At 64.9% G+C, this 895,576-nt stretch carries 831 protein-coding genes, 20 tRNA genes, 2 other RNA genes, 11 pseudogenes and 3 riboswitches (2 of these 867 running past the window's edge); of the genes and pseudogenes, 486 read left to right on the forward strand and 378 right to left on the reverse strand.

From position 1 onward, the window contains the following. Nucleotides 1–248, reverse strand: partial view of a helix-turn-helix domain-containing protein gene (locus PWP93_RS01040; protein ID WP_421043145.1) — the beginning only. It extends 802 nt beyond the left edge of the window; the window shows 248 of its 1,050 coding nt (coding positions 1–248); the start codon lies at nucleotides 246–248; its stop codon lies off the left edge, out of view. Between the two features lie 225 nt (nucleotides 249–473). Between PWP93_RS01040 and PWP93_RS01045 the strand changes: the two genes are divergently transcribed. Beyond that, entirely contained in the window at nucleotides 474–1,109 is a 636-nt protein-coding gene (locus tag PWP93_RS01045; protein WP_421043146.1) for a cysteine hydrolase family protein, read from the forward strand. Nucleotides 1,110–1,196: 87 nt separating this feature from the next. Here PWP93_RS01045 and PWP93_RS01050 read toward each other — a convergent pair whose 3' ends face one another. Beyond that, nucleotides 1,197–1,847: a TetR family transcriptional regulator gene (locus PWP93_RS01050; RefSeq protein ID WP_421043147.1), complete on the reverse strand. Its 651-nt coding sequence runs from the start codon at nucleotides 1,845–1,847 to the stop codon at nucleotides 1,197–1,199. 438 nt (nucleotides 1,848–2,285) lie between these two features. Between PWP93_RS01050 and PWP93_RS01055 the strand changes: the two genes are divergently transcribed. From PWP93_RS01055 to PWP93_RS01065, 3 genes are read left to right on the forward strand one after another with little or no spacing between them, the layout of a single operon-like run. Continuing rightward, on the forward strand, nucleotides 2,286–3,566 hold the full coding sequence (locus tag PWP93_RS01055) for an efflux RND transporter periplasmic adaptor subunit (protein WP_421043148.1): 1,281 nt from the start codon (nucleotides 2,286–2,288) through the stop codon (nucleotides 3,564–3,566). 15 nt (nucleotides 3,567–3,581) lie between these two features. Then, the gene (locus PWP93_RS01060) at nucleotides 3,582–6,845 is read left to right on the forward strand and encodes an efflux RND transporter permease subunit (protein WP_421043149.1); all 3,264 of its coding nucleotides are present in this window, start codon (nucleotides 3,582–3,584) and stop codon (nucleotides 6,843–6,845) included. Nucleotide 6,846: 1 nt separating this feature from the next. Beyond that, a complete protein-coding gene (locus PWP93_RS01065) occupies nucleotides 6,847–8,388 on the forward strand; it encodes an efflux transporter outer membrane subunit (protein ID WP_421043150.1) in 1,542 nt (513 codons plus the stop codon). 308 nt (nucleotides 8,389–8,696) lie between these two features. Here PWP93_RS01065 and PWP93_RS01070 read toward each other — a convergent pair whose 3' ends face one another. Then, nucleotides 8,697–10,145, reverse strand: a complete 1,449-nt coding sequence (locus tag PWP93_RS01070) for a nucleobase:cation symporter-2 family protein (protein WP_421043151.1) — start codon at nucleotides 10,143–10,145, stop codon at nucleotides 8,697–8,699. Between the two features lie 670 nt (nucleotides 10,146–10,815). Between PWP93_RS01070 and PWP93_RS01075 the strand changes: the two genes are divergently transcribed. Further along, nucleotides 10,816–12,336: an FGGY family carbohydrate kinase gene (locus PWP93_RS01075; RefSeq protein ID WP_421043152.1), complete on the forward strand. Its 1,521-nt coding sequence runs from the start codon at nucleotides 10,816–10,818 to the stop codon at nucleotides 12,334–12,336. A gap of 118 nt (nucleotides 12,337–12,454) precedes the next feature. Continuing rightward, entirely contained in the window at nucleotides 12,455–13,300 is an 846-nt protein-coding gene (gene fghA / locus PWP93_RS01080) for an S-formylglutathione hydrolase (RefSeq protein ID WP_421043153.1), read from the forward strand. A 110-nt stretch (nucleotides 13,301–13,410) separates the two neighbouring features. Here the strand turns inward: fghA and PWP93_RS01085 are convergent, their stop codons facing one another. The 3 genes from PWP93_RS01085 to PWP93_RS01095 form a co-directional block, all read right to left on the reverse strand. Beyond that, nucleotides 13,411–14,193: a metal ABC transporter permease gene (locus tag PWP93_RS01085; protein ID WP_421043154.1), complete on the reverse strand. Its 783-nt coding sequence runs from the start codon at nucleotides 14,191–14,193 to the stop codon at nucleotides 13,411–13,413. Continuing rightward, complete coding sequence (locus PWP93_RS01090; protein WP_421043155.1) at nucleotides 14,186–15,175, reverse strand: ABC transporter ATP-binding protein; 990 nt, start codon at nucleotides 15,173–15,175, stop codon at nucleotides 14,186–14,188. The genes PWP93_RS01085 and PWP93_RS01090 overlap by 8 nt, the downstream gene beginning before the upstream one ends. A 107-nt stretch (nucleotides 15,176–15,282) precedes the next feature. Next, on the reverse strand, nucleotides 15,283–16,173 hold the full coding sequence (locus PWP93_RS01095; protein ID WP_421044975.1) for a metal ABC transporter solute-binding protein: 891 nt from the start codon (nucleotides 16,171–16,173) through the stop codon (nucleotides 15,283–15,285). A 463-nt stretch (nucleotides 16,174–16,636) separates the two neighbouring features. On the opposite strand from PWP93_RS01095, the gene PWP93_RS01100 reads away from it, so the two are divergent. The 6 genes and pseudogenes from PWP93_RS01100 to PWP93_RS01125 all read left to right on the forward strand — a co-directional run bounded on the left by PWP93_RS01100 (nucleotide 16,637) and on the right by PWP93_RS01125 (nucleotide 22,755). Then, on the forward strand, nucleotides 16,637–17,440 hold the full coding sequence (locus PWP93_RS01100; RefSeq protein ID WP_421043156.1) for an L-iditol 2-dehydrogenase: 804 nt from the start codon (nucleotides 16,637–16,639) through the stop codon (nucleotides 17,438–17,440). A gap of 90 nt (nucleotides 17,441–17,530) precedes the next feature. Continuing rightward, nucleotides 17,531–18,865, forward strand: a complete 1,335-nt coding sequence (locus PWP93_RS01105; protein ID WP_421043157.1) for an ABC transporter substrate-binding protein — start codon at nucleotides 17,531–17,533, stop codon at nucleotides 18,863–18,865. A 233-nt stretch (nucleotides 18,866–19,098) separates the two neighbouring features. Then, nucleotides 19,099–19,956, forward strand: a pseudogene (locus PWP93_RS01110) (carbohydrate ABC transporter permease); the annotation flags it as partial. Continuing rightward, complete coding sequence (locus tag PWP93_RS01115) at nucleotides 19,953–20,831, forward strand: carbohydrate ABC transporter permease (protein WP_421043158.1); 879 nt, start codon at nucleotides 19,953–19,955, stop codon at nucleotides 20,829–20,831. The pseudogene PWP93_RS01110 and the gene PWP93_RS01115, both read left to right, overlap by 4 nt. A gap of 58 nt (nucleotides 20,832–20,889) precedes the next feature. Then, complete coding sequence (locus tag PWP93_RS01120; protein ID WP_421043159.1) at nucleotides 20,890–21,576, forward strand: HAD family hydrolase; 687 nt, start codon at nucleotides 20,890–20,892, stop codon at nucleotides 21,574–21,576. Between the two features lie 60 nt (nucleotides 21,577–21,636). Next, nucleotides 21,637–22,755, forward strand: coding sequence for an ABC transporter ATP-binding protein (locus PWP93_RS01125; protein WP_421043160.1), 1,119 nt, complete (start codon nucleotides 21,637–21,639; stop codon nucleotides 22,753–22,755). Between the two features lie 459 nt (nucleotides 22,756–23,214). On the opposite strand, the gene PWP93_RS01130 is transcribed toward PWP93_RS01125, so the two are convergent. From PWP93_RS01130 to mutL, 6 genes are all read right to left on the reverse strand, one after another. Continuing rightward, nucleotides 23,215–23,499: a DUF6402 family protein gene (locus PWP93_RS01130; protein ID WP_421044976.1), complete on the reverse strand. Its 285-nt coding sequence runs from the start codon at nucleotides 23,497–23,499 to the stop codon at nucleotides 23,215–23,217. A gap of 101 nt (nucleotides 23,500–23,600) precedes the next feature. Then, nucleotides 23,601–24,554 carry a sugar-binding transcriptional regulator gene (locus PWP93_RS01135; protein WP_421043161.1) on the reverse strand — a complete coding sequence of 318 codons (954 nt, stop codon included), beginning with the start codon at nucleotides 24,552–24,554 and terminating at the stop codon, nucleotides 23,601–23,603. Between the two features lie 85 nt (nucleotides 24,555–24,639). Beyond that, nucleotides 24,640–26,121, reverse strand: coding sequence for a xylulokinase (gene xylB / locus PWP93_RS01140; protein ID WP_421043162.1), 1,482 nt, complete (start codon nucleotides 26,119–26,121; stop codon nucleotides 24,640–24,642). Nucleotides 26,122–26,214: 93 nt separating this feature from the next. After that, the gene (dalD, locus tag PWP93_RS01145; protein WP_421043163.1) at nucleotides 26,215–27,633 is read right to left on the reverse strand and encodes a D-arabinitol 4-dehydrogenase; all 1,419 of its coding nucleotides are present in this window, start codon (nucleotides 27,631–27,633) and stop codon (nucleotides 26,215–26,217) included. 281 nt (nucleotides 27,634–27,914) lie between these two features. Then, a complete protein-coding gene (gene miaA, locus PWP93_RS01150; RefSeq protein ID WP_421043164.1) occupies nucleotides 27,915–28,916 on the reverse strand; it encodes a tRNA (adenosine(37)-N6)-dimethylallyltransferase MiaA in 1,002 nt (333 codons plus the stop codon). A 10-nt stretch (nucleotides 28,917–28,926) separates the two neighbouring features. Beyond that, nucleotides 28,927–31,215: a DNA mismatch repair endonuclease MutL gene (mutL, locus tag PWP93_RS01155; RefSeq protein WP_421043165.1), complete on the reverse strand. Its 2,289-nt coding sequence runs from the start codon at nucleotides 31,213–31,215 to the stop codon at nucleotides 28,927–28,929. A 244-nt stretch (nucleotides 31,216–31,459) separates the two neighbouring features. Between mutL and PWP93_RS01160 the strand changes: the two genes are divergently transcribed. Further along, nucleotides 31,460–32,152 (forward strand): DedA family protein, encoded by a 693-nt coding sequence (locus PWP93_RS01160; RefSeq protein ID WP_421024649.1) that lies wholly within the window; start codon nucleotides 31,460–31,462, stop codon nucleotides 32,150–32,152. A 127-nt stretch (nucleotides 32,153–32,279) separates the two neighbouring features. Here PWP93_RS01160 and PWP93_RS01165 read toward each other — a convergent pair whose 3' ends face one another. The 3 genes from PWP93_RS01165 to PWP93_RS01175 all read right to left on the reverse strand — a co-directional run bounded on the left by PWP93_RS01165 (nucleotide 32,280) and on the right by PWP93_RS01175 (nucleotide 34,828). Beyond that, nucleotides 32,280–33,092, reverse strand: a complete 813-nt coding sequence (locus PWP93_RS01165; protein WP_421024648.1) for a mechanosensitive ion channel family protein — start codon at nucleotides 33,090–33,092, stop codon at nucleotides 32,280–32,282. A 265-nt stretch (nucleotides 33,093–33,357) separates the two neighbouring features. Next, complete coding sequence (locus PWP93_RS01170) at nucleotides 33,358–33,732, reverse strand: hypothetical protein (protein ID WP_421024647.1); 375 nt, start codon at nucleotides 33,730–33,732, stop codon at nucleotides 33,358–33,360. A gap of 178 nt (nucleotides 33,733–33,910) precedes the next feature. Beyond that, entirely contained in the window at nucleotides 33,911–34,828 is a 918-nt protein-coding gene (locus PWP93_RS01175) for a LysR family transcriptional regulator (RefSeq protein ID WP_421043166.1), read from the reverse strand. Nucleotides 34,829–34,945: 117 nt separating this feature from the next. Here PWP93_RS01175 and PWP93_RS01180 point away from each other — a divergent pair, with 117 nt between their 5' ends. The 3 genes from PWP93_RS01180 (at nucleotide 34,946) to PWP93_RS01190 (ending at nucleotide 36,853) form a co-directional block, all read left to right on the forward strand. Next, complete coding sequence (locus PWP93_RS01180; protein ID WP_421025260.1) at nucleotides 34,946–35,530, forward strand: cytochrome b; 585 nt, start codon at nucleotides 34,946–34,948, stop codon at nucleotides 35,528–35,530. A gap of 66 nt (nucleotides 35,531–35,596) precedes the next feature. Then, the gene (locus tag PWP93_RS01185) at nucleotides 35,597–36,184 is read left to right on the forward strand and encodes a YceI family protein (protein WP_421043167.1); all 588 of its coding nucleotides are present in this window, start codon (nucleotides 35,597–35,599) and stop codon (nucleotides 36,182–36,184) included. Nucleotides 36,185–36,271: 87 nt separating this feature from the next. After that, complete coding sequence (locus PWP93_RS01190) at nucleotides 36,272–36,853, forward strand: YceI family protein (protein ID WP_421043168.1); 582 nt, start codon at nucleotides 36,272–36,274, stop codon at nucleotides 36,851–36,853. A 92-nt stretch (nucleotides 36,854–36,945) separates the two neighbouring features. Here the strand turns inward: PWP93_RS01190 and PWP93_RS01195 are convergent, their stop codons facing one another. The 10 genes from PWP93_RS01195 to ydfG form a co-directional block, all read right to left on the reverse strand. Next, on the reverse strand, nucleotides 36,946–37,389 hold the full coding sequence (locus tag PWP93_RS01195; protein ID WP_421043169.1) for a BspC domain-containing protein: 444 nt from the start codon (nucleotides 37,387–37,389) through the stop codon (nucleotides 36,946–36,948). Nucleotides 37,390–37,482: 93 nt separating this feature from the next. Continuing rightward, nucleotides 37,483–37,558: transfer RNA gene (locus PWP93_RS01200), tRNA-Lys, on the reverse strand. Nucleotides 37,559–37,622: 64 nt separating this feature from the next. Further along, a complete protein-coding gene (gene ybgF / locus PWP93_RS01205; protein ID WP_421043170.1) occupies nucleotides 37,623–38,372 on the reverse strand; it encodes a tol-pal system protein YbgF in 750 nt (249 codons plus the stop codon). Nucleotides 38,373–38,395: 23 nt separating this feature from the next. Then, nucleotides 38,396–38,902 (reverse strand): peptidoglycan-associated lipoprotein Pal, encoded by a 507-nt coding sequence (pal, locus tag PWP93_RS01210; protein ID WP_421024641.1) that lies wholly within the window; start codon nucleotides 38,900–38,902, stop codon nucleotides 38,396–38,398. Nucleotides 38,903–38,920: 18 nt separating this feature from the next. After that, entirely contained in the window at nucleotides 38,921–40,213 is a 1,293-nt protein-coding gene (gene tolB, locus PWP93_RS01215) for a Tol-Pal system beta propeller repeat protein TolB (RefSeq protein WP_421024640.1), read from the reverse strand. 125 nt (nucleotides 40,214–40,338) lie between these two features. Then, nucleotides 40,339–41,340: a cell envelope integrity protein TolA gene (gene tolA / locus PWP93_RS01220; RefSeq protein ID WP_421043171.1), complete on the reverse strand. Its 1,002-nt coding sequence runs from the start codon at nucleotides 41,338–41,340 to the stop codon at nucleotides 40,339–40,341. Continuing rightward, nucleotides 41,337–41,783 carry a protein TolR gene (tolR, locus tag PWP93_RS01225; protein ID WP_129562710.1) on the reverse strand — a complete coding sequence of 149 codons (447 nt, stop codon included), beginning with the start codon at nucleotides 41,781–41,783 and terminating at the stop codon, nucleotides 41,337–41,339. Before tolR ends, tolA begins: the two co-directional genes overlap by 4 nt. A gap of 28 nt (nucleotides 41,784–41,811) precedes the next feature. Then, entirely contained in the window at nucleotides 41,812–42,489 is a 678-nt protein-coding gene (gene tolQ / locus PWP93_RS01230) for a protein TolQ (RefSeq protein WP_213299831.1), read from the reverse strand. A 153-nt stretch (nucleotides 42,490–42,642) separates the two neighbouring features. After that, on the reverse strand, nucleotides 42,643–43,137 hold the full coding sequence (gene ybgC, locus PWP93_RS01235) for a tol-pal system-associated acyl-CoA thioesterase (RefSeq protein ID WP_421043172.1): 495 nt from the start codon (nucleotides 43,135–43,137) through the stop codon (nucleotides 42,643–42,645). 63 nt (nucleotides 43,138–43,200) lie between these two features. Further along, nucleotides 43,201–43,947, reverse strand: a complete 747-nt coding sequence (ydfG, locus tag PWP93_RS01240) for a bifunctional NADP-dependent 3-hydroxy acid dehydrogenase/3-hydroxypropionate dehydrogenase YdfG (protein ID WP_421043173.1) — start codon at nucleotides 43,945–43,947, stop codon at nucleotides 43,201–43,203. A gap of 209 nt (nucleotides 43,948–44,156) precedes the next feature. Continuing rightward, nucleotides 44,157–44,333: riboswitch (ZMP/ZTP riboswitch) on the forward strand. Nucleotides 44,334–44,508: 175 nt separating this feature from the next. Between ydfG and glyA the strand changes: the two genes are divergently transcribed. The 7 genes from glyA to PWP93_RS01275 all read left to right on the forward strand — a co-directional run bounded on the left by glyA (nucleotide 44,509) and on the right by PWP93_RS01275 (nucleotide 49,223). Beyond that, a complete protein-coding gene (glyA, locus tag PWP93_RS01245) occupies nucleotides 44,509–45,756 on the forward strand; it encodes a serine hydroxymethyltransferase (protein WP_421024635.1) in 1,248 nt (415 codons plus the stop codon). A gap of 18 nt (nucleotides 45,757–45,774) precedes the next feature. Continuing rightward, nucleotides 45,775–46,257 (forward strand): transcriptional regulator NrdR, encoded by a 483-nt coding sequence (gene nrdR / locus PWP93_RS01250; RefSeq protein ID WP_035522065.1) that lies wholly within the window; start codon nucleotides 45,775–45,777, stop codon nucleotides 46,255–46,257. 210 nt (nucleotides 46,258–46,467) lie between these two features. Beyond that, complete coding sequence (locus PWP93_RS01255) at nucleotides 46,468–47,004, forward strand: GspH/FimT family pseudopilin (protein WP_421043174.1); 537 nt, start codon at nucleotides 46,468–46,470, stop codon at nucleotides 47,002–47,004. Between the two features lie 47 nt (nucleotides 47,005–47,051). Next, nucleotides 47,052–47,447, forward strand: a complete 396-nt coding sequence (locus PWP93_RS01260) for a hypothetical protein (protein ID WP_421043175.1) — start codon at nucleotides 47,052–47,054, stop codon at nucleotides 47,445–47,447. Then, on the forward strand, nucleotides 47,444–48,241 hold the full coding sequence (locus PWP93_RS01265; RefSeq protein WP_421043176.1) for a PilW family protein: 798 nt from the start codon (nucleotides 47,444–47,446) through the stop codon (nucleotides 48,239–48,241). The genes PWP93_RS01260 and PWP93_RS01265 overlap by 4 nt, the downstream gene beginning before the upstream one ends. Beyond that, nucleotides 48,238–48,762, forward strand: coding sequence for a pilus assembly PilX family protein (locus PWP93_RS01270; RefSeq protein WP_421043177.1), 525 nt, complete (start codon nucleotides 48,238–48,240; stop codon nucleotides 48,760–48,762). Before PWP93_RS01265 ends, PWP93_RS01270 begins: the two co-directional genes overlap by 4 nt. 20 nt (nucleotides 48,763–48,782) lie before the next feature. Then, nucleotides 48,783–49,223 carry a type IV pilin protein gene (locus tag PWP93_RS01275; protein WP_421043178.1) on the forward strand — a complete coding sequence of 147 codons (441 nt, stop codon included), beginning with the start codon at nucleotides 48,783–48,785 and terminating at the stop codon, nucleotides 49,221–49,223. An 8-nt stretch (nucleotides 49,224–49,231) separates the two neighbouring features. Here the strand turns inward: PWP93_RS01275 and PWP93_RS01280 are convergent, their stop codons facing one another. From PWP93_RS01280 to PWP93_RS01290, 3 genes are all read right to left on the reverse strand, one after another. Then, nucleotides 49,232–49,702 carry a DUF3318 domain-containing protein gene (locus tag PWP93_RS01280; RefSeq protein ID WP_421043179.1) on the reverse strand — a complete coding sequence of 157 codons (471 nt, stop codon included), beginning with the start codon at nucleotides 49,700–49,702 and terminating at the stop codon, nucleotides 49,232–49,234. Nucleotides 49,703–49,738: 36 nt separating this feature from the next. Next, on the reverse strand, nucleotides 49,739–50,125 hold the full coding sequence (locus PWP93_RS01285; protein ID WP_421043180.1) for a phage holin family protein: 387 nt from the start codon (nucleotides 50,123–50,125) through the stop codon (nucleotides 49,739–49,741). Nucleotides 50,126–50,283: 158 nt separating this feature from the next. Then, nucleotides 50,284–50,586, reverse strand: a complete 303-nt coding sequence (locus PWP93_RS01290) for a DUF883 family protein (protein ID WP_028220165.1) — start codon at nucleotides 50,584–50,586, stop codon at nucleotides 50,284–50,286. 349 nt (nucleotides 50,587–50,935) lie between these two features. Here PWP93_RS01290 and PWP93_RS01295 point away from each other — a divergent pair, with 349 nt between their 5' ends. Beyond that, nucleotides 50,936–51,574, forward strand: a complete 639-nt coding sequence (locus PWP93_RS01295; RefSeq protein WP_421043181.1) for a peroxiredoxin — start codon at nucleotides 50,936–50,938, stop codon at nucleotides 51,572–51,574. A gap of 116 nt (nucleotides 51,575–51,690) precedes the next feature. Here the strand turns inward: PWP93_RS01295 and PWP93_RS01300 are convergent, their stop codons facing one another. After that, a complete protein-coding gene (locus PWP93_RS01300; protein WP_421024626.1) occupies nucleotides 51,691–52,881 on the reverse strand; it encodes an acyl-CoA dehydrogenase in 1,191 nt (396 codons plus the stop codon). Nucleotides 52,882–52,985: 104 nt separating this feature from the next. On the opposite strand from PWP93_RS01300, the gene PWP93_RS01305 reads away from it, so the two are divergent. Continuing rightward, complete coding sequence (locus tag PWP93_RS01305) at nucleotides 52,986–53,801, forward strand: IclR family transcriptional regulator (protein WP_421043182.1); 816 nt, start codon at nucleotides 52,986–52,988, stop codon at nucleotides 53,799–53,801. A 67-nt stretch (nucleotides 53,802–53,868) separates the two neighbouring features. Here PWP93_RS01305 and argF read toward each other — a convergent pair whose 3' ends face one another. Beyond that, nucleotides 53,869–54,798, reverse strand: a complete 930-nt coding sequence (gene argF, locus PWP93_RS01310) for an ornithine carbamoyltransferase (RefSeq protein ID WP_421043183.1) — start codon at nucleotides 54,796–54,798, stop codon at nucleotides 53,869–53,871. Nucleotides 54,799–55,334: 536 nt separating this feature from the next. Here argF and PWP93_RS01315 point away from each other — a divergent pair. Further along, nucleotides 55,335–55,682 carry a DUF3579 domain-containing protein gene (locus tag PWP93_RS01315; RefSeq protein ID WP_421024623.1) on the forward strand — a complete coding sequence of 116 codons (348 nt, stop codon included), beginning with the start codon at nucleotides 55,335–55,337 and terminating at the stop codon, nucleotides 55,680–55,682. Between the two features lie 164 nt (nucleotides 55,683–55,846). On the opposite strand, the gene rpsT is transcribed toward PWP93_RS01315, so the two are convergent. Further along, nucleotides 55,847–56,119: a 30S ribosomal protein S20 gene (gene rpsT, locus PWP93_RS01320; RefSeq protein WP_035522092.1), complete on the reverse strand. Its 273-nt coding sequence runs from the start codon at nucleotides 56,117–56,119 to the stop codon at nucleotides 55,847–55,849. A 365-nt stretch (nucleotides 56,120–56,484) separates the two neighbouring features. On the opposite strand from rpsT, the gene murJ reads away from it, so the two are divergent. Both murJ and PWP93_RS01330 read left to right on the forward strand, forming a co-directional pair. Continuing rightward, on the forward strand, nucleotides 56,485–58,035 hold the full coding sequence (murJ, locus tag PWP93_RS01325; protein ID WP_421024622.1) for a murein biosynthesis integral membrane protein MurJ: 1,551 nt from the start codon (nucleotides 56,485–56,487) through the stop codon (nucleotides 58,033–58,035). Nucleotides 58,036–58,040: 5 nt separating this feature from the next. Further along, complete coding sequence (locus PWP93_RS01330) at nucleotides 58,041–58,880, forward strand: SirB1 family protein (protein WP_421044977.1); 840 nt, start codon at nucleotides 58,041–58,043, stop codon at nucleotides 58,878–58,880. 96 nt (nucleotides 58,881–58,976) lie between these two features. On the opposite strand, the gene PWP93_RS01335 is transcribed toward PWP93_RS01330, so the two are convergent. The 5 genes from PWP93_RS01335 to lpxK form a co-directional block, all read right to left on the reverse strand. Beyond that, entirely contained in the window at nucleotides 58,977–59,735 is a 759-nt protein-coding gene (locus PWP93_RS01335) for a 3-hydroxyacyl-CoA dehydrogenase (protein WP_421043184.1), read from the reverse strand. A gap of 164 nt (nucleotides 59,736–59,899) precedes the next feature. Continuing rightward, on the reverse strand, nucleotides 59,900–60,562 hold the full coding sequence (gene adk, locus PWP93_RS01340; RefSeq protein WP_421043185.1) for an adenylate kinase: 663 nt from the start codon (nucleotides 60,560–60,562) through the stop codon (nucleotides 59,900–59,902). A gap of 180 nt (nucleotides 60,563–60,742) precedes the next feature. Next, a complete protein-coding gene (kdsB, locus tag PWP93_RS01345) occupies nucleotides 60,743–61,546 on the reverse strand; it encodes a 3-deoxy-manno-octulosonate cytidylyltransferase (protein ID WP_421043186.1) in 804 nt (267 codons plus the stop codon). Nucleotides 61,547–61,548: 2 nt separating this feature from the next. Continuing rightward, the gene (locus PWP93_RS01350) at nucleotides 61,549–61,779 is read right to left on the reverse strand and encodes a Trm112 family protein (RefSeq protein WP_421043187.1); all 231 of its coding nucleotides are present in this window, start codon (nucleotides 61,777–61,779) and stop codon (nucleotides 61,549–61,551) included. Continuing rightward, nucleotides 61,760–62,830, reverse strand: coding sequence for a tetraacyldisaccharide 4'-kinase (gene lpxK, locus PWP93_RS01355; protein WP_421043188.1), 1,071 nt, complete (start codon nucleotides 62,828–62,830; stop codon nucleotides 61,760–61,762). Before lpxK ends, PWP93_RS01350 begins: the two co-directional genes overlap by 20 nt. A 601-nt stretch (nucleotides 62,831–63,431) precedes the next feature. Between lpxK and xseA the strand changes: the two genes are divergently transcribed. The 3 genes from xseA (at nucleotide 63,432) to PWP93_RS01370 (ending at nucleotide 65,932) form a co-directional block, all read left to right on the forward strand. Beyond that, nucleotides 63,432–64,802, forward strand: a complete 1,371-nt coding sequence (gene xseA, locus PWP93_RS01360) for an exodeoxyribonuclease VII large subunit (protein WP_421043189.1) — start codon at nucleotides 63,432–63,434, stop codon at nucleotides 64,800–64,802. 275 nt (nucleotides 64,803–65,077) lie between these two features. Beyond that, a complete protein-coding gene (gene sodB / locus PWP93_RS01365) occupies nucleotides 65,078–65,656 on the forward strand; it encodes a superoxide dismutase [Fe] (protein ID WP_035522111.1) in 579 nt (192 codons plus the stop codon). Nucleotides 65,657–65,701: 45 nt separating this feature from the next. Beyond that, entirely contained in the window at nucleotides 65,702–65,932 is a 231-nt protein-coding gene (locus PWP93_RS01370) for a hypothetical protein (RefSeq protein ID WP_421043190.1), read from the forward strand. 19 nt (nucleotides 65,933–65,951) lie between these two features. Here the strand turns inward: PWP93_RS01370 and clpP are convergent, their stop codons facing one another. Further along, entirely contained in the window at nucleotides 65,952–66,596 is a 645-nt protein-coding gene (gene clpP, locus PWP93_RS01375) for an ATP-dependent Clp endopeptidase proteolytic subunit ClpP (protein WP_421043191.1), read from the reverse strand. 205 nt (nucleotides 66,597–66,801) lie between these two features. On the opposite strand from clpP, the gene PWP93_RS01380 reads away from it, so the two are divergent. Further along, nucleotides 66,802–67,902 carry a sigma-70 family RNA polymerase sigma factor gene (locus PWP93_RS01380; RefSeq protein WP_421043192.1) on the forward strand — a complete coding sequence of 367 codons (1,101 nt, stop codon included), beginning with the start codon at nucleotides 66,802–66,804 and terminating at the stop codon, nucleotides 67,900–67,902. 39 nt (nucleotides 67,903–67,941) lie between these two features. Here PWP93_RS01380 and PWP93_RS01385 read toward each other — a convergent pair whose 3' ends face one another. The 3 genes from PWP93_RS01385 to PWP93_RS01395 all read right to left on the reverse strand — a co-directional run bounded on the left by PWP93_RS01385 (nucleotide 67,942) and on the right by PWP93_RS01395 (nucleotide 72,533). Beyond that, entirely contained in the window at nucleotides 67,942–69,210 is a 1,269-nt protein-coding gene (locus PWP93_RS01385) for an EAL domain-containing protein (RefSeq protein ID WP_421024613.1), read from the reverse strand. Nucleotides 69,211–69,499: 289 nt separating this feature from the next. Then, nucleotides 69,500–70,948, reverse strand: a complete 1,449-nt coding sequence (gene mdtD, locus PWP93_RS01390; RefSeq protein ID WP_421024612.1) for a multidrug transporter subunit MdtD — start codon at nucleotides 70,946–70,948, stop codon at nucleotides 69,500–69,502. A 130-nt stretch (nucleotides 70,949–71,078) separates the two neighbouring features. After that, entirely contained in the window at nucleotides 71,079–72,533 is a 1,455-nt protein-coding gene (locus PWP93_RS01395; protein WP_421024611.1) for a PLP-dependent aminotransferase family protein, read from the reverse strand. A 257-nt stretch (nucleotides 72,534–72,790) separates the two neighbouring features. On the opposite strand from PWP93_RS01395, the gene PWP93_RS01400 reads away from it, so the two are divergent. Continuing rightward, a complete protein-coding gene (locus PWP93_RS01400) occupies nucleotides 72,791–73,168 on the forward strand; it encodes a DUF2917 domain-containing protein (protein ID WP_421043193.1) in 378 nt (125 codons plus the stop codon). Between the two features lie 7 nt (nucleotides 73,169–73,175). Here PWP93_RS01400 and PWP93_RS01405 read toward each other — a convergent pair whose 3' ends face one another. After that, nucleotides 73,176–74,441: a citrate synthase gene (locus PWP93_RS01405; RefSeq protein ID WP_421043194.1), complete on the reverse strand. Its 1,266-nt coding sequence runs from the start codon at nucleotides 74,439–74,441 to the stop codon at nucleotides 73,176–73,178. A 124-nt stretch (nucleotides 74,442–74,565) separates the two neighbouring features. Here PWP93_RS01405 and PWP93_RS01410 point away from each other — a divergent pair, with 124 nt between their 5' ends. After that, on the forward strand, nucleotides 74,566–76,080 hold the full coding sequence (locus PWP93_RS01410) for a CoA transferase (protein ID WP_421043195.1): 1,515 nt from the start codon (nucleotides 74,566–74,568) through the stop codon (nucleotides 76,078–76,080). Nucleotides 76,081–76,094: 14 nt separating this feature from the next. Here the strand turns inward: PWP93_RS01410 and PWP93_RS01415 are convergent, their stop codons facing one another. After that, on the reverse strand, nucleotides 76,095–76,841 hold the full coding sequence (locus PWP93_RS01415) for a GntR family transcriptional regulator (protein ID WP_213299888.1): 747 nt from the start codon (nucleotides 76,839–76,841) through the stop codon (nucleotides 76,095–76,097). Between the two features lie 278 nt (nucleotides 76,842–77,119). Here PWP93_RS01415 and PWP93_RS01420 point away from each other — a divergent pair, with 278 nt between their 5' ends. Then, the gene (locus PWP93_RS01420) at nucleotides 77,120–77,977 is read left to right on the forward strand and encodes an aldo/keto reductase (protein ID WP_421043196.1); all 858 of its coding nucleotides are present in this window, start codon (nucleotides 77,120–77,122) and stop codon (nucleotides 77,975–77,977) included. A 168-nt stretch (nucleotides 77,978–78,145) separates the two neighbouring features. Here the strand turns inward: PWP93_RS01420 and PWP93_RS01425 are convergent, their stop codons facing one another. The 11 genes from PWP93_RS01425 to PWP93_RS01475 all read right to left on the reverse strand — a co-directional run bounded on the left by PWP93_RS01425 (nucleotide 78,146) and on the right by PWP93_RS01475 (nucleotide 91,938). Further along, complete coding sequence (locus tag PWP93_RS01425; protein ID WP_421043197.1) at nucleotides 78,146–79,099, reverse strand: hypothetical protein; 954 nt, start codon at nucleotides 79,097–79,099, stop codon at nucleotides 78,146–78,148. Nucleotides 79,100–79,669: 570 nt separating this feature from the next. After that, nucleotides 79,670–81,940 carry a dipeptide ABC transporter ATP-binding protein gene (locus PWP93_RS01430; protein WP_421043198.1) on the reverse strand — a complete coding sequence of 757 codons (2,271 nt, stop codon included), beginning with the start codon at nucleotides 81,938–81,940 and terminating at the stop codon, nucleotides 79,670–79,672. After that, nucleotides 81,937–82,827 (reverse strand): ABC transporter permease, encoded by an 891-nt coding sequence (locus tag PWP93_RS01435; protein ID WP_421043199.1) that lies wholly within the window; start codon nucleotides 82,825–82,827, stop codon nucleotides 81,937–81,939. The genes PWP93_RS01430 and PWP93_RS01435 overlap by 4 nt, the downstream gene beginning before the upstream one ends. A 19-nt stretch (nucleotides 82,828–82,846) precedes the next feature. Further along, nucleotides 82,847–83,824, reverse strand: a complete 978-nt coding sequence (locus PWP93_RS01440; RefSeq protein ID WP_421044978.1) for an ABC transporter permease — start codon at nucleotides 83,822–83,824, stop codon at nucleotides 82,847–82,849. A gap of 102 nt (nucleotides 83,825–83,926) precedes the next feature. Next, the gene (locus PWP93_RS01445) at nucleotides 83,927–85,696 is read right to left on the reverse strand and encodes an ABC transporter substrate-binding protein (protein WP_421043200.1); all 1,770 of its coding nucleotides are present in this window, start codon (nucleotides 85,694–85,696) and stop codon (nucleotides 83,927–83,929) included. 100 nt (nucleotides 85,697–85,796) lie between these two features. Then, complete coding sequence (locus tag PWP93_RS01450) at nucleotides 85,797–86,906, reverse strand: HoxN/HupN/NixA family nickel/cobalt transporter (RefSeq protein ID WP_421043201.1); 1,110 nt, start codon at nucleotides 86,904–86,906, stop codon at nucleotides 85,797–85,799. Between the two features lie 50 nt (nucleotides 86,907–86,956). Continuing rightward, nucleotides 86,957–87,442 (reverse strand): cupin domain-containing protein, encoded by a 486-nt coding sequence (locus tag PWP93_RS01455; RefSeq protein ID WP_421043202.1) that lies wholly within the window; start codon nucleotides 87,440–87,442, stop codon nucleotides 86,957–86,959. A gap of 91 nt (nucleotides 87,443–87,533) precedes the next feature. Further along, a complete protein-coding gene (gene fusA / locus PWP93_RS01460) occupies nucleotides 87,534–89,642 on the reverse strand; it encodes an elongation factor G (protein ID WP_421043203.1) in 2,109 nt (702 codons plus the stop codon). Nucleotides 89,643–90,054: 412 nt separating this feature from the next. Then, nucleotides 90,055–90,585 (reverse strand): DUF192 domain-containing protein, encoded by a 531-nt coding sequence (locus PWP93_RS01465; RefSeq protein ID WP_421024599.1) that lies wholly within the window; start codon nucleotides 90,583–90,585, stop codon nucleotides 90,055–90,057. Between the two features lie 195 nt (nucleotides 90,586–90,780). Further along, nucleotides 90,781–90,996 carry a hypothetical protein gene (locus PWP93_RS01470; RefSeq protein ID WP_421024598.1) on the reverse strand — a complete coding sequence of 72 codons (216 nt, stop codon included), beginning with the start codon at nucleotides 90,994–90,996 and terminating at the stop codon, nucleotides 90,781–90,783. Between the two features lie 345 nt (nucleotides 90,997–91,341). Beyond that, a complete protein-coding gene (locus PWP93_RS01475; protein ID WP_421043204.1) occupies nucleotides 91,342–91,938 on the reverse strand; it encodes a pseudouridine synthase in 597 nt (198 codons plus the stop codon). Nucleotides 91,939–92,238: 300 nt separating this feature from the next. Between PWP93_RS01475 and icd the strand changes: the two genes are divergently transcribed. Further along, nucleotides 92,239–93,495 carry an NADP-dependent isocitrate dehydrogenase gene (gene icd, locus PWP93_RS01480; RefSeq protein ID WP_421043205.1) on the forward strand — a complete coding sequence of 419 codons (1,257 nt, stop codon included), beginning with the start codon at nucleotides 92,239–92,241 and terminating at the stop codon, nucleotides 93,493–93,495. A 137-nt stretch (nucleotides 93,496–93,632) separates the two neighbouring features. Here the strand turns inward: icd and PWP93_RS01485 are convergent, their stop codons facing one another. Further along, nucleotides 93,633–94,214 (reverse strand): YSC84-related protein, encoded by a 582-nt coding sequence (locus PWP93_RS01485; RefSeq protein WP_421043206.1) that lies wholly within the window; start codon nucleotides 94,212–94,214, stop codon nucleotides 93,633–93,635. Nucleotides 94,215–94,931: 717 nt separating this feature from the next. Here PWP93_RS01485 and PWP93_RS01490 point away from each other — a divergent pair. Then, the gene (locus tag PWP93_RS01490; protein WP_421043207.1) at nucleotides 94,932–96,539 is read left to right on the forward strand and encodes a multicopper oxidase family protein; all 1,608 of its coding nucleotides are present in this window, start codon (nucleotides 94,932–94,934) and stop codon (nucleotides 96,537–96,539) included. A 68-nt stretch (nucleotides 96,540–96,607) separates the two neighbouring features. Here the strand turns inward: PWP93_RS01490 and cspD are convergent, their stop codons facing one another. Further along, a complete protein-coding gene (gene cspD / locus PWP93_RS01495; RefSeq protein ID WP_017776809.1) occupies nucleotides 96,608–96,814 on the reverse strand; it encodes a cold shock domain-containing protein CspD in 207 nt (68 codons plus the stop codon). Nucleotides 96,815–97,474: 660 nt separating this feature from the next. Here cspD and clpS point away from each other — a divergent pair. The 3 genes from clpS (at nucleotide 97,475) to PWP93_RS01510 (ending at nucleotide 101,664) form a co-directional block, all read left to right on the forward strand. Then, nucleotides 97,475–97,789 (forward strand): ATP-dependent Clp protease adapter ClpS, encoded by a 315-nt coding sequence (gene clpS / locus PWP93_RS01500; RefSeq protein ID WP_028205276.1) that lies wholly within the window; start codon nucleotides 97,475–97,477, stop codon nucleotides 97,787–97,789. After that, nucleotides 97,786–100,077: an ATP-dependent Clp protease ATP-binding subunit ClpA gene (gene clpA, locus PWP93_RS01505; protein WP_421024593.1), complete on the forward strand. Its 2,292-nt coding sequence runs from the start codon at nucleotides 97,786–97,788 to the stop codon at nucleotides 100,075–100,077. Before clpS ends, clpA begins: the two co-directional genes overlap by 4 nt. Nucleotides 100,078–100,251: 174 nt before the next feature. Beyond that, entirely contained in the window at nucleotides 100,252–101,664 is a 1,413-nt protein-coding gene (locus PWP93_RS01510) for an amino acid permease (protein WP_421043208.1), read from the forward strand. An 89-nt stretch (nucleotides 101,665–101,753) separates the two neighbouring features. Here the strand turns inward: PWP93_RS01510 and dut are convergent, their stop codons facing one another. The 6 genes from dut to PWP93_RS01540 form a co-directional block, all read right to left on the reverse strand. Continuing rightward, a complete protein-coding gene (gene dut / locus PWP93_RS01515; RefSeq protein WP_413187094.1) occupies nucleotides 101,754–102,200 on the reverse strand; it encodes a dUTP diphosphatase in 447 nt (148 codons plus the stop codon). Between the two features lie 21 nt (nucleotides 102,201–102,221). Then, nucleotides 102,222–103,259 (reverse strand): LLM class flavin-dependent oxidoreductase, encoded by a 1,038-nt coding sequence (locus tag PWP93_RS01520; RefSeq protein ID WP_421043209.1) that lies wholly within the window; start codon nucleotides 103,257–103,259, stop codon nucleotides 102,222–102,224. 67 nt (nucleotides 103,260–103,326) lie between these two features. Beyond that, on the reverse strand, nucleotides 103,327–104,538 hold the full coding sequence (gene coaBC / locus PWP93_RS01525; RefSeq protein ID WP_421044979.1) for a bifunctional phosphopantothenoylcysteine decarboxylase/phosphopantothenate--cysteine ligase CoaBC: 1,212 nt from the start codon (nucleotides 104,536–104,538) through the stop codon (nucleotides 103,327–103,329). A gap of 47 nt (nucleotides 104,539–104,585) precedes the next feature. Then, on the reverse strand, nucleotides 104,586–105,104 hold the full coding sequence (lspA, locus tag PWP93_RS01530) for a signal peptidase II (RefSeq protein WP_421024588.1): 519 nt from the start codon (nucleotides 105,102–105,104) through the stop codon (nucleotides 104,586–104,588). Continuing rightward, entirely contained in the window at nucleotides 105,104–107,956 is a 2,853-nt protein-coding gene (ileS, locus tag PWP93_RS01535; RefSeq protein WP_421043210.1) for an isoleucine--tRNA ligase, read from the reverse strand. Before ileS ends, lspA begins: the two co-directional genes overlap by 1 nt. A 170-nt stretch (nucleotides 107,957–108,126) precedes the next feature. Further along, nucleotides 108,127–109,122, reverse strand: a complete 996-nt coding sequence (locus PWP93_RS01540; protein ID WP_421043211.1) for a bifunctional riboflavin kinase/FAD synthetase — start codon at nucleotides 109,120–109,122, stop codon at nucleotides 108,127–108,129. Nucleotides 109,123–109,298: 176 nt separating this feature from the next. Here PWP93_RS01540 and purN point away from each other — a divergent pair, with 176 nt between their 5' ends. The 6 genes from purN (at nucleotide 109,299) to nadC (ending at nucleotide 116,651) form a co-directional block, all read left to right on the forward strand. Then, entirely contained in the window at nucleotides 109,299–110,012 is a 714-nt protein-coding gene (purN, locus tag PWP93_RS01545) for a phosphoribosylglycinamide formyltransferase (RefSeq protein WP_421043212.1), read from the forward strand. After that, nucleotides 110,009–111,400 (forward strand): RsmB/NOP family class I SAM-dependent RNA methyltransferase, encoded by a 1,392-nt coding sequence (locus tag PWP93_RS01550; protein WP_421024584.1) that lies wholly within the window; start codon nucleotides 110,009–110,011, stop codon nucleotides 111,398–111,400. The genes purN and PWP93_RS01550 overlap by 4 nt, the downstream gene beginning before the upstream one ends. A 36-nt stretch (nucleotides 111,401–111,436) precedes the next feature. Continuing rightward, complete coding sequence (locus PWP93_RS01555) at nucleotides 111,437–112,879, forward strand: mechanosensitive ion channel family protein (RefSeq protein WP_421043213.1); 1,443 nt, start codon at nucleotides 111,437–111,439, stop codon at nucleotides 112,877–112,879. Between the two features lie 304 nt (nucleotides 112,880–113,183). Further along, complete coding sequence (locus PWP93_RS01560; RefSeq protein ID WP_421043214.1) at nucleotides 113,184–114,380, forward strand: DesA family fatty acid desaturase; 1,197 nt, start codon at nucleotides 113,184–113,186, stop codon at nucleotides 114,378–114,380. 226 nt (nucleotides 114,381–114,606) lie between these two features. Further along, a complete protein-coding gene (nadA, locus tag PWP93_RS01565) occupies nucleotides 114,607–115,737 on the forward strand; it encodes a quinolinate synthase NadA (RefSeq protein ID WP_421043215.1) in 1,131 nt (376 codons plus the stop codon). Then, nucleotides 115,737–116,651 carry a carboxylating nicotinate-nucleotide diphosphorylase gene (nadC, locus tag PWP93_RS01570; RefSeq protein WP_421044980.1) on the forward strand — a complete coding sequence of 305 codons (915 nt, stop codon included), beginning with the start codon at nucleotides 115,737–115,739 and terminating at the stop codon, nucleotides 116,649–116,651. Before nadA ends, nadC begins: the two co-directional genes overlap by 1 nt. A gap of 94 nt (nucleotides 116,652–116,745) precedes the next feature. On the opposite strand, the gene nadB is transcribed toward nadC, so the two are convergent. From nadB to radC, 4 genes are all read right to left on the reverse strand, one after another. Beyond that, nucleotides 116,746–118,347 carry an L-aspartate oxidase gene (gene nadB / locus PWP93_RS01575; RefSeq protein ID WP_421043216.1) on the reverse strand — a complete coding sequence of 534 codons (1,602 nt, stop codon included), beginning with the start codon at nucleotides 118,345–118,347 and terminating at the stop codon, nucleotides 116,746–116,748. Nucleotides 118,348–118,563: 216 nt separating this feature from the next. Further along, nucleotides 118,564–118,731, reverse strand: coding sequence for a 50S ribosomal protein L33 (rpmG, locus tag PWP93_RS01580; protein ID WP_027817504.1), 168 nt, complete (start codon nucleotides 118,729–118,731; stop codon nucleotides 118,564–118,566). A 10-nt stretch (nucleotides 118,732–118,741) separates the two neighbouring features. Continuing rightward, a complete protein-coding gene (rpmB, locus tag PWP93_RS01585; RefSeq protein WP_027794135.1) occupies nucleotides 118,742–118,975 on the reverse strand; it encodes a 50S ribosomal protein L28 in 234 nt (77 codons plus the stop codon). Between the two features lie 274 nt (nucleotides 118,976–119,249). Further along, nucleotides 119,250–120,047, reverse strand: coding sequence for a RadC family protein (gene radC / locus PWP93_RS01590; protein ID WP_421043217.1), 798 nt, complete (start codon nucleotides 120,045–120,047; stop codon nucleotides 119,250–119,252). A 160-nt stretch (nucleotides 120,048–120,207) separates the two neighbouring features. Between radC and PWP93_RS01595 the strand changes: the two genes are divergently transcribed. The 8 genes from PWP93_RS01595 (at nucleotide 120,208) to PWP93_RS01630 (ending at nucleotide 126,232) form a co-directional block, all read left to right on the forward strand. Beyond that, nucleotides 120,208–120,663, forward strand: coding sequence for an FKBP-type peptidyl-prolyl cis-trans isomerase (locus PWP93_RS01595; RefSeq protein WP_421043218.1), 456 nt, complete (start codon nucleotides 120,208–120,210; stop codon nucleotides 120,661–120,663). Between the two features lie 5 nt (nucleotides 120,664–120,668). After that, on the forward strand, nucleotides 120,669–121,628 hold the full coding sequence (gene ispH, locus PWP93_RS01600; RefSeq protein ID WP_421043219.1) for a 4-hydroxy-3-methylbut-2-enyl diphosphate reductase: 960 nt from the start codon (nucleotides 120,669–120,671) through the stop codon (nucleotides 121,626–121,628). Between the two features lie 227 nt (nucleotides 121,629–121,855). Further along, on the forward strand, nucleotides 121,856–122,086 hold the full coding sequence (locus tag PWP93_RS01605) for a hypothetical protein (protein ID WP_421043220.1): 231 nt from the start codon (nucleotides 121,856–121,858) through the stop codon (nucleotides 122,084–122,086). An 87-nt stretch (nucleotides 122,087–122,173) separates the two neighbouring features. Beyond that, the gene (locus PWP93_RS01610; RefSeq protein WP_421043221.1) at nucleotides 122,174–122,377 is read left to right on the forward strand and encodes a hypothetical protein; all 204 of its coding nucleotides are present in this window, start codon (nucleotides 122,174–122,176) and stop codon (nucleotides 122,375–122,377) included. Between the two features lie 211 nt (nucleotides 122,378–122,588). Then, nucleotides 122,589–123,539, forward strand: coding sequence for a branched-chain amino acid ABC transporter permease (locus PWP93_RS01615; protein WP_421024573.1), 951 nt, complete (start codon nucleotides 122,589–122,591; stop codon nucleotides 123,537–123,539). Nucleotides 123,540–123,554: 15 nt separating this feature from the next. Then, nucleotides 123,555–124,724, forward strand: a complete 1,170-nt coding sequence (locus tag PWP93_RS01620) for an ABC transporter permease subunit (RefSeq protein ID WP_421024572.1) — start codon at nucleotides 123,555–123,557, stop codon at nucleotides 124,722–124,724. Between the two features lie 15 nt (nucleotides 124,725–124,739). Continuing rightward, nucleotides 124,740–125,516, forward strand: coding sequence for an ABC transporter ATP-binding protein (locus PWP93_RS01625; protein ID WP_421024571.1), 777 nt, complete (start codon nucleotides 124,740–124,742; stop codon nucleotides 125,514–125,516). Further along, nucleotides 125,516–126,232, forward strand: a complete 717-nt coding sequence (locus tag PWP93_RS01630) for an ABC transporter ATP-binding protein (protein WP_421024570.1) — start codon at nucleotides 125,516–125,518, stop codon at nucleotides 126,230–126,232. The genes PWP93_RS01625 and PWP93_RS01630 overlap by 1 nt, the downstream gene beginning before the upstream one ends. 118 nt (nucleotides 126,233–126,350) lie before the next feature. On the opposite strand, the gene PWP93_RS01635 is transcribed toward PWP93_RS01630, so the two are convergent. Both PWP93_RS01635 and PWP93_RS01640 read right to left on the reverse strand, forming a co-directional pair. Next, nucleotides 126,351–127,535, reverse strand: a complete 1,185-nt coding sequence (locus PWP93_RS01635; RefSeq protein ID WP_421043222.1) for an acetylornithine transaminase — start codon at nucleotides 127,533–127,535, stop codon at nucleotides 126,351–126,353. A gap of 342 nt (nucleotides 127,536–127,877) precedes the next feature. Continuing rightward, nucleotides 127,878–128,909 (reverse strand): CDP-6-deoxy-delta-3,4-glucoseen reductase, encoded by a 1,032-nt coding sequence (locus tag PWP93_RS01640; protein ID WP_421043223.1) that lies wholly within the window; start codon nucleotides 128,907–128,909, stop codon nucleotides 127,878–127,880. Between the two features lie 114 nt (nucleotides 128,910–129,023). Here PWP93_RS01640 and PWP93_RS01645 point away from each other — a divergent pair, with 114 nt between their 5' ends. Then, nucleotides 129,024–130,106: an NAD-dependent epimerase/dehydratase family protein gene (locus PWP93_RS01645; RefSeq protein ID WP_421043224.1), complete on the forward strand. Its 1,083-nt coding sequence runs from the start codon at nucleotides 129,024–129,026 to the stop codon at nucleotides 130,104–130,106. Nucleotides 130,107–130,139: 33 nt separating this feature from the next. On the opposite strand, the gene PWP93_RS01650 is transcribed toward PWP93_RS01645, so the two are convergent. Together PWP93_RS01650 and PWP93_RS01655 are read right to left on the reverse strand one after the other, a co-directional pair. Continuing rightward, nucleotides 130,140–130,328, reverse strand: coding sequence for a hypothetical protein (locus PWP93_RS01650; RefSeq protein ID WP_413187071.1), 189 nt, complete (start codon nucleotides 130,326–130,328; stop codon nucleotides 130,140–130,142). A gap of 154 nt (nucleotides 130,329–130,482) precedes the next feature. After that, nucleotides 130,483–131,190 carry a pseudouridine synthase gene (locus PWP93_RS01655; RefSeq protein WP_421043225.1) on the reverse strand — a complete coding sequence of 236 codons (708 nt, stop codon included), beginning with the start codon at nucleotides 131,188–131,190 and terminating at the stop codon, nucleotides 130,483–130,485. A gap of 255 nt (nucleotides 131,191–131,445) precedes the next feature. Here PWP93_RS01655 and poxB point away from each other — a divergent pair, with 255 nt between their 5' ends. Further along, on the forward strand, nucleotides 131,446–133,164 hold the full coding sequence (gene poxB, locus PWP93_RS01660) for a ubiquinone-dependent pyruvate dehydrogenase (protein ID WP_421043226.1): 1,719 nt from the start codon (nucleotides 131,446–131,448) through the stop codon (nucleotides 133,162–133,164). A 101-nt stretch (nucleotides 133,165–133,265) separates the two neighbouring features. Here the strand turns inward: poxB and PWP93_RS01665 are convergent. Both PWP93_RS01665 and hemN read right to left on the reverse strand, forming a co-directional pair. Next, nucleotides 133,266–133,350 (reverse strand) — tRNA-Leu (locus PWP93_RS01665). A gap of 118 nt (nucleotides 133,351–133,468) precedes the next feature. Continuing rightward, a complete protein-coding gene (gene hemN, locus PWP93_RS01670) occupies nucleotides 133,469–134,854 on the reverse strand; it encodes an oxygen-independent coproporphyrinogen III oxidase (RefSeq protein ID WP_421043227.1) in 1,386 nt (461 codons plus the stop codon). Nucleotides 134,855–135,088: 234 nt separating this feature from the next. On the opposite strand from hemN, the gene PWP93_RS01675 reads away from it, so the two are divergent. From PWP93_RS01675 to PWP93_RS01685, 3 genes are all read left to right on the forward strand, one after another. Further along, on the forward strand, nucleotides 135,089–135,376 hold the full coding sequence (locus tag PWP93_RS01675; RefSeq protein WP_421043228.1) for a YkgJ family cysteine cluster protein: 288 nt from the start codon (nucleotides 135,089–135,091) through the stop codon (nucleotides 135,374–135,376). 68 nt (nucleotides 135,377–135,444) lie between these two features. Continuing rightward, nucleotides 135,445–136,068 (forward strand): DUF1439 domain-containing protein, encoded by a 624-nt coding sequence (locus PWP93_RS01680; protein ID WP_421024542.1) that lies wholly within the window; start codon nucleotides 135,445–135,447, stop codon nucleotides 136,066–136,068. A gap of 93 nt (nucleotides 136,069–136,161) precedes the next feature. Then, nucleotides 136,162–137,016: an undecaprenyl-diphosphate phosphatase gene (locus PWP93_RS01685; protein ID WP_421024541.1), complete on the forward strand. Its 855-nt coding sequence runs from the start codon at nucleotides 136,162–136,164 to the stop codon at nucleotides 137,014–137,016. Between the two features lie 92 nt (nucleotides 137,017–137,108). On the opposite strand, the gene trmB is transcribed toward PWP93_RS01685, so the two are convergent. From trmB to PWP93_RS01705, 4 genes are all read right to left on the reverse strand, one after another. Continuing rightward, a complete protein-coding gene (gene trmB / locus PWP93_RS01690) occupies nucleotides 137,109–137,852 on the reverse strand; it encodes a tRNA (guanosine(46)-N7)-methyltransferase TrmB (RefSeq protein WP_421043229.1) in 744 nt (247 codons plus the stop codon). 324 nt (nucleotides 137,853–138,176) lie between these two features. Then, nucleotides 138,177–138,251: transfer RNA gene (locus PWP93_RS01695), tRNA-Gly, on the reverse strand. 82 nt (nucleotides 138,252–138,333) lie between these two features. Beyond that, nucleotides 138,334–138,897 (reverse strand): YggT family protein, encoded by a 564-nt coding sequence (locus PWP93_RS01700; RefSeq protein WP_421024539.1) that lies wholly within the window; start codon nucleotides 138,895–138,897, stop codon nucleotides 138,334–138,336. Nucleotides 138,898–138,969: 72 nt separating this feature from the next. Next, a complete protein-coding gene (locus PWP93_RS01705) occupies nucleotides 138,970–139,290 on the reverse strand; it encodes an EthD family reductase (protein WP_421025253.1) in 321 nt (106 codons plus the stop codon). Nucleotides 139,291–139,759: 469 nt separating this feature from the next. Here PWP93_RS01705 and PWP93_RS01710 point away from each other — a divergent pair, with 469 nt between their 5' ends. Together PWP93_RS01710 and PWP93_RS01715 are read left to right on the forward strand one after the other, a co-directional pair. Next, nucleotides 139,760–139,921 carry a hypothetical protein gene (locus PWP93_RS01710; RefSeq protein WP_174220060.1) on the forward strand — a complete coding sequence of 54 codons (162 nt, stop codon included), beginning with the start codon at nucleotides 139,760–139,762 and terminating at the stop codon, nucleotides 139,919–139,921. Nucleotides 139,922–140,306: 385 nt separating this feature from the next. Continuing rightward, nucleotides 140,307–140,615, forward strand: coding sequence for a hypothetical protein (locus PWP93_RS01715; RefSeq protein WP_421043230.1), 309 nt, complete (start codon nucleotides 140,307–140,309; stop codon nucleotides 140,613–140,615). A gap of 132 nt (nucleotides 140,616–140,747) precedes the next feature. Here the strand turns inward: PWP93_RS01715 and PWP93_RS01720 are convergent, their stop codons facing one another. Continuing rightward, on the reverse strand, nucleotides 140,748–142,220 hold the full coding sequence (locus tag PWP93_RS01720) for an NAD-dependent succinate-semialdehyde dehydrogenase (protein ID WP_421043231.1): 1,473 nt from the start codon (nucleotides 142,218–142,220) through the stop codon (nucleotides 140,748–140,750). A gap of 154 nt (nucleotides 142,221–142,374) precedes the next feature. After that, on the reverse strand, nucleotides 142,375–143,964 hold the full coding sequence (locus PWP93_RS01725; RefSeq protein WP_421043232.1) for a UbiD family decarboxylase: 1,590 nt from the start codon (nucleotides 143,962–143,964) through the stop codon (nucleotides 142,375–142,377). Nucleotides 143,965–144,521: 557 nt separating this feature from the next. On the opposite strand from PWP93_RS01725, the gene PWP93_RS01730 reads away from it, so the two are divergent. Then, nucleotides 144,522–145,730, forward strand: coding sequence for a transglycosylase SLT domain-containing protein (locus PWP93_RS01730; protein WP_421043233.1), 1,209 nt, complete (start codon nucleotides 144,522–144,524; stop codon nucleotides 145,728–145,730). A 135-nt stretch (nucleotides 145,731–145,865) separates the two neighbouring features. Here the strand turns inward: PWP93_RS01730 and PWP93_RS01735 are convergent, their stop codons facing one another. The 8 genes from PWP93_RS01735 to hemL all read right to left on the reverse strand — a co-directional run bounded on the left by PWP93_RS01735 (nucleotide 145,866) and on the right by hemL (nucleotide 155,178). Continuing rightward, a complete protein-coding gene (locus tag PWP93_RS01735) occupies nucleotides 145,866–147,059 on the reverse strand; it encodes a pyridoxal phosphate-dependent aminotransferase (protein WP_421043234.1) in 1,194 nt (397 codons plus the stop codon). Between the two features lie 100 nt (nucleotides 147,060–147,159). Further along, nucleotides 147,160–147,594 (reverse strand): transcription antitermination factor NusB, encoded by a 435-nt coding sequence (nusB, locus tag PWP93_RS01740; protein WP_035522241.1) that lies wholly within the window; start codon nucleotides 147,592–147,594, stop codon nucleotides 147,160–147,162. Continuing rightward, entirely contained in the window at nucleotides 147,591–148,103 is a 513-nt protein-coding gene (gene ribH, locus PWP93_RS01745) for a 6,7-dimethyl-8-ribityllumazine synthase (protein ID WP_129562624.1), read from the reverse strand. The genes nusB and ribH overlap by 4 nt, the downstream gene beginning before the upstream one ends. Before the next feature lie 54 nt (nucleotides 148,104–148,157). After that, nucleotides 148,158–149,318: a bifunctional 3,4-dihydroxy-2-butanone-4-phosphate synthase/GTP cyclohydrolase II gene (gene ribBA, locus PWP93_RS01750; protein ID WP_421043235.1), complete on the reverse strand. Its 1,161-nt coding sequence runs from the start codon at nucleotides 149,316–149,318 to the stop codon at nucleotides 148,158–148,160. Between the two features lie 226 nt (nucleotides 149,319–149,544). Continuing rightward, the gene (locus tag PWP93_RS01755; RefSeq protein WP_421043236.1) at nucleotides 149,545–151,374 is read right to left on the reverse strand and encodes an ABC transporter ATP-binding protein; all 1,830 of its coding nucleotides are present in this window, start codon (nucleotides 151,372–151,374) and stop codon (nucleotides 149,545–149,547) included. Nucleotides 151,375–151,949: 575 nt separating this feature from the next. After that, nucleotides 151,950–152,585 (reverse strand): riboflavin synthase, encoded by a 636-nt coding sequence (locus PWP93_RS01760; RefSeq protein WP_421044981.1) that lies wholly within the window; start codon nucleotides 152,583–152,585, stop codon nucleotides 151,950–151,952. Nucleotides 152,586–152,629: 44 nt separating this feature from the next. Continuing rightward, complete coding sequence (ribD, locus tag PWP93_RS01765) at nucleotides 152,630–153,790, reverse strand: bifunctional diaminohydroxyphosphoribosylaminopyrimidine deaminase/5-amino-6-(5-phosphoribosylamino)uracil reductase RibD (RefSeq protein WP_421043237.1); 1,161 nt, start codon at nucleotides 153,788–153,790, stop codon at nucleotides 152,630–152,632. A gap of 98 nt (nucleotides 153,791–153,888) precedes the next feature. After that, nucleotides 153,889–155,178: a glutamate-1-semialdehyde 2,1-aminomutase gene (hemL, locus tag PWP93_RS01770; protein ID WP_421024530.1), complete on the reverse strand. Its 1,290-nt coding sequence runs from the start codon at nucleotides 155,176–155,178 to the stop codon at nucleotides 153,889–153,891. Between the two features lie 638 nt (nucleotides 155,179–155,816). On the opposite strand from hemL, the gene PWP93_RS01775 reads away from it, so the two are divergent. Next, nucleotides 155,817–157,052, forward strand: a complete 1,236-nt coding sequence (locus PWP93_RS01775) for a Bcr/CflA family multidrug efflux MFS transporter (protein ID WP_421043238.1) — start codon at nucleotides 155,817–155,819, stop codon at nucleotides 157,050–157,052. 114 nt (nucleotides 157,053–157,166) lie between these two features. On the opposite strand, the gene PWP93_RS01780 is transcribed toward PWP93_RS01775, so the two are convergent. The 3 genes from PWP93_RS01780 to zwf all read right to left on the reverse strand — a co-directional run bounded on the left by PWP93_RS01780 (nucleotide 157,167) and on the right by zwf (nucleotide 161,302). Further along, entirely contained in the window at nucleotides 157,167–159,089 is a 1,923-nt protein-coding gene (locus tag PWP93_RS01780) for a bifunctional transcriptional regulator/glucokinase (RefSeq protein ID WP_421043239.1), read from the reverse strand. Continuing rightward, nucleotides 159,070–159,771, reverse strand: a complete 702-nt coding sequence (pgl, locus tag PWP93_RS01785; RefSeq protein WP_421024526.1) for a 6-phosphogluconolactonase — start codon at nucleotides 159,769–159,771, stop codon at nucleotides 159,070–159,072. Before pgl ends, PWP93_RS01780 begins: the two co-directional genes overlap by 20 nt. Nucleotides 159,772–159,835: 64 nt before the next feature. Further along, nucleotides 159,836–161,302, reverse strand: a complete 1,467-nt coding sequence (zwf, locus tag PWP93_RS01790; protein ID WP_421024525.1) for a glucose-6-phosphate dehydrogenase — start codon at nucleotides 161,300–161,302, stop codon at nucleotides 159,836–159,838. Between the two features lie 619 nt (nucleotides 161,303–161,921). Here zwf and PWP93_RS01795 point away from each other — a divergent pair. The 4 genes from PWP93_RS01795 to PWP93_RS01810 all read left to right on the forward strand — a co-directional run bounded on the left by PWP93_RS01795 (nucleotide 161,922) and on the right by PWP93_RS01810 (nucleotide 166,245). Then, nucleotides 161,922–163,169 carry an ABC transporter substrate-binding protein gene (locus PWP93_RS01795; protein WP_421043240.1) on the forward strand — a complete coding sequence of 416 codons (1,248 nt, stop codon included), beginning with the start codon at nucleotides 161,922–161,924 and terminating at the stop codon, nucleotides 163,167–163,169. A 138-nt stretch (nucleotides 163,170–163,307) separates the two neighbouring features. Then, nucleotides 163,308–164,249 (forward strand): carbohydrate ABC transporter permease, encoded by a 942-nt coding sequence (locus tag PWP93_RS01800; protein WP_421043241.1) that lies wholly within the window; start codon nucleotides 163,308–163,310, stop codon nucleotides 164,247–164,249. Continuing rightward, nucleotides 164,239–165,096: a carbohydrate ABC transporter permease gene (locus PWP93_RS01805; RefSeq protein WP_213293438.1), complete on the forward strand. Its 858-nt coding sequence runs from the start codon at nucleotides 164,239–164,241 to the stop codon at nucleotides 165,094–165,096. The genes PWP93_RS01800 and PWP93_RS01805 overlap by 11 nt, the downstream gene beginning before the upstream one ends. Before the next feature lie 30 nt (nucleotides 165,097–165,126). Then, complete coding sequence (locus PWP93_RS01810) at nucleotides 165,127–166,245, forward strand: ABC transporter ATP-binding protein (protein ID WP_421024522.1); 1,119 nt, start codon at nucleotides 165,127–165,129, stop codon at nucleotides 166,243–166,245. Nucleotides 166,246–166,356: 111 nt separating this feature from the next. Here PWP93_RS01810 and PWP93_RS01815 read toward each other — a convergent pair whose 3' ends face one another. Together PWP93_RS01815 and trxB are read right to left on the reverse strand one after the other, a co-directional pair. Further along, nucleotides 166,357–167,127: a Smr/MutS family protein gene (locus tag PWP93_RS01815; protein WP_421043242.1), complete on the reverse strand. Its 771-nt coding sequence runs from the start codon at nucleotides 167,125–167,127 to the stop codon at nucleotides 166,357–166,359. Nucleotides 167,128–167,306: 179 nt separating this feature from the next. After that, nucleotides 167,307–168,299: a thioredoxin-disulfide reductase gene (gene trxB / locus PWP93_RS01820; RefSeq protein ID WP_421024520.1), complete on the reverse strand. Its 993-nt coding sequence runs from the start codon at nucleotides 168,297–168,299 to the stop codon at nucleotides 167,307–167,309. Nucleotides 168,300–168,665: 366 nt separating this feature from the next. Here trxB and PWP93_RS01825 point away from each other — a divergent pair, with 366 nt between their 5' ends. Together PWP93_RS01825 and lolA are read left to right on the forward strand one after the other, a co-directional pair. After that, nucleotides 168,666–170,981 carry a DNA translocase FtsK gene (locus PWP93_RS01825; RefSeq protein WP_421043243.1) on the forward strand — a complete coding sequence of 772 codons (2,316 nt, stop codon included), beginning with the start codon at nucleotides 168,666–168,668 and terminating at the stop codon, nucleotides 170,979–170,981. Between the two features lie 74 nt (nucleotides 170,982–171,055). Next, nucleotides 171,056–171,766, forward strand: a complete 711-nt coding sequence (gene lolA / locus PWP93_RS01830) for an outer membrane lipoprotein chaperone LolA (RefSeq protein WP_421024518.1) — start codon at nucleotides 171,056–171,058, stop codon at nucleotides 171,764–171,766. Nucleotides 171,767–171,853: 87 nt separating this feature from the next. Here the strand turns inward: lolA and PWP93_RS01835 are convergent, their stop codons facing one another. After that, the gene (locus tag PWP93_RS01835) at nucleotides 171,854–172,924 is read right to left on the reverse strand and encodes an MBL fold metallo-hydrolase (protein WP_421043244.1); all 1,071 of its coding nucleotides are present in this window, start codon (nucleotides 172,922–172,924) and stop codon (nucleotides 171,854–171,856) included. Nucleotides 172,925–173,149: 225 nt separating this feature from the next. Between PWP93_RS01835 and PWP93_RS01840 the strand changes: the two genes are divergently transcribed. From PWP93_RS01840 to bioB, 10 genes are all read left to right on the forward strand, one after another. Continuing rightward, nucleotides 173,150–173,575 (forward strand): MerR family transcriptional regulator, encoded by a 426-nt coding sequence (locus PWP93_RS01840; RefSeq protein WP_421024516.1) that lies wholly within the window; start codon nucleotides 173,150–173,152, stop codon nucleotides 173,573–173,575. A 71-nt stretch (nucleotides 173,576–173,646) separates the two neighbouring features. Beyond that, nucleotides 173,647–175,464 (forward strand): bifunctional isocitrate dehydrogenase kinase/phosphatase, encoded by a 1,818-nt coding sequence (aceK, locus tag PWP93_RS01845; protein WP_421043245.1) that lies wholly within the window; start codon nucleotides 173,647–173,649, stop codon nucleotides 175,462–175,464. A 15-nt stretch (nucleotides 175,465–175,479) separates the two neighbouring features. After that, on the forward strand, nucleotides 175,480–176,673 hold the full coding sequence (locus PWP93_RS01850; RefSeq protein WP_421043246.1) for an acetyl-CoA C-acetyltransferase: 1,194 nt from the start codon (nucleotides 175,480–175,482) through the stop codon (nucleotides 176,671–176,673). A gap of 90 nt (nucleotides 176,674–176,763) precedes the next feature. Continuing rightward, entirely contained in the window at nucleotides 176,764–177,441 is a 678-nt protein-coding gene (locus tag PWP93_RS01855) for an SDR family oxidoreductase (RefSeq protein ID WP_421043247.1), read from the forward strand. Nucleotides 177,442–177,574: 133 nt separating this feature from the next. Beyond that, nucleotides 177,575–178,027, forward strand: coding sequence for a YchJ family protein (locus PWP93_RS01860; protein WP_421043248.1), 453 nt, complete (start codon nucleotides 177,575–177,577; stop codon nucleotides 178,025–178,027). Nucleotides 178,028–178,555: 528 nt separating this feature from the next. Beyond that, nucleotides 178,556–179,962, forward strand: coding sequence for a dienelactone hydrolase family protein (locus PWP93_RS01865; protein ID WP_421043249.1), 1,407 nt, complete (start codon nucleotides 178,556–178,558; stop codon nucleotides 179,960–179,962). 370 nt (nucleotides 179,963–180,332) lie between these two features. Beyond that, nucleotides 180,333–181,688 carry an adenosylmethionine--8-amino-7-oxononanoate transaminase gene (bioA, locus tag PWP93_RS01870; RefSeq protein ID WP_421043250.1) on the forward strand — a complete coding sequence of 452 codons (1,356 nt, stop codon included), beginning with the start codon at nucleotides 180,333–180,335 and terminating at the stop codon, nucleotides 181,686–181,688. Further along, nucleotides 181,688–182,908 carry an 8-amino-7-oxononanoate synthase gene (gene bioF / locus PWP93_RS01875; protein ID WP_421043251.1) on the forward strand — a complete coding sequence of 407 codons (1,221 nt, stop codon included), beginning with the start codon at nucleotides 181,688–181,690 and terminating at the stop codon, nucleotides 182,906–182,908. The genes bioA and bioF overlap by 1 nt, the downstream gene beginning before the upstream one ends. Next, on the forward strand, nucleotides 182,905–183,663 hold the full coding sequence (bioD, locus tag PWP93_RS01880; RefSeq protein ID WP_421043252.1) for a dethiobiotin synthase: 759 nt from the start codon (nucleotides 182,905–182,907) through the stop codon (nucleotides 183,661–183,663). The genes bioF and bioD overlap by 4 nt, the downstream gene beginning before the upstream one ends. A 17-nt stretch (nucleotides 183,664–183,680) precedes the next feature. Further along, a complete protein-coding gene (gene bioB / locus PWP93_RS01885; protein WP_421024507.1) occupies nucleotides 183,681–184,760 on the forward strand; it encodes a biotin synthase BioB in 1,080 nt (359 codons plus the stop codon). An 87-nt stretch (nucleotides 184,761–184,847) separates the two neighbouring features. On the opposite strand, the gene cytX is transcribed toward bioB, so the two are convergent. Next, a complete protein-coding gene (gene cytX / locus PWP93_RS01890; protein ID WP_421043253.1) occupies nucleotides 184,848–186,179 on the reverse strand; it encodes a putative hydroxymethylpyrimidine transporter CytX in 1,332 nt (443 codons plus the stop codon). 242 nt (nucleotides 186,180–186,421) lie between these two features. Between cytX and PWP93_RS01895 the strand changes: the two genes are divergently transcribed. The 3 genes from PWP93_RS01895 (at nucleotide 186,422) to PWP93_RS01905 (ending at nucleotide 189,318) form a co-directional block, all read left to right on the forward strand. Then, on the forward strand, nucleotides 186,422–187,753 hold the full coding sequence (locus PWP93_RS01895; RefSeq protein ID WP_421024505.1) for a replication-associated recombination protein A: 1,332 nt from the start codon (nucleotides 186,422–186,424) through the stop codon (nucleotides 187,751–187,753). Between the two features lie 58 nt (nucleotides 187,754–187,811). Next, the gene (serS, locus tag PWP93_RS01900) at nucleotides 187,812–189,104 is read left to right on the forward strand and encodes a serine--tRNA ligase (RefSeq protein ID WP_421024504.1); all 1,293 of its coding nucleotides are present in this window, start codon (nucleotides 187,812–187,814) and stop codon (nucleotides 189,102–189,104) included. A 123-nt stretch (nucleotides 189,105–189,227) separates the two neighbouring features. Then, a tRNA-Ser gene (locus tag PWP93_RS01905) sits at nucleotides 189,228–189,318 on the forward strand. 69 nt (nucleotides 189,319–189,387) lie between these two features. Here the strand turns inward: PWP93_RS01905 and PWP93_RS01910 are convergent. Then, nucleotides 189,388–190,131 carry a glycosyltransferase family 2 protein gene (locus PWP93_RS01910; protein ID WP_421043254.1) on the reverse strand — a complete coding sequence of 248 codons (744 nt, stop codon included), beginning with the start codon at nucleotides 190,129–190,131 and terminating at the stop codon, nucleotides 189,388–189,390. Between the two features lie 273 nt (nucleotides 190,132–190,404). On the opposite strand from PWP93_RS01910, the gene map reads away from it, so the two are divergent. The 6 genes from map to PWP93_RS01940 all read left to right on the forward strand — a co-directional run bounded on the left by map (nucleotide 190,405) and on the right by PWP93_RS01940 (nucleotide 194,733). After that, entirely contained in the window at nucleotides 190,405–191,190 is a 786-nt protein-coding gene (gene map / locus PWP93_RS01915; protein ID WP_421024502.1) for a type I methionyl aminopeptidase, read from the forward strand. Between the two features lie 152 nt (nucleotides 191,191–191,342). Further along, the gene (locus PWP93_RS01920) at nucleotides 191,343–191,879 is read left to right on the forward strand and encodes a GNAT family N-acetyltransferase (RefSeq protein ID WP_421024501.1); all 537 of its coding nucleotides are present in this window, start codon (nucleotides 191,343–191,345) and stop codon (nucleotides 191,877–191,879) included. A 180-nt stretch (nucleotides 191,880–192,059) separates the two neighbouring features. Continuing rightward, a complete protein-coding gene (gene minC, locus PWP93_RS01925; RefSeq protein WP_421043255.1) occupies nucleotides 192,060–192,971 on the forward strand; it encodes a septum site-determining protein MinC in 912 nt (303 codons plus the stop codon). 92 nt (nucleotides 192,972–193,063) lie between these two features. Beyond that, entirely contained in the window at nucleotides 193,064–193,879 is an 816-nt protein-coding gene (gene minD, locus PWP93_RS01930) for a septum site-determining protein MinD (protein WP_421024499.1), read from the forward strand. Nucleotides 193,880–193,893: 14 nt separating this feature from the next. Then, nucleotides 193,894–194,148: a cell division topological specificity factor MinE gene (minE, locus tag PWP93_RS01935; RefSeq protein ID WP_322056710.1), complete on the forward strand. Its 255-nt coding sequence runs from the start codon at nucleotides 193,894–193,896 to the stop codon at nucleotides 194,146–194,148. A 267-nt stretch (nucleotides 194,149–194,415) separates the two neighbouring features. Continuing rightward, a complete protein-coding gene (locus tag PWP93_RS01940; RefSeq protein ID WP_421024498.1) occupies nucleotides 194,416–194,733 on the forward strand; it encodes a hypothetical protein in 318 nt (105 codons plus the stop codon). Nucleotides 194,734–194,941: 208 nt separating this feature from the next. Here the strand turns inward: PWP93_RS01940 and PWP93_RS01945 are convergent, their stop codons facing one another. Next, on the reverse strand, nucleotides 194,942–196,321 hold the full coding sequence (locus PWP93_RS01945) for a chloride channel protein (RefSeq protein ID WP_421043256.1): 1,380 nt from the start codon (nucleotides 196,319–196,321) through the stop codon (nucleotides 194,942–194,944). Between the two features lie 238 nt (nucleotides 196,322–196,559). On the opposite strand from PWP93_RS01945, the gene waaC reads away from it, so the two are divergent. Both waaC and PWP93_RS01955 read left to right on the forward strand, forming a co-directional pair. After that, nucleotides 196,560–197,567, forward strand: a complete 1,008-nt coding sequence (gene waaC, locus PWP93_RS01950; RefSeq protein ID WP_213293527.1) for a lipopolysaccharide heptosyltransferase I — start codon at nucleotides 196,560–196,562, stop codon at nucleotides 197,565–197,567. Between the two features lie 273 nt (nucleotides 197,568–197,840). Beyond that, on the forward strand, nucleotides 197,841–197,966 hold the full coding sequence (locus PWP93_RS01955) for a hypothetical protein (protein ID WP_269151836.1): 126 nt from the start codon (nucleotides 197,841–197,843) through the stop codon (nucleotides 197,964–197,966). 26 nt (nucleotides 197,967–197,992) lie between these two features. Here the strand turns inward: PWP93_RS01955 and PWP93_RS01960 are convergent, their stop codons facing one another. The 6 genes from PWP93_RS01960 to PWP93_RS01985 form a co-directional block, all read right to left on the reverse strand. After that, entirely contained in the window at nucleotides 197,993–198,172 is a 180-nt protein-coding gene (locus tag PWP93_RS01960) for a hypothetical protein (RefSeq protein ID WP_035522328.1), read from the reverse strand. A gap of 182 nt (nucleotides 198,173–198,354) precedes the next feature. After that, the gene (locus tag PWP93_RS01965; protein ID WP_421043257.1) at nucleotides 198,355–199,671 is read right to left on the reverse strand and encodes an MFS transporter; all 1,317 of its coding nucleotides are present in this window, start codon (nucleotides 199,669–199,671) and stop codon (nucleotides 198,355–198,357) included. A gap of 440 nt (nucleotides 199,672–200,111) precedes the next feature. After that, complete coding sequence (locus PWP93_RS01970; RefSeq protein ID WP_421043258.1) at nucleotides 200,112–200,648, reverse strand: TonB C-terminal domain-containing protein; 537 nt, start codon at nucleotides 200,646–200,648, stop codon at nucleotides 200,112–200,114. Between the two features lie 155 nt (nucleotides 200,649–200,803). Then, nucleotides 200,804–201,016 carry a hypothetical protein gene (locus PWP93_RS01975; protein WP_421024493.1) on the reverse strand — a complete coding sequence of 71 codons (213 nt, stop codon included), beginning with the start codon at nucleotides 201,014–201,016 and terminating at the stop codon, nucleotides 200,804–200,806. A gap of 647 nt (nucleotides 201,017–201,663) precedes the next feature. Then, nucleotides 201,664–202,239, reverse strand: coding sequence for a recombinase family protein (locus PWP93_RS01980; protein WP_421043259.1), 576 nt, complete (start codon nucleotides 202,237–202,239; stop codon nucleotides 201,664–201,666). A 144-nt stretch (nucleotides 202,240–202,383) separates the two neighbouring features. After that, nucleotides 202,384–202,584, reverse strand: a complete 201-nt coding sequence (locus PWP93_RS01985; protein WP_421043260.1) for a hypothetical protein — start codon at nucleotides 202,582–202,584, stop codon at nucleotides 202,384–202,386. Between the two features lie 149 nt (nucleotides 202,585–202,733). On the opposite strand from PWP93_RS01985, the gene PWP93_RS01990 reads away from it, so the two are divergent. The 8 genes from PWP93_RS01990 (at nucleotide 202,734) to PWP93_RS02025 (ending at nucleotide 206,904) form a co-directional block, all read left to right on the forward strand. Then, a complete protein-coding gene (locus tag PWP93_RS01990) occupies nucleotides 202,734–203,378 on the forward strand; it encodes a hypothetical protein (RefSeq protein WP_421043261.1) in 645 nt (214 codons plus the stop codon). Between the two features lie 376 nt (nucleotides 203,379–203,754). Then, a complete protein-coding gene (locus PWP93_RS01995; protein WP_421043262.1) occupies nucleotides 203,755–203,931 on the forward strand; it encodes a hypothetical protein in 177 nt (58 codons plus the stop codon). Beyond that, nucleotides 203,924–204,142 (forward strand): hypothetical protein, encoded by a 219-nt coding sequence (locus PWP93_RS02000; RefSeq protein WP_421043263.1) that lies wholly within the window; start codon nucleotides 203,924–203,926, stop codon nucleotides 204,140–204,142. Before PWP93_RS01995 ends, PWP93_RS02000 begins: the two co-directional genes overlap by 8 nt. Beyond that, on the forward strand, nucleotides 204,135–204,359 hold the full coding sequence (locus tag PWP93_RS02005; protein WP_421043264.1) for a hypothetical protein: 225 nt from the start codon (nucleotides 204,135–204,137) through the stop codon (nucleotides 204,357–204,359). The genes PWP93_RS02000 and PWP93_RS02005 overlap by 8 nt, the downstream gene beginning before the upstream one ends. Next, entirely contained in the window at nucleotides 204,352–204,591 is a 240-nt protein-coding gene (locus PWP93_RS02010) for a hypothetical protein (protein ID WP_421043265.1), read from the forward strand. The genes PWP93_RS02005 and PWP93_RS02010 overlap by 8 nt, the downstream gene beginning before the upstream one ends. Next, on the forward strand, nucleotides 204,584–204,853 hold the full coding sequence (locus PWP93_RS02015; protein WP_421043266.1) for a hypothetical protein: 270 nt from the start codon (nucleotides 204,584–204,586) through the stop codon (nucleotides 204,851–204,853). Before PWP93_RS02010 ends, PWP93_RS02015 begins: the two co-directional genes overlap by 8 nt. Before the next feature lie 56 nt (nucleotides 204,854–204,909). Further along, nucleotides 204,910–205,239, forward strand: coding sequence for a hypothetical protein (locus PWP93_RS02020; RefSeq protein ID WP_421043267.1), 330 nt, complete (start codon nucleotides 204,910–204,912; stop codon nucleotides 205,237–205,239). A gap of 21 nt (nucleotides 205,240–205,260) precedes the next feature. Next, complete coding sequence (locus PWP93_RS02025; protein ID WP_421044982.1) at nucleotides 205,261–206,904, forward strand: DUF927 domain-containing protein; 1,644 nt, start codon at nucleotides 205,261–205,263, stop codon at nucleotides 206,902–206,904. 561 nt (nucleotides 206,905–207,465) lie between these two features. On the opposite strand, the gene PWP93_RS02030 is transcribed toward PWP93_RS02025, so the two are convergent. The 5 genes from PWP93_RS02030 to rph form a co-directional block, all read right to left on the reverse strand. Beyond that, nucleotides 207,466–208,689 (reverse strand): tyrosine-type recombinase/integrase, encoded by a 1,224-nt coding sequence (locus PWP93_RS02030; protein WP_421043268.1) that lies wholly within the window; start codon nucleotides 208,687–208,689, stop codon nucleotides 207,466–207,468. A gap of 153 nt (nucleotides 208,690–208,842) precedes the next feature. Further along, nucleotides 208,843–208,932: transfer RNA gene (locus PWP93_RS02035), tRNA-Ser, on the reverse strand. Nucleotides 208,933–208,998: 66 nt separating this feature from the next. Continuing rightward, nucleotides 208,999–210,168: a radical SAM family heme chaperone HemW gene (hemW, locus tag PWP93_RS02040; RefSeq protein ID WP_421025251.1), complete on the reverse strand. Its 1,170-nt coding sequence runs from the start codon at nucleotides 210,166–210,168 to the stop codon at nucleotides 208,999–209,001. A gap of 44 nt (nucleotides 210,169–210,212) precedes the next feature. Beyond that, a complete protein-coding gene (rdgB, locus tag PWP93_RS02045) occupies nucleotides 210,213–210,854 on the reverse strand; it encodes an RdgB/HAM1 family non-canonical purine NTP pyrophosphatase (protein ID WP_421043269.1) in 642 nt (213 codons plus the stop codon). Further along, nucleotides 210,847–211,587: a ribonuclease PH gene (gene rph, locus PWP93_RS02050; RefSeq protein WP_421043270.1), complete on the reverse strand. Its 741-nt coding sequence runs from the start codon at nucleotides 211,585–211,587 to the stop codon at nucleotides 210,847–210,849. The genes rdgB and rph overlap by 8 nt, the downstream gene beginning before the upstream one ends. A 273-nt stretch (nucleotides 211,588–211,860) precedes the next feature. On the opposite strand from rph, the gene PWP93_RS02055 reads away from it, so the two are divergent. The 5 genes from PWP93_RS02055 to PWP93_RS02075 all read left to right on the forward strand — a co-directional run bounded on the left by PWP93_RS02055 (nucleotide 211,861) and on the right by PWP93_RS02075 (nucleotide 216,931). Then, nucleotides 211,861–212,799 carry a YicC/YloC family endoribonuclease gene (locus PWP93_RS02055; protein ID WP_421043271.1) on the forward strand — a complete coding sequence of 313 codons (939 nt, stop codon included), beginning with the start codon at nucleotides 211,861–211,863 and terminating at the stop codon, nucleotides 212,797–212,799. An 82-nt stretch (nucleotides 212,800–212,881) separates the two neighbouring features. After that, nucleotides 212,882–213,595, forward strand: coding sequence for a guanylate kinase (gene gmk / locus PWP93_RS02060; protein WP_421024490.1), 714 nt, complete (start codon nucleotides 212,882–212,884; stop codon nucleotides 213,593–213,595). Between the two features lie 39 nt (nucleotides 213,596–213,634). Continuing rightward, nucleotides 213,635–213,838 carry a DNA-directed RNA polymerase subunit omega gene (gene rpoZ / locus PWP93_RS02065; RefSeq protein WP_006400783.1) on the forward strand — a complete coding sequence of 68 codons (204 nt, stop codon included), beginning with the start codon at nucleotides 213,635–213,637 and terminating at the stop codon, nucleotides 213,836–213,838. 121 nt (nucleotides 213,839–213,959) lie between these two features. Further along, the gene (locus PWP93_RS02070) at nucleotides 213,960–216,326 is read left to right on the forward strand and encodes a RelA/SpoT family protein (RefSeq protein ID WP_421043272.1); all 2,367 of its coding nucleotides are present in this window, start codon (nucleotides 213,960–213,962) and stop codon (nucleotides 216,324–216,326) included. A gap of 101 nt (nucleotides 216,327–216,427) precedes the next feature. Continuing rightward, nucleotides 216,428–216,931, forward strand: a complete 504-nt coding sequence (locus tag PWP93_RS02075; RefSeq protein ID WP_421043273.1) for a phage protein NinX family protein — start codon at nucleotides 216,428–216,430, stop codon at nucleotides 216,929–216,931. An 84-nt stretch (nucleotides 216,932–217,015) separates the two neighbouring features. Here the strand turns inward: PWP93_RS02075 and PWP93_RS02080 are convergent. Both PWP93_RS02080 and PWP93_RS02085 read right to left on the reverse strand, forming a co-directional pair. After that, nucleotides 217,016–217,092: transfer RNA gene (locus tag PWP93_RS02080), tRNA-Arg, on the reverse strand. Between the two features lie 78 nt (nucleotides 217,093–217,170). Beyond that, nucleotides 217,171–217,247, reverse strand: a tRNA-Arg gene (locus PWP93_RS02085). Nucleotides 217,248–217,422: 175 nt separating this feature from the next. On the opposite strand from PWP93_RS02085, the gene greB reads away from it, so the two are divergent. Further along, nucleotides 217,423–217,983 (forward strand): transcription elongation factor GreB, encoded by a 561-nt coding sequence (greB, locus tag PWP93_RS02090; protein WP_421043274.1) that lies wholly within the window; start codon nucleotides 217,423–217,425, stop codon nucleotides 217,981–217,983. Between the two features lie 84 nt (nucleotides 217,984–218,067). On the opposite strand, the gene PWP93_RS02095 is transcribed toward greB, so the two are convergent. Together PWP93_RS02095 and PWP93_RS02100 are read right to left on the reverse strand one after the other, a co-directional pair. After that, nucleotides 218,068–219,216: a porin gene (locus PWP93_RS02095; protein ID WP_421024486.1), complete on the reverse strand. Its 1,149-nt coding sequence runs from the start codon at nucleotides 219,214–219,216 to the stop codon at nucleotides 218,068–218,070. Nucleotides 219,217–219,761: 545 nt separating this feature from the next. Continuing rightward, on the reverse strand, nucleotides 219,762–219,971 hold the full coding sequence (locus PWP93_RS02100; protein WP_421043275.1) for a hypothetical protein: 210 nt from the start codon (nucleotides 219,969–219,971) through the stop codon (nucleotides 219,762–219,764). A 399-nt stretch (nucleotides 219,972–220,370) separates the two neighbouring features. Here PWP93_RS02100 and PWP93_RS02105 point away from each other — a divergent pair, with 399 nt between their 5' ends. After that, a complete protein-coding gene (locus PWP93_RS02105) occupies nucleotides 220,371–220,574 on the forward strand; it encodes a cold-shock protein (protein ID WP_035522383.1) in 204 nt (67 codons plus the stop codon). Nucleotides 220,575–220,704: 130 nt separating this feature from the next. Here PWP93_RS02105 and PWP93_RS02110 read toward each other — a convergent pair whose 3' ends face one another. Then, complete coding sequence (locus PWP93_RS02110) at nucleotides 220,705–220,842, reverse strand: hypothetical protein (RefSeq protein ID WP_421043276.1); 138 nt, start codon at nucleotides 220,840–220,842, stop codon at nucleotides 220,705–220,707. Between PWP93_RS02110 and PWP93_RS02115 the strand changes: the two genes are divergently transcribed. Next, nucleotides 220,841–222,004: an exonuclease domain-containing protein gene (locus PWP93_RS02115; RefSeq protein ID WP_421043277.1), complete on the forward strand. Its 1,164-nt coding sequence runs from the start codon at nucleotides 220,841–220,843 to the stop codon at nucleotides 222,002–222,004. The two genes, PWP93_RS02110 and PWP93_RS02115, sit on opposite strands and share 2 nt — an antisense overlap. A gap of 27 nt (nucleotides 222,005–222,031) precedes the next feature. On the opposite strand, the gene PWP93_RS02120 is transcribed toward PWP93_RS02115, so the two are convergent. Together PWP93_RS02120 and PWP93_RS02125 are read right to left on the reverse strand one after the other, a co-directional pair. Beyond that, on the reverse strand, nucleotides 222,032–222,622 hold the full coding sequence (locus PWP93_RS02120) for a chorismate mutase (protein ID WP_421043278.1): 591 nt from the start codon (nucleotides 222,620–222,622) through the stop codon (nucleotides 222,032–222,034). 286 nt (nucleotides 222,623–222,908) lie between these two features. Continuing rightward, nucleotides 222,909–223,058 (reverse strand): hypothetical protein, encoded by a 150-nt coding sequence (locus tag PWP93_RS02125; RefSeq protein WP_027795377.1) that lies wholly within the window; start codon nucleotides 223,056–223,058, stop codon nucleotides 222,909–222,911. Between the two features lie 690 nt (nucleotides 223,059–223,748). Between PWP93_RS02125 and PWP93_RS02130 the strand changes: the two genes are divergently transcribed. Further along, nucleotides 223,749–225,581 carry a tetratricopeptide repeat protein gene (locus PWP93_RS02130; protein WP_421043279.1) on the forward strand — a complete coding sequence of 611 codons (1,833 nt, stop codon included), beginning with the start codon at nucleotides 223,749–223,751 and terminating at the stop codon, nucleotides 225,579–225,581. Nucleotides 225,582–226,064: 483 nt separating this feature from the next. On the opposite strand, the gene PWP93_RS02135 is transcribed toward PWP93_RS02130, so the two are convergent. Further along, on the reverse strand, nucleotides 226,065–226,646 hold the full coding sequence (locus tag PWP93_RS02135) for a recombinase family protein (protein WP_421043280.1): 582 nt from the start codon (nucleotides 226,644–226,646) through the stop codon (nucleotides 226,065–226,067). A gap of 197 nt (nucleotides 226,647–226,843) precedes the next feature. Here PWP93_RS02135 and PWP93_RS02140 point away from each other — a divergent pair, with 197 nt between their 5' ends. From PWP93_RS02140 to PWP93_RS02185, 10 genes are all read left to right on the forward strand, one after another. Continuing rightward, a complete protein-coding gene (locus PWP93_RS02140; RefSeq protein ID WP_421043281.1) occupies nucleotides 226,844–227,674 on the forward strand; it encodes a hypothetical protein in 831 nt (276 codons plus the stop codon). A gap of 106 nt (nucleotides 227,675–227,780) precedes the next feature. Next, complete coding sequence (locus PWP93_RS02145; protein ID WP_421043282.1) at nucleotides 227,781–227,999, forward strand: helix-turn-helix transcriptional regulator; 219 nt, start codon at nucleotides 227,781–227,783, stop codon at nucleotides 227,997–227,999. After that, nucleotides 227,999–228,298: a hypothetical protein gene (locus PWP93_RS02150; protein WP_421043283.1), complete on the forward strand. Its 300-nt coding sequence runs from the start codon at nucleotides 227,999–228,001 to the stop codon at nucleotides 228,296–228,298. The genes PWP93_RS02145 and PWP93_RS02150 overlap by 1 nt, the downstream gene beginning before the upstream one ends. A gap of 787 nt (nucleotides 228,299–229,085) precedes the next feature. Further along, a complete protein-coding gene (locus PWP93_RS02155) occupies nucleotides 229,086–229,256 on the forward strand; it encodes a hypothetical protein (RefSeq protein WP_421043284.1) in 171 nt (56 codons plus the stop codon). Then, nucleotides 229,249–229,467 carry a hypothetical protein gene (locus PWP93_RS02160; RefSeq protein ID WP_421043285.1) on the forward strand — a complete coding sequence of 73 codons (219 nt, stop codon included), beginning with the start codon at nucleotides 229,249–229,251 and terminating at the stop codon, nucleotides 229,465–229,467. Before PWP93_RS02155 ends, PWP93_RS02160 begins: the two co-directional genes overlap by 8 nt. Then, the gene (locus tag PWP93_RS02165) at nucleotides 229,460–229,684 is read left to right on the forward strand and encodes a hypothetical protein (RefSeq protein WP_421043286.1); all 225 of its coding nucleotides are present in this window, start codon (nucleotides 229,460–229,462) and stop codon (nucleotides 229,682–229,684) included. Before PWP93_RS02160 ends, PWP93_RS02165 begins: the two co-directional genes overlap by 8 nt. After that, on the forward strand, nucleotides 229,677–229,916 hold the full coding sequence (locus PWP93_RS02170) for a hypothetical protein (protein WP_421043265.1): 240 nt from the start codon (nucleotides 229,677–229,679) through the stop codon (nucleotides 229,914–229,916). Before PWP93_RS02165 ends, PWP93_RS02170 begins: the two co-directional genes overlap by 8 nt. Then, nucleotides 229,909–230,178, forward strand: a complete 270-nt coding sequence (locus tag PWP93_RS02175; RefSeq protein WP_421043266.1) for a hypothetical protein — start codon at nucleotides 229,909–229,911, stop codon at nucleotides 230,176–230,178. The genes PWP93_RS02170 and PWP93_RS02175 overlap by 8 nt, the downstream gene beginning before the upstream one ends. Nucleotides 230,179–230,234: 56 nt before the next feature. Further along, the gene (locus tag PWP93_RS02180) at nucleotides 230,235–230,564 is read left to right on the forward strand and encodes a hypothetical protein (protein ID WP_421043267.1); all 330 of its coding nucleotides are present in this window, start codon (nucleotides 230,235–230,237) and stop codon (nucleotides 230,562–230,564) included. A gap of 21 nt (nucleotides 230,565–230,585) precedes the next feature. Continuing rightward, nucleotides 230,586–233,456, forward strand: a complete 2,871-nt coding sequence (locus tag PWP93_RS02185) for a DUF927 domain-containing protein (RefSeq protein ID WP_421043287.1) — start codon at nucleotides 230,586–230,588, stop codon at nucleotides 233,454–233,456. Between the two features lie 613 nt (nucleotides 233,457–234,069). On the opposite strand, the gene PWP93_RS02190 is transcribed toward PWP93_RS02185, so the two are convergent. The 4 genes from PWP93_RS02190 to pepN form a co-directional block, all read right to left on the reverse strand. Next, nucleotides 234,070–235,362 carry a tyrosine-type recombinase/integrase gene (locus PWP93_RS02190; protein ID WP_421043288.1) on the reverse strand — a complete coding sequence of 431 codons (1,293 nt, stop codon included), beginning with the start codon at nucleotides 235,360–235,362 and terminating at the stop codon, nucleotides 234,070–234,072. Between the two features lie 173 nt (nucleotides 235,363–235,535). Next, a tRNA-Thr gene (locus PWP93_RS02195) sits at nucleotides 235,536–235,611 on the reverse strand. A 67-nt stretch (nucleotides 235,612–235,678) separates the two neighbouring features. Then, nucleotides 235,679–236,695 (reverse strand): class 1 fructose-bisphosphatase, encoded by a 1,017-nt coding sequence (locus tag PWP93_RS02200; RefSeq protein ID WP_421043289.1) that lies wholly within the window; start codon nucleotides 236,693–236,695, stop codon nucleotides 235,679–235,681. Between the two features lie 254 nt (nucleotides 236,696–236,949). Continuing rightward, nucleotides 236,950–239,649 (reverse strand): aminopeptidase N, encoded by a 2,700-nt coding sequence (pepN, locus tag PWP93_RS02205; RefSeq protein ID WP_421043290.1) that lies wholly within the window; start codon nucleotides 239,647–239,649, stop codon nucleotides 236,950–236,952. A gap of 259 nt (nucleotides 239,650–239,908) precedes the next feature. On the opposite strand from pepN, the gene PWP93_RS02210 reads away from it, so the two are divergent. Beyond that, nucleotides 239,909–240,592 carry a DUF4136 domain-containing protein gene (locus PWP93_RS02210; RefSeq protein WP_421043291.1) on the forward strand — a complete coding sequence of 228 codons (684 nt, stop codon included), beginning with the start codon at nucleotides 239,909–239,911 and terminating at the stop codon, nucleotides 240,590–240,592. A gap of 40 nt (nucleotides 240,593–240,632) precedes the next feature. Here PWP93_RS02210 and PWP93_RS02215 read toward each other — a convergent pair whose 3' ends face one another. From PWP93_RS02215 to PWP93_RS02250, 8 genes and pseudogenes are all read right to left on the reverse strand, one after another. Next, nucleotides 240,633–241,205 carry a TMEM165/GDT1 family protein gene (locus tag PWP93_RS02215; RefSeq protein WP_421043292.1) on the reverse strand — a complete coding sequence of 191 codons (573 nt, stop codon included), beginning with the start codon at nucleotides 241,203–241,205 and terminating at the stop codon, nucleotides 240,633–240,635. Between the two features lie 92 nt (nucleotides 241,206–241,297). Further along, nucleotides 241,298–241,457, reverse strand: a riboswitch (yybP-ykoY riboswitch). Nucleotides 241,458–241,514: 57 nt separating this feature from the next. Further along, a complete protein-coding gene (gene guaD, locus PWP93_RS02220; RefSeq protein ID WP_421043293.1) occupies nucleotides 241,515–242,822 on the reverse strand; it encodes a guanine deaminase in 1,308 nt (435 codons plus the stop codon). 150 nt (nucleotides 242,823–242,972) lie between these two features. Further along, the gene (locus tag PWP93_RS02225; RefSeq protein WP_421043294.1) at nucleotides 242,973–244,025 is read right to left on the reverse strand and encodes an adenosine deaminase; all 1,053 of its coding nucleotides are present in this window, start codon (nucleotides 244,023–244,025) and stop codon (nucleotides 242,973–242,975) included. Between the two features lie 34 nt (nucleotides 244,026–244,059). Further along, nucleotides 244,060–245,202 carry a xanthine dehydrogenase accessory protein XdhC gene (xdhC, locus tag PWP93_RS02230; protein WP_421043295.1) on the reverse strand — a complete coding sequence of 381 codons (1,143 nt, stop codon included), beginning with the start codon at nucleotides 245,200–245,202 and terminating at the stop codon, nucleotides 244,060–244,062. Between the two features lie 12 nt (nucleotides 245,203–245,214). Beyond that, nucleotides 245,215–247,632: a xanthine dehydrogenase molybdopterin binding subunit gene (gene xdhB / locus PWP93_RS02235; protein WP_421043296.1), complete on the reverse strand. Its 2,418-nt coding sequence runs from the start codon at nucleotides 247,630–247,632 to the stop codon at nucleotides 245,215–245,217. Next, a complete protein-coding gene (gene xdhA / locus PWP93_RS02240; protein ID WP_421043297.1) occupies nucleotides 247,629–249,203 on the reverse strand; it encodes a xanthine dehydrogenase small subunit in 1,575 nt (524 codons plus the stop codon). Before xdhA ends, xdhB begins: the two co-directional genes overlap by 4 nt. Nucleotides 249,204–249,534: 331 nt before the next feature. Next, a complete protein-coding gene (locus tag PWP93_RS02245) occupies nucleotides 249,535–250,065 on the reverse strand; it encodes a disulfide bond formation protein B (protein ID WP_213293727.1) in 531 nt (176 codons plus the stop codon). Between the two features lie 224 nt (nucleotides 250,066–250,289). Continuing rightward, nucleotides 250,290–251,677: pseudogene (locus PWP93_RS02250) on the reverse strand (amidase). A gap of 192 nt (nucleotides 251,678–251,869) precedes the next feature. On the opposite strand from PWP93_RS02250, the gene PWP93_RS02255 reads away from it, so the two are divergent. The 3 genes from PWP93_RS02255 (at nucleotide 251,870) to PWP93_RS02265 (ending at nucleotide 256,033) form a co-directional block, all read left to right on the forward strand. Next, nucleotides 251,870–253,636 (forward strand): cation:proton antiporter, encoded by a 1,767-nt coding sequence (locus PWP93_RS02255; RefSeq protein WP_421043298.1) that lies wholly within the window; start codon nucleotides 251,870–251,872, stop codon nucleotides 253,634–253,636. 138 nt (nucleotides 253,637–253,774) lie between these two features. Further along, nucleotides 253,775–255,055, forward strand: a complete 1,281-nt coding sequence (locus PWP93_RS02260; protein ID WP_421043299.1) for a gamma-glutamyl-gamma-aminobutyrate hydrolase family protein — start codon at nucleotides 253,775–253,777, stop codon at nucleotides 255,053–255,055. 219 nt (nucleotides 255,056–255,274) lie between these two features. Continuing rightward, nucleotides 255,275–256,033 (forward strand): DUF2968 domain-containing protein, encoded by a 759-nt coding sequence (locus PWP93_RS02265; RefSeq protein ID WP_421043300.1) that lies wholly within the window; start codon nucleotides 255,275–255,277, stop codon nucleotides 256,031–256,033. A 147-nt stretch (nucleotides 256,034–256,180) separates the two neighbouring features. Here PWP93_RS02265 and PWP93_RS02270 read toward each other — a convergent pair whose 3' ends face one another. From PWP93_RS02270 to PWP93_RS02280, 3 genes are all read right to left on the reverse strand, one after another. After that, nucleotides 256,181–257,251 (reverse strand): hypothetical protein, encoded by a 1,071-nt coding sequence (locus PWP93_RS02270; protein WP_421043301.1) that lies wholly within the window; start codon nucleotides 257,249–257,251, stop codon nucleotides 256,181–256,183. Nucleotides 257,252–257,577: 326 nt separating this feature from the next. Next, nucleotides 257,578–258,120: a GNAT family N-acetyltransferase gene (locus PWP93_RS02275; protein WP_421044983.1), complete on the reverse strand. Its 543-nt coding sequence runs from the start codon at nucleotides 258,118–258,120 to the stop codon at nucleotides 257,578–257,580. A gap of 29 nt (nucleotides 258,121–258,149) precedes the next feature. Continuing rightward, complete coding sequence (locus PWP93_RS02280) at nucleotides 258,150–260,102, reverse strand: tetratricopeptide repeat protein (protein ID WP_421043302.1); 1,953 nt, start codon at nucleotides 260,100–260,102, stop codon at nucleotides 258,150–258,152. 131 nt (nucleotides 260,103–260,233) lie between these two features. Here PWP93_RS02280 and PWP93_RS02285 point away from each other — a divergent pair, with 131 nt between their 5' ends. From PWP93_RS02285 to PWP93_RS02295, 3 genes are all read left to right on the forward strand, one after another. Then, the gene (locus PWP93_RS02285) at nucleotides 260,234–260,581 is read left to right on the forward strand and encodes an ArsR/SmtB family transcription factor (RefSeq protein WP_421044984.1); all 348 of its coding nucleotides are present in this window, start codon (nucleotides 260,234–260,236) and stop codon (nucleotides 260,579–260,581) included. Then, on the forward strand, nucleotides 260,578–261,624 hold the full coding sequence (locus tag PWP93_RS02290) for a cation diffusion facilitator family transporter (protein WP_421043303.1): 1,047 nt from the start codon (nucleotides 260,578–260,580) through the stop codon (nucleotides 261,622–261,624). Before PWP93_RS02285 ends, PWP93_RS02290 begins: the two co-directional genes overlap by 4 nt. A 114-nt stretch (nucleotides 261,625–261,738) precedes the next feature. Continuing rightward, nucleotides 261,739–263,481, forward strand: a complete 1,743-nt coding sequence (locus PWP93_RS02295; protein ID WP_421043304.1) for an FAD-dependent monooxygenase — start codon at nucleotides 261,739–261,741, stop codon at nucleotides 263,479–263,481. 93 nt (nucleotides 263,482–263,574) lie between these two features. On the opposite strand, the gene PWP93_RS02300 is transcribed toward PWP93_RS02295, so the two are convergent. Genes PWP93_RS02300 through PWP93_RS02315 form a run of 4 tightly spaced genes read right to left on the reverse strand, consistent with a single transcriptional unit; the run spans nucleotide 263,575 to nucleotide 268,873 of the window. Beyond that, nucleotides 263,575–263,832, reverse strand: a complete 258-nt coding sequence (locus PWP93_RS02300; RefSeq protein WP_421024462.1) for a formate dehydrogenase subunit delta — start codon at nucleotides 263,830–263,832, stop codon at nucleotides 263,575–263,577. Between the two features lie 4 nt (nucleotides 263,833–263,836). After that, nucleotides 263,837–266,773 (reverse strand): formate dehydrogenase subunit alpha, encoded by a 2,937-nt coding sequence (gene fdhF, locus PWP93_RS02305; RefSeq protein WP_421043305.1) that lies wholly within the window; start codon nucleotides 266,771–266,773, stop codon nucleotides 263,837–263,839. Between the two features lie 16 nt (nucleotides 266,774–266,789). Continuing rightward, entirely contained in the window at nucleotides 266,790–268,355 is a 1,566-nt protein-coding gene (locus PWP93_RS02310; protein WP_421043306.1) for a formate dehydrogenase beta subunit, read from the reverse strand. After that, on the reverse strand, nucleotides 268,352–268,873 hold the full coding sequence (locus tag PWP93_RS02315) for an NAD(P)H-dependent oxidoreductase subunit E (RefSeq protein ID WP_421043307.1): 522 nt from the start codon (nucleotides 268,871–268,873) through the stop codon (nucleotides 268,352–268,354). The genes PWP93_RS02310 and PWP93_RS02315 overlap by 4 nt, the downstream gene beginning before the upstream one ends. Before the next feature lie 131 nt (nucleotides 268,874–269,004). Between PWP93_RS02315 and PWP93_RS02320 the strand changes: the two genes are divergently transcribed. The 7 genes from PWP93_RS02320 to PWP93_RS02350 all read left to right on the forward strand — a co-directional run bounded on the left by PWP93_RS02320 (nucleotide 269,005) and on the right by PWP93_RS02350 (nucleotide 275,266). Continuing rightward, the gene (locus tag PWP93_RS02320; RefSeq protein WP_421043308.1) at nucleotides 269,005–270,084 is read left to right on the forward strand and encodes a substrate-binding domain-containing protein; all 1,080 of its coding nucleotides are present in this window, start codon (nucleotides 269,005–269,007) and stop codon (nucleotides 270,082–270,084) included. A gap of 125 nt (nucleotides 270,085–270,209) precedes the next feature. Further along, a complete protein-coding gene (locus tag PWP93_RS02325) occupies nucleotides 270,210–270,476 on the forward strand; it encodes a hypothetical protein (protein ID WP_421043309.1) in 267 nt (88 codons plus the stop codon). A 431-nt stretch (nucleotides 270,477–270,907) separates the two neighbouring features. Continuing rightward, on the forward strand, nucleotides 270,908–271,216 hold the full coding sequence (locus PWP93_RS02330; protein WP_421043310.1) for a helix-turn-helix transcriptional regulator: 309 nt from the start codon (nucleotides 270,908–270,910) through the stop codon (nucleotides 271,214–271,216). Nucleotides 271,217–271,351: 135 nt separating this feature from the next. Beyond that, the gene (locus PWP93_RS02335) at nucleotides 271,352–271,798 is read left to right on the forward strand and encodes a hypothetical protein (RefSeq protein ID WP_421043311.1); all 447 of its coding nucleotides are present in this window, start codon (nucleotides 271,352–271,354) and stop codon (nucleotides 271,796–271,798) included. A 125-nt stretch (nucleotides 271,799–271,923) separates the two neighbouring features. Next, the gene (locus PWP93_RS02340) at nucleotides 271,924–273,489 is read left to right on the forward strand and encodes a recombinase family protein (RefSeq protein ID WP_421044985.1); all 1,566 of its coding nucleotides are present in this window, start codon (nucleotides 271,924–271,926) and stop codon (nucleotides 273,487–273,489) included. After that, nucleotides 273,486–274,388, forward strand: a complete 903-nt coding sequence (locus PWP93_RS02345; RefSeq protein ID WP_421043312.1) for a plasmid partitioning protein RepB C-terminal domain-containing protein — start codon at nucleotides 273,486–273,488, stop codon at nucleotides 274,386–274,388. The genes PWP93_RS02340 and PWP93_RS02345 overlap by 4 nt, the downstream gene beginning before the upstream one ends. Next, on the forward strand, nucleotides 274,385–275,266 hold the full coding sequence (locus PWP93_RS02350; RefSeq protein WP_421043313.1) for a plasmid partitioning protein RepB C-terminal domain-containing protein: 882 nt from the start codon (nucleotides 274,385–274,387) through the stop codon (nucleotides 275,264–275,266). Before PWP93_RS02345 ends, PWP93_RS02350 begins: the two co-directional genes overlap by 4 nt. A 65-nt stretch (nucleotides 275,267–275,331) precedes the next feature. Here the strand turns inward: PWP93_RS02350 and PWP93_RS02355 are convergent, their stop codons facing one another. From PWP93_RS02355 to PWP93_RS02370, 4 genes are all read right to left on the reverse strand, one after another. Next, on the reverse strand, nucleotides 275,332–276,339 hold the full coding sequence (locus PWP93_RS02355) for a hypothetical protein (protein ID WP_421043314.1): 1,008 nt from the start codon (nucleotides 276,337–276,339) through the stop codon (nucleotides 275,332–275,334). A gap of 79 nt (nucleotides 276,340–276,418) precedes the next feature. Further along, nucleotides 276,419–277,000, reverse strand: coding sequence for a TY-Chap domain-containing protein (locus tag PWP93_RS02360; RefSeq protein WP_421043315.1), 582 nt, complete (start codon nucleotides 276,998–277,000; stop codon nucleotides 276,419–276,421). Between the two features lie 148 nt (nucleotides 277,001–277,148). Next, nucleotides 277,149–278,078, reverse strand: a complete 930-nt coding sequence (locus tag PWP93_RS02365; protein ID WP_421043316.1) for a metallophosphoesterase — start codon at nucleotides 278,076–278,078, stop codon at nucleotides 277,149–277,151. A 27-nt stretch (nucleotides 278,079–278,105) separates the two neighbouring features. Beyond that, nucleotides 278,106–278,534: a DUF3293 domain-containing protein gene (locus tag PWP93_RS02370; protein WP_421043317.1), complete on the reverse strand. Its 429-nt coding sequence runs from the start codon at nucleotides 278,532–278,534 to the stop codon at nucleotides 278,106–278,108. Nucleotides 278,535–278,562: 28 nt separating this feature from the next. After that, a riboswitch (SAM-I-IV-variant riboswitch) is annotated at nucleotides 278,563–278,668 on the reverse strand. Nucleotides 278,669–279,141: 473 nt separating this feature from the next. Here PWP93_RS02370 and PWP93_RS02375 point away from each other — a divergent pair. Continuing rightward, nucleotides 279,142–280,044 (forward strand): DNA adenine methylase, encoded by a 903-nt coding sequence (locus tag PWP93_RS02375; protein WP_421043318.1) that lies wholly within the window; start codon nucleotides 279,142–279,144, stop codon nucleotides 280,042–280,044. Here PWP93_RS02375 and PWP93_RS02380 read toward each other — a convergent pair. Next, nucleotides 280,033–280,752, reverse strand: coding sequence for a hypothetical protein (locus PWP93_RS02380; protein WP_421043319.1), 720 nt, complete (start codon nucleotides 280,750–280,752; stop codon nucleotides 280,033–280,035). The two genes, PWP93_RS02375 and PWP93_RS02380, sit on opposite strands and share 12 nt — an antisense overlap. 59 nt (nucleotides 280,753–280,811) lie before the next feature. On the opposite strand from PWP93_RS02380, the gene PWP93_RS02385 reads away from it, so the two are divergent. Further along, a complete protein-coding gene (locus tag PWP93_RS02385; RefSeq protein ID WP_421044986.1) occupies nucleotides 280,812–281,054 on the forward strand; it encodes a winged helix-turn-helix domain-containing protein in 243 nt (80 codons plus the stop codon). A 46-nt stretch (nucleotides 281,055–281,100) separates the two neighbouring features. Here PWP93_RS02385 and PWP93_RS02390 read toward each other — a convergent pair whose 3' ends face one another. Continuing rightward, nucleotides 281,101–281,481 carry a hypothetical protein gene (locus tag PWP93_RS02390; protein ID WP_421043320.1) on the reverse strand — a complete coding sequence of 127 codons (381 nt, stop codon included), beginning with the start codon at nucleotides 281,479–281,481 and terminating at the stop codon, nucleotides 281,101–281,103. Between the two features lie 155 nt (nucleotides 281,482–281,636). Here PWP93_RS02390 and PWP93_RS02395 point away from each other — a divergent pair, with 155 nt between their 5' ends. The 3 genes from PWP93_RS02395 to PWP93_RS02405 are packed head-to-tail and all read left to right on the forward strand — an operon-like array spanning nucleotide 281,637 to nucleotide 282,611. Then, nucleotides 281,637–282,065: a helix-turn-helix domain-containing protein gene (locus tag PWP93_RS02395; RefSeq protein WP_421043321.1), complete on the forward strand. Its 429-nt coding sequence runs from the start codon at nucleotides 281,637–281,639 to the stop codon at nucleotides 282,063–282,065. Then, the gene (locus PWP93_RS02400) at nucleotides 282,062–282,433 is read left to right on the forward strand and encodes a hypothetical protein (protein WP_421045097.1); all 372 of its coding nucleotides are present in this window, start codon (nucleotides 282,062–282,064) and stop codon (nucleotides 282,431–282,433) included. The genes PWP93_RS02395 and PWP93_RS02400 overlap by 4 nt, the downstream gene beginning before the upstream one ends. After that, nucleotides 282,363–282,611 carry a transposase gene (locus PWP93_RS02405; RefSeq protein ID WP_421043322.1) on the forward strand — a complete coding sequence of 83 codons (249 nt, stop codon included), beginning with the start codon at nucleotides 282,363–282,365 and terminating at the stop codon, nucleotides 282,609–282,611. Before PWP93_RS02400 ends, PWP93_RS02405 begins: the two co-directional genes overlap by 71 nt. Nucleotides 282,612–282,650: 39 nt before the next feature. On the opposite strand, the gene PWP93_RS02410 is transcribed toward PWP93_RS02405, so the two are convergent. The 13 genes from PWP93_RS02410 to PWP93_RS02470 form a co-directional block, all read right to left on the reverse strand. After that, nucleotides 282,651–283,118, reverse strand: a complete 468-nt coding sequence (locus tag PWP93_RS02410) for a hypothetical protein (RefSeq protein WP_421043323.1) — start codon at nucleotides 283,116–283,118, stop codon at nucleotides 282,651–282,653. A gap of 57 nt (nucleotides 283,119–283,175) precedes the next feature. After that, on the reverse strand, nucleotides 283,176–283,463 hold the full coding sequence (locus PWP93_RS02415; protein ID WP_421043324.1) for a hypothetical protein: 288 nt from the start codon (nucleotides 283,461–283,463) through the stop codon (nucleotides 283,176–283,178). A 38-nt stretch (nucleotides 283,464–283,501) separates the two neighbouring features. Next, nucleotides 283,502–284,005 carry a lysozyme gene (locus PWP93_RS02420; protein WP_421043325.1) on the reverse strand — a complete coding sequence of 168 codons (504 nt, stop codon included), beginning with the start codon at nucleotides 284,003–284,005 and terminating at the stop codon, nucleotides 283,502–283,504. A 2-nt stretch (nucleotides 284,006–284,007) separates the two neighbouring features. Beyond that, nucleotides 284,008–284,214, reverse strand: coding sequence for a hypothetical protein (locus PWP93_RS02425; RefSeq protein ID WP_421043326.1), 207 nt, complete (start codon nucleotides 284,212–284,214; stop codon nucleotides 284,008–284,010). Between the two features lie 68 nt (nucleotides 284,215–284,282). After that, nucleotides 284,283–285,665: a hypothetical protein gene (locus tag PWP93_RS02430; protein WP_421043327.1), complete on the reverse strand. Its 1,383-nt coding sequence runs from the start codon at nucleotides 285,663–285,665 to the stop codon at nucleotides 284,283–284,285. A 3-nt stretch (nucleotides 285,666–285,668) separates the two neighbouring features. After that, nucleotides 285,669–287,057: a hypothetical protein gene (locus PWP93_RS02435; RefSeq protein ID WP_421043328.1), complete on the reverse strand. Its 1,389-nt coding sequence runs from the start codon at nucleotides 287,055–287,057 to the stop codon at nucleotides 285,669–285,671. Between the two features lie 4 nt (nucleotides 287,058–287,061). Further along, nucleotides 287,062–290,205: a phage tail protein gene (locus PWP93_RS02440; protein WP_421043329.1), complete on the reverse strand. Its 3,144-nt coding sequence runs from the start codon at nucleotides 290,203–290,205 to the stop codon at nucleotides 287,062–287,064. After that, nucleotides 290,206–290,637, reverse strand: coding sequence for an NlpC/P60 family protein (locus PWP93_RS02445; RefSeq protein ID WP_421043330.1), 432 nt, complete (start codon nucleotides 290,635–290,637; stop codon nucleotides 290,206–290,208). After that, a complete protein-coding gene (locus PWP93_RS02450; protein ID WP_421043331.1) occupies nucleotides 290,638–291,720 on the reverse strand; it encodes a DUF2163 domain-containing protein in 1,083 nt (360 codons plus the stop codon). It abuts the gene before it with no gap. 12 nt (nucleotides 291,721–291,732) lie between these two features. Next, entirely contained in the window at nucleotides 291,733–292,356 is a 624-nt protein-coding gene (locus PWP93_RS02455; protein ID WP_421043332.1) for a DUF2460 domain-containing protein, read from the reverse strand. Between the two features lie 7 nt (nucleotides 292,357–292,363). Beyond that, on the reverse strand, nucleotides 292,364–295,180 hold the full coding sequence (locus PWP93_RS02460) for a phage tail length tape measure family protein (protein WP_421043333.1): 2,817 nt from the start codon (nucleotides 295,178–295,180) through the stop codon (nucleotides 292,364–292,366). Nucleotides 295,181–295,187: 7 nt separating this feature from the next. Beyond that, nucleotides 295,188–295,466 (reverse strand): phage tail assembly protein T, encoded by a 279-nt coding sequence (locus PWP93_RS02465; protein WP_421043334.1) that lies wholly within the window; start codon nucleotides 295,464–295,466, stop codon nucleotides 295,188–295,190. Next, nucleotides 295,463–295,879 carry a hypothetical protein gene (locus PWP93_RS02470; RefSeq protein WP_421043335.1) on the reverse strand — a complete coding sequence of 139 codons (417 nt, stop codon included), beginning with the start codon at nucleotides 295,877–295,879 and terminating at the stop codon, nucleotides 295,463–295,465. The genes PWP93_RS02465 and PWP93_RS02470 overlap by 4 nt, the downstream gene beginning before the upstream one ends. Before the next feature lie 293 nt (nucleotides 295,880–296,172). Here PWP93_RS02470 and PWP93_RS02475 point away from each other — a divergent pair, with 293 nt between their 5' ends. After that, nucleotides 296,173–297,939, forward strand: a complete 1,767-nt coding sequence (locus tag PWP93_RS02475) for a DUF262 domain-containing protein (RefSeq protein WP_421043336.1) — start codon at nucleotides 296,173–296,175, stop codon at nucleotides 297,937–297,939. Nucleotides 297,940–298,095: 156 nt separating this feature from the next. Here PWP93_RS02475 and PWP93_RS02480 read toward each other — a convergent pair whose 3' ends face one another. From PWP93_RS02480 to PWP93_RS02510, 7 genes are read right to left on the reverse strand one after another with little or no spacing between them, the layout of a single operon-like run. Continuing rightward, nucleotides 298,096–298,731: a phage tail tube protein gene (locus PWP93_RS02480; protein WP_421043337.1), complete on the reverse strand. Its 636-nt coding sequence runs from the start codon at nucleotides 298,729–298,731 to the stop codon at nucleotides 298,096–298,098. Nucleotides 298,732–298,776: 45 nt separating this feature from the next. After that, nucleotides 298,777–299,130, reverse strand: coding sequence for a tail completion protein gp17 (gene gp17, locus PWP93_RS02485; protein ID WP_421043338.1), 354 nt, complete (start codon nucleotides 299,128–299,130; stop codon nucleotides 298,777–298,779). 9 nt (nucleotides 299,131–299,139) lie between these two features. Continuing rightward, nucleotides 299,140–299,700, reverse strand: a complete 561-nt coding sequence (locus tag PWP93_RS02490; RefSeq protein WP_421043339.1) for an HK97-gp10 family putative phage morphogenesis protein — start codon at nucleotides 299,698–299,700, stop codon at nucleotides 299,140–299,142. Beyond that, entirely contained in the window at nucleotides 299,693–300,046 is a 354-nt protein-coding gene (locus PWP93_RS02495) for a phage head closure protein (RefSeq protein ID WP_421043340.1), read from the reverse strand. The genes PWP93_RS02490 and PWP93_RS02495 overlap by 8 nt, the downstream gene beginning before the upstream one ends. A 10-nt stretch (nucleotides 300,047–300,056) precedes the next feature. Next, nucleotides 300,057–300,926, reverse strand: a complete 870-nt coding sequence (locus PWP93_RS02500) for a head-tail connector protein (protein WP_421043341.1) — start codon at nucleotides 300,924–300,926, stop codon at nucleotides 300,057–300,059. A gap of 23 nt (nucleotides 300,927–300,949) precedes the next feature. After that, nucleotides 300,950–301,420 carry a hypothetical protein gene (locus tag PWP93_RS02505; protein WP_421043342.1) on the reverse strand — a complete coding sequence of 157 codons (471 nt, stop codon included), beginning with the start codon at nucleotides 301,418–301,420 and terminating at the stop codon, nucleotides 300,950–300,952. Nucleotides 301,421–301,438: 18 nt separating this feature from the next. Further along, nucleotides 301,439–302,728 (reverse strand): phage major capsid protein, encoded by a 1,290-nt coding sequence (locus PWP93_RS02510; RefSeq protein ID WP_421043343.1) that lies wholly within the window; start codon nucleotides 302,726–302,728, stop codon nucleotides 301,439–301,441. 163 nt (nucleotides 302,729–302,891) lie between these two features. On the opposite strand from PWP93_RS02510, the gene PWP93_RS02515 reads away from it, so the two are divergent. After that, nucleotides 302,892–303,443 (forward strand): HNH endonuclease, encoded by a 552-nt coding sequence (locus tag PWP93_RS02515; RefSeq protein ID WP_421043344.1) that lies wholly within the window; start codon nucleotides 302,892–302,894, stop codon nucleotides 303,441–303,443. Here PWP93_RS02515 and PWP93_RS02520 read toward each other — a convergent pair. The 5 genes from PWP93_RS02520 to PWP93_RS02540 are packed head-to-tail and all read right to left on the reverse strand — an operon-like array spanning nucleotide 303,438 to nucleotide 308,006. Further along, on the reverse strand, nucleotides 303,438–304,433 hold the full coding sequence (locus PWP93_RS02520; RefSeq protein ID WP_421043345.1) for a S49 family peptidase: 996 nt from the start codon (nucleotides 304,431–304,433) through the stop codon (nucleotides 303,438–303,440). The two genes, PWP93_RS02515 and PWP93_RS02520, sit on opposite strands and share 6 nt — an antisense overlap. Next, nucleotides 304,430–305,671, reverse strand: a complete 1,242-nt coding sequence (locus PWP93_RS02525) for a phage portal protein (protein WP_421044987.1) — start codon at nucleotides 305,669–305,671, stop codon at nucleotides 304,430–304,432. The genes PWP93_RS02520 and PWP93_RS02525 overlap by 4 nt, the downstream gene beginning before the upstream one ends. Nucleotides 305,672–305,686: 15 nt before the next feature. Next, nucleotides 305,687–305,839 (reverse strand): hypothetical protein, encoded by a 153-nt coding sequence (locus tag PWP93_RS02530; protein WP_421043346.1) that lies wholly within the window; start codon nucleotides 305,837–305,839, stop codon nucleotides 305,687–305,689. Next, nucleotides 305,836–307,569, reverse strand: coding sequence for a terminase large subunit (locus tag PWP93_RS02535; protein WP_421043347.1), 1,734 nt, complete (start codon nucleotides 307,567–307,569; stop codon nucleotides 305,836–305,838). The genes PWP93_RS02530 and PWP93_RS02535 overlap by 4 nt, the downstream gene beginning before the upstream one ends. Continuing rightward, complete coding sequence (locus PWP93_RS02540; protein WP_082758265.1) at nucleotides 307,548–308,006, reverse strand: phage terminase small subunit P27 family; 459 nt, start codon at nucleotides 308,004–308,006, stop codon at nucleotides 307,548–307,550. Before PWP93_RS02540 ends, PWP93_RS02535 begins: the two co-directional genes overlap by 22 nt. A 173-nt stretch (nucleotides 308,007–308,179) precedes the next feature. On the opposite strand from PWP93_RS02540, the gene PWP93_RS02545 reads away from it, so the two are divergent. Beyond that, complete coding sequence (locus PWP93_RS02545) at nucleotides 308,180–308,308, forward strand: hypothetical protein (RefSeq protein ID WP_269435335.1); 129 nt, start codon at nucleotides 308,180–308,182, stop codon at nucleotides 308,306–308,308. A gap of 4 nt (nucleotides 308,309–308,312) precedes the next feature. On the opposite strand, the gene PWP93_RS02550 is transcribed toward PWP93_RS02545, so the two are convergent. Further along, complete coding sequence (locus PWP93_RS02550; protein WP_421043348.1) at nucleotides 308,313–309,254, reverse strand: hypothetical protein; 942 nt, start codon at nucleotides 309,252–309,254, stop codon at nucleotides 308,313–308,315. Between the two features lie 465 nt (nucleotides 309,255–309,719). Next, nucleotides 309,720–310,055, reverse strand: coding sequence for an HNH endonuclease (locus PWP93_RS02555; RefSeq protein WP_197422261.1), 336 nt, complete (start codon nucleotides 310,053–310,055; stop codon nucleotides 309,720–309,722). A 122-nt stretch (nucleotides 310,056–310,177) separates the two neighbouring features. On the opposite strand from PWP93_RS02555, the gene PWP93_RS02560 reads away from it, so the two are divergent. Next, a complete protein-coding gene (locus tag PWP93_RS02560; RefSeq protein ID WP_421043349.1) occupies nucleotides 310,178–310,681 on the forward strand; it encodes a DUF3489 domain-containing protein in 504 nt (167 codons plus the stop codon). Between the two features lie 15 nt (nucleotides 310,682–310,696). Here PWP93_RS02560 and PWP93_RS02565 read toward each other — a convergent pair whose 3' ends face one another. The 15 genes from PWP93_RS02565 to PWP93_RS02635 all read right to left on the reverse strand — a co-directional run bounded on the left by PWP93_RS02565 (nucleotide 310,697) and on the right by PWP93_RS02635 (nucleotide 323,553). Further along, nucleotides 310,697–311,953: a site-specific DNA-methyltransferase gene (locus tag PWP93_RS02565; protein ID WP_421043350.1), complete on the reverse strand. Its 1,257-nt coding sequence runs from the start codon at nucleotides 311,951–311,953 to the stop codon at nucleotides 310,697–310,699. Further along, nucleotides 311,946–313,334, reverse strand: coding sequence for a site-specific DNA-methyltransferase (locus PWP93_RS02570; RefSeq protein ID WP_421044988.1), 1,389 nt, complete (start codon nucleotides 313,332–313,334; stop codon nucleotides 311,946–311,948). The genes PWP93_RS02565 and PWP93_RS02570 overlap by 8 nt, the downstream gene beginning before the upstream one ends. A gap of 194 nt (nucleotides 313,335–313,528) precedes the next feature. Then, nucleotides 313,529–313,912, reverse strand: a complete 384-nt coding sequence (locus PWP93_RS02575; protein WP_421043351.1) for a DUF6362 family protein — start codon at nucleotides 313,910–313,912, stop codon at nucleotides 313,529–313,531. Further along, nucleotides 313,905–314,120, reverse strand: coding sequence for a hypothetical protein (locus PWP93_RS02580; protein ID WP_421043352.1), 216 nt, complete (start codon nucleotides 314,118–314,120; stop codon nucleotides 313,905–313,907). The genes PWP93_RS02575 and PWP93_RS02580 overlap by 8 nt, the downstream gene beginning before the upstream one ends. 1 nt (nucleotide 314,121) lies before the next feature. Next, nucleotides 314,122–314,586, reverse strand: coding sequence for a crossover junction endodeoxyribonuclease RuvC (locus tag PWP93_RS02585; protein ID WP_421043353.1), 465 nt, complete (start codon nucleotides 314,584–314,586; stop codon nucleotides 314,122–314,124). 142 nt (nucleotides 314,587–314,728) lie between these two features. Then, nucleotides 314,729–317,005, reverse strand: a complete 2,277-nt coding sequence (locus tag PWP93_RS02590) for a phage/plasmid primase, P4 family (protein WP_421043354.1) — start codon at nucleotides 317,003–317,005, stop codon at nucleotides 314,729–314,731. A gap of 22 nt (nucleotides 317,006–317,027) precedes the next feature. After that, the gene (locus PWP93_RS02595) at nucleotides 317,028–317,765 is read right to left on the reverse strand and encodes a hypothetical protein (protein ID WP_059538815.1); all 738 of its coding nucleotides are present in this window, start codon (nucleotides 317,763–317,765) and stop codon (nucleotides 317,028–317,030) included. Beyond that, nucleotides 317,762–318,226 (reverse strand): DUF6511 domain-containing protein, encoded by a 465-nt coding sequence (locus PWP93_RS02600; RefSeq protein ID WP_421043355.1) that lies wholly within the window; start codon nucleotides 318,224–318,226, stop codon nucleotides 317,762–317,764. The genes PWP93_RS02595 and PWP93_RS02600 overlap by 4 nt, the downstream gene beginning before the upstream one ends. A gap of 14 nt (nucleotides 318,227–318,240) precedes the next feature. Beyond that, nucleotides 318,241–318,867 (reverse strand): hypothetical protein, encoded by a 627-nt coding sequence (locus PWP93_RS02605; RefSeq protein WP_421043356.1) that lies wholly within the window; start codon nucleotides 318,865–318,867, stop codon nucleotides 318,241–318,243. Nucleotides 318,868–318,869: 2 nt separating this feature from the next. Further along, on the reverse strand, nucleotides 318,870–319,691 hold the full coding sequence (locus tag PWP93_RS02610; protein ID WP_059538813.1) for an ATP-binding protein: 822 nt from the start codon (nucleotides 319,689–319,691) through the stop codon (nucleotides 318,870–318,872). After that, nucleotides 319,691–320,440: a Bro-N domain-containing protein gene (locus tag PWP93_RS02615; protein ID WP_421043357.1), complete on the reverse strand. Its 750-nt coding sequence runs from the start codon at nucleotides 320,438–320,440 to the stop codon at nucleotides 319,691–319,693. The genes PWP93_RS02610 and PWP93_RS02615 overlap by 1 nt, the downstream gene beginning before the upstream one ends. 2 nt (nucleotides 320,441–320,442) lie before the next feature. Continuing rightward, nucleotides 320,443–320,928, reverse strand: a complete 486-nt coding sequence (locus tag PWP93_RS02620; protein WP_421043358.1) for a hypothetical protein — start codon at nucleotides 320,926–320,928, stop codon at nucleotides 320,443–320,445. A gap of 11 nt (nucleotides 320,929–320,939) precedes the next feature. After that, on the reverse strand, nucleotides 320,940–321,176 hold the full coding sequence (locus PWP93_RS02625; protein WP_421043359.1) for a helix-turn-helix domain-containing protein: 237 nt from the start codon (nucleotides 321,174–321,176) through the stop codon (nucleotides 320,940–320,942). A gap of 183 nt (nucleotides 321,177–321,359) precedes the next feature. Next, entirely contained in the window at nucleotides 321,360–322,361 is a 1,002-nt protein-coding gene (locus PWP93_RS02630; protein WP_421043360.1) for a hypothetical protein, read from the reverse strand. After that, the gene (locus tag PWP93_RS02635; protein WP_421043361.1) at nucleotides 322,324–323,553 is read right to left on the reverse strand and encodes a hypothetical protein; all 1,230 of its coding nucleotides are present in this window, start codon (nucleotides 323,551–323,553) and stop codon (nucleotides 322,324–322,326) included. The genes PWP93_RS02630 and PWP93_RS02635 overlap by 38 nt, the downstream gene beginning before the upstream one ends. A gap of 202 nt (nucleotides 323,554–323,755) precedes the next feature. Between PWP93_RS02635 and PWP93_RS02640 the strand changes: the two genes are divergently transcribed. From PWP93_RS02640 to PWP93_RS02675, 8 genes are all read left to right on the forward strand, one after another. Beyond that, the gene (locus PWP93_RS02640; protein WP_059538925.1) at nucleotides 323,756–324,076 is read left to right on the forward strand and encodes a helix-turn-helix domain-containing protein; all 321 of its coding nucleotides are present in this window, start codon (nucleotides 323,756–323,758) and stop codon (nucleotides 324,074–324,076) included. After that, nucleotides 324,073–324,984, forward strand: a complete 912-nt coding sequence (locus tag PWP93_RS02645; RefSeq protein WP_421043362.1) for an ImmA/IrrE family metallo-endopeptidase — start codon at nucleotides 324,073–324,075, stop codon at nucleotides 324,982–324,984. The genes PWP93_RS02640 and PWP93_RS02645 overlap by 4 nt, the downstream gene beginning before the upstream one ends. A gap of 3 nt (nucleotides 324,985–324,987) precedes the next feature. Continuing rightward, a complete protein-coding gene (locus PWP93_RS02650; RefSeq protein WP_421043363.1) occupies nucleotides 324,988–326,202 on the forward strand; it encodes a hypothetical protein in 1,215 nt (404 codons plus the stop codon). Between the two features lie 126 nt (nucleotides 326,203–326,328). Continuing rightward, the gene (locus PWP93_RS02655; RefSeq protein ID WP_421043364.1) at nucleotides 326,329–326,547 is read left to right on the forward strand and encodes a hypothetical protein; all 219 of its coding nucleotides are present in this window, start codon (nucleotides 326,329–326,331) and stop codon (nucleotides 326,545–326,547) included. Continuing rightward, nucleotides 326,544–327,041 (forward strand): DUF2924 domain-containing protein, encoded by a 498-nt coding sequence (locus PWP93_RS02660; protein ID WP_421043365.1) that lies wholly within the window; start codon nucleotides 326,544–326,546, stop codon nucleotides 327,039–327,041. Before PWP93_RS02655 ends, PWP93_RS02660 begins: the two co-directional genes overlap by 4 nt. Then, entirely contained in the window at nucleotides 327,038–328,402 is a 1,365-nt protein-coding gene (locus PWP93_RS02665) for a recombinase family protein (protein ID WP_421043366.1), read from the forward strand. Before PWP93_RS02660 ends, PWP93_RS02665 begins: the two co-directional genes overlap by 4 nt. After that, nucleotides 328,399–328,839, forward strand: a complete 441-nt coding sequence (locus PWP93_RS02670) for a LacI family transcriptional regulator (protein ID WP_421043367.1) — start codon at nucleotides 328,399–328,401, stop codon at nucleotides 328,837–328,839. Before PWP93_RS02665 ends, PWP93_RS02670 begins: the two co-directional genes overlap by 4 nt. A 93-nt stretch (nucleotides 328,840–328,932) precedes the next feature. After that, on the forward strand, nucleotides 328,933–329,835 hold the full coding sequence (locus tag PWP93_RS02675) for a hypothetical protein (RefSeq protein WP_421043368.1): 903 nt from the start codon (nucleotides 328,933–328,935) through the stop codon (nucleotides 329,833–329,835). A 302-nt stretch (nucleotides 329,836–330,137) separates the two neighbouring features. Here the strand turns inward: PWP93_RS02675 and ssrA are convergent. The 4 genes from ssrA to ompA all read right to left on the reverse strand — a co-directional run bounded on the left by ssrA (nucleotide 330,138) and on the right by ompA (nucleotide 332,855). Continuing rightward, nucleotides 330,138–330,507, reverse strand: a transfer-messenger RNA (tmRNA) gene (gene ssrA / locus PWP93_RS02680). A gap of 76 nt (nucleotides 330,508–330,583) precedes the next feature. Beyond that, a complete protein-coding gene (locus PWP93_RS02685) occupies nucleotides 330,584–331,306 on the reverse strand; it encodes an HAD-IA family hydrolase (RefSeq protein ID WP_421043369.1) in 723 nt (240 codons plus the stop codon). A 24-nt stretch (nucleotides 331,307–331,330) separates the two neighbouring features. Further along, nucleotides 331,331–332,029, reverse strand: coding sequence for a bifunctional 2-polyprenyl-6-hydroxyphenol methylase/3-demethylubiquinol 3-O-methyltransferase UbiG (gene ubiG, locus PWP93_RS02690; protein ID WP_238467477.1), 699 nt, complete (start codon nucleotides 332,027–332,029; stop codon nucleotides 331,331–331,333). 181 nt (nucleotides 332,030–332,210) lie between these two features. Beyond that, the gene (gene ompA, locus PWP93_RS02695) at nucleotides 332,211–332,855 is read right to left on the reverse strand and encodes an outer membrane protein OmpA (protein ID WP_213293794.1); all 645 of its coding nucleotides are present in this window, start codon (nucleotides 332,853–332,855) and stop codon (nucleotides 332,211–332,213) included. Between the two features lie 588 nt (nucleotides 332,856–333,443). Here ompA and gyrA point away from each other — a divergent pair. From gyrA to cysM, 17 genes are all read left to right on the forward strand, one after another. Further along, entirely contained in the window at nucleotides 333,444–336,047 is a 2,604-nt protein-coding gene (gyrA, locus tag PWP93_RS02700; RefSeq protein WP_421043370.1) for a DNA gyrase subunit A, read from the forward strand. Between the two features lie 207 nt (nucleotides 336,048–336,254). Continuing rightward, nucleotides 336,255–336,863 (forward strand): DUF2059 domain-containing protein, encoded by a 609-nt coding sequence (locus PWP93_RS02705; RefSeq protein WP_421025249.1) that lies wholly within the window; start codon nucleotides 336,255–336,257, stop codon nucleotides 336,861–336,863. Nucleotides 336,864–337,015: 152 nt separating this feature from the next. Further along, on the forward strand, nucleotides 337,016–338,098 hold the full coding sequence (gene serC, locus PWP93_RS02710) for a 3-phosphoserine/phosphohydroxythreonine transaminase (protein ID WP_421024454.1): 1,083 nt from the start codon (nucleotides 337,016–337,018) through the stop codon (nucleotides 338,096–338,098). 62 nt (nucleotides 338,099–338,160) lie between these two features. After that, the gene (gene pheA / locus PWP93_RS02715; protein WP_421043371.1) at nucleotides 338,161–339,243 is read left to right on the forward strand and encodes a prephenate dehydratase; all 1,083 of its coding nucleotides are present in this window, start codon (nucleotides 338,161–338,163) and stop codon (nucleotides 339,241–339,243) included. A gap of 127 nt (nucleotides 339,244–339,370) precedes the next feature. Continuing rightward, nucleotides 339,371–340,477: a histidinol-phosphate transaminase gene (gene hisC / locus PWP93_RS02720; protein ID WP_421043372.1), complete on the forward strand. Its 1,107-nt coding sequence runs from the start codon at nucleotides 339,371–339,373 to the stop codon at nucleotides 340,475–340,477. Nucleotides 340,478–340,515: 38 nt separating this feature from the next. Next, nucleotides 340,516–341,505, forward strand: a complete 990-nt coding sequence (locus tag PWP93_RS02725; RefSeq protein WP_421043373.1) for a prephenate dehydrogenase — start codon at nucleotides 340,516–340,518, stop codon at nucleotides 341,503–341,505. Nucleotides 341,506–341,586: 81 nt separating this feature from the next. Next, nucleotides 341,587–342,891, forward strand: a complete 1,305-nt coding sequence (aroA, locus tag PWP93_RS02730; RefSeq protein ID WP_421043374.1) for a 3-phosphoshikimate 1-carboxyvinyltransferase — start codon at nucleotides 341,587–341,589, stop codon at nucleotides 342,889–342,891. Between the two features lie 27 nt (nucleotides 342,892–342,918). Further along, nucleotides 342,919–343,653, forward strand: a complete 735-nt coding sequence (gene cmk, locus PWP93_RS02735; RefSeq protein WP_421043375.1) for a (d)CMP kinase — start codon at nucleotides 342,919–342,921, stop codon at nucleotides 343,651–343,653. Nucleotides 343,654–343,791: 138 nt separating this feature from the next. Beyond that, a complete protein-coding gene (rpsA, locus tag PWP93_RS02740) occupies nucleotides 343,792–345,522 on the forward strand; it encodes a 30S ribosomal protein S1 (protein WP_213293869.1) in 1,731 nt (576 codons plus the stop codon). Nucleotides 345,523–345,547: 25 nt separating this feature from the next. Then, nucleotides 345,548–345,871, forward strand: coding sequence for an integration host factor subunit beta (locus PWP93_RS02745; protein WP_035522478.1), 324 nt, complete (start codon nucleotides 345,548–345,550; stop codon nucleotides 345,869–345,871). 260 nt (nucleotides 345,872–346,131) lie between these two features. Next, nucleotides 346,132–346,425, forward strand: coding sequence for a lipopolysaccharide assembly protein LapA domain-containing protein (locus tag PWP93_RS02750; protein ID WP_129562524.1), 294 nt, complete (start codon nucleotides 346,132–346,134; stop codon nucleotides 346,423–346,425). Nucleotides 346,426–346,530: 105 nt separating this feature from the next. Next, nucleotides 346,531–347,706, forward strand: coding sequence for a lipopolysaccharide assembly protein LapB (lapB, locus tag PWP93_RS02755; RefSeq protein ID WP_421043376.1), 1,176 nt, complete (start codon nucleotides 346,531–346,533; stop codon nucleotides 347,704–347,706). A gap of 55 nt (nucleotides 347,707–347,761) precedes the next feature. Beyond that, nucleotides 347,762–349,162, forward strand: a complete 1,401-nt coding sequence (locus PWP93_RS02760) for a UDP-glucose dehydrogenase family protein (protein WP_421043377.1) — start codon at nucleotides 347,762–347,764, stop codon at nucleotides 349,160–349,162. After that, nucleotides 349,131–350,117: a D-glycero-beta-D-manno-heptose-7-phosphate kinase gene (gene rfaE1, locus PWP93_RS02765; RefSeq protein ID WP_421024445.1), complete on the forward strand. Its 987-nt coding sequence runs from the start codon at nucleotides 349,131–349,133 to the stop codon at nucleotides 350,115–350,117. Before PWP93_RS02760 ends, rfaE1 begins: the two co-directional genes overlap by 32 nt. Nucleotides 350,118–350,236: 119 nt before the next feature. Continuing rightward, entirely contained in the window at nucleotides 350,237–351,229 is a 993-nt protein-coding gene (gene rfaD, locus PWP93_RS02770) for an ADP-glyceromanno-heptose 6-epimerase (protein WP_421043378.1), read from the forward strand. Nucleotides 351,230–351,305: 76 nt separating this feature from the next. Further along, nucleotides 351,306–351,677, forward strand: a complete 372-nt coding sequence (locus PWP93_RS02775) for a ComEA family DNA-binding protein (RefSeq protein ID WP_421043379.1) — start codon at nucleotides 351,306–351,308, stop codon at nucleotides 351,675–351,677. A 218-nt stretch (nucleotides 351,678–351,895) separates the two neighbouring features. After that, complete coding sequence (cysM, locus tag PWP93_RS02780; RefSeq protein WP_421043380.1) at nucleotides 351,896–352,798, forward strand: cysteine synthase CysM; 903 nt, start codon at nucleotides 351,896–351,898, stop codon at nucleotides 352,796–352,798. 111 nt (nucleotides 352,799–352,909) lie between these two features. On the opposite strand, the gene mltB is transcribed toward cysM, so the two are convergent. Next, entirely contained in the window at nucleotides 352,910–354,172 is a 1,263-nt protein-coding gene (gene mltB / locus PWP93_RS02785) for a lytic murein transglycosylase B (RefSeq protein WP_421043381.1), read from the reverse strand. Between the two features lie 264 nt (nucleotides 354,173–354,436). Here mltB and PWP93_RS02790 point away from each other — a divergent pair, with 264 nt between their 5' ends. Both PWP93_RS02790 and PWP93_RS02795 read left to right on the forward strand, forming a co-directional pair. Then, on the forward strand, nucleotides 354,437–355,363 hold the full coding sequence (locus PWP93_RS02790) for a histone deacetylase family protein (RefSeq protein ID WP_421043382.1): 927 nt from the start codon (nucleotides 354,437–354,439) through the stop codon (nucleotides 355,361–355,363). A gap of 76 nt (nucleotides 355,364–355,439) precedes the next feature. After that, complete coding sequence (locus PWP93_RS02795; RefSeq protein ID WP_421043383.1) at nucleotides 355,440–356,258, forward strand: enoyl-CoA hydratase; 819 nt, start codon at nucleotides 355,440–355,442, stop codon at nucleotides 356,256–356,258. 43 nt (nucleotides 356,259–356,301) lie between these two features. Here the strand turns inward: PWP93_RS02795 and PWP93_RS02800 are convergent, their stop codons facing one another. Together PWP93_RS02800 and PWP93_RS02805 are read right to left on the reverse strand one after the other, a co-directional pair. Then, nucleotides 356,302–357,216, reverse strand: a complete 915-nt coding sequence (locus tag PWP93_RS02800; protein ID WP_421043384.1) for a lysophospholipase — start codon at nucleotides 357,214–357,216, stop codon at nucleotides 356,302–356,304. Nucleotides 357,217–357,317: 101 nt separating this feature from the next. Continuing rightward, on the reverse strand, nucleotides 357,318–357,515 hold the full coding sequence (locus PWP93_RS02805; protein ID WP_421024439.1) for a hypothetical protein: 198 nt from the start codon (nucleotides 357,513–357,515) through the stop codon (nucleotides 357,318–357,320). Between PWP93_RS02805 and PWP93_RS02810 the strand changes: the two genes are divergently transcribed. The 5 genes from PWP93_RS02810 to PWP93_RS02830 all read left to right on the forward strand — a co-directional run bounded on the left by PWP93_RS02810 (nucleotide 357,514) and on the right by PWP93_RS02830 (nucleotide 362,043). Then, nucleotides 357,514–358,548: a methionine ABC transporter ATP-binding protein gene (locus tag PWP93_RS02810; RefSeq protein ID WP_421043385.1), complete on the forward strand. Its 1,035-nt coding sequence runs from the start codon at nucleotides 357,514–357,516 to the stop codon at nucleotides 358,546–358,548. The two genes, PWP93_RS02805 and PWP93_RS02810, sit on opposite strands and share 2 nt — an antisense overlap. Beyond that, the gene (locus PWP93_RS02815; protein WP_421043386.1) at nucleotides 358,538–359,191 is read left to right on the forward strand and encodes a methionine ABC transporter permease; all 654 of its coding nucleotides are present in this window, start codon (nucleotides 358,538–358,540) and stop codon (nucleotides 359,189–359,191) included. Before PWP93_RS02810 ends, PWP93_RS02815 begins: the two co-directional genes overlap by 11 nt. 42 nt (nucleotides 359,192–359,233) lie before the next feature. Continuing rightward, a complete protein-coding gene (locus PWP93_RS02820) occupies nucleotides 359,234–360,043 on the forward strand; it encodes a MetQ/NlpA family ABC transporter substrate-binding protein (RefSeq protein ID WP_421043387.1) in 810 nt (269 codons plus the stop codon). 300 nt (nucleotides 360,044–360,343) lie between these two features. After that, the gene (locus tag PWP93_RS02825) at nucleotides 360,344–361,093 is read left to right on the forward strand and encodes an electron transfer flavoprotein subunit beta/FixA family protein (RefSeq protein ID WP_421043388.1); all 750 of its coding nucleotides are present in this window, start codon (nucleotides 360,344–360,346) and stop codon (nucleotides 361,091–361,093) included. 14 nt (nucleotides 361,094–361,107) lie between these two features. Next, a complete protein-coding gene (locus PWP93_RS02830) occupies nucleotides 361,108–362,043 on the forward strand; it encodes an electron transfer flavoprotein subunit alpha/FixB family protein (RefSeq protein WP_421043389.1) in 936 nt (311 codons plus the stop codon). A gap of 77 nt (nucleotides 362,044–362,120) precedes the next feature. On the opposite strand, the gene PWP93_RS02835 is transcribed toward PWP93_RS02830, so the two are convergent. Next, on the reverse strand, nucleotides 362,121–363,407 hold the full coding sequence (locus PWP93_RS02835) for a D-amino acid dehydrogenase (protein WP_421043390.1): 1,287 nt from the start codon (nucleotides 363,405–363,407) through the stop codon (nucleotides 362,121–362,123). A 178-nt stretch (nucleotides 363,408–363,585) separates the two neighbouring features. Between PWP93_RS02835 and PWP93_RS02840 the strand changes: the two genes are divergently transcribed. Beyond that, the gene (locus tag PWP93_RS02840) at nucleotides 363,586–364,074 is read left to right on the forward strand and encodes an Lrp/AsnC ligand binding domain-containing protein (protein WP_028215922.1); all 489 of its coding nucleotides are present in this window, start codon (nucleotides 363,586–363,588) and stop codon (nucleotides 364,072–364,074) included. A gap of 112 nt (nucleotides 364,075–364,186) precedes the next feature. Continuing rightward, nucleotides 364,187–365,332 (forward strand): PA0069 family radical SAM protein, encoded by a 1,146-nt coding sequence (locus PWP93_RS02845; RefSeq protein ID WP_421044989.1) that lies wholly within the window; start codon nucleotides 364,187–364,189, stop codon nucleotides 365,330–365,332. Between the two features lie 30 nt (nucleotides 365,333–365,362). On the opposite strand, the gene PWP93_RS02850 is transcribed toward PWP93_RS02845, so the two are convergent. Continuing rightward, the gene (locus tag PWP93_RS02850; protein WP_421043391.1) at nucleotides 365,363–365,833 is read right to left on the reverse strand and encodes an NINE protein; all 471 of its coding nucleotides are present in this window, start codon (nucleotides 365,831–365,833) and stop codon (nucleotides 365,363–365,365) included. Nucleotides 365,834–366,021: 188 nt separating this feature from the next. Continuing rightward, nucleotides 366,022–367,143: a PQQ-dependent sugar dehydrogenase gene (locus PWP93_RS02855; RefSeq protein ID WP_421044990.1), complete on the reverse strand. Its 1,122-nt coding sequence runs from the start codon at nucleotides 367,141–367,143 to the stop codon at nucleotides 366,022–366,024. 395 nt (nucleotides 367,144–367,538) lie between these two features. On the opposite strand from PWP93_RS02855, the gene rpsP reads away from it, so the two are divergent. From rpsP to PWP93_RS02885, 6 genes are all read left to right on the forward strand, one after another. Next, a complete protein-coding gene (rpsP, locus tag PWP93_RS02860; protein WP_035522523.1) occupies nucleotides 367,539–367,802 on the forward strand; it encodes a 30S ribosomal protein S16 in 264 nt (87 codons plus the stop codon). A gap of 76 nt (nucleotides 367,803–367,878) precedes the next feature. Continuing rightward, entirely contained in the window at nucleotides 367,879–368,598 is a 720-nt protein-coding gene (rimM, locus tag PWP93_RS02865) for a ribosome maturation factor RimM (protein ID WP_421043392.1), read from the forward strand. A 34-nt stretch (nucleotides 368,599–368,632) separates the two neighbouring features. Then, the gene (gene trmD / locus PWP93_RS02870) at nucleotides 368,633–369,400 is read left to right on the forward strand and encodes a tRNA (guanosine(37)-N1)-methyltransferase TrmD (RefSeq protein WP_421024429.1); all 768 of its coding nucleotides are present in this window, start codon (nucleotides 368,633–368,635) and stop codon (nucleotides 369,398–369,400) included. Between the two features lie 150 nt (nucleotides 369,401–369,550). After that, the gene (gene rplS / locus PWP93_RS02875; protein ID WP_035522529.1) at nucleotides 369,551–369,946 is read left to right on the forward strand and encodes a 50S ribosomal protein L19; all 396 of its coding nucleotides are present in this window, start codon (nucleotides 369,551–369,553) and stop codon (nucleotides 369,944–369,946) included. An 85-nt stretch (nucleotides 369,947–370,031) separates the two neighbouring features. Further along, on the forward strand, nucleotides 370,032–370,718 hold the full coding sequence (locus PWP93_RS02880; protein ID WP_421043393.1) for a CoA pyrophosphatase: 687 nt from the start codon (nucleotides 370,032–370,034) through the stop codon (nucleotides 370,716–370,718). Between the two features lie 192 nt (nucleotides 370,719–370,910). Beyond that, nucleotides 370,911–371,849 carry a CobD/CbiB family protein gene (locus PWP93_RS02885; RefSeq protein ID WP_421043394.1) on the forward strand — a complete coding sequence of 313 codons (939 nt, stop codon included), beginning with the start codon at nucleotides 370,911–370,913 and terminating at the stop codon, nucleotides 371,847–371,849. 74 nt (nucleotides 371,850–371,923) lie between these two features. Here the strand turns inward: PWP93_RS02885 and PWP93_RS02890 are convergent, their stop codons facing one another. The 3 genes from PWP93_RS02890 to PWP93_RS02900 are packed head-to-tail and all read right to left on the reverse strand — an operon-like array spanning nucleotide 371,924 to nucleotide 374,504. Beyond that, entirely contained in the window at nucleotides 371,924–372,244 is a 321-nt protein-coding gene (locus PWP93_RS02890) for a DUF2007 domain-containing protein (protein WP_421044991.1), read from the reverse strand. Nucleotides 372,245–372,267: 23 nt separating this feature from the next. Then, the gene (gene rsgA, locus PWP93_RS02895) at nucleotides 372,268–373,224 is read right to left on the reverse strand and encodes a ribosome small subunit-dependent GTPase A (protein ID WP_421043395.1); all 957 of its coding nucleotides are present in this window, start codon (nucleotides 373,222–373,224) and stop codon (nucleotides 372,268–372,270) included. After that, nucleotides 373,221–374,504 (reverse strand): M48 family metallopeptidase, encoded by a 1,284-nt coding sequence (locus PWP93_RS02900; RefSeq protein ID WP_421043396.1) that lies wholly within the window; start codon nucleotides 374,502–374,504, stop codon nucleotides 373,221–373,223. Before PWP93_RS02900 ends, rsgA begins: the two co-directional genes overlap by 4 nt. Nucleotides 374,505–374,693: 189 nt before the next feature. On the opposite strand from PWP93_RS02900, the gene orn reads away from it, so the two are divergent. Further along, nucleotides 374,694–375,335 carry an oligoribonuclease gene (orn, locus tag PWP93_RS02905; protein WP_421043397.1) on the forward strand — a complete coding sequence of 214 codons (642 nt, stop codon included), beginning with the start codon at nucleotides 374,694–374,696 and terminating at the stop codon, nucleotides 375,333–375,335. 67 nt (nucleotides 375,336–375,402) lie between these two features. Here orn and mog read toward each other — a convergent pair whose 3' ends face one another. Together mog and yjgA are read right to left on the reverse strand one after the other, a co-directional pair. Next, the gene (gene mog, locus PWP93_RS02910; protein ID WP_421024423.1) at nucleotides 375,403–376,038 is read right to left on the reverse strand and encodes a molybdopterin adenylyltransferase; all 636 of its coding nucleotides are present in this window, start codon (nucleotides 376,036–376,038) and stop codon (nucleotides 375,403–375,405) included. After that, entirely contained in the window at nucleotides 376,025–376,642 is a 618-nt protein-coding gene (gene yjgA / locus PWP93_RS02915) for a ribosome biogenesis factor YjgA (protein WP_421024422.1), read from the reverse strand. Before yjgA ends, mog begins: the two co-directional genes overlap by 14 nt. Nucleotides 376,643–376,854: 212 nt before the next feature. Between yjgA and pmbA the strand changes: the two genes are divergently transcribed. After that, nucleotides 376,855–378,225, forward strand: coding sequence for a metalloprotease PmbA (pmbA, locus tag PWP93_RS02920; RefSeq protein WP_421043398.1), 1,371 nt, complete (start codon nucleotides 376,855–376,857; stop codon nucleotides 378,223–378,225). A gap of 85 nt (nucleotides 378,226–378,310) precedes the next feature. On the opposite strand, the gene PWP93_RS02925 is transcribed toward pmbA, so the two are convergent. The 9 genes from PWP93_RS02925 to PWP93_RS02965 form a co-directional block, all read right to left on the reverse strand. Further along, nucleotides 378,311–378,814, reverse strand: coding sequence for a dihydrofolate reductase (locus tag PWP93_RS02925; RefSeq protein ID WP_421043399.1), 504 nt, complete (start codon nucleotides 378,812–378,814; stop codon nucleotides 378,311–378,313). An 83-nt stretch (nucleotides 378,815–378,897) separates the two neighbouring features. After that, complete coding sequence (locus PWP93_RS02930; RefSeq protein ID WP_421044992.1) at nucleotides 378,898–380,427, reverse strand: sigma 54-interacting transcriptional regulator; 1,530 nt, start codon at nucleotides 380,425–380,427, stop codon at nucleotides 378,898–378,900. 83 nt (nucleotides 380,428–380,510) lie between these two features. Further along, nucleotides 380,511–382,010, reverse strand: a complete 1,500-nt coding sequence (locus PWP93_RS02935) for a hypothetical protein (RefSeq protein WP_421043400.1) — start codon at nucleotides 382,008–382,010, stop codon at nucleotides 380,511–380,513. Nucleotides 382,011–382,201: 191 nt separating this feature from the next. Continuing rightward, complete coding sequence (locus PWP93_RS02940; RefSeq protein ID WP_421043401.1) at nucleotides 382,202–383,044, reverse strand: peptidase C39; 843 nt, start codon at nucleotides 383,042–383,044, stop codon at nucleotides 382,202–382,204. A 14-nt stretch (nucleotides 383,045–383,058) separates the two neighbouring features. Beyond that, nucleotides 383,059–383,778 (reverse strand): C39 family peptidase, encoded by a 720-nt coding sequence (locus PWP93_RS02945; RefSeq protein ID WP_421043402.1) that lies wholly within the window; start codon nucleotides 383,776–383,778, stop codon nucleotides 383,059–383,061. A gap of 116 nt (nucleotides 383,779–383,894) precedes the next feature. Next, a complete protein-coding gene (locus PWP93_RS02950) occupies nucleotides 383,895–385,478 on the reverse strand; it encodes a cell wall anchor protein (protein ID WP_421043403.1) in 1,584 nt (527 codons plus the stop codon). 25 nt (nucleotides 385,479–385,503) lie between these two features. Beyond that, a complete protein-coding gene (locus PWP93_RS02955; RefSeq protein ID WP_421043404.1) occupies nucleotides 385,504–386,133 on the reverse strand; it encodes a hypothetical protein in 630 nt (209 codons plus the stop codon). Then, nucleotides 386,130–386,639, reverse strand: a complete 510-nt coding sequence (locus tag PWP93_RS02960) for a hypothetical protein (RefSeq protein ID WP_421043405.1) — start codon at nucleotides 386,637–386,639, stop codon at nucleotides 386,130–386,132. Before PWP93_RS02960 ends, PWP93_RS02955 begins: the two co-directional genes overlap by 4 nt. A 129-nt stretch (nucleotides 386,640–386,768) precedes the next feature. After that, the gene (locus PWP93_RS02965; RefSeq protein WP_421043406.1) at nucleotides 386,769–387,296 is read right to left on the reverse strand and encodes a hypothetical protein; all 528 of its coding nucleotides are present in this window, start codon (nucleotides 387,294–387,296) and stop codon (nucleotides 386,769–386,771) included. A gap of 577 nt (nucleotides 387,297–387,873) precedes the next feature. On the opposite strand from PWP93_RS02965, the gene PWP93_RS02970 reads away from it, so the two are divergent. Both PWP93_RS02970 and PWP93_RS02975 read left to right on the forward strand, forming a co-directional pair. Next, nucleotides 387,874–389,265 (forward strand): sigma 54-interacting transcriptional regulator, encoded by a 1,392-nt coding sequence (locus PWP93_RS02970; protein WP_421043407.1) that lies wholly within the window; start codon nucleotides 387,874–387,876, stop codon nucleotides 389,263–389,265. Nucleotides 389,266–389,875: 610 nt separating this feature from the next. Next, nucleotides 389,876–390,847 (forward strand): thymidylate synthase, encoded by a 972-nt coding sequence (locus PWP93_RS02975; RefSeq protein WP_421024410.1) that lies wholly within the window; start codon nucleotides 389,876–389,878, stop codon nucleotides 390,845–390,847. Nucleotides 390,848–390,961: 114 nt separating this feature from the next. On the opposite strand, the gene PWP93_RS02980 is transcribed toward PWP93_RS02975, so the two are convergent. Then, complete coding sequence (locus PWP93_RS02980; protein WP_421043408.1) at nucleotides 390,962–393,742, reverse strand: DUF6600 domain-containing protein; 2,781 nt, start codon at nucleotides 393,740–393,742, stop codon at nucleotides 390,962–390,964. 195 nt (nucleotides 393,743–393,937) lie between these two features. Then, on the reverse strand, nucleotides 393,938–394,651 hold the full coding sequence (locus PWP93_RS02985; RefSeq protein ID WP_421043409.1) for an ArsR/SmtB family transcription factor: 714 nt from the start codon (nucleotides 394,649–394,651) through the stop codon (nucleotides 393,938–393,940). A gap of 247 nt (nucleotides 394,652–394,898) precedes the next feature. Between PWP93_RS02985 and PWP93_RS02990 the strand changes: the two genes are divergently transcribed. The 3 genes from PWP93_RS02990 to PWP93_RS03000 all read left to right on the forward strand — a co-directional run bounded on the left by PWP93_RS02990 (nucleotide 394,899) and on the right by PWP93_RS03000 (nucleotide 396,850). Further along, nucleotides 394,899–395,033: a hypothetical protein gene (locus tag PWP93_RS02990; RefSeq protein ID WP_421043410.1), complete on the forward strand. Its 135-nt coding sequence runs from the start codon at nucleotides 394,899–394,901 to the stop codon at nucleotides 395,031–395,033. A gap of 155 nt (nucleotides 395,034–395,188) precedes the next feature. Next, nucleotides 395,189–396,199, forward strand: coding sequence for a GlxA family transcriptional regulator (locus PWP93_RS02995; RefSeq protein WP_421043411.1), 1,011 nt, complete (start codon nucleotides 395,189–395,191; stop codon nucleotides 396,197–396,199). Nucleotides 396,200–396,346: 147 nt separating this feature from the next. Beyond that, nucleotides 396,347–396,850: an acyl-CoA thioesterase gene (locus PWP93_RS03000; protein WP_421024405.1), complete on the forward strand. Its 504-nt coding sequence runs from the start codon at nucleotides 396,347–396,349 to the stop codon at nucleotides 396,848–396,850. Nucleotides 396,851–396,860: 10 nt separating this feature from the next. On the opposite strand, the gene fumC is transcribed toward PWP93_RS03000, so the two are convergent. The 5 genes from fumC to PWP93_RS03025 form a co-directional block, all read right to left on the reverse strand. Next, entirely contained in the window at nucleotides 396,861–398,270 is a 1,410-nt protein-coding gene (fumC, locus tag PWP93_RS03005; RefSeq protein ID WP_421043412.1) for a class II fumarate hydratase, read from the reverse strand. Between the two features lie 89 nt (nucleotides 398,271–398,359). Then, the gene (locus tag PWP93_RS03010) at nucleotides 398,360–400,093 is read right to left on the reverse strand and encodes a phospholipase D family protein (RefSeq protein WP_421043413.1); all 1,734 of its coding nucleotides are present in this window, start codon (nucleotides 400,091–400,093) and stop codon (nucleotides 398,360–398,362) included. 220 nt (nucleotides 400,094–400,313) lie between these two features. Continuing rightward, on the reverse strand, nucleotides 400,314–401,291 hold the full coding sequence (gene panS / locus PWP93_RS03015) for a ketopantoate/pantoate/pantothenate transporter PanS (protein WP_421043414.1): 978 nt from the start codon (nucleotides 401,289–401,291) through the stop codon (nucleotides 400,314–400,316). 179 nt (nucleotides 401,292–401,470) lie between these two features. Continuing rightward, a complete protein-coding gene (locus PWP93_RS03020) occupies nucleotides 401,471–402,883 on the reverse strand; it encodes an MATE family efflux transporter (RefSeq protein ID WP_421043415.1) in 1,413 nt (470 codons plus the stop codon). Nucleotides 402,884–403,051: 168 nt separating this feature from the next. Further along, nucleotides 403,052–403,273: an RNA-binding S4 domain-containing protein gene (locus PWP93_RS03025; RefSeq protein WP_028215955.1), complete on the reverse strand. Its 222-nt coding sequence runs from the start codon at nucleotides 403,271–403,273 to the stop codon at nucleotides 403,052–403,054. Nucleotides 403,274–403,449: 176 nt separating this feature from the next. On the opposite strand from PWP93_RS03025, the gene PWP93_RS03030 reads away from it, so the two are divergent. Then, a complete protein-coding gene (locus PWP93_RS03030; protein ID WP_421043416.1) occupies nucleotides 403,450–405,690 on the forward strand; it encodes an ATP-dependent helicase in 2,241 nt (746 codons plus the stop codon). Between the two features lie 15 nt (nucleotides 405,691–405,705). Here PWP93_RS03030 and PWP93_RS03035 read toward each other — a convergent pair whose 3' ends face one another. From PWP93_RS03035 to fdxA, 8 genes are all read right to left on the reverse strand, one after another. Beyond that, nucleotides 405,706–406,458 (reverse strand): DUF4088 family protein, encoded by a 753-nt coding sequence (locus PWP93_RS03035; RefSeq protein WP_421024401.1) that lies wholly within the window; start codon nucleotides 406,456–406,458, stop codon nucleotides 405,706–405,708. Between the two features lie 145 nt (nucleotides 406,459–406,603). After that, on the reverse strand, nucleotides 406,604–406,927 hold the full coding sequence (locus PWP93_RS03040; protein ID WP_421043417.1) for an AzlD domain-containing protein: 324 nt from the start codon (nucleotides 406,925–406,927) through the stop codon (nucleotides 406,604–406,606). Beyond that, entirely contained in the window at nucleotides 406,924–407,616 is a 693-nt protein-coding gene (locus PWP93_RS03045) for an AzlC family ABC transporter permease (RefSeq protein WP_421025244.1), read from the reverse strand. The genes PWP93_RS03040 and PWP93_RS03045 overlap by 4 nt, the downstream gene beginning before the upstream one ends. A 190-nt stretch (nucleotides 407,617–407,806) precedes the next feature. Further along, on the reverse strand, nucleotides 407,807–408,709 hold the full coding sequence (locus PWP93_RS03050) for an AraC family transcriptional regulator (RefSeq protein ID WP_421043418.1): 903 nt from the start codon (nucleotides 408,707–408,709) through the stop codon (nucleotides 407,807–407,809). 26 nt (nucleotides 408,710–408,735) lie between these two features. Next, nucleotides 408,736–409,227 carry a CreA family protein gene (locus PWP93_RS03055; protein WP_421043419.1) on the reverse strand — a complete coding sequence of 164 codons (492 nt, stop codon included), beginning with the start codon at nucleotides 409,225–409,227 and terminating at the stop codon, nucleotides 408,736–408,738. A gap of 188 nt (nucleotides 409,228–409,415) precedes the next feature. Then, nucleotides 409,416–409,491: transfer RNA gene (locus tag PWP93_RS03060), tRNA-Asn, on the reverse strand. A 69-nt stretch (nucleotides 409,492–409,560) separates the two neighbouring features. Then, nucleotides 409,561–409,636, reverse strand: a tRNA-Asn gene (locus PWP93_RS03065). 134 nt (nucleotides 409,637–409,770) lie between these two features. After that, the gene (gene fdxA / locus PWP93_RS03070) at nucleotides 409,771–410,094 is read right to left on the reverse strand and encodes a ferredoxin FdxA (protein WP_035522616.1); all 324 of its coding nucleotides are present in this window, start codon (nucleotides 410,092–410,094) and stop codon (nucleotides 409,771–409,773) included. A 280-nt stretch (nucleotides 410,095–410,374) separates the two neighbouring features. Between fdxA and pncB the strand changes: the two genes are divergently transcribed. The 5 genes from pncB (at nucleotide 410,375) to PWP93_RS03095 (ending at nucleotide 416,251) form a co-directional block, all read left to right on the forward strand. Continuing rightward, entirely contained in the window at nucleotides 410,375–411,577 is a 1,203-nt protein-coding gene (gene pncB / locus PWP93_RS03075) for a nicotinate phosphoribosyltransferase (protein WP_421025243.1), read from the forward strand. 81 nt (nucleotides 411,578–411,658) lie between these two features. After that, nucleotides 411,659–412,333, forward strand: coding sequence for a LutC/YkgG family protein (locus PWP93_RS03080; protein ID WP_421043420.1), 675 nt, complete (start codon nucleotides 411,659–411,661; stop codon nucleotides 412,331–412,333). Then, the gene (locus tag PWP93_RS03085) at nucleotides 412,330–413,697 is read left to right on the forward strand and encodes a sodium:proton antiporter (protein ID WP_421043421.1); all 1,368 of its coding nucleotides are present in this window, start codon (nucleotides 412,330–412,332) and stop codon (nucleotides 413,695–413,697) included. The genes PWP93_RS03080 and PWP93_RS03085 overlap by 4 nt, the downstream gene beginning before the upstream one ends. Before the next feature lie 62 nt (nucleotides 413,698–413,759). Beyond that, nucleotides 413,760–414,749: a 2-hydroxyacid dehydrogenase gene (locus PWP93_RS03090; protein ID WP_421043422.1), complete on the forward strand. Its 990-nt coding sequence runs from the start codon at nucleotides 413,760–413,762 to the stop codon at nucleotides 414,747–414,749. Continuing rightward, on the forward strand, nucleotides 414,746–416,251 hold the full coding sequence (locus PWP93_RS03095; protein ID WP_421024394.1) for a DNA recombination protein RmuC: 1,506 nt from the start codon (nucleotides 414,746–414,748) through the stop codon (nucleotides 416,249–416,251). Before PWP93_RS03090 ends, PWP93_RS03095 begins: the two co-directional genes overlap by 4 nt. 95 nt (nucleotides 416,252–416,346) lie before the next feature. On the opposite strand, the gene PWP93_RS03100 is transcribed toward PWP93_RS03095, so the two are convergent. From PWP93_RS03100 to PWP93_RS03125, 6 genes are all read right to left on the reverse strand, one after another. Next, nucleotides 416,347–416,844 (reverse strand): GNAT family N-acetyltransferase, encoded by a 498-nt coding sequence (locus PWP93_RS03100; protein ID WP_421024393.1) that lies wholly within the window; start codon nucleotides 416,842–416,844, stop codon nucleotides 416,347–416,349. Continuing rightward, nucleotides 416,844–417,119 carry a hypothetical protein gene (locus PWP93_RS03105; RefSeq protein WP_035522630.1) on the reverse strand — a complete coding sequence of 92 codons (276 nt, stop codon included), beginning with the start codon at nucleotides 417,117–417,119 and terminating at the stop codon, nucleotides 416,844–416,846. The genes PWP93_RS03100 and PWP93_RS03105 overlap by 1 nt, the downstream gene beginning before the upstream one ends. Nucleotides 417,120–417,204: 85 nt before the next feature. Further along, nucleotides 417,205–418,563: a gephyrin-like molybdotransferase Glp gene (gene glp / locus PWP93_RS03110; protein ID WP_421043423.1), complete on the reverse strand. Its 1,359-nt coding sequence runs from the start codon at nucleotides 418,561–418,563 to the stop codon at nucleotides 417,205–417,207. Between the two features lie 103 nt (nucleotides 418,564–418,666). Further along, nucleotides 418,667–419,296: a molybdenum cofactor guanylyltransferase MobA gene (gene mobA, locus PWP93_RS03115; RefSeq protein WP_421043424.1), complete on the reverse strand. Its 630-nt coding sequence runs from the start codon at nucleotides 419,294–419,296 to the stop codon at nucleotides 418,667–418,669. Nucleotides 419,297–419,311: 15 nt separating this feature from the next. Further along, nucleotides 419,312–420,424, reverse strand: coding sequence for a GTP 3',8-cyclase MoaA (moaA, locus tag PWP93_RS03120; RefSeq protein WP_421043425.1), 1,113 nt, complete (start codon nucleotides 420,422–420,424; stop codon nucleotides 419,312–419,314). 190 nt (nucleotides 420,425–420,614) lie between these two features. After that, a complete protein-coding gene (locus PWP93_RS03125; protein WP_421043426.1) occupies nucleotides 420,615–423,863 on the reverse strand; it encodes an Rne/Rng family ribonuclease in 3,249 nt (1,082 codons plus the stop codon). Between the two features lie 930 nt (nucleotides 423,864–424,793). Here PWP93_RS03125 and PWP93_RS03130 point away from each other — a divergent pair. The 4 genes from PWP93_RS03130 (at nucleotide 424,794) to PWP93_RS03145 (ending at nucleotide 427,969) form a co-directional block, all read left to right on the forward strand. After that, a complete protein-coding gene (locus PWP93_RS03130; RefSeq protein WP_421043427.1) occupies nucleotides 424,794–425,825 on the forward strand; it encodes an RluA family pseudouridine synthase in 1,032 nt (343 codons plus the stop codon). Nucleotides 425,826–425,905: 80 nt separating this feature from the next. After that, complete coding sequence (locus PWP93_RS03135; RefSeq protein WP_421024387.1) at nucleotides 425,906–426,565, forward strand: HAD-IIIA family hydrolase; 660 nt, start codon at nucleotides 425,906–425,908, stop codon at nucleotides 426,563–426,565. Next, entirely contained in the window at nucleotides 426,562–426,981 is a 420-nt protein-coding gene (locus PWP93_RS03140) for a Rieske (2Fe-2S) protein (protein ID WP_421043428.1), read from the forward strand. The genes PWP93_RS03135 and PWP93_RS03140 overlap by 4 nt, the downstream gene beginning before the upstream one ends. Nucleotides 426,982–426,994: 13 nt before the next feature. Further along, nucleotides 426,995–427,969 carry a S49 family peptidase gene (locus PWP93_RS03145; protein ID WP_421043429.1) on the forward strand — a complete coding sequence of 325 codons (975 nt, stop codon included), beginning with the start codon at nucleotides 426,995–426,997 and terminating at the stop codon, nucleotides 427,967–427,969. Between the two features lie 95 nt (nucleotides 427,970–428,064). Here the strand turns inward: PWP93_RS03145 and PWP93_RS03150 are convergent, their stop codons facing one another. Both PWP93_RS03150 and PWP93_RS03155 read right to left on the reverse strand, forming a co-directional pair. After that, a complete protein-coding gene (locus PWP93_RS03150) occupies nucleotides 428,065–428,787 on the reverse strand; it encodes an SAM-dependent methyltransferase (RefSeq protein WP_421043430.1) in 723 nt (240 codons plus the stop codon). Further along, entirely contained in the window at nucleotides 428,784–429,443 is a 660-nt protein-coding gene (locus PWP93_RS03155) for a Maf-like protein (protein ID WP_421044993.1), read from the reverse strand. The genes PWP93_RS03150 and PWP93_RS03155 overlap by 4 nt, the downstream gene beginning before the upstream one ends. 362 nt (nucleotides 429,444–429,805) lie before the next feature. On the opposite strand from PWP93_RS03155, the gene PWP93_RS03160 reads away from it, so the two are divergent. The 22 genes from PWP93_RS03160 (at nucleotide 429,806) to nagZ (ending at nucleotide 450,423) form a co-directional block, all read left to right on the forward strand. Then, nucleotides 429,806–430,483, forward strand: coding sequence for a DUF177 domain-containing protein (locus PWP93_RS03160; RefSeq protein ID WP_421043431.1), 678 nt, complete (start codon nucleotides 429,806–429,808; stop codon nucleotides 430,481–430,483). 130 nt (nucleotides 430,484–430,613) lie between these two features. Further along, on the forward strand, nucleotides 430,614–430,793 hold the full coding sequence (gene rpmF / locus PWP93_RS03165; RefSeq protein WP_018441573.1) for a 50S ribosomal protein L32: 180 nt from the start codon (nucleotides 430,614–430,616) through the stop codon (nucleotides 430,791–430,793). Between the two features lie 144 nt (nucleotides 430,794–430,937). Then, nucleotides 430,938–432,095, forward strand: a complete 1,158-nt coding sequence (gene plsX / locus PWP93_RS03170; protein ID WP_421043432.1) for a phosphate acyltransferase PlsX — start codon at nucleotides 430,938–430,940, stop codon at nucleotides 432,093–432,095. Beyond that, nucleotides 432,095–433,084, forward strand: coding sequence for a beta-ketoacyl-ACP synthase III (locus PWP93_RS03175; RefSeq protein ID WP_421024380.1), 990 nt, complete (start codon nucleotides 432,095–432,097; stop codon nucleotides 433,082–433,084). Before plsX ends, PWP93_RS03175 begins: the two co-directional genes overlap by 1 nt. Nucleotides 433,085–433,194: 110 nt before the next feature. Next, nucleotides 433,195–434,133, forward strand: coding sequence for an ACP S-malonyltransferase (gene fabD / locus PWP93_RS03180; RefSeq protein ID WP_421043433.1), 939 nt, complete (start codon nucleotides 433,195–433,197; stop codon nucleotides 434,131–434,133). A gap of 41 nt (nucleotides 434,134–434,174) precedes the next feature. Next, nucleotides 434,175–434,924, forward strand: a complete 750-nt coding sequence (gene fabG, locus PWP93_RS03185; protein WP_129562453.1) for a 3-oxoacyl-ACP reductase FabG — start codon at nucleotides 434,175–434,177, stop codon at nucleotides 434,922–434,924. Between the two features lie 162 nt (nucleotides 434,925–435,086). Then, complete coding sequence (gene acpP / locus PWP93_RS03190; RefSeq protein WP_004197638.1) at nucleotides 435,087–435,326, forward strand: acyl carrier protein; 240 nt, start codon at nucleotides 435,087–435,089, stop codon at nucleotides 435,324–435,326. 198 nt (nucleotides 435,327–435,524) lie between these two features. After that, entirely contained in the window at nucleotides 435,525–436,766 is a 1,242-nt protein-coding gene (gene fabF / locus PWP93_RS03195; RefSeq protein ID WP_421024378.1) for a beta-ketoacyl-ACP synthase II, read from the forward strand. 31 nt (nucleotides 436,767–436,797) lie between these two features. Further along, nucleotides 436,798–437,301 carry a protein YgfX gene (locus PWP93_RS03200; RefSeq protein WP_421043434.1) on the forward strand — a complete coding sequence of 168 codons (504 nt, stop codon included), beginning with the start codon at nucleotides 436,798–436,800 and terminating at the stop codon, nucleotides 437,299–437,301. Nucleotides 437,302–437,537: 236 nt separating this feature from the next. Beyond that, the gene (rpoE, locus tag PWP93_RS03205; protein WP_035522669.1) at nucleotides 437,538–438,137 is read left to right on the forward strand and encodes an RNA polymerase sigma factor RpoE; all 600 of its coding nucleotides are present in this window, start codon (nucleotides 437,538–437,540) and stop codon (nucleotides 438,135–438,137) included. A gap of 87 nt (nucleotides 438,138–438,224) precedes the next feature. Next, a complete protein-coding gene (locus PWP93_RS03210) occupies nucleotides 438,225–438,878 on the forward strand; it encodes a sigma-E factor negative regulatory protein (protein ID WP_421043435.1) in 654 nt (217 codons plus the stop codon). Nucleotides 438,879–438,884: 6 nt separating this feature from the next. After that, complete coding sequence (locus PWP93_RS03215) at nucleotides 438,885–439,955, forward strand: MucB/RseB C-terminal domain-containing protein (protein ID WP_421043436.1); 1,071 nt, start codon at nucleotides 438,885–438,887, stop codon at nucleotides 439,953–439,955. A gap of 20 nt (nucleotides 439,956–439,975) precedes the next feature. Further along, nucleotides 439,976–441,487, forward strand: coding sequence for a DegQ family serine endoprotease (locus PWP93_RS03220; protein ID WP_421043437.1), 1,512 nt, complete (start codon nucleotides 439,976–439,978; stop codon nucleotides 441,485–441,487). 3 nt (nucleotides 441,488–441,490) lie between these two features. Beyond that, the gene (locus PWP93_RS03225) at nucleotides 441,491–441,817 is read left to right on the forward strand and encodes a glutaredoxin family protein (protein ID WP_421043438.1); all 327 of its coding nucleotides are present in this window, start codon (nucleotides 441,491–441,493) and stop codon (nucleotides 441,815–441,817) included. 129 nt (nucleotides 441,818–441,946) lie between these two features. Beyond that, the gene (gene lepA, locus PWP93_RS03230; RefSeq protein ID WP_421024372.1) at nucleotides 441,947–443,740 is read left to right on the forward strand and encodes a translation elongation factor 4; all 1,794 of its coding nucleotides are present in this window, start codon (nucleotides 441,947–441,949) and stop codon (nucleotides 443,738–443,740) included. A 33-nt stretch (nucleotides 443,741–443,773) separates the two neighbouring features. Next, entirely contained in the window at nucleotides 443,774–444,667 is an 894-nt protein-coding gene (gene lepB / locus PWP93_RS03235) for a signal peptidase I (RefSeq protein WP_421043439.1), read from the forward strand. 170 nt (nucleotides 444,668–444,837) lie between these two features. Next, nucleotides 444,838–446,073 carry a ribonuclease III gene (gene rnc, locus PWP93_RS03240; protein ID WP_421043440.1) on the forward strand — a complete coding sequence of 412 codons (1,236 nt, stop codon included), beginning with the start codon at nucleotides 444,838–444,840 and terminating at the stop codon, nucleotides 446,071–446,073. Nucleotides 446,074–446,154: 81 nt separating this feature from the next. After that, the gene (gene era, locus PWP93_RS03245; RefSeq protein WP_035523058.1) at nucleotides 446,155–447,060 is read left to right on the forward strand and encodes a GTPase Era; all 906 of its coding nucleotides are present in this window, start codon (nucleotides 446,155–446,157) and stop codon (nucleotides 447,058–447,060) included. A 31-nt stretch (nucleotides 447,061–447,091) separates the two neighbouring features. Then, nucleotides 447,092–448,078, forward strand: a complete 987-nt coding sequence (recO, locus tag PWP93_RS03250; protein WP_421043441.1) for a DNA repair protein RecO — start codon at nucleotides 447,092–447,094, stop codon at nucleotides 448,076–448,078. Beyond that, nucleotides 448,075–448,842 (forward strand): pyridoxine 5'-phosphate synthase, encoded by a 768-nt coding sequence (pdxJ, locus tag PWP93_RS03255; RefSeq protein WP_421024368.1) that lies wholly within the window; start codon nucleotides 448,075–448,077, stop codon nucleotides 448,840–448,842. Before recO ends, pdxJ begins: the two co-directional genes overlap by 4 nt. 49 nt (nucleotides 448,843–448,891) lie before the next feature. Then, nucleotides 448,892–449,311 carry a holo-ACP synthase gene (gene acpS / locus PWP93_RS03260; RefSeq protein WP_421024367.1) on the forward strand — a complete coding sequence of 140 codons (420 nt, stop codon included), beginning with the start codon at nucleotides 448,892–448,894 and terminating at the stop codon, nucleotides 449,309–449,311. A 71-nt stretch (nucleotides 449,312–449,382) separates the two neighbouring features. Then, complete coding sequence (gene nagZ / locus PWP93_RS03265; RefSeq protein ID WP_421043442.1) at nucleotides 449,383–450,423, forward strand: beta-N-acetylhexosaminidase; 1,041 nt, start codon at nucleotides 449,383–449,385, stop codon at nucleotides 450,421–450,423. 146 nt (nucleotides 450,424–450,569) lie between these two features. Here the strand turns inward: nagZ and PWP93_RS03270 are convergent, their stop codons facing one another. The 3 genes from PWP93_RS03270 to earP form a co-directional block, all read right to left on the reverse strand. After that, a complete protein-coding gene (locus PWP93_RS03270) occupies nucleotides 450,570–451,955 on the reverse strand; it encodes a sigma-54-dependent transcriptional regulator (RefSeq protein ID WP_421043443.1) in 1,386 nt (461 codons plus the stop codon). A gap of 753 nt (nucleotides 451,956–452,708) precedes the next feature. Then, a complete protein-coding gene (gene efp, locus PWP93_RS03275; protein WP_421024363.1) occupies nucleotides 452,709–453,266 on the reverse strand; it encodes an elongation factor P in 558 nt (185 codons plus the stop codon). A gap of 142 nt (nucleotides 453,267–453,408) precedes the next feature. Continuing rightward, entirely contained in the window at nucleotides 453,409–454,713 is a 1,305-nt protein-coding gene (gene earP, locus PWP93_RS03280) for an elongation factor P maturation arginine rhamnosyltransferase EarP (protein ID WP_421043444.1), read from the reverse strand. 184 nt (nucleotides 454,714–454,897) lie between these two features. Between earP and uvrC the strand changes: the two genes are divergently transcribed. The 7 genes from uvrC to PWP93_RS03315 all read left to right on the forward strand — a co-directional run bounded on the left by uvrC (nucleotide 454,898) and on the right by PWP93_RS03315 (nucleotide 459,552). Continuing rightward, nucleotides 454,898–457,165 (forward strand): excinuclease ABC subunit UvrC, encoded by a 2,268-nt coding sequence (gene uvrC, locus PWP93_RS03285; protein ID WP_421043445.1) that lies wholly within the window; start codon nucleotides 454,898–454,900, stop codon nucleotides 457,163–457,165. A 176-nt stretch (nucleotides 457,166–457,341) separates the two neighbouring features. Next, on the forward strand, nucleotides 457,342–457,932 hold the full coding sequence (gene pgsA, locus PWP93_RS03290) for a CDP-diacylglycerol--glycerol-3-phosphate 3-phosphatidyltransferase (protein WP_421043446.1): 591 nt from the start codon (nucleotides 457,342–457,344) through the stop codon (nucleotides 457,930–457,932). 176 nt (nucleotides 457,933–458,108) lie between these two features. Then, nucleotides 458,109–458,184 (forward strand) — tRNA-Gly (locus tag PWP93_RS03295). 86 nt (nucleotides 458,185–458,270) lie between these two features. Next, nucleotides 458,271–458,346 (forward strand) — tRNA-Gly (locus tag PWP93_RS03300). 133 nt (nucleotides 458,347–458,479) lie between these two features. Next, a tRNA-Cys gene (locus PWP93_RS03305) sits at nucleotides 458,480–458,553 on the forward strand. Between the two features lie 132 nt (nucleotides 458,554–458,685). After that, nucleotides 458,686–458,958, forward strand: coding sequence for a DUF2164 domain-containing protein (locus PWP93_RS03310; RefSeq protein ID WP_421043447.1), 273 nt, complete (start codon nucleotides 458,686–458,688; stop codon nucleotides 458,956–458,958). A 93-nt stretch (nucleotides 458,959–459,051) separates the two neighbouring features. Beyond that, entirely contained in the window at nucleotides 459,052–459,552 is a 501-nt protein-coding gene (locus PWP93_RS03315) for a GNAT family N-acetyltransferase (protein WP_421043448.1), read from the forward strand. 39 nt (nucleotides 459,553–459,591) lie between these two features. On the opposite strand, the gene PWP93_RS03320 is transcribed toward PWP93_RS03315, so the two are convergent. From PWP93_RS03320 to PWP93_RS03330, 3 genes are all read right to left on the reverse strand, one after another. Then, nucleotides 459,592–460,461, reverse strand: a complete 870-nt coding sequence (locus PWP93_RS03320; RefSeq protein ID WP_421043449.1) for a cytochrome c oxidase assembly protein — start codon at nucleotides 460,459–460,461, stop codon at nucleotides 459,592–459,594. Nucleotides 460,462–460,506: 45 nt separating this feature from the next. After that, complete coding sequence (locus tag PWP93_RS03325; RefSeq protein WP_421044994.1) at nucleotides 460,507–460,965, reverse strand: copper chaperone PCu(A)C; 459 nt, start codon at nucleotides 460,963–460,965, stop codon at nucleotides 460,507–460,509. Between the two features lie 89 nt (nucleotides 460,966–461,054). Further along, nucleotides 461,055–461,675, reverse strand: a complete 621-nt coding sequence (locus PWP93_RS03330; protein WP_421044995.1) for an SCO family protein — start codon at nucleotides 461,673–461,675, stop codon at nucleotides 461,055–461,057. A gap of 455 nt (nucleotides 461,676–462,130) precedes the next feature. Between PWP93_RS03330 and otsB the strand changes: the two genes are divergently transcribed. Then, nucleotides 462,131–462,880 carry a trehalose-phosphatase gene (gene otsB / locus PWP93_RS03335; RefSeq protein WP_421043450.1) on the forward strand — a complete coding sequence of 250 codons (750 nt, stop codon included), beginning with the start codon at nucleotides 462,131–462,133 and terminating at the stop codon, nucleotides 462,878–462,880. A 77-nt stretch (nucleotides 462,881–462,957) separates the two neighbouring features. Further along, entirely contained in the window at nucleotides 462,958–464,391 is a 1,434-nt protein-coding gene (gene otsA, locus PWP93_RS03340) for an alpha,alpha-trehalose-phosphate synthase (UDP-forming) (RefSeq protein ID WP_421043451.1), read from the forward strand. 127 nt (nucleotides 464,392–464,518) lie between these two features. On the opposite strand, the gene PWP93_RS03345 is transcribed toward otsA, so the two are convergent. Beyond that, nucleotides 464,519–466,366, reverse strand: a complete 1,848-nt coding sequence (locus tag PWP93_RS03345) for an ABC transporter ATP-binding protein (protein ID WP_421044996.1) — start codon at nucleotides 466,364–466,366, stop codon at nucleotides 464,519–464,521. A 743-nt stretch (nucleotides 466,367–467,109) separates the two neighbouring features. Here PWP93_RS03345 and PWP93_RS03350 point away from each other — a divergent pair. The 3 genes from PWP93_RS03350 to PWP93_RS03360 all read left to right on the forward strand — a co-directional run bounded on the left by PWP93_RS03350 (nucleotide 467,110) and on the right by PWP93_RS03360 (nucleotide 469,898). Further along, on the forward strand, nucleotides 467,110–468,174 hold the full coding sequence (locus PWP93_RS03350) for a glycosyltransferase family 4 protein (RefSeq protein ID WP_421024354.1): 1,065 nt from the start codon (nucleotides 467,110–467,112) through the stop codon (nucleotides 468,172–468,174). 291 nt (nucleotides 468,175–468,465) lie between these two features. Beyond that, nucleotides 468,466–469,329, forward strand: coding sequence for a hypothetical protein (locus PWP93_RS03355; protein WP_421043452.1), 864 nt, complete (start codon nucleotides 468,466–468,468; stop codon nucleotides 469,327–469,329). Between the two features lie 104 nt (nucleotides 469,330–469,433). Further along, nucleotides 469,434–469,898, forward strand: a complete 465-nt coding sequence (locus tag PWP93_RS03360) for a DUF2214 family protein (protein WP_421043453.1) — start codon at nucleotides 469,434–469,436, stop codon at nucleotides 469,896–469,898. A gap of 154 nt (nucleotides 469,899–470,052) precedes the next feature. Here the strand turns inward: PWP93_RS03360 and PWP93_RS03365 are convergent. The 4 genes from PWP93_RS03365 to PWP93_RS03380 form a co-directional block, all read right to left on the reverse strand. Further along, a tRNA-Val gene (locus PWP93_RS03365) sits at nucleotides 470,053–470,127 on the reverse strand. 48 nt (nucleotides 470,128–470,175) lie between these two features. Continuing rightward, nucleotides 470,176–470,922 (reverse strand): DNA polymerase III subunit epsilon, encoded by a 747-nt coding sequence (gene dnaQ / locus PWP93_RS03370; protein ID WP_421043454.1) that lies wholly within the window; start codon nucleotides 470,920–470,922, stop codon nucleotides 470,176–470,178. A gap of 77 nt (nucleotides 470,923–470,999) precedes the next feature. Continuing rightward, nucleotides 471,000–471,449: a ribonuclease HI gene (gene rnhA, locus PWP93_RS03375; RefSeq protein WP_421043455.1), complete on the reverse strand. Its 450-nt coding sequence runs from the start codon at nucleotides 471,447–471,449 to the stop codon at nucleotides 471,000–471,002. Next, a complete protein-coding gene (locus PWP93_RS03380; RefSeq protein ID WP_421043456.1) occupies nucleotides 471,446–472,279 on the reverse strand; it encodes a class I SAM-dependent methyltransferase in 834 nt (277 codons plus the stop codon). Before PWP93_RS03380 ends, rnhA begins: the two co-directional genes overlap by 4 nt. Nucleotides 472,280–472,298: 19 nt before the next feature. Between PWP93_RS03380 and gloB the strand changes: the two genes are divergently transcribed. The 6 genes from gloB to PWP93_RS03410 all read left to right on the forward strand — a co-directional run bounded on the left by gloB (nucleotide 472,299) and on the right by PWP93_RS03410 (nucleotide 481,311). Continuing rightward, nucleotides 472,299–473,144 carry a hydroxyacylglutathione hydrolase gene (gene gloB / locus PWP93_RS03385; protein WP_421043457.1) on the forward strand — a complete coding sequence of 282 codons (846 nt, stop codon included), beginning with the start codon at nucleotides 472,299–472,301 and terminating at the stop codon, nucleotides 473,142–473,144. 154 nt (nucleotides 473,145–473,298) lie between these two features. After that, complete coding sequence (locus PWP93_RS03390) at nucleotides 473,299–474,942, forward strand: transglycosylase SLT domain-containing protein (RefSeq protein WP_421024348.1); 1,644 nt, start codon at nucleotides 473,299–473,301, stop codon at nucleotides 474,940–474,942. A gap of 597 nt (nucleotides 474,943–475,539) precedes the next feature. Then, nucleotides 475,540–476,676: a glutamine-hydrolyzing carbamoyl-phosphate synthase small subunit gene (gene carA, locus PWP93_RS03395; RefSeq protein ID WP_421043458.1), complete on the forward strand. Its 1,137-nt coding sequence runs from the start codon at nucleotides 475,540–475,542 to the stop codon at nucleotides 476,674–476,676. Nucleotides 476,677–476,816: 140 nt separating this feature from the next. Next, nucleotides 476,817–480,071, forward strand: coding sequence for a carbamoyl-phosphate synthase large subunit (gene carB, locus PWP93_RS03400; protein ID WP_421024346.1), 3,255 nt, complete (start codon nucleotides 476,817–476,819; stop codon nucleotides 480,069–480,071). 220 nt (nucleotides 480,072–480,291) lie between these two features. Further along, nucleotides 480,292–480,768, forward strand: a complete 477-nt coding sequence (gene greA / locus PWP93_RS03405) for a transcription elongation factor GreA (protein ID WP_421024345.1) — start codon at nucleotides 480,292–480,294, stop codon at nucleotides 480,766–480,768. Between the two features lie 69 nt (nucleotides 480,769–480,837). Further along, nucleotides 480,838–481,311, forward strand: coding sequence for a DUF4149 domain-containing protein (locus PWP93_RS03410; protein WP_421044997.1), 474 nt, complete (start codon nucleotides 480,838–480,840; stop codon nucleotides 481,309–481,311). Between the two features lie 86 nt (nucleotides 481,312–481,397). Here the strand turns inward: PWP93_RS03410 and PWP93_RS03415 are convergent, their stop codons facing one another. Next, entirely contained in the window at nucleotides 481,398–481,940 is a 543-nt protein-coding gene (locus tag PWP93_RS03415) for a YhbY family RNA-binding protein (RefSeq protein WP_421043459.1), read from the reverse strand. A 265-nt stretch (nucleotides 481,941–482,205) separates the two neighbouring features. Between PWP93_RS03415 and PWP93_RS03420 the strand changes: the two genes are divergently transcribed. The 11 genes from PWP93_RS03420 to phoR all read left to right on the forward strand — a co-directional run bounded on the left by PWP93_RS03420 (nucleotide 482,206) and on the right by phoR (nucleotide 494,865). Next, the gene (locus tag PWP93_RS03420) at nucleotides 482,206–482,868 is read left to right on the forward strand and encodes an RlmE family RNA methyltransferase (protein ID WP_421025238.1); all 663 of its coding nucleotides are present in this window, start codon (nucleotides 482,206–482,208) and stop codon (nucleotides 482,866–482,868) included. 229 nt (nucleotides 482,869–483,097) lie between these two features. Further along, nucleotides 483,098–484,987: an ATP-dependent zinc metalloprotease FtsH gene (ftsH, locus tag PWP93_RS03425; protein WP_421024343.1), complete on the forward strand. Its 1,890-nt coding sequence runs from the start codon at nucleotides 483,098–483,100 to the stop codon at nucleotides 484,985–484,987. Between the two features lie 253 nt (nucleotides 484,988–485,240). Then, on the forward strand, nucleotides 485,241–486,062 hold the full coding sequence (gene folP / locus PWP93_RS03430; protein ID WP_421044998.1) for a dihydropteroate synthase: 822 nt from the start codon (nucleotides 485,241–485,243) through the stop codon (nucleotides 486,060–486,062). Between the two features lie 62 nt (nucleotides 486,063–486,124). After that, nucleotides 486,125–487,477 (forward strand): phosphoglucosamine mutase, encoded by a 1,353-nt coding sequence (gene glmM, locus PWP93_RS03435; protein WP_421024342.1) that lies wholly within the window; start codon nucleotides 486,125–486,127, stop codon nucleotides 487,475–487,477. 376 nt (nucleotides 487,478–487,853) lie between these two features. Beyond that, nucleotides 487,854–488,885 (forward strand): phosphate ABC transporter substrate-binding protein PstS, encoded by a 1,032-nt coding sequence (pstS, locus tag PWP93_RS03440; protein WP_421043460.1) that lies wholly within the window; start codon nucleotides 487,854–487,856, stop codon nucleotides 488,883–488,885. 267 nt (nucleotides 488,886–489,152) lie between these two features. After that, nucleotides 489,153–490,139, forward strand: a complete 987-nt coding sequence (gene pstC / locus PWP93_RS03445; RefSeq protein ID WP_421024340.1) for a phosphate ABC transporter permease PstC — start codon at nucleotides 489,153–489,155, stop codon at nucleotides 490,137–490,139. Between the two features lie 8 nt (nucleotides 490,140–490,147). After that, complete coding sequence (pstA, locus tag PWP93_RS03450; protein WP_421025236.1) at nucleotides 490,148–491,032, forward strand: phosphate ABC transporter permease PstA; 885 nt, start codon at nucleotides 490,148–490,150, stop codon at nucleotides 491,030–491,032. A gap of 15 nt (nucleotides 491,033–491,047) precedes the next feature. Further along, the gene (pstB, locus tag PWP93_RS03455; protein ID WP_421043461.1) at nucleotides 491,048–491,884 is read left to right on the forward strand and encodes a phosphate ABC transporter ATP-binding protein PstB; all 837 of its coding nucleotides are present in this window, start codon (nucleotides 491,048–491,050) and stop codon (nucleotides 491,882–491,884) included. A 26-nt stretch (nucleotides 491,885–491,910) separates the two neighbouring features. Further along, the gene (gene phoU / locus PWP93_RS03460; RefSeq protein WP_421024338.1) at nucleotides 491,911–492,615 is read left to right on the forward strand and encodes a phosphate signaling complex protein PhoU; all 705 of its coding nucleotides are present in this window, start codon (nucleotides 491,911–491,913) and stop codon (nucleotides 492,613–492,615) included. Between the two features lie 72 nt (nucleotides 492,616–492,687). Continuing rightward, entirely contained in the window at nucleotides 492,688–493,389 is a 702-nt protein-coding gene (gene phoB / locus PWP93_RS03465) for a phosphate regulon transcriptional regulator PhoB (RefSeq protein WP_035522777.1), read from the forward strand. Nucleotides 493,390–493,551: 162 nt separating this feature from the next. Beyond that, nucleotides 493,552–494,865: a phosphate regulon sensor histidine kinase PhoR gene (phoR, locus tag PWP93_RS03470; RefSeq protein ID WP_421024337.1), complete on the forward strand. Its 1,314-nt coding sequence runs from the start codon at nucleotides 493,552–493,554 to the stop codon at nucleotides 494,863–494,865. Between the two features lie 114 nt (nucleotides 494,866–494,979). Here the strand turns inward: phoR and ppk1 are convergent, their stop codons facing one another. Further along, nucleotides 494,980–497,043, reverse strand: coding sequence for a polyphosphate kinase 1 (gene ppk1 / locus PWP93_RS03475; RefSeq protein WP_421024336.1), 2,064 nt, complete (start codon nucleotides 497,041–497,043; stop codon nucleotides 494,980–494,982). 228 nt (nucleotides 497,044–497,271) lie between these two features. On the opposite strand from ppk1, the gene ppx reads away from it, so the two are divergent. Then, complete coding sequence (gene ppx / locus PWP93_RS03480) at nucleotides 497,272–498,861, forward strand: exopolyphosphatase (protein WP_421043462.1); 1,590 nt, start codon at nucleotides 497,272–497,274, stop codon at nucleotides 498,859–498,861. A 72-nt stretch (nucleotides 498,862–498,933) separates the two neighbouring features. On the opposite strand, the gene PWP93_RS03485 is transcribed toward ppx, so the two are convergent. Continuing rightward, nucleotides 498,934–499,752, reverse strand: coding sequence for a GNAT family N-acetyltransferase (locus PWP93_RS03485; protein WP_421043463.1), 819 nt, complete (start codon nucleotides 499,750–499,752; stop codon nucleotides 498,934–498,936). Nucleotides 499,753–499,897: 145 nt separating this feature from the next. After that, nucleotides 499,898–500,362 (reverse strand): phosphohistidine phosphatase SixA, encoded by a 465-nt coding sequence (gene sixA / locus PWP93_RS03490; RefSeq protein WP_421024333.1) that lies wholly within the window; start codon nucleotides 500,360–500,362, stop codon nucleotides 499,898–499,900. A 155-nt stretch (nucleotides 500,363–500,517) separates the two neighbouring features. On the opposite strand from sixA, the gene PWP93_RS03495 reads away from it, so the two are divergent. Beyond that, nucleotides 500,518–500,594 (forward strand) — tRNA-Pro (locus PWP93_RS03495). Between the two features lie 69 nt (nucleotides 500,595–500,663). Here PWP93_RS03495 and PWP93_RS03500 read toward each other — a convergent pair. Next, entirely contained in the window at nucleotides 500,664–501,347 is a 684-nt protein-coding gene (locus tag PWP93_RS03500; protein WP_421043464.1) for a response regulator, read from the reverse strand. A 543-nt stretch (nucleotides 501,348–501,890) separates the two neighbouring features. Between PWP93_RS03500 and imuA the strand changes: the two genes are divergently transcribed. The 3 genes from imuA to PWP93_RS03515 are packed head-to-tail and all read left to right on the forward strand — an operon-like array spanning nucleotide 501,891 to nucleotide 507,819. After that, entirely contained in the window at nucleotides 501,891–502,745 is an 855-nt protein-coding gene (gene imuA / locus PWP93_RS03505; protein ID WP_421043465.1) for a translesion DNA synthesis-associated protein ImuA, read from the forward strand. Next, on the forward strand, nucleotides 502,630–504,267 hold the full coding sequence (locus tag PWP93_RS03510; RefSeq protein WP_421043466.1) for a Y-family DNA polymerase: 1,638 nt from the start codon (nucleotides 502,630–502,632) through the stop codon (nucleotides 504,265–504,267). Before imuA ends, PWP93_RS03510 begins: the two co-directional genes overlap by 116 nt. 21 nt (nucleotides 504,268–504,288) lie before the next feature. After that, the gene (locus tag PWP93_RS03515) at nucleotides 504,289–507,819 is read left to right on the forward strand and encodes an error-prone DNA polymerase (RefSeq protein ID WP_421043468.1); all 3,531 of its coding nucleotides are present in this window, start codon (nucleotides 504,289–504,291) and stop codon (nucleotides 507,817–507,819) included. A gap of 61 nt (nucleotides 507,820–507,880) precedes the next feature. Here PWP93_RS03515 and PWP93_RS03520 read toward each other — a convergent pair whose 3' ends face one another. Continuing rightward, nucleotides 507,881–508,825 carry a dTDP-4-dehydrorhamnose reductase family protein gene (locus tag PWP93_RS03520; protein WP_421043469.1) on the reverse strand — a complete coding sequence of 315 codons (945 nt, stop codon included), beginning with the start codon at nucleotides 508,823–508,825 and terminating at the stop codon, nucleotides 507,881–507,883. 13 nt (nucleotides 508,826–508,838) lie between these two features. After that, a complete protein-coding gene (locus PWP93_RS03525; RefSeq protein WP_421043470.1) occupies nucleotides 508,839–509,045 on the reverse strand; it encodes a heavy-metal-associated domain-containing protein in 207 nt (68 codons plus the stop codon). 173 nt (nucleotides 509,046–509,218) lie between these two features. Here PWP93_RS03525 and cueR point away from each other — a divergent pair, with 173 nt between their 5' ends. The 3 genes from cueR to PWP93_RS03540 all read left to right on the forward strand — a co-directional run bounded on the left by cueR (nucleotide 509,219) and on the right by PWP93_RS03540 (nucleotide 510,634). After that, complete coding sequence (cueR, locus tag PWP93_RS03530) at nucleotides 509,219–509,635, forward strand: Cu(I)-responsive transcriptional regulator (protein WP_421043471.1); 417 nt, start codon at nucleotides 509,219–509,221, stop codon at nucleotides 509,633–509,635. Between the two features lie 325 nt (nucleotides 509,636–509,960). Beyond that, entirely contained in the window at nucleotides 509,961–510,107 is a 147-nt protein-coding gene (locus PWP93_RS03535; protein WP_129562385.1) for a DUF3563 family protein, read from the forward strand. A 239-nt stretch (nucleotides 510,108–510,346) separates the two neighbouring features. Further along, nucleotides 510,347–510,634, forward strand: coding sequence for a hypothetical protein (locus PWP93_RS03540; protein WP_421043472.1), 288 nt, complete (start codon nucleotides 510,347–510,349; stop codon nucleotides 510,632–510,634). A gap of 56 nt (nucleotides 510,635–510,690) precedes the next feature. Here PWP93_RS03540 and PWP93_RS03545 read toward each other — a convergent pair whose 3' ends face one another. Together PWP93_RS03545 and PWP93_RS03550 are read right to left on the reverse strand one after the other, a co-directional pair. Further along, nucleotides 510,691–511,536, reverse strand: coding sequence for a 23S rRNA (adenine(2030)-N(6))-methyltransferase RlmJ (locus PWP93_RS03545; protein ID WP_421043473.1), 846 nt, complete (start codon nucleotides 511,534–511,536; stop codon nucleotides 510,691–510,693). A 168-nt stretch (nucleotides 511,537–511,704) separates the two neighbouring features. Further along, a complete protein-coding gene (locus tag PWP93_RS03550) occupies nucleotides 511,705–512,676 on the reverse strand; it encodes a potassium channel beta subunit family protein (protein WP_421043475.1) in 972 nt (323 codons plus the stop codon). A 237-nt stretch (nucleotides 512,677–512,913) separates the two neighbouring features. On the opposite strand from PWP93_RS03550, the gene PWP93_RS03555 reads away from it, so the two are divergent. Beyond that, a complete protein-coding gene (locus PWP93_RS03555) occupies nucleotides 512,914–513,717 on the forward strand; it encodes a 3-hydroxybutyrate dehydrogenase (protein ID WP_129562382.1) in 804 nt (267 codons plus the stop codon). A gap of 15 nt (nucleotides 513,718–513,732) precedes the next feature. Then, nucleotides 513,733–515,088, forward strand: a complete 1,356-nt coding sequence (locus tag PWP93_RS03560; protein WP_421024323.1) for a DUF3734 domain-containing protein — start codon at nucleotides 513,733–513,735, stop codon at nucleotides 515,086–515,088. Nucleotides 515,089–515,183: 95 nt separating this feature from the next. Here the strand turns inward: PWP93_RS03560 and PWP93_RS03565 are convergent, their stop codons facing one another. Beyond that, entirely contained in the window at nucleotides 515,184–516,383 is a 1,200-nt protein-coding gene (locus PWP93_RS03565; protein ID WP_421043476.1) for an amino acid aminotransferase, read from the reverse strand. A gap of 259 nt (nucleotides 516,384–516,642) precedes the next feature. Here PWP93_RS03565 and uvrB point away from each other — a divergent pair, with 259 nt between their 5' ends. The 6 genes from uvrB (at nucleotide 516,643) to PWP93_RS03595 (ending at nucleotide 522,853) form a co-directional block, all read left to right on the forward strand. Continuing rightward, entirely contained in the window at nucleotides 516,643–518,724 is a 2,082-nt protein-coding gene (gene uvrB, locus PWP93_RS03570; RefSeq protein WP_421043477.1) for an excinuclease ABC subunit UvrB, read from the forward strand. A gap of 259 nt (nucleotides 518,725–518,983) precedes the next feature. After that, nucleotides 518,984–519,532, forward strand: a complete 549-nt coding sequence (locus PWP93_RS03575; RefSeq protein ID WP_421043478.1) for an iron transporter — start codon at nucleotides 518,984–518,986, stop codon at nucleotides 519,530–519,532. A gap of 60 nt (nucleotides 519,533–519,592) precedes the next feature. After that, nucleotides 519,593–519,946 (forward strand): cupredoxin domain-containing protein, encoded by a 354-nt coding sequence (locus PWP93_RS03580; protein WP_421043479.1) that lies wholly within the window; start codon nucleotides 519,593–519,595, stop codon nucleotides 519,944–519,946. A gap of 81 nt (nucleotides 519,947–520,027) precedes the next feature. Beyond that, nucleotides 520,028–520,873, forward strand: a complete 846-nt coding sequence (locus PWP93_RS03585) for an FTR1 family iron permease (RefSeq protein ID WP_421024318.1) — start codon at nucleotides 520,028–520,030, stop codon at nucleotides 520,871–520,873. After that, nucleotides 520,870–522,300: a 4Fe-4S binding protein gene (locus PWP93_RS03590; RefSeq protein WP_421043480.1), complete on the forward strand. Its 1,431-nt coding sequence runs from the start codon at nucleotides 520,870–520,872 to the stop codon at nucleotides 522,298–522,300. The genes PWP93_RS03585 and PWP93_RS03590 overlap by 4 nt, the downstream gene beginning before the upstream one ends. A 145-nt stretch (nucleotides 522,301–522,445) precedes the next feature. Further along, complete coding sequence (locus PWP93_RS03595) at nucleotides 522,446–522,853, forward strand: GlcG/HbpS family heme-binding protein (protein WP_421024316.1); 408 nt, start codon at nucleotides 522,446–522,448, stop codon at nucleotides 522,851–522,853. 293 nt (nucleotides 522,854–523,146) lie between these two features. On the opposite strand, the gene hemP is transcribed toward PWP93_RS03595, so the two are convergent. The 4 genes from hemP to PWP93_RS03615 all read right to left on the reverse strand — a co-directional run bounded on the left by hemP (nucleotide 523,147) and on the right by PWP93_RS03615 (nucleotide 525,561). Beyond that, entirely contained in the window at nucleotides 523,147–523,401 is a 255-nt protein-coding gene (gene hemP / locus PWP93_RS03600) for a hemin uptake protein HemP (RefSeq protein WP_421043482.1), read from the reverse strand. A gap of 202 nt (nucleotides 523,402–523,603) precedes the next feature. After that, a complete protein-coding gene (locus PWP93_RS03605) occupies nucleotides 523,604–524,089 on the reverse strand; it encodes an SRPBCC family protein (protein WP_035523086.1) in 486 nt (161 codons plus the stop codon). A gap of 38 nt (nucleotides 524,090–524,127) precedes the next feature. After that, complete coding sequence (locus tag PWP93_RS03610) at nucleotides 524,128–524,526, reverse strand: OsmC family protein (RefSeq protein WP_421024314.1); 399 nt, start codon at nucleotides 524,524–524,526, stop codon at nucleotides 524,128–524,130. Between the two features lie 156 nt (nucleotides 524,527–524,682). Continuing rightward, the gene (locus PWP93_RS03615; protein ID WP_421043483.1) at nucleotides 524,683–525,561 is read right to left on the reverse strand and encodes a pirin family protein; all 879 of its coding nucleotides are present in this window, start codon (nucleotides 525,559–525,561) and stop codon (nucleotides 524,683–524,685) included. Nucleotides 525,562–525,683: 122 nt separating this feature from the next. Here PWP93_RS03615 and PWP93_RS03620 point away from each other — a divergent pair, with 122 nt between their 5' ends. Next, entirely contained in the window at nucleotides 525,684–526,703 is a 1,020-nt protein-coding gene (locus PWP93_RS03620) for a LysR family transcriptional regulator (RefSeq protein ID WP_421043484.1), read from the forward strand. A gap of 481 nt (nucleotides 526,704–527,184) precedes the next feature. Here PWP93_RS03620 and PWP93_RS03625 read toward each other — a convergent pair whose 3' ends face one another. The 9 genes from PWP93_RS03625 to PWP93_RS03665 form a co-directional block, all read right to left on the reverse strand. Next, nucleotides 527,185–527,604, reverse strand: coding sequence for an ExbD/TolR family protein (locus PWP93_RS03625; RefSeq protein WP_421043486.1), 420 nt, complete (start codon nucleotides 527,602–527,604; stop codon nucleotides 527,185–527,187). A 19-nt stretch (nucleotides 527,605–527,623) separates the two neighbouring features. Beyond that, complete coding sequence (locus tag PWP93_RS03630) at nucleotides 527,624–528,349, reverse strand: MotA/TolQ/ExbB proton channel family protein (RefSeq protein ID WP_421024310.1); 726 nt, start codon at nucleotides 528,347–528,349, stop codon at nucleotides 527,624–527,626. A 66-nt stretch (nucleotides 528,350–528,415) separates the two neighbouring features. Then, nucleotides 528,416–529,198 carry a TonB family protein gene (locus tag PWP93_RS03635; protein WP_421043488.1) on the reverse strand — a complete coding sequence of 261 codons (783 nt, stop codon included), beginning with the start codon at nucleotides 529,196–529,198 and terminating at the stop codon, nucleotides 528,416–528,418. Nucleotides 529,199–529,492: 294 nt separating this feature from the next. Beyond that, nucleotides 529,493–529,744 carry a (2Fe-2S)-binding protein gene (locus tag PWP93_RS03640; RefSeq protein WP_421043489.1) on the reverse strand — a complete coding sequence of 84 codons (252 nt, stop codon included), beginning with the start codon at nucleotides 529,742–529,744 and terminating at the stop codon, nucleotides 529,493–529,495. Nucleotides 529,745–529,975: 231 nt separating this feature from the next. After that, a complete protein-coding gene (murI, locus tag PWP93_RS03645; RefSeq protein ID WP_421043491.1) occupies nucleotides 529,976–530,848 on the reverse strand; it encodes a glutamate racemase in 873 nt (290 codons plus the stop codon). An 8-nt stretch (nucleotides 530,849–530,856) separates the two neighbouring features. Next, the gene (bfr, locus tag PWP93_RS03650; protein WP_421024306.1) at nucleotides 530,857–531,336 is read right to left on the reverse strand and encodes a bacterioferritin; all 480 of its coding nucleotides are present in this window, start codon (nucleotides 531,334–531,336) and stop codon (nucleotides 530,857–530,859) included. 212 nt (nucleotides 531,337–531,548) lie between these two features. Further along, the gene (locus PWP93_RS03655) at nucleotides 531,549–533,072 is read right to left on the reverse strand and encodes a fumarate hydratase (protein ID WP_421024305.1); all 1,524 of its coding nucleotides are present in this window, start codon (nucleotides 533,070–533,072) and stop codon (nucleotides 531,549–531,551) included. Nucleotides 533,073–533,146: 74 nt separating this feature from the next. Beyond that, on the reverse strand, nucleotides 533,147–533,764 hold the full coding sequence (locus PWP93_RS03660; RefSeq protein ID WP_421024304.1) for a TIGR00645 family protein: 618 nt from the start codon (nucleotides 533,762–533,764) through the stop codon (nucleotides 533,147–533,149). A 123-nt stretch (nucleotides 533,765–533,887) separates the two neighbouring features. Further along, a complete protein-coding gene (locus PWP93_RS03665; RefSeq protein WP_421043492.1) occupies nucleotides 533,888–534,805 on the reverse strand; it encodes a DMT family transporter in 918 nt (305 codons plus the stop codon). Nucleotides 534,806–535,124: 319 nt separating this feature from the next. Here PWP93_RS03665 and acs point away from each other — a divergent pair, with 319 nt between their 5' ends. The 3 genes from acs (at nucleotide 535,125) to PWP93_RS03680 (ending at nucleotide 539,591) form a co-directional block, all read left to right on the forward strand. Further along, complete coding sequence (gene acs / locus PWP93_RS03670; RefSeq protein ID WP_421043493.1) at nucleotides 535,125–537,107, forward strand: acetate--CoA ligase; 1,983 nt, start codon at nucleotides 535,125–535,127, stop codon at nucleotides 537,105–537,107. Nucleotides 537,108–537,270: 163 nt separating this feature from the next. Then, complete coding sequence (locus PWP93_RS03675) at nucleotides 537,271–537,576, forward strand: DUF4212 domain-containing protein (RefSeq protein ID WP_421042308.1); 306 nt, start codon at nucleotides 537,271–537,273, stop codon at nucleotides 537,574–537,576. After that, complete coding sequence (locus PWP93_RS03680; RefSeq protein ID WP_421043494.1) at nucleotides 537,573–539,591, forward strand: sodium:solute symporter family protein; 2,019 nt, start codon at nucleotides 537,573–537,575, stop codon at nucleotides 539,589–539,591. The genes PWP93_RS03675 and PWP93_RS03680 overlap by 4 nt, the downstream gene beginning before the upstream one ends. Before the next feature lie 98 nt (nucleotides 539,592–539,689). On the opposite strand, the gene PWP93_RS03685 is transcribed toward PWP93_RS03680, so the two are convergent. Then, a tRNA-Ser gene (locus PWP93_RS03685) sits at nucleotides 539,690–539,780 on the reverse strand. Nucleotides 539,781–539,855: 75 nt separating this feature from the next. Continuing rightward, nucleotides 539,856–540,272 (reverse strand): HIT family protein, encoded by a 417-nt coding sequence (locus tag PWP93_RS03690; protein WP_421024299.1) that lies wholly within the window; start codon nucleotides 540,270–540,272, stop codon nucleotides 539,856–539,858. A 266-nt stretch (nucleotides 540,273–540,538) separates the two neighbouring features. Between PWP93_RS03690 and cfa the strand changes: the two genes are divergently transcribed. Then, nucleotides 540,539–541,777: a cyclopropane fatty acyl phospholipid synthase gene (cfa, locus tag PWP93_RS03695; protein WP_421043495.1), complete on the forward strand. Its 1,239-nt coding sequence runs from the start codon at nucleotides 540,539–540,541 to the stop codon at nucleotides 541,775–541,777. An 11-nt stretch (nucleotides 541,778–541,788) separates the two neighbouring features. Here the strand turns inward: cfa and crcB are convergent, their stop codons facing one another. From crcB to PWP93_RS03715, 4 genes are all read right to left on the reverse strand, one after another. Beyond that, entirely contained in the window at nucleotides 541,789–542,169 is a 381-nt protein-coding gene (gene crcB, locus PWP93_RS03700) for a fluoride efflux transporter CrcB (RefSeq protein ID WP_421043496.1), read from the reverse strand. Nucleotides 542,170–542,350: 181 nt separating this feature from the next. Next, complete coding sequence (gene styD / locus PWP93_RS03705; RefSeq protein WP_421043497.1) at nucleotides 542,351–543,829, reverse strand: phenylacetaldehyde dehydrogenase StyD; 1,479 nt, start codon at nucleotides 543,827–543,829, stop codon at nucleotides 542,351–542,353. Between the two features lie 33 nt (nucleotides 543,830–543,862). Then, nucleotides 543,863–544,912: a hypothetical protein gene (locus PWP93_RS03710; RefSeq protein WP_421043498.1), complete on the reverse strand. Its 1,050-nt coding sequence runs from the start codon at nucleotides 544,910–544,912 to the stop codon at nucleotides 543,863–543,865. Between the two features lie 20 nt (nucleotides 544,913–544,932). Next, nucleotides 544,933–546,930, reverse strand: coding sequence for a primary-amine oxidase (locus PWP93_RS03715; RefSeq protein WP_421043499.1), 1,998 nt, complete (start codon nucleotides 546,928–546,930; stop codon nucleotides 544,933–544,935). Nucleotides 546,931–547,168: 238 nt separating this feature from the next. On the opposite strand from PWP93_RS03715, the gene PWP93_RS03720 reads away from it, so the two are divergent. The 8 genes and pseudogenes from PWP93_RS03720 to PWP93_RS03755 form a co-directional block, all read left to right on the forward strand. Beyond that, nucleotides 547,169–548,170 carry an AraC family transcriptional regulator gene (locus tag PWP93_RS03720; protein WP_421043500.1) on the forward strand — a complete coding sequence of 334 codons (1,002 nt, stop codon included), beginning with the start codon at nucleotides 547,169–547,171 and terminating at the stop codon, nucleotides 548,168–548,170. 385 nt (nucleotides 548,171–548,555) lie between these two features. Further along, on the forward strand, nucleotides 548,556–550,025 hold the full coding sequence (locus PWP93_RS03725; protein WP_421043501.1) for an APC family permease: 1,470 nt from the start codon (nucleotides 548,556–548,558) through the stop codon (nucleotides 550,023–550,025). Between the two features lie 53 nt (nucleotides 550,026–550,078). Next, nucleotides 550,079–551,302, forward strand: coding sequence for a porin (locus PWP93_RS03730; RefSeq protein ID WP_421043502.1), 1,224 nt, complete (start codon nucleotides 550,079–550,081; stop codon nucleotides 551,300–551,302). Nucleotides 551,303–551,383: 81 nt separating this feature from the next. After that, nucleotides 551,384–552,127: a (Fe-S)-binding protein gene (locus tag PWP93_RS03735; protein ID WP_421043503.1), complete on the forward strand. Its 744-nt coding sequence runs from the start codon at nucleotides 551,384–551,386 to the stop codon at nucleotides 552,125–552,127. Then, on the forward strand, nucleotides 552,124–553,557 hold the full coding sequence (locus PWP93_RS03740; RefSeq protein WP_421043504.1) for a lactate utilization protein B: 1,434 nt from the start codon (nucleotides 552,124–552,126) through the stop codon (nucleotides 553,555–553,557). The genes PWP93_RS03735 and PWP93_RS03740 overlap by 4 nt, the downstream gene beginning before the upstream one ends. Beyond that, nucleotides 553,544–554,143, forward strand: coding sequence for a LutC/YkgG family protein (locus PWP93_RS03745; protein ID WP_421043505.1), 600 nt, complete (start codon nucleotides 553,544–553,546; stop codon nucleotides 554,141–554,143). Before PWP93_RS03740 ends, PWP93_RS03745 begins: the two co-directional genes overlap by 14 nt. A gap of 37 nt (nucleotides 554,144–554,180) precedes the next feature. Further along, on the forward strand, nucleotides 554,181–554,324 hold the full coding sequence (locus PWP93_RS03750; protein WP_421043506.1) for a hypothetical protein: 144 nt from the start codon (nucleotides 554,181–554,183) through the stop codon (nucleotides 554,322–554,324). Between the two features lie 38 nt (nucleotides 554,325–554,362). After that, nucleotides 554,363–554,653: pseudogene (locus tag PWP93_RS03755) on the forward strand (hypothetical protein); the annotation flags it as partial. A 250-nt stretch (nucleotides 554,654–554,903) separates the two neighbouring features. On the opposite strand, the gene PWP93_RS03760 reads toward PWP93_RS03755, so the two are convergent. After that, on the reverse strand, nucleotides 554,904–556,445 hold the full coding sequence (locus PWP93_RS03760; RefSeq protein WP_421043507.1) for an NYN domain-containing protein: 1,542 nt from the start codon (nucleotides 556,443–556,445) through the stop codon (nucleotides 554,904–554,906). A gap of 352 nt (nucleotides 556,446–556,797) precedes the next feature. Here PWP93_RS03760 and PWP93_RS03765 point away from each other — a divergent pair, with 352 nt between their 5' ends. The 5 genes from PWP93_RS03765 to PWP93_RS03785 all read left to right on the forward strand — a co-directional run bounded on the left by PWP93_RS03765 (nucleotide 556,798) and on the right by PWP93_RS03785 (nucleotide 564,792). After that, the gene (locus PWP93_RS03765; RefSeq protein WP_421043508.1) at nucleotides 556,798–558,081 is read left to right on the forward strand and encodes an alkaline phosphatase family protein; all 1,284 of its coding nucleotides are present in this window, start codon (nucleotides 556,798–556,800) and stop codon (nucleotides 558,079–558,081) included. A 2-nt stretch (nucleotides 558,082–558,083) separates the two neighbouring features. Further along, the gene (locus PWP93_RS03770) at nucleotides 558,084–559,370 is read left to right on the forward strand and encodes a cytochrome-c peroxidase (protein ID WP_421043509.1); all 1,287 of its coding nucleotides are present in this window, start codon (nucleotides 558,084–558,086) and stop codon (nucleotides 559,368–559,370) included. Nucleotides 559,371–559,499: 129 nt separating this feature from the next. Beyond that, nucleotides 559,500–561,818, forward strand: a complete 2,319-nt coding sequence (locus tag PWP93_RS03775) for a cytochrome P450/oxidoreductase (protein WP_421043510.1) — start codon at nucleotides 559,500–559,502, stop codon at nucleotides 561,816–561,818. Nucleotides 561,819–562,026: 208 nt separating this feature from the next. Next, a complete protein-coding gene (locus PWP93_RS03780; protein ID WP_421044999.1) occupies nucleotides 562,027–563,556 on the forward strand; it encodes a class I adenylate-forming enzyme family protein in 1,530 nt (509 codons plus the stop codon). A gap of 78 nt (nucleotides 563,557–563,634) precedes the next feature. After that, nucleotides 563,635–564,792, forward strand: coding sequence for an acyl-CoA dehydrogenase family protein (locus PWP93_RS03785; RefSeq protein ID WP_421043511.1), 1,158 nt, complete (start codon nucleotides 563,635–563,637; stop codon nucleotides 564,790–564,792). Between the two features lie 44 nt (nucleotides 564,793–564,836). Here the strand turns inward: PWP93_RS03785 and PWP93_RS03790 are convergent, their stop codons facing one another. Next, on the reverse strand, nucleotides 564,837–565,739 hold the full coding sequence (locus PWP93_RS03790; protein ID WP_421043513.1) for a LysR substrate-binding domain-containing protein: 903 nt from the start codon (nucleotides 565,737–565,739) through the stop codon (nucleotides 564,837–564,839). Between the two features lie 358 nt (nucleotides 565,740–566,097). On the opposite strand from PWP93_RS03790, the gene PWP93_RS03795 reads away from it, so the two are divergent. The 7 genes from PWP93_RS03795 to PWP93_RS03825 all read left to right on the forward strand — a co-directional run bounded on the left by PWP93_RS03795 (nucleotide 566,098) and on the right by PWP93_RS03825 (nucleotide 573,475). Beyond that, nucleotides 566,098–567,003: an SDR family NAD(P)-dependent oxidoreductase gene (locus PWP93_RS03795; protein WP_421045000.1), complete on the forward strand. Its 906-nt coding sequence runs from the start codon at nucleotides 566,098–566,100 to the stop codon at nucleotides 567,001–567,003. A 56-nt stretch (nucleotides 567,004–567,059) separates the two neighbouring features. Next, a complete protein-coding gene (locus PWP93_RS03800) occupies nucleotides 567,060–568,238 on the forward strand; it encodes a phenylacetate--CoA ligase family protein (RefSeq protein ID WP_421043514.1) in 1,179 nt (392 codons plus the stop codon). Further along, complete coding sequence (locus PWP93_RS03805; protein WP_421043515.1) at nucleotides 568,235–569,389, forward strand: lipoate--protein ligase family protein; 1,155 nt, start codon at nucleotides 568,235–568,237, stop codon at nucleotides 569,387–569,389. Before PWP93_RS03800 ends, PWP93_RS03805 begins: the two co-directional genes overlap by 4 nt. Before the next feature lie 7 nt (nucleotides 569,390–569,396). Further along, nucleotides 569,397–570,266 carry a MaoC/PaaZ C-terminal domain-containing protein gene (locus tag PWP93_RS03810; RefSeq protein ID WP_421043516.1) on the forward strand — a complete coding sequence of 290 codons (870 nt, stop codon included), beginning with the start codon at nucleotides 569,397–569,399 and terminating at the stop codon, nucleotides 570,264–570,266. A 65-nt stretch (nucleotides 570,267–570,331) separates the two neighbouring features. Next, a complete protein-coding gene (locus PWP93_RS03815) occupies nucleotides 570,332–571,120 on the forward strand; it encodes a citryl-CoA lyase (RefSeq protein WP_421043517.1) in 789 nt (262 codons plus the stop codon). Between the two features lie 30 nt (nucleotides 571,121–571,150). Further along, nucleotides 571,151–572,011, forward strand: coding sequence for an FAS1-like dehydratase domain-containing protein (locus tag PWP93_RS03820; RefSeq protein ID WP_421024278.1), 861 nt, complete (start codon nucleotides 571,151–571,153; stop codon nucleotides 572,009–572,011). 75 nt (nucleotides 572,012–572,086) lie between these two features. Then, nucleotides 572,087–573,475 carry an MmgE/PrpD family protein gene (locus PWP93_RS03825; protein ID WP_421043518.1) on the forward strand — a complete coding sequence of 463 codons (1,389 nt, stop codon included), beginning with the start codon at nucleotides 572,087–572,089 and terminating at the stop codon, nucleotides 573,473–573,475. A gap of 91 nt (nucleotides 573,476–573,566) precedes the next feature. Here the strand turns inward: PWP93_RS03825 and PWP93_RS03830 are convergent, their stop codons facing one another. Continuing rightward, nucleotides 573,567–574,571, reverse strand: a complete 1,005-nt coding sequence (locus tag PWP93_RS03830; protein WP_421043519.1) for a ferritin-like domain-containing protein — start codon at nucleotides 574,569–574,571, stop codon at nucleotides 573,567–573,569. 82 nt (nucleotides 574,572–574,653) lie between these two features. After that, nucleotides 574,654–575,760, reverse strand: a complete 1,107-nt coding sequence (locus tag PWP93_RS03835) for a hypothetical protein (protein WP_421043520.1) — start codon at nucleotides 575,758–575,760, stop codon at nucleotides 574,654–574,656. Nucleotides 575,761–576,118: 358 nt separating this feature from the next. Here PWP93_RS03835 and wecB point away from each other — a divergent pair, with 358 nt between their 5' ends. The 5 genes from wecB to PWP93_RS03860 all read left to right on the forward strand — a co-directional run bounded on the left by wecB (nucleotide 576,119) and on the right by PWP93_RS03860 (nucleotide 585,527). Continuing rightward, nucleotides 576,119–577,315, forward strand: coding sequence for a non-hydrolyzing UDP-N-acetylglucosamine 2-epimerase (wecB, locus tag PWP93_RS03840; protein WP_421043521.1), 1,197 nt, complete (start codon nucleotides 576,119–576,121; stop codon nucleotides 577,313–577,315). A 67-nt stretch (nucleotides 577,316–577,382) separates the two neighbouring features. Beyond that, nucleotides 577,383–579,788 (forward strand): cellulose biosynthesis cyclic di-GMP-binding regulatory protein BcsB, encoded by a 2,406-nt coding sequence (locus PWP93_RS03845; protein ID WP_421043522.1) that lies wholly within the window; start codon nucleotides 577,383–577,385, stop codon nucleotides 579,786–579,788. 2 nt (nucleotides 579,789–579,790) lie between these two features. Continuing rightward, complete coding sequence (locus PWP93_RS03850) at nucleotides 579,791–581,989, forward strand: glycosyl transferase family protein (RefSeq protein ID WP_421043523.1); 2,199 nt, start codon at nucleotides 579,791–579,793, stop codon at nucleotides 581,987–581,989. Beyond that, a complete protein-coding gene (locus tag PWP93_RS03855) occupies nucleotides 581,986–584,571 on the forward strand; it encodes an NfrA family protein (RefSeq protein WP_421043524.1) in 2,586 nt (861 codons plus the stop codon). Before PWP93_RS03850 ends, PWP93_RS03855 begins: the two co-directional genes overlap by 4 nt. Before the next feature lie 62 nt (nucleotides 584,572–584,633). After that, on the forward strand, nucleotides 584,634–585,527 hold the full coding sequence (locus tag PWP93_RS03860) for a hypothetical protein (RefSeq protein ID WP_421043525.1): 894 nt from the start codon (nucleotides 584,634–584,636) through the stop codon (nucleotides 585,525–585,527). 27 nt (nucleotides 585,528–585,554) lie between these two features. Here PWP93_RS03860 and PWP93_RS03865 read toward each other — a convergent pair whose 3' ends face one another. Next, nucleotides 585,555–586,172 carry a LysE/ArgO family amino acid transporter gene (locus PWP93_RS03865; RefSeq protein WP_421043526.1) on the reverse strand — a complete coding sequence of 206 codons (618 nt, stop codon included), beginning with the start codon at nucleotides 586,170–586,172 and terminating at the stop codon, nucleotides 585,555–585,557. A gap of 157 nt (nucleotides 586,173–586,329) precedes the next feature. On the opposite strand from PWP93_RS03865, the gene PWP93_RS03870 reads away from it, so the two are divergent. Both PWP93_RS03870 and PWP93_RS03875 read left to right on the forward strand, forming a co-directional pair. Continuing rightward, complete coding sequence (locus PWP93_RS03870; protein WP_421043527.1) at nucleotides 586,330–587,238, forward strand: LysR family transcriptional regulator ArgP; 909 nt, start codon at nucleotides 586,330–586,332, stop codon at nucleotides 587,236–587,238. Between the two features lie 757 nt (nucleotides 587,239–587,995). Next, complete coding sequence (locus tag PWP93_RS03875) at nucleotides 587,996–588,469, forward strand: DUF3331 domain-containing protein (protein WP_413188530.1); 474 nt, start codon at nucleotides 587,996–587,998, stop codon at nucleotides 588,467–588,469. A 298-nt stretch (nucleotides 588,470–588,767) separates the two neighbouring features. On the opposite strand, the gene PWP93_RS03880 is transcribed toward PWP93_RS03875, so the two are convergent. Beyond that, the gene (locus PWP93_RS03880) at nucleotides 588,768–590,045 is read right to left on the reverse strand and encodes an MFS transporter (protein WP_421043528.1); all 1,278 of its coding nucleotides are present in this window, start codon (nucleotides 590,043–590,045) and stop codon (nucleotides 588,768–588,770) included. Then, nucleotides 590,042–591,021: pseudogene (locus PWP93_RS03885) on the reverse strand (PRC-barrel domain containing protein). The gene PWP93_RS03880 and the pseudogene PWP93_RS03885 overlap by 4 nt, the downstream one beginning before the upstream one ends. A gap of 487 nt (nucleotides 591,022–591,508) precedes the next feature. Here PWP93_RS03885 and PWP93_RS03890 point away from each other — a divergent pair. Then, entirely contained in the window at nucleotides 591,509–592,918 is a 1,410-nt protein-coding gene (locus PWP93_RS03890) for an NCS2 family permease (RefSeq protein ID WP_421043529.1), read from the forward strand. Nucleotides 592,919–593,093: 175 nt separating this feature from the next. Here the strand turns inward: PWP93_RS03890 and PWP93_RS03895 are convergent, their stop codons facing one another. After that, nucleotides 593,094–593,507, reverse strand: a complete 414-nt coding sequence (locus PWP93_RS03895; RefSeq protein WP_421043530.1) for a hypothetical protein — start codon at nucleotides 593,505–593,507, stop codon at nucleotides 593,094–593,096. 135 nt (nucleotides 593,508–593,642) lie between these two features. Here PWP93_RS03895 and PWP93_RS03900 point away from each other — a divergent pair, with 135 nt between their 5' ends. After that, nucleotides 593,643–594,128 (forward strand): ArsR/SmtB family transcription factor, encoded by a 486-nt coding sequence (locus tag PWP93_RS03900; RefSeq protein ID WP_421043531.1) that lies wholly within the window; start codon nucleotides 593,643–593,645, stop codon nucleotides 594,126–594,128. Beyond that, nucleotides 594,074–594,466, forward strand: coding sequence for an SRPBCC family protein (locus tag PWP93_RS03905; RefSeq protein ID WP_421045001.1), 393 nt, complete (start codon nucleotides 594,074–594,076; stop codon nucleotides 594,464–594,466). The genes PWP93_RS03900 and PWP93_RS03905 overlap by 55 nt, the downstream gene beginning before the upstream one ends. Nucleotides 594,467–594,578: 112 nt before the next feature. Here the strand turns inward: PWP93_RS03905 and PWP93_RS03910 are convergent, their stop codons facing one another. Continuing rightward, nucleotides 594,579–594,761, reverse strand: a complete 183-nt coding sequence (locus PWP93_RS03910; RefSeq protein ID WP_028221745.1) for a hypothetical protein — start codon at nucleotides 594,759–594,761, stop codon at nucleotides 594,579–594,581. Between the two features lie 170 nt (nucleotides 594,762–594,931). Between PWP93_RS03910 and PWP93_RS03915 the strand changes: the two genes are divergently transcribed. The 4 genes from PWP93_RS03915 to PWP93_RS03930 all read left to right on the forward strand — a co-directional run bounded on the left by PWP93_RS03915 (nucleotide 594,932) and on the right by PWP93_RS03930 (nucleotide 599,133). After that, nucleotides 594,932–595,867: a LysR substrate-binding domain-containing protein gene (locus PWP93_RS03915; protein WP_421043532.1), complete on the forward strand. Its 936-nt coding sequence runs from the start codon at nucleotides 594,932–594,934 to the stop codon at nucleotides 595,865–595,867. 133 nt (nucleotides 595,868–596,000) lie between these two features. Then, nucleotides 596,001–597,539: a histidine ammonia-lyase gene (hutH, locus tag PWP93_RS03920; RefSeq protein WP_421045002.1), complete on the forward strand. Its 1,539-nt coding sequence runs from the start codon at nucleotides 596,001–596,003 to the stop codon at nucleotides 597,537–597,539. A 91-nt stretch (nucleotides 597,540–597,630) separates the two neighbouring features. Then, nucleotides 597,631–598,326 carry a histidine utilization repressor gene (gene hutC, locus PWP93_RS03925; protein ID WP_421024264.1) on the forward strand — a complete coding sequence of 232 codons (696 nt, stop codon included), beginning with the start codon at nucleotides 597,631–597,633 and terminating at the stop codon, nucleotides 598,324–598,326. 150 nt (nucleotides 598,327–598,476) lie between these two features. After that, the gene (locus tag PWP93_RS03930; RefSeq protein WP_421043533.1) at nucleotides 598,477–599,133 is read left to right on the forward strand and encodes a hypothetical protein; all 657 of its coding nucleotides are present in this window, start codon (nucleotides 598,477–598,479) and stop codon (nucleotides 599,131–599,133) included. Nucleotides 599,134–599,196: 63 nt separating this feature from the next. On the opposite strand, the gene PWP93_RS03935 is transcribed toward PWP93_RS03930, so the two are convergent. After that, nucleotides 599,197–600,066: a LysR substrate-binding domain-containing protein gene (locus tag PWP93_RS03935; RefSeq protein WP_421043534.1), complete on the reverse strand. Its 870-nt coding sequence runs from the start codon at nucleotides 600,064–600,066 to the stop codon at nucleotides 599,197–599,199. Nucleotides 600,067–600,271: 205 nt separating this feature from the next. Between PWP93_RS03935 and PWP93_RS03940 the strand changes: the two genes are divergently transcribed. Together PWP93_RS03940 and PWP93_RS03945 are read left to right on the forward strand one after the other, a co-directional pair. Further along, nucleotides 600,272–601,342, forward strand: a complete 1,071-nt coding sequence (locus PWP93_RS03940; RefSeq protein WP_421043535.1) for a helix-turn-helix transcriptional regulator — start codon at nucleotides 600,272–600,274, stop codon at nucleotides 601,340–601,342. Further along, nucleotides 601,339–603,297, forward strand: a complete 1,959-nt coding sequence (locus tag PWP93_RS03945; RefSeq protein ID WP_421024260.1) for a DUF3857 domain-containing transglutaminase family protein — start codon at nucleotides 601,339–601,341, stop codon at nucleotides 603,295–603,297. Before PWP93_RS03940 ends, PWP93_RS03945 begins: the two co-directional genes overlap by 4 nt. Here PWP93_RS03945 and PWP93_RS03950 read toward each other — a convergent pair. The 5 genes from PWP93_RS03950 to glgC all read right to left on the reverse strand — a co-directional run bounded on the left by PWP93_RS03950 (nucleotide 603,294) and on the right by glgC (nucleotide 608,988). Continuing rightward, entirely contained in the window at nucleotides 603,294–604,427 is a 1,134-nt protein-coding gene (locus PWP93_RS03950) for a branched-chain amino acid ABC transporter substrate-binding protein (RefSeq protein ID WP_421045003.1), read from the reverse strand. The two genes, PWP93_RS03945 and PWP93_RS03950, sit on opposite strands and share 4 nt — an antisense overlap. A 200-nt stretch (nucleotides 604,428–604,627) precedes the next feature. Then, complete coding sequence (locus PWP93_RS03955) at nucleotides 604,628–605,089, reverse strand: hypothetical protein (RefSeq protein WP_421043536.1); 462 nt, start codon at nucleotides 605,087–605,089, stop codon at nucleotides 604,628–604,630. A 62-nt stretch (nucleotides 605,090–605,151) separates the two neighbouring features. Next, complete coding sequence (gene pdxY / locus PWP93_RS03960) at nucleotides 605,152–606,027, reverse strand: pyridoxal kinase PdxY (RefSeq protein ID WP_421043537.1); 876 nt, start codon at nucleotides 606,025–606,027, stop codon at nucleotides 605,152–605,154. Between the two features lie 159 nt (nucleotides 606,028–606,186). Then, nucleotides 606,187–607,647, reverse strand: a complete 1,461-nt coding sequence (gene glgA, locus PWP93_RS03965; protein WP_421043538.1) for a glycogen synthase GlgA — start codon at nucleotides 607,645–607,647, stop codon at nucleotides 606,187–606,189. A 69-nt stretch (nucleotides 607,648–607,716) separates the two neighbouring features. Continuing rightward, a complete protein-coding gene (gene glgC / locus PWP93_RS03970) occupies nucleotides 607,717–608,988 on the reverse strand; it encodes a glucose-1-phosphate adenylyltransferase (protein ID WP_421043539.1) in 1,272 nt (423 codons plus the stop codon). Between the two features lie 276 nt (nucleotides 608,989–609,264). Here glgC and PWP93_RS03975 point away from each other — a divergent pair, with 276 nt between their 5' ends. Further along, nucleotides 609,265–610,356, forward strand: coding sequence for an alpha/beta fold hydrolase (locus PWP93_RS03975; protein ID WP_421043540.1), 1,092 nt, complete (start codon nucleotides 609,265–609,267; stop codon nucleotides 610,354–610,356). Nucleotides 610,357–610,381: 25 nt separating this feature from the next. On the opposite strand, the gene PWP93_RS03980 is transcribed toward PWP93_RS03975, so the two are convergent. Next, entirely contained in the window at nucleotides 610,382–611,377 is a 996-nt protein-coding gene (locus tag PWP93_RS03980; protein WP_421043541.1) for an LLM class flavin-dependent oxidoreductase, read from the reverse strand. 726 nt (nucleotides 611,378–612,103) lie between these two features. Between PWP93_RS03980 and hpnI the strand changes: the two genes are divergently transcribed. The 19 genes and pseudogenes from hpnI to PWP93_RS04075 all read left to right on the forward strand — a co-directional run bounded on the left by hpnI (nucleotide 612,104) and on the right by PWP93_RS04075 (nucleotide 633,045). Beyond that, entirely contained in the window at nucleotides 612,104–613,411 is a 1,308-nt protein-coding gene (gene hpnI, locus PWP93_RS03985; RefSeq protein WP_421043542.1) for a bacteriohopanetetrol glucosamine biosynthesis glycosyltransferase HpnI, read from the forward strand. Between the two features lie 229 nt (nucleotides 613,412–613,640). Next, complete coding sequence (hpnJ, locus tag PWP93_RS03990) at nucleotides 613,641–615,062, forward strand: hopanoid biosynthesis associated radical SAM protein HpnJ (RefSeq protein ID WP_421043543.1); 1,422 nt, start codon at nucleotides 613,641–613,643, stop codon at nucleotides 615,060–615,062. Continuing rightward, nucleotides 615,062–616,015, forward strand: coding sequence for a hopanoid biosynthesis-associated protein HpnK (gene hpnK, locus PWP93_RS03995; protein WP_421045004.1), 954 nt, complete (start codon nucleotides 615,062–615,064; stop codon nucleotides 616,013–616,015). Before hpnJ ends, hpnK begins: the two co-directional genes overlap by 1 nt. Then, on the forward strand, nucleotides 616,012–617,154 hold the full coding sequence (locus PWP93_RS04000; protein WP_421043544.1) for a lysylphosphatidylglycerol synthase domain-containing protein: 1,143 nt from the start codon (nucleotides 616,012–616,014) through the stop codon (nucleotides 617,152–617,154). The genes hpnK and PWP93_RS04000 overlap by 4 nt, the downstream gene beginning before the upstream one ends. 93 nt (nucleotides 617,155–617,247) lie before the next feature. After that, complete coding sequence (locus PWP93_RS04005; RefSeq protein ID WP_421043545.1) at nucleotides 617,248–617,829, forward strand: hypothetical protein; 582 nt, start codon at nucleotides 617,248–617,250, stop codon at nucleotides 617,827–617,829. A gap of 153 nt (nucleotides 617,830–617,982) precedes the next feature. Beyond that, nucleotides 617,983–619,083 (forward strand): patatin-like phospholipase family protein, encoded by a 1,101-nt coding sequence (locus PWP93_RS04010; protein ID WP_421045005.1) that lies wholly within the window; start codon nucleotides 617,983–617,985, stop codon nucleotides 619,081–619,083. A gap of 275 nt (nucleotides 619,084–619,358) precedes the next feature. After that, the gene (locus PWP93_RS04015) at nucleotides 619,359–620,048 is read left to right on the forward strand and encodes an ABC transporter permease (protein ID WP_421043546.1); all 690 of its coding nucleotides are present in this window, start codon (nucleotides 619,359–619,361) and stop codon (nucleotides 620,046–620,048) included. A gap of 18 nt (nucleotides 620,049–620,066) precedes the next feature. Further along, complete coding sequence (locus tag PWP93_RS04020) at nucleotides 620,067–620,780, forward strand: ABC transporter permease (RefSeq protein WP_421024251.1); 714 nt, start codon at nucleotides 620,067–620,069, stop codon at nucleotides 620,778–620,780. A 61-nt stretch (nucleotides 620,781–620,841) separates the two neighbouring features. Further along, complete coding sequence (locus tag PWP93_RS04025; protein WP_421043547.1) at nucleotides 620,842–621,636, forward strand: ABC transporter ATP-binding protein; 795 nt, start codon at nucleotides 620,842–620,844, stop codon at nucleotides 621,634–621,636. A 75-nt stretch (nucleotides 621,637–621,711) separates the two neighbouring features. Beyond that, nucleotides 621,712–622,695: a GlxA family transcriptional regulator gene (locus tag PWP93_RS04030; RefSeq protein WP_421045006.1), complete on the forward strand. Its 984-nt coding sequence runs from the start codon at nucleotides 621,712–621,714 to the stop codon at nucleotides 622,693–622,695. Between the two features lie 188 nt (nucleotides 622,696–622,883). Beyond that, the gene (locus tag PWP93_RS04035; RefSeq protein WP_421043548.1) at nucleotides 622,884–624,101 is read left to right on the forward strand and encodes an aspartate aminotransferase family protein; all 1,218 of its coding nucleotides are present in this window, start codon (nucleotides 622,884–622,886) and stop codon (nucleotides 624,099–624,101) included. Between the two features lie 35 nt (nucleotides 624,102–624,136). Further along, a complete protein-coding gene (gene aruF, locus PWP93_RS04040; RefSeq protein WP_421043549.1) occupies nucleotides 624,137–625,240 on the forward strand; it encodes an arginine/ornithine succinyltransferase subunit alpha in 1,104 nt (367 codons plus the stop codon). Further along, a complete protein-coding gene (gene astA, locus PWP93_RS04045) occupies nucleotides 625,237–626,286 on the forward strand; it encodes an arginine N-succinyltransferase (RefSeq protein WP_421043550.1) in 1,050 nt (349 codons plus the stop codon). Before aruF ends, astA begins: the two co-directional genes overlap by 4 nt. Nucleotides 626,287–626,328: 42 nt before the next feature. Next, nucleotides 626,329–627,792, forward strand: a complete 1,464-nt coding sequence (gene astD, locus PWP93_RS04050; protein WP_421043551.1) for a succinylglutamate-semialdehyde dehydrogenase — start codon at nucleotides 626,329–626,331, stop codon at nucleotides 627,790–627,792. 9 nt (nucleotides 627,793–627,801) lie between these two features. Next, a complete protein-coding gene (gene astB / locus PWP93_RS04055; protein WP_421043552.1) occupies nucleotides 627,802–629,166 on the forward strand; it encodes an N-succinylarginine dihydrolase in 1,365 nt (454 codons plus the stop codon). After that, nucleotides 629,150–630,241: a succinylglutamate desuccinylase gene (gene astE / locus PWP93_RS04060; RefSeq protein ID WP_421043553.1), complete on the forward strand. Its 1,092-nt coding sequence runs from the start codon at nucleotides 629,150–629,152 to the stop codon at nucleotides 630,239–630,241. The genes astB and astE overlap by 17 nt, the downstream gene beginning before the upstream one ends. A gap of 208 nt (nucleotides 630,242–630,449) precedes the next feature. Next, nucleotides 630,450–631,244: an ABC transporter substrate-binding protein gene (locus tag PWP93_RS04065; protein ID WP_421024243.1), complete on the forward strand. Its 795-nt coding sequence runs from the start codon at nucleotides 630,450–630,452 to the stop codon at nucleotides 631,242–631,244. A 90-nt stretch (nucleotides 631,245–631,334) separates the two neighbouring features. Further along, nucleotides 631,335–631,466: pseudogene (locus tag PWP93_RS04070) on the forward strand (helix-turn-helix domain-containing protein); the annotation flags it as partial. 217 nt (nucleotides 631,467–631,683) lie between these two features. Continuing rightward, nucleotides 631,684–633,045 (forward strand): EAL and HDOD domain-containing protein, encoded by a 1,362-nt coding sequence (locus PWP93_RS04075; RefSeq protein WP_421043554.1) that lies wholly within the window; start codon nucleotides 631,684–631,686, stop codon nucleotides 633,043–633,045. Nucleotides 633,046–633,085: 40 nt separating this feature from the next. Here the strand turns inward: PWP93_RS04075 and PWP93_RS04080 are convergent, their stop codons facing one another. Both PWP93_RS04080 and PWP93_RS04085 read right to left on the reverse strand, forming a co-directional pair. Further along, the gene (locus PWP93_RS04080; protein ID WP_421045007.1) at nucleotides 633,086–634,528 is read right to left on the reverse strand and encodes an HDOD domain-containing protein; all 1,443 of its coding nucleotides are present in this window, start codon (nucleotides 634,526–634,528) and stop codon (nucleotides 633,086–633,088) included. Between the two features lie 48 nt (nucleotides 634,529–634,576). After that, nucleotides 634,577–636,529: a putative bifunctional diguanylate cyclase/phosphodiesterase gene (locus PWP93_RS04085; RefSeq protein ID WP_421043555.1), complete on the reverse strand. Its 1,953-nt coding sequence runs from the start codon at nucleotides 636,527–636,529 to the stop codon at nucleotides 634,577–634,579. A gap of 348 nt (nucleotides 636,530–636,877) precedes the next feature. Between PWP93_RS04085 and PWP93_RS04090 the strand changes: the two genes are divergently transcribed. The 3 genes from PWP93_RS04090 to bamE all read left to right on the forward strand — a co-directional run bounded on the left by PWP93_RS04090 (nucleotide 636,878) and on the right by bamE (nucleotide 638,710). Continuing rightward, nucleotides 636,878–637,441, forward strand: coding sequence for a peroxiredoxin (locus PWP93_RS04090; protein WP_421024240.1), 564 nt, complete (start codon nucleotides 636,878–636,880; stop codon nucleotides 637,439–637,441). A 196-nt stretch (nucleotides 637,442–637,637) separates the two neighbouring features. Continuing rightward, complete coding sequence (locus tag PWP93_RS04095) at nucleotides 637,638–638,105, forward strand: hypothetical protein (protein ID WP_421043556.1); 468 nt, start codon at nucleotides 637,638–637,640, stop codon at nucleotides 638,103–638,105. A 50-nt stretch (nucleotides 638,106–638,155) separates the two neighbouring features. Continuing rightward, entirely contained in the window at nucleotides 638,156–638,710 is a 555-nt protein-coding gene (gene bamE, locus PWP93_RS04100) for an outer membrane protein assembly factor BamE domain-containing protein (protein WP_421043557.1), read from the forward strand. Between the two features lie 69 nt (nucleotides 638,711–638,779). On the opposite strand, the gene PWP93_RS04105 is transcribed toward bamE, so the two are convergent. The 3 genes from PWP93_RS04105 to PWP93_RS04115 are packed head-to-tail and all read right to left on the reverse strand — an operon-like array spanning nucleotide 638,780 to nucleotide 646,639. Further along, a complete protein-coding gene (locus PWP93_RS04105; protein ID WP_421043558.1) occupies nucleotides 638,780–642,100 on the reverse strand; it encodes an efflux RND transporter permease subunit in 3,321 nt (1,106 codons plus the stop codon). 4 nt (nucleotides 642,101–642,104) lie between these two features. Next, on the reverse strand, nucleotides 642,105–645,245 hold the full coding sequence (locus PWP93_RS04110; protein ID WP_421043559.1) for an MdtB/MuxB family multidrug efflux RND transporter permease subunit: 3,141 nt from the start codon (nucleotides 645,243–645,245) through the stop codon (nucleotides 642,105–642,107). Between the two features lie 5 nt (nucleotides 645,246–645,250). Beyond that, a complete protein-coding gene (locus tag PWP93_RS04115; RefSeq protein ID WP_421043560.1) occupies nucleotides 645,251–646,639 on the reverse strand; it encodes an MdtA/MuxA family multidrug efflux RND transporter periplasmic adaptor subunit in 1,389 nt (462 codons plus the stop codon). Nucleotides 646,640–647,520: 881 nt separating this feature from the next. Between PWP93_RS04115 and napE the strand changes: the two genes are divergently transcribed. The 14 genes from napE to ccmI all read left to right on the forward strand — a co-directional run bounded on the left by napE (nucleotide 647,521) and on the right by ccmI (nucleotide 658,401). After that, on the forward strand, nucleotides 647,521–647,676 hold the full coding sequence (gene napE, locus PWP93_RS04120; protein WP_421043561.1) for a periplasmic nitrate reductase, NapE protein: 156 nt from the start codon (nucleotides 647,521–647,523) through the stop codon (nucleotides 647,674–647,676). Between the two features lie 44 nt (nucleotides 647,677–647,720). Beyond that, on the forward strand, nucleotides 647,721–648,017 hold the full coding sequence (locus PWP93_RS04125; RefSeq protein WP_421043562.1) for a chaperone NapD: 297 nt from the start codon (nucleotides 647,721–647,723) through the stop codon (nucleotides 648,015–648,017). 13 nt (nucleotides 648,018–648,030) lie between these two features. Continuing rightward, a complete protein-coding gene (gene napA, locus PWP93_RS04130; RefSeq protein ID WP_421043563.1) occupies nucleotides 648,031–650,514 on the forward strand; it encodes a periplasmic nitrate reductase subunit alpha in 2,484 nt (827 codons plus the stop codon). Nucleotides 650,515–650,526: 12 nt separating this feature from the next. Beyond that, the gene (locus PWP93_RS04135) at nucleotides 650,527–651,009 is read left to right on the forward strand and encodes a nitrate reductase cytochrome c-type subunit (protein WP_421043564.1); all 483 of its coding nucleotides are present in this window, start codon (nucleotides 650,527–650,529) and stop codon (nucleotides 651,007–651,009) included. Nucleotides 651,010–651,018: 9 nt separating this feature from the next. Then, nucleotides 651,019–651,636, forward strand: coding sequence for a NapC/NirT family cytochrome c (locus PWP93_RS04140; RefSeq protein WP_421043565.1), 618 nt, complete (start codon nucleotides 651,019–651,021; stop codon nucleotides 651,634–651,636). Nucleotides 651,637–651,716: 80 nt separating this feature from the next. Continuing rightward, complete coding sequence (gene ccmA / locus PWP93_RS04145; protein ID WP_421043566.1) at nucleotides 651,717–652,385, forward strand: heme ABC exporter ATP-binding protein CcmA; 669 nt, start codon at nucleotides 651,717–651,719, stop codon at nucleotides 652,383–652,385. Next, nucleotides 652,373–653,041 (forward strand): heme exporter protein CcmB, encoded by a 669-nt coding sequence (gene ccmB, locus PWP93_RS04150; protein WP_421043567.1) that lies wholly within the window; start codon nucleotides 652,373–652,375, stop codon nucleotides 653,039–653,041. Before ccmA ends, ccmB begins: the two co-directional genes overlap by 13 nt. A 5-nt stretch (nucleotides 653,042–653,046) precedes the next feature. Further along, a complete protein-coding gene (gene ccmC, locus PWP93_RS04155) occupies nucleotides 653,047–653,790 on the forward strand; it encodes a heme ABC transporter permease CcmC (protein ID WP_421043568.1) in 744 nt (247 codons plus the stop codon). Continuing rightward, the gene (locus tag PWP93_RS04160; protein WP_421043569.1) at nucleotides 653,787–653,939 is read left to right on the forward strand and encodes a hypothetical protein; all 153 of its coding nucleotides are present in this window, start codon (nucleotides 653,787–653,789) and stop codon (nucleotides 653,937–653,939) included. The genes ccmC and PWP93_RS04160 overlap by 4 nt, the downstream gene beginning before the upstream one ends. After that, a complete protein-coding gene (gene ccmE, locus PWP93_RS04165) occupies nucleotides 653,936–654,457 on the forward strand; it encodes a cytochrome c maturation protein CcmE (protein ID WP_421043570.1) in 522 nt (173 codons plus the stop codon). Before PWP93_RS04160 ends, ccmE begins: the two co-directional genes overlap by 4 nt. After that, nucleotides 654,454–656,520: a heme lyase CcmF/NrfE family subunit gene (locus PWP93_RS04170; RefSeq protein WP_421043571.1), complete on the forward strand. Its 2,067-nt coding sequence runs from the start codon at nucleotides 654,454–654,456 to the stop codon at nucleotides 656,518–656,520. Before ccmE ends, PWP93_RS04170 begins: the two co-directional genes overlap by 4 nt. Continuing rightward, entirely contained in the window at nucleotides 656,517–657,053 is a 537-nt protein-coding gene (locus tag PWP93_RS04175) for a DsbE family thiol:disulfide interchange protein (RefSeq protein WP_421043572.1), read from the forward strand. Before PWP93_RS04170 ends, PWP93_RS04175 begins: the two co-directional genes overlap by 4 nt. Beyond that, nucleotides 657,050–657,532, forward strand: coding sequence for a cytochrome c-type biogenesis protein (locus PWP93_RS04180; protein ID WP_421043573.1), 483 nt, complete (start codon nucleotides 657,050–657,052; stop codon nucleotides 657,530–657,532). The genes PWP93_RS04175 and PWP93_RS04180 overlap by 4 nt, the downstream gene beginning before the upstream one ends. Continuing rightward, complete coding sequence (ccmI, locus tag PWP93_RS04185) at nucleotides 657,529–658,401, forward strand: c-type cytochrome biogenesis protein CcmI (RefSeq protein WP_421043574.1); 873 nt, start codon at nucleotides 657,529–657,531, stop codon at nucleotides 658,399–658,401. Before PWP93_RS04180 ends, ccmI begins: the two co-directional genes overlap by 4 nt. A 54-nt stretch (nucleotides 658,402–658,455) precedes the next feature. Here ccmI and PWP93_RS04190 read toward each other — a convergent pair whose 3' ends face one another. After that, entirely contained in the window at nucleotides 658,456–659,688 is a 1,233-nt protein-coding gene (locus tag PWP93_RS04190; RefSeq protein WP_421043575.1) for a glycosyltransferase, read from the reverse strand. Between the two features lie 76 nt (nucleotides 659,689–659,764). Continuing rightward, nucleotides 659,765–660,967, reverse strand: coding sequence for an ammonium transporter (locus tag PWP93_RS04195; protein WP_421043576.1), 1,203 nt, complete (start codon nucleotides 660,965–660,967; stop codon nucleotides 659,765–659,767). A 431-nt stretch (nucleotides 660,968–661,398) separates the two neighbouring features. Between PWP93_RS04195 and PWP93_RS04200 the strand changes: the two genes are divergently transcribed. Further along, nucleotides 661,399–663,393, forward strand: coding sequence for a sensor histidine kinase (locus PWP93_RS04200; RefSeq protein ID WP_421043577.1), 1,995 nt, complete (start codon nucleotides 661,399–661,401; stop codon nucleotides 663,391–663,393). 322 nt (nucleotides 663,394–663,715) lie between these two features. Here PWP93_RS04200 and PWP93_RS04205 read toward each other — a convergent pair whose 3' ends face one another. Then, nucleotides 663,716–664,297, reverse strand: a complete 582-nt coding sequence (locus tag PWP93_RS04205) for a DJ-1/PfpI family protein (RefSeq protein ID WP_421043578.1) — start codon at nucleotides 664,295–664,297, stop codon at nucleotides 663,716–663,718. Nucleotides 664,298–664,387: 90 nt separating this feature from the next. Between PWP93_RS04205 and PWP93_RS04210 the strand changes: the two genes are divergently transcribed. The 4 genes from PWP93_RS04210 (at nucleotide 664,388) to PWP93_RS04225 (ending at nucleotide 666,766) form a co-directional block, all read left to right on the forward strand. Further along, nucleotides 664,388–664,936, forward strand: coding sequence for a GNAT family N-acetyltransferase (locus tag PWP93_RS04210; RefSeq protein WP_421024216.1), 549 nt, complete (start codon nucleotides 664,388–664,390; stop codon nucleotides 664,934–664,936). A gap of 2 nt (nucleotides 664,937–664,938) precedes the next feature. Then, on the forward strand, nucleotides 664,939–665,457 hold the full coding sequence (locus tag PWP93_RS04215) for a hypothetical protein (RefSeq protein WP_421043579.1): 519 nt from the start codon (nucleotides 664,939–664,941) through the stop codon (nucleotides 665,455–665,457). A gap of 87 nt (nucleotides 665,458–665,544) precedes the next feature. Beyond that, on the forward strand, nucleotides 665,545–665,994 hold the full coding sequence (locus PWP93_RS04220) for an Rrf2 family transcriptional regulator (RefSeq protein WP_421043580.1): 450 nt from the start codon (nucleotides 665,545–665,547) through the stop codon (nucleotides 665,992–665,994). Between the two features lie 127 nt (nucleotides 665,995–666,121). Further along, complete coding sequence (locus PWP93_RS04225) at nucleotides 666,122–666,766, forward strand: NAD(P)-dependent oxidoreductase (protein WP_421043581.1); 645 nt, start codon at nucleotides 666,122–666,124, stop codon at nucleotides 666,764–666,766. A 64-nt stretch (nucleotides 666,767–666,830) separates the two neighbouring features. Here the strand turns inward: PWP93_RS04225 and PWP93_RS04230 are convergent, their stop codons facing one another. Then, nucleotides 666,831–667,514 carry a cysteine dioxygenase gene (locus PWP93_RS04230; RefSeq protein ID WP_421043582.1) on the reverse strand — a complete coding sequence of 228 codons (684 nt, stop codon included), beginning with the start codon at nucleotides 667,512–667,514 and terminating at the stop codon, nucleotides 666,831–666,833. Between the two features lie 126 nt (nucleotides 667,515–667,640). On the opposite strand from PWP93_RS04230, the gene PWP93_RS04235 reads away from it, so the two are divergent. Continuing rightward, nucleotides 667,641–668,099, forward strand: a complete 459-nt coding sequence (locus PWP93_RS04235; protein ID WP_421024211.1) for an Lrp/AsnC family transcriptional regulator — start codon at nucleotides 667,641–667,643, stop codon at nucleotides 668,097–668,099. Between the two features lie 113 nt (nucleotides 668,100–668,212). Then, nucleotides 668,213–668,407, forward strand: coding sequence for a hypothetical protein (locus PWP93_RS04240; RefSeq protein WP_421024210.1), 195 nt, complete (start codon nucleotides 668,213–668,215; stop codon nucleotides 668,405–668,407). A gap of 82 nt (nucleotides 668,408–668,489) precedes the next feature. On the opposite strand, the gene PWP93_RS04245 is transcribed toward PWP93_RS04240, so the two are convergent. Both PWP93_RS04245 and PWP93_RS04250 read right to left on the reverse strand, forming a co-directional pair. Continuing rightward, entirely contained in the window at nucleotides 668,490–671,003 is a 2,514-nt protein-coding gene (locus PWP93_RS04245; protein WP_421043583.1) for an FUSC family membrane protein, read from the reverse strand. A gap of 130 nt (nucleotides 671,004–671,133) precedes the next feature. After that, nucleotides 671,134–671,787 (reverse strand): VC0807 family protein, encoded by a 654-nt coding sequence (locus PWP93_RS04250; RefSeq protein ID WP_421043584.1) that lies wholly within the window; start codon nucleotides 671,785–671,787, stop codon nucleotides 671,134–671,136. A 274-nt stretch (nucleotides 671,788–672,061) separates the two neighbouring features. Between PWP93_RS04250 and arfB the strand changes: the two genes are divergently transcribed. After that, entirely contained in the window at nucleotides 672,062–672,466 is a 405-nt protein-coding gene (arfB, locus tag PWP93_RS04255) for an alternative ribosome rescue aminoacyl-tRNA hydrolase ArfB (protein WP_421024207.1), read from the forward strand. Nucleotides 672,467–672,502: 36 nt separating this feature from the next. Here the strand turns inward: arfB and PWP93_RS04260 are convergent, their stop codons facing one another. The 4 genes from PWP93_RS04260 to PWP93_RS04275 all read right to left on the reverse strand — a co-directional run bounded on the left by PWP93_RS04260 (nucleotide 672,503) and on the right by PWP93_RS04275 (nucleotide 675,716). Then, a complete protein-coding gene (locus PWP93_RS04260; protein ID WP_421043585.1) occupies nucleotides 672,503–673,789 on the reverse strand; it encodes an EAL domain-containing protein in 1,287 nt (428 codons plus the stop codon). Between the two features lie 248 nt (nucleotides 673,790–674,037). Then, nucleotides 674,038–674,298 carry a hypothetical protein gene (locus tag PWP93_RS04265; protein ID WP_035525906.1) on the reverse strand — a complete coding sequence of 87 codons (261 nt, stop codon included), beginning with the start codon at nucleotides 674,296–674,298 and terminating at the stop codon, nucleotides 674,038–674,040. Between the two features lie 297 nt (nucleotides 674,299–674,595). Next, nucleotides 674,596–674,838, reverse strand: coding sequence for a hypothetical protein (locus PWP93_RS04270; RefSeq protein ID WP_421024205.1), 243 nt, complete (start codon nucleotides 674,836–674,838; stop codon nucleotides 674,596–674,598). Between the two features lie 179 nt (nucleotides 674,839–675,017). After that, entirely contained in the window at nucleotides 675,018–675,716 is a 699-nt protein-coding gene (locus PWP93_RS04275) for a YdcF family protein (RefSeq protein WP_421043586.1), read from the reverse strand. A 256-nt stretch (nucleotides 675,717–675,972) separates the two neighbouring features. On the opposite strand from PWP93_RS04275, the gene PWP93_RS04280 reads away from it, so the two are divergent. Next, the gene (locus PWP93_RS04280; protein WP_421024203.1) at nucleotides 675,973–676,293 is read left to right on the forward strand and encodes a hypothetical protein; all 321 of its coding nucleotides are present in this window, start codon (nucleotides 675,973–675,975) and stop codon (nucleotides 676,291–676,293) included. Between the two features lie 177 nt (nucleotides 676,294–676,470). Here PWP93_RS04280 and PWP93_RS04285 read toward each other — a convergent pair whose 3' ends face one another. Next, complete coding sequence (locus tag PWP93_RS04285) at nucleotides 676,471–676,788, reverse strand: hypothetical protein (protein WP_421043587.1); 318 nt, start codon at nucleotides 676,786–676,788, stop codon at nucleotides 676,471–676,473. A gap of 342 nt (nucleotides 676,789–677,130) precedes the next feature. Continuing rightward, nucleotides 677,131–677,526, reverse strand: a pseudogene (locus PWP93_RS04290) (transposase); the annotation flags it as partial. A gap of 446 nt (nucleotides 677,527–677,972) precedes the next feature. Between PWP93_RS04290 and PWP93_RS04295 the strand changes: the two are divergent. From PWP93_RS04295 to truB, 9 genes and pseudogenes are all read left to right on the forward strand, one after another. Then, nucleotides 677,973–678,881, forward strand: a complete 909-nt coding sequence (locus PWP93_RS04295; RefSeq protein ID WP_421043588.1) for a LysR family transcriptional regulator — start codon at nucleotides 677,973–677,975, stop codon at nucleotides 678,879–678,881. 227 nt (nucleotides 678,882–679,108) lie between these two features. Further along, a complete protein-coding gene (locus tag PWP93_RS04300) occupies nucleotides 679,109–680,275 on the forward strand; it encodes a pyridoxal phosphate-dependent aminotransferase (protein ID WP_421045008.1) in 1,167 nt (388 codons plus the stop codon). Between the two features lie 361 nt (nucleotides 680,276–680,636). Next, nucleotides 680,637–681,207: pseudogene (scpB, locus tag PWP93_RS04305) on the forward strand (SMC-Scp complex subunit ScpB); the annotation flags it as partial. A 382-nt stretch (nucleotides 681,208–681,589) separates the two neighbouring features. Then, a complete protein-coding gene (gene rluB, locus PWP93_RS04310) occupies nucleotides 681,590–683,440 on the forward strand; it encodes a 23S rRNA pseudouridine(2605) synthase RluB (RefSeq protein ID WP_421043589.1) in 1,851 nt (616 codons plus the stop codon). A gap of 394 nt (nucleotides 683,441–683,834) precedes the next feature. After that, nucleotides 683,835–684,293 carry a ribosome maturation factor RimP gene (gene rimP / locus PWP93_RS04315; RefSeq protein WP_035525925.1) on the forward strand — a complete coding sequence of 153 codons (459 nt, stop codon included), beginning with the start codon at nucleotides 683,835–683,837 and terminating at the stop codon, nucleotides 684,291–684,293. Continuing rightward, nucleotides 684,290–685,765 carry a transcription termination factor NusA gene (gene nusA / locus PWP93_RS04320; protein WP_421024199.1) on the forward strand — a complete coding sequence of 492 codons (1,476 nt, stop codon included), beginning with the start codon at nucleotides 684,290–684,292 and terminating at the stop codon, nucleotides 685,763–685,765. Before rimP ends, nusA begins: the two co-directional genes overlap by 4 nt. A gap of 153 nt (nucleotides 685,766–685,918) precedes the next feature. Beyond that, entirely contained in the window at nucleotides 685,919–688,876 is a 2,958-nt protein-coding gene (gene infB / locus PWP93_RS04325) for a translation initiation factor IF-2 (RefSeq protein ID WP_421043590.1), read from the forward strand. Nucleotides 688,877–688,948: 72 nt separating this feature from the next. Beyond that, on the forward strand, nucleotides 688,949–689,314 hold the full coding sequence (gene rbfA / locus PWP93_RS04330) for a 30S ribosome-binding factor RbfA (RefSeq protein WP_035525933.1): 366 nt from the start codon (nucleotides 688,949–688,951) through the stop codon (nucleotides 689,312–689,314). An 11-nt stretch (nucleotides 689,315–689,325) separates the two neighbouring features. After that, a complete protein-coding gene (gene truB, locus PWP93_RS04335; RefSeq protein ID WP_421043591.1) occupies nucleotides 689,326–690,294 on the forward strand; it encodes a tRNA pseudouridine(55) synthase TruB in 969 nt (322 codons plus the stop codon). A 139-nt stretch (nucleotides 690,295–690,433) separates the two neighbouring features. Here the strand turns inward: truB and PWP93_RS04340 are convergent, their stop codons facing one another. The 4 genes from PWP93_RS04340 to PWP93_RS04355 all read right to left on the reverse strand — a co-directional run bounded on the left by PWP93_RS04340 (nucleotide 690,434) and on the right by PWP93_RS04355 (nucleotide 695,532). Continuing rightward, nucleotides 690,434–691,999: a DHA2 family efflux MFS transporter permease subunit gene (locus PWP93_RS04340; RefSeq protein ID WP_421043592.1), complete on the reverse strand. Its 1,566-nt coding sequence runs from the start codon at nucleotides 691,997–691,999 to the stop codon at nucleotides 690,434–690,436. Between the two features lie 46 nt (nucleotides 692,000–692,045). Then, nucleotides 692,046–693,293, reverse strand: a complete 1,248-nt coding sequence (locus PWP93_RS04345; RefSeq protein ID WP_421043593.1) for an EmrA/EmrK family multidrug efflux transporter periplasmic adaptor subunit — start codon at nucleotides 693,291–693,293, stop codon at nucleotides 692,046–692,048. A gap of 47 nt (nucleotides 693,294–693,340) precedes the next feature. Next, nucleotides 693,341–694,933 (reverse strand): efflux transporter outer membrane subunit, encoded by a 1,593-nt coding sequence (locus PWP93_RS04350; protein WP_421043594.1) that lies wholly within the window; start codon nucleotides 694,931–694,933, stop codon nucleotides 693,341–693,343. 92 nt (nucleotides 694,934–695,025) lie between these two features. Continuing rightward, on the reverse strand, nucleotides 695,026–695,532 hold the full coding sequence (locus PWP93_RS04355) for a MarR family winged helix-turn-helix transcriptional regulator (RefSeq protein WP_413188606.1): 507 nt from the start codon (nucleotides 695,530–695,532) through the stop codon (nucleotides 695,026–695,028). Between the two features lie 327 nt (nucleotides 695,533–695,859). Here PWP93_RS04355 and typA point away from each other — a divergent pair, with 327 nt between their 5' ends. From typA to PWP93_RS04385, 6 genes are all read left to right on the forward strand, one after another. Further along, nucleotides 695,860–697,686, forward strand: coding sequence for a translational GTPase TypA (gene typA, locus PWP93_RS04360; RefSeq protein WP_421043595.1), 1,827 nt, complete (start codon nucleotides 695,860–695,862; stop codon nucleotides 697,684–697,686). A gap of 337 nt (nucleotides 697,687–698,023) precedes the next feature. After that, nucleotides 698,024–700,888, forward strand: coding sequence for a 2-oxoglutarate dehydrogenase E1 component (locus PWP93_RS04365; protein ID WP_421043596.1), 2,865 nt, complete (start codon nucleotides 698,024–698,026; stop codon nucleotides 700,886–700,888). A 124-nt stretch (nucleotides 700,889–701,012) separates the two neighbouring features. Further along, nucleotides 701,013–702,287: a 2-oxoglutarate dehydrogenase complex dihydrolipoyllysine-residue succinyltransferase gene (odhB, locus tag PWP93_RS04370; RefSeq protein ID WP_421043597.1), complete on the forward strand. Its 1,275-nt coding sequence runs from the start codon at nucleotides 701,013–701,015 to the stop codon at nucleotides 702,285–702,287. Nucleotides 702,288–702,386: 99 nt separating this feature from the next. Continuing rightward, nucleotides 702,387–703,817, forward strand: a complete 1,431-nt coding sequence (lpdA, locus tag PWP93_RS04375) for a dihydrolipoyl dehydrogenase (protein WP_421043598.1) — start codon at nucleotides 702,387–702,389, stop codon at nucleotides 703,815–703,817. 124 nt (nucleotides 703,818–703,941) lie between these two features. Further along, nucleotides 703,942–705,039, forward strand: coding sequence for a cell division protein ZapE (gene zapE, locus PWP93_RS04380; protein WP_421043599.1), 1,098 nt, complete (start codon nucleotides 703,942–703,944; stop codon nucleotides 705,037–705,039). Between the two features lie 148 nt (nucleotides 705,040–705,187). After that, nucleotides 705,188–705,649: a transposase gene (locus tag PWP93_RS04385; protein WP_421043600.1), complete on the forward strand. Its 462-nt coding sequence runs from the start codon at nucleotides 705,188–705,190 to the stop codon at nucleotides 705,647–705,649. Nucleotides 705,650–705,811: 162 nt separating this feature from the next. Here the strand turns inward: PWP93_RS04385 and PWP93_RS04390 are convergent, their stop codons facing one another. From PWP93_RS04390 to PWP93_RS04405, 4 genes and pseudogenes are all read right to left on the reverse strand, one after another. Next, nucleotides 705,812–706,297, reverse strand: coding sequence for a DUF2147 domain-containing protein (locus PWP93_RS04390; RefSeq protein ID WP_421043601.1), 486 nt, complete (start codon nucleotides 706,295–706,297; stop codon nucleotides 705,812–705,814). Nucleotides 706,298–706,520: 223 nt separating this feature from the next. After that, a pseudogene (locus PWP93_RS04395) lies at nucleotides 706,521–708,222 on the reverse strand (ShlB/FhaC/HecB family hemolysin secretion/activation protein). 250 nt (nucleotides 708,223–708,472) lie between these two features. Further along, a complete protein-coding gene (locus PWP93_RS04400; protein WP_421043602.1) occupies nucleotides 708,473–709,981 on the reverse strand; it encodes a collagen-like triple helix repeat-containing protein in 1,509 nt (502 codons plus the stop codon). Between the two features lie 66 nt (nucleotides 709,982–710,047). Beyond that, nucleotides 710,048–711,658, reverse strand: coding sequence for a collagen-like triple helix repeat-containing protein (locus PWP93_RS04405; protein ID WP_421043603.1), 1,611 nt, complete (start codon nucleotides 711,656–711,658; stop codon nucleotides 710,048–710,050). A gap of 675 nt (nucleotides 711,659–712,333) precedes the next feature. On the opposite strand from PWP93_RS04405, the gene PWP93_RS04410 reads away from it, so the two are divergent. The 14 genes from PWP93_RS04410 to PWP93_RS04475 all read left to right on the forward strand — a co-directional run bounded on the left by PWP93_RS04410 (nucleotide 712,334) and on the right by PWP93_RS04475 (nucleotide 726,540). Then, entirely contained in the window at nucleotides 712,334–712,516 is a 183-nt protein-coding gene (locus tag PWP93_RS04410) for a Flp family type IVb pilin (RefSeq protein WP_421024182.1), read from the forward strand. 133 nt (nucleotides 712,517–712,649) lie between these two features. Then, nucleotides 712,650–713,126, forward strand: coding sequence for an A24 family peptidase (locus tag PWP93_RS04415; protein WP_421043604.1), 477 nt, complete (start codon nucleotides 712,650–712,652; stop codon nucleotides 713,124–713,126). Continuing rightward, nucleotides 713,123–713,626 (forward strand): TadE/TadG family type IV pilus assembly protein, encoded by a 504-nt coding sequence (locus PWP93_RS04420; RefSeq protein WP_421043605.1) that lies wholly within the window; start codon nucleotides 713,123–713,125, stop codon nucleotides 713,624–713,626. Before PWP93_RS04415 ends, PWP93_RS04420 begins: the two co-directional genes overlap by 4 nt. An 88-nt stretch (nucleotides 713,627–713,714) precedes the next feature. Then, nucleotides 713,715–714,656 (forward strand): Flp pilus assembly protein CpaB, encoded by a 942-nt coding sequence (cpaB, locus tag PWP93_RS04425; protein WP_421043606.1) that lies wholly within the window; start codon nucleotides 713,715–713,717, stop codon nucleotides 714,654–714,656. Nucleotides 714,657–714,752: 96 nt separating this feature from the next. Next, nucleotides 714,753–716,246 (forward strand): type II and III secretion system protein family protein, encoded by a 1,494-nt coding sequence (locus tag PWP93_RS04430; protein WP_421043607.1) that lies wholly within the window; start codon nucleotides 714,753–714,755, stop codon nucleotides 716,244–716,246. Between the two features lie 91 nt (nucleotides 716,247–716,337). After that, the gene (locus PWP93_RS04435; protein WP_421043608.1) at nucleotides 716,338–717,597 is read left to right on the forward strand and encodes a fimbrial protein; all 1,260 of its coding nucleotides are present in this window, start codon (nucleotides 716,338–716,340) and stop codon (nucleotides 717,595–717,597) included. Nucleotides 717,598–717,600: 3 nt separating this feature from the next. Beyond that, entirely contained in the window at nucleotides 717,601–718,941 is a 1,341-nt protein-coding gene (locus PWP93_RS04440) for a CpaF family protein (protein ID WP_421024176.1), read from the forward strand. Beyond that, nucleotides 718,934–719,980 carry a type II secretion system F family protein gene (locus tag PWP93_RS04445; protein ID WP_421043609.1) on the forward strand — a complete coding sequence of 349 codons (1,047 nt, stop codon included), beginning with the start codon at nucleotides 718,934–718,936 and terminating at the stop codon, nucleotides 719,978–719,980. The genes PWP93_RS04440 and PWP93_RS04445 overlap by 8 nt, the downstream gene beginning before the upstream one ends. Next, entirely contained in the window at nucleotides 719,977–721,002 is a 1,026-nt protein-coding gene (locus PWP93_RS04450) for a type II secretion system F family protein (protein ID WP_421043610.1), read from the forward strand. The genes PWP93_RS04445 and PWP93_RS04450 overlap by 4 nt, the downstream gene beginning before the upstream one ends. A 19-nt stretch (nucleotides 721,003–721,021) precedes the next feature. Continuing rightward, nucleotides 721,022–721,963 carry a pilus assembly protein gene (locus PWP93_RS04455; protein WP_421043611.1) on the forward strand — a complete coding sequence of 314 codons (942 nt, stop codon included), beginning with the start codon at nucleotides 721,022–721,024 and terminating at the stop codon, nucleotides 721,961–721,963. Nucleotides 721,964–721,997: 34 nt separating this feature from the next. Next, nucleotides 721,998–722,429, forward strand: a complete 432-nt coding sequence (locus PWP93_RS04460) for a DUF3613 domain-containing protein (protein WP_421043612.1) — start codon at nucleotides 721,998–722,000, stop codon at nucleotides 722,427–722,429. A 1-nt stretch (nucleotide 722,430) separates the two neighbouring features. Beyond that, nucleotides 722,431–724,305, forward strand: coding sequence for a TadG family pilus assembly protein (locus tag PWP93_RS04465; RefSeq protein WP_421043613.1), 1,875 nt, complete (start codon nucleotides 722,431–722,433; stop codon nucleotides 724,303–724,305). 12 nt (nucleotides 724,306–724,317) lie between these two features. Next, nucleotides 724,318–725,709 (forward strand): sigma 54-interacting transcriptional regulator, encoded by a 1,392-nt coding sequence (locus tag PWP93_RS04470; protein WP_421043614.1) that lies wholly within the window; start codon nucleotides 724,318–724,320, stop codon nucleotides 725,707–725,709. Nucleotides 725,710–725,763: 54 nt separating this feature from the next. Next, nucleotides 725,764–726,540, forward strand: a complete 777-nt coding sequence (locus PWP93_RS04475) for a DUF2968 domain-containing protein (RefSeq protein ID WP_421043615.1) — start codon at nucleotides 725,764–725,766, stop codon at nucleotides 726,538–726,540. Nucleotides 726,541–726,737: 197 nt separating this feature from the next. Here PWP93_RS04475 and PWP93_RS04480 read toward each other — a convergent pair whose 3' ends face one another. Together PWP93_RS04480 and hfq are read right to left on the reverse strand one after the other, a co-directional pair. Next, nucleotides 726,738–726,917 (reverse strand): hypothetical protein, encoded by a 180-nt coding sequence (locus PWP93_RS04480; RefSeq protein ID WP_421024168.1) that lies wholly within the window; start codon nucleotides 726,915–726,917, stop codon nucleotides 726,738–726,740. Nucleotides 726,918–727,056: 139 nt separating this feature from the next. Further along, nucleotides 727,057–727,554 (reverse strand): RNA chaperone Hfq, encoded by a 498-nt coding sequence (gene hfq, locus PWP93_RS04485; RefSeq protein WP_421043616.1) that lies wholly within the window; start codon nucleotides 727,552–727,554, stop codon nucleotides 727,057–727,059. 476 nt (nucleotides 727,555–728,030) lie between these two features. On the opposite strand from hfq, the gene PWP93_RS04490 reads away from it, so the two are divergent. The 5 genes from PWP93_RS04490 (at nucleotide 728,031) to PWP93_RS04510 (ending at nucleotide 731,729) form a co-directional block, all read left to right on the forward strand. Then, the gene (locus PWP93_RS04490) at nucleotides 728,031–728,180 is read left to right on the forward strand and encodes a hypothetical protein (protein ID WP_421024166.1); all 150 of its coding nucleotides are present in this window, start codon (nucleotides 728,031–728,033) and stop codon (nucleotides 728,178–728,180) included. A gap of 35 nt (nucleotides 728,181–728,215) precedes the next feature. Then, complete coding sequence (locus PWP93_RS04495; RefSeq protein ID WP_421043617.1) at nucleotides 728,216–728,767, forward strand: sigma-70 family RNA polymerase sigma factor; 552 nt, start codon at nucleotides 728,216–728,218, stop codon at nucleotides 728,765–728,767. Between the two features lie 116 nt (nucleotides 728,768–728,883). Continuing rightward, on the forward strand, nucleotides 728,884–729,699 hold the full coding sequence (locus PWP93_RS04500) for an anti-sigma factor family protein (protein ID WP_421045009.1): 816 nt from the start codon (nucleotides 728,884–728,886) through the stop codon (nucleotides 729,697–729,699). Between the two features lie 10 nt (nucleotides 729,700–729,709). Next, nucleotides 729,710–731,323 carry an FAD-binding protein gene (locus PWP93_RS04505; RefSeq protein WP_421043618.1) on the forward strand — a complete coding sequence of 538 codons (1,614 nt, stop codon included), beginning with the start codon at nucleotides 729,710–729,712 and terminating at the stop codon, nucleotides 731,321–731,323. A 46-nt stretch (nucleotides 731,324–731,369) separates the two neighbouring features. Continuing rightward, on the forward strand, nucleotides 731,370–731,729 hold the full coding sequence (locus tag PWP93_RS04510; RefSeq protein ID WP_421043619.1) for a hypothetical protein: 360 nt from the start codon (nucleotides 731,370–731,372) through the stop codon (nucleotides 731,727–731,729). Here PWP93_RS04510 and PWP93_RS04515 read toward each other — a convergent pair. From PWP93_RS04515 to PWP93_RS04525, 3 genes are all read right to left on the reverse strand, one after another. Continuing rightward, the gene (locus PWP93_RS04515; protein ID WP_421043620.1) at nucleotides 731,726–733,504 is read right to left on the reverse strand and encodes an AMP-binding protein; all 1,779 of its coding nucleotides are present in this window, start codon (nucleotides 733,502–733,504) and stop codon (nucleotides 731,726–731,728) included. The genes PWP93_RS04510 and PWP93_RS04515 overlap by 4 nt on opposite strands. A 68-nt stretch (nucleotides 733,505–733,572) precedes the next feature. Beyond that, the gene (locus tag PWP93_RS04520) at nucleotides 733,573–734,787 is read right to left on the reverse strand and encodes an MFS transporter (protein ID WP_421024161.1); all 1,215 of its coding nucleotides are present in this window, start codon (nucleotides 734,785–734,787) and stop codon (nucleotides 733,573–733,575) included. A gap of 308 nt (nucleotides 734,788–735,095) precedes the next feature. Beyond that, the gene (locus PWP93_RS04525) at nucleotides 735,096–736,625 is read right to left on the reverse strand and encodes a hypothetical protein (RefSeq protein ID WP_421043621.1); all 1,530 of its coding nucleotides are present in this window, start codon (nucleotides 736,623–736,625) and stop codon (nucleotides 735,096–735,098) included. A gap of 139 nt (nucleotides 736,626–736,764) precedes the next feature. Between PWP93_RS04525 and PWP93_RS04530 the strand changes: the two genes are divergently transcribed. Further along, the gene (locus PWP93_RS04530) at nucleotides 736,765–737,538 is read left to right on the forward strand and encodes an SDR family oxidoreductase (RefSeq protein ID WP_421043622.1); all 774 of its coding nucleotides are present in this window, start codon (nucleotides 736,765–736,767) and stop codon (nucleotides 737,536–737,538) included. Nucleotides 737,539–737,596: 58 nt separating this feature from the next. Continuing rightward, entirely contained in the window at nucleotides 737,597–739,288 is a 1,692-nt protein-coding gene (locus PWP93_RS04535; protein WP_421043623.1) for a long-chain fatty acid--CoA ligase, read from the forward strand. A gap of 46 nt (nucleotides 739,289–739,334) precedes the next feature. Here the strand turns inward: PWP93_RS04535 and PWP93_RS04540 are convergent, their stop codons facing one another. Further along, nucleotides 739,335–739,718, reverse strand: a complete 384-nt coding sequence (locus PWP93_RS04540; RefSeq protein ID WP_421043624.1) for a hypothetical protein — start codon at nucleotides 739,716–739,718, stop codon at nucleotides 739,335–739,337. A 241-nt stretch (nucleotides 739,719–739,959) separates the two neighbouring features. On the opposite strand from PWP93_RS04540, the gene PWP93_RS04545 reads away from it, so the two are divergent. The 8 genes from PWP93_RS04545 (at nucleotide 739,960) to oxlT (ending at nucleotide 749,460) form a co-directional block, all read left to right on the forward strand. Next, nucleotides 739,960–740,679, forward strand: coding sequence for a GntR family transcriptional regulator (locus PWP93_RS04545; RefSeq protein WP_421024157.1), 720 nt, complete (start codon nucleotides 739,960–739,962; stop codon nucleotides 740,677–740,679). A gap of 199 nt (nucleotides 740,680–740,878) precedes the next feature. Next, nucleotides 740,879–742,624: an oxalyl-CoA decarboxylase gene (gene oxc / locus PWP93_RS04550; protein WP_421024156.1), complete on the forward strand. Its 1,746-nt coding sequence runs from the start codon at nucleotides 740,879–740,881 to the stop codon at nucleotides 742,622–742,624. A gap of 50 nt (nucleotides 742,625–742,674) precedes the next feature. Further along, on the forward strand, nucleotides 742,675–743,925 hold the full coding sequence (gene frc / locus PWP93_RS04555) for a formyl-CoA transferase (protein ID WP_421024155.1): 1,251 nt from the start codon (nucleotides 742,675–742,677) through the stop codon (nucleotides 743,923–743,925). Between the two features lie 112 nt (nucleotides 743,926–744,037). Continuing rightward, on the forward strand, nucleotides 744,038–744,484 hold the full coding sequence (locus tag PWP93_RS04560) for a PAS domain-containing protein (protein WP_421043625.1): 447 nt from the start codon (nucleotides 744,038–744,040) through the stop codon (nucleotides 744,482–744,484). Between the two features lie 66 nt (nucleotides 744,485–744,550). Further along, nucleotides 744,551–744,811, forward strand: coding sequence for a hypothetical protein (locus PWP93_RS04565; protein WP_421043626.1), 261 nt, complete (start codon nucleotides 744,551–744,553; stop codon nucleotides 744,809–744,811). 212 nt (nucleotides 744,812–745,023) lie between these two features. Continuing rightward, nucleotides 745,024–746,613: a Re/Si-specific NAD(P)(+) transhydrogenase subunit alpha gene (locus PWP93_RS04570; RefSeq protein ID WP_421043627.1), complete on the forward strand. Its 1,590-nt coding sequence runs from the start codon at nucleotides 745,024–745,026 to the stop codon at nucleotides 746,611–746,613. A 12-nt stretch (nucleotides 746,614–746,625) separates the two neighbouring features. Further along, nucleotides 746,626–748,020 carry an NAD(P)(+) transhydrogenase (Re/Si-specific) subunit beta gene (locus PWP93_RS04575; protein WP_421043628.1) on the forward strand — a complete coding sequence of 465 codons (1,395 nt, stop codon included), beginning with the start codon at nucleotides 746,626–746,628 and terminating at the stop codon, nucleotides 748,018–748,020. 114 nt (nucleotides 748,021–748,134) lie between these two features. Beyond that, nucleotides 748,135–749,460 (forward strand): oxalate/formate MFS antiporter, encoded by a 1,326-nt coding sequence (oxlT, locus tag PWP93_RS04580; RefSeq protein WP_421043629.1) that lies wholly within the window; start codon nucleotides 748,135–748,137, stop codon nucleotides 749,458–749,460. A gap of 8 nt (nucleotides 749,461–749,468) precedes the next feature. Here oxlT and PWP93_RS04585 read toward each other — a convergent pair whose 3' ends face one another. Next, nucleotides 749,469–749,795 carry a hypothetical protein gene (locus tag PWP93_RS04585; protein ID WP_421043630.1) on the reverse strand — a complete coding sequence of 109 codons (327 nt, stop codon included), beginning with the start codon at nucleotides 749,793–749,795 and terminating at the stop codon, nucleotides 749,469–749,471. 226 nt (nucleotides 749,796–750,021) lie between these two features. Here PWP93_RS04585 and PWP93_RS04590 point away from each other — a divergent pair, with 226 nt between their 5' ends. Both PWP93_RS04590 and PWP93_RS04595 read left to right on the forward strand, forming a co-directional pair. Continuing rightward, complete coding sequence (locus tag PWP93_RS04590) at nucleotides 750,022–751,119, forward strand: type IV toxin-antitoxin system AbiEi family antitoxin (RefSeq protein WP_421043631.1); 1,098 nt, start codon at nucleotides 750,022–750,024, stop codon at nucleotides 751,117–751,119. Then, complete coding sequence (locus tag PWP93_RS04595) at nucleotides 751,100–751,963, forward strand: nucleotidyl transferase AbiEii/AbiGii toxin family protein (protein WP_421043632.1); 864 nt, start codon at nucleotides 751,100–751,102, stop codon at nucleotides 751,961–751,963. The genes PWP93_RS04590 and PWP93_RS04595 overlap by 20 nt, the downstream gene beginning before the upstream one ends. 107 nt (nucleotides 751,964–752,070) lie before the next feature. Here PWP93_RS04595 and PWP93_RS04600 read toward each other — a convergent pair. Then, nucleotides 752,071–752,157: transfer RNA gene (locus PWP93_RS04600), tRNA-Leu, on the reverse strand. 199 nt (nucleotides 752,158–752,356) lie between these two features. After that, a tRNA-Leu gene (locus PWP93_RS04605) sits at nucleotides 752,357–752,443 on the reverse strand. A 235-nt stretch (nucleotides 752,444–752,678) separates the two neighbouring features. On the opposite strand from PWP93_RS04605, the gene rnr reads away from it, so the two are divergent. From rnr to rpiA, 4 genes are all read left to right on the forward strand, one after another. Beyond that, nucleotides 752,679–755,246, forward strand: a complete 2,568-nt coding sequence (gene rnr / locus PWP93_RS04610) for a ribonuclease R (protein ID WP_421043633.1) — start codon at nucleotides 752,679–752,681, stop codon at nucleotides 755,244–755,246. A gap of 271 nt (nucleotides 755,247–755,517) precedes the next feature. Beyond that, a complete protein-coding gene (gene rlmB / locus PWP93_RS04615; RefSeq protein WP_421043634.1) occupies nucleotides 755,518–756,261 on the forward strand; it encodes a 23S rRNA (guanosine(2251)-2'-O)-methyltransferase RlmB in 744 nt (247 codons plus the stop codon). Between the two features lie 12 nt (nucleotides 756,262–756,273). Next, on the forward strand, nucleotides 756,274–757,191 hold the full coding sequence (locus PWP93_RS04620; RefSeq protein ID WP_421043635.1) for an N-acetylmuramoyl-L-alanine amidase: 918 nt from the start codon (nucleotides 756,274–756,276) through the stop codon (nucleotides 757,189–757,191). A gap of 137 nt (nucleotides 757,192–757,328) precedes the next feature. Continuing rightward, a complete protein-coding gene (rpiA, locus tag PWP93_RS04625; RefSeq protein WP_421043636.1) occupies nucleotides 757,329–758,024 on the forward strand; it encodes a ribose-5-phosphate isomerase RpiA in 696 nt (231 codons plus the stop codon). A gap of 180 nt (nucleotides 758,025–758,204) precedes the next feature. Here the strand turns inward: rpiA and PWP93_RS04630 are convergent, their stop codons facing one another. Beyond that, a complete protein-coding gene (locus PWP93_RS04630; RefSeq protein WP_421024141.1) occupies nucleotides 758,205–758,939 on the reverse strand; it encodes a Crp/Fnr family transcriptional regulator in 735 nt (244 codons plus the stop codon). 734 nt (nucleotides 758,940–759,673) lie between these two features. Here PWP93_RS04630 and PWP93_RS04635 point away from each other — a divergent pair. The 3 genes from PWP93_RS04635 to PWP93_RS04645 all read left to right on the forward strand — a co-directional run bounded on the left by PWP93_RS04635 (nucleotide 759,674) and on the right by PWP93_RS04645 (nucleotide 763,516). Further along, complete coding sequence (locus PWP93_RS04635; protein ID WP_421024140.1) at nucleotides 759,674–761,287, forward strand: mannose-1-phosphate guanylyltransferase/mannose-6-phosphate isomerase; 1,614 nt, start codon at nucleotides 759,674–759,676, stop codon at nucleotides 761,285–761,287. Nucleotides 761,288–761,572: 285 nt separating this feature from the next. Next, nucleotides 761,573–762,292, forward strand: coding sequence for a FadR/GntR family transcriptional regulator (locus tag PWP93_RS04640; RefSeq protein WP_421043637.1), 720 nt, complete (start codon nucleotides 761,573–761,575; stop codon nucleotides 762,290–762,292). 210 nt (nucleotides 762,293–762,502) lie between these two features. Further along, nucleotides 762,503–763,516, forward strand: coding sequence for a Gfo/Idh/MocA family protein (locus PWP93_RS04645; protein WP_421043638.1), 1,014 nt, complete (start codon nucleotides 762,503–762,505; stop codon nucleotides 763,514–763,516). Between the two features lie 12 nt (nucleotides 763,517–763,528). On the opposite strand, the gene PWP93_RS04650 is transcribed toward PWP93_RS04645, so the two are convergent. The 9 genes from PWP93_RS04650 to PWP93_RS04690 form a co-directional block, all read right to left on the reverse strand. Further along, nucleotides 763,529–764,188, reverse strand: a complete 660-nt coding sequence (locus tag PWP93_RS04650; RefSeq protein WP_421043639.1) for an amino acid ABC transporter permease — start codon at nucleotides 764,186–764,188, stop codon at nucleotides 763,529–763,531. A gap of 88 nt (nucleotides 764,189–764,276) precedes the next feature. Next, nucleotides 764,277–765,074, reverse strand: coding sequence for a cystine ABC transporter substrate-binding protein (locus tag PWP93_RS04655; protein ID WP_421043640.1), 798 nt, complete (start codon nucleotides 765,072–765,074; stop codon nucleotides 764,277–764,279). 125 nt (nucleotides 765,075–765,199) lie between these two features. Beyond that, complete coding sequence (locus PWP93_RS04660) at nucleotides 765,200–766,234, reverse strand: quinone-dependent dihydroorotate dehydrogenase (protein WP_421043641.1); 1,035 nt, start codon at nucleotides 766,232–766,234, stop codon at nucleotides 765,200–765,202. Between the two features lie 144 nt (nucleotides 766,235–766,378). Beyond that, nucleotides 766,379–767,158 carry an arginyltransferase gene (locus PWP93_RS04665; protein WP_421043642.1) on the reverse strand — a complete coding sequence of 260 codons (780 nt, stop codon included), beginning with the start codon at nucleotides 767,156–767,158 and terminating at the stop codon, nucleotides 766,379–766,381. A gap of 159 nt (nucleotides 767,159–767,317) precedes the next feature. Continuing rightward, the gene (gene aat / locus PWP93_RS04670) at nucleotides 767,318–768,082 is read right to left on the reverse strand and encodes a leucyl/phenylalanyl-tRNA--protein transferase (RefSeq protein ID WP_421043643.1); all 765 of its coding nucleotides are present in this window, start codon (nucleotides 768,080–768,082) and stop codon (nucleotides 767,318–767,320) included. 14 nt (nucleotides 768,083–768,096) lie between these two features. After that, complete coding sequence (locus tag PWP93_RS04675; RefSeq protein WP_421024132.1) at nucleotides 768,097–768,642, reverse strand: NUDIX hydrolase; 546 nt, start codon at nucleotides 768,640–768,642, stop codon at nucleotides 768,097–768,099. Between the two features lie 133 nt (nucleotides 768,643–768,775). Further along, nucleotides 768,776–769,267: a hypothetical protein gene (locus PWP93_RS04680; protein WP_421043644.1), complete on the reverse strand. Its 492-nt coding sequence runs from the start codon at nucleotides 769,265–769,267 to the stop codon at nucleotides 768,776–768,778. Between the two features lie 478 nt (nucleotides 769,268–769,745). After that, nucleotides 769,746–770,027 (reverse strand): hypothetical protein, encoded by a 282-nt coding sequence (locus tag PWP93_RS04685; RefSeq protein ID WP_421024130.1) that lies wholly within the window; start codon nucleotides 770,025–770,027, stop codon nucleotides 769,746–769,748. Between the two features lie 114 nt (nucleotides 770,028–770,141). Beyond that, a tRNA-Met gene (locus PWP93_RS04690) sits at nucleotides 770,142–770,218 on the reverse strand. 218 nt (nucleotides 770,219–770,436) lie between these two features. Here PWP93_RS04690 and PWP93_RS04695 point away from each other — a divergent pair. Further along, nucleotides 770,437–770,934 (forward strand): heme-degrading domain-containing protein, encoded by a 498-nt coding sequence (locus PWP93_RS04695; RefSeq protein ID WP_421043645.1) that lies wholly within the window; start codon nucleotides 770,437–770,439, stop codon nucleotides 770,932–770,934. Between the two features lie 10 nt (nucleotides 770,935–770,944). Beyond that, nucleotides 770,945–771,277: a DMT family transporter gene (locus tag PWP93_RS04700; RefSeq protein WP_421024128.1), complete on the forward strand. Its 333-nt coding sequence runs from the start codon at nucleotides 770,945–770,947 to the stop codon at nucleotides 771,275–771,277. 28 nt (nucleotides 771,278–771,305) lie between these two features. Here PWP93_RS04700 and PWP93_RS04705 read toward each other — a convergent pair whose 3' ends face one another. Further along, entirely contained in the window at nucleotides 771,306–771,518 is a 213-nt protein-coding gene (locus PWP93_RS04705) for a hypothetical protein (RefSeq protein ID WP_421024127.1), read from the reverse strand. 307 nt (nucleotides 771,519–771,825) lie between these two features. Between PWP93_RS04705 and PWP93_RS04710 the strand changes: the two genes are divergently transcribed. From PWP93_RS04710 to PWP93_RS04720, 3 genes are all read left to right on the forward strand, one after another. Then, on the forward strand, nucleotides 771,826–772,110 hold the full coding sequence (locus PWP93_RS04710) for a DUF1488 domain-containing protein (RefSeq protein WP_421025220.1): 285 nt from the start codon (nucleotides 771,826–771,828) through the stop codon (nucleotides 772,108–772,110). Between the two features lie 68 nt (nucleotides 772,111–772,178). Beyond that, on the forward strand, nucleotides 772,179–772,910 hold the full coding sequence (locus PWP93_RS04715; protein WP_421043646.1) for a TetR/AcrR family transcriptional regulator: 732 nt from the start codon (nucleotides 772,179–772,181) through the stop codon (nucleotides 772,908–772,910). A 100-nt stretch (nucleotides 772,911–773,010) separates the two neighbouring features. Next, nucleotides 773,011–774,168, forward strand: a complete 1,158-nt coding sequence (locus PWP93_RS04720) for an enoyl-CoA hydratase/isomerase family protein (RefSeq protein ID WP_421043647.1) — start codon at nucleotides 773,011–773,013, stop codon at nucleotides 774,166–774,168. A gap of 60 nt (nucleotides 774,169–774,228) precedes the next feature. Here PWP93_RS04720 and PWP93_RS04725 read toward each other — a convergent pair whose 3' ends face one another. Together PWP93_RS04725 and PWP93_RS04730 are read right to left on the reverse strand one after the other, a co-directional pair. Further along, on the reverse strand, nucleotides 774,229–774,654 hold the full coding sequence (locus tag PWP93_RS04725) for a hypothetical protein (protein ID WP_421043648.1): 426 nt from the start codon (nucleotides 774,652–774,654) through the stop codon (nucleotides 774,229–774,231). Between the two features lie 352 nt (nucleotides 774,655–775,006). After that, nucleotides 775,007–776,104, reverse strand: coding sequence for an IS5 family transposase (locus PWP93_RS04730; protein WP_421043649.1), 1,098 nt, complete (start codon nucleotides 776,102–776,104; stop codon nucleotides 775,007–775,009). A 253-nt stretch (nucleotides 776,105–776,357) separates the two neighbouring features. Between PWP93_RS04730 and ssuD the strand changes: the two genes are divergently transcribed. The 5 genes and pseudogenes from ssuD to PWP93_RS04755 all read left to right on the forward strand — a co-directional run bounded on the left by ssuD (nucleotide 776,358) and on the right by PWP93_RS04755 (nucleotide 779,812). Next, nucleotides 776,358–777,515, forward strand: coding sequence for an FMNH2-dependent alkanesulfonate monooxygenase (gene ssuD, locus PWP93_RS04735; protein WP_421043650.1), 1,158 nt, complete (start codon nucleotides 776,358–776,360; stop codon nucleotides 777,513–777,515). Nucleotides 777,516–777,607: 92 nt separating this feature from the next. After that, complete coding sequence (gene ssuC / locus PWP93_RS04740) at nucleotides 777,608–778,456, forward strand: aliphatic sulfonate ABC transporter permease SsuC (RefSeq protein ID WP_421043651.1); 849 nt, start codon at nucleotides 777,608–777,610, stop codon at nucleotides 778,454–778,456. Then, nucleotides 778,453–779,412, forward strand: coding sequence for an ATP-binding cassette domain-containing protein (locus PWP93_RS04745; RefSeq protein ID WP_421043652.1), 960 nt, complete (start codon nucleotides 778,453–778,455; stop codon nucleotides 779,410–779,412). The genes ssuC and PWP93_RS04745 overlap by 4 nt, the downstream gene beginning before the upstream one ends. Continuing rightward, nucleotides 779,370–779,471 (forward strand): annotated as a pseudogene (locus PWP93_RS04750) (TOBE domain-containing protein); the annotation flags it as partial. The gene PWP93_RS04745 and the pseudogene PWP93_RS04750, both read left to right, overlap by 43 nt. A 98-nt stretch (nucleotides 779,472–779,569) precedes the next feature. Continuing rightward, a complete protein-coding gene (locus PWP93_RS04755; protein WP_421043653.1) occupies nucleotides 779,570–779,812 on the forward strand; it encodes a DUF6566 family protein in 243 nt (80 codons plus the stop codon). Nucleotides 779,813–779,857: 45 nt separating this feature from the next. Here the strand turns inward: PWP93_RS04755 and PWP93_RS04760 are convergent, their stop codons facing one another. After that, nucleotides 779,858–780,229 (reverse strand): DUF805 domain-containing protein, encoded by a 372-nt coding sequence (locus PWP93_RS04760; RefSeq protein ID WP_421043654.1) that lies wholly within the window; start codon nucleotides 780,227–780,229, stop codon nucleotides 779,858–779,860. A 580-nt stretch (nucleotides 780,230–780,809) separates the two neighbouring features. Here PWP93_RS04760 and PWP93_RS04765 point away from each other — a divergent pair. The 14 genes from PWP93_RS04765 (at nucleotide 780,810) to PWP93_RS04830 (ending at nucleotide 791,024) form a co-directional block, all read left to right on the forward strand. Continuing rightward, nucleotides 780,810–782,180 carry a tyrosine-type recombinase/integrase gene (locus PWP93_RS04765; RefSeq protein ID WP_421043655.1) on the forward strand — a complete coding sequence of 457 codons (1,371 nt, stop codon included), beginning with the start codon at nucleotides 780,810–780,812 and terminating at the stop codon, nucleotides 782,178–782,180. A 31-nt stretch (nucleotides 782,181–782,211) separates the two neighbouring features. Further along, nucleotides 782,212–782,529, forward strand: a complete 318-nt coding sequence (locus PWP93_RS04770; RefSeq protein ID WP_421043656.1) for a type II toxin-antitoxin system RelE/ParE family toxin — start codon at nucleotides 782,212–782,214, stop codon at nucleotides 782,527–782,529. A gap of 3 nt (nucleotides 782,530–782,532) precedes the next feature. After that, nucleotides 782,533–782,814, forward strand: a complete 282-nt coding sequence (locus tag PWP93_RS04775; protein WP_421043657.1) for a helix-turn-helix domain-containing protein — start codon at nucleotides 782,533–782,535, stop codon at nucleotides 782,812–782,814. A gap of 100 nt (nucleotides 782,815–782,914) precedes the next feature. Then, nucleotides 782,915–783,346: a hypothetical protein gene (locus PWP93_RS04780; RefSeq protein WP_421043658.1), complete on the forward strand. Its 432-nt coding sequence runs from the start codon at nucleotides 782,915–782,917 to the stop codon at nucleotides 783,344–783,346. Next, nucleotides 783,339–783,674, forward strand: a complete 336-nt coding sequence (locus PWP93_RS04785; protein WP_421043659.1) for a hypothetical protein — start codon at nucleotides 783,339–783,341, stop codon at nucleotides 783,672–783,674. The genes PWP93_RS04780 and PWP93_RS04785 overlap by 8 nt, the downstream gene beginning before the upstream one ends. A 303-nt stretch (nucleotides 783,675–783,977) precedes the next feature. Then, the gene (locus PWP93_RS04790; protein WP_421043660.1) at nucleotides 783,978–784,379 is read left to right on the forward strand and encodes a hypothetical protein; all 402 of its coding nucleotides are present in this window, start codon (nucleotides 783,978–783,980) and stop codon (nucleotides 784,377–784,379) included. Between the two features lie 122 nt (nucleotides 784,380–784,501). After that, complete coding sequence (locus PWP93_RS04795; protein WP_421043661.1) at nucleotides 784,502–785,971, forward strand: hypothetical protein; 1,470 nt, start codon at nucleotides 784,502–784,504, stop codon at nucleotides 785,969–785,971. A gap of 139 nt (nucleotides 785,972–786,110) precedes the next feature. Then, entirely contained in the window at nucleotides 786,111–786,329 is a 219-nt protein-coding gene (locus tag PWP93_RS04800) for a helix-turn-helix domain-containing protein (protein WP_421043662.1), read from the forward strand. Further along, nucleotides 786,330–786,773: a helix-turn-helix domain-containing protein gene (locus PWP93_RS04805; protein WP_421043663.1), complete on the forward strand. Its 444-nt coding sequence runs from the start codon at nucleotides 786,330–786,332 to the stop codon at nucleotides 786,771–786,773. It begins immediately after the preceding gene. After that, on the forward strand, nucleotides 786,767–788,746 hold the full coding sequence (locus PWP93_RS04810) for an AAA family ATPase (protein ID WP_421043664.1): 1,980 nt from the start codon (nucleotides 786,767–786,769) through the stop codon (nucleotides 788,744–788,746). The genes PWP93_RS04805 and PWP93_RS04810 overlap by 7 nt, the downstream gene beginning before the upstream one ends. Before the next feature lie 146 nt (nucleotides 788,747–788,892). Continuing rightward, the gene (locus PWP93_RS04815) at nucleotides 788,893–789,300 is read left to right on the forward strand and encodes a putative PDDEXK endonuclease (RefSeq protein WP_421043665.1); all 408 of its coding nucleotides are present in this window, start codon (nucleotides 788,893–788,895) and stop codon (nucleotides 789,298–789,300) included. Next, on the forward strand, nucleotides 789,293–789,709 hold the full coding sequence (locus PWP93_RS04820) for a single-stranded DNA-binding protein (protein ID WP_421043666.1): 417 nt from the start codon (nucleotides 789,293–789,295) through the stop codon (nucleotides 789,707–789,709). Before PWP93_RS04815 ends, PWP93_RS04820 begins: the two co-directional genes overlap by 8 nt. Continuing rightward, nucleotides 789,672–790,376, forward strand: coding sequence for a hypothetical protein (locus PWP93_RS04825; RefSeq protein ID WP_421043667.1), 705 nt, complete (start codon nucleotides 789,672–789,674; stop codon nucleotides 790,374–790,376). Before PWP93_RS04820 ends, PWP93_RS04825 begins: the two co-directional genes overlap by 38 nt. 165 nt (nucleotides 790,377–790,541) lie before the next feature. After that, the gene (locus PWP93_RS04830; protein WP_421043668.1) at nucleotides 790,542–791,024 is read left to right on the forward strand and encodes a hypothetical protein; all 483 of its coding nucleotides are present in this window, start codon (nucleotides 790,542–790,544) and stop codon (nucleotides 791,022–791,024) included. 143 nt (nucleotides 791,025–791,167) lie between these two features. On the opposite strand, the gene PWP93_RS04835 is transcribed toward PWP93_RS04830, so the two are convergent. The 5 genes from PWP93_RS04835 to dusA all read right to left on the reverse strand — a co-directional run bounded on the left by PWP93_RS04835 (nucleotide 791,168) and on the right by dusA (nucleotide 794,003). Further along, entirely contained in the window at nucleotides 791,168–791,659 is a 492-nt protein-coding gene (locus PWP93_RS04835) for a hypothetical protein (RefSeq protein ID WP_421043669.1), read from the reverse strand. Between the two features lie 83 nt (nucleotides 791,660–791,742). Then, nucleotides 791,743–792,147 carry a hypothetical protein gene (locus tag PWP93_RS04840; RefSeq protein ID WP_421043670.1) on the reverse strand — a complete coding sequence of 135 codons (405 nt, stop codon included), beginning with the start codon at nucleotides 792,145–792,147 and terminating at the stop codon, nucleotides 791,743–791,745. Nucleotides 792,148–792,289: 142 nt separating this feature from the next. Then, on the reverse strand, nucleotides 792,290–792,616 hold the full coding sequence (locus PWP93_RS04845; protein WP_421043671.1) for a hypothetical protein: 327 nt from the start codon (nucleotides 792,614–792,616) through the stop codon (nucleotides 792,290–792,292). A 191-nt stretch (nucleotides 792,617–792,807) separates the two neighbouring features. Then, nucleotides 792,808–792,883: transfer RNA gene (locus tag PWP93_RS04850), tRNA-His, on the reverse strand. Between the two features lie 94 nt (nucleotides 792,884–792,977). Next, the gene (dusA, locus tag PWP93_RS04855) at nucleotides 792,978–794,003 is read right to left on the reverse strand and encodes a tRNA dihydrouridine(20/20a) synthase DusA (RefSeq protein WP_421043672.1); all 1,026 of its coding nucleotides are present in this window, start codon (nucleotides 794,001–794,003) and stop codon (nucleotides 792,978–792,980) included. Nucleotides 794,004–794,454: 451 nt separating this feature from the next. On the opposite strand from dusA, the gene PWP93_RS04860 reads away from it, so the two are divergent. The 4 genes from PWP93_RS04860 (at nucleotide 794,455) to PWP93_RS04875 (ending at nucleotide 797,733) form a co-directional block, all read left to right on the forward strand. Beyond that, complete coding sequence (locus PWP93_RS04860) at nucleotides 794,455–794,730, forward strand: hypothetical protein (RefSeq protein ID WP_421024118.1); 276 nt, start codon at nucleotides 794,455–794,457, stop codon at nucleotides 794,728–794,730. 168 nt (nucleotides 794,731–794,898) lie between these two features. Next, nucleotides 794,899–795,951: an NADP(H)-dependent aldo-keto reductase gene (locus PWP93_RS04865; RefSeq protein ID WP_421043673.1), complete on the forward strand. Its 1,053-nt coding sequence runs from the start codon at nucleotides 794,899–794,901 to the stop codon at nucleotides 795,949–795,951. Nucleotides 795,952–796,086: 135 nt separating this feature from the next. Continuing rightward, nucleotides 796,087–797,157: a permease gene (locus PWP93_RS04870; protein ID WP_421043674.1), complete on the forward strand. Its 1,071-nt coding sequence runs from the start codon at nucleotides 796,087–796,089 to the stop codon at nucleotides 797,155–797,157. A gap of 153 nt (nucleotides 797,158–797,310) precedes the next feature. After that, complete coding sequence (locus PWP93_RS04875; RefSeq protein ID WP_421043675.1) at nucleotides 797,311–797,733, forward strand: hypothetical protein; 423 nt, start codon at nucleotides 797,311–797,313, stop codon at nucleotides 797,731–797,733. Between the two features lie 21 nt (nucleotides 797,734–797,754). Here the strand turns inward: PWP93_RS04875 and PWP93_RS04880 are convergent, their stop codons facing one another. Further along, nucleotides 797,755–798,591, reverse strand: coding sequence for an ABC transporter permease (locus PWP93_RS04880; RefSeq protein ID WP_421043676.1), 837 nt, complete (start codon nucleotides 798,589–798,591; stop codon nucleotides 797,755–797,757). Nucleotides 798,592–798,601: 10 nt separating this feature from the next. Then, nucleotides 798,602–799,510: a nodulation factor ABC transporter ATP-binding protein NodI gene (gene nodI, locus PWP93_RS04885; RefSeq protein ID WP_421024114.1), complete on the reverse strand. Its 909-nt coding sequence runs from the start codon at nucleotides 799,508–799,510 to the stop codon at nucleotides 798,602–798,604. Between the two features lie 176 nt (nucleotides 799,511–799,686). On the opposite strand from nodI, the gene PWP93_RS04890 reads away from it, so the two are divergent. Then, complete coding sequence (locus PWP93_RS04890) at nucleotides 799,687–800,160, forward strand: universal stress protein (protein ID WP_035526110.1); 474 nt, start codon at nucleotides 799,687–799,689, stop codon at nucleotides 800,158–800,160. 117 nt (nucleotides 800,161–800,277) lie between these two features. On the opposite strand, the gene PWP93_RS04895 is transcribed toward PWP93_RS04890, so the two are convergent. From PWP93_RS04895 to lexA, 3 genes are all read right to left on the reverse strand, one after another. Next, nucleotides 800,278–800,994, reverse strand: coding sequence for a DUF2939 domain-containing protein (locus tag PWP93_RS04895; RefSeq protein ID WP_421043677.1), 717 nt, complete (start codon nucleotides 800,992–800,994; stop codon nucleotides 800,278–800,280). Between the two features lie 74 nt (nucleotides 800,995–801,068). Next, a complete protein-coding gene (locus tag PWP93_RS04900) occupies nucleotides 801,069–801,455 on the reverse strand; it encodes a hypothetical protein (protein WP_421024112.1) in 387 nt (128 codons plus the stop codon). A gap of 54 nt (nucleotides 801,456–801,509) precedes the next feature. Beyond that, nucleotides 801,510–802,160, reverse strand: a complete 651-nt coding sequence (gene lexA, locus PWP93_RS04905) for a transcriptional repressor LexA (protein WP_035526115.1) — start codon at nucleotides 802,158–802,160, stop codon at nucleotides 801,510–801,512. A gap of 313 nt (nucleotides 802,161–802,473) precedes the next feature. Between lexA and PWP93_RS04910 the strand changes: the two genes are divergently transcribed. From PWP93_RS04910 to PWP93_RS04935, 6 genes are all read left to right on the forward strand, one after another. After that, on the forward strand, nucleotides 802,474–803,517 hold the full coding sequence (locus PWP93_RS04910; RefSeq protein ID WP_421043678.1) for a sulfate ABC transporter substrate-binding protein: 1,044 nt from the start codon (nucleotides 802,474–802,476) through the stop codon (nucleotides 803,515–803,517). Between the two features lie 147 nt (nucleotides 803,518–803,664). Next, nucleotides 803,665–804,573: a sulfate ABC transporter permease subunit CysT gene (gene cysT / locus PWP93_RS04915; protein WP_421043679.1), complete on the forward strand. Its 909-nt coding sequence runs from the start codon at nucleotides 803,665–803,667 to the stop codon at nucleotides 804,571–804,573. After that, nucleotides 804,570–805,580, forward strand: coding sequence for a sulfate ABC transporter permease subunit CysW (gene cysW / locus PWP93_RS04920; RefSeq protein ID WP_421043680.1), 1,011 nt, complete (start codon nucleotides 804,570–804,572; stop codon nucleotides 805,578–805,580). The genes cysT and cysW overlap by 4 nt, the downstream gene beginning before the upstream one ends. Before the next feature lie 2 nt (nucleotides 805,581–805,582). Further along, nucleotides 805,583–806,638 carry a sulfate/molybdate ABC transporter ATP-binding protein gene (locus PWP93_RS04925; protein ID WP_421043681.1) on the forward strand — a complete coding sequence of 352 codons (1,056 nt, stop codon included), beginning with the start codon at nucleotides 805,583–805,585 and terminating at the stop codon, nucleotides 806,636–806,638. Nucleotides 806,639–806,733: 95 nt separating this feature from the next. After that, nucleotides 806,734–807,660, forward strand: a complete 927-nt coding sequence (locus PWP93_RS04930) for a CysB family HTH-type transcriptional regulator (RefSeq protein ID WP_421043682.1) — start codon at nucleotides 806,734–806,736, stop codon at nucleotides 807,658–807,660. Nucleotides 807,661–807,751: 91 nt separating this feature from the next. Next, entirely contained in the window at nucleotides 807,752–808,783 is a 1,032-nt protein-coding gene (locus PWP93_RS04935; protein ID WP_421043683.1) for an asparaginase, read from the forward strand. An 83-nt stretch (nucleotides 808,784–808,866) separates the two neighbouring features. Here the strand turns inward: PWP93_RS04935 and lysM are convergent, their stop codons facing one another. From lysM to gcl, 4 genes are all read right to left on the reverse strand, one after another. After that, a complete protein-coding gene (gene lysM, locus PWP93_RS04940) occupies nucleotides 808,867–809,367 on the reverse strand; it encodes a peptidoglycan-binding protein LysM (protein ID WP_421043684.1) in 501 nt (166 codons plus the stop codon). Nucleotides 809,368–809,998: 631 nt separating this feature from the next. Further along, nucleotides 809,999–810,892: a 2-hydroxy-3-oxopropionate reductase gene (locus PWP93_RS04945; protein ID WP_421024105.1), complete on the reverse strand. Its 894-nt coding sequence runs from the start codon at nucleotides 810,890–810,892 to the stop codon at nucleotides 809,999–810,001. Between the two features lie 54 nt (nucleotides 810,893–810,946). After that, nucleotides 810,947–811,744: a hydroxypyruvate isomerase gene (gene hyi, locus PWP93_RS04950; protein WP_421043685.1), complete on the reverse strand. Its 798-nt coding sequence runs from the start codon at nucleotides 811,742–811,744 to the stop codon at nucleotides 810,947–810,949. Between the two features lie 106 nt (nucleotides 811,745–811,850). Continuing rightward, the gene (gene gcl / locus PWP93_RS04955) at nucleotides 811,851–813,635 is read right to left on the reverse strand and encodes a glyoxylate carboligase (RefSeq protein WP_421024103.1); all 1,785 of its coding nucleotides are present in this window, start codon (nucleotides 813,633–813,635) and stop codon (nucleotides 811,851–811,853) included. 200 nt (nucleotides 813,636–813,835) lie between these two features. On the opposite strand from gcl, the gene PWP93_RS04960 reads away from it, so the two are divergent. From PWP93_RS04960 to PWP93_RS05005, 10 genes are all read left to right on the forward strand, one after another. Continuing rightward, nucleotides 813,836–814,741: a LysR family transcriptional regulator gene (locus PWP93_RS04960; RefSeq protein WP_421043686.1), complete on the forward strand. Its 906-nt coding sequence runs from the start codon at nucleotides 813,836–813,838 to the stop codon at nucleotides 814,739–814,741. A 219-nt stretch (nucleotides 814,742–814,960) separates the two neighbouring features. Then, on the forward strand, nucleotides 814,961–815,749 hold the full coding sequence (locus tag PWP93_RS04965; protein WP_421045010.1) for an RNA polymerase sigma factor: 789 nt from the start codon (nucleotides 814,961–814,963) through the stop codon (nucleotides 815,747–815,749). Further along, a complete protein-coding gene (locus PWP93_RS04970; RefSeq protein ID WP_421043687.1) occupies nucleotides 815,739–816,656 on the forward strand; it encodes an anti-sigma factor family protein in 918 nt (305 codons plus the stop codon). Before PWP93_RS04965 ends, PWP93_RS04970 begins: the two co-directional genes overlap by 11 nt. Before the next feature lie 171 nt (nucleotides 816,657–816,827). Beyond that, a complete protein-coding gene (gene rpsF, locus PWP93_RS04975) occupies nucleotides 816,828–817,199 on the forward strand; it encodes a 30S ribosomal protein S6 (protein ID WP_027818337.1) in 372 nt (123 codons plus the stop codon). 59 nt (nucleotides 817,200–817,258) lie between these two features. Then, nucleotides 817,259–817,558 (forward strand): primosomal replication protein N, encoded by a 300-nt coding sequence (gene priB / locus PWP93_RS04980; protein ID WP_028216786.1) that lies wholly within the window; start codon nucleotides 817,259–817,261, stop codon nucleotides 817,556–817,558. Nucleotides 817,559–817,560: 2 nt separating this feature from the next. Beyond that, a complete protein-coding gene (rpsR, locus tag PWP93_RS04985; RefSeq protein WP_035526157.1) occupies nucleotides 817,561–817,836 on the forward strand; it encodes a 30S ribosomal protein S18 in 276 nt (91 codons plus the stop codon). A 27-nt stretch (nucleotides 817,837–817,863) separates the two neighbouring features. Then, nucleotides 817,864–818,316 carry a 50S ribosomal protein L9 gene (rplI, locus tag PWP93_RS04990; protein WP_421024100.1) on the forward strand — a complete coding sequence of 151 codons (453 nt, stop codon included), beginning with the start codon at nucleotides 817,864–817,866 and terminating at the stop codon, nucleotides 818,314–818,316. 202 nt (nucleotides 818,317–818,518) lie between these two features. Beyond that, nucleotides 818,519–819,901: a replicative DNA helicase gene (locus tag PWP93_RS04995; protein ID WP_035526163.1), complete on the forward strand. Its 1,383-nt coding sequence runs from the start codon at nucleotides 818,519–818,521 to the stop codon at nucleotides 819,899–819,901. A 182-nt stretch (nucleotides 819,902–820,083) separates the two neighbouring features. Continuing rightward, on the forward strand, nucleotides 820,084–820,710 hold the full coding sequence (locus PWP93_RS05000; protein WP_035526166.1) for a DUF47 domain-containing protein: 627 nt from the start codon (nucleotides 820,084–820,086) through the stop codon (nucleotides 820,708–820,710). Nucleotides 820,711–820,720: 10 nt separating this feature from the next. After that, the gene (locus tag PWP93_RS05005) at nucleotides 820,721–821,731 is read left to right on the forward strand and encodes an inorganic phosphate transporter (protein WP_213295212.1); all 1,011 of its coding nucleotides are present in this window, start codon (nucleotides 820,721–820,723) and stop codon (nucleotides 821,729–821,731) included. Between the two features lie 90 nt (nucleotides 821,732–821,821). On the opposite strand, the gene PWP93_RS05010 is transcribed toward PWP93_RS05005, so the two are convergent. The 12 genes from PWP93_RS05010 to PWP93_RS05065 all read right to left on the reverse strand — a co-directional run bounded on the left by PWP93_RS05010 (nucleotide 821,822) and on the right by PWP93_RS05065 (nucleotide 834,741). Further along, on the reverse strand, nucleotides 821,822–822,628 hold the full coding sequence (locus tag PWP93_RS05010) for an SDR family oxidoreductase (protein WP_421043688.1): 807 nt from the start codon (nucleotides 822,626–822,628) through the stop codon (nucleotides 821,822–821,824). A gap of 169 nt (nucleotides 822,629–822,797) precedes the next feature. Then, nucleotides 822,798–823,958 carry a C40 family peptidase gene (locus PWP93_RS05015; RefSeq protein WP_421043689.1) on the reverse strand — a complete coding sequence of 387 codons (1,161 nt, stop codon included), beginning with the start codon at nucleotides 823,956–823,958 and terminating at the stop codon, nucleotides 822,798–822,800. Nucleotides 823,959–824,212: 254 nt separating this feature from the next. Beyond that, nucleotides 824,213–826,054: a PhoH family protein gene (locus tag PWP93_RS05020; protein ID WP_421043690.1), complete on the reverse strand. Its 1,842-nt coding sequence runs from the start codon at nucleotides 826,052–826,054 to the stop codon at nucleotides 824,213–824,215. Between the two features lie 127 nt (nucleotides 826,055–826,181). Then, the gene (locus PWP93_RS05025) at nucleotides 826,182–826,379 is read right to left on the reverse strand and encodes a hypothetical protein (RefSeq protein ID WP_421043691.1); all 198 of its coding nucleotides are present in this window, start codon (nucleotides 826,377–826,379) and stop codon (nucleotides 826,182–826,184) included. Between the two features lie 84 nt (nucleotides 826,380–826,463). Further along, nucleotides 826,464–826,925, reverse strand: a complete 462-nt coding sequence (locus tag PWP93_RS05030) for a peroxiredoxin (protein WP_421045011.1) — start codon at nucleotides 826,923–826,925, stop codon at nucleotides 826,464–826,466. A gap of 116 nt (nucleotides 826,926–827,041) precedes the next feature. Then, nucleotides 827,042–827,938, reverse strand: a complete 897-nt coding sequence (locus PWP93_RS05035) for a polysaccharide deacetylase family protein (RefSeq protein ID WP_421024094.1) — start codon at nucleotides 827,936–827,938, stop codon at nucleotides 827,042–827,044. Nucleotides 827,939–827,954: 16 nt separating this feature from the next. Then, nucleotides 827,955–829,001 carry a bifunctional UDP-4-keto-pentose/UDP-xylose synthase gene (locus tag PWP93_RS05040; RefSeq protein ID WP_213295231.1) on the reverse strand — a complete coding sequence of 349 codons (1,047 nt, stop codon included), beginning with the start codon at nucleotides 828,999–829,001 and terminating at the stop codon, nucleotides 827,955–827,957. Continuing rightward, nucleotides 828,998–829,945, reverse strand: a complete 948-nt coding sequence (locus PWP93_RS05045) for a formyltransferase (protein ID WP_421043692.1) — start codon at nucleotides 829,943–829,945, stop codon at nucleotides 828,998–829,000. Before PWP93_RS05045 ends, PWP93_RS05040 begins: the two co-directional genes overlap by 4 nt. After that, a complete protein-coding gene (locus tag PWP93_RS05050) occupies nucleotides 829,942–831,027 on the reverse strand; it encodes a glycosyltransferase (RefSeq protein WP_421024092.1) in 1,086 nt (361 codons plus the stop codon). Before PWP93_RS05050 ends, PWP93_RS05045 begins: the two co-directional genes overlap by 4 nt. 141 nt (nucleotides 831,028–831,168) lie before the next feature. Further along, on the reverse strand, nucleotides 831,169–832,344 hold the full coding sequence (locus tag PWP93_RS05055; RefSeq protein ID WP_421043693.1) for a DegT/DnrJ/EryC1/StrS family aminotransferase: 1,176 nt from the start codon (nucleotides 832,342–832,344) through the stop codon (nucleotides 831,169–831,171). Between the two features lie 112 nt (nucleotides 832,345–832,456). Next, on the reverse strand, nucleotides 832,457–832,828 hold the full coding sequence (locus PWP93_RS05060) for an SMR family transporter (protein ID WP_421024090.1): 372 nt from the start codon (nucleotides 832,826–832,828) through the stop codon (nucleotides 832,457–832,459). A 221-nt stretch (nucleotides 832,829–833,049) separates the two neighbouring features. Further along, nucleotides 833,050–834,741, reverse strand: a complete 1,692-nt coding sequence (locus PWP93_RS05065; protein ID WP_421043694.1) for a glycosyltransferase family 39 protein — start codon at nucleotides 834,739–834,741, stop codon at nucleotides 833,050–833,052. On the opposite strand from PWP93_RS05065, the gene PWP93_RS05070 reads away from it, so the two are divergent. Continuing rightward, the gene (locus PWP93_RS05070) at nucleotides 834,740–834,934 is read left to right on the forward strand and encodes a hypothetical protein (RefSeq protein ID WP_421043695.1); all 195 of its coding nucleotides are present in this window, start codon (nucleotides 834,740–834,742) and stop codon (nucleotides 834,932–834,934) included. The two genes, PWP93_RS05065 and PWP93_RS05070, sit on opposite strands and share 2 nt — an antisense overlap. Before the next feature lies 1 nt (nucleotide 834,935). Here PWP93_RS05070 and PWP93_RS05075 read toward each other — a convergent pair whose 3' ends face one another. Then, the gene (locus tag PWP93_RS05075) at nucleotides 834,936–835,310 is read right to left on the reverse strand and encodes an Mth938-like domain-containing protein (protein ID WP_421043696.1); all 375 of its coding nucleotides are present in this window, start codon (nucleotides 835,308–835,310) and stop codon (nucleotides 834,936–834,938) included. Between the two features lie 462 nt (nucleotides 835,311–835,772). Between PWP93_RS05075 and PWP93_RS05080 the strand changes: the two genes are divergently transcribed. From PWP93_RS05080 to PWP93_RS05105, 6 genes are all read left to right on the forward strand, one after another. Further along, the gene (locus tag PWP93_RS05080) at nucleotides 835,773–837,011 is read left to right on the forward strand and encodes a pyridoxal phosphate-dependent aminotransferase (RefSeq protein WP_421024087.1); all 1,239 of its coding nucleotides are present in this window, start codon (nucleotides 835,773–835,775) and stop codon (nucleotides 837,009–837,011) included. 97 nt (nucleotides 837,012–837,108) lie between these two features. Further along, the gene (locus PWP93_RS05085) at nucleotides 837,109–838,440 is read left to right on the forward strand and encodes a homoserine dehydrogenase (RefSeq protein WP_421043697.1); all 1,332 of its coding nucleotides are present in this window, start codon (nucleotides 837,109–837,111) and stop codon (nucleotides 838,438–838,440) included. Nucleotides 838,441–838,462: 22 nt separating this feature from the next. After that, nucleotides 838,463–839,914 carry a threonine synthase gene (gene thrC / locus PWP93_RS05090; protein ID WP_421043698.1) on the forward strand — a complete coding sequence of 484 codons (1,452 nt, stop codon included), beginning with the start codon at nucleotides 838,463–838,465 and terminating at the stop codon, nucleotides 839,912–839,914. Between the two features lie 238 nt (nucleotides 839,915–840,152). Then, nucleotides 840,153–841,397 (forward strand): gephyrin-like molybdotransferase Glp, encoded by a 1,245-nt coding sequence (gene glp / locus PWP93_RS05095; RefSeq protein WP_421045012.1) that lies wholly within the window; start codon nucleotides 840,153–840,155, stop codon nucleotides 841,395–841,397. Nucleotides 841,398–841,412: 15 nt separating this feature from the next. Next, nucleotides 841,413–841,670 (forward strand): molybdopterin converting factor subunit 1, encoded by a 258-nt coding sequence (gene moaD, locus PWP93_RS05100; protein ID WP_421043699.1) that lies wholly within the window; start codon nucleotides 841,413–841,415, stop codon nucleotides 841,668–841,670. 36 nt (nucleotides 841,671–841,706) lie between these two features. Next, a complete protein-coding gene (locus tag PWP93_RS05105) occupies nucleotides 841,707–842,186 on the forward strand; it encodes a molybdenum cofactor biosynthesis protein MoaE (protein ID WP_421043700.1) in 480 nt (159 codons plus the stop codon). 51 nt (nucleotides 842,187–842,237) lie between these two features. Here PWP93_RS05105 and PWP93_RS05110 read toward each other — a convergent pair whose 3' ends face one another. Next, nucleotides 842,238–842,798 (reverse strand): group III truncated hemoglobin, encoded by a 561-nt coding sequence (locus PWP93_RS05110; protein WP_421043701.1) that lies wholly within the window; start codon nucleotides 842,796–842,798, stop codon nucleotides 842,238–842,240. Between the two features lie 162 nt (nucleotides 842,799–842,960). Here PWP93_RS05110 and PWP93_RS05115 point away from each other — a divergent pair, with 162 nt between their 5' ends. Next, complete coding sequence (locus PWP93_RS05115; RefSeq protein ID WP_421024080.1) at nucleotides 842,961–843,461, forward strand: Rrf2 family transcriptional regulator; 501 nt, start codon at nucleotides 842,961–842,963, stop codon at nucleotides 843,459–843,461. Between the two features lie 276 nt (nucleotides 843,462–843,737). Next, entirely contained in the window at nucleotides 843,738–846,335 is a 2,598-nt protein-coding gene (clpB, locus tag PWP93_RS05120) for an ATP-dependent chaperone ClpB (RefSeq protein ID WP_421024079.1), read from the forward strand. 110 nt (nucleotides 846,336–846,445) lie between these two features. Here clpB and PWP93_RS05125 read toward each other — a convergent pair whose 3' ends face one another. The 3 genes from PWP93_RS05125 to PWP93_RS05135 all read right to left on the reverse strand — a co-directional run bounded on the left by PWP93_RS05125 (nucleotide 846,446) and on the right by PWP93_RS05135 (nucleotide 849,794). Further along, complete coding sequence (locus PWP93_RS05125; protein WP_421043702.1) at nucleotides 846,446–846,889, reverse strand: YidB family protein; 444 nt, start codon at nucleotides 846,887–846,889, stop codon at nucleotides 846,446–846,448. 79 nt (nucleotides 846,890–846,968) lie between these two features. Further along, the gene (locus PWP93_RS05130; protein WP_421043703.1) at nucleotides 846,969–847,565 is read right to left on the reverse strand and encodes a ComEA family DNA-binding protein; all 597 of its coding nucleotides are present in this window, start codon (nucleotides 847,563–847,565) and stop codon (nucleotides 846,969–846,971) included. Nucleotides 847,566–847,778: 213 nt separating this feature from the next. Continuing rightward, complete coding sequence (locus PWP93_RS05135) at nucleotides 847,779–849,794, reverse strand: sigma-54-dependent Fis family transcriptional regulator (RefSeq protein WP_421043704.1); 2,016 nt, start codon at nucleotides 849,792–849,794, stop codon at nucleotides 847,779–847,781. Nucleotides 849,795–850,223: 429 nt separating this feature from the next. Between PWP93_RS05135 and PWP93_RS05140 the strand changes: the two genes are divergently transcribed. The 5 genes from PWP93_RS05140 (at nucleotide 850,224) to lipA (ending at nucleotide 855,597) form a co-directional block, all read left to right on the forward strand. Further along, nucleotides 850,224–851,285 carry an ATP-NAD kinase family protein gene (locus tag PWP93_RS05140; protein WP_421043705.1) on the forward strand — a complete coding sequence of 354 codons (1,062 nt, stop codon included), beginning with the start codon at nucleotides 850,224–850,226 and terminating at the stop codon, nucleotides 851,283–851,285. A gap of 120 nt (nucleotides 851,286–851,405) precedes the next feature. Next, entirely contained in the window at nucleotides 851,406–852,383 is a 978-nt protein-coding gene (locus tag PWP93_RS05145; protein ID WP_421024074.1) for a thiamine pyrophosphate-dependent dehydrogenase E1 component subunit alpha, read from the forward strand. Nucleotides 852,384–852,429: 46 nt separating this feature from the next. Then, nucleotides 852,430–853,434, forward strand: coding sequence for an alpha-ketoacid dehydrogenase subunit beta (locus PWP93_RS05150; RefSeq protein ID WP_421043706.1), 1,005 nt, complete (start codon nucleotides 852,430–852,432; stop codon nucleotides 853,432–853,434). Nucleotides 853,435–853,438: 4 nt separating this feature from the next. Then, the gene (locus PWP93_RS05155; RefSeq protein WP_421043707.1) at nucleotides 853,439–854,560 is read left to right on the forward strand and encodes an acetoin dehydrogenase dihydrolipoyllysine-residue acetyltransferase subunit; all 1,122 of its coding nucleotides are present in this window, start codon (nucleotides 853,439–853,441) and stop codon (nucleotides 854,558–854,560) included. A gap of 2 nt (nucleotides 854,561–854,562) precedes the next feature. Further along, nucleotides 854,563–855,597 (forward strand): lipoyl synthase, encoded by a 1,035-nt coding sequence (lipA, locus tag PWP93_RS05160; RefSeq protein ID WP_421043708.1) that lies wholly within the window; start codon nucleotides 854,563–854,565, stop codon nucleotides 855,595–855,597. Nucleotides 855,598–855,654: 57 nt separating this feature from the next. On the opposite strand, the gene PWP93_RS05165 is transcribed toward lipA, so the two are convergent. The 8 genes and pseudogenes from PWP93_RS05165 to trxA all read right to left on the reverse strand — a co-directional run bounded on the left by PWP93_RS05165 (nucleotide 855,655) and on the right by trxA (nucleotide 864,615). Next, nucleotides 855,655–857,022, reverse strand: coding sequence for an MATE family efflux transporter (locus PWP93_RS05165; RefSeq protein WP_421043709.1), 1,368 nt, complete (start codon nucleotides 857,020–857,022; stop codon nucleotides 855,655–855,657). 7 nt (nucleotides 857,023–857,029) lie between these two features. Next, nucleotides 857,030–858,784 carry an ArnT family glycosyltransferase gene (locus tag PWP93_RS05170; protein ID WP_421043710.1) on the reverse strand — a complete coding sequence of 585 codons (1,755 nt, stop codon included), beginning with the start codon at nucleotides 858,782–858,784 and terminating at the stop codon, nucleotides 857,030–857,032. Between the two features lie 278 nt (nucleotides 858,785–859,062). Further along, nucleotides 859,063–859,326, reverse strand: coding sequence for a type B 50S ribosomal protein L31 (locus PWP93_RS05175; RefSeq protein ID WP_035526223.1), 264 nt, complete (start codon nucleotides 859,324–859,326; stop codon nucleotides 859,063–859,065). 169 nt (nucleotides 859,327–859,495) lie between these two features. Beyond that, entirely contained in the window at nucleotides 859,496–860,341 is an 846-nt protein-coding gene (locus PWP93_RS05180) for a M90 family metallopeptidase (protein ID WP_421043711.1), read from the reverse strand. 51 nt (nucleotides 860,342–860,392) lie between these two features. After that, on the reverse strand, nucleotides 860,393–861,949 hold the full coding sequence (locus tag PWP93_RS05185; RefSeq protein ID WP_421043712.1) for an MFS transporter: 1,557 nt from the start codon (nucleotides 861,947–861,949) through the stop codon (nucleotides 860,393–860,395). A 143-nt stretch (nucleotides 861,950–862,092) separates the two neighbouring features. Continuing rightward, nucleotides 862,093–862,584 (reverse strand): annotated as a pseudogene (locus PWP93_RS05190) (MerR family transcriptional regulator); the annotation flags it as partial. Nucleotides 862,585–862,745: 161 nt separating this feature from the next. Further along, nucleotides 862,746–864,008, reverse strand: a complete 1,263-nt coding sequence (gene rho / locus PWP93_RS05195) for a transcription termination factor Rho (RefSeq protein ID WP_027797263.1) — start codon at nucleotides 864,006–864,008, stop codon at nucleotides 862,746–862,748. A 280-nt stretch (nucleotides 864,009–864,288) separates the two neighbouring features. Beyond that, on the reverse strand, nucleotides 864,289–864,615 hold the full coding sequence (gene trxA, locus PWP93_RS05200; protein ID WP_027797264.1) for a thioredoxin TrxA: 327 nt from the start codon (nucleotides 864,613–864,615) through the stop codon (nucleotides 864,289–864,291). Nucleotides 864,616–865,038: 423 nt separating this feature from the next. Between trxA and ffs the strand changes: the two genes are divergently transcribed. From ffs to PWP93_RS05225, 5 genes are all read left to right on the forward strand, one after another. Then, an RNA gene (ffs, locus tag PWP93_RS05205) (signal recognition particle sRNA small type) lies at nucleotides 865,039–865,137 on the forward strand. Nucleotides 865,138–865,403: 266 nt separating this feature from the next. Next, nucleotides 865,404–867,878: a DNA polymerase III subunit gamma/tau gene (locus PWP93_RS05210; protein WP_421043713.1), complete on the forward strand. Its 2,475-nt coding sequence runs from the start codon at nucleotides 865,404–865,406 to the stop codon at nucleotides 867,876–867,878. A gap of 60 nt (nucleotides 867,879–867,938) precedes the next feature. Further along, the gene (locus PWP93_RS05215; RefSeq protein ID WP_028204938.1) at nucleotides 867,939–868,265 is read left to right on the forward strand and encodes a YbaB/EbfC family nucleoid-associated protein; all 327 of its coding nucleotides are present in this window, start codon (nucleotides 867,939–867,941) and stop codon (nucleotides 868,263–868,265) included. A 99-nt stretch (nucleotides 868,266–868,364) separates the two neighbouring features. Next, on the forward strand, nucleotides 868,365–868,961 hold the full coding sequence (recR, locus tag PWP93_RS05220; RefSeq protein ID WP_421043714.1) for a recombination mediator RecR: 597 nt from the start codon (nucleotides 868,365–868,367) through the stop codon (nucleotides 868,959–868,961). Between the two features lie 32 nt (nucleotides 868,962–868,993). Continuing rightward, the gene (locus PWP93_RS05225; RefSeq protein ID WP_421043715.1) at nucleotides 868,994–870,247 is read left to right on the forward strand and encodes a CaiB/BaiF CoA transferase family protein; all 1,254 of its coding nucleotides are present in this window, start codon (nucleotides 868,994–868,996) and stop codon (nucleotides 870,245–870,247) included. A gap of 87 nt (nucleotides 870,248–870,334) precedes the next feature. Here the strand turns inward: PWP93_RS05225 and PWP93_RS05230 are convergent, their stop codons facing one another. Next, nucleotides 870,335–871,306 carry an NADPH:quinone oxidoreductase family protein gene (locus tag PWP93_RS05230; RefSeq protein WP_421043716.1) on the reverse strand — a complete coding sequence of 324 codons (972 nt, stop codon included), beginning with the start codon at nucleotides 871,304–871,306 and terminating at the stop codon, nucleotides 870,335–870,337. 298 nt (nucleotides 871,307–871,604) lie between these two features. On the opposite strand from PWP93_RS05230, the gene surE reads away from it, so the two are divergent. The 5 genes from surE to PWP93_RS05255 are packed head-to-tail and all read left to right on the forward strand — an operon-like array spanning nucleotide 871,605 to nucleotide 876,259. Next, nucleotides 871,605–872,366: a 5'/3'-nucleotidase SurE gene (gene surE / locus PWP93_RS05235; RefSeq protein ID WP_421043717.1), complete on the forward strand. Its 762-nt coding sequence runs from the start codon at nucleotides 871,605–871,607 to the stop codon at nucleotides 872,364–872,366. Beyond that, nucleotides 872,363–873,481, forward strand: coding sequence for a protein-L-isoaspartate(D-aspartate) O-methyltransferase (locus PWP93_RS05240; protein WP_421043718.1), 1,119 nt, complete (start codon nucleotides 872,363–872,365; stop codon nucleotides 873,479–873,481). The genes surE and PWP93_RS05240 overlap by 4 nt, the downstream gene beginning before the upstream one ends. A 5-nt stretch (nucleotides 873,482–873,486) precedes the next feature. Further along, nucleotides 873,487–874,359 carry a peptidoglycan DD-metalloendopeptidase family protein gene (locus tag PWP93_RS05245; RefSeq protein WP_421024060.1) on the forward strand — a complete coding sequence of 291 codons (873 nt, stop codon included), beginning with the start codon at nucleotides 873,487–873,489 and terminating at the stop codon, nucleotides 874,357–874,359. 12 nt (nucleotides 874,360–874,371) lie between these two features. Continuing rightward, nucleotides 874,372–875,448 (forward strand): RNA polymerase sigma factor RpoS, encoded by a 1,077-nt coding sequence (gene rpoS / locus PWP93_RS05250; RefSeq protein ID WP_421024059.1) that lies wholly within the window; start codon nucleotides 874,372–874,374, stop codon nucleotides 875,446–875,448. 31 nt (nucleotides 875,449–875,479) lie between these two features. Then, a complete protein-coding gene (locus tag PWP93_RS05255; RefSeq protein WP_421043719.1) occupies nucleotides 875,480–876,259 on the forward strand; it encodes a 3'-5' exonuclease in 780 nt (259 codons plus the stop codon). 42 nt (nucleotides 876,260–876,301) lie between these two features. Here PWP93_RS05255 and PWP93_RS05260 read toward each other — a convergent pair whose 3' ends face one another. From PWP93_RS05260 to PWP93_RS05270, 3 genes are all read right to left on the reverse strand, one after another. Beyond that, nucleotides 876,302–877,201: an endonuclease/exonuclease/phosphatase family protein gene (locus tag PWP93_RS05260; RefSeq protein WP_421043720.1), complete on the reverse strand. Its 900-nt coding sequence runs from the start codon at nucleotides 877,199–877,201 to the stop codon at nucleotides 876,302–876,304. Between the two features lie 68 nt (nucleotides 877,202–877,269). Further along, nucleotides 877,270–877,617, reverse strand: a complete 348-nt coding sequence (locus PWP93_RS05265; RefSeq protein WP_421043721.1) for a hypothetical protein — start codon at nucleotides 877,615–877,617, stop codon at nucleotides 877,270–877,272. Nucleotides 877,618–877,752: 135 nt separating this feature from the next. Then, on the reverse strand, nucleotides 877,753–877,959 hold the full coding sequence (locus PWP93_RS05270; RefSeq protein ID WP_421043722.1) for a hypothetical protein: 207 nt from the start codon (nucleotides 877,957–877,959) through the stop codon (nucleotides 877,753–877,755). A gap of 346 nt (nucleotides 877,960–878,305) precedes the next feature. Here PWP93_RS05270 and rlmD point away from each other — a divergent pair, with 346 nt between their 5' ends. Then, nucleotides 878,306–879,661, forward strand: coding sequence for a 23S rRNA (uracil(1939)-C(5))-methyltransferase RlmD (gene rlmD / locus PWP93_RS05275; protein WP_421045013.1), 1,356 nt, complete (start codon nucleotides 878,306–878,308; stop codon nucleotides 879,659–879,661). A 115-nt stretch (nucleotides 879,662–879,776) separates the two neighbouring features. On the opposite strand, the gene PWP93_RS05280 is transcribed toward rlmD, so the two are convergent. Further along, nucleotides 879,777–880,673, reverse strand: a complete 897-nt coding sequence (locus tag PWP93_RS05280; protein WP_421024054.1) for an outer membrane protein assembly factor BamD — start codon at nucleotides 880,671–880,673, stop codon at nucleotides 879,777–879,779. A gap of 41 nt (nucleotides 880,674–880,714) precedes the next feature. Between PWP93_RS05280 and PWP93_RS05285 the strand changes: the two genes are divergently transcribed. Both PWP93_RS05285 and pgeF read left to right on the forward strand, forming a co-directional pair. Further along, nucleotides 880,715–881,983, forward strand: a complete 1,269-nt coding sequence (locus PWP93_RS05285; RefSeq protein ID WP_421024053.1) for an RluA family pseudouridine synthase — start codon at nucleotides 880,715–880,717, stop codon at nucleotides 881,981–881,983. After that, the gene (gene pgeF / locus PWP93_RS05290) at nucleotides 881,980–882,873 is read left to right on the forward strand and encodes a peptidoglycan editing factor PgeF (RefSeq protein WP_421043723.1); all 894 of its coding nucleotides are present in this window, start codon (nucleotides 881,980–881,982) and stop codon (nucleotides 882,871–882,873) included. The genes PWP93_RS05285 and pgeF overlap by 4 nt, the downstream gene beginning before the upstream one ends. Nucleotides 882,874–882,902: 29 nt before the next feature. On the opposite strand, the gene PWP93_RS05295 is transcribed toward pgeF, so the two are convergent. Further along, nucleotides 882,903–883,076, reverse strand: a complete 174-nt coding sequence (locus PWP93_RS05295; protein WP_421043724.1) for a hypothetical protein — start codon at nucleotides 883,074–883,076, stop codon at nucleotides 882,903–882,905. Nucleotides 883,077–883,319: 243 nt separating this feature from the next. On the opposite strand from PWP93_RS05295, the gene phaC reads away from it, so the two are divergent. The 4 genes from phaC (at nucleotide 883,320) to phaR (ending at nucleotide 888,193) form a co-directional block, all read left to right on the forward strand. After that, the gene (gene phaC, locus PWP93_RS05300) at nucleotides 883,320–885,257 is read left to right on the forward strand and encodes a class I poly(R)-hydroxyalkanoic acid synthase (RefSeq protein WP_421043725.1); all 1,938 of its coding nucleotides are present in this window, start codon (nucleotides 883,320–883,322) and stop codon (nucleotides 885,255–885,257) included. A gap of 129 nt (nucleotides 885,258–885,386) precedes the next feature. Continuing rightward, complete coding sequence (locus tag PWP93_RS05305) at nucleotides 885,387–886,568, forward strand: acetyl-CoA C-acetyltransferase (protein WP_421024050.1); 1,182 nt, start codon at nucleotides 885,387–885,389, stop codon at nucleotides 886,566–886,568. A 117-nt stretch (nucleotides 886,569–886,685) separates the two neighbouring features. Then, nucleotides 886,686–887,426 (forward strand): 3-ketoacyl-ACP reductase, encoded by a 741-nt coding sequence (locus PWP93_RS05310; protein WP_413185929.1) that lies wholly within the window; start codon nucleotides 886,686–886,688, stop codon nucleotides 887,424–887,426. A gap of 164 nt (nucleotides 887,427–887,590) precedes the next feature. Continuing rightward, nucleotides 887,591–888,193, forward strand: a complete 603-nt coding sequence (phaR, locus tag PWP93_RS05315; RefSeq protein ID WP_421024049.1) for a polyhydroxyalkanoate synthesis repressor PhaR — start codon at nucleotides 887,591–887,593, stop codon at nucleotides 888,191–888,193. Nucleotides 888,194–888,195: 2 nt separating this feature from the next. Here the strand turns inward: phaR and PWP93_RS05320 are convergent. After that, nucleotides 888,196–888,291 (reverse strand): annotated as a pseudogene (locus PWP93_RS05320) (transcriptional regulator); the annotation flags it as partial. Between the two features lie 211 nt (nucleotides 888,292–888,502). Between PWP93_RS05320 and rimO the strand changes: the two are divergent. The 4 genes from rimO to PWP93_RS05340 all read left to right on the forward strand — a co-directional run bounded on the left by rimO (nucleotide 888,503) and on the right by PWP93_RS05340 (nucleotide 892,794). Further along, the gene (gene rimO / locus PWP93_RS05325; protein WP_421043726.1) at nucleotides 888,503–889,840 is read left to right on the forward strand and encodes a 30S ribosomal protein S12 methylthiotransferase RimO; all 1,338 of its coding nucleotides are present in this window, start codon (nucleotides 888,503–888,505) and stop codon (nucleotides 889,838–889,840) included. A 5-nt stretch (nucleotides 889,841–889,845) separates the two neighbouring features. Further along, the gene (locus PWP93_RS05330) at nucleotides 889,846–890,784 is read left to right on the forward strand and encodes a sugar kinase (RefSeq protein ID WP_421043727.1); all 939 of its coding nucleotides are present in this window, start codon (nucleotides 889,846–889,848) and stop codon (nucleotides 890,782–890,784) included. Beyond that, nucleotides 890,784–891,374 (forward strand): hypothetical protein, encoded by a 591-nt coding sequence (locus PWP93_RS05335; protein WP_421043728.1) that lies wholly within the window; start codon nucleotides 890,784–890,786, stop codon nucleotides 891,372–891,374. Before PWP93_RS05330 ends, PWP93_RS05335 begins: the two co-directional genes overlap by 1 nt. 205 nt (nucleotides 891,375–891,579) lie before the next feature. Beyond that, the gene (locus PWP93_RS05340; protein WP_421043729.1) at nucleotides 891,580–892,794 is read left to right on the forward strand and encodes a cystathionine beta-lyase; all 1,215 of its coding nucleotides are present in this window, start codon (nucleotides 891,580–891,582) and stop codon (nucleotides 892,792–892,794) included. A gap of 111 nt (nucleotides 892,795–892,905) precedes the next feature. On the opposite strand, the gene serB is transcribed toward PWP93_RS05340, so the two are convergent. Beyond that, nucleotides 892,906–893,745, reverse strand: coding sequence for a phosphoserine phosphatase SerB (gene serB, locus PWP93_RS05345; protein ID WP_421043730.1), 840 nt, complete (start codon nucleotides 893,743–893,745; stop codon nucleotides 892,906–892,908). A 316-nt stretch (nucleotides 893,746–894,061) separates the two neighbouring features. On the opposite strand from serB, the gene ligD reads away from it, so the two are divergent. Together ligD and PWP93_RS05355 are read left to right on the forward strand one after the other, a co-directional pair. Then, nucleotides 894,062–895,147, forward strand: coding sequence for a non-homologous end-joining DNA ligase (gene ligD, locus PWP93_RS05350; RefSeq protein ID WP_421043731.1), 1,086 nt, complete (start codon nucleotides 894,062–894,064; stop codon nucleotides 895,145–895,147). Nucleotides 895,148–895,371: 224 nt separating this feature from the next. After that, on the forward strand, nucleotides 895,372–895,576 hold the start of the coding sequence (locus tag PWP93_RS05355) for a DUF6013 family protein (protein WP_421024042.1). 353 nt of this gene lie beyond the right edge of the window; the window shows 205 of its 558 coding nt (coding positions 1–205); its start codon is at nucleotides 895,372–895,374; its stop codon lies off the right edge, out of view.

The raw sequence follows: 895,576 nt of genomic DNA on the forward strand, positions 1-895,576 counted from the left end.
GTCGCGAGCGGCCCCGGTTCCGCGGCGCAGACGATCAGCTCGAACGGCGGCACGCCGCCTTCGGGGCGCGGTTCGCCAAACACGATGCACGGCACCGAGAGATGAAACGGGATGATGCGATCGAACGCGAGCACGGTAATGCGGCGCGCGGCCGGCGCTGCTGCGGGCGTTGGGGTTGTCGTTGACGCTGTCGCGGTGGGTGCGGTGGGTGCGGTGGCCGGCGTCGGGGTACGGGGAGCGGTGGGCATCGATCGCTTGCGAGTCGGGTGGGGGAGTGAGCACGTATCATTCGCCCACGTTTGGCCCAATTCTATCGAAAGTTGTCATTTGGGCCACTGTGCGCGTCCGATGCGCCACCCGAGAATGCCTCCATCGCAGCCGGGTTGCCTGGCCGGCCGCGGATTCCATCGAGTTTCCACCCGGATTTCCCCCGGTTTTCTCGCCAGGCTCATATCGAAGAAGGAGGTATCGCCATGTCCGCAACTCCCCGCCGTGCGCTGATCATCATCGACGTGCAAAACGAATACATCACCGGCGACCTGCCGATCGAATACCCGGACGTGCAGACGTCGCTCGCCAACGTGGGCCGCGCGATCGACGCCGCACGCGCCGCTGGCGTGCCGGTCGTGGTGGTGCAGAACTTCGCGCCCGTCGGGTCGCCGCTGTTCGCGCGCGGCAGCGTCGGCGCCGAGCTGCACCCCGTGGTGGCTTCGCGCCAGCGCGATCATTACGTGGAAAAGGCGTTGCCGAGCGCCTTCGCGGGCACCGATCTCGCCGCATGGCTCGCCGCGCACCACATCGACACGCTGGCCGTTGCCGGCTACATGACGCACAACTGCGACGCGTCCACGGTGTTCGATGCGACGCATGCGGGCCTCGCGGTCGAGTTCCTCGAGGACGCCTCGGGCTCGGTGCCCTACGAAAACGCGGCGGGCGCGGCGAGTGCCGAGGAGATCCATCGCGTGTTCAAGGTCGTGATGCACTCGCGCTTCGCGGCGGTCGCGAGCACCGATGCCTGGATTGCCGCGCTCGAAACGGGCGTGCCGCTGGAGCGCGACAACATTTACGCCTCGAATCAGCGCGCGCGGGCCAGCCAGGTGGCGGCTTGATATGGCAGTGATGCCGGATTGATGCCGGACTGATCCCGGCAGGCGGAGGCAGAGCGTCCTCGCGGGCCGCCGCACCCGGGCGGGCCGCTATTCCTTCGCCGCCGGAGCGATGCGCAGCGCCGGGCTGTAGCGCAGCGCGTCGAGCATGGCCTCGACGTGCCGCTCCGCGTTGTGCGCCACGTCGAACATATCGGGCAGGATCGCCATGTCGCGCAGCGCGCCGGTGATGAACGAGTGCAGCACGCGCGTCGCGCGCGGGGCGTCGAGATCGGCGGGCAACTGCCCCTTGGACATCGCGTTGCGCAAGCCTTCCTCGATGCGCACGAGGCCCTCGCGCATATTGCCCTGATGGCGCGCCATGACCGGGCCCATTTCCTCCACGAACTCGCACTTCAGAAACAGGATCTCGAACACGCGCCGGCGCTTCGCGTCGGTGGCGGTGTCGCGCAGGCACAGCACGCACAGGTCCTTGATGCGCCCGAGCGGGTTGGGCTCGTCCGGGTCGACCGTGGCCGCCTTCATCTCGTCGAGCGGCAGCACCACGCGGTCGAACATGGCGGTAAAGAGGTCGCCCTTGTTCTCGAAATGCCAGTAGATCGCCCCGCGCGTGACGCCGGCGGCCTGGGCGATGTCGGCGAGCGAACTGCGCGATACGCCTTTTTCGAAAAAGACGTGCTCTGCGGCATCGAGAATGCGGTTGCGCGTCTCCAGCGCTTCCTCTTTCGTGCGTCGGACCATGGAGGTTACTGCTCAATATGTGGGTTATCGGGGAAAGAAAGCATATAAGAGTCGGATCAGCAATGTATTAATTTGTAATACACACGTCGTGTGCCGAACGCTCTTGTGCAGCCTCGGAATCGGAACGATTTGTTCTTATACATTCATTCGCGAATGTATCTATAATACCACCCCACCACCTGGATGCCTCAAGAATTGATGTCCGGTTAATATCCGTCACTGGCCACTAGTCGTAGAAACCCCAGTGCGCGCCGTTTGCTTACGTTGTGCGCCAAAACGAAGTCGCTCGGACGGATGTTGTGCAAACCGGTATCGCGCCATTCCTGAAGCACCGGGTTATCCGTCAGTTATTGCAGATGCTGGCGTGTGCCGCCGTTCTTCCTCACGAAGGAAGAACGCCGCACGCTTTTATTGTCAGTTATAGACAGAGGTTGCTCCATGCGCGTCGAACGGGTTCCATTCCGCCTAATCACCTTCGCGACGGCTGCCGTAGTGCTCGCAGCGTGCGGGCAAAAAAACACCGCTCCGCCGCCGCAAACCCCCGAAGTCGGCGTGATCGCCGTCCAGCCCACGTCCGTGCCGGTCGTGACCGAACTGCCGGGCCGCACCAATGCCTTCCTCGTCGCGCAGGTGCGCGCGCGGGTCGACGGCATCGTGCTGCGCCGCGAATTCACCGAGGGTTCAGTCGTGAAGGCGGGCCAGCGTTTGTACAAGATCGACCCGGCGCCGTACATCGCCATCCTCAATAACGCCAAGGCCTCGCTCGCGAAGGCGAAGGCGAATCTCGTCACGCAGAACGCGCTCGTCGCGCGCTACAAGGTGCTCGTCGCGGCCAACGCGGTCAGCAAGCAGGACTACGACAACGCCGTGGCCGCGCAAGGCCAGGCACAGGCCGATGTCGATGCGGGCAAGGCCGCGGTCGACACCGCGCAGATCAACCTTGGCTACACCGACGTGGTCTCGCCGATCACCGGCAAGGTCGGTATTTCGCAGGTCACGCCGGGCGCCTACGTGCAGGCGAGCCAGGCGACGCTGATGTCCACCGTGCAGCAAATGGACCCGGTATACGTGGACCTCACGCAGTCGAGCCTCGACGGCCTGAAGCTGCGCCGCGCCGTCGAAGCGGGGCGCCTGAAGACCAATGGGCCCGACGCGGCCAAGGTCTCACTCGTGCTCGAAGACGGCCGCACCTACTCGCAGCAGGGCAAGCTCCAGTTCACCGACGTCACGGTCGACCAGACCACCGGCTCGGTCACGATTCGCGCGCTATTCCCGAACCCCGACCGCGTGCTGCTGCCCGGCATGTTCGTGCGCGCGCGCATCGACGAAGGCACCAACGAGCACGCGTTCCTCGTGCCGCAGGTGGGCGTGCAGCACGACCAGAAGGGCCAGGCCACGGTGCTGCTCGTCGACAAGGACAACAAGGTCGTGCCGCACGTCATTGTCACGTCGGGCACGCAGGGCCAGGACTGGATCGTCGAAAGCGGCCTGAACGCGGGCGACCGCGTGATCGTGCAGGGCACCGAGAAGGTTCGCCCGGGCGCAACGGTGAAGGCGGTCGATGCGCATCTGCCGCCGCCGCCGCCGCCAGGCGCGCCTTCGGCGGACCAGGCGACGGCTGCGGGTCTCGCGGGCGCGAGCGGCGCTTCGGGGGCATCCGGAGCCGGCGCATCGGCGGCTCACGCTGCCTCCGCACCCGCTGCTTCCGCTGCGCAATAACAGGGAGCCTGCTTCATGGCAAAGTTCTTTATCGATCGCCCGATTTTTGCATGGGTGATCGCCATCATCCTGATGCTGGCGGGCGTGGCGTCGGTGTTCACGCTGCCGGTCGCGCAGTATCCGACCATCGCGCCGCCCTCCATTCAGATCAGCGCGAATTATCCCGGCGCATCGGCCAAGACGGTGGAAGACACGGTCACCCAGGTGATCGAGCAGCAGATGAGCGGTCTCGACCACTTGCTGTATCTTTCGTCCACTTCCGATGACTCGGGCACGGCCACTATCACGCTGACCTTCGCCGCCGGCACCAATCCGGACATCGCGCAGGTGCAGGTGCAGAACAAGCTGCAGCTCGCCACGCCGGTCCTGCCGCAGGTGGTGCAGCAGCTCGGCATCAGCGTCACGAAGTCGAGCAGCAGCTTCCTGCTCGTGCTCGCGTTCGTGTCGCAAGACGGCAGCATGAGCAAGTATGACCTCGCGAACTACGTGGCGTCGAACGTGAAGGACCCGATCAGCCGTATCGACGGCGTGGGCACGGTGACGCTGTTCGGCTCGCAGTACGCGATGCGCATCTGGCTCGATCCGAACAAGCTCACGAACTACAACCTCACGCCATCGGACGTCTCGGCCGCGATCAGCGCGCAGAACGTGCAGATCGCGGGCGGCCAGCTGGGCGGCACGCCGTCGGTGGCGGGGCAGGCGTTCCAGGCGACCATCACCGAATCGACGCTGCTGCGCACGCCCGAGCAGTTCGGCAACATCCTGCTGAAGGTGAACCAGGACGGCTCGCAGGTGCGCTTGAAGGACGTGGCGCGAATTGCGCTCGGCGGCGAAACGTATAACTTCGATACGAAGTACAGCGGCGCGCCTACTGCGGGCCTCGGCATTCAGCTCGCGACGGGCGCCAACGCGCTGCAGACCGCGAAGCTCGTGCGCCAGAAGATCGACAGCCTCTCGAAGTACTTCCCGCACGGTCTGGTCGTGCAGTACCCGTACGACACCACGCCGTTCGTGCGCCTGTCGATCGAGGAAGTGATCAAGACGCTGCTCGAAGGTATCGTGCTGGTGTTCCTCGTGATGTACCTGTTCCTGCAGAACCTGCGCGCCACGCTGATTCCGACCATCGCGGTGCCGGTGGTGCTGCTGGGCACGTTCGCGATCATGGGGATGGTGGGCTTCTCCATCAATACGCTCTCGATGTTCGGCCTCGTGCTCGCCATCGGCCTGCTCGTGGACGACGCCATCGTGGTGGTGGAGAACGTCGAGCGGGTGATGGTGGAAGAGGGCCTGGGGCCGAAGGAAGCGACCAGGAAGGCGATGGGCCAGATCACCGGCGCACTCGTGGGCGTGGCGCTCGTGCTCTCCGCGGTGTTCGTGCCGGTGGCGTTCTCGGGCGGCTCGGTGGGCGCCATCTACCGGCAGTTCTCGCTCACGATCGTGGCGGCGATGGTGCTGTCCGTGCTCGTCGCGCTGATTCTCACGCCGGCGCTGTGCGCGACCATTCTCAAGCCGATCCCGAAGGGCCACCACGAAGAGAAGAAGGGCTTCTTCGGCTGGTTCAACCGCACCTTCGAGACGAGTCGCGACAAGTATCACAGCGGCGTGTATCACGTCATCAAGCGCTCGGGCCGCTGGCTCATCATCTATCTCGCGCTGATCGTCGCGGTCGGGCTGCTGTTCGTGCGCCTGCCGAAGTCGTTCCTGCCCGATGAAGACCAGGGCACGATGTTCGTGATCGTGCAGACGCCCTCGGGCTCGACCCAGGAAACCACGGCGCGCACGCTCGCCAACATCACGGATTACCTGCTCAAGGACGAAGGCAGCATCGTCGAGTCGGTGTTCACGGTGAACGGCTTCAGCTTCGCGGGCCGCGGCCAGAACTCGGGCCTCGCGTTCGTGAGGCTCAAGGACTACAAGGAGCGCCAGCACGCGGACCAGAAGGTGCAGGCGCTGGTGCACCGCATGTTCGCGCACTACGCGGGCTACAAGGACGCGATGGTGTTCCCGGTGAATCCGCCTTCGATTCCTGAACTGGGCACGGCCTCGGGCTTCGACTTCGAGTTGCAGGACCGCGGCGGTCTCGGCCACGAGAAGCTGATGGAAGCGCGCAACATGCTGCTCGGCATGGCGGCGAAGGATCCGTCGCTCGCGGTCGTGCGCCCGAACGGCCTGAACGACACGCCGCAGTACAAGGTGGACATCGACCGCGAGAAGGCGAATGCGCTCGGCGTGACGTCGGCTGCGATCGACCAGACCTTCTCGATCGCGTGGGCGTCGCAGTACGTGAACAACTTCCTCGATACGGACGGCCGTATCAAGAAGGTGTACGTGCAGTCCGACGCACCGTTCCGCATGACGCCAGACGATATGAACATCTGGTACGTGCGCAACGGCTCGGGCGGGATGGTGCCGTTCAGCGCGTTCGCGAGCGGCCACTGGACGTATGGGTCGCCCAAGCTCGAGCGCTATAACGGCATCTCGGCGATGGAAATCCAGGGTCAGGCGGCCCCGGGCAAGTCGACGGGCCAGGCCATGACGGCCATGGAGCAGATCGCGGCGAAGCTGCCCGCGGGCATCGGCTACGAGTGGACGGGCCTGTCGTTCCAGGAAATTCAGTCGGGTTCGCAGGCGCCGATTCTCTACGGCATCTCGATCCTCGTCGTGTTCCTGTGTCTCGCGGCGCTCTACGAGAGCTGGTCGATTCCGTTCGCGGTCATCATGGTGGTGCCGCTCGGCGTGCTCGGCGCGCTGCTCGCGGTGACGCTGCGCGGCCTCGAAAACGACGTGTTCTTCCAGGTGGGGCTCTTAACCACCGTCGGTCTCTCGGCGAAGAACGCGATTCTGATTGTGGAGTTCGCGCGAGATTTGCAGGCCGACGGGAAGATCGGACCGATCGAAGCGGCGCTCGAAGCTTCTCGACTGCGTCTGCGGCCGATTCTGATGACCTCGATGGCGTTCATTCTCGGCGTGCTGCCGCTCGCGATCAGTAACGGCGCGGGCTCGGCATCGCAGCACGCGATCGGCACGGGCGTGATCGGCGGGATGATCACCGCGACGTTCCTCGCGATCTTCATGATCCCGATGTTCTTCGTGGTGATCCGCGCGAAGTTCGCCGGCGAGAAGGAAGACGCCGACACGGCGCTTGCGCATTACGAAGAGCACCACGCGCACGACCATGACGACGAGAACGGCGCCAATGATGGCAAGGGCGGCGCGAATGGTGGTGGCAATGGCGGCGGCGGCAACAGCGGCAACGGCCAGGGCAAGGAAGGACATTGAGATGCATAAACTATCCGTAATTGCAGTGGCCGCCGCAGTGGCCACCGCTGTTCTCGCGGGTTGCACGATGGAGCCGCACTATCAGCGGCCGGACGCGCCGGTGTCGCAGGACTTCCCGCAGGGCGGCGTCTACGCGACGCAGCCCGGCGTGACTGGCGACAGCGGCCAGCCCGGGCGCAGCGCCAACGGCGTCGCGGCCGCCGACATCGGCTGGCGCGACTTCTTCGTCGATCCGCGCCTGCAGCAGCTGGTCGAGATCGCGCTGAAGAACAATCGCGACCTGCGCGTCTCGGTGCTCAACGTCGAGGCGGCGCGCGCGCAGTATCAGATCACGCGCTCCGCGCTGTTCCCGGCCATCGATGGCGTGGCCACCGAGAAGCGCTCGCGCGTGCCGAACGATCTGCTGTCCTCGCCGCTGCAACCGAATCCGTCCAGCGTCTACAACGTGGGCTTGCAGGCATCCTGGGAAATCGACTTCTGGGGGCGCATCCGCAGCCTGAAGGACCAGGCGCTCGCGCAATACCTGTCAACGGCGCAGGCGCGCAAGGCGGCGGAGATCTCGCTCGTTTCGCAGGTCGCCGACCAGTACCTGGCGATGCTCGCCGACGACGACTTGCTGAAGGTCACGCAGGACACTCTCAAGACGGCGCAGGATTCGTACAACATCGCGAAGGCGCAGTTCGACACCGGCACCGGCACCGAACTCGATCTGCGCCAGGCGCAGACCGTCGTGGAAAACGCGCAGGCCAACCTGCAGGCGCAACTGCGCGCCCGCGCGCAGGCCGAGAACGCGCTCGTGCTGCTGATTGGCGAGCCGCTGCCGGCCGATCTCGCGCAGGGCCTGCCGCTCGGCAGCCAGAACCTGCTGACCGATATCCCGGCGGGGTTGCCTTCGGACCTGCTTACGCGGCGTCCGGACATCATGGAGGCCGAGCAGAACCTGCTCGCGGCGAACGCCAATATTGGCGCGGCGCGCGCAGCGTTCTTCCCGAAGGTCTCGCTCACGGCGGCGTTCGGCACCGAAAGCCTCTCGCTCGGGGGGCTCTTCAAGGCGGGCACGGCGGCGTGGAGCTTCGCGCCGCAGATCACGATGCCGATCTTCGAAGGCGGCGCGAACATCGCGAATCTCGATCTCGCGCACGTCGAGAAGCGCATCGAAATCGCCAACTACGAGAAGGCAATCCAGTCGGCGTTCCGCGAAGTGGCCGATGGGCTCGCGGCGCGCGGCACCTACGATCAGCAGATCGGGGCGCTCCAGCGCAGCACCTTCGCAAACCAGCGCACGCTCGATCTCTCGGAACTACGCTACAAGAACGGCGTGGACAGCTATTTGCCGGTGCTGGCCGCGCAGACCAGCCTGTACCAGTCGCAGCAGGCACTCGTCACGGCGCGGCTCGCGCGGCTGACCAACCTCGTCGATCTGTATCGCGCGCTGGGCGGCGGCTGGATCGAGCACGCGGGCGAGGCGCCGCGTCCGGCCGATGCGCCGGTCGATTACGGCGCAGCCAGCGCACCGGCGGCGGCTTCGGCGCCGGCGGGTTGAGCCATGTGAGCACGGACCGCGTTTTACGTGGTACGAACGATAAAAGCCACGGGAGACCGTGGCTTTTTTTTTCGAGTGCATTCGGGAAGCCCGGGCAGGCAACTCCGAGCACTCGGCAGCGGGCATTGGGCAGTAAATTGCATGCGGCAGGGCGGGGCGTCTTCGATGCCGCCTGGCCGCTGCTCCGCGCATCGGGCGATAACGCCGCCCAAAAACAAAAAAGGCGTCACGGTTTCCCGTGACGCCAAACCAGCAAAAGGCCCCGGCGCGCATGTCTATCATCCGGCCGGGGCGCCTCTCGCGTCGACTCAGTGTGCTGCCGTGCGCGGCATGCCTTGTCCTGCTTCCGTCGAGCCATGCTCGCTTTCGTTCGACTGGGTGCCGTCGAAGTCGTGGCCGACCTGGTGGATGTCGTGTTCTGCGGCTGCTTCGCTCTTTGCGCCGTTGAAAATCAGGTTCAGGACCACGGCCGAAACCGAGGCCAGCAGAATGCCGCTATGCAGCAGCGGCGAGAGCGCCGGCGGCAGTTGCGAGAAGAACTTCGGCGAGACCACCGGCACGAGACCGAAGCCCACGCTCACGGCGACGATGAACAGGTTGTGATGGTTCTTCACGAAGTCGACCTTCGAGAGCACCTTGATGCCGTTCGCAGCCACCATGCCGAACATCACGAGGCCCGCGCCGCCCAGCACGAACGGGGGCACTGAAGCAACAACCTGAGCCATCTTCGGGAACAGGCCGAGCGCCACCAGAATCACGCCGCCCGTTGCGCACACAAAGCGGCTCTTCACGCCCGTCACGCCGATGAGGCCGACGTTCTGCGAGAACGAGGTATGCGGGAACGAGTTGAAGATGCCGCCGATCATCGTGCCCAGACCGTCGACGCGCAGACCGCGCACCAGCGTTGCCTGGTCGACCGGACGATCCACCATGTCGCCTACGGCGAGGAACATGCCCGTCGACTCGATGAAGGTCACGAACATCACGATCACCATCGTTGCGATCGGCAGGATGTGGAATTTCGGCAGGCCGAAGTGGAACGGCATCACGAAGCCCATCCACTGTGCGTGCGACACGCCATCGAGGTTCACGCGGCCAAGCGCCATCGCGATCGCGAAGCCCGCCACGATGCCGAGCAGAACCGAGATGTTGGCGATGAAGCCGCGGCCGAACTTGTTGATCAGGAGAATCAGCATCAGCACGACGAGCGACAGGCCGAGATAGACCGGATCACCGTAGTTCGGGTTGCCTACGCCGCCAGCTGCCCAGTTGATGCCCACTTCCATGAGCGAGAGGCCGATCACCGCGATCACCGTGCCCACCACGACAGGCGGGAAGAAGCGCAGCAGCTTGCCGATCATCGGTGAGATCACGATGCCTATCGCACCGGCGGCGATGGTCGAGCCGAAGATGTCGAGAATGCCCAGCGAGGGGTTCGTGCCGATGGCGATCATCGGGCCGACCGAGGCAAACGTACAGCCCATGATGACGGGCAGGCGGATACCGAAGATCCAGAGGCCGAGCGTCTGGATCAGTGTTGCAATGCCGCAGGCGAACAGGTCGGCGCTGATGAGGAACGCCACTTGATCCTTCGGCAGTCCCACGGCGCCCCCGACGATGAGCGGCACGGCCACCGCACCCGCATACATCACGAGAACGTGCTGGATTCCGAGCGTGAGAAGCTGGCCGAACGGCAGGCGCTCGTCTACCGGGTGAACCTGGCTCCGAGCCTGGGTTTGGATACCCTGGGATTGCATGTCGTCTCTCTCCGTCTTTGGTTTCAAAATATGGCCTCCAAGGTATTCGCGACGAAAAGAAGCAGCAAGACCACTGGGGACTATTCCGTGCTTTCCGGGGGCGATATGCGCGTGGGGCGCGCGGATCCCCCTATCAGGGTGCGATCAGACTATGCGGAGGACGGTGTTAGCCCGTATGGCGATGCTGCGGCGCATCGTATGAGTACACATGCGACGTTCTGACGCAGCGTTGGGGCCGGTTTTCAGGTGGTTTCAGGCGTTAGTCGCTATTGCGTCGCTTCGGCTGTGATGAGTACGGGGCTCAGGTAGTCGCACATGAAGGGAGCGATGTCGGGGGAAACCAGATGTCAGTCGCCCCGGAAATATATGGGAGATTCATTATGATCTATATTTCGCTTTCCGCATGTACCACATTTTGCATGTCGCAAAAGTCCCTCGGGTTAACCCGCGAATACCTGTAAACGGGATCATTTCGAGGCGCCCGCGGGACCCTCCGCGAGACCACCGGTTATCCTCTCCAGCGCCGTTCTCGACCCCGTCTCCGACCATGAATTTCGCGCTGTCATCATGCGCTTTTTTATCGTCTTTTACTGCTGCCGCGGCTTGTCGCGTTCGATGAGCGGCGCGCGCCAATCTTGATTATGTTTCCGGGCTATTTCGTATGAATGCAATGCCGTCCCGCTTTCTCGGTATCGACCTCGGCACCGGTTCGCTCAAAGTCGCCATTGTCGATGAAGCGGGGGCCGAGCGTGCCGCGGCCAGCGCCGCGTATGCGCTGGAGACGCCGCAGCCCGGCTGGGCCGAGATCGACGTCGAGCGCTGGTGGGACGCGCTCGTGCTGGCGTGCGGGCGTCTGCCCGGGGCCGAGCGCGCGAGGGTGCGCGCAATCGGCTTCTCCGGCCAGATGCATGGCGTCGTGCCGGTCGATGCAGCGGGCCATGCCCTGCGTCGCGCCATGCTGTGGCCCGACACGCGGGCGCGCGCGTTGCTCGAGGCGTGGCCCGGCTCTTCGCACGATAACGTGGAGCATCCGCAGCCGAATCCGGTCGCGCCCGGCATGGCGGGACCATTGCTCTATTGGCTGACGCTGCACGAGCCCGCGATAGCCGACGCCACGCGCTGGGCGTTGCAGCCGAAGGACTGGCTGCGCGTGCGGCTTGCGGGTTCGGCGCGGGAGGCCTTCGTGGCCGATCCGTCCGATGCCTGCGCGACTGCGCTTGCCGCGCCCGGCGGTGCGTGGGACTTCGCGCTGATCGAGCGGCTCGGCTTGCCGGCGCGCTGGTTCGCGCCGCTCGCGCCATCGGCGGCGGCTAGCGGCACGCTGTGCGCAGACGCTGCGCGCGCCCTCGGCCTGCCTGCGGGCATCGTGCTTGCCACAGGCGCCGGCGACACGCCGTGCGCGGCGCTCGGCAGTGGCCTGCGCGAAGACGGCGATGCGCTGCTGACCACCGGCACGGGTGGCCAGATCGTCGTCACATCGAGCGTTGAGCCGCCTGCCCGGCGCGGCCTGCATCGCTATCGGTCGGCGAGCGGCGGCTGGTATGCAATGGCCGCGATGCAGAACGTGGGTGTGGCGCTCGAAGCAGCGCGCGGCTGGCTGTCCTGCGATTGGGCCGAGGCTTATGCAGAGGCCTTTGCCGCGCCACCGTCGCAGACGCTCGCCTTTTTGCCGTACCTGAGCGGCGAGCGCTCGCCGTGGCTCGATCCCGAGGCGCGCGGCGGCTGGCTCGGCGCGGGCCTCGGTGACACGCGCGGCGTGCTCATGCGCGCCGCGTTCGAAGGCGTGGCGTTTGCGTTGCGCGCGGGGCTCGACGCGTTGCGTGGCGCGCCGCAGGACGGGGCTGACGCGAGCCGTGCGAGCCATGTCGATGGCGCGGGTTCGCCGCCAGCGCCGATCACCGTGCTCAAGCTCGCGGGCGGCGGTTCCGTCGATGCGCGCTGGCGTCAATTGCTCGCCGACGTGCTGGGCGCGCGGCTCGATGCGATCGATTGCCCGAATGCGGCTGCGCGTGGTGCGGCGCTGCTGGGCGGCGTCGCCTGCGGCCATTGGCGCATGGACGAACTCGCGACGCTCGCGCCCGCCGCGACCTGTGTGGCGCAGCCGCACGCCGACGCCGCGCTCGCGCAGCGCTACGCGCGCTTCATCGATTTGTATGGCCGCGTGCGCACATGGTTCGCGCCGATGCCGTAACGGGCCGCGCGGTTCCCTTCGTGCCGGATCTCACGGCAAAGGTAAGATCGGCATCGACCTGTTGAAGAAGGGCGAATCGATTCGCCCGGTTGTCCAATCCCAATAGCGAGGGCTAGAGATGCTGGACCAGATTGAAGAGCACGCTTGTTATGGCGGCGTGCAGCGCATCTACAAACACGACTCGAAAACGATCGGCCTGCCGATGCGCTTTTCGGTGTACCTGCCGCCCCAGGCGCGCGAGCGCAAGGTGCCGGGACTGTTTTATCTGGCGGGTCTGACCTGCACCGAAGAGACTTTCCCGATCAAGGCGGGCGCGCAGCGCTTCGCCGCGCAGCACGGCATCGCGCTGATCGCGCCCGACACGAGCCCGCGCGGCGCGAACGTGCCCGGCGAAGCCGAGGCCTGGGACTTCGGCGTGGGCGCGGGCTTCTACGTCGACGCCACGCGCGAGCCGTGGTCGAAGCATTGGCGCATGTACTCGTACGTGCGTGACGAACTGCGCGAGGCCGTGACGGAGAACCTGCCCGTGGACGGCGCGCGGCTCGGCATCTTCGGTCATTCGATGGGCGGGCATGGCGCGTTGATGCTCGCGCTGCGCAACCCCGATATCTATCGCTCGGTGTCGGCATTCGCACCGATCGCGGCGCCCACGCGCTGCCCGTGGGGCGAGAAAGCGTTCTCCGGCTATCTGGGCGACGACCGCGAAGCGTGGAAGCAATACGACGCAAGCGAACTGGTGGGCAAGGCCGCGCGCAAGTTCGAAGCCGGCATCCTCGTCGATCAGGGCATGGCCGACTCGTTCTTGCCGAACCAGTTGAACCCGGATGTGTTCGAAGCCGCGTGCAAGGCGGCGGGGCAGCCGCTCACGCTGCGCCGTCACGAAGGCTACGATCACGGCTACTTCTTCATCCAGAGCTTTATCGAGGACCATCTGGCGCATCACGCGCGGGTGCTCGCGAAGTAACTCACCCCGCGTGGCAAGGGCCTCCACGCTGCGCGTCGAGGCCCTTTTTCTTGGTTCATCGCAGGAAACCGTGGAGCTTTAGGGAGCGATTGCGTAATCTGAGCCTGCGCTCAGCGCCGGCCCATCAGGCTCGCGCCGTAGACGAGCGCCGCGAGCGCGGTGATCCAGAAGCTCGTCGGCCAATCGGTGTAGTAGGCGAGCGTCACGCCGATCCACGCCTGCGCGAGCGCGAGCAGCGCGGCGAGCGCGAGGCCCGCCGAAAGGCGCGTGGTGAGATTCTGCGCGGCGGCGGCGGGCCCCACCATCAGCGTGAAGACGAGCAGCACGCCCACGATCTGCGTGCACGCGGCCACGGCCAGCGCCGCGATGGCGAGGAACAGCACCGAGACGAGACGCAGCGATACGCCCTTGGCCTCGGCCAGCTCCGGCTGCAGCGAGGCGAACAGCAGCGGCCGCATGATGGCCGCGAGCGCGGCGAGACTCGCCACGGCCAGCGTGGCGAGCACGCCGAGCGTATCGCGGCCCACGCCGAGCACGTTGCCGAACAAGAGCGCCGTGACCTGGGTGGCAAACGACGTGAAGTAATGCAGGAACAGCAGGCCGAAGCCGAGCGCGAGCGACAGGACCACGCCGATGGCCACATCGCGGCCCGCGAGTTTTTCGCCGAGCGCGCCCATCGACACGCCTGCGGCGAGCGTGAAGCCCACCATCCCCCAGATCGGCGAGATGCCGAGCAGCACGGCGCCCGTGGCGCCCGTGAAGCCGACGTGCGAGAGCGCATGGCCCGCAAAGGTCTGCCCGCGCATCACCAGAAAGTAGCCGACGATGCCCGCGAGCACCGCGACAATGCCCGATGCCGCGAAGGCGTTCACCATGAAATCGTATTCAAGCATCGTGGGTATGGCCGTGGGCGTTGTTGTCGTCGTTGTCGTGATCGGGGTGAGCGTGATGGCCGTGTGCGTGGCCATGGCCATGCGCGTGGTCGTGGTCGTGCTCATGCTCGTGGTCGTGCTTCTCGACCTCGACGTCGCCCGACATCACGAAGATGCGGCCCTTCATGCGCATCACTTCGATAGGCGAGCCATAGAGCCGCGAGAGCACCGGCGCGGTGATCACTTCGTCCACGCTGCCGAGCGCCGCCACGCCGTTGCCGAGATAGAGCACGCGGTCGAGCGAGTTCAGCAGCGGATTGAGTTCGTGGGCCGAGAACAGCACCGCGATGCCGAGTTCGCGCTGCACGCGGCGCACGAGTTCGACCACGCCGCGCTGGTGGTGCGGGTCGAGACTGATGAGCGGCTCGTCGAGCAGCAGCAGCTTCGGGTCGCCGAGCAGGCATTGCGCGAGCATCAGGCGCTGGCGCTCGCCGCCGGACAGCTCCGAGAGCGGCCGGTCGGCGAGTTTTTCGGCGCCCACCAGTTCGAGCACGCGCGCGACGTCGGCGCGCGTGGCGGCGCTGGCGCGCGGCAGGCCCCAGCGATGGCCATCGGCGGCCATCGCCACGAAATCGCGTCCGCGCACGCGGCGGCTGGCCAGCGCGGTGCGCGTTTGCGGCATGTAGCCGATCTTCGGATTACCGCGCGCCACGGGTTCGCCTAGCACGCGAATCGCGCCGTGCGCGGCGGGCACGAGGCCGAGGATCGCCCGCATCATCGTGGTCTTGCCGGCGCCGTTCGGCCCGAGCACGCCGATGAATTCGCCCTGGCTCACCGCGAAGTTGGCGTCGCGCAGGATCGTGCGCTCGCCGAGCGTGAGCGTCACGCCCGCGAGCGTGAGCACCGGCTGCGCCGCACGGTGTCCGTGGTGCGCGTGATGCCCGGCGGCGGGCGCTGGGTGCGTCGACGCATGTACGTGAGGGGAGGGCGCGGCCTCGGTCATCGCTTGTGTTCCCTGCTGTCGATTGCGTTATGGGGATCGTTGCCAGTATGGCCTGTGCTTCGTCGCTGCCGTGTTACGGCAGAAGCGTCACGGTCATGGCGACAGTCTTACTTTTGCGCAAGGGCCTTCGCCAGCGCGTCGAGTTGCCCGAGCATCCATTGCTGGAAGTTCACGCCCGCGGGTTGAGTCTCGGTCACGCTCAGCGCCGGCACCTTCGCTTGCTGCGCGATGTCCAGCATGCGCCGCGTGAGCGCTTCCGTCGCCTGGCTGTTGTAGACCAGCACGCGCACGCGCCGCTCGCGCAGGTCGCGCTCGAAGGCCGCGATATCCGATGCGCTGGCCTCGGTATCGTTCATCGCCGCCATCTGGAAGCGCAGGTTGCGCATGTCGAGGCCGATGGCGTCCGACATGTAGCCGAACACTGGCTCGGTCGCCGTCACCGGCTGGCCTTTGTACTGCGCGCGCAGCGTCGCGACCTTGTCGTCGATCGGCTTGAGCGAGCCGAGAAAAGCCGCAAGATTGGCATCGTACATGCTCTTGTGCGCGGGATCCGCCGCGCCGAGTGCGGCGCTCACGGCGCGCGCGACGGCGGGCATCGTGCGCGGGTCGTACCAGAGATGCGGATTGTCGCCGGCCTTCTTGCCGACCAGATCCGCCGCCACGATGATCGCGCGCTGGCCGCTCGCGCTGCTGGAGGCGGCGGAGAGCAGTTTGGGCATCCACGGATCGTAGTCGGCGCCGTTGTAGACCACGAGGCGCGCGCGCTGCAGCGCGCGCGCGGTTTTCGGGCTTGCCTCGAAGAGGTGGGGATCCTGATCCGGGTTGCTCAGGATGCTCGTCACGCTCACGTATGCGCCGCCGATCTGCTTGACGACATCGCCGTAGAAGTTCTCCGCCGTCACGACGGGCAGCGCCGCGCCCGGAGCGTCCGCCGCCTGGGCGGCGGCGCACGGACCAGGCAGCGCACCGAGCGCGAGGCATGCCGCCACGGCCGGCATGACGGCGCGCCTGAGCGCGGCAGCGGCCTGGGCGAGCCGGCCGGGCAGGCGCACGGCGAGCCCGATGCGCTTGCTTATGCGGGCTGCGGAGGTGACAGCGGACATGGTCCTATCCTTGAACGAGGCGTGAGAACGTGGCTAGAGCGGTGTTCGAGCGAAATCGCGGCGCGACCGGAAGATGCAAGTTTTCGTTAAGGCGCGATGATATAACGTATCACATTGGTTGGCGAGACAGCTACCCAGCCACGCACCCATTCCTTGTCCCACCGGACAGGCGCGCCAAATGCGCGCGCACTGAGCCGCCCGTTGCGCGCCGCACCATCGAAATCTGTCGTGAATCGCGTATGTCTGCCTTGACATGCACGCGTCCGTCGCCGATCATTCGATCACAAGCAGAGCAAATGCTCATGTGTCGGGCGATAGTTCGCGCGTCGGCTCGACGGACACAAATGGAGACAACCCTGTGGCACATTCCGCGCACCCGGCGGCAGGACGTTTGCAGGACAAAGTGGCTGTGCTTACCGGCGCGGCGAGCGGCATTGGCGAGGCGGTCGCGCGGCGCTATCTGGACGAGGGCGCGCGTTGCGTGCTGGTCGACGTGAAGCCCGTCGACGCCATCGCGCCCGCGCTGGCCGCCAGGTTTGCCGAACGCGTGCTCGCCCTCACCGCTGACGTCACGCGCCGCGAGGACATCGAGCGCATCGTCGCGGGCGCGCTCGGGCGCTTCGGCCGCATCGACATCCTCTTCAACAATGCGGCGCTGTTCGACATGCGCCCGCTGCTCGACGAATCCTGGGACATCTACGATCAGCTCTTCGCCGTGAACGTGAAGGGCATGTTCTTTCTGATGCAGGCAGTGGCGCGCCGCATGGTCGAGCAGGGGCAGGGCGGCAAGATCATCAACATGTCGTCGCAAGCGGGCCGGCGCGGTGAGGCACTCGTTTCGCACTACTGCGCAACCAAGGCGGCGGTGCTGAGCTACACGCAGTCGGCGGCGCTCGCGCTTGCGCCACACAGGATCAACGTGAACGGCATTGCGCCGGGCGTGGTCGACACGCCGATGTGGGATCAGGTGGACGCGCTCTTCGCTCGCTACGAGAACCGGCCACTGGGCGAGAAGAGGCGGCTGGTGGGCGAGGAAGTGCCGCTCGGCCGCATGGGCGTGCCCGGCGATCTCACGGGCGCCGCGCTTTTCCTCGCCTCGGCCGACGCCGATTACATCACCGCCCAGACGCTCAATGTGGACGGCGGAAACTGGATGAGCTGAGCGGCTCCGGTGTGTTCCGGCGGCTTCAATTCATGCAGCACGACCTGCGGTTTCGAACATAACGCAGCCAACAAGGAAGGAGACAACGTCATGAAACCAGCTATACGGCACGCCGCCTGGCGCCTCGCGCGCGCGACGAGCGCGCTCGCCCTCGTCGCCGCGGCGGGCGCTGCGCACGCGCAGACCGTCACGATCGCGATGTTGAACAACCCGGACATGCTCGAGCTGAAGAAGCTCTCGCCGGCCTTCGAGAAGGCCAATCCGGGCATCAAGCTGAACTGGGTGATCCTCGAAGAAAACGTGCTGCGCCAGCGCGCCACGACCGACATCACGACCAATAGCGGCCAGTTCGACGTGATGATGATCGGCACCTACGAGGCGCCGCAGTGGGGCAAGCGGGGCTGGCTCGCGCCCATGACGAACCTGCCCGCCGACTATGACCTGAACGATGTGGTGAAGACGGCGCGCGACGGTCTCTCGTATAACGGCACGCTGTACGCGCTGCCCTTCTACGTCGAAAGCTCGATGACGTACTACCGCAAAGACTTGTTCGCGGCGAAGGGCCTGACGATGCCCGAGCAGCCGACCTACGATCAAATCAAGACTTTCGCCGACAAGCTGAACGACCCGTCCAAGGGCACCTACGGCATCTGTCTGCGCGGCAAGGCGGGCTGGGGCGAGAACATGGCTTACGTGACCACGGTGGTGAACACCTTCGGTGGCCGCTGGTTCGACGAAAAATGGCACGCGCAGCTGACCTCGCCAGAGTGGAAGAAGGCAGTCGGCTTCTACGTCGATCTGCTGAAGAAGGACGGCCCGCCGGGGGCGAGCTCGAACGGCTTCAACGAGAACCTCACGCTGATGTCGTCGGGCAAGTGCGCCATGTGGATCGATGCCACGGTCGCAGCCGGGATCCTCTATAACAAGCAGCAGTCGCAGGTGGCCGACAAGATCGGCTTCGCGGCGGCGCCGACCCAGGTCACGCCGAACGGCTCGCACTGGCTGTGGTCGTGGGCGCTGGCGGTGCCGAAATCGTCGAAGTCGCAGGACGCCGCGAAGAAGTTCATCGAGTGGTCCACCTCGAAGCAATATATCGAGCTGGTCGCGAAGGACGAGGGCTGGGCCTCGGTGCCGTCGGGCACACGCGTATCGACTTATCAGCGCGCCGAGTACAAGCAGGCCGCGCCGTTCTCGGACTTCGTGCTGAAGGCGATCCAGAGCGCCGACCCGACTCACCCGGGCGCCAAGCCAGTGCCGTACACGGGAGTCCAGTTCGTTGGGATTCCTGAGTTCCAGTCGTTCGGAACGGTCGTGGGTCAGAGCATCGCGGGCGCCGTGGCGGGCCAGATGAGCGTCGATCAGGCGCTCGCCGCCGGCAACGCCGCCGCCGACCGCGCCGTGAAGCAGGCCGGTTACCAGAAGTAAGCGCAGAAGTCGGCGTAGAAGTCAGCGCCGCTATCAGCAGCGCGGTAGAAGCGAAGGGCGCGTCGAGCCACGCGGCACGAAGCGTCCTTCGCGAAGCCCATGCGGCGTCGTGCCCTGAGCCGCCGCGCAACGAAAGAAGGGTGGTCCTCATGCGTCATCTCCATCTTCCCATGCCCATGTTCAATCGAGCGCGCGTACCCCAGCCGCAACATGCGCAGACGCGCCGTTCGGCGTCACGCTGGCTGGTTTCGCCTTCCGTCGCTGTACTGCTGTTGTGGATGACGATTCCGCTCGCGATGACGATCTGGTATTCGTTCACGCGCTATAACCTGCTCAATCCCGATCTCAAGGGCTTCGCCGGCGTCGACAACTACACGTTTCTCGTCACCGACCCGTCGTTCTGGCCGTCGATCCTGCACACGGTCGAATTGATCGTGTCAGTGCTCGTGATCACCGTGGTCGGCGGCGTGCTGATGGCGGTGCTGTTCGACCGCAAGTTCCTGGGGCAAGGCGTGGCGCGCCTCTTTGCCATCGCGCCGTTCTTCGTGATGCCGACGGTTTCCGCGCTGATCTGGAAGAACATGATCCTGCATCCCGTGTATGGTCTCGTGGCCATCGCGATGCGCGCGCTCGGCATGACACCGATCGACTGGTTTGCCGACTATCCGCTCACCGCGGTCATCATCATCGTGGCGTGGCAATGGCTGCCGTTTGCGTTCCTCATTCTCTTCACCGCGATCCAGTCGCTCGACCAGGAGCAGAAGGAGGCCGCGCGCATCGACGGCGCGGGCGCCATCGCGATGTTCTTCTACATCACGCTGCCGCACCTGCGCCGCGCAATAGCCGTGGTGGTGATGATGGAAAGCATCTTCCTGCTCTCGATTTTCGCGGAGATCTACACGACCACGAGCGGCGGTCCCGGCAACGCAACCACCAACCTCACTTACCTGATCTACTCGATGGGCCTGCAGCAGTTCGACGTGGGCATTGCGTCCGCGGGCGGCATTCTTGCCGTCGTGCTCGCAAACATCGTGTCGTTCTTCCTCGTGCGCATGCTCGCGCGCAACCTCAAAGGGGAGTACGAAAAATGAGCCAAGTCACTGCCTCGCCCGTTCATGCACCCGAGTCGCCGCATGCCGTCAAGCGCTCATCCCCGCTCCGGTTCATCGGCCGCGTGGTGCCCGGGTTGCTCGCGTGGATCATCGCGCTCGCGCTGTTCTTCCCGATCTTCTGGATGACGATCACGGCGTTCAAGACCGAGCAGCAAGCGTATATCCCGTCGCTGTTCTTCACGCCGACGTTCGACAGCTTCCGCGAGGTCTTCGCGCGCAGCAACTACTTCGCGTTCGCCTGGAATTCGGTGTTGATCTCGGCGGGCGTCACGATTGTCTGCCTGATTCTTGCCGTGCCGGCCGCCTACGCGATGGCGTTCTTCCCGAACCGGCGCACCCAGGGGATTCTGCTGTGGATGCTGTCCACCAAGATGATGCCCTCGGTGGGTGTGCTCGTGCCGATCTACCTGCTGTGGAAAAACTCCGGGCTGCTCGACACCGTGAGCGGGCTCGTGATCGTCTACACGCTCATCAATTTGCCGATCGCGGTGTGGATGGCCTATACGTACTTCAACGAGATTCCCAAGGACATTCTCGAGGCCGGGCGCATGGACGGCGCGGCCACCTGGCAGGAGATCGTTTATCTGCTCATGCCGATGTCGGTGCCGGGGCTTGCGTCCACCGCGCTTCTTTTGATCATTCTTTCGTGGAACGAAGCATTCTGGAGCATCAATCTGTCGAGTTCGAACGCGGCGCCGCTTACCGTGTTCATCGCCTCGTATTCGAGTCCGGAGGGCTTGTTCTGGGCGAAGCTCTCGGCGGCTTCGCTGCTGGCGGTGGCGCCCGTGCTAATCGTCGGCTGGCTTTCGCAGAAGCAGCTCGTGCGCGGCCTTACGTTCGGCGCGGTCAAGTAGTGACGCAGGCAAGCGACGCAAACAATCGAAGCAAACAGGCAAAACAAGGACTCGACTCATGCCCATTCAGGCTCTGATCTGCGACTGCGACGGCGTGCTAATCGACAGCGAAGCCGTGGCCGCGCGCGTGCTCGTGCGCGAGCTCGAAACGCGCTGGCCAGGCGCTGCGGTGGCGCCCGTGCTGATGCCGCTGCTCGGGCAGCGCATCGAGCGTGTGCTCGGCGGCGTGAGCGAGGCGCTTGGCCGGCGGCTGACGCCCGCGGACGTCGACGCGATCCGCGCCGCGGCTGAAGCCGAGGCCGTCGAAGCGCCGCTCTTTCCCGGCGTGAGCGCGGCACTGGCGGCCATTGCGCTTGCCAAGGCCTGCGCGAGCAACAGTTACGCGGCGGTGGTGCGCCGCGTGCTGGAGCGCAACGGCCTCGCGTGTTTTTTTGGCGAGCGCATCTATTGCGCCGACATGGTGGCAAGGCCGAAGCCCGCGCCGGACGTTTATCTCGCGGCGGCGCAGGGGTTGGGCCTGGCGCCCGATGGATGCCTCGTGGTGGAGGACAGCGTGGCGGGCGTGAGCGCGGCGCGCGCGGCGGGCATGACGGTGCTCGGCTTCGTGGGCGGCGCGCATGTGGGCGGCGACGCGCACGCGCTCGAATTGCGCGAAGTGGGCGCGCAGGAGATTTTCGACGACATGCGCGCGTTGCCCGCGCTCGTGGCGGACTGGATACAGAAGGCGGATGCTCGCGCGCACTGAGCGCAGCTTGCGGGCAAATTTCGCAGCGAGACGATTCATGATCGAACGGAGACTGACATCATGGCAAGCGTGACACTGAGAGACGTACTCAAGCGCTACGACGAAACGGAAGTGCTGCGTGACGTGAACCTCGATATCGCAGACGGTGAGTTCGTCGTGTTCGTGGGCCCGAGCGGCTGCGGCAAGACCACGCTCATGCGGATGATCGCGGGACTCGAAGACATCAGCGGCGGCGACCTGATGATCGACGGCGCGCGCATGAACGACGTGCCGCCGGCCAAGCGCGGCATCGCGATGGTATTCCAGTCGTACGCGCTCTATCCGCACATGACGCTCTACGACAACATGGCGTTCGGGCTCAAGCTCGCGGGCACGAAGAAGGCCGAGATCGATGCGGCGGTGAGGAACGCCGCGAAGATCCTCCATATCGACCATCTGCTCGACCGCAAGCCCAAGCAGCTATCCGGCGGCCAGCGCCAGCGCGTGGCGATTGGGCGCGCGATCACGCGCAAGCCCAAGGTGTTCCTGTTCGACGAGCCGCTTTCGAATCTCGACGCCGCGCTGCGCGTGAAGATGCGCCTCGAGTTCGCGCGCCTGCACGACGAGCTGAAAACGACGATGATCTACGTGACGCACGACCAGGTCGAGGCGATGACGCTCGCGGACAAGATCGTCGTACTTTCGGCGGGCAACGTGGAGCAAGTGGGGAGTCCGAACCGTCTCTATCATGCGCCGGCGAACCGCTTCGTGGCGGGCTTCATCGGCTCGCCGAAGATGAACTTTCTCGATGGCGTCGTGCAGCAGGTCGCGAGCGACGGGGTCGTCGTGCGCTACGAAACGGGCGAGACGCAGAAGGTGGCGGTGGAGCCGAATACGGCATCAGGCGCGCGCGAAGGCGACAAGGTGACGGTGGGCATCCGCCCCGAGCATATGCATGTCGCCACGGGCGAATACGGCGTGAGTGCGAAGGCCAATACGGTGGAGTCGCTCGGCGATGCGGCGTATCTCTATGCGGAGTCGCCCGTTGCCCCGGATGGCCTGATTGCGCGCATTCCGCCGCTGGAGCAGCACGAGCGCGGCGAGGTGATGAAGCTGGGTGCGTCGCCCGATCATTGCCACCTGTTCGATGCCGACGGCATGGCGTTCGAGCGCCGCTTCGCGCAGCAGATGGCGGCTTGAGAGACAGGCGCCGTTTCGGGAGCGAGGCGGCGCCGCGATGATTGTCGCAGAGGGGGCCTGAATCAAGGCCTTGTATGCCCGCTTTCGAGCGGGTTTTTTTGTGCCAGGGCCAACCGCCAGTAGGCAGCATTGATGCGGTCATAGAGTGAGAGCGGGAAGACTACAAAATCGTCGTCACCTCCGCCGCTCGAAAACAGAAGGTGGTTGCCTGCCCAGGTTATCTCTGGGGAAGGTGTATGGAACGATCGTCGAAGGATCAGCTTTCCAGAGGTATCGTAGACACGGCCGACATATTTCGGGTTGTCACCATGGTCGCAATCAAGCGTGCACTCCTCGGCGACATAGCGACCATCAGGGGACGCGCGGCGAACGCAGTCATACGCGCTGGAGTCTGAACGATGTAGAGTAGAAGCAGGCTGACGCGATGGCGATCTTTTTCATAGCTTGATCCGGATCGGTTCACGTAGTCGAACACGTTTGCGGTCGGAGAAAATGATGAAATCGCCCCCCCCTTTGGTGCTTCATGGCCCACTGCCGGAAATCCTTATTGTGCACCGGGTAATAGACATTCCCCTTTACCCTCATGTCGCCGCGCGCGACTGGATAGGGTAGATACAGGGACGGGGCATTGAGCTGGCCCACGAGGCCATCATAGGGAACGACGATGACGCCCTTGCTACTCCAGTGACCGAGATACTGCGAAACGTCGCCGCGCTTGTCGGTAAAGTCGTAGCATCTTTCGATGCTATAAGGAGCAAGAACGAGTTCATCTCATAAAAGAAGTCCGCTGTGATCATCGGTGCAAGTACCATCGCGCCATGGCGCATGGCAAGGCTTCGATACGCTCAGCCCCCATCCGCCAACGCTGCCCGCGCGCATTCCTCATCGGTCACGAGCCCCGAGAGCCAGCCGCCCTTGAGCACCGCGATCACCGCCTCGCGCTTGCGCGCGCCGCCTGCGAAGCCGATGGTGGGGCGCCTGGGCGGCGCATCCAGATGCAGGCTCGTCACGCGCCGTCCGGTGGGCGAATCCACGCGCTTGCCGCGCGCATCGATCGGCAGGCCGAGCATTTCCGCAATCGCCCCCAGGCGCATCAATTCATGCACTTCGTCGGTGGTGAGGAAGCCATCCTCATGCAGCGGGCAATGCTCGCCGATATTGCCGATGCCGACGAACGCCACATCGGCCTCGCCCGACAGCGACTCGACGATGCGGTAGAGCCGGTGATTGCACCATTGCGCGCGCTCCGCCTCGTTGTCGGCGATGAGCGGCGCGGGCAGCAGAAAATGCTTGCCGCCGGTTTTCTCGGAGATATGCAGCGCCACGTCGTAGCGGTTCGACGAACCGTCCTGCGCGATCGCGCCCACCATCGAGACTAGGCGGTGCTGCGGCCGCTCGAGCTGTGCGATCTGATCGACGGCGGCCTTGAGCGTTCGCCCGCTGCTCACCGCCACGACCATCGGCCGCTCCTCGCCCAGATAGCGCTCCATGACCTGCGCGCCGGCTACCGCGAGCTTGCGGTCGATGGCTTCCTGGGTGTCGCCGTCCACGGGCACGACTTCGCACATTGCGAGGCCGTAGCGCTTCATGAGCCGGTCCGCAAGCGCGAGGCAGTCGGCCAGCCGATGATCGACGCGCACGCGAATCAGATTCTTCTCGACCGCGAACGCGACGAGGCGCTGTGCAACCGGGCGCGACACCTGGAGCTTTTCGGCGATCTCGTTCTGGGTGTTGCCGGCCACGTAGTAGAGCCAGGCGGCGCGAGTGGCGAGATCGAGTTTTTCTGTGGACTTGGGCACGGTGTTGATCGGAGCGGGCTTCGCGGCGAATGCGTGAGCGGGTTGTCTGGTGCGAGGCGGAGTGTACTGGAAACCTTCGGTGCGCTCAGGCGAGCCTTTCTCGCGCGGGATCGAACAGAGGCCGCACGTGCCGATACAGCGAGCGATACGCTTCGAGCCGCTCGCGCAGCGCCGCGTGGCGCGCCGCGTCGGGCGTGTATTCGGCGGCCACGGGTGCCTTCGCCAGCACCTCGTCGAATGCGCCGCCCGCCGCCAGCCAGCCGAGGCGCGCCGCGCCCAGCGCCGCGCCCGTTTCGCCGCCGCCGTGCTGGCGCGTGGGGGTGTCGAACGCGTCGGCCGCAAGCTGTGCCCAATACGCGCTGCGCGCGCCGCCGCCGAGCATCGAGAGCGGGCCCACCTCAGTGCCCGCCGCGCGCAGCGCGTCGAGGCCGTCGGTGAGCGCGAGCGTCACGCCTTCGAGCACCGCGTAGCCGAGCAGCGCGCGGTCGGTCGCGTGCGTCATGCCGAAGAACACGCCCTGCGCATAGGGGTCGTTGTGCGGCGTGCGCTCTCCCGAGAGATAGGGCAAAAAGAGCGGCGCTTGCGCGAGCGTTTGCGGCGCGAGACGCTCGACTTCGGCGAGCAGCGTGGGCTCGTCGGTGCTGGTGAGCTTGCAGACCCAGCGCAGGCAGCTGGCTGCCGAGAGCACGACGCTCATCTGATGCCAGCGCTCGGGAATCGCGTGGCAGAACGCATGCACGGCCGAGGCCGGATTCGGCCGGAAACGATCGCCGATCACGCACAGCACGCCCGAGGTGCCGAGCGAGACGAAGCCGTCGCCAGGCTGCACGGCGCCGATGCCGATCGCGCTCGTGGCGTTGTCGCCGCCACCGGCCGCGACCACCACGTCCTCGCGCAGGCCGAACTCGCGCGCGAGCGCCGGCAGCAGTGTGCCCGAAGGCGCGCTGCCTTCGGCGAGCGCGGGCATCTGCGCACGTGTCATGTTGCAGGCGTCGAGGAGCGCGTCGGACCAGTCGCGTTTCGCGACATCGAGCCATAGCGTGCCCGCCGCATCGGAAGGATCGGAGACCTTGCCGCCCGTGAGCTTCAGGCGCAGCCAGTCCTTGGGCAGCAGCACGCAGGCCATCCTGCGAAAGTGTTCGGGCTCGTTGCGCGCGACCCACAGCAGCTTGGGCGCGGTGAAGCCCGGCATCGCCAGATTGCCGGCCACGCGATGCAGTTGCGGTGCGCGCGCGGTGAGCTCGGCGCATTCGTCGACGGCACGCATGTCGTTCCAGAGGATCGCGGGACGCAGCACGGTGTCGTCTTTATCGAGCAGCACCGCGCCGTGCATCTGCCCCGAGAGGCCGATGCCGCGCACCTCGGCGAATTCGCGCGGATGCTTCTCGCGCAGCGCGGCGAGCGCGCGGCGCGTGCCGTCCCACCAGTCGGCGGGATCCTGTTCGGCCCAGCGCGGTTGTGGGCGCGATACCGTGAACGGCGAGCCCGCGGTGCCGATCACGCGGCTGTCGGGGGAGAGCAGCAGGACTTTTACTTCGGAGGTGCCGAGGTCGATGCCGAGATACATGGGCGCGCGCGAAAGTCGTGAGAGTGGAGGAGCTACTTTAGCCGCGCGCGCCGGGCTGCGCCATGCGCGCCGACCCAGGGGCGCGGCGCGTGCTCAGACGCTGCATCCGCGCTTTGCGAGCCATGCATCCACGCGCGCGAGCGCGTCGCGCAGGGCGCTTTCGAGCGGCGCGCTGCCTGCGAGGCTGCCCCAGAGCAGCTTGTCGGCGCAGAACATGGCGAGCGGGTCGCTTGCTTCGAACATTTTCGTCACGGCCTGGCCGTCCATCACGCCGTCCTGATACGCGTACGGCAGCGTGCCTTTGCTCCAGCGCTGCAGGAAGCGCAGGAACAGCGCGGGCAGGATGGCCGTGGCGGCCGGCACGGCGCCAGCCGCGACGCGCTGCGCGATGGTTGGCGCGATGAAGCCAGGAATCTTCGAAAATCCATCGGCGGCCACGCGCTGATTCGTGTCCTGGATGTACGGATTGCTGAAGCGCTCGAGCACGACGTCGCGGTACTTCGCGAGATCGAGCGGGCTGGGCGTGAGGCAGGGGATCACGTCCTCGCTCACGTACTCGCGCGCGAAAGTGCGGATGTCCGCGTCGTTCGTGCCTTCGTGAATGTAGTCGAGCCCGACGAGCGTGCCCGCCCACGCGATGCAGCTATGCGTCGCGTTGAGGATGCGGATCTTGGCCTCTTCGTAAGGCATCACCGATTCGACCAGCTCCGCGCCCGCGCGCTCCCACGCGGGGCGCCCCGCACAAAAGTGATCCTCGATCACCCATTGGATGAAGGCCTCGCCCATCACGGGGCAGGCGTCGTCGATGCCGGTCGCGGCCTTCACGCGTTCGCGCACGTCGGGCGTGGGGCGCGGCGTGATGCGGTCGACCATCGAATCGGGGCAGGCGGTGTGGCCATCGAACCAGTCGCGCAGCGCCATTGCGCCGCGCAGCGCGAGGAATTCGCGCATGCCCGCGTGAAAGCGCTTGCCGTTGCTGCGCAGGTTATCGCAGGTCTGGAGCGTGACCGCGCTGTTGCCATGCGCCCCGCCGCGCGTCATGCGCGCTTCGAGAATCGCAGCCAGCGCGCCGTAGATCGTGCTGCGCGCGCCGTTGAGATCGGCGGCGAGATCGGGATTCGCGGTGTCGAGGCGGTCGTGCTCGTCGAGGTAATAGCCGCCCTCGGTCACCGTGAAGGCGATGATCTTGCACGCGGGATCCGCGCCCGCCGCGATCAACGCCGCCAGGTCGGCGGACCATGGCAGCACGCGCGTGATCGAGCGGATCGTCTCATAGGCGCGCTCGCCCTGTGGCGTGACCGTTTCGAGCGTGTAGACGCCGTGCTGCGCGGCGAGCGCATCCATGACGGCGTTCATGTCAGCGCGGATGTTGCCGACGGCGAGGGACCAGACCGGCTCGTCCGGCTTGCGCGCGAGATTCGCGCGATGCAGATACCACGCCTGATGCGCGCGATGAAACGATCCGGCGCCAATGTGCAGGATCACGTTCGCGTTGCTGCGTTCGCTGTCCATCTGTGTGTCTCCTCAGATAGCGTCATGCGCGCCCTGTGCGCGTCCATGCGCTGCCCGGTGATATCGAGCAATTGATCTATTGATGAACGAATGATCGTATCCGGTCGTGCGAAAGTCAAGACGGCTTCTGCGGGTTTTTATCGGCGTGCTGCGGGTGCTTTTGGCGCACAGGCGCGTGCGCAGGCGCAGCGGGAGAAAATGTGCGGCGACAATGTTGTGATGCACAAACGCGGCACGGCCCCCGAAGAGCGCGGGCAGGCGCGGCGCTCGCGCTCGTGGGCTCAGTCCTGCGCGTGCGTCACCGCCGAGATGGCGGCGACGGCCTGAGCGGTCGCATTGGCGGCGCAGCAGTCGACGACGATGCGCTCGGGCATCGCGCGCAACCACGTGAGCTGGCGCTTGCAGAGCTGGCGCGTGGCGAACACGCCCTTGTCGCGCATCGTGGCGTAGTCGATCGTGCCGTCGAGGTATTCCCAGGCCTGGCGATAGCCCACGCAGCGCATCGAAGGCAGGTTCGGATCGAGATCGCCACGCGCGCGCAGCGCCTTCACCTCGTCGATAAAGCCGGCGGCGAGCATGGCGTCGAAGCGCTGCTCGATGCGCTGGTGCAGCACGCCGCGATCCGACGGCTCGAGCGCAATCGGCACGAAACGGTAGCGCGCCGCTTCATCCTCGCGCGTGGCGTTCGTGCGCGGCGCGGCGAGCAGCGCCGACATCGGCTGGCCTGCGAGCATGAAGATTTCGAGCGCGCGCTGGATGCGCTGCGAGTCGTTGGGCGCGAGGCGCGCGGCCGTGGCCGGATCGACTTGTGCCAGACGCGCGTGAAGCGCGGGCCAGCCATCGCGCGCGGCTTCGGCGTCGAGTTGCGCGCGCACGGCGGGGTCCGCGCCGGGCAGATCGTTGAGTCCTTGCGTGAGCGCCTTGTAGTAGAGCATCGTGCCGCCCACGAGCAAGGGAATGTTACCGCGCGCGACGATTTCGCCGGTCACGCGCAGCGCATCGGCGCGAAAGTTGGCGGCGGAGTACGCCTCGGCGGGATCGACGATGTCGATCAGGTGATGCGCGGCCGCCGCGCGCTCCTCAGCGCTGGGCTTGGCCGTGCCGATGTCCATGCCGCGATACACGAGCGCCGAATCGACGCTGACGATCTCGACCGTGCGAGCTTGGGTCGCGTTGGCTGCCTTTGCGTGCTGCGCGGCATACGTGAGCGCGGCCGCCGTCTTGCCCGAGGCCGTGGGCCCGAGCAGACACGCGATGGGCAGTGCTTCGCTGGATGGCTTCATGAGTGTCGCTTCACTGGCCGCGCATGAAGAGCCGGTCGAGATCGGCGAGCGTGAGCTGATACCACGTGGGCCGGCCGTGATTGCACTGGTCGGCGCGCTCGGTGGCTTCCATCTGGCGCAGGAGCGCGTTCATCTCGTCGAGCGTGAGGCGCCGGTTCGCGCGCACCGCGTGGTGGCAGGCGAGCGTGCCGAGCATCTCGTGCTGGCGCTCGGTCAGCACGCGCGAGCCGCCAAAGGCGTGCAGATCGGCGAGCACCGCGCGCGCGAGGGCTTGCAGGTCCGCGTCCTTCAGGAGCGCGGGCACCGCACGAATGGCGATCGACGTGGGCGAGAGCACGGCGAGATCGAAGCCGAGCGCTTCGAGCGTGGCTTTTTCTTCCTCGACGGTGCCGGTTTCCACCGGGTCGGCTGTCATGGAGACAGGGATCAGCAGCGGCTGGACCGCGAGCGAGCGCTCGGCGAGCGCCTGCTTGAACTGCTCGTAGAGGATGCGTTCGTGCGCGGCGTGCATGTCGACGATCACGAGGCCGCGCGCGTTTTGCGCGAGCACGTAGATGCCGTGCACCTGACCGAGGGCGAAGCCGAGCGGATGGTCGTCGCGGGCGTCGAAGGCGGGCTGGGAGCCTTGTGTGGCGAAGGACGCGTCCGCCGCCTGGCCGGTCTGCGGCAAGGTCGCGCCTTGTGCCGTGCCGGCGCCGACGTCCTTGCGGCCGAACAGGGCGTCGTAGAGCGCGAGCGGCTGTGCGACGGGCAGGCTGCCTTGCGTCATGCGCGACTGGCGCAGCCAGGTGTTGCCGCTGGCGCCGGAGCCACCGCCCGAGCTGCCGCTTGAACCGCTTGAACCGCTTGAACCGCTGGAGCCGCTGGAGCCGCCAGAACCGAACCCCGAAGCGCGGCCTCCGGCGCCACCGGAGAAGCCGCTTCCAGCGCCGCCGAAGCTGCTCGCGACGCTGGCCGTGCCGAACTTGCCAGGCGCGCCGAAGCCCGCGGGCGGCGCGCCGGCAGCGCCGGTCGCGCCAATGCCGCCGGCGTTGCCCGGCCCACCCGCAGCCAGCCCGGCTGACCCGCCCAGCACGCCGGCGCCCGGTGCGGGCCGCGGCTCGATCAGCGCGGCGTGGCCGCCCGCCGTGGTTTCGGGCGATGCGCCCGCATGGCGCGCGAGCGCGCGCTGGACCGCGTGGAACACGAACTGGTGAATCGAGCGCGAGTCGCGAAAGCGCACCTCGATCTTCGACGGATGCACGTTCACGTCGACCGCTTCGGGCGGCAGGTCGAGAAACAGCACATACGACGGATAGCGGTCGCCGTGAAGAACATCTTCATAGGCGGCGCGCACGGCATGCGTGAGCAGCTTGTCGCGCACGAAACGGCCGTTCACGAAGAAGTATTGCTGGTCGGCGCGATTGCGGCTCGCGGTAGGCAGGCCCGCGCAGCCGTAGACGGCGAGCGGCCCGGCGCGCTCGTCGAGCGGCAGATGCGCGGTGGCGAAGGTCTCGCCGAGGATCTTCGAGACGCGCGTGGCCGGATCACTGGCGTTCCAGTGCTCCACGGCGCGGCCGTTGTGCAGCACCGAGATCGCCACGTCGGGCCGCGCGAGCGCGCTGCGGCGGATCATCTCGAGACAGTGGCCGAGCTCGGTCTGCTCACTCTTCAGAAACTTGCGGCGCGCGGGCGTGTTGAAGTACAGCTCGCGCACTTCGATGGTGGTGCCCTGGCCGCCCGCGGCGGGCGAGAGCGCGCCGGTGTGCGCATCGATCTTCACCGCGTGCGCGGCGCTGGCGGGGCGGCTCGTGATCGACATCTCGGCCACCGAGGCGATCGAGGCCAGCGCTTCGCCGCGAAACCCGAGCGTCGCGACGCTTTCGAGTTCGGTGAGCGAGCGGATCTTGCTGGTCGCGTGGCGCATCAGTGCGAGCGGCAACTCGGCTTCGGGGATGCCGCAGCCGTCGTCGGCGATCGAGATGCGCTTCACGCCGCCTTCGTCGAGCAGAATGCGCAGCGTGGACGCGCCCGCGTCGAGCGCGTTCTCGAGCAGTTCCTTCACGACCGAGGCCGGGCGCTCGACCACTTCGCCCGCCGCGATCTGGCTGATCAGCTGGTCGGGCAGCGCCTGGATCGCGCGTGCGGGCTGCGCGGCGCGCGAGGTGTGTGCGGGGTCCGCCGCTGCAGCAGTTGCGGTGGCGGCTGCGGTCGCATGCGCGGCTGCGCCATCGGCAGAGTCGGGCGCATTGACGGATGCACCGTCTGGTGCACTGCCGGGAATTGCGCCAGCGCCGGCAAGATCGGAATTCGAAGACATGCGCGCAATTATAGCGATTCGGCGCGGGCCTCCCCGGGCTGCCCCAGCGTGCGCCTACGGGCCCGGTTTTGGCGAAGTTCGAGACGCTTTCGGGGCACTTTCGATGGATTTTTGCGGATTTTCGCGGGAATTTTTCGTGACGAGGGGCACTTTCGGTATCATGGCGCGGTCAATTTTGCTTCTCGCGCAACACCGGCTTCGCGCGCCTCGAAGGGCACCGGGCCTCGACCAATAAGGGATACATTTGGATACGCTGCTGCATTTCGCCACTTTGGTCCTGCACATTGACCAGTTTCTAGGGGACTTCATCCACCAGTATGGCGCCTGGGTTTATGCGGTTCTGTTCCTGATCGTGTTTTGCGAAACCGGGCTTGTGGTGCTGCCATTCCTGCCCGGCGATTCGCTGCTGTTCATCGGCGGCGCGTTCGCGGCCTCGCACGAGATGAACCTCGGCCTGCTGATTGTCTTGCTGGTCGTGGCGGCGGTCTCCGGCAACACGGTCAACTATCTGATCGGCCATGCCATCGGTCCGAAGGTGTTCAATACGCGCATTCCCGTGCTCGAACGTTTTCTCGATCGCGCGGCACTGCAAAAGACCCACGACTTCTACGAACGCCACGGCGGCAAGACCATCGTGCTCGCTCGCTTCATTCCGGTCGTGCGCACCTTCGCGCCGTTCGTCGCGGGCGTCTCGCAGATGAGCATGCGACGCTTCCAGTTCTTCAACATTGCGGGGGCGCTGTTCTGGGTGCTGCTGCTCGTGCTGCTCGGCTTCTTCTTCGGCAACATTCCGTTCATTCGCCAGTATCTGAACGTGATCGTGCTCGTGGGCATTGGCGCGGCCATCGTACCGGTTCTCATCGGCGGGCTGTGGAAGATGATGCGCAAGAGCGGGCGCGACAGCGCCATGCGCGGGCCGAACGGCAACCGCAACTAACCGCGGCGGCGCGTCGGCGCAGCGCGGTCGAGCGTGACGGTGGCCCGGCGGCCGCCGCTCCAACAAAAAAACGGCATCGCCCGCGAGGACGATGCCGTTTGTTCTTGCGCGCCGTGGCGCGGTGCGCTTAACCCACGTGGCGAATGATCGACGGCGTTTCCGGCGTCGGATAGCCCGCGCCCCGGAAGGCCTCGACAATCGCGCGGTTGGTGTCGAAGTACACCTGCCAGTAGTGGTCGTTGTTCGTATAAGGCCGCACGCACAGGAGCGGACCTTCGGGCGTGAACGACAGCACCTCGACGTCAGGCGCCGGATCCTGCGCGACGTTGGGAATTGCCGCGATCACGGTGCGCAGCCGGTTGGCGGCATCGACGGGGTCGACGCCGTTGGCGATCTTCGCGGTGAGCTCGACACGGCGCACCGGCGTGGCGCTGAAGTTCGAGATGGTGTCCGAAAAGATCTTGTTGTTGCCGACGATGTTCACGACGTTGTCCGGCGAGATGATGGTCGTGCCGAAGATGCCGAGTTCCTTTACGGTGCCCGTCACGCCGCCGGCCGTCACGAAGTCGCCGACCTTGAACGGGCGCAGCACCTGCATGAAGACGCCCGCCGCGAAGTGCGCAAGCAGGCCGCCCCAGGCCGTGCCGATGGCGAGGCCGAGGCCCGCGAGCAGCGCCGCGAACGAAGTAGTCTGCACTCCGAACACCTGGAGAATCGCGAGGACCAGAAGCAGGTTCAGCAAGCCGCCGAGGATGGAGCCGAGGTAATGCGCGAGCGTGGGATCGACGCGCTGGTTGCGCGAGAGCACGCGGCGCAGCAAGCCGGTGATCAGGTGGATGACCCAGCGCCCGATGATCCACAGAACGATCGCCGCGACGACCTTGGTCCCGAAGTCGATGCCCCGGGTCATGACGAATGTGCGAATGGTTTCGAGATCCAAGATGTCCTCGCTTGAGACGTTGTTGATATGGTTATTGAGCCAGGAAAAAGAGGCGCTAATGGCCCCGCGCTGAGTTGCGGCGCTTTGTCGCACGTGCGCAGGTGCATTTATAGGTCAAGCGGCGAGGGCGTGCACCGAACGTGCCCGGGGCGCTGAGGGTTGACACCGGGCAGCGGGGGAGGGACGTGATGCTGCGCTAGTTCCGGTTCATGTGCAATGCATGATCGCCCGGCAAGAAGTAGAAAGTCTGGGTGTGACGGCGTGCTTACATCGGCAGCGTTGACTTGCTGTACGGCGACGTTTCGATCACGAGCGCGCCAGGCGGCGCTTTGCGCCGTGCGCTGCGCCGGCGCCAGACGCGCGCAAGGACGAACGCCAGCACGATCGCGAGCAGATAGGCGGCTGCGCGCGCAACGAACGTTTCGGCCGGCTTTTGGGCGCGCCACGGGCCGCCCGCATCGGCGAACACGAGAAACGTGAGCGCGGCGTCGAACACGAACGCAATGGCGATGATGCCGATGAACACGCGCGTGCCGCGCAGGTGCAGTTCAGGGCGCACGGCGCGGGCGATCGCGCATGCCAGTTGCACGGCGGCAAGCAGGGCGAGATTGGAGAGCAGGCAGCAGACGAAGATGTACATGAGACGTACCGGACAACGCACAAAAAGCGGCCGAAGTCCTGGTCGACGGCTCGCAAGCGGCGCGATCATGGCACGACGATGTTTCTCGAAAAATGGGCGCCGCGCGAGGGTTGTATCGGCGCAACGGGGTGCGAAACCCAGGGGCCGTGGCACAGGGGCTCGAGCGGCCGAAGCGCGTTCAGTACGCGTCGGCGACCAGCGTGCCGGGCGGCGTGCCGCTCGCGAGATAGTGGCTGAGCCACTGGCAGGCGGGTCCGGTGGCGGCGTCCGTGCGGTGGATCAGCGAGATGTTGTAGTTCACCGAGCCGCGATCCGCGAGCGTGATGCGCACGAGACGCCCCGCTTCGAGATCGGCCTCGACGAGATGGCGCGGCATCGACCCCCAGCCCAGCCCGGCGAGCAACAGGCGGTGCTTCGCGCCCAAGTCGCCTAGCTTCCACGCGCGGTTGCTGTAGACGCCGAAAGTCTGGCCGAGCGTGAGCCGGCTGCGGTCGGTCAGCACGAGCTGGGTGTGCTCGCGCGCGTCGGAGATCCGCACGGGCTGTGTGGCCTGCGCGAGCGGATGAATCGGCGCCGCCACCAGCACGAGCTCGACGGAGCCGATTGCGCGCGCCTCGATCACGTGAGGCCAGTTCTGGTTCGGCCCGCTGATGCCGATGGCACAATCGCCGTCGAGCACGAGCTTGAGCACGCCGCCGAGCGCCTCCATGGTGAGGTTCAGCGCCACGGTCGGAAAGGCCAGCGCGAACGCCTGCAAGGCCTCCACGAGCCGAGGCGATGGAAACATCACGTCCACGGCCACCGAAACCTCGCCTTCGAGCCCGCGCTGCAGGCCGGCCGCCTTGGCGTTAAGCTGACCCATCAGCAGATCGAGACGGCGCGCATCGGCGAGAATCGCCCGCCCCGCGGCCGTGAGTTCGGGCTTGCGCTTGCCGCGCACGAACAGGGCGACGCCGAGCAGCGCCTCCAGATTGGCGATCGTGTAGCTCACCACCGACTGCGCGCGGTCGAGCTGACGCGCCGCCGCCGAAAAGCTGCCGGTTTCCGCCACGGCAATCAGCGCGCGCAGTTGTTCGAGACTCGGCGAACGGTCCATGGACGCTCCAGGATCGACCTATCAAGAAAATGGATGGTAACGATCCATTTTAGACGATTGTTTGAATAGCTTACGCCAGTTAAAGTGCGCCCTTCCTTGTTGAGTATGTCCATGCCGATGAATCGCTCCGTCAAGTCCACTGGCCGCTACAGCGGCGTTGCCATGCTGCTGCACTGGCTGGTCGCCGCGCTGATCGTCTGGGGCTTCGCACTCGGATGGATCATGACCGATATCCCCGGCATCACGCCCACCAAGTTGCGCTACTTCTCGTGGCACAAGTGGATTGGCGTGACCGTGCTCGCGCTCGTGCTGGTACGCCTCCTGTGGCGCGCGACGCATCGCGCGCCCGCGTTGCCCGGCTCCATGCACGGCTGGGAGCGCGGCGCGGCGCACGCGGGCCACTTCGCGCTTTACGTGCTGATGATCGCGATTCCCGTGACCGGCTATCTCTATAGCTCGGCGGCGGGCATCCAGGTCGTGTACCTGGGCATCTGGCCGCTGCCCACGATCATCGGCCCCGATACGGCGCTCAAGGGCACGCTGCGGATCGTTCACGTCGCGCTCAACTACACGTTGCTCGCGGTGGTCGTGCTGCACGTGCTGGCGGTCATGAAGCATCAATGGCTCGATCGCCAGAATATCCTCGCGCGCATGCTGCCTTCGTTCGGCAAACCCGACAAACCCGGCACGCCGCGCGGCTAAGCGCGGCGTGCAGCTTCATCGTCGCTTTATCGACTTTTCACCGCTCACAGCGAACCGACTCTGCCCATGATCCAACGTCTCGCCTCCAAAGTTTCCATCGTCGCGCTCGGCGTGGCGCTTGCCGCCGGCGCGGCTTTCACCGCTTCGTTCGCCACCAGCGCGGATGCCGCTGCAGAAGCCGCGAAAAGCTCCGTCTCGGCCGTGTTCAAGCAGATGAACGTGCCGGTGGAAGGGCGTTTCAGCCGCTTTAACGCCGACGTGCATTTCGACCCGGCCAACGCCGCGGCATCGAGCGCGAAGCTCGACGTCGAGGTGGCGAGCTTCGACCTCGGCTCGCCCGACTACAACAAGGAAGTCGCCGGCGACGAATGGTTCGATGCCGCGCATTTCCCGCGCGCCACGTTCGTTTCAACGCAGATCAAGGCGGGCGCGAACGGCGCCTTCACGGCCGCGGGCAAGCTCACGATCCGGGGCAAGACGGCCGACGTTGTCGTGCCGGTGACGTACCACAAGGACGGCGCGAACCAGGTGTTCGACGGCGCACTGCCCATCAAGCGTCTCGCCTACGGCGTCGGCACGGGCGAGTGGAAGGACACGTCGATCGTCGCCGACGACGTGCAGATCAAGTTTCACATCGTGACCGCCGCGCACTGACGCGCGCCGGTTGTTCGTTTCAACCATTTCATCCGGCGTCTATTAGTACCGTATTCGCCGACTCATTCGTATCAGGACCACGCTTTCATGAAGACCACTCTTTTTGCCGCCGCTGCGCTGGCCGCCGCCATCGCCACGCCCGCGTTCGCAACGCCCACGACGTACAACCTCGACCCGTCGCACACGTTCCCGAGCTTCGAAGCCGACCACTTCGGCGGCGTCTCGGTCTGGCGCGGCAAGTTCACGAAGAGCTCGGGCACCGTCGTGCTCGACCGCGCGGCGAAGACCGGCACGGTCGATGTGACCATCGACGCTTCGTCCATCGAGACCGGCAACCCGGCGCTCGACAAGCACGTGAGCTCGGCGGAAATGCTCGACGCGGCCAAGTACCCCACCGCCGTCTACAAGGGCACGTCGGTCAAGTTCGACGGCGACAAGCCGGTCGAAGTGATCGGCACGTTCACGCTGCACGGCGTCACGAAGCCGCTGAACCTCAAGATCGATTCGTTCAAATGCTTCCAGAACCCGATGCTCAAGCGTGAAGTGTGCGGCGCCGACGCCAGCGCGGAATTCGATCGCGCCGACTACGGCGTGAGCTACGGCAAGGCCTACGGCTTCAAGATGGCCACGACGCTGCAGATCCAGGTTGAAGGCATCAAGGCGGAATAAGCGCGCCGCAAAGGTGCGCTAAAGCGAAAGCCCGTGCGTGTCATGCGCACGGGCTTTTTTCATGCGCGCGTGCAATGCCGGTGCAATCGGACTTACTGGATGGCTGCACCGGCGTGTGCTGGTCGCGGCTTCAACACGACATCGACGATGTGCGAATGCCATACGCCGCAGGTTGCCTTCACGGGCACCCAGGCGTACTTGCCGCGCACCTTGGCGAAGCCGCGCAGATGAACGAGCGTGTCGATGGGCGAGGCTTGCGCCATGGCCGAAGACGATACGCGTGTGATGGCGCCATCGGGCGTGGGCGTTTCGATATGCGCGGTGAGCGCACGGCGGTCCGGCACGAGCAGCGAATCGTAGCGCTGGCCCTGGCGCACCCACTCGTCGAGGGCGGCGACGCAGTTGATGACGACATCGGGCACGCTAAGGCGGCGCAGGTATTCGTAGTCTTCGGGCTGGGCTTGCATTTGCGCCTGGACGCGCAGACTGATCAGAAACAGCGCGAGCAGGGCGCAGGCGAGAGTCGAGAACTTCATGATCACATGGCCTGTGCGACGGGGAAGGGAACTGCGAAAAGCGGCACATCAAAGCAAAAAGCCCAGTCACGAGGACTAGGCTTTTTTATTCTTTGGTAGGCCGTACTGGATTCGAACCAGTGACCAACGGATTAAAAGTCCGCTGCTCTACCAGCTGAGCTAACGACCCAAAAGAGAAGCGGGAGTATAGCGAGCCTTTCCGCTTGTGTCAACCAGCGCTCGCGCAGTGGCGCTTACTTGAGCTGTGACAGCTTGCTCTGTGCCGTCTGCGCCACCTCCGAGCCGCTGTACTGCGAAACGATCTGCTCGAGCGTGCGCCTGGCGGCAGCCTTTTGCCCCTGCTCGATCTGATTGTTCGCAATCGCCAGCAGCGCATCCGGTGCGCGCGGATGTTGCGGATAATTCTTGACCACGTTCTGCCACGTCGCGGTCGACCCCTTGTAGTCCTTCAACGCGTAGAGCGCATTGCCGAGCCAATATTGCGCGGTCGGCTGATAGGGGCTTTGCGGATACTTCGAGATGAAGCTGCGGAACGCCGATGCAGCCTGCTTGAAGTCGCCGTTGCGAAACTGCTGCGAAGCGGCGTTGAACGCTTCCGTCTCACCGGGTTGCACGGTGCCCTGCATGCCATCCACGGTTTGCTGCTGCGGCTCGAACTTCTTGAGACGCGTATCCAGGTCCGTGTAGTAGTCCTTCTGTTGCTTCTGCAGGGTGGCCAGCTGGTTCGCCATGTCCTCGTTCTGTCCGCGCAACGTCGCGACCTGCTGGTTGAGCTGGTCGAGGTGGTTGGACTGATCGAGGATCGTGCGCTGGGCAGCGGACAGCTGGCTAGACAGATTGTCCGTTTTCGCGCGCAGGTCGAGAATCGCCTGGCGCGCCTGATCGTCATCGAAGAGACCCGCGTGAGCCGGCAGCGACGCGAACGCGCTTCCGGCTACGCAGGCGGCTGCGGCTACCCGCAGTAGGGAGAAACGGTGCGACATACGCCCCTTCATCCAATGCTCAATTACTGTTGGTACACGAGGTCAGCACGGCGGTTCTGCGACCACGATGCTTCGTCGTGGCCTGCCGCGACCGGCTTTTCCTTGCCGAGGCTCACAGCTTCCATTTGCGAATCGCCCACGCCGTCGAGCGCGAGGACCTTGCGGACAGCTTCAGCACGCTTTTGGCCCAGCGCCAGGTTGTACTCGCTCGAGCCGCGCTCGTCGGTGTTGCCCTGGATCAGGACGTGACGCTGCGGATGCGTCTTCAGGTACTGAGCGTGAGCTTGCAGCAGCGACTGGTAGTCGTCCTTGACGCTGTAGCTGTCGAAGTCGAAGTACACGCTGCGCTTGGCGAGCGGGCTGTTCGGGTTGTTCAGCTCGTCGACGTTCACCTGGGCAACGGCGTTCGGGTTCGGCTGGGTGTTCATTGCGCCGGCGTTTTCGTTGTCGGTCTTGACGCCCGACTTACATGCGGCCAGCGCACCGACCATCATGACGGCCAGGGCCAGGCGGACTTTATTCGACTTCATTTTTTCTCTCCTGAAGTGTTATTGCATAAAAGGACCCCAGGACGGCTCGCGTACGACGCCGCCCTGAACGGACAGAACTTGCCGCGTCCGACCATCGGTCGATACAGCAGCCAGCACGCCACGGCCGTTCACCTGAGTGGCGTAAAGAATGTACTGACCGTTCGCCGCGAAGCTTGGCGATTCGTCATGTGTCGTGTCAGTGAGCGCCGTGGAGACGCCCGACTGCAGATCTTGAATGTACAGCTTAAACCCGCCGCCCGTGCGCGAGATGTATGCCAGCTCCTTGCCGTCCGGGCTGACCTTCGGGCTCGTGTTGTAGTTGCCGGTGAACGTCACGCGTTGTGCCGCGCCCGCGCTTTCGCCCTGGGCCGGCATCTTGTAGATCTGCGGCTGGCCACCGCGGTCGCTCGTGAAGTAAATCCAGCGTCCGTCAGGAGAGAAGGTGGGTTCGGTATCGATCGTCGTGCCTTGCGTGAGGCGGCGCAGGCCGGAACCGTCGGCGTTGACGGCGAAGATCTGCGTGTTGCCCGTGCGCGACAGTGCGACGGCGAGCGTGCGGCCGTCCGGCGACCAGGCCGGCGCCGAGTTGTTGCCCTTCTGGTCGGAGATCATGACGCGCCGCCCCGTGGGCAGGTCATGTACGTAGACGATGGGCTTTTTCTTTTCGAATGAAACGTAGGCGACCCGGGTGCCGTCAGGCGACCAGGCCGGAGAAATGATGGGCTCGGGGCTCGAGAGCGCGATGTGCGCATCTTGTCCGTCGGAGTCCGAAATCTGCAGCTGGTAGCGGTTACCCGTCTTGATCACATAGGACAGGCGCGTGGCGAACACGCCGCGGTCGCCGAACAGCTTTTGATAGATATAGTCCGCAACCTTGTGCGCGCTCATGCGCAGGCCGCTGGGTGGGCTTTGCAGCACGAGGCCGCCGAGGCTGTCGCCTTTCACCGTGTCATACAGCTTGAAGCGCACTTCGTACTGGCCGTTCGCGAGCTTGTTGACGCTGCCCGCCACGAACGCGTTAGCGCCCTTGGCCTTCCAGCTGCCGAGGTCGACCGAGTCGCTTTCCGAGACCGGGGCGCTGCCTGCGTCGATGTTGGTGAATTTGCCGCTGCGAGCGAGGTCGGCGCGCACGATGGCGGCGACTTGCTGCGGGGAGTTCGCTTCGCCGGCGAAATTTGCCGTGGCGATGGGGAACTGGGTGGAGCCCACGCCGGTGACGAGGACGTTGAGTTGTGCGTTCGCTGCGCCGCCGACTGCAATCAGGCAAGACGCGACGAGAGTTCGCAGGCCAAGCTTCGTCATCAAACTCATGCTGTGCTGTTTCCTGAAAAAGCGATTTTTGTCACACCGTGCAACAGCAGACAGACCGGGAAACGTTCGAATCGTTCCTTGATCCGCTGCCGTGCGACGGCTTCCTTGTGCCCCGATGGGCGCCCTTAACTTGCCGGGCGCAAGGTAATTTTAAAGTTCGACGGCGTTTTGCCATCCGTGTCGACCGGCATGGGATCCGAGCGCTGCACGGCGCGCAACGCCGCGTCGTCCCACTGCGAATTGCCACTGCTGCGCGAGATGGTGGCCGAAAGCAGCGTGCCGCTTGGCGAGCAGTGCACCGAAATTTCGGTTTCCAGGCCTGCTGTCTCGCCGGCCCAGATGATGTTCGGACGCACACGACGCCGCACCTTGTCCGCATAACCCGGCGAAGCCGCGTTGCCGCCCGAGCCGCTGCCGGTGCCGCTTTTCGCGAGACCGTTGCCGCTCGTGCCCGCGCCGCCGCCCATCGAGCCTTGCATCTGCGCGATGCGCGCGCGCCGCTCGGCGTCGAGCTTTTTCGCCTGTGCATCGGCTTGCGCCTTGGCCTTGGCGGCCTTTTCGGCGTCGGCCTTCTTCTGCGCGTCGAGCTTCGCCTGCTTTTGCGCCTCTTCCTGCGCCTGCTTCTTCAGCGCTTCCTGTTGCTTGAGCTTTTCGACGGCGGCTTGCTGTTGCTGTTGCTGTTGCTGTTGCTGTTGCTTGAGCTTCGCTTGCTTCTGCTGCAGGGCGAGCTGTGCGGCCTGCTGGGCCGCGAGCTGCTGCTGGCGCTTTGCCTCTGCTTCCTGCTGCGCCTTCAGGCGCTTCTGCTCGGCCAGTTGAGCTTCGCGCGCCGCTTCTTGCTGCTGCTTACGCTTTAACTGTTGCAGCGCGATGTCGGCCTCTTCCGTTTGCGGCGGAGGCGGGGCAGGGGCGACCGGTGCGGGCGGCGGCAGAGGCCGCGGCGTCGACAGGTCGGGCACCTCGGTCCAGAGTTCCGCCTCTTCACCCGCCGGTGTGCTGTTCTGCCAGCGGATGCCGTGGTAGAGGAACAAGCCGAGCAGCACGTGCATGACCACGGCGAGCGCGAGCGCACGTCCCGTGCCTCGCTCGCGCGGAGGCTGCAGCGGATACGTATCTTTGTTCCGGATCATTGCGATTTGACGAGCAGTCCGACACGTTTGACGCCGCGCGACTTCAGGTCGGACATCACGTTCATCACCGTCTCATACTTGACGGACTTGTCGGCTGCGATCACGACGGGCTGGTCCGGATGGCTTTGCTCGCGCTCCATGACGAAGCCGTTGAGGTCGGCGCGCGACATGTTTTGCTGCTGCGTGGCGCCGGAGTCATCCTTGTAGCGTACGCTCAGATTGCCGTCGGGGCGAATATTGACCACGACGGGCGGCGTCTGCTGCTGCTGGCTTGCGCCGCCAACAGTGGGCAGATTGACGATGGACGGCGCGACCAGCGGCGCCGTCACCATGAAAATTACGAGCAGCACCAGCATCACGTCGATATACGGCACGACGTTGATGTCGGCCATCGCGCGGCGCGAGCGGCTGCCTCGCATGCTCGAACGAACTGAGCCTCCCATCTTCGACTCCTTGGCTAGCTGGTGAAGATTAGTGGGCCTGACGTTGCAGGATGTTCGAAAATTCTTCGATGAACGTTTCGAAGCGGATCGCGAGGCGGTCGATGTCGTGCGCGTAGCTGTTGTACGCGACCACTGCCGGGATGGCGGCGAACAGACCGATCGCGGTGGCCGTCAGCGCTTCGGCAATGCCGGGCGCGACGTTCGCGAGCGTGGCCTGCTGCACGTTCGCGAGGCCGCGAAATGCGTTCATGATCCCCCAGACCGTGCCGAACAGACCAATGTACGGGCTCACCGAGCCCACCGACGCGAGAAACGAGAGGTTGGCCTCGAGCGCGTCCATTTCGCGCTGGAAGGCTGCGCGCATGGCGCGACGCGCGCCGTCGAGCACGAGGCTCGGATCGTTCAGGCGCTTCTCCTTGGCCTTGAGGAATTCACGCATGCCGGACTCGAAGATACGCTCGAGTGCGCCGATCGTGTGACGGTTGTTCGCCGCGCTCTGGTAGAGCGCCTGCAGGTCGCCGCCCGACCAGAATTCGCGCTCGAACAGCTCGGTCTGCGTGCGCGCGCGACGGATGGCAAACCACTTGCGGAAGATGAAGGTCCAGGAAATCAGGGACAGCAACAGGAGCAGTCCCATCACCGCCTGTGCCAGTACGCTCGCATTAAGAACGAGAGAAAGGATCGACAGATCTTGTGTAGTGTTCATAGAGGTTTTTGATTACGTCCCGGAAGGGGCGAGCGGCTGCAAGGCAACGCAAATCTTTCCGAAAGGTCAAGGAAAGACGCCGCGCCCCGCAGCCAAACCCAGTCAGGTCTTGAATCGACCGACGCGAGTTCACTGGCGTCGTATCAACGACAATTACCGCGGCGCCGTTGACACAGCCGGCAAGACTTTCTTCATACCACGCTCCAAAGCTTCAAAAACGTGGTCAGGAATGGCTGCAGGGCGCATTTCTGCACCATTCACGCAGGCAACGCGAATCTTTCCGCTGACTAACAACGTGTCGCCGCGCCACGCGGTCTGCATGAAATCGACCGAGACGCGGCCCAGCTTGGCCACCCGGGTCACGATCGTCACGACGTCGTCGAGGCGGGCAGGCGACTTGTAGTCGAGCGTGGTGTTGCACACGACGAACAGTTCGCCCGACTCCTCGGCGAGCTTGCGCTGGTCGACGCCGCACGCGCGCAGCCATTCGGTGCGCGCGCGTTCGAAGAACTTCAGGTAGTTCGCATAAAACACGATGCCGCCTGCGTCAGTGTCTTCGTAATAGACGCGTACCGGCCAGGTAAAACCGGCTGCGGCCTGTGATGGGGTCGCATCCGGAGTGCGGGTAGATCTTTCCATGCCGCGCATTCTACCGGAACGCGCTGCGCTTACGCCGTTCGTACGACTGATGGCGAAGCGCAAACGCAGGGTTCAGCCGCGGTGGACGCTGAGGCCGGCAAAGGACTGCGCGACCGGCATCAGTTCGATCCTGTTGATGTTTACGTGCGCGGGGCGCGTGGCGACCCAGTAGATGGAATCGGCGATGTCCTCGGGGGTGAGCGGTTGCACGTCCTTATACATATTGGCGGCTTTTGTCTCGTCCCCACGAAAGCGCACGTTGGAGAACTCCGTGCCGCCGCACAGGCCCGGCTCTATATCGGTCACGCGCAGCGCGGTGCCGGCGAGGTCCGCACGCAGATTGAGGCTGAATTGGTGCACGAAGGCCTTGCTCGCGCCGTACACGTTGCCGCCCGCATACGGCCAGTTGCCTGCAGTCGAGCCCAGATTGACGATGTGGCCTCGGTTGCGCGCCACCATGCCGGGCAGGAACGCGCGCGTCACCCGCACCAGACCGGTGCAGTTGGTGTCGATCATGGTCTCCCAGTCGCCGAGATCGGCTTTGTGCGCGGGTTCGACGCCCAACGCGAGGCCGGCGTTGTTGACGAGCACATCGACGTCGGCGAATTCGGGCGGCAGCGCGGCGGGCGCGGCCTCGACGGCGGCGCGGTCGCGCACGTCGAGCTCGACCGGCAGGAGGGCGTCTCCCAGTTCCGTGGCGAGGGCGTCGAGTCGGTCCTTGCGGCGTGCCGTGGCGACGACGCGGTGCCCGCCCTTGACAAAGGCTCGGGCGATGGCGGCGCCGAATCCTGCGGATGCGCCGGTGACGAAGACGATCATGATTGCTCCCTGGTCGGTGGAACGCGAAGAAAGGGGAGAGCCTACTTGTAATGCGGTGCTGCGGCAAGGAAGCGTCAGAACACCGGCGAGCCGGGCGGCGGCGGGCTTTGGGGAGGACGCGCGCAGGCCCGTCGGGCGCGACAGGCGGCGCGCGCCGCAGCGGCCCGCCAGGTTGCCTATTCCGGGCGCATCCAATACACTAACGCGCTCAATCCCTGCGTGACTGGCGATAGGGTCCCCAAATGGCAATTGCTGTAATAATTGCCCTTTAAGCTGCTTGTGTTGGACACGGCGTCTGGCGCGGCGCGGCTCGAACGGGGGCTCAAGGTGGAACGACCCACCGTGAAGCGCAGGGTGCCGTTTTGCCGTTCGCCTGGGCAGCCAGAAATCGTGCGCTTCTTCAAGCGCTGCTAGGCCTTTATCGGCCGTGGCTGTCCTGCCTCGCGTGTGCGGCACCTTCTTCCGCCACGTCAAGGCTGGCCTTTTCGCCAGCAGCGCCGCGTACCCGCTACGCGTTCCGCGCGAGACCCGGTCAACCTGAACACACTTAACGGAACCCGTATGTTTGACAGAGCCGAAAGCACCATCGCCAACGTCGATCCCGAACTCTTCAAGGCGATCGAACTCGAGAACCGCCGCCAGGAAGAGCACATCGAGCTCATCGCGTCGGAGAACTACACGTCGCCCGCGGTCATGGCCGCGCAGGGTTCGCAGCTCACCAACAAGTATGCCGAAGGCTATCCCGGCAAGCGCTACTACGGTGGCTGCGAGTACGTGGATGTGGTCGAGCAGCTCGCGATCGACCGTGTGAAGGAACTGTTTGGCGCCGAAGCCGCCAACGTCCAGCCGAACTCGGGCTCGCAGGCCAACCAGGGCGTGTTCTTCGCCATGCTCAAGCCCGGCGACACCATCATGGGCATGAGCCTCGCGCACGGCGGCCACCTCACGCACGGCTCGCCCGTGAACATGTCGGGCAAGTGGTTCAACGTCGTGAGCTACGGCCTGAACGAAGCCGAAGACATCGATTACGACGCCGCCGAAAAGCTCGCGCAAGAGCACAAGCCGAAGCTGATCGTGGCGGGTGCATCGGCATTCGCACTGCGCATCGACTTCGAGCGTCTGGCGAAGATCGCCAAGTCGGTTGGCGCATACCTGATGGTCGACATGGCTCACTATGCGGGCCTGATCGCTGCGGGCGTCTACCCGAACCCGGTGCCGTTCGCCGACTTCGTCACCACGACCACGCACAAGAGCCTGCGCGGCCCGCGCGGCGGCGTGATCCTGATGAAGGCCGAATTCGAGAAGCAGATCAACTCGGCGATCTTCCCGGGCATCCAGGGCGGCCCGCTCATGCACGTGATCGCGGGCAAGGCGGTGGCGTTCAAGGAAGCGCTCTCGCCGGCGTTCAAGGAATACCAGCAGCAGGTGGTCGAGAATGCGCGCGTGCTGGCCGAAACGCTGGTCAAGCGCGGCCTGCGCATTGTCTCGGGCCGCACGGAAAGCCACGTGATGCTGGTGGACCTGCGCGCGAAGAAGATCACCGGCAAGGCTGCTGAAGCCGCGCTGGGCGCCGCGCACATCACGGTGAACAAAAACGCGATCCCGAACGACCCGGAAAAGCCGTTCGTGACGAGCGGCATCCGCCTGGGCTCGCCGGCCATGACCACGCGCGGCTTCGGCGTGAAGGAAGCCGAGCAGGTGGGCAACCTGATTGCCGACGTGCTGGACAACCCGGAAGACGCCGCAACCATCGAACGCGTGAAGGCGCAGGTGGCCGAGCTGACGAAGCGCTTCCCGGTCTATCGCTGATCCGGACACCCACGCATCATGCGCTGCCCTTTTTGCCGGCACGAAGACACGCAAGTCGTTGATTCGCGCGTGTCCGAGGACGGTGCCGCAATCCGGCGCCGCCGCCGCTGCCCGGCCTGCGACAAGCGTTTCACGACGTACGAGCGGGTCGAGCTGGCGATGCCGGCCGTCGTCAAGAAGGATGGCAGCCGCACGGAATTCGACCGCCGCAAGATCATGGCGAGCATGCAATTGGCGCTGCGCAAGCGGCCCGTTGCTGCCGACGCGATCGACGCGGCGGTCGCCCGCATCGAGTATCAGCTGCTCGGCAGCGGCGAGCGCGAGGTGCGCAGCGAGCGCCTTGGCGAGCTCGTCATGGCGGAGCTGCGCGAGCTCGACACGGTTGCGTTCGTGCGTTTTGCCTCCGTGTACCGGCGCTTCGAGGATGTTTCCGAGTTCGAGGACGTCATCGAAGAGTTTCGTCGCGCAAGCGGCGCTGCCACGCCCCCCAAAAAGCGCTGAGCGCCCGCACGATTCCTCTGAACGCTTGCGCGTTGCCTTCGAGCGCTTGCGCGTTTTCCTTCCTCGCATTTCCTCCTCTCCCTGCCGTTGCCTGTGACCGTTGTAGTGTCGCGTGAAGGCCGTGCGCACATAAGCTGGCCGTTCGGCTAATTGTTCCGTTTCCTGTGCTTCCGTAGAGTGACTGCAATTCCTCGACGATAAGGATTGCAGATGAAATACGCCGGCTTCACGCTGATCGAAACAATGGTCGTCATCGTCCTGCTCGCCGTGTGCGCCACCGCAAGCGCGCCCGTGTTCGTAGCGTGGCGCGTGCGCGATCAGGTCGACGCGCGTGCGAACGCATTGCTCGGCACGCTCTCTTATGCGCGCAGCGAGGCGATCCGGCGCAAGGTGCGCGTGAGCGTGTGCCGGATCGACGCCGCCCGGCACTGTCTTGCAGCCGGGAAGAACTGCCCGTCCGGGCGTGCCGATTGGTCGTGCGGCTGGGCCGTGATGGCCGAGCGCGCGGGTATGTCGTTGTTGCTGCGTGCGCAGCCGGCACTCGATGAGATCGCTGTGGCGTCAGGCCTGACGGCGCTCACATTCACGCCTCCCGCGGGGCAGACGATCGGCAGTTTGCGCAATTTCGAGATCGCGCCGCGCGCCGCCGCGCCTTCCATGCGTGGCACCGGATGGCGGCGCTGCATCCGCGTGGCGGCGGGCGGGCGTGCGCGCGTGAGCGACGGGGCATGCGGGGCGGCGTCATGAGCGCGCGGAGCAAGGGTTTTAGGCGTGGTCCGCGTATCGGGCGCGGTGTGGCTTTGCTCGAAGTCGCGCTGGCGATGGCGCTCATGTCGATGTGCGGACTCGGCCTTCTGGGCGCGCAGCTCGGTCTTGCGCGGCATGCGGTAGTCGCTGCGGCGCGGGCGCGAGCCGCATTCGCCGTCGACGCGATCGCCGAGGCTGCGCTGGCAGGCACCGCGCCTCGCGATCAATGGAAGGCGCGTGCTGCTATCGTCGTGCCCGAGGGGCGCGCAACCGTGGCCAGCGCGGCGGACACGGCCTCGCTCGTGGTGCTGACATGGGCCGCCTTGCGCGATGAGGCCGCGCCACGCGCGCAGCCATCCGCTGATGGGTGCGAAAACGCCCAATCCGGCGGCGCCGGGCTGGCACAGGGGCGAGCCTGCATCGCGCTCGCGTTCGTCCAATGAGGCGCGTTTCCTTGCGCTTGCGCGCCGGTGCCGGGCACACCCTGCTCGAATTCACGATCGCCGTGGCGCTCGGCCTCGTTGTGATCGCGGGCGCGCTGGCCGCATATCGTTCGCAGCGCCAGGCGTTCGCGGCCGCAATCGACGCTGCCCGCATCCATGACGCAGGCGTGAACGCGCTGATCCTCATGGGCGAGCAGATCCAGATGGCCGGGTTCGTGGGCGCCGACGGTCGAGAGGGGCTCGGTGGCCCACCGATCTTTGGCTGCACTGCTGGGCGTCCTGCCGGCACACATGCGAGTTTGACGTGCGAGGCGCTCCCGAATCGCTCGGATGGCTTCGAAGTGCGCTATCGAGGCGACGGCGAGTCCACCTGGCCTGCCGCGAATGGTCAGGTCACCGACTGCCTGGGGCAGGCGGTCGGACCGCCCCCGACCGAGGTGCTCAACCGCTTTCATGCAAAGACGAGTGGCTCGACCGGCGAGCCTGAACTCTACTGCGAGGGCTCAGGTAAAGCCGGCACGGCGCAGCCGCTCGTGGAAGGCGTCGAGCGCATGCGCGTGCGCTACTGGCTGGCCGGCGCCGCGCAAGCCCTGGATGCTGCTGCCATTTCGCACGATCAGTGGGCCTCGGTCGTCGCCGTCGATCTATGCGTGCTCGTGCGCGGGGCGCCGTTCGCGCAGCGCGTGCGCTACGTCGATTGCGAAGGCGTATCGGCCGGCGCCGTCGACGGTCGCGCGCGGCAGGCGTTCTGGCGTCACGTTGTGCTGCGCAATGTGCTCGCGGCCGGCTCATGATCTGCGCGGCGCGGCGTTCGCAGGGTGGGCGTCAGGGGCAGCGGGGCACCGCGTTGCCGGTCGTTTTGCTGATCGTTTCGATGATGCTCGCCACCTCCGCAGCGTGGTTCGAGGGAGTGCTATTCGCGGCTCGCAACACCAGCGCCGTCATCGACCAGATGCAGTCGTTCCGCGCCGCCGACGCAGCGCTTGTTCTGTGTTCACGCGCACTGGTCGACGGCGCGACGATAGCGCTCCCCACTCCGGCGCAGTCGGGCGAGCCGCAGGACTGGCGACGCCAGCAGGCGTTCGAAGCGCGGGCCACGACACCCGTGAGATCGTGGCCCGGTTCCGCGAGGCCACCGCAGTGCCTCGTTGAGGCGTGGCGTATCGAGGCGCGGCCGACGGTGCGAGCGTTTCTTGTCACGGCGCGCGGGTTCGGCGCTACCGACGATGCGCAAAGCTGGTTGCAAATGCAGCTTGTCGTGGAGGGCATGCGCATCGAGCGCCATTGGCGGCGTGTCGTTGCCCAGCCGTTTTGAGGGCGATAAAGGGGAGAAAGATGTCGCGCCGTGAGCGTGCTTTTACCTTGCTGGAACTGGTCATTGCGCTGGCCGCAGTGGCCATCGTGGCGGCTTTCGCGTTGCCAGGCTGGCGCAGTCAGCTCGCGCGCGGGCATCGGATTGACGCCGTCGCGGCGCTCTATCGCGCCGCGCAATACATCGAAGCGCAAAGCCCATTGCCGGCTTCATTGCCCGCGGGTATGGATCAGGCGCCGCCAGCGGGAGCGGCGGTTTATCGGCTGAAACTTTCGGCGGCGGACGAAATGAACGGCGGTTACACCATTGTGGCCGCGCCTGTGCCGGGCGGCCCGATGCGCGATGACCCGTGTGGGGCGTTCGTGCTCGATGCAAATGGCTCGCGCGGCAATCAGATGCCGGGTGCGGATGCGGCCGCGCTTGCGGCGGCTCCCGGTGCGCGCGATTGCTGGAGCGGGCGTTGAGCGGCGCCTCAGCCGGTGATGTCGTCTTCTTCGGACGCGTAGCGTCGTGCGCTGCCGGCTGGCGCGCCGCGCTGGCGACGCACCTGTTGCCAGATACGCCAGGCCTCCCACGCCGTGAGCGCCAGGCCGCCCCATTTCACGACCGGCCTGGCGGCCGAGGCGACGCTATCGCGCAGCGGCTTGGCCAGCACGAGCGAGGCGAGAGAGCTCAAGAGCGGATACTGCTTGAGCAGATTGCCGAATCCGGCGCCCGCGCGACTCGCGCCAACGTTGCCGAAACCCGGCACGAGAAAGCGCAGCCAGCTAAAGTGCGTGATGGTTTCGCGCAATTCGACAACCGAAGCAGCCATTTCGGCGCGCTCGACGCTCGCGCGCACGATCAGCAGCTCCTTGCGCAAGGCTCGCAGCTGCGGTGTCGAAAGATCGCGGCTACGCGTGCGAGAAGGGCGAAAGGCATTGTCCGATCGGGGTTGGCTCATGGTGTCGACTCGCGGCAGGCGGTTGGCGGGCGGGGGCTAGGGCTTGCGAAGGATTTCACGATCCTTTTCGAATTCTTCGAGCGTCGCTTGGAATACCGGCGGCGCGTTGCGCAGGACATTGCGCGCCTTCAGCCCGCAGAAGAGCGCACCGAGCGCATAGACGGCCGTGATCCCGGCGAGCGCCTGCCAGCGCCAGGTGTCCCAGAAAGCGATCGCGACGAGCGCGGTCAGCGCGATCAGCGCCATGGTCCCCAGCAGCATCGCCGCGAGTCCGAGGAGGAGCATGCCGAGCAGGCGTTCCTTCTCCTCTGCCAGTTCGATGCCGATCAGCTCGAGCCGCGTATGAAGCATCGCGAACGCGGAGCTGAGAAGGCGGCGCGCCGCTCCATGTTCGTGTCGCTGCGATTGGGTGTCTGTCGTCATGGCGAATGCGGTTGGCGCCCACGCGCGTGCGCGAGGCGAATGCGCGAAAAAAAGCGCCCAGAAAAGACAGGCCGGTGCAGCGCACCGGCCTGCCAGCTTGTGGTTTGGCGTGGGGTGCGGCCTTGCGTGGGCCGCCCGCTGCGGCTATGCGCCGCGTCTTACTTGCGGTTGATCAGCAGGCCCACGAGCACGCCCACGCCGGCGGCGATGCCGATCGACGTCCACGGGTGTTCGTGCACGTAATCGTCAGTGGCGCGCGCCGCTTTCTTGCCTTTCTCCACCACAACGACCTGAACGTCGGCCGCCTTTTCCTTGGCTTGCTTCAGGCGCGTGAGGGCCGTTTCGCGAAGCTCGGAAGCGCGTTCGCCGGTGGCGCTCGCCGCTTGCTTGAGCAAGTCCTCCGCATCCGCGAGGACGGTTTTGATATCCGACATCAGCCTCTCCTTATTGACCTCTGACATTGACTAACTCCCATCGTGTCATACCACGCGTGAATCGTAACAAAGATACGCGCGCTGGCAAGCGTGGCCGGCCGCCGCCCGCTAGGTCGCGCACGATTTATTCCTGAGGAAGGAGCGTAACAGCCGCCACGATAAGACAAATATGGAGTTGATCTGGAACGTAAAGTTTCCGCGATGTTGCCACGATCATGGCCAAAATTACCAAAACTCATACCGGTCTGACCCGATGTTCGTTCGCCGGGCATGAGCGTGCCCTGTATGCTTCTATCTTGTAAATGTTCACTGGATCAACGGGCGATGCGCCGATGCAGGTAACGGACCGCCCACCTCGTTCAAAGGAAACCGCACCATGAGTCTGCGTCTTGGCGATATTGCACCCGACTTCGAGCAGGATTCGAGCGTTGGCCGCATCAAGTTTCATAACTGGCTCGGCAACAGCTGGGGCGTGCTGTTCTCGCATCCGGCCGATTTCACGCCGGTCTGCACAACCGAGCTGGGCCTGACCGCGAAGCTCAAGGACGAGTTCGAGAAGCGCAACGTCAAGACGATCGCGCTTTCGGTCGATAGCGCGGAATCGCACAACGAGTGGATCAAGGACATCAACGAGACGCAGGCGGTGAGCGTCGGCTTTCCGATTCTCGCCGACGGCGACCGCAAGGTGTCCACGCTGTACGACATGATCCATCCGAACGCGAACGAGACGCTCACGGTGCGCTCGCTCTTCGTGATCGATCCGAACAAGAAAGTGCGCCTCATCATCACGTATCCGGCGAGCACGGGCCGCAATTTCGACGAAGTGCTGCGCGTGATCGATTCGCTTCAGCTCACGGACAACTATCAGGTCGCGACGCCCGGCAACTGGAAGCACGGCGACGATGTCGTGATCGTCCCGTCGCTGAAGGACGAAGAGGTGCTCAAGCAGAAGTTTCCGAAGGGCTACAAGGCGCTGCGTCCTTATCTGCGCCTGACGCCGCAACCGAACAAGTAACGTACAGGCTGGGCCGCGCCGATCACGAAACGCGCGGCACCAAAATGAAAAAGCGCCGCGCGAGTCGATTCGCGCGGCGCTTTTTTCATACGCCAACGGCTGCGGGGAGGGGCGTTTTAGAAGAACGCCTGAATGCCCGTTTGCGCGCGGCCCAGGATCAGAGCGTGGATGTCGTGCGTACCTTCGTAGGTGTTCACCACCTCGAGGTTCACGAGATGGCGCGCCACTCCGAACTCGTCGGAGATGCCGTTGCCGCCCAACATGTCGCGCGCGAGGCGCGCGATGTCGAGCGACTTGCCGCACGAGTTGCGCTTCATGATCGAGGTGATCTCGACCGCCGCCGTGCCCTCGTCCTTCATGCGTCCGAGGCGCAGGCAGCCTTGCAGGCCGAGCGTGATTTCGGTCTGCATGTCGGCGAGCTTTTTCTGGATCAGCTGGTTGGCCGCGAGCGGGCGGCCGAACTGCTTGCGGTCGAGCACGTACTGGCGCGCCGTGTGCCAGCAGGCCTCAGCCGCGCCGAGCGCGCCCCAGGCGATGCCGTAACGGGCCGAATTCAGGCACGTGAACGGTCCACGCAGGCCCTTCACGCCGGGCATGATGTTCTCTTCCGGCACGAACACCTCGTCGAGCACGATTTCACCGGTGATCGACGCGCGCAGGCCCACCTTGCCGTGGATCGCCGGCGCCGAGAGGCCCTTCCAGCCTTTCTCGAGGATGAAGCCGCGGATCTCGTCCTTGCCGTCTTCTTCGAGCTTTGCCCAGACGACGAACACATCGGCGATGGGCGAATTCGTGATCCACATCTTGGCGCCCGAGAGCGAGTAGCCGCCGTTCACCTTCTTCGCGCGCGTGACCATGCTGCCCGGATCGGAGCCGTGATTCGGCTCGGTCAAGCCGAAGCAGCCGATCCACTCGCCGCTCGCGAGCTTCGGCAGGTACTTCTGCTTTTGCGCTTCCGAGCCGAATTCGTGGATCGGCACCATCACGAGCGACGACTGAACTGACATCATCGAGCGATAGCCCGAGTCGACACGCTCCACTTCGCGTGCGATCAGGCCGTAAGCCACATAGTTCAAGCCCGGGCCGCCGTATTGCTCGGGGATGGTCGGACCGAGCAGGCCGACTTCGCCCATTTCGCGGAAGATCGAAGCGTCGGTCTTTTCGTGGCGGAACGCTTCCAACACGCGCGGCGCGAGCTTGTCCTGCGCGTAGGCAGCGGCGGCGTCGCGCACCATGCGCTCGTCTTCGGTGAGCTGCTGGTCGAGCAGCAGAGGATCTTCCCAATGAAACTGGGCATGTGCGGCCATGGTGTCTCTCCAAAATCTCGAAATGGACAATTTGCGCTTGACTGAAGTTCCGCTATGCGGAACAATGTTTTGCAAATTTACCTTAGTGTATCACCAGCTCGCTCATGTCTGCATCTGAAATGAACACGTCTTCATCGCTTTCTTCCGCGCTGGCGGAGGGCCCGATCGACGAGCGCAAATTCGTCGTGGCGCTCGCGCGCGGGCTCGAACTGCTGCGTGCTTTCCGGCCCGGTGAAACGCTGCTCGGCAACCGCGATTTCGTCGAGCGCACTGGCTTGCCGAAGGCAACCGTCAACCGGCTCGCCTATACACTTACGGTGCTCGGCTATTTGCGCTTCGACGAATTGCTCGGCAAATATGCGCTCGACGCCGGCGTGCTGTCGCTTGGGTTTGCGTTGCTTTCCGGCACGGATACGCTCGAACTCGCGCGCCCGCATATGCGCGTGTTCGCGCGCGAGGTGGGGGCGGCGGTGTCGCTAGGATGTCGCGACGGCCTCGACGTGATCTATCTGGACACGATCCGCAGCGAGACGGCGCTTACGCTGGGTCTTGCATCGGGCTCGCGCCTGTCGATGCTGACGAGCTCCATGGGGCGCGCATATCTGGCGGTGCAGCCGCCCGAGGTGCGCACGGCGCTGTTCGCGGAACTGGAAAAGGCTGCGGGTGCTGACGGCCCCGCGCAGGTTGCGGCGGCGAAGCGGGAGATCGAGGTTTTCGCGAAGGAGGGCGTCTGCTATTCGTTTCGCGACTGGCACGACGATGTCAACGCCGTAGCAGTGCCGTTTCGCGAGCCGCGCGAGCGGCGCTGGCTGGTGCTCAGTTGCAGCGGGCCCGCTTCGTCGATGGGGCCGGAAGTGTTTCGCGAGCGCGTGGCGCCGCTGCTGAAGTTGCTGGCGCGCAGGCTCGGCGAGACGGTCTGACGCGCGCCGCCATGGACGAAAAAAAGCCGACCCGAGGGTCGGCTTTTTACATGAAGCGGGGGGCCGGCTAGTGATTCAAGCGGCCGAGCAGCAAGAACTCCATCAGCGCCTTCTGGACGTGCAGGCGGTTTTCCGCCTCTTCCCAGACCACGCTTTGCGGGCCGTCGATCACCTCGGCGCTCACTTCCTCGCCGCGGTGTGCGGGCAGGCAGTGCATGAACAGGGCGTCGGGGTTGGCGCGCGCCATCATTTCTGCATCCACGCACCAGTCGGCGAAGGCCTTCATGCGCGCCTCGTTTTCCGCTTCGAAGCCCATGCTGGTCCAGACGTCCGTGGTGACGAGGTCGGCGCCCGCGCAGGCCTCGTTCGGGTCGTCGAAGACCGCGTAGTACGGCGCGCTTTCCGGCGCGACCAGAGCAGGATCGAGCGGGTAGCCCGGCGGCGTGGAGATGCGCAGCTTGAAGTCCAGGATCTGCGCGGCTTCGATCCACGTGTAGAGCATGTTGTTGGCGTCGCCCACCCACGCCACGGTCTTGCCGCGGATCGGGCCACGATGCTCGTAGTACGTAAAGATGTCGGCCAGCACCTGGCAGGGGTGGTACTCGTTCGTGAGACCGTTGATGACCGGCACGCGCGAACTTTCGGCAAAGCGACGGATGATGTCCTGGCCGAACGTGCGGATCATGATGATGTCCACCATGCGCGAGATCACCTGCGCCGAATCCTCGATGGGCTCGCCGCGGCCGAGCTGCGTGTCGCGCGTGTTCATGAACACGGCGTGACCGCCAAGCTGGAAGATGCCGGCTTCGAAAGACAGACGCGTGCGCGTGGAGCTCTTCTCGAAGATCATCGCGAGCGTGCGGTCGTGCAGCGGATGATAGGTCTCGTAGTTCTTGAACTTGCGCTTCAGGATGCGCGCGCGCTCCAGCACATATTCATAATCGTCAAGGGAGAAATCCTTGAACTGCAGGTAATGGCGAATGGTCCGGGAGGTCATGAAACGAAAACGGCGCCTGATCCGGCCTCGAACTGCAGGTTGGAGCCGGCGACGCCGCTGCGGTTGGTGGTAAGTCAATGCAGCATAAAGGATTTTGCGGACTTTGACGAGTCGGCCGGAAGGCGGGGGCGGGGCCAGGCGGACTTCGGCGCCATGGGCGAAAGCCAGGGCAATGCGCAAACGCGGCCCCCGGCCCGCTGTCCTATGTGCAGTGCGTCAAAAGTGCTGCTGCGCTATAATCTCAACGATTTTTCAGGCACGACAGCGGGCTCGACGCGCAAGACGCGGGGCTCGCGGGAGCGGCCTGTGCGCTGGCCGGAAAGCGCGCTGCACATGCGATGCGGCGCCGCGCCGGTCGGGGTGCGCGACCGGCTTCTCCCCTCTCCATCGGACTGTATTTGCACGCGGCTATCGGGCGAACCGCCCGCGGCTGGCGCTCTGCGGCACAAGCGCGGAGCGGCGTGCTCGTGCTCTCGTTTCAGCCGCATAAGCGCACCGCGTTACCGCGGCTCCGCGCAGTCATACAGGTACCCTACATGGCCGACGACGCTCCAACCGAATACTTTATTCAAGGCATCACCAGTACGGGGAAGAAGTTTCGCCCGAGCGACTGGTCCGAGCGCCTGGCGGGGGTGATGTCGAGTTTTGGCCCGAAGGCGCCCGCCAATGCGCGCGGGCCGAACGCTTATCTGCGCTATTCGCTGTACGTGCGGCCGACCATGATCGGCGACCTCAAGGTCGTGGTGCTGGATTCGCGCTTGAAGGACGTCGAGCCGATGGCTTTCAACTTCGTGATGAATTTCGCCAAGGACAACGATCTGGTGGTGACCGAGGCCTGCGAGTTGCCGCAGGATCACGCGACACAACAGGGTGGCAGCCGCTGAATCGCACCCACCCGCTGCGGCGGGTTTTTTTGCGCCTGCGCCGCGCGAGTGGCGCAGGCGTCGCCGGAATTGCAGCAATAAAAAAACCCGCCGAAGCGGGTTTTTTTGTGCAGCGGAATCAGAAAGCGCCCGCCGTGGCGGACGGTCCGACTCTTGTCTGCTCTTTATTGCGCAGCTTGCATTGCCTTGACGGCAGCTGCGAGGCGGCTCTTATGGCGAGCAGCCTTGTTCTTGTGAACGATCTTCTTGTCCGAGATGATGTCGAGCGTCTTTGCCGAGGCCTTCAGGACTTCTGCAGCCTTTGCCTTGTCGCCAGCGTCGATCGCCTTGCGGACAGCCTTGATAGCGGTGCGGAACTTCGAGCGCAGCGCCGAGTTGTGCGAGTTTGCCTTGGCGGCCTGACGGGCGCGCTTGCGTGCTTGTGCGGAATTTGCCATGTTGGTTCCTTATGTTTCGAGAGCTTCAGCTCGCCGACTCCGGGTCGGGCAGAGCGACGCTCCTTGCCTGGATTTGAACTTCCGGGTGATTGCCCGAAAGCACAAAACGGTATTTGCCGGCATTGATCCAGCTTGCCAGCCGCGTCTTTTGTGCCAAAGCGCAAAGACGGCCTGAAACGCAGACCGCTCAACGCTCCCTTTCCAAGACGCGATTCTCGAGTGCCAGTGAAACTCGAAACCGCGAATTATAGCAATGAAATCATGGGCGTGGCAACGGCGATGCGCCTGGCGTGCCATCCCTTATCGGGAACGAAGCAGGAACGAAGCGGCGACGGACCAGGCGGCACCCGTATAATAAGCGCCCCATGAATCTATTCCGAGCCCTGCTGACGGTCAGCGGCTTCACGCTGCTATCGCGCGTGACCGGACTGGCCCGTGAAACGCTGATTGCCCGCGCATTCGGCGCGAGCCAGTACACCGACGCCTTCTACGTCGCGTTTCGCATCCCCAACCTGCTGCGCCGCATTTCGGCGGAAGGCGCGTTTTCGCAGGCTTTCGTGCCGATTCTCGCGGAGTTCAAGAGCCAGAAGGGGCACGACGCCACCCGCGATCTCGTCGATGCGACTTCGACGGTGCTCGCGTGGGCGCTCGCCATTCTTTCGGTGCTGGGCATCGTCGGGGCGTCGTTCGTCGTGACGGTGGTGGCCACGGGCCTGAAGAACGACGGCCAGGCGTATCAACTTGCCGTCGCGATGACGCGCATCATGTTCCCGTACATCGTGTTCATCTCGCTCACGTCGCTCGCGTCCGGGGTGCTCAACACGTACAAGCAGTTCTCGCTGCCCGCGTTCGCGCCGGTGCTGCTCAACGTGGCGTTCATCACGGCGGCGGTGGCGTTCGCGCCACACATGAAGCAGCCGGTCTTTGCGCTCGCGTGGGCCGTGATCGTCGGCGGCGTGCTGCAGTTCGTCGTGCAGCTGCCGGGGCTGAAGAAGATCGACATGATGCCGCGCATCGGCCTCAATCCGCTCAAGGCGCTCGCGCATCGCGGCGTCAAGCGCGTGCTCGCGAAAATGGTGCCGGCCATGTTCGCGGTGTCGGTCGCGCAGATCAGCCTCATCATCAATACGAACATTGCGTCGCGTCTGGGCGCGGGCGCGGTCTCGTGGATCAATTACGCCGACCGTCTGATGGAGTTCCCCACCGCGCTGCTGGGCGTGGCGCTCGGCACGATCCTGCTGCCTAGCCTGTCGAAAGCGCACGTCGATGCCGATCCGCACGAATATTCGGCGCTGCTCGACTGGGGCCTGCGCGTGACCTTCCTGCTCGCGGCGCCTTCGGCGGTTGCGCTGTTCTTCTTCTCCGAGCCGCTCACGGCCACGCTGTTCCACTACGGCAAGTTCGACGCGAATTCGGTCGTCATGACAGCCCGCGCGCTCACCGCTTATGGTGTGGGGCTCATCGGGCTCATTCTCATCAAGATTCTCGCGCCCGGTTTTTATGCGCGCCAAGACATCAAGACGCCCGTGAAGATCGGCGTGGGCGTGCTGGTCGCCACGCAGATCGGCAACTATGTCTTCGTGCCGATCTTCGCGCACGCGGGCCTCACGCTCTCGGTCGGGCTCGGCGCCTGCATCAACGCGCTGCTGCTGTTCATCGGCTTGCGCCGCCGCGGCATCTATATGCCGTCGTCGGGCTGGACCCGGTTCTTCGTACAGCTGCTCGGGGCATGCCTCGTGCTTTCCGGTGCGATGCACTGGTGTGCGATCAGCTACGACTGGATCGGCTTGCATCATGAGCCGCTTGCGCGCATGGCGCTGCTCGCCGCCTGCCTCGTGCTGTTCGCCACGCTATATTTCGGTATGCTTTGGTTGATGGGCTTCAAATACGCATACTTCAAGAGGCGCGCGAAGTGATCACGATGAACACGCGGGTGCTCGATTATTTCAGTGCACTCGTGGCCGACGACGACAGCCTGCCGCTCACCGAAGCGGCGCTCGCAATCGCGCAGGACGCCTACCCCGACCTCGACGTGCAAGGCACGCTCGCGGAAATCGACGAGTTGGCGCTGCGCGTGAAAAAGCGCATGCCCGAGGGCATCGACATGCGCCAGCAGATCACGTTTCTGAACCGCGTGTTCTTTCGCGAGATGGGCTTCGGCGCCAATCTCAACGACTTTTTCGATCCCGATAACAGTCATCTGAATGTCGTGCTCAAGCGTCGGCGCGGCATCCCCATTTCGCTCGCGGTGCTCTACCTGGAGATTGCGGGGCAACTCGGGCTGCCGGTGCAGGGCGTGTCGTTTCCGGGGCACTTCCTGCTGCGCGTTTCGCTGCCCGAAGGCGACGCCATGCTCGATCCCACCACCGGTCGCACGCTCACCGAATCCGACATGGTCGAGATGCTCGAGCCCTATGTGACGAGTGCGGGCGACTCCGTCGCGCGGGCGCTGCGCATGCTGCTCGAACCGGCCACGCGGCGAGAGATCGTCGCGCGCATGCTGCGCAACCTGAAATCGGTGTACTTGCAGACCGAGCGCTGGGAGCGCCTGCTCGGCATCCAGCAGCGGCTGGTGATTCTGTTGCCGGAGAGCATCGAGGAGGTGCGCGATCGCGGCTTTGCGTATGCGCGCCTGGATTACCTGCGGCCCGCGCTGGAGGATCTCGAGCATTATCTCGACGAGCGCCCCGACGCCGAGGACGCCATGGTGGTCGAGTCGCAATTGCAGGAACTGCGCCAGCGCACGCTCGATAACGATTGATCGGCGCGCCGCGCTGGCGCGGCTTGTGTAAATTCTGCAAACAAAAAACCCGCGAATTTTCGTTCGCGGGTTTTTTTACGCCGGATGCGAGCTTGCTTACTTCGGCTGCATGCGGATCGCGCCGTCGAGGCGGATCACCTCGCCGTTGAGCATCGGGTTCTCGACGATCTGCTTGACGAGCATCGCGTACTCGCTGGGTTTGCCGAGGCGCGGCGGGAACGGCACCATGGCGCCGAGCGCGTCCTGCACTTCCTTGGGCATGCCGAGCAGCATCGGCGTTTCGAACAGGCCCGGCGCGATCGTCATCACGCGGATGCCGTTGCGCGAGAGGTCGCGCGCGATCGGCAGCGTCATCGCCACGACGCCGCCCTTGGAGGCCGCATAGGCCGCCTGGCCGATCTGGCCGTCGTACGCGGCCACCGATGCCGTGTTGATGATCACGCCGCGCTCGCCGCCCTCGTTGGGCGCGGTCTGCGCGATTGCCGCCGCCGCGAGGCGGATCATGTTGAAAGTGCCGATCAGATTGACCGAAATGGTCTTGCTGAACGCGTCGAGCGGGTGCGGGCCGTCCTTGCCGACAGTCTTCACCGCGGGCGCGATGCCCGCGCAGTTCACGAGGCCGCGCAAGGTGCCTGCCGCAGTGGAGGCGGCCACGGCGAGCGCGCCGTCTTCCTCGCTTGCGACGTTGCACTTCACGAAGGTGCCGCCGAGTTCTTGCGCGAGCGCATGGCCCGCTTCCTCGTTGAGGTCGGCGAGCACGACCTTGCCGCCTTCGGCCGCGATGAGCCGCGCGCTGGCCGCGCCAAGGCCCGACGCGCCGCCGGTGATCAGAAATACGTTGTCGCGGATTTGCATCTGTCTTCCTCCTTGCTGCTCGATGGGTAATTTCTTGCGGCGTGACCCCGCAACGGGTCAGCCCGCGACTCCACGGCTAAGAGGAGCAGAAGGACGAGGACCGGCCGGAACGGGGAGGCCGGCGTCACGCCGGGGATCGCCCGGCGCGGCCGGCAAAAGACGTTTTACTTGAGCGCTTCGAACGCGCGGTTGCGGATTTCCTCGACGCTGCCGAGACCCGCGATGGCGCGGTACTGCGGCGCCTTCATGCCGTTTTCCTCGCCGCGCTGGGCCCAGTCGCTGTAGTAGGCGATGAGCGGCTTCGTTTGCGCGACATACACGTCGAGACGCTTGCGCACGGTCTCTTCCTTGTCGTCGTCGCGCTGGACCAGCGGCTCGCCCGTCACGTCGTCGACCATGTCCTGTTTGGGCGGGTTGAACTTGACGTGATAGGTGCGGCCCGACGCCGGGTGCACGCGGCGGCCGCTCATGCGCACGATGATCTCGTCGAACGGCACGTCGATCTCGAGCACGTAATCGATGGCCACGCCGGCCTGCTTCATGGCTTCGGCCTGCGGCAGGGTGCGCGGGAAGCCGTCGAACAGGTAGCCGTTCTTGCAGTCGGGTTCCTGCAGGCGTTCCTTCACGAGGTTGATGATCAGCGCATCGGGCACGAGTTCGCCCGCGTCCATGTAGCGCTTGGCCTCGACGCCGAGCGGCGTGCCGGCCTTGACGGCCGCGCGCAGCATGTCGCCCGTCGAGATTTGCGGAATGCCGAACTTCTCCTTGATGAAGTTTGCCTGGGTTCCCTTGCCCGCGCCGGGGGCGCCCAACAGGATCAAACGCATTTGAACTTTCTCCGATCTATGTGAATTCTTGCGGCGCGGCGGCGGCCCTCGTGGGCGGCATCGGCGGCGTCGTGCGTCTCCTCTTCGGCAGGCCTTGTCGGGGAACCCCCACGCACAAAGGCTTCGACGGCTCGCGCAAACAACCGATTATGCCATGGGATTTTCGGCCCACGACCCCTCTTAAGGACGGAATAGCGCCTGCACGCGGGCGAGGTCGGCGGGCGTGTCCACGCCGGGCGCCGGCGCCTCGGCTGTGACGAGCACCGCGATGCGCTCGCCGTGCCACATAGCGCGCAGCTGCTCGAGAGCTTCGGCCTGCTCGATCGGCGAGTGCGCGAGCGAGGGGTAGCTGCGCAGGAATTTCGCCCGATACGCATACAGGCCGATATGCCGATAAACGGTCGCCGGAGCCGGTGGGGCGGGCATGGCGGCCAGATCGAGGCGGGCCGGCGACCAGTGCGGCTGCCAGGCGTCGCGCGCCCACGGAATGGGGGCGCGCGAGAAGTAGAGCGCCACGCCGCGCGCATCGAGCACGACCTTCACCACGTTCGGGTTCAGGATCTCGCCGGGGGCGGTGATGGGGTGCGCCGCCGTGGCGATCGCGCACTCCGGGTGCGCGGCGAGGTGCGACGCCACGTCGCACACCAAAGCGGGGTCGATTAGCGGTTCATCGCCCTGAACGTTGACCACAATTAAGTCGTCGCTCCAGCCAAAGTGCTCTGCGACTTCGGCCAGGCGGTCGGTGCCCGAGGGGTGATCGGCGCGCGTCATGACCGCGTCGAAGCCGTGCTCGCGCGCGGCGTCGAGCACGCTCTGCGCGTCCGAGGCGATCAGCACCTGCTGCGCGCCCGAGGCGCGGGCGCGCTCGGCGACCCGCACGACCATTGGCTTGCCGCCGATGTCGGCAAGCGGCTTGTCAGGCAGCCGGGTCGAGGCGAGGCGCGCCGGTACGACGGCGATGAAGGGTTGCGCGGGCACGGTCATGCTCAGGCGTCGCTTGAGCTGCTTGAGCCGCTTGAACCGGAGGGGCCGGCCGGATCGACCGGCGTGCCTTCGACGGTCTGGCGCGCCTCGTCGACGAGCATGACGGGAATGCCGTCGCGAATCGGATAGGCGAGCTTGTCGGCGTTGCAGATCAATTCCTGCGCGGCGCGGTCGTAGCTGAGCGGGCCCTTGCAGATCGGGCAGACCAGGATTTCAAGCAGACGGGCGTCCACGGAGTTTCTCCACAACCAGGGTAATGAGGCGATGATCGAGCGCGGCTTCAACGGGGACGACCCAGATGCGCGCGTCGTTCCAGGCCGCTAATTTTACGGCATCTTTTTCGGTGACCAGAATGGCGTCGGCCGCGACCTCGCTGAACGGGTTCGTCGCGTAGTCGTAATGGTCGGGCAGCGCGAGCGTTTGCGGCGCGAGGCCCGCCGCACGCAGGGTCGCGAAAAAACGCTCCGGCGAACCGATGCCGGCGGCCGCCACGATGCGCTGCGGCGGCTGGCTGGGTGCGCCGGACGCGCTCGCTGCGCCTTGCGCTGCGAATTGCGCGAGCGGCCGGCGCAGGGCGGGGTTCGCGAGATGCCAGGCCTCGCCGGGCTCGAGCTTGAGCGCGAAGGTGTTCGGCCAGTCGGGCAGCGCGCGCTCGAACGGATTGTTGACAAGCGTGGCGTCGCGCTGGCGCGAGAGCGGCTCGCGCAGCGGCCCGGCGGGCAGCAGAAAACCATTGCCGCCCAGCCGGTGATCGAAGACCAGCAGCTCGAAGTCGCGCGCGAGACGGTAGTGCTGCAGGCCGTCGTCGCTCACGATTGCGTCGACGTCGCGGTGCGCCGCGCACAATGCCTGCGCCGCCGCGACGCGATCGGGCGAGACCCAGACCGGCACGCCGGTGCGGCGCGCGATCAGTAACGGCTCGTCTCCGCATGCGCGGGCGGACGTGTCCGCCGCCACCGGCGTGGGGCGCGGCACCTTCGCGCCGTAGCCGCGCGAAACGACGCCGGGCGTGAAGCCGGCGGCGCGCAGTGCCTCGACGAGCGCGATTACCGTGGGCGTCTTGCCGGTGCCGCCCACGGTCACGTTCCCGACCACCACGACCGGCGCGCCCACGCGCACCGATTTGAGCCAGCCCCCCGCATAGGCCGCGCGCCGCGCGCCGCTCACGGCGGCGAACACGACGGAAAGCGGCGCGAGCGCCCAGGCGAGTGCGCCGCGCTGCTGCCACTGGCGCGCGAGGCCGGCTTCGGCGCGCGCCTTGAGATCGGCAACGAGACTGCTCATCGGCGTGTGCGGCATGCGGGCCTTGCGTACGAAAGGCACCGGAGGCTGACGGGCAGAACGGACATCGGAGCGGTTCTCCAGTTCAAAGCGGGCGCGGGAGCCAGAAGCAAAAAGCGCCGCAGGGAAAGCAGGGACGGCTCGCTGTCGTGTCATATCGCGTCGCGAAAGGGCCGTCGTGAACCCGGCACTCTAGCGCGGGTGAGCGGCGGGCGGCAAGCTGCATGGCCAAGCGGTGGCGTGAATCCGGCGGCGCCAGCACGGCTCGCCGATGCGTAGCACGTCTGTGGATAACTTTGTGGAAAAGTAAGGCGCGGGTGAGCGCAAAAGCCCGCTCGTGGCCCATCTCATCGGTGTAACTCTTTGTTAGCGAGATAAAAACTCTATGTAAATCAATGGGATGGGGTATTTTTTCAGCGTTTTTTACGTATTTGCGGCAACTATGTCACATGACGGAGTCGATGTGGACACCTCGTAGCCCTTGTTTCATGGGAGCGCTTCCCGCTGGACTGCCGTACCCCGAACGGTCTATCGTCTGTCCGGGCTATTTTCCGGGTTGGGTTTCGACCTTGCTTTCAACCCACTGTTCATTCACGTCTTGCTCATGAATTCCGACCGCTTTTCTTCTGCGCCCGGCGGCGATGTCGTTGTTCCGGTTTCGGCGCTCAATCGCGCGATCGCTTCCATGCTCGAACGTTCGTTCCCGCTCACGTGGATCTCGGGTGAAGTCTCGAACTTCACGCGCGCCGCGAGCGGGCACTGGTACTTCTCGATCAAGGACGCGCAGGCGCAAATGCGCTGCGTGATGTTTCGCGGCCGCGCGCAATACGCCGAATTCACGCCGCGCGAGGGCGACCGCATCGAGGTGCGTGCGCTCGTGACGATGTACGAGCCGCGCGGCGAGGTGCAGCTGAACGTCGAGGCGATCCGGCGCACGGGGCAGGGGCGTCTTTTCGAAGCGTTCTTGCGTCTGAAGGCGCAACTGGAGGCCGAAGGGCTGTTCGACGCCGGGCGCAAGCGCACGTTGCCCACCCATCCGCGCGCGATCGGCGTGATTACGTCGATGCAGGCGGCTGCGCTGCGCGACGTGCTCACGACGCTCGCGCGCCGCGCGCCGCACGTTCCCGTGATCGTGTATCCGGCGCCGGTGCAGGGTGCGGGTTCGGCGGAAAAACTCACGGCCATGCTCGACGCCGCGAACGCGCGTGCGGAAGTGGACGTGATCGTGCTGTGCCGGGGTGGCGGCTCGATCGAGGACCTCTGGTCGTTCAACGACGAAACGCTCGCGCGCGCCATTGCAGCAAGCGCGATTCCCGTGGTGAGCGGCGTGGGCCACGAAACCGATTTCACGATCGCCGATTTCGCCGCCGATGTGCGCGCGCCCACGCCCACCGCCGCCGCCGAGCTCGTGAGCCCGCAGCGCGTGCTGCTGCTGCGCGAGCTGGACCAGCGCCATGCCGCGCTCGCGCGGGGCTTCGGCAGGCTGATGGAGCGCCGCGCGCAACAGCTCGACTGGCTCGCGCGCCGCCTGGTTTCGCCGGGCGAACGGCTGGCGCAGCAGCGCGCGCATTTGCGCCAGTTGGCGATCCGGCTTGCTTCGGCGGGCTCGCGCACGACGGCGCAGGCGCGCGCGCAATTCAATATCGCGCAGATGCGCTGGCGGCGCATGCGCCCCGACGCCTCGGCGCAGCGCGTGCAGGTGGAGTCGCTCGCGCGGCGTCTCGACAGCGCGTTCGCGCGGGGGCGCGAGCGCGAAACGACGCGCGTGGCGGGGCTCGCGGCGCGCCTCGAGGTGCTGAGCCCGCAGCGCACCTTCGAGCGCGGTTACGCGGCGCTGCTGGATGCGCAAAGCGGCGCGGCCGTGCGCTCACCGGGCGCGCTCAAGCCGGGCAAGCGCCTGACCGTGCATCTCGCCCAGGGCAGCGCCGATGTCGCGCTCGCCGACGTGCAGCCAAGACTTTCCGAAGACTTTTGAAACGAGCGCAGCAGCGGGCGCGGCGTTTGCTGGAATGCGGGCACGATAGCCACAGGAGAGCCACATCACCGCCACGCCATCGCATTACAAGCGACACAAAAGCGACGCGAAATCGCCATGAAATCGCGCCGCAAAAGCGCTGCATAACCGATGATCGGCATAATGTCCGAGCGTTTGCGGGGTTATTCCAACTCGCCTACAATCGAGTGCTCCATGCCGGCGAATTTGCAGAACTCTACGCAGAACTCCCCATAACACGACGAAGGAACCGCATCATGTCATTTACGCTCCCGCCGCTGCCGTTCGCGAAGAACGCTCTTGCTCCGACCATGTCGGAAGAAACGCTCGAGTTCCACTACGGCAAGCACCACCAGGCCTACGTCACGAATCTGAACAACCTGATTCCGGGCACCGAGTTCGAAAACCTCTCGCTCGAAGAGATCGTCAAGAAGTCGTCGGGTGGCGTGTTCAACAACGCGGCCCAGATCTGGAATCACACGTTCTTCTGGAACAGCCTCTCGCCGCAAGGCGGCGGCGCTCCGTCGGGCGCGCTCGGCGACGCGATCAACGCAAAGTGGGGCTCCTTCGACGCGTTCAAGGAAGCCTTCACGAAGGCTGCAGTCGGCAACTTCGGTTCGGGCTGGACGTGGCTCGTGAAGAAGGCAGACGGCTCGCTCGACATCGTGTCGACCAGCAACGCCGCCACGCCGCTCACGACCGACGCCAAGCCGCTCCTCACGATCGACGTGTGGGAACACGCTTACTACATCGACTACCGCAACGCGCGTCCGAAGTTCGTCGAAGCGTTCTGGAACATCGCAAACTGGGAATTCGCTGCGAAGAACTTCGCGTAAAGCGCAGTAGTCCGACCAGTTTCGCTTGTGCGCCGTTCGATTCGAATGGCGCAGAAAAAGCAGCCCTCGATTCGCACCGAGGGCTTTTTTGTTTGCAGCGCCGTCGCGACGCGCTTCGACATTCTTCGACGCGTTAGTTACGCGAGCGCGTCGAGCGCTTCCTGCGTCGAGCGCACCTGTCCCATGTGGCGGCACCGCTTTTCGAGCGATGCATTGCATCGTTCAGTTCAGTACAAGGGCGTGCTTGCAGCCTGGCTCGCAGTGTCGCTCGCGTGAAGACCGGACGTCTCATTCCCTAGCGCAGCACCGCATCGCCGCGCGACGTGAGCACGCGGTCGATCAACCCGTATTCGGCCGCCGCCGCCGCCGACATGAAGTGATCGCGATCGGTGTCGCGCCCGATCTGCGCGATGTCGCGGCCCGTATGCGCGGCGAGCATCGTGTTCAGGCGCTCGCGCAGATAGAGCACCTCGCGCGCCTGAAGCTCGACATCGGCGGCGGTGCCCTGGCTGCCGCCCGAGGGCTGGTGGATCATGATGCGTGCGTTCGGGAGTGCGAAGCGTTTGCCAGGTGCGCCGGCGGCTAGCAGAAATGAGCCCATGCTCGCCGCGAAGCCGGTGCATAGCGTGGCGACGTCAGGCTTCACGAACCGCATCGTGTCGTGGATCGCGAGGCCGTCGTACACGGAGCCTCCCGGCGAGTTGATGTAGAGGCTGATGTCCTTTTCAGGATTCTCGGCTTCGAGAAACAGCAACTGCGCGACGACGACGCTCGCCGTCTGCTCGGTCACCGGCCCGACCAGGAACACGATGCGCTCGCGCAAGAGGCGCGAGTAGATGTCGTAGGCGCGCTCGCCGCGCCCCGAGGTTTCGATGACGGTCGGCACGAGGTTGAGCGCGCGCGGCGCAAAGGTTGCGTGATGCTGGACGGTCGGATGCATGAAATTCCTCGCCTTGGGGTAAGTGGGTGGAAGGGAGCGGCGCGGTGGCGCGGTTCCTTCCCCAAGACGCCCGGCGCGCGTTGCGTGTGACGAAAATTTTTTTGCGCGAGACTGTCACATCGGCGCGCTCGCGGTCGTCTTGCGGGCGAGAGCGCACGTAGCGCGGGCGAAGCAGTACAAGGCGGTGCAACAAGGAGCGAAGCGAATGACCCAGGTGATCGACGAAGTTGGCGTGCGGGATCTGCGCGACGCGCGCGAGCCCCTTCGGGGCGAGGTGGGGTTCGACGCGCCGTCCGGCATGCAAGGCGGCGCATGGAGCGAGGGTCGCCGCGCTGCCGTCTTCGACCAGGAGCGCGCGCGGCTGCTGGCGTTGGCCATGCGCGTGCTGGGCGGCCGCGCCGAGGCGGAAGACGTCGTGCAGGACGCGTGGTTCCGTTGGCGCGAGGCGGATGCTCAGGCGGTGCGCGTGCCGCAGGCGTGGCTTGCAACGGCCACGGTGCGTCTCGCGATCGATCGCCTGCGCAAGCAGCGCCGTGAGCGCGCGGGCGAGCGCCAAGCGCCCGGCGCTGCGCCGTGGCTCGACGCCGCCGCGCCTTCGGCGGAGGAAGCGGGCCTGCGTGCCGCGCGTCTCGCGGATGGGCTGCTGATGCTGCTGGAGCGGCTCGGGCCGCTGGAGCAGGCCGTTTTCGTGCTGCGCGAGGCGTTCGACTGCGACTATGCCGAGATCGCCGCGCTCACGGGCTGCACCCCCGTGCATTGCCGACAGATCGTGCGCCGTGCGCGGGTGCGGCTGGTGCGCGAGCAGGCGGCCAGGCCCTTGGCGCCCGCCGACGCGGCGCAGCACGCGCTCACCGTCGAGCGGCTGCGCGAAGTGCTCCACGCGCAGGACCGCGTGGGCCTGATGGATCTGCTGGGCGTGACCGCGACGGCGCTGGCGGTGGCGGGCGCGACGATGAGTGCGGCGGCGAGTGCGGCGGCGAGTGCGGCGATGAATGCAGCATCAGGCTCGATGGTGCCGCGCGCCGGCGCTGAGGTAGAGGCTGGAATCGCGGGCACGCCGCTACGCGGCCTGCGCGCGGAGACGCTCTCGCTCGACGGCGAGCCTGGCGTCGTGCTGGTGGCGGAGGACGGGGAATTGGTCGCGTGGCTGCACATCGGCTTGGCCGACGATGGGCGCGCCGCTCCTGTGGTCTGCGTGGCCGCGACGGCGGGCGGGAGCGCCTTGCGGGCGGCCAACCGGGCGTTCGGAGGGGCGGCGGTGGGCGCACTGCTCGACGGGATCGCCCGATCGCTCGCGCCAGCCTGAGCTGAGTGCGCAGGATTTGCGCAAGGTTACCGCGCGAGGCTACCGGGAAGCGGCGTCCCAGTTGATGTCGACGCACAGCACCTGCAGGCCATGCGCCGTCTGGGCGGCGACTGAGGCGGTCACGCACAGGTGGGCTTCGTTGATCGAGAGATAGGGCGGCGTGAACTGCACGCTGCCGGGCGCCTTCATGGCCCCGATGAAATAGGGCCGGCGCTCCCAGCTCGCGCCTTCGGAATGCAGGAGCGGCCTGAAGCGCTTGGCGCGAGGCGTCGCACGCACGTCGGGCAGCACGTTGTCGCCAATCTGGCGGCCCGAGGCGTCCAGCAAGAAGCTGCGTGCGGTGTCTGCGAGACCGAGCAGCGGCTGCGAGACATCGGCCATGCTCGCGCCCGCAGCGAGCTGCGCTGCCGCCGCTTCGAGCGCCTTCACATAGGGCGCGAGGCGCGCGCACTGGGTCTTCTCGCGCGCGCTCACACGCTCGCGCAGGCGCGCGGAGAGATCGTCCATCAGGCGCGCGGCGGTGGCGGGCGGCACGGGCTCGACCTCGGGGCGCGCGAAGTACGCGCCCTGCACGAAGTCGGCGTTGCTTTCGAGTGCGATCAACGCGTCGCGCTCGGTCGAGAGGCCGCCCACCAGCACCAGCTGGCCGGACTCGTGCAGCATCGAGACGAGTCCCGGCAGCACGCGCTCGATATGCGCATGGCGGCTCGCCTGGGCGAGCAGGCTGCGATCGAGCGTGACGATATCGGGCCGTAGCTGCCACACGCGGTCGATGTTCGAATGCTTGGCGCCGAAGCCGTCGAGCGCGATCACGAAGCCCGACTTGCGCAATGTGTCGATGATCTCCGCGAAGCGCGAATTCTCGCCGCCCGCCTGCTCCGAAACTTCCAGCACCACGCGCTGGGGCTGCAGCCCCAGCGCCTTGATGCCCGCGAGCAGTGCGTCGCCATAGCTCGTGTCCATCAGCGCGGCGGGGTGCAGGCTCAGGAAGAGCCATTCGTCGTGCGAGTCGAAGGCGTTGAAGTTGCCCAGATGCAGCGATTCCGCGAGCCGGCCGAGTTCGAGCAGATCGCCGCGGCGCGCGGCCTGCGTGAATACCTCCTGCGACGGCACCTGGCCGCCATGCTCATCGTGCGCGCGCAGCGAAGCGTGGTAACCGATCGCGCGGCGGTGGGCGACCGAGAATACCGGCTGGAATACGCTGAACACGGTGTAGCCGCCGTAGAGCACGGTGCGTCGCGCGCCTTCTTCGCCCGCGACGGGGCGCGACTGAAAGCCGGGAGGATCGAGGTCGATCATGCTGGTCATGGAACTGGGTGGTGCGCGCGACAGGTCGCGCGCGAATCTCGAGTTTACATTACAAGATAACAGTGCAAAAAGTATGCTCATTCCGACACATGGCGGCTCGGGCCATGCAGGCGGGATATCGGCTATGTCGAGATGCGCTTCGACGCCCCTTCGACGCCCCGTTTCGACGCGGTGCGCGAGGCGGCTTCGCACTCGCGCGGCGCGTGTGCACCGCTGCGGTGCGCAGCGGGCATTGAACGGGAAGACGGCGCGCCGCGGCGTCCCGGTGTTATCAGGCGCGTTGGTGTTATCAGGCGCGTTCTGATGGGTCGGTCTTTTTTGCCGTGCGGCGCACGTCGTCGGAGAGCTGCGCGAAGATCCACGACGAGGCTGCCGTGATGATCCCCACGCACACGAAAGTCGCGTGGAATGCCGGAATCACGTTCGAGCCGCTCGCATGGCGGATCAGGCCGGTGAAGGTCGTGAGCAGCGCGCCCGCCACTGTCACGCCGAGGCTCATCGAAAGCATCTGCACGAGCGAAAAGAGGCTGTTGCCGCTGCTCGCGCCACCCATGCCGAGGTCCTTGAGCGTGAGCGTGTTCATCGCCGTGAACTGCATGGAGTTCACGCTGCCGAACACGGCCAGCTGCACGATGCGCAGCCACAGCGGCTCGGCCGGCGTGGCGAGCGTGAAGCTCGCCATCATCAGGCCCACCAGCACGGTATTGGTCACGAGCACGCGCCGGTAGCCATGGCGCGTGATGAGATACGTGACGAGGCGCTTGGAGAACATGCCCGCTGCGGCCACCGGCAGCATCATGAGGCCTGCTTCGAACGGCGTGTAGCCGAGCGCGACCTGCAGCAGCAGCGGGATCAAGTACGGCATCGCGCCGCTGCCGATGCGCGCGAACAGGTTGCCGAGCAGCCCCACGCTGAAAGTGTGGATCTTGAAGAGCTCGAGCGAGAAGATCGGCCGCGGCGTACGCCCCGCGTGCAGCCCGTACGCCACGAATGCCGCGAGCGAGACGATCAGCATCACCAGTACGATCGCCTGCGGGATGCCCAGCTCGGCGCGGCCGTCGAGCGCGACCGAGATCGTCACCATGCCCGTGACGAGCAACAGGTAGCCCGGCACGTCGAATTTCGGCGTGTCGGGATTGCGGCTGTCGGGCATGAAGATGAACGTGGCAATGCAGCCGGCCACGCCCACCGGCACGTTGATGAGAAAAATCCAGTGCCACGAGGCGATTTGCACGAGCCAGCCGCCGAGCGTCGGGCCGATCAGCGGGCCGATCAGGCCCGGGATCGCCACGAACGAGAGCGCGGGCAGATAACGTTCCGCCGGAAACGTGCGCAGCACGGCGAGGCGTCCCACGGGCAGCAGCATCGCGCCGCCCACGCCCTGCACGATGCGCGCGAGCACGAGCTGGTTCAGCGTGTGCGCGCTCGCGCACAGCAGCGAGCCGATCGTGAAAACGAGGATCGCGCCGAGAAACACGCGCCGCGTGCCAAGCTTGTCGGCGAGCCAGCCGGAGACCGGGATCATCACGGCCATCGTCAGCGAATACGCGATCACGACCGATTGCATGCGCAACGGCAATTCGCCGAGGCTCGCGGCCATCGCGGGCAGCGCCGTGTTTACGATGGTCGAATCGAGCGTCTGCATGAAGAAGCCCGTGGCGACGAGCCACAGCATCACGGACAACTTGCGGGCGGACGGCGTAGAGGTGGGGCTGGACGGGGCGGCGGATTCGGGCATGGGAGAACGCGGGCGCGCAGGCGGTGGCTGGCAGCCGCCATTGTAGTGAACCCGGCGTCGCGGCGGCGTGCTGCTGCCGTTGCGCGATACGGCAAACGCGGCACGGCCGGGGCCTGGTGAGCGGGGCAAATTACCCTGGAACGCGCGCGGCCGCCGCGAAAAACGCCTGCGCGCGCGGGTCCAGCGCGAACGCCACGTTGATGCGCAGCCAGGGGCTCGGCTCGCCGTGGGGCCGGAAGTGGCTGCCTGGCGACGCGCTCACGCCGAACGGCTCGCCGCAGGGCACGAGCCGGGCCGAGTCGTCCACGTGGGGCACGCGCGCCCAGATGAACTTGCCGCCGCTCTGTGCATAAGCGCGAGCGCCGCCTGGCGCCCCGGCGGATCCGGCGAGCGGCCCCGCGAACAATGCCCAGCCGTGGTCTTCCAGCGTGCGCGAGGCGGTGCCGAGCGCTTCGGCCAGACGGCGGCGCAGCCGCTCCAGGTGCTTGCGGTACGCGCCGCGCTCGAGCAGCGTGGCCACCACGGCCTGGGTGAAGCGCGAGCCGCCGAGGCTCGTGAGCGCCTTGATCGAGGCGAGGTCGCGCACGATCGCCGGATTCGCGACCACATAGCCGATGCGCAGCGACGAGGAGAGCGTCTTCGAGAGCCCGCCCACGTAGATCACGTGCTCGAACTGGTCGAGCGCGGCGAGCCGGTCGCTGGGCTCGGCCTGGAAGTCGGCGTAGATGTCGTCCTCGACGATGGTGAAGCCGTGCTCGCGCGCGAGCTGCAGCAGGCGGAACGCGACCGGCGGCGAGACGATGGTGCCGGTCGGGTTGTGGAACACCGTGTTGATGAAAAACGCGCGCGGGCGATGCTGGGCGAGCAGCGCATGCAGATGCTCGAGATCGGGCCCGCTCGTCGTGCGCGTGACGCCGACGATCCGCACGCCGTGAAGCTTCAGCAGTCCGTACAAATTGAAGTAGCCCGGATCTTCCACGAACACGGTGTCGCCGGGCTTGAGCATGTAGCGCATCAGGAGGTCGATGCCCTCGCTCGCGCCTTCGGTGATGAGGATCTGCTGGGCGTCGGCGGCAATGCCGAGCGGCGCGAGCCGGTTGCGCAGATGCTCGCGCAGCGTGGCGTCGCCCAGCGGCGAGCCGTAGTCGACGAGACTCGACGGGTTGGTGCGCGAGACGTGACGGATCGCCTGGCCGAGCGCGTCGATATCGCGCCACGCCTGCGGGATCGAGCCGCTGTCGAGCTGCAGCGTCTCGCCGGGCCGGTTGAGCTGGGTGAGCAGGTGGCCCGATTCGTCGGCGGCGTTCGAGAGGTCGCAGGTGCCCATGCCGGACAGCCCGAGCCGCGCGTGCTCGCTCACGTAGAAGCCCGAGCCGTGCCGCGAGTCGAGATAACCAAGCGAGACCAGCCGGTCGTAGGCCTCGATCACCGGAAAGCGGCTGATGCGGTAATCGGCGGCGAACTGGCGGATCGAGGGCAGACGTGCGCCCGGGTGCGCGCCGCGCGAGCGGATCCAGGTCTGCACGCCGGCGACAATCTGGTCGGTGAGCGGGACGCCGCTGGCGCGGTCGAGTTCGAGTTTCATGCGGGCCTCGCTGGGAGCGGCCGGGGTTGCCCGGGCGTTGAGTGAAGACGGCTGGGGGACGAGCTGGGGGACGATCGAGTGTTCGGTTTTTCGGCTGCACAGTTCCGGGTGAACTGTTCGGAACTGTGCATGGGATTGCCCCGCGCTGACCGCAATAATGCTCCAACCGGGAAGGCCCTTCAAGCCGCCGTTACAGGCGATCCGTCGCGCGTCGGCGGCGGGCGCCGGCCCGCGAGTTATCGTCAAGGAGCACGGCAATGCGCGAAATCCGAATTTTCGAACTGGAACACGGCGAGCCCGCCGAGACCTGGCGGCTCGCGCAGGCAATGCAACTGCATGTGAGCGAGGGCGAACTCTGGCTCACGCTTGGCGGCGACGCGGGCGATTACTGGCTGCGTGCCGGCGAGTCGATTCGCCTTCCTGCCGGCGCGCGCGCATGCTTGAGCGCGGGGCGTGCAGGGGCGCGCTTCATGCTCGCACTCGGCGGGGCGTCGGCAAACGAGGCGCGCGATATGCGGGCGGCGCCGGCTGCGTTGCCGCACGGGCAAGGTGCGCGCGGGTTTGCGGGATGGCTGGCCCAGGCGCTGCGCGAGCGCTCGACGCGGTTGCAGTGGGGCGCGCGCGCCGCCGGCTGAGCGCGCATCAACGCTCGTCGCCGAATTTGCCTATATAGCGGGCGCGTGGCCGGATCAGCCGGCCATCGGCGTTCTGCTCCAGCGCGTGGGCGATCCAGCCCGTCACGCGCGCCGCCGCGAACAGCGTGAACGCCGCGCCGCGCGGCAGCGCGAGCACGCGCTCGATGGCTGCCAGCGCGTAGTCGAGCGTGGGTCGCGCACCGGTGGTCTCCGCCACGGCGTGTGCGAGCGCGTCGACTTCGTCCATCGGCGAGCGGGCGCTCGCATGCTGCGCGAGCATGTCGAGCAGCAGCCGGGCGCGCGGATCGCCGTCGGGGTAGAGCGGATGCACGAAGCCCGGCAGCTTCGGCGTCGCGCCGAACTCGTCCGCCGCGAGCCGCTGCGCGAGATAGCGGTGCAGATCGTCGGCGTGGGCGGCTTCGTCGAAGAGCGCCGCCACGCGCGTGGTCTCGCCGCCGTGGCTCGGGCCGCCGAGCGCGGCAAGTCCGCCCGCCGCCGCGCCGAATAGATGCATGCCCGTCGAGGTGATGCAGCGCACCGTGAATGCCGAGGCGTTGAGCTCATGGTCGGCACACAGCACGAGCGCGGCGCGCAGCAGTTCCGCCTGCGCGCGCGAGCGCACGGCCCATGCATGCGCAAGCTGGCGGTGCAGCGGTTCGCTGGACGGGGCCGCGCAGACTAGCGCGGCGGCCAGCAAGCGCATCAGTTGCGTGCCCGTTTCGAGTTGCGCGTCGCGGCCTTGGACCCAGATGCGCGGCATTTGCGTGGCGGCGGACGGCAGCAGCACCAGCGCGCGTTCAAGCGGCGAATGCGCGCTCCAGAGCTTGAGCCACGCCGACCATTGCGCGACGGCGATCGGCGCCGCGTTCGCTTCGAGCACGCGGCGCGGCGAGCATTCCCAGAGCAGCGCCGCGACCTCTTCGAGCGAGGCATGGCGCGCGAGCGCGATGGCGTCCTGGCCGCGATAAAACAGCCTGCCGTCCGCGATCAGCGTGATCGACGATTCGAGCACCGGCACGCCCCAATCGAGCACCTTCTGCGCGACCTTGCCCGCGCGCTTGCCGTCGGCCTTGCGGCGCGCGAGGCCACGAACTTCGGCGGCGGCGTAGCGGCGCGATTGGGGCTGGCTTGGACGTTCGTGCGGGTGCGCGCTGCCGTTGGCATCGTCGGCGGGTACGGAGGTGAGCATGCCGCGGCTCACATAGGCATAGAGCGTGGCCCGGCTGATGCCGAGCGCAGCGGCGGCTTCGGCCGCGGTCATATAGCTGGACATGGTGGCGCGCCTCGCGAAACCGGAAAAATCGATCTATGTTGATCATCATAATCAAGATTGATTCGATGACGAGCGCGCACTTACCCTTGGTCCATCTTCTCCTGACCCATACAGGACGCAAGCCATGACACCCCGCGACGCGCTCGAGCACCTCTGGATGCTGGCCCATCCTCACGACAGCGCCGCAGCGCACCAGGCTGCGCTCGACACGGTCGACATCGAAGGCGACGATCCCGGCCTGCCTTCGGTGTTTCGCGTCGGCACCCTGGCGGCGGCGAGCATCGGCGCGGCGGGGCTGGCGGCCGCGCGCTTTCACCAGCTGCGCGGCGGCCCCGGGCAGCGCGTCGGCATCGATGTGCGCCGTGCGCTCGCGGCGTTTCGCAGCGAGCGCTATCTGAGCGTCGATGGCGGCGCGCCGTTCGAATTGCGCCATCCGGTCACCGGCTATTTCGAAACGCGCGATGGCCGCTGGATCCAGTTGCATGCGAACTTCGCGCACCATCTGCAGGGCATCCTGCGCGTGCTCGGCTGTGGCGAGCGCCGCGACGACGTCGCGCACGCGATCCGCACGCACTGGGACGGCGCCGCGCTGGACGAAGCGCTCGCGCAGGCGGGCTTGTGCGCAGCGCTCGTGCGCACGCCGCGCGAATGGGCCGCGCTCGAACAGGCGCAGGCCGTGGCGCGCCTGCCGCTCATTGAAATCGAGCGCATCGGCGATGGTGATGGTCGCGGCGATGGTGGCGCGCTCACGCAGCGGCCCGGTGCGCGTCCGCTCGAAGGCGTGCGCGTGCTCGACCTCACGCGCATCATCGCGGGGCCGGTGGCGGGGCGCGTGCTCGCGCATCACGGTGCCGACGTGCTGCTCGTCAACGGAGCACATCTGCCCAATATCGCGCCGCTCGTGATCGACAACGGGCGCGGCAAGCGCTCGGCCACGCTCGACTTGCGCGAGGCCCGGGACCGCGCGCAACTGCACGCGCTAGTGCGCGACGCCGATGTGTTCCTGCAAGGCTACCGGCCCGGCGCGCTGGCAGCGCTCGGTTTTGCGCCCGAGATGCTGGCGCGCGAGCGGCCAGGCATCGTGTGCGTATCGATTAGCGCGTACTCGCATCGCGGACCGTGGCGCGAGCGGCGCGGCTTCGACAGCCTCGTGCAGTCGGCGAGCGGGATCGTCTGGACCGAGAGCGTGGCGGCCGCGCACGGCGGCGTCATGCCGGGCGCGCAGATTGATGCGTCGGCCGGGGCATCGCTCGATAAGCGGTTCGATAAGCCGTTCGATAAGCCGTTCGATGCGCCACGCCCGCTGCCTTGCCAGGCGCTCGATCACGCGACCGGCTATCTCGCCGCCTTCGGGGCGATGGTCGCACTCGCGCGGCGCGCGCAGGAAGGCGGAAGCTGGCACGTGCGCGTCTCGCTCGCGCAGACGGGCCGCTGGCTTCAGACGATGGGCATGCTCGAGCAAGGCCAGCGCGTGCCCGACCTGCGCGCACAGGACCTCGCGGATTGCTTCGAGGAGATGGATACGCCGTTCGGACGCGTGCGCGCGGTGGCCAGTGCCGAGCGGCTCGAACGCACGCCGGCGTTCTACGCGCGCCCGAGCGTGCCGATCGGGACCGATGCGCCGCAGTGGGCCGCGTGAGGTCGCTTCGCGCCTTACTTGCGCAATTCCGCGACGAAGTCGTAGTAGTCGTTGCGACAGTACGTGTCGGTGAGCTCGATGGCGCGCTGATCGGCGGTATAGCCCACGCGCGTGATGAGCAGCAGCGCTTCGTTGGGCGCGATGCTCATCTGCTGCGCAATTTCCTCGCTTGCGTTGACCGCGCGAAAGTGCTGCAGCGCGCGCACGATCGCGAGGCCGCGCTGTTCGAGAAAGCTGTAGAGCGAGTCGCCGATGGCGCTCGGGTCGGGGATCAGCGCGGCGGGAAAGGTCGAGTTCTCGACGGCCATGACGATGCCGTCGGCCAGACGCAGACGCTTCAGGCGCGTCACGGCGGCGGCGGGCGAGAGGCCGAGCTGGATCACCTCGTCGCGGCTCGCGGGCTGGATCTCGCGCGAGAGCCAGCGCGAACTCGGCGTGAAGCCGCGCTGGCGCAGCATCTCGCTGAAGCTCGTGAGACGCGAGAGCGGATCTTCATAGCGCGGCGTGATGAAGCTGCCCGCGCCCTGGGTGCGGCGGATCATGCCTTGCTCGACCAGCAGCGCGATGGCCTTGCGCGCGGTGATGCGCGAGACGCCGAGCGCGTCGGCGAGCACGCGCTCGGAGGGCAGCGCCTCGCCGGCTGACCAGCGGTTCTCGTGAATGGCATCGGTCAGCTTGCGGGCGAGCTGCAGATAGAGCGGCGTGTCGTTGTCCGGGTCCGGGCGCAGGCCGCGCCAGCGGTCTTCCGTGGAGGCGTTCATGGGAGGCAGGCGTGAGAAGCGAACGGCAATTTTATGTCATAGGCGGCGCGGCGAGGAAATGATGGACTTACTCGTCGGCACATGGCCCGGGGCCACGCGAGGCGATACACTGGCCGTTTGCTGCAAGCGCAGATTCGCATGAGGCCGGGAACAAGGGCCTGGCTTGCGAGCTTTGCATGGGGCAGGAGAGCTCTGCATGAGACCGGAGCAAGCGCCAAAGCGCTAATTCCGGATCGCAAAGTGCTGAAGCACCAACGCCTGCCGACACAGGAGACTACATGACAACGGATATCGCCAGTATCGCGCTGCCTGGCGGCGAACGCATCGCAAAGCTCGGGCAGGGCACGTGGGAAATGGGTGAGCGGGGGGGCGACCACAACTCGCGCCGCGCCGACGAAATTGCCGCGCTGCGCGAGGGCGTCGCGCTCGGCATGACGCTCATCGACACTGCCGAAATGTACGGCGACGGCGCGACCGAAACGCTCGTCGGCGAAGCGCTGCAAGGGCTGCGCGAGGACGTATTTCTCGTCAGCAAGGTGTATCCGCACAATGCGAGCCGGCGCGGCGTCGAGCGCGCCTGCGAGGCGAGCCTGAGGCGCCTGAACACCGACAGGCTCGATCTGTATCTGCTGCACTGGCGCGGCGGCGTGCCGCTCGAAGAAACGGTGCAAGGGTTCGAAGCGCTGGTGCGCGCAGGCAAGATCCGCTACTGGGGCGTGAGCAACTTCGACACCGAGGACATGGAGGAGCTCTTCGAGGTCCCCGGCGGCGACGCTTGCGCAATCAACCAGATTCTCTACAACGTCGCGCGGCGTGGCCCCGAGTACGATCTGCTGCCCTGGGGCGCTGCGCACGGCATGCCGCTGATGGCGTATAGCCCCGTCGATCATGCGCGGCTGCCGAGGCGCTCGCCGCTCGACGACATCGCGTCCCGGCATGGCGTGTCGATTTATCAGGTTGCGCTTGCGTGGGTGCTGCGTCAGCCGAACGTCTGCGCGATTCCGAAGGCGGGACGCGTCGATCACATGCGCGACAATCGCGCCGCGCTCGACCTCGTGCTGAGCGCCGAGGACCACGCGATGCTGGACGCTTACTTCAAGCCGCCGCGCAGCAAGCGGCCGCTGGAGATGCTTTAGCGCGGTAGAGGTCAGGACAGGCCGCAAGAGTGCGGAGGCTTCCGGCCACCGGCGGCGGCGCCCGGCCGGGGGACCAGGAGACCGCCGCCGTGATGCCTGGAATGACGCGACCGGCCGTCGCGCCAATTCGGAGTGGTTGCGTTGGCATGCTCGCACCGCCGTGCGAACTCAGTGACTGCCGCCGCCTTTGCCGCCACCGGAGCCGCCGCCGTACCCGCCGCCCGGGCCGCCCGACGGTCCCCCCTTGCCGAATCCTCCACCGAAGCCGCCTCCGAAGCCACCGCCGAAGCCACCGCCGAAGCCACCGCCGAAACCGCCTGAGGGGCCTCCTGAAGGTCCGCCCGACGGGCCGCCGTGAGCGCCGCCGCAACCGCATCCGCTCGATCCGCCGCCGCCGTTACTTCCACCGCCGCCGTTGCTTCCGCCGCCGCCGTTGCTTCCGCCGCCGCCGTTGCTTCCACCGCCGCCGTTGCTTCCACCGCCGCCGTTGCTTCCGCCGCCGCCGTTGCTTCCACCGCCGCCGCCCGAGTTGCTGGAGCCGCTGGTCGCGCCGCCGACGCCTGAACTGCCGCGGCCAGAGCCGGATCCCGAACCCGAGCCGGAACCCGAGCCGGAACCCGAGCCGGAACCCGAGCCGGAACCCGAGCCCGAGCCCGAACTGCCTCCGGAGCCGGGGCCTCCCGCGCCTCCGGCGCTCGCTGAACTCGAAGTGGGTCCGTTGCCGCTACCGCCGCGCCCGCAGTTGCCGCTGGTGGCCGCGTAGCAGTTCCTCGGCTCGAAGACAAAGGCGGCGTCGGCTGCTGCGCTTGCCTGGTCGGCGGCAGCGGTATCCGCGCCCGGGGCATGGCCGGTGGCGTCCGACGTAGCTGACTTGAGCGCGAGATTGCCCGGCGACGTGTCCTCGACCGGCAAGCCGGCGCCCATCGTGCCGGCCGCGCCGCTCGCAGGCAGCGCGGCTTCGGCGACGATCACCCAGCTTGGAGCCGTTGCGTTGTCGGCGGCATGGGCATCGACGGCCGGCAGGAACACGCACGCGCCAGCAGCGCCGATTGCGCTGATTGCACCGACTGCGAGTCCCCGACTGATCCCGTAGTAATGCTGATTAAAAATTGTTTTGTTCATTACTTTCTCCCCGGAAGCGATAGCGTGTACCAGCTTCGCTTCTCTTACGCCTTGCGTCCGGCGCTGCATCGCTGATGCGCAGACGCCGTTCCCCGTCAGGCCAGCAGCGCTTGGTGCCGACACCGCGCCGACGCGCGCTTCATGCCGTGCGCTGTTGGCACAGCCTCGCCGGCGCGGGCGGTAAGAGTGGCACCCGGATGCGTTTGCACCGGACGACCGATTCAGTCAGGAATCCTTGCTGAGTGCCGCGGACTGTTACGGAGGCGGCGCAAAGCAGGTGTGCCGTGCTGCCGGCCATCCGTTCGCCCGGCGCGAGAAACCGCGCGCCTCATCCCCATTCCATCTGGATTTCACGCCGCTGGGCGCAGGCCGGATGCCTGGTGCCGATTTAGCGAGTTCTGTGCCATCAGTCCAGCAAGTCCGCGTGACGAGGACTTAACACTTTCTCTATGGCTATGGGACGGAAAAATTCACGGAAAACGTTTCGACGATGAAACGCGTGCGGAGTGCCTGGCGATTCGCGTTGCAAAACTGGACAACGCAACGACCTTCGTCTGACCTTCGCGCGGCTCAGGAGTGGGGTTGTGCCGAGGCCGTTTCGGCTTGGAGCGTGCGCAGCTGCTCGGCCGGAATGTGGCAGCGGATGCAATGGCCGTGGGCATCCGCGTCGAAGGGCGGCGCGGCTTCGTCGCAGATCGCGCCGAGCTTGCGTGGGCAACGCGCGCTGAAGACACAGCCTGTCGTGCCGCCGGTGGCGTTGTGCGGTATGTCGCCGGTGGGCGTGCCGGCGAGGGTATGGCTCGTGGATGTTTCGCGCGTGAGCATGCCGGGATTGAGCAGCGTTTCGGTATACGGATGGCACGGGCCGCTGAGCACGGCGCTCGCGGGGCCGCTCTCCAGCACGCGGCCCGCGTAGAGCACCATGACGCGGTCCGCGAGATAACGCACTACGTCGAGGTCGTGTGAGATGAACAGATAGCTCACGCCGTGCTCGCGCTGCAGGCGCGCCAGCAGATTCAGGATGGCGGCCTGCACCGAGACATCCAGCGCCGAGGTCGGCTCGTCGCAGATCACCACACGCGGTTCGCCCGCGAACGCCTGAGCGATTGCCACGCGCTGCTTGAGGCCGCCCGAAAGTTGCCGCGCGCGGGCTGCGAGGTAGCGCACCGGCACGCGCACCGCTTCGAGCAGCGCGGCAATGCGCGCCGCGTTGCGGGCTTCGGCGCTTTGGTCTGCAGTCCCGCCTGCAGTTTCGTCCGCGGGCTCCTCTGCCGCTTCGCGCGATCGCGCGCTCGATGCATCGCCCGCGCCTGCGCGCCGTGCCTGGGCGAGCGCGCGGCCCACCAGCCGCCTCACTGGCAGTGCACGATTGAGCGAGGCGTCAGGATGCTGGAACACGATGCGCAACGCCTGCAGCTGCCTGGCGTCGCGCTGCGCGAGACGCTCCGCGAGGGGCTGTGCGTCGAGTTCGAGGGTGCCGCCCGGGTCGGCGGCATGGAGCCCGAGCAGAAGCTTCGCGAGTGTCGTCTTGCCGCTGCCCGATTCGCCGACGAGGCCGAGCGTTTCCCCCGCGCGCAACTCGAGCGAGACGTCGGCGAGCACGCGCTGCGCGTGCTCGCCGCGGCCGAAGGTGCGCGAAACATTGGCCGCGCGCAGGACCACTTTCGCCTCGTGTGCGCGCGGTGCGCACAGCGTTTCCTCAGCCGGTTCGTTTGTCTGCGGATTCGACTGTCCGGTTGATGGAGCAATGGTCTGTGCACCGGTGCGCATATCGGCGACGTTCGCGTGGTCCGCACCCTCGGCGACCGGCAGCTCGATGGCCCGCTCGTGATAGTGGCAGCGCGACATCTGCTCGCCGTGCGCCGCTTCCATGCGATGCGGCGGCGGCGCGTGCTCGCGGCAACGCCCGTCAGCGAGACGGCAGCGCGGAGCATAGACGCAGCCATACGTGAGCGTGCCAGGGGCCGGCAGCTCTCCGGGAATCGTGTCCAGCGCGCCATGCGCCTTGTTGCGGCCCGGCGCCGGCAGGCAGCGCAGGAGCCCAACCGTGTACGGATGGCGCGCCCGCGCGAACACGTCGCGCGTTGCGCCTTCCTCCACGAGGCGTCCCGCGTAGAGCACGCCCATGCGCTCGCACATCCCGCGGATCACGGCCAGGTCGTGGCTGATGAGCAACACCGCCATGCCGAGCTCCGCGCGCAGTTGCGCGATGAGCGCGAGCACCTCGGCCTCGACGGTGGCGTCGAGGCCCGTGGTGGGTTCGTCGAGGATCAGGAGCGCCGGGTTCGACGCGAGCGCCATCGCGATCACCACACGCTGCTGCATGCCGCCGGAGAGCTGATGCGGCCAGCTCGCCATCACGCGCGCGGGGTCGGCGATGCGCACGCGCTCGAGCATCGCATGCGACTGCGCGAGCGCGTCGGCGGGGTGTGCCCCGGCGGCTTCGAAAGTCTCGCTCAGCTGGCGGGCGATCGTGAGCGTCGGGTTCAGCGCGCTGGCCGGATCTTGATAGACCATCGACACCTTGTGGGCGCGCAGCATGCGCAGACCTTCGCGATCGAGCGAGAGCACGTCCTCGCCAGCGATGGCGATGCGCCCCGCCTTCACGCGGCCGTTATGTGCGAGATAGCGCAGCACGGCGAGCGCGACCGTCGATTTGCCGCAGCCCGATTCGCCCACGAGGCCATACGCTTCGCCACGCCTGATGCGCAGCGACACGTCGGTGAGCACGTCGCGGTCCTTGCCGCGCACGCGGTAGGCCACCGTGAGGCCGACCAGCGCGAGCGCATCGTCCGCGCGCGGTGCGTGGAAGGTGGCGAGGGCGGGGCGCACGGCATTCATGAGTCGAGCACCTCGCGCAGGCTGTCGGCGATCAGGTTGACCGCCACCACGAGCGATGCGATCGCGAGTGCATCGAAGGCGACGGTCCACCACGCGCCGCCCGCGAGCAGCGCGTACGACTCGGCGAGCGCGAGGCCCCAGTCGGCCGAAGGCGGCTGGATGCCGAAGCCGAGAAACGAAAGCGTCGCCACCGCGAAGATCGCGTAGCCGAGGCGTACCGTTGCTTCAACAACGATCGGCGGCCAGACGTTCGGCAAGATCTCTGCAAACATCACGTAGTGCGCGCGCTCGCCGCGCAGCCGTGCGGCGGCCACGTAGTCGAGATGGCGCTCGGCGAGCACGGCCGCGCGCACGGTGCGTGCGACGAGCGGCGCGAAGGTGATGCCGATCACCAGCACGACGGCGAGGTTCGAGGCGCCCACGGCCGCGAGCACGAGCAGCGCGACGATCACGAGGGGCAGCGCGAGCACGGCGTCGAGCGCGCGCGCGACGAGCGTGCCCGCCCAACCTTCGACATAGCCGGTCAGGAGGCCGAGCGCCGTGCCCGCGAGCGTGCCGGTCAAGGTGGCGAGCGGTGCGATCGTAAGAATGTCGCGCGCGCCCACGATCACGCGCGAGCAGATGTCGCGGCCGAGCTGGTCGGTGCCGCACCAGTGCGTGCGCTCGGGCGGCAGCAGCGAGCTGAGCGGGTCGGACGCATAGGCGTCGTAAGGCGCGATCCTGGCGCCCGCGAGGGCGCAGACGATCCATGCGAGCAGAATCAGCGCGCCCAGCACGAACGCGGGCGAGCGCAGCAAAAGACGCAACGGGGCCACGAAGCGCGGCGCGCCGGCTTCGGCCTCGTGCGAGGTCGCATCGTTAATCGATTCGGATACCGTATCGTTCATGCGTATCCCTGTTAGCCCGTCAAGAACCCGTTTGCGCGCGCAGCCGCGGATCGAACAGCGCGTGCAACAGGTCGGCGCCGAGATTCGCGAGCGTGTAGACGAGGCCTACGGTGAGCACGCCCGCTTCGAGCAACGGAAAGTCCTTCGCCTTCGCTGCGTTGTAGATGAGCGAGCCGATGCCCGGATAGCGAAACAGCGACTCGACCACCACGAGTCCGCCGATCAGATAGCCGAGCTGGGTGGCCGCCACGGTCGCGCTCGGCAGCAGTGCGTTGCGCAGCACGTGGCGCACGATCACGACGCGGCGCGGCAGGCCCTTGAGGACTGCGGTGCGCGTGTAGTCGGCTTCGAGCGCGTCGAGCATGCCCGCGCGCGCGATGCGCGCAAGATAGCCGAAGAACACCAGCACGAGCGGCAGCACCGGCAGCACGAGGTGGCGCAGCGTGTCGAGCACGCCCGCATCCGCTGGCGCGACGGCCTCGATCGGCAGCCAGCGCAGCCAGACACCGAACACGAGGATGAGCGCGATCGATGAGACGAATTCCGGCACCGCGCTCGCGCACAGCCCCAGCGTGCTGATGAGCCGGTCGAGCCAGCGTCCGCCGTGCAGCGCGGCCCATACGCCGCCGCCGATGCCGAGCGGCACGACTACCACGAACGCGAGCAGCCCGAGCTTCGCCGATTGCAGGAGCGCATCGCCCACCAGCGGCGCGACGGGCTGGTGGAAGGTCCACGAGGTGCCGAGGTCGCCGCGCAATGCATGGCCGATCCATCTTGCGTATTGGTCGAGCAGCGGGCGGTCCGCGCCGAGCGCGTGGTTGAGCGCTGCTACGGCGCGCGCGTCGGCGAGCGGGCCGAGCACCGCGCGTCCAACGTCGCCCGGCAGCAGTTGGCCGCCCGCGAACACCAGCACGGAAAGCAGCCAGAGCGTGAAAAGCGCCCATGCGGCGCGCTGCGCGAGAAAACGCGCGACGCCCTTGCCGCGCACCCCGCGCATGGGGTGTGCGCCGAGCGGCTCGCGAGGGTTCAATTCGGGCGGTCTCGTCAGCGGTGTAGCCATCGGACTCCAGATGCGCGCATGGCAGGCGTTGCGCGACGCTCACGCCGCGAGCGTCGCGCGGTCGAAGTAGAGTTGTGCGAGCGCGGTGAAATGCACGCCCGAAAGCGCGGTGCGTTGCGCGATCAATTGATCGTAGAAGTACGGGATGATCACCGGCGTTTCATCGAGCAGCAGCGTCTGGATCTGCGCGGCCACTTGCTTCTGCGCGGCCACGTCGAGCGTCGCCGCGAATTGCGCGACCAGCTTGTCGTACTGCGCATTGCGAAAGTGTGCAGCATTCCACGTGCCGCCGCTCGTGAACGGCGCGTTGAGGAACACGTTCGGCACGCCGCGATGGCCGTAATCCGTGATGCCGAGCGGCGCGTCGAGCCAGTCCGATTTGCCATACGTGCCCGCGCCGTAGTATTGCGACTGGCTCTCCACCTTCAGCGCGATGCGCACGCCGATCGCCTTCGCCGCGTTCTGCACGACCACGGCGAGATCGGGAATCTCCATGTACTTCTCGGTCGTGAGCGTGATGTCGAAGCCATTGGCGACGCCCGCCTGCGCGAGCAACTGGCGCGCCTTCGCAACATCGATCTTGCGCTGGGGCACCGTGCCGGCCGTCGACGGGAAGATCGGCGCGAACGGGCTGTCGTTGCCCACCACGGCGCGGCCCTTGAAGAGCCCGCGCACCATCACGTCGCGATCGAGCGCGAGTGCGAGCGCCTGGCGCGCGCGTTTGTCCTTGAACGTGGGCACGTCGTTGCGCATGTGGATCTGCCGGTGCGCGCTCGAACGCACGCCGATCACCTTGAAGTCGGGATTGTTCAGGATGCCGATGCCGCCCTGCACGGTGAAGGTGCCCATGACATCGGCCTGATGGCCCTGCAGCGCGAGAATCTGCGCCTGCTCGTCGGCGTAGAACGCAAACTCCACGCGTTCGGGCAGCGCTTTCTCGCCCCAGTAAGCGTCGTTGCGCACGAAGCTCGCGCCGCGCCGTGTTTCGTAGCGCTCGAGCTTGAACGGCCCGGTGCCGATGAAGCTCTTTTCGTAATTGCCCGCGTAATTCGCGGGCAGCAGCACGGCGTTGTAGTTGTCCGAAGAAACGTAGTAGGGGAAGTTGCCGTTGGGCGCGTCGAGATGGAACGCGACGGTGTGCTCGTCGACCATCTTCGTGCCGCCCTTCGAGAGCACGCCCTTGAGCACCGAGAGCGCCGCCGAGCCGCTCGCGGGGTCGGCGAGGCGATCGAACGTGGCGACCACGTCCTTCGCGCCGAATGGCTGGCCGTCGTGGAATTTCACGCCGGGGCGCAGCTTGAAGGTCCAGACGCCGGCGCTCGCGTTGGGCTGCCACGAGAGCGCGAGCGCCGGTTGCAGATGGCCGTCGGCGTCGTCGTTGGCGAGGAATTCGCCGGTCTGGTTCAGGAGGCAGAGCGCACCCGCGTCGGTCACCGTGAGCGGGTCGACCGCGCCCGCCGGCATCAGGTGGGCAACGCGGATGGTCTGATTTCCCGGCTTGCCGCGCGTGGCCTGGGCGCGCGCGCTGCGCGGCGCGACGAGGCCGCTGCCCGCCAACGCGAGGCTCGACAGCCCGAGCGCGCCGGCATAGCGCAGCAACTCGCGGCGCGTGAGCCGGCCGGCGAGGAACTCGTCGATGGCGTGGTTGCCGTATGCGCCTGCACGGGCGCGCAATGCGTCGAAGGAAGCGGCCGCAGTCGAGCACAACCCTTGCGCTGGTTCGCGCGAGTCAGGCGGGGGGGACTCTTGCGGTAAAGCGGGCTTCGAGAGCGAGAGGCGGCGGGGCGGCTTGGACTGCTGACGTTTCATCGGCGCGGGTTTCCGGTGCGGTTCCGTGGAAGGGCGCGGCCGCGATGGAAGCGGCCGCGACGGCGGCATGCGGTACGGCAGACGACGAATAGTGCTTAGTTTAGGCGTTTTCGGCCATGCCCGCTGATACGGGCGTAGCCGGGGTTGTACCGGATTGCGTAGCCAGTTCAACGAGGCCGGGCCGGCGCCAGCGGTGGAACAGCACCGAGCCGATCCAGCACGCGATGAAGAGCGCGACGAACGCGTAGCCGATCTCGCCGAAGTGCGCATTCACGCCGGCGGCGGCCGACCACAGGCCGCCGCTCGCGCCGAGCTGCGCGCCGATAAGCCCCGCCGCTTCCACGCCGCCGATCATGACAGCCAGCAGCGCCGAGACGAGCGTGATGCTCGCGTTGTAGTAGAGCTTGCGCTTCGGATCGTCCATCGCCCAACCGTAGGCGTGAACCATCAGCACGTTATCGGTGGAGTCGACGAGCGTCATGCCGGCGGTGAAAAGCGCCGGGAACACGAGGATCGAGACCATCGGCAAGCCCTTGCCCGCTTGCGCGGCGGCGATGGCGAGCAGGCCGATCTCGGTGGCGGTATCGAAGCCGAGGCCGAACAGCAGGCCCACGGGATACATGTGCCAGCTCTTGCTCACGAGCGCGAAAAGCGGCCGCAGCGCGCGCGCGAGGAGCCCGGCGGGGGCCATCGGTTCAGCGCTCGCCACGGCTGCTTCGGCTGTTTCGGCGTCGTCCCGATGCGCGCGGCGATAGCGGCGCCAGACGTCGCGCAGGATCACGAGGTTCATGCCCGCGATCACGAGCAGGAAGCCCGACGACACCAGCGTGCCGATAGTCGCGCCGATCTCGTGCCACTGCTCGAAGCGCCCCTGCAGCGTGAGCGCCGAGAGCGCGATGCCGAGCGTGGCCGCGATCACGATGCTCGAATGTCCGAGCGAGAACGCGAGGCCCACGCCAAGCGGCCGTTCGCCGCGCTGCATGAGCTTGCGCGTGACGGCGTCGATGGCGGCGATGTGGTCGGCGTCCACGGCGTGGCGCAGGCCGAAGCCGTAGGCGATGACGGCGGTGCCAATAAGCAGCGGATAGTGGCGCAACGCGATCAGCGCCCACGCCCACGCCGCGATGTTGGCCCCGAGCAGGGCTGCGTAAAGCGCAATGAGGCGCGGACGCAGCGATTTGGCTGCAGCGGGCGGGGCGGACAATGTCATGCGCTATGAGGTTTCAATGCGAGGTTTCAATGCGAGGTTTCAATGCGGTCTCAAGGTTCGTGCGGATGGCGATGAATCGGATCGACCCAATAGACCGTTTCCGGCGCTTCGACGGCGTCGATGTTCAGATTCACGACCACGGCCTCGTTGTCGCTGCGCACGAGCACGCATTCGAGCGGATCGTCGGTGCTCGCGTTGATCTCCTGATGCGGCACGTAGGGCGGCACGAAGATGAAGTCGCCCGGGCCCGCTTCGGCGGTGAATTCGAGGTGCTCGCCCCAGCGCATGCGCGCCTGGCCGCGCAGCACGTAGATCACGCTTTCGAGCGCGCCGTGATGATGCGCGCCCGTCTTCGCGTTCGGATGGATCGTCACCGTGCCGGCCCAGATTTTCTGTGCGCCCACGCGCGCCGCATTGATTGCGGCAGCGCGGTTCATGCCGGGCGTTTGCGCCGTGTTCGTGTCGAGCTGGTCGCCGCGTATCACCTTGACGCCGTTCTCGCGCCAGTCGGGCGCGTGCTCATGGTCGTGATTCATGGTCGTGTCTCCTTACTCCGGCCCCATGCAAAGCTGTGAAAAAGCCCGCCCCTTGCGGGACGGGCTTCGAGTCATGCGCTTCGCGCACGCCTTATTGCTTCTTCGCGTTGATGACCGCTTCGGCCACGTTCTGCGGCGTTTCGGCGTAATGCTTGAACTCCATCGTGTAGGTGGCGCGCCCCTGCGTGAGCGAGCGCAGCGACGTGGAGTAGCCGAACATCTCCGAAAGCGGCACTTCGGCGCGCACGATCTTGCCGCCGCCGCCCGCGATGTCCTCCATGCCCTGCACGATGCCGCGCCGGCTGGAGAGGTCGCCCATCACGTTGCCCATGAAGTCCTCGGGCGTTTCCACTTCCACCGCCATCATCGGCTCGAGCAGAACCGGCTTCGCTTTGCGCATCGCTTCCTTGAAGGCCATCGAGCCGGCCATGCGGAACGCGTTTTCGTTCGAGTCCACATCGTGGTACGAGCCGAACGTGAGCGTCACCTTGGTGTCGACCACCGGATAGCCCGCGAGCACGCCCGCCTTGAGCGTTTCCTGGATGCCCTTGTCGACGGCCGGAATGAACTCGCGCGGAATCACGCCGCCCTTGATGGCGTCGACGAACTCGTAGCCCTTGCCCGGCGGCTGCGGCTCGAGCGTGATGACCGCGTGACCGTACTGGCCGCGCCCGCCCGATTGCTTGACGAACTTGCCTTCGACATCTTCGACCTTGTTCTTCACGGTCTCGCGATACGCGACCTGCGGCTTGCCGACGGTGGCCTCCACGCCGAACTCGCGCTTCATGCGGTCGACGAGAATTTCGAGGTGCAGCTCGCCCATGCCCGAGATGATGGTCTGGCCGGATTCCTCGTCGGTCTGCACGCGGAACGACGGGTCTTCCTGCGCGAGACGATTGAGCGCGATGCCCATCTTTTCCTGGTCGGCCTTGGTCTTCGGCTCGACGGCCTGCGAGATCACGGGCTCGGGGAAGATCATCTTTTCGAGCACGATTGCATGCGCCGGATCGCACAGCGTGTCGCCCGTGGTGGCCTCCTTCAGACCCACCGCCGCCGCGATGTCACCCGCACGGACCTCCTTGATTTCCTTGCGCTCGTTCGCGTGCATTTGCAGGATGCGGCCAAGGCGCTCCTTCTTGTCCTTCGTCGCGTTGAGCACCGTGTCGCCCGAATTCACCACGCCCGAATAGACGCGGAAGAAGATCAGCTGGCCGACGAACGGGTCGGTCATGATCTTGAACGCGAGTGCGGAGAACGGCTCGTCGTCGTTCGGATGGCGCTCGATCTCTCTGTCCTGGAGGTCGTGGCCGAGAATCGCAGGCACGTCCACGGGCGAGGGCAGATAGTCGATCACGGCGTCGAGCATCGCCTGCACGCCCTTGTTCTTGAACGCGCTGCCGCACAGCATCGGCACGATCTCGTTGGCGATCGTGCGCTTGCGCAGCGCGCCCTTGATTTCCTCTTCGGTGAGGCTCTCGTGGTCGTGCAGATATTTATCGAGCAGCACTTCGTCGGCCTCGGCGGCGGCCTCGACCATCTTTTCGCGCCACTCGTGCGCGAGATCGACGAGGTTTGCGGGGATCTCCTCGTATTCGAACTTCACGCCCTGGCTCTCGTCGTCCCAGACGATCGCCTTCATCTTCACGAGATCGACCACGCCCTGGAAGTGGTCTTCGGCGCCCACGGGAATCTGGATGGGCACGGCCACACCCTTCAGGCGCTCGCCGATCTGCCGCTGCACGCGGAAGAAGTCTGCGCCCACGCGGTCCATCTTGTTGACGAACGCGATGCGCGGCACCTTGTACTTGTTCGCCTGGCGCCACACGGTTTCCGATTGCGGCTGCACGCCGCCCACGGAGTCGTACACCATGCACGCGCCGTCGAGCACGCGCATGGAACGCTCGACTTCGATGGTGAAGTCGACGTGCCCCGGGGTATCGATGATGTTGATGCGATGCTCGGGGTAATTGCCGGCCATGCCCTTCCAGAACGCGGTGGTCGCGGCCGAAGTGATGGTGATGCCGCGCTCCTGTTCCTGCTCCATCCAGTCCATGGTCGCCGCGCCGTCGTGAACCTCACCCAGCTTGTGATTCACGCCGGTGTAGAAAAGGATGCGCTCGGTCGTCGTGGTTTTGCCGGCATCGATGTGAGCGCTAATCCCGATGTTGCGATAGCGCTCGATGGGAGTCTTGCGAGGCACGGTGATCTCCTTGGAATAACGCGCCATGGAAAGTGCCGGGCGGCGCGCGGCGCGGCCTGCGCGCGGCCCGGCGGTCCGCGCGGCGGCGTGCCCGGGAGCGTTTCAGCGTGCTTCAAGGTGCTTAAACGTGCATCGGGCAGATGCGCGCCGCGCGGCGGATTACTAGGATAGCGCTTGCGCGGCGCTTTTGCTGAAAGGGCGTCAGAGCCCGAGAAGGCGTCTTGTGGAGGGCGTCGCGGCGCGGCCTGGCGGGTGGGGCGCGAGAGTCAGGCGCGCACAAGCGGCGCACGCCACGCGCGCAAAAAAGCCGGCGCCGCGAACTGCGGAAGCCGGCTCATGCGCCTCGGAGGGCGGCGGGGCGGCGCAATATCGGCGCCGGGACGCCCGGGGCGGGCCAAAGTTGCCCGGGTGCTTACTGCAGCCGCGGCAGGCCGTCGATCTTCATGCCGGGCTTGATGCCTTTCGCCGTGAACCAGCCCTTGCTCATTTCGAGCGCGTAGACGCCGTTATTGCGCGGGCAGTGGTTGTTGGTGGTTTCGGCCTGCATTTCGTCGATGTCGGTGATCGTGCCGTCGGCGCGCATGAACGCGATCGACAGCGGAATCAGCGTGTTCTTCATCCAGAAGCAGTGCACGGCGTTCTCGCCGAACACGAACAGCATGCCTTCGTTCGGCGCGAGCTGCGTGCGATACATGAGGCCTTGCTCGCGGTCCGCGTCATTGGCGGCCACGGCGGCATCGATCACGAACATGCCTGCGGTGAGCTTCGTGTGCGGAAAATCGCCGGGCTGCTTGGCGCCGGGCGGCATCTGCTGTGCGTGCGCCGCGCTGCTGGTGGCGGTCGCGGTGAGCGTAAGGGCCGCAAAGGTGCCGAGCGTGGCGGCGAGCGGAAAAGCGACGGCGAGCGCGCAACGCGCGATGAGCGGGCGCAGGGAAAATCGCACGAGTGAGCTCCTTGCTTGGGAATAATCCGCGCATGTTACGCGAGTCCGCGAACGCGGGTCAAAACATGCAGCCGTAGTGGGACGATACGCGGACGATGCATAAACAAAAAGGCAGAGTGCCTTGCGACACTCTGCCTTTCGAACGCGGTGAAGAACGGCACGAAGCGCCGCTCTTCTAGGCGTCTTTCAGCGAGCTTACTCCGAAGCTGCCGAAGCGGCTTCAGCCTTAGCTGCCTTCTTGTGCGACGACTTCTTGTGCGTCGACTTCTTGTGCGTCGACGACTTGTGAGCCGTCGAAGCAGCAGCAGCCGGAGCTGCCGATGCCGGAGCAGCAGCTTCCGGAGCCGAAGCTTGTGCGAATGCAGCCGTTGCGAAGAGGCCAGCGACCAGAGCGGCGATCAGTTTGTTCATGTTGTGAATCCTCAGCTTGAGTTGATTAACCAAGTGACCCGGTTATTGGAGTCAGGTCGGTAAACGTGCCATCCACCTTTCGGTTGACAGTCGTGAGCGACAAATTCGGAACGAATTGACGAACGCGTCTGCCAGCGGTCGGGACCGTGCATTGCTGCGCTGGGCCCGTAAGGCTGAATGCCGGATAGCTTCGGGGCGGCATCTGCGTGAAATAACGCATGGTTTCGCGTACCGGTTGACGCGAATTCCTCATTTGTTTTTCTTCGCGCGAAATTCGTAAGGCAACGCGCCGATGCACGGCGCACGCGGCAAGCCGTAAATGACGGAAAAGTGCTTACGCAACAGTCACTTGTGTGCCGTGCGCGTGGGTGTCGCGCGGCGCCAGGGCGCATCGGTGGGTACTTCGACACTCGCACCGGGGGGGAGGCCCAGCGAAAAAATATCGAGCGAGCCGATTGCCACGCGCACGAGACGCAGCGTCGGAAAGCCCACCGCCGCCGTCATGCGCCGCACCTGGCGGTTCTTGCCTTCGCTGATGGCGAGTTCGATCCATGTGGTGGGAATCGCCGCGCGATAGCGAATGGGCGGCGTGCGCGGCCACAGGAGATCGGCGTCGTCATCGGAGATTTTTTTTGCGCGGCACGGCTGCGTCACGAAATCGACAAGATCGACGCCGCGCTCGAGCGCCGCGAGCGCGTCCTCGCCGGGCGCGCCTTCGACCTGCGCCCAATAGCGCTTCACGAGCTTGCGCTTCGGTTCGGCTATGCGGGCTTGCAGTGCGCCGTCGTCGGTGAGCAGCAGCAGACCTTCGCTGTCCGCATCGAGACGGCCAGCAGGATAGACGCCCGGCGTCTTGACCCAATCCGCAAGCGACTGGCGTGTTTCGTGCGGCGAAAACTGGCAAATCGTGCCGAACGGCTTATTGAGGGCGATCAAGCGCATAGGGAATAGGGCGAGCGTGCCAATGAGGAATGGGAGTCTTCTGGAATCAGGGCGCGCCGCGATATTAATGCATATTGGGCCGCATCGAATAACGGGTCCTATATAAGACATCGGACATTCTCGATGGGCGATGGCGCCGCGCAGCATAAATGCAGGAATGACCTGCGGGGCGGGCAATGGGGCCGTGGGCTAGAATAACGACCAGACCCTGGCGCCGCGCACGGCCGCCTTGCAATCGGGCACATCCCGTTTTCGAAACTGTTCGCGGTCGACAGACCGATTCCCCTACTGGAGTTGATCATGCCGTATCAGCACATTAAGGTCCCGGCTAGCGGTGAGAGGATCACCGTCAATCCGGATTTCTCGCTCAATGTCTCCGATCAGCCGATCATTCCTTACATCGAGGGCGACGGCACGGGCGTCGACATCACGCCGGTCATGCTCAAGGTGGTCGACGCGGCGGTCCAGAAAGCCTACGCGGGCAAGCGCAAGATCCACTGGATGGAGATCTACGCAGGCGAGAAGGCCACGCGCGTGTATGGCCCCGACGTATGGCTGCCCGACGAGACGCTCGACGCCGTGAAGGAATATGTCGTGTCGATCAAGGGTCCGCTCACGACGCCAGTGGGCGGCGGCATCCGTTCGCTGAACGTGGCGATGCGCCAGCAGCTCGACCTCTATGTATGCCTGCGTCCCGTGCAGTACTTCAAGGGCGTGCCGTCGCCCGTGCGCGCGCCGGAGAAGGTCAACATGGTGATCTTCCGCGAGAATTCGGAAGACATTTACGCGGGTATCGAGTGGCCTGCCGAGTCGGAAGGCGCGAAGAAGCTCATCAAGTTCCTGCGCGAGGAAATGGGCGTTTCCAAGATCCGCTTCCCGGACAGCTCGGGTCTCGGCATCAAGCCGGTTTCGCGGGAAGGCACGGAGCGTCTCGTGCGCAAGGCGATCCAGTACGCGATCGACAACGAGCGCCGTTCAGTGACGCTCGTGCACAAGGGCAACATCATGAAGTTCACCGAAGGCGCATTCCGCGACTACGGCTATGCGCTCGCGCAGAAGGAATTCGGGGCGGAACTCATCGACGGTGGTCCGTGGATGAAGGTCAAGAACCCGAAGACGGGCGGCGACATCGTGATCAAGGACGTGATCGCCGACGCGTTCCTCCAGCAGATTCTGCTGCGCCCGGCCGAGTACGACGTGATCGCCACGCTGAATCTGAACGGCGACTACATCTCGGACGCACTGGCTGCGCAGGTGGGCGGCATCGGCATTGCGCCCGGCGCCAACCTGTCGGACTCGGTGGCAATGTTCGAGGCGACGCACGGCACGGCGCCGAAGTACGCGGGCAAGGATTACGTGAATCCGGGCTCGGAGATTCTTTCGGCGGAAATGATGCTGCGCCACCTCGGCTGGACTGAGGCGGCGGATCTCATCATCGCTTCGATGGAGAAGTCGATTCTGCAAAAGCGTGTGACGTACGACTTCGCGCGGCTCATGGAGGGCGCGACGCAGGTGTCGTGCTCCGCATTCGGGCAGGTGATGATCGACAATATGTAGGCGTAGTCCAGCAGGTTCGCGCAGCAACGTAAAAACCCCGACGGGCCCGTAAAGGCCATCGGGGTTTTTTGCATTGACCTGCCGGAAAATTATTCCGATTGATTCGATATGCGAATTGATGCGGAGAGTGACATCCGCTACTCGCTCAGGCGCGTAATTTTCTGCCCTTGTACGCCGAGTCCGGCCATCAGACCGGACTGGCCGTAAATGAACGCGTAAATATCGGAGCGCCCGGTGGTGGTGGTGAGGTCCTTGGCCATGCCGGAATCGGCGACCACGACGCTCGGCCCCACGCCGACCGACCAGCCATCGGAGCTATCGAGATACTGCATCGACTCGCGCGTCATCATGAACATGGCTTCGGAGAAGTTCTGGGCGCCGGCCTGCAGACCCCACGAGACCGCGCTGGAGTTGTAGTAACCCAGCACCTTGCCTTCCGCCGAGAACAGCACGCCGTTGCCGCTCGATCCGCCGACCAGCAAGCCCGCCTTCAGCACCTGCGGAAAGACCAGAATGCCGGCGGACTTCGAGCCCAGCGCCCGTGCGCCCGGTGTTGTCTCGTAAAGCGTATGCAAGGCCTGGCGCGCGGACTGCTCGAGTTGCGCGCGCGACGACGCTTCGCTGACTGCGGACGTGGGTGCGGCGGTCAGTGTGGTCGAACAGGCGGCGATGAGCAGGGGCGAAAGCAGGGCCGCGACGCGTACGGATTTCAATGACATGGTGAGTGATGCTCCGTTTTCTTTTGTGGGAAGCGTTCATCGGCGCATTGCGCTTGCGCAGTGCCGGCGAAGCTGCAGCGATCTTATCGAGCACTCCTACCTGTTTCTTTGTCGTACTCATGGCATGCCGTGTGATGTGGTGCGCGCAGCGACGACGACTGTGCGTTATCATGACGCCCATCAATTCAGTTCATTCGCCGTCTCGTTTCGCATGACTTTTCTGTGTCGCTTCCTCGTCGCTGGTCTGCTCGCGCTTCTTGCCATGAGCGGCGCCAGCGCGTGCGAGCCCATGCAGCGAGACGCGAACTCATCGCCGGTTTCGCATGTTGCGCATCGGGCTGCTGCGGCGGACGATCATTGCGGCGTCGCAGAGCCGCCAAGCACGCATGGCCGCTGCGCCGGCCATGCGAGCGATTGCGCTGCGAGCTGCTGTGGACATTGCGCCGCGCCGCCTCTCGGCGCGCGCATCGGTACGGGCGTGCCCGAGCGCTCCCCACGCTCTGCGCCTGCCGCTGCACTGCGCGCGGGCATCACCCACGCGCCGCTGTTGCCGCCTCCCATCGTCTGAACGCGGGCGCTTCGCCTCATGGGCGGAAGCGGCCCGATGCAGGTCCGAGAGGATTCGTCGTGCGGTGAGCGCACGCGAAGCCCATGACCACATGCGCGGCGCGCTGTCATTGCGCGTCGCGTCGTCAGGTGTGTTTGAGGAATTCATCGATGAAACGCAGAACTTTTTTGTCCGGCGCATTGAGCGCGGCCACGGCGTCGCTGTTTGCGCGCGTGGCGCTGGCCCAGCAGAGCGGCCATGCGATGTCCGGCATGTCCGGCATGAGCGGGATGTCCGGCGCGATAATGCACGCGCCGACGCCGCTCGCGGCAGCCGATGCGTTGCCCGCCGGCGCGCCGCTGGCGACGTTGCGAACGCTGGCGAACGAGAGCCGCGAAGCAGGCCATTTTCGTGCGACGCTGATCGCGAGGCCCGTGACGCGGCCCTTGCTCGCTGGGCAGCCGGCTACCACTTTCTGGCAATACGATCCGGGGAATCAGACCGATAAGGCCGATGACGCCGGCCCCGGCGTCGGTCCGTTGATCGAGGTGCAGGAAGGCGACACCGTCGAGATCGGCTTCGTCAACCGGTTGCCGCAGCCGTCCACGATTCATTGGCACGGTTTGCCCGTGCCGCCCGATCAGGACGGCAACCCCATGAACCTCGTGGCGCCAGGCGACGAACGCGTCTACCGGTTCACGCTGCCCAAGGGGAGCGCCGGCACCTACTGGTATCACCCGCATCCGCACATGCACACGGCCGAGCAGGTGTTTCGCGGGCTCGCGGGTCCCATCGTCGTGCGCGCCGCGAGCGATCCGCTTGCGGCTTGGCCGGAGCGCCATCTGTTCGTATCCGACCTCAAGCTTGCTGCTGACGGCACGATTTCCGAGAACGGCATGATGGACTGGATGAACGGTCGGGAAGGCCAGTTCGTGCTCGTGAACGGCGCGCGTGAGCCGCGCATCGACGTGGTGCGCGACGAGCGCTGGCGTGTCTGGAACGGCTGCAGCGCGCGCTATCTGCTGCTGGCGTTCGATGATGGCCGTGCGTTCGCGCAGGTCGGCACCGACGGCGGCCTGCTTGCCGCGCCGCGCGAGGGCGTGACTTCGCTGCTGCTCGCGCCGGGTGAGCGCGCGGAACTGATCGTGCGCGCGGGCGAGGGCGCGTCACGCGCGCGCTTGATGGCCGCGCAGTACGACCGGCGCAAGATGGCGATGTCGCACGGCAGCCTGCCGCCCACGCCATCGGCCGTATTGGCCCAGGTGCAATTCGCGCCGCATGGCGCGGCGGCGGCATTGCCTGCGCAGTTGCGCACGATCGAACCGTTGGCGCCGCGCGGCAAGACCACGGCTGCGCTCACGCAAAAATCCGTGGTGCTCAGCGAAGTCATGGACATGCATGCGATGCACCAGCCGGGGGCGTCAAAATCGGGCATGCCGCGCGGTATGCAATTCATGATCAACGGCACAACCTACGATCCCGAGCGCATCACGCTTACGAGCCGCCGCGGCGAAGTCGAGCATTGGACGATTGCGAATCGCACGGACATGGATCATCCGTTCCATCTGCACGGTACGCAGTTCCAGGTAATGTCGCGCGAGACGGGCGCCAAGCGCGTGGACGAGCCGTATCTCGCATGGCGCGACACGGTCAACGTGAAACCCGGGGAAAGCGTGCATTTTGCGACCGTGCAGGACGTCGCGGGCGAGCGCATGTTCCATTGCCATATCCTCGAGCATGAGGACCTCGGCATGATGGGCACGCTGCGCGTGGTCTAGCGAAAAATCGTCCGCCCAAAAAGAAACCCGGCCGAAGCCGGGTTTCTCAGGTACAGATACCGAACAGGTCAGGCAGCTGCCTGAATGTTCGATGCCTGCTTACCCTTCGGGCCTTGCACGACCTCGAAGCTCACCTTCTGACCTTCTTTGAGGGTCTTGAAGCCATTCATCTGGATGGCCGAAAAGTGAGCGAACAGATCCTCGCCGCCTTCGTCCGGCGTGATGAATCCGAAACCCTTCGCGTCGTTGAACCACTTAACCGTACCGGTTGCCATACCAACTTCCCCTGTAACTCATGTCACTACCACGAGCAGTTCGAAAAGCTAAACGATCGCAGAGTGCGAACGCCCCCTCTCACAAGCTCACCAACGGCATTTTTTCGAAAATATAGGCGGTTGAAAAAAGTGCCAGCTTGATTGTTGGGGCTCTTTATTCTGCTGTCAAGAATATTTTGAGACGTTATCTGACGCGTTGTAAAGAGCACATTCCAGGGTTTTTCCGGCTTTTCTTGCGACTCTGTCTGGCCGAAATCGTAGGCAGTTGTCGATGCACTCATCCGGTTCGTTTTTTATCCAGTCGGAGTTGCGCGAGCTGTCTTGAAAAGTCGCATAATCGACTCACATGGGATGCACCGCAGCACGAAACCTGCGGACGTGCGTGCGCAGGCCTACAGTGGCTGCCCACGTGGGCACGCAGGTTGTGCGATACTCGATTCGACGGTGGCCCGAAAGCTGCTGGCAGAATGGTTCGAACCGGCCCCGCAGCCGGGCGCCCGCGAAAGTACGGCTTGAGGTACGGATTGGGCGAGGCTGATCGAGTCCGGGAAAACGGGGCTGCGCCGGGATTGTCCGCACGGCGCCGCAGCCCGGTTCACCGGACGGCCGGTCGGGTTTCGGCAGGATTGCGGGCCTGTCCGAGTTGTTTAGAATGGGTGTATGGCGATTATCCCGGACAAGCAGGATTCAACCGTAGTGGAGCGGCAGGAGCAAAAGGTCAAACCGCCCTCCATGTACAAGGTCGTGCTGATGAACGACGACTACACGCCGATGGAATTCGTCGTGATGGTCGTGCAGGAATATTTCAATAAGGACCGCGAGACCGCAACACAAATCATGTTGAAGGTGCATCGCGAGGGCAGGGGCGTTTGTGGGGTCTATACGCGGGACATCGCGTCGACCAAGGTCGAGCAAGTCGTTACCCACGCGCGGCAAGCGGGGCACCCGCTGCAGTGTGTGATGGAGGAAGCATGATTGCCCAGGAACTGGAAGTCAGCCTGCACATGGCGTTCATGGAAGCACGTCAGGCGCGGCATGAGTTCATTACGGTCGAGCATCTTTTGCTCGCGCTGCTGGATAACCCAACAGCTGCGGAAGTGCTGCGAGCGTGCGCTGCGAATATCGAAGACCTGCGACAGAACCTGCGCAACTTTATTCACGACAACACTCCTACGGTTCCCGGCACGGATGACGTCGATACGCAGCCGACGCTCGGGTTCCAGCGCGTGATCCAGCGCGCGATCATGCACGTCCAGTCCACCTCCAACGGCAAGAAGGAAGTGACGGGCGCGAACGTGCTGGTCGCGATCTTCGGCGAGAAGGATTCGCACGCGGTGTACTACCTGCAACAGCAGGGCGTCACGCGTCTGGACGTGGTGAATTTCATTTCGCACGGCATCGCGAAGACCGGCAGCGGCGAAGCCGCCAAGGCCAGCGAGGCGAACGCCGAAGCCGAAGACGCGGCAGGCCAGAAGGAAACCCCGCTCGCCCAGTTCACGCAGAACCTGAACCAGATGGCGAAGGATGGCCGCATCGATCCGCTGATCGGGCGCGAGCTCGAAGTCGAGCGCGTGGTGCAGGTGCTGTGCCGCCGCCGCAAGAACAATCCGCTGCTCGTGGGCGAAGCGGGCGTGGGCAAGACTGCCATCGCCGAAGGCCTCGCCTGGCGCATCACGCGCGGCGAAGTGCCGGACATTCTCGCGGACGCACAGGTCTACTCGCTGGACATGGGCGCGCTGCTGGCGGGCACCAAATATCGCGGCGACTTTGAGCAGCGTCTGAAGACCGTGCTCAAGGAACTCAAGGAGCGTCCGCACGCGATTCTCTTCATCGACGAGATCCATACGCTGATTGGCGCGGGCGCCGCGTCGGGCGGCACGCTCGATGCTTCGAACCTGCTCAAGCCGGCGCTTTCGTCGGGCACGCTCAAGTGCATCGGCGCGACCACCTTCACGGAATATCGTGGCATCTTCGAGAAAGACGCGGCGCTGTCGCGGCGTTTCCAGAAGGTGGACGTGGTCGAGCCGACCGTGGAGCAGACGGTTGCCATCCTGCGCGGGCTCAAGTCGCGTTTCGAGGAGCACCATGGCGTGAAGTATTCGTCGGGCGCTTTGAACGCAGCGGCCGAGTTGTCGGCGCGCTTCATCACCGACCGTCATTTGCCTGACAAGGCAATCGACGTGATCGACGAAGCGGGCGCGGCGCAGCGCATCCTGCCGAAGTCGAAGCAGAAGAAGACCATCGGCAAGAGCGAGATCGAGGAGATCATCTCGAAGATCGCGCGCGTGCCGGCGCAAAGCGTCTCGCAAGACGATCGCTCGAAGCTGCAAACGCTCGACCGCGATCTGAAGGCGGTGGTGTTCGGACAGGACCCGGCTATCGACGCGCTTTCGGCCTCGATCAAGATGGCGCGCGCGGGTCTGGGCAAGACCGACAAGCCGATCGGCTCGTTCCTGTTCTCCGGCCCCACGGGTGTCGGCAAGACCGAAGTGGCGCGCCAACTGGCGTTCACGCTCGGCATCGAGCTGATCCGCTTCGACATGTCGGAGTACATGGAGCGCCATGCGGTGAGCCGCCTGATCGGCGCGCCGCCGGGCTACGTAGGGTTTGATCAGGGCGGTCTGCTCACCGAAGCCGTCACGAAGAAGCCGCACTGCGTGCTGCTGCTCGACGAAATCGAGAAAGCGCACCCGGACATCTTCAACGTGCTGCTGCAGGTGATGGACCACGGCACGCTGACCGACAACAACGGCCGCAAGGCAGACTTCCGCAACGTCATCATCATCATGACGACGAATGCGGGCGCCGACACGATGAACAAGTCGACGATCGGTTTCACGACCCGGCGCGAGCAGGGCGACGAAATGGCCGACATCAAGCGGCTGTTCACGCCCGAGTTCCGCAACCGGCTCGATGCGACGATCAGCTTCCGTGCGCTCGATGAGGAAATCATCATGCGCGTGGTCGACAAGTTCCTCATGCAACTGGAAGACCAACTGCATGAGAAGAAGGTCGACGCGCTCTTCACCGATGCGCTGCGCAAGCATCTGGCCAAGCATGGCTTCGACCCGCTGATGGGGGCGCGGCCGATGCAGCGCCTGATCCAGGACACGATCCGCCGTGCGCTCGCCGACGAACTGCTGTTCGGCAAGCTCATGAATGGTGGCCGCGTGACCGTGGATGTCGACGCCGAGGACAAGATCCAGCTCACGTTCGACGCGCAACCCGCACCGCGCAATCCGGAAGCCGTGGAAGTCGAATAAGCACTGCTTGCCGCTAACGCACGACGGCGTAGCCCTTTACGGGTTACGCCGTTTTATTTCGAGACCAAAGAATCAGGAATCCGAAATGATTTATGCGGTCTTCGAGGTGCGTGCAACGCCACAAAGTAAAATAGGCGTTCATTCACAGCGTCAGCGCAAAGCAGGGGTGCAATAGTGGTACCACGTAAATCGGGCGCGTTCGACTCCATCGTCGAGCGCGAGCAGGGGCTGCGCCAGGGCTTGTCCGCGGGCCAGATGACGATGATCGCCATCGGCGGAGCGGTGGGCACCGGGCTCTTTCTCGGCAGCGGCTTCGCCATCGGCTTTGCCGGGCCGGGCGTGCTCGTGTCCTATGCGATTGGCGCGCTGATCGCGCTGTTGCTGATGGGCGCGCTGGCCGAGATGACCGTCGCGCACCCGACCTCCGGTTCGTTCGGCGCCTATGCGGAGCACTATATCGGCCCGCTGGCCGGCTTCGTCGTGCGCTACGCGTACTGGTCCGCCTACGTGCTGGCCGTGGGCACTGAAGTCGCGGCCATCGCCATCTACATGAAGTTCTGGCTGCCGCACGTGCCGGGGCTCTACTGGATTGTCGGCTTCTCGGCGGCGTTGATCGCCGTGAACGCCATGAGCGTGCGGGCCTACGGCACCATCGAGTATCTCTTTTCCAGTCTCAAGATCGCGGCGATCGTCGCGTTCATCGTGCTCGGCGCGTGGTTCGTGTGGCGCGCGCCCGCCAGTTCGGGCGTGGGGTTCTCGAACTATACGTCGCACGGCGGGCTGCTGCCCAAGGGCTGGTGGGGCGTGTGGGTGGGCACGATCGTTTCGCTTTTCAGCTACCTCGGCGTGGAAACCATCGCGGTTGCCGCAGCGGAGGCCAAAGACCCGGCGCGTGCCGTCACCCGGGCGTTCCGCGCGACGGTGCTGCGCCTCGTGCTGTTCTATCTGCTCACGCTCGCGCTGATGCTCGCCATCGTCCCCTGGACCGAGGCGGGCGGCAACGAGAGCCCGTTCGTGAAGGTGATAGCCGAAACCGGCGTGCCGTACGCGGCCGGGGCGATCAACTTTATCGTGCTTGTGGCCGCGCTCTCGGCCATGAACAGCCAGCTTTACATCACCACGCGCATGATGTTCAGTCTCTCGCGTGCGGGCTACGCACCTGCGGTGTTCGGGCGCCTCACGCCCAATGGCGTACCGACCGCGGCGCTCTCGCTGTCGACCATCGGCATCGCCGTGGCGGCCGTGCTCAACGCGCTTTGGCCGCAGGCGGCGTTCACGCTGATGATGTCGATCGCGATGTTCGGCGCAATGTTTACGTGGTTCATGATCTTCGTGACGCAAATTTTCTTCCGCGTGCGTCGCGCGCGCGACGGGAGCTCGCCGCTCGCATTCCGCATGTGGGGCTTTCCGTTCACGAGCGTGCTGGGAGCGCTGCTGATGCTCGGCATTCTGGTCGGCACGGCGTTCACGCGCGAATTCCGCATGACGCTCGCATATGGGCTCGGGTTTCTCGCGGTGCTCGTGGCGGCATATGCGCTATGGTATCGCCGCAGGCAGCCCGCCGCACGGGCTCAGGAGTCGCTGTGAACGCAAAAAAAGCACGCCGTGAGCGTGCTTTTTTGTTGCTGAGGGGCGCACCGGATTGGGGCCAGGCGCGTTTGGGCGGCGCTCAGAGCTTAGTGCTTGCCCGTGCTGCCGAAGCCGCCTGCGCCGCGCTCGCTTTGCTCGAAGTCGTCGACGATATTGAACTGCGCCTGCACCACCGGCACGATCACGAGTTGCGCGAGACGCTCCATCGGATTGAGCGTGAAAGTGGTGTGGCCGCGGTTCCAGGTGGAGATCATCAGCTCGCCCTGGTAGTCGGAGTCGATCAGACCAACGAGATTGCCGAGCACGATGCCGTGCTTGTGGCCGAGACCCGAGCGCGGCAGGATCAGCGCCGCGTATCCGGGGTCGGCCAGGTGGATCGCGAGACCGGTCGGCACGAGCTTCGTTTCGCCGGGTTCGAGCGTGATTGGCGTGTCGAGGCAGGCGCGCAGGTCGAGGCCGGCGCTGCCCGGCGTGGCGTAGTGGGGCAGTTGGTCGCGCATGCGTTCGTTCAGGATCTTGATGTCGATTTTCATGAGGCTCCGATTCGATCGGGGTCAGGGTTGGGTCGGCGTTGAGTCCGGGTTGGATCGGTTCCGAGGCAACTGGAAGGCCTCGGCGAGAAGTTCGTAGGAGCGCAGGCGCGCCTCGTAGCTGCCCGCGACGGTCAGCACGACGAGTTCATCGGCGCGAAAGCTGTCCTTGAGCGCGTGCAGGCGCTCGGTGACGCGTTCGGGCGTGCCGATGATGCTGCGCGGCTTTTCGCGGTCGATCACGATCTGTTCGCGTTCGCCGTATTCCTGCGCGCGGCCCTGCTCGAGACTCGGAATGGGCGCGTTCAGGCCGTAGGCCATCTGCACGCGGCGCAGGTCGACGGCCTTTTCGAGGTCGGCGGCTTCGGCATCGGTGTCGGCGCAGATGACGAATACCGCGCACGCGAGATACGGCTTTGGTTCGTGGCCGGGCTGGAAGCTGTCGCGGTAGGCGTTGGCCACCAGGTGCCCGAAGTGCGCGTTGATGAAATGCGCGAACGAGAAACGCAGCCCGAGCTGCGCAGCCAGCGCGCCGCCGAAGTCGCTCGAACCCAGCACCCAGAGCTGCGGCCGCGTGGCGATTTGCGGCTGCAGCGCCACGCCGTGCGCGAGGTGGTCGGCGGCGAGCGTGCCGTCCATCAGGCCGACGAGATCCTGCACCTGCTGCGTAAACTGATCGCCGCGATTGTAGGCACCTGCTGCAACGGCCTGAGCGGTGCGCATGTCGCCACCGGGCGCACGGCCCACGCCCAGATCGACCCGCCCCGGGAACAGCGCTTCGAGCATCATGAACTGCTCGGCGACCTTGAACGGGCTGTAGTAGGGCAGCATGATGCCGCCCGAGCCGATGCGGATGCGTTGGGTCACGCTGCCCAGGCGCGCGAGCATGACTTCGGGGGCGGGGTTGCATACACCCAGCAGGCCATGGTGCTCGGCGCACCAGTAACGCGTGTAGCCGAGGTCGTCGGCGAGTTGCGCGAGTTCGACGGTGGCGGCGATGGCGTCCGCCGCGGTGTGCCCGGCAATCACGGGCGACTGGTCCAGCACGGAAAGCAGTGTCATGGCAGTACTGCTCCTTCACTTCGTTCGCGGCGCGGCGCGTCAGCGCCCGAGGGCGCCGGCGTGCGCGTCACGAGATGATGCTCGGGTCCGGCAGACGCCGCGCGATTTCGGCGATCAGCGTCTGCGCGAGCGCCTGCTTGGCCGCGCGCGGCAGCGGCGTGCGGCCGGCGGCTTCGAACAGCACGACTTCGTTCTCGTCCTGGCCGAAGGTCAGCGGGCCGAGGTTGCCGATCAGGAGCGGCACGTTCTTGCGCGCGCGCTTTTCTGCGCCGTGCACCTCGAGGTCGCCGCTTTCGGCCGCGAAGCCCACGCAGTACGGCGGATTCGGCATGGCCGCGACCGACGCCAGAATGTCGGGGTTCTCGACGAAACTGAACGTCGGCATGCGGTGCTCGGCCGTCTTCTTGATCTTGTGCGCGGCAACGCGATCGACGCGCCAGTCGGCCACCGCGGCCACGCCGATGAAGACATCGGCATCGCTTGCTTCGCGCATCACGGCGTCGTACATCTGCTGCGCGGTCTGCACGTCTTCGCGCCGGACGCCCCACGGCGTGGGCAGCGCAACGGGGCCCGCGACCAGATGCACTTCGGCGCCGGCTTGCTGCGCCGCGCGCGCGAGCGCGAAGCCCATCTTGCCGCTCGAGCGGTTCGTGATGCCGCGCACCGGGTCGAGCGGCTCGAAGGTCGGTCCGGCCGTGATCAGCAGCTTGCGGCCTGCCAGCACCTTGGGCGCGAAGAAGGCGACGATGGCCTCGTAAATGGCTTCCGGCTCCAGCATGCGCCCGTCGCCGACCTCGCCGCAAGCCTGCGGGCCGGAGTCGGGGCCGAGCGTTTCCACGCCGTCCGCGCGCAGTTGCGCGACGTTGCGTTGCGTGGCCGGCTTGTTCCACATCTGCCGGTTCATGGCCGGCACGACCAGCAGCGGGCAGTCGCGCGCGACGCACAGCGTGGCGAGCAGGTCGTCGGCGAAACCGTTGGCGAGTTTGGCGATGAAGTCGGTGGAGGCGGGCGCGATGACGATGGCGTCCGCTTCGCGCGAGAGGTCGATGTGCGCCATGTTGTTGGGCACGCGGCCGTCCCACTGGCTCGTGTAGACGGGGCGGCCAGAGAGCGCCTGCATCGTGACCGGCGTGATGAACTGGGTGGCCGCCTCGGTCATCACGACCTGCACGTTCGCGCCGGCCTTGGTCAGGAGGCGCGTGAGCTCGGCGATCTTGTAGCAGGCGATGCCGCCTGTCATGCCGAGCACGAGGTGGCGGCCGGCCAGCTCGCCTTCGATTGCAGCGGAGGTGTTCAAATCAAGTCTCCAGTCTCGGGCTGGCGCGCTCAATGCGACTTGCGCACGCGCCGCAATTCGTCGAACACCAGCAAGATGGCGCCCACGGTGATCGCGCTGTCGGCAACGTTGAACGCCGGCCAGTGCGACGAGCCCAGATGGAAGTCGAGGAAGTCGATCACATGGCCGTACATCAGGCGGTCGATCACATTGCCTAACGCGCCGCCGAGTATTAGCGCGAGCGCGGTGCAAAAGAGGCGCTGCCCCGCGTGGCGCTTGAGCAGGTAGCCGATCACGATGGCCGCGACCACGCCGAGCGCCGTGAATGCCCAGCGCTGCCAGCCGCCCGCCGCCGCAAGGAAGCTGAACGCGGCGCCCTTGTTGTAGACCAGCACGAGATTGAAGAAGGGCGTGACCACGCGGCCTTCTCCATAGCTGAACATCCGCGAGATGGCGATCTTCGTGAGCTGGTCGGCGAGGATCACGATCACCGCGATGCCGAGCCACGGCGCAAGCATGCCGCGCGCGCCGCTCGACTTCGACTGTTTCGGCAGGGTCGTTTTGGCCATTATGCCGCGCTCCGCGCTTCGCCGTTGCCGAACAGATTGGCCACGCAGCGCCCGCACAGGCCCGGGTGCCCGGCGTTCGCGCCGACGTCCTCGCAGTAGTGCCAGCAGCGCTCGCACTTGAGGTACTTCGAGGTGACGACTTCGACGCCTTCGTCGGCTTCGCTCTCGACCTTCACGACTTCGGCCGCCGAGGTGATCAGCACGAACTTGAGGTCTTCGCCCAGCGAGGCGAGTGCATCGTAACGCGCGCCGCTCGCCAGAATGCGCACCTCAGCCTGCAGCGACGAGCCGATCTGGTTCGCCACGCGCGCCTCTTCGAGCGCCTTCGTCACGTTGCCGCGCACTTCGCGCAGGAGCGTCCACTTGGCGATCAGCTCAGGCGCCTCTCCGATATCCGGGAACGCGTGGAACGTCTCGGTGAAGATGGTCGTGCTTTGCGGCTGGAACACCTTCCAGGCTTCCTCGGCCGTGAACGAGAGGAACGGCGCGAGGATGCGCAGGAGGCTGTGCGTGATGTGGTGCAGCGCGGTCTGCGCGGCGCGGCGCGCGGCCGAATCGGGCGCGCTGGTGTACAGGCGGTCCTTGAGCACGTCCAGATAGAAGCCGCCCATGTCTTCCGAGCAGAACGTCTGCAGCTTTGCCACGACCGGGTGGAACTCGTAGCGGTCGTAGTGCGCGAGCACGTCGTTTTGCAGCGTGTGCGTGAGCGCCACGGCGTAACGGTCGATTTCGAGCCACTGGTCGGCGGGTAGCGCATGCTTTTCGAAGTCGAAGTCCGACAGGTTCGAGAGCAGGAAGCGCAGCGTGTTGCGGATGCGGCGATAGCCTTCCGTCACGCGCTTGAGAATCTCTTCGGAGATCGCCAGCTCGCCCGAATAGTCGGTCGAGGCAATCCACAGGCGGATGATTTCCGCGCCCAGGCGGTTCGCGACCTCATGCGGGTCGACGCCGTTGCCGAGCGACTTCGACATCTTGCGGCCTTCGCCGTCGACCGTGAAGCCGTGCGTGAGCAGCGCGTTGTAAGGCGGGCGGCCATCGAGCATCGAAGCCGTGAGCAGCGACGAGTGGAACCAGCCGCGGTGCTGATCCGAGCCTTCGAGATACAGGTCGGCCGGGAACTGGAGCTCGTCCTTGTGCGAGCCGCGCAGCACGTGCCAGTGCGTCGTGCCCGAGTCGAACCACACGTCGAGCGTGTCGCGGTTCTTTTCGTACATATTGGCGTCGTCGCCGATCAGCTCGCGCGCGTCGAGCGTCTGCCAGGCTTCGATGCCTTCCTTCTCCACGCGCTTCGCGACTTCTTCGAGCAGCTCCAGCGTGCGCGGATGCAGCTCGCCGGTTTCCTTGTGCACGAAGAACGCCATCGGCACGCCCCATTGGCGCTGGCGCGAGAGCGTCCAGTCGGGGCGGTTCGCGATCATCGAGTAGAGGCGCTGCTTGCCCCACGACGGGTAGAACGCGGTCGCCTCGATGCCTTCGAGCGCCGTCTCGCGCAGGGTCTTGCCGCCGTCCTTCGGGGTGACGTCCATGCCCGCGAACCACTGCGAGGTGGCGCGGTAGATGATGGGCGTCTTGTGGCGCCAGCAGTGCATGTAGCTGTGCACGTACTTCTCGCTGCGCAGCAGGGTGCCGGCGGCGTCGAGCGCGTCGACGATCTTCGGGTTCGCGGCCCAGATGGTGAGCCCGCCGAACAGCGGCAGCGATTCGATATAGCGGCCATCGCCCATCACCGGGCTGATGATGTCCGAGTCGGCCATGTTGTGCGCCTTGCACGACACGAAGTCTTCCACGCCGTAAGCGGGCGCCGAGTGCACGATGCCCGTGCCGGTGTCGGTCGTGACGTAATCGCCGAGATAGATCGGCGAAGTGCGCTTGTAGCCCGGATGTGCCGAAGCGAGCGGGTGGTTGAATCGCAGGAGCGAGAGCTTCTCGCCCTTCGTCGTGGCGACGATCTTGCCGGTCAGGCCGAAGTCCTTCATGCAGGCTTCGACGCGCTCGACAGCCAGGATCAGCAGGCCGCGCTCGGTGTCGACGAGCGCGTAGTCGATCTCCGGATGCACGTTGAGCGCCTGGTTCGACGGAATGGTCCACGGCGTGGTGGTCCAGATCACGATGCCGCCTTCCTCGCGCGGCAGGGCCGCGAGGCCGAACACGGCTGCCGTCTGCTCGGGTTGCGCGAACGGGAACAGCACGTCGATGGTCGGATCGGTCTTGTCCTTGTACTCGACCTCGGCCTCGGCGAGGGCCGAGCCGCAGTCGAAGCACCAGTTCACGGGCTTCAGGCCCCGGAACACGTAGCCTTTCTCGATGATCTTCGCGAGCGCACGGATCTCGTTCGCCTCGTTCACGAAGTTCATGGTCTTGTACGGGTTGTCCCAGTCGCCGAGGACGCCCAGGCGCTTGAAGCCGGCCTTCTGCGTCTCGATCTGGCCGGCCGCGTACTCGCGCGCCTTCTTCATCACTTCCTGGGCCGGCAGCGACTTGCCGAACTGCTTCTCGATCTGGATTTCGATCGGCATGCCGTGGCAGTCCCAGCCCGGCACGTAGACGGCGTCGTAGCCGGCGAGATTACGCGCCTTGACGATCATGTCCTTGAGGATCTTGTTGACCGCGTGGCCCAGGTGGATGTCGCCGTTCGCATACGGCGGACCGTCGTGCAGGATGAACTTCTTGCGGCCCTTCGAGGCCTCGCGGATCTGCTTGTAGATGCCTTTTTCTTCCCACTCCTTGACCCATTGCGGCTCGCGCTTGGGCAGGTCGCCGCGCATCGGGAACGGGGTGTCCAGAAGATTGACGGGGTACTTCGATTCGGACTTCTGCGCGGCTTTGCCGGAGGATGCTTTCTTGTCGCTCATGGTGAGATCACGTGGAATTCGGGGGATGCCTGGCGTCAGCATTGCGGTGGTGCCGCGCAACTGTCGCCTTGGGCGCCGCTTACCGCCGAGGCGGCGGCGCCGTGGGGGGGAGCGGCCCGCGCGCGCCGCGGTCTAGCCTTGCTGGACGAGACGCGCGCGCGGGCCGCGGCTTACCTAATTCGGTCGGTGGCCGAGGTGGCGAAGCCGGTGGAGCGGCTGCCGGCCACGCTGGCGCCCGCGGCGGCGAACCACGCGCGGGTGTTCGCCACGTCGCGTGCAATCGCGGCGGTGAGCGTTTCGAGGTCGGCGAACTTCTCCTCGTCGCGCAGCTTCTTGAGGAACTCGACGCGCACGAGCTTGCCGTAGGCGTCGCCATGCCAGTCGAGCAGATGCACTTCGAGCAGCACGCGGCCCGTGTCGTCGACGGTCGGGCGCACGCCGAGGCTCGCGACGCCAGGCAGCGGCTCGTCGGCGATGCCGTGCACCTGCACGACGAAGATGCCCTTGAGCGCCGGGCGCTTATGGCCGATCGGCAGGTTCAGCGTGGGAAAGCCGAGATCGCGGCCGAGCTTCAGGCCGTGCGTGACGTGCCCGCTGATCGCGTAGCCACAGCCGAGCGACGCGCGTGCGGCGTCCAGGTCGCCCGCCGCGAGCTGGGCGCGCACGGCGGAGCTGGAGATGCGCACGCCCGAGGGGTCGGCCACGGTGGCCATCTGCTCGACTTCGAAGCCGTGCTGCGCGCCGGCGGCCTGGAGCGCGGCGAAGTCGCCCGCGCGCTTCGCGCCGTAGCGGAAGTCGTCGCCGATCATCATCCAGCGCGCGTGCAGGCCGCCGACGATGATGCGCTCAACGAACGTCTCGGGCGACTGGCTCGCGAATGTGTGGTTGAAATGCTCGACCACGACGCGGTCCACGCCGTTCTCGCGCAGCGCTTCGAGCTTGTCGCGCAGCATGGCAATGCGCGGCGGGGCGCCGGCCGGATTGAAGAACTCGCGTGGATGCGGCTCGAAGGTCATCACGCAGACGGGCAGGCCGCGCGCGTTGGCGGCCTCGCGCACGCGCGCAAGCAACGCTTGATGTCCGCGGTGGACACCGTCGAAGTTGCCGATGGTAAGCGCGCAGGGCGCGCGACTTTCAGCGTTGGGAAGACCGCGGAAGACTCTCACGATAGCGGAACCTGGAGGAACCCGAAGGAACCTGGAAAAGTGCGCGCGGGCCATGCGCGCCGATCAATACCGGTGATGCGGCCATGGCCGCGACTAAACAGGAGATTATAAACGCACGGGGCGACGATCGCCGCCGCGCGAGCGTCGGATGCCCGCCCCGATGATAAAATCCGCGGATGAAAAATCTCGTCATCCTGATTTCCGGGCGGGGCAGCAACATGGAGGCTATCGTGCGCGCGTGCGCAAACGAAGCCTGGCCGGCGCGCATCGCCGCCGTGGTTGCCAACCGCCCCGACGCCGCGGGCCTTGCGTTCGCCGCGTCGCACGGCATTGCCACGGCGGTCGTCGACCACTGCCAGTACCCCGACCGCGCCTCGTTCGACACGGCGCTCGCTCAGGTCATCGACAGCCACGCGCCGGACCTCGTCGTGCTCGCGGGCTTCATGCGCGTGCTCACCGAGGGCTTCGTGCAGCGTTATTCGGGTCGCATGCTCAATATTCATCCCTCGCTGCTGCCGAGCTTTCCGGGCTTGAAGACGCACGAGAAGGCGATTGACGCGGGCTGCCGCGTGCATGGCGCCACGGTCCATTTCGTCACGCCCACGCTCGACCATGGTCCGATCGTGATGCAGTCGGCCGTGCCGGTGCGCACGGGCGACGACGCCGCGGCGCTCGCCGCGCGCGTGCTCAAGACCGAGCACGTGATTTATCCGCGTGCGGTGCGCTGGTTCGTCGAAGGGCGCCTCGCGCTCGATGGCGAGCGCGTGACGCTCACGCCGCCCGAGGCGCAATGGCTCTTCCTTGACGAGACCAGCGTGGAAGAAAACGCAAAAACAGGCGCACAAGCCGTAAAAGCAGGCGCACCAACACACGCCGGGGAGGGCGCATGAGATTGCATGGTTTCCTGATCGGACAGACCGAGACGTTGCTGGCCGACGTGCTCAAGTTCACGGGTCCCGCTGATGCCGTGACGAGCCGCTTCTTTCGCGAGCACCCGAAGCTCGGCCATGCCGAGCGCGGCGTGATCGCCGAGGCGGTGTTCGCCGTGCTGCGCCGGCGCATGGAGTTCGCGCATCTGGCAGAGAGCGGCACCGGCAGCCCGACGCGGCGCCTTGCGCTGCTCGGCCTGATGGCGACGGCCGGGCGCTCGGCGATTCGCCCGTTCGTGTCCGACGCCGAGGCAAGCTGGCTCGAGCACGTCGCGAAGATCGACCCGGCGAGCCTGCCGCAGCGCGTGCAGCTCAATTTGCCCGAGTGGATCATGAAAGCGCTGGAAACGCGCTTTGACCCGGCCGAGCTCGCGCAACTGGCAGCCGCGCTGAATTATCCGGCGCCGCTCGATCTGCGCGCGAACCCCATCAAGGCGAACCGCGACGAGCTGCTGCGCGCGCTGGCCGCGGCCGGCATCGAGGCCGGCGAGACGCCGTTCGCGCCGTTCGGCGTGCGCGTGACGGGCAAGCCTGCGCTGGCGAAGCTCGACGCGTTCAAGGAAGGCTGGTTCGAGGTGCAGGACGAGGGCAGCCAGCTGCTGTGCTCGCTCGTGGCGCCCCGCCGTGGCGAGATGGTGGTGGACTTCTGCGCGGGTGCGGGTGGCAAGACACTCGCGCTGGGCGCGATGATGCGCTCGACGGGCCGCCTCTATGCGTTCGACATTTCCGAACGGCGCCTCGCGAAGCTCAAGCCGCGCCTCGCGCGCAGCGGCTTGTCGAACGTGAATCCGGTGCTGATCGACAGCGAGCACGACGCCAAGATCAAGCGGCTCATCGGCAAGATCGACCGCGTGCTCGTGGATGCACCGTGCTCGGGTCTCGGCACCCTGCGCCGCAATCCCGACCTCAAGTGGCGCCAGTCGCCGGAGTCGATCGCCGAGCTCGCGCCCAAGCAGCTTTCGATTCTCACGAGCGCGGCGCGGCTGCTCAAGCGCGGCGGCCGCCTCGTCTATGCGACCTGCAGCATTCTCGAAGCCGAGAACGAAGCGGTCGTGAAGCAGTTCCTGGAAGCCCATCCCGACTTCGTGCTGGTAAGCGCGCGCGACGTGCTCGCGGACCAGCGCGTGGGCCTCGACACCGGCGAATATCTCTCGATGTGGCCGCACCGCCATGCGACGGACGGTTTCTTTGCGGCCGTGCTGGAGCGCCGCGGCGAAGCGCAGCCGAAGACGAAGCAGGCCGGCGCCGCCACGACGCCGGACGAGGCTGCCGCCGTGACCGAAGCCGCCGACGCTATCGCGAAGGCGCAGCAGTCGGAAGCCGACGAGCCGGACGCGGCGCTGAAGTAAGCGAACGGTTAGAGGCAGATCGCGCGGGGCCGTCCGGTGGAGCTGGACGGCCCCGCGTCATTTCAGGCTCTTTTTGCGGCTTTCCTTGAGCGGCATGCATGGCGACGCGCAGCGCCGAGGGGTTACGATCAGCGCCTCTTTTGCACATTGTTGCACCGCATGAACAGCAGCCTTTCGTCACTGATCAATCGCGCCGCCTCGCTCTTCGTGCTGCCGCAAACGCGCTGGCAACTCCTGATCCTTGCTGGCTTGCTCGTGGTTGCCTGGACGCTTGCCTTGCTGGCGCGGCGGTTTTTCCAGCGGCGGGCGCCTGGGCAGCGAGACGGGCGGCACTTTGGAATGGAAAGCCTTTACCGGGCCATTTTCTGGCTGTGCGCTGCCGCGCTGATCGTGCCGGTCCGGCAGCTCGCGCGGCCCTTCATGTCGACGGCGCTGCTCGATCTCGCACTGGTTCCCTTGGTCGGTATCGGCCTGATCTATCTGGCTTTCTTTCTCCTGCGACGGGTGTTCGGGCGCGACCGGCGCACGCGCAGGCTGCTCGTGGTGAGCGAAGGCATCACAACCATCGTCGTGTGGGTCGGCGTGCTGTTGCGCGTGCTGGGCCTCGACGACGACGTCCTGCGCTGGTCATCCAACGTGCGGATCGCGGTCGGCCAGACGCATTTCACGTTGCTGGCAGTCGCACAGGCCATGCTCTCCGTGAGCGTGATGCTCGTTCTGGCGCTGTGGATCGGGATTGCCTTCGAGGACCGCATCATGCGCTCGCCGAAGCTCGACGCGAATCTGAAGGTTTTTTCGGTTCGCGTGGGGCGCGGGGCATTCGTACTGACGGCGATCGTGATGAGCCTGTCGATGGTCGGCATCGACCTGACCGTGCTGGGCGTATTCAGCGGGGCGCTCGGCGTGGGTCTTGGCTTCGGGTTGCAGAAAATCGCCAGCAACTATGTATCGGGCTTCATTGTGCTGGCGGACCGGTCGTTGCGTATTGGCGACACCATCAGCGTGGGTGGAATTCAGGGCCGGGTCACGCAGATCCGCCGCCGTTACACGGTCGTGCGCAGCCTCGACGGCATCGAGACGCTGATCCCCAACGAAAAGCTGATTACCGACGTGGTGCAGAATCACTCGTCTTATTTGACTCGGGGCTATGCGAAATTGTCCGTTCGGGTGGCGTACACATCGAACCTGGAACTGGCGCTGCAATTGCTCGCCCTTGCCGGGCAAGGCGTCAAACGAGTCTGCGCCGATCCGGTGCCGACGGCCGCTCTGGTCGAGTTCGGAAGCGACGGGGCGTTGCTGGAACTGGCGTTCTGGATCGAGGATGCGGCGATCGGTACGACCGGCGTGCGTTCGGATGTGAACCGCAACGTGTGGCGGCTATTCGGTGAGCACGGGATCGCCATTCCGCCGGCGCAGCGTGATGTGCGCCTTGTCCATCGGCCGATGCCCGCGCCGGGTAACGTCGCCCTGGCCACTTGAGGTTACTTGCGGCAACTTAAGGCCAGGTTAAGGCGCAGCTGCGATCCTGTGGCTGCCAGACGCGGCGGCAAACGATGAAATGGGGTTCGAAGGCTGGGGAAAGTCTCGGACAGGTGTGACAAACAGCCTCAAATGTGTGTCCGGCAATTGACGTCGCGGCCATTTGGGAAAAAAATCTCTATTTGTTACAAACACTTGGAACGGTTCTAGTAGAATGCCGTCCAACCCCTCCTGGCCGCTTTCATTTTCTTGACATCGGCGCGGGCCTGAAAGGCCGGTGCGCTTCGTTTCACGGGTAAAAACCTTGTTGAATTCCCTGCTTGATTTCCTTGCCCACGGGATGCTGCATTTCTCGTGGTGGCAGATCCTGCTGTTCGTGGCTGTGGTCACCCACATCACGATCATTGGCGTGACGGTGTATCTGCACCGCTGCCAGGCGCACCGCGCGCTCGACCTGCACCCCATTGCCAGCCACTTCTTCCGTTTCTGGCTGTGGATGACCACGGGCATGCTCACGGGGCAGTGGGCGGCCATCCATCGCAAGCACCACGCCAAGTGCGAGACCGAAGAGGATCCGCACAGCCCGCAAACGCGCGGCCTCTGGAAGGTGCTGCTCGAAGGCGCCGAACTCTATCGCGCCGAAGCGAAAAACGAAGAAACGCTGCGCCGCTTCAGCCACGGCACGCCCAACGACTGGATGGAGCGCAACGTCTACACGCGCTTCCCGATCCTCGGCGTGAGCATCATGATGGTGATCGACGTTGCGCTGTTCGGCGTGGTCGGTCTTACGGTGTGGGCCGTGCAGATGGCCTGGATCCCGTTCTGGGCCGCCGGCGTCGTGAACGGCCTTGGCCACTTCTGGGGCTATCGCAACTTCAATTCGTCGGATGCGAGCACGAACCTGCTGCCGATCGGCATCATCATCGGCGGCGAGGAACTGCATAACAACCACCACACCTTTGCGACCTCCGCGAAGCTCTCGAACAAGTGGTACGAGTTCGACATCGGCTGGATGTACATCCGCATGATGCAGGCAGTCGGTCTTGCCAAGGTCAAGAAGGTCGCGCCCACGCCGCGCCTCACCAAGGGCAAGCTCGTGGCCGACCACGAGACGCTCCAGGCCGTGCTTTCGAACCGCTACGAAGTGATGGCGCGTTACGCGAAGGCCGTGAAGCTGGCGTATCGCCAGGAGCTCGCGCACCTGAAGGAGGTGGGCGAGCGCGAGAAGTACAAGCTCATGCGCGGCGCGCGCAACTGGTTCGACAAGGAGGAGTCCAGCCTGAACGAACCGCAGAAGCGTCAATTGCCGCAGATCTTCGCGAATAGCCAGAAGCTGCGCACGTACATCGAACTGCGCAACGAACTATCGGCCATTTGGGAGCGCTCGAGCGCCTCGCGCGAGCAACTGCTGACGCAGCTCCAGGATTGGTGCCACCGCGCCGAGCAAAGCGGTATCAAGGCGCTTCAGGAGTTTGCGTCGCGTCTGCGCCGCTACGCCTGATTTCTCGCTGGTTTTTTCGGCCACTGCGTCCTGCGTGAGTCTCGAAAAAATCCATTAGAATTCAGGTACGTCACAAAACCCCGCGCTGGCGGGGTTTTTCTTTTGGGGCTGCGGAAAAAAGCCGGTGTCTTGCACCGGCCTGGGACTGCAGCGATCGGCAGGACCGTAACATGTGCATGGGGCCGGAGTAAGCGCTTTGCTCCCACTTTGGCCGACAGAGGAGATCATGAGTCAGGCAATCAGGAAGGTCGAGTACGACCGGCCGCAGGGTGCCGTCTGCGGCGTCGGGCAGGCGTGGGCGAAGGTGCCCGACGCACCCGGCGCAGCGGAGCGCGTTGCATTGAAGGAGCGCATTCGCGCATTGCTCAAGCGCGAAAAAGCGGTGCTCGTCGCGCACTATTATGTCGATCCTGAATTGCAGGAGCTGGCGGATGAAACGGGCGGCTGCGTAGCCGATTCGCTCGAGATGGCGCGTTTCGGCCGCGATCACGAGGCGCAGACACTTGTGGTGGCGGGCGTGCGCTTCATGGGAGAGACCGCGAAGATTCTGAGTCCCAACAAGCGCATCCTGATGCCGGACCTCGACGCGACTTGCTCGCTCGACCTCGGCTGCCCCGTCGATGAATTTTCCGCGTTCTGCGACGCGCATCCCGATCGCACCGTGGTGGTCTATGCAAACACCAGCGCGGCTGTGAAGGCTCGCGCGGACTGGATGGTGACTTCCTCGATCGGCCTGGAGATCGTCGCTCATCTGCACGCGAAGGGCGAGAAGATCCTTTGGGCCCCTGATCGCCATCTGGGCAACTACATCCAGAAGAAGACCGGCGCCGACATGCTGCTGTGGCAGGGCTCGTGTCTCGTGCACGACGAATTCAAGGGCATTGAGCTCGATTTGCTGCGCGCCGAATATCCCGATGCCAAGGTGCTCGTGCACCCCGAATCGCCTGGGGCGGTTGTTGCGCTGGCGGACGTGGTCGGCTCGACCACGCAATTGATCGACGCTGCGGTGAAGCTCGATGCGCAGCGTTTCATCGTCGCGACCGATCTCGGCATCCTGCACAAGATGCGGCTCGCGGCGCCGGGCAAGATCTTCATCGAGGCGCCCACGGCCGGCAACAGCGCGACCTGCAAGAGCTGCGCGCATTGCCCGTGGATGGCCATGAACGGTCTCTCGAATCTCGCCGACGTGCTCGAGCGCGGCCACAACGAGATTTTCGTGGATGCTGCGATTGGCGAGCGGGCGCGCCTGCCGATCGACCGCATGCTCGCGTTCGCCGCCGAACACAAGCGCCGCGTGCAGGCGAGCGGCGACCTCGCGCGCGATACCGCACTGTTCTCGCAGGTGGGGGCGGCGTGATGACGAATTTGAAGGAAGGCGCGCGCGAATTGCGCGCAGCGGACGCCGTCGCGCCCGTGCTCGGCGAAGTCCGCGCGCAGTACGGCGCGGCGTTCGACGCCGCGATTGCGCGAAATGTGGCGGATGCGCTCGAGGAAGACGTCGGCCCGCTCGACCAGACGGGCCGTCTCGTGCCCGCGGACGAAGTGCGCGATGCGCGCATCATCGTGCGCGAGGACGCGGTGCTGTGCGGCGTGCTGTGGTTCGATGGCGTGGTGAAGCGCGTCGACCCGCGCATCGAGGTGCGCTGGCACTATCGCGAGGGCGAGCGCATGACGGCGGACAGCATTGTCTGCTCGTTGCGCGGCCCGGCGCGTGAGCTTCTCACGGCCGAGCGCAACGCGTTGAATTTCCTGCAACTGCTCTCGGGCGTGGCGACCGTGACCCGCCGCTACGTCGATATGATCGCGCACACGCAAACGCGCATTCTCGACACGCGCAAGACGCTGCCGGGCCTGCGCCTCGCGCAGAAGTACGCGGTGCGCGTGGGCGGCGGCGTGAACCAGCGCCTCGCGCTTTACGATGGCATTCTGATCAAGGAAAACCATATCGCGGCGGCCGGCGGTGTCGGCGCGGCGATGGACGCGGCGATCGCCCTGAATGCCGGCGTGCCGATCCAGATCGAAGTCGAGACGCTCGAACAGCTCGATGCGGCGCTCGCGCATGGCGCAAAGTCGGTGCTGCTCGACAACTTCTCGTTCGAGATGATGCGCGAGGCGGTCACGCGCACGGCGGGGCGCGCGGTGCTCGAAGTCTCGGGCGGCGTGAACTTCGATACGGTGCGCACGATTGCGGAGACGGGCGTGGATCGCGTTTCGATCGGCGCATTGACCAAGGACGTGCGGGCCACGGACTATTCGATGCGTATCGTCTGAGCGCGCTGCGTTCCACCAGTGCGGAACGAAAAAGGCCGCCTCGCGAGAGGCGGCCTTTTTGCTGGGCCGAAGGCTCTGTCGAGCCTTCGCTGCTTTACGACACGGTGCGATTGCGCACGCGCTCCGGCGAGAGTACGGTCGGCAGCGCCTTGGGCAGCGTGCCCGGCCAGTCGCGGCTGTAGTGCAGGCCGCGGCTCTCGCGGCGCGAGCGCGCGCTTTCGACGATCAGCGACGCCACGTCGACCAGATTGCGCAGCTCCAGCAGATCCCGCGTCACGCGGAAGTTCGCGTAGTACTCGAGGATCTCGTCGCGCAGGAGGGCGATGCGGTGCTGCGCGCGCTCGAGGCGCTTGTCGGTGCGCACGATGCCCACGTAGTTCCACATGAGGCGGCGCAGCTCGTCCCAGTTGTGAGCAACCACGACTTCCTCGTCGGAATCGGAGACGCGGCTTTCGTCCCAGTCGGGCAGCGGGGCGTGCGCGCCCGCGCTGAAGCCTTCGGCTTCGATCGCCTCGGCAGCCGAACGGCCGATCACGAGGCATTCGAGCAGCGAGTTGCTGGCGAGCCGGTTGGCGCCGTGCAGGCCCGTGTACGACGTCTCGCCAACCGCATAGAGCCCTGCGAGGTCGGTGCGCCCGGCCAGGTCGGTGACGACGCCGCCGCAGGTGTAGTGCGCAGCGGGCACGACCGGGATGGGCTCTTTGGCGATGTCGATGCCGAACTCGCGGCAGCGCGCGAGGATCGTCGGAAAGTGCTCTTCGAGGAACGCCAGCGGCTGATGGCTGATATCCAGATGCACGCAGTCGATGCCGTGTTTCTTGATCTCGAAGTCGATCGCGCGCGCGACGATATCGCGCGGCGCGAGCTCCGCGCGCGCGTCGTGCGCGGGCATGAAGCGCGTGCCGTCGGGCAGGCGCAGCACGCCGCCTTCGCCGCGTACGGCCTCGGAAATCAGGAAGGACTTGGCGTGTGGGTGGAACAGGCAAGTGGGGTGGAACTGGATGAACTCCATGTTCGCGACCCGGCAACCCGCGCGCCACGCCATGGCGATGCCGTCCCCGGTGGCCGTGTCGGGGTTGGTCGTGTAGAGGTAAACCTTGCCCGCGCCGCCCGTGGCCAGCACCGTATGCGGTGCCTGGATCGTCACCGTGCGGTCGTTCTGCAGATCGAGCGCGTAGAGTCCGTGGCAGCGGCGGCCCGGCAGGCCGAGGCGATCGGACGTGATGACGTCGATCGCCTGGTGATCTTCGAGGATTGTGATGTTCGGGTGCTGGCGGGCGCGTTCGAGCAGCGTTTGCACGACGGCATGGCCGGTGGCATCGGCGGCGTGAATGATGCGCCGGTGGCTATGGCCACCTTCGCGCGTGAGATGGAAGCCGAGTTCGGCGGCGGCGTCCTTGGTGAACGGCACCTCCTGGCCAATCAGCCACTCGATGGCCTCGCGGCCATGCTCGACGATATAGCGCGTGGCGGCTTCCTCGCACAGACCGCCGCCGGCGACGAGCGTGTCGTCGACGTGGTTTTCCACGCTGTCGGCCGAGTCGAGCACTGCGGCGATGCCGCCCTGCGCGCGGTCGCTTGCGCCCTCGGTCATGGCGCGCTTGGCGATCAATACCACGCGGCGCGAATCCGCGAGGTTCAGCGCAACACTTAGTCCCGCCAGTCCGCTGCCGACGATCGCTACATCGAAATTCATGGTCCTGCCTCTCCGTCTCTCGTGTTCTGCTCTGTCTGGTACCGCCCGAAGCCGCGCGGGAGCCGACTTTTGAAGATGGCGCGCCCGTGGGCGGCCGGTAAAGCGGGAAGCATACTCCGATAGGGGAGCGGACGAAAAGCACACATGTGGCGCAAAAAGAAAAACCCCGCCAGAAGGCGGGGTTTTCTGTCTTCGTCAGGCTCGAAACCCGATCAATTACTTGATCTTGGTTTCCTTGTACTCGACGTGCTTGCGAACAACCGGGTCGAACTTCTTGATCGACATTTTTTCCGGCATGTTGCGCTTGTTCTTGGTGGTCGTGTAGAAGTGACCCGTACCTGCGGTCGACTCGAGCTTGATCTTGTCGCGGATGCCCTTGGCCATGATTTACTCCTTACAGTTCGCCGCGTGCGCGCAGGTCTGCGAGCACGGAGTCGATGCCGTTCTTGTCGATCAGGCGCAGGCCTGCGTTCGAGATGCGCAGACGCACCCAACGGTTTTCGCTTTCAACCCAGAAACGGCGGTTTTGCAGATTCGGGAGGAAACGGCGCTTGGTTTTGTTGTTTGCGTGGGAAACGTTGTTGCCGCTCATCGGCGCTTTCCCAGTGACTTGGCATACACGTGCCATGAGTGCACTCCTACGGAAATTCTGAGTTCGAGAGCCGCTTAAGTTTCCCAGGCGAGAAATGGCCGGAATAAGAGCGCGCTCACGTATGGATGAGAGACAACCTCGAACCCAGGCCGTATTTCCCCTGGAATGCCGCGACGGGCTTCGGAACAGGGTTGGAAATAGGCAAACCAGAATTCTAGCAGGAAAACGCCTGGAAAATCAAACGCGATTTGCAAATACTGCTGCGGCGTCGCTCAACACCGGCTCCGGAAATGATTGGGATGCCGCTGGGTCAATCGAGGCCGTGCTGCGCAAACGAAAACGTTTCCTGCGTGCCGATGATCAAATGGTCCACGAGCTGCACTTCCACGAGTGCGAGGGTCTCGCGCAGCACCCGCGTGAGGCGCCGGTCGCTGGCGCTCGGCTGCACCGCGCCCGACGGATGATTATGCGCGACGATCAGGCTTGCCGCATTGAGCATCAAGGCGCGCCGCACGATCTCGCGCGGGTACACCGCCATGCGGGTGAGCGAGCCGCGCGTGCTTTCTTCAGTGCGGATCAGCCGGTGCCGTACGTCGAGAAATAGGCACACGAACACTTCGTAGCCTCGCCCGCCGATCAGCAGGCGCAGATAGTCTTCTACCGCGCCCGGTGAATCGATCAACGGCTTGTCTTCCAGTTGCTCGGCGAGCGCGCGGCGGGCAAGTTCGAGCACCGCCACGAGCTTCGAGGCCTTGGCCGGCCCGATGCCGTGCAAGCCTTCAAATTCCTCGCGCTGCGCGTCGAGCATGGCGCGCAGCGATCCGAAATGCACCAGCAACGATCTGGCCACGTCGAACACATTGTGACCTCGCAGACCCGAGCCAAGCACGAGCGCGACCAGTTCGAGGTTGGAGAGCGCGGCCGGGCCCGATTCGCGCAGGCGCTCGCGCGGCATTGCGCGGCGCTGCGCCGCAGTGTGCTCGCTGCCCGTGACCAAAGCGGCCGGCGGGGTTCGCGCCACGTCGCACGCAAGGGCGGGCGGCGCGCCGCCGGCGCCGGAAGCGGCCCTGTCGCGCCAAAGCGGCTTGTTGCAGGCGATTTCGAACATAGGATCTCCTCGCGCCGGGCGGCGCTTGCGCCCGCCGCCCGGCAATCATGTGGCTTACAATACGGGTTTTCCGACCGCAGGAAGGCGGCCGGACCGGCCCCTCGAGGGCGCCTTCCGCACGCACGCGTGGCGCTCGCGACCAGACGAAAATGAGTACCGCATGAGCATCATCGACATCTCCGAGGTGAAACCCGGTTCCCACGTCACGCTGAACTACCGGCTTTCGCTTGCCGATGGCACCGAGATCGTCAATACGTTTGCCGATCGCCCCGCCACGCTGCTGCTGGGCGTCGGGCAGCTTTCGCCGCCCCTGGAGAACATTCTGATCGGTCTGAAAGTGGGGCACCACTCCACCTTTCAGCTAGAACCCGGCGTTGCTTTCGGTCAGCGCAATCCCGATCTGATCCAGCGCATCTCGCTCAAGACGCTGCGCGACAACGCGATGATCGGCGAGTCGTTCAACCCCGGCGACCTCGTCGAGTTCAACGCCCCCGACGGCGGCCGCTACGCCGGCGTGCTCAAGGAGGTGAACGACAGCTCCGCGCTGTTCGATTTCAACCATCCGCTCGCTGGCCAGGCGGTTGCGTTCGAAGTGCAAATCATCGGAATCCTCTAAAGCCCATGACCACGGACACGTCCCAACTCGCCGACGCAGAAATTCTGCTCGCCCAGCCGCGCGGGTTTTGCGCCGGCGTCGACCGCGCCATCGAGATCGTCGAGCGGGCCATTCAACTGCACGGCGCGCCCATTTATGTGCGCCACGAGATCGTCCATAACGCCTACGTGGTCGAAGACCTGCGCAAGAAGGGGGCGATCTTCATCGAGCAGCTCGACGAAGTGCCGCCGGGCAACACCGTCATTTTCAGCGCCCACGGCGTGTCCAAGGCCGTGCGCGCCGATGCCGAGGCTCGCGGTTTGCGCGTCTACGACGCCACTTGCCCGCTCGTGACCAAGGTGCACGTCGAAGTGGCGAAGATGCGCGAGGAAGGCCTCGACATCGTGATGATCGGCCACAAGGGACATCCGGAAGTCGAAGGCACCATGGGCCAGGTGGGCGAGGGCATGTATCTGGTCGAGGATATCGCCGACGTGGGCGCGCTCACCCTGCGCGATCCGCAGCGCGTGGCGTTCGTCACGCAGACCACGCTCTCCGTTGACGATGCCGCCGATATCATCGCCGCGCTCAAGCAGCGCTTTCCCGATATTCGCGAGCCCAAGAAGCAGGACATCTGCTACGCCACGCAGAACCGCCAGGACGCGGTCAAGTTCATGGCGCCGCAGTGCGACGTCGTGATCGTGGTGGGCAGCCCGAACAGTTCCAATTCGAACCGTCTGCGCGAAGTTGCGGAAAAGCGCGGCATTCCCGCCTATATGGTGGATGCGCCGGACCAGATCGATCCTCGCTGGCTCGAAGGCAAGCGCCGCATCGGCCTGACCGCGGGTGCATCGGCGCCCGAGGCGCTCGCGCAGCAGATCATCGAGCGTTTGCGCGAACTGGGCGTGAGCAATGTTCGCGCGCTCGAGGGCATCGAAGAAAGCATTGCATTTCCGCTGCCGCGGGGTCTCGGGCAGTCCGCCTGAATCGGGCCTCGACTCCGGCTTCAGAAGAAAGCGCACCGACGGTGCGCTTTTTTTTATTGTTGCTGAAATCATTAAATAGGGCGGTATCGTGAGAAATGTGAGGTAAACCGCCTTGTTTCAGCCTGGTCGTATTAGTGTTTTCGCTAGAGGGCAGGGTTCAATTCAGTGGTGTGACCCCGTTTTTTGAGAGGCTGAGACAGTCCTGATCACCTGTGCACTGATTTGGTGTGGAATCCCAGCATCTACTTAAATCCGCAAAACGATGTGAGCGAGGCCCGCCTGGTAAAGCATCGCGCAAAGGCGAAACAACACTTGATGCATACGTGGGAGATTTTGGTGCAACTGATGCACTGAAATATGGCGCAACCATGGGTGCAACCTCAGTGGCCTTCTCATTTCAAAAAGAGGTTGCAATGCAGGAAAACCCTGTCGGTTCAATAATATTGCCTGCCGCATAATTGGCGTTACAATGCGCGCGTTCTGGGGGGAATGTCCTTGTGAGGCCCTCCAGGCAAGCATTTCGGAAGGCGCAGGAGACCTGATTAATGCAAGTCGAGTTTGCTTTTGCCGCGCCTTCGGCGGCTGCGGTTGCAACGCACCAGACGTGGTTCGTCCGCAGTGTCGAAGCGGGCACGAGCGCAATCTCGATCATTGCGCCCAAGCAGGGAGTCATGACGTACAACGTATGCAAGGCTGGCCGCAAGGTCCGCGGCGCAGGCGTTGCTGCGAATGTGACAGGCAGTTGTTGAACCCGACGGCACCGAACCATCCGACGGTGCCGTTTTTGCATCCGCTTCCGGCGAGCCTGCCGCTGCAACACAGCAGCAAAGCGAACTGGGTGTGGCCAACCTTTACCGGTCTTTTACTTCAGTACCCGAGAGTGTCGTTGTGGTTCCGTAAAACATCGCCCACCGGCCGATGACGAGCGCGAATCCGGTCGCACGGGCAAAGGAGCATTAAATGGATATTTTCATCCAGCAGATCCTGAACGGGCTGGTGCTTGGCAGCATCTACGCCATCATCGCGCTGGGCTATACGATGGTGTACGGGATTCTGGGCATCATCAACTTCGCGCACGGCGACGTGCTCATGGTCGGCGCCATGGTCGCACTCTCCGCGATCAACGTGCTGCAGAACCACTTCCCGGGCCTCGGGCACATCCCCACGCTGATCATTGCGCTCGCGATCGCCGCGGTGGTCTGCGCGTTCGTCGGGTACACCATCGAAAAAGTCGCGTACCGGCCGTTGCGCCGCGCGCCGCGTCTCGCCCCGCTGATTACCGCGATCGGCGTGTCGATTCTGCTGCAGACGCTCGCGATGATGATCTGGTCGCGCAACCCGCTGGCCTTCCCGCAGCTGATTTCTACCGATCCGATCAATGTGATCAAGGCCACCGACACGACCGTCGGCGCCGTGATCTCGCCGACCGAGATCGTGATCATCGTCGTCGCGTTCCTCGTGATGGCGGGCCTGCTACTCCTCGTGCACAAGACCAAGCTCGGCCGCGCGATGCGCGCCATCGCCGAAAATCCCGGCGTCGCGAGCCTGATGGGCGTGAATCCGAACTTCGTGATTTCGGCCACCTTCATGATCGGCTCGGCGCTTGCTGCGCTGGCTGGCGTGATGATCGCGTCCGAATACGGCAACGCCCACTTCTATATGGGCTTCATCCCGGGCATGAAGGCGTTCACCGCGGCGGTGCTGGGCGGTATCGGCAACCTGGGCGGCGCGATGGTGGGCGGCGTGCTGCTGGGCCTCATCGAGCAGCTTGGCGCCGGCTACATCGGCAGCCTTACGGGCGGCGTGTTCGGCAGTAACTATCAGGACGTGTTCGCGTTCATCGTGCTGATCGTCGTGCTCGTGTTCCGTCCGTCGGGGCTGTTGGGCGAACGTGTCGCGGACCGCGCATAAAGAGGGGAACACAACATGACATCCATTCAACCGATCGAGCCGTCGACGACGCTCATCCCCGAAAAGAACACCGCGAAAACGCTCACGGTGGGCATCGTGACCGCCATCGTCGTGGCCTCGCTTCCGTTCGTGGTGGGCGCCGCGGGCGGCAACTACTGGGTCCGCGTGCTGGACTTCGCGATGCTGTATGTGATGCTCGCGCTGGGCCTCAATGTGGTGGTGGGCTTCGCCGGCCTGCTCGACCTGGGCTACATCGCGTTCTACGCGGTGGGCGCCTATACCGCTGCGCTGCTCACCTCGCCGCACCTCACGACCCAGTTCGCGTGGATCGCCGGCATGTTCCCGGGCGGCCTGCATACGCCGTACTGGATCGTCGTGCCGGCGGCCATGGGGCTCGCTGCGCTCGCCGGCGTCCTGCTAGGCGCACCGACACTGCGTCTGCGCGGCGACTACCTCGCGATCGTGACCCTCGGCTTCGGGGAAATCGTCCGCATCTTCATGAACAACCTCGACCGGCCGGTGAATATCACCAACGGGCCGCAGGGCATCACGGGCGTGGCGCCGCTGCACGTGGCGGGCATGGATCTGTCGCAGCCGCATACGGTGTTCGGCTTCACGTTCACGTCGGTGTACTGCTACTACTACGTGTTCGTGCTCTGCGCGCTGCTTGTGATCTGGGTGTGCACCCGACTGCAGCACTCGCGCATCGGCCGCGCATGGGCCGCGATCCGCGAAGACGAAATCGCCGCCAAGGCCATGGGCATCAACACCCGTAACGTGAAGCTGCTGGCGTTCGCGATGGGCGCGTCGTTCGGCGGCCTCTCGGGTGCGATGTTCGGCGCGTTCCAGGGCTTCGTCTCGCCGGAATCGTTCACGTTCTGGGAATCGGTCGTGGTGCTCGCCTGCGTGGTGCTGGGCGGCATGGGCCACATTCCGGGCGTGATTCTCGGCGCGGTGCTGCTCGCCATCTTCCCCGAGTTCCTGCGCTCGACCATGGGCCCGCTGCAGCACGCGCTGTTCGGTCATGAAATCGTCGATACCGAAGTCATTCGTCAACTGCTCTACGGCCTCGCGATGGTCGTCATCATGCTCTACCGCTCGGAAGGCTTGTGGCCTGCCGCGAAGCACGAAGACAAGATCGCGAAGATCGCAAAACGTACGAGCAAGAAGCCGGTGCGCGCGTAAGGGGAGACACACAATATGAGCAACAATCAGATTCGCTTGTCCGTGAAGGGCGTGAACAAACGCTTCGGCGGCCTGCAGGCGCTCTCCGATGTGGGCCTGCAGATCGAGGCAGGCACCATCTACGGCCTGATCGGCCCGAACGGCGCGGGCAAGACCACGTTCTTCAACGTGATCACGGGCCTCTACACGCCGGATTCGGGCGAATTCCGGCTCGACGGCGACACCTATACGCCGACCGCCGTGTACCAGGTGGCGAAGGCAGGCATCGCGCGCACGTTCCAGAACATCCGCCTGTTCGGCGGCATGACCGCGTTGGAAAACGTGATGGTGGGCCGCCACGTGCGCACGAAGCATGGCCTCCTGGGCGCCGTGTTCCAGACGCCGGCCGAGCGCAAGGAAGAGCGCGAGATCAAGGAGCGTGCGCTGGAATTGCTCGAATATGTGGGCATTGCGCAGTACGCCGACTACACCTCGCGCAATCTCTCGTACGGCCACCAGCGGCGCCTGGAAATTGCGCGCGCGCTGGCGACCGATCCGAAGCTGCTCGCGCTCGACGAGCCGGCGGCCGGCATGAACGCGACCGAGAAGGTCGAACTCACGCGCCTGCTCGACAAGATCCGCGCCGATGGCAAGACCATCCTGCTGATCGAGCACGACGTGAAACTGGTGATGGGCCTGTGCAACCGCATGACAGTGCTCGACTATGGAAAGGTGATTGCCGAGGGTCTGCCGCAAGACGTGCAGAAGAACCCGAAGGTGATCGAGGCATATCTGGGCGCGGGAGTTCACTGATGGCTACACCGGTTCTGAAAATCAAGGGCCTGCAGGTCAACTACGGCGGCATTCAGGCGGTCAAGGGCGTGGACATGGAGGTCCAGCAGGGCGAGCTCGTCACGCTGATCGGCGCGAACGGCGCGGGCAAGACCACCACCATGAAGGCGATCACGGGCCTGAAGCCATACTCGGCGGGCGACATCGAATACATGGGCCAGTCGATCAAGGGCGTGCCGGCGCACGAGCTTCTGAAGCGAGGTCTGGCGATGGTGCCGGAAGGTCGAGGCATCTTCGCGCGCATGTCGATCGTCGAGAACATGCAGATGGGCGCGTACCTGCGCAACGACAAGGACGGCATCCAGAAGGACGTCGACCGGATGTTCGGCTTCTTCCCGCGCCTGAAGGAGCGTGCGTCGCAGCTCGCGGGCACGCTCTCGGGCGGCGAGCAGCAGATGCTGGCGATGGCGCGCGCGATCATCAGCAAGCCGAAGCTTTTGTTGCTCGACGAGCCGTCGATGGGTCTGTCGCCGATCATGGTGGAGAAGATCTTCGAGGTGGTGCGCACGATCTCGGGCGAGGGCATCACGGTGCTGCTGGTGGAGCAGAACGCGCGGCTCGCGCTGCAGGCGGCGAACCGCGGTTACGTGATGGACTCGGGACTCGTGACGATGGAAGGCGACGCGAAGCAGATGCTCGACGATCCGAAGGTGCGCGCGGCGTATCTGGGCGAGTGAGCGGGTGAGCGACGCAAGGCGGTCTGCATGACCGCCAGAAGCACGAAAGCCGCATGGACGTGAAGTCCATGCGGCTTTTTTCATGATGCGGCGCATCGCGTGCCGCGATGTTACGCGCTTACAGCGAATCGAGCACCGTGCGCAGCATCGCCATCATCTGGTCGATCTCTTCGTTCGTCACGTTGAGCGCGGGCATGAAACGCAGCAGATTCGGGCGCGCCGCGTTGAGCAGCAGGCCGTCTGGTTGCATGAGGCGCGCCTTCTCGACGATTTCCGGACCGATGTCCTTGCCAAGCAGCAGCGCGCGCAGCAGACCTTCGCCGCGCTCGCCCTGGAAGCCGCGCTCCTCCGACAGTTCCAGCAGCTTCTCGCGCAGATACTGGCCACGCGCGCGCACGCCTTCGAGAAAACCCGGTGCGACCAGTTGCGAGATCACCGAATAGCCTACGGCTGTCATCAGCGGATTGCCGTTGTACGTGCCGCCCTGGTCGCCGGCCTCGAACACGGTGATTTCTTTCTTCGCGAGCAGCGCCGCGAGCGGCACGCCGCCGCCGATGCCCTTGCCGAGCGTCATGATGTCCGGCTCGATGCCCGAGAGCTCGTAGGCGAACAGGGTGCCCGCGCGGCCGCAGCCGCTTTGCACTTCATCGACGATCAAGAGAATGCCGTGCTTCTTCGTGAGCGCACGCAGCGCCTGCATGAATTCGCGCGTGGCGGGAATCACGCCGCCTTCACCCTGGATCGGCTCGAGCATCACGGCGACGGTCTTGCCCGTGATGAGCTTTTCGACCGACGCGATGTCGTTGAGATCGGCCTTCGGGAAGCCCGGCACCTGCGGTGCGTAGATGGTGTCCCAGCCCGGCTTGCCGCTTGCCGACATCGTCGCGAGCGTGCGGCCGTGGAAGCTGTGGTCGAAGGTGATGATCTCGTAGGCGCCGTCGCGATACTTCTTGCCCCACTTGCGCGCGAGCTTGATCGCGCCTTCGTTGGCTTCCGCGCCGCTGTTGGCGAAGAACACCTTGTCGTAGCAGCTGTGCTCGGTGAGGAGGCCGGCGAGCTTCGCCATCGGCTCGTTATAGAACGCCGGCGACGGGTTGATGAGCAGGCGCGCCTGTTTCTCCAAGGCCTCGATCATGCCTTCGTTGCAGTGTCCGAGGCTGTTCACGGCCCAGCCCTGGATGAAGTCCAGATATCGCTTGCCTTCGTTGTCGTACAGCCACGACCCCTTGCCATGCGTGAAAACGATTTCGGGCCGGTTGGTGATGTACATCAGCGACTCGATCGGGTACTCGGAAAAATTCATGGCAACGGGCTCCGCGCTGGGACTGCAATGAGGATTGGAAAGAAGCCGTCAAAACCGGCAGACAAACAAAAAGCCACGGGCTGGCCGTGGCTTTCGCAATTCGAACTACATCTGCGTTGGGGTTCAACCCGTGTGCAACGCGCGTCCTCGAACTAAGCCAGGCCCAGGGAATGGGGCGAGCGGCGACGTCGAAGGGCGGACAGGATGCAGTTCATGGGCGCAAGAATACGACAAGGGCGGCGGCGCTGTAAACCGTCAATGTGGCGAATGGCTTTGAATAGTTTCAGCCGGCCGACGAAATTTTTGTGACGGCCGGCCAGCCCATTCGCCAGCGGGCGCTGCTTAGACGGGATTCGCCAGGTCCGCGGCGCTCGTGAACGAGTCCGCATAGAACTCGTCTTCGGGCAGGCCGTGGTGTTGCGAGAAGTCGCGCTGCGCCGACTCCACCATCACCGGCGCGCCGCAGGCGTAGACCTGGTAGCCGGAGAGATCGGGCAGGTCCTCGATCACGGCGCGGTGCACGAAGCCCGTGCGGCCGGTCCAGTTGTCGCCGGCGGCGGGCTCGGATAGCACCGGCACGAAGCGGAAGTTCGGGATGTCCTTCGCCCATTGTTCGGCGAGGTCCATCAGGTACAGGTCCTTCTTCTGGCGCGCGCCCCAGTAGAGCGTCATCGGGCGGTCCAGCTTCTGGTGGATCGAGTGCTCGACGATCGCCTTGAGCGGCGCGAAGCCGGTGCCCGAGGCGAGCAGCACGATGGGCTTGTCCGAGTCTTCGCGCAGAAAGAAGGTGCCGAGCGGCGCCTCGAAGCGCAGGATGTCGCGCTCCTTCATCTGCGAGAAGACGTGGTCGGTGAACTTGCCGCCCGGCATGTGGCGGATGTGCAACTCGAGCGGGCCTTCCTCGTGCGGCGCGGTGGCCATCGAATAGCTGCGGCGCGTGCCGTCCTTGAGGATGAATTCCAGGTACTGGCCGGCGAGATATTGCAGGCGCTCGTTGGCGGGCAACTGCAACTTCAGGACGATGACGTCGTCGGCCTTGCGCTCGATTGCGGCAATGCGCGTGGGCAGCTTGCGCACCTGCATGTCGCCCACGCCCGCCACTTCGCGGACGTCGATTTCGAGGTCGGTCTGCGCCGTCGCGCAGCAGAAGAGGGCCATGCCGCGCGTCTTCTCGTCATTCGAGAGCGCCGAAGCGGCATGTGCGCGCTGCTCGACCTCGCCGCTGCATACTGTGCCCTTGCAGGAGCCGCACGCGCCGTTCTTGCAGCCGTACGGCAGGCCGATGCCCTGGCGCAGAGCCGCGTTGAGGATGGGTTCGTCGGGTTCGACCTGGAACTGTCGGCCACTTTGCTTGAGTGTTACGTTGAAGACCATATTCGAGAAAGCAAGTCTGTAATCTGTAATCCGGGGGATCGAGCCGGGTTGCGTCTCGTCTGGCCGATGCCCGGCCCTGCTTGGGCCGTCGCCGGCGGCTAAAATGGGTCCACCATGCTTGCTACACGAACCTTGCGCCGCGCGCGCATCCTTATTGTCGGTTGCGGCGACGTCGGCCTGCGTTGCGTTGCTCAATTGCAGGCGCGGCGCGGCCGACCGCGCATCTTCGCGCTCACGCGCCGCCCGGAACAGGCCGGGACGCTGCGCGCCGCGGGTGCGGTGCCGGTCGCTGGCGATCTCGACGTGCGCACGCGTCTTGCACGCCTCGCCGGGCTCGCGAGCATCGTGCTGCACCTCGCGCCGCCCGCGAGAGACTGCGATGACGACCTGCGCACACGCAGGCTGATTGCGGCGCTCAAGGCGCGTCGGCGCTCTGCGGCGCGGCCGGCCCAAAGCGGGGCATCGGGCCGCCCGGCCGCAAGCGCGCGCGCCGGTGTGGCAGGGGCCGCATTGCAGCCGGCATCGACGCGTCCAGCACGTCTTAAAGCGTCTTCCATTGTACCCGAGCGTACCCGCCTCGCCGCTCGCGCCCACCTGACTGATCCGGCCCATCCGACGCTCGTCTACGCGAGCACCACCGGTGTCTATGGAGACTGCGGCGGTGCGCGCATCGATGAAACCCGTCCGGTGCGGCCTGCCAACGCTCGAGCGATACGGCGCGTGGCGGCCGAGCGGCAACTGCGGCGCGCGACGGCGCGCGGCGCGCTCAAGGCGAGCATCGCGCGGATTCCGGGCATCTACGCCGCGAACCGCTTGCCGCTCGCGCGGCTGGAAAAGGGCACGCCGGCGCTGGTCGAACCGGACGACGTCTACACGAGCCACATCCACGCCGATGACCTCGCCGCTATTCTGCTGTGGCTGACCACGCGCGGGCGCCCGGCGCGCGTCATTCACGCCAGCGACGACAGCGAATTGAAGATGGGAGCCTATTTCGACCGCGTGGCGGATGCGTTCGGTCTCGCGCGCGCCCCGCGCATCGAGCGCGCCCAGGCTGAGCTAGAACTCGATCCGACACTGCTTTCGTTCATGCGGGAATCGCGCCGGCTCGCGAACACGCGACTCAAGCGCGAACTGCGCATGCGCCTGCGCTATCCCGATGTGGATGCTTTTTTGCGCACGCTGCCGCCGCACCCGTGAGCCCGGGCCGGCGGCACGGCGCAAGCGTGCCGTTCACGTGATTGCCGGCAGCGCTTCGAGCAAGAGGAAGCAGAACAGGGCCCCGATGAGCGCCCCGATCAGATTGGGATGGTATTGATGCCGCAAATGCATCGACGCCAGCAAGCCGCCGATCAGAATCGCTCCCAGCGCCATGAAAGCCATCAACACGAAGGAGATCTCGAATGTCCCGTTGATGATCATGATGCCCCTCCTTGCAACTTGTAATCGTTGTTGAATCGAGTATAGGGCGGAACATCGGGAAGGGCATGCTGCGACGCGGCGCAGACAGGGGCAATCGGGCGCGTCTGGTGCGCGAGCGCACACAGGACCGGCCATGGGCCGCGCTCGCCGTGGTTCACCCCGTGTTGCGCAGCGCGTCGAGGGCGGCCTCGTCTAGCCATTGCCATGCGCCTGGGACGAGATCCGCGGGCAACGCGAAGCCGCCGATGCGCTCGCGATGCAGCGCCTCCACGCGGTTGCCCGCGGCGGCAACCATGCGCTTGACCTGGTGGTACTTGCCTTCCAGTACGCTCAGTTCGAGCTCGTGCTCGCGACGCGCATGCGCGGCCACGGCAGTGCTGGGCTCGCGCTCGCCGTGCAGCAGGACGCCTTCGCGCAGCGAGCGCAACTGTGCTTCATCGAGCGCATGGCGCGTGGTGGCCAGGTAGACCTTGGGGACCTTGCGCTTGGGCGAAGTGAAGGCGTGCACGAACTGACCGTCGTCGGAGAGCAGCAGCAGCCCGGTCGTGTCCTGATCCAGGCGGCCCACGCATTGCACATTGCGCGCGGCGAACTGCGGCGGCAGCAGATGAAACACGCTCAGATGGTGCTGCGGATCGCGCGAGCACTCGTAGCCCGCGGGTTTGTTCAGCGCCAGGTAGGCGCGGGCGTGAAACGGCCAGGGCGTCCCGTCGACGCTAAACACGAGGTCTTCGGTATCGAAGGTGGCGAGCGGATCCGTGCAGGGCACACCCGCGATGGCCACCCGCGCTTCGAGGATCAAGCCGCGGCACTGGCGGCGCGTACCGAAGCCCTGGGAGAAGAGAATGCTTTCGAGATTCATGGCGGAACGCCGACTGCTATAAACCACAGCATTTTAGCGAATGCCGGCGGGCCGCCGATGCAGCACACGCGCGGCGTGAGCGCGTCTTTCCGCGCGGGTCGTCGCGATGCCTGATGAGCGATCGTGCCCCTATATGCGTTAGGGTTGCGATACTTCACGGCGTGCCTGATGCGGATGGCGTAACGTAATGCGACCCACCGGCCGCCGCACGCATCGCGCGCAGCGCCTGGCACTATCCAAGGCAAGGAGAACAGCATGGCGAAGACGATCGCGGACTTTCTGGCCAAGACGCTCGAAGCGGTGGGCGTCGAGCGTATCTGGGGCGTGACCGGAGACAGCCTGAACGGACTTTCCGCGAGCCTGCGCAAGCTTGGCACGATCCGCTGGATGCATACGCGGCACGAGGAAGTCGCTGCGTTCGCGGCAGGCGCCGAAGCCGCTGCAACGGGCCGGCTCGCCGTATGCGCGGGCAGTTGCGGCCCCGGCAATTTGCATCTCATCAACGGCCTGTACGACTGCCATCGCAATCACGCGCCGGTGCTGGCCATCGCCGCGCACATTCCGTCGACTGAGATCGGCCTCGGCTACTTTCAGGAAACTCATCCAACCGAGATCTTTCGCGAGTGCGCTCATTACGTTGAACTCGTGACCAATGCTGCGCAATTTCCGCGCGTTCTCGCAACGGCGCTGCGCACCGCCATCGATCAGAAGGGTGTGGCCGTGATCGTCCTGCCGGGCGACGTGGCGCTGCTCGACGGACCGGAGGAAGAGCCGGTCTGGGTGCAGCACGCCCGGCCCGCGACGCTGCCGGCTTCGGCGGACATCGACCGGCTGGCGGACCTGCTCAACCTCTCGGAGGCCGTGACGCTGCTGTGCGGCAGCGGCTGCAAGGGCGCGCACGACGAAGTGGTGGCGCTCGCCGACGCCCTTGGCGCACCGGTCGTGCACGCGCTGCGGGGCAAGCAATATGTCGAATGGGATAACCCGTACGACGTGGGCATGACAGGGCTGATCGGCTTCAGCTCGGGCTATCACGCCATGATGTCGTGCGATACGCTCGTGATGCTCGGCACCGATTTTCCTTATCGCAACTTCTACCCCGAGAACGCGAACATCGTGCAAATCGACCGCCATGCGGCGGCGCTGGGCAAGCGCGCGCCGCTCACGCTCGGGTTGATCGGCGACGTGCGCGAGACCGTGCGCGCACTCACGCCGCGGCTCACGCGCAAGACCGAACGCGAGTTCATCAAACGCGCGCGCGAGCACTACGCGAATGCGCGCAAGGGACTGGACGACCTTGCGCGCCCGGCGGCAGCGGGCAAGCCGCTGCATCCGCAATACGTGACCTCGCGCCTCGACGCGCTGGCGGCCGACGATGCCATTTTCGCGGTCGACGTCGGCACGCCTACGCTCTGGGCCGCGCGTTACCTGACGATGAATGGGCGCCGCCGCCTGCACGGCTCGTTCAACCACGGCTCGATGGCGAACGCGATGCCCCAGGCACTGGGCGCTCAGGCCGCGCATGTTGGGCGCCAGGTGATTTCGCTGTCCGGCGATGGCGGTCTTTCGATGCTGCTCGGCGACATTCTCACGGCGCGCCAGCTCGATTTGCCGATCAAGATCGTCGTCCTGAACAATGGGGCGCTGGGTTTCGTCGCGATGGAGATGAAGGCGGGCGGCTACGTCGAGACAGGCACCGATCTCGTGGCGACCAATTTCGCCGATATCGCGAAAGGCGCGGGACTCTTCAGCGTGCGTGTGGAGACCTCGGAAGCGCTCGACGATGCGTTGCGCGAAGCGTTTGCTCATGACGGCCCGGCGCTCGTTGATGTGGTGACGACGAGGCATGAGCTGGCCATGCCGCCGAAACTCCAGTGGGCGCAGGCGAAGGGGTTCAGCCTCTATATGCTGCGCGCGGTGTTGAGCGGACGAGGCGACGAAGTGGTGGAACTCGCGCAGACGAATTTGCGCTGACTGTCTGGATTGCGGATTCAGCGCGCTTGAAGCAAAAAACCCCGCGAGACTATATCTGGCGGGGTTTCGTGGTCAAACGTTGGGAACGTTTGGAGAGTATCTGGTGCCTCGGGCCGGAATCGAACCGGCACTCCTTTCGGAACCGGATTTTGAGTCCGGCGCGTCTACCAATTTCACCACCGAGGCAAGTTCGCCGCCTGCTTTTACAACAGGCGCTCGAAGTAGCCAGAAATTATGGCGCAAATTCATGGCTTCGGCAACTCCTGGTGCCCATGAGCACCTGCGGGGGCACCGGTGGCTGCGCTCAGACCGTGCGAGAAAACCGCTCGATCGTTTGAGCCCCGAGGTACCTGTCGAATACCATCGCAATATTGCGCACGAACATGCGCCCAGCAGGCAGCACTTCGATCCGGTCGGAGCGGCACGTCACGAGGCCGTCGGCTTCGAAGGCGCGCAGGCGCTCCAGTTCAGGCGCGAATTCGGCCAGGAAGCGCACGCCATAGGCGGCTTCGAATTCATCGAAGCGCAGCTCCAGATTGCACATCAGCTCTGTGATGATGTCGCGGCGCAGGCGGTCGTCGGCCGTGAGGCGCACGCCGCGTGTCACGGCGAGTTGCGCGGCGTCGATGGCCGCGCCGTAGCTCGCCAGGTCCTTGGCGTTCTGCGCGTAGACATCGCCGACCTTGCCGATCGACGAGGCGCCGAAGCCGATCAGATCGCACTCCGCACGTGTGCTATACCCCTGGAAATTGCGATGCAGCGTGCGTTGCGCCTGGGCGCGCGCAAGCTCGTCGGTGGGCAGCGCGAAGTGATCCATGCCGATATAGACGTAGCCGGCCTCGGTCAGCTGCTCGACCACGAGTTGCAGCAGCGCGAGCCGCGTGGCCGGCGAGGGCAGCGTGGCGGGGTCCATCTGCCGCTGCATCTTGAAGAGTTGCGGCATGTGCGCGTAGCCGAATACCGAAATGCGCTCGGGTGCGAGCAGCAGAATCGTGTAGAGCGTGCGCTGAAAGCTGCTGACACTCTGGTGCGGCAAACCGTAAATCAGATCGACGCTGATTGACTCGAAGCCGTTCGCGCGCGCCGTGTTCATGACGTCGACCGTGAGTTCGAGCGGCTGGATGCGGTTGATTGCGCGCTGCACGACGGGATCGAAGTCCTGCACGCCGAGGCTCAGCCGGTTGAAGCCGAGCGTGCGCAGATGCGCGATGGTTTGCGCCGATGCCTCGCGCGGATCGATCTCGATCGAGTATTCGCCCTCGCTGTCGGGACGCAGCGCGAAGTGCTCGCGCGTGGCGGCCATCAGCGTGCTCATTTCCTCCAGCGAGAGAAAGGTGGGCGTGCCGCCGCCCCAATGCAACTGCGAGACTGGCCGCGTTGTATCGAAAAGCGCCGCCTGCAGTTCGATTTCGCGCACGAGTTGTTGCACGTAGGGTTTCGAGCGCTTGCGGTTTTTTGTCGCGACCTTGTTGCAGCCGCAATAAAAGCAGACGGTGTCGCAGAAGGGGATATGGAAATACAGCGAGAGGTCGGTTTCCGCCGCGCCAGGGTCGGACGCGGCGCGCCGGTAGTGATCGAGGTCGAAATCTTCGCGGAACTGCAGTGCGGTGGGATAAGACGTATAGCGCGGGCCGTTCGTGCCGTATTTGGCAAGCAGATCGGGGCGAAAGAGTAAGTCGGTGTCGCTCATGCGGGCTCTCAGGTGGGCGGCGCGGCACCCGCGATGCGCCACATGGCATCCAGAGCGGGGCGTTCCAGGGCGCCTGACTAACTGAGTGTAAGAGTCGATTGGCCGAGTTGTTTGTGTAAAAAGGTCGCAGCGTGCGATGGCACAATGCCAACAGCCTTTTGCCTTGCCTGCACATGTGCTGGTTCGGCGACGGGTTTTTTCGAATCCGTAACAGTTTTGCTTCGGGAAGTCGTCGTGAGTGCAGGTTTCCTTCTTTCCGCGTCTGGCCACGCATGCCGCCCCGGTTGCGGCGCGTGCTGTATCGCGCCGTCCATTTCGAGTCCGATTCCTGGCATGCCGCACGGCAAACCCGCGGGCGTGCGCTGTGTGCAGCTCGACGAGGACTTGCAGTGCAAAATATTCGGTTCGCTGTTGCGTCCCGCCTGTTGCTCGGGTCTTCAGCCGCAGGCTGAGATGTGCGGCGAGACGCGCGAGCAGGCGCTTGTCTGGATCGAGCGCCTCGAAGCGGCCACCAGTCCGTAGGCGCTCGCTGGAGCCCGTTGTACTTCGCAACGCCGTTGTCCCGCCGTTGTTCATTAAGGAGATTTCGCATGATCCGACGCGCGCTGCGCGCCTTTTCCCCTTCGCGCAACCCGGGCACGCCTCGCGCCACCCGAAGGGCTTTCGTGCTCTCCGCCTGCGCGGCGGCCTGCGCGGCCATGTCGCTGGGCGCTTGTGCGTCGGGCATCTTTCCCTTTATTCCCGATCACTACACCTTCTCGCAGCAGCAGGTGCAGGACGCGGTGCAGCGCAAATTCCCGTATCACCGCTCGGTGCAGCAGCTTTTCGACGTCGAGCTCACGAACCCGGTCGTTACCCTGCTTCCGGATCGCAATCGCGTGGCGGTGCGCGTCGACGCGCATCTCGAAAGTCCGCTGATGCAGGAACCGGTGAGCGGCGCGTTCACGCTCTCGAGCGAGCTGGCCTACGATGCACCGAGCCGCGCGGTCATTCTGAAGTCGCCTACTGTGGACAGCGTCGATATGGCGGGCAGCGCCGCCGTCTACGCGCCGCAAGTGAACGCCGTTGCCGCGATGGCGGCTACCCAGCTGTTGGCCAACTATCCCATTTACACGTTCAAGCCGGATCAGCTTCAGTTTGCCGGGGTGAACTACGAACCCGGTACAATCACCATCCTTACAAACGGCATACGCGTGCAGATCGTCGAGAAATAAGCGACGGGAAGCTCGCCGCGTGCAGCCGTCGGCGGGCGTGCACGCGAGCGGCGCACGATCCCTCCGGCGCATATTTTCCGCAAGGGAGTGGGGATGGACTGGATTGTGGCGGGCAAGGCCCTGATTCTGGGCATTGTCGAGGGGCTGACGGAATTTCTGCCGATTTCGAGCACTGGACACCTGATCGTGGCGGGGAGCGCGCTCGGTTTCGACGGCGAGTTCGAAAAAACCTTCGACGTGGTGATCCAGTTAGGCGCCATCCTTGCCGTGTGCTGGGAGTTCCGCCGCAAGATCGGCACTGTGGCGATGGGGCTGCCCACGCGGCCCGAGGCGCGGCGCTTCGCGCTCAACATCGCCATTGCGACGATTCCTGCCGTGGTGCTGGGACTGCTGTTCGAGAAGGCGATCAAGTCGGCGTTGTTCTCGCCGGTTCCGGTTGCATTCGCACTTGTCGTGGGCGGCCTGATCATCTTGTGGGTGGAGGGGCGCCGGCGCGCCGGCCCGGGGACGGGGGCCGACAAGGCGCCGCCGCCCGCGCGCGTGAATTCGCTGGACGACATCTCGCTGCTCGACGCCTTCAAGGTGGGCCTGGCGCAATGCTGTGCGCTGATTCCCGGCATGTCGCGCTCGGGGTCGACCATCATCGGCGCGATGCTGTTCGGCGTCGAGCGGCGCGTCGCTACCGAGTTTTCGTTCTTCCTCGCGATTCCGATCATCTTCGGCGCGACGGTCTATGAAATGCACAAGGCCTGGCAGACGCTCTCGGCCGATTGGCTCGGGCTGTTCGGCGCGGGCTTCGTTGCTGCGTTTGTCAGCGCGTTTGTCTGCGTGCGTTGGCTGTTGCGCTATATCGCGTCGCACGATTTCACGGCATTCGCGTGGTATCGCATCGCGTTTGGCCTTGTGATTCTTCTGTTCGGCTATGGCGACGGGCTCGACTGGCAGTAACGCTGTGAAGCGGCTCGCATCGCCGTCGGAACCGGCGGCGTCGGATTGCAAAACGGGCGCCGCGGCGCCCGGTTGTCTTTGCTGGTGACGCGTTAGCCTGCGCGGCGCTTGAACACCAGATCCCATACGCCGTGACCGAGCCGCAGACCGCGACGCTCGAACTTGGTCACCGGGCGATAGGCAGGGCGCGGCGCGTAGTCGGCGGCCGTGTTTTCGAGCGCGGGCTCGGCGCCCAGCACCTCGAGCATTTGTTCCGCGTAGTTCTGCCAGTCGGTTGCACAGTGCAGGTAGGCGCCAGGCTTCATGCGCGAGACGAGCAACTGCACGAACTTCGGCTGGATCAGCCGGCGCTTGTGGTGACGCGCCTTGTGCCACGGGTCGGGAAAGAAGATGTGCACGCCGTCGAGGCTCGCGGGAGCGATCATCTGCTCGAGCACTTCGACCGCATCGTGCTGAATGATGCGGATGTTCGTGAGATTCTGCTCGCTGATCAGCTTGAGCAGTGCGCCCACGCCGGGCTCATGGACCTCGACGCCGAGAAAGTCGTCTTCGGGGCGTAGCGCGGCGATCTCCGCGGTGCTCGCGCCCATGCCGAAGCCGATCTCCAGCACGCGCGGCGCGCGCCGGCCGAACACGGCGTCCCAGTTGGTGTTTTGATCGGCGGCGTCGGATGCGTAGGGTGCATACGGCACCACGAAGCGCGGGCCGAGTTCGTCGAGCGCGCGGCGCTGGCCGGTCGAGACGCGCCCCGCGCGCGTCACGAAGCTGCGGATGCGGCGGTGGTGCAGGGCGTGATCGGTGCTTGCCTGCGCGGCTTCGGCCGAAGTATCGGGCATGGCCGTTTCCCGCGACGGGTTCGCGGCGGGGTTGTCCGCTGTGGCGGGCGGCGTGCAGTCAGTACGGGCTGCGTCGTTCGGATCGTGATTCATCTTCGAGGACGGGAGGTGAGAGCGGCGGGCTTCGCGGTCCTGTCTGCAGGGCGAGCCGTGTCGCCGGGACGGCGGCGTTCGGGGCTTGCGGGTTGCGTCGGGACAAAGTCCGCGCATGGACGCTGGAGCGCTGCGAGGCGCATTACCGCAGATCGCAGCCGCTCGAAGCGGGCCGGCTGGAGAGATGCCACTGCGCCTTGCATGAATGCGCGAGACAGCGCGGCGAATTCGTGGAGCGGGCGATGGGAATCGAACCCACGTCTCCAGCTTGGGAAGCTGGGGTAATAGCCATTATACGACGCCCGCAGAGCGCGCTATTTTACGCGGATTTCACCGGGTTGCGCAATCGCGCCGCGCCTCCCGGGACGCGGCGCAAATCAGATTCCAATCAGATTCCAAACAGCGTGAGCGAGACTGCGGCGCGCGTGACCACCATCAGCAACACCTGGACGATCACGAACAGCAGAATGGGCGAGAGGTCGAGCCCGCCGAAGTTCGGCAGAATGCGCCGAATGGGATTCAGGAACGGCGCCGTAAGCTGAAGCAGCACGGGCATTGCCGCCGAGTGCGGGTTCAGCCACGAGAGCAGCGCCATCAGGATCGTCAGCCAGAGGAGCAGGTTGAGCGCCCATTTCACGACCGTCAGTACCGCGACGATCAACAGCGTAGGCAAGAAACCGAGCGGGTCGACGCCCGCGAGCCATACCATCAACAGCACATAAGCCACGGCGGCGATCAGCGCCGCCACGACGCTCGCGAGGTCGATGCCGCGCAGGCCGGGAATCACGCGGCGCAGCGGCAGCACGAGCCAGTTGGTTGCCTGCTGGATGGCATGCGTTACGGGGTTGTACGGCGGAACGCGGACGAACTGCAGCCAGACGCGCAGCAGCAGGGCGGCGCCGAACAACGTGAAAATCGTGTTGAGCAGAAAGCGGGCGATATCGCCGAACATCGGTGTTGTTTCCTTCTTGTAGTGAGTGACGGTGTGTGGCGGCAGAATTCGGGCGTGTGCGCTGCTGGCGGGTCAGACGGACACCTTGACCTCGCTGACCAGGATCGTGCCATTGCCGCCGTCGGTGTAGTTGGGAATATCGTCGACGAGCGTCTTCTGATGAGGCTTGAACACGGCGTAAAAATCATCCAGCGTTTCGAACAGGAAATGCCCTGCCGCAACGTACGGGGGCGGCGTGCCCGGCGGCCCGGCGTTGATGCCGATATCGATCGACCAGCCCTTGAGCTTGTCGCCGAAAAGTTGCGCGGCGAGCGGCATATGCCGCGTGGCGTAGTACTCGGTGTCGAATCGACCGTTTTCGCGGTACGGATAAAGGATGCTGATCTTGATCATTGGGCGTTCCCGTTGATGAATCCCGATGCGCATGCGCACTGCCGGCGTGCGCCGTTGCCACATTACCACGGCTTATGCTTTGCCAGTGATGGTGCGAAACGTCGGATGCGAAGAGGTCGCGTAGGGGATTTCGGACGCTTTTGGGGCAAACGGTTAAAGTGAGCCAAAGCGCTCGTGCAGGGTCCCACGCCGCGAAATGTTCGTTGTCGTACCGATGCAATAGGCAAGCTCCAATTAAAAAGCATGTAAGGAGCGGCGACGATGATGTGTGCAGCCTGTTCGCCTTCGCGCAGCACGGGGACCTGGCAACTAACAGGTCCCGAGCTATCTGTCACGCATCTGCGGCTATCTCGCAACACTGCGTTTGTCGGTTCGCAAACCTGCGCACAATGGTTCTATGGCTCCGGTTTCGTTGTTGCTGTTTGCAATTGGGCTGTTTCCTGTCGGTGGTCCGATTTGGGAGGTCACGATGAGCATCTTCGCTTACCGAAAGCATCTGCGGTTTCTCACGCCCCATCAGCGTCGCCGTTGGTGGGATCAGAAGAAGCGTCTCACGCCGCGCGTGCGGATTAGCGGCGCCTATGTCCCGCCCAGCGTTACGCGCGAGTTCACCTACGTGAAAGTCGGATAGCGCCGCCACTTGCGCTCTGCCATTGCATTTCGACGATGCCCGGTCCGTGAACCGGGCATTGTCGTTTCAGGCCCGCCCGGATGCCTCGGGTTGGCCAATTTGTAATGAAACATTACCTGCTCGTTTGGCGGTGTTCCCAATATTTCCGGTAAAAATGACTGGGTGGCGGCGAGGAGCGTTTGGAAGGCGCGATACGTCGAGGTTTGGGCCTTGCGTCATTAGATATTTGTGGCATTGCCTTGATTCAACGTCAGGAAGCCCGCATCGGCGATTGCAATTTGCAACAAATGGCTACCTTTGACGGCCTCCGTTTTCGATAGAGTGCATGTGTGGGCTTTGCCCGTCATGTGGAGCGACGCCGTCGTCGGTCGCCAGGAGAAGAGAAGTGAAAAAGACCGTTTCGTTTATCGTTGCCGCTGTGCTGGGTGTGGGGCTCGTCAGCGCAGCCGAGGCGCACGTTTCGGTGGGTATCGGTATTGGCATTCCTGTCGCACCGGCGTATCCGGTTTACGCTGCGCCGGTCTACGCGCCGCCGCCTGTCGTCTATGCCCCGCCGCCGCCGGTGGTGTATGCGCCGCCGCCCGCAGTTGTCGTGGGTGGTTACGGCGGCTATGGTTACTATGGCCGTCCGTACTGGCGCCATGGTTACTACCGCGGCTATCGTGGTTACCACGGTGGCTGGGACCGCCACTAAGCTCGACGGATGATACCGGGTGGCTTGGCGCCACTCGCCTGAAGTTCTCCGCCACGGCGCAACGCCGGCTCATGCCGCGTTGCGCCGTTTGCTTTTCAGGCGCCAGTTGCCAGGCGCGGGTGCGCTGTGCGGTCAGACGCCCATGCAGAGGTACTTGAGCTCGACATATTCGTCGATGCCGTATTTCGAGCCTTCGCGCCCGAGCCCCGACTGCTTGACGCCGCCAAACGGCGCAACTTCGTTCGAAATGAGCCCGGTGTTGATGCCGACCATGCCGTACTCGAGCGCCTCGGCAACGCGCCACACGCGGCCGATGTCACGGCTATAGAAATAGGAGGCGAGGCCGAACTCGGTGTCGTTCGCGAGACCGATGACCTCGGCTTCGTCGCGGAAGCGGAACACCGCGGCAACCGGCCCGAAGGTTTCCTCGCGCGCGATCAGCATTTCGCGCGTGACTTCAGCAAGCACGGTGGGCTCGACGTAGCGGCCTTCCAGCACCTGGCCGCCGGTGACGAGCTTGGCGCCCTTCGACGTCGCGTCGCCGATGTGCTGCGTCACCTTTGCAACCGCAGCGTCGTCGATCAGCGGGCCCTGGTTGACGCCGGGCTCGAAGCCGTTGCCGACCTTGATCTTGCGCGACGTGGCGGCGAGCTTTTCGACGAACGTGTCGTAGACCTTGTCGTGCACGTAGAAGCGATTGGTGCACACACAAGTCTGGCCCGCGTTGCGGTATTTCGAGATCATGGCGCCTTCCACGGCGGCATCGATATCGGCATCGTCGAATACGATGAAGGGGGCGTGGCCGCCCAGCTCCAGCGCAATTTTCTTGACCGTCGGCGCGCATTGCTGCATGAGAATGCGGCCCACCGGCGTCGAGCCTGTGAACGAGAGGTGGCGCACGACGTCGCTTTCGCAGAGCGCTTTGCCCACTTCGATCGAATTGGCCGAGTCGGCGGTGATGACGTTGAACACGCCCTTGGGCACGCCAGCGCGCTGTGCGAGCTCGGCGAGCGCGAGGGCGCACAGCGGCGTTTGTTCGGCCGGCTTCACGACGATCGTGCAACCCGCTGCAATGGCGGGCGCGACTTTGCGAGTGATCATGGCGATCGGGAAATTCCAGGGCGTGATCGATGCGCACACACCAATCGGCTGCTTGAGCACGACGAGCTTGCGGTCGCTCGCCGGGCTCGCGAGCACGTCGCCGTTCACGCGTTTCGCTTCTTCGGCAAACCATTCAAGAAACGAGGCGCCATAGAGCACTTCGCCACGCGCCTCCGCGAGCGGTTTGCCTTGCTCGGCGGTCATGATTGCGGCGAGGTCATCGGCGTGCTCGATCACGAGGTCGTACCAGCGGCGCAGTATGATGGCGCGTTCCTTGCCGGTCTTTGCGCGCCAGGCAGGCAGTGCCACATGCGCGGCGGCAATGGCGCGGTGCGCCTCGGCGGGGCCAAAATCGGGCACGCGGGCGATTTCCGCGTTGTCGGCGGGGTCGAGCACGGCGAAGGTCGCGGCGCCGCCGCTCCACTCGCCGTCGATCCAGGCGCGTGTCTTGAAGAGTGCGGGATCCTGCAACTGCGTCAGGCGTTCCGATGCGGACAAGCTCATCTTCGTGTCTCCTCGATGCGTGTGCGGCGCGGCCCGAAGCGGGCCGTATCGCGGTGAGCGAGCGCGGCGTCGCGAAGGCGTCGCGGTGTGCAACGAATATGCAGCGCTCGGGCTACGGCTCGACGTTAAGGCTGCGGGCCGGCGCCCGCAACCCTCAAGTGCGCCCGAGCCCGAGTTCCTCGTAAAGGCGGTCGACACGCACCTTTACGTCCTGAGTCATCTCGATGGCGCGGCCCCATTCGCGGTCCGTTTCGCCGGGCCACTTGTTAGTGGCGTCGAGGCCCATCTTCGAGCCGAGGCCCGCAATCGGGGACGCAAAATCGAGATAGTCGATCGGCGTATTTTCGACGAGCACGGTGTCGCGTGCGGGATCGATGCGCGTGGTGACCGCCCAGATCACTTCTTTCCAGTCGCGAATATTCACATCATCGTCGACTACGACGATGAACTTCGTATACATAAACTGCCGCAGGAAGCTCCAGACGCCAAACATGACGCGTTTTGCGTGCCCGGGGTAGCTTTTCTTCATCTGCACGATGGCCATGCGGTAGCTGCAGCCTTCGGGCGGCAGATAGAAGTCGGTGATTTCCGGGAATTGCTTCTGCAGCAGCGGAACGAACACTTCATTCAGCGCGACGCCGAGCACAGCCGGCTCGTCGGGCGGCTTACCTGTATACGTAGAGTGATAGATCGCGTCGCGCCGCATGGTGATGCGCTCGACCGTGAAGACGGGGAACCACTCCTGCTCGTTGTAATAGCCGGTGTGGTCGCCATAGGGTCCCTCGAGCGCGTGCTCGTAGGCGGCGCTCGCGCCTTTCGTCGGGCGCGGCGGTGCGCCCGACGGCGCAGGAGGCTGGGCACTGCCGTTCGCGCGATCATGGGGGTAGATGAACCCCTCGAGCACGATTTCCGCGCGTGCGGGAACCTGGAGTGTGTCCACACCGGGCGTGATGCACTTTGCTAGCTCGGTGCGCCCGCCGCGCAAGAGACCTGCGAACTGATATTCCGAAAGCGTATCGGGCACCGGCGTAACGGCGCCGAGGATGGTGGCCGGGTCGGCGCCGAGCACGACCGCCACCGGATAAGGTTTGCCAGGGTTCTGCAGCGCGAATTCGCGGAAGTCGAGCGCGCCGCCGCGATGCGCGAGCCAGCGCATGATGAGTTTGTTGCGCCCGATGAGTTGCTGGCGGTAGATGCCGAGGTTCTGGCGCGTCTTGTTGGGCCCTCGCGTGACCGTGAGGCCCCAGGTGATGAGCGGGCCGGCGTCGCCGGGCCAGCAGGTCTGGATCGGCAGTTTCGCGAGATCGACGTCGTTATCTTCCCAGACGATCTCCTGGCAGGGCGGCGCACTCACGGTCTTCGGCGCCATGTCCCAGACGGCTTTGGCAAGCGTGAGCAGCTTGCCGGCGTCCTTCAGGCCGCGCGGCGGCTCGGGTTCCTTCAGCGCTGAGAGCAGCCGCCCCACGTCGCGCAGCGACTCGAGCGCTGCGCCGTCGCCGGCGCTCTCAGGTGCATCGATGCCCATGCCGAGTGCGACGCGCCGCGGCGTGCCAAAGAGGTTGCCCAGCACGGGGAACGCATGGGTCGCGCGGCTCTCGAATAACAGGGCGGGACCGGCGGCGCGCAATACGCGGTCGCAGAGTTCGGTCATTTCCAGCACCGGAGAGACAGCTTGTGGAACGCGGCGCAACTCGCCGAGCGTCTCCAGGCGACCGACGAAGTCGCGCAAGTCTTTGTATTTCATCAGGATAGGAGCGGAGCCGCAGCGTGCGGCGAGGGCAGAGGCGAAACGTTTGTCGATTTTACCTGTGTTACTTGACGCACGCTGTCAGCCAGATTGGCTAACCGGCCGCAGACGCTCACAGAATGGGGGGTTGCCCGGATTGAACGGTGTTCATTATTACAAATAGTTATAAATTTGACATTCTATAGTGTTGACCATCTATTAAAGCCTGCTAGAATCCGTCCACACTGGTTGCAGGGCTTGCAATTTCTAACCACCATCCCGGTCCTTTCAGACGCAACGCGTCACCGTTTAGCCGACTCCCTGCACGGCTCTTCACGGTCTAGATTGGTTGTCTTAGCCGGCGCCTCTTTGCGCCGGCTGTTTGCGTGAGAACCCCTCATGCACGCCCAAGGCGTGCCCGGTAGTCAGGAAGGGGTTCCACTTACGGCGTTCCTGCCGTTTTCCCGACACCGTTGCCGCACCAGCCAGGGCGCACGGTGTCTTGATCCTGCGATTGGCATTTGGCCTCGTGTCAGCTTCGGTCGCCGGATCATGCAACATGGGAGATCCGTTAGATGAATACCTGGTTATCGTGGTGGCGCGCCGATGAGCGTTTCGCTTCGGGGTTGCGTGCGCTACTGCGACGTGGCACGCGTTTGAGCCACCATCTGTTCAGCATCGTGGGCGGTTGCGCCGTCCTTGTTGCGCTCGCTATCTGGTTGCTGCCCTCGTGGCGCGGCGCGGTGGCGGCGCGCATGATGCCTTTTGTTTCCGCAGCCGTGCAGGCGGGCCCCGCGCGTCTGCTGCAGGGCAATCCGCTGCCTGCGGTCCTGCCGCCGCCCAGCGTGATGGCGAACGAAGACAGCAAGGCTGGCGCTGTGGCATTTCTTCCCGATGCCGGTGCGCCCGCGGCTAACGTGGCGCCCGGCGGTTCCAACGGCGTGGTGGATCGCGTCGCAACCAGCGTTTCCAAAGGCGGCATGGCCACGCTCGACGCGGTCACGCTCAATGGTCTCGACCCGCGTTCGCTGCCGAGCGTCGGCACGCTGGCGCGCATGATCCCGTCGCAGCGCATCACGCCCGATGCCCGCGACGACCGCGTGCTGGTTTCGGCGCGCGAACAGGCGATGGTTGCGACCTATATCGCGCGCCGCTATCGCGTGGCGCAGGAGCCGGTCGGCGAACTCGTCAAGGCTGCCTTCGACACCGGCCGTGAAGTGGGGCTCGATCCTCTGCTGCTGCTCGCGGTCATGGCGATCGAGTCGGGCTTCAACCCGTACGCCGAAAGTGGCGTGGGCGCACAAGGTCTCATGCAGGTCATGTCGAAGGTTCACTCGGACAAATTCCGGTACTTCGGCGGCCAGAGCGCTGCGCTTGATCCGCTCGCGAACATCAAGGTCGGCGCGCTGGTCCTGAAGGACTGTATCGCGCGCGGCGGTTCGCTGCCGGGCGGTCTGCGCCTGTACGTGGGCTCGACCTCGCCCGACGACGGTGGCTACGGCGCCAAGGTCATGGCCGAGCGTGGGCGTCTGCGCGACGTGGCTCGTGGCCGCAACGTGCCGATCAACGCGCCTCAGGCGCCTGTGACGACCACGGCCAGCACGTCGTCGGTGCAGAAAGTGGCGAACACCAGCGGCGAGAAGCGTGTGCACGTGACGCTCGACAACGCGCATGCGCTGGTGGAGAAGCCCGCGGCCGAGAAGACCGCACCTGAACAGGACGACGCCAACAACGGCGCCAGCACGGCGGCCCAGAAGCACAGCCAGTCCGAGTTCGGCGCGTAACAAGGTATCGAAAGGCATCGAGATCGGACTCCGGCCAGCAGGACATGCCGGGGAATACGAAAAACGAAAAAGGCACCCTCGGGTGCCTTTTTTCATGTCTGCCGGCTTGGCGGCAGCAACGGAATCGCTGGGGGATCAGCGATTGAACAAGGTTCGCAGCCGCCCGACCGCCTCTTCGAGCCGCTCGTAAGCCGTGGCATATGAGAGCCGTACATATTGGTGCGGCGCCGCCGCGCCGAAGTCCATGCCCGGAACCATCACCGTGCCTGCATCGTGCAGCATGGCGCGCGTGAGCGCGTCGCTGTCGCCGGCCGCCGGGTGATTGACGTTCGTGCAGTCGGCGTAGACATAGAACGCGCCGTCGGGCATCACCGGCACGGTGAAGCCGAGCGACTCGAGCGCAGGCGCGATGAAGTCGCGGCGGCGCTTGAACTCCAGCCGGCGTGCTTCGTAGATGTCCAGCGTCTGCGGCTCGAAACAGGCGAGCGCCGCATGTTGCGCGAGCGCCGACGCGCAGATGAACAGGTTCTGCGCGAGCTTTTCGAACGCGCCGACCAGCACGGGCGGCACCACGAGCCAGCCCAGCCGCCAACCGGTCATGTTGAAGTACTTCGAGAAGCTGTTGACGGTCACCACGTCGTCGCCGAACGAGAGGGCGGAGACGGGGCACGCGTCGTAGCTCAAGCCCTGATAGATCTCGTCGACGATCGTGAAGCCGCCGCGTGCGCGCACGGCCTTCACGATGCGTGCGAGCTCGTCGGGCTCGATCGAGGTGCCGGTGGGGTTCGACGGTGAGGCGAGCAGCACGCCTCGCGTGCGCGCCGTCCACAGACGCTCGACGTCGTCGGCGGTGAGCTGGAAGCGCGCCTCCGGGCCGCTCGGCACGAGCACCGGCTTGCCTTCCGCGGCGGCCACGAAGTGCCGGTTGCACGGATAGCACGGGTCGGGCATGAGCACTTCGTCGTCGCGGTCGACGAGCGCAGTGCAGGCGAGCAGCAACGCTGCCGAGGCGCCGGCCGTCACGACGATGCGTGCCGGATCGACCTTTAGGCCGTAGGCGTGTTCGTAGTGTGCTGCGATCGCCTCGCGCAGCGTGTGGAGGCCGAGCGCATTCGTATATTGCGTGACGCCACGGCGCAGCGCCGCGGCGGCGGCCTCGACGACGGGCTCGGGCGCCGTGAAGTCCGGCTCGCCGATGCCCATATGGATGATGTCGCGACCGGCGCGTTCGAGCTTCGCGGCCTCCTTCGCCAGTTCCATGACGTAGAAAGGCTGGATCTCGTCGACGCGCGCGGCAAGCCGCAGCAGCGGTTCGGCAACAGTGTTCATGCGGGTGTTTCCAGTACTTGCGGGCGATGGAGCGCGCGAGAGGCCGAGGGCTCGATGCCCCGGCCCCGCGCGCTTCATGCCATTACAACCCTTACCGCCATTACGACCGGCGGGCGGCCTGGGCTTCGGTGGCGCGCAATTGCGCCGCGAGCTTGTCGAGCACGCCGTTCACGTACTTGTAGCCGTCAGAGCCGCCGAAGGTTTTCGTGAGCTCGACCGCCTCGTTGATGACGACGCGATACGGAATGTCGACGTGGTGCTTGAACTCGTAGGTCGCCACGAGCAGCACCGCGCGCTCGACGGGCGAGAGCTGCTCGATCGGACGGTCCAGGCACGGCACGATGGCGGCGGAGAGCTCCTCCGATTCGCGGATCACGCCGTGCAGAAGGGCGTCCAGGTGCTCGTGGTCGGCCTTGTCGTAGCCCTGCGAACCGCGCAGCTGCGCGTCGATCTCGCCGGCGGGCACACCCGACAGCAGCCACTGATACAAGCCCTGCGTGGCCAGTTCGCGGGAGCGGCGGCGCGCACTCTTCATTGCTGTTCCTCTTCGTCTTCCTCGTCTTCGTCGTCGTCGCCACCGTCGAGCTGCTCCAGCGCGACCGTGAGGTTCGCCATTTCGACGGCGACGCGCGCGGCGTCACGACCCTTCTCGGTCATGCGCGCGATGGCCTGCTCATCGTTCTCGGTCGTGAGGACCGCATTCGCGACCGGCACGCCGAAGTCGAGCGCGATGCGCGAGATGCCCGCGCCGCTTTCGTTCGAGACGAGCTCGAAGTGGTACGTCTCGCCGCGCACGACCGCGCCGAGCGCGATCAGGGCGTCGAACTGGCCGCTTTCGGCGAGCTTTTGCAGGGCGAGCGGAATTTCCAGCGCGCCCGGCACGGTGACGAGCAGCACGTCTTCGCCCGTGACGCCGAGGCGTTCGAGCTCTTCGATGCAGGCGTCGACGAGGCCGTTGCAGACGGGTTCGTTAAAGCGCGACTGGACGATGCCGATGCGCAGTCCATCGCCGTCGAGATTCGGTTGGTATTGTCCGATTTCCATGTGATATCCGTAGGTTCGGTTGAGCGTGGTGACGCGTGAAGTGGGGCCTGCGGCTTAATGTGCCGGGCGGTCGGCGGCTTCCGGCGGGCAGGGCGCTTCTGCGTCGCTGCCCGGCATTGGCACGAAGCCGGTGACTTCGAGGCCATAGCCCGACATGCTGCCGAGGCGGCGCGGCTTGGAGAGCACCTGCATGCGGCCCACGCCGAGTTCGCGCAGGATCTGCGCGCCGATGCCGTATGTCTTGAAGTCCACCGGCCGGCGCGCGAGCGCCTCTGCGCGCTCCTTCTGGTCGAACGCCTTGAAGACGTCGATCAGATGTTCCTTGGTGTCGCCGCAGTTGAGCATGACGATCACGCCGAGATCGCGCTCGGCGATTTCGCGCATGGCCGCGTCGAGCGTCCACGAGTGCGTGGAGGAGCCCGTTTCCAGCAGATCCAGCACCGAAAGCGGCTCGTGCACGCGCACCGGCGTGTCCTCGCCGGGCTTGGGCGTGCCGCGCACGAGCGCGATGTGCGGCGTGCGGGTGGGCTGGTCGATGTACATGACCGCGCGGAACGTGCCGTGGGCGGTGTGCATGGTGCGCTCGGCCACGCGTTCGACGATCGATTCGGTGCGGCTGCGGTAGTGGATCAGGTCGGCGATGGTGCCGATCTTGATGTCGTGCTCCTTGGCGAACTCGATCAGATCGGGCAGGCGCGCCATCGTGCCGTCGTCCTTGATGATCTCGCAGATCACCGCCGCCGGCGTGAGGCCCGCAAGCGCCGTGAAGTCGCAACCGGCCTCGGTGTGGCCCGCGCGCACGAGCACGCCGCCGGGCTGCGCCATGATCGGGAACACGTGGCCCGGCTGCACGATATGCTCGGCGCGCGCGTCATGTGCCACGGCGGTCTGGATCGTGCGTGCGCGGTCGGCGGCGGAGATGCCGGTGGTCACGCCTTCGGCCGCCTCGATGCTGACCGTGAACGCCGTGCCGTACTGCGTGCCGTTGCGATAAGTCATGAGCGGCAGGTTGAGCAGCTTGCAGCGCTCCTGCGTGAGCGTGAGGCAGACCAGGCCGCGGCCGTACTTCGCCATGAAGTTGATGGCTTCGGGCGTGACGAACTCCGCTGCGATGACGAGGTCGCCCTCGTTTTCCCGGTCTTCTTCGTCGACGAGGATCACCATCTTGCCGGCTTTGAGCTCGGCGATGATTTCAAGGGTGGAGGCGAGCGTCATGGTGGAATTTTGGCTGGAAAGCGCACATTTTACGCCACGCGGGCGGGCGCGTCGCCCAGAACGAAGGGTGGCGGAGGGATTTGGGTCTGGCGTGTGCGTGAGCGGGCTTGCAGGCGTTGGGCGTTCGCCTCGCCGGATGCGCATCGGGCGTATGCAAGGGTTGGCCGAACGTCCCGCACGCCCCCCGAGTGGCGCTTTCGCGACAATGAAGCTGTTCAGTCGCCGTTTATCGCAGCACGACATCGTCGGCGAGTCCCTTCGTGAGCTCCAGCGCCTGGCGCTCGAACAGGCGGCGGTACAGCCCGTTCTCGCGGCGCACGAGTTCGTCGTGCGTGCCTTCCTCCGCGACGCGCCCGCGCTCGAGCACCAGCAGGCGGTCGAGCGCGCGCACGGTCGAAAGCCGGTGCGCGACCACGACCGTCGTGCGGCCCTCCATCAGCCGCTCCATCGCCTGCTGGATCAGCACTTCGCTTTCGCTGTCGAGACTGGAGGTCGCTTCGTCGAAGATCAGGATCGGTGCGTTTGCAAGGAACGCGCGCGCGATCGCCACGCGCTGGCGCTCGCCGCCCGAGAGCTTGACGCCGCGCTCGCCCACGAGCGTTTCATAGCCGCGCGGCAGCGCCATGATGAAGTCGTGCGCGCTCGCGAGTTTCGCCGCCCGCACGATCTCGTCGTGGGTCGCGCCGGGCCGCGCATAAGCAATGTTCTCGGCAAGCGAGCGGTGGAACAGCACCGGCTCTTGCTGCACGATGGCGATCTGCGAGCGCAGCGACGCCTGCTGCACCTGCGCGATGTCCTGGTCGTCAATCGTGATGCGGCCGTCGGTGACATCGTAGAGGCGCTGGATCAGCTTGATGAGCGTGGTCTTGCCGGAGCCCGAATGGCCGACCAGGCCCACGCGTTCGCCCGGCTCGATGCGCAGTGAAAGATTCGCGTAGAGCGGCCGCTCGTGCGCGCCGTAACGGAACGTCATGTTCTCGAAGCGGATGTCGCCACGGTCGATCACGATCGGTGGCGCTCCCGCTTCATCTTCGATGCCGAGCGGCTGGGCTTCGAGCATCACCAGCTCTTCCATGTCGTTGACCGAGCGTTGCAGGTTGCGCACGTGCATGCCCACGTCGCGCAGATAACCCTTGAGCAGGAAAAACAGCGTGAGCGCGAAGGTGATGTCGCCCACGCTCGCGAGCCCGCGCGCCCACAGCAGGAGCGCCGCGCCGAGTATGGCGGCCTGCATCGCAACCAGCAGCGCGCCCTGTACGCCGCCGTTGAAGGTGCCGCGCCGCCAGGTGCGGCGCGTGCGGCTGTCCCATTTGTCGATCACGCGCGCGAGCCGTGCCTCTTCGCGCGTTTCCGCGCCGAAGGCCTTGACGACCGCGTTGCACGAAATGGCGTCGGCGAGCGCGCCGCCCATCTTCGTGTCCCACTGGTTCGCGAGGCGCGCGGAGGGCGCGACGTAGAACAGCGACAGCGACACGGTGATGGCGAGATAAAGCACCGAGCCGATACCGACCACGAGGCCCATGACGGGCCACTGCAGCGCGAGCAGGGCGGTCGAGCCGACCAGCATCACGAGCGACGGAAAGAGCGCCACGAGCAGCGTGTCGTTGAGCAGGTCGAGCGCCCACATGCCGCGCGTGATCTTGCGCACGGTCGAGCCGGCGAAGCTGTTCGCGTGCCAGTCGGTGGAGAAGCGCTGCACGCGGTGAAAGGCGTGCGTGGCGATCTCGCTCATCATCTTCAGCGTGAGCACGATGATGTTCTGGAATGCGGCCTGGCGCATCAGCGTGCCGGTGAGCCCGAGCGCCGTCAGTGCCCCGAACGCCGTGACGGCGGCGTGCCAGGCGGCGGCATTGCCGCTCGCGGCGTCGTGCGCGAGCGCGTCGACGAGCTGGCCCGCATAGTGCGGCGTGAGCACGTCGGCGAGCGCGCCCAGTAGCGCGGCGAGGGCCACCGCGCCTGCGCGGCGCGGCTGGCGCGACCACTGCCGGAACGTGAAGCCGAGAACATTGCGGAACGTTTGTCCGCCGGAAGCAGGGTTTTTGTCTTGCTCTGCCATGGACAGATGCTTCGGGCCAAAGGCCTGAAGACTCTTCAGAAATGCGATGAGCGGAAAACGGGGTTCGCTCGTTCAGGCACCGGATGCCGAACGTCAATCCTCGAAATCGTGGGAAAGCGGCGTGGCGGCCAGATCGCCGCCACGGGCGCACCGCCCGAGACGCGCCGTCGTGGACGCAGTCAGCGCGCCGGAAGCAGGGCGTGCGCGATATGTGGCATCACCCGAACCGGCGGCATGACGGCGGCCTTCTTGACTACTGCCATCTTTGCCTCCTTCGTGGTGTTCGGGTGGGGAACGCGCGGCGCGTCAAAAAGGCGGCCGCGAGGGAATTCGGACGGATTTTATCAGTGATGCTGCAGTTGCGCTTGCGCGGTGCCCGGGGATACAGAGTCAGGGCCGTTTTGAATCGGAAATTTTGACCCTGTTGAATGGGCGAAGAGCCGAATTTTGGAGACCTGACGATAATACGAACCGTAGGTAAGGGTCGTGCACATTCGGAATCACCGCCGCCATCCAATCGCGAATTCGGCCAGATCGGGGGAGGCAGCGGCAAACCGTGGATTTCAAAATTCGGATTATTTCAACGGTTTAGGGTTGTTCTGAGACGCACCGAGCATCCGCTCCACATACCGCGCAATCAAATCGATCTCGAGATTCACCTTCGCGCCGGCCACGAGGTGCTTGAGCGTGGTCACTTCAACGGTGTGCGGGATCAGGTTGATCGAGAATTCGCAGCCGTCCGCGCGGTCGTCCACCGAGTTTACGGTCAGGCTCACGCCGTTGACCGTGACCGAGCCTTTATAGGCGAGATAGCGGCCGATATCCGCGGGTGCGAGCACGCGCAGCTCGTGCGACTCGCCGACGGGCGCAAAGCGCGTGACAGTGCCAAGGCCGTCCACGTGGCCCGAGACGATATGGCCTCCCAGACGGTCGTGCGCGCGCAGCGCTTTTTCCAGATTCACTTCGCCCGTGTCGGCGAGGCCCACGGTGCGGTTCAGGCTTTCGCGCGAGACGTCCACGTCGAAGCGGGTCGCAGATTTTTCGATGACGGTCATGCACGCGCCCTGAATGGCGATGCTGTCGCCGAGCTGCACGTCGTCGAGGTCGAGGCCGCCCGCGTCGACGGTGAGGCGCACGCCCGCATCAGCGTCGCTGCCGAGCGGCTTGATCGATTCGATGCGGCCCACGGCCGCGACGATTCCGGTAAACATCTGGCTGTCCTTTGTGTTCAGTGCGTTCAGTTCGTCAGAAACAATCATGATGCGTCTCCATGCGCGTGCGTATCCGCGTCGAGATTCGCATTCGAGTCATCGGGCACGAGGCGCGCGAGGATGCGCAGATCCTCGGCGACGCGCTCGACCGAGTGGAACGCGAGGCGCGTGCGCGCATCGAGCGTCGCGGGCGCGGCAAGATTGAACATGCCGAGCGCGTCCGTGCCGAGCAGCGAGGGCGCGAGATAGACGAGCAGCTCGTCCACGCAGCCTTCGCGCAGCAGCGATCCATTGAGCTTGTAGCCGGCTTCCACGTGCAGTTCGTTCACGCCGCGCGCGGCCAGCTCCGTGAGCACGGCGGGCAGATCCACCTTGCCGCCCGCGTTGCCGAGCGCGACGATTTCGGCGCCGCGCGCGCGCAGCGCATCGGCGCGTTCCTCGTTGGTGGCGTCGAGCGCGGCGCAAAACACCAGCGTGGGCGCGCCAACGAAGATCTGTGAGAGCGGCGAGGCGTCGAGACGGCTGTCGATGAGAATGCGCTTGGGCTGGCGCGGCGTGTCGATCGCGCGCACGGTCATGCGCGGGTCATCTTCCTTCACAGTGCCGATGCCCGTGAGGATGGCCGAGGCGCGTGCACGCCACGCGTGGCCGTCGGCGCGCGCGGCTTCGCCCGTGATCCACTGGCTTTCGCCCGAAGGCAGGCCAGTGCGGCCGTCGAGCGATGCCGCCACCTTCATGCGCACCCAGGGGCGCTTTCTCGTCATGCGCGAGACGAAGCCGATATTCAGTTCGCGCGCTTCGTTGGCGAGCAGGCCGCAGCGCACTTCGATGCCCGCGTCGCGCAGTATCGCGAGGCCGCGCCCCGAAACGAGCGGGTTGGGGTCCTCCATCGCCGCGATCACGCGCGCGACCTTCGCTTCGATCAGTGCATTCGCGCAGGGCGGCGTGCGGCCGAAATGGCTGCACGGTTCGAGCGTCACGTAGGCAGTGGCGCCGCGCACTTCGTGGCCGCGCGCACGCGCGTCCCTCAACGCCTGGATTTCGGCGTGGTCGTGGCCAGCGGGCTGCGTGAAGCCCTCGCCGATCACCACGCCGTCCTTCACCAGCACGCAGCCGACGCGCGGGTTCGGATCGGTCGTGTACAGACCGCGCACCGCGAGGGCGAGCGCGCGCTCCATGTAGGTGAAATCGGCTTGCGAAAACATGTCGTGCGGGCTCCGGGGCGTTGCGGGTGAGGGGCGGGGCGTGCGCCCCGCGTTCGGCTGATGCTCGGCGCGCCTTGTTGCGCGCCTTACGGTGTGCCTTACTGCGCGGCGAACGCGTGGCGCGCGGCGGCGATCGTTTCGTCGATGAGGGCGTCGTCGTGCGCGCTCGACACGAAGCCCGCCTCGTAAGCCGACGGAGCGAAGTACACGCCCGCGTCCAGCATCTGATGGAAGAAGCGGTTAAAGCGCGTCACGTCGCTCTTCGTGACTTCCGCGAAGCTGCCCGGAACCTTGTCCGCGAAATAGAGACCGAACATGCCGCCCACCGAATCGGCGACGAACGGCACGTTCGCTTCGCGTGCGGCCTGCGAGAGGCCTTGCGCGAGCCGCGCGGTCTGCGCTGTGAGCCGGTCGTAGAAGCCCGGCGCCTGAATGAGTTGCAGCGTCTTCAGGCCCGCGGCCACGGCGATCGGGTTGCCCGAGAGCGTGCCCGCCTGGTACACGCCGCCGTTGGGGGCGAGGTGGTCCATGATCTCGCGGCGGCCGCCGAACGCCGCCGCCGGCATGCCGCCGCCGATCACCTTGCCCAGACAAACGAGATCGGCCTGCATGCCGTAGAGCGCCTGCGCGCCGCGCAGGCCGACGCGGAAGCCGCACATCACCTCGTCGAAGATCAGCACGCTGCCGTGCTTCGCCGTTAGGCTGCGCAGCGCGCCAATGAATTCGGGCGTGGCCTTCACGAGATTCATGTTGCCCGCGACGGGCTCGACGATCACGGCGGCGATCTCGTCGCCGAACGCCTTGAACGCTTCTTCGAGCGCCGCGACGTTGTTGTACTCGAGCACCGTGGTGTGCTTCGCGATGTCCACCGGCACGCCCGCCGATGTGGGGTTGCCGAACGTGAGCAGACCCGAGCCGGCCTTCACGAGCAGGCTGTCGGCGTGGCCGTGATAGCAGCCTTCGAACTTCACGATGCGGTCGCGCTTCGTGTAGCCGCGTGCGAGCCGCAGCGCGCTCATGGTGGCTTCGGTGCCGCTCGAAACCATGCGCACCTGCTCCATCGACGGCACGATCTTGCAGATTTCCTCGGCGATCTCGATTTCTGCTTCGGTGGGCGCGCCGAACGAGAAGCCGTTGACGAGCACGCGCTGCACGGCTTCGAGCACCTCGGGGTGGACATGGCCGACGATCATCGGGCCCCACGAGCCGATGTAGTCGATATAGCGCTTGCCTTCGGCGTCCCAGAAGTACGCACCTTGTGCGCGCTCGATGAAGCGCGGCGTGCCGCCGACCGAGCGGAACGCGCGCACGGGCGAATTGACGCCGCCCGGAATGGTGCGCTGGGCGCGTTCGAAGAGGGCCTGGTTCGTGGACGAGCTGTTGGACATGGGTGCTGGGCCTGCGAGAGTGGTTGGTGCGGTGGCTGCAGTGGTGTGATCAGGCGCGCGGCAGGCGGGGCCTTGGCGCGCCGACGCTCGGACCCCATGCGGCTCGGGGCCGGCCAGACGAGGTGCCGGGCCGGGCGCCAGCGAAGGGGCGGCAATGGCGAAATTGTACCGGACTCACGCCGAATGGGCCGGGGGCCGCTACGGACGGCGCGCGGTCCGCGCAAGCGCGTCATGCGCCGCAACCGCCGCAACCGCGGCGGCCGGCATGGGCCGCTTGCCGGTCAGCTCGGCCCAGCGTTTCTCCAGCGCGCCCTCGGCGATCGGCTTGATGACCGTGCCCGAAGAACGAAGCTCGCGCCGTGCGGCGCATTGAAGAACGGGAAAGGGCGCAGCTTAACGCAAAGCGTGGGCGCAGCCCGGCCTGGCCTCGCCTGGCCTTGCGCGATGCCGAAAGCGGAATTTAAGCGTCGGGTACAATGCCCCCGCTACGTAGCCGCTTTTTGCGTCACCCGCGTCGCACTTGCATCGCAATCGAGATGCGGAGGAAAGACGCGGATGAGACCCCAACCGGGTCATGCCGAAGCGGCCCAGAACACCGGGACCGCGCCCTCGGCGACGGTCCGCTCCTGGTCGATCCCATGCCCCATTCCCCGCGACGCCGGCCCGATGGCCGGCTGATCCTGTTGCTCGGCGCGCTCGCCGCCTGCGGCCCGCTCGCCACCGACATGTACCTGCCGAGCCTGCCCGCCATCGCCCAGTCGTTCGGCGTGAGCACGGCTGCGGCCGCGCTCACGCTCACGAGTTTCATGGCCGGCTTCTCGATCGGCATGCTGCTCTACGGCCCGCTCTCCGATGCCTACGGCCGTCGCCCCGTGCTGCTGGGCGGCATCGCGCTTTTCACGCTCGCGAGCATCGCATGCTGGTTCTCGTACTCGGTGGGCGAGCTCACGGTCGTGCGCTTTCTGCAGGCGCTCGGCGCGGGCGCGGCCTCCGTTCTCGCGCGGGCGATCGCGCGCGACGCGCACGAGCCGTCCGACGCCGCCAAGGTGCTGTCGATGGTCGCCATCGTCACCTCGATCGGGCCGCTGCTCGCGCCGCTCATCGGCGGGCAGTTGCTGCTGCTCGGCGGCTGGCGCGTGGTGTTCGTCGCACTCACACTGTTCGGCCTCGCGTGCGCTGCGACCGCCTGGCTGCGCGTGCCCGAGACCTGGCCCGCCGAGAAGCGTGAGAGCGGTGCCGTGCTGCGCTCGTTCATGGCGTACGAGCGGTTGCTGCGCGACCCGCTCGTCTGGGGCCACATGCTGTGCGGCGGCATGGCGTTCGCGGCCATGTTCACCTATATCTCGGCCACGCCGTTCGTCTATATCGAGTACTTCCACGTCTCGCCCCAGCACTACGGGCTGTTCTTCGGCGCGAACGTTTTCGGCATCATGCTCGGCAATTTCCTCAACACGCGCTTCATCGGGCGCATGGGCACGCTGCGCATGGTGTCGATGGCCTCCACGGTGAGCATCGCCGCGTCGTTCTTTGTTGCGCTCGTGTGCGTGACGGGGTGGGGCGGGCTGTGGTCGATCGTGGCAGGGCTGTTCTTCGTGGTGGGCGTGGTGGGGCTGCTGAGCGCGAACTGCGCGACCGATCTGATGTACCGCTACCCGAAGAACGCCGGCGCGGCCGCTGCGGTGTTCGGCGCGACGCAGCTCGCGCTGGGCGCGTTCGCGAGCGTCGTGGTCGGCTGGTTCCCGGGTGTCTCGCCGCTCGGCATGGGCTGCACGATCGGCGCGTGCGGCGCGCTCACCTGGGTTGGCCGCCGTATCGTCGTGAAGTGGCATGGCCGGCCCGCGCCGGGCGTGAGCCAGACGGCGTCGAACGCGTAAGCGCGCACCATGAACAACGGGACGCCGAGGCGTCCCGTTGTTCATTTCATCGCACGTTCGCGTCGCGCATTTGCGTCATGCGTTTGCGTCATGCGTTTGCGTCACGCATTGACATCAATCGCTCGCGCGCGCCGACGATGACGCGCCGTGGCTCAGCCAGTCGAGCACGGCGGAGGCGTCGTCGTCGGCCTGCTCGCGGGCCGTTTCGACGGCGTGGCTCATGTCGCCCTCGGGCGACGCGCGGCGGATCGCGACGCCCACGGCGAGAATGTCGATCATCAGCAAGTGCAGGATGCGCGAGATCATCGAAAGCTGCGACTCGCGCATCTCGATGTGATCGGTTTCGAGCGCCACGGTCGCGCGCTTGGCGAGCGGCGTGTTGCTCGACGTGATCGCAATCACTTTCGCGCCGGCCTGCATGGCAACGTCGAGCACGCGCAAGAGCTCGGGCGCGCGGCCCGACTTCGAGACCGCCACGATCACGTCGCCCTTGCCGAGCAGCGCGGCGGACGCCGCCTGCATGTACAGGTCGCCATACGCGATAGTCGGGATGCCGAAGCGAAAGAACTTGTAGTGCGCGTCTTGCGCGACGATATGCGAGTTGCCGAGCCCATAGAACTCGATGCGCCGCGCGCCGTTGAGCAGTGTGATGGCCTGCTCGACCTGCTCGAAGTTCAGGTGCTCGCGCAGCTGCAGGATGGCCGAAACCGTGTTGTCGAGCACCTTCGCGCCGAAGTCGGTCGCGGTGTCGCCCAGATGCACCTGGCTGTGGCTCACGGGGATCGTGCCCGTCAAGCCGGTGGCGAGCTTGAGCTTGAAGTCGGAGAGCCCCTGGCAGCCGAGCGAGCGGCAAAAGCGGATCACCGTGGGCTGGCTCACGTCGGCCTTGCGCGCGATATCGACGATGGGGTCGTTGATGATCGAGCGCGGATGGTTGAGCGCGAGGTCGGCCACGCGCCGCTCGGCGGGCGTGAGCGCATCGCGCATCTGGCGGATGCGCTCGAACACCGCCGACGATCCGCCGCCCGCGCGGTTCGAGAGCTGTTCCGCGAGGATGGCCGAGACGCCGAGAAACGCCGGGTATTCGGCGGTAATGACGTAGGTGGGCACGTTAGCGAGATAGGCGTCGAAGCGGCCCTTGGCCTCGAAGCGCTGGCGAAACGACGAGCGCATGAATAGCTCGCCCAGACGCGGCACCACGCCGCCGCCGATATAAATGCCGCCGAGCGAGCCGAGCGTCATCGCGATGTTGCCCGCGAAGCTGCCGAGAATGCCGCAGAAGCATTCGATGGTTTCCGCCGCGAGCGCGTCGCCGTCGTGCGCGCGCTTGACGATCTCGGCCGTGTTGATGTCCGCGCCCACCTTCTTCTTGTCGCGCGCGGCAAGCGCCCCATAGATCAGCTCGATGCCGGGCCCCGCGCAGACGCGCTCGAACGACACGTGCGGCCACTTCCTGCGCACGTGCTGGAGCACGAGATCTTCGCGCTCGTCCTGCGGCGCGAAGCTGGCGTGGCCGCCTTCGCTGCCGAGCGCGATCCAGCGGTCGTCGGCGGGAATCAGGCCCGAGACGCCGAGGCCCGTGCCCGGCCCGAGCAGGCCGATCACGCTGTTCTGGCGGCGCTGGCCGCCGCCCACCTGGGTGCGCTGCGCGTCGGTCAGGCCCGGCAAGGCCATGGCGAGCGCGGTGAAGTCGTTCACGACCAGCAGCGTGTCGAAGCCGAGCGCGCGGCGCGTGGCTTCGATCGAGAAGGTCCAGTCGTGATTGGTCATGCGCACCTGGTCGCCGTCGACCGGGTTCGCAATGGCGATCGCGGCGTGGTTCACGCGGCCGATCTTCGTGTCCTTCAGATACTGCTGGATCACGTCCGCGACGCCCGGATAGTCGGCGCATGGGTAGACGCGCACCTGGCCGATCTCGCCCGCGCGCGTCTCCAGCGCGAAGCGCGCGTTGGTTCCGCCGATGTCGGCGAGCAGCCTCGGTCCGTCGGCGTGCTGGCCCGCGCCAGGGGCGGATTTGTTAGGCGCACCAGTAGACATCGAGTCTCACTCCCTTGTCGTTCGCCAGCTTCGAGATGGCGTTGTTCTGTTCCGCGGCAGCGGCTTGTTGCAGCACGTCGAGCTTGCGCTGGCCCGCGATCAGCAGGAACAGGCGATCGACCTGGCGCAGCGCCTGCATCGACCACGAGACGCGCGCGTGCGGCGCGGCCTGCGGATGCACGGCCACGAACGGGCGCGCCGTGGTGATGGCTTCGTGCCACTCGGGCGCGTCGGCGAAGATCGACGCGGTGTGGCCGTCTTCGCCCATGCCGAGCACCGCGACGTTGGGCAGGCGGCGCTGCGGGTCGGCGTTGAGCGCGGCCACGTGCGCATCCAGTTCCTGCGTGACGTCGACGAGCGGCAGGAAACGCGCCTGCGCCGCCTCGTGCTTCAGCAGGGTCTCGTGCGCGAGGCGTGCGTTGCTGGCCGGATCGGTCTCGGGCACCCAGCGGTCGTCCACCAGGGTGATGTCGGTGTGCGCCCAGTCGAAGCGGTGCGTCGACAGGGTCTCGAGAAACGGACGCGGGCTCGTGCCGCCGGAAACCGCGAGCGTTGCACGGCGCGCGCCGGTGCCGGGCGCGGCAGCAAGAGCGGCGAGCGACGCATGTAGTGCGTCGCCCACGGCTCGCGCCAGCGCGTCCGATTGGACGCGCGGGTCGTCGAATACGTGAAGCTCGATCACTTCTCCTCCAGGCTGCTTTTTTGTCGATCCGCGGGGATGTTCGCGGGGGTGTTCATCGGTCCGGTCAATTCTCTTCTTCGAGCCAGCAGGTGCCGTGCTGCGCCAGCATCGCGCTCGACGCTGCCGGTCCCCAGGTGCCCGCGGCATAAGGCTTGGGCGGGCGGGGCGACACGGCCCATTCGTTGAGGATGGGCTCGACCCATTTCCACGCGGCTTCCTGCTCGTCGCGGCGCACGAAGAGCGCGAGGCGCCCGTTGATCACGTCGAGCAAGAGACGCTGGTACGCCTCCATCTGGCCTTCGCGGAAGAACTGGTCGAACGCGAGGTCGAGATGCACGCTTGAGAGATTCATGCCTTCGCCAGGTTGCTTGGCTAGGCAGTACAGACGAATATTTTCGTTCGGCTGCAGGCGGATGACTAGACGGTTGGAGCCCGCGCGCAGCGCCGTGGGGCCCAGCGCCGAATGCGGCACGGGGCGGAAGTTCACCACGATTTCCGCGACGCGGTCGGCCAGACGCTTGCCCGTGCGCAGGAAAAAAGGCACGCCCGCCCAGCGCCAGTTCTCGATCTCGACGTTCAGGGCGACGAAGGTTTCGGTGCGGCTATCGGGCTTCACGCCGTGCTCGGTCGCGTAGCCCGGCACCTGCTGGCCGCGGATCACGCCCGCATGGTATTGGCCGCGCACGGCGACCTTGCTGATATCGGCGGGATTGATGGGCTTGAGCGCGCGCAGCACGCGCAGCTTTTCGTCGCGCACCGAGTCCGAATCCATTGAATGCGGCGGCTCCATGGCGACGATCGAGAGCAATTGAAGCAAGTGGTTCTGCACCATGTCGCGCAGCGCGCCGGTGTTGTCGTAGAAGTCGCCGCGCGCTTCCACGCCCAGCTCTTCCGCAATGGTGATCTGGATGCTTTCGACCCATTCGCGGCGCCACAGCGGCTCGAACAGCGCATTGCCGAAGCGCAGCGCGAGCAGGTTCTGCACCGGCTCCTTGCCGAGATAGTGGTCGATCCGGTAGATCTGCTCTTCGGCGAAGATTTCGCCGACCGCGTCGTTGATCGCATTGGACGACTCGAGGTCGTAGCCGAGCGGCTTTTCCAGCACGATGCGCGCGTTCTGGTTCAGGCCGACCGAGGCGAGCGCGCGGCAGATCGGCACGAACAGGGACGGGCCCGTGGCCAGGTAAAACACGCGGATGCCGGGCAGCGCCTCGATGCCGTCGCGCAGCGTGGTGAAGTCCTCGGCGCGCGAGAGGTCGAGCTTCACATAGACGATGCGCTCGAGAAAGCTCGCCCACGCGGCTTCGTCGAGACCGTTCTTCGAGACGTGCGGCTTGACGTGCTCGTTGACCCACTGGAGGTATTGGTCGCGAGTGTCCTCGTGGCGTGCAACGCCCACGATTTTCCCGGACGCGGCGAGCATGCCCGAGCGGTGCGCCTCGAACAGGGCCGGCAGGATCTTGCGCATCGACAGGTCGCCGGTGGCGCCGAAGAGCACGAACGTGAAACCAGAATCGTTAGGGCTTTGCATAGTCTCCGTCACAGTCCAGAAATGCCGCGGGAACAAGTTCCGGCGGGGCCGCGGCGGTATGCCGATCGTGCTGCGCCAGGCGGCCGTAGTCCGATAAAATTTTTTTTGACACTGAATTGTAGTTTAACTACAATCCAAATCAAGAGGTAACGTTCATTCGATGAAAAAAGCGTAGGCAAGCGCGGCGCAGCATGGGTTTTGCAGCAATCGTGCACGGGTTTTCGCGCGCTTTTTCGGATGGGCGGAACGTCCCACATGTTAACGGACAATGGAGCCGTTCATGGGCCTGCCGGGCGCCGGAGGTGGGGATGTTCGGCCGCCGCGCTGCATGAGCATGGCACGCGCCTCGACTGGCTGCGCATCGCGCTTGCGAACGCGGCCGGAGAAAATCAAAAGAGGAGACAGTCTTTGTATTCCGAACCACTCATCTCTTGAGCGTCCAGCGGCCGGACACCGGCCCGCGGCCCGCGCGCATCGATTGACCTTCACGCGCGCGGCACTCCGGCGCCCGTCCGTCCAGTGTTTTGCCTGTTTTTGTGCCTGTATTAACCACACCGCACCCTGGGTACATCAGGGGCCAACTCGTTTTTACTGATCAGGTGTCTGGAGGAGATAAGCAATGAAATTCCGAGCGATCATGGGCGCCCTGTGCGCCGCAGGTCTCATGGCCGGCGTCGCGACTGCGCAGGCAGCCGAATCCCTCGAAGTGCTGCACTGGTGGACTTCGGGCGGCGAATCGAAGGCGGTCGGCGTGCTCAAGGACGACATGCAGAAGCAGGGCTACGTGTGGAAGGACTTCGCGGTCGCCGGCGGCGCGGGCGCGGCGGCCATGACGGCACTGAAGACCCAGGTGATCTCGGGCAACGCACCCACGGCAGCGCAGATCAAGGGCCCGCTGATCCAGGAATGGGCGCAGCAGGGCGTGCTGGTGCCGATCGATTCGGCCGCCGGCGACTGGAAGGCCAACTTGCCGCCGCAAATCGACAAGATCATGCGCGCGGACGGCCATTACGTCGGCGCGCCGTTTTCGGTGCACCGCGTGAACTGGCTGTGGATCAACAAGGCCGCGCTCGACAAGGTGGGCGGCAAGGCGCCGACCACGTGGCCGGAGTTCTTCGCGCTGGCCGACAAGCTCAAGGCCGCGGGCTACCAGCCGGTTGCGGCGGGCGGCCAGCCGTGGCAAGACCTGACGCTGTGGGAAGACGTGGTGCTCTCGCAGGGCGCGGACTTCTACAAGAAGGCGATTGTCGATCTTGACCAGAAGACCCTGACCTCGCAGCAGATGGTGGGTGTGTTCGACACAGTTCGCAAGATTCAGTCGTATATGGATAACGCGCGCACGGGCCGCGACTGGAACCTCGCCACGGCCATGGTCATCAACGGCAAGGCGGGCATGCAGTTCATGGGTGACTGGGCCAAGGGCGAGTTCGAAAACGCCAAGAAGCAGCCGGGCAAGGACTACGTCTGCGCGCCGGTGCCGGGCACCTCGAAGGCCTACACGTTCAACGTCGACTCGTTCGTGTTCTTCCAGCAGAAGGACCAGAAGGCGGCCACGCCGGGTCAGATCGCGCTGGCGAAGACGATCATGAGCCCCGCTTTCCAGGAACAGTTCAGCCTGTACAAGGGCTCGATCCCGGTGCGCCTTGGCGTGGACATGAGCAAGTTCGATGCGTGCGGCAAGCAGTCATACGCGGATGAGCAGGCCGCGATCAAGGCGGGCGGCTATGTGCCGTCGCTCGCACACGGCATGGCTCAGGCAGACGCCACGGCCGGTGCGATCACCGACGTCGTCACGAAGTTCATGAACTCGACCCAGGATTCGAAGAGCGCGGTGGAAGCGCTCGCGAAGGCTGCCAAGACCAAGTAAGCGAAGCGGGTTTTTGAAGTCGTTGCAATGAAACAGGCGGAGTGCGCCGTGCGCGGCGCACTCCGGGCATGACGGGTCAAACCTAACCCTTTATCGTGCGGAGTCCGTAATGTTCCACACCGTACCAGGAGTCGCGCAGTGACTGCTTCTCTTAGCGGCAACGGCAAGGCGGCCACGCCTGCCACAGGCCGCGCGTCGCCCATGGCGGCGCTCGCAGACCGCTGGATTCCGAAGCTGGTGCTTTCGCCCAGCATTCTGATCAGCCTCGTGTTTGTCTACGGCTTCATCATCATCACCGGCTATCTGTCGCTGTCGAATTCGCGGTTGATGCCGCGCTACGAATTCGCGGGCTTCGACCGCTACAGCGAGCTCTTCAGCAACGACGTCTGGTGGACCTCGGCGCAGAACCTCGCATGGTTCGGCATTCCGTTCATCGCCGTTTGCGTGGCGCTCGGGCTGTTTCTCGCGATCCTGCTCGATCAGCAGATTCGCCAGGAAGGCGCGCTGCGCGCGGTGTTTCTCTATCCGATGGCGCTCTCGTACATCGTCACGGGCACGGCGTGGCAGTGGATCTTCAACCCCGATCTCGGTATCCAGCAGGTGCTGCACGACTGGGGCTGGACGAGCTTCCAGCTCGACTGGCTCAACGACCCGGACAAGGCGATTTTCTGTATCGTGGTTGCCGCCGTCTGGCAGTCCACCGGCTTTTGCATGGCGCTGTTCCTCGCCGGCCTGCGCGGCGTCGACAGCGAAATCTTCAAGGCGGCCCAGGTGGATGGCGCGACACTGCCCACGATCTACCGCAAGATCGTGATTCCGAGCATGCGTCCGGTGTTTTTCTCGGTGCTGCTGATCCTGTGCCACATCACGATCAAGACCTTCGACCTCGTCGTCGCGCTCACCGCGGGTGGCCCCGGCACGTCGTCGTCGCTGCCGGCCATCTTCATGTACACGTTTTCGTTCAACCGCGGGCAGCTCGGTGTCGGCGCAGCTTCGTCGATGATGATGCTCGCGACAGTGGTGGCCGTGCTCGTGCCGCTCATGTACCTGGAATCGAGGAGCACGCGCAATGCAGCCTAAGATGAAGGTGAGCCGCGTGTTCGTCTATGCGGCGCTGATCCTGTTCGCCCTGTACTTCCTGTTCCCGCTCTACGTGATGCTGTCGACGTCGTTCAAGACGCTCGACGAGCTTCACACGGGCAACATGCTCACGCTGCCCGCGAGCCCGAGCTTCGCGCCGTGGGTGAAGGCGTGGGCGCATGCCTGCACCGGCGTGCGCTGCGACGGCATGCAGCCGTTCTTCATGAACTCGGTGAAGATGGTGATCCCGGCCGTGCTGATCTCGTCGATCATCGGCGCGTTCAATGGCTACGTGCTCACGCACTGGCGCTTTCGCGGCGCCGATGCGCTCTTCACGATGCTGCTGGTGGGCTGCTTCATCCCGTTTCAGGCGATCCTCTTGCCGATGGCGCGTCTCGAAGGCTTCTTCGGCCTTTCGAACACGATTGGCGGGCTGGTTCTGGTGCACGTGGTGTACGGCATCGCGTTCACGACGATGTTCTTCCGCAACTTCTACGTGAGCGTGCCGGCGGAACTCGTAAAGGCTGCGCGCATCGACGGCGCCGGCTTCTTCATGATCTTCACGCGCATCATGCTGCCGATCTCGCTGCCGATTTTCATGGTGTGCTTGATCTGGCAATTCACGCAGATCTGGAATGACTTCCTGTTCGGCATCGTGTTCTCGGGTGTCGATTCGATGCCGATCACGGTGGCGCTGAACAATCTCGTGAACACCTCCACGGGCGTGAAGGAATACAACGTCGACATGGCCGGCGCGATCATCGCCGCGCTGCCCACGCTGCTCGTCTACGTGATCGCCGGCCGCTACTTCGTGCGCGGCCTCACGGCGGGCGCGGTGAAGGGCTAAGAAGCTCTATTCGATTAAAGGATTCATAGCATGGCAAGCCTTTCCATTCGCGACGTCTACAAGACCTACCCCAACGGGGTGCCCGTCCTCAAGGGCGTCAACATCGACATCGAAGACGGCCAGTTCCTGATTCTGGTCGGCGGCTCGGGCTGCGGGAAGTCGACGCTGCTCAACATGATCGCGGGTCTCGAAACTGTCACCAAGGGTGAGATCATGATGGACGGCAAGGTGGTGAACAACCTCTCGCCGAAGGATCGCGACATCGCGATGGTGTTCCAGTCGTACGCGCTCTATCCGTCGATGACCGTGCGCGAGAACATCTCGTTCGGCCTGAACATCCGCAAGGTGCCGAAGGCCGAGCAGACGCAGATCGTCGACCGCGTGTCGAGCATGCTGCAGATTCAGCATCTGCTCGACCGCAAGCCCGGCCAGCTTTCGGGCGGCCAGCGCCAGCGCGTCGCGATGGGCCGCGCGCTCGCACGCGACCCGATCATGTTCCTGTTCGACGAGCCGCTCTCGAACCTCGACGCCAAGCTGCGCATCGAGATGCGCTCGGAAATCAAGCTGCTGCACCAGCGCGTGGGCAAGACGATCGTCTACGTGACGCACGACCAGATCGAGGCGATGACGCTCGGCGACCGCATCGCCGTGATGAAGGACGGCATCGTGCAGCAGTTCGGCGCGCCGCAGGAGATCTACGATTCGCCGTCGAATCTCTTCGTGGCGGGCTTCATCGGCGCGCCGCCGATGAACTTCATCAACGGCAAGCTGGTGGAGCAGGGCTCGGGCATCGGCATCGAGCTCGACACGGGCGTCGCGCGCAGCGTGCTGAACCTGCCGTTCGAGGCCAGCAAGCTGCGCGGCCGTGTCGGCCAGGAGGTGGTGCTCGGCCTGCGCCCGGAGCGCATCACCGACGCGCGCAGTTCGCACGACGGCCACGGCCACGAACTGCAGCGCCACACCGTGAAGGTCGACGTGATCGAGCCGACCGGCCCGGACACGCTCGTGTTCGCGCAGGTCAACGGCAAGCGCATCGTGAGCCGCGTGCACCCGGGCGCGAATCCGCAGCCGCTCAATAGCATGGAGCTGCTATTCGACGTGTCGAAGGCTGTGCTGTTCGATCCGAAAACCGAAGAGCGCATCGCTTGAGCGGTCCCGATCGATTCGCGCCAGGTTTTGCTGGTGTGCTTCTGGTGTGGTACGCGATAAAAAACCCCGCCGCTGCGTGAGCAGCCGCGGGGTTTTTGCTGAAGGCTTCGCTCAGCGTGCGTGCGAGTGATGCTGTCCGTGCCCGTGCGTATGCGGCTGCAGCAGCACGAGCACCGCACCGGCGCCGCCGTCATGCGGCCGCGCCTGGCAGAACGCGATCACTTCTTCCTTCTGCACGAGCCACGCACGCACCTTGCCCTTGAGCACGGGCTCCTTGCCCACGGAGCCGAGCCCCTTGCCGTGAATCACGCGCACGCAGCGCAGCCCGCGCTTGCCCGCCTCGCGGATGAAGGTTTGCAGTGACTCGCGCGCTTCCTCGCGGCGCATGCCGTGCAGGTCGAGCTGCGCTTGCACGATCCACGCACCGCGCCGCAGCTTCTTGACGACTTCCTCGCTCACGCCGGGACGGTGGTAATAGAGCGAGTCGTCGGTATCGAGCAGGGCTTCGGGGTCGAAGTCGTCGGAAATCGCTTCGTGCAGGACCGCCTGCTCGTCGAGACGCGTTTGCAGTGGCAGCGGCACGGGTGCTTCGCGGCGCGGCTGCGCGCGCGGCGGCTGCTTGAGCGGCGCGATCTGGCCGATTTCGCGGCGGAACAGGTCGCTGTCGGCGGCGGCTTCCACGCGCGCCGCCTGGGCGGCCGCGCGTTCACGCTCGCGCTGGCGCGTTTGTGTTTTGAGCGCTTCGCGCAGGCTGCCGAGGCCGGCGAAGCCCGTGGCGGCCTTGCCGGGTTCGGGGGCGGGCTCGGGCGCGATGCTTGGCGCGGCAGGGCGCGTGGGGGCGGGGCGCTTGGGCTCGCCCGGATGGGGCACGTTCTTGGGCATGGCGAAAGACGCTGGATGAATCTCAGTGGCGTGCGTTCAGCGCGGCACGCGAAAAACGCTGCAAAAAAGACGGCAAAAAAACGCTGTAAAAGCAAAGGGCCGCCGGCTGGCTGGCCGCGGCCCTCTTTCGGTGCGCCGTCTGGTTTAACGACGCTATTTTAACGGCTCGCGCGGATCGATCAGCGCTCGGCTTCGGCGCTCATCACGTGCGCCCCGATCTCGCTGACGGTTTCCAGATAGCGCTGCGCGTCGAGCGCGGCCATGCAGCCCGTGCCGGCGCTCGTGATGGCCTGGCGATAGACGTGGTCCTGCACGTCGCCGGCCGCGAACACGCCCGGCACGCTCGTGCCCGTGGCGTTGCCGTTCAGGCCGCCGTTCGTGATGATGTAGCCGTTCTTCATCTCCAGCTGGCCTTCGAAGATGTCGGTGTTCGGCTTGTGGCCGATCGCGACGAACACACCCTGGAGATCGAGGTCGGTGGTTTCGCCCGTCTTCGTGTTCTTGATGCGCAGGCCGTTCACGCCGCCCTCGTTGCCCTTGACTTCGTCGAGCACGTGATCCCACTTGATCTCGACGACGCCTTCCTTTTCCTTTTCCAGCAGGCGGTCGATCAGGATCGGCTCGGCGCGGAACTTGTCGCGGCGGTGGATGACCGTGACCTTCTTCGCGATGCCGGCGAGATAAAGCGCTTCCTCGACCGCCGTGTTGCCGCCGCCGATCACCGCGACGTGCTGGTTGCGGTAGAAGAAGCCGTCGCAGGTCGCGCAGGCGGAGACGCCGCGGCCCATGAAGAGCTCTTCGCTCGGCAGGCCGAGGTATTGCGCCGATGCGCCCGTCGCAATGATGAGCGAATCGCAGGTGTACTCGCCCGAGTCGCCGATCAGGCGGATGGGCTTCTCATCGAGTTTGGCCGTGTGAATGTGATCGAACACGATTTCCGTGTTGAAGCGCTCGGCATGCTCGAGAAAACGCTGCATCAGTTCCGGGCCCTGCACGCCGTTCGGGTCGGCGGGCCAGTTTTCCACATCCGTCGTGGTCATGAGCTGGCCGCCTTGGGCGAGCCCGGTGACGAGCAGCGGCGAAAGGTTCGCGCGCGCCGCATAGACGGCTGCCGTGTAGCCGGCGGGGCCGGAACCGAGAATCAGGACTTTGGCGTGTTTGGTTGCGGACATGATCGAATTCCGTAGAAGGCGCTGCGTGGCGCGGGTTGCCGGGGCCGGCGGCCTGGTGCAGTTAGCTGAATCCCCAGGCGGCCGCCGGTGAGTGCGGCGGGGCACACGCAGGTAGTTGGGCATCAGCCCGCAATTATAAAGGCCGGGAGCTTTCGCCGCGCTATCAAGGTTTTTCATCGGCGCGATAGCCTGGGTTCGGCGCCGGCGGCGCCGTTGCCAGTTACCCTCATTTACAGCGTTGAGGCAGCCGGGGTCTAAACAACGCGTTTACAATAGGCCGGATCAGACGTCGGCGGCCGCGCCGGTCTGCCGGAGCCCCCGGCAGTGCGCCCGGACCGCGCAAGCATCAAGAATCACCAGGATTCAATGGCCAAAGCTCCTTTTTCCGCGCAGGCGCAGGCATTGCCTAATCGCATGTCGCGTCTTTTCACCGAAATCCGCTGGATCCTGCAGGTCGCGCTCGGCGTGTTCCTGCTGATGGCGCTCATCAGCTACAGCCGCCGCGACCCGAGCTGGACCCACGCCGCTCAGGTCGACCATATCTCGAACTGGGCAGGGCGCGTCGGCGCATGGACCTCGGACATCCTGCTGCTGCTGTTCGGCCTGTCCGCCTATTGGTGGGTCGTGCTGCTCGCGCGCCACATTTCGAAGAATTACCAGCGCATCACGCGCCACGAAGCGCTCCCCGAGGACGACGACGAGAAACCGCGCGACCACGGCTGGATCGCCGAAGGCTTCGCATTCGTGCTCGTGCTGCTCGCCTGCGACGGCATCGAGGCGCTGCGCATGTGGTCGCTCAAGGTGCAGTTGCCGCGTGCGCCGGGCGGCGTGGTGGGCGAGGCAGTGGCGCGCGGCGTCTCCAGCGCGCTGGGCTTTACGGGCGGCACGCTCGCGCTGTTGCTGGCGCTTGCGATCGGTTTGTCGCTGTATTTCCGTTTTTCGTGGCTGAGCGTGGCCGAAAAGGTCGGCGAGTCGATCATCAATGCCGTGACGATGGCGCAACTGCGCCGCGAAGCGGGCCGCGACCGCAAGCTCGGCGAGGCCGCCGCGGTCAAGCGCGAAGGCAAGGTCGAGCGCGGCCGCGTGAAGATCGAGGAGCACGAGCCGGTCACGATCGTGCCGCCCGTGGTCACGCCGCAGCGCTCCGAGCGCGTGGAGAAGGAGCGCCAGGTGCCGCTCTTCACCGATCTGCCGGGCGACTCCACCTTGCCGCCGATCTCGCTGCTCGACCCCGCGCCCAAGACTCAGGAAACGATCTCCGACGATACGCTCGAGTTCACCTCGCGCCTGATCGAGAAGAAGCTCAAGGACTTCGGCGTGGACGTGGCCGTGGTGGCTGCGTATCCGGGCCCGGTCGTCACGCGCTACGAGATCGAGCCCGCCACCGGCGTGAAGGGCAGCCAGATCGTGGGCCTCGCGAAGGACCTCGCGCGCTCGCTTTCGCTCGTTTCGATCCGCGTGGTGGAGACGATTCCGGGCAAGAACTACATGGCGCTCGAGTTGCCGAACCAGCGCCGCCAGACCGTGCGCCTGTCCGAAATCCTCGGCTCGGCCGTTTATGCGGACGCGCCTTCGGCGCTCACCATGGGTCTGGGCAAGGACATCGGCGGCAAGCCGGTTTGCGCCGATCTCGCGAAGATGCCGCACCTGCTCGTGGCCGGCACGACCGGCTCGGGCAAGTCGGTGGGCATCAACGCGATGATCCTCTCGCTGCTTTACAAGGCGAGCGCCGAGCAGGTGCGCATGATCCTCATCGATCCGAAGATGCTCGAAATGAGCGTGTACGAGGGCATTCCGCATCTGCTGTGTCCGGTCGTGACCGACATGCGCCAGGCCGGCAACGCGCTGAACTGGACCGTCGCCGAAATGGAGCGCCGCTACAAGCTCATGAGCAAGCTGGGCGTGCGCAATCTCGCGGGCTACAACAACAAGATCGAGGAAGCGAACAAGCGCGAAGAAAAGATTCCGAATCCGTTCAGCCTCACGCCCGACGATCCGGAGCCGCTGCAAAAGCTGCCGCACATCGTCGTGGTGATCGACGAACTGGCCGACCTCATGATGGTGGTCGGCAAGAAGGTCGAAGAGCTGATCGCGCGCATTGCGCAGAAGGCGCGCGCCGCCGGCATTCACCTGATCCTCGCGACGCAGCGGCCTTCGGTGGACGTGATCACCGGCCTCATCAAGGCCAACGTGCCGACGCGCATCGCGTTCCAGGTGTCGTCGAAGATCGACTCGCGCACGATTCTCGACCAGATGGGCGCCGAGTCGCTGCTCGGCATGGGCGACATGCTCTATCTGCCGCCCGGCACGGGGCTGCCTGTGCGCGTGCACGGCGCATTCGTGGCCGACGACGAGGTGCACCGCGTCGTCGACAAGCTCAAGGAGCAGGGCGAGCCGAACTATATCGAAGGCATTCTCGAAGGCGGCACGGCGGGCGAGGGCGACGAAGGCTCGGCGAGCGCTTCCGGAACCGGCGACGAGTCCGACCCGCTCTACGATCAGGCCGTCGAGGTGGTCATCAAGAACCGGCGCGCGTCGATCTCGCTCGTGCAGCGGCATCTGCGCATCGGCTACAACCGCGCGGCGCGCCTGCTCGAACAGATGGAGCAATCGGGACTCGTTTCGGCGATGTCTTCGAGCGGCAACCGCGAGATTCTCGCGCCCACGCGCGAGGTCGATTGAGTCTGCCTTGAGTCCGCGCGCATGACGGCGCGAGCACTCAGGGTGGTCGCATGGTAGTTTTTGGAGAACGACAGATGCAGTTTCCGGTTGGACAACAGACCCGTTTGACGCTGGGCCGCGCGGGCCGCGCAATCTTCGTCGCGCTTGGCGCGTCGCTCGTGATGGCGTCGCACGCCTGGGCGAGTGGCACCGATCAACTGAAGCAGTTCGTCTCGCAAGTGCACGCCGCGCGCGGCAACTTCGTGCAGCGCGAGCTCAAGACGCCCACCAACGCGAAGAACGCGAGCGATGCCATTGCCACGGCCACGGCGAACGCCAAGACGTCGAGCGGCACCTTCGTGTTCTCGCGTCCCGGCAAGTTCATCTGGACCTATGAGAAGCCGTATCAGCAACTGCTGCAATCCGATGGCGACAATCTCTATGTCTACGACAAGGACCTGAACCAGGTCACCGAGCGCAAGCTCGGCGGCGCGCTTGGCGCGAGCCCGGCGGCCATCCTGTTCGGCAGCAACGATCTGGACAAAAACTTCACGCTCTCCGACGCGGGTGTGAAGAACGGCATCGACTGGCTGCAATTGGTGCCGAAGTCGAAGGACACGCAGTTCAAGAGCGTGGGCATCGGCTTTCGTGACGGCAACCTTGAAGCGATGGAACTGCACGACGTGTTCGGCAACGTGACGCTGCTCACGTTCTCCAACATCGAGAAGAATCCGTCGCTGCCGGCGTCGGCGTTCAAGTTCGTGCGGCCCAAGGGCGCCGACCTGATTACGGGTGGCGGGAACTGATTTTCGCGGCGTGATGTGATGCGGCAAAGAAGAGGGGGCGGCTCGATTGAGCCGCCCCCTTTTGTTTCTTGTTATCTGCTTACGCAATCAGGCCGAAAAGCGCACCACGCCTTTCTCGTCGATCGTGCGCTTGAGCTTGCCCGCGAACCACAGCAGATGCAGATGCGCGAGCGCTTCGCCCATCGCGAACGTCAGCTGATGCATGTCGAGCGCGCGCTTGAACATGAGCGGCACGATGTCGGCGGCGCTTTTTGGCGTGTGCGCACAGGCTTCCATGACTTCGGCGAGCCGCGCGTCGTGGTGCGCGCGCAGTTGGCCGATGCGCGTGCGCACGCCGCGAAACGGCTTGCCGTGCGAGGGCAGCACGAGCGTGTCTTCGGGCATGGCCTCGTAGCGACCGAGCGATTCGAGGTACAGGCCGAGCGGGTTGCCTTCCGGCTCCATGTCGAACACCGATACGTTGGTCGAGATGCGCGGCAGCACCATGTCGCCCGAGATCAGCACGCCAAGCGATTCGCACAGCAGCGCGCAATGTTCGGGCGAATGGCCGTAACCCGTAACGACGCGCCAGTCACGGCCGCCGATCGTGACCGTGTCGGCCTCGCGCAGGCGGTGGTATTGCCCCGGCAGCGCAGGTACGAGATTGGAGTAGTAATTGCGGCGGTTGCGCAGTTGCTCGAGCGAGGCTTCGTCGCTCACGCCGTGGCGCTCGAAATGGCGCGCCGCGCCTTCGCCGCCCGCGTTCGAGCCGTTGCCCGAGGCCAGCACGCACGCGCTCATGTATTCGCCGAGCGTCGTCCACAGGCGCACGTCCCAGCGCTTCTTCTCGCCGCCCGCGCAAATCCAGTGCGCAAGGCCGATATGGTCCGGATGGCAGTGCGTGACGAGCACGCGCAGCACCGGCAAGCCTTCGAGCTGGGTTTCGAACACCTGCTCCCAGCGCGCCTTGATCGTATCGTCGGTGATGCCGCAGTCCACCACGGTCCAGCCTTGCTGGCCATCGATCTCGTCGCGCAGCAGCCAGAGGTTGATGTGATCGAGCACGAAGGGCAGCGGCATGCGCAGCCATTTCACGCCGGGCGCGACTTCGAAGGCGAGGCCGGGCTCGGGCAGGGTATCGGCGAAAGGATAGTCGAGCTGGTGTTCGAGGGCGTTCATTGGAGAGTCGTCTCGCGTCGTTATGGTGGACTGTGGGCGGCTGGCGCCTCATTGTCGCTGCATTGCGCCATTCCTGCAGGCAGTTCGGGAGAGTGTTCCGATACGCGGAACAAACCGGCTGTTGCGCAACCCTTGAGTTGACGATAACGTAAACGTCGACTCCAACGATAGCACTTCTGCCCGGTCGAGCCCGAACCCGGCTTGCGCGAGGCGCGCTTTTTCTACATGACCCAGTACACGATTACCGAGCTTGCCCGCGAATTCGACGTGACGCCGCGTGCGATCCGCTTCTACGAGGATCAGGGCCTGCTCGCGCCGAGCCGCGAAGGTGCGAGCGGACTCAAGCGCGTGTTTTCGGGGCGCGACCGCACGCGGCTGAAGCTCACGCTGCGCGGCAAGCGCCTCGGCTTCACGCTCAACGAGATCCGCGCGCTGCTCGATCTCTACGACTCGCCCACCGATACGCAGCCGCAGCTCCAGGCGTTTCTCGCCACCGTCGTGCGCCACCGCGAGCTACTGGAGCGCCAGCGCGCCGACCTCGACGCCACGCTCGAAGACCTCGCGCAGTACGAGTCGCAGGCGCGTGCGCTGCTCGCGAAGAATGGTGCCGGCGAGCGGATCGCGCCGCACACCTTGCCCGACGATCAGTAGCCGGCGCTGGCCCGTCATTGCCCATTTCTGCCCGTTCCTGCACCAAGCCGCCGAGCCGAGGTGAATGCGTCATGAGACATTTCCCGAAACTGCTTTCATCGCAGATCGGCTTCGACGTTGCGCAGACGATGCTCGAGGGCTTCGACCATCATTACCGCAACTTCTGCGCGGTGGCCGTGCGGGCGCGCGAATGCTTCGAGGCGCGCGACTGGCACGGCCTGCAGCAACTCGCGCGCGAGCGCATCGCCTCTTATGACGAGCGCGTGCGCGAGTGCGTGGTGGCGCTTGAAGACGAGTACGACGCGGAAAACATCGACGACGAGGTCTGGGAGCAGATCAAGCTTCATTATATCGGCCTGCTGACGACGCACCGGCAGCCCGAGTGCGCCGAGACGTTCTTCAACTCGGTGTGCTGCAAGATCCTGCATCGCTCGTATTTCAACAACGATTTCATTTTCGTGCGGCCCGCGATCTCAACCGAGTACATCGAGAACGACGAGCCCGCGGCCAAGCCCACCTATCGCGCGTACTATCCGGCCAGGGACGGGCTGGCGGCCACGCTCGCGCGCATCGTCACGAATTTTCAGCTCGAAACGCCGTTCGAGGACCTCGCGCGCGATGTGGACTGCGTGATGCGCGCGATGCTCGACACCTTCGGCGTGGTCGAGCCCAAGCCCAACTTCCAGATTCACGCGCTCGCTTCGCTGTTCTTTCGCAATCAGTCGGCGTACATCGTCGGGCGCATCATCAACGGCGATCTGCTCGCGCCGTTCGTAGTGCCGATCCGTCATGCGCCAGGCGGCAAGCTCGTGCTCGACACTGTGCTGCTGCGTACCGATCAGTTGCTGATCATGTTCAGCTTCTCGCACTCGTATTTCCTCGTGGATATGGGCGTGCCGTCCGCCTACGTGGAGTTTCTGCGCACAATCATGCCGCGTAAGGCGAAGGGCGAGATCTACACGTCGCTCGGGCTGCAGAAGCAGGGCAAGAACCTGTTTTATCGCGATCTGCTGCACCATCTCTCGCATTCGAGCGATCAGTTCGTCGCCGCACCCGGCATTCGCGGCATGGTGATGATCGTGTTCACGCTGCCATCGTTTCCGTACGTGTTCAAGGTGATCAAGGACAGCTTTCCCGCGCCGAAGGAGACCACGCGTGAGCAGGTGGAGGCGAAGTATCAGCTCGTGAAGCGTCACGACCGGCTCGGGCGTCTGGCCGATACGCTCGAATATTCCAGCGTCGCGCTGCCCGTTGCGCGCCTCTCCGAGGCGCTCGTGCGCGAACTCGAAACGCTTGCGCCTTCGATGATCGAGTACGAGGGCGACAATCTCGTGATTCGCCACCTCTACATCGAGCGCCGCATGGTGCCGCTCAACATCTGGCTGCAAAACGGCAGCGACGAAGAGGTCGAGCACGGCATCCGCGAATACGGCAACGCGGTGAAGGACCTGATGCGCGCGAATATCTTTCCGGGCGACATGCTCTACAAGAATTTCGGCGTGACGCGCCACGGCCGCGTGGTGTTCTACGACTACGACGAAATCGAGTATCTGACCGAATGCAACGTGCGCGCGGTGCCCGCGCCAGTTCATGAGGAAGACGAACTATCGAGCGAGCCATGGTACGGAGTCGGTCCGCGCGATATTTTTCCGGAGACGTACCGCACGTTCCTGCTCGGCGATACGCGCGTGCGGCGCTATTTCCTCGAGCATCACGCGGACTTCTTCGACCCCGCGCTATGGCAGCAGAGCCAGGCGCGCCTGCTGGCGGGCGAGGTGCCCGACTGCCTGCCATATGACGCGGCGGTGCGTTTTCGCACGCGCTATCCCGAGCGCTTCGCGCCGCACGAACAACGTACAGACTCGAATTTCGCATCGTCGATTGATTGAAAAAGGAGAGAGAGCATGAGTGAGACGCAGATGGATCCAGTGGTGATCGTGGCGGCGGCGCGCACGCCGATGGCGGGCTTTCAGGGCGATTTCGCCGCATTGAGCGCGCCGCAACTGGGCGCGGCGGCGATTGCGGCCGCGCTCGAGCGCGCGGGCCTGAAGCCCGAGCAGATTGACGAAGTGGTGATGGGCTGCGTGTTGCCTGCCGGCCTGGGCCAGGCGCCCGCACGGCAGGCGGCGCTTGGCGCGGGCCTGCCGCTCGCGGCGGGCGCGACCACGGTGAACAAGATGTGCGGCTCGGGCATGCGCGCGGCGATGTTCGCGCACGACATGCTGCTGGCGGGCTCGGCCGAAGCGATCGTCGCGGGCGGCATGGAGAGCATGTCGAACGCGCCGTATTTGCTGCCCAAGGCACGCGCGGGCATGCGCATGGGGCACGGCCAGGTGCTCGATCACATGTTCCTCGACGGACTCGAGGACGCCTACGACAAGGGCCGCCTCATGGGGACGTTTGCGGAGGAGTGCGCGGGCGAATTCGCTTTTTCGCGCGAGAGCCAGGACGCCTTTGCGATCGAGTCGCTCAAGCGCGCGAAACGCGCCAACGAGGACGGCTCGTTCGCCTGGGAGATCGCGCCGGTCAAGGTGGCCACGCGTGCGGGCGAGACCATGATCGAGCGCGACGAACAGCCGTTCAAGGCCAATCTCGACAAGATCCCGACGCTCAAGCCCGCCTTCAGCAAGACCGGCACGGTGACGGCCGCGAATTCCTCGTCGATCTCGGACGGTGCGGCGGCGCTTGTGATGATGCGCGAGTCCAGGGCGAAGCGCCTCGGTGTCACGCCGCTCGCGCGCGTGACGGGCCATTCGACTTTCGCGCAGCAGCCCGCGAAATTCACGACCGCGCCGGTGGGCGCGATCGCGAAGCTCTTCGAGAAGACCGGCTGGAAGGCCGCCGACGTCGATCTCTACGAGATCAACGAGGCGTTTGCCGTGGTCACCATGGCCGCGATGAAGGAGCACGATCTGCCGCATGAGAAGGTCAATGTGAACGGCGGCGCGTGCGCGCTGGGCCATCCGATCGGCGCATCGGGCGCGCGCATTCTCGTTACGCTGATCGGCGCGCTGCGCGCGCGCGGTCTGAAGCGCGGCGTGGCGACCCTGTGCATCGGCGGTGGCGAAGCAACCGCAATGGGCGTCGAACTCATGTAGGCTTGCGAGTGACGGGCGCCGCACGCAGCGGCGCCTCCCATCGCTGGCACGCGGCGCTGCATAGCCGCGGCACCCAGAAAAGGCGGCGACATGAAAACAGCGTTGATTGTGGGCGCGTCGCGAGGCCTCGGCCTCGAGTTCGCGCGCCAGTATGCGAAGGCCGGCTGGCGCGTGCTGGCCACGGCGCGCTCCGAGGCGGCGCGCACGGCGCTCAACGCGCTGGGCGCGCAGGCGTTCGCGCTCGACATCGCGCGGCCCGAGGACATTGCCGCGCTCGGCGCGAAGCTCGAGGGCGAGCGGCTCAACGTGGCGCTCATCGTTTCCGGCGTCTACGGCCCGCGCACCGAGGGCGTCGAAGCCATCAGCGCCGAAGACTTCGAGTACGTGATGAACACCAACGTGCGCGGCCCGATGCAGCTCATCCCGATTCTGCTGCCGCTCGTCGACGCGGCGTTCGGCGTGCTCGGCGTGCTGTCGAGCCGCATGGGCAGCATCACGCAGACAACCGGCACGACGGGCTGGCTCTATCGCGCGAGCAAGGCGGCCTTGAACGACGTCATCAAGATCACGTCGCTGGAGACGCGCCGGGCGACTTGCATCGCGCTGCATCCGGGGTGGGTGCGCACGGAGATGGGCGGCGCGCAGGCGGCCATCGACGTGACAGCGAGCGTCGCCGGCATGCGCGAAGTGGTGGCGGAAGCCGCGGCGGCACGCGAGGTCTTCAACGGACGCTTTTTCCAGTACGACGGGACCGAGCTCGACTGGTGAGCGCCCGATCCACGCAATATCCGCGCAATAATTGCGCAGCCATTGCACGTAGGGGCCGCAGCGCTGGCGCGAGCGGCCCTTGTTTTTTGTTCTGCTGAAAGCGCACGAAGTGCGTGAGAAGGATCGATATTGAATGTCTGCTCAATCCACGCGCGCGAAGCGCCTGCTCGAATGTCCTTGCGGCGGCGCCGCCCCCAACCTGAAATCGGGCGCCAAGCCCCCGCGCTTCGCCGATTGCTGCGGCCGCTTTATCGACGGCGGCGCGCTGCCCGCCACGGCGCTCGAACTGATGCGCTCGCGCTACACGGCCTATGTGCTTGGCGAAGCCGGCTACCTGCGCGCGACCTGGGCCGCCGAGACGTGTCCCGCCGATCTCGACGTCGACCCCGAAGCACCCGGCGCGCCGCGCTGGCTCGGGCTTGCCGTCAAGCGCCACGAGCCCATCGACGAGACGCATGCGCGCGTCGAGTTCGTCGCGCGCCACAAGAGCGGCGGGCGCGCCTTTCGTCTGCACGAACTGAGCCGCTTCACGCGCGGCGGCGACGGCCGCTGGCGCTACGTCGACGGCGACATCCTCGAAGGCTGAAGGCAGTCCTTGCGCCGCTGCCGTGGCGGCTAAAACAACGCCTTTATAAACAAGCACATAATGAAAAAAACGGGGCCGTTAGCGAGCGGCGACATATGACTGTGTGAATGATCGTTATTTCGCCGCGGCTCACGACCGCCACGAAATGCCGCTATGCGCCGCGCGTCAAGGTATACGAGGAACTGGCCCTTCGTTGGCACGCCTTATGCCGGGTTACCCCTGAATTGCGCAACAAATAATTGTCGTGCGACGATGCAATCACGGTGCTCGTCACGCCACGTAAGCAAGTGTTGAAAAGACATTTCTCGCGGCGATCACAAGACGGGTGCTGGCGGCGGATCTGAAAGTTTGCAGATCGGCGCCGCACAGGTGTTCCGATCCGTGTTCTCCCCCGCAGCATCGGTTGCGACCACGCCAGACCTCCCGGCCAGGCGCGCCGTGTGCTGTTGTGCCCGCTGGGCAGGGGACGTTCGCGCAGTGGTTCGGTACGCAGATTGACGGCGGTTTTTTCGCAGGCGGGTGTTGCGCATGGCGTTCAGGAAGCTTCTTACCGGATGGGCGATGGCCGGCACGGCGTGTGTGCTGTCGGTTGCTCATGCAGCGTCGCTTTCCGACCCGGCTGCCGCCGCCAGCGCTCAGGCAGCGCTGATGTCGACGCCGTCCGCCACGCATTCGAACGCGCATCGCGACGCCTCGCAAGGCGCGGCTGCGTCGTTCGCCAACGGCCCGCTCGGCAGTGCGAACGTGCCGCGCATCGCATTCGGCGACACGTATCTGCCCGTCGTGCGCGCCGACATGAATCAGCAGGTCATTCACATTCCCGTGGCCGGCGACCCGAGCGTTACGCTCGAAACCACGGTCTACCGTCCCGACGGTCCTGGCCCGTTCCCGATGGTGGTGTTCAATCACGGCAAGATTCAGGGCGACCCGCGCATGCAGCCGCGCAGCGACCCGACATCGTTCGCGCGCGAATTCGTGCGCCGCGGCTACGTGGTCGTCGCGCCGAACCGCCGGGGTTTCGCCGGCTCGGGCGGCGACTATCAGCAAGACGGCTGCGATGTCGCGAGCAACGGCCTGGGCCAGGCCGCCGACGTGGCCACCACGGTCGACTACATGGCGAAGCAGCCGTACGTGGACGCGAGCCATATCGTCGTCGCCGGCACCTCGCATGGCGGTCTCGCGACCATGGCCTACGGCACCGAAGCCGCGCACGGCGTGCGCGCGCTCATCAACTTCTCGGGCGGCCTGCGCCAGGACGCTTGCAACGGCTGGCAGAACAACCTGACCGAAGCCTTCGGCGATTACGGCGCGAAGGCCCGCGTAGCCTCGCTCTGGCTCTACGGCGACAACGATTCGGTGTGGACGTCCGATCTCGTCACGCGGATGTTCGCGGCGTTTCGTTCCGCGCAGCTGGGCGAGGCGCAGCCGGGCGCGGGCGCGCAACTCGTCGATTTCGGCTCGTACAAGAACGATGCACATCGCCTCGTGGGCGACCGCGACGGCGTGCAGGTCTGGTGGCCCAAGGTCGAGGCGTTCCTGGCGAACCAGGGTATGCCCACGGCCGTGGAATATCGCGTAGCGACGCAAGCCGCGCCGCGCGCCACGGGCTACGCATCGATCGATTCGGTGAGCGCGGTGCCGTTCCTCGATCAGGCGGGCCGTGACGGCTATCGCAACTTCCTCAAGCAGTACCCGAGCCGTGCTTTTGCCGTGTCCGATTCGGGCGCGTGGTCGTGGGCCGAGGGCGGCGACAATCCGATGGCTGTCGCCGTTGCGAACTGCCAGAAGCACAGTTCGGACCCGTGCCGCCTCTACGCGGTGAACAGCCATGTCGTGTGGTCTAACGACACCGCCACGGCGCAAAACGACAACACCGACGACGGCAATGCCGTTGCCGCCGATGCGGATACCGCACACGCACTCGCGAGCCGTTAAGCGCGCCTGACGCATCGCTGGCGCGCGCATCGTCGCGCTGCCACCGCTCCCTCGTTTTTCGCACTATTTTCTCACCGCTGTTGCGCTCCTGCCTTCGCGCTCGAGTTCGACCGCGGCGTACGCGCTCGTCTTTTTCGGCGTGCGGCCGCAGATTTTTTTGCACAAGCGCGCTTCACTTTGCCGTCGTCATCTGCGGGCATTTCGGGTCTTCGCAAAAGAACTGTGCGCAGCTGTTCCGAACCGCGCCGAACCTCGTGCGAGCGGGCCTTTCAAGGCCATTTCGGGGGTAGTGCATTGCGGAATTGAACGCGTTAATCTCGGGCCCGTTGCCTGGCAGGACACCAGCAGGACACACCAGCAGGAGCCGTATTTGAACTCGCATTCCTACCCCGCCAACGACGCCTGGATCGCGCGCAGCCTGCGCGCCGTCTGGCATCCTTGTACCCAGATGAAGCACCACGAGCGCTTGCCGCTCGTCGCCGTCGCGCGTGGCGAAGGGCCGTGGTTGTACGACCATGAAGACCGGCGCTACCTCGACGCCGTTAGCTCGTGGTGGGTCAATCTGTTTGGCCACGCCAATCCTGTGATCAATGCCGCGCTCAAGGCGCAGCTCGACACGCTCGAGCACGTGATGCTCGCGGGCTGCACGCACGAGCCCGCAGTCGAACTCGCCGAGCGCCTGAGCGCGCTCACCGGCGGCACGCTCGGCCATGCGTTTTTTGCGTCCGATGGCGCCTCGGCGGTCGAGATCGCGCTGAAGATGAGCTTTCACGCGTGGCGCAATCAGGGTGCGAGCGACAAGCGCGAATTCGTGTGCCTGGCCAACAGTTATCACGGCGAGACCATCGGCGCGCTTGGCGTGACGGATGTGAAGCTATTCAGGGATGCTTACGATCCCCTTTTGACTCACGCGCACGTGGTCGCGTCGCCCGATGCGCGCACGGCGCGCGAAGGCGAGAGCGCCGCTGACGTGGCGCACCGCGCGCTCGCGGACGTCGAGCGTGTGTTCGCCGAGCGCGAAGGGCGCATCGCGGCGCTGATCGTCGAGCCGCTCGTGCAGTGCGCGGCAGGCATGGCGATGCACGATCCCGCGTATCTCCGGGGCCTGCGCGCGCTGTGCGAGCGCTACCAGGTGCATCTGATCGCCGACGAAATCGCCGTGGGCTGCGGGCGCACGGGCACGTTCTTCGCATGCGAGCAGGCTGGCATCTGGCCCGATCTGCTCACGCTCTCGAAGGGCATCAGCGGCGGCTACCTGCCGCTGTCGATCGTGCTTTCGCGCGACGAAATCTACGCGGCCTTCTACGACGACGACACCGCGCGCGGCTTCCTCCATTCGCATTCGTACACGGGCAATCCGCTCGCCTGCCGCGCGGCGCTTGCAACGCTCGATCTCTTCGAGCGCGATGGCGTGCTGGCCGCGAACGCCCAAAAATCGAAGCAATTGCGCGAAGCGTTTGCACCGCTCGAGCAGCATCCGCTCGTGCGCGACCTGCGCCAGTGCGGCACGATTCTCGCGTTCGACGTGGCGATCGACGACGCCGAGCGCGCGCGCACGTTCTCGCGCCGGTTCTTCGAAAACGCGCTGCAGCGCGAGCTGCTGCTGCGCCCGATCGGCACGACGGTCTACGTAATGCCGCCATACATTCTCGACGCCGGAACGCAAGCGCATCTGGCCGCGCGCACGCGCGAGACATTCGACGCGACTGTCGCGGAGGACCTCTGATGCACTTGCTGCACACACTCGAACAAAACCTGCGCGAACTCGATGCGCAAGGCCTGCGCCGCCGCCGCCGCACCATCGATTCGCCGTGCAGCGCCCATATGGTTGTCGATGGCCGCGAGAGCATCGGCTTCGCGAGCAACGACTACCTCGGGCTGGCTGCGCATCCGCGGCTCGTCGCGGCGCTGGCCGAGGGCGCGCAGCGCTACGGCGCGGGCAGCGGCGGCTCGCATCTGCTGGGTGGCCATTCGCGCGCCCACGCGCAACTCGAGGACGATCTCGCGGCGTTCGCCGGCACCTTTGTGGATGCGCCGCGCGCGCTGTACTTCAGCACCGGCTACATGGCGAATCTGGCTGTGCTCACCGCGCTCGCGGGGCAGGGCACGACGCTCTTTTCCGATGCGCTCAATCACGCTTCGCTGATCGACGGCGCGCGGCTCTCGCGGGCCGAGATCCGGATCTATCCGCACGCGGACATGGACGCCTTGAGCACGATGCTCGAAGCGTCGGACGCGCGCGCGAAGGTGATCGTGAGCGACACGGTGTTCAGCATGGACGGCGATGTCGCGCCGCTCGCGCGTCTGGTCGAACTTGCCGAAAAGCATGGCGCATGGCTCGTGGTCGACGACGCGCACGGGCTTGGCGTGCTCGGCCCGCAAGGGCGCGGCGCGCTGGCCGCAGCCGCGCTGCGCTCGCCGAACCTCGTGATGGTCGGCACGCTCGGCAAGGCGGCGGGCGTTTCGGGCGCGTTCATCTGCGCTCACGACACGGTGATCGAGTGGCACGTGCAGCGCGCCCGTCCGTACATCTTCACGACGGCGTCGTCGCCGGCGGTCGCGCACGCGGTCTCCGCGAGCCTGCAACTGATTGCAGGCGAGGAGGGTGACGCGCGGCGCGCTCATCTGAATCATCTGATCGGGCGCACGCGCTCGATGCTCAAGGAAACTTGCTGGCAGCCCGTCGATTCGCACACGGCAGTGCAGCCGCTCGTGGTCGGCGCCAACGAGGCCACGCTTGCGCTGCAAGGCGCGCTCGAGCGCGATGGTCTGTGGGTGCCGGCGATTCGTCCGCCGACGGTGCCCGCCGGCACCTCGCGGCTGCGCATTTCGCTCTCGGCTGCGCATTCGGACGCCGACCTCGACCGTCTGAACGCGGCGCTGCAACGCGCGAGCCTTGAAGAGCAACGGCAAGCGCAACAGCAGACGCAAGAGGGCGCGCGATGAGCACTGCAAAGTATTCGCTTTTTGTCACCGGCACCGATACCGAAATCGGCAAGACTTTCGTGAGCGCGGCGCTCTTGCGCGGCATGGCGCGAGCGGGCCTGCGCGCGGCGGCGATGAAGCCCATCGCTGCGGGTGCATACGAGCGCGAAGGCGTCTGGCACAACGAAGATGCCGACCAGCTCGACGCTGCCGCGAGCGTGCTGCTTCCTGCGGAAATGCGCACGCCGTTTTTGCTCAGGGAGCCGGCCGCGCCGCACATTGCCGCCGCGCTCGAAGGCGTGACGCTGGACATGGCGCGCGTCGTGCAATGTTTCGGCGAGGCACGCGAGCGCGCGGACGCCGTGGTGGTGGAAGGCGTGGGCGGCTTTCGCGTGCCGCTCACGGCGACGCAGGACACCGCGGATCTCGCGGTTGCGCTGAATCTGCCGGTGGTGCTCGTCGTGGGCATGCGACTGGGCTGCATCAGCCATGCGCTTCTCACCGCCGAGGCGATCGCCGCACGCGGCCTCACGATCGCGGGCTGGGTCGCGAACCGCATCGACCCGGCTATGACCTTCCCGCAAGAAAACATCGACGCGCTGCGTGAGCGCCTGGCCGCGCAGTTCGGCGCGCCGCTCATCGGCGTCGTGCCCCGTATGCCCGGCGCTCATACGGCTGCGTTGGCCGAGCTCGCCGCAGAACACCTGAACATCGACGCGTTGCTCGCGCGGCTCGACACTCTCGCGCCTGCATCCGAATCCCTGTCGCCTCTGTAAAGAAGGACCCCTACACCATGACCGAAGCTCATATCGACATTACCGCGCTCAAGAAAAGCGCGCCGCACGCGCCAGCACAAGACGAAGCCGCCGCGCGCTGGCGCGTCGCCGACGTCGCCGCACTCTACGAACTGCCGTTCAACGATCTGATGTTCCGCGCGCAGCAGGTGCATCGCGAGCATTTCGACGCGAATGCAGTGCAGCTTTCCACGCTCCTGTCGATCAAGACCGGCGGCTGCGAGGAGGATTGCGCATATTGCCCGCAGTCGTCGCATCACGATACCGGGCTCGACGCGAGCAAGCTCATGGACGTGGACGCCGTGCTCGACGCCGCGCGTGTGGCGAAGGCGAACGGCGCGACGCGCTTTTGCATGGGCGCGGCATGGCGCAATCCGAAGGACCGCCATCTCGAGCCGATCAAGGACATGATTCGCGGCGTGAAGTCGATGGGGCTCGAAACCTGCGTCACGCTCGGCATGCTCGAAGCGCATCAGGCCAAGGCGCTCGCCGACGCGGGCCTCGATTACTACAACCACAACCTCGACACCTCACCCGAGTTCTACGGCCAGATCATCTCGACGCGCACCTACGAGGACCGCCTCGAAACGCTCGAGCGCGTGCGCGACGCGGGCATCAACGTGTGCTGCGGCGGTATCGTCGGCATGGGCGAGTCGCGCCGCGAGCGCGCGGGCCTGATCGCGCAGCTCGCGAACATGGAGCCGTATCCGGAATCGGTGCCCATCAACAATCTCGTGCAGGTGAGCGGCACGCCGCTCGAAGGCACCGAGCCGCTCGATCCGTTCGAGTTCGTGCGCACGATCGCGGTCGCGCGCATCACCATGCCCAAGGCGATGGTGCGTCTCTCGGCGGGCCGCGAGCAGATGGACGACGCGCTTCAGGCGCTGTGCTTCATGGCGGGCGCGAATTCGATTTTCTATGGCGATCAGTTGCTCACGACGGGCAACCCGCAAGCCGAAGCCGATCGCCAGCTGTTGCAGCGTCTGGGCATCAGCGCGCAGACGGCGCAGGCATTGCCGGCGGATGTGCATGAGCACCATGACCATCATGCGCACGGCGGCTGCGGCCACTGCGAATAAGTCTGTCGAAGCGCGCCGCTGAAAAGACAAACGCCACGCGATGAAGCGTGGCGTTGTCGTTTGGAGCACTATCGATGCAGGCGCGGTTTAAGCGTAAGCTGCGCGCCGACGCGCCGCGAGCACGACATAGCACAGCGCACCGGTCACGAGCGCGGGCAGCGTCGCACCGAGATTCGGCAGCCACTGGTTGAGCGCCTGGTACGCGCCAAAGCCGATGCCCCACGCGACAAACGCGCTCACGTGCCAGCCGCCCGAGTAACCGTAGATGCCGCTCAGATCGGCCGGTGCATGGGCGTCGATGCGCCGGCGGCGCACGATGAAGTGATCGGCGAGCACGACGCCGAAGAGCGGTGCGAACACCGAGCCGATGAAGAGCAGGAAGTTCTCATAGCGCGCCATTGGCACGACGAGGCCGATCAGCGTGCACAACGCGCCGAACGCCGCCGAGAGCCACGGCACGCTGCCGCGCGTCCAGAACGTGCCCGTGGATACCGCGGCCGAGTGAATATCGGCGAAGGCGTTGTCGATTTCGTCGATCAGCACGAGCAACAGCGCAAGGCCGCCACCGGCTTTCGCGAGCGCCGTGGTGAGGAGCGCGTCGCCGCCGCCCGCCGCGAGTCCGTAGATCGCGCCGAGCGCGTAGAACCACAGGTTCGCGATGCCATAGCCGAGCAGCGTGCCGCGGAACGTCTCGCCCGCGCGGCGGCCGAAGCGCGTGTAGTCGGCGATGAGCGGCAGCCACGACAGCGGCATCGCGACCACGAGGTCGATCGCGCTGCCGAACGGCATCTCGCCGGTGCCGGGGCGGCGCATGAGCGCGCCGATGTCGTGCTGCACGAGCAGACTCCACGTGAGCCAGGCGGCACCCGCGAGCAGAAGCCAGATGCCCCAGGTGCGCAGGAAGCGGCGCACGAACGAGAGCGGGCCGCTCACGGCGAGCAGCGTGGCCAGCAAGCCGAAGATCACCGTCCACACGAGCGGCATCGACAGGCCGAAGGCTTGCTTGGCGAGCGCATCGGCGGAATCGCGCATCACGATGATCTCGAACGAGCCCCAGCCCACGAGCTGCACCATGTTGATGACCGCCGGCACCGACGCGCCGCGAATGCCGAGCGTCGGGCGCAGCGACGACATGGCGGCAAGGCCCGTGTCGGTGCCGATCACGCCCGCGAGCGCGAGGAGCACGACGCCGATCACGCTGCCGATGCCGATCGCGGCGAGCGCATGGGGCAGCGAAAGCCCCGGCACCAGCAGGGCGCCCGCCTGGGCGACCAGCAGGCCGATGCCGAGCGAGAACCAGAGCGCGAAGGCGTCGCCGGTGCGGAACTGGCGGCGCGCGTCGGGCACGGGCACGTTGGGCGCGTAGGTCGAGCCGGCTTCGCCGGAGCTGGCCGCGCCGGCCTGCGAGTCTAGAGTCATCGGTAAAACGGTCCTCTGTGTCGTTTGTCTTATCTGATGCTTGGCGGGGCCGGCCATCCGGGCAGCCACCGAAGGCGGGCATCGGTCGCATATCGGCAGCAGCCAGGCACGGCATCTCGCGCAACCGCCCAGGCTGTCATAATGCACGACTGCATCCGTCATGGCAGGCCGTTTTCGGGGGCGCGAACAGCGCCTCGGCAATGGCCCAGCCCCGGCAAAGCCGACATTATCGCGAAAACGTCATGTTTGAAGAAACCCGTGCCAACGTCCCGCTCGCCGAGCGGTTGCGCCCGCGCTCGATCGACGAAGTCATCGGCCAGAAGCATCTGCTTGGGGCCAACAAGCCGCTGCGCGTCGCCTTCGAGTCGGGCGAAGCGCATTCGATGATCCTCTGGGGGCCGCCCGGGGTCGGCAAGACCACGCTCGCGCGCCTGATGGCCGATGCCTTCCACGCGCAGTTCATCGCGCTCTCGGCGGTGCTCTCGGGCGTGAAGGATATCCGCGAGGCCGTCGAGACGGCGCAGATGCACCGCGCGCATGGCCATCAGACGCTCGTGTTCGTCGATGAAGTCCATCGCTTCAACAAGAGCCAGCAGGACGCCTTCCTGCCTCACGTGGAGTCGGGCCTGTTCGTATTCATCGGTGCGACGACCGAGAATCCGTCGTTCGAGGTGAATAGCGCGTTGCTTTCGCGCGCGGCGGTCTACGTGCTCAAGAGCCTCGACGAAGACGAGCAGGGCGAGCTGCTTGCGCGCGCGAGCGCGGAGCTGGGCGGCCTCACTTTCACGGAGGAAGCACAAAAGGCGCTGATCGGTTCGGCCGACGGCGACGGGCGCAAGCTGCTGAACAACCTCGAAATCGTCGCGCGGGCGGCCGCGCAGCAGAAGAAGCGCGAGATCGACGGCGAACTGCTCGGCAGCGCGCTCGCCGAAAACCTGCGCCGCTTCGACAAGGGTGGCGACGCGTTCTACGATCAGATCAGCGCGCTGCACAAGTCGGTGCGCGGCAGCAATCCGGACGGCGCGCTCTACTGGTTCTGCCGCATGCTCGACGGCGGCGCCGATCCGCGTTATCTGGCACGACGCATCGTGCGCATGGCGTGGGAGGATATCGGCCTCGCCGACCCGCGCGCGGCGCGCATCACGCTCGACGCCTCGGAGACCTACGAGCGGTTGGGCTCGCCCGAGGGCGAGCTGGCGCTCGCGCAGGCCGTCATCTACCTCGCGGTCGCGCCGAAATCGAACGCGGGCTACATGGCGTACAACGAGGCGCGCCGCTTCGTTGGCAAGGACCAATCGCGCGCGGTGCCCGTCCACTTGCGCAATGCGCCCACCAAGCTCATGAAAGAGCTGGGCTACGGCCATGAATACCGCTACGCGCACGACGAACCCGATGCCTACGCGGCCGGCGAGACCTATCTGCCCGACGGCATGCGCGAGCCGCGCTGGTATCAGCCCACGCCGCGCGGGCTCGAAGGCAAGATCGGCGAGAAGCTCGCGCGCCTCGCCGACCTCGACGCGCAATGGCGCGACGAGCATCGTGACGAAATCCGCGAGCGCAAGCGCAAGGGCTAGCCCCCGCCGGTGCGCTAAAATCGACGCTTCACACAACGACACTGCGTCTCACAATCCCATGCTCGACATCCAGTTGCTGCGCAAAGACCTCGACGGCGTCGCCAAGCGCCTCGCCGACCGCGGCTATACCCTCGACGTCGCGGCGTTTTCCGCGCTCGAAGCGGAACGCCGCGCCATCCAGACCCGCACCGAAGAACTGCAGGCGCGCCGCAACAGCCTGTCGAAGCAGATTGGCGCGATGAAGGGCCGCGGCGAGGATACCTCGGCGGTCATGGCCGAAGTGGGCGGCATCGGCGACGAAATGAAGGCCTCGGCTGCGAAGCTCGACGAAATCCAGACGAAGCTTTCCGACCTGCTGCTCGGCGTGCCGAACCTGCCGCACGAGAGCGTGCCCGTGGGCCGCGACGAAGCCGACAACGTGGAAGTGCGCCGCTGGGGCACGCCGCGCCAGTTCAGCTTCGAAGTGAAGGATCACGTCGACGTGGGCGGGCCGCTGGGTCTCGACTTCGAGACCGGCGCGAAGCTCTCGGGCGCGCGCTTCACGCTGCTGCGCGGCCAGATCGCGCGCCTGCATCGCGCGCTCGCGCAGTTCATGATCGACACGCACACGATGCAGCACGGCTATACGGAGACGTACACGCCCTACATCGTGAATCCGGAAATCCTTTACGGCACGGGCCAGTTGCCCAAGTTCGCCGAGGACATGTTCCGCGTGGAGAAGGGCGGCGCCGAGAACACGGTCACGCAGTACCTGATTTCCACCTCGGAAATCTCGCTCACGAACACGGTGCGCGAGAGCATCGTCGAAGGCAGCGCGCTGCCCATCAAGCTCACCGCGCATTCGCCGTGCTTCCGTTCGGAGGCCGGTTCGTATGGCCGCGACACGCGCGGCATGATTCGCCAGCATCAGTTCGACAAGGTCGAGATGGTGCAGATCGTGGCGCCGGAAACGTCATACGACGCACTGGAGCAAATGGTCGTGCATGCGGAGACCATCCTGCAAAAGCTCGGCCTGCCGTACCGCGTGATCACGCTGTGCACCGGCGACATGGGTTTCTCGGCCACCAAGACCTACGATCTCGAAGTGTGGCTGCCGGCGCAGAACACGTATCGCGAAATTTCGAGCTGCTCGAACACCGAGGCGTTCCAGGCGCGCCGCATGCAGGCGCGCTACCGCAATGCCCAGGGCAAGCCGGAGCTCGTGCATACGCTCAACGGTTCGGGTCTCGCGGTGGGCCGCACGCTTGTCGCTGTGCTCGAGAACTATCAGGAAGCGGACGGCTCGGTCACCGTGCCGGAGGTGCTGCGTCCGTACATGGGCGGGGTTGCCCGGCTTGAAATGCAGGGCTAAATGCTCTCTTCGAGATTTTTCTCAAAGAGCCCTTGCAAAAGCCAAAATTTGTTCTATAATCCTCGCTTCTCTGGTCGCCGACCAAGGCCAGAGAAGCAGTAAAGCAATGCCGGCAGTACCCCCGGAGAGGTGGCAGAGTGGTCGAATGTACCTGACTCGAAATCAGGCGTACGGTTTCCCCGTACCGTGGGTTCGAATCCCACCCTCTCCGCCAAATTCAGAAAACCCCCGCATGCCTGACGGCTGCGGGGGTTTTTGCTTTGTGGCCGCTTTTTTCGGCGGCTTATTTCTTCATGTGCCCGCGTTGCTCCAGCGAGCGCAGGAAGGTGCCCGAGATCGCCGAGCCGCCGTGGTGCACGATCTTCTCGTCGATGAGCGCCCAAACCGACATCCCGGCGGCGCGCACGCGCTGGCAGAACGACAGGTCTTCCGAGAGGTAGACGCCTTTTTCACCGATCGTATCGAAGAACGCGTAGAAGCGGCCATCAGGCAGGTAGGGCGCGTATTGCGAGGGCGGCCGGTAGAGCTGCGTGAGCGGCGCGAGCGCAACGAGCGCATCGCGGCGGATAAGGAAGATGCCCGTGCCGATGTGGTTGACCTCGACCCAGCCGTTGCTGACCGTGCTGCTGCCTTGTTCGTCTGCGCGGATCGCCGTGTTGTACTCCACGGTTTTTTCCTGCCATTCGCGCAGCGAGAGGCCCACGTCGTCGCTCGTGATCTTCTTTTCCACATCGAAGAACCGGTACGGGCATGCGATGCCCGCTACCGGCTTGTTGCCGGCGAGGAGGCGCGGAACCGCTTCGCGCGAGAAGTCCATGTCCGTATCGAGGAACAGGACGTGCGTGAATTCGGGGTGGCTCAGGAAATAGCTTGCGAAGAAGTTGCGCGCGCGGATGATGTGCGACGAAGCCGTGTGGATGTACTCGAAGCGCACGCCGCGCTCCTTGAAGGTTTCCATCAGGCGGGCCAGCGCGATCGCGAAGTCGAAATGCACCGAGTTGTCGTAGGTGGGCAGGGCGATCAGCACGTTGAGCGGGGCGTCCGATTGTGCGCCGGGCGTGGCGCTTGTCGTGGGGGCGGGAGTCAGGCTGGGTCATGGTCGGGCGTTCGGCTCACGTCGTTGTAAGATATTTCTTATTTTTAAGGGTGGCTTGTGCGCGGACAATCGGACGTATCCGAATCGGCGTCGGCCGGATGGGGGTGACGCCCCGGTACAATGGCGCTTTCTGCGCGGCTGCCCCGAATTTGCTGCGAGGCGCCTTGCGCCGCCGCGCTCACTACCCGTTCACAGCGTTCACAGATGGCCATCACTTACAAATCTGCCGACGACGTCGCGCGTCTGCGCATTTCCGGCCGGCTTGCCGCCGACGTGCTCGCCATGATTGGCGAACACGTCAAGCCCGGCGTCTCCACCGACGACCTCGACGCGATCTGCAACGACTATATCGTCAACACGCTCAAGGCGGTGCCGGCCAACGTCGGCTACCTCGGCTTTCCGAAAACGATCTGCACCTCGGTCAACTCGGTGGTCTGCCACGGCATTCCGAGCCGCAACGAGGTCCTCAAGGACGGCGACATCATCAATATCGACGTGGCCGTGATCAAGGACGGCTATTTCGGCGATACGAGCCGCATGTACACCGTGGGCACGCCGAGCACGGTCGGTCGCCAGCTCATCGACACGACTTACGAGGCAATGCTCGCGGGCATCCGCGAGGTCAAGCCCGGCGCGACGCTCGGCGACGTGGGTCACGCGATTCAGCGTCGCGCCCAGGCCGACGGTTTCTCGATCGTGCGCGAATACTGCGGTCACGGCATCGGCAAGGTCTATCACGAAGAGCCGCAGGTGCTGCATTACGGCCAGCCCGGCCAGGGCGTGCGCTTGAAGCCGGGCATGGTCTTCACGATCGAGCCGATGGTCAATGCAGGCCGCGCCGGCACGGCGGTGCAGCGCGACGGCTGGACGGTGGTGACAAAGGATCGTTCGCTCTCCGCGCAATGGGAGCACATGGTGGCGGTTACTGACGAGGGCTACGAGCTTCTCACGCCCTGGCCGGACGGCACGGGCGCGTACGAAGCCCCTTGAGCCGCAGTGCATATGCCTGTGGGGCCCCTGGGCTGGTCTGTCAAGTTCCGCGTCGGCGGTGTGCGCCGGGCAAATTTGTTAAATAAGGATTTGACTCTCCGCCCAGTTCGGTTAAAGCTACGCGTTAGTGCTTTATTGGGGTTTACGACTGCATGAGTCCGTCACTGACCGTTCGCCGTATCGCTGCCGATCAGGGTGCCGTGCTCCGCGAGCTTCGAACTGCTTCGCTGCGCGACGCGCCTTATGCGTTCGGCGACTCGCTTGAAGACGCGCTGTCCGCCGATGTCGCCGTTTTCGACGCTGCGGCGGCCCGTCACGCGAACTCGCATACTGCCACATCGTTCATCCTCTATACCGAGGGGCATCCGGCCGGCCTGATCGGCGCGAATTTCGAAAGTGCGCCGGCGCGCCGCGCGTTCGTGTTCGCATTGTGGGTGGCGCCGGCCGTGCGGCATCTGCGCGGCGGCGAGCTGCTCGTCAATGCCGCCATCGACTGGCTCTTGAGCGAAGGCGCTGCGCAAGTCTTCGCCTGGGTGACCGACAACAACATCACCGCCATGCGCTTCTACGAGCGGCTCGGCTTCGTCGCCACGGGCGACCACGCTCGCAGCACCCAAACGCCCGAGCAGTGGGAGACGCTCCTCGTGCGCGACGTCGCGCTCGCGCAGAAGAGCATGTCGGCCCAGTAACGGAGTGTCTGCCCAGCAGCTTTTCTCTTGTTCTTAGCCATGGCGTGCGTCCGGCACGTCATGCGCCGGTATCTCCCGCCGTTGTGCATTGCTCCCTGTGTCGCAGCATCTTGAGCCATTAAAAATAATGGCCGTGCGCGTCGACGCCTGTAAAATACGCAAAAATTTTCGCCGAACGCCATGTCGTCCAGGAAATCGCCCTATTTTGAACTGAAGAGCGGCTCAGTCGATACGCTTTTATTTGTGGTCAAAACGACTGAGCTCGATGCGATGCGCGCCGAACTGACCCGGCGCTTCGAGGCGACGCCGGAATTCTTCGCCAACGATACGGTCGCCATCGACTTGCGGCGCCTCGCAGAGGGTGAGCAAATCGCGCTTGCCGACATCGCGCGCCTGCTCGAAAGCGTGCGCATGCGCCCGGTGGGCGTGGTCGCGCTGCCCGCGCAGCATGGCTGGGCCGCCGAGGCGGGCCTGCCGTTCCTCGAAGCGCGCGACAAGCGCGTCGCAGGCAGCGCAGTCGGCTTGGCCGGCGACGTGCCCGCCACTCAGGCCTCGGCCGTTGTGCAGGCCGCCGGCGCTGAAGCTGGCTCTGCAGTCACAACCGGTGCTGCGAACGGCACGCCGGTGCAGTCCGCCGATGCTGCCGCCAGCGCGCCAGCCGTGTCCGCCGTGCAGCCGGAACTCTTCCCTCCGGAGGCTCCCGAAGCGGACGCAGGATCCGATGCAGCCGTTTCCGTGGCGCGCTCGACGAGCGCTGAGCCGACGCTCGTGATCGACCGTCCGCTGCGCTCGGGCCAGCGCATCTACGCGAAGGGCGACCTCGTCGTGCTGGGCGCGGTGTCGAACGGGGCGGAAGTGATCGCCGAAGGCAACATCCATATTTACGCGCCGTTGCGTGGCCGCGCGCTCGCGGGCGTGCACGGCAACCACGACGCACGTATTTTCTGCACGAGCCTCGAGGCGGAGCTCATTTCGATCGCGGGTATCTACCGCACCGCTGAAGTTCCGCTTGCCGCCGAGGTGAAGGGCAAGCCCGCGCAAATCCGGCTCGACGAAGAACGGATCTTGATCGAGCCGTTGCGGCTCTCCTGAGCCGCCTGTCGGGCGCGAGCAACACGCGGGCGCGAGCGGCGCAAGACCGCGACGAGACCAAATTGGGAAACTGACGAACGCAAGGTAAGGGAATGGCAAAAATCATTGTGGTGACTTCGGGCAAGGGTGGCGTTGGCAAAACGACCACGAGCGCGAGTTTCGCATCGGGCCTCGCGTTGCGTGGCCATAAAACCGCGGTCATCGATTTCGACGTCGGCCTGCGCAATCTCGACCTCATCATGGGGTGCGAGCGCCGCGTCGTGTACGACCTGATCAATGTGATCCAGGGTGAGGCGAACCTCAATCAGGCGCTCATCAAGGACAAGAAGTGCGAGAACCTCTTCATCCTGCCGGCCTCGCAGACGCGCGACAAGGACGCGCTCACGAAGGAAGGCGTGGAGAAGGTGATCGAAGATCTGCGCAAGATGGACTTCGAGTACATCATCTGCGATTCGCCGGCCGGCATCGAGTCGGGCGCGCTGCTCGCGATGCACTTCGCCGACGAAGCGCTGATCGTGACGAACCCGGAAGTGTCGTCCGTACGCGATTCGGACCGCATCCTCGGCATGCTGTCGTCGAAGACCAAGCGCGCGATCGAAGGCAAGGATCCGATCAAGGAGCACCTGCTGATCACGCGCTATAACCCCAAGCGCGTGAGCGAAGGCGAAATGCTGTCGCTTTCGGATATTTCGGAGATCCTGCGCATCGAGCTGATCGGCGTGATTCCGGAATCGGAAGCGGTGCTGCACGCATCGAACCAGGGCCTGCCTGCAGTCCATCTCGACGGCACCGATGTCGCGGAGTCGTACAAGGACGTGGTAGCGCGCTTTCTCGGCGAAGACAAGACGCTTCGTTTCACCGATTACCAGAAGCCGGGGCTCTTGCAGCGCCTCTTCGGTAGCAAGTAAGGGAGGCGCACGTCATGTCGTTTCTTTCGTTTTTTCTCGGCGAGAAGAAGAAGTCCGCCTCGGTAGCGAAGGAACGCCTGCAGCTCATCATCGCTCACGAGCGCGCAGGCGGCCATCCCCCCGCCGATTATCTGCCGGCCCTGCAACGCGAGCTGGTCGCGGTGATCTCGAAGTACATCAAGATCTCCGACGACGACATTCGCGTGAGCCTCGAACGCCAGGACGATCTCGAAGTGCTCGAGGTCAAGATCGAGATTCCGCAGGCCTGATGCACGCGATGCGCGCGGAGCGGCTGTGCGCCGCGCGCATCTCAATATTGTCGCCGTAACGCCATCGCTTTTCGCGCATGCGCGTGGTTTGCGTTTGCGCCTTCTTTGCGCGCCTTCCGCCGGCGCGTTTCATCGCTGCCTTCCTTACCGAAATATTCGGTTTCACTTCACCCCTCGTGGTAACACCGCCGTTGTCAGCGCAGGCGCGTGCTCGCGCATTGATCGGGTAACGCCACTTTCGGCGTACACCTCGAAGGGGAGCTTCATATGAACCATTCCATCCGCCTGCTGGTTGCCAAGGCTGCCATTGTTGCCGCGGGCGCTTGCGCCGTCGCGGCCCCTGCGTTTGCGGAACAAATTGTCGTCATCGCGCCGAGCGCACCGCCGCCCGCGCGCGTCGAAGTCGTGCCCGCGCCGCGTGTCGGCTATGTATGGGATCGGGGCCATTGGCGCTGGAATCGCGGCCACTACGTGTGGATCGCGGGCCACTGGCAGGCCGAGCGTGTCGGCTATCACTGGGTGCCGGGCCACTGGGTCGCGCACGGCCCGAACTGGCGCTGGGTCGAAGGTCGCTGGGTAGCTTGAGAGGCGCGCTTGATTGACGCGAAAAAAGCGCTAACCCTGATCGACAGATAAAACACCATGAGCAAAAGACTGCTTGCCGCTGCGGCGCTTACGATCATGCTGGCCGGTTGCATCGTTGTTCCGGCCCGGCCCATGTATATGCGGCCCGCGCCCGTCGTGATTTATTGACGCCACCTGTCATGCAATGGCACGGCAAGCCCGGCGCACCTCAGCGGGTTGTGGTTTCGTCCGCTGCGGTGTAGCCGGGCTTGGCGCTTTCGGGCGCGGCTTTCGGTGCAGCCAACGCCATCGCCGGGTGCGTGTAGCGCAACGAGAGCGTTTCGTAGAGTGGTGGCGCAAAGATGCGCGAGACGCGGCTCGCGATCAGCGCAGTGGCCATCAGCGAGATCACGAGCGCATGGCCGTCAATCATCTCCATGACGATCACGAACGAAGTGATGGGCGACTGCGTGACCGCCGCGAGATAGCCGACCATGGCGAGCGCGATGAGCATCGGCAGCTGCATGTCGTTGAAGATCATGTGCAGCACGTTGCCGAAGCCTGCGCCGATCGACAGCGAAGGGGCGAAGATGCCGCCCGGAATCCCCGGCAGGTAGGAGCCGACCATCGAGGCCATCTTGAGGAACGGATAGGCGATCGACAGATGCTCGCGGCCGTCGAGCAGGCCACGCGCTTCGGCGTAGCCGCTGCCGAACGTCGTGCCGCCCGAGACAAGTCCGATCACCGCGATGACAAGCCCGCAGAGCGCGGCGAATGCGATGGGACGTTCGGCATGCAGCTTGCGCAACGGCGCGGGAATCCACCGCTGCGTGTTGAGCAGCAGCCAGCAGAAGATGCCGCCCGCGATGCCGGTGACGATCGCAGTAATGAGCACGGCCACGGCGAGCAGGTTGGGGAAGTGCGCGCCGATCTGGATCCTGCCGAAATACGTGTAGTTGCCGTTCAGGCCGAGCGCGATCACACCGGCGATGATGATCGATGTGATGACCACGCCGCTTGCGCGCGCCTCGAAGCTGCGCGTGAGTTCTTCGATGGCGAACACGATGCCCGCGAGCGGCGTGTTGAACGCCGCGGACAGGCCCGCAGCCGCGCCGGCGAGCACGAGCTTGCGCTCGATGAGCGCGTTCGAGCGCGGGTAGAAGCGGCGCATGTTGAACATCAGCGCCGCGCCCACCTGCACCGTGGGCCCCTCGCGGCCAATCGTAAAGCCGCCGAGAATGGCGAGAAACGAGACGAGGATCTTGCCCGCGAGAATGCGCAACGTGAGCAGGCGCGTCCCCGCTTTACCGGTCTTCGTGTGCAGCGTGGCGATCACCTGCGGAATCCCGCTGCCTTCTGCGCCGCGAAAGAACGTGCGGGTGAGCCATACGGCGAGCGCAGCAACGGCGGGTGTGACGACGAGCGGCAGCCAGACGTGATCATGCTGCACGCGCAGAAAGGCGTTGTAGCCCCAATCGATCAGGCGCGCGTAGAACACCGCGACGAGACCGACCGCGATCGCGCCGAGCCAGAGCACGCCGTATTGCCGCCACAGGCGCCGCGCGCGTCGCTCGAGCAGCGCAGGAAGGTTCGGGTTCACCGGGCGCATGGTTTTTATTCGAGACGCAAAGCACTGATTGTAACGGCCTGAGGTCGGGCGCTGTGTTCGTCTACGCAACGGGGCAGGCTGCTCTGACCGGGCCCAGGCGCCGGAATGCATGAAAGAAGGGTCCGATGAACACCGGATGAACTCATAGATTTGTCCGTGGGCGCGGTCCCGCTCCGTTAAAATCTCGGGAAAAATTCAGGCAAATCATCGAAATCGGACCTCGCAGGTTCGCAGCACAATGAAACGAGTCTTGATTGTCAAAGTGACTTCGCTCGGCGATATCGTCGAGGCGCTTCCGGTCGTAGCCGACGTGCAACGCGCATTCCCCGGCGTGAAGGTCGACTGGGCCTCCGACGAGGCATTCGCCGATATCGTGCGCTGGAACGCCGGTGTCGACCGCGTGTTCTGCGCCCCGCTGCGCCGCTTCAAGAAATCGCGCCGCTGGAGCGACTTGAAAGCGATCTGGGAGTCGATCGCCGAGTTGCGCGCCGAGCGCTACGACGCAATCATCGATATTCACGGTGTCTATAAGAGCGCGATCATCTCTTTTATTGCGCGCGGTCGGCGGCGCTTCGGCTATCTCGCCCAGGATCTCGGCGAGCGCGGCGCGGCCTTCGCCTACAACGGCCGCTTCGGCCCGCGCCCGAAATGCGACGCGTGGCTGGGCATGCGCATCAGCACGGGCGAGGCGCTGGGCTACAAAATCGACACGCCGCCCGATTTCCAGATGCGCATCCCCCGCGACGGCACGGCGCTTCCCGCACCCGATGCGCCCACCGCGCTGATCTTCCACGCCACTTCGAAAGAAGAGAAGAAGTGGCCCGTCGAGCATTGGGGCGAGCTGTGCCACGCATTGATTGCGCGCGGTCTGCGCATCGAGTTGCCGTGGGGTTCGGATGCCGAGCACGCCACCGCGCGCGAGATCGCCGCGCTCGTGCCGGGTGCCACGGTGCTGCCGCGCCTCACGGTTTCGCAAGTCGCGCAGCGTATCGAAGACTGCTCGCTCGTGGTCGGCACCGACACGGGCTTCGTGCATCTCGGCCACGCGCTGCTCAAGCCGACTGTCATGATCTTCGTTGCGACCGACGCCGAGCATCTTGGTGTGCGTGCGCCCAACCGTTCGATCTCGGTCGGCGACGGACATCACGTGCCGCCGGTCGCGGTTGCGCTAGATGCTGTCGATCGCGTTTATCCTGCGCGTAACGGCGGCGATGCATCGAAGGGGCCACTCGCAACCGCGGCCTGAACAACACGCACGGCGTCGCGTTCTGCGGCGCCGATTCTCTGCCGCTTCTGCGCTGTTTCTCATTACATAGTTGTTAAAAGTGTCGCCGTTGCCTGCCGTGCGCTGCGCTGGCGGCGCATGCGTCCGCGAGACATTGCGCGGGCTGTAACATCCGCCACACTGCTTCTTACAAATTGCAACGCCTCAGACGTTCGCCGTCGTGTTCAATCGAAAGCGTCCGCAGCCCGCAAGGGCCGTGCGGGACAACTGACATTGACTCGATGGGAGAACGAAGTGAAACGATTGACGCGTACCCTGATTGCAGGTGCATTGCTCGCGGCGGCGCTGGGCGGGTGCGTCGTGGTGCCGGCGGGTGGCTATTACGGCGGCGGCTACCACCACGGCTATTACTATCGATGAGGCTCGCGCGGAGTATGGCGGTGCGCTCAGGCGAGCAGCAGCTCGACCGCAACCACTGCCGCGATTGCCGCGGCATTGGCAACCAGCGCTTCCAGCACGACTGAACGCCAGGTCGCCGTGCGCAGGCGGAAGGCCAGGACGAGCGAGATACCTAGAGCGAGTGCGATCATCAGCACGATATCGGCGTTGCTCAGATGCAGGTTCATGGTTGATCTCCCCCCGCAGACGTACGCGGACCTCGTTTAATCGAGTATAGGCACGCCAGTGTCGCTGGCGAATAAAAAAGCGGAATCCGCGTTTGCGGGGACTCCGCTTTTTTTTGCCGGTGTGCTGTGAATCAGGGTTGTGAATCAGGACCGTGAATCGGGACCGTGAATCAGGCCGTGAATCAAGTCAGCGACCTGTGACGCGTTTCGCGCATGCACAACACGCCGAACAGGCTCACGCATGCCGCGATCGAGACATAGGCGCCAACCCACGAGAGGCCGCCGCGCGCGGCGAGCACCTGCGCAATATACGGCGCCACTGACGCGCCCAGGATGCCGCCCAGGTTGTACGCGACGCCCGCGCCCGTGTAGCGCACGCTGGTGGGGAAGAGCTCGGGCAGAAGCGCGCCCATCGGTGCGAAGGTGGCGCCCATCAGGAACAGCTCGATCACGAGGAACAGCAGCACGAGCGGCAGCGAGCCGCTGCCGAGCAGCGGCTGCATCGTGAAGCCCGAAAGGATCGCGGCGATGCAGCCGACGATCAGCACCGGCTTGCGGCCGAAGCGGTCGGACAGCCAGGCCGAGATCGGCGTGGCGATGCCCATGAACACCACCGCGATGCACAGCATGCCGAGGAAGGTCGGGCGCGGGATATGCAGGGCGCTCACGCCATGTGAAAGCGAGAACACGGTGGCGTTGTAGAACAGCGTGTAGCAGACCACCATCGCGAGTGCGCCGAGCAGCGTCGGCCACCAGTGCTTCGAAAGCAGCGTGGCGACCGGCACGCGCACGCGCTCCTCGCGCTCGATGGCGGTCTTGAACGCCGGCGTTTCGGCAATCTTCAGGCGCACATAGAGCCCCAGCGCGACGAGCACCGCCGAGACGATGAACGGCACGCGCCAGCCCCAGTCACGGAACTGTTGGTCGGAGAGCGTGGAGGCGAGGCCGAAGAAGAGGCCGTTCGATGCCAGAAAGCCTACCGAGGGCCCGAGTTGCGGGAACATACCGAACCAGCCGCGCTTGCCCTCTGGCGCGTATTCGGTCGCGAGTAGCGCCGCGCCGCCCCATTCGCCGCCAAGGCCGATGCCTTGGCCGAAGCGCAGCACGCACAGCAGGATTGGGGCCAGGCTGCCGATCGAGTCGTAGCCGGGCACGAAGCCGATCAGCGTGGTGGACAGGCCCATCACGAGCAACGAAGCGACGAGTGTCGATTTGCGGCCGATACGGTCGCCGAAGTGGCCGAAGATGAACGAGCCGATCGGCCGTGCAACGAACGCGATGCCGAATGTCACGAATGCGGAGAGCGCCTGGGCCGTGGCTGAGCCATGCGGGAAGAATACGGGGCCTATTACGAGCGCGGCGGCCGTTGCGTACACATAGAAATCGTAGAACTCGATCGCGGTGCCAATGAAGCTCGCGAAGATCACGCGCGCGGCGCTTTGCTGCTTCGCTGCGTCTGGCTGATCGGCGCGCGCGGGCGAAATGGGAGAGGTGGACATCGATGGGTCTCCAGTCGTTGTGCTGTCAGTGTGAAGCGCGCTTTGCGCGTTCCGGCGCGCGAAGCGCAAGGCGCGGCGCAGGCGTCTTTTATTCAGGGTTCGAAGCTGGCAGGCTGGCGGCGCGGCGGAGTGGTCTCAAGGCGGCAGCGCTTCGCCTTGGCGCAGGCGTTGGGGCCATCCTTGCGCAGGCAACGATCTAGCAGTATGCATCGTGCGGGGCCGGGTGTGTGCACGAAACGGGAACCTGCCGGGTGCGCGTGGATAAGCGCAATGGGCACGCGACCTGGCCGCGCGGCGGCCGGGGCGCGCATTGGCGCGGCGCGGGTGGCGCCAGACCATGCGCCTGGCCGGGCAAATGCCGGTAGGGGATAGCGAAAAATTATAACGACCGTTCGCAAGGCGCAGCAAGGCACCCGCAAGGTGAGTGGCGCCCGCGGGGGTCAGTTGAAGTTCTGTGCCTGCGGCGAGGCGAGCGTGCGTAACTGGAATTTGCCGTCGTCATTGAACAGCCAGTCTTCGAATAGTTCGAGCTGGCCGATCGAGTTGAGCAGGTGCGCCGGCGGCGGTGGCAACGGCGCCGAGTGGCGCAGCGTGACGAGCGCGGTAGCTTCGGAATCGTAGTCGCCATTGGTGCGGTAGACCGACGACTTCACGATCTGTCCGTCGCGATTGACCGTGAACGAGACGACCACGAGCGAGCGCAGCATTGCCTGAGGCGTGCCACGCAGCACATGGGACGGATTGCGCTCGACGATGCGCTTCGCCACGGCGGCGCGATACTCGTCGAGCGCCGCGCTGTTGATCGCCTGGGGTGGGATGACCAGTGTCGGGCGGGTCGCGGGTGTGATCGTGCAGGCACTCGCGAGGGCGAGCAGCAAGGACGAGCCGAGATAACGCAGCAGGCAGGTGCAGGCGAGCCTGTGGCTAGTGGCGCTCACGGCTGCAAGGCCGTTGCGCGGGCGGGCGCGGATGAGCATGGCGAGCAGGCTCGGATGCGAAACCAGATTTGAGCTTAGTCGAAACGAGCGGGGTTTCAATCCGCAGTCACCCGCGTGGCGTATCGGGGTGTGCGTTCAAGGCCGCCTTGAGCAAGGCGGCGCGAGGCAAACAGCGGGAAAGACGTGTTGAACGCTTATTCGATGGGGAACTGTGCGCACGGATCGCCGGACACGGTGGCGCAGGCGTACGAGTACTGGCCGCTCTTCAGGAAGAGCTCTTTGCCGACCTCAAGGTTGGCGCGCAGATCCGGCGAGCTTTCCCAGGCGATGTAGCTCGAGCAGATCACGGCAGACAGGACGACGATCGAAAATGCGAATTTTTCAAGCAGTTGGAAACGGTGCGGCATGATTAATCCTCTCAATGAGCAGGATTGTACAGCACTACTAGGGTTTTCACCTAGATATCTGCCATATAGATGGCATGGTATGTGGCAGCGATATACGCATGCGACCCTTAAGTTTAATCAAATCGCTTCCGGCTGCAGGCGCGATGTGCCGTCAAGACGTGCTTGTGGCATGGGCCTGTGGTCCCGGATGGGGCAGTTCAGGGGAGAGAAAGTAAGGCGGGAAGGGGCGGGAAAATCTGCTGGCGGAGGCGGTGTCTTTCTTTGATCCTTGATGGATGAGCTTTGCTGGCTATATGCCGTAAAAGTACCCGACGAAGTACCCGGATTTGGGCGGCTTCGCACTGGGCGCTGACGGGCCGTGTGCGAAGTCCGGCAAGCAAAAACGCTTGGAGACGTGGAGACATTATGTGTGTCTCTTCTAGAACCCATATTCCATAAGGCTTTTGCCCGTCTCCAGATTGTCTCCAAAGTGTCTCCAACGATATGGCACTTTGGAGACAGAGGAAAGCGGGCAATCAGGGCAGACAGCGGCAAAGTACCCGCCTCTGGAACGCTTCGCGCAAAACAAACCCCGCGCCGCCGCCTCTCACGGCGCAACGAAAAACGGGCCTTGCGGCCCGTCGAAAGTGAGGTTGGAGGTAGCGGTGTCAGGCCGTCGCGCGGACGCGCATGATGGTTTGGCGGCTCGTGCCGTATTGACGCGCGAGCGCCGCCACACTCTTACCGCCCGCCAGCTCGCGCAACACTTCGGTTCGCTGTTGCTCCGAGAGGGCGGCGGGGCGGCCCATCGCCTTACCTTCTGCCTTGGCTCGCGCGATGCCCGCGTTCGTGCGCTCGATGAGTAGATCGCGCTCGAACTCCGCCACGGCGTTTAGGACTTGCATTGTCATGCGACCGGCCGCGCTGGTCAGATCGACGCCACCCAGGGCGAGGCAGTGAACGCGCACGCCGCGTTCCGCCAGCTCTTCGACGGTCGCGCGCACGTCCATAGCATTGCGGCCGAGGCGGTCTAGTTTCGTCACGATCAGCACGTCACCTTCCTCCATGCGGTCAATCAGCTTGGCGAAGCCTGGCCGCTGCTCGGCGCTCACGCTGCCGCTGATGCTCTCCGACACTACACGGCGCTTATCGACCGCGAAGCCCGCCGCCTCGATCTCGCGGAGCTGGTTTGCAGTGGTTTGGTCGGACGTGCTGACGCGGACATAAGCGAAGGTGCGGGACATATCGGCTCCATGGTTGGTGTACGAAAGGCATGTCCGAATCATAAGGTGTGTACGGAATAACTCCACCCTTATTTTCGTACACCTTGATCTAGGTATGTCTAAAAGGGAACGGTTTTGGACATGCCGCCCTTGCCGCAAGTAGGACTACTTCGTGGGCCGTACACGGTGCGGTGCCCATTCGTGCCAGTGAGGCCCCTTCGTCTCAATCCACTGGCGGGCCTCGGCTTCATTCGCAAATTCATTTACCTGCGACTCATAGCCGTCTGGCCACGTGACGCGCACGAAGTAGCCGGAGCCGTCTTTCAGTTGGACGGCTTCGAAGGTTGGCTGTTGGGCGTCGCTCATATCGGCTCTCCAGTTGATGAATCGAAACGATGATACGCGCCTAGCGATGCCATACGGCGCGCCAAAGTACGCGGCGGATCGGTGCGAGACGTATGGAACGTTGCGGGATAAAATAAGCAACGCTAAATGTGCCGATGAGGGTTCCAGCGATGACTGAAAATTCCGGCCTTGAGGAGCTGCGCCAACAAGCGTTAGCCGTTGCTGACTTCGCGGGCGTGCGCGTGTCTGCTGAGTTTTTCAAGCGAGCGTTGGTTGACGAATGCCAGTCTCGGGAAGCCCATTGGCAGATCGAGGCGCATCAACGAACACAGGAAATCATCAAGTCGTTGATGGCTACATCGGCCGCTGAGGCGCTGGTGGGCAAGGTGGACACGGGGCATCTGTTCACTTCGTATAAGGCGCAGGACTGGCTGGGCGGCGCTGACATTCTTCAGGCGCGCATTGTGGGCTGGGAGAGCGACCGTACAGCGCGCGATGGGTTTGCAGATAGCGCGGGGAAACGTTGGCTGGATTGGTTCTCTCGCTGGCGCAATCGACCGGAGATACGGCGCGTGCTGGCGGCGATGGATCGGCTAGGGCTTACGAGGCTCGCCACCACACGATACGTTGAACAGGTGGCGGCGCTGTCGGCCTTGTCCCGCCAGCCTGCTACAGACGGTGAGGCGCTCTCAATGTTTGCGGTGCATTGGAGTATCTTCGAGCGCGACGCGAGGCACTTCCCGTCACGCATCAGGAAGGCCATCGCGCAAATGGAGCTGGCGATATTCATGCTGGCGGGTAAGGTGCGGCCGTGAAACCGCAGGGAGCAGCGGCCTGTTGGGTGCTGGCGTTGTGGCCCTTCGCTGGTACGGTACGGCGGGCAGTGGCTGAAACCCGGTTTCGGTGCGCGCGGCCGTCGCTTGGACCGGGCGGCGGCGCGGGGTATACTGGAAACTCGCTGAGACAACAGCGAGCCGGTTTGGCGACCGGAACCCCCAAGGCGGACGAGCCGCCAGCAATGCGGCTATTTTTTCGTCAGTGCGCCTTCGCACGCCTTCAATGGTCGGGCCTTGGTGGGGAGACCTTCGGGTCTGCCGGTTTCCTTGGGGCCGGTTCGCCAACCCTGCCTTGTGCCCGGCCACCCCGTTTGGCGACGGCGGCCGGGTCTCCCACACCTAAGGAGGCCGCGCCATGCGTCCAGTGTTTCCGCACGCCCATATCGGGCAATCGCAATCCCCCCTCGAAATCATCCGTGCTGCGCTCCGCGCCGCCGCGCTCGCGCCTAGCGATTCCGCTGCGCTCGATGCAACTGGCGACGCCTTGCGCCGTCTTGCCGAGCTGGCCCGCGTGGAGGTGTGCCATGCATGACACGTCCAAGCTCCACGCGGCCCGCGAGCGCGCAATCGAACGCCTCGGCTACTCACTGGCGAAACAGGTTCCCGACATGGAGTGCGGCTTCACGATCCAGACGAGCTACGGCGATCTGCGCATCGAAGCGGAAGACGCTCCGCGCTTCGTTGCGCTCGCCCGCGCAATTCTGCAAAAGCAACTCAAGCGGGTGGAGGTGCAGCATGGATAACCGCCAGCACGCTATCCCGGCCGCCAGCATCGACGCGGCTGTAATCCACCTTGGTGAGCTGGTGGCCTTCGCAAACCTGCTTTCGAACGAGGACGCGGCGGCGGCTTTCGGCCAGCTCGACTTAACCGAGCAGGTGTCGATCTTCGGCGCGTTCGAAGGCATGGCGAACGCCGCGCGGGCGGCGCTCACACATGACGCGGCGGTGTCGCATGGGTAAGCGCGAAGCATTGCCCGGAACGCCCAGCGTGCGCGAGGCCGCTCTTTACTTCGATGATTGCGCGCGCAAGCTGTACCAGCTCGGGGCGTTGTTCGATGCCGTCTCGCAAATGAGCGACGAATTCACCACGGTTCGCGGGCTGGCCGATGTTGGCGTGCGCCTTGCCGAAGAATGGGCCTCCTCTATGGAGGGCGCGCGTGAGGAATACAGGCTGGAGGTGTCCCATGCGTGAGCTGACAACGCTGGTCCGTGCGCTTGATGCCGCCAACAATGCGACCGGCCGTGCGCTCGAAGGTATGGAGCGGGCCAGTGTCCTTTTTCACGCGCTAGAGCGTCTGGCATCAGCCGGTGGCGATAGCTTGCTGGCGGGACTTGCGCATGAGGGCTTCACGCTGCTGGACGAATACATCGAAACGGCGGCGGAAGATGTTGGGACGTTCGACGGCGCGTGGAAACGGGCGCTGGGCGGCGCGGCCGAGAGGGCGAAAACCTAAGCGGCGCACTTGTTCAACAAGGGCGGCAAACTACGCCGCCCGTTGAGGATTCCTACATGAAAACCGAATTTTGCATCATTCATTTTCCCGGCGATGAAGCGCTCTCATTCGAGACACGCGTTCCAGTGATTCACGAACTCAGCGTGAAGGCCGGGGCAATCGCGGCCGATGAAACGCTCGACGTGCTTGGCAAGGTCGATCTGGCGTCCGAGATGATGCGCGCCTCGAACGCCTATCTCGCGGCCATTGCGCTCCACATGGAGCCGTCCGGGCGAGGCGCGCAGGTGGTGGCGCTGTTCGACGTGCAAGCCGCGTTTCTGGCCGGGTTTGTGGGCCGCGTACAGCAGCTCATGATGCACGCGGGCATTGGCGTAACGAAGCATTGAGGGCGAGCCGTGGCGGATACCGTGCATGATGAGTTTGAGCGTGCCCGCATCGCATTGGGCTACATACCGCCCGATGATCGCGAGACGTGGCGCAAGGCCGGGATGGCGCTCAAGGCCGGGTTTGGTGACGAAGCATTCTCCCTCTGGGACGAATGGAGCCGGAACGCACAGAGCTATAACGCCAAGGCCGCGCGGGATTCGTGGAAGTCGTTCAAGGGCGGCGGGATAACGATCAATACGCTGTTCCATATCGCGAAGGAGCACGGCTTCGATCCGCGTGCACACAAGGCCAAGCCGGTCCCGCCAGCAGAGCGCAAGCGACGCGATGCGGAGCGTGCGCAGCGTGAGGCGCGCGAGCTGGCGGAGGCGGCAGAGCGGCATGAGGCGGTGGCCGTCGAGGCCGCGCGCATCTGGGAAGCGGCCGGGGCGGCTCCGGCCGATCATCCCTACCTCAAGCGCAAGGCGATCCAACCGGGCGAGCTGCGCCTCTATCGCGGCCCGCTGCGCTTCGGTACAGCCGTTTGCGACGGCGCTTTGATCGTTCCAGCGTGCGATGCGGCGGGCAAGGTCTGGACCGTCGAGCTGATCCTTGTGGACGGCCAGAAGCGCTACCTCAAGGACGGCCAGAAGTCAGGGCACTTCGCCATCGTCGGCGGCCCGGTAGGTGACACGCTGCTGATTGCGGAAGGCTACGCGACGGCCAGCACGCTCGCGGCCGCTACGGGGCTGCCGTGTGCCGTGGCGTTCGACGTAGGGAACCTGCTGGCGGTTGCCAAGGCGCTGCGCGGCCAGCATCGTGATGCGCGCATTGTCCTCTGTGCCGATGATGATTACCGCACAAAGGGCAATCCGGGCGTGACGAACGCGAAGGCCGCCGCCGCCGCTGTCGGTGGCATGGTGGCCGTGCCTGACTTCGGAGACAAGCGCCCCGCCTCTGGAACGGACTTCAATGACATGGCCGCACATCGGGGCGTGCAAGCGGTAGCCGCTGCCGTGCGCTCCGCGCTCGCTACGCGCCGCCCGGACGGTGCGGGCAATGCCGATGCACCCACAACGAACGCGAGGCCCGCCAAGGCCCGGAAAACGGCCCGCGCGCTCGATGGGAAATCCCGCTTCGAGGTTGACGATACGGGCGTCTGGTATCACGGTTTCAACAGTCAAGGCGAGGCGCTGCCGCCGCATTGGATCAGCACGCGGGTGGACGTGACGGCAGAGACGCGCAACGAAGCGAACAGCGAATGGGGCTACCTGCTCGAATTCACAGACCGCGACGGCGTGACGAAGCGTTGGGCCGCGCCCGCTGCGCTGTTCGCCGGTGACGGGACCGAGTTGCGCCGCGAGCTGCTGGCGATGGGTGTCAAGATCGGCCATACGCAGACCGCCCGCCAGCAGATCGCAAACTACATTCAAATGTCGCGGCCGGATGCGCGTTACCGCTGCGTGCCCCGTATCGGCTGGCATCAAGGCGCGTTCGTGCTGCCGGATCGCGTGATAGGCGAAGGCCGGGAGCCGATGATTTACCAATCGGACGCACCGATACAAAGTCAGTTTCGCGAGAGCGGCACTCTGGACGATTGGCGGCGCGAGGTGGCTGCGCATTGCGTTGGCAATAGCCGCTTGGCGGTACGGGTAGTGCGGACCATTCGGCAATGTTGCGTCAGGTGAAGTGGTTCTTTGAGGCGCATGGCGCAGCACGGTTTGAATTGCTCCATCGCATGCAGGACGATCACCGCGCCAACGTCATGCATCGGGCCGGGTTCAAGAAGCTGATGAGGCATGATGCGGACGGTAGTACGGTAGCAGCGTTTTACCGGGGGGGTAGGCGCTTGCGGCTGGCGGAGAACCATTGCGCTATCCGTAACAGTGCCCGCCGCCGTGGGTCCTTCCCGGCAATCGGCGCATGAGGGTAATTCGAACCTCGTCACGCGCGACGCTCTCCATAATTTTCAGGGTAGCCAGGGTGGTCGGTGGTCAGGTGGTCGGCTGCGGTTCCCGGCCGTGCCGTGCCGCTCCATACCATCGCGCTCAGTCAGATTTTTATGCGCGCAAGTTTTGGAGGGGGGGGAGGGTCAAGCCTTGGCCGTCTGGTGCCGCTGGTTTCGGCTTGCGTGCGGTTGGGGCTTCGCCGTGGCTCGCCAGAGCGATGGCGGCGCGCAAAGCGGCCCCGCCGCGCCTCCCTCCCGGCTTGGGAGGAAACCCAAGCGCCGCCGCGCTGGAAATGCCGTCTTATTGGGCCTTGGCGGCCTTCCTCACTTCGGCCTTGATGTGCTTCGCCCAGGCTTCCATCAGCTCGCGCCGCTTGTCGAACAGATCGCCGCGCCGGTAGGCGCTCTCGGTCTTGTCGCGGATCGCGTGCGCCAGCGCCATCTCCACCACCTCATTGGGAAACGGCGTGCATTCGGCCGCCCAGTCGCGGAACGTCGAGCGGAAGCCGTGAACGGTCAGCTCGCCCCGGCCCATGCGTTCAAGTAGCTGCAACATCGCCATGTTCGAGAGCGGCCGGCCTTCGCGCCGCCCCTCGAAGATCGGGCCGTCAACGGACATTGACGGGAGCGCCCGCAGCAAGGCGAGCGCGTCCGACGATAGCGGGACGCGGTGCGGCCGCTTCGCTTTCATCCTCTCCGCTGGAACAGTCCAGAGCTGTGCGGACAGGTCGAACTCTCCCGGCCGTGCGCCGATCACTTCGCCTGTCCGCATGGCCGTGAGAATCGCGAACTCCAGAGCCCGCGCCGCCGTTCCCACCATACGGCGCAGCTCTATCACGAACGCCCCGATATCGGCGAAGGGCAGCGCCGCGTGGTGGTTTGGCTTCTGCACCTTCGACGGTGCCGCCAGCAATTGATCGAGGTGGCCGTTCCAGCGTGCGGGATTCTCGCCTTCGCGCAGGCCGCGCACCTTCGCCCAGTCAAGGATGTTTTCGAGCCGTCCGCGAAGGCGCGAGGCCGTCTCGTTCTTGGTGAGCCAGATCGGCTCAAGCACGCGCCGTATCAGGTCCGTGTCGATATCGACGGGCCGCAATGCCCCGATGATCGGGTAAGCGTAGGTGGTGAGCGTGTTTGTCCATTGCTGGGTGTGCTTCGGGTTCACCCATTCGGCGCTGCGCGCGTCAATGTAGGCCGCCGCGCATTGCTTGAACGTCAGGGAGCGGGCCGCGTCGATCTTGCGGCGGGCCTTGTCCTGCTTGCGCAGCACGGCCGGATCGTCGCCGCCGGATACCGCCGCGCGGTGTTGGTTGCGCGCAGCTCGCGCCGCGTCGAGCGTGACGCGCGGATACGGGCCGATCTGTATCAGCCCTTCGCGGCCGTCCGGTTTCATGTACCGGAACTGCCAGTATTTCAGGCCGTTGGCCTTGATCTGGAGGAACAGGCCGCCGCCATCGCGCAGTCGGTAGGCGCTCGCGCGTGGCTTCGCATTGCGGCATTGCAGGTCGCGTAGAAGGCTTTCGGGCATGGCTGGAAACCCTGAAAAAGTACCCGGAAAAGTACCCGCCAAAAACGGGGATTTTGCGGTATTTTACGGTACTTCTCGGAACTGGGGTTTTGCCGGAAAGCCTTGTGTATCAAGGGTTGGCGGGGTTTTGTGGGGCTGCCTGAAACGTCGTTCTGGCGGAGGCGGTGAGATTCGAACTCACGGAAGGGTTACCCCTTCGCCGGTTTTCAAGACCGGTGCATTCAACCACTCTGCCACACCTCCGGAGCCGCGCATTGTAACCCGAAACACCGGCACGCCGGCAGTCCCCCAGCCATCTCGATTTGAGCCTCAGGCAGGCTCTTTGAGAAACAGCTCCTGAAGATCGTTGAGAAACCGCTGACCCAGCTCAGTGGGCACGATCTTCTCGTAGTCGCGCAGGATCAGGCCGCGCTTTTCTGCCTCTTGCAGCGCGGGCTCGATCGTCGTGATCGGCAGTCCGGTGCGTTCCAGGAAGCGATGCACCGGGAAGCCCTCTACGAGCCGCAGCGCATTGAGCATGAACTCGAACGGCAGATCGCGCGCGCTTACTTCGTGCTCTTCCTGGATCGGCTTGCCCGCGCGCGCTTCTTCGATGAACGTGGCCGGATGCTTGTAGCGCACTTGCCGCACGATGCGGTTCGGGAACGAGAGCTTCGAGTGCGCGCCCGCACCAATGCCCAGGTAATCGCCGAAACGCCAGTAGTTGAGGTTGTGGCGGCTCTGCCGGCTCGGCTGCGCATAGGCCGATACTTCGTAGCGACCATAGCCGGCCTCGGCCGTGCGCGCGTGGATCCACTCCTGCATGTCGGCCGACAGATCGTCGTCGGGCACTTCGGGCGGGAACTTCGCGAACAGCGTGTTCGGTTCGAGCGTGAGGTGATAGAGCGACAAATGCGGCGGCGCGAACGAAAGCGCCGTTTCGATATCGGCCTGGCATTCGGCCAGCGTCTGCCGTGGCAGCGCGAACATCAGGTCCAGATTGAAATTGTCGAACGTGTTTGCCGCAACCTCCACGGCATGACGCGCCTGCGCGGCGTCGTGAATGCGCCCGAGCGCTTTCAGATGCGCTTCGTTGAAGCTCTGGATGCCCACCGAAAGGCGGTTCACGCCGCTCGCGCGAAACTGCGCGAACTTCGCGGCTTCGAAGGTGCCGGGGTTCGCTTCGAGCGTGATTTCGGCATCGGCGTCGAGCGGCAGCAGCGCGCGCACGTCGGAGAGCAGGCGATCGAGCCCCGCCGCCGAGAGCAAACTGGGCGTGCCTCCGCCGATGAACACCGTGTGCACCTGGCGGCCCCAAACGAGCGGCAACGCCTGCTCGAGGTCGGCGCGCAGCGCGTCGAGGTAGTCGTCTTCGGGAAAGCGCTCGCCTTTCCATTCGTGCGAGTTGAAATCGCAGTAGGGGCATTTGCGCACGCACCACGGGAAATGCACGTAAAGCGATAGCGGCGGCAGCGAAGTCAGGCGGATGCTGCCAGGCATCGTGAACGACTGGATCACGTCGATGCCGGTGCGATGCTGCTGGCTCACGCTAGCTCCTCCAGCCGCGCGAGCAGTTGCCGCAAGGCGATGGCTCGATGGCTCGATGCGTTCTTCAGCGCCGGATCGAGTTCGGCTGCCGTGGCTTCGAGACCCGGAAGGTAGAAGTACGGGTCGTAGCCGAAGCCGTTCTCGCCACGCGGTGCGTCGATCACGACGCCGTGCCAGCGGCCTTCCGCGATCAGCGGTTCCGGATCGTCGGCGTGGCGCACGAGTGCCAGCACGCAGTAGTAGTAGGCGCGGTGATCGGCATGTGGCATGAGGTTTTCGACTAGCAGTTCGTTGTTTGCTGCGTCGCTCTTCTCGCCGCCTGCAAGCTGCGCGTAGCGCGCCGAATAGACGCCCGGCGCGCCGCGCAATGCGGGCACGCACAGGCCCGAGTCGTCGGCGAGGGCGGGCAGGCCCGTGAGCTTTGCCGCATGGCGTGCCTTGGCGAGCGCGTTCTCGACGAACGTGACGTGCGGTTCTTCGGCTTCGGGCACGTTCAGCGCGCCTTGCGGCACGAGTTCGATGCCCGCGGCGCCCAGCAGCGCCGCGAACTCGCGCAGCTTGCCCGCGTTGTTCGAGGCGAGCACGACGCGCGAAAAGCGCGTGACGTCCGGCGCAGCCGTATCCGGCGAATTAGCCATGCGCGATCTCCAGCGCGGCTTTCTGCTTGTCGATCAGCGAGGCAATGCCGCTTTGCGCGAGATCCAGCAGCGCGTTCAATTCGGCGCGCGAGAACGCTGCGCCCTCGGCGGTGCCTTGCACTTCGACCATCCCGCCGGAGCCCGTCATCACGACGTTCATGTCGGTGTCGCACTGGGAGTCTTCGTCATAGTCGAGGTCGAGCACCGGCACGCCTTTGTACATGCCCACGGAAATAGCCGCCACGTAGTCGGTGATCGGCGAACGCTCGATGCGGCCCGTCGCGAGCAGTTTCGTGACGGCGTCATGCGCCGCCACGAACGCGCCCGTGATGCTGGCCGTGCGCGTGCCGCCATCGGCTTGCAGGACGTCGCAGTCGAGATTGATGCTGCGCGCGCCGAGCAATTCGAGGTCGAACACGGCGCGCATCGCACGGCCGATCAGGCGCTGGATTTCCTGGGTGCGGCCAGTCTGCTTGCCGCGCGCGGCTTCGCGATCGCTGCGCGTATGCGTGGCGCGCGGCAGCATGCCGTATTCGGCGGTGAGCCAGCCCTGGCCCTTGTCGCGCAGGAACGGCGGCACGCTTTCGGAGACGCTCGCGGTGCACAGCACCTTGGTGTCGCCGAACTCGACCAGGACCGAACCTTCGGCGTGCTTCGTGTAATGGCGGGTGATGCGGACGTTGCGAAGCTGGTCGGCGGTGCGGCCGGAGGGGCGCTGGATGGATTGGGTCATCGTCGGGCGTGCGCGAGGGCACGAACAGGAAGGGGAAAGCGCAATTTTACCGCCTTCGCACGGTGGGCGATGGGCGCACACCAGCGGCCGGGCGTGGTGCCTGCTGCGTGCGGCGGCGGCGTTGTCAAAAATGGGATAATAGGGGTTCTCCGCCCCGCGCGTTATTGCCAGCACGACAGCCAGCACGAAACCACGCCGGGCGCATCGATTCCTCTTGTCGTGACCCGCGCTTTTCATGAGGCGCGCGGCCATGGCTTTATCGCGAGACGAACCATGATTTACAGCATGACCGGCTATGCCAGCGCCACGCGCGAACTCGTAGCGGCATCGGGCACGGGCGGCGCCAGTGTTTCCATCGAACTGCGCACCGTGAATTCGCGGTTTCTCGACCTGAACTTTCGCATGCCCGAAGATGTGCGCGTGTGCGAGCCCACGCTGCGCGAAATGCTGATGACGAAGCTCTCGCGCGGCAAGGTCGATATCCGCATCAACATCCAGCGCAGCGAACAGGCCGCCAGCGCGGGTGCGCTCAACCGCGACGCGCTCGAACAACTCGCGACGCTCGAGCGCGCCGTGCTCGAAGCGTTTCCCGAGTCGGGCCGCCTGCGCACCGGTGAGATCCTGCGCTGGCCGGGCGTGCTCGCAGAAAGCGGCGTGGCGCCCGAGGTGCTGCGCGATGCGGTGCTCGGCTGCGGCAAGCAGGCCATCGCCGATTTGATCGATGTGCGTGCGCGCGAAGGCGCGCAACTCGCCAACATGCTGCTCGCGAACGTCACGGAAATGGAGTCGATTGTGGCGAAGATCACGCCGCTCGTCCCGGACTTGATCGTCAAGCATCAGCAGAAGATCGTCGAGCGCTTGCAGGAAGCGCTCGGCATTGCCGCGCCGGAAAGCGCGAACGGCAACGGCACGATCGGCAATGTCACGCGCGAGGAAATCTCCGAGCGCATCCGCCAGGAAGTGACGATGTACGGCATCCGCATCGACATCGCCGAGGAGCTCTCGCGCCTCACCGCGCATCTGGGCGAAACGCGTCATGTGATCGAGAAGGGCGGCCGCGTGGGCAAGCGTCTGGACTTCATGATGCAGGAGCTCAATCGCGAAGCGAATACGCTCGGCTCGAAGGCGGCTGCGAAGGAACTCGCCGATGCCTCGATGACGCTCAAGCTCCTCATCGAGCAGATGCGCGAGCAGGTGCAGAACCTCGAATAAACATGGCGCGCCGCGCGTTTATAGACACTCAAGGCAACGCGGCAAAGGTAGCAACTCAACAGCCATTCAGGAAGCAACGAACATGACCGACCAGTCCAGCAGCCATAGCGGCGGCAAGGCCGAAACGAAACCGCGCAATCCGTACGCGGGCGTTTATCCGGGCAATCTTTTCATGGTGGTGGCGCCGTCGGGCGCGGGCAAGTCCACGCTCGTGAACGCACTGCTCGCCGAAGACAGCGCGATCCGTTTGTCGATCTCGTACACCACGCGCGCACCGCGCTCGAAGGAGCGCGACGGCGAGCACTATCACTTCACGACCGTCGACGATTTTCTCTCGCGTCATGCCGAAGACGAATTTCTCGAAAGCGCGGAAGTGCATGGCAACTACTACGCCACGTCGCGCGTGTGGATCGAAGAGCAGATGAAAATCGGCCATGACGTGCTGCTCGAAATCGACTGGCAAGGCGCGCAACAGGTGAAGAAGCGGTTCCGCAATGCAGTGGAAATTTTCATCCTGCCGCCGTCGCTCGACGCGCTTGCCGAGCGCCTGAGAAAGCGTGGCGAAGACGAGCCCAATGTCATCACGCGACGCCTGCTTGCAGCGGGTAGCGAGATGGCGCACGCGAGCGAAGCAGAGTATGTCGTGATCAACGAGAACTTCGATCGTGCGCTGCAGGAGTTGCGCAATATCGTGAGCGCAACGCGTCTGCGCTTCACGTCGCAATACGCGCGGCATACCGAGCTCTTCGTGCAGCTCGGTATCCACCAGCCGCAGCCCGGCGCGTCGGGCACATAAGGTAGAATAAGAACCTGCTGAAATGGGAAGGAACCCGACATGGCCCGCATCACCGTCGAAGACTGTCTGAAACAAATTCCGAATCGCTTCGAACTGGCGCTCGCTGCAACGTATCGCGCACGCCAGCTCGCCCAAGGCCACACGCCGAAGATCGAAAGCCGCGACAAACCTACCGTCGTCGCGCTGCGCGAGATCGCGGCTGGCCAGGTCGGTCTGGAAATGCTGAAGAAGGTGCCCGTCTAACGGCGCGCCGTTGTACTACGCTGTACCTTGCAGTACCCATTCGTCATGTAATTCGCGCCGGGCGTCGCACGTCGGGCACCGCGCACAAATCGTCAACGCCAGACCTGATACGGAGGGGAACATGAGCACCACGCCCTCGCCGGCCACCGAGGTGGACCAGGAAGCCGAGACTGCCAGCCCTGCGCGCAATTACATCGACGCCGTCCTCGAACAGTCGTTTCGTCATCTGTTCGGGCCGACCGCCACACCGGAGCAGCCTCGCAAGCACGGTGTCGTTTCCATCGCCAATCTGACCGCAGCGCTTTCCGGTTACCTCACGCCCGAGGAAATCAAGGAAGTCAAATCGGCGTTTCACTTCAGCGATGAAGCCCACCTCGGGCAATATCGTCAGAGTGGCGAACCCTATATCACCCATCCCGTTGCCGTTGCAGAAATCTGCGCCGGCTGGAAGCTCGACGCCCAGTCGATCCAGGCAGCGCTGCTGCACGATGTGATGGAAGACCAGGGCGTGACCAAGGCCGAACTCGCCGAGCGTTTCGGTCCGAAGGTCGCGGAACTGGTCGACGGTCTGTCGAAACTCGACAAGATGGAGTTTCGCAATCGCGAGGAAGCGCAGGCCGAGAACTTCCGCAAGATGCTGCTCGCGATGGCGCGCGACGTGCGCGTGATTCTCGTTAAGCTCGCCGACCGCCTGCACAATATGCGCACGCTCGGTGCGGTGCCGCCCGAGAAGCGCCGCCGCGTGGCGCGCGAGACCATCGACATTTACGCGCCCATCGCGCACCGCCTCGGTCTGAACAACACCTATCGCGAGCTGCAGGACCTGAGCTTCGCGAACTTCAATCCGAATCGCTACGCCACGCTCGAGAAAGCGGTGAAGGCCGCGCGCGGCAATCGCCGCGAGGTGGTGAGCAAGATTCTGGAATCGGTGCAGCGCGCGATCGCCGATGCGAAGATCGACGCCGAAGTCACCGGCCGCGAGAAGACCATCTTCAGCATCTACAAGAAGATGCGCGACAAGCAACTGTCGTTCTCGCAGGTACTCGACGTCTACGGTTTTCGCGTGGTGGTGGAGTCGCCGCTCGAGTGCTACACCTGCATCGGCGCGCTGCACGCGCTCTATAAGCCCGTGCCGGGCAAGTTCAAGGACTACATCGCCATTCCGAAAGTGAACGGCTATCAGTCCTTGCACACCACGCTGGTGGGCCCGTTCGGCGCGCCCATCGAGTTCCAGGTGCGCACGCGCAAGATGCACGAGGTCGCCGAAGCAGGCGTGGCGGCGCACTGGCTCTACAAGAACGGCAGCGCAGATCTCAACGACGTCCAGAAGCGCGCGCACCAGTGGCTCAAGTCGCTGCTCGACATCCAGAGCGAGGTGGGCGACTCCAGCGAGTTCCTCGAGCACGTCAAGATCGACCTGTTCCCGGACGCTGTCTATGTCTTCACACCGAAGTCGAAAATCATGGCGTTGCCGCGCGGCGCCACGGCGCTCGACTTCGCGTATTCGATCCACAGCGACCTGGGTAACCAGTGCGTCGCCGTGAAGATCAATAACGAACTGCTGCCGCTGCGCACGGAATTGAAGAGCGGCGACATCGTCGAAGTGATCACCGCGCCGTATTCGAAGCCGAATCCCGCGTGGCTCGGTTTCGTGCGCACCGGCAAGGCGCGCTCGGCCATTCGTCACTATCTGAAGACGATGCGGCTCACCGAGTCGGTGCAGCTTGGCGAGCGTCTCGTCGACCAGGCGCTCAAGGGTTACGGCTACCAGCTTGCGGATGTCACACCGGAGGTTTGGGAGAAACTGGTCCTGTGGACCGGTAACAAGAACCGCCAGGAAATCTTCGCGGACATCGGCCTCGGCCGGCGCGTGGCGGCGGTCATGGCCAAGCGCATCGAAGTGCTGATCAGCGGCCAGGACGCAGACGACGACGATCACCAGCATCCGCAGCGCGACGCCAGCGCTCCGCAGGCGCCGCCCGTGGTCATCACCGGCACCGAGGGCATGTCGGTGCAGCTTTCGGCTTGTTGCCGCCCGATTCCGGGCGACGACATCATGGGCTATATCGGCATCGGCCTCGGCATGGCGATTCACACCACCGATTGCCGCGTGGCGCAGCGCATTCACCGGCGCGATCCGGGCCGCTGGATCGACGTGGCGTGGGCGCCGCAGCCGGGCCGTCTGTTCGATGTCGCCGTGAAGGTGCTCGTGAAGAACACGAAGGGCGTATTCGCCCGCGTGGCCGCCGACATCACGTCCGCCGACGCCAATATCGTGCATATCGCCATGGACGACGATCTCGCGCAGGAGTCGAACTTGCTGCGTTTCGTGATCCAGGTGAGCGATCGCGTGCATCTCGCGAACGTCATGCGCCGCGTGCGCACGAATCCGGACGTCATGCGCATCACGCGCGAGCGTCCCAGCGATGAAGGGCACCATCGCCACGAGGGTGGCATGCGCATCGAGCGCGAGCGCGCCGATTATTGACGGCGCTGGCGGCCCTCGAGCGGGTCGTTGCCTGCATTACACCTCGTGCCTGACGCGGCCCGCGCCGCGGGCGCTGTTTCAACCGGAAACGAGGCAAAGCAATGAACGTAGCTGACTTGACTGGCCTCGCGCTCGATTACTGGGTGGCGCGCAGCCTGCCGGACTTCGTGCGGGAGATCTATTTCACGGATAGCGGCGAGACCGTCGCGGTGCGCGGCAGCGACCGAGGCCGGCCATGGGACGGGCGTTTCGAGCCATCCACGTCGTGGGAGGCCGCTGGCGTGGTGCTTGATCGCGCCAGGTGCTTCGAGTTGAGCGAATCGAGCGAACCCCAGACCGATGAGCCGGCGCGCTGCGTGGCGCAGTTCGAGGGCAGTCATCGCAAAGGCAAAGTCGAAGCGCGCGGCGCCACGACGCGTGAGGCCCTGCTACGCGCATTCGTGAAGAGCCGTTTTGGCGACACGGTGGAGGAGGTGCTGCGACGGCCACAGGCTGTGCTGGGCACGGGTATGGCGCCAGTGGGGGCGCCGAGTGCGATTGGCGACGTGGAGGACTTGCCGCGCCCGGATGCGCAGATAGGCGATATTGGCACGGCCCCGCGCTGAACGGACGCCGCAAAGGCACCTAAAGGCAAAGGGCAACGCGCAAAAACAAAGGGCCTTCCTGAATCAGGAAGGCCCTTCGAGAAGTGGCGCGGCTGGCAGGATTCGAACCCACGACCCCTTGGTTCGTAGCCAAGTACTCTATCCAACTGAGCTACAGCCGCACGCTAAAAACGATACTACTTACTGCAGTGTACTGCTTGAGATTTGCACCGGTCAGACTTGGGCAAACTCGGAAAAAGTGGCGCGGCTGGCAGGATTCGAACCCACGACCCCTTGGTTCGTAGCCAAGTACTCTATCCAACTGAGCTACAGCCGCACGCAGAAGTGAGATTATAGCAACCTTTTTAAAAAAGGGAAGGCCCTTATCGCGATTTGTCAGTGGGCGCGCTTCGTGTAACCTGAGAGGAAGGGCGCAGGTCCGAAGTGGGGTCCTCGTTTGAGTTCGCGGTTGGGCCCGAAGCCGCTAGCAACGTGTAGTGAACCGAACCATCATGAACAAGGCATTTGTCAAAGAATCGACTGACAACGACGACGATCTCGAAGCCGGCCATCCCGAAATTCCTGCCGGGACCAAGAACTACATCACGCCCGCCGGCTATGAGCGCATGCGCAGCGAACTGCTGCATCTAATCGACGAGGCACGGCCCGAAGTGGTCAAGCTCGTGTCGTGGGCCGCTTCGAACGGCGACCGCTCCGAGAACGGCGATTACATCTACGGCAAGCGCAGGCTGCGCGAAATCGACCGGCGCATTCGCTTTTTGACCAAGCGGCTCGATCTGGCCGAGGTCGTGGACAGCAGCCGCCAGGAAAGCGTGGATCAGGTGTTCTTTGGTGCGACCGTCGATTACGGTACCGAGGATGGCGAATCTCATACGGTCACGATCGTGGGCATCGACGAGGTCAATCTAGACCATGGCCACGTGAGCTGGGTTTCGCCGATTGCGCGCGCGCTCCTGAAGGCGCGGATTGGCGACCAGGTGACGCTGCATACACCTGCCGGGCCTGAGCCGGTCGACGTGCTGGACGTGCGCTATCCCGCGCCGGGATCGTAAAGCCTCGCGCAGAAATGAAAAAAGGCGCCGCAAGCGGCGCCTTTTCAGCTGCACAGCAGGCCGGTAAGGCCTGCGCGGTGCTGCTTAGAAGCGGTGACGCATACCAACCGTCACAGCGACCTGGTCTTGACGGGTCGAAGCCGAACCCAGACCGTTCAGGTAAGCGCCGATGTGGTCCTGGTTCGACGACACGTGCTGCCAGTCGCCTTGCAGGTAGACGTCGGTGCGCTTCGACAGTGCGTAGTCCGACTGCAGTGCGACCGTGTTGTAGTTCGGGTTCACGCCGCCGCCGAAGTTCGCGCGGGTGTACGTGTACGCGCCAGCCAGGCTCAGGGCCGGGGTCAGAGCGTAACGGATGTTGCCTTCGAAGTTCTGGAAGCGTGCGCTGCCCGAGTTGAAGGCGAGGCCGCCGTTGACGCCCGACTTCGAACCCGAGATGCCGAGTGCGTTGCCCAGTTGCGTCTGCGTGTAGACGAAGCCAGCCGTTGCCGGGCCGAACGTGTAGTTCACGCCGCCGCCGAACGTGCTTTGACGGCCTGCTGCGAACGTCCATTCACCCGTTTGCGCGCCCGAGTTGCCAACACCCAGTTGCAGGTTGTTGATGTCGTTGTTCATGTGCAGGTAGCCAGCCGCAACGTTCAGGCCTGCCCAGTTGTACGATGCGCCAACGCTGTATGCGCGGTTGTTTGCGAATTCGCTGCTGTTCGAGAACGAGTACGTGCCGCCGAACTTGAAGCCAGCGTAGTTCACGCTCGAGTACTTGATCGTGTTGTTCAGACGAACCGAGTTGTTCAGGTTGTCGTTGTCATACGGGTGCGCTGCGATCGTGCCGCCGTATTGCGTGCCGGTGTTCGACAGCGGAGCAAGGTAGTCGACCACGGAGTCGTACTGGCGGCCCAGGGTGACCGCGCCGAACTGGTCGCTTGCCAGACCGACGAACGCTTGACGACCGAACATGCGGCCCGACTGAGCAGCCGTGCCGTTCATGATGCTGAAGCCGTTTTCCAACGTGAAGATAGCCTTCAGACCGCCACCGAGGTCTTCAGCACCGCGCAGGCCCCAACGGCTGCCGTTGACCGTGCCGCTCGTTGCTTGCCAGGCGCTGTGGCCACCCTGGTTGTTCGTGTAGGTGATGCCGGCGTCGATCAGGCCGTACAGCGTAACGCTGCTTTGCGCGTGCGCAGCCGTTGCAAAAACGCCCGTGAGGGCAGCGACCATGAGAGTCTTTTTCATCTTTGTAAACTCCGAGAACAGAGATGGGTTTCGTTGAACCCTGTTTGGGAAACCGTCCACGCGATGAGCAGCGAGAGGCAATACTCGCGTGGCGCGTTAATCCGTCGAAGTCGGTTTCCGGACAGGCAGAGTGTAGAGAGGGTGTTCGGAAAGGGGGCGTTCCGATTCGCGCAATAAAGTATTGCGAAATCTGAAATGATATTAGGGATCGCGTTAAGCCTTGCTGGTTGGGGCTTTCAGCGGGATTCGGGTTGGCGGGGGGGGAGTGTCAACCAAGCGGCGTTGTGCGATCGCTACACCAATTGATCGTGAAAAACAACGCAAATCCGGTCAGTCGCGATTATTGCTACCTGCGTAACAGATGATTGTGTGCCGCAGCGTTAATGACCCCACAGTAGAGTGGCTATACTCTAATGGCTGCTTTTCGAAGCAGCCTTTTTCGTTGACGAAAAAGATCTCCAAACCTTTGTCGGCGCGGCTCATTGCCGCGCTCTTTTTTTGCGCCACTCTTCAAGCGTCATTTTGCATGTGGCCCCGTTGAATCCCTATCTGGTGGGTTCTTCAGTCGGGTCTGACTGCAAGCTCCAGTCTTCCATTACATAGTGCCGGGCGTCCATAGGGGAACACAGCAGGTTGTGCCAATGGTCGCCGTGCCACGAACCGTACGCCTCGAACTCGCCCGTCGCCCCGTTTTCCGGATCGGCGCCGTCGATCTGTACGAGCCAATGAAACCACCGATGCAGTAACGTCAGCATGGTCGCCTCCCGTTGCACGCTAACTATACTCATCATGGATTGAATGTATTACTCGAACAACCGGTAAAAACACTTACGTTTGACACGAATTGTTACATCCGAGGTAGCTTTTCCCGATTCGGTGCTGATCTTCCATTAAGAAGTAAAAAGTCAGTGCTCAAGATAATTCATTTCTTATGCATATATATCTGCAGGCTTTTTGATGCTTGCTGGTTTATCGCTGAAATGAAATTGCTGTTATAAAAAATTCGCTTGACGGTCGATTGACGTTCCCCGTATAACGACCATTCTGAATTTCCTTTCAGCTTCAAATCCATTGCGGAATGCAGAGAGGCAAGTCAGTTGACGTTCGGCGCGTGGATATTGTCCGCGTCATTTTATTTTTAGGGAAACTGAAAGATGGAAACCGGTATTGTCAAATGGTTCAATGATGCGAAGGGCTTTGGCTTCATCACGTCCGACGCCGGCGGCGACGACCTGTTCGCGCACTTCTCGGAGATCCGTGCGGACGGCTTCAAGTCGCTGAAGGAGAATCAGCGCGTCTCCTTTGAAGTCAAGGTCGGCCCGAAGGGCAAGCAGGCGGCAAACATCCAGCCTCTGTAAGCGCGGCACGCGAGCGGGACTGCGCGCCTGCTCCCCGCGACAGACAGCCCTGGTGCTCCCGGGGCTTTTTTATTTTTGGCGGGTAAAGAGCGCGCAATAAATAGCGGGTGCGTTTATGGTGCTCATGAGTTTAGCGGGAAAACCCCAATTCAAAAATTCCGCCAATAGTGGAATTAACGCATGCCGCCGCGCCGTAAACTCCCTGCGCACTTTGCCCAAACAGTGCATACTTGGGCGATTTTTCCATCTCGTCCTGCTGCTTCACCATGTCCGACACCCTTTTGCGCGCCGATCTCCCGTCTGGCAATGTCCCGCTGGTTTTCGTGGATCTTGAAACGACAGGCGGTTCGGTGGGAGAACACCGCATCACCGAAATCGGGGTCGTTGAGGTGAGGGATGGGCAGGTCACGCGATGGAGTTCGCTGGTCGATCCGCAGCAAGCGATCCCACCCTTTATTCAGCAGCTTACTGGCATCACGGACGCCATGGTCCGCGGAGCGCCGACGTTCGCCGAACTTGCGCCCGCGCTGTTCGAGCGGCTCTCAGGCCGGCTTTTTGTCGCGCACAACGCGAGTTTCGATCGTGGCTTTCTGCGTGCGGAGTTCGAGCGCGCCGGCTTTACGTTCAATCCTGATGTGCTGTGTACTGTGCGCCTGTCGCGTGCGCTGTTTCCGGCCGAGAAGCGCCACGGCCTCGATGCGCTAGTGGAGCGCCATGCGCTCGTGCCGGCCGACCGCCATCGCGCGCTCGCCGACGCCGATCTGCTCTGGCAGTTCTGGCAGCGGTTGCCGGGGCTCGTGCCCGGGGAGATGCTCGCTGCCCAGGTGGAGCGGCTGACGCGCCGGCATCGTCTCGCGGGCGATATCACCGACGATCTCCTCGATACTGCGCCGGCGGGCCATGGCGTCTACGCATTTTTTGGCGACAACGACGTGCCGCTTTATGTCGGCCGCAGTGTTCGTGTGCGGCAGCGCGTGCGCTCGCATTTGTCGGGCGAACGGCGCTCGGCGCGCGAGCAGCGCATGGCTCAGCAGATCCGTCGGGTGGAATGGCACGCGACCGGCGGGGAACTGGGCGCGCTCTTTGTCGAAGCGCGATGGATCGCACAGTTGCGGCCGTCGTTCAATCGCATGCCGCGTATCTCGAAGCAAGATCCGGAGGGGGTGCCCTGGCCGTTCGACGGTGCCGTGCTGATCGAGGAGCGCGATGCCACGCATGGCCAGCCCGTTTTGCAGGTCATCGATCGCTGGTGCTATCTCGGTGCGGTGGCGAGCGCGACGCAGGCGAGAAGTCTCGTGGCGACGTCGGCCGCTGCCGATGCGCCATTCGAACTTTCGACGTGGCGCATTTTGCAGAGCCGTCTCGAGAAGGGCTTGCGCGTGTTGCCTTTGCAGGACTCGGTGGCCGAGGGGATGACGAACGCAGTCTGAGTGGCTTGAGCGCGGGCGTCGGAAGCCTTAAGCCATGCCGCCTATGCCACCGCTCTCGCAGACATGGCCGAGCGCCCGTGTCATGGCTGCGGCGCGCGTAGAGTCGTAACGCGTCAATTCCTTCCAGTGTGCGACTGCGCGCGCGACGCGCGCAGGGCAGTCGTCCGCGGCGCGTGTGGGCTGCATGCGCGCGAGCGCGCCGATGAGCTGCGCCGTAAGGCGATCGAGTTGCGGACGTGTGACGGTCGCGAGATCCGGTGCCGGACCGGCGGGCGCTTGCGACGATTGCCAGCTCGTGAAAAGTGCTTGCTGTACCTGCGTGCTTGCATCGATCTGGTCGCGGAAGAACGCGCGGGCGAACGCCGGATCGACGCCTGCGGCCGCAGCGCGTTTCTGGACGTCAGCAAGCAGCGCGTTCTCGCGCGGCGTATCCGTGATCGGCTTATGGTTGAGCCATTTCCAGTGTGCGACGGGCTCGGCCAGCGAGAGGCGCTGTGAGACGAGCGCGACGAGGTTGGTGAGCGCCGTATCGTCGCCGTCGGCGCGTGCCGAGGCAGCCGGCAACATGATGAGAACTGCGGCGACACAGGACGCGAATGCGCGAAAAGCGGAGTTCATTGCAAGAGGGCGGCCCGGCCGGACGAAGAGGAAAAAACGAAGGATAGCCGGTTATGAGGCGCCTGTTGGCCGCCGTTGCCGCAAACCGTTTTCAACGCGGCAGAAAATAATCTCGATTGTCCGTGCGATAGCGCACAAACGGCGCGCAATATGGATCACGCGCGCGTTGCATCGAACGCGCGCACCATCATTTCGATGGTGCGATCGAGAGTGCGCAAAAACCCGCGGCAATGCCTGCACCGGCCCGCCGTTCGCTTTGCACGTCTAGCGCCAATGCGCTGCCCCGTCACTTCTGTTCGTGTGCCTTGCGTTGCTCGTCGAGAAATGCGCGCACATGAGCGGGCAATTCATCGCCGAGAAACTCAACGGCCACCGGTTCCGGATCCGGGCTGAATACTTGGTCCGGGGTCGGAATCCTTGGTGGTTTGGCGTCCATGATCTTTCTCCTATGTAAGGCAATTATCTGGCTCCGCCCTTCAATCGCGCTAGTGCCAGCCAACGCAAAGGAGCTTTTCCGGCGTGCGTGTTGCTTTATTCGCACATCGGGACAACTTATTAACTACTCAGGAATATAATCATTCGGATACGCGCCATCGATGTTCGAGCGCCGTCTGAATTAGCGGCTCACGAGCGTGTCCATCCAGTCGCTGCTGTCCCGGCGCGCGACCGTTCTCCTTGCGTGATCATTCCCTGAACTCCCCTGGCCCCGGCTGTACAAGCGGCGGCGTTCCTCCATGGGAGAGCGGCAAGCATTCGTGTGCGTTGCCGCCGCCCTTGTATCCGTGTGTTCGATCGAATCCGTTTCCTGTCTATATCGGCTGATTATCGGCCGAGCTTGACCCCCGAGCGTTAAACAGAATTAAAACGGTGTAAGCGTTCGTTTCTGGCGAGTGCATCCAGTCTCATTTGTATTTTTGCGGCGGCTTATTGTCAAAATTCACCGTTACCAGGCTCGCTGGCGTGCCGTCAGGATTGCACCGGCGCCGGAACCTGTTTTACGTGGGCATGGCTCGCCGGCGCAGCGCGAACGTTTCTGCGCGAGAAACGCGGGATTGCCTGAGGTACGGCGGAGTTTTCAGCATCGTCTGATTTCGACCCTCGGACGACCTCCGCTATCTTCAAAACCATGACCCATCAAAACCGCCCCGAACCGGCTCATGTTGCGGCCGACGATTCGGCGGCCGACGCATCGGGCCAGCAAGCAGCGCTTGCGCTTGCCGATCACCATTTCGACAACGGCCGAACGGCCGACGCGCTGCGCGCCTATCAGGACGTGCTCGCTGTGCAACCGCGCCATGTGCATGCATTGCATCGCACCGCGCTCGCGCATTTTCGAGGTGATGAGCGCTCGCTCGCGCGCGACTTTCTCGAGCGCGCCTTGAACGTCGCGCCGGAACGCGCCGAGTTGTGGGAGCATCGCGGGTTGATCGCCGCGCTGGCGGGCGAGCATGTCATGGCCGAGGCCTGTTATCACCGGGCCATTGCCCTAAGCGGCGGCGCAGCCAGTCTGCATCGCAACCTGGGCGACGTGCTGAAACTTGCCGGGCGTCGGGGCGAGGCGTGCGCGCATTATGAAAAGGCGCTTGGATTCGATCCGGCGCTTCATCATGCCGTGCAGCGTCTCGGCACGCTGAGTCTCGAAGACGGCCGCCCCGAAGAGGCCGTGAACTATCTGCGCCGCGCTTGGACGCTGGGTGCCGCACGTCTTGTCGATGGCATCGCATTGATCAACGTGCTGTCGCAACTTGGGCACATCCAAGAAGCGGATGCCCAGATCGCGCTCATGCGCACGACCTTCGCGGCGGATCCTCGTGCGCTCGACGCGCTCGCATTCTGTCTGAACGAACTGCATCGCTACGAAAAAGCCCGCGAAGTGGCCATGCAGGGGCTGGCGGTGGACGCCGGGAGTGCCGGTTTGCATCACAACGCCGCTTACGCATCGAACATGCTTGGCGATCATGTGCGCATGCGGCAGCACAGCTTTGAGGCTGCGCGCCTGAAGCCCGACGACGCCCATCTGCAATTCAATGTTGCGGTGTCGCTGCTGCGCGATGGCGAGTTCGAGGACGGTTGGCGGCACTACCGTTGGCACGAGCGTCTGCCGCAGAACAGCACGCTGGCGCAGCCCGGCTTTCCGGAGTGGTCCGGCGAGCCTGTAGGTGGACAACGCTTTCTGCTGCTCGGCGAGCAGGGGCTCGGCGATCAGATCCAGTCTCTGCGCTACGCCGACTGGTTGCAGTGTCAGGGTGCGACGGTCGATGTCTGGGTCGGCGAGGCGCTGGCCGGTGTGGCCGCGTGCGCGAGCGGGGTAGTCCGGGTCTGGACTACGCTGCCGCCTGGTCCCTACGACTATTGGTGTCGCATGTTTCGTTTTCCTGATCATATGCGGCTGGCAACGAGCATGTTGCCGCTTGCGATGCCGTACCTCGGCGCGCCTTCCCAGGTCATTGAGCGTTGGCGCGAGCGGATCGTCGGCTTGACAGGTGCGAACTCGCGCAAGCGCTGCGTGGGTCTGGTGTGGGCCGGCAATCCCGATTACGAATTCGACCGCTATCGCTCCATTGCCTTGAGCGCGTTGCATCCGCTGCTCGCGCGCAGCGAAGTGGCGTGGTTTGCGCTGCAAAAGGGCGCTGCGCAAACCGACATCGAGACCTTGCCGTCCGGCATCGATATGACGCCGCTTGGACCTGAGATCGCGAACTTCACCGACACGCTGGCGATCGTGCAGTCGCTCGACCTCGTGATTACCGTGGATACGTCGGTTGCGCACCTCGCGGGGGCGGCGGGCGTGCCAGTGTGGATCTTGCTGCCGACCTGCACCGACTGGCGCTGGATGACGGGCCACAGCGATACGCCCTGGTATCCATCGGCGCGGCTTTTCAGACAGCGCGAACTGGGGCGCTGGGATGATGTGATCGAGGAGGTGGGCGAGGCACTGGATGAGGTGCGGCTGCCGTAGTGCAGTAGAAGAGGGCGGCGGCGCAAAACAAAAAGCCCAGCCGGTTAAGGCTGGGCTTTTTGTTTGAAGCTTTTGGTGCGGAAAGAGGATCGGGAAAATCTCCGCTCTGAATTGAATTAAAAGGCTATGGGAGCGGCGGTCTGGACATCGAACCCCCAAGCATACCCCCAAACGGACGTGGCCCGTTTGAGCGGTCGGCTTTGCGGCCAGAGGCTACAAAATGTCTGGAGACGTGGAGGCAATATGTGTGTCTCTCCTAGAACCCTTATTCCATAAGGCTTTTGCCCGTCTCCAGATTGTCTCCAAAGTGTCTCCAACGATATGGCACTTTGGAGACAAAGGATAGCGGCCAATCACGGCAGACGTGGCAAAGTACCCGCCTCTGGAACGCTCCGCGCAAAAGGAACCCCGCGCCGCCGTCCCTCACGGCGCAACGAGAAACGGGCCTTGCGGCCCGTCGAAAGTGAGTTTGGATGGTGGGTGTTACGCGGCGTTGTGCAGTGCCTTGAGGATCGTCGGATGCGAGACGCCGTACTCGGCCGCCAGCCCCCGCGCCGTCGCGTCGCCGGTTGCCATTCGCGCACGTATCGCCGCTTTCTGTTCATCGGTCAGGCTCGCCTTGCGGCCGAGCTTCCGGCCTTCCTCTTTCGCCCGCGCGAGGCCCGCGTGCGTGCGCTCAATCAACAGGTCACGCTCGAACTGTGCGACGGCCGCCAGCACGGTCATATGCAGCCGCCCGCTCGCGCTGGTGAGGTCCACGCCCTTGAGGGCGAGGCAATGAACATGCACGCCCATAGCGGCAAGCGTTTCGACGGTGGCAAGCACGTCCGTGGTGTTGCGCCCCAGACGGTCGAGCTTGGTCACGACAAGGGTGTCACCTTCGTCCAGCTTGTCGAGCAGCTTCGAAAAGCCGGGGCGCTCCGCTGCCGGGACGCTGCCCGATACCGTCTCGGTGATCGTGTGGCGGGGTTGCACGGTGAAACCGGCCGCGCGCACTTCGAGCAATTGGTTATCGGTGGTTTGCTCGGCGGTCGAGACGCGGGCGTAAAGGAAGGTGCGGGCCATGTCGTTTCTTGGTAATCAATCGTGGTAACAATCATGGTTGGTAATCAATGTGTTTTCAAGGGATTGATTACCGCTTTGGAGGCCCGAAAGTTTGCGGTAGTTAAACGCCCGTTTGTTTACCAATGCGTGCGCTGGTTTTCGTAAGTGGAACGGTACGGGACGCGCGGAGCGTAGCGGGATAAAATCAGCATCGCCAAATGTCCCTGTTCGAGGTGCGTGCGATGTTTGATGACTCCAGCCGGATTGACTTCTGTAGGCGCTCGGCCGTGGACGTTTTCGATTTGACCGGTGCTCGCGCGTCGTTGGACGCCTTCAGGCATTTGGCGGCCGCTGACGCTCGAGTGATGACAGCCTCCCTTGGCATCATGGAATCGCACCGCCAAACACAAGCGATCATCAAGACGCTAACGGACAGTCAGGCGAGGATTCAGGCTTCGGCAGGGGCTGTTACGCCTTTGTATGCGCGGGCCGTAGCAGCCCGTCCCGACGTGTCATCGCTCGTGGGCCGAGCTGGAGAAACGTGGCTAAACGCCTTCGCCCGCTGGCGCGGTCGGCCGGAAATCAAGCGTGTGTTGGACGTGATGGAACAGCTCGGCGTTACGAAAGTTGCGACTACGCGTTACGTGAACCAGATTGCGCGCCTTTTCGACTTGTCGCGGTCAGGCGCGATGAACGGGGATTTGATGCTGGCCTATGCGGAATTGTGGCCCACTGACGCCGATGTACCGGGGTGGGTCACGCATAGCGTTCTGCGGGCCTTGGACGCGGTGTGTTTGCCGCGACGAACATGCACGCCAGAAGAACAGACGCGACCCGCGCGACGGGCGCGCGGGCAAAGCAAAGATGCAAAGCTCACCCGTATCAGGTCCGATCACGAGCGCGGCATCAAGATCATGGATCCGGACTATGTCGCTAGGCTAGCCGGGGAACTCGGTGTGACGCCCAGTTATGTCCGCATACTTCGAAGTAGCTATCTCAGCTCGATAAACGCAATTACTGTTCTCAGTAGTTGCGTTACGAGTACCTGAAACGCAACTACTGTTTTTCGCCTTTGCAGTAGTTGCGTTTCGGTATCTAGCATTTGCTCCAGCGTCCCGCTCCATCCATGCGGGCGCAACAGTTACAGGAGCGAACATGCCGACACCCAGCAAAGCTACATCTCCCGCCCCGCGCCGCATCATTCGTATGCGTGCGCTCTCCCAGCGTATCGGTCTGAGCAAGACCGAAATTTACCGCCGCCTTCAATCCGGCTCGTTCGTCACGCCGCTCAAGCTCGGTGAGCGTTCGATCGGTTTCGATGAGGCCGAGGTAGACGCATGGTTGGCGGCGCTGCCGCGCGTGGAGGGCAAGTAATGACCGCCTCGACGTTCGACACGCTGGCGGAAGCCAAGGCCCGGATTGCATCGGAAAAGAAAGCGACACGCGCGGCCCAAGCCGCGCTCTACGCCGCGAGACTGGACGCGCTCCGCGAGCGATACCGCGATGCATTCGGGCAGTGCGCGGACGGTGAGCGAACGGCGTGTGCGCGTCATCTGTTCGCGGCGGCGGCCATCTTCGAGCGCGATGCGCGGCACTTCCCGTCACGCATCAGGAAGGCCATCGCGCAAATGGAGCTGGCGGTGTTCATGCTGGCGGGTAAGGTGCGGCCGTGAAACCGCGAGGGACGGTCAATCGGGCGCGGGCGTTGTGGCCCTTCGCTGGAGCAATTCGGCGGGGGGCGGCCGAAACCCGATTTCGGTGCGCGCGGCCGTCGCTTGGACCGGGCGATAGGGCGGGGTATACTGGCCTTGTCGCCGTGAGAACGGCGGCAAACTGGATTGGCGTCCAGACTTGTCACAGGCGGGCAACCGCCGCCAGGCGGTTTTTTTACGCCCGCACACTAAGCGCCTTTAATGGTCGGGCCTTGGTGGGGGTGCGCTTGCGCACGCCGGTTCCCTGTGACGCCGGTACGCCAACTCCGCTTTGTGCCCGGCCACCCCGATTGGCGTCGGGGGCCGGGTTAGATAGCCCGTCACAGGAGGTCGCACTATGCGCCTTTTCTCCGCTCGCCCCGAGCAACCGCAATCCCCCCTCGAAATCATCCGTGCTGCGCTCCGCGCCGCCGCGTTTGCGGAGGTGCGCCATGAATAACTTCGCTCAGTCTGGTGCGACCCTTTGGCTCAGGTTGACCGGTCGATCGATATGCGGCTATGCTGGGCGTGTCGCTGCGGTTTGGGCGATCCGGGGTGAGAGCCGGAAATGTCAACGGCGGGCAACCGCCTTTAGGCGGTTTTTTTACGCCCGTACACTAAGCGCCTTCTATGGTCGGGCCTTGGTGGGGGTGCGTTCGCGCACGCCGGTTTCCGTTGACGCCGGTCTCTCAACCTCATCTCGTGCCCGGCCACCCCGTTTGAGAGCGGGGCGTGTCGGGTTGTGGAACCCGTCAACGGAGGCCGCCCCATGCGCCTTATCTCCGCTCGCCCCGAGCAACCACAATCTCCCCTCGAAATCATCCGTGCTGCGCTCCGCGCCGCCGCGCTCGCGCCTAGCGATTCCGCTGCGCTCGATGCAACTGGCGACGCCTTGCGCCGTCTTGCCGAGCTGGCCCGCGTGGAGGTGTGCCATGCATGACACGTCCAAGCTCCACGCGGCCCGCGAGCGCGCAATCGAACGCCTCCGCTATTCACTGGCGAAACAGGTTCCCGACATGGAGTGCGGCTTCACGATCCAGACGAGCTACGGCGATTTGCGCATCGAAGCGGAAGACGCTCCGCGCTTCGTCGCACTCGCCCGCGCAATTCTGCAAAAGCAACTCAAGCGGGTGGAGGTGCAGCATGGATAACCGCCAGCACGCTATCCCGGCCGCCAGCATCGACGCGGCTGTAATCCGCCTTGGTGAGCTGGCGGCCTTCGCAAACCTGCTTTCGAACGAGGACGCGGCGGCGGCTTTCGGCCAGCTCGACTTAACCGAGCAGGTGTCGATCTTCGGCGCGTTCGAAGGCATGGCGAACGCCGCGCGGGCGGCGCTCACACATGACGCGGAGGTGTCGCATGGGTAAGCGCGAAGCATTGCCCGGAACGCCCAGCGTGCGCGAGGCCGCTCTTTACTTCGATGATTGCGCGCGCAAGCTGTACCAGCTCGGGGCGTTGTTCGATGCCGTCTCGCAAATGAGCGACGAATTCACCACGGTTCGCGGGCTGGCCGATGTTGGCGTGCGCCTTGCCGAAGAATGGGCCTCCTCTATGGAGGGCGCGCGTGAGGAATACAGGCTGGAGGTGTCCCATGCGTGAGCTGACAACGCTGGTCCGTGCGCTTGATGCCGCCAACAATGCGACCGGCCGTGCGCTCGAAGGTATGGAGCGGGCCAGTGTCCTTTTTCACGCGCTAGAGCGTCTGGCATCAGCCGGTGGCGATAGCTTGCTGGCGGGACTTGCGCATGAGGGCTTCACGCTGCTGGACGAATACATCGAAACGGCGGCGGAAGATGTTGGGACGTTCGACGGCGCGTGGAAACGGGCGCTGGGCGGCGCGGCCGAGAGGGCGAAAACCTAAGCGGCGCACTTGTTCAACAAGGGCGGCAAACTATGCCGCCCGTTGAGGATTCCTACATGAAAACCGAATTTTGCATCATTCATTTTCCCGGCGATGAAGCGCTCTCATTCGAGACACGCGTTCCAGTGATTCACGAACTCAGCGTGAAGGCCGGGGCAATCGCGGCCGATGAAACGCTCGACGTGCTTGGCAAGGTCGATCTGGCGTCCGAGATGATGCGCGCCTCGAACGCCTATCTCGCGGCCATTGCGCTCCACATGGAGCCGTCCGGGCGAGGCGCGCAGGTGGTGGCGCTGTTCGACGTGCAAGCCGCGTTTCTGGCCGGGTTTGTGGGCCGCGTACAGCAGCTCATGATGCACGCGGGCATTGGCGTAACGAAGCATTGAGGGCGAGCCGTGGCGGATACCGTGCATGATGAGTTTGAGCGTGCCCGCATCGCATTGGGCTACATACCGCCCGATGATCGCGAGACGTGGCGCAAGGCCGGGATGGCGCTCAAGGCCGGGTTTGGTGACGAAGCATTCTCCCTCTGGGACGAATGGAGCCGGAACGCACAGAGCTATAACGCCAAGGCCGCGCGGGATTCGTGGAAGTCGTTCAAGGGCGGCGGGATAACGATCAATACGCTGTTCCATATCGCGAAGGAGCACGGCTTCGATCCGCGTGCACACAAGGCCAAGCCGGTCCCGCCAGCAGAGCGCAAGCGACGCGATGCGGAGCGTGCGCAGCGTGAGGCGCGCGAGCTGGCGGAGGCGGCGGAGCGGCATGAGGCGGTGGCCGTCGAGGCCGCGCGCATCTGGGAAGCGGCCGGGGCGGCTCCGGCCGATCATCCCTACCTCAAGCGCAAGGCGATCCAACCGGGCGAGCTGCGCCTCTATCGCGGCCCGCTGCGCTTCGGTACAGCCGTTTGCGACGGCGCTTTGATCGTTCCAGCGTGCGATGCGGCGGGCAAGGTCTGGACCGTCGAGCTGATCCTTGTGGACGGCCAGAAGCGCTACCTCAAGGACGGCCAGAAGTCAGGGCACTTCGCCATCGTCGGCGGCCCGGTAGGTGACACGCTGCTGATTGCCGAAGGCTACGCGACGGCCAGCACGCTCGCGGCCGCTACGGGGCTGCCGTGTGCCGTGGCGTTCGACGTAGGGAACCTGCTGGCGGTTGCCAAGGCGCTGCGCGGCCAGCATCGTGACGCGCGCATTGTCCTCTGTGCCGATGATGATTACCGCACAAAGGGCAATCCGGGCGTGACGAACGCGAAGGCCGCCGCCGCCGCTGTCGGTGGCATGGTGGCCGTGCCTGACTTCGGAGACAAGCGCCCCGCCTCTGGAACGGACTTCAATGACATGGCCGCACATCGGGGCGTGCAAGCGGTAGCCGCTGCCGTGCGCTCCGCGCTCGCTACGCGCCGCCCGGACGGTGCGGGCAATGCCGATGCACCCACAACGAACGCGAGGCCCGCCAAGGCCCGGAAAACGGCCCGCGCGCTCGATGGGAAATCCCGCTTCGAGGTTGACGATACGGGCGTCTGGTATCACGGTTTCAACAGTCAAGGCGAGGCGCTGCCGCCGCATTGGATCAGCACGCGGGTGGACGTGACGGCAGAGACGCGCAACGAAGCGAACAGCGAATGGGGCTACCTGCTCGAATTCACAGACCGCGACGGCGTGACGAAGCGTTGGGCCGCGCCCGCTGCGCTGTTCGCCGGTGACGGGACCGAGTTGCGCCGCGAGCTGCTGGCGATGGGTGTCAAGATCGGCCATACGCAGACCGCCCGCCAGCAGATCGCAAACTACATTCAAATGTCGCGGCCGGATGCGCGTTACCGCTGCGTGCCCCGTATCGGCTGGCATCAAGGCGCGTTCGTGCTGCCGGATCGCGTGATAGGCGAAGGCCGGGAGCCGATGATTTACCAATCGGACGCACCGATACAAAGTCAGTTTCGCGAGAGCGGCACTCTGGACGATTGGCGGCGCGAGGTGGCTGCGCATTGCGTTGGCAATAGCCGCTTGCTGTTCTGCGTATCGGTGGCGCTGGCGGGGCCGCTACTGCACTTCGCAGGGCTGCAATCGGGCGGGTTTCACCTGCTTGGCTCAACGTCTGAGGGCAAGTCAACGGGCGGCGCGGTGGCCGCGTCCGTGTACGGCTCAAAGGACTATGTACGCGGCTGGCGGGCGACGGATAACGCGCTGGAGGCCGTGGCCGCGCAGCACGCGGACGCGGTGCTGATACTCGACGAAATCGGGCAGGTAGAGCCGCGCATCGTGGGCGATGTAGTCTACATGCTCGCGAACGAGGCGGGGAAATCGCGCGGGGCGCGTGCTGGCGGCGCAAAGCCGGTGTTGAGCTGGCGGCTGCTGTTCCTCTCGAACGGAGAAAAGAGCATTGACGCGCTGATGGCCGAGGGCGGGCGACCCATGAAGGGCGGCATTGAGGCGCGATTGCCAGCCATACCGGCCGATGCGGGCCGGGGCATGGGCGCGATTGAGGCGCTTCACGGCTTCGATTCGTCGCGCGCCTTGGTGGAACATCTGAAACACGCCGCCAGCCGCTTCTATGGCACGGCAGGACCGGCAATGATCGAGTGCGCGTCAACGCTTGCGGACGAATTGCCCGACGCGTTGCGCGCGGCGGTATCGGAGCTGGTGGACAAATGGATCCCGCGCGATGCCAACGCTGCTGTTGCGCGCGTGGCGGAGCGCTTCGCGTTGGTTGGAGCGGCGGGTGAACTGGCGACGGCCAACGGCATTACCGGATGGCCGAAGGGCGAAGCGGAGGCGGCCGCGCGGGCGTGTCTCGATGCCTGGATCAAGGCGCGTGGCGGTACGGGTAGTGCGGACCATTCGGCAATGTTGCGTCAGGTGAAGTGGTTCTTTGAGGCGCATGGCGCAGCACGGTTTGAATTGCTCCATCGCATGCAGGACGATCACCGCGCCAACGTCATGCATCGGGCCGGGTTCAAGAAGCTGATGAGGCATGATGCGGACGGTAGTACGGTAGCGGTGGAGACCAACGAAGCGTGGGTTGCGGAATACGGCACTGGAAAGGAAATGAGTGCCACAGACGCCAAAGAAAGCGAAACGGAGTATTGGGTGCTGACGGAGGTTTTCCGCAATGAGGTCTGCAAGGGATACGACTACAGGCTGATTGAGCGCCTGTTGATTGAGCGCGAAGTCTTGAAGCCGCGAGCGGACGGCCACGCTACGCGCCGTGAGCGCGTGCCAACAGTCGGGCATGTACAGGTGTATCGCATCATGCCGTCGATTCATTCATTGATAACTTGATCAAATGACCCGCGCCGGGAGGGCGGCGGCGTGGCGGTTTCTCTTTGCGCGCAAACTGAGTTTCGAGAGCGCACCAGCCGGGATATATCCCGCACATTCGGGTTATTAAATCAAAATTGGTAACAATCGCGCGATTGTGTGTCCATGTCTCCAGATTTGCTGTGCCCGTCTCCAAGGTGATTGGAGACGCTGAAAGCCTTGTCCAGTAAGGCTTTCAGCCACATTTTGGGGCGCGTCTCCACGTCTCCAGTGATTTTGATAGAAAGGTGGGAGCGCGACCGACGCCAACCTTACAGCGCCTTGCGCATGGCAAGCCTTGTACGGCGGAGGTTTGCTGGCTGAAAGCGGTCAAAGATGGCTGTAATCACAGGGGGGGTAGCAGCGTTTTACCGGGGGGTAGGCGCTTGCGGCTGGCGGAGAACCATTGCGCTATCCGTAACAGTGCCCGCCGCCGTGGGTCCTTTCCGGCAACCGGCGCATGAGGGTAATTCGAACCCCACGGCGGCCAGCGTGAGCGGCAGTTTTCAGGGTAGCCAGCAAGGGTAGCCATTCGCGGGTAGCCAGCCGGGGGGAGGCCGAAAAGGTTGGCTTGCGCCCGGCCAGTACCGCTCGTTCAATCAGATTTTTGTGTGCGCGAGTTTTGGAGGGGGGGGTGTCCTCGTGCCTTGTCATTCAATGGTATGACATTCGCGCCGCTCTTCTGGTCGATGTAGTCCGCCCACCACTGCATCAGCCGGTGCCGCTCGTCCATGTGTTCGGCGTGGTTGTATGCACGCCGTACCTTATTCCCCACGACATGCGAGAGCTGGCAACTGATCGCGTCAGGATTGAAACCGCTGCGCTCGTTCATGAGCGTGGAGGCGAGGCCCCGGAATCCGTGGCCGGTTTGCTTTCCTTCGAAGCCGAGGCTCTTCAGGGCCTTGTTGATTGTCTCGGCGGACATTGGCTGCACCTTCTTGTTTTTCGTGCCGGGGAATACAAGGTCGTATTGGCCGGTCAATGGTCGCAGGCTTTCCAGAAGCTCGACGGTCTGGCGCGCAAGTGGCACGACATGGGGAATGCCGGAAGCCTTCTGATGGGGCCTGCCTTTCATCCGCCCGGACGGCACTCGCCATTCGCGGGCGTCGAGGTCGAACTCGTCCCACCGCGCCCACCGCAACTCATTGGTCCGCACGAAGGTCAGGGTCATGAGCTTGATGGCGACGCGGGTTTGCAGTGTCCCGGAATAGCCATCGATGCGTTCCAGCAGCTCGGGGAGTTCCGCTTCGCTGACGTGCGGGTGGTGCTTGACGGGCGGGCGGGGCGCGAGGGCGGCTCTCAGTCCGTCTGCAGGGTTCCGGTCGCAAGCGCCTGTTGCGCCCGCGTGCCGGAAAACGCCTGTGCAGGCTTCAAGCGCCTTCGCCGCCATCTCATGCGCGCCGCGATGCTCGATCTTGCGGAGAACCGCCAGCACAACCGGACCGGTAATGCTGTTGATTGGCCGCTTGCCGATCTGCGGGTAGACGTCCTTTTCGAGGATGCCCGTCATGCGCTTGTCGTGGCTCGCGCTCCAGCCACGGCGCTTGATTGCGAGCCAGTCTTCTGCGACGGACTGGAAGGTGGTGCTGGCCGCGAGCGCGGCCGTCTGCCGGTCGATATCCCGCTGCAACGCCGGGTCCGTCCCGCCCGCCAGCAGTCGCTTTGCGGCCTCTCGACGCTCGCGCGCTTCTGCCAGCGTGACGCTGGGGTAGTCGCCAAACGTCAGCAGGTTTTCCTTGCCGTTGAACCGGTACTTGAGCCGCCACTTCTTTGTCCCGGCGGGCCGTAGTTCGAGGAACAGGCCGCCGCCGTCGAAGAGCTTGTTGCCGCCAATTGGGTTGAATCGCGCGTTGCGGCATCGGGCGTCTGTGAGGGGCGTGGTTTTCATGGGGCGTGGGGTAAGGTCGCTTACCCCCAAGGGGGACGGGTGTACCCCCAATACTACCCCCAAAAATCTGGGATGCCCCGGTTCTGTGCGGACCACATGGAAACAAAAAACCCGCGCAATCCGTTGATTGGCGCGGGTTTTGGTCTGTTGCGGTACTGCTTGGGAAACCTTGTTGGTGCCGGAAAGAGGAATCGAACCCCCGACCTTCGCATTACGAATGCGCTGCTCTACCGTCTGAGCTATTCCGGCCGCACATCAGAGAAGGGAGATTATAGGAGAGAATCTCGGGCTATGCAAGCCCTTTTCTCCAACCTTTTTATTTCTTCGCTTCCTGATGGTATCGGGTCACGCGCTCGACCTCGTTTTTCGAGCCGAGGAACACGGCCACGCGCTCGTGCAGGCTCGTCGGCTGGATGTCGAGGATGCGCTGCTCGCCGTTGGTCGCCATGCCGCCCGCCTGCTCGACGATGAACGACATCGGGTTCGCTTCGTACATCAGGCGCAGCTTGCCGGGCTTCGAGGGATCGCGGCGGTCGGCCGGATACATGAAGATGCCCCCGCGGCTCAGGATACGGTGCACGTCGGCGACCATCGAGGCGATCCAGCGCATGTTGAAGTTCTCGCCGCGCGGACCGTCCTTGCCCGCATTCAGCTCGCCAACGTACTGCTGCACCGGCTCATACCAGTGGCGCGCGTTCGATGCGTTGATCGCGTATTCGCGCGTGTCCTCGGGAATGCGCATGTTGCTCTGCGTGAGCACCCACGAGCCGAGTTCGCGGTCAAGCGTGAAGCAGTTCACGCCATTGCCGGTCGTGAGCACGAGCACGGTTTGCGGGCCGTAGACGGCGTAGCCCGCCGCGACTTGCTGCACGCCGGGCTGCAGGAACGAGGCTTCGGTGGCCTGCTGGCCGTCCGGGCAGCGCAGCACCGAGAAGATCGTGCCGATCGAGACGTTCACGTCGATGTTCGACGAGCCGTCGAGCGGGTCGAACACGAGCAGATATTCGCCCTTCGGATAATTGGCCGGGATCGGGAAGAAGGTTTCCATTTCCTCGGACGCCATGGCCGCGAGGTTGCCGCCCCATTCGTTGGCGTCGAGCAGGATTTCGTTCGACAAAATGTCGAGGTTCTTCTGCACTTCGCCCTGAACATTTTCGCTGCCTGCGGTGCCGAGCGCGTCGCCGAGGGCGCCCTTGCTGACGTTGTAGCTGATCGCCTTGCACGCGCGCGCGACAACTTCGATCAGCAGACGCAGATCGGCCGGCAGGTTGCGATGCTCGCGCTGCTGCTCGATCAGGTATTTCGTGAGGGTGGTACGACGGTGCAAAGCCATTGCAGGACTCCAGATGCGCTTGGGAATAGCGCAATTCTACCTGCTGGACGAGGCTCGGCCTGTTTGGTCAATCCTGAAAATAAGCGCGATCGGCTCGGGCACGCATCGGACGGAAATTCGGCCGGGAAATCGAGCGGAAAAATAATGCAGAAAAAATGCGCACAAAAATGCCGGCCGCGAGGGCCGGCAGCGTGCATGACCGGTGTGAGGACGAGGCTGTGCGCGGCGCTGTGCAACGGCGCCGCGCGCGAGGCCTACGCCAGCGCCTTTTCCACGATCTCACGGACGTCGCGCGATTTCGCCTGCGCGGCGACCTGTTCGAGCGCGGCGCGCATCGCGTCGCGCAGCGCTGGAGTGAAGCGGCGCCACAGTTCGAGATTGCGTGCGAGGCGTGCGGCAACCTGTGGGTTGATGGCGTCGAGCGCGAGGACTTGTTCGGCCCAGAACGCGTAGCCCGAGCCGTCCGCCGCGTGGAACTGAGCGGGATTCGCCGCGCAGAAGCTGAAGATCAGCGAGCGTGCGCGGTTCGGATTCTTCAGATTGAAGGCCGGGTGGCGCATCAGCGCACGCACGGTCTCGATCGTCGGGCGCTGGGCCGTGCCGCGTTGCGTCGCCTGCAGGGAGAACCACTTGTCGATGACGAGCGGTTCCTTCTCGAAGCGTGCGTAGAAGTCCTCGAGCGCCTGCTTCGCCTGGTCGCCGCCTGTGCCTGCCGCCGCGTTCATCAGCGCCGACAGCGCGGCTGCGCGGTCGGTCATGTTGTTCGCGGCGTGGTATTGCGCGATGGCGAGTCGCACGGCGTCGGCGGGGTCGTCGAGTTCCGAGAGATACGAAAGCGCGAGATTCTTCAGGCCCCGGTGGCCAGCGGCTTCCGGCGTGGGCTCATAGGCGCCCGGCGTGAGGTTGGCGTCGTAGGCCGCAAGCCATGCGTTCTTGAGCGCCGCGGCCAGGCCCTTGCGCACGAACTGGCGCGCGGCGTGCACGGCGGCGGGATTCGACTCCGCCATCTGCTCCGCGAGATAGGTCTCCGAGGGCAGCATCAGCGCGAGTTCGCGGAACGACGGCGACAGCGAAGCGTCGTTGAGCACGCGGCCAAACGCGTCGATGAGCGCATCGTTCATCGCGAGCGGCTGACGCGTGGCGGCGCGTGCGGCCAGCGCGAGCAGCTCGCGCGTGGCAAGGCGCTGGCCCGCTTCCCAGCGGTTGAACGGATCGCTATCGTGCGCGAGCAGGAACGCGAGTTCGTCGTTGCCATAGTCGTATTCCACGATCACCGGCGCCGAGAAGTTGCGCAGCAGCGAGGGCAGGGGCTTGTGGGCGATGTCGACGAAGGTGAAGGTCTGCTGCGCCTCGGTGAGTTCGAGTACGCGCGTCGTGCTTGCTGTCATGCTGAAGCTGGATTCGCCTTCGAGCTTGAGCGGCAGGTCCACGCCATCGGGGCCGATCAGGCCGATCGCGAACGGGATCAGGAGCGGTCCCTTCTGCGTGTCGCGCGCGGCCGGCGAGCCGTTCGCATAGCCCTGCGCGAGCGTGACGCTATAGCGCTTCGCGGCTTCGTCGTAACGCGTCGTGACCGTGACGCGCGGCGTGCCCGCCTGGCTGTACCAGCGCTCGAACTGCGCGAGGTCGCGGCCATTGGCGTCGGCCATGGCGTGGCGGAAGTCGTCGCAGGTCACCGCCTGGCCGTCGTGGCGCTGGAAGTAGAGGTCCATGCCCTTGCGAAAGCCGTCGCGGCCGAACAGCGTCTGATACATCCGCACGACTTCCGCGCCTTTCTCGTAGACCGTCATCGTGTAGAAGTTGTTGATCTCGACGTAGCTTTCAGGACGCACCGGATGCGCCATCGGGCCTGCATCCTCGGCGAACTGCATCTGGCGCAGCACGCGCACGTCCTCGATGCGCTTGGTCGCGCGGGCGGCTTCGTTCTCGTCGCCTCCCGACATTGCCGCCGAGAATTCCTGGTCGCGGAACACAGTGAGGCCTTCCTTGAGGCTCAGCTGGAACCAGTCGCGGCAGGTCACGCGGTTGCCGGTCCAGTTGTGGAAGTATTCGTGGCCGACCACGGCCTCGATGTTGGCGAAATCGACGTCGGTGGCCGTTTCCGGATTCGCCAGCACGTACTTCGTATTGAAGATGTTGAGCCCCTTGTTCTCCATCGCGCCCATGTTGAAGTCGCTCACGGCGACGATCATGAAGCGGTCGAGATCCAGTTCGAGGCCGAAGCGCCGCTCGTCCCAGCGGATCGAGTGGATCAGCGAGTCCATCGCATGGCGCGTCTTGTCGAGATCGTGCGGCTCGACCCACACCTGCAGCAGCTTCTCCTTGCCCGAGCCGGTCTTGATGCGCTCTTCGAGCGCCACGAGCTTGCCGGCCACCAGCGCGAACAGGTAGCTCGGCTTGCGGAACGGGTCTTCCCACTTCGCATAATGGCGGCCGTCGGGCAGTTCGCCTGCTTCGATGAGATTGCCGTTCGAGAGCAGCACCGGGCACGCGGTCTTGTCGGCGCGCAGCGTGACGGTGTAGGTCGACATGACATCGGGGCGGTCGAGGAACCAGGTGATGCGGCGAAAGCCTTCAGCTTCGCATTGCGTGAAGAAGTTGCCGCTCGATACGTAGAGCCCCGAGAGCGTGGTGTTGGCTTCCGGGTCGTTGGCGCCCGTGAGCGTGAGCGTGAACGCGTCGGGCACGTTCTCGATCGTCAGGCCATGTTCGTGCGCACGCACGTTTTCGCAGGCATTACCGTCGATTTGCGCGCCGATGAATTCGAGCTGTTCACCCATCAATTCGAGGTGCGGCGCGGACTTGGCAGCGGGATTGCGGCGCACGCGCAGCGTGCTCTTGACGACGGTGTGTCCGGGCGCGAGGTCGAATTCGAGGTCGACGGTGTCGATCAGGAAGGCGGGCGGCGCGTAGTCTTCGCGGTGGATCACAGTAGGCGTGGCGGTATCGGACATGGTCTCGTGCGGGGAAGCTTCGGGTCGGATAGCGGTATAGGGAGGCCGAGCCTTGCGTACGATGACGCGGCCGCTCGCCCCATTGTACAAAGGCTCGCGCAGCTTGTCCGAGATGGCCCGCAGGCGTGCCCCGCGCAGCGGGCCCGAACTTTCCCGCTGGGGCGCGAGTCAGTATGATCGAGGCCTGCGGTGTCGACCACCGCAAGCTTGCCGCGCGCCGACGAACTGTCGTCACTGCCACGACTGCAACGAGAAGACCATGATGCCCGACCGATGGACCCGCCGCGCGCTGCTGTTGCTGGCGGCGCTTGCCGTGACGCTGTCCGGCTGCACGACCTATGTGACGAGCCAGGTGACCGCGTTCTCCGCGTGGGGAGGCGGCAGCGATGCCACGCGCACTTACGCGTTCACGCGCAATCCCGACCAGCAGCACAGCATCGAGCAATCGACCTACGAGAGCCTCGTTGCCGACGGGCTCTCTTCGTACGCATTCCGCCAGGTGCCCGAGCGGCAGGCTCGCTATCTCGTGGGCCTCGCCTACGGCAGCCGCATGGACACGGTCACGGTGGCGCAGCCCGTGTTCTACAACCCGTGGCCGGGTCCGTACTGGGGACCGTTCAATCCGTGGGGGCCTTGGGGTCCCTGGGGCCCCGCTTATGTGAACCAGAGCTATCCGGTGTACTCGCATGCACTCGGCATCCGCATCACGGAGCAGGCGGGCGGGAAGGAAGTCTATAACGTCACCGCGCGCACCTCGGGCGACGATCCCTCGCTCGTGCACATCATGCCGTTTCTGGTGCGCAGCGCGCTGTCGAACTTCCCGCTGCAGAACGGCTCGGTGCAGCAGGTGAAACTGCCCGTGGACAAGACCACGGGCGCGCCGGCCGAAGTCCCGGCGGCGGCGCCAGGAACCGCACCGGCAGCGGCCGCTCCGGCAAAGTAGACGGAGCCAGCGTCAGTGGCGGCTCAAGCGTTACAGACGATCAAACGCCCACGCCCATGATGGCGAGCACGCCAAGCACCACGAACAGCACGGCGGCGATGCCGTGCACCAGGCCCGTCGGCAGCTTGTGGGCGAAGCGGTCGCCCAGCAGGATCGCAGGCACATTGGCAATCATCATGCCGAGCGTCGTGCCGGCCACCACCCCGAAGAAGTCGTGAAAGCGCGCGGCGAGTGCGACGGTTGCGATCTGCGTCTTGTCGCCCATCTCGGCGAGAAAGAAGGTGACGACGGTGGCGCCGAACACGCCGAGACGCGTGCGATTGACGTTGGCTTCGCCCTCGTCGAGCTTGTCGGGCACGAGTATCCACAATCCCATGGCGACGAAGGAGACGGCGAGCGCCCAGCGCATCACCGAGGGCGTGACGAGCGAGCCGAGCCACGCGCCGAGCGCGCCCGCGCCCGAGTGATTGACGAGCGTGGCGGCCAGTACGCCGAGAATGATCGGCATGGGCTTGCGATAGCGCGCTGCGAGCACGAGCGAAAGCAGTTGCGTCTTGTCGCCGATTTCGGCGAGCGCGACTGCGCCGGTCGAGACGAGAAAGGAGTGATTCACGTGTTGGTGATCCTCGGGCCGAGATAAATGCGAGCGACGACTCACGGCCCGCTGGGCCCTGTTGCGGCGGGCATGAGTCATCGGTCTCGCCAGGCCTGAGTACTAAGGCTGCGTCCGCCATGGCCGCGCGGGCCAAGTCTGTTGACGGATGCTCCCGCTGCGCATGCGCGGCGCGCGCCAAGGCCCGAAGGCTAGCCGGGCGGCACGGAGCGGGGCGGCTACTCCCCAATGAACGGCGAATTATAGCATTGGGGTTTTCCGACACCCGGCTTCGCCGGGGCCGTTGGAATGGGGATTTGCCGTGGGATTTTAACGCTTTGCCGTATCGCGGCTGTGCACGCGCGCACCGGCTGCGTAGGTCTCGAACACGGCGCGGTCGTCGCCGAGCAGCGCGAACGCGAATAGCAGTTCTTCGAGCGATTCGGCGCGCGCGGTGCGGCGCTTGAGCAGCGGCGTGGCCTGCGGGTCGAGCACGACGAAGTCGGCTTCGCTTTGCGGCGCGAGCGTGCCGATCTTGTCGGCGAGATCGAGCGCGGCTGCCGCGCCGGCCGTGGCGAGCCAGAACATGCGCGTGGCCGTCAGGTGATGGCCGCCCATGCGCGCGACCTTGTGCGCTTCGTTCATGGTTTGCAGCATCGAGAACGACGTGCCGCCGCCCACGTCTGTCGCGAGTGTGACGGGCATCTCGGTGGCCTGGGCCTTGTCGAAGTCGAACAGGCCGCTGCCGAGGAACAGGTTCGAGGTCGGGCAGTGCGCCGCGACCGTGCCGGTTTGCGCCATGCGGCGGCGGTCCTCGTCGTCGAGCCAGATGCAGTGGCCGTATACGGCGCGGCGGCGCAGGAGCCCGTAATGGTCGTAGATGTCGAGATAGCTGCGCTGGCGCGGGAACAGCTCCTTCACCCACTTCACTTCGTCGAGATTCTCGGCGACGTGGCTCTGAATGAAGATGTCGCCGTGCGCCTTCGCGAGCGCTTCGCACGCTTCGAGCTGCGCTTCGGTCGAGGTGGGTGCGAAGCGCGGCGTGAGCGCGTACATCTGGCGGCCGTTGTTGTGCCAGCGCGAGATGAGTTCGGCGCTGTCGTCGTAGCCGGTCTGGGGCGTGTCGCGCAGGAACTCGGGGCAGTTGCGGTCCATCAGCACCTTGCCCGCGATCATGCGCATGTTCTTCGCCTCGCTCGCCGTGAACAGCGCATCGGCCGATTGCTTGTGCACCGAGCAGTAGACGAGCGCGGTGGTCGTGCCGCACGAAAGCAGTTCGTCGACGAAAAAGCGCGCGGTCTCGAATGCCACGTTTTCATTGGCGAAGCCGCGCTCGGTCGGGAACGTGTAAGTCTCGAGCCACGGCAGCAGGCCCGGCGCCGGCGAGGCGATCATGTCGGTCTGCGGGTAGTGGATGTGCGTGTCGATGAAGCCCGGCACGATCAGCTTGTCGCGCAGGTTGTGCACCGTCGCGCCTTCGGCCACGCGAGCGCTCAGCTCGGACCAGGCGCCCGATGCGACCACGCGGCCGTTCTCGACGATCACCACGCCGTCTTCGTGGAAGACGGCAGCGTCGGGCGACTGCGCGGGGTCGCCGGTGAACGTCAACAGTTTTGCGCGATAAGCCGATTGAGTCATGGGAACTTCGTCTCCGTAAAATTCAGGTGTTCATGAGCCGTATGGATGCGCACCGCTCCTGAAAACGCGGCGCGCAAAAGCCCTGGGGCCGGCGCTCGCGCGCCGGTCCTCGTCAAGGGTGAAGCTTTAAATTGGGGGAGCTGCGCGGGATCAGGCCACGGCGCCGCTCCAGTACCGATCGAGCTTCGCAATCAGCGCGGCGCGTTCCTCGGGCGTCACGAAGGACGCCTCGAAGCTGTTGCGCAGGATCGTGTACACCTCTTGGTCGTCGAGCTTCAGCGCCGCGATGATGGCGCTGAAGTTCTCGTTCACGTAGCCGCCGAAGTACGCGGGATCGTCGGAATTGACAGTCACCGCGACGCCTTCGTCGAGCAGCTTTTTGAGCGTGTGCTTCGTCATGTCGTCGAACACGCAGAGCTTCAGGTTCGAGAGCGGGCAGACGGTGAGCGCGACGCGCGTGTCGGCGAGGCGCGTGACGAGCGCCTTGTCCTCGATGCTGCGCACGCCGTGGTCGACGCGGTCGACCTTGAGCAGATCGAGCGCCTCGTAGATATAGGCGGGCGGGCCTTCCTCTCCGGCATGCGCGACGAGCTTCAGCCCTTGCGAGCGCGCCTTCGCGAACACGCGCTCGAATTTCGAGGGCGGATGGCCGCGCTCCGACGAATCGAGACCCACGCCGATCATGCGCGGATAGCGCGCGAACAGCGGCAGCGCGGCGTCGAAGGTGGCGAGCGCGTCGGCTTCGCTCAGATGGCGCAGGAAGCAGAGGATCAGCTTGCTCGTGAGGCCGCGTTTTTCGGCGTCGGCGAGCGCGCGGTCGATGCCCTCGACCACCGTTTCGATCGGCACGCCGCGTTCGGTGTGCGTTTGCGGATCGAAGAATATTTCGGTGTGCACGACGTTGTCCGCGAGCGCGCGCTCGCAGTAGGCCATCGTCATGTCGTAGAAGTCCTGCTCTTTGAGCAGCACGCTCGCGCCTGCGTAATAGATGTCGAGGAACGACTGCAGGTCGGTGAACGCGTAGGCCGCGCGCAGCGCTTCGATCGACTCGTAAGCGAGCTCGACGTGGTTGCGCTGCGCGAGCGCGAAGATCAGCTCGGGTTCGAGCGAGCCTTCGATGTGGATATGCAGCTCGGCCTTCGGCGCGCGCGCCGCTTTTTGTACGAGCGCTGCGAACGGGTTGACGGTGGGCGTGATGGTCATGGTTGGATCAATCGGTTGCGTTCAGTGGTTGACATCACGCGGAATGGATCGTGCCGGTAGCGGACGTGCCGGTAACCGCAACGGCTGCATGCCCAGGCATGCCCGCGGCCGCCGACGACGCCTCGATCGCCTGCAGCAATTGCGCGGCGGCCGAGATCGCGATGACTTCGGGCGACTTGTCGACGATGCCGTCCACGCCGAGCGGGCAGTGCATGCGCGCGATCTGCAGCGGATCGATGCCGCGCGCGGCGAGCCGGTGCTCGAACTGCTTGCGCTTCGTGTGCGAGCCGATCATGCCGAAGAACAGGAAGTCGCCGCGACGCAGGATGCGCTCGGCAAGATCGAGGTCACGCGAATGATCGTGCGTCATCACGATGAAGCTCGTGCCCGGCGGGGCAGCGTCGATGGCTTCGTCAGGTGCGTCGTTGGCATCGATCGTGACGTTGGGCGCATTGAGCGCCGCGAACGCTTCCGGCGAGGGAAACGCGGCGTCGCGCTCGTCCACCCAGCGCACCCGGCAGGGCAGCGTGCCGAGCACGCGCACGAGCGCCGCGCCCACATGGCCCGCGCCGAACAGCACGACGGGCCGCTCGTTGGGCGCGATCGTTTCGGTGAGCAGCATCGTGCCGTCGCCGTGATGGTTACCATCGCCCGGCGCGCCCGTGTCCCACAGCAGGCAATCGGGCGATTCCACGCCGGGCTCGGGTTCGGAAAGCAAAACTGTATCGGCCGCCGCGGCATCCGTCAGGTCGGTTTCTGCGCCGGAAGGCGCTCCATTCCGCGACGAGCGGAATGATACGCTACGAACCGTCGAGGCGCCCGCCGCGAGCCGGCGGGCGAGCGTGGCGAGCCAGCCGAGGTCGGAGACGTCGAGCCGCTCGAACGCAAGGACGACTGCTCCGCCGCAGCACTGGCCGAGGCTCGGCCCGAGCGCGAATCGCTCGAGGCGGCGCGCATGCGGCGTGCGCATGCCGTCGCGCAATACCTGGCGCGCGGTCTCGATGGCCTTCCATTCGAGATGGCCGCCGCCGATCGTATGACGGGCCGCTTCGCGCGTGACGATCATTTTCGTGCCGGCTTCGCGCGGCACCGAGCCTTCGGCGTGCGCGACGGTCACGAGCACGGCGGCATCGCCGTGCGCTAGCAGGTGTTGAAGGTCGGTGACCCAGGCTTGCATCGGGCGGTTCTCCTACTTGACGACAGCTTCTGTTGGGGCGGCGGCCGGCACGCTTGCCGCGTGCTCGCGCAGGGCGTCGAGCGCCCCGATTGCATGAAGGATCGCCTCGGGCGTGGCGGGCGCATTGAGCGGCGCGGCTTCGCGGGCCTCGGGCACGGCCGCGCCGATTGCCTCGCGGATCGCGAGCAGCACCGAGAACGGCAGCAGCAAGGGCGGCTCGCCCACGGCCTTCGAACGGAACACAGTGGGCTCGGCGTTTTCGTTGCGATAGAGCTGGACGTGAAACGCCGCGGGCGTATCGCTGATCGCCGGAATCTTATAGGTGGAGGGCGCGTGCGTCATGAGCTTGCCGTCGCGGTTCCACCACAGCTCCTCGCTCGTGAGCCAGCCCATGCCCTGGATGAACCCGCCTTCCACCTGGCCGATGTCGATGGCCGGGTTGATCGACTGGCCCGCGTCGTGCAGCAGGTCGGCGCGCACGAGCTTCCATTCGCCCGTGAGCGTGTCGACGACCACTTCCGACACCGCCGCGCCATAGGCAAAGTAATAGAACGGATGGCCGGTGAGCGTGCGCGCGTCCCAATGGACCTTGGGCGTGGCGTAAAAGCCATCGGACCACAGTTGCACGCGCTTCAGATACGCGGTTTCCACGAACTCGGCGAAGGCGATCGCCTTGCCGTTCACTCGCACCAGGCCATCTTCGAACGCGACGTTTTCGGGCGCGCCGCCGTACTGCGTGGCGGCGAGCGTGGCGAGGCGCGCGCGGATCGCGAGCGCCGCGTCTTCGGCGGCCTTGCCGTTCAGGTCGCTGCCGGTCGAGGCGGCGGTGGCGGACGTGTTCGCCACCTTCGACGTGTCGGTGGCGCTCGCGCGCACCTGCGCGAGCGGCAGTCCGAATACGCCCGCGACCACCTGCGCGACCTTCGTGTTGAGCCCCTGGCCCATTTCGGTGCCGCCGTGGTTCACGAGCACGGAGCCGTCGCGATAGACGTGCACGAGCGCGCCCGCCTGGTTCAGATGCGGGACGTTGAACGAGATGCCGAACTTCACCGGCGTGAGCGCGATGCCGCGCTTGAGCACGGGGCTCGTGCGGTTGAACGCGGCGAGCGCGGCGCGGCGCGCGGCGTACTGGCTCGACGCGAGCAACTGCTCGGTGAGCGGCGCGAGCACGTTGTCCGCGACGCGCTGCCCGTAGGGCGTGACGTCCCGTTCGCCGATGCCGTAGTAGTTCGCGCGGCGCACGTCGAGCGGATCGCGGTCGAGCGCGCGGGCGATGCCGTCGAGCATCACCTCCATCACGAGTGCGCCCTGCGGGCCGCCGAAGCCGCGGAAAGCCGTGTTCGACTGCGTGTTGGTCTTGCAGCAGAGCGCGACGATTTCGACGTCCGAAAGATAGTAGGCGTTGTCGAAATGGCAGACCGCGCGCGTGGCGACCGCGCCCGAGAGATCGGCGGAATAGCCCGCGCGCAGCGCGATTTCCACGCGCGCGCCGAGCAGGCGTCCTGCGTCGTCGTAGCCGGCTTCATATTCGTAGAGCGCGTCGTGGCGCTTGCCGGTGATGAGGAAATCGTCGTCGCGGTCGGCGCGCAGCTTCACGGGGCGGCGCAGCTTGTACGCGGCCAGCGCCGCCACGCAGGCGAACAGCGCCGATTGCGATTCCTTGCCGCCGAAGCCGCCGCCCATGCGCCGGCATTCGCACATTACGCGGTGCGCGGGCCAGCCGAGCAGATGCGCGATCAACTGCTGCATCTCGCTCGGGTGCTGCGTCGAGCTGTAGACGAGCATGCCGTCCTGTTCCTCGGGCAGCGCATAGGCGACCTGACCTTCGAGATAGAACTGCTCCTGGCCGCCTACGGCAAACGTGCCGGCGATGCGGTGGGGCGCTGCCGCGATGCGCGCCGCCGGCTCGCCGCGCGTGAGGCGCAGCGGCGGCAGGACGTACTGCTGGCGCGCTTTCGCTTCGGCGATGTCGAGCACCGCTTCGAGCGGCGCGTAGCGCACCACGTCGTCGCTGGCGGCGAGCGCGGCCGCGCGGCGGGCAAGTTGATGGCTCGTCGCGATTACGGCGAAAACGGGCTGACCGAGATACTGCACTTCATCTTGCGCCAGCACCGGGTCGTCGTGCAGGACCGGGCCGCAGTTGTTCTCGCCGGGAATATCGGCGGCGCTCAGGACCGCGACGACGCCGGGCATGGCGCGCACGCGCGCGAGATCGAGCGCCACGATGCGCGCATGTGCGTGGCGCGACAGGCCGAGCGCGGCGTGGAGCGTGCCGTGCAGTTCGGGGATGTCGTCGGTGTAGCGCGCTTCACCGCTCACGTGCAGGTCTGCGGACTCGTGTGGCAATGGCGCGCCGAGCGCCGCTTGCGTTGACTGCGCAGCGGTTTGTGCGGCGGTTTGCACGATAAGCGGATCGGACTGGCGGTTCATGATGCGTCTCCCGCAAGCGTTGCGCCCGGGCCTACGCCGGTTTCGTCGACGACTTCCGCCTCGGAGGCAAACACGAAGGCGTTCACGTCACACAGTGCGAGCGGCGCGTCGTCGCGCGTTTCCAGCCAGCAGCGCCAGAGCAGATTGCGCGCGACCTTCAGGCGATACGCGGCGCTCGCGCGCATGTCGGTGAGCGGCTGATAGTCGGCGTCGAGCACGGCCATGGCGCGCTGCGCGGCCGCTTCGTTCCACTGTGCGCCCGCGAGCGCTGCTTCGGCGTGGGCGGCGCGCTGCGGTATCGCGGCCATGCCGCCATACGCGATGCGCGCGTTCGCGATTGCTCCGTCCTCGCCGGTCTCGAGCGCAAACGCCGCGCAAACCGCCGAGATATCCTGGTCGTAGCGCTTCGACACCTTGTAGGTGCGAAACCGCAGTGTCGGCGCGGGGCGCGGCACGCGGATCGCTTCAACGAACTCGCCCGCTTCGAGCACGTTCTTCTGATAGCCCGTGTAGAACGCCGCGAGCGGCAGCGTGCGCACACGCGCAGCGCGGCGCAGGATCACCTCGGCGTCGAGCGCGAGCAACGCCGGCATCGAGTCGCCAATCGGCGAGCCGTTCGCCACGTTGCCGCCCAGCGTACCCGCGTTGCGGATAGGCAGCGAGGCAAAGCGCGCCCACAGTTCCGCGAGTTCGGGGTAGTCGACGGCGAGCGCCGCGTAGGCCTCTTCGAGCGGCACAGCCGCGCCGATCGTGAGCGTCTGCGCGTCGCGCTCGACACGTTTCAGCTCGGCGACCTGCCCGGTATAGAGCACCTCGCCCAGATCGCGAAGCTGCTTGGTGACCCACAGGCCGACGTCGGTGCCGCCCGCGAGCACGCGCGCCTGCGGATGCTCGGCGCGCAGCGTGGCGAATGCTTCGAGCGTGCGCGGTGCGAAAAACGTGGCGTGGCCGTGCGCGGCGCTGCGGGCGTCGGGGCCCCGATAGTCGAAGGTGTCGCTGCGCGCGATCGAGCGCAGCGCGGCTTCGAGCGGCTCGCGCGCGAGTGCGACGCGCGGATAGCTCGTCGTGTCGAACATGCGCTGTGCTGCGTCGATGATCGGCCGGTAGCCGGTGCAGCGGCACAGATTGCCGGAGAGCGCCTGATCGATTTCGTCGCGCGCGGGCAGGCCGGCATCGGCGCCCTGGCGCTCGTAGAGCGCCCACATCGACATGACGAAGCCGGGCGTGCAGAAGCCGCACTGCGAACCGTGGCAGTCGACCATCGCTTGCTGGACGGGGTGCAGCGTGCCGTCGGGCGCGCGCAGGTCTTCGACCGTGAAGAGCGCGCGGCCATCGAGTGTTGGAAGAAACTGAATGCAGGCGTTGACCGCCTTGAGCGCGAGACGACCTTCCTCGTCGAGTTCGCCGAGCACCACCGTGCAGGCGCCACAATCGCCTTCCGCGCAACCTTCCTTGGTGCCGCAGGCATGCAAGTCCTCGCGCAGGTGTTGCAGCACGGTGCGCGTGATCGGCGCGTCATGCACTTCGTGCACGGCGCCACGATGGACGAAGCGGATGGTTTGCGTTGTCATCTGAAAAACCCGGGAGACATTGCGGATCAGGCGCGCGTTACGCAGGGAACCGGGGCGCCTCGACTGTCAGTCCGGCCTCGCGCACGTAGATCGCCATCCAATCCCGAATTTAGCACCGACAGGGGCCGGAAAGTATCCTTTCTGGAAGATGGGGGTTATGCGACGGCGGCAATGAGCGTGCGCGACGTGATCCGGCCCTTCGGGGCGGTCAAACGGAGGAGGGAGAGGCAGCCGGGCCAGCCGCGGTGGGGAGGGAGAGGGCGCCGCCAGCGCCCGAGACATGAGGCCGGGCGCGGCGCGCGAGGAGGCCGGAAACCCGGAGGCTGGGGGCTTAACGGCGGATGCCGGGCCATGCCACCTGGCGGCGGCGGTTGCGCCACAGGCTTGCGACCACCGCGAGGAACATGACCGCGAATGCGAGCACCGACCAGAGCGGCAACGTGAGGCCGAGGATGGGCGGGTAGGTGGTCTCGCACAGGCCCTGGACCTTGAAGACGCCGGGCAGCCAGTGCGCGGGCGGCAGGGCGTCGACGATGGGCTGGAGCGTGTCGAAGCCGCAACTGAAGTTCGGGACCGCCTGCACCCAGGCGAGTCGCGCGGAGGCGACAATGCCGCCCGCCGCCGAAAGGGCGACGAGCGCCTCGAGGGTGCGCACGGCGCGCCAACTGGCGAAGCGGGCGCCGAGGAATGCGAAGATCGCAATCAGGATGAAAAAGTAGCGCGTGAGGATGCACAGCGGGCACGGGTCCTGATGCTCGGCGTACTGGAAATACAGGGCGCCGCCCAGCAGCGCGAGACAGATCAGGCCGAGGAGGACCAGCAGGCCGCGCTCGCGGCGCAGCAGCGCGTTATCGTCGTTCATGTAGCTTGTTTGTTCGGCTCGTTTATTCGGGTTGGATCGCACAGCCGGTGTCAAGCAAATCCAGACCGGTGCGCCTGCAACGGCGTTTCGGGATTCTAGCGCGAAGGGGATGCAGCGCGGGATGCAGCGCGGGATGCAGCGCGGGATGCAGCGCGAGCGGGCGCTTTTGACCGCGCTCAGGCTGCGTCCGCGTGCCCGCCGAACTACGGCCGCGCCCCATTTCGTTACCGCAGTGGTGCGAGCACCGCTTCCACGCCGCGGCCGATCGCGAGGATTGCATCATCGGCGTAGGGCGCGCCGGCCAGCATCAGTCCCACCGGCGCCTCATCGGGATGGTGGATCGGCAGCGAGAGCGCGCAGGCGTCGAGGAAGTTGAAGGCGCTCGGGTTGCGCAGCACGAGTGCGTTGGTGCGCGTGAACGCTTCGTCGTCGGCGACGAGCGGGGCGAGCGCAGGCGGCGCGATCGGCACGGTCGGAGCGATCACGGCGTCGAAGCGCGACCAGAGCGTCGCTTGCGCCTCGTCCATCATGGCGGCGCGCGCGGCGATCAGATCGAGATAGTCGGCGGCGCTAGCGGGCTTGCCCTTGAGGATGCGCACGAGCACGCGCGGGTCGTACTGATCGCTGTGCTGGGCGAGCAGCGGCCGGTGCCACGCGTAAGCCTCGATCGGCGAGAAGCCGAAGCGGTTGATTTCGGCCATGCGCTCGAATGCCGAAAAACGCACCTCGTTCACGATCGCGCCCGCTGCGTCGAGGTGCTTGAGCGCGGTGTCGAGCGCTTGCGCCACGTGGGGCTCGATGCCGTCCGTCACATAGTTCGTGAGCACGCCGATGCGCACGCCGTCGAGGTGGCGTGCCGCGCTCACGTGCGGCGGCAGTCCGGCGAGGATGCGGTCCACGAGCGCGCAGCACGCCACCGTATTGCCGATCGGGCCGAACGAGTCGAGCGTGGGCGAGAGCGGCACGCCGCCCGCTTTCGGGATGCGTGCAGCCGTGGGCTTGAAGCCGGTGAGGCCGCAGAACGCCGCCGGAATGCGGATCGAGCCGCCCGTATCGGTGCCGAGCGCGACGGCGGCCATGCCATCGGCGACCGAGGCCGCCGCGCCCGACGACGAGCCGCCCGCGACGCGCTCGCCGCCCGCCACGCCGCGCTGGTAAGGCGAGAGCGGCGTGCCGTAGTGCGGGTTCAGACCCAGCCCCGAAAACGCGAATTCGCTCATGTTGGTGCGGCCGACGAGCACCGCACCCGCGTGGCGCAGGCGCTCGACCGCTACGGCATCGGCGCTCGCGGGCGCCGCGTTCGCGAGCGCCGTGGAGCCGGCGCGCGTGACTTCGCCTTGCACGTCGAACAGGTCCTTCACCGAGACGGGAATGCCGGCGAGCGGCGACAGCACGGTGCCCGCCGCGCGCAGTCGGTCGTGCGCATCGGCTGCGGCGCGCACGCGCTGGGCGTCGACGTGCGTGAATACGGCGGCGCCTGGCCGCCCGGCGCGGCGATGCGCTCGAGCGCGGCTTCGGCGAGCGCGCGGCTCGTGGTGCGGCCCGCGGCGAGGTCGGCGGCCAGTTGGGCGAGCGGCGGGAACGGCGCGAAGGGGGATGAGGTGGAAGTCATGGCGGCGGGGAGCATCGATGGCAACATTGACGGAGGCGCCGCGGACGGATGGCGCCTGGACATTGCGGCCATGCGCTGCGGCAAGGGACACATCATTGTAGAACGCGAATTTTTCCCAAGGGCCGATTTGGCGCGTCGCGCTCATCAGGTAACATGCACTTTTAGACAGGATTTTGTAAGGATATTCCGAGCATGCATCAGGGAATCGGCTTCATTCAGGATCTGGCAGTCGTGATGGCGATCGCGGGGATCGTCACCGTGCTGTTTCATCGCCTGAAGCAGCCGGTGGTGCTCGGCTATATCGCGGCGGGCGTGATCATCGGGCCGTACACGCCGCCGTTCCAGTTGATTCACGATGAGCAGACAATCCAGACGATGGGCGAGCTCGGCGTGGTGTTCCTGATGTTTTCGCTAGGCCTCGAATTCAGTCTGCGCAAGCTGTTTCAGGTGGGCGCGACCGCGATCGTCGCGGCGCTCTCCGAAATCGTGGTGATGCTGTGGATCGGCTACCAGATCGGCCGCGCGTTCGGCTGGGCCCCGATGGACTCGCTATTTCTCGGCGCGATCCTCGCGATTTCGTCGACCACCATCATCGTCAAGGCGCTCGCCGACCTCGGCGTGAAGCGCGAGCGGTTCGCGCAGCTCGTGTTCGGCATCCTGATCGTCGAGGACATTCTCGGCATCGCCATGCTCGTGCTGCTCGGCGGCATTGCGCAGACAGGCGAGCTCTCGCCGGGCATCGCGTTCGTCACGCTCGGCAAGCTGCTGCTGTTCATGACGGTTTCGCTGCTCGCGGGCATCCTCGTCGTGCCGCGCGTGCTCGGCTACGTGGCGCGCGTGGGCAGCGACGAGATGCTGCTCGTCTCGGTGCTGGGCTTTTGCTTCGGCTTTTGCCTGCTGGTCGTGAAGCTCGATTACTCGATTGCGCTCGGTGCCTTTCTGATCGGCGCGATCATGGCCGAATCGCGCCATCTGCCGCGCATCGAGCATCTGGTCGCGCCGCTGCGCGATGCGTTCTCGGCCATCTTCTTCGTAACGATCGGCCTGATGCTCAATCCGCTCGTGCTGGTCGATTACGCGTGGCCGATCGCGGTGATTTCGTTCGCGGTGGTGTTCGGCAAGCTCGTCTCGTGCGGGCTCGGCACCTTCCTCGCCGGTCACGACGGCCGCACGGCGATGCGCGTCGGCATGACCGTCTCGCAGATCGGCGAGTTCTCGTTCATCATCGCCTCGCTCGGCCTCACGCTGAAGGTGACGAGCGGTTTTCTCTATCCGATCGTGGTGACCGTCTCGGCGATCACGACGCTCACCACGCCGTATCTGATCCGCTTCGCCGATCCGCTCTCGCAGCGGCTCGCGCGCGCGATGCCGCCCGCGATGTCGAATGTCTTCGGCATGTATAGCCAATGGCTGCGCTGCCTGATGCCGCGACCGACGGGAGCGCAAGGTCCGACGCTGTTCTCGCTCACGAAGCGCATTATCGCGCAGGTCGCGGTGAATCTCGCGCTGGTGTCGGCGATTTTCATCGGCGCCTCGTATGGCGCGCGCTACGCGCTGCCGCTGCTCGCGAACTGGGTACCGGACGAGCGCATCCAGCGCGTGGTGCTGTGGAGCGCCGCGCTGCTGCTCGCGATTCCGTTTCTGGTGGCGGTGTGGCGCAAGACCAAGACGCTGGCGCTCCTGCTTGCCGAAGTGAGCGTGCAGCCCGAAAAGGCGGGGCGCTTCACGCGAGCGTTGCGGCATGCGATTGCCGAACTCGTGCCGGCGGTTTCGATGATCGGCGTGTTCGTGCTGGTCGCTGCGCTGTCGGGGACGATCCTGCCGCCCACGGGTTTTCTGGTTGGCGTACTGGTATGCGCGGCGGTGCTCACGATGCTGCTGTGGCGCTGGTGCGTGAAGATTCACGCGAGCATGCAGATTGCGCTGCGCGAAACTTTCGACGAGCAGCCGGATCCGTAAGGTTGGGGCGCGCTCAATCGCAACGGATTGCAACAGAGTGCGAGCGATTGTGCACGGAGGTGGCGGCAACAGGCCGTGCGACGCATAATCGGAACCCTGTTCATTCGTTCGCGCGTCCGGCGCGCCTGACCCTACGTCATGAGCGAAAACAAATCCGAACACTCCGAGGTTCCTGACGGCGATGACCGTCCTGTCAATACTGGTGCGCCCGGTGCTCCAGGCGTCTCCAGCGCGTCCACTCCTTCTGGCGCAACACCGTCTGGCGAGGCCGCGCAGCGCGCGTCGACCGACTCGCCCGCGAGCGCATCGGCGGTAACGCCGGAAGCAGCCGGCGCGCCGCGCATTCCAATCGAGGTGGTGGGCGAAGCGGGTAAAGAGGCGCCCGCACCCACTGGGACCACGGCGCAGGCCGCCGCCCAGCCCGCGCCGCCGCAGGCCGCGGCCGGCACACGGCCGGGCGCCGCACCGGCGGGATTCGGCCAGGCGCCCGACTTCACCGCGCAGCATCCGCCGCCGCCGGGCTCCATTCCGTCCGATCCGCCACGCTATTTGCGGCCGAGCGACTCGGCGTGGTCGGTGTTCGGCCGCATCGTCGCCGCGCGCGCCCGGCAACTGTTCGACCGCGCCGGTCAGCGCATCACGCAGCGGACGTTGCGCATCGGCGTGTCGGCGCGCATCTTTCACCCGGAGCCTGGCGCCCAGGGCCTGCGCGGCAAGACGCTGCAATATCTCGAAGAGTCGATTGCGCATTGGGTCATGTCGCGCGACGTGATCGTCTTCATGATTCCGACGGTCGGTCATCAGGGCATGCTGCACCCGAGCAACATCCGGCTGCGAGACTATGCGAAGCATCTCGACGGCCTCCTGCTGCAAGGCGGCGCCGACGTCTCGCCGCAAACCTATGCGGAGACCGCGCCACGTCCCGAATGGCCCGGCGACCGCGTGCGGGACATGTACGAACTGGAACTGCTGCACGAATTCATCGAGTCGGGCAAGCCGGTGCTGGGCGTATGCCGCGGTTGTCAGCTTATCAACGTCGCGTTCGGAGGCTCGCTTTATCAGGACATTGCCACCGACGTTCCCACGGCGGGCGTGCACGTGAGCGAGCATTACGATCAGCACCGTCACGCGGTCACCTTTCCCGAAGGCTCCTCGCTGGCCAGCATGTTCCCGGGGCGGCGCGAGGCCATCGTCAACTCGATCCACCATCAGGCGGTCAAGAGCCTCGGCCGCGATCTGACGGTCGAGGCCGTTTCATCGGGTGACGGCCTGATCGAAGCGGTACGCTACCGGCGCTCGCCGTTCGTCGTCGGCGTGCAATGGCACCCGGAGTTCCACCGCGCGGGCGGCCCGGAACTGCTCGACTGCACCCCGCTTCTCGACACGTTTCTGCGCGCCGCGCGCGAGACGCGCTTCTGACGGAAAGGGGGCGGAACGAGGGCAAGAAGGGAGGCGAAAGCCTCCCTGCTGACGTTTACCGGCATCGCTTGGTATGCGTCCAATATTCCGATGGATGAGTAGGTGATTTCGGACAAGCAATTGGTCATTCCTTCGGTTATCCGAAATTAATCGACGTTTATGAGATTTGCTGGCGGCGATAATAAGCGGTTAATCGGAATCCTGAACGGACAGGCAGTCATGAAGCAATCAACCCCGCTGCGTCGCGCCTTGCTGGGCGCCGCGGTTTTTACGCTCTTGCAGCACGGCGCAGCCGCATGGGCCGGCGCAGCCGCATGGGCCGGCGCACCCGCCAGCGATGTCGCTCCAGTGGCGGGCAACCGGCCGTCGCTCGGCAGCTTGACGCCGCAGCCGGCGAATACGCCGCCGCTCGCAGACATCGTGGACGATCAGGCGACCGCGGGGGCCACGCAGGGTGACGTCGGCACGCTCATGCAGCTCATCCATGATTCGCAGCTGGTCGAGTTGCGAACGACGTACAACGCCAGCTATGGCGCGAGCCTGTTCTTCTATCCGCCTGAAATGACCTACTACGTCGTGTTATTCCAGGACAAGCATTTTTGGAGAGTGATTCGCTCGCAGGAAGACGCGCGCGCGGAAGCCATCTACGCGAATTTCGTGCAGCAGACCCAGCGTCTCGCCGAGATCGAAATTCGCCGGACCCAGATTGAGGCGCAAAAGGCGTTCATCGATCGGGTAATCGCGCTCAATGAGGATCGCGCACGCCGGCTGCAGGCGGATCTCGACGTCGCGCGCACGCAACAGGCCCGCGTCGACGACTACCAACGCCAGATGCAGGGCAATACGCGGGCGCTCAATGCCGAGAAGATCCAGGCGCAGGCCCAGTTGCGCGATCTCCAGAATCAGGTGGAGCAATTGCAGCGCGCGACGGAGGCGGGTTTGCCAGGCTCCCGGCGCCAGGATGCTGTCAGGAACTAGCCTGGATCGTGTCGTGCCGTTGCAATGTGGCGGCGGCACGACATGCCAGGACTGGCAGAGAAGCAGAACATGCAAAAAGCCCGACGCAGTGACTGCGCCGGGCTTTTTGCTGTGTTGCTGTTTCTGCTTCGGGACTTGCCCAGAGGTCTACTTCGCGAAGTGGTCGGGCACTTCGGTCACGCGGCGTTGCGAAACGTGATTCACCCAATCCGTGTTGTCGACGTTCACGGTTGCGCTGCTTGTCGGACGCGGTGCCGCGCGCGTGCCTGCGTATGTCGACAGCGATGAGTAGTCGCTACTTGACATGCCACCTGGCTGGAAGGGCGAGTAGTCGGAGGCTTCCGAATACGCGCCCTGGGTGCGCTGGGTGGTCACGAGCGGCGCGCTGCGATGCGGTGTGAAGTCGTGTGCCGGATGGCGACGGCTTTCACCGTGCGCGGAGCGCGTTCCGGTTTCGACGGCCTCGCGGCCCTTCGTGGCGTTGGCCGTTGCGCCATTCGTGCGCGTTGCCTTGGAGGTCAATGTGCCGCGTAGCGGGGCGCCTGGGTTCGTGCGTGCCGCGAAATCCGGCCGCTCGGCCTTTGCCGTACCTGCGGCCGTGGAGGTTGCGGGGCCACGGGCGACTGCCGGGGCAGGCGCTGTACCGGGCGTGACGATGATGGGCGACGATGCCGGGCTTTGACGCCGCGTGGCGTTGGCCGCTGCCGTTTGCATGGCCGTGCTTCGTGCCGCCGTGGCAGGTGTGCTCGCCGGTGCGTACTGATCGGCACGGGGGCCGGCGGACGTGGCGAGGTCGTGTCGCGCACGTTCGTCGGAAAGGCGTGCCGATGCGCTTTCGTCGTGGTTCGAAGCGGGGGGCGTCGGCGTGTGCAGAACCGCATTGTTTTTGCCGTCGCCGAATGGCGCATGGCTTGCCACGATCCATGTGAGCAGCACTGCGCCACCAATGGCAACCGCTGTGGCTGTCAGCTTGTGTGAGGGCGGCGGAATGCGCTCGACGCGCCGGGCAGGTCGTGCGCCGGCCGCCTGCTGGGCCTGCGCGGCGTTGAGCGGGCTGCCTACGGGTGCCGCAGCGGGACGCGGCGGTTCAGGCGTGAAGCGGCGCTGCAGGTCCCAGCGACAGACTTTGCGAAACGCTTCCGCGCTCAGGCACACCGTGCGCAGGAGGGCCGCATAGAACGCCTGAAGTTCGGTGCGCAGGCTGAAGTGGGGGGGCATGAGCGCCCACTCGCGACCAAATGGCGGCGGGACGCGGTTGAGTGGACGCATGCGCGGCATCGCGAGTGCGCCTTCCACCTGAACTAACGGATAAGTTGACATGGATTTCTCGCTGCCTTGGCGGGATGGGCACCAGAACACGGTGGAACCCGAAAGACGCGCGGTTTGCCAGCGCTGTCGTGCTTTGTACGTCTGTACGGGTCAATCGTTTGGATTCGAATGATGCAAGCGAGACTTAGGGCAATCTATCGGAAACGTCTGAAAACCGGACGAAAACTGCCGTCGATACGTGTTCCGGGCTGTGCCAATCGCTATCTCATTTTTTGTTATGCGGCGTCGAGCCGATAGACGTAACGCAGCGCGGTAATGTCGATGCCGCCCATATGGTCGGGCTCCGCCCCCGAATATTGCCAGCCTTGCCGCTCATAGAATTCGATGGCGGGCGTATTGCCTTCGAGCACGTAGAGATAGAGCCGGGATTCGCCTTGGGCGCGCGCCCACGCCTGGGCGGCCTGCATGAGCCGCTTGCCCACGCCGATGCCCTGATGCCCCGGCAGGGCGTGCAGATTGTCGAGCAACGCGCCCCAGGGCGAGCCGGGCTGACGCTCGGCGCAGACGAAGCCGACCGGCGTGCGGCTTTCCGGTTGTTCCCCGAGTTCGGCGATCAGCACGAGGCGGCGGTCCTCGCCGGGCGCCTCCATGGGCGCGCGCCAGTATGCGGCGCGTTCGGTATCGACTTCCCGTTCGAGGAATGCGGCGGGCAGCAGATCGCGATACGTGGCTTGCCAACTCGCGGCATGCATGGCGGCGAGCAGCGGGGCGTCGGCAGTCGTGGCCGGGCGCAGTGTGAGGGCAGGGGCGGTGGGCATGCTGGGCATTGGATATCTGCTGTCGGGCCTCAGGCCTCGCGCAGCGCAGCGGCGACGCGTGCGACCACCTCGTCCCATGCGCCGGGCCGCAGCTGGCGCACGAGGTGCGCGCGTGGATACCAGGGGCTCGCGTCGGTGCCGGTGAACCAGCGCCAGTCGGCGGCGAACGGCAGCATCAGCCAGAGCTTGGCGCCGAGCGCGCCCGCGAGGTGGGCAATCGACGTGTCGATGGAGACCACGGCGTCGAGGCGTTCGATGACGGCAGCGGTGTCCGCGAAATCCTCCAGCCTGCCATCCAGCCGGTGGATGGTGCGCGCACGCGGATGCGCATCGAGCGCCGCGTGCTCAGCCTCGCTCAGGTTCGGCTGGAGCACGATCCAGTCGATGCCTTCGAGCGCGAACAGCGGCTCTAGCGCGGCGAGCGGCAGCGAGCGGTTTTCGTGCTTCATGATGCGGCCCGACCAGGCAAGGCCGATTTTGCGCTTGGCTTGCCCGCCGAGCGAGCCGCGCCATTTGCGCCGATAGGCGGGCGGGGCCGCAAGATAGGGCATGGGCGCAGGCACGGTTTCGTAAGTCGTGCCGAGCGCAAGCGGCAGCGAGAGCAGGGGGCAGTGCAGGTCGACGGTCGGTCGCGGCGCGCCTTGTTCGATCAACGTAATGCGCGCGACGTGGGCAGCCGGTGCGATGAGCGGCACGAGCGGCGCCTGGACTTCGAGCACGATGCGCGCGCCGCTGTGTGCTAGTGCCACGACGTTCGGCACGAAGCGCACGAACTGGAGCGTGTCGCCGAAGCCTTGCTCAGCGTGGATGAGTAGTGTGCGGCCGGCAAGCGGCTCGCCGCGCCAGCGGGGCACGGCGGCGAGTGCGGTTGCGGCGGCATCGCGATTCACGGGCGGCGCGGTGATCATCATGATGTCGGCGGCGTGCGCGCCATTCGCGACGCCCGTGACGCCACCGACGCTTTCGCGGGCGGCCGGGTCGAGCCGCCACTCGTAGGCGGCAAGGCCGCGCTGGAAATCGCCGAGCGTCAGCAATATCAGTGCGCGATTCAGATGCGCGGCCGCGAGATCGGGCCGTACGCGCAGCGCCTCGTCGAAGGCGCGCAGCGCGGCGGCGTGGCGCCCGAGCGCGTGCTGCGCCGAGCCGAGCGCGAGCCACGCGAGCGCGAACTTCGGATCGAGGCCGATCGCGCGCTCGTACGGGCCGAGCGCCTCTTCGTGCCGCCCGAGCGCCGCCAGCGCATTGCCGAGTCCGAACAGCGCGGGCGGGAATTGCGGCTGCAGCGCGAGGGCGGTTTCGAAGCCCGCGACGGCTTGCGCGTGATAGCCGGTGGCGTCGAGCGTGTTGGCCAGGTTGAAATGCGCGGCGACGAAACGCGGCTGGAAGCGCAGTGCCTTCTGGAACTGCTCGACGGCGCCCGCGCAGTCGCCGAGCGCGTTGAGCGCCATGCCGAGATTGTTGTGCGCGCCGGCATGGCCCGGACGGATCTTGAGCGCGCGGCGGAACGCCTCGGCGGCGTCGGCATGGCGGCCGAGCGCGTGCAGGGCGTTGCCGAGATTGTTATGCGATGAGGCGTCGCCGGGCTGCAGGCGCACCGCGTGGCCGAACGCGTACATCGCGTCCTCGTGGCGGCCGACCGCCGCGTAGGCGTTGCCGAGGTTGTAGTGCGCGAGCGCGAACGCGGGCGCCAGCGTGAGCGCATTGCGAAAGCGCTCGATCGCGCCCTCAAGTTCGCCGAGCGCCTTCAACGCATTGCCGAGATTCAGCTGGAGCGCGGCGTCGTCGGGCCGCAGCGAGACCGCGCGGCGCACGAGGTCCGCGGCTTCGGCGTGCTGGCCCTGCTGATGCCGCAGCACGCCGAGCATGTGCAGCGCATCGACGTGCACGGGATCGGCGGCGAGCGTCGCGCGGTAGCCGCGCTCGGCGTCGTCCAGCCGGCCGTCGCGATGTGCGGCGTACGCGCGGACAAAAACCTGTTCCATGACTGAAAGACAAATACGGGGAGTGACGAAGGCGGCATTTTCCCACACTCGGATGGGTGCTCCCCGAACCTCGCGTGCGCGGCCTTCCAGCGCGGCTTGACCTGTTGCCGTACCGCAACTAACATTTGAACATCTGTTCATATGTTTGGGTCGTCGCCGTGTTGTCGTATCCCGAAGACGAGCGCGTCGCGCCGCTCGCCGACCTGTTCCGCCTGCTCGGCGATCCCACCCGCCTGCGCATCGTGCTGGCCTGCGTGCAGAGCCGTCGCGCGGTGGGCGCGCTTGCCGATGCGCTGGGTTTGTCGTCGTCGCTCGTGAGCCATCATCTGCGCCTGCTGCGCGCCGCGCGCATCGTGCGGGCCGAGCGCGAAGGCAAACAGGTGTTTTACGCCGGCGCTGACGCGCATATCAGCGCGATGCTCGCGGGGATGCTGGAGCACGTGGCCGAGCCGGTCTCCACCTGGCAGGAGCTCACGTGACGCGCGCGGATTCCGGGCATGCAGGCGAGGGCGCCGCGCCACGGCATGGGCATGGCGCTCACGACCACGGCTACGACCATCCCGGTCACGTACACGCCGACCACGCCGACCACCACGACCACGGCGCACACGGCCACCATCATCACCATCACGCGCCGGCCTCGGGCCATGGCCGTGCGTTCGCGTTGGCTGTCGCGCTGAACATCGTGATCGTGGTGGCGCAGACGGTGTATGGCGTGATCGCACATTCCACCGCGCTGCTCGCCGACGCCGGCCACAACTTCTCCGACGTTCTCGGCCTGCTGCTCGCCTGGGGCGCCGCATGGCTCGCCACGCGCCGGCCTTCGGCGCGCTATACGTTCGGCTTCGGCAGTTCGTCGATCCTTGCTTCGCTCGCGAACGCGGCGCTGCTGCTCGTCGCCTGCGGTGCGATTCTTGCCGAGGCGATCGGCCGTCTGCTGTATCCCGCGCCCGTGGCCGGACTCGACGTGTTCATCGTCGCCACGCTTGGCCTGGTGATCAACGGCTTCTCGGCGTGGCTCTTCATGCGCGGCCAGAAGGACGATCTCAACATTCGCGGCGCCTTCCTGCACATGGCCGCCGACGCGGGCGTCTCGGCGGCGGTTGCCGTGAGCGGCCTCGTGATCCTGGCGACGGGCTGGAGCTGGGTCGATCCGGCGATGAGCATCGTCGTCGTGCTCGTGATCGTGCACGGCACTTGGGGGCTGTTGCGCGAGTCGGTGCGGCTTGCGCTCGCAGCGGTGCCCGAAGGTGTCGATATCGAGCGCATCCGCGGCTTTCTTGCTCAGCAGCAGGGCGTGACCGATGTGCACGATCTGCACGTCTGGGCGCTCTCCACCACGGGTAACGCGCTTTCCGCGCATCTCGTGATGCCGGCCGGCCATCCCGGCGATGCCGTGCTCGACGGTATCGTGAGCGCGCTCGGTACGCAATTCCGCGTGAAGCATGTGACCTTGCAGGTGGATTTGGGCACGAGCGCGCATCGCTGCTCGCTCGACGGCGCGCCGCATCTTCATCCCTGAGTCATTCCTGAGCGCGCGCGAGCGCTGCCGGGACTCCGCTGGCCGCATCGGGGCGCTCAACGGGGCCAGGAGCGGGCGTACACTACGTCTCATGTCGATCGCATGGAGGTCTGCATGACCGTGGCTTTTTCCCAGCCGTCCGTGCTCATCGTCGGCGCGGGGCCGACCGGTCTCGCCGCCGCCTTGAGTCTTGCCCGCGCGCGCATTCCGGTCCGCCTGATCGATCGCGCGCGAGAGCCCGGGCGTCACACGCGCGCGATTGGCATTCAGGCGCGCACGCTCGAACTCTTCGAGCAGCATCGGATTATCGAGCCCTTTCTCGAGCGTGGTCATCGCGCGCACGTCGCCAATCTCTATTCGAACGGCCAGCGCCGCGCGCGCCTCGACTTCGATCCATTGTTCACGCGCTATCCGTACTTGCTGTTCATCGATCAGAGCGAGACCGAGCGCATTCTCGCGGCGCAGCTCGCGACGCTTGGCGTCGAGGTCGAGCGCGGCGTCGAGCTGATCGAATTCAATCAAGGTTCCGCCAGCGTGAGCGCCGATGTGCGTCTTGCCAACGGCCGCACCGAAGCGTTGCGCTGCGCCTGGATGATCGCCGCCGATGGCGCGCACAGCACGGTGCGTCACCACCTGGGCATGAAGTTCGATGGCGAGTCGAGCGAGCAATCGTTCTTGCTCGCCGATATCGCCGCGAGCACGCCGTGGCCCGAAGACGAGTTCCACGTGTTCGCATCGGGCGACGGGCTTGCCGCGATCTTTCCGTATGGGCGCGGGCGCTATCGTCTGATGGCCGATCACAAGGCGATGCTGCCGGCCCCGCCCGAAGGCGCGCCGCCCGTGCCGACGCTTGAAGAATGCCGCTCGATCGTCGAGCGCCGCATCCACCATCTCGTCTCGGTCGCCGACATGACCTGGGCGTCGTATTTTCACGTGAATAGCCGCATGGTGCGCTTTCTGCGCGCGGAGCGCGTCTTTCTCGCCGGAGATGCCGCGCACGTGCACAGCCCCGCAGGCGCGCAGGGCATGAACACGGGCATTCAGGAGGCGTTCAATCTGGGCTGGAAGCTCGCGCGCGCATTGGGCGGCGCGCCGGACCGGCTGCTCGATACGTACCACGCCGAGCGTTATCCGATCGAGCGCATCGTGCTGCGGCAGACGAGCTTCATGACGCAACTGGTCGAAGCCGATCACGGACCGCTCAAACTATTGCGCGAGCGCGTGATGCCGGCGCTGGTCGCGCTCGGTCCGCTGCGCGATGCGGCGCGCGAGGCGTTGAGCGAGTTGTCGATCCAATACCGGCGTAGCGCGCTCACGCTCGAGCGCGTGCTCGACGGCGGACCGCGCGCGGGCGAGCGCGCGCCCGACGCCCTCGTGCGGGTGGTCGACGGGCCGCTTGGCAAGGCGCCAGGCAAGGGCCGCATCTTCGATCTGCACGATCCGGCGAGCTTCTCGCTGTTCCTGCTGGTGGACGACGACGCGGTGCGCGCCGTGGAAGCCGCCGAACATGCGCAGCCGGATGGCACGGCGAGCGTCGCGAGCGTTCTGGGCGCGACCGGCACAGCAAACGCGGTTGCCGCGCTCAGGCCGTTTGCCGAGGCGGTCGAACGGGTGTTGCCGCAGGCGGTGCGGGTCTGGTGGGTGGCGGATCTGCCGGACAGCGAGGCGCCGTTGGCGGGCGAGGGCGCGCCCTCGCTCAGCGATGCCTATGGGCGCACGCGGCCTGCGTTCTATTTCGTGAGACCGGATGGCTACATCTGCGCGCGCGGCCGAACGGGATCGGACCTGCACGGCTTGCTGCGCCATTGCGAGACGTGGTTTACGCCTGCGTCCGCGCCCCGGCCCGCGGCGCAGTAGGTCGATTGCGTTGAGGCAGGGCAGTGCTCGTGCGAAGCGGGGCGAAGGCGCACGGTGTGCGCGCTTCGCCCCGCTCTTCATACAGCGCTGCGATCAAGCCGCCGCTGCGGGCGTGAGCGAGTCGCGATGCCGCGTGAGCGCGGCGGCCACGATCTCGGTGAAGCCGGCTTCCCGGGCCCCCGCATCGGCGGCCGTGCCGTCGAGCGCCGCCAGCAGCGTGCGGCGCATGCGCGGCTCCCAGAACTTGCGGATGTGCTCGGCGATGCCCGTGAGCGCTTCATCGCGATCGGGCAGCGAGTCGAAGAAACTGCCGATCTGGTTCGCCATTTCGATCAGGTGGTCTGCTTTCATCGCCTTATTTCCCTGAAGTGGCCAGCGGTTCGCGCTTGCTCAGCAACTCGAGCTGGGTCGTGTTGAAGCGCGAGTACTCGCGCTGCCATTCCGACGGCTGCTGCACGTGGCTCACCTGCACGGCGGTCACCTTGTACTCGGGACAGTTCGTGGCCCAGTCCGAGGCGTCCGTGGTGATCACGTTCGCGCCCGATTCGGGGAAGTGGAAAGTCGTGTAGACCACACCCGGCTGCATGCGCGTGCTTACCTTCGCGCGCAGCACGGTATGCCCCGCGCGCGATTCGATGCCCACCCAGTCGCCGTCGCGAATGCCGCGGTCGTCGGCATCGACCGGATGAATCTCCAGCCGGTCCTCCTCGTGCCAGCGCGAGTTCTCGGTACGGCGCGTCTGCGCGCCCACGTTGTACTGCGAGAGGATGCGGCCCGTCGTGAGCAGCAGCGGGAAGCGCCGCGTGACCTTTTCCGGCGAGGCGATGAACTTCGTGATCACGAACTTGCCCTTGCCGCGCACGAACTCTTCGATGTGCATGATCGGCGTGCCTTCGGGCGCTTCTTCATTGCAGGGCCACTGGATGCTGCCCATTTCGTCGAGCTTCTTGTACGAGACGCCGTGGAAGGTCGGCGTGAGACGCGCGATCTCGTCCATGATCTGCGCCGGGTGCGTGTAGTCCATCTCGTAGCCGAGTGCGCGGGAGAGCAGGATCGTCACTTCCCAGTCCGCGTAGCCGGCCACCGGCGGCATCACCTTGCGCACGCGCGAGATGCGGCGCTCGGCGTTGGTGAAGGTGCCGTCCTTTTCGAGGAACGACGAGCCCGGCAGCAGCACGTGCGCGTATTTTGCGGTTTCGTTCAGGAAGATGTCCTGCACGACGATGCATTCCATCGACGACAGCGCCGCCGCCACGTGCTGGGTGTTCGGATCCGACTGGACGATGTCCTCGCCCTGGCAGTAGAGGCCCATGAAGGTGCCGTCCATCGCCGCGTCGAACATGTTCGGAATGCGCAGGCCCGGCTCGCTTTGCAGCGCGACGTTCCAGGCGCTCTCGAACTCGTTGCGCACTACCGTGTCGCTCACGTGGCGGTAGCCCGGCAGCTCGTGCGGGAACGAACCCATGTCGCACGAACCCTGCACGTTGTTCTGGCCGCGCAGCGGATTCACGCCCACCCCTTCGCGGCCGATGTTGCCCGTCGCCATCGCGAGGTTCGCGATGCCCATCACCATGGTCGAGCCCTGCGCATGTTCGGTCACGCCGAGGCCGTAGTAGATCGCAGAGTTGCCTTTGCGTGCGTAGAGGCGGGCGGCGGCGCGCACTTGCTCGGCCGGCACGCCGGTGACTTCGGCCACGGCTTCCGGCGAGTTCTCGGGCAGCGCGACGAAATCGCGCCACTGCTCGAACGCGCGCGTCTCGCAGCGCTCGGCCACGAACGCCTCGTCCACGAGGCCTTCGGTGACGATCACGTGCGCGAGCGCATTGACGATCGCGACATTGGTGCCCGGGCGCAGTTGCAGATGATGCTCGGCCCTCACGTGCGCGGTATCGACGATGTCGATCTGGCGCGGATCGACGACGATCAGCTTCGCGCCCTGGCGCACGCGGCGCTTCAGGCGTGAGCCGAACACCGGGTGGCCGTCGGTCGGGTTCGCGCCGATCACCATGATCACGTCCGAGTAATCGACCGACGCGAAAGTCTGCGTGCCCGCCGACTCGCCAAGCGTGGTCTTCAGGCCGTAGCCGGTGGGCGAGTGGCACACGCGTGCGCAGGTGTCGACGTTGTTGTTGCCGAACGCGGCGCGCACGAGTTTCTGCACGAGATAGGTTTCTTCATTCGTGCAGCGCGACGACGTGATGCCGCCGATCGAATCGCGCCCGTACTTGTCCTGGATGCGGCGGAACTCGCTCGCGGCGTATTTGATCGCTTCGTCCCAGCTCACTTCGCGCCACGGATCGGTGATCTTCGCGCGAATCATCGGCTTCTTGATGCGGTCCTTGTGGGTGGCATAGCCCCACGCGAAGCGGCCCTTCACGCAGGCGTGGCCTTCGTTCGCCTGGCCGTTCTTGTGCGGCACCATGCGCACCACTTCGTTGCCCTTCATTTCGGCCTTGAACGAGCAGCCCACGCCGCAATACGCGCAGGTCGTCACGACCGAGTGCTCGGCCTGGCCGAGCATGACGATCGACTTCTCCTGCAGCGTCGCGGTCGGGCAGGCGGCCACGCAGGCGCCGCACGAAACGCACTCCGAATCCATGAACGATTCGCTCGCACCCGCGGCGACGCGCGATTCGAAGCCGCGTCCGGAAATGGTCAGCGCGAACGTGCCCTGGGTTTCTTCGCACGCACGCACGCAGCGATTGCAGACGATGCACTTCGACGGATCGTAGGTGAAGTACGGATTCGATTCGTCCTTCTTGTCCTTGAGGTGGTTCGCGCCGTCAAAGCCGTAGCGCACTTCGCGCAGGCCCGTGACGCCCGCCATGTCCTGCAGTTCGCAATTGCCGTTGGCGGGGCAGGTGAGACAGTCGAGCGGGTGATCGGAGATGTAAAGCTCCATCACGTTGCGGCGCAGCTTGTGCAGCGGGTCGCTTTGCGTGCGCACCTTCATGCCGGCTTCCACCGGTGTCGTGCACGAAGCGGGATAGCCGCGCCGGCCTTCGATTTCGACGAGGCACAGGCGGCACGAGCCGAACGGTTCGAGCGAGTCGGTAGCGCACAGCTTGGGCACGTTGATGCCCGCTTCTACCGCGGCGCGCATGACGGAGGTGCCTGCGGGCACCGTCACGGACTGGCCGTCGATTTCGAGCGTGACGTCCACATCGGCGTGGCGCAGCGGCGTGCCGAAATCGGTGTCGTCGAAGGGCGAGCGTTGCTTCATCGCTGCCGATTTGCAGGCGCAGTTGCCGGAGCCGCAGCCGCCGGCTTGGGGCATGAGCGTGTCGGACATGGTGGTGGCTCCTCGTTCAGGCGGCCGCCGCGCTGGCGGCTGGCTGGACAGGTTCAAGACCGAAATCTTCGGGGAAAAAGTTGAGCGCGGAAATCACGGGGTAGGGCGTCATGCCGCCCATCGCGCAAAGCGACCCGGACACCATCGTGTCGCACAGATCGCGCAGCAGCGTGACTTGCTTCCCGGAGGTGTCGCCATTGCGGATCTTCGCGATTACCTCGACGCCGCGCGTCGAGCCGATGCGGCACGGCGTGCACTTTCCGCACGATTCGAGCGCGCAGAACTCCATCGCGTACTGGGCGAGCCCAGCGAGGTTGGCGGTGTCGTCGTGCACGACGAGCCCGCCGTGACCGACCACCGCGCCAACTGCCGCATACGCTTCGTAGTCCATGGGAATATCCCATTGGCTCTCGGGCAAATAGGTGCCGAGCGGGCCGCCCACCTGCACGGCGCGCGCGGGGCGGCCGCTGGCGGTGCCGCCGCCGTAGTCAACCATCAGCTCGCGCAGCGTCACGCCGAACGCGAGCTCCACGAGCCCGCCGCGCGCGATATTGCCCGCGAGCTGGAACGGCAGGGTGCCGCGCGAGCGGCCCATGCCGAAGTCCTTGTAGTACGCCGCGCCCTTCGCGAAGATGATCGGCACCGTGGCGAGCGTGATGACGTTGTTGATGACCGTCGGCTTGCCGTGGAGGCCGGCGAGCGCGGGCAGCGGCGGCTTCGCGCGCACGATGCCGCGCTTGCCTTCGAGCGATTCGAGCAGCGCGGTTTCCTCGCCGCAGACGTAGGCGCCAGCGCCCTTCGCGACGAACAGGTCGAAGCGCTTGCCGCTGCCGAGCACGTCGTCGCCGAGCCAGCCCTTGGCGCGTGCGCGGGCGATCGCTTCTTCGAGCGCGGCGATCGAATGCGGATACTCGCTGCGCACGTAGATATGGCCGACGGTGGCGCCCACGGCGATCCCGGCGATCGTCATGCCTTCGATCAGCACGTACGGGTCGCTTTCCATCACGAGGCGGTCGGAGAACGTGCCCGAGTCGCCTTCGTCTGCATTGCAGACGATGTACTTCTGGTCCGCCTGGGCCTGGGCGACGGTGCGCCACTTGATGCCGGCGGGGAATGCCGCGCCGCCACGTCCGCGCAGACCCGATTCGATCAGTGCTGCGCAGACGTCGGCGCCGCTCATCGTGAGCGCCTGGCGCAGGCCTTCGAGCCCGCCATGCGCGACGTAATCGTCAGTCGAGAGCGGATCGGTGATGCCGATGCGGGCGAAGGTGAGGCGCTGCTGCTTGCGCAGATACGGAATCTGCTCGACGAGGCCGACCGAGCGCGCATGTTGCGCGCCTTGCAGGAAGCCCGCGTCGAAGAGGCTTGCGACGTCGTCTTCTTCGACGTTCGCATAGCCGACGCGCCCATCGGGCGTTTCGACCTCGACGAGCGGTTCGAGATACAGCAGGCCGCGCGAGCCGTTGCGCACGAGCTCGATGGCCGCGCCGCGTGCAGCGGCTTCGCGCTGGATGGCGGCGGCGATCTCATCGGCGCCGAGCGCGAGCGCCGACGAATCGCGGGGAACATAGATGCGCGTCATACGGCCTCCTCGGTATGGGCGACGGCGGCCACCGCTTTTGCCAGCAACGCGTCGAACTTCTGCGGGGTCACGCGTGCATGCAGCGTGCCGTTGATCATCATGGCGGGCGAGAGCGCGCACTGGCCGAGGCAGTAGACCGACTCCAATTCCACTTCGCCGGCGGGCGTATGGTCGTGCGCGTGATCGCTGGTGTGGCCGTGCTGCTTGAAGCGGCAGCCGGTATGCGACTCGGCGTGCTGCGCGAGCGCTTCGCTGCCCATGCTGCGGCATGCCTCGGCACGACACAGCTGCACAACCACGGGCGCGGGCGGCGCGGTGCGGAAGTGGTGGTAATAGGTGATGACGCCGTGCACTTCGGCGCGCGAAAGGTTCAGCACCTTCGCGAGCGGGGCGACCGTGGCGGACGGCACGAAGCCGGCTTCGTCCTGGATCGCATGGAGAATTGCGAGCAGGGTGCGGCCCGGTTGGGCATGGCGCTGCACGAGGGCGTCGGGCGCGCTTGCGGTTGTCTCGTCCACTGTAGAGCTCCTGTGGAGGCATATATGCGCTTGCTATTCATAAAGTGCGCATCTATGCTGGGGTTGTTTTCTTGTATGGACGAACAATAGGCCCGTAAGAAGGGCGGCGCAATAGGAAATTGGATTTCATAATGATCAAGGTCGAATGTCAGGCGCAACTGGTAGTGCGCGACGTACAGGGCCGGGAGGCCAGTCTGACGGACGTGGTGCCGCTCCTCGCGCTTGTCGCTGAAGAGGGCAGCATTGCGCAGGCCGCGCAGCGTAAGGGTTTGTCCTATCGTCACGCGTGGGGACTGCTGCGCGATCTGGAGGAGCGCCTGGGCGGTGCGCTGATCGCCAAGGCGCGCGGGCGCGGCTCCGTGCTTTCGGAACTGGGCGAAGCGGTGCTGCGCTCGCAGCGTCTGTGCACGGAGCGCCTGTCCGGCAACCTTCAGGCGCTCGCGAGCGAAGTGGCGAGCGATCTGAACCGCTGGCTCGCGCCCGACGCGCAGGACCTGCGTATCCACGCCTCGCATGGCTACGCGGTGGCGGCGCTGGTCACGGCGCTCGTCGCCGACCAGGTGCCCGTGGAGATCAAATATCGCGACAGCGCCGACGCCATCACGGCGCTCGCGCGCGGCGAATGCGATCTGGCCGGCTTTCATCTTCCGCGCAGCGATTTTCGCGAAGCCTGCGCCGACGCCTACCGCAACTGGCTCGATCCGCAGCGCCATGTGCTGATCCACCTCACGCGCCGCAAGCAGGGCCTCTTCGTCGGTCGCGGCAACCCGCGCGGCATCGCCGGCCTCGCCGACCTGTCGCGTGGCGACATTCGCTTCGTGAACCGGCAGCCGGGCTCGGGCACGCGTTTGTTGATCGATCTGCTGCTCACGCGCGTGGGCGTCGACCCGGAGCGCGTGAACGGCTATGCGTCAGCGGAACTCACCCATTCGGCGATTGCGGCGTTTGTCGCGAGCGGCATGGCCGACGTGGGTTTCGGCGTGGAGCCGGCGGCGCACCACTTCGGCCTCGATTTCATCCCGATCGCCGACGAAGACTACTATTTCGCGTGCGAGCGCGCCCAACTGGAGCGTGAGCCATTGGCGAGCGTGCTGCAGTTGTTGCGCAGCGCGCCGTTTCGCCAGTCCGTGGCGCAGCTGGAGGGCTACGATCCGGGAGAATGTGGAGCGATCGTGCCGCTTGGGGTGGGCTGGTCGGGGCGGGTTTTGTAATACGAAGCAACATCGCGGTCGATTGGCGCTGCAGAGTCCGCCGCTTTTTGTGATACTTTGGACCGCTATTGCACCACTGTTTTTAACGCGCCGTTTTTGATGCGCTTTGTCCGTACTGATCGACCATGAAATTCCTGCTTAATGTTTGTATCGCTGCCGCAGCAGCGGGAGCGCTACTTGCAACCGCCGATATCGCTTTCGCGCAGAATTCGCCAGGCGTGCCGGGCGGCATCCTATCTGACGGATTCAAGCTCAACGAGCATCCGCAAATGCCGTTCGCGGCATCGGCACCTTCGGACAAGTATCAGCACGGCAAGCCGTCGGCGGCGCGCAGAAAGGGCGATATGGGTGACCCGAGCGGCTGTAACCTGCAGTGCCCTCAGGATAATTAAGCGGCGGGATGGCTGGCGGCGCGAAGGCGCCGCAACGGCGGCTGCCGTAGCCACTGCCGCGCCGTTAAAAAGCGGGCGTTGGAAACAAAAACTCGCGAAGCTGTTGGGCTGCCGCGAGTTTTTGTTTGATATCTGGTGGTGGGGTCGCACCCTGCCATGAACTGCCGGGCGACGCGCACCAAACCGAACTTCCGGCAAGTTGCCAAGTGCTGCGAACTGTCTCTAAAAGTGGGGTTGACACGTCAAATCCACGAGTCACGAAATGTGCCATCGTCTGGACCGACGCGCTGGGAACGGTGCTTTAGATCCGCATCGGGAGCCAGTTCGATTCCGAAGTGGGGAATCGAACCGATGTCCTTAATCCAGACTTGGCTTGCGAACGAAAGTGCGCCTTCATGGACTCCCGCCAACACATTCGAAGGGAGTCCAAGATGGAAGTCGTTCACCTTAATCAAAAGCAGCTCGCGGCCCGTTGGGGCGTCGCCGAAGCCACTCTCGAACGCTGGCGCTCGGAGGGGGACGGACCGAAATACCTGAAACTGCGCGGCCGGGTAGCGTACCGCCTCGTGGACGTCGAAAGCTTCGAGGAGTCATGTCTCATGACACCGACGCCGAATAAAGCAAAAACTCCTGCGCCTGGCACTTCGGCGGGGCAGCCTTTGCCCGTTCGCAAGGTCGAGGCGGCGGCACCGAGTGGGCATGTACCACGCTGGTACAAAGTCGTTCGGGCACAGGACTGAGCCCGGCGCCCGGTGGCAGAGAATTCGAGTGCACTCGTGCTAACTGGCGGCGAGGGTATCTCGGACTCCAATCTCGGCAAGTAAGCCATCACTGTGGACAATTCCCCCGATTGCGTTCCGCTCGGGGGATTCTCGATGGCACACAAACTTTGCGCCTGCTGTGGCGATTTGTTCGAGCCGCGTCCGCAGACGCCCCATCAAGCCTACTGCTCGTCGCCCGCTTGCCAGCGCGCCCGCAAGCGTCAGTGGCAGCGCGAGAAACTCCGTACCGACTCCGACTACCGTGACAACCAGCGTGATGCGCAGCGCGCGTGGTTGAGCCGTAACCCGGATTACTGGCGTCAGTACCGGCGTGACTATTCGGATTATGTGACCAGCGGCCGCGCCCGGCAACGGAGCCAGCCATCCGCGGCCTTTGCCAGCGTTGTCAAGATGGACGTGTGCATCGCGCCGTCCGGCATGTACCGGATCACGCCAGTTTCTCCGCCAACAGGAGCTTCGACGGATTCCTGGCTAGTCGAAATCACGCCAGTGTGTGAAACATGTCCGCGCAAGATGGACGTGTGCAAAGAGAGGACGTGATCGACACAAAAAAGCTCGCCACTTACCGTTTCCCGGAGACCGTGACGGGGCTGGATCGCCTGTCACGCCGGCCCCCGGCGGGATGTCCGGGAACAGCAACCCCCTCGATCAGGCGACCGGTCACCATGTGGCAGGAAAATCCCCCCGATGAAGCTTCGCGGCCGACGGTTATCTACCGGGCAGCGGAATATGTCCGGATGTCCACCGAGCACCAGCAATACTCGACAGAGAATCAGGCGGATAAGATCCGGGAATACGCCGAGCTTCGCGGCATCCAGATCGTCCGGACCTACGCCGATGAAGGCAAAAGCGGCCTGAGCATTGACGGACGACAGGCTTTGCAGCGGCTGATCCGCGATGTTGAGTCCGGTAATGCTGACTTCGAGATGATTCTCGTCTACGACGTCAGCCGATGGGGCCGGTTCCAGGATGCCGACGAGAGTGCTTATTACGAATATATTTGCCGGCGTGCAGGCATCCAGGTTACGTACTGTGCGGAGCAGTTCGAGAACGATGGTTCGCCGGTCTCGACGATCGTCAAAGGCGTCAAGCGCGCAATGGCCGGCGAATACAGCCGGGAACTGTCGGCCAAGGTGTTCGCAGGGCAGTGTCGGTTGATCGAGCTCGGGTATCGTCAGGGTGGTCCGGCCGGCTACGGCTTGAGGCGTGTGCTCGTCGACCAGACCGGCACGTTCAAGAGCGAACTGGCGCGTGGCGAGCACAAGAGCCTTCAGACCGATCGCGTGATCCTGATGCCGGGGCCCGAGCAGGAGGTCGCAACGGTTAACCAGATCTACCGATGGTTCGTCGACGACGGGCTCACCGAATCGGAAATCGCGCTGCGGCTGAACGCTGGATGTGTTCCCACGGATCTCGGGAGAGAGTGGACGAGGGCGACCGTGCGGCAGGTGCTCAGCAATGAGAAATACATTGGCAACAACATCTACAACCGGATCTCATTCAAGCTCAAGAAGCACCGCGTGGTCAACGAGCCGGAGATGTGGATCCGAAAGGACGGCGCGTTCGAGGCGATCGTTCCGCCCGACATTTTCTACACCGCGCAAGGCATCCTCCGGGCGAGATCGCACAGGTATAGCAACGAAGAATTGCTCGAGAAGCTGCGAAATCTGTTCAGGCAGCGCGGCGTCTTATCGGGGCTCATTATTGACGAGGCCGAGGGCATGCCGTCGACGGCAGCATACATCCACCGTTTTGGCAGCCTGTTGCGCGCCTATGAGGCGGTCGGATTCACGCCTGACCGCGACTACCGGTTCCTCGAGGTCAATCAGTTCCTACGCCGGCTGCATCCGGAAATCATCAGTCAGACCGAGCGCATGATCCTTGACCTGGGCGGCTCGGTCCAGCGGGATCTCGCTACCGACCTGCTCGATGTAAACCGTGAATTCACCGTGTCGATGGTGCTTGCGCGCTGCCTTGTTCTGGACAACGGCCGGCGGCGCTGGAAGGTGCGCTTCGATGCGAGCCTGTTGCCTGACATCACGGTCGCAGTTCGGCTCGACGAATCCAACGAGAACCCACTGGATTATTACTTACTGCCTCGCCTCGACTTCGGGCAGCCCGGAATATCGCTTGCCGATCACAACCGCATCGAGTACGAGAGCTACCGCTTCGAGAACCTGGACTACCTATATGGCATGGCCGAACGCTATCGCCTCCGGAGAGCCGCATGAACAAGGAACATTCCGCGATCGACCTCCAGATGATCCCGGTCGACCTGATCGACGTGCTCAATCCGCGCGAGCGCAATAGCAGGGTGTTCAATGAAATCGTCGCGAACATTCGGGCCGTTGGCTTGAAAAAACCAATCCGAGTGGCGCCACGCAACGGTCCGGGTGGGGCACGGCGCTACCTGCTGGTCTGCGGAGAGGGACGTCTCAAGGCATTCCAGGTGCTTGGTGAGTCGCACATTCCGGCGATTATCGAGGATGTGGACGACGAGCAGGCGTTCATCATGAGTCTGTCGGAGAACATCGCGCGCCGCCAGTATCAGCCGCTTGAGCTACTTTGTGGCATCGAACGCCTGCGAGATCTGGGATACGACAAGAAGGCTATTGCCGAAAAAACCGGCCTGAGCGTTGAATACATCCAGGGGATCCTGTACCTGCTCAAGAATGGCGAGGAGCGTCTGTTGGCTGCAGTCCAACGTGGGCGTATTCCGCTCAATGCCGCTATGACCATCGCGGGTGCCGGCAACGACGATAAGGCCATTCAAGCCGCGTTGCAAGACGCCTATGAGGCTGGAACATTGCGCGGCAGTCAGTTGATTCAGGCTCGGCGCGTTATTGAGCGGCGGCGGACGCAAGGCCGGTCACTCGCGCGGGGCGCCTCGCGCAAAAAAACCGAGGTGACGCCATCGAGCTTGGTGCGAAACTATCAGAATGAGGTCGAGCGTCAGCGACTGATGATCCGGAAGGCTGAAATGACCCAACAGCGGCTGCTATTCATCGTTGAAGCCTTGCGTCAGTTACTTGAAGATGAAAATTTCACCAATCTTCTGCGTGCAGAAGGTCTGGAGACGCTGCCGAAATATTTGGCTGAGCGGGTCTGGGAAGGGAGTCACGTCGTATGAGCCAGCCGCCCCTTGGATTTATTCCCGAGCCCGTCGTCGTCACTCTCGACCGGATCCTGCCATCGCGCAAAACGCCTGATGGCGTTCTCGAGTCGAAGAAATTCAAAACGATTGTGTCGTCGATCGAGGAGGTCGGCCTGATCGAACCGCTTACCATCAGCAAGCCGGATCCGAAAACAGGTCAGCATGTTTTGCTCGATGGGCATATCCGGATGCTCGCGCTCCGGCAACTCGAATTCGTCGATGCGCCGTGTTTCGTCGCAATCGATGACGAGAGCTACACCTATAACAATCGGATCAACCGCTTGTCCACGATCCAGGAGCACTTCATGATCCGGCGTGCGGTCGATCGGGGTGTAACGCCCGAGCGCCTGGCCCGTGCCCTGAGCGTTGACATCAGCCACATCATCAAGAAAATGCATCTGCTTGACGGGCTTTGCCAGGAGGCCGCCGAGTTGCTGAAGGACCAGCAGTTTTCGGCAAACCTCGGCGCCGTGCTGCGTAAGATGAAGCCAACGCGGCAGATCGAGGCTGTGGAGCTGATGCTCGCGGCAAACAATATTACGGTAGCGTATTGCCAGGCGCTGCTCGCGGCGACACCGCCGGAGATGCTTATAGGAGAGGCGAAAACGAAGAAGATGGCGGGCGTAACGGCCGATCAGATGGCTCGCATGGAACGCGAGATGGGCAACGTCCACGGCCAGTTCAAGCTGATCGAGCAAACGTACGGGCAGGACGTTCTCAACCTCGTACTCGCCAAGGGCTATATCGCCAAGCTCCTCGACAACGACGCCGTCGTTCGTTTTCTGACGAAGTATCAGCCGGACATGTTTGCCGAATTCGAGGACATCGTACGGACCGTGTCGCTAGAGAAGTAAATGAATGTGGTGAGATCCCATGTCGGATATGCGGCAAGCCGTAGCGCGCGGATTTGACGGTTCTTCTAACGTCCGGCGTTGATCGCAGCCGCCAATTCCACGAGATCCTGCGATACCTGGCCGTAGCAAACCACGGCGACGTCCAGGGAGTGATGGCGTACGTGATGCAACGCACGTCGCAGTGCTTGCAGGATCCAGCTGCGTTCGTTACCAAAAGCACCGCCTCCCACCGTGGTCAGATAGACCTTGGGGTTGTCAGTCTGACGGTGGTTGAGCACGGCGGCCAACAACGTCGCTTCATAGCTGGCTTCCAGTACTAGGGAGGCAAATGGTGCCCAATCCGAACGCGGCGCACGGTTGTAGGCGACGGGCAACGCCGAGCAAAAGGCTTGAGTCACGCGTTGCAGGGGAGGGGCGTCGACTGCCGTGACCTCGGTATTGCAGTGCAAACCAATACGCAACTGTTGGCGCAACTCATCACGCCCAGCCTCGTCGAGGTCCTGAATGTGCTGGCCGATTGCTCGAACGGTTTCAGCATCGAGCATCGCATAGCCGTTCCGCATTTGAATGCCCGGAATGCCAATAGCATGGTCGAGATCTTTAAAGGTATTTATCTGACGCGTCGCAGTCTGCCCGCTCTGGCCTTCCACCGACACTAGGTAATTGCGGAAAACTGTGCCAGGCGCGCAAGCCTTGGCGCAGGCGGGACCCTGCGTATGATCATGCTGATAGTTCGTGATTCCATGTTCTGGTGTGACGCCGGGTCCCGGCATCTCCAACAAGTTGAACTGACTGGCCACTTGGATCAGCGCCCCATTGGCTTCGGGCCAGCTATGCAAGGCATATGCGTCGGCGCTAATCGCGCGCAGCGCTAAGCGCGTTCCGCTGAGCGGCGTAAGAGCGCCAACCTGTGTTCGTAGCTCGCCCACGCTCGGCGTATTTAACGTGCCGACATGAAAACTCCGAGGTGGCTGCGTATCCGTATGGAGTTTCTCTGACTCGACGCGAAACCGCTTCTGCGTTTCTGCATAAGTCCCTTCGGAAAAGCCGAAAATCTGTTTAAACCATGTCATGCCGATACCTCAGTCAGAAAGTAGATCTGGCCCGCTCAGTACGGCGGTCCGACAGCCGTTCAAAGATGTACCTGTCTGCCTATGGGCGTTCCCGGGCAATCCGCAGCGTCGGCAAACGAATCGAATCCGCCTTGTCGCCGAAGCTGCGGTATTTCAGTTCACCGGGATGCCCGACGCGGAAAACGAAGCGCAAGGTGACGACTGCGAGTGATGCGATTGCCTCATACGGGACGGGCGAGGCAGCATCGATAAAAAAATTCGGTGAGCCATCGGAAGTATGTCCTTCCGGATCCGCCCTCGCTGGCAATTTTGTTGGGCTATTCCAGCCTAGATCGTGCATAACTACGCGTGCGTCATGCGGTAGGGTTTCGTCATCGACATAGTTGTTCGAGACCGCTTCTGCTCGCATGCCGAACTTGCCTTGCGCGGCGAATTGAACGTAGAGGCCGGTCTTCTTCGTGGAAATGATCAGAAATTCATCCTCGTCGAGGTCGGACAATATCAATGCCAGATCTGCGGAAAATCGTGCCCAATCTTCGTCGACGTTAGATTGCGTCGTAAACGTGATGGGTGGTGCTGGTATCTTCATCAGGCCGGCTATACCGGTTGCAAACGGAGATGTTTTTGCCTTGCCGTTTGGATTCGCTTTTTCGTTGGCCATCGCACACCTTCTTTCCAAGGTTTTCGCGCATCGCTCACGTCGTCACCGCTGCGGGATATCTTGCTCATGGCGAGTTGCGCGTCACTCGCCCGATTGGGCGCATGTCAGCATGAACAGCGCACGACACCGCACGACACCGCACGTTACTTCAATCTGAATTCACGAAATGCTGATCATTCAAAGTCAACTCGCCGTCCCACCGATAGGCGACAAGTGGTCCGCCTTTACCTGCGCTGTAGTCGACGCAAGCAACATTGGGTGCCAAAACCCGTGGCGTGCCGGTCATCCAGTAATGCCCAAAAAAGAGCGGCTTATCGCCGGTATAGCCGATCGAAATCGGTGGTGTGATGGGCGTGTCAGGCAGATCCTTGGACATTTTCGATGGCAGGATGGCAGCAGCGCGGAATGTGGTGGCCTCGGGGTCCCACCAACGCACACGGACCTCTTTGCGCTCGGTGCCATCCTTGTCGCGGAAAATAATCCCGGGCGGCAGCGAAATCTCGAGGCCCTTGGTAAGGGTTTCGACAGCCTGATATTCGGCGGAATGTTTGCGACTGGCCGCGACGATCAGATGTCGGTCGAGTCGTCCATTCTTGAGAATGGGTTTCAGCCTTGCCATGTAGTCCGGATGCCAGCAGGCGTGGATAACGCGCAGTTCCGGCAGGTCCAGCCAAAGAGGGAGCGTCAGGAACCACTGCACGATTTCTTCGTGCGTGGCCGGATCGTGCTGAACTTCATTGAGAAAAGCGCAATGTTGCTTGAAGTTGCTCTCGCCTTTGTCGCCGACACGCGTGCGTAGATAATGCCCGGGGCGAGCGGGATCCTTCGTATGCCAGGCGATGGCATTGAACTCGTGGTTACCGAGCACGGCCAAGGCGTGCTGATGGGCAACCATCTCGCGAACGATCTTCAGCGTCTCAAGCTGATGAGGGCCACGGTCGATCAAGTCCCCGACGAAGATTGCCTTGCGGTGAGGGTGGTGCCAGACAGTGCCGAGCTGCGTATAGCCCAACTTGGTCAGCAGGAGGCGGAGCTTGTTCGCCTGACCATGGATATCCCCAATAACGTCGTAGCCCATGACACATCCTCATTCCGATTGCAGAATTCATCGCAAGAGAATCAGTTGCGGCGTCACATCCGCCCCCGACCAGACAATCGCGTTTTGTTCAAACTTCGTGCCGAGCGTCTTTGCGGCTTCCAGCGAGAGGCCAAGCACCAGATAGCTTGCTTCCCCAGACCACTGGTTTGAAGGGTGCTGCCCCACGCCGTCAATGAAGATTAGGCTTCGGTGCCTTAGTTCTCGCGCGAACACCTCTTGTCGGCTAGCATTGGATGCACCGTCGCCAATCTGACTGAAGGGATTGCAGGCGGTAATGAACGCACTGCAGGCAACGTGATTTGCTTTGTGCAGCGCCGCCAGCGTCCGATTGGTCTCGCCGACTTTCAAAATCGTGGGCGTGTCGCCGTGGATGCAATAGTGAGTTTCCAGGTAAGCCTCGATGGTTTCGCGAGGAATGCCGGAATCTGAAAACAAAAAACCCTCCAGACAAGGAGGGTCGACGCGTTACCCGCTTGGTTGCCCTGTTCAGAGCCACATCCGCTTTCGCGATCCACCTTGCCCGGGGAGGCAGGTTGGCATGGGCGTCGACCCAATTCAAGATGCACTTTTATTCAATCACGCTCCGGCTGTTTTTGTCAAGTGTTGTCGTGCAGGCGTCGTCGATGTCGATGTTACACCCGCGCGGTTCGACCGTGCCCTGAGCCTTCATGAACGCCCGTAAACCTATCCAGAGGGTCAGCATGGAAGTCGCAGCTCTCGCCCGGAAAGCACATACAAGTGCCAGAACGCGAGGCCACGCTCGCGGCGACTGAATGAGCTCCGCTGTCGTGGCACGAGGCTGCATCTGGCAGCCACTCTCATGAGTGTGCGCGCTGGCCGAGCACAGCCCGTCGTTGGAAACCTCAGGATAGTACGTTACATTTGCTCTGCGAATCCGTTGTAGCCTCACCACGACAAGATTTGGTGACATTCCAGTTGAGGAGCAGCCAGAATCTTCGGCGACTTGAAAGATTTTTGGGTATATTGCAGCCTCTCTTGAGGCAACGCGCGATCTGCGCTGCAGACACAAAGCGAGACATGAATGGGTAGAAAACTTCCACATCCAATTCCTTATCAGGGCAGCAAGCGCAAGCTAGCGCCGATGATACATCCTGTCCTACCTGCGGAAATTGAGACATTCTATGAGCCCTTTGCGGGGTCTGCAGCTATGACACTCTATGCAGCGCACCACCGATTAGCGCGGCACTTTGTCATCGGCGATTGTCTCGAGGCAATCATCGAACTATGGCGCTCGATCATCGATGCCCCAGAGCAAACGGCCAACCGATACGCAGAGATCTGGAAGGGGCAGCGCGAGGACAACCTCGATTATTTCAACAGCGTGCGTGATCGATACAACAACGAGCACGATCCAGTGGATCTGCTTTATCTGATTTGTCGCTGTGTCAAGAACGCCGTGCGCTTCAACGCCAAGGGCATGTTTACCCAGTCAGTTGACAAGCGGCGACTCGGCATGGCGCCAGAAAAAATGGCGGACGCCATTGAGGGCGCATCCTTTCTTCTGAAAGGGAAAACCGAGCTACGCAAGGGCGACTGGCTGTCGACAACAAGCGACGCAAACCCGGAAGACTTCGTGTACATGGATCCACCCTATCTCGGCACTACGGTTGGCCGAGATAAGCGCTATCACCAACAACTAGAACAAGACCGACTGATTGCTGGCCTGAAGTCCTTAAATCAGCGTGATATTCGTTTTGCGTTGTCTTACGATGGGATGACAGGCGAGAAAGAATACGGTCCTCCGTTACCTGATCACTTGTCAATGACTCGCCTACTACTCCATGCAGGCAGGTCTAGCCAAGCGACGCTGCAAGGTAAGGCCGACGAAACAATCGAAAGCCTTTACCTTTCGGGAAACTTGCAGGCGCCTGAGAAAACAGTTTTTGAACAGCCCAAGAGTCTTCAGCAAGCTCTAGCCTTGTAGCTTTCGTTTGATGAGGGCGCTCACCGAGATGCCCTCTCGCTTCGCTTCATCTGCTAGACGGTCAAATAGCTTAACTTCCTCTGCGTCCCACTGGAGATCCGCACGTCGGACCTCGATCATCGCCACATGGGTGTAGCTTTCAGGGAAAGCCCAATAGCAGGTGCGGCAGGTATTTTCTTCGAGAAGCTCCGTCCAATTTTGGCAATGCTCGCAGGACCAAGACTTCGCTCGCTGACTTGAGGCATCAAGTAGCATGTACGCATCAAGATTATCTTCATCGTGCTCCCCGTCACCTGCTACCTCATAGGGAACCCGGTGATCAATTTGAAGATATCTTCCTTCGACCCGCTGAGCAGTAAGTGCATCAAACTCCCCATACCGCTCAATCAAAGCGTCTTTGAATGCCTTGGAGAAAGCCTTGCGCCCTCCAATGCGACCTCGTTTGATCTTTGCTGGGTCAGCAAACCTGTAGGCACCAATCTTTCGACCTGTCCGATTGCTCTCGATCCGGAATGTCTCTAACGGAACCCCCTCCTCCCGCACGTCGCGTGCAGCACGCGGTGGGTGGTCGTAACTGTACGTTTCCTGAAGCTCTTCAGTCGTGATGTATCCGTGCTTCAGGATATGATCAATCACGGTCTTGGGACGCTTCTTGGTCACCTTCTCGCAGAGAGCGAGTATGCGCGGGTCAACATTCTTCTTTTCCATGCGCGCATGCTACGCATGGTATGATGTGTTTGTCTACAAAGAATAATCTGGAGTTTGAGATGGTGAGGCGAACAGGAAACGGCTTCCTCCCCGCGGCAGAAGCGGTCTTGAAGCGTGCTGGTAAACCGCTGTCCTGTCGTGAGATTATCGAACGCGCAATTGCGGCGGGGTTGCTAGAAAGTTCCGGGAAAACTCCGACTAAGACTCTGTACGCTTTGTTTGAGCGGCACATATCGGCCGAAGGTAACCACTGCAAATTCAAAAAAACCCAGCCTGGACTTTACGAACTCAGGAAAATTTAACGTCTGTAAAGACTCAAAATTACGAAGCTGAAACGACCCGTAAGTTTTACCCACAATTCATGGCGTCAGAGCAGGCGCTTATAAAAATCTCCAATTCCAATCGCGAAACAGATGGCGGCAACGCTAATAAATCCGTCTGAACATCAAGCGACACATAGATAATTTCAATTGATAGCGCACCGTCTCGCACGCCGTTTCGCCGCACCTCGCTTATGCTTTCCCATGGTATCGTTTTAAAAACCCCTCGCGTTTTATGTGTGCAACAGAATAAAAGCGATTGGTCAGTTGCCACGAGCCAAATAAAAGGAATTGTGTCGTTCGGTTTAAAATCAGTTTTAATGACCGCGCGAATCCCCTCGGACATCCCTCTATTATTCAGATTATTACGTATTTTGTCCGGCAGGGCAGCTGCAGTCTTCGTCACCATCTCGCTCTCCTCGCGATATAAATGTTGAGATCAATTTTACTCACATTTGAGAGTTAAGTCTTCCTGGTAAAAACATTTGAACCCGACTAACCTGGTGGCCTCCGAGATGCCGAGGGTGGCCAATGAGGTGTGCGGTAGAACTTAGCGAAGCCGAGATGCTGACCTTGCAGCAAATGTCGATCAATCACAAGCATCGGGACACACGCACGCGGGCAGCGGGCCTGCTGCTGCTCGGGCGCGGATTCAAACCCAAAGCCATCGCCTTGCAGCTCGACGTGAGCTGGCAGTCTGTCTACAACTGGCAGCACGCATGGCGCGCCGGCGGCGTATGCGGCCTGATGGGCGGCCATAACGGTGGCCGCCGGCCAGCACTTTCCGATGACATGGTCGCCACAGCACTGAATATCGCGCGGGAAGAACCGATGACCCTGGCACAGATAGCTCAACGTGTTGAGCTGACGCACGGTCAACCGCTGCCCTGCAAGAAAGAAACGCTGGGGGAAGCCCTCCAGCGCGCGGGCTTCACTTTCAAGCGCAACCGCTTCTCGCTCAAAAAAAGCGCGACGATGAAGCATTCTCCATGAAACAGGCCACGCTCGAGAAGCTCCGGCATGCCGCGCGCGAGGACGCCGTGCGGCTGTTGTATCTCGACGAGGCGGGCTTCCATGGATCGCCGCCGGTTCAGCGTAGCTGGTCACCACGAGGCTTGCCTCATCAGGTCGAGCCCAACCATCACTGCCGCCGCAGCGTGATCGGTGTACTGGACTTCGGCAGGAACACGTTGATCCACGCCGCGCATACCGGCACCATCAAAGCCCCGGACGTCGAGCGCTTCATCTACAGTGTGCTCGCCAGCAGAAGCGGTCTGCCCACGGTTGATCGTGCTGGACAATGCCAGCGTCCATCACGCTATCAGCGAAGCGACGCGCCAACGTTGGTTGCTCGAACATAAAGCTATCCTGTTTTACCTGCCAGCCTACAGTCCCGAGCTAAACAAGATCGAGATCGTCTGGCGGCAACTGAAATACCGATGGCGCCGAGCTCTCACCTGGACGCGCGATACCATCGATGCCGAACTTGCTGCATTGCTAAGCAAATACGGCTCCGAATTTCAAACGAATTTTTCGTGAACACTTAGTAGCCGGAGTGATACGGGTCCGCAGAGCAAATCAGATTGCGGTCTCATAGGAAGTGCGGTAAATATCCCGGACCGAATCTGCTGTCGGTATCGCGAGAGCCGCAGACAGCGCACTCTGAAACACGATCAAACTAGCCTGCACGGCAAGCCGCGCCTGATCATCAAGCGGCAGATCATTGACAACAGTGAGCACCGCCGGAATCGAGGTATTGACGAGCGACTGCACCGATGCGGTATCGACACTGGCGGCGGTTTGGCAGACGGTCATGCTGTCGGTCGCGAGTGAGCCCAGCGCCGACGCCTGCGAGGCAAGCAGTGCGTTTCCGCGCGAGGCAAGCGCCGCCAGACTCTTCAATTCCGGTTGGACCACGGCACAGGCCTGTTTGACGCGAGTCTGAAACATGTTCGCAACCGTCGTCGCCATGTGCCGCTGCACCGTTGTGCAGGCAGCGAATGCAATAGGCGCAGCAAGACCCGCCGCGAGAAGCAGCTTCTTCATGATGGGCACCTTCGTGTAGATTGCCGCGAATGCAGCGGGAGGAGAGCAGCGGGGGAGTTACGCTTGCGTGGTCGCGGTTGGGGGCGCCACCGCCGGAGCAGCGGCCTGAGCCGGATCAACGGCAGGATCTGCCGCAGGTGCAGTCGCATCGGCTTTCACAGCCGGGCGGCTCACCCACCAGTTCCCGACCGCGTGCGCGCCGGTCACGATCAATGCCGCAACCAGATACGGCAGGCCCTCTGGAATGGGCAACGGACATCCGGCCAGCAGCCACTGCAGCATGGGCGCGATCGTGGCGGCCGTGATGGTCGTGCCGCCGGTGACGAGGGACGAGACTTGATTCATGGTCGACTCCTTGGTCCTAGTGGTAAAAATCGAACGCATCACGCGAGGCTGGTTGCCCCGCGCAGAATTGCGCCACCCGCATTCACGTAGGCGGTCTGCAATGCGGCGATCGTGTTAACGTGCTGCCCGTAGTCGTTGCCGGGCAGGCTGGCCCAGATGCCAGAGCAGAGTTGGACCGCCTTCGTGAAATTGCCAATGTCGATGAAAGCCAACGCGCCTTTCTCGCGAATCTGCTGCAGCGCGATCCGGTCTTGCGAGAACGGCGAAAAATCCGGCAACTTCAACTGCTGCCGATACGCGAGCCAGTAGCGATAGAGCAGCTGGTACCGGCCGGCGGCGGTCGAATTGAACGTGGAGTTGAGGATGTCGGGGTGCGTCGCGTAGCTGGAAAACGTCAGCGGCTTGCCCGGCGTCGCGCCGACGAGCACGCGATAGCCGTCGTCGGATTCGGGGATGCGCGAGGTTCCTTCGCTCCATGCAATCATGTCGAGAAACGCGGTCCGGTTGGGGCCACCGGCCTGCTGTGCGGTGATGACGGGCATGGTCAATCCTCCGTGCTTGTGCGGCGGCGAAAAACCTTGTCGCGCGCCAGGATGAAAATCTGCAGAACCGTGTAGACGAGCGTGGCCGACAGCACCACGTTCGAGAGCGTCAGGTACGCCGCGACCTTGGCCAGCAGCGTGCCGATCAGGCCGCCAACCCATGCGATCGACACCTTGATGGATTCCATGACGTGGTCATTGCTGTCCATGGGCGTGCTCCAGAAATGAAAAACCGCCCCGGAGGGCGGCGATGGATGTCTGAGAGGCCAGGTTCAACCTAAGCGCCGCAGTAGTAGGAAAAGACAGCTAACGCGAGATCGGGGGCCACCTGCGGCTGGAATGCATAGAGCCCGCACGAATCGGGCGTGAGAAATGAGTTGATCGCCTCGCTGAAAAGCGTTTGCCACGATGAACCGTCGCCCGACACCTCGTAATACCAGTTCGTCGCGTCGCTACGGATTCGCATCCATTCCGGAGCGGCACCGAGATTCGTCGAGAAAGCGTTCCCGCCCCACGACGAGAAATTACTGAAGTTGCCGACCCAGTAGCCGAGCTGGTTCTGATACGCGAGCTCAAAAAGCTTCAGCTTTCCGCTCGCGCTGTCATATAGGCAAGGCCCAACGCAACCGTAGTTTGCATTCAAGGGAGCGGCACGCAAGCGCATGGTTACCTGAAATGCGCCCGATGGAATCGGCTGCGTGAGGACAAATGCCTGCGCGCTGCTTGAATGCGGTGCGACAATGCCAATGCCCCACGGATATTGAGTGGCGATGGCGCCTGACGCCCCCTGATTACGCAGCGTGAAACCGGATAATTGCGGCACCGTGTCGGTCACACCATGCGATGAATTCGGTGTGATCGTCGCGCCTGAACCTGCGGCCGTCACATTCGCGTTCGAGAAATTCAGCGACCCTGGCGCCACAGCCTTTATGATGCCGCCCTGTTCAACCGCGCTGAGCGTGCCGACAAGAGACAACCCTGCTCCGAGCTTGCCGCCTTCGATCACCTGCAGGTTCGCGCCGCCCGAGAGTGACTTGAAGACGAGTAATTGTGCGGTCGAATTCGCTGCGTCGAGAATCGGAGCGCCACTGCCTTCATTCGATGCCCCCGAAACCGTGCCACCGGGACAGGTCAGCACCAGACTTCCTGCGCCGTTGTCCGTGATCGAGAAATTCCCACCTGCGGCCAGCGTTTTCACGACGAGATTCGCGGCCGTGGATGACGATGTATCGATCAGGCCGGCGCCAGCCCCTTCATTCACGGCAGCGCGCAGCGATCCGCTGATCGCATTGGGTTGATAACTTCGCACGTCGGTGTAGCTCGATGCCGTCAATGTGCCGGTCACGACCTGGTATAGGGGGAACGAGGTGGGCGGAAAGCCTGACGTGTTGCTGCTGACCACGCCCGTCACCGGATCCGCGAAAATATAGTTCGTCGCGCTCGCGGCCAGCGTCAGGGTACCGTCTGGAACCGACTGCACCATGCCCTCGGGGTTCATATACGTGCCGCCGTAGTAGCCCCAGACGAGGCCGCCCGTCGTTGCCGCGCGTCGGCCCCACAACATCAGTGGGCTGGCGGCATCAAACAGCGCGTTGAGCGTCGCCTCCTTTGTCGAGGAAGTCGCGGAAAGCATATCGAGCAGGGTTGAACTGTTCGACATGGCCTACGCTCCGGCGTACCAGGAAAACACCGAAAGGCCGACGGCCTGCCCGTTCGGATCGGCGAAGAATCCCACCTGGTCCGGCGTGAGAAACGTCGTGCGCGAGAACGAATACATGTTGACCCACGTGACGCCATCCGGCGAGACGTCGTAATACCGGTTCGTCCCGTCGTCACGGATCCGGTGCCAGTCTGGCCAGAAGGTCATCGCGTACTGCGAGCCCTGAAAACCGTTCCACGAGGTCGGACTGTTGAAGTTGCCTATGCCGTACTGAAATCCGCTCTGATACAGCAGGCCTGCGACCTGCAGCAGTCCGCTTGAACTGTTGCGCCAGAGGAGCCCGCACTTCATATAGCTCGAGCTGGCCGGAAACGCGCGCATCCGGGCGACGACCTGATAGGGCGTCGCGGGCGCGGCAATCACGAGGCACGCGCAGTTCTCACCGCCCGCTTTCGGCGTGGACAGGCTGATGCCCCAAGGTTCCTGCAGCGCGGTGGCGCTGCCCTGGTTGACCCACGTGAAATTCGGCAGGTTCGGCGGTTGATCGGGCGTGCCGAAACCCGAGAACAGCGCGATCTGCGCCTGCGATCCGCCCGGATTCGTGACCTGCGCCCCCTGGAAATTGAGCTGCGTCGCCGCGCTGACGACAGTCGTCCCGTTCTGCTGGATCGCTGGCGCGACGGCAGCGGCCGCGTTTGCGCCGATTGCGATGCCGGCGGATCCATTGTCGGTGATCGTGATGCCGCCGCCGGCGACCAGTGTCTTGAGCGCGAGGTTGCTCGACGTAGTCGATGCAGTGTCGAGCACGCCGACCCCACTGCCTTCGTTACTGCCGCCCGTGACGGTGCCGCTCGTACCGCTCGTGCTGATCGTGAGCCCGTTCGGTCCACCGTCCGCGACTGTGACACCGGCGCCGCCGATCAGCGACTTGAACGCGAGCGTCTGTGCCGTCGAATTCGCCGCATCCAGTACGGGGATTCCGCTGCCCTCGCTCGTTGCGCTGCGGACGGTGCCCGCGATCACGCTCGGCTGGTAGCTGCGGCAGTCCGCGTAGCTGGAGACACCGGTCGAGCCGGTCACGATCTGGTAGAGCGGAATCGACCCGGCGGGGAAACCCGTGGTGTTGACCGACACGGCGCCAGTCGTGGCGCTCGCATACACGTAGTTGGTCGTGCTCGCGGTGAGCGCGACGGTGCCGTTCGCGATCGCATTGGCGGTGGCGCCTACCATATACGTGCCGCCATAGTAGCCCCAGGTCAGGCTGCTCGTCGTGCTCGCGCGCCGGCCCCAGATCATCGCGGGACTCGCTGCATCGAAGAGGGCATTGGCGATCACTTCCTTGGCCGCCTGATTCGTCGCGATGGTGTCGAGCAGCGTCGTGCTGTTGGACATCGTGTTACCTCGTGATGGTTGTCGTGGCAGATGCGCCCAGCACGCCCTGATCGCTGTTCTGCTGCACGCGGAAGGTGATCGTCGCGCCCGTTGAGAAACCGTCCGCCGTGATGTTGGCTGCGGTATATGTCCAGGTGCCGCCGGCGCCATTTCCGGCAACCGTGACGGTTCGAACTGTGGTCGAGCCGGTCAGGATCGTGAGTGTGTAGTTCTCGGTCGACTCATCGAGCGGGATATCGGCGCCGTCGAGCCACTGGGCGCGCACGCGGGCGCGTCGGATCCATGACAGCGAGATGTCGGAGGTGCTCGACGCGCTGCCGTGGGCGGCCATGAAATACACTGGCGAGAGTGGCGTGACCCGGCCGTTCTTGGGCGTGAGGCTCACCTGCGCGCCGGGCGAACCCGAGAACAGATTGAGCAGGAATGTCTCGAAATACAGGGTTGAGCCGAAATCGGTCGTCTGGATCGGCATCGACACGATCGCAGCAGGATCGAGCAGCACGAACCGCTCGCCGGCGGCGTGGGTTGTCATGGCGGCTTCCGTGCCACCGCGCCCTCGCAGCAGGCCGGACAACGTCCAGGTGTTGGCCGCCGTCTGCGTCGCGTTGCGGAAAAACAGGATTTCGCCGCCCAGCCACGCCGCATTGGCGCCGGCGAGGAAATCCGCATAGCTGCACGAGGCGAGTGCTCCTTCATAGAGGACGATGTTGACTGTATTGGTCTCGTCGGGGAGATTGCCACCGCCGAACGATGAGAGGGCGCCCGCCGCGTAGCCCATGACGGACGCATGGGTGATTTGTGCGAACTGTGTGAACGTCACGTCATCGCGCGACAGGTCGATCGCCGCACCGGGCCACGACGAAGCCATCCCGCACGCGCCAATGTAGACGCCCGGTGTGCTGTCCGCATCGCGCAGCGGCGGAATGTCGAGCACAGAGAGGATGGTCGGGCCGCTGTAATCGATCTGCTGGCTGGCAAATCCGAGCGCAGTGCCGCCCTGCGTCGTGTATGAGGTGCCCGGATAAATATCGGGCTCCTCGAGCGCGGCGGCCCAGAGGAGCGACCCCTGGCCGTCATACTGGCAGCGCGTGATCCGGACGATCCAGCTCTCGCCGTTCGCACCCTGCAACGTCATCACGTCGCCCGGCTCGTACTGCAGATAGGCGAGGCCTGTCGTGAACTGGAAAGTCTTGCGGCCGACCCATGCCGACCACAACATCGCCTGGGTACGCGCGAGCGCATCGGAACCCGCGAGCACGATCGGCACCTGCATGACGGTGTCGCGATTCGAGTTCGTGTATGCGCGCATCGCGCGCTGTGTGTTCGGGTTGTAGTCGTCTCCGAGTTCCGGGTAAGTCAGCTGCATCGAGCGCGGCAGATCGACCTCCTGCGCGATCGTCTCGGTGACCGGTGTCGTGTTCGCTGTGTCCGCCAGATTTGGCGATGCACCGAGATCGGCGTACAGGAAGGTCCCGGCCGGTTGCGCACCGCGCTTCACGAACCGGATCACACCGCCCGAATCGCACGCATCGAAGAAGTACGTGGACATCAGCGGGCCCAGATTGCTGCGCGTGGTCGAATGGTTCGTCACGCAGTAACCGTTCAGCACGTCGGCGAGCTGCGAGACATCGATCTGCGCGGCGGACAGGCCCGCACGGCTGCACAGGTCGGCCACGACATTGCCGACCGTCGTGAAGGTCTGGCCCTGCGAGATCCACATATAGCCAAGCGAGATGCTGTTGAGATTCGCGCCCGAGGCGAACACGAAGAAATTCTCGTTGATGGCTACCATCGTCGAGACGCCGAACGGGGCGTAGCCGAGCACCGTGTACGTGTTCTGAGATGGCCGGAAAAAGGACACGGCCAGGTTGTCGCCGACCGTGTAGATGTAGTCGTCTGTAAGCACATACCCGGTGTTCGCATTGAAATTGATGCCGGTATACGTCGCGGTGACGGCTAGCGTATCGCGGTCGAACTGGAACAGATGGCCGGTCAGGTCGTCGAATGCATAGACATGCGTGGCCGAGCCACCGAGGATGTGCCATTCGCCCAGCTGGGTACTCTGCGCGACGATCAACCCCTGTTGCGACAGGTCGCACCGGTAAATCGGGCGGCCGCTCGTCGTATAGAACGAGCTCAGGAAGAGGTCGGTACCGTTGCGCCAGAAGCAGGCCTCATCGCCGCCAAACCCGAGGTCCATGCTGCCGGTCAGACTCATGTCATCGTAAGTGCCGTCTGGATGCAGCCACCCGGGCCAGGTATAGATGCCCGGCACGTCGCTGTAGCCGAGCGGCATGTTGATGCCCCCCCGGTTGCCGCTCCAGGGAATCAGCTGCGTCTGGACGGCACCATAGGCGCTCAGATTCGCAACCGTCACGCCGTTGTAGCCGAAGTAGTACCCGTAGCCCATCGCGATGCCGCCCGAGGCCGACAGGCATGGCGCCATGAAGAACGTTCCGAGCGAGGTCGGGTACGTGTACGTCGAGGCCGAGTTGGAAGTGGCGAGCGCGGCCGTTGTAGTGATGACCTCAAATGAGAGCGACGGCAGATAGTTTCCCCACCGCGAGAGATCCAGCTCATTGAACACGACATACGCCAGTCCCCGGTAGGCGGGCGTGTTGTTCACGCCGAGCGCGGCCTGTATCACGGGATCCGGCAGCTGGTTTTCATCGCCGGGGTAGACGGTGAAATTTGTCACCATCTGGTTCGAGCCGCTGATCGCCTGGAAATTTGACGGATTGGACACGTCGTAGATCAGCTTGCCGTTGGCCCAGATGCGCCGCACAGCGGTAATTGGACCCGCGCACAGGCCGACGGCGAACGACATCGATACCTTTTGCTGCTGCGGCCCCTTGCCACCAGCCCCTTTACCGCTGCCGCTGGCGACGTAAGGCTGGCCGGCCCAGATGATGTTCCCGGCAATCCGGTAGATGCCGTAGGCGAGCGGAACCGGCTTGCCGTATGCGCTGTCCTGGATGCGGATGTCGGCGGGCTGCGGGCCCTTCTGGCGGAACAGCAGGCCACCGGCGATTCCGCCCGCCATCCAGCCGAGTTCTGCACCTTCTGCGATACCGGCAGGGCCGCCGATCAGGAAGCCGGCCGCACCGCCGACCACGGCCCCGGCGGCAGACAGGACAAGCTGGCCCATTCAGACGACTCCAGGGATGCGATAGGCTGCCACGACGTGGCGCCGGGTTTTCTCATCGAGGCGCGATTCGACCACGCGCCGGTTCGGCAGATAGCCGTGGATGAAGTGATCGGCATCGGTCAGGATCGCCACGTGGATCGGCGTGGCGTGCCACGCGAACAGCAACACATCGCCGCCTTGGGCATCTGCAAGCGGAACTCGTATCAGGTGAGCTTCTAGTGCGCCGCGCAGCCGGCCATCCGGGCGGCGCCCGTAATCGGGCGCATCAGGCACGTCGAGGCCGACTGCGCGCGACACGCCGATTACGAGCCCGATGCAGTCGCAGGCGGTGCCCTTCAAGCGTCCTTGATGCTGGTACGGCGTGCCGAGCCAGTCGCGGGCTTCGGCGACGAACTGCTCGCGCATGATGGTCACCACGGCATGATCTTCCATTCAGTTCCCCTGAGGTGAGAGCAGGAGGTCGGGGCCGGGGATATACGGCTCGCCACGGAAATGGACGATGTTGTTGTAACGCGCGTAGCAGGTGCCAAGCTGCTTGTCGCAGCCGGCCGTGATCGTGTACGTGTCGCCGACCGCGACCGGATACGGCATCGCCATCGCAAGCGTCACGACGCCCGGCGCGAACGCCTTGACCTCCATGACGAAGCCCGCGTTCTGGCCGGTCAGCCACTTGACCTTGCCGAACGCGAAATACCCGACCGTGTAGTTGTAGCTGATGAAGATCTCACCGCCGGCCTGTGCGCTGTTGAAGGTGTAGAGACCCGTGGTCGAGACCGTGTACTGCCCGGATCCGGTCCCGACACCGTAGGTGGTGCCATAAGAATCGACGACCGAGATCGTCGAAACGAACGCACCACCGTTGGGCGGCACGACCTGGACCGTGAACGGCGAGCGCGTCGGGATCTTGTGGCCGGTCGTATCGGTGTAGGCGACGACCGGCCCGGTCTGCGTGAGGCCGGGATCGTTCCAGCTGGTCGCGCTGTTCACGCTTGAGACCGTCCCGTTGAAGGTGAGCGACGTCACATCGACCGTGCATTTCGCGTCGCCAAGCTGCGCGCGGCAGGTCGGGCTGTACACGTCCCCCTGTTCCTGCTGCATCAGCTGCGCCACGCCGCGCATTTCGACCTGATAGGCGCCGTTCGTGATCGTCACCTGACCGAGTGTGCCGCTTGCCAGTGTCACGGCACCCGCCGACGGGTTCGTGTAGTCGACCAGCATGCAGGCCACCTGCGCGAAATCCCACTGTCCGGACTCGAGCGAGGCCTGCGTGATGGTCGAACTGTCGAACACGGCCTGTACCTCGAGGTTCGAGGTGGAAAGGTCACTCGTGCTGTCGATCTGCGAATGGGTGTAGCCGCCTGCCGCCTGATACGTCAGGCCACCGTACGTGACAGGCTGGTCGAGGTCCGTGAACGCGAACACCTGCCCATCGGTGCGGGTGATCTTCCAGAGCGTGCAGACGGTCTGGACCTCGGCCTGGAGCGTGGCGAGGAGGGCGGTGGGAATCGAACGCATGAAGATGGCGAATTACGGGCGGATCTCTATCAGGGGGATTGAGCCCCAGTCGACCAGCAGGTCGCCGACCGCACCATTGCGGTCCATGATCTGCTTCTTCATCTGGTCGACATCGAAGCGCACGGGCACATCGAACTGCCCGCTCCACGTGAGCATGGGCGAGCCTGTCGGCGCTGGCGTGATCGTCACAAGGCCCGTGGTCGTGTCGAGCGTGACGCCCGTCGTGAGGGGCACGCCGGATTTGATAATCTGCACGCTGCGCGCAACCGGTTTCTGGATCAGCCGCGATTCAGTGAGCGCGCCGTTCGCATACAGCTTCGTCATCTGGTAGACGCCACTCGTTGCGGTCGCAATCAGTACGCCTGCGCCGCCGTCGGAGTAATCGGTCCAGTCCTTGATACGAAAACCATATGCGCGTCCCTTGACCGTGCGAAAGAAGGCATCGACCGTTGCGGTGTCTGCTGCGTTCATCGCCCGGCGCCCGACCTCGAACTGGATGCGCGCCTGCGTCCAGGCGGGGATGCGCGCGTCGCGCCCGCTATAGACCTGGTTGACGACGGTCAGGTACGTTGGGCCGACCGTGGCACCGAACGCTATGTTGTCCGGAAAGCGGGGCGATTCGAGAAACGTGGTCATCGCGTAATCAACCGTTCCTTGCTACCGCGATGTTCGCCTGCCGCATGATGGCCTGCGCTTGCTGCTGCGCGCTCTGCCGGGTCGCGCCGGGCGGCACCGCAATATTCAGGTTGAACGTGTGGCCACCGCGCGCGGGACCGGAAGAACCACCCGGGGTAACCGTACCGCCCTGGTTGCCCATCATGAGGAACGTGCGATTCGCGACGGTCAGCAGCTCCGGTCCTTTTTCGTTGACCTCGTACAGGCCACCGGGCGACGTATCGCCGCCGGATGCCAGATGAAACGGATAGGTCAGCATACTGCCGATATCGTCCGCCGCGACACTGAAATCAGGTGTCAGCCCCATCAGGCCCGAGGACATGACATCGGTCGAAAAAGACATTGCACTGCCACCCGTCAGCCCAAGCAGCCCCATACCCCAGCTGAACAGCTGTCCAAGCCACCCCCCCGAACTGCTGCCGGAACCCGATCCCGAGCCAATCCCGAACAACTGGTTCGTCAGGTCCTGCGCAATGATCCGCGTGATGGCCTGCTCGATGCTGTTTGCCATATCGAGGAACTCCTGCCGCAGCGTCTTCGTGCGGGTAATCGTGTTGTCGAGCATGCTCGCGAACGAATGGGCGAAGACGTCGGAGATAGATTTGCCGAGCACGTTGCTCGAGGCGGACAGTTGCTGGACTTGCAGGCCGAACTGCTGCGCCTGAAGATCGAGTTGCGGCAGTCCCGAGTTCGATGCGATGCCCTGCATCTGCTGCTGGATCTGCGCAAGCTGCTGCGCGGCCTGCTGGCGAAGGTGGCCGAGTTCGACCATGCCGGCCACAGCACCTTTCTCGCCTGTCTCCTGTGCGACGGCCAGTTCCTTCTCCGCGAGGGTAAGCCGTTGGGTGATCTGCTCGGCTTCCTGCTTCAGCGAATTCATCTGCGCCTGTGCGACAGCGGCATTGCGTGCCTGTGCTAGCGTGGTAAGCGTATCGGTGTCGCCGCTCAATGTGGCCTGCCGCTGCAGATGACCGTGCTCGCGATCAAAATCCGCGCCCGCCGTGCGCCCCGGATCACGGTCGAGCTTGCCGAGTTCCGAGTTCAGCTTCTCGACCTCGTCCCGGTATTTACGCGTATCCTCGGTCTGCTTCTCGGTCAGTTCTGACAATCGCTCCGACGACTGCAGTAGCGCCTGCTGTTCGTCGTTGCGCAGCGCGTTCGCCCGGCTCGTCAGCGTGACGCGGGTCCGGGCATCGGCCGCGCGCTTTGCCGCGCCTTCGACGATCGTGATCTGCTGATCGTAGAGTGTGCGGATCTGAGAGTTGTACTGCTCGATCGCGGCCTTCGACTGGTCGTAGTACGCCTGCTCGCTGATGTGGTCATCGCGATACGCGAGTTCCAGCTGTTTCTGCCGATCCTGCAGCAACCGGGACTGCGAGGTGATCTGTTCCTGGATCGGCTGGGTCTGCGCGTCGAGATTCGCGCGATCGAGTCCCGCGCCACTCCCATGGCTGTATTCCTTGCGAATACGCTCCTGCATCGCGGCGATGTCGGTGGGTGAGGCGCCCGCCTGCTGGCCGACACGAGCGGCTTCGTCGAGTTCTTCCTTCAGGCGTTCCGCGCCGACCTTGTGCGCCTTCGCGAGCTCGTCCCAGCGCGTCTTCGCCGCGACGACCATCTCATCGGTGTGCGCCTTATAGGCCGCCAGTGACACCGCATCCTGCTGGCGACGCGCGAGTGATGTGGCTGCCGACTGCTGGCGAGTCAGGTCGTCGTAACTCCCGCCTGCTTCAAGTCCGCCGAGTCCCTCGCCAACGCCAAGTGCATAGGATGTGTCGGTCTGCCCCGAGCGCCTGGCGGCAAGCGTGCGGTTGATGCGGGCGGCCGTTTCTGCCGCCGTCTCGGCGCGGCCAACCGACATCAGCGCGTCGGCAGCATCGCTGATTGCGGACTTCACTCCGCGCCAGGCGCGCTCGATGTAGCCGAGGTTCTCCGTCGCTGCGTTGCCAAGGTGCTGGTAGAGCGCCGTTGAGGCAACCTCCATCGCCTTTTCCTGCTGTCCGGCCTGCTCGAGCGCCTTGATGTGGTCGTACAGCGCGCCGTCGACGAAGTGATACTGCCTGTTCGCATCGAGTGCCCATTTCAGCACGCCGTCCGACATGCCGGCGAACTGGCGCACGATTTCCTGCGCATTCTGGCCGGTGGCGACCTGCAGTCGGGTGGCGGCAAGTGCGACGGATTCGAGCGCCCCTGAACTGATGCGCCCGGACGAGATCAGTGCCTGCGTGATCTCGCGCGCATTGCCGATCGTGGCACCCGTGGCATCGGCGACACTGCGTGACAGTCGGTTATAGCTCGCTTCGGTCTGGCCGGCGTAGTTGCTGGTCAGCATGATCGAGCGTGCGAACTGGGCGGACTCCATCGCGCCCTTGATTACCATTGCGGCAAAGCCGGCAACTGCTGTGGTAAGCCCTGCGATCGCAATGCCTGCCGGGGATGCGAGCTTCGACATGATGTCGATACGCTCGCCCAGCACCATGAGCGATCCTGCCGCGCGCTTGAAGTTGCCGGTGGCCAGTTCATGGGCGAGCACCAGCATCTCGCGCCGCGCACCGACCGATGCGTGGCCGACCCGTTCGATGCTGGCTGCGGCTTCCTCGGCGCCCTGTACGCGCTGGATCGCACGCCCGGCCGTGGCGACGCCCTGGATGTTGTCGGATGTACGGGAGGCGGCCGCATCCATGCGGCGCATCGCAGACTCGACGATCTGCTGCAGGCGCCCCATATCTTCCTGCGTGCGGGCGACGTTGCCCTGCAGTTCGAGAACGAGGGAACCGAGCGACATGGGGCGATTACGTGCGATTGAAGACCAGTTTCAGGATCGTGGCGGACTGCTGCTCGGGGTCGTCGAAGAAGATCGGTTTCTCCTCGACGCGCGGCAGGTAGGGCATGAAGTCACTCGCACGGTAGGGCTTGGGCAAGGTACGGTTGCCGTGATTGCCGATGGCCGCAGCGATGATGCCGGCGCGCAGGTCGGCGCGTGCTTCACCAATCGCCTCGATGCGCTCGAAAGCCATCCATTCGGTCAGTTCACTGCTGTCGAGATTGGCCAGCAGTTGCCGGACCGTCATGCCGAGGGCTGCGGCGAGCCGGAAGCAGAAGCGTCGGGCTGGCCGCTCACGGAGTTTTTTTCTGCGTCCGCCACGGCGTCCTTCGACAGGCCGTTGATGCGCTGCGCGGCGACGAACAGTCGCTCGATCACACCCGCGTTCTTGCCCGCAAGCGCTGGCAGGTCATCCGGCGTGAAGAGCGGCGTGCCGGTTTCATCGACCGCCGTGAAGATCACGAGCTTCGCACGCATGTTCTCGGTATCGATCGTGTACCGACCCGAGACATCCTTCGTCATCAGGCTCGTTTCATAGGCGTCGCGTTGCGCGCCCGTCATCGAACGGATGATGACGGCGCCGCCCCATTCGGGCACGTCGACGGTAACGGTTGCGAGGTCATTGGCGGCGAGGATTTGGGCTTTCGACAAAGCGGTCATGGAATTGCCTTATTGGTAGAAAGGGAGCGGGACATTTCGAAGCGGGGGAACATCGACGACCGACGCGACGATGCGTCGACGAATTGCCTCGCAGGTTAGATAGAAGCTGCAGCCGTAGCCGGCCGTTCTTGGTTATTCCGTCTCTACAAAAAATCCATGCGACACGATTGGAATTCTTCCGGTGGAGGACTTTGGGTATTATGTGGGCCGGTTTATTCGATTGACATTTAGTTAAAGGTCGTTGACCTCGTGCTTAAACATGCCAAGGCGCGCTGTCTGGCTTGGAAGGCTGCATGACCCAACGCTACTGCCTTTTCGGCAGTGTTCTCTCCACAATAGAAGAAGCGAAAAGCACAATGGCTATCTGGTCCCCCCATCGACTGGCTGACATCTTGACCGACATTGAGGAGGGGCGATACGTGCTCCCTGTCATCCAGCGACCGCTGGTCTGGAAGGAAGACAAGATGGAGCTTCTTTTTGACACCCTGCTTAAGGGAGACAGCTTTGGCGGCGTCATCGTTATCGAGGCAGAAAGGAACACCAAGCCGTTGTTCAACTACCGTCCGTTCACTCGTGATGGCGAGTTCATCCCCTCGGTTAACGTCGACGTGCTGCCGCAGCAGCAGTTCTTCGTAATCGACGGGCAGCAACGTCTACAGACGTTCTACATCGGACTCAAGGGAAGCATTAACGGGAAAGTCCTCTACTTCGATCTGTTCAGCGACTTCAACACCGAGTTCGAATTCAAGTTCGAGAACGATGCGCAGAAGCTCGACAGGCAGCCCAAGGACAACCCGGATCGGCCCATCCCGGAACACAACTGGTACCTCGCAAGTGCCCTGATGCAACGTCTGAGAGACACGGACGACGACGATCAAGTGGCGGATGAGATTATTCGGGATCAGGCTATCACGGAAGATGCCAAAAAAACTCATGTGGCCAAGAACGTCAAGGCCTTCTACAAAAATGCAGTCACTGCCTCGACGCTGGGAGTTTCCCGGGTCATCATCAACCGGTCATTCGACGAAACCACTAACCGACAGCGTATCGTCGAACTCTTCCGTCGTCTGAACGATGGCGGTACCAAACTCTCCTCCTTTGACCTTGTCGCATCCATTCTTAAGGGCTTTTCCTGGGAGATGGAAGGCTTCCTCCGGGAGGTCATCGAAGATTATGAGGAAATTGGTTTGTCGCAGGACAACCTTCTTAAGCTTATCTTCATTCTCCAGGACAACCCGTACAAGGAGATGGCGTCCATCGAGGAAGCTGATGCGACTTTCGCCATCAAGAACAAAGAACGTATTAAGGCTACGCTCAAGTGCCTGAGCAAGTTTCTTGACTACGCCAAACTACAGGACTACTACAAGGGCGGAACCCGTTCGTTCATTCCGCTCTTCTTCATCGCGTACCACATCTTTCATAAGAACCTCGATAACCAGGATCTTCTTCGCTTTTTCGACAACTACGACACTGGAAACAAGGACTTCCCGCTTATCAGAAGGTGGCTGTATCACTCGCTGGTCAACGGTGTTTTTAGAAGCCGTGGGGCAGGGTGGATCCCCTACAAGACAGGTATCAAGAAGTTGCTGGATGCCATCAAGACCCACAAGGATGCGGCCTTCCCAATCGGGGAGCTTTTTGATGTTTACACGAATCATCCCGTAACATTCAAGACAACGTATGACGTGAACAGCCTAGATCAGCTGGAAAGCTCGTTCGTGTATTACCTGATGTACGACATGGCCCGGACAGTTCGTACCAACGATATTGACCACATCATGCCGAAGTCCATCCTGGAGAACTTGGGTTGCGACGTGGCAAAGATAAATAGCATCAGAAACTTCCAATTTCTTGATTATGGGACGAATCGCGGCGAAAAGAATGGTAAGGCTTTTGCTGCCTGGGTCGGGAATTCGGAGTACGTGTCAGACCAAGCCGCCTACCTCAAGCTGCACCTGATTCCAACTGATTCTGCTCTATGGAATGAGGCCAAATTTGAAGAATTCAGCGAAGCTCGCGGTCAGCTCATCTTGGCTAAACTCGCCCGACACATTAGTTAGCCGTGTCGTCTCCGGAACCGGTGTTGACTATGGCTGATTGCATTTCTCGATAAGGGTAAGTCTCCAAAAACCTATTCCGTTCGACTGAATGTACGGCTCTCGTGACCAACGGACGCGGCGTGTTGGACATCTCCTGAGCAATGCCTATTTATCAACCTACGCATACGTCACGGGCCCAGTGATGATCAGGTTGACGGTGGCGGTCAGCAGCTTGTCGACACCGCCATCCCAGGGGAACGATTCGACGAACGCGGTGAAGGTGGCGGTATGGCCGTTGGGCAGCGTGAGCCGGTAATTCGCGAGCGCGCTGCTCGCCTTGAGCGTCTGTAGCGCAAGCTGGCCAGCATCGGCGAGGTCGATGTCGACGTCGAAGCTGAAATTGCCCGGATCCTGCAGGCCCGCGCGATATTCCTTCGCGAGCGACGCGAGGTTCGTCGCGTCGAGCTTCGAGGTCTTGCCGTCGAAGCCCTTGATGGTCTTGAAGTTGCCGATCGGCGTCCAGGCAACGGGTGTGGCCGTGCCCCCTGAGGTCCACGATGCTCCGCCCGTCGAGTTGTAGTTGACGGCGAACGTATTCGGCGTCACGTTGGTCACGACGAGTGACTGGCCGTTGAGACCCGTCTCGCCGCCGACGCCGGCGAACGATACCACGTCGCCGTTCGTGAAACCGTGCGCGGTCGCCTCAATGATGGTGGGGTAGCCGAGAATGATTCCGGTGATACTGACGGCGGCGCCGGTGCCGCCCGACACGGCAAACGACGAGCCCTGCGACGAAATGGCAGTCGAGGTCATGGATGTGACTCCAGAGAGAAGGAAAACAGAGGAAGCAGAAGCAGGTCAGTCGTGCCAGACGGAAAACGTCTGCACGACACGGAAAGCCTTGACGTCGGATTCGTACAGGTCCTGCTCATGCTGCAGAACGTTCTGGATGGTCCACGACTGGAACGCAGCGGCCACGGCCGAAGCGGTCGCTACGGCATCGGCATACGTGTAGCCCCAGGAGGAGATCTCGAAGAGCGTGTTGTTGATCGGTGGTGAGCCGTTGCCGGAAAGCGTGTTGCAGACCGGACTCGCGAGGCGCCGGTAGACGATGTACGGGTAGGTGTTGTCCTGCAGTTGCACCTGGGGTGAGGCTCCACCGACGGAAAGGGGTTGCAGCAGTGCCGCGAGCTGCTTCTGGATCGTGGTCATTTCACGCAGTTACTTCATCAACAGACCGAGGTTTGCCGCTTCCTTTGGAATGCGAGTCTCGAGGTAGTCGATCATGGCTTGAATCGCCTGGTCCTTCGCGATGGCGAACGCCGGCCGCATGAACGAGCGGGGCTCGACCCAGATTGCGCCGGGTGCTGCCTTCATGGCCGTCCGATGTGCCTTCAGCGTCATGCCCTTCGGGCGCGGCGGAACATACGCGTGGCCGAACTCGAGCCACGTCCAGTAGTAGGCGTCGAGATTCGTGACCCGCCCGCGCACAACCTTGACCTGGTTCTTCCGGCCGCGCCGCACGCCGACGTAGAACACCTGCAACAGCTCGTTCGAGCGCTCGGGGATCTGCTTCTGGTAGATCGCGCGCCGGATGCGTCCGGGATCCTGACGCGGGTCGTCACCCTCGTAGACCGGCGCAAACACGACTGCCTGCTGGCGCAGCACGGTGGCGCCTGCATTGACCGCGCCGCGTAGCACGTTGCGACCGATATTGCGGGGCAGCTGCTCGAGCGCCTTGGCAAACTCGTCCAGGCCCTTGATGCAGCGGAGTTCAGCCATCAGTCAACCCTTCGCTTGCGAGCAATTCGATGGTCCGGTTAGATTCGTCGACGTTGAGCGCTGCGTTGATGTCGAAGATGCGGGCGCCGTAGACAACGCGATACGTCGCCACGAGGCGCGGATCGGCAAAGATCGCGTCGTACCGGACCGTGAAACGGTGGGAGACATCCGTAGAGATCGATTGCGCAGCAGCACGCTCGCTACCGCTCAAAGCTTCGATATACGCGTAGACCGGCTTGATCGTCGTCCACGTCTCGACCTGCTGACCAAAACCGTCCCGGGCCGTGCTGCGTTGCTGGACGGCCACCAGGCGGTTCAGCTCCCCCGCACGCATCTGAGTGGTCACGGCAGCCTCATCATGGCAACGACATCCGGTAGGGATCGAGGAGGCCCGCTACAAACGGCAGTTCCTCGACCTTGCCCCGGTTCAGGATGGCCACTTCTTCGCGGTTCTCGTACAGCGAGCCGGTGCGCAGCAGGATCCAGTTGCGGATGCCCTCGGGCACCGGCTCCGCACCACCGTAGACATAGCTCGTGCCGCTGCCTGCGTCCGATAGGGTGACCGCGTTGCCGATGGGATCCTGCAGGTCATAGAGGCCCGCGTTCGCAGCCGTCACCGTGTACGGGACGTCAACCTGCAATGGCGTCGGTAACGCTCCGCCCGAATTGAAGAACCGGACGGTATTGCCGACGGCGCACGTGACTGGGCCGCGCACCTGAATCTGCGTCGACGGTAGACTGCCCGGGACTGTGCACACCGACATGTAGCCGGCGTCATACGTCACGGTGACCGCGCCGATCTGTGGCAGGGGGATCGGCCAGATTTTTCCGAATCCGGGCGTAATGATCGCGGGCATCAGCGCCGCGTTGGCGACGTAGTCGGCCGGATCCATCGTCTGCGGCGTGCCGTTCATGTCGAGATAATCGATCGAGACAACATCGACGAGCGGCGCGTGAGGGAGCACGATCGCAAAGGCCGGATAGTTGATCACGTGCTCGAACGGCAACGGCGTGCCGATCCCAGACATCGGGAACCGGTCCAGCACGAGCTGATAGCGCGCGTGGAGCAGCTGCTGGCGCGTGATCGTCTCAGCGGCTATCCGGGCGGTGGTTACGAGCGAGGTGATCAGCGTGTCCTGCGCGTCGTCAGTCACGCGCAGGTGCAGTTTCGCCTCGTTGAGATTCACGGGCTCGCCGGCAGGCCGCTGCAGTAGGATTTCCGGCATGGGTCAGTCCGGCAACGATGGACTCAGACGATCTGGACGACGCTCGCGTCGCCGAGATTGACCGGAATCGGCGCCGACGCATCCACCGGCGGATCGAAGCGGCCTCCGACACCAAACAGGTATGCGGCAACAAACGAGGCTGCTGTGCCGACCGTGAGCGAGAGCTGCACGAACGCGTAGCCGTTGTTCGTATCGACGTCGCCGCTGCGGAAATTGACGAGTGCCTGCACGTTGGCGCCACTGGCCGCCTGGATCGTCGTGATCGCCTTGTTGGGCAAGTCCTTGGCACCGGTGCCAGTTGCATCCTGCGCTTGCCGGACCTTAGCGTCGAGCGTGGCGTTTGTGCCCATCACGCCGGTACCGATCAATGCGAGGAACGTATGGAAATTCTGCACCGGCACCCACGCAGTGGTAACGGTGCCGGCAGGCTGGTTGGCGGGATCGATCGAGGTCAGCAAAGCCTCGAAATCGGTGGGTTTCAGACTCGGAAACATAATGGGATCCTCCCGGGATCAGCGCGCCGCGAGCTGGATGAACGGCGACAGGTTGTTGGTGCCGTTGGCCGGCTTGATCGGGTTGGTGATGGCGGGCTGCCCGTCCAGACGGAACACTGTCCGGAACGCCATCGCGTCGGCGTCGAAATACAGGTGCATGGACGTCGCCGTCTCGATGCCCGAGGCCTTCTTGATGGTGCGGTAGTACGACATGTCGAGCAGGATCACGTCGCCCTGCGACGAGAAGCTCTTCGCGTGCTGCGACACGAACACTGGGCGGCCAAGAAGCATCCCGTACGGGGACTCCTGAGCACCAGCCGAGATCGGCAGGTAGATCGGGTAGTTGCCGAGCGTGAGCGTGAAGAGCGCAGGCAGCACATCATTGTTCACGAGCCAGATAGCGCGACCGAACGATCCCGGTGGCAAGCGCGAGATCATCTTCGAGAGGTTCGAGATGGTCAGCGTCTGCGTGGCCTGACCGGAATCCTTCGAGACCACGATCGCGGCATTAGCCTGCAGTGCGCCAATTGGCATGCCGTTGCCGGCACCGAAGAGCAGCGACTCATTGGTCTTCCAGCGGATCGAGTCGCCGATCTTGCGGTTCAGGTATTGACCAAGCGCCGGACCATCGGCGATCAGTTCATCCGTGAGCGGCACGAGCGCCATCATCTTGTGCAGGTACTGCGTCGTGGCCGACAGCTTGGGCTTGGTCGCCGTGCCAGTATTGGCTTCGGCCTGCCAGTACGCGCGGATCCCGTCGGTGCCCCACGGCGTTGTCTCGTCCTTCGGGAACACCATCGAGTTGCCCTCGATGTCGTAGTCGTCGGTGTAGGGCAACAGCGCATCCTCGCCGAGCGAGAGCGTGAAGATGTCGCGCGAGAACTCCGGCGGAATCAGGAAGCCTCCATCCGGACCAGAGCCTTCGCCGCCGTATGTGCCGGGCGCGACCGCACCATAACGCAACCGGTCGTCGGCGCGCATCGGGTTGACTGTGGCAGTGTGCACCGAGCGGGCGAATTCGCCGAGCGTCTGGAAGCCGCGCCTCGGATCCTGTTCGATGTTTGCCGACACGCTGATCCGTGCACCGTCGGGAATCGTTACGCCGGCCGTGCGTTCGGCCTCGATTAGCGCTTCCTCCCGTTCGATCTGGCGCTGCGTGGCCTGGATCGATGCCATTAGCGAGTCGTACTGCGTTGCCTCGGTTCCGTTCAGGTCACGGTCTTCGGCGTGGGCAGCATCGACTAGCTTGCGCGCGTCAGCAACCTGTGTCGCCTTGCGCTGCTGGAGGGTGCGGAGGGTTTTGCTCATATCAAGCTCCAGAAATAAAAAAACCGCACGAGGCGGGTTCAAGGTTTGATGCATGGGTACCGTTTGTCTGTGCGGCCTCGCTGAGGTCGACCGCTGCTATGCTGACGCGCGAGAAGTCGACAATTCGCCTGAGGCAGGAACTGTTCATTAGAGGACACCTGTTATGACGCCGCGCAGCATCCAGTCCCACCTGAAACCGTATTCGATCCTCGCTAGCCGGCGCACAACGATTGCCCATGCGTTTGCATCGGCGCTGGCGCCGTTTGACCCATATATCGAATCCGATGTGATTAACGCGCTGATCGCATTGGGGCAAACCGATCTGCCGCACTTGGTGTGTGTCTATTGCTCGTTGCCTGCCACCACCTGGGACCATCTGGTGGGCTTGGTGAAGGACGGCCAGCTCAACGGGTATGGGCACCAGATCGGCAATCTCGTTCCATGCTGTGGCCCGTGCAACTTCCGAAAAGGCGGCAAGGATTTCCACGAGTTCGTGAGGGCAGGCAAAGGCACGGATGAGGAGAAAACGGACCTCATTAGGAAACTTGACGCTCATCTACAACGTGCAACTAGGGTTTCGGCTCCCGCCGTCGGATCGCAAGCTGCGGCCGCTAAAAGGAAATTCGACGACCTGCAAAGGCAGATTCTCGACTTGATGAAGCAAGCCGATGAACAGGCCGCGATCGTGCGCCAGCTGATCCGAGTTGACTTATAGGCTCGCGAGATCAAGTGCCCGGCGACGCAGTTCAAGCCGGTGGCCGGACGTGGGTTGCGGCACTTGGGCTTCCGTGGTCGCGCGCGCTGAGATCGAATCGTTCGGCGCGTGGGCGTGTGCGCGACTTTTCGTAGACTTCGCCAGATTGGCCAGTACTTGACCGAAGGTGCGGATGTCATCGATCATCCCGGCTTCCTTCGCGGCCTGTGCGCCGAGCACACGCCCTTGGCCCATGCCATCACGCACCGTGGCAACCGGCACGCCCCGATTACGCGCGACCGCCTTCGTGAAGGCACCGTAGTAATCGTCGACACGGCTTTGCATGAAGGCCTGCGCATCTGCGGAAAGCGGGCCGTATGGGTTGCCTTCAGTCTTGTACTTGCCGGCCGAAATTAGCGTGGTCGTGACACCGGCATCGGCCAGCGCCTTCGACCAGTCCTCGTGCGCCGACCACACGCCGATCGAGCCGACTTCGCCACCGGGCGTCACATAAAACTCGCTCGCGGCGCTGCCGAGCCAGTACGCGGCGCTGGCCGCCAGGCTGTTCGCGATCGTGACGACCGGTTTCTGGCCACGCGCCTGGTAGATCTCGTCGGCCAGTTCCTGCACGCCGTAGACGCTGCCACCGGGCGAGTCAATGTCGATCAGGACGGCATCGACCGAGTCGTCAGCCAGCGCGGAGCGGAGCGCCTGCGCGAACATCTGCGTGCTCATGGATCCGGGGCCGGAAATATCATCCGCCATGTTGCCACGCTGCGTGACGACACCGTACATCGGCAGTACGGCGATCGAGCCGTTGCCTGCTCGCGCGCTTGCCCCTCGTCGGGCTGCCACGGTTGCTGAGTCGGTTTGGACCGCACTCATCGTATCTGCATCGGCGACGGCACCAAGCGACCAGCGCGCGATCACCCCGGCGAAGGCCGACAGCCGCTCGGGCATGATGGCCCACGGGGTCGAGAGGAATTCAGAGATCAGGAGTGCGTGTTTCATTCAGTATTCCTGGCATCGTCGGACGTTTCATCGGACTCGTCGGGTGCGAGTTGCGTGGTTGCAGGGGCACTCGCTGCATCACTTTCCTCGATCATGTTGAGTGGCCGTAGCGGTTCGTCGAGCCCGTCGAGCGGATCGAGCGATTCCATGCGGCGCGCCTCGTTACGCGTGAGCCAGCCATCGAGAATCCCGTTGTGGTAGTACATCGCCCGGGCCTGCGCATCGCCGCGCAACAGCGCCGTGACCGGAAACTCGACGTTCATGGCATCGTCCGTAGCGAGGAAGTGGTAGCGGATCGCTTCCTCCCAGCGCACGAGCCACGGACGCAGGGTATGGATCACGAACTCGAGCGACTGCTGCTCAATGTTCGAGAAGGTCGCCTTGTCCAGGTCACCGATCATGTGCGGCGGGATCCGGAACAGCCGTGCGATCTCAGACACGGAGAACTTACGCGTCTCGATGAACTGGATGTCCTCGTTCTTTAAGCCCAGCTCGTGATACTTCATCCCGAACTCGAGGATGGCCGTCTTGTGCCGGTTGCGACCGGTCTGCTGCCGCTGCCATGCCTCGCGGAATTCACGGCGCTTCTCGTCGGACGGGAACGCATTCGGCATTTCGATCCAGCCACCCGGCGTCGCGTCGTTCATGAAAAAACGCATCCCGTAGTCCTGCGCGGCGAGTCCACCGGCAACAGCCTCGCGTGCGGCCGTAATCGGGTTGTAGCCGACGATGCCGTCCGGCGACAGGCCGCGCAGGTGGAACACTTCGCTTCGTGCGAGCACGATCTCGCTGCCGTCACGGCGCGTATACCGGTAGCGCCACTGCGTATCGGACAGCAGTTCGATCGTCACACGATCCGGATGCAGCGGCAGCAGGTCCGTCACTTCGCCCCGGCTGTTCGAGACGATCTGCGCGAACGCATTGCCGCGCAGTGTGCAGTGTCCCTGCAGCATCTCCCGGAATTCCAGCGGATTCTGGAAATCATTGGGCCTTATGGCGAGCAGCCGGTAAAGCCAGTGGTTGCGCAACGGCGTCTTCCGTCCATCATGCCGCTCGCGGTACAGCATGAACGGCAGTGTTGAGACGGATTCGGCGAGCACGCGCACGCAGGCGAATACGGCCGTGAGCCGCATTGCCGCATCGGCGTTGACCGAGTGCGGCGTGCCCCGAAACGGCACCGGCGAGAACCAGAAATCGCCCCACGGAGACCGGTCACCGGTGTCCGCGTTCAGGCGCATCGATAGCAGCACGGATCACTTCCTCGCGACGAGCGCGCCGAACACTGTGAAAGCGAGCACAAGCGAGCCAACCGCTACCAGTGCCGCTGGAATGCTGATAAGCGCGACGCCCGAGCCGATCAGGGAAATACCGGTCAGCAGGGAAGCGTTGTAGGTCAGCGGGCTCATACGATCATCAAGGAATAGTCGTCGGGCATCTTCGGGGTGCCGTCACCGACGAGCGCGCGCGACAGCGCCATGATCAGCGCGACAATGCCGTCGATCTTGTTCTCCGGGCGCTCCTTGCGCGGGTAGATATTGTCCTTCGCGTCGAGGTGAGCGACCACGTTGCTCACCATCCAGCCCAATACCGGATCGCCGTCGTGGATCAGCCGGCGCTGCAGCACGAGCGCTTCGAGTGCCTTCATCGGTTCCGAGAAATTCAGCACGGTCGGGCGCACCTCGATCATCGGGAGGCCTTCGGCGAGCATCCGGGTCGACAATTGCGTCGCCTGGAAGGGATCGAACGCCACGCCCTGTACCTGAAAGCGGCTCGACATTTCGATCAGGTCGGCCTCGATCCACCCGAAATCGATCACGTTGCCAGGCGTGACGGTGAGCCGGCCATTGCGCATCCAGCCCGCGTACTGGCTGTTGCTGGTCGCCATCACGGTGTCCTCGGGCAGGTAGTAACGACCGAAGATGGCATATCCGCCTTCGATCTCGGGATGCGCGAACAGCAGCATCAGCGCGGCGATATCCGTTTTGCTCGCGAGGTCGAGTCCGATCCAGCAGGACTGTCCCGCAAACGTATCGAGATCGAGCGCAGCATCGGCGCACCGGTCCCACGCCCGCATATCCATCCACGCGGTGTCGGCGTTGACCCACTCGTTGAGGTGCTTGGTCTTGAAGTTGTTGACCGCGCTCGGCAACTGCATGGCCTTGGCCTGCAGGGGCACCAGTACCTCGGGCTGGGCCGAGATGCCCCAGTTCGGATTCGCCTTGATCAGCGCTTCCTCAGTCGTCCAGTCGTCACCGTCGTCGAGGCCGTACACGATGCCGAACTGACTGTCGTCCTCGAACACGCCCTCAAGCAGCTTCGTGACGAAGGTGCGGATCTCGTAGCAGATCCCGGCCCGGTTGCTGCCCGCCGTCGTGATCACCCACAGCAGCGAGTTGTTCCGTTTGCCGGTTCCCGTTTCGACCACGTCGTAGACGGTGCGCGTCTTGTGGGCGTGCAGTTCATCGACGCAGCCGAAGTGGATGTTCAGGCCGTCGAGCGTGGAGCCCTCGGCGGAAAGCGCTTCGAACTTGGAGCCGGACGCCAGCACATTCATGTTGTGCGCTCCGACGGCGACACCAAAGCGCGAGCGGAATCCGGCGCTGCGCCGGGCCATCGTCTGTGCGTCGCCAAACACGATGCGCGCCTGGTCGCGTGTCGTCGCCAGCGAATACACCTCTGCGCCGCCTTCACCGTCGGCCGCGAGCATGTACAGGCCCACTGCGGACGACAGCGTCGATTTGGCGTTGCCGCGCGGCACTTCAATGTATGAGCGCCGGAAACGGCGCCGGCCATCAGCCTGCACCCAGCCGAACACGGTGGTCAGGATGAACACCTGCCACGGCTCGAGCGTGATTGACTCACCGGCCAGCGGCCCCTTGACGTGGGGCAGCCGCTCGATGAACGCGCACAGGTTGTCCGCGGGCGCAAACGGCTTGCCGGACTTGTCCGCGAGCTTCGGATTGAACCGATACGGACTGCTCTTGCCCTTGAAGCGGGCGAGATCATTCAGTTGTCGCTGGCAGGCGAGCTTGACCCAGCGGCAGGCGGTAATTTCGCCTGCGACCACTGCCTCGGCGTAACGTTTCGCCGTGGCACCGTAGCGGCTGGCGGCCATCAGCCGGCAATCTCCGACCATGGATCGAGCTCGTCTGCCGCTTCGACCGGTAGCGTGACGCGCGAGCGCGACGCCGGTGTGAATCCCATCTCGGTGGCCGCCTTGGTCATGATCTGCGCCTGCTTGTTGACAATCGCGAGGTACGGCGACTGCATTGGTACGCCAGTGTTCGGTGCCTTGATCAGCAAACCGGTCTTGGCGAGGCCTGCCTGCGCTTTGCGATACAGATCGGCGGCACACGCCCAGACCTCGAGGACGGACATATCGAGCCGTTTGAGCAGATGCGCCGGCGCGTTTTCGATCGCGTAGCGCCAGGCGTCCTTTGCCCCTTCGCTCATGTACTCGGGCGGGTCGACCAGATCGCCTGGCGGCTGTGGCTCGCGCGAATTGGTCCGGCATTTCTGCAGCGTGCCCTTGATCTTCTTGACGGTGGTGGGGAGGGGTTTTCGGCCAGCCATAGCTGTCGGTTAGATGACGTTTGGCAGCAACGGGGATTGCCGCGCGAGCGGTGGTGTTCAACGACCACGCTCATTTCGTCAAAAAAACGGGATTAATTTCTTCGTGGTCAACCGGACAATGGTTTTGGTTTCACCCACGGCGGGTGGCCACATTAACCTTCAGTGGAGTCAACATGGAAAAGCACGATCTCGACAATCACGCCAATCAACTCAACCCCGAAAACGATGCGTATTGGCAATCTCGCGGGGAAGACGAGCGGCCCGATGACTGGCAAGACCGACTGCAAGACGAGGAGCAGTAAATAGTCATCCTAGAATCTTCGGCCACGGGCGGGTACCAGGTTTGGCGCCCGCCTCAATCACGGCATCCCGATGGCTTTTCCACATCGTCCGATATCGATCCTCATTCACGGTTACGATTTGCGCAATGTGGCCTGGTCGGTGTTGGCGTACAAGCAGCACCGTGAAGGCGTGCGCCGCGACGAACAAGGGAATAGGTGGACCGATGTTCGGATCCGTGTCGCGCACGATGGCTGTTTCCCACAAGCTACAGAAACGCCGAAGCGTAAGTTTGCGCTCGCCGGTTCGTACGTTCGCGAGCCATTGCGGCTCGACCCGCGCCCACGCGGCGAAGGTTTTGAGTAACGGTTTCTTTTTCGGGATCGAGCGATTCCGCACGCCACTCACCAACACTGAGGTGACGTCGATAAGACGGTCAATCGGCAGTCGATACCAGTTGCGTTTTTTATCGAGCGTCGCCGTCTCCTGCTCCAGGATCTCCGCAGATACTGACGGCGTGACAAGGGTGAAAAGCGGGTTCGGAATTCGATTGGGAATCCAATCCATGCAAAACTCAAGGTCCCAACAGGCCAGCCAGTCGAGCAGCGCATTCCAGATGAACGCATGCAGCGACTCACGTGCATCCTCCCAGCTTTGCGCCGCATGAAATTCAGACCAAAGCCGGGGCGCATCGAAGTCGCGTTCATTCAGGTCCGCAAAGAACTCAGGCTTTCCATGGCCGGTGGCGAGTAGATATTCACGAAATTTTGTGAATCCCTCCTCGGTCGAGCGCAGCTGCATGTAGTGCCTGGAATACTCGTCCAATTCTTGGGCTAGTCTCAATGAGCGGGCGTAGTTCTTGCGGCTCTGATCAAATCTCGGGCTGATTGCAACGTAGTCAGCTAAGGGGGATGGCCTCTGTTCGCGAACGCTTGGCAGATGAGCGAAAACTTGAATAGCCTCATCCATCGAGCACTCGTTCACACGTGCAAACTGCGCTACGACAGAGCGACGAATCCGCGTGTCTCCTTCGGGGAACTTTGACAACCGTTCCCCCGCCCGTATCGACATTCCGGTCATTTCCGTAAATAGCGGCCCAAGCTTCTTTCCGGTTATAGATAGAGCCAGCTGTAGCGTGAATTGGTCAAACATGGAGCAATCGGGCAGTGATTTGACCCGCACAGGATAGCAAGACCGAGCCGAACTCATGTTCGAGTCTTAAGCTAGAGGACTGTAATCCCCCCCTGTTTCATTTTGCACGCGCAAAAATTCAGGCACGCGCACGATCCCGGGGCCGACGGCCTCAGAGATTCGATCCCCCCTCGGGGTCCATCGATGCCGCTGCGGGCGCCCACGTGGCCACATGTCGCGCCCCGTTTGCGCTGACGCGGCAGTTTCGTTCAGGCGCGCAGCGAGGCGCACACAGCGCGTTTGTCAGCGAGCCAGCCGACGGAGAGCGCGCTGCGCTGTTTCCGTGGCGGTCTTGCGGTTGTGGCACGGCGTGCACAGCGACTGCAGGTTGATCCAGTCGAAGCGCGCACCGCCATCCTTGATCGGCACGACGTGGTCAACGACCCTGGCGGTAACGGTCTGACCGCGTCTCGCGCAATGCGCGCACAGCGGATGTGCCCGCAGATACGCAGCACGACATTGCTGCCAGGCCATCGACTTGTAGAAGCCAAGCTCCGCGTCAAACGTCCGCCGTGCGCGACCGTAATCGCGATGCTCCCATCCACGGTGCGCCGCGCAATAGCCGGGTGAAGCTAGCACCGCCGCGCATCCAGGAAACCGACAGGGTGTCGGCGCTCGACGCGGCATTAGCAATTCAGCTTGGCTTTGCGATTGAACAGCGTGTTCATGGAGTCGTCATCCACCACGAGAGGAGTACGACCATGAGCACCATCGAACTGACGCCCGCCCAACACGCGATCCTCACGTACGCGATCAACCACACCAGCGGCAAGATCGACTGGTTTCCCGACAACATAAAGGGCGGCGCTCGCAAGAAGGTGATCGATGGCCTGTCGAACCGCGCCCTGATCACCACCGACGGCACCGATTGGTTTGTGGCTGCCGAGGGTTACGATGCGCTGGGTGTACCGCGCCCTGAACTGGTCGCATCCGTCGATCCTGAGATGGAGGTTGCAGTCGAAACCGCCGAAGCAAACCTCGGGATCAAGGCACCACGCCGCGCGCGCGAGAACAGCAAGCAGGCACTGGTGATCACAATGCTGCGCCGACCGGAAGGCGCCACGATCGCGCAGATCTGCGAGGCGACCAGCTGGCAAAGCCACACGGTGCGAGGCACGCTGGCCGGCGCTCTGAAGAAGAAACTCGGACTCAACGTCACATCCGACAAACAGGGCGAGGAACGCATCTACCGGATCGTCGACTGACGCCCCCGAAAATCCTCACTGAGGCTCCTGCAAAGTCTCACCGAAGCGCGCCCCATCGTGGGCGCGTATTGCTTCGGCGCCCGTGTAATCCTGCCATCGGCGCACGATCACGTCGACGTACTTCGGATCGAGTTCGATCAATCGCGCGCGTCGTCCCGATTTCTCGCTGGCGATCAGCGTCGTGCCCGAGCCACCGAACGGATCCAGCACGATGTCGCGCGTCTTGCTGCTGTTGCGCACCGCACGTTCAACGAGCTCGACCGGCTTCATCGTCGGATGCAGGTCGTTCTTCGCGGGCTTTTTGATCTGCCAGACATCGCCCTGATCGCGTGCGCCGCACCAGAAGTGATCGGCACCGTCGCGCCAGCCGTAGAGGATCGGCTCGTACTGCCGTTGGTAATCGGCGCGGCCGAGCGTGAAGGTGTTCTTGGCCCAGATGATGAACGTCGACCAGCGACCGCCAGCGACACGGAACGCCGACTGCAGCGTATCGAGCTCGCTCGACGACATGGCGATGTACACGGCGCCCTTGGTGACTGTCAGGATGTTCTGACAGGCTGCGGTCAGAAACGCCTCGAAACCTTCGCCGAGATTGTCGTTCAGGATCGGGCGATTCTTGCCGCGCAGCTTGTCCTTCGCAGTGTTCGCGTAGTTGACGTTGTACGGCGGATCCGTGAACACCATGTCGGCCAGCTCATCGCCGAGCAGCGTCTTGTACGATTCGGCCTTCGTTGCATCGCCACACAACAGCCGATGCTCGCCGAGCAGCCAGACATCACCAGAACGTGACACCGGGATCTCATCGACCTCCGGGACGGCATCTTCGTCGGTTTGCCCGCCGTGATCCGGTTCGTCGCCGGCGATCAGCGCATCCCATTCGTCGGTGCTGAAGCCGGTGAGCGCGAGATCGATGCCAGCGTCCTTCAGCTCGGCCAGCTCGAGGCCTAGCAGCTTATCGTCCCACGATGCGTTCTCGCCGATCTTGTTGTCGGCCAGGATCAGCGCGCGACGCTGGATGTCGGTCAGGTGCGTCATCGGCACCACCGGCACTTCGGTGAGTCCGAGCTTGCGCGCCGCGAGCAGACGACCATGGCCGGCGATGACGTTGTTCTGGCCATCGACCAGGATCGGCGCACCCCAGCCAAACTCGATGATGCTCGAGGCGATCTGCGCCACCTGTGCATCGGAATGCTGCTTGGCGTTCCGCGCATACGGGATCAGCACGTCGACCGGTCGCAACTCGATTTTGACGTTAGTGACCGGATTACGCATGGGCGACCTCGTCGATGGCGACACGTTCAGCTCCGACCTGCTCGAAGGACCGTCCGGAGCTCGCCAGTGTCACCTCGGCGTCCGGGTAGTGCTGCAGGAAGCGGCGGATCGCGACATCCACGTATTCGGGTGCGATCTCGACTGCACGGCAGCGACGGCGCGTGCGTTCCGCCGCGAGCAGTGACGTGCCGGAGCCATTAAACGGCTCGAACACTACGTCACTCGCATCGGAGAACGCCAGCATCACGTGCTCAGGAAGTGCGACCGGAAATACCGCCGGGTGATCGATGCCTTCTCCGATCGTGCCCTTGTGGCGCATGATCCGGATCACGCTGTCGGGGATGCGGGTGTCCTGCGTTGGCGTGCCGGCGTGCGACCAGCCGCCGACCTCGCCATCCTTCTTGCGCATTGCGGTCGACGAGCCATCGGCACGCAGATGCGATTCCTGACCGGCGTGCTTGCACGGCACGATCTTGTTCGGACGCCGCGCTTCGCGGTTGAAATGGAAAACGAACTCGAAGCTCGGCGCGAGGCGGCCGTTCCAGTCACCGGGCATTCCCGGGCCCTGATCCCACACATACCAGCCGAAGCGCCGCCAGCCGGACGCGTGCATCCACTGCAGCCAGCCGTCCCAGTAGGGGATGACTTCATTGTCGCGATGGATCAGCCCGAGATTGACGAGCACCTGGCCGTCTGTGGCCATCGGCAGTGCGGCAAACACGCCGCGCATCAAGCCGTCCCAATCGACGATCGTGTTTGTGTAGTCGCGCTGGCTGCCGTAGGGCGGGCTGGTGAAGCACAACGATGCGCGATCCTCGCCCATCAGCGTCGCGATGACCGTCGGATCGGCAGCATCACCGCAGATGAGCCGATGCGTGCCAATCTGCCACACATCACCGGCCCGAGCGACCGGCGTGGTCGGTGCCTCCGGCACATCGTCAGCGGCGTCGTCGCCATCGACCGACTCGGATTCATTGTCGCCGAGCAGCTCCGCAATCTCGTTGTCATCGAAGCCGGTCAGATCAAGGTCGAACCCGGCCGCCTGCAGATCGGCCAGCTCGAGCGACAGCAGCTCACCATCCCAGCCCGCGCGTTCCGTGAGTTTGTTCTCCGCGAGGATGAACGCGCGCTTCTGCGTCTCGGACAGGTGCGCGAGTTCGATCACGGGCACCTCGGTCATCGCAAGCTGGCGCGCAGCGAGGAGGCGACCGTGACCAGCGATGACGCCGCGGTGACCATCGACCAGCACCGGGTTGTTGAAGCCAAATTCCCGGATACTCGCCGCAATCTGGGCGATCTGCTCATCGCTGTGCGTGCGCGCGTTACGGGCGTACGGGATCAGCGACTCGATCGGACGATAGTCGATTTGAAGGGCCGGCATCGGCAGCGGAAATAAAAAACCCGCGCGAGCGAGGCTCATCGCGGGCAAGAGAGGAGGGGGCGGTGCGAGATCCACCTCTCGCAACCATAGCCGGAATCTTAGCGAAATTTCCTCAAAATGCGACACCCTGGAAATCGTGGGATCTTGGTATGGTTCTGCATATGCTTGAAGGATCCCTTAACGACCCGCAACGTCTATTGATTCCCGGTGTCGAGTTGCTGGACGATGTGCTGCATGGCGCTATCCCACCGGCGCTGGGCAGTCCGCGCGACGCAGCCGAAACGCTTCGCGATGTCTTCCCAACGATGCCGTTCGGCACGCATCCAGACAAGATGCCGCTGTTCCTCTTCGAGCCACTGCACCCAGCGCATCGTTTCCAGCATCCGGTCGACCGCAGATGGTGACGGCGGCAACGGACGGCACTCGCGATCCTCGTTCGCAAGTGCTTCCCATTCGCGGCGCACGAATTCCGGCCAGACGTTGAAGTAGCCCTGAACACGCACGGGCGGCAGACGGTGGCTGGTTTCTGCTGCCTCGACAAAGCGTGCTGCCACAGTATCGACGCTCCACTCAGCCATGGCGACCTCCGTGGCCGGGCGGGCCATAGAGCCGGTTGCCGATCCGGCGCACGAATTCACGCTCGATGAAATCCAGCCGCTCGTCATGCTCGGCGATGACGAGGATACGTTGCTGCTGCCAGCCATCGCGCTTGGTCGCTTCCAGATCCACGGTCACGGGCTGATGGCGGGCAAGCGAGGACGGGGAGTGCGGAGCCGGGATCTTCATCTCACTCCCCCTGCGTGTCAGCGGCCCAGTGGAGCAGCGCCAGCGCGTCGGCTTCGTTGTCGTCGGCCACGGCATGTCCGAGCGCGCGCATCGCGGCGATGACTTCATCCTTGCTCGCATTGCCCCGGCCAGTCGCGTGCTTCTTGATCGTGCCCACCGGCACACCCTGGTAGGGGATACGGTGGTGCTCGCACCATGCCGAGAGCGTGGCGAGGAATCCGCCATACGCATGTGCTGCGTCGACACCGGCATGACGGCGCACTTCCTCGAAGTACACAGCGTGAATATCCCCGGCGCTGCCGCGCAGTTCCGAGAGCGAGCGACGAAAGCGCAGAAAGCGCATGCCACCGCCTTCGAAACGCTGCGGCCGGAAGTGCTGCGCGCCGCTCGTGATACCGCCATCACTCCGCCGCAGCGCCCAGCCGGTGGTCGTGCCCAGATCAAGGGCGAGAATCGTCGTGATCATGATTGCAGTCGTTCCTGTTGGGGAGGAACGGCGCAGCCGGCAGAGCAAAACGTAATACCCTTGTGTGCGCGCGCACGCGCACGCGTATAAGAGTTACGTTGTAATGCGCCGGCTGCGCCGTTCGGCATGTTTGAATGGCGACTCAGTTGTCGGCGTATGGGGTGTATGCGGGCGTATGCGGGTGCTTGAGGTCGATGCCCCTGAAACCGCGCAGACCTGCGGTGTTTTTCCATTGCTCGCATCCACGCGTGATGAGCAGATCGGAAAACCGCCGTTGTGATCCAACAAACTCCCCGGCGGATTCGGCCCATTGCTTCCAGTCGTTGAACAATTCCGCAGTCAGCGACTTCGCGTTGGCCTCGCGTACACAGCGTTCGTCGAGCCAGCGGCCCAGCGCATCCTCGGCCTCGAAATACTCGTCGGTCGCGTCCTTCACCTGTTGCGGTGGATCAAGCCGCCCGAGACGTTGCCAGTCGAGGCAGCCCTGAACTGCCCAGGCCAGAATGCCGTCGCGCTCGGCCAGGAGCTTCTGCTGGAGCAGCTTGTCGCGGCGCTCGGGCGGTATGGTGATCGTGAACGGGATCAGGTGCAGACGCCGCTTCATCGCTTCGTCGATGTTGCGGATCGCAGGCTTGTGGTTACCGGCAACGAACAACTTGAACTGCGGGAGAAACTCGAAGAAGTCCTGCCGCATGAAGCGCGCGGAGATCTTGTCGCCACCCGTGAGGTTTTTGATCTTTGACTCGGCCCAGCGCCGTCCCTGTTCGGTTTCGATGGCCGACACGAAGCGCGCGCCACGCAGGCTAGCCATGTCGGTCGGGTGCCTGTCGTTGCGCGTTTCCATGAATGTGTCCATCGGCGCGTTAGTGGCGTAGTCGCCGAGGATCGTTGCCAGCGTGTTGACGAATACCGACTTGCCGTTCGCGCCCGTGCCGTAGAGGAAGAACAGCGCGTGCTCCTGCGTCGAACCGGTGAGCGCGTAGCCCGCCGTCCGTTGCAGATAGGCCTGTAGCTCGATATCCCCGCCCGTGACCTCGGTGAGGAACTGCCGCCAGATAGGACAGTTGCCACTTTGGGTCGCTGTGGTGACCCGAGTCATCCGGTCGGTACGGTCGTGCGCACGTTGCCTGCCAGTCGTGAGATCGACCACGCCACCCGGCGTGTTGAGCAGCCACGGGTCGGCGTCCCATTCGGCGGTGGTGGCCGCATGTCGGCGATCCGATCGAGCCAGCCGTTCGACACCAGCGACCGTGCCAGAACTGGCGAGCCTGGCGGCAATCTTCGGGTTTTCTGCACGCACGGCCGTGTGACGGCACACGCTACGGATCAGGTCGGTAGCGGCCAGGGTGTCTTCGGAGCGCCAGCGATGGCCATCCCACATCATCCAGCGCCCCCATGCGGACACGTAGCGCCAGTCGCGGTAGTAACGGCGGGTGAAGGCCAGCGCCAGCGCGTCTTCCGTGCCCCACACGGATTCGTCGCTGCCGACGGCGGGTTCCTGTTCGACGTCGACGTTGTAGATCTGGGCACGCGGGGCGTGGGCGAGAAAGGCTGCGAGATCGAAACCCTCAGCCATTGCATCCGCTGCATCCCATCCTTCTGATGCTTCCTCGGGCGGATACAGGATGTGGCAGGATTTTGCGCCTGCCGTGAGGATGGCCTGTGCTGCCTGCGTGGCGTATTCCCAGCCGGGTTTGTCGCGGTCGGGCCAGATGAGCACGGCCTTCTCCGCGAGTGGAGACCAGTCGGTCTTCTCGACGGGCGCGTTCGCACCGTGCATCGCCGTGGTAGCGACGATGCCTGCGTTGATCAGCGTCTGCGCGCATTTCTCGCCCTCGACCAGGACCACCTGCGAGGCGTCGACCATGCCCGGCTGGTTGTAGAGAGGGCGCGGATTGGGCGGGGCCATCTTGCGGCGCTTCGCATCCCACGGCCGGAATTCCTTCTTCCGGCCCGGTGGATCGTAGCGGTAGACGACAGCGATCAGCTGGCCACTAGCATCAAGGTAGTCCCACTTCGCCGTGGCCGGGCCAAGATCGTCGATCGGCGCTTCCTTTTTCGTGCGTCGTTTCGGCGTGAGGGCGCTCTGTCCAATCAGCTCGCGTGCCTCCTGCAGCACGCGCGGGAAATCGACGTGAGCGTTGACACCGAGCCATGCCGCGATCAGATCGAAGATGTCGCCGCCGTCACCGGTAGCGCGGTCGGTCCACAATCCGGCCTTCTCTCCGGCGAGCACTATTTCCAGGCTGTCGCCCGGGCTACCCAATACGTCACCGACAAGGAACAGACCCCGGCGCTGCTTGCCTGCGGGGTACAGGACGGTGAGGACCGATTCGATATGGGCAATCAATGTCGCGCGGATCTCGTCACGGTTCGTGTCCTCATGTACGGAGGACGGGATGTCGTTGAAATCGATCATTTTGAGTTCTCCCCGATTGCGGTTATGGCCGTGTGTTCCAGCAGCGGTCCTGCCACGCGCACATCCGGCATTCGAAGTGAGTGGGATCGTTGAATGCGCGTGGCAGTCGCTCGCCGGTGTCGCTCGCGCTGATCACCGTCACAGCACGGTCGGACATGCGTTGCGCAAGCACTGCATCGAACGGAACCAGCTCGATGTACAGATCCATCGTGTCGGCGTTGATTGCGGTGAACACGGCAGGATGCTCGTGCAGACCGAGATAGGCCTGATAGAGCGCGACCTGTGCGGCATAGATGGGTTTGGCGACGGCGAGCCGGTGCTTGAGCAATTCACGCCACGACTTGCCACCGAGGCACTTGTTCTCCCAGAGCGCCGGATAGCTGACGTCGTCGGGACCACCGACGAGCACACCGTCGATATGCCCCTGCAACCGGCCGTCGAGTGCCGAGAAGCCGAACTGCTCGCCGTCGGCCTTGCGCGTGCGCAGATCGAATCCGGCATCACGCAGCCACGCGACCATGCAGTCCTCCATGACATGGCCACGCTCGAAGATGCGCAGCATGCGGCCCGGAACGTCGCGACCGTGATCGACAGCAGTGCGTTCGTACTCGTACTGCAATGCACGTTCGCACGCGGCTCCCAGACGCGAGGCACCGAGATATGTGCGACTGCCCTCACGCTTGCTCGTGCGCTGCATGCCGGCATCGATCAACGTGGTAATTCGTTCCGACAGCGTGGACGAAGAATTGAAATCCATCATTGCGCGACCTCCCACGGCAGGTCGTCTGCCATATCGGCAAACGGATCGCGCGGTGGCGTCGTTCCGCGCACGGTGGACTGGCGCGTCGCCTCGTGGTGCGAGACCATCTGTTCCGTCCAGCAGGTGACGATCGCCTCAATCACACGCAGGGCTTCTTCCTCGGCATACGCGCCGAGGGGCTTGTCGAAACCAATCTCGCCAGCGGCTTCGCCGAAGGCCTTGAGGCACCGCTTCATTGCGGCGCATTCGACTTCAGTCGGATCAATCATCGTGTTCTCCGCAAGGGTTGCGCCGCCGTCCAGGGCACGAAGCCTGGTGCCGTACAACGCATGGAAGGCGTCCTGGCAGCGTCGCGAGCAGAACGCCCAGTCAATCGGGTAGCGCCGGGGATTGCCGATACCGTGACGGGTATCGGCATGCGTGAGTCCCCGGGCCTGACGGGTGCAGACCCAGCATTTCATTGGGGATCTCCGCGTCAGGCCCAGGCAGGTTTGCCCGCCGGTGCCGGTCGGGTCGTGGTCGGCGCAGGACGGAAAGTTGGCGGGGTCTGTGCCGGAGCACCCGACTGGCCGCCGGAGCCCGAAGGCTTCGCGGCACTGCCCATGAATGCGGGGTAGTCGGCGTGATCCGGTTCGACCGCCATGCGCACGACGTTGCGGTCATCGCCGCGCGCATCCTTCTCGATGTCCACGCGCACGAGGAACTCGATGCCATCGAGATCGGCGAAGCTCTCGATGCGGCGGGCAGCCGATGCCTGCGGACTGTTGTCCTGCGGAGGGACGTGACGAGCGCTGTTGAGAATTGCGCGGATGAAGCTGCGCCCCATCTGCCCCCAGGTCGGCCCCTTGCGGGAGTGGAGGCCAATGTTCGTCCACATCTTGCGTTTGGCATACGGGCCGTCGGTCACGACAAATTCACAGGCCAGATAGACCGAGCCCGTCTCGAACGATTCGGTCGCGTACCCGCCAGTCCAGCCCTGCTCGGGATCGTCATGGCCGCCGGGTTTGATGGTCATGCGAACCGGTACGACGGTGCCCTTCGGGATCAGCTCAAAACCAGCGTGCTGGGCATCGGCATCGTTGAAGTCGTTCCATTGGGACATGATCAGTTCCTCGTCGTCGGGGATTGGGTCGCTGCGGCTGCGCATTTACGGATCAGCGCGTGGAGATCGGGCGGCTCGAGCAGGTCGAGCTGACCAGAGCGATCCTTGGCCGGATAGCCGTAGGGGTTGAGCGTGTGGGTGACGAACGCGCGATAGGATGTGCCGTCGTCGGCCTTGATCTCGGCGAGTGTGACGACCTCGTCGACGATGCCAGGCAGCTCGGCGGCAGTCTTCGAGCCTTCGATCTGCGGGGTGAACACCTTGCGGTTGAAATCGTCGACACGCTCGTCGAGAATCGCGACGAACACGACGTTCTTGCCGCGCGCATGCTGCAGATGGGTCAGTGCCGCGAGCATTTCCGTGCCAAGCAGGCCATAGGCACCGCGCATGTCGGGCTTGCCCGTGCGATCGGACACGGCCTGCGGCTGGGTTCTGGCCCAGATCAGTGCCAGACGCGCGAGCACGGTGATGCTGTCGACGAAGTACGTGTCGTAGCGGACCAGCTGCGCCGGATCGCCGAAGCGTTCGCATACGTGGTGGAAATGCGCGTCCGAGAACGGCACCTCCGGTGGCAGGGCCGGGTTGGGGCCTGCGAGGAACACGACGAGATCGCGGAATTCCGGCCAGGTAGCCGGGCGCATGCAGTCGCCTTGCCAGTCGCGCACTGCGAGGTCACCCGCCTCGAGATCGACGAACAGGGTGGTGGCCTCGGGCAACGTCCGGAGCAGGCTGGTCTTGCCGATACCGCTCTTGCCGAGCACGGCGATCTTGACGCCTTGGCGCTCGGCTAGCCGCTGGTCAGCGGTGATGATGGGCAGAGCCATTACGCGGCCTCCTTCAGCAGCTCGGCGACTGCCGGATTCCAGAGAATCTGGTAGCCCGAGTGACCGTTGCGTGAGTACGGCATGGCCTCGGCCCACGCTTCGCCAGCCGAGGTGAGCTCCCACTCGTCGCGGTCGTTGCGCATCTGCAGGCCGTGACGCGCAAGACGCTGGTTTGCGGCTTTCGCCGAGATGCTCAGAAGCTGGCCAACCTGCGTGGCGTTGAGCGAGCAGATGGGTGCATCCGTCGCGGGCAACGCGCGGCGCAGCGTTTCGACGGCGATACCGGTGTTCTCGTGGATACAGGTCAGCGTTGCAGCCATCGCAATGCCGGCCTTGACGCCAGGGACCTTCGCCACGGCCTCGCCGATCAGGAGGATCGACGACACGCGGTCCTGGGTCGGTGCGTGCAGGCTGGCGACGGCGTTGTAGCTGCCGGTCTTGCGAATGGCGGGCAGCACTTCGCTCGTGACCCAGCGCTTGAAGCGTTTTGCCGCGTCCTTGGTGCTGCCGAGGATCAGGGCATACAACCCCGATTCGTTGACGTGGTTCTGGCGCTGACGGCCGCCTGGCGTAAGGGTGTCCAACTTCTGGACATCCTCGTCATCGACATGCGATTCGACGGCCTGGCGCGGATTACCGAACTCGAGCACAGTGCACACGTCATTGGCGTTGAACCACGGCTGGCCAGCGTCATCGACATGGACGCGCACTGCGTGGGCTTCGAATTCGAACGGAAGGATATTCGTCATGATCAGGCTCCCATGTCGTTGAGGAGGGCCAGCCGGAAAGTCGGCTTACCGGGTTTGGTGGTACGAGCCGGCGCAAACTGCTCGCGCAATGCCGGCGCCCAGTTCGAGAAGCGTGATTCGGGAATCGACAGCTCAACGTCCACGTAGTCCTCTGCTCGCTCACCGGCAGCCGTGATGCGTGCGGCCATCTTGGACAGGCCTTCCTGGTCCCAGGACACGCGGCGCGGCAGTTCGAACGTGATGCGCAGCGTGCCGTCGGACACGTGTGTAGTGCCGAAGTCGCGACCGGAGTCACGCAGAGCTGCGCGAGCCTGTTCGCCGTAAGCGGCATCGAGCGCCGCGTCGAACTTCGCGCGGGCCGATTTCAGCCATTCGCTGGCTTCGGCGAGGTTGCGGTGGATTTCGGCTTTCTGGGCCGCAGGAAGAGCCGCGAGCTCGGCCACGGACATGGCCGCGAGGTCGGCGGGGAAAATCGTCATATCGGTCATGGCGATTCCCCTTACTGGTTCATCGAAGCGTGGACGGCTGCAGTCGCTTTCCCTTCGAAGGGTTCGGACGTGCTTCGGCGCAGGCTTTCCGTTTCGTAGGCTTCGACATCCTCGAGGCGGTACAGGACGCGCCCTTGCAGTTTCATGAAGACGGGGCCGATGCCATCGGAGCGCCAGCGTTCGAGGGTGGCCTCGCTGATGTCCCAGCGTTCAGCCAGATCGCGTTGATTGAGGTGTTTGACGGTCACGTTTTTCTCCTTTCGAGTGGTTGCGAAAACGTGAGGTCATGTTCGAATTCGGGATGTACGGGCGTCAGCCAACGCCATGTACGGGCTGATGTACGGGCTCAGACGGAGCCAGAAAAATCCGGGCCCTGAAAGCAAAAAACCGCCCGAAGGCGGTTGTACGTGAAGCCGAATGTCGGCGCAGGTCTACTCCAGCTTGATGCCATATCCGGCGTCGTCATGTGTGATGTAGTCGAGCCACTGGCCGTTGCTGCTAAAAATGCTCGGCACGCGCTTGCCGCGTGCTGCCTCCTTTGAGCCGTGAGCAGCAACCAGAATGTCACCGGCAGAAACGCGGGTGCGGCCGTTTTCGAACTGTTCGACTAGATACTTCACCACGGCGATCTGCTTGGCACCCTTGATGGTCCATGGCTTGTCCGCCCTGGTGGCGATGACAAGTGTATTGCTGTACGGGTCGAAGCGAACTGGGAGCGATTTTTCCTCCTTGCTACCCGCCGGTGCTACCAGCAGGCGATGGAGCAGGTCGGTGTCGGCCTGCGGCCTGACCACGTAGTCCAGCAGGATGCTGGAGATCGGAACGATGCGGTAGCTCCGGGGTGGCAGCACGATGTCGGGCAAGGCTTGGCCTGTTGTGAAGATCAAGCCCTGTTCGGGTAGTGACGCAGCACGGAAGTGGTCGAAGACCCGGTCGATGGATGACGACAGTCCTCGCACCAACCATACATCGACCTGCGCGTCGGCGATGCGCATCTTGCCGAGGTTCCACAGCGTGCTACCAATGGCCGGCATCGTGATGCCACGGCGATGAGCCTGTGGAATTTCGAGCAGGTCCGCTAGGTAGTTCAACAGCCTGGTGTCCGAGACAGCATGAACTGCCACGAGATCAGCCGGCACGTATTTGGAGCGGAAGGTTTCAGGACAGCGGTAGCGATACCGTCCGGATTCATCTTCCTCGAGATCGACCATGACCGTTTCATCGCCGCAAGGGGCAGGGTAGCCACCTGCGTATCCGATGCATTCCGTCCATGTGTCGAGATCGCGCCGGGACAGGGCCGTCGTGCGCGACAGGCTCCACCCGGGCACGCCCAGCAGACGTTGCCCGTCCGCATCGGGGATCGGCTGGTTCGATTGTTCGAACAGTGCGAGCAGCTCAAGCAGCGAGCGCGTCGACAGGGGTATCGTCTGCACTGCCGATCTCCTTCACCAGATTCCACCTTGCCAGCAGGCGGTCGCACATTGCTCGATCTCTTTCGCGCTTGGTCTTGATGTTGCAGCGATTTTCGTCGCGCAGAATGATGGTGATCGTGCGTGCGCGATCCGTGCCGACTTTCTTGACGCGAATGGAAAGCTTCGCGTAATTGAGATGATGGTGGCGGAAATCGAAGGTTAGCGAGATCAGGGAGCGTGCAGCCGTGTAGATGTCGTCGGTGTCCTTGGCCCAGATTTTAACCAGCAGCGATCGATGGTTTTCGGATGCATAGCCGAGCTCGATCACCTTGACCGATGCGACGTTCTCACCGGAGATATCGAAATTCCGGGGTGCTGCGAGGCTCTGATAATCGTATTGCTTGAGCGGAACCTTCTCGCCGGTGATCGGCGACTGCAGCAACGAGTCTGCCGCGATGCGCGCCAGTGCTTCACGTCCGTCAGTGTCTTTCGACAGGACTTCCAGATGACCGTTGGCTGGCTCGTAGGTGACATGCGAGGACACGGCACGCACGACCTCTTGCGGCACCAGCTCACTATCCTGGACGCAATCGACGATTTCGGGCGGACGGTTATGGTGGACACTGATTTGATACAGCTCGACGTCCTCGCCGGTCTGCGTGTCCGGGCGCAGTCGCTTGAACACCTGCACAGCGACGTCTGTCGCTGCACAGCCAAGCTGTTCGGCCACGGAAATGTGGAAGGACTGACGCGCCTCCACGTCATCCAGCACCGCGAGATTTTTGGGTGCCACGTACCCTGAATAGCAGGTAGCATTTTGGCGGAATACGTCCGCCTGCCGGGAATTCAGGGCATCATCGAATTGCGACGGCGCATGGCGATACAGCCAGATGGCGCGTTCATACTGGTTACGAATCGCGGAAAACGTCGCCAGATCCTGCTCGTCGAAGAAGTCCTGGCAGACGCCGTCGATGGCGTCTTGACCTGGACCGTCGGACAGCAAAACGATGCGTTCGGCAACTTCCTCGATCTGCTGCCGTTCTCCGACATCGAGGCTTGCCAGTTCTGCTGCCATCGCCGCCCGCTGGTCCCTCTTGGTCTGGTCGTCGTCCAGATCCACCAAATCCAGGCTGAATTTATCGACCATGAATTCGTGGAATACGGCCGGCGTCACGTGGCCGAGCAATTTCGACAGATTCTCTGCATCGTTCATCGCTACCCCTTTCTCAACGTGTGGATCAGGCTGGCTTTGGTCTGTGGCCCTATTTTTTATCGAGGTGTACAGACCGATGTCGTTCGGTTTACCGAACAGATACGATTATTTCGGGACAGTGATGGGTTTGTCAAGCAGTTACGAATTCGTTCGGTCGAGTGGTATCATTTTCTGGGTGAACCGGAACGATCAGGAGATTTCAGTGCCATCCTCTCTGGGTGACAAGATCCGTGCGCGGCGCAAGGAAAAGAAGCTCAGCCTCGAGCAGTTGGCCGAACTCACCGACTCAAGCAAGAGCTATATCTGGGAGTTGGAAAACAAGGACGACCCGAAGCCGTCGGCTGAGAAGATCGGGAAGATCGCTGCCGTCCTCGATGTGACGACGGAATTTCTGCTGAACGAGTCCACGACGACTCCCGACGAGGAAGTGGTCGACGAGGCTTTCTTCCGCAAGTACAAGAGCATGTCCGAGCCGGACAAGAAAAAGATCCGCAAGATCCTGGATGCCTGGGAGGACGAATGACGGCTGTGAAAAAGCCGCAGGCTGCAGCTAATCAGATTTCGTCGATGCTGAACGCCGTGCTCGGCGTGGACCGTTTTCCGGTCAAGGTCGATGAACTGGCGCTGGAGTATTCACGGCAGTGCTTCGCGGATTCGCCGATCGACAAGGTGGTCGGCGAGGACATGGATGATTTTGAAGGCATGCTGGCTGCGAACAAGGCACGGTCGAAATGGCTTATCGTTTATAACAGCGCCGTGCGGTCGGAAGGGCGCAAGCGCTTCACCGTCGCTCACGAATTTGCCCACTACCTGATGCATCGCCATCAGCAGGACCGTTTTGAGTGCGGCACCGATGACATTGAGACGGGCGACAACAATGGGCGCGATATCGAGGCTGAGGCGGATGTCTTCGCCTCGACCCTGCTGATGCCGCTGGATGATTTCCGGCGACAGGTGGACGGACAGCCGGTCAGCTTTGATCTGCTCGGTCACTGCGCCGATCGCTACGGTGTTTCTCTGACAGCGGCAGCTTTGCGCTGGACCGAAATCGCGCCGAAGCGTGTCGTGCTGGTGGCCAGTCGCGACGACCATATGCTGTGGGCGAAATCGAACGATGCGGCGTTCAAATCGGGGGCATATTTTGCGACGCGCAGGAACACCATCGAGTTGCCTCGCCAGGCGCTTGCCCACAGCGATAATGGCTGGAGTGCAGGCGATCAGCAGACGGGCCGAGCGCAGCATTGGTTTCCACATGAACCTGCCAGCATGCCCGTTACCGAAATGACCCGGGTGGCAGGGCAGTACGACTATACGTTGACGCTGCTGTCGTTGCCCGACGCGGAATGGCAACGGCCCCGGCATGATGATGAAGAGGCCGAGGAGGACAGCTTCGACCGGTTCGTCCGCAACGGACAACACCCGGTGCGGTAGCTCATGAGCGCGTACAAGTGGCAGTTCAGTTCCCGTTTCCGCCGCAACGCCTTCGGCTGGCGATCCGCCACGCCGATTCAGCGTATCAAGGAAGCGCTTTCAGAAATCAAGGCGGTCGCACGCAAGGAGCCAGTGGTTGCGGCCGAGGGGGCGGTGCTGCTCCTCGAAAAGCTGTCTCCCTCTCTCGAGCAGGTCGATAGCTCCTCGGGTGCCTTGGGGGCGGCGGTCAACAAGGCCATCGAAACACTGGTGCCAATCATTGCGAAGGCGGATGTCGACGCGAGCGCTCGGCAGCGTTGGCTTGAACGCCTGTGGCGGGCTTTGCAGGACGATGAGATGCCCTACATCGAATCTCTCGGCGAGCACTGGGGCGAACTGTGCGTTACCCCGGAGATTGCTGCCCGGTGGGTCGATGAGTTCTTGCCGCTGGTCGAACATGTCTGGGGTTCCCAATCCTCCGGTCATGGTTTTTTCAAGGGGACGGGTGCATGCCTTGCTTCGTTGTACGCCGCCGGTCGCCATGAACAACTGCTCGCGTTGCTGGAGCGAGCGCCGTTCCAATGGTGGTATTACCGCCAGTGGGGCGCAAAGGCGCTCGAAGCGATGGGGAAGAAGGCGGAGGCGATTCGATATGCAGAACAGTCGCGCGGCTTGAACGACCCTGGCTGGCAGATTGCAGAGGCCTGCGAAGCCATCCTGTTATCGTCGGGCATGGCGGAGGATGCATATCGACGCTATGCGATCGAAGCCAATCAAGGCACGACCAATCTCGCCACCTTTCGCGCCATCGCCAAAAAATATCCGAACATTACGCCGGAGCAGATTCTGCGCGACCTGGTTGCCAGCACGCCCGGTGCTGAAGGCAAATGGTTCGCCGCCGCGAAGGATGCTGGCCTGTTCGACTTTGCCATCGAGCTGGTCACGCGCAGCCCGACCGACCCGCGCACACTGGCGCGCGCAGCAAGAGATTTTGCCGAGCGTCAGCCTGGGTTCGCGGTCGCTGCCGGCCTTGCTTCATTGCGGTGGATTTCGCTCGGCCATGGTTATGAAATCACGGGTACCGATGTGCTCGATGCCTATTCTGCCGTGTTGAAGGCGGCGTCAACGGAAGGCATGGATATTCAGTGGGTCAAGAGCCAGGTCAGGGATATGCTGGCCTCGACGCCCGCAGGCAATCAGCTCATGAAGACCGTTCTCGCCCATCATCTGGCGGTCTGATTCAGTCGCGTTTTTGCGATAGCCTGCATCGGTATGCGGGCATACGAAACTCCCTCATGGTGTCGGTGACGGTTCGGCTGGAGAATTTCGCTTTCAAGGCGAGTTTGACGGAGAGGATCGATACCGATGCACGAGACAAACCAGATTTCCCCAGAACGGATGACCCCGGAGCAGCGCCGGCTCGAAGTCGCGTCGCTGCTGGCCAACGGGCTCGTGCGCCTGCGCATCAGCCACTTTCCACAGTCCACAAAGCGCCTGCCGGAGGGTGAGTTTGAGCTTGCCTTATCTGGACGCCAGCGCGTTCATAAAGACCCCGTCAACAACAAAAATACGGAGTCCAGATGACTACGTGCCCGCGCGAATACACAACACCAGCGTCGGTTGCTGCGCAAATCGCCCGATTGCCTGATTTGCCAATGACAGAGATCAAGGCGCTTTGGCGCAGGCTGATCGGGGGCGATACGCCCACGCACAACCGGCAGTTTCTCGAGCGTCGCATTGCATACCGACTGCAGGAAGTCGAGTTTCGCAAGGTCGATCCAAACCTGCTTGAGAGGAACAAGCGCCGCATTGCCAATCTGATAGAAACGGGCAAGCTCACGAAGAAGGCGCGATCGTACCGTCCGCCAGCGGGGACGGTGCTGACCCGCGAATACCAGAAGGTCGAGTATCGCGTGACGGTCATTGCGGACGACCGATATGAGTTCGAAGGTCGGCGATACCCGAGCCTGTCGATGATTGCTCGCGAAATTACCGGGACGCGTTGGTCAGGTCCCGTGTTTTTCGGTCTCACGGAGTCGGGAAAGCGGAAGGTTGAAAAACAGCGGGGGCGGAAATGAGCGATTCACTGACCCGGCGCTTGCGCTGCGCCGTCTACACGCGTAAATCCACCGACGAGGGACTGGACCAGGAGTACAACTCGATCGATGCGCAGCGCGATGCGGGGCATGCGTACATCGCGAGCCAGCGTGCCGAGGGCTGGATTCCGGTCGCCGACGACTACGACGATCCGGCATACTCGGGCGGGAACATGGACCGTCCCGCGATCAAACGCCTGATGGCAGATATCGAGGCGGGCAAGATTGACATCGTGGTGATCTACAAAATCGACCGGCTGACGCGCAGCCTGACAGACTTCGCCCGCATGGTTGATGTGTTCGAGCGCCACGGCGTGTCGTTCGTCTCGGTTACCCAGCAGTTCAACACCACAACCTCGATGGGCCGACTGATGCTGAACATCCTGCTGTCCTTCGCCCAGTTCGAGCGCGAGGTCACCGGGGAGCGCATTCGCGACAAAATCGCTGCCAGCAAACGCAAGGGCATGTGGATGGGCGGTATTCCGCCCATCGGGTACGACGTGGTGAATCGACGACTGGTTTTGAATGACGGCGAGGCAAAACTCGTGCGCCACATCTTTCGGCGTTTCGTCGAAATCGGATCGAGCACCCTCTTGGTCAAGGAGCTGAGACTCGATGGCGTGACGTCGAAGGCCTGGACCACGCAGGATGGCAAAGTCCGTAAGGGGCGGCCGATCGACAAGGCGCTGATCTACAAACTGCTGCACAACCGTACCTACCTCGGGGAATTGCGCCATCGGGACCAATGGTATCCGGGAGAGCATCCGTCGATCATCGATAGCGAGCTGTGGGACCGAGTTCATGCAATCCTGTCCACCAATGGTCGTGCGCGCGCGAGCGCCACACGGGCGAAGGTGGCGAAGGTGCATTGTCTGCTCAGGGGTATGGTGTTCGGAAGCGACGGCCGGGCGCTGTCACCAATTTCCACGGTGAAGAAAGACGGGCGTCGATACCGCTACTACGTCCCTCAGCGTGAGAAAAAGGAGCATGCCGGTGCGTCGGGTCTGCCTACCTTGCCAGCGGCCGAGCTCGAGGCAGCGGTGCTGGATCAACTGCGGGCGATCCTTCGGTCACCGGGGCTGATCGGGGATATGCTGCCTCGTGCTATCGCACTCGACCCCAGCCTGGACGAGGCCATGGTCACTGTGGCGATGACCCGTCTCGATGCGATCTGGGACCAGCTGTTCCCGGCCGAGCAGACCAGGATCGTCAATTTGCTGGTCGAGAAGGTGATCGTGTCGCCCGATGATCTGGAAGTGCGGTTGCGCGCGAACGGCATCGAGCGTCTGGTCCTTGAATTGCGACCGGCGACCGATGGTGGGGCCGAGGAGGTCATGGCATGAGTAAGATGTCGATCCAGCAGTCAGGGAAGTTAAATGTCGTCGAAGCAAGCGACGGCCGCCTGACGCTGTATGTACCGATCAGGATCAAGCGGCGTGGCGGCCGCAAATTGGTCACGCTGCCCAGCGGTGAAGCCATGAAACCTCGACCTTGGGACAACAATACCGCCACGCCGCTCCAGTTGGCGTTGGCCCGAGGTCATCGCTGGCTGGGGATGCTGACGTCGGGGGAAGTGCAGTCGCTCAAGGAAATTGCTGCCCGCGAAAACGTTGACCCCAGCTATGTAAGCCGCATGGTCAATCTGACCTCGCTGGCACCCGACATCGTGGCTGCGATTCTAGACGATGCGCTGCCGGATCACATCACGCTGTTCGATCTCGCGGTTGATCCGCCGGCGCTGTGGGAGCAGCAGCGTGTGCGGCTCCGACCGGAGGATTGACAGTGGGGGCTTTCGCTGGCGATTGCGTTGTGCCGATACCTCGCTAAACTCTTGGTGGTCGTGGCTTTGGCCGTCAACTGTGGAGCTTGATGATTGAGCGCAATCCAAAAGATCAACCCCGAAAACCGCTTGGTGGTGGCGAAGATGCTGCCAGACGGGCGCATCGATCATTCCTCGGTCCAAGCTTTACAGCAGTGGCAGCGCGGTCCTCGCAATCTTGAGCTTGTCAGGCACGGTTATGGTTCAGACATGCTTGACATCCTTACCCACGAACTGGGCCTTGTATCTGTCGATGAGGAGGGCCTGCTGCGGTCTAAGATTATCGTCGTTCGATCGGAAGAGGACGCGAAGGGCGCTGTAATGCGTCTACTCGGAAAAATTGCAGAGGCTCTGGTAGTCCGTGCTTGTAACGCGGATTTGTGGGCGAACCGTCGGTGGGGCCAAGTTGGGCGCAGAGGGCGGTACGTTCATCAAACTCTTGACGACTACATTGCCGTTGGTACGGGTCTTGAAACGACGCGTCATCGATACGCGCAGAAGTATCGCCCCAATGATCCGCACCGCGACGTCATCTGGATAAACAAGAGCAACACGGTGAGCGAGTTGCAAATGCTTGATCAGGGGCGCCCAGCTGGTATTTCGGCGGGACTTCAGCTCAAGGTCAGCATGGACGGCTTCAGCTACATCTATAAGACCGACATTGCCCGCGCGAAGTATGAAGTTCCGCTTGTCTATTTCGACCTCTGTAACGACTACTACAGGTTGACCGACGCGATATACGCGGAAGAACGTGATGTCGCCATAGGGGTGGATATCGTTCGCGGGATGGACGTTGATCCGGCCCTCCACGATGAGCTTTGTTCGCATTGGTGGCTCGCGGACAACTTGATACGTGGGCGCATGGCCCTTGACGACCTAGTGAAGAACGACCTCCTTTTTGATGCATTCAAGAAGGATTTGCTCGAACACGACAGTGCGACGGTGATCACCATCTAGGCATGCTTCCGGGCGCGGATTCTTTCGATTGCCAATGCTGGATATTAACCACCCGATTCGTCCGCGCGTAACACATTGATTTTTAAAAGCGGTGGCCTGTGGCCTGTGTGGACTTCGGGCGGGCCGGGGAGAGTGAGGTCGGAGAGAGAAATGGCCGGGAGAGAGGAGAAGATGGCCCGAAAGGGGTTGGACCGCCGAGCGGCGAAGTCCACATGCGTTCGCAGCAACTTCCGCGTGTACGCGGGAACCGGCGCGATCAGGCAAGAAAAAACCCCAACCGAGAGCGGTTGAGGTTCGGATATTGGTGGAGCCGGCGGGAATCGAACCCGCGTCCAGAAGCAGTCCATAACCAGTTCTACATGCGTAGTTCTGTCATTTGATTTAACCGCAGCGACGCGGACGAACACGCTGCGCTACGGCGATTCACTGGATTTTCGACTCTGGCGTCGTGACGCCGACAGAGCTTAACTGACGTATATGACCTCTGGCGGTATTGCTACCGGTCTTGCGACGCTAGCCCGTCAGTGAGCCAGGCAGAGGACGGCGGCCCTTAGGCTGCCAGTGCGAACGTATCGTCGTTTGCAGTTACGTTTTTCCCATTGATTAACGAGGTGACGGGTCCTCGGCATGCCCTGATTACTTCATAACCCCTGTCGAAACCAGGTCGGCCCCGGGGAACTACAATTATCACATAGTTCGGAAGATGAGGCTAACCGCCCCTGAATCAAGGGCACGTGCGTCAATCTTCTTATCCTCGGCCCACGTTCTGAAGCAGTGAGAGGAGCGCCGCAGCGGTGTCGGCCAGGTAGTCGGCATTCCATTGCGCCGGTGGTTCGACGTTGCCGCAGTAGCCGTAGGCCGCCGCGATCGTCGCCATGCCGGCCGCGTGGCCCGCCTGCACGTCGCGCAGGTCGTCGCCGACATAGACTACCCGCCTTGCATCGACGCCTAGCGCCTGCGCCGCATGCAGGAGCGGGGCGGGGTGAGGCTTCGAGTAGGGGGTGGTGTCGCCGCTCACTACGCAGGCTGCGCGCGTGTCGAGATGCATCAGCTTGACGAGCGGGTCGGTGAGCCGCGCGACCTTGTTGGTGACGATGCCCCACCGCACGCCACGCGCGTCGAGGTCGTCGAGCACTGCGTCGATGCCCGCAAAGAGCGCCGTCTCGACGCGCAAATTGGCCGCGTAGTTGGCGAGGAACTCTTCGCGCATTGCCGCGAACTCGCCGTCGTCCGGGCCGATGCCGAACGCTCCGCCAATCAGGCCACGCGCGCCCGCCGAGGCGAGCGGCCGCAGTTTCTCGTAGGGTGCGCTCGCCAGGCCGCGCGCGTGGCGCATCTGGTTGACGGCGGCGGCGAGGTCGGGCGCTGTGTCGGCTAGCGTGCCGTCGAAGTCGAACAGCACGGCGTCGCATGTGTCCAGCGTCGCACGGGAGTCCGGCGCAGGCGTACTTTCAAGCTGAGTCTGAGTCATGTCGGAAGGAGGCGGGCAATGGCTTCAGGCGTCACGCCGGCAGGCAATCATATAGTTGACGCTCGAGTCGTTCGACAGCGCGAAACGTCGCGTGAGCGGGTTGTAGGTGATGCCCTTGATCTCGGCCGGGCGCAGGCCGGCTTCGCGCACAAAGCCCGCGAGCTCCGACGGGCGAATGAAGCGCGCGTAGTCGTGCGTACCCTTGGGTAGCATCTGCGCGATGTATTCTGCGCCGATCACGGCAAGCAGATACGACTTCACGTTGCGGTTGAGCGTCGAGAAGAACACCCAGCCGCCCGGCTTCACGAGCGTCGCGCAGGCCTTGACCACGCTCAGGGGCTCTGGCACGTGCTCGAGCATCTCCATGCAGGTGACCACGTCGAACGAAGCGGGTTCGCGCGCCGCAATCGCTTCCGCCGCGATTTCCTCGTATTCCACCGTGATGCCACTTTCCAGGCTGTGCAGGTCCGCCACGCCCAGCGCTTCGCTGGAGAGGTCGATGCCCTTTACATTTGCGCCGAGACCCGCCATCGACTCTGACAGAATGCCGCCGCCGCAGCCGATATCGAGGACGCGCTTTGCAGGCAAATGCGCATGGCTGTCGATCCAGCCAAGGCGGATAGGGTTCAGCTCGTGCAGCGGCTTGAATTCGGCGTTCGGGTCCCACCAGCGATGAGCAAGATCGCTGAACTTCTGCAACTCGTGGGGATCGGCATTGGTCATGTCGGAGAGGCCGCTGGTGCGCCAGGGCGGGGGAGAATAGGTAAGCCCCGAGTATATAGGCGGGGGGCTGTGGCGGCAAAATGGGCTGCCATGCCTGGGTCGCTCATATCCGGAAAGACGGTGAAAATAAAAAAGCCCCGCCGAAGCGGGGCTTTGAGACTTGCTTGTCGCAGCTCGCAGATTACTGTTGCTTCTGCGTGCCGACAACTTCGACTTCCACGCGGCGATCCGGTGCGAGGCAGGCGACGAGTTGCTTGTGGTTCTTCTGGTTGCAACCAGTCGTAACCGGGTTGCGCTTGCCCTTGCCTTCCGTGTAGATGCGGTCGGCCGGAACGCCCTTGCTGACCAGGTACGACTTGACGGCTTGCGCACGGCGCAGCGACAGACGGTCGTTGTAAGCAGCCGAGCCGATGCGGTCGGTGTAACCCGTTGCAACGATGACTTCGAGGTTCAGGGCCTGGGTCTTGCTTGCCAGATCGTCCAGCTTTTCCTTGCCAGCCGGCTTCAGGACAGCCTTGTCGAAGTCGAACAGGGCGTCAGCTTGGTACGTGATCTTCTGGCTCGTGATGGCCGGCGGCGGAGCGACCGGCGGCTGCGGTGCCTGGGCGACCAGGGCGCCATCGCACTTTGCGTTGGCGGTGGCCGGCGTCCAGAATGCATCGCGCCAGCAAAGCTCGTTCGTGCCGTTCATCCACACGTATTCGCCGGTACCATTCACCCAGTTGTCATTGACGGCTTGTCGCGACGCCGGCACCGATTGTGCTTGGGCGGATGCAGCCATAACTGCGGTAGCTGCAATGAACGCGAGCTTTGAAAGTTTATTCATATTTCTCCTCTCGAAATTGAGATTACCGCAGGTTTACTGCGAGCCATATGACGAAGACTAGTCATACATTGCTCGAAGTATAACATTGGCGAGTTGTGAGACACGTCTTGTGTAGACTTCGAGCGGTGTCTAACTTTGTGCGTTGGCATTTTGCCATATCGTTCCCGTCCGACGATAAAAAAAATCCGCCCCCTTCATCAGGGCTTGTCGAATGTGGTACACCCGCAACAAAAAGTTCCCGCTCGATCTCCTGGTAGTGTGCCTGGTTGGTGGAGGAGTGCAAGGTGCCTGATTCAGGGCGCTGCGCTTTATCACACGAACAGGGGGCGAATCTCATTCGCGCATGATATTTGCCAGCGCGACACGACGCGTTTGAATCGCTGTGCGCCGTTTTGAGCCGCTCGGGCTCGCCCCCACTAATAGGTATACGTAGATAGTCCCCGGGCGGCGGGCAGGGGGCTCGCGCATGATAGAATCATAAGATTGCGCTGCGTCTGCGGCGTCCATGCGACAGCAGGGCGCGTTGCGCGGTTTGTCTGGCAGGCAGGCTTGCCCGGCAGCCCCGTGCGCCCGATAACGACATCGATAATGGATCAATTCGCCAAAGAGACTCTGCCTATCTCCCTCGAGGAGGAAATGCGCCGCTCGTATCTCGACTACGCGATGAGCGTGATCGTCGGGCGGGCGCTGCCGGATGTGCGTGATGGCCTGAAGCCCGTGCACCGGCGCGTGCTGTACGCGATGCACGAGTTGAACAACGACTGGAACCGCGCTTACAAGAAGTCGGCGCGTATCGTCGGCGACGTGATCGGTAAATACCACCCGCACGGCGACACGGCTGTCTATGACACCATCGTCCGGATGGCGCAGGACTTCTCGCTGCGCTACATGCTGGTCGACGGCCAGGGCAACTTCGGCTCGATCGACGGCGATAACGCCGCGGCCATGCGTTACACCGAAATCCGCATGGCGAAGATCGGCCACGAACTGCTCGCCGACATCGACAAGGAAACCGTCGATTTCGGGCCGAACTACGACGGCAGTGAAAACGAGCCGCAGATTCTGCCCGCGCGCATCCCGAACCTGCTTATCAACGGTTCGTCGGGCATCGCGGTTGGCATGGCCACGAATATTCCGCCGCACAATCTCAACGAAGTGGTCGATGCTTGCCAGCATCTGCTGAGGAATCCGCAGACCACGATCGATGAGTTGATCGAAATCATTCCGGCACCGGATTTCCCGACCGCCGGCATCATCTACGGCGTCGCCGGCGTGCGCGACGGCTATCGCACCGGGCGCGGGCGCGTCGTGATGCGCGCGGCCACGCACTTCGAAGAGATCGACCGCGGCCAGCGCATGGCGATCATCGTCGACGAGCTGCCGTATCAGGTGAACAAGCGTTCGTTGCTGGAGCGCATTGCCGAGCTCGTCAACGAAAAGAAGCTCGAAGGCATTTCCGACATCCGCGACGAGTCGGACAAGAGCGGCATGCGCGTCGTGATCGAGCTCAAGCGCGGCGAAGTACCCGAGGTCATCCTCAACAATCTGTATAAGGCGACGCAGCTGCAGGACACGTTCGGCATGAACATGGTCGCGCTGGTGGACAACCAGCCGAAGCTGCTGAACCTGAAAGAAATGCTCGAGCATTTCCTGTCGCACCGTCGCGAAGTGCTCACGCGGCGCACGGTATACGAACTGCGCAAGGCGCGCGAACGCGGCCACGTGCTCGAAGGCCTCGCAGTTGCGCTTGCGAACATCGACGAGTTCATCGCCATCATCAAGGCTGCGCCCACGCCGCCGATCGCGAAGCAGGAGTTGATGAACCGTCCGTGGGACTCGTCGCTCGTGCGCGAGATGCTCACGCGCGCGGAGCAGGAAAACGCGTCGGCGGGCGGCCGCGACGCATATCGCCCCGAAGGTCTGAACCCGCAGTACGGCATGCAGACCGACGGCCTCTATCGTCTGTCCGATACGCAGGCGCAGGAAATTCTGCAAATGCGGCTGCAGCGCCTCACGGGTCTGGAGCAGGACAAGATCATCGGCGAGTACCGAGAAGTGATGGCGCAAATCGCCGACCTGCTCGACATCCTCGCGCGTCCCGAGCGCGTAACGGTCATGATCTCCGACGAACTCGCCGCGATCAAGAGCGAATTCGGCGACGCCCGCCGCTCGAAGATCGAGATGAACGCGACCGAGCTGAACACCGAGGATCTGATCACGCCCCAGGACATGGTGGTCACCATGTCGCATGCGGGCTACGTGAAATCGCAGCCGTTGTCCGAATATCGCGCCCAAAAGCGCGGAGGTCGCGGCAAGCAGGCCACGTCGATGAAGGAAGACGACTGGATCGACACGCTCTTCATCGCCAATACGCACGACCACATCCTGTGCTTCTCGAATCGGGGCCGCGTGTACTGGGTCAAGGTGTACGAAGTGCCGCAGGGCTCGCGCAACTCGCGCGGCCGTCCGATTGTCAACATGTTCCCGCTTCAGGACGGCGAGAAGATCACGGTCGTGTTGCCGGTGAAGGAGTTCTCGGCGGACAAGTTCGTGTTTATGGCGACTGCACTCGGTACGGTCAAGAAGACACCGCTCGAGGCATTCAGCCGCCCGCTGCGCAAGGGTATTATTGCGGTCGGCCTGGATGAGGGCGACTACCTGATCGGCGCAGCCATCACCGATGGCGCGCACGACGTGATGCTGTTCTCGGACGCCGGCAAGGCAGTGCGCTTCGACGAAAACGACGTGCGGCCGATGGGCCGCGAAGCGCGCGGTGTGCGCGGCATGCAGCTCGAGGAGTCTCAGCAGGTCATCGCGCTCCTCGTGGCGGAAGACGAGCACCAGTCGGTGCTCACGGCAACCGAGAACGGCTACGGCAAACGCACGCCGATCACCGAATACACACGCCACGGCCGCGGCACGAAGGGCATGATCGCGATCCAGACGTCGGAGCGCAACGGCAAGGTGGTGGCGGCTACGCTCGTGGACCCGGAAGCCCAGATCATGCTGATCACGACCACGGGTGTGTTGATCCGCACGCGCGTCTCGGAGATCCGTGAAATGGGCCGTGCGACGCAAGGTGTTACACTCATCAGCCTTGACGAAGGCACGAAGCTTTCTGGCCTGCAGCAGATCGCGGAGGCCGATGCCGAAGGCGACATCGCTGACGGCGAGGATGAAAGCGACGAGTAAGTTTCGCGTGCAGGTTGATGTGGCCAGGCGGCCCGCGCGAGCGGGCCTCTTCATATCAGGATGCCGTCGGTGTTTTGAGTGGCCAACGGTGCTGAATGGTGCCGGGTGAATCGCAGGATCGGGCGGCGGGCGCGCAAAGCACGCTCCGGAGCGCCCCCCGCAGTTTGCGCGGCAGGCAGTTCGATTATTTTCTCAGAGGGAGTAATGATGCAAAAACGATTCAAGCAGGTAATGTTGCTGGCCGCTCTCGTGCCGACGTTCGCCATGGCGCAAGCGCTTCAGAACCAGGCGCCCGCTCCGGCGGCACCGGCTGCTGCCGCAGCACCGATCGATCCGGCCAAGCAAGCCGCGATCAAGGACCTGCTGGACGCGATCGATGCGCAGAAGCTCGTCGGCGCAATCGGCAACAGCGCGCAAATGCAGGCAAAGCAGCTCGTCCCGGCAATCCTGTCGGACGCGCTGTCGGAAAACAAGACGATGACGGACAAGCAGAAGCAAGCTTCCGTCCCGACGCTGCAGAAGAACGCAGTGCCGAAGCTGGTTGACTCGGCAGGCCAGGTCTTCGCCACGGAGTCATTCAAGCAGGACGCGATGCAAGCTCAGTACGACGCTTATGCCAAGTACTACAGCACGTCGGAAATCAAGGACCTGACCACCTTCTACAAGAGCCCGACCGGCCGCAAGTTCATCCAGGTTCAAGACCAGGTGGGCCGCGACGTCGTCAACGGTCTGATGCAGAAGTACATGCCGCAGTCGATCAAGGCCACGCGCGACCAGGCCGACAAGGAAGTCGCTTCGGTCAAGCCGGCCAAGTAAGCATCGCCTGTCGCACTTGCCCGGGAGGCCCGCGTTGGCGGGTTCCCGGCGACAATGCGATAATGGCCGTTTGTGCGATAAGCACAAGCGGCCATTATTTTTTTGGCGCACCGGCCTGGGGCCGTGGCGTCTGCCTCGGGGATCCCCATACGATGCGCGTCTTCAACTTCTCCGCCGGACCGGCTGCATTGCCCGAAGAGGTGCTCCGCCAGGCCGCCGACGAAATGCTCGATTGGCACGGCAGTGGCATGAGCGTGATGGAAATGAGCCATCGCGGCCCGGAATTCATGCAAATTCACGGCGAGGCGCTGCTCGATCTGCGTGAACTCATGCAGGTGCCGGCAAGCCACCAGATCCTGTTTCTGCAAGGCGGCGGCATCGGCGAGAACGCGATCGTTCCGCTGAACCTGTTCGGTGCGAAGCCGCGCGCCGACTTCGTGATCACGGGCTCGTGGTCGCAGAAGTCGCAGAAGGAAGCGCTCAAGTATGGCGCGGCGCACATCGCAGCAACGGGCCGCACCGAAGCGGGCTTCACGCACGCGCCGGCGATGAGCGAGTGGAAGCTCTCCAACGATCCCGCCTACGTGCATCTGTGCACGAACGAGACGATCGACGGCGTGGAGACCTTCGAGATTCCTGATCTGGGCGATATTCCGCTCGTGGCCGACGCCTCGTCGCATATCCTTTCGCGCCCGATGGACCTCGCCAAATACGGCGTGCTCTACGGCGGTGCGCAGAAGAACATCGGCATGGCGGGCGTGACGGTCGTGATCGTGCGCGAAGACCTGCTGGACCGCGCAATGCCCATTTGCCCGTCGGCGTTCGAGTGGAAGACCGTTGCTGCGAACAACTCCATGTTCAACACGCCCCCCACTTACGCGATTTACATCGCGGGCCTCGTATTCAAGTGGCTCAAGCGCCAGGGCGGCCTCACGGCCATCGAGGCGCGCAATATCGAAAAAGCGCAGCTGCTCTACGACACGATCGACGCGAGCAGCTTCTACATCAACAAGGTGGAGCGTCGCGCGCGCTCGCGGATGAACGTCCCGTTCTTCCTCGCAGATGAAACACGTAACGATGATTTCCTGGCCGGCGCGAAGGCGCGCGGGCTTCTGCAGCTGAAGGGCCACAAGTCCGTCGGCGGCATGCGGGCGTCGATTTACAACGCGGTGCCCCTTGAAGCAGTGAAGGCACTGGTCGAGTACATGAAGGAATTCGAGGCGAAGCACGCCTGACGGGGTTTCACGCCCCGCAAGCGCGTTCTCGCGCATCTCCTTTCAGATTGCCGGTTTCACGCATGGACGACGAACTCAACACACAACTCAAGCCGTTGCGCGAGCGCATCGATGCGATCGATGCCCAGCTCATCACGCTCCTGAACCAACGCGCGGCGGTGGCGCTCGAAGTGGGCGAGGTCAAGAAGCACTTCAATGCGCCCGTATTCCGCCCGGAGCGCGAGCTCCAGGTGATCGAGCGCCTGCAGGGCATGAGCGAAGGTCCGCTCGGCAACGATCACATCAGCGCGATCTGGCGCGAGATCATGGCCGCGAGCCGCTCGCTCGAAAAGACCATTTCGGTGGCATATCTCGGCCCGGTCGGCACCTATTCCGAGCAGGCGACGTTCGCGTACTTCGGTCAGTCGATCGAGGGCATGCCGTGCCCGTCCATCGACGAAGTCTTTCGCTCGGTCGAGTCGGGCGCCGCGGAATTCGGCGTCGCGCCGGTCGAGAATTCGACCGAAGGCGCGGTGTCGCGCACGCTCGATCTGCTTCTGCAGACGCAACTCGTGATCGGCGGGGAAATCGCGCTGCCGATCCAGCACAACCTGATGACGCAAAGCGGCACGCTCGACGGCGTGACGCGCGTGTGCGCGCACCCGCAGGCGCTGGCGCAGTGCCAGCGCTGGCTCACGGTCAACGCGCCGCAGCTGGAGCGCCAGGCCGTATCGAGCAACGCCGAGGCCGCGCGCCTCGCGGCGCAGGATCCGACCATCGCGGCCATCGCCGGCGAACGCGCGGCCACGCACTATGGCCTCGCGATCGCCAATGCGCTGATCCAGGACGACCCGCATAACCGCACGCGCTTCGTGATGATCGGCAAGCAGCCGGCGGGCGTGTCGGGCCACGACCAGACCTCGATGATCGTCTCGGTGAAGAACGAGCCGGGCGCCGTCTACAAGCTGCTCGAACCGCTCGCGCGCCACGGCGTGTCGATGACGCGCTTCGAGTCGCGCCCGGCGCGCGTCGGTACGTGGGAGTACTACTTCTACATCGACTTCGAAGGCCATCGCGACGAGCCGGCCGTAGCTGCGGCGCTCGAAGAGTTGGGCAAGAAAGCCGCATTCCTGAAGATTCTCGGCTCGTATCCGCGTTCGCGCTAAGTTCGTTTTTGCCCCGGTTTCGCCCGCAGTTGTGCCTCCGCGGCGCGGCGGCCGAAGCCGCCAGCGATCCTGCATGGGGCGCAGCGACGGCGTCACGCGGACCTTCGCCGATACTGGAGAAACACGCATGACCACGCAATTCGGCCCAACATACGTGCGCGCGATCGCGCCGTATGTTGCCGGCAAGCCGATTTCCGAAGTTGCCCGCGAGTTCGGCCTCGACGAGGCGTGCATCGTGAAGCTCGCGTCGAATGAGAATCCGCTCGGCATGCCCGAGTCGGCGCAGCGCGCGATTTCACTGGCTGCGAGCGAGTTGGGCCGGTATCCGGATTCGAACGCCTTCGAACTGAAGGCCGCGCTGGCCGCGTGCTACGACGTGCCGCCCGAGTGGATTACGCTAGGCAACGGCAGCAACGACATCCTCGAAATGGCCGCGCACGCATGCGTCGAGCGCGGCCAGTCGATCGTCTATTCGCAATATTCGTTCGCGGTCTATGCGCTTGCGACCCAAGGGCTCGGCGCGCGCCATCTCGTGGCGCCCGCCGTACAGTACGGCCACGATCTGGATGCGATGCTCGCGGCCATTGCCGACGATACGCGTCTGCTTTTCGTTGCGAACCCGAACAATCCAACGGGCACGTTCATCGACGGCGCCACGCTCGAAGCGTTCATCGCCAGGGTGCCGGGCCACATTGCCGTGGTGCTCGACGAGGCCTACACCGAGTATCTTGCGGCGGACAAGCGCTACGACTCGATCGCGTGGGTGCGCCGCTATCCGAACCTGCTGGTTTCGCGTACGTTCTCGAAGGCTTACGGGCTCGCGGGCCTGCGCATCGGCTTCGCGATCGCGCAGCCCGAGCTCACCGATCTGCTCAACCGGCTGCGCCAGCCGTTCAACGTGAACACGCTCGCGCAGGCTGCGGCTATTGCGGCGCTCGGCGACGCGGCGTTCCTCGACAAGAGCGCTGCATTGAACGCCGAAGGCTATCGCACGCTGACCGCCGCGTTCGAGCGCATGGGGCTCGAGTACGTGCCGTCGGACGGTAACTTCGTGCTCGTGCGCGTGGGCAACGACGATCAGGCCGGCGATCGCGTCAATCTCGCGCTGCTCAAGCAGGGCGTGATCGTGCGCCCGGTCGGCGGCTATGGCCTGCCGCAGTGGTTGCGCGTGACGATCGGCTTGCCCGAGGAGAACGCGGCATTCCTCGCGGCGCTCGAACGCGCGCTCGCATAGCATGCGCGCGCAATTTTTCTTTTTATTCCGGTGATGGTGTGAGCGCGTTTTCCTTCAACAAACTGGTGATTTTCGGTGTCGGCCTGATCGGCGGGTCGCTCGCGCGCGCTTTGCGCGAGCGTGGCGACACCCGGCGCAGCGGCGCCACGGGCCAGGTGATTGGCGTGGGCCGCCGTGCCCATTCGGTCGCGCGCGCGCTCGAATTGGGCGTGATCGACGCGGCTGTGACGCTCGATGACGAAGCGGCGCTGGCCGCCGCGCTCGACGGCGCGGACCTCGTGCTGATCGCGGCGCCTGTGGCACAGACGCAGGCGCTGCTCGAACGCGTCGCGCCGCATCTGCAGTCGCACACCATCGTCACCGACGCTGGCAGCACCAAGGGCGACGTGATCGCCGCCGCGCGCGCTGCGCTCGGCGAACGCATCGGCCAGTTCGTGCCGGGGCATCCGATCGCGGGCCGCGAATCGAGCGGCGTCGAAGCGGCGTTGCCGGATTTGTACGTCGGCCGCAACGTCGTGCTGTGTCCGCTCGAGGAAAACTCGCCCGAGGCAGTCGAGCGCATCGCCGCGATGTGGCGTGCAACGGGCGCGGTCATCGGCCAGATGCCGGCTGCGCAGCACGACCGCGTATTCGCTTCGGTGAGCCATTTGCCGCACGTGCTTTCCTTCGCGCTCGTCGACCAGATTCTGGCCACGCCCGACGCCGAGTTGAAATTCTCGTTCGCCGCGGGCGGGTTCCGCGACTTCACACGCATTGCCGCGTCGAGCCCCGAAATGTGGCGTGACGTCTGTCTCGCGAACCGCACTGCGCTGCTCGCGGAACTCGACGCCTACACTAATGTGCTGGCGAGGCTGCGCGCGGCCATCGACGCGGGCGACGGCGCGGCGCTCGAAGCCGTGTTCGCGCGCTCGCGCGCGGCGCGCGACGCATGGCAGGAACGCGGCGGCAAGCGCGCGAATGGCGAAGGCGGCGCAGCGGCGGAGGGCTCCCAAGCTGCGCCCGGCGCTACCGACGCCGCTGCCAAATAGGCGGTCCCCGGCAATCAGGCAACAGTCATGCGGCGCGGCGCATCGTTTTGAAGCCCGCCACGGCAATATCAGGACAAGCTCATGGAACACCTCAATCTCGGACCGTTCACCCGTGCATCCGGCACGGTACGCCTGCCTGGCTCGAAGAGCATCTCGAATCGCGTGCTGCTGCTTGCGGCGCTCGCCGAAGGTGAAACGACGATCACGAACCTGCTCGACTCCGACGACACCCGCGTGATGCTCGATGCGCTCGCGAAGCTCGGCGTGAAGCTCACGCGCGAAGGCGACACCTGCGTCGTGCAGGGTACGCGCGGCGCGTTCACGGCGAAGCAGGCGGACCTGTTCCTCGGCAACGCGGGCACGGCGGTGCGTCCCCTTACGGCGGCGCTCGCCGTGAATGGCGGCGACTATCGCATCCACGGCGTGCCGCGCATGCACGAGCGGCCCATCGGCGACCTCGTCGACGGCCTGCGCCAGATCGGCGCGAAGATCGACTACGAACAGAACGACGGCTACCCGCCGCTGCGCATCCGCCCGGCGCACATTAGCGTCGACGCGCCCATCCGCGTGCGCGGCGACGTGTCGAGCCAGTTCCTCACCGCGCTGCTCATGACGCTGCCGCTCGTGCGCGCCCAAGGCGGCGTGACGATCGTGGAAGTGGACGGTGAGTTGATCTCGAAGCCCTACATCGATATCACCATCAAGCTGATGGAGCGTTTCGGCGTGAAGGTCGAGCGTCACGGCTGGCAGCGCTTCGAGGTGCCGGCGGGCGTGCGCTATCAGTCGCCGGGCAAGATCATGGTCGAGGGCGACGCTTCGTCGGCGTCGTACTTTCTCGCGGCGGGTGCCATCGGCGGCGGCCCGCTGCGCGTGGAGGGCGTGGGCCGCGCGAGCATTCAGGGCGACGTCGACTTCGCCGCCGCGCTCATGCGCATGGGCGCGAACGTGACGGTGGCCGACGACTGGATCGAAGTGCGCGGCATCGGCAACGATCATGGCAAGCTCGATCCCATCGACATGGATTTCAACCTGATTCCGGACGCGGCGATGACGATCGCCGTGGCGGCGCTCTTTGCCGGTGGCGCGACTACGCTGCGCAATATCGCGAGCTGGCGCGTGAAGGAGACCGACCGCATCGCGGCGATGGCGACCGAATTGCGCAAGGTCGGCGCCGACGTGGAAGAGGGCCCCGACTACCTGATCGTGCGTCCGCCCGAAAAGCTCGTGCCGAACGCCGCGATCGACACCTACGACGATCACCGCATGGCGATGTGCTTCTCGCTCGTGAGCCTCGGCGGCGTGCCGGTGCGCATCAACGACCCGAAGTGCGTCGGCAAGACGTTCCCCGATTATTTCGAGCGCTTTCTGGCGCTCGCGCAATCCTGATTCCACCGCAGCCGACCCCCTCGCCGCATGAAACAGATTCGTCCCTTTTATCCGACGCCCCTGATCGCGATCGACGGCCCGACTGCCTCCGGCAAGGGCACGGTGGCCACGCTGGTTGCCGCGCACCTCGGCTTTCACTTGCTCGACAGCGGGGCGTTGTACCGGCTCGCCGCGCTCGCGAGCATGCGCTACGCGATTGCGGCCGATGACGCCGACGGGCTTGCAAAGCTGATCGACGATCTCCACATCACGTTCCGCGAAGGGCTCGCGCAACTCGATGGCGTTGACGTTTCGAACGAAATCCGCGCGGAGGAAGTCGGCAACCGGGCCTCCATGATTGCCGCGCATCCGTCCGTGCGCGCCGCGCTGGTGGCCCGCCAACGGGCGTTCCGCAAGCTTCCGGGCCTCGTCGCCGATGGCCGCGATATGGGCACGGTAATCTTCCCGGACGCCGACCTGAAGGTGTTCCTGACGGCCAGCGTGGAGGCTCGCGCGGCCCGCCGGTATAAGCAATTGATCCAAAAAGGTTTTTCTGCTAATATGGATGACTTGCTCCGGGATTTGCGTGAACGCGACGCGCGCGACAGCAATCGCGCGGCCGCGCCGCTCAAGCCCGCAGCGGATGCGAAGCTGTTGGATACCTCGGCGCTGTCCATCGACCAGGCGGTCGAACAGGTCGTGCAGTGGTACCAGGAGTCGAGCCAGCGATCCGTGCGCCATCCCGATGGCCACGGCAAGTCGCAGAGTAAAGAGCAGTCGTAGCAAGTAGTGGTGCCCTGCTGGGAAGCAGGGCGTTTGTTAAACCCTTTAACCCCGTATGGCTTTTGCATCTGCGCCGCGAACGTAAGCGCTCCGGCCTCAACGCCGACAGTCAAAACTGACTGACGTGCAGCAAAAACCATGCAAATCCAGATTTTTATGTCCGACCTGCAAACCTCCACCCCGAATACCGAATCTTTCGCGGCTCTGTTCGAAGAGTCGCTGACCCGCCAGGACATGCGCGCCGGCGAAGTCATCTCCGCTGAAGTCGTGCGCGTCGACCACAACTTCGTGGTCGTCAACGCTGGCCTGAAGTCCGAGGCTTACATTCCCATCGAGGAATTCCTGAACGACCAGGGCGAAGTGGAGGTTCAGGCGGGCGATTTCGTTTCCGTCGCGATCGACGCGCTGGAAAACGGCTACGGCGACACCATCCTGTCGCGCGACAAGGCGAAGCGTCTCGCTTCGTGGCTGTCGCTGGAAAAGGCTCTCGACAACAACGAACTCGTGACCGGCACGATCACGGGCAAGGTCAAGGGCGGCATGACCGTGATGGTCAACGGCATCCGCGCGTTCCTGCCGGGTTCGCTCGTCGACACGCGTCCGGTCAAGGACACGACGCCGTACGAAGGCAAGACGCTCGAATTCCGCGTCATCAAACTCGACCGCAAGCGTAACAACGTCGTGCTGTCGCGCCGCGCAGTGATCGAAGCCACGCAGGGCGAAGAGCGCGCAAAGCTGCTCGAAACGCTCAAGGAAGGCGCGATCGTCAACGGCGTGGTCAAGAACATCACCGACTACGGCGCGTTCGTGGACCTCGGCGGCATCGACGGCCTGCTGCACATCACCGACATCGCATGGCGCCGCGTGCGTCACCCGTCGGAAGTCCTGTCGGTTGGCCAGGAAGTCACCGCCAAGATCCTCAAGTTCGACCAGGAAAAGAACCGCGTTTCGCTCGGTATCAAGCAACTGGGCGACGATCCGTGGGAAGGCATCTCGCGCCGCTACCCGTCGGGCACGCGCCTGTTCGGCAAGGTCACGAACATCACCGACTACGGCGCGTTCGTCGAAGTCGAATCGGGCATCGAAGGCCTGGTTCACGTGTCGGAAATGGACTGGACCAACAAGAACGTTGCTCCGTCGAAGGTTGTCCAGCTGGGCGACGAAGTCGAAGTCATGGTCCTCGAGATCGACGAAGACCGCCGCCGTATCAGCCTCGGCATGAAGCAGTGCAAGGCCAACCCGTGGGATGACTTCAGCCGCAACTTCAAGAAGGGCGACAAGCTGCAAGGCGCGATCAAGTCGATCACCGACTTCGGCGTGTTTATCGGCCTGCCCGGCGGCATCGACGGCCTGGTTCACCTCTCCGACCTGTCGTGGAGCGAAACCGGCGAAGAAGCTGTCCGCAAGTACAAGAAGGGCGACGAAGTCGAGGCCGTGGTTCTGGGCATCGACGTCGAGAAGGAACGCATCTCGCTCGGCATCAAGCAGCTCGAAGGCGACCCGTTCAGCAACTTCGTTGCTGTCAACGACAAGGGCTCGATCGTCGACGGCGTGGTCAAGTCGGTCGACGCCAAGGGCGCTGTCGTGACGCTGAACGCAGACGTCGAAGGTTACCTGCGTGCTTCGGAAATCGCGCAAGACCGCGTGGAAGATGCTCGCAACGTGCTGAAGGAAGGCGACAAGGTCAACGCGATGATCATCAACATCGATCGCAAGTCGCGTGGCATCAACCTGTCGATCAAGGCGAAGGATTCGGCCGAGACGCAGGAAGCGCTGCGCAGCATGTCGGCTGATTCAGGTCAGGCTGCCACCGGCACGACCAACCTCGGCGCGCTGCTCAAGGCCAAGCTCGACGGCCAGAACCAGTAAGCCTCAAACGGGGGCAAGCTGAAGTATGACCAAATCTGAATTGGTCGCGCAGCTGGCTACGCGATTTCCGCAACTTGTTCTGAAGGATGCGGATTTCGCGGTCAAGACGATGCTCGATGCGATGTCCGAGGCGCTTGCCAAGGGTCATCGCATCGAAATTCGTGGCTTTGGCAGTTTCGGCCTGAATCGCCGGCCGTCGCGCGTCGGACGCAATCCCAAGTCGGGTGAGAAGGTGCTGGTGCCTGAGAAGTTCGTGCCGCATTTCAAGCCTGGCAAAGAGTTGCGCGAGCGCGTCGACCGTCATTCGGGCGAGCCGCTGAAGGCAGACGAGCCGGACGACGATCTGTAAGCGCCGCAGGGTATTCGCAGCGGTTGCAGCCGTTGGCGGTCAATGCCAGATGGCCAGTGCATGGACCGAAAAAAGCGCAGGGTTTTTCGAAACCCGGCGCTTTTTTTTCGTCCACGTTTTTGCCGGTGCGGCTTGCGGCTTTGCGCACGTGCCGGCTCGCGAGCCGTTCCATTACAATACGGGACACTTCGGCGCCCCTTTGCTGCGGCGCAGCAAAGGGGCGGTGCGGTGCATTCCCGCAACTGCCAAGAGAATCCTTCATGAGATTTATCGCCTGGGTGATCCGTGTACTGGTGTTCGTGTTATTGCTCGTGCTTGCACTGGAAAACACGGATCCTGCGACACTGCACGTCCTGGCCGGCTATTCGTGGCAGGCTCCGCTGATTCTGATCGGGCTGGCGTTCTTCGTTGTGGGGCTGCTGGCCGGTCTGCTTTCGGCGCTGCCCGCGATGTTCCGGCTGCGCATGGAGAACGGACGCCTGAAGCGCGACCTTCGCACCGCGAAGGAAGCGCCCGCAACGCCCGCGGAGCCGCCGCTGCCGCCGCTTATCTGACTTGACTTGCCGTGCCGCGCGCCGCCGATGCCACAAAGGTGCTTTACAGGTGCTTGAAGGGTGTCCGCAGCACGCGGCCTGATTACCGTTCCTACCATCGCTCGCATGGATCTCGATTTTTGGTGGCTGCTCGTCATTCCCGTCGCATTTGCGCTCGGCTGGATGGCGTCGCGCTATGACCTGAAGGCGTTGCTGTCCGAAAGCGCCAATCTGCCGCGTTCGTATTTCCGCGGTCTGAATTTCCTGCTCAACGAGCAGCCCGACAAGGCCATCGACGCGTTCATCGAGGTTGCCAAGCTCGATCCCGAAACAGTCGAACTGCACTTCGCGCTTGGCAACCTGTTTCGCCGCCGCGGTGAAACCGATCGCGCGATCCGTGTGCACCAGAATCTGCTGTCGCGCTCGGACCTGCCCGTGAACGAGCGCGATCACGCGCTCTATGAACTCGGCCAGGACTTCCTGAAAGCCGGCATGCTCGATCGCGCGGAAGAGACGTTCAGCATGCTCAAGTCGGGCGACTATGCGCATGGCGCGCAGCGCGCGCTGCTCACGATCTATGAGATCGAAAAGGACTGGAACCGCTCGATCGAGACGGCGCGGTTGCTCGAAACCATGGGAGCGGAGCCGCTCGGCCTCGAAATCGCCCAGTTCCACTGCGAGCTTTCGCAGGAAGCGCTGCAGCGCAAAAACCCGGACGAGGCGCGGCGCCAGCTTGTGCTCGCGCTCAAGGCCAATGAGCAGAGCGTGCGCGCGACGATTCTCGGCGGCGACGTCGACGCTGCGAGCGGTGACTGGCAGGCTGCGCTCGCGCAGTGGAAGCGCGTCGAAGCCCAGAACCCCGCCTATCTGCCGCTGGTGGCCGAGAAGATCATGAAAGGCTACGAGGCGCTGGGCCGCACGCAAGAAGGGGCGCAACTGCTCACCGGGTGGGTCGATCGCTATTCATCGAACGATCTACTCGATGTCGCCTATAGATACGTGGCCGAGCTGAGCGGCACCGACGCGGCCCACGCGCTCGCCCGCGCGCAAATGCAGAAGTCGCCGAATCTCGCCGGCATGACGCGCCTGCTCGAAGCTCAGCAGGCGAACGCCGAAGAGCCGCGGCGCGGCGAGCTCGAACTCATGAGCAAGCTGATCCAGCAGCGCACCAAGAATCTGCCGCGTTACACGTGCCAGAATTGTGGCTTCCGGGCGCGCCTTTTCTACTGGCAGTGTCCCGGTTGCAGCGGCTGGGAAACGTATGCGCCGCGCCGCGTAGAGCCCATCCCCGCACCAGGTTGATGCGCGCATCGGCGCATAAGCCACATCCATTTCCGAATTTGTCACCGGAGCGCGTATGAAAATCACCATTATCGGTACCGGCTATGTCGGTCTCGTCACCGGGGCGTGCCTTGCCGAAATCGGTCACGACGTGTTCTGCCTCGACGTCGATCCGCGCAAGATCGATATCCTGAACGGCGGCGGCGTGCCGATCCATGAGCCGGGTTTGCTCGAACTCATCGAGCGCAACCGCAAGGCCCGCCGCATCACGTTTTCCACCGACGTTGCTGCAAGCGTCGCGCACGGCGAGGTCCAGTTCATCGCCGTGGGCACGCCGCCCGACGAAGACGGCTCGGCGGACCTGCAGTACGTGCTCGAAGCTGCGCGCAGCATCGGCCGCTACATGAACGGCTTCAAGGTGATCGTCGACAAGTCGACGGTGCCGGTAGGCACCGCCCAGCGCGTGCAGGCTGTGATCGCCGAAGAGCTTTCGAAGCGCGGCCTCGACGGCAGCGGCCAGCACCGCTTCTCGGTGGTCTCGAACCCCGAGTTCCTGAAGGAGGGCGCAGCGGTCGATGACTTCATGCGCCCCGACCGCATCATCGTCGGCATCGACGACGACGCGAACGGCGAGGTCGCGCGCGAGAAGATCAAGCGCCTCTATGCTCCGTTCAACCGCAACCACGAACGCACGATCTACATGGACGTGCGCTCGGCCGAGTTCACGAAGTACGCGGCCAACGCCATGCTCGCCACGCGCATCTCGTTCATGAACGAGATGGCGAATCTCGCCGACCGCGTGGGCGCCGACATCGAGTCGGTGCGCCGCGGCATCGGCTCCGATCCGCGCATCGGCTATCACTTCCTTTACGCGGGCTGCGGCTATGGCGGCTCGTGCTTCCCGAAGGACGTGCAGGCGCTGATCCGCACGGCTGCCGAGTCGGGGCAGAATCTGCGCATTCTGGAAGCGGTCGAGAACGTGAACGATGACCAGAAGGACGTGCTCGTGCAAAAGATCGTCAAGTCGCTTGGCGAGGACCTCACGGGCAGGCGCTTCGCGGTCTGGGGCCTCGCGTTCAAGCCGAACACCGACGACATGCGCGAGGCGCCGAGCCGCCGCCTGATCGCCGAGCTGCTCACGCGCGGCGCGACAGTGTCGGCCTACGATCCAGTCGCGACCGACGAGGCGCGGCGTGTGTTCGCGCTCGATCTCGCTGGCGCGCCGGATCAGCACGCGCGCCTCACGTTCGCGGCGAGCCAGGACGAGACGCTCAAGGGTGCCGATGCACTCGTGATCGTCACCGAATGGACGGCGTTCAAGGCTCCAGACTTCGAGTATCTGAAAGAGACGCTGAAGGCGCCGCGCATTTTCGACGGGCGCAACCTCTATGAACCCGACGCAATGGCGGAGCTCGGTTTTGACTACCACTCGATTGGACGGCCTCATGTCAAGCACGCAACAGCCCCAGCAGCCTGAGAACGCGGCGCTCGCTCCCGAGGTTACGGTCGTGCCGCGCGAGAGATTTGCGGCGTCGCGCGTGCTGGTAGTGGGCGACGTCATGCTCGACCGCTACTGGTTCGGCGACGTCAACCGCATTTCGCCGGAAGCACCGGTGCCGGTGGTTCATGTGCAGCGCCAGGAGGACCGCCTCGGCGGCGCAGCCAACGTGGCGCGCAACGCGGCGGCGCTCGGTGCGAGCGCGGGCCTTTTGTGCGTGGTGGGGCACGACGAGCCCGGCGAGCGCATCGTCGAGCTGCTCGGCGAGAGCCACGTGAGAGCGTATCTCGAGCGCGATCCCGCGCTGCCCACCACGATCAAGCTGCGCGTCCTGTCGCGTCAGCAGCAGCTGCTGCGGGTGGACTTCGAAAAATCGCCCGCGCACGAGGCGCTGCTCGCGGGCCTCGCGCGCTTCGATGCGCTGCTGCCCTCTCACGACGTGATCCTGATGTCCGACTACGCGAAGGGCGGCCTCACGCACGTCACGCAGATGATCGCGAAGGCGCGCGCCGCGGGCAAATCCGTGCTGGTCGATCCGAAGGGCGACGATTGGGAGCGCTATCGCGGCGCGAGCATCATCACGCCGAACCGTGCGGAATTGCGCGAGGTGGTGGGTTCCTGGAAGTCCGAAGCGGATCTGCTCGCGCGCGTGACGAAGCTGCGCCAGGAGCTGCAGTTCGACGCGCTGCTGCTCACGCGCTCGGAAGAGGGTATGACGCTCTTTTCCAATGCCGGCGTGCTGCACGCGCCGGCTGTCGCACGCGAAGTGTATGATGTCTCGGGTGCGGGCGACACCGTGATCGCGACGGTCGCGGCCTCACTGGGCGCGGGCCTCTCGCTCGTCGAGGCCGTCGCGCTCGCGAACCGCGCCGCCGGCATCGTGGTCGGCAAGCTCGGTACCGCCACCGTCGACTACGACGAACTCTTTCAATGACGTTCCGCGGGCGGCCCGCTTGTAACATAGCGGGCGCGGCTGCTCGACGGGCGCGGTGAGGCAGGGATTTCAGGAGAGTTTTCCCGGCCTCGCGTGAACCTCTTCACCGCAGAATTACCATGACCCTCATTGTGACCGGCGCGGCCGGCTTCATCGGCAGCAACATCGTCAAGGCGCTGAACGAACGCGGCGAAGACCGCATCATCGCCGTCGACAATCTCACTCGCGCGGACAAGTTCAAGAATCTCGTCGACTGCGAGATCGACGATTACCTCGACAAGACCGAGTTCGTCGAACGCTTTGCGCGCGGCGATTTCGGCAAGGTGCGCGCGGTGTTTCATGAAGGCGCCTGTTCGGACACCATGGAAACCGACGGCCGCTACATGATGGACAACAACTTCCGTTATAGCCGCACGGTGCTCGACACTTGCCTCGCTCACGGCACGCAGTTTTTGTATGCGTCGTCGGCGGCCATCTATGGCGGGTCGAGCCGCTTTGTCGAAGATCGCGAAGTGGAAGCGCCGCTGAACGTCTATGGCTATTCGAAATTCCTGTTCGACCAGGTGATCCGGCGCGTGCTGCCCATCGCGCAAAGCCAGATCGCAGGCTTTCGCTACTTCAACGTGTATGGGCCGCGCGAGACGCACAAGGGCCGCATGGCCTCGGTGGCGTTCCACAACTTCAATCAGTTCCGCGCCGAAGGCAAAGTGAAGCTGTTCGGCGAATACAACGGCTACGCACAGGGCGAGCAGACGCGCGACTTCGTGTCCGTCGAAGACGTCGTGAAGGTCAACCTGTTCTTCTTCGATCATCCCGAGAAAAGCGGCATCTTCAACCTTGGCAGCGGCCGTGCACAACCGTTCAACGACATCGCGAGCACGGTGGTCAACACGCTGCGCGTGATGGACGGCAAGAGTGCGCTCACGCTCGAAGAGCAGGTGCAGCAAGGCCTCATCGAATACATTGCGTTCCCCGATGCGCTGCGCGGCAAGTACCAGTGCTTCACGCAGGCCGATCTCGCGAAGCTGCGCGCAGCGGGCTACGACGCCCCGTTCCTGACGGTGCAAGAGGGCGTCGATCGCTATGTGCGCTGGCTGTCCGGCCAGGTGTAAGCGAAGGCCGCGTCTGCCTAAACTGGACTCTCCTCGCCGGCGATGGTCGCTGGCGTTGGCATCAAGGAGATCCAGCATGATCAAGAAGTTGCTCGCTGCGGCAGCGCTCGTTGCCGCATTCGGCCAGGTGTTCGCGGCCGTGGACGTCAACACGGCCAACGAAGACGCGCTGCGCGGCATCAAGGGCATCGGGCCCGCGCGCGCCAAGGCCATTCTCGATGAGCGCAGCGCGCACGGTCCGTTCAAGGATGCATCCGATCTCGGCAAGCGTGTGAAGGGCCTCGGTGGTCATACCGTCGAACGTTTGCAGACCGAAGGGCTGGCGGTCGCGCCTGCCAATGCGCAGGCCGCGCAAGGCACGCAGACCGCGCAGGCGGGTGCGAAGGCCGCCCCAGCGAAGACCACGGCAGTGCAACCGCAAGCCGCAGCGGTGGCTGTCAAGAAGTAGCTTTTTTGACTTCTTATTCAGGAGGCCTACCTGTATCTCACGGGGCTCGTCTCCTTCAGGCACCGTACCGGCGAGGTCGACCCGCGGCCCGGGCCGCGGGTTTTTTGCGCCGCCGACATCCCTTACGCCTGCAGGGCTCCCTCAGCGCGGGATAGCCGCGTGGTTTAGAATCCAAAAATCACCCATCACGCCAGACCGGCGCCCGACCGCCATTACCTATGCCATACAAGACCATTGAAGACACGATCGGCAACACGCCGCTCGTGCAACTCGTCCGCGTGCTCGACGACGAGATTCGCGCCCGCAACAACATCGTGCTGGCCAAGCTGGAAGGCAACAACCCGGCGGGCTCGGTGAAGGACCGGCCGGCGCTTTCAATGATCCGCAAGGCTGAAGAGCGTGGTCGCATCAAGCCGGGCGACACGCTCATCGAAGCCACCAGCGGCAACACGGGCATCGCGTTGGCCATGGCCGCGGCCATTCGCGGCTACAGGATGGTGCTGATCATGCCCGAGGACCTGTCCATCGAGCGTCGCCAGAGCATGGCCGCCTATGGCGCCGAGATCATGCTCACGCCCGTGAAGGGCGGCATGGAATATGCACGCGACCTCGCCGAGCAGATGCAGCGCGACGGCAAGGGCATCATCCTCGATCAGTTCGCGAATCCCGACAATCCGCTTGCGCACTACGAGGGCACCGGCCCGGAAATCTGGCGGGAGACCGAGGGGCGCATCACGCACTTTGTTTCGTCGATGGGTACGACGGGCACGATCATGGGTACGTCGCATTACCTCAAGGAGCAGAACCCGGCGATCGAGATCGTCGGTGCGCAGCCCGAAGAGGGGTCGCGCATCCCCGGCATCCGCAAGTGGCCGGAAGCCTACATGCCGAAGATCTTCGACCGCAGCCGCGTGGACCGCACCGAAAACGTGAGCCAGGCCGCCGCCGAAGCAATGGCGCGCCGCCTTGCCTCGGTGGAAGGCATTTTTGCGGGGATTTCGTCGGGTGGCGCATGCGAGGTGGCCTTGCGCATCGCGCGCCAGGTCGAGAATGCGACCATCGTGTTCATCGTCTGCGACCGTGGCGACCGCTATCTGTCCACCGGGGTGTTTCCGGCGTGATGGCCGCCGTGGCGCGGTAAAACGGGCGCATTGTGCGCCTGAATTGAAAAACGGGCGGGTTATCTCTCGAAAGACAACCCGCCCGTTGTGCTATCCGGCGCTTAATGTTTCTTACTGACGCTGCGCCGATTGTGCGCCGCCGGTCGCGAGCATCTGCGCCTTCACGCGTTGGCCTAGTTGATAGACCGCGAGCGCGTAAAAGAAGCTGCGGTTATAGCGCGTGAGCACATAGAAGTTTTTCAGCCCGAGCATGTACTCGGTCGCGCGGCCCGGGGTAGGCAGGTCGATGACCGTGATCGGCGTGTTGCCCTCGGCGGCGAGGTCCACGCCCGGCTCGTTCAGGGCGAGGCCCGAGCGCATCAATTGCGCGAGCGGCATGCGGGGCTCGGGCTTGCCGTCGGCGGCGGCCTGCGCGATGCCCTGGCTGCCCGCGTCGCTTGCGATCTTCCATACCACGGGGCGGCCCGGCTCCCAGCCGTTCTGCTTCAGATAGTTGGCGACGCTGCCGATCGCATCGGCCGGGCTGTTGCGCAGGTCGATGTGATGATCGCCCTCGTAATCGACGGCGTATTGCACGATGCTGCTCGGCAGGAACTGCGGAATGCCGATTGCGCCTGTGTACGAGCCGAGCACCGAACTCGGATCGAGCTGCTGGTCGCGCGTCCATACGAGATAGTCTTCGAGATTCTTGCGGAACGTCGCCATGCGGTCGGTGCGATTGGGCGTGTCCGGATAGTCGAAGGCGAGCGTGGTGAGTGCGTCGAGCACGCGGAAGTTGCCCATGTAGCGCCCGTAGATCGTCTCCACGCCGATGATGCCGACAATCACCTCAGGCGGTACGCCGAACTGGTCGGCCGCGCGCTGCAGCGTGGCCTCGTTCGAGCGCCAGAAGCGCACGCCCGCGTTGATGCGCACCGTGTCGAGAAAACGCGCCTGATACGCGCGCCAGTTCTTCGCGCTCGGCGTGGGCGAGGGCGTGACGAGCTTCACCGCCGTGGCCGAATAGCTCACGGTCGAGAAGAGCGCGTGCAGCGCGTCGGCGTTGAAGTCGTAGCGCGCGACCATGCCGTTGATGAAGGTGTCGACATTGGCATTGTTCGCATAGCGCTGAGGGACGATTTCCTCTTCAAACGTCTGGCCGCTTTGCGTGGTGCCTTGCTGCGGCGCCGGGACGGGCGCAGAGGGCTTCTTCGCGCCCGGCGCGGCCTGTCCTGCGGATTGCGCCGGTTGCGTCGCCTTCGCGGGTTTCGTCGATTGCGCTTGCTCGGCGCATGCCGACAGTGCCGCCACAGCGCAAAGCGCGACGGCGAAAGACTTGAAGCGCGGTTGGCTGAGGGCGGGTGAAGCGCACAGGTGCGCGGGCTTTTGCGTCATGGCAGGCGGGCGGGTTTGAACGAGAGGACGTGATCCGGCGCAGTATACCCGAGCCCTTGGCGCAGAAAGCCCCTGGACGTGCGCTGGTACGGGCTCGTGGTTGATGTGCGGGGGCGCTGTGGTAACGTGGCAACTGTTCGCGCTCGAACGCGGCCCGTGCGACTGTTGCAAACGCTTGCGCGGCAAACCCGACGAAAGACCTGATGGAGACCCGCAGCGTGCCCGAGTGCAGAACTCGAGCGCACGGTGCGGCCAGTACGAGACATGACGACCGGCTTTTTCTCGCATCCCGATTGCCTGCTGCATGAAATGGGCGAGTGGCATCCCGAATGCCCCGCACGCCTGCAGGCGATCGAAGACCAACTCATTGCGAGCCGCATCGACGCGCTGATCGAGCGCGACGATTCCGCGCCGCTTGCCGGCGAAGGCGCGCTTCTGCGCGTGCACACCCAGGCGCATATCGACTATCTGCGCGCGCTCTCGCCGCAGGAAGGCTACGCGGCAATCGACCCCGACACGTCGATGAATCCGCACACGTTGCAGGCCGCGTTGCGTGCCGCGGGCGTGGCCGTCGCGGCGACCGATGCGGTGATCGAGGGCCGCTACGAAAACGCGTTTTGCAGCGTGCGCCCACCCGGACACCACGCCGAGCCCGCGCGCGCCATGGGCTTTTGCTTTTTCAACAACGTCGCGGTTGCGGCGCGCCATGCGCTCGATGTGCACGGTCTGTCGCGCGTCGCGATCATCGACTTTGATGTGCATCATGGAAACGGCACGGAGGCCGCGTTTGCGGGCGATTCGCGCGTGCTCATGTGCAGCATTTTCCAGCACCCGTTCTATCCGTTCTCGGGCGCGGACAACCAGGCGCCGAACATGGTCAACGTGCCGATGCCGGCGCGCAGCAAGGGCATGGACGTGCGCGAGGCGGTCGACATCATGTGGCTGCCGCGGCTGCACGAGTTCAAGCCGGAGATGGTGTTCGTCTCGGCAGGGTTCGATGCGCACCGCGAGGACGATCTCGGCAATCTGGGCCTCGTCGAGGACGACTACGCGTGGATCACCGAGCAGATCCGCGAGGTCGCGAAGCGTCACGCGAAGGGGCGCATCGTTAGCTGTCTCGAAGGCGGCTACAACCTGTCGGCGCTGGGGCGCAGCGTGGTGGCGCATCTGCGCGCGCTGGCCGATATCTGATCGAGGCGGCCGCCGCCGTTCCCCGAATCCCGCGCGGCCGCATCGGGCGCGCCTACCTTGGAAGGAGCCGTGCATCATGAGTGCCGCAGGCGTTCCGCTTTCATCCGCGTCATCGGCCGATGACGCGCCGCTCGTCGAGGTCGAGCATGACGCGCATGGCGTGTCCGGCGTCGTGCGTCTCACGCTGAACCGGCCGGATGCGTTCAACGCGCTATCCGAAGCGCTCATCGACGCGTTACAGGCGCAATTGACCGGCATCGCGAAATCGGAAGCGCGTGTCGTGGTGATCGCAGCGGCGGGCCGCGCGTTCTGCGCCGGTCACGACCTCCGGGAAATGCGCGCGGCGCCTTCGCTCGATTACTACAAGCGGCTGTTCGCGCGCTGCTCGAAGATGATGCTCACGGTCCAGACGATGCCGCAGCCCGTGATCGCGCGCGTGCAGGGCGTGGCGACAGCGGCCGGCTGCCAGCTCGTCGCGATGTGCGATCTCGCCGTGGCCGCCGAGTCGGCCCGTTTCGCGGTGTCGGGCATCAACCTCGGGTTGTTCTGCTCGACGCCGGCGGTCCCGCTCACGCGCAACGTCTCGCGCAAGGCCGCGTTCGAGATGCTGATGACAGGCGAATTCATCGATGCACAGAAGGCCTTGCGCGAAGGGCTCGTGAATCGCGTGGTCGCGGCGGACGAACTCGATGCCGCGGTGAGCGCGCTTGCCGCGAGTATCTGCGCGAAGCCGCGCGAGGCGGTGGCGGCGGGCAAGGGGCTGTTCTACCGTCAACTGGAGATGGGCATCGAAGCCGCGTATCAACTGGCCGGGCAGACCATGGCCTGCAACATGATGACCGATCCGGCGCTCGACGGCGTGCAGGCGTTCATCGAGAAGCGGTCGGGTAAATAGACGCACTAGCAGCAGCACAGGCAGCCGCAACCGCGCGCCGGCCTCAAGGCAGGTGGCGGCCGATCCAATCCACCATTGAATCAATCACGCGCTGGCGGTCGAGATCGTTGAGCGTCTCGTGATAACTGCCTTCGTAGAGCGTGAGGGTCTGGTCGGGCGACCCCACCTGCGCGCCGAACGCGCGGCTGCCTTCGGGCTCGGTGAGCTTGTCCTCGGTGCCATGCCAGATCAGCACCGGCATGCGCAAGCGTGCGCGGCCCGCTTCGATGCGCTTCATTGCTTCGAGCAACTCGGCGCCCGTGCGCGCGGGAATCGCGCCGTGGTGAACCAGCGGATCGGCGCGGTTCGCCGCGACCACGGCGGCGTCGCGCGCGAGCAGGGCTGCGTCGATCTTCATGGCGGGAAAGCCCGGCCAGACCGCGCTCATTACGCGGCTCGCCGCGATCATCCAGTTCGGCACATCGCGGCCAGGCGCGAGCGCGGCGCTCGAAAGCAGCAGGCCCGCGAACGCGACGTCCGTGCGTGGGGCGCGCTCGATCGCATAGAGCGCGGCAATCGCGCCGCCCATGCTGTGGCCCATCAGGAAGAGCGGCGTCTTGCGCGCGCGGCGTTGCTCGGCGGCGTGCTCGACTAGCGCCTGGGCATCGTCGAGATAATCGTCGAAGCGGGTGACCCATGCGCGGCTTCCGCCGGCGTGACCATGTCCCCGCAGATCGATCGCATAAACATCGATGCCCGCCGCGTTCAGGCGCGCCGCGAGCGGCGCGTAGCGGCCCGCATGCTCGGCGAGGCCGTGCACGAGCGCAATGGCCGCGCGGGGCTCGGCGCCTGGGGCGTACCAGGCATAGAGCGGCAACTCGGTGCCGTCGCGGGAGCGCAGCGTCGTGCGCTGCGGCGGGGCGCTGGCCGTCGATGCCGCTGCCGCGCATGCCGCGTCCCTGGGTTGGGTCGTCTCCATCGTAGCTGCTCTCCCGACTATTTATTGATGTCGTGCTGAACGGTCGGCAGAGAGTAGCACCCGTTTCCGGAGTTTCGGGACATCGACGCCGCAATCCCGCTCTAATGCCCCAAGGTTATTAAATTATCGGAAATGATTATTAATAGGAATTTGCCCGCCAGGGTAAAATGCCGGATCAATTCCAGTCCAGCAAGCGGCGGCTGTCTGCCGGCGCGACGCGTCTTGTGATCTTGTGCGATCGAAAGATCGCGGCACATGCAACGCGGCGCGCGGCACATCCGCCGTTTCGTTTTTTTCATGATCGAAATTCGAAACGTTTCCCAGCGCTTTGCCGGCCCACAAGGCTGGATCGAAGCGCTGCACAACGTCAATCTGACGGTTCCGCCGGGGGAAGTGTTCGGCATCATCGGGCGCAGCGGGGCGGGCAAGAGCACGCTCGTGCGCACCATCAATCTGCTCACGCGGCCCACCGAAGGCGACATCGTCGTCAATGGGCGCACGCTCACGTCGCTCTCCAGCGCCGACTTGCGCGAGGCGCGCCGCGAGATCGGCATGATCTTCCAGCATTTCAATCTGCTCTCGTCGCGCACCGTGTTCGACAACGTCGCGCTGCCGCTCGAGCTCGCGGGCATGAAGCGTCCGCAGATCGAGGAGGCGGTGCTGCCGCTGCTCGAACTCGTCGGCCTCTCCGCGCAGAAGGACCGCTATCCGTCGCAGATCAGCGGCGGCCAGAAGCAGCGCGTGGGCATTGCGCGCGCGCTCGCGAGCAGGCCCAGGGTGCTGCTCTCCGACGAAGCGACGTCCGCGCTCGATCCGGAGACCACGCGTGCGATTCTCGACTTGTTACGCAAGATTAATCGCGAGCTGAATCTGACAATCGTGATGATCACGCACCAGATGGAAGTGATCAAACAGGTCTGCGATCGCGTGGCCGTGCTCGACGCGGGCCGCGTCGTGGAAACCGGTCCCGTGATCGACGTGTTCTTGCAGCCGCGCCACGAAGTCACGCGCGCGCTGCTAGGTGACGTGATCGCGCAGGAGCTGCCGCCCGCGCTCAAGGCGCGCGTGGCCGAGCGTCTCGCGAAGGGCAGCGGGCACTTGCTGCGACTGGCCTTCACGGGCACGGGCGTCGATCAGCCGGTGCTCTCGGAGACGATCCGCCGCTTCGAGCTCGATTTCAACATCCTGCATGGCCAAATCGACGAGATCCAGGGCCAGGCGTTCGGCTCGCTCGCGGTGCTCGCGGGTGGCGATCCGGTGAAGGTTGCGCAGGCCATTGCCTGGCTGCGCGAGCAGGGCGTGGTGGTGGAGGAGTTGTCTCATGTGGACTGAAATGTTCGATATGTTCGTCCAGTCGTTTTGGGAGACGCTCATCATGGTGGGCATTTCCGGCGTGGTCGGCGCGGCCATCGGCCTGCCGCTCGGCGTGCTGCTTTATCTGACCGACCGCGAGGGCGTGTTGCAGAACCTCGCCGTCAATCGCGTGATGGGCGGCATCGTCAACGCCGTGCGCTCGACGCCGTTCATCATTCTGCTGGTTGCCGTGATTCCGTTCACGCGCGTCGTGGTGGGCTCGTCGATTGGCACTGCGGCCGCCATCGTTCCGCTCACGATCTCCGCCGCGCCGTTCATCGCGCGTCTCGTGGAAACCGCGCTGCGCGAAGTGGATCGCGGCCTTATCGAAGCCGCGCAGGCCATGGGTGCGAGCACGCGCCAGATCGTCTTCAAAGTGCTGCTGCCCGAATCGCTGCCGGGCGTGGTGGCCGGCTTGACCATCACGTTCATTTCGCTCGTCGGCTATTCGGCGATGGCGGGCGCAATCGGCGGCGGCGGCCTCGGCGACCTGGGCATCCGCTATGGCTATCAGCGCTTCGAGCCCGAAGTCATGCTGATCGTCGTCGTGATCCTGATCGTGTTCGTGCAGCTCGTGCAGTCGTTCGGCGACTGGCTCGTGCGGCGCTTGAGCCATAAATAAGCAGATCCTTCGAGAACTTCACACAGGACAAGGGGTGGGGGTATGCAACGTCGTTTCATGATCCGGCTGGCGGCTGCGCTTGGTGCGGCCTCGATCGCCGCGCCGCTGTTTGCGCCGCTCCCGGCGCACGCCGACGAGACCATCAAGGTGGGCGTGACGGGCGGCCCGCACGAGCAGGTGATGGAAGTGGTGAAGCAGGTCGCAGCGAAAAGCGGCCTCACCATCAAGATCGTCGAGTTCTCCGACTACGTGCAGCCTAACGCGGCGCTCGCGAGCGGCGACCTCGATGCGAACAGTTATCAGCACGAGCCGTATCTCGACGCGCAGGTGAAGGATCGCGGCTACAAGCTCATCAAGCTAACCGACACGGTCACGTTCCCGATGGGCATCTACTCGAAGAAGAACAAGACGCTCACCGAACTTAAGCCCGGTGCGCGCATTGCGGTCCCCAATGATCCGACCAATGGCGGCCGCGCGTTGCTGTTGCTGCAGAAGCAGGGCCTCATCAAGCTGCGCGCCGATGCTGGGTTGAAGGCCACGCCGCGTGATATCGTAGAAAATCCCCGGAAGCTGAAGATCGTCGAACTCGACGCCGCGCAGATTCCGCGCTCGCTCGACGACGTGGACGCCGCAGCGATCAACACGAACTTCGCAATGGAGGCGGGGCTCAAGCCGAAGCAGGACGCAATCGCGATCGAGGACCCGAAGGGGCCTTACGTGAACATCGTCGCGATCCGCGCGGTGGATCGCAACAAGCCGTGGGCCGCCAAGCTGGTGGCGGCGTACCACTCGCCGGAAGTCAAGCAGTACGTCGAGCAGAAGTTCGGCGGGGCGGTAATCGCCGCATGGTAAATGGGCCAGATAAAGCCTGCGTAGGCCTGCGTAGCAGGCCTGGTTTGCGCGGTGGGATAGTCGCCGCCAGGGTGTCGGGTCCGGTAGAGAATTCGGTCGGAGAAACCCGGGCTTGAGCCCGGGTTTTTTCCGACATAAAATCGCACGATCGTTCGCAATCCATGGCCATCGGACCTGAAAAAAGGTAAGCGGGGCTAGAAGCGGGTTGTGCGGGAAATGTGCTGGCGGGTGGGTGCGAGCGGGAACGCTATCGCTATAATGTCCGCCAGGTTGACGTATTCGTAACTTCGGAGCATGTGAATGAAAGTCCTTGTGCCAGTCAAGCGCGTAGTCGATTACAACGTCAAGGTTCGTGTGAAGTCGGATGGCACGGGCGTCGACATCGCCAACGTGAAGATGTCGATGAACCCGTTCGACGAAATCGCCGTGGAAGAAGCAGTTCGTCTGAAGGAAGCCGGTGTGGCGACGGAAGTCATCGCCGTGTCTGCTGGTGTCGCGCAAGCGCAGGAAACGCTGCGCACGGCGCTCGCGATCGGCGCGGACCGCGCGATCCTCATCGAATCGAATGAAGACCTGCAGCCGCTCGCAGTCGCGAAGCTGCTCAAGGCGCTCGTCGACAAGGAGCAGCCGCAACTCGTGATTCTCGGCAAGCAGGCGATCGACGACGATTCGAACCAGACCGGCCAGATGCTCGCCGCGCTGGCGAACCTGCCGCAAGCGACCTTCGCTTCGAAGATCACGGTCGCCGACGGCAAGGCCACGGTCGCGCGTGAAGTCGATGGCGGCGCGGAAACGCTGTCGCTGAAGCTGCCCGCCGTGGTCACGACGGATCTGCGCCTGAACGAGCCGCGCTACGTCACGCTGCCGAACATCATGAAGGCGAAGAAGAAGCCGCTGGAGACGGTCAAGCCCGAGGACCTCGGTGTGGACGTCACGCCGCGTCTGAAGACCCTGAAGGTTGCCGAGCCGCCCAAGCGTAGCGCGGGTGTGAAGGTGCCGGATGTGAAGACGCTGGTCGAGAAGCTGAAGACCGAAGCCAAGGTGCTGTGAGGAGCGAAAGAGAAATGACGAATCTGGTTATTGCCGAACACGACAACGCAGCCATCAAGGCTGCGACGCTGAACACCGTGGCTGCCGCACAGAAGATCGGCGGCGACGTGCACGTGCTGGTTGCGGGTCACAACGCGCAAGCTGCTGCTGACGCAGCCGCGAAGATCGCCGGCGTTTCGAAGGTGCTGCTGGCCGATGCGCCGCAACTCGAAGTGGGTCTTGCAGAGAACGTCGAAGCGACGGTCCTGAGCATCGCGAAGAACTACACGCACATCCTCGCGCCGGCAACGGCAGCGGGCAAGAACGTCACGCCGCGCATCGCCGCGAAGCTGGACGTCGCGCAGATCAGCGACATCACCGCAGTGGACTCGCCCGACACGTTCGAGCGTCCCATTTACGCGGGTAACGCGATCGCGACGGTTCAATCGGCTGATCCGGTCAAGGTGATCACGGTCCGCACGACGGCATTCGATGCGGTTGCAGCCGAAGGCGGCAGCGCAGCGGTGGAGAAGCTCGACGCGGCAGCAGACAGCGGCCTCTCGCAATTCGTTGGCCGCGAAGTCACGAAGCTCGACCGTCCGGAACTCACGAGCGCGAAAATCATCGTCTCGGGCGGCCGGGGTCTGGGCAGCGGCGAGAACTACACGAAGGTGCTGGAGCCGCTCGCGGACAAGCTGAACGCAGCGCTCGGCGCTTCGCGCGCGGCAGTGGACGCGGGCTACGTGCCGAACGATTACCAGGTCGGCCAGACCGGCAAGATCGTCGCACCGCAGTTGTACGTCGCGGTGGGCATCTCGGGCGCGATCCAGCACCTGGCGGGCATGAAGGACTCGAAGGTGATCGTCGCCATCAACAAGGACGAAGAAGCGCCGATCTTCAGCGTGGCCGATTACGGTCTCGTCGGCGATCTGTTCACGGTTGTGCCGGAACTCGTCAAAGAACTCGGCTAAGCGCTGCAACAAAAAGGGGCGCTTCGAGCGCCCCTTGGATTGCCGACAAAACCCAGGCCTTGCGCCTGGGTTTTTTATTACGCGTATGCTGGGCGATGCGCGCCGGCCGTCTCTCCGAGATAACGATAGACCGAGAGATCGTCGGCGCGGATCGCGGGCTGCTTGCCCGAGATGAGGTCGGCGAGCAACTGGCCCGATCCGCACGACATGGTCCAGCCGAGCGTGCCGTGCCCCGTGTTCAGGAACAGGTTCGAGAACGGCGTGCGGCCCACCACCGGCGTGCCGTCCGGCGTCATCGGGCGCAGGCCGGTCCAGAAGGTGGCCTGCGAGGTATCGCCGCCGCCCGGGAACAGATCGTTCACGCACATTTCGAGCGTCTCGCGGCGCGCTTGCTTGAGCGCCGTGTCGTAGCCCACGATTTCGGCCATGCCCCCCACGCGGATGCGGTCGTCGAAACGCGTGATTGCAATCTTGTAGGTCTCGTCGAGCACGGTGGAGACCGGCGCCGCGCCCGCGTTCACGATAGGCGCTGTGATCGAGTAGCCCTTGAGCGGGTAGACCGGAATCTTCACGAGGCCGGCCAGCATCTTTGTGGAGAACGAGCCGAGCGCGACCACGAATGAGTCCGCGCGCACGAGTTCGCCACCGCACTGCACGCCCGCGATGCGCTCGCCTTGCACCGCGAGGCCGTCGATCGGCGTGTTGTAGCGGAACTTGACACCCAGTTCCTCGGCCATTTTGGCGAGGCGCGTGGTGAAGAGCTGGCAGTCGCCGGTTTCGTCGCCGGGCAGGCGCAGGCCGCCGGTGAGCTTGTGCGAGACCGCAGCAAGCGCGGGCTCGGCACGGCCGAGCTCGGCGGACGTGAGCAGTTCGTACGGAACGTTCGCATCCTTCAGCACGGCGATGTCCTTTGCCGCGCCGTCGAACTGCTGCTGCGTGCGGAACACCTGCAGCGTGCCGCCGGTGCGGCCTTCGTACTGGATGCCGGTTTCGGCGCGCAGCGCCTGCAGGCAATCGCGGCTGTATTCGGCGAGGCGCACCATGCGGCCCTTGTTGAGTGCATAGCGCTCGGGCGTGCAGTTCTGCAGCATCTGCCACATCCACTGCAACTGGAATTTCGTGCCGTCGAGGCGGATGGCGAGCGGCGCGTGCTTCTCGAACATCCACTTGATCGCCTTGAGCGGCACGCCCGGCGCGGCCCACGGCGCGGCGTAGCCGGGCGAGATCTGGCCGGCGTTCGCAAAGCTCGTTTCGAGCGCGGGACCGGACTCGCGCTCGATCACCGTTACCTCATGGCCCGCGCGGGCAAGATACCAGGCGCTGGCGACCCCGACAACACCACTGCCCAACACGACGACTCGCATAGTCTGCTCCAGATAGATTTGTTGGGGCTACGCCGCGCTGCCGAGGGCTTGCCTCACCCGTCTCGGGGGATTCAGCGCCGAAGGCATGAAAAATCAGGAGTAGCCAGTAATATCGACTATGCTATTGTTCTACGGCTAGATTTTGTTATCGTATTTGTCGAATTTTCAGGAAAAACACATGAGAACGCAGCGTCAGCCGGTCCGCGCGCTGGACCGACTCGATCACCGCATCCTTAAGCTGCTCCAGGAGGACGGCCGCATGGCCATGAAGGACCTCGCGGAGCAGGTCGGGCTCTCCGTCACGCCGTGCATCGAACGGGTCAAGCGCATGGAGCGCGACGGCGTCATCACGGGCTACTACGCGCGCGTGAATCCGAACGTACTGGGCGCGGCGCTGCTGGTGTTCGTGGAGATCACGCTCGACCACAAGAGCGGCAACATGTTCGACCAGTTCCGCCGCGAGGTTAAGAAGATCCCGGAAGTGCTCGAATGCCACCTGGTTTCGGGCGACTTCGATTACCTGATCAAGGCGCGCATCGGCGAGATGGCCGACTACCGCAAGCTGCTCGGCGACATCCTTCTGCAACTGCCGGGTGCGGTGCAGTCGAAGAGCTATGTGGTGATGGAGGAAATCAAGGAAACTTTGACGATCGCGGTGGGCGAGTAGTCGCGCGAAGCCGCGCTCGAAAGCGCCCCGTTTTTTAGCGCTCGACAAGGCGTCTCGATACTGTATATTTATACAGTATCGAGACGCCTTGCTGCATTGTGCCGTGAAAGAACTGGACCCTGACCATCCCGCCGAGACCTGGTACCCTGTCGCGCCGCCTGCGCCGCGCAAGGGGCGTGGTGCCGTCACGAACCTGCAGGGGCGCTACGAGGTTGATCGGCGCGAAGTCTTTGACGACGGCTGGCAGCACGCGCAGCCGGATGAGAGCCCCCGCGATCTTGCCGCCGAAGAAGCCCCGGCATTGCGCACCGAGGTCTTCGAGGAGCGCGCGAAGAGCATCCTTACGCGCAACCAGTCGCCCGATATTCCGTTCAATGTCTCGCTCAATCCGTATCGCGGTTGCGAGCACGGTTGCATTTACTGCTTCGCGCGACCCACCCACAGCTATCTGGGGCTCTCGCCGGGACTCGATTTCGAGAGCCGCATTTACGCAAAGATCAATGCGCCCGAGTTGCTCGCGCGCGAAATCGCGAAGCCCGCTTATGAGCCGGAGCCCATCGCGCTGGGCGTGAACACCGATGCCTGGCAGCCGGTCGAGCGCGATATGCGCATTACGCGTCGCGTGATCGAGGTGCTGAGCGAGCGCCAGCATCCGTTCGCGGCCATCACGAAGTCCTCGCTGATCGAGCGCGATCTCGATCTGCTAGCGCCCATGGCGCAGCGCCAGCAATTCATGGCGGCCATCACGATCACCACGCTCGACGCCGAACTCGCGCGCACGCTGGAGCCGCGCGCGGCCACGCCGGCGCGGCGGCTGCGCACGATCCGCACGCTTGCGCAGGCGGGCATTCCGGTTGGGGTGAGCATCGCGCCCGTGATTCCGTTCGTTACCGAACCGGACATGGAGCGCGTGCTGGAAGCCTGCGCCGAGGCGGGTGCGAGCAGCGCGAGCTATATCGTGCTGCGTCTGCCGTGGGAGGTGGCGCCGCTCTTCGAAGGCTGGCTCGAAGCGCATTTTCCGCAACGCGCGGCGCGCGTGATGAGTCGCGTGCGCGACATGCGCGGCGGCAAGGACTACGACTCGGCGTTCTCGCAGCGCATGAAGGGCACCGGGCTTTGGGCCGACCTGCTCAAGCAGCGCTTTCACCAGGCCGTGAAGCGGCTCGGCTTGAACGAGCGGCGTTACGGCATTCTGGATATGTCGGCGTTCATGCGCGCGAAGACGGTGCGCGAGAAGCCGCAACTCGATCTGTTCTAGCGCCGCGCTGCAGTTGTCGGGCAGTCGTCGCTATTGAGAAATGGCCTTGGCCGCTTCGACCTGCGATTCGAAATACGTCTGGAAAGTCAGGGCCAGGCCCGTCATCAGCAAGAATGCACCGATCAGCAGCGAGAAGATCACCACGAAGATCACGGCCCAGCCCGAGCGGCTTGCGCGGCTGCCCGCGAAGGCCGCGTTGAACTGCGCGTCCCACCTGGCGTCCGGGCGCAGCCCGTAGACGATGGCGGCCAGAAATGCCGAGAGCACGGACACGGCGCCGATCACGGCGAGTGTCCAGCCGGGTATCGACTCACGCTGGGTTGCCACGAGCAGGAGCACGCCGGGAATGCCGAGCAGCGTGCCGGCGATATGCGCCCAGCCCCACACGTCGCGCCTTCCGTAGAGATAAAAGCGGTGCGCCCCCAGGCTGCCGAACAGGAAGGCGAGGGCGGCGGTAAGGGTCTTGGAGCGAAAGCGTGCGGGATTTTTTTGATTGGACATGGGCAGACGGATTGGATGACTGCGCGCTGATTGCGCGATGGCAGCTCAAGAACTGCGTGTGCAACAACGGCGCGGCCGCGGGCCGCCGGCCATTGTACGTGGCGCGCGCCTGCGTCAGCAGATGTTGCCGCTTATGCCGGGAAATGGCTGCAGGCATGCGGAAGGGCGCATGACGGCCGCATGTATGGCTAGGGCTTCGCGTAAGTCACGCGATAAATCGCGCCTGCATAGTCGTCGCTGATGAGCAGCGAACCGTCGGGCAGCGGCAGCACGTCCACGGGGCGGCCCCACACGGTTTTATCGGGATTGAGCCAGCCCTGCGCGAATACCTCCTGATGGGCGTTCGTGCCGTTGGCGTCCGCCGTCACGCGCACCACGCGATAGCCGACCTTGCTGCTGCGATTCCACGAACCGTGCTCGGCGATGAAGATGCTGTCACGATACCCGGCCGGGAACATCGTCCCTGTATAGAAGCGCATGCCGAGCGCCGCGACGTGCGCACCCAGCCCCATGACGGGTGGCGTGAAGCCACTGCACGGATGGCCCGCGCCGAATTCCGGGTCGGCGACGTTGCCGCCGTGGCAATACGGAAAGCCGAAATCGAGACCTGCGCGTGCAAGCCGGTTGAGCTTGTCGTCGGGAGTGTCGTCGCCCATCATGTCGCGGCCGTTGTCGGTGAACCATAGTTCGTGCGTCCGCGGATGCCACGCGAAGCCCACCGTATTGCGCACGCCGCGCGCGATGCTCTCATAGTGCGAGCCGTCCGGATTCATCCTGCCGATCATCGCGTAGTGGTCGCGCTGCGGGTCGCCCGCGGGCAGGCAGACGTTGCAGGGCGCGCCTTGAGGGACGTAGAGCTTGCCGTCCGGGCCGAAGGCGATGAACTTCCAGCCGTGGTGGCGCTCGGCGGGGAGCGCGTCGGTGACGACGGCGGGCTTGGGCGGATCGTCGAGATGCGTATCGATGGCGTCCAGCCTCACGATCTTCGAGACCGCCGAAACATAGAGCGCGCCGCCGTGCCAGGCGACGCCCACCGGCATCGTGAGCCCGGAGGCGAGCACGTGGTGCTTGACGACCCTCGCGTTGAGCAATTCGAGCGCATGGACGCGGCCTTCCATGCTGCCCACGTAAAGCGTGCCCGCAGGTGAAAGCGTCATTTCGCGCGCGCCGGGGATATCGTCGGCGAGCACTTCGATGTGGAAGCCGGCCGGCAAGCGGATGCGCTCGATGGGCAGCGCGGCCCGCGCGAGCGATGCGCCCAGGACCAGGAGGGCGGCGAGCGCGAACCGTGCGCGGCTTGGCCGTAAAATGCGAGGCGCTGGGCGCGGGAGCGGCGCTGGCGATTGATGACGGCCGTCGCCAGGCCGATGAGGGGGCTGATCAATGCGGTGCGCTGGGGAAGGCGCGTTGTCGCGCCGCCACAAGCGTGAAAGGTTCGCAATGGGCGAAGCGAGCGCGGTTTTCGCCCGAAACACTTTGGCGCAAATCCACGCCCGCCGCCGCTGTGACGCTGGCGCGAAGCACTGTCCGTGATGTCCGTCAGACGCCGATCGATCGCCGTTCATCGCCGTTTCCTCACGATTGTCACGCCGTTTCCACGCGGTTTCCGTCCAGATTCCCGTTAAGTGTTTGTTATGCCATTGGTTTCGGGCTATAATCGCATGTTTCAGTAGTCCCGAACCCCCGGTTTTCAAGGATTCTAGTAATGGTCATCATCCGTCTGGCACGCGGCGGCTCGAAGAAGCGCCCGTTCTACAACATCGTCGCAACCGATTCGCGCAACCGTCGCGACGGCCGTTTCATCGAGCGCGTGGGCTTCTACAACCCGGTCGCCACCAAGGGTGAAACCCTCCGTATCGCGCAAGATCGCGTGACGTACTGGAAGGAAAACGGCGCGCAAATGTCGCCGGCCGTCGAGCGTCTCGTGAAGGAAGCGCAAAAGGCTGCTGCCGCTCAACCGGCTGCTTAAGTCTTGTTCATGTTTTACACCCGTGCGCGCAGCGTGAGCCGCGTGTGCGAGTCCAGGCTGGCTGCGAGGTTTGCCCATGCCCGTGCATGACGATGTAAAGGCGGACAAGGGCGCTGCCGCAGCGGGCGAAGTGGCACGCAAGGCGCCGTCGTTCGGCGCGTTTGTGCGCAAGCCCGTGGAGCGCCGGCAGGCGCGCGATGGCGCGTCTGAAGCGCTCGGCGCGGCTGAAGGCCTGCGCGCCGAAACGCCGGCGAGCTGGCCTGCCGACGCAGTCGAAGTGGGCGCCGTGCTCGACGCCTATGGGCTGAAGGGCGGGCTGAAGATCGCCCCGCACGCGCAGGGCGGCAAGGCGCTCATCGCAGCGAAGCGCTGGTGGCTTCTGAAGGGCCGCGAGCACCCGGAGCGTCATTCCGCGGTGCGCGTGAGCGCCAAGGTGCATGGCGACAGCGTGGTCGGGCAACTGACCGGTGTCGCCGATCGCGACGCCGCGCTGCGGCTGCGCGGTGCGCGTATCTACGTGAGCCGCGCGGATTTTCCCGCGACCGAAGCCGACGAGTATTACTGGGTCGACCTGATGGGTCTCGATGTCGCCAACGAGGCGGGCGTCGAGCTCGGCAAGGTCGCCGACCTGATCGACAACGGCGCGCAGTCGGTGTTGCGCGTCGAGTATCCCTCGACGGACAAGAACGGCAAGCCCATTACCGGCGAGCGGCTGATCCCGTTCGTCGGCGTGTTTGTCAAGACGGTGGACCTGGCGGCGAAGCGCATCGTCGTCGACTGGGAAGCCGATTACTGAACCTGCTGTGCTGATTCGCTGAACGGAGAGAGCGATGCAGTTTGATGTCGTGACGCTCTTTCCCGAAATGTTCGGCGCGCTCACCGACTGGGGCATCACCAGCCGGGCGGCGAAGCAGCAGCGTTATACGTTGCGCACGTGGAATCCGCGCGATTTCACGACCGACAACTACCGCACCATCGACGATCGGCCTTACGGCGGCGGCCCCGGCATGGTCATGCTGGCCAAGCCGCTCGAAGCGGCGATCGGCGCGGCGAAGGCCGCGCAGGCGGAGCAGGGCGTCGCGAGTCCGCGCGTGCTGCTGATGTCGCCGCAAGGCAAGCCGCTCACGCACGAGCGCGTCGTGCAGTTCGCGCAGGAGCCCGGTTTCGTGCTGCTGTGCGGGCGTTACGAGGCGATCGACCAGCGTCTGGTCGACCGTTGCGTGGACGAGGAAGTCAGCCTTGGCGACTTCGTGCTGTCGGGCGGCGAATTGCCGGCGATGGCGCTGATGGATGCCGTGGTGCGGCTTCTGCCAGGCGTGCTCAACGATGCGCAATCGGCGGTGCAGGACAGTTTCGTGGACGGTCTGCTCGACTGTCCGCACTACACGCGGCCCGAGGAATACGACGGCGTGCGTGTGCCCGATGTGCTGCTAGGCGGCCATCATGCGGAAATCGAGCAATGGCGCCGCCGCGAAGCGTTGCGCAACACGTGGCAAAAGCGGCCCGATCTGATCGCGCGGGCCAGGAAGAACAAAACGTTGAGCCGTGCCGACGAGGCATGGCTCGCCAGTCTCGCGAAGGGCGCGAATGAAGCGTAAGGCTTCGGACGGGCGCGGCGCGGGGCGTCAAAGGCGGTGCCGCTTCATGCGTGAACGGCGCCAGTTGTGAATCCATCCTCTATCGGGGCCGTAGTTGCAGGCAATCCTGCACAGGTACGAACGCCGACAAGATGGCTTACGGAGTCAGTCATGAATCTGATTGAAAAACTCGAGCAGGAAGAAATCCAGCGCGTGCTGGGCGAGAAGACCATCCCCGAATTCGCTCCCGGCGATACGGTGATCGTCAACGTGAACGTGGTTGAAGGCAACCGCAAGCGCGTTCAGGCATACGAAGGCGTCGTGATCGCAAAGCGTAACCGCGGTCTGAACTCGTCGTTCATCGTTCGCAAGATCTCGTCGGGCGAAGGCGTCGAGCGTACGTTCCAGACGTACTCGCCGCTGCTGGCAAGCATCGTGGTGAAGCGTCGCGGCGACGTGCGTCGCGCGAAGCTGTACTACCTGCGCAACCTGTCGGGCAAGAAGGCTCGCATCAAGGAAAAGCTGGTGTCGAAAGACCGCGCAGCTGCTCCGGCCGAGCAGGCGTAAAAGCTGTAAGAAAAAGCACCCCTCGGGGTGCTTTTTTGTTTTTGGTCGCAAAATACGTAGATGTGCCTGAATCCAGAGTCAGCCGTTGATCCGTCCAGTATTTGAACCCGAAAGCCTGCCGATCGAATCGACGGGCATCGACCTGCCTCCTGTCGCCGCCGGCCGACTCACGCCCGACGGCCTGCGCGCGCGTTTCGAGCAGCGCTTGCCGTGGGATCCGGAGCCCCAGGAGGCGCGCGTGACCGAGATTCGCGATCCGCGCGAAGCCGCCGTGCTTATGCCGATCGCGATGCGGCCCGGTGGCCTCACCGTGCTGCTCACGCAGCGCGCCGACAACCTCAGCAACCACGCCGGCCAAGTGAGCTTCCCGGGCGGCAGCCGCGAACCCGCCGACGCCACGCCGATCGCCGCCGCGCTGCGCGAGGCGCAAGAGGAGGTGGATCTCGATCCCGCGCGCGTCGAGGTGCTGGGTGCGCTGCCCGACTACCTCACGGGCACGGGTTTCAAGGTGACACCCGTGGTGGGCCTCGTGCACGAGCCGTTCACGGTGATCGCCGATTCGCTCGAAGTGGCGAGCATCTTCGAAGTGCCGCTCGACTTTTTGATGAACCCCGCGCATCACCAGGTGCGCGTGCTGCGCTGGGAAGGCGGCGAGCGCCGCTTCTTCGCCATGCCATATCCGCAGGCAGGTGATGGCGTGAGCGGCACGCACTTCATCTGGGGCGCGACGGCGGGCATGCTGCGCAACTTTTATCGTTTTCTGCTCGCCTGACGCAGAGCGTTTTTGCGAAGCGGCAGGCGTCGCGTCTTGGCGCGCGGCGCGGTTTCGCCTCGCAAGATCCAGCTCGACCGCGTTCCGCTGTTGTGTCTTTGCAGCCACTTGCTCAGGCACATCTGGCCCTGTGATATCGTTGCAACAATTTCTGAAAACCCCTTTTGCAATCCCACTTGCGCGGCGCGTGGCATGACTTTCTTCTCCGTATTGCTGGCTCTCGTCATCGAACAGGTGCGGGCGCTTTCGCCCAATAATCCGGTGACGGCGCTCCTGCGCCTCAATGCGGACTGGGCCGCGCATGGCTTCGACGCGGGCAAGAAAAAACACGGCGTGATTGCCTGGCTCGTGGTGGTGGTGCCCTGGACGGTGGCCACTGCGCTGATCTACTACGTGCTTTATCACATCAGCTTCGTGCTGGCGTTTCTCTGGAACGTGGTGGTGGTGTACTTCACGCTGGGCTTCCGGCAGTTCAGCCACTATTTCACCGACATTCACCTTGCGCTGAACAACGACGACGTGCCGCGCGCGAGAGAGATCCTCACCGAATGGACCGGCATCGACGCCGTGGACATGCCCGTGAGCGAGATCGTGCGCCATACGCTCATTCACGCCGTGGTGGCCTCGCACCGCCACGTATTCGGCGTGTTCTTCTGGTTTCTCGTGCCGATCGGGCCGGCGGGCGCGGTGCTGTACCGGATTGCCGAATATCTGGCGCGCGCATGGTCGCGTCCCGCCGACGACCGCACCGAGGCCTTCTCGGACTTCGCACAGCATGTGTTCTTCGTGATCGATTGGGTGCCGGCGCGACTGACGTCGCTGGGCTTTTCGATCGTCGGCAATTTCGAGGACGCGATCTACTCGTGGCGTAACCATACGAACCAGTGGCCCGACACCAACGAAGGCGTGCTGCTCGCGACCGGCAGCGGCGCGCTGGGCGCGCGTCTCTCGGGGCCGCTCGCTGAGCAGTCGAGCGTCGACGCACTGGCCCAGCCCGGCGAGGGCGATCCGTACACGGTTGGCGACGACTGCACGCCGCGCACGCTGCAATCGGCGGTGGGCCTCGTGTGGCGCGCGGTGATCCTGTGGATGATCCTGCTGCTCATGCTGACCATTGCCGTCTGGATCTGAACGGTCCTGGCGCACAAGGTGCAACGGCTCGCGATCAGCGAGCCGTTTTTGTTTCTGCGTGCGCCAGAGCGGTTTCATTCATCGCGCGGATCACGTTCGCGGCCGCATTGCCAGCACACCGTGAATTGCGCTTCCAGCGTTTCGCCGCACTGTGGGCAGCGCCACGATGGCGCGCCGGGTGGCGGGCCGTTGGTGGCGTCGGCGATCAGCTTGCGCGCAAGGGTTTCGTCGCGTTCGTCGGCGAGCCAGATTTCCGGCGCGCACTGATCGGCGGGAATCTCGCCCATCGCGCCGCTCAGATAGCGGTTGTGCAACTCGCATGGCACGCCGGCAGCTTCGAGGATATTCATCCAGTGCTGGGCGATGACCCCATTCGGCGCGCGCGCGAGCCTGATCATAGTGGTATGGGGAGAGAGCGTCAGCGCACGATCTGGCTGATCTCGTGCACGAGTTGCGCATAGAGCGCGTGGCGCTCCGGCGCGACGCGGCCGTCCTCCACCGCGTCGAGCACCGCGCAGCCCGGCTCGTGCAGATGATGGCAGTTGTAGAAGCGGCAATGCGCGAGCAGCGGGCGGAACTCGGGGAAGGCGCGCTCGAGCGTGCCTTCGGTGAGGTGGTAGAGCCCGAATTCCTGGAAACCCGGCGAGTCGATCAGCGCGCCTCCTTCGGGAAGTGTGTAGAGACGCGTGAACGTCGTGGTGTGGCGGCCGCTGTTGAGCGCCGTCGAGATCTCGCGCGTGGCGGCCTCGGCGTCGGGAATCAGCAGGTTCACGAGCGTCGATTTACCCATGCCCGATTGCCCGAGCAGGATCGTCTGATGGCCGTGCAGATGCCTGGAGAGAATCGCGTGCGCCTCTTCGGGATGCTGCTTCTCCGACACTTCCAGCACCGTGTAGCCTAGCGCCCGATAACGCTCGAGCCGCTGGCGCGCGAGCGGCAGCGCCGCTTCCAGGTCGATCTTGTTGAGCAGGATGATCGGCGTCAGGTCGTTGGCCTCGGCGGCCACCAACGCGCGGCCGAGCAGGTCTTCGCTGAAGTGCGGCTCGGTGGCGAGCACGATCAGCAACTGGTCGAGGTTGGCCGCGAACAGCTTCGACTTGAACTGGTCCGAGCGATACAGCAGGTTGCGCCGCTTGCCGATCGCGACGATCACGCCCTGGTCCGCCGAAGTCGATTGATACTCGACGCGGTCGCCCACCGCGACCTCGCTTTTCTTGCCGCGCGGGAAGCACTGCAGCGCCGCGCCGCCGCCGTCGGGCGCGACCAGGTAGTGGCGCCCGTGCGCCGCAATCACGACGCCGTGCAGCGTCGCCCCCGTGCCTGCCTGTGCTGCTTGTGCCATGCCGCCGGCGGCTTTCGTCGCGCGCCGGTTCATGCGTGCGAGAGCAGTCGATCGATCCGCTGCGAAGCCGGCGGATGCGAGTAATAGAACGCGGTGTAGAGCGGGTCCGGCGTGAGCGTGGACGCGTTGTCCTCATACAGCTTGACGAGCGCGTTCACGAGGTTCTGCGCGTCGGTCTGCGTGGCGGCGAAGGCGTCGGCCTCGAACTCGTGCTTGCGTGAGCTGAGGCTGCTGAGCGGTGTGACGAAGAACAGGAACACCGGCACGGCGAGGAAGAACAGCACGAGCGCGAGCCCGTCGTTGCCGCCGAGCAGCGACGGCCGCACGCCGAGGCCCTCGTAGAACCACACGCGCTGGGTGAGCCAGCCGAGCGCGCCGAGCAGCACGAGGCTGATCGCGAACGTGACTACCATGCGCTTGATCACGTGGCGGCGCTTGAAATGGCCGAGCTCGTGCGCGAGCACGGCCTCGATCTCGCTGCCCGAGAGGCGCGCGAGCAAGGTGTCGAAGAAGACGATGCGCTTGGCGGCGCCGAAGCCCGTGAAATAGGCGTTGCCGTGCGCGGAGCGGCGGCTGCCGTCCATCACGAACAGGCCCTTGGCCGCGAAGCCGCAGCGCTGCATGAGCGCTTCGATGCGCGAACGCAGCGCCTCGTCGCGCAGCGGCTCGAACTTGTTGAAGAGCGGCGCGATGAAGGTCGGGTAGAGCACCAGCACGAGCATCTGGAACGCGACCCAGACCACCCACGTCCAGAGCCACCAGAGGCTGCCGGCCTGCTTCATGAGCCACAGCACCACGAAGAGCAGCGGAATGCCGAACAGCGCGCCGATCAGCAGGCCCTTGATGCGATCGGCGAAGAAGATGCGCCGCGACATGCGGTTAAAGCCGAAGCGCTCCTCGATCACGAACTGGCGGTAGTAATCGAGCGGCAATTCGACGATGCCGCTCACCGCGAGCACGGCGGCGACCAGCGCGATCTGCCCAACGTAGTCGCGCCCGATCAGGTCTGAAATGCCGAGGTCGATCGCCTGCACGCCGCCGAGCAGCGTGAGCGCGATCAGCACGACCGCGGAAAGCACGATTTCGATCATGCCGAGGCGCGTGCGCGCGACCGTGTAGTCGGCGGCGCGCTGGTGCGCGGCTAGCGGAATCGTCGCCGCGAACTGGGTGGGGACTGCGCCGCGATGAGCGGCCACGAAGCGGACCTGGCGCGAGGCGAGCCAGAGCTTGGTCGCCACCATGGCCAGCACGGCGACAACGAAAATCACGCTGAAAGTCAGCGCGGGGGACAACGCAGTTGATGAGGTCGGCATCCAGGGAGTCCGTGGTATCTATGCGACAATTATATGTTCTCGGCGGCCCGGCCATGGCATCCCCGCCAAGGGCTTGCTTCCGGCGTGCGGGCCGCGCCTGTATGGCGCATGAGCGCCGCTTCTCAACCCGCATTCAACCCGCATTCAACCCGCATTCAACCCGCATTCAACCGCTCCAGGCTGCTTCACATGACTGATATCACTTCTGCCGACCCGGCGGGCCAGGCGACTCCGGCGATGGAGCGCACCGACATGAACTTGATCTGGCTCGACATGGAGATGACGGGGCTCGATCCCGACAACGACCGGATCATCGAAATCGCCGTGGTGGTGACCAATTCCACGCTCGACAAGATCGTCGAGGGGCCCGTGCTGGCGATCCATCAGCCCGAAGCCGTGCTCGACCGCATGGACGAGTGGAATCGCAACACGCACGGCCGCTCGGGCCTGACCGAGCGCGTGCGCGCCTCCACCGTGACCGAGGAAAGCGCAACGGAGCAGATTCTCGCGTTTCTCTCACAGTACGTGCCGCCGGGCAAGTCGCCGATGTGCGGCAACTCGATCTGCCAGGACCGCCGCTTCATGGCGCGCTGGATGCCTGCGCTCGAGCGCTTTTTCCACTACCGCAATCTCGACGTGAGCACGCTCAAGGAGTTGTGCCGCCGCTGGCAGCCGACGATCTACAAGGGCTTCCAGAAGCGCGCGATGCATACGGCGCTGGCCGATATCCACGAGTCCATCGACGAGCTCAAGTACTACCGCGAGCATTTCCTGATTCCGTCGGCGGGCGTGGCGGCCGCCGACGCGCCGGCGGGCGGGGTGGCGCAGTAAGGAAGAGGCGCCCGCAGGCGCGGGCGCCGCACGAGCAGACAGTATCCCGGACAGCGAGCAGGGCAGATTACGCGCGCGGCGCTCGCTGCGCGTTCTTGGGCCGGAACGCCGCGACGACGTTCGGATCGGTTTCGATATACGGCCCGCCAATCAGGTCGATGCAGTACGGCACCGCCGCGAAGATGCCCGGCACCTTCGTCGCGCCTTGCTCGTCGCGCAGGCCTTCCAGTGTTTCCTTGATCGATTTCGGCTGACCCGGCAAGTTGATGATGAGCGCCGCGTGATCGTCCGCGCCGCTGCCCGTTTCGCGGATCACCGCCACCTGGCGCGAAAGAATCGCCGTGGGCACGAAATTCAGGCTGATCTGGCGCATCTGCTCGCCGAAACCGGGCATTTCTTTCGTGGCAACCGCGAGCGTCGCTTCGGGCGTCACGTCGCGGCGCGCGGGGCCGGTGCCGCCCGTGGTCAGCACGAGGTCGCAGCCGAGGCCGTCCACCAGCGCCGTGAGCGTGGCGGAAATGGTGGCCGCGTCGTCGTGGATCAGGCGCGTTTCGGCGCGCCACGGCGACTTCAGCGCGTGGCCGAGCCACTCCTTCAGCGCCGGAATGCCTTTGTCCTCGTAGACGCCGCTGGTGGCGCGGTCGCTGACCGACACGAGGCCGATCACCAGTTCGTCCGGGTGGCTGCGCTCAGGCTTCGTCATTTTCGCGGTCCTCTTCATCGCTCGCGTGCTCATCGGCATCGTCGGCGCCCTGGGCGCTCACGTCCTTGATCCACTGGAACAGCTCGCGGAAGTACTTCGGCGGGCGTGCCTGCTCCTGCTCGCGCCGCGCGTTGCGAATCAGCGTGCGGCCTTCCTGCGGGTCGGCGGCCGGGTGCTGGCGGATGAATTCGGTGAGGGCGTCGTCGCTGGCGAGCAGCTTCTCGCGCGTGCGCTCGATCCAGTGCAGGCGCGCCGTGGCGGCCTTGTTCACGCCGCGGTGCTCGTCGAGCGCGGTGCGCAGCGCGGCGACTTCGTCCTCGCGCAGGCCGCGCATCATGCGGCCCACGTACTGGAGCTGGCGGCGCTTGCCTTCGTGGTCGGTGATGCGGCGCGCCTCGTGGACGGCGTCGGCGAGGTCTTCCGTCATGGGCATGCGCTTGAGCGCGTCCTTGGGCAGCTCGACGAGCGCCGTGCCCAGCTCCTGGAGCGCGGTCATCTCGCGCTTGAGCTGCGACTTGCTCGGGCGATCGTAGCCGTTGTCGTCGTCGTTGCCCTGTTGGGCGGCAACGTCGTTCATGGGTTGAATGCGGGTTTTGCGTTTCATGACGCGTATTGTAGCGTGCGCGCGCTGTCGGATCGGCGCAGGGTTCGGCGCGCCTCGGGCAGTCGCGGGCCATGCGGCTGCGGTACGCGTTCGCATACCTTGCTATGATCGCGAAACGCGCTTCTTTACAGAGCTTTGGCGAGGCGCATGATCCGCTACCCCTGACACACGACAAGCGGGCCGCTCCGGCCCGAAACCGGACCGTAACGACAATGGCTGCAGACATCGAAGCCCGGCAACGATTTTTCCCGCATACCCAGGACGAGCTGAAAGAGATCGCGTCGGACATTCTCCGTCACGCGAAGGCGCTCGGCGCGAGCGACGCCGCGACGGAAATCTCCGAAGGCGATGGCCTGTCGGTTTCCGTGCGGCGCGGCGAAGTCGAGACCATCGAGCACAACCGCGACAAGTCGGTCGGCGTGACCGTCTACATCGGCAACAAGCGCGGCAATGCGAGCACCTCGGACTTTTCCGCGCAGGCGCTCAAGGACACCGTGGCGGCGGCCTACAACATCGCGCGTTTTACCGCGGACGACGACTGCGCCGGCCTCGCCGAAACCGACCTGCTGGAAACCGCGCCGCGCGACCTCGATCTCTATCACCCGTGGAGCCTCACGGCCGACGAGGCCGTCGAGATCGCGCGCCGCGCCGAAGACGCCGCGTTCGCCACCGACCGCCGCGTGACCAATTCGGAGGGCGCGAGCGTTTCGGCGCAGCATTCGCAGTTCGTGCTCGCCACCTCGGGCGGCTTCATGCATGGCTACCCCTATTCGCGCCATTACATCGCGTGCGCGCCCATCGCGGGCACCGGCCGCAGCATGCAGCGCGACGACTGGTACACCTCGCGGCGCAGCGCGAGCGAGCTGGCCTCGCCGGAGGCGGTCGGCCGCTATGCCGCCGAGCGCGCGCTGTCGCGCCTGCACGCGCGCGGTCTCGACACGCGCAAGGTGCCGGTGCTGTTCGAGGCGCCGATCGCGGCAGGCCTGCTCGGCGCGTTCGTGCAGGCCACCAGCGGCGGCGCGCTCTACCGCAAGACCTCGTTTCTCGTCGACAGCCTCGGCAAGCCGGTGTTCGCGCCGCATATCCAGGTGGTCGAGGACCCGCACGTTGCGCGCGCCGCGGGCAGCGCGCCGTTCGACGAGGAGGGCGTGCGCACGCAACGGCGCGAAGTCGTGAAGGACGGCGTGGTGCAGGGCTACTTCCTGTCGTCGTATTCGGCGCGCAAGCTCGGCATGCAGACGACGGGCAACGCGGGCGGCTCGCACAACCTGCGGCTGGAAAGTTCGCTCACGAACCCCGAGGACGACTTCGAGGAAATGCTCAGGAAGCTCGGCACAGGCCTGCTGCTCACCGAGCTGATGGGGCAGGGCGTGAATTTCGTGACGGGCGACTATTCGCGCGGCGCCTCGGGTTTCTGGGTCGAGAACGGCAAGATCCAGTATCCGGTCGAGGAGATCACGGTGGCCTCGACGATGCAGGAGATGTTCCGCCACATCGTCGCGGTGGGCGCCGATACGCTCGCGCGCGGCACGCGCCAGACCGGCTCCGTGCTGATCGAGCGTATGACGGTGGCGGGGCAGTAAGCGGCTTTTCCGCAGGCTCAATGCACAAACGGCACGCCTTGGCGTGCCGTTTGTGCTTTTACGTGCGTGTTTTCGACGCTCAACACTACGCCCAGTCGCGCCGCTCGTAAGTGACGAACGCGAAATCGAAGTCGTTGGGCGGATTCGCGTGCAGCGTCTCGCGCGCCGTTTCGCGCCAGTGTGCGGGATCGGGCGCCGGGAAGGTGGCATCGCCTTCGAAGTCGGTGGCGATCTCCGTGACGATCAGCTTGTGCGCGAGCGCGATGCCCTCTGCGTAAAGTTGCGCGCCGCCGATCAGGAACGCTTCGGGCGCCTGGTCTTGCGCCGCGAGCGCGAGCGCGGCTTCGAGGCTCGTGACCGTGTCGCAGCCGGGAAAGCGCCTGGCAGCGTCGCGCGTGACGACGATGTTGCGGCGGCCGGGCAGCGCGCGGCCAATCGATTCATGCGTTTTGCGGCCCATCACGATGGGCGCGCCCATGGTGGTGCGCTTGAAGAATGCAAGGTCCTCGGGCAGCCGCCAGGGCAGCTCGTTGTCGCGGCCGATCACGCCGTTGCGGGCGCGAGCGACGATCAGGGTGAGCGTCGTCATCGAGTCAGTCGAAGTGCGTTGGAATGGAAAAGCCAGTTGCACCGATTTTACCCGACGGCCTCATCGCCTCCGTACCCGTAGCGTCATGCCGAAGGCCCGATTGGCCGGTCCGGCTGATTCTCCGCCTCGCCGTCGAAGATCGTTTTCTCGTCGCGCAGGCCGTGCGTGCCCATGAGCCGGTAGAGCGTCACGCGCGAGATGCCGAGGTCGGAGGCCGCTTCGGTCAGGCGATGGCGATGGCGCAGCAGCGCCGCCTCGATCGCGCGCTTTTCCGCAGACTCGCGCGCCTCGGCGAGCGTCACGGTTTGCTGCGCGGTGAACTGATCGAGATCGAGATCTCCGGCCGAGATCAGCTTGCTTTCCGCCATCACGATCGCGCGCCGCACGCGGTTGATAAGCTCGCGCACGTTGCCGGGCCAGTTGTAGTTGTACATCGCCTCGATGGCATCCGGCGTGAAGCCGCGGATCCTGCGGGCGCTGTCCTGCTTGAACTTGTGCAGCACGTGGTGCGCGAGAATTTCGATGTCCTTGCCGCGCGCGCGCAGCGGTGGCTCGTCCACGCGCAGTACGCACAGCCGGTGAAAGAGGTCGGCCCTGAAGCGCGAGTCGCGCATCGCCGCTTCGAGGTCGACGTGGGTGGCCGAAATGATGCGCACGTCCACGGGAATCTGCTCATGGCCGCCCAGGCGCTCGATCTTGCCTTCCTGGAGAAAGCGCAGCAGGCTTGCCTGGCTTTCCATCGGCAGGTCGCCGATTTCGTCGAGAAAGAGCGTGCCGCCGTTGGCCGCCTCCACGCGCCCGATCTTGCGCTGATGCGCGCCCGTGAACGCGCCGCGCTCGTAGCCAAATAGTTCGGATTGCAGAAGATGATGCGGGATCGCGCCGCAATTGATCGGCACGAACGGCGCCTTGCGCCGCGCCGAGCGCTCGTGGATCGCGAGCGCGGTGAGCTCCTTGCCGGTGCCCGATTCGCCCGAGATGAATACCGTTGCGTCGGTGTTCGCCACCTTGCGGATGGTGCGAAAGAGCTGCTGCATCGCTTCGCAGGTGCCCACCATTTCGTCTTCGTCCGCGCTTGCGGCCGACGCCGGCGCATTGTCGAGGTCGCACAGCGTGACCATGCCGAACGCGTGGCTCACGAGGTAGTCGAGCGTCGCCGGCGCGACCGGCAGATGCACGTAGTCGAAGCAGTAGTGGCGGATCAGGCGGCGCACTTCGGGATCGGTGAGACGCTTGGCGTCGGTGAGGGCGATCCAGCCGACCTGTTGCAGCCGCAGCACCGCTTCGAGCGCGGCCAGGTCACGCGCGGTGAAGCTGGTCAGATCGACGATGCCCGCGCAGGTCGGCTCCGTTTTCACGAGCCGCGTGGCTTCGGGCGCGCTTCTCGCCGTCGCGACGTCCCAGCCGCGGCTCTTCAGATACGCGCCGAGTTGCGCGTCCGGCATTCGGGCGACGTACAGCAGCATGCGGTCGATGTCGGCAAGCGGCCCACCATCGGGGCCGGGCGTGCATTCGGGCGTGCGCGCGGCGGCGTCGAGTCCGCGTTGCCCGGTTGCCATCGCGCCGTCGGCCGTTGCCTTCGCTGTGGCCGGATGCGGCGGCGCGCCCGCCATGGGTAGCCGCGGGCCGGCCCCGGCTAGAGGTGTCACGGTAGCGCCCAGAGGGGAAGAATCACGCACGATCGGCCTCGTCTTCATCAGAAGGTGTAGGGGAACCGCAGGCCGACGACGAAGTTCGGCGCATCCGGCGTGAGGCCGACCGACACCACGCCGTTGATCGTCAGGTGCTTGTTGACCACGTGATTCAGGCCGAAGTTGAGCACCGACGCCGTTGTCTCGCTGCCCGGCACGCCGGTCCAGCTGCCGCCGGGCGCCTTGGTCTTCGACTGCGGCTCGATGGCCATCGTGTAGGAGATGCTGGCCGAGTCCTTGTCGGAGAAGGCGAGCGCGACGCCGCCCCCGAACTGGATGATGTCGCCGAGCTTCACCTCGGCCGGCTGCGTTTGCCCGACGACCGACGAGATATCGGAGAACGAGCGCGCGATGTTGTACGTGTACGAGAAGCTGCCGAACAGCACGACCGGGTCGTAGGTCTTCAGCACCGAGACGCCGGCCGTGACGTTCCAGAAGCCGGTGCCCGTAGGCAGCTTGCTGGGCGCGACGAGGTTGGTGTTGTCGGGCGTGAGCTGCACCACCTTGATGCCGAACGGCGAGGTTCCGGTGTCCGTCTTCACGCGCAGGCTGCCGACCACGTCGGGCAGGCTATTGGTCTCCTTCAGGAACTGGTAGTAGATCCCGAAGTTCACGTCGCCGATCGCGTGCGAGCTCACGGACGCATCGGAGAGCGTGTTCGCCGCGCCGCCCGCGCCGCCCACGATGAAGCTGCTATGGCGGTAAATGTACGGGACGTCGACGTCGATGCTCATGCGGTCGGTGATGCCGTACCGCGTGTCGAGATCGGCCATGAGCTGGTGCGACTTCGTCTGGCCCAGATTGATATTGCCGAGGAAGATCGCATCGAGCGCGAGGAAGCCTGAGAGCTGCAACTGGCGCCGGTCGTAATAGGTGTCGCTGATGCCCCAGTCGAGCGTGAGCTTGTGATCGAAGAGCGGGGCGTGTTCGCGCTGCACGACTGCTTGCTCGGCCTCGGTGCGGGTGGGCGCGGCGCTCTTTTGCGTCTGGCCCACGGTCGGGTTCGCGCCCGTGTTGTCCCCCGCATTGACGCCGACCGGCGCGCCTTGCTGTGGCCCGCTCGCGGCGGACGAACCGGTGGCGCCCGTGACCGGGCCGCTGTCGGGCGAGGGCGGGTTCACCGGCACACCGGTGGCGGTGCCGGTGAGGGAGCCTGGGGCGGTGGCGCCGGGCAGCGCTTGCGCGAGCGGCGGCAGCGGAACGGGCAAGCCGTCCGCGCCGGGCTGGTCGGCGACGCTCGCGCTGTCGCCGGCGGCCGGCGCACCCGCGCCCGGCATGCCGCGCCCGCGCTGCGCCATTTCGAGGTTCGTGACCTGGCGCTCGAGAGACTGGATTTGTCGCTGCTGCTCGTCCACCACGCGCATCAGCGTGTTGAGACGTTCTTCGACAGACTGGCTTTGCAGCGCCTGCGCGTGGGCGGTTTGCGCGAGCGCGAAAAGCAGGACTGCTGCTGGAATGGCGGCCAGCGTCAAACGCGGCGCCGCCGTCGGGTACGACGTGCTCATTCTTTTCCCCCCGGATCGAAAGTCGATGCACGACAGAGCACGAAGTTCTGCGTCCGCATCGTCGATACGCTTGCTCGATGTTGCTTCACGCGTTCTGGCGGTTCGCGTGCTGATCTCCTGCCGGTGTCTCCTTGTGGCGGCCGTCGATGGCGGTCGGCGGCATCTTGTTGCTGTAATCAGGCGGCGCTTTTTTAGCGGGTGTTGCGTAGAGCCTGTAATACGCCGGCCTGCCGGATCATTTGCGCGCTCAACTGCTGCGTCTGCAAGCTGAGCTGCAACTGGTTTGCGACTTGCTGGTTGTTGCCCGCGACCTGGAGCAACTGGGCAATGGCGCCCGCCTGCTGCGCGCTGCCGGGCATGATGTTCTGCGTCGCCATGCCGGCGGGCGTTTGCAGCGTGACGTTGATGCCGTTGCCGCCGAATGCGATGCCGGCCTTGATGGTGCCGTTCGCGTTCGAAGCCGCTGCGCTCGTCTGGTTGCCGCCCGCCATGCCGGCGATCTGCAGCGCGTGGCTGTAATCGATGGTCGCGGCGTTGGAGCCGACGTTGTTGTTGCCCGCGACCTGGGTGATCTGCGATACGCCGTTGACCGACACGTTCTGGCCGCCCGAGGCCGAGGCGTTCGGCGTGGCACCGCTATTGCCCGGGTTCGTGCCGCCCGGCATCGGGTCGGTGACGCGTGCGCTGGTTTGCACGCTCGCGCTCAGATGGTTGGCCGTGTTCTGCGAGACGGCGAGCGCGCCTTGTGCGACGGCGCTGGCGCCATTGGGCAACTGCCATTGCGACAGCACGCTGAGCACGAAGCCGGAAATCATGTCGCTGCCGGCGTACTTGCCGGTTTGATGCGCGAGCACCTCGTCGTCGACGAGCTCGCAGCGCACGGGCTGCGCGTCGGGGCCGCCCGCTGAAAGAAATGCAGGCACGGCCGCCTGGGTGGCGGCGAGGCTTTCTGCTGCGCACGCATTGCCCGAACAAGCGCAGGCGAGCGCGCAGACACCTGCCGCGATGCCACACTGTGAGAGGTTGCGTTTCATGGCTATTCAGGACTTCAGAACATCAGGGCCTTGTCGAGGCCGTATTCGAAGAAAGGAGTCGGCGCCGTGCCGTTGAGCAGGGCGTTCTCGCGCAGCTTCAAGGCGATCGACTCGTTGTTCTGCAACAGCGGAGAATCCTCCCGAAACGGTTTGCCGAGCACGGCGAAGACGAGGCCGTTCCACGTCTTCGCGAAGTCATCCTCGGCGACGATGCGGTTGCCGAGCGCGGGGTCCGCAATGAAGATGCGGTTGTTCTCGGCATGCTTGACGATCACGAAGTGCTCGTAGCCCCCGATGTTCATGAGGACGAGCACGGGAATCTGCAGGTGATAGAGCGCGTCGGTATTGACGCGAAAGCCCCGGCCGCGCAGGCCGATCGTTTCGACGAACTTCTTCATGTCGAGCATGGAGAAGCCGTTCTTCACGACCACCTCGGGGGTGGAGAACACCATCATGCGCCGGATCAGTTCCGGTTCGGGAATGTCGATGCCGTAGCCGTACTTGAGCAGCGTCGCGAGCGCGGCCGCGCCGCAGCTGTAGTCGTATTGCTGCGTGACGACGCTGTTGTAGCGAATCTCGCGCATCGAGCGGACCGGCAACTTGATCGGCACGCCGATCAGGTGGGTCGCGTCGATGCTTGTCTGCGCCTGGCAAGGCATCCACGCCGCAGTGGCGGCGAGCGCCAGCGCGACGGCACATGTTTTTGACGCCGGGGACGAAACGGACCCGGACATGGTGGTCTCCTGCATCGGGTTTGCGCGCCAGCCGCTGTGTGACGGCGGCCGGCGCGTCGGGGTACAGCCTGCAACTACCTGGATATCAGGACTGCGTATTGATGCTCGGGCCTTGCCTAGTGGCCGTTGCTCATTGCCGCGATGGCCATGCCGTTGTGCTGCAGGTTGCCGATGCCGCCGGCAATGTTCACGCCGATGTTGCCGCTGGCATTGGCGAGCGTGCCGGCGCCGAGGCTAGCTGTACCCTGGAACTGGCCCGTTGCCGTCATGCCTGCGTTCTGCACGTTGTTGTCGGTCGCGACCATCGCCGTGGTCTGGGCGGAACCGGCGTTCTTGGCCGTCGTTACGGAGCCGGCGAGGCTGTTGTTCTGCGCGTTGCCGATACCCGAAGCGACGTTCACACCGACATTGCCCGAGACGCTGGCGAGCGAGCCGTCACCCACCGAAGCGTTGAGGTTGAAGTTTTTCACATTGGCTGTGCCAGCGGACGCTTGATTATTGAAAATCTGAGCGTTACCGAACACATTGCCCACATCGACCGAAGCGAGCGCGACGTCATTGCTTTGCGCGTTGTTGATGCCTTCGGCGATGTTGACGCCCAGGTTGCCCGTCACGCCGGTTGCAGCGTTGTTGCCCGTGTTGGCGTCGAGCGTGGCGGCCTTGCGGGTATCGATGTGGTTCGTCACCGAGCCGGTCGTCGTGTCGTCGATCGTCTTCATCGTGTCGTTCACGCTGTAGCCTGACGTATGCCTTTCTTCCGTGGCCCTCGCGTAAGCCTGTGCGTGCGAGTTCGAACTGGTGCTCGATTCGCTGAACGTATGGGCGTAGGTGGTCTTGGACTGGCTATTGTGGCCGCCGGAGCCGCTTTCCTTGGTCGTGATCGACGCGTTCAACGAGGCGTCCGCATAGCCGGTCTTAGCGGTGCTCGTGCTCTTGTCGGAGTTCAGATTGTTGTTGACCGACCAGGTTTTCGTGTCCTTCGCCGTGTTGCTGTTGTTATGCGAGCTGGTCTGCATGTGCGAGGTGCTTTCGGAGCCGTTCAGCGTCAGGCTGGCCGAGCCATTCTTCTTGTTGCCCGTATGCGTCCACGCGGCGCTCAGCGACAGGCTGCCCTTGCCGCTCTGCATGTTCGACGAGGTGTTCGTGCCGACGTTGCTGGAGGTGTCGCTGACGCTGGCGCTGCCGGTATCGCTGAACGTGTTGGAGACCTTCGTGTTGCTCGTGGAGCCGCTGTCGGTCTTGACGTGGACGGCCGCGTCGACGCTCGCGCTACGGTTCTTGTCGTAGCTGTAGCTGCTCGACGAGGTCTTCGTGGTCGAGGCATTCACGTCATGCGTCTTCGACGACGCGCTCATCGACTCCGAAGCAGAGCCTTCGGCGAAGTACGAGGTGCGGTAGCTCGAGTTCGTACCCGTGCCGACCTTGCTCCAGTTGGTGTCGTTATAGGTGGTCGTCACATTGCCGAACTGGTAGCTCTGGGCTTGCGGAAGCAGCGTGCCGCCGCCGGTGTTCTGCGTGTTGTTGATGACCGCGCCGGCCGTGCTCGAGACGCTGACGCATCCGAACAGTCCGACAAAGCCTTCGATGCCTACATATTCGGTCACGCCGGTGGCGTTGAACAGGAAAGCGGTCTTGGGGCCTGCGAAAGCGGAACCAGCCGCCGTCGCGAGTACTGCTGCTGCGATGAGGGTGCGCTTCATGTTTCGCTCCGATACTAGTGGTCAGTTAAAAAAGAGTGCCCGCCGGGGGACGGAGCACAAAACTGTTTGCCGTGACGTTACCGGCGCCGGCTGTCTGGTTCACCTGTACGAGGCCCGTTGCATTCCTGAAGGCCGCACCGTCGATGCGTACCTCACGAATGCCGCGTGTCTCGCCTGTCTGGTTGCCCATACCGCCGTTCGTCGCGCTGGCGGCGGACAGTTCGCCGTCCGATACCATCGCGACTCCGAGCACACCAGTGGCGATCTGCGCACTGTTGCGCTGGATGTTGCCCACGCCCGCCGACTGATTCACCATCATGGCGCCGGACGTGTTGGAGAAAGCGCCCGAGCCGATCAGCGCGGTGGCGTTGCCGAGCCGCGCGCGCGTCGAGGCGCCTTGTTCATCGAGATTCACATTGGCGACCGAGCCGCCGCTGGTGATGGTCAGCTGGTTGGCCTGGGCGTTGTCGAGCCCGGCCGCTTCGTTCACGGCGAGCGCGCCGGTGGTCGAGGTCGCCGCGTTCGGCGCGATCACGGCGGTCGCGCCTACGTTGACCTGGGCTTGCGCGGTCGTTGCGAGCGCCGCGAAAGAGGCGGCGAGCGCGACGGCTTCCAATGCTCGCGGAATGTTGCGGGCGGGTGTGCGGCGGCTCATTTCATGCTCCCGATCGCGCCCAGTGCGCTCGTGATCGGCGCGATGGCACCGGTGACCGTGGAGGAGATCGTGCCGCCCAGCCCGCCGACGGCCTGGGCGCTGCCGCCCGCGCCGAGCGCCGAGTTCGAGCCTGCCGGGTTGCCCACGAGAACGCGGGTGATGGCCTGCACGCCCGCGGCTTCGCCGGCTAGCGCGCCGCTCGTGTTCACGCCGGAATTGCCATGCGCGTTGGTGAGGTCGGTATCGTTCACGAGCGTCGCCATGGTCGGGTCGAAGGTGTTCTTCGGGAAGGTGGTGGCACGCACCCGCACGGGGTCCTGGCTCTTCGGCACGGCGGCGAAGGCGCTGCGCGGGGTGATGTCGCGCTCGACGATGATGTCGCCGGGATTGGTTACCTGCTGTGCGCTGACGCCTGCCGCCAGCGCCGCCGTGAACGCGGCGCTCAGGACGGCGGCGAGCCGGGCGGAAGGCCGGCGCACACCTGGCATCTTCAAGCGAACGATCATGTCAGTCTCCGTCACTGTTTTCGGCGCGGCGCGCATTGAACGCCGGCTCCGAACCACGCTGTGCACGGCACGGGGCCGGCTCGGCGATCACCGCGTTGGTTGCCGCGTGCTTTCCTGTTACTTGTCCATTTACTTCCGGGTGTAGCTGGCGAGGTTGCCCTGCGCCGCCTGGCCGGCGTCCACCGGAACCGGCAGCGGAGCGGGCGGGGCGATTTCGTCCCACAGCGTCACGCCATTGCCGCGCATGAGCTGCGGCGTGGCGGCGACCATCACCATGCCCACGGCGCCTCCGTGCTGGCGCGCGAGCGTCTGGTCGTCGATGGCGCCCACGCCCGCGAGCGCCGGATCGTCCCCAGCGGGGCCGGGATCGGCGGCGAGCGTGCGCGTACTCATGTCGGCGCTCAAGTTCTTGCCACTGGCGCCGTAATAGGAGTCAGGGGCCATGCTCATATCGAGCGTTGCGCTCACCATGGCCGCGTCTGTTGCAGGAACGACATTGGAGTTCGCCGCGACCACATTCGCCTTCGCCACATCCGCAGCGGTTTGTGCGCGCGCCGACGGCGCGAAGGCGAAGAGCACGGCGGGAATCAGCACGGCGGCCAGCACGCCGCACGGGCCGGCCACACTGCGCCTGATGTTTGAAGGAATGAGTCGCATGGCGTATCTCCTGGTGCGAGATATTTAGCGAAACGTGTGCCATGCCACGCAATCCGTTGATACGTCGCGGGTTGGAATATTTTCTACGGATTTTGAATAGCGGATTTTCGCAAAAACGTTTCAGTGCTGAAACGTCGGGCTGGTTTAAACGCCCGAAATTCGCTGGAAAGTTTCAAAGAAAACGTTTGCGCGGCTTTTTTTCTACGTGATCCGGGGTGCTCGGAAAACAGTGCGGGAGCAACAGAATGGAAACATCCGCAATTGATTTTCCTCTTACAATTCAGCGACCGCATAATGGAAACCTTTCCATTGCGCCCTTATCAATTCGCGCCGCATATTTTCTATCCAACACCCCGGTGCATATAGTAAGCTTCAGAAAAACAAGTAATACAGATAACAAAGGCCCTGTAAGGGCCAAGTTGACCACACGCCGCAGTTCGGGGATTCACTGTCCGCAAAAGCCCCTATGTTCGCCCGCGTTTAATTGCGCCTGGCGAATGGTTTCTTTTGCGGCGTGTCTGTACATCAGGTGCGTGCCGTCATTTCGCAACGATGTGTTGGCAAGAGGATCTGAATAATGGAATCCGCAACGCGGCAATTGGTTTACGTGACGCGCAATCCGAATGAAGCGCTGAACGAGCGGTTCCACGAGCGCGGCTGGCAGGTGGAAATCGTCGGCAACGCGCGGGACGCGCTGCGCGCGCTGCGCGCAGGTTCGCCCGCGGGCGGGTTGCTCGATCTATCCAGCGAATTCCATCTCCATGAGATCGGTGCCTTCGAGCCGTGCCTGACGTTGCCTAACGTCGGCTGGGTGGCCGCGACCACCACCGGTCAGTTGCAGGACGCCAATTTGCGCCGTCTCGTGCGCGATTACTGTTTCGATTACGTAACGGTGCCGTGGAGCGGCGAGCGCATCGTCGATTCCGTGGGCCATGCCTATGGCATGGTCACGCTTTGCGAGCGTGCCTCGAACGACCATTCGGGTGGCGCGGAAGGCGAAATGGTGGGCTCGTGCGAGGCCATGCTGGCGCTCTTTCGCTCGATCCGCAAGGTCGCGATGACCGACGCGCCGGTGTTCATTTCGGGCGAGTCGGGCACCGGCAAGGAACTCACCGCGGTTGCCATTCACGAACGTTCGTCCCGGCGCAATGCGCCGTTCGTGCCCATCAATTGCGGCGCCATTCCGCCGCATCTGCTGCAGTCGGAGCTATTCGGCTACGAGCGCGGCGCATTCACGGGTGCGAGCCAGCGCAAGACCGGGCGCGTGGAAGCTGCCAACGGCGGCACGCTTTTTCTCGATGAAATCGGCGACCTGCCGATGGAAAGCCAGGCGAGCCTGTTGCGCTTTCTTCAGGAAGGCAAGATCGAGCGGCTGGGCGGCCATCAGTCGATGCCGGTGGATGTGCGCATCATCTCCGCCACGCACGTGGACATGCGCGCGGCGATGGTCGACGGGCGCTTCCGCCAGGATTTGTATCATCGCCTGTGCGTGCTGCAGATCGACGAGCCGCCGCTGCGCGCGCGCGGCAAGGACATCGAACTGCTCGCGCGGCACATGCTCGAGCGCTTCAAGAAAGACGGCGGGCGGCGCCTGCGAGGCTTTTCTCCCGATGCGATTGCGGCGCTGCATAACTACAGCTGGCCGGGCAACGTGCGCGAGCTCATCAACCGCGTGCGGCGCGCGATCGTCATGTCGGAAGGGCGTGCGATCACGGCGCGTGACCTGGAACTCGGCGATTACGTCGAGGTGGTGCCGGTCTCGCTCGCGCAGGCGCGCGAGGCCGCCGAGCGCCAGGCCATCGAACTCGCGTTGCTGCGCCATCGCGGGCGTCTTGGCGACGCCGCGCAGGAACTGGGTATTTCGCGCGTGACGCTGTACCGGCTGTTGTGCGCGCACGGCATGCGGCATATGGAGAGCGATCCGCTCGCGCCGCATTCTGGCGGGCTGATTTCGGGGGGCGGGGCTTGAAGGTGACCGAAGGTGGTGATCTGCAGCAGGCCTCGCTGAGGGGACCATAAAACGGCTGCGCAAAAAGCAGCCGGACAGGCGCTGACGAAGCAGGCGACCAAGAGCCGGATACGGCCATGAGGGTGCTGGACGGTTCAGAAGGGTGCAGGGGTGCAAGACGGGTCCGCGCGGGGGCGCGGGTTCGTGCGGCAGGCGGCTCGCGTGCGTGGGCCGCCTTGTCCGCGTGGCTTGCGCCAGCATGCGTTGATTCGTGCGGCCCGGGTTCGCCGATGACGAAATGGTGGATTGTTTATGCATCATTTGCTAACGAATTTTCCACACCGCTGTCACGCTATTCTGCGTGTCGATTTTTCTCCGTTTGCTTTTGCCACAATAACGTCTTCTGTGCGGCGCATTAATTTTTTATTTCCCGCTTTGAAGAAATAATGCGAATTGCATAAACATGTTATGCCAATACTGCCGTGGTGTCGTTGCGCGCCGTCCCGCTCGTTCCCCGGTTGTTCTGCGCTGCTGAGCCATTGGGCCCGATCTGCCGTTTGCCCGCTTGCTATAGAATCTCGCTTTTGAATCCGCATCGGGTGCGCTCGCGCGCCCGCTCAGGGAAGCGCGCATGAAACAGTATCTCGAGCTCGTCCGCTCGATCCTCGACACCGGCACCTGGCAGGAAAACCGTACCGGCATCCGCACGATCAGCATGCCGGGCGCAATGCTGCGCTTCGACCTGCAACAGGGCTTCCCCGCTGTCACGACGAAAAAGCTGGCGTTCAAGTCCGCGGTGGGCGAGCTGATCGGCTTCTTGCGCGCCTCGCGCAGCGCGGCGGATTTCCGCGCGCTCGGCTGCAAGGTCTGGGACGCCAATGCGAACGAGAACGCGCAGTGGTTGGCCAATCCGTATCGCCGCGGCACCGACGATCTGGGCGACGTCTACGGGGTGCAGTGGCGCCAGTGGCCCGCCTACAAGGTGCTCGACGCCGACGCGAGCGCGCAGCTTGCCGACGCGCAGTCCCGCGGCTTTGCGCGCGTGAGCGAATTCAGCGAGGACGGCCGCCCGAAGGTGCTGCTCTACAAGGCGGTCGACCAACTGCGCCAGTGTCTCGACACGATCATGAACAATCCCGCCGATCGCCGGATTCTGTTTCATGGCTGGAACCCGGCGGTGCTCGACGAGATCGCGCTACCCGCGTGCCATCTGCTCTACCAATTCCTGCCGAACGTCGCGAAGCGCGAGATCTCGCTGTGTCTGTACATCCGCAGCAACGACGTCGGGCTCGGCACGCCGTTCAATCTGACCGAAGGCGCGGTGCTGCTGCATCTCGTCGGCCGCCTGACCGGCTACACGCCGCGCTGGTTCACGTACTTCATCGGCGACGCGCACATCTATGAAAATCAGCTCGGCATGCTCAACGAGCAGTTGCGCCGCGAGCCCTATGAGAGCCCGCGCCTCGAGATCGCCGCACGCGTGCCCGAGTACGCAAAAACCGGCCTCTACGAGCCCGAGTGGCTCGAAAAAGTCGAGCCGTCGGACTTCTCGCTGGCCGGCTACCGGCACCACGATCCGCTTACCGCGCCGATGGCGGTGTAGCGTGCCGCTGTAGTGCCATCGCGCCGCACCATAAACAAAGCCCGCGAACGGTGACGTTCGCGGGCTTTTGCGTTGAATGGTGCGCGCTGTTCGGCGCGCGCCGGGGCGGTGGGTTTAGCCGCGATGGCGATCGTCGTGGCCGCCGCCGGCTTGCGGATGCGGCTGAGGCTGAGGCTGCGGACGGGGCTCGGGACGCGGCTGGGGCTGCGGTTGCGGATGGAACTCGGCGCGCGGTTGCGGCTGCGGTTGCGGATGGAACTCGGCGCGCGGTTGCGGCTGCGGTTGCGGATGGAATTCCGGACGCGGCTGCGGCTGGGGTTGCGGATGGTATTCCGCGCGCGGCTGAGGTTGCAGACGCGGCGCTTCACGCGGCTGTTGCTGCGGTTGCGGATGGAATTCGGCCCGCGGTTGGGGTTGGGGCTGCGGGCGCGGTTGCTCGCGCGGTTGTGGCTGCTGTGGCGGATGAAAATCGGCACGTTGCGCCGGTTGCGCCTGGGGCTGCGGGCGGGCTTGCGCGCCCGGTTGCGGCCCGTGCGGCGCGTCGCCTGCGGAGGGTTGCGGTATGCGAGCAGGCGCGCCGTCACGCGGCTGCTGCATCGATGCGAAAGCTTGCTGGCGGCTCTCCTGACGCGGCGCTGCGCCGCCGCCGGGCTGTCCACGCTGGGCAATCGGCGCGTGCGGCTGCATCCACGACGGCTGATGCGTCTCGCCCGGCGCGCCTGCCATCGCACGGCCATTCATGTTGCCGGCAGCGCCCGGCGTGCCTGGTGCGTGCGGCTGGCCGCCGGGAAGGGCACCCTGCGGCTGCGCACCTTCCGGCCGCCCGGCGAACTGCGGCGGACGCGGCACGCCATGCGCTTCGCTCGGCTGCCCGGCCGGACCATGGCCGTTCGTCATTGCCGGCGCCATGCCAGGCTGGCCGGGTTGCTGCCCGCGCATGGGCATGGACGCGCTCGGGCCATGCGGGCCGCCTTGGGCGAAGGCGCCCGGACGCGGCGTTTGGCCTGGCGTTTGACCTGGCGTTTGGCTTGGCATTTGACCGCGCATTTGAGCCGGCATTTGACCGTGCATCTGATCGGACGCCAGCCCGGGCGTGCCGTTGGTCCGCCCGGGCTGGCCGATGGGTTGACCACCGAGTTGGCCGCCGGGCCGGCCGTTACCTCGGCCCGTTGCGCCGATCACCGGCGAGTGCGGCGGCACGACGCGCACGTTCTGCTGCGGCCATCCTCCGCGCGAAGAGGGCGAGAAGGATGAGAACGGGGCGTGCGCCGGCGCGGAAACGCGCACGACGGGCGCGCCCGCGCCCGGCACGGCGCCGCCGCCGCGGGCGAAGCGCTGCGCGAGGTTGTCATGGAAAGCGGGCGGCGCAACCGGCGCGCGCGTCGCCACCACTTGCCGCTGATTGAGCGACGCTGGCGGGCGGTAATCGGCGCGGCGCATGTTCGGGCCGAAGCTGCCCTTGACCGGCGCGATGCCCGGCGTGCCCGACTGGATGCGCGCGTTCTGCCACTGGCGCGGGTCGACGCGCTGTGCAAAGCGCGAGGTCGGCTGGCCGTGCACGAAGGCCGTCGCGGGCACGGCGGTCACGGCGCCCGGTGCGCGGTAGTTCACGAACGTATTGTTGTGCACATTGACGTTCGTGATATTCGTGATGTTCACGTCGTGTCGGTAGTTATTGACGATGACGGTCTGATTCACGCGGTCGTAGTAACGCGGGCTCCAGTCGCCCCAGTGCGGATGCCACGGTTCGCCCGGCCCGAGCGCGAACCACGCGACGCCCGCCGCCGCCGCGCCGCCAATGGCGAGGTTCACGCCCCAGTCGGGGCCGCCGCCCCCACCGCCCACGAAGGCGACGAGCGCGGGCGCGTAGACTGGCGGCGCGGTCTCGACAATCGGGCCCGGCACCCACGCCCACGAATCGTCGACATAGGCCCAGCGGCCGTAGTGATAAGGCGCGAAGCCCCATGGAGCGTCGTCTACCCACGTCCAGCCCCATGGCGCTTGCCAGACCCAGTGGCCGTCGTGATACGGCGCCCAGCCCGAGGGCACGTCGTTCGGCGTCCAGACTTCGCCGTACTGCGGGCTTTCGCGCCACGAACCATTGGCGTCGAGGTCCTGATAGCCGGGGATGTCGCGCGAGACATAGCGCGCCGAGACCGAGCGGTCCTCTGCGGCGTCGCGCGCGAGCGCCCACTGGTCAAAAGCGTCGGGTGGCGGCGCGGCCTCGCTCGCCACCTGCTGCAGGTCGGTGCCGGCAAAGCGGATCTGCTGGCCCGCCGACATCGGCATCTGGCCGTTCTCGCCGTACACCGTAACATTGCCGCTGCGCACCGTGACGGTCGTGGCGCTGCCATCGGGCGCGACATCTACGCGATAGTCGCCGGGGCTGGTCACGCCGAGCGCGAGATTGGGCGTGTCGATTTCATACGCGCTACCGGGGGGCAACTGCCGCACGCGCGTCGAGAGCGTGCCTTGTGCGACCTTGAGCTGGGCGTTCGAGTCGTCGAGATTGAGCACGTCGACGCTCGTTTGCGGGCCCATGCGCACTGCCGTCGAGCCGATGTGCATCTGCGAGCGCGCATTGGCGTCGTTCCAGATCTGGTCGCCGGTCGTGAGCGGGCGATTCAATTGCGCATAGGACCAGTCGGTCGCGCCGGCCGGTTCGGTGGTCACGTCGCCCGCCATGTAGTCGAGGCGCGCGACGCGTCCGGGCGGGTCGCCTGCGGCGGGCGCGGCCTGCGCCCACGCATTGGCGCCGCTCAGGCTGAGTGCGAATGCGGCGAGCACGGCGCCGGCGATCAGCGTGTGGCAGAGCGGGCGGCCGTGGGTGCGATATGCAGCCGCGTGCGAATTCGGGTCTTCGTGCGTGGTGAGCGATGGGGTGCGCGTTGTCATGTTGGTTCTCCGGCCCCTGGAGCGAGTATCAGGAAGCTATGTGGGGAACTCTATCCGCCGCGCCTGTTTCCATGCGCGCTCAATTGTTAGGGCTTATGCACCAGATGTAACAGAACGTGTGCCTGTCCCCGGAAAGGGCGCTTTTGATGCGCGTTAAGTGGTGTTGTCGGATATTTGTCAGCTTGATGGATGCGCTCACGTTCTCACGAAGGCGTCGAATTCGCGTTGGCCGAGTGGCGTGACGCGCAGCACGCGCGGGCGGCTGGCACGCTCGACCCAGCCATTCGCGGTAAAGCGTTCGAGCAGCGCCGCGCCGAGCGCGCCGCCCAGGTGCGGGCGCCGTTCGCTCCAGTCGAGGCAGGTGCAGGCGAAGCGCCGCCGGCGCGCGTGCAGCGCCTTCACGTCGACGCCCCAGTTCGAAAGCCGCGCGACGCCTTGCTCCGTCACTTCGAGATCGTCGTCGTTGCGCACGAGCCATCCGCCTTCGACGAGCCGGTCGAACACGCGCACCGCGACCTCGCCGGCCATGTGGTCATAGCAGGTGCGCGCGTGACGCATTTCCACGGGCACGGTGCGCGCTGGGCGCGTCATGGGCTGGGCCGGCGCGGCGGCGTGCGCGACGTTCATCAGCGCTTCGATGGCGGCGGCGACTTCCGCGCTGGCGATCCGATAGTAGCGATGCCGCCCGCGCACTTCGGGCTCGAGCAAGCCGCCTTCGGCAAGCCGGGCGAGATGCGCGCTTGCGGCGGACGGCGAGAGGCCCGCGATCATCGTGAGCTCGCCCGCCGGGCGCGCGCTACCGTCCATGAGCGCCCATAGCATGGCGGCGCGGCCGGGGTCGGCGAGCAGTGCCGCGACGCGCGCGAGACCGGGGAAGTGGCGGGTTTCATCGGTGGGGGGAAGAGGCATGATGGCTCCCGTGCGGAACTGGCGGCTCGAACGGCGCAGTTTGCGCTGGCTGTTCGTGCTTACTCATGGGCTTACTCATGGGCTTACTCTAGCGAAATCCGTGATTCGACGTTTCAGGCTGCCATGAAATATGGCGTGCAATTGGGGCGCACGGGCGAGCGACTGAAGCGCGGTGTTGCCGGCTCGCCGGGGGGCGCCGGCTGCTGCGCGCTAGAATGGATTTCTTTCTGGAAGCAAACAGTCAGTCATGAAACGGATTCTTGCCCTTGTAGCGGTTGCACTGCTCTGTACGGCTTGCGCCGGCGGCACCGCGCCGTCGAGCAGCGCGAGCGGCATCACGATGTACGGCACGATCGATCAGGGCATCACCATTCACAACTAACCGGCCGGAAGAGGCGAGTTGGGCGCGGCCAGGCATGGCAGAAATTGACGCAAGATCGACATGTCTGCCAATCGCGCGCGTGCGATGATGGCCGTTTCGCTTCTTCATCGCCCTTTGTTTTTCCATGCCTATGTTCGCGTCTTCTTGCGTGCGCCATGTGGTTTTCGCGGTTGGATCTCGTGCTGCTCGACGCCTGCGGGCCGATCGAGGCTTTCTGGCGGGCCGAACTGGCGATGCGCGCCGCTGCAGCGCCTGCTCGTGCCGCGCCGGCTGATTCCACGCATGCCGCCGATCCCTGCGCCTGGCGCGTCACACTCGCCTCCATGGCGGGCGGCGTGCTGCCCACGTTCGCGGGCATGCCGGTCGTCACCGAGCGGCTCGACGCGCTCGACACCGCCACCATCGATACGCTGATCGTTCCGGGCGTCCCCATTGACGATTCGACCGTGCTGCAGCCCGAACTCGTCGCATGGATCGCCGCCGCCGCGCCGCATGCGCGGCGTGTCGCCTCGGTTTGCACCGGCGCGTTCTATCTTGCCGCCGCGGGCCTGCTCGATGGTCGCCGCGCCACTACGCACTGGCGCAACGCGGCGCAGCTTGCGCGCCGTTTCCCGCGTGTGAAGGTCGACCCCGAGCCGATCTTCGTGCGCGACGAGCGCGACGGCCGCGTGGTCTGGACCTCGGCGGGCGTGACGGCCGGCATCGATCTCGCGCTCGCGCTGATCGAGGAAGACTGCGGTCACGCGGTCGCCATGCATGCCGCGCGGCGGCTCGTGGTGTTCATGAAGCGCCCGGGCGGCCAGGCGCAGTTCAGCGAGGCGCTGGAGGCGCAAAGCGCGGCGGGCGGCGCGTTCGACGCGCTGCATGGCTGGATGGCCGCGAACCTGCACAGGGAGTTGAGCGTCGAGCGTCTCGCCGAAGCGGCGCGCATGAGTCCGCGCACCTTCGCGCGGCGCTATGTCGAGTCGGTGGGGCGCACGCCTGCGCGCACGGTTTCGGCCATGCGCGTGGAGGCCGCCGCGCACGCGCTCGCGCAGTCGCGACTTCCGGTCAAGCGCATTGCCGCGGATTGCGGCTTCGGCACCGAGCAGAACCTGCGGCGCGCGTTCGAGCGTCGCTATGGCGTGCTGCCGCTCGACTACCGGGCGCGGTTTTCGTCGGCCTGAGCGCCGGGCGCCGGCGGATGACGCACCGGCGGACGACCGGATGAAGGAATGACCGTATGACAGAATGACATGCGGCGCTCGTATAATCGGCGCAACCCTATAACGACGCCTTGTCAGCAAGGCGCAATCCTCACGAGCGGAGCCCCCATGAGTACGCCTTCCCAGCCGCTGGACCGTTCGGAAACGACGTTCCGCTTTCTTGCCGAGCCGACCTCGGTGAACTTCGGCGGCAAAGTCCACGGCGGCGCCCTGATGAAGTGGATCGACGAAACCGCCTATGCATGCGCTGCCGTCTGGTCGGGCCGCTACTGCGTGACGGTGAGCGTCGGCAACATCCGCTTTCGCCGGCCGATTCTGGTCGGCAACATGGTCGAGTTGCGCGCGCGCGTGGTGGCCACGGGCCGCACCTCGATGCACATCCACATCACCGTGCACGCGGGCGACCCGAAGAGCGGCCAGCTGCGCCTCACGACCGATTGTCTGATCGTGTTCGTGGCCGTCGACGAAAACGGCAACCCGATTCCCGTGCCGACCTTCGTGCCGGAAACGGAGGAGCAAAAACGTCTCGCGAAATATGCGCTCGACGTGAAGGACGCGCTCGACGCGATCGTCGACCTGAAACCCGAGGAAGTGGCGAAAGGCCGGGTCTGATCGGCCGGGCTCATGGCTTGAGCGTGCCCACCATGTCGGCGGGCTTGACCCACGCGTCGAACTGCTCGCTGCTCACGTGGCCGAGCGCGAGCGCGGCAGCCTTGAGCGTCGTGCCTTCCTTGTGCGCCTTCTTGGCGATCTGCGCGGCCTTGTCGTAGCCGATGTGCGGATTGAGCGCCGTCACCAGCATCAGCGACTCGTTGAGCAGAGTGTCGATGCGCGCGCGGTTGGGCTCGATGCCCACCGCGCAATGATCGTTGAAGGAGAGCGCACCGTCCGCGAGTAGCCGGATCGACTGCAGCACGTTGTGCGCGATCATCGGGCGAAACACGTTCAGCTCGAAGTTGCCGCTCGCGCCGCCCACATTCACGGCCACGTCGTTGCCGAACACCTGGCAGCACAGCATCGTCAATGCTTCGGATTGCGTAGGATTTACCTTGCCCGGCATTATCGAGCTGCCCGGCTCGTTTTCGGGGATCGAGAGTTCGCCGAGTCCGCAGCGCGGGCCGCTCGCGAGCCAGCGGATGTCGTTGGCGATTTTCATGAGGCTCGCCGCTACGGTCTTGAGCGCACCGTGCGCGAACACGAGCGCGTCGGCGGCGGCCATCACCTCGAACTTGTTGGGCGCGGTCACAAACGGCACGCCCGTGAGCTTCGCGATGGTCTCGGCCACTTTCTGCGCGAATTGCGGATGCGCGTTCAAACCCGTGCCCACGGCGGTGCCGCCTTGCGCGAGCTCGTACAGATGGGGCAGCGTCGACTCCACGTGCCGGATGCCCTGGTCGAGTTGCGCGACGTAGCTCGAGAACTCCTGGCCGAGCGTGAGCGGCGTGGCGTCCTGCAGATGCGTGCGGCCGATCTTGACGATGTCGGCGAACTGTTTCGACTTCGCCTGTAGCGTGTCGCGCAGCGTCTTCAGCGCGGGCAGCAGATGCTTGACGATGCCGTACGCGGCGGCCACGTGCATCGCGGTGGGGAATACGTCGTTCGACGACTGGCCGCGATTGACGTCGTCGTTCGGATGCACCTTGCGCGCCTCGCCGCGCTCGCCGCCGAGAATCTCGCTCGCGCGGTTCGCAATCACCTCGTTGAGGTTCATGTTGGTTTGCGTGCCGGAGCCGGTTTGCCAGACCGCGAGCGGGAATTCGCCGGGGTGCTTGCCTTCGATGATCTCGTCGGCGGCCGCGATGATCGCGCGCGCCTTCGTCTCGTCGAGCATGCCGAGCGACAGATTCACTTCGGCGGCGGCGCGCTTGATCGTGGCGAGCGCGGTGATGAGTTCGGGCGACTGCTTCTCGCTCGAGATGCGGAAGTTCTGCAAGGAGCGCTGCGTCTGCGCGCCCCAGAGCTGCGCGGCGGGCACGGCGATCTCGCCGAACGTGTCGCGCTCCATTCTGACGTTCCCGGTACTCGCGGTCATGGTGACACTCCAAGGTGAATGTGGCGCGCGGGAAGCCAGAACGGGGCTCGCTGCAGGGGGCTCACTGCAGGGGGCTCACCACTGGGGACTCACAGCTGGCTGTCGACCGGCAACAGCAAGAATAGTCCGGTTAGCACATTTCTGTAGAAACCCGCACCGGGATCGAGGTTGTAGGTGCGGATCATGCCGTCTTCCTCGTCGGTCCACACGAGCGGCGACGAAATCGCGCTGCCGCGCAGCGCCGCGAGCTGGGGTGGCGTCGCGAGCGAGACGCGATAGCTCACTTTCGGGGAGGTCGCGAACTGGAAGAGCTGGGCCGCTTCGTGCGCGAGTGTGGGGCTTTCCACGGCGAGCGCGAGCTCCGTATTCAGGTTGGCCGAGCGCGGATCGAGATTGAGCGAGCCGATCACCAGCGTGCTCTCGTCGATCACATAGGCTTTCGCGTGCAGGCTCGCGCGCGAACGCGAGCCGATCATGGGCAGGCGCCGTGCCCGCTCGGTCTCGGGCTGCGTGGACTTGAACTCGTATAGCTCGGCGTTGGCTTTCAGCAGCGGCACACGATAGGGGCTGTAGCCGGCTTGCACGGCGATGGCGTCGGTGGCCGCGAGCGAATTGGTGAGGATCGCCACGCGCACGCCGCGCGCGGTGAGCGCGCGGATGGCTTGCACACCGGCGTCGTGCGGCACGAAATACGGCGAGATGATCAGCACGCTGCTGTGCGCCTGATTGACGCGATCGAGCAGGGAGCGCATCGCGTCGCCCATCTGGCCGCGCTCGGCGCCCGAGATTTTTTCCGGTGCGTCGGCCACGAATTCCCACTTCGCCCAGGTGAGCCCGAGCTCGTCGCGTGCGATCTGCTGCGCGAGCGGCGTGGCGTTGAGCGGCTTCGCGTTGTACGGGTCGGCGGTCTCGCGCCAGTGCGCGCGCAGCTCGTCGCGCGCCGCGTCGAGATCCTTCTGCTCGAACTTCTGATGATTGAGCACGCTCAAGGGGTACGACACGGTGCTGTTCCAGTAGTCGTCGAAGCTTGCCGAGACGCTCGCCGCCACGGGGCCGGCAGTGAGCATGTCCAGATCGCGGAACTGCAGCGTTTCGCTCGCGCTGAAGTACTCGTCGCCGAGATTGCGCCCGCCCACGATCGCGAGTTCGTTATCGACGATCGTCGCCTTGTTGTGCATGCGGCGCGTGAACTGGTCGACGTTCGTGAAGAAGTTGCGCGTGCGCCTGAACATGCTCTCGTTCGGGCTGCCGTACGGATTGAACACGCGGATCTGAATGTTCGGATGGCTGTTGAGCGCCGCCATCAGGCGGCCGATGTCGTGGAAGTTCAGGTCGTCGACGAGCATGCGCACGCGCACACCATGATCGGCCGCGTACAACGCCGAGCCCAGCAGCAGCTTGCCGGTGGTGTCCTCGTTGGCGATGTAGTACTGCATGTCGAGCGTTTTCGTCGCCGCGTGCGCGAGCGCGATGCGCATCTGCAGCGAGTCGGTGCCGGTGGCGAGCAGGCGGAAGCCCGATTCGTCCGGATGGGACGCCACCGGCGCGGCAAGCGCTTCGCCCAGCGGCGTAGCGCGCGCCTCCGGCGCGGACAGCGCCGCCGAGGAAGTGCGCTGGAACGCCGTGGCGGGCGGGCGCGTCGCGCAGGCCGCGAGCAACGTGACGCTCAGGAGCGCAACCAGCCGGAACGAAGCGCGCGAGGAGAGCGAAGAGAACGGCGCGAGCAGGCGGGGCCGGGCGCGGCGCGGCGGCGCCGCACGGGCTGCGGGCGGGGCAGCGGGCAGGGTATCGGCGGCCAAGCTCTGAACGGTATGCGCGGACAAGCGGATTCTCCTCTCCTGGCGACCGGCGTTGGCGCAATGCGCGTGGCTCCGGCGGCGTGCGAATTGGTTGGCGCTGCGGCGTTCCCAAGGGTTCGCTTACTTTGGTTCGCTTGCGTCGTGCGCCTTTTGCCTGTTGCTTTTTGCCTTTTGCCGCCGATTTTATCGGGAAGCCATGTTGCACGGCGCGCACCAAGCGCGACGCGTGTGTGCGACACCGCGCTTAGCTGCGCCGGCTGGCCGATGCGCCGACGCTCGCGCTGTGCGCTTCGTCGGCATCGCGCTCGCTGCCGCGCGCCGGCTTGCCGGCCCAGTAGCCCGCGAGCAGCGACCCGGAGAGGTTGTGCCACACCGAGAACAGCGCGCCGGGCAGGGCGGCGAGCGGCGAGAAGTAGAGCTTGCCGAGCGTCGCGGCGAGGCCCGAGTTTTGCATGCCCACTTCGATCGCGAGCGTGCGGCACACCGATTCGTCGAAGCCGAGCAGACGTCCGCCCCAATAGCCGCCGAGCAGACCAATACCGTTGTGCAGCACCACGCCGAGCGCCACGAGCGGGCCCACCGTGGCGATGCTTGCGTGCGTGCCGCCCACCACGGCCGCGATGATCGCGAGGATCGAGACCATCGAGACGAGCGGCAGAACGGGCTCCACGCGCCGAACAAGGCTGCCCGCGAGACGGTTCACGACGAGGCCGACGGCAATCGGCAGCGCCACGATCTGCAGGATGCTCATGAGCATGCCGTGCACGTCCACGACGATCGAAGCGTCGACATAAAAGCGCGTGAGGAGCGGCGTCGCGAACACGCCCACGAGCGTCGAGAGCGCGCTGATCGTCACCGAAAGCGCGACGTCGCCGCGCGCGAGATAGATCATCACGTTCGAGGCCGTGCCGCTCGCGACGCTGCCCACCAGCACCATGCCCGCGGTGAGGTCGGGCGGCATGTGCAGCGCGTGGGCGATGACCCATGCGGCCAGCGGCATCACCAGATAGTGCAGGACGATGCCGGCGAGCACGGGCGCGGGCCGCGTGAAGACGCGCTGGAAGTCGGCGAACGAGAGCGTCACGCCCATGGCGAGCATGATGATCGTCAGGAGCGCCGTGACGTGGGGCGTGACGGGCGCGACGACGCTCGGGTTGAAGTAGGCGAAAAGCGAGACGAGGACGGCCCAGAGCGGGAACAGTCGGGTAATCGGGGCAAGCATGAGCGGGGTGTTTATCGGGCGCTATGGGGCGCTATGGGGCGTTACGGGGCGGACCGGCGGGCGAACGGCGGGCGAACGGCGGGGTGCGCCGGGCCCGCTATTTTAACCATGCGTTTAACGAATCGCGCGGGGCTCTTCGGCGGCGCGCTGGCAACCCGCCCGAGCGGGCGCGTGCTGCCTCAGCCCGCGCGCGCCGCCGCCTCGATTTGCGACCGGCGGCTCATGCGATGAAAGCGCCATGTCATGAGCGCGGCCACGCTGGCGAGCCCGGCCGCGAGCCCCCACCAGAGCCCGAGCGCACCCATTCCGAAGTGGAACGCGAGCACATAGCCGACCGGAAAGCCGATGCCCCAGTAGCCGAGCGTAGCCGCCACCATCGGTATACGGGTGTCCTTCAGGCCGCGCAGGCAGCCGGAGCCCACGGTTTGCATGCCGTCGACGATCTGGAACAGCGCGGCCACGCCGAGCAGCGACGCCGCGAGCGCGACGGTCTGCGCGTTGGCCGGATCGTCGAGGTGCAGGTAGAGCCCAACGATCCAGTGCGGCGCGAGCACCATCACGAGCGCCGACATCGACATGAAGCCCACGCCCAGCGCCAGCGCGACGAAGCCCGCATGGCGCGCCGCGCGCGGCACGCCCGCGCCGATCCAGTAGCCCACCCGCACATTGGCCGCCTGGCCGATCGAGAGCGGCACCATGAACATCACCGAAGCCACGTTCAGCGCGATCTGGTGCGCGGCGAGCGGCGTTGCGCCGAGCAGGCCGGCCAGCAGGCCGGTGGCGAGAAAGAGCATCGATTCAACGGCGTAGGTGATCGCCACGGGCCAGCCGATGGCAAAAAGCTCGCCCATCAGCGGCGCGGTGGGCCGCCGCGCGACCACGAAGTGCTGATGCGAGGGCCGCAGATGCAGCAGCGCCATCAGCACGAGGGTGGTCAGCCAGACGGTGATCGCGGTAGCGACCGCGGAGCCCAGGAAGCCGAGGCGCGGCAGACCCCAAGCGCCGTGAATCAGCCCGTAGTTCAGGAAGCCGTTGAAGAACACGCTGATGATCGACACCCACAGCAGGCGCTTCGCCGCGCCGATGGCGGGCAGGAACGAGCGCATCAGCCCCACGCCGATCAGGCTGGCGGGCGCGCCCCAGCGCAGCACGGCCGCGTACTCGCCCACCTGGTGCGCGAGCACGGGCGGCTCGCCGAGCGCAACCAGCAGCGGCCCCGCGAACGACAGCAGCGCGAACGCCGGCACGGCCAGCAGCAAGGACAGCGCAAAGCCGGTCCAGTAGATGTTCGGCACGCGGTGCAGGTCGTCGGCGCCGCGCGCCTGCGCAACGCTCACGCTCACCGAGGTCAGCACGCCTTGCAGCACCGTCACCACCACGAAGAACAGGTTCGCGCCGAGCCCGCCCGCCGCGAGCGCGCCCGCGCCCAGCGACCCGAGCAGCACGGTATCGGTCACGCTCATGGCCATCTGCGAAAGCTGGGCGATGGCGAGAGGCGCGGCGAGGCGTGCGGTGTCGGCGGCGTGGCGTTTGAGCGAGGGCGGGGCGATGGCGCGGCTCGCCCGGTCGGCGGGGGCAATGGGTCGGGTCATGAAAAGCAAGCGCGGCGCGATAAATCGCGCCGCGCGTTCAGAAAATGCGTTCGTATCGAGTTGGGAAGCTCAATGCGAGATTACGCTTCTTTCGGACAAAAAGCACCTGGATGGTGCATTCGCTTTCGAATCTATTTCACTGGCCATGCAGCCGCTGCGCTGTTTGTCTTACTCCGCTTCGCGCACGGCGATGCGCGTGTCGCCGAGCAGCACCGACTGGCCCGCGCGGATCTTGCACGTCTTGCGCAGTTCGACTTCGCCGTCCACCTTCACGGCGCCGGAGGCGACGATCTGCTTGGCCGAGCCGCCGCTGTCGGCGAGACCGGTGATCTTCAGGAGATTGTGGAGTTCGACGTAGTCGCCGGTGAGGGTGAAATCGAGATTGGGCATGGCGCAAAGGAAATCAGGGGCGTACCGGGCAGGGCGCGCGAAGGGTGAGCATCATAAGCGATTGCAGCCGAGCGGGGGCGTGACGCCTTTGTTTCAGCCGCGTTGCCGTCGCGCCCAAGTTGGACGCTGAGTGGCGCCAGATCACGGCAAGATCGGCGCTTGCGGACGAGAGGTGTATGAATATACAGTATGCGTCGCCGTGTCGATGCCCGACCCGGCCCGCACACTGCTCATTTTCACCGGATACTGCCGCGCCTGCCTTGTCCACCGTCTCCACTGCCTCTCTCGCCGAATCCCCCTGCACGAGCGATATTGCGCCCGAGGCGGCGCCGTATCTCGCGAAGCTCAACGACGCCCAGCGCGCCGCCGTCGAGCACGGCGGGCCGCAGGCGTTCGCGCCGGGCGCGGCGCTCCCCCCGCCGCTGCTGGTGATCGCCGGCGCGGGTTCGGGCAAGACCAACACGCTGGCGCACCGCGTCGCGCATCTGGTCGCAAACGGCGCCGATCCGCACCGCATCCTGCTGCTGACCTTCTCGCGCCGCGCGGCGCAGGAGATGACGCGGCGCGTCGCGCGCATCGCGGCCGGGGTGTCGGGCGCGGCGGCGGCCCTGGCTCAGGGGCTCACCTGGGCAGGCACCTTCCACGGCATCGGCGCGCGCCTGCTGCGCGAATACGCCGAGCAGATCAGCCTCTCGCCCGCGTTCACGATCAACGACCGCGAGGACTCCGCCGATCTGATGAACCTCGTGCGCCACGAACTGGGGTTATCGTCGAAGGACAAGCGCTTTCCCGCGAAGTCGACGTGCCTCGCGATCTACTCGCGCGTCGTCAACACCGGCGATTCGCTCGCGAACGTGCTCGCACGCTCGTTCGCGTGGTGCGTCGAATGGGAGCCGCAACTGCGCGCGCTATTTGCGGCCTACGTGGATGCCAAGCAGAAGCAGAACGTGCTCGACTACGACGACTTGCTGCTCTACTGGGCGCACATGGCGGCGGAGCCGGCCATCGCGGCCGATCTGGCGGGGCGCTTCGACCATATCCTCGTCGACGAGTATCAGGACACCAATCGCCTGCAGGCGTCGATCCTGCTCGCGCTCAAGCCCGACGGGCGAGGCCTCACCGTGGTCGGCGACGACGCTCAGGCGATCTATTCGTTTCGCGGCGCGACGGTGCGCAATATTCTCGATTTCCCCGCTCAGTTCGATCCGCCTGCGCGCCAGGTCACGCTCGAGCGCAACTACCGCTCGACCGAGCCGATTCTCGCCGCTTCGAACGCGGTGATGGACGCCGCCGCCGAGCGCTTCACCAAGAACCTGTGGACCGACCGCGCGTCGCAGCAGCGTCCGCGCCTGGTGACGGTCGCCGACGAGGCCACTCAGGCGCGCTACGTCGTCGAGCAGATCCTGGAGGCGCGCGAGGGCGGCATGACGCTCAAGCAGCAGGCGGTCCTGTTTCGCGCCGCGCACCACAGCGCGACGCTCGAAATCGAACTCGCGCGCCGCAACGTCCCGTTCGTGAAATTCGGCGGCCTGCGCTTCCTCGACGCCGCGCACGTGAAGGACGTGCTCGCCGTGCTGCGCTGGGCCGAGAATCCGCTCGACCGCGTGGCGGGCTTTCGCGTGACGCAACTGCTGCCGGGCGTCGGGCCCGCGACGGCGGCGCGTCTGCTCGATCAGGTCGCGGCCTGCACGGGCGCGTACCGCGCCGCGCAGGCGCTCGCCGCATTCGCGCCGCCGCCGCGTGCAGCCGAGGACTGGCCCGCGTTCGCGGCGCTCGTCGATCAGCTCGGTATGCGCGCAACGCCCTGGCCCGCCGAGTTCGAGCGCGTGCGGCGCTGGTACGAGCCGCATCTGGCGCGCAATCACGAAGATGCCCAGGTGCGTCTCGCCGATTTGTTGCAGATGGAGAGCATCGCGAGCACCTACGTGTCGCGCGAGCGCTTCTTGACCGAGCTCACGCTCGACCCGCCCGACGCTACTAGCGCCGAGTCGGCCGATCCGCTCCTCGACGAGGACTACCTGATCCTCTCGACGATCCATTCGGCCAAAGGCCAGGAGTGGCGCAACGTGTTCGTGCTCAATGGCGTGGACGGCTGCATTCCGTCCGATCTCGGCGCGGGCAGCGACGAGGAACTGGAAGAGGAGCGGCGTCTGCTCTACGTGGCGATGACGCGCGCGAAAGAGGATCTGCACATCGTCGTGCCGCAGCGCTTTTATGTGCACAACCAGGCCGCGAGCGGCGACCGCCATGTGTGGGCGTCGCGCACGCGCTTCATCGCTGCAGGGATGCTGCCGCTCTTCGAGTCGCGCGCCTGGCCGCCCGCGCCAGTGGCAAGCGCGCCGAGCGCGGCGGGGCTGGCCGCCGCCGCGCGCGCGAAGGTCGAGATCGGCGCGAAGCTGCGCAAGATGTGGGAGTAGGGCGGGGTTGCGTTTTCAGCTGCGCGGCTGGTTCTTCGGCGGCGGCACGAAAAAGTTGCGCAGCCAGGCGGCCAGGCGCGTGAATACGTCGTCGGGTTCCTCGACGAAAATTTCAGGCTTCAAAAGACGCAAGTATTCCATGATCTGCTGCGCTTCCTGCTTCTGGAACGTGCCGTGCGCGATGGCCAGACGCAGCAGGCCGCGCAACTCGCCCAGACGCTCGCGCGCGAGACTCCCGCTTGCCTGCTCGCAGCCGATCTTCGCTTCGTAGACGCGCTGGCGCACCGACTCCGCGAGCCGCCACGCAGGCGTCTGCATGGCCTCTTCGAGTCTCTGGATATCCTGCACGCCGGACTGGATCTGTGCGGCGAGCGGGTCGATCAGCGCCTCCCCGGCGTCCGCCTCGCGGACGATCGCGGCGGCCCACTCGCGGCACTGCTTCGCGCGCTCGTCGGGCGTCCATTCGGGCCGCGACGCAAAGCCAAAGCCGAATTCGCCGGCCTGGCGCAGCAGGATCGACACGACCTCGGGAAACTCCTTGTCGAGCGTGCGCTTGGCCCATGCGTACTGCCCGCCCTGCAAGAGCCGCTGCACGGCCTGCTCGGTGAGCGGCGTCATGTTGTCGAGCAGCTTCGCGCGCAGGAAGTCCTCGAATGACGGCGTGAGGAACTGCGGGTCGAGCTTGAGCGAGACGCGCAGGAACGCATCGAAATCCTTGCGCAGCGACGCAAGCGTTTCATCCTTGATATTGAGGGTGATCTGCCCCATGGTGGTTGCCCCGTGTGTTCCTCGCGATACCTGTCTGTCGCGCCAATGCAGGCCTCGACGGTTTATCGGCGCAGCGGGGCGAAACTTGAGGCGGGGCAGACAGGGATGGACAGGGTTGGACAGGGTTGGACAGGGGCTGGCAGCCTCAGCGCAGCATCACGCCCTGCCAGAGGAAGAACACGCCCAGCCCCACGGCAATGGTGAGGAGCGGCCGTTTGGTGAGCGCGCTCACGGCAATGGCCGCGAGCGCGCCGACGAGCTGCGGATTGCGCCACGTGAGCTCGGCGTGCTGACCGTGGGGCGACACGGCCATCGGCACGATGATCGCGGTGAGCACCGTGACGGGCACGAAGCCGAGCGCGGTGCGCACGATCGGCGGGAACACGAGCCGATCGCCCAGCACGAAGACAGCGGTGCGCACCGCCACGGTAATGACGGCCATGCCGAGAATCAGGATGACGTAGTTCATGGGCGGCCTCCAGCGGTGTGTGCATCCGCGCTTGCAGCGTTCGTGCGCGGCTTGCGCGGCAGCGAGAGCGCGACGCCCACCGCCACGCCCGCGAACACGGCGCCGAGCAAGCCGAGCTTGTACGGCCAGCCTTGCCAGAAGAAGGCGAGCGTGCCTGCCGTGGCGGCGGCGGCCAGATAGCGCACGGCCACGAGCTGCGGCACGACGATGGCGATGAACGTGGCGACCATCGCGAAGTCGAGCCCGAGCGACTGCAGCCCCGGGAACGCCGCGCCGAACAGCAGGCCCGCCGCGGTCCACAACTGCCAGTTCAGGTACATCGACAGGCCCGAGCCGAGGAAATGCCACGGCGAGACATCGCCGGGCGCATGGCGGCGGAAATACGCCCAGGCGACGGCGAACACCTCGTCGGTGAGCAGGCCGCCTAGCACGAGGCGCCAGCGCATCGGCAGATGCGAGACATAGGGCGCGAGCGTGGCGCTGTAGAGCACGTGACGCAGGTTCACGATGAGCGTGGTGGCCCAGATCACGGCGAAGCTCGCGTGCGAGGCGATCAGCCCGAGCGCGATGAATTGCGCGGAGCCGGCGAACACGGCGAGCGACATTAGCTGGCCGTGCCAGAGCGACAGCGGGCCCGAGGTGACGAGCGTGCCGAAAATGACGCCGAAGGGCGCGGAGCCGATCATCATGGGGATCGTGTCGCGCGCGCCGGCGACGAATTCCTTGAAGCGATGGGGGTGACGGGTCAAGCGAGTCTCCAGATGGGGAGGCCAGCATAGCGGCAAGCGACGTGCGCGGCTTGTACGTTCTTGCGGCGCGCCCGCTTCAGGCCGCCCATGCCATTGCCGGTGCGCGGCCTCGTGCGCGACTGATTGGGGACTAATTCGCCTGCCAGCGGCCGGGCGGCACGCCGAACATGCGGCGGAAATGCCGCGTGAAATGGCTCTGGTCCGTGAAGCCGCTCGCGGCGGCGACCTCGGCAACCGAGGCGCCCGCGCGCAACGGCCCGAGCGCGCGCTGCAGCCGCAACTGGGTGCGCCACGCGTGCGGCGGCAGCCCCGTGGCCTGGGTGAACAGGCGCGTCGCGTGAAACGCAGAGAGACCGACCGCCTGTGCGAGATCGGCGACGCGCAGCGGTTCGGTGAGATCGGCGGCCAGCAGCGCCTTCATGATTTCGACGCGCGGCTCGTTCGCGGCGGACTCGAGCCGCGCCTCGCGCGTGCGCGCGTGGCGGGTCAGGAGCGTGGAAAGCGCGTCGAGCAGCGCGCCTTCCACGGCAAGAAGGTCGGGCTGCGGTGCGTCCGGTGCGCTTTGAGTGCCCGGTGCGGCCGGCACCAGCGCGAGTTCGGTACGGCGGCGGTCGGCGTCCGCCTCCAGCAATTGGTGCGCGAAAGAGAGTCGGCGCGCGAGATCGGCGTCGCGAATCACCTCGGCGTCGAACCACGGCAGCGGCTGCGCGCGGCCCGCAATTTCCCCCGCGAGCGTGTGCAGATAGTCGACCGGCACATACATGACGCGATAACGCCAGCCTTCGTCCACAGCGCGCGAGCCCGTGTGGACCTCGCCCGGATTGATGACCGGCACGCTGCCCGCTTCCGCGACATGCTGCGCACCGCGGTAACGGTAGCACTCGGCGCCGTCCTCGATCACGGGGATCGTGTAGGCCTCGTGCCAGTGCGGCGTGAAGGTGTGATCGTGATATTCGGCCGTGAGCAGGTCCGCGCCGGGCAAAAGCGGCGTGCGCCAATAACGGGCGAAATCGCGAAAACGGGAGTGCGTCATGGGAAGGGGCCGACCAGGCCCTAAGTTTAGCGCACGGGAATGGTCGTGCCCGCCGGCATCGGCACTGCGGTGACGCTGTTCTTCGCGCTGCCGCTCACCACGCGGTCGCTGTACGTCAGGTAGACGAGCGCGTTGCGCTTCGTGTCGACTACGCGGACCACATGCAGCGTCTTGAAGATCAGCGACATGCGCTCGCTGAAGACATCGGCCTGCTGCTTGAGCGGGGCGGCGAAGCTGATCGGGCCGATCTGGCGGCAGGCGATTGACGCTTCGGTCGGGTCTTCGGCGATGCCGAGCGTGCCTTTCACGCCGCCGGTGCGCGCGCGGGAGACGTAGCACGTGACGCCGCTCACGGCGGGATCGTCGTAGGCCTCGACGACCACCTTGTCGGAGCCGGTCAAGCGGAAATTGGTGTTCACGCTGCCGATCTGCTCGGCCTGGGCGGTGCCCAGCGCGAGCGCGCCGGCGCAGAAGGCGAGCGCCGGACGCAGTCGGGCGGCAAAGCGAGTCGAGTTCATGCGGAGTTCCGAAAATGGCGAAGCGACGACATTATCGGACAGGGCGGGGAGGAGGGGGCGATGATCGTTGGCAACCCTCAGCGGTTACAGATGCTGGGGCAAATCCATCGCATCGCGAAGAGTACGCAAGAGGAGGCTGCAGAAAAGAAAAGAGCCGTTGCGCAGGACACGCAACGGCTTCGATATTTTGGCTCCCCGACCTGGGCTCGAACCAGGGACCTACGGATTAACAGTCCGGCGCTCTACCGACTGAGCTATCGGGGAACAGCAGTACAGCTACAACCTTTTACTTCATGAAAAAGCCCGTTCTGGTTAACGGGCTTTTGCGAATCTTGGCTCCCCGACCTGGGCTCGAACCAGGGACCTACGGATTAACAGTCCGGCGCTCTACCGACTGAGCTATCGGGGATCAACAAAAGCAGAGAACGAGATTCTATGGGGTCTGGCGTAGGCTGTCAATACCTTGTCGTCATCTTGTTATCCATTCCTGCAAAAAAGATGGCAGGACTCCAGGATGACGACACCCCAGGGGCAGAACGATGCTTAGCGCGCGAGCAGCGCGAGCTTGTCCTTAACGTCCTTGAATTCGTCGGCTTCGGGCAGCGGCGCCTTGGTCTTGGTAATGCTCGGCCAGCCCTTTGCCAGTTCGGCGTTCAGCTCAGTGAAGTGTTGCTGGTCGCCAGGCACGTCCTCTTCGGCGTAGATGGCATTCACCGGGCATTCGGCAACGCACACGGCGCAGTCGATGCACTCGTCCGGGTCGATCGCGAGGAAGTTGGGACCTTCGCGAAAGCAGTCCACCGGGCACACATCGACGCAGTCGGTATAGCGGCACTTGATGCAGCTTTCGGTCACAACGTGGGTCATTCAGGCAGCTCCTGCATGCTTGTATCGGGGGACGCGCGCGCGAAATTGGCGGCGCGCGAAAACCAATATTGTAACTGATGCCGATTTTTCTCAGCCAGACGTCCGTTGCAGTTCTTAGATCGTTTCGTGATTAGTTTATGCGCCATGCCGGGTAAGCGCGACTCATCTGCGCGTGCGGACCGATGCGACCTGTGGGGCTGCCGGCGGGGTGAGGGCGCATTCGGGTAACATGCAGGCATCTTCGGCGCATGCCGTTTGCGGCACAGCCGCCTCGCTCATCATGATCATTACTTCGCTGCTCGATACCGACCTGTACAAATTCACGATGATGCAGGTGGTGTTGCATCATTTCCCCGCGGCCCATGTGGAATATCGCTTTCGCTGCCGCACGCCCGACATCGATCTCGTCCCTTACGTCGACGAAATCCGCAGCGAGATTCAGAAGCTTTGCAGGCTGCGCTTTGCCGAGCCCGAGCTCGAGTATCTGCGCAAGATGCGCTTCATCAAGGGCGACTTCATCGATTTTCTCGCGCTCTTCCATCTGAACGAGAAGTACATTTCGGTCACGCCCTCGCCCAGGGGCAACGGTGAAATCGACATCGAAATCAAGGGACCGTGGCTGCACACGATTCTCTTCGAGATTCCGGTGCTCGCCATCGTCAACGAGGTTTACTTCCGCAACACGCAGCAGCATCCGCAGTACGAGGAGGGCCGCGAGCGCCTGCGCCACAAGATCGAATTGCTCGGCGCGAAGCCCGAATTCGCCGACTGCAAGATCGCCGATTACGGCACGCGCCGCCGCTTCTCGAAGCGCTGGCACGAGGAGGTGATCCTCACGCTCAAGGCTGATCTTGGCGAGCAGTTCGCGGGCACGAGCAACGTCTACTACGCGATGAAGCACAACCTCACGCCGCTCGGCACCATGGCGCACGAGTATCTGCAGGCGTGCCAGGCGCTCGGCCCGCGCTTGCGCGACTCGCAGATCTACGGCTTCGAGATGTGGGCGAAGGAGTATCGCGGCGACCTCGGCATCGCGCTCTCGGACGTCTACGGCATGCAGGCTTTCCTGCGCGACTTCGACATGTACTTCTGCAAGCTCTTCGACGGCGCGCGCCACGACTCGGGCGACCCGTTCGAGTGGGGCGAGCGCCTGCTCAAGCATTACGAGGACAACCGCTGCGACACGCGCACGAAGACCATGATCTTCTCGGACGCGCTCGACATCCCCAAGGTGCTGCGGCTTTACGAGCGTTTTCGCGGGCGCTGCCGCCTCGCCTTCGGCGTGGGCACCAATCTCACCAACGACCTCGGCTATCAGCCGCTGCAGATCGTCATCAAGATGGTCCGCTGCAATGGTCAGCCAGTCGCCAAGCTCTCCGATTCGCCGGGCAAGAACATGTGCGACGACAAGGCTTATCTCGCCTATCTGCGTCAGGTGTTCGGCATCGAGCAGCCTACGGAAGAAGAGTGCGCGGGCCAATAAGCCCTGTGTTGCAGGTCAGAAGAAAAGCGACGCCCCGGTATAATCGGCGCGTCGCTTTTCTTCATCTGTTCGAGGTCGCGTATGGACTCCAAGGTCGACACCACGGCCGCCCGCCGCAGCATACTCGCGCGCATCCGCGCGGCGCAGGGCCGCGACGCGACGCCGGCCGCGCACGAGCGCGAAGCCGTCGCCGACTATCTCGCGCGTCATCCGCAAGGGCCGCGTCCGCCGCTTGAAGGCGATCTCGTCGCGCGTTTCGTCGGCGAGGCAAAAAAAATGGCGTCGAGCGTCGATGAAGTCGCGCAGCTTGCCGACGTGCCTGCCGCCGCCGCCCGCTATCTCGCCTCGCTCGGGCTTCCGACCGAGGCCGTTGCCTGGAAGGTGCTCGAATCGTTCGACTGGGCCGGCGCGGGATTGAGCGTGGAATTTCGCAAGCCGGAAGACCGCGATCTCGTCGGCCTGACCGGATGTTTTTGCGCGACCGCCGAAACGGGCACGCTCGTCCTGCTGTCCAGCCCGCTGACCTGGGCCTCGGGCGCGCTGCTGCCCGAGACGCACATTGCCATCGTGCTAGCGTCGCGCATCGTGGCCGGCCACGAGGACGCTTTCGCGCTCATGCGTGCCGAACGCGGCGAACTCCCGCGCGCGGTCAACTTCGTTTCGGGACCGTCGCGCACCGGCGACATCGAACAGACCATCGTCCTCGGCGCGCACGGGCCGTATCGCGTGCATGTCATCGTCGTGAAGGGCGCATGACGGTTGAGGCGGCCGTCGTCGACGGCGCAACGCTTTCCGCCGCGTGGGGTTTGCCGTTCGCGTGCATGCTGCTGTCGATCGCGCTCTTTCCGATGTTCGCGGCCACGTTCTGGCATCGGCACTTCGGCAAGATCTCGGCGGCCTGGGCGCTCGCGTTCGTGCTGCCGTTCGCGGCGTCGCACGGTTTCGCGGCCACCTGGCCGCTCATGCTGCACGCGTTCTTCGACGAGTACGTGCCGTTCATCGTCCTGCTCGGCGCGCTCTATACGATATCGGGCGGCATCTGCGTGTACGGCAACCTGCGCGGTTCGCCGCGCACGAACACGGCGATACTCGCGCTCGGCACCGTGCTGGCGAGCCTGATGGGCACGACGGGCGCCGCGATGCTGCTGATCAGGCCGCTCCTGCGCGCGAACGACAACCGGCGCCACAATGTTCACGTCGTGGTGTTCTTCATCTTTCTCGCGGCCAATGCGGGCGGCTCGCTCACGCCGCTCGGCGATCCGCCGCTGTTCCTCGGCTTTCTCAACGGCGTGGGTTTCTTCTGGACTACGCAGCATCTTGCGCTGCCGATGCTGTTCGTGTGCGGTGTGTTGCTTGCTGCGTTTCATGCGCTCGATTCGTGGTACTTCCATCGTTCGGGCGAGGCGCGCGCGGCGTTTCTCGATCCGACGCCGGACACGCCGGAGCTTTACGTCGGCGGCAAGCTCAACTTCGTGCTGCTCGCGCTCGCGATCGCGCTCGTGCTGATGAGCGGCGTCTGGAAGCCCAGCATCGACATTGCGTTGCCGGGCGTACATCTCGAGTTGCAGAACCTCGTGCGCGACGTGGGGCTGGTGGTGCTGGCGTGCGTGTCGCTCCTGTTCGTGGCCCGCAAGGCGCGCGCAGACAACGACTTCGACTGGGCGCCCATCGTCGAGGTGGCGAAGCTGTTCGCGGGCATCTTCGTGACGATCGCGCCGGTGATCGCGATGCTGCGCGCGGGCGAGGCGGGCGTGTTCGCTGCGTTGATCCGGTTCGTGAACGACGCGCCCGGCCAGCCCAACGACGCGCTGTACTTCTGGGCTACGGGCCTGCTTTCGTCGTTCCTCGACAATGCACCCACCTATCTCGTGTTCTTCAATCTCGCGGGCGGCGACGCGCAGGCGCTCATGACGGGCGGGGCGAAAACGCTCGCGGCCATCTCGGCCGGCGCCGTCTGGATGGGTGCGATGACCTATATCGGCAACGCGCCGAATTTCATGGTGAAGGCCATCGCGCAGCAGCGCGGCGTGCGCATGCCGGGGTTCTTCGGCTATTTTGGCTGGTCCTGCGCGGTATTGCTGCCGGTGTTCGCCGTGGCGACCTGGCTTTTTTTCGTCTAACGAGCGCGTTCTGCCGGCTCGATGAGTTGACCTTTATTTGATCTGTAGTGCGGAGAACACCCATGCAAAAAATTCTCGTGGCGCGCCCGATTTTTCCGGACGTGATCGATCGTCTCAAGCAGTATTTCGACGTCGACTGGAACAACGGCGAGACGCTGTCCGCTGACGCCCTCAAGGCGCGGCTCGCCGACAAGGATGGCGCGCTCACCATGGGCGAGCCGATCGACGCGGCAGTGCTGGCTGCCGCGCCGCGCCTGCGCGTGGTCTCGAACATGGCGGTGGGCTACAACAACTTCGACATGCCGGCCTTCAACGCGGCGAACGTGCTGGGCACCAACACGCCCGACGTGCTCAACGAAACCACGGCCGATTTCGGCTGGGCGCTGATGATGGCAGCCGCGCGGCGCGTGAGCGAATCGGAGCACTTTCTGCGTGCGGGCAAGTGGCAGAAGTGGTCCTTCGACATGTTTCTCGGCGCGGACATTCACGGCTCGACGCTCGGCGTGGTCGGCATGGGCCGCATCGGCCAGGCGCTCGCGCGCCGCGCGCGCGGCTTCAACATGCGCGTGATTTATCACAACCGCTCGCGCGTCGCGCCCGAGATCGAGGCCGAACTCAACGCGGAATATCGCTCGAAGGAAGCGCTGCTCAAGGAAGCCGATCACGTGGTGCTCGTGCTGCCGTATGTGCCGGCAAATCACCACACGATCGGCGCGGCCGAACTCGCGCTGATGAAGCCCACGGCCACGCTCACGAATATCGCGCGCGGCGGCATCGTCGACGACGCGGCGCTCGCCGAGGCGCTGCGCACGCGCCAGATCGCCGCTGCGGGACTCGATGTGTTCGAGGGCGAGCCGAGCGTGCATCCGGCCTTGCTCACCGTGGACAACGTGGTGCTCACGCCGCACATCGCGAGCGCGAGCGAAGGCACGCGCCGCGCCATGGCCAACCTCGCCGCCGACAACCTGATCGCCGCGCTGGGCGTTGGTCCGCGCGCGGGTCAGCCGCCCAACCCGATCAACCCGGACGTGTTGGGGAAGGCGCGTTCATGAACGCGGAGCCGCTGATGGCGGTGGCGATGCTCGTGCTTGCGGTCGCGCTGGCGATCGCGGTGTTCGCGCTCTTGCGCGCGCGCGGCGGCACGCAGGACGACGCGCAAGCCACGCTCGACGCGCTCGACCAGTTGAGCGACCGCATCGCGGGCTCGACCGACACCCAGGCGCGCGCGGCCGAACGCATCGAGCGCGAGTTGCGCAATGAGATCGCGCGCACCGCGCAGGCCTCGCGCAGCGAATTCGGCGGCGGCTTCGCGCAGGTGCAGCAGGGACTTGCCGCGCATCTCACCAGCATCGCGACCGTGCAGAACGGCCAGCTCGAAAGCTTCGCGCAGCAGCTCGAAGCGGTGCGCCAGAGCCAGCATTTGCAGGCGCAACAGGCGCGCGACGAGCAAGGCCAGGCGCTGCGCCATTTCGGCAACGTGTTGGGTCAGCAACTTGCGCAGCTGACCGAGGCGAACGATCGCCGCTTCGCCGAGGTGCGCGCGACGCTGGAGCAGCGCCTGAAGGACATCGAAGCCAACAACGCGGCCAAGCTCGAAGAGATGCGCCGCACCGTCGACGAGAAACTGCACGCGACGCTCGAGCAGCGCCTGGGCGAATCGTTCAAGCTTGTCTCGGACCGGCTGGAGCAGGTCCATCGCGGGCTGGGCGAAATGCAGACGCTCGCGGCGGGCGTCGGCGACCTGAAGAAAGTGCTCACGAACGTGAAGACGCGCGGCACGTGGGGCGAAGTGCAGCTCGAAGCGCTGCTCGAGCAGATGCTCACGCCCGAGCAGTTCGCAAAAAACGTGGCGACGGTGCCGGGCAGCAGCGAGCGCGTGGAGTTTGCGATCCGGTTGCCGGGGCGCGGCGTGTCGGGCGATACCGCCGCTGGTGCGCCGGACAACGCGCCGGTCTGGCTGCCGGTCGATGCCAAGTTTCCGCGCGAGGACTATGAGCGGCTCATCGACGCGCAGGAGCGCGCCGATGCGGCCGGCATCGAGGAGGCCGGCCGCGCGCTGGAAGCGCGCGTGCGCGCCGAGGCTCGCACCATCGCCGAGAAATATGTCGCGCCGCCCCACACGACCGACTTCGCGCTGCTGTTCCTGCCCACCGAAGGGCTTTACGCCGAGATTCTGCGCCGCCCGGGCCTCACCGATGTGTTGCAGCGCGATTATCGCGTGAGCATCGCGGGCCCGACCACGTTGACGGCGCTGCTCAACAGCCTGCAGATGGGGTTTCGCACGCTCGCGATCGAGAAGCGTTCGAGCGAGGTCTGGCAGGTGCTGGGCGCGGTGAAGACGGAGTTCGGCAAGTTCGGCGAAGTGCTCGCGCGCACCAAGTCGCAGCTGGAGACGGTGACGCGCTCGATCGAAGCCGCCGAAGCGCGCACGCGCGTGATGAACCGCAAGCTGCGCGCAGTCGAGGCCTTGCCTGGCGAGGCCGCGTCGAATCTGCTCGGCGATGCGCTGCGCAACGGCGGTAGCGGCGAGAACGGAGAAAGCGGCGACGAGTGACGCCCGCATCGCGCGAGCCACGCAACGAAGCGTCCCAAAAAACATCGGGCCGTCCGCAGCGATCTGCGGACGGCCCGATGTTCATGTTGCATGCCCTAGCTCGCGACCGGCTCGGCAGGCGCCGCGAGCTGGTCGAGCGCATCGCCCGTCACGCGCACCACGCGCCAGTCGGGCAAGATGGTTGCGCCCATCTTCTCGTAGAAGCGGATGGCCGGCGTGTTCCAGTCGAGCACGGTCCACTCGAAGCGGCCGCACTTGCGCTCCACGGCAATGGCGGCGAGCGCGCGTAGCAGCGCCGTGCCGAGACCCGTGCCACGCTGCGACGGCTGCACGTAAAGGTCTTCGAGATAGAGCCCGCGACGCCCGAGGAAGGTCGAGTAGTTGTGGAAGAACAGCGCATAGCCGACGATGCGGCCCGCGTCCTCGGCCACCAGCGCCTCAGCCGCCGGGTGCGCGCCGAACAGCGCATCGGCGAGTCCTTCGGGCGTGCCCGTGAAGAGGTGCGTGAGCTTTTCGAACTCGGCGAGCTCGTACATCAGCGCATGCATGGCGCTGACGTCGGCGGGCGCCGCTGCGCGGATCGTAGCGGTCATCACGCCTCCTCGGGCACGTCGGAGAGATGGATCTCGATGCCGCCGAAGCGCGCGGCAACCCAGTTGTACAGATGGCAGGCGATCCACAGCAGCACGAAGCCGACGATGGCATTGAGGATCAGCGCGCTGAACACGGTGCCGAGCTCGAAGGTGCCGTAGCGGAAGAACGCGACCACCGCGACGAGCAGCACGACCGGCACGCTGAAAGTCAGGTACACGAGGATGAGGGCCTTCGCAGTCTGCCCGGCGGCGATGAACGAAATCTGTTTTTTCATGTGAATCGGTCCGTAGGTCGAGGGGACGTCTCTGAGGGACGCCGAATCATGTTGAACGTTGCAGTGACGGGGCATGGGCGCCGTGCTAGACGAGGCCGTCGAAGAGCATGATGTCGACGGTGTCGCCAGCATCGAGGTCGGCGCTTTCGTGGGCGAGCACGATGAAGCAGTTCGCCTCGCTCATCGTGCTGAGCGCGCCTGAGCTTTGCGAGCCCGTGGGCGCTACGCGCCACTGGCCCTGCGCATCGCGCTCGGCGACGCCGCGCTGGAATTCGGTGCGGCCCGGGCGCTTTTTGATGGGCGCGTCGCAGCGCGCCGGAATGAGCGGCATCGGCTGAGGCGTGGCGCCTGACATCGCGATCAGCGCGGGGCGCACGATCTGGTAGAACGCGACCATCGTGGCGACCGGATTGCCTGGCAACCCGAACAGGAGGGCCGCGCGCCCGGCGCCGGGACGGCCGCCCGACCAGATACGGCCGAACGCGAGCGGGCGGCCCGGACGCATCGCGAGGCCCCAGAAGGACACATCGCCGAGCGTCTGCAACTGGGTGCGCGTGAAGTCGGCTTCGCCGACCGAGACGCCGCCCGAGGTCAGCACGACGTCGGCGCTTTCGGCCGCGGCCTTGAGCGTGGCCGCGAGCGATTCGGGGTCGTCGCGCACGCGGCCGAGATCGATCGGCTCGGCGTTCAGGCGCTGCAGCATCGCGCCGAGCGTGTAGCGGTTGCTGTCGTAGATGCAGCCGGCGTCGAGCGGCTCGCCGGGCGAGCGCAACTCGTCGCCGGTCGAGAAGAACGCCACGCGCAGACGCCGCTTCACGGCCACGTCGACAATGCCGAGCGAGGCCATCAAGCCGATATCGCTCGCGCGCAGCACGCGGCCTGCGCGCAGCGCCGCGCTGCCGCGCGCGAGATCTTCGCCCTTGCGGCGGCGGTTTGCGCCGGGTGTCACGGCGTCGGCGCGGAAGGTGACGGCTTCGGAAACGGTGCTGGAAACTGGGCCGGCGGCGGCTTTCGCGCCCACGCCATGCTCCACGCGCTCCTGCGGCACGACGGTGTCGCAGCCGGCGGGCATCGGCGCGCCCGTCATGATGCGCACGCACGCATCCGGCGCGATGGCGCCCGTGTAGGGATGGCCGGCGAACGCCTTGCCCGCCACCTTCAGCGTGAGCGTCGCGCCCGCTGGCACGGCTTGCGCGAGCAGCGACGCGCCGTCGAAGGCATAGCCGTCCATGGCCGAGTTGTCGTGAGCGGGCACGTCGATCGGCGAGATCACGTCTTTTGCGAGCACGCGTGCCAGCGCGTCGCGCAACGGCACGCGCTCGCTTTGCGCGAGCGGCGTGACCCACTGGAGCACGATGGCCTGCGCAGCACTGACGGGCAAGGCTTGTGGATCGAACTGGCCAAGGCTTCCTGCGCAGCCGGAAATACTGTTAAGCGTGGTCATGGAGTGGAGAAGCGTCGCATCCGCGCGGATGGGTGTGGCGATCGTCCAGGGGGGCGTGCATCAGGCCGGTGGCGGGCGGCGGCGGTCGAGCCGGACGCGCTCGTCAGGCACGGTCGAGCTCGGCAAGTTCCTGTAAGGAATTGACATTGTAAAACGCACGCTCGTCGGCAAAGACCACTTCGGCCGCCGTGTGGCGCGCGTACCACGCGCGGACCTTGCGCTCGCCTGCATCCAGAAACGCGGCGAGATCGTCGGCGAGCGAGGTGTGGACGAGCGCGAAGACGGGGTGCAGGCTGACTTCACCGGCGGCGTTCACCGTTGTTGCGGTGGCGATGAGCGTGTCTTGCGCGCGCACCGCTTCGGCCAGCCGGGCGCCGAGATCGGCTGGCAGCCATGGCGAATCGCACGGCGCGCTCAGCAGCCATTCGGTGCCGGCGGCGCGCAGGCCGGCAAGCAGTCCCGCGAGCGGGCCGGGGTAGTCGGGCAGCGTATCGGCGATGACCTGCGCGTGCCACGGCGCGCCGAGCCCGGCGTAGACATCGTGGTTGCGGTTCGCGCTGATGGCGAGTGCGCCTGCTTGCGGCGCGAGACGCGCCAGCACATGCGCGGCGAGCGGTTTGCCGTGCAGGCGCTGGAGGCCTTTGTCGACGCCGCCCATGCGCTGGCCGCGGCCGCCCGCGAGCACGAGGCCGGTAAGCGCAGCGGTGGGGATGGCGGGCGAAGCGGAGGGCATCGGCGTATCGCTGTATCAGCCGCCGATATAGGACATTTCGATACGGCGCTCTTCGCCCTCGGCCGGCGCGGCGTCGCTGCCACGCAATTGCGAATAGCGGTCGGCGCGCTGTTCCCAGATCTGGGCAATCGTGGCGGAAATGGCTTCGTCGCTCGCGTCGCCTCGCAGCAACGCGCGCAGGTCGTAGCCCATCGAGGCGAACAGGCACAGATACAGCTTGCCTTCGGTCGAGAGGCGCGCGCGCGTGCAATCGCCGCAGAATGCGCGCGTGACGCTGGAGATCACGCCGATTTCGCCGGCGCCGTCCGCGTAGCCCCAGCGCTGCGCCGTTTCGGCAGCGCTGTGCGGTTCGAGCGCGACCAGCGGAAAGTGCTCGGCGATGCGGGCGACCACGTCGGCGGACGGCAGCACCTCGGCCATGTTCCAGCCGTTCGAAGTGCCCACATCCATGTATTCGATGAAACGCAGGGTCACGCCCGAGCCGCGGAAGTGGCGCGCGAGCGGCACGATCTCGCTGTCGTTGGTGCCGCGCTTGACGACCATGTTGACCTTGATCGGGTCGAGACCGACCGACTGCGCGGCCGCGATGCCGTCGAGCACGTCGGCGACCGAGAAATCGGCGTCGTTCATGCGGCGAAAGAGCGCGTCGTCGAGTGCGTCGAGGCTCACCGTGACGCGCGTGAGGCCCGCGTCGCGCAATGCGCGCGACTTGCGTGCGAGCAGCGATCCATTCGTTGTGAGCGTGAGGTCGAGCGGCTCGCCGTCGGGCGTGCGCAGCTTCGCGAGGCGCTCGATCAGGAATTCGATGTTCTTGCGCAGCAGCGGCTCGCCGCCGGTCAGGCGGATCTTGGTGACACCGTGTGCGACGAAAAGCCGCGCGATACGTTCGATTTCTTCTAGTGAAAGAAGCGACGAATGCGGCAGGAACGGGTAGTCCTTGTTGAAAACCGCACGCGGCATGCAGTAGACGCAGCGGAAGTTGCAACGGTCCGTGACCGAGATGCGCAAGTCGCGCAACGGCCGCGCGAAAGCGTCGAACAGCTCGCCAGACGGCGCGCGCACGGTCTGCGCTGCCGGGCTGGGCGGCAGCGAGCGGATGTCTGCAACAGGGATGATGCGTCGGGACATGGTGGCTTCATTCTCTCGTTGGTTCGATTCTAGCCGAACCTCACCTTGCGCACCGACAAGGGTGAACGCTGATATATCAAAAAAAAGCCCGCCGATAGCGGCGGGCTTCGTGTTGCGATGCGGCATTACCGCCGGGGGTCGGAAGCGGCCCTGAGGCCGACTTCCGGTCCGGCTGACTCGCGCGTGCCGGTTAGGGCTGGCGGGTCGTCTCCACCTGCTGCATCGGTGCGCTGTCGGCCGGCGGCAGGGGTTTGCGCTCGCGCGGTACGCGTGCGGGCTTCACCACCTGGGCGGCGGCGTCCTGCGCGGCACGCAGCTTGGCGGCGTCGGTGTTGACCCACTCGAGGCCTGCCGATTCCAGCATCGGACGCAGCGTGTCGGCCGCGGCCGACACGCTCGCTGGCGTGTGACGCTGAGTCGCGGGCTCGGCGACCGGCGCTGCGGCTTCGGCTTGTGCCACGACAACTTCGGCACGCGTCTCGACCGGCGCGGGTCGAGCGACGGCAGCCGGTTCGGCGATCGGCGCGGGCGGAGCTTCGACGCGATCCTCGCGGACCACCGGCGCTGCGGCTGCTGCGGGTTCTTCGGCCTGCACGGCCGGCGTTGCAGCAACAGCAGCCGGTTCCACAACGGCCTGAGCCGGCGTGGCGGCCGCGACCGGTTCGACGGCGGCCGCGACCGGTTCAGCGGGTGCGGCAACCGGCGCTTCGGGTGCAGCAGCAACTGCGGTTTCGGCCGGGGCGGCCGGAACGACTGCCGGTGCTTCAACAGCTGGTGCTTCGGTGGCTTGCGCCGAATGGGCGGCCTCAGCGGCAGCAGCTGCTGCGACCGGCAAGGCCGTCACGACCACCGCTTCGGTAACTGAAGTGTGAACGACAGTTTCGACGCGCTCAGCCTGCTCGACAGCGGGCTGCTCGACAGCCGGGAACGCAGCGGCCAATTCGTCGGTGCCCTCGTCGGCGCCAGTTGCGCCTTCGAGCCCTTGCGTGCCTTCCGCATCGCGCTCGCGGCGACCACCACGGCGGCCACGGCGGCGGCGGCGGCGCTCCTCACCTTGCGGTGCGCCGTCTTCGTCGGTGCCGGCGTGGGTCACGCCGTCGGTGAGGGCGGCCTGGGCTGCTTCGGCGACCTCGGCTTCGGTGTTAGCGGCGTCGAGGCGCGCCTCTTGTGCCTCGGCGGCTTCGGGCTGCTGCTGACGGCGCCGTTCGCCACGTTCGGCGCGGTCACCACGCTCGCCACGCTCCGTGCGTTCACCGCGTTCACGGCGCTCGCCACGTTCCTGACGTTCGCCGCGCGGGGCGGCTTCGGCTGCTTCGCTGCGGTCCTGGCCACGTTCGACGCGTTCGATGCGCTGCTCGCGTTCGGCGCGGGGCTCACGGCCCTCGCGTGCTTCACGCGGTTCGCGTTGCTCGCGCGGCTCGCGCTGTTCACGGGGGGCGCGGCCTTCACGTCCTTCGCGCGGCTCACGCGATTCACGCGGTTCGCGCTCCTCACGACGGCCCGAGGGCTGGCCGGCGCGCGCGCCGCCTGCCGCTTCGCCACGGGCTGCTGCGTCGCGGCTACCGCCACGGCGGTTGCGGTTGCGGTCGCCGGAGCCTGCGCCAGCCTTCTCGCCACGCTCGGTGCGGGCTTCGCGCGCCGGACGGCTGGCCTTTTCCTGCTGCTCGACCGGTGCCGGCACGGGAGCCGGTGCCGGCGCGCCGCCGAAGAGGCGCTTGATGAAGGCGAAGAAGCCGCCGCCGCTCGCGGGAGCGGCGGCAACAGGTGCGCCAACGGGCATCGGCTCGGCCACGGGCTTGGCCTGTGCCGTGGGGGCAGGGCGCTCGGGCGTGATGCCCTTCACCGCGGCTTCCTGCTTCGGCTTGGTTTCGGCCGTGCGCTTGCTATAGCCGGTCTCCGACTCGAGCTCACGCGCAGCTTCCTCGGCCATCTTCCACGAGGCGCGCGGGTCGTCGAGACGCGCATCGTCGTGACGCAGGCGCTCGAGCTTGTAGTGCGGCGTTTCGAGGTGCTTGTTCGGGATCAGCACGACGCCGACCTTGAAACGCGACTCGATCTTGTTGATTTCCGCGCGCTTCTCGTTGAGCAGGAAGGCGGTCACTTCGACCGGCACCTGGCAATGAATTGCCGCGGTGTTTTCCTTCATCGCCTCTTCCTGGATGATGCGCAGGACCTGAAGCGCCGACGATTCCGTATCGCGGATATGACCCGTGCCGTTGCAGCGCGGGCAGGTGACGTGGCTGCCTTCCGAGAGGGCCGGGCGCAGGCGCTGGCGCGACAGCTCCATCAGGCCGAAGCGCGAGATCTTGCCCATCTGCACGCGGGCGCGGTCGTGGCGCAGCGCGTCTTTCAGGCGCTGCTCGACTTCGCGCTGGCTCTTGGCCGACTCCATGTCGATGAAGTCGATCACGATCAGGCCGCCCAGGTCGCGCAGACGCAGCTGGCGCGCCACTTCGTCGGCGGCTTCGAGGTTGGTGCGCGCGGCGGTTTCCTCGATGTCGGCGCCCTTGGTGGCGCGCGCCGAGTTCACGTCGATGGCGACCAGCGCCTCGGTGTGGTCGATCACGATCGCGCCGCCCGAGGGCAGCGGCACCGTGCGCGAGTACGCGGTCTCGATCTGGTGCTCGATCTGGAAGCGCGAGAACAGCGGCACGTCGTCGTGATACCGCTTCACCTTGTTGACATTATCCGGCATCACGATATCCATGAAGGCGCGTGCCTGGTCATAGATCTCGGTGGTGTCGATGAGGATTTCGCCGATGTCGGGCTGGAAGTAGTCGCGGATCGCGCGGATCACGAGGCTCGATTCCAGATAGATCAGCATCGGCTGACCTGACTGGCCGGCTTGCGACGCGGCTTCGATGGCGCGCCACAGTTGCAGCAGGTAGTTCAGGTCCCACTGGAGCTCTTCGGCGGAGCGGCCGATGCCGGCCGTGCGCGCGATAATGCTCATGCCGTCCGGCAGTTGCAGCTGCGCCATGGTTTCGCGCAGTTCCTGACGGTCGTCGCCCTCGATGCGGCGCGACACGCCGCCGCCGCGCGGGTTATTCGGCATGAGGACGAGGTAGCGGCCGGCGAGCGAGATGAAAGTGGTGAGGGCGGCGCCCTTGTTGCCGCGCTCTTCCTTCTCGACCTGGACGATCAGTTCCTGGCCTTCCTTGAGGGCGTCCTGGATGCGCGCGCCGCGCATGTCGACGCCGTCGCGGAAGTACTGGCGGGCGACTTCCTTGAACGGCAGGAAGCCATGGCGATCTTCGCCGTAGTTGACGAAACACGCTTCGAGCGACGGCTCGATGCGGGTGACGATGCCCTTGTAGATATTGCCTTTGCGCTGTTCGCGGCCGGCAGTTTCGATGTCGATGTCGATCAGCTTCTGTCCATCGACAATAGCGACGCGCAGTTCTTCCTGCTGCGTCGCGTTGAACAGCATTCGTTTCATTGAACGGCTCCAGTGCGGCTTCATGCACGGCCCTCGGTCCCTCGACGGCGCCCGGCGCTTCGCCGGGCTGCATGGGGGGAGAGGGTCGCGGCAAGCCGCGCCTTATTGTGTTTTCACAAGCACGCTGGAGCAGGAACGATGGCGGGGAGAATTGCCTTGCGGGCAGCCGGTCCGGCGTTGCGTTGCCATGGACGGGCCGCGTGGGCACATGCGAAATACGTCTTCAAGAGCAGCCAGACGCGCGGGGGCACGGTTTTCCTGCGCTTCCGATCCGCCTGTCGCCGCTTGTTGCCCGCTCATAGCCGCTGATTGCCGGCTTGTGGCGGTGCTTGCGTGCGTTGGCGGCAAAAGGCGCCACGCACGATCGCGACAGGACATGGGCCGCAGCCGCGAACTGCGCGCGCTGCTGGCTGGATCTGCTTTGCGGCTTCGGGCATCGAGCCCAGGGCCGCGCACGGGAAGCTTTCAGAAACGCCCGTCTTCCCCCTCGGGGTGTCTCGCCACTTTTGACGTCGCCATATCCCGCACATTGCCGGGACGCATCAGGCGCTCGCCGTATTTTCGCCACCAGCGCGTCGGGCGGCAGTCGCTCGAAAACGTTGCGACCGCGCGGCATGACTCGCCGGATGAATTCTTTATACCAACCTTCCGTTACCGTCGGAGCCTGCCTCGACCGAACGTGCCTGTGGGCGCCGTCCCTGCCGCGCGGACTTCCGTGCGTGCAACTCGTTGCATCTCTAAAACGGGGTGAGCAACCGGCCCCGGGCGCAAGTAAAATATCGGTTTATCGCTTGCCGCCTGCGCATGCCGCGCGGTTCAAGATCCCGGAGAAGCGCCCTTGGGTATTCAGTAGACAACCTTGGGGCGAATCAGGAACTTTTTGGCCTTTTGGCCTGCCGTCGCGTCAGCGCTGGGCAAATTATATTCAGAATGAAAGGGTTAGGCAAAATATCCCAGAATCAGGTCGCGAGCGACCAGGTTTCGTTCGTCGAGATCGACGAAGACGCTGCTGGTCAGCGGATCGACAATTTCTTGCTGCGCGTGTGCAAAGGCGTGCCGAAGAGCCATATCTACCGGATTTTGCGCAGCGGGGAAGTGCGTGTGAATAAGGGGCGAATCGACGCGCAGTACCGGCTCGAGATGGGCGACGTCGTGCGCGTGCCGCCCATGCGCGTCGCCCAGCCGAGCGAGCAGGCAGGCGCGGCGCCCGTGCCGGCGGCGCACTTCAGCGTGCTGTACGAGGACGAGGCGCTGCTCGTGATCGACAAGCCCGCCGGCGTGGCTGTGCATGGCGGCAGCGGTGTGGCTTTCGGCGTGATCGAGCAGTTGCGCGAGGCGCGGCCGCACGGCAAATTCCTCGAACTCGTGCACCGGCTCGACCGCGAGACGTCCGGCGTGCTGATGCTCGCGAAGAAGCGCGCGGCGCTGGTCGGGCTGCACGAGCAGATGCGCGACAACAAAACGGACAAGCGCTATTACGCGTGTGTCCACGGCGAGTGGGCGAGCGACTGGGGGCGCCGGCGCGCCGTGAAGGAGCCGCTACACAAGTACCTGACCCCCGAAGGCGAGCGGCGTGTGCGCGTGCAGCCCGACGGCCAGCCGTCGCATACGGTCTTCAATCTCGTCGAGCGCTGGCCCGGCTACGCGCTCGTCGAGGCCGAGCTCAAGACTGGCCGCACTCACCAGATCCGCGTGCATCTCGCGCATCTGGGCTTGCCGATCGTCGGCGACGCCAAATACGGCGACTTCGCGCTCAACAAGGCGCTCGCGCGCACCGGCGCGAAGCCAGGCGTCAAGCGAATGTTCCTGCATGCGCACCGGTTGAAGCTCACGCACCCGATCACGGGCGCGCCGCTGCAATTCGAGGCGCCGCTGCCGCCCGAGCTGCGCAGCTTTGTCAGCGAGTTGCGCGCGCAGCGCGAAGCAGAGGGCGAGCGCCACGCCGCTGCGCGGCCCGAATAGGGGCGCCGAATGCGCATGACGCTGCGACGAACCGGAGAGCAAGCCGGATTCAAGAATTACAGTGTTTGGAGAAGGACCGCATGGCCCGAGAGCAATTTGACCTGATTGTGTTCGACTGGGACGGTACGCTGATGGACTCGACCGCCCACATCACGCGCAGCATCCAGGCCGCGTGCCGCGACCTGGGCCTGCCGGTGCCCGGCGACGAAGCCGCGAGCTACGTGATCGGCCTTGGCTTGCGCGAGGCATTGCAGATTGCCGCGCCCACGCTCGATCCCGCCGACTATCCGCGCCTCGTGGAGCGCTACCGCGTTCATTACCTGCTGAAAGATCAGCAAATCGAGCTGTTTGCGGGCGTGCGCGAGATGCTCACCGAGCTGCGCGACACGGGCTACCTGCTCGCGGTGGCGACCGGCAAGAGCCGGGTGGGGCTGAACCGCGCGCTGGCCGAGGCCAGCCTCACGAGCTTGTTCGACGGCACGCGCTGCGCCGACGAAACCTTCTCGAAGCCGCATCCGGCCATGCTCCAGGAGCTCACGCGCGAACTGGGGCAGGATCTGGGTCGAACGGTGATGATCGGCGACACGACGCACGACTTGCAGATGGCCGCTAACGCGGGCGCGGCGGGCGTGGGCGTGGCTTACGGCGCGCATTCGTCGGGCGCGCTGGCCGGGCTTGCGCCGCGGTTTATCGCGCCGGACGTGGCAGCGCTGGCCGGCTGGCTGCGGGAGCACGCATGAACGCGCAGCCCGGTGCGGGCGAAGCCCACGAGACGGCCCACGCGCCCGTGCGCGTGTGCGCCGCCGAGGACCTCGTCGAGGGTGGCGCAGGCCAGCGCATGAGCGCGACCTATGCGGGCGGCGAGGCCGTCGTGTTCTTCGTGCGCTATGGCGGCGAGGTGTACGGCTACCTGAACCGCTGCGCCCACGTGCCGACGGAGCTCGACTGGGTCGAGGGGCAGTTCTTCGAGTCTTCGGGGCTCTATATCATGTGCGCGACGCATGGCGCGATCTACCAGCCCGACACCGGCAAATGCGTGGGCGGACCGTGCCGCGGCGCGCGGTTGCGCGCGGTGCGCGTCGAAGAACGCGACACACCCGAAGGCCGTGCGGTATTCTGGCTTCCGGACGACGATTTGAGTCCGACCCCATCCTGATTCGTTACCACGCATGTCCGATAACCTGAACCCTGATGACGCCAGCGGCGGCAAGCCCGGTTGGGAGCGCGAGGCGCTCGAACGCATCGCCATGGCCGCGATCACCGAGCAACGCTCGGCGCGGCGCTGGAAGATCTTTTTCCGCTTCGCGTTTCTTGCGGTGCTGGTGCTGGTCGCATGGAGCATCCTCGACCTTTCCGGCACGCGCGTGGACAGCGGCGGCCGCCACACGGCGCTCGTCACGCTCAGTGGCGAGATTTCGGCGGACACGTCCGCCAATGCCGACGACATCAATAGCGCGCTCGATAGCGCGTTTGACGACGACGGCACCGCCGGCGTGATTCTGCATATCGACAGCCCCGGCGGCTCGCCGGTGCAGGCCGGCATCATCAACGACGAGATCCGCAGGCTGCGGGGGAAATATCCGGCCATTCCGCTCTACGTGGTGGTGGGGGACATGTGCGCTTCGGGCGGCTATTACGTTGCCGCCGCTGCGGACAAGATTTATGTGAACAAGGCCAGCATCGTCGGCTCGATTGGCGTGCTGATGGACGGCTTCGGCTTCACGGGCCTGATGGACAAGCTCGGCGTCCAGCGCCGGCTGCGCACATCGGGGGAGAACAAGGGTTTTTACGATCCGTTCTCGCCGAATACGCCGAAGATGGACGCACACGCCCAGGAGATGCTCGACCAGATTCACCAGCAGTTCATCGACGCCGTGAAGACGGGCCGCGGCAAGCGCCTGAAGGATGAGCCGGACCTCTTCTCGGGCCTTTTCTGGACCGGCCAGAAGAGCGTCGAGCTCGGTCTTGCTGACGGCTTCGGCGACAGCGACTATGTGGCGCGCGAAGTCATCAAGGCGCCGGACATCGTTGACTACACGGTCAAGCAGGGCATCACCGACCGCGTCGCGAAGCGCTTTGGCGCAAGCGTTGGTTCTGCGGCCGTGCATTCGCTGATTTCGGGCGGGAAGGTCTCGGTGCGCTGATTCTGCGCAAACGGGGCTCCGACCCCACGTGAAACGGCCGCTGTGCGATGCACGGCGGCCGTTTCATTTTGCGGTGGCGCCTGTGCGAACGGCGCTCAGTTTGCCAGCAGCAGGAAGATCGCGGGCCGCTTATGCAACTCGGGCGCCGGCTTCTTTTTCCATTCGGACACGGCGCGGCTCACGATCGTCTCGCCTGGCAGCGTGAGGTCGGCGGCCACGCACACGAGCGTGGAGGGTGCGCAGGTTGCGAGCAGCGCGTCTAGCAGCGCGCGGTTGCGATAGGGTGTCTCGATGAAGATCTGCGTTTGCCTCGCCTTGCGGGAGGTCTGCTCGAGTTCGCGCAGCTTTTTGGTGCGCTCGTTCGCGTCCACGGGCAGATAGCCATGGAACGCAAAGCTCTGGCCGTTCAGGCCCGACGCCATCAGCGCAAGCAGGATCGAGCTCGGCCCGACGAGCGGCACGACCTTGATGCCGCGCTCGTGCGCGCGTCGCACCAGCAGGGCGCCCGGGTCGGCCACGGCGGGCACGCCCGCTTCGGACACCAGCCCCGTGTCGATGCCGGCCAGAAGCGGCGCGAGCAGCTTGTCGATCTCGCTTGCGGGCGTGTTGACGTTGAGCTCGCGAATTTCGATCTCCTGGATCGGCTGCGTGGTTCCGACGCGCTTCAGGAACGCGCGCGTGGTCTTGGCGTTCTCGCCGATGTAGCTGGACAGCGTGCCCGCGCGTTCGCGCACGGGCGTGGGCAGGACGGCGGCGAGCGCGGCGTCGTCGCCGTCACCGAGGGTGTTGGGGATCAGATAGAGCGTGCCCGTGGTCATTGGCGAGCGTCCTGCGGCGCAAGTAGCGGATTCAGCAATGGATAGCCGACGGCGAGCAGCATGCGCGTGAGCGCGATGAGCGGCAGGCCGATCAGCGCGGTGGGGTCGTCGGACTGGACTGCTTCCAGCAGCGCGATGCCAAGCCCTTCCGATTTCGCGCTGCCCGCGCAGTCGTAGGGCTGCTCGGCGCGCAGGTAGGCGTCGAGCGCGGCGTCGGGCAGGTCGCGAAAGCGCACCGTGGTCACGACATCGACGGTATCCGTTTGGCCAGTCGCGGTGTCCAGCAGACTGAGTGCACTATGGAACAACACTTCACGTCCGCGCATGGCGCGCAGTTGCTCGAGTGCGCGCTCGTGAGTGCCCGGTTTGCCGATCTGGTGCCCGTCGAAGGTCGCCACCTGGTCGGAGCCAATCACGAGCGCACGCCCGGCGCCGGCCGGCAAGGCGGCGGCTACGGCGCGGGCCTTGGCCTCGGCCAGGCGCAGTGCCGTGGCGGCGGGCGTTTCGCCGGGTTGCGGCGTTTCGTCGATGGCCGGCACAGCGGTCTCGAAAGGGATGTGCAGGCGCTCGAGCAACTCGCGGCGGTAGCGTGAGCTGGAGGCGAGAATCAGCGTGGGTCGGCCCGGTTGCCGGGCGGGTGCAGCGGTATCCTGCATGATGGTCGGATCGTGAATAATGGTCGTGGAGCGGTGCAGGGCGAGTAAGGCATGCGGCAGTCGCATTCAACAGTCGCATTTGCCGGCGAATTTGCCAAAATGCCCAAGCCGCGCAGAGGCTTGCGAGCGTGAGCTTAAGTGTTTGACTCGCAAAGATAAAGACGTTATGATTTTGGGCTTTTCATCGGTACGCTCACCTCGTGCGTCTGGCTAATGTGTGTCCGGCGGTGTGTCCGGCGGGCCGGCGCGCATTAAAGAAAGGCGCGAGGGAAGCGGGCGGACAAGAATGCGGATCGCGGATCGGCAGCAGTGTAGGGCTTTGCGCCGCCTGCGGGCCGCGCGTCTGGAGCAGGAGAGCGCACATGACCGAACATTCTGGCAAGCCTGCGGGCGCCGCATCGGGTGCAGGTGCGGATAAAGGCACGCAGGGCGCGCTCAATCCGCGCGATTTCGACATTTTCGAATTTGCGCGTAGCGGGCGCAGTGCATCGGGTGCGGTGCGTCTCCCGCAACTGCCGCGCATGCTAAGCGAAGTCCCGGCCGATGCGCCAGACCGCGATGCCGCGTTCACATGGCAGGCCGAGGGCTTCACGCAACAGGAATTGCAGGACAACGGCACCGAGGGGCCGCAGCCGTATCTGCGGCTCGCGATTCACGGTGCCGCATGGCTTACGTGTCAGCGTTGCCTCGCTCCCTACGAGCAGGCGTTCAACGCGGACCCGGTCTTCCGGATCGTCCAGACGGAAGATGAGGCGGACGAGTTTTCGCTCGACGACGATGAATTCGATGTGATTGTAGGCTCGCGCCATTTCGATCTCGTCGACTTGATCGAAGAGGAGTTGTTGCTCTCGCTGCCGCTCGTGCCGAAGCACGAAGTTTGTCCGGAAGTTCACGAAAGCCTCGCCTCGGGTGCCGACGGCGCGGATGGCGTGGATTCCGTCGACGACGTGCCGGAGCAGGAAATCGAGCCGGAAGAGCGCGTCAACCCGTTTGCGGCGCTCGAATCGCTCAAGAAGGACGGTCCCGGCAGCAAGCACTAAGGTTTTACCGGGTGGCTGCGGGTGGCGTGCAGTATCAATTCGTGGCCCAGTCCCGGAGTCCGGTCATCCCCCAGGGTGGCGGCGGCCGGATCGGGCTGTGTTAGAATTTGGAAAATTTTCAGGAGTTATCATGGCAGTTCAACAAAACAAGAAGTCGCCGTCGAAGCGCGGCATGCACCGCTCGCACGATTTCCTCACGGGCGCGCCGCTGGCTGTCGAGCCGAGCACGGGTGAAGTGCATCTGCGTCACCACATCAGCCCGAACGGCTACTACCGCGGCAAGAAAGTCGTCAAGACCAAGAACGACTAATCGTCCAGTGTGCGGCGCGACGGCCCGATTCCGGGCTTGCACGGCGCTGCACATGGCGATTCCGTTCGCTTGACAGTTTTTCGGCTCGGCAAAAAAGGCGGCATTCAACTGCCGCTTTTTTGTGCCTGAAATCCGTCGCACTCCATGACCGTTACGCTCACGATAGATTGCATGGGAGGCGACCACGGTCCGTCCGTGACAGTGCCTGCCGCAGTCAATTTCGTCCGCACGCATCCCGATGCGCGACTGCAACTGGTGGGCATCGAGACGGCGATCCGCGCCCAGCTCAAGAAGCTGAAAGCGCTGGATCTCTCCGCACTTTCCGTCGTTCCCGCCACCGAGGTCGTCGAAATGGACGATCCGGTCGAAGTCGCCTTGCGCAAGAAGAAAGACTCGTCGATGCGCGTCGCGCTCAACCGCGTCAAAGAGGGCGAGGCGCAGGCTTGCGTCTCCGCAGGCAACACCGGCGCGCTGATGGCCGTCTCGCGCTATGTGCTCAAGACGCTGCCTGGCATCGAACGGCCGGCCATCGCGTTCGCGCTGCCCAGCGAGCGCGGTTACACGACGATGCTCGACCTCGGCGCGAACGTCGACTGCGAACCGCAGCATCTGCTGCAATTCGCCGAGATGGGGCACGCGCTCGTCGCCGCGCTCGAGGGCAAGGAGCGCCCGACCATCGGGCTCCTGAACATCGGTGAAGAAGTCATCAAGGGCAACGACACGATCAAGCGCGCAGGCGAGTTGCTGCGCGCGAGCACGCTGAATTTCCGCGGCAACGTGGAAGGCAACGACATTTACAAGGGCACCGTCGACGTTGTCGTCTGTGACGGTTTCGTGGGGAATGTCGCGCTCAAGACGTCGGAAGGCCTCGCGCAGATGCTCAACGACATGATCAAGGAAGAGTTTGGCCGCTCGTGGCTCACGAAGCTCATGGCGCTGGCTGCGCTGCCGGTGCTCATGCGTTTCAAGAAACGCGTCGATCACCGCCAGTACAACGGCGCGGCGCTGCTCGGCCTGAAAAGCCTCGTATTCAAGAGCCATGGCTCCGCAGACGCTTATGCGTTTGAGTGGGCGATCAAACGCGGGTATGATGCCGTCAAAAATGGCGTGCTGGAGCGTCTCGCGCGCGCCATGGAAGAAAACGCCAGTTCACTCGAACAGGCTGCCGGTGCGTCCACGGGCGGCCAGAACAGCGCCGCCCCAAAGGCTCCCGAGGAGCCTTCCGCGAGTCCATCAGCGAGCTTACCCGCTCAGACGGCGGGCGAACTGCCGCCCGGCGCCGCATCATCCTCGAAGGCATAATGGCTCAATCGACTCTCTATTCCCGCGTGCTCGGCACGGGCAGTTTTCTTCCGCCTGAGCGCGTCACCAATCAGGATCTGGCCGAACGTCTCGCCGCCCAGGGCGTCGAGACGAGCGACGAGTGGATCGTCGCGCGCACCGGCATCCACGCGCGCCACTTTGCGGCGCCCGATGTCACGACCAGCGATCTCGCCCTGGCCGCTTCGCAGCGCGCGATCGAGGCCGCCGATGTCGACCCGCAATCGATCGACCTCATCATCGTCGCCACCTCAACGCCCGATTTCGTGTTTCCGAGCACCGCCTGCCTGCTGCAGAACAAGCTCGGCATCCGCAATCACGGCGCGGCGTTCGACGTGCAGGCCGTGTGCTCGGGCTTTGCTTACGCGGTATCGGTCGCCGACAGCCTGATCCGCAGCGGCCAGCACAAGACGGCGCTCATCGTGGGCGCGGAAACGTTCTCGCGCATTCTCGACTTCAAAGACCGCACGACCTGCGTGCTGTTCGGCGACGGCGCAGGCGCGATCGTGCTGCAGGCGTCCAGCGAGCCGGGCGTGCTCTCGAGCGCGCTCCACGCCGACGGCAGCTATGCGCACATTCTCTGCACGCCAGGCAACGTGAACGGCGGCGTGGTTGCCGGCAACGCGTTCCTCCATATGGATGGCCAGGCCGTGTTCAAGCTCGCCGTCAACGTGCTCGAGAAGGTCGCGATCGAGGCGCTCGAAAAAGCGCAACTCACAGCCGACCAGATCGACTGGCTGATCCCCCATCAGGCCAACATCCGCATCATGCAGGGCACCTGCCGCAAGCTCGGTCTGCCCGCCGAGCGCATGGTGGTCACCGTGGGTGAGCACGGCAATACCTCGGCGGCTTCGATTCCGCTTGCATTCGACGTCGCGGTGCGCGACGGCCGCATCAAGCGTGGCCAGAACGTGCTGATCGAAGGCGTCGGCGGCGGCTTTACCTGGGGCGCTTCGGTCATCCGTTTCTGACCAGTCCGAAGCGGGCGCTCCCGCTTGGCCGGGCCTGCGACACGCGCGGTCCCGCATGCGGTTCATCGGAGCGCATCGCCCATCTGTTTTGATCGAATTTTGGGGACGTTATGAAATTTGCGTTCGTATTTCCTGGACAAGGCTCGCAGGCCGTTGGCATGCTCGACGCCTTCGGTGACAACGCCGTCGTGCGCGAGACGCTCAAGGAAGCGTCCGATGCACTCGATCAGGATCTCGGCAAGCTGATCGCCGAAGGCCCTGCCGACGAACTCAACCTCACCACCAACACGCAGCCGGTCATGCTCACCGCCGCTTACGCCGTTTATCGCGCGTGGCAAGCGGCGGGTGGCCCGGCGCCGGCGATCGTCGCGGGCCATAGCCTGGGCGAATACACGGCGCTCGTGGCTGCGGGCGTGCTTGCGTTCCGCGACGCCGTGCCGCTCGTGCGCTTTCGCGCACAGGCGATGCAAAGCGCAGTGCCGGTGGGCGAGGGCGGCATGGCCGCCGTGCTCGGTCTCGACGACGACACCGTGCGCGCGGTTTGCACGGAAGCCGCAGCGGTAAGCGGCGGCGTGGTCGAGGCGGTCAACTTCAATGCGCCGGCGCAGGTCGTGATCGCCGGCCACAAGGGCGCGGTCGAAAAGGCCTGCGAAATCGCCAAGGCCAAGGGGGCCAAGCGTGCATTGCCGCTGCCGGTTTCGGCGCCGTTCCATTCGTCGCTGCTCAAGCCCGCTTCGGACCAGCTGCGCGAATACCTCGCGAACGTCACGCTCAATGCGCCGGCCATCCCGGTCGTGAACAACGTTGACGTGGCCTTCGAAACCGATCCCGCGAAGATTCGCGACGCGCTCGTGCGCCAGGCCGCCGGTCCGGTGCGCTGGGTCGAGTGCGTCAAGGCGATCGCCGCCCAGGGTGCGACGCATGTGATCGAGTGCGGTCCCGGCAAGGTGCTGGCGGGCCTCACCAAGCGTATCGACGGCAATCTGGCCGGCGCCTCGGTGGCCGATCCGAAGTCGCTCGACGAAGCGCTCGCGCTCCTCAAGGCTTAAGCCGCCGCATCGAAAAGTATCAAACGCAACGGATTCGAACGATGGAAAAAACTCTCGACAATCAGGCCGCGATCGTGACCGGCGCTTCGCGCGGCATCGGCCGGGCCATTGCGCTGGGACTGGCGCGCCAGGGCGCGACGGTGATCGGCACCGCAACGAGCGAAGCCGGCGCGCAGGCCATTACCGCCGCTTTCGAAGCTGCGGGCGTGAAGGGCCGCGGCGTGGTGCTCAACGTCAACGACGCGGCTGCGGCCGAAGCGCTCATCGACGCGACGGTCAAGGAGTTCGGCGGCCTCGCGATTCTCGTCAACAATGCCGGCATCACGCAGGACAACCTGGCGATGCGCATGAAGGACGACGAGTGGGACGCGGTGCTCGACACCAACCTGAAGTCGGTGTTCCGCCTCTCGCGCGCCGTGCTGCGCCCGATGATGAAGGCGCGCGCCGGCCGCATCATCAACATTACGTCGGTGGTCGGCTCGTCGGGCAACCCGGGCCAGGCCAACTACGCGGCGGCCAAGGCCGGCGTCGCGGGCATGACGCGCGCGCTCGCGCGCGAGATCGGCAGCCGCGGCATCACGGTGAACTGCGTGGCGCCGGGCTTCATCGACACCGACATGACCAAGGATCTGCCTGCCGAGCAGCAGGCCGCGCTCCAGCAGCAGATCCCGCTGGGCCGTCTGGGCAGCCCGGAAGACATCGCACATGCGGTGGTCTTTCTCGCATCGCCGCAGGCGGGCTATATCACGGGCACTACATTGCACGTAAATGGCGGGATGTATATGTCTTAACCGGTACTATCCGCGCCTTGATGCGCTTCGGCGAATAACCTCGCCTGAGCGCGTGCGCGAATAGCCGTTCCGGAACCGCGAGCGCCGCTTTTCAGCCAGGTCAAACCTGATAAAATGCGCGCACTCGCATTTATGAGCTCACTTTTTTCCCTTGGAGGGGTAATGGACAACATCGAACAGCGCGTCAAGAAGATCGTCGCCGAGCAACTGGGCGTCGCCGAAGCTGAAATCAAGAACGAAGCTTCGTTCGTGAACGATCTGGGTGCAGACTCGCTCGACACCGTGGAACTGGTGATGGCTCTCGAAGACGAATTCGGCATGGAAATCCCCGACGAGGAAGCCGAGAAGATCACGACGGTTCAGCAAGCGATCGACTACGCTCGCGCGAACGTCAAGGCCTAAGCGCCTGTTCCTTGCCCGGGCCGGCGCGCGCACGCGAGTTGCACGCTAGCGGCCCGCGAGGATGCTTGCCCGTGAAACCGCGAACGCCCGTCGCACCTGCTGCGGGGCATCGGCCGGTCAACTAGCCACAGGGCTCACAGGAGCATTTCCTGTGGCCTCTGTGGCTTTTGTTTTGTCATCTATGGAAAAGGGGTTACCGTGAGCCGTCGTCGAGTTGTTGTTACAGGCCTGGGGCTGATTTCGCCTGTTGGCAATAATGTTGCCGACGGGTGGGCCAATCTGGTCGCCGGGAAGTCCGGCATCGCCAACATCACGAAGTTCGACGCTACGAACTTCTCGACCCGTTTTGCCGGCGAAGTGAAAGGCTTCAACGTCGAAGATTACATGCCGGCGAAAGAAGCACGTCACATGGATACGTTTATCCATTACGGCATTGCTGCGGGCGTCCAGGCGATGCAGGACAGCGGCTTCGAGATCACCGAAGAGAATGCCGAGCGCGTAGGCGTGGTGGTGGGCTCGGGCATCGGTGGCCTGCCCATGATCGAAGTGACGCAAACGGAGCTGCTCAACCGCGGCCCGCGCCGTATTTCGCCGTTCTTCGTGCCGGCCTCGATCATCAACATGATCTCCGGCCACCTGTCGATCAGGTACGGCATCAAAGGCCCGAACCTTGCGATGGTCACGGCCTGCACGACCGGCCTGCATTGCATCGGCGAGGCCTCGCGTCTGATCGAGTACGGCGACGCCGACGTTATGATCGCGGGCGGTGCGGAATCGACCGTCTCGCCGCTCGGCATCGGCGGCTTTGCGGCGGCGCGCGCGCTATCGCAGCGCAACGACGATCCGGCAACGGCGAGCCGCCCGTGGGACAAGGACCGCGACGGTTTCGTGCTGGGCGAAGGCGCCGGCGTGATGATCCTCGAAGAGTACGAGCACGCGAAGAAGCGCGGCGCGAAGATCTACGCAGAAGTCGGCGGCTACGGGATGAGCGGCGATGCGTATCACATGACCGCTCCGCTCGAAGACGGTGACGGCGCGCGCCGCTGCATGCAGTACGCGATGCGTAACGCGGGCGTGAACCCGAACGAAGTGAACTGGGTCAACGCGCACGGCACCTCGACTCCACTCGGCGACATTGCGGAAACCACCGCGATCAAGCGCGCGTTCGGTGATCACGCGAAAGACATCGTCGTCAACTCGACCAAGTCGATGACCGGCCACCTGCTGGGCGGCGCGGGCGGCCTGGAGTCGGTGTTCTCGGTGCTGGCCGTGCACCACCAGGTGTCGCCGCCGACGATCAACATCTTCAACCAGGATCCGGCATGCGACCTGGACTACTGTGCGAACACCGCGCGGGACATGAAGATCGACGTCGCGCTGAAGAACTCGTTCGGCTTCGGCGGCACGAACGGCACGCTCGTTTTCAAGCGCTTCGCTTGAACTGCTGCCAAAAGCGGCATGTGAGCCCGATGTGATCGCCTCGCGCGACACGGCGGCCGCGCTGGTGCAGCTGCATGCGCCGGCCGACCGCAACACCTCTTTCGATGCGCGGCGCACGCGTGCGCCGCGCATCGCCTTGCGCCCGTCCCGGGCACTGCAAGCGCTGCAGCTTGCCGGCGTGCTGATTGCAACTACCGCGTTTTTCACGACGCTCGCGCCCTGGCTTGGTGCGTGGCGCGCTTTGCCGCCGGCGTTCGCGCTGGGCGCGGCCGGGATGCTCGCTTTCCAGGCATGGCGCCGTGCGCAGCCAGCCTTCATTGAAATCGGGGCCGATCGTTTCGCTGCATTTGCGCGCAGCGGGGCGCAGCTCGTCGATGGACGCCTGCTCGGCGCTTCGCAGTGGGGCGCAGCGCTCCTCGCGCTCGTGGTGGAAGAGGGCGGACGCCGCAAGACGCTGCTCCTGGCCGCCGACTCTCTCGATGCCGAGATCTTCCGCATCCTCGCAGTGAGTGCGCGCGGCGCATCCGGCCGTTAATGCCTTCAAGCGCCATCGCGCTTGCGCGGCGGTCGGCGTTTTGACGGTTTCGCGTACCCGCATTTTTTCGCATTGCCTGCATTGTTTCTGGCTGCGCCAGCGCAGCCGGTCTTGTGCTGCGTCTGCCAGAGCGCGGTAACGACTGTAACGGCTGTTACGCGTGTAACGTGGCAGCGTGGCGGTAACGCTACAATGGTGCCCCCGCGTCCACTTCAATGAGCTAACGGATTTTTCAGGTGAGCGAAAAAGAAATAGATCAGTTGCTGGTCGAGCGCGTGCAAAAAGGCGACAAGGCTGCGTTCGAACTGCTGGTCTCCAAGTACCACCGCAAGATCATCCGCCTGATCTCGCGCCTCGTGCGGGATCCCGCCGAGGTCGAAGACGTGGCACAGGACGCCTTTATCAAGGCGTATCGGGCACTGCCGCAGTTTCGTGGCGAATCGGCTTTCTATACGTGGTTGTACCGAATTGCTGTCAACACGGCGAAGAACTACCTTGCGACCCAGGGAAGACGCGCCCCCACATCCACCGAAGCAGATGCAGAAGAGGCGGAAACTTTCTCGGACGCCGATCAACTAAGGGATATCAACACGCCCGAGTCGATGTTGATGAGCAAGCAGATCGCCGAGACGGTCAACGCTGCCATGGCGGTTTTACCGGAAGAACTGCGCACCGCCATTACTCTTCGGGAAATTGAGGGTTTGAGCTACGAGGAAATCGCCGAGATGATGGGCTGCCCGATCGGCACCGTCAGATCGAGAATTTTCCGGGCTCGCGAAGCCATTGCGGCAAAATTGCGTCCGCTGCTGGACACACCGGAAGGCAAGCGCTGGTAGCACGCCAGCACTGCGCCGGGCACGGACGCAATACACTGGATGTGGGTGTGTGTCACTACGGGGCTCTGTAAGAAAATGGGGAGCATCATGGGGTCGGTTTCGATGCAATCGGTGTCAAGCTCGCGCGGCGAGCAACTGTCCGCCTTCGTCGACGGCGAAATGGCCGGCGATGAACAGCATCTGAACGCTATTCTTTCGGGGCTCGATCAAGAAGGCCGCAAGGTCTGGTCGAGCTATCACCTGATCGGCGACGTGCTGCGCTCCGACGACCTGGCGATGAGCCCGGCTGCGAGCCAGTCGTTCATGGCGGGCTTTGCCGCGCGTTTCGAGGCCGAGCCGCACGTGCTCGCGCCGGCGGCTTTGCCGGCGTCGGCACAATCCGCCGCGCATGCCGGTCGCGTCTCGCGCATTCTCGCGTTGCGCCGCCGCGTCGTGCCTTCGCTGGCCGTGGCCGCCGCGGCCGCCACGCTGACGTGGATCGTCATGCCGCAGATGCGCGGCGTCGGCATGGCCGGCGCGCCGCAGATCGCCTCGGTGCAATCCGCCGGCGACAATGTCCAGCGCGTGGCCATGAATACCGTGCCGGTGCAGACGGCCGCCGCCATGCAGGACGGCAACATCATCCGCGATGCGCGTCTGGACGAATATCTCGAAGCGCACCAGCAGTTCGCGCAGCAACCGGTCATGTCGGATTCCATGCCGTTCATCCGGTCTGCCGCCCTTACCACGCAAGGCCAATAAAGTCTGATGCAGATAGCGCGGTTCAATAAAACGACGATCTCGGGGCGGTTGCCGGCATTGCTGTGCTGTGCAGCCGTAATGTTCACCGCACTGTCTGCCGCCACGCACGCACACGCGCAAGGCGCGTCGGCTGCCTCCACGGCAGATCCGGCCGCGCGCCAGAGCGCCGTGCAGTGGCTCGACCGCATCCAGCAGGCTGCTCAGCAGCTGAACTACACGGGCACCTTCGTCTACCAGCGCGGCGCGTACGTGCAGTCCTCGCGCATCACGCACTACGCCACGAGGAGTGACGGCGAGTACGAGCAGCTCGAGAGCCTCGACGGCAAGCCGCGCAAAATGCTGCGCCACAACGACGATCTCTACACATTCGTGCCCGAGCGCAAGCTGTGTGTCGTCGAAAAACGCCAGAACAAGGAAGCCTTCCCGGCATTGCTCGCTACGAATGGTGAGCAGGTGCTCGCCGTCTATGAGCCGAAAATGCTCGGCAGTGACCGTGTGGCGGGCATCGACAGCAGCGTGATCGAGCTCAGTCCGAAGGACGCCTGGCGCTTTGCCTACAAGCTGTGGGTCGATGCGAAAACGGGCCTGCTGCTGCGCGCGCAGACGCTCGACCCGTCGAATGGCCAGGTGCTCCAGCAGCTTTCCTTTACGCAGGTGAGCATCGGTGTGCCGGTGGACAAGGCGCCGATCGCGTCCGGTATGCGCAATACCGCTGGCTGGACGGTCGTGCGTGCGCCGCTGCAAACGGTTGACATGCAGGCGCAAGGCTGGACTTTCGCGCAGACCGTGCCGGGCTTTCGCATGATTCGCGAAGTGCGTCGCCCGATGGCCGCCCGCGACGCCAACGAGCCGCCCATTCCCGTCGATCAGGCCGTGTTTTCCGATGGGCTTTCGGCCGTCTCCGTGTTTGTCGAACCGGTCGAGCACAACAGTCGCAAGGAAGGCTCGGGTAGCAGCGGCGCGACCCATGTGCTCGTGAAGCGCAGCGGGGACTACTGGATCACTTTGCTTGGCGAGGTGCCCCAGACCACGTTGCAGCAATTCGCGTCTGCCATAGAATACAAGGCTCCCAAGTAACTGCTACGGCCGATTTCGATATGACGATCCTCCCGCTGCGCAAATTCTTCGCGGCCGCGGTGGTGGCGGCGTGCCTGCCGTTCGCCTCGCTTACGGCATCGGCGGCGCCTGCCGCCAATCTGCCGGACTTCACCGATCTCGTGGACAAGGTGGGGCCTTCCGTCGTCAACATTCGCACCACCACGCGCGTGACGCTCTCGCAGCGCGGTCTGCCGCCGGGAATGGATAACGGCGACATGTCGGAATTTTTCCGGCGCTTCTTCGGCATTCCCGTGCCCCAGGGGCCGCAGGGCGGCCAGTCGCCGCGCGGCGGTCAAGGTGGTGGCCAGGGCGGCGGGCAGGACTCCGGACCGGATAGCGGCAACGATACCGAGCAGAGCAGCGGCGTGGGCTCGGGCTTCATCATGACGAACGACGGCTACGTGATGACCAACGCGCACGTCGTCGACGACGCGGACAGCATCTACGTCACGCTCACCGACAAGCGTGAGTTCAAGGCCAGGCTGATCGGCGTGGACGACCGCACCGACGTGGCGGTCGTGAAGATCCAGGCCAGCAATCTGCCGGCCATTACCATCGGCGATTCGAACAAGGTACGCGTGGGCGAGTGGGTGCTCGCGATCGGCTCGCCGTTCGGGCTCGAAAACACCGTGACGGCGGGCATCGTGAGCGCGAAAGGCCGCGATACGGGCGACTATCTGCCGTTCATTCAGACCGACGTGGCCGTGAATCCCGGCAACTCGGGCGGCCCGCTCATCAACATGCAGGGCGAGGTGATCGGCATCAACTCGCAGATCTATAGCCGCACCGGCGGCTTCATGGGTATTTCGTTCGCGATTCCGATCGATGAGGCGATGCGCGTGGCCGATCAGCTCAAGGCCACGGGCAAGGTCACGCGCGGCAGGATTGCGGTAGCAATCGGCGAGGTGACCAAGGACGTGGCCGATTCGCTTGGTCTGCCGAAGGCGCAGGGTGCGCTGGTGTCGAGCGTCGAGCCAGGCGGCCCGGCCGACAAGGCTGGTATCCAGCCGGGCGACATCATCCAGAAGTTCAACGGCCAGACCGTCGAGGCGGCTACCGACCTGCCGCGCATGGTCGGCGATACCAAGCCGGGCACGCGCTCGACCATCACGATCTGGCGCAAGGGCGCGACGCGCGATTTGCCGATCACCGTGGCCGAGTTGCAGCCGGACAAGAGCACGAAGGCTGATCAGCGCAAGACGCCGGAGCCGAAGCCGCGCGCGGCGAATGCGCTGGGTCTTTCCGTGACGGACCTGACCGCCGACCAGATGAGCCAGCTCAAGATCAAGGGCGGCGTGATGGTGGACTCGGTGGATGGCCCGGCCGCGCGTGCGGGCTTGCAGAAGGGCGACATCATCCTGCGCGTGGGTGACACGGATATCACGAGCGCGAAGCAGTTCCTGGAAGTCACGTCGCGGCTCGACTCGCAGAAGATGGTGGCAATCCTCGTGCGTCGCGGCGACAACACGCAGTTCGTGCCGCTGCGCCCGCGCAATCCGGGGCAGAAGTAAGCGATGAGCGCCCCTTTCCGGAACCAGACCGTGACAGGTTCGTGCACGGGGGCGCATCTCGTGCTTTATGGCCGTGCGTGGTGTCATCTATGCGAGGACATGCGTGCGGCACTGGAGCCGCTGGCGGCAGCGGCGGGGGCGCACATCGAGGTGATCGATGTCGATTCCGACCCCGCACTGCAGGCGCGTTACGACGAACTCGTGCCCGTGCTGGTCTGTGACGGCGTCGAACTGTGTCATTACCGGCTCGACGAGGCACGCGTGCGCGCCGCGTTGGGCGTGGGCGCCGCGGCGTCCGATGGCGCGTCACAGGGCGTCGCTGCGCCGTGACACATCGTGACTTACCGCACGGTTCGCCGGGCGGTCCCCTTTTCGGCTAAAATAGATCGTTTTTTCATCTGTTTACAAGGCGTGTCCAGCTTTCGTTGGGGCGCGCCTTTTTCGCTTGATCGGCACTGAATGGATCATATTCGTAACTTCTCGATCATTGCGCACATCGACCATGGCAAGTCGACGCTCGCCGATCGCATCATCCAGTTGTGTGGCGGCTTGTCCGACCGCGAAATGGAATCGCAGGTGCTCGACTCGATGGATCTCGAGCGCGAGCGCGGCATCACGATCAAGGCGCAGACCGCCGCGCTCTCGTACAAGGCGCGTGATGGCAAGGTCTACAACCTGAACCTGATCGACACTCCGGGGCACGTCGACTTCTCGTACGAAGTCAGCCGCTCGCTTTCGGCCTGCGAAGGCGCGCTGCTCGTCGTGGACGCAAGCCAGGGCGTGGAAGCGCAGACCGTGGCGAACTGCTACACGGCGATCGAGCTTGGCGTGGAAGTGGTGCCGGTGCTCAACAAGATCGACCTGCCCGCTGCCAACCCCGAAAACGCCATCGAAGAGATCGAGGACGTGATCGGCATCGACGCTACCGACGCCACGCGTTGCAGCGCGAAGACCGGCATCGGCGTGGACGATGTGCTCGAAGCGCTCATCGCCAAGGTGCCGCCGCCCAAGGGCGATCCCGAGGCGCCGCTGCAGGCGCTCATCATCGACTCGTGGTTCGACAACTACGTGGGCGTGGTGATGCTCGTGCGCATCGTCAACGGCACGCTGCGGCCGAAGGACAAGATCAAGCTCATGGCCACCGGCGCGCAGTACCCGGTCGAGCACGTGGGCGTGTTCTCGCCGAAGTCGCGCAACCTGGAATCGCTCTCGGCGGGGCAGGTGGGCTTCATCATTGCGGGCATCAAGGAACTCGCCGCCACCAAGGTGGGCGACACCGTCACGCACGCGACCAAGCCGGCCGCCGAGCCGCTGCCGGGCTTCAAGGAAGTGAAGCCGCAGGTGTTCGCGGGCCTCTACCCGGTCGAGGCGAATCAGTACGACGCGCTGCGCGAATCGCTCGAAAAGCTCAAGCTCAACGACGCCTCGCTCCAGTACGAGCCCGAAGTCTCGCAGGCGCTGGGCTTCGGTTTCCGCTGCGGCTTCCTTGGCCTGTTGCACATGGAGATCGTGCAGGAGCGTCTCGAGCGCGAGTTCGACATGGACCTCATCACCACGGCGCCTACCGTGGTGTATGAGGTCGTGCAGGCCGACGGCACGCAGATCATGGTCGAGAACCCGGCGAAGATGCCGGAGCCTTCGAAGATCGCGGAAATCCGCGAGCCGATCGTGACCGTGAATCTGTACATGCCGCAGGACTACGTGGGTTCGGTCATCACGCTCTGTACGCAAAAGCGCGGCAACCAGATCAACATGCAGTACCACGGCCGTCAGGTGCAGCTCACCTACGAAATTCCGATGGCCGAAATTGTGCTCGACTTCTTCGATCGCCTGAAGTCGGTGTCGCGCGGCTATGCGTCGATGGACTACGAGTTCAAGGAGTACCGCAGCTCGGATGTCGTGAAGGTCGACATGCTGATCAACGGCGACAAGGTCGATGCATTGTCGATCATCGTGCACCGCTCGCAGTCGCAGTATCGCGGCCGCGAAGTGGCGGCGAAGATGCGCGAGATCATCCCGCGCCAGATGTACGACGTGGCGATTCAGGCCGCCATTGGCGCGCACATCATCGCGCGCGAGAACATCAAGGCGCTGCGCAAGAATGTGCTGGCCAAGTGCTACGGCGGCGACATCACGCGCAAGAAGAAGCTGCTCGAAAAGCAGAAGGAAGGCAAGAAGCGGATGAAGCAGGTTGGCTCTGTGGAAATTCCGCAGGAGGCGTTCCTCGCGATCCTCCGGGTCGAAGACAAATAAGCTGGGCAGACAAGCAGAACAACGGACCTTTCCATGAATTTTGCGCTGATTCTTTTTGTGCTCGTCGTTTTGACGGGTATCGCGTGGGTTGCAGACAAGCTGGTGTTCATGCCGCGCCGGCGCCTTGCCGCCGATGCGGCGATCGCCGAATTCGACCGGCAGCAGGCACGCATTGGCGAGCGCTTCGCCGACGAGAACGCGCCCGCGACGCGTCAGAACCTGCGCAACGAAAAGCTACGCCAGCCGTGGTGGCTCGAATACACGGCGAGCTTCTTTCCCGTAATTTTGATCGTGTTCTTCGTGCGCTCGTTCGTCGTCGAGCCGTTCAAGATTCCGTCGGGTTCGATGGTGCCCACGCTGCTTGTGGGCGACTTCATCCTCGTGAACAAATTCGATTACGGCTTGCGTCTGCCGATCACCAACACGAAGATCACCCAGGGCCGCGCGCTCCAGCGCGGCGACGTGGTGGTGTTCCGCTATCCGAAGGACGAGTCGGTCGACTACATCAAGCGCGTGATCGGTCTGCCGGGCGACGTGGTTGCCTATCAGGACAAGCAGCTCACGATCAACGGCAAGCCGGTGCCTGAAACGCCGCAAGCCGATTACTTCGACGAAGAGCGCATCGGCTACGCGAAGCAGTTCACCGAAGACCTCGGCGGCCGCAAGAACAACATCCTCAATAATCCCGCTGTGCCGCCGTTCATCGTCGGCGCGGAAGATTATCCGTATCGCGATAATTGCCAGTACAACGCACGCGGCGTGATCTGCAAGGTGCCCCCGGGACATTACTTCATGATGGGCGATAACCGCGACAACAGCGCGGACAGCCGCTACTGGGGTTTCGTGCCCGACGCCAACATCGTTGGCCGCGCGTTCTTTGTCTGGATGAACTTCAGCAGCTTGAAGCGCATCGGCTCGTTCGAGTAATGCGCGTTCGATGTGCGCTGCGTACGTGCAAAATGCACGCGACTTGCACCTGATTCGCAGCGCATCTTCGTGCGCTACTTGAAGAACCGCCGGTAACGTCGCTTCATCACGGTTTTTCGCCCGCCGGCCGGCGTTTTCGCCGGGGCCGGCGGGCGCGTTATACTCTCCCCATGCCCCTATCTCCGTTGGAAAGCCGTTTGCGCTACGAATTTCGCAATGCGGAATTATTGCGCCAGGCTCTGACCCACCGCAGTCACAGTGCCACGCATAACGAACGCCTCGAATTTCTCGGTGATTCGGTTCTGAATTGCGCGGTGGCGGCCCTATTGTTCCAACGTTTTAGCAAGCTGGACGAAGGCGACCTCTCGCGCGTGCGCGCGAATCTGGTCAAGCAACAATCGCTTTACGAAATTGCTCAGGCCCTCAATATTGCCGACGGCTTGCGTCTCGGCGAGGGCGAACTGCGCAGCGGCGGCTTCCGCCGGCCTTCGATTCTGGCCGATGCGCTTGAAGCCATCTTTGGCGCGATCTTTCTCGACGGCGGCTTCGACGCCGCCCAGACGGTCATCAAGCGTCTCTATATCCCGATCCTCGACCATATTGATCCGCGTACGCTCGGCAAGGATTCCAAGACGCTGCTGCAGGAGTATCTGCAGGGTCATAAGATCGCGCTGCCGACCTATACCGTGGTCGCCACGCATGGTGCGGCGCACAATCAGCAGTTCGAAGTCGAATGCACGGTGCCCAAGCTCGACGTGAAGGTGTCGGGTTCGGGCGCAAGCCGCCGCGCGGCGGAACAGGCCGCCGCGAAGAAGGCGCTCGACGAGGTGATGGCCGCGGCGCCCGCGGTGGTCGCCAAGCCGCGCCGCTCGAAAGGCGCCCGCGCGCCCAAAGCCGAACTCGAGGTCGTGCCCGGCGTGACGGGCGTGCAGGGCGCGCTCGATCTGCGAACGCCTGAGCGTCGTGCGCGCGGCGAGCGTTCAGGCGCCGGCGCCCATCATGCCGCCACCCACCATCCCGCCACGGCGGGCGAGGAGTCGGGCGAACGCACGGCTGCAAGCGCTGCGACGCCGGCCGCGCCGCTCGCGGTGATTCGCGCGGCGCACGTGCAGGAGCGCGGTGCGGAGAAGGGCGAACGCGCCTCCGTGGAGAAGTCGGCCGACAAGCCTGCCGATAAATTCGACGCTGTGCCGTCCGCTGGTTCGATTGCGCCACGCTCGGCGCGCAGCCGCGACGTACAGCCCAGCAACGGCACGACCGGCGCGGGAGACGATCCGTCACCGGGCGCGCCGTCCAGCACATCGAACGGTTCATCAACGGCAGGCTCGACTGGCGGGTCATCTGCGGGCTCCACCGCCGAACTCGGCGCAGCGGTGCCCGTGCGGGCCGCCGATGCCGGCCACTGATTCAACCCGGGCGCGCGGCGTTTGAACCGCGCGCGCCCTGTTCCCGCTCCGCTTTCTTTGCTTCATTACTCCGGTCCGATCATGAACGCACCCACTTCCACTCCTGCCGGTTTCCGCTGCGGCATGGTCGCGATCGTCGGCCGTCCGAATGTCGGCAAGTCCACGCTGATGAACGCGCTGGTCGGCCAGAAGATCAGCATCACGTCGCGCAAGGCGCAGACCACGCGCCATCGCATCACCGGCATCAATACGGTCGAAGACGCACAGTACGTTTTCGTCGACACACCGGGTTTCCAGACGCGCCACAGCACCGCGCTCAACCGTTCGCTCAACCGCGCCGTCACCTCGACGCTCAGCTCCGTCGATGCGGTGCTATTCGTGATCGAAGCCGGCAAGTTCGGCCCCGACGACCAGAAGGTGCTCGACCTGATTCCGCCGAACGCGCCCACGATCCTGATCGCCAACAAGATCGACCGCGTGACCGACAAGGCCACGCTCTATCCGTTCATCGAGGGCGTGCAGAAGCTGCGCGAGTTCCGCGAGATCGTTCCGCTCTCGGCCAGGAATCCCGACGACATCAAACGCCTGCTTGAAACGCTCAAGCCGTATCTGCCCGAAGGCGAGCCGATCTATGGCGAAGACGATCTCACTGATCGCAGCGAACGCTTTCTCGCCGCCGAGATCCTGCGCGAAAAAGTATTCCGCTGGACTGGCGACGAACTGCCGTACACGAGCACCGTGCTCATCGACAAATTCGAGCAAGAAGGGCGCCTGCGCCGCATCTTTGCGACAATCCTCGTCGAGCGCGACACCCAGAAGGCCATGGTGATCGGCCAGAAGGGCAGCAAGCTCAAGCAGATCAGCACCGAGGCGCGTCTCGACATGGAGAAGCTGTTTGACGGTCCGGTCTATCTCGAGACCTTCGTGAAGGTAAAGAGCGGCTGGGCCGACAACGAGGCCGGCCTGCGCGCTTACGGTTACGAGTGACCCGCTGCGAGTGCGAGGCGCAGGTGCCAGGATGACTGACGGCGCAGCCGGAACCCTGAACGACGACTGGCCCGCACCCGAGGCGGGCATGAACGCCGACGACGCCGACTTCGCGTCGTCCGACGGCGATCGCGCGCGCGCGGTGCGCCCGCCCGCGCGTGGCGCGCGCAAGTCGTCGTCCGCGGCGCACGGCGAACTGGCCGAAGGCGCTGACGTCACGCTCGAGCGCGGCCCTTCATCGCGCACCTCGCGCAAGACCAGCGCACGTTCCACCTTGCCGCGCGCGCCGCGCAGCGCGACGCCCGATTACCGCGTCGCCGAGCAACCCGCATTCGTGCTGCACAGCTATCCCTGGCGCGAAACCAGCCTCATCATCGACGTGCTCACGCGCGATCACGGCCGCGTCGCGCTCGTTGCGAAGGGCGCCAAGCGTCCGCACTCGACGCTGCGCGGCGTGCTGCAAACCTTCCAGCCGCTCACGCTTTCGTGGACCGGCAAGGGCGAAGTGCGCACGCTCACCGGCGCCGAATGGGTGGGCGGCATGCTGCCGCTGGCCGGCGACGCGCTGCTGTGCGGCTTCTACGTCAACGAGCTGCTCGTGAAGTTCTGCGCGCGCGAAGATCCTCATCCGCCGCTGTTTCGCCACTACGTCGTGACGATGACGCGCCTCGCGCACGACGAGCCGCCCGTGCAGGTCCTGCGCTCGTTCGAGCGCGTGCTGCTGCGCGAGACTGGCTATGCGCTCGCGCTCAACCGCACGGTGAACCGCAAGGCCGTGGTGGCCGAGGGGCGCTACGTGTTCGATCCCGAGCGCGGCGTGCGCGAGGCCTCCGACGAATGGCCGGCGCAATGGCCCGTGCTTTCCGGCCAGACGTTGCTCGATATGGAAGAGGACGATTACCATCGACCCCAGACCGTCGCGCAGAGTAAGGCGCTGATGCGTTTCCTGTTGCACACTTACCTTGGCGGCACGCCGCTTGCGACGCGCCAGATCCTGATCGACCTGCAGAATCTATGAGCTTCTTCCTTACTTCGCCTAATGTGATCGACCTCGGCGTCAATATCGATCACGTCGCCACGCTGCGCAACGCGCGCGGCACCGCTTACCCTGACCCGATCCGCGCGGCGCTGCTTGCCGAAGAAGCGGGCGCCGATGTCATCACGCTGCATCTGCGCGAGGATCGCCGGCATATCGTTGATGCCGATGTGCGCAAGCTGCGTCCGCTGCTCAAGACGCGCATGAACCTCGAATGCGCGGTCACGGCCGAGATGCTCGACATCGCGTGCGAGATCAAGCCGCAAGATGTCTGCCTCGTGCCCGAGAAGCGCGCCGAATTGACCACTGAAGGCGGCCTCGACGTGGCAGGGCAATTCGATGCTGTGGCCGCTGCTTGCCGGCAACTGGCCGATGCGGGCATCCGCGTGTCGCTCTTCATCGACCCGGACGAGACGCAGATTCGCGCAGCGCACGAAACCGGCGCGCCTGTGATCGAGCTGCACACGGGCCGCTATGCCGAAGCGCACGCGGCCGCCGAGCAGCAGCGCGAGTTCGAGCGCGTGGTGCTGGGCGTGAATTGCGGCATCGGCCTCGGGCTGAAGGTGAACGCGGGTCACGGGCTGCACTACACGAACGTGCAGCAGATTGCCGCCATCGACGGCATTCACGAGCTCAACATCGGTCACGCGATCGTCGCGCAGGCGATCTTCGCGGGCTGGGAGAACGCGGTGCGCGAGATGAAGGCGATCATGGTTGCGGCACGTCTTGCCGCGACGCGTGCGTGACCACGATCTGATTGACCCGCTCATTGGCCCTCCCGGCGACGAGGAATGCATGGCGATTTACGGCATCGGTACCGACATCATCCAGGTGAGCCGCGTTGCGGCCGTCATGGAGCGCACCAACGGGCGCTTTGCGCAGCGCGTGCTCGGCCCCGACGAACTCGCGGTTTATGAAGCGCGCAAGGCGCGTTCGGAAAAGCGCGGGCTTGCCTATCTGTGCACGCGGTTTTCCGCGAAGGAAGCATTCTCGAAAGCCATCGGCCTCGGCATCCACATGCCGATGACCTGGCGCGCCGTGCAGACGCTCAACGCGCCCGGCGGCAAGCCGTACATGGTGGCCTCGGGCGAGCTCGCGCAATGGCTTCAGGCGCGCGGCATCACCACGCAGGTCTCGATTACCGACGAACAGGACTACGCGGTCTCATTCGTGGTCGCCGAAACGGGTCACCCCGCCGATCAGCCGATGCGCTGATTTTCAATCACGCCGCGCCCGGCAGACGCCGCGCGCGGTTTTTTCATGCCCATTCAACGCCAGATCGATCGATGAAGAGAATTCCCGGACCGGTCATGCTCGACGTGGTCGGCACGACGCTCAACGACGACGACATCCGCCGTCTCGCGCATCCCTCAACCGGCGGTGTGATCCTGTTCGCGCGCCACTACGAAAACCGCGCGCAGCTCGTCGCGCTCACGGACGCCATCCGCGCGGTGCGCGAGGACCTGCTGATCGCCGTCGACCACGAGGGCGGCCGCGTGCAGCGTTTTCGCACCGATGGCTTCACGGTGCTGCCCGCGATGGGGCGCATCGGCGCGCTGTGGGACAAGGACGTGCTGCTCGCCACCAAGCTGGCCACGTCGGTCGGCTATATCCTGGCGAGCGAGCTGCGCGCCTGCGGTATCGACTTGAGCTTCACGCCCGTGCTCGATCTGGGCTACGGTCAGTCGAAGGTGGTGGGCGACCGCGCGTTCCATCGCGACCCGCGTGTCGTCACGCTGCTCGCCAAGAGCCTTAATCACGGTCTCGCGCTCGCGGGCATGGCGAACTGCGGCAAGCATTTTCCGGGTCACGGCTTCGCGACTGCGGACTCGCACGTCGCGGTGCCGGTGGATGACCGCCCGCTCGAGTCGATTCTCGGCGAGGACGCGCAGCCGTATGACTGGCTCGGCCTCTCGCTCGCGGCTGCCATGCCGGGTCACGTGATCTATCCGAAGGTCGACTCGAAGCCGGCTGGCTTCTCGCGCATCTGGGTGCAGGAGATTCTGCGCGAGCGCCTGCGTTTCACGGGTGCGATCTTCAGCGACGATCTCTCGATGGAGGCCGCGCGCCAGGGCGGCACGCTGACCGAGGGCGCTCGGGCGGCGATCGAGGCGGGCTGCGACATGGTGCTGATCTGCAACCAGCCGCACGAGGCGGAGAAGGTGCTCGACGCGCTGCGCACCGCCGAGCCCACGCGCGAAGCGCAGGCGTCGGCGAAACGCATCAGGCGGCTGCGTCCGCGCGGCAAGGCGCTGCGCTGGGACAAGCTCGTGGCCGACCCGGCCTATCTGTCCGCACAGGCGTTGTTGCGTACCGTGTTGCCTTGAGCGTCGCTCGCGCGGGCGGTCGCATGTCACGCGTTACGTAACACGGCGCGCGCGCACGGCTCCCAAAAACGAAACGGCGGCCCTTCGAATTCGAAGTGAATTCAAAGGGCCGCCGTTCTTTTCGTGCGTCAGAAACGTCGCGGGCGTCAGTTCAGCCGCATGCGCTGAAGCTTGTTGTAAAGCGTTTTCGGGCTGATGCCGAGGAGCGACGCTGCACGATGGCGCGTGCCGCCCACGGCGTCGAGCGTGGCGCGGATCAGCATTTCCTCGACGTCGGCGAGCGGCGTGCCGACCGTGACCTGCACGCGGCCGCCGTTGACTTCGCGCGGCGAGACGCCGCTGGTTTCCTCGGCCTGCAAGGTTTCGAGGATGTCGCCGGATGCATGCCACGCGCGCTCCACGCGCTCGTGCAACTCGCGCACATTGCCGGGCCAGTCGTAGGTAAGGCACTCGCGCAGGAAGGTGGGCGCGACAAGCCGGGTCGTGCCGGTAAGGCCGCGTGCGTGCGCTTCGAGATTGAGTTCGTCGATACGCGCTGCGGCGAGCAGCGCCGCGTCGTCTTCACGCTCGCGCAGCGGTGGCAATTGCACCGACGCCGCATCGAGACGCATCCACAGATCCTCGTGCAGCAGGCCCTGCCGGACCGCGTCGCGCGGCACCGCGCGCGTGGCGGCAATGAGGCGGAAATCGGTGCCCACTTCGCTGTTGCCGCCCACGCGCATGAAGGTCTGCGAATCGAGCGCGCGCAGCAGCACTTGCTGTTCGGCGCGCGGCAACTCGGTGAGTTCGTCGATGAAGAGCGTGCCGCCGCTCGCCTGATCAACGAGACCGGGCTCGCGCTGCTCCGCGCCGTTGAACGCACCGCGCTCGTGGCCGAAGAGCAGGCTCGCGAGCGGGCGCCCGGCGGCGGCTTCGGCCGCTCGCGCATGTGCGTCGCAGACGATGAACGGCCCCTTGCGGCGGCGGCTCAGTTGATGCAGCGTGCGCGCCGCCACTTCCTTGCCGGTACCGGCTTCGCCGTGCACGAGGATCGCCGATTCGGTGGGCGCGAGTTGTTCGAGCGCGTCGTAGACGTGCTGGATCGCGTTGCTGCGGCCCACCATCGGGCCGAAGCGGCCGAGTTCGCGCAGCATTGCACGCAGCGCGCGGACTTCCTCGGTTAGCTCGTATGGGCGCGGAATGCGTGCTAGCAGGCTGCGCAGGCGCGGAATATTGACGGGCTTGAGCAGGTAGTCCCAGATGCCGTGGCGCAGCCCTTCGATCGCGCTTTCGACGGTCGCATTGCCGGTCATGACGATCACGGGCAACGCGCCGCCGGGCGGCTGGGCGGGCAGGTGAGGCAGCAGCTCCAGGCCGCCGCCGTCGGGCAGGTTCAGGTCGACGAGCACGACGTCGGGGATGAAGCGTGCCAAAGCCGCGCGCGCATCGGCGAGCGTGGCCGCGGTATCGACGGAAAAGCCGTCGGCGGCCAGGATGGCCGAGAGGCCGGACAGGCTGTTGGGATCGTCTTCGACAATCAGGGCGTGGGGCATGGTGGAAGCGGCTTACGGATGAGCGCGGGTGTGCCGGGCGGGCACGCTTGCGCGCATGCCCGGCTGGCGGCGAGCAGGCGCGACGTGGCGGCGTACTGCAGCGCGGCACGATACAGGTGATTTCACGGAGATCACCGAGATGTCTCGAAGTATGTTGTTCAGTTCCGGTCCTCCCAGATTGACGGCAGGCGCGCGGCGATGCGCGAGCCCGCTGCAACGTGCAACGCTCAAGCCGTACTACCCCCATGCTGCAAGCAAGCTGCCTCGTCGAGCGCCGCCGCGACCGTGCCGCGAGCCGCTTCATCCGTCAATCGATCCGTGCCGATCCGTGGTGTGGTCCGTGCGCTTCGCTGTTCGAGCTTCATGAGCGCGTCGTCCACGAGCTTGCTCCGGATGTTCCAGGTCCTGCCTGGCCACGGCTTGCATGCAGAAACGTCGTTATTCATTGTGTGTTTCTCGCGGTCCAGAGAGAGGCGACGCTCGCGGGCTGCGGCATCGCGAGAGCATCTCAAAAAGAACCAGCAGAAACCGTGCCATGAGTGCTGTGCCTTACCGCTGCGAGATGCGCGTGATTTGCGTCCCTGAATAAACCGGTAAGGATTTCCCATGTAGTCACAAACATACACGTTCGTGAAAAAAAGAAAAAGCGCCCCACGGGGCGCTTTTATTTTTTGCATTCGCCATGCGTCGAGATGGCGTTGCGTGCGCTAGCCAGAACGTTGCGGATACACTCGCACGTCGCAGGCGAACGCGTCAGGCGCGGCTGCGGTACTCGTTCGTACGCGTGTCGATTTCGATCTTGTCGCCGATGTTGCAGAAGAGCGGCACTTGCAGTTCGAAACCGGTGTTCAGCTTGGCGTTCTTCAGGACCTTGCCCGACGACGTGTCGCCCTTGACGGCCGGTTCCGTATAGATGATTTCGCGCACGAGCACGGTCGGCAGTTCGACCGAGATGGCCTTCTCGTTGTAGAACACGACTTCGCAAGCCATGCCGTCTTCGAGGTAGTGCAGGGCGTCGCCCATCATCTCGCCTTCGACTTCGTACTGGTTGTAGTCGGCGTCCATGAACACGTACATCGGGTCGGCGAAATACGAGTACGTCACTTCCTTGCGATCGAGCACGACGACGTCGAATTTGTCGTCAGCCTTGTACACGGTTTCCATGCCCGCGCCGGTCAGCAGGTTCTTGAACTTCATCTTGACGACGGCGGCGTTGCGGCCCGATTTGTTGTACTCGGCCTTCTGCACGACCATGGCGTCGTTGCCAATCATCACGACGTTGCCGACGCGGAGTTCCTGTGCGGTCTTCATAATAAAAAACAGTCCTGTCCAGATTAAATAGCTTCGAGTGTGCGCGACGGCAAACGTCGCAAGCGGTTCGAATGGTGTGTCCCCTTGATGACTGGGGGAACGAAAATCGAAGCGCTTGAGACGGGTGCCGTCGGGTAACCGCTTATTTTAACTGAGTTTTTGCGAATTCGGCTAGATTTCCGCCGAGATCGCCGGCTTGCGCCAGTTCGCTCGACCATGCCTGCGCCCGGGCCTTGAACTCGGGCAAATATTGCGCAAAATCGCGCCAGTCGGGTGAGGGCAGTGGAATCTGCGGGGGCGCGTCGACGGCGTTGGGCGTCCGGTCCGCGCCACCGACCGTATGGGCGTCGTTGCCGTTCCAGGCGTGCCAGAAGCGCGCGAGCGCGTTGCGCGGCGCTTCGTCGAGCGTGCGCGCATAGTGTTCGAGCGCCGCATCGAGCTTGGGCAGATGGGCGTCGTCCCCCTGCGGGTATATCTGCCAGACGAACGGCCGGGCGGCCCATTGCGCACGCACGAACGAATCCTCGCCGCGCACGAAATTGAGGTCGCTGACCCATAGCAGCGCGTCGTAGCCGCGCTGCTCTGTGAAGGCGAGGCCATACGCGCGCAGCGACCCGCGCTCGGCGCGTGCGTGGGCGTCGAACGACGCGACGCCGAAAAAACGCGCAAGTGAGCCGGAGATGCGGCCCTGCGGCACGAGCAGCACGATCGGCGTCGGACTACTGCACCATTGTTCGAGCAGCGCGTCGACGGCGGGGTTTTCGTAAGCGAAGAGCGAGATCACCGTGGCTTGCGGACCGGGCGGCGGGCCGCCGGTGGCGTTTTGCCACCACGCGGCGCGCGCGTCGTCCGAGCGTTCGAACGCAGCGCGCGCCGCATCCAGGTCGCGCTCCTTGAGCACGCCGCCGGTGCCGGGGCCGAGGCCCGGGAAAAAGAAGTACTTGAGCAGCGGGTAGCGCGGATGCGGCGAGGGGCGCAGATGGAAATCGGCGACCCAGTCTTCGGCGCTCAGGTATTCGAGGTTCAGCCACACGGGCGTGCGCTCGCGCTGCGCCATCGCGGCCACATAGACGCCCGGCAGTTCGCAGGCGAACGCTTCGATCACCACGTCGGCGATCTGGAGCGTCTCGCCGGCGTGCTCGGGCTCGTGCCAGTGTTCGATCACGACATCTTCGACGATCTGCGTCGCCCGCCCGGGATCGAGCGCGGGACACAGCTTCTGGAACGCATGCAGATCGTCGACGAAGATGCGCACTTCCCAGCCGTGCTCGTGCGCAAGCTGGCGCGCGAGGCGCCAGCACACGCCGATGTCGCCGAAATTGTCGATCACGGCGCAAAAGATGTCGCAGGCGATGCGCGCTGTGGCTGCTGATTCAGCCGCTGATTTGGCTGCATCTGCTGCCGCGTCGCGTTGGCTGTTTGCTGCGAGACGTTTGCTGTGTGGCATGACGGAGGTGGGGGCAGGTGCGGGGGCCGCAAGCACGGCCATCGAGGCCATACCGGCCAACGAAGCCGACGGGCTCGGCCCGCGCGCGGAATGATCTAAACTTGCGATTCTAAGACACCCGCATGATGGCGTCGCGCAGGCGGCGCGGCCTGCCGGCCGACGCCACCCCACGCCCCCAGACTGGATGACCGCTTCCACCGATCCCGACGTTTTCGACCCGAAAGAGGTCCTGGCACAGCTCCCGCATTTGCCCGGCGTGTATCGCTATTACGACGTGCAGGGCGCGGTGCTCTACGTGGGCAAGGCGCGCGACCTGAAAAAGCGCGTGTCGAGCTACTTCACGAAGACGCAGCTTTCGCCGCGCATCGCCATGATGGTCACGCGCATCGCGCGCATCGAGACCACGGTGACGCGCTCGGAGGCCGAAGCGTTGCTGCTCGAGAACAACCTCATCAAGGCGCTGACGCCGCGCTACAACATCCTCTTTCGCGACGACAAGTCGTATCCGTTTCTCAAGCTCACGGGTCACAAGTTTCCGCGCATGGCGTACTACCGTGGCGCGGTCGATCGTAATAACCAGTACTTCGGGCCGTTTCCGAGTGCTTCGGCGGTGCGCGAGAGCATTCAGATCCTGCAGCGCGTGTTTCAGCTGCGCACCTGTGAAGACTCGGTCTTCAACAACCGCACGCGGCCGTGCCTGCTGCATCAGATCGCGCGTTGCACCGCGCCGTGCGTGGGCGCGATCAGCGCCGACGATTACGCGCGCGACGTGAGCAACGCTTCGCGCTTTCTGCTTGGCCGTCAGAACGAGGTGATGAAGGAGCTGGAGACCAAGATGCATGCGTTCGCAGCCGAGCTGAAGTTCGAGCAGGCGGCGGCGGTGCGCAATCAGATGAGCTCGCTCGCTACGGTGCTGCATCAACAAGTCATCGAAACCGGCGGCGAGAGCGACGTCGATATTCTTGCGGTGGTGGCGCTGGGCGGGCGGGTCTGCGTGAATCTCGCAATGGTGCGCGGCGGCCGGCATCTGGGCGACAAGGCGTATTTCCCGACCCATGTCGAACGTGCGCTGACCGACGAGGAAGGCGGCGTCGCCGAGGAGATCGACGGCGAGACCGTGCTGGCGGCATCGGCGCTGAAGTCGTTGCCGTCGCTCGCGCGCAAGGCCATGGTGTCCGCTGCGGGCGCGCATGCTGGCGAGGATGGCGAGGAAAGCCGTGAAGAAAGCCGCGACGTGCGCGAGCCTGCCTGCGAAGACGCCGAGGCCGATCCGCTCGCGTTCGCAGCGGATCTCGCGAACGAGGCGCAGGAAGGCGAGGCGGGCGCCGATTCCACGGCGTCCACTCGTGCAAGGGCGCGCCGCAAGCGCGAGACGGGCATCGAATCCGAAGTGCTCGACGCGTTCATCGCCCAGCATTACTTCGGCAACCGCGTGCCGCCAGTGCTCGTGGTGAGCCATCCGCCGGCGAACTGCGAACTCGTCGACGTACTCAGCGAGCAGGCCGGCCACAAGGTCACGCTGCTGCGCCAGCCGCAGGGGCAAAAGCGCGCCTGGCTCGCGATGGCCGAGCAGAACGCGCGGCTTGCGCTCGCACGCCTGCTTTCGGAGCAAGGATCGCAGCAGGCGCGCACGCGCACGCTCGCGCAGATGCTCGGGCTCGAACTCGACGACCTCGCGCATCTGCGCATCGAGTGCTTCGACATCAGCCATACGATGGGCGAGGCGACCCAGGCGTCGTGCGTCGTCTATCACCATCACAAGATGCAGTCGGGCGAGTACCGGCGCTACAACATCACCGGCATCACGGGCGGCGACGACTATGCGGCCATGCGCCAGGTGCTCACGCGGCGCTACGAAAAGATGGTTGCACAATCGGCGCGCAACGATGCCGATGCGGGTGATGAAGCGCAGGTCTCGCCAATGTCCGGCGCGACCGATGGTACTGAGGATGCCGATGTCAGCATGGCGCAGCCCGAAGGCGCACAATCACCCGCGCCCGGCGGCACGCTGCCGAACATCGTGCTGATCGATGGCGGCAAAGGCCAGGTCGAGATCGCGCGCCAGGTGTTCGACGAGCTGGGGCTCGACCCCGCGATGCTGGTGGGCGTGGCCAAGGGCGAGGGGCGCAAGGTCGGTCTCGAGACCCTTGTATTCGCCGACGGCCGCGCGCCGCTCGAACTCGGCAAGGAGAGCGCGGCGCTGATGCTGGTCGCGCAGATCCGCGACGAGGCACACCGCTTCGCAATCACCGGCATGCGCGCGAAGCGCGGCAAGACGCGCCAGACCTCGCGGCTCGAAGAGCTCGAGGGGGTGGGCGCGAAACGCCGTCAACGCCTGCTCGCGCGCTTTGGCGGCCTGCGCGGCGTGATGGCCGCGAGCGTGGAGGATCTGGCAAGCGTGGAGGGCATTTCGCACGCGCTTGCCGAACAGATCTATCAGCAGCTTCATTGAGCCCGCGATTAACCTCGCGGTTGACTTCGCGGTTGACTTCGCGGTTGACTTCGCGGTTGACTTCGCGGCCGCGCCACCCGCCGCGTTGCCTTACGTTTGCTTGTGGCAGGTCCGGTGACGCGGCACAATTGCATCTCCCATCATTGCAATCTCCCCCTGACAGACTGCGCCACACGATGCCGTTCAATATTCCAATTCTTCTGACATGGCTGCGGATTGTGCTGATTCCGCTCGTGGTTGGCGTGTTTTATCTGCCGGAAACGATGCTGAGCCCGATGCACCAGAATATCGCGGCGATGGTGATCTTCGTGCTCGCGGCGCTCACCGACTGGTTCGACGGCTATCTCGCGCGGAAGTGGAATCAAACCTCGTCGTTCGGCGCGTTCCTCGACCCAGTGGCCGACAAGCTGATGGTGACGGCTGCACTGCTGGTGCTCGTGCGCCTGCAACGTCTTGACGCAGCCATTGCGCTCGTGATCGTGGGCCGCGAGATCGCCATTTCGGCGCTGCGCGAATGGATGGCGCAGATCGGCGCGTCAAAAAGTGTTGCTGTAAACCAGCTCGGCAAGTTCAAGACGGCCTGCCAGATGGTGGCGATCCCCATGCTGCTGTTCTATGCGCCGCTGACGGTCGGCGGCCACACGTTGTTCGACTCGCGCGTGTGGGGCACGTGGCTCGTCTACGTGGCAGCCGTGCTGACGATCTGGTCGATGCTCTATTACATGAAGCTCGCGTGGCCGCAGATACGCGAGCGGGGGAGCCTGTAAGCGGCGCAGCCTGGACTTCCCGCGAATCTTTTTTAAAAAGATCACCCGAGGGGGTTGACACGATTCAGCGGCTTATACATAATCTCACTTCTCCGCTGCACGACAAGCAGCAAACGAAGCAGATGCGGTGGAGATCGCTGAAGTTAAGCGGTAAATCAGCGGCAAAGCAGGAAGATGCGGGAGTAGCTCAGTTGGTAGAGCGCAACCTTGCCAAGGTTGAGGTCGCGAGTTCGAGACTCGTCTCCCGCTCCAGATTTTAGGGGCAGCGTTTTTGCGGTAGTGCGGCAGTAACGTAAAACGAGGCGCCGGAGCAGTAAAAAGTGTTCGGCAGTAAAAATGCGGGAGTAGCTCAGTTGGTAGAGCGCAACCTTGCCAAGGTTGAGGTCGCGAGTTCGAGACTCGTCTCCCGCTCCAGAATTCCGGGGAAGCAGCGCTTCCCCTTTTGTTTGGCAGGCCGTTTTTACGAGGCGGCTGCCGCACAGAATCTGGCCGATGGTTGTGCGCGCAAGCAGTGCAGTGTGCGCGGAACATCGAACAGTCCGCTTTTGGCGCGATAGCAAAGCGGTTATGCAGCGGCCTGCAAAGCCGTGTAGGCCGGTTCGACTCCGGCTCGCGCCTCCAGGTAAGACAAGAAAAGCCACCTTCGGGTGGCTTTTCTTTTTTCTACCTCGCATTCGATGCCTGGTTAAACGGATGATGTGCCGTCCCGCGAGTTCGAGCACAATCGATGCATCGCTTCCTCCGGACTTTCCCATGCCCATCGAGCTCCCCGAAGATGCGCGCGCTGCCGCGATTGCGTCGATCCAGCGCTACTTCGACGCCAACATGGACGAGCCGATCGGCAATGTCGCTGCGGGCGGCCTGTTGGGCTTCTTTCTCGATGAGATCGCGCCTGCCGTCTATAACCGCGCGATCGCCGATGCGCAGGACCGCATGCAGGCGCGCATCGTCGAACTCGACATCGATCTCCACGAAGAACCGTTTCAGTACTGGCGCAAGTTCGACTTGCCGCGCCGGCGCAAGTGAGCCGCTGCGGAGCCGGCCGCCGTATGTGCAGTTTGTGCCGTGCGTGCGCCGCAAGGCATAATCGGCGTTTCAGCACGTCCTGACGGAAATCCCATGATTGCGCAGCCTCCCGCATTGCCGACGGCACAACTCGACTGGCAATGGACCGCATTCGATGCGCTTTCTTCGCGCGATGTCTACGAAATGCTCCGGCTGCGTTCGGCTGTGTTCGTGGTCGAGCAAAACTGCGTGTACGGCGATATCGATGGGCTCGACGGCGATGCCTGGCATCTGTTCGCCTGGGGCGAGCGGGGCGGGGCGCGCGAGTTGGCGGGCTATCTGCGGGTGCTGCTGCCCGACGCGCAGGATCCGGACATACGCATCGGCCGCGTGGTGACGTCGCCGAACTTTCGCGGCATCAAGCTCGGCAATGGCTTGCTCGAACGCGCGATCGCGCACATCGCGCGGCAATGGCCGGGCGTGCCGATGCGGCTGCACGCCCAGGCGCATTTGCAGAAGTTCTACGGTGCGTTCGGCTTCGAGCCGGTTTCGGAGATCCACGACGAAGACGGCATCCCGCACGTGTGGATGCGTTCAGAGCAGTGCTCCGAGTAGTCCTCCGAGTAGTGTTCCGTATAGACGTTTTGCGCGCGCTCAGGTGTGCTGGGCGCTGTGCGAACGCCGTTCGGGTTCGCGCGCACCTCGCGTGCGCTTAAGCCGTCCGCGCGCCGAAAGCCGAATCCAGTGACGCAGCGCGATCAACGCGCCAACCACGCTCATCATCGATCCCGGGATCCACAGAAGCAGGCCGCCGATCTGCTGGTCGCGCATGGGCGAGAGCCATGTGAACGCGCGTCCGCAAATCGAATAGATCGGATAGAGCTCGTGCGGCGTAAAGAAAATGAACGCGCCGAGCACGATTTGCGGCGGAATGGCCGCGATCACGACCAGCACGCGCTTGCCGGGCGCGAGGCGCGCGGGCGGCGCGGGGCGCGGATCGAGCACGAGCCACCAGAACAGCAGGCCGTCGATCACCATGCTCCAGTTCATCACGCGGTAGAGCCGCCAGTCGAGCATGGCGACGAAGTGGATCGGTGAGAGCAGCCAGAAGTAGATGAGCCCGACGAACAGCGTCACCGCGACCACCGGATGCATGACGACGTCGAGCATCGCTCGCAGCGGCCGCGCGTTCAACGCGGGCCGCACGAAGCGTTGCCGCCACGCGAACGGGATGCCGGCGCGCAGCGCCGCGCCCGGATAAGCGAGCGCGATGAAGAACGGCCCGAGGTGATGGAGCACGAGATGCTGCGCGCGGTGCATGAAGAACTCATGCTCGAAGAAGTAGTCGAGCCGTGTATGCAGCGCGACATAGAGCGCGCCCAGGCCGAACCAGAAGGAGATCCGGCGCGGCAGCGAGACCCTCGCATGACGCTGGCCGCGTATGAACAGCGCCGCCGCCAGGGTTACGGCGATCACCACCGTTGGCGACGGCTCCCACGGGTCGAGCCAGTAGAGCAGGTTCATCGCGGTTTTTTACGCTGATTCGTGGCGCGGGTCTTCATCGCCGTATTACTGCTGCGACGGCGGCTTCACCGCGAACGGCGTGTCGAGCGTCGCGCCGTCCGAGAACTGCAGCTTCACGTGCACGGTGTCGCCGGGTGCGATCTTGTGCTTCGCGTGCTCCAGCATCAGGTGATAGCCGCCTGGTGCGATCGCGAGCGTGCCGTGCGCGGGTACCGTGGCCTTGTGCACCATCACCATCTTCTGCGTCGAGCCGTTCGAAACGGTCTGATGCAGCATCACCATGCCGTAGTCGTCGCTCGTCACGTTCACGAGGTCGACCGGCTTGTCGCTGTCGTTTTTCAGCGTGACGTAACCCGCTGCCGGCAGATCGTTGGGCAGCCAGCGGACCCATGGGTTCTGCGCGGTGAGCGCGGCGTCGGCTGCATGCGCCGCAGGGGCGAACGCAGCGAACGTGCAGGCGAGGGCGCAGCCGAGCGCGGCGCTCCAGCGGGTCATGGGGTTCATGCGAGTCACGCTGTGGGACTTCATTTTCATCGTCATGGCAGTTCCTGTTGCGGGTGGTCCGAAAACCGGGTTGAGGGTCGCGCCGGCGCCTACGCCGCCGGGCCGATGACGCGGCGCACGTCGTGTGCGATGGCGTCGGGCGAGTCCTTGTCGGTGGCGAGCAGGCGCGCGCGGCCCTGCGCGTCGAACACGTAGACGGCCGAGCTGTGCGTGACGTCGTAGCTGCCGTCGGGGTCGCGCTGTTCCATCTGATACGCCACGCGATAGCGTTTTGCCAGCGACTCGATTTGCGCATCGGTGCCGGTGAGGCCGAGCGCATGCTGAGCATCGAACGCGCGCACATAGGCGTGCAGCGCTTGCGGCGTGTCGCGTGCGGGATCGACGCTGATGAAGAGTATCCGCACATGCTGTGCGTCGGGTCCCAGTTCCGCTATGACCTGCATCAGACGCGCCATCGTTTCCGGGCAGACATCCGGACAATGCGTGTAGCCGAAGTACACCAGCGTGGTATTGCCGCGCAGATCGGCACTTGTGATGGGCTTGCCGCTGTCTTCGGTGAGCGCGAAGGTGAGATCGGGCAGATGGCCGCTTACGTCGGTGAGTTGCCACGGCTCGGCTGCCCGCGTGCAGGCGCCAAGGAGTACCGAGCCGGCGGTGAGCGTCAACAGTACCGCGAGGCGTGTACGGCGCCAGCGGGCAAGGTGGGCCAGGGCGCGGGAGGCGAAATGCGACGAATGTGAAGCGTCGAACTCGGGGAACAAAGGCTCTCTCGTTAAATCGATTTACAAGGACGTGGGCGTGATCAGCTCGCGCCGTGTCGCTGGACTGTAGCAAAATTGGGTGCTCGCTGCGGCGCGCGGCTCGGCGCGGCGGCATGGCAGGGTCAATTTGACGCACGTAGTGTGCCGGCCGAAGCCCATCTGCGTGGGCAGGAAACTTGCGGCAACAAGGCTCCGGCGTAAAAAGCGTCGGAACACATCGGCGTCGACAGCGTATTCGTCATCGAGTGTCAGGCTGGCGTGACAAGGCCGTCGCAACGGCCGCGCAGGCTTTCCTTTCTCGAAAATCAGGACGATGCGCGGTAAGATGCGCACACTTTCTTTCGGCGGGCGAACGCTCGCCGGATCACCGCCCGGTTCATGCGCCGAGGGACGAAACGAACGTAATGCAAGTACTTCCGGCTGAATTGCCGTTCGACAAGACGGCGTTTTTCTTCGATTTCGACGGCACGCTCGTCGACCTTGCGCCCACGCCCGATGGCGTGCTGGTGCGCCCCGACATGCTGGCGCTGCTCACCGTGCTGCGCCGTGCGACGCACGGCGCAGTGGCCGTCGTGTCCGGGCGCGGCGTCGAAAGCATCGATTCTTTCCTCGGCATGCCCGATTTGCCCGTCGCGGGCCTGCACGGTGCGGAGCGCCGCGACGCGAACGGCGATACGCAGCGCGTCGGCTTCAATGATCAACGTCTTCTGCACATGGAGCAGGTGCTCGCCGAAGTGGTGCGCACGCACGTGGGCATGCTGCTCGAGATCAAAGGCGCGGCGCTCGCGCTCCACTACCGCAATGCGCCCGAGCACGAGAACGTTGCGCGTGTGGCCACTGAAAAGCTCGCGGCCGAATTTGCCGATGCCTACGTGCTGCAACCCGGCAAGATGGTCTACGAGATCAAGCCGAAGGACGTCGACAAGGGCCGCGCACTGCGCGCTTTTCTCGACGAGCCGCCGTTCGCGGGCCGCACGCCGGTGTTCGCCGGCGATGATTTGACCGACGAGAAGGGCTTCGCCGTGGTCAATGCCGAGGGTGGCCTGTCGATCAAGGTCGGCGGCGGCGACACGATCGCGAAAACGCGCGTCGAGTCGGTCGAAGCGCTGCTCGTATGGCTCGACGCACTCGTCGCGACGGCCCGCGGCGTCTGATCGGCGCCTGCTTTGGCGCCTGCTTTGGCGCATAGGCGGCCGTACCTCATTTCTTTTCTGCACGGAACCTGCATCTCATGAGCCGATTGATCATCGTGTCGAACCGGGTCGCGCCGATTTCCGAAGGCGGCCCGGCTGCGGGCGGTCTTGCGGTCGGCGTCTATGACGCGCTCAAGGAAACCGGTGGCATGTGGTTCGGCTGGAGCGGCGAAGTGCTCTCGTCCGGCCAGCCGCAGATCCAGCTCGAGGAGCGCGGCCCGGTGACTTTCGCGACCATCGGCCTGCTGCGCCGCGATTACGACCAGTACTACCGCGGCTTCTCGAACGCCACGCTCTGGCCGGCGTTCCACTATCGCGCCGATCTCGTGCAGTACGACCGCAACGAATACGCAGGCTATTGCCGCGTGAACGCGTGGCTCGCGCAGCAGCTCGTGCCGCTTCTGCGCGAGGAGGACGTCATCTGGGTCCACGACTATCACCTGATTCCGTTCGCGGGGGCGTTGCGCGCGGCGGGCGTGAAAAACCGCATCGGCTTCTTCCTGCATATTCCGTTTCCGGCTTCGCAGGTGCTGCTGGCGGTGCCGCCGCACCGTGAGCTGGCTCAGGCGCTGTGCTCGTTCGACCTGCTCGGTTTCCAGACCAAGCCCGACTTGCGCGCATTCTGCGATTACATCGTGAACGAGGCGGGCGGCTCGATCGCGAAGCGCACCGATGGCCTCACGCAGATCGAGGCGTTCGGCAAGACGCTGTGCGCGAACGATTATCCGATCGGCGTCTATCCCGACGAAGTCGCCGAGCTCGCAAAAGACGGCGAGCGTGGCAAGCCGGTGCGCACGCTCAAGGCCACCCTGCATGGCCGCAAGGTCATCATGAGCGTGGACCGGCTCGATTACTCGAAGGGTCTCGTCGAGCGCTTTCGTGCGTTCGAGCGGCTGCTCGAGCATGCTCCCGGGCAGCGCAACAAGGTGTCGTTCGTGCAGATCGCGCCGCCCACGCGCGCCGACCTGCACGCGTATCAGGACATCCGCCTGCGGCTCGAGGCCGAGTCGGGGCGCATCAACGGCCGCTTTGCCGAGCTCGACTGGACGCCGATCTGGTACATCCACCGCCAGTACGAACGCGCCGTGCTCGCGGCGCTCTTTCGCGCTTCGCATGTGGGCTACGTGACGCCGCTGCGCGATGGCATGAATCTCGTCGCGAAGGAATACGTTTCCGCGCAGGATCCCGAGAATCCGGGCGTGCTGGTGCTCTCGTGCTTCGCGGGCGCTGCACAGGAATTGGGCGGAGCGCTGATCGTGAATCCGCTCGACATCGACGGCATGGCCGATGCGCTAGGCAAGGCGCTCGCGATGCCGCTCGCCGAGCGCCTCGCACGCTATAACGACATGATGGTCCAATTGCGCGAGAACAATGTTTCGGTCTGGCGCGATCGCTTCATGCGCGATTTGACGGGCGTTGGCGCGCGCGCTGGCGTGTCGTTGCCGACCGTGGAACCCGCGCAACAACCGTAGGGGCAAGGCACGCCCCGATGTGTCCCAAGCACACCGGGCGCCGCCGAAAACGAAAAAGCCGCTTCTTGCAGGAAGCGGCTTTTTCATTTCGTGCGCGCGGCGCGCACAAGGCGCCTGGCGGCTTACATCAGGCGACGTGTTTTTCGTCGGCCTTTTTGCTGCCCAGATGGAGCGTGGACTGCTTGCCATACTGCTTCGCGAGCAGGTCGCGGTACAGGCCCGGGCGATTGCGCAGTTCCTCGGGACTGCCATCGTCGATCACCTTGCCCGAACTCATCACGATGATGCGGTCGAAGTTGTGCAGCGTGGAGAGCCGGTGCGCAATGGCGATCACGGTGCGGCCCACCATCAGCCGGTCGAGCGCGTGCTGGATGGCTTCTTCCGAGGCGCTGTCGAGCGCCGAGGTGGCTTCGTCGAGCAACAGGATCGGCGAATTCTTGAGAATCGCGCGCGCGATCGCGATGCGCTGGCGCTGGCCGCCCGAGAGCTTCACGCCGCGGTCGCCCACGATCGTGTCGTAGCCTTCGGGCATGGCCTCGATGAAATCGGCGCAACGCGCCTCGCGGGCCGCGGCGAGCACTTCCTCGCGGCTGGCGTCAGGGCGGCCATAGGCGATGTTCTCGTAGATCGAGCGGTGCAGCAGGGAAATGTCCTGCGGCACGAGCGCGATGGCGTGGCGCAGGCTGTCCTGCGTGACATGGGCGATGTCCTGGCCGTCGATCTTGATCGAGCCGCTCTGGGTGTCGTAGAAGTGCTGCAGCAGCGCGAGCACGGTGGTCTTGCCCGCGCCCGACTTGCCGATCAGGCCCACGCGCTGGCCCGCCTCGATTTGCAGGTCGAAGTGATCGAGGATCGGCTTGCGGTGCGGGTACGCGAAGGTGACGCCTTCGAAGTCCACACGGCCGCCTTGGGCCACGAGTTCGGTGGCGTCGTCGCGGTCGGGCATGCCGTGCGGCTCGAGCAGCGTCTGCACGGCTTCGGCCAGACGCGCGACGTGCTGCGTGACGTCCACGAGCGCTACGGCCAGATCGCGCGTGCCGTGCAGGATCGTGAAGCCGAGCGAACTCACCAGCACGATGTCGCCTGACGTGGCCTTGCCCTGGTCCCAGAGCCACAGCGCCCAGCCGAGCAGGCCGGCCGAGAGCATCGCCGTGATGACGGCGTGCAGCAGGCGCAGCTTTTCCAGATAGAGCAGGCTCGCGCGGCGCGCGTCCAGTTCGGATTTCACCGTCGAGCCGAAGCGTTTTTGCTCGCGCAGCGTCATGCCGAAGGCGCGCACGAGCGCCATGTTGCCGATCACGTCGACGAGTTCGCCATCCACGGCGGCCGCCCTGGCGGCGAACGTGTGATGGCGCGCCGAGCCACGCCCGGCAAGCTTGAAGAGAATGATCGAAAGGATCGCCGAGCACAGCAGCAGGCCCGCCGCCATCAACGGATTGACCGAAGTGATCATGACGATGGCGCCGGCCACGGCGATGCACGGCGGCAGCACGTTCCAGGCAGTGGTGTTCTCGGCCGTGTAGACGGCGTTCGAGGTGGCGGTGATGCGGCTTGCAAGCGTGCCGGGCTGCTTTTCCGCGTAGTAGGTGTTCGAGTGGCCGCTCAGGTACTGAAAGAGGTCGCGCCTCAAGTCGCCCGTGACGGTGACGAAGGTGTGCGCGGCGAACCAGCCGCCTACCCGCCAGAGCAGGTTGTCGGCGGCAATCAGGCCGACGAGGACCGCGAATGCCGTCCACAGCGGACCGGGATGGTGGCGGCCCGCGCCGAGCACGTCGATCAGATGCTTGATCGCGTACTGCGAGGCGAGTGCGCAGCCCACGGCTGCGAACACGCTCGTGAGCACGACGGCATGGGCGAACGGATGGCGCTTGATATAGCGGAACAGGAACGCAAGTGGCCGCCGCGCATAGCTCGCGAGCTTTGCGTTGTGGGCGTTACGCTGGGCGATGGTCAGATGTTGTTCCAATTGATCGATGTTCGGTCTGGCGGAGCGTTGTCCGTGCAAGGTAGAAAAAGAGACAAGAAGGCGCGCAACGGCAAACCTGGCGGAATTTCCACATTGTAAACACCCCGGGGGCGAGCCGCACGGCTCGTGCCCGAGGGACGCGAATCTTATCGCGACTATGCCGCAGCGAGGACTCCTTGAGGACATGGTGTCGCGCCGGAGGCTCGGTGGGTTTTCATGGCACTTTTCGAGATACAATTACAGATTCCGTTGTGGCACGCCAAATGTGCTCACATGACGCGCCGTAGCGTAGGCACGACCCGCCCCGAGCCGCACTATCCAGAAAATCAGGGCCAGATAAAACAGTAATTTAACCCCGATTCCGAAGCTGCGCTGCTCGAAAACGAACCCCAAATCTAGAACGGGCTTAAAAAACAAGGGGTTGCGGAGTGTTTCCACTTTGTAACAACGTAAAGAGTTTGAAATCTCGTAGTCGGCTATGGGTGCAAACCCGGAGAATGCCGACTCGAACAGCGTAGGGAATTTGACAGCATGAATGTCAACGACCGCGAACCCTGCGCGTTTACCGCCTGAACCGCCGCTTGTGTCAACACGACACTTCACAACTGCGTCGGTCTGTGTGCCGGCCTGCCGGCGCGGTTAGCGGTACGGAACGCCTGGTGGGGCGAGCGGCAAGGAAGCCGCGGCTCGCGAGGTCGATTGTCAAAATTGCAGTACTTAGCCCGATTATTTCGAGGAAGGAGTTCACCACTATGCGAATCGCTCAAATTGCTCCGTTGCACGAGGCGGTTCCTCCCAAGCTCTACGGCGGCACGGAACGGGTGGTCTCCTACCTGACCGAAGCGCTGGTCGAGCAAGGGCACGACGTCACGCTCTTCGCGAGCGGCGATTCGGTTACCTCGGCAAAGCTCGAAGCATTCTGGCCGCAGGCCCTGCGCCTCGACCCGACGATTCGCGACGTGATGGCTCCGCACATGCTGCTGCTCGAAGAAGTGCGCCGCCGCGCGGACGAATTCGACGTGCTGCACTTCCACATCGACTATTACCCGTTCTCGCTGTTCCAGCGTCAGCCGGTGCCGTTCGTCACGACCATGCACGGTCGTCTCGACCTGCCCGAACTGCAGCCGATCTTCAACGCGTTCAGCGACGTGCCGGTGGTCTCGATCTCGGACAACCAGCGCCTCCCGCTGCAGCAAGCCGCGTGGCAGCAGACCGTCTACCACGGCCTGCCGGAAGACGTGCTCAAGCCGATTCCGAATGTCGAGCCCGGCTACCTCGCTTTCCTCGGCCGTGTCTCGCCGGAGAAGGGTCTCGACAAGGCGATTCGTATCGCCGGTCAGGCGGGCATGAAGCTCAAGGTCGCCGCCAAGATCGACAAGGCCGACCGCGCCTATTATGAAGAAGTCATCAAGCCGCTGATGGCGCTGCCGCACGTCGAGTACATCGGTGAAATCGGCGAGCACGAAAAGCGTGAGTTCCTCGGCAATGCGCATGCGCTGGTGTTCCCGATCGACTGGCCGGAGCCCTTCGGTCTCGTCATGATCGAAGCCATGGCCTGCGGTACGCCGGTCATCGCGTTCAAGCGCGGCTCGGTGCCGGAAGTGATCGAGAATGGTGTGTCGGGCTTCGTCGTCGAAGACGAGATCAGCGCAGTCGCGGCGGTCAAGCGTCTGTCGACGCTGTCGCGCGAGAAAGTGCGTGGCGCGTTCGAGGCACGCTTCTCGTCGAAGGTGATGGCACGCAACTACGTTGCCGTGTACGAAGATCTGCTGCGCCAAAAGCACCGCACGGTGCTGCGCGAAGTCAACGCCGGCTAACTGGCGTCTGCCGGATCTGCGCGTTTGCATGGCAGGCGCGCAGACAACCCCGGGCAAGCCGCCACTCCAACGCCCCGGTGCTGTGCACCGGGGCGTTGTCGCATTTTCGCCGCATCCGGGTGCGGAACAATGCAAACGCATCTGCGAGCGTGAGGGGTGGCGGCAATGTCCCTATAATGGCCGTTCCGCGAAATCCGCAATTCATTGACGACAGCCGCGCATGATAACCGCGCAAGACGACGTTGCATGACGACCACAGCGCAACAAAAACGCGACCTCAGGAGAAGTGCCTTGGCGAGATCCCGACCGACGCGCGCCGCCGCCGTTCCCGGTGCCGGGAAGCTGTTCGCGCTGCGCGCAATCGGTGTCGTGATTCTTGCGCGCTGGCTCCACTCGATGGGAGACATGAACTTCCTGGTCGCGCTGCGGGGCATGGCTTCGTCGCCGGTCGCGTGCCTGAATCTCATCTTCCTGTTTCTGCTGATCGTGCTGCCCGGCGGGAAGGCCCGCGCCGAACGACCGTTTCATCCGCTGCCTCAATGGCTGCGCCAGGCGTTGCGCGTCTTCGGCGTGTTGGGCTGTTTGTTCGCGTTGTGGTCGATTGGCATGTTCGTGTGGGCCGACGGCTGGCGGCGCGCGGTGCAAGCGATCGAGGCCACCAACGGTTGGCTCGTCGTGGCGCCGGCGCTTTATGCGGCCGTGGTCTGGATCTGCCGCCCGCGCGCACTGTGGCGCACCAACGTGGCGGCGCGACGCTTCGCGATCGGGCGCTACGCCATATCGGTCGACGCGGTCACCCGCACCACGGTTGTGTGGCTGGAGAGCCGCAAGGTCGGGCAGTACGATGCGCGGGAACTGTCGGTGCGCTGGCCGGCGGATAGTCAGCCGGCAGCCGATGCGGCACACTTCGCACCGGTTGCTGAATCGGCCACCCCGAGTGCATTGACGACGCCGGTCTCATCGCCCGGGCGCGCCGCGCCGGCGCACAGCGCCGGGCGCCGGCCGAAGATCGAATTGCTGTGGGATTCGCCGGCAGCGGCGGGTCACAATCGCCAGACCGTTCTGCGCGTGAGGCTCGCTACGGAAGGCGACCGCGTCGCTGCGCGCGCACTCGACGCCGTTCTGAAACAGGTCCGGCCCGTCGTGGCAGCGTGAAGGCGCGCCGGGCGGACCGCCCGGCAGTGCCGCTTCAGGCAATCCCCGCGCGAAGGGTATCCGCGCAAGCTTGTCGATCCCGTCGTCGTTTCGAAGGAGTCGCGATGCTCATACGCTGGTTGCTTGCCGCCATTCACCTGCTGGCCTTCGGCCTCGCGCTGGCGTCGATTCTGCGGCGCACGCGCGGACTGCGCCGCTGCACCTCCACTGAGGCGCTTCCGCAGATCTTCAGCGCCGACAACGGTTGGGGTATCTCAGCGGTCTTGCTGATCGTGACCGGGGCAATGCGCGCGTTCGGTGGCTTCGAGAAGGGCGCCGACTATTACCTGCATGAGCCGCTCTTTCACGTGAAGATGGGCGCGCTCGTGCTGATCCTGTTGCTCGAGATTGCACCGATGATGGCGCTGCTGCGCTGGCGGCTCGCCGTGCGTCGCGGCGATGTGCCGGATCTCACGGGAGCGCAGAAGTACGCGCGCATCGGGGCATGGCAGACGGTGTTGCTTGTCGTGATGGTGATCGCCGCGACGGGGATGGCGCGCGGGGTTGGTATTGGCATGTTCGGCGAGTAGCGCGACTCGCCATGACCCGGTGGAAGAAGAGGCGAGCGGTTTATATCGGGATCCTGACCATTGCCGGATTTGTGCGGCTGAAATGAAAAAACCCCGTTGCATACGCAACGGGGTTTTGATCTTCGGTGCTTGTCTTTACCAACACCAGGAATTCTGGTGGGTAGTACTGGGATCGAACCAGTGACCCCTGCCGTGTGAAGGCAGTGCTCTACCGCTGAGCTAACCACCCGAAGAGATTGAAATTATGCCGGGTGTTTCTAATCTTGTAAAGCCCTTTTTAAGTATTTTGCGTAGCACCTGCGTTCTCGTCGGCGGTGGCCGGTTGCGTGCGCCATACCGAGGTTCCCTTCATCGCCTTGTCGAGACCATCGAGCAGCGCTTCGTGCGCGGCGAGCTCCTCTTCGCTTGCAGCGATCACGGGCAGCGCGAGCATCTCGAACTTCACGCGCGGTGTCGCCACAACGCCGGGCGTTTCGGTCGTGCCGGCCATGTCGATGACGAGACTTTCCTGGCCACGCGTCATCGCCAGATAAACCTCGGCGAGCAGCTCCGAGTCGAGCAGCGCGCCGTGCAGCGTGCGGTGCGCGTTGCTGATGCCGAAGCGGTCGCACAACGCGTCGAGTGAATTGCGCTTGCCGGGGAAAATCTGCTTGGCCTGCACCAGCGTGTCGATCACCTCGCCGCAGTGTTCCCTGAACGCTGGCTTGCCGAGCAGCGCGAACTCTGCGTCGAGAAAGCCGATATCGAACGGCGCGTTGTGGATGATGATGTCGGCGTCGCGCACGAAGTCGAGAATCTCGTTCGCGACCTCGGCGAACTTCGGCTTGTCCGAGAGGAATTCGGTCGTGAGGCCGTGCACGGCCAGTGCGCCCGGATCGCTGTCGCGTTCGGGGTTAACGTAGAAGTGCAGGTTATTGCCCGTCAGCCGGCGATTGACCAGCTCGACGCAGCCGATTTCGATGATGCGGTCGCCTGTGCGAGGGTTCAGGCCGGTGGTTTCGGTATCGAGAATGATCTGTCGCATGTCGTTTGAAGCGTGATGGCGTAGGAGGCGGAGGTGGCGCGTCTGGCGAAGCGCGCCGTACGTGGCGCGTGGGCCGCTCAGAGTTCTGCGAGCGTAGCGACGCCGCGGTTCGCGAGCGCATCGGCGCGCTCGTTTTCCGGATGCCCTGCGTGGCCCTTGACCCAACGCCACTCCACCTCATGTTGCTCGACGAGCGCGTCGAGGCGCTTCCACAGGTCGTCGTTCTTGACGGGTGTTTTCGCAGCCGTCATCCAGTTCTTCTTCTTCCAGCCGTGGATCCACTCGCTGATGCCTTTTTGCACATACTGCGAGTCGGTGTGCACGATCACCTTGCACGGACGCTTGAGGGCGTCGAGCGCGGCGATTACCGCCATTAGCTCCATCCGGTTGTTGGTCGTGCCGGGCTCGCCGCCGAACAGTTCTTTTTCCTGCGCGCCGAAGCGCAGCAGCGCGCCCCAGCCGCCGGGGCCGGGGTTGCCCTTGCAGGCGCCGTCCGTGAAGATTTCGACGAAGTCGGGTGAGCTCATGAGTCCTTGTTGCGAGTAGGGGAGGGAGTGGTGGCCGCGGGCGCCAGGCTTGCAGCCAGCGCCGGCTTCTTGACCTTCACCTTGCCGACGAGGCGCATGCCGCGCACACGCTTGATGGCCGAAACCATGTAGATGGCGCCGAAGATCGGCCACCAGCGGTCGCCGGCGGCCTCCATGAAGGTGTAGCGCCCGAGCCATTTCTCGGTGGCGAGCGGCGGACGATAGCAGCCGAAGCGTCCGCGTTCAAGCTCGAAGCCGAGCAGCTTGATCCAGTCTTTCAGACGCGTGAAGGCGATCAGGTCTTCGCGCGCGGGCAGGAACGGATGCCCCGTGAGCTTCGCCGCCGACTGGCGCGCACCCCACAGCGAGAGCGAATTGAAGCCGACGATCAGCAACTGCCCTTCGGGCATCAGCACGCGCTCAGCTTCGCGCAGCAGGCGGTGCGGGTTGCTCGTGAATTCGAGCGTGTGCGGCATTACGATGAGATCGACGCTCTGCGCCTCGAACGGCAGATCGAGATGGTCGCACCAGACCGTGCTGCGCCCGTCCGGCGCATGGAGTACGCCGGACGTCGCCAGGGCGGGCCGCGGCTCCGTGCCCGGCACGATATATGGCGCGCTCGCGGCGCTGGCTGCATCGAGCACGAGGCCCCGGCACGACATGCGGTTCTCGCGCAGGGCGTCGAGCTGCGGCAGGCCGAGCTGCAGCGCATGGTAGCCGAAGATGTTCGACACCACGCGGTCGAGCTGCTCTTGCTCCCAGCCCAGCACGTACTGGCCTGCGGGCGATTCGGTCCAGGCGGGCCAGTCTATAATTGTTCGGTCAGACATGTGAAAAGTTCGCCGCCCCATGAATAGTCCGCTTGAGCACGCATCCGTGCCAGCCGCCACGCTTGCCGCCAACTTCGAATACGTACCAGTTCCGGCTTTTGAAGATAATTACATCTGGGCCGTGTCGGACGGCAGTCATGCCGTTGTCGTCGATCCGGGCGACGCCGCGCCGGTTCGCGCGTATCTGGCGAAGCGAGGCTGGCAGCTTGCCGCTATTTTACTCACCCATCACCACAACGACCACGTCGGCGGGGTGGCCGACCTGCTTTCGGATGAGCGCGTGCCCGTGTACGGCCCGGCGGGCGAGGCGCTCGGCCCGCTCGACAGGTTCGTCACGCGCGTGAAGGGCGGCAACGCGGTGCATCTGGGCGCGCCGGCGCTCGACTTCAAGGTGATGGACGTGCCGGGGCATACGCGCGGCCATATCGCTTATTTCCAGGCTTCGGATCCGTCGGGCAAGCCGCATCTGTTCTGCGGAGACACGCTGTTCGCCTGTGGCTGCGGGCGCCTCTTCGAGGGCTCGCCCGCGCAGATGCTCGCTTCGCTCGATTCGTTTGCGGCGCTGCCGGGCAGCACGGAAGTGCATTGCGCACACGAGTACACGCTCTCGAATATCCGTTTCGCGCTCGCCTGCGATCCGGACAACACCGATTTGCGCGACTGGAGCCGCGCAGCGGCGGCGCTGCGCGAGCGCGGCGAGCCGACCTTGCCGACCACGATCGCACACGAGCGTGCCGTGAATCCATTCTTGCGCGCTGGCGATCCGGCCGTGCAGGCGACGCTTGCCGAGTCGCTGCACGAGGCGGTGCCGGACCGGCTGGCGGCCTTTACGCTGATGCGGGAATGGAAGAACCGGTTCCGCTGACCTGACCGCGCGCGAGGGCATCCTCATCCCAAAAGTATGGAACATCGTGCAAGCTGCGGATTTACTTGGGATTTCTCCAATTATTCCGATTGACGGAAACGTGTGCGTTCCGTACTATCGGCTGCAAATTCCCGCCATTAGCAAGTAGACGTTCATGCGATTTATCCTAAGCGCGCTGTTGGTTCTCATGCTCGCAGCCTGTGCGAGCGGGGGACCGACTGCGAATTCGCTTTCCCCAGCCGATCCCCAGGCGCGTGCCGACGCCATCCGCAAGACCTCCGCAGCGAAAGAAACGATCAATGTCGACAAGGGTTCGGTGGACCAGCTCACGAGTCCCGACGCCGACCTGTGGGCACGTATTCGCCGCGGTTTCCAGATGCCCGACCTGCAGAGCGACCTGGTCGACATGAACGCGCAGTGGTATGCGCAGCGCCCCGACTACGTTGCGCGCATGACCGAGCGTTCGCAGAAATATCTCTACCACATCGTCGAGGAGCTCGAGGCCCGGCACATGCCGACCGAGCTCGCGCTGCTGCCGTTCATCGAATCCGCGTATAACCCGCAGGCGCTTTCCGTCGCGAAGGCGGCGGGCATGTGGCAGTTCGTGCCCGGCACGGGCCGCACCTACAACCTGAAGCAGAACATGTGGCAGGACGAGCGCCGCGACGTGCTCGCTTCCACCAGTGCGGCGCTCGACTACCTCACGCGCCTGCACGACATGTTCGGCGACTGGTATCTCGCGCTCGCCGCCTACAACTGGGGCGAGGGCAACGTGCAACGCGCCATCGCGCGCAACCAGGCGGCTGGCCTGCCGACCGACTACGCAAGCCTGCGCATGCCCAATGAGACGCGCAACTACGTGCCCAAGCTGCAGGCAGTCAAGAATATCGTGATGAACCCGCAGCAATACGGGCTTGTGCTGCAGTCCATTCCCAATCACCCGTATTTCGTCACGGTCACCACGTCGCACGACATCGACGTGGACGTCGCGGCCAAGCTTGCAAACATGACGCCCGACGAGTTCCGGTCGCTCAATCCGTCGTTCAAGAAGCCGGTCATTCTCGGATCAAGCGATCCGCAGATCCTCTTGCCGTTCGATAACGCCGGTGCGTTCGAGCGCAACCTGAAGTCGTATTCGGGCCAGCTTTCGTCCTGGACCACCTACACGACCGATTCGCGCGCCACGCCCGCGGCCATTGCGCAGAAGATCGGCGTGGACGCCGATACGCTCATGTCGGTCAACAAGATTCCGGCGGGCATGCGCCTGAAGGCCGGTTCGACGCTCGTGGTGCCGCGCACCGACGATGGCGACGACGAGGACATCAGTGCCGACGTGGCCGAAAGCGCTGTGTTGGCCATGGAGCCGGACGTGCCCGACACGCGCAAGATGCTGATTCGCGTGCGTCGCAAGCAGTCGATGGAAGCGGTGGCGGGACGCTATGGTGTCTCGGTCGGTCAGCTCAAGGCCTGGAACAAGACGCGCCGCGACGCAGTGAGCCCCGGGCAAGTGCTGGTGCTGCACGTGCCGGTCGGCAAGGCGATGCCGAGCGAGCCGGGGCCGGAGCGCCTGGCGACGAATGTTTCCGGCGGTGGCGTGCAGCGCATCGGGACCCGGGTTGCAGACACGGGTTCCAAGTCGCGCTACGATAAGAAACACGGTCGCGCGCGCACCGAGGTCGTCAAGGTTTCCGAGCCCGTCAAGGGGAAAGCCTCCAGCGCAGCGCCCAGCAAGGCGTCGAAGGGTACGGCAAGCCGCCCGAAGGCCGGAACCCACGCGCAGAAGCAAAAATCCAAATAGCGGCTGGCGAAGGATGCTCAGCCGTGCACTGCGGGGGCAGTGCACGGTGTTTCGCTCCGATCACTTTTGCCACTTGGTGCTCGCGCCGTCACCCTGCCGGGTGACGGCGTTTTCATTTGTGGGACAAAAAGGGGGCGACCGTAGGTTCGGCCGGTTGCAAATAAGCGGCGCTGTCCTTGCCGCGTGCTTCTCGACGCCTATAGTGGAAAGGGCGCTGTGCCAGCTTGCAGCGGCGCGCCGCCCGATGGGCGTCATCCCGAAATTTGAAAGAAAGGGCGTTTTCGCGCTATAATTTCAAGGTTTGAGCTTATCAACCCGCACCCTAGCGCCTACCTCCCCCATTCGTTCATCCGCCGCCCGCGCTTTCCGTTTCTACTGGCTGGCTGCCGCCCGATCGAGCGTCACAAACGCACCTTCGCGGCCCGGCGCCCGACACACGGTCAAACACGGATAAGTCGCGTAAGCAGACTGCGGAGCGAGCCGCGCGCGCGTCCTGATCCTCATGTCGGGGCGCCGACGCCGCAGCCGTTCCCGGGTCGCAAGACACGCAACGTCGGATAACAGGTCGGCACAGGGTGCTCCCCCAAGGAGTCTCCCGTGTTGCCGTCATTCTCTCCCGCTCTGCTCGCGCTCGCCGACGGCACGGTCTTTCGTGGTTACTCGATCGGCGCGCCGGGTCATACGATCGGTGAAGTCGTGTTCAACACGGCCATCACCGGTTATCAGGAAATCCTGACCGACCCGAGCTACGCTCGCCAGATCGTCACCCTTACGTATCCGCATATCGGCAACGTCGGCGTCAACGCCGAAGACGTCGAAGCTACGAAAGTCCATGCCGCCGGTCTGATCATTCGCGACCTGCCAGCGCTTGCCTCGAACTTCCGCATGGAGCGCACGCTCGGCGACTATCTGAAGGACGAGGGTGTGGTGGCGATCGCCGGCATCGACACGCGCAAGCTCACGCGCATCCTGCGCGAAAAGGGCGCGCAGAACGGCGCGATCCTCGCGGGTTCCGACGACGAAGCCAAGGCCATCGAACTCGCGCGCTCGTTCCCGGGCCTCGCGGGCATGGACCTCGCCAAGGTCGTCTCGACCGACAAGCCGTATGAGTGGACGACCACCGAATGGCGTCTGGGCGAAGGCTATCGCACGCAGTCCGCACCGAAGTACAAGGTCGTGGCGTTCGACTTCGGCGTGAAGCAGAACATCCTGCGCATGCTGGCCGAGCGCGGCTGCCATGTCACGGTGCTGCCGGCGCAGGCCAGCGCGGCCGACGCGCTCGCGCTCAACCCGGACGGCGTGTTCCTCTCGAACGGCCCTGGCGATCCGGAGCCGTGCGACTACGCGATCAAGGCCACGCAGGAATTCATCGCGCGCGGCATCCCGACCTTCGGCATTTGCCTTGGCCACCAGATCATGGGTCTCGCGCTCGGCGCGAAGACCATCAAGATGAAGACGGGCCACCATGGTGCGAATCATCCGGTGAAGGATCTTGGCGACGGCCGCGTCGTCATCACGTCTCAGAACCACGGCTTTGCGGTGGATGCCGACTCGCTGCCGGCGAACACGCGCGCCACGCATGTCTCGCTCTTCGACGGCACGCTGCAAGGCTTCGAACTCACCGACAAGCCCGCGTTCTGCTTCCAGGGCCACCCTGAAGCATCGCCGGGGCCGCACGACATCGGCTATCTGTTCGATCGCTTCACCGCGCTGATGGACAAGGCGAAGGCGTAAGCGCTCATCGAGCGAGCCAGCAGGAACGAGCAGAGCAGGGGTGCGCAGCGAGCCGAAGTCAAAACGGCCCACGCGCGTACCCAGCGGCGAACAGCAAGCCGCAAGACGTAAAAGACACAGGAATATTTAGCGAGAGCGTTATGCCCAAGCGGACAGACATCAAGAGCATTCTCATCATCGGCGCGGGGCCGATCATCATCGGCCAGGCCTGCGAGTTCGACTACTCGGGCGCGCAGGCGTGCAAGGCGCTGCGTGAGGAAGGCTACAAGGTCATTCTCGTCAACAGCAATCCGGCGACGATCATGACGGACCCGAACACGGCCGACGTCACCTACATCGAGCCGATCACGTGGGAAGTGGTGGAGCGCATCATCGAGAAGGAGCGCCCCGACGCGATCCTGCCGACGATGGGCGGCCAGACCGCGCTGAACTGCGCGCTTGACCTGCACCACCACGGCGTGCTCAAGAAGTACAACGTCGAGCTGATCGGTGCATCGCCCGAAGCGATCGACAAGGCCGAAGACCGCCAGAAGTTCAAGGACGCGATGACGAAGATCGGCCTTGGCTCGGCGAAGTCGGGCGTGGCCCACTCGATGGAAGAGGCAATCAAGGTTCACGCCGAGATCGCCGCATCCACCGGCACGAGCGGCTACCCGATCGTGATTCGCCCGTCCTTCACGCTCGGCGGCTCGGGCGGCGGCATCGCCTACAACCGCGAAGAGTTCGAAGAGATCTGCAAGCGCGGTCTCGACCTTTCGCCCACGCGCGAGCTGCTGATCGAAGAGTCGCTGCTCGGTTGGAAGGAATACGAGATGGAAGTGGTCCGCGACAAGGCGGATAACTGCATCATCGTCTGCTCGATCGAAAACCTCGACCCGATGGGCATCCACACCGGCGACTCGATCACGGTCGCGCCGGCGCAAACGCTCACCGACAAGGAATACCAGATCCTGCGCGACGCCTCGCTCGCGGTGCTGCGCGAGATCGGCGTGGACACGGGTGGCTCGAACGTGCAGTTCTCGATTAACCCGCGCGACGGCCGCATGATCGTGATCGAAATGAACCCGCGCGTGTCGCGTTCGTCGGCGCTGGCCTCGAAGGCCACGGGCTTCCCGATCGCCAAGGTTGCGGCGAAGCTGGCTGTCGGCTACACGCTCGACGAGCTGCGCAACGAAATCACGGGCGGCCAGACGCCGGCCTCGTTCGAGCCGACCATCGACTACGTCGTCACGAAGATTCCGCGTTTCGCGTTCGAGAAGTTCCGCGAAGCCGACCCGCGCCTGACCACCCAGATGAAGTCGGTGGGCGAAGTGATGGCGATCGGCCGCACGTTCCAGGAGTCGTTCCAGAAGGCGCTGCGCGGCCTCGAAGTGGGCGTGGACGGTCTCGACGAGAAGACCACCAGCCGCGACGAAGTCATCCGCGAGATCGGCGAAGCCGGCCCGGACCGCATCTGGTACGTGGGCGACGCGTTCCGCGTGGGCATGACGCGTGAAGAGATCTTCGAAGAAACCGCGATCGACCCGTGGTTCCTCGCGCAGATCGAAGAAATCATCAGGAAGGAAGAGGCCGTCAAGGGCCGCACGCTCGCAAGCCTCTCGAAGGACGAGCTGCGCTTCCTCAAGCAAAGCGGCTTCTCGGATCGCCGTCTTGCGAAGCTGCTCGGCGCGACTGCCGCCGACGTGCGCAAGCGCCGTATCGAGCTGAACGTGCGTCCGGTCTACAAGCGCGTGGACACCTGCGCGGCCGAGTTCGCCACCAAGACCGCCTACATGTACTCGACCTATGAGGAAGAGTGCGAAGCCAACCCGACCACCAACAAGAAGATCATGGTGCTGGGCGGCGGCCCGAACCGGATCGGCCAGGGTATCGAGTTCGACTACTGCTGCGTGCATGCCGCGCTCGCGATGCGCGAAGACGGCTACGAAACGATCATGGTCAACTGCAACCCCGAGACCGTTTCGACCGACTACGACACATCTGACCGTCTGTACTTCGAGCCGCTCACGCTCGAAGACGTGCTCGAGGTCGTGGACCTGGAGAAGCCCGTTGGGGTGATCGTGCAGTACGGCGGCCAGACGCCGCTGAAGCTCGCGCTCGATCTCGAAGCGAACGGCGTGCCCATCGTCGGCACCTCGCCGGACATGATCGACGCGGCCGAAGACCGCGAGCGCTTCCAGAAGCTGCTGCAGGACCTGAACCTGCGCCAGCCGCCGAACCGCACCGCGCGCGCCGAAGACGAAGCGCTCAAGCTCGCCGACGAAATCGGTTACCCGCTCGTCGTGCGTCCGTCGTACGTGCTGGGCGGCCGCGCCATGGAAATCGTCCATGAGCCGCGCGACCTCGAGCGCTACATGCGCGAGGCCGTGAAGGTGTCGAACGACTCGCCGGTGCTGCTCGACCGCTTCCTGAACGACGCAATCGAATGCGACGTGGACTGCATCTCCGATGGCGACGCCGTGTTCATTGGCGGCGTGATGGAACACATCGAGCAGGCGGGCGTGCACTCGGGCGACTCGGCGTGCTCGCTGCCGCCGTACTCGCTGTCGCAGGAAACGGTCAACGAACTCAAGCGCCAGACGGCCGCGATGGCCAAGGCGCTCAACGTGGTCGGCCTGATGAACGTGCAGTTCGCGATCCAGCAAGTGCCGCAGGATGACGGTTCGAAGAAGGACATCATCTACGTGCTGGAAGTGAACCCGCGCGCTTCGCGGACCGTGCCGTACGTGTCGAAGGCCACCAGCCTGCCGCTCGCGAAGATCGCGGCGCGTGCGATGGTCGGCCAGAAGCTCGCTCAGCAGGGCGTGACGAAGGAAGTCGTGCCGCCGTACTTCAGCGTGAAGGAAGCGGTGTTCCCGTTTGTGAAGTTCCCGACCGTCGATCCGGTGCTCGGACCCGAAATGCGTTCGACCGGCGAAGTGATGGGCGTGGGCAAGACCTTCGGCGAGGCGCTTTTCAAGTCGCAGCTCGCGGCGGGCTCGCGCCTGCCGGAATCGGGCACGGTTTTCATCACCGTGATGGATGCGGACAAGCCCAAGGCCGTCGAAGTCGCGCGCATGCTGCATGAGCTCGGCTACCCGCTGGTCGCGACGCGCGGCACGGCTGCCGCGATCGAGGCGGCCGGCGTGCCGGTGAAGGTCGTGAACAAGGTGAAGGATGGCCGTCCGCACGTGGTCGACATGATCAAGAACGGCGAAATTTCGCTCGTTTTCACGACCGTCGACGAGACCCGGGCGGCGATTGCGGATTCGCGTTCGATCCGCATGAGCGCCCAGGCGAACAAGGTCACGTACTACACCACTATGTCGGGCGCACGCGCTGCGGTCGAGGGTTTGCGTTACCTGAAGAACCTGGAAGTCTATGATTTACAAGGCCTCCATGCTCGCCTAAACTAAGGCTTCGATTGTCTGTCGAATATTGAACACGGCAGACAACAGGCTGAATACAAGGCTGAATGTGCCGCGGTTAAGCGGCGTCCCAACAGGGTTTTTCAGGCTGCGCCAGTGCGCGCCGCCGCCCTTGCGGGATGCACTTGACCGCGGTGATTTTTTTTATGGCCGCAACGATTGTTGGTGCGGCATCAATACGGCCCCAAATGGCTGAACGAGTTGTTTTATGAGCACGATTCCCTTGACCCGGCGCGGCGCAGACCAGCTTCGCGAAGAACTGCAGCGCCTGAAATCCGTCGAGCGTCCGGCGGTCATCAATGCGATTGCCGAAGCGCGCGCGCAAGGCGACCTGTCGGAAAACGCGGAATACGACGCCGCGAAGGAAAAGCAGGGCTTTATCGAGGGCCGCATCGCGGAAATCGAATCGAAGCTGGCGGCAGCGCAGATCATCGACCCGACGTCGCTAGAAGCCGATGGCCGGGTGGTGTTCGGCTCGACCATCGACCTTGAAGACCTCGACTCGGGCAAAACGGTCACCTATCAAATCGTCGGCGACGACGAAGCCGATCTCGAGCACGGCCTGATTTCCGTGAGCTCGCCCATCGCGCGCGCACTGATCGGCAAGTCCGAAGGCGACGTTGCGGAAGTGCAGGCTCCCAGTGGCGTGCGCGAGTACGAAATCATCGACGTCCGCTATATCTGACGCAACAGGAACGTGAATACCTCGGTGAATACATCGACGAATTCGGCTAACAGCCCGGCTTCGCCGCTCGTGGCGCACCGTGTGTTCGCGCTGCTCGCCATGTTGTGGGTGGGCAGCCAGGTGACGATCGGCTATGCGGTTGCGCCCGTGCTGTTTACTTCGCTCGGTCGCACCGTGGCGGGCTCGCTTGCCGCGCAGCTTTTTCGCATCGAGGGCATGGTGGGCGCCGTGAGCGGCGTGTTGCTGCTCGGGCTTGCGAACGTGCTGATCCGTCGGGGCGAGACCGGCTATCGGCGGCTGCGTTGGCTGCTGATCGGCATGCTGCTGTGCGTGCTGATCGGTTATTACGCGCTGCAGCCGTTCATGAACGCCATGCGCGTGAATGCGATGCAGGCGGGTGTCGATATCGCGCATTCGGCCTGGGCGAGCCGCTTTGGCATGCTCCACGGCGTTTCGAGCGCGTTCTATCTGGTCCAGAGTGTGCTGGGCGCGTGGCTCGTCTGGCTGCTGCCGTCCGCGCGCGGTGCGCAGGCGCGGCGCTGAGGCCGTTCAATCGGGCGCCGCTCGCGTGTTATTCAGCATGCTCCGGTAAGAAGGCAAAAAAGCGCGGCACACTGGCCGCGCTTCACTTACTTCGAGCCTTGATGGGCTCGCTTCGAGCTGGTCTGGCGCTTCTTGGCTCGCTTGACGTTGCCGCCCTGGGTGACGCGCTCATTGCCCTTGACGACGACCTTTTGCGACTTCGGTTTGCGCAACGGGTTATCCGACGGCTTGACGACCTTCACGGTGCGAGGTGCGCCGTGCTTGCCCGCTTCGCGCGCACTCGGCACGTCGCCGGCTGGGCGCTTGACGGTGCCGCGCGCGCCGGCGCGGGCCGTGGTTGTTTTCGGCTTGTTTTGCTCGGGCTTGTAGATCACGAGCAGCTTGCCGATGTGCTGGATGGGCGCCGAGTTCAGGCGGTCGCAGATTTCTTCGTAGATTGCGATGCGCTCCTCGCGCTCGTCGCCGAACACGCGCACCTTAATGAGTTGGTGCGCGTCCAGATGGACCTTGATTTCCTTGAGGACGGCGTCGGTTAGTCCCTCGGCGCCGATGAGCACGACCGGTTTGAGCGCGTGAGCGGCGGAGCGCAGTTCGGAGCGCTGTTCGGCAGTAAGAGTGAGGGCGGGCATGGGATGTGGCAGACTCGACTAAAATGACGGCGCCCGCCAGTCAGCGTGAAACACCGGCAGGACAGGCCACACAACGAGGGGCCGCCCGGCGGCGAGCGCGTCGAAACAATGAAAAACCGTGGAGAACGGCGTAGCGCGGGCAGATGCCAGCGAGCGAGGCGGTGGGAACCACGCGCCTGCGAGCAGACGGGCCGCGACGACCGCACGAATTAAACGCGTATTATCCGCTAAAAGCGCGACATCACGCACCAAGAGTTCACCTTTAATGGCAAAAAACCGCTTCAACACGTCGTGGCTGCACGACCATATTAACGATCCGTACGTGAAGCTGGCGCAACGGGAGGGCTATCGCGCCCGCGCTGCGTACAAGCTCAAGGAAATCGACGAGCAGGACAAGCTGATCCGCCCTGGCATGGTGATCGTGGATCTCGGCGCGGCGCCGGGCAGCTGGAGCCAATATGTGCGCAACAAGCTGGTGCAAAGTTCGAAGCGCGACGACCAGCGCCAGGGCGGGATCGACGGCACGATCATTGCGCTCGACATCCTGCCGATGGAGCCGATCGCCGACGTGCAATTTCTGCAGGGCGACTTCCGCGAGGACGCCGTGCTCGCACAATTGGAAGAAGTGGTGGGTGGCCGGCCGGTGGACCTTGTAATTTCCGACATGGCGCCCAATCTGTCAGGGGTGGCGTCAGCCGATGCCGCGCGTATCGAACACGTCTGCGATCTCGCGCTCGAGTTTTCGCAGAATCATTTGAAATCTGATGGTGCCCTTTTAGTAAAATGCTTCCACGGTAGTGGTTACAGCCAGATCGTCGAGAAGTTCAAGCATCAGTTCAAGGTCGTGGCCGCGCGCAAACCGAAGGCTTCGCGCGATAAATCGTCCGAAACGTTTATATTGGGCAAACATCTGAAGCGACCCCGTTAATTTTTCGATCGGCAGGGGTAGGCCAAAGATCGGCTCCCGTGCGCAACGCGTGTTGCAGGAACTGTGCAGATCGCCTCGAATCGGCTTCGAGACGCCGTACCGACAAGGCGCTCAGGCTATTTCCGTCTTAGCGAAACGTTATGGCGAGCCCCTGCGTACTGGATTAGAATGCTTTGGTGGTGTCGCAAGGCAAATGTAGGCGCCCGTCTATGAGTGAAGGAGTGGTGCTTTGAACAACAACATGTTTTCGAAGGCAGCGGTGTGGCTGGTAATCGCACTGGTGCTGTTTACGGTGTTCAAGCAGTTCGACAAGCCCCGTGTCCAGGAAGGCGTTTCGTACTCGCAGTTCATGGACGATGCGAAGGCCGGCAAGGTCAAGAGCGTCGTGGTGCAGGGGCGGAACCTCACGGTCACTCCGGCCGACGGCCAGAAGTATCAGATCGTCTCCCCGGGAGACATCTGGATGGTCGGCGACCTGATGAAATACGGCGTGCAGGTGAGCGGCAAGGCTGACGAAGAGCCCAATGCGCTTGTTTCAGCGTTGTATTATCTTGGACCGACGATTCTGATCATCGTGTTCTGGTTCTACATGATGAGACAGATGCAGGGGGGCGGCAAAGGCGGGGCGTTTTCCTTTGGTAAATCGCGCGCCCGTCTGATCGACGAGAACAACAACGCGGTCAACTTCTCCGACGTCGCGGGCTGCGACGAAGCCAAGGAAGAAGTGTCCGAACTCGTCGACTTCCTGCGCGATCCGCAAAAATTCCAGAAGCTGGGCGGGCGCATCCCGCGTGGCGTGCTGCTGGTCGGCCCTCCGGGTACCGGTAAGACGCTGCTCGCGCGCGCCATCGCCGGCGAGGCGAAGGTGCCGTTCTTCAGCATCTCGGGCTCGGATTTCGTTGAAATGTTCGTCGGCGTGGGCGCGGCCCGCGTGCGCGACATGTTCGAACAGGCCAAGAAGCATGCGCCGTGTATCGTGTTCATCGACGAAATCGACGCGGTCGGCCGCCATCGCGGCGCCGGCATGGGCGGCGGCAACGACGAGCGCGAGCAGACGCTGAACCAGATGCTGGTCGAGATGGACGGCTTCGAGGCGAACTCGGGCGTTATCGTGATCGCGGCAACCAACCGTTCGGACGTGCTCGACAAGGCGCTGCTGCGTCCGGGCCGCTTCGACCGCCAGGTTTATGTCGGCCTGCCCGACATTCGCGGCCGCGAGCAAATCATGAAGGTGCACTTGCGCAAGGTGCCGATCGCCAACGACGTCGACGCAGCGGTCATCGCGCGCGGCACGCCGGGCTTCTCGGGCGCCGATCTCGCGAACCTCGTGAACGAGGCGGCATTGTTCGCTGCGCGCCGTGGCAAGCGCATCGTCGAGATGCAGGACTTCGAGGACGCCAAGGACAAGATCTTCATGGGTCCGGAGCGCAAGTCGGCGGTCATTCGCGAAGAGGCGAAGCGCGCAACGGCGTATCACGAGTCGGGTCACGCGGTGATTGCGAAGCTGCTGCCGAAGGCCGACCCGGTGCACAAGGTCACGATCATTCCGCGTGGCCGTGCCTTGGGTGTGACGTGGCAGTTGCCGGAGCACGACAACGAGACCTATTCGAAGGACTATCTGCTCGACCGCCTGGCGATCCTGTTCGGCGGCCGCGTGGCGGAAGAGCTGTTCATGAATCTGATCAGCACAGGTGCCTCCGACGACTTCAACAAGGCCACCCAGACGGCCCGCGCGATGGTCACGCGCTTCGGCATGACCGACGCGCTCGGACCGATGGTCTACGCCGACGACGACAACGACGGCGGCGCGTTCGGCAAGGGCTTCACGCGCGCGATCTCGGAAGCCACGCAGCAGAAGGTCGACGCGGAAATTCGCCGCGTGCTCGACGAGCAGTACGGCCTCGCGAAGCGCCTGCTCGATGAGAACCGCGACAAGGTGGAAGCCATGACCGCCGCGTTGATGGAGTGGGAAACGATCGACGCCGATCAGATCAACGACATCATGGCAGGCCGTCCGCCGCGCTCGCCGAAGAACACCCCGTCACCGGGTGATGCGCCTTCGTCGGGTGGCAGCACGGGCAGCGAGGTCAAGCCCGGCAACGCCACCGCCCCGGCCTGACCGGACACGGCGCCAAGTCGACTGAAGTTGCGGGCCGGTGTGATGCTCACATCGGCCCGTCTTGCATTTCTGGGTGGTTTGTTGCCGCTTTCAGCGGCCACATTAAGTTACATATCTGACGTTTATTGACGTGCCCAATCTGACCTCGCAGGGTAATCTGCCTAACTCGCTGCTTGATGCGCTCCCCAACGCGGCTGTGCCTGAACCGCTTGTCTGCGGCCGCTTCACACTGACTTTCGAGCGTCCGCTCGTCATGGGAATACTCAACGCCACACCGGATTCGTTTTCGGACGGCGGCCGGTATCTTGCCTTCGACGATGCATTGCGACGCGCCGAACAAATGTTGTCGGACGGCGTGGACATGATCGACATCGGCGGCGAGTCGACGCGTCCGGGCGCGCCGCCCGTTGCGCTCGACGAAGAGCTCGAACGGGTGATTCCGCTGGTCGAGCGTCTGAAGGACGCGAACGTGCCGCTTTCGATCGACACATACAAGCCTGAAGTGATGCGCCATGCGCTGGCGGCGGGCGCGGATCTGATCAACGACGTCTGGGGCTTTCGCATGCCGGGCGCGGTCGATGCGGTGCGGGGGAGCAATTGCGGGCTGTGCGTGATGCATATGCTCGGCGAGCCGCGGACCATGCAGCTCGGCGAGCCCGATTATGTAGATGTCGTGCGCGAGGTGCGCGAGTTTCTGCAGGGGCGCTGCACCGAACTCGAGGCGGCGGGCGTGGCCAAGGCGCGTATTAGCGTCGACCCGGGTTTTGGCTTCGGCAAATCGGTGGTCGAAAACAATTACACCCTGCTCGCGTATCTGCGCGAGACGGCGCCCGTTGCGGCTGGCGGCGCGCCGTATCCGATTCTTGCGGGCATGTCGCGCAAGTCGATGCTCGGCGCGCTGGTGAACCGACCCGCACCGGAGCGCGTGGCGGCCAGCGTGGCGGCGGCGGTGTGCGCGGCCCAGCAGGGCGCGGCCATTATCCGCGTGCACGACGTCGCGCCGACGGTCGATGCGCTCAAGGTCTGGGGCGCCATGCGCGACGCCGCGCGTCATCAGGCCTGTTCACGCGAATAACGGGTTCCAGGAACATGGCGCACGAATGCGCCGCAAAACAATGCCAACGTGAGGTTCGAATCATGGGTCGTCGCTATTTTGGAACCGATGGGGTTCGCGGCAAGGTCGGCGAAGTGCCGATCACGCCGGATTTCGTGCTGCGTCTGGGTTACGCGGCGGGCAAGGTGCTGGCTGGCGTGGCGGGGGCGTCGCATTCGCGTCCGTCCGTGCTGATCGGCAAGGACACGCGCATTTCGGGCTACATGCTGGAGGCGTCGCTCGAGGCGGGGCTTTCGGCTGCCGGCATCGACGTGATGCTCGCGGGCCCAATGACGACGCCCGGCATCGCCTATCTCACGCGTGCGCTGCGTCTTTCCGCGGGTGTGGTGATCAGCGCTTCGCACAATCCGTACTACGACAACGGCATCAAGTTCTTTTCCGCCGATGGCAACAAGCTGCCCGACGAAGTCGAAGCGCAGATCGAGGCGCAACTCGAATTGCCGCTCGATTGCGCGCCGTCCGAGCAGCTCGGCCGCGCACGCCGCCTGGACGACGCGGGCGGCCGCTATATCGAGTTCTGCAAGAGCACTTTCCCGCAGGCGTTCAACCTGCGCGGGCTGAAGCTCGTGGTCGACTGCGCGAACGGCGCGGCCTACGACATCGCGCCTCATGTGTTTCATGAGCTGGGCGCGGATGTGATTCCCATCGGCGTCTCGCCGAATGGTTTCAACATCAACGACGGCGTGGGCGCCACCGCGCCCGACGCGCTCGTGCGCGCAGTGCGCGCGAATCACGCCGACCTCGGCATCGCGCTCGATGGCGATGCGGATCGGCTGCAGATCGTGGATGCGCAGGGCCGCCTCTACAACGGGGACGAGCTCCTCTATGTGCTCGTGAAAGACCGCATGGCAACCGATGGCAAGATTGATGGCGCCGTTGGCACCCTGATGACGAACCTCGCGGTCGAGCAGGCGCTCGAGCGCATCGGCGTGCCGTTCGTGCGCGCCAATGTGGGCGACCGCTATGTGCTGGAGCAGCTGCGCGAGCGTGGCTGGCTGATCGGCGCGGAGGGGTCGGGGCATATTCTGTCGCTCGACCGCCACACGACTGGCGATGGCATCGTTTCGGCGCTGCTGGTGCTCGCTGCGATGAAGCGCAGCGGCCAGACCCTGGCAGAACTGCTCGACGGCGTGACGCTGTTTCCGCAGAAGCTCATCAACGTGCGCATCGCGCAGGGCGCCGACTGGAAAGGCAACGCCGAGATCCAGAAGGCGATCGCCGACGCGCAAACCCAGCTCAAGGGCAAAGGCCGCGTGCTGATCCGCGCTTCGGGCACGGAGCCTGTGCTGCGCGTGATGGTGGAAGCGCGCGACGAGGTCGATACGGTGCAGTACGCGGAATCGATCGCCGAAACGGTCAAGCGCACCATCGCCTGACGCAGCGAAGCCGGCGCGACCCGGCACCATCACCGATCGAAAGCGGTGTCATGCAACGGGCATGACACCGCTTTGTGCATGCATTTCGGCTGACGCAAACGTTTCACTTTTGCGTCAACCTGCTCCTGCCCATGCCTGAGGCATTTTTCGCATCCGACCCCGGCTGCACGATTGATGCCTCCTGCATGTCCGCCGCCCGCGAGCGCCCAGTCGATGGGGCGCGCACGCCTTTCCAGCCGGCGCATCCAGGGCGATGCGCCTGGCTTTCAGCCGGTAATCGTCCTGTCACGGCTGCTTCATGAACCGTCACGTTACTGTCACAAAGAGCCCCTATGCTTCGCGGTGTCGTTTATCCGCTCACACACCTGGAGGCCACATGAAACTGATGCAAACCGCGCTCGCTGGCGTTGCTGGCGCGCTTTTCGCGATCGCAGCGCAAGCTGCTGACATCACCGGCGCGGGCAGCACCTTCGCAGCACCGATCTACACGAAGTGGGCGGACGCCTATCAGAAGTCGGGTGGCGGCAAGGTCAACTACCAGGGCATTGGCTCGTCGGGCGGCATCAAGCAGATTCAGGCAAAGACCGTTGACTTCGCGGGCTCGGATGCCCCGCTGAAGGACGATCAACTGGCCAAGGACGGCCTGTTCCAGTTCCCGACGGTGGTGGGCGGCGTCGTGCCGGCGATCAACGTGCCGGGCATCAAGGCAGGCGAAATCACGCTGTCGGGCCCGGTGCTCGGCGACATCTACCTCGGCAAGATCAAGAAGTGGAACGATCCGGCCATCGCTGCGCTGAACCCGAAGGTCAAGCTGCCTGATCTGGACATCGCCGTGGTTCGCCGCGCCGACGGTTCGGGCACCAGCTTCATCTGGACGAACTACCTTTCGAAGGTCAACCCCGAGTGGAAGACCAAGGTCGGCGAAGGCACGACTGTGAACTGGCCGACCGGCACGGGCGGCAAGGGCAACGACGGCGTCGCGGCCTTCGTGCAGCGTCTGCCGGGCGCGATCGGCTACGTCGAGTGGGCGTACGCCAAGCAAAATCACATGGTCTACACTGCCATGAAGAATGAATCGGGCGCGGTCGTTCAGCCGGCCACCGAAACGTTCAAGGCCGCGGCGGCCGGCGCGGACTGGAAGAAGTCGTTCTACCAGATCCTCACGAACGAGCCGGGCAAGGAAGCATGGCCGGTCGTCGGCGCGACCTTCGTGCTGCTGCACACGGCGCAGGACAAGCCGGAGCAGGGCAAGGAAACGCTCAAGTTCTTCCAGTGGGCTTTCAAGAACGGCACGCCGGCTGCCGACAGCCTCGACTACATCTCGCTGCCGCAGTCGGTCGTGAGCGAAATCGAGTCGCAGTTGAAGGAGAAGGTGAAGGACGCCAGCGGTAAGGCGATTGCCGAGTAAGGCGGACTGGCCTCGCTGAAATGGCAGGGCCAAAGCAAGGGCCGCCGCGCACGCCGCGCGCGGCCCATTCTGCTTGCTGGTCGGTGATGCATGCTGGCCGAAGTGGTCATCGCGGCCACGCGGTACGCCATACCGCACGTAATAGACGCAAAGCACGTAATACACCCGCTACGATGTGCCGTCCGATCTGTCACCGGGCGGCCGGCGGTTCCGGAACCGCATCAACGTCGCGAGCCTGATGCTCGCGGCCACTGGAAACAGCTCATCATGTCCGACGTCCCGCTCGTCTCGAACCCGCCTGGCAGCGCCGCGCAGCAGCAAGCGCCCAGCCCGGCAGGGGACATCATTTTCGGCGGCCTCGCACGCGGCGCCGCCATCGTCACGCTGTTGCTGCTCGGCGGCATCATCGTTTCGCTGATCGTCGCTTCGCTGCCGACGATCCACAAGTTCGGTCTTTCATTCCTATGGACTGCAGAATGGGATCCCCCTAGCGACCAGTTCGGCGCGCTCGTGCCCATTTATGGCACGATCGCCACCTCGCTGATCGCGCTCATCATTGCCGTGCCCGTGAGCTTCGGCATCGCGCTCTTTCTCACCGAGCTCTCGCCCGCGTGGCTGCGCCGCCCGCTCGGCATCGCCATTGAATTGCTCGCCGCGATCCCGTCGATCGTCTACGGTATGTGGGGCCTGCTCGTGTTTGCGCCGATCTTCGCGCAGTACTTCGAGAAGCCGATCGGCAAGGTGCTCGGCGGCATGCCGATCATCGGCGCGCTGTTTCAGGGCGCGCCCATCGGTATCGGCATGCTGTGTGCGGGCGTGATTCTCGCGATCATGATCATCCCGTACATTGCCTCCGTGATGCGCGACGTGTTCGAAGTCACGCCAGTGCTGCTCAAGGAGTCGGCCTATGGCATCGGCTGCACGACCTGGGAAGTCATGTGGAAGATCGTGCTGCCGTTCACCAAGACGGGCGTGATCGGCGGCGTGATGCTCGGCCTTGGCCGCGCGCTCGGCGAGACCATGGCCGTCACGTTCGTGATCGGCAATACTAACCTGCTCGACAACGTGTCGCTGTTTTCTCCGGGCAACAGCATTACCTCGGCGCTCGCCAACGAGTTCGCCGAAGCGAGCCCCGGCCTGCATACCGCCGCGCTAATGGAGCTCGGCCTCATTCTGTTCGTGATCACGTTCATCGTGCTTGCGATCTCGAAGCTGCTGCTGCTGCGCCTCGAAAAGTCGGAGGGCGCACGATGAGCGAGCCGATGATGAAGATTCCCGGCGCGACCTACGGCCCTGAGCTGGAGCGCATGCGCTCGAGGCTGCAAAGCCGCCGCAAAGTGACCAACGCGATTGCCCTGACGCTTTCGCTCGCTGCGATGGCCTTCGGCATTATCTGGCTCGTGTGGATTCTCTACACGACGCTCTCGCTCGGCGTTGGCGGCCTTTCGGTGCAACTGTTTACGCAGTCGACGCCGCCGCCGAACACCGATGGCGGCGGTCTTGCCAACGCGATCATCGGCAGCCTGATGCTGGTGGGCGTTGCGACGCTCGTGGGCACGCCGATCGGCATTCTCGCGGGCGTGTATCTCGCCGAGTACGGCCAGAAAAGCTGGCTCGCGAGCGTGACGCGCTTCATCAACGACATTTTGCTGTCGGCGCCGTCGATCGTCGTGGGCCTGTTCGTCTATGCGCTCGTGGTCGCGAAGATGGGCCATTTCAGTGGCTGGGCGGGGGCGATTTCGCTCGCACTCCTGCAGATTCCGATCGTGATCCGCACCACCGAAAACATGCTCAAGCTGGTGCCGAACAACCTGCGCGAAGCGGCTTTCGCGCTCGGCACGCCGAAGTGGAAGATGGTGCTCTCGATCACGCTCAAGGCGTCGATCGCCGGCATCGTGACGGGCGTGCTGCTCGCGATCGCGCGCATTGCCGGCGAGACCGCGCCGCTGCTTTTCACGGCGCTGTCCAATCAGTTCTTCAGCGCCGACATGAATCAGCCGATGGCGAACCTGCCGGTCACGATCTACAAGTTTGCGATGAGCCCGTTCGCGCAGTGGCAGTCGCTCGCCTGGGCCGGCGTTTTCCTGATCACGCTGGGCGTGCTGGGTCTGAATATCCTCGCGCGCACCATCTTTTCGAAAAAGTAAGGGCGGAGTCATCCGATGAATATGGCAGAGAGTCACCTCAACACTACGGCGCCGTCCGGCCTCGACCCCGCCCAGGGCAACCGCGGCCTCATGTCGGCCAAGCCGAAGATCGAAGTCAAGGACCTGAACTTCTTCTACGGCAAGTATCACGCGCTCAAGAACATCAACCTGCAGATTCCCGAAGGCAAGGTGACCGCGTTCATCGGCCCGTCGGGCTGCGGCAAGTCCACGCTCTTGCGCACGTTCAACAAGATGTACGCGCTCTATCCGGAGCAGCGCGCCGAGGGCGAGATCCTGATGGACGGCGAGAACCTGCTCACCTACAACCGCGATATTTCGCTGCTGCGCGCGCGCGTGGGCATGGTGTTCCAGAAACCGACGCCGTTCCCGATGTCGATTTACGACAACATCGCGTTCGGCGTGAAGATGTTCGAGAAGCTCTCGCGCCCCGAGATGGACGACCGCGTCGAGTGGGCGCTTACCAAGGCCGCGCTCTGGAACGAGGTGAAGGACAAGCTCGGTCAGAGCGGCTATGGTCTTTCGGGCGGCCAGCAGCAGCGTCTGTGCATCGCGCGCGGCATTGCGATCCGTCCCGAAGTGCTGCTCCTCGACGAGCCGTGCTCGGCGCTCGACCCGATTTCGACAGGCCGCATCGAAGAGTTGATCGCGGAGCTGAAGAGCGATTACACGGTGGTGATCGTGACCCATAACATGCAGCAGGCCGCGCGCTGCTCGGACTACACTGCCTACATGTACCTCGGCGAGCTGATCGAATTCGGCGACACCGAGAAGATCTTCATCAAGCCGGTCCGCAAGGAAACGGAAGACTACATCACCGGCCGCTTCGGCTGATCCGGCGAGCCGGGAAGGAGAACAACATGTCCGACAAGCATCTGTCCAGCCAGTTCGATGCCGACCTGAACCTGATTTCATCGAAGGTCCTCGAAATGGGCGGCCTCGTGGAATCGCAGATCATCACCGCGATGCAGGCCCTGAACGAGTTCGACGGCGAAGCCGCCGCGCGCGTGATCGCCGCCGAAGACCGTCTCAACACGATGGAAGTCGAGATCGACGAGGAGTGCAGCAACATCATCGCGCGCCGTCAACCGGCCGCGCGCGACTTGCGCCTCGTGCTCGCGATTTCGAAGACCATCACGAACCTCGAGCGCGCCGGCGACGAGGCCGAGAAGATCGCCAAGCGCACTCGACGCCTGATGGAAGACGGCGCGTCGCGCACGGTCAACATTGCCGAGATCAAGGTCTCGGGCGAGATGGCCGTCTCGATCCTGCGCCGCGCGCTCGATGCGTTCGCGCGTCTGGACACGGTGGCCGCCGCGCAGATCGTGCGCGACGACAAAGCCATCGACGAGGAATTCCGCGCCTTCGTGCGCAAGCTCGTGAGCTACATGATGGAAGACCCGCGCACGATTTCCGTGGGCCTCGACTATCTGTTCATCGCCAAGGCGATCGAGCGCATTGGTGACCACGCGAAGAACATCGCCGAGTTCATCATCTACATCGTGAAGGGCACTGACGTGCGGCACAAGTCGCGCGACGCGCTCGAACGCGAAGCGCTCAGCTAAAAGCGCATTCTGGCGCGTACTCAAGCGCGCGGTTTCAACCGTTTCAACAGGTCCTAAGGTCAAGAGGTGCCGATGCCCAGCAGCATTCTCGTCATCGAAGATGAGCCCGCAATTTCCGAGCTGATTTCCGTGAATCTGCAGCACGCGGGTCATTGCCCGATCCGTGCTTACAACGCGGAGCAGGCGCAGAGCCTGATCAGCGACGTGCTGCCCGATCTCATCCTGCTCGACTGGATGCTGCCGGGCAAGTCGGGTGTGAATTTCGCGCGCGATCTGCGCAACAACGAGCGCACGAAGCATATTCCGATCATCATGCTGACCGCGCGCGGCGACGAGCAGGACAAGGTGCTCGGGCTCGAGATCGGCGCCGACGACTACGTGACGAAGCCGTTCTCGCCGAAGGAGTTGATGGCGCGCATCAAGGCGGTTCTGCGCCGCCGCGCGCCGCAGCTCACCGAAGACGTGGTCGCGATCAACGGACTGAAGCTCGATCCGGCCACGCACCGCGTCGCCGCTCATGCGGAAGGCTCCGAGATCAAGCTCGATCTCGGCCCGACCGAATTCCGCCTGCTGCACTTCTTCATGACGCACCCCGAGCGTGTGCACAGCCGCACGCAATTGCTCGATCAGGTGTGGGGCGATCATGTGTTCGTGGAAGAGCGTACCGTGGACGTGCATATCAAGCGTTTGCGTGCGGCGCTCAAGCCGGCGGGGTGCGATGCTATGATCGAAACAGTGCGCGGCAGCGGCTACCGTCTCGCGAAAGGCGCCTGAAGTTTGCGCCTGGCCTGAAATTCACCTGTAGTTGACGGGTGATTCGCATCAAGCCTGCCTGAATCACGGCAGCCGTACGCTGGCGCGGCGTTTCACGCGGCGCCGGTGCTCCGAATCCGCAGCGCCCCGGTCCGGACCGTCATTCTCTTCGAACGCAGGAACATGAACATCATCTGGGCGCGCGCCCTTGTATCGATCCTGCTGCTTGCGCTCGTGTGCGTGGGCCTCGGTGCGCTCTTCGGCGTCAAAGTCGCGCTGGCGGTGGCCGTTGTCGTGCTGATCGGCCAGATGCTCTTCGGCACCTTCCACAAGCAGCGCCTTTGGCGCCTGCTCGACGCGCCCGTTTACGGCGAAGTGCCGAGCGCCCCCGGCGTCTGGGGCGAAATCTATTACCGCCTGCACAAGCTCGCCAAGCGCTGGCACGCCCAGGTGCGCCAGGTGGAACAGCAGCATTCGCGCTTCATTCAGGCGATCCAGGCATCGCCCAACGGCGTGGCCATGCTCGACGACCACGACCAGATCGAATGGTGCAACGCCATCTCCGAGGTGCATTTCGGCCTCGATGCGAAGCGCGACCTGCGCCAGCACATCACTCATCTCGTGCGCCAGCCCGACTTCGTGCGCTATCTCAATTCGCACGAGTACCAGGACATGCTGATCATGCGCGGCATGGGCGCGAAGCGCCAGAACGTGATTTCGGTGCAGGTGTTTCCGTACGGCGAGAATCGCAAGCTCGTGCTGTCGCAGGACATCACCGAGCTCGAGCGCACCGATGCCATGCGGCGCGATTTCGTCGCCAACGTTTCGCACGAACTGAAAACGCCGCTCACCGTGCTGTCGGGCTTTCTGGAGACGATGCGCGAACTGCCGCTTTCGGAGGAAGAGCGCGAGCGCTATTTCGATCTGATGGAGCAGCAGGCCTCGCGCATGCGCCATATCGTGACCGACCTGCTGGTGCTGGCGAAGCTCGAAGGCGAGGGGCGCGAGCCCGGCGAGCAGATGATCGACATGCGCGCGGTGCTCGGCCACGTGCGCGAGGACGCGGAAAGCCTCTCGGGCGGACATCATCGGATCACCGCTGAATTCGACGACAGCTTGAGCCTGACTGGATCGGAGACCGAAATATTGAGCGCGCTCGGCAATCTCGCCACGAATGCGGTGCGCTACACGCCGGACGGAGGCTCGGTGCAGTTGTCGTGGCGGGCGGAAGGCGGGCAGGCGGTGTTCTCGGTCACCGATAGCGGCTATGGCATTCCCGCGAGCGACATTCCGCGCCTGACCGAGCGCTTCTATCGCGTGGACCGCAGCCGTTCGCGCGACACGGGCGGCACGGGACTGGGTCTCGCGATCGTCAAGCACGTGCTGCAGCGCCATGATGCAGCGCTCGAAGTGAAGAGCGAGGAAGGGCGGGGCAGCACCTTCACGGTGCGCTTCCCGACCGCGCGCACGGCGCGCCGGCAACCGGCGCCAGTGTGAGGCGCGCACCCTGCGTGCCAGGCATCTGGCTCAGGCTTGCAGAATAAAAAATGCCGCTTCGTCGAAGCGGCATTTTTGCATCGTGGCTTGCGTGCCGTCACTGCAGCACAGGCGTCAAGAACAAAACTTCGCCAGCAGGCTCATTTGCGCATTGCGCACGGACTTGCCGGCGCGGCGGCGCCGGTAATGGCCATCGCTCTGCATGAGCCACGCGCACTGATTGTCGCCGAGGAACATCGACAGGCCTTCGGCGATCACGCGGCGCTTCATGCGCCGGTCGTGGATCGGGAACGCCACCTCGACGCGGCGGAACAGGTTGCGGTCCATCCAGTCGGCGCTCGACAGATAGACGTGCTCCGCGCCGCCCGCGTAGAAGTAGTAGATGCGGTGATGCTCGAGGAAGCGCCCGACAATCGAGCGCACCGTGATGTTTTCCGAAAGCCCCGGCACACCCGGCTGCAGCGAGCACACGCCGCGAACGATCAGATCGATCTTCACGCCGGCCTGCGAGGCTTCATAGAGCTCGTCGATCACCGTGGGTTCGAGCAGCGCGTTCATCTTCGCGACAATGCGAGCCTTCTTGCCGGCGCGCGCGGCGTCGGCTTCGGCGCGGATCGACTCGACGAGGCGCGGATGCAGCGTGAACGGCGACTGCCACATCTCGTGCAGTTGCAGCTCGCCGCCGATGCCCGTGAGCTGCTGGAACACGTGGTGGACGTCCTCGCATATTTTCGGCTCGGAGGTCATGAGGCCGAAGTCGGTGTAGAGGCGCGCTGTGCGCGGATGGTAGTTGCCGGTGCCGAGGTGCACGTAGCGGCGCAGCGCCATGCGGCCATTCACGGCCACACGGCGCACGATCAGCATCATCTTGGCGTGGCACTTGTGGCCGACCACGCCGTAGACCACGTGCGCGCCCACGGCCTCGAGCTGCGCGGCCCAGTTGATGTTGGTTTCCTCGTCGAAGCGCGCGAGCAGCTCCACCACGACCGTCACCTCCTTGCCGTTGCGCGCGGCCTGCATGAGCGCATCCATGAGCGGCGAGTCGGTGCCGGTGCGGTAGATGGTCTGCTTGATCGCCATCACGTTCGGATCGTTGGCGGCCTGCAGCAGCAGCTCGAGCACCGGCTGGAAGCTCTCGTACGGGTGATGCAGCAGCACGTCGCCCTGATCGATCACGTCGAACAGATTGGTGTTCGCGGCGATGCGTTGCGGGATCGCGGGTACGTGCGGCACGAACTTCAGATCGGGACGATCGACCTTCTCGGGCAACTGCATCAGGCGCACGAGATTGACGGGGCCATCGACGTAATAGCAGTCCTTCTCATTCAATCCGCTTTCATCGAGCAGACGCTTCACGAGATGCACCGGCGTCTCCGCCGAGACCTCGAGCCGCACCGCGTTGCCCAGATGGCGCGCGGGCAACTCGCCCTGCAACGCCACGCGCAGGTTCGTGATTTCGTCCTCATCGACGAACAGCTCGCTGTTGCGCGTAATGCGGAACTGATTGCAGCTGCGCACGACGAGGCTCGGGAACAACTCGCCCACGAAGCGCTGCAAGAGCGAGCCGAGCAGCACGAAGCCGTGCTGGAAGCCCGAAAGCTCTTGCGGCATGCGCACGAGGCGCGGCAGCGCACGCGGTGCCTGCACGATGCCCATGACCGCCTGGCGGCCGAAGGCGTCCTTGCCTTCGAGCTCGACCACGAAATTCAGGCTTTTGTTGAGCACGCGCGGGAACGGGTGCGCGGGGTCGAGCCCGATCGGCGTGAGCACGGGCAGCAGTTCGTCGATGAAATACTTGCGGGCCCACGTGGTTTGCGCCTCGTTCCAGGCATCGGTGCCGTGGAAGTAGATGCCTTCTTCTTCGAGCGCCGGCAGCACGGTGTCGTGCAGCATGCGGTACTGACGATGCACGAGGCGCTGCGCGCGCTCCACCACGAGCTCATAGACGTGCTGCAGCGACATGCCATCGGGCGTGAGCGCGCCCGGATTGTCGCGCATCTGCTCCTGAAGCCCGGCCATGCGGACTTCGAAGAATTCGTCGAGATTGCTGCTGGTGATGCAGATGAAGCGCAGGCGCTCCAGCAAGGGAACGGATGGGTCGGCGGCCTGTGCAAGGACACGCTCGTTGAATCCCAGAATGCCCAGTTCGCGATTGAGTAAGGGATAGCGGATGGACATTGGTATCGAAAGCGGAATTCCAGGGGATGATTCGAACGGACGCTCGGAAATTCTCACAGTTTCGTGACGTTATTATGAAATTTGGCGTGTCATAAATTCTACGCTCCATTTTCACGTATTCGACACGTCTCGCGGCAAAGATGCAGGGTGGGTCAGGGCGTCCCTCGCGGGGCGCTGCGGGCCGCAACCGGTGCGAGGGATGACATGGGGAAGTCGGGTACGCTTAAAATGGCATATTTGGACAGTGCGGCGGCCGCCCAGCGAGACCGGATGGCCGTGCTCTCACGCATGGAGCTCGCCCCCTCGATGGTCACCAATCCGCAACTGCTAGCCGCCGTCGATCTCGGCTCGAACAGCTTTCGTCTGATCGTCGGCCGGGTCGAGGAAACCGACGCCGGCAGCCAGATCTATCCCGTCGATGCCCTGCGCGAGCCGGTGCGTCTTGCCGCTGGCCTTTCGAAGGAAAAGATGCTCGACCGCGCCTCGCAGGTGCGCGGCTGGGACGCACTCAAGCGTTTTGGCGAGCGTCTGCGCGACTTCCATCCGGACCACGTGCGCGCGGTGGCCACCAACACGCTGCGCGTGGCGAAAAACGCGCGCGAATTTCTCGCCGAGGCGGAAAAAGCGCTCGGCTTCCCGATCGAGGTAATCGCGGGCCGCGAAGAGGCGCGCCTCATCTACGCGGGCGCGGCCCATTCGGTGCCGGCGAGCGCGGGCAAGCGCTTCGTGGTGGACATCGGCGGCGGCTCGACCGAGTTCATCATCGGCGCGCACTACACGCCGATCCGCATGGAAAGCCTCTATATCGGCTGCGTGAGCCATAGCCGCCAGTTCTTCCCGGCCGGCAACGTCGACGAATACACCATGCGCCAGGCCGAACTGGCCGCCACGCGTGAGATCCAGATCATTTCCTCCGACTATCGCAAGACCGGCTGGGACCAGGCGATCGGCTCCTCGGGCACGGCGCGCGCGCTCGCCGAGCTTGTGGAAGCCAACGGCTTCAACGACCCGGGCATCACGCACGGCATCTCGCGCGGCGGCCTCGAGCGCCTCAAGCGTGCGCTCATCAAGGCCGAGAACGTCAACCGCCTGAAGCTCGTCGCGCTCAAGCCCGACCGCATTCCGGTGCTCGCGGGCGGCCTTTCGATCATGATCGCCGTGTTCGACGAACTGGGTATCGATTATGTCGACACCACCGACGGCGCGCTGCGCCTGGGCGTGCTGTACGACCTGCTCGGGCGCTCGCAGCACGAGGACATGCGCACCGTCACCGTGGAAGGCTTCATGCGCCGCTATGGCGTGGACCGCGCGCAGGCGGCTCGCATCGGCGAACTGGCGGTGAGCTTCTACGACCAGTTCGACGAGCCCGACGACGAGCGCCGCGAGGAAAACCGCATGTTCCTCGGCTGGGCGGCGTCGCTGCATGAGATCGGGCTGTCGATTTCGCACAGCGCGTATCACAAGCACTCGGCCTATATCGCCAGCAACGCCGACATGCCTGGCTTCTCGCGCACCGACCAGGCGCGCCTCGCCGCGCTCGTGCTCGGCCACGTGGGCAAGCTCGGCAAGCTCTCACAAACGCGCGACGTGGAATGGCCGCTGCTGTTCTGCCTGCGCCTGGCGGGCCTCTTGAGCCGCCGTCGCGCCGATGTCGGCCTGCCGGAGATCAAGGTGATCCAGGAGGGCAACGGCTACGAAGTGCTGCTGCCGAACACGTGGGTGCAGAACAATCCGCTCACCGATTACAACCTCGTTCAGGAAGCGGCCGAATGGGGCAAGCTCGGGATTCCGTATCGCGTGGTGTACTCGGACGACTGAGGCACGGCGATTCAGACGTTGTGCTTTGTGGCGCTGCCTTGGCGCTTGTCTGGGCTGGCCTGTTATGGACGCTCAGCGCGCGGCGGCGTCGCCGAGGAAGTGGCGCGCGTAGCGCTCGTTGATATCCGAGAGACGGAACAGCGTGAGGAAGTCGGCGCAGTTGAAGTCTGGGTCCCATGCCGGCGCACCGCAGATCTTCGCGCCAAGGCGCAGATAGCCCTTGATGAGCGGCGGCGGCATGGCGGACGCGCCCGTGCGCAGTTCCTCGACGGGCAGCGGCGTGTGCGGGAACGCGCGGTACTCGGGCGCCGTGAGCGCGTTCGCTTCGAGCGAGGCGTAGAGATTGGCGGCGTAGTGGCCGCCGTCGGCCATCGCGACGCTCGCGCAGCCGAGCATCGTCTCATAGCCGTTGTGCGTCATGTAGGCGCCAAGGCCGCCCCACAACGACATGATGACCGAGCCGCTGCGGTAGTCCGGATGCACGCACGAGCGGCCCACCTCGACCATCTTGGGGCGCAGGTGCGCGAGGCGCGACAGATCGAATTCGCTCTCGGCGTAGAGACGCCCGATGCGCGCGGCCTGGTGCGGCGGCAGCACGCGGTAGGTGCCGACGACCTTGAGCGTGTCGAGATCGCGCACGAGCAGGTGATCGCACCAGCTGTCGAAGGCGTCGACGTCGAGGCCCGCCGGGCCCGCGAGGCGCGCGCCCATTTCCTCGGCGAACACGCGGTAGCGCAGGCGCTGCGCTTCGCGCAGCTCTTCGTCGCTGCGCGCCCAGGCCACCTGCAGGCGATGCTGCGCGGTAACCGTTTCCTCGGCGCGCGGCAGGCGCCGATTCGACTCGAAGAGGCTCGCAGCGAACGGCAGGGAAGGCGTCGGCAGATCTCGCATAGGGCGTCCTGGTCGGAAGTAAGAGAACTTTTCCGGCAATTTAGTAAGACGCGGTTACGTTTCCATGAAGACGCAATGACGATTCGATGACGCGCTGTAAGGCCAAGCTGGGAAAGGCCGGGGATGACGCCCGTGCCGCACGGCGCTAGACGAGGTCGGGCGTGATGGCGGCGAACAGGACCGCTTCGCCGTCGCCGTTGCGCTCGCGGCTTTTGATCCAGAAGACGCCGGCTTTTTTCATCGCCCAACTGCGGCGGGTGTTTTCGTTCGACAAGAGGCGTGCGGCCACTTCGCCGAGCGTCGGCTGATGGCCGATCACGACGACCGTGGAGGCGATGCCTTCCGGCCAGCCGGCGGCCGCGAGCACGGCGTCGACGCTGGCGTTCGGTGCAATCTCGCGCACGACGCGGTACTGATCGGTGAGCGCTTCGGCGGTTTGTATCGTGCGCGCGGCGGGGCTCGCGAGGATCACCGCGTCATCGGGCAGGCGCGCGCGCAGCCAGCGCGCGACGTTCTGCGCCTGCTTGCGCCCGCGCGTGGTGAGCTGGCGGGCGAGATCGCTCGCGGCGATGTCTTCGGCTTCGGCATGGCGCCAGAGGATGAGGTTCATTTGGCGGTTCTCTTGGAAGAGGGGCGTGTGTGGAGGTCGTTTTCCACGCGGGTTTCCTGCATGGTGCACGCGGGGTGAAGCGGCGGCAAGGTATCTGCCTTGAGCGATGTGGGTTTGACGATCTCTGAAAGAGGGCGATATAATCAGCGATTCGTCGGAGCGTAGCGCAGCCTGGTAGCGCATCTGATTTGGGATCAGAGGGTCGTAGGTTCGAATCCTATCGCTCCGACCACGATATTCAAGGGCTTAGCATGCATGTGCTAAGCCCTTTTTCTTTTTGCGCGGGCGCGGCGCGGGTGTCTCAAGAACTGGTCAGCCCGTGAAGCATTGCGTACTGAATCAGTTCCGCGTTGGAAGTCAGGTGCAGTTTGCGCATTGCCGCCATTTTCTGAGTGCCGATTGTGGAAGTCGTGCGGCCGGAGCGGCGGGCAATTTCGGTGAGTGACATGCCGCGTGCGATTAACTGGACGATTTCGCGTTCCTTGCGCGAAAGCGCAAATTTGTGCTTGATCTCTGCGGGTGGGGCGGATGCCGAAAGCCTGCGTGCGACCATATCGGAGACGGCGATTTTGCTGCCGGACTGCGCATACTGACAGACCTTGATGAGTTCGCTCAGCGACTCGTCTTTGGTGACAATGCCGGCGACGCGTGCGTGTATTAGTTCTCTGATTGTGCTGATGCTTGTTGTCATCGTGAAAACGACAACAGGGATGGCGGGATATTTGAATCTGAGCCACCGTATCAATGCCATGCCGTCCGTTTCGGGGGAATCCCAGCACATTGCAAGATCGGTGACGATCAGGTCGCAGGGGACTTTGTGCAATGCGTTCAACAAATCGAGTCCCGAATTTGCAACGGCGACAATCTCGTAGCCACGCAGGTTCGTAATGGTTGCAGCAACGGCCAGTCGTACGATGGGATGGTCATCGGCAATAATGACGCGGACGCGACCGGGAGTATCAACGGGATTTTCGTGACGATTCAAAATTAGCAGTCCTTTAATGTTTACATTTCGGATTATTTGCGACTTGATCGCGTAAATCTGTGCATCTCTTTTTGTCTTCTGATCACATCGATTTCCTGAAAAAGCGAAATTTCTTCGTTAAATGAATGCGGCCATGGAGACTCTGTCAAATATCGTGGAATCAATAAATAAGATTATTTCTACGCGGATTTATTTTTATGCCTGGTAAATATTGCTTGTGGTTGTGTAATTACTTTTGAGGAGGAATTTTTCGAAAATATCGTCGCTTTCATGAGGCGATGCCGGGCGCGATGCAGGCGGCATCGAACGGGAGGGATTTAATCATGCGGGGCTTGCGAGGGGGCTCCAGCCAACGGTGCGCAACCTGCGCTACTGCAAGACAGATCGAAGTTTGAGGGGAGGAACGCATCCGCTTCCCCAACCCCGTCAAATACTGTATAAATATACAGGTGCCGACGAGGCTTTCATGCCGTGCCGGCAATCCTGTGATGCCCCGTTTCGGATTGGGCAGGGCGTTCTATTCCCTTTTTCCAGAGCGCAATCATGGCAGCACTCCAGTTTGCGGCAACGCACCTGCCGCCCCGGCTGCAAAGCCGGGTCTGGCAGGGCAATCAGCTCGCGCACGTGGGCGAGCGCACGGTGGCGAGCGGTCATGCCGCGCTCGACGCCCAGTTGCCCGGTGCGGGTTGGCCTGCGGGCAGCCTGACCGAGCTGCTCGTCGAGCAGGGCGGTATCGGCGAGATGCGGCTCGTCGCGCCCGTGCTGCGCACGCTCACTGCTCGGGCGGGACGGTACGTGCTGCTCGTCGCGCCGCCGTGGCGGCCTTACGCGTGCGCGCTCAAGGCGTGGGGAATCGCGCTCGAGCGTCTGATCTGGGTGCGCGCGAGCGAGAGCGAGGCGCCGTGGGCCGCCGAGCAGGCGCTCAAGCAGGATGGCATTGGCGCCGTGCTGCTCTGGCAGCCGAAGGCGCGCGCCGATGCCCTGAGGCGTTTGCAGGTCGCCGCGCAGGACTCGCAGTCGCTGGCGTTTCTGATGCGTCCGCCCGCTGCGCGCAGCCAGTCCTCGCCGGCGCCGCTGCGCATGGTCTGCACGCCGGTGCCGCCGCCCGAGGATGCGCGCCTGAATCGCTGTGAACGGATGCAGCTCACCGCTGTGTCCGTCGATATTTTCAAGCGCCGCGGGCCGCCGCCCGCCCAGCCACTCGTCATCACTTTGCCGCTGCAGGAGTCGGTGCTGCCCCAGCCGGGCGCATGGCCGGCCGCGCCGTGGCCCGGGATCAATCATGTTGTGGATCGCCGTCACCTTGCCGTTGTTGCCGCTGGAGGCCGTGAGGCCGCCCGTGCCGCTCATGTCACTCACGTCGCCAGCACTGGAGTCACTGCGGGCCAGTCGACCTGACGAGGCTACGGGGCAGCGCTGCTGTGTGCTCGCCGATCACGCGCGCATCCTGATGGCCGATCTCGATGCGTTGCGCCTCGGCGTGCAGCCGGGCAGCACGCGCGCTCATGCGCTTGCGCTCGCGCCGGGGCTCGTGCTGCTCGAGCCCGATGCGGCGCGTGAGACGCGTGCGTTCGAGGCGCTCGCGCTTGCGCTGCTCGTCTACACGCCGAAGGTGTCGCTCGCGCAGTCGCATACGCTCCTGCTCGAAGTCGGGTCCGGATTGCGTCTTTTTGGTGGCGTGCGCGCGTTGCTGACCAAGGTGGCGGCCACGGTGGCCAGTTGCGGCCACGCCGCGCGCATCGCCTGCGCGCCCACCGCACAGGGCGCGTGGGTGCTCACGCAGGCGCGCGCGAGCGCCGGGGCGCATGCGGCGCGGCGCTTTCGCGTGCTCAAGGAGGCCACGCTCGTGCGCGCGCTCGACGCGTTGCCGGTCGCGCTCGCGCCGTTCGCCGCGCAGCACGAGCAGGCGCTCACGCAGATCGGCTGCGCGACGCTCGGCGATTTGCGACGGCTGCCGCGCGATGGCGTCGTGCGGCGCTTTGGCGACGGCGTGCTCGCCTGGCTCGCGCAGGCGCGCGGCGAGGCGCCCGATCCGCGAGCCTGGTTCGCGGCGCCGCCCTCGTTTCATGCTTCGCTCGAATTGCAGGCGCGCGTGGAGAGCGCCGAGGCGCTGCTGTTTGCCGCGCGTCGTCTCGTGATGCAGCTGGCCGGCTGGCTGGCCGTCCAGCATGGCGCGTTGAGCGGCTTCGAGCTGCGTCTCGAGCACGAGCTGGCGTCGCGCCACGCGCCGCGCACGTCGAGCCTTGCGCTATCGTGGGCCGCGCCTTCGCGCGATGCCGAGCATCTGCTATGGCTGTTGCGCGAGAAGCTCAATCAGACCGCGCTGACCGCGCCCGTGATCGGCCTTGCGCTCGTCGCCGATCAGGTGAGCGCTTATGCACCGCCCACCGACACGCTGTTTCCCTCACCCGAGGCGTCGGACGCGTCGCTCTCGCAACTGTTCGAGCGCATTGGCGCGCGCATCGGCGAGCAGAACGTGCTGCAGTTGTTCGTCGAGGACGATCATCGGCCCGAGCTGGCGATGTCGGCGCGAACCTGGCGTACGAGCCGCGGTGCGCCTGCGCGCCGGACCGCGCGCAAGCCGCGCGATTCACGCAAGTCGGAGGCTCGCTCCGACGCGCAGCAAGAAGCCGTGCCCGTGCAGACGGCCTTCGATCTGCCCGAGGTGCCGCTGCCGTCGCAGCCACGCCCGGCATGGCTGCTCGAAAAGCCGCTCAAGCTCGCGATGCGCGGAGACCGGCCGGTTTATCGGCGCCCGCTCAAGACGCTCACGCGCACCGAGCGCATCGAGGCGGGCTGGTGGGACGGCGAGGGCGTCGGGCGCGACTACTACGTCGCCGCCGACGACCAGGGGCGCATGTTCTGGCTGTACCGCGAGCGCATTGGCGGGCAGTGGTATCTGCAAGGGCTTTTTGGCTAACGCCGTTTCATCTTCCGCATCATGTCGAACCGTGGAGCGGGCGCATCGTTGCCTGCACAACTTTCTTCGCAGGGGCCGGCGCTGCCCGATTATGCGGAGCTGCACTGCCTGAGCAACTTCACGTTCCTGCGCGGCGCGTCGCGCCCGGGCGAGCTGGTCGAGCAGGCTATCCGTCACGGCTATCGCGCGCTTGCGATTACCGACGAGTGCTCGTTCGCCGGCATCGTGCGTGCGTATAGCGCGCTCAACGAATACGACGAAGCGCGCAAAAAGGCGCATGACAATGCCGCGGCGGCCGGTGCCGTGCCGGCGCCTGGCCCGTTCGTGCCGTCGCTGCATCTGCTGATCGGCAGCGAGCTGAATCTCGTCGATGAAAACGGCGCGCCGTTCTGCACGCTCGTTGCAATCGCGATGAATCGCGAGGGCTACGGCAACCTGTGCGAGCTGATCACGCTCGCGCGCTCGCGCGCGGAAAAAGGCCACTACCGCGTGCATCCGTCCGACTTCACCGATCCCGAGCCGGACTTCGCGCATCTGAAGCATCTGCGCGACTGCGTGTTGCTGCTCGTGCCGCAGCGCGCGGCCACGCTCGCGCAGACGCTGCGCGCCGCGCACTGGCTCGCGGGCTTCGCGGCCGAGCGCGCATGGCTCGCGCTCGAACTCTGGCAAACGGGGGGCGACGATACGCAGATCGAAGTGCTGCGCCACGTCTCGCAGGAAAGCGGCTTGCCGCTCGTGGCGGCGGGCGGTGTGCTGATGCACGCGCGCTCGCGCAAGCCATTGCAGGACACGCTGAGCGCGGTGCGCATCGGCAAGCCGCTCGCGTCGTGCGGCCGCGCGCTGGAACCGAATGCCGAACGTCATCTGCGCTCGCGCGTGCGGCTCGGCGCGCTGTATCCGCGCGATGCGCTCGATGCGACGCTCGAAGTCGCGCGCCGCTGCACGTTTTGCCTGAGCGAGCTGGCCTACGAGTATCCCGAAGAGCTCGTGCCTGCGGGCGAGACGCCCGCCTCATGGCTCGAAAAGCTCGTGATGAAAGGCGCCGCCGAACGCTGGTCCGACGGTCTGAACGAGAAGCGCAGCAAGCAGATCGGGGAAGAACTCAAGCTGATTACCGAGCTGAAGTACGAAAAATACTTTCTCACGGTGCACGACATCGTCCGCTTTGCACGCTCGCAGAACATTCTGTGCCAGGGGCGCGGCTCGGCGGCGAACTCGGTGGTCTGCTACTGCCTCGGCATCACGGAGATCGATCCGGTGCGCATGAACATGCTCGTCGCGCGCTTTTTGTCCCGCGCTCGCAACGAGCCGCCCGACATCGATGTCGACTTCGAGCATCAGCGGCGCGAAGAGGTCATTCAGTACATCTATCGCAAGTACGGCACACGCCGCGCCGCGCTGGCCGCAACGCTCATCACGTACCGTTCGCGCAGCGCGCTGCGCGACGTGGGCAGGGCGCTCGGTCTCGACAACGCGCTCCTCGAAAAGCTCTCGGGAGCGCATCAGTGGTGGGACGGGCCCGATTCGATCGCGAGCCATCTGGAGGAAGCGGGCTTCTCGCCCGACTCGCACGTCACGCAGCAACTGATTCGTCTCACGCGCGAGCTGCGCGGCTTTCCGCGCCATCTCTCGCAGCACGTGGGCGGCTTCGTGATCGCGAAGGACAAGCTCTCGCGTCTCGTGCCCATCGAGAACGCGGCGATGAAGGAGCGCTATGTGATCGAATGGGACAAGGACGATATCGATGCGCTGCGTCTGCTGAAGGTGGACGTGCTCGCGCTCGGCATGCTTTCGGCGATCCGGCGCTCGCTCGAATGCGTCGCGTTGCGGCGCGGGCTGCCGGAGTTTCGTGTGCAAGACATTCCGTCCGAGGATCGGGCGGTCTACGAGATGTGCTGTCACGCGGACACCGTCGGCGTGTTTCAGATCGAGTCGCGCGCGCAGCAGAGCATGCTGCCGCGTTTGCGGCCGCGCGAGTATTACGACCTCGTGATCCAGGTGGCGATCGTGCGGCCCGGGCCGATACAGGGCGACATGGTGCATCCGTATCTGAAGCGCAGGCATGGCGACGAAAAGGTCGAGTACGCGAAGGAGGATCTGCGCCCGGTGCTCGCGCGCACGCTGGGCGTGCCGATTTTCCAGGAGCAGGTAATGCATCTCGCGATGGTCGCCGCCGGCTACACCGGCGAGGAAGCCGACAAGCTGCGCCGCGCGATGGCCGCGTGGCGGCGCGACGGCGATCTGCGGCCGTATCAGGACGACCTCAAGCGCCGGATGAAGGCGAAGGGCTATACGGAGGAATTCGCCGAGCGCATCTGCAAGCAGATCGAGGGCTTCGGCGACTACGGTTTTCCGGAGAGCCACGCGGCGAGCTTTGCACTGCTCGTCTACACGAGCTCATGGCTCAAACGCTACGAGCCCGCCGCGTTTCTGGTCGGACTGCTGAATAGTCAGCCGCTTGGGTTCTATTCGCCGTCTCAGCTCGTGCAGGATGCGAAGCGTCACGGCGTGCAGGTGCGCGCGCCCGATATTGCGCTGAGCGACTGGGCGTCCGTGCTGGAGGTGCGCGACCAGCCGGGCGTGCGGCTTGGTGCCGATGGTGCATCCGCCCGCTGTGTCGAGGTGGCGCATTATCGCGCGTTGTTGAGTGCCGCCGCGCTCGTGCACAAGGACGCGATGGGCGCGGCAGGCGCAGGCGCGGGAAATGGAGGCGGGCGTGGCCGGGAGCATGACGGTGTGCACGGCCGTGATGGCAGGCGAAAACGGCGCCGCCCGTTCATGCACGGTCTCAGGCGCATCGTGCGCGCGGATCTTGCGCTGCCACCCCGGCATTACGGGCGCAGAGGCCCGGCGGTGCGCCTGGGCTTCAGCCTCATCAAGGGGTTTTCGGAGGATGCCGCGCAGCGCGTGATGGTCGCGCGTGCGCGTGCGCCGTTCGTCGACGTCGACGATCTCGCGCGCCGCGCCGCGCTCACGCGTCGGGAGCTCGAGGCGCTCGCGGCGGCCAATGCGCTTGCGAGCATTGCGGGGCATCGGCGCGAGGCGTGGTGGGCCGTGACCGCGCAGCACGCGGTGCCCGCGCTACTGCGCGATGCGCCCGTGGCCGAAGCGCGGCTCGCCTTGCCGCGTGCTTCGGAGGGTGCGGAGATCGTCGCCGATTACGCGAGCCTGCGCCTCACGCTCAACCGTCATCCGCTCGAACTGCTGCGGCCGGGGCTGGCGAAGCAGCGCTTTCGCAGCGCGGCGCAACTGGCGCAGTGCCGTCACGGCATGCTCGCGCGCGTGTGCGGCATCGTCACGGTGCGGCAGCGGCCCGGCACGGCGAACGGCACGATCTTCGTCTCGCTCGAGGACGAAACCGGCTCGGTCAACGTGATCGTGCACGCGACGCTCGTGGAGTCGCAGCGCAGGGAACTGCTCGGGGCGTCGTTGCTGGCGGTGGCGGGCGTCGTGCAGCGCGAGGGCGAGGTCGTGCATCTGGTCGCGCACCGGCTGGAGGATCACAGCCGATTGCTCGGGCGGCTCGCGACCCAGAGCCGCGATTTTCATTGAAGGGGAAGAGCGCCGGGCATGACACGGGGTGCCCGCCCGGCGATTGCGGACCGCCTGGCGCTTACCGGGCTTGGCCAGGGTCGCGCGCCGGATTGCGCACCGGATTGCGCACGAAAGCGTCGAGCACCGCGCGCATGCCCGCGTCGAAGGGCGTGCGCCGGCCGATCCCCAGCGTTTCGAGCCGCCCCGAGTCGAGGTGGCAGTCGCGCGGACGCGGCGTCGCGTCCATGGGCGCTGTCTGCGCGACGAGCTGCGCCTCGATGCCCAGCGCGCGCGCGATGCGCTGCGCGATGTCGTATTTGGTCATCGGCTCGTCGCCGGACCATTGCGCGATGCCGCGCACCGCGCTGCCGTCCGCGCAGCGCGTGAGCAACTCGCGAATCACGAACGCGACGTCGGGCGTGAAGGTCGGATAGCGAGTGGCACAGGCGTCCATCACGGCGGGCGCGGCGCCAGCCTGCGCAGAAGCGCGAATCGCCGGTACGAGGCTCGTGACCGCCGATTCCTGCCAGTCGACGATCGGGCCGTACAGCAGCGGCAAACGCAGCACGAGCGCGTTGTCGGCGGTGTCGAGCAGCGCGCGCTCGCCTTCGAGCTTGCTGCGGCCATAGGCGTTGAGCGGATTCGGCTCCGCATCGGGGCGATAGGGCGGGTGTGCCCCGTCGAACACGTAGTCGGTGGAGATCGACAGCACCCACGCGCCGCGCCGCCGCGCGGCAGACGCAATGCTGCGCACGGCATCGACATTGAGTGCGCGCGCTGCCGCCGGATCGTGCTCGCACACATCGGGGCGGCGCTCGGCGGCGGCAATCACGATGGCGTCGGGCGCCTCTTCGGCGACGAATGCGTCGACCGCACGAGCGTCACGCACGTCGAGCGCCACTTGCCCCGCGCCCACGCGGCTGAATGCGGTGGACACGACCTGCCAGTCCGTCCCCGCTGCAAGCTCGCGCACGAGCGCGCGCCCGAGCAGCCCGGAAGCCCCTGCTACGGCAACCTTGAACATGGCGCGCCTCGCGTCACGCGCCGGCCGTGCCCGTGACGGTGTAGCCCGCCTCGTCGATGGCGGCCTTGAGCACCTCGGCGCTTTGCTTCGACTCGATGCTCACACGGCCCGTGGCCAGATCGATCTCGACCTTCGCGGCGGCATCGTGTTCGTGGATCGCGCGCGTGACGGCGCCGACGCAGTGTTGGCAGCTCATGCCTTCGACGTTGAACTGGATCATGATGGTTTCCTTCTTAAAGAGAGGATAGAGGAGCAAATAGGGCCATGGACGGATTTTGCCAGTGACGGATTTTGCCAGTGACGGACTTTGCTGGTGACAAGGCTGCGAGGATGCTACACCTTCCCATAGTGGGAAGGTGTAGCATCGAATCATCGAAAATTCAGGGGCGCAGCATGAACATCGGCGAAGCGGCGCGCGCATCGGGCGTCACGGCAAAAATGATCCGCTACTACGAGAGCGTTGGGCTGCTCGCGCCGAAGGGGCGCACGGAGTCTGGCTACCGCGTCTACGGCATGGAAGAGGTGCATGCGCTGCGCTTCATCCGCCAGGCGCGGCGTCTGGGTTTTCTCGTCGAAGATATCCGCCGCCTGCTCGCGCTCTGGCATGACCGCTCGCGCGCGAGCGCCGAGGTCAAGGCGATCGCGCTCGAACATGTGTCCGAACTCGACCAGCGTATTGCCGAACTCACGCAGATGCGCGATACGCTCAAGCATCTGGCGGCCCATTGCCACGGCGACGAGCGGCCGGACTGCCCGATCATCGAGCGGCTTGCCGCCCCGGAACCGGTGGCGCCCGACGCCACGGCTTGAATCTGCCGGCAAGTCGAACGGGGAGCGAATCGAGGCCCGAAGGTGCAACCTCGTTGGCAAATTGTCGCAACTTTCGCGATGCATCGCACAATTCTGGTGCATTTCGTCGCATGATGCGCGAGAGTTTGCCGGGGTTGTGGGGAAATTAGTCGATAAAACAGGATGTTGCACAAATTCCTGGATGCACCATTCCAGCATGGAATGCACCGTATTCGATCAATTCACTAGCAAAGCCGGTTGCAATCGTTATAATACGGGTTATCCCTTACGAGGGTAATCCCTGATGCAAATCCACCGGGGATACACGATCCTTGGAGAACACATCATGTTTGCATACCTTCTTGAAAAGCTGAGCAACTGGTTTGAAACTGCAGAGCGCCGTCGCCGCGAAGCGTATCTCTCGACGTCCGCCGACCTCGTGCAACTCGAGCAGCGCATCCGTTTGATCGAAATGCACGGCTACACGCGCTAAGCAGTCAGCAGAATTTCGCACTGTCACAAGCCCCGCATCTGGCGGGGTTTTGTCATTTCTGGACCCGCTTCGGTATCCCCCGGCGCTCACGCGATGCAGACTGAACCTTGCCGCAGTGGCAAGGTAAAGTCTTTTTGCGAAGGGCCGATATAGCGTCTTGTATACAACCAGCCGCGCATTGATCGGGGATGTTCATGAAGTCAAATCGTTCTGGTCGCAGGTGGACGAGCCACGCGCTCATGGCGAGCGCCGTTCTGGCGACAGGGCTGACGAGTGCCGGCGCGCTCGCAGCCGGCAAGCCATTGATTCTGGATACGCAGCAAGGCATCAGCGATGGCCAGTCGGGCGTGGTGCTGCAGAACGCGCCGCTTTCGTCTCAGCCGATGGTGCAGACCCCGTCGTTGCCCACGCTGAACGGGACGGGGGCGGACGGCTCGCAGGTACCGATCATCGTCGCGCCCTATGTGGAGGTGCCGGGTGGCGGAGGACGGCCGCCTCGGCCTATGCCAAGACCCGCGCCGCAATGATGCCGGCGCGCCTCGGGCAGCGCCGCGCTGCCAGTGCCGTGCGGGGCGCGTGAATTTCAGTCGCCGCGCGATTCGATCTTGAATTGCGCACCCTCGTCCATGCCGAGCGCCTTGACCAGCCACGGCATGGTTTCCTTGAGCGTGGCCGCGAGCGTGTAGGGCGGATTCAGGATGAACATGCCGCTGCCGTACAGGCCGAAACCGTCTTCAGGCGGACGGCTGACCGACAGCGTGACGTGCAGCCAGTTCTTTTCCTGGATGCGCTTCAGTTGCTCGGGAAAGCGCTGCGACTCCGGCCGCGTGACCTGCGGATACCAGACCGCGTAAGTGCCGGTGGCAAAGCGTTGAAGCCCTTCCTCCACGCACGCGATGGTGCGTGCGTAGTCGCGCTTGTCCTCGAACGACGGGTCGATCAGCACGAGCGCGCGGCGCGGCGGCGGGGGCAGCAGCGCCTTGATGCCGTCGAAGCCATCGCCCGCGTGGATCATCACGCGGCGGCCCGCATCGCGAAAGCGGTGGCGCAGCACGTCGATCTCCGTGCTGTGCAGCTCGAACAGGCGCATGCGGTCCTGTTCGCGCATCAGCCGCCAGGCGAGATAGGGTGAGCCGGGATAGAAGCGCAGTTCGCCGTCGGGATTGAGCGCCGCGACTTCATCGACATACTCGGCCAGCATCGCCGGCAGATCGGTGCGGCCCCAGAGCTTGCCGATACCGGTGTCGAACTCGGCGTTCTTCGTGGCGTAGCCTTCGCGCAGCGCATAGGCGCCCGCGCCCGCATGGGTGTCGATGTACCAGTACGCCTTGTCCTTCTTGCCGAGGTATTGCAGCAGTTGCACGACGACGGCGTGCTTGACGACATCGGCATGATTGCCGGCGTGGAAGGCGTGACGGTAGCTCAGCATGATGGGGCGGACGCGAGGTCGGTGGGGATCGAAAAAATGCAGGCAAGTGCGCGCGCGGCCCGGTAATGCATGCGGGCGCGCCGACGAGGTCGCGTATTGTACAACCGCGGTGCCACGCCGGCGCTTTGGCACGGCGTATCGTGCCGATCGCCATGCGCGCAGTGCGCCTCAATCGTAGCTGTCGCCGACTATCGCTTCGATCTTCTCCTTCACCTCGGGCGTGATCTTCTGCGCCACTTCGCGCGCCAGCATGTTTTCGCCGATTTGCTCGACGCGGGACGCACCGGTAATCACCGTACTCACGTGCGGATTCTTGAGAATCCACGCGAGCGCAAGCTGACCCACCGTGCAGTCCAGCTCCTTCGCGAAGCCCGCGAGCCGGCCGACGATCTCGTTCTTGTCGGCGTCGGTGACTTCCTTGCGCAGCCAGTCGTAGCCCTGCAGCAGGGCGCGGCTGCCGGCGGGTACGCCGCCCCGGTATTTGCCCGTGAGCATGCCTGAGGCGAGCGGGCTCCACGTGGTGAGGCCGAGGCCGATGTCTTCATAGAGCCGCCGGTATTCGCTTTCCACGCGGCGGCGGTGGAACAGGTTGTACTGCGGCTGCTCCATGACGGGCTTGTGAAGGTGATGCCGGTCCGCGATGTCCCACGCGGCGCGAATTTCGTCGGCGCTCCACTCCGAGGTGCCCCAATAGAGCGCCTTGCCGCGCGAGATCATGTCGCTCATGGCCCAGACGGTTTCCTCGACGGGCGTGTTCGGATCGGGGCGATGGCAGAACACCAGATCGACGTAATCGAGCTGCAGCCGCTTGAGCGAGCCGTCGATGGCGTTCATGAGGTACTTGCGGTTGAGCGTGTGATACTGGTTGGGCGCCTCGTTCAATCCCCAGAAGAACTTGGTGGACACCACGTAGCTCACGCGCGGCCAGGCGAGCTCTTTGAGCGCCTGACCCATGATTTCCTCCGATTTGCCGCCCGCGTAGGCCTCGGCGTTGTCGAAGAAGTTGACGCCCGCGTCGCGCGCTGCAGCAAGCGATTCGCGCGCGAGATTGCGATCGACCTGATTGCCGTAGGTGACCCACGAGCCGATGGACAGTTCGCTGACTTGCAGGCCCGAGCGGCCCAGTCGCCGATAGTTCATGAACGCCTCCTTGTAGAGCGGCCAACTTAGCATGATCCGTGCGGGTGTGCTGAGCACTCGCGGCGCGCCGACATTGTCGGGATCGACGTGCGCGGTGCGCGGCTTCATGCACAATAGCGCGGTTGGCTGCGGCGCAACATCCGGCCGAATGGCGTAGGCAAATCCTTAAGCCATTCGACAGGTTTGACGGCATGCGTGCGCTGGAGTCTCATCTCGTCTACTACCTGGAGGTGCTCGATGTCGTCTCTCACTCTGAATACGAAGCTCGATGGCAAGGTTGCGGTGGTTACTGGCGCGGCCAGCGGCATCGGCAAGCAGATTGCGCTCACGCTCGCGCAGGCGGGCGCGGCGGTCGCCATCGCCGACCTCAACCAGAGCGGCGCCGACGCCGTGGCCGAGGAGATCAAGGGCGCGGGCGGCAAGGCCATCGGCGTGGCCATGGACGTCACGAGCGAAGAGGCCGTGAACCAGGGCATCGACCGCGTGGCGGCCGAGCTTGGCCCGGTCGACATCCTCGTTTCGAACGCCGGCATCCAGATCGTGAACCCCATCGAAAACTACGCGTTCTCCGACTGGAAGAAGATGCAGGCCATTCATGTGGATGGCGCGTTCCTTACCACCAAGGCCGTGCTCAAGCACATGTACAAGGACGACCGCGGCGGCGTCGTGATTTATATGGGCTCGGTGCATTCGCACGAGGCTTCTCCACTCAAGTCGGCGTATGTGGCGGCCAAGCATGCGCTGCTGGGTCTCGCGCGCGTGCTCGCGAAGGAAGGCGGCAAGCACAACGTGCGCTCGCATGTGGTGTGTCCGGGCTTCGTGCGCACGCCGCTGGTGGAAAAGCAGATTCCCGAGCAGGCGAAGGAGCTGGGCATTTCCGAGGAAGAAGTGGTCAAGCGCGTGATGCTGGGCGGCACCGTCGATGGCATCTTCACGACGGTCGAGGACGTGGCGCAAACGGTGTTGTTCCTCTCGGCGTTTCCGAGTGCGGCCTTCACCGGCCAGTCGTTCGTGGTGAGCCACGGCTGGTTCATGCAATAACGCGGAGAGCCGGCCATGGCGCAGCGCAAGAAAGGGCGGATCGAATCGGGCGCAGTTGGAGATGAGGGCGCGCGCAGCGGAACCGGGTTGCGCTCCGATGTGCAATCCGATGTGCGATCCGATAAGGAGCCGGGCTCGCGGGCGCGCGCAAAGCCTGCGCCGTCGTCAGCCGCGTGCCCGCAGCCGTTTGCCTCGAAGTGCGCAAGCGCTTGCGCGCAGTGGGAGACCGTTGCGCTTACGCTGCAAGGCGGCGGCGCGCTGGGGGCCTATCAGGCGGGCGTATTCGAAGGTCTCGTCGAGGCCGGCATCACGCCCAACTGGATCGCGGGCATCTCGATCGGCGCGCTCAACACGGCGCTGATCGCGGGCAATGCGCCCGAGCATCGCGTGGCGCGCCTGCGCGAGTTCTGGGAGACGATCTGCCAGCCGGCCTACACGCCGCCGTTGCCGGCCTTCATCGAGCACGCTTTGTTCAACTCGGGCGAGGCCATCCGCAAGACCTTCACGGCCATGCAGGCGGCGAGCGCGGTGGTCGAAGGCCAGAAGGGCTTTTTCGTGCCGCGCGTTCCGCCGCCGCTGCCGCAGGCGTCCGGGCATCCGGAGAAGGCGAGCTATTACGATACGAAGCCGCTCAAGGCCACGCTCGAACGCCTGTGCGACTTCGATCGCATCAATTCACGCGAGACTCGCGTGTCGGTCGGGGCCGTGAACGTGGCGAGCGGCAACTTCGTCTACTTCGACAACACCACCACGAAGCTGCGGTCCGAGCACTTCATCGCCTCGGGGGCGTTGCCGCCGGGTTTCGCGGCGGTGGAGATCGACGGCGAGTATTACTGGGACGGCGGGCTGATGTCGAATACGCCGCTCTACGAGGTGATCCAGACTTCGCCCCGGCGCGACACGCTCGCGTTCCAGGTGGATCTCTGGAGCGCGCGCGGGCCGGTGCCCGACAGCATCGCCGACGTTCAGGGCCGCGTGAAGGACATTCAGTACTCGAGCCGCACGCGTCTCGTGACCGACATGCTCCAGCGTGCACAGCGTTACCGGCACGTGTTGCGCGAGGTGCTCAATCGCGTCGCGCCCGAGCATCGGGACGACGCGTGGGTCAAGCTGGCCGACGAACTCTCGTGCTCGAAAAAGTACAACGTGATCCACCTGATCTACCGGCAGAAGGAGTACGAAGGCCACTTCAAGGACTTCCAGTTCGGCGTCTCGACGATGCGCGAGCACTGGGCGAGCGGTCTGGAGGACATTCGCGCGTCGCTCTCGCAGCCGGACTGGCTCGACAAGCCCGACAACGACTCCGGCTTTGTCACGCACGACATTCACCGCGACAGCCGCGGGCCCGGCAATGGGGAGCACGGCGGCTAGCAAACGGCGCGCGCCAGAAAACAAAAAGCGCCCGTTCTTTCGAACGGGCGCTTTTCTTTGTGCCTGGGCTGCGCCCGGGTTGTGCCTGTATTGCCTTACTTCAGCACTTGCACGACGGCGTTAGCCACTGCGTCGAGGTTGCGCGTGTTCAGCGCGGCCACGCAGATGCGGCCCGTGCTCACGGCGTAGATGCCGAATTCTTCGCGCAGGCGATCGACTTGCGCCGCGGTCAGACCCGAGTACGAGAACATGCCGCGCTGCACGTTGATGAAGTTGAAGTCGCGGTCCACGCCCGCTGCCGCGAGGCGCTCGACGAGGCCCGTGCGCATCGCGCGAATGCGGTTGCGCATTTCGCCCAGCTCGGTTTCCCACATCGCGCGCAGTTCGGCCGAGCCGAGCACCGCTGCAACCACCGAGCCGCCGTGCGTCGGCGGGTTCGAATAGTTCGTGCGGATCACGCGCTTGAGTTGCGAGAGCACGCGCGCCGACTCTTCCTTGCTGTTGGTGATGATCGACAGCGCGCCCACGCGCTCGCCATACAGCGAGAACGACTTCGAGAACGACGACGAGACGAACACGTTGAGTTCCGAAGCGGCGAACAGGCGCACGACTTCGCCGTCTTCGGCGATGCCGTCACCGAAACCTTGATAAGCGATGTCGAGGAACGGCACGAGGTTGCGCGCCTTCACGGCCTCGATCACCTGCTTCCACTGGTCGATCGTGAGGTCCACGCCGGTCGGGTTGTGGCAGCACGCGTGCAGCACGACGACGGTGCCCGCGGCGTAGCTGTTGAGCGCGTTCAGCATGCCTTCGAAGTTCACGCCGTTGGTCTGCGCGTCGTAGTACGGGTAGGCGACCACTTCGAAACCGGCGCTTTCGAACAGCGCGCGGTGGTTTTCCCAGCTCGGGTCGCTGATCGCCACCTTGGCGTTCGGGTTCACGCGCTTCAGGAAGTCGGCGCCGATCTTCAGCGCGCCCGTGCCGCCCAGCGCCTGCGCCGTGACGACGCGGCCCGCTGCGATCAGCGGCGAGTCGTCGCCGAGCAGCAGCTTTTGCACGGCTGCGTCATAGGCGGCAATGCCTTCGATGGGCAGGTAGCCGCGCGGCAGACCGGCTTCGACGCGGGCCTTTTCCGCTTCGCGCACTGCGCGCAGCAGCGGAATCTTGCCTTCTTCGTTGGTGTACACGCCCACTCCGAGGTTCACCTTGGTCGCGCGCGTATCGGCGTTATAGGCTTCGTTCAGACCCAGGATCGGGTCGCGGGGGGCGAGTTCGACAGCGGAAAAGAGGGACATGATGGTTCGGCAAAAGTGAGTGAGAAGCTCGGTGGGCCGTGCGCTGCGGGTTGCGTCGGGCAGCCGGCCACGCAACTCGCCATTGTAACGAATCCTCGGGCCGTTTTTTCGCCGACAGCGACATTGGCGGGGCCATTTTTTTCAATGCCGACCGACGCTTGCGCGCCGGATGGCTCGTCGCGGCCGCCCTGACGAGGCCATCGGCAAGAACGCGCAAGACGCTAGAATAGTTGTTTGCTCAGCGCCCAGGATGTCACCCATGTCCGACCACACCGTCGCCGACGCGCCCGCGCTCGACGAGTCGAAGTTCGTTCAGTACGAAGGCTCGCCGTTTCAGCTCTACCAGCCGTATCCGCCGGCCGGCGACCAGCCGACCGCCATCGAAACGCTCGTCGAAGGGGTGGGGGACGGTCTTTCGTTTCAGACCCTGCTTGGGGTGACCGGCTCGGGCAAGACCTTCACGATGGCCAACACCATCGCGCGCCTCGGCCGCCCGGCCATCGTGTTTGCGCCCAACAAGACGCTCGCCGCGCAGCTTTACGCGGAGTTCCGCGAGTTCTTTCCGCGCAACGCGGTCGAGTACTTCGTCTCGTACTACGACTACTACCAGCCGGAAGCCTATGTGCCGCAGCGCGATCTCTTCATCGAGAAGGATTCGTCGATCAACGAGCACATCGAGCAGATGCGGCTCTCGGCCACCAAGAGCCTGTTGGAGCGCCGCGACGTGGTGATCGTCGCGACCGTCTCGGCGATCTACGGTATCGGCAATCCGTCCGAGTACCACCAGATGATCCTCACGCTGCGCCAGGGCGATCGCATCGGCCAGCGCGACGTCATCGCGCGCCTGATCGCGATGCAGTACTCGCGCAACGAGCAGGATTTCCAGCGCGGCACCTTCCGCGTGCGCGGCGACACCATCGACATCTTCCCGGCCGAGCACGCCGAAATGGCCGTGCGTCTCGAACTCTTCGACGACGAAGTGGAGACGCTGCAGCTGTTCGACCCGCTCACGGGCCGCGTGCGCCAGAAGATTCCGCGCTTCACCGTTTATCCGTCGTCGCACTACGTGACGCCGCGCGAGACCGTGCTGCGCGCGGTCGAGACGATCAAGTCCGAGCTGCGCGAGCGGCTCGAGTTCTTCCACACGGAAGGCAAGCTCGTGGAGGCGCAACGCCTCGAGCAGCGCACCCGCTTCGATCTGGAAATGCTCCAGGAACTGGGCTTCTGCAAGGGCATCGAGAACTACTCGCGGCATTTTTCGGGCGCGCTGCCCGGCGAGCCGCCGCCCACGCTGGTCGACTACCTGCCCGCCGACGCGATGATGTTCCTCGACGAATCGCACGTGTTGATTGGCCAGCTCAACGGCATGTACAACGGCGACCGCGCGCGCAAGGAAAATCTCGTCGACTACGGTTTTCGCCTGCCTTCGGCGCTCGATAACCGGCCGCTCAAGTTCAACGAGTTCGAGCGCAAGATGCGCCAGGTCGTGTTCGTCTCGGCCACGCCCGCCGACTACGAGAAAAAAGTCACGGGCCAGATCGCCGAGCAGGTGGTGCGCCCGACGGGTCTCGTCGATCCGGTGATCGAAGTGCGCCCGGCCGCCACCCAGGTCGACGATGTGCTAGCCGAGATCAACGAGCGCGTGGCTGCAGGCGAGCGTGTGCTGGTGACCACGCTCACCAAGCGCATGGCCGAGCAGCTCACCGAGTTTCTCGCCGACCACGGCGTGAAGGTGCGCTATCTGCACAGCGACATCGACACGGTCGAGCGCGTGGAGATCATCCGCGACCTGCGTCTGGGCACCTTCGACGTGCTGGTGGGCATCAACCTGCTGCGCGAGGGCCTCGACATTCCCGAGGTCTCGCTGGTGGCGATTCTCGACGCCGACAAGGAAGGCTTCCTGCGCGCCGAGCGCTCGCTCATCCAGACGATCGGCCGGGCGGCGCGCAACGTGAACGGCAAGGCGATTCTCTACGGCGACCGCATCACCGACTCGATGCGCCGTGCCATCGACGAGACCGAGCGCCGCCGCGCCAAGCAGATCGCCTTCAACGAAGAGCACGGCATCGTGCCGCGCGGCGTGGTCAAGCGCATCAAGGACATCATCGACGGCGTCTACAACGTGGACGAGGCGCGCGCCGAGCTGCGCGAGGAGCAGGAGCGCGCGAAGTTCGAGGACATGAATGAAAAGCAGATCGCGAAGGAGATCAAGAAGCTCGAGAAGCAGATGATGGACTACGCGAAGAACCTCGAATTCGAGAAGGCCGCGCAGACGCGCGACCAGCTCGCGGTGCTGCGCCGGCGCGTATTCGGGGCCAATGTGGACGATCATCCGGCCTGAGCATCCCGAGCCGCGCCTTTGCCGCGGGCTGCCGTAAGCCCGCGTGCCGTAGGCCCGCGTTGAGGCAGCATTGAGGCAGCATTGAGGCAGCGTTGCGAAAACCCTGTTGCAGTGAAGTTTTCCGCGTGCGGCTCTTTGTTTCACATCAACTTCGGTGTTAAACTCGCCAATTATTGAGAATTGTTCGCATTATCGTTATTACGTACATGTGCGAAACGGTTCGATGGTCATGTCACTCATAAGAACACCAGGAGTTTCGATGCGGATCCATTCTCTCTTGCGCGGCACTGTCGTCATTGCGGCCGCGGGCGCGGCGTTCGCGGCCCAGGCGGCCGAATACCCGATCGGCAAGCAGCAAATCCAGGGCGGCATGGAAATCGGCGCGGTCTATCTGCAGCCGATCACGATGGAGCCGGAGGGCATGATGCGCAAGGCGTCGGAGTCCGATATCCACCTGGAGTCGGATATTCACGCGGTGAAGAACAATCCGACCGGCTTCGCCGAAGGCGACTGGATGCCGTATCTGCAGGTTCACTACGAGTTGACCAAGCCGGGTTCGAGCTACGTGCAAAAGGGCGACCTGATGCCGATGGTCGCGAACGACGGCCCGCATTATGGCGATAACGTCAAGCTCGCGGGCCCGGGCAAGTACCACCTGAAGCTGATCGTGGACGCGCCGATGCAGACGGGCCACATGGCGTTCGGCCGTCACGTCGACAAGGAAACCGGCGTGGGCCCGTGGTTCAAGCCCATCACGCTCGAATACGACTTCCCGTTCGCGGGCATCGGCAAGAAGGGCGGCTATTAATCGTTACGGGTCGCGATTAGTCGCGGCACATCGCTGGACTCGATGGAGCAGGTAACACCGATGACTGGAATCCGGAAGTTTGCGACGCTCGCGCTGTGCGCGTCTTTTGCCGCGCCGCTCGCGGGCGTGGCCAATCTGGCGCACGCCGAGGATATGCCGACGTTCAAGCTGGAAATGACCGACGGCAAGCTCAACCCCGCGCGCATAGAGGTGCCGGCGGGCAAGCGCATCAAGATCGAAGTGCGCAACACCGGCAAGGGCGCGGCGGAGTTCGAGAGCGTCCAGTTGCGCAAGGAGAAGGTGCTTGCGCCAGGCGCGGACTCGTTTGTCGTGATCGCGCCGCTGGATCCGGGCGAGTACAAATTCTTCGACGATTTTCATCAGCAGGCGCAGGGCGTGATTGTCGCCAAATGAGCGTCGCCAGGTGAGTGTTGCGTAGCAGGGAACGTGGCCGGCGCCGCAGTTCAAATGCGGCCGGCGGCAGGAGGTGTATCAATGGGTCAGGTCTTGTTCATCGTCTGGCGGGAGAGCGTCGAAGCGCTGCTCGTCGTCGGCATTCTTTATGCATGGCTGAGAAACGGCGACGATGATGCGCGTCGCGGTCTGCCGTATTTGTGGGCCGGCGTGGGTCTCGGCGTGCTGGCGGCGGTCGCGCTGGGCGCGGCGCTCGTGGGCTTCACGGAGGTGCTCTCCGGCGACGCGCAGGACTACTTCCAGACCGGCATGGTGCTGGTCGCGTGTGTGCTGATCGTGCAGATGGTGCTGTGGATGAAGCAGCACGGGCGCACGCTCAAGCGCGAGATGGAGCAGTCGCTCGAGCAAACGACGCGCGACGCGAACTGGTGGGGCATCACGGTGCTCGTTGCGCTCGCCATCGCGCGCGAGGGCAGCGAGACGGTGATCTTCCTGTACGGCCTCGGCTTTGGCCAGTCGGGCCACGTGGACGCGGGCCAGTACATGGCCGTGCTGCTGGGCCTCGGCCTCGCGCTCCTCACGTTCTACCTGCTGCAACTGGGCGGCAAGGTGTTCTCGTGGCGCCACTTCTTCCGCGTCACCGAGATCATGCTGCTGTTCCTCGGCGCTGGCCTGTTCCAGACCGGCGTGGACAAGCTCATCGACAAGGAAGTCCTGCCGACGATCGTCGACCAGGTGTGGAATTCGTCGGCGATCCTCGACGATTCGGGCACCTTCGGCTCGCTCGTCGCGACGCTCACGGGCTACCGCGCCCACCCGGCGCTCATGAACCTGATCGCCTATGCGGTGTACTGGCTCGTGGTGTGGTTCCTCGCTCGCCGCGCGGACGGCCGTGCCGCCGCCGTGACCAAGAGGAAGGCAGCATGAGTTGTTCGTTGGGCCAAGGCCCGGCCCAGCAGACGCTGAGGCAGGGCTGGCTCGCTCAGGCGGGCCAATGGATGCAGCGGCACGGTGCGGTCATTCGCGCCGTGCAGTGGGTGGTTGTGGCGGTCTATGCGTTCCTGATTCTCGTGCCCGCCGTCATGCCGCTGCCCGGCGACACGGCGCATCTGTGGAACAACCTCACGCTCGCGGCGCAGTTCGTGTTCTGGGGCATCTGGTGGCCGTTCGTGCTGCTCTCGATGGTGCTGCTCGGGCGCGTGTGGTGCGGCGTGCTGTGCCCCGAGGGCGCGCTCAGCGAGTTCGCGAGCAAGTTCGGGCGCGGCAAGTCCATTCCGCACTGGATGCGCTGGGGCGGTTGGCCGTTCGTGGCGTTCGGCCTCACCACCATCTACGGCCAGATGGTGAGCGTCTATCAGTACCCCAAGGCGGTGTTGCTCGTGCTGGGCGGCTCCACGCTCGGCGCGATGGTGATCGGCTTTCTGTACGGGCGCGAAAAGCGCGTCTGGTGCAAATATCTCTGCCCCGTAAACGGGGTTTTTTCGCTTCTGGCGCGTCTCGCGCCGTTTCACTTCAACGTCGATGAAGACGCGTGGCGCAACTCGTACACGCACGGCGAGCATGGCGGCAAACGCGTGATTCCCGTGAATTGCGCGCCGCTGGTGCCGTTGCGCAACATGAAGGGCGCCGCGGCGTGCCACATGTGCGGGCGCTGCAGCGGCCACCGCGATGCGATCGCGCTCACGTGGCGCTCGCCTTCGGAAGAAGTGGTGGCGCTCGGCGACAAGCAGGCGAGCGGCTGGGACACCGCACTTATTCTGTACGGACTCCTTGGCATTGCGATCGGCGCGTTTCACTGGACCGCCTCGCGGTGGTTCGTCGACCTCAAGCAGTCGATCGCGGGCTGGCTCATCGACCAGAACATCACCTGGCCGCTCGACACCAATGCGCCGTGGTTCCTGCTCACGCATTACCCCGAGCAAAACGATGTGTTCTCGTGGCTCGACGGCACCATGATCGTCGGCTATATCGTCGTGACGGGGCTCGTTTACGGCACGGTGCTGCTCGCGACTCTCGCGCTCTCGACCGTATTCGTCGGACGTTTCGACATGCGCCGGCTCCATCACTTTGCGCAGGCGCTCATTCCGCTCGCGGGCGCGGGCGTGTTCCTCGGCTTGTCGGCCACGACGCTCTCGTTGTTGCGCGCCGAGCACATGCAACTCGACTGGGCCTCGAGCGTGCGCATTGCAATCCTCGTAATCACCAATGCGTGGAGCGCGTGGCTCGCGTGGCGCGTCACGGGACGCTACAGCACGCGTCCGTGGCAACGTGCGCTGGCGCTGGCGGGCTTCTGCGCGGCGCTTGCCGTGGTCGACAGCGCGTGGTGGCTGATGTTCTGGGGCTGGGCGCATTGAGCCCCGGATGACCCGGGCCGCATAGCTTCGTCGATGGCGAATGACGGGTATACGAAGAAGGGCAGCGCCACGGCGCGAGTGTGCGTGTACTCTCAAAAGCCGGACTGGCGGTGCGCCACCCATTTTTGACTATTCGGAGACACGTATGCGAACCAGAGCAGTACTAACCGACGAAGACGTGATCAAAGTGGCCGATGCGGCTATTGCGCACGCTCGTGCGAACGAGTGGAAGGTGACGATTTCGATCGTCGACGACGGTGGGCATCTGCTGTATTTGCGTCGCCTCGACGGCGCGCCGCCGATCAGCAGCGACGTGGCGCCAGGCAAGGCGCGCACGGCCGCGCTGGGGCGCCGCGAAAGCCGCTTCTTCGAGGAGATGATCCGCGACGGCCGCACGGCGTTCCTGAGCGTGCCGCTCACGGCCATGCTCGAAGGCGGCTTGCCGATCATCGCGAACGGCGACGTGATTGGCGCGGTGGGCGTCTCGGGCGTGAAGGCGGACCAGGACGCGGCCATTGCACTGGCGGGCATCAAGGCGCTGAACCTCACGTAAGCATGGCGATCATCGCGCGAAGCATCGCGCCATGACGCGTGTGGCAGCAAAAGCAGAAAGCCGCGGCAATCGTCCGCGGCTTTCTGCTTTTTTGCTTCGTGCGACAACGCTTCGTGTGCCGCTACGGTTCGAGCATGGGAAAAAAACGGCCTGGCTGGCTGCGACGGCTGCTTGAAGGAGGGATGCACGAACGAAGGGGTCTAGTCTCGCGTGCAAGCCGTCGTTGCTGGCTAATGCCCAACGCCTCTCGGTGGAGGCGGTCCCCACAATACCCGGTACTGAAAACTAAAACGTCACTTGGTCAGAATCAGCTTGCCGAGCCGCGTTGCCCGCAACTGGTAAGTCTCGCCGTTATGCACGATGCTCACGTGGCTGCGGCCCTGCAGCAGCGCGGCGCTGGCGAGCGGGCGATCGGCGCCCGCTTGCGGGGCGGCCGTGGCCGCCGAGTGGGTCTTTGCGCTGGCCGGGCTGGCGCCCTTTTGCGTGCCGGTGAGGGCGGAGCCAGTGCGGCGCACGCTGAGTGTCGACGAGCGGTTGAATTCGGTCATGAGCGTGACGGTGTTGGATCTCGATTCGATGAGTCCATGTTAAATGATAATCGTTTCCATTTGCAATATCGAGGAACTCATCGAAATCCTGTGTCGATAGCCTGACTCACAAAAGACGACGCCCGGCATCGAGCCGGGCGCGTGGCGAGGAGTGTGCTGCAACTCAGTGCTGCAGTTCAGTGCAGCCGCTCGGTACAGCCGCTCAGTGCAGCGGTGCTTCCGGTTCGCCCAGCCCCTGCACGTACTGACGAATGAGCCGCACGGTGTCGATATCCGACTCGCGATACGCCGACTTCACGATCTCCGAGGTCTGGCGGTCGTCTTCCGTATCGGCGGTCGGCAGCGTCGTGCGGTACTCGAAGCGCAGGAACAACTGCAATTCGTCGGGCTGCTCGATCGTCATCGTGAGCGAGCCGCCCACGTAGTCCGCGGTCGGGAGGATGTCGTAACGCACGTTGTCGTTCGGCGTGAGCGTGACGCGGTCGCGCACCGTGGCCTGGCCGTAATGCAGCTCACGTTCGAGCGTATTGCCTTCGCGCGATAGGATCGTGCAGTCGTCGAGACCGATCACGAAAAGCTGCGGCTGCTCGGCGCGTAGCACGAGACCTTCCCAAAGCTGCTCGCGCGTCATGGGCAGGACGAGCGGGTTGAGCGGGTCGTTGATCTGGATGAGGTGTTCGAAATTCAAGGCGCGGCCTTCTTGTGGCTGTTTCCGTCCGTCGCCGCTCATGCGGCGACAAGCCCCGAGCGGATCGTGATCGTATTCGTCAGGACCTTGTGGACCGGACATGCGTTGGCGATCTGCAGCAGACGCTCGCGCTGCTCGTTCGAGAGTGCGCCATCGAGCGCGATCTGGCGATCGATCGTGGTGCCTTCGCTGCCGGTTTGCATCGACAGCTTCACGCGCACGCCTTTGAGCGGCCACTCTTTTCTTTGCGCATACATCTTCAGCGTGATCGAAGTGCAGGCGCCGAGGCTCGACAGCAGCAGGGCAAAGGGCGAAGGACCGCTGTCGCCGCCGCCGGCCGATGCCGGTTCGTCGGCGAACCACGTGTGAGTGCCATCGTCGAACTGAACCTTGTAGTTGGTCGAGCCAATCTGTGCGGTGACTGCGGTTTCGGCCATGCGCTCCTCGCGGACGGAACGGTTGAAAGGGAACACGCCGCAGCCCGTCGGGCGCGGCATGGAAAGTCTTATTGTGACGGAAAGCGGCTCAGGTTGCGGAGGTGTCGACCATGCGCGCCACGCAATTTCGAAACGCCCGGCGCGCTCCCTGTGCACTCAGTGCGCGTGCCCCATGCGCCCAGCCTGATAGTCGAGCACTGCCTCGCGGATCTCCTGCTCGGTGTTCATCACGAACGGGCCGTAGCGCACGACCGGTTCGTTGAGCGGCAGGCCGCCGATCAGCAGCACTTCGGCGGGCTCGGCCGCGTCGGCGGGCGTGGAAATCGCGACGGTGTCCCCATCGTCGGCGAACGCCACCATGTGCTGCGCGCCGATCGCCTCGCCATTCGCCCCGTATTGCGCCGTGCCGGAAAGACCGTAAGCGAACACGTTCCAGCCCGCGGGCACGGGCTGTTCGACGCGCGCGCCGGGCGCAAGCGTGAAGTGCAAATACAGGATGGGCGTGCGCGTCTCGATGGCCGCCATGGCGCCCAGCGACTCGCCGGCAATCACCTTGACCGTGGCGCGGCCATCCGCCGAGCGGCCCTGCGGAATCCGCGCGTGCGGCATCTCCTGATAACGCGGCGCGATCATCTTGTCGCTGGCGGGCAGGTTCACCCACAACTGCAGCCCATGCATGCGGCCGCCTGTGCGGACGAATTCGGGGTCGGGCATTTCGCTGTGGACCACGCCCGCGCCCGCCGTCATCCATTGCACATCGCCGGGCGCGAGCGTGCCCGAATGGCCGGCCGAGTCCTTGTGGCCCGAGCGGCCCTCGAGCATATAGGTGACCGTCTCGAAGCCCCGGTGCGGATGATCGGGCGCGCCCTTCGCCGCGCCCGGCGCATAGTCGACCGGGCCCATCTCGTCGAGCAGCAGGAACGGGTCGAAATCCATTAGCTGGCGGGTGGGGAAGGGCCGGTTGACGATGAAGCCACCGCCCTCGGTGGTGCGAACGGCGGGAAAGACGTGGGCGATCGAGCGGACGGCCGACATGGATATCACCTCGAAAAAATGGGAATTACGCGATATGCGAAACAAACCGCTATTATAGGTAGCCGATTTGGCCTGTTTGACGGCCTGATCGCAATGGATTGTCCCATCGCTGGAACGACGACATGCAAATCGATTCGCACAACCTGAACGACCTGATGTACTTCTCGCAGGTGGTGGAGCACGGCGGATTCTCGGCGGCCGAACGCGTGCTCGGCATTTCGAAGTCGCGCCTGTCGCGGCGGGTGAGCGAGCTGGAGGCGTCGCTCGGCGTGCGTCTGTTGCAGCGTTCCACGCGCAAGCTCGCGCTTACCGAGGCCGGCGAGCTGTTCTACCAGCATTGCCGCGCGATGCTCTCGGAGGCGCAGGCCGCGGTGAACGTCGTTCAGTCGCTGCGTTCATCGCCGCGCGGCACGGTGCGCGTGAGCGTGCCGGTCACGCTGTCGCAAACCATCTTTTCGCAAATCATTCCCGAGTTCATGCATCGCTACCCTGAAGTGCGGGTGGTGATGCGCGTGACGAACCGCGTGATCGACCTTTTCGAAGACTCGGTCGACATCGCCTTGCGCGTGCGCTCGGAGCCGCCGGAGAACGCCAATATTGTGGTGCGGCCGCTCTGGCGCACCGAGCAGATGCTGGTGGGCGCGCCCAGTCTGCTCGCGCAGAACGCGCCGCCGCTCGCGCCCGAGGACCTCGCGCGCTTCGAGACCCTCGACACGCCCACGAGCGATGGTCGCCACGTGTACCACCTGATCGCGCCAGACGGCACGCATCACGCGCACGAGCACGAGCCAAGGCTCATTACCGCCGACCTCACGATCATTCGCGAAGCCGTGCTGGCCGGCCTCGGCATCGCGGCGATGCCGGAAATGATGTATGGCGCCGCGCTGCGCACGGGCAAGCTCTCGCCGGTGATGCCGGGCTGGACGCTGCCGGTGCCGCAGCTTTATGCGGTATTTCTCTCGCGCCAGGGCATGGTTCCCGCCGTGCGCGCGTTCGTCGACTATCTGGTCGAAGTGCTCGATTCGGGGCAGAGCCTGCAGCAGGAATGCCCGCTCAGGAGCGACGTGGTCGCGCTGATGGAGCAGGGCAAGGGGATCAGCGTGGCGCCAGCGAAGGCTGTGCGCAAGAGCGAAACGGTTTGAGATGTGCGCGGCGCGTCGCACGTGAAAGCACGAGCTTTGCGAACATGTACGCGCTTGCGCGTGCGCGAATTTCGAGCCGATGCACATAGTGCGAAATGGGCTCTTTGTGCCTCGCTGGTGCCTTGCTTGTGCGCCGTTTGTGTTTAGGCATTTAAGCGCCGCCGGCAATCGTTACTTTCAATGGCCGAAGTATTGAACGTGGACGACGAGAGGAATATATTGAAATCCCTCTCGCCAAGCACCGGTCTTGTGCGGGAATTGATGGCCGCTATCATAGCGAGCCTTCAGGGCTGAAAGCGCAGTCCGTGTCGATCACGGCAAGTCGCATGTGCCGATGTGAACCGAACGATTGTCGGGGATCGTCGCCACCGCCCGAATGCGCCGCGTGCGCACGAAAAAAGGCCCTCATCTGACGATGAGGGCCTTTTACTTTGGACTTCGAAGTCTCCGGTTGCTTCGATTCCGCGCGCTCATCGACCACTTAATGGCGGGCGGGATCGGTGACGAAGCCGAGTTTGGTCAGGCCGCCGCTCTGCGCGGCCGACATCACCTGCGCGACTTTTTCGTAAGCGACCTTGCGGTCCGCGTTCAGGTGCAGCTCGGGCTGCGGCTGCAGTTGCGCCGCTGCGGCGATCTTCGTCTTGAGCGCGTCGGCGTCGACGGCCGCGCCGTCCCACAGCACCGTGCCGTCCGCCTCGATCGCGAGGTTGATCTGCGCGGGCCTCGCGTCTTCCTTCTGGCTGCTCGCATGCGGAAGGTCGATCTTCACGGCGTGGCGGATCACGGGAATCGTCACCATGAAGACGATCAGGAGAACCAACATGACGTCGACGAGCGGCGTCATGTTGATCTCGTTCATCAGGCCGTCGTCATCGTCGCTGGCAAAGGGGCTCATCGCCATGTTGCTGGCCTCCGCTCGATTAGTGGTTGCGCGCGGCGACGCGCAGATTGCCACCCTTCGCCGTCGACGACAGGCGCGCGCCCGTCACGAAGAACGCATGCAGGCCGTGCGCGAAGCGGTTGAGCTTCGTGACGACCGACTTGTTGGCGCGAGTGAGCGCGTTGTAGCCGAGCACGGCGGGAATCGCGACGAACAGGCCGAATGCGGTCATGATCAGCGCTTCGCCCACCGGGCCCGCCACCGCGTCGATCGACGTCTGGCCCGTCGCGCCGATGGTCAGCAGCGCGTGATAGATGCCCCACACCGTGCCGAACAGGCCGACGAACGGCGCCGTGCTGCCGATCGAGGCGAGGATCGCGAGGCCCGATTGCATCTTCGCGATCGAGTCGTCCATGGTGTCCTTCAGGCAGCGCGTGATCCAGTCCGAGACGTCCATGCGGTCGTGCAGATGCGGCTGCGTCTGATGATGATGCTCGGCGGCTTCCTGGCCCGAGAGCGCGAGCGCGAGGAACGGGTTGTCTTCGCGCGTGCCGCTACCGAGCTTTTTCACGCCTTCGGCGAGATCGTCCGAATGCCAGAACGAGGTCTCGGCGTTCTTCGTGAGGCGCTTCAGGCGCGCGACGTTCCAGCCCTTCACGACGATCACGCACCACGACAGCACCGACATGATCAGCAGCGCGAGCGCGATGCCGCGCGTCACGAAATCCCCTTGCGCCCAGACGTGGGCGATACCGTAGTTCTGCATGGTTTTTCCTCTATTTCAATTCGTCTAAACGGTGCAATTCGGATGACTGCGCAGATGACTGCGTCGTTAGTTTTGCAGGCTGAAATCGAATGGCTGCGTGTAGGCCGCGCGCACTGGCTGACCGTCTTCCATGTACGGCTTGCAGGTGCTGTTGCGCATCGCGGCTAGCGCGGCGTCGTCGAGGCGGCTGTAGCCGCTGCTCTTCTTTAGTTCGATGTTTTCGAGCTTGCCGGTCAGCCCCACCACGAAGTGCACGTGGGCCACGCCGGTTTCGCCGCGACGCTTCGAGAGCATCGGGTAGTCGGGCTCGCCGATGTCGCAGTCGAGATGCGAGACGTTTTTGGGCGCGGCAAGTGCCATCGTCGGCTTGCCTTGCGCGGGGGCGGCGGCCTGCGTTGCGGGCGCCGGAGCGGGCGCGGCGGGTGCAGCGGGTGCAGCGGGCGTGGGCGTGGGCGTGGGCGGCGCCGGTTCGGCGGGCACGCTCGTCTCGACCACGTGCTGCGAGGGCGCGTCGGCGACCGGCACCGGTGCGGGAATCGGCTTGGGTTTGGGCTGGACCTTGGGCTGCTCGCGGCTCACGCGCTGAACCGGCGTGGGGCGCGGCGGCGTGGGCATCGACTGGATCGCGGCTGGCGCGGCGACGGGTTCGGGCCGGAGCAGTTCGGCCGTGATGGTCCGCGATTCGAGCGAAACAGGCGTGATGGCGTTGCGATGGTACAGCGCGACGGCAATGAGTCCGGCGTGCAGCGCGACGACGATCGCGCACGCGGTCACGACGCGGCGTTGCGTGCCCGAAGGACGCAAAACGGGAAGCATTTGTGCGTTGGCGGAGGTTTGGGAAGCCTGCATGTTAGCGTGGCCGTCCGAAAGGCGACGGCGCGCAGGCTGGGCAACGCATCGCGACGGGCGGCTTTATTTGCGAAAGATCAACAGCGAAATGCATACAGTGGTCACGAATCCGATCAGCAATTCCATCCCGGCACACTCCTCTTCAAAAGGACACGGGGACTAGCTGGCTGGTCGTGAAACTGGCTTGCTGTCGGCGGTAAGGCGGGCAGTAAAGCGCTCTGGCGTGAACGCGTGCGAGCGGTACAGCGAAGGCGCGCGCCCCAGTGGTGAGGGACGAGGCGCGCGGCGCAGCAATCAGGCGGCTTTGCGCTCGTAGAACGTCAGGGGAACGGCTTGCGGCATGGCTGTCGGGTGCGCATGGCTCACGCCGCAGTGCGTGGCGCAGGCGCCGCTTTGCGCCATCACTTCGCGCACGGATTCCTCGCACTTGCCGCAGCAGGTCGCGACGCCGAGTTCGAACTGCAACTCGTCGAAAGAGTCCATGCCTTCCGCGATGGAGGCGCGGATCGTTCGGTCGGAGACGGACTTGCACACGCAGACAATCATGATGGACCGCAATAAAGAGAGTTAATACGAATTATTATCATTATGTTTTCCGGCTTTGGCAAGCATGCAAACAGATTTTTTGTAACAGAACCGGACCCTTAGTACGAGTTTTGCGTGCGATCAATATAGACGGGCGCCCGGAGGGTTGCCGGGAAATGGGGCTGGAAGGCAGAAGCCTGGAGTGAGGCGCGCGCGGGGAGCGGGGCCGGGCGCGGGCGGCCCGGAGGGTGTTCAGGCGGCGTTGACTTCGGGTTCGCGCGTGCGCGGCGAGGGGATGCTCACGCATTCGACCTGCGCCTCGATGCCGAGCAAGACCGCCGCAAGCGTGCGCAGATGCGCGCCGTCGCTGGTCGAGCAGAAGCGCGCCGGCGTGCCTGCGGCTGCGCTGGCGCCTGCGTCGTCGGCCGGATGCGCACGCAATCCATGCTGATCGAGCACGCGCTCGAGCTGGCGCGCGATCGCCACGCTCGTATCCACGAGCGTCATGCGTTCGCCTACGATCGAGCGGATGGCCGCATCGAGAAAGGGGTAGTGCGTGCAGCCGAGCACGAGCGTGTCCGCGCCCGCGTCGAGCATCGGCTGCACATAGCCGCGCAGCAGCTCGACGAGCGCCGGCGAAGTCACGTCGCAGCGTTCGACCGCTTCCACGAGTCCGTGGCCCGGCTGGCACAGCACGCGCAGATCGGCGGCGTGGCGCTCGACCAGCGCCTGAAAGCGCGCGCTGCGCAGCGTCACCGGGGTGGCGAGCACGCCTGCCACGCGCGATTTAGACAGCGCGGCCGCAGGCTTGATGCCGGGCTCCACGCCCACGAGCGGAACCGCGAGCCGCTCGCGCACGAGCGCGATCGACTGTGCGGTGGCGGTATTGCAGGCCACCACGAGCGCCTTGGCGCCCTGCCCGACGAGCCATTCGCAGATGGCGAGCGTGCGGTCGGCGATGAAGTCGTCGTCGCGCTTGCCATAGGGCGCATAGCGCGAGTCGGCCACGTAGATGAGGCGTTCGGCGGGCAATTGCGCGCGCACGGCGCGCAGCACCGAGAGGCCGCCAAGCCCGGAATCGAAGATGCCGATGGGCGCGGCGCAGCAAGAAGCCGGAGCGTTCAAGTGAGTGATCAGGATTGCGCGGAACCCATCGCCGATTGCTGATAGTTCTGGATGCCGACCTTGTCGATGAGATCGAGCTGGGTTTCGAGCCAGTCGATGTGTTCTTCAGTGTCGTTGAGGATCGTCACGAAAATCTCGCGCGAGACGAAGTCGCGCACCGATTCGCAGTAGGCGATGGCTTCCTTGCAGGTGGTCTGAGAAATCTGCTCGAGCTTCAGATCGCATTCGAGGACTTCCTTGGTTTCCTCGCCGATCAGCAGCTTGTGCAGGTCTTGCAGATTGGGCAGGCCGTCGAGCATGAAAACGCGCTCGATGAGCAGGTCGGCATGCTTCATTTCGCCGATCGACTCGTCATACTCGTGCTTGCCGAGCTTTTCGAGGCCCCAGTGCTTGTACATGCGCGCATGCAGGAAATACTGATTGATGGCGGTCAGCTCGTTCTTGAGCTGCGCGTTCAGGTATTCGATGACTTTTTTATCGCCTTGCATGATGTTCCGTCCTTTTTGGGGCGTGCGGTTTTCAACCACGGGGTTTAGCCACGGGAGTCAAACGCGGGTTTCCAACAATAAACGCTCGATCCGCAAAAGCCAAGGCCGAATCCGCATGGAAATCGGGCGTGAATCAGACCGTTTCACGTCGATCAATAAAAAACCGGGGCGCCAGACCCCGGTTTTTTTGCATCGGCTGAATCAGCCGCGCATCAAGCCGTCGCGACCGGAATCTTGCCGATCTTCGCTTGCCATTCGGCGGGGCCCGTCTTGTGGACCGAGGTTCCCGACGAGTCCACCGCGACCGTCACCGGCATGTCCTGCACGTCGAATTCGTAGATGGCTTCCATGCCGAGGTCTTCGAACGCGAGGACCTTCGAGCCGCGGATCGCCTTCGAAACGAGGTACGCCGCGCCGCCCACGGCCATCAGGTACGCGGCCTTGTGCTTCTTGATCGCCTCGATCGCCACGGGGCCGCGCTCGGCCTTGCCCACCATCGAGATGAGGCCCGTTTGCGAGAGCATCAGCTCGGTGAACTTGTCCATGCGGGTGGCGGTGGTGGGGCCTGCCGGGCCAACCACTTCGTCGCGCACCGGATCGACCGGGCCCACGTAGTAGATCACGCGGTTCTTGAAGTCCACCGGCAGCTTCTCGCCCTTGGCGAGCATGTCGGCGATGCGCTTGTGCGCCGCGTCGCGGCCCGTGAGCATCTTGCCCGAGAGCAGCAGCGTCTGGCCCGGCTTCCACGAAGCCACTTCTTCGGGCGTGAGCGTGTTCAGATCGACGCGCTTGCTGGTTTCCGTGTTCGGCTCCCAGTTGACCTTCGGCCAGGCGTCGAGCGAGGGCGCTTCGAGCTTCGCGGGACCCGAGCCGTCGAGCACGAAGTGCGCGTGACGCGTGGCGGCGCAGTTCGGGATCATCGCAACGGGCTTCGAAGCCGCGTGCGTGGGCGCTGCGTGAATCTTCACGTCGAGCACGGTGGCGAGACCGCCCAGACCCTGCGCGCCGATGCCGAGCGCGTTGACCTTCTCGTGCAGTTCGACGCGCAGCTCTTCAACCCAGTCCTTCGGGCCGCGCTTGATGATGTCCTGAATGTCGATGGACTCCATCAACGATTCCTTCGCCATCAGCATCGCCTTTTCAGCGGTGCCGCCGATGCCGATGCCGAGCATGCCCGGCGGGCACCAGCCCGCGCCCATCGTCGGCACGGTCTTGAGCACCCAGTCGACGATCGAGTCGGACGGGTTCAGCATCACGAACTTCGACTTGTTCTCCGAGCCGCCGCCCTTGGCCGCGACCTGCACGTCGACCTTGTCGCCCGGCACGATCTCGTAGTGGATCACGGCAGGCGTGTTGTCCTTCGTGTTCTTGCGGCCGCCTTCGGGCGGCGAAACGATCGACGCGCGCAGCACGTTGTCCGGGTTGAGGTAACCGCGGCGCACGCCTTCGTTGATCATGTCGGTCACGCCCATCGTGGCGCCGTCCCAGCGCACATCCATGCCGACCTTCACGAAGATCGTGACGATGCCGGTGTCCTGGCAGATCGGGCGCTTACCTTCAGCGCACATGCGGCTGTTCGTGAGGATCTGCGCGATCGCGTCCTTCGCGGCCGGGCTCTGTTCGAGCTCGTACGCGCGGCCGAGCGCCTCGATGTAATCCTGCGGATGGTAGTAGCTGATGTATTGCAGCGAATCCGCAATGCTCTGGATCAGGTCTTCCTGTTTGATGACGGTCATGGCTGGCTTCTGTGGGGACAGTGGGGTTTCGAATCGTGTAAATCGTGCAAGCGTGGATGCGGCGCGCCGGGTGGCTATTCCGACGTTGCGGCCTCGCGCACCACGGTGCCTTGCGGCGCCGGATGGCGCGCGGCGAGGTCGTGATAGTGCTCGGGGTGCGTATGCGTGGTGATGCGGTCGATCCACGCCATCACGAGCGCGGAGAGCAGGAAGGCGATGTGAATGGCCACTTGCCAAATCACCGTGCGCTCGGACACCGCATCGGGATTGATGAAGGTTTTCAGCAGATGTATCGACGAAATGCTGATGAGCGCCATCGCGAGCTTCACCTTGAGCACGCCGGCGTTCACGTGGTCGAGCCATTCGGGCTCGTCGGGATGGCCTTCGAGGCCCATGCGCGAAACGAAGGTTTCGTAGCCGCCCACGATCACCATGATCAGCAGGTTCGAGATCATCACCACGTCGATCAGGCCGAGCACGGCGAGCATGATGCTGGTCTCGTCGAGCGACATGGCATGGCTCACGAGGTGCCAGACTTCCTTCACGAACAGCACGCAATAGACGGTTTGTCCGACGATCAGCCCGAGATAGAGCGGCACCTGGAGCCAGCGGCTCATGAAGATGATGCTGGGCAGCAGGCCCATGCGGCGAGGACGAGCGGCGGAAGGCGGCTGATGGCGTGCAGCGGACATGGATGTTTCTGGAGTGGCGAAAATCGGGCGCAAACCTGTGGCCGGGAGGGCCGGGCGGGCGTCATTGTAACGCGTCGGCGCGCCGCTTCGCCGCGATGCCGGCAGGTCGACCTTACAAAATAATTACGAAGCCACGGGCGGCAGCCGGCGGGTCTTGAGGCTCGCGAGCGCGATGCCGCCGATCACGCAGGCCAGCGCGATGCCGTGCGCGGGCGTGGGCCGCTCGCCGAGAAAGGCGATGCCGTACAGCGCCGCGGCTACCGGCAGCACAGCGGAAAACACGCCCGCGACGCTGCCCGGCACGTGGCGGATGCCCATCATCCAGAGGCAGAACGAGAACACGCTGGCCGAGAGCCCGTACCAGATCACGAGGGCCCAGACGCTCGCGGGCACGCTTGCATGAGCGCTCGACATGACGAACGACACCATGCCCGGCAGCCCGACCGGCAGCATCAGCAAGAAGCCGAACAGGTGGGTGTAGGCGCAGATTTCGAGCGGAGCGAGCGTTTGCGTGAGGCGGCGCGAAAGGATCACGTAGAACGATTCGCAGCACACCGCGCCCAGCACCATCAGGTTGCCCGCGAAGTTGTCAGCGAACGATCCGGCGTTTTGCGCGCCGCTGCCCGCATGCGCGAGATTGATGACGGCAATGCCCGCAGTGGCGAGCGCAATCGAAGCGAACGCCCGTGCGTCGGGTCGCTCGCGCAGGAACAGCCACGAGAACAGCGCGACCACCGCAGGGATCGTGCTGGTGATGACACCGGCGGCAACCGCGCTCGTGCGATGCACGCCGCCGAGCATCAACAGCGTAAACCCGAATGTACCGAAGAGGGCCTGAAGGAACAGATTGAGCCATTCGCCGCGCTTCACGCGCCGCATGCGCGCGACGCGCAGCAGGGGCCAGAGCACCGCGAGCGCGACGACGAAGCGCAGCAGCGCGAACATCGGAACAGGCAGAAACGCAACGATTGTTTTGCCGATGCCGACATTGCTGCCCACCAGCAGCATCGCGGCGACGAGGAAAAAGGAATAGCGGTTCAAGCTGGAATCCGGACACACAGATCAGTTAGCATTCTAAATGTCCGCTTAACTTTTACTGACTGTCATCGCGCAGCGGTGCGCGTAAGTAGCGGGTAAGTTGCCATGTTTAACCTTGCGTGCGTGAGTTCGCGCGCGGACTCATGCAACGCGAGGCGTGCCGGGAAGCCCGGCCGCGGGAATGAAAAATGCCGCATTCACGCCGGTGCATCAGAACATCGGAGCCATGGCGTGGCGGCGCAAGGAGACGGCGCGCGGCAGGTATCGAAGATCCTGCGCGCGTCCACGAGTTTGACGTTTCATCTTCACCAAGGGGTTGTCGATGTCTGCGATTGAATCGGTTCTTCAGGAACATCGCGTGTTTGCGCCCTCCGCGCAAACGGTGGCGGACGCTACGGTGTCCGGCATGCACGCATACAAGGCTTTGTGCGCCGAAGCCGAACGCGATTACGAGGGTTTCTGGGCGCGCCTCGCGCGCGAAACGCTGACGTGGCAAAAGCCCTTCACGAAGGTGCTCGACGAGTCGAAGGCGCCGTTCTACACCTGGTTCGAGGACGGCGAGCTCAACGCCTCGTACAACAGCCTCGACCGCCACGTGGAAGCGGGCAACGGCGGGCGCGTCGCGATCATCTTCGAAGCCGACGACGGCACCGTCACCAACGTGACCTACCAGGACCTGCTCTCGCGCGTCTCGCGCTTCGCCAACGCCTTGAAAAAACGCGGCGTGAAGCAGGGCGACCGCGTGGTCATTTACATGCCGATGTCGGTTGAAGGCGTGGTGGCGATGCAGGCCTGCGCGCGCGTCGGCGCGACGCACTCGGTGGTGTTCGGCGGCTTCTCGTCGAAGTCGCTCAACGAGCGCATGGTGGACGTGGGCGCGGTCGCGCTCATCACCGCCGACGAGCAGATGCGCGGCGGCAAGGCGCTGCCGCTGAAGAACATCGCCGACGAAGCCATCGCCATGGGCGGCTGCGAAGCCGTGAAAAGCGTGATCGTCTACAAGCGCACGGGCGGCAAGGTCGGCTGGACTGAAGGCCGCGACCACTGGATGCACGAGCTCTCGCAAGTCGAGAGCGAGACCTGCGCGCCGGTGCCGGTGAGCGCCGAGCATCCGCTCTTCATCCTCTATACCTCGGGCTCGACCGGCAAGCCCAAGGGCGTGCAGCACAGCACCGGCGGCTATCTGCTGTGGGCCGCGCAAACGATGAAGTGGACCTTCGATCACAAGCCCTCGGACGTGTTCTGGTGCACGGCCGACATCGGCTGGGTCACGGGCCACAGCTATATCGCCTACGGCCCGCTCACGATCGGTGCGACGCAGGTCATGTTCGAGGGCATCCCCACGTACCCGAACGCGGGCCGCTTCTGGGAGATGATCCAGAAGCACAAGGTCACCGTGTTCTACACCGCGCCCACGGCCATCCGCTCGCTCATCAAGTCCGCGGAAGCCGATGCGAAGGTGCACCCGAAGAGCTATGACCTCACATCGCTGCGCATCCTCGGCACGGTGGGCGAGCCGATCAACCCCGAAGCATGGATGTGGTACTACGAGAACGTGGGCGGCAAGCGCTGCCCGATCGTCGACACGTGGTGGCAAACCGAAACCGGCGGCCACATGATCACGCCGCTGCCGGGCGCCACGCCGCTCGTGCCGGGCTCGTGCACGCTGCCGCTGCCGGGCATCATGGCGGCGATCGTCGACGAAACCGGCCAGGACGTGCCCAACGGGCAGGGCGGCATTCTCGTGGTGAAGCGCCCGTGGCCCGCGATGATCCGCAACGTGTGGGGGCAGCCCGAGCGCTACAGGTCGGGCTACTTCCCCGAGGAACTCGGCGGCAAGCTGTATCTGGCCGGCGACGGCAGCGTGCGCGACAAGGAAACCGGCTACTTCACGATCATGGGCCGCATCGACGACGTGCTGAACGTCTCGGGCCACCGCCTGGGCACGATGGAGATCGAGTCGGCGCTGGTGGCGAACCCGCTGGTGGCCGAAGCCGCCGTGGTGGGGCGCCCCGACGACACGACCGGCGAAGCCGTGGTGGCGTTCGTGGTGCTCAAGGCCGCGCGCCCGCACGGCGACGATGCGGTGAAGCTCGCTGCCGAACTGCGCGCGTGGGTGGGCAAGGAGATTGGGCCGATCGCGAAACCGAAGGACATCCGCTTCGGCGAGAACCTGCCGAAGACGCGCTCGGGCAAGATCATGCGGCGTTTGCTGCGCTCGCTCGCGAAGGGCGAGGCGATCACCCAGGACGTCTCCACGCTGGAAAACCCGGCGATTCTCGATCAGCTTGGCGAGGCGCTTTGAGCGTTGCTTGATTGACGGATCGGGTGCTAATGCACTCGATCCGATCCCGGCAAGGCCGGATGTCCCCGATTGCCGGCCACGCGCGTTTTTGCTACACAAGCGCATGGCCGCGCCAGATACTCCTCCAAAAAACAACCTCAACGCCTTGCCCGAGCCGCCGCCGGTGAGCGAGGCGATGGCGCTCGCGCATCGGCGCTACTGGCGCTTGAACCTCGTGCTGATCGTTGTGCTCATGAGCATCGGCTTTGCGGTGTCGTTCGTCGTGCCGCTGTTCGCGCGCGCGCTCGACAGCGTGCGCTTCGCGGGCTTCAGCCTGCCGTTTTATATCGGCGCGCAAGGGGCGATCCTCGTTTATATCGGGCTCGTGGCGCTCTACATCGTGCTGATGCAGCGCGCCGACCGCGAACTGCAGGCTGCGCGTGAAGCCGATGCGGCCATTCGCGAGGCCAGTCAGGCGCAGCAACGATGAGGCTCGCGCACCGGCTGATCCGCTCCTACGCGCTCTATATGCTCGGCTTTCTCGGCTTCATCTTCGTGATGTGGCGCATCGAGCTTGCCACCGGCCCCGGCATGTGGATCGGCTACGTGTTCCTGTTCGTGCCGATTGCGGTCTACGCCGTCATCGGGCTGCTCTCGCGCACCTCGGATCTCGTCGAGTACTACGTCGCGGGACGCCGAGTGCCATCGTTCTTCAACGGCATGGCGACGGCCGCGGACTGGCTCTCGGCAGCCTCGTTCATCGGCCTCGCGGGCTCGCTCTACGCAAGCGGCTACGACGGCCTCGCTTACCTGATGGGGTGGACGGGCGGCTACTGCCTCGTCGCATTCCTGCTCGCGCCCTACGTGCGCAAGCTCGCGCGCTATACCATCGCGGACTTCCTCGGCACGCGCTTCTCCAGCAACCTCGTGCGCGCGCTCGCCGTGCTGGCCACCATCATCTGCTCGTTCGTCTATCTCGTCGCGCAGATCCAGGGCGTGGGGCTGATCGCGGTGCGCTTCATCGGCGTCGACTTTGCCATTGGCATCTTTTGCGGGCTCGCCGGCATTCTCGTGTGCTCATTTCTGGGCGGCATGCGCGCGGTCACGTGGACCCAGGTGGCGCAATACATCATCCTGATCGCGGCGATGCTGATCCCGGTCTCGTTGATCGCGCATCGAAATGGCCTGGGCTGGCTGCCGCAATTCGATTACGGCAAGGTGATGCAGCGCGTGGAGACGCTCGAGCGCGAAGTGCGCGACACCAGCGCGGAGACCAACGTGCGCGACGAGTACGCGCATCGAGCCGCGCTCTGGCAATCGCGGCTCGATGCGCTGCCGCAGTCGTACACGGAAGAGAAGACGCGCCTCGTCGATGCGCTCGCGAACATGCGCCGCCACAATGGCCCGCTGCGCGAGATCGATTCGCTCGAGCGCGAAATCGAGCGTTTCCCGCGCGACCCCGAAGCCGCACGCGTGGCGTGGACGCAGCAGCGCGATGACCTGCTCGCGCGCGCCGCGCCCCCCGTGCCGATGCATGAACCGTTTCCCGCCGATAGCGACGAAGCGCGGCGCATTCACGAACGCAATTTTTTGTCGCTGCTGCTGTGCCTCTCGCTCGGCACGGCGAGCCTGCCTCACATTCTTACGCGCTACAACACGACGACATCGGTGGCGTCGGCGCGGCGCTCGGTGGGATGGACGCTGTTCTTCGTCGCGCTGTTCTATTTGACGGTGCCGGTGCTGGCGGTGCTCATCAAGTTCGAGATCCTTTCGCACCTCACGGGGCTGCATTTCGCCGATTTGCCGCATTGGGTGATGCAATGGCGGCGCATGGAGCCGACCATGATCGGCATTGCCGATATCAACGGCGACGGCATCGTGCATTGGAGCGATATTCAGATGCAGCCGGATATGGTGGTGCTGGCCGCGCCGGAGATTGCGGGGCTGCCGTATGTGATGTCGGGGCTCGTGGCCTCGGGCGCGCTCGCGGCGGCGCTTTCCACGGCGGATGGGCTGCTGCTCACGATCTCGAACGTGCTCTCGCACGATGTGTACTACCACATGGTGGACCCGAATGCGTCGAGCCAGCGGCGCGTGACCATGTCGAAGATTCTGCTGCTGGGCGTGGCCTTGTTTGCTTCGTGGGTGGCTTCGCTCAATGCGGGAAATATTCTATTTCTGGTGGGGGCGGCGTTTTCGCTGGCGGCGTCGAGCCTGTTTCCGGTGCTCGTGCTGGGCGTGTTCTGGAAGCGCACGACACGGCTGGGCGCGGTGGCGGGGATGGTGGCGGGGCTGGCGGTGTGCGTCTATTACATTGTCTCGACGTATCCGTTTTTTACGCAGATCACGGGGTTCGAGGGGGCGCGCTGGTTTGGGATCGAGCCGATTAGCTCGGGGGTGTTTGGGGTACCGGCGGGGTTTCTGGCGACCATCATCGTGAGTTTGGTTGATAAGAAGCCGGATGAGTATTCGGTCGCGCTGGTGGATTATATTCGGCATCCCTAACCCGCTTCATAGCCGCACGCTTCGATAGCGGATTCCTGAGTTGAAAAGCAAAAACCCCATAAGCCGTTGACTTTATGGGGTTTTTTGCCAAATCATTCTGGCGGAGAGAGGGGGATTCGAACCCCCGATAGGCTATTAACCTATACACGCTTTCCAGGCGTGCGACTTAAACCGCTCATCCATCTCTCCGGCGGGAGTCGGATTATAGCAGAGTCTGGGCGTTGCGGGGGAGGCTCTCTGCAAACTTCGCGCCACCCAGTCACCTCACAGCGCAGCGCGAATCCGCTCCGCCGTCACCTCAAGCTGAGCCTTGTCCGCCATATCGCGCGCATGCAGTCGCAGTTCCTCCCCCCGGCGGCGCGGAATGAGGTGAAAGTGCACGTGCGGCACAGTCTGACCCGCCGCCGCGCCGTTGAACTGGGCGATCATCAGCCCGTCCGGCGCGAGCGACTTGCGCACGGCCGCGGCCACTTTCTGCACCATCGCCATCGAGGCGGCCACCGCTTCGGGCGAGAGCTCGTAAATCTCCTCGGCCGGCTCCTTCGGCAGCACCAGCACGTGGCCCTCGGATTGCGGCATCACATCCATGATCGCGAGCGCCGCGTCGCTCTCGCACAGCTTGATGGAGGGGATTTCGCCGCGCAGGAGTTTCGCGAAGATGTTGTTGTCGTCGTAAGCCATGGGTTCCTCGGTAGTGTCTCGGGCGCGGCGCTTGCGTGCCGCAGCGTCGATTATCGCCCACGCCAGGCCGTCCGTCGGGGTTACTGCAGATTTTTTGAAGTGGGTGCATCATTAGAGGTATCGCAGCGTGCGCGACGAAGAAAAATGTCTTGAAAGCACCCTCTTGCATGGGATCGGAGTCAGGAGCTCTGCATGGGACCGGAATCATTGCCAAAGCAATTCCGGTCGATAGCCAAAGCGCCAACTCCGGTTTACACGGAGAACGTATGGCAACGACTGATCTCGAAGCAGCTCAACCCGCTCAATCTAGCCAATCCACCCGGCCGGCCCAGCCTGTCCAGCCCGCGCAGCACGTCGTGCCGCCGCAGCCCGTCCGTGAAGTCACCGCGTCGGGGGCCTCCCGGTTCGGCGCCGAACTGCTTGCGCGTGCCGACATCAGGCTCAACGGCACGCGCCCGTGGGACATGCGTATCCACAATCCGCAGGTGCTGGAGCGCGTGGTCGCGCTCGGCAACCTCGGCTTGGGTGAGGCGTACATGGACGATCAGTGGGATTGCGATCGGCTCGACGAATTCTTCGCGCACGTGCTGCGTGCGCATCTGGACGAACAGATCGATCCCGCCCGGCTGGTTTTCCACGCGCTCAAGGCGCGCCTCATGAACCGCCAGACGGTGCGCCGCGCGTGGAAGGTGGGGCAGCAGCACTACGATATCGGCAACGCGTTTTATGAGGCCATGCTCGACAAGCGCATGACCTACACCTGCGGCTACTGGTCGGGCGGCGCGAGGACGCTGGACGAAGCGCAGGAAGCCAAGCTCGATTTGATTTGCAGAAAGCTCGGGCTCGAGCCGGGCATGCGTCTGCTCGACATCGGCTGCGGCTGGGGCAGCCTCATGAAGTTTGCCGCCGAACGTTACGGCGTGTCCTGCGTGGGTGTCACGATCTCGAAGGAGCAGGCCGCGCTGGGCGCCGAGCGCTGCGAAGGCCTGCCCGTGGAATTCCGTCTGCAGGACTATCGTCTGCTCGACGAAAAATTCGATCGCATCGCGAGCGTGGGCATGTTCGAGCACGTCGGGCCCAAGAATTACCGCACCTATATGGAAGTGGCGCATCGCTGCCTCGTCGACGACGGCATCTTCTTGCTGCACACGATCGGCAAGAACCGCCGCGACACCACGCCCGATCCGTGGGTCGACAAATACATTTTCCCCAACGGCGAACTGCCCACCATCGGCCAGATCGCGGATGCCTCGGGCGGGCTTTTCGTCGTCGAGGATCTGCACAATTTCGGCGCCGATTACGACCGCACGCTGATGGCGTGGCACGCGAACTTCGAGGCTGCGTGGCCGCGTTTCGCGCCCGAAATGGGGCACCGTTTTTACCGCATGTGGCGCTACTATCTGCTGTCGTGCGCGGGCGCGTTTCGCGCGCGTGACATTCAGCTCTGGCAGTACGTGTTTTCGAAACACGGCCTGCTGGGCGGGTATCGCCGGCCGCAAGCCTGATTCATGCCGCGCTAGCGCATCACCGCGGTGACCGTCGCGATGCCGAGTATCGTCATCAGCACGGACGCGCACACGTGAATCGCGATTTCGCCCGCGGCCCAGCCGAGGCGGCCATGCTGCAGATGCGCGACCACTTCGGCGGAGAAACTCGAGAACGTCGACAGCCCGCCCATGCAGCCGGTGATGACGAACAGGCGCCACTGCGGCGAGACATCAGGCAGGCGCGCGAACACGGCCAGCGCCACGCCGATGATGTAGCCCGCGAGGATGTTGGATGCGAGCGTGCCGAGCGGCAGCGTGGGGAAAGCAGCGTTCAGGCGCAGGCTGAGCACCCAGCGCAGCAGCGAGCCGAGCGCGCCGCCAAGGCCGACGGCGAGAATCGAGAGATACATGGTGTGGAGTCGTTGTAGGCGCAAGGGGCGTCGACACTGGATGGCCAGTTGGCCGGTCGTTGCCTGCTGCGGGACGCGATATTGTCGCGCTTTCGACTCCGGAGTTTAGCACCGCGATAGCGCCGCAAGGCGCGCCCGGTTCGGCTCGCCCGCACGGTGTTGCTGGTGCGGGCGTTGCACGTCAATACGCGATGCAGACCGACTTCGTCTCGGTGTAGGCATCGATGACGGCGCGGCCGTGCTCGCGGCCGATGCCCGAGGCCTTGAAGCCGCCGAAGGGCAGCGCCGGATCCACCGCGTTGTGCGTGTTGACCCAGACGGTGCCGGCCTGCACCGCATCCACCACGCGCAGCGCGCGATCGAGCTGGTTGGTCCACACGCTCGCGCCGAGTCCATATTCGGAGGCGTTGGCGGCAGCGATGGCTTCTTCCACGTCGTCGTAAGGCATTGCTACGAGCACCGGGCCGAACACTTCCTCGCGCACCACTGTGAGCGGCTGGTTGGCGGCGTTCGCAATCACGGTGGGCTCGATGAAGTAGCCTGCACGATTGCCGTTGCCGCCGCCTGCCACGATCTCTGCGCCTTCCGCGCGGCCTTGCGCGATCATGCCGGCCACCTTGTCGCGATGGCGCGAGGAGACGAGCGGCCCCATCTGGGTGGCGGCGTCGAAGCCCGAGCCGAGCACGGTGTTGCGCGCCACTTGCGCGACGCCTTCGACGATTTCCTCGAAGCGCGCGCGCGGCACATAGAGGCGCGAGCCGGCGGTGCAGACCTGGCCGTGGTTGAAGAAGATCGCGCCCGCAGCGCCTTCGACGGCGCGTTGCAGGTCGCAGTCGTCGAGCACGATCACCGGGCTCTTGCCGCCCAGCTCCAGCGAGACGCGCTTGAGATCGTTCGCGCACTGCTTGCCGATGATGCGGCCCACTTCGGTGGAGCCCGTAAAGGTGACTTTGTCCACGCCCGCATGACGCACGAGCGCCGCGCCCGCTGTCTCGCCCCGGCCGGTGACGACGTTGAACACGCCCGCCGGAAAGCCTGCTTCGTGCGCGAGTTCGGCCAGGCGGATCGCCGTGAGCGGCGTTTCCTCGGCGGGCTTGAGCACGACGGTGCAGCCGCAGGCGAGCGCGGGCGCGATTTTCCACACGGCCATCAGCAGAGGGAAATTCCACGGAACGATGGCGGCGACCACGCCCGCCGGCACGCGCCGCGTGGAGGCGTTGTAGCGCACGCCGGGCGGGAAGGCGAGAGAAAGGTCGACGGTGCTGCCTTCGATCTTGGTGGCCCAGCCCGCCATATAGCGCAGCCATTGCACGCTGCCGCCCACTTCGAGCATCTTCGAGAAGCCGAGCAGTTTGCCCTGGTTGAGCGTTTCCAGCGCGGCGAGTTCGTCGCCGTTGCGTTCGACGAGGTCGGCGAGCTTCAGGAGCAGGCGCTCGCGTTCGGAGGGCGGCAGGCGGCGCCACGGACCGGCCTCGAAGGCGCGGCGCGCGGCGGTGACGGCCGCGTCGATGTCGGCATCGGCGGCGTCCGGCACCTGGGCGATTTCAGCGCCTGTGGCCGGATTGAAAACGGCGAACGTGCGGCTGTCGCCGCTGGCGCAAAAGCGGCCGTCGACGAACATCTGCGTGCGGATCGTGTGCGTGAAGTCCTGGCGGTCCATGGGGTTTCCTCGATTGGGTCCTGTGCTTGGGTGTCAACGAATGTCGATTCCGCCGCCCGATGGAAGGGCGTGCGCTGCGGAACGGGATGAGTACTGCGTGTGCAAGTACAGCTGTGCGGAATCCGGCGCGTGAACGTGAGGCCTGCGCCTTTGGCGGCGCGCCGCGAGTGTGCATACGCACACGATGTTGAGTGTGGCGCCCGCGAGAAAGAGCGTGTGGAAGCCGGGGCCGAAACCCCAGGAAGTCGTGGCCAACGCAGCGCCCGCGAGCATGCCCGCGTGGTGCGCAAAGCCGGGGCAGCCGGCCTGTGACGCGTGGCCGATGCGCAGGAGCGTCGGTAGCGTGAGCGCGTCGAGCACGGTGAACGCTGGCGCAGCGAATACGGCCCACGGTGCGAGCGTATCGAGTGTGAGCGCGGCAAGCAACGCGCTGCGCAACGCGAAGAGCGCCAGCAATGCGTAAAGGTGGTCGATACTTTCCGCAAGCAGGCCCAGGCCCGCCGCAGCGCCAAGCGAAACGGCCAACTGCGCGAGCGAGAAAGGTCCGCTGCCGCACACGGCGAAGAGCTGGAAGCGCGCGAGCACGCCGCTGGAAAGCCCAGCCAGCAGTGCGGGCATGAGCAGGGCAGCGCTGCCTTGCAGCGCCGCAGTGAACTCTCGTTGTACGAGTTGACACGCAGTACTATGAATTTGCCGGCGAGGCATGACGGATTCCGTGCGACGCGTCGGCAAGCTCGACCATGCCGCCGCAAACATCACGGGACCCGCCAAAGCAAGCGCGACTGGCATGCCGATCGGCAAAAAGCCTGTGCGCCCCCGCACGGCCGCTGCCGCCAGCGTCGCCATGACGAGGATGAGCGAGGTGGCCACCGGCACGGTGGCCCGCGAGACGAAGCAACGCGTGAGCGCCGCAGGTAGCAACACCATGGCAAAGAGCGCCGCAGCGCCGCCTGCGAATGCGGCAGCATGCGGGCCAATTTGCATCGCACCCAGCATGACGCTCGCCGCGAGCGCCGAGGCGCCGCCCGTCACCGCGCACCAAATCCAGGCGGCGGCGAGGGCATCCCGAATCTTCGGCGTCACGGAGCGGCGCGCGCGCGGCATCATCGCGAACTTACTGCTTTGCCGTGACAGCACGACGGCGCGGCGCCCGCATCGGGTGCACCGTCCTGCACGCTATGCGGGTCGCGCCCGCCCGGCAGATCCATCGCCGGATTGCCGTGGAAGAAGTTGTTCGGCTTGAGCATGAAGCCGGCGTACTCCACGGGCATGACCGGGAAGTCCTCGGGCTTGCATACATGCGTGTGGCCGAAACTGTGCCACAGCACGATGTCTTCGTTTTCCACGTTGCGGTTCGCTTCGATATAGCGCGGCAGGCCGTCGCCGCCCGCATGCTGATTGGGGTAATCGCCGCTCGCGTAGCGTTGCGTCGTGTCGTATGGCGTGACCCAGACATGACGCGTGGCGAAGCCGCCGCGCTGGCGCACCTTCGAGTTCGGGTCGGCGAGCATCAGCGGAGAATCGTTGATGATGAGCTTGTACCCAGGATTCGCGCCCACGCGGTTTTTCACGTTTGGATTCACGACTTTCCAGAAGCGTCCGGTTTGGCCGTTGGCGTTGCGCGCGGCTTCCTGCTCGGTCTTGAGCACGCGCTTCGTGGTATCGAAGACGTTGCCGTAGGGGTTCTGCGCACCCATCGGACGCGGCACGAACTCGTGCTCGGTCACGGAATTCTTCTCGCCGTCCACCATCATGTGCAGGCGCGCATTGAAAAAATGCTGATGCGTCGGGCCGCCGAGGTTCTCGGTGACCATGCCGCCCCACGGATACGTGTCGCCATCCGCGACAGCCGAGGTCTGAATGATGCCCGTGAGCTTGCATTCGAGCTGGATCGTGCCGTCTTGATAGAAGTACCAGTAGAAGCCGTAGTCGTAATTGCCCACCGTCGCAAAGAACGAAATCACGAGACGGCGCGAGCGGCGCATCTCGAACACGCCGGTGCGGAATTCGTAGTGTTTCCAGAGCGTGCCGTAATCCTCTTCGTGCAGGCATACCGCGTTTTTCATCGTGAAGCTATTGCCGAAATCGTCGGCGGACGGAATGTCGAAGTAGCGGATCGTGCCGAGGCAGTCACAACCGAGCTCGAGCTGGTTCGCCAGTTTGCCGAGGCCATACTCGCCCGCATCGAAGGCGCTTTTCCAGTAGTGGTTCGTGGTGGGATCGGAGTAGGGCACGCACATTTCCGTCACGCTCGCGCGGTAGACAATGGGGCGCGGCGCGCTCTTGCCGTCGTCCCAGGCGATCTGGTGCAGCACCAGGCCTTCGCGCGGCGTGAAGCCCACGCGGAACGTCCAGTTTTGCCAACTGACCTGCCAGCCGTCGATCGCAAAGCTGGGTCCTTCGGGTTGGCTGATCGAAAGCGGTTTGACGGTGTCGCGAGGCTTGCCGATGCTTGGCGTGTCGTAGTTGTGCTTCGCGCGCGGGATGGGAATGATGCGGCCGTCGTCCACGAGCTCGATCACTTTCTGCTCGAGCAGGTCCACCACGGCCACTACGCCTTCGATCGGGTGCGCGTAGCCGTTGTCGGTGACGTTTTCGCGGTAGTAGCTCACGCAGCGCACGAGACGGCGGCCACCTTCGTTCGGGCGATCGAAGGCGCCTGCCGAGAACGGATCGACCTGCACGCGCGCGAGATCGTCTTCTGTGAGGCCGCGCTTCTTGACGGCCTCGCGCCACGCGAGGTCTTCCTTCACGATGCGCTCGGCGTTCATGAAATCTTCGATCATCACGGGCGGCTGGCCGAACGGCGCGCGGTGCAGTGCGAGCGCCTTGCGCGATTCCACTTTCTTTTCGCGCAGATCGACCACCAGTTCCAGTGTCTGGTTGCGCGTGCGATCGATGGCGATCGTGAACGCACGGCGCGAATAGTAGCTGCCGGGCCGGTACGCGAGCACTTCGGCCTTGGGCGGCTCTTGCAACTCGGTGACGGGAAAGCGCGCGTGTTCGTCGAGCTGTTCGGCGGCCTTCACAATGTCACAGGCGAGCTGCATTTCGATAAGGCTCAGCGGATCGAGCGGATGCGAGTTCGGAGTCGTGTTCATAAGCATTTCGTAAGAATGGCGTTGGACCGTAACAGCGCGGGAAGCGCGGCGGGCAGGCCCCGTTTTTGGGGGGCGGAAGGCATTGCCGCAATGGCGATGTCGTGACGTCATCGTAGAAACGCCATATTTTTTTCGCGCTTGCAAACCGCGCCAAAGGGACGATAGAGTGCGCCAAAGACAGAGCGAACAAACCCGGGTGCGTACGCTTATGCGCATCATTGGGTGAACGGAGAGAGACATGAAATCAGGGCCTGTCAGCAACGGGTATCCGATGATTCGCGGTGCCGTGATGGGTCCGATCATGCGCGCGCTCGATGCAGCAGGCGCCGACTGCGATGCATTGCTGGCCGAGTTCGGCCTGAGCCGCAGGCAACTTTCGGACCCTTATGAAATCCTGCCGCTCGGGCGTTATGTCGGTGCCTTCGAGCGTGCAGCGCAAGTGCTCGATGAACCGTGGCTCGGCCTGCGTCTTGGCAACGAATTGCAGCTCACCGAACTTGGACCCGCCGGGCTCGTGTTCATGTCGTCGCCCACGCTGGGCGCGGCCATCCGCAAGTTCACGGATGCACTCGGTTCATGGCAGAGCGGTACCTTCGTCGATCTGGTGCGCGATAACGCATGGCCCATGTGGAGCTATCGCATTGCGCAGGCCCAGATCTGGCCGCGCCGCCAGGACGCCGAATACAGCGTAAGCGCGATGTGCCACATGATTCGTCTCGTGCGCGGCGCGACGTGGGCGCCGGTCGAGATCCATTTCGAGCATGCCGCGCCCGCGGATCTCAAACCCTATATGCGTATTTTCCGCGTGCCGGTGCGTTTCCAGCAGCCAGCGAGTGGTGTGGTGATGCATCCGCACGATCTCGACGCGCCGCTCAAGAGCGCCGACACGCAACTGGCGCGCATGATGGAGCGCCACGCGACCGATCTTATTTCGCGCGATACGGTGCCGCACGATCTCGTCGATCAGGTACGAGATCTGGTCACGCGGCGGCTCGCACGCGAAAAACTCGTGGTTGCCGATATTGCGCGGGATCTCGGGCTGTCGAACCGTTCGCTGCAGCGCCATCTGAACGAGGCGGGCACTTCCGTGCGCGAGATCATTCGCGAGGAGCGCCAGCGCAGCGTGGCAGTGCTGCGCGAGCAGGAGGGCATGACCAACGCCGCCGTTGCGCGCGCGGTGGGCTATGCCGATGCCACAGTGCTATGGCGCGCGACGCGTAACTGGGGGCGGTCGGAGTAGACCGGTTTGCATGGATAAAGGCGCTTCGATTTGAAAATGTAATGTTGCTGATGGTTTTCGGAAAGAAATGTGCTTGAAGAAAGTCTGTGAGAATTGATTCGTCATCCATATCAATTGTTTCATCGGCAGCCAGCCCCGAGCAGGGTGCGATTGAGCGGCAAACACGTTAGGTAAAAACCCCCAGACGGGTTGGCGCAATTTATCGAATATTTGGCGCGGTCAGTCAGATCGCGGGAATTTTTAACCGCCTACCATGCGCTCGTATCGAATCTCGCAATAGACCACGCAATAGACCACGCGGGATTCGCTTTCACGAGCGCCAGGCGGACGCGGTTCTTCATCGTGTCGCGGGGCGCAATTCAAAATGACACCAGCAGAGGCAACGATGAACGAACCGCAAATACCCGTCGCGCCATCCGGGCTCGTGGGCAGCGCCATGGCAGACGATGCCGCCGCCGCGCCGCGCAGTCTGCTCGGCTTGTGGCAGATCGTGTTTCTCGTGATCTCCGCGGCTGCACCGCTCACCGGCATGCTTGGCGCGGTGCCGCCCGCCATCAGCCTCGGCAATGGCGCGGGCATTCCTGGCGCCTTTGTGATCGCGGGCGCGGTGCTGCTCGTTTTTAGCGTAGGCTTCGCTTCGATGAGCCGGCATATCGTGCGCGCCGGCGCGTTCTACGCCTACATTACGGCAGGCTTCGGCCGGCCGCTCGGCATGGCGGGCGCGCTCGTCGCGCTGCTTTCGTACACCTGCATCCAGATCGCGCTGTATGGGCTGTTCGGATTCTTCTGCACAGTCGTGCTTGGGCCGCTCCTGCATAGTGCGATGCCGTGGTACGCGTATTCGTTCGCATGCATCGCCGTCGTGCAGGTGACGGGCCTGCGCGGCATCGACCTGAACAGCCGCCTGCTCGGCGTGCTGATGTGCCTCGAAATGGGCATCCTGCTCGTGCTTTCGATCGCCATCGTGATTCACCATGGCGGCCCGAGTGGCCTCACGCTCGCGCCGTTCGCACCGAAGCAGGTGTTCAGCGGCCACATGGGCATTGCCGTGATGTTCGCGTTGGCGTCGTTTATCGGCTTCGAGGCCACGGCGATTTACGGCAAGGAGTGCCGCGATCCGAAGGTTACGGTGCCGCGCGCGACCTATGTGTCGGTCACGCTGATTCTCGTGTTCTTCGCGTTCGTTACGTGGGCCATCGTGTGCGCCTGGGGCCTGAAGGACGTGGTCGAGGCCGCGACGAAGCAGCCCGGAGACTTCTGGTTCATCCAGTCCACCAAGTACCTGGGCGGCGCCATGACCACCGCGATGAGCGTGCTTCTGCTCTCCAGCATCTTCGCGAGCCTGCTCTCGTTTCACAACACGATCGTGCGTTACATTCACGCGCTTTCGGTCGAGGGAATACTGCCCGCGAAGCTCGACCGCCTGCATGCGAAATACGGCTCGCCGTATCGCGCGAGCTATCTGCAAACGCTTACGGTGGCGTTGCCGATGGGACTCTATGTGCTCGCAGGCGCGGATCCGTTCAATACCGTGTTCAGTTGTACGTCGGCGCTCGGCACCATCGGCATCGTGATGCTGCAAGCCGTGACGAGTTTCTCGGTGGTCGTATTTTTTCGCGTCACGAAAAAAGACACGCGGCTGTGGCACGCGTTCGTCGCACCGATACTGGGCGGGATGGGCCTGCTATGGATCGGCTTCGTGCTGACCGGCAACCTCGACGCGCTTTCCGGCTCCGATAGTCCCATCGTGCGGGCGTTCCCGTGGATCGTGTTCGCGGTCGCGCTGTTCGGCATTGTGCTCGGCTTCGTGCTCAAGCGCATACGGCCCGACATCTACGCGCGCTTCGGCCAATAGCACCCGGCGCGCGCGGCGCGTTCACTCCCCCCTCAAACCCCAAAAACATCGATATGGAAAACCCACTCGTCAAGCGTACGGCGCTGACGCTGGCGTCGTGCGCTCTAGCCACCTTTATGCACGGCGCTTGCGCCCAGTCCTCTGTCACACTTTTCGGCACGGTGGACGCCGGCCTCGTCTATTCGACGAATCAGCAGACCACGCGTGCGGATGGCAGCACCGAAGGGCATTCGAACTGGCAACTGGGCGGCGGCAACCTCGTGCCGTCGCGCTGGGGGCTGACCGGCAGCGAAGACATCGGCGGCGGCAGCACGGCGAACTTCACGCTGGAAAACAGCGTCTTTACGCAGAACGGCGCGTTGCTGCAGGGCGGCACGCTCTTTAACCGCAACGCCTGGGCAGGCGTAGCGAACGCGAACTATGGCACGCTCACGCTGGGACGCCAGTACGATCCGTTCTCCGACAACATGGGCGTCTATGCATCGAGCAACAACTGGGCGACGCTTTACGGCTCGCACTTCGGCGATGTCGACAATCTCAACGAAGCGTTCAACTTCAACAATTCGATCAAGTACGTGAGCCCGAGCTTCGGCGGCCTGACCGTGGGCGGTCTGTTCAGCTTTGGCGGCGTGGCGGGCAACTTCTCGCAGAACCGCGGCTGGTCGCTCGCCGCAAACTACACGCGTGGACCGCTTTCGCTATCCGCAGGCTATCTGCAACTGCGCAATCCACTCCAGGCGGCGTTGGGTGGGGAGGTCGGATATATTGGCGATTTCAGTTGCGCGAATGCCGACGCTTCGTATTGCGAACTGCACAATGCGCAGAAGATCGACATCTACGGCGCAGGCGGTTCGTATGCGCTCGATACGGTGACGCTCGCACTGAGCTACACGCATACGCGGCTTTCTCAGAGCCAGTATTTCGCGAGCACGGCGCAGCCACAAGGCGCGGACATCGCGTTCGATATTGCCGAACTCAACACGACGTGGCAAGTCTCGCCCGCGCTGCAATTCGGCTTTGCCTATATCTTCAACGACGCGCATCCCGATGAGGGCTCCTCCACGCGCATCCATCAGATCAACCTGGGCACGGTGTACAGCCTCTCGAAGCGCACGGCGCTCTATGCCGTGGTGATCGGCCAGAAGTCAACGGGTGCGGGACTCGGTATCGATGCCGCCGGCGGCGGCACGCGCAATCTGGCGCAGATTCCGAATCTGGTGAATTCGGACACCGACAAGCAATTGGCGGTCATTGCGGGCATTCGCCATAACTTTTGAGCAGGCGGGGGCGGTTCGCGGGCAAGCGCAGGGCGATCGGCGCTAAAATGAGCCGATCCGCTTTCTCGCGCGAGCCCTCGCATGAAAGTCGCCCTTTTTGTCCCGTGCTTCATCGACGCGTTCTACCCCGAAGTGGGCATCGCCACGCTCGAATTGCTGGAGCGGCTGGGCTGCGAGGTCGACTATCCGCTTGAACAGACCTGTTGCGGCCAGCCCATGGCCAACAGCGGCGCGCAAGCCGAGGCGGCCGGCGCGGAGCGCGTGTTCGCACGCGCTTTCGAAGGATATGACTTTATCGTCGGGCCTTCGGCCAGCTGCGTGAATCATGTGCGCGATCATCTCACCGCCATCGAGCAAACCGATCCGGTGCGGCGCGTGCGCACGAACACCTTCGAACTCGTGGAGTTCCTGCACGACGTGCTGCGCGTGCGCGAATTCCCGTGGGCCGAGTTCCCCTGGCGCGTGGGCCTGCACAACAGCTGCAGCGCGCTGCGCCATCTGCACGAGGCGTCTATTTCCGAGGTGGCGGGCAAGCCCTTTTCGAAGCCGCTCGCGTTGCTGCAGGGCGTGAAGGGCATCGAGTTCGTACAGCCCCAGCGGCCCGACGAATGCTGCGGCTTCGGCGGCACGTTTGCCGTGACCGAGGAAGCGGTGTCGGTACGCATGGGCCAGGACAAGGTCATCGACCACGTGAGCGCGGGCGCGCAATACATTGTCTCGGGCGACATGTCGTGTCTCATGCATCAGCAGGGCTGTGCGCAGCGCATGCAGTCCGATGTGCGCTTCATTCATATTGCCCAGGTGCTCAACGGAGCACGCGAATGAGCGCCCCGAACGATCGCCCGAAGCGGGTCGAGCACGCGAAGCTCGCCGGCGCATTTCTCGCGCGACCCGAACACGTGGATTTCCACGACAAGCGTCTCTGGGACTTGCGCACGAAGCGCGACGCGCAGGCGCATGCCATTCCCGAATGGGAGGCGCTGCGCGAACTCGCGTCGGCCATCAAGGCGCACACGCTTTCGCATCTGGCCGACTATCTCGACCAGTTCTCGCGCACCGCCGAGGCGAACGGCGTGCAGGTGCACTGGGCCGATACCGCGGGCGAGCACAACGAGACGGTCTTTCGCATCCTGAGCGAGCGCGGCATGACCGCGCTCGTGAAGAGCAAGTCGATGCTCACGGACGAGTGCGAGATGCGCCCGTACCTCGAACAGCGTGGCATCGCCGTGATGGAAACCGATCTTGGCGAGCGCATCCAGCAACTCGACGGCCAGCCGCCGAGCCATATCGTCGTGCCCGCCGTACACAAGCTGCGCGATGACGTGGCCCAGGTGTTCGGCCGCACGATCGGCACCGATGCATCGAACAACGACATCCACTATCTTGCCGAGAGCCAGCGCATGAACACGCGCCCGTGGTTCGTGCGCGGGAAGACCGCGGGCATGACGGGCTGCAATTTCGCGGTGGCCGAAACCGGCACGGTGGTGGTCTGCACGAACGAGGGCAACGCCGATCTCTCGGCCAACGTGCCGCCGCTGCATATCGTTTCGATGGGCATCGAGAAGCTGATTCCGCGCATGTCCGATCTCGGTGTGTTTATCCGCATGCTTTCGCGCAGCGCGCTGGGCTCGCCGATCACGCAATACACCTCGCATTTCCGCGCGCCCCGCGAGGGCGCCGAGATGCACTTCATCCTCGTCGACAACGGCCGCAGCGCACGGCTCGCGATGCCCGACTTCTGGTACTCGCTCAAATGCATCCGCTGCGGCGCGTGCATGAATACCTGTCCGGTTTATCGGCGCAGCGGCGGTCTCTCATATGGCAGCACCTATGCGGGGCCGATTGGCGCGATCATCAACCCGACCTTCGACTTGAAGCGCTTTAGCGCGTTGCCGTTCGCGTCCACCCTCAACGGCAGTTGCACCAACGTGTGCCCCGTGAAGATCAACATTCACGAGCAGATCTACCAGTGGCGCACGGTGATCGCCGCGCAGCACGAGGTGCCGTTCGTGAAACAGGAAGTGCTCAAGATGGCGGGGCGGTTGCTGGGAAGTCCGACGATGTATCGCGCGGCCGTGTCGTCGCTCGACGGCGCGCTGCGGCTCTTGCCCAATTTTGTGCTCTACAACCCGCTCAATATCTGGGGCCGGCAACGCACGCTGCCGCAGGCTCCGTCCACGACCTTTCATGCCTGGTATCGCAAGCATCGCAAGGGCTCTAAAGGCAACGACGGAGGCGACGATGGCGAGCCGTGAAGCGTTCCTCGCCCGCGTGCGCGCGGCGCAGCCCGAGGCCCAGGACCTGCCCGAGGTGCCGTTGTTCGACGCGCCGCCCGGCGAATTGCGCGCGCGCTTTGGCGCAGCGCTCGCGCTGATGGGTGGCAGCGAGGCACAGGCCGATTCGGGCGAGGCCGTGCTCGCGCTGATACGCGAGCGTTTCGGCGCGCAGGTGTCGATCGCGTCGGCGGCGCCCGAGGTGCAGGGCACGCGTGCGCTCGAACCGGCCACGCCGCCCGAGTCGCTCGAGAACGTGGAGGTGGGCGTCGTGCGCGCGCGCTTCGGCGTTGCCGAAACGGGCTCGGTGTGGCTCTCCGAGCGCGAATACGGGGTGAACGCGCTCGGCTATCTCGTGCAACATCTCTACGTGCTGCTCGATCCCGGCGCGCTCGTGGCCGGCCTTCAGGATGCCTACCGGCGCGACGATTTTCGCAGCGCGCGTTATGCGGTGCTGGTGACTGGGCCGTCCGCCACGGCCGATATCGAGGGCGTGCTGATTCGAGGCGCGCAAGGGGTGAGGTCGCTGACGCTGGTATGGCTCGCGGCGCACGACGCTTGCGCGTGACTCATGCCTGGCTCGTGCCTGACTCAAGCGATCGGCAATGATCGTCCACGTTCTATTGCTGAGCGGCTTCCTGCTGGCGAGCATCGCCGTGGCGCAGGCGGTGAGCCTGCACTTCGCGCTGTCCGAATCGGTGCTGCTTGCTGCCAGGGGTTTCGCGCTCGGCGGCCGTGCCATGCGCTAGACTCGCTCACCGGTTCGAGCATGGAAAAGGAGGTGCCGATGTTGCGCAAGACTCTCAACGCATCGCGGCTGCAGGAAGAAGTGAAGCGCCGGATCCACCGGCTCCAGGAAGTCGTCGACGATGGCGTGAAGATCGGCGTGCCGCGACCGCAGCCACAGACGCCCGACCGCACGGGCTGCAACTGGGCGATGCGCAATTTCGGCAACGCGGCGGGGTTCGAGGCGAGCATCGCCGGCGTGCTCGCGCAGATGCAGGCGGAGTACAACCTTGCTGCGCAAGAGGGGGAGGAGAGCGAGGCCACGCGCGCTCCAGCAGGCGATCCGTTCGGCGGCACGCATGCGCCGGCGAAAGTCGATCCGTTCGCCGACACATCGGGCAACCCCGGACCCGCGCCGGCAGCGAATCCGGTTGCCGGGGCGCAGCCGGCGGGGACTTCGAAGGCGAGTGCCGATCCGTTCGGCGGCCCTTCGTCGCCGAAGGACGGCGCCAGCGAGCCGCCACCGCGCAAGCGCCCGGCGAACCCGTTCGGCGGCGACTGACACCGCTTGCTACGCGGCCTTGCCGTTCAGGTCGCGGCGATCAGCTTTCTTCCGCCGTCTTGCGCGGGCGGCGGGCGCGCGCCGGGGACTTCTTCGGCGCTTTGGCTTTTTTGCCGGCCGGTTCGGCGTTGGCGCTCGCTTCGGGCGCGGGAGATTCCGTCACGTCGCGCGGCGGCTCGGCGTGGGCCTCTTGCGCAGCGGGTCCGGAAGTCTTCTTGCGGCCAGTGCTCTTGCGCGATGCGGTCTTGCGCGCGCGCCGCGGTGCCTCGGGCGCTTCGGATGCCGGGTGCTCCCCGGCGGCGGGTGCATTGGCCGCCGCGTGCGCGTGCTCGTGCGCGCCGTGCTGCGGCTGCCCGAAGCGCGGCATGTTGCCCGCGTGGTGCGCTTCGTCGCGAGCCGGTGCATGCACCTCGCGCGATTGCGCCGAGGCGGTCTCGGTGAAGAGGTCGCCGTTCGACATCGCCGCGCTGGCCTCGGACTCGCGCGTTTGCTCGAATTCGAACGAGACACGCGCTTCGGCCGTTTCCTGCGCTTCATGCGTTTCGCCGCTTTCGCTCGCCTCGCGTGCCTGCTCGTGGCCGTTCTCGCCGGCAGCCGCCGCGCCGCGCCCGCCGCGCCGGCCCTTGCGGCGCGAGCGCGTCGAATCTTCCGCGCGTTCTCCGCGCTCCGCACGCTCCGCGCGCGGCGCTGCCTCTTCCGCCGGGCTCGCGGGCGCGGCGCTCGCCGGCTGGCTCGTGCGCGTCACATAGGTGCCGGACTTCTCGTCGCGGCCCACTTCCAGCAGGCCGCGCGCCTGCGCTTCTTCGAGCAGGTTGCCGAACGCGCGGAAGCCGTAGCGCGCCTCGTTGAAGTCGGGGCGGCGCCGCTTGATCGCGCTCTTGAGCACCGATGCCCAGATCTTGCCGCTGTCGCCACGCTCATAGCCGAGCGCGTCGAGCGTCTCGACCACCAGCGTGATGGCCTTGGACTTGCGCTCTTCGCCGCGTTCCTCGCCGCGCTCGTCCGCGCTTTCGGCAGCGTTGCGCCGCTCGTCGCCGGACTGGCGCTTCGCGTTCGCGCCGCTTTCGCCGCGCGCCTTGGCGCGCTCCTTTTGCTCGCGCGCGAGCTCGCGCACCAGGTCGTCGTAGAAGATGAACTCATCGCAGTTCGCGACGAGCAGGTCGGAGGTGGAATGCTTCACGCCCACGCCGATCACCTTCTTGGCGTTCTCGCGCAGCTTCGAGACGAGCGGCGAAAAGTCGGAGTCGCCGCTCACGATCACGAAGGTGTCCACGTGCGACTTCGTATAGCAGAGATCGAGCGCGTCCACGACGAGGCGGATATCGGCGGAATTCTTGCCCGACTGGCGCACGTGCGGAATTTCGATGAGCTCGAAGCTCGCCTCGTGCATCGACGCCTTGAAGCCCTTGTAGCGGTCCCAGTCGCAATAGGCCTTCTTCACGACGATGCTGCCTTTGAGCAGGAGCCGCTCGAGCACGGGCTTGATATCGAAACGGTCGATCTTCGCGTCGCGCACGCCGAGCGCGACGTTCTCGAAGTCGCAGAACACCGCCATGCTGACGTTTTCCTGAGGGGAGGCCATGTGATTCGTTCGTTCCATCTGCTGTTCGAACGCACATGATAGCCCCTCGCCGCGGCGCGGACCGAAAACACCGGCATCGCACAGGTGCGTGCCGCGTCTACGAGCATCACGGCGTGCGCAAGCTGTGCATTTCGTGCACGTGCTGGACAAGTCAGCTCGCGATGTGCGCGGCCATAGTTCATATGGACGATGCATGGTTTTTAGCAGGCGATCAGCATCGCTTTTCATGCGTTCGTCACAGAGTCTGCCTGACCTTGCGCGGCTCCGGAGGGCCCGCATGCACGGTGCGGAGCGCATGACCATAAAAACCGACCCGGCATCCCACAATAACTCGACAAAACAGAGGACTTCCATGGCTATACGTTTCAGCGGCAAGCTTTGGGCGTTTTATGCGTCCATCCTTGCCGCGCTTTGCACTGCGCTCTTCGTGAGCGCCTGCGGCTCCTCGCATCCCGCCGTGACCGGCCAGCAGCAGATTCGTCACGTGTTCATCATCACGCTCGAGAACGAGAACTACGCGAGCACCTTCGGCTCCAGCACGAAGGCGCCTTATCTGGCACAGACGCTGGCTTCGCAAGGAGCGCTCGTGCAGAACTACCACGGCACGGGCCATGTGAGCCTCGACAACTACATCTCCATGCTGAGCGGCCAGGCGCCGACGCCGCAAACGGATAACGACTGCTCGACTTACGAGGACTACAACCTGACCGGGATGACTTCCGATGGCCAGGCGACCGGCACGGGCTGTGTGTTTCCGGCGAACATCAAGACGCTGCCCGACCAGCTGAAGGCGGCCGGCTTCACGTGGAAGGGCTACGAAGAGGACATGGGCAATGACCCGTCGCGCGAAGCCGCCACTTGCGGCCACCCGCCGCTGAACGCCGTGGACCTCACGCAGCGCGCGCAGGCGCCGAGCGCGGCCGTGCCGCTGGGTGACCAGTACGCGACGCGCCACAATCCGTTCGCGTACTTTCACTCGATCATCGATTCGCCCGACTGCGGCACGAACGTCGTGAATCTGGAGAAGCTGCAGGCCGACCTCCAGTCGGTCGCGACCACGGCCAACTTCAACTTCATCACGCCGAACCTGTGCAACGACGGCCATGACTCGCCGTGCGTGAACGGCCAGCCCGGCGGCTTGACGAGTGCGAATGCGTTCCTCGAAAAGTGGGTGCCCATTATTACTTCGTCGGCGGCGTTCAAACAGGACGGACTCCTGATCATCAATTTCGACGAGAGCAGCTACGCGAGCCAGACGCTGGACACGAGCAAGAGCCCGGCCACGCTGACGCTCACCTACGCGGGCAGCACCTGTTGCAGCCAGGCGCCGGGGCCGAACCTCGCCGCGTTCCCGCAGTCGGAGGCATATGGCTCGGTGCCGGCCAGCGCGATTCCGGGGCTGCCGTCGTCGCTCGGCAACATTTCGCTGGTCATGACGAAGTCGAACTTCGGCGGCGACCAGACCGGCGCGGTGATGATCTCTAAGTTCATCAAGCCGGGCACGGTCTCGACAGTGGCGTACAACCATTATTCGATGCTCAAGAGCATCGAGGACATCTTCGGCCTCGCCCATCTCGGCTATGCGGGGCAGGCAGGGCTTGCGGGGTTCGGCAACGATATCTTCACGAACCTGTAAGCATGAAAGCGGGTTTTACGAGCGCGACCCCCGCCACCGTTGCTGCAGCGGTGGTGGCTACTGTTGCGCTGGGCCTGAGCCTGGGGGCGGTCCACGCACAGGTTCAGCGCATTCCGACTCGGGCGGCTGCCACCTTGCCGGCCACCCCGCCGGCCACCGCGACGCCCGTGGCCTTTAGCGACGCCGGCGCGCTCGGCAAGCTGCTGTTCCATGACCCGTCGCTTTCGGCCTCGGGGCGCATGTCGTGCGCGAGCTGCCACAGCCCCGCGCATGCGTATGGGCCGCCGAACGGCCTCGCCGCGCAGTTCGGCGGCGCCGGTCTGCGCACGCAAGGCACGCGCGCCGTGCCGACGCTGCGCTACGTGCTCGACCGCACGCCGCTCTGGACGCATGCGCAGGCGGCCAGCTTCAGCGAGCGCTTCGAGGACGACAACGCGCCGTCCGGCGGCTTCGGCTGGGATGGGCGTTTCAACCGTCTGAGCGACCAGGCCACGTTCCCGCTATTCAACCCCCGCGAGATGGCGAACCGCGACGCCGCTTCGGTTGTTGCGAAGCTCGCGCGCGCCCCGTACGCGGCGCGCTTCAAGCAGGTCTACGGCGAAACGGTGTTCGAGTCCCCGCAAGTGGCGCTGCGCCAGGCCATGGCGGCCATCGAGCGTTACGAACTCGAAGAGCCCGATTTCCACCCGTACACGAGCAAGTTCGACTATTACCTCGACGGCAAGGCGCAACTCACCGCGAGCGAGCGGCGCGGCAAGCAGCTCTTCGACGACCCGCACGGCGGCAATTGCGCGTCGTGCCATATCGACCAGCCCGGCGCGAACGGCGCGCATCCGCTCTTCACCGATTTCCAGTTCGAGGCGCTCGGCGTTCCGCGCAACCCCGAACTGCGCGTCAATCGCGATCCCGCGTACCACGACGAGGGGCTATGCGGACCGCTGCGCCACGATCTGTCCGCAGACCAGGCCCTTTGCGGTTTCTTCAAGACGCCCACGCTGCGCAACGTGGCCACGCGCCACGTGTTCTTTCACAACGGGCGCTTCCATGCGCTGCGCGACGCGCTGCGCTTCTACGTCGAGCGCGACACCAACCCGGAGAAGTGGTATCCGCGCGATCGCCAGGGTCAGGTCGTGAAGTTCGATGATTTGCCGCCTGCGTTGCGCCGCAACGTCGACACCACCGATGCGCCGCTGACCGGCAAACTGGGCGGCAAGCCAGTCTGGAACGCGCGCGACATCGACGATGTGATCGCCTTCCTGACGACGCTCGACGACGGTTATCGGCCATGACCCCCAAAGTGTCTGGTTTCGCCGATCAGGCGCTTGGAGGTTAACCCCGATCTTTTGCATCGCGCGAGGCGTACTAGAGTTACGCAAATGGATACAAACCAGCGTAACCGCGATGCAGGAGGCGACACCATGGGCGAGGCCCCCCACGAGGCTGCGGGGCGCTGCCCCGTGAGCGCGAACGCGGCAGCGTTCGACCCGTTCAGCGATGGCTACCAGCAGGACCCGCCCGAGTACGTGCGCTGGGCGCGCGAGCAGGAGCCCGTGTTCTACAGCCCGCAACTAGGTTATTGGGTCGTCACGCGCTACGACGACATCAAGGCGATCTTCCGCGACAACCTCACGTTCTCGCCCTCGATCGCGCTCGAAAAGATCACACCCACAGGGCCCGAGGCCAACGCGGTGCTCGAGTCGTATGGCTACGCCATGAACCGCACGCTCGTGAACGAAGACGAGCCCGCGCACATGCCGCGCCGCCGCGTGCTGATGGAGCCGTTCACGCCCGAGCAGCTGAAGCGCCACGAACCGCTGGTGCGGCGCCTCGCGCGCGAGTACGTCGACCGTTTCATCGACACGGGCCGCGCCGATCTCGTCGACCAGATGCTCTGGGAGGTGCCGCTCACGGTGGCGCTGCATTTTCTCGGCGTGCCCGAGGAAGACATGGACATGCTGCGCCGCTACTCGATCGCGCACACGGTCAATACCTGGGGGCGTCCGCGCCCCGAAGAGCAGGTGGCGGTGGCGCACGCGGTAGGCAACTTCTGGCAGTTCGCGGGCAAGGTGCTGGCGAAGATGCGCCAGAACCCCGAGGGCCATGGATGGATGCAATACGGCATCCGCAAGCAGCAGGCGCATCCCGAGATCGTCACCGACTCGTATCTTCATTCGATGATGATGGCGGGCATTGTGGCCGCGCACGAGACTACGGCCAACGCCACGGCCAATGCGATGAAGCTGCTGTTGCAGCACCCGCGCGCGTGGCGCGAGCTCTGCGAAGACCCGAGCCTGATACCGAACGCCGTGGAGGAATGCCTGCGCCACAACGGCTCGATTGCGGCGTGGCGGCGGCTTGCGACGAAGGATGTGCGCATCGGAGGCGTCGACATTGCCGCGGGCTCAAAGCTGCTGATCGTGACCTCGTCGGCGAATCACGACGAGGGGCATTTTGCCGATGCTGATCTGTTCGACATTCGCCGCGACAACGCGAGCGATCACGTTACGTTCGGCTATGGCGCGCACCAGTGCATGGGAAAGAATCTCGCGCGCATGGAGATGCAGATCTTTCTCGACGAGTTCACGCGGCGGTTGCCGCATATGCGGCTCGCGGAGCAGAGGTTCACCTACGTGCCCAATACCTCGTTTCGGGGTCCGGAGCATTTGTGGGTGGAGTGGGACCCGGCGCAAAACCCCGAGCGCACCCATTGCGCGTCATCTGGTGCGCGGGCGGCCGTACGGATTGGCGAGCCGTCGTCGCATGCGTTGAGCCGCCCCGTGGTGGTCGAGCGTATGGACACCGTGGCGGCTGGCATCGTGCGGCTGCGTCTGGCCGCGCCCGAGGGCGCGACGCTGCCGCGCTGGGTGCCCGGCGCGCATATCGACCTCGAATGCGGCGAGTATGGCAACGGTCGTGAGGGTGTGCTGTCGCGCCAGTATTCGCTGTGCGGCGACCCCGCTGATACGGGCGCGTTCGAAATCGCGGTGCTGCGCGAAACGCAAAGCCGAGGCGGTTCCGCATGGGTACACGACACGCTGCGCGAGGGCATGCGCGTGAGAATTCGCGGACCTCGCAATCATTTCCGGCTCGACGAAACGGTTGAGTCAGGGCATCGGGCCATTTTCATCGCGGGCGGCATCGGCATCACGCCAATCAGCGCGATGGCGCGCCGCGCGCGCGAGCTCGGCATCGACTACGAACTGCACTATAGCGGCCGCTCGCGCGGCAGCATGGCGTTCGTCGCGGAACTCACGCAGATGCATGGCGAGCGGCTGCGCCTTTACGTCTCCGATGAAGGCACGCGCAACGATTTCGGCGCACTGCGCGTGGAGGGTCACACGCGCGTCTATGCGTGCGGTCCCGCGCGCATGCTCGATGCGCTGGCTGCCGCGAGCGCTGCGTGGCCGGAAGACACGTTGCGCATGGAGCACTTCGTCGCGCGCGCGGGCAAGCTCGACCCGGCGCACGAGCATGCGTTTGAAGTCGAGCTCAAGGACTCGGGCGTCGTGCTGGAGGTGGCGGCGGACCAGACCGTGCTCGATGCGCTGCGCGCCGCGAATATCGACGTGCAGAGCGACTGCGAAGAGGGCCTGTGCGGCTCGTGCGAGGTGCGCGTGCTGGCGGGCGAGATCGATCACCGCGACGTGGTGCTCACGCGTGCCGAACGCGAGACCCAGACGCGCATGATGACCTGCTGCTCGCGCGCAAAAGGCAAACGGCTGATACTCGAGCTGTAGAGGTGGAGCGGCGGCGCACAAGCGCATCGGGGCCGGAACAGCCTCCGGCCATCGGGACTAATGCCGACTTCCGGCCAGACGAATGCCGGCTTCTTTGAAAACGAATTGTTGGCCGCGCGCGGCTCCACCACACTGAGCCCTGTCGAGAGGCGGCGCGCGCACACGCGCCGTGCGGGAAACGAACAAGCCAGGATCGGAGGCGAAGGTGGTGACAGGGGCGGCGCGGGCGGCGCGCAAAATCAGCGACATCGCGCGGCATTGGGCACAGGCCGCGCCCGAGGCCACGGCGATTCGTGAAGAGGGCCGTGAAACCAGCTTCGGCGAGCTTTGGCGCAATGTGGAGGCGGCCCAGCGTTTCTTGCGCGTGCAAGGCGTGAGCACCGGCGACCGCGTGATGATCGTGGCCGAGAACTGCCCGGCCGTCATCACGCTGCTGTTCGCGCTTTCGGAAATCGGCGCGTGGCCGGCCATCGTCAACGCGCGGCTCTCGGAGCGCGAGATCGAAACGATCCGCGCGCATTGCGGGCCGCGTCTGATGCTGTTTACGCATGGGGCCTCGCCCGATGCGCTGCGCCACGGCGTGCGTCAGCGCGCGAAAGAGATCGCGCCGCAAGGGCTCGGCCCGCTGATGATGGCGGACCCCGAACCGCAAGCCGTGCGTGAGCCCGAATCGCTCGCCCGCGAGGTCGCGCTCCTCATCTATACCTCGGGCACGACAGGTCAGCCCAAGGGCGTGATGGCCACGCATCGCGGGCTGCTGCATTTCGCGCGCGTCTCCGCCACCTCGCGCAACATGACGCCCGCCGACTGCGCCTATGCGGTCATGCCGATGTCGCATATCTTCGGCCTCGCGACGCTGCTGCTCGCCACCTTCGAGGCGGGCGCGAGCCTCTATCTGGCCGCTCGCTTCTCGGCCGAGGAAGTGGTGAGGGCGCTGGGCGCGTCGGAAATCTCGATCCTGCAGGGCGTGCCCACGATGTTCACGCGCATCGTCGCGTGGGTGCGCGAGCACGGCGGGGCGGTTCGGGCGCCGCGTCTGCGCTACCTCTACACGGGCGGCGGCCCGCTCGATCCCACCTTGAAGCACCAGGTGGAAGCGCTCTTCGGCATGCCGCTCCACCATGGCTATGGCATGACCGAATACGCGGGCTCGCTCTTCATCACGCGCATGGACCGGCCGCGCAAGGACACCTCATCGGGCGAGATCGTCGAAGGCGCGGAACTGCGCATCATGGGCCCCGATGGCCAGAGCGTCGCGCGCGGCGAAGCGGGCGAGCTGTGGGTGCGCGGCCCTGGCGTCATGCACGGCTACTATCGCGATCCGGCGCTCACGGCCGCGACGATCGATGCCGATGGATGGCTCAGGACCGGCGATCTCGGGCGGCTCGAAGCGGACGGCGCGCTCTTTATCGTCGGCCGGTCGAAGGACCTCATCATCCGCTCGGGCTTCAACGTCTATCCGATCGAAGTGGAATCGGTCATCAACACGTACGACGCGGTGCGCCTGTCGGCCGTAGTGGGCCGCACCGACGCCGAAGGCAATGAGGAAGTGGTGGCCTTCGTGGAGCCGAAAGAGGGCGCGGCACTCGATGTCGACGCATTGCAGCGCTATATCAGCGAGCGCCTCTCGCCGTACAAGCGGCCCGTGCAGATCGTGCCCATCGACATGATTCCCACCACCGCGAGCGGCAAGCTGCAAAAGCAGCCGCTGCGCGAACTCGCCGCACGCCGCCGCTAGCGCGCCCTGTCAATTCGAAGCGGCATGCTCCGGGTGGAACCGCGCATGCCGGCATGAAACTGATAAGGAATACACATCATGATTCGCGACCAGGAAACGATGAACGTGCTGCTCGACAACGTCTCGCGCTTCGTGCGCGAGCGTCTCGTGCCGAACGAAGAGCGCGTGGCGGAAACCGACGAGATTCCCGCCGACATCGTGAACGACATGAAAGCGATGGGCCTTTTCGGTCTCACGATTCCCGAAGCCTACGGCGGCCTCGATCTCACGATGGAAGAAGAAGTGCTCGTGATGTTCGCGCTCGGCAAAACGTCACCCGCGTTTCGTTCGATCATCGGCACGACGGTGGGCATCGGCTCGCAGGGCATCGTGATCGACGGCACCGAGGAGCAAAAGGCCCGCTGGCTGCCGAAGCTCGCGACCGGCGAAGTCATCGCGAGCTTCGCACTCACAGAGCCGGGCTCGGGCTCCGACGCGGCCTCGCTCAAGACGCGCGCCGAGCGCCACGGTGACCACTACGTCGTAAACGGCACCAAGCGCTTCATCACGAACGCGCCGCAGGCGGGCATGTTCACGCTGATGGCGCGCACCAATCCCGACGAGCCGCGTGCGGGCGGCATCACCGCGTTCATCGTCGATGCTCGCACGCCCGGCATCAGCTTCGGCAAGCGCGATCGCAAGATGGGCCAGAAGGGGGCGCATACCTGCGACGTGATCTTCGATAACGTGAAAGTGCCGGCCGAAAACATCATCGGCGGCAAGGAGGGCGTGGGCTTCAAAACCGCGATGAAGGTGCTCGACAAGGGCCGCATTCATATTGCGGCGATTTGCGTGGCGGTGGCGCAGCGCATGCTCGACGACGCATTGCGCTACGCGATGGAGCGCGAGCAGTTCGGCCAGGCGATCGGCGAATTCCAGCTCGTGCAGGCCATGCTAGCCGATAGCCAGGCCGAACTCTACGCTGCGCGCTGCATGGTGCTGGATGCCGCGCGCCGCCGCGACGATGGCCGCAACGTGAGCACCGAAGCCGCGTGTGCGAAGCTCTTTGCCTCGGAGATGTGCGGGCGCGTAGCCGACCGCGCGGTGCAGATCTTCGGCGGCGCGGGCTATATGGCCGAATACGGCATCGAGCGTTTCTACCGTGACGTGCGCCTGTTCCGCATATACGAGGGCACGAGCCAGATTCAGCAAATCGTCATTGCACGCAACATGATGCGCGACGCGCAAGCGCTTTAAAGCGCCTCAGGGCCTGCTATCCGTATGCACAGGCCCTGACCGTCTCATTCGAGCCGGCCGATGCCGTCGGCCACCAGCAGATCGACGAGCTTGCGCGCGAACAGCGGCAGCGCCTCGCGATCGGCCACGCAGATCTGCAGCTTGCGCACGGCCCACTCGTCGGTGAGCGGCACGATCTTGAGCGCCATGGTTTTCGCGTGGCGGCGCGCGGTGCCTTCGGGCAGCACGCCAATGCCGATGTTCGCTTCGATCATGCGGCAGGCGGCTTCGAAGTTGCTGACCTGAATGCGCCAGCGGATGGTGCGCTGCAAATTCGAGGACGCACGCTTGAGGAATGCGTAGATCGCGCTTTCGTCGGGCGGTCCTACGAAGTCGTGGTCCAGCGTGTCGGCAAAGTCGATTTCGCTCGCCTGTGCGAGCGGATGCGAGAGCGCGGTGGCAAGCACGAGGCGGTCGCGCCGGTACGGCATGACCTGCAAGCCCTCGGTGCGCACGTCGCCGGCCACGATGCCGATGTCGACACTGCCGTCCAGCACGGCGCGCACGATGTCGGGACTCAGCCGCTCGTGAATGTCCACATACACATCGGGATGGTTGATGAGATAGGTGCGCAGCACGGCGGGCAGGAATTCGCTCATGGCCGTGGTGTTCGCGAACACGCGCACGTGACCCTTGACGCCCTCCGAGTACTCCTGAAGATCGCCCCGCAATTGCTCGAGTTGCTTGAGCACGCGCCGCGCGTGGGCGAGCAGCGTCTCCCCGGGCGCGGTGAGCGTCACGCCCTGGCTCGTGCGCGAAAGCAGCTTTACGCCGACTTGCTCTTCGAGATTCTTGATGCGCGTGCTCGCAGCGGGCAGCGAGAGATGCGCGCGTTCCGCGCCGCGCGTGAGGCTGCTGGCCTCCGCCACGTGCGTGAAGAGCTTGAGGTCGACAAGATCGAAATGCATGGGTTCGCTCGGTGGTGCTCTAGTCTGCGCGAGAGCGCGCCGCTGATTCAACGTTCGTTTGAACGAGCCTGAACACGTTCGTTTGAACGATAGATGCAAATGGCCAAGGTCTCGCGGATTCTGCGCATTATTGCGCCGCAGCGCAATACGCGCCATTAGCGGAATTACGGGTTAATCGTGGACGAATCGGGCATTCGGCATATTCAAATTGTGTGTGCGCGTGCGTTGCGTCAAGCTGCAAACCGGACAAGCGGCGTGACGAACTGTGGTAAAGCGCGCCGGCATAACGGATTCACCCATTCGAACGGAGGCTCGCACCATGCGGGTAGCGGGAGCACGAACGATGACGACGCAACGGATGCTGGCAGGCAAGGTGGTGGTGGTGACGGGTTCGGGCGGTGGCATTGGCCGTGACATTGCGCTGGCCATGGCGCGTCAGGGCGCGAAGGTGGTGGTCAACGACGTGGGCGCCTCGCTTTCCGGCGAGGGTCACAACGACGGCCCCGCGCAGGCCGTGGTGAACGAGATCGCGGCGCTCGGCGGCGAGGCCACGGCCAACACGGACAGCGTGGCCGAAGCCGCAGGCGCAGCCCGCATCGTGAAGCACGCGCTCGACGTGTTTGGCCGCGTCGACTGCGTGGTGAACAACGCCGGCATTTTGCGCGACCGCTTTTTCCACAAGATGAGCGAGGAGGAATTCGATGCGGTCGTGAAGGTACATTTGTACGGCTCTTACCACGTGTCGCGCGCGGCCGCCGACCATTTCAAGGATCAGCGCAGCGGCGCTTTCGTGCACATGACCTCGACCTCGGGCCTGATCGGCAATCTCGCGCAGGCCAACTACAGCGCCGCGAAGCTCGGTATCGCGGGGCTTTCGAAGTCCATTGCGCTCGACTTGCAGAAGTTCGGGGTGCGATCGAACTGCATCGCGCCGTTCGCATGGAGCCGCATGATCGATTCGATCAAGATCGATTCGCCGGAGCAGCAAGCGCGCGTCGAAAAAATCAAGCAGATGACACCTGCGAAGATCGCGCCGCTCGCGGTGTTTCTCGCGAGCGAGCAGGCCGCCGATGTCTCGGGGCAGATCTTCGCGGTGCGCAACAACGAGATTTTCCTGATGAGCCAGCCGCGTCCCGTGCGCTCGGTGCATCGCGGCGAAGGCTGGACGCCCGAGACGATCGCGGAGCACGCCATGCCCGCGCTGCGCGGCTCGTTTCATCCGCTCGATGTTTCCGCCGATGTATTTAGCTGGGATCCGGTCTGAACTTGCGCGCGGCGCTGGCGGCCGGCATGGCCGGCAGCCTCAATCACGGAGGAGACATGCACGATCCGATCGATCGGCTCAATGCGCAGCTCGAACGCCTGCACGCGCATCCGTTCCATGCGAGACGCTTGCCGCGCAGCATCGCGAGCGCGGCGGAATTCGCCGAACGCGTGCCGCTCATGTCGCGCGCCCAGTTCGTGGCCGAAATGGGCAAGCCGGGTTATGGAGCGTTCGCGCCTCACGTGCCGCCCGTGCGCATTCATCTCACGCCGATGGGCCCGGCGCTCGTGCCGATCCTGCACAGCGCCGCCGATCTGCGCGCGATGGAATCGGCGTGCGGCCAGCATCTGGACGCCTGCGGCATCGGCCCCGGCGACGTCTGCATGGTCACATTCGGCTATCACCTGTTCGTCGCGGGGATGTTTTATCAAAGCCAGATGGAGGCGCGCGGCGTCGCGTGCATCCCGCACGGTCCCGGCGAAACGGAGCGCGCGGCTCAGGTGGCGCGCCAGTGCGGCGTAACGGTGCTCGCGGGCAATCCCACGCATGCGCTCAAGCTGATCGAAGCGGGCTGTCCTGTGCCGCGCGTGTTCTTCGCGGGCGGCGAGCCGTTCAGCGGCAACGAGACGCTTTATGCGCGCGTGCGGGCTGCCATGCCCGGCACGCTGCTCATCGACAGTTATTCGTTATCCGAATGTCTTCCGGTGGCGCGGACGTTTCCGGGCGGCACGGGCGTGCATGTCTTCGACGAGCTGCTCCACGCCGAGGTGATCGATCCCGACAGCGGCGCGCCATTGCCCGAAGGCGAGCGCGGCGAACTCGTGCTCACGCATTTGCAGAAAGAGTTGCAGCCGCTCGTGCGCTATCGCACTGGCGACCTCGCCGTGCTCGAACGCACGGCGAGCGTGCGTGGCCGCACGGTGTCGCTGCCGCGCGTGGTGTTCGGGCGCGTCGATTCGATGGTGAAGGTCAAGGGCGTGAAGGTCTATCCGTCCGAGTTGAAGCGCGTGCTGCAGGGCGTCGCGGGTGCGACGGGCGCTTACCGGATCGTGGTGCGCTCGAAGGCGCATGGCGGGGACCATCTCACGCTGCTCGTCGAAGGTACGCCCGCCGACATGGAGGCCATCGCCGAGCGCTTCAGGCGCCAGACGCTGATTCACGCCGATGCCATCGAGGCAGTCGACACGCTCGAAGGCGCGGCGCTCGTGCAGGACGAACGGAGGCAGACAACATGAACGCAACAGCCGTACCCGCACCGTGGCGCTATGTCGTGGGCCAGCACAACTACGCGGACTTCTCGACCTCGGTTTCGCCCGCCGTCGAGCGCGCCGTGGCCGAGCGGCTCGCGCCGCCCACGGTGCTCCTGAGCATCTTCGACGGCGACAGCATCACCGTGGGGGTGAACGAAGACCCGAACCAGGTACTCGACCTGCCGTTCTGCCGCGCCAACAACGTGCTCGTGCGGCGGCGCGTGAACAGCGGCGGGGCGATCTATGCGGGCCGTGGCTCGGCATTTCTCGCGCTGTATCTGCCAGTCGATTTGCCCGGCGTGCCGGCCACGGCGGCGGCTGCGTTCCCGGCCATTCTCGGCCACGTGGCGCAAGCGTTGCGCGAGGGGTTCGGGCTCGCGGCAGCGTACCGGCCGCTCAACGACGTCGAGATCGATGGCCGCAAGCTGGTCGCCACGTCGATGAAGATCGAGGGCGGCGTGCTCACGTTCCGCATCCTGCTGAACGTGAAGGCCATCGACACGGCGATTGCCGCGCGCGCGATGCCGATGGCGCCGGAGAAGGTCAAGGACAAGAAGCACAAGGATCTCGGTTCGCGCTACACGTATCTGGAGCAGGAGTTGGGCCGCGCGGTGAGCGAGGCCGAATTGCGCGCCTGGGCTCAGGCCTGCGTGCGCAGCGCATTTGGCAACGTCGCGCTCGCGCCCGGCGAGTTGGGCGAAACGGAGCGGGCCTACGCGCAGCAATACGCGAGCGAACTCGTCGACGATGCCTGGTTCCATCAAAAGAGCGAAGCCACGCGCTATGGGCCCATCACGCAGGCCGGCGACCAGGTCGTGCGGGGCCGCGAGAAGGCGCCGGCCGGGCTCATCTGGCTGAGCCTGCTGGTGCGCCGCGGCGTGGTGCAGCGCGCGATCGTGAACGGCGACTGGCATCCCCGGCCGCTGCGCTCGGTGGACTGGCTCGAGGAAGGCTTCGCGGGGCTGGCTGCCACGCGCGAGGCGTGCGGCGCGCATATCGACGCGTTCCTCGCGCGCGAGGACGTGGAGTTCGCGGGCGTCGAACCGGTGCATCTGCTCGCGGCGCTCGACAAGGCGCTAGATGAACTGGCCCGCGCGCGCAGCGGTGGCATGAGCGCTTCGTCTTTCATCGTTTAGCACAGCCATGACGATCGATTACCACACCTTGCGCAACTGGCCGTTCAAGGACATCGAACAGACCTACACCGCTCGCGATGCGATGTTCTATAGCCTCGCGGTGGGCTATGGCGCCAATCCCTTGGACCCCGATGATCTCGCGTTCGTCTACGGGAAGGAACTGCGCGTGCCGCCGACGTTCGCGGTGGTGCTCGGCTATCCGGGCTTCTGGGCGCGCGACCCGAGGAGCGGCATCGACTGGGTGCGCGTGCTGCACGGCGAGCAGGGCATCGAGATTCACAAGCCGCTGCCGCGCGAAGCGACGGTGATCGGCCGCTCGCGCATCGCGCGCGTGGTCGACAAGGGCGAGGGCAAGGGCGCGCTGCTCGAAATACAACGCAGCATTACCGACAAAGCGAGCGGCGAGCGCTATGCCACGCTCACGCAACTCACGTTTTGCCGTGGCGATGGCGGCTTCAGCGCGGGCGGCGGCCCGAGTGACGAGGCGCCCGCCGTGCCGCCGGCCGTGCCCGGGCGTGCGGCCGATCATGTCTGCAGGGCGCCGACGCGGCCGGAGACGGCGCTGCTCTACCGCCTGTGCGGCGACGACAACGCGCTGCACGCGGACCCGCAAGTCGCGCGCGCGGCCGGCTTCGCGCGGCCCATCCTGCATGGCCTCGCCACCTGGGCGGTGGCCGCGCACGCGGTGCTCAAGACGCTGTGCGCGAGCGACCCGGCACGGCTCGCGCGATTTCATGCGCGCTTCACCGCGCCGGTCTATCCGGGCGAGACCCTGCGCACGGAAATCTGGCGCGACGGCCAGGCCGTGAGCTTTCGCACGCGCGTGGTCGAGCGCGACATGGTGGTGCTCGACCACGGCACCGCGAAGCTGCGCTGAACATGGCCCACTTCATCGCCACAACTCAACACGAATTCGAACACGAACAGAAAGGAACTGCAGTCATGGCCCGTCAACCGAAACCGCTGGTGCGCTCCGATATCGCATACAGCACGCCCGATCGCATCGTCGTGCGCGGCAAAAGCCTGCCCGACGAAGTGCTCGGCCATATGAACCTCGGCGACTTCGCGTTCTTGCAACTGACCGGCAAGACCGCCACGCCGCAGCAATCCGCGATGTTCAACGCCATTGTCATCACGCTCGTCGAACACGGCATGACGCCCAGCGCGATCGCCGCGCGCATGACCTATGCCGGCGCGCCCGAGTCGCTCCAGGCGGCCGTGGCGGCAGGACTGTGCGGGCTGGGCTCGGTATTCGTGGGCAGCATGGAGGGTGCATGTCGTATGCTCTCCGAAGCATTGCCGTACGGCACGCCATGCCACGACCTTGAAAGGCTCGCGGTGGACACCGTGGCCGCATGGCGTGCGCGCGGCACGCCCATTCCAGGCCTCGGACACCCGCTGCATAAACCGATCGATCCGCGCACGCCGCGCCTGTTCGAGCTTGCCGCGCAAAACGGCCTGTCGGGCGATTACGTGAAGCTCATGCAGTTGATCGGCGCAGAGGCCGAGCGCGCCGCGGGCAAGTCGCTGCCGATCAACGCGACGGGCGCCATCGGCGCGATCTGCTGCGAGTTCGGCTTTCCGTGGCGCATCGTGCGCGGCTTTGGCGTGATGGCGCGCGCGATCGGACTGGTCGGCCATCTGCTCGAAGAAGGCGAGCGGCCCATGTCGTTCGAATTGTGGCAACGTGTGGAAGACGAGGCTTCGGCGCACCTGCGCGGCGAGGCTTGATTCGACCTATAGCCACATCGGAGGATTGCCGTGTCCCAATCAGAACAGGAAGTCTCGCCAACCGTGCCGCTCGAAGCGTGGCTCGACAAGACCGAAACGCTCACCGACGAGATCACCTCGTTCCCGCTGCGCGCGCTCGCGGCCACGCTCGACCGCGAAGCACCGGGCGACGCGGTGCCGCCGCTGTGGCACTGGCTCTATTTCCTGCCAGTCGCGCCGCTCGCGCAAGTGGGCGCGGACGGTCACCCGAAGCGCGGCGGTTTCCTTCCGCCCGTCGCGTTGCCGCGCCGCATGTGGGCGGGCGGCCGGCTCACGTTCCACGCGCCGCTGCGTGCAGGCGAGACGGCGCAGCGCACCTCGACGGTTGCCAATATCGAAGACAAGACCGGGCGCAGCGGCCGGCTCGTGTTCGTGACGGTCCAGCATCGCTACGAATCGGCGGGCGCGCTGTGCATCGAGGAGGAGCACGACATCGTCTATCGCGACGCGCCGCAGCCCGGCGCGAGCGCGCCAAAACCCATCACTGCGCCTGCGGACAGCACCTGGTCGCGCACGCTCGCAGGCGACCCCGTGATGCTGTTCCGCTATTCGGCGCTCACCTTCAACGGCCATCGCATCCACTACGACTTTCCCTATGTCACGCAGGAGGAGGGCTATCCGGGGCTCATCGTTCACGGGCCGCTCATCGCCACGCTGCTGCTCGATCTCGTGCACCGCGAGCGGCCGCACGCAACGGTCGCGAGCTTCGCGTTTCGCGCCGTGCGCCCCACCTTCGGCGGCAATGCGTTCACGCTGTGCGGCAAGCCCGCCGTGGACGGCCGCACCATAGAACTATGGGCCAAGGACCACGAGGGCTATCTGACGATGCAGGCCACCGCGACGCTTGCCTGATTCGAACCGACCCGCGCCACCCATGCCACCCGTGCCACCCGTGTGCATTTCGCCTATGCAGCCATGAATTCCACCATGACCGATCATCCCAGCCGCACGCTCGCGGCCTTTGCCGCCACGCTCGAGTTCGACGCCATTCCCGCGCCGGTGGTCGAGCGTACCGTCAATCTCTACGTGGACTGGCTCGGCTCCGCGCTCGGCGGCAAGGGCGCACACCCGGTCGAGACCATTGCGCGTTTCGCGTGCGCGGCGCGCGGCGCGCGGAGCCCCCAGGATCCGTGCGACGTCGTGATCGACCGCAGCCGCAGCACCCCGTACTTCGCGGCGATGACGAATGCCGCCGCCTCGCACTTCGTCGAGCAGGACGACGTTCACAACGGCTCCGTGTTTCATCCCGGGACCGTGGTGTTTCCGGTCACGCTCGCGCTCGCGCAGGCGCTGGGCGCGTCGGGGCGCGAGTTCATCGCGGCGTCGGTGGCAGGCTATGAAGTCGGCGTTCGCGTCGGCGAGTTCATGGGTCGTTCGCATTACAAAGTATTCCATACGACCGGCACGGTGGGCACGATTGCGGCGGCTGCGGCGGCCGGGCGGCTTCTGAAACTCACGCCCGCGCAGATGCTCGACGCGTTCGGCTCGGCCGGCACCCAGGCGAGCGGCCTGTGGGAATTCCTGCGCGACGCCGCCGATTCCAAGCAACTGCACACGGCGATGGCCGCCGCCAACGGGCTGATGGCGGCCCAACTGGCCGCCGAGGGATTTCGCGGCGCGCAGCGCGTTCTCGAAGGCGCGCAGGGCATGGCAGCAGGCATGTCGAGCGATGCGGATCCGGCGAAGCTCGTCGACGCGCTCGGTGCGCGCTGGGCCATCGTGGAGACCTCGTTCAAGTATCACGCTGCCTGCCGCCACACGCATCCGGCCGCCGACGCGTTGCTCGCCGCGATGGCCGAGCACCGGCTCGCGCCGGACGACATCGCCGCCGTGACCGCGCACGTGCACCAGGGCGCCATTGATGTGCTGGGCTGCGTGACCACGCCCAGCACGGTCCACCAGGCGAAGTTCAACATTGGCACGGTGCTGGGCCTGTGCGCGTATCGCGGCTATGCGGGCGTGAACGAGTTCGAGCACGGCTACGCGCAAGCGGACATCGCGGCGTTCCGCGAGCGCGTGACGATGGTGCTCGACGAAGAAGTGGACCGCGCGTATCCGGCGCGCTGGATCGGCAAGGTGAGCGTGACCACGCGCGACGGCCGTACGTTGCGCGCGCGCGTGGACGAGCCCAAGGGCGATCCGGGCAACACGCTCTCGCGCGAAGAACTGGCGACGAAGTTCGTGCGCCTCGCGGCTTTTTCGCATGCGGCGAGCGAAGCGGAGGCGAACGCGTTGCTCGAGCAGGCGTGGCGTACAGCCGATGCCGGGCGCGTGGGCGCGCTCTTTGGCACAAGCACGGTTACGAACGACGCGTAAAAGGTGAGCGCCTGAGCGTAAGCGCAAAAAACGCAAAAAACGCCAGATTTTCCGGCGTTTTTTGCATCGATATCGTCATCGAGGCGGCGCGTCAGCTTTTCTGCGCGGTCGGCTTGCTGCGCACGAACCGCAGCGCGAAGCGCACGAGCTTCGGCATGGTGTCCGGGCGCAGCAGGCGCGTGTCGTAGCCCGAGAAGCGCCGGTCGTTTTCTTCGAGGCACAGGCGCATCAGGTCGGGCACGTTGATGTCCACGTCGGAGACCGACTGCGCGCCGTTCACCGTGAAGTTGTTGTCCTGCCGCTGCTCGTTGCCCTCGGCGTCCATGGTGCGCGCGAGGCCGATGCGCTCCCAGCCCAGAAACATCCATACGCGCGCCACTTTCAGTTCGAAGGCGATGCGCCGCCACCACGAAAGCCGCGCGCGGTGCCACGCCACCCAGTTCGCGAACAGCAGGATATGGCGGCATTCTTCCTGCATTACGGGCTCGAACGTGTCGATGAGCTCGGGCGGGAACAGCCCCGAGCGTTTCGCGACTTCGAACAGGCCGAACGCGAAGAAGCTGTCCACGCATTCGCTGTAGCCCGTCACGAGATAGGCCCACTCCGCGTCCTTCGGAAATTCGTAGGGCGGCTCGCTCGCGAGCGCGATGCCATAGGCCCGCACCATGTGCGAAAGCACTTCCTTGTGACGGTTTTCTTCCCACGCGTTGAGCGCGAGCGCGGCGCGCATCTCGGGGTCATCGACCGTCGCGGCATAGGCCGCCATGCGCAGGCGCGCCTTGCCCTCGGTCTGCACCGCGATGTCCCAGATCGGCAGCTCGACGATGCGCTTGAGCGCAGCGGGCTCGAGCGACGGCCATGCGAGCACCGAGGGCCGGTACGGGTTGAAGGTTTCGTGGAACATGCGGCAGGCCTCGCGCCGGTGCGCGTCGGAGCCGGGCGTAAGCGGGCCGGGCGCGGCGCTCGTCCAGTGGCGCGTGTTGTGTTCGGCGGCGTCGAGCGTCGAGCGGTCGGGCGGCTCGCTCGGCAGCTGCGGCGCAGTGAAGTCAGGGATCAATTGCGCCGTGTCGAAGGCGTCGAGTACCTGATCGTCCATCTTGAAGCGTCTCGTGTGGTGGGGTCGTGTTATTTAGTGGCTTGCCGCGTCGGCCAGGCGATCAGGCAAGCGATCAATTTTGTCACCGATGCGCGGAATCCGCCGCGGAATCCGCTTGCCCGGCACCAGCGTCGCGGTCGTCGGCGTGGGTGACATGCGTGCCGCATTGATTGCAGAACGGGAAGAATGCGAAATTGCGCGCGCCGCAGGAACAGACCTCGAACAGCCTCAGCCCGCAGTGAATGCAGAACGAGACCTGGTCGCCGCCCAGATGCCACGGCTTGTCGCAAGACGGGCAGAGCTTCTTTTGATACGCGCCTATGGCCTTTTCGTAGACCACGGTGCGGGCGCGCTCGCTCTGGCTTTGCTGCATTTCCGCGCGCTTGCGCTCGACGTAGCGCTGGAACGCGCGCAGCATGTAGAGCCCCGCGAATACCGTGAGCGCAATGCCCACGAGCACGCGCACATAGCCGCCGAAATCGGGCAGATACGGCACGAGTTCGACGAAGAACGCGCACAGCGCAAAGAGCCCGAAGCCATAAATGAACGGCCAGTAGCGGCTTTTGCGGCGCTTCACGAACAGCCAGACGGCCAGCAGCAGGATCGGCAGCGTGAGTGCGAGACGCCAGCCGAACACCGTGAGTTCGTAGCGCCGTTGCGCGGCGGCGTAGCGCGCATCGGCGCCGGCCTGGGCCCGGGCGAGCTGCGCGCCCAATTGCTCGCCGCGCGCGTCGAGCGCGCGCTGCTGGTCGGCGAGCGCGTCGCGCCGGCGCTGCCAGTCGATCACGCTCGCCTGCAGCAGGTCGAGCTTGCGCGTGCGCGCGAGCAATTCGATGTCGTTGCGGTTGTCGCCCGTCGCCGTGCGCGTGGCGATCCAGTTGCGCAGGCCTTCCTGGGCGTCGCGATAGTCGGTGTTCGCACGGTCGTACGCAATGCGCAGGGTCTGCGCCTTGTCGTCGAGTGCGCTGCGCTGGCGCTCCAGATCGCGCGTTTGCGCTTCGAGCGGCGCGACGGCGGCGCGGTCGACGAATTGCTCGACGCGGGGCGGCCCGCCTTGCGGCGCGAACATGAGGTCGCGCATCACGAGGCTGCCGAGCATGTCGAGGAACAGCGCGAACACGATCGCGATGATCCACGAAGCAATCTGCAACAGGCGGGCGGGTCGCGAATAAGCCTGGCTGGTGTTCATGGGCGGTTCCTGGGAAGCGCAACGAAAGGCCAATGGGCGAGCGCCATTGTAAATGGCGCGGCGCGCAGGCTGAGGGCGCGTTGCCACTATTGCAAACCACTCAGTGATCGGTAAATGCGTTTCAATAAATTGAATAATCGCCAGTGTGTCTTTTTTATCGGACAATTTATTGGCGTCGGTTCGCTTGGAGAAGGTAGAGTGTCGCGAATGGGCGATCAGACGAATGGCAGCGCCGGGGTTGCTGCATGGCAGGCTGCCGTCGATGGACGTCCGCACCAGGGGGCTTGTGCGAAACGGCTCATTGCACCCACCGTTTTGCCGCCGCATTTTGACCCGTCATAACCGGAAGCTTGCACACGTGCGCATCCTGTCGATATTCGGAACGCGGCCCGAAGCCATCAAGATGGCGCCGCTCGTGAAATGCCTCGAAGCCGAGCCCGGCGTGCAGTCCCTCGTTTGCGTGACGGGACAGCATCAGAGCATGCTGCAGCAGGTGCTCGATCTTTTCGACATCAAGCCTGATTACAACCTCGCGGCGATGACCGCCAACCAGTCGCTCAACGGGCTCACCTCGCGCCTGTTCGCGGGGCTCGACGAGGTGCTCGCCGAGGTCGCGCCCGATCGCGTGCTCGTGCATGGAGACACGGCCACCAGCATGGTGGCCGCAATCGCCGCGTTTCACCGGCGCATTCCGGTGGGGCATGTGGAGGCGGGGCTGCGCACCGGCAACATGCTCGAGCCTTGGCCCGAGGAGATGAACCGGCGCGTGGTGGACGTCGTCGCCGACCAGCTGTTCGCGCCCACGGCCAGCTCCCAGGCCAATCTCGAGGCGGAGGCGCTCACCGGGCGCATCGTCGTCACGGGCAATACGGTCATCGACGCGCTGCGGCTCATGTGCGCGCGCCTCGATAGCGACGGCGCCATGCGCGCGCGCATCGACGCGCAATTTCCCTTTCTCGAGCCCGAAGGCTCGGGCCGGCCCCTGCTGCTCGTCACGGGCCATCGCCGCGAAAGCTTCGGCGAGGGCTTCCAGCAGATCTGCGCGGCGCTCGCGGCGCTCGCGCAAACCGGCAAGATGCAGATCGTCTACCCCGTGCACCTGAATCCGAACGTGCGCGGCCCGGTGCTCGCGACGCTCGGCAACGCGCCCAACGTCCACCTGACCGATCCGCTCGACTATCCCGAGTTCGTGCGCCTGATGCAGCGCGCGGCCATCGTGCTCACCGATTCGGGCGGCGTGCAGGAGGAGGCACCCGCGCTCGGCAAGCCGGTGCTCGTGATGCGCGACGTGACCGAGCGGCCCGAAGCGCTGGCCGCCGGCACGGTCAAGTTGATCGGCACCGACCGCGATGCGATCTATAACGCGGTGCTCGAACTCGCCGTCGACGAGTCGGCGCGCAGCGCATACGCACGCCGCGTGAATCCCTATGGCGACGGCCACGCTTCGGAGCGGATCGTCGCTGCGCTCATGGGCAAGCCGTTCACGCCGTTCGCGAGCCATGGGCTGCCGGGCTATGCGCATCCGGTGCTGGCCGCGCGCCCGGACGCGCAGTGAGCGAAAGGGGCCGTCGCGGGGCGGCCGCGCACAAATAACAAGTAACAAGTACGAACAAGGGCATGACGTGAAATCGAATTCGACCTTGCATCGGAGTCCAGGTGCGGCCGATCCCGCGGGCGTGACGGGCACGCGCCGCCCGCGCGGCAAGCGCATTGCAATGGCGGTTTATGCGCTGTATGCGGCGTCCGCTGCAATGAGCGCGCTGAGCTCCCACGCTCACGCCGCGCCCGCGGACCTCGCCGGCGCGTTCGCGCAGCTCGGCGCGGGGCGTGTGGAGTCGCGCACCGTGTCGCTCGCCGATCTCGGCATGCGCGAGCCGGTTGTGCTGCGCGCGCCCGACGCCGTGCAGGAGCTCTATCTGCCGGTGCCGGCCGACTTGCCTATCCAGAATGCGGCGCTGCAACTCGACGCGAACTATATGCGCGGCAATGGCGGGCGCACGACCTTCCTGCTCTCGCTCGACGGCACGCCCGTGCAGTCGCGCAATCTGACCGAGTCGCAAGGCGACGGGTCGGTCAGCCTCGGCGTGGATGGTGCGCCGCGCCCCTCGGGCTTCGTGCGCGTGGGGCTGCACTGGTCTTCCGTGCTCAGCGACGCGTATTGCACGGACCAGACCGCGATCGCGAATCTCTGGCGCGTCGCGCCAACGACGCGCTTGAGCTACCAGTTCGACGCCGCGTCGATTCACGACGTGCGCACGGCATGGAGCGCGCTGCCGTCCAAACCCGTGGTCTTGGTGAGCGGCGCAAAACTCGATGCCGCGGCCTACGACGTCGCGTGGCGGCTCGAAGCGCTGCTCATGCGCGGCGGCGCGAGCCCGGTCACGCAGATCATGCCCGCCGTGGGCGACACCGTGCAACTGGGCAGCGTGCAGATGAACGCGGCATTGCAGGCCGTGCCGGCGTTCGCGGCGCTCGCCTCGGGCGGCGACCACAAGATCGCGAACCCCGCCGAGCTCGGCGCGCTCATCGCGCTCGCGCCCGAGGGTGCCTTCGCGCCGAACGTCGTGATCGACGACGCCGCGCTGCGCGCGCATATCGGCGAGGCGCTCGATGCGTTGCGCGCGCAGGTGCAGAGCGTGTCGCCGGAGGCTGCGCAGGCGTTCGACGCATGGCGCAAGCGCGCGGGCGGGCCGTTGCTCGCGGCGTCGTCCGATCCGCTCGTCAAGGGCGAAGTCGCCCTCGCGCATCCGGGCGGCTTGCCGACGGTCGTGGTTGGCGACGACCTCGGCGTGAGCGCGCTTTCGCGCGTGTGGAGCGACGTTGGGGCATCGAACCGTCTGGTGGTGCACGAACTAGCCGCCGCGCCGAACCGCAGCGCGGGCGGCAGCACCGACCAGCTTGCGCTGTCGCTCGTGGGCGGTACGCCGCGCACCTTGAATGTGCTGACGAGCGCCGTCTGGGAAGCGAATTTCGATCTCGCGGCAGTGTCGGGCAACGGCGAGATTCCGCGCCGCGTGGAGCTCGATGTCGCGGCGGCGCCGGCGGCCGAGCGCAGCGGCGAGACCGTATCGGTGTTCTTCAATGGCGTGCTGATCGGCGCGAAGCTGCTTGACACCGACGGCCGCCAGCAACGCGTGAGCGCCGATATTCCGGCCTACGCGCTGGGCACCACCAATGCGCTGCGCGTGCAGTTCCAGCGCCCGCCCCAGGGCGAATGCCGCCCGCGCGAGCAGGGCTATCCCGTGGCGGTGCTGCCGGGCAGCCATCTGGTGCTCGGCCACGGGCCCGTTGCCGAGAACTTCACGGGCATGATCGTGCGCTTCTCGCAGCAGGCCACCGTGCTCGTGCCGCAGTCCTATCTCGCCGATCCGGTGGCGAGCCTGCCGCGCGTCGCGCGTCTGGCCAACGCCACGGGCGTCTCGCCCACGCGCGCGACGCTGCAAGCCGTGCCCGACGGCCAGGCCGCGCAGCCGGCGGGCCCGTTCCTCGCCGCCGATGTCACGCTCGACAAGCAGGACGGCCACGCGAGCTTCGATAACGGCCGTGTGGCGCTCAAGGGGCGCGGAGGCGCGACGCTGATGGACGTGTCGGGGCTCGCGAGGCTCGGCGTGATCGAGGTGGTGCGCTCGGGCAGCACGCCGGGCGTGCTCTATCGCAGCGTGGGTGCGCCGCCCGAGCTGCCCGCGAGCCTCCAGTACCTGCAGGGCGACGTCGCGATCGTCGCAGGCTCGGGCGTGCTCAAGCAGTTCGACACCCAGTACGCAGGCGGCGTGCCGCCTCTCGACGACCAGCGCGCGTGGCTCACGCGCCACTGGGCCGGCTGGGGCGTGCCCTCGATTTCGATCGCGGTGCTGCTCGTATTGATTTTTGGCGCGGGCTACGCGCGCAGCCGGGCGCGGGCGCGTTCCGCTGCGGCTGCCGCGGCGGCGAAGGCCGAGGTCAAGGCGAAGGAGAGCGAAAGCGCAGGCCAGGACCGCAGCGGCAACAGCTCCGGCGACTCCGGCAACTCCGATAACAAGCAGGGCTGAGCGTGAGCTGGAACACGATCGACTGGTGGCTGAACTATCTGGCGGGCCGCTACTACCAGGGCATGGAGTATCTGGCGGCGGCCGTGGCGGTGATCATCCTGCTTTCGAGCATCGACGATCTGTTCATCGACGCGTGGTACTGGGTGCGCCGCATCTTCCGCCACTTCACCGTCGAGCGCCGCCATCAGCCGCTGCGCGCCGAGCAGCTCTACGAGCGCGAGCAGCAGTGGCTCGCCATCATGGTGCCGGCCTGGCGCGAGGAGGACGTGATCGCGGCAATGGTCGAGAACGCGGTGAAGGTGCTCGACTACCGCAACTATGTGATCTTCGCCGGCACCTACCAGAACGACGCGGCGACCATCGCCGAAGTCGAGCGCATGCGGCGGCGCTACAAGCAGTTGCACCGCGTGGAGGTGCCGCACGACGGCCCCACCTGCAAGGCCGACTGCCTGAACTGGATCGTGCAGGCGATCTTTCGCAAGGAAGAAGAAGCCGGCATCGAGTTCGCGGGCGTGATCCTGCACGACAGCGAGGACGTGCTGCATCCGCTGGAGCTGCGCTTCTTCAACTACCTGCTGCCGCGCAAGGACATGATCCAGTTGCCGGTCGCGTCGCTCGAGCGCGAATGGTACGAGCTCGTGGCGGGCACCTATATGGACGAGTTCGCGGAGTGGCACGCGAAGGACCTCGTGGTACGCGAGAGCCTCGCGGGCTCGGTGCCTTCTGCGGGTGTCGGCACCTGCTTTTCGCGGCGCGCGCTCGTGGGGCTCGCGAAGCAAACGCAGAACCAGCCTTTCAACACCGAGACGCTCACCGAAGACTACGACGTGGGCGAGCGCCTCGGCCGCATGGGCATGAATTCGATCTTCGCGCGTTTTCCGGTGCAGTTCGCCACGCGCCGCAAGACATGGTTCGGCCTCGGACCGATGCGCGAATTCACGCTCACCATGCCGCTATGCGTGCGTGAGTACTTTCCCGATACGTTTCGGACCGCTTATCGTCAGCGCGCGCGCTGGACGCTCGGCATCGGCTTGCAGGGCTGGGAGCAGGTGGGCTGGGTGGGCTCGCTCGCCAACCGCTATCTGCTCGCGCGCGACCGCAAGGGCACGGTCACGGCGTTCGTGGGCATCCTCGCTTACGCGCTGCTGATCCAGTTCCTGCTCTTCACCTACGCGGACCTGCTCGGGGTGCGCCCGGATCTGGTCGCCTCGCCGTTCTCCAGTTCGCCCTGGTTCACCGCGCTCTTGTGGGCCAACGGCATCGCCTTGATCCTGCGCACGGGGCAGCGCGTGTACTTCGTTTCGCGGCTCTATGGCTGGGAGCACGGGCTGCTCTCGATACCGCGCATGGTGATCGGCAACTTCGTGAACTTCATGGCGGTTTCGCGCGCGTGGAAGATGTACCTCGGCTATCTCATCACCGGCAAGCGGCTCGTGTGGGACAAGACGATGCACGATTTCCCGTCGTCCGATGGCTTCAAGGACCGGCGTCAGCGCCTTGGGGAGCTGCTGGTTTCATGGCACGCGATCGCGCCCGAGCAACTGGAAAAGGCGCTCGCGGCGGGGCAGGCGCAGGAGACGCCGCTGGGCCGCGTGCTGATGGCGCATGGCTGGCTCGACGAAGAGACGCTGGCCGAGGCGATCGCATTCCAGTCCGATTTGCAGCGCGCGCCGCTGGACGCCGCGCGGCTCGCGCGCCACGCGCAGGATCTGCCGCTCGAACTCGTGGTGCGCTACCGCGTGTTGCCGCAAGGCGACGATGGCGCGGGGCACGCGCTCGTGCTGTGTGCGAGCCCGCTCGGCGAAGAGGCGCTGGCGGCGTTGCAGGCGCACTCCGCGTTGCCGATCGTGCAGCGCATTGCGCGCGAAAGCGAGATCGTCGAGGGCATGCGTTTGCTGCGCGGCGTGCCGGCACACGGTGACACGCAGCGCGACGGTCAGCGTGAAGCGCAACAAGACATGCCGGACCCGCAAGCGGGCGGGCGGCGCATGCTGCCCGTGCCGCTGCTCGGCGATCTGCTCATCGAGCAGGGCGCGGTGAAGCGGGCGGCGTTCGAAGCGGCGCTGCAGCGCTATCGTCCCGCCGATCATGGGCGCATCGGCGATTATATGGTCCAGCAGGGCGTCATCACGCCGCAGGCGCTGGCAGCGGCGATTGCCGAGCAGGCGCGCAGGCGCGCAACAGTGGCGTCGGCATCATGAAGAAGAAGCGGAATCTGGAGCGATTGGCGATGCGGGAGCGTTGCACGGCATGGGCCGGGGCGGCATCGATGGCGGCTGCTCGCGTGAGCCTGGCGGGCTTCGTGAGCGTTGCGAGCGCCGGGAGTCTGGTGGGCGGGGCGCCCGCATGGGGCGAAACCGCGCCTTCGGCAAGCGTGCCGCTGCCGCTTGCGGGCGCGGCGTACCGGGTTGCGCAGCAGGGCTACGACGCCTACGCGAAGCACGATTATGCGGCGGCGCAGCGCTATGCCCGCGAGGCGATACGCCAGCGGCCCGACGTGGCGTCGCTGCATCTGCTGCTCGCGAATGCCGAGGCGGCGCAGGGCAATTGGCGCGGCGCGAGCAGCACGCTCGCGGATGCGATCGCGCAACTCGGGCCGGATGCGTCGCTGGTCGCGCGCAAGCGCCAGATCGATACGCAGGTGGCGGCGCTTGCCCCGGCGCAAGGTGCGCAAGCGCGTTCGCGGGGGGCACGCGCGGCGGCCACGCCGCCCGGCACGGGCTCGCCCGACAATCTCACGGGCAGCGCGTGGGAGCTCGCCGGCGATGCCTACCGCGCGTACGCCGCGAAAGACTACGAACGTGCGCTGCGCGAAGCCAACGAGGCCATCGCGCTGCGGCCCGACGTGCTGCGCCTGTGGCTGCTCGCGATCGATTCGGCCACGGCGGCGGGGCACGATGCGGCCGCGTTGCAGCTTGCTGAGGATGCGCAACGGCGCTTCGGCGACAATGCCCAACTGCGCTCGCGCCGCCTGCAAGCGGGGGCGCGACTCGCGCCGAGCGAAGCGGCGGCGGCCCAGACGGCGCAGCAGGGCGGCGACCTGTCCGCAGCGGCAGCGCACGTGCGTGCCGCGATCGCCTATGCGCCGGACAGCATCGGCTACCGTTTGCAACTGTTCGATGTGCTCGCCGCGCAACGCGACATGGCCGGGCTCGACGCGGCCGCGAGCGATGCGTTGGCCGCCGGGGTCAAACCGGCGCTGATGCTTTACGTGGTGCGCGGCTATGCGCGCGCCGCGCAGGGGCAGAGCGCGCAGGCCGACGACGATTTCACACAGGCGCTGCGCATCGCCGATGCGTCGCCGCGCGATCGCCGCGTGGCGCGCGTGATCGTCGCCGATGTCTGGACCGCCGAGGGACAGCCGCAGCGTGCGCTCGATCTGCTCGCGCCGCTCGAGCCGGCTGGCGACGACACCGATGCGCTGATCACCGCGCGCCGTTACGCAGCGCGCACGGCGCTCGCGCAGACGCAAAAACCGGCGCAACCTCAGGAGGGCGAACGCGTGGCGACAGCGGCGCGCCCGGTGTTCGACTGCACCGTCGACGCGAGCGGCACGGCCTGCGATGTCTATGCCGCCGATCCGGGCTTCGCCGCGCACCGCGCCTATATTGTCGCGGCGCAGCGCGGCGACAAAGCCGCTGCGGTCCGCTACGCGCGCGCGGCGGTGGCGGCGGCGCCCAACGATCCCGAGCATCGCATCGAGCTGGTCGATGCGCTGGTGGCGGCCGGCGACACGGACGGCGCGACGCGCGAGGCGCGCGCGGCGCTCGACGCGGGGCTGCTCGACGGCATGCCGCCGCTTGCGGCGGCTTATATCGCGCAGCGCGCGGGCGCGGACCGGCGTGCCTATGAATATTTCGCCCACGCCGACGAGGCGCACGCGTTGCCGCCGCAGGCCGCGGGCGATGTAGGCTACAGCGCGTACCGCGCGCATTTCGACGAGGCGGCTGTCCGCTATTTCGAACGCGCAATCGACTACGGCGTTTCGCCGCCCGACGGCGTCGCGCCCGCCACGCTGCCGCAGTTGCAGGACTTGCGCAACGCGCACGCGGACGTCACACGCGACTGGGGCTTCTTCACCTCGCTGAACTATCGCGGCGCGGGACTGCAGCCGGGCGTGACAACCGGATCGGTGCCCGGCGCGGACGACTGGCAGACCGGCATCGAAGGCTATTGGCGTCCGTTCGGCTCGCTCGGCGATCGCAACTTCGAGGTCTACGCGCGGGCCTATCAGGACTTCGGCGCGAAGGGCGCTGCGCCCAGCGGCATCTCGACGACGATCGGCGCGGTGGGCGCGCGCGCGAAGCCGTTCGAATCGATCGACGCCATCATCGCGTTCGAGCGCCTCATTCCCATCGGCTCGCATGCGCCTTCCGACTGGCTCCTGCGTCTGGCTTATTCCGGCGGCTTCGGCACCGAGCGCCGTCTCGACGTGCCCTCGTGGTGGACCTTGCAGGGCTACGGCGAGGTCGGCCATTACGTGAGCAACGGCTGGAACTACGGCACCGGCTATCTCGAGCTGGGGCGCACGTGGCGGCTCGACAGCATCAGCCCGAAGCTCACCGTGTTTCCTTATGGCGTGATCGGCATGGACTACGACTCGAGCATCAATCACAGCGTGCCGCTCGGCATGGGCGTGGGCTTTTCGACGCGCTACTGGTTCCGCGACAGCTTCTACAACGCGCCGCGCTCGTATGTGGATGTGTCGGTGCAATACCGCTGGCGCTTGAGCGGCGACGATCGCGCGGGCGGCGTGTTCTTCGGCACTGTGCTGTCGTGGTGAGGAGGGAGGCGACCATGCCGATTCGCTGCTTCTTTTCGCGCCGTTTTCGCGCTCGTTTTCAAGTGCGGGTTCAAGTCCGCTTTGTGCGCGCGGTGGCCGCATCGCTTTGCGCTTTCGCGGCGGCCGGCTGCACGCTGCAAGTGCCGGCCCACGCCGACTCGCTTGCTCAAGGCGTGGTCTGGCAACTGAGCAACGACCAGCTGGATCCGCACGGCAACTGGGACAAGCTAGGCATCAACGAATTGCTCGTGCAATGGATCGCCGTCGACGACGTCGCTTACATGGCTGGCGCGGGGCTGCCCGCGCCGCGCGTGCCGGACTGGGTGCGCATCGCCAACGAGCCGTGGGCGCGCGGCGTGATCGTGGGTCTCGCGGGCTACGCCGATGAGAAGAAGGCGCGCGCGAACGTCGAAGAACTCGTCGAACGCTCGCTCAAGCTCGCGGCCGTGCGCCCGCCCGTGCATATCACCGGCTGGTACTTTCCGGTCGAAGTCGATCCGACCTGGACCGATGCGAAGCGTCTCGCCCCCTTGCTGGAACGCTTGCCGCATCCACTGTGGATCAGCGTCTACGACAACAGCAATATCGGCGGCGAAGCGCTGGCGAAGTGGCTCGACGACTGGCTGCCGCACGATGTGGGCGTGATGCTGCAAGACGGCTGCGGGGTGTATGCGCGCGGCCCGGCGGCGGCGCGCGAGTACGCGGATGCGCTCGTGGCGCGTTTGGGCAAGGACCGCGTGCGCATCATCGCGGAGGCGTTCAGGCCGAAGCAGGGCGGCGGCTTCCGCGCGGCCACGGCGGCGGAACTGGCGCCGCAACTGCAGAGGTATCACGGCTATCGCGTCTATATCTTCGACGGCCCGCATTATCTGTCGAACGAACTCGTCGATGGGCTGCTCGCCATTCAGCACCCCGCGCGCAGCGGCGCGCCCAAGGGTGCGGGCGCGGCGCCCTGAACGCTGCGCCCAGGCGCAGCGGCGCAGTCAGCGCAACTGCGCGAACGCGATGAAGAGCACCATCGCGCCGATCGTGCCGTCGAGCACGCGCCACGCGCCGGCGCGCCGGAACAGCGGCGCCAGCACGCGCGCACCGTAACCGAGGCCGATGAACCACGCCGCGCTCACGCACATTGCGCCGATCGCGAACGCGAGACGGCTGCCTTGCGGCTCGCGCGCGCCGGCCGTGCCGATCAGCAAGAACGTGTCGAGATAGACGTGCGGGTTGAGCCAGGTGAACGCGAGCGTCATCAGGATGATCGGCCACGCGCGCTGCGCGGGCGCTTCCTGCGCGCCGGCTGCCTCCAGCACGGCATGGGTGGGCTTCATCGCGCGCCGCAGCGCGCCGATGCCGAACCATACGAGCCATGCGAGCCCCACATAAAGCACGAGATGCACGAAGGTGGGATAGCGCTCGACCAGCGCGGAAGCGCCGCCCACGCCCGCGCCGATCAGGATGAAATCGGACAGCGTGCACAGCAGCACGATCTTGCCGACGTGCGAGCGCAGGATGCCCTGACGCAGCACGAAGGCATTCTGCGCGCCGATGGTGACGATGAGCGAGGCGCACAGCGCCGCGCCGTGCGAAAAAGCGAGCCAGTTCATGATGGTTGCGCGGCCGGTGGCCGAAATGGGGCGCAAGGCGCAAGGTGACGAAGCACGTTGCGGCAGGCGCATGGACAGAGGAAGCATTCGGCGTTAGTCTGCCGCCGTGGCTTGCCTAAGCAAAGCTCAATTTCTTAAACTGGATTAAGGAACGCTAATGCTCGACTATGCGTTGCTCGACGCGCTCGCGGCCGTGATCAGGCACGGCTCGTTCGATCGCGCGGCCGGCGCGCTCAACGTCACGCCTTCGGCGGTCTCGCAGCGCGTGAAGCTGCTGGAGGAGCGCGTGGGTACCGTGCTCGTGAAGCGCGGCCAGCCCTGCGTGGCCACGGCAGCGGGCGCGCTGCTGTGCCGTCACACCGAGCGCGTGCAACTGCTCGAGGCGGAACTGGGCGGCGGCATGCCCACGGTGGCCGGAGCGCTCGACGCATCGCGCCCCACCTTGCGCGTCGCGGTCAATGACGACAGCGTCGGCACCTGGTTCATCGACGCCGTGGCGGGCTTTTGTGTCGAGCGCGGCATCCTGCTCGATCTCGTGATCGACGACCAGGACCATACCGCGCAGCGCATGCGCGACGGCAGCGTGCAGGGCGCCGTGACGACCCAGGCCGAGCCCGTGCAGGGCTGCCGCTCGACGCGGCTTGGGCGCATGCGTTACCTCGCGGTCTGCTCGCCGGCGTTTTTTGAGCGCTATTTTTCCGCCGGCGTGGGACGCGAGGCGCTGCGCCGCGCGCCATGCGTGGAGTTCAATCCAAAGGATCAGCTGCAAAAGCGTTTCGTGCGGCGCATCACGCGTGCGCAGGTGGACGCGCCGCTGCACTGGATTCCGCACGTGGCGGGTTTTCTGCGCTGCTGCGTGAGCGGACTAGGGTGGGGCATGTGCCCGGAACGCATGATCGCGCCGTATCTCGCGCGCGGCGAACTCGTCGAGCTTACGCCGGGACGCACGCTCGACGTCGAGCTCTACTGGCAAAGCTGGCGTTTGTCGATCGGCTGGCTCGACGATTTCGGGGCCATGCTCAGGCACCGCGCGGCCGAGTTCCTCGATCAGGGGCGTGGGGCCTGATCCGTCAGTGAGCGCGGGCCGATTCGTTGTGCGCCCAACCATCGGCCCGGAATTGACGCTCAAATGCCGCGCTCATTGGATGGAATTTGAATTGCCGAATTCGACCGGAATCGCGGTTGCCGCTGTTGCTATTACCCGTGCCTTTGCGATTCGCCGCATAAGGACATGACTAAATCGCTAAAGCACAATTCATTTTCGATTAATGCATCATGAAATAGAGGTGAGTCTCGAATTTCCGTTCTCCGGGGATCCGCATGCTGTGTGCGACAATTCTCCGCGCAGCGCGGTTGTCCTGCATGATGCGAAACCTCAATATGCCCCTGTCATGAAATGGACATGCGTTTCATTGATCGCGCTGCAACGAATGGCGTGTCGGGACGCCACGCGCCGCCGCGCGGTAATAGATGGGAAGCCTGTTGAGGCCGATCCAGCACAGGAACGCTGCATGCGCCCGCAATAGTCTTGTCAATGCTTCGTCGATCCATGCCACCGACACGTATCGGTTATTTTTTCCTGACGCAAATGTTAAAGATCAACAAATCGGCAAAAAAGTTGCGGAAGTAAATGTAAAGAAACGAGTATTGCTGTCTTACAATTACCGCTGAATGCCGATGGCTGCATTTGCCTGTGCCGGGATTAATGTGTGAATATTCAGTTTTTTCTGTGGCTTGCGAGAATCGCACGCTATAATCCGGACGTGGCAGAGTGCTTATTCGACCGGCATATTTGAATCGTTTCCACGTGCACGAGGTGCATTATGACGAAATTAGATACCGGCAGCGCATGGCAACAAACCATTGATCTTCTGTCCGCCGCCTCGGAGCCTTTGGGCCCGGACGGCGAGCCTGAATGCGTCAGGAGTTGCAAACCGGTACCCATCACGCGCAGCGCATCGGAAGCGGCCAATCGGCGCCGCGCGACCGTGCGTTCGTGGGATGCACAAGGCATTACCTTGATCCGGCGTCATGATCCGGAAAGCATCACCGTCTGCTGGAGCGACGCCACGTATGGGCGTTACTCCGACCAGTTGTGGCGGGTTTGCACCGCGCGTCGCAGCGCGGTGTGCGCGTTGACCGGCGAGAAAATCCGTCGCGGCGACGCCGTGTTCCGCCCCAGCCCCAACCGCCGCCATCGCCCGGCCAATGCCGACGCCATGATTCTTGCCAGCAAGCTGGACGCCTTTCCCAGCGGTGTCGTGGCTGCGCGTCTCGACGAGGCGCTCGCGGCGTAAGCGCTGCGTGGCGCGCGCCTGACCGCCGCATTGCGGTTACATAGCGGTCACATAGCGGTTGCATCGTAGTCGCGTCTCAGTCGGCCCGGCCGCGCCCAGGTTGCAGCGGCAAATCCGCCGCTTAGGTCTACTTGGGTCTGCTTGGGTCTGCTTACGACAGCCCGCATCGAACGTTCGATGCGGGCTGCGGGCGTCTAATCGCCTTCTCCGGCAGCGCCCAGCTTTCCCCCAGCCGATGTCTCCTGTTCCGCTGGCCCGTTCGCGGCACGGGCCAGCAGGCTGGGTCTTCACCACACCGTCATGCGGTCTTGTCGCCGACGGTTTCCTCCTCTGACGCGTCGCGCGTCTCCGGCATCACGAACCACACCATCAGTACCGCTGCCGCGCCCGCCGAGGCGAGGCCGAGAAAGCTCACGGTATTGCCCAGATGGTCGGCGACGAACCCCGCGAGCGCGGTGGAGAGCGTGGCGCCAATGCCCGCCGATAACCCGAAGAGCCCGATGCACAAGTTGTAGCGCCCCTTGTCGCCGGCCACGTCGGCGGCGATGAGCGGCAGCATCACGCCGAACACGGCGGCCGAGATGCCGTCGAGCATCTGCACCGGCACGAGGAAGTACGGGTTGCCGACCGCGGCGAACAGCAGCGCGCGCAGCGGCAGGGCGCTGAAGCCGAGAATCAGCACCGGGCGGCGGCCCCAGTGCTGCGCGGTACGGCCCACCCACGGCGACATCAGCGCGACGATCGCTTGCGGCACGATGATGCACGCCGCAATCACGAGCTGCACGTTGTCGCCCATTCCGGCCGTCACTTCGCCCGCCGCAAGGTTCAGCATCGCGGCGTTCGAGAGGTGGAACAGCACCACGCAGGCCGCGAAGGTCAGCATGCGCTTGTCACGCAGCAGATCGAGGATGGTTTCGCGCGGCTCGTCCGGGAGTGCTGCGGTCGCGGCTTTCGCGGGTTTGTCGTCAGGGCGGCTTTTCAGCGGCTTGGGCGCGTGGGCGTGCTTGTCGTACTCGATCATGGCGAGCGCGACGAGCGCGGGCAGCGCGAGCGCCGCCGTGAGCCAGAACACCGCGCGTGGCGAGATGTATTCGCCGCACAGCCCCATCAGGCCCGCCGCGACCGCGCTGCCGATCGAGGCCCAGCGCGCGTTGCGCCCGAGCCGGTCGCCCAGGTTCTGCCGGCCCACCAGCGCGAGCGCGAGCGCCGCCATGGCAGGCACCAGCATGCAGCTCGCAAAGCCGTGGAACACCTCGGCGGCCATCACGGGCACGACGGTCGGGCTCAACGCGAGCAGCACCGCCGAGAGAATGATGGCGATGATCGCCCAGGCGGCGGCGGCTTTCTTGTTGCGCAGGGCGTCCACGGCCGCGCCGCCCGGCACCTGGCTCACCATGGCGCTGATCGTGCCCACCGAGAGCGCCAGGCCGATTTCGCCCTGGGTCCATTTGTGCGAGGCGAGGTAAGAGGCGATGAACGGGCCGAACCCGGTCTGCACGTTCGCGACGAAAAAGTTGAGCCAGTCGAGCGCGCGCACGCTTCGCAGACTGGGGGTGGGATGCGTCGTGCCGGTCATTGGGCACCGCGCGCGGGAGCTGCGGGGGCGGCCGGCGCCGCTGCGGGACTGACGGCGCGAACCGGCAGATCGCTCGCATAGGCGGGCGAAGCGTCGATCTGCTGGTCGCTCATCTCGAGCAGGGCTTCGAGTGCGTTGTTCTTCGTGACGAAACGCAGGGCCGACCAGTCGGCGGCGATCGTGCGGCGCTTCTCCAGCGTGCCGCTCACGTCGAGCACGACAGCGAGCGGGTCGGCGCTGCCGCCGATCAGCACGTCCACCACGCGTCCCACCTTGGCGCCGTTGGCGCGCTCGACGTTGGCGTCGAGCATTGGCAGGCGCGTCGGGCTCGCCTCCGAGGTGCCGGGCTGCGGCGCACCCGACTTGGGCCGGTCCGGCACCTGCAGCTGGGCGGGCGTGAGCGCGAGCGTGATGGCCGGCGTCTTCGCCGGCGTGTTGATGCGCACGGCGCTCCACGGGAAGTTGGCCTTGCGGTCGCCCACGCCCATGAAGCCTTGCAGGTTCACGACCAGTTCCTGCGGCTTGCCGCCGGGGCCGGCGACCATGTCCACGGCGCGGCCGACGACCTTGCCGTCGGGCTTGCGCACTTCGCTGTCGAGCAGCGTGCGGAAGGTGCCGCGCTCGAGGGTGCGGCTCTGCACGAGCGGGGCGGGCGGCGGGGCGGGGGCGCGCTCGCGGGCGCGGGCGGCGGCGGCGTGGGCTTGGGCCGCCGCACGGGCGGGATGTGCGGTTTTCTGGGCGCGGGCTTTGCCTCGGCCGGCTGCGGAGCGCTTGCCGCTTCGGGCGCGGAGGCGGCTTCGGGTTCGCTCGTGAGCCCCTCCGGCGCGCTCACGCCAATGGGCGCCTCGACGATGGGCGCGGGCGTCTGGTATGGGCTGAACAGGGTGCAGCCCGACAGTGCGGCTAAAGCAAACAGCGCAAGCAGGGCGAGGGCGTGCCGGGGGGACAGTACGGGACGTGCGAAACCGCCTCTCATCAACAGAAACTCCAGGAGCGGCCGGCGCGTGGCGCGCGGCGAGGGGAAAACCGGGTCGGGTGCGTGAGAGTTTAACCCGCATGGGGTCTCATTCCGGCCGAAACTGCCGCTAATCTGCTGACAAAACCCACGTCGCAGGGCCGTTCGGGCGCGTTCCAGGCGGGCGCGCGAGCGCATCGGAGTGCGGACGGGGCCCCTGGCAGCCCCGGGGTAAACACGAGGCCCGGCGGGGCTTCGCGCCCTGTGTACGGCGATATAAGCGTCACGGCATGTCGTCAATGTGATTCGCGCGATGGGAGCATGGGACGGGTTCGCCTAATCTTCGAGCCTGTAAAAAGATGTCAAATAAATGAATGGGTATAGCGCGCTGCGAGGCGCGCCTGGCTGGCGTCGACACCACTAGTCAATCCAGACGAGACGAACCTGATGACGGATCCGCACCACATAACGCGGACCGTTTCAGCATGCTGATAAAGGAGGCCTCACCATGATGGAACCCCAGGCACAGCAGGTGGCCGAAGTGGCTACCGCTGCGATCCGCAAGGGCGATACCGCCGACGCCGTTGGCTCGACCGGTTTCCTCGACCGTTACTTCGATATTTCCACGCGCGGCAGCTCGGTGCGCCAGGAAAGCGTCGCCGGCATCACCACGTTCCTTGCGATGGTGTATTCCGTGTTCGTCGTGCCGGGCATGCTCGGCAAGGCGGGCTTCGACACCAGCGCGGTGTTTGTCGCCGTATGTCTCACCACGGCGTTCGGCTCGCTGCTGATGGGCTTGTGGGCGCGTCTGCCGATCGCCATCGGCTGCGCGATCTCGCTCACCGCATTCACCGCGTTCGGCCTCGTGCTCGGCAAGGGCCTGAAGCCCGAAGTCGCGCTCGGCGCCGTGTTCCTGATGGGCCTCGTGTTCACCAGCATCTCGGTCACCGGCGTGCGCTCGTGGATCCTGCGCAACCTGCCGCACGGTATCGCGCACGGCACGGGCATCGGCATCGGCCTGTTCCTGCTGCTGATCGCCGCCAACGACGTGGGCCTCGTGATCAAGAACCCGGGCGCCGGCCTGCCGGTTTCGCTCGGTCCGGTCACCTCGCTGCCCGTGATCCTCTCGGTGGTCGGTCTCGCCGCGATCTTCGGCCTCGTGCGCCGCCGCGTGCCGGGCTCGATCCTGATCGTGATCGTCGCGATCTCTGCGCTCGGTCTTGCCATCGACCCGGCCGTGACGTTCCACGGCGTGTTCGCGTGGCCGTCGCTCTCGGCGCCGGGCCATGCCTCGCTGATCGGTGCCATGGACATCAAGGGCGCGCTCTCGCTCGCCGTGCTGCCGAGCGTGCTCGCACTCGTGATGACCGCCGTGTTCGACGCGACCGGCACGATCCGCGCCGTGGCGGGCCAGGCTGGCCAGCTCGACGCCAGCGGCCGCATCATCAACGGCGGCCGCGCACTCACGGCCGACTCGGTCAGCTCGATCTTCTCGGGCTTCTTCGGCGGCGCGCCGGCAGCGGCTTACATCGAATCGACGGTGGGCGTGGCAGCAGGCGCCAAGACCGGCATGGCCGCAGCCGTGGTGGGCGTGCTGTTCCTCGCGGTGATGTTCTTCGCGCCGCTCGCGGGCCTCGTGCCTTCCTACGCCACGGCGCCGGCGCTCATGTATGTGGGCCTGATGATGCTCTCGAGCGTCTCGCGCCTCGACATGGACGACATGGTGGATGCGATGTCGGGCCTCGTGTGCGCCGTGTTCATCGTGCTCACCGCCAACATCGTCACGGGCATCATGCTGGGCTTCGCGACGCTCGTGATCGGTCGCGTGGTGAGCGGCGAGTTCAAGAAGCTCAACGTCGGCACGGTGATCATCGCTGCTGTGCTCGTGGCGTTCTACCTGGGCGGCTGGGCTATCTGATGCGCGGCTAGCGCCCACATAGCCCGGTCTTCGGCAAGACGGACCCGAGGCGGCCCGTCCTGCCGGCTTCACGGCCCGCGTTCGCTTTGTGGCGGCGCGGGCCGTGCGGCATTCGGCGCGCGCAATTGTGCGCTCCCGGCGCGCCTTGGCTGCGTTCGCAAGCGCGGGCGCCTCCTCACTTCGGCAGCGCGCTGTTGCCGCGTCGCTTGCCCGATTTGCCGGTTGATTTGCGCGCCGATTTGCGTGGCTTGGGCTCCACGCCCACGCGCGGGTCGCGCGCCAGCACGAGTTCGGTCAGGCGCTGCGCGGCGGTTTCGAATTCCGCATCGTCCTGCGTGACGTACAGCCACTTGCCCAGCACCGGATGCGGCTGCAACGAAGGTATTTCGTCGATGAGCGCGGCGTGCCGATCGTGCGACGTGCAGACCAGCAGGCCGTTAAAGGGCTTTTCGCGGTCGGCGGCGATGAGGCAGAGCAGGCCGTCCAAATAGGCGGCGTCGGCGCCGAACATCTGCTTGTGCAGATAGCCGGGGTCACGCTCGAAGGCATCGAAGATCCAGAGCAGGGAATTGCGGATTTTGGACGGCATGGCGCAAAGGTCTCCGGATGGCTTGAGAAGGCGTGCCGGTGTAAAGATATCGAGGCACGACACCGCGAAAACGCATTTTAAGGGCTGCGCGAATGCTGCCTTGACATCGGCGGCGCCCCTCCTATGCTTAACCGTATGGTTAAGCATGAAGACGACGCGTTGAACCGCATCTTCGCGGCACTGGCGGACCCCACGCGGCGCGCGCTGCTGGCGCGGCTCGCCCAGCAGGACGCGCTCTCGGTGAGCGCGCTCGCGCAGCCGTTCGCGATGTCGCTGCCCGCGGTGATGAAGCATCTGGATGTGCTCGCCGATGCGGGGCTCGTCCTGCGTGCGAAGACCGGGCGCACGGTGGCGTGCCGGCTCGCGGCGGGGCCGATGGAGGACGCGATGCAGTGGCTCGCGCACTACGAACGCTTCTGGAGCAGCGCACTCGATCGTCTCGCCGCTTTTGTGGAGGAGGAGGCATGTCCACCCAGCCCAGCCGTCCGGAGCACCGCGCGGAGCACGGCGCGGGAACAGCCGGCGCCGCCGCCCACGCCCACCCCAGCCTCATTGTCAGGCGCCGCATCGACTCGAGCGTCGCGAAGGTCTACGCGGCATGGACGCAAGCCGCGCAACTGATGCGCTGGATGCATCCGCTCGACACGATCTGCCTGCATGCCGAGGCCGATGTGCGCGTGGGCGGACGTTTTCGCGTGATCATGCGCTCGCCCGGCGGCGAAGAATACGACGCGAGCGGCACGTATCTGGACGTCGTGCCCGAGGCGAAGCTCGTATTCACATGGGCATGGCGCAGCGAACCCGAGCGCGAATCGCGCGTGACGGTCGTGCTGCGCGCCGATGGCCCGACGACGGAGGTCATGCTGCGCCACGAACGCTTCCTCGACGAAGCCACGCGCGATGCGCATCGCGAAGGATGGTCGAGCGCGCTCGATCGTCTGGTGGAGCTGTTCGAATGACGGTATTCGGTTGAGCCGGTCACGGTCGGATCGACGTGAAGGCGCCCGTCAGGATGACGCGGCGCGCAACTGTTTCGGAGGACGAATAGACGGGATGGGGGGCGCTAAAACGCTAGAGTGACATCTCGAAAGCGGGGCGCAGCAATACCTCGATGGCCATCACGATGAGGCCCATCGCGGCGGCCGCGAGGGTCAGCGTGCCATATTCGTCGTAGCGCGAGTCGTACAGACACGCAACCACGAAGAGGATGGCGAGCAGATTGGTCAGCCAGTAGAAGTTCAGCGCGAGAGGCATTGGGTTGCCGGAGTAAAAGACGCGACGGCGGATAGTGCGATTCGGGGCGATTCTATCGAACCGACCTTACGGATACGCAACAGCATGGTGGTCCTGGACACGCATTCAGGCGGCTTTTTAGGCCCACTCAGCCGTGTTAGTCTCGGATCAATCTTGACAGCGGATCAATAATGAAAACATCGACCGACGAATTGCTCGTATTCGTCACGGTGATCGATGCGGGGTCGATCACCGCCGCCGCCGAAAAACTCGAGCAGACCGTCTCCGGCGTGAGCCGGGCGCTCACGCGGCTCGAAAAGCAGCTGGGCGTGGCGCTGCTCGTGCGCACCACGCGCCGCCTGCAATTGACCGAGGAGGGCGAGCTGTTTCTCGAACGCGCGCGCGCCATTCTCACGGCGATGGAGGACGCAGAAGAGGCCGTCTCGCGCCATCGCGAGCAGCCCTCGGGACGCTTGCGTGTGGATGCGGGCGCGCCTTTCATGCTCCATTGCATCGCGCCGCACATGGCCGCGTTTGCCCAACGCTATCCGCTGATCGAGCTCGAACTGACGAGCCATGAGCGCATCGCCGATCTGCACGAGCAGCGTGTCGATATTGCCATTCGCGTTGGCGCTTTCGCGGATGCCGCGCTGCACGCGCGCACGCTGGGCGCGAGCCGGCGTCATGTGGTGGCGAGCCCGGCCTATCTCGCGGCGCGCGGCACGCCGCGCACGCTCGCGCAATTGCGCGAGCACCGGCTGATCGGCTTCACGGCGCCCACGCAGGCGAACTGCTGGCCGCTTGGCGGGGCGTCGTCCGCGGCGCAGGCATCGCTGCTCGACGACATGCCAGCCACGCCCGGGGGCTTCGTGGCCCATCCGGCGCTCGCGGCGTCGAGCGGCGAGACGATACGCCAGCTCGCGCTCGCTGGCGCGGGCGTCGCCTGCCTGTCCGATTTCATGACCGCCGGGGATCGCGCGGCCGGCCGCCTCGTGACCCTGCTCGACGACGTGCTCGTCGCCGAGCAACAGCCGATCCACGCTGTCTATGACCGCAGTGCGACGCTTGCCCCGCGCGTGCAGGGCTTCCTCGCATTTATCGGCGGCAGGCTGGAGGCGCTGGCCTGACGGGCACGCCTGCATCGCCGTGGCGATGCAGGCGCGAACTCATGGATTGTCCCAGGCCGGCGGGGGCTCGCGGAGGTTGTCTATACAGGCTCGCCAGGCTAGACTCCACGTTGACTTGTATAGACAGGATTCGATCATGCTTCTTACGCCCGGCCATCTGACCCTCCCGCAACTGCGCCAGATCGCGCGCGCAGCGAACAGCAGTAGCGTCCAGCTCCAGCTCGACCCCGCAAGCTTCGCGGCGATCGACGCGAGCGCGCGCACCGTTGCCGAGATCACGGCCAAGGGTGAACCCGCCTACGGCATCAACACGGGCTTCGGCCGCCTCGCCAGCACGCATATTCCGACCGATCAGCTCGAACTGCTGCAGCGCAATCTGGTGCTCTCGCACGCGGTGGGCGTGGGCGAGCCGATGTCGCTGCCGGTCGTGCGCCTCATGATTGCGCTGAAACTGTCGAGCCTGGGGCGCGGTCACTCGGGCATCCGCCGCGAAGTGATGGAAATGCTCATCACGCTGTTCAACGCCGACGTGCTGCCGCTCATTCCGGTGAAGGGCTCGGTGGGCGCGTCGGGCGACCTCGCGCCGCTCTCGCATATGTCGGCGGTGCTGCTGGGCGTGGGCGAAGTGTTCATCCGCGGCAAGCGCGCCAGCGCCGAAGCGGGTCTGGCCGCCGCCGGCCTCAAGCCGATCGCGCTGCAAGCGAAGGAAGGCCTCGCGCTGCTGAACGGCACGCAAGCCTCCACGGCGCTGGCGATCTACAACCTGTTCGCCATCGAAGACCTGTACCGCACCGCGCTGGTCTCGGGCGCGCTGTGCGTGGACGCGGCCGCCGGCTCGGTCAAGCCGTTCGACGCGCGCATTCACGAACTGCGTGGCCATCGCGGCCAGATCGAAGCGGCCTCGGCCTATCGCACGCTGCTCGACGGCTCGGCGATCAATCTTTCGCACCGCGATTGCAGCAAGGTCCAGGACCCGTACTCGCTGCGCTGCCAGCCGCAAGTCATGGGCGCGTGCCTCGACCAGATGCGCCACGCCGCGCAAGTGCTGCTGATCGAAGCCAATGCGGTCTCGGACAACCCGCTGATCTTCCCGGACACCAAGGAAGTCATCTCGGGCGGCAACTTCCACGCGGAGCCGGTGGCGTTCGCAGCCGACAATCTCGCGCTGGCCGCCGCCGAAATCGGCGCGCTCGCCGAGCGCCGCATCGCGCTGCTGATCGACGCGACGCTCTCGGGCCTGCCGCCGTTCCTCGTGAAGGACGGCGGCGTGAACTCGGGGTTCATGATCGCGCACGTGACGGCGGCGGCATTGGCTTCGGAGAACAAGACGCTCGCGCATCCGGCCTCGGTGGATTCGCTGCCGACTTCGGCGAACCAGGAGGACCACGTGTCGATGGCGACCTTCGCCGCGCGCAAGCTCGCCGACATCGCCGGCAACACGGCCAACATTCTCGCGATCGAGCTGCTGGCCGCGGCCCAGGGCGTGGACCTGCGCGCGCCGCACGCGACCAGCCCGGCGCTGCAGAAGGTGATGGCTGCGGTGCGCAAGGAAGTGCCGCATTACGACCTGGACCGCTACTTCGCACCCGATATCGCGGCCATGGCGGAACTCGTGCAGAACGGCGCCATCGCCGCGCACAGCCCGTTCGCGTTCGAGTCCGAAGCGCACTGAGCGTCGTATTGAAGGTAACGGCGAAGATGCGGCCGGTGGCGCGAAGCGCGCATGACGCGCCGTCGAATCCATCGGCCCCTTCGACCAGGCAATGAACGCACCCGCATACCAGGGCATCAAGGACTTCATTCTTGCGCGCATCCACGCGGGCGAGTGGAGCGAGGGCGACCAGGTGCCCTCGGAGAACGAGCTCGCGCGCGAGTTCAAGGTCGCGCGCATGACGGTGAATCGCGCGCTGCGCGAGCTGACCGCAGAGCAGGTGCTCACGCGCGTGCAGGGTGCGGGCACCTTCGTCGCGCGTCCCAAGTACGAGTCCACGCTGGTGGCGATCCGCAGCATCTCCGACGAAATCCTCGCGCGCGGCCATGGCTATCGCGCCGAGGTGCTGGAGATCGGTGTGCTGCCCGCCGACGAGGCGCTCGCGATAGAGATGGGGCTGCGCACGAACGACCGGGTGTTCTACTCGCGCATGCTGCACTTCGAGAACGACGAGCCCGTGCAACTGGAGGAGCGCTGGGTCAATCCCGATGTCGCGCCCGATTACGTGGAGCAGGACTTCACGGCCACCACGCCTAACCACTACCTCATGCGCGTCGCGCCGCTCCAGGGCGTGGAGTACCGCATCGAGGCGCTTGCCCCGCAGGGCGACACGCGCGCGCGGCTCAAGATGAACGAGGTCGAGCCGTGTCTCGTCCTGCACCGGCGCACCCGCTCGAGCGGGCGCGTGGCTTCGGTGGCGAACCTGTGGCATCCGGGCAGCCGGTATCGCTTCACCGGACACTTCTAGACGGTGCCTCGGCGGCGTGCTTCCCGCCGTCCTCCCCCTTTTTTATTCGCGTGCGTTGATGCCGCTTGCGGGTTGCGTCCTCCCTTGCGATGCGGCTAACCTTCAGGCATCGGCCAGGCTTGCACGGCCCACGAGGGAGGACCTCCGCAAATGGAAGATTCCAGCGCAACGCTCATGCCCACGTGGCGCGCGAACCTCGCGCTGCTCACGCGCGAAGTGGGCGCGGTCACGCGGCTCGCGCGGATGATGACGTTTTCGGCGAGCCACATGAAGCTGATTGCTTCGGGGCAGCGCGATTTCAGCGCGGAGTTCGTGCGCGGCATCGAGGCTGTCACCGGCTTGCCCGAAGGCTGGATGGACGAGCGGCACGGCGCCGCCGAGGTGCCCCAGGAGGCGCGCGACGCGATCGCCGACGAAACGCCGCGCGCGCGCTTTCGAGGCACCGCGCATCCGGTGCGCAAGGCGCCCGTGCTGCGCACCGAGCCGATCTTCGGCCATGGCGCGGACGCCCGGCGCGCGCAGGGCACGGCTGCCCAGGACGCGCAACGGCGCCTCGCGGGCACGCGCAAGATTCGCGAGTTGGCCGCGCAGGACGTGCGCAAGCTCGAACGGCACCTGAGCATGCTGCCGGTGGAGCCGGAGGCGTTGCGCGCGCGCATCGAAGACGTAATTGCCCATGCCGAGCACGACGAGCGCTCGCGCGCCGATCTCGAAGGCCGGCTCGAACAGATCGAGAAGCACCGCGAGTTGCTTTTGCGCCACATCACGCGCCTTCATGCGCTGCTTACGCGCTCGATCGACGACTGATTCCGGCGGCCGCAATCAGGGCCGCTACCGGGGCCGCGACGCCGCGCCAGGCGGCGCAACGCCTCAGACCCGCAGTTCGGCGAGAATCTGCTCGGCGAGAAAATCGCAGGTAGGCCGGTTCGAGCGGGCGCTGCGCGCGAGCACCACTTCGAGTTCGGGCAAGGCCGGCAGACCATGCTGCCGGCCCAGCGTGAGGAAGGTTTCGGGCACCGCGCAGCGCGCGAGCGGCGCGACCGCGAGGCCCGCCGCGACCATGCTGCACAGCCCCATCAGGCTCGGACTTTCATAGGACGTGCGATAGGCGATGTTTTCGCGTTCGAGCGCGGCAATCGCGTTCGAACGCGCGACGCTGCCCGCGCTGAAGAGCGCGATGGGCAGGGGGCGCTCGCGCCAGACCTCCCGGCCGATGGCCGCGCTCGCCTGAGCAGGCGGCCCGGCCCAGACCATCGGCTCGAAGCGGATGAATTCGCCGGCGAGTTCGCGCGTGCCCGTCACGCAGGCCAGATCGATCTTGTTGTCCTTCACGAGCGGCGCGAGCGCGCTGCTCGGCAGCCCGACCACCTGAATCTCCACTTTCGGCCAGTTCGCCGAGAACTTGCGCAGCACCGGCGGCAGCAGCGACGACGCATAGTCGTCGGGCATGCCGATCGACACGCGGCCCGTGACTTCGGGGTGTGCGAGCGAGGCCCACGCTTCGTCGCGCAGCGCGAGCATGCGCCGCGCGTAGGCGATCAGCGTGTGGCCGTCGGGCGTGGGCGTGACGTTGCGCGGCGCGCGAGTGAAGAGCGGCTTGCCGAGCGTGTCTTCCAGCGCGCGGATCTGCATGGAGAGTGCGGCCTGCGAACGGTGCACGAGCGCCGCGCCGCGCACGAAGCTGCCGGCGTCGGCCACGGCCACCACCATCGCAAGGACATCGAAATCGAGGGTCTTCATGGGTACGGGATGCGCGTCATGGGCAACGCTGCATCAGTAAAACTGATTGGAACATTCAATATAACGCGTTTGCCTGAACGTTGCGACGCTCGCAGGCAGGGCTGGACGATCCGGGGCCGGCCGTCTTTTCGATGTGCTGCAACCGATGTGCAGCGACCGATGTGCTACAACGAAAGCCGAACTCCATCGTCCAGCTGAGGCCGACATGTCCGTTCTCGCCGCCCGTCTGCAACGCGCCCTCGCGCAACGCACGCGCGAGGGCGCGGCGCGCCCGCCGCTCGTGCGCAGGCTCGCGTCCGGGCCCGGCTGGCAGGCCGACGACGTCGTCTGCACGTTCGGCCCCGCCGACCGGCCCTATGAGGAGCGCCACGCGAGCGCGTGCCTCGCGATCGTCGCGGCCGGGTCGTTCGGCTACCGCTGCGGTGCGGGCAAGGCCGGCCGTGGGCGCGGCCCGGAACTGATGACGCCCGGCGCGATCATGCTGGGCGAGCCGGGCGCGTGCTTCGAATGCGGCCACCGCCATGGCGCGGGCGACCGCTGCATCTCATTTCATTTCGATCCGGACTGGCTCGACGAGCAGGCCGCCGCAGCGGGCCTCGTGCCTCGCGCGCGGCGCTGGAGCGCGCTGCGCGTGCCGCCGCTGCGCGCGCTCGCGCCACTGGTTGCGCGCGCCTGCGCGAACGTCGAGGCGCTGGAGCGCGGGGCCGCAGCGCCCGCCGCGTGGGATGAGCTGGCGATTGCGCTGGCGGTGGCGACCTTGCGCGTGAGCGCGGGCAGCAAGGACATGCACGGGCCGGACCCGGTGCAAGCGAGCGCGACGTCGACGACCGGAGCGGGGCCATCGGCGGCCGCGGCCGCACGCGTGGCCGCGACGCTGCGTCTGATTGAAGAGGCGCCCGATTCGCCGCACACGCTCGCGAGCCTCGCGGCGGCGGCGGGCGTGAGCGAGTTCTACTTCCTGCGGACCTTTTCGGCGGTGGCGGGCGTGACGCCGCATCAATACCTGCTGCGCTCGCGTTTGCGCGCGGCCGCGCTGCGGCTGTGCGACGGGGAGGGTGGCGAGAAGATCGTCGACATTGCACTGGAGAGCGGCTTCAACGATCTGTCCAACTTCAACGCGGCGTTTCGCGCGGAGTTCGGCGCGAGCCCGCGAGCGTGGCGTGACGCGATGCGCGCCCGCGAACTCGCGGCGACGTCCTGGCCGCGCGCGGCGAGCGCGACGCCCGCACCCAACGCGACGGCCACGACGAACGCAGCGGCGACGCGCGTGCCATGAGCGCCGCGCGCGCAAGGGCCGGTGCATTCGCGCTTGCATGGGCGCTGGCGTTCGCCTGGCCGCGCGCGCAGGCGCAGGTGCAGCCGCAGCCGCCTTCCGGAGCGCAGACACGAGCGCAGGCGCCCGAGGATTCCCTGGATCTCGCCGATTCGCCGCCCGCCACGCTCGAACGCGATGTCCACGAATTCGTCGTGCAGCGCGACGGCTCGATCGAGGAGCACGACGACTCGACGATGCGCGCCGACACCACGGCCGGCGTCGATGCCGTCGCGCAGCGCTACGTCTGGTTCAATAAGGATATCGAAACGATCACTGCGCTCTCGGCGTACACCATCGACCCCGACGGCACCCTGCGCGAAGTGGCGCCAGGCGCGATCCGCGACGTTCAGGAGCCGCGCTCGGCGGGCGCGCCGACCTTCCAGGACGGCGTGCTGCGCACCGTGATCTTTCCGGGCGTGCAGCCGGGTTCGCGCGTGCGCCTCGTCTGGACCAAGCGCCGCGCCAGGGCGCTGCGAGCCGGCATGTTCTCGTACTTCGCCGAGCCGCCGGGCGAGCCGGTCGAGCTTCAGCGCCTCGTCTTCGATCTGCCGGCGGACTTGCCGCTTCATGTCGATGCACGCGGTTATGAGGCGCTCGCGCCCGTGACCGAGAACGGCCGCACGCGCTACGCCTTCGAGTATCACCATGGCCCTTACGCGCCGCTGGAGCCGGGCGCCGTGGCCCGCGTGAACTGGGGCGCGCGCCTGATGGTGACGACCTTGCCCGACTACGCAGCCTTTGCCGCGCGCTACCGCGATGCAGCTGCCGATCCGACCGCGACCGATCCGTCCATCGCGGCCTTCGCGCAAACGCTCACGGCGGGGCTGGCGGATCCGCGCGAGAGGGCCGCGCGCATCTACGACTGGATGCGCCTGAATATCCGCTACGTGGCGCTTTTTCTGGGCGAGACCGCAGCGGCCCCGCACCGCGCGGTCGACATCCTGCGCGCGCGCTACGGCGACTGCAAGGACCACGTCGCGCTGTTCACCGCATTGCTCGCGGCGGTGGGCATTCGCGCCGAAGCGGCGCTGCTGAACCTCGGCCCCGTCTATGCGCTGCCATCGGTGCCGGGCTACGGCGTGGAGGCGATCGATCATGTGATCGCGTGGCTGCCCGACCTGGGCGTGTTCGCCGATACCTCGTCGGGCGGCGTGGCGTTCGGCTATTTGCCGGCGGGCGTGCTGGATCGCCCGGCGCTGCTCGTCGACGACGGCGTGCTCGTGCGCACGCCCGCCACGCAGCCACGCGAGCGCACGGCGCGGCTCGAAATCGACGCGGGAGCCGATGGCGGCGCTGCGTACCGCTATCGCGTGGAGGACACGGGCGCGGGTGCGGAACTCGAGCGCAACACGCTGCGCCGCGCGACGCGTCGCCAGGCGCGGGAGATCGCTTTGCAGCGGCTGCGCCAGGCTGGCTTGACGGGCACCGCGCAGGTTTCGACGAGTGCGCTCGGCGCGACGCAGGGGCCGTTCGCCGTCACGGTCGCCGGCACGCTCGACCATGTCGTCTGGCGCGATGGCACGACGGCGCTGCCTGCCTTGAGCAGCTTACCGGGCGGCATCGCCTCGCAGCTCGACGCGTGGCTCGCGGTGCCGCAGCGCACGCAGCCGTGGGCCTGTGTGGGCGGCGATTTCGAGGAGCACGCGCAAATCGTGTTGCCCGCGTTCGCGCGCGTGACCGACTGGCCGCACGACATGTCGGCGAGTGCGGACGCGGATGGCGCCCGGCTCGACTACGCGTCGCACTACGTGTTCGATCCGGCGTCGCGCACGGTGCAGATTTCGCGCAGGCTTGCCGCGCATTTCGGGCGGCAGATGTGCTCGCCGGATCAGTTCGCGCAGATGCACGATGCGCTCGTGCGCATGCAGCGCGATACGCGTGCGCAGATCGTCGTGCGTGCTCGGGGCGAGCGTTAGCCGCCGCGCGTGGTCACCGGCACCCACGCACCTTGTTTCAATCGATAGAGCGTTGCAGCGCCGTTCTTGAGCGCGCCTTGATCGTCGAAGACGATGTGGCCCGTGACGCCGTCGAAGGACAGGGTCTTGAGCGCGCCGCGCCAGACCTCGGGATTCGCCGATCTGGCGGCCGCCATCGCGTGAATGGCCGCCCACGCCGCGTCGTAGCCGAACGGCGCATAGGCGAGCACATCGACGCCGAAACGGCTCTTGAACCGTTGCGCGAAGTGCGGGCCGTCGGGCAGTTGCGCGAGCGGGCGGCCATACTCCCACGCGAGCGTGCCTTCGCCCGCCACGCCCGCGAGGCGCACGAAGTCGGGAAGCGCCACGCCGCCGCCGCCCACGAACTGCGCGTTCATGCTGCGCGCCTTCATTTGCCTCACGAGCGCCGCGGCCTCGTGCGCGAGGCCGCCGAAATAGAGCAGGTCGGCGTTGGCGGCCTGGATGCGCGCGAGCTGCGGGCCGAAGTCGACGCTCTCGCCCGGTTTGCCCGATTCGCTCGTCGCGAAGTTGCGCGCGACCACGATGCCGCCGCGCGCTTTCACGGCGCGCTCGAATACGTCGGCTTCGCCCTGGCCGAATGCGCTGCGGTCGTCGAAGATGGCGATGCGCCGCGCCTTGATCTCGTCGACGGCCCATGCGCCCGCCATGCCGGCGGACCGCGCGTCGTTCGCGATCACCGCGAAGGTGTTCGCGAAGCCTTGCGAAGTCAGGGTGGGGTTGGTCGCGGTGGGCGCGATCATGGGGATGCCGGCGCTTTCATAGATGCGCGAGGCCGCGATGGCCGCGCCCGAGTTGAAGTGGCCGATCACCGCCGCCACGTTCTCATCGGCGAGCCGCGCGGCGGCCTGCACGCCGCCGCGCGGGTCGGCGCGATCGTCGATGCTGACGAGCTCGAAGTGCGCGGTTTGATCGCCGATCTTCACGCCTTGCGCGTTGGCGTCGTCGATGGCGAGCTGCGCGCCTTTTTGCAGGTCGCGGCCATAGTCGGCATAGTCGCCGCTCAGTGGCGCGGCGAAGCCAATCCGTATGGTGAGCACGGTGGGCGGCCCGGCCGCAGGTGCGGCGCCCCCGGGCGCCGCGGCGAACATGCTCGAGAGCGCGCCGAGCGTGGCTGCGAGCAGTGCGGCGCGCCGCGACGCACGGGGCAGCGCACCGGATGCGCGAGGTGGCGTGTGGCGCGATCTCATCGTGGCTCCTGGCGCAGCGTTGTTGTTCTATGTGGTTCGGTCGTGCCGCGAGCGTGTCGTGCTTGTGCCGCGTGTCGTGCGCGTGTTGCGGTCTTGCGCGCTCAACGCTGCGCTTGCATTGCAAGCAGCGTTTCTCGCAGGCGCACGAGCGGCGCCATGGTGTCTTCGTTGGCCCAGCCTTCGAGATCGTCGAGCGCGCGGTTGCAGCCGTCGAGCACCACGTCCAGATCGACGGGCACGCCGTTGGCCAGCGCAAGGCGCACGATCGTCTCGAAGCGCTCGCAGTCGTCGTCGCCATAGGCAATGTCGAGATTGTCGGCGATGGTCTGTGCGATGTCGCTGCGCTGGCGGTCTTCTTCGTCGACGAAGTCGATGATGCCGCGCGCCACTTCGGGTGCGTGATAAAGCGCGATGTCGAGCCAGACGGCTGCGTCGAAATCGGCTTCATGGCTTTGCTCTTCGAAGTATTCGATGGCTTCCTGCTCGTGCGTTTCGCCGGCGTCGACGGCAAGGCACAATTGCTCGAAATACTCTTCCTGTTCGCTGCGGATGGGGTGGGACATCGATCGATCTCTTGACTAACGGAGGGCTTGCGGCTCGCATTATAGGCCGCGCGGCCCCGCCCTCAACCCATGTCGATGGCCCACGCGTCGAACCATTCGCGCGGGCGCGCGATCTGGTCCTGCGCCGCGACGATTTCCAGTTCGTAGCGCCCCGCGTCGTAGGTGGCCTTCACGACCGCGTTCACGGCGGCGAGCGTATGCTCGAACGCGGGCCGCAGCGCATCGCCGTTCATCAGGCGCGCGACGAAGATCGCACTCGTAATGTCGCCCACGCCCACGGGCTGGCGCGCGAAGTGATAGAGCGGGCGCTGGCCGAGCCACGCCTCGTGCTCGCTCACGACGAGCATGTTGAAGGTGTCCGCGGGGCTGTTGCGGTCGAGCAAATGCTTGACGAGCACGAGCTTCGGGCCGCGCTCCAACAGTTCGCGACAGGCGTCGACAGCCTCCTCGGCGGTCTCGATCTCGCGCCCGACGAGCCGTTGCAGCTCGCTGTGGTTCGGCATCAGCGCGTCGGCCACCTCGGGCATGTGCCGCACCAGAAACGCCTGAATGCCGGGCTCGACCTTGCAGCCGCTGCCGTCGCCGTTGACCGCGCCCATCACCGGGTCGCAGTAGTAGCGCGCGTGCGGGTTGGCGGCCTTCACGGCGCGCACGACGTCGATCACGGCCTGGGCCTGCTCGGGCGTGCCGAGGTAGCCCGAGAGCACCGCGTCGCAACGCGGCAGCACGCCGATCGCGCCGATGCCCTCGGCAAGATCCACCATCTGCCCAGCATCGATCGCGCTGCCGGTCCAGTGGCCGTATTGCGTGTGGTTCGAGAACTGCACGGTATTGAGCGGCCACACGTTCACGCCGAGCCGCAGCATCGGGAACACAGCGGCGCTGTTGCCCGCATGGCCGAACACGACGTGTGACTGGATGCTCAAAACGTTTTTCATGGGCAGTATCTGGGGGCGAGGTGCGAAAAATCGAGCGGTGCGGCAACGATAACCGAATTCGCCGCGCCCAGTCGATGACCGCGTATGTGCAGTGTTGCGCGCAGCCGTCTCGCGGGTTGCGATCTGGTGTGCGAAGTGTTGTGAGAATTGTGCGTCGCTTCAGGCCAACTCGCGATAGAGCGCCATATAGCGTTGCGCCGACGCGGCCCAGCCGAAGTCCTGATGCATGCCGCGCTCGCGCGTCGCGCGCCAGTCATGGCTGCGCGCATAGAGCGCGAAGGCGCGGCGGATCGCGGCGGCGAGCGCGTCGGGCTCGAAGCGCTCGAACACGAAGCCGGTGGCGAGGCCATCGGCGAGATTTTCCAGCGAGGCGTCGGCGACGGTGTCGGCGAGACCGCCCACGCGATGCACGAGCGGCAGCGCGCCGTAGGCGAGCGCGTAAAGCTGCGTGAGCCCGCACGGCTCGAAGCGCGAAGGCACCACCATGACGTCGGCGCCCGCGACGATCGCGTGCGCGAGCGTCTCGTCGAAGCCGAGCTCGACCGCCACCGCGTCGGGATGCTGGCGCGCCGCGCGCGCGAAGCCCTGTTCGAGGCTCGCATCGCCGGAGCCGAGCACGGCGAGCTGCCCGCCGCGCGCGACGATCTCGGGCACCGCGCCGAGCAGCAGGTCGAGGCCTTTTTGCTCGGTGAGGCGGCTCAATACGGCGAACACGGGCGCGTCTTGCCGCTGCGCGAGCTTCAGCCGCGCTTGCAGCGCCGTCTTGCAGCGCGGCTTGCCGCTCATGTGCGCAGCCGAGTAATGCGCGGCGATGGCGTCGTCGTGGGCGGGATGCCAGATCGTGTAATCGACGCCGTTCAGGATGCCCACCAGATCGTGCGCGCGGCCCTTGAGCAGCGCTTCGAGCCCGCAGCCCTGAGCGACGGTCTGGATCTCGCGCGCGTAAGTCGGGCTCACCGTGGTGATCTTGTCGGCGAAATAGAGGCCTGCTTTCAGAAATGAAAGTTGACCGTAGAACTCCACGCCGTGCATGTCGAAGAAGTCGGCGGGCAGGCCCAGCATGTCGAACTGCTGCGCGGGAAAAATGCCTTGATAGGCGAGGTTGTGAATCGTGAAGACGGTGCGCGTGCCGGCACGCCGGCGTTCGCGCGCGGCGGCGCGCAGGTAAGCGGGGGCGAGCCCCGCGTGCCAGTCGTGCGCGTGCACGATGGCGGGTGTCCAGTCGGGATCGGCATGCTGGGCGAGCTGCGCGGCGGCCCAGCCGAGCAGCGCGAAGCGCTGGGCGTTGTCGCCGTAGGGCACCTGGGCGGCGTCGAGGTACGGGCTGCCCGGGCGGGCGTAGAGCGCGTCGGCGCGAATCATGTAGACGGGCAGGCCGTTGCCCGGCAGATGGCCGAGTTCGAGCGATGCTTCTGGAGCGCCGAACGTGCGCGCGAGGCGCGCGACCGGGCGCAGGTCGGCAAGGCCCGCAGCGACGCTCGCGAAGCCCGGCAGCAGCACGCGCGCATCGGCGCCTTGCTCGATTAGCGCGACGGGCAGGGCGGCCGTGACATCGGCGAGACCGCCGGTTTTCAGCAGCGGGTAGAGTTCGCTGGCTACGTGCAGAACGCGGATCGTCATCGGAATGGGGCCCTTGCAGGCGAGTGACTGTCCAGGGTTGAGGGGGCGCGCGCCTCGCTCTTGTATTGATCAGCCGCCGCGCCTGAGCCTCGCCAGCGCTTCGTCCGTGACCAGCACGACGCCGTTCTCGGTCCGGTAGAAGCGCTCGCCGTCGAGCTTGGGGTCTTCGCCGATCACGGTGCCGTCGGGAATCGCGCAGCCGCGGTCCACCACCACCTTGCGCAGCCGGCAGCTCGCGCCGACCGTCACCTCGGGCAACAAGACTGCCTCGGCAATGTTGCAGAACGACTTCACGACCACATTCGACGAGATCACCGAGCGCGAGATCTGCGAACCCGAGATCACGCTGCCGCCGCACACGATCAGGTTGGTGCCGGAGCCTTGCAGTCCATTCAGGTCGCGCACGAACTTGGCGGGCGGCAATTGCTCCTGATAGGTCCAGATGGGCCAGTTGCGGTCGTAGAGATCGAGGGCGGGAATCGTCGAGGCCAGATCGAGATTGGCGGACCAGTAGGCGTCGATAGTGCCCACGTCGCGCCAGTAGGGCTCGGCGTTCGGATCGGAGGAGACGCACGAGAGGCTGAACGGATGCGCGATCGCATGACCATCGGTGACCACGCGCGGAATGATGTCCTTGCCGAAGTCGTGGTCGGTGGCCGTGCGCGCGATGTTCTCTTCGAGCAGCTTGAACAGATAGGCCGTCTCGAACACGTAGATGCCCATGCTTGCGAGCGCGATGTCGGGGTGGCCCGGCATCGCGGGCGGATCGTCGGGTTTCTCGACGAAGCCGGTGACGCGGCGCGCTTCGTCCACGGCCATCACGCCGAACGCGCGCGCGTCGAGGCGCGCCACCTCGATGCAGCCCACCGTGCAGTCGGCGCCGCTCGCGGCATGGTCGGCCACCATGCGCGTGTAATCCATCTTGTAGATGTGGTCGCCGGCCAGCACGATCACATGCTTGGGCGAGATCGAGCGGATGATGTCGAGATTCTGATAGACGGCGTCGGCTGTGCCCCGATACCAGTGTGCGCCTTCCACGCGCTGCTGCGCGGGCCACAGGTCGACGAACTCGTTGAACTCGCCGCGCAGGAAGCCCCAGCCGCGCTGCAGGTGGCGCAGCAGCGAATGCGCCTTGTACTGAGTGACCACGGCGATGCGGCGGATGCCCGAATTCAGGCAGTTGGAGAGGGCGAAATCGATGATGCGGTATTTGCCGCCGAAGTAGACCGCCGGCTTCACGCGCTTGTTGGTGAGCGGACCGAGACGGGTGCCGCGCCCGCCCGCGAGCACGATCGCGAGCGTGGTGCGCTGCAGATCGTTGAGGCTTGCCGGAGTTGCCATGATCGTCTCCTTGTTGTGCCCCGGGGTATGGCCTGGTTCGTGCGTCTCGGCTCGTGCGCCGGATGCGTGTTGGGACTTCCCGTCGCCGGCGTCGTTTTTGTGACCGCGCATTGACTGTTCTAGCACTGAAAGCCGTCTTGCGCGAATTCCTTGCACAGGGCGGCAACGCATGGCGGCTAGAATCGGGGCATTTTGCGCCCGCCGTAATGGCCCGCGCCCGCCGGGCGCCGAGGCAACAACCCGCGTGAAGTCACGCCACTCTTGACGACATTGCCCATGCTTTCGATATCGAGGCTATACGCCATCGCCGCCTGTTGTGCCGCCGTTTTTCTTGCTGCGTGCACTGCCGGAAGCGGCCCGAATGCGTCTTCCGCCGCCGCATCCACGGCTGCCGTGCCGATCGGGGGTTCCGCCGATGGTCCCGTGTATGGCCCCGAGCTTCAGGGCTTCGACTATCCGCATCCGGTGCGCGAGTTCAGCTTCACGTCGCAAGGGCAGATGCTGCACATGGCCTATATGGACGTGCAGCCGTCCAGGCCCAACGGCCGCATCGTGATCCTGCTGCACGGCAAGAACTTCTGCGCCGCCACATGGGGCGATACGATCACGCGGCTCACCGATGCCGGTTATCGCGTGATCGCGCCGGACCAGATCGGTTTCTGTAAATCGAGCAAGCCGGCGGCTTATCAATTCAGCTTCCAGCAGCTTGCGCGCAATACGCATGCGCTGCTCGTATCGCTGGGCGTGCGGCGCGCGACCGTCATCGGCCATTCGACCGGCGGCATGCTCGCGGTGCGCTACGGGTTGATGTATCCGCGCGAGACGGAGCAACTGGTGCTTGCGAACCCGATCGGGCTCGAGGACTGGAAAGCGAAAGGCGTGCCTTCGCTCTCGGTGGACGACTGGTATGCGCGCGAATTGAAAACGAGCGCCGACGGCATCCGCAACTATGAGCAGTCGACCTATTACGCGGGCCACTGGAGCGCGCGCTACGAGCCGTGGGTGCAGATGCTGGCCGGCATGTACCGGGGGCCGGGCAAGCAGCAGGTTGCGTGGGATTCGGCGCTGCTGTACGACATGATTTACACGCAGCCCGTGATCTACGAATTCGGCCAGTTAAAAGTGCCGACGCTGCTGCTGATTGGCGACAAGGACACGACCGCCATCGGCAAGGATGCCGCGCCGCCCGAAGTGCGTGCTCAGCTCGGGCACTACCCGGCGCTGGCGAGGGCGGCACAGAAGGCCATCCCGAACGCGAAGCTCGTGGAGTTCCCCGAACTCGGCCATGCGCCGCAGATGCAGGACCCCGAGGCGTTTCACGCCGCGCTGCTCAGCGGGCTGGCGGCGCTGCCGGGCCAGCCGCGATAGTCCTTCTCGCCTGGCCCGGCTGGGGTCAACGGGCCTCGGCCATCTCCGCGCGCACCTGCGCGGTGATCTCGAACGAGCGCAGACGTTTTGCGTGATCGTAGATCTGCGCGGTGACGATCAGCTCGTCCGCCTGGGTCTGCTCGATCACCGAGGCGAGTCCCGCACGTAGGCTCGCGCGGTCGCCCACCACCGAGCACGCGAGCGAATGTGCGACGCTCGAAAGCTCGAATTCGTTTGCGGCGATTTGTGCCGCCGGCGGCGGAAGCTGCCCCGGCGTGCCGCGCCGCAGATTCACGAATTGCTGCTGTAGCGAGGTGAACAACATGCGTGCTTCGTCGTCGGTCTCGGCGGCGAACACGTTCACGCCTACCATCGCGTGCGGTTTCGCGAGCGTCGCCGACGCTCGGAACTGCGAGCGATAGACGCGCAGCGCGGCGAGCATCTGGTCGGGCGCGAAGTGCGAGGCGAACGCGAAGGGCAGGCCCATCGCCGCCGCGAGCTGCGCGCCGAACAGGCTCGAGCCGAGGATATAGAGCGGCACGTGCAGGCCCGCGCCCGGCACGGCGCGCACGCGCTGGCCTTCCACAGGATCGGCGAAGAGCCGCTGCAACTCGGCGACGTCGTCGGGGAAGGCAGCGGCGCTCGCGTGCAGGTCGCGGCGCAGCGCGCGCGCTGTGGTCTGGTCGGTGCCGGGCGCGCGCCCGAGCCCCAGGTCGATGCGCCCCGGATAGAGCGCCTCGAGCGTGCCGAACTGCTCGGCGATCAAGAGCGGCGCGTGATTGGGCAGCATGATGCCGCCCGACCCGACGCGAATCGTGCGCGTGCCGCCCGCAACATGGCCGATCACGACGGAGGTGGCGGCGCTGGCGATGCCGGTCATGTTGTGGTGCTCGGCGAGCCAGTAGCGGTGGTAGCCCCAGCGCTCGGCGTGCTGGGCGAGGTCGAGTGTGTTGCGCAGCGCGACGCCGGCGTTCGAGCCGGCAGGCACCGGCGAGAGGTCGAGGACGGAGAAGGGGATCATGGGCGAGTGGCGTTCCGATGTTCATGGAGCGTGCCGCAAGCCTGGCCCCGCGAACGCGCCGGGTGGGCGCTGGGGCGGCTGCAAGGCAGACGCAAGGTCGAGGCATTGTGCCAAAGCGCTCCGGATCCTGCTGACGGCCTCGGGGAATCCATGCGCCTCGCGTGGTTTCCGGTGGGGCTGCCCAGACTCGGCCTGCAAACCCCTGCAACCATTTCTCAATTGAACCGGAATAATTCTTATTTATATTGATATTCGGTTGAGCTCCACTAAATCGCTATTCAATATCGTTAAGAATTTATTTCAATATGCTTACTGATTATTCTTGGGGTAATAAGGCGCTGGAAGCTCGTTGTGGACCACCTGAAATAATTGCCGTCTTTGCAAATATGAGAAGCATTTTTGCGAGAGCGCGGAAGCGGCGTGAGGACGTTGCTGCTACAATTTTTGCCTTTGAATCAGGGTGCGAGCAAGGGTGCAAAAAAGAGCGCCGCGCGCGCCTTTTTCTGGCAGTGCCCGGTCAATTCATCGGTTGATTGGCACGGCGTTTAAAAAATGTAGCCGTCTGTTACGCAGGTGGCGGCCAATATGTCGCGCGGATACGATGCGCGGGTCAATTTTCGTGATTTCCGGGGTAGGGCAAATGTTAGCAGGCGACACGCTCGAGTTGGCCGGCGCGCCGTGTGATTGCGCCGCGGTGCCATGGCGCGGCGCGCGAGGCATCGAGGCATGACTGCAGTGCTGGGTTCTCTGTCCCCGGCGTGGTGGCTTGTGATCGCGCTGTGTTGCGCGGCCACTTTCTACGCGATTTGTGCCGTGCTCAGCATGCCGCGCCTTGGTTCCGCCGCACAAGTGCGCGTGGCGGCCAGGCGCGCCCGGGTCCGCGCGCCGCTGCCGGTGAGTGTGCTCAAGCCGCTGTGTGGCGCAGAGCCCCGTCTCTATGAAAACCTCGTCACCTTTTGCGAGCAGCACCATCCGCGCTATCAATTGATTTTCGGGGTGTCCTCGTCGAAGGATCCCGCCATTGCGGTCGTGCGGCGGCTGCAGGCCGCGTATCCGGCCCACGACATCGCGCTCGTGATCGACTCGCGCGTGCACGGCAGCAACCTGAAGGTGAGCAATCTCATCAATATGGCGGCCCATGCGCGCCATGAGGTGCTGATCGTCGCCGACAGCGACATCGCCGTGGAGCCCGACTATCTCGAGATCGTCACCGCGCCGCTCGCCGACCCGCAAGTGGGCGTGGTGACCTGTCTTTACAGCGCGCGCAGTATCGGCGGCTTCTGGCCGCGCGTGGGCGCGCTGTTCATCAACGAGTGGTTCGCGCCTTCGGTGCGGGTCGCGCATTCCACGGGCTCGCGCGCGTTCGGCTTCGGTGCGACGCTTGCGCTGTCGCGTGGCACGCTCGAGCGCATCGGCGGTTTCGAGTCGCTCAAGGATTGCCTCGCCGACGACTATCAGCTCGCGCGCTTCGCACGCGATCATGGGCTCGACACGGTGCTCGCGCCGGTGCTGGTCGCCACTGACGTGATCGAGCCGACGTTCCGCACGCTATGGCTGCGCGAGACGCGCTGGCTGCGCACGATTCGCTCGGTCAATCCGGCGGGGTTTGCGTCGCTCTTCATCACCTTTACCTCGCCGTGGCTCGTGCTGGGCGCGCTCGCATACTGGCAGCTCGCGGCCAGCGCCGCGATGGCATCCGGGGCCGGCGCAGTGGCGAGGGTCGCGTTGGCCGTGCTCGGCGCGAGCACGGTTAGCGGTATCATCGCGCGGTTGGCCTTGCATGTGCGCGGCAGTGCGAGCCTGCAGGCGTTCTGGCGCGATTTGCCGCTGGTGCCGCTGCGCGATGCGCTCTTGCTGCTGCAATGGCTGGCGGCCGTATTCGGCTCGCACGTGATCTGGCGCGGCGTGCGCGTGCCGGTCGCCAACCCCGACGTCGTGGCCGCGGCCGACATCGGTGCCATGCCGGGTGCGGGCGAAGCGCGCGTGAGCGCGGCGCCGCGCCGGGCGGCCGTCGAGGTGTCGGATGGCCGTTGAGGCCGTGGTTGGGCCCAGCGTTGTCAGGTCTGGCGAATCAGGCCTGGCGAAGCAAGCCTGGTGAAGCAGGCCCGAATAAATCAGGTCCAGCGTGCCGGACCGAAGCGCCCCGGGGCATGAGTCCCAGGCGCACCCCAAATTGTGGCGTGCCGCGCCGGCCTCGAGCCAGCGCGCGCGCTTGTCGTTCATTCATGCCCATTAACTAAAGGGTTGGCGGAGCACTCCTCTCATGAAAACGCTGTTTTTGCAGGCCCCGTCCTATGACGGCTTCGACGGTGGCGCAGGCTCGCGCTATCAGGCGAAGCGCGAGATCCGCTCGTTCTGGTATCCGACCTGGCTCGCCCAGCCCGCAGCCCTCGTGCCGGACAGCCGCGTGCTCGACGCGCCCGCCGACGGTATTGGCGTCGAACAAACGCTGAAGATCGCGATGGACTACGACCTCGTGATCATCCACACGAGCACGCCGTCGTTCCCGACCGACGCGCTGTTCGCCGAGGACCTGAAAAAGCGCAAGCCGTCGCTGCTGGTCGGCATGGTGGGCGCGAAGGTGATGGTCGACCCGCACAACTCGCTCACGGCCACCGAGGCGATCGATTTCGTCTGCCGCGAGGAATTCGACTTCACCTGCAAGGAAATCGCCGAAGGCAAGCCGTTCGCCGAGATCAAGGGCTTGAGCTGGCGCGCGAAGGACGGCTCGATCGAGCACAACGAAGCGCGTCCGATCCTCGAGAACATGGACGAGCTGCCCTTTGTGGCGCCCGTCTACAAGCGCGATCTGAAGATCGACAACTACTTCATCGGCTACCTGAACTACCCGTACGTCTCGATCTACACGGGTCGCGGCTGCAAGTCGCGCTGCACGTTCTGCCTGTGGCCGCAGACGGTGAGCGGCCACCGCTACCGCACGCGCTCGGTCGAGAACGTGCTCGCGGAAGCGAAGTGGATTCGCGACAACATGCCGGAAGTGAAGGAGCTCATGTTCGACGACGACACCTTCACCGATGACCTGCCGCGCGCCGAAGCCATCGCGATCGGCCTCGGCAAGCTCGGCATGACGTGGTCGTGCAACGCCAAGGCGAATGTGCCGTACAAGACGCTCAAGGTCATGAAGGAGAACGGCCTGCGCCTGCTGCTCGTGGGCTTCGAAAGCGGCGACGACCAGATCCTCGTGAACATCAAGAAGGGCGTGCGCACCGACTTCGCGCGCCGCTTCAGCGCCGATTGCAAGAAGCTCGGCATCAAGATTCACGGCACCTTCATTCTCGGCCTGCCGGGCGAGACGCCGGAGACCATCAAGAAGACCATCGAGTACGCGAAGGAAATCAATCCGCACACGATCCAGGTCTCGCTCGCGGCGCCTTATCCGGGCACGACGCTCTACAAGCAGGCCGTGGAGAACGGCTGGATGGAAGAGAACAAGACCATCAATCTCGTGAGCAAGGAAGGCGTGCAGCTTGCGGCGATCGGCTATCCGCATCTGTCGCGCGACGAGATCTATCACCATCTCGAGCAGTTCTATCGCGAGTTCTATTTCCGCCCGTCGAAGATTTGGGAAATCGTGCGCGAAATGCTCACGAGCTGGGACATGATGAAGCGCCGCCTGCGTGAGGGCGTGGAGTTCTTCCGCTTCCTGCGCGCCCACGAGGCATGATGGATGCGTCGCCGCGCGCGGCTGGGGTTGCCGACGTCGCAGGCAATGATGGCCGCGCGCTGATCTTCACCGCCGACGACTTCGGCCTGCACGAGCGGGTCAACGCGGCGGTCGAGCGCGCGCACTGCGATGGCGTGCTCAATGCCGCGAGCCTGATGGTCGCCGCGCCCGCCGCCGCCGACGCGGTGGCGCGCGCGCGGCAATTGCCGAACCTGCGCGTGGGCCTGCACCTCGTGCTCGCCGACGGCGCGGCCATGCTGCCGCACGCGCAAATTCCCGCGCTCGTCGACGCGCAAGGCCGCTTCGGCGACAACATGGTGCTCGACGGCTTTCGCTTCTTTTTCCTGCCTCACGTGCGCGCGCAGCTCGCCCTGGAGATTCGCGCGCAATTCGAGGCGTTCGCGGCGACCGGGCTCGCGCTCGATCACGTGAACACGCACAAGCACTTCCATCTGCATCCCACGGTGCTCTCGCTGATCCTCTCGATCGGCCGCGAGTACGGCTTGCGCGCGATGCGCCTGCCGCTGGAGGCGGGCGCGCCGTTTGCGCTCAGGCCCTGGCTTGCACTCGTGCGCGCGCGTCTTGCGCGTGCGGGCGTGGCGCATAACGATTACGTCGTCGGTATGGCGAATACGGGCGCGATGGACGAGGCAGTGCTGCTCGACGCGCTCGTGCATCTGCCGGCGCAGGGCGTAGGCGAGATCTATTGCCATCCTGCCGAGGCGCCCGCTGCGGGCGAGGGGCCGATCACGCCGTCGATGAGCGCGTATCGGCACGCCGACGAACTCGACGCGCTGATCTCGCCGCGCGTGGCCGAAGCGCTGAAGCGCGCGGGCGTGCGCCACGGCGGTTTCACCGACGTGTTTTTCGACCGGGGAGCGGCGAAGTCCGCTGCATCGGGCGGCGCACGCGCGCCGGCAAGTCACACCCAGGAGACACAGGCATCGTCATGAAGTGGCTTCAATGGCTGGGCCTGCCGGTCGGGATCGCGATCCTGATCGGGCTGGCCGTGCACGATGGCGCGCGCGACGTGGTGCGCGTGATCGGCGCGGCGGGGCCGGTGCTCCTATGGCTCGTGCCGTTCCATGCGCTGCCGCTGTTGCTCGATGCGCACGCGTGGCGCCTCCTGCTCGACAAGCGCGCGCCGCTTGGTTTCCTCTGGTGGGTCGCGACCGTGCGCGAGGCCGTCAACCGCCTCCTGCCCGTGGTGGGCGTGGGCGGGGAGATCGTCGGGGTGCGCCTCGCGCGCTGGAAGGTGCGCGACCGCGGCGATGGCGACAACGGTGACGATGGCCGCGACCTGAGCCGGATCACGGCCTCGGTGATCGTCGAGGTGTTCGTGACCATTGCCGTGCAATACGCGTTCTCGGCGCTCGGCGTCGTGCTGATCGTGGCGGCAACGGGCGACGGCGGGTCGCTGCGCACCATCGTCACGATCGCGCTCGCGTTGCTCCTCACGGCGCCGCTGCCCGTGCTCGCAGTGGTCCTGCTGCGCCGCGGCGGGGTGTTCCATGCGATCGAGCGCTGGGCCGCGCACCTGCTCGGCGCGAACAATCCGCTCATGATGGGCATCGACGGCAAGCAACTCGACGCCGAACTCGACCGGCTCATGTCGCGCACAGGCCTGATGTTCCGCGCGTTCTTCTGGCAACTCGGCGGCTACATGCTCGGCGCGTTCGAGACATGGTGGGCGCTCAAGCTGCTCGGCCATCCGGTCACGGTGGGCGAGGCGCTCGCCATCGAGGCCATCACCCAGGCCGTGCGCCACGCGGCCTTCATGGTGCCGGCGGGCCTCGGCGTGCAGGAAGTCGCCGTGGTGCTGCTCGCGCAACTGTTCGGCGTGAGCCCGGACGTGGCGCTCTCGCTCGCGCTCGTCAAGCGCATGCGCGAGGTGGTATTCGGCGTGCTTGCGCTGCTGTCCTGGCAGGCCGCCGAGATCGCGCGCACGCGCCGCTCGCTGCGCGAGCGCAAGCGTGCCGGCGCTGCCGCGAGCGAGGCGCTGCCTGCCGCGGCCGGCGCGCACGCACGGGCGTCCAGGGCGTTGCACGAGCCGCATTCGAACTCGACGGCGCGCGACGACCAGCCGCATTGACGGTACATTGTGGGTTGTAAGCGCACGCTGAGCCGACGGCTTGGTCCGTCCTCAGATGCGCCGCAAGCGCTGCTTCCGTGATGCCCACACGACATGTCGCCCAACTTTTCATCCACACGCTCGCTCGCGGTGGCGTGCGCCGCCTTGGCGGCGCTCACGCTCACGGGCTGCGACGACCGCCAGATCGACACCATGCTCGACGCCCTCCGGCTGACGTTCAAGACCTTCTTCGATTCGGTGAAGCCCGACGTGCTGCTGCTCAAGGGCATGACGCCCGGCGTCTCGACGCTCGAGCAGGTGCGCGAGCAGATGGGCAAGCCCGAGACCGAGCGTGTGTTCGACGACGGCTCGCGGCGGCTCGAATATCCGCGCGGCCCGGCGGGGCTCAAGACCTATATGGTCGACATCGGCCCGGATGGACGGCTCGTGGCGATCACGCAGGCGCTCACTGCCGAGAATTTCGCGAAGGTGCGCGTCGGCGAGAGCCAGGACGAGGTGCGGCGCTTGCTCGGTAAACCAGGGCAGGTGGCCGCGTACCGGCTCAAGAAGGAGACGGTGTGGAGCTGGAAGTGGCTCGAAGGGGGCGTCACGCAGGAGGCGTATTTCAATGTGCACTTCGGGCCCGACGGACGGGTCTCGACGACCTCGCGCTCCGATGTGATTCGCGGGCGTTGACGGGCGATGGAGACGAACGAAGACGGGCAGGCGCCGGAAAGTGGACTCAGCAAGCGGACATAGGACATTGAATCTACTCGACAAAGTGTTGAGGAAAGTGAAGCAGAAAGCGAAGCAGGTGAGGAAAACCGGAGGACGCGGGAGGCGCGCATGGTGATGCAACGTCGGCGTCCGCCGCGCGTGGGGCTCGTGCTGGGTGGCGGGGCGGCGCGCGGCTGGGCCCATATTGGCGCGATTCGCGCGCTAGAGGAGGCGGGCATCAAGCCCGACGTGGTGTGCGGCACCTCCATCGGCGCGCTCGTGGGCGCCGTCTACGCGAACGGCGATTTGGACTGGCTCGAAGAGTGGGTCGGCAAGCTTACCTGGCAGACGGTCGTGCGCCTGCTCGACTTGCGCTTTTCCGGCGGGCTGCTGGGCGGGCGCAAGGTGATCGACCTGTTCGCGAAACAGTTCAACGGGCGCACGATCGACGACCTGGCCATACCGTTCGCGGCGGTGGCCACCGAGCTCGATACGGGCCGCGAAGTCTGGCTGCGCGACGGCGGCGTGGTGGACGCGGTGCGCGCCTCCATCGCGATCCCCGGGCTTTTCACGCCGATCTGGCACGACGGCGTATGGCTCGTGGACGGCGGGCTCAGCAACCCGGTGCCGGTCTCGGCGGCGCGCGCGATGCGCGCCGACACGGTGATCGCCATCGACCTTAATCACGACATCCTCAATGGCCGTGACCTGGGCGGCGCAATCGACACCGTGCCGCGCGAAACGCCGGCGGGGGTGGCGGGCGCCGGGACGTCGCCGGCGAGCGGCGAGGAGCTGGAATTGCCGCTAGATGCACTGTCCGACGCGCCCTCCGACGCATCGTCCGATACCCAAGCCGGCTCGCTGCCCGATGCACCGCCCGGCGCGCGCCGCAGGGAACCCCCGTTGCTGCTGCGCCGCAATGGCAGGCCGTTTCCGAACTGGCTGCAGCCTTCGGGACTGGGCGCGCTGGGCGGCCCGGACGTGCGCGTCGCGCCGCCGCCCAGTGCGCGCGCGCCGTCCTTGCTGAGCTCGATCGCGCAGAGTATCGACATCATGCAGGTGCGCATCACGCGCAGCCGTCTGGCGGGCGAGCCCGCCGACGTGCTGATCCAGCCGCGTCTGGGCGGCATGGGGATTTTCGACTTTCATCGCGCCGGGCCGGCGATCGAGGAAGGGCGCGCGGCCGTGCAGTACATGCTGCCCGCGATCAAGGCGCAGTTGGGGATCGAGTAGGGTGCCGCCGCTTCTATCGAAAAAGCGACTCGAAACTTGTGAAAACGCCCAGCGTGGACCGCTGGGTTTTTTTCGGCTTACAAAATCATCGCGCCCTTGACGGCGCGGCTCAAAACCCCGGCCAGACGTGCGAAGCGCTGTTATGCTGCAATGCAGCATAACGGGCGCGCGCGTTTGAGCAATCCATTTTGCACTGCGACCATCCGCGCACATCTTCAAAACGACGCCCGCGGCCAACACCCGGAGCGTCGATAACGACTTTCACGGAGACGCGCGTGATGCTCTACGGCTTTGGCCCGGTGCTGCTCGCCGGCACGATCAAGACGATCGAACTTTCGCTGCTCTCGCTCGGCGTGGCCGTGCTGCTCGGTCTTGCGGGCGCGGCGGCGAAGCTTTCGTTCAACCGGCCGCTCGCGGCCTGCGCGACGGCCTACACCACGCTGATTCGCTCGGTGCCCGATCTCGTGCTGATGCTGCTGCTGTTCTACAGCATTCAGATCGGCGTGAACGAGGTCACCGACGCGCTCGGCATGGCGCAGATCGACATCGATCCATTCGTGGCCGGCGTGCTCACGCTCGGCTTCATCTACGGCGCGTACTTCACGGAGACCTTCCGCGGCGCGTTTCTCGCCGTGCCGCGCGGCCAGCTCGAAGCGGGCCACGCCTACGGCATGAGCGGGGTGCGCGTGTTCGTGCGCATCCTGTTTCCGCAGATGATGCGCTTTGCGCTGCCCGGCATCGGCAACAACTGGCAGGTGCTCGTGAAGGCGACCGCGCTGGTGTCGATCATCGGTCTGGCCGATGTCGTGAAGGCCGCCCAGGACGCGGGCCGCAGCACCTTCAACCTGTTTTTCTTCCTCGTGATCGCGGCGCTCATCTACCTGGCGATCACCACCATTTCAAACTTCGCGCTGATCTGGCTCGAACGCCGCTACTCGGCGGGCGTGCGCCACGCGCAACTGTAATCCGGGGAGAACCAGGCGATGAACGAAATCATTCAACAATTCGGCCGCGCATTCCTCTACTGGGACGGCGAGCACGTCTCGGGCCTCGCGATGACGGCGTGGTTGCTCGTGATCTCGGTGGCGTTCGGCTTTGTCTGCGCGGTGCCGCTCGCGGTCGCGCGCGTGTCGAGCCGGCGCTGGATCTCGCTGCCGGTGCGCTTCTACACCTATGTGTTTCGCGGCACGCCGCTCTATGTGCAACTGCTGCTGATCTACACGGGCGTGTACAGCCTCGCTTTCGTGCGCGCCGAGCCGCTCTTCGACGCGTTTTTCCGCAGTGGCCTGAATTGCGCGATCCTCGCGTTCGCGCTCAATACCTGCGCTTATACGACCGAGATTTTCGCGGGCGCGATTCGCGCGACCTCGCACGGCGAAGTGGAGGCGGCGCGCGCTTATGGCATGAGCCCGTTCACGATGTACTGGCGCGTCGTGCTGCCTTCGGCGCTGCGCCGCGCGCTGCCCCTGTACAGTAACGAAGTGATCCTGATGCTGCACGCAACGACGGTGGCGTTCACGGCGACAGTGCCCGACATCCTCAAGGTCGCGCGCGACGCCAACTCGGCGACTTACCGCTCGTTCGAGTCGTTCGGGCTCGCGGCGCTGATCTACTGTGCGGTATCGTTCGTGCTGGTGGCTGCGTTCCGCCGCGCGGAGAAGCGCTGGCTCGGCCATCTTGCCGTGCGTACGCGATAATTTTTGGGAGACCACCTTGGTTCAGACGATGCAAACGAATCCGCGCACGCCGCAAACCCAAATGAAAACCCCAGCGCAATCTTCATCGGATAGCAAGCTGATTGCCCGCGACATCCACAAGCGCTATGGCGACAACGAAGTGCTCAAGGGCGTCTCGCTCGACGCGAAGAAGGGCGACGTGATCAGCATCATCGGCGCGAGCGGCTCGGGCAAGAGCACGTTCTTGCGCTGCATTAATTTCCTCGAGAAGCCGAACGCCGGCGAGATCGTGGTGGACGGCGAAACCGTGCGCACGAAAGCGGGCCGCAACGGCGACCTCGACGTGGCCGATCACAAGCAGCTCCAGCGCATTCGCACCAAGCTCGCGATGGTGTTTCAGCACTTCAATCTCTGGTCGCACATGAACGTGATCGAGAACGTGATCGAGGCGCCCATGCACGTGCTCGGCGTGCCGCGCAAGGAAGCCGAGGAGCGCGCGCGTGCGTATCTGGAGAAGGTCGGCCTCGCGCCGCGCGTGGAAAAGCAATATCCCTCGCATCTCTCGGGCGGCCAGCAGCAGCGCGTGGCGATTGCGCGCGCGCTCGCGATGAACCCCGACGTGATGCTGTTCGACGAGCCTACCTCCGCGCTCGATCCCGAACTCGTGGGCGAAGTGCTCAAGGTGATGCAGAAGCTCGCCGAGGAAGGCCGCACGATGATCGTCGTGACGCACGAGATGGGTTTTGCGCGCAACGTCTCCAATCATGTGATGTTTCTGCACCAGGGCCGCACCGAGGAAGAGGGCGCGCCCGCCGACGTGCTCGGCAACCCGAGGAGCGAGCGCTTGCGCCAGTTCCTCTCGGGCAGCCTCAAGTAAGCGGAGCGCCAGGACGTGTCGCAAGCGGCGTCCCGCACGACCCAGGTCGCGATCGTCGCGTTGCCGCCGGTCTCGATGTCGAGCGTCGGCCCCATCGTCGATGCCCTGAACCTCGCCAACGAAATCGACGGCCGCGCGCTCTACCGCTGGCAGATGTGCTCGTGGAACGGCCGGCCAGTGCCGCTCGCCGGCGGCGCGCAATGGCCCGCCGACTGCGCGTTCGGCGACGCGGTGGCGTGCGACTGGCTCATCGTCGTGACCGAGCGCTTTCAGCAGTTCGCCGACTATCGCCTGTTTCTCGCGAGCCTCGCGCGCGTGGGGCAGCGCACGCCGATCGTGAGCGGCATCCACCACGGCATCTGGTGGCTCGCGATGGCGGGCCAGCTGCAGGGCTATCGCGTAGCGGTGAACTGGGAGACCTATCAGCAGTTCTCCGAACAGTTCGAGCGCACCATCGTCACGCAGCACATCTACGAAATCGACCGCGGCCGCGCGACCTGCTCGGGCGGCCAGGCGACGCTCGATTTCATGCTCGCGATGATCGGCCGCGAGCACGGCCCCGAACTCGTGGACCGCATCGCCGACGCGCTCGGCGCAAGCACGCTCAGGAGCGGCGACGAGCGCCAGCGCATTCCGTTCGTGACTGCGCCCGGCGAGCGCCATCCGCGCCTGAACGATGCGCTCATGCTGATGGAGGCGAATATCGAGGACCCGCTCACGACCGACGAGATCGCCGGCCACGTGGGCGTCTCGCGCCGTCAGTTGGAGCGCCTGTTCCGCCAGTACCTCAATGCGATGCCGTCGAAGTACTACCTGGGCCTGCGCCTCGCGAAAGCGCGCTCTCAGCTGCAGCGCAGCAGCAAGTCGGTGGTGCAGATCAGCCTTGCATGCGGATTTTCATCGGCGGCGCATTTTTCCAATGCCTATCGCGAGCGCTTCGGCGTGACGCCGCGCGAGGATCGCCGCAACTGGATCGAGCGCCAGCACGGCGGCGCGGCTGGGGCAGCGGCGCTGGAGCCGCGCGCGGGCGCGCTCGTGGAGCCGCCGGAGCGCGACTGATTGCAACCGGTCGCGCCTGATTGGACCTGATCCCGCCCGGCGACGACGAAAAAACACGTCGCGGTTACGCAAGACGATTGCGGCACGGTTGCCTACACTGCTTCTGTTACCGAGGCAAAGGGCGTTGCGCTGCAGCAGGCGCACTCCGCCCCAGCCTGAAACCCACATTGAGCCCAAGAGGATTCGCCATGAACGACCAGACCGTGAGCCGCAAGACCTTCGACGAAGTGATGGTGCCGTGCTTTTCGCCCGCGCCGTTCGTTCCCGACCGTGGCGAAGGCTCGCGCGTCTGGGACACCGAAGGCCGCGACTATGTCGACTTCGCGTGCGGCATCGCCGTGACCTCGCTCGGCCACGCCAACCCCGAACTGCTGCGCGTGCTGCACCAGCAGGGCGGCAAGCTCTGGCACATCGGCAACGGCTACACCAACGAGCCGGTGCTGCGCCTCGCGCGCAAGCTCGAAGCCCTCACGTTCGCCGATCGCGCATTCTTCGCGAACTCGGGCGCCGAGGCCAACGAGGCCGCGCTCAAGCTCGCGCGCCGGGTGGCATTCGACCGTCACGGCGAGCAGAAGGCCGGGATCATCTCGTTCACGCAGTCGTTCCATGGCCGCACCTTCTTCACGGTCAGCGTGGGCGGCCAGCCCAAGTATTCGGAAGGCTTCGGCCCTGTGCCGCAGGGCATCGTGCATCTGCCTTACAACGATATCGAAGCCGCGAAGCGCGCGATCGGCGCGCAAACCTGCGCCGTGATCGTCGAGCCGGTGCAGGGCGAGGGCGGCGTGATTCCCGCCGATCCGGCCTTCCTGCAGGCGCTGCGCGAGGCCTGCGACGCGCACAACGCGCTGCTGATTTTCGACGAAGTGCAAACGGGCGTGGGCCGCACCGGCACTTTCTACGCGTACCAGGACACCGGCGTGACGCCGGACATCCTCACCACGGCGAAGGCGCTCGGCAACGGCTTTCCGATTGGCGCGATGCTCACGACCGAAGCCATCGCGGCGCACTTCAAGGTGGGCGTGCACGGCACGACCTATGGCGGCAACCCGCTCGGCGCGGCGATCGCGGACAAGGTGGTCGAGCTCGTGAGCGACCCGGCGCTGCTCGCCGGCGTGCGCGCGCGCGGCGAAGCGATTCGCGCGAAGCTCGCGCAACTGAACGAACGCTTCGACATGTTCAAGGAAGTGCGCGGCAAGGGTCTGCTGATCGGCGCGGAACTGACCGCGCGCTTCGCGGGCCGCGCGAAGGACTTCAACGCGGCGGCTGCAAACCGCGGCGTGATGATGTTGATCGCCGGCCCCGACGTGCTGCGCTTCGCGCCGTCGCTCATCATTCCCGAGGCGGACCTGAACGAGGGCTTCGCGCGCCTCGAGAAGGCCTTCGAAGATGTGATCGGCGCGCGCTGAGCGCTGGCCGCGCCCCATTGACCACAGGACCGACGATGCTATTCGTTCGCCCCGCAAGGCTCTCCGATCTCGATGCGATCGCCCACATGGCCCGCACCGCGCAGCCCGTGCTGCACTCGCTGCCGCACGACCGCGCCGCGCTGGAAGCGCGCATCGCGCTGTCCGAGGATTCGTTTCGCGCCCAGGTGGATTTCCCCGGCGAGGAGTTCTATCTCTTCGTGCTCGAGGATTCGGACACGGGCCGGCTCGTCGGCACCTCCAGCATCGTGGCGGCGGCGGGTTATTCGGAGCCGTTCTACGCGTTTCGCAACGACGCGCTGATTCACGCCTCGCGCGAACTGCACGTGAACCGCAAGATTCACGCGCTCACCATGTCGCACGAACTCACGGGCAAGAGCCGGCTCGCGGGCTTCTACATCGAGCCCGCGCTGCGCGGCGATGCCGCCGCGCATCTGATGTCGCGCGCACGCATGATGTACATCGCGATGAACCGGCGCCGCTTCACGCCCGAGGTGTTCTCGCTGCTGCTTGGCGTGACCGACGACGCAGGCGTTTCGCCGTTCTGGGAGGCGGTGGGGCGCAAGTTCTTCGGGCGCGATTTCAAGGACATCGAAATGGTTTCGGGCGGCCGCAGCCGCACCTTCATCGCCGAAGTGATGCCCGCGTATCCGCTTTACGTGCCGCTGTTGCCCGAGGCCGCGCAGCGCGTGCTGGGCGAGCCGGATCCGAGCGCCTTGCTCGCCTATGAGATCCATCTGGAAGAGGGCTTCGAGACGGACCGCTATGTCGACATCTTCGACGCGGGCCCGGTGATGACCGCGCAGGTGGACCGCACGTCGTCGGTCGAGGGCAATGAGACGCGCACGGTGCGCGAGAGCGCCGGCGCGGCACAGGGCGCGAAGTATCTGGTTGCGAGCCAGCATGGCGGCGAGTTCCGCTGCGCTTTGGCGACCTTGCCCGCGGCGGCGGAAGTTACGGGGCGTGCGGATCATGGTGCTCACGCGCCGGCGGCCGCGCCGCTCGACGCGGCCACGCGTGCGGCACTCAACGTGCAGGACGGCGAGGCGGTGCGTTGCGCACCGCTGTATCGCCGTAGCGAAGATGACTCGATGGAACAATCGACTGGAGAAGCGCAATGATCGTGGTACGCGTCGTGCAGACGGGCGATGTGGACGCGCTCGTCGCGCTTGCCCAGGAAACCGGCCCCGGCCTCACCACCTTCAAGCCCGACCGCGAAGCGCTCGCGGCGCGCATCGAACGCACGCGTCGCACGCTTGCGGGCGAGGCGGCGCAGAGCGAGGCGGGCTACTTCTTCGTGATGGAAGACACCGCGACCGGCGACGTGGCCGGCGTGTGCGGGATCGAAACTGCGGTGGGCCTGCAGCAGCCGTTCTACAACTATCGCGTGAGCACGGTCGTGCACGCGAGCCAGGACCTCGGCATCTGGACGCGCATGCGCGCGCTCAACATCTCGCACGACCTCACGGGCTATGCCGAGGTGTGCTCGCTGTTCCTCTCGCCGCGCTATCGCACGGGCGGCATGGGCGGCTTGCTCTCGCGCTCGCGCTTCATGTTCATCGCGCAGTTCCGCGAGCGTTTTCCGGAGCGTCTGTGCGCTGAGCTGCGCGGCCACTTCGACGCAGAAGGCACTTCGCCGTTCTGGCGCGCGGTCGGTTCGCACTTCTATCAGATCGATTTCAATGCCGCCGACTACCTGAGTTCGCACGGCCGCAAGGCGTTTCTTGCCGAGCTGATGCCGCGCTTTCCGGTGTACGTCGAGTTGCTGCCCGAGGATGCGCAGGCCTGCGTGGGCCTCACGCACGCGGACACGGTGCCGGCGCGGCGCATGCTCGAAGCCGAAGGGCTGCGTTACGAGAACCACGTCGATATCTTCGACGCGGGCCCGGTGCTCGAATGCCATACCGCCGACTTGCGCACGGTGCGCGAGAGCGTGGTGGTGCCGGCACGCATTGCAGGTACTGCGGGCGCTGCGCAGGAAGCCGAGGAAGGCGTGCGCTCGCTCGTGTCGAACACGTCGCTGACCGACTTTCGCGTGGGCTTTGCTCCGGGTGTCGTGCACGACGGCGCGTTCACGCTGAGCGCGCAGGAAGCCGCGGCGCTGAACGTCGCGCAAGGCGATCCAGTGCGCGTGCTGGGCGCGACGCACAAGCCGAAACAAGGTTGAGGGCGGGGCTTGCAGAAGCCACGCTGAAAGATAAGGATGACCATGAACGAGCTTTTCATCGATGGGCAGTGGTGCGCCGCTAGCGGCCCCGCATTCGTTTCGCGCAATCCGGGCACGGGCGAGACCGTGTGGAGCGGCAACGCCGCGAACGCCGAGGACGTGGACCGCGCCGTGAGCGCCGCGCGCCGCGCATTCGTCGAATGGTCGCAGACGCCGTTCGAGGCGCGCTGCGAGATCGTCAAGCGCTTCGCGGCGCTCGTCACCGAACGCAAGGAGCAGCTCGCGCAGGCCATCGGCCGCGAGACCGGCAAACCGCTGTGGGAAGCGCGCACCGAAGCCGCGTCGATGGCCGCCAAGGTCGCGATCTCGATCACGGCCTATGGCGAGCGCACCGGCGAAAAGCGCAGCGACATGGCCGACGGCGTGGCCGTGCTGCGCCATCGTCCGCACGGCGTGGTGGCCGTGTTCGGCCCGTATAACTTCCCCGGCCATCTGCCCAACGGGCATATCGTGCCGGCGCTGATCGCGGGCAACGCGGTCGTGTTCAAGCCTTCTGAGCTCGCGCCGGATGTTGCGCGCGCAACTGTCGAGATCTGGCATGAAGCGGGGCTGCCCGCGGGCGTGATCAATCTCGTGCAGGGCGAGCGCGACACCGGCATCGCGCTTGCGAACCATCGCCAGATCGACGGGCTGTTCTTCACGGGCAGCTCGGATACGGGCACGCTGCTGCATCGCCAGTTCGGCGGCCGCCCCGAGATCGTGCTCGCGCTGGAGATGGGCGGCAACAACCCGCTCGTCGTCGCGCCCGTGGAAGACATCGACGCCGCCGTGCATCACGCGATCCAGTCGGCGTTTCTCTCGGCGGGGCAGCGCTGCACCTGCGCGCGCCGCATCCTCGTGCCCGCCGGCGCGTTCGGCGACCGCTTCATCGAGCGCTTCGTGGAGGTGTCCTCGCGCATCGCGGTGGGCGAATACAACGCCGAGCCGCAGCCGTTCATGGGCGCGGTGATCTCGGCGCGCGCGGCAGCCAAGCTGATCGACGCGCAGGCCCAACTGCTCGAACGCGGCGCGAAGGCGCTCTTGCCCATGGAGCAGTGCGACCCGGCGCTCGGCTTCGTCACGCCCGGCATTCTCGACGTGACGAATGTGGCCGATCTGCCCGATGAAGAGCACTTCGGGCCGCTCGCGCAGATCATCCGCTACGCCGGTTTCGACGACGCCATCGCACAGGCCAACAACACGGCCTACGGCCTCTCGGCGGGCCTGCTCGCCGATGATGCCGCGCTCTGGCAGCGCTTCTCGCGCGAGATCCGCGCGGGCATCGTGAACTGGAACCGGCCCACCAATGGCGCGTCGAGCGGTGCGCCCTTCGGCGGCCCGGGCCGCTCGGGCAACCACCGGCCGAGCGCGTTCTACGCCGCCGACTACTGCGCCTGGCCGATGGCCTCGGTCGAGAGCGCACAGCTGACCATGCCCGCGAGCGTCTCGCCGGGCCTTCAATTCTGAGGATCGACGATGACTCAAATTTCAACGGCACTCGCGGGGACCCTTGAGGCCAACTTCGACGGGCTCGTCGGTCCCACGCACAACTACGCTGGCCTCTCGTTCGGCAACGTCGCTTCGCAGAACAACGAGAAGTCGGTCGCGAACCCGCGCGCCGCTGCGCAGCAGGGCTTGCGCAAGATGAAGCGCCTCGCCGATCTCGGCTTCGCGCAGGGCGTGCTGCCGCCGCAGGAGCGGCCCTCGATGCGCCTGTTGCGCGAGCTGGGCTTCACGGGCAAGGACGCCGACGCGATCGCGCGTGCCGCGAAGGACGCGCCCGAGCTGCTCGCCGCGGCCAGTTCGGCTTCCGCGATGTGGACCGCGAACGCGGCCACCGTGAGCCCTTCGGCGGACACGCCCGAGCGCCGCGTGCACTTCACGCCCGCGAACCTGTGCAGCAAGCTCCATCGCGCGATCGAGCACGAGTCCACGCGCCGCACGCTCGGCGCCATCTTCGCGGATCCGTCGCACTTCGTGGTGCACGACGCGTTGCCGGGCACGCCCGCGCTCGGCGACGAAGGCGCGGCGAATCACACGCGCTTTTGCGCGCAGTACGGCGAGCGCGGCGTGGAGTTCTTCGTCTACGGCCGCAGCGAGTACCGGCGCGGGCCGGAGCCCAAGCGCTTCCCGGCGCGCCAGACCTTCGAGGCGAGCCGCGCGATCGCGCAGCGCCACGGCCTCACCGACGAGACCACGGTGTTCGCGCAGCAGCGCCCCGAGGTGATCGACGCCGGCGTCTTCCATAACGACGTGATTGCGGTGGGCAACCGCAGCACCCTGTTTTGCCACGAGCTTGCATTCGTCGACCAGAAGAACGTCTACGACGAACTGCGCAGGAAGCTCGGAGCGCATGGCGCGCCGTTCGACGTGATCGAAGTGCCCGATGCGCAAGTGAGCGTGGCCGATGCTGTTTCGTCGTATCTCTTCAACAGCCAGCTTTTGAGCCGCGCGGACGGCAAGCAGATTCTCGTCGTGCCGCAGGAATGCCGCGAGAATCCGCGCGTGGCGATCTATCTCGACGAGCTGGCCGCGAAGCGCGGTCCCATCGACGAGGTGCTCGTTTTCGACCTGCGCGAGAGCATGAAGAACGGCGGCGGCCCCGCGTGCCTGCGCCTGCGCGTGGTGCTGAGCGAGGCCGAGCGCGCAGCGGTCGCGCCAGGTGTGTGGATGAACGATGCGCTGTTCGCGAGGCTCGACGCCTGGATCGGCAAGCACTATCGCGACCGCCTCGCGCCCCAGGATCTCACCGATCCGGCGCTGCTGGTGGAGTCGCGCACCGCGCTCGATGAGCTCACGCAGATTCTCGGCCTGGGGTCGCTCTATGACTTCCAGCGCTGAGCCGGTTCAGTCGCACGCGGCGAGCACGGCCACGCCCGCTTGCCTCGCCGATTTTCTCGCCACGACGCTGGCAGGCGAGCGGCCGGCCAGCGCCGCGCAAGCGGAAGGCACGTGCGCCTATGGCGCGGTGCGCTGGCAATGGCTCGACGAAGGCGTGCTGCAACTCGAGCCGGTGCATACCGGCGGCGCGCGCGGCGAGCCGCTCAAGAGCGTGCTGCTCTCCGCTGGCGTGCACGGCGACGAGACCGCGCCCATCGAGCTGCTTTCGCGGATGGTCGCGGATCTGGCCGCGGGGCATCTCGCGCTCGCGTGCCGTCTGCTGGTCGTGCTCGGCAACGTGGCCGCGATGCGCGCAGCCACGCGCTATGAAGACGACGACCTCAACCGGTTGTTCAGCGGGCGCCATGCGCGCGTGCCGCAAAGCCGCGAGGCGCCGCGCGCCGTCGCGCTCGAGACGGCGGCGCAGCGCTTCTTTGCCGAAGCGTCCGATGCCCCGGGCGCGCGCTGGCACCTCGACCTGCACACGGCGATCCGCGCCTCGGCATTCGAGCAGTTCGCGCTGCTGCCTTATACGGGCGACGCGCCCACGCGCGCGATGTTCGACTGGCTCGCCGATGCGAACATCGCCGCTGTCCTGATTCATACGGAGAAGGGCGCAACGTACTCGTCGTTTAGCGCCGATGCTTGCGGCGCCGTCGCATGCACGCTCGAACTCGGCAAGGTGCGGCCGTTCGGCCACAACGATCTCACGCGCTTCGCGCAAGCGGACGCAGCCTTGCGCCGGCTCGTGTCGGGCGCGCAGGCGACCCAGGACGCGCCGATGCCGCGTGTGTTCACGGTGATCGGCCAGATCACGAAGCAAAGCGATGCGTTCGCACTGCACGTGGCCACCGACGTGGCGAACTTCACGCCGTTCGCACGCGGCACGGTGCTCGCGGAAGACGGCGCGTATCGCTACGTCGTCGCACGCGACGAGGAGCGCATCGTGTTTCCGAATCCCACCGTGAAGCCCGGCTTGCGTGCGGGGCTGCTCGTGGTCGACACGACCGCCGAAACCCTCGCATCGCTCACATGAACCACGCGAAAACCCCGCTTGGCGGGGTTTTCCGGCCGGCGGCGCCGGCCACGGTACAATCGCGTCCTCGCGGTTGCTGCGGCGCGTCATAGACGAGGCGCCGGTTTGAACCGCTTTGTTGGCGCAGCGATCCTGCGCCAAGGCGCGCCGCATGACCTTTGAAGCAGCCCCTTGAAGCGCGCTGCAATCCGACTGGAAAGAGACACTGATGAACATGAACTGGAACAAGCTGGCCACTTTCACGCTGTGCGCCGCCTTCACCGTGGCCGCGGGCGCGGCCCATGCCGCTGACCTCAAGGAAATCCGCTTCGGCGTCGAGGCGTCGTATGCGCCGTTCGAATCGAAGTCGCCGAGCGGCGAACTGCAGGGCTTCGACATCGACGTGGGCAATGCCGTTTGCGCAAAGCTCAAGGTCAAGTGCATGTGGGTGGAGAACTCGTTCGACGGCCTGATTCCGGCGCTGCAGGCGCGCAAGTTCAACGCCATCAACTCGGACATGACGATCACGGACCAGCGCCGCCAGGCGATCGATTTCACCGATCCGATCTATGCGATTCCCAACCAGATGATCGCGAAGAAGGGCAGCCCGTTGCTGCCCACGCCCGAGTCGCTCAAGGGCAAGCATGTGGGCGTGCTCCAGGGCACGATCCAGGAAACCTACGCGAAGGCCAAGTGGTCGCCCGCCGGCGTCGACGTCGTGCCGTATCAGACCCAGGACCAGATCTACGCCGACCTCGCCTCGGGCCGTCTGGATGCCGCTTTCCAGGACGCCGAAGCGGCGTCGAAGGGCTTCCTGAACAAGCCGCAAGGCGCGGGCTTCGCCTTCGCGGGACCGCAGGTCGTCGACGCGAAGCTGCTCGGCGAGGGCGTGGGCTACGGCGTGCGCAAGAATGACGCGGCGCTGAAGGCCGCGCTCAATGGCGCGCTCAAGGAGCTGAAGGCCGATGGGACGATCGACCGCATCGCCGCGAAGTATTTCGACGTGAAGGTCGTGCTCAAGTAAAACGCGGCTTACGAGCGAGTTTTTGTGGATGCCGGCGAGGCTTTGCCTTGCCGGCATTTTTTTTATTGATCGAAGCGTCGTCAAGGTGAGGTATTCGCGCTCCACTTGCACACGTCGGCTTCTACCGTGCGCAAGTGGGAACAAGGCCACACCCATCCCACCGGACCGGCGCTCAAACTGCTCAACATTATTGCCGACAAGGGCTTGCAGGCCATCATTTGATCGGTCGCCTGGCCATTCTTCATGAAGCGCGTTGATTTCATGAAGCTTCGCGCTTCGTATGCGCGGTGTATGGGCCAGGCTAAAATCGCATAAGAAAGAAAACGCCGCCGTGGCCTTGCCGGCTGTGCGCGAATGGGGCGCAAGAACAAGCAAGAACACATCGCAAGAGACCATACGATCAGACGCCGCGTACAGCGCGGCGCTTCGCGGGGGACCCATGAGTTTCAGTGCCGCAGACCGGCCGCCCATGTCGGGCGTCGAGGATGGCCGTAGAACGACCGGCACGCCGGCGGAACCCACGACCCATTCCAGCCACGCTTATTTCGCACGCAAGCCCGTGCTCGATCGTGACGGCGTGCTCTGCGCGTTCGAATTGCTGCCGCGCGTGGTTGCGCGCGAAGGCGTCGCGCAAGAGCCGTCGCCCGATGGCAACGCAGCGCAAAACAAGGCGCTCATCGAAGCATTCTGCTCACCCACTTTGCGCGCGGCGCTGACCGGCCACCCGGCGTGGCTCGACGTCACGCGCGAGTTGCTGTTCGACGATGTCCTGCTGCGCCTGCCCGCCGATCGCGTGATGCTGGAATTGCCGCCCGGCATCGGTGCCGATCCCGAGCTGATCGCGCGGCTCGCCAAGCTGCACGGCAAGCGCTATCGCTTCGCGCTCGACCACGTTACGCAGGCCGACGAGTCGTTCGCGAAGCTGTTGCCCTATGCGGACGCGGTCAAGCTCGATCCGCGCGGCATCGCGCCCGCGCTGCTGCCGAAGTTCGCCAGCGTGCTCAAGGCGGCGGGCAAGATCCTCGTGGCGCTCGACATCGATACGCCCGCCGAACACGAGCGCGCTCACGCGCTGGGCTTCGACCGCTTCCAGGGCTATTACTTCGCGAAGCCGCAGGGTACCGGGGCGCGGCGGGTGAGCGCGCCGCGCCAGGCCTTGCTGGGTCTGCTGAAACTGCTGGCCTCGGAGCCCACCGTGATGCAGCTCGAAGCGGAACTGAAGCTCAATCCCGTGCTGGTGATGCATCTGATGCGGCTCGCGAATTCAGGCAGCTTCGGTCTCGGGCGCAAGGTGAGCACGCTGCGCGAGGCGATCAACGCGACGGGCACCAATCGCATCGCGCGCTGGACGCAACTGCTGCTGTACGCGGACGGCCGCAAGATCGCGCTGGAGGACGACCCGCTCCTGCAACTGGCCGCCACGCGTGCGCGCTTCATGGAACTCGCCGCCGCGCTGCTGCCCGAAGCCGGGCCCGCCGAGGAAGATGCGGCGTTTCTCGTCGGCGTGTTTTCGTTCGTCGATGCCGTGTTCGGCGGTCCGCTCGACCAGACGCTCGAAGTCCTCAGGCTCGCCAAGCCGATCCGCGCGGCCATCGCGCGCCGCGAAGGCGTGCTGGGCCGGCTGCTCGACGTGAGCGAGGCGCTGGAGCGCGCGAATTGGGCAGCTGTGGATGCCGTGTGCGCCACGCTTGCGCCGCTCGATGTGGGCGCGCTGGCGGCGCTTGCGCTCACGGCGGCGGCGTGGGCCGGCACGGCCGAGCACAACGCCGAGGCCGAGGGGCTGGAGCGGTTCGAGGATTGACGATCGAGGTGCCGGCGAGCCCGCCCGCACCTGCCTGCGCCTATGTCTTCACGGGACTCGCCGAGAAAAACCGCGCGAGCTCGTGCGCGAGCTCGTTCAAGGCGCTCATTTCCTTTGGCAAGATTTTCCGCGGCTCCTGGCTCAGCAGCCAGTCGCCGTAGAGCAGCGCCACCGGCGGCTCGCCGGGGTGCGCCACCGGCAGCAGCACGAACGCGCGCGCGTCGTCGAGGCGCGCGCGGTACCACGCGGGCAGACGCGCGAGCATCTTGGGGTCGCGCGCATTCTCGATAAAGATGCCCACCGAGTTCGCAATCGCGAGATGGAACACGTCGGGCTGGAACGCCGCGCTGAACGCGAGCTTGTCGAGATGGCCCTCGACCTGCGGGCCGAAGCCGCGCTGCGCCTCGAACATGTTCGAGCCGTGCCGCACGAACACGATCGTGCGCGCGAAGCCGAGACCGGCCAGCACGGTCTCCGTGGCGAGCGTGAGCGCCGTCTGGAGCGGGCTGCCGGGCGGCAGCGCGCGCAGGTCTTCCACAGCCGCCGAGATGCGCGCCTCGGGGGGGAGCGACTCGCGCGCAATGGCGTCGGCGTTTGCGCGCAGTTCGACGATCTCGCGCATCACGCCATCGTCGGCTTCCTCGCGGGCCAGCGCGAGGCTCATCTGCACCAGCGTTTCGGGGTCGGTGTTGAGCGCGCGGCCATAGTGCTGCGCGAGCTCGGCAATGTGCTCCTCGCGCGCTTCGTCGGTGAGGCCCGCCGTGGTGAGCACGCGCGCCACCTCGGTCGAATAGTTCGTGATGGCGCGCAGCCATTGCACCTGGCGCGGCTCGTTGGCGGCAGGATCGTATTCCTCCATGCCTGAGCGGATGGCCTCGGGCAGGCGCCAGCGCGAGGCCGCGTCCTGGCCGATCTCGGCGAAGGTCACGCCGAGCACGTCGATGCAGGCATCGTCTTCGTCCGTGCCTCGCTCGCATTCGCGGCGGATCTGGTCCCACTCCGGCTCGAGATAGAACACCACCAGCAGCTTGCCCACCTGACGCATCAGCGTGCAGACCACGGCTTCCTCGCCCGCGCGCAGGTCGCCGCGCTCGGTGAGCTTGCGCGCGACGCAGCCCGAGAGCATCGTGCGGTTCAGTTCGAGCTTGGCGTCGATGCGGCGCGGCGCGCTGTGATGGAAGTGATCGACGATCTTCAGGCCCACCACGAGATGGCCGACCGCGTCCATGCCGAGCACCATCAGCGCGCGCGTGACAGTCGTGATGTTGCCGCCGAAGGCCATGTACATGGCGGAGTTGGCAAGGCGCAGCACCTTCTGCGTGAGCGCGAAGTCGGAGAGCACGACCTTCACGAGCGCGGTGAAGTCGTAGTCGTCGTTGGTCATGGCGGCCACGGTCGAGCGCAGCGATTGCGACAGCATGGGGAAGTCGCCGCGCTCGTTCATACGAGCCCAGAGCCGGTCGAGCAGGACTGCCTTTACCATCTGAACCATGTCATTTTCGCTGATGCCCTGCGTGTACCGGTGCCATGCTCAATGCACGCTGTGAACGTGCAAGGTGCGCGACTCGAAACGCTGCGAGAGTTCCTCCGAAGGCAATGCCTTGCAGACGAGCCATCCCTGAATATGGTCGCAACCCATCTTCGTGAGCAGCTCGCGCTGCGCCTCGGTCTCGACGCCTTCGGCCACGAGTTCGAGTTCGAGCGTGCGCGCGAGGCCCACCACGGCATTGACGATCGCCTGATCGTTGCGTGAGGTTAGCAGGTTCACGACGAAGCTGCGGTCAATCTTCAGCTTCGAAAGCGGAAAGCGCTGCAAATACGCGAGACTCGAATAGCCGGTGCCGAAGTCGTCCACCGCAAAGCGGATGCCGAGTGCCGTGAGCTCCTCGAGCAGCGCGACGGCGTGCTGCGGATCATGCATCAGCACGCTTTCGGTGATCTCGAAGACAAGCCGGCGCGGATCGATGCCAGTGAGCCGGAGCGCTTCTTCGACGCCTTCCTTGAAGCGCGGATTGCGGAACTGCTGCGGCGACACATTGACCGCGATGTACTGCAAGGCAATGCCTTGCTCGTCCCATTGGGTCAGTTGCATGCAGGCCGCTTTCAAAACCCAGTTGCCGAGATAATTAATCAGGCCGACGGACTCTGCAAGCGGGATAAATGTCGATGGCGACACGTCGCCGTGCAAGGGATGCTGCCAGCGCATCAACGCCTCGACCCCGACCACGCCGTGCGTGGCGCTGCTCGTGATGGGCTGGAACGCGAGCGAAAACTCGCCGTTGCGCACGCCGTCGTGGAGATCCGATTCGAGCTTGAGGCGCAGCGTGTCGGTCGGGTCGTGGTCGGCCACGTGCAGCATCAGCGTGTTGCCGCCCGCGGCCTTGGCCTGTTGCAGCGCCTGGTCGGCGCGGCGGATGAGCGAGGGGGAGGGGCTGTCCGCCTGCATGTCGCCGTCGTTGCTCTCGCAGCAGTCCGCGTGCTGCTCGGGATAAAACGCTATGCCGATGCTCGCCGCCAGATGCACCGGCTGGTCGCGAAACGAATACGGTTGCAAAATCGACGTGAGCAGGCGGCGCGCGAGCGTTTCGGCGGCGCTGCGGATATCGGCGGGCGGCGTGATCAGAATGGCGAACTCGTCGCTGCCCGTGCGCGCGATGAACTCGCCTTGCTGGGTCAGGTGCGCGAGGCGGCGCGCAGTTTCGCGCAGCAGCTCGTCGCCGGCGTCGTAGCCGAGCGCGCGGTTCACGCGCTGATAGTCGTCGAGATCGAGCAGCAAAAGGGCGATCGGCATGCCGCGGCGGTCGGCTTCGGCTAGTGCGCGTTCGAGCTCGGGCTCGAGCGCCGCCTGGTTCGGCAGGTCCGTGAGCGGATCGTGGTGGAGCGCGTGCGTGAGCCGCATCTGCGCGCGCTGCCAGTCCGAGACGTCGAAGCCGGCCACGGAGAAGCCGTCCACGCCCGCATAGGCGGCGCGCTGCACGCGCAGCTCGACGGCGAGCGGGTAGGTGAGCGCTTTCACGAGATCGATCGTGTCTTTTTCGACTGCGCCGCTCGCCAGTGCTCGGGCGAACAGCGCGTCGAGCCGCGCGAGATCGCCCGGCGCGACGAGGTCGTGCAGCGACGCGCCGAGCAGGAACTCGCGGTGATAACCGGCAAAGCGCAGGCTCGCGTCGGAGACGTAGAGAAAGCGCAGGTTGCGGTCCACGTGCACGAGGAAATCCACCGCGGCGGCGGTCTGCTCGAACGCGCGCGAGACCGCGTCGGACCCGGCGGCCTTGCCTGCTGCGGCGTGCGCGGGGTCCCGGCCGTCCGCGGCCGGCGCAGCGGCCGGGTGGCCGGGCGCACCATCCGCTCCATCCGCACAGGCGAGCAGGGCGCCGCAGCGGGCCCCGTCCTGCTCGCCTGTGCGCCCGGCGCGTGGCCGCAGGCGGTCCACGACCGCGCGCAGCCACCCCGGGAGGGGCGCGGTAATCCTGTTCGCTTCCATGTATGTATCGCTGGCAACCTGTGTACGTGTCTGCGGGGCGAGCCGGGCACGCCGCTTGACGTGCCCATCAGACCGAGATATCGACTGCCGCAGCGAAATCTTTAGCTATCGGGGGAAAATCGGCCGCGCAGCCATCTCGCGGTGCGAGGCAATGCCCGCGTGCGCCGCACCCTGCGCGTGCCGGCGGAGTGTGTTCCAATAGGGCCGTCGCTGGACGCGGCGGGACCGCGCCGCAGTCCGTGCCGCAGTCGGCGCTGCTGACCATGGCCATGCCTCGCCGCCCGTGTTCCGGGCTGCCGCGCTGGCCCGAACCGGCGACGCATTCGAAGCCATACGAGGACATCCGACATGAAACCGAGGTATTTCGCGGCGGGGGCTGCGGCGCTCGTGTGCGCCGGATTCGCGTTCTTCACCCTGAGCGCGCAGGCGACGCTCAAGCCGGGCGACTCCGCGCCCGATTTCACGACGCAGGCGTCGCTGGGCGGCAAGACCTATACCTACTCGCTGGCCAGCGAACTCAAGAAAGGGCCGGTGGTGCTGTACTTCTATCCGGCGGCGTTCACCAAGGGCTGCACGATCGAGGCGCATGATTTCGCCGAGGCCGTCGACCAGTACAAGCAGTACGGCGCGACCGTGATTGGCGTTTCGCACGACAACATCGATACGCTCACGAAGTTCTCGGTGAGCGAGTGCCGCAGCAAGTTTCCGGTTGCCGCCGACGAGGATTCGAAGATCATCAAGTCTTACGACGCGTCGATGCCGATGCACGAGGCCATGGCCAACCGGGTTTCCTACGTGATCGCCCCGGACGGCAAGATCATCTACGAATACACGAGCCTCTCGCCCGACAAGCACGTGGAGAACACGTTGCGCGCCGTGAAGGAATGGGCCGCGCAGCATCCGCAACAATAATCGCCATGACCGCGGCGCGTAGCACGTCTCGTGCCGCGCGCTGTCGGCCGCGCGTTGCGCTTGCGATGCGGCAAATCCGTGCTATCGCTGCGGGGCCGCGCCTGCAGTGCGCTGGTATCGTGCAGCTTTTCGGTTTCCCGCGTTGGTGTCCATCAGGCGCCCGCAGCCCCTGCGCGCCTGCGGATTCCGTCTTCGTATGCCCATTCTCGTTCTTCTTCTCGCATTTGCCGCGCTCGTTTATGGCGCCGTGTGGTCGTTTCAGACGCTGGCCGAGAGGCTGGGCGCGGACGTGGCGATTGGCGCGTCGGCCGTGGTCGTAGCGGCGCTCGCCACGCTGCTTGCGAACTGGTTGCAGCACCGCCGCGAAGTGGCGCCGAACCTGCGCGGCGAGGGCGACTGGACCCATCGCGTCGCGGGCGCGTGGGGCGAGGCGCGGCTCGCGGCCGGCAAGCGGCTGTGCGAAATCAAGCTCGGCGAGACGCGTGGCGCGTACATCTTCGCGGACCTCCAGGGCGCTCAGCCCGCGCGTGACGCGAGCGGCTGGCAGGTCGAGCTTCGCGTGGCCGACGCGGGCCGGCCGCTCTGGTCGCTGCCGATGTCGAGCGAGCACGAGGCGAAGCGCTGGGCGCGGATTTTTACGCTGGCGATGGCGCAGAAACTTTGAAACGCAGCGCGGGGTCGAACGCTGCTTGCCTGAACTCATCGGAATTGCCTATGCCTCGCAGTTTTTTTCGCAGCTTTTGTGCAGCACTGACGCTCGCGGCCACAAGTGCCGCATTCTTGACCGCCTGCGACCAGCAGAAAGTCGCCGATGCGGTAAACGCCGTCAAACCCGACTCGATGGCCTTCGGCGGCCTGAAAATCGGCGTTTCGACGGTCGAGGACGTGCGGCGTCAGGCGGGCAAGCCGGAGATGGTGTGGGAGGACGACGACGGCGCGCAGCGCCTCGAATATCCGCGCGGCCCGAACGGCCTGACCACGTGGATGCTCGACTTCGACGCCAACGGCAAGCTGGTCGCGATGACCCAGGCGCTCACGGCGGGCAATATCGCGCAGGTCGTTCCCGGCATGACGCAAGACGAGGTGCGCCGCCTGCTCGGCAAGCCCGCCACGATCGCGAAGTACGCGCTGAGCCACGAGGAAGTGTGGAGCTGGCATTGGGCCGAAGGCGGCGTGGCCGGGGATGGCATGTTCAACGCCCATTTTTCGCCCGATGGGCTCGTGGTCCGTACGTCGCGCTCGGATGCGCCCGGGCATGAGCAGCACTGAAGAAGCTTGCTGGCGGCTGAGTTCCGGGAATCGGGCAGCCGCCCCGCCCATCCAATCTTCAACCGCTCCTCACTCCAGCACCCTCGGCGGCGGCTCCACGCGCCCGCGCTTCGCATCCCACCACACGCGCAGGCGATCCATGTACAGATACACCACCGGCGTCGTATAGAGCGTCAGCGCCTGGCTCACGATCAGCCCGCCCACGATCGAGATGCCGAGCGGCGCGCGCAGCTCCGCGCCTTCGCCGCGCCCGAACGCGAGCGGCAGTGCGCCCAGCAGCGCCGCGCAGGTCGTCATCATGATCGGCCTGAAGCGCAGCAGGCAGGCCTGATAGATCGCGTCGCGCGAACTCAGGCCCTGGCGCGACGCGTCGATCGCGAAGTCCACCATCATGATCGCGTTCTTCTTCACGATGCCGATCAGCAAGATCACGCCGATCAGCGCAATAATGCTGAACTCGGTCTTGAACAGCAGCAGCGCGAGCAGCGCGCCCACGCCCGCCGAAGGCAGCGTCGAGAGAATCGTGAGCGGGTGGATATAGCTCTCGTAGAGGATGCCCAGCACGATATACACCGCCGCGAGCGCCGCCAGAATCAAGAGCGGCTGGTTGTTCAGCGACTGCTGGAACGCCTGCGCCGTGCCCTGGAAGCTGCCGTGGATGGTCTGCGGCATGCCGATCTCGGCCATCGTGTCGTAGATGACCCGGGTGGCGTCCGAGAGCGACTTGCCCGGCGGCAGGTTGAACGAGATCGTCGAGGCCACGAACTGGCTCTGGTGATTCACCGAGAGCGGCGTCGTGCCCGGTCCGAACGAGGCGATTGCCGAGAGCGGGATCATGGTTTCCTTCGTCGTGGAGACGGCCGCGCCCGAGGACGCGCTCGACTTGCCGCTCGCCGCGATCGAGTTGATCGCGAGATTGCGCGCCGAGTCGGCGGCAATGGCCGCGGCGCTCGACGCCGAGCTTGTGCCTGATTTTGCGCCCGTGCCGCCCGTCGACGCTTTCGACGTGGCCGGCCCCGTGACCGTGCCCGCCGCTGCGTTGGTGCTCTGCGCGCCGCTCGCGCTGCCGCCTGAGGTGCTCACCCAGATCTGATTGAGCATGTCCGGGCTTTGCCAGTACTTCGGCGCGACTTCCATCACCACGTGGTACTGGTTGAGCGGGTTGTAGATGGTCGAGACCTGACGCTGGCCGAAGGCGTCGTAGAGCGTGTTGTCGATCTGCGCAGGCTTGATGTTCAGGCGCGCGGCGCTCGCGCGGTCGATCGTGACCATCGATTCGAGGCCGCCTTGCTGCTGGTCCGAATTCACGTCGGCGAGTTCGGGGCGCGCCTGCAGCGCTTCGGTGAGCTTCGGCGCCCACTTGTAGAGATCGGCGGTGTTGTCGGCGAGCAGCGTGAACTGATACTGCGCGTTCGACTGCCGCCCGCCCACGCGGATGTCCTGCACGCTCTGCAGGAAGGTGCGCGCGCCCGCCACGTGCGAGAGCGGTCCGCGCAACTGCGCGATCACTTGATCCGCGGACAGCTTGCGCTCGCTCTTGGGCTTGAGCGAGACGAACATGAAGCCCGAGTTAGTCGCGCGCCCGCCCGTGAAGCCCACCACCTGATCGACAGCCGGATTCTCGCCGACGATCTTCATCATCTCCGCGAACTTCACCTTCATCGCCTGGAACGAGGTCGACTGGTCGGCCTGGATGCCGCCCACGAGGCGCCCCGTGTCCTGCTGCGGGAAGAAGCCCTTGGCGATGTTCACGTAGAGCACGACGTTCAGCGCGATGGTGGCGATGAGCGTCATGAGGATCAGGCGCGGATGCGCAAGCGCCCAGCCGAGCGTGTGCTCGTAGCCGCGGTGCAGGCGCGTGAAGCCGCGCTCCAGCCATTGCCCGAAGCGGCTTTCCTTCCTCTTCTCGTGCGGCTGCTCGAGCAGGCGCGAGCACATCATCGGCGTGAGCGTGAGCGACACCACGAGCGACACGCCGATCGCAAGCGAGAGCGTGAGAGCGAACTCGCGAAAGAGGCGCCCGACGATGCCGCCCATCAGCAGGATGGGAAGGAACACGGCCACCAGCGAGACGCTGATCGAAAGCACCGTGAAGCCCACCTCGCGCGCGCCGAGCAGCGCGGCCCGCCGGCGCGGCACGCCGTTCTCGAGGTGGCGCGAGATGTTCTCCAGCACGACGATGGCGTCGTCGACGACGAAGCCGGTCGCGATGGTGAGCGCCATCAGCGAGAGGTTGTCGAGCGAGAAGCCCATCAGGTACATGGCCGCGAAGGTGCCGATGATCGAGATGGGCACCGCCACGCTCGGAATCAGCGTCGCGCGCCAGTTGCGCAGGAACAGGAACACCACCATCACCACGAGCGCCACGGCGATCATGAGCGTGTGCTCGGTGTCCTTGAGCGAGGCGCGGATCGTGACCGAGCGGTCCGAGGCGGGGGTCACCTCGACATCGGCGGGCAGCGACGCCTTCAGTTGCGGCAGCATCGCGACCACGCGGTCCACCGTCTCGATGATGTTCGCGCCGGGCTGGCGGTAGAGGATCACGAGCACCGAGCGTTTGCCGTTGGCAAGGCCGAGGTTGCGCAGGTCCTCGACCGAATCGACCACTTCGCCCACGTCGGAGAGCTTCACGCCCGCGCCGTTGCGGTAGGCGATCACGAGGTCCTTGTATTGGCTCGCCTTGCTCGCCTGGTCGTTGGTGTAGAGCTGGTAGCGCTTGGGGCCGAACTCGATGTCGCCCTTCGGGCTGTTCGCATTGGCCGAGGCCAGCGCCGCGCGCACGTCTTCCAGGCCGATGCCGTAGTGAAACAGGGCGTGCGGCTCCAGTTCCACGCGCACGGCCGGGTTAGCTGAGCCGCTCACGTCGACTTCGCCCACGCCGTCCACCTGCGAGAGCGATTGCTGGAGCACCGTGGCCGCCGAGTCGTAGAGCTGGCCCGCGCTGAGCGTGGGCGAGGTGAGCGCGAGGATCAGGATGGGCGCGTCGGCGGGGTTGACCTTGTGGTAGGTCGGGTTCTGCCGCAGGCTCGACGGCAGGTCGGCGCGCGCGGCGTTGATGGCGGCCTGCACGTCGCGCGCGGCGCCGTCGATGTCGCGGTTCAGGCCGAATTGCAGCGTGATGCGTGTGCTGCCCACCGAGCTCTGCGAGGTCATCTCGGAGACGTCGGCGATCGAGCCCAGGTGCCGCTCCAGCGGGCTTGCCACGCTGGTGGCCACGGTTTCCGGGCTCGCGCCCGGCAGCGACGCCTGCACGGAGATGGTGGGGAAGTCCACCTGCGGCAAGGGCGCGACCGGCAGCTTCGCGAACGCGAAGAGCCCCGCGAGCGCGATGCCGAGCGCGAGCAGCGTGGTGGCGACGGGGCGGTTGATGAACGGGCGCGAAAGATTCATCGCGTCAGTGCTCCGGCGGGGACGAAGGCGCGGGCGGCGTGGGTGGCGTCGGGCGCGAGCCGCCGCCGAAGCGTTGGCGCATGCGCGTCGCGAGCCGGTCAAACGCCAGATAGATCACGGGCGTGGTGAAGAGCGTGAGCGCCTGGCTCACGATCAGCCCGCCCGCGATGGCGATGCCGAGCGGCCGGCGCAGCTCCGAGCCCGCGCCGGTGCCGAGCATCAGCGGCAGCGCGCCCAGCAATGCGGCCAGCGTGGTCATCATGATGGGCCGGAAACGCAGCAGGCAGGCCTGATAGATCGCCTCGCGCGGCGGCTTGCCTTCGTTGCGCTCGGCGTCGAGTGCGAAGTCGATCATCATGATCGCGTTCTTCTTCACGATGCCGATCAACAGCACGATACCGATGATGCCGATGATGTCGAGGTCGTGGCCGGTCATGATCAGCGCGAGCAGCGCGCCGATGCCCGCGGACGGCAGCGTCGAGAGAATCGTGATCGGATGCACGAAGCTCTCGTAGAGTACGCCCAGCACGATGTACATCGTCACGATGGCCGCGAGGATCAGGAACAGCTCGTTGGCGAGCGAGGCCTGGAACGCGAGCGCCGCGCCCTGGAAGCGCGTCTGGAACGAGCCCGGCAAGCCGATTTCCTGCTCGGCCTGCTGGATCGCCTTGACCGCCGCGCCCAGCGACGCGCCCGGCGCGAGGTTGAACGAGATGGTGGTGGCCGGGAACTGCGAGAGGTGCGAAACCAGCAGTGGCGCGGGCCGCTCGTGAAACTTCGCGAGGGCCGAGAGCGGCACCTGGCCCGTGGTCGAAGTCGAGGAGGGCAGGTAGATCGAGTTCAGCGAATCCGTGTAGTGCTGCATCACGGGATCGGCTTCGAGAATCACGCGGTACTGGTTCGACTGCGTGAAGATCGTCGAGATGATGCGCTGTCCGTAGGCGTCGTAGAGCGCGTTGTCGACGGTCGCGGGCGTGATGCCGTAGCGCGCCGCGCTGGCGCGGTCGATCTCGATGAACACCGACTGGCCCTGGTCCTGCAGGTCGGTCGCCACGTCCGCAAGCTCCGGCAATTGCCCGAGCCGGTGCACGAGCTTGGGCACCCAGGTGGTGAAGTCCTGGATGTTGGGCGTCGTGAGCATGAACTGGTACTGCGTCGGGCTCACCGTGGAGTCGATCGTGAGGTCCTGCACCGGCTGCATGTAAAGCGACGCGCCCGTGATGTGCGACACCGACTGCTGGAGGTCGCGAATGATCTGGCTCGCCGTTTCGCTGCGATCGTCGCGCGGCTTCAGGTTGATGAGCATGCGCCCGCTATTGAGCGTGATGTTGGTGCCGTCCACGCCGATGAACGAGGTGAGGCTCTCCACGTTCTCGTTCTTGAGAATCTCCGCGGCGAGCGCTTGCTGGCGCTCGGCCATCGACGCGTACGAGACCGCCTGCGGCGCCTGGGTGATCGCCTGGATCACGCCGGTGTCCTGCACGGGGAAGAAGCCCTTGGGCACCACCACGTAGAGGATGCCGGTGAGCACGAGCGTGGCGAAGAACACGAGCATCGTGAGCCGCTGGCGCGCGAGCACCCATTCGAGCGCGACGCCGTAGCGCGCGATCACGTATTCGAAGAACGCATGCATGCGTGCTTCGAAGCGGTGGCTCTCGGGCGGCGGCGTGTGGCGCAGCATCTTCGCGCACATCATCGGCACGAGCGTGAGCGAGACCACGGCCGAGATCACGATGGTCACCGCGAGCGTGATCGCGAATTCGTGAAACAGCCGGCCTACGACATCGCCCATGAAGAGCAGCGGAATCAGCACCGCGATCAGCGAAACCGTGAGCGAGATGATGGTGAAGCCGATCTGCTTCGAACCCTTGAGTGCGGCTTCGAGTGGCGTTTCGCCGTCCTCCACGTAGCGCGCGATGTTCTCGATCATGACGATGGCGTCGTCCACCACGAAACCGGTGGCGATCGTGAGCGCCATCAGCGAGAGGTTGTCGAGCGAGAAGCCACACAGGTACATGACCGCGAGTGTGCCGATCAGCGAGAGCGGCACCGAAAGGCTCGGAATGATGGTCGCGTAGATGTTGGCGAGGAACAGGTACATCACCAGCACCACCAGCACCACCGACATCAGCAGCTCGAACTGCACGTCGCGCACCGAGGCGCGGATTGTGGTGGTGCGGTCGGTGACGATCTGCACGTCGAGCGAGGCGGGCAGCGCTTCCTGCAACTGCGGCAGGATCTTCTTGACGCTGTCCACCACCTGGATCACGTTGGCGCCCGGCTGGCGCTGCACGTTCAGGATGATCGCGGGCGTGCTGTCCACCCATGCGCCGAGCTTGGTGTTCTCGGCGCCCTGCACGATGTTCGCGACATCGGTGAGCATCACCGGGCGGCCGTTGCGGTAGGCGATCACGGCGTCTTTATAGGCTTCGGCGTCCGTCAACTGGTCGTTCGCGTCGATCGTGTACGCGCGCGTGGGACCGTCGAAGCTGCCCTTGGGCGTGTTGACGTTCAGGTTCGAGATGCTCGTGCGCAGGTCATCGAGATTCAGGCCGTAGGCCGCGAGCGCGCGCGGATTCGCCTGGATGCGCACGGCCGGGCGCTGGCCGCCCGTGACGCTCACGAGGCCCACGCCCGCGACCTGCGAGATCTTTTGTGCGAGGCGCGTGTCGGCGAGGTCCTGGACCTGCGTGAGCGGCAGCGTCTTCGAGGTGATCGCGAGCGTGAGGATCGGCGCGTCGGCGGGATTGACCTTGGCGTAGATCGGCGGTGCGGGCAGGTCCGACGGCAGCAGGTTGCCCGCCGCGTTGATAGCCGCCTGCACTTCCTGCTCGGCGACGTCGAGCGGCAGATCGAGGCTGAATTGCAGCGTGATGACCGAGGAGCCCGCCGAGCTACGCGACGACATCTGGTTGAGCGACGGCATCTGGCCGAACTGGCGCTCGAGCGGCGCGGTGACCGAGGAGGTCATCACTTCCGGGCTCGCGCCCGGATAGAAGGTCTGCACCTGGATGGTCGGGTAATCGACCGTGGGCAGGGCGGAAAGCGGCAGGAAACGCAGCGCGACGAGGCCGACCAGCATGATCGCCGCCATGAGCAGCGCCGTGCCGACCGGACGCAGAATAAAGGCGCGGGATGGATTCATGCGGCTTACTGGCCCTCAGCGCCGGATGCCTGGCGGCGATGGCCGTGGTGGGCACCCGAAGCGCCCGACGCCGCACTGGCCCCCGATGCGCCGCCTTGTGGGCCTGTGGCCGCCGATGCACCCGAAGCGTGTTTGGCCCGAGCGGCGGGAATAGTGATCTTCGAGCCTTCGCGCAGGCGGTCCGAACCGTCGGTCACGATGCGCTCGCCTACGGCGAGGCCCGAGGCGATGCTGGTGCGCTCGGCGTCCACCGGGCCGACCTTCACGAGCCGCACCGTCACGGTGTTGTCGGGCTTCACCACATAGACATATGCGCCCTGCGAGCCGTTGAGCACCGCGGAGGTGGGCACGATCACCGCGTCGTGGATCGTGTCGACGAGCAGCCGCGCATTGACGAACTGATTCGGGAACAGCGAGCCGTCGCCGTTGGCGAAGCTCGCGCGCAGCTTCACGGTGCCGGTCGTGGTGTCGATCTGGTTGTCGAGGGTTTGCAGGAAGCCGCTTTCGAGCAGCGTGGTGTTGCTGCGGTCGAAGGCCGACACCGACATCCTCGTGCCTGCGCGCAACTGTTTCAGGATGGACGGCAGATTGTCTTCCGAGGTCGTGAAGATCACGCTGATCGGCTGCAACTGCGTGAGCACGACGATGCCATTGGTGTCGCCGGGCGTCACGTAGTTGCCCGGATCGACCTGGCGCAGGCCTACGCGCCCGGAAACCGGCGCGGTGATGCGCGCATAGGCGAGGTCGAGCTTGTAGGTGTCGATGTTGGCCTGATCCGACTTGACCGTGCCCTCGTACTGCTTCACGAGCGAGCTTTGCGTGTCGACCTGCTGGCTCGCGATCGAGTCCTGGGCGAGCAGCGTCTGGTAGCGCTTGAGGTCGAGGCGCGCGGTGGCGAGCAGCGCCTGATCGCGCGCGAGCTGGCCTTCGGCATTGGCGAGCGAGATCTGATAGGGACGCGGGTCGATCTGCGCGAGCACGTCGCCTTTGTTCACCATCTGGCCTTCCTCGAAGTTCACGCTTTGCAGCGTGCCGGAAAGTTGCGTGCGCACCGTGACGGCGGCGAGCGGCGTGACCGTGCCAAGCGCCGTGATGACAATGGGCATGTCGCCGGATTTCGCGGTTGCCACGCTGACCGGCTGCGGCAGATTCGCCATCGCACCGGGACCGCCGTGGCGCATGCGAGCACCGCTTGCAGCAGTGGAGCTGGCCGCGCCGTTCGGGTTCTTGTTCCAGGGCTGCCAGCGCAGCAGCCCGATCGTGGCGACGGCCAGCACGATGGCAAGCGCGATCAGCCTGCCGCGGCGCTTGCGCGGCGCCGGTCCGCCCGATGCGGCAGGGGAGGACGGGGTATCTCGACGAGGGGAATCCGGGCGCTGTTCTTCTTTATCCATCGGTCAGGTCGGTAACAAAATCGGTGACGTGCTTGTCGGTTGAGCGGATTGGTCGGGCGCGCGCCCGTGGTCGTGCATGGATCGCGCGTGGGTCACGCATGGGTCACGCATGGGTCACGCATGGGTCACGCATGGGGCACGCGTGGGTCACGTATGACGCGATGCTACGCGAGACGCGCGCAAGGTCGATGTCAGGTGCTTGTCGGGAAGCAAGCCGATGAGACGCCGGGCAGTTCTGCGCCCCCGGCGCCTTGTTGACTGACCGATGCAGCCAAAAAGCATGATGCTACGTTGCTGGCTCCGTAACAGTCCAGCACCGTATCTTTCGGTGCATTACGCCGGTTACAGCTTCCCGCGGGCCGTGGTGGGAAGCGATCGTCGAAGATCGGCAAATGGGTGCGCGAAAATTGGGGTTATATCAATCCAGCGAGAATTGGACGGAAATGTTTGATTGTTCACGTATTCTGGCGAGATTTTGCTTGACTTAGTCAGCATCTGGATAAAAAATCGACCGCACTTTCGATATGACCGCGAAGGTCCCGACGCATGCCGAGAACCCTGCAAGCCTTGCGGGGTTTTTAAGTATCTCGGAATATGCATTTTGCATAAATGCATCGGCGCGGTCATCGTTCGATTACCGTCTCTCAGGTTCTAGCACGGCCCTCGGAATGGCTAGAACTTTTCAAAGCGTCACGTTCGCACGTGGCGCTTTTTTTTCGCCTGATGGGTTGCTCGCGCCCGCCGCTCGCATCGTTATCAAACAAATCAGGAAGCCAAAATTTATTCTTGACTATCTTGTAATTGTTTAACAAGAATATATCCACGGCTCGTACATCATTTTCTGAATAGTTCGCGCGAGCCACCCCAAGAGGTCATTTCGAATGAGCGATATCGACCCGGTGCGAAAATCAGAGGAGCTGCGCAGCTTCCTGTTCCTGACCGTCGTCATGGTCCCCGTGCTCACGGTAGCGCTCATCGCCGCATACGGATTCGCGGTGTGGTTTTACCAATTGCTGATCAGCGGCCCACCACACTGATTATTAGTTATCCATAACGAATATTATCTGAGGGCGGCACTGCCATGTCCGTCGAAACTCGAAGTGCAACCTGCGAAAAGGCCACCTCCCACGAGTTTCATGTAGCGGGGGTCGTGATATACGCCCAAAGCGATCGGTGCGAGAGCATCTCCCACACCCTCGGCATGCTGCCCGGTGCGCAGGTCCATGTCGCGACGCCGGACGGCCGCATGGTCGTCACGCTCGAGGGCGCGCACTCGCGTGCGATCGAAGAGCAGCTCAGCGCAATCAATGCTTTGCCGGGGGTCCATGCCTCCGCGCTCGTCTATCAGCATCACGAGAACATCGAATCGCCGGAATAGGGAGAGTTTGTCGATGAAGCTGACCCGTCGCGAATTCATCAAGCAAACCGCGGCAACGGCCGCCGCCGCGGCTGCGGGCGTCACCTTGCCAGGCGGTGCGGTGCTGGCGGCGGACGACGACCTCAAGTGGTCCAAGGCGCCTTGCCGCTTTTGCGGCACCGGCTGCGGCGTGCAGGTCGGCGTGAAGAACGACAAGGTGGTCGCCACGCTGGCCGACCCGCAGGCGGAGGTCAACCGCGGCCTGAACTGCGTGAAGGGCTATTTCCTCTCGAAGATCATGTACGGGCAGGATCGGCTCACGACGCCGCTGCTGCGCATGAAAGGCGGCAAGTACGACAAGAATGGCGAGTTCGCGCCGGTCTCCTGGGATCGGGCCTTCGACGAGATGGCCACGCAATGGAAGCGCGTGCTCAAGGACAAGGGGCCGACGGCGGTGGGCATGTTCGGCTCCGGCCAGTGGACCGTCTGGGAAGGGTACGCAGCGGTCAAGCTGATGAAGGCCGGCTTTCGCAGCAACAACATCGACCCGAATGCGCGGCACTGCATGGCCTCAGCCGTACAGGGGTTCATGCGCACGTTCGGGATGGACGAGCCGATGGGCTGCTACGACGATATCGAGCAGACCGACGCGTTCGTGCTGTGGGGATCGAACATGGCCGAGATGCACCCGGTGCTGTGGACCCGGGTGACGTCGCGCCGCCTCAGCGCGCCGAAAACCAAGGTGGTGGTGCTTTCGACCTTCGAGCACCGCTCATGCGAGCTCGCTGACGAAACGATCGTGTTCACGCCGCAGGGCGACCTCGCGGTGCTCAACTACATCGCGAACTACATCATCAAGAACGGCAAGGTCAATCGCGACTTCGTCGACAAATACACGGTGTTCAAGCAGGGCAATGCCGACATCGGCTACGGGCTGCGCCCCGACCACCCGCTGCAGAAAGCGGCGCAGAACGCCAAGGATCCGGGCGGGGCCAAGCCGATCACCTACGACGAGTTTGCAAAGTTCGTCTCGAAGTACGACGCCGCATATGTGACCAAGATTTCGGGTGTGTCGAAAGCGAAGCTCGACCAGCTCGCGCAGCTTTACGCCGATCCCAACATCAAGGTCGTGTCGTTCTGGACCATGGGTTTCAACCAGCATACGCGCGGGGTGTGGGCCAACAACATGGTCTACAACCTGCACCTGCTGACCGGCAAGATCTCGACGCCCGGCAACAGTCCGTTTTCGCTCACGGGGCAGCCGTCCGCGTGCGGCACCGCGCGCGAGGTAGGCACGTTCTCGCATCGTCTGCCCGCCGACATGGTCGTGACCAACCCGAAGCATCGGGAAACGGCGGAGCGCATCTGGGCGTTGCCTGCGGGCACGATTCCCGAAAAGCCCGGGTATCACGCGGTGCTGCAGAACCGCATGTTGCGCGATGGCAAGCTCAACGTGTACTGGGTGCAAGTCAACAACAACATGCAAGCCGCCGCGAACCTGAACGAGGAGGGGCTGCCGGGCTATCGCAACCCCGCGAACTTCATCGTGGTCTCCGACGCGTATCCCACCGTCACAGCCGTGGCCGCGGACCTGATCCTGCCCACTGCGATGTGGGTCGAGAAGGAGGGGGCGTACGGCAATGCCGAGCGGCGCACGCAGTTCTGGCATCAACTGGTGGCGCCGCCGGGTGAAGCGCGCTCGGACTTGTGGCAACTCGTGGAGTTTTCGAAGCGCTTCAAGGTCGAGGAAGTCTGGTCCGCGGATCTGCTGGCGAAAAAGCCCGAATATAAGGGCAAGACGCTCTACGACATCCTTTACCGCAATGGGCAGGTCGACAAGTTCCCGCTCAAGGACGCCGACGCCGGCTACCGCAACGACGAGGCCAAAGCGTTCGGCTTTTATATCCAGAAGGGGCTGTTCGAGGAATATGCGAGCTTCGGCCGGGGCCACGGCCACGATCTCGCGCCGTTCGACGCCTATCACAAGGCGCGCGGTCTGCGCTGGCCGGTGGTCGACGGCAAGGAAACGCGCTGGCGCTACAAGGAAGGCACGGATCCCTATGTCAAGGCGGGAACCGGATGGCAGTTCTACGGCAATCCCGATGGCCGCGCCGTGATTTTCGCGCTGCCGTACGAACCGGCCGCCGAGTCGCCGGACAAGGAGTTTCCGTTCTGGCTGGTCACCGGGCGCGTGCTCGAGCACTGGCATTCGGGATCGATGACGCGGCGGGTGCCGGAGCTCTATCGCGCGTTTCCCAACGCAGTGTGCTTCATGCATCCGGATGACGCGAAGGCAATGGGCGTGCGCCGCGGCACCGAGGTCAAGGTGATGTCGAGACGGGGCTACATTCTCACGCGCATCGAAACGCGCGGGCGCGACCGGCCACCGCGCGGACTCGTGTTCGTTCCGTGGTTCGACTCGAGCCAGTTGATCAACAAGGTCACGCTCGACGCCACCGATCCGATCTCTTTGCAGACCGACTTCAAGAAGTGCGCGGTCAAGATCGTCAGGGTGTAAACGGAGCCCGCCATGCGAAACTGGATTGCGCTCATCATTGCCTCGGTCGTGGCGCTGGCGGCCTGGGCGCAGCAACCTGCCGTTCCCGGCAAGACGTTTTACGATACGCTGCGCGGCACGACGCCCCTGAATGAAGAGGCGACTCCGCCCATGATGTGGCCGACGGAAAACAAGGACGTCATTCGCGGGCGGGCCTACGCGCAGCAGCCGCCGACGATTCCGCACAAGATCGACGGCTATCAGCTCGATAGGAATGCGAACAAATGCCTGGCCTGTCATGCCGGCAGCCGCGCGGCCGAGAGCGGCGCGGTGCCGGTCGGCATTTCGCACTATACGGACCGTGACGGCGAGACACTCGGGCACCTCGCCCCGCGCCGCTATTTCTGCACGCAATGCCATGTGCCGCAGGCGGACGCCAAGCCGCTGGTCGAGAACACGTTTGCGGGGATCGAGGACGTCAAGCTGCAGGGCGCACCGCAGAAAGCGAAGAAATAGGGGGCTCACATGCGCGACTTGTTTCGACGCTACTGGAGGGCGATCACGCGGCCGAGTGCGTTTTTCAGCCTGGGTTTTCTGACGCTGGGCGGCTTCATTGCAGGTGTCGTTTTCTGGGGGGCTTTCAATACGGCGATGGAATGGACCAACACGGAAGCGTTTTGTGTCGGTTGCCATGAGATGCGCGACAACACCTATGCCGAGTTGAAAACGACGATTCACTACAGCAACCGCACTGGCGTGCATGCGAAGTGTTCCGACTGCCACGTGCCGCACGACTGGACCGACAAGATCGCGCGCAAGATGCAGGCGTCCAAGGAAGTGTGGGCGAAGATCTTCGGCGTGGTGAACACGCGCGAAAAGTTCGAGGCCAAGCGGCTCGAACTCGCCGAGCACGAATGGGCGCGTTTCAAGGCGAATAATTCGCTCGAATGCCGCAACTGCCACTCGTTCGAATACATGGATCTCACGCGCCAGAGCCCGCGCGCCCAGGAGGCGCACACGCGTTTCCTCGAAACGGGAGAAAAGACCTGCATCGACTGTCACAAGGGTATTGCGCACCATCTGCCGAACATGGCCGAGGCGGTGCAGGACGGCGCACTGGGAGACAGCGGGAAAAAACAGTGAGCCTTCCTCCTGACGGGTCCGGAGATGGGGGATCCCGGGGTGAATGCGAACGCCAAGCCAAACGCCAACGAGTTCTTGTCATGTATTCCATTGAACAGCTTGCCGTCGAGCGCTGTGGCCGGACGATCGTAAGCGGCATCGACCTCAGCATCGAGCCGGGATGGGCACTGCAGATCCACGGCGCGAACGGCAGCGGCAAGACGACCTTGCTCAGTGCGCTCGCGGGCCTGCTGCCGCTTGCGAGAGGGCGGGTTTGCTGGCGCGGCGACGATGTGCGCCGCGCGCCGCGTCAGTTCCGCAGCGAGCTTGCGTATGTCGGGCATGCCAATGGTGTCAGCGACGACCTCACCGTGCTGGAGAACATCCGCTTCGCGGCGTTGCTCGGCACGGCCGATGCGCCAGGCGGCAACGATGGCCGTGGCGGCGACGATTCCATCTCGCGCGAAGACGAAGTGCTCGAGCAGGCCGGGCTGCACGCGCACAGGCATACGCGCCTGAGCCGCCTTTCGCAGGGCCAGCGTCGCCGCGTCGCGCTGGCGCGCCTGATGCTCGGCCGCAAACCGCTGTGGCTGCTCGACGAGCCCGGCGACGCACTCGATGCGTCCGCAACCGGTTGGTTCACGACCTGCATCGATACGCATCTGCGCGCGGGCGGCATCGTCGCGCTGACGACGCACCGGCCGCTGCAAAGCGGCGCTGCCCGCACACGTCATCTCTATCTCGAACGGAGCGGCGGATGCTTGAAGTGATGCCCGGCATCATCCGCCGCGAGTTGATGCTGAGCTGGCGCAGACGCAGCGTCACGCTGGGCGCGTTGATGTTCTTCATCGTTGCCTCGAGCCTCTTTCCGCTCGCCATCGGCACAGAAGCGAAAACGCTGCAGCTGATCGCGCCCGGCGTGCTGTGGGTGACGGCGCTATTTGCGGCGATGTTGTCGGCCGGGCAATTGTTCGGCAGCGATTATGCGAGCGGCGCACTCGAGCAGATGCTGCTTTCACCGCTGCCGCTGCCTGCCATCGTGTTCGGCAAGATCGTCGCGCACTGGCTGACGAGCGGGCTGGCGCTCGTGCTGCTGGTGCCGGTCGTCGCGCTCCAGTATGCGCTGGACTGGCGCGCGACGCTTTACCTGATGGGCACCTTGCTGCTCGGCACTCCGCTCCTGAGCCTGATCGGCTCGATGGGGGCGGCGCTGACCCTCGGCGTGCGCGGCGGCGGCGTGGTGCTTGCCCTGCTGGTGTTGCCGCTCTACGTGCCCGTGCTGATCTTCGGCGTGAGCGCGGCGGATCTGGCCGGCGTGCCGGGGCGCATGCAAGCGAGCTTTTCGCTGCTCGGCGCCGCCTTGTGCGTGGGTGCGTGGCTTTGCCCATGGGCAAGCGCGGCGGCATTGCGCATTGCCATGGAGTGACGCAGATGAAACGTGTGAACTGGTTTCGCTACGCCTCGCCATCCACCTTCGATGGTCTCGCAAGGCGGCTCGTGCCGGGGTTCGGCATAACGGCGGTGTTGCTGGTGTGCGCGGGGCTCGTGATCGGGCTCGCGATCGCCCCCGCCGATGCGCTTCAGGGCGATGTCTACCGCATTATGTTCGTGCATGTTCCCGCAGCGTGGATGTCGATGTTCATCTACCTCGTGATGGCCGCCTGGTGCGCGCTCGACCTGGTCCTGAACGCGCGGCTCCCGGCCATGATGGCGCAGGCGCTCGCGCCCACCGGCGCACTGTTCACGTTCATCGCGCTCGTATCGGGCGCGTTCTGGGGCAAGCCCGCGTGGGGCACGTGGTGGGTCTGGGACGCGCGGCTCACCTCCGAGCTGATCCTGCTTTTTCTCTACGCGGGCTTCATGACGCTGCACGCGGCCATCGACGGCACGCGCCGCGCCGACCGCGCGTGCGCGGTGCTCGCGTTGATCGGCGTGGTGAATATCCCGGTGATCTTTTTTTCGGTGCAGTGGTGGTACACCCTGCATCAGGGGCCGTCGCTCGGCTTTGGCAGCGGCGTGGCGATGAGCGCGTCGATGGTGTGCGGCCTGCTGGTGATGACCGCAGGCTTCTGGTGCTACGCGATCGCCGTCGTGCTCGCGCGCGTGCGCATCATCATGCGTACGCGTGAGCGCGTGTCGTCGTGGCAGATCCATATCGAGGAGCGTCCGGCATGAATGCCCTGACCAGCGTGATGACGATGCTCGCGCATACGCCGTATCTCGCGGCGGTGCTCGTCGTGACCTTCGGCTTGCTGGGCGTCGAGGCGTGGATCGTGCGCAGCCAGGCGCGCTCGCACGGCGACCGCTCCGCGGAGGGCCGGTGAAAGCACGGTACCGTCGTTTCGGCTTGCTGGCCGCTGGCGTCGTCAGTGCCGGGCTTGCGTGCGCGCTCGTGCTCAATGCCCTGCGCAGCAACATGATGTTCTTCGTGACGCCAAGCCAGGTGGCCTCGCACGAAGCGCCGCTCGAGCACCGCTTCAGGCTCGGCGGGCTGGTCGAGCGTCATTCGCTCAGGCGCGACGCCGATGGGCTGACCGTGCACTTCCTCGTGAGCGATGCTGCGTCGTCGGTGCAGGTGGTGTATCGCGGCGCGCTTCCTGATCTCTTTCGCGAGGGGAGCGGCGTCGTTGCGCAGGGCCGGCTCGGCGACGATGGACGGTTCCACGCCGACGAAGTGCTCGCGAAGCACGACGAAAAGTACATGCCGCCCGAGGTGAGCCGCGCGCTGCGGCAGGCCGCCGATGGCGTACCGCACGGTGCGCAACCCGCCGCGCAAGCCGCGCCGCGTCCGACCGCAGTGCGGGTCGCGGCGGGCCTGTCCGATCCGGGCGTCCAGCGATGATTCCCGAGATCGGCCACTTCGCGCTGATACTCGCGCTGATGCTCGCGTTGATCACGGGCGTGCTGCCTGTGCTCGGCGCGCAGTTGGGCATGGCCGGCTGGATGCGCATTGCGTGGCCCGCCGTGCGCGCGCAGTTCGGGTTCGTCGCGCTCGCTTTCGGCACGCTCATGTGGTCGTTCTGGAGCAACGATTTTTCGGTTGTCTACGTGGTGGAGAACTCGAATTCGACGCTGCCCGCCCTGTATCGGCTGGCCGCGGTCTGGGGCGGCCACGAGGGCTCGCTGCTGCTCTGGGTTCTGCTGCTGACGCTCTGGATGGTCGCGGTGAGCTGTTTCAGCCGTCAACTGCCGATGGAGCAGGTGGCGCGCGTGCTCGGCGTCATGAGCTGGATCGCCGTGGGCTTTCTGTCGTTCCTGCTGCTCACCTCGAATCCGTTTGCGCGTCTGATGCCGCCCGCCATGGACGGCCGCGATCTCAACGCGCTGCTGCAGGATCCCGGCATGGTGATGCATCCGCCGATCCTGTATATGGGCTACGTCGGCTTTTCCGTGGCGTTCGCGTTCGCGATCGCGGCGTTGCTGGCTGGGCGGCTCGACTCGGCCTGGGCGCGCTGGTCGAGGCCATGGACCACAGCCGCATGGATGTTCCTCACGCTCGGCATTGCGCTCGGCAGCGGCTGGTCCTACTACGTGCTCGGCTGGGGCGGATGGTGGGCCTGGGACCCGGTCGAAAACGCGTCGTTCATGCCGTGGCTCGCCGGAACGGCGCTGATGCATTCGCTGGTGGTCACCGAAAAGCGCGGCAGCTTTCGCAGCTGGAGCGCGTTGCTGGCGATCTGTGCGTTTTCGCTGAGTCTGCTCGGCACCTTCCTCGTGCGCTCGGGCGTGGTCACGTCCGTGCATGCGTTCGCCTCCGATCCCGCGCGCGGCATCTTCGTCCTGGCGTTGCTGGCGTTGACGACCGGCGGGGCGCTCATGCTGTTCGCGTGGCGCGCGCCGCAAATCGGGCTGGGCGCGGGTTTCGAGCCGGTCTCGCGCGAGGCGCTGCTGCTGTCGAACAATCTGCTCTTGATGGTGGCGGCGGGATCGGTACTGCTCGGCACGCTCTATCCGATGCTGCTCGACGCACTGGGCGCGGACAAGCTCTCGGTGGGCGCGCCGTATTTCGACAGCGTGTTCGTGCCGCTCATGACGCCCGCCATTTTCCTGATGGGCCTCGGTCCGCTTGCGCGCTGGAAGTCCGCGCGCGTGCCGGAGCTTGCCGTGCGGCTGCGCTGGGCGGCGCTCGTGAGCGTGCTCACCGCCATCGTCTTGCCGTGGCTGCTGGGAAGCTGGCGCCCGCTCGTGAGTCTCGGCGTGCTGCTGGCCGCGTGGACGGTGACGAGCGTGGCCGTGAGCATGCGCGAGCGCCTGCGCGGCTTGCACGGATCGATCTTCGCCCGCTTGCGCAGCGTGCCGCGCGCGACATACGGCATGTGGTTCGCGCATGCGGGCGTGGGTGTCTTCATCGTCGGCGTCACGCTCGTCAAAGGCTACGAGGCCGAACGCGACGTGCTGCTGCGTAACGGAGAAAGCGTCTCGGTGAACGGCTACGACTTTCGCTTCGAGGGCGTGCAGACGGTTTCCGGTCCTAACTATCAGGCCACGCGCGCGGCGCTCGTGGCCAGCCGTGGCGGCGAGCCGGTTGCGACGCTCTTTCCCGAGAAGCGGGTGTTCGCGGTGCAGAATACGCCGATCACCGAGGCAGCCATCGACCACGGCGTGCTGCGCGATCTCTACGTGGCGCTCGATCAGCCGGTCGGCGCGAATGCGTGGTCGATTCGCATCCAGATCAAGCCGTTCGTGCGCTGGATCTGGGGCGGTTGTCTGCTGATGGCTCTCGGCGGGCTCCTTGCCGCAACTGACCGGCGCTACCGCCTGGCTTCCCATCGCCGCACGCAGCGGGCGGGGTGGCCCGCCGGCATGGCGGTGCACGATGTGCAGGCGGGCCCGAAGTGCGCGGGAGTAACGGAAACAGTGGGAACAGTGGGAACCACGGGAACAACGGGCGAGGCCGGCCGATGAAGCGCTTCCTGATTCCGCTATGTGTGCTCGCGGCGTTGCTGGCGCTGCTGACGGCCGGGTTGCGGCACGATCCGCGCCGGCTGCCTTCGGCATTGATCGGCAAGCCCGCGCCGGAATTCGATTTGCCGAGGCTCCACGAGCCCGCGCAGCGTCTGTCGACCCAGCACTTGCGCGGGCAGGTGTGGATCATGAACGTATGGGCGTCGTGGTGCGAATCGTGCCGCGACGAACATCCGCTGCTGGTCGATCTGGCGCGCCAGCACATTGCGCCGGTGCTGGGGCTGAATTACAAGGACGAACGGCAAAACGCGCTGCAGTGGCTCGCGGACGCGGGCGATCCCTATACCTCGTCGATCGTCGACCGCACTGGGCAAACCGCGATCGACTATGGCGTGTATGGCGTGCCGGAGACCTTCGTGGTCGACCGCGCCGGGGTCGTGCGCTACCGCGAGGCCGGCCCGCTCACGCGTGCGCGAATCGATGGCGAGATCTTGCCGCTGGTGCGCAAGCTGCAGAACGAGGGCACGCCATGAATCGTCTCGCGCGCGCCTGGGCGGCCCGGCTCGCCATTGGACTGATGCTGGCACACGCGTGCGCCAGCGCGGCAGCGGGAATCTCGGGCGAGACCGGCACCGACGCGCGCTTGCGGCGGCTCGAAGAAAGTTTTCGCTGTGTCGTGTGCCAGAACCAGAGCCTCGCCGACTCGAATGCCGAACTCGCCGCCGACCTGCGCGCCCAGATTCGCGACCAGGTTCGCAGCGGCGCAACCGACGAGCAGATCAAAGCCTGGATGGTGCGCCGCTATGGCGACTTTGTCCTGTACCGGCCGCCGCTGAAGCCCGTGACCTGGGCGCTCTGGCTGGGGCCGTTCATCGTGCTCGCGGCGGGTGCCTGGACGATGTGGTGCAGTATCGTGCGTCGGCGCGGCCTGAGCGCCGCAGCGCTCGACGCCGGCGAACGCGCGCGCGTCGCGTCCTTGCGCGGGCACGAGGAGGAGGGCGCGGCGTCATGATCCCTTTCTGGCTGATCCTCGCGGCGATGATGGCGGCCGCGCTCGCGTGCGTGCTCGTGCCGCTTTGGCGTGGCGCGGATTCGCGCGCGAACACGCAGGCGATGGCTGTCGCGATCTACCGCTCGGCAATGGCCGAGCTCAGGCACGAATGCGCGGCGGGCCTCGTTCCCGCGGAGCATCAGGCGCAGGCGAAGCGCGAGCTCGAGCGGCAGCTCGTCGATGACACCAGCGACGGGATTGCGCCATCGGCCGGTGACCGGCCGATGAGCAATCTGACGCGCGCTGCGGTGGCGGCGCTGCTCGTGGCGTTGTTGCCGGCGGGAGCGCTGGTGCTGTACATGCGGATCGGCAATCCGGTTGCGGCGGCGATCGAAAGCGTGAGCGGCAAGCAAGCCGATAGCCATATGGGCACGCAAGGTTCGCTCGAATATGTCGTGAGCCGGCTCGCAGTGCGGTTGCGCGAACAACCGGACGACGCGACGGGCTGGGCGATGCTTGCGCGCTCTTACGCGGTGCTGGAGCGGACGGCGGACGCCGTCGCCGCGTATCGCCGCGCGCTCGCCTTGACGCCCGCCGATCCGGGGCTGCTTGCGGACTACGCCGACGAACTGGCGACGCTGCGCGGCGGCGACCTGAACGCAGAGGCGATGCAGAGCATTCAGGCTGCGCTCGCACTGGACCCGGCCAACGCGAAAGCGCTCGCCCTCGCGGGCTCCGCCGCGCTCGACCGGCGCGACTATCGGCAAGCGCTCGCCTATTGGACGCGTTTGAAGGCCGTGGCGAGTCCGCAGATTGCCGCGCAGGCGCAGCACAATATCGACATGATCGAGGAGCTGGCGGCGAAAGCGCATGGCGTGCGGGCGCCTTGACGGGGCGCTGTGCGGCCTTGCGAAACGGCGCACTGGCCTCTCGGGGTTTTCGAACTAGCGCGCAAGCAGCCGCTCCACTTCGCTTACCGCGACGTCCAGGCCATTCTCTTGCGCCATGCGGTTGCCGAGCGCGGCGGCGCGCGCCTTGACGTCGTCGCGCTGCGCGAACGCGATGGCCCGTTTCAACGCACGCGCGTGCAAGCGCCTTCCATCGACGGCGGCCGGCGCCACGCCGAGCGCGGCGAGCCGGTGCGCCCAGAAGGCCTGGTCGCCCGCGAACGGCACCACCACCGACGGCACGCCGGCCCGGCAAGCCGAATGCGTGGTGCCCGAGCCGCCGTGATGGACGACAGCGCTCGTGCGGGCGAACAGCCAGTCGTGCGGCGTCTCGCCGATCACGCAAAAATTCTCCGGCAAACGCGTGGCATCCACGCCGCTCCAGCCTGGATAGAACAGCACGCGGCGCCCTTTTGCGGCATCGATCAGCGTCGTCACGAAATGGTCGCGATCGAAGCCGGCCATGCTGCCAAAGCCGATGTAGAGCGGTGCTTCGCCCGCGTCCAGAAAGCGTGCGAGCGCGGCAGGCGGCGTCCAGTCGCCCGACGCGTGAGGCCATTGACCGCAAACCGTGGCGTTTGCAGGCCAGTCGCGCGGGCGCGGCAGCAGATTCGGCGAGACGCCGTAGAGCATCGCATGCTCGGTCCATACGCCGCCGCGCGGCGCGAGAGCGCAGACCTCGGCGCGCGCGGCGTTGGTCGCGCGCCGGAACGCGCGCCACAGCAGGGCGTTCACGAGCCGTTGGCTGGCATGGTTGAGCCAGCGCGGCACTTTGGAAGGCGGCAGGAACGGCGACGCGAAGTCCCTGGTCGGCGTGAGCGGAATGAGACTCGCGCCCAGCACCGGCACGCGCCGGTATTCGGCCACCGAGAGCCCGACGAACGCGGCCAGCCCCGAGACGATGATGGCGTCGCTGCCTGCCGAGGCGTCGGCGACTTCCCGCATCCACGCGCGCGTGCTGGCGTTCGCAATCGAGGCGAGCGCCTTTGCCGTGGCGTCGAAGCTCGTCCGGCCGCTTACCACCGAGCCCAGCGCCGCGCCCGGCATGAGCGCCGCGCGGATATCGCCCGAGAGCGCCGAGGCCGGAACGCCGAGCGCTTCGGCCGAGCCAAGCGTCGCGCGGTCGGCGAGCAGGTGCGCTCGATGGCCGGCGTCCATGAGCGCCCGGCAAAGCGCGGCGAGCGGGCGGGTATCGCCTTCGGTTCCGTAGGTAACGACGGTGAGCTTCATGGATGAACTTCCGGAGCGGGATGCCAACCCGCAATGTAGCGTCATTTCATCGTCGCCAGACCGGGCTGGGCTGGGCTTAGAACACCGTTTCGCGCTCCGGCGTCGCGCTGATCTTGTGGATCGACAGATCGGCGCCGTTATATTCGCCCTCCTGATCGACGCGCAGACCCACGAGGGCGCGCAGCGCACCGTAGACCACCACGCCGCCGAGCGAGGCGATCACGATGCCGGCAAGCGTCCCGACGATCTGCGCGCCCAGCGAAATGCCGCCGATTCCGCCCAGCGCGCGCATGCCGAAGATGCCCGCCGCAATGCCGCCCCACGCGCCGCACAGGCCGTGCAGGGGCCACACGCCGAGCACGTCGTCGATGCGCCAGCGGTTCTGCACGCAGGTGAACATATAGACGAACAGCACGCCGGCCACCGCGCCCGTCACGAGCGCGCCGAGCGGATGCATCACGTCCGAACCCGCACACACGGCCACGAGGCCCGCGAGCGGCCCGTTATAGGTGAAGCCCGGGTCGTTGCGGCCCGCGAGCCATGCGGCGAGCGTGCCGCCCACCATCGCCATCAGCGAGTTCACGGCCACGAGGCCGCTGATCTTGTCGATGGTCTGCGCGCTCATCACGTTGAAGCCGAACCAGCCCACCGCGAGCACCCACGCGCCGAGCGCGAGAAACGGGATGTTCGAGGGCGGATGCGCGGCGATGCGGCCGTCGCGCGAATAGCGGCCGTGGCGCGGTCCGAGCAGCAGCACGGCGGGCAGCGCGACCCAGCCGCCGAACGCATGCACCACCACCGAGCCGGCAAAATCATGGAACGGCACGCCGAACACATGCGTGATCGCATCCTCGAAGTGCAGGCGGTTGTTCCACACCATGCCTTCGAAGAACGGATAGATGAAGCCGACGATCACGAAGGTCGCGAACAGTTGCGGGTTGAACTTCGAGCGCTCGGCGATGCCCCCCGAAACGATGGCCGGTATGGCCGCCGCGAAGGTGAGCAAGAAGAAAAAGCGCACGAGTTGATAGCCGTTGTGCTCGGCGAGCACGTCGGCGTGCGAGAAGAACTGCACTCCGTAGGCGATGGTGTAGCCGATGAAGAAGTACGCGATCGTCGAGACCGAAAAATCGACGAGGATCTTCACGAGTGCGTTGACCTGGTTCTTCTTGCGCACGGTGCCGAGTTCGAGAAACGCGAAACCCGCATGCATGGCGAGCACCATGGCGGCGCCCAGCAGCAGAAACAGCGTGTCGGTGCCGGTCTTGAGATTGTCCATCGTGAAGTTCTGCCCTTGCCCTGAGTGGGCGCATAAATAGAGACACAAACAGCAAGATGCGGGCCAACTTCGCGCCAAACTGGTGAACGTCATGGGAAGGCAGGCCATTTGACGGTGCGCGCGTGCACCGGAGCGGCCTTGCGTGCGCCGTGGCCGCGCGCACGAAATGGGTGCGCACGTTGCGGGTGCGAGCCCGTATGGCATGGAGCGGCACAATTGCAGTGCCGGCGCGCCAAATTGGTGAGACGACGCGCCAGTTCGGGGCAAATTATTCGATTTACCTTTCTTTTAAAGAAAATCGTCGGTGATTCGAAAATATTCGGTGGGCCACACATCGCGCGCATGTCAGGCGCACATCGGCGGGCAAACGCCGACATAATAATGATCCAACCCAAACCTTTAGCCGTCCCGACTTCCCGAACCGCCACCCCATGCGCCTCACCACCAAAGGGCTGTTGCTGATCGCGATCCCGGCTGTCTTCGAGTTGACGCTGCTGTCGGCCGTCGTGAAGGCCGAGGCCGATGCGGAAAGCGCCGAGCTTTCCGGGCAGCACAGCCAGGCCGTGCTCGCGCAGGCGGGCCGCGTGCTCGAGCCGGTGCTGGTCGAATCGGTGCAGTTGCGCGGGGCGGTGGCCGCGGGCGACGTGCGGTTCTCGACGCCGGTGGCGTTGTGGATGGACGTCGATCGCCGCATCGACCGGCTCGCGGAACTCGTCGCCGACAACCCCTCGCAGGTCGAGCGCGCCGCGCGCATCCGCCATGCGGTGCAAAACTATCGCCAGTGGTCGGACCGCATTCAGGATCTGCTGCATTCGGGGCGCCGCGCCGACCTGGTCGAGCGCTTTCGCACTTACACGGACTTTGATGCGCTCGACCGCGTGCGCACCCAGGTCACTGCGTTCCAGACCGAGGAGCGCCGCCTCGACGTGATGCGCCTCGCCGACGCCGAGCAGGCGCGCGCGCAGCAGCAGTCGCTCGTGATGACTGCGGTGATCGGCTCGATCATGCTGGTGGCGCTGGCCGTCTGGGTCTTCACGCGCGGCGTGCGCGGGCGGCTCGATGCGCTGTCCGACAACGCGAGCCGGCTCGCGGGCAATGAGCCGCTCGCGCCGCTGGCGACCGGCAACGACGAAATCGCCGAACTGGACCTCACGCTGCATCGGATCAGCCAGCAACTCGTGGAGGCCGAGCGGCTGCGGCTCGGCTTCCAGGCCGACCTTGCGCGCCGCGCCGAGCAACTCGCGCGCATCAACGAGGATCTGCGCCAGCAGACGCAGGAAAACGAGATGTTCATTCACAGCGTGTCGCACGACCTGCGCGCGCCGCTCGTAAACTTGCAAGGTTTTTCGCGCGAGCTCACTCACGCGTGTGAAGACTTGCGCGAGCGCGTGGCGCGCTCGTCGCTTGGCCCCGAGGCGCGGGCGCGCATCGAGCGGATCATCAACGAGGACATCGGCGAAGCGCTGCGCTATCTGCAGACGGCGGTGTTGCGGGCCTCGCATATCATCGACGCGCTCCTGCGGCTGGCACGCGTGGGGCGCGTGGAGTACCGGCGTCAGCGCGTCAATGTGCAGGAACTGGTGCAGCGCGTGGTCGACGCGATGCATGCCTCGGTGCGTGCGCGCAACGCCCAGGTGAGCGTGCGTGGATTGCCTCCGGTTTGGGGCGACCCGACCGCGCTCGAGCAGGTGTTCGCGAATCTGATCGGCAATGCGCTCAATTATCTCGATCCTGCCCGCGAGGGGCGCGTCGAGATCGGCACGGCGGACGCGCCACCGGGGGTGGAGTCGCTGCAGATTTTCTATGTGCGCGACAACGGTCTGGGCATTCCCGATGTGGCGCGGCCGCGCCTTTTTCAGGCCTTCCAGCGCATGCACGGCAACGTCGCGCCCGGCGAGGGCATCGGGCTCGCGCTCGTGCGCCGTATGGTCGAACGGCACGGCGGGCGCATCTGGGTGGAATCGGTCGAAGGCGAGGGGACGACGTTCTATCTTTCGCTGCCCGACGCGCTTGCGGTCGTGCCGCCGGCGCCGGGTGTCGCCGCGGCGCTCGTGGCCGCGCACGAGCGCACGCGCGGGCGGTACGGTGCGGGCGACGGCGCGGCGCCCGCGGGGGCCGTGCCAGTGGCCGGTTTCCGCAAGCGACCCGGGCGTGCCGCGCAGCGTGGCCGTGGCCGGTGCACCGGCCGTGGATGGACCGCTGGCGGATTTGTAGGTCATGAAGGGCGCGCGGGTCAGCAGGCGAAAATGCGCCGCGGCTTGAGGAGGCTACGGCCGCGAATCGACCAGAGGCAGCCCGCGCCAGCCAGTGCGAGCACGACGGCCAGCGCGGCGCGAGGGTTCAGGTGCGCGACAGACAAGCTGCCTGGCGAGACCAGCGTGCGCTCGAGCATGAACAGCGCGCCCCATAGCGCGATGGCCGCCTGAATCAGCATGCGCGTGCCGCGCGCATGGCGCGCGCGTTCGGCCGAGGTTCTGCGCCGGCCTGTGCGCGTGCAAAAGAACGCGATTGCCATCAAGGCAATCGCGAGTAACACCACCCAATCCGTCAGATCCATCGCCGTACATTCCTGCAATCAAAGCAATATTGTCGGAAAGGCAGGGATCGGCTGGCATCGGAGTCGTCCGAATCTTCGCGCGATTACGTTAAGGATTGTCAGATATTCGCGTAATCGGTTGCGATTCGGGTCGTTAAAGCAGCTAACGCGGTCAAAGCGGCGCGCCGTCCGCGCGGCGCGCGACTCGCCTTTCAGGGCTCGATGCGCGTACCGAGCAAGGCGAGAAATTGACGCAGCCATTCGGGATGCGCGGGCCAGGCCGGAGCGGTGACGAACGGTGCATCGGTCACGGCGCTGTCGATGGCGATATCGGCATATTGGCCGCCCGCGAGACGCACTTCGGGCGCGCAGGCCGGATAGGCCGAGATGCGCTTGCCGCGGATGACCTCGGCGGCGGCGAGCAGCTGCGCCGCATGGCAGATGGCGGCCACGGGTTTGTTGGCTTGCGCGAAGTGCTGCACGATCGCGATCACCTTCGGGTCCAGACGCAGATACTCGGGTGCCCGGCCGCCCGCAATGACGAGCGCGTCGTAGCGCTGCGGATCGATTTCGTCGAAGCTGGCGTTCAGCGCGAACTGATGGCCCGGCTTTTCGGTGTAGGTCTGGTCGCCCTCGAAGTCGTGAATCGCGGTCTTGATACGCTCGCCGGCCTGCTTGCCGGGGCACACGGCATCGACCTTGTGGCCGATGGCTTGCAGCGCCTGGAAGGGCACCATCGTTTCATAGTCTTCGGCAAAATCGCCCGTGAGAAAAAGGATCTTCTTGACTGCCATCGCCAGGCTCCATGAGGGTTGCGGTTGCTGTGGCCCGCTGCGGTGGGGGCATGGTGGAACGCAACGGGTGTCCACACAGTCTATTTCAGCATGCTTGACGATTTTGCGAAGGCCACCGCGGCCGATTCCGATCCCGATGCTCAACGCGACGCCATCGTCTGGCGTGCCTATGTGGCGCGCCACGACGCGGCGCCGCTCGCCGCGCTCTTTCGCGATGCCATCCTGACGCTGACCGCTTCGCACTACGACGCCGCCCAGCGCAAGGCCTGGGCGGCGGCGGCCGACGATCTCGACGCCTTCGATGCGCGTCTCGCGCGTGGCGTGACGCTCGTGGCCGAACACGCGGGCAAGCCGGCCGCATTCGGCCAACTCTTTCCCGCCGACCACGTGGAGATGCTCTATGTCGCGCCGGGCTGGACGCGGCGCGGTCTCGCATCGGGGCTCATCGCGCGCATGGAGGCGCTGGCGCGCGAGGCGCGGGCGAGCACGCTCGACACCGACGCCAGCGCGCTCGCGCGTCCGGTGTTCGAGCGCGCGGGTTTTTCGCTGGTCGCTCAGGAGGTCGTGCGGCGCGGCAGCGTATCATTGCCGCGTTTTCATCTTTGCAAGCCGCTGCGTGCGGTGCTTTTTTCAGGGTGACTATGTCTTCGAAGGTTTTGAAACGACTGGGCATCGTGCCCATGCTGCTGAGCGTGGCGCTCGCTGCTGGCTGCGACAAGCAGAATGCGACGGTGGCCGATCTGGGCAAGAAGTCGGCCGATGCCGCGCAGCAGGCCGCTCAGCTCGCGGCCAGCCAGGCCAGCGCGCAAGCGGCCCAGACGCTGGACAAGGCGGCCAGCTACGTGAACCAGCAGCTCGACGCCGCACAGCGCAAGCTTGGCGAGGCGGCTTCGCACACGCAGGCGCAGACTCGCGATCAACTGCAGTCGCAGGGCGAGGGCGCGTCCGCATCGATTGCTTCGGGCGCGAGCGCCTCAGCTGACGCGATGGCCTCGCAGGCACGCGGGCAGTGGCAGGCGGCGGCGAGCGCGGCCCACGCGATGCTCGGCAACGCGGCTGCAGCCACCGGCACCGGTCTGTCGATGGCGGGGACCTCGCTGCAACGCTGGGCTGCAAGCAGCGCTGCGGCGACCGGCTCGGCGGCGTCGGGCACGAAATGATGATGGGTGTCCACGGTTGACGGGCGAAATTAATGTAATTATGATGGTTACACTTTGTCTCGCCGCGTTTCGAGCGGCTGGTTTGTTGTGAATACGAGTAGCCGTTTCGCGTTTGCGGTTCATGTGCTCGCACTGCTGGCGTTACAGGAGGGCGCGCCGCTGTCCTCCGAGATCATCGCGGGCAGCGTGAACACGAACCCCGCGCTGATCCGTCGTCTCTTGACGATGCTTGCCAATGCGGGGCTCACTGCATCGCAGCTCGGCGCGGGCGGCGGGGCGCTGCTGGCGCGCGAGCCGCGCACGATCTCGCTGCTGGAGATTTACCGCGCGGTCGACGACGCCCAGCTTTTTGCCATGCATCGCGAAGAGCCCAATCCGGCCTGCATGGTGGGGCGGCACATCCAGCGGACGCTGCGCGGCATCATCGACGACGCGCAGCGCGCCATGGAGGCGTCGCTCGCCACGCGCACGCTCGCCGATGTCGTCGAGGATATGGAGCGCAACGAGCGCAAGCTCGTGCGCGCACGTGGGAAGTGAAGCAGGCGGCGGCGTGAAAACAGCGCGCTAACGCGGGGTGCTTGTCCTGGCGGGGCGTTGCCCCGTTTTTTGGATCCTTAACTGTAACTATTATAGTTACATATATGTTTGATAGAGGAGTTGGGAAATGAGCAAGTCACTGAAGATCGCGCTGTTCGGCGCAACGGGCATGGTCGGTTCGCGCATCGCCGCGGAAGCAGCACGGCGCGGCCATCAGGTGAGCGCGCTGGTGCGCCAGCCCGAGCGCGTTGCAGCGGGGCCGAACATCCACGCCGCGAAAGCCGATTTGCTCGACGCCGCGAACGTGGCGGCGGCGGTGCGCGGCCACGACGTGGTCGCGAGCGCCTACGCGCCGCCCATGAGCCAGCTCGATGACCTCCAGACCGCGAGCCGCGCGCTCGTCGAAGGCATGCGGGCCGCCGGTCTGGCGCGTCTCGTGGTGGTGGGCGGCGCGGGCTCGCTGGAAGTCGCACCGGGTGTGCAACTGGTCGACACTGAAGGTTTCCCCGACGCGTACAAGCCGATCGCGCTGGCGCACCGCGTCGCGCTGAACTACTACCGCACGGTGAAGGATCTGGACTGGACCTTCTTCGCGCCTGCCGCGCTGATCGCGCCGGGCGAGCGCACCGGCACATTCCGCACGGGCGCCGGCACGTTGATTGCCAACGCGCATGGTGAAAGCCGGATCTCTGCCGAGGACTATGCCATCGCGTTCGTCGACGAACTGGAGCAGGGCCGCTTCATTCGCGAGATTGCCACCGTGGCGTATTGATTCATCGAAGAGGCCATCTCGGTCTGAAGGCGGGATTGGGGCCGCTTGCCGCGAGTGTGGACGGCTATACGGTGTGCGCCGGAACTGTGGCGTCTTGCGTGCAGGTTTCGGCGCGCACGAGTGGCACGATGTCGTTCACGTGCGTGGCGAGTTGTTCTCCCGATACACCGTAGACGTGCAGCGAGACGCATGCGCGGCCGCTGCCGTTCGAGAGCCGGTGAATGTTCGTCCGCCCGCGTCCGCCGAAGCTGATGGCGCCCGCTGCGCGAGGGTTCGCGCGTACCACGTCCGCACCCTGACGCGCCTCGTCCCAGACGTAGAGCATTTCGGTCAAGGTGCCTTCGAGCACCGCGTAGCCGCACCACGTGTGATGCGCATGGATCGGGCTCGCCTGGCCCGGCTGCCAGACGAGAGTAGCGACCGCATAGCGCCCGAGCGGATCGGCCGCGATCAGATGGCGGCGATACTTCTCGGCGTTGCCTTCGCGCTGCGCTGCCGTGACGAGCGCAGGGTCGGCCAGCGCGCGCGCCAGCGCGGCGCGCACACCGCGCGCGAAGGCGCCGCTGCGCGATGGATCAGACTCTGCGGGCGTGCCGGATTCGCGCGCATGACCCCAAGCGTCGAAAGCCGCATCGAGCGCCGCGCACAGGCGTGCCACGGCAGCCCCGTGTTCCGCCGCGTCTGCCGCGTTGGCCCTGCCGGAGACGCGCATGGCTTGGAGCAGGAGGGGTTCGGATGGGGCGTTCATGGCGGGTCTCTTGTCGTCGTTCTGGATGTGAGAGTTATAGCCCCTGCCGTCTAGAAAGAGTTTTCATTCTTTTCCCTCTCTGCGGCGTAAGATAGAAGAAATTTCTATCCTGCGGGGAGGCGGGGAATGGATATCATCGACAGAAAGCTGGTAGAGCTATTGCAGCAGGATGCGACCACGCCGGTCGCGGAGCTGGCCCAGCGCGTGAATCTTTCGCAGACCCCGTGCTGGAAGCGTGTGCAGCGGCTCAAGGAAACCGGCGTCATTCGCGCCCAGGTGGCGCTGTGCGACCCGAAGAAGCTGGGCGTGGGCACGACGGTGTTCGTCGCCGTGCGCACCAACCAGCACACCGAGCAGTGGGCGCAGGCCTTCACGCGCGCGGTGCAGGAGATTCCGGAGATCGTCGAGGCCTATCGCATGAGCGGCGAAACCGATTACCTGTTGCGCGTGGTGGTGTCCGATATCGACGATTACGACCGCGTCTACAAACAGTTGATTCGCGCCGTAGCGCTGTTCGACGTGAGCTCCAGCTTTGCGATGGAGCAGATCAAGTATTCGACGGCGCTGCCGGTGCGCGGCGTCTGAGTGCCTTCCCTGGCGTTTTCCTGCGCTCGCCGTAATGTCGCCTGCAAGCCCGCTGCAAGGCGTGGCAGCGTAGAATGCGCGTTTCTTTTCATCACCCAGGCAGGGCACGATCCATGAATGAACCGCGCAAGAAGAATCCCACCTTTGGCGTTGGCGTGATGATAGTGGTGGTGGTGCTTATCGTGATCGGTACCGTGCTCTTCAATGCGCTGCGCAGCAAGCACGAGTACGAAGCGAGTGCCGGCGCGCAGGCGGCGAGTGCTGCCTCGAGCGCCGCTGCGCCGCCGGCGGCCAGTGCCGCGCAATGATGCGTTGCCCGGCGTGCTGATGTGACGATGAGCGCCGGTGGTACCCGATGCGGCAGCGACAACCCATGTCGCTGCCGTTTTTTTATTCTTCGGGAAGCCGGATCACGCTTGCGTCCTTGCGAAGAATCCAGGACGCCGCGAGCATCTGCTTGCAGTGGTGCGCAAGCAGCTTCACGTCCTGGGCGAATTCGCTCGCGGGGCCGAGCGAGCGTTCCGTGGCCACCACCATCGTGTCGAGTTCGCGCGTCATGCGCTTCGTGATTTCGGTTTGATCGTCGGGGATCGGCGTGCCAGCTTCGGCGGCCACCAGGTTCTCGTGCACGCAGTTGAGCGCGTGTTCGAGCGCATCGAGCGGGGTGCCCGGCCTGGCCTTCGCCGTGTCGCGCAACAGCGGCGCCGTGGCCGTGATCTGCGAGGCCAGCACGTGGCCGCGCACGAGCAGGTCGTTGAGCTCGGGGACGAACTTCTGCGCCGACTTCGGCTCGAGCATCATGCGCTGGAAGGCCTGGCCGAGATTGGCGAACGCGACGTGCACGTTCTTGCGCGCGAGCCGGTAGCGGAAGTCGCGCGCGAGCGCAGGGACGGCGGCGCCGGCCGGCGTCGAGGGCGGTGCAGTGCCTGCCGGCTCGCTTGCCTGAGCGGAGGCTTTTGCGCTGGCCGTCGCTGTGGCGTGCTGGCCGGGGGCGGGCGGTGACGGCGTTGCCGCTTCGAGCGCGACTTCGGCCGGCTCCATGTCTTGAGGCGTGTCCTGACCTGCTGGGGCCGCCACCGGCATGTCCGCTACCGGCGCACCGCTCGACACCGCCGCGAAGGCCGGCACGCGCGCAGCCGCTCCTGCAGCCGGCGCCGCGCCCGCAAACGCCGGCTGCATGCCGCGCGTGCGTCCGCTCCACCACCAGCTCGCTTCCAGATAGCTGCGCGTCGCCGCGATCATGTCGTTCACGAGCTTGCCCATCAGCCGGTATTCCCAGTAGGGGAACAGATGGCTCGCGCCGATGGCGATCATGCAGCCCACCACGGTGTCGATCGCACGCTCGCCGATGATGCGCATGTTGCCCGGCGCCAGCAGATGGAACATCAGCAGCACATAGGCCGAGGTGAACACCACGCTTGCCGTGTAATTGAAGAGCAGCAGGCTGTAGCTCATCACCATCGCCGCGAACATCGAGACCAGCAGCACGAGCGGCTCTTTCACGAGCAGGATCAGCGCGATGCTGGCCACACAGCCGATCAGCGTGCCGACGATACGCTGTGCGTTGCGCTGGCGCGTGAGCGAATAGCCGGGCTTGAGAATGATGATGCTCGTCATCACGATCCAGTAGGCGTTCGTGAGCGGCAACAGGCGGCCGAGCCAGTAGCCCACGGCCACGGCGATCGTCACGCGCAGCGCGTGGCGAAAGCTTGGCGAGGCCATCGTGAGATTCGAGAAGATCTGCAGGAAGGGCACGCGCCGGCTCGTCACGAAGCGCTCGAGCGCCGCGTCGATGCGCACTTCCGTCTCGGTCGGCGGCGTGTCGTTCGCGAGGTCGCGGCGCATCCGGTCGATCAGGCGCGTCGCGCTCCAGATGCGCCGGAACGAGGCCGAGATCGCAGCGTAGGCTTCGGGGTCCGTCGTGGGCAGATCGCGCTTCTTGAGCAGCTCGAGCTCATATTCGATCGCGCGCAGCTCGGCCTTCACGTTGATGGTGGCGCGCGGCGCCTCGTTTTGCAGCGTGGCGAGGCCGATGTCCTCGAGATCGGCAGCGGCCTTGCGGATCAGGTCGCGGTAGAACGCCAGCAGGTCGGAGCCGCCGAAGGTATTGCGCACGAGCGGGTAGTCGGTATGCGCGCCCACGAACAGCTCGTGCAGGTCGACCGTATTGATGAACAGGTTGAAATGCATCGCGCGGCGCGCGTCGATCTTGCCGCTCTTGAGCTTGGGCAGGTTGCGCAGGACGATGTCGCGCGCGGCGTCCTGGCGTTCGACCGCTGCGATCTGCTTGGCGACGAGGTTGCGGTAGCACTCGTCGAGATCGTTGTCGAGGTCGAAGAACTGCGCGCGCGCGAGCAGATAATCGGCGCATGCGAATACGCTTTCGGCGATCGCCTGCTGCTCGATGCGATCGAGCAGCAGACGGCTTACGAGGGTCGACCAGCCCGTGTACCAGAGACCGCCCAGCAGAATCCACGACGCGTTGACGAGCGCCTGATGCGGCGTGAAATGGTCTTCGAGCGTCATCACCATCATGAACAACGTGGCGAAGCTGATCTGCGGCCAACGGTTGCCGTAGACGACGATCAGCGAGAGCACGAAGGTGAGCGGCACGACAGTGGCCCACAGCGCGATCGGGCTGAAGGTGGCGAGTCCGGTTGCATACGCGGCGAGAAAGCCGATCGCGCTGCACGCGAGCATCTCGTTGCGCTTGTATTTGAGCGGCCCCGGCATGTCGACCACGCAGGCGCCGAGCGCGCCGGTCGAGATCGTGAACCCCAGATCGCTCTTGTCGAACACGAACAGGCACAGGATGGCCGGAAGCGAGATGCCGACCGCGATGCGCAGGCCGCCGTAGAAGTACTGGCTGTAAAGGAATTTCCTGATTTCTACGGAGTAGCGCATCGACTGCCGGAGGGGTTCGGGTGCGGACGGTGTGCCGCGGACTGTGGCGCTGAGTTTAAATGATTTCGGGCGCGATCTGCCCGTCTCTGTATTTCGCGCGGGCCGCCCGAGCGCGCTGCCCGAGTGTCAGTCAGTCCGCGCTCAGCGTGGAGGCGTCGCCGAGCAGCCCGCGCGTGCCGCGGATGCGGAGCATGCGCGTGCGATACCAGAAGGTCCACGCGAGCAGCGCGCCGAATATGCCATAGCCGATCATCGGCGTGACGATCAGGACGCGCTCGATCGGCCACGTAGCCGCGAGCCAGGTGCGCAGGGCGGCGTCGGCCGTGAGCCCTACGCCCCAGACGACCGTGAGCAGGCGCATCGCGCCAGCAAAGCTGCGGTTCTCGTTCCACAACAGTTCGAGCCGCGCGGCGCCCTCGCGCGTTTCGCGCGCGACCGTGGCGCGCGCCAGGTAGAACACCAGTGGGCGCTTTGCCAGCAGCGAGAACAGGAACGCGGCGCCGATCGCGCCCGAGGCGAAGCTTTCGCGCATCAGCAGCATGCGCGTGCTGCCGCCGAACGCCATGGCAACAAGCGAGAGCACGATGCCGAGCAGGATGACCGCCGAGAGCGCGTCGATGCGCCGAAAGCGCACGAGCTCGACGATGCTCCAGGCAAGCGGGGGAATGGCCGAGGCAACGAGTCCGCCGAATTCGCCCCAGTGCGGTTGGGTGAGCCGGTACGCGACCCACGGCAGCAGCAGGTTGACCGCCAGTTCGGCAATGAATGCTGGACGCAGCTTCATGCGAGGTGCGCTCCAGAAAAGGGTGAAAAAAGTATGAGCCGAGGGCCGGCTATCGGCAAACGGCCTTGCGATGGCCCATGATACGCGTCCCGTCATATCGCGTGCCCGAGCTTGTGCGGGTTCGCGCCCATAAGACGGTTTGGCTGTGCCTGGCTGTGGCATGTCGAGCGTCGCACGTCGTCGTGCCTCGCCGCGCGCCGCCTTATGCGACACTGCGAGTCGTGGTCCAACCCGGCCCAGGCCGGCCGCCGTGCTCCTGCATTTTCCGTCCATCATGATTGCCCGTTCGCCTGTTCCGTTGCACGAAGTCGAGCTTTCCGCCGTTCGCGCTCAGGGCGCGGGCGGGCAGAACGTCAACAAGGTGTCGAGTGCGATTCATCTGCGCTTCGATATTCGCGCATCGTCGCTGCCCGAAGTGCTCAAGATGCGCTTGCTCGCGCTCACCGACCGGCGCATCTCGCACGAGGGTGTGGTCGTCATCAAGTCCCAGGAACACCGCACGCAGGAGCAGAATCGCGCCGCTGCGCTCGCGCGTCTCGAGGCGCTAATCGACAGCGTGAGCGTGTCGAGAAAGGCGCGCGTGGCTACCCGGCCCACGCGCGCGTCGAAGCTGCGCCGTCTCGATAGCAAGACGCGCAAGGGAGAAGTGAAAGCGGGGCGGCGGCGCGTGCTCGAATGAAGCGACCGAAGTGGCCGATATGACCGCGCCGTGCGCTCAAGCCTGCGCAGGAGCCGGCGGCGGCTCGCGCAGGGTCAGTGCCGGCGGAAAATCGGCGCACAACACATGTGTTGCGCCCGCGTAGTCGAGTGCAATGGCGGCGGTGTAGCACAGTGCGCCGTCATGAAGCGAGTAGTGCGGGCCCATCACGGTCACGCGTCCGGGCGCGGCGAGTGCGCGCCGGAAGTATTCGCGGCGCGACCAGTTGCTGTTGGTGTCGGGATAGAGCGGGGCGAGCCTGGCGGGCGGCCCGACGCCCGGCGCGGCGATCGAGGGCGCATGCTGCTCGCCCCGATCGTTTGCAGCGAAGACGCGCAGCGCATCGGCGTGCTCGAAAATTGCCGTCGCGGCGGCTTCGAGTGCGCCGCCCGCAGTCAGCACGCGCGCCCCGCGCAGCATGACACGCGTGACTTCGCCAAGATCGACCTGTTCGTGCAACCGGCTGTGGCGCCGATAGTCGGCGAAGCGCCACCACATCGTTTGCGCGAGCGCGGGCGCGGCGGCGCTGGCTTCGCTCACCACGGCATGCGGCTGGCCGAACCAGAAGCCCTGCACGAGATCGACATCCGCTTCCATCAACACCATCAATTCGTTTTCGGTTTCGACACCTTCGGCGAGCACCATCGCGCCCGCATGATGAAGGATCGAAACGAGACTGGCGATGAACGAAATGTGGCTCTCGCCGTTGGCTGCGCGCTGCACGAGCGAACGGTCGAGTTTGACGATGTCGGGACGGTAGCGCCAGACGCGATCGAAGTTCGAAAACCCCGAGCCGAAGTCGTCGAGCGCGACAAGAAAATCGCGTCCGCCCGGCGGCGGACGGGCTTCCAGAAACGATGCCGGTTCGTCGCCGGCGCGCTGCTCGAGCACTTCGATCACCACGCGCTCGTGCGGGAACGCGAAGTGGCGGCATAGCCCGTCGATGGCGGCTTGCGTCGGCCAGTCGCCGGGCGTAGGGCGCGGCAGCGAGTTCAGAAAGAGCCAGCCCGTTGCGATGCCCTGCGCGGTGAAGTTGGCGAGATGGAGGCAACGTGCGAGTTCGTCGAGTTCGTGCGCGGCTCCGGGCGTCGCGCGCGCGAATAGCGCGGTGGGTCCGGTGCCGCCGGGCTCGGCGCCGACGACGCGTAACAACGCCTCGTAGCCGACCACGCGTTGATGCGTGATCGAGAGCACCGGCTGGAATGCGCTTTCGAGCAGCGTCGAGCGCCAGCGCGCCCGAAAGCGCCCGTCATGGGGTTCCAGGTGCCTGAGCAGCGTGGCGAGCGATGCCTGCGGGTTCGACATGGCGCTGGAGCGCGCCTCGCGGCGCATGATTGAATTCACTGACCGACGATGAAGCGCAACTCCAGGCAGAGCGGTGTCTGGGCGGCACGCTTTACCGCCAGTGTACGGAGTATCGGAAAATTATGCTTGCCAGGCTGCCGAGCCGCGTCATGGAGCTGCGGGAAAGGCGGCCGCGGCTCGAGGGCGGGCTCGCTGCGCGGCTAGGGCGCCGCGCGGTCCTCGCTCAATGAGCCCACTTTGATGAGCAATTAGTGAGCCGTGCCGGGCACATCGAGGATCAGGATGATGGTCCAGTCGGCGTCGCCCTCGTGGTGGTACTGACGTTCGGCGACGATGAACGGCTGTTGCTTGCCCTGCGGGCCGAGGAACAGAACGTCGCCTTCCATCGGCAGGCATTCGATGGGGGGCAGCGCAAGGAAGGCGTCGCCATCTTTGCTGCGCGGCATCAGTTTTTCGATCTTGCGGGATGCCGCTTCAGTCCATTCGATGTCGAGCTGGATGTTACTCATGAATGTTTCTCCGCGCGAGTCGCGCACAAACAGGTGGGGGAATCCGGGGTGCGCGACTTTAGCATACCGCGCGAAGCGACTTGCAGGTGCATGGGCGCCTCGGTGTCAGGCACGGACAAGAAAAAAGCCGATGCCAGGGGACTGGCATCGGCTCGTTCGGCACGGCGCAGTGCAGTTGTCGCTATGCATTACGGCGCCGCAATGTTGAGCAGGCTCCCCGAGGTAGGCCGTGAAAGCGGCGGCGGGGCATACGCGCTGTGCGCGCCCTGCACGGCCACGAGGGCTGATGTGCGACCTTTACTGTGCAGCCTTGGCCGGAGCCTTATGATGGCTGCTGCCTTTTTTGTGATGTTTTGCGGGCATCGGGGCCGGTGCCTCGGCGGCGGCTTGCTGCTTCGCCTGCAGATCTTGCGCACGCTGCTCGACGTCGGCGGCCTTGGCCGGATCAGTGCTCATGGTGACGCCATTTTCCGTTTGCGCATAGGCAGCGCCCGTGAGGGCGGAAAGCGAAATCAGGACTGCGAGGGACACTTTTTTCATCACTAACCTCCGAAGGAGCGGTTTATGGACCCAGCCTGTGCCTGCTCAAGCAGGATTGGCATGCCATTCTAACGATTGAATACTCGTTCCAGATGACATCGCATAAGGCGTGCGCGTGCCTGTTACATATCTTTACATATCCCGGTGGATCTTGTCGCGTGTTAGCCATCAGGCGTGATCTAGAACCAGCCGAGCATCCTGTACATATGGAACTGCGCAATGCCGATCAATTCGTGCAACGCCGTTTCTGCGTCGCGCAAATTGGCTCGGCGCGGCCACATGCCGATGCGCACGTGGCGCACGTCGGATACCGCCGGCACGGGACGCATTTGAAAGCGATGGAAGTCCAGCATCGCGCGCGACATGTGGTAAGCCGAGGTTACGACGAAGAGCGTATCCGCGCGCTGGGCGTGCACGATCGGTGCAACGTTGCGCGCGTTCTCCCAGGTCGTGAGGCTGCGGTTCTCCAGCACGAGGTCGCTTTTCGCGACACCTGCTCGCAATAGCAACGGGGCGTAGGTATCGGCTTCGCTGGCAGCGTGATGCTGCGGGTTGCCGCCGCTCACGATCACCTTGCACACGCCACCGGCCGCGAGGCAGCGTGCTTGCAGCGCCGAAGCCATCGCAATGCGCGCGTAGACGTCGTGTTTGGGCACGAGTGTGCCGTCGGCCCGCACGTTCGTGCCGCCGCCTAGCATCACGATCGTCGTGCGTGGACCGAACGCGGAAGCGGGCGTCGTTGCCGGATCATAGGGAGTGCGATAGTTCGGGGGCTGTGCAAGGTCGACGAGCGGTTTAGCCAGCCACCCCGATCCGAGCAGCCAGAAAAGGATGACGGCAATGACCGCGATGGGCCGACGGGCGCCACGCCACAACATGAACAGCGCAAAAAATAGCGCAAATATTCCGAATAGAATCAATTTGAATGAGGTACCGTATTGTTTTCGGGATGATTCGTGTCGAGCGCAGCGGCGCCACACTTTTTCGGGGCCCCGAATAACCTGCAGTCCTTGCCACGGCGCTCGGAAACGGCAGGGCGCCTGGCCGCGCATCGTGCAGCCGTTGCAGCCCTCGCCGGCATTGCGCCGCAGCAGGCGGGATGGCCGCAGGACTGCATTTTAAGAAAGAAGTGAGATGACCACGTATTCCAACGAAGCAGTACTCGAAGCGTTGCGGCGGGTGCAGTATCGGCAGGTCCCGTGGGCGCGACGCCCGGAAGTCTTTCAATACCTGCGCAACCTGGGGTTCATGGACACCGTCAGGCAGCGCACCGTTGCCCCCGCTCCTGGCTTTCATGCGCCGGTCGATATCGCTGTACTGACCGAGCGCGGCCGCGCCGAATTCGCGCGCCTCTCCCGTGACGAACGCTCCCTGAACTGGATCGAGCAGCGCATGGCCGATTATGTGGCCGATGCGGTCGTGCAGTCTTCCGACGAAGCAGACCAGACCGACTGATAGCCGCCCCGCAAAAAAAAGCCCGTATCGAAAGATACGGGCTTACCGGAATTACTGCTGCCACGCTGTGCTTAATGGCAATGAGTAGACCGGCTTCGGGCGTGGTGGTTCCCTTCATCTTGACGACGACGCGAGGGCGCACGGCCGCATGATCTTGCGCCTTTATGCGGGGCGCGACTACGGGTTGCGCGATGTGTCCGTCCGATCCGGGCGAGGTGCTGCGCTGCGGCGCGCGTTATCGGCGATGTCGCCACGCAGATTGCCGCGCGGAACGGCTTGTGCCGCGCCATTGGCGCGAGGCTTCTCGGCAAGTCCCCACGAATGCGTGCCGGCGCGCGCCACGGACACGTGCGGCGCGCCAGCGTGCGGTGGCTTGGCTGTAGCGTCAGGTGCCAGCAAGGACGCGAGCGAGGGCGAAAGTGACAGAAGCGCAAGGAGTGCCAAGGCGCAGAACGAAACCATGAAGCCCTGGTTCAGGAGAGTCATGGATTTCATGGAAACCTCCCGTCAATACGGGTAGTTGACGTTTGTAGACATGCCTCTAAGCTAATGTTCCCTGCGAAAGCACGCTGTAAATATTAGTAAATAGATGTTTCGCACACATCGATCCCAGCGTTGCACGACAAAGAGGTGCAATGGCGAATCAGGGATGAGTGCGTACTACGGTGGGAGCAACACGCGAAAGGCGAATGGGGGGGCCGCAGAACTCGCTGGCGTGGGATGTCACGAAAGGGGCCGCGGCGTGTGCCGCGGAGGTCAGGATGCCGGGCGGCGTGGCGCCCGGCGGGAGAAAGTGCTGAAAAAGTGCAGGTTTCGTACTTGTGCGGCAGAGGCTCAGGCCATCTTGACCGGCGCGCGCCACGACTCCGGATTGGTCCAGAATGCGCCGCGCAGGCGGTCGCGGCTCGGCGGTGCAGGCGGTTTCGTGGCCGTCGCGCCAATGCGTCCGCGCAGCGAGATTTCGCGGCCGCTCGTGCTTAGACGCTTCACGATTTCGGCAAGCGTGCCGTCGGCCTGCCATTCGTCGAAGCGGCGCCGGCAGGTGGGCGGCGAGGGGTAGCGGCCCGGCAGCTTGGACCAGCCTTCACCCGTCGAAAGGACCCAAAGCACTGCATTGACCACAGCACGCGCTTCGACGCGAGGCCGTCCGCGCCGCTCGCTCCGTGCGGGTTCCGCACAGAACAACACCTCGACCAGCGCCCACTCGTTGTCTCTCAAATCGTCGAACAGCATCATGTATCACCTCAGCGAAGCTATCTCCGGTGCGCTGCCCCGCGCTGCGCACTCTTCATGTACTTCCGGCCGGCTGGCGGAGTACCAGGCGGAATCGGTTGGACGGACCAATCTCGAAAAGCCGCGGACCGTCCTGCGATCCTGTACGTGCCTTAAAGCGAGAAGCGTGCCAGCGCACACGTTTTTGTCTCGAAGCCGCGTGGTATCAAGCCCGTGCGGGTGCTTGCCAGGGCCGTATGAGACTCGAAAACGCATCATCGGGAAATCGGGACAATCACCAATCTTGTGCAGACAGGCCCGTCCGGCGTGCGTTTGCGCCGGATTGTTGCATTGCGGCGAAATAGTTGCGGAAGGCTGTGAGCGTTCGGGACTGGACATTGGCGCTATAACGTGTTGACCTTCCCTCATAAAATTGCATGAAATGGAAGAATTCATGAGGTAATGGGATGAATGTAACTTTGCGGCAATTGCGCGTGTTCATCGAGGTGGCGCGCTTGCAGAGCTTCAGCAGGGCGGGCGATGAAATCGGGCTCACGCAGTCCGCGGTCAGCCGCTGCGTGCGCGAACTCGAAGCGGAGATGGGCGTGAAGCTCGTCGATCGCACCACGCGCGAGGTTCAGCTCACCGATGTCGGCGCCAATCTGATCGCGAGCATTCCGCGTCTGATCGGCGATCTGGACGACGCGCTGCGCGAGATTCGTGAGATCGGCGAGCAGCGGCGTGGCCGTGTCGTCGTAGCGGCGAGCCCGACGGTCGCGTGCCGGCTGATGCCCGAAGTCGTCGCTGCGTGCGGGGAGCAGTTCCCCTATGTGACGCTCGGCCTGCGCGACGATGTGCAGAGCGACGTGCTGCGCAAGGTACGCTCGGGTGAAGTGGATTTCGGGGTGGTCATCGGGCCGTTTGCGGCGGAGGATCTCGAAACCGAGCTGCTGACTACCGACTCGTTCTGCGTGGTGGTGCGCGTCGACCATGCGCTCGCGCGCGAGAAGCAGGTGGCGTGGCGCTCGCTCAACGGCGAAGCGCTCGTGCTGCTGGACCACGCTTCGGGCAGCCGCCCGCTGATCGACGCAGTGCTCAGGGAGCAGGGCGTGAGCGCGCGCGTGGTGCAGGAGCTGGGGCATCCTTCGACGGCATTCGGTCTCGTGGAGGCCGGGGTAGGCGTGAGCGTGCTGCCGAAGTTCGCGCTGCCGGTGCCGGCGGGCTCGTCGCTGGTCGCGCGCTCGCTCGTGCCGCGCGCCGAACGCACCGTCGAGCTTGTGCGCCGGCGCGACCGCTCGCTCTCGCCCGCTGCCGAGGCCGTGTGGGCGCTGATTCGCGAACGGGACGCGGGCCCCGAGGAGATGCGCGGCGCCTGATGGGTCGGAGCAGCGCTGTGCGGGCCGGGCAGCATCGTCTTCGCCAAGCGGTTGTGCGCGCTACACTGACGAGCGCCAGCAAACGCGAATTCCCCGATCCACCGATCCACCGATCCCCTGCCTCCCTGGAAGCTTCGATGCGCGATCTCGATCTGTCTTCGTCTGCCATTTCCTTGCCCGATGCCACCGCCGCGCCGATTGCCGGAACCGGCGTCGGCGCTCAAGCCATGGCGCGAGAAGCGGTCAGGGCGCTGCGCTCGTCGCAGATCCGGGAGGTGGCGAACGCGGGCTTCGGTGTCGCCGATGTCCTGCCGTTCTGGTTCGGCGAATCGGATCGTGTAACGCCGGCATTCATCCGCGACGCCGCCGCGGGTGCGCTCGCGCGCGGAGAAACGTTCTACACGCACAATCTCGGCATCGCCCCGCTGCGCGAAGCGCTCGCGCGCTACGTGAGCGAGCTGCACGGCGCGACACCGATGGAAAACGTCGCGGTGACGAGCGCCGGCGTGAATGCGTTGATGCTCGCCGCGCAACTCGTGGTGGGTGCGGGCGACCGTGTGGTTGCGGTGACGCCGCTTTGGCCCAACCTCGTCGAGATTCCGAAGATTCTCGGCGCGAGCGTCGCGACGGTCGCGCTCGGCTATGGCGAGCGGGGCTGGACGCTCGATCTCGATGGGCTCCTGAAGGCGCTCACGCCCGGCACGAAGATGCTCATGATCAACTCGCCCAACAATCCGACCGGCTGGGTGATGTCGCGCGACGAGCAGCACGCCGTTCTTGCGCATTGCCGCCGTCACGGCATCTGGATCGTCGCCGATGAAGTCTATGAACGGCTCTATTACGGCGAGGCCGGCGAACGCACGGCGCCGTCGTTCCTCGATCTGGCGTCGCGCGACGAGCGATTGATTTGCGTCAATTCATTCTCGAAAGCCTGGCTCATGACGGGCTGGCGGCTGGGTTGGATGGTTGCGCCGCGCGAGCTCATGGACGACCTCGGCAAGCTGGTCGAGTACAACACGTCGTGCGCGCCGTCGTTCGTGCAGCAGGCGGGCGTGACCGCGCTCGAGCATGGCGAGGCGTTTACGCGTTCGCTCGTCGCCGATCTGCGCGTGTCGCGCGACCACCTCGCAGCGGCGCTAGCCGGGTTGCCGGGCGTCGACGTGAAAGTCCCGCATGGCGCGATGTACCTGTTTTTCAGGCTAGAGGGTGCGCAAAAGAGCCTTGAATTGTGCAAGGCGCTGGTGTGCGAGGCAGGGCTCGGGCTCGCGCCCGGCAGTGCATTCGGCCCGCAAGGAGAGGGCTTTGTGCGCTGGTGCTACGCGTGCGATCCGGCCCGGCTCGATACCGGCGTAGAGCGCTTGTCGCACTTTCTTGCTAGCCGCCAGGCGCGCTGAACGGCGCGCCGCAACGATGGGGCGAGGCGCGCGCCATGCAAGGCGCATTGCCGCTTGCCGAAGCGGATTTAGGGCGGATTCAAGCAGACGAAAGCAACTCTGAAGCCGTCTTTACGCCCCCGGCGTTTTTGCGTAAGATGGCGTGCAGTCACGCGATTCCCTGCGGGAATTTCGCTGCTCCGTCCGGCTGGGTCTGGCACTTTGCCTGTGCATATGTTGTATAACGGCCCCCCGGTGCGTGCTCCCATCAATATGACCGATCAGAATCGGGCGAGCGCGTCTCCAGTTCCATATCGTCTTTCGTCTGTCTGATCCGGTTCCATGAACCTGATTTACCTTACTTAGGGTCTGACCTGGCTGCATGAATACCCAAGAGGCGAAAATCGTCCTCGAGACTGCATTGATCTGCACGCAGGAGCCGCTGAAAATCGGCGATCTGCGCAAACTGTTTGCCGACGACATCTCGGCTGACACTGTCCGTAACCTGCTCGAAGACCTGCGCAGCGAATGGTCCGGGCGCGGCGTGGAACTGGTGGGCCTCGCATCCGGCTGGCGCTTTCAGAGCAAGCCGGCCATGCGCACCTATCTCGACCGCCTGCATCCCGAGAAGCCGCCGCGCTATTCGCGCGCCGTGCTCGAAACGCTCGCGATCATCGCGTACCGGCAACCGGTCACGCGCGGCGATATCGAAGAAATTCGCGGGGTGACGGTCAACACGCAGGTCGTCAAGCAACTCGAGGACCGCAACTGGATCGAGGTGATAGGCCACCGGGACGTGCCGGGCCGCCCCGCGCTTTACGCCACGACGCGTCAGTTTCTGGACGACCTCGGGCTGAAGTCGCTGGAGGAACTGCCGCCGCTCGACGACCCGTCGAGCCAGTTGGGCGAGCAATTGCTGGCTCAGCACGCGATCGAATTCCCGGACAGCGAAGCCGCGCAACTGGTTGCTGCGGGCGTGCCGGAAAGCGCTGAAGCGCCGGCGACGGTCGATGCGGATGCCGGACAGGAAGCGCTCGCGCCTGCGCTGGGCATGGCTGATGCGGACGCGCAGGATGCCGCGCATGCGGACCGTTCCGGCGAGCAAGTCGGACACGGCGAATCCCGCGCGGACGCGCAGGAAACGGAGCCCGCCCGGCACATGGCCGGCGCGCCTGAAGAAGCACACCAGGGCCGCAGCGACGCGGCACAGGACGATCCCGTCTCGACGACGGACGACGAAGCCGCTCGACGCAGCGTCTGACGCAATAAACATTTTTGACGCGCCCTCCGCAAGTGATTGCGTGCGGGCGCGCAACCTGACATTTCGAGGTTGTTTTGACTGATATCCACGACATCGATTCGACCGACGCGCCCGAATCCGCGCGTCGCGCGTCTTCTGCGCGCGACGACGACACGCGCGCCGACCACGGCGAGGTTGCTCCGGCAGGCGAAGCCGGGGGCGAGGACCGTCCCCGCCGAGGTTTGCGCCGCGGTCCGCGCAGCTTGATCGCGCGCCGCCGCGCGGGCGCGAAGGCCAAGGTCGGCGAAGGCGCGGCAGTGTCGGCCGAGTCCGCGTCGGACGTTGCTGCGCCGGTCGTGACGGATGCGCCGCAAGACGGCGCCGTCGCTGCACAGGCGCGCAAGCCACGCAAGGATGCGGGCGCGAAGAAGGGTGGCCGCGAGGGCGGTCGTGAAGGGCAACGTGAAGGCCGCCGCGACGCCGCTGCCGCCGGGCAGGCAAAGCCCGCGCAAGCCGGCAAGCAGGGCGCGCGTGGTGCAGCCGAAGGCAAGGGCGTCAAGCAGGGCAAGGGCGGCAAGGGCCGCGCGGAGACGCCTGCCGCTGCGACCGGGGACGGGCAAGACGACCTGTTCCTCTATGTGACTTCGCCGGCCTTCGACGCCGATAACGGCGCGGGCAGCGGCGTGCGTGCGCCGATGCTGCGCCGTGGCCGCGTCCAGCCCAAGCGCGTGCTGAGCCCGGACGACGACGCGCCGAAGCTGCACAAGGTGCTGGCGGACGCGGGCATGGGCTCGCGCCGTGACATGGAAGAGTTGATTATTGCCGGGCGCGTATCGGTGAACGGCGAGCCCGCGCACATCGGCCAGCGCATTCTGCCCACCGACCAGGTCCGCATCAACGGCAAGCCGATCAAGCGCAAGCTGCCGAACAAGCCGCCGCGCGTGCTGCTCTATCACAAGCCCACCGGCGAAATCGTGAGCCACGCCGATCCGGAAGGCCGTCCGTCGGTGTTCGATCGCCTGCCGTCGATGAAAACGGCGAAGTGGCTGGCCGTGGGCCGTCTCGACTTCAACACCGAAGGTCTGTTGATGCTCACGACCTCGGGCGATCTCGCAAACCGTTTCATGCACCCGCGCTACAGCGTAGAGCGCGAGTACGCGGTGCGTGTGGTGGGCGAACTCACCGAAGGCAATCGTCAGAAGCTGCTCAAGGGCATCGAACTCGACGACGGCCCGGCAAACTTCCTGCGCATCCGAGACGGTGGCGGCGAGGGCACGAATCACTGGTATCACGTCGCGCTGGCCGAAGGCCGTAACCGCGAGGTGCGCCGCATGTTCGAGGCGGTCGGTCTGATGGTGAGCCGCCTGATCCGCACGCGTCACGGCCCGATCGCGCTGCCCAAGGGCCTCAAGCGCGGCCGCTGGGAAGAGCTCGAGGACAACCAGGTGCGCAGCCTGATGGCGGCGGTCGGCCTGAAGGCGCCGACCGAGGAGAAGGGCGGCCGAGGCAAGGAGCCGGAGCGTCGTCAGCCTGATCCGATGCAAACCTCGATGGGCTTCATCAACCGCGAGCCGGTGTTGAGTTCGCACGGCGCGATGGGCCAACCGCGCCAGTCGCGTCAGGGGCAAGGCCAGGGCCGGCGCGGCGCGGCGCAGGGGGGATTCGGCAGTGCGCTGGGCAACTTCGGCGGCGGCTTTGGCGGCGCTGGAGGAAATCGCGGCGGGAATCGCGGCAATGGCCGCCCCGGCACGCGCGACGTCGACGGTAACCGTGCACCCAGCGCGGCGGGCAAGCGCGCGGGCGGCAATGCGAACAGCAATGGCGGCAGCGGCGGCAATCGCCGTGGGCCCGGCGGCAACGCCAATACGAACGGCAACCGCGCGGCCAGCGGCAATCGCACGGGGGGCCAGCGCGGTGCGCCGCGCAACCGCACGCGCGGGCATTGACGCGGACGTCGGAACAGGAGTGAGACCCTCGCGTCATGTACAGGTCGCGGGGGGCTCCACGGGTGTGTCCCAGTTTGCGTTAAAGCCATAAAAGGGCTACAATCTCGGAGTCGCTGGGCGTGCGGCTTTTATTTGCGCCCCAGGTGCGACCACCTGGCTAAGTGAGAAGATGGGCGTTTCGCCCATTTTTTTTTGGTTCGCCCGAATTGGATGCTTTAAAAGTTATCCAGATGCTCTAAAAGCATCGTCGGCGCAGGATCCGGCCTTGGGCGGTCGTCATCGTGGGGCAGTGTGCAAGTAGGTGCAAGAGCGCGCGCTCATCTGGCGCGCGGCCCGCGAATCCCGAATCACTGGAAGTTGCCGGCTCGCTGCGCGAACATCTGGAGCAGGCATAGTGCAACTGACGGAACTGATTGAAACCACGGTCACCGGGCTCGGCTACGAGCTGGTCGACCTCGAGCGCACCGGGCGCGGCATGCTGACCATCTACATCGATCAGCCCGCGGGTATCGCGATCGAGGACTGCGAGAAGGTCACGCGTCAGCTGCAGCACGTTCTGACGGTCGAGAACATCGACTACGAGCGCCTCGAAGTCTCGTCGCCCGGCCTCGACCGTCCGCTGAAGAAACTGGCGGACTTCGAACGCTTCGCGGGCTGCGAAGCGGTTATCACGTTGAAAAAGCCATTGGACGGACGGAAAACGTACCGCGGCATCGTGCATGCCCCGGAAGGCGAGACCGTTGGTCTGGAATTCGAAGGGAAGGCGGGTCCCGCGATGCTCGATTTCACGCTCGCGGACATCGACAAGGCACGCCTTATCCCCAAAGTTGACTTTAGGAGCCGCAAACAATGAGTCGCGAAGTGTTGATGCTGGTGGATGCGCTGGCACGCGAGAAGAATGTCGACAAGGACGTGGTGTTCGCCGCCCTTGAAGCGGCGCTTGCGTCGGCCTCCAAGAAACTCTTCGACGAGGATGCGGATATCCGCGTGCATATCGACCGCGAAAGCGGCGAGCACGAAACGTATCGCCGCTGGCGTGTCGTGCCGGACGAGGCGGGCCTGCAGGAGCCGGACCAGGAAATCCTGCTGTTCGAAGCCCGCGAGCAGAACCCCGAAGCGCAGATCGACGAGTTCATCGAGCAGTCCGTGCCTTCGGTCGAGTTCGGCCGCATCGGCGCGCAGGCGGCCAAGCAGGTCATCCTGCAGAAGGTGCGTGACGCCGAGCGCGAACAGATCCTGAACGACTTCCTCGAGCGCGGCGAAAGCATCATGACCGGCACGGTCAAGCGCATGGACAAGGGCAATTTCATCGTCGAGTCGGGCCGTGTCGAAGCGCTGCTGCGCCGCGACCAACTGATTCCGAAGGAAAACCTGCGCGTGGGCGACCGCGTGCGCGCCTGGATCGGCAAGATCGACCGTACCGCGCGCGGCCCGCAGATCGAACTCTCGCGCACCGCGCCCGAGTTCCTGATGAAGCTGTTCGAGATGGAAGTGCCGGAAATCGAGCAGGGCCTTCTCGAGATCAAGGCTGCGGCGCGCGACCCTGGCGTGCGCGCCAAGATCGGCGTGGTGGCCTATGACAAGCGCATCGATCCGATCGGCACCTGCGTCGGCATTCGCGGTTCGCGCGTGCAGGCCGTGCGCAACGAGCTCGGTGGCGAAAACGTCGACATCGTGCTATGGTCGGAGGATCCCGCCCAGTTCGTAATCGGCGCGCTCGCGCCGGCAGCCGTGCAGTCGATCGTCGTCGACGAGGAAAAACACTCGATGGACGTCGTGGTCGACGAGAGCGAACTCGCGGTCGCGATCGGCCGCAGCGGCCAGAACGTGCGTCTTGCCAGCGAGCTGACCGGCTGGCAAATCAACATCATGACGCCGGACGAATCCGCGCAGAAGCAGAATCAGGAGCGCACGGTGCTGCGCGACCTGTTCATGGCGCGTCTCGATGTGGACGAGGAAGTCGCCGACATCCTGATCGACGAGGGTTTCACGAGCCTCGAAGAGATCGCCTATGTGCCGCTCAACGAAATGCTGGAAATCGAGGCGTTCGACGAGGACACCGTGCACGAGTTGCGCAACCGCGCGCGCGATGCGCTGCTTACGCAGGCCATCGCGAACGAGGAGAAGGTGGAAAGCGCCGCGCTGGACTTGAAGAGTCTTGACGGCATGGACCCGGACCTGCTCGCGAAGCTCGCGCAGCATGAGGTTCACACCCGCGACGAGCTCGCTGAGCTGGCCGTGGACGAGCTGGTCGAAATGACGGGAATGGAAGAGGACGCCGCCAAGGCGTTGATCATGAAGGCACGTGAGCACTGGTTCCAGTAAGCCTGGCAACAGGCATGGAACCCGGGCGCGACGAGCAGGAAGCGACCATGACCCACTGAACTGATCGCGGCGGGGCCTTGCAAGGCTTGGCACCCAAGGCCGCATGAAACGATGTCAACCGCAAGGAATCGGTCCTTGCATTAAGAGGAATGAATGGCGAGTAACAACGTAGCCCAATTTGCCGCGGAACTGAAAATGCCTGCAGGCGTGCTGCTGGAGCAGCTGCAGGCGGCGGGCGTGCAGAAAGCGAACGAGAGCGATGTCTTGTCGGAGACCGACAAGGCGCGTCTGCTCGACCACTTGCGCAAGTCGCACGGCTCGACCGACGCGGACAAGCGCAAGATCACGCTGACGAAACGGCATACGTCGGAAATCAAGCAGTCCGATGCGACGGGTAAGGCTCGCACCATTCAGGTCGAGGTGCGCAAGAAGCGCACTTTCGTCCGCCGCGACGAATCCGCCGGTGAGGTGGAGGCATCGAATCATGCCGCCGACGCAGCCGCTGCCGCCGAAGAGGCCGAGCTGCAGCGCCGCGAAGAGGAAGCACGCCGCGAGGCCGAGCTGCTCGAGCGTCAGGCTCAGGAACTCAAGGAGCGCCAGGAGCTTCTCGCACGCGAAGAGGCCGAGCGCCGCGCACGCGAAGAGGCTGCCGAGGCGGAGCGCCGCCGCGCAGAGGAAGAAGCCGCGTCGAAGAAGGCGGCCGCCGATGCCGTCGCGCGCGAGCTGGCCGCGCAGGCCGTGGCTGCGCAACGCACCGCAGAAAGCGAAGCGACCAAGGAAGTGAAGCAGCAACAAGATCAGCAAGACGAGCAGCGCGCCGCAGCCGAGCGCGCAGCGCAGCGCGAAGCGGCCCAGAAGGCCGAGGCCGCCGCACGCGAGGCCGCCGAAAAGGCGCAGAAGGAACAGGACGAGATCGCGCGCCGCCGCGCGGCTGCAGAAGCCGAAGCGCGCGCGATCCGCGAAATGATGAACACGCCGCGCAAGGCGCAGGTGAAGGCGGTCGAGCCGCCCAAGCCCGCCGAGCCGCCCAAGCCCGCCGAGGCCAAGGGTACGCTGCACAAGCCGGCGCGTCCGGAAGGCCAGGCGCGCCCGGCCGCGGGTGCATCGGCTGGCGCGAAGAAGCCCGCCGCTGCTGCGGCGCCCTCGGCGAACGCGCCGGGCGCCGGCGCGGGCGACCGCAACAAGAAGCCGGGCACAGGCAAGGGCGGCTGGCAGGACGACGCCGCCAAGCGTCGCGGGATCAAGACGCGCGGCGATTCGTCGGGCGGCGTGGACCGCGGCTGGCGCGGCGGCCCGAAGGGCCGTGGCCGTCACCAGGACAACGCGTCGACGTTCCAGGCGCCGACCGAGCCGATCGTGCGTGAAGTGCACGTGCCGGAAACCATCACGGTTGCCGACCTCGCGCACAAGATGTCCGTGAAGGCATCGGAAGTCATCAAGGTGATGATGAAGATGGGCCAGATGGTCACCATCAACCAGATGCTCGACCAGGAAACGGCGATGATCATCGTCGAGGAACTCGGCCACCGTGCGGTCGCCGCGAAGCTCGACGATCCGGAAGCGCTGCTGGTCGAAGGCCAGGAGGCCACCGACGTCGAGCAACTGCCGCGTCCGCCGGTCGTCACCGTCATGGGTCACGTCGACCATGGCAAGACCTCGCTGCTCGACTACATCCGCCGCGCCAAGGTTGCAGCGGGCGAAGCGGGCGGCATTACGCAGCACATCGGCGCTTACCACGTGGAAACGCCGCGCGGCGTGATCACGTTCCTCGACACGCCGGGTCACGAGGCCTTCACGGCCATGCGTGCACGCGGTGCGAAGGCAACCGACATCGTCATTCTGGTGGTCGCAGCCGACGACGGCGTGATGCCGCAAACGAAGGAAGCGATTTCGCACGCGAAGGCTGCGGGTGTGCCGCTCGTGGTGGCGATCAACAAGATCGACAAGCCCGATGCGAACCCCGAGCGCGTGAAGCAGGAACTCGTGGCCGAAGGCGTCGTGCCGGAAGAGTACGGCGGCGACTCGCCGTTCGTGCCGGTGTCGGCCAAGACCGGCACGGGCATCGACGAGCTGCTCGAAAACGTGCTGCTGCAAGCCGAAGTGCTGGAACTCACGGCGCCGGTCGTGGCGCCCGCCAAGGGTCTCGTGATCGAAGCGAAGCTCGACAAGGGCAAGGGCCCGGTGGCGACCGTGCTCGTGCAGTCGGGTACGCTCAATCGCGGCGACGTGGTGCTCGCAGGCACGGCTTACGGCCGCGTGCGCGCCATGCTCGACGAAACCGGCAAGCCCACGAAGGAAGCGGGTCCGTCGATTCCGGTCGAAATCCAGGGTCTCTCGGAAGTGCCGGGCGCCGGCGAAGAAGTCATCGTGCTGCCCGACGAGCGCAAGGCGCGCGAAATCGCGCTGTTCCGTCAAGGCAAGTTCCGCGACGTCAAGCTCGCGAAGCAGCAGGCCGCGAAGCTCGAGAACATGCTCGAGCAGATGGGCGAAGGCGAAGTGCAGAACCTGCCGCTCATCGTCAAGGCCGACGTGCAGGGCTCGCAGGAAGCGCTGGTTCACGCGCTCCTCAAGCTCTCGACGAGCGAAGTGCGGGTGCAGATCGTGCACGCCGCCGTGGGTGGCATCAGCGAAAGCGACGTCAACCTCGCGACGGCTTCGAAGGCGGTCATCATCGGCTTCAATACGCGTGCTGACGCACTGGCGCGCAAGCTGGCCGAGACCAACGGCGTGGACATCCGCTACTACAACATCATCTATGACGCTGTGGATGAGGTGAAGGCAGCTATGTCGGGCATGCTGGCGCCGGAGAAGCGCGAAGTCATCACCGGCATGGTCGAAGTGCGTCAGGTTTTCAAGGTGCCGAAGGTCGGCGCGGTGGCGGGCTGTATGGTCACGGACGGTATCGTCAAGCGTTCGTCGTCGGTGCGCGTGCTGCGCAACAACGTGGTCATCCACACCGGCGAACTCGACTCGCTCAAGCGCTTCAAGGACGACGTCAAGGAAGTCAAGCAAGGCTTCGAGTGCGGTATGTCGATCAAGAACTTCAACGACATCGTCGAAGGCGACCAGTTCGAAGTGTTCGAGATCACCGAAGTCGCGCGTACGCTGTAATCCAGCGGCGCTAGCCGATAACGGGCGGGGCAGGCGCTGGCCAGCCCCGCCCGTTTTGTTTTTGGAATCATCATGCCGAAAAAACGTACCTCCCCGAATCGCAACGTGCAGATTGCCGACCAGATCCAGCGCGACCTCTCCGAGTTGATGCGCGAAGTGAAGGATCCGCGCGTGGGGCTCGTGACGATCCAGAGCGTGGAGCTCACGCCTGACTATGCTCACGCGAAGGTCTACTTCACGACGCTCACGGGCGATCCGAAGACCACCCAGGAAGCGCTCAATCACGCTGCGGGCCATCTGCATAACCAGCTGTTCAAGCGACTGCATATCCACACGGTGCCGACGCTGCATTTCCATTACGACCAGTCGATCGAAAAGGGTGTCGAGATGTCGCGTCTCATCGACGAGGCGAACGCAACGCGCGCGAAGGACGACTGACGCTGCCACGCATGACTGCATCATCCAGGAATTCTCAAGGCGAGCCTCGTCCCAAGGTGCCGCGCCGACTGCTCGATGGCGTGCTTCTGCTGGACAAGCCGATCGGCCTGTCTAGCAACGACGCGCTGATCCGCGCCAAGCGTCTGTTTCGCGTGAAGAAGGCGGGCCATACCGGCACGCTCGATCCGCTCGCTTCGGGCTTGCTGCCGTTGTGTTTTGGCGAAGCGACCAAGTTTTCGCAGGACCTGCTCGACGCCGACAAGACCTACGAGGCCACTATGCGCCTCGGCGTGCGCACGGCGACGGGCGATGCCGAAGGCGAGGCCGTCGAGACGCGCGAGGTGCGTTGCGACGAGGCCGCCGTGCACGAAGCGATGGCGAAGTTCGTCGGCGACATCGTGCAGGTGCCGCCGATGTACTCGGCGCTCAAGCGTGACGGCAAGCCGCTCTACGAGTACGCGCGTGCCGGCCAGACGGTCGAGCGCGAAGGGCGCCACGTTACGATCCACTCGCTGGAGATGAGCGCGTGCGCGCTGCCGGCGGTTCCCGAGGTCACGTTTCGCGTGACGTGCAGCAAGGGCACATATGTGCGCACGCTCGCCGAGGACATAGGCGAGGCGCTCGGCTGCGGCGCGCATCTCGTGATGCTGCGGCGTACTGGCGTGGGCGCGCTCACGCTCGAGCATGCGGTGACGCTGGATGCGCTCACGGCCGCCGATGAACCCGCCCGCGACGCGTGGCTGCAACCCGTGGACGCGCTGCTTTCCACGTTTCCGGCCGTGACGCTGAGCGCCGAGGCGGCGCGCCGCTTCGCGCATGGCCAGCGCTTGCCGCTCAACGAACTCGTGCTCGACCGCGCGGCGTGCGAAGCGGCCGAGCGCGTGCGCGTGTATGGGGAAGCAGGGGGCTTGCTAGGCGTGGCGAAGGCGGCTAATGGCGTGCTCGCGCCGGAGCGGCTGGTGGTCAGCGGGGCCGCTTGAGTCGAGTCGCGCTGCGCTCGATGCAAAGCGGCGCTGCGGAAATGAAGAAACATGAAGAAGCGGCACGCCGGTGTTGAACCGGACGTGCCGTTTTTGCTGCTGGAGCGCGCGTGCCGGAGTCACCGCACGCGCTACGCGCTCAATGCGCCGCCGAGGCCGCCGCGCCCGCATCGCCGCCGCCGGTGCGCTCGGGACGCGTGATCCAGATCAGCGCGATCAGCACGATGAAGATCGCCGACGAAATCCAGAAAAGGTCGTTCACGCCGAGCTGTGCGGCCTGCTGCGAGACCATGCGGTCGAACAACCCGTGTGCTTGCGCGGGATCGATCCCGGCCGCGTTCTGCATCTGCTGCATCGACTGATTGAAGACCGGGTTGGCCAGCGTGGCCTGCTCGGTGAGGCGCGCGTGGTGAAACGTCGTGCGATGGTCCCACGCGGTCTCGAAGATCGAGGTGCCGATGCCGCCGCACATGATCCGTACGAAGTTCGACAGTCCCGACGCCGCCGGAATGCGGTTGCCGGGCAGACCCGAGAGCGTGATCGAGACGAGCGGAATGAAGAGGCCTGCCATGCCGATGCCCTGGATCAAGGTGGGCACCGTGAGCGCCCAGGTGTCCACACCGGTCGTGTATTGAGAGCGCATCCAGAAGCACAGCGCGAACACCACGAACGCCGCTGTCGCGATATAGCGCGGGTCGGTGCGCGGCAGGAGGCGGCCGGTGATCGGCGAGAGCATGATCGCGAAGAAGCCCACGGGCGCCATGATGATGCCCGCATCGGTTGCGGTGTAGCCCAGCGTGGTTTGCAGCCACAGCGGCAGCAGCACGAGATTGCCGAAATAAAGACCGTAGCCCACCGAAAGCGCAATCGTTGCGCCCGTGAAGTTGCGCCTTGCGAAAAGCGAAAGATCGACCACGGGGTGATCGGCAGTCAGCTCCCAGATCACGAAGAACGCGAAGGCGATCACCGCCGTGAGCGCGAGCACGACGATCGTGGTGGACGCGAACCAGTCGAGATCCTTGCCCTTGTCGAGCATGATCTGCAGCGAGCCGACCCAGACGACCAGGAGTCCCAGGCCCACGCCGTCGATGGGCGCCTTCTTGATGATCGAATCGCGGTTGCGGAAGATCGCCCACGTGGCGATGGCAGCCATGATGCCCACCGGGATGTTGACGTAGAAGATCCACGGCCACGAGATGTTGTCCGAGATCCAGCCGCCGAGAATCGGGCCGGCCACCGGCGCGATCAGCGTGGTCATCGACCACATCGAGAGCGCGATGGGCGCCTTCGCACGCGGATAGCTCGCGAGCAGCAGCGTTTGCGAGAGCGGGATCATCGGGCCGGCCACGGCGCCTTGCAGCACGCGCGAGGCGAGCAGGAAGGGCAGGTTGGGCGAGAGGCCGCACATCCACGACGAAATCACGAACAGGATGATCGACGCCATGAACAGGCGCACCTGGCCAATGCGGTCGGTGAGCCATCCGGTGAGCGGCACGGAGATCGCGTTGGCGACCGCGAACGAGGTGATGACCCACGTGCCCTGATCCGAGGCGACCCCCAGGTCGCCGGAGATCGTCGGGATCGACACGTTCGCGATCGAGGTGTCCAGCACGTTCATGAACACCGCGAGCGACACCGCGATGGTGCCGATCACGAGTTGCGCGCCCTGCAACGGCGGATGGACTACGGGTTGTTGTGCTGCCATTGAGTGCTTATTCGTTGATGTCGTTGCGGTCGTTGCTGTATCGCGCTTACATCACCCTGGCCGCGGGCTTCGCGGTGCCGTTGCCCGCCGACGAGAGCTGCGCCTTGCCGGCGTTTTGCCCCGCACTCTGGCCTGCGTTTTCCGCGATGATGCGGGCGATTTCGGCATCGGCTTCGTCGCCGTACTTCTCGAACACGCTGGTCTGATAAACCGTGTTCTGCGCGTTGCCGAGCTGGCTGCCTGTGTCGTCCTTGATGTTGACGTCAACCTGCATCGACAGGCCGATGCGCAGCGGGTGCTTCTTGAGCTCTTGCGGATCGAGCGCGACGCGCACCGGCAGGCGCTGAACCACCTTGATCCAGTTACCCGTGGCGTTCTGCGCGGGCAGCAGCGAGAAGGCCGAGCCCGTGCCCGCCGAGAAGCCCACCACCTTGCCGTGATAGACCACCGACGAACCGTACACGTCGGCCGTCATCTCGACCGGCTGGCCGATGCGCATGTGCTTGAGCTGCACTTCCTTGAAGTTGGCGTCCACCCACACGGCGTTCAGCGGCACCACCGACATGAGCGGCGTGCCCGGCGAGACGCGCTGGCCCACCTGCACCGAGCGCTTCGCGACATAGCCCGTGACCGGCGCGGGCAGCATGTTGCGCGCGTTCGCCAGATAAGCATCACGCACCTTGGCGGCGGCGGCCATCACGTTCGGGTGATTGGCGATGGTGGTGTTCGCGGTGAGCGCGCGGTTTGCGGCGAGTTGCTGCTGCGCGGCTTCGAGCGCGGCCTGGGCGCTCTTCACGGTGTCGCGCGCGTGCGAGATTTCTTCCTGCGAGACGGCGCCCGTCTGCGCGACCTGCATGCGGCGGCGCAGGTCGTCCTGGGCGCGCGAGAGGTCGGCCTGACGCACGGCGACTTGCGCCTGGTACTGGCTGTCGTCGGCGAAGAGACCGCGCACCTGGCGCACCGTCTGGCCGAGATTCGCCTCGGCCTGTTGCAGCGCGATGCGCGAATCGGCGGGATCGAGCTGCACGAGCGGGTCGCCGATCTTCACCGTTTGCGTGTCGTCCGCGTTCACGGCGATCACGGTGCCGGTCACCTGCGGCGTGATCTGCACGACGTTGCCGTTCACGTAGGCGTCGTCGGTGCTTTCCGAGAAGCGTGCGACGAGGAAGTAGTAGAGGCCGTAGGCAATGGCTGCAATCACGATCACGAGCACAAGCAGCGTCATCATGCGCTTGCGCTTGCCGTTGTTCGCGTTCGGCTGCGGATTGGCCGCCGGTTGCTGGGGGGTGCTCATGGAAGGATCTCCGGGTTCTGGCGTGCTGTTCGTTCAGTTATGGATGTTCAGTTCGCGGCGGGCGCGCTTGCCGGGGCCGAGGCTGCGGCGCTTTGCGCCGGCACCGACGTGCGGCTCCACGGTCCGCCGTTCACGTCGCTTTGTCCCTTCGACTCGCTGCCGATCTCGACCGGCGGCACGAGGCCCGCGTCGTGCGCGTCGAAGCCGCCGCCGAGCGCCGTGATGAGCGCCATCTGCTGGTCGCGGCGCTGCATCTTGAGGTTCGAGACGGTCTGTTCCGCGGCGAGGCGGTTCTGGTCGGCGTTGAGCACCTGGAGCTGCTCGGAGAGCCCGGCCTTGTAGCGGATCACGGCGAGCTGGTACGCCTTGGTGGAGGCGTCGAGCGCGCGCTGCGCGTCCAAGAGCTGCTGGTCCGCCGAGCGGATCGACGAAACCTGCGTGGCGACCTGCTGGAGCGCGTTGATGAGCGTCTGGTTGTAGTTCGCCACATCGAGGTCGAAGTCGGCGTAGCGGCCCTTCAACTGCGCGCGCAGCGCGCCCGCGTCGAAGATCGGCAGATGCACGGCCGGGCCGAAGTTCATCGTCCGGCTGGAGAAGGTCAGGAATTTGCCCCAGCCGAACGCGTCGAGGCCGATCGCGGCGCTCAGGTTCACGTCCGGATAGAACTCGGCCTTGGCTTCCTTCACGTCGTGCATCGCGGCTTCGACTTGCCAGCGCGCGGCGACGATGTCGGGGCGGCGCGCCAGCAGGTCGGCGGGCAGGTTGCCGGGCAGGCTCATGTCGGCGACCGGGTTGAGCACCGGCTGCGCGATCTGCAGGCCGCGGTCCGGGCCCTTGCCGAGCAGCGCGCCCAACTGGTAGCGCACGTTCTGGATCTGGCCGTCGATTTGCGTGAGGTTCGCCTGGCTCGTCGCGATGTTGCCGTTCGCGGTCTGGCGCTCGACGTTGGTGTCGAGGCCGGCTGCCACGCGGCCGTTCGTGATCGTGCCGATGGTCTTGCGGTTGTCGATCTCGCGCGCGGCGATGTCGCGCAGCGCGTAGAGCTGCGCGAGCTGGTTGTAGGTGCGGGCGACCGACGAGGCGAGCGTGATGCGCGCCTGCTGCATGTCGGCCTGGGCGGCGCGCTGGGCGGACACCGCCTGGGCGAGCCGCTGGCGGTTCTTGCCCCACAGATCCAGATCCCACGACGCGCTCGCGAGCGCGTTGTTCTCGTTGTACCAGGTGCCGCCGTAGGGCGGCGGGAAGATCGTGTTTTCCGTGAAGATCTCGCGGGTCCACGAATAGCTCGCGTTGGCCTTCGGATAGAGCCCCGCCTTCGACGTCTCGATGTACGAAGACGCCTTGGCGATGCGGGCCTGGGCCTGCGCGATGGTTGGGCTGCCCTCGAGCGCCTCGTAGATGAGCTTGGGCAACTGCGGGTCGCCGAACTGCTGCGCCCAGTCGAGCGTCGGCCACTGGCCACCCTCGGCCGGGATGCTCTGCGAGGTCTCGAACTGCTGCGGTTGCGCGATGGTCTTGTCGCTCTTGACGCCGAAATAGTTCGCGCAGCCCGCCAGCGCGAGCGTCGCCACCGCGGCGGCGATTGCGCCCCGGCAGGAGAGCGCAGGCGCTAACTGGGCAAACTGGACACCGGGTTTCATTGCTCGTCTCATGGCGTGAGTCGAAAAAAGTGAGGTAATGCTGGACGTTGCAGCTATTTTTTCGCGCTGCGGCCGCGAATTTGCTTGCCCTGTCATGAATTGGGCGGTGAGTTCTGGCCTGCGTTCTGCATAGCTTCGCAGCTATTGGCAAGAACCCGCCGCAACATGCTCTTGAGGAAGCAGACTTCCTCGGGCGTAAAGCCTTGCGAGAGCCTTTCCGTCACGCTCGTGAAGATGGCCGGCATGCGCGCGGCGATGGCTTCGCCCTCGGGCGTGAGCGCGAGGCGCACGGCGCGGCGGTCTTCGGAGCTGCGCACGCGCTTGAGGAGGCCGCGCTTTTCGAGCCGGTCGACGAGGCGCGTCACCGCGCTCGCGTCGATGCCGTACTCGCGCGCGAGTTCGGCCGCCAGCACGCATTTGCCGCTCGCCACCATGAACAGCACGCTGGCCTGCTGGCTCGTTACGCCGAGCTCGGCGACGGTGCGCTGGGTGATCAGGTTCGACATCGTCGATTTCACCCGCGAAAGGAGGTAGCCAACGCTTTCGCCGAAGTCGTAATCGCGCACTTCGGGCGGCGGCGTGGGAGTCGGATCCGTCATGTTTCTGCTGCGGCTGCAATGATTGACCAGGCAGGGATTATAGGAGCCGTTAGTTGACGCGGCAAGCGTTTATTGTGGCAGGGTGGAGAAACCTTTGCCGGGCAAGGTTTAATCGGGTCGCGATGCGCCCGGCCGTGCCTTCCAGGGCTTCCTGAGTATGAGCACGATCAATTCATCAGCGCGTGCTATACTTTCAGGTTCCCAAAAGTGCGTCATTCACCACGTCTGCTCGCAATGCCCGATCCGAGTGTCGGAGCCCGCGCAGAACGGTTGCGCGAGCCCGCCTTCGAGCTCATGCGCCGCACCCAACTGAGTACCCAGGTTCCTATGTCCCGCGCCCTTCGCAACATCGCCATCATTGCCCACGTCGACCATGGCAAGACCACGCTCGTCGACCAACTGCTGCGCCAGTCCGGCACCTTCCGTGACAACCAGCAGGTCGCCGAACGCGTCATGGACTCGAACGACATCGAAAAAGAGCGCGGGATCACGATTCTCGCGAAGAACTGCGCGGTCGAGTACGAAGGCACCCACATCAACATCGTCGACACCCCGGGCCACGCCGACTTCGGCGGCGAGGTCGAGCGCGTGCTCTCGATGGTCGACTCGGTGCTGCTGCTCGTCGACGCCGTGGAAGGCCCGATGCCGCAAACGCGCTTCGTCACGAAGAAGGCGCTCGCGCTCGGCCTGAAGCCCATCGTGGTCGTCAACAAGATCGACCGCCCGGGCGCGCGCATCGACTGGGTCATCAACCAGACCTTCGATCTGTTCGACAAGCTCGGCGCGACCGAAGAGCAGCTCGACTTCCCGGTGGTCTACGCTTCGGGCCTGAACGGCTACGCGTCGCTCTCCGCCGATGCGCGCGAAGGCGACATGCGCCCGCTGTTCGAGGCGATTCTCGAACACGTGCCGGTGCGCGACGCCGATCCGGAAGGTCCGCTCCAGCTTCAGATCACCTCGCTCGACTACTCGACCTACGTTGGCCGTATCGGCGTGGGCCGCATCAAGCGCGGCCGCATCAAGCCGGGTCAGCCGGTGGCGCTGCGCTTCGGCCCGGAAGGCGAGGTGATGAACCGCAAGATCAACCAGGTGCTGTCGTTCAGCGGCCTCGAGCGCGTGCAGGTCGAGTCGGCCGAAGCCGGCGACATCGTGCTGATCAACGGCATTGAAGACATCGGCATCGGCGCCACGATCTGCGCGATCGACAACCCCGAAGCACTGCCGATGATCACGGTGGACGAGCCCACGCTGACGATGAACTTCCTCGTGAACTCGTCGCCGCTCGCGGGCCGCGAAGGCAAGTTCGTGACGAGCCGCCAGATCCGCGACCGTCTCACGAAGGAGCTGAACCACAACGTCGCGCTGCGCGTGAAGGACACCGGCGACGAAACCACGTTCGAAGTGTCGGGCCGTGGCGAACTGCACCTCACGATCCTGATCGAGAACATGCGCCGCGAGGGCTACGAGCTGGCCGTGTCGCGTCCGCGCGTGGTGCTGCACGAAGTCGACGGCGTGAAGATGGAGCCGTACGAACTGCTGACCGTCGACGTCGAAGACACCCACCAGGGCGGCGTGATGGAAGAGCTGGGCCGCCGCAAGGGCGAAATGCTCGATATGGCTTCGGACAGCCGCGGCCGCACGCGTCTCGAATACAGGATTCCGGCCCGTGGCCTGATCGGCTTCCAGGGCGAGTTCATGACGCTCACGCGCGGCACGGGCCTGATGAGCCACGTGTTCGACGAATACGGTCCCATCAAGGAAGGCTCGCTTGGCGAGCGCCGCAACGGCGTGCTGATCTCGCAGGACGATGGCGCGGCCGTCGCCTACGCACTGTGGAAGCTGCAGGATCGCGGCCGCATGTTCGTGAAGCCCGGCGACGCGCTCTATGAAGGCATGATCATCGGCATTCACAGCCGCGACAACGACCTCGTCGTGAACCCGATCAAGGGCAAGCAGCTCACCAACGTGCGCGCCTCGGGCACCGACGAAGCCGTGCGCCTCGTTCCGCCGATCCAGATGTCGCTCGAATACGCAGTGGAATTCATCGACGACGACGAACTCGTGGAAGTCACGCCGCAGTCGATCCGTCTGCGCAAGCGTCATCTGAAAGAGCACGAGCGTCGCCGCGCAAGCCGCGAAGCCGCTGCCGAGTAAGCGCGGTTTTATTGAATTTTGCGCACCGCAATGCAAGCTGGAAGCCAGAAAAGCCGCCTCTTTGTGGGCGGCTTTTTTGCGTCTTGCAACAATTATGTTGCAGTGCGTAAAGAGTGTGTTGCGAATGCCGCAAAGTCCCGTCTACAAAGGGTTTGCGTGCGCGTTCGTGCCACATTGCAATCTATGGCGGGTATCACTTATGTGATATCCTCCGCGGATGCATGATTTAGGTCCTTCCAAGCAGACTTGATTCGCAATCCGCTAAACGGTCAGGCCGTGGCGCGGAAGGTTGAGTAACCCGCTATTTCTCGAGAAACTCGAAGAAAGGTGAGCGTAAATGTCGGAAACGATGAAGCAATTTCAGCTGAACTCCTATCTGTTCGGCGGCAATGCTCCGTATGTCGAAGAGCTATACGAAGCATATCTTGATAACCCTGCGTCCGTTCCGGACACCTGGCGCGAGTACTTCGACGCACTGCAAAACGTGCCGTCGTCGAGCGGCACCGCCGACAACGACATCGCCCATGGGCCGATCGTCGAGTCGTTTGCGCAGCGCGCCAAGGCCAATGCGTTCATTGCGCGCGGAGGCGGCGAAGACCTCGCCACGGCACGCAAGCAGGTTTACGTTCAATCCCTCATTGGTGCTTATCGATTTCTTGGCTCGCAGTGGGCCAACCTCGATCCGCTGAAGCGCCGCGAGCGTCCGAACATTCCCGAGCTCGAGCCCGCGTTCTACGACTTCACCGAAGCCGACATGGACGAGACGTTCAGCGCCACGAACCTGTACTTCGGGTTCGAGCGCGCGTCGCTGCGCGAGATCGTCAAGGCGCTGCGCGACACGTACTGCGGCACGATCGGCGCCGAGTACATGTACATCAGCGATCCTGAGCAAAAGCGCTGGTGGAAGGAGCGTCTCGAGTCGATCCGCTCGACGCCCAGCTTCTCGAACGAGAAGAAGAAACACATTCTGCAGCGCCTGACGGCCGCCGAAGGCCTCGAGCGCTTCCTGCACACCAAGTACGTCGGCCAGAAGCGCTTCTCGCTCGAAGGCGGCGAGTCCTTCATCGCCGCGATGGACGAAGTCGTTCGTCACGCGGGCGCCAAGGGCGTGCAGGAAATCGTGATCGGCATGGCCCACCGCGGCCGCCTGAACGTGCTCGTGAATACGCTCGGCAAGATGCCGTCGGACCTGTTCGCCGAATTCGAAGGCAAGCACGTCGACGACCTGCCGGCTGGCGACGTGAAGTACCACAAGGGCTTCTCGTCGGACATCGCGACCGAAGGCGGTCCGGTGCACCTGTCGCTCGCGTTCAACCCGTCGCACCTCGAAATCGTCAACCCGGTGGTCGAGGGTTCGGCGAAGGCGCGTATGGACCGCCGCGGCGACGACAACGGCCTGCAAGTGCTGCCGGTGCAGATCCACGGCGACGCGGCCTTCGCGGGCCAGGGCGTCGTGATGGAAACGCTGAACCTCGCGCAAACGCGTGGTTACGGCACGCACGGCACGCTGCACATCGTCATCAACAACCAGATCGGCTTCACGACCTCGGACCCGCGCGACGCGCGTTCGACGCTCTACTGTACCGACGTGGTCAAGATGATCGAGGCGCCGGTGCTGCACGTGAACGGCGACGATCCGGAAGCAGTCGTGCTGGCCATCCAGCTCGCGGTCGAGTTCCGCATGCAGTTCCACAAGGATGTCGTGGTCGACATCGTCTGCTTCCGCAAGCTCGGCCACAACGAGCAGGACACCCCGGCGGTCACGCAGCCGCTCATGTACAAGAAGATCGCGCAGCACCCGGGCACCCGTGCGCTGTACGCCGAGAAGCTCGTGCAGCAGGGCGTGATCACCGCCGAAGAAGGCGACAACTACGTCAAGGCCTACCGTGCCGCGATGGACGAAGGCCATCACACGGTCGACCCGGTGCTCTCGAACTACAAGAGCAAGTACGCGGTGGACTGGGTGCCGTTCCTGAACCGCAAGTGGACCGACGCTGCGGACACGGCAGTGCCGCTCGCGGAACTCAAGCGTCTCGCCGAGCGCATCACCACGATCCCCGAGAACTTCAAGGTTCACCCGCTGGTCGAGCGCGTCATCAACGACCGCCGCGCGATGGGCAAGGGCGAAGCGAAGCTCGACTGGGGCATGGGCGAACACCTCGCGTTCGCGTCGCTGGTCGCTTCGGGCTACGCCGTGCGTCTCACGGGCCAGGACTCGGGCCGCGGCACGTTCACCCACCGTCACGCCGTTCTGCACGACCAGAACCGCGAGCGCTGGAACGACGGCACGTACATCCCGCTGCAGAACATCGGCGAGAACCAGGCGAGCTTCACGGTGATCGACTCGGTGCTCTCCGAAGAAGCGGTGCTCGGCTTCGAGTACGGCTATTCGACGGCTGAGCCGAACACGCTGGTGGCGTGGGAAGGCCAGTTCGGCGACTTCGTGAACGGCGCGCAAGTCGTGATCGACCAGTTCATCTCGTCGGGCGAAGTGAAGTGGGGCCGCGTTTCGGGTCTCACGATGCTGCTGCCGCACGGCTACGAAGGCCAGGGTCCGGAGCACTCGTCGGCGCGTATCGAGCGCTTCCTGCAACTGTGCGCCGAGCACAACATGCAGGTCGTCCAGCCGACCACGCCCGCGCAGATCTTCCACGTGCTGCGCCGCCAGATGATCCGCCTGTTCCGCAAGCCGCTCATCATCTTCACGCCGAAGTCGCTGCTGCGTCACAAGGAAGCCGTGTCGGACCTGTCCGAACTCGCGAAGGGCACGTTCCAGCCGGTCATCGGCGAAGTGGACGAGACGATCGACGCGAAGAAGGTCAAGCGCATCGTCGCCTGCTCGGGCCGCGTGTACTACGACCTCGTCGCGCATCGCCGCGAATCGAAGTCGAACGACGTCGCGATCATCCGTATCGAACAGCTCTATCCGTTCGCGCACAAGCAGTTCGAAGCCGAGCTGAAGAAATACGACAACGCGACCGAAGTGGTGTGGGTGCAGGACGAGCCGCAGAATCAGGGCCCGTGGTTCTACATCGAGCATCACCTGAAGGAAGGCATGAAGGAAGGCATGAAGCTCGCTTACAGCGGCCGTCCTGCTTCCGCCTCGCCGGCCGTCGGCTACTACGCGAAGCACTACGAGCAGCAGAAGACGCTGATCGAAGGTGCGTTCGGCCGCCTGAAGGGCGCGCAGGTCGCGAAGTAAGCACACATAGAGCGAATCGAACCGGGAAAGCGCGCGTTATCCATCTCGCGCTTTCCCGCGCTCAAGTGCGCGACCCGGTTCGTCATACGGGGAAAGTCCCCGGACAAGTATTCAGGAAAATCACATGGCTATCGTAGAAGTCAAGGTCCCGCAGTTTTCGGAATCGGTGTCGGAAGGCACGATGCTGCAGTGGAAGAAGAAGCCGGGCGAAGCTGTTGCCCAGGACGAAGTCGTCATCGAGATCGAAACCGATAAGGTCGTGCTCGAAGTGCCCGCGCCGGCTGCCGGCGTGCTGAGCGAAATCATCGTCGGCGACGGCTCGACCGTCACGAGCGAACAGCTGATCGCGAAGATCGACACGGAAGCCAAGGCGGGCGCCGTTGCGGCTCCGGCCGCGGCTGCAGCACCTGCTGCTGCACCGGCTGCGGCTCCCGCAGCCGCACCGGCCGCTGCCGCATCGACGGCCAGCAGCACCGTGGCCTCGCCCGCAGCGTCGAAGCTGATGGCCGAGCAGGGTCTCTCGGGCGGCGACGTCGCCGGCACCGGCCGTGACGGCCGCATCACGAAGCAGGACGTGCTCGGCGCAGGCGCGCCGAAGGCCGCTCCCGCAGCCGCGCCGGCTGCCCGTCCCGCTGCCGCCGCGAAGCCCTCGCTGCCGCAAGTCAATGCGCCGGCATCGGCTGCCAACTGGCTCAACAACCGTCCGGAACAGCGCGTGCCGATGTCGCGCCTGCGTGCGCGTATCGCCGAGCGTCTGCTCGAGTCGCAGCAAACCAACGCCATCCTCACGACGTTCAACGAAGTGAACATGGCGCCGGTCATGGAGCTGCGCAACAAGTACAAGGACAAGTTCGAGAAGGAACACGGCGTGAAGCTCGGCTTCATGTCGTTCTTCGTGAAGGCGGCAGTCCATGCGCTGAAGAAGTTCCCGCTCGTGAATGCGTCGATCGACGGCAATGACATCGTCTACCACGGCTACTTCGACATCGGCATCGCGGTCGGATCGCCGCGCGGTCTGGTGGTGCCCATCCTGCGCAACGCAGACCAGATGAGCCTCGCCGACATCGAGAAGAAGATCGCCGAATTCGGTCAGAAGGCCAAGGACGGCAAGCTCTCGATCGAGGAAATGACGGGTGGCACGTTCTCGATCTCGAACGGCGGTGTGTTCGGCTCGATGCTCTCGACGCCGATCATCAACCCGCCGCAGTCGGCGATCCTCGGCGTGCACGCAACCAAGGAGCGCGCTGTGGTGGAGAACGGCCAGATCGTGATCCGCCCGATGAACTACCTCGCGATGTCGTACGACCACCGCATCATCGACGGCCGCGAAGCCGTGCTGTCGCTGGTCGCGATGAAGGACGCGCTGGAAGATCCGGCTCGCCTGCTGCTCGACCTGTAAGCGCAGTTCGTCCAGTACCCCGTCTCACACTGAGCGTCGCGCGCGCGGACTCCGGAAGCCGGACTCCGCGCGCCGCGCTCACGTATCGAAAGGATGACCATGTCCAAAGAATTTGACGTCGTCGTGATCGGCGCCGGCCCCGGCGGCTATATCGCGGCGATTCGCGCCGCGCAGCTCGGCAAGTCGGTTGCGTGCATCGAAAAGTGGAAGAACCCGGCCGGCACACTGAAGCTCGGCGGCACCTGCCTGAACGTGGGCTGCATTCCGTCGAAGGCGCTGCTCGCTTCGTCCGAAGAGTTCGAGAATGCCCAGCATCACCTCGCCGACCACGGCATCAGCGTGGGCGACGTGAAGATCGACGTCGAGAAGATGCTCGCCCGCAAGGACGGCATCGTCGAGAAGATGACCAAGGGCATCGAGTTCCTGTTCCGCAAGAACAAGATCACGTGGCTCAAGGGTCACGGCAAGTTCACCGGCAAAACCGACGCCGGCGTGCAGATCGAAGTGTCGGGCGAAGGCGAAACGGAAGTCGTCACGGCGAAGAACGTCATCATCGCGACGGGCTCGAAGGCGCGCCATCTGCCGGGCATCCCGGTCGACAACAAGATCATCGCTGACAACGAAGGCGCGCTCACGTTCGACTCCGTGCCGAAGAAGCTGGCCGTGATCGGCGCAGGCGTGATTGGCCTGGAGCTCGGCTCGGTGTGGCGCCGTCTCGGCGCCGATGTCACGATCCTCGAAGCGTTGCCGGAATTCCTGGGCGCGGCTGACCAGTCGCTCGCGAAGGAAGCCGCGAAGCTCTTCAAGAAGCAGGGTCTCGACATTCACGTCGGCGTGAAGGTGGGCGAAGTGAAGGCCACCGACAAGAACGTCACGATCAACTACACGGACAAGGACGGCAACGCGCAAGTGCTCGAAGCCGACCGCCTGATCGTGTCGGTTGGCCGCGTGCCGAACACCGACAACCTCGGCCTCGAAGCGATCGGCCTGAAGGCCAACGAGCGTGGCTTCATCGACGTGGACGACCACTGCGCAACCTCGGTCCCCAACGTCTACGCGATCGGCGACGTGGTGCGCGGCCCGATGCTCGCGCACAAGGCCGAAGACGAAGGCGTGCTGGTGGCCGAGATCATCGACGGCCAGAAGCCGCACATCGACTACAACTGCATTCCGTGGGTGATCTACACCGAGCCGGAAATCGCATGGGTCGGCAAGACGGAGCAGCAGCTCAAGGCCGAAGGCCGCGACATCAAGACGGGCCAGTTCCCGTTCATGGCGAACGGACGCGCGCTTGGCATCAACAAGGCCGACGGCTTTGTGAAGATGATCGCCGACGCGAAGACCGACGAGCTGCTCGGCGTGCACATCATCTCGGCGAACGCATCGGACCTGATCGCGGAAGCCGTGGTGGCGATGGAGTTCAAGGCTGCCGCCGAAGACATCGGCCGCATCTGCCATCCGCACCCGTCGCTGTCCGAAGTCATGCGCGAAGCGGCGCTCGCCACCGACAAGCGCGCGCTCAACATGTAAGCGCCGAGGGCAGGGTGGCAAGTCTCCTTCGAAGAGACAGGACTCTGCCTCGCAGCACCATGCATTAGTACAGAGGCGGGTGAGCTCAGGCTCTCCCGCCTCTTTTTGTTTGCGGTCCAGAGAAATGAACGTCACCGAATACTACGAAAACGAACTGCAGAAGCGGGGCTATAAACCGGATACGGCCCAGCGTACCGCCATCGACCGGCTGCAGCGGTGCTACGACGAGTGGGTCGCCTACAAGGGCCGCCGCTCGAACGCGTTCTGGAAGCTCATCAATCACCCGGATCTGCCGCGCGGCGTTTATATGTGGGGAGGCGTGGGCCGCGGCAAGAGCTTCCTGATGGACAGTTTCTATGCGGTCGTGCCGCTGCAACGCAAGACGCGCCTGCACTTTCACGAGTTCATGCGCGAAGTGCACCGCGAACTCGAAGAGCTCAAGGGCCAGGCCGATCCGCTCGATGAACTCGCGCGCCGCATCGCGAAGCGCTATCGCCTGATTTGCTTCGACGAATTTCACGTCTCCGACATCGCCGATGCGATGATTCTTTATCGCCTTTTGGATGGTCTGTTCAAGAATGGCGTGCAGTTCGTGATGACGTCCAACTACGATCCCGATCTGCTCTATCCCGACGGCCTGCATCGCGACCGCATGCTGCCGGCCATCGAGCTCATCAAGGAAAAGTTGGATGTCCTGAACGTCGACGCCGGCATCGACTATCGTCAGCGCACGCTCGCGCAGGTCGAGGTCTATCACACGCCTCTTGGCGCGGCTGCGGACAAGGCGTTGCGCCATTCGTTCGCGGAGTTGGCCGCCGTGCCGGACGAAAGCCCGCTGCTGCGCATCGAGAAGCGCGAGCTCAAGGCATTGCGCAAGGCCGATGGCGTCGTGTGGTTCGATTTCGCCACGCTATGCGGCGGGCCGCGCTCGCAGAACGACTATCTGGAACTCGCGAGCCGCTTCCACGCCGTGATCCTCTCCGGCGTGCCGCAGATGACGCCGCGCATGCAGTCGGAAGCGCGCCGCTTCACCTGGCTCATCGACGTGTTCTACGACCACAAGGTGAAACTGCTGATGTCGGCCGCGGTGCCGCCCGAGGAGCTCTATGTGGAGGGGCCGATGGCCAACGAGTTCACGCGCACGGTTTCGCGCATCGTCGAGATGCAATCGAAGGAGTATCTGGAAACGCCGCGCCGCATCGTCGATACGACGCTCACGTAAGCAGCGGGCTTATGGCCCCGAAAAAACCGTTACTACGTCGAAAAAACGGGCGCGGATCCGCATTTTCAAGATTCGGACTCGTCTGATAGGGGCCGCCGGGTCAAGTCGATATCTTTAGTCAGGACAGGTTCTGACAAAGGAGTAGACCATGACCCCCCATCGCGATATTACCGAGGAAGAATGGCAGCGCGTGATGCCGCTGCTGCCAGAACTGCGCCCGCGCTCGGAAATGCGCGGCCGTCCGCTTGCCAACACCCGTTCGGTGCTCAACGGCGTCTTGTGGGTCATGTATAGCGGCGCTACGTGGTCGGCCATGCCGCGCCGCTACCCGTCTTATCAAACCTGCCATCGCCGCTTCAAAGCCTGGCATGACGAAGGAGTTCTCAAGCGCGTGATGGCCGAGCTTTTCGGCGAAGAGGGCATCGCGTTGTGCGACACAATCGAATCGCGCATGCGCAAGCATCTGAGCCGCGCCGAAAAGGCTGCCGCGCGCGTTCAGGAAGGCTTGCCCGGACTGCCATCCACCACGCGCCATTCGCCGTTCAGCCCCGCCACGTCCGCTGTGCCGCAGCCGTTCAGTTATCGGTCGGTGTATCGGCATACGGCTTGATTGCGCTTCATCGCGCTTCATCGCGTTTCATCCCGTTTGACCGCGCTTGACCAAATAGGGGCGCGTTTTACGCGCGTTAATACACACGAAGGCCGCCTCGTCACAAGGCGGCCTTCGCGTTTTTTGAGCGCTCGCTTTGAGCGCTCGCGCGAGATTTTTGGATTATTGCTGGCGTAACCAGGTCTGCGATCGTCCCAGCAGCGAAATGCCCAGATAACCGCGCACCACCAGCTTCTGGCCGCCATCTTCGGTGTGGATCTTGCAGCGGTACACCTTGCCGTTCTCGGGGTCGAGAATGTGCCCGCCATCCCATTCGCTGCCGGCCTGCTTCATACCATCGATGATCGTCATGCCCAGAATCAACTGGTCCTTGCGCGAGTCCGTGCATGACGTGCAGCGGCGGTCCGGCTGATCGTTCGCGCCCAGTCCCTTGATGATCTTGCCGGTGAGGCCGCCGCTGCCATCTTCGCTGATCTGCACGAGCGCCTTGGGCTGCCCGCTGTGATCGTCGATCGTTTGCCAGACACCGACGGGCGAATTCGATTGCGCGTGAGCGGCGATCACGCCGCCAAGCAGCGCCCCGGCCAGCACGATATGACGCGCCGCACGGGCGGCGAACGCGTTGCCGCGGTCGTTGAACGGGAACATGTCTTCCTCCACTGATGTTTATCGGTATGTGTGCGTCAAACCGCTGCGAGCCAGGTTGCGTGGCAGCGAACTGCGGCAAAGGCGCGCGGCGGTCAGCGCAGGATACGCGAAAGCGCTTCGCGCGTTTGCGAGGAGAAACTCTAGTCGGCGTGCATGGCGCGTGTAGCACGCACCATGCCTGGCGGGCTGTCGTCGTGAATCGGCCCGGTTTGCGGCTTTTGCCTCAATTGAGCTGATACGAGAACGTCGCATTCACGCGCGGGCTGCGCGACGCGCTTTCAACGGGCGCATCGGCCAGCGCCTTCGCCACCGAGAGATCGAGGCTGTAGTACTTGCCGTCCGTGATCCGGAACCCCGCCGAAGCCGATGAAAGCCGCGAAGGCGAGGGCGTGCCCGCATGCAGGTACACGCGCGCCATGTCGAACGAAACATACGGCGTGATCGACTGCAGCCACACCTTGCCCAGCCTGAATGGATGATTGAGCTCGAGCACGAGGGCCCAGCCCGAATCACCCGATGCCTCGCCGGGCTGATAGCCGGCCGCGAAGGCGCTGCGCGCCGAACGAGATCTGCTCGGAAGTCGGCAGCGTGTTCGGGCTGTATTGCCCGGTTGCGGCGACGGACGTGCCAAAGCCCATCGGCCAGTCGTTGCTCTGCGAATACGAGGCATCGGTGCGCACGAAATTCAGCGCGACACCGGATTTTGCAGCGCGAGACCGGGAATATTCGTTTGCGCCGACTTCGACGCGCCGAGAATGTCGAAGGCCTTCGCCACCACGAGGCTCGCCTTGCGCACCTGGCCTGGCTTCACCTCGGTGTAATCGGCTTGTAGCTGCAGCACGCGCACCTGTGAACTCAGGTCGTATTGCAGTCCGTTGAGGGTGTTGCGGTAGCGGTCCTCGTCGTGTGCTGCGTAGGCGCTCGCGGTGCCGATGAGGCTGCGTGTATTGCCCAGCAGCAGCGGATACGAGAGCGAGCCCGTGAGCTTGTCGCTGATGACGGTGCGCTCCACGTAAGCCGGCAGGCCCGGGTTGTCGACCGGGTTGCCGCGATAGTGCGAGGCGTCGAGCTTCGCGGTGAGGCCGTCGCTCGCGATCGGCACGGCCGCGTGCGCGGCGAGGTACGTGACGTTGTCGCGTCCTTTGGGCAACAGTGCAGAGAAGCTCAACTGCTCGCCAAACGGCGTGAGGCCGTTTTCGGTGAGAGCGTGAGGAGACCCTGCACACCGGGGTGATTGAAGTCGATGCCGGTGCTCACGTCCCAGGGCTTTTGCGTGGCGTCGAGTTCGAGCGTGGTGGCGCCGTCGGTGGTCGTGGGCGGTGGCACGTTCGCCTTCACCTTGAGGCCCGGCAGCATGCCGAGCACGTTGATGTAGCGCTGGAACGTGGCGGTGCGCAGCGGCCGGTCTTCGGCGATGTGCGCAGCGATCGCGCGCATCCTGCCCTCGAGCGCGCCGGGCTTGCCTGTGATCTTCACGTCTTTCACGTAGCCTTCCACGACCGTGATGCGCACCACGCCGCCCGCGAAGTTCTGCGCGGGCACGAATGCGAACGAGAGCGCATAGCCCCGGTCCTGATAGAGCTTCGTCACGCCATTGGCGGTTTCGATGAGCTGGCCGATCGTGATGTCGTGATTCGCGAGCGGCGCGAAGCGGCGGGCGACCTCGTCGAACGGAATCGATTTCACGCCCTCGACCTTGAAGGTGGTGGGCGTGATGTGGCGAGCAGCTGCTCGAGCGCGGGCGCTTGCTGCCGCACCTGCACCGTCACGCTGGGCGCCTTCTTTGGCGCGTTGATTTGGGGCAGGGCATCCAGGGATTGCCGCGCTGCAAACCACCCGTCGATACCGGCCGGTTCTGCTGTGCGAGCGCGACTCCCGTCAAGCCCGCGCTCGCGATGATCCCCGCCGTGGCGAGCACGGCCCATGGTGCGCCTTTCATTGAACTACCCTCGACTTGTCGGACAGTGCGCGCCGGTTGCCTGAATGCCCCGGCGCGCCCGTCTCTTGTGCCGCCTTTTCGGCGGTCCTTATATGACTTCCCTGATTGCCTGCGTTTTATTGCTTCGTAATCCATACTACATGCTGCTGTGTGTTGCCGGGCGTTGTGTGACGCGGCATTCCTCTCCAAACGCCGCGTCATGCATTGCCCGTCTTGCATGGCGATGGCTGTGCGCGCTACGGCAGCTTGTGCAGTACGCCACTCAGCAGTCCCCCCGATGCGCCTGCCATGCCAGAACTGCTCGAAGAACCCGTTGCGCCGGCCGTCGTGCCGAGGGCGCCCGTGACCGTGCCGACGAGCGCCGTAACCGGCGTGAGCAGCGTGGTTGTCCCCCCGCCGTTGCCGCTGCCGCGAGTGCTGCGAGCGGACCCGCCGCCGCAGCAGCGCCCGAGCTGCCGCTGCCTGTGGCGCCGCCCACTGCGTTGGTGGCCGAGGTGGCCGCGGAAGTCACGCCCGAAAGCAGCCCTCCCGCGACGGGCAGGCCGCCGAGGCCGCGGTGAGCGCGCCACGCCACCCGCGCCACCTGTAGCGCTGGAAGCCGCGCCCGTCACTGCCGAGAGCGGCGTGCCGCCGAGGCCGAGGCTCGCGGCGGTCGCGTTGAGCACGCCGAGCGGGCCCGCTGCCGCCGCGCCGGTCGGCGGCCCGTTCGCGACGAGTGCGGTGCTGCCGCCCACGACGCTGGTGATGAGGCCAGGGATCGGCGCGGCGCCGTTCGGGCCGTTCGGATTGACGAGGCCGCCCGCGTTTGTGACCGTATTGCCGAGGGCGCCAACCAGCGTGCCGACATCCGCGCCGAGCGGCCCGAGCGCGCCGTTTGCCTGTGAGCCTGCGGTCGTCGAGGCGACTTTCGTGCCGGCCGTCTGCAGCGTGCCACCGACTTGTGCGAGCAAGCCCGAAACCGGCGCGCCCAGGCCCGTCGACGTGCCCACTTGCTGAGTGACGAGTCCCGCCGTGGTGACGATCGGCGTGATGGCCGTGCTGACGGGCTGCGTGGCCTGTTGCACCGGAGCTGACGAGAGCACGTTGCCGAGCGTCGTGCCCGTGGCGTTCACCGCGTTGGCTGTCGTGTCGAGAGCGCTGGCAAGCGGCGTCGTGACCGGGGCGAGCGGCGCGAGTTGCCCGCTGCCGAGGCCGTTGACCGCGGTGGCCGCGCCCGCGACGACGCCACTGGTTGCGCTCACCACGTTGCCGAGCCCGGCCGCGGTCGTGCCGACCGGATTGGGCGTCGAGCCGGTTTCGCCGATGCCGTTCGAGACAGCGTTGGCAAGTGCGCCGGCGACCGTGCCGGTGCTCGACACGGCATCGCCGAGACCCTGGCTGACCTGCGGGCTCGTGCCCGGCACCGTGGTTGAACCGACGGCGTTGCCGAGGTCGTTGGCGCTTTTGGCCACCGTGTTGACCACGCCACTCGTGCCGGTCGATGCGGTGGTGGTCCCGCCACCGCTGTTGCTGCCCGAGCCGCCGCCGGTGCCGGCAGTCGAGCTGCCTCCGGCGCCACTGGTGCCGCCGGTGCCGGTCGGGCCCGTTGTGCCGGTCGGAGCCGCAGAAGCGGAAGGCGGCGTGTAGCTGCTGCCGCCGCAGGCGGCGACGCTGCACGCCACGGCAGCGGCGAGCGCGGTGAGGCGCAGGCTGTGCACGAGCGCAACAGCGCGGTGGTGGGGGCTCACGGTGAAGCTGCTGAACATGACGCTGTCTCCTGGACTGGATCTGAAGCTGAAAGAGGCGCTGGAACGCGGAATAGACGAAGCGGATTACTTCTTGGCTCCGAGCAGGCCGCCGACGATCGACGTGAGGCCGGCGAGCGGGCTCCCCGCACTGCCGCTGGAATTGCCGCCCGTCAGCGAGGAGAGCGAGAGCGCGGGAGTCGCGCTGGTGGTGCTGACGGCTGGCGTGCTGGATGTTCCCGAGGTGGCGGCCGGCCTGGGGCCCGCGCCGAGCGCAGCGCCTGCAACGACAGCGCCGCCCGCACCGCCAGCGCCGCTCACGGCGTTGGTGAGCGCGCCAGTGACGGTGTTGAGAGTGCCGGCGAGGCCCGTGACCGGTGCGAGCGGGCTGGCGCTGCCGCCCGTGGCGGAGGCGAGCGTGCTGGTGGCGGCGGTAAGCGCACCCGTGACCGGTGCTAGCGGATTGCGGCCGCCCGTGCCTGCGCCAACACCAATGCCAATGCCCGCACCGATGCCGGCCGTGCCACCGCCAGTCGCGCCACCGGTCACGCTGCTCAGGATGGTCGTGACGGGGGCGAGCGGAGTGCCGCCCAGCGGATTGGTGCCGCTGCTCGCTGTGCCTCCCGTCAGCAGGTTGCCAGCCGTGGCGACGGTCTTGCCCGTGTCGGCGACGAGGTTGCCCATGCCCGCCGTGACGGGATTCGCACCGCCGCTTTGAGCGACTAGCGCACCGCCTTTCTGGATGCCGCCGCCGAGCGTCTGCAACAGGCCCGCTACCGGCGTGCCTACGCCCGTGGTGCTGCCGACGGTCTGCGTGGTGGAGGCGAGCACGGAGGTGATCGGCGTGATGGTCGAGCTCAGTTGCTGCGTGACCTGTTGCACCGGGCCTTGCGTCAATGCGCCGGTGAGCTGGTTGCCGACGCTCGTGACCGTGGTGCCGACGGTGCTGACCGTGGCGCCCACCGGCGTCGTGACGGCGGCGAGCGGTGCGAGCGGGCCGCTGCCGAGGCTCGTGACGAGCTGGCCCGTGCTGGTGACGGCCTGGCCCGCGTCGCTCACAACGCCGTCCGTGCTCGACAGCGTGGTGCCTACCGGATTGCTGCTCGCGCCGAGCTGGCCCAGCCCCTGGGACACGCCGTTGCCGAGCGTGGAGATCGCGCCGCCCACGTTCTGGACGATACCTCCCACGGCCTGGGTGGTTTGCGGGTTGACGCCTGGCAGCGTCTGCGCGGCGATCGTGCCGCCGATGCCCGAAACGGTCGAACCTGTGTCATCCACGATGTTTCCTGCGGCGTGCGCAACGGCCCCCACGGCATTGGCCGCGACGGGCGTGCCGCCGCTGCCATTGGAGCCGGTGGTCGTGCCGCCCGCGCCGCTTCCTGTGCCGCCTCCCGTGCCGGAGCCATTACCCGTGCCTGAACCGCTGTCGCCGGTGGTGGTGCCGTTGCCGACGCTGCCCGAGCCGCTGCCATTCTCGGCGGAGGGGGTGGAGCCCGCGCCGGAGCCGCTGCCGTCTCCGCTGCCGCCGCCTACGCCGCCACTCGCGCCGCCGTCTGTTTGCAGTGCGCCTCCGCTGCCGCCCCCAGTACCGCTGCTGAGAGAGCCCGAGCCGCCGCAGGCGGTCAACGAGAGCAGCGTGGCGATGGTTGCAGCGATAGCCGTCAAGCGCGCTGCGTTCGCGATGCGCTGATTGTTCAAGATGTTGCCCTCGGTTCGTATGGTGTTTTTGTGGTGTTGTGTGGCTGGTCCATCGGACCTGCGCTCCTTACACCGCAACAGGCATGCCAATGTGCAGGCGCACACACAACGAGGTCTGGAGGGTTTCGTCTAATCAAGACGTATCAAGCACTTGTGAATGCTTTTGTCGAACGAATGACGGAGGCCGAAATGAAGCGTTAGGTGATGCCGCGTGTTACGTCACGTAACGCGGAGAGCGCAGTGTTACGGGCGTTGCCGTAACGGGGCGGAAAAGTCACATCGTCGAAATAAGATCGATGACATGGCGGCTGTATGCCGACTGGGAGAAGCGCGCAAACGTTAAATCTGGTTAGATTATCCAGTCCTGAATAGTGGCATCATGGTTTGCCCGGAGTAAACCGCGAATCGCGGATGCCGATAATGCAATTACGACTTCGCGTTTGCGTAACGAGCGATTGCGTTACGCAGAGCGTTACGTTATAAAAACCGCACAGACAAAAAATACAAATAAAGCCTTACGTAGCATGGTTGAGGGGCGTGCTGCGATATGGCTGAAACGTTGGCGGACTGGCATGGGCAGTTCGAGGACCGGATGCATTGGCACAGCTCAGCAGCATTGCACTGCGAGCACCGATGCAGATCAGCGTGAGAACGTAAAGAAGAGAGAGGGCCGAAATGAACAAGCTGATAACGAAATTCGCGAAGTCGGAAGAAGGGGTTACCGCGCTTGAGTATGGGCTTATTGCGGGGGTTGTTGCGCTGGCCGTCCTTGTCAGCGCCACTAATTTGGGAACCGATCTCGGGTTACTTTTCACGGCCATCGCGAACAAGGTAACGGGTATAACCGCCGGGATATAAGTGATTGAGCGTTTAAGCTAACGCTCACCATCGCTCACTAACTAAAAGCTCCAGCGCACACTTGCTTTCGAGTGCGCGCTGGATAGTTGCGCGCACACCTTTCTCGATGATTCCATTCTATTTATCCAGCCTCATGTTCGGCGCATGGGCTGTGGCGGTTGCTGTGTGCGACTGCCGCTCGCGCCGCGTGCCGAACACACTCGTGGGCGCAGGGTTCGCCGCCGCTTTGGCGGCAGCGCTGCTGCACGCGGGACCAGCGCATCTCGGCATCGGTCAGGCGCTGGCCGCCGCCGCTGTTGGCCTTGCCGCGCTCATGCCGTTCTTCGTGTTCGGCATGATGGGAGCGGCTGACGCCAAGGTCTTCGCGGTGCTCGGCGCGTGGTGCGGCATGCAACCACTCGTGGGCCTGTGGGTTGTCTCGAGTCTGGCCGCATTCGTGCACGCGCTCGCCATGCTCATCACGCTGCGCGCCCGCGCACCGGTCACAGCGGCGCGTCCCGCGCGGCTCGCTGCCGTGGGGGCGCGGCGCGGTACGCCATATGCCGCGTGCCTGAGCGTGCCCGCGCTGGTCTGGCTCGTGCTCCAGTTGATGTCCGGGTGGTCGGCGTGATTGCGCGCACAACGAAAACGCGCGACATTGCCTCGAAAGCAGGGCGTGGCAAGCGGGCGCAACGCGGTGTGGCCGCGATCGAGTTTGCGGTCACGTTTCCGCTTTTCTTCGCGATTCTCTATGCGATCGTCATGTACAGCATGATCTTTCTTGTGCAGCAGAGCCTGACCGCGGCTGCTGCGGAAGGCGCGCGCGCGGCGCTCATTTATCAGAACGGCGCCAATTCCGCTTCGGCGCTTGCTAGCCGCGCGCAGGCTGCCTGCACGCGGGCGCTGGCGGTCATGAACTGGCTCACGCATGCGCCTCAATGCACGCAGTCGGTCAACACCGCGCCGGCAGGGTGCACGGAGAACACGGCAATGGATTGCGTTCAAATTACGCTCACCTACGCGTGGGGTGCCAACCCGCTGGTGCCGCCGTTGCCGCTGATGGGACTGCTCGCGCCGTCATCGCTCGTGGGCCAGGCTACCGTGCAAATCGATCCGGAGAATCTCCTGTGAAGCCTTTGCGCATGCCTTCGATCCTATTGCCGAGTCGGACTGGGCGGCCATACGACACCCCATTCGCACGCATTGTGGATGACCGCTCATGGCCAATCTGACCAAAGTCACTGCAGGACTCCTGATTGCGGGCGCGCTCGTGCTCGGGCTGCTCGCATGGATGCTCGCGCGTCGTCCGCCGCCGCCATCCATTGCGCCGCCGCCGGCGTCCACGCGCTCGCTCACGCCGGTCGTGGTGGCCACACGCGCATTGCCAGCAGGCCAGCCAATTCCCGCCGATGCGCTGCGCGTCCAGCCGCTGCCGATTCATCCGCAGGGCGCGGTGAGCGATAGCGCTCTGGTTGCGGGCCGCGTGCCGCTCGCCGATATCGCCGCCGATGCGCCCGTGCTCGACCAGCAGCTTTCGTCCAGTATCGCGACGAGCCTGGCGCCGGGCGAGCGCGCTGTGGCCGTGCGCATCGATGAGACCAATGCGGTCGGCAACGTCCTGCACGCGGGCAATTATGTCGACGTGTTCTTTACGCTGCGCCGCGACGGCAGTGGCATGAACGGCGGCGAAGTCGGCCGCACCCAGGCGCGTCTTCTGATTTCGAAGGCGCGCGTGCTGGTGTTCGGTGCGCAGCCCGCAGCGTCGGGCAGTGCAGCGGGCCAGCGCACCACCAACTTCGGCACGCAGACCGGGACGCCACGCACGGCGGTGCTCGCGGTGCCGGTGACCGAAGTCGATCAGCTCGCGCTGGCCCAAAGCCAGGGACAACTGATTCTCGCGCTACGCAACCCAACGGACGACGATCAAGTCGATCCCGCCGCGTTCGGCCCGCAACCGGGCGTGCTCAAGGTGGCCACGCACACGGCGCCCGATGGTTCCACGCGCGCGGCGGCGGGTGTCGCGCTCGACCAGCTCGCGGGCGGCGGCGCGCCGCGCGAAACGCCGCCGATCGCGCAGGCCGCGCCGCGCGGCGCCAGTGCGTCCGCGCACGGTGGGCTCGAAGTGATACGGGGCGGGCGCGCGGAAATGGTCGCTTGGTAAAGGATGCAAAGGGAAGGGCTGTACGGGAGCGCGGTGCTCGAACCGCCTTCGACAAAGTGCGCAGATCTGGCCGTATATAAAAGAAGCAGGAACACGATGACGATAACGAGGACTTTCGCCGTGGTTGCGGCCGCCGCCTGCGCGGGCGGTCTCGCATTCGCGGCCATGCCCGCATGGGCGTCGCCGTCCGCGCAGGCGCAGGACGTCGCGGACGGCGTGCCATCCAGCGTCGATATCGCGGTGGGCGAGCAGCGCACGCTGCCTGTCACGAGTGCGCTCACGCGCATCGCCGTGGGCGACCCATCGGTGGCCGACGTGCTCGTGATCCGCGGCGACCGGCGCGGCGGCGTGCTGCTCGTCGGCAAGGGCGCGGGCACGACCAACGTGATGCTGTGGCAGGGCAGCGGTGCGCCGCGCACGCTCACGGTCAACGTGACGACGGGCGCAGCGCGCGCGCTGCTCGATACCGGCACGCCTGACCTGAAGGTGCTGGGCGACACGGCGCTCATTGCCGGCCGCGCCGCGTCGATGGAGCAGCACCAGCGCGCGGTGGCTGCCGCGCAAGCGTCGGTTCGCGCGAGCGGGAAGGGCGGCAAGGACGCAGACAGCGGAGCGGACGACAGCGGCGGCAGGGGCGCAAAGCGCGGCAAGGGCGCGAACGTGTTCGACACGTCGAGCATCGCGACGCGCTCGGTCGTGCAGGTGGACGTGCGCGTGGTCGAGTTCAGCCGTAGCGTGCTCAAGCAGATCGGCTTCAATTTCGTTCACCAGAACAATGGCTTTGCGTTCGGCTCGTTCACGCCGACCTCGTTTTCCTCAGGGAGCATCAATACGCCGGGGGGATCGGCGGGGGTAGGCTCGGCGTCGAATTCGTCGAGCCTGGCGAGCACCGCGCTGCAGGCCGCCGTACCGATCGCGTCCGCGTTCAATCTGGTGTTTGCCTCCGCGACGCACGGGCTGTTCGCCGATCTGAGCCTGATGGAGACGAACAACCTCGCGCGCGTGCTCGCCGAGCCCACGCTCGTCGCGCTTTCGGGCCAGAGCGCGAGCTTTCTCGCAGGCGGCGAGATTCCGGTGCCGGTGCCGCAGGCGCTCGGCGCCACGGCGATCGAATACAAGCCCTACGGCATCGGGCTTTCGCTCACGCCCACGGTGCTTTCGCCGCAGCGCATCGCGCTCAAGGTCGCGCCCGAGGCGAGCCAGCTCGACTTCGCGAACGCGGTGACGATCAGCGGCGTGTCGGTGCCCGCGATCTCCACGCGCCGCACCGAAACGACCGTGGAGCTCGGCGACGGCGAGAGCTTCGTGATCGGCGGGCTGATCGATCGCGAAACGGCGTCGAACGTGAACAAGGTGCCCGTGCTGGGCGACCTGCCCATCATCGGCACGTTCTTCAAGCAACTGAACTATCAGCAAAACGACAAGGAACTGGTGATCATCGTGACGCCGCATCTGGTGTCGCCGCTCGCGAGGGACGCGAAGCTGCCCGGCACGCCCGGTGAGTTGTCCGAGCAGCGTAATGCGCCGGTGTGGCGCTCGCTGCTCGGCGGCGCGGCATCGCGCGATCCAGTGCCGGGATTTTCGCCATGATGCGGCGGCAGTCGCTGCGCGAGCAGCAAGGCTTTGCATGGGACCGGAGTCAGGCGTTAAAGCGCGAACTCCGGCCGACAGGAGAGCATTCATGAACGCGAGATCGCACGTGCCGGTTGAACGCACCATGACGGATTCGTTCGTCTTCGCCACGGCCAATGACGCGAACGCGCGTTGGGTCGCGCAGATGCTCGGCCCGGTGGGCAAAGTGGAGACGGTGGCGCTCGACCCGGCGCTGCTCACGCAGCAGATGTCGCAGAACATGCCTTCGCTGCTGCTGATCGATTTTTCGCGCAGCGGCGCGAATTCCGGACAACCCCAGAGTGGCGCCGCGAGCGCGGCGGCGGCGGCCGCTCATGCCGCGTTTCCGGGGCTGCAGATTATTGCGGTGGGCACGCTCGCCGAGCCTGAAAGCGCGATCTCGGCACTGCGCGCCGGCGTGCGCGATTTCATCGACGCGGGGGCGGCTAGTGAGGATGCCTTACGTATCGTGCGCCAGGTGCTGGACAACCGCGTGGAGCCGGTGAGCCGGCACGGCCGCCTCACGGTGCTGCTGGGCGCGCGCGCCGGTATGGGGGTCACGACGCTTGCGGCGGGTCTCTCCGTGCTGCTCGCGCGCAAGGGCGCCGCGCTGAGCCGGCACGCCGCGCTGCTCGACCTCGGACTGCCGGCCGGCGACGGCGCGCTGCTGCTCAACGCCGGCAATGGCTTCAGTTTCGTCGATGCGGTGCGCAACCTGCGCCGCTTCGATCAGACCTTCGTGCACACGGCGCTCGCACGCCACGAGAGCGGTCTTGCGCTCACCACTCTGCCCGCTGATCTCGGCGCGCTGCGCGAAATTTCGTATCAGTCGGCGGTCGCGCTGCTCACGCGGCTGCGCGCGTTCTTCGATCACCAGATCGTCGATCTCGGCGGCTTCTCGAACACGGAGTTCGTGCTGGAGGTGGCGCGCGCAGCGGATCAGGCCTGGCTCGTGTGCGACCAGAGCGTCGCGTCGATTGTCGCGGCGTCGCGCGAGCTCGAAGTGCTGCGCGAGGGCGGCGTCGACAACGCCAATCTGCGCCTCGTGATCAACCAGTACGAAGCGGATATCGACCTGAGCGCGGCGCAGATTGCCGAGCGCCTGAACATCGAGCTCGCGGGCGTGCTGCCGGCGCGCCGCGTGGCGCTGTGCCAGGCGGCGAACCGTGGGCAGCTGCTGGTCGACAGCGCGCCGCGCGACCCCTGGGTGCGCGCGCTCGACGCGCTCGCCGCGCAGCTCGATGGCCTGCGCACGCCGGTTCCGAAGAAGTTCGACGCATTGCGCCGCCCGCTGCGCGGCCTTTTCCAACACTCATCGAAGCGTTCGTAGACCATGGCGGATAACATCCAGTTTGCCGATGACGCGCCCTTGTTCGCGCACAGCCAACAGTTCCAGGACATCAAGAACGCGGCGCACGAGCACCTGCTCACCCGCATCGAGGAGCTAGGCGCCGAGTTCGGCCGCTGGTCGCGTCAGGCGATCAACCAGTTCGTCGATCTGGAAATGGACAGCTTCGTGCGGCTGCGGCACATCCCGATCAACGAGAGCGAAGTGCGTGCGATCGCCGGGGCGCTCACCAAGGAGCTCGCAGGGTTCGGGCCGATCGAGGACCTGCTCGCGGACCCGGCCGTCGAGGACATTCTCATCAACGGCTTCAGCGACGTTTACGTATCGCGGCACGGCATCCTCTCGAAGATTCCGGTGCGCTTCTCCGACAACGCGCATCTGCTGCGCATCGTGCGGCGCATCCTCGCACCCATCGGCCGGCGTCTGGACGAATCGAATCCGATGGTCGACGCGCGCCTGCCCGATGGCGGGCGCATCAACGTCGTGATCGAGCCGCTCTCGCTCGCGGGGCCCATCGTCTCGATTCGCAAGTTCCGCAAGGATCCGCTGCGCCCCGACGATCTGCTCGGCAACGGCACGTTCGGCGTGGAGATCGGCGCGCTGTTCGAAGCGGCGGTGCAGGCGCGCTGCAATATTCTCGTGTCGGGCGGCACGAGCTCGGGCAAGACATCGCTCCTGAACGCGCTGGCGTTTCATATTCCCGAGGTCGAGCGCGTGGTGACGATCGAAGACACCGCCGAGCTTTCGCTCAATCACCCACACGTGGTGCGGCTCGAAAGCCGCCCCGGCGGCTTCGACGGCACGGGCGTGGTGACCATTCGCGACCTGCTGCGCAATACGCTGCGCATGCGCCCGGACCGCATCATCGTGGGCGAAGTGCGTGGCGGCGAGGTGCTCGAAATGCTCCAGGCGATGAACACGGGCCACGACGGATCGATGGCGACGGTGCACGCGTCGTCGCCGCGCGAGTGTCTGTACCGGCTCGAAATGCTGGCGGGCTTTGCGGGCTTTCAGGGCACCGAAAGCAGCCTGCGCCGGCAGATCGCCAACGCCGTCGACTTCATCGTGCAGATCGGGCGCCTCTCCAGCGGACGCCGCCGGATTCTTTCGGTTACCGAAGTAACGGGGCTCGCGGACAATATCATCGCGACCCAGGAACTGTACCGCTACGAGCCGGTCATGAACGCGGACGGCGAGGAGGTCGACCGCTGGGATTCGCTCGGCATCCATCCGCACTCGCCCAAGCTCGCGCGGTTTCGCCAGGCGCTTGCGGCTTCGTCGAATTTCGGCTTTGGCGGCGGGCGCGACGGGGGCTTCAATGTCTAGCGCGATCGCGCTCATTGCGGCGCTTGCGCTGCTGCTTGCCGCTGCCGGGCTGATGCTCTGGCAGCGCGCGCAGCAGCGCACCTCGCGTGAGCATGTGACGCGTTTTGTCGATAGCCGGATGAGCGCCGCAGCCCAGGCGACCCCGGTCGGGGCGATGCCGGGCACGCCCGCCGCATCCAGACCCGCTGCGGCCAGATCCGATGAAGTGCGCGCCGCCTATGTGGGCGGGAACGCCGCCACGCGCGGCGGGGCGCTGCCCTTGGCGGCGCTGCAGCCGCACGACTGGAGAGGCCGCGCGAGGCTCGCGCTGCAGGGCATGCTGAGCCGTGCCGGCATCGTCGACATGCGCAAGCCGCTGGCATTCGTCGGCTTGATCGCGCTTGCACTGACGCTGTTGGCGCTGGCGGTCGGCGGCGTGCCGGCGGCGCTCGCCGTGGTCGTGCTGGTGGTGGCGCTGGTGGCCTTCGCGCTCTCGGTGCGCATGCAGCGGCGGCGCGCGCGGCTCGTCGCGCAATTGCCTTCGTTTCTCGATGGCATTGTGCGGCTGATCGTGCTCGGCAACAGCGTGCCGGCCGCGTTTCAGGCCGCGCTGGTCACCACCGAAGCACCGTTGCGCGAGTGCCTCGATCACGTTTCGCGCATGCTGCGCGCCGGCGTCGAAATCGATCGGGCGCTCAATCACGTCGCACAGGTCTATGGCGCGCGCGAACTCGAACTCGTGGGCGCGGTGCTGCGCCTTTCGGTGCGCTACGGCGGCCGGGTCGACGTGATGCTCGAACGCATGGCAATGTTCATGCGCGATCTCGAACAGGCGCAGCGCGAACTCGTTGCGATGTCGGCGGAAACGCGTCTCTCCGCATGGGTACTCGCGCTGTTGCCGCTCGGTATCGCGGGCTTGCTCATTTTGACCAACCCGCGGTATTTCGCGTCGATGTGGAACGATCATTCGGGGCGTCTGCTGGCGTACGGGGCCATGGGCCTGCAGATGCTGGGCGCTTGGCTGCTGTACCGGCTCACGCGGCTCAAGGGGGCGCTGTGAGCGCGCACGGTCTCGGTGTGCTTGCGCTGCTGCTTGGCGCGCTCGGTTTCGCCTTGCTTGGCGCGCTCGCGTGTGCGCGGCTTCTGGCTGCGCGCAAGAGCGGGCGCGTGCTCGATCAAGCGATAGTGAACCGCGCGGCGCAGACGGGCCAGCAAGGCGCGGCCACCCTCGATGCACGCACCGCGGCGTCACGCGGCGCACAGGGGGGCACCACGACCAGCGACGCCTCCATCGGCGTGTCGAAACGCTCCGCACTACCAGGCATGATCGACGCGCTCGGCGCGATGGGCGTGGGCTGGCTCGATACCTCGCTGGGCAAGCTGATCGTTGCCGATGAAGACCGCGGCCTGCTCGATCAATGCGGCTACGTCGACGCGCGCGCAAGGGGCCTGTATTGCATCGTTCGCCTCGTATGCGCATTCGCGATGGCGGCACTGGCTGCGTGGTGCAGCATCGCGCACGGCGTGCGGCCCGTGGCCTGGGCGGGTGGCGGTCTGTTATTCGGTTTTTTCCTGCCGAAGCTCGTGATGCGTCGCCGCGCGCACGCACGGCTCGATGCCGTGGCCGACGAGTTGCCGATGCTCGTCGATCTGCTGCGCCTGCTGCAGGGCGTCGGGCTCTCGCTCGATCAGAGCCTGCAAGTGATGATCAACGAATTCCGCGTCGTGCTGCCCGTGCTCTCCGGCGAAGTGGAGATCGCGCAGCGCCAGTTCGTGGCGGGCCGCACGCGCGAGCAGTCGCTGCAGCGCATGGCGTCGATTTACGAAAACGAGGACCTGCGTGCCGTGATCCGGCTGCTCGTGCAGGTGGACAAGCACGGCGGCGCCGTGCAGGAGCCGCTCAAGCAATTCGGCGACAGGCTGCGCGAGGTGCGCCGCGCGACGTTGCGCGAGCGCATCGGCAAGCTCACCGTGAGGATGACCGGCGTGATGGTGGTGACCCTGCTGCCCGCGCTGCTCATCGTCACGGCGGGGCCTGGCGTGATCGCTGTCCTGCATTCGCTGGCATTGGCCCGTCATTGAGGGGCGGCGCGATCGACCCATGAACACGACTGGAACCATCATGAAGCATTTCATCGTCGACACGGTTGCGCGCCGTGTGCTGGCGGCCATGGCTGGCATGGGGCTCGCGGCGCTGGCCGCGTGCGGGACGCCGCAGGGCTATGGAGTGGGCCCGCAGGCGCAGGCCGAAATGCAGATGCGCGCCAGCACCCACGACCCGGTGCCGGATACGCCGGGCATGTACCTTGGCCTGATTTCCCGGATGCAGGCCGAAGGGCTTTATTACGCATCGCTCGCGCATATCGATGCGTTCGAGCGCCAGTACGGCGCCACGCCCGATTCGATCGTGCTGCGCGCCGACGCGCTGCGCGTGACGGGGCAAGCGGGCGCGAGCGCGGCGGCTTACACGCAGTTGCTCGACACGCCGCTCGCGGCGCGCGGCCATCGCGGGCTTGGTTTGCTTGCGGGCGCAGCGGGCGACTTTCGCAAGGCTGCGCTGGAGCTTGAAGCGGCGTCGCGGCTCGACCCGACCAACGCGACTACGCTCTCCGACCTCGGCTATGCGTTGCTGCGCGATGGCGACGTGGCCGGCGCGCGCGTGCCGCTGCTCGAGGCGCTGGAGCTCGATTCGCACAACGCGAAGATCGTCGCGAACGTGGCGCTGCTATTCGAGGCCGGCGGCGACGACGCCGATGCGCAAGCGCTCATGGCACGTCAGGGCTTGCCCGAGCAGACCCGGGCGGCGATAGCACGCGATGCGCAGAAGGTGCGCGAAGTGGAGCGCGCGCGCCAGGTAGCGCAGCAGCGCGAATCGAAGGGTCAGCCCGCGCTGCGCATGGCGCAGCGGGCCGCCGCGCCCCCATCGCGCTCGTTCGCGAGCGCCCAGGGCGTCCAGAGCGCCCAAAGCGCCCAAAGCGCGCAGAGCGGCTGGTCCGGCGGCGACGCGCAGCCGCGCCTGGTCGAACGCTTCGCCCCGCAGTAAGGACTCGCGCGAGACGAGGAATATGAGGACTACGATGAAAACCAATCAGCTCATCGACGCGGGCGTTGCCGCGAGCCTGGCCGCTTCGGCGGTTTTTCGGGCGTGCCACCATCGCGCTGCGATGGCCGTGCTCGTCGCGAGCATGAAGATTGCCTTGGTGCTCGTCGCGCCGGCGGCGCATGCCGAGGGCATGGACGCGCAGACGGATGCGCAAACCACCGGCGAGCCGGTTCCGAACAGCGAAATCGGCCACTCGACGAGAGCCTGGCTCGATCTTCAGCGCAGCAACGCCCAGGCGGCGCCCGCGCTGCCGATGCTCGGCGAGGAGGCGGGCTACGCCTGGCGCCGCTACATGAAATCGTTCGATACGGACATCCCGACCAGCTTCGGCTCGACGGTCCAGACCGGCAACGGACAAGGCGGCGGAGTCGGCGGCGCAACCATGGGCGGGGGAGGCGCGTACTGAGATGGTGGCGCGCTCACGCCAGCCGGCTCGTGCCGGCTTTCCCGGCGCTTGCCGCGCGCATGCGCGGCGTCAGCGCGGCTCGCTCGCGGTGATGGCGGCCATCGGGCTCGTGGTGGCCGTGGCGGCGCTGGGCGTGCTCGACGTGGCGAATCTCTATCTTGCGAAGCGCGCGTTGCAGAACGTCGCCGATTTCGCGGCATTGGCCGCGGCGCAACAGATGGACGACCGCTGCGCGCAGCCGCTCGTGACGGCGACCGCCAACGCGGCGAGCAATGGTTTCGTGGTGAACGGCACGACGCGCACGCTGGCCGTCGCCTGCGGGCGCTGGGACTCGAATGGCAACGGCGGGATGACCTTCGTGAGCAACGGCACGCCGCCGCTCAACGGCGTGCAGGTGAGCGTGACGAATACCGTGCCGTATTTCTTCCTCGGGCCGGCGCGCCAGATCACGGCGAACGCCACGGCCAAGGCGTCGGTGATCGGCTCGTTCCAGGTCGGCACGTCCCTCGCCCAGGTGAATCTGCTCAACGGCATGCTCGGCGCGCTGCTCGGCGGCACCCAGGTCCAGCTCGACGCGGCCTCGTGGACTGGCCTCGCGAATGCCAATGTGAAGGTCGCCGATCTCGCCGCTGTCGCCACGTCAGCCGGAACATACGATGGCTTGCTCGCCGCGCAAACCTCGGTAGGCGGCCTGGCCAACATCCTGCTCGCGGCCGTCGGCCGCGACGGGGCGCTCACGGCTAATGCCGCGGCGGCGCAAAACGCCCTGAGGGCGGTGGCCGCGCTCGTTCCGCGGGGGACGCTCAACTCCATCCAGCTGGTGTCGCTGTCCGGCTCGCCGGCCTTGCTGCAACTCGGCGTGGCCAACGCCGAATATGCGGCCGACGCGAGCGTCAACGTCCTGCAAATGCTGATCGCCGGCGCTGAGATTGCCGCCGCCGGCAATGCGCCGGTCACGTTCAGCCTGGATACGACCGGATTGAGCGGCGTTCTGCCCGTGAGCGTCGCGCTCACGCTGCAGGTGATTTCGCCGCCTTCGATCGCCGTGGGCGAGCCCGGCTACATCGAGGGAACCAGCACGTGGCGCACCCAGGCCCAGACCGCGCAGATCCTGCTGGGCGCGAACGCCGTGATTTCGACGACGAACACCACGACCTCGTATCTCGGCATCGGCTACGTCCTCGATGTGAGCGTGCAACTGCCGCTCTACGTGGTCGCCGCGCAAGGGCAGGCGTGGCTGCAATCGGCGCAGTGCGCGGCCAGCAAGACGGCAAGCACGCAGACGATCGGCGTGCAGACCGGGCTCGCCAATATTTGTATCGGCACGCCGCTCGCCGGCGGTGTGCAAGCGAAGGACGTGAGCGGCTTTAGTTGCGCCGGCACGAACGCCCGCTGGAATGTGGCGAGCGTGTCGTTGTTGGGCACGGCCATCGCCACCGTGAGCGCGCCTTCGGTGGGCGTGCCCGTCGTCAATCCGTCCAGTGCGGTCCTGATGTTCGACGGCGACGGCAATCCGATCACCGGCAATTCCGTCAATTCGAATGCGATCGGCGCGGTGCTCGACAACTCGCTTCAGTCGACCGTGACGACACTGGGCCAACTGACCGAAAGCAGCAACGGCTTGCAACTGACGCTGCTGCAGGGGGCGCTCAACTCGCTGCTCGGGCCCATCATCGGAGGCGTCGTCGGCGGACTGGTCGACGGTCTCGCCATGCCGGTGGTGAAGGGCATACTCGGCACCACCCTCGGCCCCGTGCTCCAGGGGCTCGACGACATCATCCTCGGCCCTTTGCTGCAATTGCTCGGCGTTCAGCTCGGCGTCGCGACCGTGACCGACTATCCGCTCACCTGCGGTGTTGCAACACTCGTTCAATAAGACAACCCACCGATGCGAACCACCACCCCCATCGAGGAACTCGACCTCTACGTCTGGGAAGGCAAAGCCGATATTGTCGAGCGCGTCGCGCGCTGCATGGCGAGCCTCGACGTCGAGGTGATCCGCGCCGACGACACGGCGGTCTCGCCGCAACGCATCGCCGTGCGCTCATCGATCGCCATCGTCAGCGTGAGCGTGATCGACACCGGCGCGCTGGTGCTGCGCGACTGGCAGGCCACGCACGGCATGCCGGTGATCTGGGTCGGCGCGGCGCCGCGCGACAACGACCCGGCCATGTATCCCGCCGAGTACTCGCACATTCTGCCGCTCGACTTCACCTGCGCCGAACTGCGCGGGCTCGTGTCGAAGCTCGCGGTCCAGTTGCGCGCGCATTCGGCCCAGACGGCGGGCGCGGACATGCTCGTGGCCGAGTCCGAGAGCATGCGCGCGCTGATGAAGGAGGTGGATACCTTCGCCGACTGCGACACGAGCGTGCTCGTGCACGGCGAAACCGGCACCGGCAAGGAGCGCATCGCCGAGCTGCTGCACCGCAAACACAACCGTTACGGCGCGGGGCCATTCGTGGCCGTCAACTGCGGTGCGATCCCCGATGGCCTGTTCGAGTCACTGTTCTTCGGGCATGCGAAGGGCTCGTTCACGGGCGCGGCGCTCGCGCACAAAGGCTACTTCGAGCAGGCCGACGGCGGCACGCTGTTTCTCGACGAAATCGGCGATCTGCCGCTCTATCAGCAGGTGAAGCTGCTGCGCGTGCTGGAGGACGGCACGGTCACGCGCATCGGCTCGGCCACGCCGCTGAAGGTGGACTTTCGCCTTGTCGCGGCGACCAACCGGCAACTGCCGCAACTGGTGAAAGACGGCAAGTTCCGCGCCGATCTCTATTACCGCCTTGCCGTGATCGAGCTGATCGTGCCGTCGCTGGAAGAGCGCGGCGCGGTGGACAAGATCGCGCTCTTCAAGGCGTTCGTGGCGTCGGTGGTGGGCAGCGAGCGGCTCGCGGCGCTGCCGGATCTGCCGTACTGGCTGGCCGACTCCGTGGCGGCGATGCGCTTTCCGGGCAACGTGCGCGAGCTGCGCAACCTGGCCGAACGGGTCGGCGTGACGGTGCGGCAGATGGGCGACTGGGACGCGCCGCGCCTGCGCCGGCTCCTTGCGGGATCGGGCAGCGTTCAGCCGGCGCCTGGGGAGTCGGCGATGGCGCCCGTCGTCGATCGCAGCAAATGGGACATGGCCGAGCGCAGCCGGCTGCTGACGGCACTCGATGCGAACGGCTGGCGCCGCAAGGACACGGCCCAATACCTGGGAATCAGCCGCAAAGTGTTATGGGAAAAGATCCGCAAATACCAAATTTTCGACGAAGAGCCCGCAACCGGCGAAACTGAGTAATAATTGTGCGATTTTGTAAAATCATACAAAAGCACTGTACAAAACAGGGACTTCATGAGCGACAAGTGGAGAGTTCGACAGCTTGCGTTGGCCGCGCTGATGCTGCTCGGGGGACTGGAATCAGGCTGCGCGCAGCCGCTGCAGCAGGGGACGGCGCAATCGACCCAACCGGCGCAATCGGCCGGGCAGTCGACGGTCAACGTGGCCGCGAACATGGCGGCACAGGATCCGGCAACCACGGCGGTGCAGCCTCAGGCGGCGCCGGGCGCGCAGCCATTGCCGGGGACGCCGGTCGCGCTGACGCAGGAGGAGGCGCAGCAGAACGCGGCGGGCAATGTGGCCGAGCTGCAGCAGATGATCCGCGGCTCCGATCTCAATGAATTGCGCACGACCTACAACGGCACCTATGGTGCGAGTCTCCTGTTCTACGGCAAGGAGATGACCTATTACGTGACGTTGTTCCAGAACAAGACGTTCTGGCGCGTCATCAAGACCAGCGACGAGACGCGCGCCGAGGCGATCTATCGCGATTTCGTGCAGAAGACGCTGCAGTTGTCGGATGTCGAGATCCGCCGCACGCGCCTCGAGGCGCAAAAGGCGTACACGGCCCGCATGATTGCGCTGACGCAGGATCACGCCAATCGCCTGCAGGCCGATCTCGCGATTGCGCGCCAGCAGCAGGCCATTGTCGCGGATCAGCAGAAGCAGGCGCGCACTCAGGCCAATGCGCTTCAGGTCGAGAAGGCGGCTGCGCAGGATCAGCTGCGTGCAGCGCAACGCCAGGTGCGGGAGCTGCAGCGCGAGGTCGAGGGCGGCTTGCCGGTCCGGTGATCAGATTGCTGGCAGGGCGGATGGGAGACGAAGGCGGGCGTCCGTGACGCGCCGCCTTCGTTGCCTTCGGGGGCGATGTTTCGCGAAAACCTGACGAATTCCTGGTGAAGGATCGTGGGCGGTGCAAGGGGCCCATACGGACCCGCCTGGATCATGGCGACCCGTTCGGATCGCCCGACGGGCGCCGATGCGCGGCCTCAGTGCTTGCCGTGACGATGATGCTTGGCATGGCCTTTGCCGGTGTCGTCGGCGGGCTCGGGCCTGGAGGGGGGCGGATCGACGGCGATAGGGTCGCTTGCCGGGAAAGTCTCTTCGAGCGCTTCGTCGAGCGCATCTTCCTGCGAGGGCTGAGGAGACTTCGGTTTGGATGAACTCATGGCGTTCTCCGGGCGAAGAGAGTCGCCTTCAGGATAACGCAAAGAGAAAGACCACGAGCGCATGGCCGAATCTTGTGCACTTGCGCTTCGCGCGATCGGCGGTGGCAGAAAATGCGCGCGCGGCCCGCGCGCGCATGGCTCAGCCGTTGTTCGAGCCTTCGCCGCTGTTGCCGCCGTTGTTCACGGCACCGTAGAGCCGGCGACGGCGTGTGACGACCACCGGGCCGTCCTGGGCGGGGCGCTCGGGCGAACCGGGTAAATTGGACGGGCCGGACGAGCCAGACGCCGACCAGGATTCGCGCGGTTCGCGCTCCCGGGGCTCGCGCGATTCGCGCGAACCATGGCCGCCGTGGCCGCCATAGTTGCCATGCGGGCCACGGCTCGTATGCTCGCCGTGCGAAGGGCGCGGCGTGCGCGGACCCGGGCGCGTGCCGGTGTCGAGCTGGATGGTGGAGATGGCGCGTTTGTAGATGCCTTGCAGGCCGACAGGCGTGCGCAGCATCACCAGGTACTGATCGAACGACTCGATGCATCCGGTCAGGCGAATGCCGTTGACCAGATAGATTTCAACGCGCTTGCGCTCTTTGCGCGCGGCGTTCATGAAGTCGTTTTGCGGGTGCGATTCTGCGGAAGGCATGGACGAATTTTGACCAGGCGGCTCAATGCCGCAATTCATTTAGAAACGTTTGCTCGCCGGAATTCTACCTTGTGCCGGCAAAGCGCGCGTGCGTTGACATACTTTATTGCAGAACTATACCGGCTAGCGGCCACAATGGCGGAATTGGCGGGCTGGCACCTTGCATGTCCGCAAAGATCCACAAAGCGGGTCTCGAACCATCGGACGCGCTGCCGGCGCATACGTTCATAGCGTAGTGCAAAGCGTGCGCGAACGTGTCACCGATTTCGCTGTCTTGCGCACGCACGCGTCCGACCGTTCCCGCGCCTTATTGAATGGCGATTTTCCGGGCTTCCAGGCGTGCGTTCCGTGCGGCGACGCACGCGCGCGGCAGGCGCGCGATTGCAAACCGGGAATAACGCGCTGGCCTGCCGCGTTTACCTCTTGTCGACGTCGGCGGTTCAGCGCACGACGTCCACTCTGCACAGGAGATGACCATGAAGCGGTTTCGCAGTGTACTTGCCTGTCTTCTCTGTCTGACGATGGCCGCGGTCTCGGGTTCAGTGACTGCGTGCAGTGACATGAATTCGGGCGGCAGCAGCTCGTCGAGCAGCGCGGGCGGTTCGTCGGGCGGCGGCGGTTACTGACTCGCGGCTAGCCACGCCACCAGGTCCCGCGCGCCATGCTGCGCCGTCCGTCCTCGGAGTTCGAAGCGCAAGTAATCGCGCAACTCGCACCCATGCGCCGTTATGCGCGTGCGCTCACCGGCGACGCCGCCTGGGCCGACGATCTCGTGCAGGACGCCGCGGAGCGGGCGCTCTCGCGCGCCGCGTCGTTCCGGCCGGACAGCAACCTGCGTGCCTGGCTGCTGACGATCCTGCGTCACATCTACATCGACCAGTTGCGCGGGCGGCGCGAGATTGCGGTGGACGATGAAAGCGCGCCGTGGCGCACGCTGGAAGCACCGCACGGAGAAGTCGACGGCCTCGTGCTGCGGGATCTACAGCGCGCGCTCTATCAGCTTCCCGCCGCGCAGCGCGAGGTGCTGTTGCTGGTATGCGTGGAGGAGTTGAGCTATCAGGAGGCGTCGACGGTGCTCGGCGTGCCGGCGGGCACCGTGATGTCGCGGCTTTCGCGTGCGCGCGAGCATCTGCGCGCATTGCTCGACAGGGGACCGGTACAGGATTCGGCGCGGCACGTCGCGCCGCTCAGGGTGGTGGGGACCACGCGATGAACGACGACGAACTCGAACGCGAGCGCGCGAACACAGCACCGGCGGTTTCGTCCGATGGCGGGACGCCGCCTGGCCCGATCCCGCCCCCGGTCCAACCGATTGATTTGGACTCCGATATGGACCTTGCCGTGCTGGGTGCCTGGCTCGACGATGAACTGCCCGCCGACGCGCGCGCAGCCGTGCGGGCGCGACTGGCGGCGGACGAGCACGCCGCGCAGCGCGTCGCGGCCTGGCGCGCGCAGAAGGCCGCGCTGCAAGCGTTGTGCCGTGCCGGCGACGAAGCTGCTGTGCCGGCTTACCTGGTGCTCAGGCGACGTGATCCGTGGTGGCGGCGCGCGGGCCTCGCGGCGGTCTGGGCTGTCGCGGGCGCGGGCTTCGCGCTGGCAGCAGGCGCGCTGATGCCACAGTGGTTTCCAGGCGGCCCGTGGGGCGCGGGAGGGGCGGCAGGCGTGGCGGGCGTGGGCCAGGCCCCCGCATCATCGGCGCGCGACGCGCAAGGTTTCGCACGCCGCGCCGACGTGGCCTATGCCGTGTATTCGCCCGAAGTGCGACATCCCGTGGAAGTGGGCGCGGCGGACGAAACGCACCTCGTCGCGTGGCTTTCGAAGCGGCTAGGCAAACCGCTGGCCATTCCGCCGCTCGGCGAATACGGGTACGCGCTCGTGGGCGGCCGTCTCTTGCCGGGCGCGGCCGGCCCGGCAGCGCAGTTCATGTATCAGAACCACGCCGGTGCGCGGCTCACGCTCTACGTGAGCGCATCGGGCCGCGATCGCGATGCCGTGCATCTGCTGAGCGACGGCAGTCGTCGTACCTTCTACTGGAGCACCGACGGCACGGGCTATGCGTTGTCCGGCCCGGCCACCGAGGCTCGCTTGCGCACGATCGCCTATGAGGTGTGCGGCGCGCTCGGCGGCACGCCGGCCCAATGGTGAAAGGCGCACGATGGCGTCGCACGGATCCGAACCGGCCCGCGTGTTGCCGCAGGGCATGAGCGCGGCGCGCTTTGCGCGCGCGCTCGCCGCGTTCGAGGCCATCGTGGGCGCGCCCAACGTCTGCCGTGGGGGCGCGGCGCTCGCGCCGTATTTCGATCCGTTCGCGCCCGTCGAGGATGGGAGCGGACTCGCGTCGTCCTTTGCGCCCTCGGCGGCGCTCCTGCCGGCCAACATCGACGAGATCCGCGCGATCCTGCGTGTGGCCAATGCGGCGCGCGTGCCGCTGTGGACCGTCTCCACGGGCCGCAACTTCGCGTATGGCGGCGCGGCCCCGCGTCTCGCGGGATCGGTCGTGCTGGACTTGCAGCGCCTGAACCGCGTGCTCGATGTGGACGAGCGGCTCGCATGGGCGCTCGTCGAGCCCGGCGTGAGCTACTTCGATCTCCATGCGCATTTGCGCGAGCACGGCCTGAAGCTGTGGGTCGATCCGCCGGCGGCGGGCTGGGGCAGCGTGATCGGCAATACGCTCGAGCGCGGCTTCGGCTACACCGCATACGGCGATCATGCAGCGGCGCAGTGCGGCATGGAGATCGTGCTCGCCAATGGCGACATCGTGCGAACCGGCATGGGCGCGATCGGTACAGGCACGGCGTGGCAGCTCTACAAGCCCGGCTACGGGCCGTCGTTCGACGCGCTTTTCACGCAATCGAACTACGGCATTGTTACGAAGATGGGGCTCTGGCTGATGCCGGCGCCGCCCGCTTATGTGATCGGTGAAATCCAGTTTGCGCGCGAGGACGATCTGGGCGCGATCGCCGATACGCTGCGGGCGTTGCAACTGGATGGCACGATTGCGCAGCACGCCGTGATCGAAGGCGCGATCCGCCGCGCGGCCAGCATTGCGCCGCGCTCGCGCTGGTACGAGGGCGACGGACCGATGCCCGAGGCGGCCGTTGCGGCCATGCAGCGCGACCTCGATATCGGGCGCTGGAATCTGCATTACGCGCTCTACGGCGAGGCCGATGTAATCGAGCTTCAGCGCCGCAAGGTCGAGCGCGCGTTCGCACCCGTGCCGCACGCGCGCGCGTTCGCGAAACGTTATGCGGGCAGCGACGAGCCGCAGGGCGGCGGCGAGCGCAACATGGCCGGCATTCCGTCGATGAGCGCGTTTCGCATGCTCGACTGGCTGGGCGGCGAAGGCGCGCATGTGGACTTTTCGCCGCTTTGTCCCGCCGATGGCCACGACGCGCTGCGCCAGTACGCGCTCGTCAAAGCACGCGCGGCGGAATATGGCTTTGATTACTACGGCGGCTTCACCGCGGCGGGGCGCTGTCTGCATCATGTGTTCGCGGCGATCTTCGTGCGCGAGCGGCGCGACGATGCAGTGCGTGCGGGCGATCTGCTGCGCGCGCTGATGAGCGATGCACGCGCGGCGGGCTATGGCGTGTATCGTTCGCATCTGCTCTACATGGATTACGCGGCGGCGCAGTACGACTTCAACGATGGCGCGCTGCTGCGGCTCGCGCAGACGGTGAAGGATGCCCTCGATCCGCAGGGCGTGCTGGCGCCGGGCAAGCAGGGCGTGTGGCCGGCGGCGTGGCGCGCGATGCGCGGCTATACGTGAGATGGCTTGAGACTGTGTGAGGCTGGCACGGAACGGGGGCGACGCGATGAACCGGCGGACCTTTCTTCATGCAACGAGTGGCGCGTTTGCAGCGGCCTGCGCGGCGACCCCTGTGTGGCGGCCTGGCGCGCCGCCGATGCGCGTGGCGGTCTACGACCCGGCGCTGGAACAGGGCAGGGCGCTCGCGCGCAAAGCCGCGCGGCTCGGCGTGCCCGTGTTCGCAACCGGAGCACAAGGCGCGGACGACATCGGCACGCTGTGGCACGCGCAGCTTGCGCGCCGCCTCGAACCCCGCGCTGAAGCGCCCGCCGTCGTCCTGTGTGCACTACGTCGCTCCGACCGCTTCGTGCTGGAGCGTCTCGCTGCGGCGCGCGGCTGCATCGTGCTCGGTGTGCTCCGGAGTTAGCCCGCGCCCGCCTTGCCGATTTTGGCGATCTCTTCATCGCGCAGCTCGCGCCGCAGAATCTTGCCGATATTGTTTTGCGGCAGCGCCTCGCGAAACTCCACGAGACGCGGCACCTTGTAGCCCGTGAGCTGCTGGCGGCAGAACTGGATCAGCGCGTCCTCGGTGAGCGCGGGGTCGCGGCGCACGACGAATACCTTCACGCGCTCGCCCTGCACGGGGTCCGGCACGCCGATGGCCGCGACTTCGCGCACACCCGGATGCAGCGCGATCACTTCCTCGATTTCGTTCGGGTATACGTTGAAACCCGAGACGAGGATCATGTCCTTCTTGCGGTCGATGAGGTAAATATAGCCGCGCGCATCCATGATGCCGATGTCGCCCGTCGCGAACCATCCGTCATTGACGAAGCTGCGCGCGGTTTCGTCGGGACGCATCCAGTAGCCCTTCATGACCTGCGGGCCTTTTACGCACACCTCGCCCGGCTCGCCGAGGTTCGCCCACGTGCCGTCGTCGCGGCGAAAGCGCACCTGCGTGGAAGGCGCGGGCAGTCCGACCGATCCTTCGAAATCCTGAAGATTGGCGGGATTCATCGCCACGATGGGCGAGCACTCCGTGAGCCCGTAGCCATCGACGATCGGCTTGCCGGTGACTGCCTTGAAACGCTCGGCGATGGCACGCTGCGTGGCCATGCCGCCCCCCATCGCAAGCTTGAGACCCGAAAAATCGCGCTGGCGGAATGTCTCGTTCTCGAGGAACGCGTTGTAGAGCGTGTTGACCGCGCTGATGCAGCTGAACCTCTCATGACGCAGAACCTTCATCACGCGCGTCACGTCGCGCGGATTCGCGATCAGGATGTTGCGCCCGCCGATCGCCATGAAGCACAGCGCGTTCACGGCGAGCGAATAGATGTGATAGAGCGGCAGCGGCGTGAGAATGGCTTCGCGCTCGTTCACGAGTTGCCCGGCGATCCACGCCTTGGCCTGCAGCACATTCGCGATGACCGTGCCATGCGTGAGCATCGCGCCCTTGGCCACGCCCGTGGTGCCGCCCGTGTATTGCAGGAAGGCGAGGTCGTCGCGCTGCAGCGCCACCGGTGCGCGCGGCGCGCGGGCGCCCTCACTGAGCGTGTCGAGCAAGCGCACGGTGCGCACGCTGGACGGCAGCCGGTACACGGGCATGAGCTTCTTCACGTGGCGCAGCATGAAGTTGATGAAGCGGCCCTTGAGGTTGAAGCCTTCGCCCAGCAGGTCGCCCAGTTGCGTGAGCACGACGCGCTCGATGCGCGTGCCGGGCAGCGCGTTTTCCAGCGTCTTCGCAAAGCTTTCGAACACGACGATGGTTTGCGCGCCGCTGTCCTTCAACTGGTGCGCGAGCTCGCGCGCCGTGTAGAGCGGATTGACGTTGACGACGACGGCGCCGGCCTTGAACGCACCAAATAGCGCGACCGGATACTGGAACGTGTTGGGCAGCATGATGGCGACGCGCTCGCCGGACTGCACGCCCACGCCCTGCAGCCACGAGCCGAACGCGGTGGCCTTGCGGGCGAGTGCACCATAAGTCATCGGCGAGCCGGCGCTTGTGTAGGCCACGCTGTCGCGAAAGCGCGCGGTGCAGTCGTCGAAGAAGTGGGCGAGCGAGGTGTACTGCGTCACGTCGACTTCGTGCGGCACGCCCGGCGGATACGAGGCGTACCAGACGCCGTCGGTGTCCGGCGGCGCAGGGGCCGCCGGGTCGGGGTGGGGGTGAGCCAGCGGCGGCGGTGGCGTCTCGCTCATTGTCGTTCTCCGGGCGTGGCGTGGTCTCTCGCCATCTTGCACCATCTCGCGCCGGGCCGCGCGCCGCATCAACTGGTCATCTGTTTGGCGGTCTGCGTCATGTCAATGCCGCGCCGCTCTCGGCTGAACGGGATCAGCACGGCGATCACGACGGCCACCGTGCCCGCGACGATCGCCATCGCCATCCCGTAGTTCTGGCCGTGCGTGACGGCGAGCGAGGCTTGCAGCGTGGCATTCACAGAGGCGAGCAGGTTGCCGAGCTGGTAGACGAGGCCCGGGAAGGTTGCGCGCACTTCATCGGGCGAGATCTCGTTGAGATGCACCGGGATCACGCCCCATGCGCCCTGCACGGAAATTTGCATGAGGAACGCGCCGAGCGCGAGCAGCACGGGGCCCGACGAGAACGCCCAGAGCGGCAGCACCGGCAGCGCGATCAGCGCCGAGATGAAAATGGCCTTGCGGCGGCCGATTTTTTCCGAAAGCGAGCCGAAGAAAACGCCTCCCACAATCGCGCCGATATTCAGCGTGATGGTGATGAGCGACACCGTATGCGGATCGAAGTGATGCTGCTCGCGCAGGAAGGTCGGATAGAGATCCTGAGTGCCGTGCGAGAAGAAGTTGAATGCCGTCATCAGCACGATCGCGTAAAGCGAGAGGCCGAGGTTGTGCTTGAGCGTGGAGAGCAGGCTCGGGCGTGCGCGCTTTTCCATCTCTTTCCAGGCCGGCGATTCGGGCACGTGGGCGCGCACGTACAGCACGAGCAGCGCGGGCAGCACGCCAACGAAGAACATGCCGCGCCAGCCGATGTGCTGGTAGAGCACGCCGAACACGATCGAGGCAAGCAGATAGCCGCTCGGGTAACCGGCCTGCAGGAGGCCCGAGACGACGCCGCGCGCCTTTGGCGGAATAGTCTCCATGGTGAGCGCGGAGCCCACGCCCCATTCGCCGCCCATCGCCACGCCAAAGAGCGCGCGCAGCACGATGAACGTCGTGAGGTTGGGCGAGAAGCCGGTGAGCATTTCGAGCAGCGAATAGCACGCGATATTGACCATCAGCGTGGGACGGCGGCCGAATTTGTCGGCAAGCCGGCCGAAGATCAGCGCGCCTAACGGGCGCATGGCCAGCGTGAGCGTAATGGCAAAGGCAACGGCGGGGATTTCAGTGTTGAATTCGGTGGCGATATCTTTCAGAACAAAAACCATCAGAAAGAAATCGAATGCGTCGAGCGTCCAGCCCAAATACGCTGCGATCGTGACGTTCTTCTGCTCTCGCGTCCAGCTCATGGCGTTATTCTCCTTGTGTGGCCGCGCTTGTCCTGTCTCCCGGCAATGCGCGCATGGCTCGCTCAGCCCCGCGTGGCGAACTGCATACGAGTGTACGCTGCGCATTAAACATTTGCAGGAATGTCCGGCGCAACCTGGACAAATCCCTGGAGAATCGCTTTATCTGGACTTATCAGCCGAAAGGTTATTGTTTTTATGGTAATTAAAATGTAATTAAGTTGAATTGAAAATTGAATGTCCTGCGAATAACGTGCGCACGGTCTGATGCAATCATTGGCGATCCTGACTGAATCGGCGAGCGGGGCGGCTCAGCTTCGCACCAGCCATTCTGCGGTGCGGAAGACGATGTCGTCCCAGTCGCCGGGCGTGGTCTGGCGCAGCACGTGCGCCTCGCGCATCCAGGGAGAACGCGTGCCGGTTGCGCCCCAGCGCCACTCGCCGGCCGGATTGACGAGTACTGCAGTGGGCTTGCCGATCATCGTGGCGAGATTGGCGACGCCCGAGTCGACGCTGATTACGGCGTCCAGTTGTTCGATGCAGGCCGCAGTGTCGCCAAACGACATGATGCCCGGCGCGTAATGGGCGATGTTTCCGCGCGGCGAGCCGCCCATCATCTCGGCCACAGGGTGATGCAGGCTGATGAACCGAACGCGGCTGGCGAGCGCCGCGTTGGTCGTGAGGCGCTCGAGCGCCGCGAGCGGCAAGGAGCGCAGGGCAGCCCAACTGCGCTCCTTGCTGCGCATGTCGCGGTTGTGGCGTTGCGCGCAATCCCAGAACACGCCAACCAGCGCCTTGCCTGGGTGCTGGGCGCGCAACGTGTACGCCCAGCTTGCTGCCTGGTCGCGCGCGCGTTGCGGTGCGCGTATCCAGGCGGCGAACCAGGGATCGGGGCGCGGCTGCAGGTGGGCTGCGAGCATGGGCAGATGCAGCAGCGTGGCTTGCATCGTGGGTGCGAAAGCCTCGACGGCGGGCAGCGCTGATTCGTCCAATGGCGAGCGCGGGGCCATCGGTCTGCGCGCGACGACCACGCGGCAGCCGGCCAGCGATGCCTCGACGACGCTGTGGATCGGCTCGTCGCAGGTCACCATGATCTCCGCGCCGGCCGCGCGCCAATGCGCGATGCTGCCGAGCATCATGAACTGGTCGCCGTAGCCCATCTGGTGCGTGACCAGCACGCGTTCGCCGCGCAGGTCGCCTTGCCCGTCCCACATCGGCACTGCGCTGTATCGGTAGTTTCCGCTGTCACTTCGGTTGCGCCAGATCCAGTGCGAAAAGCCGCGCGCGTCTGCAGTGCTGAGCAGCGCCTCGGCGAGCCACTTGCGTGCCCGCAGTTTGTCGGGGTCGTGGTCATCGGCCGGAGCGTTCACCACTTGTTCCAGCAGCGCAATGGCGCGCGTGGTGTCGCCGCTCAGGTAAAGGTCGCGGCCGAGCCGTGCCTGATAGAACAGCGGCGACCAATCGAGCGTCGCGAAGTCGATCCAGGCCTGTGCGGCTTGTGCGTGCTGGCCCAGCAGGCGCAGCGCGCGGGCGCGCGCGTGCACGAAGCTGCGGTTGCGCGGATCGAGCGCCAGGCCCTTTTCGGCCCACGGCAGCATTTGCTCGTCGCGCCTCACACCGACGAGCGCTTCGCAAATCTGCAGCAGTAGCGCGGGTTCGGACGGGCAGCGGGCGTGCGCGACGAGTGCTTGCAAGAGTCGCTGTTCCGGATCGAGGGTCATTGCTGGGGAGGGGCGCGAGGGGCTATTTGTCGGGGAAATCCTAGTGAAGGGTGCGGCCGACAGATATCGGAGGCTTCTTAAAAGGGCGCCGCTGCACCCCGTCTGCGGATGCTGCTGCATGGGTGCGGGTCTTCGAGCATAATGAACGACCGTGCTTTTCCTGATTCCGGTGATGGGGCAGCGTCACTAGAATCGGTTTGATTCCCCGTGTATTCCGTAATGCGGATCCGGGCCAATAGACATCAAGGAGACTTTAAGCATGCAGGTCAGGGAATTGTTCGAACTGGGTGGGCAGACGGCACTTATTACGGGCGGTTCGCGCGGGCTCGGGCTGCAGATGGCCGAGGCACTCGGCGAAATGGGCTGTCGCGTCGTCATCACCGCGCGCAAGGCCGACGAACTCGCAGCGGCGCAGCAGCATTTGCAGGCGCGCGGCATTGAAGTCACGACGGTCGTGAGCGACCTGCAGCGTGCCGAGGCCGTCAAGCCGCTAGTCGACGAAACGCTGGCGGCATGCGGCCGGATCGATATTCTCGTGAACAATGCGGGCGCGACATGGGGGGCGCCGGCGGAAGACTATCCCGACGAGGCGTGGCACAAGGTCATGAACCTCAACGTCAACGCGCCGTTTTTCCTCGCGCGCGAAGTGGGCAAGCGCAGCATGATTCCCGCGCAGCGCGGCAAGATCATCAATATTGCGTCGATCGCTGGCCTGAAAGGCTCGCTTGGCGCGATGCAGACCATCGCGTACAACACCTCGAAGGCTGCGGCCATCAACTTCACGCGCGCGCTGGCCGCCGAGTGGGGCAAGTACAACATCAACGTGAACGCGATCTGCCCGGGCTTCTTCCCGTCGAAGATGACGGCGGGTCTACTCGACAAAGCCGGGCAGGCAGTGATCGATCGCACGCCGCTGCATCGCCTCGGCGACGAAAGCGATCTTAAGGGCGCGGTGGTGTTTCTGGCGAGCGCTGCGTCGCGGCATGTCACCGGCCAGCATCTGGCGATCGATGGCGGCGCGAGCATCGTTTGACGTCGCGCATCGCACTATGTGCCCGAATTTCACGAATCCCACGAGCCGACTACCCGCCATGCCCCAATCCACCTCCGCCGCGCCGCGCCCGAGCTCACCGTACTGGCCTGCGCATCTTCCGCCGCACATGAGCATTCCCGCCACGAACCTCTTCTACAACGCGGAGGTCTCGGCGGCGCGTTATCCGGACAAGCCTTTCATCGTCTTCTATGACACGCCCGTTACCTTCGCGCAGTTCAAGGACGAGGCCGAGCGCGTGGCGGGCTATCTGCAGACCGAGTGCGGCGTGAAGGCCGGCGACCGCGTGCTGCTCTATATGCAGAACAGTCCGCAATGGGTGATCGCCTATTACGGCATCTTGCGCGCGAACGCCGTGGTCATACCCGTCAACCCGATGAACCTCACCGACGAGCTCGCTCACTACGTGGAAGATAGCGGCGCGACCACCGCGTTCGTCGCGCAGGATCTGTATCCGCGCATCGCGTCGCTGGTGGGCGCGGGCGAGGGGCAGGGCCTGCGGCATCTGCTGGTCGCGACGTACAGCGATTATTTAAAAAACGAACCGTTCTCGCCCCCGCCCGAATTCGTGAGCGCGCCGCGCCACGTGGAGGGCCCGGGCGTTGCGCACTGGGCCGACGTGCTGGCGGCGGGCTGCACACCCGGCGCGCTCACGGCAGGGCCGGACGACCTGTGCGTGATGCCGTACACGTCGGGCACCACGGGCAAGCCCAAGGGCTGCATGCATACGCATCGCAGCGTGATGTCGACGGCCGTGGGTGGTTGCGTCTGGTTCGGCAATACTCAGGATTCCGTACAGCTTTCCGTGCTGCCGCTGTTTCATGTGACCGGCATGCAGGGCGGCATGAACAGCCCGCTCTACAACGGTTCGACGATCGTAATCCTGCCGCGCTGGGACCGCGACGCCGCGGCTCGCGCGATCGAGCATTACCGCATCACGACCTGGCAGTCGATCTCGACGATGGTTGTGGATTTCCTTTCGAATCCGCGCATCGGCGAATACGATCTGTCGAGTCTCGCCGCAATGCGCGGCGGCGGCGCGGCCATGCCCGACGCGGTGGTCAAGAAGCTGCGCGAGCTCACGGGTCTCGAATTCGTGGAGGGCTACGGCATGTCGGAGACGATGGCCGCCACCCACATCAATCCTGCGCAACACCCCAAGGCGCAGTGTCTCGGCATTCCGGTCTTCGACGTCGATGCGCGCATCGTCGATCCGATCACGCTCGAAGAGGTGCCCGAAGGAGAGGCGGGCGAGCTCATCATGAGCGCACCGCAAGTGATGCTGGGCTACTGGGGCAACCCGCAGGCAACGCGCGAGGCCTTCATCGAGCGCGACGGCAAGCGTTTTTTGCGCACCGGCGACCTCGTGCGGCGCGACGCCGATGGCTATTACTTCATGACCGACCGCCTCAAGCGCATGATCAACGCGTCCGGCTACAAGGTGTGGCCGGCCGAGGTCGAGGCGCTCATGTACCGGCATCCGGCCATCAAGGAGGTTTGCATCATCGGCGCTCAGGACCCCAAGCGCGGCGAGACGGTGAAGGCCGTTGTCGTGCTCGATCCGAGGCAGGTGGGCAGCGTGAGCGAAGCCGATATCGCCGCGTGGGCGCACGAGAATATGGCTGCATACAAGGCGCCGCGCGTCGTGCAGTTCGTCGATGCGTTGCCGAAGTCGGGCAGCGGCAAAATTCTCTGGCGCCAGTTGCAGGAAGAGGAGGCTGCCGCGCGCTGAAGTGCATTAAAGCGGCGCACCGAACCTCCTGCCTTCCTCGCGAGCCTCAAGCGCCTGCCAATGCCGGCAGGTGCAACTCGCTCCAGTCCCATCCTCCGTGCGCCGCTTCGGCGGCCGCGCCCTTTGTTCCCGTGTGCTGAGCGGTGTGACCCGGCGACCATTCGCCAGGCGCCTGCGCATTCTTGCGCCCGAGAATCGCCTCGCACAGAAAGTCGATGCTGTACGCCTTCAGCAAATGCGCGTGATGCGTTTCGATATAGGCCGCAAGGCGCGCCGCTTCGCCCTGGATCTCCGCGAGCGAGTAGAGCGTGGTGGGATCCCAGCGAAAGCGCAGTCCGAGTTCGGCAAAAGCGGAATTGAATGCGCTCAACTGGTTGTGCAAGTGCTGATCGTGTTCCGTGGCTTTGCGGCCGGCTGAAGAGTGGCTCATGGCTGGTCTCCGTGTGAGTTCAGATGACGTGAGCCAATCGTAGAAGCGTTGAAGAATAAACGATAGTTAAAGTTTTTTTCGATTTGTATAAATCACCGTATATAGATACGCGTCGCGAGCCGCTGATCATCGACCTACGCGTAAACCCGCTTGGTGACGCGCTTGCTTCTGATATATTGTATGGCACATATGGAATTTGCTTTTAACGACGGCTAAACACAACGTTGGAGACAAACCACCGATGTCTGCCGAAATCCAGGACGTAGCGGGGGGAGCCCCGCTGAGCTTGACGCTCGAACCCATCCACGCCACGGTTTCCCTGCGCGATCAGGCCTATGCGAAGCTGAAGCAGGCGATCGCAGAGACCGACATCTACCGCTCGCGAGACGAAATCCGCCTCGACGAGAAAGAGTTGACCGAAAAGCTCGGCGTGAGCCGCACGCCGGTGCGCGAGGCCATGACGCTGCTGGAACAGGAAGGATTCCTGCGTACTGTGCCGCGGCGCGGCGTCTATATTCTGCGCAAGACCCGCAAGGAGATCGTCGAAATGATCTATATGTGGGCCGCGCTGGAAAGCATTGCGGCGCGGCTCGCCACGCAGCGCGCTTCCGACGAGGACATCGCGCGTTTGCGCCATATGTTCGCGGATTTCGGCGAGGACAAACCCGCCGAGCACATCGAGGAATACTCGGAAGCGAACATCACGTTTCATCAAGCGCTGGTGGAACTGTCCAAGTCGCCGATCATCGTCGAGACCATCAAGAACATCTTCATGCATGTGCGAGCGATCCGGCGCATGACGATCGCGCAAAGCGATCGCGCGTCGCGATCGATCGTGGACCACATGCGGATCATCGAGGCCCTCGAGGCGCGCGACACCGAAAGAGTGGAGCGGCTCGTGCGCCAGCATTCGATCGATCTTGCGTTATTTGTCGAGGCGAACTGCGACTTTCTCGACTGAGCGGCTCGCGCGCACATGTTGCGTGCCGCTGTTGTGCATTTTAAGTGTTGCCGTTGGTCATGAAATTTGGACTCCGTAATAAATAGTGGCGCTTGGCGCTGCTGGATAAACCGGGGATCTCAAAAAACGCTTGACTAATATTGTGTGTGGAATATTGTATATCACGAGTAACCCAACGCCCCGCCAACGAGGAGACGTCATGGCAGAAGCAGGAATGAACGACGCGCAGAACAGCCCTGCGCAGGAAGCGCAACCGACGACCGACGGGTTTCACCTCGTCATCGATGCGCTGAAGCTCAACGACATCGACACGATTTACGGTCTCGTCGGTATTCCGATCACGGACCTCGCGCGTCTTGCTCAAGCTGAAGGGATGCGCTTCATCGGCTTCCGGCACGAGCAGAACGCGGGCAATGCCGCGGCGATCGCGGGTTACATGACGAAGAAGCCGGGCATCTGCCTCACGGTTTCGGCGCCGGGCTTCCTCAACGGCCTGACCGCGCTCGCCAACGCCACCACCAACTGCTTCCCGATGATCCTCATCAGCGGCTCGAGCGAGCGCGAGATCGTCGACCTGCAGCAGGGCGACTACGAGGAAATGGACCAGCTCAACGCCGCCAAGCCGTATGCCAAGGCCGCTTACCGCGTGCTGCATGCCGAGGACATTGGCGTCGGCATCGCCCGGGCGATCCGCGCAGCGGTCTCGGGCCGCCCCGGCGGCGTTTATCTCGACCTGCCAGCCAAGCTGCTTGCGCAGACCATCGACGCCGTGAAGGGCCAGCAGTCGCTCATCAAGGTCGTGGATGCCGCGCCGCGCCAGCTGCCCGCTCCCGACGCGGTCCAGCGCGCACTCGAAGTCCTCAAGACGGCCAAGCGCCCGCTCATCCTGCTCGGCAAGGGCGCGGCCTATGCTCAGGCCGACGCGCAGATTCGCGAGCTGGTCGAGAAGAGTGGCATTCCCTATCTGCCGATGTCGATGGCCAAGGGCCTGCTGCCCGACACGCACGAGCAGTCCGCGTCCGCCGCGCGCTCGTTCGTGCTCGCCGAATCGGATGCCGTCGTGCTGATCGGCGCGCGTCTGAACTGGCTGCTCTCGCACGGCAAGGGCAAGACCTGGGGGGCGCCGTCGCCCAAGCGTTTCGTGCAGATCGACATCGCGCCCACCGAGATTGACAGCAACGTGGCGATCGAAGCGCCCGTGATCGGCGATATCGGTTCGTGTGTCGAGGCGCTCGTCGCCGGCATGGGCTCGAACTTCCCGCAGCCGAGCGCCGAATGGCTCGGCGCCGTGGCGGAGCGCAAGACCAGGAACCTCGCGAAGATGGCCGCGACGCTCGAGAAGAACCCCACGCCGATGAATTTCCACAGCGCGCTGCGCGCGATTCGCGACGTGCTCAAGACGCGTCCCGACATCAACGTGGTGAACGAAGGCGCGAACACGCTCGACTATGCGCGTGCGGTGATCGACATGTACCAGCCGCGCAAGCGTTTCGACTCGGGCACGTGGGGGATCATGGGCATCGGCATGGGCTTCGCGATCGGCGCGGCGGTCACGAGCGGCACGCAAGTCGTGGCCATCGAAGGCGACAGCGCGTTCGGCTTCAGCGGCATGGAGCTGGAAACCATCTGCCGCTACAACCTGCCGGTTTGCACGATCGTCTTCAACAACAACGGCGTATATCGCGGCACCGACGTGAACCCGACTGGCGGCGCCGACGTCGCGCCCACCGTGTTCGTCAAGGGCGCGCGCTACGACAAGATGATCGAGGCGTTCGGCGGCATCGGCCACCAGGCCACGACTCCGGAGGAACTGACTGCGGCGCTGCTCGAAGCGATCGCGTCGGGCAAGCCCACGCTGATCAACGCAGTGATCGACGAATCGGCCGGCACGGAAAGCGGCCGTCTCACGAATCTCAATCCGCAAAGCGCGGCCATGAAGAAATAAGCTGAGTCTCCCAGGACACATCACAGGACACATTCATCAGGAGCCAAGACATGAGCAAACCCCTCGACGGCATCAAGATCATCGACTTCACGCACGTACAGGCGGGCCCCGCATGCACGCAAATGCTCGCGTGGTTCGGCGCGGACGTGATCAAGGTGGAGCGCCCGGGCGCCGGTGACGTGACGCGCTCGCAGCTGCGCGACATTCCCGAAGCGGACGCGCTGTACTTCACGATGCTCAACAGCAACAAGCGCTCGCTCACGCTCGACACCAAGAAGCCGGAAGGCAAGGAAGTGCTAGAGAAGCTGATTCGCGAGTCGGACGTGATGGTGGAAAACTTCGGCCCGGGCGCGCTCGATCGCATGGGCTTCACGTGGGAGCGCATCAAGGAGCTCAACCCGAAGATGATCGTCGCTTCGGTGAAGGGCTTCAGTGAAGGCCACCACTACGACGACCTCAAGGTCTACGAGAACGTCGCGCAGTGCGCGGGCGGCGCGGCTTCGACCACGGGCTTCTGGGACGGCCCGCCCACGGTCAGCGCAGCGGCGCTCGGCGACAGCAACACGGGCATGCATCTGGCCATCGGCATTCTCACGGCGCTGATCGGCCGTGAAAAGACCGGCAAGGGCCAGAAGGTGGCCGTCTCGATGCAGGACAGCGTGATCAACCTGTGCCGCGTGAAGCTGCGCGACCAGCAGCGTCTGGATCGCGTGGGCTATCTGGAGGAGTATCCGCAGTATCCGCACGGCACTTTCAGCGATGTGGTGCCCCGTGGCGGCAACGCGGGCGGCGGCGGCCAGCCGGGCTGGGTGCTCAAGTGCAAGGGCTGGGAAACCGATCCGAACGCGTATATCTACTTCACGGTGCAAGGCCATGCATGGGAGCCGATCTGCCGCGCGATCGGCAAGCCCGAGTGGATCAGCGATCCGAACTACATGACGGCCCAGGCGCGCCAGCCGCATATCTTCGACATCTTCGCGACGATCGAGGAGTGGCTCGCCGACAAGACCAAGTTCGAGGCCGTCGATATTCTGCGCAAGTTCGATATCCCGTGCGCACCGGTGCTCAGCATGAAGGAAATCGCCAATGACCCGTCGCTGCGCGAGAGCGGTACTATCGTCGAAGTCCCGCACAAAGAGCGCGGCACGTATCTCACCGTGGGCAGCCCGATCAAGTTCTCGGACCTGAAGCCGGAAATCACGGGTTCGCCGCTGCTCGGCGAGCATACGGATGAGGTGCTCGCGGGTCTTGGCTACACGCCGCAGCAGATCGCGGCGCTGCACGAGACGCGCGCGGTCTGAGGTACGGGACGCTCCGCAGGCCAGCGGAGCGCGGCGCGCGCATGAGGGGCGTGCGCGCCGCGCTCCGGCGACTCAACCCTTTCCCCACTTAGCTCCTATCAGGTCAAGCACCATGTCAACCGCCATCGATTTCGCCCAGCTTGCCGACGCTATCGGCGACGCCATCGTCATCTCGGACGCCGCCGGCGACATCACGTACTGGAATCCCGCCGCTACGCGCATGTTCGGCTATACGCGCGAGGAGGCGCTTGGCAAGACGCTCGATCTGATCATTCCCGAGCGGCTGCGCGGCCGTCACTGGGACGGTTATCACAAGACGATGGCGTCGGGGCAGACGCGCTACGGCAACGACGTGCTGCGCGTGCCCGCCGTCGACAAGGACGGTCGCGCGCTGTCGATCGCGTTTACCGTCGCGTTGCTGCACGGCCAGCAAGGCGAGATCACGGGCATCGTCGCCGTGATTCGCGACGAGACCGCGCGCTTCCAGGAAGAGCGCAATCTGCGCAAGCGCATTACCGAGCTCGAAGCCCAAGCCCAGACCCAGGCGCAGCAGTCCTGAGCCAGTGAGCCAGCCTGCGGGCTGGCCGTATATCGCCCGACCTCAAGGTTCGCACGGAGCGCTTCGATGCATACGGAAAAACTCGGTCATTACGAGGTCGAACTCTCGGCCCGTCAATTCATACACAACGGTGGCTGGGCGGCGTTCGCCGCTATCCACGATCCGCACGGCGGGCGCGGCGAACAAACGGGGTGCGCCGCCGTGCTCCCCGAGCAGCGAGTCGCCGACGAGACCGTTTTCGCCAGTGAGGCCGCCGCCATAGCAGGCGCCCGCAAGGCGGCGCTTGCAATGCTCGGCTATCTCGAGACAGTCAATCCGCCGCGCTAGCGGTCCGGCTACACGTGAAGACGCGTAACAACGCATAGGGACGCACAGCGAGGCGGCGCGCCGCGCAGGCAGCGGCGCGCGCCAGGAATTCCAACATCCAGCAGGAGACGTTTCATGACGACATGGCCACGCCCTCGGCGCGCCAGGGGACTTTGCGCGCCGCCGCATCGCCGCGCCGGTATTTGCGCTTCATTCGTGCGCGGAGGTTCGCCATGGCAATGACCATTGCGGTGCCCCGCGAAATATTCGAAAACGAACGCCGCGTGGCGGCCACGCCGGAAAGCGTCGCACAACTGATCAAGCTTGGCTACGAGATCGAGATCGAGGCGGGCGCGGGCGAGCTCGCTTCGTATAGCGACGAAGCGTATCGCGCGGCCGGTGCATGCGTTGTCGACGATCCGCTCGAACTGTGGTCCAACGCCGACATCGTGTTCAAGGTGCGCCCGCCGTCGCTCGAAGAGGCGCAGCGCCTGAAGACCGGCGCGACGCTCATCAGTTTCATCTGGCCCGCGCAGAGCGGGGCGCTGCTCGAGGTGCTCGCCACGCGCGGCGTGACGGTGCTCGCGATGGACTGCGTGCCGCGCATCTCTCGCGCGCAAAAGCTCGACGCGCTGAGCTCGATGGCGAACATGGCCGGTTATCGCGCCGTGATCGAGGCCGCGCAGCATTTCGGGCGCATTTTCACCGGGCAGATCACGGCGGCGGGCAAGATGCCGCCCGCCAAGGTGCTCGTGATCGGCGCGGGTGTGGCCGGTCTCGCGGCCATCGGCGCAGCGCGCGGGCTTGGGGCCATCGTGCGCGCATTCGATACGCGGCCCGAGGTCGGGCAGCAGATCGAGAGCATGGGCGCCGAGTTCCTGAGCGTGGACGTGGAGGAGGAAGGCGGCGGCGGTGGCGGCTACGCGAAGGTGATGAGCGCGAAGTTCATCGAAGCCGAGATGGCGCTGTTCAAGGCCCAGGCGAGCGAGGTGGACATCATCGTCACGACCGCGCTGATCCCGGGCAAGCCCGCACCGTGCCTGATCGACGAAGAGATGGTCGCGTGCATGCGCGCGGGCAGCGTGATCGTCGATATGGCTGCGGAGCAGGGCGGCAATTGCGCGCTCACGCGCGCGGGCGAAGTGGTGCATGCGCATGGCGTGACGTTGATCGGCTATACCGATCTGCCGAGCCGCATGGCGAATCAGTCGAGCCAGCTCTATGCGACGAACCTGCGCCATCTGCTGACCGATCTCACGCCTCTTAAGGATGGCGAACTAAAGCTCGACATGGACGATGTCGTGCAGCGGGGCACCACGGTCATGGAGCAGGGCAAGCTCTGCTGGCCCGCGCCGCCGGTGCCGACGGCGGCTGTCGCGCCGGCCGCGCAAGCCGCGTCGGCCGCGAACGGGGCGAAGCCCGTGCAGCAGGCGCACGGTGCGGCTGGATCGGCTGCCGCCGAAACGCGTAGCCGCAGGGCATGGCCGCTGGTCATGCTGGTGCTGGCGGCCGTGGCGTTGCTCGCTCTCGGCGCGGTGGCGCCGAGCGCGTTCGTGGCGCATTTCACGGTGTTCGTACTGGCCGTTTTCGTGGGCTATCAGGTGGTCTGGAATGTGACGCCGGCGCTGCACACGCCGCTCATGAGCGTGACCAACGCCATCAGCGGGATCATCGTGATCGGCGCGCTGCTGCATCCCAATGGCGCGGATACGGCGATGGTCGTGAAAGTGCTCGCGGGCGTCGCGCTGCTGGTTGCGACGATCAACATTGCAGGCGGGTTCCTCGTGACCCAGCGCATGCTGAAAATGTTTCAACGGACCTGAGGAGGCGACGTCATGCTTAGTGGAATCGGCAATATGGCGTGGCTCGGTTCGGCCACGCTCTTCATTCTCAGCCTGCGCGGGCTGAGTCATCCGGCTAGCGCCCGGCGAGGCAATCTTTTCGGCATCTGCGGGATGGCGATCGCGGTCATTGCGACGCTACTCGTCACGGGCGGGGCGGGGCTCGAAGTAGCGCTCGGCGCGGCGCTGGTGGGCGGCGGCATCGGCGCCGTGCTGGCCAGACGCGTGGAAATGACGCAAATGCCGCAACTCGTGGCCGTGCTGCACAGCTTCGTCGGCCTTGCGGCGACGCTCATCGCGGTCGCGAGCTTTCTCTCGCCGGCCGCCGCCGCGAGCGCCGTCGAGCGAGGAATTCACGACACCGAGATCTATATCGGCGCGTTCATCGGCACCGTAACGTTCAGCGGTTCGATCGTGGCGTTTCTCAAGCTGCAGGGCACGGTGGGCGGCAAGCCGCTCGTGCTGCCCGGCCGGCATCTGATGAACGCGGTGGCGCTCGCGGTTTGCATCGGGCTTGGGCTTGTCTTCGTGGGCGCACCGGAGGGCCCGAATGCGCTCCCCGCGCTCATCTCGATGTGCGCGATTGCGGCGGTGCTGGGCGTGCATCTCGTGATGGCGATCGGCGGCGCGGACATGCCCGTAGTGGTGTCCATGCTCAACAGCTATTCGGGCTGGGCGGCCGCGGCGACCGGCTTCATGCTCGATAACGACCTGCTGGTGACGACCGGCGCGCTGGTGGGCTCGAGCGGCGCGATCCTCAGCTACATCATGTGCCGCGCGATGAACCGCAGCTTCGTCTCGGTGATTCTCGGCGGTTTTGGTGCCGTGGCCAGCACGTCGAGCGCCGCGCCGCAGGGCGAAGTGGTGGCGACTTCCGTGGACGAAGTGGGCGCGCTGCTGCGCGATGCCGCCGAGGTCGTGATCGTGCCCGGTTATGGCATGGCCGTTGCCCAGGCGCAAAGCACGATCAGCGAAATCACGCGCAGGCTGCGTGCGCAGGGCGTACGGGTGCGTTTTGGCATCCATCCAGTTGCCGGGCGCTTGCCGGGCCATATGAACGTGCTGCTCGCCGAGGCGAAGGTGCCCTACGACATCGTGCTCGAAATGGACGAAATCAACGAGGACTTCACGAATACCGACGTCGTGCTCGTGATCGGCGCGAACGATATCGTCAATCCGGGCGCGCAGGAGGATGCGGGCAGCCCGATCGCCGGGATGCCGGTGCTCGAGGTGTGGAAGGCGCGCACCGTTGTGGTTTCCAAGCGCAGCATGGCGACGGGCTACGCGGGCGTCGACAATCCGCTCTTTTATAAGGAGAACACCCGAATGCTGTTCGGCGACGCAAAGGGTAGTGTCGATGCATTGCTCAGGCAGCTAGAAACGGCCTGATGCAGGAGTAGCGCGCGGGGCGGCGAGACCCGGGTAAACCCGGGCAAGACCGCGCTGCGCGCGAGACCGCCGGATCCGGCGGCTCATCAATGCAATGTACGGAGAGAGACAAACGTGGCACAAACCGATCGCATCGACGCCCCTTATACGGCGCGGCGGCACAACCGCTGGGTGCAACTCGCGGCCGGTGTAGCCTGCATGGGGCTAGTCGCCAATCTGCAGTATGCGTGGACATTGTTCGTAGTGCCGATGGATTCGAAGCACCACTGGGGGCAGGCCGCCATTCAGCTCGCGTTCTCGCTGTTCATCGTGACGGAGACGTGGCTCGTTCCCGTGGAGGGCTGGCTCGTGGACCGCTTCGGCCCGCGCCCGGTCGTGATGGGCGGCGCGTGCTGCGTGGCGCTCGGCTGGATGCTCGACGCGTGGGCGCCGGCGCTGCCGGTGCTCTATGTGGCGGCGGTGATTTCGGGCATCGGTGCGGGATGCGTGTACGGCACGTGCGTGGGCACGGCGCTCAAATGGTTTCCGGACCGGCGCGGGCTCGCTGCGGGCACGACGGCGGCGGGTTTTGGCGCGGGCGCGGCGCTCACCGTCATTCCGATCGCGCGCATGATCCAGCATTCGGGCTACGAGACGGCCTTCGTTTTTTTCGGTTTGCTGCAGGGCGTGTGCATCATGGCGCTCGCGCTCGTGATGGTGCGCCCGAAGCCGCCCGCGCATGCGGCCGGCGTGCAGCGCGTGGTGGCCACGAAGACCGACTACACGACGCGGCAGATGATCCGCGCGCCGCTGTTCTGGGTGATGTACGCGATGTTCGTGTGCGTGGCCACGGGCGGCATCATCGCGACCGCGCAGATCGGGCCGATCGCCAAATCGTACGGTTTCGCCTCGATGCCGGTGGCGTTCATGAGCATGACGCTGCCGCTGCTGACAATGACACTGTCGATCAACAATCTCTGCAACGGCTTCACGCGGCCGCTGTGCGGGCTCATTTCGGACCGGATCGGGCGTGAGAACACGATGTTCATCACTTTCATCGGCGAAGGGCTCGCGTTGCTCGGCCTGCGCTACTTCGGCCACGACCCGTATCTCTTCATCCTGTTTTCGGGGCTCGTGTTCCTGTTTTACGGCGACATCTTCTCGAACTTCCCGGCAACCTGCGCGGACACCTTCGGCGCGCGCGACGCGGCGGGCAACGCCGGCACGCTCTATACGGCCAAGGGGACTGCCGCGCTGATGGTGCCGGTGGCCACGCTGCTCGCGGTGCACGGCGGCTGGAACATGGTGTTCGAATTCGCGGCGTGTATCGCGATGATGGCGGGGGTGTGCGCGAAGGTGGTGTTGCAACCGATGCGGCGGCGCTGGATCTTCCAGTCGGCCAAGCCTGCGGGGCATGTCGAAACAGCGTTCGTCCGCAATCCGCTGGGTACGGGCGAGTAGTTAAATCGTTATCGGGGCGGGCGGCGCGCGCTATCCGGATGAGGGGCTTCGCACCCCTGCGCGCCGCCGCCCGGGTGCGTGCGCAGCCTGCGCATGAGCGCCGCCGCTGGCAGCGCACGTACGCGTGCGCGGCGCACCCGGCGGGCATCGGTGTGTGCCTGCATGCGGGGCAGCTCGGGCGCCTCTTCGGTGTCGTCCGTCGTGGATAACGCCGCGTAGCGTCCTTCGGTCTGGCCGCGCTCGATCCACTCGGCTGGCAATCGGGTCGCGATCAACCACGTCACTGCGGCGCCGAAGCCCATGGCGACGATCGCGGCGATAACGACGATTTCCATTCCTTCTCCCTGTCGCGGGCGTGATCTCGTGCCGACGATGCGCCTCAGGCATCCCCGGGTTTCTGGTCAATGTATACCATTAAACATAACGAGATGTTTCAGGGTGACGCGCGTTCGTTCAATCATGGATGTTGTTCATGAAGTATGAACGGAGGAAAAAATTGAACATCTCGTGGTTTCTGTTCATAATGCTGGCGTGTTCATTGTTTTTGAACAAGCGAGATTTATGAACGACGGCAACCAGCATGGTCTCCCGAATTTTGATCGTCCAACCGAGGCGCTGCTCAGGCGGCTCGTCAACGGGGCCACCGGGCGTCTGGGTATTCCGCTGCGGGTAATCGACTTCGGCCCGACAGCCCGCAGCGCTGCGCCGGCCAGAGAAGTGAAGGTTACGCTGGAGGTGAACGGCGCTCCGCAACCCTACATGCTCGCTGCTCGCACCCGGATACGAACGCGGGAGGAGGTGAGGACCGTCGTGGCCCAAAGTGCCACTGCCGATCTTCCGATCCTTCTGGCCACTTCCTGGCTGACGCCTGCATTAGCGGACGAGTGCGTCGAACAAGGCCTGCAGTTCATCGACCTCGTCGGTAATCTTTATGTGCGTGGTCCCGGCCAGTACATTCTCGTCACAGGCCGGCCGGCGAATCCGGACATCAGGCGTTTCGTCTCGAGATCAGGAAAACCTGCGATCTCCGCGAGTGCTTCCGCGCTCAAGATGATTTTTGTGTTGCTTTCCGCTCCGGAACTCATCAACCGTCCATACCGGGAAATCGCGTCGTCGGCAGGGGTGGCGCTTGGCACGGTCGGCGGCGTGTTCGATGACCTGCGTGAACGCGGCTTGCTGGCCGGCACGGAGGACCGGCGATTGCTCGATCCTGACGCGCTGAGGGAAGAGTGGACGATCAATTATCCGCTGCGCCTGCTGCCGAAGCTCAGCGTACAACGGTTTGCGGTCGATGATCCTTCGTGGTGGCAGCGCGCGGAACTTCCTGCCGGGCAAGCCTGGTGGAGTGGAGAAGTCGCTGCCGCCAAACTGACCGGACAGCTTCGGCCGGCCTCGCAGACACTATATGTCGAACCGGCAGCGAGACCGGCTGTCATGATGGCGCTGGCGAAGCAACACCGCTTGCGTGCCGATCCCGCGGGCAGCCTGGAAATTGTCGATGCCTTCTGGCATCTCGACGACGCACGGACGGCGCAGCTGACGGCGCCGCTTTTGCTCGTGTACGCGGATCTCCTGCGCACGAGAGAGCCCCGTAATGCGGAGGCAGCGGCGTTGATTCGCGATCAATGGAGCGGGGCGAATGACGGTCGTATATCTTAAGACGCCACTCCCGGCGGGAAAGCAGACAGTGTTGTCGGCCATGGATCGCGTGGCGCGGCTGTCGAACCTGCAGTACTTCGTTGTCGGTGCGACTGCGAGGGATATTCTGATGTACCACCTGCATGGATTCCCGCTCAACCGCGCCAGTCCCGACATCGATTTCGCAATGGCCATCGAGAGTTGGCCTGCATTCGAAGCGTTGCGAACCGCGCTGCTTGGGGAGCCGGCGTTCCGCCCGGACGGGAAGATTGTGCATCGGCTTCATTATTCGCCGCCGGTTGGCGAAGGCTTTCCGGTGGATCTGGTCCCGTTCGGCGGTGTCGAGATCTCTCCGTCGCAAGTGGCGTGGCCGCCGGACATGGCAATTGTGATGAACGTGGCGGGCTACGCCGAAGCGCTGGATAGCGCGGTGACCGTGCGCATTGCGGACCGATGCGAGATTCGCGTTGCGTCGATACCGGGTCTCGTGATGACGAAGCTGATCGCGTGGCTGGACCGTGGGCAGTCCAATCCGAAAGACGCGGTGGATTTCCGGTATCTGCTCGAAAACTATGCGACTGCCGGCAACGCCGACAGGCTTTATGGGGAGGAGTTGCCGCTACTGGCGGCTTGCGATTATGCGTTCGAGCGCGCTGGTCCGAGATTGCTCGGAATGGATATCGCGTCCATCGCGTCGGCGCGAAGCAGGCAACAGATCGCCCGCATTCTGGCCGATCCCGAACTGCACGATAGGCTGGTCATGCATATGCTGCGGGGCGGCGCTCACTCCGGAGATCCAGTACCGGCGATCGAGAGCAGCCTTGTTGAATTCAGGATCGGGCTGCTGGATTGGCCGGGGCCGTGATTGCCTTGCCGTACTGATCGCCGATAGCGGGCGCGTTTCAGTCGCGCAAAAACAAAAAAGCCCGCAATTTGCGGGCTTTTTCGATGAAGCCGTGACTTGAAGAAGCGTGGTGCCCAGGAGAGGACTCGAACCTCCACAGTGTTGCCACCGCCAGGACCTGAACCTGGTGCGTCTACCAATTCCGCCACCTGGGCACGTCTTCAAGCTAGACAGCGATTATAGCGTGTTCGCGGACCCTGTCAACCAATGTTTTCAAAAAATCTTCACATCGCGAAAGATCTGCATCTGCGCGGGAAGCCGCGAAACATTCGGCGCAGCATGCTGCGGCTCTCACCGCCAGCGGAGCCGCACGGAAACGAAAAAAGCCGGCATAAAGCCGGCTTTTCTGAATCTTGGTGCCCAAGAGAGGACTCGAACCTCCACAGTGTTGCCACCGCCAGGACCTGAACCTGGTGCGTCTACCAATTCCGCCACCTGGGCAAGGTGTCGCTTACTACTTGCTGCTGCGCTTGTCGTGCAGCAGAGAACGAGATTCTAGCGTGTCTGCAGGACCTGTCAAGGCCCTTTTGAGAAAATCCGAGAAAAAAGTGCCGCGTCGGCGCTGGCCGTGAGTCCGGCGCGCGAGGCGCGTGCAGCGGGCGTCCGCAAGCTTCCACGCTGAATTGCCGGGCGCGGCTCGGGTGTTAGAATGCCTCGCAGCAAGACCGGGCGCGGCATGATTTCCCGTGTCCGCGCACTATCCGATGTCCACGCCACGAGAACAACCATCGATAAGCCCTTGAGCAAATATCCCTATCCGATTCCCAGCCGCGAGGAGATTCTCGGCGTGCTGCGGACCAGCGAATCGCCCTGTACCGCGAACGATATCGCCGAGGCTCTCGCCATCAAGCGCCAGGAGCGTGAAGGGTTTTTCAGGCGGCTCGCCGCGATGGAGCGCGACGGGCAGATCCGGCTCGATTCGCGCGGCCATTATCAGCTTGCGCATCCTTCCAACTTCGTTGCGGGCCGTGTTCAGGGCCATCGTGACGGCTACGGCTTCCTCGTGCGCGACGACGGCCAGGACGACCTGTTCCTGCCGCAAGGCGAGATGCAGAAGGTCATGCACAACGACCGCGTGCTCGCGCGCATCGTCGGCTATGACCGCCGCGGGCGTCCGGAAGGGCATATCGTCGAGGTCACGGACCGCGCGAACCGCAGCGTGATCGGGCGGCTGCTCAATGAAAACGGCGCGCTCATCGTCGCGCCCGAAGACAAGCGCATCGGCCACGACATTCTCGTCACGCAAAATGCGAAGAAGGCCAAGGTCGGGCAAGTAGTGGTCGTCGAACTCACCGACTTCCCGAGCCGCCACTCGCAGCCGCTCGGCCGCGTGCTGGAAGTGCTCGGCGACATCGACGATCCCGGCATGGAGATCGAGATCGCCGTGCGCAAGTACGGCGTGCCGCACGAGTTCAGCAAGCCCGCGCTCGATGAGGCCGCGAAGCTGCCCGATGCCGTGCGTCCCGCCGATATCCGATATCGCATCGATTTGCGCGACGTGCCGCTCGTCACCATCGACGGCGAAGATGCGCGCGACTTCGACGACGCCGTTTACTGCGAACCGATGAAGGTCGGGCGCGGCGACGGCTTCCGCTTGCTCGTGGCCATCGCCGACGTCTCGCACTATGTGCAGCCGGGCGGCGGGCTCGATGTGGACGCCATCGAGCGCAGCACCTCGGTGTACTTCCCGCGCCGCGTGATTCCGATGTTGCCGGAGAAGCTCTCGAATGGCCTTTGCTCGCTCAATCCGCATGTGGACCGCTGCGTGCTCGTGTGCGATATGGTCATCACCGCTCGCGGCGAGATCAAGGCGTATCAGTTCTACCCGGGTGTGATGCATTCGGCGGCGCGCCTCACGTATACCGAGGTCGCCGCGGTGCTCAAGAACACCAAGGGGCCGGAGGCGACGCGGCGCGCCGCGCTGATGCCGCATCTGCAGAACCTCTACGGCGTCTACAAGGCGCTTTTCGCGGCGCGCCAGAAGCGCGGCGCGATCGACTTCGACACGACCGAGACCTATATCGTCTGCAACGCGCAGGGCAAGATCGAGCAGATCGTGCCGCGCCAGCGCAACGACGCGCACAAGCTGATCGAAGAGTGCATGCTTGCGGCCAACGTTTGCGCGGCGGACTTCATGAAGCGCAACAAGCATCCGGGCCTGTACCGGGTGCACGCGGGGCCGAGCGCGGAAAAGCTCGAGAACCTGCGCACCTTCCTGCGCGGCATGGGTCTTTCGCTGGGCGGCGGCGACACGCCTCACGCGAGCGACTATGCGGCGCTGATGGCGCACATCCGCGACCGGCCCGATGCGCAGATGCTGCAAACGATGCTGCTGCGCTCGATGCAGCAGGCCGTCTACAGCCCGGACAACATCGGCCACTTCGGCCTCGCTTACGAGGCCTACGCGCACTTCACGAGCCCGATCCGCCGCTATCCCGACCTGCTCACGCACCGCTCGATCTACGCGATCCTGCAGGGCAAGAAGTATCAGCCGGCGGCGCCCGAAGGCGTCGAGCTCAACACGGCCCTTTCGCCGCGCGCCCGCGCGATGCAGGCCGAGGACGAGGCGAAGCGCGGCAAGCGTGCACGCGGCGCGAATACGGCAATCTGGGAAGAGCTCGGCTTGCACTGCTCGGCCAACGAGCGCCGTGCCGATGAAGCCTCGCGCGACGTCGAGGCGTGGCTCAAGTGCTACTTCATGCGCGACAAGCTCGGCGAGGAATATGGCGGCATGGTGAGCGGCGTGACGTCGTTCGGCATTTTCGTGCAGCTCGATTCGCTGTTCATCGAAGGTCTCGTGCATGTGACGGAACTGGGCTCGGACTATTTCCAGTACGACGACATCAAGAACGAGCTGCGCGGCGAGCGCACCGGCATCCGCTACCGTCTTTCGGACCGCGTGCGCGTGCAGGTGAGCCGCGTCGATCTCGATGCGCGCAAGATCGATTTCCGTCTCGTGCGCGATACGCCGGTCAAGCCCGCTCTGAATCGCGGCGGGCAAGGCCAGCAGGAACGTGGCGGGCCGCAGGAGGGCGGTCCGCGCGTGCGTTCGCTGCCGCAGGGCATGGGCGGTCAAGGCGGCCAGGGTGGCCAGAGCGGCGACGTCCGGCGCAAGAAGGCCGCGCCGGCGCAGAGCGCGGCCGTGAAGGAAGCGCGCGCGGCGCGCAGCGCGGCGAAGACCGCGAAGAAGCGCGCGGCGTCGAAGTCGGCGGCGAAGAAGCCGGTATCGCGCAAGAAGCGCTAAAGCCGGGCTGCGCGCGAGGCGTGCAGCATCGGCAGCAACCATGCGCCGCGCTGCGAATGCCGCGCGGCGCGCGCACGTTTAACAGTCACGCCGGGCCTTGCGCCGAGGCGGCCATCTAGACGGCCATCGACGCAGGCAGGGCGTACCCGGACCGCGCGTCGGCCGGCAGAATCACAGTCGTTCGCGGCACGAGGCTCGCAATGCGAGACTCAAGGCACGAGGCCGCAGGTCCTGTGCGCCGCGAACCGTTCATCAGGGGTTGTATCCAGTCATGTCACGTCTCAAGGTTCTTTACGGGTTTCATGCGGTGACCGCACGCTTGCGGCACGACGCGTCCACGGTCGAGGATGTCTATTACGACACGACGCGGCGTGACCGCCGCATGCAGGATTTCCTGCACGCCGCAAAGGAAGCGGGCGTGCGCATCATCGCCGCGGACGAGACGCGCCTGTGGGGGCTCGCTCGCACGGAGCGCCATCAGGGCGTGGTCGCGCGCGTGCACGATCTGCCGCTCGCGCAGAACCTGGCCGAGCTGCTCGACGGCATCCAGGGCTCGCCGCTGCTGCTCGTGCTCGACGGCGTGACCGATCCGCACAACCTCGGCGCATGTCTGCGCGTGGCCGATGCAGCCGGCGCGCACGCCGTGATCGCGCCGCGCGACCGCGCCGTGGGCCTGAACGCCACCGCTGCGAAGGTTGCGAGCGGCGCGGCCGATACGATTCCGTATATCACCGTCACGAACCTTGCGCGCGCGCTGCGCGAGCTGAAGGACGCCGGCGTATGGGTGGTCGGCACAGCGGGCGACGCGAGCGCGAGCCTGTACGAGACGAAGCTCGACGGCCCCGTCGCGCTTGTGATGGGTGCCGAAGGCGAGGGCATGCGCCGCCTCACGCGCGAAACCTGCGACGAGGTCATGCACATTCCGATGGCGGGCACGGTCGAGAGCCTGAACGTTTCCGTTGCTTCGGGCGTGTGCCTGTTCGAGGCGGTGCGTCAACGTTCGGTCGCGCGCTGACGCGTGCCGCGCATGCGCTTCCTGCGCAAGTCGAGACTCGGCGTGGCGGCGTTCGCGGCGCTTGCGCTCGCCGCGTGCGCGCCCGCCACGATGGTCGATCGCGGCGGCTACGTCGCCGACACGCAATATCACGCGCGCAGCGCGGACTCGCGCATCCGCTTCCTCGTGGAGCACTATACGCAGGGCGATGAACCCACCGCGCTCGAAGAGCTGACGCGCGAGAACGTGAGTGCCCATTACCTCGTTCCCGTGCATCCGCCGCTGCGCGACGGCAAGCCCGTCGTGCTGCAACTCGTGCCCGAAGTACAGCGCGCCTGGCATGCGGGCGCGAGCGAATGGCAGGGCACGACCGAGCTCAACGCGGCTTCGATCGGCATCGAAAACGTCAATTCGGGGCCGCTCACAGACTCGCAAGCCACGTCGCAAGCCACGCCGGAAGAGTCGCCGCCACGCGAGTGGGCGCCCTGGCCACCCGAGCAGGTCGCGGCGATCATCGCGCTCTCGAAGGACATCGTCGCGCGCTACGGCATTGCACCCACGCGCGTGGTGGGCCATAGCGATATCGCTCCTCAGCGCAAGATCGATCCGGGCCCGCTGTTCCCGTGGAAGCCGCTTTACGAGGCGGGCGTGGGCGCATGGCCCGACGATGCGACCGTGAAGGCCGAGCTCGCGGGCCGCGCCCCCGACGCGCCGGCCGACGTGCTCGGCCTGCAGACAAAGCTTGCGCGCTATGGCTACGAGGTCGCAACCGACGGCGTGCTCGACGCGCGCACGCGGCGCGTGTTCGCGGCCTTCCAGATGCACTTCCGGCCACGCGACTACTCGGGCACGCCCGACGCGGAAACCGATGCGATCGCGCAGGCGCTGCTAGACAAATACGTCGACCGGACGGTACCGGCGCCGGCCGGCGTGAGCGAAACGGCGCCTTGAATGCGCGGCGCGACATGCGTGCGGCGCGCGAGACGTCGTGCATCGGCGCGCAGCGTGCGTGGTCGCCCCAGCGGCGGCACGCAACTCCGGTAAACTATGCGTTTTCCGCGTTTTCCTTCCTCGGGCAGTTCCCCATCATGACTCAAGACGAACTCAAGAAACTGGTCGGCCAGGCCGCCGCAGACTATGTCAACGCGCATGTGCCGGAAGGCGCCGTGATTGGCGTCGGCACCGGCTCGACCGCGAACTGTTTCATCGACGCGCTGGCTGCCAGCAAAGGCCGCTATCGCGGGGCCGTATCGAGCTCGGTCGCGACCACGGCGCGCCTCGAAGCGCACGGCTTCAAGATCTTCGACCTGAACGAGATCGAATTGCTGCCCGTCTATGTGGACGGCGCCGACGAGATCGACGCATCGGGCGCGATGATCAAGGGCGGCGGCGGGGCGCTTACGCGCGAGAAGATCGTCGCGTCGGTGTCGGAGGTGTTCGTGTGTATCGCTGACGCAAGCAAGCGCGTGGACGTGCTCGGCCAGTTCCCGCTGCCCATCGAGGTCGTGCCGATGGCGCGCACGGCCGTCGGGCGCCGCGTGACGGCGCTCGGCGGCGTGCCCGTGCTGCGCGTGCAGACGGACGGCACGCCCTATATCACCGACAACGGCAACGAGATTCTCGATGTGAAGGGCCTGCGCATCGGCGACCCGCGCGCGCTCGAGGCGCAGGTCAACGCATGGCCCGGTGTCGTGACCGTGGGCCTGTTCGCGGCACGCGGCGCCGACCTGTGCCTGCTCGGCGGCGAGTCGGGCGTCGAGCGCATCGACTATCGCAAGGGCTGATCGCCCGAGCGAGCGGCGGCGCGAACACCGCTATGCGGTGCGCGCGCCGTCATGCTCCTGTGCTGCGGGTCCGATAATCGTTCAGGGTTCCTGATGATGTAGCGAGGCGGGCAGGCTGTGCGACCCGAGCCGTCATGACGAGAAAGCGGAGCTGTCTCGTCATGACGTCCAGGGATCGGCTCATTCCACGGTTTCCGCTTGATGAAGGCGCGGCAGCAAGCGGTCGAACTCGCGGCGCACGAGGCCGTAGCACTCGCAGGCGCGGGCTTCGAGGCCCTTGCGGTCGAGCACGCGGATGCGGCCGCGGCTGTGATGGATCAGGCCTTCGTTGTGCAGCTTGCCGGCCGCTTCGGTGATGCCCTCGCGGCGCACGCCAAGCATGTCGGCGATGAGCTGCTGCGTGACCGTCAAGTCGTTCGACGCTACGCGGTCCACTTCGATCAGGAGCCAGCGGCACAGCTGCCTGCTGAGCGAATGATGGCGGTTGCAGGCCGCGGTTTGCGCCACTTGCGTGAGCAGGGCGTGCATGTAGAGCAGCATGAGGCGGCGCAGGAAGTCCGAGCGCGCGAACTGCTGCCGGAGGCTTTGCGCGCTCATGCGATACGCGAAGCCCGTGCATTGCACCTGCACGCGATTGGGCATGGTTTCGCCGCCCGTGAGCACGGGCACGCCGGTCATGCCTTCGCGGCCCACCGCCGCGATCTCCACGGAGCTGCCGTCTTCCATCGTCGAGAGCATGGAGATGATTGCCGTGGTCGGAAAGTAGACGTGGTGAATGCGCTGGCCGGAGTCGCAGAGCAGTTGTTCGGTGCGCAGATGGACAAGTTCGAGATGCGGTGCGAGTGCTTGCCACTCGTGCGACGGCAGTGCTCCGAGCAAATGGTTGCCGTGCAGATCCGATTGAAGGGTCAACATGATTTGGTCCTCGTGCGAAGCGGCTTTCACCGCCCCTTGTCTTTTCATTCCGGTCGTCGAACCGCTTTTTGTATGCCGCTTCCCGTAGCGGCTATTGGCTCGTCGTGCCGGCCCCATAGTCCCGAGTGCGTGCGCTATATCGGCTGTATGCGTCACGCTGTGTGGCGCATCCCACTAAGCAGGGGATGTGCCAGAGCGGCGCAAACCTCGTATGTGTGCGGCTTTGCGGGCACAACGATGTGAGCGCACCCAGGTAACTCGCCGTTTTTGTTTCAAATCTGTACGACGCTTAGGGCGACTCCGGCCGCCGCACGCGCCATTTGTAACTAGATGTAACTTTGCAAGCAATTGAATTTATTGGATTATTCGGCTCACCAGGGGGCGTGTTCAAAAATGACTCCATGCTGAAACACGCGTGATCGAGGGCTGCGCCCGAGCGCTCTCAACGCACGGGGAACCGTTCGAATTTGATTCAGTTGTGTTGCGCCGCAGGCGATCCGCGCGGAAATGTTCGCTCCTGAAACATGGATGCCCGGCCGCTCTCGCACAGCACATGCGTGCACAAATGTCTCGTTGCTCGACTGCACGCCAGTCGCGCGGTCAGTGTGGGTATGCGTACAGAATCGCCTGCAGCGCTTTGCTCCAATGGAGTCCAAATACCCAGGGGCGCACGCGAAGCAGTACGCGATGCCGCACCTGCCCTGGACTGGATATCCGAATGGGGAGCTTCCTGCATGAACCAGGTCGTTACGCAGGCCGGCTTGATTGCCGCGGCCAATGAACCCGAAGTCGCACTCGTCGTTCAGCCCGTTGTGCTGGCCGGCGGTTCGGGAACGCGGTTATGGCCGCTTTCGCGCGAACATTGCCCCAAGCAGCTGATCGACCTGCTCGATGGCGAGTCGCTGCTCGAGGCCACCGTGCGCCGCCTCGATGGTGTGTATGCGCGTGGCGGCGCGTCGGTGCGCAAAGCCGCGCCGCTTGTCGTGAGCAGCGAGGATCTGCGCCATATGACCGCCGACCGGCTCGGCCGCAGCGGCACGCCGGCACGCGTCGTGTTCGAGCCGGTCGCGCGCAACACCGCGCCGGCACTCACCGTGGCTGCGCTCGCCGCATGCGCGGAGCAGGCAGCGGCGGAAACCGTATCGGACGCCGCGTCGGCAAAAGCATCGGAAAAAGCGCCGCAAAACGATAGCGACCCGATCCTGGTCGCCATGCCCGCGGATCACCTGATTGCCGATCGGGCCGCGTTTGCCGCGGCGCTGGAAGACGCCGTGACCTACGCAGCGCGTGGTGCGATCGTCACGCTCGGGGTGCCGCCGCAACGCGTCGAGACGGGCTATGGCTACATCGGCGCTGGCGCGACGCTTGGCGCGAGCGGTGCGCGCTCCATCGAGCGCTTCGTCGAGAAACCCGATGCCGAGGTTGCCGCGCGGTACGTCGCGTCGGGCGATTACTGGTGGAACAGCGGCATTTTCGTGGTGCGCGCATCGGTGTGGCTCGCGGCCATCGCGCGCTGCCGGCCCGCCATCGCGGCGCAGTGCGCGCAGGCCTTCGAGCGCGCGAGCGTCGACGCGGACGGCGCGGTTCATCTGGATGCGGCGGCGCTGGACGCGTGCCCCTCCGATTCGATCGACTATGCGGTGATGGAGTCCGTGGGTGCCGACGCGCTGCTCGCCGGCGTGGTCGTGCCGCTCGTGGCGGGCTGGTCCGACGTTGGCGCGTGGGATGCGGTCTGGCAGGTTTCCGACAAGGACGCGAGCGGCAATGTCGCGCGCGGGCGCGTGCTGTTCGAAGACTCGACCGAGAGCTTCGCGCATTCCGATGGCCGGCTCGTGGCCTGCGTGGGCGTGCACGGCGTGGTGGTGGTGGAGACCGCCGATGCCGTGCTCGTCGCGGCCAAGGACCGCGTGCAGAGCGTGAAGGCGATCGTCGGCAAGCTCAAGGCGCAACACGGCGAGGAGGCGCAGCATCATCGCCGCGTCGAGCGGCCGTGGGGCTGTTATGACTCGGTCGACCGCGGGGAGCGCTTCCAGGTCAAGCGCATCGTCGTGAAGCCGGGCGGGCGGCTCTCGTTGCAGATGCATCATCACCGCGCCGAGCATTGGGTCGTCGTGCGCGGCACGGCCCGTGTGACGCGCGGCGACGAAGTGTTCCTGATCTCCGAGAACGAGTCCACCTATATTCCGCTCGGCGTGAAGCACCGGCTCGAAAACCCGGGCAAGACGCCGCTCGAGATCATCGAGGTGCAGTCGGGCGGCTATCTCGGCGAAGACGACATCGTGCGCTTCGACGATCAGTACGGGCGTGCGGGAGAGCACGAAGACGCGCTCGCGTGGCAAAGAAAGTAGCTGGGAAAATCCATACAAACTGCTTACAAATCAACGGCAGGAAACTGCAAATCACAAGAATCGGGAAATCAAAGGGCCTGACGGGATCGCCCGGGACACACTCGGGAGAGCCTGGAAAAGCGGGTACGGACAGGGCGTTTGCCGCGCCATCTTTGCGTCAGGAGATATCCTGGCTGGCGGTTCATGCAATTCGCATGGCAACTTACGACTAAGTTCGACGAAGCACGAGGGCCCACGCAGCAACCGTCAAACAGGCGCGCTTACGCGGCATCGGGGGGAAGGGTCATGGAACTGGGGAACAAGGAACGCTCACTCGTGAGCAAGGTCATGGATGGCCTTATTTCGGGCATCGTCGAAGAACGTTACGGCGCGATCCTGCCGCCGCAGGATGTACTGTCCAAAGAGTTTGACGTGAGCCGCACGGTCATGCGCGAAGCGCTGTCCATGCTGCTCGCACGCCACATGCTCGACGTGCGGCCCAAGATCGGCACGCGCATTCGTCCCATGCGCGACTGGCGCATGATCGACGAAGACGTGGTGAGCTGGCGTTTTCGCGCGAAGCCGGACAAGAACTTTCTGCGCGACGTGATCGAGTTCCGCGCGCTGATCGAGCCCGCCGCGTGCGCGCTGGCAGCCGAGCGCGCGAGCGCAGCGGATCTCGCAGGCATTCGCGAAGCCTACGAGGCGCTGCGCCAGACGAGTCCCGGCGAAGCCGGTTGCGAAGCTGCCGACACGCTTCTGCACACGCGCATTCTCGCTGCGAGCGGCAATCAGTTCTATCAGCAGATGGCGGCGATCATTCGCGGCGCGCTCACGCTCGTGGGGCCCATCCTGAGCCAGCGCGAGGACGGCTGGACCAACGTGGTCAACGCGCACGGCAGCGTGGTCGACGCGATCGAGCGACGCGCGCCCGAAGACGCGCGCAAGGCCGCGGCGGCCATGATCGAGCTGACTGCCGACGAGCTTCACAGCTCGCTTTCGCCGGAGGCTGTCGAGCCGCGCTGATGCGCTCGTTCGTTGCCTGGTTGGTTAGCCGGGTGATTAACTGAGCAATTAAATGAGCGGTTAAACGAGCAATTAACTGAGCGGTTAACTGAGCGGTTGCCTGCGCGCGCGCAAGCCCGTATCGTGCGTATCTTTGCTTTGCTGCGGCCGGTGTACGGCGCGCGGCAGGCAGATCACGCAATCGACGCAATCGGCGATACGAGGCAAAGCATGGGCGATTCAGGCAAGCGCAGCGAAATCCGTAATGGTGTCACGTCGGCCACGATAACCTGGGGCATCGTGGGCGCGGGGCGCATTGCGCGGCGTTTCACGCAGGGCGTGGCGCATGTGCAAGGCGCGCGCGTGGGCGCGGTGTGGTCGCGCCGCGTGGCGCCGGCCGAGGCGCTCGCGCAGGAGTGCGGCGCCACTGCGTGCGCGAGTTTCGAGGCGCTGCTCGCGAGCGGCGTCGACGCCGTCTACATTGCCACGCTGCAGGACAGCCACGCGCACTATGCGGTCGCGGCGCTGGACGCGGGCCTGCACGTGCTCTGCGAAAAGCCCGCGACCGTGAACGCCGCGCAACTCGAGCGCGTGCTCGATGCCGCGCGGCGCTCGCAACGTCTCTTCATGGAGGCGATGAAGCCGCCGTTCTACCCGCTCTATCGCGCCTTGCGCGCGCATCTGCAAGCCGATCCCATCGGCCCCGTGGGCCTCGTGCGCGCGGGCTGCTCGGTTGCCAACGTTCCTGCCGGCCATCCGTCGTTCTCGTTCGAGCACGCGGGCGGCGCGCTGCTCGACATCGGCGTGTACGAGATGTTTCTCGCGGTCGACTGGCTAGGCGCGCCGCGCGAGGTGCAGACCTTCGGGCGCCTGGGCGTCACGGGCGTGGATACGTTTGCAAGCCTCAATTGCCAGCATGAAAACGGTATCGCGCAACTCTTTTGCGGGCTCGATCTGCATGGTTTTGGCGATGCGTTGCTGGCGGGACCGAACGGCCACGTGACGATTCATGCGAACTGGTGGAACCCGGTGCGCGCGACGATCCGCTATGTCGACGGCCGCACGGCCGAACTCGACGAGCCCTTCGAAGGCGGTGGCCTGAACTACGAAACCGCGCACTTTTGCGAGTTGCTGCGCGCCGGCGCGCTGGAGAGCCCGGTTATGCCGCACGAGACTTCGCGGCGCATGATCGCGATGGCCGATGCCGCTCGCGCGGCGCTCGGCTTGCGTTTCGACTGCGAGTGACGCTAGTGCCGCTCAATGCCGCGCGGGCAACGCGAGGCGTTTTTCGTACCAGTGCTGGATCCACTCGAGCACCTGGCAGAGCACCCAGTAGACGGCGGCGGCCGCGAGATAGAGCGGCAGCGGCTGATACGTCGAAGCAATGATTTCCTGCGCGCTGCGCAGCAGTTCGGTCACGGTGATGACCGACACGAGCGAAGTGTCCTTGATGAGGCTGATCAGGCTGTTCGAGAGGCTCGGCACCGCAATGCGCAGCGCCTGCGGCGCGATCACGTAGCGCAGCGTCTGACGCCGCGAGAGGCCCAAGCTATAGGCGGCGAGCCACTGGCCGCTGTGGATGCCGAGAATCGCGCCGCGCATGCTCTCGGAGAGATAGGCCGCGACGTTCGCGGAGAGCGCGATTACGCCGGCAGGCGTGGGGTCGAGCGAGATGCCGATGCTCGGCAATCCGTAGTAAATCACGAAGATCTGCACGAGCAGCGGGGTGCCGCGCATGAGGCTCACGTATACGCGCGCAATGAACACGAGCGCACGATTCGAGCTGATGCCCATGAGCGCGAGCACCGCGCCGCCGATGAGCCCGAAGATCATTGACAGGACTGCGAACTTGATCGTCAGCACCGCGCCCTGCGCGAGCACGGGCAGCGACTGGATGATGAGCGAGTAGATGGGCATGGGAGGACGCAGATGAGAAGCGCTCGCCGGGCGAGCCGTAAAAACATGGGGCGGCACCCAGCGACGCCGCCCCGCGCGACTGACGCCGTTACTTCGTGATCGGCCTGGTCACGTCGATGCCGAACCACTTGTCCGAGATCTTCGTGAAGGTGCCGTCGGCTTCGAGTTGGGCCATGGCGTCGTCGATGGCTTTGGCGAACTTCGGATTACCCTTCCTGAACGGAATGGCCGACGGGTTGCCGGCGCCGACCATCGCGCCTGTGCGCAGCGGCAGCTGCGAGTTCTTCAGCAGGTAGGCGAGCATCAGGCGGTCGTTGAGCGCCGCGTCCAGACGTCCGGCTGCGAGGTCGCGCAGGTATTCCGGCGCACCAGGATAGGTCTTCACGTCGATGCCCGGCACCGACTTCGCCATGTCCATGTAGTTGGTGCCCAGACCGACGCCGAGCTTCTTGCCTTTCAGTTCTTCGAGCGATGTAAACTGGCGCGTATCGTCCTTGCGCTGAATGAGCTGCGCGGCCGAGTACGTGTAGGCCGGCGAGAAGTCGAGCACGGCCTTGCGCTGGTCGGTGACGCCCACCTGGTTGACGATCACGTCGAATTTGCCGGCCTGCAGACCCGCGATGATGCCGCTCCATTCGGTCGTGACGAATTCGGGCTTCAGGCCCAACTTCGCGGCCACGGCCTTGGCGATGTCGACGTCGTAACCCACCAGTTCGCCGCTAGGCGCCTTCGAGTTGAACGGCGGGAACGTGCCTTCGAGACCGATGCGCAGCGTGCCGCGCGCCTTCGCCTGGTCGAGCAGGTCATCGGCGTGGGCGCTCGCTGCAACGAACGATGCGCCGGCGAGTGCGAGCGCAAGGAGCTTTTTCAGCAAGGCGACTTTCATTGTTTTCCTCTTGTTTTGCTGCGGTTTTGTAGCGAGCCCGGGGATTCCCCGGGCCGGCCGTCTTCTGGAGCGGAGTGCATGGCCCGATGCGCGCCATGCGCCGCACATGGCCTGAAACTATAGCCTCACGCGCGACCCGAGGCCAGCGCACGCGCGCATTCGGCAACGAGCGCCGGGCCGCGGTAGATGAAACCCGTGTAGACCTGCACGAGCGATGCCCCTGCAGCGATCTTCGCGCGCGCGTCTTCGCCCGAGAAAATGCCGCCTACGCCGATGATCGGCACCTGCTCGCCGAGTTCGGCGCGCAGTTTGCGGATCACCTCGTTCGAAGCCTCGAACACCGGGCGGCCCGAGAGACCGCCGGTTTCGTTGGCATTGGGCAGGCCCTCGACCGCCGCGCGCGAAAGCGTCGTATTGGTCGCGATCACGCCTTCGATCTGGTGGCGCAGGAGTGTGTCGGCGATCTCCTTGATCTGCTCATCGTCGAGATCCGGCGCGATCTTCAGCGCGAGCGGCACGAGCTTGCCGTGCATGTCGGCGAGATGCTGCTGCTTGTCCTTGAGCGCGGCGAGCAGCGCGTCGAGCTCGCCGCCGCCCTGCAATTGGCGCAGATTCTTCGTGTTCGGCGACGAGATGTTGATCGTCACGTAGCTCGCGAACGGATAGACGCGCTCGAGACAGAACAGGTAGTCGTCGGCTGCGCGCTCGATCGGCGTGTCGGCGTTCTTGCCGATGTTCAGGCCGAGGATGCCGCGATAGTGCGCGGCCTGCACGTTCTTCACGAACTGCTCGACGCCCTGGTTATTGAATCCCATCCGGTTGATGATGCCGCCGGCCTCGGGCAGGCGGAAAATGCGCGGACGCGGGTTGCCCGGCTGCGGACGCGGCGTGACCGTGCCCACTTCGATAAAGCCGAAGCCCAGCGCGGCGAATCCGTCGATGGCGGCGCCTTCCTTGTCGAGGCCCGCGGCGAGACCTACCGGATTGCGGAACGTGAGGCCCATGACGGTGCGCGGCGAGTCGGGCACGCGCGGCGCGAAGAGGCCCGCCATGCCCGTACGGCCCGCAGCGCCGATCATGCGCAGGGAGAGATGGTGGGCGTCTTCGGCGTCCATGCGGAAGAGCCGGTCGCGGACGAGCGGGTAAAGGGTGCTGAACACGGGGAAAAGGCGCAGGCGCAAAAAAATGAGAACCCGCTATTTTAGCGATAAAGTTCACCACGCAGTTCACCCCCCCGCCATTTACCGCAAACGGCGGCGGGCCGCGCGCATGCACGGGAAGATCAACTTGGCGCCGCTCGCGTGCTAGCTTGCGGCAGCTTCGCTCGTGGAGCCGAGCGCGCACCAGACGCCGTCGAAGAGGCCTTCGAGCGGCTGAAAGCGGGCTTTATAGGCCATTTTCGGGCTTTCGCGAATCCAGTACCCGAGATAGACGTAGGGCAGTTGCAGACTGCGCGCCTGCTCGATTTGCCAGAGGATGTTGTAGGTGCCGTAGCTCGTGTGCGGGCTGTCGGGCTCAAAGAAGGTGTAGACCGAGGACAGCCCGTCGCCGAGGATGTCGATCATGCTCACCATGCGCAGCGTGCCGGGCTCGTCGGGGCGCTGCGGATCGGGCTCGCGAAATTCCACGAGGCGCGAGTTGATCCGGCTTTGCAGCAAAAACTGCTCGTACTGGTCGCGGCTGTCGCGGTCCATGCCGCCGCCCGCGTGCCGCGCCGACTGGTAGCGCATGTAGAGCGCGTAATGGGCCTCGTCGTAATGGAGCGGCGCGACCGTCGCCACGAGTTCGCCATGATGCTTCCAGGTGCGGCGCTGGGTGCGGTTCGGCGTGAAGCGCTCGACCGGCACGCGCACCGGCACGCAGGCGCGGCAGCCATCGCAATAGGGCCGGTAGGTGAAGACGCCCGAGCGGCGGAAGCCCGCCTTCACGAGATCGGTGTAGACGTCGGAATTGATGAGATGGCTGGGCGTCGCCACTTGCGAGCGCGCGATGCGCCCCTCCAGATAGCTGCAGGGGTAGGGCGCCGTTGCATAGAATTGCAGCGCGGAAAGCGGTGAAAGCGGCAGCTCGTTCGGATGCGTCACGTTGGCAGCTCTCGTTGCGGTTCGGATCGTCGCGCAGCGCCACGCGCAGCGGATGCGACGTTTTCTCCTTGCATACTAACATCGACGCCAGACGCGCATCCATCGAATTGCGCGCCGCCGGGCATGGGCGACGGGCGTGGGGCTGCCCTGACGCGTGTCCTAGAGCGCGGATACGGCGCTGTTGTCGGCGTGGCCCTGGCCGATCCAATCGGCGAGCACGCTTTTATCGAAACGCCAGCCGAACGCGCCCGCGCCTACCGTCGCGCGCACATGCGCGATGAATGCCTTGCGCCCGATTTCGCGCCCCCCCAGCGAAGCCAGATGCGCGGTGTTCTGCTGGCAGTCGATCAGCTCGACGCCGTTGCGGCGCAGATGCGCGACGAGCGCGGCGAGCGCGATCTTCGAGGCGTCGGTGACGGAGGCGAACATCGATTCGCCGAAAAACATCTTGCCGAGCGAGACGCCATAGAGGCCGCCCACGCGCTGGCCGTCGAGCCACGCTTCGATACTGTGCGCGTCACCGATGCGATGCAGGCTCGAATAGGCGTCGATCACGTCGGAGGTGATCCAGGTGCCGCGCTGGCCACGGCGCGGTGCGTTCGCGCAGGCGCGCATCACGGCGGCGAAATCGTTGTCGACGCGGATTTCCCACGCGGGGTCGCGCAGCACGCGCTTGAGCGTTTTCTTGAACGAGGGCGAGACCTTGAACTCGTCGGGGCGCAGGATCATGCGCGGATCGGGGCTCCACCAGAGCACGGGCTGGCCGTCCGAGTACCACGGAAAAATGCCGTGCCGATAGGCGTCGACGAGGCGCGCGGGCAGCAGGTCGGCGCTTGCGGCAAGCAGGCCCGGCGCGCCGCTCGACGCGCCAAGGGCGCGCTCGACAGGCGGGAACGGGTCGTCGGGCGAAAGCCAGGGCACCATCGCCGTAAAGCAGGTCAGCCGTCGCGCAGGGAGCGCAGGACGTCGCCCGTGTGCAGGCCGTAGCTACCCGATTGGCGGTCGGAAAAGAAGCAACGCAGGGTCTGGCCGACGGTGGGGAACGCGATGTCGTCCCACGGGATTTCGTGCTCTTCGAAGAGGCGCACTTCGAGGCTCTCTTCACCGGCTTCGATATCGAGGTCGAGCAGGCGCGCAAGATAGAACAGATGCACCTGATGCACGCGCGGCACATTCAGCAACGAGAACAGGTTCTGCACCTCGACGCGTGCGCCGGCTTCCTCGAGCGTCTCGCGCGCAGCGGCTTCGGAGGTCGTCTCGCCCATCTCCATGAAGCCGGCAGGCAGCGTCCAGTAGCCGTAGCGCGGCTCGATCGCGCGGCGGCACAGCAGCACCTTGTCTTCCCAGACGGGAACGGTGCCGACCACGTTGCGCGGATTCTGGTAGTGGATGGCGCCGCAGTGCGAGCAGACGTAGCGTTCGCGATTGTCGCCGGGCGGAACGAGCAGGCTGACCGCCTGACCACAAGTCGAGCAGAATTTCATGGGCACGATAGGGGGATGGGTGATGCGAGTGTATCACCGCAAGGCGGGGCGACGGGAGCGGGCGCGGATTCCCGGTATTGGAGGAGGGGGCGGGCTGCTGCCCGCTTGTGTGGCGATCGGAAGCGGTTCGATTTCAGCGGGGATCGCGCCGAACACCGCGCCAGGCTTCGGCTCTGGTGCGTGCCAGTAATGCATCCCTCACTTCACTCACGACCTCAACCCAATTTCGTAATTTGCGTTGCCGAAACAATTGCATGGTCGGATACCAGGGGATGTCCGTTCTATGGGTGGCCATCGCCAATCGCCGTAAGCCGGTATGAGCGTCCACACTGGAGTGCCGCCCGCGCCCGCGAGGGTGAGCGACCGATGTATCAACCGAAATAAGCAAATCCAGTTTGTTGAGTATTGATAGCGTATCCGTAAAATCGTGAATTTCCGGGCCAAGCGTGTGCAAATCGAAATGCTTCTCGAGCGCACAACTTTCTCGCTCGCTTTTTCCTTTCTTTAAGGAAAACCACGTCACGTTCGGTAGTGTGAAGAGGGGGATAAATGTATTCAGGCTGATCGACCGGAAACGATCGAGCGAGTGCGCAGGACCTCCTTCCCACACAACGCCGATTTTCATATTGCCTCTGGATGCTCCATTGGCGGTAAGCGCGTTGATCCTATGATTCCAATAGTCGCCTTTTTCCAGTGATGACGATATGTATCGGGTTGCTTAGGGAAGCATCGAAAGCTCAAGGTTCATGAATTCTGGAAACCCTGGTTATATGGCACCAGTATTGATAGGAGCACGGAGGAATTCGAGTATAAGTAGCGCGAATGCTGGCCATGGATTTTGCCAATGGCGCTATAGGCTCACTCACTAGCGCGTCCACTGTTGCGCCTTTTTCGTTCAACCATTTCGCAAATCTTAAAAATTGAATCTCGTCGCCGCGTCCTTGTTTGCCGACGAGCAAAAATGTGCTTCCAGAGACCGGTTGGCCCGACCACCTGGGAAAGGGGAGCTGAACCATGCTCTCTTCAATTCCGCGTGCCAGAAAAACAAAACCCGGCGCGAGCCGGGTTTTTCGTGTTGGGTGCGTGACCGGAAGGGCGTCCGATTAGCATTCGCCCTTCTTGGCGTGACCGGGCGGGCAGTGCCAGCCCTTGTTGTTGTGGTGGTGCTTGTCCCAGTCGTCGCGGTCCCAGTAACGGCGGCCATCCCAATAGCGGTCGCCATACCAGCCAGGCGTGACGACGATGGCGGCGGGCGGCGGCGCGACCACGACAGGGACAGGGGTCCCCACGTTGATGCCTACGTTGACATCGGTCGCGTATGCTGCGCTGGCCAGACCGACAGAGGCGGCGGCAAGTGCCAGGCGGACGAATGTTTGCTTCTTCATGGACCGGTCCCCCAAATATCGCGCCGCGTTCGGGACGGATTTCGCTGGACAACAAAAAACCCGCCGAAGCGGGTTTGATGGCATGACGGTTTTTGTGAAAGTCTCAATGGACTTTGGTTGCGGGGGCAGGATTTGAACCTGCGACCTTCGGGTTATGAGCCCGACGAGCTGCCAGACTGCTCCACCCCGCGTCCGTCAGAAAAAGAAGTATAGGGTAAATGCCGCTGCGACGCAACAACAATTACCAACATTCCTCTGGGAGATAGCAGAATCATTGCGGACCGGGCGGGCGAGGCTGCGCCCGGTCCGTTCGCATAAGGGGCCAGGCTAGAATCGTGTGCCCGGTTGTCGCAGCAGAAATCGCGAGCCGCCCAACCTTTTCGCCCCTTACTCTGCCTCATAACTGCTCATGGACATCGCCCTCGATCTGCAATCGATAGCCGCGCAGGAACACGCGCTGGTGTTTCCCCGTTTCGACACCGATCGCGCCTGGCAACTCGGCACTTTGCTGCGCGAGCTTGCGGTCGCGCGCTCGCACGCGGTCGTCATCGACGTGCGCACCTTTGGCCTGCCGCTGTTCTTCTGCGCGCTTGCCGGCGCGACGCCCGAGAACGTCGAGTGGGCGCGCCGCAAGTCGCGCGTGGTCGAGCATTTCCGGCGCAGTTCGTATGCGATCGGCTTGCGCGTGCAGCAGTCGGGCTCCTCGCTCGCGGAGAAAAACGGCCTGCCCGTAGCTGATTACGCCACGCATGGCGGCGCGTTTCCGCTGACCGTCGCGGGCGCCGGCGTGATCGGCTCGGTGACGGTTTCGGGGCTGCCGCAGCGTGCCGATCACGAACTCGTGGTCGAGGCGCTGTGCGCCCATCTCGACGCCGACTACAGCAAGCTCGCGCTTGCGAAGGCCTGACGCGATGCGCATGTCTCCCTGGCTCATTCTCACCATCGCCATCGTCGCGGAAGTCATTGCCACGTCCGCGCTGCGCGCTTCGGAGGGTTTTTCGCGGCTCGTGCCATCGGCGGTGGTGGTCGCCGGTTATGGCGTCGCGTTCTACTGTCTCTCGCTCACGCTCAAGAATTTGCCCGTGGGCGTGGTCTATGCCGTTTGGTCCGGCGTGGGCATCGTGCTCATCACGCTCGTCGCGATGGTGCTCTACAAGCAGGTGCCCGATCTGCCCGCCGTGCTCGGTCTCGGGCTCATCGTGGCCGGTGTGGTCGTGCTGAATCTGTTTTCAAAAATGCAGGCTCACTGAGGTCGCACCGAGGCCATACCGAGACCATTCAGTATTCAGGCGGCACGATGCGGATGCCGCTGGTCGCGATGGTCTCGCGGCTACGTTCGCCTTCGGGCGTGGCCGCGTCTTCCCACAGGCTGATCGCGTGCGAGACCTCGATGCCGTGTTCCTGTGCGTAAGTGAACCAGCGGCTCGCGGCCTGCTGCTCGGATATTTCACGGTTTTCTTCGAAGTATTGGCCGTTCAGGTGCGATTCCATAGTTTTCCTGCGTCGGCCGGCGTTAGTGCTTTGGCACTGACTCCGGGCCCGTGCTTCCGGTTGAACCGGGCTGGCGCTGCGCTTCACAGGAAGCCGCGCTTGCAATAGTGAAAGGTTTGCATGGCGCGCATTTCTCGCGCGCCGATCATGTTCAGTGTTGCAGCTTCCGTACCCATTCGTCTATCGGTTGCACGGCGGCCGATGTCACGTATCGGTCCTGTCGGGGCGTGCAGCGAGTAACATGGGACGCGATCCCGCCGTCCGTCGGCGCGGGTTTTCTTCTGCAGATTTTCCAACGGGGCTGGACATGGATATCCGTTTCCCTTCCGAGGCGCCGTCCTGGCACGATGCAAATCTCACCGTGGGGTTTCCAGCGCTGGTGGACGGTGCGCGCGTGCCCTGCGCGATCTCGGTCGAGGCGCTCGAGGATCATTTCGGTGCGCTGTCCGCGGGGCGCGACGCGTGGATGCAGGCGTTCGATGCCGGCCGAGCGCGCATCGAGGCCGTGGCGCGCGCGCATCTTGAACTCAGCAACGGCACGCCGGTATTGCTAAAAAGCGGCCATTTTCCGCCGGGCACTTTGCTTTCCTGATGAGACTGGGCGAGCCGGTGCCGCACATCCCGGCGCGCCGGCTCGATAATCGCGCTCAGGCTGTTCCCATGGACATCGTTGAACCCAAAGACCCCGATGCCATCGCGTTTCGCATGGCACTGCGCGCGCGCATACTGGATGCCGCACGCCGCATCGTGACGCGCGACGGGCTGCATGCACTTTCGATGCGCAAGCTTGCCGAGGCGATCGGCTATTCGCCGGCTTCGCTTTACCTACATTTCGACAGCCGCGATGAGATTGCCCGCGCGCTGGGACGCGAGAGCTTTGCGCAGTTGCTTGCGCATCTTGAACCGTGCGCGCAGATCGGCGACCCGTGGGAGCGGCTTCATGCGCTGGCGCATGCCTATGTCGCCTTCGGGCGCGCGCATCAGGAGGCTTACCGGCTCATGTTCATGGAGCCGCGGGAGGGCGGCCGTTTCGGGATGCACGTAACGGGCCGTGCGGCAACGCGGCCGGCGCGCGACCCTCCGGCGATTGCCGAATCCGGCGATGCGCTGCCTTGCGAGGACGCTGCGCGCGTGGCGGATCTGTTCGCCGATGCGCTCGAAGCGCTTGTGACCGCGGGGCATTTGCACAGCGGCGCGCAAGGCGAGCCTGCGCTGCTTGCACGCGCGTTATGGGCGATGCTCCATGGCGTGGTGGTGTTTTCGCTGATCGGGCCGGGGTTCGCGCATGAGGCGGCGTTGGCGCCGATCGTCGACGCCGGGCTCGGCGGCTGGCTTGGCAGTCCGCCACCGCCCGCGGGTGCAGTGGAGAAAACGCGAAACGGCCCATCGTGATAGCCTCGCTGGGCGCGGTTAGCTGGGGGGCGTGAGCATGGCGCGCGCTGCCGCGGAGCGCAGGTTTTCTTCGTCCTTTCATCCTGATCGATCGATTGTCATGTCACAGGAAGTCACCGCAAACGCCTTTGCCGCCGATGCAGCGCAGTACGTGCTCACGCAGGTTGCGAACCGCATCGGGTTGATCGAGTTCGATCGCCCGCGGGCGCTCAACGTGCTGACCACGGCGATGATTCGCTCGATGCAGGCCGCGCTCGATGCCTGGCGCGACGACCCCGACGTGCTCGCCGTGATCGTGCACACGCGTCATCCGCGCGCGTTCTGCGCGGGCGGCGACATCCGCTTTCTCCATGAGTCGTACCGCGCTGGCGATCACGCTGCAGTCGATACGTTTTTTATCGAGGAATACCGGCTGAATCATGCAATCTTCAGTTATCCGAAACCTTATATCGCGTTGCTGAATGGCGTTGTGATGGGCGGCGGCATGGGGATTTCGCAGGGCGCGCATCGCACCGGCGGACTGCGCGTGGCAGGCACCACGACACGCATGGCGATGCCCGAGACGCGCATCGGGTTCTTTCCCGATGTCGGCATGGGCTGGTTCCTCGCGCGCACGCCGGGTGCGCTCGGGCGCTATCTCGCAGTGACCGGGGAGACGATCGACGCCGATAGCGCGCTCTATGCCGGTCTCGCCGATGTGTTCATCGACGAGGCGGCGTGGCCCGCGCTGCTCGATGCACTGCTGACTGAGTCGTTCGCAACGGGCGAAGCGGTCGTCCAACGGATTCGTGCCGCTGCCGCATCGAGCGAGGAGGTGCGGCGCAATGCAGCGTGTTCGGCGCTGGCCGTTGCGCGCGCGTGGATCGATCAGCATTTTTCGCGGCCTTCGGTGGCGGCGATTCTTGCGTCGCTGGAGAGCGTGCAGCACGGCGCGAAGGATGTGCAAAGCGATTGGGCCGAGCAGATCGTGGGGGTGTTGCGGGAGCGCTCGCCGTTGTCGATGGCGGTGTCGCTCGAAGCGGTGTCGCTGGCGGAGGGCTCGATGGCCGACGTACTGCGCCGCGATCTCGATCTCACGCGATCGAGCTTTGCCCAGGGCGACGCAATGGAGGGCATCCGCGCGCGCATCATCGACAAGGACAATGATCCGCACTGGCGTTTCGCGCGTATCGAGGATGTGCCGCCCGCCGACGTGCAGGCGATGTTCAAGAGCCCCTGGAATGCCGCCGGGCATCCGCTGCGGGCGTTGCCGGATTAGACTCGCCGGCGGGCGCTGCGCGCGGCGCGCCTGCTACTTTCGCCGCGCATGAGCGCCGCTTCAGTCTTCGCTGGTTTCGCTCATGAAGGCGCGCATGAACACGAGTGCGCCCCAGCCCCAGACCGCATTCGACGCGAAGCCCGTGGCGACGCGAGGCAGCATGTTGCCGCTCGGCCAGATGCCGCGCAGCGGATCGACCACGAACAGCATGGCGGCTGTGAGCACGATGCCGCCGAACACGAACGCCTGCACCCAGGGAGCGGGGCGCGACGGCGAGATGCGCAGCAGCCACGTCATCGGGATGGCCCACAGCGCGCTCCAGATCGCGTTGACGAGGAACTCAGGCAGGCCGATGGGAGCGAACGGCTCGGTGGAGAAACCGGCGGCATCGATGACTTGCGCCGCGTGAAGCAGCGCGAGTGTTGCTTCGCGAAAGAACAGCGAGGCCAGAAAGCCGGATACGAACGGCAAAATCAGTTTTTGCATGAGGGTGCGCGAGGATTGCGTGGCGCGGACCGCGCGTGCCTGAAATGAAAAGGCGTAAAAGCGCGGCCGGCCGGATTATTGTCGATGTGTGCGCCATTATATCGGCGCGCCGCGCCATTGCACCTGTGTATGTTAAAGCGTCGCGTAAAGCACGAAAGTGGAAAACCTAAGCTCAAAAAAATCGTTCAAAACGCTTAGCAGGTTGCGGAAATACACCCCGACGGAAGCTGCCTTTCTCGATTTGCGCGACCGCCGTCGCTAAATCTTTCGCATTGTGCGATTTCAACGCGAATCAACTGTTTTAAAGCGGTCTGAGGCCGACTTCTGGCCTCATTGCCGCTCTTTCCCGCCGCTATGGGCGGACTTCTGCCAGCGATCGCATGCGCACGAGGTTGTAGGCCGCCATGTTCAACACAAACATCTGGTCCACCTTCTTCAAACCGCGCACCATCACCTGACGCATGCGTCCCACGGTCTTGGCCCAGCCGAAGCCTTGTTCTATCAACTTGCGCTTCTGCTGCGAAATGGCGTAGCCCACGCTCGAGGCAATCGTATCGGGCACCGCCGAACGTCGCCCCGCGGTATTTTGCGCAACGTGCGGTGTGACCTTCATCTGCTGGCACGCCTCGATGAATTCCTGGGCGTCGTAACCCTTGTCTGCACCCAACGTCACTTCTGCGTTCGGATCCTTTGCTGCTTGCCGCGCGTCGTGGACCATGATCTTGGCCGCTTCACGCTCGGCATGCCCGTCGGCGCGTGTCACGCGCGCATTGACCACCAGGCCGTGCCGGTTATCGGTCAGCGTATGGCCCATGTACCGCAATTCGCTGGCCGTTTTGCCTTTGCGATAGAGCTGCGCATCAGGGTCGGTTCTCGACTGATGTGTTTCGTTGCTGCGTTTCTCGCCCTTGAAGTCGCCTGCGCCACCACCATCGTTATCCTGATCGTCACCGTTCTTGCGTACGAAGCTCTTGTGTCCGGCCCACGCCTGGATCAGCGTGCCGTCCACGCTGAAATGCTCACCCGAAAGCAGACACTTCTTCTCGGCAATGGCCACCACTTCGTTGAAGAATTCGATGACCGCATCGTGCTTGATCAATCGCTCGCGGTTCTTCGTGAAGACCGTGGGCACCCACACCTCATCATCCATTGCAAGGCCGATGAACCAGCGAAAAAGCAGGTTGTATTGCACCTGCTCCATCAGCTGGCGCTCGGAACGGATGCTGTAAAGCACCTGAATCAGCATGGCCCGCAGCAACTTCTCTGGCGCGATGCTCGGTCGACCGCCCTTTATGTCGGATTCGTACATCCCGGCGAACAGCCGATCCATCTTCCCCAGCGCTTCGTTCGCCATCACGCGGATCGAACGCAACGGATGCGACTTCGGAACGAACTCGTCCAGCTTGCGTACAGAAAACAGACTCTCGGTAAACGTGTCGGCGCCGCGCATGATCTCGATGTGGCAAGTGGAAGTCCATCTATCAACGTTTGACGAACGCTCCGCGATGACGTGTTTCAGCGGTACTTCAGCAACCTGTTAGGGCGATCCCTAGACTGGGTCTCCATGAATACGGCGCCACCGTTGTGGCCCCGCCGATTTAATCGACTCCGCCGGTTTGACCGGTGTTCCGGTCCTTGCCGTCGCATGGGGCCGCGCCTCGAACTTTTCCGTCTCACGGCTCGAACAAAAGCAGGAGCAATGCATGAATGTTTTCTGGTTCATCCCGACCCATGGCGACAGCCGTTATCTGGGTACGGCCGAAGGCGCGCGCGCCGCTGATCTCGCCTATTTCCAGCAAGTGGCCGTCGCGGCCGATACGCTCGGCTATGAAGGCGTTCTGCTGCCGACGGGCCGTTCATGCGAAGACGCTTGGGTCGTGGCATCGAGTCTGATTGCCGCGACGCGGCGCCTGAAGTTTCTCGTTGCGATTCGCCCGGGCCTTTCGTCGCCGGCGCTTTCCGCACGCATGGCCGCGACTTTCGATCGCCTTTCGAATGGACGCTTGCTCATCAACGTAGTGACGGGAGGCGACGCCGCCGAACTCGAAGGCGACGGGGTGTTCGTCGATCACGACACGCGCTACGAAATCACCGACGAATTCCTGCATATCTGGCGCAAGCTGCTTGCCGCTTCGCACACCAGCGAGGCGATCGACTTCGAAGGCAAGCATCTGAGTTCGAAGGGCGGCAGGGCGCTTTATCCGCCGGTGCAGCATCCACATCCGCCGCTGTGGTTCGGCGGCTCGTCGCCGGCTGCTCACGATATGGCGGGCGCGCACATCGATACCTATCTGACGTGGGGCGAACCACCCGAGGCCGTCGCGAAGAAAATCGCCGATATCCGCGCACGGGCCGAGCGGCACGGCCGCAAGATCCGCTTCGGCATTCGCATGCACGTGATCGTGCGCGAGACCGAAGAGCAAGCATGGGCAGCGGCGGAGCGCCTCATCAGTCGTCTCGACGACGACACCATCGCGCGTGCGCAGGCGGCGTTCAACAAGATGGATTCGGAAGGCCAGCGCCGCATGGCCGCGCTGCACGGCGGCAAGCGCGGCACGCGCAAGGAACTGGAGGTGCATCCGAACCTGTGGGCGGGCGTGGGCCTTGTGCGTGGCGGCGCGGGCACGGCGCTGGTCGGCAATCCGGAGCAGGTTGCCGAACGCATGAAGGAATACGCGCAGCTGGGTATCGAGACCTTCATTCTTTCGGGCTACCCTCATCTTGAGGAATCCTACCGCTTCGCAGAGCTCGTGTTTCCGCTGTTGCCGGGACGCCGCACGAAGACGTCTGGTGGTCCGGTCTCGGGTCCGTTCGGCGAGGTGGTCGGTAATCAGTATTTGCCGAAGGTGGGCCAGAGCTGATCCACGATCGACTGGCTTATCGGTTTCCAGATGGAGGCGAACGCGAATTCAATATCGCCCGAACCGCGCAATATGATCAGGATGACATAACGATGAATCAAACCGCTGTAACTGCCGCCGGCGCGGCCATTGATCCACGTGGGGGGCGGCCATTCGCCTTGGTTGGGCGCAAGGCGTTCGCACGCGTCGCGCCCTGGCTCGTGCCGCTCGCGATTCTGGCCGCGTGGGAGCTGGCCGCACGCAGCGGTGTGCTTTCCACTCGCGTGCTGCCCGAACCGCTCGCGGTCGTGAAGGCCGCGTGGTCGCTCGTCGAATCGGGCGAGATGCTGCAGGACGTGCGCGTGAGCACCTGGCGCGCGATTTCGGGTTTCGCGATCGGCGGCGGCATCGGCCTCGTGCTCGGTCTTGCCACCGGGCTCTTCAAGTCCGCCGAGACCGCGCTCGACTCGACCATCCAGATGATCCGCAATATTCCCGCGCTCGCGATGATTCCGCTCGTGATCCTCTGGTTCGGCATCGAGGAGCAGGCGAAGGTGTTTCTCGTCGCGCTCGGCGTGTTTTTCCCGGTGTATGTGAATACTTTTCACGGTATCCGCTCGGTCGACGCGAACCTCATCGAAATGGCGCGCAGCTATGGCCTCAGGGGCTTTGCGCTCTGTCGCGAAGTCATCCTGCCCGGCGCACTGCCGTCGATTCTCGTGGGCGTGCGCTTCGCGCTCGGATTGATGTGGGTGACGCTGATTGTCGCGGAAACGATTTCCGCGCAGTCGGGCATCGGCTACATGACGATGAACGCGCGCGAATTTCTTCAGACCGATGTGGTGGTGGTCGGCGTTCTGCTCTACGCCGCGCTCGGCAAGCTCGCCGACTGGCTCGCCAAATGGCTCGAACGTGCTGCGCTGCGCTGGCACCCCGCTTATCAACAAGGGAGCGATGCATGAACGCAAGCATGTTGGCGGTTCATTTCGGCGGCGTCGCGGGCCGTGATCTCGAAGCTGAGATCGAGTTGCCGCGCACCCAGGAGCGCGAAGCGCACGAGGCGGACGCGCGGCATGGCGCGCAGCGCACTCAAGCCGGCGAACAGGATCGACGCGCGCCGGTAACGACAGAAACGGCGACTGCGCGCAGTGACGCGCGCACGCACGACCCGGCCGTCGAATTGCGCCGCGTGGGCAAGCGCTATGGCGAGCGCGTCGTGCTCGATGGCTTCGACCTCTCGATCGAACGCGGCAGCTTCGTGGCGATCGTGGGACGAAGCGGCTGCGGGAAATCTACGCTGCTGCGCCTCGTTGCCGGGCTCGAAGCGCCCGATGCCGGCGAGCTGACGCGGCGCGACGAGCGTGGCGCGTCGCTCGAGACGCGCCTGATGTTTCAGGACGCACGGCTGCTGCCGTGGAAAACCGTCCTCCAGAACGTGATGCTCGGGCTTGGGCGCGGTGCGCGCGACGACGCTCGCGCCGTGCTCGATGAAGTCGGGCTGCTTGCACGCGCCGACGAATGGCCCGCGCGGCTCTCGGGCGGGCAGCGTCAGCGCGTGGCGCTTGCGCGGGCGCTGGTGCACCGGCCGCGCTTGTTGCTGCTCGACGAGCCGTTCGGCGCACTCGATGCGCTCACGCGCATCGAAATGCATGCGCTGATCGAGCGCCTCTGGCGCGAGCATCGCTTTACTGCGCTGCTGGTCACCCACGACGTGCATGAGGCCGTCGCGCTGGGCGACCGCATTCTGCTGGTGGAGCAGGGCTGCATCGCACTCGACCAGCGCGTGCCGCTCGAACGTCCTCGCGCCCGCGCGGACGCGCGCTTTGCCGGGATCGAAGCGCGCGTGCTCCAGCGCGTGCTGGGCAGCGAGACGCCACGACGGTCATCACGACGCGCTCGATCGACGAACTCGAACTGAAGGTCGGCTCGGAAGTCGTTGCGCTCGTGAAGTCGACGGAGGTGTCGATCGCGCGGTTGTCAATCGCTGGCGGGCGGCTTCGGGGCTTGCGCGCAGAGTTGTGCGCCCGGCGTGGAAGTGGGAGGATGGATCACCTGGCCACGACGGAGAGACGATCATGGAGCCGAAAGGCATCGACATGGGTGACTATGAGGAGCGCTACAAGGACTACGACATCGAAGTGGCGGTTGAGCAGGTGCTCACGGGCGTGAAGGCGCACTTTCGCGTGCTCAAGGAAGGCGCTCTGGTAACGGACTGGCAACTGGTCCATATCGACCGCCTGTGGTCGACCGAGCATGCGGCGGCCGAGGCGGGCTTCGAGGCGGCGCGTGCGTGGATCGACGGCAACGCGGTGCAATGAGGTTTATCGCGTTGCCGGTAGGGCGCCGTCTGGTAAGGTGCGTGCTCAGAAGGCACTCGCCTCGCTTTTGCGCGGGTCCGGATAAAAGCGTGTTCCATTGAATTTATCAGGGCCGACAAATAGCAGCAGCACGATGCCGATCTGGCCCAGCGGCATGGCGGCCATCAACCACCACCACCAGCCGCTCATGCCAATATCGTGGAGCCGGCGCACCATTGCGGCAATGGGAACCCAGAGTGCCACGCACGCAATCACCATGCCGAGAATCGTGGCCGCAAGCGTACTGCCGAGCCCGTCTTCGGGCATGAAAACGTCGAGCGCACAAACGAATATCAGGAAGAGCAGCATCGTGATGGCGTACTCGCGGCGCGTGGCGCGGCCAGAAAGCGTGAAGCGTCGTTCGAGCCATTTTTCCATGGTGTCGATATGTCCGTCGTCGGGTGCGTACTATTGGGATCGTCTTGCTGTGGGAAGCGATTTTACGCACGGATGACGATGGGATGTCATCGATTTCATCGAGTTTATTGATTTGGCATCCTGCATATTATTCGCTATGAATAGATTTGCTGAAACTACTCATTTTGCATACAGTGAAGGCTTGCTTGGGGCATTGAGGCGTCGAGTCGCCAGGCAGTCGCTAATATGATCGAGTCCATAAGGAGTCCATGGAATTGATCATTTTCTGAGTTAATGGCGGGGAGGAGCGGGACGAGTATTCGAAAACCAGAAAGCAAAAAGCCCAGTTCAAAGGAACTGGGCTTTTTGCTTGAATTCTTGGGGTGGCTGATGGGACTCGAACCCACGACGACAGGAATCACAATCCTCTCAAGCCAGCATTTACCGGTGTTGACCGAGATTTACGAAATTCACTGAAGCTTAGCTGTGGTGGGTGTTACAGCGAACATTGCCTACATATTCCTGTTGAACCGCGTTGATTGATTGACCTATACTTTGCCTACACGGTGCCTACATAGATTCGGCCCCAACAGGACAGGCAATGGCAAAGGTCAATTTCACGGCGGAGCGGGTGGCCTCGTTCGAAGCGGTGCCCGGCAAGACGCAGACGATTCACTGGGACGCCAAGGTTCCGGGGCTCGGCCTGCGCGTGACGCTCGCCGGCGCGCGTTCCTACATCTTCGAATCCCGTCTGTTCGGCAAGACTGTCCGCGTCACCATAGGCGACGCCCGCGCGGTATTGCTGGGGAAGGCCCGCACCGAGGCCGCGCGCCTGAAAACGGTAATCGATGACGGTAAAGATCCGCGCGAGCAGGCCGCCGAGCAGCGCGCCGCCCATGAAGCCCGGAAGGTGGAGGCTCGTCGCAAAGACGTGACGCTGACAGAAGCATGGAAGGTGTATATCGAGGCTCGCCGCTCGAAGTGGAGCGAGCTGCACTACCGCGACCATGTAACCCTCGCCAGTGCTGGCGGCCAAGAGAAGAAGCGCGGTAAGGGGCTGACCGAACCGGGCCCGCTCGCTGCGCTCATGCCGCTGAAGCTGTCGGACCTGAGCGCCGAGCGCATGGGCCAATGGCTGGCGGATGAGGCTGCCCAGCGCCCGGCTCGCGCCCGCCTTGCCTTCAACCTGCTGCGCATCTTCGCGACGTGGTGCGAATCGAAGGCCGAATATCAGGGGCTTATCGACTCGCAGGCCGTCGCCACGCGCCTTTCGAGAGACGCCCTGCCGAAGCAGGCAGCCAAGACCGATTCCATTCAGCGCGAGCAACTGGCCGCGTGGTTCGGCGCGGTCCGCCAGCTCAGCAACCCGGTCATGGAAGGCTATCTGATTGGCCTGCTGCTAACCGGCGCGCGCCGCGAGGAACTGGCCGAGCTGCGCTGGGACGATGTGGATTTCCGCTGGCGCAGCCTGCACCTGAAAGACAAGGTGGAAACCGAGACGGGCCGGATTATTCCGCTGACGCCTTATTTCGCCACCGTGCTGCGCGAGCTCAAGCGCATCAACGACACGCCGCCGAACGTGCGCCAGATGCGTAGCCTCGCGGCCAAGGGCGAAACGTGGCAGCCGTCGGAATGGGTATTCGCCAGCAAGAAGTCGGGCGATGGCCGGCTGGCCGCGCCGAACAACGCCTTGCATCGCGTCTGCGTGATTGCCGGCATTGCCCCGGTGACGTTGCACGGCCTGCGGCGGTCATTCTCGAGCCTTGCGGAGTGGACGGAACTCCCGTCCGGCATCAAGGCGCAAATCATGGGTCACAAGCCGTCTGCCATCGCCGAGCGTCACTACAACGTTCGACCGCTCGACCTGCTGCGCGCGTGGCACGACAAGCTGGAGGCCTGGATTCTCAAAGAGGCTCACATCGACTTCAAGCCCGAGCAGAACCAACAGGGCTTCCAGGCGGTCAGTCAGTGATGTGCAAATATAGCAAAAAAGAGATAAACTGATGACGTGGCATGTTGAGTTGATACCCGAGGCCGAAGCCGAATTGCTGGCACTGCCGCCCGATATGCGCGCCCGATTCCTGCATATCGCGGAAATGCTGGCGGAGTTCGGTCCGCAGCGCGTCGGGATGCCCCATGTGCGCCCGCTGGAGGGCAAGCTGTGGGAAATCCGCATGACGGGGCGGGATGGCATCGCGCGGGCGATATACGTTACGAGGACCGGGCAGCGGCTGGTTGTGTTGCACGTGTTTGTGAAGAAGACGCAGAAGACCCCGCGCCGTGCCATCGAAACGGCTTACGCCCGGATGAAGGAGGATTGAACGATGACTGACCTTGCAACCCTGAAGAAACGTCTGCTGGCGGACCCGGCTACCCAGGCCGAGTATGAGGCGCAGGCGCCGGAATTTGCCGTCGCGCGTGAACTCATTGCCGCGCGCGTGCGTGCCGGACTGACTCAGGAACAGGTGGCCGAGAAGATGCAGACGACCCAATCGACCATCGCACGCATGGAGAGTGGCCGCACGATGCCATCGCTGCGCACGTTGTCCCGCTACGCCGAAGCGACGGGAAGCCGCGCCGTAGTGCGCCTGGAGGCCGCGAAGTAGTTTGACCGACGCCTGACGGCTTCAGGCAAAAGCGGCGGCCAGGGTGTTGGCGCACCATGACCGCCTGACCACAACACGGCCTATATAGGAGGTCCGTATCATGGCTAAGGTCAATTCTACCGGGCAAGAGCGCACATTCCGCGAAGTCGTCGTCAGCGCGAGTCCGATTGTCGATTTGGAAGTTTCATCACGACTCGACTTGTCGTTCACTGCAACACAAGACGGTCCTGGAATCAGGTCGAATTGGTGCGTCCCGCACGATAGGAACGGGTACTGGCACGATGGCATCAGGGTTGGCAGGCGGTATTTCGCTGAGATTGCGGAGCTTGCCGCTAAGGATGAGCACGAGGCGTTCTATGCCATTCTTTGCGCCATCACGTCCAGAGAGTGGAACCACACTCAAGACGGTTCGGGATGGGGTATAGAGCAGGGCTTCTCTGAACGCCTGGCCGCTGCGGCAATTCTCGGGCTGCGCGCAGTGACGAGTGGCGCCGCGCTCTTTGACCCGAAACGCGAGGCGCGCCATGAATGACGAAAAGGTTCTGACGCACCCGGCTTTTGACCGGCCACCCGTGCTGAATGCCCGACGTCGCGGGCCGACCCCGCGCGGCATTGCGATGATCCGGCGTGAGCGGTTTGAACGAGGCTACGCCAAGCAGAAGGCGCAGCAAATCCGCCAGCGAACAGCGCAGCTTGAGCGGTTCATCTATATGGCTGAGGATATTGCCGATGAGGTTGGTCCCCTGATACAGCAGGTCGGGACCGGCACAGAGCACGCCGCTTACCTCATTCTCAGGCAGGCTTTGCAGCAAGCGGCCGACATCAGTGGCGCTCTGGTGAGAGGTTCGGACCATGGCTAATCGCAATGCTGACGAGGCCGCAGCGTTTGCACTCGAAAATGTCGGCGTCATACTGCGGGCAGGATTCCTCAGCCTGCAAGATGCGTCTAAGACAAAGTGCAACTCTGCACAGAGGGCGGCGCTCGCCCGTATTGAGATATGTCTCGCGCGAGCGTACGAGGAACTGAGCCAACTGGACGCACCTCTGGCCCGACGCTTCACGTCAACCACTGCCGACGTTTTGTCCTTCGAGAGCGCCCGGCGCCGTCGGCAATAACAGGCACTACGGCGCGCAACGGCGCCGTCCTTATTGAGGAGCCGACTATGAGGCTCGAACTGTACGAAACACGCGACCGCGCCTATGGAATCTGGCATCGCGCGCCGTCGATACGCCGCTACCTTTGCAGCGAGCAAGCCGAATCACTGACGATGGTGGACCTCGACTCCGTCCTCTTCACGGAGTACGACAACGCCGGGAAGGTGCCGCTGGCGCTTGTCGAGGTCGCTAGGGACGTTGGGCAGGAGAAGCCGGCGCCCGCAGCGAACCCGAGCAATCCGAACTGGGACGACATCGAGAGTTTCCGCGTGCGGCGCATGTGGCCACGCCCGGAGGCCGGCTGGCGGATTCTCACTCCCGGGCAGTGGGCCCGCGCGCTCGTGCAGATACGTGGCTGGCAGATGCGAAGGTTTGAGGCCAGAGAGGCAGCGAACGACGACCGTTATTGATTGGCGCGTTGGTTGTAGCATCGTGGTTTGCTCCTGCCTAGCTCGACGGGGCGAAGAGCCGGACACCTTCACCGGCCTGGCAGGGGCTCCCAATTTGAAGGTTCGCACGTGAAGGTGTGCGGATGGCAAAGCCGAATTGGCCTCACTGGGCAAGCCCGAACATGCAGTTCTGGACGCCCGAGCAAGCAATCTCCCTCTCGCTCCACATCGACCCTGACCAGCCCGTTCCCGAACACTTGCGCACGTCCTACGCGGAGCGCCTGCGTGAGCTACAAGGTGCCATCGAGGCAAAGTACGACCTGCTGAGGGTGCGCAATGGGAAGGTCGAGCGATTCGACTTCGTCTTTTGGGCGAGTCAGCGCGAAGAGTGGGAAGTGCCGGACGAGCTCGGCAGAATCGCAGCAGACGAACCGATTCAGGAGCAACGCGAGCGGCGATCGGCGCGGCATGCTGCCGAAATCCACGAGAACCGATACCGGGCGGTGGGTGAGTATGCGCAGCGAGCGTCATTCGATGTGGCCGAATTGGATGCGTGGGCGGTGGCGAACCGAGTCCCCGGCTCATTTCGTACGCTGCTGACGCCGGACAGTGTAGGCGCGGATCTTCCTTCCGTCCGTCGCTTTCAGCCCTGCTCATCCCTCTTGGTACTGATTGCGTCGGCATTCGTGCCGGCAGACATGGAACCGCATGAAGCGCAGGCGCAATTGCTGGCGGTTGGCGATACCGGCGAATACCCAAACACGGTGAGGCGACTCCGCGACCTCATCATGGGACGTTACGAGCGCCTGCTGCTGAGCGCGGTCTACGATGGCGAGCTCAACCTGTACGACACGCTGACGCTTACCAAGATTGACGTGACCGCCAGCCGACTCTGGTACGAGGCGAACCCTGGCGCCTACGTTCAGGCCGCACCCACGCGCGATATGGATTCCACGCAAGACACGGATGCCAAAGTGTGCCCCGAGAAATTTTCCCTGTACTGGCTCAATACGAAGCTCGACGAGGATGCCGCATTTGCTGAACAAGCGTTGGCCGTGCTCGGTCGGATAAGTGAACAACGTCCGAAAGTGCTTCGTGACACCACCACGAAGGCATCGGCGGCAAGCGCTTTGGTCAATGAATGGCTCGTCAATCGAGATTTGCCTTGCTACAGGCGAGGCCGCGCCATTGATGACTTCGCCGCGGAGATTGTGGAGCCGGAAACCAGCGACTTGTCCGAAGCGATAGAGATTCTTGAGGCGTCCATTGAACTGCATCGAGACGATGTCGTGAGGTTGCTCCAACGAGAGGGTATTCGCGTGCCGACGTATCTGTGGCGCGATGGGGCATTGGAGGTCAATGGCGAGCCAGTATCCACCCACGAAACCGTGGAACAACGTCAAATGCGCCGCTTGGTCCGTTTTCGCGAGTTGGGCGGGAAACTGGATAAGGTTGGTGGAGGCGGTTGGCGGCTCAATGGACGGCGCGGGGCACTCGCGGACTTATCGCGCGAGGAAAAAAGTGCTGGACGCCCGCGCCACGACGCCAGTGACGTGCGAAAAGAACTTGAAAAGGCCGTAGCGGCTGAAAATCGGGAGCAAATCGGGAGTTGATTCGGGAGCCTCCCGAAATAGGAACCTATCAACGCCGAAGCACAAAGCCGAACACGGCGGAATCTTGGGCGTTGAAACGAATTCGGCACGTTGTCAACGTCCAAGGCTACCCGCGAGAGGCTAGTAATTGGACGTTGATATGACCACCATCCATAGCACTCCCGTCAGTCCCGCCGCACGCCACATCGAGGCAGTTCTGCCGACCGACGAAGCGGCCGCCGCGCTAAACCGCAAGCCGCAAACCCTTCGCAAATGGGCCTGTCTCGAAAACGGCCCCATCCGTCCCGTCCGCATCAATGGACGCCTTGCCTGGCGCGTTTCTGAAATCCAGGCATTGCTGAGCGGCGGGGTGGCGTAAATGGACAAGAAAAACGCCCGCCAGCCGAAGCCAACGAGCGCGAACGAACATCGCAATTCTAATGGAGTCCTGCCGACACGCGTAAATACCGTCACAGCGTCGTTTCTGGCTGCGCTGCTGGAAGGCAACACGCTGACCGGTATGGAGGCCGTGTTTAGCCAATCTACGACGAGAGCCGCCGCATGGGTGCATTACCTTGAAGGCAAATACGGCTGGACCATCGAGCGCCGCGAGGTTGCGGACGGGACGAACGATGGCCGCATCTCGTGGGTAACGCGCTACTGGCTGAGCGACGAGTCCATCGAAGCTTCGTTTGCTGCCGGCGCTCGTGAATGGATTGACCGGGTGCAAGCCGCCACCAGCAAGCGACGTGCGAACGTCGGCGAGGTGAAAGCGCGAGCCGCTCGCATCAATGCAGGGCGCGGCACGGGGGCCACATGGTAAACGGTCACGACGCCGCGCGTGCCCGTGACGCCTTGTTTGCGCTCGACGCCGGTTGCCCGCGCAATGAGTGGGTGAGCGCCGGCATGGCTGCGAAGGCGGCGGGCCTGTCCGAGGATGATTTTCTCGAATGGTCGGCTGGCGGCGCGAACTACAGCGGTGAGCGCGATGCCCGTTCAGTATGGCGCAGCATCAAGGCAGACGGTGGCATCGGGTCGGGCACGCTGTTCAGGATGGCGATGGATGTTGGTTGGCGCGATCCACGCGCGCGCAACGGCACGCCAGCGGCACGGGTAGCGGTCGCGAAATCGCCGAAGGCTGACGCGCCCCGGAAGCCGCGCACCGACCTCGCCGCCACGTTCGACGGCTATCCGGCCGCCAGTGCCGACCATCCCTACATCGTGGCGAAGCGCGGAAGCCCTGACGGCCTGCGTGTGGTGCCAGCCGATGACACGTTGACCATCGGCGGCGAGCGCGTAGCTGGCTGGCTGGCGGTCCCGGTGCGCTCGTTCGATGGGATGCTCTGCACAATGCAGTTCGTCCCGCCGCCTGGTGCCGGGAAGAAGCTCAACGCGCCGGGCGCATCGTTCAATGACGGCCTGTTCGTGGTCGGGGAAATTGCGACCGACGGCACCCTATACGTTTGCGAGGGAATCGGGCAGGCCTGGGCGTGCGCAAAGGCGGACTATCACGCCGCCGCCGTGGTCACCTTTGGCGCAGGGCGCACGCGCTCCATCGCAAAGGTGCTGCGCAAGCGCTTTCCGGCCGCGCGCATCGTCATCGTGCCCGACTGCGGCAAGGAAGCGGATGCCCAGGAGATAGCCCGCGAGATTGCCGGTGCGTGGGTCGAACTGCCCGCCAGCAAGCCGGGTAACTACGACGCGAACGACTACGAGGCCGAGCACGGCACCGAGGCGCTGGCGGACCTGCTGCGCGCCGCGAAAACGCCGCCCATGCGATACCGCCTCCAATCGGCTGACGACCTGCTGAGCGCGCCGTCGCTGCGCTGGATGGTTCAAGGCGTGCTGCCCGCTTCAGGCTTCGGCGCTGTCTATGGGCCGTCCGGCTCGGGCAAATCGTTCCTGGTGCTCGACCTGTGCGCCGCCATCGCGGAAGGCGCCGAATGGTTCGGGCGGCGCGTCCACGCGGCTCCCGTGACGTACGTGTGCCTTGAAGGCGAGGCCGGGCTTGGCAAGCGCGCAAAGGCGTGGAGCATCCGCCAGCGTTGCAACCTGCCGGACCGTCTGCGCTTCGTCACGCAGGCGCTCGACCTGCGCCAGTCTGAAGACGTTGTTGACCTGTGCGCGGCGGTGCTGGCGGCGGGCGGGCGAGACGGGCTGCTCGTCATCGACACGCTGAACCGTGCTGCGCCTGGCACCGACGAGAACTCAAGTGCGGACATGGGACAGCTCATCGAGGCGTGCAAGGAGGCACAGCGCAGGCTCGGCGGTCTGGTGCTGCTCGTCCACCACACCGGCAAGGATGGCACGAAGGGCCTGCGCGGACACAGCAGCCTGTACGCCGCGCTCGACGCCGCAATCGAGGTCTCACGCAACGACGGCCGCCGCGAGTGGAGCGTTGCGAAGAGCAAGGATGACGCCGACGGCGGACGCCATGCCTTCGTGCTGCGCGTGGTGGAACTCGGCGACGACGAGCACGGCGAGCCGGTTACGTCGTGTGTCGTGGAGGCTGACGAGAGCACTGCGGAAGTGCGACGCGTGAGGCTCCCGCAAGGAGGCAATCAGCGTATCGCGCTCGATGCGCTCGCCGAGCCGCTGCGCCAGTCTCGCGACTTCGGCAAGGGTGACGCTGCACCGAACCAGCCGTGCCTCGAAATAGAGGCCGCTGTCCGGCTGGTTGCATCGAGCCTGACCTGTGAGCCACGAAAGCGAAACGAGCGTGCCAGGGCGGCCGTAACCGGCCTCGTTGCCAACGGTGTGTACGGTTCCAAGGACGGCTGGCTATGGCGCAAGTAACCCACTTCCCACCCATCCCGGAGTCCCTCCCGTTCCCGCCCGTATCTATATATACGGAGCGGGAGAAAACGGGACCCAGAAACTCCCGGAACGGGACGAAACGGGAAAAAACGGGACACCTAACGAAGCGCACCGCGAGGGCTTGCATGGGACTGAAATCGAGAACGAAGGGAAAGGCAGGCGAGCGCGAAATTGCCGCTCTGGTGCGTGAGCTGACCGACTGGGACGTGAAACGCCGCGTCCGCCAGCACGACGGTGACTCCGACCTCGACGGCGTGCCGGGCTGGTGTGTCGAGGTGAAGCGGTACGCGGCGGCGGCGCGCGCCGATATTCGCGAGTGGTACGCGCAGGCGGCTCGCCAGGCGACGGCGGAAAGCAAGCTGCCTGTGCTGTTCTATCGCCGTGACCGCGACGAATGGCGCGCTGTGTGGCCGGTGGCTGTCGGGCTGGCGGTGCAGCACGGTTGCATGTGGAGCGGGTACGAGTGGACCTGCGAGGGTTCGATTGAAGCCTGGGCGGCGGTCGCTGCCGATTGCGAGGTGAAACATGGTTGACGGAATTGTGAGCGGCAAGCTGTACGGGACGGCGACGAGCCGGACGAGTCAGAACGGCAAGCGGTTCGTGACGGCCAAGGTGCGCGCCGCCGTGGGCGACGGCGAAGCGCTCTTCGTGAACGTGATTGCGTTCAGCACGACGGCGGGCGAGGCGCTGCTCGCGCTCGCTGACGGTGATTCCGTGGCGCTGGCGGGCACGCTGACGCCCAAGGCATGGGTGGATCGCTCAGGCGAAGCGAAGCCCGCTCTCGACCTGGTAGCGCACGCAGTGCTGACGCCTTACCACGTGAAGCGCAAGCGCGCCGCCATGCAGGGCGATGGGAATGGCTCAGAGCGCGCCGGGGCTGCAAACGGTAACGGTCGCGCGGCCCGTGAGTCTGCGCTGGCAGATGACGACATTGCCTTCTGAGGACGCCATGGCAGAGAAAACAAAACAGCAGTCGAAGGACCCGAACTCGCTAAGTGGCAACAGGGTCGTGAACATCCCTCAATTGCCCGGCGAGACCGACGACACCAGCATCGCTCGGGGAATTACCAGACCCGAAGTGGGTGCCGCTACAACGTCCGGCTATTTCAACCTGTTGGCAAAGGGCGCCGACATCAATGCGCTTGCCGACGAGCTGAAACGTCAATCGACGTTGGCGAACGATGGCGACTTGACCCGCGCTGAGGCGATGCTCATGAGTCAGGCGCATTCGCTGGATGCCATGTTCAACGAGCTCGCCCGCCGCGCCGCGCTCAACATGGGCGAGTACCTCACGGCAACCGAGACCTATATGCGCATGGCCATGAAGGCGCAAAGCCAGTGCCGGGCCACGTTGCAGACGCTGGGCGAGCTCAAGGCGCCGCGCTCAATCGCGTTTATCCGGCAGGCCAATCTGGCGAATGGTCCGCAGCAGGTCAACAACGGGCCGGTGCCTGTGCCGCGCGCGGAAACACCGAATCCGACGAACGAACTTTTAGAGGCAAGCCATGGCGAACGGATGGACTCCCGAGCGGCGAGCGCGACAGGCGCAATTGATTCAGCAATGGCAACCGTGGAACCGGTCGACTGGACCGCGAAGCGAGCAGGGTAAGGCGGTGGCGTCACGCAACGCGACGAAGCACGGAATGCGTTCAGCGGAGTGGGAAGCTGAGCAACGAGCCTTGAACAAGGCGCTTCGCGGATTGCAGGAGAGCCGTCTCGAAATCAACCAATCACATCAACTTTGTCGGCAACGACTTTCACAGGAGTAGATGACATGGGTATCTTCGGCTTTGGATACGACCCAAACAGCGGTCCGGGCGTTGGCGGCCTCAATGGATTCTTCAACGGCCCCGCTGCCTATGGCAATACGGGCCTGACGGGCAGCGTCACGGCGAACGGCTCGGGGCTCAATTCGGGGATGAGCGGCAATCTCGGCGGCGCGTTCGGTTTTGCGCCTACGGGCATGTTCAGCGGCTTCCTTCCGGGTGGCGGGATGGGTGCAACACAGAGCGGCGCGCTCGGTGGCGGGCTCTCGGGTGCGGTGAATGGCGCGGCTCCGATTGGAGGCGCAACGATGGGGGGCTTTAATGCTGCGCCCTGGGCGCTGGGCGCCGGACTCCTTGGTGCCGGCCTGCTCGCGGCGAGGGGAAATCGGCAGGGCACGATGGGCGGCGACCCCGCGCCGATGTTGCACATTGGCAATCCGTCCGTGAAATTTGCTCCTCCGCCATCCACGATGCCGTACATGCACATGTGAGCGGCATCAATAAAATAGGGGGAAATAGCGGAGCGCGCCGCCTGGTACCGGTGAAACAACAGGGGAAATACAGGCGGCGCAGTCTCGCTGAGAGCAGCGAAGAAACAGCGAGCCGAGACCGGCATAAGCGGCTTTGAGGGTGTTTATTCCGTTTTAATCCAATCTGGCAATCGAAATGCCGGTAGTTCATCTTGGTAGCGCTCATACGCGGCCTGAGCCGCTTTTTCAACCCGGCGCTTGCCGCCCATCAGGCCTTCGTGGTGCGACTGCTCGATAATTGTCGCGATTTGGCGTGCAGCGCTACGGATAGCCGAATTGCTTTCGCCGTCGTTATCGAGGTAGTTGAGGTAGCTGCCGAGGCTCTCAGTCGGGCTTTCACGCCGTGGCATGCGGTTCTCCCGCATCAACTTCAAGAACGCGTCCATCGCACGTTTGCGCCCGTGCACGCGCCATGCGATGGCGGCGGTCACGTTGTCTATCAGCGCATATGCAAGGCGGCCGCCGAGCAGTATCACGATAGCAACGGTCAAATCATGGTCGGTTCCTTTGGCGAGCCAGTTATATCCATAGGCCAGTATCGCGTACGGAATGTAGGCAACCCCAGAGAACCACAATTTCGACTGCGTTTCGCTCATGACGTTTCCCCCGTGCCGGTTGGATTTACGCGGAGGCGAAAGCGGGGTTTCGCGACCAGTACGCGCGCACGTGCGTGCGAGGCTCAGGTTCGTTTCCTTTTGCGGAACCCGCGCCAAATCCATCCGACCGCGAGGAAAATCGCTCCGACCGTCCCGCTTGCCCAGCCCACCGTCGAGACTGCTTTGCTGGCGGCGTCCCTCTTTGCTGTCGCGATTTCCCCATCGCGCTGCTGGGCTTGCTGCTTGACGTATTGGTCTCGCGGCTGGTTGACATCGTCGCACCCAGCGCGGAGGAACTGACTGGCTAGGTCTGAGGCGCCCTGAGGTATTGGGGGTTGCTGGCGGCAGGCGTCGTACCCGTCGAGCGCACTCTTGTAGGCGTCGCTGGCGCGCTGCTCAGCATAGTGGACGTTGTCCACGTAAACCCATCCAGCCAACGCGCTCGTTGCCAGCGTCAAGACCACCCAGATACGAGTCCAGCCGCCCATGTTAGTCCCCTTGCTTCGTTCGTCTTTTACGCGGATGGTAGCGGATGGCGGGCGGCTTGCGTTGGCAGGGTAGGCGACCTCTCCGACGTTAGAGAAGAGTCATGCAGCCAAACCGAGTATTCCGACGTTACAGAACGCGAAGTTAGGTTGGAAATCGATACCTGCGGGTTCGCATTAGTTCGCGTTCCTGTGCCTCTGCTTCCTCGCGCGTGAGGCAGGCGAGAGTACGGTACTCAACCTCGTCAAGATTATCGAGGACATACGTCCGCTTGCCGTCATTATTTCGGGTTCCGCTGCCGAGCGGCGCCGGCAAAATCGAACTCATGCGTGACGCGACGTTCTTGCCAATGCCGACAAAAAGCAGTTCGTCCCCGTGACGAAGTTCGTAGCAGCCAGGCCCGAATGGGGCTACCAGTTCGCCGTGTTGCTTCGGATTGGGGAATTTTCTCCATATCGACCATTCGGGCATCGTTGTCTCCATGGGACTAAGAAGAAAATTGCTGCCAGCACGATGGAGTGGAGTCTAGGCGAAATGTTGCGCTGTCGTTAACGGTGCAATTTGACAGGCCGCGTTGACGGCAAATGCCTACATGGTGCCTACACGGGCTCCAGAAAGCAAAAAGCCCAGAGTCTATGTCTGGGCTAAGCGCTTGATTCTACTGGGGTGGCTGATGGGACTCGAACCCACGACGACAGGAATCACAATCCTGGACTCTACCAACTGAGCTACAGCCACCACTGTTACTGCTTCCTTGTTGGCGCTGCTTTGTGAGCGGCGTCAATCAAGAAGCAAGATTATATACATAGCCGATCGGACTTGCCTAGTCCCTTTATTCAAATATTTCGGAGGAAAGTGCAGGCGACGCTTCCATGGGGCTGCGCAGGTGCGCGCGCGCTTCCTCGAAGATCGCGAGATCGCCCTTGGCGAGCTTGCGGTTGTCCGACAGCACGCGTCGCCATCCGCGCGCGCCGGCTTCGCCGCGGTACAGCCCCAGTGCGTGGCGCGTGATAGCGGCCAGGTGCGTGCCGCGCGCCATTTCGCTCGCGCAGTACTGCATCAGCTTCGCTTCGATATCATCGCGTGTGGGCGCGGGTTCGCTGGCGCCATAGAAGCGCGCATCGACACCGGCCAGCACGTAGGGGTTGTGGTAAGCCTCACGGCCGAGCATCACGCCGTCGACGTGCTCGAGGTGCAAAGCCACCTCGTCGAGCGTCTTGATGCCGCCGTTAATGATGATCTCGAGCTGCGGAAAATCGCGCTTGAGCTGCCACGCGTACTCGTACTTGAGCGGCGGAATCTCGCGATTTTCCTTCGGGCTCAAGCCTTTAAGAATGGCGTTGCGCGCATGGACGATGAAAACCGTGCAGCCCGCCTCCGCGATGGTGCCGACAAAATCGCGCACAAACGCGTAGTCCTCGACCGCATCCACGCCGATCCGGTGCTTCACCGTCACCGGCACCGAGACTGCGTCGCGCATTGCCTTCACGCAGTCGGCCACGAGCTGCGGCTCGTTCATCAGGCATGCGCCGAATGCGCCGCGCTGGACGCGCTCTGACGGACAGCCGCAGTTCAGGTTGATTTCGTCGTAGCCCCATTGCTCGCCGAGCCTGGCCGAGCGGGCGAGGTCGTCCGGCTCGCTGCCGCCCAGTTGTAGCGCGACGGGCGCTTCGTCGGGCGTGAACGCCAGATGGCGCGGAACGTCGCCATGGAGCAGGGCGCCTGTCGTCACCATCTCCGTATACAGCCACGTGTGCCGTGAAATGAAGCGGTGCAGCGAGCGGCAGTGGCGGTCGGTCCAATCCATCATCGGTGCGACGGACACGCGGCGGGGACTGGCGATACGGTGGGTGGACATGGCGAATCGGTGCGCAGGGAGCGCGGCAAGCGTGGATCAACCTTTTATTTTATCGCAACCTGCCCAGTGAGTTCTGGGGGCGTTTCCGGCAATTTCGCACTGCGGCAAGGCGGCAGGCGTGGACCGAGCTTTTTGCGCGAGCGCTCGCAGGAGCGCGTATCGCACGCCCGGCCGCGCGAAAGACCCTTTGAACGTTATGTAATTAGTGCTCTGTGTTGTGCATCGCGCCAGAAATTTTTTGCGCTTTTTTAGGACCAGTTCCTCGCTCAGGCCCGTCTGGACTGGCAGAGGCGATTGTTTGCGGCATTGGAATAGTAAATTCGATATATCGTGATTATTTTTTGATAGAAGGTGGATACACTGAGTTTCACTGACGCAGCTCATGGGGCATCGACCTCCCAGGCGCGGCGCCATCCCCGAACTGCAATCGAAACTGATACTGGAGTCCACCATGAAGACCAAACTGATCGCCGCGCTGCTGGTCGCAGCTTCCGCCTCCATCGCCGCTCCGGCGTTCGCCAGCGGTTATGGCCCCGCGCCGTCTTATCGTCCGGACGTTGGCGCGCCGGCGTCGCAACAAGGGCAGAGCGCCCAGACGGTCGCGGCCGAGCGTGCCCAGCAGCAAGGCGTCGACGCGTCGTACGGCGGTGTTGCGAGCGTGGCGACGCAGTCGGGCAGCCGCCACGATCAAACGCCGCGTTCGCAGCAAGTGTTTTTCGGCCACTAAGTTTCTCGCGGTCCGAAGCGCCGCCCCTGAATCGGGCGGCCTGGGCGCCGGGTGTCCTCAGGACCCCGGCGCTTTGCTTTGTGCGCGCGGATTTCCCGGCGCCTGAAAAAAATCGGCCGGCGTGATAGTTTCGCGGTTCTTCTCAATTAGATGATGGAAAACGCTTCGATGGAATACCGCACTCTCGGCGATACGGACGTCAAGGTGAGCCTGATCGGCCTCGGCACGATGACGTGGGGCGAGCAGAACACCGAGCGCGAAGCGCACGAGCAGATCGATTACGCACTCGATCACGGCGTCACGCTCATCGATGCAGCGGAAATGTACCCGGTGCCGCCGCGCCCCGAAACGCAAGGGCAGACCGAGCGTTTCATCGGCACGTGGCTCGCCCGGCATCGCGCGGCGCGCGATCGCATCGTGCTCGCGACCAAGATAACGGGCCCGGCACGCCAGCCGCACAATCCGCGTCATATCCGCGGCGACGGCAATCAGTTTGACCGCAAGAACCTGACCGAAGCGCTCGATGGCAGCCTCGCGCGCCTGCAGACCGATTACGTCGATCTCTATCAATTGCACTGGCCCGACCGCAGCACGATGACGTTCGGCCGCAACGCGTATCCATGGATCGACGATGCATACACGGTGCCGATCGAGGAGACGCTTGCCGTGCTCGCGGATTTCGTGAGGGCCGGCAAGGTGCGCTATATCGGCGTGTCGAACGAAACGCCCTGGGGCGTTGCGCAATTCCTGCGCGCCGCCGAAAAGCTAGGGCTGCCGCGCGTCGTCAGCATCCAGAATCCGTATAGCCTGCTCAATCGCGCGTTCGAAAGCGGGCTGTCCGAATTCTCGCATCACGAAGGCATCGGCCTGCTGGCCTATTCGCCGCTGGCGTTCGGCTGGCTCTCGGGCAAATACGAGGGCGGCGCGCGGCCCGAGGGCGCGCGCATCACGCTGTTCGAGCGTTTTCAGCGCTACAGCAAGCCGCAGGCGGTGGCGGCCACGTCGCGCTATGTGGCGCTCGCGAAGGAGCTTGGGTTGTCGCCCGCGCAGTTCGCGCTCGCGTTCGTCAACAGCCGGCCGTTCGTGACCAGCAATCTGATTGGCGCGACTTCGATGGCGCAGCTGAAGGAAAATATCGGCAGCGTCGATATCAGGCTTTCGCCCGAAGCGCTCGCGCAGATCGACGCGCTGCATGAGGTACAGCCCAATCCCGCACCTTGAATTTGGCTTGATCAAGCATTGCGCGTGCGGGCATCATGCGGCGCGCGCTGCCCGGTTCTGCGGGTCGGCGCGCCTTGCTTGACCCGCTCGCCCCGGATCATCCGACCCCGAGCCCCTTAGCGGAGTATGACTACAATGACCAGCGCACGCGAAGCACAACCCCCACAATCGCCGCCCTCGTGGGGCTGGCCCCTTTTCATTCTGCTGGCCGTTGCCGGCCTGTTCTATGTGAAGTGGTTTCCGTACTACCACCGCGCTTTCACGGCCGAGGCCACGCATTCGATCGGCAAGTCCATCTTGATGGGCGGCGCGGCGAGCGCTCCTGAGCCGTCGTTCGCGGCTGCGCTCGACTATGCCTTGGCCTACGGCAAGGCGATCTGGCAGGCAATGGTGCTGGGCCTGCTGCTCGGCTCGGGTGTGCAGGCGCTGTTGCCGGCGCAATGGATTGCGCGCGTCATGGGGCGCCATGGTTTCGGCAGCGTCGCGGCGGGCGGTCTGCTCGCGGTGCCCGGCATGATGTGCACGTGCTGCGCCGCGCCTGTCGTGGCGGGGCTGCGCGCGCGCAATGCGTCGCCGGGCGGGGCGATCGCGTTCTGGCTCGGCAACTCGGTGCTCAACCCCGCGACGCTCGTGTTCATGGGCTTCGTGCTGGGCTGGCAGTGGAGTGCGCTGCGCCTCGTGCTGGGCGTGCTGATGGTGTTCGGCCTCGGCTGGCTCGCGAATCGGCTGGTGACGCGCGAGGAGGCGCTCGCCGCCGACGTGCGGCTCGCGATGTTCGCGCAGGAGCAGGCCGAGAGCGGCAATGTGCTCATCCGCTGGCTGCGCCTTTTCGTGCGCATGGCGGTGCGGCTCGTGCCGGAATACATCGTGCTCGTGCTGTTGCTGGGCGCGGCGCGTGCGTGGCTCTTTCCGCACATCGGGCCCGAGGTGGCGAGCAGCCTCGGCTGGATCGTCGTTTTTGCGGTGGCCGGCATGCTGTTCGTGATCCCTACCGCCGGCGAGGTGCCTATCATTCAGGCGATGCTGGCGCTCGGCATGGGCGTGGGGCCGGCGGGCGCGCTGCTGATGACGTTGCCGCCCGTGAGCCTGCCGTCGTTCGCGATGCTGGCCGGCTCGTTCAGGGTGCGTACGCTGGCGCTGGTGGGCTCGGTGGTCGTGCTGTTCGGCGTGGTGGCGGGGCTGGCAACAGTCGCGCTGGGGTTTTAGCGCGCTTCATTAAGGCCTGTTCGCACGTATTGGTGCGCAACGGCGTGAACAGGCCCTAAGATAAGAGACACGCATCAACGTCGGATTGCCGGCCAGCCGGCTGGCCATCTGCACACAATCCGCACAGAACAGGGCTCGCGCCCGGGAACCGCCATGGCAAAGCAAAAAACGAATCCGAAACTCGAACAGGCCCTGACACGGGGCGACCTCGCCATCCGGCAGGCCAACTCCGCTCGTGCAACGGCGGTTTTGCGCGCGCTCGGCAAGATGATCGTCGAGGCGTCGGCGACCATCGGCGTTGAGGCGCACACGTCGATCCCCGATGGCGACCGCATTTACGATCCCGCCGACGGCCTCTGGCCGCAGCAGTTGCTGATTTCGCTCGATGGTCCCGTCGAGGACTCGGATCCGGAGGAGATCCGAACGATTCGCCTGCTTGCCCAGTCGCAGTCCACGCAGTTCCGCGTCGAGTGGCATCGCGCCGACGGCAAGATCGGCCGCCAGGAAGGCGGCCCGTTCGCGACCGTCGCCTTCATTTCGGATGTCGACATCCCCTGGGGCGACGACGACGACTGAGCTTGTTCCGAACCGCGCGCGTTAGCGCATCATGCGCCGCCGGAACAGGATCGAGGCGACGACGAAGGGCACCACCACGTAGAGCACGAGCACGGCGAGATGCAGTCCCGCATGCTCGATCGGGCGCCCGAGCATGGCCGGGCGAATCAACTCGACGGCGTGCGCGAGCGGCAGCATCAGCGTGACGTGCTGCGCGGCGGCGGGCAATTGCGTGAGCGGAAAGAACACGCCGGAAAGCAGCAGCATCGGCGTGAGCACGAGCGTTTGATAGAACATGAAGAAGTCGTAGGACGGCGCGAGCGCCGTGACGATCATCGCGCAGCTCGCGAATGCGAGGCCCGCGAGCGCGATCACGGGCAGCGCGAGCAGCATCGACGGAAAGCTCGCGTAGCCGAGCAGGCCCGCCACGATCATGATGGCCGCGCCCGACAGCACCGACTTGCTGGCGGCCCAGACAACCTCGCCGAGCACCACGTCGCCGAGCGAGAGCGGCGTGTGCATGATCGCTTCCCATGTGCGCTGCACGTGCATGCGCGAGAAACCCGAGTACATGGACTCGAAGCTAGCCGACATCATCACCGAAGACGACACCGTGCCTGCCGCGAGAAACGCGATGTACGAGACGCCGTCGACGTGGCCGACCATCAGCCCGAGCCCGAAGCCGAGGCCGAACAGATAGATCATCGGATCGGCGAGATTGCCGAACATCGAGGCGATTGCCAGCTTGCGCCAGACGAGATAGTTGCGCCGCCATACGGCGATCCAGTGCGTCGCGTTCGACGGCAGCGCCGCGCGCGGCTCGCGCATGGGCGACTGGGTGGGGCGCGTGGGCGGCGGGGTTTGCGTGCGTGTCTGCATGATGGCGATGTTAATCCTGCATCTCGCGGCCCGTGAGCCGCAGGAACACATCTTCAAGATTCGCGGGCCGATGCAGGTAGCGCAAATCCGAGCGATGGCGCAAAAGCGCATGCACGGGCGCGGCTTCGTCGACATAGCAGAAGAGCGTTTCGCCGCTGATTTCCGTGCGCTTGGCGAGCGGTGCGAGCTCGTCGCGCAGCGCCACCGGATCGGGCCCGTAGACCTCGATCACGTCGCAGCCGATTTCCGATTCGATCAGCGCCTTCGGTGGGCCCTCGGCAATCTTGCGGCCCTCCTCGATGACGCAGACGCGATTGCAAAGCCGTTCGGCCTCCTCCATGAAATGCGTCGTGAGGAGAATCGTTTTGCCGCGCGCGAGCAGCGAGCGCAGCCGCTCCCAGATCAGGTGGCGGGCCTGCGGATCGAGACCCGTGGTGGGCTCGTCCATCACCAGCACGTCGGGGTCGTTGACGAGCGCGCGCGCCAGCGTGAGACGGCGGCGCATGCCGCCGGAAAGCTCGCCCACGCGTGCATCGGCCTTGCTTTCGAGGCGTGCGAATTCGAGCAGCGGCGCGACGAGCGCGCGCGTTTCGCTTGCCGAGAGTCCGAAGTAGCGGCCGAACACGAGCAAATTCTCGCGCACTGTGAAGTCGGGATCGAGATTGTCGAATTGCGGCACGACGCCCACGCGCGCGCGCGCATGACGTGCCCGCGCGGGCACCGGTTCGCCGCACAGGCTGATGCGTCCGGCATCGGGCGAAACGATGCCGAGCAGCATGCGCAACGTGGTGGTCTTGCCTGCGCCGTTGGGGCCGAGGAGCCCGAAGCATTCGCCGGGGAGGACGTCGAACGACAGGCCGTTCACGACGGTCCTGTCTCCGTAGTGCTTGATCACCTGCTCGAATTCGATGGCGGGCATGGTTGGGCGGCTGTTGCACGTTGCAAGGCGGCCTATTATAGGGCGTTCATCTCCCCATGCCGTTGCACCATCGATGTGCACGCAAACCTGGCGTTTTCCAGCCCTTGCGTGTCGAATTGCGGCGCACCATCATGTAATAGTGACCTGCGTTTCCAGACGGGTAGGGAGAATCGATCATGGCGAGCTACAAGAAAATTCTGCTTTGTTACGATGGCTCGCGCGAAGGCCGCAAGGCGCTGCGTTGCGGCGCGGATCTGGCGCTGGACCTGCATGCGGAGACCCATCTGCTTTCGGTGGTCGACATGCGCTCGACGATCGCGCAAAGTGCGGGCTTGCTCACCGACGTGGCATGTGGGCGCTTCGAAGAAACGGCGCGCGAGATTCTGCAGGAAGGCGTGGACTGGCTGACCGAACGCGGCGTGCGTGCGCAGGGCCACTTCGCGTTCGGCCATCCGATCGACGAGATTGCGAATCTCGCCAATGAGCTGCACGTCGATCTCGTAGTGGTGGGGCATCGCTGCCGCACCGGACTTTCGCGCTGGTGGATGGGTGCGGGCAATACGCCGCTGCTCGACCGCGTGACGTGCAGCATTCTCGTGGCCTGCTCTTCGGCTGCCGAGGAAAAACAGCAACAGCAGGCGGCGGCCTAGCCGCTATCAATCGCTTCCGCGCGATTGCAGCGTTCAGTCAATCAGCGAAAAGCGGCGGAGCCACTACCACGTAGATGGCTCGCCGCAATTCTTGCGGTTCATCTCGGTACGGCTTGCTCAGTTCGACGCGCTCGCGTCGTTGACGGTATTCGGCTCGTTCAATTCCACGGCGGCGAGCTTCCACGAAAACAGCCCATGACGCTGCAGGATGGCGGCATAGCGATCGCCGCCATAGCCGCTGTTTGCGCCGCGCTGCCACGTGACGGCGAACGTGTTCAGACTGCGGTAGCCCGCCGAGGTTTGCGCTCGCGGCTGAGCTTGCTGCGGCTGCGGCGATTGCGCCTGAGCCGGAGGATTGCCGGGTGCGGGCTGCGTCGCTTGGCCTGCCTGTGACGATGGTGGCGGCGACGGCGCTTCAGCCGGCGGCACAGGCGCGGGCTGTTCTCCCGGCTTGCCGGTCGGCGGCATGCCGCTGAGCAATGCGGCCACGCCCTCTGGCGTGGCATACGCGTCCACCAGTGGGCCGATCAGCGCATTGCCGATCATCGCGCCGAACAGCATGAGCGGATTGCTGGCGTGGGCGGCCTCCATGCGTTGTTGCAGCATCTCGCCAACCTGCTGCTTCAAGCTCGCGCGCAGCGCCGGGTAGTCGACGTACTCGCTTAGTGCGGCTGCGTCGCGTGCGTCGGCGGCTGCCTTGAGGTTATTCAGCGCGATATATGGCGATGCATAGCCATAGCCCACTGCCGCCACGATTGCAACCGCCGCGACGGCGATTGCGACGGGCTTCTTCCAGCTGGATGATTTGCGCGGATACGTTTGGGTATCGGTCATTGGTTAGTGCAACCCTGCAGTGTTCAATCAGGGTGTTGACCGCGCGCAATCAAAAACGATCCCACTTTTGTTGCTTACTTTGCCAGCGCGACCGGCGCATCGGCCTGCTGCTCCGCGATACAGCGGTCGATGGCGCGGCACACCGCCTCCATCGTGCCCACCATGATGAGCCGCGACTGGCCGTGATAGACGCGCACCGGTGCGCGGCGGTCGGGCTGCTCCGCATTCAGCGTGCTGTTGAGCGAAACGCGTGCGAAGGCCGGCTGCGCGGAAGGCAGCGGGCGCGCTTCGTCTTCTTGCTCGATGTCGTCGAAGAGCGAGCCATTGATCTGGTAGCCGCATTGACGGCCAAGGGCCGCCGCCGAAGCACGCGCCTCGCGCATGGCGCACGAGGCAATCCCGCGCAGATGGCGCAGACGGCCGAATTGACGGAAGGGCAACAGGCGGGCAAGGCGTTCCATGACTCTCTCCGGAAAATGCGCAGAAGATGCGCAGAAAATGCGCAGGCGGAATTATCAGAATTCGGTTGGACGGATCAGACCAACGGCAATGCCTTCGAGCGCGAAATCCGCGCTGCCGGCCGCGACGAAAATATTCTCGTAGTCAGGGTTCTCCGCGATCAGCTCGATGCCGTTGCGCTGCCGCTTCAGGCGCTTCACGGTGACGTCGTCGCCAAGACGCGCCACGATGATCTGGCCATCCTTCGCTTCGCTCTTTTTTTGCACGGCGAGCAGGTCGCCGTCGAGGATGCCCGCGTCGCGCATGGACAGCCCGCGCACCTTGAGCAGGTAGTCGGGCCGGCTCGAAAAGAGCGCGGGGTCGCAGGTGTAGTTCTGCGAAATGTGCTCTTGCGCGAGGATCGGACTACCCGCCGCGACGCGGCCCACGAGCGGCAGCGAGAGCTGCATGAGGCCCGCGTGCGGCAGCGTGAATTGATGCGGCAGATCGCCCGGACCGGGCACGAGGCGGATGCCGCGCGAAGCGCCTGCAGCCAGCTCGATCACGCCCTTGCGCGCCAGCGCGCGCAGATGTTCCTCCGCCGAGTTCGCCGAGCTGAAGCCCAGTTCGGCGGCGATTTCCGCGCGCGTGGGCGGAAAGCCGGTGCGCTCGATCGCGCGGCGGATCAGATCGAAAACCTGCTGCTGTCGTGCGGTGAGTTTGGTCATGGCGCTACTGTATGTTTGAACAGGTGACTGTATTTTTATACAGTACTCGCCGCTTTTCAAGTGTTACTTGAACTTTGTCATCCGCACGGCGTCGCGACGGCGCTTTCCCTTCCCCGACGGACGCAACCACCGGCGAAAACAGGCGCAAGCGCCCAATTCCTCCGTCCTTACCACTTTTACGTATTAAAAAATGAGAAAACATCATTTTTAATAATGTAAGCCGATCGCTAGACTGGCCTCCATCGATTGCTGCAGGGCACGCGAGAACGCACGAAAGTGCACGAATGCGCACGACGACACGGAGAAAAAGTGGATGAAACAAGGCATTACGGGGCACGCATGGTTCAGGACGCTGGCGGCGAAACTGCTGATCGGCGTGGCGCCGCTCGTCGGCATGGCGGTCTTCGCGCCGGCGGCGCATGCGGACACGGCGCTGCTCAACGTCTCCTACGATCCCACGCGCGAGCTGTATCAGGACATCAACGAAGCCTTTATCAAGGAGTGGAAGGCGAAAGGCGGCGAGACGCTCACCATCAAGCAGTCGCACGGCGGTTCCGGCGCTCAGGCGCGCTCGGTGCTAGACGGACTGCAGGCCGACGTCGTGACGCTCGCGCTCGCCTGGGACATCGACGCACTCGCCAATAAAGGGCTGATCGCGAAGGACTGGCAAATGCGTCTGCCCGACAACGCCTCGCCATACACCTCGACCGTCGTGTTTCTCGTGCGCAAGGGCAATCCGAAGCGCATCAAGGACTGGGACGACCTCGTGAAGCCCGGCGTCTCGATCGTCACGCCCAATCCGAAGACCTCGGGCGGCGCGCGCTGGAATTACCTCGCGGCGTGGGCCTATGCGGCGCACCAGCCGGGCGGCAACGACCAGAAGGCGAAGGCCTTCGTCACGAAGCTCTACAAGAACGCAGGCGTGCTCGACTCGGGCGCGCGCGGCGCGACCACGAGCTTCGTGCAGCGCGATATCGGCGACGTGCTGATCGCCTGGGAAAACGAAGCATTCCTCTCGCTCAAGGAGTTCGGGCCGGACAAGTTCGAGATCGTGGTGCCGTCGGCCAGCATTCTCGCGGAGCCGCCGGTTGCGGTGGTCGACAAGGTCGTGGACAAGCACGGCACGCGCAAGGTGGCGCAGGCGTATCTCGAGTTCCTCTATGGCGAGAAGGGGCAGGAGATTGCCGCGAAGAACTTCTATCGTCCGCGCTCGGACAAGGTGCCGGCGGCGCTCATGGCGAAGTTCCCGAAGCTCAAGCTTTACACGGTCGACGAGGCGTTCGGCGGCTGGGCCAAGGCGCAGAAGACGCATTTCGCCGATGGCGGCGTGTTCGATTCGATTTATCAGCCGCAATAAGCCGGCCGTAGTAAGCCTACGGCAATACGCAGTAGCAAGCAACGCCAAAAACAAGGCGCGCCCGACGAGGCGCGTCTTTAGCCGCGGCGCCCCGCATGTATCGCATGACGGGAGGCGCTCCGCGCAACCCATGTGAAGAGATAGAGCATGACGACGTTTCGATTACAGAAGCCAGGCGCGCTGCCGGGATTCGGCGTGACGCTCGGCATCACGGTGGCGTATCTGAGCCTCGTGGTGCTCATTCCGCTTGCGGCCACGTTCCTCAAGACCGCGACGCTCGATTGGGCGCAGCTCGTGCGCGCGGTGGCGTCGCCGCGCGTGCTCGCGTCGTACCGCCTCACATTTTTCTCCGCGCTTGGCGGAGCGCTCATCAATGCGGTGTTCGGGTTCTTGCTCGCCTGGGTGCTGGTGCGCTACACGTTCTCGTTCAAGCGCGTGATCGATGCGCTCGTCGATCTGCCGTTCGCACTGCCGACTTCCGTGGCGGGGATCTCGCTTGCCGCCGTGTATGCGGGCAACGGCTGGATCGGCCAGTTCCTGCAGCCGCTCGGCCTCAAGATCGCGTTTACGCCGCTCGGCGTGCTTGTGGCGCTCACGTTCATTGGCCTGCCGTTTGTCGTGCGCACCGTGCAGCCCGTGCTCGAGGAGTTCGAGCGCGAGCAGGAAGAGGCCGCCGCCTGCCTGGGCGCGTCGCGCTGGCTCACGTTTCGCCGCGTGGTGTTGCCGGCGGCATTGCCTGCGCTGCTTACGGGTTTTGCGCTCGCATTCGCGCGCGCGCTGGGCGAGTACGGTTCGGTCATCTTCATCGCGGGCAATGTGCCGATGAAGTCGGAAATCACGTCGCTGCTCATCATCACGAAGCTCGAGCAATACGACTATGCGGGCGCGACGGCGCTGGCTGTGGTGATGCTGTGCGTGTCGTTCGTCATGCTGCTGCTCATCAACACGTTGCAATGGTATTTGCAGCGGCGCACGAGCCGCCGGGCGTCGCGCGGCGTGTCGCGCTCGCGTGTGCCGAACCCGATGCACGCGGGTGTTGGAGGAGAGGCGCAATGAGTGCAGCAAGTACGCGGGTCCGCAATGCAGGACGTCCCAATTCCGTAACGGAAGCGCCCTGGGTGCGCTGGCTCCTCACCGGCATTGCGCTGGCGTTTCTCGCGCTGTTTCTGGTCGTGCCGCTCGTGGCCGTGTTCTGGCAGGCGTTGAGCAAGGGCATCGGCTTCTATTTCGTATCGCTCGCCGACCCGGATGCGCTCGCCGCGATCAAGCTCACGCTGATCACCGCCGCGATCGCCGTGCCGCTCAATCTGGCGTTCGGCCTCGCGGCATCGTGGACCATCGCCAAGTTCGAGTTCCGCGGCAAGGCGTTGCTCACCACGCTGATCGACCTGCCGTTTTCGGTTTCACCCGTGATTTCAGGGCTCATTTACGTGCTGCTGTTCGGCGCGCAGGGCTGGCTCGGCCCCTGGCTTGAGGACCACAATGTGCAGATCATCTTCGCGGTGCCGGGCATCGTGCTCGCGACCATCTTCGTGACGTTCCCGTTCGTCGCGCGCGAACTGATTCCGCTGATGCAGGCTCAGGGCACCGACGAGGAAGAGGCCGCGCACGTGCTGGGCGCGTCGGGCTGGCAGATGTTCCGGCGCGTGACGTTGCCGAACATCCGTTGGGGTCTGCTGTACGGCGTGATTCTCTGCAATGCGCGCGCGATGGGCGAATTCGGCGCGGTTTCGGTGGTGTCTGGACACATTCGCGGCCAGACCGACACGATGCCCTTGCACGTGGAGATCCTCTACAACGAATACAACTTCGCGGCCGCGTTCGCCGTGGCTTCGCTGCTTGCGTTGCTCGCGCTCGTTACGCTGGGTCTCAAGCTGCTGGCGGAGCGCCACATGTCTGCGGAGCTGCGCGATACCGGCGACGTGCCGGCGCTCGCGGGACTGCCGGCAACGCGCAGTGCGGCCGCGCCTCAAGGCGCAGTGATTGGCCAACGACATACACAACAACACCCACAACAACACACCCGCGCGTTGCGCCGGACGCTTGAACAGGGAAAGGGCTAAAGATGGGCATCATCGTTCGTAATCTGCACAAGCGTTTCGGCGATTTCACCGCGCTCGACCATGTTTCGCTCGACTTTCCGGCGGGCGAGCTGGTCGCCTTGCTCGGGCCTTCCGGATGCGGCAAGACCACGCTGCTGCGCGTGATCGCCGGGCTCGAATATGCCGATGAAGGCCAGGTCGTGCTCCAGGGGCAGGACGTGGCGATGGTTGGCGCACGCGAGCGCCAGGTGGGCTTCGTGTTCCAGCATTACGCGCTGTTCCGCCATATTACCGTGTTCGAGAATGTGGCGTTCGGGCTGCGCGTGAAGCCGCGCAACGAGCGTCCCTCCGAAGCGCAGATCCGCGAGAAAGTGCATGAGCTGCTCAAGCTCGTGCAACTCGACTGGCTCGCGCTGCGCTATCCGTCCGAGCTTTCCGGCGGCCAGCGCCAGCGCATCGCGCTGGCCCGCGCGCTCGCCGTGGAGCCGAAAGTGCTGCTGCTCGACGAGCCGTTCGGCGCGCTCGACGCGAAAGTGCGCAAGGAGTTGCGCAGCTGGCTGCGGCGCCTGCACGACGACCTGCACATCTCGACGATCTTCGTCACGCACGACCAGGAGGAAGCGCTCGAAGTGGCCGACCGCATCGTCGTGATGAATCATGGGCATGTGGAGCAGGTCGGCAGCCCCCAGGACGTGTACGATCATCCGCAGTCGGCGTTCGTCTACGAGTTCCTCGGCGCGGCGAACCGCTTGCATGGGCGAGTCGGTGCGCAAGGCTTCGTGGCCGACGGCGCGGCGCAGCCGATCGCGGTGCAGGCCGGCTTCGAAGGTCCGGCGCTCGCCTACGTGAGGCCGCACGATTTCGTGCTGCATCGCGATGCCGACGCACATCGCGACGGCCTCGTCGTGGACGTGCGCCGTGTGGTGACGCTCGGCGGCGCGGTGCGCGTGGAACTCGAAAGCCGTGCGGGCGGCGTGCTCGAGGCGCAGCTCGATCGCGAAACCTGGCGCGCGCTGAGTCTCGCGCCCGGCGACGGCGTGACAGCGGTGCCGCGCGGGCTGCGCGTGTTTCCCGCCTGATGGACGGCGCATAACGAATAATTGACCGATTGATCGCCGAATTAGTCGACACATTAATCGACGAAAGCGCGGTTGGCGGTTCAGGAGAGAAGAACATGAATTTTCAGCAGTTGCGTTTCGTGCGTGAAGCCGTCCGGCAGAACATGAACCTGACCGAAGTGGCGAACGTGCTCTATACGTCGCAGTCGGGCGTCTCGAAGCAGATCAAGGATCTGGAGGACGAACTCGGCGTCGATATCTTCATTCGCCGCGGCAAGCGCCTCACGGGCCTCACCGAGCCGGGCAAGGCCGTGCACCAGTTGATCGAGCGCATGCTGCTCGACGCCGAGAACCTGCGCCGCGTGGCGCGCCAGTTTGCCGATCAGGACAGCGGCCATCTCGTCGTGGCCACGACGCACACGCAGGCGCGCTACGCGCTGCCCAAGGTCGTGCACCAGTTCCGCGAAGTGTTTCCGAAGGTGCATCTCGCGATGCGCCAGGGCAATCCGCAGCAGATTGCGCAGATGATCATCAACGGCGAGGCCGATATCGGCATCTCGACCGAGGCGCTCGACCGCTTCCCCGATATCGTGACGTTTCCTTGCTATTCGTGGCATCACGTGGTGGTCGTGCCGAAGACGCATCCGCTCGTGGGCCGCGAGAACCTCACGCTCGAGGAGATCGCCGAGTTCCCGATCATCACCTACGACCAGGACTTCACGGGCCGCTCCCATATCGATCAGGCGTTCGCGAAGGCCGGCACCATGCCGGACGTGGTGCTGACCGCCATCGATGCGGACGTGATCAAGACCTACGTCGAACTGGGCATGGGCGTGGGCGTGGTGGCCGCGATGGCTTACGACCCCAAGCGGGATAGCGAACTCGTGGCGCTCGACACGCAGCATCTGTTCGAGGCCAGCACGACGCGCGTGGGCCTGCGCAAGGGCGCCTTCCTGCGCCAGTACGCCTACAAGCTGATTGAAATGTTCGCGCCGCAGCTCAACGAACAGCAGATCGCGAGCCAGTTGCGCGAGGCGGTTTGAAACAGGGGCATCATCCGGATCGTCTGGCCCGGTCGTTCTCCGGTCTTCTGTCTATTTCTGGGCCGGCGGCGATTCGCTTAGAATCGCGGCCATGAATACGCCCACTTCTCCCCAATACGCGCCCGGCGCTCCGTCGCTGCCGCGCGTCGCCGTGCTGGCCACTGGCGGCACCATCGCGGGCTCCGCGCCCGACGCGGCCAATACCGCCGGCTACCAGGCCGGTGTAATCGGCGTGGCGCAGTTGCTGGCGGCCGTCCCGGGTCTCGACGCGCTCGCGCGGATCCAGGCCGAGCAGGTCGCGAGCGTCGACAGTAAAGACATGTCGTTCGCCCTCTGGAGCGCGCTCGCGCAGCGCGTGAACGAGTTGCTCGCAGACGACGACATCGATGCCGTCGTCATCACGCATGGCACCGATACGCTCGAAGAAACCGCTTATTTCCTGCATCTCACGGTGAAGAGCCGCAAGCCCGTGATCCTCACGGCGGCCATGCGGCCCGCCTCGGCGCTCTCCGCCGACGGTCCGCTGAACCTGCTCAATGCCGTGGCGCTCGCGGCGAGCGGCCAGGCGACCGGGCGGGGCGTGCTGGTGGCATTCAATAACCGCATCCATTGCGCGCGCGACGTCATCAAGATCAGCACCTATGCGGTGGATGCGTTCCAGTCGCCCGAGATCGGCGCGCTGGGCTGGGTGCAGGACGGGCGCGTGGAATTCCAGCGGCGCGCGCTGCGTGCCCATACCGTGGATGCGCCCTTCAATGCAGATGGGCAATGGCCGCAGGTGGAGATCGTCACGAGCTACGCGGGCGCCACGCGCATCGCCGTGGACGCGCTCGTGAGCGCAGGCGTGCGCGGCATCGTCGTGGCCGGCACCGGCAACGGCTCGATTCACACCACGCTGCAGCAGGCGCTTGCCGAGGCGGCGGCGCGCGGGGTTGCCGTGGTGCGCGCGTCGCGCGTGGGGTCGGGACACGTGATGCACAACGGTGCGGCGAAGGACGATGTGCTCGGCTTCGTCTCGGCGGGCACGCTGAACCCGTACAAGGCGCGCGTGCTGCTGATGCTCGCGCTTGCGGCGGGCACGAGCGGGAAGGCCGCGTTGCAAAGCGTGTTCGATACGTACTGAGCGATAAGCGCTAAACGACAGGAACCATGCAAACGGGCCTTGCGGATTGCTCCGCAAGGCCCGTCTTTTTTCAGCCGAGCGCCTTATTGCAGCGGCGGAATCACGAGCACCTGGCCGGGGTAGATCTTGTCCGGGCTCTTGAGCATGGGCGTGTTCGCCTGGAAGATGACGTCGTTTTTCGCGCCGCTGCCGTAGTACTTCTCGGCGATCTTCCAGAGGTTGTCGCCCGAGACCACGGTGTGGTGCTGCGCTTCGGGCGCCGGATTCGTCACGCTCATCTGGTCGTCGACCTTGTCCACGTTCTGGACATTGCCGGCGGCCACCAGAATCTTTTCCTTGGTTGCCTGGTCAACGGCATTGCCCGTGACGGTGACCGTGTGCGAAATGCCGTCATAGGTCACGCCGAGGTTGTCGGCGTCGAGACCCTGTGAGCGGATGTAGGCGGCGATCGCATCGCCGGCCTTCTGGTTCAGATCGGCGAGATTCGCAGCCGGCGCAGCTGCGGTTTCTGCGGCCTGGGCCGGAGCGGCGGCTGCGCCGAACAGCTTTTCGCCGGCTTCCTTGATGAAGTTGATGATGCCCATCGATCACACTCCTCACGTGCTGGGATTGATTGGGTAGCCACGCAGCGGGTAGCGGGTCCACCTTGCGCCGTCTGCGTGACAGACGGATGAAAGCACGATTCTAGAAACGCAGGTGCGAGGACGTCCAGCGTTCGAGCGTTAAAGAGTGTGAAGCGCGCGGCAGGCGTTGCGCGAGAGCAGGGCGGGGAGTGCGTGGAGGAAAGGGAGCGCTGGTGCGCCGAACGCGTGACGGCTGATGAAGTGTGTCGCAATCCGACAGGCGGACACCCGGTGATGACGTCTGACCGACCAAGGCTTCCCCGCCGTCACCGAGTGCCGCTTTCGGACCCCACTGGCCGCCCTCAGCCCAGAGCGGCCTCGATTTGCTTCGCGATGGTTGCCGCCACCACGAAGCGCCCCACCTGTGGCCGTCGCGTTTCGTGCGCGCCAGCCTGAATCTGGATGTTGCCAACTGCCTGGTTACTGCCTGGTAGTTGTCTGGCCGTTGCTGCCTGGCCATTGCCAGGCGACTGCCCAATCTCAGCGAGGCATTGCGCGCGGATGCTGTGTGCATTCGCGTGCAATGCCTCATCTGCGGAACAACTCGATCAAGCCGCTTTCGAGTCGCGCGAGCGACTCGAGCGGTTTTGCTTTACGCCTTCTTGCCTTCGGTGATTTCGAAGTTGGCCATGATCTCGAGCGCGCGGACCATTGCCGAGTGGTCCCATGCCTTGCCGCCGTTTGCTGCACACACGCTGAAGAGTTGCTGTGCGCTGGCGGTATGCGGCAGGGCGATGCCCAGCTTGCGTGCGCCGTCGATGGCGAGGTTCAGGTCCTTCTGGTGCAGTTCGATGCGGAAGCCCGGATCGAACGTGCGCTTGGTCATGCGCTCGCCGTGCACTTCGAGAATGCGCGATGCAGCGAAACCGCCCATCAGCGCCTTGCGAACGCGCTCCGGATCGGCGCCCGAGCGTGCGGCGAACAGCAGGGCTTCCGCCACGGCTTCGATGTTCAGCGCGACGATGATCTGGTTCGCGACCTTGGTCGTCTGGCCTGCGCCGTTCTCGCCGATCAGCGAGATGTTCTTGCCCATCAGCGCGAATAGCGGCTTGGCCAGTTCGAACGACTTTTCCGGGCCGCCCACCATGATCGTGAGCGTCGCTTCGCGCGCGCCGACTTCGCCGCCCGAAACCGGTGCGTCGAGGTAGTCGCAGCCGAGCGCGTTGATCTGCTTGGCGAACTCCTGCGTTTCGATCGGCGAGATCGAGCTCATGTCGATCACGAGCTTGCCGGCCGAGAGGCCCTTGGCGACGCCGTCATCGGCGAACAGCACCTTCTGGACGTCGGGGGTGTCCGGCACCATCAGGATGATGACGTCCGAAGCCTGCGCGACAGCGGTCGAGTCGGCCACCACGGTGGCCTGCTTGCTGAGGTCTTCAGGCACCGGGAACTTGCCGTTCACGACGAGTTCGTGGCCGCCCTTCAGAAGGTTGCGGGCCATGTGCGAGCCCATGATGCCGAGGCCGATAAAACCAATCTTTGCCATCTGTATGTCTCCGTTGAGTCGAATGCGGTTCGATGTGGGGTCGACGCGACCTGGTCAGGCGAGTTCAGCCGCGCGTTGCTGCGCGTTGCGCAGCCAGCCGAGGCCTTCGACGGTCGTCGTGCGCGGCTTGTACTCGCAGCCGATGTAGCCTTCGTAGCCGAGCGAGTCGAGCAGATCGAACAGGAAGGGGTAATTGATCTCGCCCGTGCCCGGCTCGTTGCGGCCAGGGTTGTCGGCGAGCTGGATATGGGCGATCTTCGCGAAGTGTTTCTTGATCGTCGCGGCGAGCTCGCCTTCCATGCGCTGCATGTGATAGATGTCGTACTGCAGGAACAGATTGTCCGAGCCGGTCTTCGCGATCACGTCGAGCGCTTCGGCCGAACGGTTCAGCGCGAAGCCCGGGATGTCGTACGAATTGCACGGCTCGACGAGCAGGCGGATGCCTTCGCGCTTGAGCTCGCCCGCGGCGTAGCTCAGGTTTTCAACGATGGTTGCAAGTGCGGTGTCGGGATCGATGCCTGCCGTGGGGATGCCCACGAGGCAGTTCAGTTGCGGCACGTTCAGCGCACGGGCGTACTCGATCGCACGGCCGACGCCTTCCTTGAACTCGCCCTTGCGATCTGGCAGGCAGGCAATGCCGCGCTCGCCGCCTTCCCAGTTGCCGGCGGGCAGGTTGTGCAGCACGAGCTTGAGCTTGTGCGCGGCGAGGCGCTCGGCCAGTTCCTCGGCCTTGAACGGATACGGGAACAGGAATTCGACAGCATCGAAGCCCGCCTCGGCTGCCGCGGCAAAGCGGTCGAGGAACGGCACTTCGTTGAATAGCATGGTGAGATTCGCGGCGAATTTTGGCATGGTGCTGGGTCTCGCTGGTCGGTCAGTAAAAAAGGAATCAGGCAGGCGGCGCGCCGATACTGGACGCGCGGCCTGCTGGGGTGATGCTCGGCTCAATGCGCTCGACTTAGTCGAGCGCACTCAGGGGCGTGATAGCCGTCGGTGCGTGCTCCGGCTTCTCGGCGAGCTCTTCGAACTCGTTGATCGCGTCGATCTCGGCGCCCATCGAAATGTTCGTCACACGCTCGAGAATCACTTCGACCACCACCGGCACGCTGAATTCGGCGGCCATGGCCTGCGCCTGCTTGAGCGCCGGCTCGATTTCTTCCGGCTTGAACACGCGCAGCGCCTTGCAGCCGAGGCCTTCGACCACGGTCTTGTGATCGACGCCGTAGCCGTTCATTTCAGGCGCATTGATGTTTTCGAAGCCGAGCTGGACGCAGTAGTCCATGTCGAACGCGCGCTGTGCCTGGCGGATCAGGCCGAGGTACGAGTTGTTCACGAGCACGTGGACGTACGGCAGCTTGAACTGTGCGCCGGCTGCCAGTTCCTCGATCATGAACTGGAAGTCGTAGTCGCCCGAGAGCGCCACGATGGGGCGCGACGGGTCGGCTGCGCGCACACCGAGCGCTGCCGGAATCGTCCAGCCGAGCGGGCCTGCCTGGCCGCAGTTGATCCAGTTGCGCGCCTTGTAGACGTGCAGGAACTGGGCGCCTGCGATCTGCGAGAGACCGATCGTGCTCACGTAGCACGTGTCGCGGCCGAACACCTTGTTCATCTCTTCGTACACGCGCTGCGGCTTGATCGGCGTGTTTTCGAAGTGCGTCTTGCGCTGCAGTGTGCGCTTGCGTTCCTGGCAGTCGGCGACCCAAGCGCTGCGGTCCTTGAGCTTGCCAGCAGCCTTCCACTCTTGCGCGACCTGGACGAACAGTTCGAGCGCAGCCTTGGCGTCCGAAACGATGCCCAGATCCGGGCCGAACACGCGGCCGATCTGCGTCGGTTCGATGTCGACGTGCACGAACTTGCGGCCCTTCGTGTAGACCTCGACGCTGCCCGTGTGGCGGTTCGCCCAACGGTTGCCGATGCCGAGCACGAAGTCCGATGCGAGCATCGTCGCGTTGCCGTAGCGATGCGACGTCTGCAGACCGACCATGCCGGCCATCAGCGGATGGTCGTCGGCGATCGCGCCCCACGACATCAGCGTCGGGATCACGGGCACGCCCACGATTTCGGCAAACTGCACGAGCAGGTCTTCGGCTGCCGCGTTGAGCACGCCGCCGCCCGAGACGATCAGCGGCTTTTCGCTGGCGTTGAGGAGTTCGATCGCAGCTTCGATCTGCTTGCGCGTGGCTTGCGGCTTGTAGACCGGCAGCGGCTCGTAGGTGTCGATGTCGAATTCGATTTCGGCGAGCTGCACGTCGATCGGCAGGTCAACCAGCACCGGACCCGGACGGCCCGAGCGCATCAGGTGGAATGCCTGCTGGAAAACGCGCGGCACGAGTGCCGGCTCACGCACGGTGACGGCCCACTTCGTGACGGGCTTGGCGATCGACTCGATGTCGACAGCCTGGAAGTCTTCCTTGTACAGGCGTGCGCGCGGTGCCTGACCCGTGATCGCGAGAATAGGAATCGAGTCGGCGGAAGCGGAGTACAGGCCCGTAATCATGTCGGTGCCCGCGGGGCCCGAGGTGCCGATACAAACGCCGATGTTGCCGGCGTTGGCGCGTGTGTAGCCTTCGGCCATGTGCGAAGCGCCTTCGACGTGGCGGGCGAGCACATGGGTGATGCCGCCGGCTTTTTTCATCGCCGAGTAGAAGGGGTTGATTGCAGCGCCGGGCACGCCAAAGGCGGTGTCGATGCCTTCTTTTTCGAGCACCAGAACGGCTGCGTCGACGGCTCTCATCTTGGCCATGAAAAGTCTCCTGAATGTTGCTAATGCTTTGAGGGGCTGCGCCATGGGGATGGCGGGCATTGGATACGACGGTTGAGGCTCACTTTAGACGCGCTGGAAAGGTTTGATAAGATCAGCCCAGGTCGTTTATTCCGAAACAAAAAGTATGGAATTGCCGTGGGCGGCGCTTGCGGGGCGCGGCATGAGACAGGAGGGCAGGCATGGACCGCTTCAAGCAGATTGAAACCTTTGTGCGCGTGGCCGACGCGGGCAGCCTTGCGGCGGCAGCGCTGACCGAGGGCGTCTCGCCGGTGATACTCGGGCGGCGCATCGACGCGCTCGAAAAACGCCTCGGCGTGAAACTCATGTACCGCTCGACGCGGCGGCTCGTGGTCAGCGAGGAGGGCGGCGCATTCCTCGAGCGTTGCCGCGGCCTGCTGCTGGAGTGGGAGCAGGCCGAAAACGAGCTGTCCGCCGGGCGGCGCGTGGTCAACGGGCATCTGATCGTCTCCGCGCCGGCGGCCTTCGGGCGCAAGCACGTGGCGCCGCTCGCGCCCGCATTTCTCGCCGACAAGCCCGAGCTCCAGGTCTCGTTCAACTTGACCGATCGCGTGGTCGATCTGGTGCGCGAGGGTTACGACCTGTCGATTCGCATCGGCGGGTCCGTGGACCCGAATTTCGTCGCGGTGAAGCTCGCCACCAACCGGCGCGTGGTGTGCGGCACGCCCGAATACTTCCGCAAGCACGGCAAGCCGAAGACGCTCGAAGACCTGCCGAATCACAACTGTCTCGCCTTCAATCTGCAGGGCGGCCAGAACCGCGGCTGGTATTTCAGCCGCAACGGCAAGCTCGCAACCGTGCGCGTGGGCGGCACGCTCGACTGCAACGACGGCGAGCTGCTGCACCGCTGGGTCACCGAGGGGCTTGGGCTCGGCTGGCGCTCGACGTGGGAGATCGATGCGCAGCTCGCGCGCGGCGAACTGGAGACGGTGCTCGACGAGTACGCGCTGCCCGACTACGACATCCTCGCCGTGTACCCGCAGCAACGTTACGTTCCGGCGCGGGTGCGCTATTTCATCGATTACCTGAAAGAGGTCTACGCGCGGCCAGGGTACTGGAGCGGCTAGGCCTGATCGGAGACCCCTGATTTCAGGCCCGCGCATGGCCCATTTATTTTTCGTTTTCGCACGTATTTCTCGGGAATAAACTGGCCGCTGTGCGGGTAATGCATGAGCGAGACCGGCGCCGGCGTGCGCGTTGTGCGCGGCGTCGAGCGTTGAGGTCGCGCCGCGAGCCATCAGGCACGAGGGGACCAAGTGGGCGAATCCGCGAACGGGGCGCACGAGATGCACGAAGTGCACGAGGGATCCGGTGATGCGCAGCGCAGCCGCCGTTTTCAGGCGCTGGCGCTGCCGCATCTGGATGCCGCGTACAACCTTGCCCGCTGGCTTTCGCGCAATCCCGGCGACGCCGAGGACATCGTGCAGGAAGCTTTTTTGCGCGCGTTCCGCTTCTTCGACGCGTTTCGCGGCGACCAGGCGCGGCCCTGGCTGCTCGCGATCGTGCGGCGCGTCTGGTACGACGAGTGGCGGCGGCGCGCGGGCGCGGAGGAAGTTGCGCCGTTCGACGCGTTGCGCGACGACCAGCCACCGGACGGCTGGGACACGGGCAGCGCCGACCCGGAGGCGTCGGCGATTCGCGCCGAGGACGCGCGGCGCGTGCAGGAGGCGCTGCAGCGCCTGCCGGTGGAGTACCGCGAGGTGCTGGTGCTGCGCGAGCTGGAGGAATTGGGCTATCGCGAGATTGCGGCGGTCATCGACGTGCCGGTGGGCACGGTGATGTCGCGGCTCGCGCGGGGCCGCAAGCGCCTCGCCGCGATGCTGGCGGCGCAGGCATGTAGCGGCGGTGCGGCGGCCGGGCCGGCAAAGGCGGTCGAAAGGACAGCCGGCGATGCGGGCAATATGGCCGACAACGCGGCCAGCAAGGCAGATTTCGGGGCAAGCAAAGCGTGGAGACCATCCGGCCGGGGGGCCGACGGCCGGTTCCGGGAGGAGCCGGCCGTCGACGGCGGAGCGCGCGAGCCTCAGGGGCCGTGTGCGCCACGTCCTGCCACGGAGGCGCCCGATGAACTGTGACGAAGCGAGCCCGCTGGTCGAGGCAAGCGTCGACCGTGAACTTTCCGCCGCCGACGAATGGCGCGTGCGCGTGCATCTGGCTGGCTGCGCGCAATGCCGTGGCGCGGCTGCGAATGTCGAAGCCATTTCCCGTCTGACGCGTGCGGCGCCCTGCTATCGGGCGCCGGAGGGCCTCGCCGCGCGCATCGTGGCGGCGTTGCCGCCCGTGCAAAGCCCGTCGATGACCGCTGACCACGTGCACCGCGAGGCGCCCGCGCGAACCGGCGCATGGCGCCGCTGGCTGCCCGGCCTGCGAGGGCGTGCGCCAGGCGAGGGCGGTGCTGGCGGGCGGTCCCGGGGCGCTGGCGGCACAAGTACGGCCGGCCTGCCCGCTGCGGGGCTCGCAGGATTCGCATGCGTCGTGCTGGTGCTGTGTGCCTTGAGCGTGGCGACGGTTCTGCATCTGCGCAAATCCGCCGCTGATGGGGCTTTTGTCGAGGAGCTCGTGGCCAGCCATGTGCGCGCGCAGATCTCGGGGCGCGATCTCGACGTGGTGTCCACGGACCGCCATACGGTGAAGCCGTGGTTCAACGGCCGCATCGACTATGCGCCTCCCGTGGAGGACTTCTCAGCGCAGGGCTTCCCGCTCATGGGCGGCCGTCTCGATTATGTGGGGCGCGAGCGAGTCGCGGTGCTGGTTTACCGCTACCGCAAGCATGTGATCGATGTCTATGTCTTCCCGCCCGGCGTGGCGGGGCCGATGACGGAAACCGCCGTGCCTCGCACGAGCGAAGGCTATTCACTTGCCCGTTGGCAGGCCGCCGGCATGACCTGGTGGGCCGTCACCGATGCGGGCCCGGATGCGCTCGCCGGCCTGCGCGCGGCGCTCGATGCGCGGCTCGCGGACAGCCGCAGCGGCAGTGGCTGAGACGCCGGCGGGCGTACGCCAGCGCGCAAGTCCTTGAAAACATGTCTGAAACGCTGCGCGAAACCATAATTTCGGTTGCGCGAGCGAGGCAGATCGCGCTACAATCTTCGGCTTCTCACTTGCCGCACCGGTTCCGACGCCCGGGTGGCTTAAATCCATAAGGAGTGATACATGCGTCATTATGAAATCGTCTTCATCGTGCACCCCGATCAAAGCGAGCAAGTGCCCGCGATGATCGAGCGTTACAAGAGCACGATCACGTCGCACGGTGGCCAGATCCACCGCATCGAAGACTGGGGCCGTCGTCAACTGGCCTACATGATCGAGAAACTCGCGAAGGCTCACTACGTCTGCATGAACATCGAATGCGACCAGACCACGCTCGACGAACTGGAACACGCATTCAAGTTCAACGACGCTGTTCTGCGTCACCTCATCGTCAAGATGAAGAAGGCCGAAACCGGCCCGTCGCCGATGATGAAGGAAGTGCAGCGCGAAGAAGCCAAGAAGGCGGCTGCCCAGCCGACCGAAGCGCAGGCTTAATAACACAAGCCACCAGGATCAACGCTCATTTGCCTGACTCATTTGCTTAAATTCGCCCCGTGAACAGGCTGCAGCTTACGGCTAGCGTCGTAGAACGCGAACCGGTGCGGTACACCCCCGCCGGCGTTCCGATCGCAAGCGTCACGTTGCAGCATCGCACGGAGGTCGTCGAAGCCGGCATTGCCCGTTTCGTCGAGCTCACGATGCCCGCGGTGGCGGCAGGCAAGGCCTGCGGTCTCGTCGAAAGCTGCGAGATGGGCGTGGAAGCGCTCTTCACCGGATTTTTGGCGAAAAAGCACCGCAACGCGCGAACCCTGGTGTTTCACATCACCGAAATGCAAGGTACAGGAAAGGACTAATCATGGCCCGCCCTACTGGTAAGAAATTCGACAAGCGTCGTCAGCAACAAAACCCGCTCTTCAAGCGCAAGAAGTTCTGCCGCTTCACGGCTGCAGGCGTCGAGCAGATCGACTACAAGGACCTCGATACGCTGAAGGACTTCATCGGCGAAAACGGCAAGATCACGCCGGCTCGTCTGACGGGTACGAAGGCCCACTATCAGCGTCAGCTGGACACGGCTATCAAGCGCGCGCGTTTCCTCGCGCTGATGCCGTACACCGACCAGCACAAGGCCTAATAAGACGACGCGATAAGGAGCAATAGAATGCAGATCATTCTTCTGGAAAAAGTCGTCAACTTGGGTAACCTCGGCGACATCGTCAAGGTGAAGGACGGTTACGCACGTAACTTCCTGATCCCCAACAAGAAGGCACGCCGTGCCACGAAGGACGCAATCGCCGAATTCGAAGTTCGCCGCGCCGAACTCGAAAAGGCCGCCGCTGAAAAGCTGGCAGCCGCGCAAGCCGAAGGCGAAAAACTCAACGGCCTGACCGTTCAGATCGGCCAGAAGGCTGGCGTGGACGGCCGTCTGTTCGGCTCGGTCACGAATGCGGACATCGCCGTTGCGCTCGGCAAGGTTGGCTTCGCAGTGGAAAAGATGCAAGTGCGTCTGCCGGAAGGCCCGCTGAAGATGGTGGGCGACCACCCGGTGCAAGTTGCGCTGCACACCGACGTCCTCGTCGACGTCATGGTGTCGGTGCTGGGCGAGCACGTCTAAGCATTGAGGCAGCCTGCGGGGCGACCCGCCAGGCCGCTCGAGCGCCGTAGTTCACCGCTGTTTCAAGGAAGGCAGGAGCCCCCGCGGCTTCTGCCTTTTTTGTTGTGTGCACAGCCGCTGCCGCTGAAGCGCTGGCACTGTGCCGTCGAATGCTGCCGTTTCGCTTGTTCCAGGTAGCCGGCTTGTCCGATAATTGCCCTCCATGAATGCTCCGAAAGATCCCCAACTCGAATCGCTGAAAGTCCCGCCGCATTCGATCGAGGCCGAACAGTCGGTGCTCGGCGGCCTGCTGCTGGATAACGGCGCCTGGGACCGGATTGCCGACTTCCTCTCGCAAAGCGACTTCTACCGCTACGATCACCGCCTCATCTTCGAGCATATCGGCCGCCTGATCTCGGGCGCGCGCCCGGCAGACGTCGTGACCGTGTACGAGGCGCTCGGCACCTCGGGCAAGGCCGAGGAGGTGGGCGGGCTCGCGTACCTGAACGCGCTTGCGCAGAACACGCCGAGCGCCGCGAACATTCGCCGCTATGCCGAAATCGTGCGCGACCGCGCGGTGCTGCGCCGCCTGGTGTCGGTCGCCGACGAAATTTCCGCCGATGCTTTCAACCCCCAGGGCAAGGAAGTGCGGCAGCTCCTCGACGAAGCCGAGGCGAAGGTGTTCTCGATCGCCGAGGACGGCGCGCGCGGCACCCAGGGCTTCCTCGAGATCGGGCCGCTGCTTACGCAGGTGGTCGAGCGCATCGACACGCTCTATCACACGGCCAATCCGAGCGACGTGACGGGCACGCCCACCGGCTTCATCGACCTCGACCGTATGACCTCGGGCATGCACGGAGGCGAGCTGATCATCGTGGCGGGGCGTCCGTCAATGGGCAAGACCGCGTTTTCCATGAACGTCGGCGAATACGTGGCCGTGGAGTACGGTCTGCCGGTCGCGGTGTTCTCGATGGAAATGCCGGGCACGCAGCTCATCATGCGCATGCTCGGTTCGGTCGGGAGGCTGGATCAGCACCGCATGCGCACGGGCCGCCTCACCGACGAGGATTGGCCCAAGCTCACGCACGCCGTGCAGAAAATGAGCGAGGCGCAGATCTTCATCGACGAAACCGGCGGGCTGAATCCGATGGAGCTGCGCTCGCGCGCGCGGCGTCTGTCACGCCAGTGCGGCAAGCTCGGGCTCATCATCATCGATTACCTGCAGCTGATGAGCGGTTCCTCGTCGGGCGAGAACCGTGCGACCGAAATTTCGGAGATTTCGCGCTCGCTCAAGAGTCTCGCCAAGGAGCTCGACGTCCCGGTGATTGCGCTTTCGCAGCTCAACCGCGGTCTCGAACAGCGTCCCAACAAGCGTCCGGTCATGTCCGACCTGCGCGAATCGGGCGCCATCGAACAGGATGCGGACGTCATTCTGTTTATCTACCGCGATGAAGTCTACAATCCCGACAGCCCTGATAAAGGCACGGCGGAGATCATCATCGGCAAGCAACGTAATGGTCCGATCGGGCCAGTTCGACTCACGTTCCACGGCCAATACACGAAGTTTGACAATTTTGCCGGTGCGCAGAACTTCTATGGCGAGTAAGGCGTAGTAGCGGGGAAGTTGCTGAAAAACGGGGTGTGGGCTTGCGCCAAAGTGGCGCAAGCCGGGTTCTGACATCCCCAGATGCATGCGGCGTCCAGCCCGTGACGATACAATGTCGCCGTTTTATGACGGCTATCTTGCCGTTTTGTGACGGCGATCCGAGACCAATTACCGGGATTCCAATGTTCGGTCGATTCATGCCCACTGAGGGCAAGTTCTTCGAAATCTTCAACGCGCACGCAAAGTGCATCGTATCCGCAGCCCGTGAGCTCGAGCTCCTGATCGACAATCTGGCTGATGCGGAAGTTCATAAACAGAACGTGCAGACCGCCGAAAAGGCCGCCGACAAGCTCACGCACGAAGCCATCGACCTGTTGCACAAGACCTTCATCACGCCGTTGGACCGCGACGAGATCCACAAGCTGATCACGACGATGGACGACTGCCTCGACCTCATGGAGGACGTTGCCACAGCCATCTCGCTGTACGACGTGCAGTCGGTGACTTCCGAGGCCAGCCAGCTCGCGCATGTGGTCACGGCCACGGCCGAGCGCGTGCAGGCGGCAGTGGCGCTGCTCTCCGACATGAAGCAGGCGCGCGAAATCCTGAAGGCGTGCGAGGACATCGACCGCCTCGAATCGGATGCGGACCGCCTGCTGCGCGCGGCCATGTCCAAGCTCTTCCGCGAGGAAGACAACGTCAAGACGCTGATCAAGCTGAAGGCGATCTACGAGATCCTCGAAGCGATCACGGATAAGTGCGAGGATGTCGCGAACATCATCGAAGGCATCGTGCTAGAGAACGCCTGAGCGGACCGCGATGCATTCCATACAACTCGCCCTCTGGGTGGTCGTCGGACTGGTGGCCATCTCCCTCGTCTTCGACTTCATGAACGGCTTTCACGACGCGGCGAATTCCATCGCCACCGTCGTGTCGACGGGCGTGCTCAAGCCGCAGCAGGCCGTGGCGTTCGCCGCCATGTTCAACGTGATTGCCTATTTCGTTTTCCACCTGAAGGTGGCGCAGACGGTGGGCAAGGGCACCATCGACCCCGATATCGTCGACCACTACGTGGTGTTCGGCGCGCTCGTGGGGGCGATCGGCTGGAACGTGCTCACGTGGTACTACGGCATTCCGTCGAGCTCCTCGCACGCGCTGATCGGCGGGCTCGTGGGGGCCGCGCTCGCCAAGTCGGGCTGGCACTCGCTGAACTTCGACGGCCTCATGAAGACCGTGGCCTTCATCTTCATCTCGCCGCTGCTCGGCTTCGTGCTGGGTTCGTTCTTCATGCTGACGGTGTCATGGCTGTATTTCCGCACGCCGCCCAGCAAGGTGGACCGGCGTTTCCGGCGCCTGCAGCTGATCTCCGCAGGCCTCTATAGCCTCGGCCACGGCGGCAACGACGCGCAAAAGACCATCGGCATTATCTGGATGCTGCTGATCGCGACGGGCTACGCCTCGGCAACGGCCGCCGCACCGCCCATCTGGGTGATCGGCGGCTGTTATCTGTCGATGGGCATCGGCACGTTGTTCGGCGGCTGGCGGATCGTGCGCACCATGGGTCAAAAGATCACCAAGCTCAAGCCCGTGGGCGGCTTCTGCGCGGAGTCGGGCGGAGCGCTTACGCTCTTCACGGCGTCGGCGCTCGGCATTCCCGTGTCCACGACGCATACGATTACTGGCGCGATTGTCGGCGTGGGCGCGACCCAGAAGCTCAGCGCCGTGCGCTGGGGCGTAGCGGGCAACATCGTCTGGGCCTGGATTCTGACGATTCCTGCTTCTGCGACGCTCGCCGCAGCGGGCTGGTGGATCGGCCACCGGTTCCTGTAATCAGTCAGGACTGGTTGGACAGCACGGCGCCTTCGGGCGCCGTTTTTTGTTTGGGCGTGGGCCGGTAAGGCACGGGCGGCCGCCGGCGGATCAGATGATCGGCGTCGTGCAGCCGTCCATCGGCACGATCGCACCGGTCACGTAGCTGGCCCGGCGGCTCGCCAGAAAGAGGGCGACGTCGGCGATTTCCTCCGGCTTTGCGTAGCGTCCGAGCGGCACCCTGGCCTCGCCACGCGCGAGTGCGTCTTCGGCGCTGATGCCCTCGCGCCCCGCTTCCAGTTGCACGGCTTCTTGCAGGCGCTCAGTGAGCGTTGCGCCCGGGTTGATCGCATTGATGCGGATGCCATAGCGCGCGTGATAGTGCGCCAGCCCCACGGTGGCGAGCATGAGCGCCGCATTCGCCGCGCCGCCCGCGATATGGATGTCGCTGGCGTACTTGCCGCCCATCCCGATGATGTTGACGATCGCGCCCGGCTCCCTGGCCGTGTCGGCCTTGACGCGAGCCACCATGCGGCGCAGCACCTCCTGCTGCGGGTAGATGTACGGGAAGTACTTGGCTTCCATGGTCGCCTTGAATGCGTCGGCGTCGAGCGATTCGGGATCGTAACGGCGCGCGGCGCCCGCGCTGTTGATGAGGATGTCGATGGGCCCCACGGCCGTCGCGACTTCCTCGACGACGTCGGCGGCGCTGTGGGGCTCGTGCAGGTCGGCGCGCGTGAGGTGGATGTGGAGCCCTTCGCCGGCCAGTTGCTCGCGCGCGCGCGCCAGGTTGGCAGGATCGCGCGAAACGATCGCGACTTTCGCGCCTTCCCTGGCGAATGCGCGAGCGCAAGCGAGGCCGATTCCCTTGCTGCCGCCCGTGACGAGAACCACTTTGCTGCCGAGTCCGAGTTCCATCGCTACCTCGCTGCGCGAAAGTAAAAAAACGGTCCCAAAACGATAGCAGACGCGCAGCGTGCGCGAAACCGCCAAGTCTTTCGATTGGCCTTTCGGCCAGGAGCGGGTGAGTCTGCGGACGCCGCACCGCGGAAAACGCGGTCAGGGCGCCTGGCCCTGGACGCGCGCTTCAGAACGAGCCGGTGGCGAAGCGAGCGATTGGATCGTCGCTCGATTGCGTGGGTGCGGCGACGTTGCCGCTTGCCGTCGACGCGCGCATGATCTGCGCGGGCGCGCCCGAAGACGATGTGGGTTCGATCGACGTCGAACCCGCCTGTGCGGCCTGGCGTGCCGCTGCGTTCATGCCGGGAGGCGGCGGCTCGAAGGCATCGGCGGCGGCGTTGATGGCATCGCGCGGTGCGGCTGCGGGTGCAACGGAGGCAGTCGGCGCGGCGGCAGGCGCAACCACGCCGGCCTGGCGGGCCTGCACCTGGGCGGCGCTGATCGCCGCAGGTGGCGGCTCGAATGCGTCGGCTGGCGCGGCGGAGCCTGTTGCGGAGACCGGCGCGGCGGCGCCGGCATAGGCGGGCTGAGGCGTCGATGTCAAGCGGCTCTGATCCGCCGCCGTGGCCATGCGCGGCGCCGGCGGCACGGCGGCGGGTGCCATGGCGGTCGCAGTGGCGTTGGCTCGCGTGGCTGAAAGCGCCGCTGGAGCCGCAGACGCGGGAACTGCAGCCGGGACAGCCGCTGCCTGCGTGGCAGGCGCGGGCGTGGAGGCTTCCCAAGTCGGTGTATCGAACGGCGTGGTCGGAGCGCGCTTCGCCGGCGCCATGCGGCGAATGCCGTCGAAATGTTTGGCCCAATACGGATTGGTCAGATAGTCGAGCCGCACGGTGCCGCCCGTGGACGGCGCATTGACGAAGCGCAGCTTGCCGACATAAATGCCCACGTGAGAGTGCGGCCGGCCGGTCGTGTTGAAGAACACGAGGTCGCCAGCCGCGATTTCATCGGGATCGATGACCTCGCCGCGCTGGCTGATGTCGGCGGTGGTGCGCGGCAGATCCACCTGGGCCGAGCGCGCGAACACATACTTCACCAGACCGCTGCAATCGAAGCCGCTATCGGGCGTATTGCCACCCCAGCGGTATGGAATGCCCACGAGGCTCATCGCCTGGATGGAGATTTCCTCGCGCCCGACGCTGTGATCGACGAAATTGGGGAAGCCAGGTGGCCTGGTGTGCCAGGAATTTGCACTCGAACCCGAACTGTCACTGCGCGAGGTCTTCTGCGGCGTGCTGGAACACGCCGCAAGAAAGGCCACGATCAGTAAGGGGAGCCAGAGTTGCCGCATGAAAAAGGCGTTCGGCAAACGCTGGGCATTTGCCATTGGGGAAAACCGTAATGAGCGGATGGTAGCCCGTCAAACATGGCTTCGGCAAGAAATCTTCACAAGTTACTTGAAGTTCGTGCTTGACCCGTTGCCAGTCTGGTACGCCGCAATACGTTCCAGCGAATAAAAAAAGGACCGTATCCGGTCGCCGGAAACGGTCCTTCGGGATGCGGCCAGCGCTTCGCAAAGCGCTGGGAACGGGCTGCCGCGTGGCTTTAGAGGATGTCCGACGCGTAGTCCGCGAGACGCGAGCGCTCGCCGCGCGCGAGCGTCACGTGGCCGCTATGCGCCCAGCCCTTGAAGCGGTCGACTACATAGGTGAGGCCGGAGCTGCCTTCGGTCAGGTACGGCGTATCGATCTGCGCGATGTTGCCCAGACACACGATCTTCGTGCCCGGACCGGCGCGCGTGACGAGCGTCTTCATCTGCTTGGGCGTCAGGTTCTGCGCCTCGTCGATGATCAGATACTTGTCCACGAACGTGCGGCCGCGCATGAAGTTCATGCTCTTGACCTTCAGGCGCGAGCGGATCAGCTCCTGGGTGGCGGCGCGCCCCCATTCGCCGGCGGCGTCGTCGGTCTTCTGGAGCACTTCGAGGTTGTCGTCGAAGGCGCCCATCCACGGCTGCATTTTTTCCTCTTCGGTGCCGGGCAGGAAGCCGATGTCTTCGCCTACCGGCACCGTCGCGCGCGTCACGATGATTTCGTTGTAGCGCTTGTCGTCGAGCACCTGGGCGAGACCCGCCGCGAGCGCCACGAGCGTCTTGCCGGTGCCGGCCTGGCCGAGCAGCGTGACGAAGTCGATCTCCGGGTTCATCAGCAGGTTCAGCGCGAAGTTCTGCTCGCGGTTGCGCGCCGTGATGCCCCACACGTTGTTCTTGTGGTGGCCGTAGTCGCGCAACGTTTGCAGCAGCGCCGTCTTGCCGTTGAGCTCGCGCACGATCGCGTGGAACGCGGGTTCGCCGTTCTGCGGCTCCAGATAGACGAACTCGTTCACGAGCATCGAAAGGCATTCGGGACCCGTCACGCGGTAGTACGTGGTGCCGGTCTTGGTCTCCTGCCACGACTCCATGCCCTTCGCGTGTTTGGTCCAGAAGTCCTGCGTCAGCGCGCGGATGCCCGAGTAGAGCAGGTCCTTGTCTTCGAGGACCTGGTCGTTGAAGTAGTCTTCGGCGGGCAGGCCGAGCGCGTGCGCCTTGATGCGCATGTTGATGTCTTTCGACACCAGCACGACGAGGTGGTCCGGCCGGTCGCGCTGCAGCGCGCGCACCACGCCGAGGATCTGATTGTCGGCCTTGCCTTCGGGCAGGCCGTCGACCGGATCGATGTGCGTGAGCGTGGTCTGGAAGTACAGACGCCCGAGCGCCTCGCGGCTGCCGAGTCGGTCGAGCGAAATGCCTTCCGAGATCGGGCCCGCGTTGGCGACGAGCTGATCGAGCGTGCGGCTCACCTGACGCGCGTTGCGCGCCACTTCCGACATGCCCTTCTTGTGGTTGTCGAGCTCTTCCAGCGTCATCATCGGCAGGAAGACGTCGTGCTCCTCGAAGCGGAACAGGCAGGTCGGATCGTGCATCAGCACGTTCGTGTCGAGCACGAAGAGCTTTTGCACCTCCATCGTCTCTTCGGGGTGCAAGCGCTTCTTCGTGCCGGTGCGCGGGGCGCTTGCGGCGGTGCCGCTAGCCGTTTTGCCGGCGGGCGATTTGCCGCCGCGCGCCGCGGGTGCCGCAGGCGCTTCGGCTTGCGGCTCGGCATGTGCCTGCACCGGCTGCAGCAGCGCCGCGGTTGGCTGTTTGCGTTTTCGCGCCGGTGCCGGCGCGACCGGTTCGAGCGCTGCGAGTTCGGCGCTGGCTGTGTGCATGGGCACGGTGCGCAGCGTGGTCGCCGCGTTGGCGGCGGGGGTCATCGGCTCGGCGACGCTGTCTGCGCCATAGTCGGCGACATCGGCGGCGTCGTTTTCGCTCGCCGCTTTGCGCGTGCTTCGGGTCGTGCGCGCACGCGCCTTGTATTCATCGGGCGGCAGCAGGTTGCCGAGCTTGCTGGGGGGGGTAGGCAAAGGCATGGTGTCCCTCGAAAAATTCGGGTCGAGTGGTCGCGGTGTTGACCGTACGGTGCGCGTACGGTGCGCTTTCTGGCGGGGCGTGCGGGTGCCGGGTAAGGTGCCCGCCGTGACCGCGCCGGGTGCGCGCTCAGGTCTGAAAATGCCGGTTCGCCTGTTTTTCGATCGGCTCCTTGACGTTGACGCGCGCCGGGTCGCTAATCCGGTGCGACGTGGAGGGAGTGACAGCTAACAAAGAAGCAAACAAAAAAGCCGCTGCCCCGGGTGACGAGGCAAGCGGCTTGACTGCTTTAATGGCGCGTTGCCCCGGATGCGCTGGAGCGGTCATCCTGTGACCGCTCCCAAGACCGCGTGGCAAATGCGACAAAAAATAGGGTGGACAGGCACTCATTGAAGCCCAATATATCGCGCCTCACAGCGCTTGTACAGCCTCCAGGACCTCCTCGACATGGCCCGGCACCTTGAGCCCGCGCCACTCCTGGCGCAGTACGCCGCTGGCGTCGATGAGGAACGTGGAGCGCTCGATTCCTCTCACTTCTTTGCCATACATTTTCTTCATTTTGATGACGTTGAAGAGCGAGCAGAGCGCTTCGTCGCTATCCGATACCAATGTAAACGGCAATTCGAGCTTGGTCTTGAAGTTCTCGTGCGAGCGCACGCTGTCGCGCGAGACGCCCACGATCGTGGCGCCCGCCTTCTTGAACTTCGGGTAGAGGTCGCGGAACTCCATGCCTTCGCGCGTGCAGCCGGGCGTATTGTCCTTAGGGTAGAAGTACAGCACGACCTTCTTGCCCTTGAGGCTCGAGAGCGTGAAGTCGCCGCCGGTGGCGGGTGCGGTGAAATCGGGAACGGGTTGGTCGACTGCGATGGTCACGTCAGGCACGTGGCTCTCCTGTTGTTATGGGCTCGCATGGGCGGGCGCTTCCCGCGAATCGACGGCGCGGCGCAGTCTCGTGCACGCTGCGCCGCGGCATCGCCTTGCTGCGGATTTCAGTCGGGCTGGACGATCAACTGGCCCGAGCGGCCGGTGATCTCGCCCCAGGTGACAGGGTACGATGGCAGCGAATCCGGGTCCAGCGCCGCATGGTAGTCGCCCATCGTGGCAAACGTATGGCCCTGAGCGCGCCAGCCGGCAAGCAGTTGCTCGAAGACCGGCGCGAGCTTCTGGCCTTCGAGCTCGGCATGCAGCGTGAATACCTGGTCGTGCGGATTGCGCTCGGTACGCTTGAGCAGCCACGCCGCGACGTTGTCGATGTCCACGCCGTCCACGCCCAGCACTTCGTCGAGCGTGGGGAGCGTGGTGGGCATCTGCACGTGGTTGAGCGTGCGCCCGCGCACCACGGGTCGATAGGGCGAATGCCCGCGTCCGTCCGAGGCGTACTTCATGCCCCACGCGTCGATCTGCTCGAACGCGGCCTCGTTCATCTGCCAGCCCGCGGCGCCGTGCGTGACGGGAGCGGTGCCGAAGATCCGCGTGAAGCGCTCGTGGCTCTTGTTCATCTCGCGCGCAGTCCAGGCGGGCTCGCGGCTGCGCACATTGTCCTGCCAGTAGACGTGATCCCACGTGTGAATGCCGCATTCGAAGCCGGCTTCGTGGATCGCGCGCATCTCGGCCGCCGCGCGCACGCCGATGTCGGGGCCGGGCAGCAGCACGCCGTACATCAGCTGCTTCACGCCGTAGTGCTCGACCACGGACGTGCGCGAGACCTTCTTGAGAAAGCCCGGCCGGAACACGCGGCGCAGCGCCCAGCCCGTATGGTCCGGGCCGAGGCTGAAGAGAAACGTTGCGCGGGCCTTGTAGCGATCGAAGATGCGGGCGAGATTCGGCACGCCTTCGCGCGTGCCGCGCAGCGTGTCGACGTCGATTTTCAGGACGATGCGGGCCAAAGAGCGGGTCCCTTGCTTATTGCTGCTCGACGAGCGCGCGTGCTTCGGCCACGTGGCCGCGGTACGCTTCGAAGATCTTGCGCAGCGCTTCGTCGAAGGTCGACTTCGGCGCCCAGCCGAGCTCCTGCATCGTGTTCTCGATCTTCGGCACGCGGTTCTGCACGTCCTGGTAACCCGCGCCGTAGTACGCGCCCGACGACGTTTCGACAAGCTGGACCTTCTTCGCGGAGTCGGCGTACTCGGGGAATTCGGCAGCGAGCGCAAGCATCTTGTGCGCGAGCTCGCGCACCGAGAAGTTGTTGGTCGGGTTGCCGATGTTGTAGATCTTGCCCGTGGCGACGCCGTTCTTGTTCTCGATGATCTTCATGAGCGCTTCGATGCCGTCGTCGATGTCGGTGAACGCGCGCTTTTGCGCGCCGCCATCGACGAGGCTGATGTTCTCGCCGCGCACGATATGGCCGAGGAACTGCGTGACGACGCGCGACGAACCTTCCTTCGGCGTGTAGATCGAGTCGAGGCCCGGGCCGATCCAGTTGAACGGACGGAACAGCGTGAAGTTCAGGCCTTCCATGCCGTAGCCCCAGATCACGCGGTCCATGAGCTGCTTGGAGCAGGCGTAGATCCAGCGCGGCTTGTTGATCGGGCCGTAGGTGAGGGCGGATGCGTCCGGGTCGAACTGCTCGTCGGAGCACATGCCATAGACCTCGGAGGTCGAGGGGAAGACCAGGTGCTTGCGGTACTTCACCGCCGAACGCACGATCGGCAGGTTCGCCTCGAAGTCGAGTTCGAACACACGCAGCGGTTGCTGCACGTAGGTCGCGGGCGTGGCGATGGCGACGAGCGGCAGGATCACGTCGCACTTCTTGACGTGGTATTCGACCCACTCCTTGTTGATCGTGATGTCGCCTTCGAAGAAGTGCATCCGCTCATGCTTGACGAGATCGCCGAGGCGGTCCGTCTGCATGTCCATCCCGAACACTTCCCAGTTCGTGGTTTCGAGGATGCGCTTGGAGAGGTGATGGCCGATAAAGCCGTTCACACCCAGGATCAGGACTTTTTTCATGGACGGGGGACAGATGAAGTGAGTTCGGAGAATGCGGCGGGGGTAACGATGGTCTCTTGACCATGATGCTGGCGCCGCAGCTCGTGGATCGCGATGGCGCGGCCGTCGCCGCAGACGGCGAAAAGCGCATTATCGCTTACGTAGATACCCGGGGGCAATTGGCCCGATATGCCGGGCGTCGCTACGCCGGGGCGCACGAGGCGCGCGCGGGCGATCACGAAGCGCTCATTGCCGATGTCGACGAACGCGCCGGGATAGGGCGGCGCGACTGCGCGGATCAGGTTGTAGACGTCCTGGGCGCGCTGCGTGAAATCGATGCGGCCGTCTTCGGGCTTGCGCCCGCCATAGTAGCTGCCATGCGAGAGATCGTTCGGCAGATGCGGCGCCTCGCCCGCGATCAGCGCGGGCAGCACGCGCCAGAGCGTCTGCTCGGCGGCCACCGTCACCTTGTCGAATACCATCGCGGCGGTGTCATCGGGCAAGATCGGCACGGGGGTCTGCGCGATGATTGCGCCCGCATCGGGCTTGGCGGCCATCTCGTGCAGCGTCGCGCCGGTCTCAGTTTCGCCCTTGAGCACGGCCCAGTTCGTGGGCACGCGGCCGCGATACTTCGGCAGCAGCGAGCCGTGCATGTTGTACGCGCCGCGCGCGGCGATCGCGAGCAGGTCCACCGGCAGCATGTGCCGGTAGTAGAACGAGAAGATGAAGTCGGGCCGCGCGGCGGCAACGGCTGCGCGCAGCGCGGGGCTTTTCGGATCGGCGGGCGTGATGGCGTCGATGCCATGCTCCTCGGCCACCGACTTCACGCTGCCGAACCAGATGTTTTCGGTCGGGCTGTCCTCGTGGGTGACGACGAGCGCAACGTCCACGCCGCGCGCAAGCAGCACCTGCAGGCAGCGCACGCCCACATTGTGATACGCGAAAACGACGGCGCGCGGCTTCATGACTGGGCTCCTTGCTGTCCACCCTGGCTACCCTGGTTCGCGGCGCTGGCGGCATTGAGCGACGCCTGCACGCCCTGCACGATGTCCTGTCGAGGCGCGCCCACCACTTCGCGGCCATTGCGCTCTTCGAGGATCGTCTGCACGAGATAGCGCGGCCGCGCGCGCACTTGCTGATAAATGCGGCCGATGTATTCGCCGAGCAAGCCGAGCGCGAAAATGATCACGCCGAGCAGGAAGAACGTGATGGCGAACAGCGTGAACACGCCTTGCACTTCCGCGCCGATGATGAAGCGGCGAATCAGCAGCAGGATGAAGAGGCCCGCGGAGCCGAGCGAGAGAATCACGCCGATGAACGAGAGCCACTGCAGCGGCACGACCGAGAAGCCGGTCACGAGGTCGAAGTTCAGGCGGATCAGGCTATAGAGCGAATACTTCGATTCGCCCGCGAAGCGCTCTTCGTGCGCGACGTCGACTTCCACGGGGTTCTGCGCGAACGTGTAGGCGAGCGCCGGAATGAAGGTGTTGATCTCGCCGCAGCGGTTGATCGTGTCGATGATGTGGCGGCTGTACGCGCGCAGCATGCAGCCCTGGTCGGTCATCTTGATGCGCGTGATGCGCTCGCGCAGACGGTTCATCATGTGCGATGCCTTGCGGCGCCACAAGCTGTCCTGGCGCTGCATGCGGATGGTGCCCACATAATCGTAGCCTTCGCGCATCTTCTCGACGAGCTTGCCGATTTCCTCGGGCGGGTTTTGCAGGTCGGCGTCGAGCGTGATGACGATTTCGCCGCGCGCCTGTTCGAAGCCCGCGAGAATCGCCATGTGCTGGCCATAGTTGCCGTTGAGCAGGATCGCGCGCGTGGTGTCGGGCCGGGCGCGGAACTGCTCGGCGAGCATCGCGGCCGAGCGGTCGCGGCTGCCGTCGTTGATGAAGATGATTTCGTACGAGGTGCCGAGCGCGTCGAGCGCCGGGTACAGGCGCGCGAACAGCGCGGCGAGTCCTGCTTCCTCGTTGTAGACCGGAATGATGACCGAGACTTCCGGCGATTCCGGGGTCAAGGTGCGTTGTTCCGTTTGGGTCATGAGTGCGTCTTTTCCGTTCTGATGATGCATGTAATTGGCGTCGAAATTGCCGCTCTCAGGCGGATTCAAGCCGATTCAAGCGGGTGCGTCCCCCCTGGGCTGCCGCACCCGCGTGCCTGAATCCCGGTGTGAAGCGCCGGATCAGGCGGCGGCGCCGACTGCGTACTGCGTGCAGATGTCGTCGACGGCGCGGCACACCCGCGCCACGTCGGCGACGCTCATCTGCGTGAAGAGCGGCAGCGTGACCGTGGTCGCGCCGAACCGCTCGGCGTGCGGGAACATGCCCGCACGGAAACCGCGCTCGCGATAGAGCGTGAAGAGGTGGATGGCCGGGTAGTGCACGCCCGAGCCGATGCCGCGCTCCTTGAGCTGCTCCATGAATTCCGCCCGGCTGATCGTGAGCTTCTCCAGCGGCAGCGTGATCTGGAACATGTGCCAGTTGCTGTTGGTGAAATCGGCCACCGGCAGGCCCACGCCGAGCTTCACCGCGGCGCTGCCCTCGAAGCCCGTGAAGTACGCATGCGCGAGCTTGCGGCGCTGCTCGGTGAAACGCTCGATGTGCTTGAGCTGGCCGAGGCCTACGCGCGCGGCCACGTCGGTGAGATTGTACTTGCCGCCGAGCACGTCGCAGTCCATGCCGTCGAAGCCCGTGCGTGTGATGCCCTGCAGGCGGTACTTGCGGGCGAGTTCGGCTTCGTCCTCGTTGTTGAGCACGAGCGCGCCGCCTTCGATCGACGTGAGGTTCTTGTTGGCGTGGAAGCTGAACGAGACGATGTCGCCGATCGCGCCGATGCGCTTGCCGTTCGACGTCGAACCGAACGCCTGCGCAGCGTCTTCGATCACGCGCAGCTTGTGCTGGCGGGCGATGGCGTAGAGGCGGTCCATATCGACGGGCAGGCCCGCGAGATAGACGGGGATGATCGCCTTCGTGCGCGGTGTGATGGCGGCTTCGAGCTTGTCGAGGTCGATGTTGCGCGTGACGGGGTCGATGTCGGCGAACACCGGGGTCGCGCCCACTTCGTAGACCACGTTGCTGGTGGCGACCCACGAGGCAGGCGTGGTGATGACTTCGTCGCCAGGGCCCACGCCTGCGATGCGCAGGCCGATTTCGAGCGTCGCGGTGCCGGAGTTGAAGGTGCGCACCGGACGGCCGCCGCAGTACTCGGAGAGCGCGGCCTCGAACGCCTGATTCTGCGGACCGGTCGTGATCCAGCCCGAGCGCAGCACGTCGGCGACGCCCGCGATGGTTTCTTCGTCGATTTCGGGCTTGACGAACGGCAGGAACGGAACGGAGGACTGCGCGGATGACTGGGTCATGAGGGCTTTGCTCGTGAGAACGTCAGAAAAAATCGGAATTCGGCTGCGGTGCAAGGATGCCAGAGACACACAGGCGCGCCTCGTTGCGTGCCCGGGCGTGCTTCGGTGCGCCCTAACTGCGGGCGAGCACGAACACGCCGATCAGAATGATGCCGATGCCGACAAGGCGCTGCACGCTCAGCACCTCGCCGAACAGATACCATGCGGCGAACGCGTTGACCACGTAGCCGAGCGAGAGCATCGGATAGGCGATCGAGACGTCCACGCGCGAGAGTCCCACGATCCACACGACCACGCTGAACACATAGCAGGTGAGTCCGCCGATGATCGGCAGTTGCGTCGCCAGCTTCCAGCCAATGGGCACGATGTTCGCACGGGTGAATTCGAAGTGTCCAACGGCATTGACACCGGCTTTCAGCAACAGTTGCGCACAGGCATTCAGGCCGACGCCGGCGAGAATGCAGATGAGGGAAATCGGATTCATCGTGTTGGATGGTTAATAAGGTCTGGATAGGCGCGAAGTGAATTAGTGGCGGAATTGCCGTGGCGCGCGGCTGGCGGGCCCGCTACGGTTGCTCCGGCCGCACAATGGCGGTGTGCTGGCGCCCGGCCAGTTGTCGCTGGCCGCCATCCACGCTCCACGCAGCGGCGGCGCCCAGCATTATCGCCCATGCGCGCGGCATGACCGCCGCAAGCCGGGCGTCGTCAGGGTTGCGGTTTCTCGACGATCACGCGGCGCGAGTCGCGCGCGATCACCTGCATCGGGAAGCCCTGGGCGGCCAGCTCGTTATAGCGATCCGTTGGCATCAGCGCGAGCGCATAGCGCTCGTCCTTCCAGCGCTGCTCCCATTCCGCGATGGTCGGCACCCATTTTTTCGGCTCCTCGGAGATGCCGAAAGCCAGTTCGTCGGTGACCTGCACCATCGTCATCGGGTGGCGCACGTAGAAGGGCATCGTGTGGTCGAGCACGCCCACCGAGTAGAACGGCGTGTCGGGCGGCAGTTTCGCGATGGCCGCTCGCACCGCGGGCGCGAGCGGCGCGCCCGAGCTGAGCGTGCCGAACACGTCGTGCCCCGTGCCTGCGATGGTCGCGAGCAGCAGCCACGCGGCGCCGAGCGCCACGGCCGGCGCGCTGGCGCCCGTCTCGGGCGTGCGTTTCGCACGGTTCAGGCGCAGCCCGATCATGGTGGCGATAAAGGCGACCGCGGCGGCCGCGAACACCCAGACCTGGAACTCGCGATAAAGGGCGTTGGGATTGCGCGAGTCGCCAATGCGCGTGAGCACGAAGGAACCCGCCATGAGCGCGACGGCGAGCAGCGCGTAGCCCGCCAGATGGCGGTGCCACTGCTTGCGCGTCATGAGCGGCAGATACAGGCCGATGACAAGCGCAAGCGGCGGCGCGATCGGCAGCGTGTACGACAGCAGCTTCGAGTGCGAGGCGCTGAAGAACAGGAAAATGAACACGCTCCAGACCAGCATCAGCGTGACGGGGGCGAAGCCGTTGGGCTGGCTCGGCGCGCGCAGCGCATGGCGCACGCTCTGGACGCTCACCGAGAGCCACGGCAGGAAGCCCACCAGCAGTACCGGCACGAAATAATATAACGGGCCGGGACGGTTCTGCGCCGGTGTGAGGTAGCGCTGGAACTGCTGGACGATGAAAAAGAAGTTGAAGAACTCGGGATTGCGCTGCTGCACGAGGATGAACCACGGCGAGACGATCGCGAAGAACACGATCAGGCCGCTCACGAGGTAAAGGCGCTTCCAGAGCGCCCAGTCGCGCGCGATCACCGTGTAGAGCACCAGCACGGCGCCCGGCAGGATCAGGCCGATCAGGCCCTTCGAGAGTACCGCGAGCGCCATCGCCCCCCAGCAGACCCACATCCACAGGCGCGCCGTGCGCGCGGGCAGGTTCGGGCGCTGGGCCAGCAGCAGCGCGCAGAGCGTGAGCTCCATCCAGAAGGACAGGGCCATGTCGAGCGTGTCGAAGTGGCCCATCAGGTTCCAGTACGGCGCGCAGGCGAGCACCAGCGCGGCGAAGAAGCCCGTGGCGGCGTTGAAGACACGCGCGCCGGTGAAGCCGATCAGCAGCACGCCCGCGAAGCCCGTGAGGGCCGTGTAGAGGCGCGCCTGCCATTCGCCGATGCCGAACCACGCGAACGTGAGCGCGTTCATCCAGGTTTGTAGCGGCGGCTTCTCGAAATACTTGTAGTCGTTGTAGCGCGGGGTGATCCAGTCGCCGCTGGCGAGCATTTCGCGCGCCATTTCGGCGTAGCGGCCTTCGTCGCTCGGCACCAGATGGCGCCAGCCAAGCGGCACAAACCAGATGACGGCGAGAGCGACGATCAGGAGCAGGATCGCGCTGCGATTGAGCGGCAGCCGCGAGGGCGTATCGTTCATGGGTTCCAGCCTGTTCTTGTTGATGTTGCGGTCGGTCAGGCGGCGCGGCGCCCGTGATTTCATGGCGGGCGCGCAGCGCCCGCGCGGCGCGCAAGTGTACTACGGCGCGCCGGGCTTACCTGAAGGCGGGCTTAAGGCGATGCCGCGCACTAACCTGCGGCCCGGCTTTCGATCAGGATTGAATCAGGATTGAATCAGGATTCGATCAGGAGCGCGGCGGCCACGCGCCGGCCTTCGGCCATCAGGATGTTGTAGGTGCGGCAGGCAGCCTTGAAATCCATCGCCTCCACCCCGATGCGCTTCGTGCCAAGCGCCGCGGTCAGGCGCGGATGGGGAAAGCGCAGTCGATCGCCGCTGCCGAATACCACGACCTCGGGGTCGAGCGGCAGTAGCATCTCGAAAAGTTCGGGGCGCAAGGCGTCGAACGCGCTGACCGGCCAGGGCATGACAGGCGTCTCGGGCATCACGATGACGCTGCCGGTATGGCGTTCGAGGTTGATTTCGACGTAATCGGCGCCGTAACCGGTGACGGTGTTCAGGGCGCCGCTAGAGTCCTGGTGTAGTTTCAAAACTTCGGTTCCGGAAGGTCTCGGTTCGGGAGGCGCGCGGCTTGGTGCGCATTGCGGAAGTCGGCCAAAATCCGCTAAATTATAGCTTTTTAGCGGCTGCGACGACGGGCCTTGCTCATAAGGGCCCGATGGCGTGCTCTGAGGCGCACCGAAGGCGCAACCAGTGCCGGCCCCGGCAGCGAGCCTTCCGCGTGCGCATGGCGTGTGCGTCCAGTGTGCCTGTCGTGCGCCTGCGCCATCCGCCTCAGCCCATCGGCCCGGGTCATCATCCATCGAAGGGCGAACGCAGTCACAAGCTGCAGGCTGGCTGCCAGACCGTACAATCCATGAATTCGTGCATTGCGTGCTTCCTGGTGCGGCACGCAATGCATGTCGTCTATGCCGATCAACCCCGTCGCAGCCCGATCCAGATTTTCAGACTGCCTCCGGAAACAACACACGCTTTTGGACCAACCGCCCGCCGTGAAACCGATCCTCAAATCCAACAAGCTGCAGAACGTTTGCTACGACATCCGGGGGCCGGTGCTCGAGCATGCCAAGCGCCTCGAAGAAGAAGGCCACCGCATCATCAAGCTGAATATCGGCAATCTCGCGCCGTTCGGCTTCGATGCGCCCGACGAGGTCATCCAGGACATGATCCTGAACCTGCCGGGCTCCTCGGGGTATTCGGACTCGAAGGGCGTGTTCGCCGCGCGCAAGGCGATCATGCATTATGCGCAGCAAAAAGGCGTGAAGGGCGTCGAGCTCGATGACATCTACATTGGCAACGGCGCGTCCGAGCTGATCGTGATGGCGATGCAGGCGCTCCTGAACGACGAAGACGAAGTGCTGCTCCCGGCGCCCGACTATCCGCTCTGGACGGCGGCGGTGAGCCTGTCGGGCGGCACGCCCGTGCATTACATCTGTGACGAGTCGAATGCCTGGATGCCGGATCTGGACGACATCCGCGCGAAGATCACGCCGAACACGCGGGCGATCGTGGTCATCAACCCGAACAACCCCACGGGCGCGCTGTACTCGGACGAACTGCTGCAGGGCATCGTGGCGATTGCGCGCGAGCACGGCCTGATCATTTTCGCCGACGAGGTCTACGACAAGATCATCTACGACGGCAAGACCCACACGGCACTCGGCTCGCTGTCCGAAGACGTCATCACGGTTACGCTGAACAGCCTGTCGAAGAGCTATCGCGCGTGCGGCTACCGCGCGGGCTGGATGTTCCTGTCGGGCATGACGGCCGAGAACCGCCGCCGCTCGAAAGACTACACCGAGGGCCTGGGCATTCTGGCCTCGATGCGCCTGTGCGCGAACGTGCCCGGCCAGTATGCGATCCAGACGGCGCTGGGCGGCTACCAGAGCATCAACGAGTTGATCCAGCCGGGCGGGCGCCTGTATCGCCAGCGCGAACTCGCCTACAACATGCTCACCGCCATTCCGGGCGTGACCTGCGTGAAGCCCGAAGCGGCGCTCTACATGTTCCCGCGCCTCGACCCGAAGCTTTATCCGATCGAGGACGACCAGCAGTTCATTCTCGACCTGCTGCTCGCGGAGCGCGTTTTGCTGGTGCAGGGCACGGGCTTCAACTGGAAGCAGCCGGACCACTTCCGTGTGGTGTTCCTGCCGAACGTCGACGACCTGACCGATTCGATCAACCGGATCGCGCGCTTCCTCGACAACTATCGCCAGAGGCACGGCACCTGAGCCGCGTCCGGCATATGCACCATGCGCGCCGCGCGGCCGACGTTCCGGCGCGGCGCAACCGCTTTTCCTTTTAAACACTTGGACGAACACACGCTGCATGGAACCGATCAAAGTAGGTCTCTTGGGCTTCGGCACGGTAGGCAGCGGCACCTTCACGGTACTGCGCCGCAACCAGGAAGAAATCAAACGCCGCGCGGGCCGCGGCATCGAGGTCGCGCGCATCGCCGTGCGCAACCCGGCCAAGGCCACGGCGGCGCTCGGCGCCGAAGGCGGCACGGTCGAACTCACGAGCGACTTCAACGCGGTCGTCGACGACCCGTCGATTTCGATCATCGCTGAAATGATCGGCGGCACGGGCGTCGCGAAGGACCTCGTGCTGCGCGCCATCGCCAACGGCAAGCACGTGGTCACCGCGAACAAGGCCCTGCTGGCGGTCCATGGCACCGAGATCTTCGAAGCGGCGCGCGCCAAGGGCGTGATGGTCGCGTTCGAGGCGGCGGTCGCGGGCGGCATTCCCATCATCAAGGCGCTGCGCGAAGGCCTCACGGCCAACCGCATCGAATACATCGCCGGCATCATCAACGGCACCACGAACTACATCCTCTCGGAAATGCGCGAGCGCGGCCTCGACTTCGCGACCGCATTGAAGGGCGCGCAGGAACTGGGCTACGCCGAAGCCGATCCGACCTTCGACATCGAAGGCGTGGACGCCGCGCACAAGGCGACGATCATGAGCGCGATCGCGTTCGGCGTGCCCGTGCAGTTCGACAAGGCATACGTGGAAGGCATCAGCAAGCTCGACGCCATCGACATAAAGTACGCGGAAGAACTCGGCTACCGCATCAAGCTGCTCGGCATCGCGCGCCGCACGGAAAAGGGCATCGAATTGCGCACGCATCCCACGCTGATCCCGGCCAAGCGCCTGCTCGCGAACGTCGAAGGCGCGATGAACGCGGTGGTCGTGCACGGCGACGCCGTGGGCACGACGCTCTACTACGGCAAGGGCGCGGGTTCGGAGCCGACGGCCTCGGCCGTGGTCGCCGATCTCGTGGACGTCACGCGCCTGCATACGGCCGACCCTGAGCACCGTGTGCCGCATCTGGCGTTCCAGCCGGACAGCCTCTCGAACACGCCGATCTTGCCGATCGACGAAGTCACGAGCGGCTACTACCTGCGTTTGCGCGTGGCCGACCAGACCGGCGTGATGGCCGACATCACGCGCATCCTTGCGGACAGCGGCATTTCGATCGACGCGCTGTTGCAGAAGGAATCGGAGCAGGTCGACGCGCAGGGCAAGGCGGAAACCGACATCATCCTGATCACGCATGAGACGGTCGAGAAGCTTGTCAACGCGGCGATTGCGCAGGTGGAGAAGCTGGCGACCGTGAAGTCGTCGGTGACGAAGCTGCGCATGGAAGGACTGAACTGAAGCGCTGAATAAGGCAAAGGCAATGAACTACGTATCGACGCGCGGCGCGGGTGCCGGCGAGCATCACTCGTTTTCCGACATTCTGCTGGGCGGCCTCGCACGCGACGGCGGCCTGTATCTGCCGGCTGAATACCCGCGGATCAGCCAGGAAGAACTCGCGCGCTGGCGCGGCCTCTCGTACGCGGACCTCGCATTCGAGGTTCTCTCGAAGTTCAGCGACGACATTCCCGCCGAGGACCTGCGCGACCTGACGCGCCGCACCTATACCGCCGCCACGTACTGCAACGTGCGCCATGGCGAGGACGCGAGCAAGATCACGCCGCTCACCACGCTCGGCGAGGAAAACGGCGCGCAGCTCTCGCTGCTCGAACTCTCGAACGGCCCGACGCTCGCGTTCAAGGACATGGCGATGCAGCTGCTCGGCAACCTGTTCGAGTACGCGCTCGCGAAGGCGGGGCAGCAGCTGAACATTCTCGGCGCGACTTCCGGCGACACCGGCAGCGCCGCCGAATATGCGATGCGCGGCAAGAAGGGCGTGCGTGTGTTCATGCTCTCGCCGCACAAGAAGATGAGCGCGTTCCAGACCGCGCAGATGTTCAGCCTGCAGGACCCGAACATCTTCAATCTCGCGGTGGAAGGCGTGTTCGACGACTGCCAGGACATCGTCAAGGCTGTCTCGAACGACCACGCGTACAAGGCGCAGCAGAAGATCGGCACGGTCAATTCGATCAACTGGGCACGCGTCGTGGCCCAGGTCGTCTACTACTTCGCAGGCTACTTCGCGGCCACGAAGAGCAACGACGAGCGCGTCTCGTTCACGGTGCCCTCGGGCAACTTCGGCAATGTCTGCGCGGGCCATATCGCGCGCATGATGGGCCTGCCGATCGAGAAGCTCGTGGTCGCCACCAACGAGAACGACGTGCTCGACGAGTTCTTCCGCACGGGCATCTATCGCGTGCGCGGCTCGGCCGAGACGTATCACACGACCAGCCCGAGCATGGACATCTCGAAGGCGTCGAACTTCGAGCGCTTCGTCTATGACCTGCTCGGCCGCGATCCGGCGCGCGTGACGCAACTGTTCCGCGACGTCGAGGAAAAGGGCGGCTTCGATCTCGCCGCCAGCGGCGACTTCGTGCGCGTGCAGCAATTCGGCTTCGTGTCGGGGCGCAGCAGCCACGACGACCGCATCGCCACGATCCGCGACGTGTATGCGCGCTATCAGACCATGATCGACACGCACACCGCGGACGGCGTGAAGGTCGCGCGCGAGCACTTGCAGCCGGGCGTGCCGATGATCGTGCTCGAAACCGCGCAGCCGGTGAAGTTCGGCGAGACGATCCGCGAGGCGCTCGATCGCGAGGCCGAGCGCCCGGCGGCGTTCGAAGGTCTGGAGGCGCTGCCGCAGCGCTTCGAAGTCATGCCGGCCGATGCCCAGCGCGTGAAGGACTACATCGCCGCTCATACGGGGCTTTGATGGTCTGCCAAGCGGCCTGCCGAGGGCCGTGAACCCTGGTCGCGCTCGCGGCCGGGGTGCTGCAAATCCGTGGCATAAAGCGTAGCGGCGCAATGCCGCGTCCTCGCCGCTACAATATCGACAGACCACTTCTGTCGAAGACGCAGCACGCGGCGTCCAGTCAAGCCCAACATTCCCGCCAATGTCCACGCCTCAATCGCCATCCTCCGCTAACGCCGCGCCCGCGCCGCGTGCGCCGATGCTCTCGACCGCCGACGCGCTCGCCACCTTGCTGGCCGCCGCCCGGCCCCTGACCGATGCCGCGCCCGGCAGCGCCACCGAGACGCTGTCGACCTTCGACGCGCTCAATCGCGTGCTGGCGGTCGAGGTCGTCTCGCCGCTCGACGTGCCGCCGATGCACACGAGCGCGATGGACGGTTACGCGGTGCGCGTGGCCGATCTCGCGCAGGGCAGCCGCCGGCTGCCGGTCTCGCAGCGGGTGCCCGCCGGGCATGCGCCGCAGCCGCTCGCGGCAGGCACGGCGGCGCGCATTTTCACGGGCGCGACGGTGCCTCCGGGCGCCGATGCCGTGGTGATGCAGGAGCAGACCGAAACGGCCGACGGCGAAGTGACGATCCTCCATGCGCCGAAGGCAGGCGAGTGGATCACCGCTCAGGGCGCCGATATCAAGAAGGGCTCGGTGATCCTGCCCGCGGGCACGCGGCTCACGCCGGCGGCGCTCGGGCTGGCGGCGTCGGTGGGCTGCGCGACGCTCACGGTCGCGCGCCGCGTGAAAGTGGCGGTGTTCTTCACCGGCGACGAGCTGACCATGCCGGGCGAGCCGCTCCGGCCGGGCGCGATCTACAACTCGAACCGCTTCACCCTGACCGGCTTGTTGCGCAACCTGGGCTGCGAAGTCACCGACTACGGCATCGTGCCGGACCGGCTCGACGTCACTCGCGCGACGCTGCGCGAGGCCGCCGCGAAGCACGACCTGATCCTGACCTCGGGCGGCGTTTCCGTGGGCGAGGAAGACCACGTGAGGCCGGCGGTGGAGGCCGAAGGGCACATCAACATGTGGCAGATTGCGATGAAGCCGGGCAAGCCGCTGGCGTTCGGCGCGGTGCGCCGGCCTCAGGGCGGGGCGCAGGCTGCCGCCGATGAGGCGTTCTTCATCGGGCTGCCGGGCAATCCGGTGTCGAGCTTCGTCACCTTCCTGCTGTTCGTGCGGCCGTTCCTGCTGCGCCTTTCCGGCGCGACCCACGTGAGCCCGCGCGCGCTCTCGCTGCGCGCCGATTTCACGCAGGCCAAGGCCGATCGCCGCAACGAATTCCTGCGCGCGCGCGTGAATCCGGCGGGCGGCCTCGACCTGTTCGCGAACCAGAGCTCGGCGGTGCTGACCTCGACCGTATGGGGCGACGGCTTGATCGACAATCCGCCGAATCATGAGATCAGCGCGGGCGAGACCGTGCGTTTCATTCCTTTCACCGAACTGCTGTATTGAGTTGAGCGTTATCCGATGAAGATCCGGTTGAAATTCTTTGCGAGTGTGCGCGAGGCGCTGGGTGTGGCCGACGAGGCCGTCACTCTGCCCGAGGGCATCGTCACGGTGGGCGACGTGCGCGGCTGGCTGCGCGCGCGCGGCGGCGTCTGGGCGGAAACGCTGGCGGAGGGGCGTGCGCTGCGCATGGCCTGCAACCATGTGATGACCGATCCGGCCACGCGCATCACCGATGGCTGTGAAGTGGCGTTTTTCCCGCCGGTCACGGGCGGTTGATTCATCAAAACGACCAGGACGACGAGGAGAGCGGCCATGCCAGTACGTGTCCAGACCGGGGATTTCGACCTGACGACCGAAGTTGCGCAACTGCGTGCGAGCAACCCGGCGATTGGCGCGGTGGCGTGCTTCGTCGGGACCGTGCGCGACATCAATGACGGCAGCACGGTCGCGGGCATGGAGCTCGAGCATTATCCGGGCATGACCGAGAAGGCGCTGGAGGGCATCGTCGCCGAAGCGCAGCGGCGCTGGCCCGGCATCGAAGTGCTGATCATCCATCGGGTGGGCAAGCTCGCGCCGCTCGACCAGATCGTGCTGGTGGCGACGACCTCGAAGCATCGCGGCGATGCGTTCGCCTCGTGCGAGTTCGTAATGGATTACCTGAAATCCGAAGCGCCTTTCTGGAAGAAAGAAGAGACCGGGGAGGGCGCGCGCTGGGTCGATGCACGCGAGAGTGACGATCAGGCGCTCGCGCGCTGGGGCGTGACGTCGACGAATGCGGCGAAGGAAGCCTGAGCGCGCCGCCGATCGCGGGATAGCTACCTGCGGACACACATGACTGGCGGTTCAGTGGGAGCGAGCGGTTTCGTCTTCGTCCATCGAACGGCCCACGAATTTGGCCGGAAACGGCTCACCAGTCGGGCGAGTGGGCAGATCGTGGCCATGCTCCGCCGGACGGCGGCGAGGTGCGATCGAATCGAGCAGGGCCTGCTGTTCGGGCGGAATCACGTAATCCCAGCCGAAGCGGCTCAGTTGCAGACTTTGCGCGATGCGCAGCGCGGGCTCCATGAACTGCACGGCCGCGGCGGCTTCGTAACGCGCCTGAACCGTGTCGAGAAACAGATAAAGCCAGTGGCTGAAATGCTTGGGCTCGACGCCCGGCACGGGGTCGTGCGCCTGCTGCACATTGCCGCGGTAAGTCTTCGTGCCGAGCACGAGGCTTGACCAGAAACGGCACATTTTCGGCAGATGCTCGTCCCAGCGGCCAGCGAGCACGCCCTCGAAAACAGGGCCGAGCAGGGCGTCCGCGCGCACGCGCTCGTAGAACGCGTAGACGAGCTCGCGGATGTTGTCTTCGGTGGGGGCGGTGTGCCGCAGGGGCGCGGCGCTGGTGTCGGAGTGCGTCATGTCGAAAGCCGGGGGGCGGGGCGCGGAGCCGCCACGCAACGAATGATTTTGCGAAGTGCTGATCGAAGCGCTCATAATACCCAGGCGATCAAAAAAGTGCATGCGACTAGCATGTTATCGTATGGTTTTCCGCGCTCGCGCGCCCACTTACAGCCTGGCACCATGAGACTGACCGACTACACCGATTATTCGCTGCGCGTGATGCTTTATCTCGCGCTGCGTCGCGACGGGCTTTCGACCATCCAGGAGATCTCGGATGCCTACGGCATTTCGAAGAATCATCTGATGAAGGTGGTGCAGCGTCTTGGCGAGCTGGGCTGGGTCGATACCATCCGTGGGCGTAACGGCGGCCTGCGGCTCGGGCCGAATTCGCTCGAATTGAGCGTCGGTGCGGTGGTGCGGCAGACCGAGAGCGATTTTGCACTGGTCGGATGCTTCCCGGACGAGCACGGTGAGCGCCGAAGCTGCGTCATTGAGCCACAATGCCGGCTCAAGCACGCGCTCGCGGCGGCGCGCGACGCGTTCCTTGCCGAACTGGACCGGCATACCATCGGCGAACTGGCGCAGCCCGCCGGGGAACTGACTGGCTTGCTGGGCCTCGCCCCCGTTATCCTGATGCCACGCGCGCGCACCCCGCGCCATGCGCCGCCGGGCGAGCACTGAGGCTCATCAGGGCTCCGCTGAGGCCCACTGAGGCCCATTGAGACTCGAAACGCTGCGACTCCGACGCTCGCGCACGCCGTTTCCCTCGCTTAGCGTCTATCCTCACAGAGGCGCATCGGCCTACCGCGCCGGCCGGCCGTTTCGCCGCAAGCCGGCGCGGTCGCTCGCTCAGGCCGGACAAAAAAAATCGGAAAAAATTACGCGGCGCGTGCTTGAAACCGGCACAACACCCCTCAGATTTGGTGACAGTTAAAAAAACTGGAGGTCTCGTTTCAAATGAGAGTCGATAAACTCACCACCAAGTTCCAGGAAGCGCTTTCCGACGCACAAAGCCTCGCCGTCGGCCACGACAATCAATACATCGAACCGGTCCACCTGCTGGCGGCGCTCGTCGCGCAACAGGACGGCTCGGCGCGCTCGCTCATGTCGCGTGCAGGCGTGCAGGTTCAGGCACTGCAGAACGCGCTCAATGACGCCATCAACCGCTTGCCGCAGGTGCAGGGCACCGACGGCAATGTGCAGGTCGGCCGCGAGCTCACAGGTCTGCTGAATCAGGCCGACAAGGAAGCGCAGAAGCTCAACGACACCTATATCGCGAGCGAAATGTTCTTGCTGGCAGTCGCCGAGGACAAGGGCGACGCGGGCCAGATCGCGCGCAAGAACGGCCTCACGCGCAAGGCGCTCGAGGCGGCGATCGTCGCGGTGCGCGGCGGCGCGCAGGTCCATAGCCAGGACGCCGAGAGCCAGCGCGAAGCGCTCAAGAAGTACACCGTCGACCTGACCGAGCGTGCACGCGCGGGCAAGCTCGATCCCGTGATCGGCCGCGACGACGAAATCCGCCGCTCGATCCAGATCCTGCAACGCCGCACCAAGAACAACCCGGTGCTGATCGGCGAGCCGGGCGTGGGCAAGACGGCCATTGTCGAAGGCCTCGCGCAGCGCATCGTCAACGGCGAAGTGCCTGAGACGCTCAAGGGCAAGCGCGTGCTCTCGCTCGACATGGCGGCGCTGCTCGCGGGCGCGAAGTATCGCGGCGAGTTCGAAGAACGCCTGAAGGCCGTGCTCAACGACATCGCGAAGGACGAAGGCCAGACCATCGTTTTCATCGACGAGATTCATACGATGGTGGGCGCCGGCAAGGCCGAAGGCGCGATGGATGCGGGCAACATGCTCAAGCCGGCGCTTTCGCGCGGCGAGCTGCACTGCATCGGCGCGACCACGCTCGACGAATATCGCAAGTACATCGAAAAGGATGCCGCGCTCGAGCGCCGCTTCCAGAAGGTGCTCGTCGATGAACCGTCAGTCGAGGCGACCATCGCGATCCTGCGCGGTCTGCAGGAGAAGTACGAGCTGCACCACGGCGTGGAAATCACCGACCCGGCGATCGTCGCGGCGGCGGAGCTCTCGCATCGCTACATCACCGATCGTTTCTTGCCGGACAAGGCCATCGACCTGATCGACGAAGCCGCTTCGAAGATCAAGATGGAAATCGATTCGAAGCCCGAAGAGATGGACAAGCTCGACCGTCGTCTCATTCAGCTGAAGATCGAGCGCGAAGCCGTCAAGAAGGAAAAGGATGAAGCGTCGCAAAAGCGTCTGCAGCTGATCGAGGAAGAGATCGACCGCCTGAGCCTCGAATATAAGGACCTCGAAGAGATTTGGACTGCCGAGAAAGCGGCGGTGCAGGGCAGTGCGCAGATCAAGGAAGAGATCGACCGCGTGCGTGCTGAGATCACGAAGTTCCAGCGCGAGGGCAAGCTGGAGAAGGTTGCCGAATTGCAGTACGGCAAGCTTCCGCAACTCGAGGCGCAACTGAAGCAGGTCACGCAGGCCGAGGCGGACGAGCAGAACAATCCGGCGCGCCGGCGGTTGCTGCGCACTCAGGTGGGTGCCGAGGAAATCGCCGAGGTCGTATCGCGTTCGACGGGCATTCCGGTCTCGCGCATGATGCAGGGCGAGCGCGAAAAGCTGCTGCTGATCGAAGACAAGCTGCATGAGCGCGTAGTGGGTCAGGACGAGGCGATCAACGCCGTGGCCGATGCGATCCGCCGCTCGCGTGCCGGTCTTGCGGACCCGAACAAGCCTTATGGCTCGTTCCTGTTCCTCGGACCGACGGGCGTGGGCAAGACCGAAGTGTGCAAGGCGCTCGCTGGCTTTCTGTTCGATTCGGAGGATCATCTGATCCGCATCGACATGAGCGAGTTCATGGAGAAGCACAGCGTCGCGCGTTTGATCGGTGCGCCGCCGGGATACGTGGGCTACGAGGAGGGCGGCTATTTGACCGAGGCCGTGCGCCGCAAGCCGTATAGCGTGATCCTGCTCGATGAAGTCGAGAAGGCGCATCCGGATGTGTTCAACGTGCTGCTGCAGGTGCTCGACGATGGGCGCATGACCGATGGCCAGGGACGTACCGTCGACTTCAAGAACACGGTGATCGTGATGACGTCGAACCTCGGCTCGCACCTCATCCAGTCGATGACGGGCGAGCCGCAGGAAGCGGTGAGGGAAGCTGTCTGGAACGAAGTGAAGCAGCAGTTCCGGCCTGAGTTCCTGAACCGGATCGACGAAGTCGTGGTGTTCCATGCGCTCGACCGCTCGAATATCGAGTCGATCGCGAAGATCCAGTTGCAGCGCCTGCAGGAGCGTCTGGGGAAACTCGATATGGAACTGGTGGTGTCGGACGAGGCGCTCGCCAAGATCGCCGAGGTCGGTTACGACCCGCTGTTCGGCGCACGCCCGCTCAAGCGCGCGATCCAGCAGGAGATCGAAAATCCGGTCGCCAAGCTGATTCTCGCGGGCAAGTTCGGGCCGAAGGATGTGATTCCGGTCAATGTCGAGGACGGCAAGTTCGTGTTCGAACGCGTCGTGCACTAAGGCGCGATTCACTCTGCGCGAAGCGCGTGCCGGAAAGCACGCGCAGCCGCAAACAAAAAGGGCAACGGAGCTTTTTCCGTTGCCCTTTTTTCCGTGTGGTGCGCGACAGCTTATGTCTGCTTGCTCCCGCCGCCAAGCAGCGAAGCGAGGCCACCCAGGGTGCCCAGCACGCTCTCGGCATTGATCTGGCCGCCGGCCGGCACTTCACCGTTTGGCGTGCCGGCGTTGATCACGTGCGGCAGCACTTGCGCGAGCAGGCCGCTGACCTGGTCGGGCTGCATGCCGACCTTTTGCGCGAGGCCCGAAACTACATCGGAACCCAGTGCGTTGTGGAGTTGATCCGGCGAAACCGCCTGGTTTTCGCCGTTGCTGACCCACGACTGCACGACATCGCCGAGACCGCCTTGCTGGAACTTCTGGATCAGGCCGTTCAGTCCGCCCGGCTGGTTGTTGATGAATTCCATCGCGACGGCGAGGAGTTGGGCTTGACCACCGCCGCCTTGTTGCTGCGACGAGGAACCGAGCAGGGAACCGAGTGTATCTAGCAGGCTCATGACAATCTCTCTGAATGATGGCCGCGGCGGGGGACGCGGCCGGAAAACCGAAACCCGGAATCCAGATCCGGTACGCGAATCATGCACCCGAAGCCGCCGCGTCGGAAGCGGCCTTGCTCTTCTTCGACTTCCTGGGCTTCTTCGCCGAGGTGTTCGAAGCAGTGCCCGGCGCCGCAGCGGCGGATCCCGCTTCAGGCGCGCTTGCTCCAGCGGCTGTCTTGTCTTTCTTGCTCTTGTGCTTCGACTTGCTTGCGCCCGCATCCGACGCGGCTTGCGGCGCGGTCGTGGCAGCGGGCGTCTGCGAGGTCGTCATCGGATTGGGCGTGGTGCCGGCGGCAGCAGTTGCAGCGGGAGCGGCGCTCTTGCTGCTCTTGGACGTCGTGGCGCTCTTGCCGGCCGGCGGCGCCGACGAGCCGTTGATCGTGAGGCCCGCGGCTTCGAGGTTCTGCACCGACTTCGGACCGATGCCCTTGACGCGGTTCACGAGATCGTCGGCGTCCTTGAAGGGCCCGTTCTTGGTGCGCTCGTCGATGATCGCCTTGGAGTGGGCAGGACCAATGCCCTTGACGGATTCGAGCGTGGCTTGATCAGCGGTGTTGACTTCGACGGCCGCCGCCAGTGCGGCAGACAGCGACAGACCCAGTGCGAGGAACAGCATCATTAACTTCTTGAGCATGGCAATCACTCCATTGAGGGCATTTCGGTTAGCCGGGAACGGACGACGCATCGAGCATGTAGTGCTGCGCTACAAGGATAAGGCAGTTGGCGTATCCGTGGACGGGACGCGCTCGATTTATACCCACCGTTTCGTGGCAATACAATCGCGCCGCACAATATTTAATACTTCTGTGCAATTCGACGGCGACCGGGATGGCGCTTGCCGCGTGCTTCAGGCGCGATGCGGCCCGACGATGCCGAGCTTCGCAATGCGCCGATAGAGCGTTGCGCGCGAGATGCCTAGCGCCGCCGCGGCGGCATTGGGACGCCAGCGATGTGCGGTGAGCGCTGCGATGATGCGCGAGCGTTCGTCGTCGCTGCTGTTTTCCGCGCTGTTTGCCGGGGCGTTAGCCGGGCCGTTTGCCAGGATGCTCGCCTTGTTGCTGGCGGGGTCGACGGTCGCGGCCAGTTGCGCCGCGAGGTCGCTGCTCAGGTGCCGTGCCTCGACGCGCACCGTATCGCACACCGCGCATGCGTAGCGCATGGCGTTGCGCAACTGGCGCAGGTTGCCGGGCCAGGCGAACGCCGCAAGCCGCGTGGCGAGATTGGCGTCGAGCGCGAGCGGGCGGCCGGCCGCCTGCGCCTCTTCTGCGAACACCGATTCGATGAGTGCTGCGATATCTCGACGCTCGCGCAGCGGCGGCAACACGAGTACCGCGCCGCAGAGCCGGTAGTACAGGTCTTCGCGAAACATGCCTGAAGCGGCCATTTGCGCGAGATCGCGGTGGGTCGCGCAGATGACTTCGAGGTCGACGTGCGTGGGCGTTTCGCCCCCGAGCGGCAGCACCTCGCCTTCTGCGAGCACGCGCAAGAGGCGCGTCTGCAGCGCGAGCGGCATGTCGCCGATTTCGTCGAGAAAGAGCGTGCCGCCATCGGCCATGGCGATCTTGCCGCGCGCGCCGTGACGCCGCGCGCCAGTGAACGCGCCCGGCGCGTAGCCAAAGAGTTCGCTCTCGATCAGCGATTCCGGCAGCGCACCGCAGTTCACGGCGACGAAAGGCCGATTGCGGCGCGGCCCCGCGTCGTGGATCGCCCGCGCGAACACTTCCTTGCCCGCGCCCGTTTCGCCAAGCAGCAGAACCGGCAAACGCTTGCCCGCCACGCATTGTGCGATACGCGCGTTTTCGGCGACGCGCGTATCCGCGCTGCGCAGGAATGGGCCCAGCGCGCCGTGGTCGCGCGCGTCTTCGGCACGCGCGTTGCGCAGCGGCGTGGCACCGTGCACGGCCGGCGATGATGCGCGCGCGGCGCCCGGGAACCCGGTGCGCCCGAGCGGCGCGCGAATGCGCGCGTAGAGCATGGCGCCGTTTGCGCGCAGGCGCAGCGCCGCAATGGCCTCGATACGGCCAATATCGCGCAGCTGCACGTGGGACGAATCGAAGATCTCATCGATATGGCGCGGCCCGTCGAGCCCCGGAATGCATTCGCGCGCGCGGCGGTTCGCGGCGGCTACGTTGCCGTTCTCGTCGAAGGCGATCAGCAGCTCGGGCTGAGCCTCGACGTAGTTGCGGTTCTGGTGTCCGAAAAGAATCCAGCATGCGGCGGTGCGATGCAGGAAATAGCCGTCTTCGATGAGCGTCGCGCTCTGGCGCACCAGTTGGTTGACGATGCGCTGGCTGTCGCGGTTGTCGGGCGACTGCACGGCAGAGGCGTCGAGCACGCCGATCAGCTCGCCGCCCGGCGCGAAGATTGGCGCGGCGCTGCACGTGAGCGTCGTGAATGCGGCGCGGAAGTGGTCGGTTTTGTGCACCGTGATAGGCGCGAGATCGGTGAGCACACTCGCGATGCCGCACGTGCCTTCCTCGCTCTCCGACCAGCACGAGCCGATATAGAGCCCCGCATGCTTGAAGTGGTTGCGGCGCTCGCGGTCGATGCGGTAGTCGATGGTGACGCCGTGCGCGTCGGTGAGCATGACGCAATAGTCGGCGTCGCGCACGGTCTCGTGCAGACGCGTGAGGCATTGGCCGGAGGCGCGCAGGAAGGCTTCTTCACGATCGCGGATTTCGCGCAGCTCGGCTGCGCTCAGCACGCGCGGACCGATCACCGAGCCCGGATCGAGCTGATAACGCTCGAACGAGCGCTGCCAGGACGAAACGAGGCGCGGCGAGTCGTTCGGCGCGGGCAGCCGGCCTTCGACGGCGCCGCGCACGCGTTCGGCGTGGCGGGTGGGCGCGAGTGCGTAGGGCATGGGCGATTCCAGGCGATTACTGATGCAGGGCGTCGGCGCTCGGACAGGTCAACGGTAGTCTTTTTGTAGCACATCTGCGGCGTGCGATCACACCGCAGCGCAGCATGCGAGACGACCGAGACGATTGTCTCAGGAGACGGCGACACGATCGTGAGACAAGGCTCGAGGCTTGCTGTGCGGGGCTGGGCGAGTCTTGCCACGGGCGCCGGAGGCCGCCTTTGTCTCGCGGAGCGCGCACGCCCCGTCGCGACTGAGACGCCGTGCGGGCCGTGAACGATCGTGCTGATGGGGCTTCAGCGCGACCGCAAAGCCAATAAATACGGCATTCGGCAGGACATCGGCGCTTATTCGAACGCGTTGGCACAGCGCTTGCAGAGCATCACGCCAATAGAGGCGCCTGCATGCGCCTCCACATAGGAGACAACGCTCGTGACGATGCCGGTGACCGTAGGCGTGATCGCGAACCCCGCTTCGGGACGCGACATCCGCCGTCTAACCACGCACGCCTCGGTCTTTCCGACTGCGGAAAAGGCCAACATGGTCGTGCGTCTGCTCGCGGGGCTTGGCGCGCTGGGCGTCGAGCGCGTGCTCACGCTGCGTGACCGCACCGGCGTGGCCGCGCTCGTGCTGCGCGCGCTCGAAACCCATGCGGCCGTGGCTCGGCATGAATGCTGGCCCGCTGTGGAGTTCGTCGATTTGCCGATCAGCGAGAGCGTGGCCGACACGCACACGGGCGTCGTGCACATGGTTCGCGAGCGGGTCGCACTGATCGCTGTGCTAGGCGGCGACGGCACGCATCGCGCGGTTGCCGCGCATTGTGGCGATACGCCGTTGCTCGCGCTCTCGACCGGCACCAACAACGCTTTTCCCGAGTTGCGCGAAGCTACGGTTGCGGGTCTCGCGGGCGCGCTCGTCGCCACCGGCGCCGTGCCGGCCGAAACTGCGCTTGCACGCAACAAGCGCCTCGTCGCGCGGTGCGTCGAAGGGCCGAATCGCGGGCGCGAGGAGATCGCGCTGGTCGACATCTGCGTATCGCGTCAGCCATTTATCGGCGCGCGTGCGATTTCGGATAGTTCGGATATCGAATCGTTATTCCTCGCCTTTGCGCCGCCCGACGGCATCGGGCTCGCGTCGATCGGCGGTGCATGGGCGCCGGTCGGGCGCGACGCCGCGCACGGCCTGCATATGACCTTTGCACGGGCTTCCACGCAAGGCGGCGAGGGCGAAGGCGTGCCGCTCCTCGCGCCCATCGCGCCGGGGCGCATCGAGCGACTGGCGATGCGCACCTGCCAACGGCTCGAAGTGGGCATGGCGCTGCCGCTCGACGCGAATCACGGCACGCTCGCCTTCGACGGCGAGCGCGAGATCGAACCGGCGCGCGGCGACCGCTACGAAATCGCGCTCGACTGGGATGGGCCGTTGACCGTGGACGTTGCACGCACCCTGCGTTACGCGGCCTCGCATCAGTTGTTGCGCGTGGCGCCGGGATAGCGCGTGCTTTATTGGATTTCCCCGAACTTTCATCAATCAAGGAGTCATTCCGCCACCCAGTTCGTTTCGGAAACAGCAGGCATCACCACCGTGGTCATCACAATTCGACAGGAGACAACCATGTCTGTCACGTTGAACAAGGAGCAGTTGCTCGCGGCGTATCGCTCGATGCGCACGATCCGCGAGTTCGAGGAGCGCTTGCACGTCGAATTTGCGACGGGCGAGATCCCGGGCTTCGTGCATTTGTATGCGGGCGAGGAGGCGTCCGCCGTCGGCACCATGAGCCATCTGAACGACAACGATTACGTCGCCACCACGCACCGTGGCCACGGCCATTGCATCGCGAAGGGCGTGGACGTGCGCGAGATGATGGCTGAGATCTATGGCCGCGCCACGGGTTCGTGCCGCGGCAAGGGCGGCTCGATGCACATCGCCGACCTCTCGAAGGGCATGCTGGGCGCGAACGGCATCGTTGGCGCCGGCGGCCCGCTCACATGCGGCGCGGCGCTCGCCGCGAAGCAAAAGAAAACCGGCGGCGTGGGCGTGTGCTTTTTCGGCGATGGCGCTTCGAACCAGGGCGTGATCTTCGAGTCGATGAATCTCGCTTCGGTGTGGCGTCTGCCCGTGATTTTCGTCGCCGAGAACAATGGCTATGCGGAAGCGACCTCGTCCACGTGGTCGGTCGCGGCGGACAACATCGCGGACCGCGCCAACGGCTTCGGCATGCCGGGCGTGATCGTCGATGGCTTCGACTTCTTTGCGGTGCACGAGGCGCTGGGCGAAGCGGTAGCGCGGGCGCGCAACGGTGGCGGCCCGACGCTCATCGAAATGAAACTCTCGCGCTATTTTGGCCACTTCGAAGGTGATGCGCAGACCTATCGCGCACCTGGCGAGGTGCAGAAGCTGCGCGAGGAAAAGGACTGCCTCAAGCGCTTCGAAGAGCGCGTGGTGCGCGCGGAGCTCGCAAGCACCGACGACTTGCGCAAGGTGGACGCCGAAGTGAAGGCTCTGATCGACGATGCCGTGGCGAAGGCCAAGGCCGCGCCGTTACCGGCCCCCGAAGCGCTGCTCACCGACGTGTACGTGTCTTATCCCTGAGCGCGGCTTGCTCATGTAATCAGGATTCCAGATCAAGGAGACGGAAATGGCACGGAAAATCACCTATTCGCAGGCGATCAACGAAGCGCTCGCCCAAGAGATGGCGCGCGACGAGAGCGTGATCGTGATGGGCGAGGACAACGCGGGCGGCGCGGGTTCGCCCGGCGAGCAGGACGCATGGGGCGGCGTGCTCGGCGTGACGAAGGGCCTCTATGGCAAGTTTCCGGGGCGCGTGCTCGACACGCCGCTCTCGGAGGGCGGCTTCATCGGCGCGGCGGTGGGCGCGGCGGCATGCGGCATGCGGCCGGTGGCGGAGTTGATGTTCATCGACTTCATGGGCGTGTGCTTCGACCAGATCTTCAACCAGGCGGCGAAGTTCCGCTACATGTTCGGCGGCAAGGCGGTCACGCCAGTGGTGATCCGCACGATGTACGGCGCGGGCCTGCGCGCGGCCGCACAGCACTCGCAAATGCTCACGTCGTTGTTCACGCATATTCCCGGCCTCAAGGTCGTGTGCCCGGCCACGCCATATGACGCGAAGGGCCTCATGATCGAGGCCATCCGCGACAATGACCCGGTGATCTTCTGCGAGCACAAGCTGCTCTACACGATGGAAGGCGAGGTGCCGGAAGAGTCGTACTCGATTCCGTTCGGCGAAGCCAACATCGCACGCGACGGCGACGACGTCACCATCGTCACCTATGGGCGCATGGTCCACTACGCGCTCGATGCGGCGCAACAACTCGCGAAAGACGGCATCGAAGCCGATGTGATCGATCTGCGCACGACGTCGCCACTCGATGAGGACACGATTCTGGAGAGCGTGAGCCGCACGGGCCGCGTCGTGGTCGTCGACGAGGCGAACCCGCGCTGCTCGATCGCGACCGACATTGCGGCGCTCGTGGCGAACAAGGCATTCCGCGATCTCAAGGCGCCGGTCGGCATGGTGACTGCGCCGCATACACCGGTGCCGTTCGCGGCCCCGCTCGAAGACCTTTACATTCCCTCGGCGCAGCAGATCGCCGATGCCGTGCACGCGGCAAGGAGCTGAAGTCATGCCGATTCACATGATCACGATGCCCAAGTGGGGCCTTTCGATGGAGCAGGGCCAGGTGAATGGCTGGCTCAAGTCGCTCGGCGACAAGGTTTCCAAAGGGGAGGAATTGCTCGACGTCGAGTCCGACAAGATCGCGTCGGGCGTCGAGTGCGCATTCGATGGCGTGCTGCGGAGGCAGATCGCGCAGGAAGGCGATACCTTGCCGGTGGGCGCGCTGCTCGGCGTGGTGGCGGGCGTTGAAGATTCGGATGCCGAAATAGATGCGGCGGTGGCCGAATTCCAGCGCGATTTCGTGCCCGCGAAGGCCGGCGATGCCGATGCCGGCCCGCAGCCGGAGAAGGCGCAGATCGGCGGGCGCACCCTGCGCTATCTGAAGCTGGGCGAGGGCGACGGCACGCCCGTCGTGCTGATCCACGGCTTCGGCGGCGACCTCAACAACTGGCTCTTCAATCATGCCGATCTGGCCACGGAGCGCACCGTGTGGGCGCTCGATCTGCCGGGACACGGCGAATCGGGCAAGGCGGTGGAGAGCGGGGCGCTCGATGAACTCGCGCAGAGCGTGGTCGACTTCTTCGACGCGCAGAAGATCGGGCGTGCGCATCTGGTCGGGCATTCGCTGGGCGGCGCGGTCGCGATGACGGTGGCCGAACGCGTGCCGGCGCGGGTCGCTTCGCTAGCGCTGATCGCAAGCGCGGGGCTCGGAGATGAGATCGACGACGCGTATATCGAAGGCTTCGTCGCGGCGGCAAACCGCAACGCGCTCAAGCCGCATGTGGTGAAGCTGTTCGCCGATCCCGCACTGGTCACGCGCCAGCTCGTGGAGGACCTCGTGAAGTACAAGCGGCTCGAAGGGGTGCAGGACGCGCTGAGGATGATCTCGGCGCAGGCCTTCGAAGGCGGCGCGCAGCGACGCGTGTTCCGCGACCGGCTTTCGACGCTCGCGCCGAAGGTGCTGGTGATCTGGGGCGAGACCGACCAGATCATTCCGGTCAAGCACGCACAAGGCTTGTCGCCCGGGGTGCGCGTCGAAGTGATCGCGGGCAAGGGGCACATGGTGCAGATGGAGGCCGCCGCGGAGGTCAACCGCGTGCTCAAGGCCTTCTTCGAGACGGGAGGCTGACCATGAACGCCGTCACGATTGAAGCGGCGCACGCGGACGCTCGATCGCCGGGCGCATCCGGCGACACCGCGCTTGGCCAGCATGGCTTGCGTAGCCGCGAGAAGCTCGCGCGCATTCCCGTGAAGATCGTGCCGGCGGACGAGGGCGCGGCGCTGCCCAAGCCGCCCTGGCTGCGCGCGCGTCCGCTCATGAGCACGACGGTTGCGGAGGTGGCCGCTGTGCTGCGCGAACACCGCTTGCATTCGGTGTGCGAGGAGGCGATGTGCCCGAACATCGGCGAGTGCTTCGCGCAACGCACGGCCACGTTCATGATCATGGGTGGATTGTGCACGCGGCGCTGTCCGTTTTGCGACGTTGCGCATGGGCGGCCCGCGCCGCTCGACGAAGATGAGCCCGTGCACCTCGCGGCGGCGGTCGCGGCCCTCGGACTGCGTCACGTGGTGATCACCTCGGTGGACCGGGACGACTTGCGCGATGGCGGCGCGGCGCATTTCGCGCGCTGCATCGCCGGTGTGCGCGATCGCGTGCCGGGCATCGGCGTCGAGGTGCTGACGCCTGACTTTCGCGGGCGCATCGATCGTGCGCTAGAGGCGCTCTCGGCGGCTTGGCCCGATGTGTTCAATCACAACGTCGAGACCGTGCCGTCGCTGTACCGGGCGGCGCGGCCCGGTGCCGACTATCGCGGTTCGCTCGAACTGCTTGCGCGCGCAAAGGCTGCGCATGAGACGCTGGTCACGAAATCGGGGCTCATGGTGGGGCTGGGCGAGACCGACGCCGAACTGCACGCGACCATGCACGACTTGCGCGAGCACGGCGTGGAAGTATTGACGATTGGGCAGTATCTCGCGCCATCGCGCTATCACCTTCCGGTACGTCGCTATGTGCACCCGGACGCGTTTGCGGCGCTGCGCGAGGCAGGGCTCGCGATGGGATTCAGCGAGGTGGTGGCAGGGCCACTCGTGCGTTCGTCATATCACGCCGCGCAGACCGTCGAGGCCGCGCGTGGTTATGGATTCGCAAGCGAAGAAGCGGGTTGATTTGCAACTAACTGCCAAGACCGGGCATCTGCTTCAACAGTTGCCCGGCGGCAGGTTTCATACCTTCGCGCGCAGATGCCAGTTGCTGACCAGCGAAAGATAGACCACGAGTCCAATGCCGGCGATCGCGAGGCTGGCCGTATTGGCGATCCAGAAGCCGCGCGCGCCTGTGGCCCATTCGGGCAGGGTGCCGGGTACGTTGAAGCCGAGCGCATAGCCGCCGCCGAGGCCCACACCCCACAGTGCAATGGCATAGATCACCGTGGGCACCACAGCGACCTTGTAGGCGCGCAGCGCGAATGCTGTGGTGATCTGCAGGGCGTCGAACACGTGATAAAGCGTGACGATCGCCACGAGCGGCATCGCCGCCACGGCGACTGCCGGGTCCGGCGTATAGCCCATCATCAGGAGCGGCCGCAGCACCAGCACGATCGCACCGTAGCAGCACGCGATCGCCACCGCGGTCATCACGCCATGGCGAGCGAGCGTGCGCGCTTCGGCGGGGCGTGCGCCGCCCAGCGCCTGGGCAACCAGCGTCGAAGTCGCCACGCCGATCGAGAGCGGCGTCATGTAGAGCACCGCGCCCACGTTCCCGGCGATCTGATGGCCGGCGAGCGTCGTCGTGCCGAGGCGCGCGATGAAGATGGCCATGAAGGTGTACGACGTCACCTCGATGAGATACGAGAGCCCCATCGGAATGCCGAGCTTGAGCAGTTCGGCCTGACGCTTCCATTCGGGCCAGCAGAAGTGCTTGAAGATTTCGAAGGGCGCGAATACGTCGATGCGCGTGAGCGCGATGGCGGCGCACACGGCGAGTGCCCAGTTGATCGCGGTGCTCGCGAGCGCACAGCCCGGGCCGCCCAGCGGGGGCACACCGAGGCCGCCGAAAATGAGCCAGGTGTTCAGCGGCACCTTGATGGCGAGCGCGGCCACCTGCAGGAACATGACGAGGCGCGGCCGGCTCACTGCGTTGGCCAGCGAGCTGTAGATGCGGAACGCGAGGCTCGCGGGCAGCCCGAACGAAAGCAGCCTGAGATAGGCGACGGTGCGCTCGCGCAGCGCCTCGGGCGGACGCGCGAGGTCCAGCAGCGGGCCGGGAAAGTACAGGATCGCGAAGCCGATCACCATCAGTGCGAACGCGAGCCAAAGGGCCTGGCGCACTTCGAGGCCGATCTCGACGTCCTTGCGCGCGCCGTAGAGCTGCGCGGCGACGGGTTGAAGCGCGGTGAGTATCCCGGTCAGGCCGATATAGACCGAAACATAGATCGACGAACCCAGCCCCAGCGCCGCCAGATCGAGCGCCGAATAGCGGCCCACCATCGCGGTGTCGATCACCCCGAACGCGATGATCGCGAGCTGGCCGACCAGCACCGGCCAGGCGAGCGCAGCGATGCGCCGGATGTCGCCGACGAAGGTCGTCGTCACCGGGGCCTCAGTCGGGACGCTTGCGCCAGATGCGTTTCTTCAGCGGCGGCTGCGGCCGGTCGATGCGCACGTAGAGGCGGAAGCGCTCGTCGCGGTCGGCCACGCGGCGGCCTTCCCAGACGAGCTTCCACACGAAGTTCGACATTGGGCTCGGCTCGCCGTAATCCTGCGTGTCCTGGCGCAGGATCACATCGCAGTCGTCGTTGAAGGAGAAATGCATCTTGCCGAAATACGCGAAGGTGGCGATTTGCGCGTCGCCGAGGCGCACGGGTGAAATGCACTGGTAGTCGTCTGGCAGATGCGTGGCGATCTGCTGCGCGACGTCCTTGTAGGTCCGGCTGTAGTTGACGACCGGCAGCCAGAGCGTCATCAGCAGGACCCACATCAGCGTGGTGCCGCCGCTCGACAGCACGACACTGCGCCAGAGCACCTTCGGGTGCCGCGCGACGCGCCAGTGCGCGAGCGTGATCCAGCACACGGTCACGGCCACCGCGCACACGAACGACAGAATCTTGAACTGTGGCACGTAACCGGGCACGAGGCGCGCGAGGTTGCGCGCGAGCGGCGCCGGGAAGCCGGTCATGCTGGCGAGCCAGACGAGCCACACGAAGGTGCCGAGTATCGTGAAGCTCAGCACCGCGAACCAGTCGATTGCGTTGATCGTTCCGCGCTTGAGCGTGGGCAGCGCGAAGGTCGCGAGCACCGAGAGTGCGGGCAATACGAGCATGAAGAGCAGGTTGGTCTCGTGGCTCTGCACGATCACGAGGATCAGCAGCGGCACGATGACCGAGAGCGGAATCGCGACATGCGGTGCGCGCCGCAGCCCCGCCCAGCTCATCCAGGCCCAGATGGCGAGCGGCCAGGCTGGCCATGTGAAGAGCGGCAGGTTCTTCGCCGCGTAGCGCAGCACCGAGCCCGGCGGGCCCGCGAAGGTATTGACGCTCGTGCGTGCCCACTGGTCGAGGAACCATACGCCATCGGTGGGGTAGAGATGCAGGGTGGCGATCGGCCAGGAGAGCGACACCACGAGCGCGACCGGCAAGCCGGCCACGAGCAGCCAGCGCGAGCGCGTCTCGGGCGCGAAAACGAGCATGACGAGCGTGCCGATGAGCAGCGCGGCCACCAGCACGGGCCCGCTCGAAAGCATCACCACGCCGAGGGCGAGGCCCCACCAGAGCGCGCCTTGAATGGGCTTGTCGATGGCGCGTACGAGGCCGTACACCAGCATGGCGATGCCCATGAACTGCATCAATTGCGGCGTGGTTTCGTGGCCGCGCTCGGCGAGACCGAAACAGGCGAGCAGGATGAGCAGGGCGCCGTCGCCGAGCGTGCGGCCGTAGTCGCGCGGCTCGGGCTCGCCGCCAAACGCATATTTGAACGGCTGCACTTCAGGGCGCCGGCCGAGTAGATAGGCGCCGTACCAGACGAAGGCACACGCGCTGCAGAACAGCACGCCGGTGGCCACGCGGGCCGCGTTGCTCGCGTCCACCCAAGGGGCGAACACGCGGATGCAGATGGCGCCGAGCCAGTAGCCAAGCGGGCCATTGGCGGTGATGTATTTGCCGACGAGGTTCGGCATCAGCCAGTCGTGCGCGGTGCCGCCGGCCATCGTCCACATCACGCCGAAGCCGGCCGCATCCTCGTTCTTCCACGGGTCGCGGCCGAACAGGCCAAACGAAGCGAAGATGATGCAGATGGTCAGCAGCAGCCAGCGCGGCAGGGCGCTGGTGGCGGAGGCGGTCAGGCGAATGGCAGGCTTCATGCAATACGAAGGAATTCGGGTAAGCGGACCGCGGGGTGCGCGAATGGCGGCCGTGGCGTCAAGGGGGCGATGCCTCGGGCGGCCGCGGGAATTGCCACGGCACGTGTCGTCGTGCGCCGCCGGTCGGGAGCATGCGGCATTCTAGCCGCCTGCGCCAGCGAGCGTCACGGCGCGGACCAGCGTGAACACCGTGCGGGCAATAAAAAAGGGCAGCGCAGGCTGCCCTTCTTTTGTGCGGGACCGGCTTGGAGCCGGTGCGCGAAGTTCGCTTCGAAAGCTTACTTTGCAGCCTTGCCCGAGGCGCGCGCGCCGAACTTCTTGTTGAACTTCTCGACACGGCCGGCCGTGTCCATGATCTTTTGCGTGCCCGTGTAGAACGGATGCGATTCCGACGACACTTCGATCTTCGCGAGGGGGTAGGTCTTGCCGTTGAACTCGGCGGTTTCGCGCGTCTGGATGGTCGAGCGGGTCACGAACTTGAAGTCGTTCGAAACATCGATGAACAGGACTTCGCGGTAATCCGGGTGAATGCCTTCTTTCATGGTTTTTCCTTAAATCTGGCGGTAGCCAACCCGCGAGCCCGGCTGCCCAATGCAGGACCGGCGCTTTTGCCTGAAATCAGGCGCGAGCCACTTGCCCAAGGTCGAAAAACGGCGATTATGCCAGAAAATCAGCCGGTTGGCGAATTTTTGCTGGCTCGCGAGGCGGGATTCACGCAGGCGGAGCGGCGAGCGCGGCCAGCGCTCCCACTTTGGCCGGATCCTGCCGGTAATAGCACGCGAGCAGCCGGTAAAGCTCGGGATATTCAGCCTCGAATGCCTTGGGCTTGACGAACAGCGCCTCGCTGCACACGGCGAAGAACTCCGACGGATGGTCCGAGGCATAGGGATCGATCAGCGAGTCGCGCTCGAAGCGCGACCAGCGGCGCTCGGGCACGGCATCCACCTTGTCGCAGAACTGGTCGTAGGCGTTGTCGAACACATCGGCCCAGGCCTGCCCGTTGAGCGGCGCATGCCAGCGGCGAAAAAGGGGCGGATGACCGTCGGCTTCGCCGGTGAGCATATCGATCTTGTGCGCGAATTCGTGGATCACGACATTGTAGGCATCGCTGCCATCGGTCATCTGCGCGTCTTCCCATGAGAGGATCACCGGTCCGCCTTCCCAGGCCTCGCCGCTCGCGTCGTGCTCGACTTCGTGCACCACGCCGTCCTCGTCCTCGACGGTCTTGCGGATCACGAATTCGCCGGGGTAGACGGTGACGCCGACCCAGCCCTTGTAGAGATCGAGGGAAAGATTGAGCACCGGCAGCGACGCCTGCGCCGCGATCGCCACCGCGATCTGGTCGGTGAGCTCGAGGTCGTGCGCCGTGGAAAATTCCTTTTGCGCGAGAAAGAGGCTCGTGAGTTCGCGCAGGCGCGCGAGATCGGCGGCTTCGAGGTGCGAGAGGAAGGGCAGCCCGGCGAGCGTGGTCTGCCAGAGCGCGTCGTCGATCGCGTAGGTGCGCAGCGCCTTTTCGCGGCGGCGCGCGCCGAACCAGTGGGTCAGTTTCGAAAGCATCGCTCGGTGCGCTCAGTGGTGTATGCGGGGTGCGCTCACGTGTCGTTCAGTTCAGTCGATCTGCTTTTGCCACGCCGCGAAGATCCCGCCGCACACGGCCACGCCGATCAGGAAATAGAACCCGTCTAGCGAGCTCAGAAAGCTCGCCTGCTGCGCGACCAGACGACTCATCTGCGCGAGCGCGAGCCCATGGGCCTCGACTGGCGAGCGGCCGAGCGCTTCAAAGGCGTGCGAGAGCGTGGCGTAAGTGCTCTGGAAGATCGGGTTGAGCGGGTTCACGAACTCCACGAGCCGCGCCTGGTGCAGCGCCAGCCTGTGCTGCTCGACGATGATAATCGTTGCGGTCGCGAACGATATGGTCAACTGACGGACGACGTTTTTCAAGCGGTATCCGTGCGTGAACTCTTCGTTGTCGAAGATGCGGAACGTCAGGTTCGCGACCGGCAGCACGATGAAGAGCAGCAGGAGGCCGCGCAGCAGCAGCGGGAAAACGAGCCAGCTTTCGCTGGTGTCGGGCGTGAGGCGTGTCATCCAGAACGAGATGAACGCCGCCAGCACGAAGCCCGGCACGATGATCCACTTTTTGTGCGTGACGAACTTCGCGTAGCGGAAATAGAAGAACAGCGTCGAAGCTGAAATCAGCGACGTGATGCCGGTAAGGCGCCCCGCATTTTCCACCGGATAATTCAGCCCGCCCTCGAGAAAGCGCGAGACCAGATAGCTGAGCGCCGTGCTCTGGTAGTAATAGACCATGTAGAGCAGCAGCCCTACGCGAAACGGCTTTTCGCGCAGTGCGTGCAGTCGCATGAGCGGCTTCGGATGATGCCACTGATGCCAGGCGAACCACGCGAGCGCCGCTATGCCGGCCACGCTCAGCAAGATGGTGCCGGGCGAGGTGCTGAAGAGCGTAAAGCGCACCTGCTGCATGGCGATCTGAAGCGCGCCTTGGGCAAGCGCAAAGGTGATGTAGGGCCAGAAATGCGTATCGCCGCGCGCTTCGGGCAGCACGTGGCCGGCGTCGGGCAGTGCGAGCAGGGCGAGCACGGCATAGAGCACGCCGGCGGGCGCGGAAAACGCGAAGAGGGCGCGCCAGTCGAAATGCGAAACGAGAACACCGCCTGCGAGCGGCGCGAGGGCGCTGGACAGCACGATCAGGATCAGGAATGCGCGCGTCGCCACGGGACGCTGCTGCGGCGTGAAGGAAATCTGGATGAGGATGCGGCAGGTGCCCATCATCGGGCCAATGAAATAGCCCTGGAAACCGCGCGCGAAGGCGAGTTCGATCGACGATTCGCAAAGCGCTGCCGCCACCGCGCCCGCCGAGTAAAGCAGCAGGCAGCCCCCAACATAACGGCGGTAGCCGATGCGCTCGACCCACCACTGCTGCTGCAGGATGCCGAGCACGGCACACACTGCGTAAGCGCTGGACGCCCAGACGAGCTCGTCGGGAGAAGCGTTGATGCCGCCGGCGATATAGCTCGTGAAGAATGAAAAGATGGCGTTGTCGTAGTAGTCGAGGCCGGTCGCGAGCGCGAGCACCCAGGGAAAGAAGTCGCCTCGCAGGCGCGCAGCGTCAAAGACCGGTGCGCGCGTCGGGGTGCTGCTCATTCGCGAGCGCTCCCATGTTTGCGCCCGCTCGCGCTTTCGCCTTCGTCGCCGGTCTCGACGGGCCCGGCAGCGGGCGAGGTGCCGCCTGTATTGCCGTAGCGTTTGCCGCCTCTCGTGCTCGGGAGAGAGGCCGACGGCTCCGCGGCTTTGGCCGCCTCCTTGCGCCGGCGCGTGGCGGCAAGCCGCTCGTCGATCAAGGTCTCCGATGGCACGCCAGCAAGGCGCCGCCGCAGATAGTCGAGATCGCCGGCCAGTTCGGTGCGCACTGTCTGCGCTTCCCTCAATTCGCGGCGCACGGCGGCGATTCTTGCGTCGAGCGTGTCGATCTGTTGCGCGAGTGCATCGGCAATCTGCTGCAACGATTCCTGTGAATAGCGCCGGCGGCCATCGTCGAGCGATTCAAGCGGGCGCTTGAGCATCTCGGTAATGCCGTGCAGCGAGAAGCCGAGCGCACGCAGCCGCAGGATGCGGGCGAATTGCTCGAGGTCGTGTTCGTCGTAGAGGCGGTAGCGGCCTTCGCTGCGCGTGGGCCTGACGAGGCCGCGTTCCTCGTAATACTTGAGCGTGCGCGGCGTGACGTTGAGCCGCTGGGCGGCGTCGCGCACCGTCAGCAGTGCGCTGGAATCCCTGGACATCGGCGGGCGGCCGCATGGCGGCGGTGGAGTGATGGCCGGATTATAGTCAAACGTGAACGTTCACGTACAGGTTGCGGCGCTGGAGCAGCCGGATCAGAAATGACAAACGCCCGCGGATGCGGGCGTTTGCAGTACATCAAGGGTACAGGATGGGCGAGGCCTTAGCCGCCGCGACGCATCATGTCGAAGAACTCGGAGTTGTTCTTCGTCTGGCGAATCTTGTCGAGCAGGAATTCCATGGCCTCGACTTCGTCCATGTCGTGGATGAACTTGCGCAGCACCCAGATCTTCTGGAGGATGTCCGGCTTGATCAGCAGCTCTTCGCGGCGCGTGCCCGACTTGTTCAGGTTGATCGACGGATAGACGCGCTTTTCCGCGAGACGGCGCTCGAGGTGCACTTCCATGTTGCCGGTGCCCTTGAACTCTTCATAGATCACGTCGTCCATGCGGCTGCCGGTTTCGATCAGCGCGGTGCCGATGATGGTGAGCGAGCCGCCTTCCTCGATATTGCGCGCGGCGCCGAAGAAGCGCTTCGGGCGTTGCAGCGCGTTGGCGTCCACACCGCCGGTGAGCACCTTGCCGGATGCGGGCACAACCGTGTTGTACGCACGGGCGAGACGCGTGATGGAGTCGAGCAGAATCACGACGTCGTGCTTCATTTCGACAAGGCGCTTGGCCTTCTCGATCACCATTTCGGCCACTTGCACATGACGCGCGGCCGGTTCGTCGAAGGTCGAGGCGATCACTTCGCCTGCCACCGAGCGCTGCATTTCGGTCACTTCTTCCGGACGCTCGTCGATCAGCAGCACGAACAGGATCACGTCGGGGTGATTCTGCTTGATGGCGTGCGCGATGTGCTGAAGCATCACGGTCTTGCCCGACTTGGGCGAAGCGACCAGCAGGCCGCGCTGACCCTTGCCGATGGGCGCGATCATGTCGATGATGCGGCCCGTCACGTTCTCCTCGCCGCGCATTTCGCGCTCGAGCAGCAGCACCTTGTTCGGGTGCAGCGGCGTGAGGTTCTCGAACATGATCTTGTGCTTCGAGGCCTCCGGCGGCTGGCCATTGACCTTGTCCACCTTCACGAGCGCAAAGTAGCGCTCGCCATCCTTCGGCGTGCGCACTTCGCCTTCGATCGTGTCGCCGGTGTGCAGATTGAAGCGGCGGATCTGCGACGGGCTGATATAGATATCGTCCGTGCTCGCGAGATACGAGGTTTCCGGCGAGCGCAGGAAACCGAAGCCGTCCGGCAGCACTTCAAGCGTGCCGTCGCCGAAGATCGTTTCGCCCGTCTTGGCGCGCTTTTTGAGAATCGCGAACATCAGTTCCTGCTTGCGCAGGCGGTTCGCACTTTCGATCTCGAGGCCATTGGCCATCTCGATCAATTCGGACACGTGCAGAGACTTGAGCTCGGAAAGATGCATACGGAGAACCCGTCGGGGAGGATGCGACGAAAAGAAGTCTGGGGGAAAAGAAGCGAGCGGAACCGCTCAAGGACTTTTGCTTGAAACTTGCTTGAAACTTATATAAGGGCGCCGGGTAGACGCTTTATAAATTCTAGCATAGCACACGCCAGAAGCCGCCAGTGGAGCCCGGTGGCAAGTTTTGGCATGTTTTTATGGTGCGTGTTGTCGGTGGACAACACGCACCTTTGATTCGCCCGCCCGTTCGCCCTTTCGCGCGGCGGGGAGGAGGAACGCCTGGTTACAGGTGGCTATCCAGGAACGCGGTGAGCTGCGACTTCGAGAGCGCGCCGACCTTCTGCGCCGCAACGGCGCCATTCTTGAAGAGGATCAGCGTCGGGATGCCACGCACGCCGAACTTCACCGGCGTCGATTGATGCTCGTCAACGTTGATCTTCGCGATCTGGAGGCGATCGCCGTAGTCCTTCGCGACCTCGTCGAGAATTGGCGCGATCATCTTGCAGGGGCCGCACCATTCGGCCCAGAAGTCCAGCAGCACGGGCTTGTCGGATTTCACGACGTCCTGTTCGAACGATGCGTCGCTGATGTGCTTGATTTGTTCGCTCATTGTATGAATACCTCTTCACGATCGAGGCTGATTGAATTGCTCGCCACGATACACCAAAACTCAAAATATATCCGGGGGCCAGGGCCTCGCCAGGCGGGACCGGATGCGGTCGCCGGAATGCGGTCGCCGGGCCTGCCCAGGCAACAGTCGACGCCAGTGTAGCCTAAATCCCTATGCGTTGCCGACGGTGATAGTACGCATATCGGCAGCAGGGTTTCCCGGTATTTCAAGGCGTTCCCCAAACTTCACGATGCCGATATGGCGATGCGGGGACGCATTTGCAAGAGGCGCACACGATGTGTCTGTCTTCATGTTTTACGCGTGCTCACCCCGGCCCATTCATCGTGGTGGACGAGGGCCGTTTGAAGACTTTTTGCGATGCGGCATTCGCAATGCCGCACAACCGATGTTAGAATGCGCCGTGACGGGCCTCCTCGCATGGAGGGGCGGTCAACCTGGTCAGGTCGGGAACGAAGCAGCCACAGCCGTTTTCCGCCAGTGCCGAGGGTCGGGCTCGTCACCTTCCTTTTTCTTCCGCGTCGTTTCTTCTCTCCCTCATCGTTTCTCCCCAAGTGCATGGCCTTTGCCGGATTTGGCTGAGTGCGCCGCTTTTAGCGCGTCGTTCGCACGCGGATCGCCTGCGGGGACGTGGGGCGCAGTACGCGCAAGCGCTCGTCCGGGCGGCCTCACGGCGATGCTGTGGCTGGGGTTCGGCGTGCCCGTCCGGAGGACGCGAGACGCGCTTCGAATCCATCTGGACGCACGGGCGTTGCTGATACAATTTCCGGATGACCTATCAAGTTCTCGCACGCAAGTGGCGACCGAAGGATTTCGCTTCGCTCGTCGGACAGGAGCACGTGGTGCGCGCGCTCACGCATGCGCTCGACGGCGGGCGTCTGCATCACGCGTACCTCTTCACGGGCACGCGCGGCGTGGGCAAGACGACGCTCTCGCGCATCTTCGCCAAGGCGCTCAATTGCGAGACCGGCGTGACGTCGAAGCCCTGCGGCGTGTGTCGTGCGTGCCGGGAAATCGACGAGGGCCGCTTCGTCGATTATGTCGAGATGGACGCGGCGAGCAATCGCGGCGTCGACGAAATGGCGGCGCTGCTCGAGCGCGCGGTCTATGCGCCAGTGGATGCGCGCTTCAAGGTCTATATGATCGACGAAGTGCACATGCTCACGAACCACGCCTTCAACGCGATGCTCAAGACGCTGGAGGAGCCGCCGCCGCACGTCAAGTTCATCCTCGCGACCACCGACCCGCAGAAGATTCCGGTCACGGTGCTTTCGCGCTGTCTGCAGTTCAACTTGAAGCAGATGCCGGCCGCCAATATCGTCGAGCATCTCACGCATATTCTTGGCGAAGAGAGGGTCGAGTTCGAACCGCAAGCGCTGCGCCTGCTCGCGCGCGCTGCGGACGGCTCGATGCGCGACGCCCTCTCGCTCACTGACCAGGCTATTGCCTATTCGGCCAATCAGGTCACGGAAGAAGCCGTGCGCGGCATGCTCGGCGCGCTTGACCAGAGCTACCTGATTCGCCTGATCGACGCCCTGGTCGCTGGCGACGGTGCACAGGTACTCGCGATCGCCGACGAAATGTCGCTGCGCAGCCTGTCGTTTTCCACCGCGCTGCAAGATCTCGCGAGCTTGTTCCACCGTGTGGCGTGGGCGCAATTCGCGCCGGCGTCGGTGCTCGACGAATGGCCCGAGGCCGACGATCTGCGCCGCTTCGCCGACGTGCTGAGCGCGGAGCAGGTGCAGCTTTTCTATCAGATCGCGACGCTCGGGCGCAGCGAGCTCGGTCTTGCGCCAGACGAGTACGCGGGCTTCACCATGACGCTGCTGCGCATGCTTGCGTTCGAGCCCTCGGTGGGAGCGGGCAGGGCGGGCGGCGCGCCGGTTTCGAGGCCGGCCGCGGCAGGCGCAGGTGTGCGCGCGGCTGCGCAGACGGCAGCACAGACTGCAACCTCGGCTGCGGGCGTTGCGTCCGCCGAGCGCGCTGTTGCTCAGCCGAAGGTTGCCGCGCCGGCCAAGCCGGTCGCACCGCGTGCCGAACAGGAACAAGCTGAAGGCGCGAGTACGCCGCTTCGTGCCGCTTTGACGGAAGACGCGAAGCAGGGCGCACCATCGCCGGTTGTCGACGACGGACATGCAGCGCCAGCAGACGTGGAACCGATCGCAGACACGGCTGCAGCGAATGTCGTGGAGCCCGCGCCCGTTGCACAAGAGCGCGTCGTGCCGCCTTGGGAAGACGAGGCCACAGCCGCGTCGGGCGACGATGCAAAGCCCGAAGCGCAAGCCGGCGTGCAAAACGCGCCGGCGTCTGCTGTTGCGCCTGTCGCCGCAGAGCCGGCCGCGCCCGAGTCACAGCCTGGCACGCATGAGGCGCTGGCCGTAGCCGCATCGTCGCGTAGCGGCGCGAGCGCTGCACTAGACGTGCTGCGCAGCAAGGGCATGCGCGTGTCCACCGAGCGCGGCTCCCGGCCCGCGGCCCAGGCTGCAACGCCCGCGGCGCCTCCGAAGAGCGCCGCGCCGCGCGCGGAGGTGAAGGTGCCAACACCCGACCCCGCGCGTCGCGCTGCGGCCGCGCAGGAAGCGCAGGCGCGTCGGCCCGCGCGGGAATCGAGCCCGCGTCAGGACGCATCGGGCGCGCCGCCCTGGGACGACATCCCGCCCGACGATTACGTGCCGCTCAGCGCCGACGATGCTTATTTCTCGGCACCTGACGATAACTTCGCGCCTGCGTACGACAGCGAGTCCGCCGCGCCGCGAGCGGCCGGGCCTGCTGCGACTGCGGCCGCAGTGGTCGATGTCAGCAAGCTGCCTGCGGGCATTCCGCTCGACGCCATCGGTTTCGCGGGCGACTGGCCGGGGCTTGCCGCCACGCTGCCGCTCACGGGCATCGCGTATCAGCTTGCGTTCCACAGCGAACTCACCGCGCTCGAGGGCGGCGTGCTCAAGCTCAGCGTGCCGGTGCCGCAGTACGCCGACACCTCGCAGGTCGCCAAGCTCAAGACGGCGCTGGCCGAAACCCTCGGCAAGTCAGTGGAAGTCGACGTCACGGTCGGCCCCGCGCGCCGCACGGCGGCTGCGCTGGATGCCGCTGCGCGCGCCGAGCGCCAGCGCGACGCCGAGCGCGAGATCGGCGCCGATCCTTTCGTGCAGCAATTGATTCGCGACTTCGGCGCGAGCATCGTGCCGGGTTCGATCCGGCCGATCGCTCCGGAGGCCGCGACGGGCGGCAACCAGGCCGCCCATTGAATTGCGCGTGCGAACACATCATTTTTTACGAATCACACATGATCCAGAAGGAGCAGTGAAATGTTGAAAGGTCAACTCGCCGGGCTCATGAAGCAAGCGCAGCAGATGCAGGAAAACATGAAGAAGATGCAGGAGCAGCTTGCCCAGATCGAAGTCGAGGGTCAGGCAGGCGCCGGCCTGGTCAAGGTCACGATGACGTGCCGTAACGACGTGCGCCGTGTGTCGATCGATCCGAGCCTGCTCGCCGACGACAAGGACATGCTCGAAGACCTCGTCGCCGCCGCGTTCAACGACGCCGTGCGCAAGGCCGAAGCCACGTCGCAGGAAAAGATGGGCGGCATGACCGCGGGTCTGCCGCTGCCGCCGGGCTTCAAGATGCCGTTCTAACCCCAGGCGCGCCGCGCGGCCCGGCGGCTGCGCGCAGCCTTGTGCGCGGTGGTTTTCCTGGCCGCCGCGCACGCTCATGCATTGCCACGCTGAATCCGCATGAAACAACCTTCCGCCCTGGCGGCGCTCGTCGAGGCGCTGCGCGTATTGCCCGGTGTCGGGCCGAAGTCGGCGCAGCGCATGGCTTATCACCTGATGCAGCACGACCGGGACGGCGCTGAAAAGCTCGGCCGCGCGCTGCTGTTCGCGACCGACCATCTGAAGCATTGCGAGAAGTGCAATACCTTCACCGAAGCTCAGATATGCGAAACGTGTCTCGACGATGAGCGCGACCCCACGCTCCTGTGCGTCGTGGAGACGCCCGCCGACCAGATCATGCTCGAGCAGACCATGACTTATCGCGGGCTGTATTTTGTGCTGATGGGCCATCTGAGTCCGCTGGACGGTATCGGTCCCAAGGAAATTCATTTCGACCGCCTCGTGAAGCGCGCCTCGGACGGCATCGTCAAGGAAGTTGTGCTCGCAACAAATTTCACCAACGAAGGCGAGGCAACCGCGCATTACCTCGGCCAGACGCTCAAGGCGCGAGGCCTCGCCGTCACGCGCCTCGCGCGTGGCGTGCCGGTGGGCGGCGAACTGGAATACGTCGATGCGGGCACCATTGCCCGCGCAATGCTCGACCGGCGCTCGATATAGCGACGCGCCGGTTGCAGAACACAAGGAGTCTCATGAGGGCAGCCTCTTCCCCTGAATCCGCAGCGAAACCAGCCGGCCCGCTCGCAGGCGTGAAAGTGCTGGAGCTCGGCACGTTGATCGCAGGCCCGTTTGCAGCGCGCTTTCTTGGCGAATTCGGCGCCGAGGTCATCAAGATCGAGGACCCGAAGGGCGGCGACCCGCTGCGCAAGTGGCGCAAGCTCTATCCCGAAGTGGGCGGCACCTCGCTCTGGTGGGCGGTGCAGGCACGCAACAAGAAGTCGGTGACGATCAATCTCAAGGCCGAGGAAGGCAAGGAGATCGTGCGCCGGCTCGCAAAAGAAGCCGATATCGTCGTCGAGAACTTCCGGCCTGGCCTGCTCGAAAAGCTCGGTCTCGGCTACGACGTGCTCTCGAAGGAGAACTCCGGTCTCGTGATGGTGCGGCTCTCGGGTTATGGCCAGACCGGCCCGTATCGGGATCGTCCTGGCTTCGGCGCGATTGCCGAGTCGATGGGCGGGCTGCGCCACATCACCGGCTATCCCGAGCTGCCGCCGCCGCGCATCGGCATTTCGATCGGCGACTCGATCGCGGCGCTGCACGGCGTGATCGGCGCAATGATGGCGCTTCATCATCGCAACGTGAACGGCGGCAGCGGCCAGATCGTGGACGTCGCGCTCTACGAGGCCGTATTCAACATGATGGAGAGCGTGGTGCCCGAGTACGGCGTGTACGGCATGGTGCGCGAGCGCACTGGCGCCTCGCTGCCGGGCATCGTGCCGTCGAACACCTATCCGTGCCGTGATGGCAGCGTCGTGATTGGCGGCAACAGCGATCCGATCTTCAAGCGTCTCATGACGGCGATCGATCGCGACGACCTCGCCAACGATCCCGGCCTCGCGCACAACGACGGCCGTGTGCCGCGCACTACGGAGATCGACGGCGCGATCGCAGAGTGGCTCGCGGCGCGCACCATCGACGAAGCGCTCGACGTGCTCAACGCTGCTGACGTGCCTGTGGGCCGCATCTACACGGTGGCTGACATGTTCGCCGATCCGCAGTTCGCCGCGCGCCAGATGATCCAGCAGTTCCGCTGGCAGAAGAAGGACGCGCAGGGGGGCGAGGGCGTCGATATCGCGCTGCCGGCGGTCACGCCCAAGCTCTCGGCGACACCGGGCGACACGCGCTGGCTCGGCCCCGAACTGGGTGAGCACACCGACGAAGTTTTGCGCTCGCTCGGTTATGACGCGGAGCGCATCGCACAGTTGCACGCGCAACAAATCGTCTAGCAGCGCGGTGACCGCGCCGGAAACCCGAAAAGGCTTGCGCGCTGCGAGCCTTTTTTATTCCCGCCGGGGTAACGCGCCGCGTGCCGCTCAGGGCTCGATCACGATCTTGCCTGTCACCTTGCGCGAGGCCATGTCCTTGAGTGCCTGCGCGGTGTCGGCGAGCCCATAACGCTTCGAGACATAGGGCTTGAGCTTGCCTTCGCCGATCCAGCCCACCATCTGCGCGAAGGCCGCTGCATTGCGCTGCGGCTCGCGGCGCGCAAAATCGCCCCAGAACACGCCGACGATGCTCGCACCCTTAAGCAGCGTGAGGTTCAGCGGCAGCTTCGGAATTTCGCCGTTGGCGAAGCCGACCACGAGATAGCGCCCGCGCCAGCCGATGCTGCGAAATGCCGGTTCGGCATAGACGCCGCCGACCGGGTCGTAGATCACGTCAGGGCCCTTGCCGTCGGTGAGCGCCTTGATGCGCTCGCGCAGGTCCTCGGTGCTGTAGTTGATGGTGGCGTCGGCGCCGAAGCGGCGGCAGACCTCGAGCTTTTCGTCGCTCGATGCGGCGGCGATCACGCGCGCCCCCAGCGCCTTGCCGATCTCCACCGCAGCCAGGCCTACGCCGCCGGCCGCGCCGAGCACGAGCATCGTTTCGTCGGCGCGCAGCGCGGCGCGGTCGACCACAGCGTGATGCGAAGTGCCGTAGGCGAGCGTGAAGGCAGCTGCAGTGGCGAAATCGGCGCCTTCAGGCAGTGGCACGCAGGCGGCGGCATCGGCAAGCACCTGCTCCGCGAACCCGCCGTTGCCGACATAGGCGACCACCCGCATGCCGGGTGCGAGCGTCACGCCCTCGCCGACGGCGCGCACGATGCCGGCGACTTCGGCGCCGGGCGTGAAGGGCAGTGGGGGCTTGACCTGATATTTGTTCTCGATGATCAGGACGTCCGGGAAATTGACGGCGGCCGCCTTCACGTCGATCACGACCTGGCCCGCGCCTGGCACGAGTTCAGGCAGGTCTTCGAGGGTGAGTGTTTCGGGCGGGCCGTACTGGTTGCAGCGGATTGCGCGCATCGTAACTCCTGTCTTATGCCGTTCTGGCGGGGCTGTCATGGATAAGGCTCAGCGCCACAGTGTACGGTAATCCTGGTGAATGCGAACGACCGTGCATTTATTTCTTGGATCGGGTGATCGATCCGGTCCGTGCGCGGATAGAAAAGACCGCGCAACGGGCGCGAGAAGCGGGAGAAAAGCGAAGCGCGCAGGATTCCCTGCACGCGTTGGAATGCGCCACGAATTAGCCCCTGCGCAACGACGTGGCGCACACCGGCCTGTCGTTCGCCTGCCTTCTTTCCTCGGTTACAATCGGCGGATGCGAATCCTGATCAGCAACGACGACGGTTATCTCGCCCCCGGCCTTGCCGCGCTCTACGAAGCGCTCAAGCCGCTCGGCGAGGTCACGGTAATGGCGCCCGAGCAGAACTGCAGCGCCGCTTCCAACTCGCTCACGCTGTGGCGCCCGCTTTCGGTGCTGCGCTCCGCGACTACGGGCTTCTATTACGTGAACGGCACGCCCACCGACTCCGTGCATATCGCGCTCACGGGCATGCTCGATCACAAGCCCGACTTGGTGGTGTCCGGTATCAACAACGGCCAGAACATGGGCGAGGACACGCTGTATTCGGGCACGGTCGCGGCCGCCACCGAAGGCATCATGTTCGGCATGCCGGCCATTGCGTTCTCGCTCGTCGACAAAGATTGGGCGCACCTCGACTCCGCCGCGCGCGTGGCGGCCGAAATCGTCGAGCATTATCTGGCGAATCCGCTGCCGGGCAGTCCGCTGCTCAACGTCAACATCCCCAATCTGCCATACGACGAACTCGGCGAATGGCGTGTCACGCGTCTGGGCAAACGCCATCCATCGCAGCCTGTGATCCGCCAGACCAATCCGCGCGGCGAGCCGATCTACTGGATCGGCCCCTCGGGCAGCGCGCGCGACGCGAGCGAGGGAACGGACTTTCATGCGGTGTCGCACGGTCACGTGTCGATTACGCCGCTGCAACTCGACCTTACACACACGAAGATGTTGCCGGCGACGCACGATTGGGTGCGTCAGGGCGGCAGCGCTTCATGACGGGCGAGCGCACGAAGCGTTTCCCGCTCGGTCTCGCGGATCTCGTGCGCGAGCCGCGGCGTCATGACGGCCAGGATCGTCACGATGGGCGGCCGGGCGAGGCGCGTGCGCCGCTCGGGCGAACGAGCCAGCCAGGCGGCGCATCGAAGCAGGCAGTCAATCCGGTGGCCAAAGCCGCGCCTGCGAAAAGTGCCGGCGTCAAGGGCTTGGCAGGCGTGAAGAGCGCGCCTGGTTCGTCGTCCACCGCGCACGGCATTCAACCCGCAAAAGCGCCCGGAGCATTGCATGCGGCAGCGTCGCCTGCGCGCAAGTCCGAGGTGCGCCGCAGCGAGCAGGCGCAGCGCCCCGCGGCGTTCTTTTCTGCGACTACATCCGCGGCCAGGAGCGCACAGGCACGGCCGGCAGCCAACGCGCGCCCGGGTGCGGCGCCCAGCGCGGGGGCGCCAGGTGTCGCGCTCAATGGCGCACACGCGCTGACTTCGGAACGGGTTCGCGAACGCATGGTCGAACGCCTGCGTGCGAATGGCATTGCCGACCCGCGTGTGCTCCAGGCAATTGCGGGTGTGCCGCGCCACATGTTCGTCGACCCAGGCCTCGCGACCCAGGCCTACGAAGATGCGGCATTGCCGATTGGCCATCACCAGACCATTTCGAAGCCCTCGGTAGTCGCCCGCATGCTCGAACTCGCGGGCGCGGGCCGCAACCTCGAGCGCGTGCTCGAAATCGGCACCGGCTGCGGCTATCAGGCCGCGGTGCTGAGCCGGATTGCAAGCGATGTGTATTCGATTGAACGCATCAAGCCGTTATACGAACGCGCAAAAACGAACCTGCGCCCGTTGCGCATCCCGAACATCCGCTTGCACTACGGCGACGGAAGGCTCGGTTTGCCGTCGGCGGGGCCGTTCGACGCGATCGTGATCGCCGCCGCCGGCTTCGAGGTGCCGCAGGCGCTGCTCGAACAACTCGCCATTGGCGGACGGCTCGTCGCGCCTGTCGCCGAGCAGGGCGAGACGACCCAGGTGCTCACGCTCGTCGAGCGTACGGGGCCTGCGCAGTGGCGGGAGTCGCGGCTTGATCGCGTTTTCTTTGTCCCTTTAAAATCCGGAGTGATTTGAAACCGATGAGTATGTTGCGCGCGATGCAAAGAAAACGCTTGAATATCGACCTGACCGCGGCCCGTAACGGTGCTTCGGTCATCGCGCTCTGCCTGCTGACGGCTTGCGCGACGCGCCTCGACAACGCACCTGTCGTTGACCGCACCGCGCCGCTCGGGACCGCGGGCGCACAGCCGGCGGTGCCGCTCGGGCCGCCTCCTCCGGGATACTACCGGGTGAAGCCGGGCGACACTCTCTATAGGATTGCGCTCGAAAACGGTCAGAACTACCGCGACGTTGCTACGTGGAACAATCTCACCAACCCGAATCAGATCGAGGTGGATCAATTGCTGCGCGTCGCGCCACCGAATGGTGCGAGCAGCGCGCCGGGTGCCGTCGCTGCGCCGGCGCCGGGCGCACAGCCGGGCTCGTCTGCGATGCCGCCGATGTACGGTTCGGGCGTGGGCGCGCCGCCGCCGGTTGCTGCTGTGCCCCCGCAGGCAAGCGGCGGCGACATGGCCGCGGCGCCCGGCAGCGTGTCGCTTGCGTGGCCGGTGCGTGGCCCGGTGCTCAACAGCTTCGACGATGCGAAGAACAAGGGCATCAATATCGGCGGTTCGGCTGGAGAGTCGATCAAGGCTGCCGGGGACGGTCGAGTGGTTTATGCCGGAAATGGGCTGCGCGGTTACGGCAATCTCATTATCATCAAACATGACGCGACGTTTTTGACAGCGTACGCACACAACCGGGCTTTGATGGTAAAAGAAGGAGATGCGGTCACGAAGGGTCAGAAAATTGCCGAGATGGGTAATACCGATTCGGACCGCGTGATGCTGCATTTCGAAGTACGCCGTCAGGGCAAGCCCGTCGACCCTATGAAGTACTTGCCGCCGCAATAAAGCGAGCCGACTATGCCGAAATCGAAGCGCCGTCTGCAGCAGTCCGAGTCTGACAGTCAAGCCGCCCAGGTTTCGGTGGAGGACGGCGCTCGGCAGGGCGACGACGAAGAACTCGAGAACACACGCGAGCTCGACGAGCGCGAGTCCGGCTCTGAAGAGGGCGGCCGCGAGAGTGAAGAAGTAGCGGAAGCGCCGCCCGATGCGGACGACTTTCGCGCAATGCTGCAGGCCGAACTCACGGCCGACACCATCCAGCATTATCTGAACCGGATCAGTGTGAAGCCGCTGCTCACCGTCGAGGAAGAGCAGCGCTACTCGCGTCTTGCCAAGGCCGGCGAATTCGAGGCTCGACAGGTCATGATCGAGCGCAATCTGCGTCTCGTCGTCAGCATTGCGAAGGGCTATCTGAACCGTGGCGTGCCGCTGCTCGACTTGATCGAAGAGGGCAACCTCGGCCTGATGCACGCGATCGAGAAGTTCGATCCGACGCGCGGCTTCCGCTTTTCGACTTACGCCACCTGGTGGATCCGCCAGAGCATCGAGCGCGCGATCATGAACCAGGCGCGAACGGTGCGCCTGCCGGTGCATGTGATTCGCGAGCTCAATCAGGTGTTACGCGCGAAGCGCCATCTGGAGAAGAATTCGCTGAACGCCGATTCGGCGTCCGACCGGCGCGACGCGAGCATCGACGACATCGCCTATCTCACGGGCAAGACCACCGAGGAAGTCACCGACATCCTCGCGCTCAACGAACACACCGCTTCGCTCGATGCGCCGCTCGACCTGGATCCGGCAAGCAGCCTGCTCGATCTGCTCTCGGACGACCAGAGCCAGTCGCCCGACGCCGAGGTGCAGCATCGCGAGCTCGAGACGCTCACGCGCGCCTGGCTCGGCCGGCTCTCGGACAAGCATCGCCATGTCATCGAGCGGCGCTTTGGACTGAACCATATCGAGCCCGCCACGCTCGAAGAGCTGGCCGACGAAATGGGCCTCACCCGCGAGCGGGTGCGGCAAATCCAGCAAGAAGCGCTGGTGCGCCTCAAGCGCTTTTTCGCTTCGAACGGCGTGCGCAAGGACGCTGTTCTATAAAGTCTCGCAGTCCACCTCGCAGTTGACCCGAATGACAGTTCCTGTACTTGTATTCGACATCGAGACGATTCCCGATGTCGACGGCATTCGCCGCCTCGAAGATCTGCCCGCTTCGCTCACCGACGCCGAAGTGGCCGAGCACGCGTTCGCCGCGCGCCGCGAGAAAACCGGCAGCGATTTCCTCCCGCATCATCTGCAGCGCGTGGCCGCGATTTCGTGCGTGTTCCGCGACGGCCAGGGCTTTCGCGTGCGCTCGCTCGGTACGCCCGAAGACGGCGAAGCAAAGCTGATCGATTCGTTCTATCGCACCATCGAAAAGTACACGCCGCAACTCGTGTCGTGGAACGGCGGCGGCTTCGACCTGCCGGTGCTGCACTATCGGGCACTGGTGCACGGCATTCGCGCGGTGCGCTACTGGGAAATGGGCGAAGAAGACCGCGACTTCAAGTGGAACAACTACATCAGCCGCTACCACTCGCGTCACACCGACCTGATGGACCTGCTCGCTCTGTATCAGCCGCGCGCCAACGCGCCGCTCGATGCGCTTGCGAAACTGTGCGGCTTTCCGGGCAAGCTCGGGATGGACGGCGGTCAGGTGTGGACGTCGTTTCAGCAGGGGCGCATCGAAGAAATCCGCAACTACTGCGAGACCGACGTGGTCAACACGTATTTGCTCTATTGCCGCTTCCAGATGATGCGCGGCGGCTTCACCGAGCGCGAATACGACGACGAAATCCAGTTCGTGAAGCAATCGCTCGCGGCCGAGCCCGCGGCGCACTGGAAGGAATATCTGGAAGCGTTCGGCCAGTGAGCGCCGGGGGGCCTGGTGGGTCTACCTGGTCAGCCCACTGGGTCAGTCCAGCTCGAGCACGATGGGCTGATGATCGGATGCTTCGATGGCGCCGTCGATCTCACAGTGCTTTAGGCGCCCGCGCAAATCCTCGGTGACGAACACGAAGTCGCAGGCGAGCGGTCCGTCGGACCATTGCACGGTGTCGAAGACGCCCGCTGTGGGCGGTGGCGTCGCGCCGGGATGCAGCGACATCCAGGCATCGACGAATGCCGGACTGCCGGCAAGCGGCTCGAGCATGCGTGTGTAAGCGGCGCTGCCGAAAGCGCTGTTGAAATCTCCACAGACAATTGCACTCACTGGTCGCGCGGTACGAGCGAACGGTCCTGCGGCGTTTTCGGCGGGGGCGGGGTGTGCCGCGTGGGCGGCGGCTTCCTGCTGCAGTTGCCGAAGCGCATCGACCTGTGCAAGCCGCTGGCGCGTGGAATAGAACTCCAGATGTGTCACGAGCACGCGCAATGCGCCGCCTGACGACGTAGCGCCGGACACATCGAGCACCGCTTCGAGCGCGACGCGCTGCATCGACGGCGCGGCAGGATCGGCGGGCCAGGGCAGCAGATGGCGGAACACCTGGGCGACGGGCAGGCGTGTGGCGATCGCATTGCCGAACTGCCGGCGCGGTGCGGGCCCCGTGCCTGGCGCAGTGGCCCGAATGACGCTCGAATCGGCACTCAGATCGGCACCGATTGCCTCGATTACTGTGAAGCCGGGTAGAAGCGTTGCCAGTTCGGCGAATTGATCGTTGCCAGGACCGCCGGGCAGCGCGTGAAAGCCTCGCGTGATTTCCTGCAGACACAGGATGTCGAAGTCGGCGAGGCGGCGGGCTTCGCGCACCGTGCGCGCGAGATCCACGACGCCTGATGCGTCGCGCCCCCACTGCACGTTCCAGCTAACGAGTTTCATGACCGGCTCCGGTTCGCGCATCATTGAATGGCCGAGTCGCCAGACTCCGGGGAGTGGCCGCGAGCGGGTTATCGGCGCATGACCGCGTAATCGGATGAATGATAGGCCACGGCGGGCCCGGCTGCCGCGCGTACCAGGGCCAGGTCGCATTTCCCGCGCGCGGTAGCCGATATGACGCGCTGCTTGAAGTACACGGCAAAGGGCACGTTCCCGTAGTCGCCGAGCGCGTACTGATAGCACTCGTTGCCATTTTCGCCAAATACGCGATCGGGTGGCCCGATGCGCTTGGTGACCTCGGTTTGCGTCATGCCACGCGTGACGGAGGAAATCGTTACGTCAGGTGCGGGCGTCGGCGAGGTGCAGGCGCTCGCGCCGAGGACAGTTGTGACGAGCATCGCATAAAGCAGTTTGTTCATTTCAAACCAGAAGATCATGATGGGTGCGCTATCTGTACGCTCCCGGTGAGAAATTTCCTATCGGATTCGTCTCAATTCAACGTGCCAAGGAATCCAAAGCATCGCGTGCACGTGCGGGGCCGTTTACTCGGCCACTCAATCGAATACGAAGCGGACGACGAGATAAATGAGGCCGATCATCAGGAGCGGGCTGCCTGACATGATTGCGGCGACCGCATACGAGCGGCGCCGTGCGATGGCACGACGAGGCGGCACTTCCAGAAAAGGAGCGAGTAATACAACCGCAGTGCAAAGCATGACCAGCGGGATCGCAAAGCCATGATCGGAGAGGAGTATGTCCATGATGTCGGGTCTCGGGCGCTGGCCTCATATGGCACATCGCGAGAAACATCGTACTGACCGGTGCCGGCGCCGGATATCGGATTAATTTGAAAGCGCGCGAGTGCGCATACCGGCGTGAGCGGATGCGTGTCGCAGCGCGGGTAGGGGAGGCGACGCCGAATCGACTACAATCTCGCCTTCGCCTGAAAAATTCCCCTCACTGTCTGTCAGGAACCCGCTGGTGTCTCAAGCTGCCCCCGACCATCAAGCCGAAGCCGGCCGCACCGAATCCACTGCCGCTGCTTCCGTGCCCGTGCCCGCGAAGAAGCGCAGCAAGCGCGAGCGCCGTGCCGAGAAACGCGCATCCATCGAAGCGTCGGTTGCTCATGCCCCGATTCTGGAAATCGAGTCCCTCGACATGGAGGCGCGTGGCGTGGGCCGCACCGTCACCGAAACGGGCGAACCCGGCAAGGTGATCTTCGTCGAGGGCGCTTTGCCGGGCGAGCAGGTCACATACTTGAGCTACCGCAAGAAGCCGAGCTTCGAGCAGGCCCAGGTCGTGAACGTGCTGCGTGAGAGCGCGATCCGCACGAGGCCGCAGTGCCAGTTCTTCGGCACGTGTGGCGGCTGCTCGATGCAGCATCTGGACGTGCGCGCCCAGATCGCCGTCAAGCAGCGCGTGCTCGAAGACAATCTCATGCATCTCTCGAAGGTACGTGCCGAAACGATGTTCCGGCCAATCCATGGGCCGTCGTGGGGCTATCGCTACCGTGCGCGCCTGACCGTGCGCAATGTGCCGAAGAAGGGCGGCGTGCTGGTGGGGTTCCACGAACGCAAGAGCAGCTATGTCGCGGACATGACGAGCTGCGAAGTATTGCCGCCGCACGTCTCGGCCATGCTCGTGCCGCTGCGCCGGCTGGTCGAGGCGCTGTCGATTCGCGATCGCATGCCGCAGATCGAGTTGGCCGTTGGATCGAGCGTGACGGCGCTGGTGCTGCGCATCCTCGAGCCGCTCACCGCCGCCGACGAAGACCTGCTGCGCGCCTTTGCCGATCAGCACAACGTGCAGTTCTGGCTGCAGCCCAAGGGGCCGGACACGGTGTTCCCGTTCTATCCGCTCGACAAGGCGCTCGACTACACGCTGCCCGAGTTCGATATCCGCATGCCCTTCAAGCCCACGGATTTCACGCAGGTCAATCATCAGATCAACCGCGTGCTCGTGGGCCGCGCGCTGCGCCTGCTCGCGCCCGAGGCGGGCGATCGCGTGCTCGACCTGTTTTGCGGCATCGGCAACTTCACGCTGCCGCTCGCGCGTCTCGCCCGCGAAGTGGTGGGCATCGAGGGCAGCGATACGCTGACGGCGCGTGCACTCGAAAATGCGCGTGCCAACGGCGTGGACGGCCATACGTCGTTTGCGTGCCGCAATCTGTTCGAAGTCATCGCCGACGACCTTCGCGCGCTCGGCGCTTTCGACAAATTCCTGATCGATCCGCCGCGCGAAGGTGCACTCGCGGTGTCGCTGGCGCTGGCCGAGATCGCGAAGAGCGGCGACGGGCCGCTGCCCACGCGTATCGTCTACGTGTCGTGCAGCCCGGCGACGCTCGCGCGCGACGCGGGCGTGCTGGTGAACGAAGCGGGTTACCGGCTCAAGGGCGCGGGGGTGGTCAACATGTTTCCGCACACGTCGCACGTCGAGTCGATCGCGCTGTTCGAACGCGACTGAACGAGGACGGCGCCTCCGGTGCCTTTCCTGGCCGCTCGGGAATCGATGGCGGCAAAAAAATCGCCACGGATTTCCGTGGCGATTTTTTATTGGACCGATTGGGCCGAAGCGGTGATTACCAGATCTGGTACCACGGCTTGCTCTCCTTGCCAGCACGCGCATGGCCCGTGATATACGGGCTGTCCGGGAACGTGGCTGCGAGCACGCGGCGGGTGTCCTCGGCCATCTGCGGCTGATTCAGCTTCTGATACGAGAGGATCATGATGTGCAAGGCGTCCTCGATTGCCGGCGCGCTCTTGTAGTCCTGGATCGCGAGCTGCGCGCGATTGATCGCCGCCACGTAGGCGCCGCGACGGTAGTAGTAGTCGGCCGCGTGCACTTCGTGCGAGGCGAGTGCGTTCACGATGTAGCGCATGCGCTGCGCCGCGTCCGGCGCGTACTTGCTCTTCGGGAACCTGTCGACGACGACCTTGAACGCGTCATACGACTCGCGCAGCGACTTCGGATCGCGCTCGCTCATGTCCTGACCGGAGAAGCGGCCGAACAGACCGAGATCGTCGTTGAAGTGGATCATGCCCTTCAGATAGTACGCGTAGGCGATATCCGGATGATCGGGGTGCAACTGGATGAAACGGTTGATGGCCTGGTCGGCGGCATCGTTCTCGTTATCCTTCCAGCTGCAGTAGGCGACGTTGATCTGCGCCTGCTGGGCGAAGTGGCCGAACGGGTCGCGACCTTCGAGCTGTTCGAAGTATTTCGCGCATTTGCCCCAGTCGCCGCTGGAGAGCGCGTCCTGGGCCTCCGTATATAATTTGTTGTTATTCCACGTTGCCGTTTCGTCGGTTTTTTGCGGCAGGCCGTGGCAGGCCGCGACCACGGCGAGCGCGGCACCGCAGGCGGCAATGCGAACAACGTTGCCAATCTTGCCGAGCGTTCGTGCTCGCGCCGTGCGCGTAGCGTTTCGGGCCATTGTTTCTTGGGCCAGTTTCGTAATCGTGTTCAAGGCTCGCATTTATCCAGTCCAGCTACAGGTCCACAGGTGACCCAGACTCAATGACCCGTTCAGTTATTCGGGGGGCCGGCGCTCCCGGCGCCCAAAACAGCATCAGCGATTATAGCCTGGGCGATGAGCCCAATGACGCAGCAGCCGGCGAGGCGCGCGATGACGCCCCCATTGGCAACGCGTGCGCCGCCGCGCCGCGCACGCGTCGCGCCCAGCAGGAGCAGGAAGCCCGCCGCGTCGAGGTGCCCGACGAGCTTGCCGGCGAGCGGCTCGACAAGGTGCTCGCCAAAGTGTTTCCCGAGTTTTCGCGCAGCCGTCTGCAAGGCTGGATCGAGGAGCAGCGCGTGCGCGTCGACGGCAAGCCGGCCAAGGTGCGCCAGCCGGTGCCGCTGGGCGCCGTCATCGAACTCGTTCCCGATCTGCTGCCAGAGCAGCTCGCGTTCACCCCCGAGCCGCTACCGCTCGATGTCGTCTACGAGGACGACGCCATCGTCGTGATCAACAAGCCTGCGGGGCTCGTGGTGCATCCGGCAGCCGGCAACTGGAGCGGCACGATTCTCAACGGCCTGCTGCACCGCTACGGCGAGGCGGCGGCGGGCCTGCCGCGCGCGGGCATCGTGCACCGGCTCGACAAGGAAACTTCGGGGCTGATGGTGGTTGCGCGCACGCTCGAAGCGCAGACCGATCTCGTGCGCCAGTTGCAGGCGCGCACGGTCAAGCGCCGCTATCTCGCGCTCGTGTGGGGCAATATTCGCGATGAGGGCACGATCGACGCGCCCATCGGCCGCGACCCGCGCGAGCGCACGCGCATGGCGGTCGTGTCGGGTGCCTCGGGCAAGCCCGCGCGCACGCACTTCCGGCGCATCGACAAGACCCTCTGGCACAACCAGCCGGTGAGCGCGATCCATTGCGACCTGGAGACGGGCCGCACGCACCAGATCCGTGTGCACTGCGCGGCCATCGGCCATCCGCTGCTCGGCGACCCGGTCTATGGGCACGCGCGCGGCAAGCGCTCGGTCGCCGCGCTGCCTGGCGGCTTCGCGCGCCAGGCGCTGCACGCGTGGCGTCTCGGCCTGATCCATCCGGTCACGGGCCGCGCGATGCAATGGCGCGCCGAGGTGCCCGACGACATGGACGCGCTGATCGAAGCGCTCGGCTTCGGCCGCGAAGACGGCGAGGACGAGCACGGCTTCGACGAAGAGATGTTCGATAGCGCGTACACCGACGAGGGCTACGTCATCGGCAGCGACGAGGACGATTACGACTACGACGAGGAAGACGACGAAGGCGAAGAGGACGAGGAGAACAAGCCGGTATGACTACGACCTGCCACGAACTGACTTCCGCCGATTTGCTGCAACCGGATTGGCATGTGGCGCCGCGCGTGCGCGCGATCGTGACCACGCGTAACGGCGGCGTGAGCTTGCCGCCGTTCGGCCGTTGGCGGGCAGGTGCGGCGTCCCTGGCGGATGCGGCGCACGAAGGCGGCGTGGAACTGCCGTGCGGCCTGAACCTGGGCCGTTCGTCCGGCGACGATCTCGAGCACGTCGAGGCCAACCGCTCGCGCTTGCTCGCCTATGCTGGCGTGCCGGCCGCGTGGCTGAAGCAGGTTCACGGACCGGTGGTGGTAGACGCGGCCGCCGCGCTCGAGTCCGCTCGCGCGGGTGCCCTGCTCGAAGCCGATGCGAGCGTGACCGACCAGCCGGGCATCGCCTGCGCGGTGATGGTCGCCGACTGCATGCCCGTGCTGATTTGCGATGGCGCGGGGCGGGCCGTCGGCGCGGCGCATGCGGGGTGGCGTGGGCTCGCTGCAGGCGTCATCGAGAAAACCGCGCAACGCGTGGCCGCGCTCGCGGGCTGTGCCGCGAGCGAACTGCACGCGTACCTTGGGCCGGCAATCGGCCCGAAGGCGTTCGAAGTGGGGGAGGACGTGCGCGCCGCGTTCATGGACCACGTCGAGGCCATCGATGGTGCGCGGCGCGATGCCGTGCGCGTCGGCACAGCATCGGCATTCGTGCCGCGCCCAGAGGCGCCCGGCAAGTATCTCGCTGATCTGGGCTGCCTCGCGCGCCTGCGGCTTGCTGAAATCGGCGTGACGCATATCAGCGGCGGGGGGCTATGCACTTTTACCGATCGTGAATGGTTCTACTCCTATCGCCGCGAACGCATGACGGGACGCATGGCGGCGCTCATCTGGCTCACGCCTTGAATCGTGCGGTGAGGAGCCGCTTCGCGATTTCAAATGCGCGGCTTCCTGCTGAACATTTCAAACATCGGTTTTAAATCTCGATTCGCCATATTTTGCTGCGCTGCATTGTTGGCGAGAAGCGCCGTATTCCATGCAATGCAAATTAGTCTGGCGATTCCTGCATTGCACTGCAAGCGCTTGCGCGCATGGTGCTTTTTTTGCACTGCCGTGCGCGGCGCATTGTGTCAGCCAATTTAAGAATGGCTTACATCGGGAAAACGATAATAAAAAAAATATCGCAGTGCGGCAAAATCGGGCACAAGCATTGACACGCTTTGCAGTGGGGAGCAAGAATGTCCCTCAACTACGGGACAGGACGCGACCGGGCGCACACTAGCAGCCGTGCTCCGCTAGCGGACCACCTGCCTCTCAACCAGTCCTCCGGGACACATCGGTCAAAAGCAGGCATGACGGCATCTCAACGTTCCTCGACAACCCCGGGTGCGGGCGCTTCAACCGACGGTGCACAGACTTTCATTCCGAAATTCACACCGGACGCCGCTGGCATGCAACAGATGCTCGATGCATGGACGCAGGCATGGCGCAGTGCCATGGATGCTGCGCAGCAATCGGGTATGCAGCACTGGGGCCAGGCGGCGGGGCAACCCGGCGCGTTCTGGCCCGGTATGGCCAACGGCGCCGCGAATGCTGCACCGAATCCCGTTCAGGCGGCATTTAACGCTGCAATGAATCCCGCCGCAATGCGTTCCGCCTTGGGCGCGCTCGAGGCGTTCAAGCTGCCATCGGCGTCGATCGAGCCTTCGCGTTTGCAGCACCTGCAGGCCGAGTACTCGCGCGATGCGCTCGAACTTCTGCGCGAGGCGTCTGCCGCCTCGCCCAAGGCCCCGGAACTCAAGGACCGCCGCTTCAACGCGGACGCGTGGAAGGCCACGCCGGCCTATGCGTTCACGGCGGCGTGGTATCTGCTCAATGCGCGTTACCTGCATGAGATGGTCGACGCCATCGACACCGATGCAAAAACGCGTGAGCGCATCCGCTTCGCGGTTCAGCAATGGACGGCGGCCGCGTCGCCCAGCAATTTCCTCGCGCTCAACCCCGAGGCACAGCACGCGCTGCTCGAAAGCCATGGCGAGAGCCTGCGCCAGGGCGTGATGAATCTGCTCGGCGACATGTCGCGCGGCAAGATTTCGCAAACCGACGAATCGCGCTTCGTGGTGGGCCGCAATCTCGCGAACACCGAAGGCTCGGTGGTGTTCGAGAACGCGCTGTTCCAGCTCATCCAGTACAAGCCACGCACGGCGACCGTGCACGAGCGGCCGCTGCTGCTCGTGCCGCCGTGCATCAACAAGTACTACATCCTCGATCTGCAACCCGAGAATTCGCTCGTGGCGTATGCGCTGGAGCAGGGTCAGCAGGTGTTCCTCGTTTCCTGGCATAACGGCGACGCGTCGATCGCCCATAAGGGCTGGGACGACTACATCGAGGAGGGGGTGCTGACCGCCATCGAGACGACGCGCAGCATCAGCGGGCGCGAGCAGATCAACACGCTCGGCTTCTGCGTGGGGGGCACGCTGCTCGCCACGGCGCTGGCCGTCGCTGCGGCGCGCGGCGAGCATCCTGCGGCGTCGATGACGCTGCTCACGACGATGCTCGACTTCTCCGATACGGGCGTACTGGACGTGTTCATCGACGAGGCGCACGTGCAGATGCGCGAGCAAACCATCGGCGGCAAGAACGGCGGCACGCCGGGGCTGATGCGCGGTGTCGAGTTCGCGAACACGTTCTCGTTCCTGCGCCCGAACGATCTGGTCTGGAACTACGTCGTCGACAATTACTTGAAGGGCCGCACGCCCGCCGCGTTCGATCTGCTGTACTGGAACAGCGACTCGACCAGCCTGCCAGGCCCGATGTATGCGTGGTATCTGCGCAATACCTATCTTGAGAACAAGCTGCGCGAGCCTGGCGCGCTCACCGTGTGCGGCGAGGAAGTGGATCTCTCGCGCGTCGATGTGCCGACCTTCATCTACGGCTCGCGCGAGGATCACATCGTGCCGTGGCGCAGCGCCTATGCTTCGGTGCCGCTGCTTTCCGGGCCGCTCAAATTCGTGCTGGGCGCGTCAGGGCATATCGCCGGTGTGATCAATCCCGCTTCGAAAAACAAGCGCAGCTACTGGAGCGTCGAAACCGACGCGAAGCACCTGCCCGACGAAGCCGACGAGTGGTTTGCCAATGCCGAGGAAAAGCCCGGCAGTTGGTGGCCGAGCTGGATCGAGTGGCTCGACCAGTTTGGCGGCAAGAAGGTGAAGCCGCGTGCGCAGCCCGGCTCGGCGGAGTTTCCAGAGATTGAGCCCGCGCCCGGGCGTTACGTGCAGCAGCGCGACTGAGGCGGCCGAAGCGCGGAGTGGATGGGTTCGAAGCGCCCGCCGCGAAAGTTGTGGCGAGGCGTTGTGAAGGGTTTTTAACGTGACGGGCAGGTGGCTTTCGCAACTTCCCGCCGCCTGGAGGAACTGAAAATGACGGATATCGTGATCGTTTCGGCCGCGCGTACCGCGGTGGGCAAATTCGGCGGTTCGCTGGCAAAGATTGCCGCGCCCGATCTGGGCGCGCTGGTCATCAAGGCGGCGCTGGAGCGCGCGGGCGTGAAGCCCGAGCAGGTGAGCGACGTGATCATGGGTCAGGTGCTGACCGCGGGTTCGGGCCAGAACGTTGCGCGCCAGGCGTCGCTCAAGGCCGGGCTGCCCGCAGCGGTGCCCGCCATGACGATCAACAAGGTGTGCGGCTCGGGCCTGAAGGCGGTGATGCTCGCGGCCAACGCGATTATCGCGGGCGACTCGGAGATCGTCGTGGCCGGCGGCCAGGAGAACATGAGCGCGGCGCCACACGTGCTGCCGGGCTCGCGCGACGGCTTCCGCATGGGTGACGCGAAGCTCGTCGACACCATGATCGTCGATGGTCTGTGGGACGTTTACAACCAGTACCACATGGGCGTGACGGCGGAGAACGTGGCGAAGGAATACGGCATCACGCGCGAAGAGCAGGACGCATTCGCGGCGCTGTCGCAGAACAAGGCGGAAGCCGCGCAGAAGGCGGGCCGCTTCGACGCGGAAATCGTGCCGGTGGAAATTCCGCAGCGCAAGGGCGATCCGCTGGTGTTCAAGACCGACGAATTCGTGCGCCATGGCGTGACGGCGGAGTCGCTCGCGGGCCTGAAGCCGGCGTTCTCGAAGGAAGGCACGGTGACGGCGGCCAACGCGTCGGGGCTGAACGACGGCGCGGCGGCGGTGGTGGTGATGTCAGCGAAGAAGGCCGAGGCGCTGGGCCTCACGCCGCTTGCGCGCATCAAGGCGTATGCGGCGGGCGGCGTGGATCCGAAGGTGATGGGCATGGGCCCGGTGCCGGCATCGAAGCGAGCGCTGGAGCGCGCGGGCTGGTCGGCTAGCGACCTCGATCTCATGGAGATCAACGAGGCGTTCGCGGCGCAGGCGCTGGCCGTGAACAAGCAGATGGGCTGGGACACGTCGAAGATCAACGTGAACGGTGGCGCGATTGCGATTGGTCACCCGATCGGCGCATCGGGCTGCCGGATTCTGGTGACGCTGCTGCATGAGATGCAGCGCCGTGATGCAAAGCGCGGTCTGGCCTCGCTGTGCATCGGCGGTGGCATGGGCGTGGCGCTTGCGCTCGAGCGCGCTTGAACACGATTGAGCTCGATTGAACACGATTGAGCGCAACCGGGTCGCGGCAGCAACGGATTGGACGCGAGGCCGGGGCCGTCGGTCGGCGCTCCGGAAAACGATAATGGAGTGTGGTTTATGTCACAGCGTATTGCGTATGTCACGGGCGGGATGGGCGGCATCGGAACGGGAATCTGCCAGCGCCTCGCGAAGCAGGGCTTCAAGGTAGTCGCGGGTTGCGGACCGAATTCGCCTCGCCGTACCAAATGGCTCGAAGACCAGAAAGCGCTGGGCTTCGACTTCGTCGCCTCGGAAGGCAACGTTGGCGACTGGGATTCGACGAAGCAGGCGTTCGACAAGGTCAAAGCCGAAGTGGGTGAGGTCGACGTGCTCGTCAACAACGCCGGCATCACGCGGGACGTGGTGTTTCGCAAGATGACGCGCGAAGACTGGACCGCCGTGATCGACACTAATCTGACGAGCCTCTTCAATGTCACGAAGCAGGTGATCGACGGCATGGTCGAGCGCGGATGGGGCCGCATCATCAATATCTCGTCGGTGAACGGCCAGAAGGGCCAGTTCGGGCAAACGAACTATTCGACGGCCAAGGCCGGGATTCACGGCTTCACGATGTCGCTCGCGCAGGAAGTGGCCACCAAGGGCGTGACGGTCAACACTGTTTCGCCCGGCTATATCGGCACGGACATGGTGAAGTCGATTCGTCCCGACGTGCTGGAAAAGATCGTCGCGACCATCCCGGTGCGCCGCCTCGGTGCTCCCGAGGAAATCGCCTCGATCGTCGCATGGCTCGCCTCGGATGAGTCGGGCTTCTCAACCGGTGCTGACTTCTCGCTGAACGGCGGGTTGCACATGGGCTGATCCCGCGCGACGCCGCGTGCGTGACAGGGGCGCGCGGTATCGCAGGGATCGACGGCGGTGGCGGGCCTGTTTGCACGCCGGGGCAGGCTCCGCTACCGGGCTGGAAGACAGCGCAGCGCGCGATGGTATCTGCCGTCGCGCGTTGGCGCTTACAAGGGCGACACATGACGACTACAAAGAAGACCGCCGAACGGCTGATCAAAAAATATCCGAACCGTCGGCTGTACGACACGGAGACGAGCACCTACATCACGTTGACCGATGTGAAGCAACTCGTGCTCGATCAGGAGGAGTTCAAGGTCATCGATGCGAAGAGCAACGAAGACCTCACCCGCAGCATCCTGCTGCAAATCATTCTGGAAGAGGAGAGCGGCGGCTTGCCGATGTTCTCGTCGTCGATGCTCTCGCAGATCATCCGTTTCTACGGACATGCGATGCAGGGCATGATGGGCACCTACCTGGAGAAGAACATCCAGGCGTTCATCGACATCCAGAACAAACTCGCCGATCAGTCGAAGAGCCTCTATGAAGGCAACGCGATGAATCCTGAGGTCTGGTCGCAGTTCATGAATATGCAGGCGCCGATGATGCAGGGCATGATGACCAGCTACATCGAGCAATCGAAGAACATGTTCGTGCAGATGCAGGAGCAAATGCAGAACCAGGCCAAGAACATGTTCAGCAGCTTTCCGTTCAAGCCCGTCGCGCCTGGCTCGCCCGCGCAAGGCACCAACGAGGGCGGCAGCGGCGAAAACGAGAAGAAGTAAGCTCAGGCGCTTCTCAGGTCGCGCAGTGCTTCCGGATGGCGCTCGGCGACGCGCAACAATGTTTGCGCGGCGCCGGTTGGCTAGCGCCGCCCCTGTTCCCGGATTGATCGCCGCCCATCTTCCATCTGACCCTGACTCCACTCGATGCAGGCCAGGCAGCGCGCGCCGCTCGATACGCCAAACGGGTAAAATGGCGGATTGGCTTGATTTCGCGCGGCGCATTCTCCGCCGAGCGCCCCACATCCGGACGTACACGTGAAAAACCCTGTTGAATCAACGACCTCCCGCAATCCTGCACCGCGCGTAGGGATGGTATCCCTCGGCTGCCCCAAAGCGCTCGTCGACTCGGAGCAGATCCTCACCCAACTGCGCGCCGAGGGTTACGAAATCTCGGGTTCCTATGACGGTGCCGATCTGGTCGTGGTCAACACCTGCGGGTTTATCGACGAAGCCGTGCAGGAGAGCCTCGACGCCATTGGCGAGGCGCTCAACGAGAACGGCAAGGTGATCGTCACCGGGTGTCTGGGCGCGAAGGCCAGCGCGAGCGGCTCGAATCTTATCGAGGAAGTGCACCCCAAGGTGCTGGCCGTGACCGGCCCGCACGCCGTAGGCGAAGTCATGCAGGCGGTTCACAGCCATCTGCCCAAGCCGCACGATCCGTTCGTCGATCTCGTGCCGCCGGCGGGCGTGAAGCTCACGCCGCGTCACTACGCGTATCTCAAGATTTCCGAAGGCTGCAATCACCGCTGCACCTTCTGCATCATCCCGTCGATGCGCGGCGACCTCGTCTCGCGTCCGGTCGCGGAAGTCATGCTCGAGGCGGAGAACCTCTTCAAGTCGGGCGTGAAGGAGTTGCTCGTCATTTCGCAGGACACGAGCGCCTACGGCGTCGATGTGAAATATCGCACCGGCTTCTGGAACGGCAAGCCCATCAAGACACGCATGACCGACCTGGTCGCCGCGCTCGGCGAGTTGGCCGCGCAGTACGGCGCGTGGGTGCGGCTGCACTACGTGTACCCGTATCCGAGCGTGGATGAGGTCATTCCGCTCATGGCGGAAGGTCCGTTCAAGGGGCACGTGCTGCCGTACCTCGACGTGCCGTTCCAGCACGCGCATCCCGAGGTGCTCAAGCGCATGAAGCGCCCCGCGAACGCGGAGAAGGTGATGGAGCGCGTCAAGGCGTGGCGCGAAATGTGCCCGGACCTCACGATTCGCAGCACCTTCATCGCGGGCTTCCCCGGTGAGACCGAAGAGCAGTTCGAGACGCTGCTCGACTTCATCCGCGAAGCCGAACTCGACCGCGTGGGCTGCTTCGCCTACTCGCCGGTCGAGGGCGCGAGCGCCAACGAACTTGATGGCGCGCTGCCCGACGAAGTGCGCGAGGCGCGCCGCGCGCGATTCATGGAAGTGGCCGAGGAAGTCTCGGCCAGGCGCATCCAGCGCAAGGTCGGCAAGACGCTCAAGGTGCTCATCGACGAGATCAACGCCGACGGCGGCATCGGCCGCACGGCGGCGGACGCGCCCGAGATCGACGGCGTGGTCTATGTCGCGCCCGCGACCAAGGCTTCGAAGCGCTACAAGGTCGGCGACTTCGTTTCGGTGAAGATCACCGGCGCCGACGGGCACGATCTCTGGGGCGAGGTCTGATCGGCATGTCACGCCTGGCGCCAGAAGTCCTCGCCTATGGCGAGGCCATGATCGAATTCAATCAGGCCGAGAAGGGCAAGACCCAGTATCTGCAGGGCTTCGGCGGCGATACCTCGAACTTCGCCATCGCGGCGGCGCGCCAGGGCGTGCGCACGGGATTCGTTTCGGCGGTGGGCGAGGATCAGTTCGGGCGTTTGCTGCTCGACCTGTGGGCGAGCGAGGGTGTGGACACCTCGATGGTGCGGGTCGACGCCAGCGCGCCGACCGGCGTGTACTTCGTCTCGCATGGCCCCGACGGCCATGCCTTCGATTACCTGCGCAAGGGTTCGGCGGCCAGCCGCTATGCGCCGCGCGATCTGCCGCTCGACGCCCTGGCCGCCGCGCGCGTGCTGCACCTGTCGGGCATCAGTGTGGCGATCGGCGCCACAGCCTGCGACGCGGCGTTCGCGGCGATCGACCATGCACGGGCGAACGGCGTGCAGGTGAGCTTCGATACGAACCTGCGCCTGAAACTCTGGCCGCTCGCGCGTGCCCGCGCGGTCATGACCGAGGTGCTGCGTGTCACCGATATCTGCCTGCCCAGTTGGGACGATGTCGCGGCGCTGACCGGCCTGGACGATCGCGATGCGATTGTCGACCGTCTGCTCTCGCTCGGTTCGCGTGTCGTCGCGCTGAAGCTCGGGAAGGAAGGTTCCTATGTGGCAACGCCGCACGAGCGCCGTCTCGTGCCGGGCCGCGTCGTAGCGGCTGTCGATGCAACAGGTGCCGGCGACTGCTTTGGCGGCGCGTTCATCGCCCGGATCGTGGCCGGAGACGATCCGTTCGCGGCGGCGCAATACGCAAACGCTGCAGCGGCGCTTTCGACGCTGGGTTATGGCGCGGTCGCGCCCATTCCGCGCCGCGAGGATGTCGAGCGCATGCTCGCCGCCAAGGACGGGGCTTGATGGAAAGGTCGGCCTCGAAGGTCACGAGCATATCGAATCTCGTGCGGCAGTATGGCTTCGCGTGCTTCGCGGCAGCAGCGCTTGCGTTGCCGCTCGTAGCCTGCGCCGCGGGCAGCAGTGCATCGAGCGATGCGGCGAACGCCTCTGCCGCGCCGGAATCCGCGCATGCGCCGCTCAAACCGAGCCCGGAGTTCGCCGGGCTTCCGCAATACGTGGGCACGCTCGGCAAGCGTCCGATCGTGATGCGGCTCGGCGCAAAGACCGACGACCCGGACGACAAGACCGGCGTGCATGGCGAATATCAGTTCACCGACACAGGCGAGGTCGTTCTGATTGCCGGCGATCGCACCGGCACCACGCTCGAAGCGGAAGAGTCGGACGACGGTTCGCGTATCACGGGCAATTGGGTCGGCACGTTCGCGGACGATGGCTCGATCTCGGGCGACCGCATGGAAATCGACGACTCGAACCCGCAGCCGTTCGACTTGAAACCGCTTGCCGCAGGGGCAGCGGCGCACGCGGCGGCCCATCCCGCCGCGAAAGGCGGCCAGGCCGTGAACGGGGTCGGCAATCTCGTGACGGGCGACTAACGCGCCATTGCTTACGATAACGCGCGCGCCGCATGGTGCGCCCCGCACGAAAGCGCAGGTATTGGACCGTTGCGGCGAGCCTGGCTAGCGCAGGTGTTAATCTTCTGCATGCGGCGCGCGTCGCGGCTCCCGTTTCGTTGTCGGCCTCGTCCTGGGGAGCCCCGCGCCATCTAACCCCCAGCGCATTTACCGATTGCCATCCGACATGAAGAAATCCGAATCCAGCCGCGCGCTGCAAACGCGCGTCGTTCGCCCCGAAGAAGACATCACGCCCGGCTTCGAATCGTTTGCCGCGCCCGTCACGCGAGCGTCGACGGTCGTGTTCCCCGACCTCAAGTCGGTGCGCGCGCTCGACTGGCGCAACGACGCGCAGTGGCGCTACGGCCTGCATGCGACGCCCACGTCTTCGATGCTCACGCAGCGTCTTGCCACCATCGAGGGCGGCGAGCATGCGCTGTTGCAGCCGTCCGGTCTCTCGGCCATCTCGAACGTGTACTTCGGGCTCCTGAAGGCTGGCGACGACGTGCTGATTCCTGACAACGTCTATTCGCCGAACCGCGACCACGGCGACTGGCTTGCACGCGATTTCGGGCTGACGGCGCGCTACTACGATCCGATGATCGGCTCTGGCATCGCTGAGCTGATCCGCCCCGAGACGAAGTTGATCTGGCTCGAAGCGCCCGGCTCGGTGACGATGGAAGTACCCGACGTGCGTGCGATCACTGCAGCTGCGCGCGCGCGCAACGTCGTCACGGCGATCGACAACACGTGGTCGGCGGGCCTCGCGTTCAAGCCGTTCGAGCACGGCATCGACATCTCGGTGCAGGCGCTCACGAAGTATCAGTCGGGCGGCAGCGACGTCCTGATGGGCGCAACGATCACGCGGGATCGGGAACTGCATCTGAAGCTCAAGGCGGCGCGCATGCGGCTGGGCATCGGGGTTTCGTCGGACGACTGCTCGCTCGTTCTGCGCGGCCTGCCGAGCATGAAGGCGCGCTTCGAGACGCACGACCGCACCGCGCTCGCGCTCGCGACGTGGCTGAAGTCGCGCGCCGAGATCGCCGCGATGCTGCATCCCGCATTCGCCGATTGTCCGGGCCACGAGTTCTACAAGCGCGATTTCACGGGGGCGGGCGGTCTGTTCTCGGTGGTGTTCGACGGGCAATACAGCCCTGCCCAGATCGACACGTTCTGCGAATCGCTCGAGCTCTTCTCGCTTGGCTGGAGCTGGGGCGGCGCGCATAGTCTCGCGATGCCCTACGACATCGCGTCGATGCGCACGGAGGCGAACTGGCCGCATCGCGGCACGCTGGTGCGCTTCTACATTGGCCTCGAGGATGAAGCCGACCTGCGCGCCGACCTCGAGCGTGCGCTCGCGACGCTCGAAGGCGGCGCATCGGCGCGCGGCCCGCAAGACTGACGCCATAACAAAACGGCCGCGCTTGTCGCCGGGGTTCGCTATCCCGGTACAGGCGCGGCCGTTGTCATTTCAGCAGCGCGCGTGCCGCATGCGCGGCACGTTCGACGCGCTTCAGAAGAGCCGCAGCAAGCCGTCGAGCCCGACGAAATTGAACGCGACGCTAGCCGCTTCGCGCACCACGGGCTTCGCGCGGAACGCCACCGAAAGCCCCGCCTCGGCCATCATCTTCAGATCGTTCGAGCCGTCGCCCATGGCAATCGCGCGGCGCGGCTCGATGCCGATCTGCGCACAGGTTTCGACCAGCGTGCGCGCCTTCACCTCCGCATTGACGATCTCGCCCACGACGCGGCCGGTGAGTTTGCCGTCGACGATTTCGAGCGTGTTCGCTCGCGTGAAGTCGAGGCCGAGTCGCGCCTTCAGCCGCTCGGTGAAGAACGTGAAGCCGCCCGAAACCAGCAGCGTTTTCAGGCCCGCGGCTTTCGCGCCGGCGAGCATTTTTTCGGCGCCGGGCGAAAGCTGCAGGCGTTCCTCATAGACGCGCTCCAGCGCGCTCGCGGCGAGCCCCTTGAGCAGCGCGACGCGGCGCGTGAGGCTTTCGTTGAAGTCCTTGATCTCGCCGCGCATCGCCGCTTCGGTGATTGCCGCGACTTCGGCTTTCAGGCCGCAGAAGTCGGCGATTTCGTCGATGCATTCGATCGTGATGAGCGTCGAGTCCATGTCCATGGCGACGAGCCCGAAGCCGGCAAGCGTGCGGTCCGACTCGATGAACGCGAAATCGAGTTGATGCGTCCCGCAATAGACGTCGAGGTCCGCGTGCTGTGCCGGCGCGGCGTCTTCGATACGGATCGCGTGCGCGTCGATCGGCACGAGGCGGCTGCCGCGCGCGAGCGCGAGCAGTGGCTTGTGGTGGACGGCTTGCAGCGGAGCGGGGCTCTGGATGACGAGATTCATGACGTGAACAGTGCCGGGATTCCGGGATGGCGCCCCGGAAACGGCGGAGGATCGAACGGGTATCGATAAAAGCGTGCAAGGACGGTCGATCCGGCCAATGCACGGCGGCGAAAGGCGAATTGTACCGTTTCGATGCCGGCGCGCGGCCCGCTCCGCAGCTTACAGAGACGAAAGCCGTCTTTTTAGGCACAATGAAAGCTCGTGCGGCGCCTGCCGGGGGACGGTCGCCGCATGCCGTCAACCGTGCGTATCGTGATGAGCGGCTCGTCTCGCGCGATGCGTCGCACGCGCCCTGCAGGGCGTAAGGGGAACCGGTATGCAGGACGCTCACCATGCCCAGACGGGCGCCGCTCGAACGCCGACCGGCGCGCGGGCCGACGCTGCGGACACCGCAGCGCAAACCGCGCCCAGCGCGCCCAACGTGTCTACCCAGCGCGCGCCGCGTGCCTCCATGCCTCGTGCGCCTAGATCTCCTCGAATCTCTTCGGGCCGTCATGGGACCATCGGCGAAGTCGCAGGCATACGCATCACCAGCGCGCGCCGCGTCATCGATGTCGACAGCGGCACACGCAAGCTCGACCTCGTGCGCTATTACGCGCGCGCCGCCCCCTGGCTGCTGCCGCATTTGCGCGATCGTCCAGTTTCGCTCGTGCGTGTGCCGCAAGGTCTCGACGGCGAGCTTTTCTTCCAGCGCCACAGCGCGCGCGCGCCGATTCCCGAGGTCACGCAACACGAAGGCCTCGATCCCGGCCATCCGCCGGTGCTCACCATCGATTCGCTCGAAGCGCTTGTGCACGTAGCGCAGATGGACGCAATCGAGCTGCATACATGGAATGCCGTCACCGCCGATATCGAAGCGCCCGATCGCATCGTGCTCGACCTCGATCCCGATCCGGTGCTCGACTGGGACCGCATGATCGAGGCCGCGCAGCTCACGCGCGCGATGCTCGCCGATCTCGGTCTTGAAGCGTTTTGCAAGACGAGCGGGGGCAAGGGGCTGCACATCGTCGTGCCGCTCATGCACGGCGCGGGCTGGGACGACGCGAAGGCGTTCGCGCGCGCCGTGGCGCAGCGGCTTGCCTCGGGCTGGCCCACGCAGTTCACGGCGACCATGGGCCCCGAGCATCGCAAGAAAAAAATCTTCGTCGACTATCTGCGTAACGTGCGCGGCGCCAGCACGGCGGTTGCCTATGGCGTGCGAGCGCGGCCGGGCATGGGCGTCTCGGTGCCGATCGCGTGGGACGAACTCGCCGATACAACGGGCGGCGCGCAATGGACGCTCGCAACTATCGATGCGCGTCTGGCGCATGTCAACCGCTCGGACCCATGGGCAAATTACGCGCAGGTGCGCCAGTCGATTAGCAGCGAGCTCACGCTGTGGCTGGAGCAGGGCGCTGCTTAGGCGTCGTGCGACGGGGCCCGCTTCGTCTTCGTGCATCACGACAGCACGTTGCGCATTGCTAATAAAATGCGCGGCCTGGCAAGCCGGATAAAACCTGGTCACGCCGACGTCATCGTCCGGCGCAAGGCTTCGCGCGTCGCGCTAGACTGACAGTAGAAGTTCCGCCACGTGCTGCCCGCACCGCGTCGATCGCGGCCACGGCAGCTCCCGCCAGGAGGTGACGCATGCCTTGCAGCAGCTCCAGCCGTCCCAGCCGCACTCGCGCGGCGCTCGTTCGTGTTGCCGTTGCCCTGTCTTGCGCGATCGCGCTGCCGGCACTGGCCTCGCCCCCGATCAAGGTGACGTCGAAGACGCCGCCCGATGGCCCGATTCGTTACACGGTCAAGGTCGCGTCGAAGCTCTACGGCAACTCACAGGAGACCCGCACGC

It is taken from the genome of Paraburkholderia sp. A1RI-2L, from assembly GCF_048957375.1.
Lineage (GTDB): Bacteria > Pseudomonadota > Gammaproteobacteria > Burkholderiales > Burkholderiaceae > Paraburkholderia.

What these genes read in the sequence shown, in the direction of transcription:
- PWP93_RS04115 (WP_421043560.1), bottom strand. Translation starts at nt 646,639, where the DNA reads ATGGATAAAGAAGAACAGCGCCCGGATTCCCCTCGTCGAGATACCCCG.
- PWP93_RS04655 (WP_421043640.1), bottom strand. Translation starts at nt 765,074, where the DNA reads ATGAAAGTCGCCTTGCTGAAAAAGCTCCTTGCGCTCGCACTCGCCGGC.
- ispH (WP_421043219.1), top strand. Translation starts at nt 120,669, where the DNA reads ATGACCACGGACACGTCCCAACTCGCCGACGCAGAAATTCTGCTCGCC.
- PWP93_RS02375 (WP_421043318.1), top strand. Translation starts at nt 279,142, where the DNA reads ATGGGTAGAAAACTTCCACATCCAATTCCTTATCAGGGCAGCAAGCGC.
- tolQ (WP_213299831.1), bottom strand. Translation starts at nt 42,489, where the DNA reads ATGAACACTACACAAGATCTGTCGATCCTTTCTCTCGTTCTTAATGCG.
- PWP93_RS02190 (WP_421043288.1), bottom strand. Translation starts at nt 235,362, where the DNA reads ATGAAAACCACGCCCCTCACAGACGCCCGATGCCGCAACGCGCGATTC.
- PWP93_RS01615 (WP_421024573.1), top strand. Translation starts at nt 122,589, where the DNA reads ATGGATATTTTCATCCAGCAGATCCTGAACGGGCTGGTGCTTGGCAGC.
- xdhB (WP_421043296.1), bottom strand. Translation starts at nt 247,632, where the DNA reads ATGAACCGCCAGTCCGATCCGCTTATCGTGCAAACCGCCGCACAAACC.
- PWP93_RS03830 (WP_421043519.1), bottom strand. Translation starts at nt 574,571, where the DNA reads ATGGACGATCAGGTACTCGACGCCTTCGACACGGCGCAATTGATCCCT.
- PWP93_RS01855 (WP_421043247.1), top strand. Translation starts at nt 176,764, where the DNA reads ATGAAAACAGCGTTGATTGTGGGCGCGTCGCGAGGCCTCGGCCTCGAG.
- PWP93_RS04365 (WP_421043596.1), top strand. Translation starts at nt 698,024, where the DNA reads ATGTCGGAAACGATGAAGCAATTTCAGCTGAACTCCTATCTGTTCGGC.
- PWP93_RS04930 (WP_421043682.1), top strand. Translation starts at nt 806,734, where the DNA reads ATGAATTTTCAGCAGTTGCGTTTCGTGCGTGAAGCCGTCCGGCAGAAC.
- aruF (WP_421043549.1), top strand. Translation starts at nt 624,137, where the DNA reads ATGCTATTCGTTCGCCCCGCAAGGCTCTCCGATCTCGATGCGATCGCC.
- rpmG (WP_027817504.1), bottom strand. Translation starts at nt 118,731, where the DNA reads ATGGCCAAGGGCATCCGCGACAAGATCAAGCTCGAGTCGACCGCAGGT.
- ribBA (WP_421043235.1), bottom strand. Translation starts at nt 149,318, where the DNA reads ATGACGCTCGCCTCCACCCTTGAAATCATCGCCGAGCTCAAAGCCGGC.
- PWP93_RS04095 (WP_421043556.1), top strand. Translation starts at nt 637,638, where the DNA reads ATGCCCATTCTCGTTCTTCTTCTCGCATTTGCCGCGCTCGTTTATGGC.
- PWP93_RS01815 (WP_421043242.1), bottom strand. Translation starts at nt 167,127, where the DNA reads ATGCCCAAGAACGTGCCCCATCCGGGCGAGCCCAAGCGCCCCGCCCCC.
- PWP93_RS03815 (WP_421043517.1), top strand. Translation starts at nt 570,332, where the DNA reads ATGGCCCGTCAACCGAAACCGCTGGTGCGCTCCGATATCGCATACAGC.
- PWP93_RS02170 (WP_421043265.1), top strand. Translation starts at nt 229,677, where the DNA reads ATGGGTAAGCGCGAAGCATTGCCCGGAACGCCCAGCGTGCGCGAGGCC.
- PWP93_RS01275 (WP_421043178.1), top strand. Translation starts at nt 48,783, where the DNA reads ATGTCGCGCCGTGAGCGTGCTTTTACCTTGCTGGAACTGGTCATTGCG.
- PWP93_RS03810 (WP_421043516.1), top strand. Translation starts at nt 569,397, where the DNA reads ATGACGATCGATTACCACACCTTGCGCAACTGGCCGTTCAAGGACATC.
- surE (WP_421043717.1), top strand. Translation starts at nt 871,605, where the DNA reads ATGCGAATCCTGATCAGCAACGACGACGGTTATCTCGCCCCCGGCCTT.
- PWP93_RS03590 (WP_421043480.1), top strand. Translation starts at nt 520,870, where the DNA reads ATGAGTTGTTCGTTGGGCCAAGGCCCGGCCCAGCAGACGCTGAGGCAG.
- PWP93_RS02105 (WP_035522383.1), top strand. Translation starts at nt 220,371, where the DNA reads ATGGAAACCGGTATTGTCAAATGGTTCAATGATGCGAAGGGCTTTGGC.
- efp (WP_421024363.1), bottom strand. Translation starts at nt 453,266, where the DNA reads ATGAAGACCGCACAGGAACTCCGCGTCGGCAACGTCGTGATGATTGGC.
- ribD (WP_421043237.1), bottom strand. Translation starts at nt 153,790, where the DNA reads ATGTTTTCGCAAGCCGATTTCACCTACATGGAGCGCGCGCTCGCCCTC.
- PWP93_RS02825 (WP_421043388.1), top strand. Translation starts at nt 360,344, where the DNA reads ATGAAAGTCCTTGTGCCAGTCAAGCGCGTAGTCGATTACAACGTCAAG.
- rph (WP_421043270.1), bottom strand. Translation starts at nt 211,587, where the DNA reads ATGACCCAATCCATCCAGCGCCCCTCCGGCCGCACCGCCGACCAGCTT.
- PWP93_RS04585 (WP_421043630.1), bottom strand. Translation starts at nt 749,795, where the DNA reads ATGGAAATCGTCGTTATCGCCGCGATCGTCGCCATGGGCTTCGGCGCC.
- glp (WP_421043423.1), bottom strand. Translation starts at nt 418,563, where the DNA reads ATGACCACGCTTAACAGTATTTCCGGCTGCGCAGGAAGCCTTGGCCAG.
- phoR (WP_421024337.1), top strand. Translation starts at nt 493,552, where the DNA reads ATGAACATCATCTGGGCGCGCGCCCTTGTATCGATCCTGCTGCTTGCG.
- PWP93_RS05115 (WP_421024080.1), top strand. Translation starts at nt 842,961, where the DNA reads ATGAGACTGACCGACTACACCGATTATTCGCTGCGCGTGATGCTTTAT.
- PWP93_RS03360 (WP_421043453.1), top strand. Translation starts at nt 469,434, where the DNA reads ATGCTCATACGCTGGTTGCTTGCCGCCATTCACCTGCTGGCCTTCGGC.
- PWP93_RS04235 (WP_421024211.1), top strand. Translation starts at nt 667,641, where the DNA reads ATGGATATCATCGACAGAAAGCTGGTAGAGCTATTGCAGCAGGATGCG.
- PWP93_RS03270 (WP_421043443.1), bottom strand. Translation starts at nt 451,955, where the DNA reads ATGCCCCACGCCCTGATTGTCGAAGACGATCCCAACAGCCTGTCCGGC.
- acpP (WP_004197638.1), top strand. Translation starts at nt 435,087, where the DNA reads ATGGACAACATCGAACAGCGCGTCAAGAAGATCGTCGCCGAGCAACTG.
- PWP93_RS04525 (WP_421043621.1), bottom strand. Translation starts at nt 736,625, where the DNA reads ATGCAGCAGCATCCGCAGACGGGGTGCAGCGGCGCCCTTTTAAGAAGC.
- PWP93_RS04210 (WP_421024216.1), top strand. Translation starts at nt 664,388, where the DNA reads ATGCTTGACGATTTTGCGAAGGCCACCGCGGCCGATTCCGATCCCGAT.
- PWP93_RS03900 (WP_421043531.1), top strand. Translation starts at nt 593,643, where the DNA reads ATGGTTAAGCATGAAGACGACGCGTTGAACCGCATCTTCGCGGCACTG.
- PWP93_RS01445 (WP_421043200.1), bottom strand. Translation starts at nt 85,696, where the DNA reads ATGAAACGTCAGCAGTCCAAGCCGCCCCGCCGCCTCTCGCTCTCGAAG.
- xylB (WP_421043162.1), bottom strand. Translation starts at nt 26,121, where the DNA reads ATGTATCTCGGCATCGACCTCGGCACCTCCGAAGTAAAAGTCCTGCTG.
- PWP93_RS02650 (WP_421043363.1), top strand. Translation starts at nt 324,988, where the DNA reads ATGAGCGCGTACAAGTGGCAGTTCAGTTCCCGTTTCCGCCGCAACGCC.
- PWP93_RS03225 (WP_421043438.1), top strand. Translation starts at nt 441,491, where the DNA reads ATGAGCGCCCCTTTCCGGAACCAGACCGTGACAGGTTCGTGCACGGGG.
- PWP93_RS01620 (WP_421024572.1), top strand. Translation starts at nt 123,555, where the DNA reads ATGACATCCATTCAACCGATCGAGCCGTCGACGACGCTCATCCCCGAA.
- serC (WP_421024454.1), top strand. Translation starts at nt 337,016, where the DNA reads ATGCGCGTCTTCAACTTCTCCGCCGGACCGGCTGCATTGCCCGAAGAG.
- nadC (WP_421044980.1), top strand. Translation starts at nt 115,737, where the DNA reads ATGACGAATTTGAAGGAAGGCGCGCGCGAATTGCGCGCAGCGGACGCC.
- PWP93_RS03525 (WP_421043470.1), bottom strand. Translation starts at nt 509,045, where the DNA reads ATGATCCAGTTCAACGTCGAAGGCATGAGCTGCCAACACTGCGTCGGC.
- PWP93_RS02125 (WP_027795377.1), bottom strand. Translation starts at nt 223,058, where the DNA reads ATGGACGCCAAACCACCAAGGATTCCGACCCCGGACCAAGTATTCAGC.
- PWP93_RS03325 (WP_421044994.1), bottom strand. Translation starts at nt 460,965, where the DNA reads ATGAACCCCATGACCCGCTGGAGCGCCGCGCTCGGCTGCGCCCTCGCC.
- PWP93_RS04840 (WP_421043670.1), bottom strand. Translation starts at nt 792,147, where the DNA reads ATGGGCGGCTGGACTCGTATCTGGGTGGTCTTGACGCTGGCAACGAGC.
- PWP93_RS04005 (WP_421043545.1), top strand. Translation starts at nt 617,248, where the DNA reads ATGTCGCCCAACTTTTCATCCACACGCTCGCTCGCGGTGGCGTGCGCC.
- pstB (WP_421043461.1), top strand. Translation starts at nt 491,048, where the DNA reads ATGAATATGGCAGAGAGTCACCTCAACACTACGGCGCCGTCCGGCCTC.
- PWP93_RS02705 (WP_421025249.1), top strand. Translation starts at nt 336,255, where the DNA reads ATGCAAAAACGATTCAAGCAGGTAATGTTGCTGGCCGCTCTCGTGCCG.
- PWP93_RS04865 (WP_421043673.1), top strand. Translation starts at nt 794,899, where the DNA reads ATGGAATACCGCACTCTCGGCGATACGGACGTCAAGGTGAGCCTGATC.
- PWP93_RS03765 (WP_421043508.1), top strand. Translation starts at nt 556,798, where the DNA reads ATGGCTATACGTTTCAGCGGCAAGCTTTGGGCGTTTTATGCGTCCATC.
- PWP93_RS04845 (WP_421043671.1), bottom strand. Translation starts at nt 792,616, where the DNA reads ATGCCCGAATGGTCGATATGGAGAAAATTCCCCAATCCGAAGCAACAC.
- PWP93_RS04925 (WP_421043681.1), top strand. Translation starts at nt 805,583, where the DNA reads ATGGGCATCATCGTTCGTAATCTGCACAAGCGTTTCGGCGATTTCACC.
- PWP93_RS02015 (WP_421043266.1), top strand. Translation starts at nt 204,584, where the DNA reads ATGCGTGAGCTGACAACGCTGGTCCGTGCGCTTGATGCCGCCAACAAT.
- PWP93_RS02565 (WP_421043350.1), bottom strand. Translation starts at nt 311,953, where the DNA reads ATGCGTAATCCGGTCACTAACGTCAAAATCGAGTTGCGACCGGTCGAC.
- PWP93_RS01455 (WP_421043202.1), bottom strand. Translation starts at nt 87,442, where the DNA reads ATGAATCACGACCATGAGCACGCGCCCGACTGGCGCGAGAACGGCGTC.
- PWP93_RS04520 (WP_421024161.1), bottom strand. Translation starts at nt 734,787, where the DNA reads ATGAGCTGGACGCGAGAGCAGAAGAACGTCACGATCGCAGCGTATTTG.
- ribH (WP_129562624.1), bottom strand. Translation starts at nt 148,103, where the DNA reads ATGGAAATCGGACAATACCAACCGAATCTCGACGGCGATGGACTGCGC.
- PWP93_RS03145 (WP_421043429.1), top strand. Translation starts at nt 426,995, where the DNA reads ATGTCCGATAACCTGAACCCTGATGACGCCAGCGGCGGCAAGCCCGGT.
- PWP93_RS02595 (WP_059538815.1), bottom strand. Translation starts at nt 317,765, where the DNA reads ATGATGGATTTCAATTCTTCGTCCACGCTGTCGGAACGAATTACCACG.
- PWP93_RS03130 (WP_421043427.1), top strand. Translation starts at nt 424,794, where the DNA reads ATGAAAGGGTTAGGCAAAATATCCCAGAATCAGGTCGCGAGCGACCAG.
- PWP93_RS02200 (WP_421043289.1), bottom strand. Translation starts at nt 236,695, where the DNA reads ATGGCTTTGCACCGTCGTACCACCCTCACGAAATACCTGATCGAGCAG.
- PWP93_RS04470 (WP_421043614.1), top strand. Translation starts at nt 724,318, where the DNA reads ATGCGAACCACCACCCCCATCGAGGAACTCGACCTCTACGTCTGGGAA.
- PWP93_RS01175 (WP_421043166.1), bottom strand. Translation starts at nt 34,828, where the DNA reads ATGGACCGTTCGCCGAGTCTCGAACAACTGCGCGCGCTGATTGCCGTG.
- PWP93_RS02935 (WP_421043400.1), bottom strand. Translation starts at nt 382,010, where the DNA reads ATGAGCACGTCGTACCCGACGGCGGCGCCGCGTTTGACGCTGGCCGCC.
- fumC (WP_421043412.1), bottom strand. Translation starts at nt 398,270, where the DNA reads ATGACCGCGAGTACCGGGAACGTCAGAATGGAGCGCGACACGTTCGGC.
- PWP93_RS05240 (WP_421043718.1), top strand. Translation starts at nt 872,363, where the DNA reads ATGACGGGCGAGCGCACGAAGCGTTTCCCGCTCGGTCTCGCGGATCTC.
- PWP93_RS01475 (WP_421043204.1), bottom strand. Translation starts at nt 91,938, where the DNA reads ATGCGCTTGATCGCCCTCAATAAGCCGTTCGGCACGATTTGCCAGTTT.
- PWP93_RS04710 (WP_421025220.1), top strand. Translation starts at nt 771,826, where the DNA reads ATGGATATCCGTTTCCCTTCCGAGGCGCCGTCCTGGCACGATGCAAAT.
- PWP93_RS03760 (WP_421043507.1), bottom strand. Translation starts at nt 556,445, where the DNA reads ATGGCCTCCCCTCAGGAAAACGTCAGCATGGCGGTGTTCTGCGACTTC.
- PWP93_RS05170 (WP_421043710.1), bottom strand. Translation starts at nt 858,784, where the DNA reads ATGAAGCCTGCCATTCGCCTGACCGCCTCCGCCACCAGCGCCCTGCCG.
- rpoS (WP_421024059.1), top strand. Translation starts at nt 874,372, where the DNA reads ATGCCGAAATCGAAGCGCCGTCTGCAGCAGTCCGAGTCTGACAGTCAA.
- dnaQ (WP_421043454.1), bottom strand. Translation starts at nt 470,922, where the DNA reads ATGCGACAGATCATTCTCGATACCGAAACCACCGGCCTGAACCCTCGC.
- PWP93_RS03580 (WP_421043479.1), top strand. Translation starts at nt 519,593, where the DNA reads ATGACTGGAATCCGGAAGTTTGCGACGCTCGCGCTGTGCGCGTCTTTT.
- pgeF (WP_421043723.1), top strand. Translation starts at nt 881,980, where the DNA reads ATGACTACGACCTGCCACGAACTGACTTCCGCCGATTTGCTGCAACCG.
- clpB (WP_421024079.1), top strand. Translation starts at nt 843,738, where the DNA reads ATGAGAGTCGATAAACTCACCACCAAGTTCCAGGAAGCGCTTTCCGAC.
- PWP93_RS02020 (WP_421043267.1), top strand. Translation starts at nt 204,910, where the DNA reads ATGAAAACCGAATTTTGCATCATTCATTTTCCCGGCGATGAAGCGCTC.
- rpsF (WP_027818337.1), top strand. Translation starts at nt 816,828, where the DNA reads ATGCGTCATTATGAAATCGTCTTCATCGTGCACCCCGATCAAAGCGAG.
- PWP93_RS03150 (WP_421043430.1), bottom strand. Translation starts at nt 428,787, where the DNA reads ATGACCACGGGCACGCTCTATCTGATCCCCAACACCCTCGGTGACGGC.
- PWP93_RS02990 (WP_421043410.1), top strand. Translation starts at nt 394,899, where the DNA reads ATGAAACGGATTCTTGCCCTTGTAGCGGTTGCACTGCTCTGTACGGCT.
- PWP93_RS02010 (WP_421043265.1), top strand. Translation starts at nt 204,352, where the DNA reads ATGGGTAAGCGCGAAGCATTGCCCGGAACGCCCAGCGTGCGCGAGGCC.
- PWP93_RS02030 (WP_421043268.1), bottom strand. Translation starts at nt 208,689, where the DNA reads ATGCCCGAAAGCCTTCTACGCGACCTGCAATGCCGCAATGCGAAGCCA.
- PWP93_RS04400 (WP_421043602.1), bottom strand. Translation starts at nt 709,981, where the DNA reads ATGTTCAGCAGCTTCACCGTGAGCCCCCACCACCGCGCTGTTGCGCTC.
- PWP93_RS03655 (WP_421024305.1), bottom strand. Translation starts at nt 533,072, where the DNA reads ATGACCGTCATCAAACAGGAAGACCTGATCCAGAGCATTGCGGATTCG.
- PWP93_RS01090 (WP_421043155.1), bottom strand. Translation starts at nt 15,175, where the DNA reads ATGACCGAGGCCGCGCCCTCCCCTCACGTACATGCGTCGACGCACCCA.
- PWP93_RS04195 (WP_421043576.1), bottom strand. Translation starts at nt 660,967, where the DNA reads ATGGACAATCTCAAGACCGGCACCGACACGCTGTTTCTGCTGCTGGGC.
- PWP93_RS05145 (WP_421024074.1), top strand. Translation starts at nt 851,406, where the DNA reads ATGTCTGTCACGTTGAACAAGGAGCAGTTGCTCGCGGCGTATCGCTCG.
- PWP93_RS03615 (WP_421043483.1), bottom strand. Translation starts at nt 525,561, where the DNA reads ATGTCGGCCGTCCGCTCGATCGCCCACGTCTTTCCCGCCGTTCGCACC.
- PWP93_RS02140 (WP_421043281.1), top strand. Translation starts at nt 226,844, where the DNA reads ATGTCCCTGTTCGAGGTGCGTGCGATGTTTGATGACTCCAGCCGGATT.
- PWP93_RS05015 (WP_421043689.1), bottom strand. Translation starts at nt 823,958, where the DNA reads ATGCGGCAACTCTGGCTCCCCTTACTGATCGTGGCCTTTCTTGCGGCG.
- PWP93_RS02580 (WP_421043352.1), bottom strand. Translation starts at nt 314,120, where the DNA reads ATGAAGATCCCGGCTCCGCACTCCCCGTCCTCGCTTGCCCGCCATCAG.
- sixA (WP_421024333.1), bottom strand. Translation starts at nt 500,362, where the DNA reads ATGAACCTCATCCTCTGGCGCCATGCCGAAGCCGAAGACATCGCCGCG.
- ccmB (WP_421043567.1), top strand. Translation starts at nt 652,373, where the DNA reads ATGCTTGAAGTGATGCCCGGCATCATCCGCCGCGAGTTGATGCTGAGC.
- PWP93_RS01395 (WP_421024611.1), bottom strand. Translation starts at nt 72,533, where the DNA reads ATGAAACTCGAACTCGACCGCGCCAGCGGCGTCCCGCTCACCGACCAG.
- PWP93_RS04875 (WP_421043675.1), top strand. Translation starts at nt 797,311, where the DNA reads ATGGCAAAGCAAAAAACGAATCCGAAACTCGAACAGGCCCTGACACGG.
- trmB (WP_421043229.1), bottom strand. Translation starts at nt 137,852, where the DNA reads ATGCCCGATACTTCGGCCGAAGCCGCGCAGGCAAGCACCGATCACGCC.
- rpsT (WP_035522092.1), bottom strand. Translation starts at nt 56,119, where the DNA reads ATGGCAAATTCCGCACAAGCACGCAAGCGCGCCCGTCAGGCCGCCAAG.
- PWP93_RS04745 (WP_421043652.1), top strand. Translation starts at nt 778,453, where the DNA reads ATGAACGCAAGCATGTTGGCGGTTCATTTCGGCGGCGTCGCGGGCCGT.
- hfq (WP_421043616.1), bottom strand. Translation starts at nt 727,554, where the DNA reads ATGCCTTCCGCAGAATCGCACCCGCAAAACGACTTCATGAACGCCGCG.
- PWP93_RS02325 (WP_421043309.1), top strand. Translation starts at nt 270,210, where the DNA reads ATGAAATTCCTGCTTAATGTTTGTATCGCTGCCGCAGCAGCGGGAGCG.
- ubiG (WP_238467477.1), bottom strand. Translation starts at nt 332,029, where the DNA reads ATGACCAATGCCGATCCCCACGAGTTGCAGAAGTTCAGCGATCTTGCT.
- PWP93_RS03520 (WP_421043469.1), bottom strand. Translation starts at nt 508,825, where the DNA reads ATGTTCAAGGTTGCCGTAGCAGGGGCTTCCGGGCTGCTCGGGCGCGCG.
- PWP93_RS05210 (WP_421043713.1), top strand. Translation starts at nt 865,404, where the DNA reads ATGACCTATCAAGTTCTCGCACGCAAGTGGCGACCGAAGGATTTCGCT.
- glmM (WP_421024342.1), top strand. Translation starts at nt 486,125, where the DNA reads ATGGGTCGTCGCTATTTTGGAACCGATGGGGTTCGCGGCAAGGTCGGC.
- pdxJ (WP_421024368.1), top strand. Translation starts at nt 448,075, where the DNA reads ATGAGCTTCTTCCTTACTTCGCCTAATGTGATCGACCTCGGCGTCAAT.
- PWP93_RS02110 (WP_421043276.1), bottom strand. Translation starts at nt 220,842, where the DNA reads ATGGTGAAGCAGCAGGACGAGATGGAAAAATCGCCCAAGTATGCACTG.
- PWP93_RS02460 (WP_421043333.1), bottom strand. Translation starts at nt 295,180, where the DNA reads ATGTCGCTCGGTTCCCTCGTTCTCGAACTGCAGGGCAACGTCGCCCGC.
- PWP93_RS01425 (WP_421043197.1), bottom strand. Translation starts at nt 79,099, where the DNA reads ATGAACAAAACAATTTTTAATCAGCATTACTACGGGATCAGTCGGGGA.
- PWP93_RS04200 (WP_421043577.1), top strand. Translation starts at nt 661,399, where the DNA reads ATGCGCCTCACCACCAAAGGGCTGTTGCTGATCGCGATCCCGGCTGTC.
- PWP93_RS02615 (WP_421043357.1), bottom strand. Translation starts at nt 320,440, where the DNA reads ATGACGAATATCCTTCCGTTCGAATTCGAAGCCCACGCAGTGCGCGTC.
- PWP93_RS05180 (WP_421043711.1), bottom strand. Translation starts at nt 860,341, where the DNA reads ATGCTTTCGAAACTGACCCACTGGTTCGGCGCGCGCCGCCGCGAAAAG.
- PWP93_RS01255 (WP_421043174.1), top strand. Translation starts at nt 46,468, where the DNA reads ATGAAATACGCCGGCTTCACGCTGATCGAAACAATGGTCGTCATCGTC.
- PWP93_RS02400 (WP_421045097.1), top strand. Translation starts at nt 282,062, where the DNA reads ATGAAACAGGCCACGCTCGAGAAGCTCCGGCATGCCGCGCGCGAGGAC.
- PWP93_RS05310 (WP_413185929.1), top strand. Translation starts at nt 886,686, where the DNA reads ATGTCACAGCGTATTGCGTATGTCACGGGCGGGATGGGCGGCATCGGA.
- PWP93_RS03875 (WP_413188530.1), top strand. Translation starts at nt 587,996, where the DNA reads ATGACGAAATTAGATACCGGCAGCGCATGGCAACAAACCATTGATCTT.
- PWP93_RS03555 (WP_129562382.1), top strand. Translation starts at nt 512,914, where the DNA reads ATGTCGTCTCTCACTCTGAATACGAAGCTCGATGGCAAGGTTGCGGTG.
- PWP93_RS02175 (WP_421043266.1), top strand. Translation starts at nt 229,909, where the DNA reads ATGCGTGAGCTGACAACGCTGGTCCGTGCGCTTGATGCCGCCAACAAT.
- serB (WP_421043730.1), bottom strand. Translation starts at nt 893,745, where the DNA reads ATGAATCTCGTCATCCAGAGCCCCGCTCCGCTGCAAGCCGTCCACCAC.
- PWP93_RS03565 (WP_421043476.1), bottom strand. Translation starts at nt 516,383, where the DNA reads ATGTCCCTCTTTTCCGCTGTCGAACTCGCCCCCCGCGACCCGATCCTG.
- PWP93_RS04700 (WP_421024128.1), top strand. Translation starts at nt 770,945, where the DNA reads ATGTCTCCCTGGCTCATTCTCACCATCGCCATCGTCGCGGAAGTCATT.
- PWP93_RS02850 (WP_421043391.1), bottom strand. Translation starts at nt 365,833, where the DNA reads ATGTCCAATCAAAAAAATCCCGCACGCTTTCGCTCCAAGACCCTTACC.
- rimM (WP_421043392.1), top strand. Translation starts at nt 367,879, where the DNA reads ATGCCCGTGCATGACGATGTAAAGGCGGACAAGGGCGCTGCCGCAGCG.
- PWP93_RS03220 (WP_421043437.1), top strand. Translation starts at nt 439,976, where the DNA reads ATGACGATCCTCCCGCTGCGCAAATTCTTCGCGGCCGCGGTGGTGGCG.
- PWP93_RS02520 (WP_421043345.1), bottom strand. Translation starts at nt 304,433, where the DNA reads ATGAAACACGCACTCCTGATCTCTGAATTCCTCTCGACCCCGTGGGCC.
- PWP93_RS04285 (WP_421043587.1), bottom strand. Translation starts at nt 676,788, where the DNA reads ATGAAATCCATGACTCTCCTGAACCAGGGCTTCATGGTTTCGTTCTGC.
- lipA (WP_421043708.1), top strand. Translation starts at nt 854,563, where the DNA reads ATGAACGCCGTCACGATTGAAGCGGCGCACGCGGACGCTCGATCGCCG.
- xdhA (WP_421043297.1), bottom strand. Translation starts at nt 249,203, where the DNA reads ATGACAACGCAAACCATCCGCTTCGTCCATCGTGGCGCCGTGCACGAA.
- PWP93_RS02100 (WP_421043275.1), bottom strand. Translation starts at nt 219,971, where the DNA reads ATGCTGACGTTACTGCATCGGTGGTTTCATTGGCTCGTACAGATCGAC.
- minE (WP_322056710.1), top strand. Translation starts at nt 193,894, where the DNA reads ATGTCGTTTCTTTCGTTTTTTCTCGGCGAGAAGAAGAAGTCCGCCTCG.
- frc (WP_421024155.1), top strand. Translation starts at nt 742,675, where the DNA reads ATGAGCAAACCCCTCGACGGCATCAAGATCATCGACTTCACGCACGTA.
- PWP93_RS03080 (WP_421043420.1), top strand. Translation starts at nt 411,659, where the DNA reads ATGGACTCCAAGGTCGACACCACGGCCGCCCGCCGCAGCATACTCGCG.
- PWP93_RS04455 (WP_421043611.1), top strand. Translation starts at nt 721,022, where the DNA reads ATGAACACGACTGGAACCATCATGAAGCATTTCATCGTCGACACGGTT.
- pncB (WP_421025243.1), top strand. Translation starts at nt 410,375, where the DNA reads ATGATCATTACTTCGCTGCTCGATACCGACCTGTACAAATTCACGATG.
- PWP93_RS03795 (WP_421045000.1), top strand. Translation starts at nt 566,098, where the DNA reads ATGCTGGCAGGCAAGGTGGTGGTGGTGACGGGTTCGGGCGGTGGCATT.
- PWP93_RS03040 (WP_421043417.1), bottom strand. Translation starts at nt 406,927, where the DNA reads ATGAACTACGTCATCCTGATTCTCGGCATGGCCGTCATTACCGTGGCG.
- PWP93_RS02545 (WP_269435335.1), top strand. Translation starts at nt 308,180, where the DNA reads ATGGAAAAGCACGATCTCGACAATCACGCCAATCAACTCAACCCCGAA.
- PWP93_RS04715 (WP_421043646.1), top strand. Translation starts at nt 772,179, where the DNA reads ATGGACATCGTTGAACCCAAAGACCCCGATGCCATCGCGTTTCGCATG.
- PWP93_RS02070 (WP_421043272.1), top strand. Translation starts at nt 213,960, where the DNA reads ATGAGCACCACGCCCTCGCCGGCCACCGAGGTGGACCAGGAAGCCGAG.
- PWP93_RS04245 (WP_421043583.1), bottom strand. Translation starts at nt 671,003, where the DNA reads ATGCGCTACTCCGTAGAAATCAGGAAATTCCTTTACAGCCAGTACTTC.
- rpiA (WP_421043636.1), top strand. Translation starts at nt 757,329, where the DNA reads ATGACTCAAGACGAACTCAAGAAACTGGTCGGCCAGGCCGCCGCAGAC.
- ppx (WP_421043462.1), top strand. Translation starts at nt 497,272, where the DNA reads ATGGCATATTTGGACAGTGCGGCGGCCGCCCAGCGAGACCGGATGGCC.
- PWP93_RS05285 (WP_421024053.1), top strand. Translation starts at nt 880,715, where the DNA reads ATGACCCGTTCAGTTATTCGGGGGGCCGGCGCTCCCGGCGCCCAAAAC.
- PWP93_RS01050 (WP_421043147.1), bottom strand. Translation starts at nt 1,847, where the DNA reads ATGGTCCGACGCACGAAAGAGGAAGCGCTGGAGACGCGCAACCGCATT.
- dut (WP_413187094.1), bottom strand. Translation starts at nt 102,200, where the DNA reads ATGAAAATCGACATCAAGATCCTGAACGAACGCATGCGCGACCAACTG.
- rpoZ (WP_006400783.1), top strand. Translation starts at nt 213,635, where the DNA reads ATGGCCCGCATCACCGTCGAAGACTGTCTGAAACAAATTCCGAATCGC.
- PWP93_RS01865 (WP_421043249.1), top strand. Translation starts at nt 178,556, where the DNA reads ATGGCGTTCAGGAAGCTTCTTACCGGATGGGCGATGGCCGGCACGGCG.
- PWP93_RS01120 (WP_421043159.1), top strand. Translation starts at nt 20,890, where the DNA reads ATGCCCATTCAGGCTCTGATCTGCGACTGCGACGGCGTGCTAATCGAC.
- PWP93_RS01775 (WP_421043238.1), top strand. Translation starts at nt 155,817, where the DNA reads ATGCCCCATTCCCCGCGACGCCGGCCCGATGGCCGGCTGATCCTGTTG.
- PWP93_RS03770 (WP_421043509.1), top strand. Translation starts at nt 558,084, where the DNA reads ATGAAAGCGGGTTTTACGAGCGCGACCCCCGCCACCGTTGCTGCAGCG.
- adk (WP_421043185.1), bottom strand. Translation starts at nt 60,562, where the DNA reads ATGCGTTTGATCCTGTTGGGCGCCCCCGGCGCGGGCAAGGGAACCCAG.
- PWP93_RS02930 (WP_421044992.1), bottom strand. Translation starts at nt 380,427, where the DNA reads ATGGCGGGCGCGCCGCCGCATCCGGCCACAGCGAAGGCAACGGCCGAC.
- PWP93_RS01760 (WP_421044981.1), bottom strand. Translation starts at nt 152,585, where the DNA reads ATGTTTACCGGAATCGTCGCGGCCGTGGGCCGCATCGAATCGATCAAG.
- PWP93_RS05135 (WP_421043704.1), bottom strand. Translation starts at nt 849,794, where the DNA reads ATGCCCTACGCACTCGCGCCCACCCGCCACGCCGAACGCGTGCGCGGC.
- pmbA (WP_421043398.1), top strand. Translation starts at nt 376,855, where the DNA reads ATGGCTGCAGACATCGAAGCCCGGCAACGATTTTTCCCGCATACCCAG.
- PWP93_RS04170 (WP_421043571.1), top strand. Translation starts at nt 654,454, where the DNA reads ATGATTCCCGAGATCGGCCACTTCGCGCTGATACTCGCGCTGATGCTC.
- minD (WP_421024499.1), top strand. Translation starts at nt 193,064, where the DNA reads ATGGCAAAAATCATTGTGGTGACTTCGGGCAAGGGTGGCGTTGGCAAA.
- phaC (WP_421043725.1), top strand. Translation starts at nt 883,320, where the DNA reads ATGACGGCATCTCAACGTTCCTCGACAACCCCGGGTGCGGGCGCTTCA.
- PWP93_RS03635 (WP_421043488.1), bottom strand. Translation starts at nt 529,198, where the DNA reads ATGCAGGCTTCCCAAACCTCCGCCAACGCACAAATGCTTCCCGTTTTG.
- PWP93_RS02820 (WP_421043387.1), top strand. Translation starts at nt 359,234, where the DNA reads ATGCAACGTCGTTTCATGATCCGGCTGGCGGCTGCGCTTGGTGCGGCC.
- zapE (WP_421043599.1), top strand. Translation starts at nt 703,942, where the DNA reads ATGAACGTCACCGAATACTACGAAAACGAACTGCAGAAGCGGGGCTAT.
- PWP93_RS03585 (WP_421024318.1), top strand. Translation starts at nt 520,028, where the DNA reads ATGGGTCAGGTCTTGTTCATCGTCTGGCGGGAGAGCGTCGAAGCGCTG.
- PWP93_RS03100 (WP_421024393.1), bottom strand. Translation starts at nt 416,844, where the DNA reads ATGACCGCTACGATCCGCGCAGCGGCGCCCGCCGACGTCAGCGCCATG.
- PWP93_RS04260 (WP_421043585.1), bottom strand. Translation starts at nt 673,789, where the DNA reads ATGTCGAACCCGCAGGCATCGCTCGCCACGCTGCTCAGGCACCTGGAA.
- hutC (WP_421024264.1), top strand. Translation starts at nt 597,631, where the DNA reads ATGAACGCACCCGCATACCAGGGCATCAAGGACTTCATTCTTGCGCGC.
- phaR (WP_421024049.1), top strand. Translation starts at nt 887,591, where the DNA reads ATGACGACTACAAAGAAGACCGCCGAACGGCTGATCAAAAAATATCCG.
- PWP93_RS01115 (WP_421043158.1), top strand. Translation starts at nt 19,953, where the DNA reads ATGAGCCAAGTCACTGCCTCGCCCGTTCATGCACCCGAGTCGCCGCAT.
- PWP93_RS02535 (WP_421043347.1), bottom strand. Translation starts at nt 307,569, where the DNA reads ATGGTCGGAGATTGCCGGCTGATGGCCGCCAGCCGCTACGGTGCCACG.
- PWP93_RS04030 (WP_421045006.1), top strand. Translation starts at nt 621,712, where the DNA reads ATGTCGAGCGTCGGCCCCATCGTCGATGCCCTGAACCTCGCCAACGAA.
- dusA (WP_421043672.1), bottom strand. Translation starts at nt 794,003, where the DNA reads ATGTCCACCCACCGTATCGCCAGTCCCCGCCGCGTGTCCGTCGCACCG.
- mog (WP_421024423.1), bottom strand. Translation starts at nt 376,038, where the DNA reads ATGACGAAGCCTGAGCGCAGCCACCCGGACGAACTGGTGATCGGCCTC.
- PWP93_RS03935 (WP_421043534.1), bottom strand. Translation starts at nt 600,066, where the DNA reads ATGAAGACCCTCGATTTCGATGTCCTTGCGATGGTGGTGGCCGTGGCC.
- PWP93_RS03955 (WP_421043536.1), bottom strand. Translation starts at nt 605,089, where the DNA reads ATGTCCCACCCCATCCGCAGCGAACAGGAAGAGTATTTCGAGCAATTG.
- PWP93_RS05085 (WP_421043697.1), top strand. Translation starts at nt 837,109, where the DNA reads ATGGAACCGATCAAAGTAGGTCTCTTGGGCTTCGGCACGGTAGGCAGC.
- PWP93_RS04530 (WP_421043622.1), top strand. Translation starts at nt 736,765, where the DNA reads ATGCAGGTCAGGGAATTGTTCGAACTGGGTGGGCAGACGGCACTTATT.
- PWP93_RS04275 (WP_421043586.1), bottom strand. Translation starts at nt 675,716, where the DNA reads ATGTTGTGGCGTGGCGCCCGTCGGCCCATCGCGGTCATTGCCGTCATC.
- glp (WP_421045012.1), top strand. Translation starts at nt 840,153, where the DNA reads ATGCTCTCGACCGCCGACGCGCTCGCCACCTTGCTGGCCGCCGCCCGG.
- fghA (WP_421043153.1), top strand. Translation starts at nt 12,455, where the DNA reads ATGCTGGACCAGATTGAAGAGCACGCTTGTTATGGCGGCGTGCAGCGC.
- PWP93_RS05280 (WP_421024054.1), bottom strand. Translation starts at nt 880,673, where the DNA reads ATGCGAGCCTTGAACACGATTACGAAACTGGCCCAAGAAACAATGGCC.
- PWP93_RS03055 (WP_421043419.1), bottom strand. Translation starts at nt 409,227, where the DNA reads ATGAACTCGACTCGCTTTGCCGCCCGACTGCGTCCGGCGCTCGCCTTC.
- PWP93_RS05010 (WP_421043688.1), bottom strand. Translation starts at nt 822,628, where the DNA reads ATGGAACTCGGACTCGGCAGCAAAGTGGTTCTCGTCACGGGCGGCAGC.
- pstC (WP_421024340.1), top strand. Translation starts at nt 489,153, where the DNA reads ATGTCCGACGTCCCGCTCGTCTCGAACCCGCCTGGCAGCGCCGCGCAG.
- greA (WP_421024345.1), top strand. Translation starts at nt 480,292, where the DNA reads ATGAGCACGATTCCCTTGACCCGGCGCGGCGCAGACCAGCTTCGCGAA.
- PWP93_RS01065 (WP_421043150.1), top strand. Translation starts at nt 6,847, where the DNA reads ATGCATAAACTATCCGTAATTGCAGTGGCCGCCGCAGTGGCCACCGCT.
- PWP93_RS04900 (WP_421024112.1), bottom strand. Translation starts at nt 801,455, where the DNA reads ATGGAACGCCTTGCCCGCCTGTTGCCCTTCCGTCAATTCGGCCGTCTG.
- PWP93_RS03540 (WP_421043472.1), top strand. Translation starts at nt 510,347, where the DNA reads ATGGCGAGCGCCGTTCTGGCGACAGGGCTGACGAGTGCCGGCGCGCTC.
- PWP93_RS04515 (WP_421043620.1), bottom strand. Translation starts at nt 733,504, where the DNA reads ATGAGCGAGACGCCACCGCCGCCGCTGGCTCACCCCCACCCCGACCCG.
- ssuC (WP_421043651.1), top strand. Translation starts at nt 777,608, where the DNA reads ATGAATCAAACCGCTGTAACTGCCGCCGGCGCGGCCATTGATCCACGT.
- PWP93_RS04830 (WP_421043668.1), top strand. Translation starts at nt 790,542, where the DNA reads ATGGGTATCTTCGGCTTTGGATACGACCCAAACAGCGGTCCGGGCGTT.
- poxB (WP_421043226.1), top strand. Translation starts at nt 131,446, where the DNA reads ATGGCGAAGACGATCGCGGACTTTCTGGCCAAGACGCTCGAAGCGGTG.
- hemP (WP_421043482.1), bottom strand. Translation starts at nt 523,401, where the DNA reads ATGACCGAATTCAACCGCTCGTCGACACTCAGCGTGCGCCGCACTGGC.
- PWP93_RS04250 (WP_421043584.1), bottom strand. Translation starts at nt 671,787, where the DNA reads ATGAAGCTGCGTCCAGCATTCATTGCCGAACTGGCGGTCAACCTGCTG.
- PWP93_RS03825 (WP_421043518.1), top strand. Translation starts at nt 572,087, where the DNA reads ATGACCGATCATCCCAGCCGCACGCTCGCGGCCTTTGCCGCCACGCTC.
- PWP93_RS04685 (WP_421024130.1), bottom strand. Translation starts at nt 770,027, where the DNA reads ATGAAGAAGCAAACATTCGTCCGCCTGGCACTTGCCGCCGCCTCTGTC.
- PWP93_RS04090 (WP_421024240.1), top strand. Translation starts at nt 636,878, where the DNA reads ATGAAACCGAGGTATTTCGCGGCGGGGGCTGCGGCGCTCGTGTGCGCC.
- PWP93_RS02800 (WP_421043384.1), bottom strand. Translation starts at nt 357,216, where the DNA reads ATGGAGACGACCCAACCCAGGGACGCGGCATGCGCGGCAGCGGCATCG.
- bamE (WP_421043557.1), top strand. Translation starts at nt 638,156, where the DNA reads ATGCCTCGCAGTTTTTTTCGCAGCTTTTGTGCAGCACTGACGCTCGCG.
- PWP93_RS03215 (WP_421043436.1), top strand. Translation starts at nt 438,885, where the DNA reads ATGCAGATAGCGCGGTTCAATAAAACGACGATCTCGGGGCGGTTGCCG.
- PWP93_RS02510 (WP_421043343.1), bottom strand. Translation starts at nt 302,728, where the DNA reads ATGAGCAAAACCCTCCGCACCCTCCAGCAGCGCAAGGCGACACAGGTT.
- PWP93_RS02180 (WP_421043267.1), top strand. Translation starts at nt 230,235, where the DNA reads ATGAAAACCGAATTTTGCATCATTCATTTTCCCGGCGATGAAGCGCTC.
- PWP93_RS03000 (WP_421024405.1), top strand. Translation starts at nt 396,347, where the DNA reads ATGAGTACGCCTTCCCAGCCGCTGGACCGTTCGGAAACGACGTTCCGC.
- PWP93_RS04575 (WP_421043628.1), top strand. Translation starts at nt 746,626, where the DNA reads ATGCTTAGTGGAATCGGCAATATGGCGTGGCTCGGTTCGGCCACGCTC.
- tolB (WP_421024640.1), bottom strand. Translation starts at nt 40,213, where the DNA reads ATGAGTTTGATGACGAAGCTTGGCCTGCGAACTCTCGTCGCGTCTTGC.
- PWP93_RS02985 (WP_421043409.1), bottom strand. Translation starts at nt 394,651, where the DNA reads ATGCCTCTTCCCCCCACCGATGAAACCCGCCACTTCCCCGGTCTCGCG.
- PWP93_RS02515 (WP_421043344.1), top strand. Translation starts at nt 302,892, where the DNA reads ATGACGCCGCGCAGCATCCAGTCCCACCTGAAACCGTATTCGATCCTC.
- PWP93_RS05060 (WP_421024090.1), bottom strand. Translation starts at nt 832,828, where the DNA reads ATGAATCCGATTTCCCTCATCTGCATTCTCGCCGGCGTCGGCCTGAAT.
- PWP93_RS04280 (WP_421024203.1), top strand. Translation starts at nt 675,973, where the DNA reads ATGACCACGTATTCCAACGAAGCAGTACTCGAAGCGTTGCGGCGGGTG.
- PWP93_RS01795 (WP_421043240.1), top strand. Translation starts at nt 161,922, where the DNA reads ATGAAATTCCGAGCGATCATGGGCGCCCTGTGCGCCGCAGGTCTCATG.
- PWP93_RS04125 (WP_421043562.1), top strand. Translation starts at nt 647,721, where the DNA reads ATGTCCGTCGAAACTCGAAGTGCAACCTGCGAAAAGGCCACCTCCCAC.
- PWP93_RS01485 (WP_421043206.1), bottom strand. Translation starts at nt 94,214, where the DNA reads ATGTCATTGAAATCCGTACGCGTCGCGGCCCTGCTTTCGCCCCTGCTC.
- PWP93_RS04075 (WP_421043554.1), top strand. Translation starts at nt 631,684, where the DNA reads ATGAGTTTCAGTGCCGCAGACCGGCCGCCCATGTCGGGCGTCGAGGAT.
- zwf (WP_421024525.1), bottom strand. Translation starts at nt 161,302, where the DNA reads ATGCAAAGCCCTAACGATTCTGGTTTCACGTTCGTGCTCTTCGGCGCC.
- dalD (WP_421043163.1), bottom strand. Translation starts at nt 27,633, where the DNA reads ATGGACAGCGAACGCAGCAACGCGAACGTGATCCTGCACATTGGCGCC.
- PWP93_RS02525 (WP_421044987.1), bottom strand. Translation starts at nt 305,671, where the DNA reads ATGCGCCTGAACGCGGACACCGGTGACCGGTCTCCGTGGGGCGATTTC.
- kdsB (WP_421043186.1), bottom strand. Translation starts at nt 61,546, where the DNA reads ATGACCGTGCCCGCGCAACCCTTCATCGCCGTCGTACCGGCGCGCCTC.
- PWP93_RS02300 (WP_421024462.1), bottom strand. Translation starts at nt 263,832, where the DNA reads ATGAAAGCAGACCACCTGATCGAAATGGCGAACCAGATCGGCAGTTTC.
- PWP93_RS04440 (WP_421024176.1), top strand. Translation starts at nt 717,601, where the DNA reads ATGGCGGATAACATCCAGTTTGCCGATGACGCGCCCTTGTTCGCGCAC.
- PWP93_RS04205 (WP_421043578.1), bottom strand. Translation starts at nt 664,297, where the DNA reads ATGGCAGTCAAGAAGATCCTTTTTCTCACGGGCGATTTTGCCGAAGAC.
- PWP93_RS05040 (WP_213295231.1), bottom strand. Translation starts at nt 829,001, where the DNA reads ATGAAAAAAGTCCTGATCCTGGGTGTGAACGGCTTTATCGGCCATCAC.
- PWP93_RS04465 (WP_421043613.1), top strand. Translation starts at nt 722,431, where the DNA reads ATGGTGGCGCGCTCACGCCAGCCGGCTCGTGCCGGCTTTCCCGGCGCT.
- PWP93_RS05020 (WP_421043690.1), bottom strand. Translation starts at nt 826,054, where the DNA reads ATGCCTTTGCCTACCCCCCCCAGCAAGCTCGGCAACCTGCTGCCGCCC.
- PWP93_RS05125 (WP_421043702.1), bottom strand. Translation starts at nt 846,889, where the DNA reads ATGAGCCTGCTAGATACACTCGGTTCCCTGCTCGGTTCCTCGTCGCAG.
- PWP93_RS04910 (WP_421043678.1), top strand. Translation starts at nt 802,474, where the DNA reads ATGAAACAAGGCATTACGGGGCACGCATGGTTCAGGACGCTGGCGGCG.
- PWP93_RS04445 (WP_421043609.1), top strand. Translation starts at nt 718,934, where the DNA reads ATGTCTAGCGCGATCGCGCTCATTGCGGCGCTTGCGCTGCTGCTTGCC.
- rfaD (WP_421043378.1), top strand. Translation starts at nt 350,237, where the DNA reads ATGACCCTCATTGTGACCGGCGCGGCCGGCTTCATCGGCAGCAACATC.
- PWP93_RS02805 (WP_421024439.1), bottom strand. Translation starts at nt 357,515, where the DNA reads ATGAAAAAAACGAAACGGCGGATGTGCCGCGCGCCGCGTTGCATGTGC.
- PWP93_RS01805 (WP_213293438.1), top strand. Translation starts at nt 164,239, where the DNA reads ATGCAGCCTAAGATGAAGGTGAGCCGCGTGTTCGTCTATGCGGCGCTG.
- PWP93_RS01125 (WP_421043160.1), top strand. Translation starts at nt 21,637, where the DNA reads ATGGCAAGCGTGACACTGAGAGACGTACTCAAGCGCTACGACGAAACG.
- PWP93_RS02560 (WP_421043349.1), top strand. Translation starts at nt 310,178, where the DNA reads ATGAGCACCATCGAACTGACGCCCGCCCAACACGCGATCCTCACGTAC.
- PWP93_RS03715 (WP_421043499.1), bottom strand. Translation starts at nt 546,930, where the DNA reads ATGAACACGACTCCGAACTCGCATCCGCTCGATCCGCTGAGCCTTATC.
- PWP93_RS04105 (WP_421043558.1), bottom strand. Translation starts at nt 642,100, where the DNA reads ATGAATCTTTCGCGCCCGTTCATCAACCGCCCCGTCGCCACCACGCTG.
- panS (WP_421043414.1), bottom strand. Translation starts at nt 401,291, where the DNA reads ATGCTTGCCCCGATTACCCGACTGTTCCCGCTCTGGGCCGTCCTCGTC.
- PWP93_RS03880 (WP_421043528.1), bottom strand. Translation starts at nt 590,045, where the DNA reads ATGACCGGCACGACGCATCCCACCCCCAGTCTGCGAAGCGTGCGCGCG.
- PWP93_RS01450 (WP_421043201.1), bottom strand. Translation starts at nt 86,906, where the DNA reads ATGACATTGTCCGCCCCGCCCGCTGCAGCCAAATCGCTGCGTCCGCGC.
- PWP93_RS02790 (WP_421043382.1), top strand. Translation starts at nt 354,437, where the DNA reads ATGACGACCGGCTTTTTCTCGCATCCCGATTGCCTGCTGCATGAAATG.
- PWP93_RS03630 (WP_421024310.1), bottom strand. Translation starts at nt 528,349, where the DNA reads ATGCAGAACTACGGTATCGCCCACGTCTGGGCGCAAGGGGATTTCGTG.
- PWP93_RS03940 (WP_421043535.1), top strand. Translation starts at nt 600,272, where the DNA reads ATGTCCGTTCTCGCCGCCCGTCTGCAACGCGCCCTCGCGCAACGCACG.
- PWP93_RS02775 (WP_421043379.1), top strand. Translation starts at nt 351,306, where the DNA reads ATGATCAAGAAGTTGCTCGCTGCGGCAGCGCTCGTTGCCGCATTCGGC.
- PWP93_RS04630 (WP_421024141.1), bottom strand. Translation starts at nt 758,939, where the DNA reads ATGTTGACCCTTCAATCGGATCTGCACGGCAACCATTTGCTCGGAGCA.
- PWP93_RS02900 (WP_421043396.1), bottom strand. Translation starts at nt 374,504, where the DNA reads ATGCCGACCTCATCAACTGCGTTGTCCCCCGCGCTGACTTTCAGCGTG.
- PWP93_RS04945 (WP_421024105.1), bottom strand. Translation starts at nt 810,892, where the DNA reads ATGGCAAAGATTGGTTTTATCGGCCTCGGCATCATGGGCTCGCACATG.
- PWP93_RS03045 (WP_421025244.1), bottom strand. Translation starts at nt 407,616, where the DNA reads ATGATGATCGGCTCCGCGCCCTTCGGCGTCATTTTCGGCACGCTCGTC.
- PWP93_RS01180 (WP_421025260.1), top strand. Translation starts at nt 34,946, where the DNA reads ATGAATCGCTCCGTCAAGTCCACTGGCCGCTACAGCGGCGTTGCCATG.
- PWP93_RS01650 (WP_413187071.1), bottom strand. Translation starts at nt 130,328, where the DNA reads ATGATCATCAACGGGACATTCGAGATCTCCTTCGTGTTGATGGCTTTC.
- bioF (WP_421043251.1), top strand. Translation starts at nt 181,688, where the DNA reads ATGCACTTGCTGCACACACTCGAACAAAACCTGCGCGAACTCGATGCG.
- PWP93_RS01720 (WP_421043231.1), bottom strand. Translation starts at nt 142,220, where the DNA reads ATGAGCTTGTCCGCATCGGAACGCCTGACGCAGTTGCAGGATCCCGCA.
- PWP93_RS01700 (WP_421024539.1), bottom strand. Translation starts at nt 138,897, where the DNA reads ATGTTCGGCGATATCGCCCGCTTTCTGCTCAACACGATTTTCACGTTG.
- ligD (WP_421043731.1), top strand. Translation starts at nt 894,062, where the DNA reads ATGCAGGACGCTCACCATGCCCAGACGGGCGCCGCTCGAACGCCGACC.
- PWP93_RS04500 (WP_421045009.1), top strand. Translation starts at nt 728,884, where the DNA reads ATGGACCTTGCCGTGCTGGGTGCCTGGCTCGACGATGAACTGCCCGCC.
- clpA (WP_421024593.1), top strand. Translation starts at nt 97,786, where the DNA reads ATGATTGCCCAGGAACTGGAAGTCAGCCTGCACATGGCGTTCATGGAA.
- PWP93_RS02685 (WP_421043369.1), bottom strand. Translation starts at nt 331,306, where the DNA reads ATGACTCAGACTCAGCTTGAAAGTACGCCTGCGCCGGACTCCCGTGCG.
- aat (WP_421043643.1), bottom strand. Translation starts at nt 768,082, where the DNA reads ATGGTGCCCTGGCTTTCGCCCGACGACCCGTTCCCGCCTGTCGAGCGC.
- hyi (WP_421043685.1), bottom strand. Translation starts at nt 811,744, where the DNA reads ATGCCAAAATTCGCCGCGAATCTCACCATGCTATTCAACGAAGTGCCG.
- moaA (WP_421043425.1), bottom strand. Translation starts at nt 420,424, where the DNA reads ATGTCCCGACGCATCATCCCTGTTGCAGACATCCGCTCGCTGCCGCCC.
- PWP93_RS02835 (WP_421043390.1), bottom strand. Translation starts at nt 363,407, where the DNA reads ATGCGAGTCGTCGTGTTGGGCAGTGGTGTTGTCGGGGTCGCCAGCGCC.
- lpdA (WP_421043598.1), top strand. Translation starts at nt 702,387, where the DNA reads ATGTCCAAAGAATTTGACGTCGTCGTGATCGGCGCCGGCCCCGGCGGC.
- PWP93_RS03050 (WP_421043418.1), bottom strand. Translation starts at nt 408,709, where the DNA reads ATGACGCACTCCCGTTTTCGCGATTTCGCCCGTTATTGGCGCACGCCG.
- PWP93_RS02940 (WP_421043401.1), bottom strand. Translation starts at nt 383,044, where the DNA reads ATGAAACGCAACCTCTCACAGTGTGGCATCGCGGCAGGTGTCTGCGCG.
- uvrC (WP_421043445.1), top strand. Translation starts at nt 454,898, where the DNA reads ATGACCGCTTCCACCGATCCCGACGTTTTCGACCCGAAAGAGGTCCTG.
- PWP93_RS02130 (WP_421043279.1), top strand. Translation starts at nt 223,749, where the DNA reads ATGACCCATCAAAACCGCCCCGAACCGGCTCATGTTGCGGCCGACGAT.
- pgsA (WP_421043446.1), top strand. Translation starts at nt 457,342, where the DNA reads ATGCCGTTCAATATTCCAATTCTTCTGACATGGCTGCGGATTGTGCTG.
- PWP93_RS03350 (WP_421024354.1), top strand. Translation starts at nt 467,110, where the DNA reads ATGCGAATCGCTCAAATTGCTCCGTTGCACGAGGCGGTTCCTCCCAAG.
- rbfA (WP_035525933.1), top strand. Translation starts at nt 688,949, where the DNA reads ATGCCGAAAAAACGTACCTCCCCGAATCGCAACGTGCAGATTGCCGAC.
- fdxA (WP_035522616.1), bottom strand. Translation starts at nt 410,094, where the DNA reads ATGACCCACGTTGTGACCGAAAGCTGCATCAAGTGCCGCTATACCGAC.
- rdgB (WP_421043269.1), bottom strand. Translation starts at nt 210,854, where the DNA reads ATGGCTAATTCGCCGGATACGGCTGCGCCGGACGTCACGCGCTTTTCG.
- rpmF (WP_018441573.1), top strand. Translation starts at nt 430,614, where the DNA reads ATGGCAGTTCAACAAAACAAGAAGTCGCCGTCGAAGCGCGGCATGCAC.
- cfa (WP_421043495.1), top strand. Translation starts at nt 540,539, where the DNA reads ATGGCAACGACTGATCTCGAAGCAGCTCAACCCGCTCAATCTAGCCAA.
- PWP93_RS02490 (WP_421043339.1), bottom strand. Translation starts at nt 299,700, where the DNA reads ATGGCTGAACTCCGCTGCATCAAGGGCCTGGACGAGTTTGCCAAGGCG.
- ileS (WP_421043210.1), bottom strand. Translation starts at nt 107,956, where the DNA reads ATGAGCGACAAGAAAGCATCCTCCGGCAAAGCCGCGCAGAAGTCCGAA.
- hemL (WP_421024530.1), bottom strand. Translation starts at nt 155,178, where the DNA reads ATGTCCAACAGCTCGTCCACGAACCAGGCCCTCTTCGAACGCGCCCAG.
- PWP93_RS01990 (WP_421043261.1), top strand. Translation starts at nt 202,734, where the DNA reads ATGACTGAAAATTCCGGCCTTGAGGAGCTGCGCCAACAAGCGTTAGCC.
- infB (WP_421043590.1), top strand. Translation starts at nt 685,919, where the DNA reads ATGGCGAGTAACAACGTAGCCCAATTTGCCGCGGAACTGAAAATGCCT.
- PWP93_RS03175 (WP_421024380.1), top strand. Translation starts at nt 432,095, where the DNA reads ATGGCTCAATCGACTCTCTATTCCCGCGTGCTCGGCACGGGCAGTTTT.
- pepN (WP_421043290.1), bottom strand. Translation starts at nt 239,649, where the DNA reads ATGTCCGATACCGCCACGCCTACTGTGATCCACCGCGAAGACTACGCG.
- PWP93_RS04495 (WP_421043617.1), top strand. Translation starts at nt 728,216, where the DNA reads ATGCTGCGCCGTCCGTCCTCGGAGTTCGAAGCGCAAGTAATCGCGCAA.
- mobA (WP_421043424.1), bottom strand. Translation starts at nt 419,296, where the DNA reads ATGCCCTCCGCTTCGCCCGCCATCCCCACCGCTGCGCTTACCGGCCTC.
- PWP93_RS04640 (WP_421043637.1), top strand. Translation starts at nt 761,573, where the DNA reads ATGGAACTGGGGAACAAGGAACGCTCACTCGTGAGCAAGGTCATGGAT.
- PWP93_RS03035 (WP_421024401.1), bottom strand. Translation starts at nt 406,458, where the DNA reads ATGGGGCAGATCACCCTCAATATCAAGGATGAAACGCTTGCGTCGCTG.
- PWP93_RS02830 (WP_421043389.1), top strand. Translation starts at nt 361,108, where the DNA reads ATGACGAATCTGGTTATTGCCGAACACGACAACGCAGCCATCAAGGCT.
- PWP93_RS04815 (WP_421043665.1), top strand. Translation starts at nt 788,893, where the DNA reads ATGGGACTGAAATCGAGAACGAAGGGAAAGGCAGGCGAGCGCGAAATT.
- PWP93_RS04025 (WP_421043547.1), top strand. Translation starts at nt 620,842, where the DNA reads ATGAAAACCCCAGCGCAATCTTCATCGGATAGCAAGCTGATTGCCCGC.
- rpmB (WP_027794135.1), bottom strand. Translation starts at nt 118,975, where the DNA reads ATGGCACGTGTATGCCAAGTCACTGGGAAAGCGCCGATGAGCGGCAAC.
- PWP93_RS02660 (WP_421043365.1), top strand. Translation starts at nt 326,544, where the DNA reads ATGACTACGTGCCCGCGCGAATACACAACACCAGCGTCGGTTGCTGCG.
- PWP93_RS01285 (WP_421043180.1), bottom strand. Translation starts at nt 50,125, where the DNA reads ATGACGACAGACACCCAATCGCAGCGACACGAACATGGAGCGGCGCGC.
- gyrA (WP_421043370.1), top strand. Translation starts at nt 333,444, where the DNA reads ATGGATCAATTCGCCAAAGAGACTCTGCCTATCTCCCTCGAGGAGGAA.
- PWP93_RS03640 (WP_421043489.1), bottom strand. Translation starts at nt 529,744, where the DNA reads ATGATTGTCTGCGTGTGCAAGTCCGTCTCCGACCGAACGATCCGCGCC.
- PWP93_RS03135 (WP_421024387.1), top strand. Translation starts at nt 425,906, where the DNA reads ATGGCCCGAGAGCAATTTGACCTGATTGTGTTCGACTGGGACGGTACG.
- PWP93_RS04805 (WP_421043663.1), top strand. Translation starts at nt 786,330, where the DNA reads ATGGACAAGAAAAACGCCCGCCAGCCGAAGCCAACGAGCGCGAACGAA.
- PWP93_RS02150 (WP_421043283.1), top strand. Translation starts at nt 227,999, where the DNA reads ATGACCGCCTCGACGTTCGACACGCTGGCGGAAGCCAAGGCCCGGATT.
- PWP93_RS04725 (WP_421043648.1), bottom strand. Translation starts at nt 774,654, where the DNA reads ATGCAAAAACTGATTTTGCCGTTCGTATCCGGCTTTCTGGCCTCGCTG.
- fdhF (WP_421043305.1), bottom strand. Translation starts at nt 266,773, where the DNA reads ATGTCCGACACGCTCATGCCCCAAGCCGGCGGCTGCGGCTCCGGCAAC.
- orn (WP_421043397.1), top strand. Translation starts at nt 374,694, where the DNA reads ATGACTGATATCACTTCTGCCGACCCGGCGGGCCAGGCGACTCCGGCG.
- trxA (WP_027797264.1), bottom strand. Translation starts at nt 864,615, where the DNA reads ATGAGCGAACAAATCAAGCACATCAGCGACGCATCGTTCGAACAGGAC.
- PWP93_RS01060 (WP_421043149.1), top strand. Translation starts at nt 3,582, where the DNA reads ATGGCAAAGTTCTTTATCGATCGCCCGATTTTTGCATGGGTGATCGCC.
- PWP93_RS02095 (WP_421024486.1), bottom strand. Translation starts at nt 219,216, where the DNA reads ATGAAAAAGACTCTCATGGTCGCTGCCCTCACGGGCGTTTTTGCAACG.
- PWP93_RS01945 (WP_421043256.1), bottom strand. Translation starts at nt 196,321, where the DNA reads ATGCGCCCGGTGAACCCGAACCTTCCTGCGCTGCTCGAGCGACGCGCG.
- lepB (WP_421043439.1), top strand. Translation starts at nt 443,774, where the DNA reads ATGAATTTTGCGCTGATTCTTTTTGTGCTCGTCGTTTTGACGGGTATC.
- PWP93_RS01550 (WP_421024584.1), top strand. Translation starts at nt 110,009, where the DNA reads ATGAGATTGCATGGTTTCCTGATCGGACAGACCGAGACGTTGCTGGCC.
- astB (WP_421043552.1), top strand. Translation starts at nt 627,802, where the DNA reads ATGACTCAAATTTCAACGGCACTCGCGGGGACCCTTGAGGCCAACTTC.
- hpnJ (WP_421043543.1), top strand. Translation starts at nt 613,641, where the DNA reads ATGAAAACGCTGTTTTTGCAGGCCCCGTCCTATGACGGCTTCGACGGT.
- imuA (WP_421043465.1), top strand. Translation starts at nt 501,891, where the DNA reads ATGGCAGCACTCCAGTTTGCGGCAACGCACCTGCCGCCCCGGCTGCAA.
- pheA (WP_421043371.1), top strand. Translation starts at nt 338,161, where the DNA reads ATGGACGACGAACTCAACACACAACTCAAGCCGTTGCGCGAGCGCATC.
- PWP93_RS04785 (WP_421043659.1), top strand. Translation starts at nt 783,339, where the DNA reads ATGAATGACGAAAAGGTTCTGACGCACCCGGCTTTTGACCGGCCACCC.
- PWP93_RS01405 (WP_421043194.1), bottom strand. Translation starts at nt 74,441, where the DNA reads ATGTCCAGCTATATGACCGCGGCCGAAGCCGCCGCTGCGCTCGGCATC.
- odhB (WP_421043597.1), top strand. Translation starts at nt 701,013, where the DNA reads ATGGCTATCGTAGAAGTCAAGGTCCCGCAGTTTTCGGAATCGGTGTCG.
- PWP93_RS02965 (WP_421043406.1), bottom strand. Translation starts at nt 387,296, where the DNA reads ATGCGACTCATTCCTTCAAACATCAGGCGCAGTGTGGCCGGCCCGTGC.
- PWP93_RS03155 (WP_421044993.1), bottom strand. Translation starts at nt 429,443, where the DNA reads ATGCAGGATACCGCTGCACCCGCCCGGCAACCGGGCCGACCCACGCTG.
- nagZ (WP_421043442.1), top strand. Translation starts at nt 449,383, where the DNA reads ATGAAGAGAATTCCCGGACCGGTCATGCTCGACGTGGTCGGCACGACG.
- PWP93_RS01970 (WP_421043258.1), bottom strand. Translation starts at nt 200,648, where the DNA reads ATGCTCATCCGCGCCCGCCCGCGCAACGGCCTTGCAGCCGTGAGCGCC.
- PWP93_RS01780 (WP_421043239.1), bottom strand. Translation starts at nt 159,089, where the DNA reads ATGTCTACTGGTGCGCCTAACAAATCCGCCCCTGGCGCGGGCCAGCAC.
- PWP93_RS04065 (WP_421024243.1), top strand. Translation starts at nt 630,450, where the DNA reads ATGAACATGAACTGGAACAAGCTGGCCACTTTCACGCTGTGCGCCGCC.
- murJ (WP_421024622.1), top strand. Translation starts at nt 56,485, where the DNA reads ATGAATCTATTCCGAGCCCTGCTGACGGTCAGCGGCTTCACGCTGCTA.
- PWP93_RS02365 (WP_421043316.1), bottom strand. Translation starts at nt 278,078, where the DNA reads ATGGGCTACGACGTTATTGGGGATATCCATGGTCAGGCGAACAAGCTC.
- clpP (WP_421043191.1), bottom strand. Translation starts at nt 66,596, where the DNA reads ATGCATCCGACCGTCCAGCATCACGCAACCTTTGCGCCGCGCGCGCTC.
- PWP93_RS04635 (WP_421024140.1), top strand. Translation starts at nt 759,674, where the DNA reads ATGAACCAGGTCGTTACGCAGGCCGGCTTGATTGCCGCGGCCAATGAA.
- PWP93_RS01980 (WP_421043259.1), bottom strand. Translation starts at nt 202,239, where the DNA reads ATGTCCCGCACCTTCGCTTATGTCCGCGTCAGCACGTCCGACCAAACC.
- PWP93_RS05185 (WP_421043712.1), bottom strand. Translation starts at nt 861,949, where the DNA reads ATGAGCAGCACCCCGACGCGCGCACCGGTCTTTGACGCTGCGCGCCTG.
- PWP93_RS01105 (WP_421043157.1), top strand. Translation starts at nt 17,531, where the DNA reads ATGAAACCAGCTATACGGCACGCCGCCTGGCGCCTCGCGCGCGCGACG.
- PWP93_RS04540 (WP_421043624.1), bottom strand. Translation starts at nt 739,718, where the DNA reads ATGAGCCACTCTTCAGCCGGCCGCAAAGCCACGGAACACGATCAGCAC.
- PWP93_RS03720 (WP_421043500.1), top strand. Translation starts at nt 547,169, where the DNA reads ATGAAATCAGGGCCTGTCAGCAACGGGTATCCGATGATTCGCGGTGCC.
- PWP93_RS01735 (WP_421043234.1), bottom strand. Translation starts at nt 147,059, where the DNA reads ATGAACACTGTTGCCGAACCGCTGCTGCGGCTTGCCGCGCGCGTCGAC.
- lolA (WP_421024518.1), top strand. Translation starts at nt 171,056, where the DNA reads ATGCAGTTTCCGGTTGGACAACAGACCCGTTTGACGCTGGGCCGCGCG.
- lepA (WP_421024372.1), top strand. Translation starts at nt 441,947, where the DNA reads ATGGATCATATTCGTAACTTCTCGATCATTGCGCACATCGACCATGGC.
- PWP93_RS03095 (WP_421024394.1), top strand. Translation starts at nt 414,746, where the DNA reads ATGAACGCGGAGCCGCTGATGGCGGTGGCGATGCTCGTGCTTGCGGTC.
- PWP93_RS01280 (WP_421043179.1), bottom strand. Translation starts at nt 49,702, where the DNA reads ATGAGCCAACCCCGATCGGACAATGCCTTTCGCCCTTCTCGCACGCGT.
- PWP93_RS03835 (WP_421043520.1), bottom strand. Translation starts at nt 575,760, where the DNA reads ATGAACACCAGCCAGGCTTATTCGCGACCCGCCCGCCTGTTGCAGATT.
- icd (WP_421043205.1), top strand. Translation starts at nt 92,239, where the DNA reads ATGCCGTATCAGCACATTAAGGTCCCGGCTAGCGGTGAGAGGATCACC.
- PWP93_RS04800 (WP_421043662.1), top strand. Translation starts at nt 786,111, where the DNA reads ATGACCACCATCCATAGCACTCCCGTCAGTCCCGCCGCACGCCACATC.
- oxc (WP_421024156.1), top strand. Translation starts at nt 740,879, where the DNA reads ATGGCAGAAGCAGGAATGAACGACGCGCAGAACAGCCCTGCGCAGGAA.
- PWP93_RS04385 (WP_421043600.1), top strand. Translation starts at nt 705,188, where the DNA reads ATGACCCCCCATCGCGATATTACCGAGGAAGAATGGCAGCGCGTGATG.
- PWP93_RS03975 (WP_421043540.1), top strand. Translation starts at nt 609,265, where the DNA reads ATGCTTTCGATATCGAGGCTATACGCCATCGCCGCCTGTTGTGCCGCC.
- PWP93_RS02540 (WP_082758265.1), bottom strand. Translation starts at nt 308,006, where the DNA reads ATGGCTGGCCGAAAACCCCTCCCCACCACCGTCAAGAAGATCAAGGGC.
- PWP93_RS02225 (WP_421043294.1), bottom strand. Translation starts at nt 244,025, where the DNA reads ATGACCATCACGCCCACCGTCAACCCGTTCGCAGCGCTCGTACAAAAA.
- PWP93_RS01835 (WP_421043244.1), bottom strand. Translation starts at nt 172,924, where the DNA reads ATGAACGCCCTCGAACACCAGCTCGACTATCCTTTCGCCGATACCCTG.
- PWP93_RS02345 (WP_421043312.1), top strand. Translation starts at nt 273,486, where the DNA reads ATGAACAAGGAACATTCCGCGATCGACCTCCAGATGATCCCGGTCGAC.
- PWP93_RS04795 (WP_421043661.1), top strand. Translation starts at nt 784,502, where the DNA reads ATGGCAAAGCCGAATTGGCCTCACTGGGCAAGCCCGAACATGCAGTTC.
- PWP93_RS01725 (WP_421043232.1), bottom strand. Translation starts at nt 143,964, where the DNA reads ATGAAATACAAAGACTTGCGCGACTTCGTCGGTCGCCTGGAGACGCTC.
- glgA (WP_421043538.1), bottom strand. Translation starts at nt 607,647, where the DNA reads ATGACGATCCGCGTTCTGCACGTAGCCAGCGAACTCTACCCGCTGCTG.
- PWP93_RS04490 (WP_421024166.1), top strand. Translation starts at nt 728,031, where the DNA reads ATGAAGCGGTTTCGCAGTGTACTTGCCTGTCTTCTCTGTCTGACGATG.
- PWP93_RS02160 (WP_421043285.1), top strand. Translation starts at nt 229,249, where the DNA reads ATGCATGACACGTCCAAGCTCCACGCGGCCCGCGAGCGCGCAATCGAA.
- PWP93_RS03610 (WP_421024314.1), bottom strand. Translation starts at nt 524,526, where the DNA reads ATGGCCGAAACCGCAGTCACCGCACAGATTGGCTCGACCAACTACAAG.
- aceK (WP_421043245.1), top strand. Translation starts at nt 173,647, where the DNA reads ATGAGACATTTCCCGAAACTGCTTTCATCGCAGATCGGCTTCGACGTT.
- PWP93_RS01400 (WP_421043193.1), top strand. Translation starts at nt 72,791, where the DNA reads ATGCGCGAAATCCGAATTTTCGAACTGGAACACGGCGAGCCCGCCGAG.
- ccmI (WP_421043574.1), top strand. Translation starts at nt 657,529, where the DNA reads ATGATCCCTTTCTGGCTGATCCTCGCGGCGATGATGGCGGCCGCGCTC.
- astE (WP_421043553.1), top strand. Translation starts at nt 629,150, where the DNA reads ATGACTTCCAGCGCTGAGCCGGTTCAGTCGCACGCGGCGAGCACGGCC.
- rsgA (WP_421043395.1), bottom strand. Translation starts at nt 373,224, where the DNA reads ATGAACCGGCGCGCGACGAAAGCCGCCGGCGGCATGGCACAAGCAGCA.
- PWP93_RS01630 (WP_421024570.1), top strand. Translation starts at nt 125,516, where the DNA reads ATGGCTACACCGGTTCTGAAAATCAAGGGCCTGCAGGTCAACTACGGC.
- PWP93_RS01315 (WP_421024623.1), top strand. Translation starts at nt 55,335, where the DNA reads ATGGCCGACGACGCTCCAACCGAATACTTTATTCAAGGCATCACCAGT.
- PWP93_RS03020 (WP_421043415.1), bottom strand. Translation starts at nt 402,883, where the DNA reads ATGACCCGACCCATTGCCCCCGCCGACCGGGCGAGCCGCGCCATCGCC.
- PWP93_RS02270 (WP_421043301.1), bottom strand. Translation starts at nt 257,251, where the DNA reads ATGCCCCCCCACTTCAGCCTGCGCACCGAACTTCAGGCGTTCTATGCG.
- PWP93_RS04590 (WP_421043631.1), top strand. Translation starts at nt 750,022, where the DNA reads ATGAACGACGGCAACCAGCATGGTCTCCCGAATTTTGATCGTCCAACC.
- PWP93_RS03090 (WP_421043422.1), top strand. Translation starts at nt 413,760, where the DNA reads ATGCAAAAAATTCTCGTGGCGCGCCCGATTTTTCCGGACGTGATCGAT.
- PWP93_RS05130 (WP_421043703.1), bottom strand. Translation starts at nt 847,565, where the DNA reads ATGCTCAAGAAGTTAATGATGCTGTTCCTCGCACTGGGTCTGTCGCTG.
- PWP93_RS02445 (WP_421043330.1), bottom strand. Translation starts at nt 290,637, where the DNA reads ATGGAAGATCATGCCGTGGTGACCATCATGCGCGAGCAGTTCGTCGCC.
- PWP93_RS03315 (WP_421043448.1), top strand. Translation starts at nt 459,052, where the DNA reads ATGATTGCGCAGCCTCCCGCATTGCCGACGGCACAACTCGACTGGCAA.
- PWP93_RS01435 (WP_421043199.1), bottom strand. Translation starts at nt 82,827, where the DNA reads ATGAACGATACGGTATCCGAATCGATTAACGATGCGACCTCGCACGAG.
- PWP93_RS02055 (WP_421043271.1), top strand. Translation starts at nt 211,861, where the DNA reads ATGATTTACAGCATGACCGGCTATGCCAGCGCCACGCGCGAACTCGTA.
- clpS (WP_028205276.1), top strand. Translation starts at nt 97,475, where the DNA reads ATGGCGATTATCCCGGACAAGCAGGATTCAACCGTAGTGGAGCGGCAG.
- PWP93_RS01305 (WP_421043182.1), top strand. Translation starts at nt 52,986, where the DNA reads ATGTCTGCATCTGAAATGAACACGTCTTCATCGCTTTCTTCCGCGCTG.
- PWP93_RS04240 (WP_421024210.1), top strand. Translation starts at nt 668,213, where the DNA reads ATGAATGAACCGCGCAAGAAGAATCCCACCTTTGGCGTTGGCGTGATG.
- PWP93_RS03740 (WP_421043504.1), top strand. Translation starts at nt 552,124, where the DNA reads ATGAGCGCCCCGAACGATCGCCCGAAGCGGGTCGAGCACGCGAAGCTC.
- PWP93_RS03800 (WP_421043514.1), top strand. Translation starts at nt 567,060, where the DNA reads ATGCACGATCCGATCGATCGGCTCAATGCGCAGCTCGAACGCCTGCAC.
- PWP93_RS05175 (WP_035526223.1), bottom strand. Translation starts at nt 859,326, where the DNA reads ATGAAAGAAGGCATTCACCCGGATTACCGCGAAGTCCTGTTCATCGAT.
- PWP93_RS04300 (WP_421045008.1), top strand. Translation starts at nt 679,109, where the DNA reads ATGGCGCGAGAAGCGGTCAGGGCGCTGCGCTCGTCGCAGATCCGGGAG.
- PWP93_RS02950 (WP_421043403.1), bottom strand. Translation starts at nt 385,478, where the DNA reads ATGAAGCGCACCCTCATCGCAGCAGCAGTACTCGCGACGGCGGCTGGT.
- PWP93_RS02620 (WP_421043358.1), bottom strand. Translation starts at nt 320,928, where the DNA reads ATGACCGATATGACGATTTTCCCCGCCGACCTCGCGGCCATGTCCGTG.
- PWP93_RS04880 (WP_421043676.1), bottom strand. Translation starts at nt 798,591, where the DNA reads ATGCAGACACGCACGCAAACCCCGCCGCCCACGCGCCCCACCCAGTCG.
- PWP93_RS05005 (WP_213295212.1), top strand. Translation starts at nt 820,721, where the DNA reads ATGCATTCCATACAACTCGCCCTCTGGGTGGTCGTCGGACTGGTGGCC.
- PWP93_RS05110 (WP_421043701.1), bottom strand. Translation starts at nt 842,798, where the DNA reads ATGACGCACTCCGACACCAGCGCCGCGCCCCTGCGGCACACCGCCCCC.
- PWP93_RS03210 (WP_421043435.1), top strand. Translation starts at nt 438,225, where the DNA reads ATGGGGTCGGTTTCGATGCAATCGGTGTCAAGCTCGCGCGGCGAGCAA.
- PWP93_RS01095 (WP_421044975.1), bottom strand. Translation starts at nt 16,173, where the DNA reads ATGCCGGCCGTGGCGGCATGCCTCGCGCTCGGTGCGCTGCCTGGTCCG.
- PWP93_RS05065 (WP_421043694.1), bottom strand. Translation starts at nt 834,741, where the DNA reads ATGAACGATACGCCCTCGCGGCTGCCGCTCAATCGCAGCGCGATCCTG.
- PWP93_RS04160 (WP_421043569.1), top strand. Translation starts at nt 653,787, where the DNA reads ATGAATGCCCTGACCAGCGTGATGACGATGCTCGCGCATACGCCGTAT.
- PWP93_RS02530 (WP_421043346.1), bottom strand. Translation starts at nt 305,839, where the DNA reads ATGAGCCCGCTGACCTACAACGCTTCCCTGCTGACCGGTATTTCCCTG.
- PWP93_RS01415 (WP_213299888.1), bottom strand. Translation starts at nt 76,841, where the DNA reads ATGAACGCCTCCACGGAAGACCGCTGGCGCGGCCTGCGCCCGGACCCG.
- rfaE1 (WP_421024445.1), top strand. Translation starts at nt 349,131, where the DNA reads ATGTCAAGCACGCAACAGCCCCAGCAGCCTGAGAACGCGGCGCTCGCT.
- PWP93_RS05265 (WP_421043721.1), bottom strand. Translation starts at nt 877,617, where the DNA reads ATGAACAAACTGCTTTATGCGATGCTCGTCACAACTGTCCTCGGCGCG.
- PWP93_RS01290 (WP_028220165.1), bottom strand. Translation starts at nt 50,586, where the DNA reads ATGTCAGAGGTCAATAAGGAGAGGCTGATGTCGGATATCAAAACCGTC.
- lexA (WP_035526115.1), bottom strand. Translation starts at nt 802,160, where the DNA reads ATGACCAAACTCACCGCACGACAGCAGCAGGTTTTCGATCTGATCCGC.
- nrdR (WP_035522065.1), top strand. Translation starts at nt 45,775, where the DNA reads ATGCGCTGCCCTTTTTGCCGGCACGAAGACACGCAAGTCGTTGATTCG.
- PWP93_RS04730 (WP_421043649.1), bottom strand. Translation starts at nt 776,104, where the DNA reads ATGCGCGGCGCCGACACGTTTACCGAGAGTCTGTTTTCTGTACGCAAG.
- rnhA (WP_421043455.1), bottom strand. Translation starts at nt 471,449, where the DNA reads ATGAGCTCACCCGACTTCGTCGAAATCTTCACGGACGGCGCCTGCAAG.
- PWP93_RS01185 (WP_421043167.1), top strand. Translation starts at nt 35,597, where the DNA reads ATGATCCAACGTCTCGCCTCCAAAGTTTCCATCGTCGCGCTCGGCGTG.
- PWP93_RS01895 (WP_421024505.1), top strand. Translation starts at nt 186,422, where the DNA reads ATGTTTGAAGAAACCCGTGCCAACGTCCCGCTCGCCGAGCGGTTGCGC.
- PWP93_RS05000 (WP_035526166.1), top strand. Translation starts at nt 820,084, where the DNA reads ATGTTCGGTCGATTCATGCCCACTGAGGGCAAGTTCTTCGAAATCTTC.
- PWP93_RS05255 (WP_421043719.1), top strand. Translation starts at nt 875,480, where the DNA reads ATGACAGTTCCTGTACTTGTATTCGACATCGAGACGATTCCCGATGTC.
- bfr (WP_421024306.1), bottom strand. Translation starts at nt 531,336, where the DNA reads ATGCAAGGCGATAAAAAAGTCATCGAATACCTGAACGCGCAGCTCAAG.
- PWP93_RS02925 (WP_421043399.1), bottom strand. Translation starts at nt 378,814, where the DNA reads ATGACGACGCTCACCCTGATCGTCGCTCGCGCCCGCAACGGCGTGATC.
- PWP93_RS02410 (WP_421043323.1), bottom strand. Translation starts at nt 283,118, where the DNA reads ATGAAGAAGCTGCTTCTCGCGGCGGGTCTTGCTGCGCCTATTGCATTC.
- PWP93_RS02115 (WP_421043277.1), top strand. Translation starts at nt 220,841, where the DNA reads ATGTCCGACACCCTTTTGCGCGCCGATCTCCCGTCTGGCAATGTCCCG.
- PWP93_RS02355 (WP_421043314.1), bottom strand. Translation starts at nt 276,339, where the DNA reads ATGACATGGTTTAAACAGATTTTCGGCTTTTCCGAAGGGACTTATGCA.
- argF (WP_421043183.1), bottom strand. Translation starts at nt 54,798, where the DNA reads ATGACCTCCCGGACCATTCGCCATTACCTGCAGTTCAAGGATTTCTCC.
- acpS (WP_421024367.1), top strand. Translation starts at nt 448,892, where the DNA reads ATGGCGATTTACGGCATCGGTACCGACATCATCCAGGTGAGCCGCGTT.
- guaD (WP_421043293.1), bottom strand. Translation starts at nt 242,822, where the DNA reads ATGACTCAATCGGCTTATCGCGCAAAACTGTTGACGTTCACCGGCGAC.
- PWP93_RS01270 (WP_421043177.1), top strand. Translation starts at nt 48,238, where the DNA reads ATGATCTGCGCGGCGCGGCGTTCGCAGGGTGGGCGTCAGGGGCAGCGG.
- PWP93_RS04390 (WP_421043601.1), bottom strand. Translation starts at nt 706,297, where the DNA reads ATGTTCCCGTTCAACGACCGCGGCAACGCGTTCGCCGCCCGTGCGGCG.
- PWP93_RS02885 (WP_421043394.1), top strand. Translation starts at nt 370,911, where the DNA reads ATGACTTTCTTCTCCGTATTGCTGGCTCTCGTCATCGAACAGGTGCGG.
- rpsA (WP_213293869.1), top strand. Translation starts at nt 343,792, where the DNA reads ATGCAAATCCAGATTTTTATGTCCGACCTGCAAACCTCCACCCCGAAT.
- PWP93_RS01045 (WP_421043146.1), top strand. Translation starts at nt 474, where the DNA reads ATGTCCGCAACTCCCCGCCGTGCGCTGATCATCATCGACGTGCAAAAC.
- PWP93_RS02000 (WP_421043263.1), top strand. Translation starts at nt 203,924, where the DNA reads ATGCATGACACGTCCAAGCTCCACGCGGCCCGCGAGCGCGCAATCGAA.
- PWP93_RS02815 (WP_421043386.1), top strand. Translation starts at nt 358,538, where the DNA reads ATGTGGACTGAAATGTTCGATATGTTCGTCCAGTCGTTTTGGGAGACG.
- PWP93_RS04620 (WP_421043635.1), top strand. Translation starts at nt 756,274, where the DNA reads ATGCGCTTCCTGCGCAAGTCGAGACTCGGCGTGGCGGCGTTCGCGGCG.
- PWP93_RS03980 (WP_421043541.1), bottom strand. Translation starts at nt 611,377, where the DNA reads ATGATCCCCTTCTCCGTCCTCGACCTCTCGCCGGTGCCTGCCGGCTCG.
- PWP93_RS03310 (WP_421043447.1), top strand. Translation starts at nt 458,686, where the DNA reads ATGCCCATCGAGCTCCCCGAAGATGCGCGCGCTGCCGCGATTGCGTCG.
- typA (WP_421043595.1), top strand. Translation starts at nt 695,860, where the DNA reads ATGTCCCGCGCCCTTCGCAACATCGCCATCATTGCCCACGTCGACCAT.
- PWP93_RS02255 (WP_421043298.1), top strand. Translation starts at nt 251,870, where the DNA reads ATGCATCAGGGAATCGGCTTCATTCAGGATCTGGCAGTCGTGATGGCG.
- rpsP (WP_035522523.1), top strand. Translation starts at nt 367,539, where the DNA reads ATGGTCATCATCCGTCTGGCACGCGGCGGCTCGAAGAAGCGCCCGTTC.
- PWP93_RS02350 (WP_421043313.1), top strand. Translation starts at nt 274,385, where the DNA reads ATGAGCCAGCCGCCCCTTGGATTTATTCCCGAGCCCGTCGTCGTCACT.
- pal (WP_421024641.1), bottom strand. Translation starts at nt 38,902, where the DNA reads ATGAAGTCGAATAAAGTCCGCCTGGCCCTGGCCGTCATGATGGTCGGT.
- PWP93_RS02665 (WP_421043366.1), top strand. Translation starts at nt 327,038, where the DNA reads ATGAGCGATTCACTGACCCGGCGCTTGCGCTGCGCCGTCTACACGCGT.
- PWP93_RS03390 (WP_421024348.1), top strand. Translation starts at nt 473,299, where the DNA reads ATGCGATTTATCCTAAGCGCGCTGTTGGTTCTCATGCTCGCAGCCTGT.
- hisC (WP_421043372.1), top strand. Translation starts at nt 339,371, where the DNA reads ATGACCACGCAATTCGGCCCAACATACGTGCGCGCGATCGCGCCGTAT.
- PWP93_RS03945 (WP_421024260.1), top strand. Translation starts at nt 601,339, where the DNA reads ATGAGCGCCGCGCGCGCAAGGGCCGGTGCATTCGCGCTTGCATGGGCG.
- PWP93_RS04190 (WP_421043575.1), bottom strand. Translation starts at nt 659,688, where the DNA reads ATGAAGCTCACCGTCGTTACCTACGGAACCGAAGGCGATACCCGCCCG.
- PWP93_RS04480 (WP_421024168.1), bottom strand. Translation starts at nt 726,917, where the DNA reads ATGAGTTCATCCAAACCGAAGTCTCCTCAGCCCTCGCAGGAAGATGCG.
- PWP93_RS04820 (WP_421043666.1), top strand. Translation starts at nt 789,293, where the DNA reads ATGGTTGACGGAATTGTGAGCGGCAAGCTGTACGGGACGGCGACGAGC.
- bioD (WP_421043252.1), top strand. Translation starts at nt 182,905, where the DNA reads ATGAGCACTGCAAAGTATTCGCTTTTTGTCACCGGCACCGATACCGAA.
- aroA (WP_421043374.1), top strand. Translation starts at nt 341,587, where the DNA reads ATGGAACACCTCAATCTCGGACCGTTCACCCGTGCATCCGGCACGGTA.
- PWP93_RS01685 (WP_421024541.1), top strand. Translation starts at nt 136,162, where the DNA reads ATGGACTGGATTGTGGCGGGCAAGGCCCTGATTCTGGGCATTGTCGAG.
- PWP93_RS01705 (WP_421025253.1), bottom strand. Translation starts at nt 139,290, where the DNA reads ATGATCAAGATCAGCATCCTTTATCCGTACCGCGAAAACGGTCGATTC.
- recO (WP_421043441.1), top strand. Translation starts at nt 447,092, where the DNA reads ATGACTGACGGCGCAGCCGGAACCCTGAACGACGACTGGCCCGCACCC.
- PWP93_RS04565 (WP_421043626.1), top strand. Translation starts at nt 744,551, where the DNA reads ATGCATACGGAAAAACTCGGTCATTACGAGGTCGAACTCTCGGCCCGT.
- PWP93_RS01730 (WP_421043233.1), top strand. Translation starts at nt 144,522, where the DNA reads ATGAATACCTGGTTATCGTGGTGGCGCGCCGATGAGCGTTTCGCTTCG.
- PWP93_RS04215 (WP_421043579.1), top strand. Translation starts at nt 664,939, where the DNA reads ATGTCTTCGAAGGTTTTGAAACGACTGGGCATCGTGCCCATGCTGCTG.
- PWP93_RS03735 (WP_421043503.1), top strand. Translation starts at nt 551,384, where the DNA reads ATGAAAGTCGCCCTTTTTGTCCCGTGCTTCATCGACGCGTTCTACCCC.
- cysM (WP_421043380.1), top strand. Translation starts at nt 351,896, where the DNA reads ATGCCATACAAGACCATTGAAGACACGATCGGCAACACGCCGCTCGTG.
- PWP93_RS01810 (WP_421024522.1), top strand. Translation starts at nt 165,127, where the DNA reads ATGGCAAGCCTTTCCATTCGCGACGTCTACAAGACCTACCCCAACGGG.
- PWP93_RS02610 (WP_059538813.1), bottom strand. Translation starts at nt 319,691, where the DNA reads ATGGCTCTGCCCATCATCACCGCTGACCAGCGGCTAGCCGAGCGCCAA.
- PWP93_RS02585 (WP_421043353.1), bottom strand. Translation starts at nt 314,586, where the DNA reads ATGATCACGACGATTCTCGCCCTTGATCTGGGCACGACCACCGGCTGG.
- PWP93_RS03775 (WP_421043510.1), top strand. Translation starts at nt 559,500, where the DNA reads ATGGGCGAGGCCCCCCACGAGGCTGCGGGGCGCTGCCCCGTGAGCGCG.
- trmD (WP_421024429.1), top strand. Translation starts at nt 368,633, where the DNA reads ATGCAGTTTGATGTCGTGACGCTCTTTCCCGAAATGTTCGGCGCGCTC.
- astA (WP_421043550.1), top strand. Translation starts at nt 625,237, where the DNA reads ATGATCGTGGTACGCGTCGTGCAGACGGGCGATGTGGACGCGCTCGTC.
- PWP93_RS01190 (WP_421043168.1), top strand. Translation starts at nt 36,272, where the DNA reads ATGAAGACCACTCTTTTTGCCGCCGCTGCGCTGGCCGCCGCCATCGCC.
- PWP93_RS03160 (WP_421043431.1), top strand. Translation starts at nt 429,806, where the DNA reads ATGACCGAACATTCTGGCAAGCCTGCGGGCGCCGCATCGGGTGCAGGT.
- PWP93_RS03745 (WP_421043505.1), top strand. Translation starts at nt 553,544, where the DNA reads ATGGCGAGCCGTGAAGCGTTCCTCGCCCGCGTGCGCGCGGCGCAGCCC.
- PWP93_RS02980 (WP_421043408.1), bottom strand. Translation starts at nt 393,742, where the DNA reads ATGACAACGCGCACCCCATCGCTCACCACGCACGAAGACCCGAATTCG.
- PWP93_RS04545 (WP_421024157.1), top strand. Translation starts at nt 739,960, where the DNA reads ATGTCTGCCGAAATCCAGGACGTAGCGGGGGGAGCCCCGCTGAGCTTG.
- PWP93_RS01975 (WP_421024493.1), bottom strand. Translation starts at nt 201,016, where the DNA reads ATGCCGCACCGTTTCCAACTGCTTGAAAAATTCGCATTTTCGATCGTC.
- PWP93_RS04510 (WP_421043619.1), top strand. Translation starts at nt 731,370, where the DNA reads ATGAACCGGCGGACCTTTCTTCATGCAACGAGTGGCGCGTTTGCAGCG.
- ydfG (WP_421043173.1), bottom strand. Translation starts at nt 43,947, where the DNA reads ATGATCGTCTTCGTCACCGGCGCATCCGCAGGATTCGGCGCCGCCATC.
- PWP93_RS04535 (WP_421043623.1), top strand. Translation starts at nt 737,597, where the DNA reads ATGCCCCAATCCACCTCCGCCGCGCCGCGCCCGAGCTCACCGTACTGG.
- PWP93_RS04595 (WP_421043632.1), top strand. Translation starts at nt 751,100, where the DNA reads ATGACGGTCGTATATCTTAAGACGCCACTCCCGGCGGGAAAGCAGACA.
- bioB (WP_421024507.1), top strand. Translation starts at nt 183,681, where the DNA reads ATGACCGAAGCTCATATCGACATTACCGCGCTCAAGAAAAGCGCGCCG.
- PWP93_RS01075 (WP_421043152.1), top strand. Translation starts at nt 10,816, where the DNA reads ATGCCGTCCCGCTTTCTCGGTATCGACCTCGGCACCGGTTCGCTCAAA.
- PWP93_RS03950 (WP_421045003.1), bottom strand. Translation starts at nt 604,427, where the DNA reads ATGTTCGCCGCGGCGCCCGGGGGCGCCGCACCTGCGGCCGGGCCGCCC.
- PWP93_RS04265 (WP_035525906.1), bottom strand. Translation starts at nt 674,298, where the DNA reads ATGAGTAACATCCAGCTCGACATCGAATGGACTGAAGCGGCATCCCGC.
- PWP93_RS05215 (WP_028204938.1), top strand. Translation starts at nt 867,939, where the DNA reads ATGTTGAAAGGTCAACTCGCCGGGCTCATGAAGCAAGCGCAGCAGATG.
- PWP93_RS05050 (WP_421024092.1), bottom strand. Translation starts at nt 831,027, where the DNA reads ATGACCCAAACGGAACAACGCACCTTGACCCCGGAATCGCCGGAAGTC.
- gloB (WP_421043457.1), top strand. Translation starts at nt 472,299, where the DNA reads ATGAATAGTCCGCTTGAGCACGCATCCGTGCCAGCCGCCACGCTTGCC.
- PWP93_RS02995 (WP_421043411.1), top strand. Translation starts at nt 395,189, where the DNA reads ATGTGGTTTTCGCGGTTGGATCTCGTGCTGCTCGACGCCTGCGGGCCG.
- PWP93_RS04890 (WP_035526110.1), top strand. Translation starts at nt 799,687, where the DNA reads ATGGCGAGCTACAAGAAAATTCTGCTTTGTTACGATGGCTCGCGCGAA.
- truB (WP_421043591.1), top strand. Translation starts at nt 689,326, where the DNA reads ATGACTGCATCATCCAGGAATTCTCAAGGCGAGCCTCGTCCCAAGGTG.
- PWP93_RS01595 (WP_421043218.1), top strand. Translation starts at nt 120,208, where the DNA reads ATGAGCATCATCGACATCTCCGAGGTGAAACCCGGTTCCCACGTCACG.
- PWP93_RS05070 (WP_421043695.1), top strand. Translation starts at nt 834,740, where the DNA reads ATGGGTTCCAGCCTGTTCTTGTTGATGTTGCGGTCGGTCAGGCGGCGC.
- PWP93_RS03380 (WP_421043456.1), bottom strand. Translation starts at nt 472,279, where the DNA reads ATGTCTGACCGAACAATTATAGACTGGCCCGCCTGGACCGAATCGCCC.
- PWP93_RS03535 (WP_129562385.1), top strand. Translation starts at nt 509,961, where the DNA reads ATGTTTGCATACCTTCTTGAAAAGCTGAGCAACTGGTTTGAAACTGCA.
- PWP93_RS01170 (WP_421024647.1), bottom strand. Translation starts at nt 33,732, where the DNA reads ATGTACATCTTCGTCTGCTGCCTGCTCTCCAATCTCGCCCTGCTTGCC.
- PWP93_RS02475 (WP_421043336.1), top strand. Translation starts at nt 296,173, where the DNA reads ATGACCCAACGCTACTGCCTTTTCGGCAGTGTTCTCTCCACAATAGAA.
- PWP93_RS03105 (WP_035522630.1), bottom strand. Translation starts at nt 417,119, where the DNA reads ATGAAAAAACAGATTTCGTTCATCGCCGCCGGGCAGACTGCGAAGGCC.
- PWP93_RS03660 (WP_421024304.1), bottom strand. Translation starts at nt 533,764, where the DNA reads ATGTCCGCTGCACGCCATCAGCCGCCTTCCGCCGCTCGTCCTCGCCGC.
- PWP93_RS04340 (WP_421043592.1), bottom strand. Translation starts at nt 691,999, where the DNA reads ATGGCAGCACAACAACCCGTAGTCCATCCGCCGTTGCAGGGCGCGCAA.
- PWP93_RS04020 (WP_421024251.1), top strand. Translation starts at nt 620,067, where the DNA reads ATGAACGAAATCATTCAACAATTCGGCCGCGCATTCCTCTACTGGGAC.
- PWP93_RS03085 (WP_421043421.1), top strand. Translation starts at nt 412,330, where the DNA reads ATGACGGTTGAGGCGGCCGTCGTCGACGGCGCAACGCTTTCCGCCGCG.
- PWP93_RS03620 (WP_421043484.1), top strand. Translation starts at nt 525,684, where the DNA reads ATGCAAATCGATTCGCACAACCTGAACGACCTGATGTACTTCTCGCAG.
- PWP93_RS04720 (WP_421043647.1), top strand. Translation starts at nt 773,011, where the DNA reads ATGTCACAGGAAGTCACCGCAAACGCCTTTGCCGCCGATGCAGCGCAG.
- folP (WP_421044998.1), top strand. Translation starts at nt 485,241, where the DNA reads ATGGGAATACTCAACGCCACACCGGATTCGTTTTCGGACGGCGGCCGG.
- PWP93_RS03625 (WP_421043486.1), bottom strand. Translation starts at nt 527,604, where the DNA reads ATGGCGATGAGCCCCTTTGCCAGCGACGATGACGACGGCCTGATGAAC.
- fabD (WP_421043433.1), top strand. Translation starts at nt 433,195, where the DNA reads ATGAAATTTGCGTTCGTATTTCCTGGACAAGGCTCGCAGGCCGTTGGC.
- PWP93_RS04345 (WP_421043593.1), bottom strand. Translation starts at nt 693,293, where the DNA reads ATGAGCACCCCCCAGCAACCGGCGGCCAATCCGCAGCCGAACGCGAAC.
- PWP93_RS02480 (WP_421043337.1), bottom strand. Translation starts at nt 298,731, where the DNA reads ATGACCTCGACTGCCATTTCGTCGCAGGGCTCGTCGTTTGCCGTGTCG.
- rimO (WP_421043726.1), top strand. Translation starts at nt 888,503, where the DNA reads ATGGTATCCCTCGGCTGCCCCAAAGCGCTCGTCGACTCGGAGCAGATC.
- PWP93_RS02320 (WP_421043308.1), top strand. Translation starts at nt 269,005, where the DNA reads ATGATCAAGGTCGAATGTCAGGCGCAACTGGTAGTGCGCGACGTACAG.
- PWP93_RS01940 (WP_421024498.1), top strand. Translation starts at nt 194,416, where the DNA reads ATGAACCATTCCATCCGCCTGCTGGTTGCCAAGGCTGCCATTGTTGCC.
- PWP93_RS04995 (WP_035526163.1), top strand. Translation starts at nt 818,519, where the DNA reads ATGAATGCTCCGAAAGATCCCCAACTCGAATCGCTGAAAGTCCCGCCG.
- pstA (WP_421025236.1), top strand. Translation starts at nt 490,148, where the DNA reads ATGATGAAGATTCCCGGCGCGACCTACGGCCCTGAGCTGGAGCGCATG.
- PWP93_RS01440 (WP_421044978.1), bottom strand. Translation starts at nt 83,824, where the DNA reads ATGCGCGGGGTGCGCGGCAAGGGCGTCGCGCGTTTTCTCGCGCAGCGC.
- PWP93_RS02145 (WP_421043282.1), top strand. Translation starts at nt 227,781, where the DNA reads ATGCCGACACCCAGCAAAGCTACATCTCCCGCCCCGCGCCGCATCATT.
- rplS (WP_035522529.1), top strand. Translation starts at nt 369,551, where the DNA reads ATGAATCTGATTGAAAAACTCGAGCAGGAAGAAATCCAGCGCGTGCTG.
- PWP93_RS02340 (WP_421044985.1), top strand. Translation starts at nt 271,924, where the DNA reads ATGTGGCAGGAAAATCCCCCCGATGAAGCTTCGCGGCCGACGGTTATC.
- PWP93_RS05055 (WP_421043693.1), bottom strand. Translation starts at nt 832,344, where the DNA reads ATGACCCAGTCATCCGCGCAGTCCTCCGTTCCGTTCCTGCCGTTCGTC.
- PWP93_RS02380 (WP_421043319.1), bottom strand. Translation starts at nt 280,752, where the DNA reads ATGGAAAAGAAGAATGTTGACCCGCGCATACTCGCTCTCTGCGAGAAG.
- hpnI (WP_421043542.1), top strand. Translation starts at nt 612,104, where the DNA reads ATGACTGCAGTGCTGGGTTCTCTGTCCCCGGCGTGGTGGCTTGTGATC.
- PWP93_RS01410 (WP_421043195.1), top strand. Translation starts at nt 74,566, where the DNA reads ATGACACCCCGCGACGCGCTCGAGCACCTCTGGATGCTGGCCCATCCT.
- PWP93_RS05340 (WP_421043729.1), top strand. Translation starts at nt 891,580, where the DNA reads ATGAAGAAATCCGAATCCAGCCGCGCGCTGCAAACGCGCGTCGTTCGC.
- PWP93_RS01860 (WP_421043248.1), top strand. Translation starts at nt 177,575, where the DNA reads ATGTCTGCTCAATCCACGCGCGCGAAGCGCCTGCTCGAATGTCCTTGC.
- PWP93_RS03545 (WP_421043473.1), bottom strand. Translation starts at nt 511,536, where the DNA reads ATGCTGAGCTACCGTCACGCCTTCCACGCCGGCAATCATGCCGATGTC.
- PWP93_RS04680 (WP_421043644.1), bottom strand. Translation starts at nt 769,267, where the DNA reads ATGAAAATCGGCGTTGTGTGGGAAGGAGGTCCTGCGCACTCGCTCGAT.
- yjgA (WP_421024422.1), bottom strand. Translation starts at nt 376,642, where the DNA reads ATGAAACGCAAAACCCGCATTCAACCCATGAACGACGTTGCCGCCCAA.
- PWP93_RS02120 (WP_421043278.1), bottom strand. Translation starts at nt 222,622, where the DNA reads ATGAACTCCGCTTTTCGCGCATTCGCGTCCTGTGTCGCCGCAGTTCTC.
- PWP93_RS01430 (WP_421043198.1), bottom strand. Translation starts at nt 81,940, where the DNA reads ATGAATGCCGTGCGCCCCGCCCTCGCCACCTTCCACGCACCGCGCGCG.
- PWP93_RS05150 (WP_421043706.1), top strand. Translation starts at nt 852,430, where the DNA reads ATGGCACGGAAAATCACCTATTCGCAGGCGATCAACGAAGCGCTCGCC.
- PWP93_RS04475 (WP_421043615.1), top strand. Translation starts at nt 725,764, where the DNA reads ATGAGCGACAAGTGGAGAGTTCGACAGCTTGCGTTGGCCGCGCTGATG.
- PWP93_RS01635 (WP_421043222.1), bottom strand. Translation starts at nt 127,535, where the DNA reads ATGAATTTTTCCGAGTACCCGATCGAGTCGCTGATGTACATCACCAAC.
- PWP93_RS02760 (WP_421043377.1), top strand. Translation starts at nt 347,762, where the DNA reads ATGAAAATCACCATTATCGGTACCGGCTATGTCGGTCTCGTCACCGGG.
- PWP93_RS05045 (WP_421043692.1), bottom strand. Translation starts at nt 829,945, where the DNA reads ATGAAGCCGCGCGCCGTCGTTTTCGCGTATCACAATGTGGGCGTGCGC.
- PWP93_RS02360 (WP_421043315.1), bottom strand. Translation starts at nt 277,000, where the DNA reads ATGGCCAACGAAAAAGCGAATCCAAACGGCAAGGCAAAAACATCTCCG.
- PWP93_RS02155 (WP_421043284.1), top strand. Translation starts at nt 229,086, where the DNA reads ATGCGCCTTATCTCCGCTCGCCCCGAGCAACCACAATCTCCCCTCGAA.
- hemN (WP_421043227.1), bottom strand. Translation starts at nt 134,854, where the DNA reads ATGAGCGACACCGACTTACTCTTTCGCCCCGATCTGCTTGCCAAATAC.
- gmk (WP_421024490.1), top strand. Translation starts at nt 212,882, where the DNA reads ATGACCGACCAGTCCAGCAGCCATAGCGGCGGCAAGGCCGAAACGAAA.
- mutL (WP_421043165.1), bottom strand. Translation starts at nt 31,215, where the DNA reads ATGTCTTCGAATTCCGATCTTGCCGGCGCTGGCGCAATTCCCGGCAGT.
- PWP93_RS02275 (WP_421044983.1), bottom strand. Translation starts at nt 258,120, where the DNA reads ATGCCCACCGCCCCTGCCCTCACACTGCGCCCGGCCACGACTGCCGAC.
- PWP93_RS04860 (WP_421024118.1), top strand. Translation starts at nt 794,455, where the DNA reads ATGAAGACCAAACTGATCGCCGCGCTGCTGGTCGCAGCTTCCGCCTCC.
- PWP93_RS02550 (WP_421043348.1), bottom strand. Translation starts at nt 309,254, where the DNA reads ATGGATGAGGCTATTCAAGTTTTCGCTCATCTGCCAAGCGTTCGCGAA.
- styD (WP_421043497.1), bottom strand. Translation starts at nt 543,829, where the DNA reads ATGGACCGCCAGGACTTCACGCACACGATCCGCACGCAGATGTTCGTC.
- nadA (WP_421043215.1), top strand. Translation starts at nt 114,607, where the DNA reads ATGAGTCAGGCAATCAGGAAGGTCGAGTACGACCGGCCGCAGGGTGCC.
- PWP93_RS02075 (WP_421043273.1), top strand. Translation starts at nt 216,428, where the DNA reads ATGAACGTAGCTGACTTGACTGGCCTCGCGCTCGATTACTGGGTGGCG.
- ybgC (WP_421043172.1), bottom strand. Translation starts at nt 43,137, where the DNA reads ATGCGCGGCATGGAAAGATCTACCCGCACTCCGGATGCGACCCCATCA.
- PWP93_RS02395 (WP_421043321.1), top strand. Translation starts at nt 281,637, where the DNA reads ATGCTGACCTTGCAGCAAATGTCGATCAATCACAAGCATCGGGACACA.
- PWP93_RS02385 (WP_421044986.1), top strand. Translation starts at nt 280,812, where the DNA reads ATGGTGAGGCGAACAGGAAACGGCTTCCTCCCCGCGGCAGAAGCGGTC.
- PWP93_RS05230 (WP_421043716.1), bottom strand. Translation starts at nt 871,306, where the DNA reads ATGCGCGCAATCCGCTGCAACCAGTACGGCCCGCCCGAAACACTCACC.
- PWP93_RS04970 (WP_421043687.1), top strand. Translation starts at nt 815,739, where the DNA reads ATGAACTGTGACGAAGCGAGCCCGCTGGTCGAGGCAAGCGTCGACCGT.
- PWP93_RS04650 (WP_421043639.1), bottom strand. Translation starts at nt 764,188, where the DNA reads ATGCCCATCTACTCGCTCATCATCCAGTCGCTGCCCGTGCTCGCGCAG.
- PWP93_RS02590 (WP_421043354.1), bottom strand. Translation starts at nt 317,005, where the DNA reads ATGATCGATTTCAACGACATCCCGTCCTCCGTACATGAGGACACGAAC.
- PWP93_RS02210 (WP_421043291.1), top strand. Translation starts at nt 239,909, where the DNA reads ATGATGCCCGACCGATGGACCCGCCGCGCGCTGCTGTTGCTGGCGGCG.
- otsA (WP_421043451.1), top strand. Translation starts at nt 462,958, where the DNA reads ATGAGCCGATTGATCATCGTGTCGAACCGGGTCGCGCCGATTTCCGAA.
- PWP93_RS02960 (WP_421043405.1), bottom strand. Translation starts at nt 386,639, where the DNA reads ATGATCGTTCGCTTGAAGATGCCAGGTGTGCGCCGGCCTTCCGCCCGG.
- PWP93_RS02425 (WP_421043326.1), bottom strand. Translation starts at nt 284,214, where the DNA reads ATGGACAGCAATGACCACGTCATGGAATCCATCAAGGTGTCGATCGCA.
- ppk1 (WP_421024336.1), bottom strand. Translation starts at nt 497,043, where the DNA reads ATGTCCATCCGCTATCCCTTACTCAATCGCGAACTGGGCATTCTGGGA.
- nusA (WP_421024199.1), top strand. Translation starts at nt 684,290, where the DNA reads ATGAGTCGCGAAGTGTTGATGCTGGTGGATGCGCTGGCACGCGAGAAG.
- PWP93_RS02670 (WP_421043367.1), top strand. Translation starts at nt 328,399, where the DNA reads ATGAGTAAGATGTCGATCCAGCAGTCAGGGAAGTTAAATGTCGTCGAA.
- PWP93_RS04460 (WP_421043612.1), top strand. Translation starts at nt 721,998, where the DNA reads ATGAAAACCAATCAGCTCATCGACGCGGGCGTTGCCGCGAGCCTGGCC.
- PWP93_RS02260 (WP_421043299.1), top strand. Translation starts at nt 253,775, where the DNA reads ATGAGCGAAAACAAATCCGAACACTCCGAGGTTCCTGACGGCGATGAC.
- PWP93_RS04935 (WP_421043683.1), top strand. Translation starts at nt 807,752, where the DNA reads ATGAATACGCCCACTTCTCCCCAATACGCGCCCGGCGCTCCGTCGCTG.
- PWP93_RS02600 (WP_421043355.1), bottom strand. Translation starts at nt 318,226, where the DNA reads ATGAAATGCTGGGTCTGCACCCGTCAGGCCCGGGGACTCACGCATGCC.
- miaA (WP_421043164.1), bottom strand. Translation starts at nt 28,916, where the DNA reads ATGAAGCCATCCAGCGAAGCACTGCCCATCGCGTGTCTGCTCGGGCCC.
- PWP93_RS01920 (WP_421024501.1), top strand. Translation starts at nt 191,343, where the DNA reads ATGAGTCCGTCACTGACCGTTCGCCGTATCGCTGCCGATCAGGGTGCC.
- PWP93_RS04560 (WP_421043625.1), top strand. Translation starts at nt 744,038, where the DNA reads ATGTCAACCGCCATCGATTTCGCCCAGCTTGCCGACGCTATCGGCGAC.
- PWP93_RS04415 (WP_421043604.1), top strand. Translation starts at nt 712,650, where the DNA reads ATGTTCGGCGCATGGGCTGTGGCGGTTGCTGTGTGCGACTGCCGCTCG.
- PWP93_RS04135 (WP_421043564.1), top strand. Translation starts at nt 650,527, where the DNA reads ATGCGAAACTGGATTGCGCTCATCATTGCCTCGGTCGTGGCGCTGGCG.
- phoB (WP_035522777.1), top strand. Translation starts at nt 492,688, where the DNA reads ATGCCCAGCAGCATTCTCGTCATCGAAGATGAGCCCGCAATTTCCGAG.
- PWP93_RS01755 (WP_421043236.1), bottom strand. Translation starts at nt 151,374, where the DNA reads ATGGCAGAGCAAGACAAAAACCCTGCTTCCGGCGGACAAACGTTCCGC.
- PWP93_RS03140 (WP_421043428.1), top strand. Translation starts at nt 426,562, where the DNA reads ATGAACGCGCAGCCCGGTGCGGGCGAAGCCCACGAGACGGCCCACGCG.
- PWP93_RS04085 (WP_421043555.1), bottom strand. Translation starts at nt 636,529, where the DNA reads ATGGAAGCGAACAGGATTACCGCGCCCCTCCCGGGGTGGCTGCGCGCG.
- PWP93_RS05155 (WP_421043707.1), top strand. Translation starts at nt 853,439, where the DNA reads ATGCCGATTCACATGATCACGATGCCCAAGTGGGGCCTTTCGATGGAG.
- cpaB (WP_421043606.1), top strand. Translation starts at nt 713,715, where the DNA reads ATGGCCAATCTGACCAAAGTCACTGCAGGACTCCTGATTGCGGGCGCG.
- PWP93_RS04270 (WP_421024205.1), bottom strand. Translation starts at nt 674,838, where the DNA reads ATGAAAAAAGTGTCCCTCGCAGTCCTGATTTCGCTTTCCGCCCTCACG.
- PWP93_RS05225 (WP_421043715.1), top strand. Translation starts at nt 868,994, where the DNA reads ATGAGGGCAGCCTCTTCCCCTGAATCCGCAGCGAAACCAGCCGGCCCG.
- phoU (WP_421024338.1), top strand. Translation starts at nt 491,911, where the DNA reads ATGTCCGACAAGCATCTGTCCAGCCAGTTCGATGCCGACCTGAACCTG.
- PWP93_RS02955 (WP_421043404.1), bottom strand. Translation starts at nt 386,133, where the DNA reads ATGAGCCGCCGCACACCCGCCCGCAACATTCCGCGAGCATTGGAAGCC.
- PWP93_RS01655 (WP_421043225.1), bottom strand. Translation starts at nt 131,190, where the DNA reads ATGAATCTCGAAAGCATTCTCTTCTCCCAGGGCTTCGGTACGCGCCGC.
- PWP93_RS01985 (WP_421043260.1), bottom strand. Translation starts at nt 202,584, where the DNA reads ATGAGCGACGCCCAACAGCCAACCTTCGAAGCCGTCCAACTGAAAGAC.
- napA (WP_421043563.1), top strand. Translation starts at nt 648,031, where the DNA reads ATGAAGCTGACCCGTCGCGAATTCATCAAGCAAACCGCGGCAACGGCC.
- nodI (WP_421024114.1), bottom strand. Translation starts at nt 799,510, where the DNA reads ATGCCCGCCATCGAATTCGAGCAGGTGATCAAGCACTACGGAGACAGG.
- PWP93_RS01995 (WP_421043262.1), top strand. Translation starts at nt 203,755, where the DNA reads ATGCGTCCAGTGTTTCCGCACGCCCATATCGGGCAATCGCAATCCCCC.
- PWP93_RS05270 (WP_421043722.1), bottom strand. Translation starts at nt 877,959, where the DNA reads ATGGACATACTCCTCTCCGATCATGGCTTTGCGATCCCGCTGGTCATG.
- pdxY (WP_421043537.1), bottom strand. Translation starts at nt 606,027, where the DNA reads ATGAAAAACGTTTTGAGCATCCAGTCACACGTCGTGTTCGGCCATGCG.
- ybgF (WP_421043170.1), bottom strand. Translation starts at nt 38,372, where the DNA reads ATGTCGCACCGTTTCTCCCTACTGCGGGTAGCCGCAGCCGCCTGCGTA.
- PWP93_RS01490 (WP_421043207.1), top strand. Translation starts at nt 94,932, where the DNA reads ATGAAACGCAGAACTTTTTTGTCCGGCGCATTGAGCGCGGCCACGGCG.
- PWP93_RS04175 (WP_421043572.1), top strand. Translation starts at nt 656,517, where the DNA reads ATGAAGCGCTTCCTGATTCCGCTATGTGTGCTCGCGGCGTTGCTGGCG.
- PWP93_RS03805 (WP_421043515.1), top strand. Translation starts at nt 568,235, where the DNA reads ATGAACGCAACAGCCGTACCCGCACCGTGGCGCTATGTCGTGGGCCAG.
- PWP93_RS01385 (WP_421024613.1), bottom strand. Translation starts at nt 69,210, where the DNA reads ATGACCAGCATGATCGACCTCGATCCTCCCGGCTTTCAGTCGCGCCCC.
- PWP93_RS04780 (WP_421043658.1), top strand. Translation starts at nt 782,915, where the DNA reads ATGGCTAAGGTCAATTCTACCGGGCAAGAGCGCACATTCCGCGAAGTC.
- PWP93_RS01085 (WP_421043154.1), bottom strand. Translation starts at nt 14,193, where the DNA reads ATGCTTGAATACGATTTCATGGTGAACGCCTTCGCGGCATCGGGCATT.
- PWP93_RS04870 (WP_421043674.1), top strand. Translation starts at nt 796,087, where the DNA reads ATGACCAGCGCACGCGAAGCACAACCCCCACAATCGCCGCCCTCGTGG.
- tolA (WP_421043171.1), bottom strand. Translation starts at nt 41,340, where the DNA reads ATGATCCGGAACAAAGATACGTATCCGCTGCAGCCTCCGCGCGAGCGA.
- PWP93_RS02135 (WP_421043280.1), bottom strand. Translation starts at nt 226,646, where the DNA reads ATGGCCCGCACCTTCCTTTACGCCCGCGTCTCGACCGCCGAGCAAACC.
- tolR (WP_129562710.1), bottom strand. Translation starts at nt 41,783, where the DNA reads ATGGGAGGCTCAGTTCGTTCGAGCATGCGAGGCAGCCGCTCGCGCCGC.
- PWP93_RS03125 (WP_421043426.1), bottom strand. Translation starts at nt 423,863, where the DNA reads ATGAAACGAATGCTGTTCAACGCGACGCAGCAGGAAGAACTGCGCGTC.
- PWP93_RS02635 (WP_421043361.1), bottom strand. Translation starts at nt 323,553, where the DNA reads ATGAACGATGCAGAGAATCTGTCGAAATTGCTCGGCCACGTGACGCCG.
- PWP93_RS02745 (WP_035522478.1), top strand. Translation starts at nt 345,548, where the DNA reads ATGACCAAATCTGAATTGGTCGCGCAGCTGGCTACGCGATTTCCGCAA.
- PWP93_RS01195 (WP_421043169.1), bottom strand. Translation starts at nt 37,389, where the DNA reads ATGAAGTTCTCGACTCTCGCCTGCGCCCTGCTCGCGCTGTTTCTGATC.
- hpnK (WP_421045004.1), top strand. Translation starts at nt 615,062, where the DNA reads ATGGATGCGTCGCCGCGCGCGGCTGGGGTTGCCGACGTCGCAGGCAAT.
- PWP93_RS01335 (WP_421043184.1), bottom strand. Translation starts at nt 59,735, where the DNA reads ATGCAAATCCGCGACAACGTATTTCTGATCACCGGCGGCGCGTCGGGC.
- nadB (WP_421043216.1), bottom strand. Translation starts at nt 118,347, where the DNA reads ATGAATTTCGATGTAGCGATCGTCGGCAGCGGACTGGCGGGACTAAGT.
- recR (WP_421043714.1), top strand. Translation starts at nt 868,365, where the DNA reads ATGAAACAACCTTCCGCCCTGGCGGCGCTCGTCGAGGCGCTGCGCGTA.
- PWP93_RS02430 (WP_421043327.1), bottom strand. Translation starts at nt 285,665, where the DNA reads ATGTCGAACAGTTCAACCCTGCTCGATATGCTTTCCGCGACTTCCTCG.
- PWP93_RS04835 (WP_421043669.1), bottom strand. Translation starts at nt 791,659, where the DNA reads ATGAGCGAAACGCAGTCGAAATTGTGGTTCTCTGGGGTTGCCTACATT.
- PWP93_RS03560 (WP_421024323.1), top strand. Translation starts at nt 513,733, where the DNA reads ATGGCGCAGCGCAAGAAAGGGCGGATCGAATCGGGCGCAGTTGGAGAT.
- lapB (WP_421043376.1), top strand. Translation starts at nt 346,531, where the DNA reads ATGGATCTCGATTTTTGGTGGCTGCTCGTCATTCCCGTCGCATTTGCG.
- PWP93_RS04765 (WP_421043655.1), top strand. Translation starts at nt 780,810, where the DNA reads ATGGCAAAGGTCAATTTCACGGCGGAGCGGGTGGCCTCGTTCGAAGCG.
- PWP93_RS03750 (WP_421043506.1), top strand. Translation starts at nt 554,181, where the DNA reads ATGATCGTCCACGTTCTATTGCTGAGCGGCTTCCTGCTGGCGAGCATC.
- PWP93_RS02280 (WP_421043302.1), bottom strand. Translation starts at nt 260,102, where the DNA reads ATGGAACAGGTTTTTGTCCGCGCGTACGCCGCACATCGCGACGGCCGG.
- PWP93_RS05330 (WP_421043727.1), top strand. Translation starts at nt 889,846, where the DNA reads ATGTCACGCCTGGCGCCAGAAGTCCTCGCCTATGGCGAGGCCATGATC.
- ccmC (WP_421043568.1), top strand. Translation starts at nt 653,047, where the DNA reads ATGAAACGTGTGAACTGGTTTCGCTACGCCTCGCCATCCACCTTCGAT.
- PWP93_RS04355 (WP_413188606.1), bottom strand. Translation starts at nt 695,532, where the DNA reads ATGACGGATCCGACTCCCACGCCGCCGCCCGAAGTGCGCGATTACGAC.
- PWP93_RS03930 (WP_421043533.1), top strand. Translation starts at nt 598,477, where the DNA reads ATGGAAGATTCCAGCGCAACGCTCATGCCCACGTGGCGCGCGAACCTC.
- PWP93_RS04295 (WP_421043588.1), top strand. Translation starts at nt 677,973, where the DNA reads ATGAATGTAACTTTGCGGCAATTGCGCGTGTTCATCGAGGTGGCGCGC.
- ccmA (WP_421043566.1), top strand. Translation starts at nt 651,717, where the DNA reads ATGTATTCCATTGAACAGCTTGCCGTCGAGCGCTGTGGCCGGACGATC.
- hemW (WP_421025251.1), bottom strand. Translation starts at nt 210,168, where the DNA reads ATGCCTGGCAGCATCCGCCTGACTTCGCTGCCGCCGCTATCGCTTTAC.
- PWP93_RS02450 (WP_421043331.1), bottom strand. Translation starts at nt 291,720, where the DNA reads ATGCGTTCGATTCCCACCGCCCTCCTCGCCACGCTCCAGGCCGAGGTC.
- PWP93_RS03485 (WP_421043463.1), bottom strand. Translation starts at nt 499,752, where the DNA reads ATGCGAGATCTGCCGACGCCTTCCCTGCCGTTCGCTGCGAGCCTCTTC.
- PWP93_RS03790 (WP_421043513.1), bottom strand. Translation starts at nt 565,739, where the DNA reads ATGCATTTCGATCTTGTCGACCTCAAGCTCTTCACGCACGTGGCGGAG.
- otsB (WP_421043450.1), top strand. Translation starts at nt 462,131, where the DNA reads ATGCAAGTACTTCCGGCTGAATTGCCGTTCGACAAGACGGCGTTTTTC.
- PWP93_RS04435 (WP_421043608.1), top strand. Translation starts at nt 716,338, where the DNA reads ATGAACGCGAGATCGCACGTGCCGGTTGAACGCACCATGACGGATTCG.
- cmk (WP_421043375.1), top strand. Translation starts at nt 342,919, where the DNA reads ATGAAACAGATTCGTCCCTTTTATCCGACGCCCCTGATCGCGATCGAC.
- PWP93_RS02295 (WP_421043304.1), top strand. Translation starts at nt 261,739, where the DNA reads ATGACCGTGGCTTTTTCCCAGCCGTCCGTGCTCATCGTCGGCGCGGGG.
- PWP93_RS02420 (WP_421043325.1), bottom strand. Translation starts at nt 284,005, where the DNA reads ATGCCCGTCATCACCGCACAGCAGGCCGGTGGCCCCAACCGGACCGCG.
- rnc (WP_421043440.1), top strand. Translation starts at nt 444,838, where the DNA reads ATGCCCCTATCTCCGTTGGAAAGCCGTTTGCGCTACGAATTTCGCAAT.
- PWP93_RS04790 (WP_421043660.1), top strand. Translation starts at nt 783,978, where the DNA reads ATGAGGCTCGAACTGTACGAAACACGCGACCGCGCCTATGGAATCTGG.
- PWP93_RS04350 (WP_421043594.1), bottom strand. Translation starts at nt 694,933, where the DNA reads ATGAAACCCGGTGTCCAGTTTGCCCAGTTAGCGCCTGCGCTCTCCTGC.
- PWP93_RS01645 (WP_421043224.1), top strand. Translation starts at nt 129,024, where the DNA reads ATGCTTGCTACACGAACCTTGCGCCGCGCGCGCATCCTTATTGTCGGT.
- cytX (WP_421043253.1), bottom strand. Translation starts at nt 186,179, where the DNA reads ATGACTCTAGACTCGCAGGCCGGCGCGGCCAGCTCCGGCGAAGCCGGC.
- PWP93_RS03690 (WP_421024299.1), bottom strand. Translation starts at nt 540,272, where the DNA reads ATGGCTTACGACGACAACAACATCTTCGCGAAACTCCTGCGCGGCGAA.
- waaC (WP_213293527.1), top strand. Translation starts at nt 196,560, where the DNA reads ATGAAACGAGTCTTGATTGTCAAAGTGACTTCGCTCGGCGATATCGTC.
- napE (WP_421043561.1), top strand. Translation starts at nt 647,521, where the DNA reads ATGAGCGATATCGACCCGGTGCGAAAATCAGAGGAGCTGCGCAGCTTC.
- PWP93_RS05245 (WP_421024060.1), top strand. Translation starts at nt 873,487, where the DNA reads ATGAGTATGTTGCGCGCGATGCAAAGAAAACGCTTGAATATCGACCTG.
- PWP93_RS01330 (WP_421044977.1), top strand. Translation starts at nt 58,041, where the DNA reads ATGAACACGCGGGTGCTCGATTATTTCAGTGCACTCGTGGCCGACGAC.
- PWP93_RS04505 (WP_421043618.1), top strand. Translation starts at nt 729,710, where the DNA reads ATGGCGTCGCACGGATCCGAACCGGCCCGCGTGTTGCCGCAGGGCATG.
- rlmB (WP_421043634.1), top strand. Translation starts at nt 755,518, where the DNA reads ATGTCACGTCTCAAGGTTCTTTACGGGTTTCATGCGGTGACCGCACGC.
- xseA (WP_421043189.1), top strand. Translation starts at nt 63,432, where the DNA reads ATGAATTCCGACCGCTTTTCTTCTGCGCCCGGCGGCGATGTCGTTGTT.
- plsX (WP_421043432.1), top strand. Translation starts at nt 430,938, where the DNA reads ATGACCGTTACGCTCACGATAGATTGCATGGGAGGCGACCACGGTCCG.
- PWP93_RS01055 (WP_421043148.1), top strand. Translation starts at nt 2,286, where the DNA reads ATGCGCGTCGAACGGGTTCCATTCCGCCTAATCACCTTCGCGACGGCT.
- PWP93_RS02605 (WP_421043356.1), bottom strand. Translation starts at nt 318,867, where the DNA reads ATGTCCCAATGGAACGACTTCAACGATGCCGATGCCCAGCACGCTGGT.
- PWP93_RS01265 (WP_421043176.1), top strand. Translation starts at nt 47,444, where the DNA reads ATGAGGCGCGTTTCCTTGCGCTTGCGCGCCGGTGCCGGGCACACCCTG.
- PWP93_RS03595 (WP_421024316.1), top strand. Translation starts at nt 522,446, where the DNA reads ATGCGAACCAGAGCAGTACTAACCGACGAAGACGTGATCAAAGTGGCC.
- PWP93_RS04410 (WP_421024182.1), top strand. Translation starts at nt 712,334, where the DNA reads ATGAACAAGCTGATAACGAAATTCGCGAAGTCGGAAGAAGGGGTTACC.
- PWP93_RS01825 (WP_421043243.1), top strand. Translation starts at nt 168,666, where the DNA reads ATGGCCAAAGCTCCTTTTTCCGCGCAGGCGCAGGCATTGCCTAATCGC.
- PWP93_RS01420 (WP_421043196.1), top strand. Translation starts at nt 77,120, where the DNA reads ATGACAACGGATATCGCCAGTATCGCGCTGCCTGGCGGCGAACGCATC.
- PWP93_RS02795 (WP_421043383.1), top strand. Translation starts at nt 355,440, where the DNA reads ATGAGTGCCGCAGGCGTTCCGCTTTCATCCGCGTCATCGGCCGATGAC.
- PWP93_RS02470 (WP_421043335.1), bottom strand. Translation starts at nt 295,879, where the DNA reads ATGACCGCTTTGTCGAAAGCCCAAATCCTCGCCGCCAATGACCTCGCA.
- PWP93_RS04695 (WP_421043645.1), top strand. Translation starts at nt 770,437, where the DNA reads ATGGACATCGCCCTCGATCTGCAATCGATAGCCGCGCAGGAACACGCG.
- glyA (WP_421024635.1), top strand. Translation starts at nt 44,509, where the DNA reads ATGTTTGACAGAGCCGAAAGCACCATCGCCAACGTCGATCCCGAACTC.
- PWP93_RS02165 (WP_421043286.1), top strand. Translation starts at nt 229,460, where the DNA reads ATGGATAACCGCCAGCACGCTATCCCGGCCGCCAGCATCGACGCGGCT.
- rplI (WP_421024100.1), top strand. Translation starts at nt 817,864, where the DNA reads ATGCAGATCATTCTTCTGGAAAAAGTCGTCAACTTGGGTAACCTCGGC.
- lpxK (WP_421043188.1), bottom strand. Translation starts at nt 62,830, where the DNA reads ATGAGCAGTCTCGTTGCCGATCTCAAGGCGCGCGCCGAAGCCGGCCTC.
- earP (WP_421043444.1), bottom strand. Translation starts at nt 454,713, where the DNA reads ATGCCACACAGCAAACGTCTCGCAGCAAACAGCCAACGCGACGCGGCA.
- mdtD (WP_421024612.1), bottom strand. Translation starts at nt 70,948, where the DNA reads ATGCCCGAATCCGCCGCCCCGTCCAGCCCCACCTCTACGCCGTCCGCC.
- PWP93_RS02330 (WP_421043310.1), top strand. Translation starts at nt 270,908, where the DNA reads ATGGAAGTCGTTCACCTTAATCAAAAGCAGCTCGCGGCCCGTTGGGGC.
- moaD (WP_421043699.1), top strand. Translation starts at nt 841,413, where the DNA reads ATGAAGATCCGGTTGAAATTCTTTGCGAGTGTGCGCGAGGCGCTGGGT.
- PWP93_RS04430 (WP_421043607.1), top strand. Translation starts at nt 714,753, where the DNA reads ATGACGATAACGAGGACTTTCGCCGTGGTTGCGGCCGCCGCCTGCGCG.
- pstS (WP_421043460.1), top strand. Translation starts at nt 487,854, where the DNA reads ATGAAACTGATGCAAACCGCGCTCGCTGGCGTTGCTGGCGCGCTTTTC.
- PWP93_RS01840 (WP_421024516.1), top strand. Translation starts at nt 173,150, where the DNA reads ATGACCCAGTACACGATTACCGAGCTTGCCCGCGAATTCGACGTGACG.
- PWP93_RS03320 (WP_421043449.1), bottom strand. Translation starts at nt 460,461, where the DNA reads ATGAACCTGCTCTACTGGCTCGACCCGTGGGAGCCGTCGCCAACGGTG.
- map (WP_421024502.1), top strand. Translation starts at nt 190,405, where the DNA reads ATGGCCATCACTTACAAATCTGCCGACGACGTCGCGCGTCTGCGCATT.
- cspD (WP_017776809.1), bottom strand. Translation starts at nt 96,814, where the DNA reads ATGGCAACCGGTACGGTTAAGTGGTTCAACGACGCGAAGGGTTTCGGA.
- minC (WP_421043255.1), top strand. Translation starts at nt 192,060, where the DNA reads ATGTCGTCCAGGAAATCGCCCTATTTTGAACTGAAGAGCGGCTCAGTC.
- thrC (WP_421043698.1), top strand. Translation starts at nt 838,463, where the DNA reads ATGAACTACGTATCGACGCGCGGCGCGGGTGCCGGCGAGCATCACTCG.
- PWP93_RS04965 (WP_421045010.1), top strand. Translation starts at nt 814,961, where the DNA reads ATGCACGAAGTGCACGAGGGATCCGGTGATGCGCAGCGCAGCCGCCGT.
- PWP93_RS04035 (WP_421043548.1), top strand. Translation starts at nt 622,884, where the DNA reads ATGAACGACCAGACCGTGAGCCGCAAGACCTTCGACGAAGTGATGGTG.
- PWP93_RS02245 (WP_213293727.1), bottom strand. Translation starts at nt 250,065, where the DNA reads ATGAACGACGATAACGCGCTGCTGCGCCGCGAGCGCGGCCTGCTGGTC.
- astD (WP_421043551.1), top strand. Translation starts at nt 626,329, where the DNA reads ATGAACGAGCTTTTCATCGATGGGCAGTGGTGCGCCGCTAGCGGCCCC.
- PWP93_RS01520 (WP_421043209.1), bottom strand. Translation starts at nt 103,259, where the DNA reads ATGACACTGCTTTCCGTGCTGGACCAGTCGCCCGTGATTGCCGGGCAC.
- PWP93_RS01625 (WP_421024571.1), top strand. Translation starts at nt 124,740, where the DNA reads ATGAGCAACAATCAGATTCGCTTGTCCGTGAAGGGCGTGAACAAACGC.
- lspA (WP_421024588.1), bottom strand. Translation starts at nt 105,104, where the DNA reads ATGGCCAAAACGACCCTGCCGAAACAGTCGAAGTCGAGCGGCGCGCGC.
- PWP93_RS03515 (WP_421043468.1), top strand. Translation starts at nt 504,289, where the DNA reads ATGTCGAACCGTGGAGCGGGCGCATCGTTGCCTGCACAACTTTCTTCG.
- PWP93_RS05025 (WP_421043691.1), bottom strand. Translation starts at nt 826,379, where the DNA reads ATGACCGCTCCAGCGCATCCGGGGCAACGCGCCATTAAAGCAGTCAAG.
- PWP93_RS04675 (WP_421024132.1), bottom strand. Translation starts at nt 768,642, where the DNA reads ATGAAATTCTGCTCGACTTGTGGTCAGGCGGTCAGCCTGCTCGTTCCG.
- PWP93_RS05260 (WP_421043720.1), bottom strand. Translation starts at nt 877,201, where the DNA reads ATGAAACTCGTTAGCTGGAACGTGCAGTGGGGGCGCGACGCATCAGGC.
- PWP93_RS02310 (WP_421043306.1), bottom strand. Translation starts at nt 268,355, where the DNA reads ATGACGCGCATCTATGTTCCCCGCGATTCGTCGGCGCTCGCGCTCGGC.
- era (WP_035523058.1), top strand. Translation starts at nt 446,155, where the DNA reads ATGAACGCACCCACTTCCACTCCTGCCGGTTTCCGCTGCGGCATGGTC.
- greB (WP_421043274.1), top strand. Translation starts at nt 217,423, where the DNA reads ATGAACAAGGCATTTGTCAAAGAATCGACTGACAACGACGACGATCTC.
- PWP93_RS02810 (WP_421043385.1), top strand. Translation starts at nt 357,514, where the DNA reads ATGATCGAAATTCGAAACGTTTCCCAGCGCTTTGCCGGCCCACAAGGC.
- PWP93_RS02440 (WP_421043329.1), bottom strand. Translation starts at nt 290,205, where the DNA reads ATGGGCCAGCTTGTCCTGTCTGCCGCCGGGGCCGTGGTCGGCGGTGCG.
- PWP93_RS04080 (WP_421045007.1), bottom strand. Translation starts at nt 634,528, where the DNA reads ATGGTAAAGGCAGTCCTGCTCGACCGGCTCTGGGCTCGTATGAACGAG.
- PWP93_RS05335 (WP_421043728.1), top strand. Translation starts at nt 890,784, where the DNA reads ATGGAAAGGTCGGCCTCGAAGGTCACGAGCATATCGAATCTCGTGCGG.
- mltB (WP_421043381.1), bottom strand. Translation starts at nt 354,172, where the DNA reads ATGACGCAAAAGCCCGCGCACCTGTGCGCTTCACCCGCCCTCAGCCAA.
- PWP93_RS02335 (WP_421043311.1), top strand. Translation starts at nt 271,352, where the DNA reads ATGGCACACAAACTTTGCGCCTGCTGTGGCGATTTGTTCGAGCCGCGT.
- PWP93_RS02415 (WP_421043324.1), bottom strand. Translation starts at nt 283,463, where the DNA reads ATGAATCAAGTCTCGTCCCTCGTCACCGGCGGCACGACCATCACGGCC.
- PWP93_RS04180 (WP_421043573.1), top strand. Translation starts at nt 657,050, where the DNA reads ATGAATCGTCTCGCGCGCGCCTGGGCGGCCCGGCTCGCCATTGGACTG.
- PWP93_RS01850 (WP_421043246.1), top strand. Translation starts at nt 175,480, where the DNA reads ATGAGTGAGACGCAGATGGATCCAGTGGTGATCGTGGCGGCGGCGCGC.
- PWP93_RS02435 (WP_421043328.1), bottom strand. Translation starts at nt 287,057, where the DNA reads ATGTCCAACAGCACGACGCTGCTCGACACCATCGCGACGAATCAGGCG.
- PWP93_RS03510 (WP_421043466.1), top strand. Translation starts at nt 502,630, where the DNA reads ATGTTGTGGATCGCCGTCACCTTGCCGTTGTTGCCGCTGGAGGCCGTG.
- PWP93_RS01965 (WP_421043257.1), bottom strand. Translation starts at nt 199,671, where the DNA reads ATGTCCACCTCTCCCATTTCGCCCGCGCGCGCCGATCAGCCAGACGCA.
- gcl (WP_421024103.1), bottom strand. Translation starts at nt 813,635, where the DNA reads ATGGCCAAGATGAGAGCCGTCGACGCAGCCGTTCTGGTGCTCGAAAAA.
- PWP93_RS02975 (WP_421024410.1), top strand. Translation starts at nt 389,876, where the DNA reads ATGAAACAGTATCTCGAGCTCGTCCGCTCGATCCTCGACACCGGCACC.
- PWP93_RS04770 (WP_421043656.1), top strand. Translation starts at nt 782,212, where the DNA reads ATGACGTGGCATGTTGAGTTGATACCCGAGGCCGAAGCCGAATTGCTG.
- PWP93_RS03855 (WP_421043524.1), top strand. Translation starts at nt 581,986, where the DNA reads ATGAAGAAGAAGCGGAATCTGGAGCGATTGGCGATGCGGGAGCGTTGC.
- PWP93_RS02645 (WP_421043362.1), top strand. Translation starts at nt 324,073, where the DNA reads ATGACGGCTGTGAAAAAGCCGCAGGCTGCAGCTAATCAGATTTCGTCG.
- PWP93_RS01070 (WP_421043151.1), bottom strand. Translation starts at nt 10,145, where the DNA reads ATGCAATCCCAGGGTATCCAAACCCAGGCTCGGAGCCAGGTTCACCCG.
- PWP93_RS03785 (WP_421043511.1), top strand. Translation starts at nt 563,635, where the DNA reads ATGATTCGCGACCAGGAAACGATGAACGTGCTGCTCGACAACGTCTCG.
- PWP93_RS03730 (WP_421043502.1), top strand. Translation starts at nt 550,079, where the DNA reads ATGGAAAACCCACTCGTCAAGCGTACGGCGCTGACGCTGGCGTCGTGC.
- rho (WP_027797263.1), bottom strand. Translation starts at nt 864,008, where the DNA reads ATGCATCTTTCCGAGCTCAAGTCTCTGCACGTGTCCGAATTGATCGAG.
- ompA (WP_213293794.1), bottom strand. Translation starts at nt 332,855, where the DNA reads ATGAATAAACTTTCAAAGCTCGCGTTCATTGCAGCTACCGCAGTTATG.
- PWP93_RS04140 (WP_421043565.1), top strand. Translation starts at nt 651,019, where the DNA reads ATGCGCGACTTGTTTCGACGCTACTGGAGGGCGATCACGCGGCCGAGT.
- PWP93_RS02750 (WP_129562524.1), top strand. Translation starts at nt 346,132, where the DNA reads ATGAGATTTATCGCCTGGGTGATCCGTGTACTGGTGTTCGTGTTATTG.
- serS (WP_421024504.1), top strand. Translation starts at nt 187,812, where the DNA reads ATGCTCGACATCCAGTTGCTGCGCAAAGACCTCGACGGCGTCGCCAAG.
- PWP93_RS03870 (WP_421043527.1), top strand. Translation starts at nt 586,330, where the DNA reads ATGCTCGACTATGCGTTGCTCGACGCGCTCGCGGCCGTGATCAGGCAC.
- cysW (WP_421043680.1), top strand. Translation starts at nt 804,570, where the DNA reads ATGAGTGCAGCAAGTACGCGGGTCCGCAATGCAGGACGTCCCAATTCC.
- PWP93_RS01380 (WP_421043192.1), top strand. Translation starts at nt 66,802, where the DNA reads ATGACCCAGGTGATCGACGAAGTTGGCGTGCGGGATCTGCGCGACGCG.
- PWP93_RS03725 (WP_421043501.1), top strand. Translation starts at nt 548,556, where the DNA reads ATGAACGAACCGCAAATACCCGTCGCGCCATCCGGGCTCGTGGGCAGC.
- PWP93_RS04755 (WP_421043653.1), top strand. Translation starts at nt 779,570, where the DNA reads ATGGAGCCGAAAGGCATCGACATGGGTGACTATGAGGAGCGCTACAAG.
- PWP93_RS02575 (WP_421043351.1), bottom strand. Translation starts at nt 313,912, where the DNA reads ATGGCTGAGTGGAGCGTCGATACTGTGGCAGCACGCTTTGTCGAGGCA.
- PWP93_RS01370 (WP_421043190.1), top strand. Translation starts at nt 65,702, where the DNA reads ATGGCGCAGAAAAAGCAGCCCTCGATTCGCACCGAGGGCTTTTTTGTT.
- PWP93_RS02945 (WP_421043402.1), bottom strand. Translation starts at nt 383,778, where the DNA reads ATGTCCGGGTCCGTTTCGTCCCCGGCGTCAAAAACATGTGCCGTCGCG.
- carB (WP_421024346.1), top strand. Translation starts at nt 476,817, where the DNA reads ATGCCCAAGCGGACAGACATCAAGAGCATTCTCATCATCGGCGCGGGG.
- PWP93_RS03915 (WP_421043532.1), top strand. Translation starts at nt 594,932, where the DNA reads ATGAAAACATCGACCGACGAATTGCTCGTATTCGTCACGGTGATCGAT.
- PWP93_RS03910 (WP_028221745.1), bottom strand. Translation starts at nt 594,761, where the DNA reads ATGCCTCTCGCGCTGAACTTCTACTGGCTGACCAATCTGCTCGCCATC.
- rnr (WP_421043633.1), top strand. Translation starts at nt 752,679, where the DNA reads ATGATTTCCCGTGTCCGCGCACTATCCGATGTCCACGCCACGAGAACA.
- sodB (WP_035522111.1), top strand. Translation starts at nt 65,078, where the DNA reads ATGTCATTTACGCTCCCGCCGCTGCCGTTCGCGAAGAACGCTCTTGCT.
- PWP93_RS03025 (WP_028215955.1), bottom strand. Translation starts at nt 403,273, where the DNA reads ATGCCCAATCTCGATTTCACCCTCACCGGCGACTACGTCGAACTCCAC.
- PWP93_RS04000 (WP_421043544.1), top strand. Translation starts at nt 616,012, where the DNA reads ATGAAGTGGCTTCAATGGCTGGGCCTGCCGGTCGGGATCGCGATCCTG.
- acs (WP_421043493.1), top strand. Translation starts at nt 535,125, where the DNA reads ATGTCTGCGATTGAATCGGTTCTTCAGGAACATCGCGTGTTTGCGCCC.
- PWP93_RS03575 (WP_421043478.1), top strand. Translation starts at nt 518,984, where the DNA reads ATGCGGATCCATTCTCTCTTGCGCGGCACTGTCGTCATTGCGGCCGCG.
- PWP93_RS04705 (WP_421024127.1), bottom strand. Translation starts at nt 771,518, where the DNA reads ATGGAATCGCACCTGAACGGCCAATACTTCGAAGAAAACCGTGAAATA.
- PWP93_RS04570 (WP_421043627.1), top strand. Translation starts at nt 745,024, where the DNA reads ATGGCAATGACCATTGCGGTGCCCCGCGAAATATTCGAAAACGAACGC.
- arfB (WP_421024207.1), top strand. Translation starts at nt 672,062, where the DNA reads ATGATTGCCCGTTCGCCTGTTCCGTTGCACGAAGTCGAGCTTTCCGCC.
- PWP93_RS05305 (WP_421024050.1), top strand. Translation starts at nt 885,387, where the DNA reads ATGACGGATATCGTGATCGTTTCGGCCGCGCGTACCGCGGTGGGCAAA.
- PWP93_RS01295 (WP_421043181.1), top strand. Translation starts at nt 50,936, where the DNA reads ATGAGTCTGCGTCTTGGCGATATTGCACCCGACTTCGAGCAGGATTCG.
- PWP93_RS02390 (WP_421043320.1), bottom strand. Translation starts at nt 281,481, where the DNA reads ATGGTGACGAAGACTGCAGCTGCCCTGCCGGACAAAATACGTAATAAT.
- PWP93_RS01680 (WP_421024542.1), top strand. Translation starts at nt 135,445, where the DNA reads ATGATCCGACGCGCGCTGCGCGCCTTTTCCCCTTCGCGCAACCCGGGC.
- PWP93_RS02465 (WP_421043334.1), bottom strand. Translation starts at nt 295,466, where the DNA reads ATGACGGTCCGGCAACTGCTGGCCAATCTCGACAGCAGTGAACTGACC.
- uvrB (WP_421043477.1), top strand. Translation starts at nt 516,643, where the DNA reads ATGTCCGACCACACCGTCGCCGACGCGCCCGCGCTCGACGAGTCGAAG.
- PWP93_RS02840 (WP_028215922.1), top strand. Translation starts at nt 363,586, where the DNA reads ATGAGAACGCAGCGTCAGCCGGTCCGCGCGCTGGACCGACTCGATCAC.
- xdhC (WP_421043295.1), bottom strand. Translation starts at nt 245,202, where the DNA reads ATGCAAGCCTGGGTCACCGACCTTCAACACCTGCTAGCGCACGGCGAT.
- gp17 (WP_421043338.1), bottom strand. Translation starts at nt 299,130, where the DNA reads ATGACCACGATCCAGAAGCAGCTCGCGGCACTGCTGCAACCCCTTTCC.
- PWP93_RS02455 (WP_421043332.1), bottom strand. Translation starts at nt 292,356, where the DNA reads ATGACCACGTTTCTCGAATCGCCCCGCTTTCCGGACAACATAGCGTTC.
- cueR (WP_421043471.1), top strand. Translation starts at nt 509,219, where the DNA reads ATGAACATCGGCGAAGCGGCGCGCGCATCGGGCGTCACGGCAAAAATG.
- PWP93_RS01710 (WP_174220060.1), top strand. Translation starts at nt 139,760, where the DNA reads ATGAGCATCTTCGCTTACCGAAAGCATCTGCGGTTTCTCACGCCCCAT.
- PWP93_RS02265 (WP_421043300.1), top strand. Translation starts at nt 255,275, where the DNA reads ATGAAGCAATCAACCCCGCTGCGTCGCGCCTTGCTGGGCGCCGCGGTT.
- PWP93_RS02500 (WP_421043341.1), bottom strand. Translation starts at nt 300,926, where the DNA reads ATGCCGGAAATCCTACTGCAGCGGCCTGCCGGCGAGCCCGTGAATCTC.
- PWP93_RS01300 (WP_421024626.1), bottom strand. Translation starts at nt 52,881, where the DNA reads ATGGCCGCACATGCCCAGTTTCATTGGGAAGATCCTCTGCTGCTCGAC.
- PWP93_RS05105 (WP_421043700.1), top strand. Translation starts at nt 841,707, where the DNA reads ATGCCAGTACGTGTCCAGACCGGGGATTTCGACCTGACGACCGAAGTT.
- PWP93_RS01960 (WP_035522328.1), bottom strand. Translation starts at nt 198,172, where the DNA reads ATGAACCTGCATCTGAGCAACGCCGATATCGTGCTGATGATCGCACTC.
- PWP93_RS04225 (WP_421043581.1), top strand. Translation starts at nt 666,122, where the DNA reads ATGAGCAAGTCACTGAAGATCGCGCTGTTCGGCGCAACGGGCATGGTC.
- PWP93_RS04895 (WP_421043677.1), bottom strand. Translation starts at nt 800,994, where the DNA reads ATGACCGATACCCAAACGTATCCGCGCAAATCATCCAGCTGGAAGAAG.
- PWP93_RS04760 (WP_421043654.1), bottom strand. Translation starts at nt 780,229, where the DNA reads ATGGAAAAATGGCTCGAACGACGCTTCACGCTTTCTGGCCGCGCCACG.
- PWP93_RS04775 (WP_421043657.1), top strand. Translation starts at nt 782,533, where the DNA reads ATGACTGACCTTGCAACCCTGAAGAAACGTCTGCTGGCGGACCCGGCT.
- nusB (WP_035522241.1), bottom strand. Translation starts at nt 147,594, where the DNA reads ATGAAGAGTGCGCGCCGCCGCTCCCGCGAACTGGCCACGCAGGGCTTG.
- fabG (WP_129562453.1), top strand. Translation starts at nt 434,175, where the DNA reads ATGGAAAAAACTCTCGACAATCAGGCCGCGATCGTGACCGGCGCTTCG.
- PWP93_RS04645 (WP_421043638.1), top strand. Translation starts at nt 762,503, where the DNA reads ATGGGCGATTCAGGCAAGCGCAGCGAAATCCGTAATGGTGTCACGTCG.
- PWP93_RS03420 (WP_421025238.1), top strand. Translation starts at nt 482,206, where the DNA reads ATGGCAAAAAACCGCTTCAACACGTCGTGGCTGCACGACCATATTAAC.
- purN (WP_421043212.1), top strand. Translation starts at nt 109,299, where the DNA reads ATGAAAAATCTCGTCATCCTGATTTCCGGGCGGGGCAGCAACATGGAG.
- PWP93_RS02005 (WP_421043264.1), top strand. Translation starts at nt 204,135, where the DNA reads ATGGATAACCGCCAGCACGCTATCCCGGCCGCCAGCATCGACGCGGCT.
- ssuD (WP_421043650.1), top strand. Translation starts at nt 776,358, where the DNA reads ATGAATGTTTTCTGGTTCATCCCGACCCATGGCGACAGCCGTTATCTG.
- PWP93_RS02970 (WP_421043407.1), top strand. Translation starts at nt 387,874, where the DNA reads ATGGAATCCGCAACGCGGCAATTGGTTTACGTGACGCGCAATCCGAAT.
- PWP93_RS04810 (WP_421043664.1), top strand. Translation starts at nt 786,767, where the DNA reads ATGGTAAACGGTCACGACGCCGCGCGTGCCCGTGACGCCTTGTTTGCG.
- PWP93_RS04110 (WP_421043559.1), bottom strand. Translation starts at nt 645,245, where the DNA reads ATGAATCCATCCCGCGCCTTTATTCTGCGTCCGGTCGGCACGGCGCTG.
- PWP93_RS04960 (WP_421043686.1), top strand. Translation starts at nt 813,836, where the DNA reads ATGGACCGCTTCAAGCAGATTGAAACCTTTGTGCGCGTGGCCGACGCG.
- PWP93_RS03895 (WP_421043530.1), bottom strand. Translation starts at nt 593,507, where the DNA reads ATGCCGTCCAAAATCCGCAATTCCCTGCTCTGGATCTTCGATGCCTTC.
- PWP93_RS03680 (WP_421043494.1), top strand. Translation starts at nt 537,573, where the DNA reads ATGAGGCTCGCGCACCGGCTGATCCGCTCCTACGCGCTCTATATGCTC.
- PWP93_RS03415 (WP_421043459.1), bottom strand. Translation starts at nt 481,940, where the DNA reads ATGCCCGCCCTCACTCTTACTGCCGAACAGCGCTCCGAACTGCGCTCC.
- PWP93_RS03550 (WP_421043475.1), bottom strand. Translation starts at nt 512,676, where the DNA reads ATGAACTATCGGCGACTGGGCCGCTCGGGCCTGCAAGTCAGCGAACTG.
- PWP93_RS01610 (WP_421043221.1), top strand. Translation starts at nt 122,174, where the DNA reads ATGCAAGTCGAGTTTGCTTTTGCCGCGCCTTCGGCGGCTGCGGTTGCA.
- PWP93_RS02570 (WP_421044988.1), bottom strand. Translation starts at nt 313,334, where the DNA reads ATGCCGGCCCTTCAAATCGACTATCGTCCGATCGAGTCGCTGATCCCG.
- PWP93_RS03890 (WP_421043529.1), top strand. Translation starts at nt 591,509, where the DNA reads ATGATGGAACCCCAGGCACAGCAGGTGGCCGAAGTGGCTACCGCTGCG.
- radC (WP_421043217.1), bottom strand. Translation starts at nt 120,047, where the DNA reads ATGTTCGAAATCGCCTGCAACAAGCCGCTTTGGCGCGACAGGGCCGCT.
- lysM (WP_421043684.1), bottom strand. Translation starts at nt 809,367, where the DNA reads ATGGGCATCATCAACTTCATCAAGGAAGCCGGCGAAAAGCTGTTCGGC.
- trxB (WP_421024520.1), bottom strand. Translation starts at nt 168,299, where the DNA reads ATGTCCGCAACCAAACACGCCAAAGTCCTGATTCTCGGTTCCGGCCCC.
- PWP93_RS04230 (WP_421043582.1), bottom strand. Translation starts at nt 667,514, where the DNA reads ATGAACGCCCCATCCGAACCCCTCCTGCTCCAAGCCATGCGCGTCTCC.
- crcB (WP_421043496.1), bottom strand. Translation starts at nt 542,169, where the DNA reads ATGTATCTCTCGATTCTCGCCGTCGGCCTTGGCGGCGCGCTCGGCTCG.
- PWP93_RS01470 (WP_421024598.1), bottom strand. Translation starts at nt 90,996, where the DNA reads ATGAACAAACTGATCGCCGCTCTGGTCGCTGGCCTCTTCGCAACGGCT.
- rpsR (WP_035526157.1), top strand. Translation starts at nt 817,561, where the DNA reads ATGGCCCGCCCTACTGGTAAGAAATTCGACAAGCGTCGTCAGCAACAA.
- PWP93_RS02505 (WP_421043342.1), bottom strand. Translation starts at nt 301,420, where the DNA reads ATGTTTCCGAGTCTGAAACCCACCGATTTCGAGGCTTTGCTGACCTCG.
- PWP93_RS03030 (WP_421043416.1), top strand. Translation starts at nt 403,450, where the DNA reads ATGAATATACAGTATGCGTCGCCGTGTCGATGCCCGACCCGGCCCGCA.
- cysT (WP_421043679.1), top strand. Translation starts at nt 803,665, where the DNA reads ATGACGACGTTTCGATTACAGAAGCCAGGCGCGCTGCCGGGATTCGGC.
- PWP93_RS03865 (WP_421043526.1), bottom strand. Translation starts at nt 586,172, where the DNA reads ATGAACTGGCTCGCTTTTTCGCACGGCGCGGCGCTGTGCGCCTCGCTC.
- glgC (WP_421043539.1), bottom strand. Translation starts at nt 608,988, where the DNA reads ATGGCAACTCCGGCAAGCCTCAACGATCTGCAGCGCACCACGCTCGCG.
- PWP93_RS02655 (WP_421043364.1), top strand. Translation starts at nt 326,329, where the DNA reads ATGCACGAGACAAACCAGATTTCCCCAGAACGGATGACCCCGGAGCAG.
- PWP93_RS01640 (WP_421043223.1), bottom strand. Translation starts at nt 128,909, where the DNA reads ATGGTCTTCAACGTAACACTCAAGCAAAGTGGCCGACAGTTCCAGGTC.